Source organism: Micromonospora sp. NPDC000668, assembly GCF_042897975.1.
Classification (GTDB): domain Bacteria; phylum Actinomycetota; class Actinomycetes; order Mycobacteriales; family Micromonosporaceae; genus Micromonospora.
The window spans coordinates 937191-1854795 of sequence record NZ_JBIAYP010000001.1; the positions used below are offsets into that span (position 1 = coordinate 937191).

Sequence of the window (917605 nt, forward strand, 5' to 3'; positions counted from 1 at the left end):
TTCTACTCGCCGACGGCGACGACCACATCGCCGCAGGCCGGCGTCTTCTGCGTACGTGGCTGACTCTCGCCCGGCACGGCCTGGCGGTCCATCCACTCAGCCAGCTCATCGACTGCCCGGCGACGGCCAGTCGGCTCGCCGAACGGGTGGGCGGCGAACCGCTCGCGGTGTTTCGCGTCGGTCGACCCCTCGCCGAGCCGGTCCGCTCGGCCCGACGCTAGCGGGCCGTCCCCTGTGCTCGGCGATACGACGATTCAGCGGATGGACCACATCGGCTTGTAGCCGGTGGCACAGGATCGGCCCAGTTCCTGGGAACGGCTCGACTGAGGTCAACAGATCTGCGACGCGGACCAGCGGCATAACAGGGTGTTTGCGGCTGTCTAGGGTGACGGCATGTCAGAGGTGGTCATCGAGTTGGAGCTCGGTCTTCCGCATTGGGACCCAAACGATCCAGAAGCAGTGGTCTATGTCGACGAGAGGCGTGCTGCCGCAGCCCTCAATCCGCACCCGGACGATGCGGACCGCCGGGCTCTGGTGCTCGTGTGGTCAGGGTGTCGCTGGGCGGCCCATGGCGCGCCGAATGACGAGGGGCGTCGGGCTCACCGGCTTCACTCCAAAGGCCTGAACGGCATCCTGTGGTTAGGCACCGTGCGGGAGAGCTCGACCGTCGAGGGCATATGCGCAGGCAGGGCAACCAGCGCTGACTCGCTGAAGCACTACGTGCTGCCGCTGAAGGAGACCACCCTCGAAGTGGTAGCCGAAGATCTCCGCGCGGTTCGCGTGGCGGGCCCTACCCGCCAAGCTCTCGTATCAGTCGTGGTCGGCTCCTGAGCGCGCGGCGCATGATGTCAGTGCGTTCAGCGGAGGGTGAGCCGATGCTCGGCGATCTGTTCTTCCACCGGTCGACCGGACCAGGCCAACCATGGGTCCGCGCCCGACTTGGGCACGACCACAGGTCCGTTGCCTGCCAACGCGTCGGAAACGCGGCCTGACTCGATGAAGGCGCGGGACTGGTAGCTCACGGACCAAGCGGTCTCGTGCCCTCGCGCACCGGTGATCACCCACTCACCGGTGCGGATCTCGCCAATGCGGTCAGCGAGCAGGGCAAATGCGATCCCGCGAGCCTCTTCATCGGTCATTCTCGTGACCCTAACGCTGGAACGCGACGCAGGACCGAGCCAAGGCGCTGTCATCAGCAGATGAGCGGGTCCTACGTCTGAGCATCACGACCGGCGAGTGCTGACACGATCGGGTCCGCCAAAGAGGCCTCCAAGCCGAAGAGCCTGGTCACAGCGTTGCCCGTGGGATCGGCGTCCCAGATGACGGCACGGCCGGCAGGCCCTCGGCACGTCCCTCCTGCGGGGGAGCGCCTTCCCCTGTCGGCGGGGGCCGCCCACGTCGGGGCGCCGGAAGGATCGGGTGCATGACGACATCGGCATCGATCGTTCGCAGGACCGGCCACGGCCTGACGTACGCAGTGCTCGGCTGGGCTGTGGCATACGGGGGTGTGCGTCTGGCGTGGACGATCGGCGAGGCTCCGGAGTTCGGGCAGTTCGGGTCGGACCTGCTCGGTTTCACCGGCTGGCGGTCGGTGGCGTTGTGCGTTGCCGCGGGTGCTCTGGCGGTTGCGTTGGACCGGGTGGAGACCTGGCGGCCGGCGCTCGCAGGTGTCGCCTGGACGGTCGCTGGTGCACTGATCGCGGCAGCCGCGATCCTGCTGCCGGAGTTGGTGGGCCTCCTGCTGTTCACGGTCGGCCCGTATTTCGACCCGGTAGCGTTCGCCAGCCGGCTCGGTTGCGTCACCGGAGCGGTCCTGCTCAGTCTGGCCACCGCCCACTATCAGCGACGCACCCGGGGCGACTGTCCGGACTGCTGCCGGACGGTCCGACCGGGTCTGCGGCGCTCAACACCCGCGCGGTGGGCACGGTGGGCCGCGTACGCCGCGGTAGCCGGCCTCGTCACCCGCTTCGCGGCCCAGGTCGTGGTGGGATTCGACGGCCTCACGCAGGACGCCTCCGTGATCGGGTTGGAGATCGGCCTGTTGCTGGCTGGAGTGCTGTTGCCGCTGGCGCTGGTACACCGCTGGGGCGAGATCTGGCCGGGGTGGGTGCCGCTGCTCGCCGGCCGCACGATCCCTCGCCTGCTGTTACTGGTGCCCGGCTTCGGGCTCGGGGCAGGCATCGTCGCCTACTTCGGCATGGGGCTGGTGCAGTTGACGTCGGGATCGATCAGCCAGTTCTCCGACACGTTCCTCTGGGTGGCGATGTCGGCGTACTGCATCCTGGGACTCGGCCTCATCTCGGCGTCAAGCGACTACCACCTGCGCACCCGCGCCACGTGCAGGGCCTGCGGCCGGTGACAGGTTCTACTCGGGCCCCTACCGGGGGATTCCTCCGGGCCCGGAGTCTCCTCGGCCAACAACGAGATCGTCTACGGCTTCGTGCGCGACCCAGTCGGCGTCGAGTGACGCCGAGACGGGCCCTGATCGCCCGTAGCCAACAGGAAGATCAGGCGTGGAAGCCGGCACCCCGACCGAGCAGGCCCGCATCCGCGACGCCCGTCCCGCCGGATCCCCGCCCACCCGGGCAACCCAGCCACTGCGCGTCGAACGACGCGTCAGGTGCCGCCGCACCCTCGTCATCGCCGGCCAGAAGATCCACGTCGGCATCGGCCACGCCGGCGTCGGTGCGGTCAGTGGTCTTCGGCGTAGTGGGAGTGCACGGCGGGTTGTCCGGTGTAGTTGGCACCAGCGCGATCGTCGGCGCCGAGGTAGCGGTACGGGAGGCGGACTTCACGGCGGCCGGTGCAGCTGATCCGGCGTCGACGGGAGTCGTAGGAGAACCCGGCGGCGCGGAGTCGGGCGGTGAGGCGCTGCCCAGCGGGTCGCCCGTCAGGAAGCCGGACGCTGGACAGGTCCAGGTCGGCCACGAGCCGGCCGGTGAGAGTCAGCCAGCCGGCGGCCCGGGTCAGGACGGCGAGCTTGTCTCCGACGTAGTGCAGTCCGTGCAGACAGGTGATCAAGTCGAACGTCCGCGTAGGTGTCCAGTTGGTGACGGAGGCGCAGATCAGCTCCAGGTTCAGCGGTGATGCCGGTACGGGATCGAAGGCGTCGACCAGGTCGACCCCGACGAGGACCGTCCGCTCGGTCAGCCCTGCCAGGCGCAGCTCCCCGGCAGCCTGGATCAACGCCCGACCAGTGCCGCAGCACAGATCCAGCCAACCAGCGACTGCCGAAGGTTCGGCCCGGTCGGCGGCGGCGAGAACGTCGAGAGGGTTGAACCCCAACTCCCGGGTGTAGCTGTTGACCCCGGACAGCTGCCGCTCGCGGTTCATGGCGCAGTTGGCCACCACCGTCGACCGCTCCAAGGCGTCGTTGCCAAGCAGTTCGAAACCGGCGCGCTGGTCAACCACTGGAACATCATTCCAGAGACAGCTCCTCAGACTGAACCCCCGACCATCTTGTGTCCGAAGCGACCCAAGCCCTCTATTGCTGTTCATCGATTCGTGGTAGAAATCTTTCGTGGTGCCCGTTCCGAGGCGAGGATTTCTTCAAACGGAGGCAGCGTGAGAGTCATTGCCGGATGGCTAGCGGGTCTCACCGTTGCCGCAGGACTCGTGGCGCCGATCGACTCGATTGCTGTGGCCGCGACACCCGCACAAGCATCGACTGCAGTGACGCCGCTGGCCACCGGCCCGCAACCCGGCACCTTTACCGGCCGGGGATTCGACACCTGCGCCGCCCCGTCACAGGCTGCGATGAACACGTGGCGGGCCAGCTCGCCCTACGGCGCGATCGGCATCTACATCAGCGGGGCCAGCCGCACCTGCTCCCAGCCCAACCTCACCGCGACCTGGGTGACCAACCAGACCAGTAACGGATGGCGGCTACTCCCCATCGAACTCGGGTACCAGGCACCGTGCGGCACCCGCACGCCGAAGATGTCCGCCGACCCCACCACCGCCCGGTCACAAGGCGTCTCCGCGGCGAACAGCGCCGCGAATGCCGCCCAGGCACTGGGCATCGGCAGTGCGAGCACCATCTACAACGACATCGAGCAGTACCCGTCGAACGCGTCGTGCCGGGCTGCGGTGCTGTCGTTCCTGTCCGGCTGGGTCGAGCAACTGCACGTACGCGGCTACCTCGCTGGCATGTACTCCAGCGGCTCGTCCGGCATCAAGGACGTCTGCGACGCGTACGGCAACCCGACCTACACGCGACTCGATCAGATCTGGATCGCCTGGTGGAACGGAATGGCTGACACGGACGCCGGAAGTTACTGCGCCGATGCCTACTACGCGAACCAGCAGCGCGTGCACCAGTACGCCGGCGATGTCACCGAGACGTGGGGTGGCGTGACGATGAAAATCGACCGCAACTACCTCGACGTGAGGGTTACGCAGACCCCGCCGCAGCAGTGGACCACGACAATCGACAACAGCACCTCGGGCGGGTTCACGGCGAGCACCGAATGGGGCACGTCGGCCTACTCCGGCCAGCGGTTCGGCACCGATTACCGATTCGCCAACCCGTTGTCCTCCAGCGACGTCGCCTGGTACCGGTCGACCATCCCGGCGACCGGAAACTATGAGATCTCGGTCTGGTACCCGGCCGACGCGGGCTACAACAACCAGACGCCGTACCTCGTGGAGACCACCACAGGGAGTAAGTCCGTGTCCGTCAATCAGCGAGTCAACGGCGGCCGATGGGTCTCGATCGGCGTGTTCACCCTGGTGGCGGGCACGGGCAACAAGGTCGGCGTGAGTCGCTGGACCAGTGGCACCGGATTCGTGGTCGCCGACGCGGTGCGGATCACCCGGGTCTGAACTCCCTCGCTGGCCGAGTGACACCTGGTCGAGCCGCGAACTCGAGTCCCGGTCCGCCACCACGCTCAGGCCGCGTCGTGCCGGATTCCTCGATGGCGCGGACCGGCCGCTTGCACGATCAGTTGACGCCGACGGGCGCGCTCATTCGGGGCGCCGTCGGCACGACGCACGGCGATGGTGTCGGGTCTCACCGCTGTCTCTCACCGGACCGATGTAGGGGGCCGGTACTCTTGATCAGGTACAGACTGTACCCATATGTCCGCCATCCCGAGGGGTGACCATGCCCGATCACGCGTCTGGCCGCATCGACCTCGCCCGCCTGCAGGAAGTGCTCGACGGACCGTGGGCCGAGGTTCGCAACGCGCACCGGGATCACCTCGACGAGCGCTTCCTCCCGGTGTACGGCGAGACCGGTGACCAGGCACGTGAGCGGATCAGCCGGCTGCTCACCGAACTTCCTGTCGAGCTGGGCATCGCGTCGGGCTTCCCCACTGAGTACGGCGGCAGATCCGACGTCGGCGGCTCGATCGTCGCCACCGAGATGCTGGCGCAGGTCGACCTGTCGCTGATGGTCAAGGCGGGCGTGCAGTGGGGCCTGTTCGGCGGCGCGGTCGCGGCCCTCGGCACGCAGCGGCACCACGACGCGTACCTACGGGACATCATCTCGGGCAAGATCTTCGGCTGCTTCGCGATGACCGAGACCGGCCACGGCTCCGACGTCCAGCAGCTGCGCACCACCTGCACGTACGACCCGCAGACGCAGACCTTCGATCTGCACACCCCGCACGAGGCGGCCCGGAAGGACTACATCGGCAACGCGGCCCGGGACGGGCGGATGGCGGTGGTCTTCGCGCAGCTGATCACCAACGGGCGACGGCACGGCGTACACGCGTGGCTTGTCCCGATCCGCGACGCGCAGGGCAACCCGCTGCCCGGCGTGACCATCGGTGACGCCGGGCCCAAGGCCGGCCTGCTCGGCGTTGACAACGGGCGGCTCAGCTTCGACCACGTACGAGTGCCGCAGGACATGTTGCTGGACCGGCACGGTCAGGTCGCGGAGGACGGGACGTACTCCAGCCCGATTGAGAACGACTCCCGGCGCTTCTTCACCATGCTCGGCACCCTGGTCCGCGGCCGGGTGAGCGTGGGCGGCGCCGCGTCGGCGGCCACCAAATCGGCGCTGACCATCGCGGTGCGCTACGGCGACATCCGCCGCCAGTTCGGCACGCCCGACGCCGACCGGGAGGTGCTGCTCAACGACTACCTGGCCCACCAACGCAAGCTGCTGCCCGCCCTGGCCACCACGTACGCGCTGAACTTCGCCCAGGCCGAGCTGGTCGCCGCGCTCAGTGAGGTGCAGGGCGGCGACGGGCCGGTCGACGAGCACCGGCAAAGGGAGCTGGAGTCCCGGGCCGCCGGTCTCAAGGCCGCGCAGACCTGGCACGCGACGCGCACCATCCAAATGTGCCGCGAGGCATGCGGCGGCGCCGGCTACCTGGCTGAGAACCGGCTACCCAGTCTCAAGGCCGACACCGATGTCTTCACCACGTTCGAGGGCGACAACACGGTGCTGCTGCAGCTGGTTGCCAAGGGGCTGCTCACCGGCCACCGGGACGAGTTCGGCTCGTTGGACGGCTGGGGGCGCGCCTCCTTCGTCGCCGAACAGGTCCGCGAGATGGTGCTCGAGCGCACCGCCGCGCGGTCGCTCATCGAGCGGCTGATCAGCGCCGTGCCCGGCCGTGACGAGGAAGTCGCCGTCACCGACCGCGGCTGGCAGCTCAAGGTTTTCGAGGACCGCGAAAGGCACCTCCTCGACGGCGCGGTCCGCCGCCTCCGCAACGGCGCGGCCACGAAGAAGGACCATCCCTTCGACATCTTCAACGACGTTCAGGACCACGTCCTCGCCGTTGCCACCGCGCACATCGACCGAGTCACCCTGGAGGCGTTCGTCGCCGGTATCGAAGACACCACGGACCCGGCGGTCCAGGCGCTGCTCTCCCGGATCTGTGACCTGTACGCGCTCAGCGTCATCGAGACCAACAAGGGATGGTTCCTGGAGCACGGCCGTTTCACGCCGGCCCGCGCCAAGGCGATCACCGCCGTGGTGAACGGTCTACTCAAAGAACTGCGCCCGCACATGCGGACGCTCGTGGACGGTTTCGCCATCCCGGACACGTGGCTGCACTGCGCTGTCCTGCGCGAGGAACCCCGCCGGCAGGAGACCATGGTCGCCCATGACGCCGCCGGTGATCCGCAGGCAGTCCCGGCGTAGGCAGAAGGTTCGTCCGGCGTGCCGGCCGGAAGTCCTCGTACTGGATGTGCTTGGGCTTTCAGCCGGTGCGGCGAAGGGGGTACCTCCCTGCTCGAGCGAAGCCGAGAGCATGGGGGCGCGTGCCAGGCGTCGCGACGGGGCGAACGTTGCCTGTCGGGGCACTAGCGTGTGGCGAGCCGCTCCAGCAGGGCGGCGCTCCGTGCCAGCAAGGCCCGCTCCTCATCCGTGAGTTCGGCCTCGATGGCCTGCGCGAGCCAACCGGCCCTGCGGCCGCGCTCCGCTTCGAGCGCGGCCCGGCCCGCGTCCGACAGCTCGACCAGCGACTTGCGGCCGTCCGTGGGGTGCGCCCGGCGCGTGATCAGGTTCTGTTCTATGAGCAGCCCCACCGTCCGGGCCATCGACTGGGGGCGTACGCGCTGATCGGCGGCGAGGTCGCTGGTAGTCATGGTGCCGTCGCGATCGAGTGCACCGAGCACGGCGACCTGGCCCAGCGGGATGCGGTCCTCGTGTTTGACGCGTCGGGTGAGCTTGCCCATTGCGGTGCGCAGTTCGGCGGCGATGGCGGCGGCTTCCGAGGTGGGCATAGGGCACCTTACACCATTGGTCAGCAAAGCTGTGCACCTAACCTGCACAGCAACACTGAGCAGCATTGCTGTAGGTTTGCCGATGTCGGGCTCAGCGCCAGCGTTGTCGCAGCCGGGGCCACGGCACGACAACGGGAAGGACCTCCCATGTCCGCAAAGGCAGTCGGAACCGTCAACGCCGCCATCGAGACCGTCACCGCCCGCCGGATCATCGACAGTCGGGGCAACCCCACGGTCGAGGTCGACGTCGTCCTAACGGACGGGTCCCTGGGGCGCGCGGCTGTCCCCTCCGGCGCCTCCACCGGCGCCCGGGAGGCCGTGGAACTTCGCGACGGGGACTCCGCGCGCTGGCACGGCAAGGGCGTCGACCGCGCGGTGGCCCACGTCAACGGGGAGATCGCGGCGTCCGTGCGCGGCCGGGACGCGGCGGACCAGGCGGGTCTCGACGCCGCGCTGGTCGCCCTCGACGGCACCGCCACGAAGTCTCGGCTCGGCGCGAACGCGATCCTCGGCGTCTCCCTCGCCGCCGCCAAGGCCGCCGCGGCGGCCCACCGCCAGCCCCTCTACCGCTACCTCGGCGGCGCCGACGCCCACCTCCTGCCGCTGCCGATGATGAACATCGTCAACGGCGGCGCCCACGCCGACAATCCGCTGGATTTCCAGGAGTTCATGATCGCGCCCATGGGCGCGGACACCTTCGCCGAAGCCGTCCGCATGGGCAGCGAGGTCTTCCACACCCTGCGCCGCGATCTGCTGGCCGCCGGGCACTCCACGGGCGTCGGCGACGAGGGTGGCTTCGCGCCCGCGCTGCGTACCGCTGAGGAAGCGCTCGACTTCGTGATGACCGCCATCGAGCGCACCGGCTACCGCCCCGGCACGGACATCGGCCTGGTCATGGACCCGGCGTCGTCGGAGTTCTTCCGCGACGGGGTGTACGACTACGCGGGCGAGGGGGTGCGCCGCACCCCCTTGGAGCACGCCGACTACCTCGCCAAGCTCATCGACGCCTACCCGGTCGTCTCCATCGAGGACCCGATGGCGGAGAACGACCTGGACGGCTGGCGCGACCTGACCGCCCGTGTCGGCGACCGCTGTCAGCTCACCGGCGACGACGTGTTCTGCACCAACGAAACGCTGCTGCGCGAGGGCATCCGCACCGGCGTCGGCAACTCGGTCCTGGTCAAGGTCAATCAGATCGGGACCCTGACCGAGGCGCTGGCCGCGGTGACCACGGCCCACCAGGCGGGCTGGACGGCTGTCATGTCGCACCGCTCGGGCGAGACGGAGGACACCACCATCGCGGATCTGGCGGTGGCGACCGGCTGCGGTCAGATCAAGACCGGCTCGCTCTCCCGCTCCGACCGCACGGCGAAGTACAACCAACTGATCCGGATCGAAGAGGAGCTGGGCGACTCGGCGCGCTTCGCGGGCCGCTCCGCACTGCGTCGGGCGTGAACAGCAGGCAGAGGTAGAGACCACGCGGGCCCCCCGATCACGATCGGAGGGCCCGCTCGCGTGTCGGGGAGACAAATCTCCCTGGGCTGTTCAACCCCGTGTGACCTGCGCCTTCCCGGACCGGTCGGCACCGCGGGTCGACTGGAACCAGCCAGTGCCGGATCAGGCATGCTGGTTGAACGCGGAGTCGAGGTCGATCACGTCATGGCCTACCGGTGGGTGCAGCGGCTCACTCCACTGCTGGCCGACGATGGGAGCGTCAGTCCACGTCGCGCCGAGCAGTAGCCATGTCCGAGATGGCGCTCGCCAGATCCTCTGGCAGCGAGGGTCGGATTTCGTCCGCTATCTCTTCGACCAGGCGCGCCATGTCGAGGATGGCAGAAAGTTCTCGGCCCTCGCTCAGGGCACTTCCAAGGCCGGCCAGCGGTGTGCCGAGTTCCCGGTCAACTCGGTCCGGCAGCGCATCGAAATAAACCATGTCCTCGGTGAGCACAAGATCGACCAAGGACTGAGCGGCCTCCCGAAACGCGTGGGCAGCGTGTGTGCGTTCCATGAGCCTACGAACCTCCAACAACTCGACCGCGTGGTTGGTGCACGTCTTGAGCCTCGGTGTCGCCGGCAGCTGGCCGGCTCTGGGCGTGGATCGGCTGTTCAGGCAGCGTAGACGGCGGTGGCGTCGTCGCTGCGTTTGTTGCGGGCCCACTCCAGAGCGGCAGATGAGTACGCCTGAAAAGCTTCGGCTTTCCCGCGCTCCGCGGGAGCGGCGCGACCCTGCATGGTGGTCTCGATGGCCGCCGTAGTGTGTCTGCCGTGGCAGGTCGTTGGCTCCGGAAAACGGGCCCGAAGGTGACATCGTTGCTGCTCAGCGGCCTGGCCGGGACACGGCCGGGTGAGCTCTTCGCCACGGTGACCTTTTCACCGGCCTGCACCCAATCGGGCTGCGGATCATGATTCACTCCAGTGCGTACGGAGCTTGCGAGCGAAGTAGCCAGCGGCGATCCAGACGCCGATCGCTGGGAGCGGGCGCAGCGGCACAGCCCCGACTGCCATGGCGATCGACACGGCCAGGGCCACCCCGCCCATCACCACTGTGAGGACGGCGAAAACGCCGAGGGTCACCTTCTGTTTGAGGTCGAGCTGTCGTGCCCGAACGGGAGGCACCTCGGTCCCCGTCGTCTCTGGCCGGCGTGGCTGAGGAATCTGGCCCGGTTCCCGGGCGGGCATGGCGATACGCCGCTGGGCTGGGACCCGGGCGTCGACGGCGGCGGTGTCCACGCCGAGGTGGATCGTCGGCTCGATGCGCACCGAGACGGCGTCGTCGCCGACCATGAGGCGCCCGCCGTCGGGATAGGCGAGCAGCGCGGCGCAGTTGTCGAACCGTACCGTCGTTGCTCGCCGGTCCGGGGTCACCAGGCTGACGTGCTCCAGACCCACCACGAGCCGGTCTGCGGGGTCGGTGCCGGAGGCATGGTGCTGGTCGCCGGCGGCGGGCGGCGGCGCGGCGGTGGACCCGGTCGGCGCAGCCGTGAAGCCGGCCCACTCCGCCGTGGTACCGAGGGGCGTCATGAGCAACGCCGACTCCAGCGCCTCGACAGCCACCTCCCTGACCGCCGCGGCGTCGACCGCTTTCAGCTCGCGGACGAGGTGGTCGCGGTCAACGACCGGCTGGTCGGTCAGCAGTTGGAACGCGACGCCGGGAAGGCGGGCAGCGTCGGCGTCGTCACCCTCGAGCGCGGCGGTCGCCCGAATCACCACCGACGCGACGTCGTCGTCGATCTGACCCACCCTCAGCGCGGTCAGGACGTCCAGGAAGCCTCCCAGGACGGCGTCCTGCTTGCCGGGCAGCGCGTCAGCGAGGGCGGTGAGCACGGCGAATCCGTCGCCACGTGGGTCGTAGTTGGTGGCAGCCGTGTACGAAAGGCCGGCTTCCTGACGCAGCGCGCGGAAGAGCCGGCGCTCCAGCACCCCGGCGAGCACCATGCTGGCCGGGCGATCGCGAACCACCGCGTCGAGGGCGGTCGCGTGTGAGCTGCCCGAGAAGAACGCCGGCGTGCTGGGCAGTGCCGACGACGGCGAGGGTACGGGATGGCGGACACCGTCCGGGAGGTCGAGTTTCAGCCCGGCGGGAAGCTTCTCACCGGCAAACCACAGGACGGCGTTACCCCTGGTGAAGTACCGCGCGGCCCACTCGCGCAGGTCGCCCGCGGTGACGTTGCGCAGGCCCCACTGGGGAAAGCTGGTCAGGCCGTGGTCACGGGCTCCGTGGCGCCACAGCGGCATCTCGTCGAGAGGACCGACGACACGCCCGCCCTCCTCGGTCGACACGATGGACTTCTCGATTTCGATCCGCGCGTCGTCGAGGTGTTGCAGGGACCGGCAGACGCTGGCAAGGAAGTCGGTGACGGCATCGACCGGGCCCTGGAGGTGGAAGTGGGTGACGACCTTTCCCGTCGAGCCGTTGTAGTGGTAGTCCGCTTGGCCGAGCGGGTGCAGCACCAGGTGTTCGAGCAGGTGGGTGATGCCTCGCTGGGCGAGCGTCTCGTCGGCTTGGCCGACCCGGAACAGCAGCCCGGCCCGGGCCGGGCCGCTCGTGTGGGCGACGACGGCGGGAACGCCGTCCACCTCGGTCCGCTCAATCACCACAACCGCCACTTCCGCATCGCCCGGGAGCGGTGCTCCTGGAACACGGTGACCGGGTCGCCGAAGTACTTCCAGGGCGACTCGCTCACCAGGTTTCCGGTCGCCTCGAACAGCGGCCGAGCGGTCTTGCGATCACCGATCAGACCGAACAGCAGGGCGAAGGAGTGGTAGACGTGCACCCAGCCGTCGGTGCGCTGGAAGGCCGGGTGGAGGACAGTGCGTCCCATCGCGTCCTGGAGTTCGGCCACCACCTCCCGGCCGCTGAGATACGCCTGCCCGCCGGTGGGCAGCCACACCGCGTGCTCAAGGTGCGCCTCGGCGATCAGGACGGCGTTGTGCGCGCCCTCAGGCGCCGACGAGGCGCACTGCCGCGCGAAATCGTGCATCGCCTCGACCGCCCCACCCCATTTCGGGCAGAGCTGCTGTAGCAGCTGGCTCTGCGCCGACAGGTGGTGCGGGTCGTGTGCCGCGACCTGCTCGTACCGCCTTCGGGTCTCCGCCTGCCCCATCTCGAGACCTCGCGCGATCACGAGCCGTACTGTCCATACCGCCGGGTCGCTGCCGTCATGCGCCACGGAGTCCGCCGTCACTCGTTCCGCCCCGGCGAGCATCTCGTGGAACCGCTCGAACTGCTCACGACTGACGTCCCGTGCCATCTTGCGGGTTCGTACCGCCCACGCCTCTTCGGTGAGCCGGTCAGCGAGCATCGCGGCTGCGGCGGTGTCCGCCGGGTCGGCCTCGAGGACGGACTCCAGGAAACCTGGCGCGGCGTCCTGTGACACGGTGCGGATCGCCCGGGTCCTGGCGTCACCCACACGGGTGGCCAGTTGGTCGCGTACGGCGGGCCAGTCACCTGCGCGGACCGCGTCACGCAGCGGCACCAGCTCCGGGTTGGCGACGGCCGGATCCGTCGTGAGGGCAGTCGGCGAGACGATCATGGCGGGATCCTACGAGATCAACTTGCCCGTCGTGGTACCCCCGAACAGCACCTGGGCGGGCCGTGACCATGGGTGGCTTGGAGTGCTACGAGGCAGCCCGCCCAGGCTTGGTCGAGGTGACCGGCGGGTTGACTCTCTCACCGGCTGCCCAGTGCGGTTTGGTGTGGCTCTCATCTGGCATGCCTCCTGCCGGTAACCGTGGCGCGGAGGCCTCCGCCATGGGGAGGTCGAGGCGGTTGCGAAGGGAGGGTCTGCCCAGCTCGAAGTAGCGCTGCCCCCGCCCGACATCGATCCTTGTCTGATTCGAGGAGGCGCAGGAGAGCGATCCTTTGCAACCCTTCTTCGGACTGGCGGCGCTCGCCGCGGCCAGGGCTGTCGTTGGCCGAGGGGTCGACAGGCTAGTTTGCTCGGATGAGTCTCCTCGATGACGTCGCGAGGCGTGACAGTTGGCGATGCTGGGTGTGCGACGAGCCGGTCGACGCCGACATGTCTGTGAATGACCCGCGTGGTCCCAGCGTCGACAGCCGCACCGCCGACAAGAAGGCCAAGGTCGCCGAGCGACTCGCGCACCGTGCCTGCAACACTCGCAAGGGCGCGGTCAAGGTGGTCATCGCCTGGCCTGACCGTCTGCACGTGGTGGAGCCCGCGCCGCTGATCACCGTCGCCGAGCGACTCGAGCGCAAGGGTGGCCGCGAGCTGGTCGCCCGCTGTCCGAGCAAGAAGGACGCCCAGGAGGCGGCGGACTGGCTGGTCGACCGGTTCTCCCGGCTGGTGCCCGGACTGCCGGTGACCGCAAGCGTCGACGCAGGCGGCGGACAGTACCTCGTCGCCCTGGCCACCGGCCGCCGCTGACCGGTGGCCCTGGTCGGCGGACCGCCGCCGACCCAGACCAGCCCGGACCCGAGCCACCACCAGCGCTGCTGCACCACCCACGACACCCCCCGCCGCTCACAGTGCCTTGACGGCAGCGAGCGGTTCGAGCGTTCTCAGCGGCAGAAGTACGCGCCCGCTACAGGCTCGCGGAACGTCTGCCCGTGGCCGCACGCTTAGATCTGCGTTCTCGCCTGCTCGATGTGCCGCACGATGGCGTGAGCATCATGCGCACGTGCGATAACGTGCGCCTCGTCGAGTGTTGCGAGCGCGTCCGCGCGGCGGTCCTGGGCGGCGGCGATGTAGGCCAGCCCGATCATGTTGGAGGCCACGCCCGGCAGGGCCCCGACCTCCCGGCGCAGCCGGGATGACTCCTCCAGCCGCTCGCGCGCCTCGTCCAGCCGGCCAGCCGCGTGCGCCACGATGCCTAAATGCCGTAGCGCCTCGGACCGCGTCGGCTTGTCACCGGTCTGCGCCGCCAGCCGGCAGGAGTTCTCAAGGTAGGGAACCGCTGTCTCGTTGTCACGCCGGATGAACTGGTGGAGACAACCGATCCAGAACAACGCCTCGGCCTCGCCGCGCGTGTCCCCCAGTGCCCGGTACAACGCGAGCGCACGCTCAAACAACGGCAGTTCAGCGGGATCTTCGGCGGGCAACGAGCCGGCGTCGGCGTGCGCGCTCTGAAACCGCGCATGCAGAATCAGCCCACGCGCCAACGCCGCATCGGCCTCGACCGCGTCCAGGCCCTGTTCGGCGTCGATCAACGCGCTGGTATCGCCGCCGAACACTGCCCGCTCATAGACCTCTCTGGCCCGTTCGATCCGATCGTCGGTGCTCATCGTCGCCCCCGCCGGCATCGCCACTACCTGCCAGACCCGGCAGTCCAGTCAGCCTAAGCCTGTACGCATGCAGCTTCGTCAGATCGAAGTTGACCGTCTTCTGACTCGCCGGGTTGCCTCCGTGGGATCCGTCCACGTCCCGTCGGTCTGCAGGGTCAGTTCGAGGTCGTGAAAGATGGCAAGGACTGTGCGGATGCCGTCTTCCCGCGTGGCACGTACCGCACCGACGGTTACGAAGACAGGCACCGTCCGGACGCGGCCGGCCAAGCGCCCTGGGGCCCGCGACGGATTTCCCCTTCGGGCCCGGCCTTGGGCACTGGGTACTCTGCCGGCATGTCAGCGAACCCGCGAAGTGGCCTGCGACGTGATGCGGCGGTCAATCGACAGCGTTTGCTGGAGGCCGCCCGTCATCTGTTCGCCGAGCGCGGGCCTGACGTGGCGCTCGAGGAGGTCGCTGTTGCCGCGGGAGTGAGCCGTACAACGCTGTATCGCAACTTCGAGACACGAGAACAGCTGGTGGCCGCAGTGTACGAAAGCGCGGTCGAGCTGATGGAGCTACGGGCGAAGGAACTCGCCGATCGGCCGACCGGCGTTGTCGAGCTCTTCGACTTCGTGCTCGACCTGCAGCGGGCCAACCGCAGTCTGGTGCGTGTACTCGCCGGAGCGGACATCTCCTGGTTCGAAGGCCTGGCGGAACGGACGGTGCACGCGTTCGAGGCGGTGCTCGTGCGGGGTCGCGCCGGCGGGGTGGTGCACGCGGGCGTCGGGATGGCCGAGATCTTTCTGGCGTTGCAGATGGCGGAGGGCGCGATGGCTCAGAACGAGCGCGCAGGCCGCGAGCGCTGGGACGAACGCATTCGCGAGATGCTCCATCGGGCGCTCTTCGTGGCCTGACGTGATCCACAACGCGATTTTGTTGCGGCCGCACAGCTAAGCGTACAGTTGTGTACGGATACTTGAGTCGCGGTGCGGCGCGCCGGCTCGCAGATCAGCCGTGTCTCGGTGCCGTCGCCTGAGGGTCGCCATCGGGCCCATCACCGGAAGGAGTCAGCGCATGAAGGCTTGGCAGTTCGAGGGGACGGGCAAACCGATCGCTCTGAACGAGGTGCCGGATCCGCAGCCGAGTCCCGGCGAGGTGGTCATTGACGTGAAGGCCGCCGGCCTCTGCCACAGCGACCTCATGTACATGGAGATCGGCGAGGCCACGATGCCGTTCCTGCCCATGACCCAGGGGCACGAGAACGCGGGTGTGATCAGTGCCCTCGGTGAGGGAGTCGAGGGCTGGAAGATCGGCGATGTCGTCGGTGTCTGCTCCTCCGGGGTCCGGCCGCCGCTGGGCATGTTCACGCACGGTGGCTTCGCCGGCAAGCTGGTCGCCGACGCGCCGGACCTCGCCCGCGTCCCCGCCGGGCTGGACCTCTCCCTGGCCGCCCTGGCGACCGATGCCGGCATGACGTCCTACCACGCGATCATCAAGGCCGGCGGGGCGACGGCCGGCATGAAGGTCGGCGTCATCGGCTACGGCGGCCTCGGCCAGATCGGTACCCGGGCCGCTGTCCTGGCGGGTGCCGAAGTGCACGTAGCCGAGATGAAAGAGGAGGTCTGGGGCCTCGCCACGGCCGCGGGCGCCGCGACGGTCGTCCGTGACGCGGCCGAGTGGCCCGCTCAGGACTTCGATCTCGTCGTCGACTACGCCGGGTTCGACACGACACAGAAGGCGCTCGCCGCTGTGAAGCGTGGCGGCAAGGTGGTACAGGTCGGTCTGGGCCAGCCAACCTTCACGATCGCGACCCCCACGATCCTCGGCAAAAGCATCGTCGGGTCGCTCGGGGGCACGGTGCAGGACATCGAGGAGGTCTTCGACCTGCTGCTCAGGAGCGAGATCGAGCCCACCTACACGGAGATCGCGTTCGAGGAGGTCGGCGCCGGCCTCGAACGGCTCCGCAACAACGAGGTCACCGGCCGGCTCGTCGCCCGTTTCGGCGATTGAGCTTCGTGATGCACCTTCTTCACCGTGGCCAGGGCTGCACCGCCTGGCCACGGTGAACGCCAGCCTCCAGGGAGTAGGCATGGCCTGGGTCGCGGTCATCGACCGCAGGTCGAACCGTTCGAGGATATTGAGCGCCTCCCCGACGGTGGTGCCTCCGCTCGACGGGGTCGCCCAGCCGTACACCTCGAACGGAGATCGATCCTTTCCTCAGTCACTACGCCGGGGCTGCCTTGAAGAGGAGTTTCCGGGATGGTGTCGTATCAAGGCGCAGCCGTTCGTGGAACCAGTGTGCGGCGGCCAGCCCGGCCGCCGGACACGAGGAGTCAGGAACGGCCCTCGTCCCGGGATTGAGAGGAGACGACCATGACGGAGTACCTGATCACCTTCAACGATGAGTGGGTGCCCGAGCACACTGCGGAGGAGCTGCGCGAGAAGGGCACGGCCGCCCGGGCCGTGATCGAGGAGATGCAAGCCGACGGTGTCCTGATCTTCACCAACGGCGGGCTCGACCGCTCCACCGCGGTGTGCAGTGTCGAGCCGGTTGACGGCAAGCCCGTCTTCACTGACGGCCCGTACGTCGAGACCAAGGAGCACCTCGGCGGCTTCGCCGTCGTGGACGTGCCCGACGACGCGGCGGCGCGATACTGGGCCGGCAGGCTCGCGACCGTGCTCGACTGGCCGCAGGAGGTGCACCGGTTCCGAGGTCCCGGGCATGCCCGGCGTAACGGCTCTGGGGAGAAGTGAGCGCGGTGCCCCGGTACCTGCTGTCCGTCTACGGACCGGCCGAGCGCACCGAGTGCGGCACCCACCCCTCCCAGGAGGCCATGCTGCAGGCGTTGGCCGACGCCGACGCCTTCACCGAGAGGCTTCAGAGGGACGGTCACTTCGTCTTCGCCGACGGCCTGGAGCCCGCGACGACCGCCACCACCGTCGACGGGCAGGGCGAGAAGCCGGCCTTCGCTGACGGGCCCTACCCGGAAACGAAGGAGTACCTCGGCGGCTTCTGGGTCATCGAGGCGGCCGACCTCGACGTGGCCCTGGCGCTTGCCGCCGAGGGGTCGAAAGCGTGCCGCGGCACGGTCGAGGTGCGTCCCTTCCGAACTGAGGAATCCGTCCGAGTGCTGCTGGAGCCGTGACTGGTCCCACCGTCGAGCAGGCGATCACCCGTGCCCACCACGAGGAGTGGGCGCGGGTGGTCGCCGGCCTCGCGCGCCGTTTCGGCGATCTTGATGTCGCCGAGGAAGCGACGGCCGAGGCGTTCCTAGCGGCTGCAGAGCGGTGGCCGCGCGAGGGCGTACCGCCCAATCCCGGCGGTTGGCTCGCCACCACCGCGACCCGCAAGGCGATCGATCGGCTCCGTCGCGAGTCGCAGCGCGACGCCAAGCACCAGGCGGCCCGGATGTTGTACAACGACACCCCTCCTGAGCCGACTGGCCCGGTCGAGGACGACCGGCTCAGACTGGTCTTCACCTGCTGCCACCCTGCGCTCGCGTTGGAGGCCCGGGTGGCGCTCACCCTGCGCCTGCTCGGCGGCCTCACCGTCCCCGAGATCGCCCGCGCCTTTCTGGTGCAGGAGACCACGATGGCGCGACGGATCACCCGCCAAGGCGAAGATCAAGGCGGCACACATTCCCTACCGGGTGCCCTGGGCCGACGACATCCGCGAGCGGCTCGCCGGCGTGCTCGCGGTCGTCTACCTCGTCTTCAACGAGGGCTATCTCGCCAGCGAGGGGGACGACTCGGTGCGCGTCGACCTCACCGACGAGGCGATCCGCCTCGGCCGCCTGCTCCGAGCTCTCCTCCCGGACGACGGCGAGGTGGCCGGCCTGCTTGCCCTGATGCTCCTCACTGACGCCCGGCGGCCGGCGCGCGTGTCCCCCACCGGCGAGCTGGTGACCCTCGACGAGCAGGACCGCGGCGCATGGGACCGCACCCTCATCGCCGAGGGCAACGCCTTGGTTCGCGAGCGGCTCGAGGCGGTGGCGGTCGGCGGTGACCCAGCCGGGCGCTACCAGTTGCAGGCCGCGATCAACGCGGTCCACACGGATGCTCCGTCCGCCCGAGACACCGACTGGTCCACCATCGTCGCCCTCTACGGCCGCATGATGCTGCTCGACCCCTCACCGATCGTGCGGCTCAACCGGGCGGTCGCGGTCGCCGAGGTCGACGGCCCCGGGGTCGGGCTCGCCGAGATCGACCGCCTCGCCGAGGTCCTTGACGGCTACCACGCCTTCCACGCCGCGCGCGCCGACCTGCTGCGGCGACTCGGGCGCGGCGGCGAGTCGCGGGCGGCGTACGACCGGGCCATCGGTCTCGCCGGCAACCCCGCGGAGCGGGCCTACCTCACCCGCCGCCGCGACCAGCTGGCCGGCTGACCGACACGTGGAGCCAGCCCGTTCCAGCACCGTTCGTGGGAGATCAGTACACCTGACCTTCGTCGACGCCCAGCCATGGGTGAGGCAATGCGCCCGGCAGCTATCCGAACGCATTGACATCGACAGGGTCGCATACCGGCCGTCTTCAGCCGGTGGCGGCGATCACTTTCCTGGTCAGAAGGGAGGTGCGTCCTCGCCCATCAACGCCAGCACGACGCCTCCCTTCCCGCTCTTGAGGCTCTGGACCACGACCTTGCCGGTGCTGCCGTCGGGCAGCTCCAACGTGAAGGTCTTCCCGACCGCGTTCTTGGGGCCGTTGCCGGCGCTGTTGGCAGGTCGGAAGTCGCCTGCCCACGGCGGGGTCTTACCCTTGCGGGCGGGCTCGGCGAAGAGGGCGGCGGTGCCGGGGGTCCTGGTGCCGTCCGAGGAGAGAAGCACTGAGGCGCTGCGATAGGTAGCCATATACGCCAAGGCTATCCCGGACTGCGCTCGTTCGCGCCACGACATCGGCCCCGTAACGCGAACGGCCACGGGGAGCGACCCTGATCTGCTCTCACCCCTGGGTTGACCGTGCGTTGGCCGAGGCCCGAGCTAGACCCGGCAGCACGTGACATCAGCCGCCGCTGACGTGGCGGAGGACGGCCAGGACGCGGCGGTTGTCGCTATCCGAGGACGGCAAACCGAGTTTCGCGAAGATGTTCGCCACGTGCTTCTCCACGACTCCGGAGGTGATGACAAGAGCCGCCGCGATCCCGGCGTTGGATCGTCCCTCGGCCATCAGCGAAAGCACCTCACGCTCCCGGGGGGTCAGCGACGCCACCCCGGCCGTGTCCTGCCCGGCCCGCATCAGGTGGCCGACCACCTCTGGATCCAGCGCGGTGCCACCGGATGCCACCCGGGTCAGCGCGTCCACGAAATCGGCGACGTCGGCGACGCGGTCCTTGAGCAGGTATCCGACGCCGGCCGGCCGGTCGGCGAGCAGGCGGGTCGCGTAGCGGGTCTCCACGTACTGGGAGAACACCAACACACCGACGTCGGGATGGTCGCGTCGGATGTCGATCGCGGCGCGCAGTCCCTCGTCGGTGTGCGTCGGTGGCATCCGGATGTCGATGATGGCTACGTTCGGTGCGTTGGCGGCAATCGCGGACCGCAACGCATCCGCGTCGGCCACCGCCGCGCACACCTCGAAACCGCGGTCGGTGAGCAGCCGGATCAGCCCTTCGCGCATCATCGCGGCATCCTCCGCGATCACCACCCGCATGTCGTCGCCTCCGTTCACACCCGTGTGGGCAGCTCGATCTCGACCCGGGTCGGACCACCCGTCGGACTGTGTACGCGCATCCGGCCGTCCACGACGGCGATGCGGCGGGCCAGGCCGGACAGGCCGGGACCGTCCGGGTTCGCCCCGCCGATGCCGTCGTCCTTGACGGTCAACATCAGGCGCTCGCCGGATCGGACGACGCCGAGCCTGACACGGGTCGCCCGGCTGTGTTTGGCCGCGTTCGCGAGCAGCTCGGAGGCGCAGAAGTAAGCGATGGTCTCGATCGCGGGCGCCGGGCGGTCGGGCAGCTCGACGTTCACCGCGACCGGGATGGCGCTGCTCGTCGCGAGCGTCGCCAGCGCGTCGCCGAGACCGTTGTCGAGGACCGGCGGGTGGATCCCGCGCACCAGGTCGCGCAGGTCGGCGAGGGCATCCTTCGCTCCGCGGTGGGCGAGCGCGACCAGTTCGCGGGCCTGTGGGAGGTCGGGTGGCGGGCCGTCGACACCGAGCTTCTCGGTCGCCATGCCGAGGTTCATCGCCAGCGTCGCCAGCCGGATCTGCGCGCCGTCGTGCAGGTCCCGTTCCAGCCTGCGCATCATCGCGGCCGCGTCGTCGATCGCGCGGGCCCGGGTGACCTGCAGTTCGCGTACCCGCTCGGCGAGCCGACGCGGGCCGAGCAGCCGTCGCATCGCGGCAAGGTCCAGTGTTGTACCGGCCCGCATCAACCACGGTGCGACCAGCAGCATGGCGAGGCCGGCCGCGGCGATGAGGAACGTTCCGGCGAACGTCCGCGTACCGATAGTGCCGAACGGTGTCAGCGCCCACACCGGTCCGAGGCGCGTGCCGGCCGGGTGGTTGCGAAACAGCGGCCACCACACCGGATAGCTGAGGTTGACCAGGCCGAATACGTAGCAGAACGCACCGTAGCCCTCGGGGATGGCCAGTGGCACCTTGAGCAGGCCGTACCCGACGGCGCGCCAGCCCGGTCCGTCGGAGACCACGGCGCTGATCCGCTTCGAGAGCCGGGGCGGCGGGGCGTCCACGTGCACGTCGAGCAGCCGGTCGGCGAGTGAGCGATGCAGGGCTCCCATCGCGCGCCCGGTCGGGGCGGCCAGCACGACCAGGAGCGCGATGGTGAGCGGAAACAGGACCAGGAACAACGGTGCGACGGTAGGTGCGGGCTGGTTGGACATGGCTCCGGTCGCCCAGAGGATGAGGACGCCCAGGGCCGGCACGATCGCCGGTACGCTCAGGATCGCGGCCGCACTGACCACGCCGACGACGCAGAACACCGCCCGGCGCAGGGCGAGTGTGGTGAACGGAGCGCGCAGCGCGATCATCAGCTCATTGTCGCTGGTCACGCGTCGCGATGGCGGAGCAGCATGCCGCCGCACAGAATCGCTACCGCCGCGTACCCGCACATCAGCAGCGCGCTGATCCAGCTGGAGAACAGCCCGGGTAGCGGCGAGGTCACCGCGATCGAGTTGAGCAGCATCAACAGCGGGACGAAGCGGCCGACCTGGATTCCGCTCTCGCCGAACAGGCCGGCCGCGATCATCGGGACGAACATCAGTCCGAACAGCGTGCCGATCGCGGCGCCCGAGTGCCGCACGATCGTCCCGATGCCGACCCCGATCAGCGCGGTGACGCCCAGATAGACGCCGGTCAGCACGACCGCGCGCAGGATCGCCGGGTCTCCGAGGGATGCCGCCGGGATGGCGGTGCCGCGGATCGCGAGCTGCCCGCCCAGATATCCGGCGAAGCTCGCGACCAGGCCGACGGTGAGAGCCGCGCCGCCGCACACGGCGACCTTCGCGGACAGGACGATCCGACGCCGCGGGACGGCGGCGAACGTCGAGCGGATCATCCCGGTGCCGTAATCGCCGGTCACCACCAGGACGCCGAGCGCTCCGAGCAGCAACTGGGCCACAATGGCGCCGCCGAGGCTGTTGTTCAGGATCTGGGCGGCGGTGGCGACCGGGGTGTGCGATCGGTACCCGAGTCCCACCCCGGCCCCGGCCGCGGCCATCGAGACCACTGCAGCGGTCGCCAGCCACCACGTCGACCGGACGCTGCTCAGCTTGATCCGCTCCATCCGGGCCACGTGCCGGAATCCGTACCCGTTCATGACGCTCCCACTCCGCGATAGTCGGTGGCCTCTGAGGTGAGCCGGAAGAACGCGTCCTCCAGGCTGTCGTCGCCGGCGGCGAGTTCGGCGACGGTCGTCTCGGCCAGCAGCCGGCCGCGGCCGATGACCACCAGCCGGTCGGCGGTCAGCGCCATCTCGGCGATCAGGTGGCTGGACACGAACACCGTCCGGCCTTCGGCGGCGAGTCCGCGCAGCAGGTCCCGGATCCAGCGGATGCCCTCCGGATCCAGTCCGTTGACCGGCTCGTCGAGCAGGAGGACGCTCGGGTCGCCGAGCAGGGCCACAGCGACGCCGAGCCGCTGGCGCATGCCGAGCGAGTACGTACCGGCGCGCCGCGTTGCCGCGTCGGACAGGCCGACGATGCGCAGCACCTGCTTGACCCGGGAACCGGGGATGTCGTTGCTCGCCGCCAGCGCGGTCAGGTGCGCACGGGCGCTGCGGCCGGGATGGAACGCCCCGGCATCGAGGAGCGCGCCGACCGTCTTCAACGGCCAGTTCAGGTCCGGGTACCGGACGCCGCCGATCAGTGCCTCGCCATGGTCCGGGGCATCCAGGCCGAGGATCATCCGCATCGTCGTCGACTTGCCGGATCCGTTCGGGCCGAGGAAGCCGGTCACCACCCCCGGCTGTACCCGGACGCTCAAGCCGTCGACGGCGACCCGGCCGCCGTAGCGTTTCGTCAGCTCACGTAGTTCGATCATACGAACGACGCTAGGCAACGCCGTCGGCGGTCGGAAGCCGGAAACCATCCGCCTCCGCCTGGAGGTTTTCCCCCATCCCGGTCCCGACCCAGTTGGTGTCCCGTGACCGTGATCGGTTTACTTTCGAGTTGTTCGCGACGTAGACCGATGAGGTTCACGGGACACCACGTCGACGAGCCGGGAGGCTTCGCCATGGCGCGGTCGTCTGACCTAAAGCAGTTGCGCGCCGCCACGTGGTGGCAGGATCTCCCGTATGGACGGTGTGCTGCCGCATCGAGCGGCCCAACTCCTCCGCGACGCCCGCCGTGTCGTCGTCCTCACCGGCGCCGGGATCTCCGCCGAGAGCGGTGTGCCCACCTTCCGTGACGATCTCACCGGCTTGTGGGCGCGTTTCGACGCCCAGCAGCTCGCCACTGCCGAGGCGTTCCACGCCGATCCAGACCTGGTCTGGGGCTGGTACGAATGGCGGCGCAGCAGGGTACGCCGAGCCGAGCCCAATCCTGGGCACCTGGCCATCACCACCATCGGGGCCCGGGTACCCGGCACCACCATCATCACGCAAAACGTCGACGACCTGCACGAGAGGGCCGGAACCCAGGCTGCGATCCACCTGCACGGCAGCCTCTTCATGCCCCGATGCGTGGCGACGGCCGCTCACCCGGCAACCTTTGAGGACCCACAGGACAGCGACGTCGCGCAGCCGCACGAAGGCCGCCGGATTCCGCCGCCGCGGTGCGCGTCCTGCGGAGCACTCGTCCGCCCGGGCGTGGTGTGGTTCGGTGAGGCGCTGCCCGAGGCGGCGTTGACGGCGGCGGTCGAAGCAGCAGCCGCGTGCGACGTGCTCCTGACGGTCGGCACATCCGGCGTCGTGTACCCGGCCGCCGAGATCCCCCGGATCGCGGCACGCTCCGGCGCGACCGTGATCCAGGTCAACCCGGAGCCAACCCCACTCGACCGGATCTCCGCCATCAACCTGCGCGATGCCGCAGCACGGGTCCTCCCGACCCTCGTCGCGGCCGCATGGAAGGAAACCGACAAGACATAACGGCGGCGGCGGGGTCTCGTGCCACCACCGCAGTCACAAGCAACCGGCACCCACCGCGGTGTCAGCTCACGGCCGCCGTCCCCCTCGTACGCTCCCCTGCCATGCAGGCCGGCAACCCGCGGTGCGGCCAACGCGGCGAGCGCGACCGGGGCCGGCCACGAAAAGCCGAGGGTACGACGTCCGAGGCTCATCGCTCGGCCCGCACCGGTGCGGTTTCCCGGGCGAAGCGCAGCAGCGCGGTGAACGCCAGCGCGGACGTCACCGCTCCGCCGGCGAAGCGTACCCAGTGCCCGGCGACGAACTCCTCGGCGACCTGACGCAGGTACTCCGGGGAGTGCGTGCCGACCGGATCGACGAACATGATCTCGTTGCGCGGCCAGAAGAACACCACGGAGAACAGGAACTCGCAGGCGATGAAGACCGCAGCGGTGCCGGCGACGTGCCAGCGCAGCCGGCGGGGACGGCGACATCGCGTTCCTGCACCCGGTGCCGCACCTGTCCGTACCTGCCCTCGACGATCACCGCAGGTACCTGTCCGAGACCCGGCCGGAGCTGCTGCACCGGCACGACCACCCGGACCTGGTGGTGGCGATCCAGGACGCGAAGAACGTGGTGCAGACCCTGGACGGACGGCACCCGCACCGACGCTGACGAGCCGACCGGCGGCCTCGTCTCCCGTGACCCGGGCAACGTCCACATGCTCACCAATGTGGGCGGCACCACGTACCTCGCGCGCCTGGTCGAATTGAAGTAGCCGCTGGCACGGCGGTCCGACGTGGAATCCGTCATTTCGGTGAAAGCCGGTGCATTAGGTGCGTAATGTGCCCGACATGGTCTCTCGCACTTGGCGTAACCTGTTGCTCACAGCGGTCGGGATGGGCGTGCTCGCCGGTGCCGGTCAGCTCGGCATCGCGTTCAGCTTCGGCATCGTCCAGCTCACCGGCGCCTCCGCCGGCGCCACCGTCAACCAATGGCCTTCCCAGCTCGTCTGGGTGGGCTGGTTCGCGGCACACGCCGCCGTAGCCGGCACCGTCGTCACCGCACGCCTGGCCCGCCGGTACGGGATGCTGGGGAGCACGGGCAGATTGGTGGCCGTCGCCGCCGCCGCCGCGCTGGGCGCCACCGTTGTGGCGCCGCTCTGCGTCCGGCCGGCCCAGGCCGCCGAGCGCTTCTCTGTGGACCCGATCTGGGCCGTCGCCATCTGTGCGACGATCGGCGCGCTGGTCGGCGCGGGTGCCGCGATCGCCGTACTGGTGAAGCCGCCGCTGGGCTGGAACATGGCGGCGGTGGGCGGCGTGGTCTGGCTGCTGGCACTCGTCTCGGTCGTCCCGTCGCTCGCAACCGGCGGGCCGTTGCCCGCCGTACGGCTCGGTGTGCTGGAGCCGGCCGGGCTCGACGCCGACACGGCACACCGGCAGGCGATCCTGATTCTGCCGGCGGTCGCCCTGCTCATCGGCGCGGCGACCGGCGCGCTGGCCCGCAGGCGCGGGCATCCGCCGCTGGTCAACGGCGCGACCGGCACGGCCGGCGCAGCGCTGGTCGCGTTCGCCTACCTGACCGCCGGTCCTGGCGACGCCGTCGACCGGTACCAGATCACGCCGTACTACGTCGCGCTGCTCGCCGTCGCCGCCGGCATGCTCGGTTCGGCCGCCGCCGCGTCGCTCCGCTGGCCGTTCCACCCGCGCACCGCCGAAGCGCGGGTCGTCGAGCCGACCGACAGCCGCCGTCAGCTGTCCGCCGACCCCGCCGTGCCGCAGGCCATGACGCCGGCCGCTGGTGGTTCGACCGACGAGCCGGAGCCCGTCGACCTGGCCGGCACGGGGCCGGTCGCCGACGCGACCGCAGCGAAGCTCCCGACCGCAGCCGAACCGCTGGGCTTCGGTACGCCGGCTGGCGACCGGGACGCCAGCGCCGTACCGGCCGACTCCGCGACGCGGACCGCCGCACCCGCCGTTACCGCCGCATCGGCCGCACCCGCCGACCTCGCCACACCGGCCGACCACGACGACACCCCGGAGACATCGGAACCGGTCCCCGCGACGGCGGCCTACCTTCCCGCGGGACCCGGCGGGGACGGCTCCGGGACGGCGGAGGCCGAGGCCGACAACACCGAACCCGATGGGATGCCTTCCGACGGGGCACTCGTCGCCCCGGGGACCCGCCGGATATACCAGCCGCCGAAGACCGACCGGACGCGGGTTCAGGCGACCCGGCCGGTCGTTCCGGCGCGGCGGGTGCCGCCCTCGACCGAGCCCGCTCCGGGCGCCGAGGCGACCCACTCGGCCGGCACGCGAGAGAGGCTCGAACCGGCGCTCCCACCTCGGATCCGGCCGCCGCTGCCCAACCTGAACCAGGCCGCGAACTGGGACGCCCTCGCGACCGCCCGGCGCGCCGGGCCCCCGCCCACGACCAACGCCGCGCCGGCCCGCCCCGCCGGGACCGGTCCGGTCGCCAAGGTCCCCGCGCCGGCCGCCCCGGCATCCCTCGTCGAGGCGGGACGGGCCAGCGGGCGTGCCAGCGGGCGGCTGGGCCTGTTCCGGCGCAACAAGTCCCGGGCCGACGGGGACGGCGCGGGCACCCCGGGGAACGGCGAGCTGCTGCCGAGACAGGACGCGGAGTTCGTCGACTGGGTGACCCGGCTGGGCAAGCCGGTGGCCGACAACGAGCGGGATCAGGAGAGCGGTCGCCAGTCAATCCGCTCCACCGGCCACGACCACGGCGACTGACCTCCACTGTCAGGCCCGCCGCTGACCAACGACCTGATCGCGCTCGGTGTCGGCCGCCACGGCGGCTCCCCCGACGCCGAGCGCCCGCACCAACAGGGCCCCGCTGCGGATGGGTGGCCACCTCCTGCGCGCCGAGCCGGCCCTGGTCGACCCGCGACTGCACGTACGTGTGGTCGCGGGTCAGCTGGGACAGCTCGCCGTCCCGCAGCGCGTACGCCCGAGATATCGCCGACGTGCACCAGCGCGAGCCGGCCGCCGGAGCACAGCATCGCCGCGAGCGTGGTGACCGGCTGGTGGCCGCCGACCGCCCCACGGCGCGATCCGCGTCAGCGACCGCGTCGGCCAGCATGCCAAGCAGGTCCGGGCCCGCCGCGACCACCGGCTCCAGCCGGGCGAGGGCATCAACGGCCGCGGCGCTGGCGGCGCCACCGGCTCCGTCTCCCCTTCCTGGCGATCTTCGAATGTCCAGGTCACGGCCCGGGGCGGCCCGTTTCAGCACATCGTGGACATGGACTGCTCCACGGGCATGGGACGTGCATATGCTCCGGGCAACGGTCGCCCACCTTCAGGGGGCACACCATGCTCAAGACCCACACAACGAGCCAGAACCTTCGTCACTTTCCCGTCGAAGCCCAGCGGATGGCCGACGCGGCGATCCAGGAGCGCGAGGAGCGCCTCCGGACGATCAGTAACGCGCGCAACCGCAAAGCCGCGGAGGTGGCGGCCGGCGCCAGTGACCGGCTGCGTCGCCTGCTGGGAGACGACAACTGGGCGGACCTGACGACGCTGATGCACCAGGAGCGGCTGGCGCTTCGTGACCTGCTCCAGCCGCCGCACGGCTTGGAATCGACCTTCGCTGACCTGAACGAGGCCCGCAAACAGAAGGCCGACGCGTTTCTCCGCGCCCGGAAGGTCCGGCGTGACGAGCTTGCCGAGATCAGGGAGGACTACCACGAGGCGATGGCCGACGTCCTCGCCCCGGTGGATGCGCACGTCACCCCGGGCTTCCACCTGTCCAGCCACCTCGACAGGTGGCTGAGGCTGTCCCCGTTCCACGCGCACGCGCTTCCGTGGGGGGTCATCATCGCGGACGGCGACCCGGGCCCGCACCGGTGGGAGGTCCACCGTCCGCCGTTCTTCGGGTTCAACTTCGGCTTCGTCCCGGTACGCAATGACAACTTCATCGTCGATCGGCTGCACACGTTGAATCCGTCGCTCGGTGACGTCGGCATCACCGTCACGATGGACGACGGCGACGCCGGCGACTTCGACTACGCCTCGGGCGACGGCTTCAGCGCGATAGCCTTCTCCTTCACACCGCCGACGGCAGGTCTGGTCGAGGTGCTCATCGACGCCCAGTCCGTTGAGGCGACGCACCGGTTGAGGACGGAGAACGAGTGGGGGTGGTCGAACTCCACCACCGGCCAGGGCAACTTCCTGATGCTCGACGTCCTGCATCCCAGCGTGGCCGAGCCGTCGTACGCCCAGATGTCAGCCTTCCACCTGCAGACCGACGACGATTCCAGCCATGTCCGCGAGAACCTGACCCGGGGCGCCCATTACTTCGCGCACCTGTTCAGCGCCGGTCCGGTGCCCGCGAATGAGCCCGTGATCGTGTGCGCGGGGACGCGGTCGTTCGACTTGAGCGGCACCAACGACGTCTCCATCCACAGCAGGTCCGACTTCCGGTGGTTCATCAGCTCGGTGGAGGTGCGGATCTCGCCATAGCCGACGTCCTTGGCGGTGGCGTACGACGTCGGCATCATCAGGGGTGGACCTCGTTGGAAGGCTCATCCTGCTGCTGGCGTGGTTTCCCGTCGCGCTTAGTTGGCGGGTGGGTTGATGGCGGCCTGGATGGCGACGAAGGCCGCGATGACCATGACGAGGTAGGCGAAAGCGCGGCTCAGGTGCCGAGCGGGTACCCGAGAGGCGAAGCGTGCGGCGGCGAGGGACCCGATGATCGCCGCGACGGTGAAGGCGCCAGCGATGCGGTAGTCGTGTGTGGCGTCCCCGGAGTGGGCGGCGAATCCGGCCGCAGAGTTGATGACGATGATGACCAGCGACGTGCCGACGGCGGCGGGCATGGGCAGGCCCAGCAGCAGTACCAGGGCGGGGATGATGAGGAAGCCGCCGCCGACGCCGAACAAGCCGGTGAGGAAGCCGACCGCGATGCCCGCGCCGACGGACTTGGGCAGGCAGCCGCGCCAGTTGACGCCACCGCCGGGCAGGGCGCAGTCGCCGCCCGCCTCGCCTTGATCCCGCAGCATCCTCAGCGCCGCAGCAACCATGAGTCCGGCGAAGCCGATCAGGACGACGCGGGGGTCGAGCAGTCGGTTGACCGCAGCGCCGGCGAACGCCGCTGCGGCACCGGCGGCACCGACAATCCCGGCGATCCGCCAGCGGATCTGCCCAGCACGGAGCCGGGGCAGCAGTGCGGTGGCCGAGGAGATGCCGACGACCAGCAGCGACGTCGGTACGGCGGCGCTCAGCGGCAGCCCTGCGCCGTAGACCAGAGCGGGGACGGCGAGGATGGAACCGCCGCCCCCGAGCAGGCCGAGCAGAATGCCGACGACCGTGCCGAGCCCGAGGGCAGCGGTCACGACCGCGGGCCGGCCAGGGCCGCGACGACGCCTTCGAGGTCGGTGCGCGGGCCGCGGTTGTAGGGCAGCTTGGACAACAGCATCCCCATCGCGCAGGTGTTGGTCACCGCGGCGACGGTCAGGCCGGCGCCGATGAACGCGGCGACCCATTTTGCCGGGGGGAACACCATGCTGACCAGCACGGCGACGAGCACGATGGACCCGGCGGTCAGGCGTACCTGGCGTTCGAGATCCCAGCGGGCTCTGCCCGTGCGGATCGGCGCGCCGGCGGCCTGCCAAGCGGTGATGCCGCCGTGCAGCACGCGCACGTTCGGCAGGCCGGCGGCGGCGAGCGCTGCTTCGGCGGTGGCGGCGCGTTGCCCGGAGCGGCAGACGAGCACGACCTGTTCGTCGAGGTGCGTGCGCAATTCGTCGCGGTGTTCGCGCAGCAGGTCGAGTGGCACGTTGTAGGAGCCGGGGATGTGCCCGGTCTCGAACTCGCCCGGGGTGCGCACGTCGATCAGGCGTGGGGCGTTGCCGGTGCTGATCTGATGGTGCAGGTCGGTGGCTTGGACGGTGGCGGGGGTGCCGGTGGTCACGCAGTCTCCTTGCTGGTGATGATGGTCAGGCCGGTGTTGGCGGCCTTGGCGTAGGCGTCGTCGATGTGCACCGCAGTGCGGCCGGCGCGTTGCAGCAGGCTGGTCGCGGCGGCGGCGCGGTAGCCGGAGCCGCAGTGCACCCACACTGTGCCGGCGGGCACGTCAGCGAGGCGGTGCGGCAGGTCGGGCAGCGGGATGTGCACGGCGCCGTCGATATGCCCGGTGCGCCACTCGTTGGTCATTCGCACGTCCAGCACCACCTCGGGTGCGGGCAGGCTGTGCGGGACGGCTCCGTCGCGGGCGGCGGCCAGGTCGTCGAACGTGGCGGTGGTGAGTTCGGCCAGGCGAGTGTCGTCGCCGTCCGCCCAGTCGTCGGGGTGGCCGGTGGCTGCGGCGGCCGGTCGGTCGATGCCAATGCGGGCGAGTTCGCGCTGGGCGTCGGCGACCTGCTGCTCGCTCTCGCCGAGCAGGGTGATGGGCGCGCCCCAGGGTGCCATCCAGCCGAGCCAGGTCGACATCGGCCCGTCCAGGCCGAAGCTGAGGGTCCCGGTCAGGTGCCGGTGCGCGAACGCCTTGCGTGAGCGTAGGTCGACCACCCACTCGCCGGCGGCGATGCGATCGGCGAGTTCGGCCGGGTCGGCGCGGCGGGCCGGCGTCAGGTCGATCAGGTCGGCACCGTCGGTGTTACGGGCGCCCATATGCGCGTAGTACGAAGGGTAGGCGTCCAGCCCGGCGAGGGTCTCGGCGACGAACGCCTCGTTTTCCAGGCGCAGCGCCGGGTTCACCTGCCGCTCACGGCCGATGGTCGAGTCCGGGGCGTCGGACTGGGTGGCGGAGCAGAAGCTGCCGAAGCCGTGTGTCGGCCAGACGTGAGCGCCGTCGGGCAGCAGATCGGCGAGCCGCCGCACCGAATCGTGCTGATGCCCGGCCAGCGTGTGTGCGTGCTGCTCACCGAGCAGGTCGGTGCGCCCAGTCGTGCCGAACAGCAGCGACCCACCGGTGAACACCCCCTGCGGCCCGTTAGGGCCGTGCAGGACGTAGGACACGTGGTGGAACGTGTGCCCGGGGGTGGCGACCACGCCGATCCGCATCTCGTCGGACACGGTGATCTCGTCGCTGTCGGCGACCGGCAACCGCTCGAAACCCACCGTGTCGGCGCCGGCCACCAGGTAGGTGGCACCAGTCAGCCGGGCCAGTGCCAGGCCGCCGGAGACGTAGTCGTTGTGCAGGTGCGTCTCGGCCACGTGTGTGATCTGGACCCCGAGCCGGCCCGCGAGGGCCAGCACCCGGTCGATGTCGCGCTGCGGGTCCACCACGACCGCGACCCGCCCGTCGTGCGCCAGGTAACTGCGGTCACCCAGTGACGAGGTGTCCACGACCTCCACCTCAATGCCAGCCATCATCGTCTCCGATCTTGGATTTCTGTGGTCTTGCTGCGGCCGCTCATCGGGTCGCGCCATGCTCGATCGGGTGACCGGCGCGCACCCAGGCCTGCGTGCCGCCGGTCAGCGACCACGCGCGGGCACCGGCGGCGTCGAGGACCTGCGCGGCCATCGCGCTGCGCCCACCGGACGCGCACACCGCCACCACGTCCTGCCCGGCGAACCGCCGAGCAGCCCCGGGCAGCTCGTCCAAGGGCAGATTCACCGCGCCCGGCAGGTGGCCTGCCGCGAACTCGGCCGGGCTGCGTACATCCAGCACCACAGCGCCCTCACGTCGGCGCAACTCGTCCAGGTCGATCTCCCGAACCGTCACAGATTCACTCCTCGCGGTGAGTACCCCGGGGGGTATGTGTTCAAGAGAATTGTGTGAAGTGGGCAGGCGACATGACCCCGCCGAAGCGGGGCAGCCCACTCAGGTCAGGACAACGCCATGAACAGCTTCTCCAGCTGCTCCTCGGTCATCGGCGGCTGCTCGCCACGCTCGCGTGCCTGCTGACATTGCCGCATCCCCGTCGAAATGATCTTGAAACCGGCCTTGTCCAGGGCACGCGACACAGCGGCAAGCTGAGTCAACACCCGCTCACAGTCGTCACCGTTCTCGATCATGGCGATCACCGCGCCCAGCTGTCCGTTAGCGCGCTTCAACCGCGTCACCGCGTCCGACAGCACCTTGGCGTCCATCTCCACGTCGCCCCACCTCCGCGATCCAACATACCCCCTGGGGTATCCATCGGGCTGTGGAACACCTCACGCACCGTTGCCCTCAGCCCACAGATGGGATCGTCACGGCGGAGTCTGGGCGGTCCAGCCGCAGGAACGGACACGGGCGTGCTCCCGGACGTGTGCCGTGGGGGCCCCACCAGGCCCGCACCGAGTCCCAAGCCGGCTGTCGCCCGACCTCCCGCATGAACCAGGGCGCCGACTGATACCCGCCGGGGGTATGCTGTCGGCGCTCATGTAGTACGGCTCTGTCAAATGCGAGGAACCCGTGACCTACCTCCTACGAGTAGAAACACCTTCCGTTGAGGTCTATCGGCATCTGCGGGTCGCCGCCGGGCTAAGCCCTAAATCCGTTGACGCCGCGACGAATGGCCTGGCGGGAACCTGGCACGCTGTCGTCGTCTATGACGATGACCATCCAGTGGGCATGGGCCGGATCATCGGCGACGGTGGCACCGCGTTCCAGATCGTTGACATGTGCGTTCTGCCCGAGCATCAGGGGCTCGGAGTCGGCAAGAGGATCATGGCTGCACTGATGGAGCGGCTCGTGGATCGGGCACCTCGCACCGCCTACGTCTCACTCATCGCAGACGGCAAGGCGCGCTACCTCTATGCGCAGTACGGCTTCGCGGAGACCGCGCCGGAGTCGGTGGGCATGGCTCGCCAACTCTGACGACGTTGCGCTGCGGGACGGTCGTCCGCGTCGATCTTCGGGTATTCAGCGGCACGAGAGTGTGTCCGCCAGCAGGACCAGCATCGAGCAAGACCGTCGCGCTCGGCGCGGCACCGGTGGGAAGGCCATCTCACCTACCGGAATGCGCCGCCAAGCCCTCTGTTTCCGATGCACCTCGATGCCGAGGCCTCGCTCAGGGTGGTGCCACGGACACTTCAGGTGGGTGAAGCAGGGACACCGCCACTGGCGCGGCCCCGCTACGCGTTGGCCCGCGTGTAGGCGGCCAGGACGGTCTCGGAGATGAGGCGTGGTGCGTCCGCTTGCTCTACGAGCCCGTTGGCCACGTCCACCGCCGCACCCTTCAGCAGGTGGTGCAGGACGCTGGTCAGCCAGGTCGCCGGGAGGTCGTCTCGAAAGGCTCCTTCGGATTGGCCGCGACGGATCAGCTCGTCGACGCGCTGGGCAGGTTCCGCGTGCAGTTGCTGTACCCGTCCGGGAGGGAGCGCCGCCTGCGCCGCTGCAAGGACGGCGCTCGCCCGGGCGATCAGTAGCCAGCTCGACTCGATCAGGACGCGCAATGCCCGTCGAGGGTCGCCTGAGAGATCCAGACTCGCCAGGACCGTCTCCCCCTCGGATATGACTCGTACCAGCGCGGCCTCGATGAGGGCGTCCCGAGTCGGGAAGTGCCCGTAGAGGGTGACTCGACCCACTCCCGCGGCCTGGGCGATCTCGCTCACGCTCGCGTCAGCGTTTCGACTGAGGCTGGCGATCGCTGCATCCAGGATCTTCTCCACGTTCTGCCGAGCGTCGGCTCTGCGGGCCTGGCTGGTTCCCGAGCGGGACATGCAACTCCCTCAAGTCGAACAGTGCTGTATGAGTTATGGTAGCCGCTGCAACTCGAACATCACTGTTCAACTTACCTGAAGGAGGCGGATAGTCATGGCCGAAACCATGGCCCCGACGAGTCCGACCCGCGGTCCCAACCCGCACCGCTGGAAGATCCTGGGACTCGTCGGCGTCGCCCAATTGATGTTGATCCTGGATGTCACAGTCGTCGCGATCGCCCTTCCCCACGTGGGTGCGGACCTCGGCCTCGAGCGGGAGACCCTCACCTGGGTGGTGAGCGGCTACACCCTCGCCTTCGGTGGCCTGCTGCTACTCGGGGGCCGCGCCGCCGACCTGTTCGGAGCTCGACGCCTTGTCATCGTGGGGCTCCTGTTGTTCACCGCCGCGTCCCTGCTCGCAGGACTGGCAACCAACGGCCCCATGCTGCTGGGCGGTCGCATCGCCCAGGGCGTTGCTGCGGCGATCCTGTCCCCCGCCGCGCTCTCTCTGGTCGTCACGATCTTCGAGGGCGACGAACGCAACAAGGCCCTCGGGATCTGGTCTGCGTTGGGCGGTAGCGGGGCCGCCCTGGGGGTCCTCCTCGGTGGCCTGCTGACCGCTGGACCGGGCTGGCCGTGGGTGTTCTTCATCAACGTCCCGGTAGGACTCGTCCTGCTGCTCATCCTGCGGGTGCAACTCCCGCCGCAGCAGAGCACCGGCGCGCCGGGTCGGCTGGACGTACCGGGAGCGGCGCTGGTGACCGCTGCCACCGGTACCCTGATCTACGCCCTGATCAGGGCTGGAGACCAGGGCTGGGGCACTCCGACGACTGCGGCACTCCTCGCGACGGCTGTGGTTCTCTACGGTGGTTTCGTCGTCCGTCAGCGCCTCGCGGCGAGCCCGCTCATGGATTTGCGACTGCTGTTGCGCCGACCGGTGGCGACCGGGAGTCTGCTGATCCTGGTGGCCACCGCCCTGATGATCACTGTCTTCTTCCTCGGGTCGTTCTACCTTCAGGACCACCGCGGGTACGGCGCCCTCCAGACCGGGTTGCTCTTTCTCCCGGTAGCGCTCGCGACCATGCTCGGGGCCAACGCAGCGGGCCGCGTCATTGGTCGTACAGGCCCGCGCACCCTTGCCGTGCTGGGACTTCTCCTCGCCGCGGCAGGCTTCGTGATCCCCGCGCTATGGGGCGGGACCGTGGCGATGGTTTCCGGCGTCAGCCTTGCCGCCGCCGGCACCGGGGCCGTCTTCGTCGTCGCATCCGCGACCGCTCTAGCGCAGATCGATCCACGAGAGGCCGGGCTGGCGTCTGGAATCGTCAGCACGTTCCACGAGTTCGGGGCATCGCTCGGCGCCGCTGTGGTGTCGAGCGTGGCCGCGTCGAGTATCGCCGGGAACAGCACTGACGGGTTCTCCCGTGGTTTCACCACCGGCGCCATCATCGCGGCCGTCGCCGCTGGCCTGGCCTTCATCATCACGCCCGGGCCACGCTCCAGTAACTGATCCCCGAACGTGTCGCCAGTGGAGTGGGACTCCACCGGCGACACGTTCGGCCAAGGGCAGGCGTTGGATCGCGCTGACCGACAGCAGCTTCCGGCACGCCTGCTGTGAGCCCACTGTGAGCAAAGCGTGAGCGGGCGGCCTCAATCTTGGCCCTGGTCGGCAGACCGATGAACTCCAACTGAGAGGTCTCGGGCCATGATGCGGTGGATCGTCGGGTCAAGCGTCAAATATCAACGGCTGGTGCTCGCCATCGCCGTGGCCCTGATGGCCGTCGGCTTCGTTCAGCTTCGCAACACGTCGGTCGAGGCCCTGCCGGAGTTCGGGCCGGTGCGGGTGGACGTGCAGGTCGAGGCCCTCGGGCTCTCCGCCGAGGAGGTGGAGAATCTGATCACCAACCCGATGGAGAACGAATTCTTCAACGGAATCCCGTGGCTGGCCAAGCTCGAGTCGCGCACGCTACCGGGATTGTCGTCGATGGAGATGACGTTCGAGCCCGGCACGGACCCTATCCGGGCCAGGCAGGTCGTGCAGGAGCGCCTGACCATGGTCGCCATGCTGCCGGCCGCCTCGTCGAGGCCGCCGCTGGTGGTGCAGCCCCTCTCGTCGACCGGCCGGCTCATGATGATCGGTCTGTCGTCCCAGGATCGCTCACTGATCGACATGTCGTTGCTGTCGCGCTGGACGATCGTGCCCCGCCTGCTGAGCATCCCCGGCGTGGCCAACGTGGCCATCTGGGGGTTCCGCGACCGGCAGCTGCAGGTGCAGGTCGATCCCTCCAAGCTGATGCAGAGCGGCATCACGCTGGACCAGGTCCTGCGCACGTCGGCGAACGCGCTGTGGGTCTCGCCGCTCACCTTTGTGGAGGCGTCGACACCCGGGCTGGGCGGTTTCATCGACACACCCAACCAGCGGATCGAAATCCAGCACAACCAGCCGATCAAGACTGCGGCGGATCTCGGCAAGGTCACCGTTCAGGGCGCCGAGGACCGCGGAGTGCTGCTGGGTGATGTCACCCAGATCGTCGAGGACCACCAACTCCTCATCGGCGACGCGGTCGTCAAGGACACCCCGAGCCTCATGCTCGTGGTGGAGAGGTTCCCGGGCGCCAACGTGGCGGCCGTGACCCGGGACGTGGAGGCTGCACTCGACGAGCTGCGACCCGCCATGCCGAGCGTCGAGATCGACACGACGGTGTACCGGCCTGCCACCTTCATCGAAAAGATGGTCGACCACCTCACCACGACGCTGATCCTCGGCGCCATCCTCCTGCTGCTGGTGCTCTGCGCCTTCCTGTTCAACTGGCGCACCGCGCTGGTCAGCCTGCTGACCATCGCGTCCTCCGTGGCGGTGACGGTGCTCGTCCTGTCCTGGTTCGGCGTGACCCTCAACATGATGTCCCTGGCAGGGCTGGTGATGGCCCTCGCCATCGTCGTGGACGACGCCGTGGTCTGCGTCGAGAACATCCGGCGACGGCTGCGGCAGCACCGCGAGGAGGCGTCCGACGAGCCGGTCTCCGACACCATCCGTACGGCCATCCTCGAGATGCGCGGCCCGCTCTTCGTCGCAGCCCTGATCGCCGCGGCCTCGGTGGTGCCCCTCTTCATCCTCGACGGGGTGCGCGGGGCGTTCCTCACCCCGGTCGCCCAGGGCTTCCTGGCCGCCACGGTGGTCTCACTGGTGGTCGCGCTGACGCTGGCCCCCGTGCTGGCCACGCTCCTGCTCTCCCGGTCGTCGCTGCAGCACGGCCAGTCGCCGCTCGCCCGAGCTTTGGAGCGGGCGTACGGTGCGCTGCTGCCCCGGCTGCTCCGCCGGCCCGTCTGGTCTTATGCCCTGGTCGGACTCCTCGTGGTGGCGGGCCTGGCCGCTCTGCCGTTCCTCGGCTCGCGGCCGCTGTCCCCGACGCTTCAGGAGCGCGACCTGCTGATCACCTGGGAGGCGCCGCCCGGCACGTCCCGGCCGGAGATGAACCGGATCACGGGTGCGCTCAGTGCCGAACTGCGGGCCATCCAGGGAGTACGCAACGTCGGCGCCCACACCGGGCGGGCACTGGCGTCGGACCAGGTCGTCAACATGAACTCGGGCGAGGTGTGGCTCAGTGTCGACCCGGAGGCCGACTACGGCCGGGCCCTGACCGCCGTGCAGCAGGTGGTGGATGGCTATCCCGGGGTGCAGAGCGACGTGATCACCTACTCGGACAAGCGGATCCGGGAGGTGGTGACCCGCGGTGCCACGGAGGACCTCATCGTGCGCATCTACGGCAACGACTACACGGTGCTCAACGAGAAGGCCCAGGAGGTCCTCGGCGTCATCGCCGCCATCGACGGCGTCACCGAGCCACGGGTACGGTCCGCAGAGGTCGCGCCGACGGTGGAGATCGAGGTCTCCGTCGCCAAGGCCGCGAAGTACGGGCTCAAGCCGGGCGACGTGCGCCGGTCGGCCGCCACCCTCGTCTCGTCCACCGTCGCGGGCAACCTCTTCGACGACCAGAAGGTGTTCGAGGTCGTCGTGTGGGGCGTCCCCACGGTGCGCCAGAACCTGTCCACCATCCAGAACCTTCTGATCGACGCGCCGGTCGGAGGCCCGCGTGGCGGCCCGACCCAGGTCCGTCTGGCTGACGTTGCCGACGTCAGAGTCGTGGCGAAGCCGGAGGTCATCACACACGACCAGGTCTCCCGCAGCATGGACGTCGTCGCGACCGTGCGCGGGCGTGGTCTGGGTGCCGTCACCAGCGAGGTCAAGGACCGGCTCGCGCAGGTGACCTTCCCCCGTGAGCACCACCTGGAGGTGCTCGGAGAGGCCCAGGCAAAGGCGAGTTCCGACTTCCGCATCTGGACCTTCGTGATCGGCGCCGTGATCCTGATCTTCTTCCTGCTGCAGGCCGGCTTCGGTAGCTGGCGGGTGGCGTCGCTGTACTTCCTGCTCCTGCCGACGGCACTGGCAGGCGGGCTGCTGCTGGCGGCCATCGACCGGTCGGCCGTCTCGGTGGTCGCGCTGCTGGGGCTGCTCACCGTGCTGGCCATGGCCGTTCGGGGCGGCACGCTGCAGATCATGCGGTACCAGCGGCTGGAAGAGGAAGGCCACACGCCAGGTGCCGAGCTGGTCGAGCTCGGGTCACGGCAGCAGTTCATCCCGGCCGTGACGGGCATCCTGGCGGCGGGGATGGCTCTGCTTCCCATGGTGATCTACGGCGGCGTCTCCGGCCTTGAGATCGTGAGCCCGCTCGCCCTGATCATCCTCGGTGGCCTGGTCACGACCGCGCTGCTGAACCTGCTCGTCCTGCCCGTGCTGTATCTGCGGTTCGCCGTCCGGTCTCCATCGGTGGCCGGGTCGGAGCCTCGGACCGGATCGATACCCGCGCCCAGGCCAGAACCCGGTCCGGCGGGCAAGGAAACCCCTTCAAGTCCGGCTCCGGCCTGATCGGAACCAGGAGAGTCCCATGCACAGACAAGGAGGCGACCACATGCGACACAGTGGTCGGTGGATGGCAGCGATCCTGATCACGCTGGGCTTGGCGGCCTGCACGACACCCGCCTCGAACACCTCGGGTGGCCACAAGGAGAGCCCGGCCAGTGTCGAGGCGATGCCGGGCAAGGACGTCAAGAAGGTGACGCTGACCGAGCAGGCGGCGCGCCGGGTGGGCATCGCGACGGTCACGATCGGCGCGGCGCAGACCGCGCCGCCGGTCGGGCCGACCCCGTCGCCGGGCACGCCGGCGACCGTGGTGCCGTACTCGGCAGTGCTCTACGACCCGACCGGCCTGGCCTGGGTCTATACGGTTCCCCAGCCGTTGACCTACGTCCGGGAGAAGGTCGTGGTGGCGACCGTGGGCGGGGCGCGCGGGACCGACGCGTTCCTTGCGCAGGCACCGCCAGCGGGGACCTCGATCGTGACGACAGGCGTGATCGAACTCTGGGGAGCCGAGCTCGGGGTCGGCAAGTAGTCCATCCAGTCGCTACGAGGGTAGGGACCCCACACCATGATGCGTTGGATCATTGGAACGAGTCTGAAGCTCCGGTTCCTCGTGGTTGTCGGGGCCTCCATGTTGATGTTCTTCGGCGTCCTGCAGATTCGCGACATGCCCGTCGACGCGTTCCCCGAGTTCGCGCCGCCCCGGGTGGAGATCCAGACGATCTGCATCGGACTGTCCGCGCAGGACGTCGAGGAGCTTGTCTCCGTCCCGCTGGAGCAGGGGCTCACCGGGATCGAGGGCCTGGACGTGATGCGCTCCAAGTCGGTCTCCCAGCTCTCCTCGATTGTCCTGATCTTCAAGCCCGGGACCGACCTGATGGCGGCCCGCCTGCTGATCCAGGAGCGCCTCACCTCCATCACTCCCAGACTGCCGCGCTGGGCCAACGCCCCCTTCATGATCCAACCGCTGTCGTCGACCAGCCGGGTGATGAAGATCGGAATATCCCAGGCGGACAAGTCGGATGCGGCTCACGTCGAGATGGCACTGCAGGCCTATTGGACGGTCCGGCCCCGCCTGATGCGGGTACCCGGGGTGGCGAATGTGGCCATCTGGGGCGATCGGTGGCACGTCAAGCAGGCCCTCGTCGATCCCGAGCTCATGAAGCAGCACAACGTCACCCTGGCCCAGGTCATGGAGGCCGCCGGAGACGCGGTGGACGTGGGTCAGCTGAAGTTCAACGGCGGGTTCGAGATCGGCACCGGCGGGTGGGTCGACACCGCCAACCAGCGGCTCCAGGTGCAGCACCAACTGCCCGCCCTGACCGGGCAGCAACTGGCCGAGATCCCCATCGAGGTGCCGAAGGGCGCCAAGCCCGTCTACCTGAAGGACGTCGCCTACATCACCGACGACATCATGCCGCCGTCCCTGCTCACGGGGGACGCGGTCATCAACGGCGGCCCCGGCCTCATGCTCATCGTCGAGAAGCTGCCCTGGGGCAACACCCTTGAGGTGACCCGCGGGGTCGAGGCCGCACTGACGGAGATGGCGCCCGGCATGCAGGGCCTCGACGTCGATACCGAGATCTTCCGGCCGGCGACCTTCATCGAGACCTCGGTCGAGAATCTCGGTCGGGCGATGGCCATCGGATTCATTCTGGTGGTCCTGATCCTGGTGCTCTTCCTCTTCGAGTGGCGGGTCGCGCTGATCAGCGCCATTTCGATCCCGCTCTCCCTCGTCGCGGCGGGACTCGTCCTGCATTGGACCGGGGCCACGATAAATACCATGATCCTGGCCGGGCTCGTGATCGCCCTCGGCGTGCTCGTCGACGACGCCATCATCGACGTTGAGAACATCGTCCGCCGCATCCGCCAGCATCGACGAGCGGGCAGCACGAAGTCGACCGCCGCCATCGTCCTCGACGCGTCGGTGGAGGTCCGTGGTCCCATCGTCCAGGCCACGATGATCATCCTGGTCAGCACGGTCCCGATCTTCCTGCTCACCGGGCTCACCGGCTCGTTCTTCCGGCCCATGGCATTCGCCTACGGGCTGGCCATCCTGGCCTCGCTGCTGGTGGCCCTGACGGTGATCCCGGCGCTCGCCCTGATGCTGCTGGCCCGGTCACCGATCGAGCGGCGGGAATCGCCGCTGGTGCGCTGGCTCCAACGCGGCTACACCACGTTGCTGGCACGCATCATCCCGCGTCCCGCCGTCGCCTACGCGACCGTCGTACTCGTCCTGGCGGGAGGCGTCATGGTGGTACCGATGCTGGGACAGAACCTGTTCCCCGCGTTCAAGGAGCGGGACTTCCTGATGCACTGGGTGACCCAGCCCGGCACCTCGCGTGAGGAGAGTGTCCGCATCACGGAACAGGTCAGCAGGGAACTGCGGGCGATCCCCGGGGTCCGGAACTTCGGCGCCCACATCGGGCAGGGCACGTTGGCCGACGAGGTCGTCGGCATGAACTTCACCGAGAACTGGATCAGCATCGACCCGAAGGTCGACTACGACAAGACTCATGACGCCGTGCAGAAGGTGGTCGACGGCTATCCCGGCCTGCAGCGCGACGTGCAGACCTATCTGAAGGAGCGCACGAAGGAGGTGCTCACCGGCTCCAGCGACGCCATCATCGTCCGCATCGTCGGCGACGACCTCGACGTGCTCCGCGACAAGGCCAACGAGGTCAAGGACCTCGTCGCCGGGATCGACGGCATCATCGACGAACACGTGACGCTGCAGACCACAGTTCCCCAGGTCGACGTCCAGGTCGACCTGGCCAAGGCTGCCCAATACGGGATCAAGCCCGGCGACGTACGCCGAACCGCGGCCACGTTCATCGCCAGCGAGGAGGCGGGCGACATCTGGCGAAACGGCAAGAACACCGAGGTGCACGTGTGGAGCGTGCCGAGTGCCCGGTACAGCATCGAGAGCGTCCGCCACCTCCTGATGGACGCGGCGGACGGGAGCAAGGTCCCGGTGGGTGAGCTGGCCGAGGTCAAGATGGTGCCCACGCCCAACCAAATCCTGCGAGAGAATGGATCGCGGTATATCAATGTGGGTGCCAATGTGGCCGCGGGGAAGGCCCTGAGTGACGTGGCGGCCGAGGTTGAGCGCCGCTTGGCGACGGTGGACTTCCCGCCCGGCTACCACCCACAACTGCTCGGTGAGTACAAGGAGGCGACGAGCGCCCAGGACCGGCTGCGGCTCTTCGCCGGCGTCGCGGTGATCGGGATCCTCTTCCTGCTGACCACCGCCTTCAACAGCTGGCGGCTGTCGTTCCTCGTCCTCCTCACGCTGCCCATGGCTCTGGTGGGCGGGATCCTCGCGGCATACGTCGGTGGCGGCATCCTTTCGCTCGGCTCGCTGGTGGGATTCTTCACCGTGCTGGGCATCGCCGCGCGCAACGGCATTCTCATGATCAACCATTTCCAGCATCTCGAACGGGAGGAAGGGGAAATCTTCGGCCGAAACCTCGTCCTCCGTGGCGCGAAGGAGCGACTCTCGCCGATCCTCATGACCTCGTTGGCGACCGGGCTCGCCCTGGTTCCCCTTGCCATCGAGGGCAGCCTGCCCGGTCACGAGATAGAACACCCGATGGCGGTGGTGATTCTGGGTGGCCTGTTCACCTCGACTCTGCTGAACCTGCTTGTCCTCCCGTCGCTCTATCTGCGTTTCGGCCGACCCAAGGATTCGTCCACGCGCCGGCCGCTTGCAGGGCGGGTGTGGCCCACAGCCCTGCGGCCCGGAAGGTCTCAAGCCTGAGCGGTCACGGCAGGTCAAGTGCAGGATCGCCGCGAAGGATCGCCCTCTCCAGCTTCTGTAGCTGTGGCGAGGTGTCGAGTCCGAGCTCGTCGACCAGCCGACTCCGCGCGAGCCGGTACGCGACCAGCGCGTCGGCGGCGCGGCCAGCGCGGTACAGGGCGAGCATGAGCTGCGCGAGCAGTCGTTGCCGGTACGGATACTGCCCGACGTACTCGGCGAGCTCATCGAGGACGGCCTCGTGCCCGCCGAGCCGCAACTGCGCGTCCAACCATTCCTCCACCGCCGTCAACCGCGCCTCCTCCAGTCCCCGGCACAGATCTTCGACTCGCGGGGTCGCCACGTCGGCCAGCGGGGGTCCGTGCCACAGATCGAGCGCGCGCCGCAACATCGCCGCCTTCTCCAGGTCGTCCGTCTCAAGACGAGCCCCGGCGAGGAGGGCGCGGAAGCGGTGGGCGTCCACGCTCATCGGGTCGGCCCGCAGGACATAGGTCCGGCCGCGCGTGGTGATCCTTACGCCTTCACGGTCCGCACCGGCCATGGCCAGTACGTTGCGCAGTTGCGAGACGCGGACGTGGATGGCATGACGTGCGGTCGGGGGCGGCCATTCAGGCCATGTCAGGTCAACGAGGCGGTCGAGCGGCACGAGCTGGTTCACGTTCAGCGCGAGGATCGCCAGCACAAGCCGCTGTTGGCGTGGCCCGAGATCGACTTGTTGATCCCCCGTCCATGCCTCCACTGCACCCAAGAGCCGGAACTCCACGACCCCCTCCCCCCGTGATGCGTCTACACCTCCTCCGCCTCGCTGCGCAGGGCCTCGGATCCAGGCCGTCGATGCTTGTGATGAATGGTGGGCCACGTTCTCTGTATTCCGCCGACACCAACTCACAAGTGGTATGCGCCTGCCGAGGTCTAAATATAATTTGTGACACTAGAGGCCGATTCAGTCCGTGTTCACGGGCAAAAGCGAGTAATCGTCAGAAATCCGGGTCACCAGTACCTTTCATTGCCTACCAAGACGCGCATTTCCGCAACAGGCAAGTGCACGTGCCCCGCCTTGCCCTCCTCACAACATGCGTTTGCCCATAAAGGTGGATTCGCCGGGCCTTTCCCAGCAAGGCGGTCAATTAGCGCGCAGGTAGGCGGATGACGAACCGTGCACCGCGAGGCGCGTCCTCGACGTCTATCGAGCCTTCGTGTGCATCGATGATCTCTCGCGCGATGGCCAGACCGAGACCGGTGCCGCCCGTGCGCCGGCTCCGATCGTCGTCGAGGCGCGTGAATCGCTCGAAGACGCGCTTCCGGTCCGCGGGCGGAATCCCCGGCCCGTCGTCGTGGACGATCAACGTGACCCGGCGGTCGTCGCTGTCGAGCTCGACGCTGACCGATGACGAGGCATGGTGCTCGGCGTTGTCGAACAGGTTGCGTACGGCCCGGGTCAGGTCGTCGCGACGGCCGTCGACGGCAGCCGCCGAGACCGCGCCGGTGTCGACCCGCAGGTGGCCGCTGCCACGAATCCGGGCCGCCTCGGCCAGGACGATGTCGTCGAGGTCGACGGGACGGGCTGGGGGGCGGGGAACGCCGGCGTCCGCCCGTGCGAGGAACAGCAGATCCCGGACCAGCCGCTCCATGCGACGGTTCGCCACGAGCAGATCAGCGGCGGTTTCGTTCCATTTGGTGCGGTCAGGGTGGGCGAGCGCGACCTCCAGATCGGTACGCGCCGCGGCGAGCGGGGTCTGCAACTCGTGCGAGGCGTCCGCGACGAAGCGGCGTTGACGCTCGGCGGCGGCATCCAACCGGTCGAGCATCATGTTCATCGTGCCCGCGAGCCGACTGATCTCGTCGTCCGTGCTCGGCACGGACACGCGCCGGTCGAGGGAGCGTTCGGAGATGTCGGCGACCTCGGCCCGGATAGCGTCCACCGGCCGCAGGGTGCGACCCGCGACCGTCCAGGTCGTGACGGCGACGAGTGCCAGCAGTAGTGGGGCACCGGTGGCAAGGGCGCCCTGGAGAACGTCGACGACGTCATCGACCGGGGAGAGACTCGCCGCAACGTAGACGGTCACCGGTCCTTCGGGCGTATCCGTGGGCAGTGCGATGACCCGGTAGCCGCCGGGCTCGCCGAACGGAAGGCCGTCCACTGTGCGCACCTCGGACCCCGCCCCCGGAAGGAACCGGGCGAGAGACTGATCGTGCCGAAGTCCGGCGGTGGCGGCCACCACCCGGCCGGCGCCGTCCACGACCTGGGCGATGCTTCCGTCGTCGCCCTCGATGGCCAGCTCCGTGGGGAGCGTGCCCTGGCGGGCCAGGGTCGCGACGTCGTGCGCCCGTACCCTCGCGATGTCGTCGACGCGTTCGACCAGCGAATGACGCAGAAACATCACCAGGCTCACGGCGGTGACCACGAGGGCGACACCGACGACGATCGTGGCGGCCACGGTGGTGCGGGCGCGCACCGTCGTGAGGCGTGCCCGAGGCCGGGGGTTGTCAGCCGCCATCGGGGTCCAGTCGGTAGCCGACGAGACGGACGGTCTGGATCGCGGATCGACCGAACGGCTCGTCGATCTTCCTGCGGAGGTGCCGGACGTAGACCTCGACGATGTTGGGGTCGCCGTCGAACGCGAAGTCCCAGACGTGGTCGAGGATGGTGCCCTTGGAAAGCACTTCGCCCGGACGCCGCATGAGGAACTCGAGGAGGGCGAACTGACGCGGAGTGAGTGAGACCTCCGTTTCCCCACGCCAGACCCTGTGGGCGGCGGGGTCGAGCCGCAGGTCGCCGACACTCAGCGTGGCCGGGCGCTCCCGCGAACCCCGGCGCAGCAGCGCCCGAATTCTGGCGACCAGGACGACATAGGAGAACGGCTTGGACAGGTAGTCATCGGCTCCGGTATCGAGAGCTTCCGCCTCGTCGAGCTCGCCGTCCTTGGCCGTGAGCATGAGAATCGGGGTCCAGTTGCCGGCCTCACGCAACTCGGCGCACACCTGGAAGCCGTTCTTGCCGGGAAGCATGATGTCGAGAACGATGACATCGAAGTCGCCGTCCGTGGCCCGCCAGAGGCCGTCGATGCCGTCGAGTGCGACCTCAGCAGCGAACCCCTCGGCCTCCAGTCCACGCTTGATTGACCGGGCGAGGTGCTTGTCGTCCTCGACCACGAGGATGCGCACTTCCCAAGTGTGCCACTCGCCGGCTTACTGCCCGCTGAAGCCGCCGACGCAGACCTCCGGCTTCGTCCGGTTCAGCCGGCCTTCAGCCAACCCTCCGTACTGTCGCCATGACGTCCTGGTCGAACGGACCGCGGGTGGCGCGCCGCCACCTCGCACACGGCGAGAGGGGGACGCTCATGGCCAGCGCGCAGCTCGATGCGGTGCGGCTCACCAAGCGGTTCGGGGACCGTACGGCGGTTGACGGGTTGAGCTTCACCGCACGACAAGGCGAGGTCGTGGGACTGCTCGGGCCCAACGGGTCGGGCAAGACGACCACCATCCGATTGCTCACCACAGTGCTCGCGCCAACGAGCGGGGAGTTCTCGGTGGCTGGTGTTCCCTGCACCCGGCCGGGCGAGATTCGACGGCGGATCGGCGTGTTGCCGGAAAGCAGCGGCTATCCCGGACACCAGACGGGCGAGGAGTACCTGCGCTACCACGCCCGGCTGTTCGGCAACGCCCGTCCAGACGCCGCGCGAGTCGCCGAGCGGCTACTGGCGGAGGTAGGCCTGGCCGAGCGTGGCTCGTCGCGGATCTCCACGTACAGCCGCGGCATGCGGCAGCGGCTGGGTATCGCACGGGCGCTGGTCAACGATCCCGCTGTCGTGTTCCTCGACGAGCCGACGCTCGGGCTCGACCCGGCCGGGCAACGTCAGATGCTGGCGATCGTCCGCGAGATCGCGGTGGTCAGGGGAGCGACGGTCATTCTCAGCACCCATACCCTTCCGGACGTCGAGGAGATCTGCACGAGCGTGCTGATCCTTCACAAGGGAAAGGTCCTCGTCTCCGGCACCTCCGGCGAGGTCACCCGCGCTGTCCCCACCCAGCAGTACGCGCAGATGCGCGTACCGATCGAGTTGGTCGGTCGGGCCCGGGACGCCCTCGCGGGGGTTGCCGGCCTGACGTTGGAGCCGGCCGATGAACGTCCCGACATCCTCAAGTTCTCCGTGGACGACCGGTCGGTCGTCACGCAGGCCGGCGCGGATCCGGGGATGAATGGACCGCTGCGGGCGGTGCTGAGCGCCGACGTGCCGGTTCTGTCCTTCGAGGTCGAAGGCGCGCGGCTCAGCGACGCGTTTCTAGCCATGACCGGGGAGGGTGTCCGATGACGACGGGTCTGCGGGGGCTGGTCCGGAACGCCGAACCCAGCGCGGGCGGGGTTCGCGGCGATGGCCCGGGTTGGCAGGTCATCGCCGAACAGGAGTGCCGCGATCTGTGGGTGAGCGGGCGCGGCCCGGTGTTGGTCTTCGCGTTCAGCGTCGTCCTGAGCGTCATGACCTACCTTGCCGGTACCAGTCAGGTGCTCAACTTCCTCGAGCAGCGGGAGGCGGTGAACCTCACCCTGCAGGTTGCGGTGGCGGTCGGCGTCCTCGTCACGCTGGTGGTCAGCGCCGACGCGATCAGCGGGGAGCGGGAACGGGGCACGTTGGAGAGCCTGCTGCTCGCACCCGTCTCCCGCCGGGCGATCGTGCTGGGGAAGTTCGCCGCCGCCTTGTCGCTTTGGCTCGCGGCCTTCGTCGTGAGCGTGCCGTATCTGTGGGCGCTCGGACGCGGAGTGTCCATCGTCGGGCAGGCGCTGGTGCTGGGCCTGCTCGTCGGCACGCTGCTGGCCGTCGCGCTCGCCGCGCTCGGTCTGCTGATCAGCGCCGTGTCGAGCTCCAACAAAGTCAGCCTCGCGGTGAGCCTGTTCCTGCTGTTGGCGCTCTTCGCACCGACCCAGTTGCCCGGCGGCGCGCCGAAGGGCTGGTTCGGTGATCTTCTCGTCCGGCTCAATCCGGTCGGCGCGTCGCTGCACTACCTGACGGCTGTGCTCGTCAACGGGCACAGCTGGACGCGGGACCTGTCGTACCTGATCTCTCCGCTACTCATCGCGGTACTGACCGGGGGCGTCCTGATTGCCGCCGGCACCCGGATCGTCAGGCTGTATGGAGGGGTGAGCGGAGCATGAAGACAGGGCTGGCCCTCGCCGGGCTGTTGTTGGCGCTGACGGCTCCCGTCGGCTTGACCGCTTCGGCGGCAGCCGCTCCGCCGCCACTGCCGGGCGTCGTTGAGGTCGTATTGGAGCAGAGCCGACTCAACACGGTCGTTGGTGAGCGGTTGACGCTTGAGTCCCGCGTGGTCAACTCGGGTGAGGCGCCGACCGACCGGCTGGTGGCCCACCTCAACGTCGCGAGCCTGGACGGCGTCTACGTCGACCTCGAGGACTGGTCGGCGGACGTGACCCGGGAGGTTTCGCCGGTGGCGCCGGGCAGCAGCACGTCACTGTCCTGGCAGTACCAGGCCGTCAACACCGGCAGTTTCGACGTCTACGTCGTGCTCATGCCCGGCGGCGACTCCACGGCGGGTACGGGCCCGCTGGTGGTGAGCCAGCCGCTACACGTGAGCGTGGCCGGAAAGCGGACCCTGACCGCAGCGGGCTCGCTGCCGGTTGCCATCGTCGTTCCGGTCGTGCTCGCTCTGGTGGCCGCAGCCGCCAGATATCGCATTCGGCGTATGAGTTGACCGGGAGGAACTCACCCTCGCGCAACGGCGGCGTCGCTGGGTCAGGCCGAGGGCAATCTGGCCAAGTAGGCCCAGGGTCGGGCGGGTTTCCGTACGCTGCGCTGAGTGAAATGGGCACGTTCCTTCGTCGCGCTGGCGGCGACCCTGACTGTTACGGCGTGCGATGCCGTCCGGACCCCGCCGGCCGCTGCGCCCACCCGCTCCGCCCCTGCAGGCTCCCCGTCGCACCCCGCCGAGATCACCTTGGCCTTCGCGGGCGACGTGCACTTCGCCGACCGTACGGCCGACCTGCTGGGCGACCCGGCGACCGCGTTCGGGTCGATCTCGTCGACGCTGTCGGCCGCAGACCTGGCGATGGTCAACCTGGAAACGGCGGTCACCACACGCGGCACTCCCGAGCCAAAGGAGTTCCATTTCCGGGCGCCGGCAAGCGCGTATGACGCGGTAAAGGCCGCCGGCATCGACGTCGTGTCGATCGCCAACAACCACGCGTTGGACTACGGGCGGACAGGGCTGGCCGACACCGTGGACGCAGCCAGGGCCGTCGGGTTGCCGGCCGTCGGGGCGGGCGCCGACGCGGCGGCGGCGTACGCGCCATGGATCACCGAGATACGCGGTACCAAAATCGCTGTCCTCGGCTTCAGCCAGGTCTCCGAGCTGTGGTCGGAGTGGAGGGCCACAGACACCCGGGCCGGTATCGCGATGACCCGCGACTTACCGCGCGCCGTCGCGGCGGTGCGCGCCGCCCGGCGCCAGGCCAGCGTGGTCGTCGTCTACGTCCACTGGGGCACGGAGGGCGACGCGTGTCCACCCGCCGAGGCTCGCGAGTTCGCTGGCGAGATGGCCGAGGCCGGTGCCACGATCGTCGTCGGCACCCACGCCCACCTACTGCTCGGCGACGGGTGGCTCGGCAAGACCTTCGTCCAGTACGGACTCGGCAACTTCCTATGGTGGCGTGACGACGCGTACAGCAACGACACGGGGGTGCTGCGGGTGACCCTCGACGCTTCGGCGATCTCGAAAACGGAACTGGTGCCCGCGACGATCTCCCGCCGCACCGGTCGACCCGAACTCGCCGGCCGCGAGGACACGGCCCGGATCGGCCAGGAGTACGCGGGCCTGCGCGCCTGCACCGGACTCGCCGCGAGCCCCGCCCCATAGTCGGGCGAAACACGGCCCCGCAACGTGGAAACACAGGGCGGTGAAATTCAGCCGACTTCGACACGCGCAGCTAAAACGGCCGGACCCACAACTCCGTGAGTGCAGCTACTGCGGCGGCCGGCCGCATGCCCACCTGCCCCAGCCGTGGGCGTGGTGCCCGCCGATTGTGGGGTCGGCGGGCACCGTCGTGGTGGTGGGCATCAGCTGCCGCAGCAGCCGCCGGCCTGACCGCCAGCGGGGGCGGCGTCGAGGGTGACCAGGTTCAACGGTGCGGACAGCAGGCCCCCGGAGATGCCGGTGGCCAGTCCGCGCGTTTCCGGCTCGGCGGTCGGCGCCGGCCCGCAGCAGCTGTCGCCGGTGGCGGAGTCCGTGGGGTTGCTGTTGCAGACGCCGGTTTCGGGCAGGTCGAGTTGGACGTCGCGGGCGGCGTCCCAGTCGCCGGCGAGGGCGGCGACGACGGAGCGGACCTGCTCGTAGCCGGTGGCCATGAGGAACGTCGGCGCCCGGCCGTAGGACTTCATGCCGACGGCGTAGTAGCCGGCCTCCGGATGGGCGAGTTCGTCGACGCCGTGTGGGGGCACGGTGCCGCAGGAGTGCTCGTTCGGGTCGATGAGCGGGGCGAGCGCGCGGGTGGCGCCCATGATCGGGTCCAGGTCCAGGCGCAGCTCGGCGGCGATCGAGTGGTCCGGTCGGAAGCCGGTGGCCGCGACGATCCGGTCCACCGTGACCGACTCCTCGCCGCCGTCGCCGTGCCGCACCACCACACTCACCCGGCCGTCTGTCGGGGTGAGCGCGTGCACGGAGAAGCCGGTGAGCAGCCGGATCCGGCCGGCGTCGACGTGCTCGCGCAGCCGTGCGCCCAGGGCGCCGCGGGCGGGCAGCGCGTCGGCGTCTCCGCCGCCGTAGGTACGCGCCGGTGAGGCGGTCCGGATCGCCCAGGTCACCTCGGTGCCCGGCGTGGATTCGGCCAGCTCGGCCAGGGACAGCAGCGTGTTCGCGGCGGAGTGGCCGGCCCCGACGACGAGGGTGTGCCGGCCGGCGAAGCGGTCCCGGGCCGCGCCGAGAACGTCGGGCAGCGCGTGCTCCAGGAACGGAGCGACAGTGGTCTCGCCGCGGGCGGGCAAGCCCGAGGCGCCCAGGACGTTCGGCGTGCCCCAGGTGCCGGACGCGTCGATGACGGCGCGGGCGAGTATCTCTTCGCCGACGGCGAGGCGGATCAGGAACGGCGTGGACTCACGGCCGGCGGTGCGCAGTCGGTCCAGGCCCAGACGGCTGATCGCTTCGACCCGGGCACCGTAGCGCAGGTACGGCTTGAGCTGCGGCAGCTCCGCGAGGGGCTGGAGGTAGTCGCCGGCCAACTCCGCTCCGGTGGGCAGGGCCTCAAGGTCAGGGGCGGCCCAGCCCGCCTCGTCGAGAATCCGGCGGGCGGCCGGGTCGATGTTGTAGCGCCACGGGGAGAACACCCGCACGTGGCCCCACTGCCGCACGGCGGCACCCGGGGTGTCGCCGGCTTCGAGGACGGTGAAGGCGATGCCCCGCTCGTACAGGTGCGCGGCGGCGGCCAGGCCTACTGGTCCGGCGCCGATGACCACGACAGGCAGCTCGTTCAGGGTGCTCACCGGTCAAACTCCTCTGTGTTGAGAACTATCGAATCAAGTAGGTAGACGAGGCCCTGCTTGTGAGGGGCCAGGATTGGTCAGGTGACGACGGGACTGCGCCGCTCGAGCAGGACGACGTCGCGCCAGCGGCCGTGGTGGCGACCAACCCGCTCGCGCACGCCGATGACCCGGAAGCCGGCCCGCTCGTGCAGGGTGAGGCTGGCGGCGTTTTCGGGGAAGACTCCGGACTGGATGGTCCAGATGCCGGCGGCTTCGGTGGAGGTGATCAGCGTGTCCAGCAGCAGCCGGGCGACGCCGCGGCCCTGCGCGACGGGGTCGACGTAGACGGAGTGCTCGACCACGCCGGCGTAGACCGTGCGCCCCGAGGTGGGCACGACAGCGATCCAACCGACCACCGTGTTCCCGTCGATCGCCACGAAGCGGTGTTCGGGCAGCTTTGCCGCGTCGAACGCCGCCCAGGTGGGCGCGATCGTCTCGAAGCTGGCGTTGCCGGCGTCGAGTCCGGCCTGGTAGATCGCCAGAACCCGCTCGGCGTCGTCGTCCCGCAGGGGGCGCACCGTGATGTCGGCCATCAGCAGGCTCCATTCGGGTGGGGGGCGGGTCGGCCCATGACCACGTCCGCGGCGGACGGGAAGCAGTCGACGCAGGCGTCGTTGATCCGGTAGTGGCGGGCGGTGCCGACCGGCTCGACGAAGACGAACCGCACCTCGGTGAGGATCTTCAGGTGCTGCGAGACGGTGGACTGCGCCAGGCCGACGGCGCCGACGATTTCTCCCACGCTCATTGGTCGGGCGTGCCGGGCGAGGTATTCGACGATCTGCACTCGGGTCGGGTCGGCCAGGGCCCGGAACCAGGATGCGTACGCCTGCGCGGTGGTCCGGTCGAGCATCTCGGCCGCCACATCTCTCCCTTCATCGTTTATCGCCGATCGGCGATGAAAGTGTAGCGGGTGCGGGCGCGGCGAGGGACACGGTCGCGACAACCAGGCGGGCGATGGCCGTCAGGGTGTGCGGGTCGACGCGATCCGGGGTGTCGGCGGGGCTGTGGTAGCCGGCCATTCCCGCACCGATGCCCACGGCCGCGAGCCCGGCGGCGCCATAGCGGCGGTTGTCCGACGCCACGGGCCCGGCAGTTAGGGGAAGGCCGGTGTGTCGGCCGGCTTGGTCGAGCAGGGCGAGCAGCCGGTGGGCGGGGCCCCCGGCCTCTACCGCGGCGGCCTGGTCGAGGCGGCCGGCGCCGTCGACGTTGATGACCAGCGGGTTGCCGCCGCTGGCACGCAGTCGAGAACTGTGGCGGGCGGAGCCCAACGCCCCGATTTCCTCGGCGTCGAGCAGCGCGACGGACAGTCCGAGGTCGTCGGGGAGCACGGCGGACAGGACCCGGGCGGCCTCCAGGACCACGGCGACGCCGCTGGCGTTGTCGGACGCGCCGGGCTGGCGCAGGCCGGGGTGGTCGCCGACCCCGTCGTAGTGGGCGGTCAACAGCAGCTCTACCGCACGGGGCGAGGGTCGGTCGAAGGTGGCGTAGATGTTGGTCCCGGTGGCGTCGGCGCGACGTAGTGGGGTGTTTGCGCTCATCCAGCCCTCACCGGCGGCGCTCAAGACGACAGAGTGCGTGCGCGGGTCCAGCGTCAGGACCGGCAGGGGTCCCGGGTCCGGGCCCGCGAGGGTTGTGTACTGCCATCCGTCGGCGTCGACCGCGCGGCTCAGGAGCAGACCGGCGGCGCCTCGGGTGTCACGGTAGGCGTCGAACAGGCTCATCCCCGCTGGCACCACCAGCCAGCGGCCGGTCGGGTCATCGCTACCGGCCACACCCAGCAGGCCACGCCTGACCTCGATGGTGTCGGTGGAAGCCGGGTGGATCGACACCTCACGACCGAAGGTCAGATCCGCCGACACGTCGCCGACACCCCATGTGACGGTCGGTGCGGCGTAGATGTCCGGCACGGCTCGGACCGGGAAGTCGTCGATTTCGACCCTCGCGCCGAGCGCGGTGAGGTGGTCGGCGAGCCAGGCGCGGGCAGCAGCCCCGCCCGGCGTGCCGACCCGCCGACCGGCGAAGTCGTCCGCGGCCAGGGCGGCGACGGTCGTGGTCATCCGCTCGGCGGACACGGCCGCGAGCCGCGCCGCCATGCTGGCGGGCGGGCCGGCTGCCGGGGTCATCCGCAGCACCCCTGTCCGGTGCGCATCGCGTCGGCCTTCGCCGTGGTGCCGCAGCAGGAGTCGGCCGCCTCGGCGGTCTGTTGGGTGCCGCAGCACGGGCCGCCGGTCGTCGCTGTCTCGCCAGCGGGCGGGAGGATCGAGCCGACCCCCTGCGCGGGGCTTCCGCAACAGGAGCCCGACCCGGTCACGGCCAGGGCGGCGCCCGGGTCCCCGGTGAATCCGCCCGCCCTCTGGGTGTCCTCGCTCATCGTGTTCCCTTCCGCCTGTCTTGACGTTTGTCTAAGCAGAGAGTTGCACGTTGATTAGAAGGATGTCAACCTAGAGACATGTCGAAGCAAGGCGCGCCTCTCGCCCTCGTGGATCTGACCGCTGATACGCCGTGCTGCCCTCCACTGGCTCAGCGCCGGGTGCCGGCCGAAACCGCCGCAGTGCTTGCTCCGGCGTTCAAGGCCCTGGGCGATCCGGTGCGGCTGCAGCTGATATCGATGATCGCCTCGGCGGAGGGCGGGGAGGCGTGCGTCTGCGACCTCACTCCCGCCTTCGACCTCACCGGGCCGACCATCTCGCATCACCTCAAGACGCTGCGCGAGGCCGGCCTCGTCGATGCCGAGCGACGCGGGACGTGGGTCTACTACCGCGCTCGCCCGGCCATCCTGCGCCAGCTCGCCGCGCTGCTCACGGTCGAACCGACCCCCACGGCGTAGGCCGCGGCCGGCGCCGCAGCCCCCGGGTGAACATCCACCCAGCCGGGTGCACTCAGCGCGCCCCACACCGACCACCGACTCGTCGCCATTTGACAGCGTCACAGTTGCTCAGCAATAGTTGACTCAATGACTATTGAGCTTGCTTCCCTGCAGGGGCGCGCCCGCATCCACGCCGCGCTCGGGGATCCGGCGCGCCTGGCGGTCGTCGACGCACTCACCCTGGGCGATGCATCCCCTGGTGAGATCGCCCAGGACCTGGGGATGCCGACGAACTTGGTCGCCCACCACGTCAAGGTCCTCACCGAAGCCGGGCTCGTCGTCCGCAGCCGGTCCGAGGGAGACCGCCGTCGCACCTACCTGCGGCTGCGGCCCGAGGCCCTGGCCATGCTGATGCCGGCGCCGTTGACCGAGGTGGGTCGGGTGGTGTTCGTCTGCACCCACAACTCCGCCCGCTCGCAACTCGCCGCCGCCCTCTGGTCCGACCGCACCCACACCTCGACTGCGTCCGCAGGAACGCAGCCCGCAGAGCGGGTTCATCCGCGGGCTGTCGCCGTGGCCCACCGGCACGGACTGCGGCTAAACCCGACCGGCACGTCGCACGTCGCGGACATCGTGCGCGACGGTGACCTCGTCATCGCCGTCTGCGACAACGCCCACGAGGAACTCACCGGCCCAGCCGCGCCCCGACTTCACTGGTCGGTGCCCGACCCGGTCCGCGTCGACACCGACGCCGCGTTCGAGGCCGCGTTCGCCGACCTCGCCGCCCGCGTCGACCGCGTCGCCCCCAACGTCGCCCCCGCCACGAGTTCGGCCGGCCGCCATGACTGACACCAACCCCTACGTGCGCGATGAACGAGGGCAACCCGGCGCCCAACTGCACCCCGTAAGCACCAAGCCGCAGCATCGTAGGGCGGACGAGACGTACCGAGGCCTGGTGAATCCGTCGCGTCCCGCCGGCCGTTACCAGCGTCTCGACCGCAACAGCGACCCCGCCCGCGCCCTGCCGGCGATGCCCGACCAGGCACCGGTCAACTGGCCCCGCGATCCACACTGCAAGGAGGGCTTCTGATGTCCGACAAGCCGAGCGTCCTGTTCGTCTGCGTCCACAACGCCGGCCGCTCCCAGATGGCCGCCGGCTGGCTGCGCCACCTCGCCGGCGACGCCGTCGAGGTCCGCTCTGCCGGCTCCGCCCCGGCCGAGACGGTCAATCCCGCCGCGGTGCAGGCCATGCGGGAGGTCGGCATCGACATCACCGACCAGACGCCGAAGCTCCTCGAGTACGCCACGGCGCAGTCCTCGGACGTCATCGTGACCATGGGCTGCGGCGACGCCTGCCCGGTCTTTCCCGGTAAGCGCTACGAGGACTGGAAGCTCGACGACCCCGCCGGCAAGGGCGTCGAGGCCGTCCGCCCCATCCGCGACGAGATCCGCACTCGCGTGGAGAAACTCCTCACCGAGTTGCGCCCTGTCGCCTGACCCCGAGACCGCCCCGCGCGCCCGCTACTGAACCCACCACCGACTCCGGCCCGAATCGCTCCGCGCGCTCGGTCAGTGCATCACCTTCGCCGACCAGGCGCCCACCGGCGCCGAGGGCAGACGGCCCTGCGGGCCCGACGCACCCGCCCAGGAACCAACAGAGGAACGAACCCCATGACGGCACTGGCCACACCGGCGCGCACCACACCACGGCTCTCGACGCTGGACCGGCTCCTGCCGGTATGGATCGGCGCCGCCATGGCCGCCGGGCTGCTCCTCGGCCGACTGATCCCCGGACTCGACGACGCCCTCGACCGGGTCAAGATCGGCGGGATCTCCGTACCCATCGCCCTCGGTCTGCTGATCATGATGTACCCGGTCCTGGCCAAGGTCCGCTACGACCGCCTCGACACCGTCACCTCCGACCGGCGCCTGCTGATCTCCTCCCTGCTCATCAACTGGCTCATCGGCCCCGCCGTCATGTTCGCCCTGGCCTGGCTGCTCCTACCCGACCAGCCCGCGTACCGCACCGGCCTCATCATCGTCGGCCTCGCCCGCTGCATCGCCATGGTCATCATCTGGAACGACCTCGCCTGCGGCGACCGGGAAGCCGCCGCCGTCCTGGTCGCGCTCAACTCCGTCTTCCAGGTCCTCGCCTTCGGCCTGCTCGGCTGGTTCTACCTCACGGTCCTGCCCGGCTGGCTCGGCCTGGAGCAGGCCGGACTGTCAGTCTCCGGATGGGACATCGCCGGCAGCGTCCTGGTCTTCCTCGGCATCCCCCTGGCCGCCGGCTACCTCACCCGCAAATTCGGCGAACGCGCCAAGGGCCGCGACTGGTACGAGGCGAAGTTCCTGCCCCGGATCGGGCCGGTCGCCCTGTACGGGCTGCTGTTCACCATCGTGCTGCTCTTCGCTCTGCAGGGCGACGCGATCACCGCCCAGCCCTGGGACGTCGCCCGCATCGCGCTCCCCCTCCTCGCGTACTTCGCGATCATGTGGTTCGGCTCGTTCGCCATCGGTCGGGCGATCGGCCTGAACTACGAACGCACCACCACGCTCGCCTTCACCGCAGCCGGCAACAACTTCGAACTTGCCATCGCCGTGGCGATCGGCGTGTTCGGCGTCACCAGCGGCCAGGCCCTCGCCGGAGTCGTCGGACCACTGATCGAGGTACCGGTCCTGGTCGCCCTCGTCTACGTCAGCCTTGCCGCCCGCCGCCGGTTCTTCCCCACCGGAGTCACCATCGCCTAGCGGGGCACAGGCAACGGCTCCGACAGCCAGCGGCGCGAGGCCGACCGTCGGCAGCCGTTCGGGGCCACATACTCCGTTCACCGGCGTGTTCGACCCGGAAACCGTCGAACGATACGCCTTCGAGTCCTACATGTATCTGCACCGCACCGTCCGCTGCCGATCACCGGAGATCGGGTGCCCGCGCTCAGACTCGCTCACGGGAGCGAACCTTGCATCAGGCAGGCCACGACGTCCGCACATCAAGCGTCCACGATTCGGCACGATCGACCGCGCGTCCTGCGGCATGACAGTGCGTGCGCCCGTGAGAAGTTGGTGTCATGGCATCTGAAGCGACTCCCGGCCGCGAAGTTGTCCTCGAGACGGATCGCCTGCTGCTCAGACCTTGGCGGGTAGCCGAGGCTGTCATCCAGCGCGAGCTGTGGACCGAACGTGACCCACGAGTGCCGCCGCACCGCCGAATCGACGCGGATGGACACCCCACGGTCGCGGAACTCGAGGATTCGATCCGCACCAACCAGCCATCGTCGACCGGGTTACTGGCGGTCGAGCGGAAGGCCGCTCGTGACGTGATCGGCTACTGCGGGCTGATCGACGGCGGACGAGGATCGGAAGGGGAACCGGAACTGGCGTTCGAGCTGCTACGCCGATTCTGGGGTCAGGGATACGCGACCGAGGCCTCGTTGGCGGTTCTGGACTGGGCGAGATCGTCCGGGTACGAACGTCTGTGGGCCACGGTCTGGGAGTGGAACACCGCTTCTCGCCGTGTGCTGGCCAAGGTCGGGTTCACCGAGACCGAGCGGAAGGAAGTGGACGCGGTCTACGGGACCACCCTGTTCACCACGAGACGGCTCTGACTCGTGCGGCTGACGGGAGCTTCCAGGGCCGGCACCTGCCCTGCAACGCCTGCCCCCTTCTGACCTCACCTAGTAAATCCTCCTCCCAATCGACGGGTGGTCGGTGTGCGGCGCTGCCCCGCGATGGATTTGCTGCGACCCCCATGAAGGGGCGAGTTCGCCAACGCAGGTGTGTACGAGGACCGGTGTGTTGCCTGCGAGCACATAGGACGTGTGGAGGTCGGCGACAGTGGGGCCACGCATCGTCTTGTGACCGGTAACGGCCGGCAATGGGCGCCACAGCGCGGCCGGGGATCAGACCGGTTTACAGACGATCTTCCCCTCGACGCAAGCGCCCGACTGGTCGCAAGCCTCGGAGTCGAACCGAGCAGGCCGCCGTTATGAGCAGCAGCTGGACCCACGTCCGCCTGCGCCTCACTCCGCAGTGGATGGCATCTAGAGGCCGTAGCCGGACTCGAACCGGCGTGCGCGGTTTTGCAGACCGCTCCCTCACCCCTCGGGCATACGACCGTGCGCGCCCCCGGACCGATTCGAACGGCCGGCCTGCGGTCCCGGAAACGCTGCTCTATCCGCTGAGCTACGGAGGCATGGTGCAGGCGGAGGGACTCGAACCCCCAGGGCTACTGCTTTACAGGCAGCGCTAGACAGCCATCAGCACCTGCTTGGGGTGACTGGCGGGTACTGACCCCGCACCTCCGGGACCACAACCCAGCGCTCTACCATTGAGCTACAGCCACAATTGCGGCCCGAAGGCCAGTGCCCGTACCTGGACTCGAACCAGGGCGACCCGGTGTGTGGGACCGGTGCTCTGCCGCTGAGCTACACGGGCTTGGCTCCGACGGCTGGACTCGAACCAGCACCAGGCTTCCACCTGAACGGATTAACAGTCCGCCCCGATACCAATTACGGTTTACGTCGGAATGAGTAGAGCCGACGGGATTTGAACCCGCACATATCCGAGTTGAAAGCCCGGCGACTTTGCCAATTCGTCTACGGCTCCATGGTGCCCCGAGAGGGTGTCGAACCCCCGGCCTCCGTCGCGTCAGGACGGCGCTCTCCCGCTGAGCTATCAGGGCTTGGAGGCGGGGGCGGGATTCGAACCCGCGATCTCCGGCTTATGAGGCCGGCGAGGACGACCGAACTCCTCTACCCCGCAGTGGGCCGCCGGGGACTCGAACCCCGAACCCTCGGATTAAAAGTCCGGAGCTCTACGCCATTGAGCTAGCGGCCCGTGTTGTGCCCCGCGCTGGAATCGAACCAGCGACACGCAGTTTAGGAAACTGCTGCTCTATCCCCTGAGCTAGCGGGGCGAAACTGTGCCTCCGGGGAATTTCGAAATCCCGACCCGACCGTTAAGAGCGGCCTGCTCTTCCTCTGAGCTACGAAGGCTTGGCGGAAGGTTGACGAGTCGAACGCCAGGGCTTGCACCCCCATCCGGTTTTCGAAACCGGTTGGCCCCCACGGGCCGGAACCCTCCACGAGTCGGGTAGACAGGATTTGAACCTGCGGGCCTCCCCGTCCCGAACGGGGCGCTCTACCAACCTGAGCTACTACCCTGTGGGCGTTAACGCCCCCGACGCCATGCGGCGCTCGTACGTACGGACTGCATGGCAATTAGCGCAAACCAACTCGCACTTGGCGATCTCCCGTAGGATGCGTTCCTTTGAGAGCCCAATGCGGCCCATTGCCGAAACGTTGAATTCTTTGTCCTGCCCGATGTGGTCCCACTGCATCGCGGCCGGATGATAGGCGGTCCCACAGTCGGTGCACGGCTTGCCCCGCTTCAGCTCGAACGCCCACGCAGACAATTCTCGTCGCCGGGCACCCCGCACGGATACGTGATACTGCCGGTCGGCAGCGTAACGCGACCTGTCGTATTCCTTTTTGCATTGCTTGCAGACAGGCTGGTGGATCGTGCCTCTCCGGTGAAAATCTGTTAGTGGCTTATCGGCCCGACAGGCACCGCAACGCTTCATGCATTGAGAATACTCAACTGCGCTACTGCCGGTTGAGTCGGGATGGCCGGATTCGAACCGACGACTTCCGGTCCCCCAGACCGGAGCGCTACCCGACTGCGCCATATCCCGTAAGAGCCCTCGACTGGATTCGAACCAGCGACACCGAGATCCGTAATCTCGTGCTCTATCCACTGAGCTACGGGGGCATGTACTGCAAGCGAGGGAAGCCGGCCGGTACGCCGCGTTCTGTCCCAACCCCGAAGGGTGGGGGCGACCATCCATCTCGGCCTCCCGTCGCCGGCAGGCTCTAGCGGCCAACCCGCACGCATCAGGCGGGCCGCCCGCGTGCTGTTCGGCCTTGCTCCGGGTGGGGTTTACCGTGCCGCCACCGTCACCGGCAGCGCGGTGGGCTCTTACCCCACCGTTTCACCCTTACCGGCGGATGGTGCTGCCGGCGGTCTGTTCTCTGTGGCACTGTCCCGTGGGTTTCCCCAGGTTCCCGTTAGGAACCACCCTGCCCTGCGGAGCCCGGACGTTCCTCGCCGAGCTGGTGGGCTGGACGCGGTCGCCTGGCTGGCATTCTCGCTGCGTGCCGACGGCTGGAATCGAACCAGCGGCCCCCGACTTATCAGGTCGGTGCTCTAACCCCTGAGCTACGACGGCTTGGCGAAGGGTGAGAGATTCGAACTCCCGGCGGTGTGACCCGCTCCGCGCTAGCAACGCGGCGCCATCGACCAGACTCGGCCAACCCTTCATGCGCGCCCCGTACCGGACTTGAACCGGCGATCTCCGGATTGACAATCCGGCGTCCACTCCTGGCTGGACCAACAGGGCTTGGTGGAGACGGGCGGAATCGAACCGCCGACCTTCTGAGTGCGAAACAGATGCCCTACCAACTGGGCCACGTCCCCATGCGTGCGCTCGGGGGGAGTCGAACCCCCACGCCTTCCGGCACACGGGCCTAAACCGTGCGTGTCTACCTGAGTTCCACCACGAGCGCGTGATGTGCGTGCCGACGCCCGGTGTCGAACCGGGTGCCCCTCCGTTATGAGCGGAGTGCTCTGCCGTTGAGCTACGTCGGCGTGAGAGCCGCCGGTCGGAGTTGAACCGCCTGCCTACGTCTTACGAGGACGTCCCTCTACCAGGTGAGCTACGGCGGCAAGGTGTGGAGCCGGCGGCCGGACTCGAACCGGCGCGCGTCGCCTTACAAGGGCGGTGCTCTTGCCATCTGAGCTACGCCGGCCTGGTGCCCTCGGCGCGATTCGAACGCGCACTGTCCTGGCCCTCGACCAGGTGCCTCCTGCCGTTGGGCTACGAGGGCTTGGCGCGGGGAGCCGGGCGTTACTCCGGCGGCCTCCCGACGGGCCGTAACCCGCCGGATGTCCTGCTTCCGGGCCATCCCCTTGCGCTCCGAGAGGAGGATTCGAACCTCCGACCTTCCGAACCAGAATCGGACGTGCTGCCAGCTGCACCATCTCGGAAAGAGGGCCGGCGGCCGGTAGCTGGTCGCGAGAACCAGCCCTTCGCCCCGTCGATCAGCACGGGGACCGGCTCGCCGGCCGGGGATCAGCGCTGCGCCAGCGACGACCAGGCGGGTGTGACCGGCTGCCACCGCAGCGGCATCCCGGCCTCAGCCGGGGTCCGGTCACCCTTCGCCTGGTTGCAGGCGTAGCAGGCGCTGATCGTGTTGCGCCAGGTGTTCGCCCCGCCCCGGGAGCGGGGCAGGATGTGGTCGACCGTCGCGGCCGGGCCGGAGCAGTAGCCGCACCGACGGTTGTCGCGGGCCAGCACGCCCGACTTCGACCAGGCCGGACCGCGGGTGTACCGCCACCGGGTGACGACGTACCGGACGAGCCGGACCACGCGGGGCATGGGGAACACGCCCAGGTGCCGGTCGGGCTCCGCTTCGTGGATTTCGGCGACCCGGCGACACAGCATCCGGATCGCGTGGGCGACCGTGACACGGTGGAGGGGTCCAAGGTCGGCGTTGATGACGAGTACGGCGTCCACCGGGCCCCTCCTTTCGGGTGTCGTGGGTGGTTGGATGAATTGACAGATGATCTGTCAATCGAGAGCGGCTGGCCCGGTTCGAACGGGCGACGTCGACGTTGGCAGCGTCGCGCTCTACCACTGAGCTACAACCGCATGGAGCCGGCGGCCGGAATCGAACCGCCGACCTGCGCCCTACCATGGCGCTGCTCTACCAACTGAGCTACGACGGTGTGGTGCCCCGGACGGGATTCGAACGCGCCCGGGATCGAAAGTCCCGTCGCCCCTGCCAGCAGAGCAACCCGGAACGGTTGAGCGGTCGGCGGGCACCGACCCCGCTTCTTCGGTTTGGAAGACCGACGTGTCCGCCGAGTTCACCACGACCGCATGGCATTTTCCTGCGTAGGCCGTACGGGATTCGAACCCGCAACCTTCTGGCTGAGAACCAGGTGAGCTGCCAATTGCTCCAACGGCCCATGGAGCCGACGGGGGCCGGGGTGTGCGCCCGGGCTTCCCCCGCCAACGTGCCCTCCCCCCCGACTTGAACGGAGTCCTCGGGGACTTCACTCCCGTGCGCTACCAGTTACGCGAAGAGGGCATCGGTACGTGGAGAAGAGGGGACTCGAACCCCTGGCCTCCGCCCTGCCGAGGCGGCGCTCTCCCATCTGAGCTACCTCCCCATGGTCCGGGACCGGGGTGTCGAACCCCGTGTCTCCTGCTCCCAAAGCAGGCGGGTTGCCGTCTCCCTCGTCCCGGAGGGTCCTGCCCCCGGCCGGCCCGTGTGGGCGCCGGCCGGGGTCTTGCTATGCCATCCACTGTGGAGTTGAGAATTTGCAACGTCGCCGGCCGCGGCCGGGACGAAAAGCAGGGGCGACAGGACTTGAACCTGCAACCTTCGGTTTTGGAGACCGATGCTCTACCAGTTGAGCTGCGCCCCTATGAACTTGTTCGAGTAACGAAAAAGCCGCCCTATCCCTGTCGGGGTGGGCGGCTTCGCAGCTTGCGCTGACGCTATTCGCGCCGCCACCCCGGCTTCCAGTTCTGCTCGCTCGCGCACAGATCGTGGGCTCGCCCGATCGAGGGCAGCACGACACCGCCGCGCGGCATGAACCGCGTGGTTTCGGTGGAGGCGTACTGCAACACGGGGAGCTCCTTGGGTTGGTCCGGTTGACCTTGCTCATTAAAGGTAGGCGCGGGGTCCGACATTGGCAATGGATATTTCGAGGCACATTCATGTCCGTCGCCAGTGGCCGCCGTCAGTCGAGGTAGGCGTCCTGCGCCTGCGACAGCCTTCAGTCAGGATCGCGGGCGCTGCTCACGACGGCGGCGATGGCTTCGGCCACTAGGCGGCGGAGTCGGGCGCGCGGAGCACGGCTACCTGCTCAGCTGCAGCCGCACGACCTGGCCATGTCTCGGGTTTCTCTGCCGCTGCGGAGCAGGCAAAGTTCGGCTCAGGAGGAGCTGATCGGCAGTCTCGACGAGGCACCGGAGTTCGCGAGCCCGCGCTGCGCTGATCCACCCTGGGCATGGGTTCTTCCGGGCAATGGCGGTCGGCAGCGGCCGAAGTGGCTTCTCAGGCGACTGCGGTGGCCATCCGCCGTACCGCCTCGGTGATCAGCTCCGGTGCGGTGGCCAGATTCAGCCGGACGTGGCCGGCGCCGCCGGTGCCGAAGGCCGAACCGGAGTTGAGCGCCACCCGGCCACGGTCGAGGAACACGGCGGCGGGGTCGTCGCCGAGGCCCAGGGCGCGGCAGTCGAGCCAGGCGAGATAGGTGGCCTGACCGGGGTGGTAACGGATGGCCGGCAGGTGCTCGGCGAGCAGCGTGGCGAGGAGCCGACGGTTGTCGTCCAGGCCGGTCAACAAGGCGTCGAGCCACTCGCCGCCGTCGCGGAAGGCGGCGGTGTGGGCGATCACGCCGAGGTGGCTGGTGCTGACGCTGGCCTCGAACGGAACGCGCGCGAGATCTGCGGCCGCGGCCGAGCCGGCGATGAGGAGCGCGCCGCGCAGGCCGGCCAGGTTCCACCCCTTGGTGGCGGACATCAGCGACAGGCCGTTCTCCGCGCCGGGCACCGAGAGGTACGGCACAAAGCGCACTCCCCCGGCCACCACCGGAGCGTGGATCTCGTCGGCGACCACCCGCACCCCGTGCTGCTCGGCCAGACTGGCGACGGCGGCCAACTCGTCGGCGGTGTGCAGGACGCCGGTCGGGTTGTGCGGGCTGCACAGCAGGTACGCCGCTGGCCGCCCGCCGGCCCGAGCCTGCCGGAACGCGTCCTCCAGTGTGCCGAGGTCGATCCGCAGGTCCTCGCTGAGCGGCGCCTCCACGATCCGGCGGTCGGCGTGCGTCACGAACTCGTAGAACGGCGGGTAGACCGGGCAGTTGACGATCACCGCGTCGCCTGGCTCGGTGACCAGCCGCAGCGCCTCGACGACACCGTGCATCACGTCGGGTATCAGCGCGGTGCGCTCCACGGCCAGCCCGTCCCATCCCCACCTCCGCCGGGCGAACTCCGCCAGTGCCTGCGGGTACGCCGTGCCGGCGGTGTAGCCGGTGTCGCCGCGCGCGACGGCGTCGGTGATCGCCTGCGCGACCGGCTCGGCCAGCGGCACGTCCATCTCCGCCACCCAGAGCGGCAGCACGTCGTCCGGGTACTCCCGCCACTTGAGGCTCGTCCGTTGCCGGAGCTGGTCGATCGTGAGCTGGCGAAGGGGATTCACTGCGGCACCACGAAGCACAGCGCTCATCGATGAACCCTAGTCCACTCCCTGCCACCTCGCGATCACGGCCGAGGGACGGTCGGCATGCGAGTCAGGTGCGCAGCCGCGTACAAGTGATCATGCGCAGCGGTGAGGATTTGGCCGTGCCGTTCGGGATGACGCTCGATGCCGGGGCTGTGCGGTGGCGCGGTCGCGGCCGTGTTGGTCAGGTGATGTCTCGGCGCATGGGGATGAGGACGGCGATGGCGCAGGCACCTATGGCGTACGCGGTGAGGAGGAGTGCGCCGGCTGCTGGCGGTAGGAGTTGGACGGTGGTGTTGCCGAGTTGTGCAGACATGGCGTCGGCGAGGTAGGTGAAGTCGGTGAGGGCGGCGGTGGCGCCGCCGGGCAGGATCGGATAGAGCGTGTTGACGCCGGGAATCAGCATGAGCAGTGTTTCGCCCATGTAGAGGTAGCCGATCACGACGCACAGGGCTGCGACCTGGTTGCGGATGAGGGCGCCTATGCCGACGCCGATGATCAGATACACCACCATGGCGGCGGCGATGCGGGCGAGCAACGCGAGCAGGGTGTGGGCGGGCAGGCCGAGTGGGACTTGGCGGGCGGCGGCGACGGTGAACACGGCTGCGGCGGCGGTGCCGGCGAGGATGAGGCCGTAGGCGAGCCCGGCGACCGTGTAGGTGGCGAGTTTGGCGGCGAGTACCTGCCAGCGGCGCGGTGCGACCAGGAATGTGACGGCGGCGGTGCGGTGCCGGTATTCGGAGGTGACCGCGAGGGTTCCGGCGGCGGCCGGGACGAATGCGGTGTAGCCGAGGATGCCGAGGATGGAGCGGACGCCGGTTTCGGTGTCCAGTCCGGGCATGGGTGGGTCGAAGTTTTCCGGGCCGATCAGCGCCATGCCGCCGAGCATGCCGCCACCGATCAGGGCGGCGACGACTAGGAGTCCGCCCCACATGCGGGTGGCTAGTAGCCTGCGGAACTCGGCTTTGATCAAGAGAGTCATGGGGTGGCCGCCTTGTCGGTGGTCGGCGTGTCGGTGGTCAGGTGGAGGAAGAGTTGTTCGAGGCTGGTGTTCTCGGTGACCAGTTCGTGTACGCGCAGGCGGTGCGCGGCGGCGAGGTCGGCGACGCCCGGCGCGTTCAACCCGTGTATCCGCAGCCTGCCGGGCCCGACCGTTTCGACCCGTGGCGTGGTGCCGCTGTTGGCACGGCTGGCCTTCAGGGTCGCGGCGAGGGCCTCGGCGTCGGGTGAGGTGACCAGCACGGCCGGCGGGCCGGCGAGTTGGGACCACGGTCCGGCCGCGACGAGTTCGCCGCGTCGGATCACCACCACGCTGTCGACGAGCTGCTGGATCTCGCTGAGCGCGTGGCTGGAGACCAGGACGGTGCGCCCTTCCTCGGCCAGCCGGCGCAGCAGGGCCCGTAGCCAGGACATGCCTTCCGGGTCGAGGCCGTTGCTGGGTTCGTCGAGCAGCAAGACGCGGGGGTCGCCGAGCAGCGCGGTGGCGAGGTTGAGCCGTTGCCGCATGCCGGTGGAGAACCCGCGGGTACGCCGGTCGGCGGCCTCGGTCAGGCCGAGCAGGTCCAGCAGCTCGGTGACGCGGTTGTCTGGGTGGCCGCCCATGGCGGCGTAAACGCGTAGGTGGTCGCGGGCGGTGTGGCCGGGGTGGAACGCGTTGGCGTCGAACACCGCCCCCACGGTGTTCGAGGGCCGGGCCAGCCGGCGGTAGGGCTGCCCGTCGATGGTGGCGGTACCACTGGTAGGCGTCACGAGGCCGGTGAGCATCCGCATCGTGGTGGTCTTGCCGGCGCCGTTCGGGCCGAGGAACCCGGTGACTACACCCGGTGCGACGGTGAAACTGAGGTCGCGGACCGCGGTGACCTCGCCGTACCGCTTCGTCAGGTGCGCCACCTCGATCGTCAGGCGGGCGCCGCTCATCCGCGGGCCGCCAACGCACGCCCGATCGCGTCCGCCAGGTGCGGCGCGGCCGGGCTGGAGAGCACGACCTCGTCGAACGCACCGCCGGCCGTCCGGTCCAGGATCAGGTGCAACCCGGGCTCGCCGCGGCGGGCCGCGACGAGCTGCCGGGGGCCGCCGAACAGGCCCCAAATGCCGATCTTGACGACACCGGACACCGCGAGCCCGCGCCGGCCGCCGCGCGCCAGGCGCAGCGGATCGTCGACCGAGGCGGCTTGCCGCACCACGGCGACGGGCAGCACGAGCCGTTCCTGCCCGATCCACAGTCGCTCCCAGCTGGTGAATCCGATGTCGATCACATCGCCGGCAACCATGACCGAAGCCATCAGTCGTCCCCCTTCGTCGTCCCCGAGTTGTCCACGGTCTCGGCTGTTGGCGTTTTGTCGCTCGTGGCGGCCGGCTGGTCGGCTGGCATCAGGATCGTCGCCAGCAACCGCGGTATTCGGCCGCCACCGGGCTCGTTGGCCAGCAGCGGGCCGACCAGCGCGTTGAGGTCGGCGGCGAACTGGCCCAGCTCGGCGTCGGTCAGCTGCAGCACGAGCTGGTGGTAGCCGACGCCGTCGGCGGCGAAATCGATCCGCTCCCGGGCCAGGTAGCGGGAGAACTCCGACAGCAGGCTCGACACGAACGCTGTGAAGTAGCGAGCGTGGTCCTCGGCCGTGGCTGTGGCCAGTGCCGCCGGGTCCAGCGTGGCACCGTGCGCCGGTAGCGCGTAGACCCGTTCGACGGCGCCGCGTATCTTGCGTTCCTCGACCACGTCCAGCAGCCCGGCCTTGACCAGCGTCGCCAGGTGCCGGTACAGCGTCGCCTGTGCAATGTCCGGCAACAGTTCAACGAGGTCACGCGTGGTCAGCTGGGCAGCTGCGACCGCGCGCAGGATCCGGATCCGGACCGGGTGCAGCGCCAGCTCGGCCCACCGCTCACTTGGCATCTCCACGTCGCAACGTTATCACTATCGAGAGTGATAACGGTAGGACCTCGCAACCGCCGACCTTCGTGGGCCTTCCGGGAGTGCGAGGCCGCGTCTCCGACCCCTTTGGACACCGCGCTTCGCCGCACGTACGGGCACGCGTCCGGCACAAGCGGGAGCACGTAATCTCCTCAGCCCGGCCAGAGAGCGGATGCTGTCACCGCTCGGCAACACGGAACAAAAGCTCAGGAGGGCTAGCCGAGGTGGCGGTCCCACGATCCCCCAACGCGAGCCCGACTCGCGCTGTGGCCGGGGGCAAGGTCGAGGACCTCGATCAGCGTCGGATCTTCCTCGATCGAGTGGTAAAGGTGCCCGATCTTGCCGCTACTGCCAGCATCGGTGGTGCCGATGAGCTGCCAGATCCCGTCGTCAGCGTCGTTCGCTACGAAAAGGACAGGCTCGCGACGCTCAAAGACTTCCAAGGTCTGGATGCAGTGGGTGCCCAGCAGCCAGTGCCGCATCCACCGCGCCCGACGGTCGCGCTCCATTACCTGGTCGGCAACCCACCAGACAAAAGGTAGATCTTCGTGCGCACGAGCCTGGTCCGCCGTCAGACTTGGGCCACCCTGTGGTACCTGCTCGAACGGCTCGTCGGTCAGGGAGAAGGCGTGGCCGTCCTCGTGCTGGAAAATCACGGCGTGAAACGTGCCCCCGCCCGGATTACCGACACCAATCCCGATCGTTAGCGCAGCGACGCGTGGCTCCGCGCCGATCGTCCAACCAAATGCGTACGAGGCGAGTTCACCCTGGGGACCGACGAACTCGCCGAAGGCGCGGCGGTCCATGCCCGCGACCTCGGCGCTCGGCAGCTCGACGAACGCACCCTCCACAACCTCAACATCCACTGGGCCAACCTAACCGAACGCGAGAAGGGCCGGCTTATGCCGTACCACTTCGCAGATCACCGCAGGCCACCTGAGCCGGCGGCGGGTCGGAGGGCTCCCGGACGGGGCGACGCCCCGGCCTCCGTGGGAGGCCGGGGCAGTCGAGGTAGGGGCCTTGTAGCGTCAGCCGACGGTGGTTGCCCGGGTCGGCTCGGGGGCGGCGAACGCCTCGCTGCGTGGGGTCCGGAAGGCGTGCACCAGGCCGGCGAACGAAAGCAGCAGGAGCAGCGCGGCGCCGAGGTACATGACCGTGGCGGCCTGTCCGGCCTTCACCCCCATTTCGCTGAAGCCGTACGAGGTGAGCAGTAGACCGCGCAGCGTCTCACCCTTGAACACGGTCTCGCGCTGGCCGCTGACCTCGGCGAGCTGCTTCTGCAGGTCGGCCAGGGCCGGGTCGTTGGTCTGCTGAGCCGTGGCGACCTGCTCGCGTAGCTGGCTCTGCGGCTCGCCCAGGTCGGCGTATGTCTTACCGCCAGCCATGTTCTTCAGGTGCAACCCGATGTACTCGTTGGCGTAGCACTCGGCCTGCTTGCCGGTGGTGAGCTTTTTCCCCGCGTTCTCGACCAGGCACTCGGCCTTCTTCTCTTCCTCGTCGAGCTGGGCGGCCGGCGTGAACGTGATGTTCTGCGCGCCTAGCTGGTCGCGTACATAGTTGCTGGCGAAGGTGGCGTTCGACGTCAGGACGATGCCGACGACGAGCAGCAGGACTGCGAGGCCCAGCCCACCGATGCTGAACAGAAGGTCGAGGGTCCTGCGCTTCATGGGAGTCTCCGAGGGATGTTGACGGCTGATTCGGTAACCATCACGTTGTCAGCTTCCCCGCCCCACCCGGCAGGGCCGTCCCCCCTTAACCGGCGGGACCTTCGGCCCCCCGGCGGCCCGGGTCCACCGGCGCAGGGGCGGTGTCGACAAGGGACTCGGCCTCCCGGAAGGTGATGGCAGAAGGGCCCTCAGGTGGCAGATGGCGTCAGGTTGGCTCGGCCAGGAGGCGACGCAGCGCGGTCGGCGTGTGGCCCAGGTGTTCGCGGACGGTGCGGCACAGGTGTGCCTGGTCGGCGAAGCCGAGGTCCGCGGCGAGCGTGGCGAGGCTGGACTCCCCGCCCTCCAGCCGGTCCAGCGCTCGGCCGAGGCGGACCCGATTTCGGTAGCGGGTCAGCGACACCCCCAGCTCCCGAGTGAACGCCCGACTCAACCGGTACGGCGAGACCCCCAGCAACTCGGCGAGCGGGAACAGTCCGTTCGCGGCCGGGTCGCCCTCGCCGATCACGGCGCGCGCCGCCGCCACGAGCGCATGATCGGCCTTGGCGGGACTCGCACCCATGGGCGTCGGGCCGGTGACGACCTGCTCGACGACGCGGCTGAGCAGGTCCGTCAGTCGCTCCGTGAGCGCGTAGTCAAGGTCCCCGGCGCCGGCGGCGGTGAGGACCCGACGGTGGGTGAGGTCAAGCCGAGGGTCGACATAAACGACCGGCCTGGTTACCCGCGCCTCATCACCTGCCAGGGCACGCCACAGCGCCGGTGTCAGCCTCACCGACGTACACACGTCTCCCCCCGCGGGATGGGCGAAATGCTCCTCGTCCCCTGGCAGGCCAACGTATGCGAGGGTCTGATCAACCTCCGCGGGGACACCGGCGGTCCTCCTGCGGAATCGGCCACGACGAACCAGCACCACCCGATAGTCGTCCTGCGACTCGACCTCCGACCACCCCTTGTGGTCGTCACGACAGGTCACCGCGGTCACCGTGAAGTCGGGCCGGGCAGCGAGAACACGGAACGAGCGCACGCCTCAAAGCTATGCCCGAGGTCCGACAACCAACGCAAGGATCTTCAAGACGGCACGCGCCGTGGCGGGCAGGCTGCTCCATGAGTCCATACGAGTTCAAGGAGTAGTCGACATGCCCGCATTGGCTGAGTTCACCACGGTCATCCTTGACTGTGCCGACCCAGGCCCGCTCGCCGATTTCTACCGGGCGGTGACCGGCTGGGAGGTCACCTACCGCGACGAGGACTGCGTCCAGCTGGGCAACGGCGGCCAGATCCAGCTCGGTCTCCAGCGAGTCGCCGGCTACCGGCCCTCGGGCTGGCCCGACGTGGCCAAGCACGCCCACCTCGACTTCAAGGTCATCGACGTGGGGCACGCGGTCAAGGAGCTGCTCGCGATCGGTGCGACCATGCCCGAGTTCCAGCCCGGCGGGGACGAGTGGGTGGTGCTCGCCGATCCACAAGGGCATCTCTTCTGCCTCGTCGGCAGCGACTGACCTTCCCTGGCTGCCGCTACAGCTCTAGCAGAATCGGAGACCGAGTAATGGCTTCCATCCGCAAGGAAATCATCATCGAGTCCAGCGCCGACAAGGTTTGGAACGTGATCCGCGATTTCAGTGCCGGACCGTCGCGCATGGCGCCCGGCTTTGTCGTCGACACCCGCATGGAGGCAGCCAGTCGGGTCGTCACCTTCGCTGATGGCACGGTGGCCCGCGAGCGTCTCGTCTCGATCGATGACGTGGCTCGTCGGACCGTCTACTCCGTCGTCGGTGACACGATCCGCCCGACCCACGACAACGCCTCCATGCAGGTCTTCGACCAGGGCGAAGCCCGCAGCCGGCTTGTCTGGATCCACGACGTCCTGCCCGACGACCTCGCCACATCACTCGACGCCGCCATGGAGCAAGGCATGACCGTCATCAAGCAGACGCTGGAGTCTCAAGCCGCGCACGCCTAACGGACGACCGCGTGCTGCAGGGTGTGCCGGCCTAGGGGTTCTGCCCATAGACGTTGGTGACAGGACTTAGATCTTGAAATGGGTGAGGGCCTCCGGGTGAGGTGGAGCTTGTCGAAGGTTCCGCACCACCCAGGAGGTCCTCGTGACCCACGCTAATGCACCCTTGACCGAACGCGGGAGACTGCGTCTGGCCCGCTGTGTCGTCGACGACGGCTGGCCCCTGCGGCCGGGCCGCAGAACGGTTCCAGGTCAGGCCGACAACAGCGAAACGCTGGGCCGATCGCTACCGCGTCGCATCACCCACCCCGCAGCGTCTACGTCCGCGAAGACCACATCCTCGAACAGCTCGACCCATGGCTCGCCCGAGCCATCTCACCTAGCCGACTCAGCGCAACTGTCCACTCCATGGCCGAAGCGCAACACGACGACGCCGAGCAACAGACGATCAAGGCAGCACGGGAAACCGCCACCTGCGCAACCCGGCTAGACCGCTACCGCGCCGCTCTCGACAGCGGCGCCGACCCCACCGTCGTCAGCTCATGGATCGCTGACGTCCAAGCAGAACAGGTCACCGCCGAGGCCAAGCTGCGCCGCCTCACCGGACGTCGGACCATGAGCCCTGACGAGATCCGCCACATCCCGGCGCGAGCCGCTCGCCCTTTCCGGCGCTCCAGGCCCTCATGATCGCCTCCGGGCGGCCCCAGACCCAGGGCCGGCTCGGACTCTACATTCGGAGCCCAGTGCGCATCGAGAAGCTCGAGCACGAGAGGTGATGGTATTGCCCGGTTTGCCAGTTCGGTCGCGCTCCAGTCGCTGGTTGACCGCCTTGTGTTCGTGGCAGTCGCTAGCGCCATGCGGGTGCCCAGTCCTGGAGGCCGCCTCTCGCGGCTGATGTGAATTTTCCGACCAAAGTGGATCGGGATCAGGTGCGCCGTCACGTGACGTTCCCTCAGCCTCGCGTGCACACGCCGCAAGGTACTCCGGCCATGGTCCGAGGTCCGGGAACTCACCGAGCAGTCCCGGTGAGTGCTCGCCAGGCATCGGCAGTCAGATGCCCATCCAGTTCTGCCTGGCAGCCCACCTCTTGATCTTGTTCAACTCGGTGGCTTCTACGATGTACGACTGGCTCCTCATCCACTGCTGCTCGACCGCAGCCCGCGATCGACGAGGCCCTTCACCCAAGGTTTTCGACGCTGTGTTCACCGCCGAGGGCATCGAGGTGATCCGGACTCCGCCGCAGGTACCTCGGACGAGTCTTCACGGGAGCGGTGATTCTCGCTCGACCAGGGTTTCGAGCGGAGTGCGAGACGGTGCCGGTGCAGCGTCCATGAGTTGATCGAGGGTCGTCGCGGCCTTGATCAGTGCGAGGTGGCTGAAGGCTTGGGGAAAGTTGCCGACTTGGTCGCCGGTCGGTCCGATCTCCTCCGCGAAGAGACCGAGGTGGGTGCTGTAGGTCAGCATCTTCTCGAAGGTGATCAGCGCGTCGCTCAGACGTCCCGAGCGGGCCAGGGCTTCGACGTACCAGAAGGTGCACATGCTGAAGGTGCCTTCGTTGCCGGGCAGACCGTCGGGCGATGCGGTGGGGTTGTACCGGTAGACGAGGCTGTCCGAGACGAGTTCGTCGTCCATCGCCCGCAGTGTGGACTGCCACATCGGATCGTCGGGCGCGATGAACCCCACGCCCGGCATGACGAGCAGCGCCGCGTCCAGGACGTCGCTGTCGTAGTGCTGCACAAACGCCCGGCGTGCGGGGTGGTAACCCCGGTTCATGATCTGGTGGTAGATCCGGCCGCGCTCGGTGCTCCAGCGGGTGATTTCGCCGGGTACCCCGTACCGCTGAGCGAGGCGGATGGCCCGGTCGATAGCCAACCAAGACATGAGGCGGCCGAAGGTGAAGTCCTGGCGGCCGCCCCGGGTCTCCCAGATCCCTTCATCGGGTCTATCCCAGTGCTCGCAGAGCCAGTCGATGAGCTTCACCGTGTTGAGCCACGCCTGATAGGAGCTGCGCAGTCCATACGCGTCGGCGAAGTGGATGGCGCTCATCGCCTCGCCGTAAATATCAAGCTGGAGCTGGTCGGCAGCGGCGTTGCCGATCCGCACCGGGCGGGAGCGTCGATAGCCCTCCAGGTGATCCAGGAGTTCCTCGTCGAGGGCGGTCGAGCCGTCGACGCGGTACAGGTGGTGCAGAGGCGTCGCCCCGCCGGCCGCCTCGCAGATGCGATCGTTGAGCCAATGCAGGTATCGGCGCGCTTCCTCGGTGAAGCCGAGACCGAGCAGGGCGTAAACCGAAGCTGACGCGTCGCGGATCCAGGCGTAGCGGTAGTCCCAGTTCCGCGTCCCGCCGATCTGCTCCGGCAGGCCTGCGGTCGGAGCGGCGATCAGGGCGCCAGTCGGCGCGTACGTGAGGAGTTTCAGCGTCAGGGCGGAGCGCTCCACCGCTTCCCGCCACCGTCCGCGATAGCTTGAGCCGCTGAGCCAGGCCCGCCAATAGTCCCGGGTCTGCTCGTACATTGACCGTATTTCCTCAGGCCCGATGAGCCGGGGTGGTTCGCTCGAGCCGGTTTCGACGAGGACCCCGCCGGTGGCACCCTGGCGCAGGGTGGCGAAGGCGCGCACCCCGTCGCCGTCGCGTTCGATCTCGATTTCGTCCGGGGGCTGGTCGGCGTGGCGGGCCCGATGCACCGTCATGCTGAGCGTCGGGCTGCGGAAGACGGCGCCGTCGGCGTACATCTGGAGCTCGTGCGGGTCGCGCCCGTAGTTGAAGCGCGGCTGGCAATCCATCCGGAACTGCATAGTGCCCCGAACCACGCTGACCAGCCGGACGAGGCGATGGCGATCGGTCGGCGTATCGCCGGCGACCGGCATGAAGTCGATGACCTCACCCACGCCGTCGGACGTCAGGAAACGAGTGATCAGGATCGGTGTCCCCGGCAGGTACAACTGCTCCTTTCTGACGTCGTCGACGCCATGGGGCGCGATACGGAAGTACCCGCCCTTTTTGTGGTCGAGCAGTCCGGCGAACACGCTGGGCGAGTCGAACCGCGGCGCGCAGAACCAGTCGAGGGTGCCGTCGTCCGCGATCAGTGCCGCTGTCTGCAGGTCCCCGATCAGGCCATGTGACTCGACGATCGGATGCGACTCCACTCAGCGGCCCCCTGCCAGGACTCCTGCAACTGCTCTCACCGTAAGTGCTGGCGGGAGCTCAGAGGCGCACATTGGTCAGGACCAGCGCCAGCGGACGCGTCGTCGCCGTGTCCTCAACTTCCCGCCGACCTGACCGCACGACCGAAACGATCAAAGTCGGACGGCGGGCAGCGCTCGACGCCCTCGCGTCGAGCCCGTTCACCTGACGGCACGCCCAGAGATCGAAACTGCTCCGATGGTGTTTCGTTTGTTTCGCGGCGGGTAGCCGCGCCCCGATGAGCAACACCGACGAACGGTCCACGGCCCGCCAAGCCCTGATCGTCATCGGTCTGGTCCTCGCCACCGTGGTCGGGCTGGCGTTGGTGTGGGAAACCCGGCGGGTGTTGATCTGGGTGGTGGTGGCCGCGTTCTTCGCGGTGGCCCTGAATCCCCTCGTGGATCGCGTGCAACGACGATTCGTCCGGCGTCGGGCGGCGGCCACGCTGTTGGTGTTCCTGGCCGCCTTCGTGGCTCTCGGCGCGCTCGGCGTGCTGATCGTGGTGCCCCTGCTGGACGAGCTGGCCCGGTTCGCCGACCGGGCGCCGGACCTGTTGCGCGAGGCGCGGGCCGGGCGCGGGCCGGTCGGTGAACTGCTGGAGCGGTTCCACCTGCGGCGGCACGCCGAGGCCCCGGCCGACCAGATTCAGCGCTTTGGCGGCCAATTCGGCCGGTCGACGGTCGGCCTGGTCCGTGGGACGGTTCAGGGCGTCGCCGGAGTGTTGACCGTGGTGGTGCTGGCGTACCTGATGGTGGTGCAGGGGCCGCGGATCAGCGCCGGGACGCTGACCCTGGCCGGTGGCGCCCGAGCGGAGCGGCTGCGCCGCATCGGCCGGGAGTCGGCGCGCACCATCACCGGCTACCTGAGCGGCAACCTGCTGATCAGCCTGATCTGCGGCCTGCTGACCTTCGTGGTGCTCGCGCTCACCGGGGTGCCGTTCGCCGCCGCGATCGCGCTGCTGGTCGCCATCGCCGACCTGATCCCGCTGGTGGGGGCGACTCTCGGCGCCATCGTCGCGGGCGGCGCCGGCTTCCTGCACTCCCCCACCGCCGGGGTGGTCGTGCTGGTCTTCTTCGTGGTCTACCAGCAGGTCGAGAACCACCTGCTGCAACCGGTCATCATGTCCCACGCGGTTCAGCTCAACCCGCTGACAGTGCTGGTCAGCGTGCTGATCGCCGCCGAGCTGGGCGGCCTCGTCGGAGCCGTGCTGGCCATCCCGGCGGCCGGCATCGCGCGAATCCTGCTGCGTGAGTTCGTGCCGGCCGTCCGGCAGGCCGGCTCCGTGCCAGCCGAGGCCGACCCCGGAGACCGCACGGGGGGGCCTGCACCGCCTAAGCGGCCTCGGTCAGGCGGGGGACGGCGCGACGGCCCGCGGCCGGCACCCGGTGACCGGGACCAGCCACCGGCCGGTGAACGACCAGGCTGACCGATCAGGACGGACAGAACGGGCGACCGATGACGACGGGCAAGTTCGGGGCAGTGCTGCGAAGACCCGGCAAGGCGCGGCCCGCCTTCCTGGAACTGTTCTTCGACCTGGTGTTCGTTCTCGCGTTCTTTCAGCTCTCCAAGGAACTGCTGGCGCATCTGACCTGGACTGGCGCGTTCCAGACATTGGTGGTGCTGCTTCCCGTGTTGGCGGTCTGGGTCTCCTCGGCGAGGTTTCTGGACGCGTTCGACCCCGAGCATCCGCTGGTACAGGTGCTGACCATGCCCATCATGTTCGGCACCCTCGTGATGGCGGCTGCGACGCCGGAGGCGTTCGGCCACAAGGGCCTGGTGTTCGCGGGTGCGTACCTCGCCGTCCGCGCTGGTGGCCTCGCTGTCGCCATCTTCTCGTTGCGTGGCCACGAGGCACAGCCCAGCGCGGTGCGGCTGTTGTTCTGGGTCGGCATGGCTGCGGTGCTCTGGATCGCTGGAGCGCTCCTACCCGGCTCGGCGCGTGGAGCCCTGTGGATCACGGCGGCGGCCGTGGAGTACGCGGGGATCGCACTCGGCTTCCCCACGCCGCGGCTGGGCCGCAGTGGCGAGCGTCGAATCGAGGTCGTGGTTTCCGAGGAGCACACGGCTGAGCGGTACCAGCAGTTCTTCATCATCGCGCTCGGCGAGCCCATCGTGGTGGCCGGACTGACGTTCGGAAGCGGCGAGTTCGGGGCGGACCGCACCGCCGCGACCCTACTGGCGTTCGCCACCACGGCACTGCTGTGGCGCATCTACATCCACCGCGCCGGAGCACTGCTGGCGGACGCCATCGTGGCGACCAACAACCCACGCCGCGTTGCGATCCTGACGATCTACTCCCACGTACTCATGATCGCTGGCATCGTCGCCATCGCCGTCGGCGACGAACTCATCATCACGCACCCGTTCGGACACTCGGACCCGGCCTGGATCGCCGTCATCCTCGGCGGACCCGCCCTGTTCCTCGCCGGACGAGCCACCTTCGATTTCGCGGTGTTCGGCCGCGCGTCCCGGCCCCGTGCGATCGGCGCACTCGCCCTCCTCGCCCTCATCCCAGCGATGAAGCCGGCACCGCCGCTCGCGGTAGCCACCACCGCCGCCCTCATCCTCGCCACCGTCGCCGTAGCCGGCACGCTCCGTACCCGAAGGATCCGACCCGAGCCGTCACGACCTGGTTAGCCGCTTCCGGACGAGCAGACGCCTCAGTCGCCTCGGCCGGGGGCCACGGGCCGCAGGTTTGTGAGGGACGGGCGGGGTAACCCTCGCCATGGCTGCTGACCGGGGAAGCCTTTCCCGCCCCAACGCCGCTGCCGGGCACGCCAAGGACATGACGGCGAAGGCCCGGCGTCGCGGTGGTGAGGCCGGCCGGCTGAGGCTGCGGCTGTTCACGATCATCCTGTTCGTCGCAGCTCAATGTGGGCTTGCCGCGACCTTGTCCTGGGGGCTGGCGCACGACGTCCTGGGTCGCCCCGCACCGATCTTCGCGCCCAGCGCGGCCGTCGGCACGATCGTCGCCGCTCTCGGGCAGCGCGCCTTACGTACCGCCGAGCTGATGCTCGGCGTGGGGCTGGGCCTGCTTGTCAGTGACCTTCTCATGCGTTCTCTCGGGTTCGGGCCCTGGCAGATCGGCCTGGTGGTGATGCTGTCCATCGCCGTCGCCCTGTTGATGACCGGGCACAGCGGTGCGCTGGTCGCTCAGTCGGGCAGTACCGCTGTACTGATCGCCACGGTCTCCCATTCGGAGCAGGGCCTCGAATGGGCGCGGATCGTCGACGCGGGGGTGGGCGGTGCCGTCGGCCTGGCGGTGGTGGCGTTGCTGCTACCGATCAACCCGATGCGCATTCTCGACCGCGCCACCGCACCGGTCGTCGCGACCCTCCACACGCAGCTTCGAGAGGTTGCACACGCACTCGCCCGGCGTGACCCGGACCGCGCGATACGGGCGCTGGATCAGCTGAGCCGAATGGAACCCGATCTCGCCCGGATGCACGAGGCTCTGGGTGGCGCCGAGGAGGTGACGACCATTGCGCCGGTGCGCTGGCGACGCCGGGCCGATGTCGAGCACTACCGGCGCGGCATCCAGCACATCGATCGGGTGGTCCTCGGGTCCCGGGCGCTGGCCCGCTGGGCCGCGACCACGCTGCAGTACGACGAGCCGGTGCCGGAGGAACTCCCCGGCGCCGTGGACAGGTTCGCCGAGGCAATCCAGTTGCTGAGGCGGGAGGGGCGGGCAGGTGGGCCGTTCGACCAGACCCGCAACGCGGTGTTGGACGGGGCGTGCCTGGCCGGCCAGGCGGACCACAAGGGCCTCAAGCCCTTCTCGGATGGCATCGTGATCCAGCTGCGCACCATGGCGAGTGACCTGCTCCGCGCGACCGGGTACGAGCCAGAGACGGCCAACCGGATGGTGCGCGAGGCGGCCACTGCCTAGGATCGGCCGGCGGCGCGCTCGGGCGGATGGACGCGGTCTTATGTGCGGACACCGTCGAGCGCGGGTAAGGGCCGCAGGCAGATCTCGTGCGCGTCGTCGGGCGGTAGACCGAGCGTGCGCAGCAGGTCCTCGGTGACCTGGTCGGTTGCTGCGGCGTCGTCGCGCTCGGGGTGGTCGTGCAGCAGTTGCCCGAGAACCAGCGCGGCGCCGGCAACAATCACCGTCGCCAACTCGGGGTCGCGTACGCTGAACCGCCCGGCACGGGCGCCGTCTTCGATGTCGCGCAGGGCTCGCGGCGCGAGCCCCTTGTCGGAACCAGCCAGGGCCAGGCCGTTGCTGAGCAGCACCTTGCTCAGCTCGGGACTCCGGCGATGGAGGCGTCCGGTCAGCCGGAAGCTCTGCGCGAAGACATGGGCCGGGTCGTCCAGGCCCACGGTCCGCTCGTCGAGCAGGGCTCCGTAGCGCTCGAGGGCGTCCTCCACCGCGGCCTGGTAGAGCTGCTCGCGGCTGTCGAAGTGGTTGTAGAACGACCCCATACCCACGTCGGCGGCCTGGGTGAGCTCGAGGATCGGGACGTTCTGCTTGCCAGCCGCGATGAAGGTCTGGGCCGCGCGAACGAGCGCCGATCGGGTGTGCGCCTTCCGCCGTTCCAGGCGGTTCGGGGCGTGCCTGGTTTGTTGCGCCATGCCTGCTTGTTCACCCTTTCGCGGAGTCGGTCTGCGCCTAGCGTAACCCCGGCGACCCTCAGATATGACGGAATCGTCATCCGCACTTGACTGACGCTACACTCGTAAGTGACGATTCCGTCAGCGACTTGCGAGGAGCGGGACATGATCGAGCGGCACGACCCGCACACGGGTCTGCACAGCGAGCAGGGTGCGCTGCCGGGCGAGCACCCCGGGCGGGCCCGCAACCCGATCGTCAAGGTGCACGACCTGGCCTGGCTGGAGTTCCAGAAGCCCGATCTGGAGGGGGCCGAGGTCTTCGCCCGGGCCTTCGGCTTCACGACGTCGCTGCGTACTCAGGACGAGCTGCACCTGCGGGGCACCGACCCCGGATCGCCCTGCGTGCTCATCCGCCGGGGTCCCCGGTCCCGGTTCATCGGCCCAGCTTTCAGGGCGGCCGAGCCGAACGACGTGCTGCGGCTGGCAGACGCGACCGGGAGGACCATGGCCAGCCTGCCGGAGAGCCTGGGCGGGGTGACGGTGGATCTCGCCGACCCGAGCGGGGCGCGGGTCCGCGTGGTCGCGGACACGCACGAACTCCCGGCGCTGCCCACGCGGGCGCCCCTGACCGTCAACGTCGGGCACGACGTGACGCGGGTGAACGCCACCCAGCGGCCACCGCGGGAGCCGGCCAAGGTGCAGCGCCTCGGTCACGTCGTGCTGCAGACGACCCGGTACCTGGAGACGCTCAACTGGTATCTCGAGCACCTGGGCCTGATTGTCAGCGACTTCCTCTACCACGAGGGGCAGCGCGAGCGCGGCCCGATTATGAGCTTCATTCGCTGCGACCGCGGCAGCACGCCCACGGACCATCACACGCTCGCGATGACCCTCGGCCCGGCGAACCGGTACGTGCACTCGGCCTACCAGGTCCCGGACCTCGACTCGCTGGCCGTCGGCGGGGAATACCTGCTCGACCGGGGCTACCAGCGGTCCTGGGGGATCGGCCGGCACATCCAGGGCAGCCAGATCTTCGACTACTGGCGCGACCCGGACGACTTCCTGGTCGAGCACTTCACCGATGGTGACCTGTTCGACCGCACGCTCGAGCCGGGCTGGGCACCGATGAGCGCCTCCGGGCTCGCCCAGTGGGGTCCGCCCGCCACCAAGGATTTTCTCGGAATGAGACCCGGCCGGGAATCGCTTCGCGAGCTGCGCGCAGTCATCGGCGCGCTGCGCGAGGACAACGAATTCGACCTCCACCGCCTCCGCGGCCTGATGAAAGCGTTCACCTCATGAGCATCTCCGTCCTGCGCACCACCGACGCCTGGTGGGTGCTCACCCCCACCGGCGCCGCCAAGGTACACACCAGCGCCACCACCACCGCCGAACTGCTGGCGGACCGGCCGGCCATCGACGCGGCCACGACGAGCACGGACACCGTCCCGGTCGACGACCTCGCCCTGGTCTCCCCGGTTACGGCGCCCTGCCGCGTCGTCGCCCAGATGACGAACTTCGCCTCTCACGTCAAGGACACCAACGGCAATCCCGAGACCGTCCCCCTGACCTTCTTCCGGAAGACCTCTGGCTCGATCAGTGGCCCGTTCGCCGACGTGGTCCGCCCAGGCCACGTGGCGTTGCTGGACTACGAGGTCGAGATCGGGCTCGTCTTCGGCCGCGAAATGCCCGTCGGCACCACCATCACTGCGGACAACCTCGCCGAGTACGTCGCGGGCCTGGTGGTCACCAACGACGTTTCCGCCCGTGACGTCCAGCTGCCCAAGACCCAGTTCTACGAGGCCAAGTCCTACCCAACGTTCACCCCGGTCGGCCCGGCGCTGGTGCTGCTCGACGCCGACGAACTCAAGCGGTTCACCGACCTCCGGCTGAAGCTGTGGGTCAATGGAGAGCTCCGGCAGAACATGACGGCCGCCGACATGATCTACCTGCCGGTCCAGGCGCTGCAGGCGCTGACCCGCTTCCAGCGACTCGACCTCGGCGATCTGTTGCTGACCGGCACGCCCGTCGGGACGGCCTTGAGCGCACCGCCGAAGCCCGTCGAGATCATCGCCTCGCTGCTGCCGCCCGCGGTGAAATGGAAGATGTTCTTCAAGGGCCAGGCCCGCAACCCTAGGTACCTCAAGGACGGCGACGTCGTCGAGGTCACCGTCGCCACCGACGACGGCGCGATCGATCTGGGCCGGCAGCGCACGGTCGTGAGGTACGCCCGATGAGTGGACCCCTGCTGTGGCCGGACTACGCCACGCCCGCGGACCTGGCCGCGATCGAGGCCGTGCCGCTGGAGGCTCGGGGCCTGCCCGAATCGACGTACGCGCTGCTGTCGCGGGCGGCGACGCACTGGCCGGATCGCGCGGCCATCACCGTCCTGCCGGACGCCGCCCGCTGGCGGGAGCCGCTCCCCCGTACCTTCGCCGAGCTCCTGGCCGACGTCCACCGGGTTGCGAACCTGTTCCACGACCTGGGGGTGCGGCGGAATGACGCGGTCGCCCTGATGTCGCCCAACTGCGACGAACTGATCATCGCGACGATGGGCGCACAGCTCGCCGGGATCGCGGCGCCCCTGGGCGGCGGACTGTCGCGGCAGCACCTCGCCGAGCTCCTCCGGCGCTCCGGTGCCCGCGTGCTGGTCACGGCCGGGCCCGAGCTCGCGCCGGACGTGTGGGACACCGCGCAGGCGCTCGCCCGCAACGGCCTGCTCGACGCGATCCTCGTGCTGCGGCCCACCGGGGCGTCGGGCACGCCCCACCCTCTACCGGCCGTCGGCGGCGTACGCGTCGGCTACCTCGGCGAGCTTGCAGCAAGGAAGGACCCGTCCGCCTTCGGCGGTGAGCTGCCCCGATCCGCCGACCTGGCCGCGTTGTTCCACACCGGTGGCACCACTGGCGCGCCGAAGCTGGCCGCGCACACACACGGCAACGAGGTCGCCGACGCGTGGATGCTGGCCGCCAACTCCCTGTTCGACGAGCAGACCGTGGTCTTCGCGGCCCTCCCGCTGTTCCACGTGAACGCCCTCGTCGTCACCCTGCTGGCGCCCCTGTTCAAGGGACAGACCGTGGTGTGGGCCGGTCCATCGGGCTACCGCGACCCCGCACTGTTCGGCGAGTTCTGGAAAATCGTCGAGCACTACCGGATCGCCGCCATGAGCGCAGTGCCCACCGTGTACGCCGTACTGGCGCAGGTCCCGATCGACGCCGACATCAACAGCCTGCAATTTCCGCTGGTGGGGGCCTCGCCGCTGCCCACCGCGGTCCGGGACAACTTTCAGGCCCACACCGGGATAACCCTGGTCGAGGGCTACGGGCTTACCGAGGCGACGTGCGCGAGCGCACGTACCTTTCCCGACGCGTCGCGGCCGGGCTCTGTTGGGCAGCGCCTGCCCTACCAGCGGGTGCGGGTGGTCGCCGCTGACGGCACGTGGGAAGACCGACCCTTCGGCGCAACCGGCGTGCTGGCGATCAGCGGCCCGACAGTCTTCCCCGGCTACGTCACAGACCGTGACGAGAACGGGCCCGTCCTCGACGGACTCGGCAAGCTCGTCGACGGCTGGCTGGACACCGGGGACCTCGCGCGCGTTGACGAGGACGGCTTCGTCTACCTCGCCGGGCGGGCGAAGGACCTCATCATCCGCGGCGGACACAACATCGACCCCGCGATCATCGAGGACACGCTACTGACTCACCCGCAGGTCACCGCGGCCAGCGCGGTCGGGCGCCCCGACGTCCACGCCGGTGAGGTGCCCGTCGCCTACGTCACCCTCATGCCAGGCGCCACCGTAACGGAAGACGACCTGCGCGACTGGGCAAGCGACCGGGTGCCCGACCGCACCGCCGCGCCCAAGACCGTGACGATCCTCGACGAACTGCCCGTCACCGCCGTGGGCAAGCTGTACAAGCTCGCCCTGCGGAAGGAAGCCGCCCGCGCGGAACTCCGTGCCGCGCTTGACCAGACCGCCGGAGTACAGGACATCGAGGCCGCGATCGAGGGCAACTGCATCGTGGCCACTGTGAAAGTTCATCCCTCTGCCCAGGAGGGGGCCATCAAGGCGATCCTGGGCCGGTATGCCATTGAATGGCGATTGGTGGTTGTGTCATGACGCTCGCTGCGTCCATCCTCGCGGTGCTGCTCGCGCTGATCTTCTCTGCCCTGGGCACGGCCAAGATCCTGGCCCTGCAACCGATGCGTGCGCTGGCCGCGGAGGCCGGCTTTCCCGTCGCGGCCTATCGCCGCATCGGCCTGCTCGAGGTCGCCGCGGTGATCGGGCTGCTCATCGGATTGTTCCAGCCGCTGATTGGCATCCTCGCCGGCGCCGGGCTGCTCCTCCTGCTCGGCGGAGCCCTGGTCGTGCACCTGCGCAAGGGAGACGGCCCGCGCAAGTACGCCCCGGCCGTCGTCTGCGGAATCCTGGTCGCCAGCTACCTCGTTCTTCGGGTCCTGGCCACACAATGAACGTCGTTCCGGTAGTGATCGTCGGCGCAGGCCCCACCGGGCTCACCGCCGCGACGCTGCTCGCCCAGCACGGCGTGGAGTGCCTGATCCTCGACCGTTGGGAGTCGGTCTATCCCCTGCCCCGCGCCGTCGCCCTCGACGACGAGGTCCACCGCATCCTGGCCCGCCTCGGGCTCCGGGACGAGTTCGCCGCCATCGCCAGGCCACACCGGGGCCTTCGACTCATCGACCGCAGGATGCGGGTGCTGGCCGAGTTTCAGCGCGACGTCGCGCCGGGCCGACACGGCTACCCCCAGGGGAGCATGTTCGACCAGCCGGAGCTGGAGGAAATCCTCCGTCGGAATCTCACGCAGTACGACAGCGCCACCCTGCGCGGCAGCACCGAGGTCACCGCGCTGACCCAGGACGCCGACGGCGTACGGCTCGACGTCACCGACACGGCCACCGGCGAGCACCAGGTCGTCCGCGCGGCGTACGTCCTGGGTTGCGACGGCGCCAACAGCCTGACGAGGGCCGCTATCGGCGCCAGCATTCAGGACCTGGGGTTCACGCAACGCTGGCTCGTCGTCGATGTGGTCACCAACGCCGAACTCGGCCAGTGGGAAGGCGTACACCAACTCTCCGACCCAGCCCGCGCTGGCACGTACATGCGGATCGGGAAGACCCGCTACCGCTGGGAGTTCCGGCTGGCGCCCGGTGAGACCGCGGACGACTTCCGCAAAATGACCCGGCTGCATCCGTTGATCTCGCGATGGACGGGGAACATCCCCGCTGGGGAGTTGGAGGTGGTCCGTGCGGCCGAATACACCTTTCGGGCGCAGGTCGCCGACCGGTGGCGCGACCGCCGGGTGTTCCTGCTCGGCGACGCCGCCCACCTCACCCCGCCGTTCATCGGCCAGGGAATGGGTGCCGGGCTGCGCGACGCGATGAACCTCGCCTGGAAACTCGCCGGCGTGCTCGACGGGTCCCTGCCCGAGACCGTGCTCGGCACCTACCAGATCGAACGCAAGCACCATACCCGCGCCATGATCAGGCTGGCGAAGTTGATCGGTACCGCGATGACGGCCGGCGGCAGAATGGGCGACATCATCCGCCGCGCGGTGGCGCCACGGCTGCATCTTGTGCCTGGCCTCACGGCCCTGGCCACGGACAGTGAGACACCTGCGCTGCGCCGGTCCGCTCTGGTGCTGCGGCCACGTCTGCGCCGCGCCCTCGCGGGTCGACTGTGCCCGAACGCCATCCTCGACGGCGAGCGCCGCCACGACGACGTGGCCGCTGGGCGCTTCGCGATCGTCACGTCCACCGAGCCGCCCGCCGCCCTACAATCAGACGTCGAACGGTGCGGCGCAGTGCTCATCACTGCGCGGCCCGGAAGCGAACTACACCGATGGCTGAGAGACGGCCGCGCCCACGCAGCAGTCGTCCGCCCGGACGGCACCGTCCTCAGTGCCGGCCGAGATCTGCCCGCGCTCGTTGCCATCCTGCCCGGCTTCAGAGGGAAACTCCCCCGCCCCACGACCAGCACCGGCGAGTAGCCGTCAGACATCGGCGGTGTGCCACGGGTATAGCCCCTCCAGTGCCTGGCACGACATCACAGCCCGGCCGGGCCGGTTCCGGCTGGCCTCCGCCTTCGCACCCGAGAGCATCGAACAGACGATCACCGCGATGGCCGACGCCCAGCCTCCCGGGGCACCCATCCACTCCAGCCATCGCAGCGAAGACGATCATCATCGAATGCGCCGCCAAGCTGGAGCGCTACCGGGCAGCCGCCGCCGCGGCCCTGTCCCGCCTTCCCTGAGCTGGCGTCGCCCATGCAGGGTGACTAGGTCATGAATCGGGCATCTGGTCCCCGGTTTCGTGGTTGAGTGTCCGCACCGACGCGTCGATGAGCCCGCCCGCTATGTCCTACGACTGGGCTCGACCTCCTCGACGTCAAAGCCTCGTGGCCCGATCCGGGTCGGAGCGATGGACGGTGGTTACGTGCGGATCGCGGTGGCACTCGGCGCCGGCGGCGCGCGTGGCTATGCGCACATCGGCGCGATCCAGGTTCTGGAGGAGCGCGGGTTCGACATCGTCGCCGTCGCCGGGTGTTCCATGGGCGCCCTGATCGGAGGGCTGTACGCGGCAGGCAAGCTCGGCGCCTACACCGACTGGGTGCGTACGATCGGCCACCGCGAGGTGTTGCGCCTGCTCGATCCGGCGGTGGGCGCGCCGGGGGCGATCTGGGCCGAGAAGCTGATGGCTCCGGTCAGGGAACTGCTCGACGGCGTACGTTTCGAACAGTTGCCCGTGCCTTTCACGGCGGTCGCGACCGACCTGCTGGCCCGTCGAGCCGTGTGGTTCCGGCACGGTCCGGTGGACGTCGCGGTGCGGGCCTCCATCGCCCTGCCACCCGCCATCACCCCGGTCATGGTCGACGGTCGGCTCCTCGCCGACGGTGGCCTGATGGAGCCGCTGCCGATGGCGCCGACCACGTTCATGCCGGCCGACGCGGTCGTCGCCGTGTCCCTCAAGGGGGCCCGGGCCCAGCCGATGGCGCCTGTCCGGGGTGGCCAGTCTGCGAAACTCCCCGTCGACCTGGGCGCGCTTGATGTCATGAGCCTGTCGTTGGATGCCGTGGCGGACCTCCTCATCCGCTACCAGCTGGCCGGATACCCACCGGACCTGCTGATCGAGGTACCGACGGATGCCGCCCGGACGTATGAGTTCCACCGCGCTGCCGAGATGATCGAGGTCGGCCGGCGGGCGGCTCTGGAGGCCCTCGCGTCTAGGCCGTTCCCCTGACCCTTCGCGGTTGGTGAGGACAGCGCCGCTGGTGTTTCGTCAGACCCGCCGCGCATCGACTACACCTGCGAAGGCTGCTACACGCAGTCGGTCCAGCCGCAGTCGCGGCGATCGGTCAACCGGGCGGGACGTGTGCCTCCGCCCGCCGGTCACAGCAGCGGGCCGAGGGTGTCGATGACCCGGTGCGCAAGATCCCAGACTCAGCGAGACGACGCGCCCAGGACGGACCTGCCGTGGACTCGCCGCTTGCGCCCGTCGACAGGCGCGGGCGTGTGTCCGCAGGCTCGAGCTGTGCGCGGGCTCACCACGGCAGGTGTCCTGCCTCGTCCTGGAAGGTGCCGGTTGGGCCGGTCGCGTCGAGGGTGGCCAGACGTACGACGACTCGGGCGCTCTCCTCGACCGGTCGTCCGATGCCGAAGGCCGCGGTCATGTCGGTGGCGGTGGTGCCCGGCTCAAGGGCGTTGAACTTGATGCCCGGCTGTGACTTGGCGTAGTGCACCGTCAGCATGGTGGCTGCGGACTTCGACGCCGAGTACAGCGCGAGCGGCAGACCGAACTCCGCCCGCTCGGGGTTGTTCACCGCCCAAAACGACCCGGCGCTGCTGGAGATGGTGACGACGTTGGCGTTCGGGGACCTGCGGAGCAAGGGCAGTGCCGCCTGCGTGACACGCACGATGCCGACCGCGTTCGTGTCGAAGGAACGCAGCGCCGCAGGGCCGTCGAGCGCGGTCTCCAGGACGCCGGCGTTGTGCACCAGGACGTCGAGACGGCCCTCGGCCGCGTCGATCGTCGCCAGTGCGCTGCTGACCGAGGCGTCATCGGTCACGTCGAGCTGGACGAACCGCGCCCCGAGCTCGGCGGCGGCCTTCCTACCGCGTTCGGCGTCACGCGCGCCGATATAGACCTCGTGCCCGAGCTCCCGCAGCTGCCTGGCGGTCTCGTAACCGATGCCCTTGTTGGCTCCGGTGATCAGTGTGACGGTCATGACTCCCCCTCGGGTTACGTGGCCCGGACGGGCCGTCGTGAACGCTATGAGCGGCACGCCGACTCACCCAGAGCCCTCTGCAGCCTGGGGTGCGACAGGACCCCCTCCGATCGCTGCACAGAGAGCTAGGGTCGCCCTCATGAGCGAGTCGACGAACGCCCTCGGGGCCTACCTGCGAGCCCGGCGCGAGCTGGTGACGACGCAGCAGGCAGGCATCCCCGACATCGGTGTGCGGCGTGTGCCGGGGCTGCGGCGGGAGGAGGTCGCCATGCTCGCCGGCATCAGCGCTGACTACTACCTGAGGCTCGAACGCGGCCGTGACCGCAACCCCTCCGTCCAGGTGCTCGAGTCGATCGCACGCGTGCTGCAACTCGACGACGACCACTTCGCCCACCTGCTCACACTGGTCGCGGAGGTTCCCCGGCGGCGCAGACGCCGACCGCGCAAGCAGACACCGCCGGCAGGAGCGTTGAAGCTCCTGGAGAGCCTCGTGCAACCTGCCTTCATCGAAGACCGGTACTTCGACATCCTGGCCGTGAACCGCATGGCCACAGCGCTCTCACCCGGCCTTGCCGTCGGCGGCAATCAGTTGCGCGACCTGTTCCTGGACCCGGCCGAGCAAGCGCTGCATCCGGAGTGGGAGAACGTGACGGAATGCTTCATCGCGAACCTGCGGCAGGCCGTGGGAACCCACGTCGACGATCCCCGCTTCATCGAACTCACCGGCGAGCTGTCGCTGGCGAGTCCGCGGTTCCGACAGCTCTGGGCCCGGCACGAGGTGCGCGGACAGCGCGGGACCCCACTTCGGCTCGACCACCCGCAGGTCGGCGAGATGACCCTCAACCGGGAGCGACTGGCGATCAACGGCACTGAGGACCTGATGCTGGTCGTCTACCACCCGGACGCCGGCTCCAGCGATGCGGACAAGCTGGCTCTACTTGCCTCTGCCGTCCTGCCCACTTCAGGTGCGAAGGACAAGGTCGTGAGGCATGCATGACGACTATCGGGATCATCGGCGCCGGCGAGGTCGGTAGCCAGATCGCCCGTGCAGTCCGCGGCCGCATTCGGCGCCGCCGGTGCTCTACTCGCTGAACTCGGTCACGGAAAGCGCCTTGTCCAGCTGACCGGCGGCCAGGTCGTCGTGGCGGATCACAAAACTCCCGTGGTAGAACTCGTCGGCCACGGGAAAGCGGGCGAGCGACACCCACTCGCTCGTCAGCCGGTGCTGCTCCTTCTCCACATGGGAATACCACTTCGCCACGGGGATGACGATCTCGCCGGCCTTCTCGCGACCCGCGAGTGTCTGCTCCGCAATACTCGTGATCACCTCATCGTCGGCATACCCGCCGATGTAGGCGTTGGCGAGCCCTTCGTCAGGCGGCCAGAGGTCGTAGGCCAGAGCACAGAGCTCGTCCAGGTGCGGCAGGTCACGCTCCAGGTCACGGGCCAACTGCTGCTGGAAGGGCGACAGGTCGTCCTCGTCCTCCTCCTCGTCCTCGTCCGTCCCGAACCAATTGGGCAGCTGCGCGAGGAGCGTGGCGCCGACGTCGTACTGCTTGCCGACGAACTCGTAGTTGGTGGGTTCTTCCGCCACCTCGGTATCGGTGCCGGCCGGTACATACACGACTCGCGCGTACCTCCGCTCCCCGGTGGCACTGGCCAGGCAGTCCTCCTCGTGGTCCAGGAAAAAGAGCAGCGCGCCGTCTGCCGGCAGGCCGAAGCCGTCGACTCTCGGCAGCGCCGCACAGTCGACGGAGAAGATGAACGGCAACCGACTGACCCCGGCGAACGGCCAGTCCATACCCACCGGCAGCCGGGGCAACCCACCGAACTGCCCAACCGGAACACCGCCCGAACCCCCGCTCAACCGGATCGACAAACGGAGGTGCTTGGTGAACCTGCTGATCTCGTCGTCCGGGATACCCAACTCGAGCGCTGCACCACGAAACTGCCCCAGATGATCCATAGCCCAAGCATGACGCCACGAAGACACCGACGAGACGGCGAGCCCGGCGACCGGGTGGCCCGCGGCCCGCACACACCGTTGTCGGCATCACCGCCGTGATCGGGTCATCGTGCGGACGTCGCCCAATTGACAACTCGCTCGGAACGAATACGCACGCTGATCGCGGCTACGAGCGTGCACGAGCTGCGCTGGCCGCCGTTCTTGCCGAAGCGTCCCCATCAAGGGCACATCCTGGCGCGCCCTCACCGGCCCCGGACGCTCGGCATCGCCGAAGGACTCACCGCCAACCACGTCCCCTGCCCCTCGGCACACGACCGCGCACGGAATCCACACCGCAGCGTGAATCGCCTCGTCCAAGAGCGCCATCCTCACCAACCCCCGCTACACCGGCCGGCAGGTATGGAACAAACAACGCACCGGCGAAGTCCTCCTAGACGTCGACGATGTAGCACTGGGCCACACCGGAGTCATGCGCTGGAACACCGCTGACAAATGGGTGGTCTCCAAAGACCTCACTCACCCACCTCTGATCGATGACGACACCTCCGAGCAAGCCCAAGCCCTGCTCTCCCGTCGCGCACGAGCCGTCGACCGCCAGGAACGCCAACGCCGCACCCGCAACCCCTATGTCTTCCGCGGATTGATCTACTGCGCCGCCTGCCAGCGCCGTATGCAAGGCCAGTACAACCACGGTGCCGCCTACTACCGCTGCCGTTTTCCTCAGGATTACGCCCTCGCCAACGAGGTGGAAAAACCCGCAACGTCTACCTGCGCGAGGACGCCCTCAGCGACCCGCTTGACCAGTGGCTGGCATCCGCATTCGCCCCGGACTACCTCGAACAAACGATCACCGCCATGGCCGACGCCCAGCCCGTGGATCAACTCACGCCAGTTACGGCCGCAGCCCGGGCCACTATCGCGGCCTGTGACACAAAGCTCGCGCAATACCGGTCTGCCCTCGACGCCGGCGCAGATCCCATGGTGGTCACCGGCTGGATCACCCAGACCCAGGCCGAACGGGCACGAGCCGAAGCCGATCTTCAATCGACCCAGCGAGCGGAGCCACGCCGGATGAGCCGCTCCCAGATCGCCGGCTTGGTTCGAGCGCTCGGCGACATCGTCACCGTGCTGCGCGACGCCGACCCCGACGACAAGCCGAGGTCTACCGGCAGCTGGGCCTCCGGCTGACCTAACAGATAGAAACGCAAACGGTGCGCGCTGCAGTGGATCTCAGCGCGCACCGTGGGGTTATCGTTCGTGTCCGAGGGGCGATCGATACCGCTGCCCCACCGTCACAGTGCATGGACGATCACGTGGTGATCAGCTATGGACGGTAGCTCCGGCGCTCTCGTGCCTTGCAGATAAACGTCCATTAAGGCGCAATGTCCTGCGGGCTATCGCATGGCCACGCGAGGGTGTCGGTCGGAGGTGGACAATCTCGTCGTGATCGATAACTACGCAATGCCTGCAGGTCTTCCTGCCCTCGTCCGTCACTATCAGGGGCAACGCCAAGAAGCCGTCGCGTACATCACGCCATCATGGCAAGCCGCGCTCGCAGGCTCGCCGGACGAAGTATCGGTGTTACTCGACGACCGATGGAGCGATCTAGCTCAAAAGCCCGGCAGGCGCAGGGTCACACGCGATCGTCTCCAAGGAACTGCTAGGCGCCGTCGACCTACACGAGCCGGTGCAGCTTCGGCGTGCACTCGTCATGGTGATGGCCCGTTCGAGACACTGCCTAGTAGTGCTTTGTTAGGTTCTGTGGCGTTTGTTGCGGTGTAACGGTTTCACGGGTTGATGGCAGGTGATGCAGGCGCCGGTCCAGGTCGCGAGTAGTCGTTGCAGCTCGCGGATGACGGTGTAGAGGGTCAGGCCGGCGCAGCCGCTTTTGGGTCCAGGCGCAGTTCGGTGATGAACAGGTGCGCGGCGGTGGCCAGGGTGACGAGACCCCCTCGGCCATACCGACACCACGGAGCTGGCCATCGTGGTCGCCGGTCCGCTGGTGTTCCTCGTCGGCCGCACCGTGTACGCGCTGGTGGTGTTCCGGGCGATGCTGTGGCGGCTGCCGATCGGCGTGGTCGTCCTGTCGGTGGGGGCGCCGATGGCGCGGGGCCTGCCGCCGCTCGCGATCGCCGGGGCCATGACCTTTGGCATGATGGCGATCGCCTTCATCCCGCACTGGGGCAACCGGTGTACCGCACCCGCTGGCACATCCGTACCCGCTGGTGATCCGGCCGCCCACGGCCCCGCCGCCCTACGTATGAGGCAGATGCGCCGGCCGCGCCGGAGCAGCGGCTGTGACGCAGGTCACTCTGGATGAACTTTCACCCGCCGGTCACGTCCGGAGCACCCGGATACCTCTCGCGTTCATCTAGGGAGAATGATGCGGTCAGTTCGTACGTTATCGGCGCTGGCACTGGTGGTGCTGGGCGTCTCGGCGGCGGTTCCGGGAGGGTCGCCGGCGTCGGCGCAGCCCCGGGCCGCCAAGCCGGCGACCACACCCGCGGTCGCGTCCAAGCCCCGGACGGTCACTCTGCTCACCGGCGACACCGTCCACGTCAGCACCGTGAACGGCCAGACGGCTGTCAACGTCGTGCCGGGCAAGGGACGGGAACGGATCCCGTTCATCACCCACAGCGCCGGGGAGGACGTGCGGGTCATCCCCGCCGACGCCGTCGGCCTGCTCAACAGGGGCAAGCTCGACTCCCGGCTCTTCGACATCTCGATGCTGGTCGACTTCGGCTACGACGACACCCGGGCCACCCTGCCGCTCATCGTCGAGCACAGCAGCGCCGCCCCCGCCGGCCTCGCCGGCGCCCGGACCACCCGGGAACTCTCCGGGGCGAGCGCCGTCGCCCAGACCCGCGCGAACGCGGTGTCCTTCTGGAACAACGTCACGTCCGCCGCGAACGGCACCGAGCGGCAGCTGCGGGCCGGGTTCGACAAGATCTGGCTCGACGGGCTGCGCCACCCCACCCTCGACGTCAGCGTCCCGCTGACCGGCGCCCCGGAGGCCTGGAAGGCCGGCTGGACGGGTACGGGGGTGAAGGTCGGCGTGATCGACACCGGCGTCGACCAGACCCACCCCGACCTGGCCGGCCGCGTCGCCGCCGCCGAGAACTTCACCGCCGACCCGGACACCCTCGACCGGGTCGGCCACGGCACCCACGTCGCCTCCACCATCGCCGGCAACGCGGCCGCGTCGCAGGGCCGTTACAAGGGCATGGCGCCCGGCGCGACCCTCTACAGCGCCAAGGTCTGTGTCGAAGAGGGCTGCCCGGAGTCGGCGATCCTGGCCGGCATGACCTGGGCGGCGCAGCAGGGCGTCAAGGTCGCCAACATGAGCCTCGGCGGCCCGGACAGCCCAGAGACCGACCCGATCGAGGCGGCCGTGGCCGACCTCACCCACCGCTACGGCGTGCTCTTCGTCGTCGCCGCGGGCAACAGCGGCGAGGCCGGCGAGTCCACCGTGAACTCGCCCGGCAGCGTGGCCGAGGCGCTGACCGTGGGCGCCGTGACCAAGACGGGCGAACTGGCCTCTTTCTCGAGCCGGGGCCCGCGCGCGGGCGACGCCGGCATCAAGCCAGACATCACTGCGCCCGGCGTCGGCATCGTCGCCGCGCGCAGCTCGACCTCCGACATGCCGCCGGCCGACGAGAACCCGCAGTACACCAGCCTCAACGGCACCTCGATGGCGACTCCGCACGTGGCCGGCGCGGCGGCGATCCTGACCCAGCAGCACCCGGACTGGACGCCCGAGCGGATCAAGTCCACGCTGATGGCGGCCGCCCAGCCGAACACCGCCATCGGTGTCTACGAGCAGGGCGCCGGCTTCCTCAACGTCGCCCGGGCGACCCAGCAGAGCGTCACGGCGAGCCCGGTCAGCGTCGCCTTCGAGCGGAGCACCGCCGCGCAGAAGAGCACGGTCACCTACGCGAACAGCGGCTCTGCCGCCCTCACCCTGGCCGTCTCCCTGGACGCGAAGGACGCCGACGGCGCCCCGGCCCCGGCCGGCCTGTTCAGCCTCAGCGCCTCCTCGGTGACCGTCCCGGCCGGCGGCACGGCCACCGTGACCGTCAACGTGCAGGCCAGCGCCGGCCTGCCCGACCGCTACTTCGGTGGTGAGGTGACCGCCACCGGCGGCGGCGCGCAGGTGCAGACCCCGGTCGCGCTCGACGTCGCCCGCCACCAGCTGAGCCTCAAGCTCATCGGGCCGGACGGCGGAGCGCCCACGCCCGAGCAGGGCTGGGTGACCGTCCTGACCGACCTGGACCGGCAGAGCATCCTGGTGCTCGGCGACCCCTCGACCACCACGTACCGGATCCGCGCGGGCCGCTACCTGGCCCAGACGTACATGGAGAACGGCGACGCGAACTCCCCCCAGATCACCTCGATGGTGCGTCCGAGCCTCGACCTGACCAGGGACCAGGCGCTCACCGTGGACACCCGCCTGGCGAAGCCGATCGCAGTGTCGGTGCCGAACCCGAAGGCCACCGCGGTCTTCCAGGAGTCCGGCTGGACGATCCGGACCGAGCAGCCGCAGATCTGGGGCAGCAACGACCCGTACGGCGTGCTGATGAACGTCCCCTTCGAATACGTGCGGACCGCGCAGATCGGGGCCGGTAAGACCCAGGGCTTCGCCTCCTACGTCCACGGGATGTGGGGCCAGGTGGCCCAGGACGGCAGCCTGCACAACAGCCCTTACGTCTACCGGGTCTACCTCTACGAACCCGAGAAGATGATGACCGGGCTGACCCGCAAGCTGCGCGCGGACGACTTCGCCACGGTCCGCTCCCAGATCAGCGCGGACGTGGCCGGCGTGCCGGTTGCGCGGACCGCGGTCGCGCACGCGCCCGGCAACTCGCCGGTCTACCGCGACGAGCGCGTCGCCCCGCCGAGCTTCACCTACGACGTGCCGAGCACCGTCACCGAGTACTACAACCAGGACAAGAAGGCGGTGTGGCAGTCGACCTCGGCGCAGCTGGGGTACACCTATTACCAGTCGCCGTGGACCAGCTTCAAGCCCGGGCGCACGTACTCGGTGAAGTGGGCCAACGCGGTCGCCGGGCCGGTCTTCCCGGAGCCGAACTTCGGCCAGCAGTACGCCACCCGCTACTGGGGCGACACGATCGGCGGGCCGGGGCCGCTGCACGGTGACGGCGCTGGGCACATGGGCTTCCGGCACGTCGTCGGCGGCAGCGTGCAGGTGGACCTCTACCGCAACGGGGTCAAGATCGGCGACGCGAACGAGGCGCCCTGGGTGTGGGACGTGCCGGCGGAGGCAGGTGACTACCGGCTGGCCGCGACCTTCCGCAGCGACCCGGCGTTCACCCTGTCGACGGTGGTCGACGCGGAGTGGACCTTCAAGTCCGCGCACGTGAGCGACGGCAAGCTGGTGAAGCTGCCGATGACGGCGATCCGGTATACCCCGGAGCTCGACATCGACAACCGGGCGCCGGCCGGCCGGCTGTTCGCGATCCCGGTCTCGCTCGACCGTCAGATCGGGGCGGGGCCGGGTCGGACCAAGACCTTGACCGTCGAGGCGTCCTTCGACGACGGCAAGACCTGGCGGAAGCTGTCCGTGCAGCGCTCCGGCGAGAAGGCGGTCGCCTGGGTGAACAACCCGGCCGGCACCGGCTTCGTCTCGCTGCGGGCCGCTGCGACGGACACCAGCGGTAACACGGTCAAGCAGACCGTCATCCGCGCCTACCGGTACTGAGGGTCGGCCCCGGACGCGGCGCCCGTCGGCGCCGCGTCCGGGTCACCGGTGCCAGAGCAGCCGGTCGCGGATCCGCCGGGCCATCGGCGAGTCCGTCCCGTCGAGCTCGGCGAGGGCCTCGCTCCACGCCTGCCCGGCCAGCGCCGGGTCGCCGTTGGCGGAGTGGAAGTCACCGATGGAGACGAGCACTTCCGCGGCGTGGTGGGCGGCCCAGGCGTTGCGGAAGGTGTCGATCGCCTGCTGCCAGGTCGCCATCGCGTGCGGCAGGTTGTCGATCATCGAGTACGTGTGCGCCAACCAGGCCTGGGCGGTGCCCACCCCGTGCAGATCGTCGAGGGCCTCGAACTGCCGCCGCGCCTCGATGAACATGCCCAGCGCCTCGGCGTGCCGGCCCAGCCAGCCCTGTGCCCGCGCGATGGCCAGCAGGGCGTTGGTCGCGCCCCGCGCGTTGCCTTCGGCGCGAAAGAGCGCCCGCGCAGCCTCGGCATGCTCGATCGCCTCGTGGTAGCGCCGCTGCTCCAGCCGGATCTCGGCGATGTTGTTCTCCACGTGACCCTGCTCGGTGCGCCGGCCGAGCCGGTCGAAGAGCGCCCGAGCGTGCTGCAGGTGCGACAGACCACGGTCCAGATCGGCCAGGAAATAGTAGGCGCCGGCGAGGCTGCGGTGCAGCTGGGCCTGGGCGGCGGGGTCGTCATCGGTCGCGGCGAGGCCGTTGCTCGCCACCGCCGCCCACTGCTTGAACTGCGCGGTGTCCTGGAAGAAGTTCTGCAGGGCCAACGCGATCAGCCAGGCCGTGCGAGGCCGGCCGCGCTCCTTGGCCCGCGCGACGATGTCGGTCAGCACCCGCTGCTCGGCGGCGAACCAGGCCATCGCGTCGGCCCGTCCGGTGAAGCCGCGGCCGGTGACCCCGAGCTCCGCCGGCTCCGGCGCCGGCAGCGGCACCTGCGGCTGCAGGGGCAGCTGAGCCGCGTACGCACTGAGCTGGTAGTAGTCGTAGACCCGCTCGATGGCAGCGTCCCGATCTGCCGCGTCGTCGTGCTCCTCGCCGAGTTCCACGGCATAGGCGCGCAACAGATCATGCATCCGCCAGCGGCCGTCTCCTGGCTGGACCAGCAGCTGCGCCCCGAGTTCGGCGAGCAGGCCGCGGGCGGAGCGCAGGGACACGCCGCCTAGGGCGGCCGCCGCTTCCGTGCTCAGCCCTCCGGCAGGGTGCAGGGGCAGCAGCCGGAAGAGCCGGGCCGCCTCGGGAGTCAGGGCCCGGTAGGACCAAGAGAAGATCGCTTCCAGATCGGCGTGCGCGTCCCCGAAGCCGGCCAGCCGGCCGTCGGCCTCGGCCAGCTCACAGGCGACCGCGGGCAGGCTGAGCCCGGGCCGGCCGACGCTGCGGGTGGCGACCAGCGCCAGGGCCAGCGGCAGCCGGCCGCAGCGCGCGATGATCTCGTCGACGGCGGCCGGGTCGGCGACCGCCGCGTGGCCGAGCCGGCGGGCGAGCAGCTCGCGGGCCTCGCCGTCGGTCAGCAGGTCGAGGTGCAGCGGGTGGGCGCCCGCCGGGCCGGTCACGTCGGTGATCCGGCGGCGGCTGGTGGCGATGACGAGACTGCCGCCGGTGCCGGGCAGCAGGTGCCGGATCTGGTCCCAGTCGCGGCAGTTGTCGAGCAGGATCAGCATCCGGCGCTCGGCCAGGATGCTGCGGTAGAGGCCGGCCTGGGCGTGCAGCTCGGACGGGATGGCGGCCGGCGCGACCCCGAGGGACCACAGGAAGCCGCGCAGCGCCTCCGCCGGTGTCATCACCGAGTCGCCGGAGTCGAAACCGCGCAGGTCCGCGTGCAACTGCCCATCGGGATACCTGGCGGCCAACTGCTGGGCCAGGTGCACCGCGAGGGTGGTCTTTCCGACGCCGGGCATTCCGTCGATGACCAGCGCGGTGGTCCGCCGGTCTTCGGCCAGCAGCCCCTCCGCTGCGGCCACGACGTCACGGCGGCCGGTGAAGTAGGGGTGGTCGGCCGGCAGCTGCGCCGGCAGCTCGGCCCGGGTCGACGCCGGGGCGTCGTGGTCGAGCAGGCTGTCCCGGGCCGCGCGCAGGTCGCCGCCCGGCTGGATGCCGAGCTCGTCGGCGAGCCGGTGCTCGATGTCGGCATAAGCCGCGAGGGCCTCGGCCCGCCGGCCGTCCGCGGCGAGCGCGAGCAGCAGCCGTGCCTGCAGTGCCTCGTCCAGCGGCTCGTACTCGGCGGCCAGTCGAATCGCGGGCAGCACCGTGTGGACGTACCCGGCCCGCAAGGCGGCGTCGGTCGCCGCCCGGACGGCCGCGAAGCGCTCGCCGTCGACAGCGACGAACTCCGGATGGGTCCGGCCTCCGGTCTGCAGGCCCGAGGCGCACCGGTCGCGCCAGAGCGCCAGCGCCTCCTGGTAGAGCTCGACGGCCGGTTCGCCGGAGCTGTCAGCGGCCTGGGCGACCAGGCGCCGGAAACGCAGCAGGTCGAGCGACTCCCCGTCGATCCGCAGCTGGTATTCGGCGCCGTCGCGAATCAGCACCGAGCCGGCTGCCCGCGTCGGCAGGCCCGGCTCGAAGCGCCGCCGGAGCATCCCGACATGCCGGTGCACCACGTTGACCGCGCTGGGTGGGGGATCGGACTCCCAGAGCAGGTCGACGAGTTCGGCGACGCTGACTGCGCCGCCGGCCCGGGCGAGCAGTAACGCCAGGATCAGCCGCTGCTGCCGGGTGCCCAGGTCGATCTCGGACTGGCCGCGCCAAGCCCGTACCGGGCCGAGAACTGCGAAAGAGAGCGGGCTGGTCATCTTGATGCGATCCGTTTAGGGCTGGTTGCCACGATCGCCGCAGCATGGCAGGGCCCGCGCCGCGAGACGGGGCGCGCGTTGCGGCAATGTGATCTTCGACTCAGCGGACGAATCACCGGCCGGCGAAGTCTTCCCTGCTCAGGCCGCCTTGAGGCCGGTGCGCAGGGCGCGTAGCGCATAGTGGGTCCGGGACTTCACCGTGCCGATCGGGACTCCCAGCCGGCCCGCGACCTCTTCCGGTGACCGCCCGACCAGGTAGACCTCGGAGAGCAGACTGCGCTGCGCCGGGCTCAGTCGGCCGAGCGCATGTTGCATGGCATGCGAGGCCAGCGCCGTTCCGGTGGTGTCGTCCCTGGCGGGGATCCAGCTCATGTCGACGAGATGGACCTCGGCCGGGCGGCCCCGCCGCAGCCGGACGCCGTCGATGACGAGCCGCCGGCCGACGGTGAAGAGCCACCGGCGGGCGGCATCGGGCTCGGCCGGCACCGAGTCGAGGTGGCGCCAGGCCCGCAGCATCGTCTCCTGGAGCAGATCCTCGGCGGTCTGCCGCTGGCCGTGGGTCAGCACGAGCAGGAGTCGCAGCACGGCACGGGCGTGCTGCGCGTGCAGCGCGGTCATGCGCTCGGCCCGGCTGGCCGGTGATTCGTCGGGTGCCTGCAGCACGGCATCTCCCTCACACGCAGGAGCAACGGTGATTGAGGCAGGAGCCTAGGGACGATCGATGCGAATGGACTGACGCGTAAGTGCGGATCGAGTGCCGTCGCCGATCGCAATCGGTCACGGACGCGACGTGACCGCCGCGAGCAGGCCGGCCAGCCGCCGGCCGGTCCGGGTCTGTGCGTACGGGATCAGGGCCAGCGCCTCCCGCCACGCCTGCACCGCGGCGTCCTGCTCGCCGGTGGCGGCGAGGGCGTCGCCGAGCAGCGCCAACACCTCCGCGGCCGGCGCTGGCGCCGAGGCCTCCTGGTAGGCGACGGCCGCCTCGCGCCAGCAGTCGACCGCCGTGCCGAGCTCCCGGCGAGCGAAATGCGCCTGGCCGAGCACCTCCCACGCCTCGGCGATGCCCAGCCTGTACTGCGCTCCGCGCGACAGCGCCATCGCCTGCTCGGCGCAGCGCACGGCCTCTTCCGCCCGGCCCAGCTCGGCGTTGCTTCCGGCCATGATCACCAGAGTGTCTGCGAGCAGTTTGTCGTCGCCGACCGCCCGGGCCGGCCCCAGCGCCACGGCAAGCGTCCGGAGGACCTCCTCGTGTCGCCCCTGGGCGCCCAGGATCATCGCCCGGTTGATCCTGGCCCGGGGCTCGTCGGGCAGGCCGAGCCGGGCGAGCAGCTCGACCGCCCGATCGAGATGCCCGACCGCGGTCTCGTGCTCGCCCCGGAAGTAGGCCGCCCCGGCCAGGCTGCGGTGCATCCGGGCCTGCCCGACGAGGTCGCCGCCGGTCCGGGCGGCATCGAGGGCCACCTGGCCGGTCGTCGTCCATTCGGCCCACCGGCCGCTGCGGTCGAAGAAATGCTGCATGCCCAGGGCGAGCTGCCAGGCCTCGGTGTGCCGCCCCTGCCGGGCGGCCCGACCGACCAGCGCGATCAGGACCTGCCGCTCGGCGGCGAACCAGCGCATGGCGTCGCCGTGGCCGGCGAAGCGCAACGGGGTATCGCCCGGCCCCGGCTCGATCAGCGGGTGGTACTCGGAGGTCAGCAGCCGTCGGTCCGCCTGATAGCAGGTGGCCCGGTAGAACTGCAGGCAACGCAGCTCCGCGGCGGCGCGCTCGGCCGGGCTGTCGATCTCCTCGCCGAGCTCCCTGGCGTAGGCCAGCAGCAGGTCGTGGGTGCGGTAGCGGCCCGGCAGTTCCTCGCTGATCAGGTGCGCTCGGCTCAGCTCGCCGATCAGCGCCCGCCCACTGCGCACCGAGACGCCGGCCAGGCCCGCCGCCCCGGCGATCGAGATGTCGGGGCCAGGATGGATCGGCAGCAGCCGGAACAGCCGGGCGGCCGGGGCGGAGAGTGCCTGGTAGGACCAGGAGAAGGCGCCACGCAGGCCGGTCTGCGGGTCGTCGCCGCCGAATCCGTCCAGGCTGCCGGGTGCGTGGGCCAGCTCGGCGGCGATCTGCGCCGGTGGCGTCCGCGGCAGGCTCGCCGCGCGGGCGGCCACCACGGCCAGCGCGAGCGGCAGCCGCCCGCAGCTGGCGATGATGGCGTCGATCGCGGCCGGGTCCGCCGCGACGGGGCCGGCAGCGAGCGGCCCGAGGAGCGCCGCGCGGGCCTCGTCGAGGCTCGGCAGACCGACCGGCAACGGGTGAGCGCCGGTCGTGGTCAACAGAGTGCTGAGCCGGCTGCGGCTGGTGACGATCACCAGACAGTCGGGGCTGCCGGGCAGCAGGTGCCGGATCTGTTCGGCGTCGCGGCAGTTGTCGAGCACGATTAGCAGGCGCCGGCCAGCAAGGCTGCTGCGGTACATGCCTGCCAGGGCGTGCAACTCGGCGGGAATGCCCTGCTGGGGCACCCCGAGCGAGCCGAGGAAGCCGCGCAGCGCCTCGGTCGGGCTCATCGCCTGGTCCCGCCCGTCGTACCCGCGCAGGTCGACATAGAGCTGCCCGTCCGGGTAGCCGGCGGCGAACTCGTGGGCGAGGTGGACGGCGAGGGCGGTCTTGCCGATCCCGGGCATGCCGTCGATCGCGAGCACCGCCGACCCGCCCGGGCGCGCGACCGCCGCGCGGGCCTCGGCGATGAGGTCGTCCCGGCCGCTGAAGAAGGGTAGGTCCGGCGGCAGCTGCGCGGGCCGGGGCAGTGGCGACGGTGACCCGGTGCGCGCCGGCCCGGTGCGCTGGTGCAGCAGCCGGTCGTACGCCTCCCGCAGCTCCTCGCCCGGATCGATGCCCAGGTCGTCGGCGAGCCGGCGGCGCACCACCTGGTACATCTCGACGGCCTCCGCCTGGCGGCCGTCGGCGGCGAGCGCGAGCAGCAACCGGCTCTGCAGCGACTCGTCGAGCGGGTGCTGCTCGGCGGCCTGCCGCAACGGCGCCAGCACCGCGCTCAGCCGGCCGCAGCGCTCGGCGGCGTCGGCGGCCTCGCGCACGGCCTGGGCGCGTTCGTCTTCCACAGCGAGGAACGCGGGATGCAGACGGGAGGCCGGCTCCAGGCCCGCGGCGCAGCGGCCGCGCCACAGCCGCAGTCCGTCGAGGGAATACCGCAGCGCCGACTCCGGGTCGCCGTCCTGCAAGCTCCGGCCGGCCAGCCGGCTCAGCGACCGGAACTTCAGCAGGTCAAGGGACTCCTCGTCGGCGCGCAGCCGATAGCCCGAGAGCTCCCGAAGGATGTGCTGGCCCGCCGACCGGTTGGGCAGGCCGGGCTCGAGCAGCCGCCGGAGCACCCCGACGTGCCGGTGCACGACGTTCGCGGCGCTGACCGGGGCCTCCTCGTCCCAGAGCAGGTCGACCAGCTCGGCCAGGGAGACCGGTGAACCGGCCCGGGCCAGTAGCAACGCGAGTACCAGGCGCTGCTGGCGGGCGCCCAGATGCAGCTCGGTGCCGGCGCGGACGACCCTGATCGAGCCGAGCACCGAGAAACCGATCGTCTCGCCCGCCTCCGCCCGCACACCGGCAACGGTAACCGGCCGATCGGCACCTGGAACTTGCGACCACGGGCCCAGGGACGAGGTCGAAGGCTCGCCTCCGGTAGGCCTGGCTTCCGGGTGCCGTCCCCGCCGCCTCAGCCCTCGGCGTCGTGGCCGGCCGCCGGGAGGCTGGCCACGCCATGGCGCAGCGCGGCTCTGAAATCCCGGTCGAGGTCCGGCCCGAGCTGCTCGTGTCGGCGTACCAACTGACGTGCCCAGGTAGGTACGAACAAACGTGCCCAGGTCAGGCGACGTTGGATTGGCCGTCGATGGCGATGAGGCGGTTCTTCAGCCGGTAGCTGGGTCCGTTGATCGCGACGACGTCACAGTGGTGCAGGAGGCGGTCGAGGATGGCGGTGGCGAGGACTTCGTCGCCGAAAACTTGGCCCCATTCGCCAAAGCTCTTGTTCGAGGTGAGCAGGGTGGAGCCTTTCTCGTATCGCTTCGAGATCACTTGGAAGACGAGGTTGGCTTGGGCGCGTTCGAGGGGCTGGTAGCCGACCTCGTCGATCACGAGGACGTTGGGCGTAGGTAGGTGTGCAGCTTGCGGGCCAGGCGTCCGATGGCGTCGGCGGCGGTGAGGTGGCGGACCATGTCGTCGAGGCTGGTGAAGTAGCGGTAGACGCGTCGCATGACGGTGTGGATCAGCCGGGTGTCGTCTTCGGTTGCCCGGAAGATTCGTGGCGGGGTGTCGGTGACGTCGGCCAGGACGAGCCAGCCGCCGGGGCGTAGTCGGGCGATCATTTGCTCCAGTGCCTCGGCCGGGTGCGGCAGTGCGCCGTGCAGCCATCGGGCAACGACGACATCGAAGTTGTCGGACTCGCCGGGAAGGTCGTCACCGTTCAGGTCCCGCTGATAGACGTCGATGATGCGCGTTGGGTTGAGGTAGCTGGTGTCCTTGTCGACCGCGGTGACCCTGCCGTGGGGGCCGACGAGGCGGGCCAGGTAGGCGGTGACCTCGCCGCCGCCCGCGCCGATTTCCAGGACGCGCTGGCCGGGTTGAATGTCGAGCCGGTCCAGTTCCTGCCGGATGATCGGGTCGAGCAGTACACGCAGTCGGGCAGGGCGCAGTTGGCCGCTATGAGTAGTGGTCATCGCGGTGATTCCTTTCCTGGTTCGAGTTCGGGCGTGCAGGTGGGCAAGCCACAAACGGGAACGGCGGGGCGTCTCCCGTTGGTCCGGGGAGGCCACGGGCGGCGTGTTGGTGGCGGGTGGCTCTCAATAGCGGTGGGGCGCGTGGGTGTGGGTGAGCAGGAGCAGGTAGACGCGTGTGCGCCAGCCGGTCGGCGTGAGGATGGCGCGTTCGTAGGCCAAGACGCCCCCGGTGCTTGCGTGCAGGATCAGCAGCCGCTCACGGCCGATGTCGCTGGTGGCGGCTACGGCGATGCCGGTGCGGCCGACGTGGCCGAGCGTGCTGGGGTGTGTGGTCATCCCGGTGGTGTCTGCGAGGGCCTGTGCGGCGAGGGCGCGTTGCGGCGGGCCGGGGCTGTGCCAGGTGGCGAGCGCGGCGAGACCGGCCACGAGTCCTATGGTCCTGTTGATCTGCGCGTCCTGCAGGCTCGACTGGGCGCGGAGCCAATCGGTGCTGCGGTAGGTGTGGAACAGATTTCTGTTGTGTAGCCACCCTGGCGGCCAGAAGTCGTGCGTGACGGCAACCCCAAAGTTCGGGTGCTGGGTCATCAGCGCGGCACCGGAGTCGTCGTCGGCGTACCAGCGCACGATGTCCCGCGTGGTCTGCTCGCCTTCGTTGTCGTACCAGGCGCGGTGGTGGACCAGATTGAATCGGCCGACCGCCGAATCGCAGGGGTCCGCTGCTGTCTGGCGCGCTAGGTGGAGCAGGATGGGGCGCGCCGGTTGGCCAGGCCGCAGCATCGTCGCCATCGGGGTGTGCGCGGTGCCGGCGAGATCATCGTTCGGCGACGGCACGTCGCAACCGTCAGACGGGGCGAGTAGAAGCGGCGACTCTTGACTGGGCGGCGGGGGCACCTGCCCGGCGATGAGGGCAGTGACGAGGATGGCCACCCCGACTTTCCCGCGATATGCCCACCGGCCAGAGGCGGCGACGGACGACAAAGACGCAGTGCGGGTGTCCACACCGCCCGAAAGGACAGCACGCGGTGCGGCCATGGCATCGCCGGGACGGCTCTGGGCGCCGGTGGGGATGGGGCTCACAACGTCCTACTCGGGATTGATAGACCGTCCCGTCGCGCCCGGGGTCGCGGGATCAACTGTGGTGGTGCGGTGGCGGTGAGGTCGGCGACGAAGGCGTCGACCTGGCCGTGGGTGACGCCGGGCATGCAGATGAGATTGAGCCCGAGGTGCTGGAGCAGCGCCCGGGCGGTGGCGACGCGGTCGGTGTCAGCGGTCATCGGGACTCTTCGAGGATGCGGGCGTGTAGGTCCGCCAGGACCGCCGCGATGGTGTGTGAGGGGTGCACGACGAACAGATCCCGGCCGGGGAGAGCGGCCAGGAGCACCGGATCACCGGGAGCGATGCCACAGAAGTGGCGGGCCGCGGCCGGCAGGGGCAGTTCCTCACGGGTGCCCACCACGTGCGCACCGTCGGGCGCCGGGGTGATGAGCACGGCGGCGTGCACGACGTCGACGTGCAGGGCGAGGCCGGGAGTCCAGCCCAGGGCGCGCAGCAACGGGCGGGCGGTCACTCGACCGGCGGCATCAGGGCGGGCCACATCGAACAGCACGTCGTTGGATGCCTGAACCGCAGGTGGGGGCAATGTCGGCAGGGGCGCTGGCTCCGGCGGTCTGACCGGTAGCGGGCTGGGGATGAGCGCCTCGACGAACTGCTCGAGGTCCCGGCGTTGAGGGGGGCGTCGGCGGTTCATGGTCGCCGCCAGCAGCGGGGGCTCGCCGGTCTCAGCGCAGGGGGAAGCGCCCCCGATGTTCGCTATGAGCATGGGTGCTTCGTGACTTCGTCAGGCGAGACGCGAGGATCGGTTGATCTCTCGCGAATCTCCACGAAAACCGGTGTCCGAGGGGCGACACCGACCATTGCCCCACCGCCGATGATGATCGGCAAGACCTTGAAGCTCACGTAAGTCTAGATCGTTGGTGACCTCTTCGGGCGAATCGGAGAGGTCACCAACCTGGAGACGCTGTTCAGCACGATGCTGGCGGGATTCGAGTCTCAGCCCGCTACCCCTTAACAACGCCAGCCCGGCAGCCCCCAGTGCCGGCTGCGGTGGTTGGCAGGACTGGAAGGACCTGGCCCAGGCAAAGGAGCGCATCAGGGACGACGCCTGACTGCAGATGAGCGACGTGCAGCGAATGATCGAGTACTACCGTCCCGACCGGGCGGATCCTTTCCTCCGCACTGCCGGACGGGTAAAGGGCGTCGAGGTCATGCTGATCCGCGGATCGACATCCGACCCGGCCGGCGGCATAGCGCTGGTGATTCGCGTGCACGGCCGGACGCCGATCGTCGACTCGCGGAACCGGCGCACCGGAGAGGACGGGCCTTGCCGTACTGCTTCCGGCTCGTCTACGACCGCACCCTCAACGATGGACCGGTCGACGGCCGCCATCCAGCCGAGCTGGTGCAGTGCCCTACCACCGCACCGATCAGCATCCTCGCGAGTTCCGCATTGCCTGCCGACGCTAACTGCCGACTGCCTTCCGGTCAATATGTCCGATAAGCGACCGATCCAAGGCACGGTCGCTGGATCCGATGTTCGACCTCTTCAAACGGGGCCTGACGAACACCCCCACCGCCAGTCGGCTGTTACGGCTGCCGCTCTTTCCAACGGCGACCCATCCGGGTCGGCGGACCTGGCGCTTGCCAGCTCTCGCCGCTGAACAGCGGGCGGTGACACGTCGAGTGCTGAGAGACCTGGGCGTGACCCCCTTACGCCTTGGCCCGTCGGGCTCGGCCGGTCACCTTCGTCGACGTGGTCGACGCAGGCTCGACGCTTGCCGAGCTGTTCGACCTTTTGAACGACTGGATCGTCGAGGTTCGCGAGCCCTGGGATGTCGTCCGGCGGAAGCTGCGCTTCGTCGGTGTCACGATGCGCCGCCAGACGAAGCCCGAAGACTTGGCGATGGCAGTTGCACGCCGACTGGACCCAGCGGCTTCCGGCGGGGGCGGTGGTCAACGTTTCCCTTGACCGCGCCGTCTGGGAGTACGTCGGTAACCACCAGACGAAGCTCATTAGCTCGTTCCGGCCGGACCGGTGGCTCACAGCAGCGAAGGGGCCTGACCGCGACGACACAGGCCGACAGGCACTCGCCGAGGCCATCGCCGTGGTGGCCTACGGCCGCAGCGTCGCTGGACGTCGCGCACTCGAGCGGGCCGTCAACGGCGACCCGAGCCGTCGCCAAACGATGGCTACGGTCCCCGTCTACACCGTCCTAGGAGGCTGGGTATCCAGGGTTGCCCGGCAATGGACGCGAATCGCCCTCGCGTTGCTCCGGACGCGACTACGGTCAGACCAGTGGTCGATGACCTCAGCGCGGTGGAGGCACTCAAGGCGGACCCGGCCCTGTCCGGGTTGCGCCGCTCCCTGCAGGCGTACTACGGCAACCCGGCCCGCGAGGCGGCGATGGACGCGTTCTACGCGCCCCTGGTCCGCCCAGGGGACCTGGTCTTCGACGTCGGCGCGCACGTGGGCGACCGGCTCGGCAGCTTCCGGCGGCTGGGCGCCCGCGTGGTGGCCGTCGAGCCGCAACCGCTCTGCACCCGGGCCCTGCGCGCCCTCTACGCGCACGACGACCGGGTGACCGTGGTGGAGGCGGCGTGCGGGGCGTGTACCGGGCCGGTGCGGCTGCACGTCAACTCGGCGAACCCGACGATCTCCACGGCGTCGGCGGGCTTCCTGCAGGCCGCCGATGGGGCCGGCGGCTGGGAGGACGAGATCTGGGACGTCGAGATCGAGGTGGCCGGAACCACACTCGACAGCCTGGTCGCGGCGCACGGCGTGCCGGGCTTCGTGAAGATCGACGTGGAGGGGTTCGAGGACGCCGTGCTGGCCGGATTGAGCCGTCCTCTGCCAGCGCTGTCCTTCGAGTTCACCACCATCGAACGGGACCTGGCCGCGCACTGCCTGGACCGGCTCACCCGGCTGGGCTTCACCACGTTCACCGTGGCGCTCGGCGACGAGATGGCGTTCGCTCTTGATGGCTGGCGGCCGGCGGGCGAGGTGGCGGCGTACCTGCGGGCGCTGCCCCACGAGGCCAACTCGGGCGACGTCTACGCCCGCGCCCGGCCCGCCTGACCCTGCTCTTGCCGGAAACCTCGTCCGCCCAGGTCACGCGGCATGTTCGTACTCGTGAAGGATGCCGCCCAGGCGTTCACGCCTACGTAAGTCGAGGCGGGCGATCTGGCCTAGATCGGTGATCGCCCGAGGCAAGGGGTGCAGCGGTCGGGCGTTCGCGATGCGCTGATGCGGCCCATGGGAGTTGTAGAACCGCTCGAACTCCCGCAGGGCTTGGCAAAGGTGGCGCTGGTTCCAGATCAACGCGCGGTCCAGCAACTCACGCCGACAGGTCTGCACCCTGCCCTTGCCGAATACCTAATGGCATGGTGGGACCAGCTGTAAGCGGACCCTAACGGCGGGCGCAGGAGCCCGTTCCTCTCCCGACTGTCTCTCCCACCCGCGGCATGATGATCGGCTGTGCTGCTTCGACTGGCCTATCTCGGTGTGACGAACGCGTTCGCGTTACTGCGGCTGCTTTCGATGAGCGACCGGGACAAGGACGTCGGGATCCTGGCGCTGCGCCACCAGATCACCGTCCTCGAGCGACAGCTGCAGAAGTCCAGAGGGGTGTGCTAGCGGTCCAGCAGCGACCCCTCCTGGCGTAGATCGTTAGTCGTCGTCTAACGCACGAGGGTCGTCGATGGAGTGTCTCGTTAGCCGTGGTAGATGTTCTCGCGGTGCCAGGTGAAGTAGGCAGCGCTACGGGTTGTGTGGGCGTCCACTTTCCGGCCAGCCAGCAGTGCCAGCCGTTCAACTAGCCCGGGCGGATGCCCCGGATGGTCGGTGGCGATCACGTCGCCGGTGGAGTCAACGGCGATATATCCGGCCTCGAAGAGGGCGTCGCAGCCGAACAGGCATGCCGGCATGGCGATGTGGTCGAGGTCGCGGGCCTCCTGTTCCCTACAGACCGAGCGCTGTTTGATGTGAGCGGCTCGGAGGAACCGGGCGGGGTAGATCTCACCGCAGATCGCGCAGGCCGCGTCGGTGGCTGAGCCGAAGAGGCGTTGGCGCAGCAGGGCTTGCTCACCACGGTGAGTGGTAGTGGCGGACCGCTCGAGGTCGCCTTCGAAGGTGAAGGCGCTGGTAGTGGTGCCGAGCTGCGGCGCAGCATCGAGGCTGCCGACGAGGACGAACAGATCGCCCTGGCCGCGTCCGGGGCGCTGACCGAGCGCCGGGGCCGGTGGTTCGATTCCAGCCGGGGGCGAACACGGTCGAAAGCCCGAGTGGTCAGGGGCCTGCATGCAAAGCGGGTGCACGCCGGTGACCTTCGTCCTGTCCCGGCGCTGACTGGGTTTCACCGCGTATCGCAGTCCGGGCCGACCCGCGGCTCCGCGCGCACATCGGCGCAGGTGCGGCACTGGATGACCAGGTGCGCGCCGCAGTTACCTCCGCCTTCGCACCCGAGCGCATCGAACTGACGATCACCGCGATGGCCGACACCCAGCCCCTGGAGCACCCACCCGCTCCGACCATCGCCCCAAAAACGATCATCACCGAATGCGACGCCAAGCTGGAACGCTACCGGGCAGCCCTCGACGCCGGGGCCGACCCAGCGGTCGTCACCGCATGGATCGCGCAGACCCAGGCCGAACGCGCTCGCGCCGAGGCCGACGTCTACGCGAACGCGGGCAACAGCCCGCGACGGATGAGCCGAGCAGAAATCAGGAGCTTGGTCCAAGCGCTCGGCGACGTCGCCGCCGTGCTCCGCGACGCCGATCCCGCCGACAAGGCCGAGGTCTACCGGCAACTCGGACTCCGGCTGAACTACCAGCCTGAAACGCAAACGGTGCGCGCTGCAGTCGATCACAGCGCGCACCGTGGGGTAATGGTTTGTGTCCGAGGGCGACACGAACCGTTGCCCCACCGCCGATCACGATCGGCAAGACCTTGAGGCTCACACAACTTTAGGTGCTTGGTGGCCTCTTCGGGCCCGCCGAAGTAGTCACCGAGCAGGAGGCCCTGGTCAATGCGTTGCCGGCGAGATTGGCGTCGGTTACCTGACTGGGTTAAGGCCGCGCCGGAGCGCATCGACTGTTTCGGCGGCTTGGCGCCGGGATACGGCCGCGCCCGTGATGGTGGCCGATCGGTGGAAGGTGCCGGGGAACAGGTGCAGCTCAACCGACACGCCGGCATTCAGCAGGCCGGATGCGTAGGCCAAGCCCTCGTCTCGCAGCGGGTCATTCTCGTAAACCGATACGTACGCCGGGGGGAGGCCGGAGAGATCGTCGGCGCGGGCCGGTGCCGCGTAGGGAGGAACGACCCCGTCACGCCCCCCCAGGTAGTGCCGCCAGCTCAGCACCGCATCACCATGGTTCCATAGCGGGGTGTCGCCGAACGTACGCATCGAGGTTGTGACCAGCCGGTCATCAACCTCGGGGGCGTCGAGCAGCTGGAAGCACAGAGGTGGTCCGCCGCGGTCGCGGGTGAGCAGCGTCAGTGCTGCGGCGAGGCCGCCGCCGGCGCTCATGCCGTACACGCCGATCCGTGCGGCATCGACGCCGAGTCCATCGTTTTCGGAGGCGATCCAGCGCAACACGGCCTCGCAGTCATGCAGGGCAGCCGGGTACGGATGCTCAGGGGCCAGCCGGTAGCCGACCCCCACGACGACTGCGTGAACTTGGGTGCACAAGTCCATGGCCTGTGCGGTGACCGTCTCCAGGTCGCCCATAACGAATCCGCCGCCATGCAGCAGGAGCAGAGCGGGAAGTGGGCCAGTGACGTTGGGCGGCGTGCAGACCCTGACTGGCACGCAGTTGCCATCCATACCAAGCACCTCGTGGTCGGCAACGATGACCTCGCCCCGTGGGGGCCGTTGCGCGCCCGCAGCGAGCTCCCGCATCCGGGCGCGGGCCCCGGCGAGGTCGTGGATGTGCAGGTCCGGCAGCGTGGGCAGGGCTGCTGCCAGCTCGGGATCCAGGTACACGCTGCGACCCCCTTGCCAACTGGTGACAGTGTCCTACCGGGCAACCCGGCCCTGCCACTGCCGTTGACGTTCCTGGCGCAGAGACGGACCAGGCATCGGTCCTCGCGCAGATCGGACTGCTCACGCTGAACCAACTTCCAGCCCTGAGCCGTGGTCAAGCTTCCGTTCTCACCGACGACACCAGCAGGCTGAACCACCCGAACCGGTCACCAGCGCACTGAACGCCCGTCAGTCGCCGTAGACCGCGCTGCCACGCGCTGATCCTGCTTCTCTGCTGGCAATGTACCAAGTAGGCCACGCCCCACGAGCTGCATCCCGGTGCGCCACGTACATTTGGCCGCTTCCCACCGGAGCGTTAACTCACATTTGTTCGCGCCGTACGCGAGTCGTGGAGCCTTGTCCTCGTCGCCGCGTCCCAGCGGGGGCCGTGAGCCGTCCAGGTCTACTTGGCGGATTCGGCGACTGACTGGCTCCCGCCCGGCGGCGTCGCGTCGCCGTCGCCGAGTGCGAAGCGAAGCTCGGGCGGTACCGTACCCGACCAAGCCCCGGGCCGACGATCAGCCCCGCCGCACGCGCAGCCGGGGCGCCGTTGGAACCGAACTTCTGGCACTCCGCTCGCTACCCGCGCCGATCGCCGATCCAGACAGGATCAACCATATCGACATACGCTGACGTGGTCAGCTCAGCGGCGTCCTCCACAAGTACCAACATGCCGCCTGATGCGATGACCTGTGCGGATGGGGTTTTCGGCAAGGGCAGCGTTGGAGCGGCTCTTCGCGGCGAACGTGACCAGCCTGTCCGACGGCAACGGCGCATTGGGTGGGCGTCGCCCGGCGGCCGCTGGTGGGAGTGGTGCGCGTGGCGAAGTACCTGAACGCGATCACCTGGTTCTGGGACGGCGTCGACGTGCAGTGGGCGAACACGAACGGCCAGACGTCCGCCGTGCTGCGGCGCGACGGCAACGTGTACGTGCTCACGGTCAGCGCCTCGACCGACGGCATCAGTCACGTACTGTGGATGACGAACCCCGCGAAGACCGCAGCGGTGTCCGGACCGGCCTGATCCGCCGACGTCACAAACCAGCGTGCTATCCGGTCATAGCTGGCGACGGCGAGAGGAACGGAGGACACCGTGCAAACGATTCTGGTGGTCGGCGGCGGCTACGCCGGCTTCTACACGGCCTGGAAGCTGGAGGAGAAGCTTCGGCGGGACGAGGCACGGGTCGTCGTGGTCGATCCGCGCCCGTACATGACGTATCAGCCGTTTCTCCCCGAGGTGCTGGCCGGATCGGTCGAGGCGCGACACGCCGCGGTGTCGCTGCGCCGGCACCTACGCCGGGCCACGCTCATTTCGGGTACGGTCGTCGCGGTCGACCATGCACACCGGACGGCTACTGTACAGCCGGCCGAGGGTCCGGAGTTCGCGCTCGGCTACGACATCATCGTCGTCACCGCCGGCGCGGTGACCCGCAAGCTGGCCATTCCCGGCGTAGCGGAGCAGGCGATCGGTATGAAGCACGTCGAGGAGGCGGTGGCGATCCGGGATCGGCTGCTGACCGCCTTCGACAGGGCCTCGACGCTCGAGCCGGGGCCGCTGCGCCGGCGGCTGCTCACCGTGACGTTCGTGGGCGGTGGGTTCTCCGGCGTCGAGGGCTTCGGTGAACTGCTGTCCCTGGCGACGTCGCTGATGCGGGCGTACCCCGAGCTGAACCCTGCCGAGCTGCAGTTCCACCTGGTGGAGGCCCGGGACCGGATCCTTCCGGAGGTCTCCGACGGACCCGGGCAATGGGTAGTGCGGTCGCTGGAGAAGCGCGGGGCACGCATACACCTCAATGCCCAATTGATCTCTGCGCGCGACGGTCACGTGGTGCTGTCGACCGGGGAGGAGTTCGACTCCGATCTGATCGTGTGGACCGTCGGCAACGCCGCCAATCCGATGGTGCGCAGCCACACCGACCTGCCCATCGACGGGCGCGGGATGCTGATCGTACGAGCCGACCTGCGGGTCGGCACCGAGAGCGAACCAGTGCCGGACGCCTGGGGTGCCGGCGACGACGCGGCGATTCCGGACCTTGCCGTGAGCCGACCCGGCGCCGTGACGGTGCCGAACGCCCAGCACGCCGTGCGGCAGGGAAAGCTTCTGGCGAGGAACATCGTGGCCACCCTCCGCGGGCGGAAGGCGAAGCAGTACGTGCACCGCAGCCTCGGCACCGTCGCCACGCTGGGCCTCGGTCGGGGCATCTTCCAGTACCGGGGCATCGTTATCAAGGGGCTGCCGGCCTGGCTGATGCACCGGGGGTACCACGTCCTCGCCGTACCGAGCTGGGAACGGAAGACCCGGGTGCTGGCGGTCTGGCTGACCGCCGCGGTGTTCGGCCGCGACATCGTCTCGCTGGCCTCGCTGCAGGATCCCCGCCGCGCATTCGTCACCGGCGACGACCCGGTGGAGCCACCCGCGCACCCGCCTATCCGGTCCCAGCATGTTCAATCGGCATGACAATGTCATGCGCAGGTTCGCCGAGGCCTGCCGACTAGGAGACATCGCCGCCCTCCGTGCGGCCCTGGGCGCTGACGCGATCGCGGTGTGCGACGGCGGCGGGCTGCTGCCCGCCGCGATGAGTCCCATTCACGGCGCGGAAGACGTTGCCCAGATGGCCGCGGTCCTGCTGGCCGGGCAACCGGACGCCGAACTGACCATCGAGGCCGTCAACGGCCGTGCCGGGCTGGCCCTGCGCCGCTCCGGCCAGGCTATCGCGGTGGTCGGCATCAAGACGGCCGACGCCAGGGTCGCCGTCCTCTGGATCGTGCTCAACCCGGCCAAGCTGAGCGGCTGGCACCGCCGTTGACCAGCCTTGTATCAGCGATACATGGTTCCGAACGGCCAGTGGGCCCGGCTTGAACCGTTGCACTCCGCAGCCGGAGCTAGACGCAGCAATGACATGGCCGACAACCTAACACTTAGGATCGCTTAGCCAATCGGCCTGCGGCGGGTACACCCTGTCCAGCTGATCCTCCCGGACTCTCGTCGTGCCGGATGCCAGCCACCGATCACACGGGCTTGACCACTCGGAATCGTTCGGCAACGACGAGAGTGTCATCGTCAATGACGGGGGTGCGACCCAGGAACTCGCTCACGCCATCGCCCTGGAAGAACTCTTCGTGGGCTGCCCGCCACTGTGCAACGTCGGAGTAGCCGCGCCCCTCGGCTCGCGCGAAATCATCGTCAATTTCCTTCATGGGAACGACCCGTACGTCGACGAGCTCGATCGTGACGGCCGGACGACCCTCGGAATCGAGCACTGAGAACCGCTGGCCGGTCTGCGGCACTACCTCTCCGGCGTGCTCATAGATCTCCAGGAGGCCCGTGAGCGCGGTCTTCTGACCGCTCACGATCGCCGCCACGCCACGGTCACGTTCTGGTCCGGGAAAAGCGAGTTCAAGAGTCGGAAGATCGTCATGTCCCATCGGGAGAGGGTACGAAGCCCGGTCGCGTTGATCAATGCTCATCGCCTCGCTGGCCCCGACACCCACAGCAAGCACTTTCACAGCACACCTGATATGTAAGCCGATGGCCCCACGGGACGTACGCCACGATGGTGCGCAACACCGCCCGCCACGGATGCCGCGCCTGAGTAGTGGTGCTCGGATCTACCACGGGAAACCTTCCTGGGTACGGTCGTCGGCTGGCGCCGACATGGCGGTGGCCGAACAGCACGCGGCCGAGGTGCGGGAGCGGATGGAGCGCCAGGTTTCACTGGGGCCGCTGGGAGTCGGGCCGGTCGCGATCATGCGCCCGAGGCGGCGAAGGCCGCCGGCGTCGAGCGGGTGGCGTGGTTAGCGGCGATCCTCGCCGTCGCCGGCGCGATCACCCGCGTGCTGGCGGTGCCGTCCGTCAACGCGTTCTTCCAGCAGGTGTTCCCGCCGCTGGCCGCCGCTCCGAAGACCGAGCTGCGGCGGGAGGCGTGACCATGTGGCGTGGCGGTGGCCTCGACCGCCCGGTGGCGACACGTCACGGCTCGGCTCACCGGCACAGCCGCGGGATGCCTGGTCAGGTGGCCTTGACGAACGCCTCGGTGACGAGGGGATAGAGCTTGGCGACCATCGCCTGGGACTTCTTGAGGTCCCCGTCGCCGTCGGAGGCGTCCAGGTTGAGCACGTAGGAACCGCGCGCCATCATGATCGTGCACTGGCTGAGAGGGCCGTCGTCCGTCTGCTGGCGCTCGCAGAAGGTCACCACGTCCGGATTCGCCGGTACCCCGGCCGGGGTCCATGGCACGATCGTCGCGGTCCGGCCTTCGCCCGTCCGATACGACCGGCACGTCTGCAACACCGTTCGTAGCTCGCCGATCAGCTTGCGGCCGGGCACGGTCAGGTAGCCGATGACGTACTGGCGGATCCAGATCGGCGACTTCACCCAGCGGCGTTCGCGACCAGCGGAGGCGAGCCGATCCGACGGCAGGATGTCGCGACAGAGCGAACGCAGCCGCCAGTCGTCGGAGTTCTCACTGGTGTGCTCCGCAGTCTCCTGGCGAAACGTCGACAGGTCCGCGAGCGCGAGCCGCGCCTGCCGGCCCGCCTCCTCCTTGTTCTTCGGCGCGGGTCGAGGCGGTGGCGGCGCCGGCTTGGCCGTCGGCGAAGCGGGGGCCGCCGCCGCCTGCCACCGCGCCCCGGCCGGCTCCGCAGCGCCACAGGCTGCGAGCCCGCCTACGACCAGCAGCAACAGAATGATCGGCACAACAGGGCGACGCATCGCGGGACGTTTCCTTCCGTAGGTGGACCGGGCCCGCCCGGGGGCCCCAGTCCACCTGCGTCGCCGCGCCTCGCCGCGTTACGTCAGGCCGGCAGGTAGTCGAAGCTCCGGCCGGTGGGGGCGCTTCCTGCTGTTCGGGCTACTTCACCCGCCAGCGCGGCGGCACAGTCTCGCTCTCTGCCGCGTACTCCACAAAGACCGGCCGCTTCTTCGCGGGTACCGGGAAGGTGATCCAGCCACGAACGCACCGGCCCGGCGCCAACTCCTTCTCACCCCACGGGTACTCCGGGCCGGCGATCTGCAGCTGATATACCAGACGGTGCTGAACCAGGCTAATTCGGCCACGGACCTGTGCCGGTGGCTGCACGGTCCGACGCTGCAGCGCTTGTGGCCAAGATTGTGGCTCCCGGCCCGGCTGCGGGCGTTATGGCAGGCACGCTTCCCTGAGCTGACCACGCCGCCCCAGGCGCTGGCTGGTTCACCTCCGCCTGGCGGAGATCGGGCTGCGGGTCGCTGCCGCTACGGGTTCGCGTTGGCCGGCGGGTACGCCGCGCAGGCCCACGGCATCCTGGACCGCCCGAGCGAGGACGTTGACCTGTTCACGGCGTGGGAGCGACGTGGCGAGTTCGCCGCAGCAGTGGACGCCGTCACGCCGCCGCTGTCTGCCTGGTGCTGCTGCTCGGCGGCGCCGTGCTCTCCAGCGGCGGACTCGACGACATCCTCGACCAGGACCAGAACCAGGACCGGCTGCCATCGGCGCGGTCTACCGCCAGGGCGAGAAGGCACGCCAGGCGTTGGAGGACTCCGGAATCACGCTGCCGACGGAGCCGACCTGCGAGGACGCCTTCCACCGGACCGGTGCCGACACCGAGCGCAGCTCGGTGACTCGGCGGACCGGTGACAACAAGGAGGACACGGCCTTCGCCGAGCTGCGCAAGCTGTCGTTCATCAACGGCTTCCTCGGCCGGCCGAACAACCTGCCCGCCACCCCGCTGCCCTCGACCCCGGCGGCATCGACGTCGGCGAACTGACCGACCCGCACCCCCTCCGTGAGCAAGTGCGTATGGCTAATCGACGGCTTATTTGCGGATTAAATCTGCCATAAGCGGCGCCCGGGGGTCAGTGGGCGCCGATACTCTTCACCGCGCGGAAGGTCGGGGTCCGAAGGACGGCCGCTCCCGAGCCGCTCGAGGCAGTCGACCGCCAAGGGCAACGACCCCGGCCCTTCCGTCCAAACGTCAGCCGCCGGCGTTTCAGCGGATCCGTTTCGCGGCGTACGCCTTGCGCCGTACCGGCTTCACGCCCGCCGCGACCGCGGATCCTGCCCTGGTCCCCAGCACTGATCGAGCTGAACCCGGGAACAGGCTCCCGCTCACCTGACTACGGCCAGACAGGGCACCCCTACCCGCTCCGGCGCAGTCACGTCCTTCTACCCGCGCCGACGGCCGAATATGCAACGCGCGGTTACGGGAAGGTTCCAGGTGCCGCTGTCCTTGAGCCCCCCGGCAGGCGCCGATTCGACAATGTCCTCGAACACGCGTCTTGGCACATATTCGCGGTCTTCGTCGAGTTTGACGATCATCACGACGACCTCCAGGCTGTTACACCTCCCGCTTGCCGCCGCGCTGGTGACGATCCTCGCCGTACGCTGACGGCCAGCTCAGGCCTCGAGGATCCGCCAGCAGGCCTCTCGCGCGGCGGCCAGGTACTCCGCGTCGAGGCCGGCGAACAGCCATACGTACCGGTCCGCCGACGGCCGTACCGGGGCGTCGCGGATGCCGGAGAGCGCCTCGGCCACCATCGGCGCGCCCTGGATGAGCGCCGGTTCGACCGCGGGTCGGCCGCGTCGGGTCGGGCGCTGACCAGCCGGTCCAATGCGCGGGCGGCGGTGGCGAGGGCGACGACCGCCTCGTACCCGGGACGAGTTGCGCTGGTACCAGGAACTCGGCCAGCGGGCGGGCGGGCGGTCCGGACGGGACCGGCCGGCTGTCCGGCGCTTCGTCCGGCTCCACCCGCACGGCCGGTGGCTCGGCCTGCGGCTGCCAGACGACGCTGAGCGCAACCGCGGACACCGATGCGGCAGTCGGCCGGCACCGCGGTGTACCTCCGGGTGGGCCCTCAGATAGACGCAGTGGCACAAAGTGGTTCGGCTGTGACAGGCCGGTCGGTACAGTCTCCAGGATGCGGCTCACCGTTCTCGGCGGCTGTGGTGTCTGGCCCGAGGCGGGCCAGGCATGCAGCGGCTACGTCGTGGAACATGACGACTTCCGGCTGCTCGTCGACGTCGGCTACGCGACGGTGCCGCGGCTGCTGGAACACCTCAGCGTCGACCAGGTCGACGCGGTGTTCATCAGCCACGGCCATCCCGATCACTGCGCAGATCTCAATCCCCTGCTGCGGGCACGTACGCTGCGCGACGCGCGTCCCCCACCGCTACCCGTGTACGCGCTGCCGCGTGCGCTGGACGCGGTGTTGGCGCTGGACCGTCCCGGCATGCTGGACGACGGCTACGTGCTGCACGAGTTCACCGCCGGCAGCGAACTCGAGATCGGCCCGTTCCGCGCCCAGACCCGGCTGCTGCCGCACTGGGTGCCAAACGCCGGCGTGCGGCTGGCCGCCGGCGGCCGAGTGCTCACGTACACCGGTGACAGCGGCCCGAGTTCCGACGTGGTCGACCTGGCCCGCGGCGCTGACCTGCTCGTGGCCGAGGCAACCTACGTGCACGAGGTGCCGGAGGACTCGAAGGGTTACCAGTCGAGCGCGCTTCACGCGGGTCGGCAGGCTGCGGCGGCCGGCGCCGGACGCCTGCTCCTGACGCATCTGCGGCCGGGTACGGACCATGCCACCGCCCGAGCCGCGGCCCGCGACGAGTACGACGGTGAGGTCGCTGTCGCTACCGCGGACATGATTGTGGATCTTCCCTAGACCTGGGCATCCGGGCCTCCCTGCACCGACGCAGGTCTACCTGACCTGCGGCCAAGCCGTTGGCCGCGGTGAAGAGGCCCTCGGTGAGTTCGTCCCACGGCCGGAGCCGGGGCATCTTCTGGCCGAGGGCCTCCGCGAGGAAGTGGAAATCCTTGCAGGCGTGGAGTCCGTCGCCTCCACCACCGGCCTCGGCACCCAGCTCGACGACGGCGGCACTCTCGAGACAGTGGACGCGACGGCCCAGGCGGCGACGGGCAACCCGACCGGCGAGCCACTGTGGGGCCTGCAATGGGACATGCCGCAGATCCACCTGCCCGAGGCGCACGCAGTGACCACCGGAAGCCCCAACGTGGTCGTGGGCGTGCTCGACAGCGGCATCTCCAGCACCCACCCTGATCTGGCCACGCAGATTGCGAAGGACAAGAGCACTTCCTGCCTCGGCGGCATGATCGACACGGCTGAGGCCGCGTGGAATCCCACCACATCGGACCATCGCACCCACGTCGCCGGCACGATCGCCGCCGCGATCAACGGTGTCGGTGTCGCCGGCGTGGCGCCCGGCGTGAAGGTCGCCTCGGTGAAGGTCGTTAACGACGACGGCTTCATCTACCCCGAGGCGGCGGTGTGCGGCTTCATCTGGGCCGCCGAGCACGGCATGCAGATCACCAACAACAGCTACTTCATCGACCCCTGGGAGTTCAACTGCCGCAACGACGCGCGCCAGCGCCCGGTGTGGCAGGCCGTGCAGCGGGCGATCCGCTACTCGCAGAACAAGGGCGCGCTGAACATCGCCTCCGCGGGCAACTCCAACGTCGACCTGCAGCACAAGTTCATCGACAGCGGAAGCCCCAACGACGGCAGCTTCCCGGTCGAGGAACGCACCATCACGGGTGCCTGCGTCGACCTGCCGGCTGAGGCGCCGGGCGTAGTGACCGCTCCCGGTGGGGACACGCGATTCCGCACCGGCGGTTCGCCCTCGACGCTGCCCGACGCCATCTTGTCAACCACCTTCAACACCGTGACGAAGACCAACGGCTGGGGCTACAAGCAGGGCACGTCGATGTCCGGCCCGCACGCGGCCGGTGTCGCGGCGCTCGCGCTTTCGGCGCACCCGAATATGCAGCCGGCCGCGCTGGCGTCGTTCCTGCAGCGCACCGCTGACGCGCTGCCGTGCCCGGCGGGCGTCTACAACCCGGTGCCGAAACTCGCCGGCTTCGAGGGGACGTCCAGCGGCGGGGCACGTAACAGTGTGGCTGACACAGCCGACCGGGAGCGCGGTGCTGCTGCCTTCTCGCTGCCCTGCGTCGGCCCAGGCGCTGTCATTGTCGTACGCGTCCAGCGCTCCGAGCGCACTGCCGGGCATTATCGGCGACGCGCGACGCGCAGCGACTCGGCAGCTGTCAGGAGAGCGGCACCGAGGAGCACTGTGTCCTTCAACAGGAATTGCCCCAGCTGAGAAAGGCTGAACATCCCCTGCCCTTCCTGCCGAGTCCCGGGCGCCGTAGCCAGGAAACTGAGCGTGGTGAGGAACATCCCCGCCGCCCCGAAGCTACCGATCGCCGACGCTTTGGGCGCAAACGGCTTCGCGGCGATCAGAGAGCCCACGGTGATCTCCGTGACCCCGATGAGTCGGTTGAGCTTTTGTGCGCCCAGCTTCTCTCGAAACCGCGAGAACAGCGGACTCGAGGTGACCAGGGGCTCGTCGTTTTCGACCTCGTACTGCTTGAATTTGAGCGCACCGATCCACAAGATGTTCGTCGCCAGTGCGGAGCGCAGGACCGAGAAGCCGACGGAAGCGAGGTCATCGGCCGAGGCGTGTCGTGTGCCCATCGCTCGCTCCTAGTCGCTGTGTCGACGGCTGGCGTGCCGGGGACCATTACCCGCTGGGACCCGCCACACACACCGAAGGGCTTCACAGGTGGGCATCCGCGTACAGCAGTGAGCTGCTCCTCAGCTGGCGGTTGCCGCCTTCTCCTGCCGTTCACCCACCGGCTCCTCATCACCGTCCTGATCCTGGCTGCGCTTCACCAGCCGATCCAACTCCCATACGACGCGCACCCGGGCCGCAGTCCGCCACCACCGACCGTCGAGGATCATCGCGATCTGTTTCGACAGGTCATGAATCAGACGCGCCTTGTGGTGCCGGGTACGGGTCGACAGCATGATCCCCTGCACGCCGCCGGTGCCATTTGTTGATGGCGGTCAGGCATCATGGTGACCATGAACGCCCCGAGCGCAGATTGGGTCACCATCGTGGCCTACGAGAACACACCCGGCTGTCTGCAGCCGATGGCTGCCGTCCGCGCTTGACTGCGTGATCGGGGCATCGATTGGATGCCTCTCGAGCTGGCCGAGATTCGCTGGGATCTGGCCTGCGGCGTCGGCGCTGACGGTCACTGGCACGGCTGGGTGAGCATCCGTATCCCGGCTGCTGCTCTCCGCCGCCTCGGGTTGCATCCCAGCCAACCGACCGCGACCGTTAGCGGGCCATTCCCACCGGCGTGGTGGCATGCCGCCGCAGAGCGCAACGCCCATTGAGATACAGCGATCACTGTTGCGGCGGACCTTGCCGGCGTTGAGGAGGTCGAGGTCGACCGCATCGCCCTGGGCCTCGGGCCCCATGCCCAGCATGCCGTTCTCCGTGTGCAGCACGATGCCGCTGCCCGGGGAGAGGTGGTTGTTGATCCGGGTCGGGAGCCCGATCCCGAGGTTCACGAAGGCTCCGCGCGGGATGTCGCGCGCGACGCGGGCGGCGAGCTCGTCCTTGCCGAGCCCGCGCCGCCTCTCCCCCGTCACTGACCCGCTCCGACCGGCTCGGCACCGGCCCGCCGGATCGTTCCCGCGCCCACTCGGTGGCCGAGCCCCACCAGTTCACCCTGAATGCGACGGTGCCCCCAGCCCGGATTCTCCCGAGCCAGCCGCACGACGAGATCCCGAACCTCGTCGCTGACCGGCGGACGGCCCGGCCGGTTCGGATACGTCCAGTGCCGCTTTAGCAGGCGGCGGTGCCAGGCCAGCAGCGTGGCCGGGGTGACGATCCGGTGCGCACGCAGTGCGCGGGGCAGCAACCGCGTCAGCGCGGACAGCACGGCGCGGCTGAACAGCCGCCGCCCGCTTGTAGGGTCGGGAACGTCGACATGGCTGCGGACCCACCGAATGTCGATGTCCGCCTCGCCGCGTAGGCGGCAGTACCCGCCGCCTGACGGCCCTCGCCCTCATCAGCATCGTGAATGCCGCGTCGCCGAGAGGACGCCACGATGCCTTCCGCGTGGAGCCGCGACGCGGCATCCGACCTGGGAGTTTGCCGCGTGTTCGCGCAAATGTCTACCGCCACCTGCGAGGCATTCGCACCGGAGGACTTGGGTCGGGTCGTACGTATGGATCTTCAGCGGAAGGACGTTCTCCCTTGACCTCCTCCATCTCCCGTCGCAACCTGCTGCGCTCCGGCGCGGCGGGTGGCCTCGGCATCGTCTTCGCCGGCAGTATCGAGGCAATCGCCGGTTCCGGTGCCGCCCAGGCCGCCCGCGGGTCGGTCGGCTACGGCGCCCTCGTTCCGGACGCGGCCAAGCTGCTCTCCCTCCCGCCCGGCTTCTCCTACAAAATCGTCGCCCAGGCCGGGGTGACGCTGCTCGAATCGGGCGAGCCGACCCCGAGCGACGCCGACGGCACCGGCTTCTTTCGCAGCCAGAACGGCGGCGTCCTGGTCAACAACCACGAGATCGGCGGCGACGAGCCCTACGGCGTGCCAGCCCTGCCGGGCCTGACCTACGACCCGGGTGCGCGCGGCGGCACCACCAACATCGAGGTGGACTCCGACGGCAACCGGGTCCGCGAGTACGTCAGCGTGGCTGGCACGGTGCAGAACTGCGCCGGTGGTATTACCCCCTGGGGCACCTGGCTGACCTGCGAGGAGACCGAGCAGCGTGCCGGCGGGGCGTTCCAGAAGGACCACGGGTACGTCTTCGAGGTCGACGCGTTCGATCGCGAGGCCAACAAGAACCCGGTGCCGCTGAAGTTCCTCGGCCGGTTCGCGCACGAGGCCGTCGCGGTCGACCCGGACACCCACGCGATCTACGAGACCGAGGACGCGGGCGGCCCGAACGGGCTGTACTTCCGCTGGACCCCGCCGGCCGGCTTCCGCGGTGGCAAGGGCGCGCTGCGGGCGCTCGCGCTCAGCCTGGGCGGCGACACCGCCGGTACATTGCAGGCGATGAACTGCTTCAAGGGCAGCAAGCACATCGCCGATCTGGCCGAGGCTACCCAGCCGGGCACCCGGTACAACGTGACGTGGGTCGAGGTGCCCGACCGCAACGGGACAGCCGTTTCGGTGCGCAAGCAGTTCACCGACGACCAGGTCACCCGGAGCCACAAGCTTGAGGGCGCCTGGTGGTCTGACGGTGGGGCCTACTTCGTCGCCAGCTTCGCCCGGCACGACGACGGCAGCGTGAACGAGCACGACGGGCAGGTGTGGTTCTACGACCCGAAGTCGGAGACGATCACGCTGAAGACCATCTTCGGCGTGAACCCGGACCCGGACCAGGACACCAACTACGATGGTCCGGACAACATCACCGTCTCCCCGTACGGTGGGGTGATCCTGGCCGAGGACGGCGAGGGTCTCTCGCACCTGGTCGGCGTCACCGACGAGGGCAAGGCCTACCCGATCGGCCGCAACGAGCTCAACACGAGCGAGTTCACCGGCCCGACGTTCAGCGAGGACGGCAAGATCCTCTACGCCAACATCCAGACCCCTGGCTACGTGTTCGCCATCACCGGGCCGTGGGGTCGGCCGAGCAACGCCGAGCAGTGATCACCGCATGACAGCATGGTGCCGCCCCGCTCGGCAGACCGGGGCGGCACCGCGCCAGCCGGCGGGCCTGAGATCAACCCACACGTACCGGCGGGTCAGAAATCGCCGTCGGCGGGTCCGTTGCGTAGCCCGTGTCCGGGGACTGAGGCAGGCTTGACGGGTGAAGCGGTCGAGTCGTCGTCGTCGCTGGTCTCGGCCGAAGTCGGCGTTCGCCGGGTTCCGGTTTCCCGCGGAGGTGATCGTCCTCGCGGTCCGCTGGTACCTGCGCTACAACCTGTCCTACCGGGACGTGGAGGAACTCCTGGCTGAGCGCGGTGCCGAGGTTGACCACGTCACCGTGTTCCGCTGGGTGCAACGGTTCAACCCGCTGCTGGCCGGCGCCGCCCGGTTCGCTCGCCACTCACCAGGTGACCGGTGGTTCGTCGACGAGACCTACGTCAGGGTCAACGGCGTGTGGCGCTACGTCTACCGCGCGGTCGACCAGCACGGGCAGGTCATCGACGTGCTCGTCTCGGCCCGCCGTGATGCCGCCGCGGCCCGGCGGTTCTTCCGGCGTGCGCTGCGGATGCTGAAGGTGACGCCCAGCGAGGTCGTCACCGACGCCGCACCGGTCTACCCCGCGGTGCTCGACGACCTGATCCCCTCGGCGTGGCACCACGTCGAGCAGCACGCGAACAATCCGATCGAGGCCGATCACAGCCAGCTCAAGCACCGATTACGACCCATGCGTGGGCTCCGGACCGACCCAACCGCACAAGTGATCATCGCCGGACACGCGTTCATCCAGAACCTCCGCCGCGGGCACTACGAACTCGGGCTCGACAGTCAGCCCAAGCTTCGAGTCGCTTCGGCTTTCAGTGAGCTCGCCCGGGTGATCTGACCGCGGACCCGACCCGGGCGTAACGCGTCTCCCGATCAGATAATGCAACGGCACCACCCGCGCTAATGGGCGTCCTGATCGGAGCGGCCGCATCGGCGAGCAGCTCAGCGAACAGGTCGTCTATCGACTGGTCGGCAAGTGCTGAAACCGGTCGACGTGAGGTGGTTCTATCGGGGCCGCGTGCGCTAGGCCTACACGACAGCCTTCGGAAGCTTCTCGCAGCGTCCGACATCATCGAACGGCGCTACCACGGCCTACCAGAACGTGATGGCTCATACCTCGTGGTGGTCGAGGAACCAGACGGCAGCCGGCGGCTCCTGCGCGACAGCGAAGCAGGCGCCCGGGGCCTGTTCGCTTGGGGCTAGGGCGGCACCGGTCCCCACACCTTGCCCGACGTCCTCACCGACGACATCCTTGCCGACCTCAACCGCTGCCCTCACTGCTTCGGCGCCATCAAGTGCGCCGCCGGTCTCATACGCTGCCGGACCTGCCACAACACAGGACTCCGGGTGGAACGGCGGCACATCGCCAGCGCACTCGTCCGCAGGGTGATCTCCTCGTTGCCCGAGCATCCGGCAGCCACGCCAGCCATCCCCGAGGCCGAGTGGTCCCTGACGCGCTCAGCACTGCTCGCCGAGGCATGCCGGATCCAGACGGGCGGCCACGATGACCGGGTGAATTCGGCACCTTGATCGGGCACCAGTAGGGCAGGTTCTTTGGGCGCCAGGCTGGGTCGGGGTTGATCGACGGTGAGTGATCGTTAGCTTGTTTGGGCGCCACCTGCGGCATGTTCGGGGTCGCCGTAGCAATGGCCGCAAAACAACGGATATCCCTGACCAACAGTGATGATGGTCTGCCCGTTGGTCAGCCTTCCTCGACGATGGTTTCGGTAGCGGAGCCTTCGCGGTGTTTGCGGAGTTCTCGGTACAGCGTGGAGCGGCTGATGCCGAGGTCGGCGGCGACTTGCTCGGGGATCGCACCGTCCTTGATCCGCTGGGCGGCTCCGGCTGGAGCGTGCCGCCGGCGCCCGCCCGGCCAAGCAGGCCCGCGGCCTGCCGACCGGGCGCCCGGCGAAGCTCCCGGGCGACGAGGTATGAACGACGCGAAACCACGTTGCACGTTCACGACGTCGCCACCTTGGGCTCACTGGGGCGCCAACCCGACTCGATTCAGTGCACTCCATGATCCGAACTCTCCGCAGCCTGGGCCGCGTCACCGCGGTCCTCGCCCTCCCTCTACTCACGTCGCTGCCGGCGTACGCCGCCGTGCCGGACTCCCTACCGGCGCAGGCGGCGCCGGCGGCCGACCACGTGATCTTCATCGGCCTCGACGGCTTCGACTACGACTACCTGGGCGAGGTGCCGACGCCCAACATCGACCAGCTCGTCAAGCGTGGCAGCGTCACCGAGTCGACCGGCGTCATGCAGTCGATCACCAACCCGTCCTGGTCCTCGATCGCGACCGGCGCCTGGCCGGAGCGGCACCTCAACACCGCCTACGTCTACGACCCGGTGTCGCACACCGCCCGCGGCCAGGAGCGCGATCTCGCGGTGCCCACCATCGCGGAGGCGGTCCGCGCCCAGGGCGGCACCGTGATGTCGTCGCAGTGGTTCATCGTGCAGAACCACGGGACGGCGTTCGGCGACCCGGAGGGCATCTACACCCAGCCCGGCGGTGACTGCTCGCGTCGCGTCGACGACATCGTGAAGGTGATCAAGGGCGAGCCCGTCAAGAGCGGCGCCACCATGGTCACGGCCCCGAAGATCCCCGACCTCATGGCGGTCTACTGCGACGCGCTCGACGCGATCGGGCACGAGGGTGGCGACCACGACCCGCGGATCCCGGGCGCTCTGGCGGATCTCGACGCCCAGATCGGCCGGATCGTGCAGGCCACCAAGGACGCCGACATCTTCGGTCGCACCACCTTCGTCATCACCGGCGACCACGGCATGACCACGTTCACCAAGGGCTTCGGCACGCAGGTGATCGACGCGATCGCCGAGGCCGGCTACAAGGCCGAACTCCTCGGGACCGGCAAGACGCCGCAGCCCGACACCGACGCCGTCATCGTCGTCGGCGGCATCGGCAGCCTGCACCTGATCGGCGCCGCGAAGAACGACCCGCAGGCGGTCGCGAAGATCAAGGCCGCGCTCGAGGCGACCCCGCACGTGAGCCAGGTGTTCGACAAGGCCGCCCAGCAGGCGATGCACATGAGCCCCCGCTTCGGTGAGCTCGTCATCGAGCCGGAGCCCGGCTGGTCGATCGGCGGCGACCCGGCGGGCGGCGTCGCCGGCCGTCACGGCGCCACGACCGAACTGCACATCCCGCTGGTGCTCTCCGGCGCCGGCGTCCTGCCCGGTGTGCACCCCGTCGACCCGCACCACGTCGACATCGCCTCGACGATCGCCGCACTGCTCGGCATTCAGCCGCCGTCGGGCGCGCAGGGTCGGGTGCTGAGCGAGTCGGTCCGCGACTGACGCCGGAGCGTCGGAGGCTCAGGCCCGGCCGACTGCAGGTGGGGCGGTCCCTGCCGCCGGAGTACGGCTTGGATGGCGGCGGCTACGCCACGTCGTAGATGGAGGTCGACGTGCCCAAGGGCGCGATCTTCGACACCCGCAATTGCCTCGCCGGCTGGAAGTGGCTACACCCGTAGCTGACGCACATCCCCCAACAACACGGCGACGGCCCCCGGTTCGTGCGCGGGGGCCGGCCGTGTTCAGGGGTAGAAGGGCGCTGAGCCATTCGCCCTGCCCGATCTGCGCCCGCGGCGCCGTGCCGGTCCGGCACGATCGCGGCAGGGGGGCCGGATGAGCGTGGTGCGCTGCGTGGGTGGCTCGGCCCGGCCGGGGTGAGCCGGGCCGGGCCGAGCCGGTGCTGCGTCGGCCGGTCGCCCCGATGCTCTCCGCGCCGGTGGACGCCGTGCCGCAGGGGCCGCGCCTGGCGTACGAACCCAAGTGGGACGGGTTCCGCGCCCTCGCCTTCGTCGAGGCGGCCGGCGTCTACCTGCAGTCGCGCGCCGGCAAGAACCTGACCCCGTACTTCCCGGACATCACCCGGGCGATCCGCCAGGCCCTCCCGCAGGGGGTGATCCTCGATGGGGAGCTGATCGTGTGGGAGCGGGGGCGGACCAGCTTCGCCCGGCTGCAGCGCCGGGTCACCGCCGGACGGGGCCTGCTGATGATGGCGCGGGAGTACCCGGCGCACTACGTCCTGTGGGATCTGCTTGCCGACGTCGGCGGCCAGGTCGTGATCGACGCGCCGCTGTTTGAGCGACGGGCCCGGCTTGCGGAGCTGCTCGCGGATGCGCCCGCGCAGCTGACCCTCACGCCGCAGACCACCGACATGGACGAGGTGGGCGATTGGCTGACCGCGTACACGGCGGCCGGGATCGAGGGTGTGGTCGTCAAGCGGTTGGACGGCCGGTACGAGCCCGGCCGGCGCGGCTGGCAGAAGTTCCGGGTGCGTGCGGTGACCGAGGCGATCGTCGGCGGGGTGACCGGCAGCCTCGTCAATGCGAGCACGCTGCTCCTCGGTCGGTTCGATCGGCGGGGACATCTGCGCTACACGGGAAGGACGCATCCGTTGGCGATGCCCCAGCGTCGGGAGCTCGCGCCGCTGCTGTCCCCACTCCGGTTGCAGCGCCGGGGCATCGTCGCGCACCCCTGGCCGCAGCCGCTGCCGTCGAGCTGGAGCGGGCAGCTGGACCGGCCCGAGCCGCTGCGCTACGTGCAGGTGGAGCCGACGGTGGTGGCTGAGATCGAAGTGGACACCGCTTTCGAGCACCGGCGATGGCGCCACCGGGTGTGGTACGTGCGTCCGCGGCTGGACCTGTCGGTGTACGACGTGCCGCTGCTGCTCGGCGACGAGGCCGACCCGTTCTGGGACGCCGCGGCCGGAGCGTGAACAAGTTGGTGGCTCAACGGCTGACGGCCGGGTTGCCAGATCGGGTGTTTCTCGAGCTGACCGGGCGTGTGGGTCAGGCCAGCCGGAGGACCGTTGCCTGAGGCGAAATATGTCAGGGTGGAAAGTATTGCGCTCAACTAACGGGGCAGCGCGAATCAAGACCCGGGAGAACACCACTCAATGACCACCCCCTACGACCCTGCGCAGAACCAGCCGCCGGCCGGCCAGCAGCCGATGCCGCCCACCGCTCAGTTCCCGCAGGTGCCCGCCGGCCAGTTCCCGCCGCCGGCGCCCGGGCAGTTCCCTCAGCAGCCCGGCCAGTTCCCGCCGCCGCCCGGCGCGCCGGCGCCCGCCGCCCGCAAGCGGCCCTGGCTGATCCCCACCCTCATCGGCGTCGGCGCGTTCGTGGTGCTGTGCTGCGGCGGCTCGATGGTGATCGGCCTGGTCAGCGGCGACGACAAGAAGACCGATGTGTCCGTCAGCAGCGACATCCCCGCTGCCAGCCCCACCACCTCCGCCCCCGCGGCCGTCGCCCCGAGCACGTCGGCCCCCACGCCGGCCAAGCCGGAGCCGGCGAAGACGACCGCGGTGCCGGCCCCGGCCAAGCCGAAGACCTTTGGCGTCGGCGACAAGGTGCGCGGCGGTGACTTCGAGTTCACCGTCAACGGCGTGAAGTGCGGGATCTCCCAGGTGGGCAGCCAGTTCCTGAACACTAAGGCGCAGGGCACCTTCTGCAAGGTCAACGTGACCGTCAAGAACGTCACGAAGAGCGCGCACACCTTCCACGCCGACGGCACCCTCACCGCCCAGGACGCCACCGGCCGGGAGTACGAGGCCGACGGCGAGGCCGGGATCTACGGCAACACCGACGGGCAGGGTTTCCTCGACGAGATCAACCCGGGCAACTCGGTGAAGGCGAACGTCTACTTCGACGTGCCGAAGGGCACGAAGTTGAAGACGATCACCTTTGACGCCGGCCTGTTCACCTTCGCCGAGGACGCCGTCGTCACCCTGTGACCGGCCCCCAGCCGCGAAATGCGTGACTGGCGACAGCAGCGACAGCCCGGAAAACCCCGAGCTGTCGCTGTTTTACCGTAGATCGGCGGCGATCCGGTCGGCGTCGGCGGTCAGGGCGTCGTAGCCGTCGGCGGTGAGTTTGCCGTCGCGTCGCAGCTCGCTGAGCTTCTCGAGCAGCTTCTTGAGCTGGTCCTCGGCATGGTCGGTGTCGCTCTCGGCGATCTCTTTCGCGATCGCGTCCACCTTGGTGTGCAGGTCCTTCGCGGCATCCGGGTTCAACCGGCCGGCTTCCACCTGCTCCCGGATCGACTGGCGCGTGCCGGCGATCGGGTCAGCGGGTGGGGTGGGGCTCGGCCTTCGGGAGGTGGCCCGAGGGCTCGGTGTCGGGCTGGCCGGGGTGCGGGTGGCGGACGCGACGGCCCGCACGGTCGGCGTAGCGGGCGCGACGGTGACCGGCACAGCCGGCACGCGGGGCGCCACGACGGTGGTGGCCGATGCCGGCGGCGTGGTCGGTCCCGCGACCGAGGTGTGGTCGTCGCGGTCGAGCAGCGTGAAGCCGGTCAGGGCGAGCAGCGCGACGCCGAGCAGGGCCGCCGCCAGCAGCGCTTCGCGGCGACGCCGTGCCGGGCGGTAGCCCGGCCTGGGGCGTGCCGGGCCGACTGCGTCCGGCCTGGGCGGAGGAGCGATCACCGGCGTGGACCGTCCCGGCTGGCCCGGATCCGCCGGCGTGACCGGCACGAGGGGAACCGGAGTGCCGGCCCGGGGCAGCAGGGCTGCGAGGCGGTCCCGGACGTCGGCCGCGTCGCCCGGCCGGTCGGCGGGATCTTTGGCCAGCAGTTCGGCGACCAGCGCTTCGAGCTCGGCGGGTACGTCGGGCCGGCGCTCGCGCAGCGGCGGGGGTGGCTCGTTGACGTGCTGATGCAGCACGCTGAGCTGCTCGCCGACGAACGGCGGACGGCCGGCGAGCATGGCGTAGAGGGTGCAGCCCAGCCCGTACAGGTCGGTGCGGTGGTCCACCGGCCGGCAGAGGGCCTGCTCGGGAGACATGTACGAGCTGGTGCCGAGCTTGGTCGCCGGCTCGGTGAGGGTCTTCTCCCCCTCTGCCCAAGGAAGTCGGGCGATGCCGAAGTCGCAGATCTTCACTGTGCCGGTGGCGGTGACGATCAGGTTGCCCGGCTTCACGTCACGGTGCACCACCCCGGCCGCGTGCGCGGCTGCGATCCCGTCGCAGGTCTGTACGGCGATCGACAACGCCTGCAGGACGGGGAGCGGGCCGTCGGCGATCAGGGCGGACACGGTCCGCCCCTCCACCAGCTCCATGATCAGGTAGGAGTCGTTCTCCTCGGCGCCGAAGTCGTGGACAGCGACAATGTGCGGATGGGTCAGCCCGGCCGCCGCACGGGCCTCGCGGTCGAAGCGTTCCGCGGCCATCGGCTCCTTCAGGCCGGCCTCGGCGAGCACCTTGATCGCCACCGGGCGGTCCAGGCGCAGGTCGCGACCGCGCCACACCTCACCCATGCCGCCGCTGCCCAGTAGCTCCTCGGCCTGGTAGCGGCCATCCAGCAGACGTCCCAGCACGGGGCCTCACTGCTCCAACCCTGCGCGCCGCTACACGGGGGCGATGACGTGGCGGCCGGCATCGGGGTCATTGAACGAACCCTCAGGGGTTCCTCGTGGTGGACGATCCCCCACTCTGGTCAACGCGCCATCGGCACCGAGGACACGACCGGCGTCGCCGACAGCTTGGAGGAATGGGGTCCTGAGCGTCGGGCTTGGGACTGCTGGCACAACAACCCGGGGCCCTGAGCTGCGGTTCTCGGCCCCGGGTTGAACTTGGCAGGTCACCCAGGCGTGCCGCTGGCGACGCCACCAGCAACTGTCACATCAGCTGGCAGCGGCGCGGTAACGGCTGAGCATGACCAGCGCCGTGGCGGCGGCGCCCAACAGTCCAGCGAGCGTGACCAGCCAAAGCCCGGCACCGACGCTCACCTGGGTGGCGGCGCTGATCGCCTTGCCGATTCCCAGCGGGTCATCCTCACCGGACATGCTCTCCCGCATCTGCGCCTCTGTCGCCTGCAGATCCACAATCTTCCACACGCCGATTCCGAACAATGCGAGGGCGGCGAGGCCAGCGAAGATCGGCGCGACGATGGGCACGCTCTGGCGCCGCAGACTCAACCCGCCGTAGGCAGCCACCACGAGGCCGAGTACAACAACGATCCAGCCGTCCTTCCCATCCGTACCGGACAACGACATGCTGCCCAAGATCGGCGCGGTGACCTTCGCCCAGGGTATGAACGAGCCAATGACGGCCGCGATGCCCGCAGCCAGCACGATCCATTCGCGGACCGGTCGCGTTGCGGCCGGCGCCAGGGACGGTCCACCTTCGACGGGGGAACTTCCTCACGGGGTCGGCGGGTCGGGGCGGTCGTGGGGGTGCCCGACCCTGGGGGCGGGCGACGTGCACCTTCTGGTTGGGCGCGGAGCGGCCCACCGATTCACGGTGGGCCGCTCCGGCGATCTGCGCTGCCGTGTCGGGAGCGCCGCGGCACCCGCTGGTGCGGGTTGTCAGGCGACCGGGAGGGAGGGGTGCGCGGCGCCTGCCGGGACGGTGTTCGTGGTGATCGGGGAGGGCTTGAAGCCCTTGACGACCAGCCAGACGCCGAGCGACAGCTCCCAGGAGAAGATCGGGGCGGCCGCGATCCCATGCCACACGGTGCCAAGCTCGTAGCTGCCGAAGAAGATGGCGGTGACGTCGGCGAGGAGTAGGACGCCTCCGATGAGTCCCATCGTGGGGATGAGGCGTGGCACGAGTCCGGACCGGTACATCAGGGTGCCGAGCAGGAGGGCGTTCAGCGCTGCCATGAGGTTGGGTCCGAGCAGGAACGTCCAATCACGGACCGCGACGAGCGACTGCCCGACGGCGACGAGCGATGCCTCGTCCGCTCTCGCCGTTCCCGCCAGGTTCTGCCGCAGTGTCACGACCGACAGAAGGCTGACGACGCCGATCACGATGATGGCGGCTTCGAGGAGGCGGGTGGTGACGAAGCCGAGCGCGAAGCCTTCGTGCTGCCGCTTGACCACCGAGTACAGGGCGACGGCGGTGCCGATACAGGCGAGGGCGTTGACCACGTCGAGGAAGCAGCCCAGGAGCACGCTGGTGTCGGCGCCGGCGCTGACGATGTAGTCGGGGTTGCTCAGCACGGGACTGAGAAGGAACACCGCGGGGATCGAGCTGGCGAAGGTGATCAGGTAGAGCGCGCCCGCTACCAGGGAGGTCTTCCTCGTCGAGTCCACCGGGACTCGCGTTGGCGCTACGATTCCTACGGTCGTGGTCATGTCAGTCTCCTGGGTGTGAGTCGTCGGGGTTCGGTGGCGGGCACGTCGGCTGATCGGTGTCGAGCTGGGCGACCGAGAGCAGCGGCAGACCGATGTCGCGCACCTTGTGCAGCAGTCCGTGTAGCGCGGCCTGGTCCGCGACGGGGCCGTCGAGGACGGTGGTGCCGTCGCTGTTGGCGGTGAGGGTCATCCCGTCGAACCAGGTGGCCCAGCGGGAGGCAAGGTGTCCCTTGATGCGGATCTCGTACCGCCCCGGCTTGTCCGGGTGGCCGGCTGATGTGTCGCTCATGGTGCTCCTCTTGCCGTGCTGGTCCGCAGGGGTCTCCGCCGGCTTGGCGGACCTTCGGGATAACCGCACGTTAGGAGCGGACCTGATTAGCGGACATCACCACGTGTGGTGACGAGCGTGGTGAACTATTGGATCGAGGCCACCGCGAGGTGGGCGCCCCGGCAGGCGACGACGCGCGGCCGGGCTCCTGGAGCGTGTGGTGCCGAGGTCACCGCTCACGGGTGCGCGACAACAGGTTGAGCTCCCCGGCTTGACGCACCGCTGCCCGTCGGCTGTTGACGCCGAGTTTGGCGTAGATGTTCCTGGTGTGGGTCCGCAGGGTGTTCAGGGACACCACAAGCTCACGCGCGATGGCTGGGCCGTCCAGGTCGGTTCCGAGCAGCCGGAGCACCTCCAGCTCGCGTTCGCTGAGGGGCTCTACGAGGCCCTGCGTGAGGCGCCGGGGCTGGTTGACCGGGGTCTCGTCGGCGCGGCCGCAGGCGTTCACGAGTCGATGAACGTAGTCCCAGGAGACCCGCTGTTTCGCGACCGCTTTGAGCAAGGAGACCATCGGTGGTCCCTCGCCCGCGAACACGCGGACATAGCCCTCCGGTTCGGCCAGGGTCAGCGCACGTTCCAGCGGGGCCAGGGCACCCGGGGTGTCGCCGCGGGCGTGGTGGGTGAGCGCCTGGAGCACCAGGATCTCGATGACGCTTCCCGTCCGCTCCCCCGCTTCCGCAGCCGTCAGGAGGCGCTCCAGGAGTCGGGCCGCCTCGGTGGCGGAGGCTCCTGCGCGGTGCGCCGTGTACTGCGCCAGAAGCACTCTGGCCAGGGTGACGTGCTCGAACTCGCGCAGGTAGGACACGTCGTCGTCGACGGACAGACCCTGCTCTCGCGCCCAGCTGAGCGCTTCGCCGATCCGACCCTGCACGGCCAGCAGGCGTGCCGTCAACGCCGGGACCGGCCGCACGTTCGGGGAGAAGTCACCCACGTACACGTGCTGTGCCTCGTCGAGCAGTTGGAGTGCGCCGCGCAGATCGCCCTGGGCCTGCAGGACCCGGGCCATCGAGACTCGCCAGCGATAGCGGTTTTGCGGCAACCCGGTGTGCTCGCCGAGCTCCTGGCTGCGCCGAAGGTGCTGGGTGGCGGCATCCAGGTCGTTGCGCTCGCAGGCGATCTGACTCATTCCTACGTACATGTCCGCCATTCCGCGCAGCACTGGTCCGCCGTGGTGGGAGGCGAGCTGCAGAGCCTGCTCGTAGGTGCGCAGCGCCTCGCCGAGGCGTCCCTGCGTGATGCGGGTGTCCGCCAGCGTGATCGAGCAGCCGAGGACGTCGGAGATGTGCCCGACCCGCCGCATCCCCTCGACACAGGCGGAGTAGGCCTGATGCGCGGCCTCGAGGTCTCCGTTGCCCCAGAACGCGAGCCCCAGGAGGGCCGATGCCCCGGCCCGCGTGAGGTAGTCGTCGACCGCCGTCCGGTCGATCGCACGATGGGCGTGCCTGATGGTGGCGGGTGTGTCGCCTCGAACCAGTGCCAGCGCGGCTCGGTACATCTGGATCACCCCCGGGAGGCGGAGGAGCTCCTCCTCGTCGACGACGACCATCTCCGCGCGGTCGGTGGGGGGTTTGTCCAGCAATTGCTCGGCGTCCCGCAGTCGGTCCTCGATGCCCTCGAACTCGCCTCCCGACATCAACGCCCCGATCAGGCCGACGGCAAGCACTGGCCTGACCCGGACCACCTCGTCGGGGATGGCGTCGAGCCAGCCACGGATCGTGGGATCCTGCCTGTTCCGGCGCAGAGCCGGCATCGCCAGCTCGACCAGTCCCGCTGCGCGCTCGACGTCCCCGGCAGCCAGGGCGTGGCGAACTGCGGGCGACGGCTCACCGTTCTGGTCGTACCACTGGCTCGCGCGGCGGTGCAGGTCCGCGGCCTCGTCGGCGCGTTCATCCAACAGATGCGTCCGCAGGACGTCCGCGAAGAGGTGGTGGTAGCGGTACCACCGGCGGCTGTCGTCGAGCGGGACTACGAAAAGGTTGGCGCGGTCCAGCGACTCCAGCATGGCCTTCCCGCCGTGCTGCGCGGTGACGGCGTCACACAGCGGACCGCTCAACCGGTCCAAGATCGAGGTCTGGACCAGGAAGGTCCGGACATGGTCGGGTTGGCGCCTCAGAACCTCCTCGACCAGGTAGTCGACGATGTATCGGTCATCGCCTGCGAAGCCGGCGATGAAGCCGGCGACATCGGCTCGTCCCTGCATCGACAGCGCTGCCAGCTGGAGCGCGGCGATCCACCCCTCCGTGCGACCCTCCAGGGCTGCGATGTCGTTCGCGGTCAGGTTCAACCCGATGACCTCGTTGAGGTAGTCCGTGACCTCGTCCAAGGTGAAGCGCAGCTCGGCGGCGCGGACCTCGACCAGCTCGCCGCGAGCCCGCAGCCGCGCCAGCGGCAGCGCCGGGTCAGCCCGGCTGCTGATCACCAGGTGCACGTGTGGCGGGAGGTGCTCCAGCAGGAACACCATGCCGGTCTCGACGTCGGGCCCGTCGACGAGGTGATAGTCGTCGAGCACCAGGTGGATCTCGTTCGGCACGGCGCTGAGCTCGTTGAGCAGGGTGGCGAGGACGGTCTCGATCGGCGTCTGGGCTGACTGCAGGAGCGGCAGCGCGCCGGCGCCGACGCCTGGCACGACGTTCTGCAGGGCGGTGATCACGTAGGTCCAGAACAGGCCGGGCTGGCTGTCGCTCTCCTCGAGGGAGAGCCACGCCACGGACCGTTGCTCAGCGCCTGAGGCCAGCCACGCGCTCAGCAGTGTCGTCTTGCCGAAGCCGGCGGGGGCGGAGATGAGCGTCAGCCGCGATTCTGCCCCGCGGCTCAGGCGCTCGCTCAGTCGCTGGCGTGCCACCAGACTGTGGCGGAGCTTGGGGATGTACAGCTTGGTCTCGACCAGGGGGCTTGCCATCACAGCTCCCCTCGTGGGCCCTCGGCGGGGATGCGCCCGAGAGTAGAGCACCCAGCCGTGCCGCACGGCACTCTCGAGGGCTTACACCGCCGTTGAGCCGGAGGGGGAAGGCCTGAAGACCGACCGCAAACGCCGGCTCGCCACCACCGGCCTGCGCGGGTAGGTGGTGGCGAGGCCGCCCGGTTCCCTCTGCGTTCGGACGGTTGGTCGTTCGCTGGGTGAGTGCGACGCTGTGCTACGTGAATCCGATGGCGCCCGCGAAGCGAAACAGGGTGCTTTGGGCGTACGGAAGATCGATCCAGTGGGCAGTGCTTCGACGTGCCGTGGTTCGCGCTCAGATGGTGATGGCGACCTTGCCTCGTGTCTTACCGTCCGCGAGGTAACGCATGGCCTGCGGGACCTGCTCGAGGGGATAGGTTCGGCCGATGCTGGGCGTCAGCTTGCCCGCCTCGAGGAGATCGGTGAGGCGTTCGAGGTCGCTGGCCCGCTGCCTGGCGATGAAGGTGGTGATTCGCTGGCGGACGAACCGTGACAGGGCCAGGCCCCGCAGTTGACGGTTCATGCCGCCCGAGAACGAGCCGCCTTCCTCTCCCCCGACGATCACTGCCGTTCCGGTGGGCGTGAGTGCGCGGCGCAGTCGGGAGATGGTGGGGTTACCCGCAATGTCGAGGATCACGTCGTAGCGGCGCATCCCGTCGGCGAAGTCGTCGCGGGTGTAGTCGACGACGTGGTCGGCGCCGAGAGACCGGACCAGGTCGAGCTTGGCGGTGCTCGCGACCCCGGTGACCTCGGCATCGAACGCCTTCGCCAGTTGTACGGCGTAGCTGCCCACCCCTCCGGACGCACCGATGACCAGTACCGCTTGTCCTGGCCTGACGCCGCCGACGGCGTCCAGAGCCTGCAGGGCGGTGGCTGCGGAGACCGGAACGACCGCGGCCTGCTGGAAGGAGAGGTTCCGTGGTTTGCGGGCCAGTTTGTCCTCGCGTGCGACCGCGTACTCGGCGAACGTTCACTTTCCGAAACCGAACACCTCGTCGCCCGGCGCGAACCGGGTCACCGCCGAAACGACCGCGACGACGGTGCCGGCGACGTCGATGCCGAGCACGGGGTCCGTGGGCCTGGGGACGCCGAAGGCGAGCCGGCCCAGGTACGGCTGGCCGGTCATCATGTGCCAGGTGCCGCGGTCGAGACCGGCCGCATGAACGCGGAGAACGACTTCGTCGTCGGTGGCCTCGGGTCGGGCGACGTGGGCGAGGCGCAGGACGTCGGCGTTGCCGTAGGTGTCCCGCACGATGGCCCGCATCGTGGCGGTGGTGGTGTCGGTGGTGGTCATGGTGTTCCTCCGGTCGCGGGTGTGGCTCAGGGTGTGACGAGTGGATGGTTCGCCGGCGCGATGCCGACCGGTGCGTTCGTGTCGACCGGTGGTTTCGGGTCGGCCGGCGTCCGGGCGCCCTTGATCAGCAGGTAGCCGACCATCGAGACCTCGGCGATGGTCACCAGCGGCACGACAACGATCGGTGAGACCGCCGCCGCGAAGCCGGGCGCGAGGAACTGCAGCGGCACGTCGATCAGGTACGCGGCGGTGGCGACCATCAAGATGACACCCAGCGGCCGGGGGAACATGCCGGATTGGTAGGCCAACCAGCCGAGGGGGAACAGCCAGAGCCCGAAGAAGATCTGGGCGACCAGGAAGCCGCTGTGCTGCATGTCCATCAGCAGCAGTACCAGGGCGTCCGACTCGTCGGCGGCGAAGACGCTCGTGTAGGAGGGCTCGGTCGCGACCAGCAGCGCGGCGAGCTGGTGGACCAGATTGAGGCAGGTGATGCCGACCTGGAGCACGACGAAGAGGACCATCGCCCGGGCCACGTTCCTGTTCACGTGCTGCAGCAGGTGCGACAGCGCCAGGACGAGGAACAGCGCGAACGTCGCCTGCACCAGGTCGGCCACGAAGCTGAGCCTGACCAGATCGGCGTTCGAAACCACGTTGGCCGCGGTGGCTACCGCATCGTCCGCGACGTAGACGTTCTCGCGCACGATGTGCGCGAAACCGGCGAAGATCGCGACAACCAGGTAGTAGGCGCCCGCGATTCTCGCGAGGCGTAGGTGGAGCATCCGAAACTCACCGAGTACCTCGCCGGGAAACCCGGACCGGGTCGTCGTGGTGGGCCGGGAACGTCTGCGGCAGATGTTGCCTCAACGACAGGGCGATCAGCGCGGCAGACAGCAGCGACAGGAACACGGTCGTCCGCTCAACGGACGCGGTGATCCAACCCGACCACGAAGCGGGCGGCCGGAAGACCGGCTACGCCGACGTCCGCGGTGAACACGGCTCCGGACAGCTCGGCGCCGTCCGACCGCGCGGTCGTGACGAAGAGCCATCGATAGCCGGGACCGCCGAACGACATGTTCGTGACCAGCGGCGTGGGCAGGCGTAGCGTGCGGTCCGGAGCGAGGTGGGGCGTGTAGCCGAACACCATGCCGGATCCCCACGAGGCCACCCAGACCCCGCCGTCGGCGTCGACGGCGATCCCGTCGGGGTGCGCAACCCGCACCGCGGCAACGGGGCGGCCGTCGGGCCCGTACGCGGTGACCGTGTCGGCGAAGCTGTCAGCGTGGTAGAGGAGGCGCCCGTCCGGGCTGGTGTCGACGCCGTTGGATGCGCCCACGTGCCCGGCGAGGACGCGATGGTTCAGGTCCGGCTCCACCACGTACAGGGCGGCGCGATTGGCCCGGGTACGGTCGATCGACCCGACGTAGAGGTTGCCGTCGCGTCCGCACACCGCGTCGTTCAGTGCCAGGTCGGACGGCCCGGGCAGGGACAGCAGAGGTTGGAAGGTTCCGTCGTCCGGGTCGACGGTGCCGATGTCCCGCCCGGACACGCCGAGCCATCCCCCGTCGGCCCGCGGCACCAGGGCGGTGACCGGCCGGTCGCAGGTCGCGCCGGAGGCGGTGCCGGAGGCAGGATCGAGGGCCCAGAGGCGTCGGCCGTCAATGTCCACCAGGTGCAGGCGGGCCGAGGCCTCGTCCCAGACCGGGCACTCCCCCAGCTCACAGCGCACGTCGGCCAGCACCGCCCAGTCCCTGGATGTCACAGCCATCTCGCTCGCAGGTCGGGGCGGAGCCACGCCGCTGGTGAGGCGATCGACAGGCCACCGTCGACGGGCAGCACGACGCCGGTGATGAAGTCCGCTGCCGGCGAGGCGAGGAACGTCACGGCGGCGGCGACGTCGTCGGGTCGGCCTACCCGCCGCAGCGGGTAGCCCTCGGTGACGGAGGGCAGGTCGGCCTTGCCGATCATGCCGGGGGCGACGGCGTTGACGCGGATGCCGGCGGGACCGTACTCGAGCGCGAGCTGGCGGACGAGTCCCTCCACGCCGGCTTTCGCGGCCGCGTAGCCCGGCAGGCCGGGCGCGGCGAGGCTGGCGTTGACGGAGCTGACCGCGACGACGGCGCCGCCGCGCGGCAGCAGGGGCAGGGCGGCGCGGACGACGTAGAACGTCGAGCCGAGGGTCACGTCGAGGGCGGCCCGCCACTGCGCGTCGGTGGTCCGCGTCGCCGGAGCGACGGGCATGACCGCGGCGGCGGGCACCACCACGTCGAGTCGGCCGAGTGTGCGGTGGGCATCGGCGACGGCGCGGGCTGCCGCGTCCGGGTCGGCGCAGTCGGCCACCAGTTCGGCCGCGAAGGCGGGGTCGCTGTGCTGTTCGAGGGAGACGCCCACGACGCGATCGCCGGATTCGGTGAAGGCGCGGGCGATCGCGGTGCCGATCGGCGAGGAGGCGCCGATGACGAGGATCCCGCGTCCGCTCACCGGGCAAGCCCAAGGTCGGCGAGGATGGTGGCGAGTGAGTCGCGGCTGGCCGGGTCGAGCGGGCGGGCCGGCGAGCGGACGGTGGCGTCGGCGATGAGGCCACGGCGCACCAGCACCTCCTTGTGCACCGCCCAGGCGATGCCCTGCTGGAGGCCGAACAGGATCAGCGGCAGCAGCCGGGTGAAGCCCGCGCGGGCGTCGGTGTGCCGGCCGGCCTGCCAGTCTGCGAGCACCGGGCCGAGCAGGTCGGGGAACTCGCAGGCGGGCATGGTGCCGATCGCTCCGCGGGCGTACTCCTCCAGGCAGAACTGGGCGTTCTGGCCGCCGAGCACGGCGAAGCGGTCGTCGGCGCGGGCGGCGACCACCGCGACCACCTTGGGCGCGGTCGGCGGCGATTCCACCTTGACGGAAGTGACGCCGTCGAGCTTGCCGAGCTCGGCGATGAGGGTGGGCGGCATCGTCACGCCGGTGGCGCCGGGCGCGTCCTGGACCATGACCTCGACCCCGGCGGCGGCGGCCACGTCGCCGTAGAAGGCGAGCAGCTGGTCGGACGTCGGCTTCACCATGAACGGAGGAAGCACCATCAGCGTGGTCGCGCCGCCGGCCACCGCGGCACCGGCCTGTTCGATCGCGGTCACCGTCGACGTGCCGTTGACCCCGGCGACAACTGGGACCGCGCCGGCGACCACCTCGGTGACGGTGGCGAGAATCCGGGCCCGCTCCTCGGTGGTGAGCGCGAAGCCTTCGCTGGCCATGCCGAAGACGGCGACGCCGGTGACGCCGCTGGCGAGCTGGAACTCGGTGAGCCGGCGCAGGCTGGGCAGGTCGAGGGCGCCGTCGGGCCCGAACGGGGTGGCGAGGATCGGCACGAGGCCGTGCACGGTGTGGGGCACTCAGGACTCCTTGACCAGGGCGCGAACCGTCTCGGCGTCGACATCGACGCCGAGACCGGGACCCGCGGGCAGATCGAACGCGGCCGGGTGCACAGGCACCGGCCCGGTGAGGATGCGGGATCCGACCTCGGTGGAGGTCGGCTGGTACTCGAACGCGGCGAGGTCGGCGACCGCCGCGGCGACATGCAGGCCGGCGGCGAGCGAGACACCCATGCCGACCGAGTGGTGCGGTGCGACGGGCACGTGCCGGGCGGCGCACAGCTCGGCGATCGCCATCGCCTCGGTGATGCCCGTACGGGCCACGTCCGGCTGGGCGATCCGCAACGCCCGCGCGTCCAGCCACTGCGCGAACTCGTACCGGTTGCGCAGCGTCTCCCCCACGGCGATCGGCACGGTGGCGCGGCTGACGAGTTCGGCGTGCCCGGCGATGTCCTCTGGGGCAAGCGGCGCCTCCAGGAACCACGCGCCGCGATCGGCGAGACCACGCGCCAGCGCGGTTGCCTCGTCCACCCCGTACGCCCAGTGCCCGTCCACGGCGATGCGCAGGCCAGGCGCGGCCTCGCGGACCGCGTCGACGGTGGCGAGGTCGGCGGCGACGCCGTGCCCGAGGTGCAGCTTGACCGCGGCGGCGCCCCGCTCGGCCCAGTTCCGGGCCAGCGCCGCGCGCTGCGGGTCGGTGGGGCGGGGCAGTCCGGAGACGTACGTGGGCAGCCGGGTGCGGAACGCGCCGCCGAGCAGCTGGGCGACGCCGAGCCCGGTCAGCCGTCCGGCGAGGTCCCAGAGCGCGATGTCCACGGCGGCGAGCGCGTCGGCCTGGTGGCCGACCAGGTGCCCGCGCTCGCGCATCAGGTCGCGCAGCCGGTACCAGGCCGGGCGCGGCGCGGTGGCGTCCATGCCGACCAGCACCGGCGCGAGCAGCAGGTCGACCACGGCCGCCGGCACCTCTGGCGCCACCGGCGCGAGGGCCTCCCCCCAGCCGGTGGTGCCGTCCTCGGCCACCACCTCCACCAGCAGCGTCTCGTAGCGCGACGAGTAGAGGCTGCGCCACGGTTCGCGGACCTCGTAGCCGCCGCCGATGGCGCTCCCGTCGCTCTTCGGCCCCAGGTAGGCCTCGTCAGCGCGTACCTTCAGCACGTGCGTGCGCACCTCGCGGACCCGCATCACGCCTCCTTCACGCAGGAAAGCCGCACCGGCCGGGACCGCCGGTCGCCGATCTGCACGATGTAGGTGAACGCCGCGGACAGGTCGTCCACGGGCACGGTCCACTCGTTGGGGTGCACGGTGCGGTCGAGCTGCCGCCAGGTGGTGCCGTCGTCGAGCGACCAGTGCAGGGTCGCCGGCTCGCGCCGGGTCGCCTGCACGTAGGCGTGGTAGCGGCTGCCGTCCGGCTTGGGGATCAAGATGCCGCGCACCGGACCCACCGGGCCGTCGTCGAAGTGGTGCGCGCCGACGGGGGCCGCGTCGGTGCGGTGCAGCGGTACGTCCAGTGGGCCGACGCCATGTACGACGATCGCGGTGATGCCGTGCCCGGACACCTGGACGGTGAGCTGGTGGTCGAGCACGGTCGCCTCCTGCGGTGCGCGGCGGTCGCGGATCACCGTCGCCCGGTACGGGGTGGCGGCCGCCATGGGCACCCGTACCGGGTCCAGCGTGACGGTGACCGTGGTCGGGGTGGCCGACGCGTTGGTGAGGCTGACGCAGAGCCGGTCCCCGCCTTCGGCGGCGATCCAGTTGACCTGCTCGGTGTCCAGCCGCACCAGGCCCTTGGGCAGCCACAGCCAGACGCCGTCCTCGCCGTGGAAGCGGCCGGGCCGGTGGCCGTAGACGTGGTAGACGAACCAGACGTAGTTCTGCTCGAACTGGGCCGGGAAGGCGATCGCGCCGCCGGAGCGGGTCTCGTGCTCGGCGATCAGGTAGTCGATGCCCATGCCGAGTTGGGCGGGTGCGTGGTGGTAGTAGATGGTGGTGTTGCCGAACGGGCCGGTCCAGGGAAAGTCCGGGCGTAGATGGTGGACCGTCAGCTGCCGGTAGTAGTAGCCGGGGTAGTTGGTGAACCGGCCGACCAGCGCGTTGTGCGCCACGTCCCGCAGCAGGTCGTCGCCGGTGTGCGCGGCGAGGCGGAGCAGGAACGGCGCCCACGCCGGGTTGAGGGTGAACCCGTTGAACCGGTAGGTGTTCACCGCCTCGATGCTCAGCCCTGTCGGTGACACCTGCCAGGCGGGCACCACCTCGTCGGGCACGTCGCGGGCCGGGTAGTCGTACAGGGCGGCGGGGTCCCACCAGCCGGTGAGCTCGATCTGCCGGTCAACGAAGAGCGGGCGCTGCGGCACGGGCACCGGGCCGTCCGGCACCGGGCGGGCGAAGATCATGGTGACGAACCGCTTCGCCTCCCGGTACGCGGCGTCCAGGTAGCGCCGCCGGCCGGTCTCCTCGAACATCTCGAGCAGCTCGACCCAGGCACGGCAGTAGTAGATGGCGAAGTCGTGCGGGTCGGCCGCGCCGCCGTACGGCTGGTCGAGCTCCTCGGCGATGTAGCGCTCGGCGGCCTCCTCGGCCTGCTGCCGCAGCTTCGGATCCCGCGTCATCCGGTACGCGGCCAGCGGCTCGCTCATCGGGGTGCGCTTGACCCAGTAGTCCTGTGTGTCGAGCGAGGAGAGCGCGAGCTCTCGGGCGGCGGTGAGTGTGCCCCGGGACAGCGCGTACAGGGGGCCGAGGGCGGGCGCGCCGAACGGGGTGCCGCACAGCTGGTGCTTCGTCGGGTCACCGTAGACAGTGGCGTCCTCGCGTGGCGTCCAGCCGTACCCGTTGCGGGACAGGTGGAACTCGGTCGTCGGTAGCGCCCGTGTGTCGTACAGTTCGTCGTCGCCGGTCAGCTGGTAGGCGCCGAGCAGCACCCCGGTGGTGGTCGCGCGGACGGCCTGGTCGTTCTCGATGTCGATGAAGCCCTTCGCCCGGCTCCACCAGCCGCTCGGTGACCCCTGGTAGTCGACCTGGTCGTCGGTGTCCGGGCCGGCCTTCATCAGGTCGATCAGGTTGTGCACGGTGTCGGTCAGCGAGGCGTGGACGTTGCGCCGGTACGCGGTGTAGCCGTACTCGCCGCGCAGCAGGTCGCGGTACGCGTCGTACAGCTCGGCATGGGCGGCGTACACCCCGACAGTGAACCGGTAGGGCTCGCCGGCGCGCCGGTCGGCGCGCCGGCCGTACTGCGGGGCGTAGAGAGTGGGCTGCACCGTGCCCTCGGGGGTGCCCAGGCTCATCCCGAACGGCTGGTCGTCGTCGCCGCGCGCCGACTCGTATTCGAACGGCAGCTCCGCGGCCGGGGCGAACAGCCCGGTGGTGACTGGGCCGCGCTGCACCAGGCACAGCGGCGCGAACAGCTCGTCGCGGCCCACGGACGCCGGTCCGCCCACCATCCGGGCGTGCTGCAGCGGCCCGCACAGCACCTCGTCGATCTCGTCGACGGGTGCGGCGGCGAAGGCCCGGTAGGCGATCACGAACCTGCCGTCGACCTGCGTGGTCAGCTCGATGTCCACCGTGGGGTGCGGTCCGGACAGCCGCCAGGTGACCGTGAGGGAGAACAGCTCTGGGTTGCCACCGCTCAGCCGGACCGCGTCCGGGCCGAGCAGCTCGACCTGGTCGAGCACCACCTGGTGCCGATCGAGTGTCCGTTGTGGATTCCGGCGGCTGCCGCCGCCGCCGTGCAGCACCAGCCACCGCTCGCCGAACCGGTCGCCGCCCACCGGTTCCCAGCCGCCGTCCGCCCGGATGGACAGGTCGGCGGCGTACCCGGACCCGCCGTCCCACCGCAGCGCGGCGATCTCCAGACGGTGCGCGGCCCCCTCGACGGCGGCGTACGGCTCGACCACCGCCTTGGTCAGGTCCGGGCTGGCGGTGTCGGCGCGGTCGGCGGCGGGCGGCGTACCTGGGCCGAGGTCGACCACCTGCACCGGGGCGAACCCGGCGGCCATTCCGGTGGCCCCGACGCCGACCCCGCCGCCGTCGAGCGGCTCGGGGTCGGTGACGGTCACCGGGGTGCGTCCGTCCACCGTGATGGTGAGCCGGCCGTCGACGACGGTGACCTCGACGGGCAGATACCGCCCGAAGTCGAAGGACACGATGTCGTCGGCAAGCAAATCGTCGCGCCCGCCGGCGTGCCGGAGCACCGACAGGTACCGCACGCCGGTGCGGATCCGCAGCCGGATCGCGTACCAGCGCTCGGCGTTGGCGTTGACCCGCAGTTCGGCGGTGCTGACACCGGTGCCGTGGCGCGGTTCCGGCACCCGCACGGCGGTGCGGACCACGTAGTTGCCCGTCATCGCCGGCAGCGCCGCGCTGAGCAGGTGCCGCCCGTTCGGGTGGCCGTGGCCGTCGACCTCCGTCGGGCTCTCGAAGGGCAGGAATGCAGGCTCAAATGTCACAGGACCGCCCCCGTGGCGCGGTTCTGCAACTCGCATGCAATCGGCGGTTGACACGATGCAGCATGGGGGTCACTCTGGCACAGCAATGGATGGGACGTCCAGAAGGAGCTGCCGGTGGCGAGTGATCAGGGCACCAACCAAAGCGTCGAGAAGGCGGCCGCCGTGCTCAACGCCTTCCTCGGCGGCCAGCCCGCGCTGCGGGTCTCCGATGTCGCCCGTCACGCCGGCCTGGGCCAGTCGACCGCGTCCCGCCTACTGGCCACACTCGAGGCCTGCGACCTCGTACAGCGCGACCAGGTCAGCGGCCTTTACCAACTAGGCCCCGCGCTCATCACGATGGCCGGCGTCGCCCTCAACAGCCACCCGGTGCACCGCGAGGCCCGCCAGCGGGCGCAGAACCTCGCCGCCGAACTCGGCCTCGGCGCCAACGTCGCCGTGCGCTGCGGCGCCACGCTGTTCTACCTGTGCAACTTCGAGGGCACCCTCGCCCCGCGGTCGTTCGTCCTCATCGGCCAGCACAACCCGCTGCACGCCACGGGCATCGGCAAGTGCCTGCTCATCGGCACCGACCCCGAAGAGCGCCGGGCGCTCCTGCCCGATCTGCGCGCGTACACCCCGTCCACCATCACCGATCACGCCGCGCTGGACGAGGCCATCGCTCAGGCCGCCGAGCGCCGTTACGCCACCGAGGTCGAGGAACTGGCGCTGGGCCGCGCCTGCATCGCGTCCCCGATCCTCGACCACACCGGCACCGTCTGCGCAGCGCTGTCGGTCTCCGGACCGCTCTCCGCGATCGCCCTGGACACCCGGGAGGCCGACCTGTCCCGCATGGTCATCGAAGCCGCCGACGCCATCAGCACCGACCTGGGCTACCTCGGCCCCGCCGACCGCGTCCTGACCCGCTTGCAGGCCAGCCGATGAGCACCGAGACGACCCGTCGCGGGACCGCCGGCCGCGTGCCGGCGTCCCCGCCGGGCGGCGAGCGGCCCCCGCGACGGCTCGGCGACGGCGCGTTCGCCGCGCTGCTGATGCTCCCCGCCCTGGCGATGCTCGCCGCGATCGTCGTCTACCCGCTGGTCGCCTCCCTGATCACCGCGTTCTTCGAGCAGAGCCTGGTGGAATCCGGCCGCACCTTCGTCGGCCTGCAGAACATCACCGACCTGCTCGGCGGCGACTTCTGGCGGCTGCTGCGCCAGACGCTGGTTTTCACCGTCGGCGCCACCATCGCACCGTTCCTCGTCGGCCTGGCCCTCGCACTCGCCCTGAACACCCGCATCCGCGGCCGCGCCACTCTCCGCGGCCTGCTGCTCATCCCGTGGCTGGTGCCCAGCGTCGTCGTGTCGTTCCTCTGGATGTGGATCTTCAATGCGAACTACGGCCTCGCCAACGGCGCGCTGGAGGCGCTCGGCCTGATCGATGCCCCACAGGCCTGGTTGGCAGGCTCGGGCACCGCGATGACCGCGGTCATCGTCGCCAAGACCTGGGCGAGCTTTCCGTGGATCATGGTGATGATCCTCGCCGGGCTGCAGACCGTACCGGTCGAGTTGCACGAGGCGGCCGAGACCGACGGCGCCGGCGCGGTCCAGCGGTTCTTCGCCGTCACTCTGCCGCACCTGCGCGGCATCATCGGCATCGTCCTGCTGCTGGAACTGATCTGGAACTTCCAGCACTTCGACCTGATCTACGTGATGACCGGCGGCGGCCCCGCCGGCACCACCGAAACCTTCGCCACCGCGGTTTACGAGACCGCCTTCCAGGGCTTCGACCTCGGCCGTGCCGGTGCGCTCGGCCTGCTCTGGATGGTGCTGCTGCTCGTCATGGTCGCGGTCTACGTCCGTCGGTCCGAGCGGGAGGGACAGCTGTGAGGAAGCGCTCCGCACGGGAGAGCCGCGGTTCCCGCGCCGCGGCGTGGACGGCCGTCGTCGTCCTCGGCGGATTCGGGCTGCTGCCGGTGTACTGGATGCTGGTCACCGCGTTCACCCCGGCTCAGCAGACCTTCCGCTACCCGCCGTCGTTCGTCCCCACCGAGCTCACCCTCGACAACTTCACCCGCCTCGCCGACGAACCCGCGCTGGCCCGGTACCTGGTCAACAGCCTGATCGTCTCGATCGTCACCGCGGTGCTGAGCGTCGTGGTGTCGGCCTACATGGGCTACGCGTTCTCCAAGTTCCGCTTCCGCGGCCGGCGCAGCCTGATGTACTTCGTGCTCTCCTCCCAGATGTTCCCCCAGGCCCTTCTGCTGGTCACCCTCTACGCCTTGTTCAGCGCCTACCACCTGCTCGACACCTACACCGCGCTGGTGCTGTCGTTCACCACCTTCACGCTGCCGCTCTGCGTCTGGATGCTCAAGGGCTTCTTCGACACCATCCCTGACAGCCTCGTCGAGGCCGCCCGCGTCGACGGCGCATCGCGGCTGCGCACCATCCACTCGGTCATCCTGCCGCTGTCGGCGCCCGGTCTCATCGCCGCCGGGCTCTTCGCCTTCGTCCGCGGCTGGAACGACTTCATCTTCGCCCTCACCCTCGCCGGACGCGAGAAGACGACACTGCCACCCGGCCTGGTCAACGCCTTCCTCGGCGAGGCGACCGCGCAGTGGGCCGAGCTCATGGCCGCGTCGCTGATCGCGTCCCTGCCCGTCGTGCTCGCGTTCATCGCGCTGCAGCGGTTCCTTGTCGGCGGCATCACCGCCGGCGCCATCAAGGGATAACCACCACCCGTCCCGGAGGTCCAGCAATGAACAGCAACGTTTCCCGCAGGGACATGCTCCGCCTCGTCGGACTCGGCGCCGGCGCCCTCGGCCTGGGCGGCGTGGCCGCCTGCGCGCCGAGCGCCGACGCCCCCGAGGCGGATACCGCCAAGTCCGCCACCAACTTCTCGTTCGCGTCCTGGAGCCTGGCCGACAACGCCTCCAAGGCCAAGATCGAACAGCTGATGACCGGATACGGCAGCAAAGCGGGCATCACCGTCAACGGCGTGCCGCTGGCGTACAACAGCTACCTCAACCAGCTCACGCTCCAGGTGCGCGGCGGGCAGTTCACCGGCGCCGCGCAGATGGACATCGCCTGGCTCGCCGGCCTCGCCGCGCTCGGCAAGCTTCGCGACCTCGGTGACGTGGCCAAGGACGCCGGCTACACCGCGGCCGCCCTCAGCTCGGGGCAGGTCGAGGGCAAGCAGGTCGGCCTGCCCTGGACCACCGCCGCCATCGGTCTGATCGCCAACCGGGACCTGATGCAGAAGGCCGGCATCACCACCGCGCCGACCACCATCGACGACTTCGAGGCCGCGCTGCGGGCGCTCAAGGGCACCGGCGTCATCCCGTACGCCGCGTCCACCAAGGTCGCCCAGCTCAAGGACATCCTCATCTGGATGCAGACCTTCGGCAGCCCGCTGCTGGACGGGGACAAGGTCGCCGTCGGCGACGACGCCAGCATCGAGGCGGTCGCCTGGTACAAGAAGCTGTACGACGCGAAGCTCATCGCTCCGGACGTGGAGCGGGTCGACGCGCGCACCCTGTTCGCCCAGGGCAAGGCCGCCATCTACGACGACGCCATCGTCGGCCGCGACTTCGTCGTCAAGGGCTCCCCGGACAAGTCCATCGCCGACAAGCTCGACCCGGTCGCCCGGCCGGTGAAGAACGCCGGCGACAAGCCGCGCGCCGTGCAGTGGGGCCACGCCGTCGTCGTGGTCGAGGGCGAGGGCGCCAACACCGCCACCGACTTCGCGAAGTGGCTCACGTCCGACGAGCAGACCGTCCTCGGCTACTTCAAGGACCTGTCCCTGCCGCCCACCACCACGGCGGCGCTGGCCTCCGAGCAGGTGAAGACGGACGCCTTCACCTCCCAGTTCAGCGAGCGGATCACCGCCACCGCCACCCCGAACCCGTTCTGGAAGTACCCCCAGTACGCCCAGATGGAGACCGCCATCTCGGAGCACGTCCAGGCGGTGCTGGTCGGCAAGAGCAAGCCGGCGGACGCGATGCGCGAGGCCGGCGCAGCGGTGCAGGCCCTCATCAAGTGACCAGCGCGCCCGGCACCCGGCTGGTGGCGGCGATCGCGGACGCGACCGCCGCCACCACGCCGCGGATCTGGGGCTTCGGCATCGGCGGCACGCTCACCGCCCTGCTCCGCGCCGGCGACGCGCTGCACCGCCCCGACCTCACTCAACGGGTGATCGACCTCGTGACGCCGTCGCTGACCGCACCGCCGGACCGCACCGACCACCTCATCGCGGTCGAGGCGCTGCTCGCCCTCACCGACCGCCGACCCGACATCGACGTGACGGACGCCTGCCGCCGCTGGCTCGCCGCCGTCCGGCACGCCCGACCGGCCCGCCCCGGCGGGCCTCGCCTGCACCGTCCCGACCTGCCACCCTGGTCGTCAACGGTCTGGGTCGACTGCATGCACACCGACGGACCCGGCCTCGCCACACTGGGCCACCCCGATGAGGCCGTCACCTACGCCACCGAGTACGCCGACGCGCTGCAACTGCCCAACGCGCTGTTCCAGCACGGCTACGACACCCGGGCCGAACGGGGCAATGGCGTCGCCTGGGGACGCGGGCAGGCGTGGGCGCTGCTCGGCCTCACCGACACCCTGATCCACGCCCCCGACCACGGGCTCGCCGAGCGGCTCACCCGCCTGGTCGACGCGCTCGCCACGCACGAGCGCGACGGCGAGTGGACCACGGTGGTCGACGACCCGGACACCCCGGTCGAGGCGAGCACCTCCGCGTACCTGGCCTGGGTCGTGCCGCGCGCTGTCGACGCCGGGCTGGTCGACCCCGCCCACCGGGCGATGGCCGACCGGGCCTGGCACAGCACCCTCCGCCGACTCACCGGCGGCGCCCTCACCGTGTCCGAGGCGACGCCCGTCGGCACCGCCCTCGACTACCACCACCGGGCCCTCGGCGTCTTCCCCTGGGGCCAAGCCCCGCTCCTGCACGCCGCCCTGGAGCGAACCACAGCCAAGGAGAACGGATGAAGGTCGTCGACGTCCGCAGCTTCGCGGTACGCGCCAAGCCCGCCGAGACGTACTGGGGCGCCCGGGCGTGGAGCGCCGAGCACGGCAGCGCCTTGGTGGAGTACCCGCCGAGAGAACGCCGCCGCTACGTCTACAGCGAGACCATCGACGCCGTGCTGGTGCGGGTCGAGACTGCTGACGGGGTCGTCGGCTGGGGCGAGGCCAAGGCACCCGTCGGGGCCCGCGCCACCGCCGCCATCCTCGACGACCTGATCGCACCGCTCGCCGTCGGCTCCCGGCTCGACGAGATCGGCCGCACCTGGGACCGGGTCTACACCGGCATGCGGGTCCGTGGTCACGACAGTGGCTTCTGGCTGGAGGCCCTCGCCGGCCTCGACATCGCTCTGTGGGACGCGTTCGCCCGCACCCTCGGCCAGCCCCTGCACGCCCTGCTCGGCGGCCGCTACCGCACCACCCTGCGGCTGTACGCCTCCGGCGTGCCCGCCGCACCCGCCGGCTCCGGCGCCGAGGGCCAGCGCCGGGTGCGCCAGGAGGCCGAGCGGCTGCGCGAACTGGGGTACGACGCCGTCAAGGTGGCCATCGGCGCCCGCCCCGAGGACGACATCGCGTCCGTGCAGACCGTCCGCGAGGTGTTCGGCGACCAGGCCGCCGTCTACGCCGACGCCGCCGGGCAGTACGAAGTCCCGCAGGCGCTGCGGGTCGGCCGCGCCCTCCAGGACGCCGGCGTCGGATTCTTCGAGATGCCGCTGCCGCCGGAGGACCTCGACGGGTACGCCACCGTCGCCGCCCGCCTGGACATCCCCCTCGCCCTGGACTCCCTGGCCACCCGGCACCGGGCGCTGGAGTTCCTCCGCGCCGGCGCGCTCCGCGTGCTCCAGCCCGATGTGTGCCGGGCCGGCGGCATCACCGAGACGATGCGGATCGCCGCGCTCGCCGACGCGTTCGGCGCGCAGGCCACCCCGCACGTCAGCATCGGTTCGGCCGTGCACTGGTACGCCAGCGTGCAGTGCGCCGCCGCGATGCCGAACTTCGCAGTGCTCGAACACTGGATCGGCACCAACCCGCTCACCGCCGTCGCCCCGGACGCGGTCGCCCCGGTTGGCGGGCGATTCGAGGTGCCGGGCGGCGCTGGCCTCGGCATCACGGTCGACGAGGACGTCGTACGGGCGTTGGCGGGCGCCTGACGACAAGCCCGTTGTCCGCCGGTCCCGTTGAGACCCCAGGGGGACGGAATCCGGCCGGGGATCTAACCTGCCCCGCCTCGGCGAGTTCCCGGCCAGCCGGGACCGGGGAGCCGGATGCTGGCGATGACGCGGCCAAGCTGGGCGGTCAGGACACGACCTCAGCGGCGACGGCCTGCTGGGGCACGACGTGGGCTGGCCCGACGTACCCGAGGTTGATGCTGACGGAATCGGCCGCCTCGATCACCGACTGGACGAGTTCGGTCTCGCGGTTGGGCAGGTCGATGGCGGAGAGCGGGCCGGACACCGAGAGGGCGGCCACCACCTCGCCCGAGCCGTCGCGGATGGCGGCGGCGATGCAGGCGCGGCCGAGGGCGAGTTCCTCGATTTCGGTGGCGTAGCCCCGGGCGAGGGTGCGGGTGAGTTCCTCGTCGAGCTGTTCGTGGGTGGTGATGGTGCGGTGGGTGTAGGCGGGCAGGGCGGTGTCGGGTAGCAGGGTGCGCCGCTCGTCCCCGGTCAGCCCGGTCAGGAGTGCCTTGCCGAGCCCGGTGGCGTGGAGCGGGTTGTACTGTCCGGCGAGGAGGAACGGGCGGGGTGCCTGCCGGCCTTCGAAGTTGAGCAGGTAGAAGAGCCGGTCGTCGCGGCGTAACGCCACGTTGACACCGAGGCCGAGTTCAGCGGCGAGGTCCTGGGCGGTCTGCCGGGCCTCTCGGTGGACGGGGTGGTTGTTGAGCACCGCCCCGCCAAACGAGACCATGTCGAGTCCGAGCCGGTACAGGCCGCTGACGGGGTTGCGGTCGACGAAGCCCATCCCTTCGAGGGTGGCGAGGAGCCGGGAGGCGGTGGAGAGGCCGAGTCCGGTGGCTCGGGCGACGTCGGAGACGCGGAGTTCGGTGCGGCCGGCCGCGAGGGCGCGGAGCACGGTCAGGGCTCGCTCGACGCTCTGGTTACTGCCCGGTTCGGCCGCCATGCCAACCCCTCTCTGGAAGCTGCTTGCGATATGTGGCACCTAATTCTGCACCGTGCACGAGATTGACCATGATACGGGGTGAAACGGGTGACGCGAGACGGGCATGGCGCCGGGCGGCCCAGCCGCCCGGCACCGCGAGCGGGTCAGGCGTCCGGACCGTCCTGGTCGATCTGGTCATTCCCGCCGCCGCCGCCGACCACGTCCCGGTCAGCGCCGCCGTGGAGCCGATCGTCACCGGGGCCACCGACGACGACGTCCGGACCCGGCCCGCCGAGCAGGGTCGCGCCGCCGGGTCCGCCGACCAGCCGGTCCGCGCCCCCACCGCCGCAGATCACGTCATCGCCGCCGAGACCGACGATCACGTCGTCGCCGCCCCGGCCGGCGATCACATCGGCCCCGGCCGTGCCCACGAGCCGGTCCGGGCCGTCGGTTCCGATGATGGTGGGCTCCCGACCCGCGCACAGCGGCGCCGCGACGGTCACGGTGACCTGGCGCGCGAAGTAACCGAGGCCGTAGGAGACGGTCACCGTGTCGCCGAGCGTCGCGCCGAGAGCGGCCAGCTCCAACTCTGCCGTGTACGTGGTGGCGTTCAGCCCGTCCTGCACCGCGACCAGCCGCTGCGGTGCGCGGTCGCCGACCCGGACCTCAAGGTCGCCGTGGTCGAGCGCGGCCGGGTCGAGGTTCAGGGGCGCGGTCAGGCGTACGCTCGCGCGGCTGCCCTCCGGCACCCGGTCCACCGGCCCTCCGGCGGTGTCCACCACCCGTACCGTGGTGGTGTCGGCGGCCCGCCAGGCCAGTGTCTCGTTCCAGGCGGTGTTGAAGGTGACCCAGCCCTCGGAGTGGCCGATGTTGCCGGCTCCCGGGTTGTACGGGTAGTGCCCGTTCTTGGGGCTGCCGTCGAGCACTCCGCGGGCGCCCTGGAGGCGACCCGCCCCGCCCTGGAACTCCGAGTACCAGCCGCGATCCACGCCTTCGAAGCCCCATTGCTCCGTCGGCCCGCGGTACGAGGCGTGCCGTCCGGTGGGGTTACGGCCGAAGACGTTGTCCACATGCGCCACCGCGATCTGCCGCAACCGTGCGGCGAGCGGATCGTCGCCGAGCACCTGCGCGGCGGCCAGCGCCGGGGCGGCGAAGCCGGCCACGTTGCCCGTCTCGTTGGGGTCGCTGGCCGAGCCACCGCCGGTGAAGGACGGGATGGTCCACCGGTCCGCGGAGTACCTGCGGAAGTCCCACAGGTTCGCCGAGCGTTCCGCGACGACCTCGGCCCAGCGGCGGATGAAGTCCCGGGTGCCGGACGGCGCCTGGTCGCGGTGCGACAGCAGCAGCCGTGCGAGGCCGGTGACCAGGTGGTACTCGCCCTGCCGCTGACCCTTCGTGACGGTTGGGTCGGCGACGTCGAGGTTGCCGACCAGCCAGGTGGCCTGGGCCTTCGCGGCGGCCAGGTACCGGTTCGCGTCAGCGCGACCCTCCCGCTTGGCGACCTCGTACATCATCACGTTTGGCCACACCGAATGGCCGGGTGGCAGCTCCCCCTTGCCGGAACCCACCTGGGTGTAGACCTGCAGCAGGTCGGCGGTGTGGGAAGTGGTGTCGTACCAGGCGAAGCGATCTTTCGCCGGGTTGTCCCAGATCGGGAAGAGGTAGTCGCGCGCCCGCTCGTAGACGCTGTGGGGGATGTAGTCCGCCAGGTACGGATAGGCGTAGAGGAAGGCGGCCAGCTGTTCCTTGAGCAGCGTGTGGTTCACCCGTCCGCCCAGGTACACCTCGACGGCCCAGTGGATCAGCCGGACGATCTCCGGGGTGTCCGTCGGCAGCTGCACCGGCAGCCCGACGTACCGCGCCTCGGGGTCCTTGATTTGCGCGAACGCGGAAGGGTTGGCCAGGTACATGTCGATCAGCGACGGCAGCTCAAAGGACATCTGGTGCGAGTCGCGCCAGCCGACGCCGAGGTAGCAGTTCTGCGGATCGGTGCCACCGTAGACCATCCTGCTGAAGTCGCCGTAGTAGCAGCGCACGTCGGTCATGAACTGCACCGCACGGCGGTAGGAGACGCGCTCGATCCAGTCGGCGCCGATACCGAACGGATCGGACCGGCCGGTCCCGGCAGCGCCCTGGACCTCCACCGTGTACGGCCCGGATTCGGCCGGGTCGAAGTCGGTGAAGTCGCCGACCTGGCCGCGGACGGTGCCCTCGTGGCGAACGTTGCCGGCGGCGTCGCTGATCCGGAAGTGCTCGCCGTCGACGGCGCGGGGTGCGGTGAACCGCTTGGCCTGGCCGAGGTTGTAGCCGCTCTGGTTGACCAGGATCGGCTGGTCGACCTCGGGCTCGCCCGGCTCGGTCCAGGAACAGCCCGATGTGGTCGTGGGGTGGTCGGCGGGCACGGTGGGCAGCGCGGTGACCGCGACGGCGGCGAACGACGCCTGGGCGTGGTACACGCCGAGGCCGATCGTCCCGCCGGCGGCGGGCGCGGCCACCACGGCAACGCGTTGGGCGTCGATCTCCACGACCGAGATGTTGTTGGCCCGGCGGATGACCAACTCGTGCCACTCCCCCTGGCGCACAGGGGCGGGGCCTCGGCACACCGTCTGCGTCACTGGACGGGAGATCTGCACTCCGGACCAGCCGGTCAGCTGCGCAGCGAAGTTGTTCTGGGTGACGGCGTACGGTTCCCGGAAGTCGGTGAGCACCGAGACTGCGGGTGAGTCGCTGGCCGCATCGACGCGGACCCTGGTGCGCAGCTCGTACGCGTCGGGCAGGCCCACCCGCGTGACCGGGGTGATGTACCGGCCCGACGACTGGGTGCGGCTGTCGATCGAGACGTAGGGGAACTCGGCGGTGGTGGTCGTCCACTCCGTCAGCGCTCCGGTCAGCTCCCGCCACCGGCTGAGCCCGGTGGTGAAGTCGTCGGTGAACACCGGTGCCGCTGGCGCTTCCGGGGCGGCGGCCGCGGCGGGCGCCGCCGTCAGACCCACGGTCGCCATCAGCACCGACGCCATAGCCGCACCGGCCCACGCTCGCACAGGTGTCGTCAACAGAATCTCCTTGTCAGCGTGTCAGGTGACCTTCACGGTGAAATGCGCCAACCGGCGCCCGTCCGCGGCCTTCACGACGACGATGTAGGCTCCCGCGACGCCGGCCTGCGTCCTCAGGACGGTGTGGACGCGGTTCTGGTCGTCGGTCTCGAACTCCAGTTGCCGTTCGGCGCCGTCCGGTGCCGCCTGCACCACCTCGGTGACGACGCGGCCGGCGGGGGACCCGGACTGATCCACAAGTCCGAACCGCACGGGCACTGCCCGGCCGGTGACGACCGGCCCGGCCGGCCGGACGTCGATGACCTCGAGGCCCCACTCGGGCGAATCAGCGTCCGAGACCACGTAGTCCAACCCCGCCTCGACGGAGAACTCGATCGCCCCGGTGACCGGGTTCCTGCTGAAGGCGATGTCGGCGCCCGACGAGTCGCGAACGACGATGTCCTCCGCCGACCACGAGGTGTTCTTCGCGGTGATCCGGCTTCGGGCGTGTCCGTCGCTGCTGGTGAAGGTGAAGGTGGCGCCGGGTGCGGCGACGGGGTAGACGCTGGCCCGCACGTCCCCGGCGGCGACGGCGTCGCCCGGATCCCGCGCTCCGGGATCGTGCACGAGGATGCCCGTACCGCCGACGAAGGCGGGAATCTTGCCGAACGGCTGCTGGTAGGCGGTGAGGGTGATGGGGCCGGAGAACCGCTCACCGGTCTCGATGTCCATCCACTCACCGGCCGGAAGGTAGACGTCACGGGACATGGCCGTGTCGGTGTCGCCGCCGTACAGCGGCGCTACCAGCAGTGACGGACCGAACATCCACTCGTACTGTTTCCTGGCCGCGGACGCCAGGTCGCGGACCCGGGGGTCGTCAGGGAACGCCACGGGCAGCGGCGTCGCCGTCGAGGGGAAGCCGGTCTCGTACGAGGTGACGGCCGCCGAGTAGATGTAGGGCTGATACTCGGCGTGCCACTGTGCGGCCTTTCGCGTCGCCGCCACCAGGGCGGGGTCATTCATCCGCCACGGCTCGTTGCCGAAGGACATCGCCGGCGACATGGCGGCCATCATGGCGTTCCGGGTCAGGTACCGCTGCTTCGAGGTGTTGGTCTCCAGGTCGCCGATGATCCGACCGCCGATGATGTCCGGATAGAAGTTGGGCTGACCGCTGGCGGCGTAGGCGAGGCCGTTGACGACCGTGCGGTCGCGGTCCCCCGGCCCGTGGTTGTAGTCGGTGTCGTTGATCCGCAGGATGGAGCCCGCCACCGAGAAGGCGCTGTTGCGCACCATCATGAGCTTGCCGTCGTCCTCGAGGCCCTCATTGATCGGGTTCACCAGCGCGTTGTTGACGTACCGGTTCGCGGTGCCGTCGAACATGTGGTCTTCCTTGTACCCGTCTGCGCCCCACTCCCGGCTGCGGGTCACGAACCACCGGACAGCCTCCTCGTTGTGCGGATCGATCAGGTACATCGCGGTGTTGGGGAACGACACCGGCCGGAACACCCGCGGCTCGCCGTTCGCGTCCTTGATGAAGTAGCCCCGTTCGATGCCCACGGCGGTGCCGTCACCGTCGAGAGCGGGGTCGTACGTGCCGCCGTCGGCCGGCAGCGCGCGGAACGACTGCCGGGCTCCGAGCAGCAGTTTGATCCCGTTGTCGTGCAGGAACTTCTTGTAGCCGTCGGGATCCGGGTACTTCGCGCCCCAGAGGCCGAAGCTCGATGTCGTGCCCTGGGCGCTGCCCGAACCGTACGGCCAGAACCCCGAGCCGGTCACCACCCAGCTGAGGGGGAAGCCCTTGTCCAGGTACGTCGTCACCGAGTCGGTGATGGTCTGCTGGTTGGTGTTGTAGCCGAGCGCCCCGTAGGACTCGTAGCCGACGCCGAAGAGCGTGTAGTCCGGCTTGGAGTCGACGTAGCCCGCGCTGCGCCGGACTTCCGCGTAGCGCCGGTAGATCGTCTGCATGTCCCCGAAGAAGTAGTGCAGCCCGGACATCTGCGGGCCGTTGACTCCGAGCAGGGTGGCGGCATTGTCGACCTGCACGGCCAGGCTCCCGTCCGAGAGCACGACCTGGGCGAGCTTCCGGCCGGGGAAGACGGTGAACGTCGAGACGAAGCGCTGGTTCGTCGTGCCCGCGCTGTTCTGGGCGTAGTAGTCGAGGTTGCGGATGCCGTAGACGTTCAGGTCGGTCCGGAATCCGCCCAGGTCACCGAGCCCGTACGCGGGGTTCATGCCGCCGGCCACCTGCGCGCGCACGCTGCCGGTGCTCGCGTCCGCGGCAGTGACTCGCAGGTTCACGGAATGGTCCGCCGGTACCACCGTGACGTCGGACCGACGGCCGTTGGAGAAGGTCACGGAGAACCGCGCCCTCGACGCGTCCGCGGCCGTGAGTGTCGCCGCAACGGCGTCGCACGGGGCGCGGCCCGGGACGGCCAGTTGCAACCCGGCTGTCGGATGCGGCGCCGCGGCCGGCGCGCCGTCGACCTGGAGTCCGTAGCGGAAGCCTCGACGGTCGATTGACATGGTCCAGCCGTCACCGGCCAGCGAGACCATGGTGCCGTGCTGCGACAGCCGGTAGGAGGGGAAGCGTTGTTCGGCCGCGTCGACGATCGGTGCCGCCGTGTCGTCCGTACCGCAGTCGGCGACCGGTTCCTCGTCGTCGGCCACCTCGAGCAACCGCACCGCGTTGGCCCGGGTGATGACGTTGAGGTTAGGGGCGGTGACCGCCGGACCCGCGGTCGCGGTGACGGTCAGGGTGTAGGTCTGCCCCTCGTCGAGGTAGGTGGAGCCGATCTGGCGCCAGGCGTTGCCGCCGACGGCCTGGTTGACCACCGTCGGGGTGTCCGGTCCGCCGGTCCAGCTGTACTCCACCTTGGCGTTGTCCACGCTCGCGCTGTAGTAGACGGCCAGGTCGTACCTGGCGGAGGCGGGTGCGACGACGGTCCAGGTGGCCGTGGAACCGGGGGTCCGGCTGTACCGCGAGGGAGAGCCGTCGTAACCGGGGTCCCTGGCGTTCGCCCAGGTTCCGGTCTCGGAGTAGGCGCCGGGAGTCGAGGGGGTGACGACGACTGCCTCGGCGGCCGCTGCCGGGGACGACGGGACGACGACTGCGAATGGCACCAGGAGCGCCGTCATCATCGTGAGAAGGACGCGACGTGGTGGACGGGCGAACATCTGTTTACTCCATCCTCGGGCGATGGGCTACCGCGGTCATCCGGTCGGCGTGAAGCGGACCGCATCGGCGCGGGTGGTGCCCGAGCCGGAGGTCAGGGTGACCGGCGTGATCCCCTCGGTCAGCTGATGCGTGCCGATCGAATGCCATTCGCCGCCGGTGGCGCACTGGTCGACGGGGACGCTCGTGCCGGCGACGGTGTACGTCGTGCTGGTGCTGCAGCTGGTGTGCTTCGGTGACCAGACGTCGACCTGGTAGGTCCCCGCAGGCAGGTCGGCTCGCCAGGTAACGGTCAGGCCGGCGGTCGAGGTGTAGCGGGTGCCGGAGCCGTCGAAGCCCTTCAAGCTGCTCGACAGCCAGCGTCCCTGCTCGCTGTAGGCCGGATTCTCGGCATCGCAGGTCGGCGGCGTGCCTTCGTTCGTCACGACGAGCGCCGCGGCACCGCCACCACCGGTCGTCGGCGCGATCACGTGAGGCGCGGACAGCGGTCCGCTGCCCGCGCTGTTCGCTGCCGTCACCCGGTACGTGCCCGCCACACCGTCGCTGCCCAGTACCAGGCTCGTGCCGGTCGAGGAGCCGATGATCCGTTCCGGGGCGGCGGCGCAGGCCTGCTTCAGCGATGCGGTCACGACGTAGCCCCGGGCGTTGTCGGTGGCGTCCCAGTTCAGTGTCGTGATTCCGTCGACCGTGTAGTGCCCGACTCCGGTGACCTGCCCGGGAGCGGTGGTGTCCAGCCCGACGGTGTGCTCAGCGGTCCCACCGCCGACAAGGCGGTAGGTGTGGCCCACGGTCACCGGGAACCGCAACGCTCCGGTGACCTGGTCGACCCGGTACGCGACCGGCTGCCCGCTCGTGCGGTCGACGACGGCGAGGGAGCCGGTGTCCCAGCCGGTGTTGGCATTCTCGATGGTGATCGCGTCATCCCCACGCCCGGCGGTGTAGCGGGATCCGGTCGACACCGGGTACACCTCGGCCGTCAGCGCTCCAGCCTGCGTGGTCACCAGAACGCCCTTGCCACCGGCGAACGCGGGGATCCGGTCGGTGCCGATCGCGTAGTTCCGCAGCGTCGTCGGCCCGTGGAACACCGCGCCGCTCTGGACGTCGATCCACTTGCCGGCCGGCAGGTACACGTCCCGGGCCTGCGCTGTCTCGAAGTCGGCGCCGAACACCGGCACGGCGAGCAGGGACTCGCCGAACATCCACTCGTACTGGCGGGTGGTGTCGTTCGCCAGCCCGTAGGTGTTCGGATCGTCGGGATACGCCAGTGGCAGCGGGGTCACGGCGGTGGGGAAACCGCTCTCGTGCCCGTCCAGCACCGCGTCGTAGATGTACGGGCGCAGCGCCTCGTGCCACAACGCCATCTTCTTCACCGCTGCCGCGTAGTCGCCGCGGCCGAGTTCCCACGGGCCCTTGCCGAACGCCATCACCGGCAACATGGCGCTGAACTGCGCGTTGCGGACGAAGTACTGCTGGTACGCCGGGTCCCGCATCGACGGCCCAGGCGTGCCACCCACGTAGTCGCCGTACAGGTTGCCGGCACCGGATGCGGCGTAGTTGAGGAGGTTGACCGGCATCCGGTCCGGGTCCTCGTGGTAGACCTCGCCGGTGCCGTAGATGGTGTCGTTGATCCGGACGATGTCGCCCGGCACGGAGTACGCGGCGTTCCGCACCATCACCAGGTCGCCAGCATCGTGCATCGCGGTCTGCACCGGGTTCCAGTTGCCGTCGAGGTGGAGGTTCGGGTCGTAGAGCATCGTGTCCTCCTTCCACCCGTCCACACCCCAGGCGCGCAGCCGCTCGACGAACCAGCGCACCGCCGCCGGGTTGGATCCGTCCAGCACGTAGCTGGCGCCTGCGGGGAACTGCGCCCGCGTCACGACACGGGGCGTGCCGTCGCCGTCGCGTAGCAGGAAGCCGCGCTCCAGCGCCTCCTGCAGGAACGGCCCGTCGTACCGCAGGTTGTAGTTGCCGCCGTCGGCTGGCAGAGCCTTGATGTTGTTTCGCGCCCCCAGCAGCAGCTTGATGTCGTTGTCGGCGAAGAGCCGCTTCAACGCGTCGGGATCCGGGTATCGCGGGTTCGGCAGTCCGTCCGCGCGCCCGTCCTCGGCGGTGTCGTCCCACATGCCAAAGCTGTTCGTGGTGCCTTCGACGTTGTTGCCGCGGGGGCCCGGCCAGAAGCCGGATCCGACCACGCCCCAATTGAGCGGATAGCCGTGCGCGAGGAAGTCCTGCACCGTCTCGACGACGGACGACTGGTAGGTGTCCCAGCCGAGTGCGCCGTACGCCTCCCAGCCGAGTCCGAAGAACGACTCGTCCGGCCGGGAGTCCAGGTAGCCGTGCCGGTTGCGGACCTGCTTGTAGTCGGCGTACACCTGCGGCAGGTCCCGGCCGACGAAGTAGTACAGGCTGTCGACGGAGTCCACGTCGGCGGCGCCGAGCCGGTTCTCGGTTCCGGTGAGGCCGACTCGCTTCCGTCCGTCCTCGAACCACACCTGAGCGAACCGCTGCTTGGGGAACACGGTGAAGTTGCTGACGAAGCGCTTGCAACTGCCCTCGTTCGTCAGGTTGTCCAGTACCAGCCCCGTCAGCTCGGTACTCGGCCTGGCCTCGACGTTTCCACTGCACGGGGTCCCCTGCTCGGCTTGGCCGTCGGCGAACGACCCGTAGTCCCCGAGCCCGTAGGCCGGGGCGACCGCACCGGTACGGAAGTCGATCGTGCTGCTGGATCCGGGCAGGTTCGGCACCAGGATCCGCGCGTAGCTGTCGGATGGAAGCACGTGCACTTTGACCTGCGACCCGTCCGTCATCCTCACGTCCAGCACGGCTGTGCCGGACCTCGGACCGGAGACGAGCCGAGTGTCCTGGGCGTCGCTGACGTCCTGCCCGCCGGCGTACCTGATCCGCAGACCGGAGTCCGGGTGGGCCGGTGCAACCGTGGCGCCGGAGGAATTGTCGAACGAGTATCGGAAGCCGTCCTTGATGATCCGCATCCGGTAGGTCTCGCCGGTGATCACGATGCTGTCACCGGTGTCCACCACTCGCTGGCGCGGCGGGTCGCCGCCGGTCCGGCCGGCAGCGGGGACCGCCCCGACCAGGCCCGACCCAACGGTGACCGCGGCGACGAGGAGAACCGACAGTGCGGGGCGTTTCAGCATGGTGGCTCCTAGCTGAGAGCGTCGCGATGCGGCAGGGCGGGTTCACGCCGAGCGTGGTGGGAAGTCGGCTGCGGTAGGACGGCGACGGTGGGCTGTGCCGGCGCGTGGGTGCAGCTTTCGGTGCGAGGGACCTACGAGCATCCAAATGGGAATCCACTTGCCTGGTACGGAAAGATATCCCGCATGCTGCATGCGGTCAACCACGCAGGGGAAGCCCGGGTGAGGATTGAGCGCGCCGAGACGTAGATCGTGGTCCTCAGCCGCGTCCATTTCAGACCAGGTGGGGCGGCTGGGAGCGGCCGCGCCGGCGCTAATAGCTCGGCGGGGCCGAGCCGTCTTCGGACGGCTCGGCCCCGCTTCCGGTTCGTCAGGGGGTCACCGGGTGGCTCAACTGGCGCGCGCCCGGGCGCTCAGGGCGTTCACGGTGTCGACCGCGGTGGCGACGTCGCGGCAGGTGACGAGCCGGCGGGTGCCGTCGGTCAGACGCAGGGCCAACACCCGGCCGGGCAGCAGCGGCAGCGTCTGGTCGGTGGCTCCGCGCAGCATCCCGCGAGTGAGCCAGGTGGCCGCGTCGAGGCGGGTCTCCTCCGCTGCCGTGATGGCGCTCAGGGGCAGCCGCCACCGGTACAGGCCGAAGGTGAGCCGGACCCCCCGGACGTCAATGGCGAGTCGGTAACGGCTGAACGGGAGCAGGACGGGCGCGGCCACGGTGGGCGCCAGTCCCGCCCAGCCGGGCATTCCCACGAATGGCACCGACACGGCGGCGAGCAGGACACCGGAGATGGCGAGCCCGGCCGTCGCCCACACGACCGGACGCAGCGAACGCGACTCCCACCACAGCAAACGCTTACCGTCTGCGGTGGCGGCGGGCGGTACGGTCCGGGCCGCCGCGGCGACCGCGGCCGTGGAATCTGGCGGCTGCTGCGCCGAGACGCGGCCGGCCAGCACGACGGCCAGGAGTCCGGACAGGACGGCGGCCAGGGCGGGTACGGCCATCGTGGCGACGAAGTAACCCCAGGAGAGGTGCACGTCGGCGGCGGTGGCCGCGTCGAGCGCCACTCCCATCAGCATCACCAGGATCGTTGCCGCGGCGCCGACAACGGCGGCCACGGCGACCTGAGCACCCGCACGTAGCCAATGCCGGGGTGTGCGGGGCAGCACAGCCACCAGCAGTTGGCGGCGGCCCGGACGTCCTGTCCACAGAGGGCCGCAGGTCCACACGCCCCGCCGCCGCGGGCCGGCGCTTGTGGACGTCAGAGGCGCTGCCGGGCTCGGCGCATGATCTGTCGGCGGCCCACGGCGTCGGCGGCGGCCAGCGGCAGGGCGGCTCTTGCCGGATGGTGTTGAATGTAGAAACCAGTGCTGTCGGAGGTCTGCTGTGCCCGAACTCTCCCTGCTGATCGAGCCGTCCATCGCGCTTCCCGCCGAACGGGTCGACGCGCTGGCCGCTGGGCTCGCCGATGACCTGCGATCAGTCCGGGGCTTTCAGGTCGCGCACGCCCAGTCGCCCGCCAGCGGGCACGGCAAGTCGCAGCAGGCATGGGAGCTGGGAATGCTCATCGTCGGCGGTGTCTTTTCGGCGACCACGATGCGTGCCCTCGCCCAAATCGCGATCGCCTACGCCGACCGGGTCAAGGCCCGGTCGATCACCCTTCGCAGCGGCGGCAACGAGTTGGTGATCACCGGGGCGACCCGGGTGGACCAGCGGCTCGTCGACCAGTTGGGGCGTCTCATGGCACCGGAATCTGTCGAGTCGGCGGTGGGCACCGCGCCGCCCCCCGCTCACGGTCCGGTCAGGGAGATATCCGGTAGCTGATTGTGGGACAGCGACGGGCTCTGCTGGTCGCCAACGACCGGTACATCGACGATTCGTTGACGGACCTCTACGCCCCCCGCGAGGAGGCCCGCGACCTGCTCAGCCTGCTGGCCGACCCGGACGTCGGCGCGTTCGACCAGTTCAGGTTGCTGGAGAACGAGTCGAAGAGCGCCATCGAGCGGGAGATCGAATCGATGCTGCGGGCCGCCGGCCCAGAGGACATGGTTCTGCTCTACTTCTCCGGCCACGGCGTGCGCAGCAGCAAGCGAGGGCGACTGCACCTGGCGGTCGCCAACACCGAGGTCGATCACCTCTCCTCCACGGCGATCTCCGCCTCGTTCATCCGTGAACTGCTCGACGAGTCCGACGCCGCCAGCTCGGTGCTCCTGCTCGACTGCTGCTACAGCGGCGCCTTCGAGGGGCTCGGCCTGAAGACGGCGGACGACGACCTCGCCCTCGACGGCGAGCTGCGGACCGGGTACGGCCGCTACGTCATCACGGCGACCAATTCCGTGGAACGTGCCGACGACGGTCGGCCGGCCATCGGTACCGAACCCCGGTTGAGTTCGGCCTTCACGGGAACGATCATCCAGGGCCTCAGCACCGGCGCGGCGGACATCACCGGGCAGGGCCGGATCACCCCGGACGACCTGTGGCGGTACCTCCACCTGGAGCTGCCCAAGCGGTCGGCGCAGACGCCGTGCCAGTTCGGCAGCGCGAGCGACGAGATACACATTGCCCTGTCCCGAGAGGGGCAGCACCGTCAGCGCCTGCGCCGAGACCACCGCGATCCCCGCCTCGGTGACTTGCTGGGTAAATTGGAGTCGGCCGGTGACGTGCCGCTCTGCGCCACCGACTGGCGTCGGCGTGGGCTGCTGAAGGTGCCGGTCGGCCAGGCACACCGCGTCGACCAGCCCGCCGGCGAGCCCGTCTGGCTGGACCTGGCATCCGCCGAGGGCCACCTGCTCGTCGTCGGTCGTGCCGGCACCGGCAAGACGACCCTGCTGCGGACCATCATCGCCGGGCTGGCGCTCACTCACTCCGCCAGCGAAGTGGCGATCCACTGCCTGGAGTCGGGCGGGAACTGGCTGGGGCCGATGCAGCGGCTGCCCCACGTCCGCACAGTCCTCGGCGATGACCAGCTGGGCGAGGTCAGCAATCTGCTCGATCGTATGGAACGCGACGTCCTCGACCGCAAGCAGCTGTTTCGCCGCCACTCCCTGGAGTCTCCAGCGAGCCTGCGTGCCCGACGGGCAGGCCTGGACGGCGGGCCCTACCCGGACGTCTTCCTGATTGTGGACCGCTGGCAGGACTTCGCCACGCTGCTCGAGAGCTTCGCCCCCCGGGTGGTTGATCTCGCCAACAAGGGTCTCGGGTACGGGTTCCACGTGGTGATCCTCGACCGGAGCTGGCTGAGCATCCCGGAGGAATTGCGGGAGCTGCCGCAGACCCGGATCGAAACCCGGCTGTCCCAGCCACACGAGTCGCTGGTCAATCCGGACCAGGCAGTTCGCCTTCCGCTGAACATGCCCGGCTGGGCCATCCATGGCCGCCGTACTTTCCGGATCGCGCTGCCCGAACCCGCGCTCGGGGAGAACGACCTCAAGGCAGAGCCCGAACCCGCCACGCCGGAGGAAGCCGACGGGTTGGTGTCGGTGATCGCCAAGGCGTGGGGGACGCTGCAGGCGGACGCAGGGCCGGGGAGCCTGCGGCCGGCCCGGGAGGCACTGCAGGGTGAGGTGCTGACGCTGCTCGACCTGCCGGACCCCACGGCGCTCCAGACGTTCACGGGCCATCCGACGCCCACGGGCGAGGAGTACCTGCGGATACCCATCGGGGTCGATGAGACCGGCGGACCGGTGCGCCTCGACCTCAAGGAATCGGCCCAGGGTGGGATGGGACCGCACGGGCTGCTGGTGGGGGCGACTGGGTCGGGCAAGAGCGAACTGCTCCGCACGATCGTGGTGGCGCTGGCGGCCCGCCACTCGTCCGGCGACCTCAACTTCATCATGCTCGACTTCAAAGGCGGCGCCACCTTCGCCTCCCTGGACGCTCTGCCACACACCAGTGCGGTAATCACCAACCTCGAGGACGAGCTCTCGTTGGTCGACCGCCTGGAGGTCTCGCTCTTCAGCGAGCTGGCCCGCCGCCAGGAGCTGCTACGCACGTCTGGGAACTATCCGAGCCGGTCGGCGTACGAGGCCGCGCGGGCGACCGGGACGCCCCTGGAACCCTTGCCCAGTCTGCTGGTGATCTGCGACGGGCTCACCGAACTGCTCGCCGCCCGACCGGAGGCCATCGACCTGCTGGTGACGATCGGCCGGCTGGGCCGATCCCTCGGCGTGCACCTGCTCCTCGCCGCCCAGCGGTTGGAGGAGGGGACGCTGCGTGGGCTGGAAAGCCACCTGTCGTACCGGATCTGTCTGCGCACCTTCTCCGCTGCCGAAAGCCTGACGGTGCTGGGCGTGCCGGACGCGGCTGAGCTGCCGAACACCCCGGGACACGGCCTGCTCAAGGACGGCGCCTCGATATGCCATTTCCGCGCGACATACGTCTCCGGCGCACCGGTGCTGACCGCGGCGCAGGGCGGCGCGATGCCAGCCGAGCTGGCCGGCCTCAGCGTCCTCGACATCGTCGTGGGCCGGCTGAGCGGCGGCGGGCCTGCCGCCCGCCAGGTCTGGTTGCCGCCGTTGGACGCCCCGCCCAGCCTGGACCGGCTTCTGCCGCCGTTGGCTCGGCACCCGGATCGGGGCCTGAACGCGCCCGGCCCGGCTCCGCTGACCGCGCCGGTCGGTGTGGTCGACATTCCGCACGAGCAGCGACGGGCTCCCCTGCTACTTGACCTGTCGGGAGCCGATGGCAACGTCGCCGTTGTCGGTGCGCCGCGGTCAGGCAAGAGCACTCTGCTGCATGCCCTCGTGGCCGCCCTGGCGCTGATCCACACGCCTGAAGAGGTGCAGTTCCTCTGTCTCGATCTCAGTGGCGGTGCCATGGGTGGCCTGGGACGCCTACCGCACGTGTCCGGTGTCGCCGGCCGGCGGGACACCGAGGCGGTGCGCCGTACAGTCGCCGAGGCGGTCGCGGTCCTCGCGGCGCGAGAGGCGCGGTTCGCCGAGCACGGCGTCGACTCCATCGCGACCTATCGTCGGCGACGGGCGGCCGGGGAGTTCGCCGACGACCCGTTCGGTGACATCTTCCTGGTGGTCGACGGCTGGAACACCCTGCGCCAGGAGTACGAGGAGCTGGAGCAGACCATCGGGGACCTGGCCAACCGGGGGCTGGGTTTCGGCGTACACGTGATCGTGACGGCGGTGCGGTGGGCGGAGATCCGAATCAACATGCGCGACCTGCTCGGCACGAAGCTGGAGCTGCGGCTCGGCGACACGGCCGAGTCGGAGATCGACCGGCGGGCCGCCCAGAACGTGCCGGCCGGCTCGCCCGGGCGCGGTCTGACCCGCGACAAGCTGCACTTCCTGACTGCCCTGGCCCGCATCGACGACCGGTGCACCGCCGAGGACCTCAGCGAATCGACGGCCGAACTCGCCCACCAGGTCGCCGCGGCTTGGCCCGGCCCTCCGGCACCACCGGTACGGCTGCTGCCGCGCCAGTTGTCGGTGGCCGAGCTGAGCGAGTGCAGCGATCCGGCTGCCAGTGGCCTGCCTATCGGCGTCGACGAGGTGGCCCTCGCCCCTGTCTATCTCGAGTTACACGGTGACCCGCATCTGACCATCTTCGGCGACGCCGAATGCGGCAAGACGAACCTGCTGCGGGTGATCGCCCGGGGCATCGTCGAGCGGTACACCCCGAGGCAGGCGCGGCTGGTCATCGCCGACTACCGCCGGGGCCTGCTGGGTGCGGTGGAGGGCGAGCACCTGGTCGACTACGCCCCCTCCAACCACGCATTCAGCCAGGGGCTCACTTCGATGTACGGCGCCCTACAGGCCAGGCTGCCCGGCCCGGACGTGACAACGGCCCAGCTGCGCGACCGGAGCTGGTGGCAGGGCCCGGACCTCTACATCCTGGTGGACGACTACGACCTGGTCGCCTCCGGCGGGAACAATCCGCTCAGCGTGCTGCATGAGCTGCTGCCGCTGGCTCGGGATATCGGGCTGCACCTGATCATCGCGCGTCGGATGGCGGGTGTGAGTCGGGCACTCTACGAGCCCGTTCTGCAACGCCTGCGCGAGCTGGACTCGCCCGCCCTGCTGATGTCTGGTGACCGGGAGGAGGGCCAGATCCTCGGTGGGGTGAGGCCGCAGCGGATGCCGGCCGGCCGCGGCACGCTGGTACGTCGGCGCGACGGTGTCCGGCTGATGCAGACTGCGTGGTCGGAACCGTGACGCGGCCGCGATCCTTACCTCGTGTGGACCTTACAGCGCCACGAGCGGCGCCGCCGGGCCGCCCCGCCGCGCTCGGGTCCTACTGGCGAATGTCGCCCAATATCAGCCGTGCGCGGGTCGCGCCGGCGGCCTCTTCCGCCTCGCTACGCGGGCGGCCATTCACCCTCCTCACCAGACACAACGCCCGGCGAGTCAGGCCGGAAACACCGTTAGGTCCACAGGCCCCGGCGTGGGTCAAGAGCGAGGGCGCCAGTCGGCAGCGTTTCTCGCCGGGTCAACTGTCAGCCCCGTGGAGGCTCGGTAGCGCAGGGGTATGGGATCGGTGAGTTCACCGACGAACTCCCCGTCGACGTGGTCGAGGAAGCCGAGGAGCGACCAGGCGCCGGCGGGTCCGGGGACCAGCCGGGGTGCGTACAGGTGCGGGTGCGTGAACGGTCGGGCGGACGCGACGTTGCCCCTGCCGAAAACCCCATCCGCCCTGGTTAGGGCCGGCGTGGGGGTGTCGGAGATGTTGGTCCGGTTGCTGGGCATGGGTAGCTGGTGATCGATGCGGCATGATGGGCTGCCGTGTGCTGCGACTGGCGTACCTGGGTGTGACGAACGCGTTCGCGATGCTGCGCCTGCTGCCGATGAGCAATCGGGACAAGGATGTGGAGATCCTTGCCCTGCGCCACCAGATCATGGTGCTGGAGCGCCAGCTGGGCAGGGAGAAAGTGCGGTTCGACGCGAGTGATCGGGCGTTCCTGGCGGCGTTGCTGCACCGGCTGCCGCGGGACGTGCTGCGCCGAGTGCAACTGCTGGTGCGCCCCGACACGGTGCTGCGCTGGCACCGCGACCTGGTCGCCCGTCGTCACGCGGCCGTTTCCCGACCCAGGCGCCCGGGCCGGCCGCGCACTGTGCACTCCGTCCGCGCCCTGGTGCTGCGCCTGGTGCGGGAAAACCCTGCCTGGGACTACCGGCGCCTGCATGGCGAACTGCTGGCGCTGGGGGTGAAGGTGGCCGCGTCCACGGTCTGGGAGATCTTGAACGAGGCAGGCATCGACCCGGCGCCCGAGCGGGCCTCCGACACCTGGGCCGACTTCCTGCGCTCCCAAGCCGACGCCCTGCTGGCATGCGACTTCCTCGAGACGGTCACCCCCACCGGAGCGCGGATGTACGTGCTCGCGGTGATCGAGCACGCCAGCCGCCGAATCCACATCCTGGGCGCCACCCCGCACCCAACCACCGCATGGGTGGTACAGGCCGTGAAGAACCTTGTCATAGACCTCGAAGACAACGGCTCCCGGGCGCGGTTCATGATCCGTGACCGGGACGGCAAGTTCCCCGATTTGTTCGACGCCATCCTCGCCGACGCGGGCATCGACGTCGTGCTCAGCGGCATCCAGGTGCCGAGAATGATCTCGATCATGGAACGGTGGGTCCAGACCTGCCGCCGCGAACTACTGGACCGGACCTTGATCTGGAACCAGCGGCACCTGCTCCACGCCCTACGCGAGTTCGATCAGTTCTACAACGGACACCGCCCACACCAGGGCATCGCGCACGCACGCCCGCTATACCCGTTGCCCACACAGATCACCGACCCGGACAGGCTGGCCCGTCTCAACGTCCGAAGACGCGAGCGCCTCCGCGGCATTCTCCACGAGTACGAGCATGCCGCCTGACCTGCACGGACGAGGTTTTCGGCAAGAGCAGCCGCGAGCACCCCGCATGAACGCCTTCGCCGGACGCTGGGTGAAATCCGTCCGAGTCGAATGCACCGACCGGATGCTCATCGCTGGCGAGCGACACCTTCGAATAGTCCTCGACACGTATGTGCAGCACTACAACCGAGGCCGCAGCCATCAAGGCGACGGAATCAGCCTCCGCGCTCCCGACGACGGCAACAACGTCATCGCCTTCCCCGCTCCGACCGACCGCATCCGGCGCCGAACGATCCTCGGAGGCCTGATCAACGAATACGAGCCAGCCGCCTAGAAGCCCTAATCAGACCGTACGGCTACGTTTTGGACCAGCACAGGGATGGCACCTGGCACCGTGTCGGAGAAGGGCTACTTCGCGCCGGTGAGTGCCTGCCGCATCCGGTTGATCTCGGCGCCCTGCTCGACGACGACGCTGCTGGCCGTCTCGTTGACGATGACGTTGACGCCGAGCGCCAGCACCTCGCCCGCCATGTCGATCGCGCCCTGATGGTGCTCGACCATCATGTCGACGAACATCCGGTCGAACTCGGCGGCTCGGGCGGCGGTGAGGAGTTCCAGCGCCTCCGCCGTCTGCATGCCGGCCATGCTGTGCTGGTGGCCGCCGCCGCCGGAGTTCCGGTCCAGGCCTCGGTCCGTCAACCAGGTCTCCAGTGTCTTGATCTCCGGTTCCTGGGCCGCCAGGATCCGGTCGGCAATGATCTTGAGTTGCGGGTTCGCCGCCCGGTCCGCCGCCAGTCGGGCCATCACGAGCGCCTGCTCGTGATGCGGAATCATCATCGTGACAAACCGGATGTCGGCGTTGTTGTACGTCGGACGCGGCGCGGGCGACTTCTCGTTCGCCCGGACGGTCTTCGCCGGCTCGCCGGGCGCCGCGGGCATCAGCACCGGCGCGGTCGCGTCCGGCAGACCGGGCAGGTCGAGAGATGCCTGGGGGCTGGCCGTCGCGGCCGATTCCGGGCGGCCCTCGGGCCACCAGACGACCACCGCTGCCCCGACGGCCAGCACGGCGAGCACCGCCAGCTCGACGAGGACAATCGCCCGCGAGCGCCCCCAAAGCGCTCGGATCCGTACACTTAGCACAACTCGACTCCCGCCATCTGACCGAGGTTGGCCGGGATGTTAGCGCGAGCCTGACCTGCACGGGGAAGATCACGGCAGCGAAAAGATTCTATTAGCCCCACCTGCGGTTATTCGTGCCGCCGCATGCCCGCCAGGTTAACGCAACCGTGATCAGAGGCCCACGCAATTTGTGAGCTGGGTCACAATCTTGGCGCCGGACACCGGGTTATCGTCCCGTTACTGTGCCGACCCGATGAACGAGGGGTGTCCACAATGTTAAGACGAACTCCACAAGAGAGCCGGAGGCTGGCCATCGGTCTGGCCGCCACGGGCGCCCTTTTCCTCACGGCCGTCGTGGCCGCGGCGCCGGCGAGCGGCGCCACCGATTCCAGCGGCAGCACAGACATCTGCGAATCGTTTGAGGCCGCCGGCGACAACTTCGCCGAATACTGCATCGCCGAGGAGGCGGCCAACGACGTGGCCGCCGCGAACACCACTCCGGGCGTCGACGAGATCGCCAGCAGCCCCAACATCCGGCAGATCGCCAACATCCCCAAGTTCGGCGGGTTCGCCAGCGAGGGGGCGTACAACTCGGACCTGGCCTTCCAGGGCAACTACGTCTTCGCCGGCAACTACGAAGGCTTCAACGTTCTCGACGTCAGTAACCCCAGCTCGCCTCAGGTGGTTAGCCAGGTGGTCTGCTCGGGCTCGCAGGGCGACCCGTCGGTCATGGGCAACCTGCTGTTCCTCGCGGTCGACGCGCCCCGCAGCAACGACTCGTGCAACAGCACGAGCGGCTCCTCCGCACAGCAGAGCTCGTGGGAGGGCGTCCGGATCTTCGACATCAGCGACAAGGCGAATCCGCGGTACGTCAAGTCGGTCCGGACCGACTGCGGTTCGCACACCCAGACGCTGGTGCCGAGCAAGGACGGAAAGAGCGTCTACGTCTACGTCCAGTCGTACGGCCCGTCGAGCGGCGCCTTCTACTGCAAGCCGCCGCACGACAAGATCTCGATCATCAAGGTGCCGGTGGACAACCCGGCCAGCGCTTCCGTGGTCGCCACCCCGGTTCTCTTCCCCGGAACCAACGGCGCCGGCTCCACCAGCGGCTGCCACGACATCACCGCCTACCCGGAGCTGGACCTGGCCGCCGGCGCCTGCATGGGTGACGGCGTCCTGTTCGACATCTCCGACCGGGAGAACCCGGTGATCCTCAGCCAGGTCCGGGACACGAACTTCGCGTTCTGGCACTCGGCCACCTTCAACAACGCCGGCACCAAGGTCGTCTTCACCGACGAGCTCGGCGGTGGCAGCAGCGCGATCTGCACCAGCACCTACCGGGCCAACCAGGGCGCGGACGCGATCTACGACATCGTGGGTTCCGGTGCCGACCGCGAGCTGGTCTTCAAGAGCTACTTCAAGATCCCACGGCTGAACACGACCCTGGAGAACTGCGTCGCGCACAACGGCTCGCTGATCCCCGCCATGGGCCGCGACGTCATGGTCCAGGCCTGGTACCAGGGCGGCATTTCGGTAATCGACTTCACCGACTCGGCCAACCCGGTCGAGGTCGCCTACTGGGAGCGGGGCCCGCTCTCCGACACCCGCCGCATCCTCGGTGGGGCGTGGTCGACGTACTACCACAACGGGTACATCTACTCGAACGACATCCAGAAGGGCTTCGACGTCCTCAAGCTAGACGACCCGCGAACGAACAACGCCCGGGCGGTCTCCTTCGCCGAGCTGAACGTGCAGACGCAGCCCAGCTACCCGGCCTGCACCACCGTCCTGCGCGACCGCCAGAACGGCGGACTCACCGTCACGTCCGGCATCACCTGCCTGGACGGTGCGACCGTCAACGGCAGGATCAAGGTCGCTCCGGGCGCCGGGCTGATCGCCTTCAACGCGACCCTCAACGGCTCGGTCACCGCAACCGACGCCTCGGTAGTGTCGATCGTGGAGAGCCGTGTGAACGGCTCGGTGCACGCCCTCGGTGGCACCGTGCGGGACAGCAAGGTCAACGGTTCGGTGACGACGAGCTGAAGCACGGCCCGTCAACAGCATGAGGCTCCGGCCCGGCGGATCTCCGCCGGGCCGGAGCCCGTCTCCGAGGCGACGCCGTCACCACCGTTACCGGGCCTGCGTCAGCGTTCTCGAGGGCGGTGAGCCCACCGTCATCGCCAACGCGGGCGCGGCGGCGGGCCGCGACGTCCTGCACCGCGCAGCCCATGTACCGGTGTCGTCCTGGTCGGTGCCGAACTCCGGTGCGTGGGCAAGTCCGGCCAGCAGCGTGACGGCCAGGATCAGGTAGGCGCCTTATTGGCGCCTTCGTCGTTGCCTAGCAGGACGTCGTCAGTCCCGCAGAACACTCGCGGCGGTGTGCGACCGGTGCCGCTGCGAACCGGGACGTCCGCGATCGGTTTCAGAAGGGCGGCCGCGGCGTCTCCCAGACCCGCTCGAACTCTTCGGCCACCTGCGGCCAAACCAGCGCGAGACCGTCCGCCGCCGAATGGATCTCCGCGGCCTGCGGCCCGCAGACGACGAACTCGTGCGGGATCACCCGGCCAGACTGGTCCTTACGCCCCAGCGGGTCCGCGATACGCAACGCAACTCGGTCCCCGGCACGGTGGTAGGTCTCCGGCGCGTCACCGACGTCCGCGAAAGCGGCCTCGTACTCGGGAAGGGGGTCCGAGAATCCACCGGTGAGTAGGAAACGGAAACCCCACGCCCGGCCGCGGGTGGCCCAGATGAGGCTCACCGCACGCTCCGGATCAGGATCTGGTTCTCTTCGCCCTCCTCCAGATCCATCCGGAAGCCGGTCAGCGTAGCCGAGAGAAACTCCTTCTTGGACAGCGCCTCGGCGTTGGCCGCCCGGAGCTTGTCCCCGGCCAGTTTCGCAGCATCGCTCAGGAGATCGGGACCGACGAGGTTCATCAGCAGGCCCAGCGGGCCGGGGAGCCTGGTCCTGGCCAGCAGCGCGGACGCCAAGTCGCCGGCACGGCCGAGTAGACCCTCGAACACGCGTGCCGGGAGCTGCATCAACTCGTGCCACCGGTGGTGCCGCTCGAAGGGCAGGATGGCGGACAGCGGCAGGATCAGATCCAGCCCGACGCGCTCGGTCACCGTGATCTTGCCCGGCTCGAACTTCGCCGACGAGAGCAGCACGAAATCCTCGCCGATCGATAGCGCCTCGCGGCCCTCCACCAGCCCGACGATGGCCTCGCGCAGCTGCTCTAGATCGTCGCAGGCCTTGGCGACGAGCAGATCACGGAACCGGTAGACGTCCAGGTCCGGCAAGAGGTCGGCCTTCGACAGCGCCATCACCCAGATCCGCGGGAACTGGGCGAGCGGCTTGCCGTCCTCCAGCAGCTCGTCCCGTAGCGACAGTACGCCGGTGCGGAAGTTGCTGAACAGCGACTTGAGGTACCGATCCTCCTCGCCCGCGTTGTCGAGCAGCTTCTGACCGTCCACCAGCAGCAGGGCCACGTCCGAGCTCAGCAGGGACCGGAAGCTGTCGGCGCGGCGCTGGGCCTCCTCCGGGCTCTGCACCGACTGCTCGAACCACTCACCCGGATAGTCGTGCCAGACCACCCGCAGCACGTCGAAGGGCCGGGACTTCGCCGCCGCGGGATCCGACCCGTCCTTCATCTGGACTTTGAAGGCGTACGACGTGGCGGCGAACCGGGTGGTGAGCGGCAGCGTCGCGTCGTCCTTCATGCCGAGGTAGTTCTTGTGCAGCCGGTTACCCTGGCCGATGTCTTCCGCCAGGATGTGGAAGAGGCTCCTCTTCAGATACTGCGGCTCCTGGGCGGCCCCGTAGAACGATGAGAGCAGGACGGTCTTGCCGCTGCCACTCTCCCCGAACACCGCGATGTGCTGCTCGAACGCCCTCGGTTGCATGTGCGGACTTTACGCGAACCGGCGATGATCGCTTGTGCCCTGGCAGGGGTCCGGCACTTCGGGAAGACGGCTGGCGTCGGCGCCGCGTAGGCATGGTGGCCCGGCCTGGCACGCTGACGGGAGCCCGACACAGTCGGTGCCGACATCAAGAGCGTCTTCGATGGCACCAGGAACGACCGGCTCATCGGTGACAGCACCGACAAACTTCATCGCTGGCAGGTCCGGCGACGGGCTGCTGAGATACAGCCCCGCCCAATGAGCGCCATGTGCGGGAGTTGCCGATAGAAGAAACAGACCATCTTGCACCAATTGCGCTATTTTCCGGGGCTACCTGATCTGGCACCCTTACTCGGCGATGCCCTCTGGGACGCGTTCGTCATTCGGCGTATCGGCGCCCGGCACGAGACGAGGGCCGCTGGTCAGGTCCTGGATCAGCAGTTCTCTGGCCATCGTCCGGAAGTCGGGTGCAAGCCGGCGGAGGCCACCAGGAAACCGACGATGTCGGACAGGAGTTTCGCGGCGATTGGGTTGATGTGAGTACTGAAGGCTTTCGACACCGTGGTGCGTTTACGGGCGACTAGTGCCGCGCTGAGCATCTCGGCGTACTGCAGGGCTGGCAGGCATGCGTGTGGTGAACGGTTGAACCGGCCGACGAGTTCGAGGAGCTGGTTGTACCAGGCCGGGAGCAGTTGCGCGCTGCCTTGCGCCGCGGGCGGCACGATGCGGGAGAGCTGTTCGAGCATCTGCTTCTTCTCCCGGAGCGCCACCTGGCCGCCGAAGAAGTATCTGAGGAGGCAGGTCTGCACGTCGGCGGCGTGCGTGGCGCGGATGTGTTCGACCGCGCGGGAGACCGAGAGCAGGTAGAGCCATGAGCAGTCGAGCAGCAGCGCGGCATGCAGGGGGGTTGCCGGGTCGAGGGTGCTCGCGGCGTCGGCGAGATGGCTGACCATCTCAACAGGCAGAGCACCGGCGTTCGACGGAGGTTGAGGGTTCGAGACCCCCGGCCATCCGGCGCCTCAGGGCTGCCGGCCGACATGGCGGCAGCAGCGGATGGCTGGCGCCGCCGATGGTGTGGCAACGGTCCGGCTACCCGGCTGCCGCCGGCGCCCGTGCGGCCGTGTTCTCGGCTACCGCGGCTCTACGTTCGACCAGCAGGAATAGCGCCACGAGGCTGATCAGCCCCCCGGCTACGCAGGTGAGGAACGTGCCGGTTGCGTGGGCGGCGAAGGTTTGGCCGGTGGGCGCCCACTGATCGCCGGACAGGATGGTGGGCATGCTGAGGAAACCGGTGCCGACCATGCCGCCGGCACCGAGCCACGTCGCGATCAGGGGCAGCGTGAACCGCCGCTCCTTGCCCCATCTGTGGACGAGCACGAGTACGCCCAGGACAACGCACAAGATCTGCATCGCCGCCACAACGTCGCCGAGCCGCAGCCAGACGTCCCGCGGCCCGAGGTGCAGCCCGACGGTAGCGCCGAACGCCCAGGACAGCCGCAGGCCGGCCAGGCCGGTGGCCAATACTGCGGCTGCCCACGCCAACGGAACCTGCGCCAGGTGCGTTGAACCCGCCGGCACCTGCCCCACGGTGCCCAGCAGAGCAGTGCGGAACCGGGCCCACGCGTAGACCGGGAAGGCGACCGCGAGTCCGGCGCCCAGCACGATGAAGCTGCCGTAGACGATGACGAAGGTCCACGGCTCGAGTGTCGGTTCAGTGCCATCTGCAGCCGTGGCCGGGGGTGCCCACCAACCGGCAGCCACGAATACCGCGGCCGCCGGCATGAGGACGATGAACGGAGCGAGCAGCCCGGCGCCGACCCACATCGGCACAGCGATCAGCCATAGTGGGATGCGCATCCCCCAGGAACGTACCGTGGCCAGCGCCACGATCGCCCCCACGATGCCGAGGCCAGCGGTACTGATGTTGCCGGCCATCCAGTCAGCACGGGAGAGTCCGCGCATCTCGCTGATGCCGACCGAACTTCCGGCGATCCAGGCAACCTTCAGCAACGTGTAGGTCAACGCCGCACCGAACGCCGCATAACCAGCGATTCGCCCCGCCTTCACCGCACCCCCCGGATGGTCGACGCTGCGGATCCGCAGACTTCAGTGATTGCGATAAGCATTGCCGAGCAACAGTGTGAGAGCGCTGAGTGAGACTGAGACCGATTACAGCCGAGGACAATTGCCGTCCCGGGCCGAAACTTGTCAAGGCCGGTGGGACCAGTGGGTGTTACGCCGCTGTCGGGACGCGACCCGGTGGCGACGGGCGATCATCGGGCCAGCGTGCGCCGGCGCCAGTAGTTGGCCGCGACCGCGAGAACGAGCGGCCCCCACGCCAGCAGCGGGACGTAGAGTGACACGATCCCCGGCCCGGGCGGGGTCCGCTCGACATCGTGCTGCCCGACCAACACCGGTCCCCGATCGACAAAGTGAAAAGTCATGTTGAGCACGGCGTACAGGCAGAGTCCGATGACCAGCGAAGCCCCGACCAGCGCGGGAACCGCGGCCGCCCGGGCTGGAATGGTCCGACCACGGACGCCGGGCACCCAGCCGGGGATTCGCTCACCCCAGTGGTGGACGAGGCCGAGGGTGAGCAGCGCGAGCCCCATGGACAGGCCGGAGAGCAGGAGGAGGTACCAGCCCCCGTTCGCCATGCTGACCGTGCCGTCAATTGCGGCGGTAGCGCGCCAGATCGTCGATGGCAACACGCAGAGCGGCACGGCATAGGCCGCCCACACCGCCCAGCGCGGCGCGGCCGTCGAGTCCCGACTTGTCGTTGACTTTTGCATGGCTCTCCCTCGTTCTGGGCCTGAAGCCATGCTCGTAGACCAGACCTGACCCGGAATCCATCACGGGAGCTAGCACCGTCCCTCGGCGGAGGGAGAACGAACCGCGCTTCTGGGTCAGCCCCGCGCACTTCGCAGCGTGACCGGTCCTCAGCGAGTCGTGGTATGCGTCGACGATCCGGGCCACGCGTCGCGCGTGCATATCGGCTTCGGCCTCGGCGGGCAGGTCTGCACATTGACCATGGTCGCCGGTCATCCGCTGCCCGCCTTCCTTACCGCCGGGGGTCGATCTCTCCCGGCCGGCCGAGCTCGGGTTGATGTTGGATGGTCACAACTCGCCTCTTTCGCGTCTGGCAGCTGCGGTGAAGCTTCTGGCGGTGCCTCTCGGGATGGGGCGTCGCCGTATCGGCGTCTCCGGCGGAACGGGCGTCCGCTTCTCGGCAGATGAGGATGGGTTCGCACGGGCGCGGTCCTGGCCGGCATAGGCTAGGTCCGTCCGCTGCGGTGACTCGCCGTGTTGAAAGTAGTCCCTCTCCGCTTCGCGGTGGGGCCCGTTGTAGCCGTCCTGATGGAACCAACTCATGCCGTCATAGCCAGTCGGGCCACACATACCTGTGCGCCTTTACAAGGACCTACTTGGACACGAACTCGTTCGCCGGCACACCCAGCTCCGCGCGTGACGAGTCTCTTGTGCCTGCCAGGTGTCGGCGGGCGGTGATCAGCAGGTGCAAGGTCCGGGTCGTGTTCCGCGCTACGCGCGGAGGCGTCGCATGCGGGACGTCAACGAGTCCGCGTGAGCCGCGACTTCGGCCAGTCGGAAACCGATCGGTATGAGGTCGGCATGGATCACTTCCAACGCCCAGGGCGGGTCAGTTCGCGGCACAGCGACGACGAGCTCGTCGACGGCGTGCAGGTGCGGTCGCAGCGCGGCACCGTGCTCGTGACCGACTACGAGCACGCGGCGCACGCCGCCTTCGTGCGCGGCTGACAGCCACTGCGGAAGGCCGACGCCGATGTCGGCATCGCCGGGTAGTGCGAAGTGCGCGCTAGCGTGGCCTCCTGGGATGCCCTCGTCGAGGGTCTTGCCCGCAATGAAGCGAGGCAGGACCCGTCGATCGGCCAAGATGGCTGCGGCGATGGCAGCGGTATTGATCACTGGCTCGGCCTGCGGCGGTGACGGGCAAGAGGCGGATGCTGGGGTTGCCTGGGAAGCGCCAACGTCGAGCGCGCCGCAAGTCAGCGCACCGGCTCGGCTCGCGGAGATCACCTCGGCTTGCAAGCTGCTGCCCGCCGAAGTAGCCGTGAAGGTGCTCGGCGGGTCCGCCGAAACGAAGCTGAGCGCCGAGGAGCAGCCGGTCGACGAGACCGAAGTAAGGCGCAGGTACTCCTGTGCCTACGGCCGCGACGGCCAGGAAGCGCTCTCCTTCATCGTGCAGGTCAGCCCGGATCGGGCCGACACCGCGCGAGAGTCGATCGACGCTATCGCCAACGGGAGCGGCGCGAAGACGACCAGGATCAAAGATCTGGGTACGGACGCCGTTTCCTATGAAAGCGACGGCGCTCGGGTGCTGGCCGTCGCCGTGCCCTACGAGAAGGAGCTGCGACTGCTGTTGTTCACCGGCCCAACGATCGTGCCGCAAAGCAAGTTCGCCGAACTCGCGCAGCAGGTCATCTCCCAGATCTGAGTGCCGGGGCGCCGCTCGGACAGGACACACATCTCAGGCTGACGCCTGTCTTGCCGCGCGAGCCGAGCCGGGGACCAGGGCTGCCCGGGTGGTGTTTCAGCGGCTTTTCGCCTCCATCGCCAGCAGGCCCTGCGCCTGGACGACGGGGAGCGACAGGGTCTTGTAGCCGACATCGTCGAAGAGCACGGTCATGCGGTCGTTCTCATAGCCGAGGACCATGCCTGATCCCCATTTGGCGTGCCGCACGGTGCTGTGGAGTGGGTACGGCCCATCATCCGGTAGCACTTCTGAGGTGCCGCCGTGGCAGTTGTCGCAGTGCCCGCAGGGGCGGCTCATCTGCTCTCCGAAGTAACCCAGTAGCGACTGCATGCGGCAACCCCGACTCTCGGCGAAGCGGCGCATCATGTCGGTGCGGGAACGCTGCCCGGCCTGATAGCGGCCGTACTCGGCCAGTGCCTCCCGCGCCGCCTGATCGGGCAGGGGCGCGTATCGAGCGACGTTCAGTTCGCCCCTTGGCCCCGTCGTCACCGCGCCGACCTGCTCAAGCAGAGCGATGTGGCTGGCGACCTTGCGCTGGCCAAGACCGGTGACCTTTGCCAGCGCGGTGCGCGTCACCGAGCCGCTGTGCAGGACCGCTGCGACAGCCCGCAGCTCTTCCAGCTCGGGTGCCCCACCGGTGAAGAATCGTTGCAGGGCGACGTCCTGGGCTCGGTAGAGCAGCAACGCCTGTGCTGGCTCACCGTCGCGCCCTGCACGCCCGATCTCCTGCAAGTAGCTGTCCGGTGAGTCGGGCAGCGCAACGTGCGCCACCCACCGGATGTTCCGCTTGTCGATGCCCATGCCGAACGCCGACGTGGCGACCATGATCGACACCCGGTCAGCAAGGAAATCGTCGTGGCGGCGGTGACGCATGCCGGCCGCCATGCCGCCGTGATAGGCCTGCGCGGAGAAACCCGCGTCGGACAGCCGCTCCGCGAGTTTCTCGGCGGCACGGCGAGTCGGCACATACACGATGCCGGGCGGGTCGGCCGCCTTAAGCATGGCGAGCAGCTTGCGCCAGCGCTGGTCCTCACTGGGGCAGTGCGTAGCCGCGACGAAGAGATTCGGACGGTCCAACCCGGATAGAACGAGCCGCGGCTTACGCATGCCGAGCCGCGCGGTGATGTCGTCGCGCACCGGCGGCGATGCCGTGGCGGTCAGCGCCACAACCGGCGGGCGGCCCAAGCCGCGGATCAGATGGCCGATAGCGAGATAGTCAGGGCGGAAATCGTGCCCCCACGACGAGATGCAGTGCGCCTCGTCAACCGCCACCAACGCCGGGTGTAGCGCGCGGATCTCGGCCAGCCGCTGCGGCGAACTGAGCTGTTCCGGCGTGATGAACAAGAACTTCGCGGCGCCCGAACGCAGCTCGGCCAGCGCTGCCGCCTGTTTGCTCGGACTCTCCGCGGAGCTGATCCGGACCGCCCGCAACGCCGGATCACGCCGCTCGTTGAGGTTGCCGATCTGGTCCTGCTGCAACGCCAGCAGCGGTGAGATCACCACCGTGGGGCCGCGCAGCAGCGTGGCAGGGACCTGGTACACGGCAGATTTCCCGCCCCCAGTGGGCAGCACGACGAGCGCGTCTCGGCCCGCCAGCAGCGCACGCATCGCGTGCAACTGCGTAGCGCGCAGCTTCTGCCAGCCGAAGTGTCTACGGGCCGCGCGGCGTAGCCGCAGCGAGCGAAAGATCAGCATCATCGCCGGGCATGCTAACCAACAGCAAAGATGAACCTGGATCACCCCAAGGCGTTCGCACGCCTCGTCCTCGGCGACGCCGCCGGGCAAGACATGCCCTCCCCGGCCAGATCGCGTCCCGCGCCGAACGCCGACAGCTACTCCGAGGAGTCGGTGACGATCGCCAACCCGGCGGTGGGCGCCCGGAAGGTACACGTCGACGGGTAATCCGTGCCATCCGGCTCCACCAGCGACAACTACCTCGACGTCTTCACCAACTAAGTCATCGGGGGGTGGCGGTGACCGACGCCAACGCGCGGCGCGCAGCGGCACCTCCTGAACGATGCCCGGGTCGGTGACCACCGTGGCCGCCCCGGCCAGCGGCCGGCTGCTTCACGGGACCGTGCAGGTCCGAACATCCTGATTGGCAGCGTGACGTGGTGGTGCGGATCGTCGGCTGAGAGTTCCGCGAAACAAGAGGCCCGTCCCGGGTTAGCGGCCTCCTGCGTTCCGGGCTCAACAGGGTCCGGCGCCAGTTGGCGCTGACGCAACTCAACGAGGCGGAACAAGATCGAGGCGGAGGCCAGGAACCGCGCGATGGAACGCGATCCCGGCCTCCGCATGAGGCAGGGGCCCCCAGCTCAAAGCAAGCCTCCGGTCAGGCCCCCAGGAACCCACCATCCACGCTGGTGTACGCGTCGCCGTGTACACCGAGGTCCCCCGAGACGCTGCCAATACCATGCACCGTGCCACCCAGGTCGCCCATCACCCCGCTGACCCCCAACCCACCAACAGCGCCGTCCAGCGTGCCGCCAACATCACCGGTCACGCCACCAGCCAGGCCGGTGACACCGTGCACCGTGCCACCCAGGTCACCCGTCACCCCGCTGACCCCCAACCCACCAACAGCGCCGTCCAGCGTGCCGCCAACATCACCGGTCACGGCACCAGCCAGGCCGGTGACACCGCAGGGTGGGTTATGCCCTCGACGCGGACGAGCTGGACCAGACCTGCGCGCAGCATCCAGACGCCGTGTGCGCGCTGATCTCGGCCGCCTGCACCATCGCTGCCGCCGACGCGCAGATCGCCGTGCTGACCGCTGCCGCGAACCTGCTCGCTGACGTTCACGCCGGCGGCGACGCCGCCACGGTCATGTCCCTGCGCCAGCGGCTCGACCGCGTCGCCGACATCCTCACCCGCGCCCTCGCCCAGCGAGGCACGGCCCCCAGACTTCCTGACACCGGCGACGCCGCCGTCGCCGGCTCCGCACCTTCAGGAGCGGACATAAGTCGCGCACCTAGACCCACCCTCGGCCGTCGACCTCCGCCCACACCTGTCAGGCTTCAGTTGATGCGTTACGGATCGATGTCACATGATCCGTAACCATGCCGGCTAGACGATCTTGAGGGAGAGCTCGGGACTTGGTCGCATAAGCAAAAGCGGACGGATACGCTGATACCGATCCAAGATCGGTAGGAGCGGGCGGGCCGGTGACGACGAGTGGAAGCAACAGACTGGTTCGCAAGCTCGAGGACATCGCGCGAGCGTCGTTCCTGGAGCTGTTCTTCGATGTGGTGTTCGTCTTCGCGCTCCGCGCGCTCGCCCAGCAGCTGCTCAACAATCTGACCTGGTCTGGCGCGTTCCAGACCCTGGTGCTACTGCTGGCCATCGGATGGGTATGGGCCCTCACCGCGCGGGTGACCGGAGAGTTGAACCCGCGGCGGCCGCCGGTACAACTGCTGGTCCTCGCCACCATGGTGGGCGCCCTGGTGCTCTCCGCGGCGGTCCCCGAAGCGTTCGGCAAGACCGGCTTGATCTTCGCGGTCAGCTACCTTGCCATCCAGATCGGCCGCAGTCTGTTCCTCGTGGTCCTGTTGCGGGGCCAGGAGTTGCAGCATGTTGCTGGACGGGCGGTGATCTGGCATGCCGCGACCGGGGTGCCCTGGCTGGCCGGGGCGGTCGCCTCAAGCGGAGTACGCACGGCGCTGTGGACGCTCGCGGTTGTTCTCATCTACGTCGCACGGTGGTTCAGCTACCCCCTGCCACGGCTCAGTCGCCTGGCCGGTGCGCAGGTGCCGGTCAGCGGCGAGTATCTGGCCGACCGCAACCGGGCACTGTTCGTCATCGCCCTCGGCGAGGTGATTCTGGCCATCGGATCGAGCCTCACCGGTCGTGGCTTTGCTACCGACGAGACCGTGGCGTTCGTGGTGACATTCGCCGTCGCGGCGTTGGTCTGGCGGATTTACATTTTCCGTGCCGGCGAAGACGTCGGGCCGGCCATCCAGGCCTCAGCTGCCCCCGACCGTCTCGGCATCCTGGTGGCCTACGCACATCTGGTCATGATTGCCGGCCTCGTCGTCGGCTCGGTCGGCGCCGAACTGGTCATCGACGACCCGCTCGGCCGTCCACGCGCGACCTCGACCGTCACCATCCTCGGCGGGACCGCGCTGTTCCTCGCCGGTCGGACCCTCCTGTCGTACCTGGTATTCAGCCGCCACTATAGAAGTTGTGTTATTGGGCTACTCGCCCTCGCCTGTCTCCTGCCGCCGATGTTGTTCCTGCCACCGCTCGTCAACGCCTTCGCTGCCGGCGCAGTCCTCGCCGGCATCGTCATCGCCGACAACATTCGCGTACGACGGCACCCCGCACCGATCTCCCCACCAGGTCCCCACCGCCCCAGCAACACGTGACAAGACCGCTGCGCCACTCTCCCCGTCATCGTCACGATCGGCGGGTGCGTCGCGCATCATGCGGAACCAATCTGTAACTCATCAAGCGCGGAGTACGACAACCTTCGCCCACACCTCATGTGTGAGGTGAAGCTAGAACGCGCACCAGGAGCCGGTGCAATCTAGTGTCGCGTGTCTGAAGTGATTTGACGGATGGGGTGTGGGACAGTGGGGCATGTCCGACCCGGCCTGGAACCCGCCTACCTCGGCCGCACGCCACAGTGGGCTACATCGGTGGCCAACACGTCGGTTCCACATGATGAGTCGCACTCCGCCGAGTATTCGGTGGGGTTGACGTAACGGAGCAGTGGTCCTTTTGCGTCGCAGACCCGCCGGCTGTCAGCCGAACAGAGGAAGGTCAACGACAACCACGTCCATGGCCGTCGGCGCTGTGGCAGCGTCACCCAAGAGAGGGCGTGACGGAAGCGGCACTCCAGTGCCGCGATCTGCGGTGAGAGGGGATCCCCACATGAGCTCGTCCACCGGCCTGCTCGCCGCGGAGGGCCCCGGCTCCGTCTCGCAGGCTCCGAACCTGCCGAACGGGTTCACGGACACGTTCACCAGCCGGTACGTCGAGGCCGGGGCACTGCGTCTGCACGCGGTCATCGGAGGCGACGGGCCGCCGCTGCTGCTGGTACACGGCTGGCCCCAGACCTGGTACGCATGGCGGCTGATGATGCCGGCGCTGGCCGAGAACTTCGAGGTGATCGCGGTCGATCAGCGTGGTATGGGGCTGTCCGACAAGCCCCGGGACGGCTACGACACCGCAACCGTCGCAAACGACCTTGTGGCATTGATGGACGCGCTCGGCCACCAGCGGTTCGCCATGGTCGGCTGCGACACCGGACTGCTCATCGGCTACGCCCTGGCCGCTGATCACCCCGACCGGGTCGACCGCCTGGCCCTCGGGGAAGCCCCTCTTCCGGGTGTGTCTCCCACGCCGCCACTGTTCCTTCCCGCGCCGCTCAACGAACGCCTGTGGCACATCCCGTTCAACGCACTTCCAGAGGTCAACGAGAAGCTCGTCAGCGGGCGGGAGGACATCTTCTTAGGCGCGAAGTTTTCGGCCGCGGCCGGAAAGAAGAACCTGTCCACCGACGCCGTCAAGTACTACGTCGACCTCCTCGCGGCCGACCCGGAGGCGCTGCGCGGCAGCTTCGAGCTCTACCGCGCTTTCCCTGTGACCCAGGCGCAGAACGAGCAGCGCAAGACCCGGCGGCTGACGATGCCCGTCCTGGCGATCGGCGGAGCGGAAAGCTTCGGCGAACAGGTCGGCAAGACGATGGAACTCGTCGCGGACGACGTGCAAACCGTGGTCCTGCCCGACTGCGCACACTGGGTCGCCGAGCAGGCTCCGGACGCGATGCTCGCCGCCCTGATCGGGTTCCTGGCCCCGTACCGGGACGGGTGGCTCGCGGCCCGCAATCCGCGCTGAGCCTGTCGGGTGCGGCCCGGGAAGCGCGTCGCTTGCTCGACGGAGGTCGCCGGCCGATGCACAAGTTACCGCGCACGTCGGTGAAGGCGGTCGGAGCGATGCAAGGTCCGGGCCCCGAACGCCGCGATCAACATGAGTAGACACGGCAAAGCGACACGATCGATCCGCGTCTGTGAGAGGAATGCCAGGGTCTTCTACGGATGCGATATGCGGCCGAGACGATCAGGCTAGCGTCGCGTGTCTGAAGTGATTTGACGGATGGGGTGTGGGACAGTGGGGCATGTCTGTTGCCGCGCCGCTGGTTCTTCGTACTGGTGACGGTGCTCGTCTGCGGGCTCTGGTGCGCTCGTCAACGGCGCTGGCCGGGCATGTGCAGCGGGCGCGGATCGTGTTGCTGGCGGCGGAAGGGCTGTCGAACGCCGAGATCGGCCGGCAGGTCGGAATGACCCGGCAGACGGTGATCTCGTGGCGTGCCCGGTACGGGGCCCGCGGCATCGACGCTCTGGCCGATCTACCCCGCTCGGGTCGGCCGCCGGTCGTGGATGAGGCAGCCGTGGTGGTGGCCACGCTCAACCCGCCGCCGGCCGGGCTGGGGATCACGCACTGGTCGGCCCGGCTGATGTCCGATCACTTGCGCCGAGAAGGCAGGCCGGTCAGCTTCGCCGAGGTGGCCCGGATCTGGCGGGACTGGGGCCTACAGCCGCACCGGATCGAGACGTTCAAGTTCTCCACCGACCCACGGTTGGAGGCGAAGATCCGCGACGTGGTGGGCCTGAACGCCGCTGCTGCTCTCGCCGGGAGAGAGTGATCTCGTATCCCTCGTGCTGGCACACAGAGGACGTGCCTGCCCTCACCAAACCCACCCTGCCACCAGCCCGGGCCGCGATGCCCGACGGCCGCGGCCCCGCTCTTGCGTTGGCCAGGACCTCTCTGTCGCGAAAGTAGGGGGAAGAAGGCCTGGCACGGCGTCCCCGGTGCCGGAGTTCCGACGGGTGCTCCCCGTGCGTTGCTACCGGATCGGCCGACGCAGCCCGTGGCGACTACTCCCCAGTTCAGGGCTCCGCCGGTTGCGCTGATCAGCATTACGGTCAGCCCTTCCGGCGGCGGCCGGGTTTGCTGGGAGGCCGCGCGGCGCGGGGACGAGGGAATCCGCCCAACGTCACGACGGCGACTTGATCTATCCGGAAAGTCGAGCGTCACTCGTCGCGGCCGCCGCCCCGGCGAACCCGACAGCGGGTCCCCACACCGCTGGCCAGGGGTGGCGGCCACCCGAGTCGCACCCGCACCGGAAGGGCAGCAGCTGATGTCGCAGCAGCACCGCCGCACCGTACCGCACCACGTCACCGACGTCCTGCTGTGGCTCCTCGCCACCGACGTCGCCGCCCAACATCTTGCCGACCCCGAACGGCCCGGCCACTGCGCGAACCTGCGCCGCCACGAGGAGGCATACCCGTGCCCGCCGGCACGCGACGCCCAGCATGCCGGCCGGGCCGCGACCCGACCCACGCTGCTCGCCCGCAGCCGGGCGGGTCTCGCACCGGCCGCCGCCGCGGCGGCACGGATCGCCGGCTGGTTCGGACCCCAACAAATCCTGGCAATGCCACCGCAGCGGCAGACTTCGTCACCGCGAGCCGCCTGACCTTGGCCGCGCAACCTGCGACATCCGCCGCCGTCGCGCCCCCCGTCCACGCCGGCGATGCGACCAGTCGCCGATCCCCACACCAACCGAGAACTTATGAGATCAAGTTGCTCACCATGGGCCAGTGGATGGCACGGCGACCTACGCATTACGAGATCAAATTGCCCACCTCGGTCTACCTGCGCGAACCCGGCTTGGCCTGCGGAAACCCCTCTCGGCATCTCTCAGTGTCAGCGGCCGGGGTCGACCTCTTGAGGACTGGGTGAGGACTGAGGCAGGCCACGCGTGCGGCCATCTGATCCGTAGGAGGGTCAAAAGTCGGCCTCTCCCCCGCTCGCCTCGGTGGCAGGTCTACGCCGATGGTCTCTTGGTGGCGGCTGGTTGCGCTTCGGTGGGGTCAAGCTGGGGTCAGCTGACCGCCCTCGTCCGGGTCATGGGCGAACCGGTGGCTCGCCGAATCTGCCACCACGGACAACGGCATCGGTCTCAACTTCCTGGACCGTCCAGACATGAACCACGAAGTCGTCCACGGCGACACCGCCGAGCCTCAGCAACGTCCGGATCACTGCCATCGCCTCTTGCCGTCGCGAAGATCGGTAGTTGATCTGGACCGCCCACGCAGGCCGCTGCCCGACAGCGCGCTCCAGCTTTGCCACCATCTCGGGCTCCCAATCGATGTACAAGTCACGGTGCTCCTCCGCCAGCCAGACAAAGACCGGCCCCGGCGCGACCCACTGATCCGGCTGGATCTCGCCGAGGGAACCCAGGAGCTGGACGACATCCGCCTTGGACGCCGCCGAGAAAACGAAGGCGGCCTCACTCATGCGCAGACCATATACAACCTTCAGTTTGGAAGGACGAAGATCGCGGCCGACAAAGGCCTGGTGGGCGAGGTCAAGGGAGGTAGGGCGCGACCGTTCGTGCCCCCTGGTGACCGTCCGAGGTGCCGGCTACTGGCACGTTGATGGCACGGCGACCGAGGGATTATGAGATCAAGTTGCCCACCAGGGTCTACCTGCCTCGACCCCCGCCTGGCCTGCGGAAACCCCTCGCGGCATCTCTCAGCATCAGCGGCTGGGGCTCGGCCTCTTGAGGACTGGATGAGGACTGAGGCGGGGCACGCTTACGACCATCTGATCCGTAGCCTGGGTTGGCTCGTCCCGAACGGTTTAACGCCGTGCAGCCGACCTGCTCCGGGCCCTACTGTCGTCCATTGCGATTCAGACCCGCTCGACCATGTTGCTGTCAGCCGTTGCTGTCAGTTGGGCATCACCGTCCTAAAGACGGGCGCTCGGAGCACACCAGCCCGACAGTCGATCCATCAAGTCCAGGATGTGCTCCTCGGCAATTTCGTCCTCGCACATGTGGCGAGCTACCTCGCAGACCCCGAGCAGGCCTTCCCGGGAAGCGCCGGCTCGCAGGTGCTCCGTGGCTATCGCTTCGAGGACGCGCGGAGGATCCTCGCTCGACGCAGCCTGCGCGAGCTGTCGCGCCAGCGGCTCTGGCAGCTCAACCTCGAACACATGCCCAGCATATGAAGCGGCTTGCGGGACTGTCAGCTTGGGAATCGCACAAAACCGGTGCGCCGTACGGTGCTTCGCCCCGTCGGCCTGGCCGTCGACGGCCTTGTTTGGCCTCTGGTGACACCACCTTGTGGCCCGTGGATGGCCCGACGCCCCACGGCAACCAAGCAGCAAGCCACGCACTGGCGCGCCTCGTCCTAACGCCACACTGCCGGCTGGTCAGGCCAAGCGCCGTCCCAGGTTGCCCAGAGGTCAGCTTCGTCGACCGGCATGAGGCCTGCTGCCAACAGCAGGGATACGACAGCCACCAGACGGGTGAAGACCACAACCGAGGAGCCATACAGACCCTCGCCTACGCCCGTGATGACCAAGCCTCTAAAGAGCGAACGGCCCGCGGTATGAAGGGCGCCGGCGTACTCCGGCTCGGTCAGCCCGAGCGTGACTTCATCACCTGGAACGGAAAGCGCGACGGGCATCGGGCTGACGTCGATCTGCACCCCTGGAGAGTCGGCAGCACGCGCCATAAGCAAGCCGTACGAGGACGGATGCCCGACGCGGCCCCGGTACTCAACACCGACCACATCAGCCTCAGCCGGCACCAGACCGTCGTCGCCAGTCCATGCGGTCAAGCTGGAGAACTCCCGCCGCGCAAACTCCCTGAGCATGGCCGCACCGTATCGGGGTGCCGTAAGCGCGCCGGCCTTGGGATTAGAAGGAAACTGCGGATGGCTGGTCGGGTGGGGACTTCCCTGGCCAGGCGGTCCGTCGTCGTCCGTTGGTGTCGGCGGTTGGCGGCGGTCTTGGCTGTACCGATGGCTGTACCGTTGATCTATGACAGCGGCGGAGGAAGGGAACGCGGGACGCTTCCCCGATCCGAAGTCCTGGCTGCGCGGCTTGGCTGCTGGCGAGATCTTCGTCCGTTGCCCACGCTGTGCCGGCCGGGCTTCGGTCCTTCCTGATCCTGAGTCGGCTGGCAGCTCCCGGCATCATGTCTGGCTGCGCCGTCGGCTCAGTTGTCTGGGGTGCGCGTATACGGACCTCTGGGAGGCTCCTCGCCTCGCACACAACGCGCCCGCATTGCCTGAGTTCTCAGGCCCGAATGACCCGTACCTTGGCCTACCCCTCTGGCTTTCGATCGAGTTCCGTGGGCGAGTGCTCTGGGCGTACAACGCCGAGCACCTGGACCTACTGGAGGCGTACGTGTCCGCTCGGTTGCGGGAACGCGGCCGGAATATAGGAAGCCAGACCCTAGTTGAGCGCCTGCCCGCGTGGATCAAGGATGGCAAGCACCGCGCCCATGTGCTGGACGCAATAGGGCAGCTCCGGGCGCTACTTCCCTGACCGCCGGCTAACCGGCAGAAGTTGCAACAGCAATGGCGCGGGCACGGTGGAGCGGATCTCCTCGTCGGGCAGTCTCCGACCTTCCAGCCTCCCTGGACGGGGCCAAGGTGGAGTTCCCTACCGGACGAACGACCTTGGCCCCGTCCAGGGAGGCTGGTAGCCCTTGTGGTGCCCGGCGAGGTGATCCACTCGGCATCTCTGAGGAGGGCCGGGGTTCGGGGCGGAGCCCCGAGGTCTTCGAGGTCTTGTCGTCCCAAGCGTGGTCGGCCGGCCCGGCCGATGCCGGCCAAAGGTCGCCAGCAGGCCGGGGCCGGGCCAGCGCGGCCCGCTTGCGGGCCGCGCTGACGCGGTCGCCAACCGCTTGGACGAGGCGGTCACTGCACGGGGTAAGGACTGTTCAAGGACCGGCACCGTCGGGGGCGGCGTGATCGACCTCGGAGAACGGCGAAGCCCAGGTCTGTGACCTGGGCTTCTGTACCGAGCCGCCTGACGGAATCGAACCGTCGACCTACGCATTACGAGATCAAGTTGCCCACCCTGTCCTACCTGGACCCAGGGAAAATGACCTGCGAAGACGGCTCTCGGCGTCTCTCACTGTCAGCCGCCGAGGTTCGACCTCTTGAGGACTGGATGAGGACTGATGCAGTGCGACCTTCTGATCCGTAGATTCCCAAGACCCCTTCGCAGCCGTTCGGCAACGTCCATGTCGCCCTGGTCGTCGCACGCCTGGCCACTCCACTGGTCCGGTTTCGTCCGACTCCGTTCGCCCTGGTGGCTCCCAACCGCAGCTCCCAACGTCGGCTGGAATCGCCCAGGCGGCTCGTCAAGGTTGCACCGCCAGTCTCGATCATTAGCATCGCGGCACAACCAAGGAGGGGAGACGTCGTGACTGGTGCTCAGGTCGATGCGCTTATCCGGATCATGCCGCCACGCCACGGCGCCGACGAAGAGGTGGACTGGGACGCCGCCGAGGCACAGTTATGCACCCGTCTACCGGCCGACTATCGCGCCTTCATGGCGGTCTACGGCGGCGGCAGCATTGGCGGCCAACTAAGCATCCTGCTACCGCTGCCCGTCGACTCGGTATTGAGCGGCGGAACGATCGCCGGCGAGACTCCGAACTTGCGCCACTACTGGGAAGAGGAGGGCGGGGTAGCAGGGACAGAGCCCGGGGCGGATGCCGTAATGGCCTGGGGCGTCGGCTGCAGCAACCCCGACCTACTGGGCTGGCTGATGACCGGCCCGGATCCCGGCCAGTGGCCAGTGGTGGTGTGGCGACGCCACGTGCCATGGGGCGAACCGAGCCTCGCGCTCTTCGACTGCGGGATGGTGGAGTTTGTCAGGCGACTTTTGCTCGCCGGCTTTGATCAGTGCCCGCTTAGCGATGTCTCTCTGTGGGGCCGCATTGAGCCGTTCGTGCACTGGCGTGAACAGGACCGCCGCTTCCTAGCCGGCCTCGATCCCATCACCGGCGAGCCCGACCCGACGGCAGACATGTTCAAAGGCTGGGACCGATCGTAACCGTGCAGCTTGACCTGCTTCGACAGTCCCGTCACACGGTTTCGAAAGTGTGGACACGGGCGGAAGCTGCTCGGCAGTGAGCTGGCTTGACCTGCGCCGCCACGCTGGCTGTCACGTCCAGGAGTTAACCGCCGTTGACCGCCGTCGCCCATCCCAACGGGCACGCAACGGCACGGCGACCGAGGGATTATGAGATCAAACTGCCGTTCCCGCCGACCTGGGTACATGGCGGTCTAGCAGCGGAAACACCTCTCGACATCTCACACCACTCCTCCGGTGTCGGTCGGCCTCTTGCGGACTAGATGCGGACTGCGGGGTCGGGCGGCCCGGAGCGTCAGTTTGGAAGAGCGTGCTCAACCGGTCGTGATGCCCGAAACGCCTGCCGGCGGCGGCGGGCCCGGTTGCGTCTCGTGCCCGCTCGTGACCGCTACGCGCCACGGTTACTGGCCCGCAGCGGCGTCGGGAATAGAAGAAGATCAGGGATGGCTGGTCGGGCGGCTGTGTCCCTGGTCAGCCCGTCCGTGGTTTTCGGGCAGCGTCGGCCTCAGTGGGCGGGCTTGGCTGTACGGATGGCTGTACTGCCAAACCCTCTACGATACGGATGATGTGGATAGACCGGATTGTTGACGTGACCGCATGGTCTCAGGAGCCTGAGGGTGCCGGCTGGGACCAGGTGGAAGCCGAGCTCGGCGTCGCGCTGCCGACCGACTTCAAGGAACTGTGTCGGCGATTCGTGCCGGGGATGTTCTCGGGGTATCTGACCCTGCTGCGGCCGACCGACGAGCACGATTTCACGCCGCTGCTTTCGATGTGGGCCGGCGGCCGGCAGGTGGAAGGCCAGAGTGAGTTCGGCGCGCAGATTCACGCCCCTTACGGTGTCTATGGGCCCGACAAGGGGCTGGGGCTGATCCAATGGGGCTACGACCTGACTGAGGGGGACTACTACTGGCTGGTGGACCGCTCCGTGGAGCCGGACCGGTGGCCGGTGGTCTCCCGAACGGAGGCCGGCGAACCGTGGAGCCGTTTCGACATGTCGACGGCTGAGTTCGTCTACCGCATGCTCGCGGACCCAGAGTTCAAGCCGATCACGGTGGCCGACCCACCGCGGCGGGCCTTCTACCTGCCGTACTGGGCGCCGTACCCCTCCACGGATGAGGAGTGGAAGGCTTTCATCGACCCGAACCGTAAGAGCTGAACCACGTTGGCAGCCCGCGCAGCACCCCGGACAGCGTCCTGCCTGGAAGTCATCGTGGTCTGCGTCGGCCGGCGGCGGGAAAGCAGTGCGCTGAGGCGGATCTCCTCGTCGGGCAGTCGTCAGACCGTCCAGCCTCCCGGACGGGGACAAGGTGGAGCGCCTCACCAGCCGAACGACCTTGGCCCCGTCCGGGGAGGCTGGTAGCCCTTGTGGTGCACGGCGAGGTGATCCGCCCCGGCTGGATCTCTGAGGAGGGTCGGGGTTCGGGGCGGAGCCCCGAGGTCTTCTAGGTCCTAGTCGTCCAACAGCGTGGCCGGCCGGCCCGGCCGATGCCGGCCGGAGGTCGCCAGCAGGCCGGGGCCGGGCCGGCGCCGCCTTGATCCTTAAGAGGGGAATTCGGCATCAACAGGGTCCAACTATGTGATGTCCCTGGCAAACAGCGCCACCACAGTCGGGTTGTGCGTGCTGAGGCCGATTCGCTCGGCCCAACGTCCGAGGCCGACCAGTCCGATCTCGTGAGCCTCTTGTTCGGTGACGGCCGCGACGACCGCGCTCAAGGTGGTTGCACGATCGCCAAGTCTGGAGATGGCGATCGGGTTCACACGTGAGTCATCCGTGTCACCGTCACCCTCGCACCAAGCGGGCGACACTCCGGCGTACTCCACTGTCATGACCCAGGTCAGGGTGGCAGCTGATTCCATGGCTGTCCTTTCAGCTTTGTGTCCTCGCACCTTCCCGCCGAACACAACCCCGGCGTGGCGCAGCAGGGACTCGTGTCGCGGATCTGTGTCTGGTTAGAACTTGGGCTCGACCGGTGAGGGCAGCATGTCGGCCCACTTGCGCAGTACGTCGACGGCCTGGTCCTGGAGGGCTCCTTCGGCGACCTCTTCGCGCATTGACCGGCGCTCGGCGGGCAGGGCGACCTCCCGGTAAAACTGGAGGTCTTCGAAGCCGTAGGTGGCTACGTCGTGGATGCTGGCCCCAAAGATCAGGCGGGGAATGCGTGCCCAGTAGCGGGCCATGAGGCACATGGGGCAGGGCTCGCTGCTGGCGTACATGACGCCGTCTTCGAACAGGTGCCGCCCCAGGTTGCTGCCGGCCTGGCGCAGGGCCATGACCTCCGCGTGCGGTCGGGTCTCGCAGCTCGACAACACTGCTGGTGCCCTCGCCGACGGTCTCTCCGGATACGGACCGGCACCACCGACGGTGGCGTGATCGCCTGACGGAATCGAACCGTCGACCTACGCATTACGGGATCAGGTCGCCTATATCTGCCTACCTGGCAATATCCCGCCCGAGCTGCTGATATGTCTCTCGGCATCTCTCAATGCCGGTGGGCGCGGTCCGGCCTCTTAAGGACTGGACGAGGACTGAGGCAGGCCACGCGTGCGGCCATGTGGTCGGTAGATCACTCCTCCGACCAGGAGTGAGGTTCGATCACCCACGGCTCGCCTTGTCGCTGACTGACTCATCCACCACAGGCAGTCCAGTGAGCCATTCGAGTAACGGCCTGTAACAGCCGGTAGCGGCCACGGCCACGGCCACGCGCGGCGGTGCGGCGATCTTGGATAGTTGCACGGCTTCGCGGGTCATGGCGGCGGTATTGATGCGGTACGTTGCGCGGAGCGAGGGTCGGCGGAGGGGGAACGTGGCTGTCAACCGCAGTAATGACGGGTGGGGCGGGGTGCGCGAGAGCCTCGACGCAACGGCTGCCCGATTCGGCGAACTGGTTCGGACGGCACAGCATCCGGCGGCATTGGCAACCCCGCGCTGGTCGATTGTGGACACCGCCGCGCACGTGGTCGCCATCGCCGCGCTGTACACCTCGATTGTCCGGCCGGGCGAGGTGCCGTCCGCGCTCTCGGTGCCCGCGCTCGGGGACCGGCTTATGGCCACCACCATAGATAAGGTGTCCGACCTCAATGACGTGGTAATGCGGCATTTCACCGAGCGCGACCCGGAGACCCTGGCCCAGCGGCTCCGCGCCGACGTCAACCAGATCCTCGGTACGACCGAGAACGTCGATCCAGCAACGCCGGTGCCCTGGCTCGGTGGCTCCCAGCTGCCGGTCGCCGCTGTGCTGGCCCACCTGCTGAACGAGCTGCTGATCCATGGCTGGGATATCGCCCGGGTGGCGCGACTGCCGTGGTCGATCCCGCCGCGGGACGCGGCACTGTACTTCGACCTGTTCCTGGTCGGCTTGCTGACGAATGACTACGGGCGGTTGCTGGACTCGGCAGAGCCGGTACGGGCGGGCCGGATCGCGGTCGAGTTCCGCTCCGCGTACACGTCCACCACGGCGCTGGTCCTGCGGGACGGCCAGGTGTCGGTGGAAGAACCCGGCCGCGACCTGGACGTACGGGTGTCCTTCGACCCGCCGACGATGAACCTGATGATGTTCGGGCGGATCAACCGGCCGCGCGCCGTACTCACCCGCAAGATCGTCATCGGTGGCCGCCGCCCGTGGCTGCTACCCCGATTCCTGCGTACGGTGCGGGCGCCCGGCTGACCGTCGCTGGGCAGCTTAAACACCGACTGGGGCCGATGCGGGGGCTACGCAGCGACCAGACGGCCCAAGCTACCGCGCCCAACCGAAATCCGGATTCGCCATCAACTCCAAGATCCGCCACCCGGACTACCCGTTCAAGGCTGCATGATGAGGCGCTAGCCGGACTGCCGCGCCAAGTTGTCGGCGGTGCGCTGTCGCTCTCCGGTGGGCTGTCCGGGGACCCGGGCGAACCGCGTCCAGGCGGAGATCACCTGGACGGCGGCGTGCCACGGAACCGGGTCGGCGACCTCGGAGGGCTCGGCGGGCCGGGTCACCATCACGCCCCAGTGCCGCAGCCGCTCCAGGCTTTCCAGGAAGGCGGGGTGCCGGGCGAGCGCCGGATCCGGGGCCGGCACGGCGACGACCGGCAGGCCGACGGCGATCGCCTCGTTGAGCAGCCGCAGGCCCAGGTTGTCGTTGAGGCCGTACGCCCACTTGTTCACCAGGTCGAAGCTGGCCGGCACGACGGCGAAGGCGTCGGCCGGCGGCAGGGGATGGAGCGTCTCCGGCTGGTCGTCCTCGCGTACCGGATGGTGGGTGAGATCGGCGAGCCCGTCCCGGTCGATCGAGTCGACCGCGTCCGGGGTGGCGATGAGGTGGACCTCCCACCTCAACTCCTGGCAGGCCGTGATGAACGGTCCGAGCTCGACAGCGGGCTCGGCGTGGCAAACGACGAGGTGCAGGACAGGCGATCGTAACTTCCCGGGCATGGCGCTCCTATCGGCCTGAGAGGTCCCCGGCGCCAGTCGTGGCGAGAGCCGGCTGCGCGCCGGGACGTCGATCGCCCGCGTCACCGGCGATCTCGCCGATCGAGTGGCTCCGGATGTCCGTGTGGATCCCGAAGCCGAGAGTATCGAGCCGGCTGCGAACGCGAGCCGTTATCCAGTGAACCGGCTGGATGGATGTGGCGCCGCTCCATCCGAGGAGCTGACCGAGCGGTCGGCCGGGCGTCCTTAAGTGGAGGATTCGGCGGCGCGCCGCCGGGAATCAGGTCGCGGACCAGGACGTGCAGGCGGTTGAGGACGCGAATGCGTTCACCGGCCAGGTCGTCACGGCGTTCGGCCAGCAGCCGCAGCTGGGTGGTGTGGTCCTCGGCAGCATGGGCCCGGCTCCAGCGGTGTCCGGGGTCGTCTACCGGGGATCCAGCACGGACGTGAAAGATGTCGGATCCGTCGGTGAACGAGACTCGCACTCCAGGGCGTCTCTTTCCATCGGCGGCGACACTGTACGTCGCTACGTCCTTGACGTCGGGGTGGTGCGCGCCGGCCACGACGGTGGTGATGGCTTCGGCCCATTCAGCGGCGGCCTCCGGCGCCTGCGGCACGGCAACCTGCGCGACCTCAGCTTCGCTCCCTGGCCAGGTCCCGGGCGCGTCCGCCGCAGCCGGTCCCGCGCTCGTCCCGCCGCAGACCATCTGCACCATGACCGACACGCCACCCGGCCTCGGGTCCGCGGCCAGGCCGACGGGCTTCGGGCCACCCTCGCTGAACCGGGCAACCATGCTGACCCACTGCTGGCCGGCAAGCAGGTGGGCGAGCCACCCCTCGGCTGGTGGTGTACGCGCCGGGAACCGGCCGCGGCACCGAGGGCCAACCGCCACGGGCCGTCGCGACCGGCCGGTGGCGGGAGCGGATACGGCGGGCGGGCCCGCACCGGTGATCCGGTACGGGCCCGCCGTCGGCCGCCGTGGCGGCTACTTGTTTCCGGTGTTGCTGACCCGGAACGTGTAGTCCGCGTCGAGGAAGGTCAGGTCGCCGGTCGGCAGGTTGGAGACCAGGACGGCGAAGTCGTCCTGGTTGCCGTTGGCGCACCTGGTCTTCAGGTTGCTGGCGGTGAACTGGTCCCCGGTGGACCGGTAGACCCAGTTGCCCGCGCCGTCGGTGGTCTCCCCCGCCGTGGTGGTGCCGGGCGTGAGGTCGCAGTGCGCGACCACCTGGACAATCCAGTTGTTGTCCTGGGTGCCGGTGGTGGTGAACCAGTCACCGGTCGCCGAGGAGAGGACGGCGTCGGCGCCGTTGACCCGCACGTCGTCGACGAACCAGCCGGTGTCCAGGTAGGCGGCGTCGGTGGAGTAGCGGAACCGGACGTCGGTGGCGCCCGCCGGCACGGCGGCGGTGAGGTGCACGTAGACCGGGTCGTCCACGAAGTACGCGCCGCCGGAGGTGCCGGTGAGGCCGTTGCCCTCGGTGTTGTTGCCGTGCGGGTTGTCGTCGGTGGTTACGACCTGCTCCGCGTCATTCCGCAGCGGCACGGTGACCCAGTCGCCGCCGACCAGGGCCTCGACGAAGCCGTAGTCCCAGCCCTCCTCGATGAAGTTCCAGCTCCAGAAGTCCAGTGAGGTGACCGGGCCGGCGGTGTCGACGTCGAGGATGTTGTCGGACTGGCTCTCGTAGCCGGCGTACCAGTGGGTGGTGCCGGTGTGCGGGGCGATCGTCGTCTCATCCTCGCCGTCGAAGGCGAGCGCGACGGTCGGGCCCGGGTTGCGGAACCGCTCGACCGACATGCCGAACGGCACGGCGGTGGTGTCTGGCCGGTTCTTCAGCCGGGCCCACTTCGCCTCCGGGGTGGCTCCCTGGTAGCTGCCCCGGCCCGCCCAGAAGGAACCGTCGGCGATGTCGATGGTCCACGACGTGTCGGCGGGGTCGCCGAAGTTGAATGCCTTGATGTCGTAGACCGGCGAGTCCTCGTCGTCCAGGTAGACCGCCACCGACCAGTCCCGGAACAGGGCCTCGGCGCTGCGCAGGTTGGCACCCGTCGCCGCGTTGAAGGTGTTGATGGCGTTCTGCACGCCGGCCATGTCGTCGGCCTGCTCTTCGAAGATGGTCTTGATGAGCAGGTCACCGCCGGCGGCGTCGTACTGCTTGTCCGGGGTGTAGGTGCCGTCGCCGTTGCCGCCGGCCTGCTCCCAGAGGTACTGGAAGTAGGTGAACGCGGCGCCGTAGTTGGCCAGCGTGCCGCCCCACCGGGTCAGCGAGGTCTCCTCGTAGAAGACCTGGTGGTTGGTCAGGTGCGAGCCGCCGGCGTCGAGCCCGTTGAGGAAGATGGCGAAGTCGGCCAGCCCCTCGTCGACCCAGGAGAGCTCGCCCGGGTCGCTGTAGTTGTGCAGCAGGTGCTCCAGCTCGTGGGCGACGGTGCCCTCGTACAGCTCGGGCCGGTCGTTGGCCGGGTCGGCGTCGCGCCACGGCGCGTCGTTCGGCCCGACCCGGTTGGCCCAGTCGAGGGCGTCGACCACGATGACGTTCATCCCGTTGCTGTCGATGAAGTCCGGGGCGAAGTAGCCCGCCGTGTAGGACGTCTGCGCGCAGTCGTAGTACGCCTCGTCCTGGATGTTGTAGAGGACCATCACCAGCGAGTCGCTGGCCGGCTCGTCAGGGTCGGCCGCGTCCATCAGGCCGAAGTGCTCCTCGTCCACGGCGACGATCTGGCCGGCGAGCTTGTCGCCGACGTAGTCGATCTGCCCCTGGGTGAGGGCGAACTGGGCCGCCGTGGCGGTGGCGCAGGGGGTGAACCCGTCGGCCGGGTTGTGGTCGAATTGCGGGTCCAGGCTGGCCACCCCGGCCGGCGCGGAGCCATCCAGCGGGGTGCCCTCCGGGACGTAGATGTAGACCGGGGTGCCGTCGGGGGTGGTGTTGGCGTACACCCGGGTGAAGTCCTGGTTGTACGTCCCACCCGCCGCGCTGTCGTTGATCGGCAGCGTGATGGTCGGCTCTCCGGGAAGGTTCAAGTGGTCGTGCGCCTGTGCGGGGGCCGAGACCGTGAAGGCGAGCGCGGTCACGCCCGCCATCGCGGCCGCGATCCGGCTCGCTCGTTTCATTCGCACGCGGCTGCCTCCTGCGGGTGAGGCTGGGCGGATCGGGCCGCCCAGTCGTCGATGTAACGCTTTTGAGCCCTGCGACGCTGCCTCAAAACCGCGCCTGACCAGGGAATATGGGCTCAGCAGACCACTTCGGGCGGTGACTGCGCAGGCCCCCCAGGTCACAGCTGCGTCACGAAGACGAGTCATCCGGCGGGTTCGGTGATTGCCCGGCGGCGCAGCAGCCGCCAGGTCGGCGCGACGCTCGCCGCGAGCGCGAGAAGCAGGCACAGGCCGACGACGCCACCGATCACCGGCCACGGCACGACCAGGTCGATCGGCGTCCTGATCTGCTCGGCGAGGCCGGCCCGGATGCTCAGCAGACCGGCGAACGCCACGGACCCGCCGAGCACCGCGCCGATCAGCACCACCAGCGCCGACTCCGCCGCGACCAGCCGGACGACCTGCCGCCGGGTCGCCCCGGCCAGCTGGACCAGCCGCAGGTCGGCGGCCCGCCCGGCCGCGGCCATCAGCAGCGTGTTGACCACCGCGATGCCCCTGTAACCGGCCGACACCCCGATCAGCAGCAGGGTGGCGAGCCAGACCGGCCGGTCCTCTGCCTGGTCCGCCTCGGCGGCCCAGGCGGCCACGTCGACCACCCGCGCCCCGGGCGGCGGGTCGACCGGTTCGGCCAGGTAGACCGCCGACGTCAGCGCCGAGGAGTCGTGCGCCCGTACGGCGGTCCGGGGCAGGAGCAGGTCACCGGCCGCAAAAGCTGGTCGGCTGCACGACCAGGGTGTGGAAACTGCTGCGATCGCCGGACGGCCGGTCGCGTTGACGGCACCGATGGCGTTCACGATGACGGCTCCTCGGCCGGCGTGCCTTCCACGATGGTGACGCGGTAGGCGTGGGTCTGCCGGGCGGGCCAGCCGAGGAACCGGTCGAACATGTCCGCGGCGCTGCCCGTCACGCTCGGGTTGAGCCGGTGCAGATCGTCGATCGCGTCGTGCAGACAGGCGGCCAGATAGAGGAACAGGCTCACCGGCGCCTCCTGGTACTCGGCCAAAAGCGCGAGCTTCGCCGCGCCGCAGGGCCATGGCTGCCCGCACCGGCGGCACAGCCACAGCGGACGCATCGGCAGGTGCTCCACCCCGGCCGGTGTGCTCCGGTGCGCCGCGGGACGGCGCTGCGGCCCGGTCACCGGCGGCCACCCTCGCGGGCCTGCTGATCGAACAGTCGACGCCACACGTGGGTAAGCAGGGGCGGATCAGCAGGCCGCCCCGGCCCCTGGGAGGACGCCCGCCCGGGCTCGGGACACCGGGACTGGTCGCCATTCGCGTTACGCGAGACGTACACCGTCATGCCGATACCCCTTCCGAGGCGATGAGCGGTGAGCTCGCCGGGAAAGGGCGAGCCCACCGCCGCACCTCGGCGGCCGGGGGCAACCGCCGATCACCCACCCACGCAGCCCTTATGGCGGTATGCAGGCGGGGAATCAACCACACGCGTGCTGGGGCGGCCTGGGACGGCACCGGCCGAAGCACCAAGGCGAATTCCTGGCCCCCAGCGACTGCGTCGTTCATCCGAAGCTCCCTGGCGTGAGGCTGTGATTGCGTGCCGGCCGCCTACTCGCCGAGAGCGGCGGGCCAGCCCAATCAGGTTCGCTTGGTGAGCGCGGCAAGGGGAATGTCCTGTCGGTGCACTCACGGTGCACCTGCGAGCACGCCAAGTGCCGTTACGATCATCCGGCCAACTGTCCCCTTTGAGAGGACGTGCGATGGCCGCGGTGACGACCTGGACCGGCCGAGAAGCGAGCGCGTTGCGTCAGGCGTTGCGGATGAGCGTTACCGGCTTCGCCGAGCACCTCGGCGCGGCACGGCGAACGGTGGCCAAGTGGAGCAGCCAAGGCAACAAGGTCCGTCTGCGTGCCGACATGCAGGCAGCTCTCGACACAGTGCTGGCGCGGGCCACCCCGGACGTCCGCGAGCGCTTCGAAGCACTGGTGACAGCGGGTATCAGCGATACACTTGCGGACCCAGCGACGCTACCTCTCACAGACACGCACACCCATACTGGCGAAAGCGGCATTCACGACTTCGACTCGGACGGCGACGTGCGGCGCAGAACTCTCCTGACGGGCGTGACGATCAGCGGCATCACCCTGCCGAACTTCGCACCCCTGCTCGAAGCACTGGTCGCACCACGACCTGACAACGCCGAGCCGATTGCCTTACCCCTCCGGCAATTCGCTCGGGGCGTGGCCGCCGCGAAAATCGACTATCAGGCGTGCCGTTACGAGCAGGTTCTCGCCGGGCTCGTGGCCCTGTTGCCCGCCTTGGAACCAACTCGTGCGGACGCCGAGGGTGAGCAGCGGGCACAGGTCGACGCCTTGGCCAGCGACCTCTACCATGTCGTCGGCAGCGTGCTCCTCAAGGTGGGTGACAAAGGCATGGCCTTGGTCGCCGCAGAACGCAGCACCCGCGCCGCTGCGATCAGTCAAGACCCGGTGGCGATGGCTGCAAGCGCCCGGATCATGACCCACGCCCTGATGAGCAACGGCCACAGCAATCAGGCACAGCAGCTCGCTGAAGACGCGGCCGAGACCCTCCGACGCGGCACCCGACTCGCCTCGACCGACGCGGTCGCCGTCTATGGCGCGCTGCTGCTGCGCGGTGCTATCGCCGCCGCCCGCAACGACAATCGAGACAGCGCAGGGGCCATGCTCGATGAGGCCTCCCATGCCGCCAACCGCCTAGGCTACGACGGCAACGATCGATGGACCGGCTTCGGTGCCACCAACGTCCTGCTGCACCGCGTCAACATCACGCTGACCCTGGGCGACGCAGGCACCGCCATCGCGCTGGCCCGCGAGGTGCCGCTGGACAAGATCGGCCTTACCGAACGCAAGGCCTCCCTGTTCGTCGACGTGGCCCGGGCCTACACGCAGTGGGGACGCTACGAGCACGGCCTGAACGCGCTTCGTAGCGCGTATGAGGTGGCACCGGGGGAGATTCGGTGCCGGCCAACGGTCCAGCACATCGCCAGCGACCTGGCAGTCCTTACCCGGGGGCACGTTCGCAGCGCTGTCCTTGACTTCGCCCAGCACGCCGGGATCCGTGTATGACTCGCGCCCACCTGCAGATCGTCGTCTGCGCTGCCGGGCCCGCCGCAGACGTGACACAACTGGTCACCACCGCGACGCAACAGTCTTGGACGACGGCGGTCACCGCCACCCCCAGCGGCCTCGACTTCATCGACGCCGAAGCGATAGAGCGGCTAACCGGGCACCCGGTCCGGTCCACCTACCGGTCGTCCCCCGGCACACGCCGATCCCTCCCCGCCGCAGACGCGCTCATCATCGCCCCCGCCACCTACAACTCCGTCAACAAGATCGCCCTCGGCATCGCTGACAACTATGCGATGACGACGATCGCCGAGCTGATCGGCCGGCATGTGCCCACCGTGGTCGTCCCGTTCGTCAACGCCGCACTGGCCGCCCGCGCACCCTTCCAACGTGCCGTGGCGGGCCTCCGCGATGAGCGCGTCCGGGTCCTTCTCGGGACCGACGACGGGTGGGAGCCACACCCGCCCGGCAGCGGCAACAGCCGGCAGCAGGCCTTCCCTTGGGCTACGGCGTTCGAAGCAGCAATCCGGTTGGCCGCTAAAGCGCCGGGCGGTAGCAGCGATTGCAGCTAGACATCTCTCAACGGCAAAGCGGTTCACCGTGAGGCCGGCTGGGCGTAGGCAGGTGCCGCCAGGAAGCTGCATGCTCCCAATCTGCTCCCAATTTAAGGGCAACAGCGCGAAAGCCCGTTACCGGTGGTTCCGGTGACGGGCTCGCTACCTGCAAATATTCATGGTGGGCGAAACTGCGATCGAGCCAGTGACCTCTATGGTGTGAACGAAGCGTCCTCCCACTGAGCTACTCGTCCGCAATGCGGCAACGGAACGCCAGCACCAAAGGGTGCTCGCCACATCCCGACCACTTCAACGGCTTGATAGTTACGTACATCTAACGTGCGCCCTGTTTGACCAGCGGCCGATGCCTCACGGCACCGGCCGCTTTTTCATGCCCTGACGCCAGAACAGCACACATCGAGCTCCCGGAGGACCTCACCCATGACAACCCAGGGAACTGCTACGGCACCAGCCAGCCACGCATCAAGGCACGGCGCCACAACGCCGCGCCGCATCGGCACCGGGCCTGCCATCGCCCTCCCACCCGCCCCGTTCCGAATCGAAGTAGCCGAAGTCAAGGCGCGAGCGACGCATGACGACCAGCTAGTGAGTCGACCCGGTCGACCGCCGGACGGAGGCGCATGACGCAGCCTTCCAGTCACCCGCACAAACGACGGAGACGACCCGGCCCGGCGACCGCACCGAACGAGCAACTTGACCGACCTGGCGGAGACAAGCGTGCATGGACGGTCGACAACGTCGACGGCAGCACAACCACTGGGGTTCGCAGTGCGGTGACTCCAGCTCAACCACCCGAGCTACACCCACAGGCAGCCGCCGCCCTACTGAAGCTGCTCATACACCTCAACGACCGCCACACCGACAACTCACTCGAAGCAGGAGAGCGGATGACCTCCCCTCAATCAAAACCCTTTGCCTTCTACGGCCGCGTCTCCACCGAGGACAACCAAGACCCGGAATCGTCGCGAAGCTGGCAACTCACCCGGGCAACGGCCCTCATCCAGCCCCACGGCGGCTGCATCGTCACCGAGTACTTCGACGTCGGCCAGAGCCGCTCCCTGCCCTGGCAACGCCGACCCCAGGCCAACACCCTCCTCACGGCGCTGCGCGACCCACGTCGAGGCTTTTCCGCAGTCGTTGTTGGGGAACCGCACCGGGCCTTCTATGGCAACCAGTTCGGTCTCACAGTGCCTCTCTTCGCGCACTACGGGGTCGCACTCTGGGTGCCGAGATCGGCGGCCCCATCGACACCGACAACGAGGCACACGAACTTGTCATGTCCGTCTTCGGCGGCATGAGCAAGGGCGAACGCAACCGGATCAAGCTGCGCGTCCGCACCGCCATGGCCGCTCAGACACTCCTGGAAGGTCGGTACCTCGGCGGACGCCCGCCATACGGCTACACACTGCGTGAACTCGCCCCTCACCCCAACCCCGCCAAGGCGGCCGACGGCAAGAACCTTCGCGGACTCACCCCAGATCCCCAGACCGCCCTCGTCGTCCGTCGGATCTTCGACGAGTTCCTCGCCGGCTACGGGCTCTTCGCCATCGCCGAAGGACTCACCGCCAACCACGTCCCCTGCCCCTCGGCACGACCGCGCACGGAATCCACACCGCAGCGGCATCGCCTGGTCCAAGAGCGCCATACGCGTCATCCTCACCAACCCCCGCTACACCGGCCGGCAGGTATGGAACAAACAACGCACCGACGAAGTCCTCCTAGACGTCGATGACGTAGCACTGGGCCACACCGGGGTCATGCGCTGGAACACCCGTGACAAATGGGTATTCTCCAAAGACATCACACACCCACCCCTGATCGATGACGACACCTTCGAGCAAGTCCAAGCCCTGCTCAGCCGTCGCGCGCGAGCCGTCGACCGCCAGGAACGCCAACGCCGCACCCGCAACCCCTATGTCTTCCGCGGGATGATCTACTGCGCCGCCTGCCAGCGCCGTATGCAAGGCCAGTACAACCACGGTGCCGCCTAATACCGCTGCCGTTTTCCTCAGGATTACGCCCTCGCCAACGAGGTGGAACACCCCCGCAACGTCTACCTGCGCGAGGACGCCCTCAGCGACCCACTTGACCAGTGGCTGGCATCCGCATTCGCCCCGGACTACCTCGAACAAACGATCACCGCCATGGCCGACGCCCAGCCCGTGGATCAACTCACGCCAGTTACGGCCGCAGCCCGGGCCACTATCGCGGCCTGTGACACAAAGCTCGCGCAGTACCGGTCTGCCCTCGACGCGGGCGTAGATCCCGTGGTGGTCACCGGCTGGATCATCCAGACCCAGGCCGAACGGGCACGAGCCGAAGCCGATCTTCAATCGACCCAGCGAGCGGAGCCACGCCGGATGAGCCGCTCCCAGATCGCCGGCTTGGTTCGAGCGCTCGGCGACATCGTCACCGTGCTGCGCGACGCCGACCCCGACGACAAAGCCGAGGTCTACCGGCAGCTAGGTCTCCGGCTGACCTAACAGATAGAACACAAACGGTGCGCGCTGCAGTGGATCTCAGCGCGCACCGTGGGGTTATGGTTCGTGTCCGAGGGGCGACAAGAACCATTGCCCCACCGCCGATGACGATCGGCAAGACTTTCAAGCTCACACAAGCGTAGGCGCCTTGGGTGACCTCTTCGGGGACGCCGAAGAGGTCACCGGCAGAGAAGTGCTAGTCATCCACTTGCCCGGGTTCCCCGATTCGGGAAGATTTCAGGCGAATATGGGATTGCCTATCGACCTTCGCCGCGTTCCCGGATTGGTCGACCGGTTGGAACCCTTCCGGTGCGTCCGGGTGGATTCCGGACCGGGCGCTGAGGTCCAGGACGCAGTGGAGACCCTGCGCAAGTTCAAGCCTGGACGTGGGCGAGCCGATCGCCGCGTTCGCCGACGAAGAGAACGTCTGTTTGGTCTACCGGTCACGTGCCTCATCGGGCGTCCTGGGCTGTCGCCGACTGGCGGGGCGGGGAATGCTTGATCCGTCTTGCCTTTGCCGGTAATTGGACATTGAATCATAGCGAGGCAAATCTCCTGCTAACTCCTGAATATCTACGAGACATTGCCTGTAATGCTCGCGGCCATATGGCATATCGCGTAAATAGGCATAGAGGCCTGGTTGTATTTGTTCGAGTCTTCGGGCAAGGTTTCGCAATCCTCCCACACTTCTGGGTGAAAGGGTCAGGGAATTGTCTATGGCTGGGTCGACTTGGCAAAGCAGGTCAAAGGCTTGGGCCGGAAAGGCTTCTGAAATAACGTGCGGCGTGCCGTCGGTGCGACAGATGCTGTACTTGGCATCAACTACAGCAGCGCCTTCCAGAAAGAATTTAGTTTTCAAGACGCGGTGTGCAAATCCATGGGAAAGTCCAAGAACTTGCTCGACAAACTTGCCGCGCTCCCGTTCGGCGCGTGCTTCTTCTATGAGACGACCGCGAGCTTCGCCATGGCAATCGTATACGCGGTGACCCGAACGTCCATGCTGAATGGACTGCTCGCCCCCTACCTCATCTTGGAGGTACACAAGGTCATGATACTCATTAATTCCGTGTGCCAATTCATGTACTAGGATACTTTCGGTGAGCTCGCTACCGTTTATTGCTTCCAATCCGGCGTGACGTGGAACGAGCGCAACGTCATGGGATGCCTTGTAGCTCCCGTTAAGACCGTCTAATTCGCCCATCTTCTCCGCTAGTCGCGTGTCAGCCTCATTAAGCAATTTGTAAGGGGCAATCCGTAGACCTCGACTTAAGAAGAACGACTCAACTCGCCGTATGTTTATACCCCCGACCGAATTGGCCAGTGCATCAAGCAGGTATTGCTGGTGTGCATGCAGGCCTGCCTCAGGCGCCGTCGAGCGGACTTTAATGCTGGGGATGAGGCGCACACCCTTTTGCATGAAAAGGAGTCGAGGTTTTTCGGACATAAGAGGCTGTGGCCATGGTGCTACGTCTGGCTCTGGAATTCTTCTGAGGGATTCTCTTTCAAAACCAGTCATATCTTCACGGCTTCTTCCGGCCATCGCCAGCCCTGACTGCTGGACCTGCCGCGATGGGTGAATACCAACCAGGGCGCCGAGGCCCTCCTCCGACAGCGGGCGCTATTCCGACACCATGTGATGATGCTTCCGCACTTGTGCTGGCCGGGCAATGACGACGTTGCCCTGGGTCGGATATGCGACTCAGCGCGTCGTGGCCCGCGTTCAGGTGCGCCTTGCTGCCGACGCTCTCCTGCTTCTGCTCACGCTTCAAGCCGTCCCATCGGGTCTTGAAGGACTGGGCTAAACGCACGCCCCGGAGCAGGAGGCCGAGGCGCCTGCGGTTAGGCCAACTCCTGCCTCTTGGTAACACTCTCCAGCATCAGAGAATGAACCCGCCCACCGAGTGATGTGAGCCGTCCGGCAGGCAAATCTCCGCCGAGACGGCACCCCAGTCCATGACGACTGTCCATGTTTCTCGAGCAGGACCATGACCTATCAGGTTGGCCCCGGCATCTTCGCCGAAGACGATGGACCGCTCGAACGGGAACTGGTATCCGCCGTCACGCTCCCTCACCTTGATGCGCCATCCAGTGCAGTCGCTGTCGCTGTCATCGACGATCAGGTGCCGGACGCCATCGACGTCGCTCGCGAAGTGATACGCAGGAAGTGCTCGGGTTGGCTCATGCACGTCTCCAAGTCTGACGGAAGCGAGGGCCCGACGGCGAGAGGGCACCTGGTGAAAGCATGTGGAGCGGGGACCCGACACCGGCAAGCGCGACTAACATGTTCCGAAATTTTGCGCGTCGTTGGCGGCTCAGCAGCTCCGGCGGCACCTTTGCGGCCCCGGTGTCCGTCACGGCCAGATTCCAGGGCGGACGAAGGCGCGGGCCTGACCACCATCAGCCCTTGGCATGCACGGTGCCGCGACGTGACCGGCGTTCCTGGCGGCCCTGCTACACCGGCTGCCGCGCGACCTGCTGCGCCGAGTGCGGCTGCTGGTGCGCTCCGACTCGGTGCTGCGCTGGCATCGCGATCTGGTCGCCCGCCGTCACGCGGCCGTTTCCCGACCCAAGCGCCCGGGTCGACCGCGCACTGTGCACTCCGCCCGGGCCTTGGTGCTGCGCCTGGCGCGGAAGACTCCCAGCTGGGGCTACCGGCGCCTGCACGGCGAACTGCTGGTGCTGGGGGTGAAGGTGGCCGCGTCCACCGTCTGGGAGATCTTGAAGAAGGCCGGGATCGACCCGGCGCCCGAGCGGGCTGCCAGCACCTGGTCCGACTTCCTGCGCTCCCAGGCGGACGCCCTGCTGGCATGTGACTTCCTGGAGACAGTCACCCTAACGGGAGCGTGGATGTACGTGTTCGCGGTGATTGAGCACGCCAGCCGCCGAATCCACATCCTGCGCGCCACCCCGCATCCAACCACCGCAGGGGTGGCACAGGCGGCGAAGAACCTCGTCATGGACCCCGAAGGCAACGGCTCTCGGGCGCGGTTCATGGTCCGCGACCGGGTTGGCAAGTTCCCCGATATGTTCGACGCCATCCTCGCCGACGCGGACATCGACGTCGTGTTCAGCGGCATCCAGATGCCGAGAATGAACTCGATCATGGAACGGTGGGTCCAGACCTGCCGCCGTGAACTACTGGACCGGACCCTGATCTGGAACCAGCGGCACCTGCTCCACGCCCTTCGCGAGTTCGAACAGTTCTACAACGGACACCTGTCAGGCTCGAAAATTCGGTGCGGGTCTGTGACGTGCGCCTTTGTGCGAGGTCTGCCCCGGCGGTAGCGGCAACGATGGGGTCATGACCGCTTCGCTGGTGTACCTGCTCCTGCGCCAGATCTTGCAGATGCTCACCCAGCTCGCCCGCGACGGCGGCGCGATAGACGTCGAACTGCTCGTGTTGCGCCATCAGGTGGCGGTGCTGCGCCGGCAGGTGCACCGCCCCGATCTGCAGCCCGAGGATCGGGTGGTGCTGGCGGCGTTGTCACGGCTGCTGCCCCGACCGCAATGGTCAGCGTTCTTCGTCACCCCAGCAACGCTGCTGCGCTGGCACCGGCAACTGATCGCCCGACACTGGACCTATCCGCATGCGCGGCGCGGCCGGCAACCGGTCGACCGGGAGCTCCGCAAGCTGGTGCTGCGTCTGGCCGCGGAGAACCCCACAGGCCGGCGAACGCCGATCCCGGGCAAGGGCATCCTCCGACCGCTGTGGGACCTCGGCCGACGTACGGCTGCGGGCGACCCCGATCTGCGCGTGGCACGCATCTGGGTGGAGTCCGCTCCAGCGTTGTCACCAGGCACCACCGAGTCGGTCCGCCTGGGCCCGCTGTCCCCGGCCCTCTGGCGGCACCTGCAGCCGGTGACGATCACCATGCACGAGGGCCGGCCCGTGGCAGGAAAGGCCACCATCATCGAGGCGTCGAATGCGCGCTGACGTCGGCATGATCTGACGCTGGCGTCGCACCCGTCTTTTCACCGACGATAGTTGGGCTCCCTCAGGCTGCCGCGCGCACGGTCGGCGGCAAGAGCGGATGTTCAGGCAGACAGTGTTGCCGATCAGCGGGCTCGAGCAAGCAGGGCCGTGATCATCGTTTGAGGTTCGATGGTGGTTGGTCGGTCGCTAACCTGCCCGTCGCCGAGTTCGACGACCCGCCATACGCCGTCCGTGCGGAGAGCGAGGTCCACGGTGACGAAGGGCAGGCCGAGCCCGGCGATCAACGGTGCGATCGGGGCCAGGTCGATCTCGACCGGCGCCGAATCGTTCGGGCTGTCGGGATGCGGTCCGATCAGGACGCATACGCCGTCGACCCACCATGTGCGTACTTCGGCGGAGGCGAACCGCTCGAAGCGCCGCAGCACGAACCCGCCCACGAAGTCGTTCTCGCGCAGTTCGAGAAACCGGCTCGCCACGCTCCGCGCAGCCGCACCGTCCTCGAGGTCTGGGATGAACGCGGCCTCGTCCCAGTAGTGCTTCATCGACTTGCTGTAGTCACGCAGCACCGCCGGTCCCGCGCCCAGTTCGACACGCGCGCGGTCGAAGTCCGCCCGCTCCGAGCCCGTGGTCCACACCGACGGCGGGGTGACCGCAGCCAGAGCGGCATACCAGCCAGGCAGCTCATGTGCCCGCCGGTACTGCTCCCCACCAGTCCTCAACACCACCCCGCGCTCGGCGAGAATCTCGGCGAAAGTGGCGTACTGCTCGCTACGCAGCATCCAGCCGCGGTACACGGCCATACCGCTGCCTGAGACCGATGCGACCGCCCGACGCACATCTCCGCCCTGCACCAACGCGTCGTGGTCGACCACCGCCACATCGAGCCCGGCAGCACGTGCGGCCTGTGCCTCCGTCGCGAAATGCCCGTCCGGGTGGCGCGGCCGTAGAGGGTTCGCGGGAACCAACAGGATCACGCTGTACATCCTGCCCCACACGGCCGTCGACCTCGAACTGTTATCCCGGCCGCCGCCCGGTTCGCGGCATGTGAGTACGCCTGAAAACGCGGTCGAGCCCGTCGTGTTTGCCACCCGCGTCCTCATCGGCCGCTACTCAGCCGTAGAACGAGTCTAGGGTTTCGGGTTCGTGGCGCAGGCGCTCGCCATCCGGGTACGGCACTCCCATCTCCCGGAACCAGACGTGGGCTAGCAGTTCGGTGTGGTGGTAGTACACCGCTGTGGAACGCAGCGACTCGAATGAGCCGGGCGCCTCGCTCAGGTTCTCCAGCGCCCGGTGCAGGTACCGCAGTGCACGCTCGTGATGTCCCGGATACCGGCCGGTGCGGCCTGGCGCGGACAGATCGGTAGCGTTGATCGCGGCCGTGATCCGGTCGGCGACACCTTGGCAGTACTCCTTCACGATCTGCCGCGCGGTGACCGCCCGGACTGCGTCCGGGTCGTGTACGCCCGCTTCGGCGAGGTCGGCGGCCGCGGCACCGACCGGCGATACCGTCCCGTCCCGGCCGATCGTGAACAGGTACACGCCGATCTCCGCGGCTGCCTCGCACGTCGCAGTCGTGTACCCGGATGTCGAGTAGAACAGGTGATGGGGTGAGTGCGGCCGGGTACCGCGCAGCTGGTGCACCTGCGGGGCACCTACCGGCTGCGCCTGCATCTTTACCTGGGCGACACCGGTCCCGGCGACGACGTCGAGGCCACCGTCGCGATTGCCACCGGTCAGTTCCGCATCGGCGAAGCCGAGCGCCCGCATGTGGGCGGCGGCGATCTCCTCACTGGTACGCCAGTCCGACGGCAGGAAGCGCTGCGCCGGCATAGCCCCACATGCGGACGCGGCGGCGTCCAGGTCGGGAAGCGCGGGCACCTCGGGCTGCTCGGGAAGCAACTTGATCTGCCCGGCCGCGCCCTTGGTGATGAGCTGTTTTAGCCGGTCGAGCCGGTCGAGCCCGTCGTCGTCGGAGAAGACCTTGATACCGAACCTGCGGCGGTTGTTAGCGGTGACATCGAAGGCCCAGCCGGCGTTCGGCCAAGTCGCGCCCGGGCTGCCCCACATCCAGCTCGGGCACGGCGGCCCGGTGCAGAACTTGACCGCGCCGGTGGCGCGTTCGACGAGAATCCACCGTCGCATCGTCCGGGCAGCGACGAACTGCGCAGTACCGTCGCGGGTTAGCCTGGACAACCTGTCATCGTCGGCCTGGACCTGGACCGCAGCCTCGGCGATGAGCTCAACGTGGTCGTCCGGTTCGATCTTGGCCAGCAGCCGGGCGCCAGCGTCCGGGTGTAGCGGCCGGGAACCACGCGTCCGCAAATAAGTCCGGTAGGCCCACGCCGCGCGGGCATCCTCCCTCAGCCGGTCAGGCCCTGGGCCATCAGCCACAGAGGCCGGACCGGATGTGCCGGGAAGATGTTCCGTCACGGAAACCTCCAGAACAACGCGAGGGGCAGCCAGTGGATCATGCAGGATTCACGATCACCCGTCGACCGCCAGCGCCCCGGTCGCCTGTGATGTCCGCCACCACACTGAGCGGGCACCCTCACTCGGCGCCGACGGAGCCGGCAGCAGGCGGCGGAGCGCGACAGCGGCCCCGACGCTGGCGTGGCGGCCGCGAGATCTTGGTAACCCACGCACAGCTCATGCCTTGCTGCAACAAGGGCACCATCACAGTTCTGACCGCCCTGCCGGCCCGGCGATGGCCATCCGCCGTCCCGAGCCACCAGGAGACAAACGGTCCATGTCCAGCATGCCAAACCCCGCCCCGGACAGTCAGCCCGACCCGACCGGCGAGGAGGTCATCCTCGGCGTCGACACCCACAAGGACGCCCACGTCGCCGCAGTGACCACTCCGCTCGGCGTCCAGGTTGCCTCTGCCAGCTTCCCGACCACCGCCGCCGGCTACCGCGACCTGCTGGCCTGGGCACGTGGTTTCGGCGACCTCCGACGCGCCGGTGTCGAGGGAACCGGCTCCTTCGGCGCGGGCCTGGCCCGCTACCTGCGCAACCAGCGTCTGACCGTGATCGAGGTCAACCGCCCCGACCGCGCGGCGCGCCGCCGCCACGGCAAGACCGACACCATCGACGCGATGGCCGCCGCCCTGGCGGTGCTGTCCGGCCGGGCCACCGCCACCGCAAAGACCGCCGACGGGCCGGTGGAGATGCTGCGCATGCTCCGCCTGGCCAGAGCCTCCGCGGTGAAGTCCCGCACCCAGGCGGTCAACCAGCTCAAGGCCGTAATCGTCACCGCCGCAACGACGCTACGCGACACCTTGACCGGCCTGTCCGACACAGCGTTGATCCGCCACTGCGCCGCCCTGCCCGACACCGCCCCGACCGACGTGGCCACCGCCACCGTCTACACCCTGCGCCGCCTGGCCCAGCGCATCCAGGCACTCACCGCCGAGGAACGCGAATTCCAGCGCCAGATCACCGCCGTGCTGAACTCGAACGCACCACAGCTGCTGCAACGTCACGGGATCGGCCCGGACAGCGCCTCCGCGCTGCTGGTCACCGCAGGTGACAACCCCGACCGGATGCACAGCCAGGCGTCCTTCGCCGCACTATGCGGCGTCAACCCGATCGAGGCGTCCTCGGGCAAGACCGCCGGCGCCGACTCAACCGCGGCGGTGACCGCCGCGCCAACGCCGCCCTCTACCGCATCGCCCTGACCCGATCACGCGGTGACCAACGCACCCGCGACTATCTCGACCGACGCAGCAGCCAAGGCCTCACACGCCGCGAAGCCATGCGATGCCTCAAGCGCTACATCGCCCGCGAGATCTACCACCTGCTCCGCCAGCTCGATCCCGTAGATCCGACCTCACGAACCGCTTGACAGAACATAGGGGCATCGGAGCCCTCCGGCCGCATCGCCGTCCGGTCGGACCGCCACTGGCGGGCTGCGGCGCGAGGTGTCCGGTCGGGCAAGGCAGGTGCCCTGGCGGGCTGGCAAGCGGCCGCCGCAGCGCCTCCGACCGCTACACGTTCGCGGCGACGTACTTCGTCTCCAGGTACTCCTCGATGCCCTCGCGGCCACCCTCACGTCCGACCCCGGACTGCTTCATTCCGCCGAACGGGGCTGCGGGGTTGGACACGATGCCCTGATTGAGGCCGACCATGCCGAACTCCAGCGCCTCAACCACGCGGAAGCAACGCCGCATGTCGGAGGTGTACACGTAGGCGGCGAGACCGTACTCCGTGGAGTTCGCAATCGCCAGCGCCTCCTGCTCGCTCGAGAAGGATGCGATGGGTGCGATGGGACCGAAGATCTCTTCCCTGAACACCCGGGCCCCTGGGTCCACGCCAGCGATGACGGTGGGCTGATAGTAGTAGCCACCCCCGTCGAGAGCGTCGCCCCCGGCGAGCACCCGACCGCCTCGCTGACCCGCGTCATCGACGAACGCCCGCATACTGTCCCGCGCCTTCGCGGTGATCAGCGGCCCTACCTGGACGCCGGGTTCGGTGCCGCGCCCGACCTTCAACGCGCGCATCCGTACGGCCAGGCGTTCCGCGAAGTCGGCCGCGATTGACTCTGCGACGAGGAACCGGTTGGCCGCCGTGCAGGCCTCCCCGATGTTCCGCATCTTCGCGATCATCGCTCCCTCGACCGCCGCGTCCAGGTCGGCGTCGTCGAAGACGATGAACGGCGCGTTGCCGCCGAGTTCCATCGACACGCGTAGCACCTGATGGGCCGACTGAGCGATGAGGGTGCGACCGACCTCCGTCGACCCGGTGAACGACATCTTGCGGAGGCGCGGATCGGCGATGAGCGGTGCGGTCACCTCACCCGCGGTGGAGGAGGTGATCACATTGAGGACACCGTCGGGCAGACCGCCGTCGGACAGGATCTTGGCCAGTGCCAGCATGGAGAGCGGCGTTTCCCGGGCCGGCTTGACGACCATGCTGCACCCGGCGGCGATCGCCGGTCCGATCTTGCGCGTACCCATGGCCATCGGGAAGTTCCACGGCGTGATCAGCAGGCACGGCCCGACGGGCTGCTTCATCACCATCAGCCGGCCCTGCCCGTTCGGCGCGACGGCGTAGCGCCCGTCGATCCGTACGGCCTCCTCGGAGAACCAGCGCAGGAACTCCGCCGCGTAGACGATTTCCGCCTTCGACTCCGCGAGCGGCTTACCCATCTCGAGGGTCATCAGCAGGGCCAACTCGTCAGCGCGGGCGATGAGCTGCTCGAATGCGCGTCGGAGGATGTCCGAACGCTCCCGGGGCGGGCACTTGGCCCAACCCAGCTGGGCCGCGGCGGCCGCGTCAAGCGCGGCCACCGCATCGGCCGGCACCGCATCCGCCACGTGGCACAGAACCTCACCGGTCGACGGGTCGTGCACCGGCAACTGGTGCCCATCCGTCGCCGGCCGCCACCGCCCGGCGATCAGGAGCTCCTTCTCGACCGCCTCGACGACCGCTCGTTCGTCTTCCGTTGAGGGGCTGAGGAACCTGCCCTGTTCGATGGTCGACCGATTCACTTCGTCCTCCGTGTCGCTCTCAACCGGTCACCACGTCAGCCATCGAGGGCCGGGTGCGCGACCGGGTGTCACCCGTGGTCAGCTGTCGGACAGTCCGGGGGTGCGCGGCTCCAGCGGGCGCTCGACCGCCTCCCAGTCGCTCGCCCGGTAGCCAGCGGTGAGCCCGCCGTCGCACATCACGACCGAGCCGGTCATGTACGAGGCGTCGTCGCTGAGCAGGAAGCAGGCCACCGCCGCCATCTCCGCCGGCTCGCCCGGGCGGTCGAGCGGAATGCGAGTCCGGTGCTTGCTCCAGATCGCGACGTCGTCCACCTCGGCCACCGTCGCCCGGGTGCGGACCCAGCCCGGCGCGAGGGCGTTGACCCGGATGCCGTACCGCGCCAGGTCGACGGCGAGCGACCGGGCCAGCGCCATGACGGCGCCCTTCGAGGTGTTGTAGATGATCTGCCCCTCCTCGCCGAAGAGCGAGGCGGTCGACGCGGTCATGACCATGGCCCCACGCCCGCGCCGGCTCATGTGCCGGGCGACGGCGCTCGTGATCGCGTACTGGCCGCGGGTATTCACGCGCATCACCCGGTCGAACTCCTCGATCGGCGTCTCAAGGATGTTCTCCCAGATGCCGATCCCGGCGTTGCTCGCCAGCAGGTCGACCCCGCCGAACGCGTCGCACGCCGCCGCCAGGGCGCGCTCCGCGGTGTCGGCGTCACCGATGTCGCCGGTCACCGTCACGACCTTCGCCCCCGACTCGGCGCGGAGCTTCTCCGCCACCTCCTTCAGGTGGGCCTCATCCTGTGGCGCGGCGAGCAGGCACAGGGATGCGCCTTCGGCCGACAGCCGCTCGGCGATGGCCGCGCCGATGCCGTTGCTGGCACCGGTGACCAGCGCGTTCTTGCCTTCGAATCGCATGATGTCCGCCTCGCGAGCGTCGGGGCTAGAGGATTTCTTCGCCGAGGTTTGCGTAAACGCCTGCGGTACGGAGCACGACGGGCGCCGTCACGTCCTGCAGTTCGCTGCCGATCTCGTCCAGGTGTGCGTAGTCCGGCAGGCCCCACACCGCGATGCACCGCGGGTCCGGGCCGAGGTGGCCGATGCGGTCGGCAACGACATGGAGCTTCAGTGCCGGGTGCTCGCCCGCGCGCTTGTCGAAGAAGGCGGCGACCTCGTCGGGCGTGGCGCCGGGGGCGAAATCGAGGTACTCGGCGTAGTAGGGACCGACCCGGCCGGCGACCGGCTCCCGCAGCGGCCGGTAGAAGCCCGCGCGGTCCAGCCGGCCGACCACCTCCATGGGCTTCTCGAACGCGTCGGCCTCGCCGGACCCGAAGGCCCGCTCCCACTCCCCCAGCAGCTCAAGACCCGCCTTGCGGTTCAGCCACACGGCGAGGTACTCCGGCTCCGGACCGATACGCCAGGTCCGTCCCAGGTTCACCACCAGCTCGTCGTCGCCGTACTGCTTGGCCCACCCCGTCTGCCCGGCGCCTGCGATCGCGTGGAAGTGCTCAATGGAGATGCCGGGACGGCGGGAAATGAATTCGATGTATACGATCATGTGGTGACTCCTCCTCTGCTCGCCGGGGTGTGGTCAGTCGGTGAGAACGTGGACGGGGTGATCGGGCAGAAGGACCCCCACGGTGTCGCCGACGCCGTAGCCCAGGGGCGAGCCGGCCGCCGGCTCCTGCACCCGCAGGGTAATGCCGCCCAGGTCGACGTGGAACTGCACGCAGGATCCGAGAAACGCGATGTCCGAGATGGTGCCGGAGAGTCCTTCGTCGGCGGTCGCCGACAGCCGAAGCAGCTCCGGACGTACCACCAGGGTGGTGTTGCGCTGCGGCAGCTTCTGCCGCAGCCGCAGGCGCTGCCCGGTCTCGACGACCTTCACCTCGCTGCCGTCCCCCGCGCTGTCGAGGGCCTCGACGGCCATCAGATTCGCGTCACCGACGAAACCGGAGACGAACTTGGTGGCCGAGCGGTGGTAGACCTCGGCGGGCGTGCCAATCTGCTCGATGCGGCCCGCGTTCATCACCACGACCCTGTTCGAGAGCGACATGGCCTCCTGCTGGTCGTGCGTGACGTAGACAAACGTGGTGCCCGTCTCCCGGTGGATGCGCCGCAGCTCAGCCTGCATGGTGATCCGGACCTTCTGGTCCAAGGCCGAGAGCGGCTCGTCGAGCAGCAGCACCTTCGGGCGCTTCACCAGCGCCCGGGCCAGACTGATCCGCTGCGACTGGCCGCCGCTGAGCTGGGTCGCCCGCCGGTCGGCGAGATCCTCCAGCCCGACCAGCTCCAGCGCCTCCCGCACGCGTCGCTCGATGTCCTGCTTGCCGACCTTGTCGATCCGCAGCCCGAAGGCGACGTTGTCGAAGACCGACAGATGGGGAAAGAGCAGGTAGCGCTGGAAGACGATGTTGATCGGGCGGCGATGCGGCGGCGCGTCGGTGATGTCTTTGCCGGCCAGGACCACCCGGCCGCGGTCCGGCCGTTCGAACCCGCCGATGATGCGAAGCATGGTGGTCTTGCCGCACCCGCTCGGACCTAGCAGCGACAGGATCTCACCCTCTTGGACGTCGAGGTCCACGCCATGCAGGATCGGCACCTTACCGAAGCTCTTGCTGATGCCCGTCAGGCTGAGAACGGTATTCACGAGGCCTTGACTCCCTTTCGAGCAGCCCTGCCCGTCCGTGCCAGCACGGCGATCACGACGCCGGACAGGAAAGTGACGAGCAGGAGGAGGGTCGCGAACGCATTGATCGACGGATCGATCGCACGACGCATCGCTGAGTAGATGACGAGCGGCACCGTGCTCTGCGGCCCGATGACGAAGAAGGTGATGAAGAATTCGTCGAAGCTCAGGACGAAGGAGAGCATGCCGCCGGCGACGAGCACCGGCCACGTCATCGGCAGTGTGACCCTCGTGAACCTCAGCAGCGACGACGCTCCCAGATCGGCCGCCAGCTCGTCGTACTGCGGGTCGATCCGGTCCAGGACGGACTGAGCGACGAGCAGGAAATACGGGAACGTGTAGACCACGTGCGCGGCGGCCACGGTCCATAGTGAGAGCTCGATGTCGAGCTTGGCGAACCACGCCAGCAGCGACAACCCGAGAAAGAGCCCGGGAAGCGTGATGGGCGCGAAGAACAGCACCGCGAGCCACGGGCGCACCCGGGGACTCACGTGGGTAAGCCCGAACGCCGCCAGCGTGCCCAGAACGGTGGTGGTGATCGCGCAGACGACCGCCACGATCAGACTGTTTCGCAGGGCCGACGTGTAGGTCGGGTCGGTCAGCACCGCCTCGTACCAGCGCAGCGAGAAGCCCTTGATTGGGAGGTTCAGGGTGCTGCTGGAGTTGAACGAGAAAAGCACGACGACCGCGATCGGCAGGTACAGGAAGGCTAGGACGACGGCCAGGTAGAGACCCGGCGACCGTCGCCTGCTCCGCAGAAGACTCATGCCGCTCACCCCTTGATAACCACGGAGTTCAGGCCCAGCACGCGGAGGAACACGGTGACGGCGGCGTAGGCGAGCATGAACAGCAGCAGCACGATGATCGAGGTCGCCGCGCCGAGCGGATAGTTACCGAACTGCGTGAACTGCTGCGAAATCTGCAGCCCAACCATGTTCCCGTCCGTTCCTCCGAGAAACTGCGGGGTGACGTAGTCGCTGGCGGCCAACACGAAGGTGTAGAGGAAGCCGGAGGCCGCCGCCGGCGCGACCAGCGGCAGGACGACGCGGCGCCACCGCTGCATCCGGCCGGCGCCGAGGTCGGCGGCGAGATCGAAGAAGTCGCCTGGGATGTTGCGGAACGCGGCATAGGCGACGAGAGCGACGTACGGCACGAAGATATGTACCAGCGCGATGACGACGGCCGGCTTCGAGAACAGCAGCGATCCGTCCTGCGGGGCCAGACCGATCGGTCCGAGGACCTGCGTGAGCAGCCCGTCCTTGCCGAGGATCACCCGCCAGGCGTAGATGCGGACGAGGTAGCTGGTGAACATCGAGAACACGACGAGCGCTAGCAGCGGGTACTCCATGCGCCCGGCGCGGTACCGAATCGCGTACGCGAGCGGCACCCCGATCGCCAGGGTCAGGGTCGCGGTGACGAACCCGATTCCGAGCGCATTCAGCGTGAGCCGGCGGGTCAACTCCGAACCCACGGCCGAGGCGAAGTTCGACAATGTGACGGTGCCCGTCACCTCGTAGAAGCCGCCCTGCAGGAAGGCGTAGACGGTGAACACCAGGAAGGGAGCCACCAGGAGGAAGCCCAGGACGACAACGGCCGGCAGGGTCAGCAGCCAACCGCGCCGACGAGCCGGTGCGGGTGGCTGTGCCGCGGCGACGTCCGCCTGAGGCGGTACGACGGCCGCAACCATCACACGCCTCCCTGGATGTTCGACCACTCGCTGAGCCACTCCTCGTGCTGCACGATCCCCGACCGCCCCTTGTCTGGGAAGCCGAAGACCGGGGCCTTGGTGAAGAACCCGTCGAGGTTGTCGTACGGGTAGAGCTTCTGCTGTTTGGCAGGCAGCAACTTGACCGCCTCCGGCGAGGTCACGGCCGTGCCGAGCGCCACCGCCGCCTCCGCCTGCACCTCGGGCGAGAGGGCCTGGTTGACCCAGGCGTACGCGGTGTCGCGGTTTTGCGTCGTCTTGGGCACCGCCCACGCGTCACAGGAGGTGTAGGTGCCCTCCTTCGGGATGATGCTTTCCACCTTGGCGCCCTTGTCCCCGGCCCACAGCCCGACCGTCGACCAGCCGGCGAAGGAGGCGATCACCTCACCGCTGACCAGCTGGTTGGTGAGGTCACCGAAGGAGGGCGCGAAGCCCTTGATCTGCCCGCGGAACCGGCGGAGCAGTTCGACGATCTGCTTGAACTGGTCCTGGGTGTAGTTGGGGACGTCGAACCCGAGGATCCGGCCGCCGAGGGTGAACGCGGCCGTCGCGTCCGGGACCCATCCGATCTTGCCCTTGAACTCGGGCTTCAGCAGGTCGAGCCACGAATCGGGCTTCGCCATGCGGTCGGTGCGATAGTCAAGCGTGGTGGCGCTCCAGAACATCGGGATGCCCACCTGGTTGCCGTCGATGTTCCAGAACTTCGCCGCGGCGTCACCCTCGCGGAAGAACGGGAAGAGCTTCGCGGCGTTCGGGATGTGCGCCAGGTCGAGCGGCTCGATGATCTCCAGCGGCTTCTTGGAGTACAGGGGTCCGTACGCCTGGTAATAGGTGATGAGGTCGTAGCCGACGCTGGAGCCGGACTTGATCTTCGCGAGGATGTCGTCGCTCGTCGAGATGTAGGTGGGGTTGACCTTGACGCTCTTCGCGCCCTGCCACGCCTTCATCTTCTGTGATCCGGCGAGGTCGTAGCCCTCCCATGACAGGAAGTTCAGCGCCCCACCGACCTTGTCACCCACCTTGGGCACCGCTGCGGACTCCCCACCGTCGCCGCAGGCGGCCAGGAGGGTCGGCGCGGACACGGCGAGGGCGGCGAGGAGCCCTCCACGGCGCAGCAGACCGCGGCGGGTCAGACCTTGCGCGTTCATCGGCATCTCAGCCATGTGTATCTCCTGTCACACATCGACTTGGTGGGCGCTACTGTTCCACCGCACGGACTGGTTGTCCATAGGGCGGTACAGAGTTTCTTGCCGTCGCCCCTCCGGCACCGACCCGCGATCCCGATACTTGTGCCCGGATGCGGCGGGCGCACCCCTACGACCTGCAATTGTTCGGCTACGACACGTCGGAAACAGATATGCACTGTGGTCTTCACAGCAGCCGCCCTGCTCCGATATAGTCCCGGCCTACGGTCATCCTGACCGCTACGCGGGACAACGGGAGACGTCATGCCGCCGGTGAATGTGCTCAGCAAGGCCGACCGGGTGCTTGAACTGCTCGCCGACCAGGGCGAGATGCCGATCGCCGGGCTCATCGAGGCGTTGGACGAGCCTCGTACGAGCGTGTACCGCCTCCTCGAGAGCATGCAGGAACTCGGGTGGGTGGAGCCAGGTGGGCGGCGGGGGCAATACCGGCTCGGGCTCAAGGTGTTCCGGCTGGGCGCGGCGGTTGCTCGGCGGTTCGACGAGCGTCAGGCCGCGCTTCCCGTCATGGAGAGGCTGCACGAGCAGACCGGCGAAACGGTTTTCCTGTGCGTACGCCAAGGGCTCGAGGCGGTATGCATCGAGCGCATCGACGGCGCGCGCGTACAGATTCTCGAGCTCAGGCTCGGCGGCCGGCTGCCGTTGCACGTCGGCGGGGCGCCTCGTGCCCTCCTCGCTTTCGGGGGCGAATCCCTCTGGGACGAGTACCTGTTCCGTTCGCCGCTTACCACCTACACAGGCAAGACCCTGAACACCCCCGAGCTGGTGCGGCAGTCCCTCGTGGCGGACGTGAACGCGGGAGTCGTCATTAGCGACGAGGACGTGACCCCCGGCATCGCGTCGATCGCCGCACCCGTCTTCAACCACACCGGCAAGGTCTGCGCCGCGCTGTCACTGGCCGGCGTGTCTCCCGTGCTGCTCGGTGACAACCGACAGCGACACGAGTCGATGGTGCGAGAGGCGGCCGCGGAGGTCTCCCGCTCGCTCGGCTACTCCAGATAGGAGAAATGCTTTGTCTGACGGAACAACCCCCGTCGTACGTCGTGATCAGGGACGAGAGTTCCTCGCGCTCGGTGCGCCGGTCTACCGACTGGTGCATCCGAAGACCGTGGGCTCCGTCGGGGTCGGCGTTTCGCTGTGCGTCATGCAGCCGGGCCAAGAGGTCCGCCGCCACCGGCACGACTTTGAAGAGGCCTATTACGTCGTACGCGGCACCGGCCTGATGTATCTCGAGAACCACGAGCCCATCCGGCTCGAGCCCGGGCTGTCCGTCTACATCGCGGCGAACCGCGTGCACGGACAGGTCAACGACGGTTCGGAGACGCTCGAGATCGTGTGCTCCCTGTCGCCTCCCCCGGTCGAGGGACAGGTTCCGGAATTCGTGGAGGAGGACCAGTGAGTGCAGCAGCCGACGACGGCGAGCTGATCGCCCGTATCAAGGAGAAGGCGCTCTTCGCCCGCGAGGAAACGGTGCGCCTGACCGGCATCGCGAAGACCGGGCACTACGCCTCGGCCTTCTCGTGCGCCGAGATCCTCGCGGCGCTCTACTACGGCGACATCATGCGGCTCAAGCCGGGCGAGCCGCAGTGGAAGGAACGCGACCGCTTTCTCTTCGGCAAGGGCCACGCGGCGATCGCGCTCTACCCCTTCCTCGCGGACTACGGCTTCTTCGACAAGTCGGTGCTCGACGAGTACACCCGCCTCGGCAACCCGCTCGGCGACCACCCGGACATGCGCAAGGTGCCGGGCATCGACTTCAGCTCCGGCTCGCTCGGTCACGCGCTCTCCGCCGGTCTCGGGATGGCCCTCGGCGGCCGGCTCAACAACATCGACTACAACGTGTTCGTCCTGCTCGGCGACGGCGAGCAGCACGAAGGCCAGGTGTGGGAGGCGGCACTGTCCGCAGCCCACCACCGCACCGGCAACCTGATCGCGATCGTCGACCGCAACGAGTACAGCCTCGACGGCAAGGTCGACGACGTCATCGGCATCGAGCCGGTGCTCGACAAGTGGCAGGCCTTTGGCTGGAACACGATCGACATCGACGGCCACGACGTACCGCAGGTGCTGCAGGCCCTGCGCGAGGCGACCGCCGCCCGCGACGGCGGCAAGCCAACCGTCATCGTGGCCCACACCGTCAAGGGCAAGGGCATCCCCTACATGGAGACCCAGTTCGGCTGGCACCTCGGCTACCTGCACCCCTCCGACGAGAAAGCCGCCCTCGCGCACCTGAGGAGCAACGCGTGACCACCACTGAGCCCGAGCTGCACGCCGACTCCTGGCACCTGCTCATGCTGCTGGACCAGGCCCCCGGGTTCGCCGCCATCTCGCAGGCTCTCATCGAGCTGACTGACGAGGGACACAACATCGCGGTCGCCACCGCCGACCTCAAGTACTCCAACGGGTTGGTCCGCTTCCAGGAGAAGCACCCGGAGCGGTTCCTGCAGTTCGGCATCTCCGAGCAGAACATGGTGTCGGCGTCGGCCGGGCTGGCGACGACGGGCCTGCTGCCCTACACCGCGACGTTCGCGTCGTTCCTGGCGCTGCTGTGCTGCGAGCAGATCCGCACCGACCTGGCGTACTGCAACCAGCCGGTCCGGCTCATCGGCCACCACGCCGGCATCAGCCTCGGCTTCTACGGCACCTCGCACCACGCCACCGAGGACCTGGCCATCATGCGCAGCATGGCCAACATGACGGTGATCGCTCCGTCGGACCCGGCCCAGTTCCACGCGGCGATCCGCGCCACGGTGAACCACCCCGGACCGATCTACTTCCGCGCCAGCCGTGGCCGCGACCCGATCATCTACGAGGATGGTGTCGACTTCCAGCTCGGACGCGCCATCGCGCACCGCGAGGGCAGCGACCTCATGCTCATCGCCACCGGTTCGTCGGTGCACCCGACGCTGGCGGCGGCCGAACTGCTCCGCGGGCAGGGGGTCTCGGTGGGCGTGCTCGACATGCACACCGTGAAGCCGCTGGACCGGGACGCCGTGCTGGCCGCGGGACGGGGGGCCGGCCGGCTCATGACGGTGGAGGAGCACAACGTGCTCGGCGGGCTGGGCGGCGCCGTCGCGGAGGTGCTCACCGAGGAGGGCGTGGCCACCAAGCTGCACCGGCACGGCATCAAGGACGAATACAGCCTGATCGGACCGCCGACGCACCTCTACCGGCACTACGAGCTGGATGCCGACGGCATCGCGCAGGTCGCCCTGCGCTTCCTGAACGCGTGAACGGAAAGGTTGATCAGTCATGAGGGCGGTTGTCTTCACCGGGGCGGGTGGCAACGAGGTCATCGACCTCGTCGAGCGGCCCGACCCGATCCCGACCGGCAACGACGTTCGGGTCCGCGTCCGCTATGCCGGAATGAACCCGGCCGACACGCAGCAGCGCACCGGCATCTACCCGGCCCCTCCGGGCAGCCCGGCGGACATCCCGGGGCTCGAGGTGTCGGGCGTCGTCGAGGCCATCGGTGACGCGGTCACCACGTGGAGGCCCGGCGACCGGGTGTTCGGGCTCGTGGGTGGCGGCGGCCTTGCCGACCGGGTGATCGTCAACGAGCGGCACCTGGCCCGCGTGCCGGACTCGCTGTCCGACTCCGACGCCGCGGCCGTGCCGGAGGCGTACATGACCGCGCACGACGCGATCCGGTCGCAGGCCGGGCTGCAGATGGGCGAGACGCTCCTCGTGCACGGCGCCGCCGGTGGCGTCGGGAGCGCGGCCGTGCAGATCGGGCTCGCGGCCGGCGCGCGGGTCATCGGCGTCGTACGCAGCGAATCGTCGCACCAGGCGGTGAAGGCGCTCGGCGCGGAGGTCGTCCACGACGCCAACTTCGCGGCCGAAGTCGCCGAGCTCACCGGCGGTCGAGGTGCCGACGTCATCCTGGAGCTGGTCGGCGCCCCGCACTTCCCGGCGAACCTCGACGCGGTCGCCGTACGCGGACGGATCATCGTCGTTGGCGTCGGTGCCGGCAGCGAGACTCAGATACCACTGCTGCGGCTCATGCAGAAGCGGCTGCGCGTCCTGGGCACCGTCCTGCGCGCCCGGCCCATCGAGCAGAAGGCGCAAGCCGTCCGCGCCTTCGAGCGGGAGGTGCTGCCGGGGCTCGCGAGCGGACGCGTCCGGCCGGTCATCGACCAGATCTTCCCGGTGGAGCAGGTGAAGTCGGCCTTCGAGCGGCTTGAGGGAAAGGGCAAGGTCGGCAAGATCCTCCTGGACTTCGGCGCCTGAGCAGGAGCTGCCCGCTCCGCACGCCTGATGCTGCGGAGCGGGCAGTCTGCCGCAGCGGTCAGTTCCCGCTGCGGTAGGGGCTGTTCACGTAGATGAGCGCGTCGCCGACGGCCCGCCCTGGTCAACCCGCTCGGACGGTTGACCAGGGCGGCCTCGACGGCCAACGCGGTGGATCCGCCGCTGGGACGCCGAGACGGGGAAGGTGCTGAGACGGTGCAGGGCCAGCACAACCACGGCGACGCCTACTACCGCTGCCGCTTCCCCCAGGAATACGCCCTCGCCAACCAGGTCGCACATCCCAGCAACGTGTACCTGCGGGAGGACGCCCTCACCGACCCACTCGACACCTGGCTGGCCTCCGCCTTCACACCCCACCGCATCGAACAGACCATCACCGCGATGACCGATGCCCAGCCGCTGGACCAACCGCCCACACTCGCCACGGCGGCTCAGGCGATCATCACCGAGTGCGACGCCAAGCTAGGGCGCTACCGCGCCGCCCTCGACGCCGGAGCGGACCCCGCGGTGGTGACCGACTGGATCTCTCAGACCCAAACCGAACGCGCTCGCGCTGAAGCCGATCTCCACGCGCAGTCGGGCAAAAGCCCGCGCCGGATGAGCCGAGAGGAGATCAATCACCTGGTACAGGCGCTCGGTGACATCGCTGCCGTGCTCCGCGACGCCGACCCCGCCGACAAGGCCGAGGTCTACCGGCAACTCGGCCTCCGGCTCACCTACCAGCCGGGAACGCAAACGGTGCGCGCTGAAGTGGATCTCAGCGCGCACCGTGGGGTAATGGTTCGTGTCCGAGGGGGGACTTGAACCCCCACGCCCTATACGGGCACTAGCACCTCAAGCTAGCGCGTCTGCCATTCCGCCACCCGGACCTGCACGTTCAGCCTACCTCGCCGACCTGGATGATCTTGACACCCGAGGGTCGGCGCAGCGGGCCGCACGGGGAGTTACTGTACACGGCACTCGTGGATCATGCACATCGCCTTCCGACCCCTCCTTGAAGGCGCTCCCACCGCTGCTCAGACCGCCTCACCAGCCGTCTCCGAAGCACCGTCGAAGGCGTGTCCGGGTAGCGTGCGGCGGCCCTCTGGCGGCAGCATTGCCACGTGCCCCAACCCTCTCCCCTGGCAGCCGCCCAGCACCGGGCCCTCGCCCTGCGTACCGCTGGCGACCTCAGCTCCGCCCGGCAGCTGCTCGCGGAGGCCGTCGGTTCCGCCCGCCCGCCGTACGGCCAGGACCACCCCGAGGTGCTGCACACCGCGCACCTGCTAGCCCGCCTGCACCGGGAGGCGGAGGACCCGCTCGCCGCCCGTCGGGTGCTGGAGGAGGCGTTCGCGGCGGGCGAGCGGCGCTGGGAACACTCTGACCCGGTGATGCTCGCGCTCGCCTTCGAGCTCGCCGAGGTCGCCGAGGAGCTGGGCAATCGGCACGAGGCCCGCCGCAACTACACCCGCGTCGCCACCGCGGGGCCTGCCGCACTCGGGGAGCACCACCCGGCGGTACGTGCCGCCCGCCACTACCTCGGTGAGGCTGCACCAGGGCCGGCCGAGCGGCACGGCTCGCCACCGACACCCCACCCGGTCCAGGCCACCGCAGCGACTGATTCCGGCACCCGGTCGGCGCTGTCCGGCCCGACCCTGTCTCTGGCGACCCTGGCCGCGATGCGGCCGGGAGCGGGCGGCCCGGCCGCCGCGTCACCGTGGGCTCCGCCGCAACAGCCGCCCACGCCCCGGCCAACCCCACCGGTGGTACGCGCGCCCGCCGCGCCCGCCAGCGCCGGCGCACCACCGGCAGCGGCTCCCGCCCCCCGGGTTGCGCCGGCCCAGCCGCCGGTGCGGTCGGTGTCGACCTCCGTCGCGCCACCGCAGCCCGGCCCGCCACCCACGCCGCCGCGCCAGCGCGCCGCGGAGCAGCAGCCCCGACCGGCGGTAGATCCAGCACCCCGGCCACCGGCGGAGGGCCAGCCGACGAAGCCGGCGTACCAGGTCGGACAACAGCCGCCACCTCGGCAGCCGTCCGGCTCGGCGATGCCGCCGCTTCAACGGACAGGCGACCAACCGACCCACTCAACGGTCGACGCGCCGTCCACACCGCCGACTTCCTCCGCCCAGGCGTCAGCCGCCGCACCGCCGGGTCCGGCGCCCCGCTGGGACAACCCGACGATCCGGGTCCGGCAGATCGAACCGCTGCTGGCCGAGGAGGCCGCTCGCATCGCGGCCACCCGCGTCGGCGCGGGCGGGTCGGGCAGCGCGAGCAGCGCCGGGGCGGCACCGCCCCAGCAAATCCAGCCCGTCTCCGCACCACCCGGACACCCTTACCCGGTGTCCGGACCGCCGGCCCAGCTCTACCCGTTATCAGGGCCTCCTGGCTACGCCCAACCCGTCTCCGCACCACCCGGCCGGCCGTACCCCGTCTCCGGACCGCCGGCCCAGCCCTACCCGGTGTCGGCAGCACCAGCACAGCCCTATCCAGTGTCGGGGCCTCCCGGCTACGCCCAACCCGTCTCCGCACCGCCCGGGTACCCGTACCCGGTGTCCGCGCCGCCCGGCTACGGCCAGCCAGTCTCTGGAGCAGGCCACCCCTATCCCGTGTCCGGACCGCCGGGCCAGTCCTACCCTGTGTCGGGGCCGCCCGGTTACGGTCACCCGGTCTCCGCGCCCCCGGTGAGCGCGCCGCCCGTACCGCCCTGGGGGTTGACCGCGCCGCCGTGGAGCCGCACCGCGCCGTCGCAACCACTGCCCACAGCGGACGGCGAACCGGCAGCCCAGACCCCCATGGACACGGACGGGACCGACGGTGAGGTCGAGCCCGGCACGGTAGCTCCGGCGAGCGCGCCGCCGCACCAGGCGGGCGTCGACCCTGCCCAGAGCGAGGTGTTCCCGCCCGTCCGGTCGTTCAGCAGCGACCCGGCCAGACCCGACGTGGGCCCGAGCCAGCCGACCGCCGCCCCGTCGAACCAGGCCGCCCGGCAGCCCGGCCCCGTCGCTGCTCCGGCCGAGTCGGCACCGTCGTCCTGGCCACCGGGCGCCGACCCGGCCCCGATGACGCCGACCGCACCAGGCCCCGGGGGGTACGCCGAGCCGGTGTCGACCCCACCGGCGGCAACGGGGCCTCCCCCGGGTCCGTTCACGTCACCTGCCGACGCAGCCTCGCCCTACCCTCTGCCGCCGACCGCCCCGGCGTCCCGACCGACCCCAGAGCCCTATCCACCTCAGGAGCAGTACCCGGCCCAGGAGCCATACCCAGGCCAGCTGTACCACCCCGGCCAGGAGGCGTATCCGGCCCAGCAGTACCAGCCGGGTCAGCAGTACCAGCCAGGCCAGCAGTACCAGCCGGGTCAGGACGGGTACCGGTCGGCGGCGCACAGCGATGAGGGCGGGTCGACGGGCCGCAGCCGAGCGACGCTGATCGCCGCGGTGGTGGCGGCCGGGGTGGCCGTGGTGGGCGTGGCCGGCCTGGGCGCGCTGGTCCTGACCCGCGACGACTCGCCACCCTCGACCGGGACCGCGCCGGCGGCCACAGCTCCGGCGCCGGCCGGGCCTCCGCCGGGCGACCTGAAGCTGCGGGACGACTCCGTCACGATCACGCTGACCTGGACGGACCCGTCCGGCGGCTCGGTGCCGTTCATGGTCGCCGGTGGTCGGGCGGGGCAGGCGCTGGGAGTGATGGCCACCGTGGACCCGGGCCGGCTCAGCTACACGGTCAACGGGCTGAACTCCCGGGTGGACTACTGCTTCACCGTGCTGGCGGTCTACTCCACCGACAACTTCGCCACCTCGGGACAGGTCTGCACCCAGCGGGAGCGCGCCACCCCAACGAGCTGACCCAGCCAGACCGGCCGTCACCGAGCTGAGCTGGGAGTCCACAACGCACACGCTCGGTATCCACAGGGGTGACCGTGCGGGTTCCCCCGTCACCGGCAGAGCCATATGATGGCACCCGGCTCAGGGGAGGGGTCGCCGCGAGGCGCGCCACCTGCCACGACTCAGGGGAGGCAGCCGGCTGTGGCCAGCATCGACGATGCCGTGGAGACCGACACCCCCCGTTCGCGGTCCAGGCTGCGCGGCGGGCTGGTGACAGTTGGCACGGTGACCGCGCTGCTGGCCGCCATGGGGCTGACCGTCCTCGGGCTTGGCGCGGCCGACAACGCGGTCGCCAACTACGACGCGAGTTCCTGGCTGTGGAGCGCGGCGCGCAGCGAGCTGGCCCGGGTCAACGGGGTCACCGCCCGGGTCGACACCCGCACCGAGGTCGCCGGTGCCCGTCGGCACCCGATGCAGGTCACCCAGACCGACCGGCTGCTGATCCTGCGTGACCTGCAGACCGGGCAGGTCAGCTCACTGGACCTGGCCACCCTGCAGCTCACCGCGACCACCCGGACCACCCCCGGCCTCGGCGTGAGTGTCGCGCTGCACGAGGACGCGGCGTTCGTCGTCGACGCCGTGCAGGGCATCGTGCGGCAGCTCGATCCGCGTTCTCTGACGCCGGTCGGCGAGCCGGTGCGCTATCCCCCGGGCATCACCGGCGGCACCTTCGACGGGGAGGGCCGGCTCTGGATCGCGGTGCCCAGCGAGGGCACCGTGTCTGCGGTCACCGCCGCGAAGCTGCCGTCCGCGCCGGCCTCGGCCGCGCCCGCCGGCGGCGGGCTCAGCCCGGAGCGGGTCGAGACGTACGAGGTCGCGGAGACCAGCCACGAACTGGTGGTCTCCACGCTGGACGACGGGGTGGCGGTGCTCGATCGCACCGCCGGGAAGCTGGTGCGGGTGCAGCGCGGCGAGGTGCGCCCGACGCCGCTGACGTTGACCGGGCCGGCGGCTCTGCCGGCCCGCACCAGCGGGCCCCGCATCCCGGTCACCGTGCCCGCCGAGCGGCGGGTGCTGGTGGTGGGCGACTCCGGCGAGGAGCGGGCGTTCACCGTGCCGGGCACCGGCGAGCGGCTCAGCCCGGCGGTGGCCTGGGCGGACCGCTTCTACTGCGCCGACGAGGCCACCGGCACCATCTACTCCTTCGACGCGGCCGGCCAACTGGTCGACACCGTCCGCGGTCGGGCGAACGGGCCGCTGGAGCTGGAGGTACGGGAGAACCACCTGTTCATCAACTCCCCCGACTCAGCGACGGCTCGCGTGGTGGACGACAAGCACCAGGTGCGCGAGGTCAACAAGTACGCCAACGACGTGCTCGGCGGTGACCCGCCGCCGACTCCCCCACCGCCGCCTCCGCCGAAGAAGCCCCGGGTGGGCAAGCCGAGCGCGCCGCGCAGCGTCACCGCCGCCGCCGGCAACGCCCAGGCCCGGGTGAGCTGGCGGCCGGCCGCCGCGAACGGCGCCGAGATCATCAAGTACGTGGTGCAGGGTGCCGGCCAACGCCTGGAGGTGGGCGCCAACCAGCGTGCGGTGGAGGTCAAGGGTCTGACCAACGGCGAGACGTACCGGTTCGCGGTGCACGCCGTCAACGCCAAGGGCGACGGCCCGTCGCGCAGCAGCAACCCGGTGACGCCGACGGCGGCGGTGCCCGACCCGCCGGCCAGCGTCACCGCCCAGGAGCGGCCGGACGGCACGGTGCTGGTGAAGTGGCCGGCCGCGAACGGGCAGGGCAACAAGATCGCGAAGTACGCGGTGACGGCCAGCTCAGCGGGGACGAACGCGCCGGCCGGCGAGTCGACGAAGACGGAGCTGGTGGTGCCCGCCGGGGAGCTGGAGTTCGGCACCCAGTACGCGTTCACCGTGGTGGCGGTCAACGACAAGGGCGCCGGCTCGGCGGCCTCGCCGGTCAGCAACACGGTGGTGCCGTTCGCGGCACCCGGACGGCCGGTCGACCTGCAGGCCGGCACGGTCGCCAACCAGCCGGGCGCGGTCACGGTGCAGTGGGCGCCGGCCGAGGCGAACGGCCGACCGGTGACCAAGTACCTGGTGGACGTCGGTGGGCGCAGCAGCGAGGTGACCGACACCAGCACCACCGTCACCGGGCTGGGCAACGGCCAGAACGTCACGGTGAAGGTGAAGGCGGTCAACGAGGCCGGACCCGGCCCGGAGGCGACCGCCACGGCCCGCACGGTCGCCGAACCACGGGTCACGGTGACCGGCTCGTCGGCGACCGCCACCTCGGCGACGGTCACGTTCACCGTGGACGCTGGCGGCGGTCAGGCCACCTGTTCGGTGAGCACGCCGGGCGAGCCGGCGAAGGCCGGGGCATGCTCCAGCATCACGGTGCCGGGCCTGACGCCGGGCACGGCGTACACGTTCACGGTGACCGCGAGCAACGCCGCCGGCAAGGGCACCGCGACCAGGGCGCAGGGCACCGATGCGCTGTACGGGATCGCGACCTGCCGCAACGGTGCCTCCGGGCCTGAGGCGACCTACTGCAACAGGGACGTGAGCGGCCGCAACGGCAACGAGGTCTTCTCGGTCCCCCGGCAGGACAACGACAAGCAGGTGGGCTGGGCGGAGCCGGGCACCCGACTGCAGGCGTACTGCAAGAAGTCGGGCGAAGAGGTGTACGCCTACATCTACAACAACGACAAGCGCAGCACCTGGTGGGTGCAGGTCAACTACAGCGGAAAGAACTACATCCCCTGGGCCTGGCTCAACCTGGAGGGCGGCGACAACATCAACGTCCTGCCCACCTGCTGAACCAGCCAGGCAAGGAGCACCACCGACCGTGAACACCCACGAGCCGCTCACCCAGCCGGAGGTGCAGGGCTTCGCCGCCCTGGCCGCCCGGCTGGCCGAGAACATCAACGCGGTGGTGCTCGGCAAGCCGCAGGTGGTCCGGCTGGCGCTGACCGCGCTCTTCGCTCAGGGTCACGTGCTCCTGGAGGACGTGCCCGGCGTCGGCAAGACGACCCTGGCGCGGGCCATCGCCGCCACCGTGAAGGGTCAGTGGCGCCGGATCCAGTTCACCCCCGACCTGCTCCCCTCGGACGTGTCCGGGGTGACCATCTTCAACCAGGCGACCCGCGACTTCGAGTTCCACCCGGGGCCGGTCTTCGCCAACATCGTCATCGCCGACGAGATCAACCGGGCGTCGCCGAAGACCCAGTCGGCGCTGCTGGAGGTGATGGAGGAGCGCACGGTCACCGTGGACGGGGTCCGGCACCCGGTGCCGGAGCCATTCCTGGTGGTGGCCACCCAGAACCCGGTGGAGATGGACGGCACCTACCGGCTGCCCGAGGCGCAGTTGGACCGCTTCCTGGTCAAGCTCTCCATCGGCTACCCGGACGAGGCGGTCGAGGTGGAGGTGCTGCGCGGCGCGACCGTCCGCTCCCCCGAGGCGCTGACTCCGGTCACCGACACCGCGACCGTCGGGGAGATGGTGCGGATGGCCCGCCGGGTGCACATCGCCGAGCCGCTCTACGCGTACGCGGTCCGGTTGGCCGCCGCCACCCGCACCCACCAGCACGTGCGGGTCGGGGTGAGTCCCCGGGGCGTGATCGCGCTGACCCGCGCGGCGTGCGCGTACGCGCTGATCGACGGACGGGGTTGGATCATGCCCGAGGATCTGAAGGCGCTCACCGAATCGGTGTTCGCGCACCGGCTGCTGCTCACCCCGGACGCCCAGGTGCGCGGGTTGACCGCCGTGGAGGTGCTGCGCCAGGCCATCGCCTCGGTGCCGGTGCCGCTGCCGTCGGGGCAGCCGGCTCCGGTGCAGGGCTGACCGGCAGCAGCGCCATGGGGATCACCGCCCGCGGAGTCGGGCTGCTCGCCTCCGCCGTCGTGCTGCTGGGCGTGGGTTTCCGGTTCGCGTACCCCGAGTTGACGCTGCTCGGCGCGGCGGCCGGCGCGGCCGTCGGCTACGCCGCGCTGACCGCGGCCTGGCGGCCCCGGCTGACGGTGACCCGTCGGGCCGACCCGGACCGGGTGGCCCGTGGCGAGGCGGCGAGCATGACGCTGACCGTCCGCAACACCGGCCGGCTGCGCTCGGCGAACCTGCTGGCCGAAGACCGGTGCGGGGCCCGCACGGTGCCGGTGCCGCTGCTGCGCCTGCGACCCGGCCGGGACACGGAGGTCCGCTACGAGGTGCCGACACATCGCCGTGGGGTCGTGCCAGTCGGGCCGCTGCGGGTGACCCGGCGCGACCCGCTGGGCCTGGTGGCGCTGGCCCGCCCGTACGGTGCGACGGCACCGGTCTGGGTGCACCCCCGGATCCACCCGCTGACGGCGGTACCGACAGGCGCGGGGCGCAGCCTCGACGGCCGGGTGGACGGGGTACCGCACGGGTCGATCACGTTCGACTCGCTGCGGGAGTACGTGGTGGGCGACGACCTACGCCGGATTCACTGGCGGACCAGCGCCCGGGTCGGCGAGCTGATGGTGCGGGAGAACGTGGACACCAGCCTGCCCCGCCTGGTCGTGCTGCTGGACAATCGCGCCGCAGCACACCCGAAGCGGGTGGATGGGGTGGCGGAGTCGTTCGAGTCGGCCTGCGAGGCGGCAGCCTCGATCGTCACCGCCGCGCACCGCGCGGACCTGCCGGTGCTGTTGCTGCTGGTCGCCCCGGAACCGGCCACCCCGGCCGAGCGCGGGCACGGCGACCGGACCGCCGATGAGACGGGCGAGGACCCGGGCGGCGGGCACCCACTCGGGCCACTGGACCGGCTCGCCGCCGCCGAGCTCTCCGGCGACGACGACGCGCTGCGCGCGGCCACCACCCGGCTGCGGCAGGACCGGCTCGGCGACACGTTGATCTTCCTGACCGGGCCGGGTGGTCGGGGCGAGTTGGGCCACGTCGGCGCGCTGCGCGGCGCGTACCCCTCGGTGGTGGTCGGGGTGTTCGGCGCGACCGAGCCGACGCCGGCCGGCGCGACCGGCCTGGTGGTGGTCGACGCGGCCGACGGGGCACAGTTCGCCGCCGAGTGGGACGGGGTGCGCCGGTGGTGACCGACGTCGGCCAGCAGCGGCAGGGTGGTGCGAGCATCGTCGGCCCGGCGGGCCCTGCAACGAGCCCGGAGCCGGGCGCACCGCAGCGGAACGCCGGGCGGGTGCTGCGGGTGCTGCGGGCGTCCGTCGTCCCGCTGGCGTTGATCGGCCTGACCGCGCTGGCCGGGGTGGTGCTCGGCCGGGTGTACGCCGGCGACCTGCTGACCCGGCTGGTGATCGGTGCCGCGGCCGGGTCGGTGCTGGTCAGCGTTGCCGCCCGGCGGCTGCCGTCCTGGCTGGTGGCGCCCCTGTCGGTGGCCGCGATGGCCGGCTGGACGCTGTGGTCGCTGCGGCTGGCCGCCGCTCGGGCGGATCTGCCTGGCGGCCTGCTGGAGGTGACCGCGGACGCCGCGCGCAACGGCATCCCCCGGCTGCTCACCGCGATGATCCCGGTTGAGCCCACGCCGGACACGGTGCTGGTGCCGGTGGTCGCCGCCTGGCTGGCCGGGCTGGCCGGCGCGGAGGTGGCGCTGCGCACCGGCCGGGTGCTGCTGGGCTACCTGCCGGCAGCGGGGCTCTACGCCGCCGCCCTCTACGTGGTCGGCCCGAACGCCGAACCGGCGATCGGGGTGACGCTGGCGTTCGTCGCGGTCGCGGCGGTCGGCCTGGCGACGCCCACCGGTGTACCGGCGGCCGGGGGTGATCCGAGCGCTGACCTCGCCCCCGGGGTACGCGCGGCGGTGCGGGTCCGGCTCGCCATCACCGCGACGCTCGGGGTGGCGCTGGTGGTCGGGCTGGTCGCGCTGCTCGGCCCGGTGCTAGCCGGTCAGGTCGACGGCCGGCCGGTGGACCCCCGCCGGTACGTGGAGCCGCCGCAGGTGCAGACGCTGGACGAGAACCCGCTGATCCGGATCTCCGGTTGGGCGCTGCACCCGGAACAGAAACTGCTCGACGTGAGCACGGTTCGTTCCGGCGCCCCGACGCCGCCGGCCGGTGGCGTCGCGCCGAGCGCCGACAGCACCGGGACGGATGGCGGCACCGAGGACGGGCCGGGGGCGCCGGACGGCGCCGGGGGCAGCGTGCGGATCCGGCTGGCGGTGCTCAGCGACTACGACGGGGTGACCTGGCGGGTCGGCGCGACGTACCGCAACGCCGGTCGGATCCTGCCAGCCTCGACGCCGGCGCGGGACAGCGTGGTGGAGACCGTCCGGCAGCAGATCACCGTGGCTGAGCTGAGCGGCCAGTTGCTGCCCGCCGTGGCCACACCCCGCGAGGTCAGCGGCGCCCGGGTGGCGTACGACCCGGCGACCGGGACGCTGATCCGGCCGGAAGGGCTGACCCCGGGGCTGCGGTACACGGTGACCTCGGCCCGGGAGCGCCCGGACGCCAACCTGCTGGCGACCGCGAACGTGCCGGCCGGCGCGGAGGTGGCCCGGGTGCTGCGGGTCGCCGACGGGGTGCCCGACCCGCTGCGACGGCTGGCCGCGCAGCTCGCCGAGGAGAACGGTGCCCCGTACGCGCGGGCCACGGCGATCGAACAGTTCCTGGCCGAGCACTACCGGGTGGCGGCGGACGCGCCGAGCGGGCACGCGTACCCGAACCTGGGCTTCTTCCTCTTCGGACCACGCAACGGCGGCGGGCAGGAGGGCACCTCGGAGCAGTTCGCCGCGGCGTTCGCGGTGCTCGGGCGGCTCTCCGGGCTGCCCACCCGGGTGGTGGTGGGCTTCGAGTCCAGCGGGCAGGGGCCGGTACGGGCCGGCGACGCGTACGCCTGGCCGGAGGTGCTCTTCGACGGGCTGGGCTGGGTGGCGTTCGACCCAATGCCCCGCCCGGACAACGAGCCGAGGCCGGTGGAGGAGGACTTCCGCCCGACGCCGGAGGATCCGCCGCCGTCGGACGCCCCGGCACCCACCGTGGAGCCGACCGCGTCGCCGGACCCGGCCGCCGCCCCGGACGGGTCGAGCGACCAGGGCGGTGTGTCCACCCCGGTGCTGGTGGCCGGCGGCAGCGGCGGCCTGCTGCTGCTGGTGGGGGCGCTGCTGCTCACCCTGCTGGCGATGCGCCGCTCACTCACCCGCGCCCGGCTCGGCCGAGGTGACCCCGGCCAGCGCATCGCCGGCGCCTGGCGGGAGGTAACCGACGCGTTGCGGCTGGCTGGTCGGCCGGTCGGCGACGACCTGGCGGCCACCGAGGTGGCCGGGCAGGCCCGGCAGGCCCTCGCCGACGCCCGCACCGAAAGGGCCGGCGGCGAACGGACGGGCGACGGGCCGCCCACCCCGGACGACACCGCGACCGGCACCGGCGCCACTGAAGCCGGCGGCGTCGCGGGACCGGGCGGCGTCGACGAGTTGGCCGACCTGCTCAACCGGGTGGCCTTCGCCCCCGGCGCGGCGACCCCGGACCAGGCGGCCCGGGCCGCCGAGGTATCCACCGCCTACGTGTCGAGCCTGCGCTTTGCCCGCCCCTGGTGGCGCCGCATCATCTGGTCGACCCATCCCGCACCCCTCCGCCGCCGCACGGCGACCGACCCACCCCGGTGATCAAGAGGTTCGCGTCACCTCAGGTCCGTTTCCTGACGCGAACCTCTTGATCACCAACGGATAGGCCGGGGTGGAAGGGGACGGGTCAGGCCGTCAGGCGGCGGACGAGCTTGCGCAGGCCGGCCTGCCAACCGTCCGGGTCCTCGGCGCGGCGACGCGCGTAGTCGGCGACCTCCGGGTGCGGCAGGATCAGGAAGCGCTCCTCGGCCAACCCGGCGATGGCCGCGTCGGCGACCTGGTCCGGGGTGAGCACCGCGCCGGAGGCGGCGATCACCCGGGCGCCCAGGTGACCCTCGACGATCCCGCCGGCGAGCATCGGGGTGTCCACTCCCTGCGGGCAGAGGGCGCTGACCCGGATGCCCCGGTCCCGGTAGGTGATGGCCAGCCATTCGGCGAACCCCACCGAGGCGTGCTTCGTCGCGGTGTACGCGGCGTCGCCCACCGCGGTCAGCACGCCCGCCGCCGAGCAGGTGTGCAGCAGGTGGCCGCCGCCGCGGGCGAGCATCCCGGGCAGCACCGCGCGGGCCGAGTAGACGTGGGCGAGCACGTTGACCCGCCACGCCCGGTCCCAGCCGGCGTCGTCGACCTCCACTCCCCCGCCGGTGGTCACTCCCGCGTTGGCGCAGAACAGGTCGATCCGGCCGTACCGTCGCTCGGTGTCGTCGACCAGCGCGCGGACCTGATCCTCGTCGGTGACGTCGAGTGTGGTGGCGTGCGCGACCGGGCCGATGCCCTCGGCGACCGCGCGGGCCGCGTCGCCGTCCAGGTCGGCGATCACCACGGCGGCGGCGCCTTCGGCGGCGAACCGGCGGGACAGTGCCGCACCGATGCCGCCAGCGCCGCCGGTGACCACCACGATCCGGTCGGTGAGGTTCACGCGGACGCTCCTACGGGGTCGGTGCCCAACTGGGCGATGAGGGTGGTCAGTGCGGCCGCCCCGCCGGCGGTCACCTCGGGCGTGGGCAGCAGCGCGAACACCGGCACCTCCACGCCGGCGTCGGCGTAGCGGCGCACCTGGGCGCGGCACTGCTCCGGTGAGCCGTGCAGCACCAGCGCGTCGACCACCTCGTCCGGCACCGCCGCGCTGGCGCCACGCCGGTCACCGGCGGCCCAGGCCTCCCACATGGGCGCCAGCACCTCGTCGCGGCCAAGCCAGCGGTGGAACTCGGCGTACGCCGGGACGGTGAGGTAGCTGGTGATCAGCCGGCGGCCGAGCGTCCGGGCGTACCCGGCGTCCTCGGTGGGGCAGACGAAGATCCGGGCGGCCACCTCGAAGCCGGCGCGGCGCTCGCCCAGCTCGGCCAGGGCGCGGGGCACGTCGTCGGCGCTGAGCCAGTTGAGGATGACCCCGTCGGCCTCGGCGCCGGCCAGCCGGAGCATCCCCGGGCGCAGCGCGGCGAGCAGGATCGGCGGCGGCACCGCGAGCGGCCTTTCCAGGGTGAACCGGCGCACGGTGAAGGTGTCGTAGACCTCGTCCACGGTCTCGCCACGCAGCGCGGCGCGCAGGAAGCGCAGGACGTCCCGGGTCCGCCGGAACGGCTCGTCGAACCGCACCGCGTTCCAGTCCCGCACCAGCACCGGCGACGACGCGCCGATGCCGAGCGAGAACCGGCCCGGCGCGGCCTCGGCCAGCGCCGCCGCGCTCATCGCCAGCAGCCCGGGCCCCCGGGTGAAGACCGGGGTGATCGCGGTGCCCAACCGCAGCCGGGGCTGCCAGGCCGCGGCGAGCGCCAGCGGGGTGAACGCGTCGGTCCCCGCGACCTCGGACGACCACACGTCGGTGAACCCGGCACGGTCGAGCGTCGCGTAGACCGCGGCGTGGTCGGCCAGCGGGATGCCGCTCAACGGCACCGTCATGCCCCATCGATTCGTCACCGATCGATCGTGCCCGTTGACGGGGCCTGCGAGCAAGATCCCCGAACCGGGCGGATTTGCCGGTATCGGGCCGCAAGGGCTGTCGCCTGGTGCTACGACTGCCAGGTGGACCGGACCGACGGCGCAGGCCGCTGACCGTGGATTCCAGGGGAGTGGGACGCCTGGAGCCGTTACCCGCGGCGGCCGCCCCCAACCGGGCGACCTTCCTGGAGCTCTTCTTCGACTTGGTCTTCGTCTTCGCGCTCACCCGGATCTCCACTCGCGCGTTCGAGGATCTGAGCCACGATCTGGATCGGGTGCAAGGCTGGGGGGCGGTCACCGGGGGCGGCAAGACGCTGCTATTGCTGCTCGCCCTCTATGCGGTCTGGCAGGGCACCGCGTGGACGACCAGCCGCTACGACCCGTACCGGGTGCCTCTGCAGACCGTGGTGATGATCGCGCTGGTGTGCAGCCTGGTGATGGGGGTGGCGATCCCCCGGGCGTTCAGTCAGACCGGGATGATGTTCGCGGTGGCGTACGTGGTCGCGCAGGTCTCCCGGCCGCTGATCCTGGCGATCTCGCTGGGACCGAATCCGCACCGCCGGCTGAAGGTGCGGATGGTGGTGGTGTTCTCGGTCAGCGGAGTGTTCTGGATCGGTGGGGCGATGCTGCCCACCAACGGGAAGGTGATGCTCTGGACGGTGGCGCTGCTCGTCGAGTACCTGGCCGCCCGGGTTGGCTGGCCGGTGCCCGGGCTGGGCCGGTCGACGGTCTCGAAGTGGGACATCGCCGGGGAACACCTGGCCGAGCGCTATCAGCAGTTCTTCCTGGTCGCGCTGGGCGAGACGATCCTGGTGGCCGGCTTCGCGTACAGCAAGGGGCCGTACCAGGCTTCGCACGCGTGGGCGTTCGCGCTGGCGCTGGCCACGTCGATCCTGCTGTGGCGGATCTACATCCAGCGCGCCGGGCAGATCCTGGGCGAGGCCGTCGCGCAGGCCCGGCACCCGGCCAGCATCGGCCGGTCCGCGGCGGACACCCACCTGCTGATGGTGATCGGCCTGGCCGCCACCGCGGTCGGCTACGAGCTGATCATCGAGCATCCGCTGGACCAGATCCCCGGGCCGTGGCTGGCCATGGTGCTCGGTGGGCCGGCGCTGTTCCTGGCCGGCCGGGCCCGCTTCGAGTACGAGGTGTTCGGGCGCGTCTCCCCGTCCCGGTGGATCGCCATCCTGGTGCTGGCGGCAGGGGCGGTGCCGCTGCTGTTCCTGCCCGGTCTGGTCGCCACCGCCGGCGGGGCGCTGGTGCTGGCCGCCGTTGCGGTCAGCGACGCCCGCCGGGCGCACGGCGCCCCACCGGAGGCCGCCGCGACGCCGTTCTGAGCCATCCGCGGAGGGCAATGTGATGCCGGCGCGGCAGGTTAGTCTCGGCGGGTGACCTTCTCCCTCGTCGCACGCTCCGCCGACGACCGCCTGCACGGCGTCGTCGTGGCCAGCAAGTTCCTCGCCGCCGGGGCGCTGGTGCCGGCCGCGGCGGCCGAGGTCGGCGCGCTGGCCACCCAGGCGCACGTCAACCTCGCCTACGGTCCGCAGGGGCTGACTCTGCTGCGCACCGGCGTGGCCGCCGCCGACGTGGTGGCCGGCCTGATCGCCGCCGACCCCGAGCGGGAGCACCGCCAACTCGGCGTGGTGGGCACCAGCGGTCCGGGCGCCAGCTGGACCGGGCCGGCCTGCCACCCGTGGGCCGGCGGGCGGACCGGCGACGGTTGGGCCGCGCAGGGCAACGTGCTCACCGGCCCGGAGGTCGTCGACGCGCTGGGTGACGCGTGGCTGTCCGGGTCCGCACTGCCGTTCGCCGAGCGGCTGGTCGCCGCGCTGCGCGCCGGCGACGAGGCCGGTGGCGACCGGCGGGGCCGGCAGAGCGCCGGCCTGCTGGTGGTCGAGCGAGGCGGCGGGTACGGCGGCCGCAGCGACGTGCTGGTCGACCTACGGGTCGACGACCACCCCGACCCGGTCGCCGAGCTGGGCCGGCTGCTCGCCGTGCACACCCTGCTGTTCAGCCGACCCGACCCGGCCACCCTGCTCGACCTCAGCGGCGCCGTCGCCAACGAGGTGGCGGCGCTGCTCAGCGCGCTGGGCCACCCGGTGGCCGACGACGGGCCGGAGGCGGCACTGATCTCCTGGGCCGGTTTGGAGAACCTGGAGGAGCGGCTGGTGCCGGGGCGGATCGACCCGGTGGTGCTGACGCACCTGCGCGGCGTCGCCCCGCACGTGCCCGCGCCCCGCTCGGCCAGCTGACCGGGGTCAGCGGCCGAAGGCGAGCCAGCGGAAGCTGGCGGCGTCGATCGCGGCCCGTTCCGGGCCGGTCAACGCCGCCCGCCCGGTGGTCTTGCGGATCAGGGTCAGTCGATCCCAGCGCAACTCGGCCGGCACCGGTCGCCCGCCGGTGAGCAGGTCGGCGATGACCGTCGCCGCCTGCGGGGTGAGCCACGGTGGCCGGTCCAGCGCGGCGGCCAGGTCCAGGCCGTGCACGCCCACCTCGAGCACCCGGGTCCGCAGAAACTCGGTGACGCGCATCGCGTCGCCGTGCCGGGTCCGGACCACCCGCCCGGACGGGGCCGTGGCGACCGCCGCGTCGGCGGCCCGCCAGGCCCGGTCGAACTCGGTCGACAGCGCCGCCCGGTCCACCTGCCGCGCGTCCCGCCGGCCGCCGGAGATCCGACCGGCGTCCACCTCGGGGGTGAACTTCGCCGCGCCGAAGTAGCCGGCGGCGTCCACCTCGGCGCTCGGCGGGGCCGGCGCGGCGAGCATGTCGGTCAGCCGGCCGGCGCCGGTACGCACGTGCGCGATCAACTCTCGAACCGTCCACGGCGGGCAGTCGGTCACCCGGTCGAGGTCGGCGTCGTCCAGCTCGGCCAGGATTTCGGTGAGCCGTGCGCACTCGGCGCGGAACGCCGCTCGGACCGGATCCACTCGTCCGCTCAGCCCTTGACCCGGGGCACCAGCCGGTGCACGACGGTGAGCACCAACGCCATCACCACGGCCATCGTGCCGGCGATGCCGGCGGCGCTGCCGGCGTACCCGGCGAAGAGCGGCCGGCGGGCCAGCTCGTCCGGGCCGGTGCCGCGCAGGTCGACGAGCCAGGACAGGGCCAGCCCGCAGGCGATCAGGGCGATCGCACCGGCCGCCCCGAGCAGCAGCGCGGCGAGTCGGTGCGCGTCACCGTGGGCGACCTCGGCCTGCTCCCGCTGGGTGATCAGCAGGAGCAGCCCGGCCAGCGCCGCCCAGACGCCCACCACCAGGTATGCGGCGACCGCGTCGCTGGGTCGGTGCCAGCCAGCGGAGAGGGTGGCCACCCCGGCGACGGCGGCGTAGCCGGCAGCGAGGAAGGCACCAACGGCCCGCACCTTGGGCGGCAGCACGAGCACCAGCGCGACCGCCACCGACGCGGCCACCGTGGTGTGGCCGCTGGGCAGGCTGTTTCCCACCGCCGCACGTTCCGGGTCGAGGCCGTAGTCCGGCCGGCTCAGCCCGTACTTGAGCAGTTGGGTGGAGACGTTCGCCCCGGCGATCAGCAGGGTGGCGGTGATGGCCAGGGCGATCCGCCCCCGGATGAGGGCGATGAACCCGATCATCGCGGTGGCGGCCAGCAGGGAGACCACCGACATCGCGTTGAGGAGCTTGTCCACCGGGCCGTCGATGCGATCCTGGCCGATCCGGTTGCCGGTCAGCGCGACGGTGTCGATCCACTGGCCGATCTCGGTGTGCACGGCCACCCGCCAGACGGCGACGAAGACGACCGTCTGGACAAGGGCCAGCGCGACCAACCAGACCGCCGTCCAACCCCTTGCCGTCGCCCGCATTCGCACACCGTAGCGGCCGGTGTCGGCCGACCGGCCGGTGGCCCACCGACGGCCGGCGGCTAGGTTGGGACGGATGGCGAGGAGGTGGCGGTGGGCGGCACACCGGAACGGGACGCCGGCCAGGCCGCGCCCGACGCGGACAGGCGGACTGGGGTCGACGCGGACCCTGACGGGCCGGCTCGGGCCGAGTCGTTGGCGGACCTGCTGGGCGGCCGGCGCGGCGCCATCGATGCCACCCTTCCGCCGCTGGCGTTCGCGGCGGGCTGGCTGCTCGGCGGCGAGTCGCTGGGAGCAGGGGTCGGCGCGGCGGTGGCCGTCGGCGCCGTGGTGGCCGGCGTACGGCTGCGTCGGGGTGACCGGCCGCGCTCGGTGCTGATCGGGTTGCTCGCCGTCTGCGTCGCGGCGTTGATCGCGGTGCGTACCGGCCGGGCCGAGAACTTCTTTCTGATCCAGGTGCTCTCCAACGCCGCCAGCGCGCTGGCCTGGACGGTCAGCATCGTGGTGCGGTGGCCGCTGCTCGGGGTGCTGGTCGGTGCCGTGTTGGGCCAGCGGGCGCGGTGGCGGCGCGACCCGGCGCTGCTGCGCGGGTACGGCCGGGCCAGTTGGGTGTGGACGGCAACCTACCTGCTGCGGTTGGCGGTGTTCGTGCCGCTGTTCCTGAGTGGACAGGTGCTCGCGTTGGTGGTGGCCCGGGTCGCGCTGACCTGGCCGCTGGTCGCGTCGGCGCTGGCGCTGAGCTGGGTGGTGCTGCGCCGGTCCCTGCCGGCCGGGCACCCGGGGTTGCGTCACCCGGTCACCGGGGAGTCTGCCGCGCCGTCCGTCTGAGCGGACCCGGCAGGGGCGCTGGTGGGTAAAAAGTGGAGAGGCCGCCACGGGGGGAGCGGCCTCTCCGGTGACGTACGTTACTCCGTCGCGGTCTCCGGCGTGATCCCGTGACGGCCCGAATTTCTGGGCTTTTTCGCGGCACACTCCAGTCCGGGCGGTGGGGCGGGCCGGCCGATCCGCTGCGTTGGCCGGATGGCCGGCCCACCCCGGCCTGACCGTGGGAGTCAGGCCACTCGCCGGCCGGGTCCCGTCGTTCCCCCGGACCCGGCCGGACCCCCGGGATGGGCGGGCACGCCACCCACCCCGGGGGCGCGGTCAGCCGTTCGGGAACAGGTTGCCGTAGTCGGCGTACGCCATGGCGACGTCGGCCTGGGCCCAGAAGCGGTGGTAGTTGAAGCTGGGTTCCGCACCACCGTTCAGGTACGCCTGCACTTTGGGCCAGTCCGGGTCGTTCTTGTAGAACGACCGGATGTCGACGAAGCTCTTGCCGGCGGCGATGGCGTCACCGTTGGGCATCGTCCCGGTCCAGCCCGGCGGGACGTAGAGGCCCTGCCCGCTGGCCGCGTCGTAGGTGTCGTCGAAGCGCCGGTAGTCGCCGCGCTTCTCGGTGGTGGAGACACCCTTGGCGTCGCTGGCGCCGTGGAGCGCGTCGAGCAAACCCTTGGCGGTGTCCTTGGCCGCCACGTTGCCCGACTTGGCCGCGTACGCGATCAGGGTCCGGGCGTAGGCGGCGGCGACGCCGACGTCCTGGCCCTTGACGGTGACCTCGACGTGCAGGTTGGTGTTGGGCTGCGGGCTGGCCGGGTTCCAGGTGGTCGGCTGGCCCGTCCACCTCATGTCCGACGGGATCGACCAGTTGGCGCCAACGGTGGTGTTGGCGATCGCCCAGGGCACCCACTTGTCGAGCAGCGCCTTGGCCTTGGTGTTGCCGGTCTGCAGGTACAGCTCGGCGATCCGCTGCATGGACCAGGCCTGCATGCCGAACCACTGGTTGGACGGCGGGTCGTTGTAGACCGGGTCGACGTCGTAGTACATGCCGTAGAAGGTGCTGGTGCCGGCCGGGGGCTGGCCGTAGTTGCCGCCCCAGCTGTTGGTCGCGCCGCCGGCGATGCCACCCTCCGCGGACTGCAGCCAGGTGTAGAACTCCAACTGCCGCTCGAAGCTCTTGGTCCAGTCGGCGGCCGCGGTCGGCGACTGCGGCTTGAGCTCCGGGGTGTTGGTGAGCGCCCAGGCCGCGAACGGGTTCTGGTAGCCGAAGTGGTTGTGGCTCGAGCCGATTCGCCAGGACCAGTTCTGGTTGGTCTCGTACGCTCCGCCCCAGGCGTAGTACCAGGACATCAGGTAGTGCGCCGAGTCCTTGCCGCTGCCGGCCGCGCAGGCACTCGCCCCGACGCAGTTGCCGATCTTCTTGAAGTACTTGTCGAACATGGCGTACCGCAGGTAGTCGCCCATCTTGGCCGCCTTCGCCACGGTGGCCGCGACGTCGGCCTGCTTGCCCTGCGCCTTGGCCCAGGTCAGTGCCCAGTACGCCGCCTGCACGGCGCGGGCGTCGGCGTCCGGGGCGTTGGTGTACTTCCACTGCTTGGCCGGGGCCGCCGACTCCTTGATGAACAGATCCAGGTAGCCGTACTGGCCGCCGGCGGTGAACGTGTCGCAGGACGGCTGGGGAACGGTCTCCCAGACCGACTCCTGGGTGCCCCGCTGGAACGTGTTGATGTACGCCGGGCGGGTGGTCTTGTCGCCGCAGCGGCCGAAGCCGTACGTGTTGTCCACGTCGATCAGCCAGTGCATGCCGTAGATGTCACCGGTGCCGTAGGTGGACTGGAGTTCGCCGCGCAGCGGGTCCTGACCGACCGACACCGACGGTTCCAACTGCGAGGGGTACTGGCTGGGCAGGTCATGCTCGGCGGCATACTGCGGCGTCCCGGCTGCGCCAGCGGTGGGCTGGTCTGAATGATTCGGAATTATATATTTTTCCATCACCGTCCAGGCGTTGTTGAACGGTGCCCAGTTCTGCGTGACGCGGCCGTACTGGGCCTCCAGCCAGAGCCAGAAGCTGAACGCCTCCGACGTGGTCTCGTGCCCGTGGTCGGGCGCCTCGACGATCAGCGTCTCCACCGAGTGGTACGGCACCCCCTCAGGGCTGAAGTAGCCCGAGTTCTTGATCTTGCCGTACTGGTCGAGGAAGCGGGTGACGTACGTGTTGTCGCCGCCGGGGGTGTCGTTGTCCGCCTCGGTGGCGGTGATGGCGAGGGGCGCGTAGCCGGTCGCCGAGGCGGTGACGGTGACGGTGCCACCGGCGGTGTCGGCGTCCTCGGCCGCGGCGACGGTGACCGTGGCCCCGGTGTTCCAGTTGCTCGGGGTGAGGTTGACCGTGGCGGGCGTGACGGTGATGTCGGCGTCGCCGGTGCGGGTCAGGCTGACCGGCACGGTGGCGGTCGGGGCGGCACTGAGCTTGAGGTTGACCGTGGAGCTGCCGCCCTCGGCGACGGTGACCGCGGACGGGGTGGCGATCAGCGTCGGCCCGGAGGCCGCGGCCACGGTGAAGGACTTCTCGGCGGTGGCGCTGAGGTTGGCGTTGTCGTACGCCTTGGCCTGCACGGTGTAGGCGCCCGCCGGCAGGTCTTCGAGGGTGTAGCCGTACGGGGCGGTGGTGTCGGTGTTGACGAGCAGGCCGTTGCGGTAGAACTCGACCTTGCTGATGGTGCCGTCCGGGTCGGTGGCGGTGGCGGTCAGCGGCACGTCGGCCGGGGCCTCGAACGGGCCGGCCGGCACGGTGAGCCCGACGGTCGGCGGCTGCTGTGCGGCGCCGCCGCAGGTGACCCCGTTGACAGCGAACGAGGTGGGTTTGGCGTTGGTGCCGGTGTAGGAGCCGTTGAAGCCGATGTTGGCGGTGGCGCCGGTACCGAGGTTGCCGTTCCACGACTCGTTGGTGGCGGTGACCTGGTTGCCGGTCTGACTCCATCGTGCCGACCAGCCCTGGGTGACCCGCTGGTTGCCGGGGAAGGCGAACGTCAGCGTCCAGCCGGTGACCGGGTCACCGAGGTTCTTGATCGTCACGTTGGCGCTGAAGCCGGTGCTCCAGTCGTTGGTCGCGTAGACCACGTCGCAGGCCGGTGCGGCCTGCGCGGCGCCGGCAGGCAGGGTCACCCCGCCGACGGCGAGCGCGGCGGCGGCGATGATCGCCACTCGACGGCGTCGTGCCAGATGTCTCATGAGCGCGGTGTCTCCTCGGACCAGGCCGGGGTTGGTCCCCGGCGGGGCGCCTGCCCGCGAAGGTGGTGGTGCGCGGGGGATTCGAGGCGCCGGGAAGGTGGTCGCCCCGGGCCCGGCCGGGGATCGGCGGTTGCGGCCCGCGCGGGAAGGGGGTCCCGCCGGCTGCGGTCGGGTGTCCGTGACCGGAAGTGGTGCTACCGGCTGCCCTCGGCGGACCCGCGCCACGCGATCTGGCTCCTGTCGCGTTGAATCGACAGTCTGCCATGGAAGCGCTCCCACAACAAGCGCGCGGCAGGCCGATTCAGAGCCTTGTTTCGATCTCGTTTTGGGTCTTTCACAAAGGCGTGACGGGCGTTACAGTCGCAGCATCGTCGATGGGAGCGCTTCCATCGACAAGGTTCCAACTAGAAGATCACCGGGACCGTCTCTGACGGGCCCGGTGAACCAGCCCGAGGGCCGACGACGGGCCAGCCCGGACGCCGTCGTCAGCCATCGTCCCGCCACACGGAGGGAGGTGGAACCAGAGCCACTCGCGTGGCCCGGCTCCCGCGCGACACGCACGGCAGGACCCAAATTCCGCCCGTGTGTGCAGTTACGGTGGGGACGGGGGTTGCCCTCCCCCGTCCCCACACTAAACCCCCGTACACGATGGGAAAAGAGGCCGACGGGACAGGCGCGCCGCGCCGCCCGGTCGGCCTCGCTCGCTGTCCGGGGCCCGCATCGCCCTCAACCCGCCACTACCGGCCGACACGACGGCCGGCTGACCGGGCTCGCCGCCCCTGACCTATCATGGGAGCGCTCCCGAATCTCGGCGGTGGCCCCGTATCCACGAGGAGAATCATGTCGATACCTACCGGGCCCGCCGGCCCGCTGCTCTTTCCCCGCGACTTCGGCTGGGGCGCGGCCACCTCCGCGTACCAGATCGAGGGCGCCGCAAAGGAGGACGGCCGCGGTGAGTCGATCTGGGACACCTTCAGCCGCACCCCCGGGCGCACCCGCAACGGCGACACCGGCGACGTCGCCGCCGACCACTATCACCGGTACGCCGAGGACCTCGACCTGATGCGCGACCTCGGGCTACGCAGCTACCGCTTCTCTATCTCCTGGCCACGGATCCAGCCCGACGGCACCGGCGCGCCCAACCAGCGCGGGCTCGACTTCTACCGCCGCCTCCTCGACGGCCTGCACGAGCGCGACATCGCGCCGATGGCCACCCTGTTCCACTGGGACCTGCCGCAGGCCCTGCAGGACGCCGGCGGCTGGGAATCGCGGGACACCGCCCACCGCTTCGCCGACTACGCCGACGCGGTGTTCCGCGCCCTCGGCGACCGGGTGCCGGCCTGGCTCACCATCAACGAGCCCAAGACCGTGGTGCAGAACGGCTACCTCAGCGGCCACCACGCTCCCGGCCGGCAGGACCCGGACGCCGCCTACCTGGTCGCCCACCACCTGCAGCTCGCCCACGGGCTCGCGGTCCGCGCGCTGCGCGCCGCCGGCGGCACCGGCCGGATCGGCCCGGCACTCAACCTGCACCCCTGCTACCCCGCCGACGACTCGCCGGAGGCGGCCACGGCCACCCGCCTCTACGACGGCTACGAGAACCGCCTCTACCTCGACTCCCTGCTCAAGGGCAGCTACCCGGAGGACGTGCTGGCCGACCTCGGCCCACAGAGCCGGATGGTCCGCGGCATCCGCGACGGCGACCTGGCGGTCATCTCCTCGCCGGTCGACCTGCTGGCGGTGCAGTACTACACGCCGATCTACGTCACCGCCGACGGCCGCACCGAGCAGCGCTGGCCGACCTCCGAGGCCGAGTGGCAGCAGATCTACCCCGACGGGATGTACGACATCCTGACCCGGGTCACCCGCGACTACGGCCCGATCCCGCTCACCGTAACCGAAAACGGGCTGCCCACCCCGGACGCCCTGGCCGCGGACGGCACCATCGACGACCCCGGCCGGATCAGCTTCCTGCGCAACCACCTAGCCGCCGCCCACCGGGCCATCGCCGACGGTGTGCCGCTGGAGAGCTTCCACGTCTGGTCGCTGCTGGACAACTTCGAATGGGCCGAGGGGTACGACCAGCGGTGGGGACTGGTCTACGTGGACTACCCGACCCAGCGGCGGGTGCTCAAGCGCAGCGCCCACTGGTACCGGTCGGTCATCGCCGACGGCGGCCTCTGAACGGGCCGCCCGGACGGCCGGGCCCGGACGGCTCGGCTCCGTTGAGCCGGTGACCGTCCGGGGCACGGCCGGACCATCAGCGAGGCAGCGCCTGCTGCAACTCCGCCCGCAGCGCCGGGGTGAGCATCTCCCCCGCCTGCTTGGCCAGCCGGGCCATCTCGTAGCCCACCACGCCGATGTCCGCGTCCCCGGCGGCCAGCGTGGCCAGGATCGACCCGTCCCGCACCTGCATCACCAGAAAGTAGCCCCGGCCCATCTCGACCACCGTCTGCTTGACGACGTCATTGTCGAACATCTGGGCCGCGCCCGCGGTGATGCTCATCAGGCCGGAGGTCACCGCGGCGAGCTTGTCCGCGTGGTCCCGGGGCAGGTTGTCGGAGAGCGCCACCAGCAGCCCGTCGGAGGAGACCACCACGGCGTGCGCCACACCCGGCACCCGCTCCGCGAACGCGCTCACCAGCCAGCTCAGGTCCCGTGCCTCCTGGCTCAACGTCGTCACTGTCGTCGTCCCCCTTCGTCGTGCCCCCCGAAGGGTGGCACGGGTATCTCGGTGGTGTCCTCGGCCTCAGCACGCCGTACCCCGCTGTAGAGCCGGGAAAGCATGCCACCGACCGCCTCCGGGTCCAGATCGTCGCGCGCCGGCGCCGATTCCGGCCGGGCCGGGCGGGTGACCGCGGAGAGCTGTGCCATCGGTACCCGCATCGGCAGGCCCCGCTCGTTCGTACCGGCGGTCACCGGGATGGCCGGCGGCACGACCGGCCCCGGCCCCGCCGGCCCGACCGGACCCTCCGGGGACCACCAGCCGCCGCCGTTACCCGACCGCGCCGGGGCGAGCACGTCCCCGGCCCGGACCGACCCCTGGCGGGGCACGGCGATCCCCGGCGGGCGGCCTGCCACGGGCAGATCCAGTGGCGCCACGGCCGGCCCTGGCACGCCCGCCGCCCGGGTGGCCCCGGGCACCCGCTGCGCACCCATGCCCCGAGCCGCGCTCGTGGCCAACATCCGGGCTGGCGCCGGCGGATCCAACTCCACCGCCCCCGCCGGGGCCAGCAACGCGGCAGGCAGCACGAGCCGGGCGACGAGACCATCCTCGCCGCCGTCCAACCGCACCCGCACACCGAGCCGGGCGGCCAGGTGGCTGACCACGAACAGACCCATCCGCTCGACCGCCGCGACGTCCGCAGCCGGCGGGCTGGCCAGCACCACGTTCGCCTCAGCCAACGCAGTCGGGCTCATGCCCAGGCCACGGTCGGCGATCTCGATCAGCGCGGACGCGGCCTCGACCCGGGCGGTCACCACCACGACCGTGTCCGGCCGGGAGAAGGCGGTGGCGTTCTCCAGCAACTCGGCCAGCATGTGCACGAGCTCACCGACGGCGTGCCCGACCACGTGCACGTTGCCCACCGACTCGAGGCGGACACGCTGGTACTGCTCGATCTCGGCGGCGGCGGCCAGCAGCACCGCGCCGAGGCCCACCGGCCGGTTCCACCGGCGGGTGGACTCAGTGCCGGCCAGCACCAGCAGGCTCTCGTCGTTGCGGCGCATCCGGGCGGCCAGGTGGTCGAGCTTGAACAGGTTCTCCAGCTGGTCCGGGTCGCTCTCCTCGCGTTCCAGATCGTCCAGCAGCTCCAGTTGGCGCTCCACCAGCACCTGACTGCGCCGGGCCAGGTTGACGAACATCGCGTTGACGTTGCGGCGCATCAGCGCCTGCTCGACGGCGACGGTGACCGCGCTGCGGTGCACCGCGACGAACGCCTCGGCCAGCTCGCCGATCTCGTCGAGCGAGCGGACCACCGCCGGCGGGACCTCGATGCCGGGCACCCCGCCGGTGACGGTCCGCAGCCGGTCCAGCGCGTCCGGCAGCTCGATCTGCGCGATCCGCAGCGCCTGGCTGCGCAGCAGCCGCATCGACCGGGCGACCGACCGCCCGACGAGCAGCGAGATCAGCAGGGCGACCAGCAGCACCGCGACGATCCCGCCGACCACCAGCAGGGTGGCGCGCAGCTGGCCGGTGCTGGCGTCGTCGGCCTGTCGCACGGCGTCGTCCAGCACCCCCGCCTCGACCTGCCGCAGCAGCTCCTGGCGTTGCTGGCTGGCCGCCCACCACTGCTCGGAGGGCAGCACCTCGGGCGGTGCGTCACCGGCCGGCAGGCTGCGCTCCTCCAACCGGGTGGCGACCAGGAACAGCGGATCCACCGAGCTCTCGTCGTACCGGCGGATCTGGTCGCTGGTGGCGGCCACCCGGAACGCGCCGAGCGCGGTCAGTTGCTGGGCGCGCAGGTCGGTGAGCAGCACCCGGTCCTCGGTGCCGTACCGGCCGGCGCGCGCGGCGGCGTAGAGCTGGGCCCGAACCCGCGAGGAGAGCTCCTTGACCCGGGCCAGCTGGACGTAGCGCAGCACCGCGTCGCTCAACGCCGGCCGCTCCTGACCCGGCGTCGGCTCCGCGAGCAGGTCGAGCAGCACGTCGACGGCCCGGTGGTAGTTGCTCAGGATGGTGTCGTTGCTGAGCACCGCCGGCGGGATCGCCGGCCGGATGTCCACCACCTGGTCGTACGCCTCCAGCACCTCGGAGAAGGCGACCCGCCAGGAGGCGTCGGCGTCGGCCAGCGGCTCGGCCGCCCGCCGGAGGTCCACAATGGCCCGGTCGGTGGCCGACTGCAGAGGCTTCAGGGCCGCAGCCGAGGTCTCCCGGTCGCCACCGCGGCGCAGCTCCCCCAGCTCCCCCGCGGAGCGGTCCCGCTCCTGCTGGAGCTGGTGCACCACCGCGGTGATCTGCCGGCCGATGCCCACCTGACGGGCGAAGTCGTTCAACGCCGTGGTCCGCCCCACCAGCGCGCTGGTCTGCACGCCGGCGAGCACCAGGAACGCCACCGACGGCACCACCAGAACGGTGGCCAGCTTGGTGCTCATCCGCCAGTCGCGCAGCCGGAACGGCGAGCGGCGCCGGTGGGGAACAACCCGGACATCGAAGCGACGCCGGCGATGGTTCGACACCGCGCCGTTCCCCGGGTCGGAACCTGCCGCCACCCTGCCTCCTCCGTCCTGCCGCGTCCACCGCGGTCCGGGGAGCGCAGTCCATCCAACCAGGCTCGGGAGCGCTGTCAACGGTCCGAACGTGGCGGCGGTTCAGGAAGGATACTGCGGGTGCGGAGGTGGTGTCGTGGTCGGTAAGACCAGCTCGTCCGTCCGGCCGATGTCGGCGAGCTCCACCGCGTCACCGTAACGGCCCAGCGCCACCAACGCGGCGCCGGTGGCACCGATCTCCGGATTGCGTTGGTGCGACACCGGTCGCGGCGCGAGCGCCGTCGCGAACGACTGCCGCCACCACACCGACGCGGCCACCGCGCCACCGCCCAGCACCACCTCGACCGGTCGGTCGATCGTGGACTCCAGCTCCGCGAGGTCGTGGGCGACCAGCTCGCACAGGCCCTGCATCAGCCCGGCCAGGATGTCCACCGCCGTGGTGCCGAAGCTGAGCCCACGCAGCTCGCCCGTGCCCGCCGGGGCCAGCCCGGGCGCCCGGTCGCCGCCGAAGCGGGGGTCGGCCGGCCGGCCACCGCCCGCCGGCACCAGCGCCAGCGCCGCGTCCAGTTCAGCGCCCTGGGGCAACCGCAACTCCCGGTCGGCCCAGGCGAACAGGTTGCCGCCACTGGAGTACGCCGCGCCGGTCACCACGTGGTCGTGGTCGACCCGGTAGCGCCAGAGCCGTTCGGGCAACCGGGGCAACGGCTCGCCGGCCGGGATCCGCTGCATCAGCCGTACGGCCGCGGAGGTTCCGACGGTCACCGCGGCCCGGCTCGGGTCCACGCAGCCCGAGCCGACGTTCGAGGCCCCGCCGTCGCCCACCGGCGGCGACCACCGGGCCTCGGCCAGCTGCGGCCAGCGGCGGGCGCGGTCGGCCCGTAGCCGGCCATGCCATTCCAGCTCGCCCAGGGGCGGCAGCTCCTGCGGTCGCGCCCCGGCCAGCGTCAGCGCCTCGTCGTCCCAGCGCAGGCTGCCCAGGTCCAGCAGGCCGGTCCCGGAGGCCTGGGACACCGACATGGGTGCCCCTACGAGCAGCTCTCCCAGCACGTACTCGGGCAGGCCGACGAACCGGGCGATCGGGCTGCCGGACTGCTCGCGCAGCCAGGGCAGCCGCACCGTCCAGTAGTTGCGGTGCCACCAGCAGCCGGTGCGCTGGTGGAAGTCGTCCGGGTCGGCTGGGCCGGGCGCACCGTCGCGCGGCGTCGGCCGGGTGTCCAGCCAGGTGAGCACCGGACCCAGCGGGGTGCCGTCGCGGTCCAGCGGGAGCACCGAGTGCCACTGCGCCGAGACCGCGACCAGATCGACGTCGTGCAGGTGCCCCGCGGCGGCCAGCTCGTCGAGGCACTCGATCAGGGAGGCGAGATAGTCGGGACCGGAGAGCGTGCCGGTGCCGTTGTCGCCGATGGCGAGGTTGACCTTCCGCCGGGCCAGGGCGCCGGGCATCGGTTGGGTGTCCCCGTCCAGCACCAGCCCGCGTACCGAGGAGGTGCCCAGATCGAGCGCGAGAATGTTCATCGCCGGTCAAGTTACCCGCTGTCGACCGTGCCGGAACGTCGGTCGGGCCGGGCGCCACCGGGACGCGCCATCGGGTTCCGGGCCCGGCGGCGGGCGCGTAGGGTGGATCGCATGCTCGCGCATCTGACCTGCTGGTGGCCCGCCGACCCGGCGGCCACCCCCCGCGCGTAGCTCCATCCACGCGGCCGCCATCGAGGCGGCCGCCGGATCTCCCGGCCCGGATGGCCGCCCCACTGGCGGCGCCCGGCCCCACGGAGAACCCGATGACCCACCTGACCGACCTGCTCGCCGCCGTTGCGCGCGGCGTCGACCCAGGCCCCTTCGCGCTGCTGCGCCGCGAGGGCGCCGACGAGCTGGAGCTGTTCACCGGCCCGGTCGACACCGTCGACCGGCTGGCGGACATCCCGCTGCAGCCGGGCGCGCCCGGGGCGCGGACGCTGGCCCTGGTGCCGTACCGGCAGATCACCGAGCGCGGTTTCGCCTGCCGCGACGACGGATACCCGCTGGAGTGCCTCCAGGTCCGCGAGCACCGACGGATCGCCCTGGCCGACGCGCTGGCCGCGCTGCCCGACGAGCCGGTGCGCGCCGTCGACGCCGCGTTCGACGTCACCGACGAGGAGTACGCGCAGACCGTGCAGCGGGTGCTGGCCGAGGAGATCGGTCGCGGCGAGGGTGCCAACTTCGTCATCCACCGCACCCTGCACGCCACCGTGCAGGGCCCGCCGCTGGTGGCCGCGCTGGCCGCGCTGCGCCGGCTGCTGGTCGCCGAACGTGGAGCGTACTGGACGTTCGTGGTGCACACCGGGACTCGGACGCTGGTCGGCGCCAGCCCGGAGCGGCACGTCAGCGTCGACGACGGGCTGGTGATGATGAACCCGATCAGCGGCACCTTCCGGCCCGTCGGCGGCACGCCGGACCGGGCGGCGCTGCTGCGCTTCCTCGCCGACCCCAAGGAGGTCGAGGAGCTGTACATGGTGCTCGACGAGGAGCTGAAGATGATGGCCACCGTCGCGGAGCACGGCGGTCAGGTGATCGGCCCGTACCTCAAGGAGATGTCGCACCTGGCACACACCGAGTACCTGCTCGCCGGTCGGGGCACCCGCGACGTGCGGGAGGTGCTGCGGGAGACGATGTTCGCCCCCACCGTGACCGGCAGCCCGATGGAGAACGCATGCCGGGTGATCGCCCGGCACGAGCGCGTCGGCCGGGGCTACTACGCGGGCGTGCTGGCCCTGCTCGGTCACGACGAGGCAGGCCGGCAGACGCTGGACGCGCCGATCCTGATCCGTACCGCCGAGATCTCCCCCACCGGCCGGCTGCGGGTGCCGGTGGGCGCCACCCTCGTCCGGCACTCGACGGCGGCCGGCGAGGTGGCCGAGACGCACGCCAAGGCGGCCGGGGTGCTGGCCGCGCTCGGCCTCGGCCCGGCGGCACCCGCCGGCGACGGCGGGCCGGTCGCGCGGCTGGCCGACGACCCGGCGGTACGCGAGGCGCTGGCCGCGCGCAACGCGCCGCTGGCGCAGTTCTGGCTGGACCAGCGAGCGCCGGACGCGCCAGGGCTGCCCGGGTTGATCGGCCGCCGGGCGCTGATCGTGGACGCCGAGGACACCTTCACCGGCATGCTGGCCCACCAGCTGGGCGCGTTGGGTCTCGCGGTCACGCTGCGGCCGTGGCACGCCAGCGGCCCGGTCGACGCCTATGACCTGGTGGTGGCCGGGCCCGGACCGGGCGACCCGGGCAGCAAGGACGAGCCGAAGATGGTGGCGCTGCGCGGGCTGCTGACCGGGCTGCTGGCGAGCGGTCGCCCGACCCTCGCGGTCTGTCTCGGCCATCAGGTGCTGGCCGGGCTGCTGGGGCTGCCCCTCCACCGGCGCAAGGCCCCCTACCAGGGGTTGCAACGGGAGGTGCCGCTGTTCGGCCACCCCCGTCGGGTGGGCTTCTACTCCACGTTCACCGCCCGCGCCGAGGTGGACCGGCTGGACACCGCGTACGGGCCGGTGGAGCTGGCCCGGGACGTGCGCGACGGCGCCGTGCACGCGCTGCGCGGGCGCGCCTTCGCCGGGGTGCAGTTCCACCCCGAGTCGGTGCTCAGCCCGGACGGGCTCGCCGTGCTGACCGAACTGCTGGGCGACCTGCTGCCGGCCCCGCGCCCGGACGAGCTGTCGGCGGCAGGCGGACGGGCATAGTCACCACGCCCGAGGGGTACGGCTGGATCGACCGGTGGTCGGACGGGATCGAGAGCCCCTGCCCGGCCACCGGTCACCGGTCGGCTCAGCCGGCCAGGCCCTTCTTCAGCGCGGTGCCGATCTGTACCGCCCGTCGGGCGGTGAGCGCGGCGGCGCCCAGCGCCACGGCATCCGGGGGGATCTCCCCGTTGTTGCTGGTGTGCGAGGCGCCGTACGGGTTGCCGGCGATGAACTGGCTGGTGTCGGTGTAGGCGGGGGTCACCACGACTCCACCCCAGTGGTAGAAGACCGTGAAGAGCGAGGTCAGGGTGGTCTCCTGCCCGCCGTGCGCGGTCGACGTCGAGGTGAACGCGGAGTAGACCTTGTTGACCAGCGCGCCCTGGGCCCACAGCGGGCCGGTCGTGTCGATGAACTGCTTCAACTGGGCGGCGATCATGCCGTACCGGGTCGGCGCGCCGAAGATCACCACGTCGGCCCAGGACAGGTCGTCGACCATCGCCTCGGGCACATCCTGGGTCTCCAGGCGGTGTGCCTGCCACCCGGAGTTGGAGCGGACCGCCTCGTCCGGCGCCAGCTCACGCACCTTGCGCAGGCGCACCTCGGCGCCGGCATCCCCGGCGGCCTCGCACACGGCCTGCGCCATCTGGTACGTGATGCCGGTGGCGCTGTAGTAGATCACCGCTACCTTGGTCTGGGCAGCCATCAGATGTTCCCCTTCTCGTCAGAGTCAGCTCCGGCGACTACCCGTTGCCCGCACCGTCAAACGGCAGCCCGCGCGCGCTGCCCCGCCGATCGGCGGCCGCATCCTCAAGTTTTCCGCAAGTTCCGGGGCGTTCCGACCCTCGGGTGCTCACGGAGAGCGATCCTGATGTCACCGGCGCCGACGGGAGTACTCCGCCGCCCCCGCGCCGGGCACCTGAACGGGGGATCGCGCTCCGCCGGCAACGGGGCGGGCGTAGCGCGATCAGGGGCCCGTCCGCCGGTCACCGCCTCCGCTCAGCGGACCAGGGCCGCCATCAGCCGCTCCAGCTCCGCCGCCGGGTCGGCGGTGAGCCCGGTGTGCACCGGCCCGGTCTGGATCATCGTGCTGCGTGGCGCGGCCAGCCAGTGGAACCGCTCGCCGAGCCGCATCCGGGTCGCCGGTCCGTCACCGGCGCAGGTCCGGTCCCAGGAGTCGAGCACCGCGGCCACCGCCGGCAGGTCCACGTCGGGAGCCAGCGCGCGGACCCGGTCGGCGTCCAGGTGCGTCCGCGCGGCCAGGAAGTCGCGCTGCTGGCAGTAGAGCAGCACGCCGACGTTGATCTGCTCGCCGCGCTCGATGCGGGGCACCAGCCGGATGACGGCGTACTCGAAGGGTTGCCTCATGCCGCGCTCCCCTGCGGCAGCCAGTCGGCGGTGCGCGCGACCCGGGCGGACAGGTGCGCCAGGTACGCCTCCCGCGCCGCATCGGCCGAGTCGAAGTCGGCGGCGGTCAGCCACTCCTCCGGCACCAGCGCCAGCACCTCGCGGAGCAGCTCCGGGGTGACCCGGGGGGCCAGTTCGGCGTCGGCCTCGGCGAGCCGGTCGGCGTACGGCGCGAGCACGTGGTCCTCGGCGCGGTACGCCCGGTGCACGGCGGCACCGGCGCGCGGCCAGTTGTGGTGGAAGTACAGGCAGGCGCCGTGGTCGATGAGCCACAGCTCCCGGTGCCAGACCAGCAGGTTCGGGTTGCGCCAGCTCCGGTCGACGTTCTCCACGTACGCGTCGAACCAGAGCACCCGCGAGGCCAGCATCGGGTCGACAGGATGCGCGACCGGGTCGAAGCCCAGCGCCCCGGGCAGGAAGTCCATCCCCAGGTTGGCGCCGCCGCTGTTGCGCAGCAGCTCCTGCACCTCCTGGTCGGGCTCGGCCCGACCGATCACCGGGTCGATGTCGAGCACCACCAGCGGTGGTACCCGCAGCTCCAGGCGGCGGGCCAGCTCACCGCAGATCACCTCGGCGATCAGCGCCTTGGGCCCCTGCCCGGCGCCGCGGAACTTCGCCACGTACGTGCCGAGGTCGTCGGCCTCCACCACGCCCGGCAGCGAGCCACCCTCGCGTAGCGGGGTGACGTAGCGGATCGCGGTGACCTGGCGGAGCACGTCGCCCACCCTACTGTGATCTCCGGCCGCGCCCGCCGGAGCCGTCGCGCGACGCGGCCGGCGAGCGCGCCCCGGCCCGGCGCGTCGATCGTGCGCGTCGGTGAGCGTCAGTCGAGCTTGTCGCGGAGGTCGTCGACCTGCTGTTGGAGGCGGTCCACCGCACCCTCGTTGTTGATGAAGGTGGAGATCCCCGCGGCGAGGCCCAGTCCGATGAGCACCGCCAGGATGCTCAGCACCAGGCCACCGATCGCCACGCCCCGCCCGGTCACGCCCGGGCGGCGGGACATCTTCAGCCCGACGATGCCGAGGATGACCCCGATGATGCCGAGCACCAACCCGATCCAGGCGAGGATGGCGGTCAGCACGCTGATCAGGCCGGCCACGCCGAAGACCAGGGCGAAGGTGGCGGCCGCGCTGGTCTTCGCGCGGGCGTCCGCCCGATGGGTCCGGGACCCGGCCGGCGCGCCCGTACCCCGGGCCGGCTCGTTTGCGGCAGTCATCAGACTCCCTTCCGCACGCGCGGCGCGCGTACTTCCGACGCGCCGCTTTCCCGCTGCGCCGGCCGTTACGCCCCCTGGGCGCGAACCGGCGAGCGACAGGCCACGGGCGCGGGGGCGGCGGATGCGCGGGACGCCGCGTCAGGCGGAGTCGTCGGTGGGTGGCCCTAGGCTGGCAGCCCAGCAACCGGAAGGGGCACGACCCATGCCTGTCGACCTCAGCGCAGCCGACGCGCTGGCGCTGCGGATGAGCAGCCTGCTGCTGCGGCCGCACCCGGGCGTCCGACCCGGCAGCGTCGCCGAGGTGGTCGAGTGGTTCGGCGCAATGCAGGCACAGGACCTGGCCAGTGGGCTGTGGTCGCTGGGCGCGCGGCTGCCCGGGCAGACCGTGACCGACGTGCAGGCGGCGTTGGAGAAGCGGGAGGCGCTGCGCACCTGGCCGATGCGGGGCACCGTGCACCTCGTCCCGCCCGCCGACGCGCGCTGGATGCTGGAGCTGACCGGCGTCCGGTCGCTGGCCGGCGCGGCGACCCGGCGGGCGCAGCTCGGGCTCACCGACGCCGACGCGGACCGGGCGGTGGATGTGCTCGGCGCCGCGCTGGCCGGCGGCGGTCGACTCACCCGGGCGCAGTGCCTGGCCACCCTCCGCGCGGCCGGCCTGGCCACCGACAGCCAGCGCGGCTACCACCTGCTCTGGTACGCCAGCGTGCGCGGAGTGACCTGCCTTGCGCCGAACGTCGGCACCGAACAGACCTTCGCGCTGCTCGACGAGTGGGCGCCCGGGCCACGGCAGTTGGACCGGGACGAGGCGCTGGCCGTGCTCGCCCACCGCTACGTGCGCGGGCACGGTCCGGTCACCGCCCGCGAGTTCGCCGGCTGGACCGGCCTCACCCTGACCGACGCGCGGCGTGGGCTGGCCGCCGCCGGCGACGTGCTGACCGTGGTGCGGGTCGACGGTGTGGAGATGCACGTCGACGCGGCGCTGGCCGACGCACCGCGCCCCCCGGTCGACGACGTGCTGGTGCTGCCCGGCTTCGACGAGTACCTGCTCGGTTTCCGGGACCGCGCGTTGATGCTCGACCCCGCGCACCAGGCCGCCGTCGTGCCGGGCAACAACGGCATCTTCCAGTCCACCGTGGTCCGCGCCGGCCGGGTGGTGGGCCTGTGGAAACGTCGTGTCGCCCGGGCCGCGGTCACCGTGACGATCCAGCCGCTGACGCCACTGGACACCGCCGGACGTGCCCGGGTCGAGCAGGCCCTGGGCCGGTACGCCGACTTCCTCGGGCTGCCGCCCCGGTTCGACTGGCCGGCCTGACCAGCGCGGCGTCGGGCGTCAGTCCTCGTCCGGGCTGGCAGGTCGCGGGCGGGCCGCGGTCAGCACGTCGACGACCCGGGCCACCCCGGGGTCCGCACAGATCTCCGCCACGGTCGCCGGCAACGGCAGCCGCCAGTTCGGATACTCGTCCACCGTGCCCGGCATGTTCGGCTGACGCACCTCGCCCAGCACGTCGTAGAGGGAGACGCCGAGCAGCCGGGTCGGGCTGGCCGCGAGCGCGGCGTGCATCGCCACCACCACCTCGCCGTCATCCGGCGCGGCCGTGTCGGGCAGCAGCGCCTCGGCACGCAGCATCGTCAGCAGCCGCTCCCGGTCCGCGTCGGCCCGGGCCCGCTCCACCGCCACGTCGGCGCCGAGCAGCTTCAACTCGTCGCGTACCCGGACGTGCTCGCCGGTCAGGAAGCCGGGAGCGGTCGGCAGGTCGTGGGTGGAGATCGTGGCCAGCGCGTTGCGCGGCCAGCGGGTCGGCGGAACGAAGTCGCCGTCGTCGTCCCGGGCGAACCAGAGCACGGTCGAGCCGAGCATGTTTCGCCCGCGCAGCCCCCGGGTCACCGCCGGCTGGACGGTGCCAAGGTCTTCGCCGACCACCACCGCCCCGGCCCGGTGGGCCTCCAGCGCGAGGATGCCGAGCATCGCCTCGGCGTCGTAGCGGACGTAGGTGCCCTCGGCGGCCCCGGCACCCGGCGGCACCCACCACAGCCGCCACAGCCCGGCGACATGATCGACCCGCAGGCCACCGGCGTGCCGCAGGGTCCGCCGCAGCATGTCCCGGTAGGCCGCGTAACCGGTGGCGGCGAGCCGGTCCGGGCGCCACGCGACGAGCCCCCAGTCCTGGCCGAGCTGGTTGAAGTCGTCCGGCGGGGCGCCGACCCGCACGCCCTGGGCCAGCACGTCGGCGAGCTGCCAGCCGTCCGCGCCACCCGGGTCGATGCCGACGGCCAGGTCGTGCACCACGCCGACCGGCATCCCGGCCGCCCGGGCCGCCGCCGTGACAGCGTCGAGCTGCTCGTGGCAGAGGTGTTGCAGCCAGGCGTGGAAGGCCACCCGGTCGGCGAGCTGGCGGCGCTGCTCGGCGACCGCCGGGGCGTCCGGGTGGTGCAGCTCCGCCGGCCAGGCCCGCCAGTCGTTCCCGTGCCGCTCGGCCAACGCGCACCAGGTGGCGAAGGTGGTCAGCGCCGGGTCCGCGCCCAGGTCCACCGGCTGGGCGTACGGATGCAGCAACTCCAGGGCGTGCCGCTTGGCGGTCCACACCTCGTCGTAGTCGATCAGGTCGCCCCGGTCGGGGCGCAGCGCGTCGACCACCGCCCGGGTCGCCGGGTCGGCTGCCCGGTACGCGGCGGTGTTACTGACCCGCAGGTAGAGCGGGTTGACGAAGCGCCGACTGGCCGGCGAATACGGTGAAGCGGCGACCGGATGCGCCGCCCCGACCGCGTGCAGTGGGTTGAGCAACACCAGCCCCGCGCCGGTGGCACCGGCCCAACCGGTGAACTCGGCCAGGTCACCGAGGTCGCCCATGCCCCAGGAGCGATCCGAGGTGAGCGCGTAGAGCTGAAGCATCCAGCCCCAGGTGCGCGGCGGCACGGGCAGCCGGCGGGGCACCACCACCAGCGTCGCCTCCCGGCCGGCGCAGGCCAGCCGGTGCCAGCCCAGCGGCAGATCCGCCGGCAGTTCGCCGTCGACCGCGCGGTGGCCACCGTCCTCCAGGGTCACCACGCCCGGGCCGGGAAGCACCCGAGTGGCGCCGTGGGTGAGCACCACCGTCTCCGGCAGGGCGGCCCGGTCGACCGCGCGGGTGGCGGTGAGCGCGTCGGCGATGGCCGCCGGGCTGGTGGCATCCACGCCGAGGAGGCCGAGCACGCCGACGACGGTCTCCGGCGCGACCTCGACGCGCCGGTGCCGCCAGTCCTCGTACCAGGTGGACACGCCGTGCGCGTTGGCCAGCGCGACCAGTCGTCGGTTCATCCGTCCCCCGCTTCACGACGCGACCTGCGACCACCTTGTCACGGCCGGGCGTGCGGCGCAGGACCCGACGGGGCCGGCGGGCGGACCGCCGGCCCCACCACGGTGGACGTTGTCAGTCGGCGAGCGCGCCGGCCGCCCGGCCCTCGTGCAGGGTGAGGTTGCGCCCGTTGGCCGGGTCGAACAGGTGGATCTTCTCCAGGTTGAACCAGACCCGGCGCGACTGCCCCTCGGCCACCGGGGACTCGGCCGACAGCCGGGTGACCAGGTTGCTGCCGGCGCCGCTGAAGTCGGCTGAGCCCGCGTCGGCGGCCAACTCCTCCAGCTCGGCGGCGCTGGCCTTCTCTCCCTCCACGGTGAAGTAGACGTACTTGTCCGAGCCCATCGACTCGACGATCTCCACCGGAGCCTCGAACTCCAGGCCCCGGCGGCGGGTGTCCTCGTCGACCAACTCGGCGTCCTCGAAGTGCTCGGGGCGGACACCGAGGATCAGCTCACGCGGCGCGTCGGCCGCCTCCAGTTCCCGGCGGACCCGATCGCCGAGCGGCACGTCGCCCAACGCGGTACGCAACCCGCCGTCCTGCACGACGGCGTGCAGGAAGTTCATCGACGGCGAGCCGATGAAGCCGGCCACGAAGAGGTTGCGCGGGTGGTCGTAGAGCTCCTGCGGCGGGCCGACCTGCTGCACCGCACCGCCGCGCATGATCACAACCCGGTCACCGAGGGTCATCGCCTCGGTCTGGTCGTGCGTGACGTAGACGGTGGTGGTGCCGAGCTGCTTCTGCAACCGGGACACCACCGTGCGCATCTGCACCCGCAGCTTGGCGTCCAGGTTGGACAGCGGCTCGTCCATCAGGAACGCCTTCGGCTGCCGGACGATCGCCCGACCCATCGCCACCCGCTGGCGCTGCCCACCGGAGAGGTTGGCCGGCCTGCGGTCCAGCAGCGGGGTCAGCTCCAACACCTTGGCCGCCTCGTCGACCTTCTGGTTGATGGTCTCCTTGTCCAGCTTCGCCAGCCGCAGCGGGAAGGCCATGTTCTCCCGCACGGTCATGTTCGGGTACAGCGCGTACGACTGGAACACCATGGCGATGTCCCGGTCCCGGGGGGCCTTGTCGTTGACCCGTTGACCGCCGATGCGCAGCTCGCCGGAGCTGATGTCCTCCAGCCCGGCGATCATGTTGAGGGTGGTGGACTTGCCGCAGCCCGAGGGGCCGACCAGGATGACGAACTCGCCGTCGGCGATCTCCAGGTCGACGTCCTGCACGGCGACGGTCCCGTCCGGGAACTTCTTGCTCACCTTGTCGAGCACGATGTCAGCCACGACTACCACCTATCCCTTGACTGCGCCGGAGGTCAGGCCGGACACGATGCGGCGCTGGAAGAAGAGGACGAACAGAATGATCGGAATGGTGATCACCACGGCGGCGGCGCAGATCGCCCCGGTGGGGTCCTCGAACTGCGACTCGCCGGTGAAGAACGACAGCGCGACCGGCACCGTACGGGCCCGCTCGGTGGAGGTCAGCGTGATGGCGAACAGGAAGTCGTTCCAGCAGAAGATGAAGACCAGGATCGCCGTGGTGAACAGCCCGGGGGCGGCCAGCGGGGCGATGACCCGCCGGAACGCCTGACCCTGGGTGGCGCCGTCCATCTTCGCCGCCTTCTCCAGGTCCCACGGGATCTGCTTGAAGAACGCCGACAGCGTGTAGATCGCCAGCGGCAGCGCGAAGGTGATGTACGGCAGGATCAGCCCGGGCCAGGTGTCGAAGAGGCCGAGCTGCCGCTCGATCTCGAACAGCGGCGACACCAGCGACACCTGCGGGAACATCGCGATCAACAGGGAGACGCCGACCAGCACCCGCTTGCCGGGGAAGTCCAGTCGGCTGATCGCGTACGCCGCCATCGCGCCGAGCACCACCGCGATCAGCGTGGCGATCAGCGCGATGCCGATCGAGTTGACCAGCGCGCGGACGAACTGGTCGGTGTCGAAGATCGTCCGGTAGTTGTCCAGCGTCCATTCCCGGGGGATGAAGTTTCCGTCGGTGAGGGTGGCCGGCGTCTTGAACGACAGCGACGCGATCCACAGCACCGGGACCAGCGCGAAGACGACCACGAGGACGTCCAACAGGCCCCAGCGCAGCCGGGCGCGGGTGGTGGTTTCGGTACCGGTGGCCATGTCAGCGCCTCTCCCCGTCGTCGCTGCCCGGGGCAGCGGTGCCGAACAGCTTCACGAAGACGAAGGCGATGATCGCCACGGTGATGAAGATCAGCACCGACATCGTCGAGCCGATGCCGAGGTTCAGGCCCCGGATCAGGTTGTTGTAGGCGAGCATCGACACCGACGAGGTCTCGTTGCCGCCGGCGGTCAGCACGAAGATGTTGTCGAAGACCCGGAACGCGTCCAGGGTGCGGAACAGCAGCGCGACCAGGATCGCGGGCTTCATCACCGGCAGCATCACCTTGGTGAACCGCTGCCAGGCGGTCGCGCCGTCGGTGGACGCGGCCTTGAGCAGGTCCTCCGGGACCAGCGCCAGCCCGGCCATCAGCAGCAGCGCCATGAACGGGGTCGTCTTCCAGATCTCCGCGAGCATGATGATCGCCAGCGAGCTGGCCCGCTCGGTGAGCGGCGCGCCGTCGCTGAACAGGTCGGCCAGGTAGCCGGTGCCCGGCGTCCAGGCGTACCGCCAGGAGAACGCGGCGACCACGGTGACGATCCCGTACGGGATCAGCGCCGCGGTCCGCACGATGCCCCGCCCGACCAGCGTGCGGTGCATGATCAGCGCCAACCCCATGCCGAGCACCAGCTCGACGGCCACGGTGACCACCGTGATCAGCATGGTCACCCCGAACGCGGTCCACCAGAACTCGTTGGTGAGCACCGTGACGTAGTTCTCCAGCCCGATGAACTCGCGCTGGTCGGGAAAGCGCAGGTCGAAGCGCTGGAGCGACAGCCAGACCGAATAGATGATCGGGTACGCGGTCACCGCGACCATGACCAGCGCGGCGGGCGCGCAGAGCAGCCAGCCGAGCTTGCGTTCGGCCTTCTTGTTCTCGCTCAGCGGCGCCTTGCGACGGCCGGTGCGCTGGGTGGGGACGGTGGCGTGCCGGTCGGTGGAGCGGGTGGTCTCCTCGGCGGTCACGTCCGCCCCGGTCGGCGTGGCGGGCAGGCTCACGGGAGGACCCCCTTGGACTGGAGAGCGTCGGCGATGGCGCCGCGCAGCTCGTCCGCGGTCTTCTGCGGACGGATCGCCGACGGCGGCGACAGGATCGCCGACATCACGGTGGAGATGCTCTGGTAGGCCGGGGTCAGCGGGCGGGTCGCCGGCTCCTTCAGCTCCTCCAGGATGGTGTCCTTCATCGGGTACGCCTCGACCATCTCCGGCTCGTCGTAGACCGCCTCGATCGTGGGCGGCACGCCGTCGTTGATCGCGGAGAACTTCTGGTGCTCGGCGTTGCGGATGCAGCGGGCCGCCTCGAAGGACAGCTCCGGGTGCTTGGAGTAGGAGCTGACCGCCATGTTCACCCCGCCGATGGTGACCTTGCTCGGGGTGTTCTCGTCGATGCCCGGCATCCGAGCCCAGCCGACCTGCTTGGCCAGCTCCGGGTTCGCCTCCTGCAGTGCCGGGTAGACGAACGGCCAGTTCACCTGGAACGCGCCCGCGCCGGACTCGAACTCCAGCCGGACCGGGTCCTCGGTGGCGTTGCTGAACGACGGCGAGGTCACGCCCGACGTGGCGAAGCGCTGCAACTGCTCCAGCGCCCGGACCGTGCCGGCGTCCATCACGGCCTGCGTACCGTCGTCGTTGAGGATGTTTCCACCGGCGCTCTCGGCCAGGGTGTTGTAGAGGACGACCAGGCCCTCGTACTGGGCGCCCATGGTGAGCACCTGGTAGGGCTTGTCCTGGTCCTTGAGCTGCTGCGCGGCCGTGATCATCTGGTCCCAGGTGGTCGGCGGCTGCGGCACCAGGTCCTTGCGGTACCAGAGCAGCTGGACGTTGGTGTTCTTCGGCGCGGCGTACAGCTTGTCCTCGTAGCGGGCGGTGTCCAGCGGCCCGGCGAGGGTGCCCTGCTCGACCTCGGCCTTGTCCTGGCCGGTCCACTCGCGGATCCAGTCGGCGCTGGCGAACTCCTGGGTCCAGGTGACATCCAGACCGAGCAGGTCCATGCCGGTGTCCTCGGCGGCCAGCCGACGCACCATCTGCACGCGTTGCTCGTCGGCCTGTCGGGGCAGCACCCGGTAGGCGATCTTGTACCGCCCCTGGGCCTGCGCGTTGCAGTCGTCGACGACCTTCTGCAGGTTCTGTTCCGGCGGGTAGTACAGGTTGAGCGTCGGTGGGCCACCAGCGTCACCGGAACCACAGGCGGCCAAGGGCGCCACCAGCGTCAACGCGGCGGCAGCCGCCACCACGCGGACCCGTGGTCGCCGTCGACGTCGGGCCTCGTCAGGGTCGTTCATCACCCCTCCCCTCTTGTCGGCCAGCAGCCGGGAGAAGGCACCGTGCCCCGGCGCACGGCGAGACGGTCGGGGCGCTGGGCCAGCGGCGCGGCAACCCCGGACGTTTCGTGGCCTTCACACTGCCCGAGCTGGGAAGTCACGAAACCTGCGCGAAACCCGACGCCGCTGGACCGGGGGTGGCGAGGCGCGGTGTGCGGGAGATCACCACAGCGCCGGCCCGGCGGCGAGCAGGCTCGCCGCCGGGCCGGGCATCCTGGGACGGTGCTAGCCCGTTTCAAGGATCTCTGTCTGGACGCCGCCGACCCGCACACCCTGGGTGCCTTCTGGGGTCGGATGCTCGACGCCGAGGTCGTGGACCTCGGCGACGGCGACACTCGCCTGGACCCGCGCTCCGCGCGCTCGAACGCCGAGTCGATCTGGGTGAACCGGGTGCCGGAGCCGCGTACCGGCAAAACCCGCGTACACCTGGATCTGCGGTTGGCCGGCGCGGAGCCGGCGGCGCTGCTCGCGGCCGGCGCCCGGCTGCTTCGCGAACCGGACGGGGAGGTCGGCTGGTGGGTGCTGGCCGACCCGGAGGGCAACCCGTTCTGCGCCTTCCGGGCCCGGGAAGGCGCCCGACCGGGCCTCTTCGAGCTGGTCGTGGACGCGGCCGACCCGGCCGCCCAGGCTGCCTGGTGGAGCGGCGTGGTCGGCGGCACGGTCGAGTACGGGTCGGGTAACGCGTCGGTGGTCGGCGCGGCCGGGTTCCCCTGGGACCACTGGGTGTTCAACGGGGTGCCCGAGCCCAAGACCGTCAAGAACCGGCTGCACTGGGACGTCGACCTGGTCGACCCGGAACCCATGGCGCTGATCGAGGCGGGCGCGACGCTGCTGCGGGAGCCAATTGACGAGGCCCACTGGTGGTGGGTGCTGGCCGACCCGGAGGGCAACGAGTTCTGCGCCTTCGCGCCGCGTCCCATCGGGTGAGCGAACGACTACCCAGCGCGCGCACCGTCGACTAGCGTCTTCCTAGCGCCGCAGCCAACGCGTTCGCCGCCGACGTCGACACGCCTCTGGCCGACCCCAGCCTGCCCGATCGGTTGGTAATCGCGGGAACGTCCCACCGCCGCTCCCGCGGTTCGGCAGGATCGTCCCAACGAGGAGGTGCCGTCGTGCAGGACACCCGCGCTCTCGCCCTGACATTCGAGGTGAGCGGCCTGCCACCGGTCAAGACCGAAGCGTTGTCCATCTTCGCCGCCGGGCACCGGCAGGCGACGAGGGTCCGCACCCTGCTCCATGCCGCCCTGGCAGCGGCCCAGCGCACCGGCTGGACGCCGTTGCCCGGGCCGGTCGAGGTCGACCTGGTCCTACGCTGCCCGCCCGGGCACCGTACGGCCGACGCCAGCACCCTGCTGGGCGGCGTCTGCGCGGTGCTGCAGGACAAGAAGCGGGTGTCCAGCATCGGCCTGGCCCACCTCGGCGTCCTGGTGGACGTCGCCCTCTACGACGACGACCGGCAGATCCGCCGGTTGTCGTACCAGGAGGAGCCGGCGGAGGACTTCTCGTATCAGGTGCGGGTCGCCGCCGTACCGACCGGGGTTTGACCGACGGCTGCGGTGGGGTACCGCGGACGCCGACGAAGGGAGCACCGATGTCGGAGCCACATGTCACGCTCGACCCGCGCGGGCTCGACCCCGTGCAGCAGAAGCTGCGCGGCCCGCTGGAGGACCAGCTGACCTCGGCGCTCCAGGCAGCGATCGAACGGGTCCGCGGCGGCTACGCCGGCGAGCCGGTCGAGCAGGTCTGCCAGCGACTGTTGGACGAGACGCGGTCCGGGCTGCATCCCGACATCGCGGCCGGCTTCAACCCGGACATGGACGAGTTCTGCCGGGTGGCGGTGGCCATCGTCCGCGGCGGCAAGGTCTCCTGAACCGGGCACCCGCCTCCGCGGCGCAGGTCAGTAGCGGCCGAGCTGGGCGTACGGGCTGAGCACGATGCGCGGCGAGGCCGTCGGGTCCAGCCAGTTCAGCACGTCGACCAGGTTGTCGTGGGAGAGGGACACGCAACCGGCGGTGGCGTTGCCGGCGCTGGTGCTGAACTGGTGCAGGAAGATGCCGCTGCCCGCGTTCGGGATCGGCGTCGGCACGTTCGGCGCCATGTTGTAGGTGATGACCGCGAAGTGCGTGTACGCGGGCACCTCCGTCCACAGCGCCTCGCTGGCCCCGCCCGGGTTGGTCGAGCTGTGCTGGAAGGTGTTGTACTGCGACGACGACGGGTTCTCGTTCCACCAGTCGCCGCTGACCAGCCGGTGGTACGGGTACCGCATGCCCGGGTTCGCCGCGATGCCGTACATGGTCGGGCCGATCGAGTAGACACCGGTGGGCGTGGTCGGCACGCCCTCCACGTGGTTGTCGCTGAAGCCCTTCGAGCCGATCCGTGCGGGCAACGACGCCGAGGCGGGCTGCCAGCGACCCCTGATCTTCACGTACGCCTCAAGGGTGGCGTATGTGGTGGTGTAGCTGGCGGAGCTGACGATGAGCACCTGCTTCGTCTGCGGCGGCAGGGTGGTCAGCCGGGCGGCCAGGTTGTGGCGCGGCAGCGTCGGCCGGGTGGATCGGGGAACCGGCGCCGTGCCCCAGGCCGGCGCCGGCGGCCGGCTCGCGCCGAGCGCGGGCGCCGCAGGGGCGATCACGGCCGGCACCGCGAGGCCTGCGGCGGCACCGAGCAGGAGGGATCTGCGCTTCATTCCGTCATCCTGACAGTCGGCCCGGCTCGCGTCTGTCCCGCTCGCCGGGGGTGGTCGTTTGGGGGCGTGGTCAGGGCCGGGTCCGCAACTACCCGGCCCTGACCTCCGGCGGACCGGCAGGGAAGCGGACAGCTCCGGCGCCCCGTCGCACGCGCGTGCGTGGCACGACGCCTCGCGGCTCGACGGAGCGAGCCGGCCGCTCCGCACTCAGCTCCACGGTGCCCACCCGCCGGACGCCGGTGCGCCCCCGGCACACCCCGAGAGGCCGTGAGCGCCGACCCAGGTTAGGCGCGCCACGACGGGCCGGACAAGGCGCGGCGAACCGCCAGCGGCGTGACTGATCTCAAGGTGGAAAAGCGGCATGTCGGCGTAACGCGACCATGATCGCTGGCGCTGTTCGGCTTCTGGACGGTCAGAAGTGCCGCAGCAGATCGCGGAACTCGGCCAGCCGCAGAACGCCCGCGTCGGTCGGGTCCAGTTCGTCGTCCTCCAGCACCCAGGTGTTCTCGTTCGGAATGAACACCGCGTTCAGTCCGGCCGCTCGGGCCGGCAGGATGTCCGACTTCGGGGAATTGCCGATCATCCACGCGCCGGCCGGGTCGAAGCCGTGCTCCCGGATCAGCCACCGATACGTGTCGACCTTCTTCTCGGCGACGATGTGCGCGGCCCGGAAGTGGTGCAGCAGCCCGCAGGCGTCCAGCTTGCGCTGCTGTTCCACCTGGTCGCCCTTGGTCAGCAGCAACAGCTCGTGCCGACCGGCCAGCTCGTCGAGCGCGTCGGCCACCCCGGGCATCAACTCGACCCGGTGCTCGACCAGGGCCACCGCCAGCCGGTCGATCTCCTGACGCTCGGCGTCGGTGGCCGGCCGCTCGCGCAGCCGCTCCAGGCACTCCGCGAGGCTGCGCAGGAAGACCTTGCTGCCGTAGCCGTGCGCCACCGCGTTGGCCCGCTCGATGTCGTCGAGGATCGCCCGGGTCTCGGCCCGGTCCAGAGTGGGATGGTCGAGCCAGGCCAGGAAATCGTCGATCACCCGCTCGAAGACGACGTTGTTCTCCCAGAGGGTGTCGTCCGCGTCGAAGACCAACACCTGCGCCTGCCGCCGGGCCATCGCGTCCACCGTCATGCCGCCACCTCCTTGTGATCAGCTCCTCCGCCGATCCGGGACTCTAGGACGTATCGCGCGGCGAACCCAGCGACTTTCCGGCCCGCCGGTCAGGGCCACCGCAGCAACCGGTCCGCGATCATCGCCTCCCGTTCCTCCTGCGCCTCGGGGCGCAGCCGGCCGCCCCTGGTGAGCATCACCACGCCGTGCAGCAGACTCCAGCCCACCTCGGCCAGGCTGTCCGGGTCACGCCCCTCGGCCAGTGGGGCCAGGGCCGCCCGCAGCTCCGCGAAGACGGCCCGGGGCGCGGCCGGCACGCCATCCACGCCGAGGGCAAGGTCGGGGGTCAGCGCGAGCATCGCGTCGTAGACCTCCGGATTCGCGTACGCGAAGTCGAGGTACGCACTCACCACCGCCGGCCAGGCCCGTTCCGTACCTTCGGTGGCCTCGGCGTGACCTTCGGTGGCCTCCGCGTGAGCCTCGGCCAGGTCGGCGGCCAGGTCGGCGAAGGCGCACACCGCGACAGCGGCGAGCAACGCCTCCTGATCGGCGAAGTGCCGGTAGAGATCCCCGACGTCGACCTCGGCCCGCTCGGCCAGCCGCCGGGTACTCACCCCCGTCCAGCCCTCGGCCTCGGCCAACTCCCGAGCGACCATGACGATGAAGTCACGTCGGTCCTCTTCGGTGGCGCCTTCGGTAGGTGCGGACACGCCCACGAGCGTAAGTCGAGGACACCAGACGTAGCGGCGCGGTGACGGATTGGTGACTGTGCGGTGCCCGTTCAACGCGCAGGTCAGGACGCCTGACCCGATGATCGTGCTCGATCCTGGATCCAGTGGCCTCGCAACACCGGGGATGCCACTACATCGTGGACCGAGCACGATCATGGACAGTCACACCTGCGCGCTCAGCTGACGGCGGCGCCGAACCACCTGGGTAGGTGGCTGAGCAGGTCCTGCTGATCGTCACCGACCCACGCCACGTGGCCGTCCGGGCGCAGCAGCACGGCGGGCAGGTCCAGTTCCTCGCTGACGTCGACGACGTGGTCGACCCGGTCTGCCCAGCCCGTCACCGAGAGCCGGCCGGTCTGGTCGAGCAGCAGTCCGCGGCCGCCGTGCATCAGCTCGTAGAGGCGCCCCCGCTTCAGCCCGATGTCGCGCATCCGCCGGCCGAGCAGTTCATGGCCCTCGCCGAAGTCATAGCGGACTGCGATGGCGGTGATTTTCTCGGTGAGGTACCGGTTCACTTCCTCGAAGTTCATCAGTTCCGACACCAGCCGACGGACCGCCTGGGGGCCCGGCTCGGTGGATATCAGCTCGCTCTGTGCGCGGGTGTTGTCCAGCACGTCGGCGGCCACCGGGTGCCGCTCGGTGTGGTAGCTGTCCAGCAGCCCCTCCGGTGCCCAGCCGTTGATCTCGGCGGCCAGTTTCCAGCCGAGGTTGAACGCGTCCTGGACGCCGAGGTTGAGACCCTGCCCGCCCATCGGTGGGTGGATGTGCGCCGCGTCGCCGGCCAGCAGCACCCGGCCGACCCGGTAGCGCTCGGCCAACCGGGTGGCGTCACCGAAGCGGGACAGCCAGCGCGGTGAGTGCACGCCGAAGTCGGTGCCCGCGTACACCCGCAGTTGTCGCCTGAACTCCTCGATGGTCGGCGGGACCGCGCGGTCCTCGGCCACCCCCTCTGCGGGCACGACGACGCGGTACGCCCCGTCCCCCACGGGCCCGACACCGAACCGGAGTTGGGTCTTGCGAACCTCGGCGACCACGGTGGCCACCGTCTCCGCCGGCGCGGCCACCTCCATCTCGCCCAGCAGCGTCTCGACCCGGCTGGGCTCGCCGGGGAAGCCGACGCCGAGCAGCTTGCGCACCGTGCTGCGGCCGCCGTCGCAGCCGACGAGGTAACGCGAGCGCAGCCGCGTGCCGTCGGCCAACTCGGCGGTCACCGCGTGGTCGTCCTGGCTCAGCCCGACCAGTTCGCAGCCGCGGCGGAACTCGACGCCGACCTCGATGGCGTGCTCGGCCAGCAGACGGTCGGTGCTGGTCTGCGGGATCCCGAGGACGTACGGATGTGCGGTGTCCAGCCGGGCCGGCGACGGCTTGGGGATGCCGGCGAAGAAGCCACCGACCGGGTACTGCTGGCCGAGCGCGAGGAACCGCTCCAGCAGACCGCGCTGGTCCATCACCTCGACGCTGCGCGCGTGCAGACCGAGCGCCCGAACGTACCTGGCCGGCTCCGTCTCCCGCTCCAGCACGAGCGCGTGCACGCCGTGCAGCCGCAACTCGCTGGCCAACATCATGCCGGTCGGCCCACCACCGACGACGATCACGTCAAACATGGAATCCCCTCTGCCCCGCGAGTCCCACCGGCGGCTCGGCGTACGCGAGAGCCACGTCGACAAAGCGCACGTAGTTCGCGAATCGCTGATTTCCACAGGTTTTACGTTCGGAGGGAGATTCTGCGGCAGGACCCGGGTCTTGCCGCAAGACCCCGGGTGCGCTATATGTTGAGGTAGGCAAGGAGCTGGACTCCTTGCCTTTCTTGTTGTCTACTCCGGACGGTGGGCCCTCCGGCCGTCAGCTAGTCAGTGTGTGTCACCGGGAGCCGGGACGGCGTGCTCGGCGGTTCGGCTGACCTTCTCCCAGCTCGCCCAGGCGTCCATTCGTCGGCGTGAGATGTCGAACGCCAGGTCGTACACCATGCTGCCGAGCAGGAGCCGCAGCGGCGGGTCGTCGCTGTCGACCAGTTTCAGCAGCGCTTCGGCGGCCAGTCGGGGCTCACTGTCGATCGAACCTTCGGCCCACTGCCGCTCCAGTTCGGCGCGCAGTGGACCATAGGCCTCCATCGGGGTGGTCGAGGTCATGCTGGTGTACAGGTCGGTCCAGTAGCCGCCGGGCTGCACGATGCTGACCTTGATGCCGAAGGCCGCCGCCTCCATCGCCAGCGCCTCGCTCACCCCTTCCAGCGCGAACTTGCTCGCGCTGTACATCCCGGTGCTCGGGAAGCCGCCGAGTGCGGCGATGCTGGAGATCTGCACGATGTGCCCGGCACGTCGGGCGCGCAGGTGCGGCAGCGCGGCCTGGCTGACCCAGAGCGCGCCGAACACGTTCACCTCGAACTGGGCCCGCGCCTCCGCCTCGGTGAACTCTTCGACCATGCCCATGGACATGGTGCCGGCGTTGTTGACGACGATGTCGAGCCGCCCGAAGTGCTCGACCGCGGTGGCCACGGCGGCGAAGACCCCCGCCCGGTCGGTCACGTCGAGCCTCAGGACGAGCAGCCTGTCACCGTGGCGCTCGTCGAAGTCGTCGCGGGCGATGGTCCGGGCGGCGGCGACCACTCGATCACCGCGTTCGAGCGCCGCGACGGTGAACGCGCGGCCCAGGCCGCGGCTGGCGCCGGTGATGAACCAGGTACGCGGTGCAGTGCCGGATGAGGTGCGCACAGTCAATCTCCATCCTTTGAGACGAGACGGTCCGTCTCGCTTCTGTGATGAAGATAGGCCGTGCCGCTTCGCCAGTCAAGACGAGACGGTCCGTCTCGTGTTTCTGGTAACCTTCGGCGCATGACCACGCAGCACCGAGCCACGCCGAACGCGGCCCGCCGGAAAGAGGCCTCGCGGCAGGCCATCCTGACGGCGGCGTTCGACCTGCTCCGGGAAGTCGGATACGCCAAACTCAGCATCGAGGGCATCGCCGCGCGCGCCGGCGTCGGCAAGCAGACCATCTACCGCTGGTGGCCATCCAAGGGCACGATCATCTTCGATGCCTTCCTTCTCCTCAGCGCCAGCGAGGGCGAGCCTCCGGTACTGCCCGACACCGGCGACCTGGAAGCCGACCTGACAGCGGTGCTACGCGCCACGGTCGCGGAGTTGAACGATCCGCAGTACGACCAGCCGATGCGCGCGTTGGCCACCGAGATCGCGCACGACCCCGAGCTGGCCGCCGTCTACGTCGAACGGCTGGATGGGCCGTTGAAGGAAGCCAAGCGGCAACGGCTACGCAGTGCCCAACAGGCCGGGCAACTCGCCGAGGACCTCGACCTCGACGTGGCCGTGGAGATGATCTGGGGCCCCCTGCTCAACCGCTGGCTGCAACGCAGTGGGCCGCTCACCGCCGAGTACGCCGACCGCGTCGTCACCACAGCACTCAACGGCTTGCGCCCACGCCAGTCCGACGATTGAGCCGACGTGGCGGGGTCTCGCGGAGTGCACTCGACCTCGCGGGCAGGCCACGGTCCGAGGCGCCCGACGAACGTCATCCCAGGCCGCGCTGCCGGGCGAGCAGTTCGACGGCGTCCTTTGCCTCCCGCAGACCGACACCGGTCGCCTCGCGGTAGATCTTGATGGCCTGGATCTTGCGGCCGGCGAGCAACTCCTGCAGGACCGCTCCAGGGGCCTCGGGCTCAGGCTCGCGGATGCCGAGGTGGGCCATGATCAGATCCAACTTGCGCTCGACCACGGCCAGCCTGCGAGCCTGCTGATCCACGTTGGAACGGCGGCCACTCGCGACGACCAGGGGCAAGAGCACGAGCACCAACACGACGGCGAATGGCACGATCCACTCCATACCCGCCATTGAACACTGGCGAAAGCCCCGATACCACCGCCCGGATCGACAGCGCGGCCCTCGTTGGTAACGCCCGGTTCGCGGCGTGGGCACTGCCGAGGTCGTTCCCGGACGGCTGCCCTGTGCCCAACGGTGGCTACATCTTTGCGCCGGGAACGAGTACGGCCACAAACTTGGGAAGCGTCGTGACGACACGGCGGGTGTTGCGGCGCGGGTCGACGACGATCAGTTCTGTACTGGTCGCGGTCCAGCGCTGCAGAACAACACCGTCAGCCACCACGCCTAGACACAGCTGCTGCTCATCCGCATCGGCAGAACGCATCTCGATCCTGGCGATGGAGCCACCCGACGCTACGTCTACTCCCAGCAGCGCCACGGACGGCGCTACCAGGCCGCCGGTGGGTGCCAGATCGGCCCGGCCGACCTCCATCCAGATGCTCGGAGGGCTGCCGCCCGCGTGCCACAGCACCATGAGCGGACCCAGCACCTCACCCGGCTTCATTTGGCCGGGTGCGATCACTGGCAGCGTCCGGGGCGCGCCCGTAACCACATCCTTCAGCGTGATATTCAGCTCCTGCGGCGCGGACGGATCGACCCATGGATTCGGTTCGAACACCGCCAACTCCCGACCGCCGATGAAAGCCACTTCGGTGGCGACGGCATGCGTACGCACCTCTAGCGGGCTTATCACGCCAGTGGGCAATGCCATCATCGTGAAGGCCCGGCCGTCCACGCCCGGCTTGGCAAGCAGCAACGAGCGGGCGTCTGTGGACCACAGCCCTAGTTCGTACCCACCCGGAACCTCGTACTCCGCCACGCCCGACAGGTCCCTCACCCGCCAGTGACCGTCCCGCTTGGCACCCAGCCAGCGCCCATCAGGGGACAGTGACAGGTTCCGAGGGCCGACATTCGAGGGCGTACGACCGACCCGGAAATGCTCACCTGACCCCGTCACCAGATAGATATCGTGCTGTTCGAATGTACGGCTTTCGGGTTCGAAGCCGCCCGCACCAATCCCCGGGTGATAAATCAGCGCGCCCCGGCCAACTCCTCGGTCGGTCGGCAGGTCTGCCACCTGGGCCGGTGGCCGCAGCTCAGCAGGCAGGCCGGTAAACACCTCCTCCAACCCGGCGCGCACCGGCACCGTTCGCGCCGTGGCCGTGACACGCCACGCGACCATGCCCACCGCCACCAACATGACGACCGCGACGCCCACCACCGTGACCGTTCGCCACCGCCGTGCGGCCGGTGGCTGCACCGGACCTGCTGGCTCGCTAGAAGAGTGCATCGCAGTGCCCCCGTTCCGGGCGCTGACCGCCCAGGCACAGCGAATCGGGGGCGGCCAGCCAGGTCAACAAGTCCGTTCGATCCGACGCGCGATGTAGGCCGGACCGAGATCACGAAAGGTGTCTCCCACTGCCAAAAGCACTCAACAGACCCATCGGAAGAAGCTGTCATCGGCTACCGAGGTTGTGGACTCCACAACGGCCACCGCGAGCCTCCTGGATTGACGATCGGATGGGCGCTACCGCAGGTCAGGGCAGCGGTGGATACGCCAGCGACGCCGGCCAGGTGGTGTGAAGCTGGACAATGGTGGTGGCCGGCGGTGTGATGGCTCCGGGAGGCACTGGGTGTGGATCTACGCAAGCATGGTCGCGTCCAACTTCCACCGAGACCTGGCAGACCTGTTGGACGAACTCCGCGCCAGCGGTGTCAGCGATCCCCCGGTCACGGTGGAGCGGGCCTCCGAGTGGGGGGACGTGGACTACACCTTCGGCGCCAGCATCAGCGTGACGCCAGCCCTGACCGTCCCTGGAGAGGATCACCGGCCGGTCGTCGTACGCCCGCAGGTCTGGTTTGCCACGCACGCGCTGGTCCCCGGCCGGGCCGCGCAACGGAGGCTGGACCCCAATTTCCACGGTACGGACGACGTGACCTGGCGGTTGTGTCAGCGGGTGGGTGGACGGGACCTCGCCGTGGGAGCCGAGGGTCCGCAGTTCTTGATTGATCTTGCCGAGAGTCGGGAGGCGCAGAAGGCCGCCGCCCCCACCGTCGAGGACATCGAGGCCTGGCATGGGCAGCGCTGCCAGTGCGCGCAGGCGGCCGACGATGACCAGCGGTGCGAGGGGCCCCTCGACCTGATCCGCGTGCTCCAGAACGACACTGTGCTCCAGGGTTGCTACGGGCACGCGGTAGATGTCCTGAAGCGCGACCCGTCGGCCGAAGCCGAACCGGGCACGACGCCGGGATACACGACGGCGGCATTGGCGGCGGCGGCGCAGGGGGTAGCGGAACTCGGCGGGCCGCGGCGTCGCGACAGCCTCGACCAGGAACAGCGGCAGGTCCCGCCGAGCCAGGAAGGCGAGCACGGGCAGCCCGAGTCCGGCCAGCCAGCCGCCCAAGAGGTTCGAAGCATCCCAGGACCGTCCGCACCAGGCGACGGGCACACCCGCCCCGCATGGTGGCGCCGCCTGCTCGGGTCGGCCCGCTGACGACCCGATGGCACCACCAGTCATGCGGGCCACGGATTCAGCGGTGCAGGGCGGTCTCCCGCTGCATATGCGACAGCTTCTCGGGATTGCGCACAGCGTAGAGCCCCGTGATGAGGCCGTCGTCGATGCGTAGCGCCACGACCGTGTCGATCTCGCCGTCGAGCCGGAGGACCAGCGCCGGGTAGCCGTTGACCTCGGCCGGCTGTATCGACATGGCCGCGATCCTGACCTTCCTGGTGACCAGCAGCCGGGCGACCTTGCCAGCCCCCGTGACGGGCCGCAGCAGCGCTTGTTTGACTCCGCCACCGTCACCCATGAGCACGACATCCGGCGCGAGGATGTCGAGCAGGCTCTGCATGTCGCCGGTCTCGACCGCCCGCTGGAACGCCTCAAGCGCACCCCGGGCCTCGGCCGGCGAAACCACCCCGCGCGGCCGGCGCGAGGCGACATGTACTCGTGCCCGGTGGGCGATCTGGCGGACCGCCGCCGGGCTCTTGTCGACGGCTTCGGCGATCTCGTCGTAGGCCAGATCGAACACCTCGCGCAGTACGAACACCGCCCGCTCGGTCGGGGCGAGCGTCTCCAGCACCAGCAGCATCGCCATCGAGACGTTCTCGGCCAACTCGACGTCGTCAGCGACGTCGGGCGTGGTCAGCAGCGGCTCGGGCAGCCAGGAGCCGACGTAGGACTCCTTGCGGCGGCCGAGCGTACGCAGCCGGTTGAGCGACTGGCGGGTGGCGATCCGGACCAGGTATGCGCGCTGATCCCGCACCGTCTCAAGATCGACGTCCGCCCACCGCAGCCAGGTCTCCTGGAGGACGTCCTCAGCGTCGGCGGCCGAGCCGAGCATCTCGTAGGCGACGGTGAAGAGCAGGTTGCGGTGGGCGACGAATGCTTCGGTAGCCGGGTCCGCACTCATGACTGCGCTCCCGGGTTCCGGAATGTGCTGGCCACCGGCGGCTCCTGTCCTCGATCTCGGCTGCGTCGCTCACAAGACACCGCACCGCTGGTTTCGGTGACAACAGGCGCTTGTGACGGGCGTCACCTGGCCGAGCTGTCACAGGAATCGAACCGGCGGCATCTCCTGCCCGAGCCGATGGCGACGCTGACTCCGAGACCAGAGTCGCCAACAACCCTGCGAGGAGAAACCTCATGAACGTCACTCTGTGGGTCGCTGCCGGACTGCTGGCCATAGTCGCCCTGGTTGGCGGCATCAGCAAGACTTTCGTGCCCAAGGAGAAACTGGCCGAGGCCCCCGGCGGAGGGTGGACCGAGCACGCCAGCGTCGGCTTCGTGAAGACCCTCGGGGTCCTCGAACTCCTGGCTGCGGTCGGTCTGATCCTGCCGGCCGTGCTCGACATCGCACCGGTCCTGGTGCCGGTGACCGCCGTCTGCTGGATCCTGCTGATGGTCGGCGCGATGATCACCCATCTCCGGCAAGGCGACGGCAAGTTCATCGTGCTGAACCTGGCCTATCTCGCCCTGACCGCCTACGTGGCCTGGGGCCGCCTCGGCCCCGAAGCCTTCACCGGCTGACGAGCAAGGTCGCACAAGGCTGAGCGACCCGCAAGATCGTGCTCGATCCAGGATCCAGTGGCCTCGGGGCGACGGGATGCCACTACATCATGGATCGAGCACGATCATGCCGCCGACGTACGCCGGGCCGCCCGGCGGCGGTGGGGTCAGCGGCGCAGCGTGAGGATCAGGTCGGCGACCAGGGCCGTCCAACCGGTCTGGTGCCAGGCGCCCAACCCGGCCCCGTTGTCACCGTGGAAGTACTCCGGGAAGGCGATCAGGTCCCGCCAGTCGGGATGGGTCTGGAAGATCCGGCACGCACCGTAGATCGGCCGTCGACCCCAGTCGTCCTGGGTGAACAGCGAGATCAGCCGGGCGGAGAGGTCGTCGGCGACCTCGTCCAGCGTGCGCTTCACCCCGGAGCGGGTCGGGTACTCCACCTGAAGGTCGTCGCCGAAGAACGCCGCGTAGTCGCGCAGCGCGCTGATCAGCAGGAAGTTCGTCGGCATCCAGATCGGGCCGCGCCAGTTCGAGTTGCCGCCGAACAGCCCACTGGTCGACTCCGCCGGCTCGTAGCCGACGCAGAACTCCTGCCCGCCGAGGGTGACCGAGAACGGCTTGTCCAGGTGGGCGCGGGACAGTGTGCGCAGGCCGAAGTCGGACAGGAACTCGTCGGGGTCGAGCATCCGGGCCAGCAGCCGGACGACCTGCTCCGGACCGACCATGGACAGCAGCCGCTGCTGGCGGCCGTCCGGGCCCAGCCGGCGGGTGCCGATCACCTCGGCGTACTCCGGGCGGTTGGTGAGGAACCAGCGCAGCCGCGCCCCCAGCTCCGGCAGCCGGTGCAGGGTCCGGGCGGTGAGCCGGGTGGTGGCGGCCAACGGCAGCAGCCCGACCACCGAGCGGACCTTCAACGGCACCTTCGTGCCGTCAGCGAGCCGCAGCACGTCGTAGAAGAAGGCGTCCTCGTCGTCCCACAGCCCCTGCTCGTACGCGGCGGCGGCGATGTACGCGAAGTGCTCGAAGAACTTGGTGGCGGTGTCCACCCAGGTCCGGTCGTGCTCGGCCAGCACGATCGCCATGTCCAGCAGGTTCAGCGCGTACATGGCCATCCAGCCGGTGCCGTCGGACTGCTCCAGCACACCGGCCACCGGCAGCGCCGCCGACCGGTCGAACGGCCCGACGTTGTCCAGCCCGAGGAAGCCACCCTCGAAGACGTTGTTGCCGCCGGTGTCCTTGCGGTTGACCCACCAGGTGAAGTTGAGCAGCAGCTTGTGCATCACCCGGGCCAGGAACTCGTAGTCCCGGCCGCCGTCGATCTCGAACACCTTGAGCGCCGCCCAGGCGTGCACCGGCGGGTTCACGTCACCGAACGCCCACTCGTACGCCGGGATCTGCCCGTTGGGGTGCAGGTACCACTCGCGCAGCAGGAGCAGCAGTTGCTCCTTGGCGAAGCCCGGGTCGACCCGGGCGATGCTCACGCAGTGGAAGGCCAGGTCCCAGGCCGCGTACCAGGGATATTCCCACGGGTCGGGCATGGAGATGACGTCGAAGCTGGTCATGTGCCACCAGGCGCTGTTGCGCCCGTGCCGGCGTCCGGCCGGCGGCGGCGTCGAGCCCGGATCGCCGTCCAGCCAGCGCTTGACGTCGAAGTGGTAGAACTGCTTGCCCCACATCAGCCCGGCGATGGCCTGCCGGGCCACCAGCGCCTCGTCGGGAGTGGCGGCCTCCGGGATCACGCTGGCGAAGAAGCGGTTCGCCTCGGCCCGCCGCGCCCACACCACCGCCTCGAAGCCGTCGCCGAGATCCGCGCGGGGCGGCGGCGCGGCGGCCGGCGGCGACGCGGTGCGGGTCAGGCGCAGCCGGATCTGGCGCTGACCGCCGGCCGGCACATCGAGTACGTAGTGCAGCGCCCCCTTGGTGCCCTCCCCCGCCGGGTTGACCGTCGCCGCGCCGTTGACCACGTGGTCGTTGATGCCGTCCTTCGGGTAGCGGGACCGGCCGGGCAGGCCCCAGAGCCGTTCGGCGTTGGAGTCGTTGTCGCACAGCAGCGGCACGGGGTCGCCGTCGCCCTCCAGCAGCAGTTGGCCGAACACCCGGTGCTCGCCGACCAGCCTCGCGCCCTCACCGGCCAGCCGGGGAATCCGGTCACCGCCGGGCAGCCCCCAGGCCCAGGTGTTGCGGAACCACAGGCTGGGCAGCACGTGCAGGGTGGCCGCCCGGTCGCCCCGGTTGGCCACGGTCACCACCATGCACAGGTCGGTCGGGGACGCCTTGGCGTAGTCGACGGTCACCGCCCAGTACCGGTCGTCGTCGAAGATCCCGGTGTCGACCAACTCGTACTCGGTGTCGTCCCGGCCGCGCAGCGCGTTCACCGCGACCAGTTCGTCGTACGGGAAGGCGGCCTGCGGGTAGTGGTAGCGCCAGCGCATCCAGGAGTGGGTGGGCGTGGAGTCCTCGTACCACCAGTACTCCTTGACGTCCTCACCGTGGTTACCGCCGTCACCGCCGAGGCCGAACATCCGCTCCTTGAGGATCGGGTCCGTGCCGTTCCACAGCGCGAGGGCGAAGGCGAAGGTCTGCCGGTCGTCGCAGACGCCAGCCATCCCGTCTTCATTCCACCGGTAGGCTCTGGACCGCGCGTGGTCATGCGGGAAGTAGTCCCAGGCCGTACCGTGCTCGCTGTAATCCTCCCGCACCGTCCCCCACGCCCGTTCGGACAGATAGGGCCCCCATGCGCGCCAGTCCTGCTCCCCCGAGTTGGTCTGGGCGAGCCGGAGCCGCTCAGCGTCGGGTGGCGAGGCGTCGGAGGACGATCGGTCAGTGATCACGTGCACATCTTTGACGTCGCCGCGGTACTTGACCACAGCGGCCATTCTCGTCGTGGCGTGTTACACCCCGCCGCCGGTGGAGGAAAGTTGATCGACATTCGCTTCGGCCCGCAGGTCTGCGGCGACCTGACCAGCGCCGCCAGCCGGGAGTGGCTGGTGCCCGACGGCATCGGCGGTTACGCCATGGGCACCGTCGGTGGGCTGCGGACCCGCCGCTACCACGGACTGCTGGTGGTGCCCGGCGAGACCCCGGCGTCCCGTCGGGTGGGACTGGTCAGCCTGGACCCGGCGGTCACCCTGCCGTCCGGCGCGCGGGTCCGGCTCGGCGCACACGAGTGGTCCTCCGGCGACGTCGACCCGCGCGGCTTCGAGCTGCTGGAGCGCTTCGACCTGGTCGACGGGCTGCCCCGGTGGCGGTGGCGGATCGGCGCGGTGGTGATCGAGCGCGAGCTGGCCATGCTGCCCGGCCGCTCCTGCGTGGCAGTGGTGCACCGGCTGGTCGCCGGCGGGCCGGTCCGGCTGGAACTCTCGGCCGCCTGCACCTGGCGCGACGCGCACGGCGAACGGCGCGCCGACGGCCCGACGCCGCAGGTCGAGCCGGTGGCCGGCGGCGCGGTCGTCGAGGGGGCGTACCGGCTCGCCGGCCCGGGCTGGGCGCCGGAGGGGCAGTGGTGGCTGGGCGTGCACCACCGCGAGGAGGCCACCCGGGGCCTGCCCGCCGACGAGGATCTCTGGTACGCGGGACGCTTCGCCGGCGAGTTGGCGCGCCCCGGCGACACGGTGTCGGTGCGGGCCTGGGCCGGCCGGCTGGATGAGGAGCCGCCACCGGCCGAGGAGATCGTGGCGACGGCACGGCGGCGTAACCGGCAGGTGGTGGCCGCGGCGAAGCCGGCCGACCCGGTGCAGGCGACGCTCGCGCTGGCCGCGGACGCGTTCGTGGTGCGTCCCGGCGGCGGCACGGCGATCGACGTGGTGGCCGGGTACCCGTGGTTCGGCGCCTGGTCGCGGGACACGATGATCTCGTACGAGGGGCTGTTCCTCTGCACCGGCCGCGCCGAGGAGGGTCGGGAGCTGCTGCGGGCGTACGCGGCGACGCTGTCCGAGGGGATGCTCGCCAACACGGCCGACACCGGGCGGGTGGAGTACAACACCGTCGATGGCACGCTGTGGTTCCTGCACGCGGTGAGCCGGCACGTCACGATCACCGGCGATACCGACCTCGGCGACGAGCTGCTGCCGGCCCTGCGCACGGTCATCGACGCGCACCTGGCCGGCACCCGCTACGGCATCGGCGTCGACCCGGCCGACGGGCTGCTCGCCCAGGGCGCCCCGGGAACCGCGCTGACCTGGATGGACGCCCGGGTGTACGGCGTGCCGGTCACCCCGCGTACCGGCAAGCCGGTCGAGGTCAACGCGCTGTGGATCAACGGGCTGGCCGGGCTCGCCGAGCTGACCGAGCTGGCCGGGCAGGACGCGGGCGAGCTGTGGCGACGGCACGGGCAGGCCACCGCCTCGTTCCGGGACCGCTACCCGACCCCGACCGGTTGGCTGCACGACGTGCTGGACGCGCCCGCGCCGGCGTACCCGCTGGGCGGGGCGGCCCTGCACGACGACGACGCGCTGCGCCCCAACCAGTTGCTGGCCTGGTCGCTGCCGTTCGCGCCGTTGGAGCCGGACGAGCCGACGCTGCGCCGGGTCGCGGCCGGGCTGCTGACCCCGCTCGGGCCGCGCAGCCTCGCGCCGGATTCGGCGGAGTTCGTGGGCCGGCACCGGGGTGGCCCGGCCGAGCGGGACGGCGGCTACCACCAGGGCACGGTCTGGCCGTGGCTGCTCGGCCCGTACGTGGACGCGTGCCGTCGGGGCAAGATGTCGGTCGATGACGTCTTCATCGGTATTGAGGCGCATCTGACCGAGTTTGGGCTAGGCTCGGTGAGCGAAACGGCCGATGGCCTCGCGCCGCATGCCGCGACCGGCTGCCCGTTCCAGGCGTGGTCGGTGGCCGAGCTGCTGCGGGTGCGTCGAAAGGGCCAGTAGCGCTTTACACGACCGCAACGGCGGTGTCTCCGCTGGTTATCTCGACCCCGGCAGGATGGGTCGGAGATCCAGACGCGACGGTAGGCACCGGCTCCGGTGCCGGTCGGCGCGCGCCCGGGGACAACTCAAAGGGGGCCGCAATGTCACCCGACGCCCACGTGATCGACATCCACCCCGCCCGGCAGCTGCGGGTGCTGATGCTCTCCTGGGAGTACCCGCCGGTGCTCGTCGGCGGCCTCGGCCGACACGTCCACGCTCTCTCCGTCGCCCTCGCCGCCGCCGGCCACGACGTCACCGTCGTCACCCGGCACGCGGACGGCGCACCCCTCGAGGAGTACGCCGACGGCGTCCGCATCCTGCGCGCCCCCGAAGACCCCGTCACCTTCCCCCTGGCCACCAGCTCCCTCCTGGCCTGGACCATGGCGTTCAACCACACCCTCACCCGCACCGCGCTGCGCGCCACCGAAGCCGGCACCTACGACGTCATCCACGCCCACGACTGGCTCGTCGCCCACACCGCCATCACCCTCGCCGAACACCTCGACCTGCCCCTGGTCACCACCATGCACGCCACCGAGGCGGGCCGGCACCAGGGCTGGCTGCCGGAGGAGATGAACCGCACCATCCACGGCGTCGAGCACTGGCTCAGCGGCTCCTCCACCCGGGTGATCACCTGTTCGGGGTACATGCGCGAGCAGGTGACCGCCCTGTTCGACCTGCCGGCCGCGCTGGTCGACGTAGTGCCCAACGGGGTCGACGACCGGGCCTGGCGCGCCCGACCGCGCGCGGTCGCCTCGGCCCGGGCACGCTTCGCCGGAAAGGGCCCGCTGATCGGGTACGCCGGGCGGCTGGTCTACGAGAAGGGCGTACAGCACCTGGTGCACGCGGTGCCCCGGCTGCGCGAGCGGCACCCCGGGCTGCGCGTGGTGATCGCCGGCGACGGCCCGTACCGCCCCGAACTGGAGGAGGAGGCCCGGCGGCTCGCGCTCTGCTCGACCGTCCGGTTCACCGGCTTCCTCGACGCCACCCAACTGCCGGCGGTGCTCGGCGCCACCGACGCGACCGTGGTGCCCAGCCTCTATGAGCCCTTCGGCATGGTGGCGCTGGAGGCGGCGGCCGCCGGGGCGCCACTCGCGGTGGCCCGCACCGGCGGGCTCGCCGAGATCGTCGAGTCCGGCGTGACCGGCGTGACGTTCCCGCACAGCGACCCGGACGCGCTCGCCGGGGCGGTCGGGCAACTGCTCGGCGACGAGGTCTTCGCCCGGCGGATGGCCCGACGCGCCCGCACAATGGTCGGCGAGCGGTACGGCTGGGCCACCATCGCGGCCCGCACCGCCGCCAGCTACACCACCGCCCGTCGCGAGCACGGTCCACTACAGGCCCGACGGGCCGCCGCCCGACTGGCGGGCGGACGTACCCGGATCGCCATCCCGGAGGGCAACCTGCTCGCCGGGGCGGACCACGCCGCCTGCTGAGCCGAGGCGGACGACCGATAGGTCTCTCCCGATCCGCTGGCTAGGGTGTATCCCGGACAGCGGCTGAGGAGGAGTGTGCACAGGTGCTGATCGCCGGTCGGTACCGGCTCCTCGACCTGGTGGGCCGCGGGGGCATGGGCCTGGTGTGGCGGGCCCACGACGAGATGTTGCACCGCGAGGTCGCGGTCAAGGAGGTCGTGCCGCCGAGCTGGCTGGGTGACCACGAGCGGGCCGAGCTGCGCTCGCGCACCCTGCGAGAGGCACGCGCCGCGGCCCGGCTCAACCATCCCGCCGTGGTCCGGCTCTACGACGTCGTCCCGGTCGAGGGCAGCCCGTGGATCGTGATGGAGTACGTCCCGTCGCGCACCCTGCAGGACGTGCTGGACGACGAGGGGCCACTGGAGCCGGCCCGGACGGCCCGGATCGGCCTGGCCCTGCTCGGCGCGCTGCACGCCGCGCACGCGGCCGGGGTGCTGCACCGCGACGTCAAGCCGCAGAACGTGCTCATGGCACACGACGGGCGGGTGATGCTCACCGACTTCGGGCTGGCCACCTTCGACGGCGGCGACGGCGCGATGACCCGCCCCGGCATGGTGCTCGGCTCCCCGCAGTACGTCGCCCCGGAGCGAGCCGCCGAGGGGGTGTCCACCGTGGCCGCCGACCTGTGGTCGCTCGGGGCCACCCTGTACGCCGCCGTGGAGGGCCGCTCCCCGTACGCCCGCAGCACCGCGATGGCCACGCTGAGCGCGCTGGCCGCCGGGCCGCCGGACCCGGCCTCGCGCGCCGGACCGCTCGCGCCCGTGCTCGCCGGGCTGCTGTGCCGCGACCCGCGCCACCGCGTCGACCACGACGAGGCCCATCGGTTGCTCACGGCCGCCGCGACCGGCGTCACCGGCCCGCCCCCGGTGTCCGGCCCACCCCCGGTGCCCGGCCCTCCCCCGGTGCCCGACCCGTCCCCGGTGCCCGACCCGGACGACCAGCCCACTGTGTCCGATCAGGACCCCACCGTCCGGCTGTCCGAGCCCGACCAACCCACCGCCACCGGGGCCGACGCCCCGGACGAGCCGGATGTCACCGCCGACGCACCGGCTCGGACGTTCGGCCGACCGGCCGGGCGGCGTGCGGCGCGCCGGGGAAGCCTGATCGTCGCGGCGTTGCTGGTGGCGGCCGCCGCCGGCGTCGGCACCGCATTGGCCGTCACCGGTGACGAGCCGACGGGGGCCGCCAGCCGGCCGACGCCCACGCCGTCTGCGGACCCGTTGCCCGGCGGTGGCGGCCCCGACCGTGCGCCCCGTGGTGGTGGCCCGGCCGGTCCGTTCGGCCATGGCGGCAACCGGCCCCCACCGTTGGGCGGGCGGGACCTGCCCCCGCCCCCGTTTCCGTGCGTCCGCCCGGACATCATCGGCGCGCCGGTGCCGGCCAGGTCGCCGGCTCCCGGCGAGAAGTTTCGCCCGCCGGACGGCTGGGTCTGGCACGCCGACACCAACGGCTTCCGGGTCTCCGTGCCGGCGAGCTGGCACTACTACCGGGACCGAGCGGTGGCCTGCTTCCAGGACCCGGCGACCGGCCGGGTGTTCAGCGTCGCCGAGGGTGGCGCCGCGGATCCGCTCGCGCGGTTGCGGGCGCTCCGCGAGGCGGCGGCCGGTGACGGGGCGCTGCCGGGCTACGACGAGATCCGGCTCGCCGCCAGCGGCGGCGGAGCCGAGTGGGAGTGCCGGTGGGACGCGCCGTACGGCGCCCGGCTGCACGCCCGACAACAGGTCGTCGATCCACCCGCCGGGGGCGGTCGCTGGATGCTGGGCTGGACCACCGACGACCGGGACTGGACCGCCGCCGGCGCGGACTGGACAGTACTGCGAAACAGCTTCCGATCACCCCGCTGACCTGCACCGTACGGTCGTGCTCCCGACCACCGTCCGGCGTGGATCGAGGCCGCTCAGCGGATGAGAAAACCCGCGTCGGTGGCTATCGTGTAACCCGGGGTGACCGAGGGGAAGCGGCCGTGCAGCAGTTGCTGATCGCGGGTCGGTACCGGCTGCTCGACCTGGTCGGCACCGGCGGGATGGGCCGGGTGTGGCTGGCCCGCGACGAGATGCTGCACCGCGATGTTGCCGTGAAGGAGGTCGTGCCGCCGTCCTGGCTGGCCGAGACCGAACGCGCGGAGTTGCGGCTGCGGACGCTGCGCGAGGCGCGCACCGCCGCCCGGCTCAACCACCCCAACGTGGTCCGCATCTACGATGTCGTGCACGACCGGAAGAGCCCCTGGATCGTGATGGAGTACGTGCCGTCCCGCTCGGTGCAGCAGATCATCGGCGACGAGGGGCCGCTGAGCCCGCAGCGCACCGCCCGGATCGGGTTGGCCGTGCTCGCCGCGTTGCGGGCCGCGCACAGCGCCGGGGTGCTGCACCGCGACGTGAAGCCGCACAACGTGCTGGTCGCCGACGACGGTCGAGTGGTGCTCACCGACTTCGGGCTGGCCACCTTCGACGGCGGCGACGGGGCGATGACCGGGCCGGGCATGGTGCTCGGTTCGCCGCAGTTCGTCGCACCGGAGCGGGCCCGCGACGGGGTGTCGAACCCGCGTACCGACCTGTGGTCGCTGGGCGCGACGCTCTACGCGACGGTCGAGGGGCATTCGCCGTACGCCCGGTCGAGTGCGATGGCCACGCTCAGCGCGCTGGCCACCGAACCGCCCGACCCGATGCGCCGTGCCGGGCCGTTGCGTCCCGCGCTCACCGGGCTGTTGCAACGCGACCCCTGGCGGCGGTTGACCGCCGCCGAGGTGGAGCCGCTGCTGCGGAGCGCGGCGACGGACGACGACGAGCCCGCCGAGCCGGCCCGCTCCGCGGCGGTGGCGGCGGTGCGCAAAGCAGGCCGCGCCGCCGTGCCCGCTCTGATCGACCAGTCGGCCCAGCCCGCCGACCCGGCGAGCCGGCGACGCCGGCCGGCGCCCCTTCCCGGCTGCCGACGTCGGCGGCTGCTCGCCCTGGGCGGTGCGGCCACCGTCACCACGCTGCTCGCCGCGGTGGGCGTCACGCTTGCACTGATGAACCGCGACGGACGAACACCGCCGTCCGGCTCCGGGGGCGGCGTCACCACCCCCCGGCCGGCCGCGTTCGCCTGCGCGACGCCCCCGCCGCCGACGGCCGTCCCGGTGCCGTCGGTGCCGCCGCCGGCTGGCGCACGGTACCGGCTGGTGGAGGGCTGGACCTGGCACGACGACCCGGCCGGCTTCCGGATCGCCGCGCCGGTGACCTGGCTGCGCTGGACCGAGGAGGCGGTGACCTGCTTCCGGGAGCCCGACGGCCCTCGGGTGCTCAGCGTCGAGGCTGGGCCGGCCCGACCCGATCCGGTGGCGTACTGGAAGGCCGAGGAGGCCCGGCTCACCGGCGGCGAGGCGCTACCGGGCTATCGCAAGGTGGACATCTCCGCGCTGGACATCTTCGAGGGCGGCGCGATCTGGGAGTGCGCCTGGGAGAACGCGGCCGGCGACCGGGTGCACAGTTTCCGGCTGCTGGCCAACACCTCGGCCGGGCGCGCCTACACCGTCTCGTGGTTGACAAAAGAGTTCGACTGGCAGGTCAACGCGACATACTTGCCGATGATCCGGCAGAGCTTCACCCCCGCACTCTGAGACCGTCCGTTGTGGACCGTCCGGGTGATGCCCCTGCGGCGCCGACGCTGACTACAGTGGCGTAGTTTTGGCGCTCAAGATCCCTGGGGAGGGTGAGCCGACATGATGGGACCGTCGCACGCGCTGTCTGGCGCGGCGGTATGGCTGGCCGGGTCCTGGGCACTGGACCAGTTCGCTGACTACCAGCAGTCGCCGCTCGCGTTGGCGGTGGGCACCGCCGTGTGCGCCGGCGGCGCGCTCTTTCCCGACCTCGACCTGTCGGGCAAGGTGACCCGCAACCAGGGCGGCGCCACCGTGGCCCGCACCTTCGGGGTGTTCTCGCTCTTCGTCGCCGAGGTGATGGAGAAGATCTCGCTCGGGGTCTACTACGCGACGAAGCTCAGCAAGGATCCCCGGCGCAACAACGGGCACCGGACGCTGACGCACACCATCCCGTTCACCCTGCTGGTCGGCTGGGGCACCACCGCGCTCTGCACCGCGTACGGCAAGTGGGCGGTGATCACCATCCTGTTCTTCATGTTTGGCCTGGCTCTGCGCGGGCTGTTCGACGGTTGGGCTGAGCGGGCCGGCTGGGTGATCGTGACCCTCGCCTCGGCCGGGGCGGCCTGGTTCACCTTCGTCAACCTCCCGGGCGGGCGCGGCTATCCGCTGATCGGCGTGGCCGTGGGGGTGGGCTGCTTCGTGCACATCCTCGGCGACATGATCACCCGGGCTGGGGTGCCGATCCTCTGGCCGATCCCGATCAGACGGCGGATGTGGACGATGATCGGCCTGCCGAACAGCATCGCGCTGCGTACCGGCAGCAAGACCGAGGTGGTCGTGCTGCGCGCCGTCCTGACCGTGGTCGCGTTGCTCTCCACCGCCGGTCTGATCGCTCCTTCGGTGCTGCAACGGTTCAACATCGAGATATGACCGACCCGGCGCCGCAGCAGTCACCGCCGGCAGCGGATGAGCAGGTGCCGGAGTTCTGGCGCGCGCTCGGGCTGCCCGGGCTGGCCGACGTGCACGTGCACTTCCTGCCACCGCGGCTGCTGCGCCGGGTGTGGGAGTACTTCGACGCGGCGGGGCCGCTGGTCGGCACCGAGTGGCCCATCCGCTACCGGTGGAGCGACGCCGACCGGGTGGCGCACCTGCGCCGGCTCGGGGTACGCGCGTTCGGCGCGCTGGCGTACCCGCACCGACCGGGCATGGCGGCGGAGCTGAACCGCTGGACGCTGGAGTTCGCCCGGACCACACCGGGCTGCCTGCCCTCGGCCACGTTCTTCCCGGAGCCGGACGCTCCCGGTTATGTCGAGGCCGCGCTGATCGGCGGGGCCCGGCTGTTCAAGGTGCACGTGCAGGTCGGCGGTTTCTCGCCGACCGACCCGGACCTCGACCGGGTATGGGGGATGCTCACCGACGCGGGTGTGCCCGTGGTGGTGCACGCCGGGCACGCCCCGGTGGGGACCACGCACACCGGACCGGAGCCGTTCGCCGCCCTGCTGGCCCGCCACCCCCGGCTGACCGCCGTGGTGGCGCACCTCGGCGCCCCCGACTACCGGGCGTTCCTCGACCTCGCCGAGGCGTACGAGCGGGTCCGGCTGGACACCACGATGGCGTTCACCCCGTTCTTCGACCGGTTCGTACCCTTCCCGGCCGACGAGCTGCCCCGGCTGCGCGAGCTGGGGTTGGCGGGCAAGGTACTGCTGGGCAGCGACTTCCCGAACATCCCCTACCCGTACGCCGATCAGTTGACCGGGCTGGCCCGGCTGGACCTGGGCGACGACTGGCTGCGCGCGGTCTGCTGGGACAGCGCCGCCGCCCTGTTCGACCTCTCCTGACCCCGCGGCCGCCGCTGCCCGGGTGGGCAGAGCATCGCCGTCGGGTACGGCCCGTCGGGTGCCGTCGCATCCAAGATCGTGCTCGATCCTGGATGTAGTGGCCTCCGGTGCGGTACGAGGCGACTACATCCAGGATCGAGCGTGACCATGGCGTTCGGCGCACCACCAAGGGGCGGGTGAGGGGCGCGGCGCGGCCAGTACGGGCAGCACCGAGGGGCCTCAGGGCAGCCCGACTTTCTTTTCGACATCGGCTATTGACGTCGTCGTAACAGGTGGCCTAGCGTCTGTCGAAACGCTTCGTCGAAACGCTTCGACGATCATTCGGGAGCGATCCCACGCCCGGCCGGAGGAGGTGCGCGATGGCCACCATGCACGACGTAGCCCGCCTCGCCCGGGTCTCGGTCAGCACCGTGTCGTACGTGCTCACCGGCACCCGGCCGATCTCCCAGGCCACCCGGGACAAGGTGCTCGCCGCGATGGCCGAGCTGGACTACCAGCCCAACGCGATGGCCCGCGGCCTGGCCAGCCGGCGCAGCCGGATCCTGGGCCTGCTGATGCCGATGGACGAGCGCGGCCTCGGTGCGACCGAGACCGCCTTCGTCACCGGCGCCGCCGCCGCAGCCAGCGCCGCCGGCTACCACCTGGTGCTCTCGCCGGTCGGCGGCGGCGACCTCGACGACCTGCGGCGGCTGGCCAGCCAGCGGATGCTCGACGGGGTCGTGCTGATGGAGGTGCAGCTCGCCGACGAGCGGGTCACCGTGCTCCAGGAGGCCGGCGTACCGCTGGTCCTGATCGGCCGCACCGGCGACACCACCGCGCTCTCCTACGTCGATATCGACTTCGAGCAGACCGTGCGGGAGGCCGTCGCCCACCTGGTCGGGTTGGGCCACCGGAGCATCGTCTACGTCAACCACTCGGCCGCCACCCTGGCCAGCGGCTACGGCCCCGCGCTGCGTACCCGGGACGCCTTCGTGTCGGCGATGGCCGGGCACGGCCTGGAGCCGGTGATGATCCCGGCCGAGGACAGCGCCGCGGGCGGGCGGGCGGCCCTGGCCGCCGCGTTCGCGCAGGCCCCGGAGCTGACCGCCGTGCTGGCCATGAACGAGAGCGCGATCTTCGGCATCCTCGGCGAGCTGACCGGCCGAGGGCTCTCGGTGCCCGAGGACGTCTCGGTCGTCTCGATGGTCACCTCACGGCAGGTCGCCGAGCTGGCCACCCCGGCGTTGACCGCGATGACGTCTCCCGGTTCGGCCATGGGTCGGATCGCCATCGAGGCGCTGCTGCGCCACCTGGACGGGTCCGGCGACGAGCGCCACCAGCAACTGCTGCCATGCGCGCTGGAAGTCCGGGGATCGACCGCCGTGCCACGACAGCCAGCACCGGACGCACCCGGGCGGTCACCGACCGACGGGGATTGACCAGCTAAAACGGCCCGCCGCCGCGCTGCAACGCGACGACGGGCCCAGTGAAGTACCGGCTAGATACTCAATGAGGAGGATAGCAATGCAGCGATTCCGCCGAATCGTCGCCGCGCTCGCCCTGGCAGCGACCGCGACGACCACCATGGCCGCGTGCGGCGGTGGGGACAGCGGGGACGACAGCGGGGCCAAGACCCTCAAACTGTGGCACTACGAGAGCGCCAACAGTGCCATGGGGGTCGCCTGGGACCGGTCGATCGAGATCTTCAAGGCCGAGCACCCGGGCGTCGAGGTGCGCTTCGAGCGCAAGGCGTTCGAGCAGATTCAGCAGAACGCCGGCATGATCATCAACTCGTCCGAGGGCCCGGACGTGATGGAGTACAACAAGGGCAATGCTACCGCCGGCCTGCTCTCCTCCCAGAGCCTGCTCACCGACCTGACCGCCGAGGCCGACAAGCGCGGCTGGGCCGGCAAGCTCAGCCCCAGCCTGCAGACCACCGCCCGCTACAGCGACAAGGGCGTGATGGGCTCGGGCAACTGGTTCGGCGTGCCGAACTACGGCGAGTACGTGACGGTCTACTACAACAAGGACCTCTTCCAGCAGCACGGCATCAAGGTCCCGACCACCATGGCCGAGATGACCTCCGCGATGGACACCTTCGTCGGCAAGGGCGTCACCCCGCTGGGCATGGCGGGCGCCGAGTACCCGGCCGGTCAGCTCTTCTACCAGTTGGCGCTGGCCAAGGCGGACCGGCAGTTCGTCGACAACTACCAGCTCTACAAGAATCCGGTCGACTTCAAGGCCGACCCGCTGAAGTCCGGCGCGGAGACCTTCGCCGACTGGGTGAAGAAGGGTTACGTCGCCAAGGACTCGGCGAGCCTGAAGGCCGAGGACATGGGCACCGCGTTCATCGGCGGCAAGACCCCGATGATCGTCTCCGGCAGCTGGTGGTACGGCCGGTTCAAGGCCGAGATGAAGGCCAACTGGGACACCTTCCTCTTCCCCGGCAACACCCTGCAGGCCGGCTCATCCGGCAACCTCTGGGTGGTCCCGGCGACCAGCAAGGCCAAGGGACTGGCGTACGACTTCATCGACATCACCCTGCGTCCGGAGATCCAGGACCTGATCGGCAACAACGGTGGCGTGCCCGTCGCCGCTGACCCGGCGAAGATCAGCGACCCCAAGGACCGCAAGCTGATCGAGGACTTCAACACGGTCAGCAAGCAGGACGGCCTCGCGTTCTACCCGGACTGGCCGGTTCCCGGCTACTACGACGTGCTGGTCTCCGGCTTCCAGGGCCTGATCAACGGCTCCAAGTCGCCCGACCAGGTCCTCGACTCGATCGCCAAGCCGTACGCCGACGGCGTCAAGGAGATCACCGGCAAGTGACACGGCGAGCGGCGGGCGTGACCGGCACGACCGGCGCGCCCGCCCGCCCCGCCGGGAAGGATCTTCCATGGCAGTCTCCGAGACCGTCGCCGCCGCACACCCGGCGACGACCCCGACTCAGCCCGCGCCAGGCCGGAAACGTCGCGGCCGCAACGCCTCGTACTGGCTCTACCTGCTCCCCGGAGCGGTGCTCTTCATCCTGGTCATCGGCGCACCGCTGGTCGGCACCGGCTACCTGTCGCTGACCAAGTGGTCCGGGGTCGGCGACCCCACCTGGGTCGGCCTGGACAACTACCAGCAGTTGCTGCACGACGAGGTGTTCTGGGCGTCGTTCCGGAACACCGTCGCGATGCTCATCGCGATGGTGGTGGTGCCCACCCTGCTCGGGCTGGTGCTCGCCTCGGTGCTCTTCGACATCATCGGCCGCCGGTTCCGGCCGCGCACCGCCGCCGCGCTGCGGGCCGCGTTCTACCTCCCGCAGGTGCTGCCCGTCGTGGTGGCCGGCATCGTCTGGGGCTGGATCCTGCGCCCCGACGGCGCGTTCAACAGTCTGCTCGACGCGGTCGGTCTCGGCGCGCTACGCCATGACTGGCTCGGCGACCCGGACACTGCGCTGCCCGCCGTGATGGCGGTGATGATCTGGGTGCAGATCGGCTACCCGGTGGTCGTCTTCATGGCGGCGCTGCAACGGGTCGACCCCGAGCTGTACGAGGCGGCCGAGGTCGACGGCGCGAACTGGGTCCACCGGTTCCGGGCGATCACCCTTCCGCAGATCCGGCCGGAGACCTTCGTGGTGGCCCTGACCTGCACCATCGCGGCGTTGAAGGTGTTCGGGCCGATCTTCGCCCTGACCCGGGGTGGCCCAGAGAACGCCACCAACGTGCCCTCGTACTTCGCGTACTACACGTTCTTCAAGAAGCTCCAGGTCGGCTACGGCTCCGCGATCTCCACAGTGCTCACCCTGATCATCGTGGTGGTGGCCGTGCTGTTCATCTGGATGCAGTACCGCAGCGAGCGCCGGGACCGGGGGATCTGACATGGCCGTCACGCTCACTCCGGCGGACCGCGCGCCCGCCCCAGACCGGACCCGTCCGGTCCGCGACCGGCACCACCGCGGCGTCAGCCGCTGGGTGGTGCTCGCCCTGGTCACGCTGGGCGCACTGGTGATGCTGGTGCCGTTCGCGTTCATGCTGCTCAACGCGTTCAAATCGCCGAGCGACTACTCCAACGGCGGCCCGCTGAGCTGGCCGACGGAGTTCTACACCACGGGTCTGCGGACGTACTGGACCACAGTGAACTTCCCGCTGAAGCTCTGGAACTCCACGCTCATTGCCGGCTCCGTGGCGGTGCTCGGCGTGGCAGTCTCACTGCTCAACGCGTACGCCCTGGGCATCGGCCGGGTCCGCGGACGCCTCTGGATCGTCGGGCTCTTCCTGCTGGCGAACATGCTGCCGCAGGAAGCGTTGATCTACCCGCTCTACTACGTCGCGAAGCAGGTCGGCCTCTACAACACGCAACTCTCGGTGATCATCATCTTCACCGTCATCCAGAGCGCGTTCGGCACCTACCTGCTCGCCTCGGTGATGAGCACGTTCCCACGCTCACTGCTGGAGGCCGCCTCGTTGGACGGCGCCGGCAAGTGGACGATCCTGTGGCGGGTGGTCTTCCCCAACCTGCGGCCCACCCTCGCGGTGCTGCTCATCTTCTTCTTCATCTGGACCTGGAACGAGTTCCTGATCCCGCTGGTCATGCTGATCGACAACCAGACGCAGACCATCCCGGTCGCGCTCGCGTCGTTGCAGGGCGACCGCCTGATGGACGCCCCGACCACCAACGCCGGCGCGCTGATCAGCCTGGTGCCGGCCATCATCTTCTTCCTCATCTTCCAGCGCACTCTGGCGCGCGGCATCACGGCAGGAGCCGAGAAGTGAAGTTCACCGACGGGTACTGGCAACTGCGCCCGGGGGTCAGCGTGCTGCGCCCCGGCACAGTGGAATCGGTCGAGCCGGACGAGCGCGGCTTCACCGTCTTCGCGCCGGCCGGTCAGATCACCGGACGCGGCGACACCCTCAACCGGCCGGTGGTCACCGTCCGGTTCTTCTCCCCCGCCCCCGGCGTCGTCGGCGTGACCATCGGCCACCACAGCGGCGGGCTGCCCCAGGAGCCGCACTTCGGGCTGGCCACCGACGACGAGCACCCGATCCACGTCGACGTCACCGGGATCAGCGCGTCGCTGACCACCGGCGAGTTGACCGCCCGGGTCGCGCTCATCGACGGGTGGCGGGTCGACTTCCTGCACGGCGACCGGCTGGTCACCGCGTCCACCGGGCGCAGCGTCGGCATCGTCACCGACGGCGAGGGCCGCCGGCACGTACACGAGCGGCTCGCCCTCGGCGTCGGCGAGACGGTGTACGGGCTGGGCGAGCGGTTCGGCCCGTTCGTGAAGAACGGCCAGACCGTCGACATCTGGAACGCCGACGGCGGCACCGCCAGCGAGCAGGCGTACAAGAACGTGCCGTTCTACCTGAGCAGTGCCGGCTACGGGGTGTTCGTGGACCACCCGGAGCACGTCTCCTTCGAGGTGGGCTCGGAGGTCGTCACGCAGACCCAGTTCAGCGTCGAGGGCCAGTCGCTCACCTACTACGTCATCGACGGGCCCACCCCGAAGGACGTGCTGCGCCGCTACACGGCGCTGACCGGCCGACCCGCTCGGGTTCCCGCCTGGTCGTACGGGCTGTGGCTGTCCACGTCGTTCACCACCTCGTACGACGAGAAGACGGTGACCGAGTTCGTCGACGGGATGGCCGAGCGCAACCTGCCGCTGTCGGTGTTCCACTTCGACTGCTTCTGGATGCGCCAGTTCCACTGGGTCGACTTCGTCTGGGACCCGGCGACCTTCCCCGACCCGGAGGGGATGCTGCGCCGGCTGCACGAGCGCGACCTGAAGGTGTGCGTCTGGATCAACCCGTACATCGCGCAGCGCTCGTACCTGTTCGAGGAGGGCCGCGAGGCCGGCTACCTGGTCCGCAACGCCGACGGGTCGGTCTGGCAGTGGGACAAGTGGCAGGCCGGCATGGCGTTGGTCGACTTCACCAACCCGGACGCGGTCCGCTGGTTCACCGGCAAGCTCAAGGCGCTGCTGGACATGGGCGTCGACTGCTTCAAGACCGACTTCGGTGAGCGCATTCCGACCGACGTGGTGTGGCACGACGGTTCCGACCCGCAGCGGATGCACAACTACTACTCCTACCTCTACAACAAGGCGGTCTTCGAACTGCTGGAGGCCGTGCGCGGAAAGGGCGAGGCGGTGCTGTTCGCCCGCTCGGCCACCACCGGAGGCCAGCAGTTCCCGGTGCACTGGGGTGGCGACTGCGAGTCGACGTTCGTGGCGATGGCCGAGTCGCTGCGCGGCGGGCTGTCCCTGGCCGCGTCCGGCTTCGGCTACTGGAGCCACGACATCGGCGGCTTCGAGGGCACCCCCGACCCGACGGTGTTCAAGCGGTGGATCGCCTTCGGGCTGCTCTCCTCGCACTCCCGCCTGCACGGCTCCGGTTCGTACCGGGTCCCGTGGGCGTACGACGAGGAGGCGGTTGACGTGCTGCGGCACTTCACGCGGCTCAAGCTCAGCCTGATGCCGTACCTCGCGGGCGCGGCGCAGGAGGCGCAACGCGACGGGGTGCCGATGATGCGGCCGATGATCCTGGAGTTCCCGGACGACCCGGCCGCGGCGCACCTGGACCGGCAGTACATGCTCGGCTCCGACGTGCTGGTCGCGCCGGTGCTCAGCGCCGACGGGGAGGTCACCTTCTACGTGCCCGCCGGCACCTGGACCCACCTGGTCACCGGCGCGCAGCTCACCGGCCCGGCCTGGGTCACCGAGAAGCACGAGTTCGACAGCGTCCCGGTGCTCGCCCGGCCGGGCGCGATCATCCCGTTCGGGGCGCGCTCCGACCGGCCGGACTACGAATGGGCGGACGGCGTGCAACTGCGGCTCTACACACCGGCGGAGGGGCAACGCCAACGGGTACGGATCCCGTCGCCCGGGGACGGGCCCGGAACGGAGTTCGAGGTGAGCTTCCGCGACGGCGTCGCCACCGCCGAACTGGTGGCGGGCGCCTCGTCGGCGTACCACTGCGTGGTGGCCGGGACCGAGGTGGCGGCGCGATGACGTCCCGTACCTTCCCGGAGAGCTTCGTCTGGGGCTCGGCCACGGCGGCGTACCAGATCGAGGGTGCGGCCACCGAGGACGGCCGCGGGCCGTCCATCTGGGACACCTACAGCCACACCCCCGGTCGGACGTACAACGGCGACACCGGTGACGTGGCCGCCGACCACTACCACCGCTGGCCGCAGGACCTGGACCACATCGCCGGGCTGGGCCTGGGCGCGTACCGGTTCTCCATCTCCTGGCCGCGCGTGCAGCCGGGTGGCGCCGGCCGGTTCAACCAGGCCGGCCTGGACTTCTACTCGCGGCTCGTGGACGGCCTGCTGGAGCGCGGGGTTCACCCGGTGGCCACCATGTACCACTGGGACCTGCCGCAGGAGCTGGAGGACGCCGGCGGGTGGCCGGCGCGGGAGACCGCGCTGCGCTTCGAGGAGTACGCGGCCGGGACTGTCGCCGCGCTCGGCGACCGGGTGCACACCTGGACGACGCTGAACGAGCCGTGGTGCTCGGCGTACCTGGGCTACGCCTCCGGCGTGCACGCCCCGGGGCGTACCGAACCGGCCGCCGCGCTGGCGGCGGTGCACCACCTCAACCTGGCGCACGGCCTGGCCGGGCGGGTGGTGCGGGAGTTGGCGCCGACGGCCGAACTCTCGGTGACGCTGAACCTGCACGTGATCCGCCCGGAGTCGGACTCGGCAGCGGACGCCGACGCGGTGCGGCGCATCGACGCGCTGGCCAACCGGTCGTTCCTCGGGCCGATGCTCGGCGGGGCGTACCCGGCCGACCTGCTGGCCGACACGGCGAGCGTCACCGACTGGTCGTTCGTCCGCGACGGCGACGAGAAGGTGGCCGCCGTGCCGCTGGACGTGCTCGGCGTCAACTACTACTCCAGCACCCTGGTCCGCGCCTGGGACGGGCACTCGGCCCGGTCGGACGCCGACGGTCACGGCGCCTCGGCGCACTCACCGTGGGTGGGCGCCGACGACGTCGACTTCCTGCCCCAGCCCGGCCCGCACACGGCGATGGGCTGGAACATCGACCCGGCCGCGCTGACCGGCCTGCTGCTGCGGCTGCGCCAGGAGTACCCGGGCCAGCCCCTGATGATCACCGAAAACGGCGCGGCGTTCGACGACGTCGTGTCGACCGACGGCACGGTGCACGACGAGCGGCGTGTCGACTACCTGCGCCGGCACATCGCCGCCATCGCGGATGCCCGCGAACAGGGCGCGGACGTCCGGGGCTACTTCGTCTGGTCGCTGCTGGACAACTTCGAGTGGGGCTACGGCTACGACCGGCGGTTCGGGATCATCCGGGTCGACTACGACACCCAGGAGCGCACCTGGAAGGACAGTGCGCACTGGTACCGGCGCCTGGTCGAGACCGGGACGCCGGACCAGCCGACGGACTGACGGCAGCCGCCGGGTCATCCCCGCGCCGGCCGACCCGACGGGCAACTGCCCGCCCGGCCGGCCGGCCGGGTCACGGCGCGGCCACGGCCCGGTTCGACCGGCGCTCAGACGCCGACGCGCTGCGGCGGAACGGTGAGCCCGTAGAGCGCCATCAGCTCCGGGGTGTCGACCCGGCTGCCGTCGGCCACCGAGTCGCACGCGATGTCGACGATCTGGTCCTTGTGCGCCAGCAGGTACGGCCGGGCGCCCACGTCGGCGCTGGCCAGGGTGGCGATGCCGGACCAGTGCCGACGGCCGAAGAGCATCGGGTAGCCGCGCAGCCCGTCGTAGGTGGCGCAGACCAGCACATCCGGGTACGGCAGCGCGGCCACCCGCCGGACCGCGACCGCGGTCAGGCCCGGCATGTCGACCGGGACCACCACCACCGCCTCGATCCCCTCGTCATCCATGGCGGCCAGGCCGGCCCGGATCGACGAGCCGACCCCGGTGCCCCACGCTTTGTTGATCACTACCGTTGCCTTGCCCAGGTCGGCGGTCTCCCGGACCTGTTCGGCGGCGGCACCCAGCACGACCACGATCTGCTCGCAGCCCGCCTCGGTCATCGTGTCGATCATCTGGTTGACCAGGGGTTTCTCCCCCTGGTGCAGCAGCGCCTCGGGACCACCGATGCGGCGCCCCCCGCCCGCGGCGATGATCATTCCTGCGATCCGGTTCAGCTGCGCCCCCTCCACCGTGGAACGGACCGGGCACGGCGGTACCCGGTCCATCCCGTCCTACGGACACCGGATGCAACGAGTGCGGCCAGCCCTGGGTAGCGGGGCAAATAGGAAAATTGTGCGCTATGCCGCGTCGGCGTAGCAGTCGACGATGGACAGATCCAGCGGAAACCGCACCGAGGTGTCGCCGAACAGGAGCCCCGCAGCCCGCTCACCGCTACGGCCCACCGCCGCCGCCACCGCCTCGGCCTGCGCCGCCGGACAGTGCACGATCACCTCGTCGTGCTGAAAGAAGACCAGCTCGGCGTCGGTGCCGGCCAACTCGGTGCGCAGCGTCGCCAGCAGCGTGGAGGCCCACTCCGCAGCCGTGGCCTGGATGACGAAGTTACGGGTGAAACGCCCCCGCGACCGCGCGGCGCGAGCCCGAGGACTCTGCCGGTCGGCGGCACCATCCGGGTCGGTCGGCACGTCATCGGGGTCGCCGAACCCCGCTGAGCCGGGCGGGCAGGTGCGCCCCAGCCAGGAGCGCACCAACCCGCCCGCCTCACCGGTGCGCGCCGCCGCCTCGACGTAACCGAACGCCGTCGGGTAGCTGCGCTTCAACACCGCCAGCGCGGGCACCGCGGCCCCGCCGGTCTGCCCGTACATCGCCCCGAGCAGGGCAACCTTGGCCTTGGCCCGGTCACCGGCGAAGGCGTCCCGGGCCAGTGCGGCGTACAGGTCGCCGGCCCCGCCCGCCGCCGCCAGCCGGGCGTCGCCCGAGACCGCGGCCAGCACCCGGGGCTCCAACTGACCGGCGTCGGCGACCACCAGCCGCCAGCCCGGGTCGGCCACCACCGCCCGGCGGATCACCTTGGGGATCTGCAAAGCGCCACCGCCCCGGGTGGCCCAGCGGCCGGAGACCACCCCGCCCGGGACGTACTCCGACTGGAACCGCCCGTCACGGACCCACTGCTCGCGCCACGACCAGCCGTGCGCCGTCCAGATCCGGTAGAGCTCCTTGTACTCCAGAACCAGCGGCACCGCCGGATGGTCCACCCCACGCAGCACCCAGGCCCGCGTGTTGGGCAGCTCCACCCCGACCCGGGCGAACGCCTTCAGCAGCTCCGCCGGGGAGTCGGCGTGCAGCCGACGGACGCCGAACGCGTCGGCGATCCGGGCGGCCAGCTCGGCCAGCCGGCGCGGCGGGCCGCCGACCGGAGACGGCTCACCCAGCAGCTCGCCGAGGATGGCGTCGTGCACCTCGGCCCGCCAGGGCAGCCCGGCGACCCCCATCTCCACCGCGATGAGCGCGCCGGCCGACTCGGCGGCCACCAGCAACCGGAACCGGCCCGGGTGCTCGGTGTCGGCGATCCGGGCGAGCTGGTCGGCGTACACCTGAATCAGGGCGTCGATGCCCGGGCCGGCCGGGCCGGGCAGCGCGTCGAAGAGCGCGCCCTGACCGTGCCCGGGCGGAGCGGCCGGGCGCGGCGGCGGATCGGGCGGCACCGGCGCGCCGCTGAGCCGGGCCCAGGCCGCGGCGAACGATCGTGGCTCGCCCCAGCGGCCGGCGTGGCCGAGCAGCAGCGCCTCGGTCAGCTCCACATCGTGGCAGCGCTCGACGCGCACCCCGGCCCGCAGCAGCGCCGGGTAGACCGCACCGGCGGTCGGCCACACCCAGCGCGGATGCCCGGCGGCCTCCCACCTGGCCACCGCGGCGGTCAGGTCGGTGACGATCTCGGTCGGGCCGGACGGCCGGCCGGCGGCATCCAGCGGACGCAGCTCTCCCCCGCCCCGCTCGTCGGACACCACCGCCACCAGCACGGATGCGATTCTGCCTCGCCCCTGTGACATCGGCCGAGCCCATCCGTCGAAACCGGGCCGGCGCGCGCGGTCGGGCGCGCGAAAACCGGACAGTGGATCGTGGGAAGGCTCGGTAGCGTGGCCGGGTGCCCCCGCAGATCCCGCATTCCGACCCTGGCATTCCGGACACCGGGGGGCCAATGCGCTATCTCTGGTGGCTGGTCCGCCGCCAGCCCTGGCGGGTGCTGCGCGGCAGCCTGCTCGGCACGGCCTGGATGGTCGGGTTGTCCCTCCGGCCCTACCTGATCGCCCGTGCCGTCGACGACGGGCTGCGCGCACGCGACACCCGTGCCCTGGCACTCTGGGTCGCGGCGATCGTCGTGGCGGGCGTCGGGCTGTCCTACCTGGGCATCATGCGGCACCGCACGATGACCTTCATCCGGGAGGACGCCAAGGCCCGCTCGGCGGCCGTCGTGCTGCGTCAGGTGTCCCGCATCGGCGCGGTACTGCCGCGCCGGGCCGCCGCAGGCGAGGTGGCCACCATCGGCGGCTCCGACATCGACTGGTCGGCGCAGGTGCTGACGCTGACCGGGCCGGGGGTCGGCGCGGTCGTCGCGTACGCGGTCATCGCCGTGCTGCTCTGGTCGATCTCCCCGGTCCTCGCGCTCTGCGTGCTGCTGGGAGTGCCGGCGGTCGCGCTGGTCGTCGGGCCGCTGCTACGCCGCCTCGAACGGGCGGAATCGGTCTACCGGACGCAACAGGGCGCGCTCACCGCCCGATCCGGCGACATCGTGGCCGGGCTGCGAGTGCTCGCCGGGGTGGGCGGCCGGGACCTCTTCGCCCGCCGGTACGCGGCCAGATCCCGGGACCTGCTCGCCGAGGGTTACCGCGTCGGCGCGGTCAACAGCTGGATCGACGCGGCGACGGTGGCCATCCCCGGGCTGTTCCTGGCGGCGGTGGTGTGGCTCACGGCTCGGATGGCGGTGACCGGTGACGTCACGGTCGGCGAGTTGGTCGCCGTCTACGGTTACGTGGCGACCCTGATCGTGCCGGTCTGGTTCCTGCTGGAGGGCAGCCACCAACTGATTCGCGGCCGGGTTGCCGCCCGGCGGATCGTGGCCCTGCTCAAGCTCACCCCGGACGACGTCGGCGGCCCGGGTCGGCGGGGCCGGGGCACCGTGCCCGACGCACGAAGGCCGGATGTCAGGGCCGCGCCCGACCGCCCCGCCGACCTGCACGACCCGGTGACCGGGCTGACCGTCCGTACCGGCCGGCTGACCGGTGTGGCCGCCGACGATCCGGCGGCGGCGCTGGCACTGGCCGATCGACTCGGCCGGTACGTGGCCAGCGAGTCCACCTGGGGCGGCGTGCCGCTGACCGGGATCGCCCTGGACGAGGTCCGGGCCCGGATCCTGGTCGCCGACCACGACTCGCACCTCTTCGCCGGGACGCTGCGCGACATCCTGCTGTCCCCGCCGGACGGCCGCCACGACGATGCCCGGTCGGGAGCCGACCACGATGCCCGGCCGGAGGCCGACGACGACCGGATCCGCGCGGCTTTGCGGGCCGCGTCGGCCGAGGACGTCGTCGATGCCCTGCCGGCCGGCCTGGACACGGTGATCGACGCCCGTGGCCGCACCCTCTCCGGCGGTCAGCGCCAGCGGGTACGCCTGGCCCGGGCGCTGCTGGCCGAGCCGGAGGTGCTGATCCTCGTCGACCCGACATCGGCGGTGGACGCGCACACCGAGGCGCGGATCGCCGACCGGCTGCGTACCGCGCGGGCCGGGCGGACCACCATCGTGCTCGCCACGTCGCCGCTGCTGCTGAGCCGGGCCGACCTGGTCGCCCACCTGCGGGCGGGCCGGATCGTCGCCACCGGCACCCACACCGACCTGCTCGACCAGGACCCCGGGTACCGGCACCTGGTGGCCCGGGGCAGTGCCGATCCCGACATCGACCGGTCCGCCGACGCCGCGGGGGTCCAACCGTGAGCAGGCTGCCGGTGGCCGAGCGCGGCACCGTCCGCCGGGCGCTGCGTGACCTGATCGGCCGGCACCGGCGCGCGGTCGGCGTCGTGCTGGCGCTGCACAGCGCCGCAGCGGTAGCCGGGCTCGCCCCGCCCTGGCTGCTGGGCACCATCGTCGATCGGGTCACCGCGGGCGCGGGTGTGGCCACGGTGGACCGACTGGCGCTGGCGATCGGTGGTTGTGTCCTGGTGAGCGCGTTGCTTTCCCGGTACGCCCAGTACGCCGGCCACCGGTTCGGGGAGCGGGCCGTCGCCGAACTGCGCGAGGAGTTCGTCGACCGGACACTCGGGCTGCCCGTCTCGGTCGTCGAGCGGGCCGGCTCCGGGGACCTGGCCACCCGCAGTTCGGTCGACGTGTCGACGGTCGGCACCACCGTCCGGGACGTGGTGCCCACCATGGTCATCGCGTCGGTGCAGCTGTCGTTGCTGTTCGGGGCGGTCTTCCTGCTCCACCCGCTGCTCGGGCTGGCGGCGCTGGCCGGGCTGCCGTCGATCTGGGCGGTGACCCGCTGGTACCTGCGGCGGGCCACCTCCGCGTACCTCGCCGAGGGGGCGGCGGCCGCCGAACTGACCGAGACGCTGACCACCACCGCCGAGGGTGCCCGGACCGTGGAGGCGCTGCGGCTGGCCGACGACCGGATCGGGCACGGCACCACTCGCATCACGCGGGTGTGGTGGGCCCGGCGGGCGACTCTCGCGCTGCGCACCGTGTTCTTCTCGGTAGTGGAGGCCAGCTATCCGCTGCCGATCGCCATGGTCCTGCTCGTCGGCGGGTACCTGCTCTCCCGGGAGATGGTCTCGCTCGGCGCGGTGATCGCCGCCGCGCTCTACCTGCAGCAGGCGATCGATCCGCTGGACCGGCTGCTGCAGTGGACGGAGCAGGCGCAGCGCGGCTTCGCGTCGTTCGCCCGGGTGCTCGGCGTGGGCCTGGTCCCGCCGGAGCCGCCCGGCACGACGGCCACGTCGCGGGGTGAGCGGCTCGTCGTGCGCCAGGCGCGGTTCGCCTACGCCGGCGGGCACGACGTGCTGCACGGCATCGACCTGGAGGTACGGCCCGGCGAGCGGCTGGCCGTCGTCGGCCCGTCCGGGGCGGGCAAGTCCACCCTGGCCCGGCTGCTGGCGGGGATCGACGCGCCGCGCCGCGGCGTCGTCAGCATCGGTGGTTGCCCAGTGACCGACCTCGACCCTGCCGAGCGTCGTCGCCGGATCGCCCTGGTCACCCAGGAGCACCACGTCTTCATCGGCTCGGTACGCGACAACCTCGCCTTCGCCGCGCCGGACGCCTCCGACGAGCAGATGCGCGCCGCGCTGGCCACCGTGGGCGCCGACTGGTACACCGAGCTGCCCGACGGCCTGGACACCCCGCTCGGCGACGGTGCCCGGCAACTGGGCGCGGCCGAGGCCCAGCAACTGGCGCTGGCCCGGCTGGTGCTCGCCGACCCGCACACGCTGATCCTGGACGAGGCGACCGCCGCGCTCGATCCGACCACCGCCCGGCGTACCGAGCGGGCGTTGGCCGCCGTGCTCGTCGGGCGGACCGTCATCGCGATCGCGCACCGGCTCAACACCGCGCACGACGCCGACCGGGTCGCCGTCCTGGCGGACGGCCGGATCACCGAGATCGGCAGCCACGACGATCTCGTCGCGGCCGGCGGGGCGTACGCCGCCCTCTGGCACTCGTGGCACGCCGACGAGCGTCCGCAGTCCCGGAAGGAGTGGCCATCATCCTGACCACTCCTTCCGGAACCCGCGCCTACTGAGCGGCGGCTACTTCACCGCGCCGGAGGTGAGGCCGGCCTGGATCTGACGCTGGAAGACCGCGTACACGATGATCATCGGCAGGATGGCGATGGTCAGCGCGGCGAACAACCCGGACCAGTCCGCCTCGTAACCGGCGTTGACCGAGATGTCTGCGATGCCCTGGGTGAGCACCCACTTGTCCTTCGAATTGGAGAGCAGCACCAGCGGAAGCTGGTACTGCGCCCACTGACCGATGATGTTGAAGATCGCCACGCTGATCAGGCCCGGCTTCGCCATCGGCATCATGACCTGGAAGAACAGCCGGGTGTGCCCGCAGCCGTCGATCAACCCCGCCTCGGCCACCGAGGACGGCAGCGTCTTGAAGAACGCGGCCAGGAAGAAGATCGTGAACGGCAGCGAGTACGCGATGTAGACCAGCACCACCCCGGTGTGGGTGTCCAGCAGGCCCAGGTTCTTCACCACGAAGAAGAGCGGCACCAGGGCCAGGAAGACCGGGAAGGCCAACCCCGAGACGAAGAGGTAGTAGATCGCCCGGTTGCCCCAGAACTTGTACCGGGCCAGCACGTACGCCGCCATCGAGCCGAGCAGCATCGTGCCGAAGGTGCTGCACGTGACCACGATGACGCTGTTGAGGAAGTACCGACCGACGTTCGCCTTGGTCCAGGCCCGGCCGAAGTTCTCCCACCGCAACTCGGCCGGGAGCGTCCACGGGCTGCTGAAGATCTCGCTGGTGTTCTTGAACGCGGCGAGGAAGGTCCAGAGGATCGGCACGATCACGATCACCGCCCACACGGCGAGCGCGATGTGCCCCAGGCCAGCGAAGAGCCGTACCTCCGAGCGGGGTCCCTTCCGCCCTCGCCTACCGGAGGCACCCGGGTCGCCGGTCTTCGGCGGTTTCGCCGCCGGCGTCGGCGGCAGCGTCGACTGCGGGTTCATCAGTACTCCACGCTTTCCCGCTTGCTGAGCCGCAGCGTCAGCGCCGCGAACGTGAGGGTCAGGAAGAACAGGGCCACGCCCATGGCCGAGGCGTAGCCGTATTTCGAGTAGACGAACGCGTTGCGGTAGATCTCCATGGCCAGCACCGTGGTGGCGCCGTCGGGGCCGCCGCCGTCCACCGAGAGCACCGCGACGATGGCGAACGCGTCGAACGCCGCGATGCCCAGGTAGACCCAGGCCACCTGGAGGGTGTCCCAGAGCAGCGGCAGCGTGACCCGGAAGAACAGGGTCACCTTGGTCGCCCCGTCCATCTCGGCGGCCTCGTAGATCTCACCCGGGATGGAGGCCATCCCGGCCGAGAAGAGCACCACGTAGAAGCCGACGGCCTGCCAGACCAGCACCGCGATGATCGACCAGAGGGCCAGGTTCGGCCGGACCAGGAAGAGCACCGGGTCGAAGCCGAGCTTCATCAACACGCCGTTGATCAGGCCGGACTCGTTCGGCCGGTACACCATCTGGAACAGCACCGCGATGATGGCCACCGCCAGGACCTGGGGGAAGAAGAACACCACCCGGTAGAACTTCGCCCCCCAGACCCCCTGGCGTTGCCCCCCGCTGCTCTTGCCACCCACGTTGAGCAGGAAGGCGAAGAACAACGCGATGGCGATGGTGATCAGCGGCAGGGCAAGCAGCAGTACGCCGTGGTGCTGGACCGCCTTCCAGAAGGCGCCGTCGTCGAGAAGCCTCCGGTAGTTGTCGAAGCCCACCCACTGTGGGGCCGACAGCCCCCGCCAGTTGGTCATCGAGATCTGGAACGCCTGCGCGTACGGCGCGATGACGAAGACCACGTACAGCGTGACCGGGGCAAACAGGAACCCGATCACGAATGGATACTTGCCGTGCCGCATGACCCCTACGCTCCGATCGATCAGCGCTTGAACTTGGCGACCGAGCTGTCCTTCTTGATCGCGTCGGCGCGCTTCTGGATCCGCTCCAGGTACGCGTCCGCGTTGATCCGGCCGAACATCAGCTCGTTGGTGGCGGTGCGCGCCTCCGTGTCGAGCTCCTTGTACCAGCCGTCGAAGTACAGGTTGAACACGTCCTGGCCGGCCGCCTTGAGCGCGGCCTGCGAGCTGGCCACACCGGGCGGGAAGGCGAAGCCCTCCGAGCCGGCGGTGACCACGGTCGGGGCCTTGACCACCTCGGTGAAGCCCTTCGCGCCCGCCTTGGAGAGCATCTGGCGCATGTACTCCAGGCCGCCCTTGGGGTTCGCGCTCTTCGCCGAGACGAAGTAGCCCTCGCCCGCGGTGGCCCGCAGCGCGGTGGCCGGCAGCTTGTCCGAAGCGGTCAGGCTCGGCACCGGCATGAGCTGGTACTCGAAGCCGGACGGCGTGTCCTTCTTCTGCTCGCCCTCCAGCCAGTCACCGCTGGGGTACAGGCCCACCTTGTACTGGTTCTGCCGCAGCTGCACGTCGGTGTGCTTGAGCCCCTCGAAGCTCTTGTCGATGAACTTCGAGCCGACCTCGGCCCACGCCGTGGCCGCCTGCTTGACCGCGTCCTGCTTCCAGGCGCCGTCCTCCAGGTTGTCGATGTTCTTCAGCACCTCGACGCCGCCGATCTTCGCGGCCTGCGTGAGGATCACGTTCCACTGGTAGTAGGCCGCGTTCGCCCCGGCGTAGCCGTACGGGGTGATGCCCTTGGCCTTGATGGCGGTGAGCAGGGTGATGAACTCGTCCCAGGTCTTCGCCGGCGCCCAGCCGTTGTCCTTGAACAGCTTGCCGGAGTACCAGATACCGAAGACGGTGGAGACGTAGTACAGCACGTACGGCTTGCCGTTGAACGAGCCCGCCTCGATGGTGCCGGGCACCACGGTGTCGCGGACCTTCTTGGCCGGGTCGTCGACCGACGGGGCGTCCCACAGCTCGGTGAGGTCCTGCAGCTGACCGTCGGCGACCAGCGCGCCGAAGTCCATCAGCTTCTCGCCCGAGTTGTTCACGAACTCCGGCGGCTTGCCGGAGGCGAAGCGCGGCTGGAGGATGGTGGAGATCGCCTGGGTGGACTGGTGCTTGATCTCCGCCTTGGGGAACGCCTTCTTGTACAGCGGCTCGTGCACGTCGGTGGCGTACTTCTCGCCGTAGCCGCCGTTGAAGATGACCACCTCGATCGGTGCGTCGTCCTTGACGCCGAGCGGGTTGGTGGCGCTCTTGGTGCCGCCGGCGACCTGCTCGTTCTCCTCGTCGCCGCCGCTGGTGGCGCAGGCGCTGAGCAGGCCGATGGCCGGAGTGGCAAGCATGCCCACGGCGGCGGCGCGACGCAGCACCGTGCGACGGTCGAGTGCGGCCGGGTGCTCGGGGGTAATCGACATCGTCGTCTCTCCTTGTGGAATTCGGGTCAGGCGGTACGCCGGAGACGTCCGGCGTACCGCGACTCGAGGGCGATGTTGTGCTCGTCCCCGCCGGGGACGTTGGCGGAGAGGTAGATAGGGGGCACCTCTCCGGCCTGGTGGAACCGTCGTACGACCTCCGCGGTCAGCAACTGCGCCAGCAGCGCCGTGGTGACCGAAGAGACCGCACAGACCGCGCCGCCGCCCTCGAGCGGCAGCAGTGCATCGCCGTACGGCGCGCCGTTGTCCAGCACGACGTCGGCGAGGTCGGCGAGCCGTTGACCGGACGGGTGCCGCGGGGCGACCCGTGCAGTGTGCTCGACGGAGGTGACCGCGATCAACGGGTGACCGCGCTCGGTGACCAGCGCCGCCAGCTCGACCACCGAGCCGTTGATGCCGGATTGGGACGCCACCACGAACACGTCGTGCGGCTGCGGCGCCGCGAGCGCGTAGATCTGGTGGGCGATGGAGGGGTCGCGTTCCAGCTTGGGGTCGGCGAGGACGTCCCGCGGGGCGTCTCCGTGCACCACCAGGTCACGTACCGAGAGCCGGTTGGTGGGGACCAGCCCGCCGGCCCGGGCGACCAGTTCGGCGGCGAACGCCTCGGAGTGCCCGGCGCCGAACGCCTGGAGCACCCCGCCGGCGCGCAGGCTCTCGGCGATCAGGTCGGCGGCCCGGGTGATGCCGTCGGCCTCGGAGTCGAGCAGCCGGTCGAGCACCGGGCGGACCGCGTCCGCGTACCCCTGGGCGCTGATCATGAAACGGCTCCCTTCGCGGCCTTGTGCCCGTCGACGGCCTGCGCGGTGCGCCGGAAGGCCGCGTGCGCGCGGTCGTGGGTGCGCTGGGCGACGGCGATGTAGAGCAGGTCGAGCACGACCAGCTGGGGGTGGCGGGCGGAGAGCGCGTCCGGCCGGAAGGTGGTCGCCTGGCTGGCGGTGAGCAGCACGATGTCGGCCAGCTCGGCCAACGGCGAACGGGGGAAGCCAGTCAGCGCGATGGTCGTGGCGCCCCGGCTGCCCGCCTCGGCGAGCATCTCGATGGTTTCCCGGGTCTGCCCGGTGTGCGAGATGCCCAGGGCCACGTCACCGGCGCGCAGCAGCGCGGCGCTGGCAAGCCCCTCGTGCACGTCGTTCCAGGCCCACGCGGCCACACCGATGCGGTGCAGGCTGAACTGCATCTCCTCGCCGACCAGCGCGCTGCCGCTGGCACCGAAGATGTTCACCCGGCTGGCGCCGGCGATCGCCACCGCGGCCCGCTCCACCTCGGCGAGGTCGAGCAGCGTGGCGGTGTCGTGCATGGCCCGGGTGTCGGCGGCCATGATCTGGTCGAGCACCCGGGCCAGCGGGTCGCTCGGTTGGATCTCGCGTCCGATGTCGATGGTCCACCCGGCCGAGCGCGCCCGCCCGGTCTCGGAGGCGATGCCCAGCCGCAGGTCGGCATAGCCCTCGAAGCCCATCGCCCGGCAGAAGCGGGTGATTGTCGCCGGGGAGGTGCCGCTGCGCTCGGCCAGCTCCACGATCGTGGATCGGGCGGCGGCCTCCGGATCGCTCAGCACGTGCTCGGCGACCCGACGCAGCGCGCCGGTCAGCTCACCGAGACCGTTGCGGACCCGGGCCAGCACCCCGTCGGAGGCCGACCCGAGCGCGCCCCGCCGGTCGAACGCGTCGGCGTCGACCACCGCGGTCCCCGCGGCGGTGTCCACCTCGTGATCAACCATGGGACGCCTCACCTTTCCGAAAAGACTGTTAACTGTTAGTGGTAAAATTTCTTACTGAACGACCGTCTATGTCAAGACCGTGGGCGAAGTTTTCAAACTGTTACCTGGCGCACACCCTGCCGGGCCCGCCGGATCTTGCCCTCTGGGACGACGCCGACCAGCATGAACAGGCCGATCGCCGCCCAGCGCAAGGAGGCCGTGCCGATGTCCGACACCGTCGTGGTCGGCCTGGACGTCGGCGGTACGTCCACCCGGGCGACCGCCCTGACCCTGACCGGCGAACGCCTCGGCACCGGTCGCGCCGGCGGCGGCAACCCCACCAGTCACGGCGCCGACCAGGCCGCCGCCGAGTTGTTGACCGCGCTACGCGGCGCGCTCGCCGACGTCGACCCGACCCGGGTGGCGGCCGGCACCATCGGGCTGGCCGGGGCAGCCCGGCTGCTCGCCGATCCGGCCGGACGAGCCGCCTTCGACCGGGCCTGGCACGACGCCGGCCTGCGCTGCCCGTACGCCGTGTACGGCGACGCCCTGGTCGCCTACGCCTCCGGCACCGCCGCCCCGGACGGCACGGTGCTCATCGCCGGCACCGGGGCGATCACCGCGCAGGTCCGCGACCTGCGACTGGACCGGGTCGCCGACGGCCACGGCTGGCTGCTCGGCGATGCCGGATCCGGCTTCTGGCTCGGCCGTGAGTCGGTCCGCCGGCTGCTCGCCGACCTGGACGCCGGCCGCACCCCCGGCGCGCTGACCACGGCGGTTCTCACCGAACTGATGGGCAGCGCCGAAATCGCCCCCCGCCCCCGGGACACCGTGGACGCCACGATCCAGACGGTGACCCGCCGGCCACCGGTCGAGCTGGCCCGCCTGGCGCCGCTGGTCGTCACCGCCGCCGCCGACGGCGAACCCGTCGCCACCGCGCTGGTCACCGAGGCCGCCGCGCACCTCGCCGAGAGCGTGGACCGGATCCGCCCAGCCGGTGCGGTGACGCCGGTCGTGCTCGGCGGCGGGCTGCTCACCGAGGACACCCCGCTGGCGGCCGCCGTCCGAGCCGAGGTCGGCCGGCGCTGGCCGCAGGCCCCGCTGCGCACCGCCGGCGACGGGGCCGCCGCCGCAGCCTGGCTCGCCGCCCGCGAGCTACCCGAGCTCACCGACCCGGCCACCCTGCACGCCCGACTCTTCCCCGCCACCCCCTGACCATCCACGGGCGGCCCGCCGCCGCACGGCGCGCGGCCACCACGCGATGATCACGCTCGATCCAGGATGTAGTCCCCTCCCGCCACGAGGTGGGGACTCTTTCCAGGATCGAGCGCGATCAAGGGGCACGAGGCGCGATGAGATCAGGATCGGTCAGACTTCCGCCAGGCCCGGAGGGTGAGACTCCGGGGTCGGCACCGGCCGTGTTACTTGAGCTGGCCTGCGGTCAGCCCGGCCTGCACCTGCCGCTGGAAGCCCACGTACACGGCGAGCACCGGCAGCACCGCGATGCTCAACCCGGCGAAGAGCCGGGCGTAGTCGCCGGCGTAGCCCTGGCTCACCGACAGGGCGAACAGCCCCTGGGCGAGCACCCACTTGGACTCGTCGCCCTGCATCAACACCTGCGGCAACAGGAACTGGTTCCAGTGGCTGAGGAAGTTGAAGATCGCCACGCTGATCAGTCCCGGACGCGCCATCGGCAGCATCACCCGGAAGAAGAGCCGGAAGTGACCGCACCCGTCGACCATCGCGGCCTCCGCCACCGAGGTCGGCAGGGTCCGGAAGAACGCGGTCAGGAAGAAGACCGTGAACGGCAGCGAGTAAGCCGCGTACACCAGGATCAGCCCGGTCCAGGTGCCGAAGAGACCGGCGTTGCGGACCACGAAGAAGAGCGGCACCAGGGCCAGGAACACCGGAAACATCAGGCCGCCGACGAACAGGTAGTAGACGAACTGCCGGCCGCGGAACTCGTACCGGGCGAAGACGTACGCGGCGGTGGCACCCATCAGCATGGTGAGGCTGACCGAGCCGGCCACCACCACCAGGCTGTTGAGGAAGTACCGGCCGATGTGCGCGCCGGTCCAGGCCCGCACCCAGTTGTCCCAGTGCAGCGTCTCGGGCAGCCCCCACGGGTCGGCCAGGATCTCCCCGTTGGTCTTGAACGAGCTGATGAACATCCACAGCAGCGGCAGTACGGTGAGCAGGCCCCAGAGCAGCAGGAAGCCGTGCGAGAAGGCGTTGGCCACGCCGAACTCCCGGCGGACCGGGCGGTCCCGGCCAGCGCCTGGTGTCGGTGCGGTGGCGGCGGGGGCGGGCTTGTCCAGTGTGGTCACGAGTACTCGATCCGATCGCGCCGGCCGGCCCGCAGCGACAGCGCCGCCACCGAGAGGGTCAGGAAGAACATCACCACGCCGATCGCCGAGGCGTAGCCGAACTTGGTCTCGCTGCCGAAGGCGGTGTCGTACATCCGGACGCCGATCACGTCGGTGGAGAAGTTCGGCCCACCGTTGGTCATCAACTGCACGAGGATGAACCCGTCCAGGGCGAAGATGGCCAGGTAGACCCAGGCGACCTGGACGGTGTCCCAGAGCAGCGGCAGGGTGACCCGGCGCAGCGTGGTGAAGCGCGACGCACCGTCGAGCAGCACCGCCTCGTAGATCTCCTTCGGCACGGCCGACATCGCGGCGCCGAACAGCACCACGTAGAAGCCGACGTTGCTCCACACCATCACCGCGAGCACGCACCAGAAGGCGGTCGCCGGATCGCCGAGCCAGGTCGGCGCGGACAGGCCGATCCCGTGCAGGGCGGCGGTGAGCAGCCCCTTGTTGGGGTGGTAGACCTCCTTCCAGAGCAGCGCGATGATCACCACGGAGAGCACCTGCGGGAAGAAGTAGACCGTGCGGTAGAGCGCGCCGCCGCGTACCCCGGTCACACCGGCGCGGCCCTTGCGTCCGCCCATGGCGAGCATGGTGGCGAAGAAGAGCCCGAGCACGATGGTCAGCACCGGCACCAGGGCCAGCAGGATCGCGTTGTTCTTCAGCGCGTTCCAGACGTAGTCGTCGTGCCACAGGGTCTTGAAGTTCGCCAGGCCGACGGAGTTGGCGTCGGGCGAGTAGCCGAGCCAGTCGGTGGTCGAGATCTGGAACGCCTGCAGGTACGGCGAGACCACGAAGACGACGTAGAGCAGGACCGGCGGCACCAGGAAGGTGACGATCAGCGGCCACTTGCCATGTCTCACAGTGAGGACCTTTCCCCGGAATACGGCCGGCGGGGGTGGGTCCACCCCCGCCGGCCGGGCTGTCAGGCCGCTCGCTTGTACTTCTTGATCGAGCTGTCCTGGGCGATCGAGTCGGCGCCCTTCTGGCACTGCTCGAGGAACTCCGCCGGGCCGATCCGGCCGCTGAAGAACTCGCCGCACGCCGCGTCGACGAGGTTGCGCTCCAGCTTGCGGTAGTAGTTGTTGTAGACCCAGTTGAAGCCGTTGGCGCCGGACGCGTCGAGCGCCTTGACCACGCTGGTCAGTCCGTACGGCAGTTCGACGCCCTCGGTCGCGCCGGCGACCACGGTGAGGCTGGCGACCTTCCGGGTGAAGTCCTGGGCGCCCTTCTTGGAGAGCATGGTCCGGAAGTACTCCAGGCCACCGGCGACGTTGCGGGCCTTGGCCGGCACCATGAACGGCTCACCGGCCGTACCCCGGATCGCCTCGAACGGCAGCTTGTCGCCACTGCCCAGGCTCGGCGTCGGCGCGATGGTCATGTTGAACCCGGCTGGGGTGACGTCCTTCTGCTCGCTCTCCAGCCAGGAGCCACAGGAGATGAAGGCGGCCTTGCCCTGGCACCAGGCGGTCTGCGACTGCTTGTGGTCCAGGCCGGGCGAGCCCTCCAGGATGAACTTGTCCTTGACGATCTGGTGCCACGCGTCGGCGGCGGTCTTCATCGAGTCGGACTTCCAGGCGTTCGGCTCCAGGTTGTCGATCGCCGTGGCCACCGAGGGGCCACCGAGCTTGATCGCGGTGGCGATCACCGGCCAGCTCATGTAGCGGGGGTGCAGGCCGGCGTACGTCCAGGGGGCGATGCCGGCGGCCTTGATCTGCTTGCAGAGCGCGATGTGCTCGTCCCAGGTCTTGGCGTACTCCCACTTACGCTCGGTGAGCAGCTTGTTGGAGTACCAGATGCCGTAGGCGGTGTAGGTGTAGTTCAACACCAGGAACTTGCCGTCGTACGAGCCGACCTCGACCGCGCCCGGCAGCAGGGTGTCCTTGACCGTCTTGCCGGGGACGTCGAGGCTCGGGGCGGCGAGCAACTCGCCGAGGTCGGCGATGGCGTTCTGGCTGACCAGGCCGTTGAAGTCGATCTGACCGGCGCCGGAGTTGTTGACCACGTCCGGCGGGGTGCCGTCGACGAAGCGCGGCTGGAGGGTCTTGCTGATCTCCTGGGTGGCGGAGTGCTTGACCTTCGCCTTCGGGTACTTCTCGGTGTACATGGCCTCGTGGGCCTTGGCGTACTCCTCGCCGAAACCACCGCCGAAGATCACCACCTCGAGCGGTGCGTCCTCCTTGACGCCGAGCGGGTTCTGCTCGCTCTTGGTGCCCTTGTAGGCAGCGTTGTCGTCCTTGTCACCGCCGCCGCTGGCGCAGCCGGTCAGCAGGGCGGCGGCGGGGGTGGCCAGCAGGCCGGCAGCGGCGCTGCGCTGCAGGATGTCACGCCTGTTCATGGGTTCTCCTCGGGTCGGGTCGGGCGGTCGCCGGGTGAGTGGGGGAAGGCGTCCGTCTCGCGAGGCACGTTGATTCTCTTCAGTTCACACGATGTTACTGAAGAATTTCTACGACAGCCGGGGCCCGACTTCAAGTCCTGACAGCGAACCGTTACACCACCGGCCGGTGCCGGGGCGCATAGCCTGAGGCGATGGGCCGCCTGCGCCAGCTCGCCGAGCGCACCCCGGCCGACCGGGAGCGGTACATCGATCTGCTTCGCGCGCTCGCCATCACCATGGTCGTTGTCGGACACTGGGGCGTCACGGTGATCGAGCGGGACGACGCCGGCCTGCCCACCGGGCACTCCGCGCTCGGCGACCTGCGGTGGGCGTACCCGCTGACCTGGATAGCCCAGGTGATGCCGGTCTTCTTCCTGGTCGGCGGCTACGCCAACGCGGCCTCGCTGACCCGGCTGCGCGCCCGGGGTGGCGACGCCGCCGGCTGGCTGCTCGACCGCAGCGCCCGACTGGTCCGCCCCACCAGCGTGCTGGTGCTGGTGCTCACCGTCGCGGCTGCGCTGGCCCGGCTACTCGGCACCGACCCGACCCAGATCCGCGAGGTGGTCTGGTTCGCCACCATCCCGCTCTGGTTCCTGGTCGCCTACCTGGCGGTGGTCGCGCTCACCCCACCGATGTACGCGCTGCACCGCCGCTTCGGTCTCGCCGTCCCGCTGCTGCTGGTCGCCCTGGTCGGTCTCGGCGACCTGGGACGGCTGACCGGGCCGGTGGAGCTGAGCTACGGCAGCTACCTGTTCGGCTGGCTGGCCGTACACCAGCTCGGCTTCGCCTGGCACGACGCCCGCGCCGCCTCGGCTGCCGTCGGTGAAACCACCCCGCCACGTGCGGTGGCCGACGCCGCCGGGCCGTCGGCTGCCGGGCATCCACAGGTACGCCGGCGTCGGCTGCCCACCTCCCGCCGGGCCGGCCTGGCGTTCCTGGCCAGCGGGCTGGCCGCGCTGCTGCTGCTCACCGTGCCCGGCCCCTGGCCGGTGGCCATGCTGAACGTGCCCGGCGAGCGGCTACACAACGCCGGGCCGCCCAGCCTCGCGCTGCTGGCCGTCGCCGCCGCCCAGCTCGGCCTGATCCTGCTGCTGCGCGGCCCGGCGGAGCGCCTGCTGCGCCGCCGGCGCCCGTGGCAGCTGGTGATCGGGGTCAACCTGGTGGTGCTGACCGTCTTCCTCTGGCACCTGACCGCCGCGATCCTGCTGATCGGGCTGCTCGACGCGACCGGGACACTGCCCACCCCAGCGGTCGGCTCGACCGCCTGGTGGGCGTGGCGGGTGCCCTGGCTGCTGCTGCTCACGGCCGTCCTGGCGGTCCTGGTCGCGATCTTCGGGCCGGTGGAGGCCCGTAGCGGTCGGCACCGCACCGGGCGCCGGGCCGGCCGGGGCACCACGACCCGCACGGTGCTGACCGTGGCCGGCTACACCGCCGTGGTGGCCGCGCTGCTGATCAACAGCGTGACCCCGAAAGGCGCCCAGGAGCCGCTCGGCATGCCCGCCCCGGCGCTGCTGGCGTACCTGGCCGGGGCGGGTGTGCTGCGGCTGCTCAGGTCTGGGTGGGGAACCCGAGGTTGACCCCGCCGTGGCGTGGGTCCAGCCACCGGCTGGTGACCACCTTGCCGCGGGTGAAGAACCGCACCCCGTCCTCGCCGTGTGCGTGCAGGTCACCAAAGAGCGAGGACTTCCAGCCGCCGAACGAGTGGTACGCCATCGGCACCGGGATCGGCACGTTGATCCCGACCATGCCCACCTCCACCTCGTGCTGGTAGCGCCGGGCCGCACCGCCGTCGTTGGTGAAGATCGCCGTGCCGTTGCCGTACGGGCTGGCGTTGACCAGCTCCACCGCCTCGTCGTACGAGCCGACCCGGACCACGCCGAGCAATGGCCCGAAGATCTCTTCGGTGTAGATCGACATCTGCGGGGTCACCCGGTCGAACAGCGTCGGGCCCAGCCAGAAGCCATCCGGGTCGCCGTCCGGCGTCACGTCCCGGCCATCGACCACCGGCACCGCTCCGGCGGCCACCCCGGCGTCGACGTAGGACCGCACCTTCGCCGCATGGGCGGCGGTGACCAACGGACCCATGTCGCAGCCCCGCCGGCCGTCACCGGTGCGCAGACCGGCCATCCGCGCGGCGATCCGCCCGACCAGCGCGTCCGCGACCGGCTCCACCGCCACCAGTACCGAGATGGCCATGCACCGCTCCCCCGCCGAGCCGAACCCGGCGTTGACCGCCGCGTCGGCCGCCAGGTCCAGGTCGGCGTCGGGGAGCACCACCATGTGGTTCTTCGCCCCACCGAGCGCCTGCACCCGCTTGCCGGCGGCGGTTCCGCGCTGGTAGACGTACCGGGCGATCGGGGTGGAGCCGACGAACGACACGCCCCGCACCTCCGGGTGGTCCAGCAGCGCGTCCACCGCCTCCTTGTCCCCGTTGACGACGTTGAGCACCCCGTCGGGCAGGCCCGCCTCGGCGAACCACTCGGCCAGCAGCAGCGCCGCGCTCGGGTCCTTCTCGCTCGGCTTGAGCACCACCGCGTTTCCGCAGGCCACCGCGACCGGCACGAACCACAGCGGCACCATCACCGGGAAGTTGAACGGGGAGATCACCGCGACCACCCCGACCGGCTGCCGGATGGTGTACGAGTCGACCTCGGTGGAGACGTTCTCGCTGAACGCCCCCCGCAGCGCCGAGGGCAGGCCGCAGGCGTACTCGATCACCTCCAGGCCGCGCTGCACCTCGCCGGCGGCGTCGGCCAGCACCTTGCCGTGCTCGGCGGTGATCACCTCGGCGAGCCGGTCCCGGCGGGCGTGCACCAACTCCCGGAAGGCGAACAACACCGCCGACCGCTTCGCCAACGACGCGTCCCGCCACGCCCGGGCGGCGCGGGCAGCGGCCTGCACCGCGACGTCGACGTCCGCGGTCGAGGCCAGCTCCACCTCGGCGGTACGCCGACCCGTCGCCGGGTCGAACACGTCGCCGCGCCGCTCGGAGGTGCCGCCGACCCGCTTACCGTCGATGAAGTGTCCGATACTCATGCCGCCACCCCCGCCGAGGAGCGGATCGCGTCGACGAGGATCGCCAGGCCCTCCCGGGCCTCCTCCTCGGTCAGCGTCAACGGTGGACCCATCCGCAGCACGTTGCCGTACAGGCCGCCCTTGCCGGCGAGCAGGCCGCCGGACCGGCACGCCTCGAACACCCGGTTGGTCAGCGCCGGGTCGGGCTCGCTGGAGCCCGGCCGGACGAACTCGACGCCGAGCATCAGCCCTTTGCCGCGTACCTCCGCGACGCAGTCGAGGCTGCCCACCTCGGCGCGCAGGCCGTCGGCGAGGATCGCGCCGACGCGGGCCGCGTTCGCCTGGAGATCGTGCTCAAGCAGGTAGTCGAGCACGGCGTTGCCGGCCGCCGTGGAGATCGGGTTGCCACCGAAGGTGGAGAAGCTGATCGCCGACACCGACTCCAGCACCTCGGCCCGACCGACCACCCCGGCCAGCGCGAACCCGTTGCCGATGCCCTTGGCGAAGGTGAGCAGGTCGGGGGTGACCCCGTGTGCCTGGTAGCCCCAGAAGTGCTCCCCGGTACGCCCCCAACCGGTCTGCACCTCGTCGGCGATGAACAGGATGCCGTGCTCGTCGAGGACCTTCTTCCAGCCCGCGAAGAGGCCGTCCGGCGGGTGCACGAAACCACCGACCCCCTGGATCGGCTCGGCGATCAGCGCGGCCACGTCGCCGGCGGTCTGCGTCGCCAGCACCTCACGCAGGTCCTCCACCGCCGCGTCGACCTGCTCCTCGGCGCTCAGCCGGGCCAGCAGACCGCGTACCCGGTCGCCGGAGTGCAGCCAGGCCACCTGGAGCGGGTTGAGCCCGCTGGCCGACCAGTTGCGGTTTCCGGTGACGCCCATCGCCGCGTAGGACCGGCCGTGGTAGCTGTTGCGCACGGCCAGGATCTGGTGCGAGCGGCGGTGGTTGGTGGCGACCAGCAGCGCCGCCTCGTTCGCCTCGGTGCCCGAGTTGGTGAAGAACACCCGTGCGTCCGGGATACCGGAGCGCTGCGCGATCTTCTCGGCCAGCTCCACCTGCTGCCGGATCAGGTAGAGCGTCGAGCTGTGCACGATGCCGGTGGCGAGCTGACGCTCGACCGCCTCGCGGATCTCCGGAATGTCGTAGCCGATCATGTTGGTCAGCACGCCGCCGAAGAAGTCCAGGTAGCTGCGGCCCTGGGCGTCGGTGACCCGGCGACCCGAGCCGGCGACCAGCTCGATCGGCTCGGCGTAGTACAACGGCATCCAGGACGGGAGCACGGCCCGGTGCCGGGCCAGCAGGTCGTCGGTCATCGTGGCAACCCTTCAGCGGCATTCGTGGATACCGCACGCTCCCACCGGCGGCCGGTGTGGACAACTGCCACTGTGTAGCGCAGGGCGCGTTCGCTCCTGACAGTGCGTCAGCCGGGCGACGGCAGTGGTCAGCCGGCGGTGGGCAGCGCCGAGCGGCGCCGCGCCACCCCGCCGGGAGCCGCCGCGTGCAGCGCCACGGCCACCAGCGCGAAGGCCACCCAGCCGGCCACCAGCGCGGCGACCGGCGAATCGTCCTGCCACCGGTGGTACGCCGTCAGGAAACCGACCAGCGCCAGGCTGTTGCGGGCGAAGTGCCCGGTGAACGCCACCAGGTCGCGGCGACTCTCGATCGCCACCAGCACCCCGGAGTAGGGGAAGGTCACCACCATCGCGCGCAGCAGTTCGCCCAGCAGCCCGGTGAGCGTCGCGCCGAGCAGGATCACCAGCATGCCGGACCGACCCGGTCGGCGCCGGGGTCGGCGAAGCAGATCGGCCATCGACGTACCTCCCGGGCGCTGGCTGCCGCCAGGGTAAGCCGCCCCGCCAACCGGTACCGGGCCACGCCGGCCCGCGCCGGGACCACCGCTCGGTACGATTCGGCGGTGCCCGAGATCCCTGCTCCGCCACCGGTACGGACGGCGGATGGACCGATCGGAATTACGCCGATGACCTCCGGATCGGTACTCGTCGGGCCGGACGTGGCGCTGCCCGCCGGGACCGTGGGCGCACCGACCAAGGCGATGATCGCGGGGATCGACGGGTGGATCGGCGCCGACCCGCTGCGCCGGCTTGTCGCCCGCTTCGGTGGCACCTGGCCGGCTGGCGACCTCGCCGACACCCTCGGGTTCCTCGACGAGTTCTCCGCCCGGCACTGGGACTTTCGGGGCGGCCGGGAGCGGCCCGACGCCCGGGAGCCGGACCTCGACGCCGGCACCGTCGAGCTGGTACGCGCCGCCGCCGCCGCGCTCGGGCTCGTCCGGCCCGTGGCACCGGTCAGGTCGGCGTACGCCCACCTGGTCGTGCTGGGCGGTCTGGCGCACGCCTGCCTGCGTCGCGTCGCGTACGCCGCGCACCTGCTGCGACGTGGGCTGCGGGTGACCGGCGAGGTGGCGGTGCTGGGCAGCTTCCGGCCGCTCTCCGACCTGGAGCACCGGACGTTGGCCGCGGCGGGCGTGCCCGGCTGCGAGACCGAGGTCGACGCCCTGGACGCGGCGGTCCGGCTGGCGTTCGGGGTGACCGCCCCGGCGCAGGAGGACGGCGTCGACGCGGGCCACGTGCACCACTCGTGGTCGTCGCGCACGTACCTGCCAGCCGCACTTCCGCCGGTGCGGGTGCTGGCCGCGCCGTCAAGCGAGCCGCAGCGTCGGCGCGCGCACACCGCGGACACCCAACGGTTCTGGGCCGGACACGTCCGGCTGGCCCCCGGCGACGCGGTGCTGCTGGTGACCGCGCCGATCTACGTGCCGTTCCAGCACTGCGACGCGCTGCGCACCCTGGCCGTGCCGTACCGCTGCGGGATCGACACCGTCGGGGTCGACCCCACCCTGGCGGACCTTGCCCGGCTGCCGGAGCCGACCCTCAGCCCGGGCCGCTACCTGCAGGAGATCCGCTCGGCGATCCGGTCGATGCGCGCCCTGCACACGGTGCTGACCACCGGCTGACCGGCGCGCGTCGAGGGCCGGCGCACGGCGGATCGCCGCGCACCGGCCCGTGGGCCGTGGTCAGTTCACGTAGACGGGGCTGTTCCCCTTGGTGGTGTCCCGCACCGGCGAGTACGTCGCGGAGAAGTACGCGGTGCCGAAGCAGAGGGACGGGCCGGAGAACTTGTTCAGCGGCTGGTTGGTGAAGGTGATCGAGTTGGTGGCGTTGGACGCCGCGCCGGTGAGGCTGTTGGTGCTGGTCCGGTAGACGCAGGTGATCTGGCCGAGCAGCGTGTTCAGCACGACGGTGCTCTGGATGGGCGCCGCCGCCGTGCCGGAGATCGTGACCACGCCGGCGCTGGTGACCGAGGTGGTGTACGGCAGGTTGTTGACGGTCACGCTGCTCACCCCGGTGGTGCCGAACACGTTGGTGGTGCAGCTGGTGAAGGTCTGGGCGGTGAGGCTCTCGGTGGCGGTGCCCGGGGCGATCGGGTTGGTCAGCACCTTGGCGCTGAAGCTGGACACGGCGCACTTCAGGCCGGTGGTGCCGCTGGCGGAGTTGTAGAAGGTGGCGTTGGTGCCGGTCTTGAGGCTGGCCTGGATGACGTCGTTGACGGCGACGGCGGTGCCGCCGGGCGTGGGGTAGGTCAGCACGTTCCCGGCGAGCGAGGACGACGGGTCGGCGGAGGCCGGAGCGGCGGCTACGACACCGGCCAGCAGTGCGAGGGCAGCGAGACCCCCGCCGATTCTTCCGTACCTGGGCATGGTTCTTCCTTCCGGTGGTGGGACGGGATTGAGCGGACCGCACAGGCGGTCACCGCCGGGCGGGGGGACCCGGGCGGCGATTGTGGCCATCCGCAGTGGACGGCGGTGGTGGAGGGCGTGCCGGGCGGCCGTCGGGGCCGGCCGGCGGTGATGGAGGTGCCGCTGCGTCAGCGGGCGGGCCGGCGTGGCGCACTGCGGCTGAGCCGCGTCACCTGCGCCTCTCCGACCTTGGGAGAGCGCTCGTGGTCGGCGATAATGGCAACCATCGAGCCCTCCTTCGACGAGCCAGGGTGACCATCCGGGGAGATCACCAATGGTAACTGCATGCCAACTGAGCGTGCAGAAAGTTATAAACCCCGGAGGGTCGCAAAGTCAACGCATCAACGGAGGTCGATAAGTTGACCACGCAGGGCCACCCGCAGCTGGCGCCCCTGCCGGGCGCACGTCCCGGCCGCGACCCGGACCGCGCGATCAAGCGCGGCCCGCGCCGCGTCTCCGCCGAGGTGGTGGCCGCGACCCAGCGTGACCGCCTCTTCGACGGGCTCGTGCACGAGGTGGCGACGAAGGGCTACGACAACGCCCGGGTCAGCGACATCTGCCACGCCGCCGGGGTGACCCGGCCGGCCTTCTACGCCCTCTTCACCGGCAAGGAGGACGCCTTCCTCGCCGCGTACCGGCACGGCATCGCCGTGGTGTCACAGCTGATGGAGGGCGCCTACCGCGAGGCCGGCCCGGCCTGGCCGGATGCCGCCCGCGCCGCGCTGCGCACCCTGCTGGAGGTGTTGGCGAGCGTGCCCGCGTTCGCCCGGATGGCGCTCGTCGAGGTGGACGCGGCCGGCCCGGACGCCCGCCGGGAGCGGGACGCCCTGCTCAGCAGTTTCCGCCGGTTCTTCGCCGACGCGGGCCCGGGGCCGACGGTCGCCGGCGTGGACCGGGACGCGCTGGTGTCCACGGTGGTCGGCGGGATCTACGCCACCATCCGTGGCCGGGTGGCGCAGGGTCGTGCGGCGGAGTTGCCACAACTGCTGCCGGTGCTCACCTACGCGGCCACCGCGCCGTTCCTTGGCACCGACGGCGCGGCCCGGGCGACGCGGCCGATACGCCCGGACGACGGCCCGAGCGCGACCGCGCCATGCGTGTCGCCCAGCGAGGCGACCGTCCACTCCTGATCATTCGGGGTCGGAAACCGCAGCGGTTTTTCACTTTGGCCGCATTTTACAAATGCCGCCCAACTGTCTGCCACACGCTGTTGACCCGCCCTTTACTCGGCGGTAACTTCGGCTCTGCGCCTCGATGCGCCTTCATCCCGGGTCGCAATTCCCATTGTCGCCAGTGAATTGATCTCAAAGGGGAGCCGTCATGTCGGAGCAGACCGCACCGATCGAGCCCGGTCCACCACGGAGCGGTGTGCGCTGGCGCCGGTTCGCCGTCACGTTCGGCACCGTCGTGGCGGGTGCGGCCGGCATGGTCGTGCTCACCGCCCAGGGCGTACTGGGCGCGCAGTTCGCCATCTCGGGCATGCCGTTCACCGTCACCGCCGACAAGCTCACCGGCACCGGGTTCGAGCAGTTCGCCACCCTCGACCAGATGATCCCGGACAGCCCCAACCAGGGCGACACCGGCGGGCAGGTCCTGGTGATCGTCTCGGCGATCGACCGGGCCGAGCTGACCAACCTCTGCCAGAGCATCAACCTGGGCGGCGTCTACCTGAAGATCACCGCCGGCGGCGCTGGCACGCCGGTCACCGCCCGGACCCTGGTCGTCGACGGCGACGAGATCGCCGGCAACGCCTCGTTCCGGAACATCGACGTCGGGCAGGACGCCAGCACCCTGGACAAGGTGCCCGGAGTGAAAGGTAACCCCGGTGTCTTCTCCCAGCAGGCGGACACGGTGACCATCGACAACCTGCGGCAGAACAACTACGCCACCACGGCCGCCGTCTTCAACCTGCCCAACCTGCGCATGGCGTTCACCTCCGACGGGTGCTGACGTGACCGCCGGACGACACCAAACGGCGCCGGCCGCCCGCCGGACCGGCGGGCGCTGGCGCCGCTGGCGGCGGGGCCGCCCGCTCACCGCCGGAGTGCTGATCGCCCTCGGGGGCGCGGAGATGCTGGTGACCCTGCGGGCACCGCTCGGGGTGCTGCTGCACATCGGGCCGCAGGGGCTCGCCGCGTACCTGGTGCCGACCGTCCTGGTGATCTCCGGGGTGCTGCTGATCACCGCCCCCCAGCAGCGGGTCTTCTACGCTCTGGTCTCGCTGGTGCTCGGGCTGGTCTCCTGGTTGACCTCGAACCTGGGCGGCTTCCTGATCGGAATGCTGCTGGCCCTGGTCGGCGGGGCACTCGCATTCGCCTGGACCCCGGACAAGCAACGCCGGTCGGCCGGTGCCCCGGCGGAGCCCGTGGCACCCGCACCGCGAGAGCCCGCGGACGACGACGACACGGCAGTGCTGCCCCTGACCGAGACGGCGGACCCGACCCCGGCGGACCGGAGCTGAGTCAGCGGGCGGTGTCCGCGACCGCCTGCGCGAACACCTCCGAGCGGTGCTCGAAGTTGCGGAACCGCCCGTAGCTCGGGGCGGCCGGCGAGAGCAGCACCACCCCGCCCGCGGGGGTGAGCTTGCGGGCCAGCCCCACCGCGGCGACCAGGTCCTCGGCGAGCTCGGTGCGTACCGCCGGCAGCCCGGCGAGCGCCTCGACGATCCGGGGGCCGCTGTCCGGGATGCCGATGACGGTGATCTCACGCTCGGCCAGGTGCTCCCGGAGCGGCGTGTAGTCGAGCCCACGGTCGCTGCCCCCGACGATCACGGTCAACGGCCGCCCGTCGTACGCGTCGATCGCGTGCATGGCCGCGTACGGGCTGGTGGCCAGGGTGTCGTCGACGAAGGTCAGCCCGGACGGGTCGGTGATCTCGGTGAGCCGGTGGGCCAACCCCTGGAACTCGGCGACCGCGACGGCGAGGCTGTTCCGGTCGGCCACCACGTCCACGCCGAGCGCGTCGAGCACGGCGAGCGCGACGCAGAGGTTGCCCTCGTTGTGCCGGCCCACCAGGGGCAGCACGGCGCGCGGGAAGAGCGGCTGGTCACCGAGGTGGAACCAGGGCGTGCCGTCCGCGCCAGTGGCGACGTGGGTGGTGTCGGTGCGACCGGCGCGGACCGCCGGCCGATCACCGAGCTCGGCGGCGAGCCGGGGGTCCGCGCCGTTCACCACGATCGTCTCCGGCCCGTGGGCGAGCAGGTTGAGCTTGTCCCGGTAGTACTCCCGCTCCCCGCCGTGCGCGTCCAGGTGCTCGGGGAAGAGCGCGGTGACCACGGCCACCCGGGGCGAGTCGGTGAGGTCGCTGCACTGGTAGCTGGACAGCTCCAGCACGTACAGCTCCGCCTCGGGCAGGTCCAGGGTGGGCACGCCGATGTTGCCGCCGAAGACGTTCGGCCGGCCCATCGCGGTGAGCAGGTGGCTGATCAGGCTGGAGGTGGTGCTCTTGCCCTTGCTGCCGGTGACCCCGACGGTGCGCGCGGCGTGGTCGGCCATCCACAGCGCGGTGCCCTGGGTGACGGTGACGCCGCGCCCGCGCAGCTCGACCAGCCACGGGTGGGTCTGCGGCACGCCCGGCGAGCGGACCACCACGTCGGCGGCGGCCAGTCGCTCGAAGCCCGCCTCGCCGGTGACCAGTGGGGCTGCCTCGGCCAGCGGGCCGTCCCAGGGCAGCGAGAGGAAGTTGGCGCTGTCGTCGACGGCGACCAGCTCGGCCGGGCCGTGCGCGGCGATCGCGGTCACCGCGGCCCGGCCCTCCCGGCCGGTCCCCCAGACGGCGACGGTACGTCCGCGCAGGTCAGACAGGCGCACGGGGCTCTCCTCAAGGGTCGCGGCGGCGGTGGGGCGGGCGCGGTCCGGCGCAGCCGGACACGGCCGGACGAACCAGGGCCTAGTATGGCGTGTGCCCAACGAGCAGCTCCGGCGGATGGACGCCTTCACCTTCCCGTCCTACTCGATCGACTTCGCCACCGGCGAGGTGTTGTTCGACTACGCCTTGACCGGCCCAGCCGGCGAGCAGCGGTTCACCGAGGTCATCACCCTTCCGCTGCCTGCCGAGCCGCCCTCGGACGAGACGGTGGCCACCCTCGGCCGGGTGCTGGAGGTGCTGCACCTGGTCGCCGGGGTCAGCTACTACAAGGCCGCCGCGCCGCCCCGGCTGGTGCTGCCGGCGCCGCTGGGCGCGGCCGCCGTCGACTACGTCACGGCCATCTACACCCAGGGCCTGGCGGAGTACGCGTACCGCAACCAGCTGCCGCACGTGCTGGAGCTGCGCCCGGAGGTGCCGGCCGGTGAGGTGCCACCGGCCCGGGTGTACGACGACTCCGACCGTCGCCCGCTCTCCGCGGTCGGTGGCGGCAAGGACTCCATCGTCAGCCTGGAGGCGCTGCGCCGGGCCGAGCTGGACCCGGTGCCGTTCTCGGTCAACCCGAACCACGTGATCGTCTCGGTCAACGAGGCGTCCGGGCTGACCCCGCTGGCCGCCCGGCGCCGGATCGACCCGGTGCTGTTCGACCTGAACGCGGCCGGCGCGCTGAACGGGCACATTCCGGTCACCGCGATCAACTCGCTGATCGCGGTGGCCACTGCCGTGCTGCACGGGCTCGGCCCGGTGGTGATGTCCAACGAGCGCTCGGCGTCCGACCCGAACCTGGTCTGGAACGGCCACGAGATCAACCACCAGTGGTCCAAGGGTGTCGAGGCGGAAGGGCTGCTGCGGGCGGCGCTGGCCGAGCACGCCGGCCTGACCGAGCCGTACTTCTCGCTGCTGCGCTCGCTGTCCGAGCTGCACATCGCCCGGCTCTTCGCCGAGTTCACCCGGTACGACGACGTGGTGACCAGCTGCAACTCCGCCTTCAAGCTGCACAACGCGAGCGAACGCTGGTGCCGCGACTGCCCGAAGTGCCGGTTCGTCTTCCTGGCCATGGCGCCGTTCATGCCGCGCGAGCGGGTGGTGGGCATCTTCGGCGGCGACCTGCTGGCCGACGAGTCGCAGATCCCCGGTTACCGGGAGCTGCTGGGCGTGGACGGGCACAAGCCGTTCGAGTGCGTGGGCGAGGTCGAGGAGTCGGTGGTGGCTTTGGGCCTGCTCGCCGAGCAGGACCAGTGGCGCGACGCCCCGGTGATCCGCGCCCTGGTCGACGCCGTCCCGGCCACCGCCTGGTCCGCCGTGGCCAACTCCGACGTCTTCACCCCCGGTGGCCCCAACCACATCCCCCCGACCTACGCCAAAGCCCTGACCACCCTCACCTGACCCACTCACCTTGGGTGGGGGGTCAGGGGGTGCGGACGGCGTCCAGGGCCAGTAGGGCCACGTGCAGGGAGAGACAGGCTTCGACCGAGTCGAGGTCGACGTCGAGGATGCGGGCGATACGGGCCAGGCGCTCGTAGAAGGCCGGCCGGGACAGGTGGGCGGCGGCGGCGCCGGCGGACTTGTTGCGCCCCTGCTCCAGGTACGCGCGCAGGGTGTCGAGCAGCCGCTCCCGGGGGTGCCGGGCGTCGTACTCCAGCAGAGCCCCGAGTTCGCGCTCCACGAAGGTCTGCAACCGGGGCTCGTCGCGCAGCAGGTGCAACAGGCCGGCCAGACCCACGTGCGGTAGCCGGAAGATCGGCAGGTCACGCCGGTCGCGGCGGGCCGCCTCGGCGATCTGCCGCGCCTCGATCAGCGATCGTCGGGCCTCCCGCAGGCTGCCCACCCCGGACCCCGCGGCCACGATCACCCCGCCCACCGACCGACCTACTCCGTCGGCCACCACCCGGGACGCGTCGGCACCGGACGCCACCGGGGACGCGTTGGCGCCGGACGCCGCCCGGGACGCGCCTGCGTCGAGGCGTACCCGGCGCAGCGAGGCGGCGAACGCGGACAGCGCGCGGTCCTCGGCGGCCGGGTCGGGCAGGGCCAGCAGCGCGCCGACCGAGTGGTCGTCGACCGCGCTGGTCAGTGCGGTCAGCTTCGCCTCCCGCAGCGCCTGGCCGACCGCCTCGGACAGGTCCCGCAGCCGGGCCGGGCCGGCCTCGGGACCGCCCTCGCCGGCCGGGTCGTCGGCCCGGTGCCGGACCATCACGCCGACCAGATGCCGGCGGTCGAGCACCACGCCGAGCGCCTTGGCCCGCAGCGCCACCTCGTCCACCGATCGGGAGTGGTCGAGCAGTGCGGTGAGCAGGGTGCGGTGGATCTGCCGTTCCAGCCCTTCGGCGTCGCGGCGGATCAGCCGGCCCAGCGCGAGGGTGGACGCGGCCCGCTCGATCAGGATGGTGAGCCGGGTCGGCGGCCCGGGGCTCGGGTCGGGCCGCGCCGGGTCGGTGCCCCGGCGGGTGGGCAACTCTCCGCCGCCGGGCCAGCGCAGCAGCAGCCGCCCCCAGTCCTGGCCCCGGGCTCCGACGACCGTCACCAGCCAGCCGCTGTCCGGGTCGTACGCGGTCCGCCCGGCCGGCCGGATCCGCCGGGAGTGCTGCTCCCAGCCGTCCAGGAGCAGTTCGGCGCTCTCCCCCGCCGGGTCGTACCCCAGCACCTGCCGGGACAGGTTCTCCAGCACCACCGGGCAACCTGACAGCTCGGCGGCCTGCCGGATCACCTCGGTGGCGTCGGCGCCCTCGACCGAGAGGTCGGTGAACCGCTGGTGGATCTCCTCGGTGGCGCGCAGCTCGGTGAGCTGCGCGTCGACGATCAACGCGTGCACCGCCTCGGTGATCCGCACGAACGGGGTGGCCCGGCGCAGCTCCACCAGCGGCAGGCCGCGCCGCTCGGCGGCGGCGGCCATCACCCGGGGCACCCCGCTGACGTACCGGCGGCCCAGCTCGACGACGAGCCCGGAGACACCGACGTCGGCCAGGTCCCCGATGAACGCGCGCAGCCCCGCGTCGTCGCCGGGCAGCCCGATGCCGGTGGTGAGCACCAGCTCGCCACCGCCGAGCAGGGTGGCGATGTCGGGCACCTCGGCGACGTGCACCCAGCGGACCGGCCGGTCCAGCCCGGCGTCCCCGGCGACCAGGCGCGGCGCGCCGTGGCGGACCGGGTCCAGGGCGAGGACCTCACGGACGGTAGGGAACACGGCCGCCACGCTACCGTCCGTGACGCCGGAACTCGACATCCCGCTGTGGGGGCATCGTTCGAAGATCACATCGAGTAGCGTGCCGCTGATTGTGATCTTTGGGAGGGGGAGGCATGAACAGGACGACGATCAGCAGGCGCGCCTTCGGCAAGCTGGTGGGCGCGGCGGGCGCGGGGACCCTCGCCGCCGGGGCGTTGGGCGGGTCGCCCGGCCAGGCGGCACCGCTGGCCACCTGGGTGGCCAGCGGTACGGCGGTGGCCGCGCTGTCGGCCTTCGACAGCGCCATGCAGACCTTCATGCAGGCCCGGCACGTCTCCGCTGGGCAGCTCGCCGTGACCTACAAGGGCCGGCTGGTGCTGGCCCGCGGGTACGGCAACGACTCCCCGCAAGTGATCCAGCCGACCTCGCTGTTCCGGGTGGCCAGCCTGTCGAAGTCACTGACCGCGGCGGCCCTGCTCCGGCTCGCCCAGAACGGCAGGCTCAGCCTCGGCGACCCGGTCGGCAGGTACGTCGACCTGACCCCGCCCGCCGGCCAGGCGGTGGACCCGCGGCTGGCCAACGTCAGCCTGTGGCGGATCCTCCAGCACACCGGCGGCTGGGACCGGAACCTGACCATCTTCGACCCCCTGTTCAAGGACCTGGTCATCGCCCGGTCGCTCGGCGCGCCGCTGGAGCTGACCCACGCCGACGTGGTCCGGTTCATGTCCGGCCAGCCACTCAGCCACGACCCCGGCTCGTACGTGTCGTACAGCAACTACGGCTACCTGCTGGCCGGCCGGGTGGTCGAGGCGGTGACCGGCCAGCCCTACGAGACGTACGTCCGGCAGGAGCTGCTCGCGCCGCTGGGCATCACCCGGATGGCGAACGGCTGGTCGGTCGCCCGGCACAGCGGTGAGGTCGGGTACGAGTCGCAGTACACCGGCACCACCGTGCTGGACAACTCGGGCACCATCGTGGACTCCCCGTACGGCACGTTCAGTATGCGAATGCACGACGCCAACGGCGGGTGGATCGCCTCCGCCGTGGACCTGGTGCGCTGGGCGTCGGCCTTCGACACCGGCAGCCCGATCCTGAACAGCACCTCGCTGGGCCGGGCGTGGGCGGTGCCGAACCCGACCGGGGTGAACGCCAACGGTTGGTACTACGGCCTCGGTTGGCAGGTGCGTCCGGTGACGACCGGCGGCACCGGGCGTAACACCTGGCACACCGGTAGCCTGCCGGGCACGTACAGCATCGTGGTACGCACCTACCACGGGCTGAGCTGGGCGGCGGTGTTCAACCGGCGCGACGACGAGTCCGGGCTGACCTACGGCGACATCGACCCCGCGCTCTGGGCCGCCTCCCGCGCGGTGACCAGTTGGCCGACCCACAACTTCTGGTCGAAGTACTTCGCGTGACGCCGGTGGTGAGGGCGGGCGCGCCCGCCCTCACCACTGCCCAGGCAGCGGGGTTGCTGACCCGGCCGGATCAGTCAGACGTCTCCGCGCGGAGCTGTCGGAAGAACGTTCGGATGTCAGCGACCAGCAGATCGGGTGTCTCCATCGCAGCGAAATGCCCGCCTCGGTCGAACTCCGTCCATCGCACGATGTTGTTCGTTCGATCGGCGATGTGCCGCAACGGAATGAAGTTGTCCCGTGGGAAGGCGGCCAAGGCTGTCGGTGCGGTCGACGGCTCCGGCGGCGACCCCCAGTAGTCCGCATGTGCCCGCTCGTAGTAGATGCGGGCGGACGAGCCGGCCGTTCCGGTGAGCCAATAGAGCATGACGTTGGTGAGCAGGTGATCGCGGTCGACGGCGTCCTCCGGGCGGGTCGACGAGTCCGTCCACTCCTTGAACTTCTCCGCGATCCAGGCCAACTGGCCGACCGGAGAGTCGGTCAGGCCGTAGGCAAGCGTCTGCGGTCGCGTGGACTGGATAACCGCATAGCCGGCGCTGTCGCGGTCCCACTGTTGGGTGCGCCGCCACGAGGCCAGCGTTCGCTCCCGTTCCGCCGGGCTCAACGTGGCGAGCAGGTCGGCGTCCGGTTCCTCCGTCACGGACGAGTTCGGCAGCAGGTTCAGGTGTACGCCGATGACGTGGCCGGTCTGGGTACGGCCGAGTTCGCGGGAGATGACCGACCCCCAGTCACCGCCCTGCACGCCGTACCGCTGATAGCCGAGACGCCGCATCATCTCGGCGAATGCGGCGGCCACCCGCCGAAACTCCCATCCGGTCTCCCGCGTCGGCCCGGAGAACCCGAACCCTGGGATGCTCGGCATGACCAGGTGAAAGGCGTCGGACGGGTCGCCGCCGTGGGCCCGCGGATCCGTCAGCGGCCCGGCGACCTCGGTGAACTCCACGATTGAGCCCGGCCAGCCGTGCGTGATGAGCAGCGGAGTCGCGCCCGGCTCCGGAGACCGGATGTGCGCGAAGTGAATGTCCGCCCCATCGATCGTGGTAGTGAACTGCGGCCACTCGTTGAGCCTGGCCTCCACGGCACGCCAGTCGTATTCGTGCCGCCAGTACCGCACCAGGTCCATCAGGTAGTCCCGCGGGACGCCGTACTCCCAGCCCACCCCGGGCAACTGGTCGGGCCACCTGGTGCGATCGAGCCGCTCGTACAGGTCGTCGAGATCGCGTTGCGGAATGTCGACCCGGAAAGGATGGATGCTCGAATCGGGCGAAGTTGTCACGACTGCGGATACTATGTTCTGTCCCGTCGAGCGCCCACCTCACAGGGGATCGTCGCGACCCAACTCCCAGAAGGCGACCGCGGCTGCGGCGGCAACGTTCAACGAGTCCACTCCGCGCCGCATCGGGATGACCACCCGTACGTCGCTGGCTGACTGGGCCGCCGCGGTGAGGCCAGGGCCTTCGGCGCCGAGGAGCAGCGCCGCCCGCGCACGCTGCGCCGCAGTGAGCCGCTGGATCGGCACGGCGTCCGGAGCCGGCGTCATGGCGAGCACGGTGAAGCCCGCTTCCCGCACCTGGTCCAGGGCCACCGGCCAGCGCTCGAGCTTGGCGTACGGCACCGCGAAGACCTCGCCCATGCTGACCCGTACGCTGCGTCGGTAGAGCGGGTCGGCGCAGGTGGGCGAGAGCAGCACCGCGTCAATGCCGAGCGCGGCGGCGCCCCTGAAAACCGCGCCGAGGTTGGTGTGGTTGTTGACGTCCTCGAGGATCACCACCCGGCGCGCGGTGGCGAGCACCTCGGCCGCCGTCGGCAGCGGACGGCGGTGGAACGACGCCAGCACCCCCCGGTGTACGTGGAAGCCGGTGGCCCGTTGCAGCACGTCCTGCGTCGCCGCGTAGACCGGCGCGTCGCCGGTGTCCAGGTCGGCGAGCTGGTCGGCCCGCTTGGCGTCGACCAGGTACGACCGGGCCGGGTAGCCGGCGCGCAGCGCGCGGCGCAGCACCAACTCCCCCTCGGCGATGAACAGGCCGTGCGGCGGCTCCCAGCGGGTGCGCAGCTCGACGTCGGTGAGCGCGCGGTAGTCGGCGATCCGGTCGTCGTCGGGATCGGTGATCTGGTGGACGGGCACCCGACGATTCTGCCGGACGGCCCGCCCGGCACTCCGGGGCCGGTCGAGCCCACCCCACCCGGGGCGTTTTGTCCGGAAAGGAAGGGGAATGGCGGGCGGAGTAAAGGACTCAACCGGAAGGACCAGCCAGGTGAGCCCAGACCACGCCGCGCCGGGCGAAGCGGGTGCCCTGCCCAAGCACGCCACCGTCGCGGACCACATCGTCGCCCGCCTGTTCAGCTGGGGCGTGCACCGGTACTTCGGCTACCCGGGCGACGGCATCAACGGCCTCACCTCCGCACTGCAACGCACCAACGAGCGGGCCCAGTTCATCCAGGTGCGACACGAGGAGACCGCCGGCTTCGCCGCCTCGGCGCACGTCAAGTACGGCGGTGGGCCGCTGGGCTGCGCGCTGGTGACCAGCGGGCCGGGCGCCATCCATCTGCTCAACGGCCTGTACGACGCCAAGCTCGACCACCAGCCGGTTGTCGCTCTGGTCGGGCACACCGCGGTCACCGCCGAGGGGGGCGGCTACTACCAGGAGGTCGACCTGCTGGCCCTCTACAAGGACGTGGCCGCGGCGTTCCTGGCCCAGCTCGACCACCCGGCGCAGGTCCGCCATCTGGTCGACCGGGCGTGCCGCACGGCGCTGGCCCGGCGTACCGTCACCGCCCTGGTGCTCCCCTCGGACCTGCAGGACGAGCCGGCCATCCCGGACCCGCCGTACGCGCACGGCTACTACCACACCAGCAACGTGCCGAGCAGCCCGCCGACCGTGCCGCCGGAGGCGGACCTGCGCCGGGCAGCCGAGGTGCTGCGCAGCGGGCAGCGGGTGGCGATGCTGGTGGGGCAGGGCGCGCTCGGGGCACCGGACGAGGTCCGCGAGATCGCCCAGCGGCTCGGCGCGGGGGTGGCCACCGCGCTGCTCGGCTTCACCGCCGTCGACCACCGGGAGCCGTGGGTCACCGGCTCGATCGGGCTGCTCGGCACCCGGCCGAGCTGGCAGCTGATGACCGGCTGCGACCGGCTGCTGATCGTCGGCAGCAACATGCCGTACTCGGAGTTCTACCCGCCGCAGGGGCAGGCCCGCGCGGTGCAGATCGACGTGGACGGCACCCAGCTCGGGCTGCGATACCCGACCGAGGTGAACCTGACCGGCGACGCCGGCCCCACGCTGCGGGCGTTGCTGCACGAGCTGGGCCCCGGCCCGGGGCCGACCGCCTGGCGGGCGGAGATCGCCGAGGCCACCTCGTCGTGGCGCCGGGTGCAGCGCGACCTGGCCGAGCAGACCGCCGACCCGGTCAACCCGCAGTTGCTGTTCAGCACCCTCAGCGAGCGGCTGCCCGACGACGCCATGATCGCCGTGGATTGCGGCACCACGACCGCCTGGTACGCCCGGCACGTGCAGGTCCGCCCCGGGATGCTGGCCAGCCTCTCCGGGACCCTGCTGTCCATGGGCGGCGCCATGCCGTACGCGCTGAGCGCCAAGTTCGCCCACCCGGACCGCCCGCTGGTGGCGCTGATCGGCGACGGTGCGATGCAGATGAACGGCGTCAACGAGCTGATCACCGTGGCCAAGTACTGGCGCAGCTGGGCGGACCCACGGTTCGTGGTGCTGGTGCTCAACAACCGGGATCTGGCGTTCGTCAGCTGGGAGCAACGCTCCAGCGAGGGGACGCCGATGTTCCCGGACAGCCAGCAGCTGCCGGACATCGGCTACCACCAGTGGGCGCAGGTGCTCGGGCTGCACGGCGAGCTGGTCGACTCCCCGGAGCAGGTGCCGGCGATCTGGGACCGGGCGCTCACCGCCGACCGGCCGGTGGTGATCAACGCGCTGGTCGACCCGGCGGAGCTGATGCTGCCACCACACTTCACCGCCGAGCAGGCACGCAAGACCGCGGCGGCAGTGCTGCGCGGCGACACCGACTGGGCCGGAATCATCCGCCGCGGCCTACCCGCCACCCTGGCCAGCTACCGCCCCCGTCGCCGGCAGGGCTGACGGTCCCCCCGCCCCGCAGGAGCCGGGGCGGGGGCCAGGCAGGGCGGTCAGCCGCGGCGGTCCAGCCAGCGTTGCAGGAGTGAGCGAGGGTCGTCCTCCCGGGTTGGTCGACGGTCCGGAACGGGGGCGCGCTCGACCGGGCGGCGGGGTTCGCCGGCCAGCTCGCGGCTGGGCGCGACGAACGCCTTCTCCGGCTGGCCCTTCACGGCGGTGGCGATGACCCGGGCGACCGCGTCGATCACCTTGGCCTGCACCGCGGAGCCCACCGAGTCGGTCGGGTCGTCCGGGTTGGCGGCGATGCCGGCGACCGCGACCTGCGGGGTGAAGCCGACGAACGTCTCGGTGGAGTTCTCCTCCGAGCTGCCGGTCTTGCCGGCCACCGGGCGGCCGTCGAGGATGTCGTTCACGCCGGTGGCGGTGCCGCCGTTGCACTGCCCGTACGGCGACTGCTGGCCGACCGGGCAGCGGGCGGCGTCGGTCGCGGCGCGGGCCACGTCGGCGTCGAGCACCCGCTTGCAGGACGGCTGCCCGACCGGCACCTTGTCCCCGTTCGCGGCGGTCACCGAGACCACCGGCACGGGCGTGCAGTAGGTGCCCTCGGCGGCCACCGTGGCGTACGCGTTGGCCAGGTCCAGCGGGGTGGTGGCGGCCACGCCCAGGGTGAACGAACCCCAGTTGGCGGCGTCGTCCTTGGCGAAGGCGGCGTCCGCGTCGGCGCGGAAGGTGATGCCGAGCCGCTGCGCCATCTCCACCACCTTGTCCTGGCCGACCTGCTCGGCCAGCCAGACGAAGTAGGTGTTCACCGAACGGCCGAAGCCGTCCCACATCATCCGGTACCCGTCCATCCAGTCCGGGTTGGCGTTGGCCGGGCACCAGGTGCCGTCACAGCTGCCCGGGCCCTCGGCGGCGTACCGGGTGGGCAGCTTGGCGGGTGCGTCGAAGCCGGTGGAGAGGGTACGGCCCGACTCCAGCGCGGCGAGCATGGTGAACAGCTTGAACGTCGAGCCGGCCTGGTACCCGTCGACGCTGGCCCCGCCGGAGATCAGCGGGTTGACGGTGTTCGGGTAGTTGGCCTGCCCGCCCGGGTTGTCGGCCAGGCTGTAGTGCCGGTTGACCGCCATCGCCAGCACCTGCCCGGTGCCCGGCTGCACAGCCGCGATCGGCAGGGCGCGCTTGTTGTCGTACCCGTAGACCTTGGTGGCCTGCTGCTGCGCGGTGGCCTGGATCTGCGGGTCCAGCGAGGTGACCACGGTGTAGCCGCCCGACCGCAGGGCCTGCTCGCGCTCCGGCACGGTGGCCCCGAACGCCGGCTGGGCGACCCACCACCGGCGCAGGTAGTCGCAGAAGTAGCCCCAGTCGTCGTGGCCCTGGGCCACGGCGGTGCAGCCGTTGGGCTGCGCGGTGGGGTGCAGGGTCAGCGGCTCCGCCTTGGCCTGCGCGGCCTGCCCGGCGGTGATGGCGCCGGTCTCGGCCATCGAGTCCAGGACGTACGACCGGCGGGCCAGCGCGTCGTCCTTGTTCCCGTCGATGGGGCTGTACGCGTCCGGGGACTGCACCAGGCCAGCGAGCAGGGCCGACTCGGCGAGGGTCAGCTGTGCCGGAGGCTTGCCGAAGTAGCGCTGGCTGGCCGCCGCGATCCCGTACGCATTGGAGCCGAAGTAGGCGATGTTCAGGTACCGGTTGAGGATCTCGTCCTTGCCGAGGCTCTGCTCCAACGCGCCCGCGTACCGGATCTCCTGGATCTTGCGCGGAATCGTGGGGTCGGTGGCGGCGGCGCGTTCCTCGGCGGTGCGGGTGGGGTCGGTCTTGAGCACGTTACGGACGTACTGCATCGTCAGCGTCGAGCCGCCCTGCTCGGTGCCGCCGCCCTTGACGTTGGACACCAGCGCACGGGCCAGCCCGCGCAGGTCCGCGCCGCCGTGCGAGTAGAACCGCCGGTCCTCGGCCGCCACAATCGCCTGCCGCATCACCGGGGCGATGTCCGCCAGCGGTACGTCGGTGCGGTTCACGTCGTAGAACGTCGTGATCAGCGTCTTGCCGTCGTTGGCGTAGAGGTAGGAACGCTGCGGGGTGGCCGGGGTGCGCAGCGCGTCAGGCAACGCGGCGTACGTCCCGATCGCGGAGCGGGCGGCGAACCCGAGCAGCAGGTTGCCCGGCAGCGCGGCGACTGCCAGGGCGAGCCCGGCCAGCAAGCCGGCGAGCAGCACGGTGAACAGCCGCGACAGCGGCGAGCGGGAGGCGGCCATGCTCCCCAGGATTGCCACGAATGCCGCCAACCGACCACCCTCGCAGCCCGATTGTCAGCAACTTCACGGCCCCCCACCAGCCAACTCCCACCCAAACCCGCCCGCGCCCCCTCCTCCCACCCCCGACCCACCCCCGCCCACCCCTGGTGATCATGAGGTTGACGGGGAGTTCGATCAAGGAAACCCTCGTCAACCTCATGATCGCCGAAGCCGGGCGAGTGGGCGGGTGGGAGGGACGGGGTGGGTGGGGTGGAGCGGGATGGGTGGGGTGGGTTAGGGGGTTGGGGTGGAGAGGCTGGCGCTGGCGGCGTCGCGGGCGATGTCGCGGGGCACCAGGCGCCCGGAGCGGTAGCCGATGCCGATGCCGGCGATCAGCACGAAGATCGCGCCGAACGTCTGCAGCGACCCGATCAGGGCGCCGCCCAGGCCGAGCAGCGGCGCGGCGATGATCAGCATGACCCCGTCGCCGAGGCTGAACGTGCCCGACCGGGCGACCGCCCAACCGGTGAGGAACCAGCCCACGCTGTAGAAGGTGGCGCCGACCAGGACCAGCGAACGCGCCGTGGTGCCGAAGACCGGTGTCTGCTCGGCGAGCCCGGCGAAGGGCAGCATCAGCACGGTGCCGGCGATGCTGACCAGCAGACCGGCGGCGGCCACCCGACGACTGCGGGTCGCGGCGAGCAGCCCGGTGAGGGCCAGCAGCGCGAGCAGGCCAAGCCAGACCGCGGCCACCCAACCAATCAGGTACGCCGCCCGACCGTCGGCCGGATACGGGTCGTTGCCCACCCCGCCGTCGCTGGCCATCGCCACCACGCCGTAGAGGATGGCGTACGCGGGCAGCAGCCACACCGCCGCCCGCGCGAACCGGCGTATCGACCAGGCCCAACTGGCGTTCGTTGCCGGCCCGGCCGGGGTCGGCTCGCCCACGAACGGCAGTACGCCGAACCCTCCGCCGCTGCTCCGGGAACCCAGTGGGCCGGCCGGGTCGTGCGCGCCGGGCACCGGGGCGGAGGACCACATCCGATTCGCCGGATCCTTCATGCGTCACCTCGCTCGTCCGCGAGCGGTGCGGGACGCGCCGGGGCGCCCCGATTGCCTGGTCACCACCCGTCCTAGGACCGATCGTGGCAGGCGTCGGAGCGCCCCATGAGTCTTTCTCGCATTTAGCCGGCCGGGCGGCCGCTCTACTGGATCAGCCGCGCTCGCGCTGATCGGTCGGGTCGTTGACCAGGCTGGTCGGGGAGACCGGCTCCGGCGCGGGCAGCCCCTGCGGCCCCTTGGTGCCGGTGGCCTGCGCCTCGGCGACGCGTACCTCGTCGTGGATCTGCTGGGCGGCGGCCGCCGCGGCCTGCGCCGCCTCCGCGGCCTCGCGCTCGACCTGGCTCGCGTGATCGGCTGCCTCCGGTGCGGGAAGGTCCCCCACCATCTGGCTCAAACCACCCAGCGCGCCACCCATCCCCTCAAGTGCCTTGGTCAGCTCGGCCGGGATGATCCAGACCTTGTTGGCGCTGCCCTGGGCGATCTGCGGCAGGGCCTGCAGGTACTGGTAGGCGAGCACCTTCTGGCTCGGGTTCGCCTGGTGGATCGCGTCGAACACCGTCCGGATCGCCTTAGCCTGGCCCTCGGCCTGCAGGATCCGAGCCTGCCGGTCACCGTCGGCGCGCAGCACCGCGGACTGCTTCTCGCCCTCGGCGGTGAGGATCTGCGACTGCTTGTGCCCCTCGGCGGTCAGGATCGCCGCGCGGCGGTCCCGCTCGGCGCGCATCTGCTTCTCCATCGAGTCACGGATGCTGGCTGGCGGCTCGATCGCCTTGATCTCCACCCGGGTCACCTTGATGCCCCATCGGCCGGTGGTCTCGTCCAGCACGCCGGACAGGTGCCGGTTGATCTCGTCCCGGCTGGTCAGCGCCCGCTCCAGGTCCAGCGAGCCGATCACGTTTCGCAGCGTCGTGACGGTGAGCTGCTCGATGGCCTGGAGGAAGCTGGAGATCTCGTAGGTCGCCCGGACCGAGTCGACCACCTTGAAGTAGAGGACCGTGTCGATCGAGACCACCAGGTTGTCCGAGGTGATCACCGGCTGCGGCGGGAAGCTGACCACCTGCTCCCGCATGTCTACCTTGGTACGGACCGCGTCGATGAACGGCACCAGCAGGTTGAGGCCGGGGCTGAGGGTGCGCTTGTACTTGCCGAGCCGTTCCACCACGTCCTGGCGTTGCTGCGGCACGATCCGCACCGCCTTGGCCAGCGTCACCACGGCGATCAGCGCCACCGCGATCACCAGCACCCCTATGACCGTCATCCCGTTCACCCTCTCGATTCCGGCAGCTCGCCGGCGGAAGAAACATCGTCCTGCCAGACCAGGGCGGTCGCGCCCCGGACCTTTATCACCCGAACCCGTTGACCGACGTCGTAGACCTGCGTCGTGTCGTACGACCGGGCGCTCCACAGCTCTCCGTCAATCTTGACGAGGCCGTGCTCGGCGTCCACCCGCTCCAGCACCAACGCCGTGGAGCCTTCGATCGCCTCCAGGCCGAACGGCTGCTCGCCGCTGTCCAACGCGGTCCTCTGATGCCGCCGGATGACCGGTCGGACCACCACCAGGCTCAACGCCGACACCACCGCGAACACCAGCGCCTGTATCGCCACCGGCGCGCCCAGGGCGGCCGCACCTGCGGCGGCGAACGCGCCAGCCCCGAACATGATCAGAAACAGCGTCGTCGTGAAGATCTCGGCGACCACCAGCAACACACCCAACACGATCCACACCACGGCGTCCACCCCCTGATCGTGACACGCAATTGCACGCGCGGACGACCCGTGATGATCAGTAAGCTCGGCGAAACCCACCTGGCCGGCCGAAACGCCCCGTCTCGATAAACCGGTCCGAGCCGACGAGCGAGGAGATCCCGTTGACCCTGCTGCCCGAGACCGCCCGACAGGTCGACGCCATGGTCGCCCAGGCACAGGTCGACGGGCGCGCCCCGTCGCTGGTGCTGGGCGTGGTCCGCGACGGCGCGCTGGTGCATCTGGCCGCCGCCGGAGAGCATCCCCGCCCGGACATCGACCTGCAGTACCGGCTGGGCTCGATCAGCAAGACGATGACCGCCACGCTGATCATGCAGGTGCGCGACGCCGGCCGGCTGGCCGTGGACGACCCGTTGGAACGGCACCTGCCGGGCACCGGCGTCGGCACGCTCACCCTGCGCCAGCTACTCGGGCACGTCAGCGGCATCCAGCGCGAGCCCGAGGGCGAGTGGTGGGAGCGGACCGAGGGCGCCGACCTGCGCACCCTGCTGGCCGGGCTGACCGTGGACAAGATCGCGTACCCGCCGCACGCCACCCACCACTACTCCAACCTCGCGTACGGGCTGCTCGGCGGCGTCCTCGAACGGCTCACCGGGACACCCTGGGCCGACCTGCTCGGCGAGCGGATCCTCACCCCGCTGGGGATGGGCCGCACCACGTACGCGGCCACCGAGCCGTTCGCCCGCGGCTACGTCGTCCACCCCTGGCACGACACGCTGCGCGAGGAGCCCCGCACCGACACCGGGGCGATGGCCCCGGCCGGGCAACTCTGGTCGACGATCGAGGACCTGGGTCGCTGGGCAGCGTTCCTGGCCGACCCCGACCCCTCGGTGCTCGCCGCCGAGACGCTGACCGAGATGTGCTCCCCCGTGGTGATCAGCGACCTGGAGTCCTGGAACCACGGGCACGGCCTCGGGCTGGAGCTCTTCCGGGAGGGCGACCGGGTGTACGTCGGGCATGGCGGCTCGATGCCCGGCTACATCGCCTCGCTGGCCGTGCACCGGCCCACCCGCACCGCCGTGGTCGGCTTCGCCAACTCGTACGGCCTGCGTACCGGGCACCTCGGCGCGCTCGGCCGGCGGCTGCTCACGCTGGTGCTGGACGCCGAGCCGACGCCGGTCATCCCCTGGCTGCCGGCCGCCGCCGCGCCGCCCGCCGAGCTGAGCGAGCTGACCGGCCGCTGGTGGTGGATGGGCAGCGAGATCGAGGTGTTCGCGGACGCCACCGGCGACCTGCACGCCGGCCCGGTCGGCGTACCGGATCTGCGCTTCGTCGCCGAGGGACCGGACCGGTGGCGGGGCCGCGCCGGTGGACAGGACGGCGAGATCCTCACGGTGCGCCGCGACGAGCAGGGCCGTGCGGTCGCCCTGGACATCGCCACCTTCGTCCACACCCGCCACCCCGACCAGGAACCCTGACCGCTCGCTGACTTCTGGGCAAGATCCGCACAGAATCATGGATGTAGTGGCCTCCGAGGGTCGACGAGGCCACTACATCCTGGAAGTTGTGCGGATCTTGTGCGGCGCGGACAGCGCGGCACGGCGCGGACAGCCGTTCCGGGTCAGGCCGGTTCGGTGACGAAGTCGATGAGGCGTTCCATGGCGTTGATCAGGGGGGTCTCCACGTCGGCGAAGCTGTTCACCCGGGACAGGATGTGCCGCCACATGTCGGCCGGCTCGGCCACGCCGAGGGCCGCGCAGACCCCCTCCTTCCACGGCCGCCCCGGCGGTACCACCGGCCACGCCGCGATGCCCAGCGCCGCCGGCTTGACCGCCTGCCAGACGTCCACGTACGGATGCCCGGTCACCAGCACGTAGGGCGAGTTCACCCGGGCCACGATCCGGCTCTCCTTGCTGCCGGGCACCAGGTGGTCGACGAGCACGCCGAGCCGCCGGGTCGGGCCGGGGGCGAAGTCGCGTACCTCGGCGTCGAGGGCGTCGATGCCGTCCAGCGGCTCCACGACCACGCCCTCGATCCGCAGGTCGTCGCCCCAGATCCGCTCTACCAGCGCGGCGTCGTGGATGCCCTCGACCCAGATCCGGCTGGCCTTGGCCACCTGCGCGCGGACGTTGTCCACCGCCACCGAACCGGACGCGGTGCGCCGGCGGGCCGCCGGCACCGACGCGCGGGTCGGGCGGCGCAGCGTCACCGGGCGACCGTCGAGCAGGAACGCCGCCGGCAGCAGGGGAAAGTTGCGCCGCTTGCCGTGCCGGTCCTCCAGCACCACCGCGCCGGACTCGAAGCCCACCACGGCGCCGCAGAACCCGGATTCGGCGTCCTCCACCACGAGATCCGGTTCGGCGTCCACCTCGGGGGTGACCTTCCGCCGCCGCCAGTCCCCCGCCAACACGTCCTCGCCGTATCGCCCCGCCATGTCGATCACGCTAACCCCGTCGCACCCACACATCACCCCGACACACCGCCGCCTGCCGGGCACCACGCCCCACCGCCTCGATCACAGCGGCGGCGAAACGCCGCGAACCACCAGCGAACCCCCGCCACCACTGCGTTGTCGGCACGGGCAGAGGCGGGGCGAAGGGGGCAGTTCGGGGCACGCAGGGCGGCCGGAGCGGCAGTCGAGACAGGGCCGCCGGTCACCACGTACCCTTTCGGCATGTCCACCCCCGCAACGGGCGCGGCCACACTCGCGCCGCGCCGGTCGAGCCGGTTTGTTGCCTGGGTGCGCGCGTGGCGCGCCGGGTTGGTGCCGTACGACGAGGTCGCCGACGCCATCGCCGGCGACGAGGAACACCTCGTGGCGGACGCTCCCGGCACCTGGACCGACGTCCCACTCAGCGCCGCGCTGCCCACCCTGGCCAAGCTCTCCCCGGACGAGATCCGCCTGGTGCTGCCCGCGCCGGGTGACCCCCGAGGGCTGCCCGGCCCCGGCGACTTCGCCGGCGCGGCACTGGTCACGGGCGAGGCGGTGGTGGCCGGCATGCTCGGGTTGATCCCGCAGGTCCGGCTGCACACCTCCGGCTCCGGGGACTGCTTCGAGACGGTGCTCTGGCGGGTGTACCCGCTGCCGGCCAACGCGCCCGCCGCGTCGCTCGTGTTGCCCGGTGCCGCCGAGGCGGAGGCCGAACTGGCCGCCGCGCTGGCCGAGACCACCGCAGCGCTGACCCGCCTGGACGTCGCCCAGTGGCGACCCGAGCTGGCCGGCGCGCTGGCCGCGCTGCGCCGCCCGGACGGCGCCACCGACCTGCCGCCCGGCTTCGACCCCCGCGCCCGCCGGCTCTTCGCCCGGGCCGCGGTGCTCGACCGGGTGCTGGCGCTGGCCGGGCACGCCGCCCCCGGTGGCGCGATCAACAACTACGAGGCCCAGCAGCGCGACGCCGCGCTCCGCCCGCTCACCGCAGCCTGCCGGCAGGCGCTGGTGGCCGCCTGCAACGCACCGCTGCGCCCCTGACGGGAGGCGGCGGCACCGGCACCCGCCCGAGGCCGGCCGGTCAGACCTCGTCGAGCAGGTCGGCGACCGAGTTGACGATCCGGGACGGGCGGTACGGGTAGCGCTCCGCCTCGGTGCGGCTGCTGATCCCGGTGAGCACCAGGATGGTCTCCAGCCCGGCCTCCAGGCCGCACAGGATGTCGGTGTCCATCCGGTCGCCGATCATCGCGGTGCTCTCCGAGTGCGCGTTGATGGTGTTCAGCGCGGAGCGCATCATCATCGGGTTCGGCTTGCCGACGAAGTACGGCTCCACCCCGGTCGCCTTGGAGATCATGGCGGCGACCGAGCCGGCGGCGGGCAGCGCGCCCTCCACGGAAGGGCCGGTCACGTCGGGGTTGGTGCAGATGAACCGAGCCCCGTCGTTGATCAGCCGGACCGCCTTGGTGATCGCCTCGAAGCTGTAGGTGCGGGTCTCCCCGAGCACCACGTAGTCCGGCGCGAAGTCGGTGAGCACGTAGCCCACGGCATGCAGCGCCGTGGTCAGCCCGGCCTCCCCGATCACGTACGCGGTGCCGCCCGGCCGCTGGTCGGCGAGGAACTGGCCGGTGGCCAGTGCGGAGGACCAGATCGACTCCTCCGGCACGTCCAGCCCCATCCGGCTCAGCCGAGCCGTCAGGTCGCGCGGGGTGTAGATCGAGTTGTTGGTCAGCACCAGGAACGGCTTGCCGGAGGCGCGCATCCGTTTGATGAACTCCGGCGCGCCGGGCACCGGCTGGCCCTCGTGCACCAGCACGCCGTCCATGTCGGTCAGCCAGCTCTGCACGGGCTTTCGGTCCTGCATCGATGATCCCAGGGTGTCGTTGGGCGGGTGGACGGTCAGGGGCGACGGGTCGGCACGCAGCAGACGGTGGGGCAGGTGTCCCACATCGGCAGCTCGCCCAGGCGGCGGCGCAGCTGCGCGCCGTCCGGGTCGGTCCGCTCGGTCACCAGCTCGCGGACCATGGTCACGAAGCGCGGGTCGGTGCCCGGGGTGCCGGCCCGGGCGAATTCCAGGCCGAGCTGCTTGGCCGTCTCCAGCGCCTCGGTGTCCAGGTCCCACACCACCTCGAGGTGGTCGGAGATGAACCCGATCGGGCTGACCACCACGCTGGTGGTGTCGCCCTGGGCGAGGGTGGCCAGGTGGTCGTTGATGTCCGGCTCCAGCCACGGCACCTGCGGCGGACCCGAGCGGCTCTGCCACACCAGGTCGTACGGCAGGTCCGGGGCCGCGGCCGCAGCCACCAGCCGGGCGGCCTCGTGCAGCTGCGCCTCGTACCGGCCGCCGTGTGGGCCGGCGTTGGCCGCCATCGAGGTGGGGACGGAGTGGGCGGTGAAGACCAGTCGGGTGGTGCCCCGCTTGGCCGGGTCGAGCTGGCCCAACGCGGCCCGGACGGCGTCCGTGTGCGGCTCGATGAACCCGGGATGGTCCCAGAACTGGCGCAACTTCTCGATCACCGGGGCGTCCGGACCGACCGCGGCCCGGGCGGCCGCGATGTCCTCCTGGTACTGCCGGCACGACGAATAGCCGCCGTACGCGCTGGTGACGAAGGCCAGCGCCCGGGTGACACCGTCGTCGCGCATCTGGGTCACGGTGTCGGCGAGCAGCGGGTCCCAGTTGCGGTTGCCCCAGTAGACGGGCAGGTCGAGGCCGTTGGCGGCGAAGTCGGCGCGGACGGCGGCCAGCAGGTCACGACACTGCTGGTTGATCGGGGACACCCCGCCGAAGTGCAGGTAGTGCTCGACGACCTCGGCCAGCCTCTCGGGCGGCACGCCGCGACCCCGGGTCACGTTCTGCAGGAACGGCATCACGTCCTCGGGCCGCTCCGGCCCACCGAAGGACACCAGCACCACCGCGTCGTACGCCATGGGCCCATTCTTGCCGGTCGCGCGGAACGACCCGGCGACGCCCCCTGCTCCGGCCCACGTGGATCACACGGGACGGCGGTCGGGGGCGCCGCCGGGGACGTCAGGCGCCGATGGCGTGGTAGCCGCCGTCGACGTGCACGATCTCGCCGGTGGTGGCCGGGAACCAGTCGGACAGCAGCGCCAGGCAGGCCCGGGCGGCGGGCTCCTGGTCGGTGAGGCTCCAGCCCAGCGGGGCCCGCTCGGTCCAGGCGTCCTCGAACTGGTCGAAGCCGGGGATCGACTTGGCGGCGATGGTGCGCAGCGGCCCGGCGGCGACCAGGTTGCTGCGGATGCCCTGCTTGCCCAGGTGCAGCGCCAGGTAACGGGAGGCGGACTCCAGGCCGGCCTTGGCCACGCCCATCCAGTCGTAGACCGGCCACGCCTTGGTCGCGTCGAAGGTCAGACCGACCACCGCGCCGCCGGGGGACATCAGCGGCAGCGCAGCCATGGCCAACGACTTGTACGAGAAGGTGGAGACGTGCAGCGCGGTCGCCACGTCCTCCCAGGGAGCGTCGAGGAAGCCGCCGCCGAGGCAGCTCTGCGGCGCGAAGCCGATCGAGTGGACGACCCCGTCGAGCCCGTCGACGTGCTCGCGGACCCGGTCGGCGAGGCTGGCCAGGTGCTCCGTGTTGGTCACGTCCACCTCGATAACCGGCGCCGGCTCGGGCAGTCGCTTGGCGATCCGCTCGACCAGGGAGAGCCGTCCGAAGCCGGTCAGCACGACCTGCGCGCCGTTCTCCTGGGCGATCTTCGCCACCGAGAAGGCGATCGAGGCGTCGGTGATGACGCCGGTGACCAGCAGCCGCTTACCGGCGAGCAGTCCGGACATGCAGGGGTTCCTCCGTACGTAGTCAGAAAGCGCTGGTCAGTGGCCCATGCCGAGGCCACCGTCGACCGGGATCACGGCACCGGAGACGTACCCGGCGGTGTCCCCGGCGAGCCAGGTGACCACGGCGGCGACCTCGTCCGGGTGGGCCATCCGGCCGGCCGGGATCGACTTGCGGATCTCCGCCTTGCGGTCGTCGGACAGGCCGGCGGTCATGTCCGTGTCGATGAAGCCAGGCGCCACCACGTTCGCGGTGATGTTGCGGCTGCCCAGTTCCCGGGTGATCGAGCGGGCCACACCGACCAGGCCGGCCTTGCTGGCGGCGTAGTTGACCTGACCAGCACCTCCGGAGAGGCCCACCACCGAGGAGATGAAGATCATGCGGCCCCACTTGGCCCGGAGCATCTTTCCGGAGGCTCGCTTGGCGACCCGGAACGCCCCGCTGAGGTTGGTGTCCAGCACGCCGGTGAACTGCTCCTCGGACATCCGCAGCAGCAGCGTGTCGTCGGTGATGCCGGCGTTGGCGACCAGCACCTCGACCGGCCCGAGCTCCGCCTCGATGGCGGTGAACGCCGCGTCGATCGAGGCCGCGTCGGTGACGTCGGCCCGCACCCCGAACAACCCCTCGGGGGCGTCGCCGCTGCGGTGGGTCACCGCCACCCGGTCGCCCTGCTTGGCGAAGGCCTGCGCGATGGCCAGGCCGATTCCCCGGTTGCCCCCGGTCACCAGCACGGTACGGGCCACGGTTCCCCCTTGCGAATGGTCAGCACGGACGCGTCGGAGCCTAGGCGTTACCGGCAGGTAAGCGCTAACGGGAACGCGTCACACCGGGGTACGACACCGGGATCAACCCCTGGTGGCACGACCTGCGAGGGTGTTGGCCCGTAGCCTCCCGGTGGTGAACCGGCAACTGATCGCCGCGGCCCTGCGCGCTTTGCGGCAGACCCTGCTGGGCCCGGACGCCCCGGCCGGCCGTCCGTTGCTGGCCCGCTGGCCCAGGCTGGCCCGTTACTCCGCCCCGGTCGGGCTGCTCGCCGCGCTCGGCCTGTTCTGGATCACGTTTGCCGTGGAGAGCGACTGGGGCCTGCCGGCGCCGATCGGGGTGTTGTTCGCGGCGTTGACCGTGGCACCGCTGCTGGCGCTGCCCCGGCATCCGCTGCTGGCCTGGCGGCTGATGGTGCTGGCCCTGCTGGTGTGCACGTTCAACGCGCCGGCCGACGAGCCCTGGCCGTGGACCCCGCCGCTGGCGCTCGGGTCGATCGCGGTGGTCGCGGGGGTCGTCGCGCGGGTCGACCGGCCGGTGCTGGTCTGGCTGGTGACGATCACCACGGTGCCGGTGCTCACCCTGGTTCACCCCGAGAACCGGGCCGCCGTCCTGGCGCTACTCGGCGCGCTGGCGATCGTCGGAGACCTGGTCCGGCGCAACCGGTTGTCCCGCCGGGCACTGGCCGCGCAGACCGAGCTGAGCGAGCGGGAGCAGGAGCGCCGCGCGGTGCTGGAGGAACGCACCCGAATCGCCCGCGAAATGCACGACGTGGTGGCCCACCACATGTCGCTGATCGCGGTGCAGGCGGAGACCGCGCCGTACCGGCTGACCGACGTGCCGGCGCCGGCCGCGGCGGAGTTCGCCGCCATCGCCGGCTCGGCCCGCGCCGCGCTGACCGACATGCGGCGGCTGCTGGGCGTGCTGCGCAGCGAGTCGAACGGCCCGCAGACCGCGCCGCAGCCCGACCTGGCCGACCTGGGCTCGATGGTGGACGCGGCCCACCGGGCCGGGCTGCCGGTGACTCTGGACGCCGAGCCGGTGGACGACGGGCTGGTGCCCGCGCCGGTCGGGCTGGCCGCGTACCGGATCGTGCAGGAAGGGCTGGCCAACGCGGCCCGCCACGCGGGCGGTGCCGCGGTGCGGGTCACCGTCCGCGCCGGCCGGTCCACCCTGGCGGTACGCGTGCAGAACGCGCCGCCCGACGACCTGGACGTCCGGCCGGCCGCCGAGGCCGGCGCCGGGCACGGGCTGACCGGCATGCGGGAGCGGGCCACCTCACTGGGCGGTACGTTCACCGCCGGGCCGCTGCCCGGCGGAGGCTACGAGGTGGCGGTCGAGCTGCCGTACGACGTTGAGGGCGGGGACCGATGATCAAGGTGCTGATCGCCGACGACCAGGCGATGGTCCGGCAGGGCTTCGGCGCGCTGCTCGCCGCCCAGCCCGACCTACTGGTGGTGGGTGACGCCGCCGACGGCGCGCAGGCCGTCGCCGCCGCCCGCCGGCTCGACCCGGACGTGGTGCTGATGGACGTGCGGATGCCGGTGCTGGATGGGCTTGCCGCCACCCGCAAGCTGCTCGGCGACCGGTCGACGCAGCGCCCCCGGGTGCTCATCCTCACCACCTTCGACCTGGACGACTACGTGTACGAGGCACTGCGCGCCGGCGCCAGCGGCTTCCTGCTCAAGGACGCCCCGGCGGCCGACCTGGTGCAGGCGGTACGGGTGGTGGCGGCCGGCGACGCCCTGCTCGCCCCGGCGGTCACCCGGCGCCTGATCGCCGAGTTCGCGGCCCGCCCGGACCGCCGCCGGCCCCGCCCCACCGACCTGGCCGGGCTCACCCCGCGGGAGACCGAGGTGCTGCGGTTGATCGCCCGAGGCCGCAACAACGCGGAGATCGCCGCCGACCTGGTGGTGGCCGAGCAGACCGTGAAGACGCACATCGGGCGGATCCTGGCCAAGCTGGGGCTGCGAGACCGGGCCCAGGCCGTCGTGTTGGCGTACGAGACGGGTCTGGTCGCCGCCGGCGAGTAGCTCCGCGGAGCCAGCCCGGGAACGGCTCTCCGGGACGACGACCGGGCGCCACCCACCAACGCACCCTGCCTCTGGACGACATTCCGGAGGGAGAACGTGATGCGACGACGAGGTGCCAGCCGGCTGGCGTTGGCCGCGCTGCTCGGCGTGAACCTGGTTCTACCCACCCGAGCCGAGCCGGCCGCGGCGGCCGGTTTCGTCGAGGCGTACCCGGTCACGGCGGCGGCGATGCGCGCGGCCGGCCCGCCATACGCGGACTGGGTTGCCGGCGGACGCCGGTTCCTGACGTTCGACCCGCGCGGCGACGGCCGTGCGGTCGAGGTGCTCGGCGACCTGGCCGACGCGGATCGGATCGCGGTGCTGGTGCCCGGTGTGGGCAGCACCCTGGCCGACTTCGACCGAGGGCTGGGCGGAGTCGCCCACCGGGCGCCAGCGGTACAGGCCGGGCAGTTGTACCGGGCACTGCGGGCGGCCGACCCGGCGGCGCGGGTCGCGGTGCTGGCCTGGCTCGGCTACGACCCGCCCGACGGGGTACTGACCGCCGTCGGCGGCGCCAGCGCCCGGCGCGGCGCAGTCGGCCTGGCCGCGCTGTTGCGGGAGCTGGCCGGCCGCCGCCCGACCGCGACGATCACCCTGGTCGGGCACAGCTACGGGGCGCTGGTGGTATCGCTGGCCGCAGCGGCCGCCCCACCGCAGGTCAGCGACGTGGTCAGCATCGGCGGGATCGGCGCCGGGGTGCAGCACGCCGATGAGCTGCGCGGCGGTCGGCGGTTCTGGGCGGCCGAGGCACCCACCGACTGGATCCGCCGGGTGCCGTCGGTGCGGTTGGCCGGCCTCGGATACGGCCGTCGCCCCGGCGACCCGGCGTTCGGCGCCCGGCCGTTGCCGGTGGCCGGGGTGGCGGGGCACGACGGCTACCTGGTGCCGGGCAGCGCCACGCTGGACGCGATTGCGGCGGTCGTGCGGGACGGAGCCGCCGCCGAGCGGGCGGGGAGCGCCCGGTGAGCCGCGACCGGGCGGTCGACGCGCTGCGCGCGTACGCCATCGGCGGGGTGGTGCTGGGGCACTGGCTCGTCACCGGCCTGGTGCTGGGCGACGACGGTGGGCTGCACCAGGCCAGCCCGCTGACCGCGCTGCCCGCGCTGGCCCCGGCGACCTGGATGTTGCAGACGCTCGGGTTGTTCTTCTTCGCCGCCGGGTTCGGTTCGGCCCGGTCGCTGGCCCGCCACCCGGACGGGCCGGGCGGTTGGCTGGCCGGCCGACTGCGCCGGCTCCTGCTGCCCACGGTGGCACTGCTGGGCGTGGGTGCCGCCGTGTTGCTCGCCGCCACCGTGGCCGGCACCCCGGACGACACGCTCGTGGTCGCGCTGCGGCTCGCGGTGAGTCCGCTGTGGTTCCTGCTGCCGCTGTTGCTGCTGGTCGCGTCGACCGGCCCGCTGGTCGCCGCCGTCCGCCGGTGGGGGGTGGCGCTCTGTGTCGCGCCGGCGGTGGTCGTGGTGGCGGCGGCCGACCTGGCGATGCGCCTGCTGCCGGCCGGCACCGGACTGCCGCCGGTGAGTGTGGTGACGGCGTGGGCGGTGCCGTTCCTGCTAGGCGTGGCGCACGCCGACGGGCGGCTGGCCGGCCGGCGGGTGGCGGGCGCCCTGGCCGGTGGTGGCGCCGCGGCGCTGGCCGCGCTGCTGGCGCTGGGCTATCCGGTCAGCGCGGTCGGGGTGCCCGGGGCGGGGGTGTCCAACCTGAACCCGCCGTCGCTGCTGGCGGTGGCGTTGGCGGTCACCCAGGTCGGGCTGGGGCTGCTCGCCCGGCCGATGCTGGAACGGCTGCTGGCCCGGCCACTGCCGGGCCGGGCGGTGACCGAGGTGAACCGGAACGCGGTGCGGATCTACCTGTGGCACCAGCCGGTCCTGGTGGCGGTGACCGCACTCGTCGCCCGGGGCGGGCTGGCCCTGCCGGGGCTGCACACCGCGCCGGACGACCCGGGCTGGGTGCTGGCCCGGTGCTGCTGGCTGCCGCTTTTCGCCGTGGTGCTGGTCACCCTGGTGCGGGCGGGCCGGCCGGCGCAGCGGCTGGGCCAGCCGGGCGGTGGAGGGAGCGCCGGCCGGTCGGCCGAGTGCGTCCCGGCGGCGCCGCGGGTGTACGATCATCGACGTTCCGGCCCGGCCGACTTCAGGAGGTGATCGCTGTGCGAGATAGCGATCCTCCCAGTCGTGGCCGGGCCGATGGTCAGCCCCGCTGAGCCACGACTCAGTCTGGTGAGCTGACCCCGCTCCGCTCCCCGCCACCCGGCTCACGCCGAGGTGCGCGTGCCGCGCCGTCCGATTCCGGACGGTCGCCGGGAGCCGCCCGGTCACGACTTCGTGTGCGCGTCCCCACCCCTGCGGTCCGCCCCCGCACGCGGACCGTCCAGCCGCCACCCGGAGCCGTCCATGAGCCGCTACGTCGCCCCGCTGGGCTTCACCCTCGCCGCCGTCTGGGTGGCCGTCGTCTTCGTACTGGCCGGCGGCGGTCACTGACCATCGTTCTCCCGCCCGCTCTCGTCAGGCTGGCCGGACGAGCGGTGCCCGGGACCAGCCCGGGCACCGCCGACCTCAGAGCATTCGCGACGACCAGAGCAGGCTGAGCGCGCCGGCGCAGAGCGCCAACAGCAGCGCCAGACCGGCGTACCACTGGGTCACCTCGCGGGGCTCGGTGCGGAACCCGATCGAGCTGCCCATGTCCTGGTAGACCTGCTTCAGCTCGCTCACCGAGGCCGCCTCGTAGAAGTAGCCCTCGGTGGTCTCGGCCAGCTCGGCCAGGGCCAGCCGGTCCACCGGCACCCGTTGGAGCTGGCCGCCGATGTCCACCTGGCCGGTGTCGGTGCCGAAGGCGATGGTGGAGACCGGCACGTTGGCCGCCTGCGCAGCCGCCGCCGCCTCCTCCACCGATCGGCCGGAGGTCCGGAACCCGTCGGAGAGCAGCACGATCCGGGCCGGCGGGATGCCCGCCGCGCCGTCGGCCGGCACCGACCGGATCGCCTCCAGACAGGTGAACACCGCCTCGCCGGTCGCGGTCGCCTCGGCCAGCACCAGCCCGTCGATCGCACTGGTCACCGCCGCCCGGTCCTTGCCGGGCGGGACCAGCACGTTGGCCGCCTTGGCGAACGAGACGAGACCCAGGTTGTAGCTCTCCGGCAGCTCGCCGACAAACTGCTTGGCCGCCTCCTGGGCCGCCTCCAGCCGGTTCGGCGCCACGTCGTCGGCCTGCATGGACAGCGACACGTCGATGGCGAGCATCACGGTGGCCCGCTCCAGCGGCTCCTTGGTGTCCACCGCGGGCCGGGCCAGCGCGGTGGCCAGCACCAGCAGGCAGAGCAGGAACGCCGTCGCCGGAACGTGCCGTCGCCAGCCCAGCCCCTTCGGCGCCACGGTGCGCAGCAGATCCACGTTGGTGAACCGCATCGCGTACGTCCGGCGGTGCAGCTGCCGCCAGAGGTAGAACGCGGCGAGGGCGAGCACCGGCAGCACGGCCAGCAGCCACCACGGTTGCATGAAACGGATCATCGTGTCGTCCCCCGGGTGCGCGCGTGCCGCTGCGCGGCCACGAAACGCACCATGTCCAGCAGCCAGTCTCGGTCGGTACGCAGACGCAGGTGGGCCGCGCCGGCACCGCGCAGCGCGGCGGCGATCGTGGCCCGCTGGGCGGTGGCGGCCTCGGCGTAGCGCTGCCGCAACCGCGGGTCGGCGGTCTGCACCTCGTGCAGCTCGCCGCTCTCCGGGTCGACCACCGGCAGCACGCCCACGTCGGGCAACTCCAGCTCGCGCGGGTCAACCACCTCGATCGCCAGCACGTCGTGCCGGACCCGCAGCTTGCGCATCGGCCGGGCCCACTGCTCGGCCGGCGCGAGGAAGTCCGAGACCACCACGGCCACCCCGCGCCGTCGGGGCGGGCGGTTGAGCATCTCGATCAGTGCGCCCAGGTCACCCCGGCCGGGCTGGATCGCGGTGTTGGCGACGGCACGCAGCAGACCCTGCGCCTCCTTGCGGCCGGAGCGGGCCGGCAGCCGGGTGAGCACCCCGGGCCCGGCCGGCGGTGGCCCAGCCCGCCAGCGCCGGGTCGGCGCGGGAGCGCCGCCGCCGGTGCCGATCACCGCGCCGATCCGGTTGCCGCCGCGCACGGTCAGGTGGGTGATGGCGGCAGCGGCGGCGACCACCACCTCCCGCTTGAGCCACTGCCCGGTGCCGAAGTCCAGGCTGGCCGAGAGGTCCAGCGCCAGCCAGGTCTCCAACTCCCGGTCAGCGACCGTACGCCGCACGTGCGGCGTCGTGGTCCGCGCGGTGACCGGCCAGTCCATCCGGCGGACGTCGTCGCCGGGGCGGTACTCCCGCGACTCACCCGCCTCGCTGCCCGGCCCGGGCAGCAGCCCGGCGTAGTCGCCCTGGAGCATGCCGTCGAGCTTGCGGGTGACCAGCAACTGAAGCCGGGACAGCACGGCCTCGCTGCGATCGGCGAGAGGGGCGGGTCGAGGGGTGGGTGAGGTCACGGGCGCTGCCCGGGCCAGCCTGCGCCCGGCGGCGGGGCGGTCGGTGACGGGGATGCCTGCTGCCGGGGGGCGACCGCCGGGAGCGGGATGGTGGACATCACCCGGTGCACGATGTGGTCGGCCGGCACGTCATCGGCGAGCGCGTCGTAGCTGAGCACCAGCCGGTGCCGCAGGATGTCCGGGGCGATGTCCTGCACGTCCTGCGGCAGCGCGTAGTCCCGCCCGCGCAGCAGCGCCAGCGCGCGGGTGGCCCGGACCAGGCCGAGCGAGGCGCGCGGGCTGGCCCCGTACTGGATCAGCTGGGCGACGTCCGGCATGCCGTGCTCGGCCGGGGCCCGGGTGGCCAGCACCAGCCGGACCGCGTAGTCCACCAACGCGTTGTGCACGAAGACCTGGTCCGCCTTGCGTTGCAGGGCGATCAGGTCGGGGGTGTCGAACACGGCCGTCGGCTCCGGAGCGGCGACACCCATCCGGTAGACGATCTCCCGCTCCTCGGCGTCGGTCGGGTAGCCCACCACGATCTTCATGAGGAAGCGGTCCCGCTGCGCCTCCGGCAGCGGGTAGACGCCCTCCTGCTCGATCGGGTTCTGGGTGGCCATCACCAGGAACGGGTCGGGCACCCGGTGGCTCTCCCCGCCGATGGACACCTGCCGCTCGCTCATCACCTCGAGCAGCGCCGACTGCACCTTGGCCGGTGCCCGGTTGATCTCGTCGGCGAGCAGGAAGTTGACGAACACGGGGCCCAGCTCGACGTCGAACTTCTCGCTGGACTGCCGGTAGATGCGGGTGCCCATGATGTCGGCCGGCACCAGGTCCGGGGTGAACTGCACCCGGGCGAAGGACCCGCCGACGACCTTCGCGAGGGTCTCCACCGCCAGGGTCTTGGCCACCCCGGGCACGCCTTCCAGCAGGCAGTGGCCGCGGGCGAGCAGCGCCACGAACATCCGCTCCACCATCCGGTCCTGCCCGACGATGACCCGTTTGATCTCGAACAGCGCCCGCTCCAGCAGGGTGGCGTCCTGCGCGGGTGTGGTCACCGGCTCGGGTCTCTCCGAGGCCACCCCGTTCGGCGTCGGGGCGTCGGGCATGGTCGGCTGGGCCACCGGTCCTCCACAGCGTTGGTCGGTCGTCGCGGCTGGTGCGGTATCAAGACTCGCACGCCTTCCTGAGTGGCGAGGGGGGGAGAAGCCGATTTTCGCCGCGCCGTCCCGAGCGGCCGAATCGCCCGCCACGGGTGGACACGGACCGGCCAGCCGCGTGTACGATTCACCCCGTCGCCGGGCGGCTCCCCCCGTGGCCGCCCGGCGCTCAAACCTTCCGTCCCGCCGTCCTAGACTGGCAGGGATGAGCACCCCCTCCCCCGCCGAAGAGGCCCTGATCTGCTCGGCCCGGGGCTGCCGCGCCCCCGCCGTCTGGGCGCTGGAGTGGAACAATCCCCGCCTGCACGACGCCGAACGGCGCAAGACCTGGCTGGCCTGCGACAAGCATCGGGGCAGCCTCGGCGACTTCCTGGACGCTCGCGGCTTCCTGCGTGCCGTCACACCGGTGCCCGGATCGCCTACCCTCGACATGTGAGCGAGCGCAGCGGGCGAACCATGAGGCACAGCAGCGTGGCGTCTCGCGCCGCCGCAGAGCGAGGTGGCGCCGTGAGCGAGCAGAACGGATCCCATCGGTGAGCGCGGAGGACCGCGTCGACCCACCGGCTCCCCCCGGACCCACCTCCCCGTCCTGGCCGCCCACCCCGGCCACGTCACCTCCCCCACCGGCCGGCGTCATGCCAGCGCCCGGTGCCGTGCCGACGTCCGGCCCGCTGCCCGCCGCCGGTGGCCCCGGCCCGGCCAGCGCGGCACCCGGTCCCCTGCTGACGGGCGGGCCGGTCGGTCGGGGCCCCCTGGAGCCGTGGCCGGACACGGTCCGCTGGCAGCCGATCTCCTCCGACCTGATCTGGGTGGAGCTGATCCGGTTGGCGATCGTGGTCGCCATCGGGCTGGCGGTGACGGCGATCGGGTGGGCGCTGAGCGGTCACTGGTTGTTCGGGCTCGCCCTCGCCGTCGTGCTGGTGCTCGGAGCGTGGCGCGCCGTGGCCATCGTCCGCGCGGTCCGGGCCTGGGGGTACGCCGAACGGGACGACGACCTGCTCGTCCGGCACGGGCTGCTGGTCCGGCGGCTCTCCATCGTCCCGTACTCCCGCATGCAGTTCGTCGATGTCAGCGCGGGGCCGCTGGAGCGCCTCTTCGACCTGGCCACCGTGCAGTTGCACACAGCGGCGGCGGCGAGCGACGCCCGGGTGCCGGGGCTGCGGCCGGCGGAGGCGTCCCGGCTGCGCGATCGGCTCACCGCGCTCGGCGAGGACCGGGCGGAGGGGCTGTGAGCACCCGACCGGTCGACCACCGGCTGCGCCGGGGACCGGCCCGATGAACGACGGTCCCGCCGAGCCGGACACCCGGCCGCCCCCGCCACCCGGCGGCGCGCCCCCCACCGGCCCGCCACCCGCCGACGCCGTGCCGTACGGCGCCGTACCGCCCGGCAGCGCCGTTCCGTACGGCGCTGTACCGCCCGGCAGCGCCGTGCCCTACGGGGCTGGACCGCCCGGCGGCACGCCGCCCTACGGTGCCGTGCCACCGGGCGGTGCGCCGCCCTACGGAGCTGCACCGCCCGGGGTGCCGTATCCCTGGCCGGTGCCGCCGACCGATGGCGACGGCGAACCACGACAGCGGCTGCATCCGCTCAGCCCGCTGCTGCACGGGGCCAAGTCGCTGGTCGTGGTGATCGCCGGGCTGTCCTGGTCGACGCTGTCCCGGGTCGGGTTCGGCTGGTTCGCCGCCATGGTGGTGGTGCTGGCGCTCGGCGCGACCGTGCTGTCGGTGGTCAGCTGGTACAACACCGGCTATCACGTGGTGGGCCGCGAGCTGCGGGTGTACGAGGGGCTGCTCTGGCGGCGTACCCGGGCCATCCCGCTGGAGCGGTTGCAGGCCGTGGAGGTGGTCCGGCCGCTGCTCGCCCAGCTCACCGGCCTGGCCGAGCTGCGGCTGGAGGTGGTCGGCGGGGGCAAGACCGAGGCGCCGCTGGCGTACCTCGGAGTGGCCGACGCGGCCCGGCTGCGCGAACGGCTGCTGGCTCTGGCCGGACGGGCGTCGCAGCCGGCCGCGCCGGGCCTCGCGGTGCCCGGGGCGGCCCCGGGAACCGTGCCGCCGGCGGCCGCGCCGGGCCGGCCGCTGCACGCGGTACGCAACCAGAGCCTGCTGGTCAGCCAACTGCTCACCCCGCAGGCGTTCCTGCTCCCGTTCGGTCTGGCCTTCGTCGTGGTGCAGTTCGTCACCGCTGGGTCGTGGTCGTTCGTGGCGGTGGCGAGCACGCTGACCGCGATGGCCGGCGTGTTGCTGCAACCGATCCGCCGGGTCCTCGACGACTGGAACTTCCGGCTGGCCCGCGACGGCGGCACGCTGCGGGTGCACAACGGCCTGCTGGAGACCCGGGCGCAGACCGTGCCGCTGGACCGGGTGCAGACCGTACGGGCCACCTGGCCGCTGCTCTGGCGGGTGAACGGCTGGCTGCGGCTGCGGCTGGAGGTGGCCGGATACTCCGTCGCGGAGGCCGATGACCGCAACCGGCCGGACCGGCTGCTGCCGGTGGGTGACCTGCCGACCGCCACGATGATCGTCGCCGAGGTGCTGCCGGGGGTACGCCTCGACGCGCTGGCGTTGCAGCCACCGCCGCCCCGGACCCGCTGGCTGCACCCGCTCGGCCGTGGCGCGCTCGGCGCCGGCCTGTTCGAGCGGGTCTTCGCCACCCGGTCCGGGCTGCTCACCCGGCAGTTGGCGATCGTCCCGTACGCCCGGATCCAGAGCGTGCGGGTGGTGCAGGGGCCGGTACAGCGCCTGCTGGGGCTGGCCACCGTGCACGCGGACACCGCGGGCGGGTCGGGTGCGGCCGCCCAGGACCGGGACCTGGCGGAGGCGTGGGCACTGGCGGCCGAGCTGACCGCCCGCTCGCACGCCACCCGGCTGCCCGGCTGACCCGTTCCGCCGGCCGCCGGCCGACCCTCGGCGTCAGCGGTCGACGGGTACCGGGGGCTGGTCGGTGGTGCTCGGCCCGACCGGTGCCGACTTCTCGCTGTCCGGCCGGTCCGGCTCCGGCAGTCCGGCGGCGCCGTCGGGGCCGGTGATCTCCGCTGGCGGCGGTCCCCCGGACCCCGCGCGACGGGCCCGCACCGCCGCCCACCCGCGCTCGGCCAGGCCGACCACCAGGAACGTCAGCCCGACGTACGCCCAGCCGACCAGCACGTCGATCACGTAGTGCTCACCCGAGTAGACCAGGGTGAAGGTCATGGCCAGCGGGTACGCGAACAGCAGCGGCCACCAGTGGCGGCGGGTGGTGCGCAGGAAGAACAGCACCACGAACAACGCCCAGGCGGTGTGCAGCGACGGCATCGCGGCGACCGGGTTCGAGGCGATCTGGCCGGCGTTGAGCACGTTGCCGGCGCCGTGCATGCCGAATTCCCTCCAGCCCCGGGTGGAGATCCGGGCCACCTCGGTGAGCAGCCCGTTCTGCGCGGCCCACCAGGGCGGGGCGGCCGGGTAGAGGAAGTAGGTGGCCAGGCCGGCGGCGCAGAGGAAACCCCACCGCCGCATGTACGCCGCCCAGCGGTGCCGGTCACGCAGCCACAGCACCGCGGCGGCGGCAAACGCCACCACGAAGTGCGAGAAGTACACCCAGCTCGCCGCGACGTCGTACCACTGCACCTGCGGGTGGTAGAGGTGCTCCTGCAACCAGATGGTGGGCACCTCGCCGCCGGTGGCCCAGCCGAACATGAACCGGTCGGCGACGATCAGCTCCATCGCGTGCGGGGTGGCGCCGTTGTCGGCGAACCCCCGGGAGAGGTTGTACGCGGCCAGCAGCAGCACCACCGGCACCCAGTCCCGGGCGAAGCGCAGGTGACTGCGCCACGGCCGGTCACTGTTCCAGGCGATGGTCCCCAACCAGATCCACACGAAGGCGTACGCGGGGTCGGTGGGTAGACCGATGCCCAGCCAGGCGGCCACGAAGGCGACCGCCCAGATCGACATGGCGACCACGCGCCGACGACCCCCGTCGGGGGACGCGGGTGGGTCGGTCCGGGCGGGGGGCTGGGGGTCAGTCACGACGGCCATCGCGGTCAAGGGTAACGACGGGGGCGGCATCGACCGGCGGCGACCACCCGGAGGACCCGTCCGCAGGTGGTCGGCGGCCGGCTCCGGCGGGTGCGGCGGGATCGGCGGGCGCGTGGTCGCCGGGCTCGGCGAGCACCTAGGCTGACGACCATGCAGGAGCAGCCCGAGCCGGCCTTCGCGCCGGGTCTGACCGCCCGGGTCGAGTTGACCGTCACGGACGCGGACACCGCCTGGGCGGTCGGTTCCGGGGACGTACCGGTCCTGGGCACTCCCCGGGTGGTCGCGCTGGCCGAGGCGGCGACCGTCGCGGCGACGGCGCCCGCGATGCCGCCCGGGTCGACCACCGTGGGGACGCGGGTCGAGCTGGAGCACCTGGCGCCGACCGTGGTCGGCCGGACCGTCCAGGCACAGGCACTGCTGGCCGCGGTCGACGGCCGCCGGCTGTCGTTCGAGATCACCGTCAGCGACGGTGACGAGACGGTGGCCCGAGGCCGGGTGGACCGGATCCTGGTGAACCGGCAGCGCTTCGTCGACCGTGCCGGGCGGGTGTCGTGACCATCGATGTCGTCGAGGTCGCCGACCGGGTGCACGTGCTGCGCGAGCCGTTGCTGCGGGTCAACGTCACTCTCGTCGTCGGCGACGACGAGGCGCTGCTGGTCGACACCCTCTCCTCGGCCGGCCAGGCCACCACGCTGGCCGACGCCGTCCGGGCGATCACCGACCGTCCGCTGACCCTGGTCAACACCCACCACCACTACGACCACTGCTTCGGCAACGCCGTTCTGGCCGGCGACCCACCCCGCCCGGTGTACGCGCACGAGCTGGCCGCTGCTGCCCTGCGCGAGCAGCCGGAGCGGCTGCGCCGGGAGGCGTACGAGGAGTTGCGCGAGGAGCACCCCGCGCTCGCCGCCGAGCTGGCCGACACCCCACTGCTCGCCCCGACGCACACCGTGCACACCGAGACGGCGCTGGAGGTGGGCGGCCGGCGGGTGCTGCTGCGTCACCCGGGGCGGGGCCACACCGACGCCGACCTGGTGGTGCACGTACCCGACGCGGACGTCCTGGTCGCCGGGGACCTGGTGGAGCAGAGCGGCCCGCCCGCCTTCGAGGACTCGTACCCGCTGCAGTGGCCGGACGCGGTCGCGGACCTGCTCCGGCTGACCACCGCGGGCACGGTGGTGGTGCCGGGCCACGGCGACCCGGTGGACGTCGAGTTCGTCCGCGCCCAGCACGCCGAGCTGGCGAAGCTGGCCTGGCTGATCCGGGCCGCGCACACCGGCGGCGCACCACCGGAACGAGTCGCCGCCGAGGCACCCTTCGGCGCCCGCGCCGCCCTGATCGCCGCCCGCCGCGGCTACACCGAACTCAACGGCACCGCCTAACCCCCGAAGCGGCGCTGGACGTCGGCGCGGGTGGGCATGGCGGTGGCGCCGCCCGGGGACTCGCAGACCAGGCCGGCCACCCGTAACGCGAACGCCACCCGCTCGACCCAGCCCGCCGGGTCGGCCGGTTCGCCGTCGAGGAGCAGGTCGGCGATCAACGCGGCCATCACCGAGTCGCCGGCGCCGGTGGCGTCGATGGCGTCCACCTTCGGCGCTGGCACGCGTACCGGATCCGCCTCGGCGGCGGCGAGCACCGCGCCGGCCGCGCCGAGCGTCACCACCACCGTGGCGGCGCCGAGCTCCCGCAGGTACGCGGCCACCCCCTCGGCCGGCTCGCCCGGGTAGAGCAGCTCGGCGTCGGCGGTACTCAGCTTGACCAGGTGCGCGCCGGCGGCGAACTCGGCCACCACCTCGCGCAGCCCGGCCAACGCGGCCGGTCCGTCCAGCAGCCGGGGGCGCACGTTCGGGTCGAAGACCCGCAGCCCGGGGGCGAGCGACCAGGCACGCCGGGCGGCGGCCAGCGTGGCGGGCTGGAGCAGCACGACCGACCCGCAGTAGAGCACGTCGGCGCCCTCCACCAGCGCCACGTCCAGATCGTCCGGGCCGAGCAGGCTGTAGGAGGGCGGGTCGCCGTAGAAGCGGAAGTCGGGTTCCGGGCCGGCGAAGGTGACCACCGCGAGCGTGGTCGGCGCCGGCACCGTGACCACGCCGGCCAGCCCGACGTCGAGCGCGGTCAGGAAGGCGCGGATCCGGCCGGCCAGCACGTCGTCGCCGAGCGACCCGACGAACTGTGCCGCGCCGCCGAGCCGGCTCACCCCGACGGCGACGTTGAGCGGTCCGCCACCGATCGCCTGCCGGTAGACCCGCTCACCGTCGCGCTCGGTGTCGAGCAGGTCGACCAGCGCCTCGCCGAGCACCACCGCGTGTCCCATGCCGGTCCTTTCGTCGTCGTCAGCCCCGCCACCGCCCGCCGCACGCTGAGGCGACCGGCGTGGCACCAGGCTGGCACAGCGCACGGCCCGGCGGGCGCCGAAGGCACGGTCCGGCCCTACCGGGACACGGGCGAGGCGGCCAAGCCGGCCGACCCGGCGGCTACACCGGGTGGTGGATCGGCCCGGCGAGTGCTGTCAGCGGGTGGCCGGTCCCGCCCCAGCGGCCCGCCACGATCTGGGCGGCCACGCTCACCGCGGTCTCCTCCGGGGTACGCCCGCCGAGGTCCAGCCCGATCGGCGAGGCGAGCCGGGCCAGCTGCGCCGCATCGAGACCCGCCTCGCGCAGTCGCTTGTGCCGCTCGTCGTGGGTGCGTCGTGACCCCATCGCGCCGACGTACGCCAGCCGGTGGCGCAGCGCCAGCGCCAGCAGCGGCACGTCGAACTTCGGGTCGTGGGTCAGCACGCAGACGACGGTCCGTCCGTCGACCCGGCCGGCGTCCAGCTCCGCCCCCAGGTAGCGGTGCGGCCACTGCACCACCACCTCGTCCGCCTCCGGAAACCGTCGAGCGGTGGCGAAGACCGGCCGGGCGTCGCAGACGGTCACCCGGTAGCCGAGGAACGCGCCGATCCGGGCCACCGCGGCGGCGAAGTCGATCGCCCCGAAAACGATCATCCGGGGCGGGGTGGCGTGGACGGCCACGAACAGGCTGAGGCCGGTGCCCCGGCGCTGCCCGTGATACCCGTACCGGAGCATTCCGCTGTGCCCGGTGGCGAGCAGCCCGAGGGCGTCGGCGGTGGCGGCGGCGTCCAGCCGCTCGGCGCCGAGCGAGCCGGTCACCTGGTCCCCGGTCAGCACGAGCCGCCGGCCCAGCCGCCCCGCCGGGTCGCCCGGCACCGCGCCCGGCAGGTCGCCGCCGTCGCCCGGCACCTCGCCGTCGTCGGCCGCCACGCAGGTGACCACCGCCGCCGGTTGGCCGGCCCGGCGCGCGACGGCGACCGCGTCCAACTCCGCGAGGGCGTCGGGCTCGATCCGCTCCACGAACACGTCGAGCACCCCGCCGCAGGTCAGGCCCACGGCGTACGCGTCGTCGTCGCTGACGCCGTAGCGGATCAGCTCGGGTACGCCGGTGTCGAGCACGCGGTGGGCCCGTTCGTAGAGGTCAGCCTCCACGCAGCCGCCGGAGACGCTGCCGGTGACCGTGCCGTCGGTCGCCACCAGCATGGTGGCGCCGGGCGGCTGTGGCGCGGACCGCCAGGTGGCCACGACGGTGGCCAGGGCGACCGCCTCGCCGGCCCGGCAGCGGCGGTGCACCTCGTCGAACACCTCCAGCACGCTTCCCCAATCTCCGTCCCGGCGCTGATTCAGCCGAGCCAACCCCGGCCGAGCCGCAGGCCGGAGTCCTTGGTCGCAAAAGCCGTAAAACGGCATTAAGCGAAGGATATGGTCGGTTTCACCAGAGGGGGTGTGAGTTGGTGAAGTCGTACGAGGCGCTGCGTACCGCGCCGAATCCGGACCACGCGGTGGTCAGAGGTCCCGGCGAGGTGGAGGTCCACCTGCACGTCAACGGGGAGAGTCGGACGACGACCGTGGAGCCACGGGTCAGCCTGCTCGACGCCCTCCGGGACCGGCTCGAACTGACCGGCACCAAGAAGGGCTGCAACCAGGGCGCCTGCGGCGCGTGCACGGTGTGGGTCGACGGTCGCCGCGTGCTGGCCTGCCTGACCTTGGCCATCACCTGCGAGAGCCGCGAGGTGACCACCATCGAAGGGCTGGCCGACGGAGACACCCTGCACCCGATGCAGCAGGCCTTCCTGGACTGCGACGCGTTCCAGTGTGGGTACTGCACCCCCGGGCAGATCATGTCCGCGGTGGCGCTGCTGGCCGAGGGGCATGCCAGCGACGACACGGAGATCCGGGAGTGGATGAGCGGCAACATCTGCCGCTGCGCCGCGTACCCGCACATCCGCACGGCCATCCGCCGGATCCGCGACGGAGGCGGCGCCGATGCGGCCCGTTAGCTATTCCCGGGCCTTCGACGTCGGCACCGCCATCGGCGCGGTGAGTTCCGACCCGGAGAGCGCCTTCCTGGCCGGCGGCACCACCCAGATCGACCTGCTGCGCATCTACGTCGAGCAGCCGCGCCGCCTCGTCGACATCAACGACCTGCCGCTGAACCGGGTCGAGGAGTTGCCCGACGGCGGGCTGCGGCTCGGCGGGCTGGCTCGGATGAGCGACGTGGCTCAGGAGCCGGAGCTGGTCCGGCGCTACCCGATGGTCGCCGAGTCGCTGCTGCTCGGTGCATCCCCGCAACTACGCAACATGGCCACCATGGGCGGCAACCTGCTGCAACGGGTGCGGTGCGGCTACTTCCGCGACACCGAGGCGGCCTGCAACAAGCGCCTGCCCGGTAGCGGGTGCAGCGCGCTGGAGGGCATCAACCGGGGGCACGCGGTCCTCGGCACCAGCGACCACTGCATCGCCACCCATCCGTCCGACCTGGCCGTGGCGCTGGTCGCGCTGGACGCCGTGGTGCGGACCGAGGGGCCGGGCGGTGCGCGGAGCATCCCCATCGACGACTTCTTCCTGCTGCCCGGTCAGACCCCGGAGCGGGAACACCCGTTGACCCACGGCGAGTTGGTGACCGGCATCGACCTGCCACCGGCACCGGTGGCGGCCACCTCCCGCTACATCAAGATCCGCGACCGTGAGTCGTACGAGTTCGCGCTCGCCTCGGTCGCGGTGGCCATCGCGGTCGACGGCGGCCGGATCACCGAGGTCCGGCTGGCCCTGGGCGGGGTGGCCACCAAACCGTGGCGGGCACGTGCGGCCGAGCGGGAGCTCGATGGCGCCCCGGCGACCACCGAGTCGTTCACCCGGGCCGCGGCGGCCGAGCTGGCACCGGCGGTGTCACATGGCATGAACGCCTTCAAGATCGAGCTGGCTCGGCGGACCATGGTCCGGGCTCTGGAGCAGATGACCCAGCGGGAGGGACCGGCATGAGCCCGGCGATCGGCGGCACGCTCAATCGGGTGGACGGCCGCGCCAAGGTGCGTGGGGAGGCCCGCTACTCCGCCGAGGTCGCGGTGACCGGCCTGGTCCACGCCGTGCTGGTGAACGCGACGGTGGCCAGCGGCCGGATCACCGCGATCGACACCGCCGAGGCCGAGCGGGCCGACGGGGTGCTGGCCGTGCTCACCCACCGCAACCTGAGCCGGGTCGCCAGCGTGCCGAAGCTGCTCCCGTCGCTCGCCGGGCTGGCCGCGCCGGGGCAGACCTTCTTTCCGATGCAGGACGAGGCCATCCACTACTCCGGCCAGCCGATCGCCATCGTGGTCGCCGACACCGTCGAACGCGCCGACCACGCCGGCACCCTGATCCGCGTCGAGTACGCCACCACGCCCCCCACCACCCTGCTCGACCAGGCCCGGGACCAGGCGTACGTGCCCGAACGGATCTTCGGCGGGCTGCTGCCGGGGCAGGCGTCCCGTGGTGACGTGGCCAAGGCGCTGGCTGAGGCGCAGGTGTGCGTGGACGCGACGTACCGCTTCGCGCCCAACCACCACAACCCGATCGAGCCGTCGGCCAGCACCGCGGTCTGGGAGGACGTCGACCGGCTGACCATCTACGACTCGACCCAGGGGCCGAACGCCACCCAGTTCACCGTCGCGGCGCTGCTCGGCCTGCCACCCATCTCGATCCGGGTGGTGAGCCACGCCGTCGGCGGCAGCTTCGGCTCGAAGGCGATGATCTGGCATCACCCGGCGCTGGCCGCGCTCGCCGCCCGGCAGGTCGGCCGGCCGGTACGGCTGGCGCTGACCCGGGAGCAGATGTTCACCTCCTGCGGGCACCGCGAGGAGCAGGAGCAGCGGATCACCATCGGCGCGGGTGCGGACGGCCGCATCGCCGCGCTGCGCCACCACAAGCTGTCGCTCACCTCGCGCTTCGACGACTGGGCGGAGCCGTCGTTGCAGAGCCCGGCGGTGGCGTACACCAGCCCTCACTACGAGGGGATCTACCACCTGGTCCGGGGCAACACGATCACCCCGACCTTCATGCGCGCCCCGGGTGAGGCGACCGGCATGTTCGCCCTCGAGTGCGCGATGGACGAGCTGGCCGAGCGGATCGGGATCGACCCGCTGGAGCTGCGGTTGCGCAACTACTCGGAGACCGACCCGGAGAGCGGGCACCCGTGGTCCAGCAGCGGGTTGAAGGAGTGCTACCAGCGGGCGTCCGAGCTGTTCGGCTGGCGCGACCGCGACTCCCGGCCCCGGCGCGAGGGCCAGTGGCTGATCGGCAGTGGCATGGCCAGCGCGCTCTACCCGGTGACCCAGCCGGTGAACCCGCAGCGCGCCCGGGCCCGGCTCTACAACGACGGTACGGCCGTCGTCGAGGCGGGAGTGTCGGAGTTCGGCACCGGGGTCTTCACCGCGATGACCCAGGTCGCCGCGGACGCGCTCGGCCTCCCGGTGGAGCGGGTGCGGTTCGTCGGCGGCAGCAGTGACCTGCCGAACGTCACCGCCGCCGTGGGTTCCACGGGTACCAGCGCCGTCGGCTCCGCCGTACACCTCGCGGCGACGCAGCTGCGCGACGAGCTGATCCGGCGCGCGGTTGCCGACGCCCACTCGCCGTTGCACGGCGCCGATCCCGGCACGGTGGTGGTCCGGGACGGGCGGATGGTGCTGCGCGACCGGCCCGACGTCGGCGAGGCGTACGCCGACATGATGGCCCGCACCCTGACCCCGGACGCGGAGGTGCTGGGCACCTGGACGCCGCCACCGCAGGACGCCGGGTACGGGGTGCACACCTTCGGCGCCCAGATGGCCGAGGTGGCGGTCGACGCCGACCTCGGCGTCGTACGGGTGCGCCGGATGGTCGGGGTGTTCGCGCCCGGCCGGGTGCTCAACCGCAAGACGGCGCACAGCCAGTTGATGGGCGGCATGCTCTGGGGGCTCGGCCAGGCGCTGCTGGAGGCCACCCGGATGGATCCCCGGTCGGGTCGCTGGGCCAACGCCAGCCTCGGCGACTACCTGGTCGCGGTCAACGCGGACGCGCCGGACGTCGTGGTGGACACCATCGAGGTGCACGACGAGGTGGTGAACCCGCTCGGGATGAAGGGGGTCGGGGAGATCGGCGTGGTGGGTGCGGCCGCCGCGATCGCCAACGCCGTGCACCACGCCACCGGACGCCGGCAGTACGAGCTGCCGATCACCCTGGAGAAGCTGCTCTGAGGGTGGCCCGGCACCCGGCCTGACGCATCGAGGAACGACTATTGCGCTGCGGCCGGGTGGCGTGGTGGGATGACGCATACCGGGCGGTGCGAGGGCTGCCGCGCCGCCGGTTGCCGGGTTCGTTTGACGCGAGGGCGCCGGTCCACGACAGGGACCGTTGACGGCACGTGTCCACCGGCCATTTTCCTGCCGAGGCACATCGCCGTGACCGTCGCACCCGCTCACCGCAGCGGGGCGACCAGGCCACACCCCCACCCGATTGCGGCGGGGCGGCTCGGGCGGCGCGCCTCGCGAGTCAGGAGAACCCGTGAAACGATCCCGTACGGCCGCGTTGCTCATCGCGGCCGTGACCCTCGCCCTGGGCGCCGTCGCCCTGACCTCCAGCCCGGAGCCCGCCGCCGCGCACGGTGCGGCGATGACCCCCGGCAGCCGTACCTTCCTGTGTTGGCAGGACGGCCTGAGCCAGACCGGTGAGATCAGGCCGAACAACCCCGCGTGCTCCGCCGCCGTGGCGCAGAGCGGGGCGAACTCGCTCTACAACTGGTTCAGCGTGCTGCGCTCCGACGCCGGCGGCCGGACCGTCGGCTTCATCCCGGACGGGCAGCTGTGCAGCGGCGGAAACTCCGGCTACAGCGGCTACGACCTGGCCCGTACCGACTGGCCGTTGACCCACCTGACCTCGGGGGCGCGGCTGGACTTCCGGTACAGCAACTGGGCGCACCACCCGGGCACCTTCTACTTCTACGTGACCAAGGACAGTTGGAGCCCGAACCGGCCGCTGGCGTGGGGCGACCTGGAGGAGCCGTTCCTGACGGTGACCAACCCGCCGCAGCGCGGCGGGGTCGGCACCAACGAGGGGCACTACTACTTCAGCGGAAACCTGCCGTCGGGCAAGAGCGGCCGGCACATCATCTACTCCCGTTGGGTGCGCTCGGACTCGCAGGAGAACTTCTTCGGCTGCTCCGACGTGACCTTCGACGGCGGCAACGGCCAGGTGACCGGCGTGGGTCCGGGCGGCACTCCCCCGCCGACCCCCACCCCGACCACCCCGCCGCCGAACCCGACGACTCCCCCGCCAACCCCCACCCCGACCACCCCGCCGCCGCACGGCGGTGACTGCATGGCGGTCTACAAGGTCGTCAGCGCCTGGCAGGGCGGCTTCCAGGGCGAAGTCATGATCATGAACCACGGCAGTACGCCGTTCGCCGGCTGGACCGCGAGCTGGACGTGGCCCAGCGGGCAGTCGATCAGTCAGATCTGGAACGCCACCCAGAGTTCGTCCGGTTCGTCGGTGACGGCGAGCAACGTCTCGTACAACGGCACGGTCGCGCCGGAGGGCACCACCACTTTCGGCTTCCTGGCCAGCACCACCGGCACCAACACCCTGCCAACAGTCACCTGCGCCCGCCGCTAAACCCAACCCCGCCCCCGTCCAACCCCACCCCGAAATGATCAAGAGGTTTGCGTCATCCGGAGGCGTTCCGGTGACGCAAACCTCTTGATCAACAGGGTCGGGGCGGGCAGCGGGGTCAGCGGACCATGGAGCCGACCACCGGTTTGGTCAGCAGGGCGGACTGGTTGCGCTGGATGCCGGGGTCGAGGGTCTTGGCCACGAAGATGGCGTGCCAGATGCAGAAGATCAGCACCGTCCACACCTTGCGGGAGTGGTCGGCCTCCTCCCGCTTGTGCTCGTCCAGCAGCCGCAGCGCGTACGACAGGTCGAGCAGGTCGCCGGCGCCCGAGGTGCTCAGCACATGCCGGGCCCACTCGTACATCTCGCCGCGCAGCCACACCCGGGTCGGGGTCGGGAAGCCCAGCTTCTTGCGGTTGACGATGGCCGGCGGGACGACGCCCTGCAACGCCTGACGCATCGCGTACTTGGTGGCGTCCGAGCGCGGCGGCAGCTTGAGGTCCACCGGGATCTTCGCCGCCACGTCGAACACCTCGCGGTCGAGGAACGGCACCCGCACCTCCAGCGAGTGGGACATCGAGATCCGGTCGGCCTTGACCAGGATGTCCCCGCGCAGCCAGGTGTAGAGGTCGACGTACTGCATCTTGGTGACGTCGTCCAACTCGGTGCACTCGGCGTAGATCGGCGCCGTCACGTCGGTGTAGCGCACCGAGGGGTCGTAGCGGCGCATCAGGTGCTGCTTCTCCTCCTCGGTGAACATCCGGGCGTTGCCGTAGTAGCGCTCCTCGATCGGGGTGGTGCCGCGCTCCAGGAAGCTCTTGCCCTTGACCCCCTGCGGGATCGCCTTGGAGACCGCGCGCAGCCCCTTCTGCACCCCACCGGGCAGGCCGTTGACGGTGCCGAGCGACAGTGGCTCGCGGTAGATCGTGTACCCGCCGAAGAACTCGTCGGCACCCTCACCGGAGAGCACCACGGTGACGTGCTCGGCGGCCTTCTTGGCCACGAAGTACAGCGGCACCAGCGCCGGGTCGGCCACCGGGTCGTCCAGGTGCCAGACGATCTTCGGCAGCGCGTCGATCATGTCCTGCGGACCGATCTTGGTGGGGATGGTGGTGACGTCCAGGTGGCGAGCCGACTCCTGCGCGACGTCGATCTCCGAATACCCCGGTACGTCGTACCCGACGGTGAAGGTCAGGATGTTCGGGTTGAACTCCCGGGCCAGCGCGACCACCGCGGTGGAGTCGATGCCGCTGGACAGGAACGAACCGACCGGCACGTCGGAGCGCATGTGCATGCGCACGCTCTCCCGCAGCGTCTCCCGGATCTCGTGGTAGAGCTTCTGCTCGTCGTCGACCGGCGCCGGCCGGAACACCGGCCGGTACCAGCGGCGTACGTCGATCCGCCCGCCCGGGGTCCAGGTCAGGTACTCCCCGGAGCCGATCCGGTTGACGCCCTTGTGCAGCGTGCCGGGCTCGGGGACGTACTGCAGGGTCAGGTAGTGGCTGAGGTTGGCCGCGTCGACGCCCGCGTCGCCCTGGTAGTTGCTGTGCGCGAACGGCAGCAGCGCCTTCTTCTCCGAGGCCAGGTACAGCCCGTCGGCTGTCTCCAGGTAGTGCATCGGCTTGATGCCGAAGTAGTCGCGGGCGCCGAACGCGCGCCGTTCCTGCCGGTCCCAGATGACGAAGGCGAACATGCCGCGCAGCCGGGTGAGCACCTGCTCGCCCCAGAAGTGGTAGCCGGCGACGATCACCTCGCCGTCACCGGCGGTGGCGAACTGGGCGCCGAAGTTCCGGACCAGCTCGTCGCGCAGCTCGATGTAGTTGTAGATCTCACCGTTGAAGGTGAGCAGGTAACGGCCGTTCGCGTAGGGCAGCGGCTCGTGACTCGACGCGACGTCGATGATGGCGAGCCGCTTGTGGGCGAACACTCCGTCCGCGTATCGGCCGGAGGCGTCGCCGACCACCTCGACCCCTGTCTCGTCGGGGCCGCGGTGGTGCAGGCATTCCAACGCTCCGGCGATGTGGTCGCGGTGCGCGGCGGCGTTACCGTTCGCGCTGAAGAAGGCCAGGAGTCCGCACATGGTGGACATCTTTCCACGCGCGCCATCGGCCCGTCGCAGCCGTCCGTTGATCCGGAGCCCCCTGGCCGGCACCATCGGAAACCGGGCGCGCGATACGGTCTGGACCAGCAACGAAGCGGAGGGAGCGGCGCAATGACCGAGGGACGCACCGACGGAACGCCGACGAACGGTACGGAATCGCATGATCCGGACTTCCCGGAGGCGTTCCTGTCCTTCATGCGGCAGGGCTGGCGGGACACCGCGCTCCCGGTAGCGCCCCGGCAGGAGGCCCCCAACTACGCCAAGCGGCGGGCCGCGCTGTCGGCGGCCTTCCCGGGCGAGACGCTGGTGATCCCGACCGGCCCGGAGAAGGTCCGGGCCAACGACACCGGGTATCCGTTCCGGCCGGGCAGTGACTTCGTCTACCTGACCGGCGACCACGACCCGGACAGCGTGCTGGTGCTGCGCCCGAACGGCTCGGGGCACGACGCCACCCTGTACATGCGGCCCCGCTCGTCCCGGGAAACCGACGAGTTCTTCCGCAGCCGGCACGGCGAGCTGTGGGTGGGCCGGCGGCACACGCTCAGCGAGAAGTCCACCGAGCTGGGCCTGCCCACCGCAGACCTGACCGGCCTGGAGGCGACGCTGGCCGACCTGGCGCCGGGGCGGACCCGGGTGCTGCGCGGCTTCGACACGCAGGTGGACGCAGCGGTACGCCCGTACGACGGCGTCCGCGCCGAAGGGCAGCCGCCGCGCGACCGGGAGCTGGCGATCGCCATCTCGGAGCAGAAGCTGGTCAAGGACGAGTGGGAGATCGGCCAACTCCAGGACGCGATCGACGCCACGGTGCGTGGCTTCGAGGACGTGGCCCGAATCCTGCCGGCCGACCGGGCGGTCTCGGAGCGGCTGCTGGAGGGGATCTTCGCGCTGCGGGCCCGGCACGACGGCAACGACGTCGGGTACGGCTCGATCGTCGGCGCTGGCGAGCACGCCACGATCCTGCACTGGGTGCACAACCACGGCGCCACTCGACCGGGTGACCTGCTGCTGATGGACATGGGTGTCGAGGGGCGCAACCTCTACACCGCCGACGTGACCCGGGTGCTGCCGGTGAGCGGCCGGTTCACCGCCCTGCAACGCCAGGTCTACGACATCGTGTACGCCTCGCAGCAGGCCGGGATCGAGGCCATCCGGCCCGGGGTGAAGTTCAAGGACGTCCACCTGACCTGCATGCGGGTGCTCGCCGAGGGCCTGGCCGAGCTGGGCCTGCTGCCGGTGAGCGTGGACGAGGCGATGGACGAGAAGTCCTCGGTCTACCGGCGGTGGACGCTGCACGGCTTCGGCCACATGCTCGGCATCGACGTGCACGACTGCTCGAACGCCCGCAAGGAGAACTACCGCGACGGCACGCTGGGCGAGGGCTACGTGCTCACCGTCGAGCCGGGGCTGTACTTCCAGCCGGAGGACGAGCTGGTCCCCGCCGAGCTGCGCGGCATCGGCGTGCGCATCGAGGACGACGTGCTGGTCACCGCGACCGGCGCGGTGAACCTGTCGGCCGGCCTGCCGCGCACCGCGGACGAGGTGGAGACCTGGCTGGCCGAGCAGCGCGAGGCGGGCCCGCGCCTGCCGGTCTGACCTCGCACGTACAACAACGGCGGGCCCCGCCGCCGGCGTCTGCGACGTATTCGTCGTGAGACTCCGGCGGCGGGGCCCGCCGGCGTCTTGGGCTGATCTTGCCGCTACCGCGCCGTACGGGATGAGTGTGCCCGACCATCACCGTTGATCCTCCCCGGCGTCCCCGCGAGCTTTCCGCCACCAGCCACGGCCTGGCGGCATCCGTGAGCTTTCCGCCACCGGCCGCGTTCTCAGCACCGGTCATGCCCAGGGGCCCTGGGCGTCCCCACTCCTGCCGTCCGCGCCGGGCATGCCCAATGTGGGGTTTCTTCGGATTCGCCCGCATAGTGAAGAACTCTCCCATACGGTGTTGTTCAGCAGCTACAACCGATTTGTAGCGAAGGCCGCCTCGCCACGGCGAAGCGACCTTGTCTGGGTACAAGGAGAGGGCAGAGAGCTCCGATGTCCAAATACCTTCGCAATAGCGATGACGCGACAGGCGAGAAGAACTCGCCGTTCCGCCGCCGCCGGCTCTGGCTTGTCACCGGCGTTGCGGGCCTCACGGGAGCGGTCAGCCTCGCGGGCGTCGCCTACGCCACAACCGGGGTAACCGGCGGACACCGACTGACTGACGTCAAGTGGTCGACCTCCCAGCTGGTCAGCGACGACGGCAAGGACGCGGCCAAGGACGACAAGGGCAAGGACCACGAGGGCAAGGACGACAAGGACAAGGACGACAAGGACAAGGACGACAAGGACAAGGACGACCGCGATCGCGTCCGGGAGGTGGAGTGCGACGACGATGCCCTCGTCGAGGCCCTCGACCTGGCCAACCGCGACGACGGCGGCACCCTGAAGCTGGCCAAGGACTGCACCTACGAGCTCGACGAGCACGACAAGAAGTCCGAGGCGGGCCTGCCGACGATCAAGCAGGAAATCACCATCGAGGGCAACGGCGCGACGATCAAGCGGGAAGCCGAGGAGGGCTTCCGGATCTTCCGTGTCGCCAACGGCGGTGACCTGACCCTGAAGGACGTCACGATCCGCAACGGCGCCGCCGGCGAAGACCGCAAGTACGAGAAGGACGGCAAGGAAGACAAGCACGACAAGCCCAAGCCGCCGCCGAAGAAGGCGGTCCCCAGCAACCAGAACGGGATCGGGGGCGGGGCTCCGGTCGCGGAGCCGCTCGCCGATCCCGCTGCGGCTCCGGCCGCCGCCCCGGCAGCGGCTCCCGCCAAGGCTCCGGCTGCGGCTCCCGCCAAGGCTCCGGCTGCGGCTCCGGCTGCGGCTCCCGGTGGTGCCCCCGGTGGGGCTCCCGCTGTGGCTCCGGCTGCGGTCCCCGGTGGGGCTCCCGGTGCGGCTCCCGGTGCGGCTCGCGCTGCGGCTCCGGCTGCGGCTCCGGCCGCCGCTCCCGCAGCGGCTCCCGCTGCGAAGCCCACCGCCACGTCCACCAAGCCGGCCGAGGACAAGCGTGAGTGGGACGGCAAGGACAAGTCCGAGTGGGACGGCAAGGACAAGTCCGAGTGGGACGGCAAGGACAAGTCCGACTGGGACGGCAAGGACGACAAGGAGCACGAGGGCGACGGCGGTGGCATCCTGGTCGAACGCGGCGGCGAGGCCCACCTGGTGAACGCCAAGTTCGTCCTCAACAGCGCCGAGAACAACGGCGGCGCCATCGCCAACTTCGGCCGGGTCGAGGCCGAGGGCAGCACCTTCGACAACAACCACGCCGGAAAGGACGGCGGCGCCATCTTCAACGCCGGCGTCCTCGACGTCACGGGCTCCCACGACGGCAAGGGCCCCGAGTCCCGCATCACCAACAACACCGCGGGCAAGAACGGCGGCGGCGTCGCCAACGGCCACGGCGACGAGGACAAGGACAAGGAGAAGGACAAGGAGAAGAAGTACGAGTCTGGCGCCAACGGCTACGGCAAGGACGGCAAGGACAAGGACGGCAAGGACAAGGACGGCAAGGCCGGCACCGTCACGATCGAGAAGACCCTGATCGAGGGCAACACCGCCAAGAAGAACGGCGGCGGCCTGTTCAGCAACGACGGCTTCGTCGAGGTCAGCTGGACCTTCATCAAGAACAACACCGCCGGCGAGAACGGCGGCGGCATCGCCGCTGTCGACACCGTCCTGACGGTCAAGAAGAGCACCATCGAGAAGAACAAGGCCCACAAGGACGGCGGCGGCGTCTACAACGTCAGCAGCGACGAGAAGAACCACGGCAAGTCCAAGGGCAAGGACGAGGAGAAGCGTGGCACGGCCACCGTCACCGACAGCGAGATCTTCGAGAACAGCGCGAACCGCTTCGGTGGAGGCTTCTTCAACGGCGAGCCCTTCGAGGACAAGCACAACGGCGGCGGCATGAGCGGCCCGGCCGCCTGGCAGGGCTCCTGGTCCAACAAGGACCACGAGGACGACTCGGCCACCCTGGTCCTGCGTGACGACAAGATCAAGGAGAACTTCGCCGGCAAGAACGGCGGCGGCATCTACAACAACGAAGGCAAGGTGACCCTGACCAACACCAAGGTCACCAAGAACAAGGCCGACAACGGCAACGAGAAGGACAAGGGCAAGGACCACAAGGGGATCGCCGGCGGCATCTTCAACAATGATGGCAAGGTCAAGCTCGACGACGACTCCACCGTCACCGACAACGACCCCACCAACTGCGCCAACACCGTCGAAGACTGCTTCAACTGAGCAACGCGACAGCGGAACAGCGACGGAAAAAGGTCGACCCCCTGCCACCGGAGGTGGCAGGGGGTCGACCCGTGCGAACTAGGGCTGTACGAACACCGCGACGCTCCGCGCCGGCACGGTGAACGTGCCGGTCGTCGCGTCGAACGAGGCGGTCCGCAGCACCGGGTCGGCCGAGGTACGCAGCACCGGGTGCAGCGTCACGTCCGCCCCGCGCAACCCGGACAGCCGCTGCGTAGCAGCCTCCGGAGTGCCGTTGAAGACCACCGTGACGGAGGCCCACCGCGTATCCAGGCCACGGCCGTCCAACGTCATGGTGAGCACGCCGGGCGTCTCTGCGGTGCCGGACAGCGGGAACGCCAGCCGCCGTTGCACCTCGTCGGCGCTGCCCAGCCCGAAGACCGGCGAGGACTCGCGGATCTTGAGCAGCTCGGCGTACCGGGCGTCGGTTGTGTCGATCGCCGCACAGCCTGGCACCAGCGCCGCATCGGCGAGCAGCGGCCGCGCGTACGACCACTTGTCCTGGTTGTCGGGCGCCGGCGGCAGGCCGGCGCCGAACCCGTTGCCCCGCGTGCAGTCCCAGCGGATCTGATTGAACCAGTCACCGGAGTTGTACGAGTTGCGGTCCAGCGACTTCGACCGCAGCCGCTCGGTGCCGGCGGTGACGAAGCCGGTGCCCTGCCCCAGCACCACCGTGCCCAGCGCCAGCACCTGCATCCGGGAGCGGTCCACCGCTGCGGTGGCCTGCGGCAGCTTGTACGCCAACGCGTCGTACAGGATCTCGTTGTCGTGCGCGTCGACGTAGGTGACCGCCTCCCCCGGCGCGGCGGTGTAGCCGGCCGGTGAGCCGTTGTAGTCCACCTGCGCGCCGGTGACCTGCCGTCCGGCGGAATCCGTGAACCGGTACCCGCGCAGGTTGCCGGTGAGCCCCACCTTGATCAGATCGTGGGCGTGCAGCAGCCGGGCCTTCTGCTCGGCCGGTGACCCGTTGACCGCATCGCCGTTCGGGTCGGTGTAGAGCCCGGAGGCGAAGCCCTGCGCCCGCGGGTTGGCGTCGAACGGTCCGCCGCCGCGCACCGCGTCACGCAGCCGGTCGTTGAAGGTGCCGATACCGGTGCCGGCCATGTTGGCCTGGGTGGCCTGCACGAACCGGGCGTCGTTGGCGACCTCGCCGAAGTTCCAGCCCTCGCCGTAGAGCAGGATCGACCTGCCGTCCACCCCGTCGCGGGCGACGGTCAGCCGGTCCAGTGCCTTACGCACGGCCAGGATGTTCGCCTTCGGGTGGTGACCCATCAGGTCGAACCGGAAGCCGTCCACCTTGTACTGCCGGGCCCAGGTGACCAGCGAGTCGACGACCAGCTTGCCCATCATGGCGTGCTCCGGCGCGGTGTTGGCGCAGCAGGTGGAGTTGGCCACCGTGCCGTCCTCCAGCAGCCGGTGGTAGTAGCCGGGCACCACCTGGTCGAGCACCGACTTCGCGTCGGTGCCGGCCGCCGACGTGTGGTTGTAGACCACGTCCATGACCACCCGCAGGCCGGCGTCGTTCACCCCGGCGACCATCCGCCGAAACTCGGTGGTCCGCGCCGCGCCGGCCGGGTCGACCGCGTAGCCGCCCTCCGGCACGGTGTAGTGCAGCGGGTCGTAGCCCCAGTTGTAGCCGTCGGACTCGGCGACCGCCGCCACGCACTTCTGCTGCTCCTCGGAGTCGGGCGGCAGCGCCGGCAGGTCACAGGCCGGCTGGCGCTGGTCGGCCCGCTTCTCGGGGATGGTGGCGAAGTCGAACGCCGGCAGCAGGTGCAGGTGGGTGACGCCGGCGTCGCCGAGCGCCTTCAGATGGGTCATGCCGGCGGTCTTCGGGTCGGTGAAGGCGAGGAAGGTGCCCCGCCGCTCGGCCGGCACGGTGTCGTCGGCGATCGAGAAGTCCCGCACCGACAGCTCGGAGACCTGCGCCTTCGCCGCCGGCACCGGGGCCGGCTTGCGCAGCGTCCGCCAGCCCGCCGGTGCCAGCGACGGGTCGTTCAGGTCGACCAACTGGCTGTGCGTGGAGTCCGCCGCCAGAGCCACCGAGTACGGGTCGGTCACCGACGCGGTGACCACCTGCTGCGCCGCCGGCTGCCACGCCTGCACCTGGTACCGGTAGTACTTCCCGGTCCAGGCATGGCTGCCCCGCGCCGACCAGACCCCGGTGCGGTCGTCGCGACGCATCGGCACCGTCTTCGGCTGCGCGGTGGGCGAGTCGAACAGTTGCAGCGCCACCGTCCGGGCGGTCGGCGCCCACAGCGCCACGCTCGGCGTGCGACCGGCGAAGGTCGGCCCGAGGGTGGCGTCGGCGGCCCCGGCGTACACGTCGTCGAGCACACCGGGGATCTGCACGCCGGTCGCGGCAAGCAGGGCGCCCTCGGCGTTGCGCTCGGTGACCAGCAACTGCCCGCGCAGCGCCGCCGGCACCTTGGCCAGGTCCCCCCGGTCCAGGTTGAAGCCGCGGTACGACCACAGATGCGGGAACGCGGCGCGCTGGGCCTCGGTGAGCCCGTTGCGCTGCGCCCGCAGCGGCAGCGTGGTGTACGTCCCGGTCAGCTCCCCGTCGACCACACTCACCCCGCCGGTCGGCGCGGCGACCAGCGCGTACGTCCTGCCGTCGGTCGGCCCGGTCTGCCAGGCCACGGTGGACCGGTCGATCCAGTGTGCCTTCTGCTTGCTGATGTCGGTGTCCCCGCTGGTGCTGGTCGCGGTCGACGGCAGCAGCCGGCCCGGGGTGGCGGCGAGCAGCCACACCTCCCGGCCCGCGCTGGCGAAGTCGAGCCGCTGGTCGCCCGGCAGGTCCTTGGTGTCGCCCTGGTGGATGATGTAGCTCAGCCCGGTGGCCCCGGCCGCCAGCGGCACCCGGAACACCGCGCCGAACGCGTCGGTGGAGGTCGGCGGGACCGGCGTCGACCACTCGGTCGGGTTGGCCGCTCCGTCCCACAGGTGCAGGCCCCAGCCGTCGTAGTTGCCGTCGGCCCGCCGGTAGTGGATCACCGCGGTGCCCTCCTCGACCGGCGGCGCCGGTTCACCGGTGGCCGCCTGCCGGGTCGGGTAGATCGCCGGGTCGCCCTGCTTGAGCCAGACCTCACCGGTCTGCGTGACGTCAATGCTGCGGTCCGCGCCGACGTCCTTGGTGCCGTTCTTGTCGACCACCACGAAACCCACGGACTTCGCGCCCGGCTTGAGCTTCACCCAGGCGAACCGGCCGTAGGAGTCCTCCCCGGCGAACGGCTGCCCCTTCGGCCACTCGGTGACGTACGCCGGGTCGATGTCGCCCCAGGCGTACAGCCCCCAGTCGTCGTACCCGCCGGCGGGGCGCTGGTAGTGCACCACCGCCCACTCCCGGGACCCGCCCTGCTCGGGCGTGCCGACGATGGCGGTGGACCGGGCGGTCGCGGTGCGGCCCCGCCCGTCGCGGACCACCGCCTTGTACTCCACCGGCGTTCCGCCGGCCAGCCCGGTCAGGTCGTGCTGCACGGTGTACGGCGCGTGGTCGGCGCTGCCGAGCAGCGTCCACCGGCCACCGGCGACCCGGGCCGCGACGGTGACGGTGGCCAGCGGGTCACCGGTCACCTTGGCGGTGACCGCGGCCCGGGTGGCCACCAAAGCGTCCGGGGCGGGGGTGGTGATGGTGACGGTCGGTTTGCCGGCCGGCTGCGCGATGGCCGTACCGGACCGGTGCACCACCGCCGACAGCGGCGGCACGGTCACGGTCAGCTTGCCGTCGGCACCCGCCGTGGCGGCACCGGACGAACCGTAGATGCCGGTGAACGTGGCGCCGGCCGACCAGGTGTCCACGGTGACAGTCTGCGCGGAGTCGGCGTTGTTCACCGCCACCACGTACTCGATGCGGTCGGCGGGGGCGACCCGGGAGGCGGCGAAGACGCCCGGCCCGTCGGCGGCGTACCTGGTGACCTGCACGCCGTCGCGCAGCGCCGGGTGCGCCTGACGCAGCCGGCCCAGCTCGGCGATGGTCCGGTACAGCGGGTGGGCGGGGTCGAACTGGTCACTGGCGTGGGTGCGGTCGGTGCCGAGCAGGTCGTCGTCGAGGTAGTCGGGGACCTTCGAGGCGAACATGTCCTGCCGGGCGTCCTTGTCCCCGCCGGGGCCGGTGAAGCCCTGCTCGTCGCCGGAGTAGATCACCGGCTGACCGCGGGTGAGGAACATCAGCTGGTGGGCCAACTGGTCGCGGCGCAGGTGGCTCGCCGGGGCGGTGCCGCCGCCAGCGATGAACGAGCCGATCCGGCCCATGTCGTGGTTGCCGAGGAAGGTGGTCAGCCGGCCGGCGTCGGTGTCCCGGGCGGCGTAGAGGTCGTCGCGGGCGTACACGTCGGCCAGTGCCTTCGCCGAGCCGGCGCCGGCGGTGTAGCCACGCGCGGCCTCCTGGAAGGCGAAGTCGATGGTGGCCGGCAGGCCACCCTGCCGGACGTAGCTGGAGCTGATCTCCGGGTCGGCGCTGTACACCTCGCCGAACATGAAGAAGTCCTTCTTGCCGGCCTTCTCGGCGGCCCGCTCGATGCCCTTGCTGAACTGCGGCCAGAAGTCCATGTTGACGTGCTTGACGGTGTCCAGCCGGAACCCGTCGACGCCGGTCGCGCCGATCCAGTCCCCGTACGCCTTGGTCAGACCCTGGACCACCTCGGGTCGCTCGGTCCACAGGTCGTCGAGGCCGGAGAAGTCGCCGTACTCGCTGTTCTCGCCGGCGAAGGTGGAGTCGCCCCGGTTGTGGTACATCGTCGCGTCGTTCAGCCAGGCCGGCACCTTGACGGTGGCGTCACCCGGGTCGGGAAAGACCGGGGTGTACGGCGCCGACGCCTGGTTCACCGGCGGGAAGGCGCGGCTGCCGTCGGCGTAGTTGCGGTCCTCGAACGCCCGCCCCTGCGCGTCGGTGTACGGCGAGGTGGCCTTGTCCACGTAGGCGTACCGGTCCTCGGCGTACTTGATCACGTCGGCCGTGTGGTTGACGATCACATCGAGGTAGATCTTGATACCGCGCTGGTGGGCGAGCTTGACCAGCCGCTTCATCTCCTCATTCGTACCGAAGTGCGGGTCCACCTGGGTGAAGTCGGTGATCCAGTAGCCGTGGTAGCCGGCCGAGATGTCGTCGCCCTTGCTCTGCACCGGCCGGTTCTTGAAGATCGGGGCGAGCCAGATGGCCGTGGTGCCCATCCCCTGGATGTAGTCCAGCTTGTCGATGACGCCCCTGAGGTCGCCGCCGTGGTAGAAGCCCTTGTCGGTCGGGTCGAGCCCAGTCCGCAGCCGGTCGCCGGCGAGGCCGCCCCGGTCGTTGCGCGGATCGCCGTTGGCGAACCGGTCCGGCAGGACGAAGTAGAACTGCTCGGCGCGGGCGGTGTCGCTGCCCGCGTCGAGCAGCACCTCGGCGGTGGGCTCGTCGCGCCACTGGACCGCGCCGGCGGCAGCCAGCGGGTCGGTGCCGGACGGCCGGGGGTCCGCCTCGCCGCCGAGCTGGTGCACGGCGTCCGGGGTGCCGACGAGGGTGAGGGTGAGCAGGGAGACGAGGGCCAGCAGGGCGGTGCGCGGTATCGGCGGGGGTTTCATCGACGCCTTCCTCTGGTCGCTGATTGGCCGCACGCTAACCCTCGCCGAAACATTCTGCAATACCTTGCAAACACAGTCGCAACAAAGCAGCTTCCTTGCGAAAGCAGGCACCAGCCGACGACCGTCCAGATCAGAACCCCGTGCAGCGCACCCCGTCGACCGTGCACCCCTGCGGACGGGTGGACGCCCGTTCCAGGTGGAACCGCAACGCCACCGAAGCGCCAGCCGGCACGTCCACCCCACTGACGTACGTGAAGTCGGCGCCGTCGGTCTGCCGCACCGTCCCCTGTGGCACGCCCTCCACCCAGGTGGTCACCAGTCGCCCACCCGAGAAGTCCAGCCGCACCGTCCACCCCCGGTCCTCGCCGGTCGCGTTGGCGATCAGCACCTCACCGATGAAACCGCCGTCGAAGCTCTGCACCACCCGGTACCGGCCACTCACCGCCGGCCGATCCGGTGCCCGCGTCGTCGACCTCGGCCCGGCCGACGGGCTGACCGTCGGCGCTCGTGACCCGGCCGCGAGGCTCGGCGGCAGCCCGGTCGCGCGCGGCGACAGCCCGGGCAGCAACGGCCGCGCCGACGACGTCGGAGCCGGGCCGGTAGGCGGGACCGGCGTCTGCGGCAACGGCAGCGTCGGCGCCGACACGTCGTCCGGCGCCGGACTACGCCCCCGGTACGCGCCCAGGACCACGAAGAGCAGCACCACCATCACGACGACGCCGGCGCACACCACTATCCAGGGCGACGACGTGATGGCGACTGGACCGTGGGACGGTCGCGGGGCGCGACGCATGCCGGACATGTACCTCCCTCAGCGGGCCGTCCGGGCAGCGTAGCGATCGGCGGCCAGGCCTGGAAACGCCGACAACACCCGCCCTGCCCCACCGAACCGGGCACCAGGTCAGCCGAGCTGGCAGTCGGCCCCGTTGACCGTGCACCGGACCGGCCGCTCCGCCGAGTCGTCCCAGCCGACCCGCAACCGCAGCGTCCGAGTGTCGCCCGGGTCCAGTGAACGGGTGCCCCGCAACACGAACTCGCCGTCCCCGCGCGCCGACACCGAGATCCCCGAGTCGTCGCTGACCCGCAGGACCCGCATGTCGTCGTCGAACGCCAACTCCACCCGCCAGTCCATCGACCGACTCGATCCGTTGGTGATCGACAGCACCGCCGCGGTCCCGTCCCTGCCATCCGTACCGACCTGGTACCGGGCGGTGACCGTGTCGCCCGCCGGACCCAGCGGCACCGCCGGGGCGCTCGTCCGGCCGGGAGCAGGCGAGCTGGTGGTGACCCGCGGCGACGGCGTCCTGGTGCTGCGCGACGGCCGCGGCGACGCCGAGCGCCGCTCCGCACCAGGCGTCGGCCCCCCGCCGGACGACGCGGCGGCCGGCACCGTCGGCAGGAACACCGGCGGCGCCGCCACGGGCGCGCCCTCCCGCTCCCGGGTACGGAACGACAGCAGCGCAACCACCAGCAGCACCACCAGCACGCAGACGCCGAGCAGCACCACGATCCACGGCACCGAAGCCAGCACCCGGGTCGCAGTCCGCGCATCTCCCGCACCGTCCGGCCGCACCGCCACCAGGTCTCCCCTCGTCCCCCGCCGAGGCGCCAGCGTAGCCAGCACCGACCAGACCGGAAATCGGGCGAGTAAGGATCGAACCGACCGGCCGGCCCGGACCGGAAAACGGCCGGCCCGCGTGGACGGTCCCGGTCGTCTCGGTCAGGCCGTCCGGATGACCGTGCAGATGGCCGGCCCCTCACCCGTGGTGCGCAGCAGGTATCGGTACCGCTCCCCCGCCACCGCGAGCCCCTGGCTGTCCAGGAACTCCCACTCCACCGCCACCATCGTCAGCAGCGCGGACACCGGCTGCACATCCCCGATCCGGGCATGCGCCGCAACCAACTCCCGGTCCTGGTAGTCGGGTGCCGCGCCCACGAAGGACAGCGCCACCGCCGCCGGTGAGGTGAACGAGAAGCTGTACGTGTCGGCCACCACCAACCCGGGCAGGGCGTAACACCTGACGATGGCCGGCACATCGCCGCAGGTCAACGCCACGCCGTACCGGTCGAAGAAGTCGGCCAGCGTGTCGAGGTCGGTGGAGGCGCTCACGGCGACACCAATTGCCGGTCACCGGGCTGGCCAAACCTCAACGCGGCGGAACCAGGACCTCGATCTCCGCACCCAGCCCGGCGCCGCCGGCCAGACCCAGGTCGTCCCCGCTCCAGAACCGCCCCGGGTCGTACCAGTTCGGACGCCGGCCGCCGGGCAGCAGCCCCATCGCCTCGTAGGTCACCGCCACCACCTCGGCGCAGTACGCCGTCTCCAGCGCCCGGTCCCGCGCCCCCGCCGACCCACCCGACGGCGTGACCGGCGCCGGCGGCGGTGCGAGCCGGCCGGGACGCGGCAGCGCCGGCACCCGACCCCGCACCCACCGCCAGGCCAGCTGGGCGGTGGACGGGAACGGCGTGCCGTCCAGCCGCGCGATCGTCCGCAGCACCGCCCGCTCCATCTCCCCGTCCGCCGGCGGGTCGAGCTGCCGCAGCCAGGCCCGCTGGCCGTACCGGTTGGCCCAGACACAGACCGCGTCCCGCAGGTCGTGCAGCTGCACACCGCGCTGGTGGGTGCCCGACCACATGTCCGGCAACGACCTGCCCAGCTCCGCGTGCCACATCAGCGGCGGCATGTCGTCCAGCACCACCGCCATCCCGACATGGTTGACCGGGCTGTTGGTGGTGAACTGGATCGCCCGGTCCGGCACGCTGCGGCCCCGGAACACCCACACGTCGCCGGTGCGGGTCAACTCGACCGCCTCATCCAGGCTGATGCTCATGAGGGTCTACCCTAGGCCGATGCGGCAACGGATGCGGTGGTGGAAGGTCCTCGGGCTGGCCGGCCTCGCCGGGGTCGCGGCCTCCGGCGTGGTCATCGCGCGGGCCGAACGGCGCCGGCGCGCGTACACCCCCGAGGAGATCCGGCAGCGACTGCTGGAGCGGCACGCCCAGGCCGGCGACGCCGCGAAGCCCGCCGACCCCGCCTGACCCTCCGCCCCCGACGCTCCCCCGTGGACGGTCGACGGGGCAGATGGGTGGGCCCATGATCGCTACCATCGGGGCATGACGACGCCCGTCGCGCAGCGACCCTTCGTCCTGTCCACGCCCGCCGCGCCCGTCGAACGGCACGGCAACGTCGATCTGCACCTGCCCGCCGGCGCCGGTCCCGCGCCCGCCGTCGTCCTGGTGCACGGCGCCCCGCTGCCCCCGGGCGTGCCCGATCCCCGCGACTGGATGCTCTACCGCGGCTACGGCGCGCTGCTCGCTGAGCGCGGCCTGGTCGCCGCGCTGGTCAGCTACCAGGTGGCCGACCTGTCGGCGCTGCCCGCCACTGCCGACGACATCGCCGGGATGATCGAGCAGGTTCGCGCCGACCCCCGGGTCGACCCCGACCGGGTGGTGCTCTGGTTCTTCTCCGGCGGGGGCCTCTTCTCCGCCGACTGGCTGCGCGTCGCGCCGCCGTGGCTGCGCGGGATCGCGCTGACCTACCCGCTGCTCATCCCGCTGCCCGGCTGGGAGATCGACGCGAGGTTCCTGCCCGTCGAGGCGCTCGGCTCCGGCGCGGGTGTCCCGCTGGTGCTGACCCGGGCGGGGCGGGACATACCTCCGGTCCTGGCGGGTATCGAGGCGTTCCTCGCGGCGGCAACCACACACGGCCGGCCGGTCCGGGTGATCGAGGTTCCTGACGGGCAGCACAGCTTCGACATCCTCGACCACACCCCGCAGTCCGAGGCGGCCGTCCTGGCCGCCCGCGACGCCGTCCTGGACCTGCTCGACGCAGGCTGACCTGCGCGCGGTGCGCGTCACGCGCGCTGAGTTGCCGGCACGCCCCGCATGCACGGGTCCCGTTTTCGTCCAGCGCCCCGCCCCACGTCGTATGGCGCCCCATTCACGCGGCGTCACACGCGCAGGCCACCGTCATACGCGCGCGACACGCCGCGGCCACACCTTCCCGGAAAGTGCGCAGACCTAGGAGGCCGCCGCTCGGCGGGCGGGTGCGTGCCCCGTTGAGCGTGATGACTGTGAGGTATCAATATGACTCTCAGGTATCACGCTCAAACGTGCGGGTGTCCCCCGCCGTCGACCCGCCCGACTGCCGATCTCCCAGCCGGGCTCGCCGCCCGCAAGGGCCGGGGGTGACGGGTGAGGTGAGGCCGCGGGCGTGACGCGGGCCGCGGGCCGCAGGCGTGACGGGTGCCAAGAGCGTGACGCAGGGCGCGGGACGCGGGACGCGGGCGTGACGTGGGAGGCAGCGTTTTCCCGGAGAGTGCGCGGCTCGACGCCTGGTCGACGTGGGGCGGGTGGGTGGGCGTGGTGTCCGGTTCGGGAGGCGAGCCTGACGGAGTGCGCGCGCTCGGGGTAGATCGCCGGTGGGTCCCGGTTGTGGGGCGGACAGGCCGGAGTGGGTTGTCGGCCCGTGACGGGCTGGGGGTGTCGTCCCGTTTGGGGTGGGCCGTCCCGTGGTCGGGGCCACCCTCAGCGTGGAATCGGGGGCCGGCCCGGGTCGTTATACCTGGCATGCGACCGTGGCCCCCCGGCCCGGTGCGCGGCAGCCGCCGGGAACACCCGACCGGCCGCCCCGGTTACACCCCCCTGTAGCCAGCCGCCAGCCGCCGGGAACACCCGCCAGGCCGGCACGGTTACATCCCCCGTAGCCAGCCGCCAGCCCGCCGGGAACACCCGACCGGCCGCCCCGGTTACATCCCCGGAACCCCGAGCAGGTCCCCCCGGATCGCCGGACCGTTCCCCCCTTCTTGAACTTCCCTCGTGCGGCACGCCGGTTCCCCCGGTTGTCGTGTGCCGCGCACCCCCGATGCAGAGGAGCACGCCATCATGCGTACCGATCTGATTCGTAAGACCGCTCTGACCGCTGCTGGACTCGCCTTCACCGGCGGTGCGATCGCCGGTCCGGTGACCGCCGCTTACGCCGCGTCGGATGCCAAGCCCGCTACGCAAACCCAGTCGGACCGGAAGTCGTCGGGTGAGCGTCAGTTGGGTGTGCGCTACGAGGCGCAGCCGAACTTCTACTACTGCGGTCCCGCCGCCGCCCGCAACGCCCTGTCCGTGCAGGGTAAGGACATCAGCGTGGACGCCATGGCCAAGGAAATGGGTACCACCGAGGCCGGCACCAACTCCATCAACGACATCACCCCGGTGCTGAACAAGGAAACCGGTAAGAACGACGCCTACCGCAGCGTCGAGATCAGCACCCCCAACGCTGACAGCAAGCAGACCGACAAGCTGCGCACCGACGTCGTGAAGACCGTGGATGACGGTCGGGCTGTGGTGGCGAACATCGCCGGCACCAGCGTCGACGTCGACGGCACCAGCCACTCGTTCGAGGGTGGGCACTACATCAGCGTCGTCGGCTACCGCGACAACGGCAACATCGTCAAGATCGCCGACTCCGCCGACCCGAACCAGGCCTCCTACGAGGTCACCGTCGAGCACCTCGCCGACTGGATCGCCACCCGCGGCTACGCCACCAGCTGACACCCAGCAACCAACAACGAAGGGCCGGACCCCCACCAGGGGCCCGGCCCTTCGTCGTCGTTCGGGTCAGGGTCTTCTACCGGTGCGGACCGGGTCGGCGTCCGGCATCGGCTCGGCCGCCGCCAACCGATGGGCCCGTCGGCGAAACCACCAGGTAATGGCGAAACGGCGAGCACCGCGAGAACCAGCCCAGCCCCCAGCCCCCCGGCCGCGTGGTCAGCAGGAACCAGCCCCAGGGCTGCGAATCCAGCTCACGTGGTCCGAGGCACGCTCGGCAGGGCGTCCTAGGAGGCTAGGGGTAAGGCCAGTGCCGAAGGCGTCGGCGCTGAGTTGCATATCTAGCAAGACGGACGTACGGTTTTGTTGAGAGCGGAATCGGCGGTAAGTGTTACCTAACCTCGGCGGCACCCCGGCCGGTGCGACACACTGCTCAGGACTACTCACGGTCGCTGGTGTGAAGGAGTACGACGTGGCGAGCCTCGACACCTTCGGTGCGAAGACCCAGCTACGCGTCGGAGACGCGAGCTACGAGATTTTCCGGATTGACAAGGTGGACGGCCACGACCGGCTGCCGTACAGCCTGAAGATCCTGCTGGAAAACCTGCTGCGGACCGAGGACGGCGCGAACATCACCGCCGACCACATCCGCCAGCTCGGCGGGTGGGATTCCACCGCGGCCCCGAGCGTGGAGATCCAGTTCACCCCCGCGCGGGTGCTGATGCAGGACTTCACCGGCGTGCCCTGCGTGGTCGACCTGGCCACCATGCGCGAGGCGGTGCGCGACCTGGGCGGTGACGCCACCAAGGTCAACCCCCTCGCCCCGGCCGAGCTGGTCATCGACCACTCGGTGATCGCCGACCTGTTCGGCCGCGCGGACGCCTTCGAGCGCAACGTCGAGCTGGAGTACGAGCGCAACAAGGAGCGCTACCAGTTCCTGCGCTGGGGCCAGACCGCGTTCAACGAGTTCAAGGTCGTCCCGCCGGGCACCGGCATCGTGCACCAGGTCAACATCGAGTACCTGGCCCGCACGATCATGGAGCGCAACGGCCAGGCGTACCCGGACACCGTGGTCGGCACCGACTCGCACACCACGATGGTCAACGGCCTGGGCGTGCTGGGCTGGGGCGTCGGCGGCATTGAGGCCGAGGCCGCCATGCTCGGGCAGCCGGTCAGCATGCTGATCCCCCGCGTGGTGGGCTTCAAGCTGCACGGCGAGATGCCGGCCGGCACCACTGCCACCGACCTGGTGCTCACCATCACCGAGATGCTGCGCAAGCACGGCGTGGTCGGCAAGTTCGTCGAGTTCTACGGCCCCGGCGTGAGCGCCGTGCCGCTGGCCAACCGCGCCACCATCGGCAACATGTCCCCCGAGTACGGCTCAACCGTGGCGATCTTCCCGATCGACGCCGAGACGGTCCGCTACCTGGAGCTGACCGGCCGGGACGCCGCGCAGGTCGCGCTCGTCGAGGCGTACGCCAAGGAGCAGGGCCTCTGGCACGACCCGGAGGCCGAGCCGGAGTACTCCGAGCGCCTGGAGCTCGACCTGAGCACCATCGAGCCGTCCCTGGCCGGCCCGAAGCGCCCGCAGGACCGGGTGCCGCTGGGCTCCGCCAAGACGCTGTTCCGCTCGGCGCTGACCGACTACGTCGCCGACGACTCCGCCGGCGAGCGCGACCTCAAGCCGGGCGTGGCCCGCGAGCAGCTGCCGATCGGCGCCAACGGTCCCGCCGACGAGGCCAGCGCCGAGTCCTTCCCGGCCAGCGACCCGCCGGCCAACGAGTTCAGCGACCCGGCCGACGAGCCGCGCGACCTGGAGACGGCGGCGGTCGGCTCCGGCGGGCGGGCCACCGACCCGGTCCGGGTCACCGGCGCCGACGGCGTCGAGTACGAGCTGGACCACGGTGCCGTGGTGATCGCCGCGATCACCTCCTGCACCAACACCTCCAACCCGCAGGTGATGATCGGCGCCGCGCTGCTGGCTCGCAACGCGGTGGAGAAGGGCCTGACCCGCAAGCCGTGGGTCAAGACCACGCTGGCGCCCGGCTCCAAGGTCGTCATGGACTACTACGAGCGGGCCGGTCTCACCCCGTACCTGGACAAGCTCGGCTTCAACCTGGTCGGCTACGGCTGCACCACCTGCATCGGCAACTCCGGCCCGCTGCCGGAGGAGGTGTCCGCCGCGGTCAACGAGAAGGACCTCGCCGTCGTCTCGGTGCTGTCCGGCAACCGGAACTTCGAGGGCCGGATCAACCCGGACGTCAAGATGAACTACCTGGCGTCCCCGCCGCTGGTGGTCGCGTACGCGCTCGCCGGCACGATGGACATCGACCTCGCCAACGAGCCGATCGGCGAGGACACCGAGGGCAACCCGGTCTTCCTGCGCGAGATCTGGCCGAACAGCGCCGAGATCCAGGACGTCATCGCCCAGGCGATCGGTGCCACCGGGTTCAGCGCCGCGTACGCCGACGTCTTCGCCGGCGACGAGCGGTGGCAGTCGCTGCCCACCCCGACCGGCGACACCTTCGCCTGGGCAAACGACTCCACCTACGTGCGCAAGCCCCCGTACTTCGAGGGCATGCAGCGCGAGCCGCAGCAGGTCGTCGACATCTCCGGCGCGCGGGTGCTGGCCAAGCTGGGTGACTCGGTGACCACCGACCACATCTCGCCAGCCGGCTCGATCAAGGCCGACTCCCCGGCCGGGCAGTACCTCGCCGAGCACGGCGTGCCGCGGCACGAGTTCAACTCGTACGGCTCCCGCCGGGGCAACCACGAGGTGATGATCCGGGGCACCTTCGCCAACATCCGGCTGCGCAACCAGCTGGTGCCCGGGGTGGAGGGCGGCTTCACCGTCAACCACCTCACCGGCGAGCAGACCTCGATCTACGACGCCTCGGTGGCCTACCAGGAGGCCGGCATCCCGCTGGTCGTGCTGGCCGGCAAGGAGTACGGCTCGGGTTCGTCGCGGGACTGGGCGGCCAAGGGCACCATGCTGCTGGGCGTCCGGGCGGTCATCGCCGAGTCCTACGAGCGGATCCACCGCTCCAACCTGATCGGCATGGGCGTGCTGCCGCTGCAGTTCCCGCTGGACACCACCGCCGAGTCGCTCGGCCTCACCGGCACCGAGACGTTCACCATCACCGGGGTGACCGCGCTCAACGACGGCGAGGTCCCGCGCACGGTGACGGTGACCACGGACACCGGCGTCGAGTTCGACGCGGTGGTCCGGATCGACACCCCGGGCGAGGCGGACTACTACCGGCACGGCGGCATCCTGCAGTACGTGCTGCGCCGCATGATCGCCAACTGACGTACCGACGTCACCAGGGCCCCTGACCGCCGCGAGCGGGCAGGGGCCCTGCCGCGTTCCGAGCCCGCGCGGCGGCGGGCTATGGTGCGAGCTCGACGGCCCGGCCCAGCAGGGCCCGGCGCTCGGCGGCGGAGCCCACCGCCGCCGCGGCCCGCCGGAACAGGGTGGCGGCGTGCAGCCGGTCGCCCTGCCGAGCCACCAGGTCGGCCTCCACGGCGACGGCCAGCGGGTGGTCGTCCAGGCCACCCCCGGCGCGGGCCGCGTTGAGCACCGTCAACCCGACAGCCGGACCGTACGCGTAGCCGTGCGCCACCGCGCGGTTCAGCGCGACCACCGGCGAGGGCCGGATCCCGGCCAGCGCGTCGTAGGCCCGCGCGATCGCCAGCCAGTCGGTGGCCTCGGCGGAACCGGCGGTGGCGTGGCAGGCGGCGATCCGCGCCTGCCACGCGTACGGCCCGTCGTGGCGTACCCGCGCCAGCGCGCCGAGCCCTTCGGCGATCGCGGTGTGGTCCCACCGGCGGCGGTCCTGCCGATCGAGGGTGAGCAGGTTGCCGGCGGCGTCGCGGCGGGCATCCCGGCGGGAGTGCTGGAGCAGGAACAGCGCCAGCAGCGCGGCCACCTCGGACTGCGCCGGCATCAGCCGGTCGAGCAGCCGGGCCAGCCGGATCGCCTCGTCGGCGAAGGCCGGTTCGCCGTCGGCTTCGTAACCCCGGGTGAAGAGCAGGTACAGCACGGCGAGCACGCCGGGCAGCCGCTCGGCCAGCGCCGGCCCGTCCGGCACCCGGTACGGGATGCCGGCCTGCGCGATGCGGGTCCGGGCCCGGGTCAGCCGTCGGGTCATCGTCGACTCGCTGACCAGGAGGAGTCGGGCGATGGCGGCGGTCGGCACGCCGCAGACCGTGCGCAGCGTCAACGCCACTCGGGCCTCGATCGCGAGCGCCGGATGGCAGCAGGTGAAGATCAGTTTCAGCCGGTCGTCCACCACGTCCCCGCCCACGCTCGGCTCGGGCTGCCCATCGGCCGGCGTGAGCACCGCCAGGTCGTGCAGCTTGCGGCGCTCGACGGCGGCCCGACGCAGCACATCGACCGCCCGGTTTCGGGCCACCGTCATCAGCCAGCCGCCCGGGTTGGCCGGCACGCCGTCGCCGGGCCAGCGCTCCAGGGCGACGGTCAGCGCCTCCTGGGCGCAGTCCTCGGCCAGCGCCCAGTCCCCGGTCACCCGGATCAGAGTCGCGACGATCCGGGGGTACGCCTCGGCGCTGGCGGCCGCGACGGCGTCCGCCGCCGCGACCACCCCCGTGCCGGTCGCCCGGCCGGCGCTCACGTGCCGCTCACCGGTCGGCGCTTCCGATCCGGTCACCGGCCGTCGCTTCCGATCCCTTCACCTGGCTAGGCGGAGAGGTCGATGAGCGGGCGCAGTTCCAGCCGGCCGTGGCGGGCCATCGGGTGGGTGCGCGCCACCTCGATCGCCTCGTCCAGGTCGGCACAGTCGAGCAGGTCGAAGCCCACGATCACCTCCGTGGTCTCGGCGAACGGTCCCTCGGAGACGAGCAGTTCACCGCCACGCACCCGGACCGTGGTGGCCGCCGTGGTCGGCGCCAGTTCGTTGCCTTGGAGGCGGCGACCACGGGCATCGTTCTCGGCTACCCACGCGTGGATGTCCGGTACGTCGGTCGGGTCCGTGTCCGGCTCGGTGTCGGTGCAGACGAACATCATGTACTTCATCTGGTCGCTCCCTGGGTGTGTCCGGGTATCGCCAGCATGACGAACGGCCGCGGCCGTTCCGGACACCGGGTGCCGGGAAATCTCGCCGGCCGTCGGTCAGTTAGCGCCGGCGGCGCGGCGGCGGGCCTCCCGGGTCTTCATGGCGTGCTCCATGAGCGTCACGAGCACCTCCTTGCTGGACTCGCGCTGGCGGGCGTCGCAGAGCAGCACCGGCACCCCCGGGTCCAGGTTCAGCGCGGCCTGGACCTCGTCGAGCCGGTACTGCCGGGCTCCCGCGAAGCAGTTCACCGCGACCACGAACGGGGTGCCCCGGCCCTCGAAGTAGTCGATCGACGGGAAGCAGTCGGCCAGCCGGCGGGTGTCGGCCAGCACCACGGCGCCGATGGCACCCAGCGCCAGCTCGTCCCAGACGAACCAGAACCGGTCCTGCCCGGGCGTGCCGAACAGGTAGAGCACCAGATCGTCACTGATGGTGATCCGGCCGAAGTCCATCGCCACGGTGGTGGTGGTCTTGCCCTCCACCCCGGACAGGTCGTCGATGCCGACCCCGGACTCGGTCAGCACCTCCTCGGTGCGCAACGGTCGGGTCTCGCTCACCGCGCCGACCATGGTCGTCTTGCCCACACCGAAGCCACCGGCGACCAAGATCTTGATCGCGGTGGGCAGTGGGGGCGCTCCCGCCGGCCGGTCAGAGTGCCCGTAGTCCATTGATTACCGCCTCGAAGATGCTGTTGTCGGGAAGACCGGCCGTGGTCTGCGGCTCGCGGACCTGCACCAGGCTGCGAGCCGCCAGGTCACCGAGGAGCACCCGGATGGTGCCCACCGGCAGGTCGAGATGGGCGGCGATCTCGGCGACGGACTGAATGCGCTGACACAGTCCGACGATCGCCAGGTGCTCCGGACCGAGACCGACCTCCGGTGTGACGTCGGCTCGGGTCGCGGTGACCAGGGAGATGAGGTCGAACGTGCCGGTGATCGGGCGCGCCCGTCCACGCGTCACCGCGTACGGGCGCACCACCGGGCCCGCATGGTCATCCACCCACTGATGGTCCGCGGATTCTCCCTGCACCGTCATGGCCGCTACTTCTCGCCGGCCGGCTGATCGACGCGGGATGGTGAGGCCACGTACTTGCCGACCCGGGTGACCAGCATCGCCATCTCGTAGGCGATCAGGCCGACGTCGGCGTCCTCACTGGCCAGGACCGCCAGGCAGGCGTTGCGGCCGGCCGCGGTGACGAACAGGAAGGACGACTGCATCTCGATGATGGTCTGCTGCACCTGCCCGCCGCCGAAGCGCTTGCCGGCACCCCGGGCGAGGCTCTGGATGCCGGCCGCCATCGCCGCGAGGTGCTCGCCGTCGTCCCGGCTCAGCCCCTGCGAGGAGGCCATCAACAACCCGTCGGTCGAGAGTGCGACCGCATGCTCGGCCTGCTTCACCCGGCCCACCAGATCATCCAGCAACCACGTCAGGTCGGCACTCGAAGCCGTCTTCTGGCCCACTCGTCGTCCTCTTCTCCCCCGGCTGTTGTCGCCGTGCTCGTCTGGGGCTGACCGTCACACCGCGCGGAAACCCGCATCATCGGCGCCGGTCAGGTAGCTTGCGGTTCCTCGTCGGTCGGCTCGGGCGTCGCCGTCGGCGGCGCGCCGGCCGTGCCGCCGAGCAGTCGCGCCGCGTCGGTCCGACCGCGCTGGGTGCCGGTCTGGTAGGAGCTCATCATCCGGCGCACCTGCTCGGGCGGACGCGCCACTTCCTCGTCGTCGGCGGTCTCCGTCGCCGCCGGGTCGTCGCGCAACTCGGGCACGATGTTCGCCTGCCGGATCCGGACCGGCAGGCCCGAGTCGGTCCGGTCCGTCTCGGCCCGGACCGGCGCCGGTCCCCCGTCGCCGTCCGCGCCCGGTGTGCCGGCGCTGTCCGCCGGCCCAGCGCGGTCGAGCTCGGGCAGGCCGGTGGGCATCGTCCGGCCCTCCAGGGCGGGCTGGCCCAGGTCGCGGCGTGCCCGGCTGGGCAGCTCCGGCGTTGCGGTCGCGGGCGTCGTCCGCTGTCGGGTGGGCAGGGAGGCCACCTCGGTACCGTCGGCCTGCACCGTTGGGGTGCTGGTGTCGGCCGCTCCCGGGGCGGCCGGGGTCACCGGCTCCGGTACGTCCGGCGTCGCTGGCGCGGCGGCCAACGCGATGGGCGCGACGAGGGCCGGGCGGCTGGTACCCGCAGGGCCGGCGGTCGGGGCGGAGGGCAGCGGGATGGCCGGCGACCCGGTCTGGAACGAGCCGGAGTCCTCCGGGCTCACGCCGTTCTCGGTGACCAGGTCCACCGGGATCAGCACGACCGCGGTGGTGCCGCCGTACGCCGACTCCTTGAGCCGTACCCGCACGCCGTGTCGCTCGGTCAGCCGGCTCACCACGTAGAGCCCGAGGCGGGCGGCGTTGGCGAGGTTCAGCTCGGACTGGTCGACGATCCGGTGGTTCGCCGCGGCCAGGTCCTCCTCGCTCATGCCGAGACCCCGGTCCTCGATCTCGATGGCGAACCCGTTGGCCACCAGCTGGCCGCGAACCTCCACTGTGGTGTGCGGCGGGGAGAACGACAGGCCGTTCTCGATCAGCTCGGCGAGCAGGTGGATGATGTCGCCGACCGCGCGGCCGGCGAGTGAGACCGGCCCGAGCGGCAGCACGTTGACCCGGGTGTAGTCCTCCACCTCGGCCACCGCGCCGCGCACCACGTCGACCATCGGCACGTTGCGCCGCCAGGCCCGGCCAGGGGTGGAGCCGGAGAGCACGATCAGGTTCTCCGCGTTGCGCCGCATCCGGGTGGCCAGGTGGTCGACCCGGAACAGGTCCTCCAGCTCCTCGGCGTCGTGTTCGCGCCGCTCCATCGCGTCCAGCAGGGTGAGCTGGCGGTGCACCAGCGCCTGGGTGCGTCGGGCCAGGCTGAGGAAGACCTCGCGGACGTTGCGACGCAGGTCGGCCTGCTCGACGGCGGTACGCAGAGCGGTCTCCTGGACCGCGTTGAACGCCTTGCCGACCTGGCCGATCTCGTCGGTGCCGAACTCCAGCGGAGGCGCCTCGGTGGCCACGTCGACCTCCTCGCCACGGCCGATTCGCTCCACCACCCGGGGCAGCCGCTCGTCGGCGAGCTGCCAGGCGGCCTGGCGCAGCCGGTCCAGCTGGCGCAGCAGGGTCCGGGCCGTGGTGATCGAGACGACGACGGAGGCGATGACGGCGAGCAGGCCCAGGCCGGTGGCGAGCACCAGCCGGACGACGACCATCACGGCGACGCCGGTTGCCCGGCCCACGATGCCCTCACCGCCGGCGACCACCGCTTCGTTCACCTCGGCCAGCGCCGGCTCGACGGTGCCGCGCCACTGCTCGGCGCTGATCGGCAACTGGGTCGCGGGGCGTCCCTCGCGGATGATGCTGTCCTGCACCGCGCGCAGCCGGGTGAACGCCTCCCCGTCGACGAGCTGCTGGTAGCGGCGCTGGTCGGCGTCGCCGAGCCGGGCCCGGGTCTCCTCGCCGAGGAAGCGCTCGGCGCCGACCAGGGCGACGTACCGGGCGTACTCCGGCCCGCTCATCCGGCCGTTACCGAACAGGCCGCTGAGCAGAGCGTCCTCCTGGGAGATCAGCTCCTTCGTCCGGTTGAGCTGGATCAGGGCGGCGGCTTCGCCAGCGATCGTCTTGTCGTCCAGGCTGCCGGTCACGTCGTAGATCTTGAAGATCGACTCGATCGCGTCGGTGTAGGCGGCGGCGGCGGCGATCCGGTCGATCTTGCGGCCCAGCACCTCGGCGCGGGTCTGCTCAAGCGCGTCGATCCGGGCGATCGACGTGGCGAGCTGGGCGTCGAGCGCCGAGCTGCCGGCCACGTCGACCTGCCAGTTGCGGGCCGAGGCGGCGAAGTCTCCCGCCAGCTGCGCGGTCTTGCGCTGCTCGGCCTCCAGCGCCGCCCGCTGTTCGGCGTCGGGGTTGCTCAGGTACGCCTGGGTCAGCCGCCGCTCCAACTGGAGCTCCTGGAGCAGCGGTTCACTCGGCGCATAGACCTTGCTGTTGAGCAACTGGACACCGAGCAGGTTGAAGCCGTCACGCAGGGTCACCCACGCCGCGAACATCCAGAGCGCGACAAGGGAGAGGAGCAGGGCGACGACCTTGGTGCGGATACTCGTACCGCGAGAACGCATTGAACCGTCCCAGGCAGGGCGTTGACTCAGCTCATCAACGGGTGATCATGGAGGGCGATGTCCCACCGCAGCGGGGCATACGGGGCTGAGGCTCTGCGTACGCTAGCAGTGTCCACACAACCCCTCAAGTTGTTGTTTTTGTTGCCCGGTAACCACAATCCACCACCGAATGACCGAGACCCGTGGCGCGGATGGCGGCCAGCCGGCAGGCGGCCAACACCGCCGAGCGGACGATGGCGGTAGGACAGTAGAGCTCCTTGCCGTACCACAGTGGAGGGTGCTCCCGGGTGGCCGGTTCGTGCAGGTAGGAGTGCCCACGGGCCAGCGCGTCGTCGACCCGCGGCACCGCCGTCGGTGCCGCCAGCAGGACCTGCAGGGCGTACGCCGTCTCCTCGGCGGTGCCGACCCACCGCCCCCACGAGCCGTCGGCGCGCTGGGTGTCCAGCACCCAGCGGGCCGCTCGGTCCACCGCCTCGGCCGCCGCCGCGCCCCGGCCGAACTCCACCAGCGCCTGCACGCAACAGGCGGTGGCGTAGTACGGCGAGGCGTGCCATCGGTCCTGCCAGCCGCCATCGGCGCGCTGGTGCCCGGGCAGCACGACACTGAGCCGGTCGACCGCTCTCCGGTACCGCGTGTCGGCGTCCGGGTGCGCGGCCAGGTGCTGGCCGAAGGCGTCCAGCACGTGCGCGTTGGTGGTGACCGAGAAGCCGTCCTCACCCGGCCAGGTGCAGAAGCCGTCCGCCGTCTCGTACGCCCACAGGCTGGCCGGATCGGTCGGGCGGCCGAGCCGGGCCAGCGCGTCCAGCGCCACCGAGGTGGTATCGGCGTCGGTCGGCAGGCCGTCGCCGGTGGCGATGCCCTCGGCGCCGGCGGCCCCGGTCAGGCTCTCCAGCACGGCGGCCGGCGGGTTGACCGCGACACCGGCCCGACACAGTCCACTGAGCACCCAGGCGCGCTCGAACACGGTGATCGGGGCCGGGCAGGGCACCGGGCCGCCACCGTCGCGGATCAGCTCCCGCAGGAAGGCGTGCGCGGCGGGGCCGGCGTCCGGGCCTGCCGTGGTCAGCCAGGCCGCGGTCGCGGCGGGTGACGCGCCCACGGCGGTGAGGCTGGGCCCGGCGTCGGTCGGCGTCGCGTCCAGCACCTCGTAGAAGTGGGCCAGTTTCGGCGGCAGCGGCGCACCGGCGGCCACCGCCGTCCGCACCGCGAGCAGTCGGTCCGGGCCCAGCCCGGCGGGCAGCCCCAGCGGTGGGCGGGGCAGCCGATCCGCGGTCGCCCGGTCCAGCCCGGCCAGCCGCTCGTTGATCGAGTCGACAAGCGCCGGGACGATGAGGTCCAGCGCCGGGGTATCCGGCAGGACCCGGGCGTCGCTAGCGAGCAAGGTGCGGGTGAGCGCGCCCAGCCCACGCGCGACCGGGGCGAGCAGGTCCGTTCCGGCCCGGCCGTCGGCCAGCGCGGCGAGCAGCGCGTCGGTGGCGCTCAGGGTGGGCACCAGGGCGTACCCCTCGGGTGGGCCCCACGCGCCGTCCGGGCGCTGGCCGCGCAGCAGGAACCCGATCCGCTGGTGGTGCCCCGCCAGCCAGGGGGCGTCGGCGACCAGCCGGCCGGTCTCGTACACCGAGGAGGCGACCTGCCCCCAGGGCCGCAGCGCCAGGCCGGCGATCAGCTCGCGGGCGGCGTCCGTGGCCGGGTCTGCCGCCGGATCGCCGCCGGTGGCCCGGTCGTCCAGCACCCGGTACGCGCCGTCACTCATCGCGCACCCCCCAGAAGTCCGACACCTGGTAGAAGCCGCCGGTGAAGGAGATCTGCCGGTGCAGGTAGTCGGCCTGGCGCGGGCAACGCTCGCCGAGGGTGGCCAGTTCCGCCCGGGACCGGGTGGTCAGCTCGGCCAGCCGCGTGTGCACCTGCGCCGGGTCGGCGACCAGCAGCAGCGCGTTCAGGTCACCCCACTCGGCGTCCCGGCCGTGCGTGGCCAGGTCGTTGACCAGCCGCAGCACCTGCTGCACGCCGCGCCCGACGGCCAGCAGGTCGGTCAGCTGGGCGAGGGTCTCGTCGTCGCCGGTGGCGATCCAGTGGGTGACGTTGACGAAGGAGCAGGCGAGGTTGTCGGCGTTGTCCAGGTAACCGTCCAGGTCCGGCAGGCGCTGCCCGGTGGCCGGGTCGGTCGGCAGCTTCTTCCAGTCCCACTCGCGGGCCACGGCGGCGAGCATCCGGGCCAGTTCGTCGCGCCAGACCGGGCGCAGCCGGGCGAAGGCCGGCACGGCGGCCAACTCGTCGCGCAGGTCGGCCAGCAGCCGCGCCAGGTGCCGTCCCGGTGGTGGGGTGCCGCCGTCGGCCACCGCCAGGCAGTCGGTCACCACCGCCCGGACGTCGTCCGCGGACTTGGCGAGGTAGTCGACCTGCCAGTCGGCGGCGAAGACCCAGAGCAGGGTACGGGTGGTGATCCGCAGCTCGGCGGCGGTGTGCCAGGGCGCGGTGAAGGCGATCGCGGTGGCCACCGAGCTGAGCAGCGCCGGGTCGAACGGCCCGGCCTCGAACAGCTCGGGGTGGGCGGCGGTGACGTCCTGCAGGTCGCGTACGCCCCGCACGGCGAGGGCGCTCACCCTGCCCTGCTCGGCGACGGCGTCCAGGTCGGCCCGCACCGGCCGCGGCGCCCCCGTCACGATACGACCGGGCGCTCGACCGGGGTCAGGATCAGCTCGGCTCGCTGCTTGGGTTGCAGGGAGGCTCCCATCCGGGGCGTCAGGTCGACCGGGTGGCGCAGCCGGAAGCGGTAGCGGCTCAGCACGGTGCTGACGATGAGCTGCGCCTCCAGCAGGAACAGGTACTGCCCGAGGCACTGGTGCGGGCCGCCGCCGAACGGGAAGTAGGAGTAGCGGTAGGGCCGCCGGGGCCGCTCCGGGTCGAACCGCTCCGGGTCGAAGAGCTCCGGGTCGTCCCAGAACGTCGACATCCGCTGGGTGACGTACGGGCTGACCAGCACGGTCCCACCGGCCTTGATCCGCACCCCGCCCAGCACGTCGTCGCCGACCGCGGTCCGCGGGATCATCCAACCGGCCGGGTAGAGCCGCAGCATCTCGTCGAGCACCATCCGGCCGTAGCGCAGCTCGGGCAGGTGCTCGCGGCGGACCTGGTCGCCGCCGACCACCCGCTCGATCTCGTCGGTCATCAGTTCGGCCACGTCGGGCCGGGACGACAGCACCGGCCAGAGCCAGGAGAGCAGGGCGATGGTGGTCTCGGTGGCGGTGGAGAACATCGCCACCACGTCGCCGCGGATCGCGTACTCGTCAGGGACCCGGCCGTCCGCCCGGGGCCTGCAGAGGGTGGAGATGATGTCGTCGCCGTCGGTGGGCCGGGCCCGGGCTTCCCGGATGATCGGCAGCACCACCTCGTCGATGGTCCGCACCGCCTCGCGGAACGGCCGGTCGCCGGGCATCGGCACCGCGTACGGCACGAAGGGCACCAGCAGGCGCGGGAGCATCGCGGTGGTGACGGTGTCCAGTGCGGCGCTGATGCGCAGCGCGTCCGGCACCGAGATCCGGTCGGCGAAGAGCACCCGCATGGTGGTGCGCAGCACGATCCGGGTCAGCTCGGCACCGCCGTCGATCGGGCGTCCGTCCCGGGCCGGCTCCAGCCACTCGTCGACCGCCTCGTTGATCGCCTCGGCCATCTTGTCGACGAGCGTCTCGGCGCGCTTGGCGGTGAACAGCGGTTGCAGCGCGCCCCGGCTGGACTCCCAGACCTCGCCCTCGGCGACCAGGATGGCGTCGCCGACGATCCGGCGGACCGGCCGCCAGAGCAGGCCGTCCCCGTCGCGGGTGTAGTTGGCAACGTTGTCCCGCAGCACCCTCTGCAGGTGCTCCGGGTGACTGACCAGGTAGGGGCGAAACGAGCCGAGGTTCAGTCGGACGACTTCGCCGCCAGCGGCGTCCGCGAAGCCGACCAGCGCGCCGAGCGGGTCGCGGACCATCGCGGGCAGGACGCGGCGCAGCGGGATCGTCCGGGGTTCGGTGCTGACGGGGGCGGGGCCGGCATCGGACACCTGGGACATCGAAACCACGTCTCCTCGTCGTACCGCCGGCCGCAGCGGTCCACTTCGGCCGGTCGGGACTGTGGAACTTTCACCTTCTGGGCGACGGAAGCATCTCACCAAAAGCGGGGCACCTCCAGACCTGCGGCCAGTGAGATTCCACCGCCACGCCAGACCTCCGTCGATGGCACAGCCCTCCATCAGTCCTGAGTGGATAGTCAGGACCGGCTCCGGCGCAGGTCGGGACGCGACCCACCCTGGCGGCCTGGTCGCGCCGGTCCGGTAGCCCCGCACCGCCAGGCGACCACGACACCGGGACGGCCGCACGACGTCGCACCGGCCGTGCCCGCGCCGGTGAGCGGGGACGCACCGGTACCCCCGAATCCGGGCGATGCCGGGCACCCTGTGCCAGGCTCTGTGGCATGGACGACAAGACCATCCTGAACCGGATCTCCGAGCTGGTCGACGAGGAACACAAGCTGCGCGCGGCGGCCCAGGCCCACGAGTCGGGCACCGAGGGCGAGGCCAGCGAGCGGCTGCGCAACCTGGAAGAGTCCCTCGACCAGTGCTGGGACCTGCTGCGTCGCCGCCGGGCCGCCCGGCAGACCCACGGCGACCCGGATTCCCAGGGAGAACGCCCCAAGCCCGAGGTGGAGCGCTACCTGCAGTGACCCGCGCGGGCGGGTCGGACGGCCGACCCGGCCGTCCGACCCATCCCGGTCAGCGGACGCCCGCCTCGCGCAGCAGCTCCCCGGTCAGCACGCCGGGATCGGCCTGCTCAGCGGGCAGCCCACGGGCCACGAACCAGGCGCCCACCACCCGCACGTCGCGGGCCAGGAACTCAGGCCCCTGCGGGTTCGCCACCACGTCGACCACCTGCGGCAGGTCGATCACGACCAGCCGGCCCCGGTGCACGAGCAGGTTGTACGGCGACAGGTCGCCGTGCGCATAGCCGGCCCGGGCCAGCACCCGCAGCGCCTCCACCAGTTGGGCCCAGAGGTCGCGCAGCTCGGCCGGGCCGGGTCGCAGCTGAGCCAGCCGGGGCGCGGCCTGCCCCGACTCGGCGTCGCCGACGAACTCCAGCATCAGCTCGGTGCCGCGTAGCTGCACCGGGTACGGCACGGCGATCCGGTCGTGCCCGGCGCCGATCTCCCAGAGCCGGGCCAGCGCGGCGAACTCGGCCGCCGCCCACTGCCCGGCGATCATCTGTCGGCCGAACGCCGTCCGGCCGGCCATCGCCCGGTTCTCCCGGGAACGGCGCACCCGGCGGCCCTCCAGGTAGCCGGCATCCCGGTGGAACAGCCGGTGCTCGGCGTCCCGGTACCGCTTGACCGCCAGCAGGCAGGAACGGTCGGTATCGGGCACCGCCCGGCGGACCAGGTGCACGTCCGCTTCCTTGCCGGTCTTCAGCACACCCAACTCGGTGTCCTTGGCGGCCAACTCGGTGATCAGCCAGTCCGGGTACGGCTGCGGACCGTGCACGGCGTCGTCCCAGGACGACCAGCGCTCGCCGGTGTCCGGGTCAGGTTCGCCGTCCGGGTCGGCGGGCGGCTCGGCTGGCCGCCCGCGCTTCAGAAACTGCGGTTCGTCGTCGTCAAAGCGGCTCTTGCCGCGGCTCCGGCGCTCCAGCGCCGGAAGGTCATGATCGCGCACTGTGGTGAGGTTCCCTTGGTCGAGGCTGATGAAGGCAGCTGGAAGCGACCTGCGAAGACGGCCATGACCGACCCCCTCTCCTCGACCGGGCGCACGCCCGGGTGCACGATGCGCCGACAATGCTCGCCGCCGCCCCGGCAGCCGGTCAACCGAATTATTCGAGCGCCGCCCTACCGGCCGGCGCGGACCCGAGCGGCGGCAGAACGCGCGGCCGGCGACCCGTCAGCCGGCGAGCACGGTGGCCACCGCGGCGATCAGCCCGTCCACGGTGCGGCTCGGCGCGAACCTGACGTCCGTCCAGGTACGCCCCCGGTGCAGCCAGACGCTGGGCAGCCCGACCGCGGCGGCACCGCCGATGTCCGCCTCCGGACTGTCACCGACCACCCAGGCGCCACGCAGCGGCATCCGGACCCGCTGCGCGGCGAGCGCGAAGATCCGCGGGTTGGGCTTGCTGACCCCGGCCTCCTCGGAGATCACCCAGTCGGCGACGTAGCGGTCCAGGCCGGTCTGGCGGATCTTGGCGTCCTCCACCCGTACCGTGCCGTTGCAGACCACCACCGGCACCCAGCCGGCGTCGTCGGCGATCCGCAGCGCGCAGGCGGTCAGCGGATCGAGCCGGGTCTGCGCCACCACCCCGTCGTGCAGCTCCTCCACCAGGTCGATCGAGGGGATGCGCAGCTCGTAGCGGTCCCGGATGGCGTCGGCCAGATCCCAGCGATCGGTCAGCCCGTCGGCGTCGATCGAGATCAGCCAGTCGATGTCGGTGGAGGGCGCGCCGACGCCGTCCAGGAAGCGCTGACCCCAGCGGCGGAACGGCCCAGCCCGATCCAGCAGGGTGTTGTCCAGATCCAGCAGGAGCAGTGGCACTCGGGCACCCTACGGGACCCACGTGTCCGCCAACAGATCCGGCCGGTATCGACCTGACGACGGGCTCAACCGGGCAGCGACACCCGCGGGCCGCCCTGGTGCGGCAGCCGATCGGCGAGCATCGAATGAGCCGCCCGGGTGGCCGCGAGCTCGGCCGGATCCAGGGTCGCCACCAGTACCGAGGTGCCCTCGTCGGCACCCCGGGCCAGCACCCGTCCCTGCGGGTCGTAGATCGCCGCGCCGCCGTTGAACCGCCACGGGTCGGCGCCCCCGACCGCGTTGGCGAAGACCACGAACATGGTGTTGTCCAGGGCACGAGCGGCGTAGTACAGGTCCCTGCGGTGCGCGGAGCCGGCCAGGTAGCCGCTGGGGCACAGGTAACCGTGCGCGCCATCGAGGGCGGCGGCGCGGGCGTGCTCGGGGAAGCAGCCGTCGTAGCAGATGCCCAGGCCGAGCCGCCAGTCGTCGACGAGCAGCGTGGCACCCCGCCCGCCGGGGCTGAACAGCTCGCGTTCGTCGCCCCACAGCTGCTGCTTGTCGTACCCGACGCGGACCGCGCCGGCACGGTCGACCACCAGCGCGGCGATGGTCCGCCGGCCGTCCGGGTGCCGGGCTGCGGCGCCGACCAGCACGGTGACGCCGGCCTCGCGCGCCGCGGCGCGCAGCGGGTCGAGCCGGGGGTCGGCGACCATTCCGGCCGGGTCGACCGCGACGTCGGTGCCGGCCGGGTCGGCGGCGAGGGCCGGCGGGTGGTACGCGCAGAGGTACAGCTCGGGCAGGACGGCCACCCGGGCGCCCTGCCCACCGGCCCGGCGGACCAGGTCGGCGGCGGCGATCGCGTTGCCGGCGACGTCGCCGGGCGTCGGCGTTGCCTGGACGGTGGCCACGGTCAGCGGGGCGGCGGGCACGGTGCGGGGCGGGGTCACCGGGCGATGGTAGCGGTGACCCGCACCGGCCGGGTATACCAAGCCGTACGTACGGTTTGCATCACCGGGGGTGACCTGCAACGATCGACGCGTGCCCAGAGTAAGCCAGGATCAGCTCGACGCGCGCCGGCAGGAGATCCTCGCCGCCGCGCGCGCGTGTTTCGCCCGGCACGGTTACGAGGGGGCGACCGTACGCCGCCTCGAGGAAGCCACCGGGCTCTCCCGGGGCGCCATCTTCCACCACTTCCGGGACAAGGACTCGCTCTTCCTCGCCGTCGCCGAGGACGACGCGGCGGCCATGGTGGAGACGGTGGCCCGCAACGGTCTGGTGCAGGTGATGCGCGACCTGCTGGCCGGCGCGGTCTCCCCGGACACCACCGGCTGGCTCGGCAGCCAGTTGGAGGTCTCCCGCCGGCTGCGCACCGACCCGGCGTTCGCCAAGCGCTGGGCGGAGCGGTCCGCCGCGATCGCCGAGGCGACCCGGGACCGGCTGGCCCGCCAGCGCGACGCCGGGGTGCTGCGCGAGGACGTACCGATCGACGTGCTGGCCCAGTTCCTGGAGCTGGCCTACGACGGCTTGGTGCTGCACCTGGCGATGGGCCGGCCGGCCGGCGACCTGGGGCCCGTGCTTGACCTGGTCGAGGAGGCGGTCCGCCGCCGCTGAGCGGTCCCGCCGCAACACCGGGGCGCCGACCGTGGCGGCGCTGCTCCACAATGGGGCCGCCGATCCCTCCGGCGACAGGAGCAGCCGATGACCAACCTCGCCGCGTCGGGCGACACCTGGGGCATCCCCGGCCCGACCTTCCTCCGGCTCTACCTCGTGGCGACCGCCGTCATGATCGCGCTCGCGGTGTGGCACCGGGTCCGCCGGCCAGCCAACGCCCCGGACACGGTGTCGGGGCCGCTCAGTCCCCAGGAGGCCGCATACCTCAACGGTGGTCCCCGCCTCGCGGTGCACGCCGCGGTCGGTGGCCTGCGCGGTGCTGGGGCGATCGGTGTCGGCCCGGACCGCCGGCTGCTCACCACCGGCTCGGCGCCGACCGGCCTCACCCCGCTGGACCAGGCGGTGTACTGGGCCGTCCATCAGCGCGCCCGAGCCGGTGAGCTGCCCCAGGACCAGCGGGTCCGTACCGCGCTCAACCAGCTCCGCACCGGTCTCGAACAGCGTGGACTGCTGCTGAGCGACGAGCGGCGGGCCGCCTCCCGGCACTGGACGCTGGGCCTCGTCGGCCTGCTGGCGATCGGCGGGTACCGGCTCTTCGCCGGGCTGTCCAACGGGCGCTCGGTGGGCTACCTGGTGCTCACCATGGCCGCGATGCTGCCGGTGCTGCTGGTGCTGTGGCGGGCGCCGGTACGTACCCGGGCTGGTCGCGCCGCGCTGCGCGACCTGCGCCGCCAACACACCCACCTGGCCCCCGCCTCGTCCCCCGCGTACGCCACCTATGGCGCGGCTGGCGCCGCGATGGGCGTGGCCCTGTTCGGCACCGCCTCGCTCTGGGCACTCGACCCGGGCTTCGCCGAGCAGGCCGAGATCCAGCGCCAGGCGGCGTCCGGCAGTGGCTGGTCGTCCGGCTCCAGCGGCGGGGATGGCGGTGGGGACAGCTCTGGCGGCGGCAGCTCCTGCGGGGGTGGCGGGTGCGGTGGTGGCGGCGGGTGCGGCGGTGGCGGCGGGTGCGGCGGATGACCGGCCCGTCCGGCGTCGGCATCGGCTGGCGTCCGGAGATCGCAGGCTTCGTGGCCGAGCTGCCCGGGCTGCGCTTCGTCGAGGTGGTGGCCGAGTCGGTTTCCGCGACCGGGCCCCTCCCGCCGGGCCTGGCGCAGCTGCGCGAGCGCGCGGTGACGGTCGTACCCCACGGGGTGCGGCTCTCCCTCGGCGGCACCGAGCCGGTCGACCCCGCCCGGGTCGCCCACCTGGCCGCGGTGGCGCAGCGGGTCGACGCCCCGCTGGTCAGCGAGCACATCGCCTTCGTCCGGGCCGGCGGCCTGGAGGCCGGGCACCTGCTTCCGCTGCCGCGGAGCCGGGAGGCGGTCGACGTGGTCTGTGCCAACGTGGCCCGGGCGCAGGCCGAGCTGCCGGTGCCGATCGCCCTGGAACCGATCGCCGCGCTGGTCGACTGGCCCGACGACGAGCTGGACGAGGGGGACTTCCTCACCGAGATCCTGGACCGGACCGGGGCGCTGCTGCTGCTGGACGTCGCCAACGTGTACGCCAACGCCCGCAACCGGGGCACCGACCCGCTCGCGCTGCTGGACCGGCTGCCACTGGACCGGGTCGGATACGCGCACGTGGCCGGCGGCGCCGAACACGGCGGCTACTACCACGACACGCACACCGACGCGGTGCCGCCGGCGGTGCTGGAGCTGGTCGGCGCGCTCTGTGCCCGGCGACGACCGCCGGCGCTGCTGCTGGAGCGCGACGGCGGGTACCCACCGGCAGCCGAGCTCCGCGCCGAGTTGGACGCCCTGGCCACCGCCGCGGGCTTCCCGGCCGTGACATGACCAGCGCGTCCCCGCCGGCCGACACCGGTCCGTCGGTGGCCGGTGACCGCGCGAGCGACGCGCGCACCGGCCGGCTCGCCGAGCGACAGGCGGAGCTGGTCGCGGCGCTGGTCGCCGGAGGTCCGTCGCCGGAGGGGTTCGCGCCGGCGCCGTTGGCCGCCACCCGGGCGGCGCTGCTGCGCAAGCGGGCTGGCGAGGTGGCCCGGCACTGGCCGCTGCTCGCCGCCGGCCTCGGCGCCGGCTGGTCGTCGACCTTTGCCGGCTGGGCCGCCGGCCGCCCCACCGCTGGCTCACTGCGGGACGGCTGGGACCTGGCCCGGGCGCTGCGCGAGCGCGGCGCGCTGCCCCCGGCGGGCGCCGAGGAGCTGGCTGCACGGGAGGCCCGTCTGCGCTATGACGGGTGCCGGGCGCCGAGTCCGCGCCGGCTGCCGGCGATGGCCCGCGCCGGCGGCGCCGTGGCGGTGCAGATCGCCGGCCGGGTACGCCTGCTGCGCCCCGCCCCGCGTCCACCGGCGGCACGGCCCGCCGCCGATGGCGACGGCGCACCGGATGCGGCAGGATCGGCGGTATGGATCTCGGACTGACCGACCGGGTGTACGTGCTCACCGGCGCCTCCCGCGGCCTGGGCCACGCGACGGCGCAGTGCCTGGTCGCCGACGGGGCCCGGGTGGTGCTCTCGGCCCGGGACGCCGACGGGGTGGCCGCCGCCGCACAGCGGCTGGGTGGACCGGAGCGGGCGGTCGGGCTGACCGCCGACCTGGCCGACCCGGAAACCCCTGATCAGCTCGTCGCGGCGGCCCGGGAGCACTTCGGTCGGCTCGACGGCGCACTCATCTCGGTCGGCGGCCCGCCGCCCGGCAAAGCCGCGTCGGTCACCGACGAGCAGTGGCGGCACTCCTTCGAGACCGTCTTCCTGGGCACCGTCCGCGCGGTACGCACGGTCGCCGGCGCGCTGCCCGAGGGCGGCGCGATCGGGCTGGTGCTCTCCACCTCGGCCCGGGGGCCGGTGCCCGGCCTCGGCATCTCCAACGGCCTTCGGCCCGGTCTGGTCGGGGTCGCCAAGGACATCGCCGACGACTACGGCCCACGCGGCGTACGGGTGGTCGGCCTGCTGCCCGGCCGGATCCTGACCGACCGCAACCGCGAACTCTTCGCCGCCACCGGCGACCCGGAACGGGCCCGCGCCGAGGCGGAGGCCAGCATCCCGTTGCGGCGCATCGGCGACCCGGCCGAGTTCGGCCGGGTGGCCGCGTTCGTGCTCTCCCCCGCCGCGAGCTACCTGACCGGCCTCACCGTGCCGGTCGACGGCGGCGCGCTGCGCGGGCTGTGACGCCCGGCGCGGGCCGCCGAGCCCTGGCCGCGCCCGAGAAGCCCGTGCGGTGACGCCCGGCCCGGACCGGCGAGCCAGCGACGTTGCCGGACATCCCCGGCCGACGCGGGCGGAGCTGGCCGCTGCTGCGGACCGGACCATCCCCGATGTGCTCGCGCCGGGCCTGGCGGTGCTCTTCGTCGGCATCAACCCGGGCCTCTGGTCGGCCGCCACGGGCTGGCACTTCGCCCGGCCCGGCAACCGGTTCTGGCCGGCGCTGCACCGAGGCGGGTTCACCCCCCGGCTGCTGCACCCGAGCGAGCAGGACGAGCTACCCGCCCTCGGCCTCGGCATCACCAACATGGCCGCCCGGGCCAGCGCCCGGGCCGACGAACTGACCACCGAGGAGCTGCTCGACGGGGCTCGGCTGCTGACCGCCGCCGTGGCCCGGTACCGGCCGCGCTGGGTGGCGGTGGTGGGGGTGACCGCGTACCGGATCGGTTTCGGTCGACCGAAGGCCACCTTCGGGCCGCAGCCGGAGCCGCTGGCCGGGGCGCGGCTGTGGGTGCTGCCCAACCCGAGCGGCCTGAACGCGCACTTCACGCCGGTCACCCTGGGCGCCGCGTTCGCCGAGCTGCGCGTCGCGACCGGCCTGCCGGACCGCCGCCCGGCCTGAGTCAGTGTGCTGCGGCGGGTGGGTCAGTTGGCGGCGGCCGGTGGCAACGCCTCGTCGGCGATGTAGGTGCCCAGCGGCATGACCACCGGCTCGGGGCCGGTCGCGTCCACGTACGGGGTGGGCGAGTCGGCGACCGCGAACTGGGTCCGGTACAGCTCGGCGTAGAGCCCGCCGACCGCCACCAACTCGTCGTGCCGCCCCCGCTCGACGATCCGCCCGCCGTCCAGGACCAGGATCTGGTCGGCGTCGCGGACCGTGGAGAGCCGGTGCGCGATCACCAGCGCCGTCCGCCCGGCCAGCGCCACCGACAGCGCCCGCTGCACCGCCGCCTCACTCTCCGAGTCGAGGTGCGCGGTCGCCTCGTCGAGGATCACGATCGACGGGGCCTTGAGCAGCAGCCGGGCGATGGCGATGCGCTGCTTCTCGCCGCCGGAGAACCGGTAGCCGCGCTCCCCCACCGTGGTGTCCAACCCGTCGGGCAGCGACCGGACCAGGTCGGCGACCTGAGCGCCGGCCAGCGCGGCCCAGATCTCGTCGTCGGTCGCGTCCGGCTTGGCGTAGCGCAGGTTCTCGGCGATCGTCTCGTGGAACAGGTGCGAATCCTGGGTGACCACGCCGATCTCGTCGCGCAGGGAGGCAAGCGTCGCGTCGCGCACGTCCACCCCGCCGACCAGCACCTGCCCGTCGGTGACGTCGTAGATCCGGGAGATCAGCATGGACAGCGTCGACTTGCCGGCACCGGACGGGCCGACCAAGGCGACCATCTGGCCCGGCTCGACGCTGAACGAGACACCCTTGAGCACCGGCTCGTTGACGGTCCGATCGAGCGTGGCGACCTCTTCCAGCGAGGCGAGGGAGATCTCGGCGGCGCTCGGGTAGCGGAACCGCACGTCCCGGAAGTCGACCCGCCCGGTGCCCCGGGGCACCGGCACCGCGTCAGGCTTCTCCACGATGCCCGGCTTGAGGTCGAGCACCTCGAAGACCCGGTCGAAGGAGACCAGCGCGCTCATCACGTCCACCCGGACGTTGGAGAGCGCGGTGAGCGGGCCGTACAGGCGGGTGAGCAACAGCGCGAGGGTCACCACCGTGCCCGCCGTCACGCCGCCGGTCACCGCGAGCCAGCCGCCGAGACCGTAGGTGAGGGCCTGGGCCAGCGAGGCGACCAGCAGCATCGCCACGAAGAAGGTGCGCGAGTACATGGCGGACTGGATGCCGATGTCCCGTACCCGCTCGGCCCGGCCGGCGAACCGGCTGGCCTCGATCTCGGGCTGGCCGAAGAGCTTCACCAGCAGCGCGCCGGCCACCCCGAACCGCTCGGTCATGGTCGCGTTCATCTTGGCGTCGAGGTTGTACGACTCACGGGTGATGTCGGCCAGCCGGCGGCCGACGCGGCGGGCCGGGATGATGAAGATCGGCAGCAGCACCAGCGAGAGCGCGGTGATCTGCCAGGAGAGGGTGAACATCACCGCGGCGGTGAGCACCAGTTGGATGACGTTGCTGACCACGCCGGACAGGGTGGAGGTGAACGCCCGCTGGGCGCCGAGCACGTCGTTGTTGAGCCGGCTGACCAGCGCGCCGGTCTGGGTGCGGGTGAAGAACTGCAACGGCATCCGCTGCACGTGGTCGTAGACCCGGGTGCGCAGGTTGAGGATGATGCCCTCGCCGATGCGGGCCGAATACCACCGCTGGGCCAGTGAGAGCAGCGCGTCGGCGACCGCCAGGCCGGCGATGAACAGGGCCAGCCGGATCACCAGCCGGCCAGCCTCGGTGCCGCCCCGGTTGATCGCGTTGATCACGTCACCGGCGAGCACCGGGGTGGCCACGCCGATGATGGCGGCCAGCACCACGGTGGCCAGGAAGACGCCGATGTCGCGCCGGTAGGGGTGGGCGAAGGCCACGATCCGCCGGGCCACCCCGTGCTTCAGCCGGTGGGTGGAGACCTCGTCGCGGTTGCGCATCGACCGGAGCATGCTCCACCCCGCCATGCCACCGCCGGACATCGGGTTGGACACCGCGCACCTCCGGGTTGTCGGGCAGACCGCACCGTCAGGTCAATTCTCCCGACGACTCTGACAACCTCGGTCGTAACCCGGATCTTCCCGAATGGTCCTTACTATTCTCCCCGGCCAGCGAGGTCACGCAGCCGGCGGGTCTGCGCCTCCCGCTCGGCGCGCTGCTGGTCGGCATGCGACCGCCCGGACGCGCCGGCGATCAACGCCTTGATCTCCACCACCGCGTCGCGGGCACCGGCGAGCAGGCCGGCGGTCAGGTCACGGACCGCACCGTCCAACTCGGCGGGTGGTACGACCAGGTTGGCCAGCCCGATCCGGTCCGCCTCGGCGGCGTCCAGCCGACGGCCGGTCGCGCAGATCTCCAGCGCCCGGGCATAGCCCACAAGCTCGACGAGGCGCTTGGTGCCGGCCAGGTCGGGCACCAGGCCAAGGGTCACCTCGGCCATCGACAGCTTCGCGTCGGCGGCCAGGACCCGCAGATCACAGGCGAGCGCGAGCTGGAAACCAGCGCCGATCGCGTGGCCCTGCACGGCCGCCACGGAGATGACATCCGGCCGGTGCAGCCAGCTGAAGGCAGCCTGGAACTCGGCGATGTGGTCCGCGCAGTCCTGCTCGGGCAGCGTGGCCAGCTCGGCGAAGGACCCCGGGCCGGAAGCGCCGGCCACCGCGAGGTCGAGGCCGGCGGAGAACGCGCGCCCCTCACCCCGGACCACCACCACCCGAACGTCGCCGGGCAGGTCGCGGGAGAAGTCGCTCATCGCGCGCCACATGGCGGGCGTCTGGGCATTGAGCACGTCGGGCCGGCACAACGTCACCGTGGCAACCGGCCCGTCGCAGCTCAGCCGGACCCCGGTCGCCTCGGCGGTCACCGGGCGGCCCGGGGTGCGGCGCTGGTCGACGACGCTGGGGGGCAGGTCACGCCTTCTTGCGGCGCCGGGCGCCGCCACGCTGGCGCAGTTGCACCCCGGACTCGGTGAGCACTCGGTGGATGAACCCGTAGGAACGGCCCGTCGAGGCCGCCAGGGCGCGGATGCTCTCCCCCGAGGTGTACCGCTTTACCAGGTCCTTGGCGAGCGTCTGACGCTCGGCTCCGACGATCCGGCGACCCTTCTCAGTGCTGGTGGCTGTGCCAGTGGCTGCCATGCTGTGTCCTCACGTCCCAGACTGTGCGGTTCGGATACGGTCCCACCTATTAGACCGCCTCGGACGATCATGCGCCAGATATCAACTCTTCGCCAACCGACACGCTATGCAATGTCAGCTTCCCGATAGCGTGATGCTGGCAACCGGCCCCGTCACACCGGCCGGGCGTACCACCGCCGCCGCTCGGCAGCGCCCGTCGACGCCCCGTACCCTGCGGTCGTGATCGACCTGTTGGGCACGGCGGCCGGGGCGGCCGTGGTCTTCGCCGCCACCGACATCGACGACATCGTCATCCTGACCCTGTTCTTCGTCACCGCCCGCCGCACCGGCCGACCGCGGCCCTGGCAGATCGTCGCCGGGCAGTACCTCGGCATCGGGACGCTGGCGGTGGCCAGCGCGGTGGTCGCCGCCGGCCTGCTGGTGGTGCCCGACCCGTGGACCGGGCTGCTCGGGCTGCTGCCGATCGCGCTCGGGATCCGCGCCCTCGTGCGGCGCGACGACGACGAGGCACCCGCCGTGGTGGCCTCCACGCTCGGGGTGGCCGGGGTGACGATCGCGAACGGCGCCGACAACGTGGCCGTCTACGTACCCGTGTTCCGGGCCCTCGGCCCCGCCGACAGCGCGGTCTTCCTGCTGGTCTTCGTGCTGCTCATCGCGGTGTGGTGCGCCGTCGGAGCCTGGCTGGGCGGGCACCGGAGGGTGGTCCGGCTGGTCGAGCGCGCGGGCCACTGGCTGGTGCCGGCGCTCTTCGTCGGCATCGGCTTGGTGATCCTGGTCAGCTCCGGCGTACTCGGCCGGCTGGTCGACCAGCTCGGCTGAGAACGGCCCGGTCGGACCGCCCGCAGGGCACGTCGACCGGGGCGGTCAGGCCAGCTCGACCAGCTCGAGCAGGTCGTCGCTCCAGGCGTCCTCGTCGCCGTCGGGCAGCAGGATGGCCCGGTCCGGCTTGAGCGCCAGCACCGCCCCCGGGTCGTGGGTGACCAGCACGATCGCGCCCGGGTAGTTGGCGATCGCGTCGAGCACCTGCTCCCGGCTGACCGGGTCGAGGTTGTTCGTCGGCTCGTCGAGCAGCAGCACGTTGGCACCGGAACAGACCAGGGTCGACAGGGCCAGCCGGGTCTTCTCGCCGCCAGAGAGCACCCCCGCCGGCTTGTTCACGTCGTCGCCGGAGAAGAGGAACGCGCCGAGAATCTTGCGCAGGTCGGTGTCGGACTGCTCTACGGCGGCGGCGCGCATGTTCTCCAGCACCGTCCGCTGCACGTCCAGCGTCTCGTGCTCCTGGGCGTAGTAGCCCAGCCGCAGCCCGTGCCCGGCGTGCACCTCGCCGGTGTCCGGCGTGAGCAGCCCGCCAAGCATCCGCAGCAGCGTCGTCTTGCCGGCGCCGTTGAGCCCGAGGATGGCCACTCGGGAACCGCGGTCCACCGCCACGTTGACGTCGGTGAAGATCTCCAGCGAGCCGTACGACTTGGACAGGCCGGTCGCGGTCAGCGGGGTCTTGCCGCACGGCGCGGGGTTGGGGAAGCGCACCTTGGCCACCCGGTCGGAGACCCGCACCTCCTCCAGGCCGGAGATCAGCTTCTCGGCCCGGCGGGCCATGTTCTGCGCGGCGACGGTCTTGGTGGCCTTGGCCCGCATCTTGTCGGCCTGCGCCATCAACGCGCCGGCCTTCTTCTCCGCGTTGGCCCGCTCCCGGCGGCGGCGCCGCTCGTCGGTCTCGCGCGCCTCCAGGTACGCCTTCCAGCCCAGGTTGTACACGTCGACCACGGACCGGGTGGCGTCCAGGAACCAGACCTTGTTGACCACCGACTCCAGCAGTGCGCCGTCGTGGGAGATCACGATCAGACCGCCCTTGTGGTTGGCGAGGAAGCCGCGCAGCCAGGTGATCGAGTCGGCGTCGAGGTGGTTGGTCGGCTCGTCGAGCAGCAGGATGCCGCCGCCGTTCTCGCCGGCGTCGCGGAACAGGATCCGGGCCAGCTCGATGCGCCGGCGCTGACCGCCGGAGAGGGTGCCGATGGTCTGTGCGAGCGCGCGGTCCGGTAGGCCGAGGTTGGCGCAGATCCGGGCGGCCTCGGCCTCGGCGGCGTACCCGCCCAGGGCGGCGAACTGGTCCTCCAACGCGCCGTAGCGACGGACCAGTTTCTCGTCGGTGTCCTCGGCGAGCTGGGCCTCGAGCTGCTGCATCTGGGCCATCAGCACGTCCAGGCCGCGGGCGGAGAGCACCCGGTCGCGGCCGGTCGCCTGCAGGTCGCCGGTACGCGGGTCCTGCGGCAGGTAGCCGATGGCGCTGCGCTGGTCGATCTGCCCGGCGTACGGCTGCCCCTCACCGGCGAGCACCTTCAGCGTGGTGGTCTTGCCGGCACCGTTGCGGCCGACGAGACCGATCCGGTCACCGGGCTGCACCCGCAGGGTGGTGTCGGACAGCAGGATCCGTGAGCCGGCACGGAGTTCCAGGCCGGTGGCAGTGATCATTTCTTCGGGCTCGCTCTCGGGGAGTGGAAGGCTGACTCGGGGCACGCGAAACGGCCGGCGGGCCCAGTGGCCCGGCGGCGCGGGGCGGTTCAGCCTTCGCAGCGCAGCACCTGACAAGTGTACCGGGCGCTCCCGGGCGGCCCCGCCGCGATTACCACTCAAGATCATCGGGTACCGGAACGGTTGTCCGGACCCGGTCCGGCATTGAGGCGACACGGCGACATCGAAACGACACTGACGGACATACGGCGATCGGGGTCAGCATGGAACTCAACGAGCGGGCCGAACTCGACACCTCCCAGGTCAACGACCGGGGCCGAGGCGGCGGGGCAGGCGGTGGACTCGGCATTCCGCTGCCCGGCGGCGGTGGTCGCGGCGGGCTGATCGGCATCGTGGTGGCCGTGCTGGTCGCCCTGCTGGGCGGCGGGTTCGGCCTGAACGCGATGACCAACGGCGACGAGGGCGGGCAGGCCGGCGGCACTGACCTGGAGCAGCTGTGCTCGCGCGACAACCCCCAGCGCTTCGACGACGCCCGCTGCCGCAACCTGCTCTTCGTCAACAGCATCCAGGCCTACTGGCAGCAGGCGTACCCGGAGCTGGGCAACGGGAAGTACGAGCCGACCGACACCAACTTCTTCCAGGCCGCCGTGAACACCGGCTGCGGGCAGGCCGACTCGGGTGTCGGCCCGTTCTACTGCCCGGCCGACCGGCAGGTGTACATCGACCTGAGCTTCTACGACGAGCTGGCGTCCCGGTTCGGCGCCAAGGGCGAGTTCGCCCAGCCCTACGTGCTCGCCCACGAGTACGGACACCACATCCAGAACCTGCTCGGCACCAACGAGCGGGCCGGCCAGGGCGACCAGAGCGGCCCCCGCTCCGCCTCCGTACGGCTGGAGTTGCAGGCCGACTGCTACGCCGGCGCCTGGGCCAAGCACGCCACCGAGAGCAAGGACAAGACCGGCCAGGAACCGCTGTTCAAGTCGATCACCCCGACCGACATCAGCGAGGCTGTGCAGGCCGCCGAGGCGATTGGCGACGACAGCATCCAGGAGCGCTCCGGTGGGCAGGTCAACCCGGACCAGTTCACCCACGGCACCTCCGCGCAGCGGCAGCGCTGGTTCCAGCAGGGCTTCGACCGTGGCGACCCGAAGACCTGCGACACCTTCGGCACCGACCAGCTCTGACCTCCCCTCCCCTCCCCCGACGAGGTCTCCGCCCGGCGGGGGGCGGGGGGCCGGGGCACGCCAGGAACCCCGGCCTTCCCTCTCTCAGCACCACCGTCGACCGCTGAGGTCAGTCGGGTGCCGGGTCGCGCAGCCGGATCCGCACCGCACGGGCCGCAGCCACCGCAGCGACGAGCACCGCGTGTCGAGGCTCCGGCACGTCGAGCAACCGCTCGGCCCGCAGCGGCACGAGCGGGGCCAACCGCCGATCGGCCAGCACCAAGTCCACCGCCCGCCGGTCACCGCCGCAGACCACCGCGGTCAGCGCCGCCGCCTCCGGCAACAGCAGCCGTACGGCCAGCTCCGCCGCATCACCCAGCGCCGCCTTGGCCTGGTTGTCGCGCCGCCGGGCGAACCGCTGCTGTGACCATCCCCCCGCGGCGGTGCGCCCCTGCACGTAACGGGTGTCCACCTTGGAGACGACGAGGTCGGCGCCCTCGGCCACACCGACGGCCACCGCGCCCTTGCGGGCCAGGAGCAGGCCGATCCGGCGGGGCGCGACGGCGGCGGCAACGAACCCGGCGACGTCGCCGCTGGCCGGCGACCCGGGCGGGGCGTACAGCTCGGCGGTGGTCCCGTCGGGGGCGGTGAGCAGCAGGCCGCACTCCCGCGCGGTGGTGGTGTGCGGGCCGTGCCGGTCGGCGAAGCCCTCCACCCAGCGGCCGACGCGGGCCGGGTCGACCTCCACCCACCGGCCTCCCCCGGCTGCGGGTCGACTGGTCACCGCCCGACGGTACGGCACGACGAGGCAGATCGGGCGGTCAGGCGGGGACCGCTCAGCCCGGCAGCAACGCGACCACCGCCAGCGCGGCGATCAGCGCGCTGGAGACCAGGCCGGTGACCAGCCGCCCGCGCGGGCTGCTCAGTGCCCGGCCGACCACGGTGCCACCGCCGGCGATGAGCATCTGCCAACTCGCCGACGCCAGGAACACGCCCGCCACGAAGAGCGCCGCGTCGCCCGTCTCCGCGTCGGCGGTGTCCCGACGACCGAGCACCAGCGCGGTGAAGTACAGCACCGTCGCCGGATTCAGCAGGGTCAGCCCGAGCAACGCCGCGTAGGCCCGCCCGGGAGTGCTCAAACCCCGACCGACGGGTGCCGTCGGGGTCTGCCGCGAGCGATGGGCGGACCAGGTCCGCCACAGGCCATGCGCGGCGAGACCCAGCAGGACGACGGCCGCGACCACCCGCAGCGGCCCGGCGACCGGCGCGATGACCCCGGCCAGGCCGGCGCCACCGAGCGCCGCGACCGCCGCATAGAGCCCGTCGGCCGTCGCCACCGCGAGCGCCGCGGCCGCGCCGACCCGAAACGAGGTACGAGCACTCAGGCCCAGGATGAGGATCGCGATCGCGCCGACGGGAATGGCGACGCCGTAGCCGGCCACCAGACCGGCCAGGAACGCCCCGCTCACGGACGTCGGTGTCGGGCCGAGGCTCGTCGCCGGACCGGCCGCTGTCGACGCACGGCAGTCGCCGCACGAACAAGGACCTGCATCGGGTACGCCTCAGTCACACGCGCATCCTGCGCGCCGAAGCCACACCCCCGCCACCGGATTTCCGCGCCCCACGCCCCACGCCCGACGCCCCGCGCGCCCGACGCCCCGCGCCCCACGCCCGATCGACGCCCGAGATCGTGCTCGATCCAGGAAGTAGTGGGCTCACCAACTGGCGGCAGGCACTCTTTCCGGGATCGAGCACGATCATGGGGCTGACTGGGCCGCCAGGCCGATCAGGGCTTTCCGGCGGGCCAGTGGGGGTGGCGACCGAGGTAGGAGAGCAGGACGCTGACCTCGTCGGCCTCCGGACCGGGGTCGATCGCCGGGTCGTACACGCCATAGGCCCGCAGCGGCTCGACGATCTGCCGAGCGACCACCAGCAGGGGACGGGCCAGTTCGTCGCCGAGCGGGGACGGCTGGTCGGTGGCCGTCGCGATGTCCCAGGCGTGCACTGCCGCGTCGAGGGCGCACGCGACGGCACCAACCTGGGCCGGCAGCTTGCCCTGGGGCAGCGGCGTGGGCACCTGCGGGTCGTCGTCGGCGACACCCGCCCAGGCTCGGGCGGACGCGTCGAGGGCGGCGCGTAGGCCGACCAGCTTGTCCCCGTCGATCCGACCGGAGGGTGCGAACGGGTCCTCTGCCGGCCCCGGCCCGCCGACGATCGCCGCCACGTAGGCGATCTGGTCGCCGGTCGCGTGCTGAAGCACCTGGGTGACCGTCCACCGCTTGCACGGGGTGGGCCGATCCCAGGCGTCGGCCGGGACCCCCTCGACGGCCGTCCGGAGCGCCTTGTGCGCCTCGTCGAGCACGGTCCGCCACCGTCCAGCTGCCATCTCGCTCATCGCCCTGACCTCTCCGCCGACCCCGTCAAACGAGCAAGTCCGCCCGCTTTCGGAGCGGAATGTTCCGCTCCGTTGTGTTGGGATCAACTTAGCGGACCGGAACGATCCGTTCCACTTTTGGTTCACACTGCTCCACAACGCATCGAGCGCGGCACCCAAACGGGCGCCGCGCTCGACGAAGGTGGAACGGAGTCGGGTCAGACGTTGAAGCCGAGGGAGCGGAGCTGGTCCCGACCCTCGTCGGTGATCTTGTCCGGGCCCCACGGCGGGAGCCAGACCCAGTTGATCCGGATGTCGTTGACCAGACCGCCGCCGGGGCCGGTGGTCAGCGCCTGCCGGGCCTGGTCCTCGATCACGTCGGTCAACGGGCAGGCCGCCGAGGTGAGCGTCATGTCCAGGGTCGCGACGTTCTCGTCGTCGACGTGCACCCCGTACACCAGGCCCAGGTCGACCACGTTGATGCCGAGCTCCGGGTCGACGACGTCCTTCATCGCCTCCTCAATGTCGGCGATCATGGCCTTGCTGACGCCGGTCGCCGGGGTGGCGGCGTCGCCGGCACCCTGCGTCGTCACGGCGTCGGTCGTCGCGGCGGCGTCGGTCGTCACGGCGTCGGTCTGCGGCGTCGCGGTGGCGTCACCGGCCTCCGGCGTCGCTGCGGTAGCGGTGTTCTCGCTCATGCCTTCACCTCCGGGCTCGCGCCCACCCCGGCGCGTGCCGCGGCGTCCTTGAACGCCATCCACGGCAGCAGCGCACACTTGACCCGAGCGGGGTAGCGGGCAACGCCCGCGAAAGCCACCCCGTCACCGAGCACGTCCTCATCCGGCGTGACCTGGCCACGGCCGGACATCAACTCGACGAACGCCTGGTGTACCGCGAACGCCTCCCCCGCACCCCGACCGCGCAGCAACTCGTGCAGCACGCTCGCCGAGGCCTGGCTGATCGAGCAGCCCATCCCGTCGTACGAGATGTCGTGCAGCACGGCGCCGTCGGTGGCCACCCGGACGGTGACCTCGTCGCCGCAGGTCGGGTTGACGTGGTGCGCCTCCGCGACCTGGTCGCCCGAGTCTTCGGCAGCGCGCAGGCCACGCCCGTGCGGGTGCTTGTAGTGGTCCAGGATGATCTCCTGGTAGAGCTGGTCGAGCTGCATCAGTCGAACACCTTCCGCACCTGCTCCAGACCGGCCACCAGAGCGTCGATCTCCTCCGTGGTGGTGTAGAGGTAAAACGAGGCCCGGGTCGTGGCCGGGACGCCGAACCGGTTGCACACCGGCTTGGCACAGTGGTGGCCCACCCGCACCTGCACGCCGAGCGAGTCGAGCACCTGACCCACGTCGTGCGGGTGCACGTCACCCAGCGCGAACGAGATGGTGCCGCCCCGGCCCACCGGCACGGTCGGGCCGAAGATCCGCAGATCACGCACCGAGTCGAGGGCCTCCAGCGCGTACGCCGTCAGCTCCTTCTCGTGCCACTGGATGGCCTGCATTCCGATCCCGGTGAGGTAGTCCACCGCCGCGCCGAGCGCGACCGCTTCGGCGATCGGCGGGGTGCCCGCCTCGAACCGGGCCGGCGGCGCGGCGAACGTCGACCGGGCCATGGTGACCGTCTCGATCATCGAGCCGCCGCCGAACACCGGCGGCATCGCCGCCAGCAGTTCGCCCCGGCCCCAGAGCACACCGATACCGGTCGGGCCGCACATCTTGTGCCCGGTGAAGGCGATGTAGTCGGCATCGAGGTCGACCACGTCGATGGGCAGGTGCGGCACCGACTGCGAGCAGTCCAGCAGCAGCAGCGCGCCCACCTCACGGACCCGCGCGGTGATCCGGGAGGTGGCGTTGATCGTGCCGAGGATGTTCGACATGTGCACCAGCGAGACGATCTTCGTCCGCTCGTTGACCAGGTCGTTCAGGCCGGACTCGTCGAGCCGGCCGCCGTCGGTGACCGGGAACCAGCGCAGGGTCGCGCCGGTCCGCTCGCAGAGCAACTGCCACGGGACGATGTTCGAGTGGTGCTCCATCTCGGAGATCACCACCTCGTCGCCCGGGCCCAGCCGGAACCGCGGGTCGGCGTCCGCACGCAGCGTGGCGTTGGAGAACGCGTACGCCACGATGTTGATCGCCTCGGTGGAGTTCTTGGTGAACACCACCTCGTCGGGGCTCGGCGCGTTGATGAACGCGGCGATCTTCGCCCGCGCCCCCTCGTACGCCTCGGTGGCCTCGGTGCCCAGGGTGTGCACCGAGCGCGACACGTTGGCGTTGTGCAGGGCGTAGTGCTCCCCGAGCACGTCGAGCACCTGCCGGGGTTTGTGCGAGGTGTTGGCGCTGTCGAGGTAGACCAGCGGGTGCCCGTTGATCTCCCGGTCCAGGATCGGGAAGTCGGCGCGCACCCGGGCCACGTCGAAACGCGGCACGTCGTCGTACTGCGGCATCCCGGACGGGATCGCGATGCTGGTCATCTCGGCAGCGCCTCTCTCGCTCAGGCCCGGGCCGTGCCGGCCCCGGCGGCGTACCGCTCGTAGCCCTCGGCCTCGAGCTTGTCGGCCAGCTCCGGGCCGCCCTGCTCGACGATCCGGCCGGCCACGAAGACGTGCACGAAGTCCGGCTTGATGTAGCGCAGGATCCGCGTGTAGTGGGTGATCAGCAGCATGCCGGTGTCGCCGTTGTCGCGGACCCGGTTGACGCCCTCGCTGACCACGCGCAGCGCGTCCACGTCGAGGCCGGAGTCGGTCTCGTCGAGGATGGCGATCTTCGGCTTGAGCAGCTCCAGCTGGACGATCTCGTGGCGCTTCTTCTCACCGCCGGAGAACCCCTCGTTGACGTTGCGCTGGGCGAACGCCGGGTCCATCTGGAGGCGCTCCATGGCGCCGCGCAGCTCGCCGCCCCAGGTGCGCAGCTTCGGCGCCTCACCGTCGATGGCGGTCTTCGCGGTACGCAGGAAGTTCGCCACCGAGACGCCGGGCACCTCGACCGGGTACTGCATGGCCAGGAAGAGGCCGGCGCGGGCCCGCTCGTCGACGGACATGGCCAGCACGTCCTCGCCATCGAGGGTCACCGAACCGCCGGTGATCTCGTACTTGGGGTGACCGGCGATCGAGTACGCCAGGGTCGACTTGCCGGAGCCGTTCGGGCCCATGATCGCGTGGGTCTCACCGGAGCGGACGGTCAGGTCGACACCGGCCAGGATCGGCTTGAGCTCACCCTCGGGCAGCTTGACCGACACCTTCAGGTCGCGGATCTCCAGGGTGCTCATTATCGGGTCACTCCATTACTCGGCGTCAGGCTGAGGTAGATGTCGCCGTCGCGGACGTCGACGGGGTATACGGGTACGGGTTCGGTGGCCGGCAGCCCGGTGGGCTGCCCGGTGCGCAGGTCGAAGCGCGAGCCGTGCAGCCAGCACTCGAGCGTGCAGCCGTCGACCTCACCCTCGGAGAGGGCGACCGAGGCGTGCGAGCACTCGTCGTAGGCGGCGTAGAACTCGCCGTCCTCGCCGTGCACCAGCGCGATCGGGGTGCCGTCGACGTCCGCGCTGATCGCGGTCCCCTTCGGCACGTCCTCGGTGGAACAGATCCGGATCATCAGGCGCCGGCCTTGGTCAGCCGGGCCTCGATCGCGTCGCCGAGGCGCTCGCGCAGCGGCTCCACCGGGATCTTGTTGATCAGCTCGGCGAAGAAGCCGCGGACCACCAGGCGGCGGGCCTCGCCCTCCGGAATGCCCCGGGCCATCAGGTAGAACAACTGCTCGTCGTCGAAGCGGCCGGTCGCGCTGGCGTGGCCGGCGCCGGCGATCTCGCCGGTCTCGATCTCCAGATTGGGTACGGAGTCCGCCCGCGCGCCGTCGGTGAGCAGCAGGTTCCGGTTGATCTCGTACGTGTCGGTGCCGGTCGCCTCGGCCCGGATCAGCACGTCGCCCACCCAGACGGTGTGCGCGTCCTCGCCCTGCAGAGCGCCCCGGTAGCCGACGTAGCTGCGGCAGTCCGGCACGCTGTGATCGATCAACTGCCGGTGCTCCAGGTGCTGGCCGGAGTCGGCGAAGTAGACGCCGTACAGCTCGGCCTCGCCACCGCGGCCGGTGTACTCCACCGAGGTGAACTGCCGGACCAGGTCACCACCGAGGCTGACCTGGACGTGCGTCACCCGGGCGTCCCGACCCAGCTTGATCTTGAGGTGCTGCGCCTGCACCGCGTCGGCCGCCCAGTCGGCCACGGTGACCAGGGTCAGCTTCGCCCCGTCGGCCACGGAGACCTCGACGTTGTCGGCCAGGGTCGCCGAGCCGACGTGCTCCAGCACCAGGGTCATCTCGGCGAACCGGCCCACCTCGACGAAGGTGTGCCCGAAGGCCAGACCCTCGGCACCGTCGCCGACCACCCGCACGCTCACCGGCGAACCCACCACGACGTCGCTGGCCACCGTGAGCAGCAGCGCCTGGCCGGCACCGCCGTACGCGAGCGCGCTGATCCGGTCGACCGGGGTGAGCACGCTGCCCACCCGCGGATCGTCCATGCCGATCCGCTCGACGGCCACGCCCTCGGGCAGGTCGCCGTACTCGTGCCGGACCGTGCCGGTGGGGCCCTGCGGCTCACCGGCGAGGCCGCGCAGCCGCTTGAGCGGGGTGAAACGCCACTCCTCCTCCAGGCCGGTGAGGGCCGGGAAGTCGGCGACGTCGTACGAGCGCAGCGCCTGCGACTTGGTGCTGGGCGGCGCGGAAGCCTGGGTAGTCATTTCTTCCTTGGTCTGTTCTGCGGTTAATCGGAGGGTCGGTCGGGCTGGTCGAGGCGCGGCGGATCGAGGCCGACGCGAGAGTCAGCCGGCCGGCGTCAGCCGACCGCGCCCTCCATCTGGAGTTCGATCAGCCGGTTGAGCTCCAGGGCGTACTCCATCGGGAGCTCCTTGGCGATCGGCTCGATGAAGCCGCGCACGATCATGGCCATCGCCTCGTCCTCGCTCAGGCCCCGGCTCATCAGGTAGAAGAGCTGGTCGTCACTGATCTTGGAGACGGTCGCCTCGTGCCCCATCGACACGTCGTCCTCACGGATGTCGACGTACGGGTAGGTGTCCGAGCGGGAGATGGTGTCGACCAGCAGCGCGTCGCACTTGACCGTGCTCCGGCTGTGGTGCGAACCCTCCAGCACCTGCACCAGACCACGGTACGAGGTACGGCCGCCGCCCCGGGCGATCGACTTGGAGATGATGGTGGAGGAGGTGTGCGGCGCGGCGTGCACCATCTTGGCGCCGGCGTCCTGGTGCTGGCCCTCGCCGGCCATCGCCACCGAGAGCACCTCGCCCTTGGCGTGCTCGCCGGTCATGTAGACCGCCGGGTACTTCATGGTGACCTTGGAGCCGATGTTGCCGTCGACCCACTCCATGGTCGCGCCCTCGTGGCAGACGGCGCGCTTGGTGACCAGGTTGTAGACGTTGTTCGACCAGTTCTGGATGGTCGTGTAGCGGCAGCGCGCGTTCTTCTTGACGATGATCTCCACGACCGCGCTGTGCAGCGAGTCGGAGGAGTAGAGCGGCGCGGTGCAGCCCTCGACGTAGTGCACGTACGCACCCTCGTCGACGATGATCAGCGTCCGCTCGAACTGGCCCATGTTCTCCGTGTTGATCCGGAAGTAGGCCTGCAGCGGGATCTCCACGTGCACACCCTTCGGCACGTAGATGAACGAGCCACCGGACCACACGGAGGTGTTCAGAGCGGCGAACTTGTTGTCGCCGACCGGGATCACCGTGCCGAAGTACTCCTTGAAGACGTCCTCGTGCTCGCGCAGCGCGGTGTCGGTGTCCAGGAAGAGGACGCCCTGCTCCTCAAGGTCCTCACGGATCTTGTGGTAGACGACCTCGGACTCGTACTGCGCCGCGACGCCGGCGACCAGCCGCTGCTTCTCCGCCTCCGGGATGCCCAGCCGGTCGTACGTGTTCTTGATGTCCTCGGGCAGGTCCTCCCAGCTGGTGGCCTGCTTCTCGGTGGACCGCACGAAGTACTTGATGTTGTCGAAGTCGATCCCGGTGAGGTCCGCGCCCCAGGCCGGCATCGGCTTGCGGCCGAACAGCCGGAGACCCTTCAGACGCAGGTCGAGCATCCACGCCGGCTCGTTCTTCTTGGCCGAGATGTCCCGCACCACCGCCTCGTTGATGCCGCGCTGGGCAACCGCCCCGGCGGCGTCCGGGTCGGACCAGCCGTACTCGTAGCGACCCAGGGCGGCAAGCTGCTCTTCCTGGGTCAGGGGCTGGACGATCTGCTCGGTCATTTATCTGTCCTCACAGTGGTGACGGGATTACTGGATTGGGCGCGTACCTGCTGGGCTGGAATGTGCGTGGTGCACACCCCGTCGCCGTGCGCGATGGTGGCCAGGCGCTGCACGTGGGTGCCGACCAGACGGGAGATCACTGCGGTCTCGGCCTCGCACAGCTGGGGAAACTCGCCGGCCACGTGCGCCACCGGGCAGTGGTGCTGGCAGAGCTGGCCGCCGGAGGCGATCGTGGTGGCGTTGGCAGCGTAACCCTCGGCGGTGAGCGCGTCGGCGAGTGCCTCCGCCCGCGCGAGGGGGTCGTCGCCAGCGTCCTCCATGGCGGCCTGACAGCGGGACTCCAGGGCGGCCACCTGCTCGGTGGCGAACGCCTCGACCGCCTCGGAGCCGCCGCTGCGGGCGATCCAGCGCAGCGCGGCGGTGGCCATGTTGTCGTAGTGATGGGTGCCACACCGGACCCGGGCCGCCTCGGTCAGCAGGAACACCTTGGCCGGACGCCCCCGCCCGCGGCTGCCCTGCACGGTCTGCTCGCGGGCGAACACGTCACCCTCGGCGAGCATCGCGTCGAGGTGCCGGCGGATCGCCGCCGGGCTGAGCCCGAGCGCCGAACCGAGCTGCGCGGCGGTGGTGGCCCCCCGCTCCAGCAGCAGCTGGGTGACCCGGTCCCGGGTGGAGACCTCGGTCGCCGCAGCGCCGCCGAGCGCGGCCGACGTGGTCACGACAAGCGCGGACGCGGACGCACCGACGGCCGGAGAGGCCGTCGGCTGCTGCCCGGAGAGCGCCGCCGTGTTTTTCACAACGCCAACGTTACGTAATTACTCGGAGGGTCGCAAACCCGGGCCCCGGTGATCCGAACCACCGAGCCGACGGAGTCGGACAAACCTCGATCACTACGGTGCGTAGGATTTGCGCCGTGAACCGATTCGCCCGTCCGGTCTCCGGCACCCTGCTGCGTAGCCTCGCGCTCACCTCGATCATCGCGAACGTGGGCATCGTCGTCACCGGCGGGGCCGTCCGGTTGACCGCCTCGGGCCTCGGCTGTCCCACCTGGCCCCGGTGCACCGACGCGTCGTACGTCGCCACGTCCGAGATGGGCCTGCACGGGGTGATCGAGTTCGGCAACCGGATGCTGACCTTCGCGGTGGGCCTGATCGCGCTGGCCACCCTGCTGGCCGTGCTGGCGCACCGGCCGCGCCGGCCCGGGCTGCTGCCGCTGGCCGTCGCGGTCTTCCTGGGCATTCCCGCCCAGGCGGTGGTCGGTGGCATCACCGTGCTCACCAATCTGAACCCGTGGGTGGTCGGGCTGCACTTCCTGGCCTCGATGGCGGTGATCACCGCCGCGTACGCCCTCTGGCGGCGGGTGGCCGAGCCCGACGGCCCGACGGTGGCCGTGGTGCCGGTGCCGCTGCGCGCGCTGGCCCGGGTCACCACCGGCGTGAGCGTCGCGGTGCTGGTCATCGGCACCTGGGTCACCGGCAGCGGCCCGCACGCCGGCGACCAGGGCGCTGCCCGCAACGGGCTGGACCCGGAGTCGATCTCCCAGGTGCACGCCGACAGCGTCTTCCTGCTGCTCGGCCTCTCGGTGGCGCTGATCTTCGCGTTCCGCGCGGTAGGCGCACGGCGGGCCACCCGGGCCGCGGTCGTCCTGCTCGCGGTGGAGCTGGGCCAGGGCCTGATCGGCTTCGTGCAGTACTTCACCCACGTGCCGGCGATCCTGGTCGGCGCGCACATGCTCGGCTCCTGCCTGGTGCTGCTCGCCACCCTCTCGGTGCAGTGGTCCACCCGCGAACGCCGCCCGGTCGCCCCCGCGCCCCAGGCAACCACCCCCGCCGAAGCAGAAGCCGTCCCGGTCACCGCCTGACCTCACGCGGGGCCGCGCCCCGCGCCCCGCGCCCCGCGCCCCGCGCCCCGCGCCCCGCGCCCCGCGCCCCGCGCCCCGCGCCCCGCGCCCCGCGCCCCGCGCCAAGATCGTGCTCGATCCTGGATGTAGGGGCGTCGGACACGCGGGATGCCACTAAATCCAGGATGTTGCGCGATCTGGACGGCCGAGGTCCCCTCCGCGACCCGTGCCGACTCAAGATCCGCGCAACTTCAGGGGAAGTGTGGGGTCGCGACGCGCTGAGGCCACAACTTCACTGAACTTGCGCGGATCTTGGAAACGGCAGACACCACCGGGCGGGCCCGGAGCAGCGAACGCGGCCCGCGCGGGCCTTGAGAACGGCAGACGCCCCGCCCGGGCCCGGAGAGCAGCGGACGCTCCCAGGCGGGCCTTGGGAGCCGCAGACGCCCCCGGGCCGGGCCCGGAGAGCGGCAGACGCCCCCAGGGCCCGGAGAGCAGCGGACGCCCCGGGTGGGCCTTGAGAACCGTTGTGGGGTCAGCCGCGGCGGGCCAGGTGGGTGGTGATGGCCTCGGCGAGGCGGTCGGGGGCACCCTCGGCGTGGCCGATGAACAGAGACGGCTCGGTCAGCTCCAGCTCGACCAGCACCGGGGCGCCGTCCGGACCGGGGATCAGGTCGACCCGGGCGTAGAGCAGCTGCTCCGTCCCGCCCGGCACCGTGCCCAGCGTCCGCTCGGCCACCGCCAGCTGTTCTGGTTGCGCCGTGCGGGCGGTGATCTCCTCGGCCTTGTAGAGCCCGTCCGGGCCGAGGTCCGGGCCGGTCAGCATCGGGCCCTTGCGGATCGCGTGGCTGAACGTGAGCCCGTCCGGGCCGGCCAGGAAGAGCAGTGCCGTCTCGCCCTCGGTGTCGACGGCGGTCAGGTACGGCTGGATCATGGTCAGCCGGCCGGCGCTGGACAGCCGGCGCACGTGTGCTCCGGCCAACTCCCGGTGCTCCGGGTCGGCCAGGTCGTACCGGCCGGTGTCCTGGCTGCCCGCGCTGACCGCCGGCTTGATCACGTACTCGCCGGTGTCGGCCGGTGGACGCCAGCTCTCCCCCGGCTCGATCCAGGACGTCGGCACGGTGGGCACGCCGGCCGCGCTCAGCTCGGCGAGGTAGCGCTTGTCGGTGTTCCAGCGCACCACGGCGGCCGGGTTGACCAGCGCCGGGACGGTGGCGGCCCAGGCGACGAACTCGTCGCGGCGCAGCGCGTAGTCCCACGGTGAGCGGAGCACGACCAGGTCGTAGGAGGACCAGTCGACGCCGGGGTCGTCCCAGACGACCGCCTCGGCGGCGACCCCCCGGGTAGCGAGCGGGGCGAGGACCAGCCGGTCGTCCGGGTCGAGGTCCACGAGTTCGGCACAGGTGACGAGAGCGACCCGGGGTTTCCCCCGGGTCGACTTGTGGTGGTCGGTCAATTCAGGTGTCTATCTCAGCGGGCCATCGTGCGCCGGGCCATCGACCGCCAGAGGTCGTTGCTCGGACGCATCTGGTCCATCAGTTCACGCTCCCAGGCGTTCTCGACGGTGACTCCCGCCTTGGCGCACGCCTCCCGCGCGGTGACGGTGTCGTCGGCGAACTGGTCGCCCCACTCACCGTCGGAACCCACGAGGACGATTCGCGCGCCACGCTTGCCGACGTACTCGATGACCGCCTTCGCCCCGCCGTGTCCGGCGGCGAACGACTTGAGGCCCGCGACCAGACCGTGAGGCGTCTGCTCGCCGGCGGTCTGCTCGGCCGTCAGCGTCGTATCGGAACCATCTGCCATGACGCGAAGCCTAAGCAGAAGTCCACTCAGACGGGCGAGAACCATGAAGCTTTTGTGATGCCAATTACCTATAGGTTTAAGGAAGACCACAGGTTGCTTGCCCGGATTTATCCGTACTTTTACCTTCAAAGCACGTGGGCAAATCAGGGCTCAAACGTCGCAGGTTGAGCCGATCCGACTCAGGCCGAAAGTTACTCTGATGTGATCTGAAAGCCGGACAACTCATCCATGATGGTGATTAGTCGAGAGAGATCGCCAGTGGCGGGACGGCCATGCGGGCGAGACTGGCGAAACTCTCCGGCGCGAACGGGTCAGATCAGCGCGTCGAGCGCGACGGCCAAGAAAACGATGGTCAGGTACGTCGTCGACCAGTGGAACAGCCGCATCGGCTTGACCGCCTCGCCACGCGCCGCCCGACGGCAGAGCCGGTGCGCCTCGACCAGGAAGATGGCGCCCACGACCAGCGTCGGTACGCCGTAGATCGCGCTGAGCCCCAACGGCCAGACAGCCAGGGACGTGAGCACGGTGAGCCAGGCGAAGATCAGGATCTCGGCGTTCACCCGGCGGGTGGAGGCCACCACTGGCAGCATCGGGATGCCGGCCCGGGCGTAGTCGTCCTTGTACTTCATGGCCAGGGGGTAGAAGTGCGGCATCTGCCAGAAGAAGACCACCGCGAACAGCCCCCAGGCGGCCGGCGCCAACGAGCCGGTCACCGCCGCCCACCCGATCAGCACCGGAGCCGCCCCGCAGGCCCCGCCCCAGAACGTGTTCGCCGGGGTGGAGCGCTTGAGCCACAGGGTGTAGACGAGGTCGTAGTAGGCGATCGCGGCGAGCGTCAGCCCGGCAGCCAGCAGGTTGGTGAACGCCGCCATCAGGGCGACCGAGACCGCCGCGAGCACCAGACCGAAGACCAGCGCGTTGCGCGGCGTCACGGTGTGCGTCGGCAGCGGGCGACGCTTGGTACGCCGCATCAACTGGTCGATGTCCCGGTCGATGTAGCAGTTCAGCACGCTGGCCGCGCCGGCGGCGAGCGAGCCGCCGATCAGCACCACGGCCATCAGCCACAGCGACGGCAGGCCGCCGTCGGCGAGCATCATCGCCGGGATGGTGGTGACCAGTAGCAGCTCCACGATCCGCGGCTTGGTGAGCGACACGTACGCCGAGAGGATCGCGCGTACGTCCCGCCGGGCCACCGGGCCCTCGGCCGCCCGCGCCGGGGGCGGCCCGGCAGGGTTGCTCGCGGGGCGCTCGGTGATCATGCTCACGGATTGCCACCTTCCGGCGTCGGGCACGGGGAGATCGGTTCGGCCGCGCCCGGTCGGGGGCAGCACACCGACCCACACACTACGCGTTGTCGTTTTGGCTGCCCGGCCGACCCGACAACGGTGCGGGCCGTCACACCACCGGGTTGAACGACGCAGCCCGTCGCCACGTACCGAACACCATGCACAGATCCCTGGGCGGACGTTTAGGCACGCTCGATAGGGTCACCAGTGAGGGTTCCGCCCATCTGCCGAGGAGCACAACCATCGTGGCTGCCAACCGACCCGAGCACTCCGCACTCAACTGGTCCGAACTCGACCGCCGGGCCGTCGATACCGTCCGCGTGCTGGCCATGGATGCCGTGGAGAAATCCGGCAACGGCCACCCGGGCACCGCGATGAGCCTGGCGCCTGCGGCCTACCTCCTCTTCAACCGGGTCATGCGGCACAACCCCGCCGACCCGAACTGGCCTGGCCGGGACCGGTTCGTGCTCTCCGCCGGGCACTCCAGCCTGACCCTCTACATCCAGCTGTTCCTGTCCGGCTACCCGATGAGCCTGTCCGACCTGCAGTCGCTGCGGCAGTGGGGCTCGCTCACCCCGGGTCACCCCGAGCACGGGCACACCCCGGGCGTGGAGACCACCACCGGCCCGCTCGGCCAGGGCCTGGGCAACGCGGTCGGCATGGCCATGGCGTCCCGCCGCGAGCGTGGTCTGTTCGACCCGGAGGCCGAGCCCGGCGCCTCGGTCTTCGACCACGACATCTGGTGCATCGTCTCCGACGGTGACATCGAGGAGGGCATCAGCCACGAGGCCAGTGCCCTCGCCGGGCACCAGCAGCTGGGCAACCTCACGGTGATCTACGACGACAACGAGATCTCCATCGAGGACGACACCCGGATCGCCAAGAGCGAGGACGTGGCGGCGCGCTACGAGGCGTACGGCTGGCACGTCCAGACCGTCGACTGGCGCACCGGCGACGCCGACCAGGGCGACTACCACGAGGACGCCGAGGCGCTCCACCAGGCGCTGCTGGCCGCCAAGGCGGAGACCGGGCGTCCCTCCTTCATCGCGCTGCGCACAATCATCGGCTGGCCCGCGCCCAACAAGAAGAACACCGGCAAGATCCACGGTTCGGCGCTCGGCGCCGACGAGGTGAAGGCGACCAAGCGGATCCTCGGCTTCGACCCGGAGCAGACCTTCGAGGTCGACGAGGAGGTGCTCAGCCACGCCCGGAAGGTGATGGGTCGCGGCTCCGCCGCCGAAGAGGAGTGGACGACCGCGTTCGACGCCTGGAAGAAGGCCAACCCGGAGCGCGCCGCGCTCTACGAGCGGATGGCCGGTCGGGTGCTGCCGGAGGGCTGGGCCGACGCGCTGCCCACCTTCCCCGCCGACGCCAAGGGTGTGGCCACCCGGGCCGCCTCCGGCAAGGTGCTGGAGGCGCTCGCGCCGGTGCTGCCGGAGCTGTGGGGCGGCTCGGCCGACCTCGCCGAGAGCAACAACACCACCATGAAGGGCGAGCCGTCCTTCATCCCGTCCGCGCACGCCACCAAGGACTTCCCCGGCCACGAGTACGGCCGCACGCTGCACTTCGGCATCCGTGAGCACGCCATGGGAGCGATCCTCAACGGCATCGCCCTGCACGGCGGCACCCGCCCGTACGGCGGCACGTTCCTGGTGTTCAGCGACTACATGCGCCCCTCGGTGCGGCTGGCCGCGCTGATGAAGCTGCCGGTGACCTACGTCTGGACGCACGACTCGATCGGCCTCGGCGAGGACGGCCCGACCCACCAGCCGGTGGAGCACCTGACCGCGCTGCGTGCCATCCCGGGCCTGGACGTGGTCCGCCCGGCGGACGCCAACGAGACCGCCTGGGCCTGGCGGCTGGCGCTGGAGCACACCGACCGCCCGACCGCGATGGCGCTGAGCCGCCAGCCGCTGCCGACCCTGGACCGCGACGTCCTGGGCGGCGCCGACGGGGTGGCCAAGGGCGGCTACGTGCTGGCCGAGGCGTCCAGCGGCAAGCCGCAGGTGATCATCGTCGGTACCGGCTCCGAGGTGCAGCTCTGCCTGACCGCCCGGGAGCGGCTGGAGGCCGACGGCACCCCGACCCGAGTGGTCTCGATGCCCTGCCAGGAGTGGTTCTACGAGCAGGACGAGGCGTACCGGGAGTCGGTGCTCCCTCGCGGGGTAAAGGCACGGGTGAGCGTGGAGGCGGGCATCGCGATGTCCTGGCGCGGCGTCGTCGGCGACCTCGGCGAGAGCGTCAGCCTGGAGCACTACGGCGCGAGTGCCCCGCACACCGTGCTCTTCGAGCAGTTCGGGTTCACCCCCGACCGGATCGTGGCGGCGGCACACGCCTCGCTGGCCCGGGTGGGCGACATCACCGGTTTCACGACCGGCAACTGAGGGAGCGTGGACGGCATGACGGACAGGCTGAGTGAGCTCACCGCCGCAGGCGTGGCGATCTGGCTCGACGATCTTTCCCGGGTACGACTGAGCTCCGGTGGGCTGGACCAGCTCCGCCGGGAGAAGCACGTGGCCGGAGTGACCACCAACCCGACGATCTTCGCGAAGGCGCTGAGCGACGCCGACGAGTACAACTGGCAGTTGCAGGATCTCGCCATGCGTGGGGTGGACGTCGAAGAGGCGGTACGCATGCTCACCACGTACGACGTGCGGTGGGCCTGCGACGTGATGCACCCGTCGTACGACAAGAGCGCCGGCGTGGACGGGCGCGTCTCCATCGAGGTGGACCCGCGGCTGGCGCACGAGAGCGACCGGACGGTCGCCGAGGCCAAGGCGCTGTGGTGGCTGGTTGACCGGCCCAACCTCTTCATCAAGATCCCGGCCACCGAGGCGGGCCTGCCGGCGATCACCGCCACCCTGGCCGAGGGGATCAGCGTCAACGTGACGCTGATCTTCGGACTGGACCGCTACTCGGCGGTGATGGAGGCGTTCCTTGCCGGTCTGGAGCAGGCCAAGGCGAACGGGCACGACCTGTCCACCATCGGCTCGGTGGCGTCGTTCTTCGTCTCCCGGGTCGACTCCGAGGTCGACAAGCGGCTCGAGAAGGTCGGCTCCGACCAGGCGAAGGCGCTGAAGGGCAAGGCCGCCATCGCCAACGCCCAGCTGGCGTACGAGCGGTACGGCGAGGTGTTCTCCTCCGACCGCTGGCAGGCGCTCGCCGACGCCGGCGCGCACCCGCAGCGGCCGCTGTGGGCCTCCACCTCGACGAAGAACCCGGACTACCGGGACGTCATCTACGTCGAGGAGCTGATCGCCCCCGGCACGGTCAACACCATGCCGGAGTCGGTCATCCACGCGTACGCCGACCACGGCGAGACCCGCAGCGACACCATCACCGGCTCCTACGACGCGGCCCGCAAGGTCTTCGCTGACCTGGAGTCGGCCGGGGTGGACATGGCCGACGTGATCGCCACCCTGGAGCGCGAGGGCGTGGAGAAGTTCGAGGCCAGCTGGCAGGAGCTGATCGACGGCGTCCGCAAGTCGCTGGAGGCGGCGGCCACCGGCAAGGGTGCGCCGAACAAGGCCGCCAAGGGCAACGCCAAGGCCGCCGCGAAGGCCGGTGGTAACGCATGAGCGACCTTCTCGCCGGGCCGGTGGAGGCCGCCGCCGGGCTCGCGGTGTACGGCGCGGACGCGGTCGACAAGTCCGCTCCCGCCTCGACCCGGGACGCGCTGGTCCGGGCCGAGGTCCCCGGCCGGCTGGCGGCCAGGGACGCGAGCCTGTGGGGCCCCGACGCCGAGGCCGAGGCCAAGATCCGGCTCGGCTGGGTGGACACCCACCAGCGCAGCCGGGAGCTGCTGGTGCAGCTGGCCGAACTGACCGCTGAGCTGGCCGACCTGGACCACGTGGTGCTCGCCGGCATGGGCGGCTCGTCGCTGGCCCCCGAGGTGATCGCCCAGACCCTGGGCCGGCCGCTGACCGTGCTGGACACCACCGACCCGGGCCAGGTCCGGGCGGCGCTGCGTGACCGGCTGGAGCGCACCGTGGTGGTGGTGGCCAGCAAGTCCGGCTCGACGGTGGAGACCGACAGCCACCGGCGCGCGTACTGGCAGGCGTTCCTGGACGCCGGGATGACCGAGGCGGAGGCCGGCCGGCACTTCGTCATCGTCACCGACCCGGGCTCGCCGCTGGAGACCACCGCGACCGAGATGGGCGCGTTCACCGTGCTGGCCGACCCGAACGTGGGCGGCCGGTACTCGGCGCTGACCGCGTTCGGGCTGGTGCCCTCGGCGCTGGCCGGGGTGCAGGTGGCGGAGCTGATCGACCAGGCCGACGCGCTGGCCTCGTCGCTCGGCAGCGACCGGGACAATCCGGCGTTGGCACTGGGCGCCGCGCTCGGCGCGGCCGCCACGTTGGCCCGGGACAAGGTCGCGCTGGTCTCCGACGGCACCGGCATCGACGGGCTCGGCGACTGGGCCGAGCAGCTAATCGCCGAGTCGACCGGCAAGGCCGGGGTGGGCATCCTGCCCGTTGTGGTGGAGTCCCCGCAGAGCCCCGGCGCCACCGGCCCGGACGTGCTGACCATCAGCTACGGCGGCGCGCTGGCCCCCGGCGACGTGCCGGGTGGCGGCGCCGACCCGGACGTGGCGGTCAACGGCCCACTCGGCGCGCAGTTCCTGGCCTGGGAGTACGCCACCGCGGTGGCCGGCGTGGTGCTCGGCATCGACCCGTTCAACCAGCCGAACGTCACCGAGTCGAAGGAGAACACCAACAAGATCCTGGCCTCGGGCCTGCCGGCGGAGACGCCGTCGTTCACCGAGGGCGCGATCGAGGTGTACGCGCCGCAGGGCGCCCCCGGTGACCTGACCGGCGTGCTGCGCTGGCTGCTCGACGGGCTGGGCGACGACGGCTACCTCGCCGTGATGGCGTACCTGGACCGGTTCGCCGATGCCGACACGGCCCGCCTGCGGTCGCTGCTGGCCGAAGCGTCCGGCCGTCCGGTCACCTTCGGCTGGGGGCCGCGGTTCCTGCACTCCACCGGCCAGTACCACAAGGGCGGCCCGCAGGTCGGCAGCTTCCTCCAGGTGACCGGCGCGGTCGCCGAGGACCTGGAGGTGCCGGGCAAGCCGTACACCTTCGGTGAGTTGCAGGCGGCGCAGGCCGCCGGCGACCGGCAGGCGCTGGCCGGCCGGGAGCGGCCGCTGCTGCGGTTGCACCTGACCGACCGGGCCGCCGGTGTCGCCCAACTGCTCGACGCGGTCGGTGAGCTCCGGGCGTGAGGATGGACGACGTGACGCAAGCGGAGCGAGGAGGCGGCGTGAACCCGCTGCGCGACCCCCAGGACCGCCGGTTGCCACGGATCCCCGAGCCGTGCGCTCTGGTGATCTTCGGGGTGACCGGCGACCTGGCCCGCAAGAAGCTGCTCCCCGCGGTCTACGACCTGGCCAACCGAGGGCTGCTGCCGCCCGGTTTCGTGGTCCTGGGCTTCGCCCGCCGCGACTGGGGTGACGGCGACTTTGAGACGCTGGCCTGCGAGGCGGCCCGCAAGCACGCCCGTACCCCGTGGCGGGAGGAGGTCTGGGCGCGGCTGGCCGGCAACATCAAGTTCGTCGGCGGGTCGTTCGACGACGACGCCGCCTTCGACCAGCTCGCCACGACGCTCGATGAGCTGCGGCAGACCCACGGCATCGCCGGCAACGCGGCGTTCTACTTCTCCATCCCCCCGGCCGCGTTCCCCGTCGTGCTCAAGCAGTTGGCCCGCACCGGGCTGGCCGACAACGAGAAGTCCGGCGGCTGGCGCCGGGTGGTGGTGGAGAAGCCGTTCGGTAACGACCTGCCCTCGGCGAAGGCGCTCAACGACCTCGTCGACGACGTCTTCACCCGCCAGGACGTCTTCCGGATCGACCACTACCTGGGCAAGGAGACGGTCCAGAACATCCTTGCCCTGCGGTTCGCCAACAACCTGTTCGAGCCGCTGTGGAACTCCAAGTACGTCGACTCGGTGCAGATCACCATGGCCGAGGACGTCGGCATCGGCAGCCGAGCCGGCTTCTACGACACCGTCGGCACGGCCCGGGACGTACTCCAGAACCACCTGCTCCAGCTCCTCGCCCTGGTGGCCATGGAGGAGCCGACCAGCTTCGACGCCGACGAGATCCGGACCGAGAAGCTGAAGGTACTCAAGGCGATCACCCTGCCCAGGGACGTGGCCCGGGACACCGTACGCGGCCAGTACCTGCCCGGCTGGGTCGGCGGCGAGCGTGCGGTCGGCTACCTGGAGGAGCAGGGCGTCCCGCCCGACTCCACCACCGAGACGTACGTGGCGGTGCGGCTCGGCATCCAGAATCGCCGCTGGGCCGGCGTGCCGTTCTACATCCGGGCCGGCAAGCGCCTCCCCCGGCGGGTCACCGAGGTGGCCATCATGTTCAAGAAGGCGCCACACCTGCCGTTCAACGACGCCGACATGGAGTCACTGGGCAACAACCAGTTGGTCATCCGGGTGCAGCCGGACGAGGGCGTGGTGCTCAAGTTCGGCTCGAAGGTGCCGGGCACCACGATGGAGGTCCGCGACATCGCGATGGACTTCCAGTACGGCGAGGCGTTCACCGAGTCCAGCCCGGAGGCGTACGAGCGGCTGGTGCTGGACGTGCTGATCGGCGACCGCACCCTGTTCCCGGACGCGGCGGAGGTCGAGCAGAGCTGGCAGGTCATCGACCCGCTGGAGCATGCCTGGGTGGGCACCAAGCCGGAGCCGTACCGCGCCGGCGAGTGGGGGCCGCGGGCGTCCGACGAGATGCTGGGCCGCGAGGGCCGCGCGTGGCGACGCGCGTGACCGAGCGCAACGAGCGAACCAGGAGGCTCCAGTGATCGGGCTGTGGGACACCACCGGCAGTGAGGTGGTCAAGGCGCTCGCCGCCGAGCGGCGAAGCGCCGGCGGGGTGGCCAGCGGCATGGCGCTCACTCTCATCGTCGTGGTGGACGAGAAGCGGGTCCGCGAGGCGGAGGCGGCGGCGACCATCGCCGCCGCCGCCCACCCGTGCCGGCTGGTGGTGGTGGTCCGCTCCGAGATCGAGCGGGACCGCAACCGGCTGGACGCGGAGATCGTGGTCGGTGGCCGGCTCGGCCCGTGCGAGGCGGTGGTCACCCGGATGTACGGGCGGCTGGCCCTGCACGCCGAGTCGGTGGTGATGCCGCTGCTGGTCCCGGACGTGCCGGTGGTCACCTGGTGGCACGGCGAGCCGCCGGCCGAGATCGCCACCGATTTCCTCGGCGTGGTCGCCGATCGGCGGATCACCGACACGGCGCAGGCCACGGACCCGGTGGAGGCGCTGCGGCAGCGTGCCCGGGACTACGCCCCGGGAGACACCGACCTGGCGTGGACCCGGATCACCCCGTGGCGGACCCTGGTCGCCGGGGCGTTCGACACCACCGAGGAGCGGGTCACCGAGGCGACCGTGGTCGCGCCGCCCAGCGACCCGACGGCGGCGCTGATGGTCGGTTGGCTGGCCAGCCGGCTCGGCATCACCCCCCGTCGGGTGGACAGCACCGAGTTCCCGCGGATGCGTGAGGTGCAGCTGAGCTGCGCCAATGGCGACCAGTTGACGCTGACCCGCGAGGACAGCATGGCGGTGTTCCGGCGGACCGGCCAGGACGACCGTGCCCTGCCGCTGGTCCGTCGGCCGCTCGGTGACGAGCTGGCCGAGGAGCTGCGCCGGCTGGACGCCGACCAGGTGTACGCGGAGGCGCTGGGCGCCACCGCCGGGCTGCGCGGGCTGGAGCAGCGGTCCCCGCAGCGGGTGCACGTCTGGAAGGATCCGGCCACCGCTCAGCGCGCCGAGGCCGGTGTCACCGCGCACTCCGGCACCAGCGGCGAGATCTGAGCCCGGCGCCGTCCGATCATGGGGGCAGGGCCCGGGCGACCCCGGCCCCTGCCCCGGCACCTCCGGGGCATCCCGCCCCGCCACCTCCGGGCGTACCGGCCCGGGCACGACGCGACAGCGACCGCTCCGCGGTCGGGAAACGAAGGCACAACCGATGAGTGAGGCGAGTGTCGCCGTACACGCCGATGCCGACCTGCTGGCGCAGGCCGTGGCAGCCCGGCTGCTGGTGAAGCTGCTCGACGCACAGGCCGACCGGGGCGAGGCCTCGGTGGTGCTCACCGGTGGGCGGGTCGCCGCCGCCGTGTACCGGGCGGTGGCACAGCTACCGGCCCGCGACGCGGTGGACTGGTCCCGGGTCGACGTGTGGTGGGGCGACGAGCGGTTCCTGCCCGCCGGCGATCCGGAGCGCAACGAGACCCAGGCGCGGGCCGCCCTGCTGGACGTGGTGCCGCTGGACCCGGCCCGGGTGCACCCGATGCCGGCCTCCGATGGCCCGGCCGGCAACGACCCGGAGAGGGCCGCCGCCGGGTACGCCGAGGAGTTGGCGCGCGCCGCCCGCCCCGGGCATGCCGCGCTGCCGCACTTCGACGTGCTGATGCTGGGCGTCGGGGAGGACGGGCACGTCGCCTCGGTCTTCCCGGAGCACCCGGTGCACTACGAGAGCCGGACGGTCAGCGCGGTGCGGGGCAGCCCCAAGCCGCCGCCGGTGCGGACCACGCTCACCCTGCCGGCGATCAACACGGCGGAGGAGGTCTGGCTGGTGGCCGGCGGCGGGGACAAGGCTCGGGCGGTGGGCATGGCGCTGGCCGGCGCCGGGCCGGTGCAGTTGCCGGCCGCCGGGGTGCACGGCGTGGACCGTACCCGCTGGCTGTTGGACCGGGCTGCGGCGGCCGACGTGCCCGCCCGCCTGCGCAGCCTGCGCTGAGAAGAAGGGCCCGTCGTCAACGCCTGGCGTTGCTGACGGGCCCTTCTTTCACTCGCCTCGGCGGCGGCGCAGCGCGGCGAGTGCCTCGGCCAGCAGCGCCTCGCCCTCCTCGGCGGTGCGCCGCTCCTTCACGTACGCCAGGTGGCTCTTGTAGGGCTCGGCGCGGGTCCGGCCCGGCGGGTTCTGCGCGTCCTGGCCCGCGGGCAGGCCGCAGCGGGGGCAGTCCCACAGCGGCGGCGCGGCGGCGTCCGCAGCGATCCGGATGTTGATCCGGTGGTCGTTGCGGCACCAGTAGGTGACGTCCTGTCGGGGGGCGGGATGGTGCCGCTCGTCCGGGCGGATGGGCCCGGACCCGACCCGGGCGCCGCGGATGACGTTGCCACTCGGCACGGCTGCTCGCTCCTGTCGTCGGAGGGACCCGCCGCCGGAGGGGGTAGGGCGGCGGGCGACGCGGTGCAGCGGAGAAAAGCCTGCGCGCGGCCCGTCGTAACGGACCGCGCGCAGATTGTACGACTTGACGGGCCTGCTCAGGCGCCGCTGTTCATCTGGAGGCGGAGCCAGAGCCCCAGCCCGACGATGGCAGCGAACCAGACAATGCTCACCAGAACGGTGTAGCGGTCCAGGTTCTTCTCCGCCACGGACGAGCCGGCGAGGCTGGAGCTGACGCCACCGCCGAACATGCTCGACAGACCGCCGCCCTTGCCGCGGTGCAGCAGGATGAGCAAGGTGAGCAGAACGCTCGTGATGATCAGCAACACGATCAACGTGTATGCGAACCAGATCGGCATGGCTGGGGTCAGTCCTCTCGTAGCGATCCTCGCCCGGTCTGATCGGGCACGGCGGCACCGACCGGCGGACGGGCGGGGTCAAGGATACCGAGCGGTCAGCGGGTGATGTGCTCCGGGAACCGGCAGATCTGCGCGAATTCCTCCGCGTCCAGGCTGGCGCCCCCCACCAGGCCGCCGTCCACGTCCGGCTGGGCCATGATCGAGGCAATGTTGGACGCCTTGACCGAGCCGCCGTAGAGGACCCGGACCCGGTCGGCGGTGTCCTGGTCGAAGCGCTCCGCCAGCCGCTGGCGAACCGCCCCGCAGACCTCCTGGGCGTCCTCCGGCGTCGCGGTCTTGCCGGTACCGATCGCCCACACCGGCTCGTACGCGATCACCACCTGGCGGACCTGCTCGGCGGTGAGCCCGGCGAGGCCCCCGGCGAGCTGCTCCGAGCAGTGCGCCACGTGGGTGCCCTGCTCGCGCACGTCCAGCCCCTCCCCCACACAGAGGATCGGGGTCAGGCCGTGCGTCAGCGCCGCCTTGACCTTGGCGTTGACCAGCGCGTCGTCCTCGTGGTGGTAGGCCCGCCGCTCGGAGTGCCCGACCACCACGTACGTGCAGCCGAGCTTGGCCAGCATCTGGCCGGAGATCTCCCCGGTGTACGCGCCCGCGGCGTGCGGGGAGAGGTCCTGCCCGCCGTAGCCGATCAGCAGCTTGTCCCCGTCCACGGCGGTCTGCACCGTGCGCAGGTCGGTGAAGGGCGGCAACACGACCGTCTCCACCGCGGTGAGCTGCTTCTCGGTGAGGCTCGCGGCCAGCTTCTGCATGAGCAGGTTGGCCTCGAGGTGGTTGAGGTTCATCTTCCAGTTGCCGGCCATCAGGGGCCGACGGGTGGTGCTCGCCATTCAGTTCTCCAGGGCCGCGATGCCGGGGAGGGTCTTGCCCTCGAGGTATTCCAGGGAGGCGCCACCGCCGGTGGAGATGTGCCCGAAGGACGACTCGTCCAGCCCCAACGCACGCACTGCCGCCGCCGAGTCGCCGCCACCGACGACGGTGAACGCGTCGGTCTTGGTGATCGCCTCGGCGACGCCGCGGGTGCCGTTGGCGAACGCCGCCATCTCGAACACGCCCATCGGGCCGTTCCAGAAGATCGTCTTCGCCTGGGACAGCGCGGCGGCGAAACCGGCCACCGTCTCCGGGCCGATGTCCAACCCGAGCCGGTGACTCGGGATGCCGTCGACGCGGACCGTGTCGTGCGCGGCGTCCGGGGCGAACGCGTCCGCGACCACCACGTCGACCGGGAGCAGAATCTTGCCCGCAGCCCGCTCCAGCAGGTTGCCGCAGGTCTCGACCATGTCCTTCTCCAGCAGCGAGGTGCCCACCTCCAGGCCCTGGGCCTTGAGGAAGGTGAAGCACATCCCGCCACCGATGAGCAGTCGGTCGACCGTGGGCAGCAGGGCCTCGATCACCGCCAGCTTGTCGGAGACCTTGGACCCGCCGAGCACCACCACGTACGGCCGCTCGGGGTCGCTGGTGAGCCTGGAGAGGACCTCGACCTCGCGCAGCACCAGCCGGCCGGCCACGTGCGGCAGCCGGGCTGGCACGTCGTAGACGCTGGCGTGCTTGCGGTGCACGGCACCGAACGCGTCGTCCACGTACGCGTCGCCGAACGCGACGAGTTGGTCGGCGAAGGCACCCCGCTCGGCGTCGTCCTTGCTGGTCTCGCCGGCGTTGAAGCGCAGGTTCTCTAGCAGGGCGACCTGACCGTCGGCCAGGCCCGCGACGGTGGACCGGGCGGAGTCACCGACGGTGTCGGTGGCGAAGTGCACCGGCGCGCCGAGCAGCTCACCGAGCCGCCCGGCGACCGGGCGGAGGCTGAACTGCGGGTCCGGCTTGCCCTTCGGGCGGCCCAGGTGCGAGCAGACGACCACCTTGGCGCCGGCCTCGACCAGCGCACCGAGCGTCGGCAGCACCGCGCGGATCCGGCCGTCATCCGTGATGTCGCCGGTCTGCTTGTCGAGCGGGACGTTCAGGTCGGCGCGCACCAGCACGCGCCGACCCGACACCCCCTCGGCGAGCAGGTCGTCGAGGGTCCGGATGCTCACAGCGACGAACCGACCAGCTTGACCAGGTCGACCAGGCGGTTGGAGTAGCCCCACTCGTTGTCGTACCAGCCGACGACCTTGACCTGGTTGCCGACCACCTTGGTCAGCGGCGCGTCGAAGATGCACGACGCCGGGTCGGTGACGATGTCGGTGGAGACGATCGGGTCCTCGTTGTAGACGAGGATGCCCTTGAGCGGGCCGTCCGCGGCGGCCTTCAGCGCGGCGTTGACCTCGTCCACGGTGGTCTCGCGACCCACGTTGACGGTGAGGTCGGTGACCGAGCCGGTCGGGATCGGCACCCGCAGGGCGTACCCGTCGAGCTTGCCCTTGAGCTCCGGCAGCACCAGACCGATGGCCTTGGCCGCACCGGTCGAGGTCGGCACGATGTTCAGCGCGGCGGCCCGGGCCCGGCGGAGGTCCTTGTGCGGGGCGTCCTGGAGGTTCTGGTCCTGGGTGTACGCGTGGATCGTCGTCATCAGACCGTGCTGGATGCCGAACGTGTCGTGCAGGACCTTCGCCATCGGGGCGAGGCAGTTGGTGGTGCACGAAGCGTTGGAGATGATGGTGTGCTTCGCCGGGTCGTACTGGTCGTGGTTGACGCCCATGACGACCGTGACGTCCTCGTTCTTCGCCGGGGCGGAGATGATGACCTTCTTGGCCCCACCGGCGACGTGCGCCTTGGCCTTGGTGGCGTCGGTGAAGAAGCCGGTCGACTCGATGACGACGTCGGCACCGACCTCGCCCCACGGCAGCGACGCCGGGTCCTTCTCCGCGTACGCCTTGATGGTCTTGCCACCGACGGTGATCTCGTCGGCGGTGGCCTTGACCTCGTAGGGCAGGCGACCCAGGATGCTGTCGTACTTGAGCAGGTGGGCGAGCGTGGCGTTGTCGGTCAGGTCGTTCACCGCCACGACCTCGATGTCGGCGTCGGACGCCAGCACTGCCCGGAAGAAGTTACGGCCGATCCGGCCGAAGCCGTTGATGCCAACCCGGATGGTCACAGGTCCCATCTCCTCGCGTTCTGGTCCGCCGGCTTCAGACAACGGGCCGGCGGAGTGGTGTGCGCCGACCGTTGGAGCCGGCCGTTGACGGTTCATCTCGGCCACCCCGCCGCGGTCTGAGGACCTGACCGCCCGAGGCGGTGGCACGACGAGGTGTGCCTGTGTCGGCCCCCTTGCCGTACGCAGCGACCATATCCGAGCGTGCGAGGCCACGCTGCGCCGGGTCGTGCTCCCGGGCGCACCGTGCGGCCTTACCGTCCTATCAGACCACGAGCATGTCGGGCGTGACGGCTGCTTCGGTATCCGGGATGCCGAGGTCCCGGGCACGCTTGTCGGCCAGTGCCAGCAGCCGGCGGATCCGCCCGGCGATGGCGTCCTTGGTCAGCGGCGGCTCGGCCAGGGCGCCCAGCTCCTCCAGCGACGCCTGCCGGTGCTCCAGGCGCAGCCGACCGGCGTCGGTCAGGTGGTTGGGCGCCTCGTCGGCGAGGATCTCCAGCGCCCGGGTCACCCGGGCGGCGGCGGCCACGGCCGCGCGTGCCGAGCGGCGCAGGTTGGCGTCGTCGAAGTTGGCCAGCCGGTTGGCGGTGGCCCGCACCTCGCGGCGGACCCGGCGCTCCTCCCAGGCCAGCACGCTGGAGTGCGCGCCGATCCGGGTGAGCAGCGCGGCGATCGCGTCGCCGTCCTTGACCACCACCCGGTCCACCCCGCGCACCTCGCGGTTCTTGGCGGTGATGCCGATCCGGCGGGCCGCGCCGACCAGCGCCAGCGCCGACTCCGGCCCCGGACAGGTGATCTCCAGGGCGCTGGACCGGCCCGGCTCGGTGAGCGAGCCGTGCGCCATGAACGCGCCCCGCCAGGCCGAGACCGCGCAGCAGACGTTCGCCGCCACCACGTGCGGGGGCAGCCCGCGCACCGGGCGACCGCGCACGTCCAGCAGGCCGGTCTGCCGGGCCAGGGCCTCGCCGTCCTTCACCACCCGGACGATGAAGTGGCTGCCCTTGCGCAGGCCGCCGGAGGCCAGCACGTGGATCTCACTGGGGTACCCGTAGACCTCTGCGATCTCCCGGCGCAGCCGGCGTGCCACCGCCCCGGTGTCCAACTCCGCCTCCACCACCACGCGGCCGGAGACGATGTGCAGGCCGCCGGCGAAGCGCAGCAGCGCGGCCATCTCCGCCCGCCGACAGCAGGGCTTGGGCACGTCGACCCGACTCAGCTCGTCCTTGACCGCAGCCGTCATCGCCATTGTGCGTCCCCTCACGGACCGGTTCCGGCGTGTCGCCGGAGATTACGTACGTGTCTAACGATCGGCACCCAGTACAGGCACCAGCGCGGCGCCCAGGGCAGCCGGATCATGGCGGGGAGTCCCGTCAGTGATGGCGACGGGGGCGAGGACCAGGCGGGCACCCAGCGATTCTGCCGCACGTTCGACCGGTTCGGGGTCACCCACCGCCTTGGCGTCAGCCAGCACAAGATCCACCTTGAGCTCGGGAAGGTACCAGTGCAGCGCCGCGAGGTGATCGGCGACGGAGAGCTGGAGGGTCTCCTTCTCCGCGGCGAGGTTCAGGGTGACCAGTCGCCGGGCCGGGCTGGACACGATCGCGTCGGCCAACTGCGGCACCAGCAGGTGCGGCAGCACGCTGGTGTACCAGCTGCCCGGCCCGAAGATCAACCAGTCCGCCGCGCCGATCGCCGCGAGGGCCTCGGCGCAGGCCGCCGGGGCGGCCGGGGTGAGCCGCAGCGACTCGACCCGCCCGGTGGTGACCGCCACCTGGTGCTGACCGCGCACCGTGCGCACCTCGTCCGGAGCGGCCGGATCGACGCCACGCACCTGCGCCTCGATGCCCACCGGCTGGCGAGACATGGGCAGCACCCGACCGACCGCGCCGAGCATCGCCCCGGCGTGCTCCAGCGCGGCCACCGGGTCGCCGAGCAGCTCCATCAGGCCGCAGAGCACCAGGTTGCCCACCGCGTGCCCGGCCAGCCCGTCGGGGCGGGCCGCCGCCGGGCCAGCACCACCGGTCGGGCCGCCGGTCGGGCCGCCGGTCGGGCCGCCGGTCGCCAGGCCGGCACCACCGGCCGGGCCGCCCGCCGCCGGGCCAGTGCCGCCGTCCGGGCCGCCCGATGCCGGGTCCGTGTACTGCGCCGCGTCCGCGGGCGGCGTGGCGAAGCGGTGCTGGAACAGCCCGGCGCTGCGGCGCGTGGCCGGGTGGTCCCCGGCCAGCGCGACCAGGGCCTGCCGCAGATCGCCGGGGGGCAGGCCGCCCCGCTCGGCGCGCAGCCGGCCGCTGGAGCCGCCGTCGTCGCCGACCGTGACCACGGCGGTGATGTCCAGGTCGAGTTCGGGAGCGCAGTGGCGCAGCGCACGCAGCGAGGCGGACAGGCCGTGCCCACCGCCGAACGCCACCACCCGGCGGGACGTCATTCGCGCCCCAGGTCGCGGTGCTGGGCGTTGGCCGCCAGCCCGGACTGGCGCAGTCGGCCGGCCAACTCCTCGGCGATGGCCACGCTGCGGTGCTTGCCGCCGGTGCAGCCCACGGCGACCGTCAGGTACCGCTTGCCCTCCCGCTCGAAGCCGGCGGTGGTGGCGTTGACCAGGTCGGCGTACGAGGCGACGAAGGCATCCGCGCCCTCCTGGCCCAGCACGTACGCGCTGACCGCCTCCTCCCGTCCGGTGTGCTCGCGCAGCTCCGGCACCCAGTACGGATTGGGCAGGAAGCGGGCGTCCAGCACGAAGTCGGCGTCCGGCGGCAGGCCGTACTTGAAGCCGAACGACAGCACGGTGACCCGCAGCCGGCGGGCGTCCTCCCCGCCGAACAGCTCCTCGATGCGCCGGCGGAGCTGGTTGACGTTCAGGTGGCTGGTGTCGATGATCACGTCGGCCTGGTCGCGGGCCTCCTCGAGCAGCCCGCGCTCCACGGCGATGCCGTCGGCCAGCCGCCCGTCACCCTGCAACGGGTGCGAGCGCCGGACGCTCTCGAACCGCCGGATCAGCACCTCGTCGTCGGCATCGACGAAGACCACCCGGGGCGAGAAACCGCGCTCCTTGAGCTCCCGGATCGCCCCGACGAGGTCGGTGGAGAAGGCGCGCGAGCGCACGTCCAGCACCATCGCGGTACGCCGGGCCGCGCCGCCGGCCTTGAACGCCAGCTCGGCCATGTCGAGCATCAGCGCCTGCGGCAGGTTGTCCACCACGTAGTAGCCGACATTCTCCAGCGCACGGGCGACCGTGCTGCGGCCGCCACCGGAGAGCCCGGTGACCACCACGAGCGTGGTCTCCGACTCCGCCGCCGGTGGCCCGTCGGTGGCCGCCGGGACGTCGATCCCGTCGCCGGCTGTGCGCGCCTCGCTCACCCGTACCCCCAAGCCGTGGCGCCGCGGCCGCCCTCGGCCGCGATTGGTCAATCAGCGACTCTATCCCGCCGCCCGGCCAAGGTCCGGGACCCGTCGCGCCTCGGCGGGCGATCCACGGCCGCGGGTCGCCCTCCCGACAGTCGCCACCCTTGATGACGATCTGTAGTTGTAAATACGCTCATCGTGATCGTCGCAGGTCAAGGCCGACATCTGGGAGGGTGCGATGCACGATCTGGCGGACAAGAACAAGTACATCGGCTTCCTGTTCATGCGGATCAGCCCGGAGTACTTCGCCCTCGGCCGGGAGGGCATCCACGAGGTCTCCGCCGAGCATGCTCGGGACCTGGGCCGCTTCGCCAAACAGCTCACCCACGTCGTCTGCACCGGGGTGAACGGCAAGTACGACCAGGTCACCATGGTCGAGGGCGACACCCTGGAGGAGATCAACGCGGCCGCAACCGCGTTCCGGATGGGCAACAAGGCCCGCTACATCGAGATCGTCGACATTGTGGTGGGGATGAAGGCACCGCCCCGCGGGCTGGCCAACCGGTCCAACCAGCCCGGCTGACCGCGCCGCCCGTCCGGCACACCCGCCCGTGGGTGCGCCGGGCGGGCGCTGTCGGGGTTGGCTCGTAGACTCCGCGGATGGCTTCCCCCACCGACCTGCGTACCGAGGACGCGCTGCCGGTGCTGCGCCGGGTGTTCGGCTACGACGCCTTCCGCGGCTTCCAGCAGGAGGTGATCGACCACGTTGTCGCCGGCGGTGACGCGCTGGTGCTGATGCCCACCGGTGGTGGCAAGTCGCTGTGCTACCAGATCCCGGCCCTGGTCCGCGACGGTGTCGCGGTCGTCGTGTCCCCGCTGATCGCGCTCATGCAGGACCAGGTGGACGCGCTCACCGCGGTCGGCGTACGGGCCGGCTTCCTCAACTCGACCCAGACGCTCGACGCTCGGCGCCGGGTCGAGGCAGCCTTCCTGGCCGGCGAGCTGGATCTGCTCTACCTGGCTCCGGAGGCGCTCGGCGTCCGGTCCACCCTCGCCCTGCTGGACCGAGGCCGGATCGGCCTGTTCGCGATCGACGAGGCGCACTGCGTGTCCCAGTGGGGGCACGACTTCCGCCCCGACTACCTGGCGCTGTCGATGCTGCACGAGAGGTGGCCGCAGGTCCCCCGGATCGCGCTGACCGCCACCGCGACCAGCGCCACCCGCACCGAGATCGCCACCCGGCTCAAGCTCGACGACGCCCGGCACTTCGTGGCCAGCTTCGACCGGCCCAACATCCAGTACCGGATCGTGCCCAAGCACGAGCCGCGCAAGCAACTGCTGACCCTCCTGCGCGACGAGCACCCCGGCGACGCCGGAATCGTCTACTGCCTGTCCCGGGCCTCGGTGGACAAGACGGCCGAGTTCCTCACCGCCAACGGGGTCGCCGCGCTGCCCTACCACGCAGGGCTGGACGCGAGGACCCGCGCCGCCAACCAGCAGCGCTTCCTGCGCGAGGACGGCCTGGTGATGGTGGCCACCATCGCCTTCGGGATGGGCATCGACAAGCCCGACGTCCGCTTCGTCGCCCACCTCGACCTGCCCAAGTCCGTCGAGGGCTACTACCAGGAGACCGGCCGCGCCGGCCGAGACGGCCTGCCGTCCACCGCCTGGCTGGCGTACGGGCTCCAGGACGTGGTCCAGCAGCGCAAGATGATCGAGACGTCCGACGGCGACCTCGCGCACCGCCGCAACCTCGCCGCGCACCTGGACGCGATGCTCGCACTCTGCGAGACGGTGCGCTGCCGGCGGGTCCAGCTGCTCGAATACTTCGGCGAGACGACGGCGACGGCGTGCGGCAACTGCGACACCTGCCTCACTCCGCCGGAGTCCTGGGACGGCACGGTGGCCGCGCAGAAGCTGCTCTCCGCCATCTTCCGCCTCGACCGCGAACGCAACCAGCGGTTCGGCGCCGGGCACTGCATCGACATCCTGCTCGGCAAGCAGACCGACAAGATCAGCCAGTACGGCCACGACTCGCTGACCGTCTTCGGCATCGGCACCGAGCTGCGTGAGGCCGAGTGGCGGGGCGTGGTCCGGCAACTGCTCGCCGAGGGGCTGCTCGCCGTGGAGGGCGACTACGGCACGCTGGCACTGACCGAGGCGAGCGCCGACGTGCTGGGCCGGCGGCGCACCGTCACGATGCGCCGCGAGCCGGAGAGGCCGGCGTCGAGCCGGTCGGCAAAGCCACGCGGCTCGGCCACCGTGGTCGCCGAGCTGGCCCCGGCCGCCGCGTCGGTCTTCGAGCGGCTGCGCGGCTGGCGGGCGGCCACCGCCAAGGAACAGGGCGTTCCGGCGTACGTCATCTTCCACGACGCGACGCTGCGGCAGATCGCCAGCGACGCGCCCGGCTCGCTGGCCGAGCTGTCGCGGGTCAGCGGGGTCGGCGAGAACAAGCTCGCCAAGTACGGCGAGCAGATCCTGGCCGTCCTCGGCACCGACACCGCCCCGGCCTGACCGCGTCCCTGACTTAGGCGTGACGAAGGGCCGGACCCCGGTAGGGGTCCGGCCCTTCGCGTTGGTTGCTGGGTGTCAGCTGGTGGCGTAGCCGCGGGTGGCGATCCAGTCGGCGAGGTGCTCGACGGTGACCTCGTAGGAGGCCTGGTTCGGGTCGGCCGAGTCGGCGATCTTCACGATGTTGCCGTTGTCGCGGTAGCCCACGACGCTGATGTAGTGCCCACCCTCGAACGAGTGGCTGGTGCCGTCGACGTCGACGCTGGTGCCGGCGATGTTCGCCACCACAGCCCGACCGTCATCCACGGTCTTCACGACGTCGGCGCGCAGCTTGTCGGTCTGCTTGCTGTCAGCGGCGGGGGTGCTGATCTCGACGCTGCGGTAGGCGTCGTTCTTACCGGTTTCCTTGTTCAGCACCGGGGTGATGTCGTTGATGGAGTTCGTGCCGGCCTCGGTGGTACCCATTTCCTTGGCCATGGCATCCACGCTGATGTCCTTACCCTGCACGGACAGGGCGTTACGGGCGGCGGCGGGACCGCAGTAGTAGAAGTTCGGCTGCGCCTCGTAGCGCACACCCAGCTGACGCTCACCCGACGACTTCCGATCCGACTGGGTTTGCGTAGCGGGCTTGGCATCCGACGCGGCGTAAGCGGCGGTCACCGGACCGGCGATCGCGCCGCCGGTGAAGGCGAGCCCAGCAGCGGTCAGAGCGGTCTTACGAATCAGATCGGTACGCATAATGGCGTGCTCCTCTGCATCGGGGGTGCACGCGGCAGGGGGATGCCGCGTCAAGGAAGTTCAAGAAGGGGGGAACGGTCCGGCGATCCGGGGGGACCTGCTCGGGGTTCCGGGGATGTAACCGCGGCGGCCGGTCGGGTGTTCCCAACGGCTGGCGGCTGGCTACAGGGGGGTGTAACCGGGGCGGCCGGTCGGGTGTTCCCGGCGGCTGCCGCGCACCGGGCCAGGGGGCCACGGTCACATGCCAGGTATAACGACCCGGGCCGGCCCCCGATTCCACGCTGAGGGTGGCCCCGACCACGGGACGGCCCACCCCAAACGGGACGACACCCCCAGCCCGCCACGGGCCGACAACCCCATCCCACCCGTCCGCCCCACAACCGGGACCCACGGCGATCTGCCCGAGCGCGCGCACCCGTCCGGCTCGCATCCCGAAGCGGACACCACACCCACGTGGCCGCCCACGTCGACCGGCGTCTAGCCACGCCCTTTCCGGGAAAGTGCTGCCCCCCGGCGCGCCGAGGCCACACCTTCCCGGAAAGTGCGCAGACCTAGGAGGCCGCCGCGGTTCGGCGGGCGGGTGCGTGCTTTTGAGCGTGATGACTCTGAGGTATCAATATGACTCTCAGGTATCACCCTCAACGGTGCGGGTGTCCCGCCGCCGTCGACCCGCCCGACTGCCGGTCTCCCAGCCGGGCTCACCGCCCGCCAGGCCTGGGTGACCGGTGAGGCGAAATCGTGACGCATGACGCGTGACGTGGGCTGCCGTGCGGGGTTCGCAGACGACGTAGGTGCGCCGACGGCGCGGGCCACGGACGCGGGGCCACAGACGGCACGGAGTGCGCAAATCTTGGCCACCGCTCGCGTCGTGCGGGGCATGCGGACAGCGCGCGGACAGGCGGGCTGCTCGGGCGAGATCGTGCTCGATCCAGGAAACAGTCCCCACGCGGCGCGAACGAGGCCACTACATCCAGGATCGAGCACGATCATGAGGCAAACGCGCACCGTTCGGCGGCTGGCGGTGGCTCGCCCGCGCCGGGTGGGTCAGAGTGTGGTGGTAATGCCGAATGGCGGCGGGTTCACGAACTCGGCGTCGCCTCGACGCCCTCGACGACCCCCGTGCCCTTGTCGAGCGCGGCAAGGATCGCTTCGGCCGTGCGCCGGCCCACCCCGGGCACCTCGGTAATCTCCTCGACCGTGGCGGCGGAGAGCCGCTTGAGTGAGCCGAAGTGCCGCAGCAGCGCCTTGCGCCGCACCTCCCCCAGGCCGGGCACGTGGTCCAGCGCGGACTCGGTCATCCGCTTGGAGCGGCGCTGCCGGTGGAAGGTGATGGCGAACCGGTGCGCCTCGTCGCGGATCCGTTGCAGCAGGTAGAGCCCCTCCGACGTACGCGGCAGGATGACCGGGAACTCGTCGTCGGGGAGCCAGACCTCCTCCAGCCGCTTGGCCAGCCCGCACAGCGCCACGTCCTCGATGCCCAGCCCCGCGAGGGCCTGGGCCGCCGCTGCGACCTGCGGCGCGCCGCCGTCCACGACCACCAACTGCGGCGGGTACGCGAACTTGCGTGGCCGGCCAGTGGTGGGGTCGACGAGGGTGCCGATCCGTGGCTCCTCAGCGCCGGACGGGGCCTCCAGCTCGTCGGCCGACTCCACCCCCACCTCGCCGGTCTCCGAACGCGCGTCCAGATAGCGGGCGAAGCGACGGCGCAGCACCTCGGACATCGCAGAGAGGTCGTCGGTGGCGCCCCGGACGATGAACCGCCGATACTCGCTCTTGCGGGGCAGCCCGTCCTCGAAGACGACCATGCTGGCCACCACGTCGGTGCCCTGGATCTGGGAGATGTCGAAGCATTCGATGCGCAGCGGCGAGGTGCGCATGCCCAGCGCCTCGCTGATCTCGTCCAGCGCCTTTCCCCGGGTGGTCAGATCACCGGACCGCTTGAGCTTGTGCCGGGCCAGCGCGTCCTTGGCGTTGCGCTCCACGGTCTCCATCAGCGAGCGCTTGTCGCCGCGCTGGGGCACCCGCAGCGACACCCGGCTGCCCCGGTGGGTGGAGAGCCAGTCGGCCAGTGCGTCGGCGTCCGCGGGCAGCTCGGGAACCAGCAGCTCCCGGGGTACGTCCGCCTCGCCGTGCTCGCCGCCGTACACCTGGGTGCAGAAGTGGTGCACCAGGTCGCCGGTGCTCAACTCCTCGGTCTTCTCCACCACCCAGCCGCGCTGGCCGCGGACCCGGCCGTCGCGGACGTGGAAGACCTGCACGGCCGCCTCGAGCGGGTCGTCGGCGAACGCGACCACGTCGGCGTCGGTGCCGTCGCCCAGCACCACGGTCTGCTTCTCCATCGCCCGGCGCAACGCCGCCACGTCGTCCCGCAGCCGGGCGGCCCGCTCGAACTCCAGCTGCTCGCTCGCCTCGGTCATCTCACGTTCGATCTTGCGGACCATGGTGTCGGTGCGGCCGGCCATGAAGTCGCAGAAATCGTCGACGATGGCCCGGTGCTCGTCGGCGGAGACGGTGCCGACGCAGGGCGCCGAGCACTTGCCGATGTAGCCGAGCAGGCAGGGGCGACCGACCTGGCCGGCCCGCTTGAACACCCCGGCAGAGCACGTCCGGGCCGGGAACACCCGCAGCAGCAGGTCGAGGGTCTCCCGGATCGCCCAGGCGTGCGAGTACGGCCCGAAGTAGCGCACGCCCTTGCGCTTGGCGCCGCGCATCACCTGCAGCCGCGGGTACTCCTCGTCGAGGGTGACGGCCAGGTAGGGGTAGGACTTGTCGTCGCGGTAGCGGACGTTGAACCGCGGGTCGTACTGCTTGATCCAGGTGAACTCCTGCTGGAGCGCCTCGACCTCGGTGCCGACGGTGATCCAGTCAACCGACTCGGCGGTGGTGACCATCTGCCGGGTGCGCTCGTGCAGATTCCAGACGTCGCCGAAGTAGGAGTTGAGCCGGCTGCGCAGGTTCTTCGCCTTGCCGACGTAGATCACCCGACCGGTGCCGTCCCGGAAGCGGTAGACCCCCGGCGACTCCGGAATGGTGCCGGGTGCAGGACGGTAGGTCGAGGGGTCAGCCACGCCAGCAAGCCTAGTCCGGCCCCCCGACACCGACCCCGTCCGGCACCATCACGCAAGATCCACTCGGTCTCCGGGAAGTCGGCGTGTCGACGGGCGCCGCACACCCCGACTTCCCGGAGCGCGAGTCGATCAAGCGGCTGAGCCGCGCCGGCCCGAACCGACGGGGCCGGGCTGGACGCGCCGGACGGTCAGGCCAGCGAGATCTGGTCGCCGGTGACCTTGATGTTCTTGGGTGGCAGCGGCTTGGTGGCCGGACCGGCCTTCACCGAACCGTCCTCGATCGAGAACTTGCTGCCGTGGCAGGTGCAGTTGATGGTGCCGCCGTCGACGTTCGTCACCGGGCAGTTCTGGTGGGTGCAGATGGCGCTGAAGCCCTTGAACTGGCCGGCAGTCGGCTGGGTGATGACCACGCCCGCGGGGAGGATCTTGCCGCCGCCGACCGGGATGTCGGTGGTGGTGGCCACCGACTGCGCGTCCTGCCGGTCACCGCCGCCAGCGTCGCCGGTGCTGGGCACCGCCGGGCCGCCGCTGGTGGGAGCGCCACTGCCGGCGTCGTTGTCGTCGTCGCTGCCGCAGGCAGCCAGTACGACGGCTGCGCCGATCGCCCCGACACCGGTGAGCAGGGTCCGACGGGTCTGCGTACCCGGACCGGTCAGCGCCTGATCGTCACTCATGCCTCGCCTCTCTCTGGGCTGCTGCGCCGGTCCCGATCAGCCGGCCACATTGGTCAACACGGGCAACTGTGCCGGATGGTTCACAGCGGTGTGGCCTCGACCCGGAAATGGGAAACGCCGGCGATGCCCGATGGGGCACCGCCGGCGTCTGGTCCGCTCAGCGCGCGGTGGCCGCGACCTTGCGCGGCGCCCGAGTCTTGGTGACGCCGTTGGCCTGGGCGGCCCGCTTGGTGGCCGCCGCCGCGCCCTTGGCCTCACCGTCGAGCTTGAGCACCTGGCGCAGGAACTCGCCGGTGTGACTCTCGGGCACCTCGGCGACTTCCTCCGGGGTGCCGGTGGCGAGCACGGTGCCGCCCCGGTGGCCCCCCTCCGGACCCATGTCGATCAGCCAGTCGGCCGTCTTGATCACGTCGAGGTTGTGCTCGATGGTGATCACCGTGTTGCCCTTGTCGACCAGCCCTTCCAGCACCATCAGCAGCTTGCGGATGTCCTCGAAGTGCAGGCCGGTGGTCGGCTCGTCGAGCACGTAGACCGTCCGCCCGGTGGAACGCTTCTGCAGCTCGGAGGCGAGCTTGACGCGCTGCGCCTCACCGCCGGAGAGAGTCGGGGCGGGTTGGCCGAGACGGACGTAGCCGAGGCCGACGTCGACCAGCGTCTTGAGGTGCCGGTGGATGGCCGGGATGGCGGAGAAGAACTCGGCCGCCTCCTCGATCGGCATCTCCAACACGTCCGAGACGGTCTTGCCCTTGTAGTGCACCTCCAGGGTCTCCCGGTTGTACCGGGCGCCCTTGCAGACCTCACACGGGACGTACACGTCGGGCAGGAAGTTCATCTCGATCTTGATGGTGCCGTCGCCGGAGCACGCCTCGCAGCGCCCGCCCTTGACGTTGAACGAGAACCGGCCCGGGCCGTACCCGCGCACCTTGGCCTCGGTGGTCTCGGCGAAGAGCTTGCGGACGTGGTCCCAGACCCCGGTGTAGGTGGCCGGGTTGGAGCGCGGCGTCCGGCCGATCGGCGACTGGTCCACGCCGACGACCTTGTCCACGTGGTCGAGACCGGCGACCCGGGTGTGCCGGCCGGGCACCAGCCGCGCACCGTTGATCTGGTTGGCCAGCACCGCGTACAGGATGTCGTTGACCAACGTCGACTTGCCCGAGCCGCTGACCCCGGTGACCGCGATGAGCTGGCCCAGCGGAAAGGAGACGGTCAGGTTGCGCAGGTTGTGCTCGCGTGCGCCGTGCACCACCAGCTCCCGGTCCGGGGTCTGCGGACGACGCTTCTTCGGCGTCGGGATCGACCGGCGCCCGGACAGGTACGCCCCGGTGATCGACTCTGGGTTTTCCAGGAGCGCCGGCACCGAGCCGCTGTGCACGATCTCGCCGCCGTGCTCGCCGGCGCCGGGCCCGATGTCGACGATCCAGTCGGCGGTACGGATGGTGTCCTCGTCGTGCTCCACCACGATCAGCGTGTTGCCCAGCCCGCGCAGCCGGATCAGAGTCTCGATCAGCCGGTGGTTGTCGCGCTGGTGCAGCCCGATCGACGGCTCGTCCAGCACGTAGAGCACACCCACCAGCCCGGAGCCGATCTGGGTGGCCAGCCGGATGCGCTGCGCCTCGCCACCGGAGAGGGTGCCGGCCGGCCGGTCCAGGGAGAGGTAGTCCAGGCCGACGTCGAGCAGGAACCGCAGCCGGGCGTTGATCTCCTTGAGCACCCGCTCGGCGATCATCTTCTGCCGGTCGGTCAGCTCGATGCCGGCGAGCAGGTCGGCGCACTCCCCCACGGACAGGTTGCAGACCTCGGCGATGCTCTTGCCGGCCAGGGTCACCGCGAGCACCTCGGGCTTGAGCCGGGCGCCGCCGCACGCCGCACACGGCACGTCGCGCATGTAGCCCTCGTACTTGTCGCGGGACCACTCGGACTCGGTGTCGGAGTGCCGACGCTCAATCCACTGCACCACGCCCTCGAAGCCGGTGTAGTAGGAGCGCTCGCGGCCGTACTTGTTGCGGTACCGCACGTGCACCTGGTCGTCGGAACCGTGCAGGATCGTCTTCTGCGCCCGCGCCGGCAACGCCCGCCAAGGGGTGTCGACGTCGAAGTGCTGGGCCTCGCCGAGCGCCTCCAGCAGGCGCAGGAAGTATTCGAGGTTGTGCCCGGTGGACCAGGGCTGGATGGCGCCCTCGCGCAGGCTGCGCTCCGGGTCGGGCACCAACAGCTCCGGGTCGACCTCCTTCTTGGTGCCCAGGCCGGTGCACTCCGGGCAGGCGCCGTACGGCGCGTTGAAGGAGAAGACCCGGGGCTCCAGGTCCTCGATGGCGAGCGGGTGGTCGTTGGGGCAGGCCAGGTGCTCGGAGTAGCGGCGCTCCCGGTCCGGGTCGTCCTCCGGGAGGTCGACGAAGTCGAGCAGCACCAGGCCGCTGGACAGGCCCAGGGCGGCCTCGACCGAGTCGGTCAGCCGCTGCTTGGCGCTCGGCTTGACGGTGAGCCGGTCGATCACCACCTCGATGGTGTGCTTCTCCTGCTTCTTGAGCTTCGGCGGCTCGGTCAGTGGGTGCACCACGCCGTCGACCCGGGCCCGGGCGTAACCCTTGGCCTGCAGCTCGGAGAAGAGGTCGACGTACTCGCCCTTGCGGCCGCGGATGACCGGGGCGAGCACCATGAACTTGGTGCCCTCGGCCATCGACAGCACCCGGTCGACGATCTGCTGCGGGCTCTGTCGGGAGATCCGCTCACCGCAGACCGGGCAGTGCGGCTCGCCGATGCGGGCGTAGAGCAGCCGCAGGTAGTCGTAGACCTCGGTGATGGTGCCGACGGTCGAACGCGGGTTGCGCGAGGTCGACTTCTGGTCGATCGAGACGGCCGGGCTCAGCCCCTCGATGAAGTCGACGTCGGGCTTGTCCATCTGGCCGAGGAACTGCCGGGCGTACGACGAGAGCGACTCCACGTACCGCCGCTGCCCCTCGGCGAAGATCGTGTCGAAGGCCAGGCTCGACTTGCCCGACCCGGACAGCCCGGTGAACACGATGAGTGCGTCCCGGGGCAGGTCGAGACTGACGTCACGCAGATTGTGCTCGCGCGCGCCACGGATGATCAGTCGGTCGGCCACGGTTCGTGTACTCCCGGGAGAAGATGAAGCGGAGAATCTGTCCCGCTCTGGGGTGGTTCTGAGCGGTGGTGCGGGCGCGGAAAACACGCCTCGGCAACTCTAGCCCCGAGGTATGACAGTTTTCCCCGCCCGCACATTCCCCCAGCTCAGCCCGGTCGGCCGGGCCGGTCAGTAGCCCCCTGGCGTCGGCGGTCGGGCCGCCCGACGCCGGGCGGAGCGCCACCCACCGCGCCGCTCCGCGGCCAGCCGCGCCTCCCGCCGCCGGCTCTCCTGAGCCACCTCCCGCTGCAGCCGCCGCCAGCTCTCCCACCGGCGGGTGGAGAGCTCGCCGGTGTGCAGCGCCTCGCCGACCGCGCAGGCGGGCTCGCCGTCGTGCCCGCAGTCGGCGTACCGGCAGCCCTCGGCAAGCCCGGCGATGTCGGCGAACGCCCGGTCGAGCCCGGCCACGCCGTCCAGCAGGCCGACCGCCCGCACGCCGGGCGTGTCGATCACCGCGCCGCCACCGGGGATCGGCACCAGGGCCCGCCAGGTGGTGGTGTGCCGACCCTTGCCGTCGACCCGGCGGATCGCCTGGGTCGGCATCATCACCGCGCCGGCCAGCGCGTTGACCAGGCTCGACTTGCCCGCCCCGGACGGCCCGAGCAGGCCGAGCGTGCGGCCCGGCGCCACCTCCGCGCGCAGCGGCTCCAGCCCGACGCCGTGCTCGGCGCTGACCGGCAGCACCGGCACCCCGGGGGCGACCGCGGCGAGCTGACGGGCCAGCGCGGCCGGATCGGCCGCGAGGTCGGCCTTGGTCAGCACGACCAGTGGCCGGGCCCCGGACTCGTGGGCCAGGGACAGCAGCCGCTCGATCCGGCCGACGTCCGGCTCCGGGTGCACCGGCTCCACCACGGCGGCGGCGTCGAGGTTGGCGGCCAGCACCTGGCCGCTGGCGTCCTTGCCGGCGGTACGGCGGATCAGCGCGGCCCGCCGGGGCAGCACCGCCTCCACGGTGGTGCGGCGGTCCGGCCAGTGGGTGAGCAGCACCCAGTCCCCCGCGCAGGGCAGCGCGGAGGGGTCCCGGACGGCGGCGGCAAGCACCGCCCCGCCCAGGCTGGCCCGGACCGGGCCGGCCGCGGTGAGCACCGTGCAGACCCCCCGGTCCACCCGGGCCACCCGGCCCGGGTGGTGCTCACCGCGCCGCGCGGCGTACGCCGCCCGTTCGGCGTCCCAGCCGAGGGCGGTCAGATCGATCGTCATGGCATCCTCATCGGTGTCGAAGCTGGTGATGGCGGAACACGCGTGTCACGGCCGGCATGATCACCACCTCCGTCCGACGTCCCGGTGCCGCGTATGTCGCCGACGGTAGGACGCGCGCCGACGCGCCGAAAGCGATTTCCCCGGCGACGGCGCGACGGCGGACCGCTAGGGTCGACGCGTGACCACCGATCCGCTCCTGCTCACGGGCGAGGTGGACGACGCGACCAGCCGGCTGCTGCGTACCGCGGCCTCCTTCGACGCCGCGGACCTGGCGGCCGCGTCGCTGCTGCCCGACTGGACACGCGGCCACGTGCTGGCCCACCTGGCGCGCAACGCCGACGGCTTCGTCAACCTGCTCACCGCGGCCCGCACCGGCGAGCCGGTGCCGATGTACGCGTCGCCCGAGGCCCGGGCGGCGGACATCGAGGCCGGCGCGGGCCGGCCGCCAGCCGAGCACCTGGACGACCTGCGACGCAGCGCGGACCGGTTCACCGAGGCCGTCGCGGCCATGCCGGTCGAGGCGTGGGCGGCGACGGTGCAGACCCGCCGCGGCCCGTGGCCCGCCGCCCTGCTCGTCTGGGGCCGGCTGCGCGAGATCGAGGTGCACCACCTCGACCTGGCCGCCGACTACCGGCCCGCCGACTGGTCGGAGGCGTTCGCCCACCGGTTGCTGCACGAGGTGGCCGCACATCACGCCGACCAGCCAGCACCGCCGTCGATGGTGCTGCGCTTCGACGGCGCCGGGCACGAGTTGGTTATCGGGGAGCGGGCCGACGCCCCGATCATCGCCGGTCCCGCCCCCGACCTCGCCGCCTGGCTGATCGGCCGCGACGGCGGCGACGCGCTCGCCGTCACTCCCGACGGTCCCCTGCCTACTCCACCGGAATGGATATAGACACCTGATGACATACAGCGGAGACGTCACCAACGGCGGTGCGCCGGCGGTGCGGGAGCTGGACGGGCTCACCATCAGCAAGCTGTCGGTGGGCCCGATGGACAACAACGCCTACCTGCTGCGCTGCACGGCCACCGGCGAGCAGGTGCTGATCGACGCCGCCAACGAGGCGCCCCGGCTGCTGGACCTGATCGGCGACCGGGGGCTCACCGCCGTGGTGACCACCCACCAGCACATGGATCACTGGGTGGCGCTGGAGGAGGTGGTGGCCAAGACCGGCGCCCGGGCGCTGGTGCACGCCGACGACGCGGCCGGGCTGCCGATCGAGGCGGAGCGGCTCGCCGACGGTGACAGCGTGCCGGTCGGCGACTGCGCGTTGGAGGTCGTCCACATCAAGGGGCACACACCGGGCTCGATCGCGCTGCTCTACCGCGACCCGACCGGCACCCCGCACCTGTTCACGGGCGACAGTCTCTTCCCCGGCGGCGTGGGCAACACCGACAAGGACCCGGTGCGCTTCGCCGCGCTGATCGACGACGTCGAGGGGAAGCTGTTCGACCGGCTGCCGGACGAGACCTGGTTCTATCCGGGTCACGGCAAGGACAGCACGCTCGGCGCGGAACGCCCGGCCCTGCCCCAGTGGCGCGCCCGCGGCTGGTAACCCTGTGCGGGGCCGGCCCCCCGGCCGGCCCCGCTCCCCCCACCCGACGCGCGGACGCACCCCGCACCCGCCGTCGGGCCGAACCGGTCAGGGCGTCGGCGCCGCGGTGACGGCCCGCAGCCGGCGTCGGGTGCCCAGCAGCACCACAGTCGCGAGCACCAGCCCCACGCCCATGGTGACCAGCAGCGGGCTCGACTCCCCCGGCAGCAGCCCGGCCAGCGAGCGGGACGCGGTGCCCAGCGCGAGGTAGAGACCCGCCCAGGCCGCCGCGCCGAGCGCCGCGCAGCCCAAAAACCGCCGGTACGACATGCGCAGCCCACCCGCTGCCAGCGGCAGCAGCGCGTTGAACACCGGCAGGAACGGCGCCACCACCATCATCCGGCCACCACCACCCCGCAGGATCCCCTCCGCCGCCGTCCAGCGCGCCTCGCCGATCCAGCCGCCGACCCGACTGCGTCGCAGCCGCTCCGAGTACCGGCGACCGACCAGGAAGCTCAGCGACCACCCGGCCAGGCAGCCGACCAGCACCGCGGTGAAGGTGGCCAGCCCGGTGGCCGGGCGGCCCACCCCGACCGCGGCCAGGATCGCCACGTCACCGGGGACCAGCACGCCGAGCAGTGGGATGGCGTCGAAGAGCATGACCAACCCGAGCGCGCCCATCAGCAGCAGGATGGGCAGTTCTCCGACCTCGGCCAGCCATTGCGTCATACCCCGTACGCTATGACCGCCGCACCACCCCCGACATCAGGTCGCACCCCCCAGCGACCCCTGGTGTCCGCCTCAGGGTCGCCCCTGAGATCGGGATCCCGCCTCACTCGGGTCGCAGCACCTGCACCCGGCGCAGCGACGAGTCGACCGACGGTTCCGTGGTGGGCACCGGATAGTCGGCCAGCACCGTCAACCGGTCCGCCGGCAGGTGCCCCCGGTCGGGGTCGCCGACCAGCACCTCGGCACCGCGGGCGGCGGCCCGTTGCAGGAACGGCAGCATCCGGTCGGCCAGTGCGCGGCTGTAGAAGGCGTCACCGGCGAGGACCACGTCCACGTCCGCCTCCGCGTCGCCGCTGTCCAGCAGGTCACTCCCGCTGGCGTCGACGGCGACCCGGTTGGCCCGCGCGTTGACCGTGACCGCCGCGACGGCGTACGGGTCAATGTCGTTGGCGACCACTTTGGCCGCGCCGGCCAGCGCGGCGGCGATGGCCACCAGCCCGGACCCGGCGGCGAGGTCGAGTACCCGCCGGCCGGCGACCAGCTCCGGATGGTCCAGCAGGTGGCGGGCCAGGGCCTGACCCCCGGCCCAGGCGGAGGCCCAGTACGGCGGCGGCAGGGCGTGCCCGGCGGCGGCCTCCATCCGGGCCCACCAGACGATCGCGTCCTCGGCCAGGTGCAGCCGCACCTCGGGGACGAACGGAGTGGGTACCAGTCGGAGCCGGTCCAGGCCGTCGCCGGGCGCGTCGATCTCGCGCTCCAGCTCGGACAGCGCGGTGGCTGCGGCACCCCTCATCGGCGCAAGCATGCCCCAGTGCCGGGTGGCGGGGGCGGGGTTTCGCATGGCGGCACGTAGAGTTCACCCGACTTCACCCGAGTGCCTACGGCACTTCGGCCGGCGGATCCGGGTTTTGCCCGTTACTGTCGGACTGGTACGGGCGATCATCGGCCACAGGCCGAGGGTCAGCCGCTTTGAACAGGGAGAGATGCATGGCAACCGGCACGGTTAAGTGGTTCAACTCGGAAAAGGGCTTTGGCTTCATCGAGCAGGACGGTGGAGGGCCGGACGTGTTCGTCCACTACTCCGCCATTGCCTCGAGCGGCTACCGGGAGCTCAACGAGGGCCAGAAGGTCGAGTTCGAGGTGACCCAGGGGCAGAAGGGTCCGCAGGCGGACAACGTCCGCCCGATGTAGCTCCGTGCCGGTGGCGGCGGCCGGTCGACGGCCGCCGCCGCAGCGCACTCAATACGCCGCCGGGGCGGCGGGCAGGTCCCGCCGCCGCCGGAGCGGCCCCATCAGCAGGATCAACGGGGTGAGCGCCAACCAGGTGGTCATCACCCCGATCGCCGTCTCGACGCCGTACCGCGCGCCGAGGGCGCCAGCCAGCACGGCCGCCAGCGGGATGGTGCCGTAGTTGAGCAGGTGCATGCTCACCGTCACCCGGCCGAGCAGGTGATGCGGGGTGTACATCTGTCGGAAGCTGCCCTTGACCACGTTTCCGACGGCCACTCCGAGGCCGATCAGCACCCCGCCGAGGGCCGGCCAGACCAGCCCGACACCGGGCGCGGCCAGCGGAATGAGCAGCGCGGGCGGGCCGGTGAGGGCCGCACCGAGCAGCAGGGCCCGCGCGGTGCCGCAACGCCGGGCGAGCGTGGTGGCCAGCAACGCACCGACGATCCCGCCGGCGCTCATCACCGCGATCAGGACGCCCACCAGGCCCGGTTCGAGCCGCAGCTCCCGGACCAGGAAGACCACCAGGACGGCCTGGTAGCCGATCAGCCCGATGTTGCTGGCCGCACCGAAGACCGCCAGCACCCGCAGGTACGGGTCGCGGACGACGAAGCGCAGCCCCTCGGCGATGTCCCGGCGTAGCGACCGGGATGGGTCCGCCCGCCGGACGCGCGGCTCGACGGTGCGGATCCGCAGCAGGAAGGCCGCGGAGAGCAGGAAGGTGAGCGCGTCCAGCAGCAGCGCGGCGACCGCCCCGGTGAGCTGGGCGATCAGGCCCGCGACTCCGGGTCCGACGACGTAGCTCACGGTCTGGGTGGCGTGCAGCTTCGCGTTGCCCTCCGGTAGCTGCTCGGGTCGCAGCACGACCGGCAGGTACACCTGGTCGGCGGTCTCGAAGAAGACCCGCGCGGTGCCGGCGCCGAGCGCGACCAGCAGCAGGTGCCAGACGGTGAGCCGATCCAGCGCGGCGGCCAGCGGCACACTGAGGAAGGCCAGCGCGCAGAACACGTCGCAGACGACCATCACCGGTCGGCGCGCCAGGCGGTCCACCCACGCGCCGGCCGGCAGGCCGATCAGCAACCAGGGCAGCCAGGCCGCGGCGGTGAGCACCGCCACCTGGAAGGTGCCGGCGTCGAGCACGGCCACCGCGACCAGCGGCAGCGCGACCGTGGTGACGTTGCTGCCGATGCTGCTGACCGCCTGACCGGCCCAGAGCAACCGGAAGTCCCGGTGCCGCAGCAGGCCACCGGCCGGCCGGACCGGACCCGGATCGGTGCGGGTTGCCGCGGTCACGGCCGGGCCGGAACGCCGTGGACGAACACGAACACGGGCTGCCGTTCGCGGCCGTCGTCGGGCAGCGGCCGGTCGGCCCAGCGGGCCAGCAGGTCGATCATTTCGCGGCTCAGCTCGGCCAGTTCGTCGGGGGTGAGGTGCAGCCACTTGTCGGTCGAGAACGGGCCGTCCTGCCAGGCGGCCTGCGCCGACTCGTCGGCGGCGTGCCAGGCTCGGGCCAGGGCGACGTGCCGGTCCAGGTTGAGCGACGTGGCGGCGTCGGCGACCGCTCGGGCGGCCGGGTCGGCGTCGAAGTCGCTGTTGGACCAGCGCACCCCCCGGGTGACCAGGCGCCACCACCGCTCGCGCCGGTCCCGGACCAGGTCGGGGGCCTCGGTGACCAGCCCGGCGGCGGCGAGCACCTTGAGGTGGTGACTGACGTTCGCGGGCGCCTGGTCGGTGCGCTCGGCGAGCAGGCCGACGGTCGAGGGCCCGTGCACCTTGAACACGTCCATGAGCCGGCGGCGCAGCGGGTGGGCCATGGCGGCCAGCACCCGCGAGTCGGTGACCTGTCGTACGTCGGGACTCTCCATGCCACCGACCCTGTCATCCGCAACACCTGTTGCGCAACAGATATTGCTAAACAGTCGTTGCGGATCGGCAGGTTCGGGCCAACCGACGCGGCCGGGGGGCTGCTCAGGCGACCAGCCGGCGGGCCAATTCGTCGGCGACCTGCTTGGCCATCGTCGGCGGGATCGCCGCGGCGATCTTCTCCGGGGTCAACCCGGCCAGCACGCCCTGGATGATCGCCGGCTCGTCGGTGAAGTCGCGACCGGCCAGCGCGGTCAGCGCGGTCTGCAGGGCGGTCACCTGCGCGGCGAGCGACTTCAGCGTCGGGTGCGCCGGCACGTAGTTCTGGACGGTGGCATCTTCACCCATCGCCATCCGGGTGTAGATCTGCCCAACCGGGTTGCGGCCGTCCAGCACAGTCAGGTTCCGGTGGACGGTGGCCAGCCAGGCGTGTTCTTCGGGAGTCATGTCGTTCTCCTCCAGGAGTCCGATGGAGCTGAGGTAGCGGCGGAACAACGGCCGCTGGTCGCGGCCTGCCTTGATGCCGTCACGGAAGAAGCTGATGTGGGTGTGCCAGCGGTGCGAACTGTCGCCGGTGCTCCGCTTGCCGAGCCGGTCCCACCGCTTCACGGTCGTACCGTCAGGGCTGTAGATGATCTCGCGGATGTCCCGGGTGTCGGCCGCGTTCGCGACGCACTGCCCCACGCACCAGAGCGAGAAGCTGCGCAGGGTGTGCGTCCGGCCAGCGGAGCGGACGTCGAAGCCGCCGACGTCCAGTGCCGCCGCGTCGAGGGTCAGGCCGGCCCGGTCCCGGGGTGATTCCACCACCGAGTAGTCGTTGGTGACCACCCGGTCAGATCCACAGTGGTAGCCGCCCCGGTGCGCCGGATCGCCGACGATGCCGACTTCCGCCGGCTCCAGGTCGTCGGGCCCGGGGGCGTTGTCGAGGTGGGTCAGGAGCAGGGTGCGGACGGCCAACAGATTCGCCGGGGCCCGGGTCATGGGGTCCCCCTCTCCAACGGGCGGGGACCGGGCACGACGTCACACCGCGTACGCGGTGCAGGGCTGCGAACGCGCCCGGTCTTACTGGTGCACGGCGCCGGGCGTTGACTCAACGATAGCCCGCGTTTTCGATGAATGCCCAGCTCAGAGGGGGTAAGTTCAGATTGGAGGTTGCGCAGAGCCAGAGTGGACGATCGGCAGGAACAACGCCGAGGGGTACGTCGGGTCGTGCAGAACCTGTCGCCAACCGGCACGCAGCGTCACGGCCGCACCGAGGGGTTCCCCGCTGCCCGGGTTGCGCGCCCAGCGCGGATGGGCACCACCGGTCACCTGCACCCGCAGGCGGTGCCCGGCGCCGAACCGGTACGCGGTCGGCCACAGCGACACCGGGACCCGGCACACCCCGGACGGGTCGGCCGCGAACCGATCGGGCGTGACCCGGACCAGACCGTCGCACACGTTCCACGAGCGACCGCGGCGGTCCACGTCGCACAGCCGGACGAAGACATCCAGGTACGGCAGCTCACTGCGGACGTGGATCTCGGCGCGCACCGGGCCGATCACCTCGATCGGCCGGGTCAGCGGGGTGCTGGTGTACGTCAGCACGTCGGGGCGGGCCTCGACACGCCGGTTGTCGACCGGGCCGGCCCGCTGCGCGACGAGCAGCGGCCCACCCAGCGACGGGGTGGGGTCGCTCGGGTCGTACCGGAACTCGTCCGGCGCCGATGCAACCGGCGGGCGCGCGGCCAGCACACCGCCGGGATGCAGGTGCCAGGCGGTGTCGACCGCCGGCGGTGGCCAGTCCGGCAGGTCCCGCCAGCCACCGCCGGCGCCGCTCACGTAGAGCCGGACCGGGGCCGACGCGGACCGGTCGACGCGGACCGCCGGCCCGCCCGCTGTCGCCGGGCCGGTCAGGTGCTCGTCGAGCCATGCCAGGCCCTCCCGCAGTGCGGCCACGAACAGGCCGGGACTGCCGTGCGTCCACGGGCCGATCACCAGGCGCGGCCGGGCGCCGGCGGCGCGCAGGGTGGCGTGGTCGTCGAGCTGGGCGGGCAGGAAGATGTCGTGCCAGCCGGTGACCATGACCACCGGTGCCCGCACCCGGGCCACCCGGTCGTCGAAGACCCGGGTCCGCCAGTACACGGCGTCCGGCGTGTGGTGGCGCAGCCACTCCTGGAAGAACGGGATGGTCACCCCGGTGGCCACCCGATCCGCCCCGGCCAGCGGCAGGTGCTCCAGAGCGGCGACCAGCCGGGGCTGCCCACGCTTGAGCTCCCACTGCCGGGCCAGCCACGGCACGGTCTGCGCGTGCAGCAGCTCCGCCCAGGTCAGCACCGTGTCCAGGGCGAAGGACTCCCCCGCGTACGTCGAATCCCGGGTGGCCGAGGCGGTCACCACCGCGACCATCGCGCGCAGCTCCTCGCCGGCGTCGGCGGCCAGCGCCCACTGCGCGAAGCCCTGGTAGCTGACCCCGAACATGCCGAGCGCACCGGACCACCAGGGCTGGCGACGCAGCCAGTCCAGGGTGTCCAGCCCGTCGTCGCGCTCGTGCACCAGCGGGGCGAACGTCCCACCGGAGCCCCCGGTGCCCCGACAGGACTGGATCACCGCGTGCCAGCCTCGCGCGGCGAGCAGCCGGCCGAGCAGCCGCAGCGGGCCACCCCGCCCGTACGGGGTGCGGATCAGCACGGTGGGTGCGTCCCGGCCGGCCGGGGCGTAGTGGTCGGTGCGCAGCACCACGCCGTCGCGGACCCGGACCGGGATGTCACGGGTGACCCGCACCGGGCCGGGGCTGGTCGCAGGCAGCCGCAGCGCGGCGCCGGCGAGGCGGGCGACGAGCCGGTGCGGCACCGGTCAGTCCGTCGGCCGTCGGGGCGACTGGGGCCGGGCGGCGCGAACCGCGTCACGGTGCGCGCGCAACGACTGGCTCATCTCCCCCATGAACCGGTGCAGCACCTCCAGCTCGTCGTCGCTGAAGTGGGCCATCACCGAGTCGGTACGGGCGCCCAGCGGCTGGAAGAACTGCATGGCCAGCGCGGCCCCCTGGTCGGCGTAGTGCAGGAACACCTTGCGTCGGTCGACGGTGTCCCGGTCCCGGCGGATGTGGCCGGCACGCTCCAGCCGGTCGATCAGGGCGGTGACCGAACCGGAGGAGAGGTTGAGCTGCTCACCGAGGCGGCCGGGGGTGATCGGGTCACCGAACAGCTCGGCGTCCATCACCGCGATCAGCGCCTGCAGGTCGGTCGGGTTGAGCCCGTGCAGGTTGGCGAAGGCGTGCCCGACCTGCTGGGCGTCCGCCGCGTACCGCCGCAGGTTGTTGGTGATCTCCGCGACCAGCTGCTCGCGGCGCGTGTCGCGCCGTCGGTACATGCCGTGAGTCGCCACCTCGCGCCGCTTCTTCCCGTCGTCGGTCCCCAGGTTGCAGCATAGAGCAACCGTCGATAATCTCGATAGTCGAGATACTTGACCACCTGAAGGACCCTGAGGTCACCTGATGTCTGTCTTCACCAGAGTCGCCCGTGGCCGGTTGGCCGCCTGGCTCACCGTGGCCGCCGCGATCGTCGTCGGCGCGGCGGTCTTCGGGCTACCCCAACCGAACAACCCGGCGCCGGTCTCCGCCAGCGGCCTGTCCGTGCAGTGGCAGTCGACCCAGGTGGAACGGTTGCAGGATGAGCTCCCGTCCAGCGAGGTCCAGCCGGCCATCGTGGTGGTCAGCCGCGGCGACGGCGGCGCGCTGAGCGAGGCCGACCGGGGCGCGGTGGCCGCCCGCTCCGGCGATCTGGGCCGCTTCGCGGTGAGCGGGCAGGTCAGCCCCCCGCAGCTCTCCCCGGACGGGACCGTGGCGCTGGTCGCCGTGCCGCTCAGCACCGCCGGTGGCCAGGACGAGGTCACCGGCACGGTCAGCCAGGTACGCGCAGCGCTGGCGGACCTGCCCGACGGCCTCACCGTCGAGGTCACCGGCGCTCCCGCCTTCACCGCCGACCTCGCCTCGGTCTTCGAGGGCGCCGACATCACCCTGCTCGCGGTGACCGCCGCCGTGGTCGCGCTGCTGTTGCTGATCACCTACCGCAGCCCGTTCCTGTGGATCGTGCCGCTGGTCGTGGTCGCGGCGACCGAGCAGCTCACCCTGCGCGCGGTGGACACGATCGTGCCGGCCGTCGGCATCACCCTCCAGCAGGGCCAGGTCACCGGCATCGCCAGCGTGCTGGTCTTCGGCGCAGCCACCGACTACGCCCTGCTGCTCATCGCCCGCTACCGGGAGGAGCTACGCCGCGAGGAGGACCGGTTCGCGGCGATGCGCGCCGCACTGCGCCGGACGGCCGAGCCCATCCTGGCCAGCGGCGGCACCGTGGTGCTCGGCGTGCTCACCCTGCTGCTCAGTGAGCAGGAGACGAACCGGGCGCTGGCCGTGGCCTGCGCCACCGGTGTGGTCTTCGCCATGCTCTCGGCGCTGTTCGTGCTTCCCGCCCTGTTGCTGCTCTTCGGCCGCGGCCTGTTCTGGCCGTTCGTACCCAAGGTCGGTGGCGCGATCCGCGAGGGCCGGCTCTGGGGCCGGCTCGGCACCGCCGTGCAACGCCGTCCGGCGCCGGTCGCGGTGCTGGCCACGCTGCTGCTCGCCGGCCTGGCGCTGGGTGGGCTCGGGATCCGCACCGGGCTGTCCGAGACCGAGCAGTTCCGGGCCCAGCCCGAGGCGGTGGCCGGGGCGCAGACCCTGGCCCGGGCGTTCCCAGCCGGCACCACCCAGCCGGTGGCCGTGCTCACCACCCCGACGGCCGTGCGGGCGGTCACCGACGCGGCCTCCACCGTGCCGGGGGTCGCCTCGGCCCGCCCCGGCGACGCCGGCCAGGCCGTCGCCCAGGTCGACGTGGTGCTGGCCTCCGAACCCGGGACCACCGCCTCCAACCGGACAATCGAGGCGCTGCGCGACGCGGTCGCCGCGGTCCCCAACTCCGCGCCACCTGCGGCAGAGGGCGCCGACACCCCGTCCGGGGCGATCGTCGGCGGCAGCGTGGCCGCCACCTACGACTCCGAGGAGGCCAACGACCGGGACCTGCGGCTGATCCTGCCGATCATCCTGCTGCTGGTCGGCGCGGTGCTCGTACTCCTGCTGCGGGGCCTGCTCGCGCCGGTGCTGCTGGTGCTCACCGTGATCGCGTCATTCTTCGCCAGCCTCGGTGCGGCGTGGCTGCTCTTCGACCACGTGCTGGGCTTCCCGGCGCTGGACAGCGGCGTGCTGCTGCTGGCCTTCGTGTTCCTGGTGGCACTCGGCGTGGACTACAACATCTTCCTGGTCACCAGGGCCCGGGAGGACGCCCGCAAGGCGGGCACCCGGGACGGGATGCTCTCCGCGCTGCGGGTCACCGGCGGGGTGATCACGAGTGCGGGTGTCCTGCTCGCCGCGGTCTTCGCGGTGCTCGGGGTGCTGCCCCTGATCACGCTGACCCAGATCGGCATCATCGTGTGCATCGGCGTCCTGCTGGACACCCTGCTGGTCCGCACGGTCCTGGTCCCGGCGCTGGCGTTCATGCTCGGCGACCGCTTCTGGTGGCCCGGCCGGATCGCCCGCGAGCGCGTGGCGGAGGCCCCGGCGCCACCCGAGCTGGTCGCCGCCGCCCGGGACTGACCGGGCACCGCGACGGGGGCGGGGCCGGGTCACCCCCGGCCCCGCCCCCGTCGCGTCGGTCAGCGTGCTCAGTACGCCAGGCAGACGCACTCGGTCATCAGCGCCCGCACGTTGCGCACGTACGACGGGTTGGGGATGGCCAGCGGCTGTCCCTCCTGCGCCACCGCACCGTGCCCGAAGTTGTACGCGGCGATGACCGCGTTGAGCAGGCAGGAATTCAGCTCGGTGCTGCACAGGGCGGCGTCGAGCCGGTAGTCGGACTCGAAGTACATGTCGCCGATGTACTTGGTCAGCCAGGCCAGGTAGGTGCCGCCGAGGTACGCGTTGTCCCGGTAGTTGTCGATGTCGTAGCTCTGCTCGAACCGCTGGTTCATCCAGGTCGCGGTGTCCGGCATCACCTGCATCAGCCCGACACCGCCGTCGCAGGCGTAGATGTTGGACTGCCAGCCGCTCTCCTGCCAGGCGGTGGCCTTGACCAGGTTCAGCGGAATCTTCAGGGCCGGGGCGGACACCGGCCAGTAGGTGCGCGCCGCCGCGTCGGTCAGCGCCGCCTTCGCCTCGGCCCTGGTCGCCTGGGTGCCCCGGTAGCTGGGCGTGCAGGGGCTCGCTCGCGGACGTGGCGGCGGCGGCGGAGCCCAGGTCTCGGTGGGCCGTCTGGGCACCAGGCGCGGCCTCGGCGCCGCGGTGGCCGTGCGAGTCGCCGCCTTCGGCGCTGTCGGGCTCGGGGACGCGAGGCGTTGCGGGGCGGCACCCGCCGCCCCGGTCGCCGACGGGCTCGGCTCCCCGGCGGCGTCATCGAGCGGGACCTCCGCCGGCGCCTCCACCGGTACCTCGGTCACCGCGACTGGCGCGGTCTGATCCTGCGGGCGTTCCTTCGCAGGGCCGCAGCCGACCAGCGTGCCCGCCAGCAGCAGCCCGGCGAGCAAACCGGCGCCCACCCGACCATTCCGTCGATGCATGCCGTTCCTCCCCCATGTGATCGTCGCCGCACCCTAGCAAGGTTCGACCGGGCGGCGAGGCCCCTGCGACGGTGGCCGGACCCCGTCCGCCGGCTGCTCCCGATCCCCCATCGCCCGGTCCCGGGTGGCCCAGGCGACCATGAACACCACCGTCCAGAGCACCCCGAGCAGCACCGCTGCCGCAGTCCCGCTCGTCGTGTCCAGCCCGAGGTAGAGCCGCGCGCCGCCGACACCGACCACGCCTGCGGCGGCGGCTGTCCAGGTTGCCACCGCCACCGGCCACCGGGCGCCCCGGGACACGAGCCAGGCCAGGGTGCAGAAGCTCGCCGCGACCACCGCGTTCTGGGTCGGGAACGGGACCGACTCGCCGCCGTCCGGGCCGGCCCCCGGCGAACCGGTCAGCTCCGCCACCACGGCGAGTACCAGCAGCGGGACGAACGCGCCCACCGTGCCGACCACGCTGAGCAGGTCCGCCCGCCACGGCCGGTTCCGCCACGCCAGCACCGCGGCCACCATGGCCACCAGCACGATCAACACCCACCCGCGCACCAACGACACCACGACCATGGTGGCGTCGGCGGCGCCCGGGGTCCGGCGGGCGGCGAACCAGGCCTCGATCGCCCCGTCCAGCGTGGCCAGCCCGCTGCTGCGCACCCCGACGGCGAGCAGGCCGGCGATGGCGAGCCCGGCGGCGAAGAGCAGCAGCAGCCCGGCGGCGAGGTTGAGCAGCAGCGTCCAAGCCGGTCCGATCCGCATGGCCACCAGGAAGAACAGCACCCCGTAGCGGGCGCTGAGCCAGCGCACCGGGGGCAACGCGCCGGCCCGGGAGAGCAACGCCCGTACCGGGTCGGGGTTGCGGCCCAGCCACCGGCCGGCGAGCACCACCCCCAACAGCCCGGCCAGCAACACCAGTGCCGCGCCGGTGGCCCGGCCGAGCAACCGGGAGACCGTGTCGTACGACTCACCGGCGAGGTGACCGAGCAGCACCGACCCGCCCACCCAGGTCACCACGCCGGCCAGGTTCCACGGCGCGAACCGTCGGTACGGCATGTCGGACGCCCCGGCCAACCGGGGCACCAGAGTGCGGGCGAAGGCCACCCAGCGCGCGGCGAACACGCCCCGCCCCCCGAGCCGCGCGAGCATGGCGTCCGCCCGGCTCCACCGCGCGGGCCCGACCCGGTGGCCCAGCCGGGCACGCAGCCGCGGGCCGTACCGTCGTCCGGCGCGGAACGCCAGCCCATCACCCAGGACCGCCGCGACGATCATCGCGAGCAACGCCGGGCCCAGCCGCAAGGTACCGTTGTAGGTGAGGAAGCCGACGAGCAGCAGGGTAGCCTCACCCGGCACCAGCAGGCCGAAGATCACCGCGGTCTCGCCCATCACGATCAACGCGGCGACCAGGTAGATCCACAGGGTGGGCAGACCCTGCACCAAGGTCAGCAGATCGTGCACTCAGGCCCCCGGGACACGGGAGTCAGCATGCCAGCCGGGGGAACGACCCGGACAGCAGTTTCACCAGAGATCAGGGGCACCTGGGGGTGACCCCGACGCAGCCTGCGCGAGCGCAGGCGGAAGGATAGAGGGTATGCAGCTTCGCACCGACCTCCGCAACGTCGCCATCATCGCTCACGTCGACCACGGCAAGACCACCCTGGTCGACGCCATGTTGCGGCAGGCTGGCGCGTACGGCGCCCGGGGTGAGACGACCGAGCGGGTGATGGACTCCGGGGACCTGGAACGGGAGAAGGGCATCACGATCCTGGCCAAGAACACCGGCGTGCACTACCTGCCGGCGGACGGCTCCGACCCGGTCACCATCAACATCATCGACACCCCCGGCCACGCCGACTTCGGTGGCGAGGTGGAGCGCGGCCTGACCATGGTCGACGGTGTGGTGCTCCTGGTCGACGCGAGCGAGGGCCCGCTGCCGCAGACCCGCTTCGTGCTGCGTAAGGCGCTGCGGGCGCGACTCCCGATCATCCTCGTGATCAACAAGGTGGACCGGCCGGACGCCCGGATCAAGGAGGTCGTGGACGACACCTACGAGCTCTTCCTCGACCTGGACGCCGACGAGGAGCAGATCGACTTCCCGATCGTCTACGCCTGCGCCCGCGACGGCATCGCCTCGCTGACCCAGCCCGCCGACGGCTCGGTGCCGGACGACAGCACCTCGCTGGAGCCGCTGTTCCGCACCCTGCTGGACACCATCCCGCCGCCCGCGTACGAGGACGGCGCGCCGCTGCAGGCACACGTCACCAACCTCGACGCCTCGCCGTTCCTCGGCCGGCTGGCGCTGTGCCGGGTCCGCCAGGGCACGATCAACAAGGGTCAGACGGTGGCCTGGTGCCGCACCGACGGCAGCACCCAGCGGGTCCGCATCTCCGAGATGCTGATGACCGAGGGCCTGGAGCGCAAGCCGGCCGACTCGGCCGGCCCTGGCGACATCATCGCCGTCGCCGGCATCCCCGAGATCATGATCGGTGAGACGCTGGCCGACGCGGAGCACCCGGTGGCGCTGCCGCTGATCACCGTCGACGAGCCGGCCATCTCGATGACCATCGGCACCAACACCTCGCCGCTGGTCGGCCGGGTCAAGGGCTCCAAGGTCACCGCGCGGATGGTGAAGGACCGGCTGGACAAGGAACTGATCGGCAACGTCTCGCTGCGGGTGCTGCCCACCGAGCGGCCGGACGCCTGGGAGGTGCAGGGCCGTGGTGAGCTGGCGCTGGCCATCCTGGTCGAGCAGATGCGCCGGGAGAGCTACGAGCTGACCGTCGGCAAGCCGCAGGTGGTCACCCGGGAGATCGACGGCAAGACCTGCGAGCCGGTCGAGCGGCTGACCATCGACGCGCCGGAGGAGTACCTGGGTGCGATCACCCAGCTGCTGGCCACCCGCAAGGGCCGGATGGAGCAGCTGGTCAACCACGGCACCGGCTGGATCCGGATGGAGTGGCTGGTCCCGGCGCGCGGCCTGATCGGCTTCCGCACCGAGTTCCTCACCGACACCCGGGGCACCGGCATCCTGCACCACGTCTTCGAGTCCTACGAGCCGTGGTTCGGTGAGCTGCGTACCCGCAACAACGGTTCGCTGGTCGCCGACCGCTCCGGCGCGGTCACCGCCTTCGCGATGATCAACCTGCAGGAGCGCGGGCAGCTCTTCGTCGACCCGACCACCGAGGTGTACGAGGGCATGATCGTCGGGGAGAACTCGCGCTCCGACGACATGGACGTCAACATCACCAAGGAGAAGAAGCTCACCAACATGCGGGCGTCGACCTCGGACGAGACCGAGAAGCTGATCCCGCCGCGCAAGCTGTCGCTGGAGCAGGCGCTCGAGTTCTGCCGCGAGGACGAGTGCGTCGAGGTCACCCCGACCGCCGTCCGGATCCGCAAGGTGATGCTCGACCAGCAGTTGCGTGGTCGGGCGGCGGCCCGCCGTAAGCACGCCGGCTGACCCACCAGCACCCGGCACCGGGCGCGTCGGCCGCTTGCGGCCGGCGCGCCCGGCCGCTTTTCAGCGGGGGTACGCCGGCCCCACTCGGTCGGCCCGCCGTTGATCGGCTACGGTCACCGGCATGACCTGGGATGATCTCGACGCCCACCTGGACAAGGTGCCCGGCACCGTCTCGGCGTACGTGGGCCGGCTCGATGCGCCCCCGACCTGGACCCGCCACGCCGACGCCGCCCACTACGCCGCCAGCACCATGAAGGCGGGGGTGCTCGCCGCGCTGCACCGCGCCGCCGAGGCCGGCACGCTGGAGTTGGACGCCCCGGTCCCGGTGGTCAACGAGTTCGACTCGGCCCAGCCCGGCGCGCCCCGATTCTCCTGCGCGCAGCACTACGACAACGACGACGCGGTCTGGGACCGGGTGGGTGGCACCGCGCCGCTGCGCTGGCTGGCCGACCGGATGATCGTGCGGTCCAGCAACCTGGCCACGAACCTGGTCATCGAGCAGGTCGGGCTGCCGGCGGTGGCCGAGGTGTGGGCGCTGGCCGGTGCCCGGCACAGCGTCACCGGCCGGGGCATCGAGGACTTCGCCGCCCGCGAGGCCGGCATCACCAACCTGGTCACCGCCGCCGACCTGGCCGCCCTGCTCGGCGCACTGGCCACCGGGGCCACCACCCCCGGCCGGCTCGCGTCGTCGGCCGGCTGCGCGGCCATGCTGGACGTCCTGCTCGCCCAGGAGCACCGCGAGGACCTGGCCGCCGGGCTGCCCGAGGGCACCCGGATCGCGCACAAGGGCGGTTGGGTGCGCGGCGTCCGGCACGGCGCCGGGGTGGTGCTGCCCGACGACGCCCCGCCGTACCTGATCGTCGTCTGCACCACCACCGACCTGGCCGACGGCGGCCCGAGCGGAGACGAGGTCGAGGACGACGCCTGCCGGCTGATCGCCAACGTCTCGGCGCAGGTCTGGGCGGCCCGCCACCAGCTCTGACCCGCACCCGCCGATCCCGGCTAGGCTGCTCGCACCCCCACCCCGGAGCCGCTGATGCCCCGCAGTCGTACTCTCCTGGCCGCATTCCTCGCCGTGACGGTGGCGAACCTGCTGGCCAACGCCACCGGTGGCGGGGTGGCCGAGCTGCTCACCAAGCCGCTGCTGATGCCGCTGCTGGCCGCGTACCTCTGGCGGGCCACCGCCGAGCGCGGTGCCCGTCCGGACCGGTTGGTGCTCGCCGCGCTGGCCTTCTCCACCGGCGGCGACGTGGCGCTGCTGGGCGACGGCACCGGCTGGTTCATGGCCGGCATGGTCTGCTTCCTCGCCGCCCACCTCTGCTACCTCGCGGCGTTCACCCGGCACGGCGCCGCGACCGCGCTGCGCCGTGCGCCGCTGGTCGCGGTCCCGCTGGTGTACGCGGTGCTGACCGTCGTCGCGCTGACCTGGATGTGGGCGGGACTGACGGACGCCGGGCTGGCCGTTCCGGTGGCCGGGTACGCGCTCGCGCTGGCCGCGATGGCCAGCACCGCCGTCACCCAGGGCTGGCGGGTCGGTCTCGGCGCCGCGCTGTTCCTCGGGTCCGATTTGTTGATTGCCACCGGGGTGGCTGGAGTGGCACAGCCACCCGGCGCGCCGGTGCTGGTCATGGCGAGTTACGCGGCCGGCCAGGCGCTGATCGTCATCGGCCGGGCCGGCCGCGCCGGAACGCCGGCCGGCGCACCGGTCACTCCAACAACTGCGCCCGTAGCCCGGTGAGAACCTCGTCGGTCAGCCCGAGCCCGTCGCGCAGGTAGCCGTCGAACGAGCCGTGCACCCGGCGGACCTCCTGGTAGCCGGCGTCGAGGTACTCCGGGCGGACCTCCAGCACCGGCAGCACCGCGTCGACGTCCAGCTCGGGCTGCCGCCGCCGCATCGCCTCGATGATCACCGCGCGGAGGCTGTCGGTCAGCTGGTTGTTGCGCAGGTACTCGGCGCGGATCGTGGCCTCGTCCACTCCGAGCGCGGTCAGCAGGATGACGGTGAGCCAACCGGTGCGGTCCTTGCCGGCGGAGCAGTGGTAGACCAGCGGCAGGTTCTCCGGCCGGGTGGCCAGCCGTACCGCCTCGGCGAAGCCGACCCGCGCCGACGCTCCGGTGACGAACCACCGGTAGATCTCCGCCATCGCCCCCGCTGTGCCCTGCCGGGCCAACTCCGCGTACGAGTTCAGGTCGTGGCCGAGCAGCACCGCCGAGACGTACGTGAAGACCGGGTGCTCCGGGTCGTGCACCGGCAGATGCACCATCCGGGGCTCCCCGACGAGCCGGTCCGCCGGAGCCACCGCGATCTCCGAGCCGTCGCGCAGGTCGAGCACGCAGGCCGGCCCGAGCTTCGCGAGCACCGGCAGGTCCTCGTCGGTGAGCCGGCCCAACGCCGGGGTACGGATCAGCCGTCCGGCGCGCACTCGTCGGCCGTCGGCACCGACCAGGCCGCCCAGGTCACGCGCGTTCGGCGCACCCACCATCTCCCAGTCCCGCCCGGTCATCCGGTCTCCCCTCCCGCCGCGTGCCTGCGTATAGGGTGCCCCACATGACGATCTCGGCGGTACGCACCCACCGGGTTTCCGCACCCCTCCACACCCCTTTCGTCACCGCGCTGCGCCGTACCACCACAGTGGACACGCTGGTCGTCGAGCTGGTCGACGCCGACGGCCGGTCCGGCTTCGGCGAGGCGCCGCAGGTCTGGCAGGTCACCGGCGCGTCGGTCGCCGGAGCTGAGGCGTGCGTGCGGGAGCTGCTCGGGCCGCTGCTCACCGGACGCGACCCGGACGACCTGGTGACCCGCTGCGCCGAGGTACAGCGCGCGGTGGTCGGCAACGAGGCGGCGAAGGCCGCGGTGGACGTGGCCCTGCACGACCTGGCCGCCCGGCGGCTGGGCGTACCCCTGGTGCGGCTGCTCGGCGGCACCAGGCTGCGGGTGCCCACGGACGTCACGCTGGCCGCGGGCGACGCGGTGGACCTGGCGGCGGCCGCGCGGCAGCGACAGGCCGACGGCTTCGGCGTGCTCAAGCTGAAGGTTGGCACCGACGCGGCCGGCGACCTGGACCGGGTGCGGGCGGTCCGCTCGGCGGTCGGCGCCGGGGTCCAGATCCGCCTCGACGCCAACCAGGGCTGGACGCCCCGGGAGGCGGTCCGGGTGATCCGCGGCATCGAGGACGCGGGGCTCGATGTGGAGCTGGTCGAGCAGCCGGTGGCCCGCTGGGACCTGGACGGGATGGCCTGGGTCAGCGACCGGGTGTCCGTGCCGATCCTGGCCGACGAGGCGGTCTTCGGGGTTCGTGACCTGGTGGAGGTGATCCGCCGCCGGGCCGCCGACCTGGTCAACGTCAAGCTGGCCAAGTGCGGCGGGCTGCACCCGGCGCGCACCCTGCTGGATCTGGCCTCCGCGCACGGGCTCGGCACGGTGGTGGGGTCGATGATGGAGACCCAGATCGGCATCGGCGCGGCCGCGAGCCTGGTCGCCGCGTACGGCACCACCGCAGTCTCCGACCTGGACGCCGCCTGGTGGCTGGCCTGGTCGCCGGTGCACGGCGGGCTGCACTACGAGGCAGCCACCGTGGTGCTTCCGGACGCCCCCGGCCTGGGCATTTCCGGCTTGGCTGAAGCAAAGATACAGACCCGCAGTTGATGATCGTTAGTTTCTTTCATATGGTTTCCGGAGGACGGCCGACACGAGCTGGGGGTTGACGTGGAGCTGCAACCGGGCCGCGAGGCCGTCGTCCGGGTCGCGGTGGCGACGCTCTGGACCTGCCCCGAGGCGGTCCGCGCCGTCGACGGGCCGGCGCTCACCGCGCGCGCCGACATCCCGGCCTGGGTCTCCGGCCTGGACACCGACCAGCAGGTCGGCGACTGCGTGCTGAGCCAACTGCTGCTGGGTGAGCGGGTGCTCATCAGCGAGCTGCGCCCGGACGGTTGGGCGCGGGTGGTGGCCGTCGAGCAGCCCGCCGCCACGCTGGATCCGCGCGGCTACCCGGGCTGGCTACCGGCCGACCAACTGGCCCCCGTCGACCCGGCCGTCACCGGCCGCCCGCTGGTGGTGGACGCCACGGTCATCGGGCTGCGCGCCGCGCCGGACGGGCCGGTCGTGCTGCCCGGCGTGGTCGTCGGCACCCGTCTCGTCCCGGCCGGTCCGGCGCTCAACGGTTGGCAGCCGGTGCACGTCCCCGGTCAGGCCGCACCGCTCTGGCTGCCCGACGGCCAGTTGGTCCCGGCACCGGCCGAGCCGCCCAGCGCCGCCGATGCGCTCGCGGTGGCGCAGCGGCTGCTGCACGTGGCCTACGTCTGGGGCGGGCTCTCCTCGTACGGCATCGACTGCTCCGGGCTGGTGCACCTGGCCTGGCGCCGGTTCGGGGTGCTGCTGCCCCGCGACGCGGCCGACCAGGCGGCGGCGACCACCCCGCTGCCGCTGGGCGCGGAACGCCCCGGAGACCTCTACTTCTTCGCCCGCCCCGGCCGGAAGATCCACCACATCGGAATCGTCACCGCCGTCCCCGGCGACCACGAGAACCGGCGGATGCTGCACGCCTGCTACCGGCGGCGGCGGGTCGTGGAGGAGCCAATGCCGGCCGATCGGACCGCGACCCTGGTCGGCGTACACCGGGTCTGACCGGCCGGGCGCGTCCCCGCGCCCGGCCGGCGGTGGTCAGCGCCGGGCCTCGGCCAGCTCGCGCCGCCGGTCCCGGGAGGACTTCACCAGACTGGCGATCGTGGCGACGCCGAGCGTGCCGAGGATGATCAGCAGGGACAGCCAGATCGGGATGTGCGGCGCCCAGCCCACGTGCTCCCCGCCGTTGATGAACGGCAGGTTGTTGTCGGCCAGCGCCTCCAGCACCAGCTTCACCCCGATGAAGCCGAGCACCACGGCCAGCCCGTAGCTCAGGTAGATCAGCCGGTCGAGCAGGCCGCCGAGCAGGAAGTAGAGCTGGCGCAGGCCCATCAGCGCGAAGACGTTCGCGGTGAAGACCAGGTACGGCTCCTGGGTGATGCCGAAGATCGCCGGGATCGAGTCCAACGCGAAGATCAGGTCGGTGGTGCCGATCGCGATCATCACGATCAGCATCGGAGTGAACAGCCGCCGGCCGTTGAAGTGCGTGGTCAGCTTCGCGCCGTCGTAGTCCTTGGAGATCGGCAGCGCCTTGCGACTCCACCGGATCAACAGGTTCTCGGAGAACTCGTCCTCGTCCGGCTCACCCTGCCGGGCCAGGTTGACCGCGGTGTAGATCAGGAAGGCGCCGAAGATGTAGAAGACCCAGGAGAACTGCGAGATCAGGGCGGCGCCGGCGGCGATGAACCCGCCGCGCATCACCAACGCCAGCACGATGCCGACCAGCAACACCTTCTGCTGGTACTGCCGGGGCACACCGAAGCGGGCCATGATGATCACGAAGACGAAGAGGTTGTCCACCGAGAGGCTGTACTCGGTGAGCCAGCCGGTGTAGAACTGCCCGGCCGCGCTGGCCCCGGAGGTCAACCAGACACCGGCGCCGAAGAGCAGGGCCAGGCCGACGTAGAAGCTGACCCAGAGACTCGACTCACGCACGCTCGGCTCGTGCGGGCGTCGACCGATGATCAACAGGTCGACGAGCAGGACCGCAGTCAGTGCGACGAGGGTCCCCGCCCACACCAATCCGGACACGTCCAACGTTCATTCCTCCGGCAGACACGCGGCGTCGGGCACACCGTACGCCCCTGCGGGTCCCGGCGTGCCGCTCACGCTCACTCTGGTGACTGTCGGAGGTCTCTTCCGCCACCGCCCGCGAGCGGGACGGCGACCGACGGCGCCGGGTCGTACGCCGAAAACCGGCGGTCGACCGTGCTGACGACTCCGTCGCGAGGGAATACTCCCCTCCTCGATGACCATTCTTGCCCACCACGCCGTGTGATCGCACCCCGGGTAGCCGGTGTCACCGGCCACCCGCCGGCCGGGAATACCCCGCGACACACGGTCAAACGCGTCCTAGGAGGCTAGTGCGTGTCGGGTGCGGCGAGCGGGTCGGCGAGCGACCAGCCGGCGGCGAGCAACGCGTCGCAGGCAGCCACCGCCCGGGTCAGCCGCTCGGCGTGCGGTCCCACCAGCTCCACCACCGGCACGCCGCACCCGGCCAGTTCGGTGCGGAACCGCTCGGTCATCCAGCCCCGCAGGTGCTCCCCGTCGCGCAGCCCGTCGTCGGCGAAGGGCACGCCCCGGTGGTCGGTCAGCAGGTACAGCGCAGGTCGACGGGCCGCCGCCCGGACCGCCGGAGACGTACTACCGAGGTAGCGCTCCTCCCAGACAGCGGTGGCCCGCGCGTCGGTGTCGCAGAAGAGCAGCGGCCCGGACGAGCGGGCCGCCGCGTCCTCGGCCGCCTGCTGCTCGCGGACCACCGTGCGGAAGTCATCCCGATCCCAGCTCACGTCGAAGACGCTCGCCCCGGGCGAGTCTTCCCGCAGCCGGGCCAGCTTGCGGGCGGTCAGCTCCCGGCCGTACTCCGGCACCCAGCCGGTGCGGTAGCGCGCGGCGAGCGCCATCGCCATCGTGGTGGTGCCGGTCGACTCGGCACCGACCACCACCACCCGCCGGACGAACCAGGCGCGCACCGGCGGGCTCAGCCACCGCCAGTGACCCACCGGGTCCGCCCGCACGGCGGTCCCGGAGACCGGCACGGTCCGCCGCTCCGGATCCACCGAAACGGGTACGGCGTCGAAGCGGCGGGCCAGTTCGGCGCCGTACGCCTCAGAGGAGAAGACGGCGTCCACCGCCCCCGGTCCGGCCGCCTCGCGGAACACCGCGCAGTGCGCGTCCCAGACCACCGGGTCGGCGTAGTCCACCGGGTGGTCGTCGTACCGGCCGACGAACCGGACCCACGGGGTGTCCGCGTGCACCTCCCGCAGCCAGTCCAGCCGCACCTCGAGCGGGATGGACTCGCGGCGCGAGGGCGCCACCACCACGGTGACCGTGGCGCACCGGGCAGCCGCGGCCGCGATCAGCGCGTGGTGCCCGGCGTGCGGCGGATAGAACTTCCCCACCACCATCCCGTGCCGGAACTCCGCAGCGTCCGCCTGCTCCGGCGAGCGGGGTGTCGGCGGGCGGGGTGTCGGCCGGCGGTCCGGTGCTCGCTCGGTCACGCGGTGACCCGGGCCGGGCCGGGCGGGACGGGGGTCGGCCGGTCGGCCCGGCGCAGGTCCGCACGCCAGGCCCGCAGCCCGAGCACGCAGAGGGCGAGGAACACCAGGTACAGGACGGCGGTCAGGTGCAGCCCCTTGTACGCGTAGAGCGGGATGTAGATCAGGTCGGCGGCGATCCAGAGCCACCAGCTCTCCACCCGCTTGCGGGTCTGCCCGTACGTGGCCAGCAGGGACAGCGCGGTGGTCAGCGCGTCCGGCAGCGGCACCGTCGAGTCGGTGGCCCGGTCCAGCAGGACCCAGAGCGCGCCGGTGAGCAGCACCCCTGCGACGGCCAGCGCCAGCCACTCCCGCCGCCCGGTCCGGCTCACCGTGAGCCGGGTCCGCCGCTCGCCACCGAACAGCCAGTGCCACCAGCCGTAGCAGCCGAGCGCGACGTAGACGACCTGGAGCCCGGCGTCGGCGTACAGGCCGGCGGTCCAGAACAGCAGCATGAGCAGCAGCACGTTGGCGATGCCAACCGGCCAGTTCGCGATCCGCTGCCGGGCCACCAGCCAGACGTTCAGCACGCCGGTGGCGAACCCGAGCAGTTCCGCCCACGTGGTCCCGGTGCCGGCCACCCGGAACGCGGTGCCGGTGAGCCAGTCGATCATCACAGTGCCCTCCCGGGCACCCACCCTAGGGCCGCTGTCGACACCGGAACAGACCCCACCACGCCGTCGGGCCGGCCCGCCGTGGGAGGCTTCCGACATGGTGCTTGAGGTCGCGTTGATCGACGTACTGCCCGGACACGAGGACGAGTTCGCCGCCGCGTACGCCCAGGGTCACCCGGTGCTCGCCGGGGCACCCGGCTGCCGGTCGGTGCGGATGACCCGGGGGATCGAGTCCCCGACCCGGTTCGTGCTGCTGGTCGAGTGGGACTCGGTCGAGGCGCACAACGACAACTTCCGGGCCACCGAGCGGTTCACCCGGTGGCGTGAGCTGATCGGGCCGCACTTCGCCGGGCCTCCCCTCGTCGAGCACTTCATCGACGTACCGGCCTGAGCGGAGCTGTCGTACCCCGCGGTTATCGTGCCCACCGCACGCGCCGGCCGCCGGTCCCGACGGGCTCGGGGGCGCCGGGCCCGGTGGCCGCGCGGCGCCGCTGCCCTCATTCCCCGACGCGTCGGGCCAGCGCGGTGACCGTCTCCGCCGGTGACAACGCGGCGGCCAGCAGCGCCTCGGTCATCCGCTCGTACCGGTCGACGTCCAGCACGGTGGCCAACCGGACGTCGGTGGTCAACGCCTCCAGCATCACCGTCCGCGGGTCCGCCGGGTCGGGGAAGGCATACCAGGAGTACGGGGTGAGCGGGTGCAGCCCGCCGTCGGCCGCCGTGCCGCGAGGCAACAGCCGGATCGTCACGTGGGCCAGCCCGGTCACGGCGACCAGGTGCCGCAGTTGCTCACGCCAGACCGGGACCGGCAAATCGCCCGGGTCGCAGGCCGCCTCGGCGAGCACCACCGTGTAGCGCGCTGGGTCGGCGCGACGCAGCACCTCCTGCCGCAGACCCCGGGCACGCACCTCGGCGTCCACGTCGATCTCCGGCGTGAACAGCGCGCCGGCGGAGACCCGGAACCGGGCGTACTCCGGCGTCTGGAGCAGCCCCGGCACGACCGCCGGCTGGTACTCGACGATGTGGGCAGCGCCCGCCTCCAGTTCGGCGTACGTACGCTGCCGCTCGCTCATCTCGCCCAGCGTCTTCCACCAGCCGCGACTGGTGGCCGCGTCCCGGGCGATCACGATCAGCGCGTCCCGGGCCGGCGTCGGCACCTGGTAGATGTCCAGCAGATCCAGCACGTCGGCGAGGTCCGGTCGGCTCTGGCCCAGCTCGATGCGGGACAGTTTCGACGTCGAGGCCCAGCCCAGCCGGTCGCAGACCTGCTCCAGGGTCAACGCCTCGCGCCGGCGTAGCTGGCGCAGCTCGGCACCGAGCCGCACACGTCGAATGACAGGACTCGTTGGCAACGGCATCCCCGCCTCCCCACCGAGGGAGAGTACGCAGGACGGTCACCCAGTGCAATACCGCGCTCGCACACCGCTACCGGACTGACCTCTCCCGGCGACCGATCGGACCGGCCCGTACCTGCCGTTCCGCACCCGCTGTGGCCGCCGGGGCGGCCGTCACTTCACGCCGGTCGCGTCCATTCCGCGCAGCTCCTTCTTCAGGTCGGAGACCTCGTCGCGGATCCGGGCCGCCAGCTCGAACTGCAGCTCGCGGGCGGCGGCCAGCATCTGGTCGTTCAGCTCCTGGATGAGCTGGGCCAGGTCGGCGCGGGCCATCCCCTCCCGCGAGGTGGTGGTGGCGGCCGCCCGACTCCGGCTGCGGGTCTCCTTGACCGGCGCCTTGCCCCGGGAGAGCTGGCGCACCGCACCGCCGACCCGGGAGTTTTCGGTGTCCTCCGCCTCGCGGTAGATGTCGTCCAGGATGTCGTGGATCTTCTTGCGCAGCGGCTCCGGGCTGACCCCGTGCGCCTCGTTGTGCGCGATCTGCTTGGCCCGCCGCCGATCGGTCTCGTCGATCGCGTTCGCCATCGACGGAGTGATCTTGTCGGCGTACATGTGCACCTGACCGGAGACGTTACGGGCGGCCCGCCCGATGGTCTGGATCAGCGACCGGCCGCTGCGCAGGAAGCCCTCCTTGTCAGCGTCGAGGATCGCCACCAACGACACCTCGGGCAGGTCCAGACCTTCGCGAAGCAGGTTGATGCCGACCAGCACGTCGTAGTCGCCCTTGCGCAGCTCGCGCAGCAGCTCCACCCGGCGCAGCGTGTCGACCTCCGAGTGCAGGTAACGCACCCGGATGCCGTTCTCCAGCAGGTAGTCCGACAGGTCCTCGGCCATCTTCTTGGTCAGCGTGGTGACCAGCACCCGTTCGTCCCGATCGGTACGCAGCTTGATCTCGTGCATCAGGTCGTCGATCTGGCCCTTGGTCGGCTTGATCACGACCTCCGGGTCGACCAGCCCGGTGGGCCGGATGACCTGCTCGACGAACTCACCCTGGGCCTGCTCCAGCTCCCACGGGCCGGGGGTCGCGGAGAGGTAGACCATCTGGCCGACCCGCTCCAGGAACTCGTCGAAGCGCAGCGGCCGGTTGTCGGCCGCGCTGGGCAGCCGGAAGCCGTGGTCGATGAGCATCCGCTTGCGGGACGCGTCGCCCTCGTACATGCCGCCGATCTGCGGGATCGTCACGTGCGACTCGTCGACGACGGTGAGGAAGTCGTCCGGGAAGTAGTCGAGCAGGCAGTGCGGCGGGCTGCCGGGCAGCCGCCCATCCATGTGCATCGAGTAGTTCTCGATGCCCGAGCAGAAGCCCACCTGCCGCATCATCTCGATGTCGTAGGTGGTGCGCATCCGCAGCCGCTGCGCCTCCAGCAGCTTGCCCTGCCGCTCCAGCTCGGCGAGCCGTTCGGCCAGCTCCACCTCGATGTCGCGGATCGCCCGCTCCATCCGCTCCGGGCCGGCCGCGTAGTGCGTGGCCGGGAAGATGACCAGCTGGTCGACCTCGCGGACCACGTCACCGGTCAGCGGGTTGAGGTAGTAGAGCTTCTCCACCTCGTCGCCGAACAGCTCGATGCGGACCGCCAACTCCTCGTACGCCGGGATGATCTCCAGCGTGTCGCCGCGGACCCGGAACGTGCCCCGCTGGAAGGCCATGTCGTTGCGGGTGTAGCGGATGTCGACCAGCCGCCGCAGCAACTGGTCGCGGTCGACCTCCTGGCCGACGCCGACCCGGATCGCCCGGTCGAGGTACTCCTCCGGGGTGCCCAGGCCGTAGATCGCCGACACGGTGGCCACCACGACCACATCACGGCGGGTGAGCAGCGACATCGTCGCCGAGTGCCGCAGCCGCTCGACCTCCTCGTTGATCGAGGAGTCCTTCTCGATGTAGGTGTCGGTCTGCGGGATGTACGCCTCGGGCTGGTAGTAGTCGTAGTACGAGACGAAGTATTCGACGGCGTTGTCCGGCAGCAGCTCGCTGAACTCCTTGGCCAGCTGCGCGCAGAGCGTCTTGTTCGGGGCGAGCACCAGGGTCGGGCGCTGCAGCCGCTCGATCAGCCACGCGGTGGTGGCGCTCTTGCCGGTGCCGGTCGCGCCGAGCAGCACCGTGTTGCGGTCGCCGCGCCGAACCCGACGCTCCAGATCGTCGATGGCGGCCGGCTGGTCGCCGGCCGGCTGAAACTCACTGACGACCTGGAAGCGGCCGTCCAGCCGAGGAATGTCGAGCGCCATGACCTCAACGGTACGCCGGAGGTCCGACAGGAACGGCCGTCACGCCGGGTACGTGATCAGCTTCAATATTCCCATTGTGTGGCGCATGTCACCGGCACTAGGCTCTCGCTGTAGGCCGCTCGCGGCGGCCGACCGGGCCGGTGGCCAGGCCGTCATCTCGGCCGGCCGCCCCCGGCACAGCGGGTCGCAGCACCCGGCGCGTCCGGCGTGCGCACCCGTGTGGTCGCGCTCGAGGCGCAGACCGGCCGCCGCGAGCGCCCTGCTCGTCACCCCGGCGCCGCCCCGCCCGTTTCACATCCGTGGACACCTCTCCGAAGCCGGCACGCGACATCGATCCCGGGGACACGTCCCGGCCCACCGACACCGCCGGTCCGTCCCCGGCCAGCCGCCGCCGACGGACAATCCTGCTGATGCTCGGCCTGACCGCGGTGACGTCCGCGACGGCGCTGGTGATCGGGCTGTTGAGCTGGGCTCCCGACCCGCCCGAGCCGGCCCGGCCGCTGACCGTCGCCGAGGGCGAGCGGTTGGCCGCGATGCGGGTCACCAACCTGCGGGACCTGCGCGCCGGGGTCCATGTCACGATCGGCGCCGGTGCCGCCCGTACCGAACTGGTCGGCTGGGTGGACTGGTCGCGGACGCTGCTCTACCTCGACGTGGGTGGTCCGGGCGCGGGCGCCGAGCGGGGCCTGTTGCAGAGAGCTGGCCCGTTGCTGGTGATCCGACCGGACCCGGCCGCGGTGCCCACCCCCGCCGCGCCACCACTGGTGCCCCCGGCGGACCGCTGGCGGCTGCACCACCTGGCACCCGGCGCGGGCCTGGCACCCGTGCTCGACCTGCTTCTCGGCCTCGCCGCCGACCGCCCGGACCCCGCCCAGGCGCTGCGGGACAGCGGTGCCCGCTGGGTGGCCCGGGACACCGTCGCGGCCGGGCCGGTGGACGTCCTTGAGGCGCCGCTACCCGGCGGGACCTCACCCACCGCCAGCGGCACAGCGCCGGGAAGTACAGCACCGACGACCAGGGCAGGGGGCGACGTCGACGGGCAGCCCCGCTACTGGCTCGACCAGGACGCCCGGCTGCACAAGCTGGTCCTCCGGCTGCGCGACGTCGGCTCGATCACGGTGACCCTCAACCGGGCGGACCGGCCGACGCTGCGCCCGGTGGACGCACTCGGTGGCCGGCCCGGGCAACCCCGCGCGCTCACCGGCGCCGAACAGGACCGGCTGGACCGACTGCCGACCCGGCTGCGCGCCCAGGGCGGTGCCGCGCTGACGTTGACCGCGCCGACGGGCACGGACACCAACCTGCGAGGCGCCGGCTGGTTGAACTGGACCGCCCGCACCGCCTACCTGGCCACCGCCGACCTGCGCGTACCGGATCGCCGGACCCTGCTGCGGCGGGACACCGCCGGCCTGGCCCGGGTGGACGTGCCGGCCGCGGCCGGTGGCGGCGGCACCGCGGAAACGCCCGGTCGGCCGCCGCTGCCGCCCCCTGCCGGGGCGTGGCGGTTCACCCGGTCCGGCACGGACGACCTGAGCCTGCTGGTCGGGGCCGCGGTGGCCGCCGCCGGGTCATCCGGGCAGCGTGGTGCGGCCGTGCGGGTACGCGAGGACGTCGCCGGCGGGCGGACCGTGGACGTCGTCGAGCTGCGCACGGCCGACGCGCGGCTGCGCTACTGGATCGACCGGGTCGGGTCGCTGCGGCGGCTGGAGCTGCACACCGCCCCCGGCGCGTGGGCGCAGCTGGACCTCAACCCCGCCTCGGTACCCCGGCTGACCCCGGTGCCCCGCCCGGCAGCCCCCACCCGGCGTCCCGGCGCACCCTGATCCCCCGCGACGCGGGCGGCACGCGCCCGGCGAAACGCCCCGGTGTCAGCCGTGCCGCTCAGGGCCGCCAGCCGGTCTGCGCGGCCCACTGCTCGGCCCGCAGGTACTCCTCGTCGAACCACGGGTCGCGGGCCGTACCGGATCCGGTGCCGTCCGGCGCCGCGTCGACCAACTCGCGCTTGAGCAGCAGGTAAGCCGCCCGCTGGTCCGGGTCGGCGCGCAGGTGGTCGCGCATCAGCAGCGCGTACCGCCAGCCCGGCGAGCCGGCGGCCCGCACGTGCACGCGCACCGGGCGGGCAGGGTCGGCGCTGCCGTGCAACCGCTTCTCCCACCGGCCGCTGCCGGCCGGACGGGGATCGTCCCACCACTGCCCCGGCACCGGCGGGAACCCGGCGTTCGCCAGCCGGTCGGCCAGCACCCTGTCGGCGTCGGCGAGGCTGGGCACGGCCACCTGCACGTCGATGACGTCCTCAGCGGCGAGGCCGGGCACCGCGGTCGAGCCGATGTGGTCGATCCGCAGGTCGGCCGGGGCGAGCGCGTGTCGGATCCGGGCGGCCAGCCGGGCGTACTGCTCGGGCCAGTTCGGGTCGGTCCCGGTCGGGTCGACCCGGCCCGGCGGAACCACCCGCCGCTCCCGCAGGTTGTGCTCGTAGGGCAGCAGCCGCTGGTGCCAGAGTGCGTCGACGGCGGCGTGCAGCTCCGCCAGGCTTCCGTCGTTGGTCAGCACCACGTCCGCCACGGCGCGGCGACGGTCGTCGTCGGCCTGCGCGGCGATCCGCCGCTCGGCCTCCGCACGGTCCATCCCACGATCGCGTGCCAGGCGTTCGAGTCGGGCCGCCACGTCCGTCTGCACCACGACCACCAGGTGGTACGTGGGCGCGAGACCCACCTCGACCAGCAGCGGTACGTCGTTCACGACGATCGCGTCGGGTGCCGCCGCGGCGGCCAGCTCGGCGGTGCGGGCACGGACCCGGGGATGGGTGATCGCCTCCAACTGCCGGCGGGCGGTCTCGTCGGCGAACACCACCGCACCCAGTGCGGCGCGGTCCAGTGCGCCGTCGGCGTCCAGCACCTCGGTGGAGAACGTGGCGACGATCTCGGCCAGGCCCTCGGTGCCCGGTGCGACGACCTCCCGGGCCACCCGGTCGGAGTCGATGAGCACCGCACCCCGCTCGACCAGCCGCGCGGCCACCGCGCTCTTGCCCGACCCGATACCGCCGGTCAATCCCACCCTCAGCACCGGACCAGTCAACCGGATCACGAGCCCCGTCGCCAAACTCGCCCGCGGCCCGGCGAGATCGTGCTCGTTGGCGCCGGCAGCGCGGCGACCGGCTCCTCGGCCTGCCGGCTCGGGGCCGGGCAACCTCCTGAAGGGACATCCCAAGTGTCTCTATTCTAGTAATAGAATACTGCCATGGAGCTGACTCCAGCCGAGCTGACCGTGCTGGGCTTGATCATCGAACGCGCCCGGCACGGCTACGACCTGGAGCAGGTGATCGAGCAACGCGGCATCCGGCAGTGGTCCGACGTCGGGTTCTCCTCGATCTACTACCTGCTCGCCAAGCTGGAGAAGCGCGGCCTGGTCCACGTTCCCGAGGCTCCCGCCGCCCCAAAGTCCCGCCGCGTGTACCACGCCACCGCCCAGGGCCGAGAGGCTGCGGCGCGCACCGCGCTGGCTCTCATCGAGGAACCACGGCCGGTCCCGCACCCGTTTCTCGTCGGTATCGCCAACCTGCCCCTGCTCTCCGATCAGGAGTACGCACAGGCGCTACGCACCCGGTTGGCGCGGGTCGAAGCCCGCATCGACGCGGTCCAGGTGGCGCAGCAGGCGCAAGCCCCCCTCCCGCGACCGGCGCGTGAGGTGTTCTCGTACTCGCTGAGCCTCCTCGAGGCAGAAAGGCAGTGGCTCGCCGCCCGAGCCCAGGTGCCTGATGACGGACAAGACTGACTTCAAGAAGACCACCGACGCCTATCAGGCCAGACGAGGCCAGTTCCGGATCGTGGACGTGCCCGACATGCAGTACCTCATGATCGACGGCCACGGCGACCCGAACACCTCACCGGCATTCACCGACGCCGTCGAAGCCCTCTACCCGGTGGCCTACAAGCTGAAGTTCGCCAGCAAACGAAACCTCGGGCGCGACTACGTCGTCCCGCCCCTGGAGGGCCTGTGGTGGGCCGATGACATGGACTCCTTCACCGCGGGGCGCGACAAGTCACGGTGGGACTGGACGCTGATGATCATGGCCCCGGACTGGATCAACCAGGACATGGTCACCGCCGCCGTGGAGCAGGCCGGGGCCAGGAATCGCCCGGCGCGTCTCGACGACACCCGGCTGGAGACGCTCTCCGAGGGGCGGTGCGTACAGACGCTGCACGTCGGGTCCTTCGACGAGGAAGCCGAGGTACTGGCGCACCTGCACCACAAGTTCGTGCCGGGCAACGGGTTACGGATGGTCGGGAGGCACCACGAGATCTACCTCAGCGACTTCCGCAAGGTCGCACCCGACAAGCAACGCACCATCCTGAGGCAACCGGTCACCGTCGCTGCCGCAGCGAATGCGTAGCTGACCCGGCGGCCGGCCGGGGGTACGGCGAGGGCCCCGCCCCCGGCGATCCGAAGATCGCGGGGACGGGGCCCTTCGTCGTTCAGCGGGTCACTTACCGCCGGCGAGCTTCTCCCGCAGAGCGGCGAGCGCCTCGTCGGTGGCCAGGGTGCCGGCCGGCTCCTCGGCCTGCCGGCTCGGGGCCGGGCTGGTCGAGGAGGTGGTGCCCCCAGCGGCGGCCGGAACGACCGGAGTCGGGTTGGCAGCGGCCTCGGCGTCGGCGGCCCGAGAGGTCTGCACCTGCTTGGTGTGGGCCTCCCAGCGCACACGAGCCTCGGCGTACTGGTTCTCCCAGGTCTCGCGCTGCTTGTCGTACCCCTCGAGCCACTCGCCCGTCTCCGGGTCGAAGCCCTCCGGGTAGATGTAGTTGCCCTCGGTGTCGTACGTCGCCGCCATGCCGTAGAGGGTCGGGTCGAAGTGCTCCTCGCCCTCGACGAAGCCCTCGTTGGCCTGCTTGAGCGACAGCGAGATCCGGCGACGCTCCAGGTCGATGTCGATGACCTTGACCATGACCTCGGAGCCAACCTGGACGACCTGCTCCGGGATCTCCACGTGGCGCTCGGCCAGCTCGGAGATGTGGACCAGGCCCTCGATGCCGTCGTCCACCCGGACGAACGCACCGAACGGCACCAGCTTGGTGACCTTACCCGGCACGATCTGCTGGATCGCGTGGGTGCGGGCGAACTGCCGCCACGGGTCCTCCTGGGTCGCCTTCAGCGACAGCGAAACCCGCTCGCGGTCCAGGTCGACGTCCAGGACCTCGACCTCGACCTCCTGGCCAACCTCAACGACCTCGGACGGGTGGTCGATGTGCTTCCAGGACAGCTCGGAGACGTGCACCAGACCGTCGACGCCGCCGAGGTCCACGAATGCGCCGAAGTTGACGATCGAGGACACGACGCCCTTGCGGACCTGGCCCTTCTGCAGCTTGTTGAGGAACTCGGTGCGCACCTCGGACTGCGTCTGCTCCAGCCAGGCCCGGCGGGACAGGACCACGTTGTTGCGGTTCTTGTCCAGCTCGATGATCTTGGCCTCGAGCTCCCGCCCGACGTACGGCTGCAGGTCGCGCACGCGCCGCATCTCGACCAGGGACGCGGGCAGGAAGCCGCGAAGCCCGATGTCGAGGATGAGGCCACCCTTGACCACCTCGATGACCGAGCCGCGGACGACGCCGTCCTCGTCCTTGATCTTCTCGATCGTGCCCCAGGCCCGCTCGTACTGCGCCCGCTTCTTGGAGAGGATCAGACGACCCTCCTTGTCCTCCTTCTGGAGAACCAGGGCCTCGATGTGGTCACCAACCGTCACAACCTCGGCGGGGTCCACGTCGTGCTTGATCGACAACTCCCGAGAGGGGATGACACCCTCGGTCTTGTAGCCGATGTCGAGCAGGACCTCGTCCCGATCGACCTTGACGACGGTGCCTTCGACAATGTCGCCGTCGTTGAAGTACTTGATGGTCTCGTCGATCGCGGCGAGGAATGCCTCCTCGGAACCGAGATCGTCGTGGGTGACCCGGGTGGCGCTCGAGGGGGCCTCGATGCTGCTCGTCATGTGGGCGGTTGCTCCGGTCGGATGGGTTGTCACAGCAGGCTGGTGTCGCAGTGACCTGTTCGCGCCAGCGGATCCGTCGCCGGGCACACCGAACGATCACAGTGAGATCATGATGTGGCTCCGTCGACCGCGCACCTGCTCCCTGCCGAGACACACGATCCGCGAGCGCATCGTCTAGCCTACCGTGCGCATTACCACAGCGTGCAAGCCCTCCCAGCTTCTCGCCGTTCGATGACCTGCGAAAGCCGAACAATCGCCCGGAAAACACCCCTGCTGTCTCCTGTGTCACACCGGCCCCACCGGCCCCACCCAACCGGTGGCCCGGCGGCGGCGCGACCGTGCCGGCGGGTCGGCCCTGCCCACCGCCCGCAGGAGCCGCCCCGGGGCCTAGCGTGAGCGGGTGGATGACGACAGCCGGGTTACCCGGCGCCGGGTGGGTGACGCCGAGGCCCGGCGGGCAAACCGCGGCTGGTGGGACACCGACGCCGACGACTACCAAGCCGAGCACGGCGCGTTCCTCGGTGACGTCGACTTCGTCTGGTGCCCCGAAGGGCTGCGCGAGGCCGACGCCCGGCTGCTCGGTGACCTGTCCGGCCGGCGGGTGCTGGAGGTCGGCTGCGGCGCCGCGGCCGCTGCCCGCTGGCTGGCCACCCAGGGCGCCCGGCCGGTCGCCTTCGACCTGTCCGCCGGCATGTTGCGGCACGCCGCCGAAGCCGCCGACCGCACCGGGGTACGCGTACCGCTGGTGCAGGCCGACGCGCTCGCCCTGCCGTTCGCCGACCAGTCGTTCGACCTCGCCTGCACCGCGTTCGGCGCAATCCCGTTCGTGGACGACTCGGCGGCCCTGCTGGCCGAGGTGCACCGGGTGCTGCGCCCCGGCGGCCGGTGGGTGTTCTCGGTGACCCATCCGATGCGCTGGATCTTCCTCGACGATCCGGGCGAGGGTGGGCTGACCGCCGTGCACTCGTACTTCGACCGCTCCCCCTACGTGGAACAGGACGAGTCCGGCGTGGCCACCTACGTCGAGCAGCACCGGACCCTCGGCGACCGGATCCGCGAACTGGTCGGCGCCGGGTTCCGGCTGCTGGACCTGGTGGAGCCGGAGTGGCCGGCGGGGCACGAGGGGATCTGGGGGCAGTGGAGCCCGCTGCGCGGACGGCTCTTCCCCGGCACCGCCATCTTCGTCACCGAGAAGCCCGCCGGATGACCGCGTCGCACGCGCGGTGCGACCCCACCCCATCGATGGGCGGTAGGCTCGCCCCATGAGCGGGGAGCCCATCCCGGCACCACCTGGCCCCTGGTGTCCGGACCCGATGCGGCAGCAGCGCGCCGACTACACGGTCGAGGATCTGCTCAATCTGCCGGATGACGCCCCCCGCGTCGAACTCGTCGATGGAATCATCCAGGTGACGCCCTCCCCCACCCTGGGCCATCAGGACATCTCGTTCCTGGTACGTCTGTGGCTACACTCCCACGCGCCCAGCGACCTCCGGGTCACCCAGGCCGTTTGTGTCGGGTTCGGCTTCAACACCAGCCGACAGCCGGATGTCCTGCTGTACCGCGCCGAGGTGCCGTCCGACCGGTCCATGCTGCGGCCGGCGGATGTCGTCCTCGCCGTGGAGATCGTCTCGCCGGGCACCCGACGGATCGACCGCTTTGCCAAGCCCGGCGAGTACGCCGCCGCCGGCATTCCCTTCTACTGGCGGATCGAGCAGGACCCGGTGCACGTCTACGCGTACCGGGTCGGCGACCGGGTGGGGCCCGGCGGTGAGCGACAGTACGAGCTGGTCGCCGACGGCGCTGACGTGATCGAGTTGACCGAGCCGTTCGAAATCAAACTGCCGATCGCCGAGATCACGCCGTAGTCGATCGGTTCGGCTGGCCGTTTCGCCCCAGCGGTGCCGGGTAGCCGAGGAGCATGGCCGAGCAGAGGGAATTCCGCGAGGGCGACCACGTCTCCTGGGCCAGTCACAGCGGCCGGGCACACGGCGTGGTCAAGGAGAAGCTGACCGACCGGACGCACGTACGCGGACACGCCGTGAACGCGACGGAGGACGAACCGCAGTACCGGATCCGCAACGACGACTCGGGCCGCGACGTGGCCCACCGACCCGAGGTGCTGCGTCATGAGGGGTCGTGACGATGGGCGGGATACCCACCGGGAGTTCACCGAGGCGGTGAACATGAAGCCCGGCGAGCTGTCCAGCTGGCTGGAGACCGACGAGTCGAAGCAGGTCGGCTGGCACAAGGGCGGTCGCTCCGGCGGCGGCGAGTCAGTCGGCCACGAATCCGGGCGCAAGATCATCAACCTGTTGCGCCGCAAGCGCGGCGAGCTGTCCGAGGGCGACTACAAGCACATGCGCAAGGTGGTCGGCTACGTACGCCGGCACATGGCCCAGCGACCGTCCGGCAACGTCCGCGACACCAAATGGCGCTGGTCCCTCATGAACTGGGGCCACGACCCCCTCAAGTAACCCGCCGGGCTGGCCCAGCCCAACCACTCTGATTCACAACGCCGAACAGCACCGACCACAGCGACCCAGTCGGGGGTTCCGGGGCAGCCCGACCCGCGCAGGGATCAAGCCTGACCGCCCGGAGCGGGTCGGGCTGCCCCGGAACCCCACCACCGCAGCACAGGATCAGTGGTCGGCGCTGTTCCAGTCCCGGCCGTTGCCGACCGACACCTCCAGCGGCACCGACAACGGGTACGCCCCGCCCATCTCCCGCCGAACCAGCGCCTCCAGCGCGTCCCGCTCACCCGGCGCGACCTCGAAGACCAGCTCGTCGTGCACCTGCAACAGCATCCGGGAGCGCAGCCCGGCCTCGCCCAGCGCGGTGTCGACGTGCAGCATCGCCACCTTGATGATGTCGGCCGCGGAGCCCTGGATCGGGGCGTTGAGCGCCATCCGCTCGGCGATGTCCCGGCGCTGCCGGTTGTCGCTGACCAGGTCCGGCAGGTAGCGGCGGCGACCCAGGATGGTCGAGGTGTAGCCGTCCTGGCGGGCTCGGGCGACCACCTGCTGCAGGTAGTCGCGCACCCCGCCAAAGCCGGCGAAGTAGTTTTCCATCAGCCCGCGCGCCTCTTCGGTGCCGATGCCGAGCTGCTGGGACAGGCCGAACGCGCTCAGCCCGTACGCCAGGCCGTAGTTCATCGCCTTGATCTTGCGGCGCTGGTCCGGGGTGACCTCGTCGAGCGGCACCCCGAAGACCGACGATGCGGTGGCGGCGTGGAAGTCGGCGCCGGAGTTGAAGGCTTCGATGAGCGCGTCGTCCGAGGAGAGGTGCGCCATGATGCGCATCTCGATCTGGCTGTAGTCGGCGGTGAGCAGGCACTCGTAGCCCTCACCCACCACGAAGGCCCGGCGGATGCGCCGGCCCTCCTCGGTGCGGATCGGGATGTTCTGCAGGTTGGGCTCGGTGGAGGAGAGTCGCCCGGTGGCCGCGACCGTCTGGTTGAAGGTGGTGTGGATCCGGCCGTCGTCGGAGACCGACTTGAGCAGCCCGTCGACGGTCGACTTGAGCTTGGCCACGTCCCGGTGGCGCAGCAGGTGAGCCAGCACCGGGTGCGGGGTCTGCGCGTAGAGCCACTGCAGGGCGTCGGCGTCGGTGGTGTAGCCCGTCTTGATCTTCTTGGTCTTCGGCAGGCCCAGCTCGGTGAAGAGGATCTCCTGCAGCTGCTTGGGCGAGCCCAGGTTGAACTCCCGGCCCACCGCCTCGTACGCGCCCTGCGCGGCGGCCTTCACCTCGGCGGCGAAGTGCGCCTCCAACTCGGACAGATAATGCGTGTCGGCGGCGATGCCCGTGCGCTCCATGCCGGCCAGGACCCGCATCAGCGGCAGCTCCACGCCGGCCATCAGCCGGGCCGACTGCTCGCCGTCGCGGGACAGCTCGGCGTCGATGGCGTCGGCCAGGTCGAGGGTGGCCCGGGCCTGGAGCATCAGATTTTGCTCGGCCACGCTCTCGTCACCCAGCCCGTCGAGGGTGAGCTGGCCGGTCTCCGGCGCGTCGACCCGCAGCTCCCGGTGCAGGTAGCGCAGCGCCAGGTCGGTCAGGTCGTAGGAGCGCTGGTCGGGGCGGGCCAGGTACGCGGCGATCTGGGTGTCGCGGACGATGCCGGACAGCTCCCAGCCGTGCGCGGAACAGGCCAGCACGGCCGGCTTGCTGTCGTGCAGCACCTTGGGCCGCTGCGCGTCGGTCAACCAGCCGGCCAGCGCGCCCTCGTCGGCCGCGTCGAGTCGCGCCGGGTCCACCCAGGCCGCCGCTCCGCCGGCGGTGGCCAGCGCCAGGCCGGTGATCGAGGCGGTGTGCCGGCGGTTGGGGCCGGTGTCAAGCTTGATCGCCAACCCGACCGGGGTGCCGGTCGGGGCGTGCGCGGAAAGCCAGGCGGTCAGCGCGCCCGGCTCGGTGAGCACCTCGCCGGTGAGGTCGAAGCCGGACTCGGCCTCCGGCTCGACCGCCTCCAGGTACTGGTAGAGCCGATCGCGCAGGATGCGGAACTCCAGGGTGTCGAAGACCTGGTGCACCGCCTCCCGGTCCCAGCCGGCCCACCGGGCGTCCTCCGGGCGCAGCGGCAGCTCAAGGTCGGAGACCAGGCAGTTGATCTCGTAGTTACGGATCACGTCGGCGAGCCGCTCGCGCAGGCTGTCGCCGGCCTTGCCCTTGATCTCGTCGGCGCGGGCGATCACGCCCTCCACCCCGCCGTACGTGGCGATCCACTTTGCCGCGGTCTTCGGGCCGACGCCCGGGACGCCGGGCAGGTTGTCGCTGGTCTCGCCGACCAGCGCGGCCAGGTCCCGGTAACGCTCCGGACCGACGCCGTACTTCGCCTCGATCGCCGCCGGGTCCATCCGGGCCAGGTCGGAGACACCCTTGCGCGGGTACAACACGGTGACCTGGTCGCCGACCAACTGGAAGGCATCCCGGTCACCGCTGCTGATCAGCACCGTCATGCCCTGGTCGCGGGCCTGGCAGGCGAGCGTCGCGATGACGTCGTCGGCCTCGTAGCCCTCCATCTCCACCACCGGGATCTGCAGCGCGGCCAGGACCTCCTTGACCAGGCTGACCTGGCCCTTGAAGTCGGTCGGGGTCTCGCTGCGGCCGGCCTTGTACTCCGCGTACCGGTCGGTGCGGAAGGAGCGGCGGGAGACGTCGAACGCGACGACGATGTGGGTGGGCTGCTCGTCGCGCAGCACGTTGATCAGCATCGAGGTGAAGCCGTAGACCGCGTTGGTGGGCTGGCCCGTCGTGGTGGAGAAGTTTTCCACCGGCAGGGCGAAGAACGCCCGGTATGCCAGGGAGTGTCCGTCGACGAGAAGTAGGCGCGGCGTCGTAGCTGTCACGGCAGCGACTCTAGTCCGTCGCACCGACATCCCCGGGTGGCGGCACCGCGCGTCCGACGGCGGAACAGACGGCCGGCCGGAACGCCGGCGGCCGGCCACCCTGTGAGGGATGGCCGGCCGCTGGTTGGTCGGATGGCTCAGGCCACGCCGAGGTACGCCTCCTTGACCGACGGGTCGTGCAGCAACTCCTGACCGGTCCCTTCCTTCACGATCTGACCGGTCTCCAGCACGTAGCCGCGGTGCGCCCGGGAGAGCGCCTGCTGGGCGTTCTGCTCCACCAGCAGGATCGTGGTGCCCTGCTGGTTGATCTCCGTGATGATGTCGAAGATCTGCCGGATCACCAACGGGGCCAGACCCATCGACGGCTCGTCGAGCAGCAGCAGCTTCGGCCGGCTCATCAGCGCCCGGCCGACCGCGAGCATCTGCTGCTCGCCGCCGGAGAGCGTGCCGCCGGCCTGCTTGCGCCGCTCGGCCAGCCGCGGAAACAGGGTCAGCACCCGGTCCAGGTCGGCGGCGATGCCGGCGGAGTCCCGCCGGGTGTACGCCCCCATGTCCAGGTTCTCCATCACCGTCATACCCGGGAAGATCTGCCGCCCCTCCGGCGACTGACACAGCCCCCGGACCACCCGCAGGTCGGCCCGGAGCTTGCTGATGTCCTCACCGTTGAACGTGATCTTCCCGCTGGCGAGCGCCCGGGTCCCGGAGATGGCCCGCATGGTGGTGGTCTTACCGGCGCCGTTCGCGCCGATCAGGGCCACCACCTCACCCTCGTTGACGCTCAGGCTGATGCCGTGCAGCGCCTCGATCCGGCCGTAGGCAACGGCGACGTTCTCGAGCTCAAGCAGCGTCATCGGCGGGCTCCCCCAGGTATGCGGCGATCACCTTCGGATCGCGGCTGACCTCCGCGGGCGCACCCTCGGCGATCTTGCGGCCGAACTCCAGCACCACGATCCGGTCGGTGACCCCCATGACCAGCCGCATGTCGTGCTCGATGAGCAGGACGGTCAGGCCCTTGTCACGGATCCTGCGAATCAGGGTGAGGAGCTCCTCCTTCTCCGCCGGGTTGAAGCCGGCGGCCGGCTCGTCCAGGCAGATCAGCTTCGGCTCGGTGGCCAGCGCCCGGGCGATCTCCAATCGGCGCTGGTAGCCGTACGGCAGGTTGCGCGCCTCGTCGTTGGCCCGGTCGGCGATCCCGACGAAGCGCAGCAGCTCGAGCGCCTTGGACTCGGCCGCCCGCTCCTCGAGGATGTGCCGGGACAGGCCGAAGATCTTCGCGGCCGACAGGCGCACCTGCTGCCAGGTCCGGACGATCCCGGACGCGGCGGTGACCTGCGGCAGCTCCTCCGGCTTCGGGCGAACCCGGTAGAGCCGGAACAGCGCCCCGGGCACGCTCGTCTTGTGCCGCGAGTCCGTGCCGACCATGACGTTCTCCAGCGCCGTCATCTCCGGGAAGAGACGGATGTTCTGGAACGTCCGGGAGATGCCGAGCTGGCTGATCTGGTGCGGCTTGCGACCGGTCACCTTCTGGCCCCGGAACCGGACGGCCCCGGACGTCGGCTTGTACACCCCGGTCATCACGTTGAAGCTGGTGGTCTTGCCGGCGCCGTTCGGCCCGATGAGGCCGAGGATCTCGCCCTCGTAGATCTGGAAATTGATCTTGTCGAGGGCGACCACACCGCCGAAGCGGAGCGTGACGTCGTCGACTTCGAGCAGTATCGGCCGCGGTCCCGCCTGAGTCGGGATCTTCGGCGCTGCGGTGCTGGTGGTCTGGTCAGACATGAGCTGGTGCCTCCTCTGCCTCCGCCGCGCGGTCCTTCAACTCGCGGGCACGCCGCCGGCTCGGGACAAGGCCCTGCGGACGCAGGATCATCACCAGCACCATGGCCAGACCGAAGACCAACCACCGGTAGTCGGCGAAGTCGCGGAACCGTTCCGGCAGGTACGCCAGCAGCACCGCGCCGAGCGAGACGCCGATCATGTTGCCGGAGCCACCGACGACCACCATGGCGACGAAGAGGATGGACAGGTTCGCGTTGAACTGGGTCGGGTCGATGAACGCGTTCCGGCTGCCGAACAGGAAGCCCGACAGGCCGCCGAGGGCCGCACCGATGGCGAACGCCCAGAGCTTGAACTTGAACGGGTACACACCCATCACCGCGGCGGCGTCCTCGTCCTCCCGCACGGCCAGCCATGCCCGGCCGACCCGGCTGTGCTCCAGCCGGCGGACCAGGAAAACCATGATCAGCACGAAGGTGATCGCCAGCCAGTACCAGGGCTTCGCGTCGATCAGACCGAACACCTTGTTGTCCGCTGACGGCGCACCCTCCGGGCCGGGGATGGCCGAGATGCCCACCGGGCCGTTGGTCAGCCCGGTGGCGTTGCGGGCCACGATCCGGATGATCTCGCCGAAGCCCAGGGTCACGATGGCCAGGTAGTCACCGCGCAGCCGCAGCGTCGGCCAGCCCAGCAGCACCCCGGAGATCATCGTCAGCACGATCGCGATGAACAGGCAGATCGCCCAGGTCACCGCCCAGGTCGCCGGCAGGTCGAACTCCTGCTGGATCCACTTCACCACCGGCGAGTTCACCGAACCGAACAGCGCCACGCTGTACGCCCCGATGGCGAAGAAGCCGATGTAGCCCAGGTCGAGCAGGCCGGCGAGGCCGACCACCACGTTCAGGCCGATCGCGACCAACACGTAGATGGCGCAGACGAAGAGCACACCCGCCCAGTTGTTACCGCCCTCGATCGAGTCGGTACGCAACCAGGTCAGGCCCGGAATGCCGAGCAGCGGCAGGTAGTAGAGGACCGCCACGAAGGCGGCCAGCCCGAGGGCCTGCTGCCACTTCGTCAGCGCCCGCCAGCGGTCGCCGACCGTGGTCAGCAGGCTCACCCGGCGGCGATCAGCGGAGCGAATCTTGTCGATCATGCGCGGGCCCTCCCGAGCGACTCGCCCAACAGACCGGTCGGCCGGAACATCAGCACCACGATCAGCACCACGAAGGCGATGACGTCCTCCCAGTTGGACGCGAAGAGCGTGGCGCCGTAGACCTCGACGATGCCGAGGAAGAGGCCACCCAGCAGCGCGCCGCGCAGGTTACCGATGCCGCCCAGGACCGCGGCGGTGAACGCCTTGAGGCCGAGCACGAAGCCGATGCTGTTCTGGGTGAAGCCGAACCGCATGCTCCACAACAGAGCGGCGGCGCCGGCCATGATCCCACCGAGCACGAAGATCAGCATGATCACGCGCTCCTGGTTGACGCCCATCAGCGCGGCGGTCTCCGGGTTCTGGGCCACCGCCCGCACGCCCCGGCCATACCGGGTGCGGTTGATGAACCAGTCCAGCAGCGCCATCATCGCCACGGCCGCGACGAAGACGATCACCTGGATGTTCGTGATCGCCGTGTTGCCGATGGTGAACAGGGTCTCCTGCTGGATGATCGTCGGCATACCGACGATCTGCCGGGGCCGGCCGAACGCCTCCGGCAACACGCCACCGAGCAGCTTGGGCAGCACCTGGCCGAAGAGCTCGACGAAGACCAGCGACAGACCGATCGCGGTGATCAGGAAGATCAGCGGCGGCGCGTTCTTACGCCGCAACGGCCGGTACGCGATCCGCTCAAGCGCCAGAGCCGTACCGCCGGAGGCGACCGCCGCGACGATCAGACCGAGCACCAGGAACAGGATCGCCTGGCCGACAGGGGGGTTATTTTGCACCCCGAGCTGGGTCCAAAGGATCAGCACCGCGAAGGTACCGACCATGAAGACCTCGGAGTGCGCGAAGTTGATCAGACGAAGGACGCCATAGACGAGGGTGTAACCAAGGGCGATCAGGGCGTAGATAGCGCCCTTGGACAGGCCATCGACCGTGTGCTGGCCGAGATGGCCGATCAGTTCATCGAAATGCACCGGGGGTCTCCTTGAATCGAGCGCGGCCGGGGTGAGACACCCCGGCCGCACTCCAGTGCCTGGGCGTCAGCTGAGCTTGAGCTCCTGCAGCGGCTCGATAGCCGTGCCCTTGATCTGGTAGGCCCAGATGACGACCTTCGACGGGTCGACGTCACCCTTGGCATCGAACTTGATGTACTTCGACACGCCCTGCTTGTCGTACGCCTTCACGTACGCCAGGATGTCGGCCCGGCTCTTCTTGCCGTCCTTGAAGGCGTCCAGGTAGACCTTGGCGCCGTCGAAGCCCTCTGCACCGTAGGAGCCCGGCGCGATGCCGTACTCCTTCTGGTAGTCGGCGGAGAAGGTGCCGCCGGCCTTGTCAGCCGGGAGGCACGGGCAGGTGATGATCGCGCCCTCGGCACCGCCGGAGGCACCCGCCGGGAACGCCGGGTCGTAGAGACCGTCCGGGCCGACGAACTTGGCCTGGACACCGGCAGCGCGCATCTGCTTCACCAGCGGAGCGGCCTCACGGGTGTAACCGCCGTAGAAGACGAAGTCCGCCTGCGCAGACTTGATCTTGGAGATGGTGGCGTCGAACTGCGCCTGCCGCTCCTGGATCTTGTCCTTGTTCACCACCAGCGGGCCGAGCTGCTTGCCCAGCTCCTCGGTGATGCCCGCGCCGTACGCGCTGGCGTCATCGACGAGGAAGACCTTCTGCGCGCTCTGCGTCTTCAGGTAGCTCGCCACCGCACCGGCCTGCGTGCCGTCGTTGCCGACGACGCGGTAGAAGGACGTGTTGCCCTTCTGGGTCAGGTCCGTCCGGGTCGCCGACGGGCTGATCATCGCCAGGCCCGCGGCCTGGTAGATCGGCATCGTGGCGTCCGACTCACCGGAGAAGTGACCACCGATGACACCGAGGAACGAGTTGTCCCCAGCGATCTGGTTCGCGAACGGGGTCGCCACCGCGGGGTCACCCTGGGTGTCGAACTCCTGCATGGTGACCTTGCAGTTCGGGTTCGCCTCGTTGAACTGCTTCACGGCGAGCTTCGCGCCGTTCAGCGACGGGATCACCAGACCCGCGTTGTCACCCGTGAACGCGCCGAAGATCGCGATCTTGCCACCGCAGTCACCTGACGCGGTCCCATCATCGCCTCCACCGGAATCCTGGCAACCAGCCGCGACCACTAGGGTCGCGGCGAGCGCAACGGTACCCAGCGCCCGTACATAGCTTCGCCTCACGGCTTCCTGACCTCCTCCAGATGCGGACGCGGCTGACCCGAAACGACGGCGACAGCAGCAGGCCCGCAATTCCACCCACCCCGCAGGGACTTCCCCTGCGTTACGGCTCGTGATGGCGGAGCGTACCGACACGGCACACCGTCCCGGAAGGCCTGAACGGGGGGTCTGCGAAACCGTTACGAAGACGAGCGCAATCTTGTCGATGTCCGTAACAGGTGAATCCGCCGGTCGGTCCTTAAGCCGGCGTCCGGTCGGAGCTCACCCGCACCCGCCCGGACCGGGATCCCCCTGGCGAAAGGCCCCCTGACCTGCGGAAACGGCTCGGCACATCCCACCCGGGGCAGAGCGCCGCGCGACCACCGGTGCTCAGGCGCCCACGCCGGCCGCCGACCACAACCCCGCCCGCGTGCCGTCGTCCGCCGCCAACCACCACCGGTCGCCCACCGCCACCAGCGCCACGTCCCGATCGACCCCCGCCGACACATCAAGCGGCATCGCGGCCTCCCGCCACGACCCGCCACGATCGGCCGAGACCCACACCGAGTGCCGCGCACCGTCGGTCACGGCGACGACCAGCCGATCCCCGGCGGCGACCAGCGAGGCCACCCCGGGCACCCCGGCCCCGGCCCGCCGGCCGAACGTCCCGGCGGCCACCCAGCCCGACGCCTCCTGCCGCCACGCGCCGAACGTCGCCCCGCGCAGCCCGACCGCCACCGGCACCCCGCCGACGAGCGTCACCCGCTGCATCTCCTCGTACTCCGGGCCGCCCGGCAGCACCGTGCGCCGCCACGACCGCCCGTCCGGCGACGACCAGACCGCCGGATCCCGGTCGATCCGGCCGGCCGGCAGCAGGCCACCCACCGCCAGCCAGCCCGGCGGCGCCGCCACGGCGTCGAACGCCCAGGTCACCCCGACCGGGTCGCTGGCCAGCTCCGGTGCGCCCTCCACCAGTGCGAACTCCGCCGCGTCCGGCGAGGACACCCAGGAGGCCGCGCCCGCCGAGCGATTGCCGACGATCAGCCAGCCCGGGGCGCCAGCCGCCAACCGGGACACGTTGACCGCCGTCGGCCCGCCGAACGTCTCGAACGACGCCTGCACCTCGACCAGCGTGCCGTCGGGCAACTGCCGCCAGGTGCTGATCCGCGGATAGCCGTGCGCCCCACCGGTCTTGGCGCCGATCACCGCCGCCCTCCCGTCGCGGCAGGCCACCGACGAGAGCACGTTCTGCCGGCCGTAGAAGGAATCAGCGCGCACCGGCACGACCGTCCAGGTCGTACCGTCCACGCTGGTCCAGGCCGCCGGGCGGGTGCCGCCAGCGGCGTCGACGACACCACCGACCAGGAACCAACGGCCCGCGCAGGCCGCCGCGTCGCGGAGCAGCAGGCGGCCCTCGCCACCCGGCGGCGCCGGCACCGTCAGAGGCTGCCACCCCGGCCGGAGCACCGGCGCGGCGGCGGTCGGCCCCACGCCGGTCGACGTCTCGGCGGCCGGATCGGCGGGCCCGTCGCAGCCGGAGAGCAGCAGCACGAAGAGACCGAACACCGCGATGACCCGTCGGACGGACACGCCTCGATGTTATGCCCCGCAGCCGCCGCGCGGTGGCCCCCGACCTGCCGCACGACCGGAACCGATCCGACGGGGCAGTCGGGAAGCGGACGCCGATCAGACGGTCGGCTGCGCCACCTCGCCGCCAGCGGTCTCGGCGAGGATCCGCTCGGCGACCTCCTTCATGGTCATCCGGTGGTCCATCGCCGTGCGCTGGATCCACTTGAACGCCTGCGGTTCGGTCATCCCGTACGTGGTCATCAGCGCACCCTTGGCGCGCTCCACCGTCTTGCGGATCTCCAGGCGGTCGGTCAGGCCGGCGACCTCCGCCTCCAGCGCGGCGACCTCCGAGTAGCGCGACAGCGCGATCTCCACCGCCGGGACCAGGTCGCTCTTCTGGAAGGGCTTCACCAGGTACGCCATCGCGCCCGCCGCCCGCGCGCGCTCGACCAGGTCACGCTGGCTGAACGCGGTCAGGATGATCACCGGGGCGATCCGGGCGCCGGCGATCCGCTCGGCGGCGGCCAGCCCATCCATGATCGGCATCTTGATGTCGAGGATGACCAGGTCGGGCTTCAACTCCTCGGCGAGGCGGACGGCGGTCTCGCCGTCGCCGGCCTCGCCCACCACCTCGTAGCCCTCCTCGACCAGCATCTCGGCGAGGTCCAGCCGGATCAGCGCCTCGTCCTCGGCGATCAGCACCCGCCTGCGCTCGGCATCCGTCGGCGTCTCGGCCACCAGCCCTACCCCCACCATCGTTCCTGCACGGCTACCACCCATGCTCCCGCAGAAGCGTAGTCGGGTACAGTAAGCGGCACTCGCCGGGATGGTGGAACGGCATACACGGAAGTCTCAAACACTTCTGCCCGAAAGGGCTTGCGGGTTCGAATCCCGCTCCCGGCACCCACCTCAGACGCGGGCTCGAGCCCGCGTCCACCGCGCTCGCCGCCACCGCATCCGGTCGGCAGCACGCGTACTCTCATCCGTTGCTTCCGCCGATCGCACGGTGTCGACAATCCGACGGACCCCGCCGCCTACGGCTGGCCCGACCGGACCGGCCGGGCGACGAGATCGACGACAGGGGTGCGAACTGATGCGGGTGGTCATCTTCGGCGCGACCGGCATGGTCGGTCAGGGCGTGCTGCGCGAGTGCCTGCTCGCCGAGGACGTGCGGGAGGTGCTGACCGTCGGCCGGAAGCCGACCGGGCAGCGGCATCCGAAGCTGCGCGAGCTCGTCGTCGCCGACGTCGGCGAGCTGGACGCGGTGCGCGCCGAACTGACCGGCGTCGACGCCTGCTTCTACTGCCTCGGCGTCTCCTCGTTGGGCCTCGACGAGGCCGCGTACACCAAGATCAGCTATGACTATCCGCTCGCGGCGGCGCGGCTGCTGGCGGAGGTGAGCCCGAGCGTCACCTTCGTCTACGTCTCCGGCGTCGGCACCGACTCCACCGGGCGGGGCCGGGTGATGTGGGCGCGGGTCAAGGGCCGCACCGAGAACGCGCTCCGCGATCTCCTGCCCAACGGCTACGCGGCCCGGCCGGGCTTCATCCAGCCGACGCACGGCGCCGTGTCACGGACGCGCTGGTACCGCGTGCTCTACGCGGTGACCAGCCCGCTGTTCCCGGTGGTGAGCCGGCTCTTCCCGAACCAGGTGACCAGCACCGACCGACTCGGCCAGGCAATGCTGCGGGTGGCCCGGGAGGGCTCGCCCCGGCGGGTGCTGGCCGGCAAGGACCTGGCCTGAGCCGACCGGCCCGGCCGGTCAGCAGAGGATGTCGAGCGCCTGGGCGAGGTCAGCGCGCAGGTCCTCGGTGTCCTCCAGCCCGACCGAGAGGCGCAGCAGACCGCCGACGGGCTTCGCGTCGCCCTCGACCGGCCGGTGGGTGAGCGAGGCGGGGTGCTGGATCAGGGTGTCCACGCCGCCGAGGGACACCGCGTGGGTGATCAGCCGGCAGGCGCCGGCGACGGCGGCCGCGGCGGGTGCGCCGCCGCGTACCTCGAAGGCGAGCAGGCTGCCGGGGCCGGCCATCTGCCGGCCGACCAACGCCGCCGGGTCGTGCACCGACGGGTGGTACACGCGATGTACGGCCGGGTGGTCGGTGAGCCAGCCGGCGAGCTTCTCGGCGTTGGCCTGCTGGGCGCGGACGCGCAGCGGCAGGGTCTGCAGCCCGCGGTGCAACAGGTAGCCGCCGAGCGGGTGCAGGATCGCGCCGGTGACCGCGCGGACCTGGCGCAGCCGGGCGCCCCACTCCGCGTCGCAGGCGACGACGCCGGCGAGCACGTCGCCGTGCCCGCCGATGCTCTTGGTGGCGCTGTGCAGCACGAGGGCGGCACCGTGCCGGGCCGGCTGTTGCAGCACGGGGGTGGCGACCGTGTTGTCGACCAGCAGCGGGACGTCCCCGGCGGCGGTGGCGACGGCGGCGATGTCCACCAGGTCGAGGGTGGGGTTGGCGGGCGTCTCGACGATGACCAGCGCGGTGTCCGGACGGACGGCGGCGGCGACCTCGTCGGGGCGGGCCCAACTGACGGTGGTGCCGAGCAGCCCGGTGGCCAGCACGTGGTCGGTGCCGCCGTACAGCGGTCGGACGGCGACGACGTGCCGACGGCCGTCCCGGCCGGCGGCGAGCAGGGCGGCGGTGAGGGCGGCCATGCCGCTGGCGAAGGCGACGGCCTGCGCGGTGCCCTCCAGCTCGGCGAGGGCGGTCTCGAAGCGGGCCACGGTGGGGTTCCACAGCCGCTGGTAGACGGAGCCGCCCTCGGCTGGGCGAAGGCCGCCGGTGGCGAGCTGCTCGTAGGCGTTCCCGCCGTCCTCGACCGAGGGCAGCGGGTTGGTGGTGGACAGGTCGATCGGCGGTACGTGCACGCCGAGCGTCCGTAGGTCGTCGCGGCCGGCGTGCACGGCCCGGGTGTCCACCGTCGTCATGGCGGTAGCGTCGAACATCCGCCAACTAATGAGCAATAGCCTGGAACATAATTCTGTCCGGTGGTCTGGTTTTGCTGACAGATTCGGGCGAGGATGGCGGGATGCCCCCTGAGCCGAACGATGTGCGGTCCCACCCAAGCCTGGACGAGGTGGACCGCGCGATCCTCACCGAGTTGGCCGCGGATGGCCGGCTACCGAACAACGCCCTCGCCGAGCGGGTGGGGGTGGCGCCGTCGACCTGCCTGACCCGCACCCGGGCACTGCGCGACCGCGGCGCGATCCGCGGCTTCCACGCCGAGGTGGATCCGGCCGCGCTCGGTCTGCCGTTGCAGGCGCTGGTGTCGGTACGGCTGACCGCGCACGAGCGGGCGGCGGTCGACGCGTTCCGGGCCCGGTCGGTGCGGCTGCCCGGGGTGGTGTCGGTGTTCCACGTCGCCGGCGCGGAGGACTACGTGCTGCATGTGCGGGCCGCGTCCGGGGACGCGCTGCGCGACTTCGTGCTGGACCACCTCGCCGTCGATCCGGTGGTGCAGCACACCCAGACCAGCCTGATCTTCGAGCAGGCCCGCGGGATGGGCTGAGCAGCGGCAGGGGCGGTGAATAACCCGACGGATGCCGGCCAAGCGGAACAAAATCGGTCGCCGACGGGTTGGTTGACCCTGTGATCACCGTACCGTTGTCTGTTCTTGATCTTGCCCCGGTCGCCAAGGGCACCACCGCTGGCGCGGCACTGCGGGCCACCACCGAGCTGGCCCGCCGCACCGAGGAGCTGGGCTACCACCGGTTCTGGGTGGCCGAGCACCACAACATGCCGGCGATCGCCAGCTCCGCCCCCGCGGTGCTGCTCGCCCACCTGGCCGCGAACACCTCCACGATCCGGCTCGGGTCGGGCGGGGTGATGCTGCCCAACCACGCGCCGCTGGTGGTGGCCGAGCAGTTCGGCACCCTGGAGGCGCTGCACCCCGGCCGGATCGACCTCGGGATCGGCCGGGCGCCGGGCACCGACCAGGTGACCGCGCTGGCCCTGCGCCGCACCATGGAAGGGCTCTCGGCCGAGGGCTTCCCGCGCGAGCTGAACGACCTGATGAACTACTTCAGCGGAGAGCGGCCCGGGCAGATCATCGCCACCCCCGGGCACGGTGAGCAGCCGGCGGTCTGGCTGCTCGGCTCCAGCGGCTTCAGCGCCCAACTGGCCGGCCTGCTCGGCCTGCCGTTCTCCTTCGCGCACCACTTCAGCTCGGCGAACACGCTGCCGGCGCTCGCGCTCTATCGGCAGAACTTCCGGCCCTCCCAGTGGCTGGACAAGCCGTACGCGATGGTGGCGGTCAACGCCGTCTGCGCGGAGACCGACGAGCGGGCAGAGTGGCTGGCCGGGCCGAGCGCCCTGTCGTTCCTGAAGCTGCGCTCCGGCCGGCCGGAACCCCTCTCCACGCCCGAGGAGGCGGCGGCCTACCCGTACACCGAGATCGAGCGGGAGTTCGTGCTGCAGCGCCGCGACGGTCAGGCGATGGGCTCGCCGGAGACCGTCCGGCGACAGCTGACCGAGTTGCAGGAACGCACCGGTGCGGACGAGCTGATGCTGACCACGCTCGTCTACGACGTGCAGGACCGGGTGCGCTCGTACGAGCTGATCGCCGAGCAGGTGGCGGGCGGTCTACGCCGGGAGGCGTGAAACACGATCTTCATGTCAGCGTCACCGCCCCGACCCGGACGGTGCCTAACGTTGGTGCCGGTGGTGGTACGGCATTTCCGGTCGGGACGGGTCGGGAATGCCGCGGTGTGGCGCACCGGGCCGGAGCTGAGCGGATTCCGCGGCTGCGGCCCGGTGCCTGCCACCCTGGGCGACCCCGCTCGGGGCCGCCAGGATCAGATCAGCGTAGGTAGATGTTCGGGGTGGGCGGGTTGGCCATTCCGTCGCCGATAAAGAACCCCGGGTGCGGCGGCTGGTTGTAGGCGGTGTTCTGCCAGGCGATCGCCACCCGATACTGCGGGTCGTGCATCAGGGTGTGGATCCGAGTGCTGGTCGGGGTGGGCGTGCTGTAGATGCGCAACGCCCGGCTGTCGGTGGTCCGCCAGATCACCTCCTCGCGCCAGTCGCCCAGGATGTCTCCGGAGAGCGCCGGCGTGGACTTGGTGCCGTTGTTGGACGCCACGTCGCTGCCGGTGAGCAGCCGGGTCTCACCGCCGGTGCCGTACTTGTCGATCTTCGTGCCGTCGAGCAGCTCACGCACCGGGTCACCATCCCACCAGGCGAGGAAGTTGGCCGACGACGGCTTACGGCCGACGTTCTGCCCCCTGGTGTTGGCCAGCCCGGTGACCGCGGACGACCACGACTCCGCGCCGGGGCTGCCCGCCCAGACGTCCGCCGAGACTCCCCGACCGTTGTCGCCCGAGGCCGGCGTGGACCAGAGGATCTGACCGGTACGCGCATCGGCGAACCAGGAACCGGGCTTGCTGGCATCCTCGTCGACCTTGAACACCTCCAGGCCGGAGCGGCTCGGGTCGAGGTCGCCGACGTGCAGCGCGTCGCCGTGCCCGTTGCCCGTCGAGTAGAGCAGCCGACCGTTGTCGTCGATGGTGGCGGCGCCGTAGACGATCTCCTGGCGACCGTCGCCGTCGACGTCGGCGACGGAGAGTTGATGGTTGCCCTGACCGGCCGCGGCGCCGTTGCCGGAGGCGTTCGAGTCGAACGTCCAGCGCTTGCGCAGCGTGCCGTCGCGGAAGTCCCAGGCCGCGACCACCGCCCGGGTGTAGTAGCCCCGGGCCATGATCAGGGAGGGGCGCTGCCCGTCCAGGTACGCGGTGCCGGCCAGGAACCGGTCCACCCGGTTGCCGTACGAGTCACCCCAGGACGACACGGTGCCGCGCGGCGGGTCGTAGGTGACGGTGGACAGCACGGCGCCGGTCTGCCCGTCGAACATGGTCAGGTACTCCGGGCCGGCCAGCACGTAGCCGCTGGAGTTGCGGTGGTCCGCCGAGGCGGACCCGATCACCTGGCCGGTGCCGGAGCGGGTGCCGTCGGCGGTCTTCATGGCCACCTCGGCGCGCCCGTCGCCGTCGTAGTCGTACACCTGGAACTGGGTGTAGTGGGCGCCGGCGCGGATGTTGCGGCCCAGGTCGACGCGCCACAACCGAGCCCCGGCAAGGGTGTACGCGTCCACGTAGACGACGCCCGTGTAGCCGGACTGGGAGTTGTCCTTGGCGTTCGACGGCTCCCACTTGAGCACGATCTCGTAGCTGCCGTCGCCGTCGAGGTCGCCCACGGAGGCGTCGCTGGCGCTGTAGGTGTAGCTCTCCCCGCTGGGGGTGCTGCCGCCCGGCGGAACCTGCAACGGCACGTCCAGGTAGCCGGCGCCGAACTGGAGGGAGGGCGCCGACGCGGCCTGCTCGGCACCGCCCACCACGGCGCGGACGGTGTACGCCGAGCCGACCGCCGCGCCGCTGTCGAGGTACGTGGTGGCGCCGGTGATCGGGCTGGCGTTGACCCTGGTGGAGCCCCGGTAGAGGTTGAACGCGACGCCGGAGGTCTCGGTGCCGAGCAGCCGCCAGGAGACCAGGTTGCCGCTGCCGGAGCGGACGCTGATCAGCCCTCGGTCCAGGTCCTCCATCTGCAGCCCGCCCCCGGTGGGCGGCGGAGTGGTCGGGGGCGGCGTGGTCGGCGGCGGGGTGGTCGGCGGCGGGGTAGTGGGCGGCGGGGTGGTCGGACCGTCGGTGGGCGGCGCGCCGGTGCAGGTGGCGCCGTTGAGCGCGAAGCTGGCCGGGCCGGGGTTGCCGCTGGTCCACGAGCCGTTGAAACCGAACGCGACGGTGCCGATGGTGGCGTTGTAGTCGACGTTGCGCGCGGTGACCTGGGCGCCGGACTGGGTGACGGCGGCGTTCCACGCCTGGGTGACCTGCTGGCCGGCGGTGTACGACCAGGTGAGGGACCAGCCGGTGACCGGGTCGCCGAGGTTGGTGACGGTGACGTTGGCGCCGAAGCCGCCCTGCCACTGGTTGGTGACCTGGTAGTCGACCCGGCAGCCGACGGCGGCGGCCGAGGCGACGACCGTACCGAGGGTGGCGGCCACGACGACTGTCACCGTCGTGCCGGCGAGCAGGATCAGACGATGTCTGGACGGGTGCATGAACTGCCTCCGGGGATCCGGTGGGGTGACCGCTGTGGGTCCACCTGCCCTGCCCGGGAAAGCGCGGTGAACTGGTCCGCCGCGACGGCGGCGGGCGGCGACCTGATCGGGGATGAACGCCCTGGAACTCACGGATCCGACTCACCGCGCATCGTAAGGCAAGCGCTTTCCACGGCGCAATATCGATGCCCGTTGCTGTATTGATGGCCCGGTGACGTCTTGCCCCGGCGGACGATGCCTGATCAACTCGTCCGGGTGAGCGCCCCACACATGGATCCTGACGAGTTCCGCCGGGCCGGCCACGCCGTGGTCGACTGGATCGCCGACTACTGGGCCACGCTGGAGCAGCGCCCGGTCACCCCGGCCGACCCGCCGGGCACCGTGGCGGCCGCCCTGCCGGTCGCGCCGCCCACCGCCGGCGAGCCGGTCGAGGCGGTCCTCGCCGACCTGGACGCGATCGTCGTACCGGGGCTGACCCACTGGCAGCACCCGGGCTTCTTCGGCTACTTCCCGGCCAACACCTCCGGCCCGAGCGTGCTCGGCGACCTGGTCAGCTCCGGGCTCGGTGTGCAGGGCATGCTCTGGGCCGCCAGCCCGGCCTGCACCGAGCTGGAGACCGTGATGATGGACTGGCTGGCCCAACTGCTGGACCTGCCGCCACGGTTCCGCTCGACCGGTACCGGTGGCGGGGTGATCCAGGACTCGGCCTCCTCGGCGACCCTGGTGGCCACCCTGGCCGCACTGCACCGGGCCAGCGGGGGCCGCTGGCGCGACACCGGCATCGACCGGCGCTACCGCGCGTACACCTCCACCCACGGGCACTCCTCCATCGAGAAGGCCGTACGGATCGCCGGGCTGGGCGCCGACGGGGTCCGCACGATCGAGGTGGACCCGGACACCCAGGCGCTCCAGCCGGCCGCACTGCGCGCCGCGATCGAAGCCGACCTGGCCACCGGGGACGTGCCCGCCATCGTGGTGGCCACCATCGGCACCACCTCCACCACCGCCGTCGACCCGCTGCCCGAGATCGGCGCGATCTGCGCCGAGTACGGGATCTGGCTGCACGTGGATGCCGCATACGCGGGCGCCGCCGCCGTCTGCCCCGAGCTGCGCTGGTCGCACGCCGGTCTGGAGTACGCCGACTCGTACTGCTTCGACCCGCACAAGTGGCTGCTCACCGGCTTCGACTGCGACGCGTTCTGGGTGGCCGACCGCGCTGAGCTGGTCGAGGCGCTGACCGTGCTGCCGGAGTTCCTGCGCAACGCGGCCAGCGAGTCCGGCGCGGTGATCGACTACCGGGACTGGCAGGTCCCGCTGGGCCGCCGGTTCCGATCCCTGAAGCTGTGGTTCGTGCTGCGCTGGTACGGCGCCGAGGGGCTGCGGGCACACATCCGCTCCGGGGTGGCACTGGCCGCCCGGTTCGCCGACCGGCTCCGGGCCGACGACCGGTTCGAGCTGGCGGCGGCGCACCCGTTCTCGCTGGTCTGCTTCCGGTTGCGCGCCGACGACGACGTCAACGCCGAGCTGCTGGCCCGGATGAACCGCACCGGGCGGGTGCACCTGACGCACACCCGGGTGGCCGGCCGGTACACGCTGCGGCTGGCGGTCGGCTCGCCACAGACCACCGAGCGGCACATCGACGAGGCCTGGACGCTGCTGACCTCCACCACCAACGACCTACTCCCCCACTGACCACCCTCCCGCCCCCCCGCCCCCCGCGCTCCCGCCCCCGCCCCCGCCTCCCGCCTCCCGCGCGTCGATCATGGAGTTGTGGTGCGTCGCAAAGCGGGCAAGTGACGATATTCTGCCCACCACGACTCCATGATCGACGCGGCCATACCCGCCCTCGCCGTGGAGCGCCCGGGCGATGTTGTCGCGAGGTTCAGCGCGTGGTGGGCGTACCCGTTGCGGCCAGGTCGGCCGGGACTGCGCTGGCGGGTGCTGGGGTGGGAGCGACGTCGGTGGCGCGGGCGCGGGTGCGGCGGGTTTGGCGCAGGGCGCGCACGGCGAACACCAGCGCGGCCAGCCAAGCGGCGGTGAGCAGGGCGTAGACCAGGGGCGGCAGCGCGCCGCCCAGGTCGCCCGCGCGGATCAGGGTACGGGCGTTGGTCAGCACGATCACGCCACCGACCGCCGCGCCGAGCAGTTGGGCCGGCACGATGCGCACCAGCCAGGCGGCCAGCGGGGCGGCGATGAGCCCGCCGATGAGCAGCGCGGCCACGGTGGGCAGCAGGAATCCCTCGGTGCCCAGCCCGATGAGGAAGCCGATGCTGGCCGCGCCGGCCACCACGAACTCGGCGGTGTCCACCGAGCCGATCACCTTGCGCGGCTCCAGGCGGCCGGAGACCAGCAGCGCCGGGGTGGCCACCGGGCCCCAGCCCCCACCGCCGGTGGCGTCGACGAAGCCGGCGACCAGGCCGAGGGGGCCGAGGAAGCGCCCGCGCAGCCGCCCGCCGACCCGGTCGGTACGCAGCGGTCGGGCGAAGCGGACCAGCAGGTACGCGCCGAGCGTGAAGAGGATGCCGGCCATCCACGGCGCGGCCGACTCGGTGGAGATCGAACTGAGCAGGGTGGCGCCGGCGAACGCGCCGATCGCGCCGGGCAGCGCGATGCGGGTCACCACCCGCCAGTCGACGTTGCCGAACCGCCAGTGCGCCACCCCGGCGGCGAGCGTGGCGCCGATCTCGGCCAGGTGCACCGACGCGGAGGCGGCGGCCGGGGCGACCCCGACGACCAGCAGCAGGGTGGACGACGTCAGCCCGTACGCCATGCCGAGCGAGCCGTCGACCAACTGCGCGGCAAGCCCGACCAGAGCGAGGACCAGCAGCTTACGCACGAGCGCCCCCTGTCTTTTCGGCATCTCCTATCGACTTGGTCGACAATGCGGCACGGGGTGGCCGGGGTCAAGACCCTGATCGGTGGATGGGATGCCGGCGGTCAGCGTCGGAGCACGGAGGACCGGCCAGGACGGACGGGGTGGGCGGGTGACGTGGCCGGACGGCGGGCCGGCGGTCAGATCCAGGCGCGCGGGTCGGCGACCAGCTCGGTGACCCGTTCGGGCAGCGTGCCCGCGGCCACGTCGGCGACGCTGACCAACTCCAGGATCTCCCGCTCGCTGGCCCGCAACGCGATCCAGACCTCCTGAAGCGCGCGGGCCGGGCCGTGGTAGCCGAGCTGCTCCGGGCGCTGCCCGCGGACGTGCGCGAGCGGCCCGTCGATCACCCGGATCACGTCGGCCAGCGAGATCTCCTCAGCCGGGCGGGCCAGCCAGTAGCCGCCCTCCGGGCCGCGCTGGGCGTGCACGATGCCGCCCCGGCGAAGCTGGAGCAGGATGCTCTCCAGGAACTTCGGCGGGATCTCCTGGGCCCGGGCAAGCTGGTCAGCCGTGACCGGCCGGCCCCGCCCGGGGCCACTGGCCGTCGCGGCGAGCTCGGCGGCCGCGCGGAGGGCGTAGTCAACCCGGGCGGAGAGGCGCATGCCGGCAAGGTTAGCCCGCTGCTCCGCCAACCGGGTGGGCGACCCTGGGCCGATCGGCCACGCATCGACGAAAACCCGGTCTGCTCGGACCCGTCGCCGGAGGCCTTCGAGAATGGTGAAGTGCGTCATGAACCACCGTTAGGTGGGGCCCCGACAGCTGCTCCGGAGCGTCCTTATGCTGGGCGTGAAGTACGACTGTCTGACCGTTTGCGCGGGCCCCGGCAGCATATTGATAAACACCCGGGTACAGCTCGGGGGGAAGGCAAGACGATGACCGATATCGCGACACGCACCTGGGACGGCATGACCATCCCGGTGGCCGGCACCTATCAGCTCGATCAGGCGCACAAGCGGATCGGTTTCCTGTCCCGGCACATGATGGTGAGCCCGGTGCGCGGCGAGTTCGCCAAGGCGACGGCGCAGATCTACGTGGCGGAGGATCCCCTGCTCTCCTCGGTGACCGCAACCATCGAGACGGCGAGCATCACCACCGGGAGCACTGACCGGGACACGCACCTGATGAGTGCCGATTTCCTTGACGTGGAACGCTTTCCCACCCTCGAATATCGAAGCACGGGCATCAACTGGAAGGGTAACGAAGACCCGATCTTCCAGTGGGCCCGGCTGCGAAACCACCGACTCGGCGGAAGAGGCAGAAGTCACAATGTCCCGCCACAGTCCGAACCCGCTCCGGACCGATTCGTCCTCACCGGTGAGTTGACGGTGAAGGGGATCACCCGCGCGGTCGACCTTCAGGTGAATTTCGGTGGCGCCCGTCGCGATCCGTACGGACAGAACATTTTCGGATTCAGCGCGACAGCGGAAATCAACCGCGAGGACTACGGTCTGCTCTGGAACGTCCTGCTCGAAAGTGGCGGAGTTCTGGTGGGAAAGACCGTGCAGATCGAGATCGCCGGCGAGGCCATCCATCAGCCGTGATGGCTCGCCCAGACAGTCGTCCCCGCCAAGACGCACCCAGGTGCAGGTGCATGCCTGGCGGGGATGACCGACAGCCTCACGCGCCGACGCGGCGCAGCAGACCCTCCTGGACGGCGCTGGCGATCTGCGCGCCGTCGGTGGTGAACATCCGGCCGGTGGCCAGCCCGCGCGCTCCGGACGCCGACGGGCTCCAGCAGTCGTAGAGGAACCACTCGTCGGCGCGGAACGGCCGGTGGAACCAGAGCGCGTGGTCGAGGCTCGCGCCGACGACACCGCCCGGCCCCCACACCTCGCCGTGCATGGAGAGCACCGAGTCCAGCAGGGTGAGGTCGGAGGCGTAGGTGAGCGCGCAGGCGTGCAGCAGCGGGTCGTCCGGCAGCTTGCCGTCGATGCGCATCCACACCCTCTGGTGCGGGTCGGCGGGCCGGTCGCCCGGGCGGACCCAGCCGGGCTCACCGACGTAGCGCACGTCGATCGGACGCGGGATCTGACCCCAGATGCCCAGCCGCTCCGGGTAGCGGGCGAGCCGGTCGGACATCGTCGGCACGTCCTGCGGCGCGGGCACGTCCAGCGGAGACGTGGCCTGGTGATCCAGACCCTCCTCGGCCCGCTGGAAGGACGCCGACATGAAGAAGATCGGCTTGTCGTGCTGGAGCGCGACCGCGCGGCGGACCGAGAACGACCGACCGTCGCGGATGTTCTCCACCTGGTACTCGATCGGCTCGACCGGGTCGCCGGGGCGGACGAAGTAGCCGTGCAACGAGTGCACGAACCGCTCCGGGTCGACCGTACGGCCGGCGGCGACCAGGGCCTGGCCCGCGACCTGGCCGCCGTACACCCGCTGCGGGCCGACCGGGGGGCTCATCCCCCGGAAGGTCATCTCCCCGATCGGGTCGAGGTCCAGCACTTCCAGCAGCTGGTCCACCGCCGCCTGGCCGACCGCGACCGGGTTGTCGCTCACTGCAGCGCCCGCGCCGACGCCGCGTCGACCAGTGAGCCGAGCTGGTGTACGCGCAGCGTGTTGGTCGAGCCGGGAGTGCCGGGCGGGCTGCCCGCCACGATCACCACGTAGTCACCCGGGTTGGCCCGGTTGAGACCGAGCAGCGCCTGGTCGACCTGACGGAACATGTCATCAGTGTGCTGCACGAACGGCATCAGGAAGGTCTCCACGCCCCAGGTCAGGGCGAGCTGGTCGCGCACCTCGGGGACCGGGGTGAAGGCCAGCAGCGGCAGGTCGCAGTGCAGCCGGGACAGCCGCCGGACGGTGTCACCGGTCTGCGAGAAGGCGACCAGTGCCTTGGCGTTGATGGCCCGGGCGATCGACGAGGCGGCCACGGTGAGCGCGCCACCGTGGGTACGCGGGTCGTGCTGCAACCGGGGCACCCCGATCGAGCCGGACTCGGTGGTCATCACGATCTTGGCCATGGTGCTGACGGTCAGCACGGGGTACTTGCCCACGCTGGTCTCGCCGGAGAGCATCACCGCGTCCGCGCCGTCGAGCACCGCGTTGGCCACGTCGGAGGCCTCTGCCCGGGTGGGGCGGGAATTCTCGATCATGGAGTCGAGCATCTGGGTGGCCACGATGACCGGCTTGGCGTTCTCCCGGCAGAGCTGCACGGCCCGCTTCTGCACCAGCGGAACCTCGTCCAGCGGCATCTCGACACCGAGGTCACCGCGGGCGACCATGACGCCGTCGAAGGCGAGCACGATGGCCTCGAGGTGCTCCACCGCCTCCGGCTTCTCGACCTTGGCCAGCACCGGCCGGAACACGCCCTCCTCGGCCATGATGCCGTGCACGAGCTTGATGTCCTCGGCCGAGCGCACGAAGGAGAGGGCGACCAGGTCGACGCCGAGCGCCAGGGCGAAGCGCAGGTCCTCGGCGTCCTTCTCCGACATGGCGGGCACGCTGACCGCCACGTTGGGCAGCGAGACGCCCTTGTTGTTGGAGACCGGGCCACCCTCGGTGACCAGGCAGCGGATGTCGTTGCCGGTGACGTCGGTGACCTCGACGGCGACCCGGCCGTCGTCGATCAGCAGCCGGTCACCGGGCTTCACCTCCTGCGGCAGCTTGCTGTACGTGCAGGAGACCCGATCCTTGGTGCCGATGATCTCGTCGCCGGTGATCACGACCGAGTCGCCGGTGCGCCACTCGTGCGGGCCGTCGGCGAACCGGCCGAGCCGGATCTTGGGACCCTGAAGATCGGCGAGGACGGCCACCGGCTTACCGGCCGCCTCGGACGCCTCCCGGACCAGTCGGTAGACCGCCTCGTGGTCGGCGTGGCTGCCGTGGCTGAAGTTGAGCCTCGCCACGTTCATGCCGGCCTCGACGAGGCCCCGGATGCGCTCCGGGGACGAGGTGGCGGGACCAAGAGTGCAGACGATCTTCGCGCGGCGTGTCACGCCCATCAGGTTAGTCTCTCCTTCAGGTCGGACCCGGGGCCGACCCCTTGCAGGCAGCGGAACGTGTGTCCAACAACGCGCGGTGCGCGTCGGGCCGGCGGGCAGAACCGCACCGGGAACGTTGTGGCGACGGGCATCGGCGACCGCGCGCCGGGAATCGTACGCCTCCGCTGGCACACACCCTCGGGGTGCTCCCGCCGGCGGCTCACCCGGAGTGCACCGCGGGCGGCAGGGTGGGCACCGCGGTGAGCAGGTCACGCGGGTCGTAGCGCCGCTTGGCCCGGCGCAGTCGCGTCCAGTTCGCGCCGTAGGCCAGCCGGACCCGGTCGGTCTCCTCTGGGGCGAGCAGGTTCGGGTAGCCCCCGGGCAGGGCGTGCGGGGCGAGGGCCGTCGAGGTGCGCTCGGCCCAGTCCCGGTGCGGCCCAGCCGCCCCGCCCGGCGGCCACACCGCGATGATCTCGGTCAGCAGGTGATCGGCGCGCAGGCCGAACGCCGTGTCGGCGAGCCGGACCCGGCTGGCCACGCCGTGGAAGTGGTGCAGGGCCACCGCGGAGAAGGGCGAGCTGACCTTCCGGGCGGCGTCGACCAGCGCGTCCACGGCACCGTCGGCGAGCGTGGGCAGCCAGCGGGTCCGCAGCAGGTAGTGGTTGCCGTCGACCATCCCGCCGTCGAACATCCGCAGCGCGTCCGCGTACGGCAGTGGGCCGACCTGGTCGAGCAGTGGGACGCCCAGCGCCCGCAGCCGGTCCACCCAGGGCCGCCCGAGGTCCAGGTCCGGGCCGCTGTAGAACGGGCAGACGAAGATCACCGGCTCGCCGGCCGGGCCGGGCAGGAAGCCCGCCATCACGGTGAGCTCGTCCGGGGCCTCGGCGAGCAGCGCGGAGTACCCGCGCAGCACGGCCGGCGCCTCGGCCAGCGCGAACATGATCATGCCGGCGAGGACGGCGGGCAGCCGATGTGCCTGGTAGCGCAGCGCGGTGACCACGCCGAAGTTGCCGCCGCCGCCACGCAGCGCCCAGAACAGCTCGGCGTCGTGCCGGGGGTCGGCGGCGACCCGACGGCCGTCGGCGAGAACCACCTCCGCGCCGATCAGGTTGTCCAGGGCCAGGCCGAACCGGCCGCAGAGCGGGCCGTACCCGCCGGCCAGGGTGAGCCCGGCCATGCCCACGTCGCGAACCACTCCGGTGGGCACCACCAGGTCGTACGGGCGGGTGGCGGTCAGCAGGTCGGCGGCGGTGGCGCCGCCGGCCACGGTCACCGTGGCCGCGTCCGGGTCGACCTGGACCGCGCGCAAACCGGTCAGGTCGAGCACCAGCCCGCCGTCACGCAGCGCCCGACCGGCCCAGTCGTGCCCGCCGGAGCGGACCGACACCGGCAGGTGGCACCGGGCGGCGATGCCGACCGCACCGGCCACCTCCTCGGCGTCCAGGCACCGGGCGACCAGCGCGGGCGCGCGGTCCACGGCGGCGTTCCAGAGGCGGGTGGCGGCGGCGAATCCGGGATCTCCCGGCTCGTGGAGCCGGTCACCGAGCAGGGCGCGCAGCCGGGCGGTGGCCGAGGCGACATCGGGGTTGGCGACGGAGCTCATGGCGACTCCTCGACCGGGGCCGGCCGGTGGTGCCGGGTGCACCCCGACGGCGGTCCTCGGTGGGCGCGACCGTAGCACCGGCGGGCGGCCGACCACCGTCACCATCACGACAGCCGCCGATGGATCGACCGGTCAGCTCTGGGTCTTGACCAGCGGGAACTCCAACGAGCCGGCCGGGCAGAGAAAGGTCAGCACGTCGATGCGGTAGAGCCCGGCCTGCACCGCCGGGTCGGCCTCCAGCACGCTGCGGACGTCGTCGACACTGCCGGTGCGGGCCAGCCCGAAGCCGATCGGCGGCTCCGGGTTGCTGGTGGTCCCGTCGATCGAGCCGGCGACCAGGATGATCCCGCGTCGCTGCAACGCCTGCATGTGCTCGGCGTGCTCGGCCTGCAACCGCTGCACGGTCTCGGAGGGCAGGGCCCGTCCGGCCGCGCCGGGATAGAGCACGATGCACTCGTACGTGTCGAGCGCGAAGTCGACCTGCGGCACTCCCGCCATGGGTGCTCCCTCCGCCGTCGGGCCGGGAACGCACCGGCCCGGGCCGGCGTCGCCGGCACGCGCCCAGCGTCGCACGCCGGTGGCGGTCGCACCGGTCGCTCCGCTCAACTGGCCCCGGTCGGACCTCCCGCTGACCGCCGACACGGGTGCTCGGGCTCGCCGCACGCCCCGAACGACCAGTCGCTGGCGGCACTCCGACACGTCGGCCGAACCGGCTGCCGGTACCGGCTACGGTGGACGGTCCGGGCGCGGGCAGGGGGAGGTCGGGATGCGCGACGACGAACCGGCGGCGGGCGTGCTGCCGTACGCCGAGGTCACCGACGAGGCGTACGCGGCGCAGACCGCGGCGAGTTTCACGGTGCGGGAGTTCGAGTTCGCGGTGCTGCTCAGCGGGCGGTGCCCGCGGTGCGACCACACGACCAGCAGCACGGTGGTCGACGAGCTGTACCGGCGGGACACGCCGGCAGCGGCCCAGGACCCCGGCTACCGGACGGTGCTCTGCGAGTGCGAGACCGACCACCCCGCGCGCCCCGCCGGGCTGCGCGGCTGCGGCGCGTACTGGACGTTGCGGCTGGAGGTCGAGGCGTGATCCGGCTCCGCCCGGGGCCGCCCGCGACCGTCGCCGACCTGCACCGGGCGCAGCAGTTGGCCGGGCTGCTGCGCGGCGAACTGGAGCGGGTCCGCGCTGCGGCGGTGGCCTGGCGCAACGGGCTCGGCGGGCTGCTGGTGGCACTGTTCGGGTTCAGTTTGATCCGGGGCCGCACCGACGTCACCACGCTCGCGTCGGGGTGGGGCGCGCTGGTGGGCATCCTGCTGCTCGCCGCGCTGGTGGCGGGCGTGGGCGGGGCGCTAGCGCTGCTGCGCGCGGCGCACGGACGGCTGGCGGTGACCCCGGTGGCGACGCTCCCACCGGCCCCGCTCGGCGACCATCTGGAGGCGATGGCGGCGGTCCGGTCGCTGCGGACCGGGGTGCGGCTGGTGCTGCTCTGCACCGCGCTGCTGGTCGCCGCGGTGGGGGTGACCTGGTACGCGCCCGCCAGCCAGGCACCGCCCGCCGCCGTCTCTGCGGGCCAGAGGTAAGGACGGCTCCTGGAGGGCTCTTCCTGACGTCTGAGCTGGTCAGGGGCCCAGGTGGGCGTAGCTCGCCCAGGTGTCGGGCCGGTCGGGTAGGGCGGCGCGGAGCCGGCGGACGGCCTCGTGCAGAGCCACCGCCGCCCGGTCCGGGGCGATTCCGCCGGGCACCGCCAGGCCGGCGTACAGGTCGGCGCAGAGTCGCACGGTCAGCGCGTCCGAGATGGACCAGAGCGCGCCGATGACGTGCCGGAACCCGGCGAGCTGGAACGCGGTGCCGAGGGTGAGCGCCTCGTCGGGCAGGGCCGCTCCGCCGCGCACCGTCTCGCACGCGGACAGGACGGCCAGCGCGGCCGGGCTGCCGGCGGGCCGCCACAGGTCCCGCACGTGCAGCGGGCCGCCGGCCAGCGCGAGGCGACCCCAGGCCGGGGCGCCCAGATCCTGGGTGCCGTGACAGGACAGGTGGGCGATCGGCTGGCCGGGCAGCGCGGCGAGCACCGCCGCCGGGGTGGCCGCCGGGCCAAGCAGTGAGCGGACCCGCGGCAGGTGCCGGCGGACGATCTCCACCTCCTGGTCGACGCCGGGCAGGTCGGACAGGCCGGGGGTCTGCGGCATGCCGACGACCAGCGCCGAGTCGACCGGCTCGGGCCGGGCCGGGACGCCGCGCCGGGCGTGCGCCAGCGCCCGCAGCGACGCGGTGTACGACGAGACCACCCGGTCCAGCACCCCGTTACCACCGTCGAGGGGGCCGGCCGCGTGCAACGGCAGCAGGGTGAGCAGCCCGGTCGGGCACCACCACAGTCGTGGCCAGTCCGCCCCGGCCTCCGGTACGGGTCCGTCCGGGTCGGCGGCCGCCGAGCCGGACGGTGCCGGGGCGGGGGTGGCCGCGTCGAGCACCGGTGCGGCGGCGACCCGCCACAGCCAGTCCAGCGTCTGGCCGACCTCGGTCCGTGCCGCCGCCCGGCGGCGCTGCACCGCCGGCTCCGGGCCGTCCGGCGTCGCCGCCCCGGTGAGCACCGCGATCGCGGTCAGGAAACCGGCCGTCCGGGCGAGCAGGTCGGCCAGGGTCAGCCCGGGCAGCGGCACCACGGTGACCTGGCCGTCGGCGACCACCAGTGCGTCGCAGCGCCGGCTGGCGACGTTGACCAGCACCACCGGGCCACCGACAGCGGCCCGGGCCAGGGCGGCGAACGGCGGCGGGCGGAGGAAGTCGGCGAAGGCGGGTTGGTCGCGGATCACGGCGAGCAGGTCGCGGCGGCGCATGGCGAGGTCGTACCGCTGCTCCGGGGTCGGCCCAGCCCCGGCCGTCGACGCCGAACCCTCGGCGGACGCCACGCCACTCCCCCACCCAGCCGGCGACAGCACCCCACCCGGGGGCACCGCGTCGACCGACGACACCGGGCCGGCCGACACACGGCTGCTCGGACCGTCGATGGCGGCGGGCGGCAGCGCGGTGAAGCCGTCGAGGGCGGCCTGAAGGTCAACGAGGCGGGCCGCCAGCCGTGGGGCCCGCGTGCGCAGCGCGGCCAGGTCGGCGCTCGCGTCGTGTGCCCGGGTCAGCAGGACGCCGCGGCCGTACTCCAGCAGCTCGACGGCGCGTTCCGGGCGGTCGAGGTCGATGGCGACCGCCGCCGCGTCGCTGGCCAGCCCGGGGAACAGCCCGAGCAGGCGGGTTTGGTCGTCGGAGTCCATGCCGTGCCAGGCCACCAGGTCGATCAGCTGGATCGCGGTGGCGTACCCGTCGAGCGCGGCCGGCAGGTCGCCGGCCGCCGCGGCGTGTTCCGCGTACCGGCTGGCGGCACTCGCCCGGAGCAGCGACGGCGCGGACTCCACCGCTGCGGCGGCGTGGAGCGCGGCGGTCGCCTCGGCCAGTGCGGCCGAATCACCGGCGGCAGCAGCGGCGACAGCAGAGTCGGCGACGGCGACGGCGGCGGGGCCGGTCACCGGGTCGTCGGCGGAGGACGCGACCGCCTCCAGGGCGGTGGCCAGGTTGCTCAGGCACATGGTGCGGGCGGGATGCTCGGCCGGCAGCTCCTCGACCGCTCCCCGGTAGGCCGCGAGCATGGCGGTGGCGTCCGCGTCGTCCCGGCCGGCCTGGTAGCGCAACACCAGCGCGTTACCGAGGTTGGTGAGGACCCGGTACCGCTCCCCGTCGACCGATGGCGGGCGCTCGCTCAGCTGCTGCAGCAGCCGGATCGCCTCGTCCAGGGCGGTCGGGTTGTCGTGCAGACGGTGTCGCAGCAGGTGGGCCAGGGCGAGGGTGGCGAGCGCCTGGACGTACTCGGCCGGCTCGGCCTCCCGCTCGGCCAGCTCCGCCGCCTCGCGGAGCGCGGTCACCGCGGCCTCGGAGTCTCGGGCGACGCCGGCCGCGACCTGGTCGGCGGGCTCGCCACCGGCGGGCAGCGCGCCGTCCAGGGCGAGCTCCACCCGGCGGTTCAACGCGGAGCCGTAGTTGGTCAACGCCGGCAGCCGGTCGGGGTGCCCGGGCGGCGCGATCTCGGTCACCTGCGCCAGCACCTGGATCGCCTCGGTCAGGGTGGCCAGGTCCTGGGTGGAGGCGAACAGGGCCTGCAACACCAGGCCCAGGTTCGAGCGGTACCGGGGCAGCAGGACGGCGTCCGGCGCGACGGCGGCGACCGCGGCCCGCAGCGCCACGGCGGCCGGCTCCAGCAGCGCCGGTTCCCCCGCCAGGTCGGACAGCTCGCGCAGGGTGTTGCCCAGGTTGTTGAGCACCTGATGGTGCAGCGGGTCGGTACGGGGAACCAGCGACTCCGCCTCGGTGAGCGCCTCCCGGGCGGCCCGCAGCGCGGTCACCCCGCCCAGGTCGGCGTACCCCCGGCCCAGCGCGTAGCCGAGGTCGGCGAGGCGGCGGGCCCGCTGACCCGGTTCCCTGGCGACGGTGACCGCGTCGCGCAGCAGCCGCACCGCCTCGGTGATGTCCTCGGTCCGCCGCCGCTGCTCGTACCGGCTCACCAGCAGGCCGCCCACCGCACGCCGGATCTCGGCCGGATCCAAGCCGCCGTGTGGCGAACCGGAACCGGCGGCCGCCCGGTACGCCTCGATCGCCGCGTCGAGGTCGGCCGGGTCGGCGTCGGCCTGGTGCCGCTCGGCGAGCAGGGTCGCCAGGCCGGCCTGTGCGGTGCCGGCCAGGTCCGGTTCGAGCCCGCCGAACCCGGTCAGCGCCACCCGGTACGCCTCGATCCCGGCATCCCGGTCGGCCGGCGCCTGGTCACGCAGGAACCGTTCGGCGAGCGCCGTGCCGTGCAGCGCGGCGACCCGGGGATCGCCGCCGGCTCGGGCCGCGGCGAACGTGTCGACCGCCTCGTCGAGGTCGGCCGGTCGGCTCCGCAGCCGCCACCGGTCCCGCAGCCGCTGCCCGAGGTTGGCCCGCGCCATGGCACGCACCGACGGGCTGACGCCGGCGGCCCGGGCGGCGTCGCGCAGCAGCGTGATCGACTCGTCCAGGTCCGCCGGCGCGCCGTCGACCTCGTACCGGTCGCCGAGCACGTTGCCGAGGTTGAACAGCCGGGTCGGACGTTCCGGGTCACCGGCCGGGGTGGATTCCAGGCTCTCCCGGTGCGCCTCGATCGCGGGCGGCAGGGCACTCCGCCGGCCGAGGTGCCGGAACTGGTCGCGGTGCACCTTGCCGAGGGCGGACAGGTAGTGCAGCCGCTCCGGCTCGCCCGCTGGTGTGCCGTCCACCGCTCGTTGCAGCAGCGCCGCCGCCCGGTCGGCAACCCGGTAGTCGCGGTTGGTCTCCGCGCCGCCCATCAGCATGACGGCCTCGAGGAACAGCGCGCCGGCCTCGCCGGAGGCCGACCCGGCCGTACGCCCGCTGCGACCGGGACCCGCGCCCCGGTCGGAACGGGTCGGCGCGGACGTCGGCCCGCCGGGGCCGCGCTGGTCGGGGACCCGGCCGGTGTCCGACGGCGGTCGGTGCGCATGCAGCAGCGCCAGCAGCGACGGCGGTACCAGCTGCGGGGCGATGCGCAGCAGGATCTCGGTGAGCGTGACCGCCCGGCCGAGATCGTCGGCGTCCTCACCGGGCGGCAGCAGTTGGTAGCGGTACCAGTGCAGACAGGCGAGCAGGAAGAGGCCCTCGACGACCGACTCCGACAGCGACCCGTCGGGGGGCGTGGAGGTCACCAGCTCCTTGACCGCCTCGGCGTCGCGCATGGCCCCGGAGTCGAGCACCGCGCGAGCGTCCCTGGTCGTGCCGAAGCGGTCCAGCCGCGCCCGCAGCCGATCCACCGGGTCCGACCTGAACCGTCGCCACATCGTGCCTCCCCCGACCGGCCACACCGATTGGGATCAGGCGTAGCAGACCGGACACGGTGGGCGCTAGCGGTAAGGCGACGCGGATCCGGCCGTGCCGTGTCGCCGCACACAGTCGGCCGACACCCGGTATGACGGTCCGATTCCGGGGGATGATCACCTGGTGGTGGAGGTTTCATCCCGCCGCGACGACAACGATTGGAGATCCGCGTATGGCGACCGACATCAGCAAGCAGCCCGCGAAGGCTTCCGGCACGTACCGGATCGGGGGCGACGTCACCGTCAACCGGCTCGGCTACGGGGCCATGCAGATCACCGGGCCGGGCGTCTGGGGAGACCCGAAGGACCCGGCCGAGGCGCTCCGGGTGCTGCGCCGGGCGGTGGAGCTGGGCGTGACCTTCATCGACACCGCCGACTCGTACGGCCCGTTCGTCTCCGAGCTGCTGATCCGCGAGGCCCTGCACCCGTACGCCGATGATCTGGTCATCGCGACCAAGGGTGGGTTCACCCGGGCCGGGCCGGGCGACTGGCGCGTGGTGGGCCGCCCGGAGTACCTGCGCCAGCAGTGCGAGCTGAGCCTGCGTCACCTCGGCCTGGACACCATCCCGCTCTACCAGCTGCACCGGATCGACCCGCAGGTGCCACTCGCCGACCAGTTGGGCGAGCTGGCGCTGTTGCAGCAGGAGGGCAAGATCCAGCACATCGGACTGTCCGAGGTGAGCGTCGCGCAGATCGAGGAGTCCCGCGCGATCACCACCATCGCGTCGGTGCAGAACCTGTACAACCTCGCGAACCGCAGCGCCGAGGACGTGCTGGAGTACTGCGAGCGCAACGACATCGCGTTCATCCCGTGGTTCCCGATCGCCACCGGTGAGCTGGCCCGCCCGGGCGGCCCGCTGGACGCGATCTCCTCCGCGCACGGCGCGACGCCCGCGCAGCTCGCGCTGGCCTGGCTGCTGCGCCGGTCGCCGGTGATGCTGCCGATCCCCGGTACGTCCTCGGTGGCGCACCTGGAGGAGAACGTGGCCGCGGGCGACGTGCGGCTCACCGATGACGAGTTCGAGGCGCTGGCCAAGGCGAGCTGAAAACCCGACCGACGCCGCCGGCTCAGCCGGTGGCGTGCGGCGCGCGGGTGGTCCCGGCCGGGGCCACCCGCGCGGACCGGGTCAGAGCGCGAGGCAGTTGGGTCGCACCGGGCCGTCGGCCAGGGCGCCGCGCACGATGGTGTACGAGGTGCCGTCGAGCACCAACCCGAGGTGCCCGACCACCCGCACCGGGCAGTACGCCTGGATCAGCACGTTGGTCGCGCCGTCGTTGACGGCGGCGTTCCCGGTCGGCCGGACCAGCTCGTCCTGCAGCGTGCGAATGGTGGTGTAGCGCACCGCGCCCGGGGTGTCGTCGCCGGCGTTGAGGTCGGCGAGGAAGGCCGAGCCGATGGTCATCTGCTGGCAGGCCACGACGCCGGCGCAGCTGCCGAGGCCCAGGAACGCCAGGATGTTCGCCACGTAGGTGCCGTACTGCGGCGAGCCCAGGCTGACGTACCGGCCGACGTTGGCGGTGCCGCCGAGCCGCTTGAGGTAGTAGCGGGCGACGAGGCCGCCCTCGGAGTGACCCACGACGTCCACGGCGGCCGCGCCGGTGCTGGCGCGTACCTGGCCGACGTAGGTGGCGAACGCCCGGGCGGAGGTGGGGATGTCGCCGAAGCCCAGCCCGGGGAGTTGGTAGATGAAGGTCCGGTAGCCGTCGGCGCGCAGTCGGGCGGCGATCGGCTCGTACGCGACGGCGACGCCGGTGAGCCCGCCGACCACGATGACGGGGTTGGCCGCCGCGGCGGCGGCAACCGGGGCGGCCGCGGGTGCGGCGGGTTCAGCGGTGGCGGCGGTGGCCGTGGCGGTGGTGGCGAGCAGGGCGGCGGTGGCGAGGGCCAGGACGAGGGCGGTCTTTCGGAGCAGCATGGCTGCACCTCCGGAGGGAGGCACCCGGCGAGCCGGGCAGGTGGGTGGGGGTGTCCGATCGACCGTGCGACGATGATGCGCGCAACAATTTGGAAACGTCAATGACTTGTTACGCGCCGGTAACCCGTTGTTCCGGCGGGGGCGCAAACCGGCAAATCGGCGGACTCCACATCGGACCCCCGGCCGGCCGCGCGTACCCCGGCTCGGAACGGCGGATGGCATGCTGTGGCCGTGGCCGCCGACGAACCCACCGAGCGCCAGTTGCGGGTGATGCCGTGGTGGCTGGTCCTGGTCGGCCTGCTCCTCGCTGCCGCCCTGGGCTGGCTGGTGCTGGGCCTGCTGCTCACCGAGGCTGACCGGGCCACCCAGCCGGACACCCGCGCCACGCTGCGCATCGACGCGATCCGCACCGGCCTGACCGTGGTCGCCGGCACCGGTGGCGGGCTGGCGCTCCTGCTGGCCGCCCGCCGGCAGTGGATCACCGAACGCGCACAGCGGCACCAGGAGAGCGTCGCCGCCCGGGACCAGGCCCACCGGGACCGGGTGCAGGCGCACGCCGAGTCGGCGGCCGAGGTCGCGCAGCGGCACCAGGACCGGCAGTCCGGAGCGGCCGAGCACGACGCCGCCGAGCGCCGACTGACCGAGCTCTACACCCGTGCTGTTGAGCTGCTCGGCAACGACAGCGCCGCGGTACGCCTCGGCGGGCTGCACGCGCTGGAACGCCTCGGCCAGGACAATCCGGCGCAGCGGCCGACGATCGCGGCGGTGCTCTGCGCGTACCTGCGCATGCCGGCGCCGGACGACGAGCCGCGCGAGACGGAGGTCCGACGCACCGCGCAGCGGGTGCTCACCCGGCACCTGCGCGCGGACGGCCCGGCGCACTGGCCGGAGATCACGCTTGATCTGACCGGGGCCCGACTGGTCGACTTCGACGCCGCCGGCTGCACGCTGGTCGACGCGGACTTCACCGGGGCGGTGTTCACCGGTGTCACCAGCTTCGCCGGCGCGACCGCCCGGGGGCGGCTCCGCCTCGGGGCGACCTTCGGCGACGTCACCTTCGACGACCTCACCGCCGAGGCGGAGGTGGTCCTGGACGACGCCCGCTTCGACGGTCAAGCCAGCTTCGACCGGGCCGTTTTCACCGCCGGCCTGTCCTGTCGGCGGTGCCGCTTCGCCGGCCCGACGTCATTTCACCGGGCGACCTTCCACCAGCCGACCAGCTTCGACGCGACCCGCTTCGGCGACGGGAGCAGGTTCCGGCAGGCCACGTTCCTCGGCGGCCTGTCCATGGAGCACACCGAGTTCGCCGGGTACGCCGGGTTCCGCTCGGTCCGTTTCGCGGACCTGGCCCTCTTCCGGTGGACCGTGTTCGCGGCCGACGCGTGCTTCGAGCAGGCGCGTTTCGAGGGGGCGGCGAACTTCGGCCGGGCCCGGTTCCACGGCGCGGGCAGGTTCGACGGCGCCCAGTTCGGCCAGCCGCCCCAGGTCGACCAGGCGCGGGCGGCGGCCGGCGGCGGACACGCCTGGCCCGCCGGGACGACGGTCGAACGGCTCGACGACGAGTGGCTACTGCTCGTCGACCACTGACGCCGGCACGATGGCGCACCGAGCGTCGCCGATCAGCTCGACACGTCGCCGGTCTGGCCGCCAGCGTGGCGGATGAGTCAGTGGGCGGCGGGCGCGGGCCGCAGGCCGTCGAGGGCCACGCCAAGCACCCGGTCGCGCTGCTCGGTCGACGGGAACTGGGCCATGGTGAGGCCGCTGATCAGCCGCACCACGTCGTCGAAGCCGACGTCCTCGCGGACCGTCCCGGCCGCCTGGGCACGGTGCATCATCGGCTCGCCGGCGGCGTAGATCTCCGTCCGACAGCTCCGGAAGACCTCGGAGTCGCGCAGCAGCTCCTCGGCGAGCGCCCGCTTGGTGGCCACGTACGCGACGAACCGGTGCAGCCAGGCCACGAGGGCGTCCCACGGGGGCAGTTCGGCCAGGTCCTCGGCGGACCGGCAGAGTGTCCGGACCTCCTCGACGTAGACGGCCTCGAACAGCTCCTGGCGGTTGGCGAAGTTCCGGTAGAGGGTGCCGATGCCGACGCCGGCTCGGCGGGCCACGTCCTCCAGCGATGCGGACGCGCCGTTTTCGGCGAACGCCTCGCGGGCAGCGGCCACCAGCGCGTCGTAGTTGCGCCGCGCGTCAGCCCGCTTGGGCCGCCGGGCGAAGACCTCGGGCACCTGCCCCGCGCTGGTCATGACGTGCGTCACCTCACCTTGGTTGCATCCGGAGGGAACCCTCCGCTAGCTTAGTGGAGGCACCCCTCCGGAATCCCGGAGGCATACCTCCGGTTAGCTTACCTCGGGACCGCCCGATCCGCCTGGCCACCCGATCGCCCGGACCCGACAGCCTGCCCGCCGCGCACGACGGGCGTCAAAACCTCCTTCCGTACGCCAATCAGGGAGTTTCCTTTCGTGGCAGTGACCTCCCGACGCGGCTCGCGTCGGCTCACCTTCTCCGTGCTGGCCGCCGGCGCCGGGTTCTTCGCGATGCTCCAGTCGCTGATCACCCCGGTGCTGCCGACCATCCAGCACGATCTGCACACCTCCCAGAACACCGTGACCTGGGTACTGACCGCCTACCTGCTGTCGGCGTCGATCTTCACGCCGATCCTCGGCCGGGTCGGCGACATGGTCGGCAAGGAGCGGATGCTGGTCGTCTCGCTCGCCGCGCTCGCCATCGGCTGTCTGCTGGCCGCCATCGCGCCGAACATCAGCGTGCTCATCATCGCCCGGGTCGTGCAGGGTGTCGGCGGGGCGGTATTCCCGCTGTCGTTCGGCATCATCCGTGACGAGTTCCCCGCCGCGCGGGTCTCCTCCGCCGTCGCCGCCATCTCGGCGATCGTCGCCGCCGGCGGCGGCCTGGGCGTCGTCCTCGCAGGCCCGATCGTGGCCGCACTGGACTACCGGTGGCTGTTCTGGATCCCGATGGTCGTGGTGGGGCTGACCGCCGTCGCCGCCCACCTGTTCGTGCCCGAGTCGCCGGTGCGTACCCCCGGGCGGATCGACTGGCGGGCCACCCTGCTGCTCTCCGGCTGGCTGGTCGCACTGCTGCTGCCGATCAGCCAGGGCGCGGCCTGGGGCTGGACCTCCGGCCGGGTGCTCGGCCTGCTGGCGCTCGCCGTGGTGCTGCTGGTCGGCTGGCTGGTCGCCGAGGTTCGGTCGACCAACCCGTTGATCGACATGCGGATGATGCGGCTGCCCGGCGTCTGGACCACCAACCTGGTCGCCCTGCTCTACGGCGCGTCGATGTTCTCCGTGTACGCGTTCCTCCCGCAGTTCGTGCAGACCCCGACGGCCGCGGGCTACGGCTTCGGCGCCACCATCAGCCAGGCCGGCCTGCTCATGCTGCCGATGCTGGTCGCGATGTTCATCGCCGGCCTGGTCGCCGGCCGGCTCCAGGCGGTCTTCAGCGCGAAGGCGCAGCTCGCCACCGGTGCCGCGTTCAACGTGGCCGCCTCGGCGATGCTGGCCCTCGCGCACGACACCCGCTGGGAGGTCGCCATCGCCGGTGGCCTGGTCGGCCTCGGCATCGGCCTGGCCTTCGCCTCGATGGCCAACCTCATCGTGGGCAGCGTGCCCGCCAGCCAGACCGGCGTGGCGACCGGCATGAACGCCAACATCCGCACCATCGGCGGCGCGATCGGCGCTGCCGTGGTCAGCGGCGTGATCACCGCCCACCCGCAGGCCAACGGACTGCCCCGGGAGGCCGGCTTCACGATGGGCTTTCTGGTCCTCACCGCGATCGCCCTCGCCGCCGCGCTCGCGGCCCTGGCCGTCCCGTCCGCCCGGCGGGCGACGTCCGGTCGCCGGCCGTCCACCGCGACGATCGTCGAGTCGGAGCTAGCCGGCGAGTTCGCCACCATGCCGTCGACTCGCTGAACCGCACCGGCCCCGGGTCGGAACGGGGCAGGCAGCGCATGCTGCCTGCCCTGTTTCCGACCGCGACGACCTGCACGCGCAACACTGCGATATTTACGGATGTAAGCCTTGACGCCTACGACGCGGTCTGAGGTCAGAGGGCTGCTGTCACTGCCCCGCCCCGCGCTGAGCCGCCCTTCGCGGGGCCACCCCGACACTCCCTGGACGGCTAGGCTCCGCCGAGGAGGTGGTCCCGTGACCGCGGCTGAGCAGGACGAGACGATCGAGGACAGCCCTGTCGGCTGGGTTGCCAGCCACATCCGGCGCTACGTGGAGACCGACGGCGCCGACGGCGGTAAGTACCACGGGTACCCGGCACTGCTGCTCACCACGCGGGGCCGCCGGTCCGGGAGGCTGCACCGGACCGCGCTGATCTACGGCCGTGACGGCGACCGCTATCTGCTGGCGGCGTCGGCCGGCGGCGCGGCGAAGCACCCCGCCTGGTACCTGAATCTGAACGCCGACACCGCGGTGGAGATCCAGGTCGACGCCGAGCGGTTCACCGGACGCGCTCGCACCGCGACAGCCGAGGAACGGGCCCGGCTGTGGCCGGTGATGACGGCGGTCTTCCCGACGTACGCCCGCTATCAGAAGGCCACCGACCGCGAGATCCCCGTGGTCATCGTCGAACGCGTCTGACGCCGGTCATCCACGCGGCCTCCTGAGGCCGATCTGGACGGTGATGACGACGCCCTGCGTCACGGGTCGATACAAGAGCGTCGATGAGCGCTATGGTGACCGCAGGTAAGCACCCACTCCGACAAGGAGAACGACTGTGCGCCGCATCGCAACCACCATCGCACTGCTCGGGCTGTCGCTGTTCGTGTTGCTGGCGCCGACGCCGGCGAGCGCGGCGAGTACCGTCGACGTCACGTCGGCGACTCTGGTCGCGCGAGGCGTCGCCGTGGACCTCACCCTTACCGTGACATGCCAAAACGGCATGTCCGGCGGCTCGGAGCTGATCCTCAGGCAGCGGTCGGGCGACAGGGTGGCGTACGGGTCGGGCTGGGCGCCCATCTCCTGCACGGGCGAGCCTCAGGCTGTGACGGGACGGGTGTTTGCGGAGGCGGGCGGCTTCGCCTTCAACAAGGGCGTGGCGCTGGCCAACGGATCCTTCGAACTGTGTGCCCAGGAAAACTGTGAGTTCCTGCAGTTCGACGAAACGATCCGCGTGACTCGCTGAGCTTGCCGACAGGTGACCCGGGGCAGCCTCTGCCGACCGGCCGGGGAAGCATGTACGGCATGAAACTCGATGATCTGCCATTGGTGGAGTTCGCGTTCCCCGGGCCGCTACGGGATCAACTGGTGGCCGCGATCCTGTCCGGCGCGAAGACCACGACCTCTGGTCTGCTGCTCGGATACGAGCGCGAGAACGAGCCGCTGCCCCGGGTCGGCCAGCGAATGGCGGTGGTGGACTCGCAGGAACGGCGGGTCGCGGCGATCGAGGTGACCGAGGTGCGGGTGGTCCGGCTCGCGGACGTGGACCTTCAGCACGCCCTCGACGAGGGTGAGGGTGATGAGTCAGTGGCGCAGTGGCGGGCCGGTCACGAGAGGTTCTGGCACAGCGCGGAGGTTCGCGCCGAGCTGGGCGACCCCGGTTTCACCGTGAACGACGACACTCTGGTGCTGACCAAGCGCTTCCGGCTGGTGCACCTCGCCGGAGACGAGTGATTCCTCTCGACGGTTCGCGCCGAGAATCAGTCACCTAGGCGGGGAAGCGGATGACCGGCAGGTCAACGCCATCGCCGTACGCTGTTCCCTCGCCGGTCAGCACGCACGCGTCGTGCTCCAGCATCGCCATCACGGCGGCAGCGAGATCGACCCGGCCGGTGACCGTGCGCCAGTAGGCCAACTCCTGCCAGTCCTCGCCCCACGTCGGCAGCACTGCGCACGCGGGACGTTCCAGCAGCCGGTGGAGTACCGCCCTGTCAGCCGGATCGTCCACCACCGCCAGCACCTCGGCGGCGACCACGGCCGGCACACCGAACCGCACGCCGTCCTGGGCGATCCCGTGAATGGGTTCGGCAACGTCCATCGAGCCGGCGAGGTAGGCCAGTAGCGCGGACCGATCCAGCACCAGCCTGACCGGAGCCGTCTCCGGGCCGATCACGCCGCCGGCGCCTGGCTGTCGGAGCCGTCGAACAACTCCCCTGCCGCACGGCGAGACCGGTCGCGCAGCGCGGCTCGACGGCCAGGCGACCACTCCTGCTCGACCTGGGCGCGTTGAGCCCTGGCCCGAGCTCGTCCTTCCGCAGTGACGGTCATGCCACGTCGGGCCAACTCGGCGTCCAGATCCTCGGCACGCATTCGGGCACGAATCGTGTCGACGACGTACGCACTGGCGTTGGGCTCACGCTCCAAGCGCTCCGCGACGTCCTGCGGAAGCGAGAAGGATTTCTTGCTTACGGACCCGGTCATACTACGGACGGTATCGAGTCGCACCACCGATCGACAGCGACACGCTCAGCCTTAGGCCGTCTGGTTCAGACGTCAATCCGCCGCCTCCATCGCGGCCCAGATCTCGTCGAGGTAGTCCCACCAACGCTGGTCATCGAGCCGGAAGCTGGTAAGCAGGAATCCACCGACCACGAAGGTGTTACCCACGACATCAGCGCGCGGTCTTGTGCTACCACCCCCGTGGTCAGTTTCCCAGCGCTCGGACCTTGGCGATCGTCTCCTGGACGTGCTGCTTGGCCGGGTCGCCGCCCTGGGACGCCTGCGCGAGGGCCTGACGGTACGCGTCGATCATGCCGATCAGCGGGCCGGCGGCCACACCCTCCAGCGCGCCGGCGACGAGCGCCCGCGCTTCGGCGGCGTCCTGCGCTGCCGCTGCGGTCTTGGCCTTCGCCTCGTCCAGCTTCTGCGACGCCGCCGCCAACCTCGCGATGATCTGTGCTGCGCTCACGCGCATCCTCCCCGTGGTCGACCATCGCCTCCACCACCGCACCGGCGGAGACCACAAGGGAGCGTACGAGATCCGCGCACCCTCCGCGACCGCCCGCTCGGTTCCAAGGTCTCAAGCGGCACCCAGGGACCAGGCTTTCTCAGCGCTCGGCGACGAAAACTCCGACACCACCGACACCCTCCACCAGGCCCTCGATCTTGAGCGCGTTGATGGCCTGACGTACGACGATGGCTGAGACGTCATGCTGACGGCACAACTCGGAGGTCGAGGGCAGCTTGTCGCCCGGCGCGAGTTCGCCGGACTTAATCTGAGCGCGGATGCCGTCGGCGATCAGCGCCCACTTGGCTTTGGCGGGCATAGGTGTCTCCCAGGTCTGCCCCGCCATTCGATCACGAGCAACTTTGTATAGCAAGCAATGTGTGGTCAGTGCTTGCGCGTACATGACCTGTTATATACGCTCACCCTTGGCCGGCTCCCAGGTCTGCAACCCCGGAGTTGGTTCTTCCCCACCGCGCAGAGAGCGCCCGGCCGGCCGGTCCCCCCGTCCGGCCGGGCGTGCCGGGGCGTGCCCGCACGCCGCCCCGATGCAACGCCATGAGCAGCAAGGAGACCCACCCGACGGGAGCCGCCCGATGGCCGATCAACCCAACGAAGGACCCGACGACCCACCCGCCCGACAGGGGCCAGACCATCGCCTCGTGTCCGATCAGGACGTCGAGGACGCCGACGACATCCTCTTCGCCCATCCGCCCCGCGTGGTGCGGCGCTGGCTCTGCGGGTGCGGCGCGGACTACCCCTGCCCCGAGGTGCGCTTCGCCCTCCTGGTCAAGTCCACCGCCGAGGCGGGTGAATGAACGCAGACGCGGTGGACGACCTGCGCGACGCCTGGCTTGCCACGATCGCCGCCACCGATCGTGCCAGCGCACACCTGCACGGCGCGGGGCCGCCCGGTCGGCGGCTGCCCTGGCAGGACGCGGTCACCGAGTGCTGGCGAGCGCTGAGTCTGGTCTACGCCGGCTTGGCCGCGACTCGTGACTCAACCAGCGCGCCCATGGAAGGCAGCTCGGCCGGCGAGCTGATCGCCGGGCTGCGTGCGGCTCGCGCCGACGCGGACCGGGCCGCCGCGCTGGCTGCCCGGGTCCGCTGGCGGCTGGCGGTGACCGAGGACTGGCTCCGACGTACCCGAGAAGTGGCGGACGCGGTCGCGGCCCGGCACTTCGCGGCGGCGATCACCCGGCTGGACCTGGTCGCCGCTCGGCTCGCGGTCGGCGGCTGCCGCATCGACCGCTCGGTGGCGGCGCTGACCGGCGAGCCGGTGGCACCCGCACCCAACCGGCTCGTAAGCACCACCACCGAGGAGATCGCACGCGGCTGCCACGCGGCGAGCGCACTGGTGAGCACGAGACGCCGGGGCCACCGAATCACACTCACGATGATCAGGGAGCGACGATGGTGACGGATCCCCACGCGGCGTTGCGCGGCCTGCTGGCCGGCCGGTTGCGCGGCCACGACCGGCGGTTGCGGCGGTTCGCCGACCCGGACTGGCGGCGGTACGCCGACCTGCTCGCCGGGGCGCTGCTGGTGACGGTGCGGCGGCGGTTCGTCGCCGGGCAGGACCGGGCGCCGGTGATCCGGTTCGTGGCGTCCGCCCGGGAACGCTACGACGCCTCCGGTCAGGACGTGGACCCGGCGCTGGCCGAGGCGCTGGTCTGGGCGGCGCTGGGCGAGCACCCATCGGTGCCGGACAGCGCGGCGGCGATCGTCGCCCGGACGGTGCTGCTGCTCGGGCTACTGGAGGACGAGGGCCTCACCGACCGCGAACGGGACGAGATCCTCGCGGCCGCCGCGCACGCCGCCGACGGGTCAGCGCAGGGTGCGAAAGAGCAGCAGGTACGCGCAGTAGCCCATCGGGACCAGCAGGAAACAGATCAGGAACCCGAGCGGCAGGTAGCGGGGCGGGTTGCCGGCGACCATGGCGGGCCGCCCCCACCGGCCGAGCACCAGGTACCCGCCGAAGAACGCCAACGCGGGCAACCCGGCGCAGATCCACGCGCCGAGGGTGAACCCGTCGACCAGGCCGACCCCGGAGGCGAGCACCAGGGTCAGCATGAGCACCCCCGCCGCCGCCCCGCACCCGGTGTAGACAGCGACCGCCCGCGCCAGTGGTGACCACGTCGGCAGCAGCGCCGGACGCTGGGCCAGCAGCTCCGCCTGGTGCCCGTGCCGGTCCGCCTCGTCGGCCATCCGCCGGGCCAACTCCAGCTCCACCGCCGGGTCGACCGCCGCCGCGCGCTGCGCCGGCACCCCGGCGCCCGCCGGGCTCACCGCCGTCGGCAGCGCCAGCCGCGCCTCCCCCACCGGCAGCTCGGGGTACGCCCCGACATCCGCCCGCCCCGGCGCGCCGGCTGCGCCGTCGGGCCTGCCGCCCCCCGGTCCGGGGCCGGCGGGCGGGCCGGACACCACAGCGGAGTCACCGGGTGACCCGGTCCCGGGTGGCGGGCTCGGCCAGGTACCGGCCGCACCCGGCCCGGAGCCCGGGTGCCCCTGCTGGGGCCTCGCGACAGCGGCTGGCTGGTCGATGCCGATCGCCCGGCCGAGCTGGTCGAGGCGGTGCCCCTGGGCGGTCAGCCGCTGGTGCAGGTAGTCGACGGCGGCGTGCAGGTCACGGCGGCGCTCGGACTCGGCCGCGGCATTCCGCTCGCCGACTCGACGCTGTTCGGCGAGTTGTCGGGCCAGCGCCGCGTACTCCTCGAAGGACACCGTCAGTGCTCCCCGTCCAGCTCGTGCCCGTCCCGGGCGAACGGCACGATCAGCCGGGTGCGCTGGTCGTGCCGGTCGATCAGCAGAGCCCGGTCGGCGCGGGGCGTGTAGGCCAGGTCGTGCACCCCGAGGTGCAGGGCCAGCTCGGCCCCGGGCACGTTGAGCGCGACCAGGCAGGCGACGTCGTCGCGGTTCTGCGTGCCGCCGAGGTCGTCGGCGAGCCGGCGCAGCCCGCGCCACCAGCCGAGCAGGTGCACCCCCTGCCCGGGGCCCTGCCGCAGCACGGTACGCAGGTCGTCCAGGCCCGAGCGGAAGGTGACCGGGTCGGCCGCCCCGAGCACCGGCGCGGCGGCGTCCATCCCGAACACCACCAGGTACTCGCGCCCGTCGGGCGCCTCGGCGAGTGCCGCGATCCGGTCGCGCAGCCCCGCCGCGTCGAGGCGCTGCACCTGGTGGCCGGCGGCCCGCAGCGCGGTCTCGGTCTCGTCGGCAACCGGGTCGGCGGCGGTGACCAGCGAGGCCAGCAGGAATCGGGCGTCGCCGGCGGCGTGCTGGCGGGCCAGGCTCAGCGTCGCGGCGCGCAGCACGTCCGCGCCGGCCGGCGCGGTGCCCACCACGGCGAGGTGCCGGCCGGGAGTGGTGTCCATCAGGAACAGCGCGGTGGTGCCGTGCACGTCGACCGTCCGGCCGACCAGGGCCATCGGGCGTCGGCCACCGGGGCGTAGGCCGGCGAAGGTGGGGTCGTCCTCGACTCGCGCCGCCTCGTACCCCTTGAAGACCGCCGGCGCGCGCGAGCCCTGCGGGCGGGCCTGCCACAGCTCGTGGCGCAGCGCGGCGAGGTCGGCGGTGGCGGCGTGCGCGTCGGGGAACCGCAGCACGGTGTTGGCACCGACCGCGCCGGCGGCGGTGTTGACCACGGCGGAGCCGATCGGCAGGGCCGCGGCGGCGTCGTTGAGCGGGTCGAGCACCCCACCGCCACCCGGCAGCGCCACGCGCAGCGCGAACTGCCCGAAGATCGCCTCGGCCCGGCCGTAGAGCGCCTCGATGCCGGTCATGCTCTGGCTGGCCAACACCAGGTGTACGCCGTAGGAGCGGCCCTTGCGGGCCAACTCCTCCAACAGGTCGACGGACTCGCGGGCCAGCGCGTCGTTGCCGGCGAGCAGCACGTGGAACTCGTCGATGACCGCCACGATGCGGGGCAGCGGATTGTCCCGGGGCAGGTCGGCGAGCTTGGTGACGCCGTGCCGCTTGAGGGCGGTGGCCCGGCGTTGCGCCTCCCGGCGCAGCTCGCGGAGCACGGCGAGGCCGTACTCGCGGTCGGACTCGATGCCGACGGCGCGGGCGTGCGGCAGCCAGGACGGGTCCCGCCCGGTGGGCACGAACTCGGAGAAACTCACGCCCTCCTTGAAGTCGAGCAGGTAGAGCTGCAGCTCGGCCGGCGAGTAGCGGGCGGCCAGCCCGTACAGGACGTCGAGCAGGAAGACGGTCTTTCCGGCGCCGGTGCGGCCGCCGACCAGCCAGTGCGGGGTGGCGTCGTCGAAGGCGACCGTCAGTGCGGTGTCGAAGGCGCCCGTCGGTGAAGTGTCGCCGGTCAGCGGGGCGCGGCCGACCCGGCCGATGACGGTCCGCAGGCCGTTGCCGGCGGACTCGGCCCAGCGTCGCTCCGGCAGCAGCTCGGCGAAGTGCAGCGCGTCGGCGCGGCGGGCGGCGGCGCCCAGGTGTTCGGCGAGGGCGCGCACCGAGGCTGGCGGCGGGTCGCCGTCGAGCAGGACCGGCGCGGCGAGGCCACTGCCGTCGGCGCTGAACGGGACGCCGGGCGGATCGCCGACGTACGCGTACCGCTCGGTGAGCCGCACCGCGGTGGTGCCGCCCAGCGGTGGCGAGGTCTCGCCGGGCAGCCGGGACGGGTGTCCGGCGAGCAGCACGCAGACGGCGGCGGACGGGCCGGCGTGGGTGAACGCGGCGAGCCGGGCCAGCTCGCGCGGCGGCGGGGCCGCGGTGGCGACCACCACCAGGAGCTGCCGGGTGTCGGGCTCGGCGTGCTGCGCGGCGCGGGCGTGTTGTTCGACGGCGTCCAGCAGTGCCGCCACCTCGCCCTCACCGGTCGCTGACGGGTCGAGGACCCCGGCGTCGAGCAGCGGGCGCAGCGGGCCGAAGGTGGCGCCCAGCGCGGCGGTGTCGATGCCGACGACCCGGACCTGCCCGGCCGGGGCGGTGGCGACCAGGCGCAGCACCAGCGCCCGCAGCAGCCCCGCGACCCGTGGATCCCGGGCGTCGGTGTCCAGCGCCAGGTGGTGGCCGCCACCGAGCGGCAGCAGCACCGGGAAACCGCCGTCGGGAGTGGACGCCTCGCCGACCCGGACCGCGGTCGGCACGTCGGTCAGCGGGGTGGCGCCCGGGGTGGGGGTGGCCAGCGCGCCGCCGACCCGGGCCAGTCGGGCCACCAGCTCGTCGGCGCCGACCGGCGCGACGGGAGCCGGTGCCGCGCCGAGCGCGCCCCGGGCGGTGTCCAGGTGTGACCGGGCCGCCCGGTGGGCGCTGACCGCCTGCCCGTACGCCGACGCGAGCCTGCCCACGCTCTGCCTCCCACGCCACGCTGTCCGGTTCGCGGAAACCCTAACGGACGGCGGTGGCACCGGGACAGTACCGACGCGACCGGGTCGGGTCGGAGCGCGGCGGCCGACGGTCCGGGGTGGACCGTCGGCCGTCAGGGACGGTGTGCGGGTCAGCCGGTGACCGCGTTCAGCGCCGGCAGGTAGCCGTAGCGGTAGCCGTCGGCGTCCGGATGGTACGCCTCGATGATCCCGGAAATGTCGTTGATCCACGGGTCGCCGGCGCAGACGCCGTGACCGGCGAAGGTGGACCGGGTGTCGGCGAAGGTTGCGCCGGCCGCCCTGGCCCGGCCGGCGGTGACCGAGGCGAGCACGTCGGCGGCCTCGTTGAGGATCGTGCGCTTGTAGGTGCTCATCGCCAGCCATCCGCAGGAGCTGGTCTCGAACAGTCGCGGGTAGCCGAGGACGATCAGCCGGGCGTTGGGAGCCCGGTTACGGATGGCGGCGTAGGTGGCGTCGAGCCGGCCGGCCAGCGTCGACGTGGCGAAGGCCTTGGCGGTGTTGACCGCATTGGTGCACGACGAGGTGCTGCCGAACCGGCAACTGGTGATGACGTTGACGAAGCCGGCGTCGTTGCCACCGATGGTGATGGTGACCAGGGTGGTGCTGGAGCTGAGCGCGCTGACCTGGTCGTTGAGCACGTCGGCGGTGACCGCACCGCCGCAGGCCCGGAAGTTGAAGCTGGTCACGCCGTGGGCGGCCGCCCAGAGCGGGGCGTACGACTTCTGGCTGCGGAGGCAGCCGGACAGGTCGTACGGGCCGGCGCCGACACCGGAGGAGTACGAGTCGCCGAGCGCGACGTAGTTGACGGCGGCAGCCTGCGCGGTGCCGGGGACGAGCACGGCGCCGAGGGCGGCGGTGAAGAGTGCGACCAGCGCGGCCAGGGCGCGGGCCAGCGGGCGGTGGGGCATGACGGACCTCCACAGGACAGGGGGGTGGGATCCTGCGACCGCGCGCGTGGCCAGGGGTGGGTCTCTTGTTACTAGTCGGTAATGCTATCGAAACATTTAGATCAATGGAATAGCGCGACGACACCGCGCGGCGGGCCGGCGACGTTCACAGTTGTCGATTAGGTTGGCGGGGCGAACACCCCGATGGAGGGAGTCCACCTCGTGCGACGAGTCCTCACGGCGGCCACCGCCGCCCTGACCCTCACCACCGCCGGCACCATGCTCGCCGGCACCCCTGGCCAGGCCGCCCCGACGGGCTGGGGCCGGCCCGTCGTCACGGTCGCGCCGCAACCCGGCGCGCCCGGCCTGGGCGACAGCTACTTCCCCGACTACGGCAACGGCGGCTACGACGTCTCGCACTACGACGTCCGGCTGCGCTACGACCCGGCCACCGACCGGCTCACCGGCACCACCACCATCCTCGCCACCGCCACCCAGGACCTCTCCCGGTTCAACCTGGACTTCCTGCTCGGCGTCGAGTCGGTGCGGGTCAACGGCTGGGCGGCGAGCACCAGCACCGCGGGCGCGCACGAACTGGTGGTCACCCCGGCTCGCACGGTGACCCGGGGCCAGCAGCTCACCATCGTGGTGCGCTACGACGGCATCCCGTCGGAGACCCTGGTCAACGGCTACACCGGCTGGACGCGTACCGACGACGGGGCGCTGGCGGTCAACGAGCCGGAGTCGGCGTGGTGGTGGTTCCCGAGCAACGACCACCCGTTGGACAAGGCCACCTTCGACATCTCCGTGTCGGTGCCCACCGGCGTCGAGGTGATCAGCAACGGCGTGCAGCCACGGCCGCCGCTGGCCGAGGCCGGCAACCGCACCCGGTGGATCTGGCGGACCACCTCCCCCACCGCCACCTACCTGGCGTTCATGGCCATCGGCCAGTACGACATCGTCACCGACACCACGCCGAGTGGCCAGCCGGTGATCAACGCGTACAGCACCTCGCTCGGCGAGCTCGGGCCGGCCGCGCGGGCCAGCATCGAGCGCACCGCCGAGATCGTCGACTGGGAGAGCGGGATCTTCGGCCCGTACCCGTTCGAGGCGCAGGGCGGCGTGGCCGGGCCGCTGGACGGCATCGGCTTCGCACTGGAGACGCAGACCCGACCGGTGTACGGCCCGGGCTTCTGGCGGCGCGGCGCCAACACGTACGTGGTGGCGCACGAACTCGCGCACCAGTGGTTCGGCGACTCGGTCTCGGTGGCCGACTGGCGCAACATCTGGCTCAACGAGGGCTTCGCCTCGTATGCCGAATGGCTCTGGTCGGAGGAGCAGGGCGAGGGCACCGCCCAGGAGGTGTTCGACTTCACCTATGCCAGCTACCCGGCCGACTCCGAGTTCTGGCAGGTGCTGCCGGGTGACCCGGGCGCTGGTCGGGTCTTCGACAACGCCGTCTACGACCGGGGCGCGATGACGCTGCACCAGCTGCGGCTGGCGGTCGGCGACGACGCATTCTTCGAGATCCTGCCTGCCTGGACCGCAGAGCACCGGTACGGCAACGGCACCATCGCGCAGTTCCAGGCCCTGGCCGAGCAGATCTCCGGGCTGGACCTGGACGATCTCTTCACCACCTGGCTGTTCACCGCCGGCCGGCCCGACGTGGCCTCGGCCGCGCGCAAGGCCGCCCCGCCGGCCGAACCGAAGTCCTGGGCCAAGATCCGTGAGGCCCACGAACTGATGCACTGAGTTCCGACATCGGATGGGAGGCCCGCCGCCCACGCGCGGCGGGCCTCCCCGAACCGCACAGCGTGCCTGTCGAGCTGCCGCAATAACGGGGCAGCCCGCGTCCGCCCGCGCGGCGTTCCTCCCGGCAGCCCCGGCCACCTCGCTGCGCTGGCACAGCGGGTCCAACCCACCCCCCTACACGCCTGTCGAGCTGCCCCAAAAATGGGGCACCCCGCGTCCGCCCGCGCGGCGTTCCTCCCGCCAGCCCCGGCCACCTCGCTGCGCCGGCGCAGCGAGTCCAACCCACCCCCCTACACGCCTGTCGAGCTGCCCCAAAAATGGGGCACCCCCGCGCCTGCCGGCACCGGCACCGCACCGCACGCACCGGCAACTGCACCGGTCTCTTGCGACGGCCGGACCGGCGACGCGGACGCCGTCCCATCGCCTTTGATTGACACGGTGCGATCGCTGGCGGACTGGCGGCGGATGGCGCCGGCGGATGGCGGGCGGCGTCCCATCGCGCTTATGCGCGGCGATCGTCGGTCCAGATATGGGGCAGCTCGACAGGCACGACCCGAGCCGGGCCGGGCCGACCCCAGCCGACCCCAGCCGACCGAGCCGACCGAGCCGAGCCGGGCCGGGCCGGGCCGACCCCAGCCGACCCCAGCCGACCGAGCCGACCGAGCCGGGCCGGGCCGGGCCGGGCCGGGCCGGGCCGGGCCGAGCCGAGCCGAGCCGAGCCCAGCCGGCCGAGCCCAGCCGAGCCAGGCCGGGCCCAGCTCGTGCCCGCTCCGGTGCAGCTGCCCTCAGGAATGTGACGACGCGGGCGCAGCCAGCGGTAGCGCAGGCTAAACAGGCCGGGCGCTCGCTGGATTCAGGACGCCTGCCCCGGTGAGGCGGGCAGCGGCACCGGGGCGGCACCGGCCGTCTCGGCCGTTCTCGCCTCGATGGCGCGGATGTGCCGGTAGGCGAACCAGAGCGGCGGGAACGCACCGACCGCGAAGGAGAGGTCGATCAGTGTCCAGAACCAGGGGATGTCTCGGATCGGGCCGCAGATCAGCGCCAGCGGGATGATCCCCGCGCAGGCGATCATGCCGACCTGCACCACCCAGACGTTGCGCACCGGGTCGCGCAGCGGCCCCCAGAACGCCACCGCCAGCACCAGGTGGGCGAAGGCCAGCCAGTCGGTCCCGTAGAGCAGGAAGGGGTAGTCCTCGCCGGCCGTCACGAGCCCGGTGTGGACGCGCTCGATCCAGTCGACCAGCGCCGGCAGTTGGCCGGCGAGCGGGTCCAGCGCGCGCAGCAGCCAGCGCACCTCGATCTCCAGCGGGAACGCGGTCACACCGCTCAGGAAGAGCCCGATCAGCACGATCCACAGCCACCGGCGGGTCCGCCGCAGCCGCTCCTCGATGTCCATGATCGCAGCGTAACGATGATCTTCGTATCGTTCGGTCCCGTGGACCGCCCGCCTGGGGTGACCGCTGTCTCAGGGGCAGCGACGCCCGCGAGCCGGGCCGGTCAGCACAGGCTGGCGCACCCGGCGGCGTGCCGGACGTCCCGAGGCGGCTGCGCCGGTCGACTCGTAGCGGGCGACGGTGCGCAGACGGGGCACTCCCGGGCCAGCCGGATCGACCGACCCCGGCTCGCCGGCACCGGACGTGGCGTCGACCGGACGCCACCGAACGCCCCGGCGGGCCGGACGATGCGGGCCGCCGTCCGCGCCACCTGCCGTACCGGACGCCGCAGCGGCGGCGCGACCAGCACCTGGGCGACCCGTCCGGGCAGTCGGCGACCGCGCTGCCGGTCCAGGGCCACCGCCGCCGCCGTCGTGGCGATCGCCGCGACGGATCCGGCCAGGACGAGTGTCTGCCGGGGTCCGGCGTGTTCGGCGAGCCAGCCGAGCAGCGGCGCGCCGACCGCGGCGGAGACCGAGCCGGTCACCGCCAACGCGGCGAGTACCCGGCCGCGCATCGCAGCGTCGGTGTCGAGTTGGGCGCGGGTGCCGACGGTGGTGTCGATGACCACGGCGGCGGCGGCGATCGGCAGGATCACGGCGGCGAAGCTCCAGGTTCCCGGAGCGAGGCCGGCGATGATCTGCAGCCCGCTGGCCAGCAGACCAGCGGCGACCAGCGTCCGGTAGCCCAGGGTGCGCCTGCGGGCCGCGACGAGCGCACCCACCACCGTCCCGACCGCGAAGACGGTCGACAGGAAGCCGTAGCCGGACGCCCCGGCGGCGAGCGGCCCGTCGCTCATCGCGGCCATCGTCACCTGGTAGTTGCGGCCGAGGCTGCCGAGCACGAAAGAGAGGGCGAGCGCGAGGAGCAGCACCGGCTGCCGGCGCAGGTAGGCGAACCCGGCCCGTGCGCCGCCCCGGTGGCTCGAACCACCGTCCGGCACCGCCTCCGGCTGATCCTGCAGGCTCGCCGGGCGTACGGCGAACAGCGCCACCACCACGGCGGCGAAGCTCGCCGCGTTGATGCCGAAGAGCAGCGCGGGGCCGACGGCGGCCACCACGACGGCGCCGAGGCTCATGCCGAGGATGCGGCCGGCGGAGTTGGTGAGCGAGCCGAGCGCCAGCGCGTTGCCGAGCGTCTCCCGGTCCACCAGCGTGGATGCCCAGCGCCCCATCACCGGGCCCTCGATCGCCGAGACGGCGCCGGTGCACAGGGAGATTGCGAAGATCACCGGCAGGCCGCCGACGCCGGTCAGGGCGACCGCCGCCAACCCCGCGGCCAGTGCGGCGTGGGCCACCTGGGCGGTGATCAGCAGCGGACGGGCGGGGAGCCGGTCGGCCAGCACACCGCCCCAGACGCTGAGCAACAGCGTGGGCGCCGCCTGGAGCAGCACGGCGAAGCCCATGGACGTCGCGGAGCCGGTCTCCTTCAGCACGTACCAGTTGACACCGAGTACCTGCATCCACGTCCCGATGACGGAGACGAAGCCGGCGAAGGCCCAGATCCGGTAGTTGCGGTGGCGCAGCGCGGCGAAGGTGGCACCCTTGGCCACGACGAATCTCCCGGGGCGATCGACGGCATGATCATCGCGCCCACTCAGGCGCGGTTCAGCAGCCGGCAAGTCTTGCCGACTTAAACCGATTTGACTACTTCTGTGAGCGGTCTCACCGGCCCCACCACGCATCGGACGCCGAACTGGGACAGCCGGCCGGCGGGCAGCAAGCTGCCCTGCCGGCCGGACATCCCGGTCGGTTCAGTGGAGCCGCCGGCTAACGCCCCCGGATCAGCGCGCGGCGAGCGGCTGCGCGGCCGGTGCGACCGGGGCCGGCAGCGCCCCGGCACCGCCGAGGTAACCGTGGATGGCGGCGGCCGCCGCACGCCCCTCGGCGATGGCCCAGACGATCAGGGAGGCGCCCCGGTGCATGTCACCGGCGACGAACACCCCGTCGGCGTCGGCCTGCCAGTCGTCCCGGGCGTCGATGGCGCCCCGATGGTTACGGGTCACCCCGAACTGGGCCAACAGCGGCTGCTCCTCGGTGCCCTCGAAGCCGATCGCCAGCAGCACCAGGTCCGCCGGTAGTTCCCGCTCGGAGCCCGGCACCGCAGTGACCACCCGTCGGCCGTCGCGCTTCTCCACGGTCACCTCGGCGATCCGCACCGCCCGCACCTGGCCGGTGCCGTCGTCCACGAACTCCTGCACCGCCACGGCGAAGACCCGCTCTCCGCCCTCCTCGTGCGCCGGGTAACTGCGCAGAACCCACGGCCACGTCGGCCACGGGTCCCGCGCCTCGTCGCGCTCCTGCGGCGGCTGCGGGTACAGGTCGAGCTGGTACACACCAGCGGCGCCCTGCCGGTGCGCGACGCCGAGGCAGTCGGCCGCGGTGTCGCCACCGCCGATGATCACCACGTGCTTACCGGCCGCGTCGATCGGGGTGCCGTCGGGCAGCATCGCGACGGACGGCCGGCCCTCGCCGGCGGCGGCGACGCCGGGCTGGCCGGCGGCCGCGGCGGCGACCGCACGGTTCGCGGCGACCAGGTGCGACATGGCCTGGTGTACGCCGCGCAGCGCCCGGCCCGGGGTCTCCGGGGTGTCCCGGCCCTGCAACGCGCCGCAGGCCAGCAGCACCGCGTCATGTTCGGCGCGCAACTGCTCGGCGGTGACGTCCACCCCGACGTTCACCCCGGTGCGGAAGCGCACCCCCTCGGCGGTCAGCTGGGCCAACCGGGCGTCGATGTGCCGCTTCTCCAGCTTGAAGTCGGGGATGCCGTACCGGAGCAGACCACCGATCGCGTCGTCGCGCTCGTACACCGTCACCGCGTGACCGGCGCGGGCCAACTGCTGGGCGGCGGCCAGGCCGGCCGGCCCGGAACCGACCACGGCGACCGACCGTCCGGACGGCGCCGGCAACGGGCGGGGTGTGAACCCGCGCGCCGCCGCGGCGTCGGCGATCTCCACCTCGACCTGCTTGATGGTCACCGGCTGGCCGCCGGCGATGCCCAGCACGCAGGCCGCTTCGCAGGGCGCCGGGCAGAGCCGGCCGGTGAACTCCGGGAAGTTGTTGGTGGCGTGCAGCGACTCCACCGCGGCGTCCCAGTTGCCGGTACGGACCAGGTCGTTCCAGTCCGGGATCCGGTTGCCCAGTGGGCAGCCGTCGTGGCAGAACGGGATGCCGCAGTCCATGCACCGGGTGGCCTGCTCGCGGACCAGTTCCTCGCCGGCGGGCGGGTACACCTCACGCCAGTCGCTGATCCGCACCGGCACCGGGCGGCGGGCCGGCAGTCGCCGGTCGTAGCGCAGGAAACCGTTCGGGTCAGGCACGTGCCACCTCCTGGGCAGCCGCCCGCGGGGCGGACGGCACCGGCGCGGCCGAGGGCACACTCAGTGCACTCATCACCGCGTCGTCGACATCGCGGCCGGCGGCTTCGGCGGCCCGCATGATCTCCAGCACCCGGCGGTAGTCGCGGGGCACCACCGCGGTGAACTCGGCCACCGCCTCCGGCCAGCGCTTGAGCAACTCCTCGGCGACCGCCGACCCGGTCTCGGCCACGTGTCGCTGGACCAGCTCGTGCAGCAGCGTCTGCTCCTGCTCACCCAGCGGCGCCAGGTCGACCAGCTCCGCGTTGACCCGGGCCCGGTCCAGCTGGTGCACGAAGGCCGTGCCACCGGACATCCCGGCGGCGAAGTTGCGGCCGGTCGCGCCGAGCACCACCACCGTTCCGCCGGTCATGTACTCGCAGCCGTGGTCGCCGACACCCTCGACCACAGCGACCGCGCCCGAGTTGCGCACCGCGAACCGCTCCCCCACCCGGCCGCGCAGGAAGACCTCACCGCCGGTGGCGCCGTACAGGATGGTGTTGCCGGCGATGATCTGGTCCTCGGCCCGATGGCCCGGCTCGGCGTCGTTGTCGAGGAACGGGGCGGCCGCGTCCGGACGGACGATGATCCGCCCGCCGGAGAGGCCCTTGCCCACGTAGTCGTTGGCGTCGCCGTGCAGCCGCAGGGTCACCCCGCGCGGCAGGAACGCGCCGAACGACTGCCCGGCGGTGCCGTGCAGCGCGAACTCGATGGTGTCGTCGGGCAGGCCGGCGCCGCCGTAGCGGCGGGTCACCTCGCCGCCGAGCATCGCGCCGACGCTGCGGTGCTCGTTGCGCACCGCCACCTCGACCCGCACCGGCGCGCCATCGGACAGCGCCGGACGGGCGAGCGCGATCAGCTCGTTGTCCAGGGCGTGCTCAAGGCCGTGGTCCTGAGCGCGCACCCCACGCCGGGCGGCGCCGGCGGGCAGCTCCGGCAGGTGCAGGACGGGCGCCAGGTCCAGCCCGTGCGCCTTCCAGTGCGTCACCGCCGAGGCCACGTCGAGCAGCTCTGTCTGCCCGATCGCCTCCTCGATCGACCGGAAGCCCAGCTCGGCCAGGTACCCGCGGACCTCCTCGGCGAGGAACAGGAAGAAGTTCTCCACGAACTCGGGGGTGCCGGTGAACCGCTCCCGCAGCGCCGGGTTCTGGGTGGCGATGCCGACCGGACAGGTGTCCAGGTGGCAGACCCGCATCATCACGCAGCCGGCGACGATCAGCGGCGCGGTGGCGAAGCCGAACTCCTCCGCGCCGAGCAGCGCCGCGATCAGCACGTCCCGGCCGGTCTTGAGCTGGCCGTCGACCTGCACGGTGACCCGGTCGCGCAACTTGTTGAGCAGCAGCGTCTGCTGCGCCTCGGCCAGGCCCAGCTCCCACGGGGTGCCGGCGTGCTTGAGCGAGTTCAGCGGTGACGCGCCCGTGCCGCCGTCGTGGCCGGAGATCAGGATGACGTCGGCCTTGAGCTTGGCGACACCGGCAGCGACGGTGCCCACGCCGACCTCGCTGACCAGCTTGACGTGCACCCGGGCGGCCGGGTTGACGCACTTCAGATCGTGCACCAGCTGGGCGAGGTCCTCGATGGAGTAGATGTCGTGGTGCGGCGGCGGGGAGATCAGGCCGACGCCCGGGGTGGCGTGCCGGGTCCGGGCGATCCACGGCCAGACCTTGTTGCCGGGGAGCTGACCGCCCTCACCCGGCTTGGCGCCCTGGGCCATCTTGATCTGGATGTCGTCGGCGTTGACCAGGTATTCGCTGGTGACGCCGAACCGGCCGCTGGCGATCTGCTTGACCGCGGAGCGGCGGGCCGGGTCGTGCAGCCGATCGACGTCCTCGCCGCCCTCACCGGTGTTGGACTTGCCGCCGAGCCGGTTCATGGCGATGGCGAGCGTCTCGTGCGCCTCGGCGGAGATCGACCCGTACGACATGGCGCCGGTGGCGAACCTCTTGACGATCTCGGTGGCCGGCTCGACCTCCTCGATCGGCACCGCCGGGCGGACCCCGGTGCGCAGGGTGAACAGCCCGCGCAGCGAGCCGGCCTGCGCGGCGAGCGCGTCGACCTTCGCCGTGTACTGCCGGAAGACGTCGTACTGCCGGCTGCGGGTGGCGTGCTGGAGCAGGAAGACCGTCTCCGGGTTGAAAAGGTGCAGCTCACCCTCGCGGCGCCACTGGTACTCGCCGCCGACCTCCAGCCGGTCGGAGGTCGGGGTGCCGGCCGGCGGCCAGGCCAGCGCGTGCCGGGCGGCCACCTCGGTGTGGACGCCGGCAAGCCCCACCCCGCCGATCCGGCTGGGGGTGCCCCGGAAGTAGCGCTCGACCAGCCGCTTGTCCAGCCCGACCGCCTCGAAGACCTGCGCACCGCAGTACGACGAGACCGTCGAGATGCCCATCTTCGACATGATCTTCAGGACGCCCTTGCCGAGCGCCTTGGCGAAGTTGCGCACCGCCGCGGCGGGTTCGACGCCGACCAGTGTGCCCGTGGAGATCATGTCCTCCACCGACTCGAAGGCCAGGTACGGGTTGACCGCCGCCGCGCCGTAGCCGATCAGCACCGCCGCGTGGTGCACCTCGCGGCAGTCGCCCGACTCCACGATCAGCGCCGCCTGCGTGCGGGTCTGCTCGCGGACCAGGTGCTGGTGCACGGCGGCGGTGAGCAGCAACGACGGGATCGGCGCCAGGTCGGCGTTGGAGTCCCGGTCGGAGAGCACCAGGATGCGGACGCCGTCCTCGATGGCCTCGGAGACGTGCCGGCAGATCTCGGTCAGCCGCGCCTTGATGCCGGCAGCGCCATCCCGAATGCGGTACAGCCCGGAGACCCGGACCGCCTTGAAGCCCGGCAAGTCGCCGTCCTCGTCGATGGAGAGGATCTTCGCCAGCTCGTCGTTGTCGATCACCGGGTGCGGCAGCACGATCTGCCGGCAGCTCGCCGCGCCCGGGTCGAGCAGGTTGCCCTCCGGCCCGATGGTCGACGCCAGGCTGGTGACCAGCTCCTCCCGGATGGCGTCCAGCGGTGGGTTGGTGACCTGGGCGAAGAGTTGGTGGAAGTAGTCGTAGAGCAGCCGTGGCCGGGTGGACAGCGGCGAGATCGGGGTGTCCGTGCCCATCGAGCCGAGCGGCTCGGCGCCGGTACGGGCCATCGGCGCGAGCAGGATCTTCAGCTCCTCCTCGCTGTAGCCGAAGGTCTGCTGACGGCGGCGGACCGAGTCGTGCGTGTAGACGATGTGCTTGCGGGCAGGCAGGTCGTCCAGCTCGATCAGCCCGGCGTGCAGCCACTCGCCGTACGGCTGCGCGGCGGCCAACTCGGACTTGATCTCCTCGTCGTGCACGATCCGGCCGGCGACGGTGTCGACCAGGAACATCTTCCCCGGCTGGAGCCGCCCCTTGGCGACCACCCGGGCCGGGTCGAGGTCGAGCACGCCCGCCTCGGAGCCGAGCACCACAAGCCCGTCGTCGGTCTGCCACCAGCGCCCCGGGCGCAGCCCGTTGCGGTCCAGCACCGCGCCGACGATCTCGCCGTCGGTGAAGGCCACCGACGCCGGCCCGTCCCAGGGCTCCATGAGGCTGGCGTGGAAGCGGTAGAAGGCCCGCTTGTCCGGCTGCATGCCGGGATCGTTCTCCCACGCCTCGGGGATCATCATGAGCACCGCGTGCGGCAGACTTCGCCCGGCCAGGTGCAGCAGCTCCAGGACCTCGTCGAAGTTCGCCGAGTCGGAGGCGCCGGGGGTGCAGACCGGGAAGACCCGCCGGAGGTTGCCCGGCACGTTCGGCGAGCGCAGCAGCGCTTCGCGGGCCTGCATCCAGTTGCGGTTGCCGCGGATCGTGTTGATCTCGCCGTTGTGGGCGATGAACCGGTACGGGTGCGCCAGCGGCCAGGACGGGAACGTGTTGGTGGAGAACCGCGAGTGCACCAGAGCGATCGCGCTGTCCACCCGCTCGTCGCGCAGGTCCGGGTAGAACGCCGGCAGCTGGTCGGGGGTGAGCATGCCCTTGTAGACCATGGTCCGGCTGGACAGCGACGGGAAGTACGCCGGCACGCCCCGCTCGGCGGTCTCCCGCTCGGCCTGCTTGCGCAGGCAGAAGGCCACCCGGTCCAGCTCGACGCCGCGCAGCGCGGAACCGGCCGGCCCGGCAGGCGAGTCGGTGAGCCGGTGCGCGGCCAGGAAGATCTGCCGCACCCGGGGCATCGCCGCCAGGGCGGTCTCGCCGAGCCCGGTCGGATCGATCGGCACGTCCCGCCAGCCGAGCAGGTCGGCCCCTTCGACCAGCGCGTACTTCTCGACCACCCGACGGGCGTGGGCCTCGGCGCCGTCGTCGTCGGGCAGGAAGACCAGGCCGGTGGCGTACTCGCCGACCGGGGGCAGCGCGACGCCGGCCACCGCACGCAGGAACGCGTCCGGGACCTGGATCATGATGCCCGCGCCGTCGCCGGTGTTGGGCTCCGCGCCACGAGCACCGCGATGGTCCAGCCGGCAGAGCGCGCCGAGCCCGTTGGCGACGACCGAGTGCGAACGCCGGCCGTACAGGTCCGCCACGAAGGCAACCCCGCAGGCGTCGTGCTCCTGCGCCGGGTCGTAGAGGCCCTGGGCGGGTGGCCGGGGGCCGGGCATCGGGGACGCCTGCGGGCTGTGCGGGTACGGAAAGGCCACCGGGCCTCCTGTCGTCACTCAGGTTGGATCATGGTGGGGACGACGTCGGCCCGTGGGTCTATTGAGTCTACGTTAGGGCGACGGGCGCAAGGCCACTCAAGATTGATCACACCGTCCAGAGTCTGGGACGTGTAGTCTCGCGCGGTGGATCCGCTGAACAAGGACATCTTCGACCGGTTGGAACGCTTCTACGACGCGGTGCCCCGCGACGTCGCCGGTGTCGAAGAGCATGGCGGTCTGGTGCTGTTCGTCCGCGATGGTGCCGGCTGGCCGTTCTACGCCCGGCCCCGGATCGGCGCCACCGAGCCGCCGTCACTGGCCGACGTGACCTCGGTCCGCGAGCGGCAGCGGGAGCTGGGCCTGCCGGAGGCCTTCGAGTGGGTGCACGAGACCAACCCGGAGCTGCTGGCCGTGGCCCGCTCGGCGGGGCTGAACGTGCTGGAGGCGCCGCTGATGGTGCTCGACCCGGCCGCGCTGCCCGACCCGGCGACACTGTCCGACGTACCGGTACGGGTGCTGGCGGCGGACTCACCCGGGTTCGCCGCCGACGTGGCCGGTCGGCGGGCGGTGGCCGCCGTGTCGTTCGCCGCCGCCGGTACCGAACGCGGCGACGCCGGCCCGGCCGAGCGGGACGCCGCGGTCACCGAGCTGGAGCAGGCCGCGCTGGACGAGGAGCGAACCCGGATCGCCGACGGCCGGCGGCTCTCCGTCCTGGCCGGCACGCCGACCGAGGGTGCGCTGGCCGGCGGCATGGCGATGCGGGTGGGCGACGTCGCCGAGATCGCCGGGGTGGCCACCCTGCCGGCCGCCCGGCGGCGCGGACTGGGCGCCGCGCTGACCGCCACCCTGGCCCGGGAGCTGCTCGCCGCCGGCACCGACCTGGTGTTCCTCTCCGCGGGCAGTACGGAGATCGCCCGGGTGTACCTGCGGGTCGGCTTCCGCCGCATCGGCACCGCCTGCATCGCCGAACCCGCCGCCCTCATCCCCTGACCCGTCCCCCGGTCACCCGCCGGATCGGCGCGCGCCCGTATCGGGTCAGGTTGGCGGGCGCCACTGGGCGGCCGACGCGGCGGCGCTGGACAGCAGCCGCGAGTTGATCGTGCCGAGTGCGGCGTCCCGGGCGCGCAACGCCAGCCGGCCCCGGGTCTGGAGCACCGCCGACATCCGCCGGGTCTGCCGGACCACGGTCGCCGCCCGGGGGCGGCGCACCCGGTCGTACGCCTGCACAGCGTCGGGCAACCGGGACTCGCGCAGCAGGGAGGCGAGCGTGGCGGCGTCCTCGAAGGCGAGGCAGGCGCCCTGGCCGAGGTGCGGCGGCATGGCGTGCGCGGCGTCGCCGAGCAGCACCACCCCACCCGGGCCGACCGGGAAGCCGTACGTGCGGGGCAGCGGGCGCAGTTCGCGGACCTCCTGCTGGACCAGGTCGGTCGGGTCGGTGGCGTCGAGGAGCGCACCGATCGGGTCCGGCCAGCCGGCGTACCAGCGGCGCAGCAGGGCGAGTTGGATCTCCGGCGGTTCCGGGCGAGGCGCGCCGGCGGCGGTGGCCACCCAGTAGATGCCGCCTCGGGTGGAGCCGCCCGAGGAGCCGCGCTCGCCCAGCGAGGCGGCCACGAACCGGTAGCCCGCGCCGAGGACCTCCCCGGCGACCGGCTGGTCGGCGGGCAGCCGGGGCGCCCGGTACCAGGGAATGACGGCCCGCCATGCAGCGCAGCCGGAGCTGACCACGCGGGATTCCGGGGCGAGCTGGCGGCGAATGCCGCTGTCCGTGCCGTCGGCGGCGACCACCAGGTCGGCTTCGATGGTGTGCCGTCCGTCGCCGACCGCCGGGCGCTGGCCCGGGTCGACCCGGACGTGGCGCACGGTCACCCCGGTCCGCAGATCGACCCGGTCGCCGAGCCCGGCGATCAGCGCGTCGTGCAGGTCCTCGCGGTGCACCACCACCGGCATCCGGTCGGCCGGGGTGGGTCGGGGCTGCACCAGCCAGTGCCCGTCCGGGCGGCGGACCCCGCCGTCGGGCAACGGGGTGGCGATCGCGGTCAGGCCATCGCCGAGGCCGAGGGCCTGCAACGCGCGGACACCGTTGGGCCAGAGCACCATGGCGGTCGGCTCAGGGCGGACCCGCTCGGCGCGTTCCAGCACGGTGACCTGCCAACCGGAGCGGGCCAGCGCGCCGGCCATCGCGAGGCCACCGACCCCGGCGCCGACCACCACCGCGCTTCGCATCGGTGCCGCCCCCGCTCAGCTGTCCCGGTCGGTGGGGCGGGCGCCTGCGGCGTCGGCCCGGTCCTCGCAGGGTTCCGGCGTACCGTCCGCGGCCGGGTCGTCGGTCGACGGGTCGTCGGCGGGTGCCCGCCCGTCGAGCGGCTCACCGTCATCCGGCCGGGCGTCGTCGGCCGGCTCGGGCGGCAGCACGCCACTGTCCCGCCAGGCCTGGTACTGCTCCTCGCTGACCACGCGGTAGCCCTCCGGCGCGGCGGCCTTCGCGCCCACCTCCCGCTCGGAGAGGTCGACCTGGGACAGGTCGGACGTGGTGGGTGGGGTCGGCGTCGCCGCCGCGCCGAGCGGGATCAGGTAATCCCGGGGACCACGGACCCGCACGAAGTAGATCAACGCGCCGAGGAAGACCAGGGCGGCGGTCCAGACGTTGAGCCGGACGCCGAGGATCTGGTTCGCCTCGTCGGTGCGCATCAGCTCGATCCAGAACCGGCCAGCGGTGTAGCCCATCACGTAGAGCGCGAACGCCCGGCCCCGGCCGAGCCGCAGCCGCCGGTCGAGGATGAGGACCAGCGCGACCACGCCGAGATTCCACAGCGCCTCGTAGAGGAAGGTCGGCTGGTAGAGGCCCGGTTCGAGGATCGGTTGGCCGGCGTCGTCGCGCAGCGCGTGGCCCGGGTTGTCCGGATCCATCCGGTGGATCTCCAGACCCCACGGCAGGGTGGTCCGGCCGCCGAACAGCTCGTTGTTGAACCAGTTGCCGAACCGGCCGACCGCCTGGGCCAACGCCAACCCGGGGGCCACCGCGTCGGCCACCACGCCGAACGGGATGCCCAACTGCCGGGCCGCAATCAAGGCGCCGACCGCGCCACCCGCGACCGCACCCCAGATGCCGAGGCCGCCCTCCCAGATGGCGAACGCCTTCATCGGGTCACCGCCAGCGCCGAAGTACTTCTCGGGGGAGGTGATCACGTGGTAGATCCGGGCGCCGATGATGCCGGCGGGCACCGCCCAGACGGCGATGTCGAGCACCGCGCCGGGCGCGACGCCGCGCTGGCGCAGCCGGCGCTCGGTCACCCAGCAGGCGAGCACGATGCCGATGATGATGCACAGCGCGTACGCCCGGATCGGCACCGGCCCGAGCTGCCAGACTGCGGTGCTGGGACTGGGCAGGGCCGCCTGGGGGGACAGCGGGGCGAGGTTCACGGGTGCACACGCTACCGCTGTACACCCCCGAAGCGGCACCCCGGGCCGCTTCCCGCTCATGTCGGTGACTTCTGGTTTGCGCCGCCGTACGCTCTTTGTGCATGAGCGCGCTCATCGGGGCGGTCGCCGCGGTCGTCACCGACGACGCCGGCCGGGTGCTGCTCTGCCGGCAGGGCCGGGGCGAGCGACGGTACGCGTTACCCGGCGGGCGGCTGCGCCCGGCGGAGAGTCCCGTCCGGGCGGCGCTGCGGGACATCCGCGCCGAGACCGGCTGGGAGATCGAGCTGGTCGACCTGGTCGGCATCTACCACGTGGCGAGCCCTCCAGCGAGCACGGCGGCCGGGCGTGCCGGCCCGCTGCCGGACGTCCTGGTGCACGTGTTCCGGGCCCGCGCGGCCGAGGTCCGACCGACCGCCGACCCACCGCCGGGTTGCCTGCTGTCCTGGCACCTTCCCGCCGCACTGCCCGAGGCGGTCACCCCGCTCACCCGGGCCGCCGTCACCGACGCGCTGGCCGGCCGCTCCGGCGTGCTGCGTGACGCCCGGTGGGCGCCCAGCACCGTCGACCCCGCCGACGAGCCGGCGGACGGCCCCAGCGGCCAGGCAGCGGACGGCCACGATGGGCGGCCTGGGGCGGGGCAGCCACCGGAGCAGCGCGGCGAAGCGACGTCGGACCCTTCGCTACGCCCCTGAGCACGGCGGAACCGTCCGACAGTCAGCTCCCCCGCAGCCGTTGCGGGGTCGTCGGGTCCAGTGGGTGCCTCGATCCGGTGGGCATCACCCTGTCGAGGGTGATACCTGTGAGTCATAAATATGACTCACAGGTATCACCCTCAAAAGACAGACATGCCCGGTGCGCGCCACGCCGGACGGCTGATCCTGAGCCGCACGGACCACAGCGCGAGACAGCGGGTCAGGGCGCCGAGCGCCAGCCTCAGCGAGTGGGGGTTCGGACGCCCTCGGCGAGTTCGGCGCTGAGGGTGCGCAGGGCGGCCAGCCCTTCGGCCTCGGAGGGCGCATCGAGCACGCAGCGGACGAGCGCGCTGCCGACGATCACTCCGTCGGCGTACCCGGCGACGGTGCCGGCCTGCGCGCCGGTGCCCACGCCCAGACCGACGCCGACCGGCAGGTCGGTGACCGCACGGACGCGGGAGACCAGCGTCGGCGCGGCGTCGGAGGTACGTGCTCGGGCCCCGGTCACCCCCATCACGGCGGTGGCGTAGACGAAGCCCCGGCAGTGCCCCACGGTCATCGCCAGCCGGGCGTCGGTGGACGACGGCGAGACCAGGAAGGTCCGGTCCAGCCCGTGCGCGTCCGAGGCGGCCAGCCACTCGTCCGCCTCGTCGGGGATGAGGTCCGGGGTGATCAGGCCGGTCCCGCCGGCGGCGGCGAGATCGCGAGCGAACACGTCCACGCCGTAACGCTCGATCGGGTTCCAGTAGGTCATGGTGACCACCGGCGCACCGGTCGCCGCGACCGCTTCGATGATGCGCAGCGTGTCCGCCGTACGCACGCCGCCGGCCAGCGCGATGTCACTGGCCTTCTGAATGACCGGCCCGTCCATCACCGGGTCGGAGTACGGAATCTCCACCTCGATGACGTCGACCCCGGCATCGACCATGGCGGTCATCGCCGCGATGCTGCCGTCGACGGTCGGAAACCCGGCCGGCATGCAGCCGACCAGCAGCGCCCGCCCGTCGGCCCGCGCCTTGTCGAAGGCCACCCCGATCCGGCTCATCTCACCGCTCCTTGTCGAGGATGCCGAAGTAGTCACCGGCGGTGTGCACGTCCTTGTCGCCCCGCCCGGAGAGGTTGACCACGATGGTGGGCTCCCGGCCCAGCTCGGCGGCGAGCTTCGGGGCCAGCGCGACGGTGCCGGCGAGCGCGTGCGCGCTCTCGATCGCCGGGATGATCCCCTCGGTGCGGCAGAGCAGCTCGAACGCGGCCATCGCCTCGTCGTCGGTGACCGGCAGGTAGTTGGCCCGGCCGGTGTCGTGCAGCCAGGCGTGCTCGGGCCCGACACCGGGGTAGTCGAGGCCGGCGGAGATCGAGTGCGACTCCAGCGTCTGCCCGTCGGCGTCCTGCAGGACGTAGGTGCGGGCGCCGTGCAGCACCCCGGCGGACCCGCCGGTGATGCTGGCCGCGTGCCGGCTGGTGGTCACCCCGTCGCCGCCGGCCTCGAAGCCGTACAGCCGCACGTCCGGGTCGCCCACGAAGGCGTGGAAGATGCCCAGCGCGTTCGAGCCGCCGCCGACGCAGGCGGTGACCGCGTCCGGCAGCCCGCCGGTCAGGTCGAGGCACTGCTGGCGGGCCTCGTCACCGATGCCCCGGACGAAGTCACGGACCATCGCCGGGAACGGGTGCGGCCCGGCGGCGGTGCCGATCAGGTAGTGCGTCTCGTCGACGTTGGCCACCCAGTCGCGCATCGCCTCGTTCATCGCGTCCTTGAGGGTGCGCGAGCCGGTGGTGACCGGAACGACGGTGGCGCCGAGCATCCGCATCCGGGCCACGTTGAGCGCCTGCCGCTCGGTGTCGACCTGGCCCATGTAGACCACGCACTCCAGGTCGAACAGGGCGGCGGCGGTCGCGGTGGCCACGCCGTGCTGACCTGCCCCGGTCTCCGCGATCACCCGGGTCTTGCCCATCCGCTTGGTGAGCAGCGCCTGGCCGAGCACATTGCGCACCTTGTGCGCACCGGTGTGGTTGAGGTCCTCGCGCTTGAGCAGCACCCGCGCGCCGACCTTCGCCGAGAACCGCCGGGCCTCGTAGAGCAGCGACGGCGTGCCGGCGTAGTCGCGCAGCAGCGCGCCGAACTCGGCCCGGAAGGACTCGTCCGTCATCGCCGTACGCCACGCCCCGTCGAGCTCGTCCAGCGCGGCCACCAGGGCCTCGGGCACGAACCGACCGCCGAAGCGGCCGAAGTGGCCGGCGGAATCGGGCTGCGAGCCGGCCACCGGGGCCAGCGCGTCGGCGCTCATCGGAGATCCTCTCAGTGGGGCGTCACCGGCGCGGGGTCAGCGCACCGGCCGGGGCGTTGCGGGGTGGTTGCCGGCGTTGACCAACTCGGCGACCGCCTCGCGGGGGCTCTTCTGGGTGACCAGGCCCTCGCCGACGAGGACCGCGTCCGCGCCCGCGGAGGCGTACCGGATCAGGTCGTGCGGGCCACGCACGCCGGACTCGGCGATCTTGACGACGCTGCTGGGCAAGCCGGGCGCGATCCGCTCGAAAACCGACCGGTCGACCTCCAGGGTACGCAGGTCACGAGCGTTGACCCCGATCACCTGCGCGCCGGCCTCCAGGGCACGGTCGGCCTCTTCCTCGCCGTGCACCTCGACCAGCGCGGTCATGCCCAGCGACTCGATCCGCTCCAGCAGGCCCGTCAGCACGTTCTGCTCGAGCGCGGCGACGATCAGCAGCACCAGGTCGGCGCCGTGCGCACGCGCCTCGTGCACCTGGTAGCTGGAGACCACGAAGTCCTTGCGCAGCACCGGCACGGTGACCGCGGCCCGGACGGCCGCCAGGTCGTCCAGCGAGCCGCCGAACCAGCGCCCCTCGGTGAGCACGCTGATCGCCCGCGCCCCGCCGGCCGCGTAGTCGACGGCGAGGTCGGCCGGATCGGCGATCTCGGCCAGCCGGCCCTTGGACGGCGAGGAGCGCTTCACCTCGGCGATCACGGCCACGCCGGGCTTGCGCAACGCCGCGTACGCGTCCAGCGGCGGCGGCGCCGCCGCTGCCAGTTCACGGATCCGCTCCAGCGGAACCTGTTCCTGGCGCCGGGCGACGTCCTCACGCACGCCGGCCAGGATCTCGTCGAGCACGCTTACGGACGCGGCCTGACCGGCCTCGTCCCCCTCCGCGTGCGCATGCTCAGCAGTCACCAGCGGACTCCCCTCTCCGGGTGTCATGGGCCGATGCTAGGGGCAGCCGGCCGACGCCGGGCGCCGGGGGTATGGCGCTGCTCACCAAAAGGGCTGCGGCATAATGGCCGACTTGCCGTGAACGGTATGTCACGCAGTGCCACCTCCGGTATCGACCGCCGTCGCGCGACGGGTGCCCGGCGACCCCGTCGAAGCGGGCCGATCCACCGATCATGCCATCGGCACGGGATCGACGCCGGATGACAGCGATGTCGGTCGATGCTGTGAGCAAGCTCAAGGCCGAACGGCCAGTGCCTGGTCGCGGCCGAGGCGGGACAGTTGACCGGGCGGTCACCCCGGCGAAACGTCGGCGGGTCAGCATCGTCCTCGGGCAGACTCGATGGCGCGCCTGCCCGACCGTCGCCAATTCCTTGTGCGGGGTGACCATGAGTATCACCGAGCCGAGCCCGAGCATCGGGCTGACCACCATCTCGCGGACCGTCGCGTCGCTCGCCGTCGGGGTGGTGCACACGCTGGAGCGGGCCGTGGTCGGCGAGGGACGGATGCGGACCGCGCGCGGCAACGCCTGGGAGGCGGTCTGCGCCGACCGGGCCCGCGCGGACCAGCGCGCCGAACTGAACCGCCTGGTGGCCGAGCTGACCGCCGCCCGCGCCGCCGCCCGCCGCCAGCAGCGGGAGCGTCAACCGGTCGGCTGACAGCCGTACCAGCGGTCGGGGTCACCAGCAGCCCAGCCCACCGCCCGTCGCGCCAGCCGGCGCTCGGGCGGATCAGCCGGCAGTCGGGTCCTCGCCCCGGTCCAGCGCGTCCCACGCCTCCGTGGTCCGCCGCCCGGCCATCGGGCCGGCCGGACCGTCCGCGGGCTGCGCACTCTCCGTGATGGTCCGTGTCGGCCGCTCGTACCGGGCACCCATCGCCGGCCAGCCACCACCGCGCAGCGCCGTCCACCCGCCGCCCGCCGCGGCCAGCAGGCCGCCGACCAGGCAGAGCGCCGGCCACTGCCGGCTCACCACGCCGTCGAGGTCAGCGACCAGCCCGTACCCGCCGCCGGTTGCCACGGCCAGGCCGAGCACCCCGAGCAGCACGCCGAGCAGTCGTCGCAGCCGGCCCCGGGTGGCCAGCACCGCGCCGCCGCCGGCCAGCGTGACCAGGGCCAGCGCCGGCAGCCAGGGCAGCAGGGCGGCTCCGCTGCGGGCGTCGCGCACCGGCGGCAGCGGCGCCGGCCGCACCGTCAACTCGATCGACCAGCTCCGGGTCGCTGCCCAGAGCGCCAGGCCCGCGCCGGCCAGGCAGAGCAGCACGGCGTACGTCAACTGACGCCGTCCCGCCGCGGCCCGGGCGCCCGATTCCGGCCGGTCCTGTGGTTGCGCTGTCGTGCTCACCGGGCCGGCCGCAGCGTCTCGGCGGCAGCGATGGCGGCCAGCACGGCGGCGGCCTTGTTGCGGGTCTCCTGATCCTCGGCAGCCGGGTCCGAGTCGGCGACCACCCCCGCGCCGGCCTGCACGTAGGCGCGGCCGTCGCGGATGAGCGCGGTCCGGATGGCGATCGCCATGTCCAGGTCGCCGCCGAAGCCGAAGTAGCCGACCGTGCCGCCGTAGACGCCACGGCGAACCGGCTCCAGCTCCTCGATGATCTCCATGGCCCGCACCTTGGGCGCGCCGGAGAGCGTGCCGGCCGGGAAGGTCGCGGCGAGCGCGTCGAACGCGCTGCGGTCGTCACGCAGCGTGCCGGTCACGGTGGAGACGATGTGCATCACGTGGCTGTACCGCTCGATGGTGGCGAACTCGGGAACCTCCACGCTGCCCGGCCGGCAGACCCGGCCCAGGTCGTTGCGGCCCAGGTCGACCAGCATCACGTGCTCGGCCCGTTCCTTCGGGTCGGCGAGCAGCTCGGCGGCGAGCCCGGCGTCGGCGGCCGCTGTTTCGCCGCGCGGCCGGGTGCCCGCGATCGGGTGCAGCAACGCCCGCCGCTCCCCGTCCGCGCCGGCGGTGACCTTGAGGTGCGCCTCGGGGGACGAGCCGACGATGTCGAACCCGTCGAAGCGCAGCAGGTACATGTACGGGCTGGGGTTGCTGGTGCGGAGCACCCGGTAGACGTCCAGCGGGTCGGCGTGGGTGGGTCGTTCGAAGCGCTGGGAGAGCACGATCTGGAAGCACTCGCCGGCTCGGATCGCCTCCTTGGCCGCCTCCACCGCCTTCGGGTAGCCGCCGTCGGGGGTACGACAGAGCACCTCACCGGCCGGCGGGCGTTCGACCGTGGAGATCATCGGCGGGATGGGCCGGGACAGCGCGGTGGTCATCGCGTCCAGTCGGCCCACGGCGTGGTGGTACGCGGCGGCGACCTGCGCGGCGCGGTCCGGGGCGTCCAGCGGCGGCAGCACCGCGTTGGCGACCAGGATCGCCGAGCCGTCGTAGTGGTCGAGCACCACCAGGTCGGTGGCGAGCATCATGCCCAGCTCCGGCACGCCGAGGTCGTCCTCGGTCAGGTCGGGCAGCCGCTCGAAGCGACGGACCAGGTCGTAGCCGAGGTAGCCGACCATGCCCCCGGTCAGCGGTGGCAGCCCGCTGGAAGGGTCCCCGACCGGGCCGGCCAACGCCTCGACGGTCTCCCGCAGCACCCGCACCGGGTCACCCTCGGTGGGCAGCCCGGCCGGCGGCTGGCCGAGCCAGGTCGCCACGCCGTCCCGCTCGACGAGGGTGGCGCTGCTGCGTACCCCGATGAACGAGTACCGCGACCAGGCCATGCCGGCCGAGCCGACACCCTGTTCGGCCGACTCCAGCAGGAACGTGCCGGGCCCGCCTGCCAGCTTGCGGTAGACCCCGACCGGGGTCTCGGCGTCGGCCAGCAGCCGACGGGTGACCGGCACCACCCGCCAGTGCGCGGCCAGCTCGGTGAAGGTGGCCAGGTCCGGGCTCACCGCGCCGTCGGTCATGGTCGGGCCTCCGGACTGGTGACCGGCAGTTCGGTGAAGAAGCACGTCGGGTGGCCGGTGTGGCAGGCGGCGCCGACCTGGTCGACGCTCACCAGCAGCGCGTCCCCATCACAGTCGAGCGCGACCGAGCGGACGTACTGGTGGTGCCCGGAGGTGGCGCCCTTGACCCAGTACTCGCGCCGGCTGCGCGACCAGTAGGTGGCCCGGCCGGTGGTGAGGGTGCGGTGCAGCGCCTCGTCGTCCATCCAGGCGACCATCAGCACTTCGCCGGAGTCGTGCGCGCGGACCACGGCGGCGACCAGACCGTCGGCGGTGCGGCGCAACTGGGCCGCGATGGCCGGGTCGAGCCGGGACGGACGGGCCGGCACGGGCGCGGCCGGGCCGGTCGGATCGCTGGGGACGCCGGTCACCGGCGCGTCAGGTACAGGCACAGTGACCCATTGTCCCGCACGCGGCGCGGGCACCGGCGACGGCTCCCGGTGGGGTCGCGGTGGATCGCCGGCGGGTCGGGCCAGTTGGGCCACGTAGCGGTCCAGCCGGCCGTCGACCAGGGCGTCGGCCAGGTCCGTGCCGGCCACCTCAGCGATCTCCTCGGCGTACGGGCGGATCAACGGCAGCGTGCCGGTGACCAGCCGGACGGCAGCGGCCCAGAGCTGCCCGGTGGCGCCCGGACGCAGCCCGAGGCAGAGCAGCATGTCCTCCCGGTAGCCGGGCGGGGCGACCGGCAGCTCCAGGGCCGCCGCGAAGGCCGCCCGGCGGGAGAAGACCCGTACCGACGGGTTGGCCGGGCGCAGCACCGAGGGGCAGAGCCGGGCCAGGTCGGCCACGGCGAGCCGTACCCCGAGGCGGTCGCTGGCGGTCCAGGCGGCAGCGGCCTTACCCAGCGTGGCGATCAGCTCCTCCAGCCGGGGCGGTTCGGCGGGCTGGCAGAGCACCGGCAGGTCGATGCGGGGCCGCCAGTGCGGGTCGGCCCAGAGCAGTCGCGCCGGCGCGGTGACTGGCAGCCCGAACGCCCAGTCGGCCGGCTCGCCGAGCCGGTGCACCCAGGAGCGGACGTCCAGGGCGGCCACCGACACGTGGGTGAGCCGGCCAGCGGACTCGGCCAGGTACGCCCGTCGGGCCGCGTATGGGGAGCCGCCGACCAGGACGTCGAGGTCGACGTCGCTGTGCGCGGTGGCGGCGCGCCGCGCGTGACTGCCACGCAGCAGGATGCCAACGACCGGCCGCTCGGCGGCCTGCCGCAACCGCGCGGCCCAGTCCTCGAGAAACCCGCTGTCCGGTAACGGAGGGTGACCCACCGCGCCATCGTGCCGTACGCCCGATCGGCGCGCAATGCCCGTTGCCGGACCTGGTGTCCGGTCCGAAGGCTACTGCCCGTTCTCCAGCTCGGCGCGACGGTAGGCGTCGATCTTGTGGTTGAGCACGGTGAGGTCCTCCTCCAGCTCGGCCATCCGGCTCAGCACCCGGGCTCGGTGCGCCTCGAACAGCGCCCGCCGGGCACCGAGGGTGCGGTCGCCCTGTCGGGCCAGCTCGGCGTAGCGACGCATGTCGCGCACCGGCATCCCGGTGCGGCGCAGCCGGGTGAGCAGGAACAACCAGCTGACATCGCCGGCGGTGTATCGGCGACGCCCGGCGGCGTCCCGGCCGACCGGCGCGACCAGCCCCTCCTGCTCGTACCAGCGCAGCGTGTAGGTGGTGAGGCCGACCCGTTCGGCGGCCTCACCGACGGTCAGGGTCATTTCTCTGGTGCTGACGTCCACGCCACCCAGGCTTCCAGCTCGAGTGCACTCGAAGTCAACCGTTGCGTGAACGCGGGTATCTCATCTAGCGTTGAGTTCAACAGTTGATGAGTTCCGCGGGAGGTGCGCGATGGACGACGCGATAGCGGTCCGCGACCTGGTGGTCGACCGGGGCGGGCGACGGGTGCTGGACGGCATCAGCTGCGCCGTCGCGCGCGGCGCCGTCACCGGGCTGCTGGGCCCCAGCGGCAGCGGCAAGACGACGTTCATGCGCGCCGTGGTCGGGGTGCAGGTGGTCACCAGCGGAACGGTCACCGTGCTGGGCCAACCGGCCGGCTCGCCCGCACTGCGGCACCAGGTGGGCTACCTCACCCAGGCGCCGAGCGTCTACGCCGACCTGACCGTGCGGGAGAACGCCCGGTACTTCGCGGCCCTGCATCGGCGGGGGCGCGCCGAGGCCGACCGGGCGATCAGCGACGTCGGGCTGGCACAGGCGGCCAACCAACTGGTCGGCACCCTCTCCGGCGGCCAGCGCAGCCGGGCCTCCCTGGCCTGCGCCCTGGTCGGTGAGCCGGAGCTGGTCATCCTCGACGAGCCAACCGTCGGTCAGGACCCGGTGCTGCGGGCCGATCTGTGGGCCCGGTTCCACGCGATGGCCGCGGCCGGCACCACCCTGCTGGTGTCCAGCCACGTGATGGACGAGGCGGCCCGCTGCGACCGGCTGCTGCTGATCCGGGAGGGGCGGCTGATCGCCGACGACAGCCCCGCCGCGATTCGCGCCGCCGCCGGCGTGGACGACCTCGACGAGGCGTTCCTGCGGCTGATCCGGGCCGGGGCGACGAGCTCCACCGGCTCACGAACCGGAGGAGTGTCATGAACCCGCGGATCCTGGTGGCCACCACCGGCCGCATCCTGCGTCAGCTCCGGCACGACCGGCGCACCATCGCGCTGCTCGTGGTGGTGCCGTCCGTCCTGCTCACCCTGGTCTACTTCATGTACGCCGACCAGCCGAGCCCGCCCGGCCAACCGTCGGCGTTCGACCGGATCGCACTGGTGATGCTCGGCATCTTCCCCTTCGTGATCATGTTCCTGGTGACCAGCATCGCCATGCTCCGCGAGCGCACCTCGGGCACCCTGGAGCGGCTGCTCACCACCCCGCTGGGCAAGCTCGACCTGCTCTTCGGCTACGGCATCGCGTTCGGGCTGGCCGCCGCCGTGCAGGCCGCGGTCGCCGCCGGGGTGGCGTACTGGATCTTCGACCTGGACACCGCCGGCAGCAGCGGGCTGGTGATCGGGATCGCGGTGATCGACGCGGTGCTCGGTGTCGCCCTCGGGCTGTTCTGCAGTGCCTTCGCCCGCACCGAGTTCCAGGCCGTACAGTTCCTGCCGGTCGTGGTGGTCCCCCAACTGCTGCTCTGCGGGCTGTTCGTGGCCCGCGACCAGATGGCCGGCTGGCTCCAGGCGCTCAGCGACGCCTTCCCCCTCTCGTACGCCATCGAGGCGTTGCAGGAGGTCGGTGCCAACGCCGAGCCGACCGGCAGGATGTGGCGGGACGTGGCGGTGGTGCTCGGCGCGGTGGTGCTGGCGCTGGTGCTCGCGGCGGCCACCCTGCGCCGGCGCAGCGGCTGACCGATCGCGGCCGACGACCGCCGGGGCGAAGGGCCCCGGCGGCGCCAGGCGGACGAAACGAGGGGCGACGATGACGCGGCGGACCGGCCGACGACCCGGCAACCCGGACACCCGGGAGGCGATCCTCGACGCGGCGCGGACGGCGTTCTCCGAGCGCGGCTTCGACGCGGCCTCGATCCGCGCCATCGCCGGCACCGCCGGGGTTGATCCGGCGCTGGTGCACCACTACTTCGGCAGCAAGGACCAGCTCTTCCTCGCGGCGATGAACTTTCCGGTCGACCCGGGGGAGGTGGTGCCGAAGGTGCTCGCGGGCGGCCAGGACGGCATCGGCGAGCGGCTGGTCCGCACCTTCCTCGGCGTCTGGGACTCCCCGGCCGGCACCGCCGGGGTGGCGCTGCTGCGCTCGGCGGTGAGCAACGAGTGGACCGCGAAGCTGCTGCGCGAGTTCATCACCACGCAGGTGCTGCGCCGGGTGCTCGACCAGCTCGACGTCGACCTGGTCGAGCTGCCGCTGCGCGGTTCGCTGGTCGCCACCCAGCTGATCGGGTTGGCCATGATGCGGCACGTGATCCGGTTGGAGCCGGTGGCGTCGGCCGACCCGGAGACGCTGGCCGTGGCCATCGGCCCAACCTTGCAGCGGTACCTGACCGGGCCGCTGCCGACCTAGCCTAGGCCAGCTCCTTGACGGCCGGGCCCGCCGTGACTCGCTCCCGCGTGACCCGGCGGCGCCGGGTTGGCAGCCCGAGCGCCGGGTTGGCGACACCCCAGGCGGCGCCCTTGCAGATCAGCTCCTTGTAGACGGCGGCGAGCCGTCCGGTCAGGGCCGCCGACACGGCGCGGTCGTCGGCGGTGACGTACTGGATCACGCCCTCCCTGCGGCCGAGCGAGATGCACTGGTTGAAGTAGCGGAGCGGCGCGTTCGGGAGCTTCCCGCCGGTCAGCCGCGCCGCGATCGAGTCGGCAGCCTGCCACGCCATCGGCGTGCCCGAAGCGCACGACATCCGGAGCGGCTTGTTTCCTGCGCCGATCGCGAAGGCCGCGTCACCGATGGCGTAGACGTCCGGGTGCGAGACCGAGCGCATGGTCCCGTCGACCACGATCTGACCGGTGCTGGTGACCTCCAGGGAGGTCTCCTTCGCGATCGGGTGGACCGCGAAACCGGTGGTCCACACGGTGACCGAGGCCGGGATGGCCTTTCCGTCGGCGGTGGTGACGTGACCGGCTTCGACGCCGGAGACGGCGGCATGTTCGTGCACGGTGATCCCGAGTTTGCCGAAGACCTTCCGCAGGTGACCGCGGCCCTTGGGCGAAAGCCAGTCGCCGAGGCCTCCGCGGGCGGCGAGGGCGACGTCGAGGTCCGGGCGGGCCTCAGCGATCTCGGTCGCGGCCTCCAAGCCGGTGAGTCCGCCGCCGACGACGACCACGGTCTGTCCGGCGTCGAGGCCGGCCAGGCGCTCGCGCAGCCGGAGCGCTCCGGGGCGGCTGGCGATCTCGTACGCGTGCTCGGCGGTCCCGGGGACGCCCTGAGCGTTCCAGCCGCTGCCGAGGGCGTAGACGAGCGTGTCGTAGGCGAGTTGCCCGGCGCCGTTCGCGTCGATGACGCCGACGGTCTTGCGATCGACGTCGACGCCGGTGACCCTCGCCACCCTGAATTCGACACCGGTGCCCGCGAACATCTCACCGAAGGGCCGGGGCTTGAGGGTCTGGCCGGTGGCGAGCTGGTGCAGGCGGACGCGCTCGACGAAGTCGGGCTCGGCGTTGACGAGGGTGATGGCGACCTCCTCGCGGTGGAGCCGCTTGGCGAGGCGCCCGGCGGCGATGGCTCCGGCGTATCCGGCGCCGATGACGACGATGCGGTGCTGCATGTCCGTGCTCCTGTCTGACGAGATTCGCCACTTGAACCGGGCGGTCCGCCGTTTGCTGACAGGCAGGAGCGTGATGTGAAGCACCTCACACGAGGGTCAGAACGCCTCGAACAGCGGTCGTCCGTGGTCAGAGGCCGCAAACCGCTCGGTCGCGCGCTCCAGCTTGTCGGGGTTGACCTGGCTACGGACGGCGGCGACGCCCTCGGCGGTGACCTGCAGGCACATGACGCCGACGACCCGGCCGTCCACGACGGCCACGGCGGCGGGATCACCGTTGGCGGTCCAGGCGTAGACACCGGGCGAGCCGCCGACCACGGCCCGCTTGGCGGCGGCGGGTTTGAACAGTCCCCACAGGAACCGCGCGACCGCGTGGGCTCCCTCGATTGCCTTGGCGCGGGCCGGAACCTTCCCGCCGCCGTCGCCGATCGAGATCGCGTCCGCGGTGAGCAGCCGCACGAGCGGCCCGGTCTGGCCGCTGGTGGCGGCAGCCAGGAACTCCTCGACGATCCGCCGGGCGGCAACCCCGTCAATCTCGGTACGGGTCTTGCCGTCCGCGACGTGCTTCTTCGCGCGATGGAGGATCTGCTGGCAGGCGGTCTCGGTGATGTCGAGGATCTCGGCGATCTCCCGGTGCGGGTAGTCGAAGGCTTCCCGCAGCACGTACACGGCCCGCTCCTTGGGGGACAAGCGCTCCATGAGGGTGAGGACCGCGTACGAGACCGATTCGCGCTGCTCGGCGGTGTCGGCCGGGCCGAGCATCGGGTCCCCGGCGAGCAGCGGCTCGGGAAGCCACTGGCCCACATAGGTCTCGCGCCGCGCCCGCGCGGAGGTGAGCTGGTTGAGGCACAGGTTGGTGAGCACCTTGGTCAGCCAGGCTTCAGGCACCTCGATACGTGCGACATCGGCGGCCTGCCAGCGTAGGAACGTCTCCTGCACGGCGTCCTCGGCCTCCGTGGCGGAGCCGAGAAGCCGGTACGCGATGGCCTCCAGACGATGCCGGGAGCCCACGAACCGGTCAACATCGTCCGAGGCCATGGGCATGGCTCCGATCCTAGGCGAGTCGGTGGCAGACGGTTACGCACGCTTCCGCATGACGGTGGGTAGGAGCAGCGCCTCGGCGCCGACCGGTCGGAAGCCGGCAGCGTGGAACGCGCGGATGCTGCGCGCGTTGCCCGCGGCCTGCTGCGACCAGACCGGTTCTCCGGCCGGTACGAGGTGGCGGGCGGCAACGGCCAACGCGCGGCCCAGCCCTTGGTGGCGTGCCTGCTGGTCCACCTCGATCGCAGTCTCCCAGCGGCCCGCTACCCCGCGACCGAGGATGACGAGCCCGCCGTCGGCGGCCCAGACGCGCACGTCGTCCCGACGCAGACGTGCTCTAACCACCCGGGGGTGGTCCGGGTCGGCTATTTCGCGCAGCCGTACTGGTGGCTCTCCAGCCAGCGATGTCGCCACTGTCAGCAGGTCGATGGTGTCGGTGGATCGGCCGGTGCGATCGAGCAACGCGGTGAGGAAGCGTGGGTTCATCGTGGCTGCCAGCTCGTCACAGGCGAGGTCGGCCACGATCGTGTGCACCCAATGCGGGTCTTCGTCGGTGAACACCACTGAGTGCGCGGTGAAAGCGATCACCCCGGCATCTCGTCGGTTGGGTTGCGGGATCACAGTCGTGCCACCGTCTGGCGGTGGGAACCGCCCGCCAGCCGCCGCGTCCAGAATCTCCGCCAGTGTCTGGCCCATGCCGTTGGCTCCTCCCGATGCTTCCCGAGCCGGTCGCTGATGGCCACGACGCGGTCATCGACCCGCACGTGTCATCGTCGCTGAGTACGCAACCGTGGCAGACGCCACCGTGGGCACGGTGGCCGTGCCGATTGCGGCAAGGGCCCGAGGCCGAGTGTGAACGCGGTGATGCTCAGATGGCCCGCGCCCGGGGCCGCTCTCCGGCCACTTCCAGTGCCTGCCGGGCTAGTACGGCGGGCGGGCCTCGGCCGGGAGGCGCAGCGACGGCAGCAGGCCGGCCAGCTCGTCCGGGTCGGCCACCGGGCCCGGGAAGGCCAGCCGGACCCGCCGCCGGGCGCCGGGGCGGCCGAGGATGACCACCAGCCCGTAGCGGTCGATGCGCACCACCCGAGGCGGCCCGTCGGGCGTCTGCTCGGTCAGCCCGAGCTGCCGGCGCAGATACTCGGTCACCTGCGAAGCATCGCGCTCGGCGAGGTCGGCCAGCAGCCGCGCCTCGACCGGGTGCACCGGGTCCGGCTCGGCCTCGGCGTACTCCCCCGGGTCGATCCGCTGCACGACACCGGCACGCTCCCAGCGAACCTCGACCACCTCGAAGCGGAACAGCCGGAACCGGACGCCCAGGTCGAGCAGGTCGCCGGTCGGGTCCACCACGGCGAAGTCGACCGCCGCGCTGCGGGCCTCCGCGCCGTGCAGCTCGGCGGCCCAGCCCGAGACCCAGGCACGGCCCAGGCCCGGGGCGCCGGCCGCGGGCGGCAGGTCGAGCACGTCGAGGACCACCGCCACGTCGCCACCCCCGGCGACCGGTCGCAGCGCGGCGGCCAGGTGACTGGCCACCGGCACCAGGAGCAGCACCCGGCCGTCCGGATCGGTCACGTGCCGGGCGTGGTGCGGGCCCGGCCGATGGGCCAGATGGACGAGACCGGGCAGCCGGCCGGCGACGAGGGTACGAACGATCTCGGCGGGGCTGGGCCGCATGGGCGCGACCTCCTTCAGAGGTTAGGCTTACCTAACCGGAGCGTAGAGCACGCGGCCGATGGCGTCCACCGTCTCGGCGCAGGTGGACGCCGGTCCGTTACCGGGTCTGCTCCAGCCACGAGGCGTACAGCAGGCCGTAGATCGAATCGGGGTCGCGAACCAGTTCGTCGTGCGGGCCGCGCTGCACGATCCGCCCCCGGTCCACCACGATCACCTCGTCGGCGGCCTGCGCCGTGGAAAGCCGGTGCGCGATCGCCAGGGTGGTCCGGCCCCGGGTCACCGCGTCCAGGGTGCGTTGCAACCGCACCTCCGTCGCCGGGTCGACCGCGCTGGTCGCCTCGTCCAGCACCAGCAGGTCCGGATCGGCCACGTACGCCCGGGCCAGCGCGACCAACTGCCGCTCCCCCACGCTGAGCGCCTCCCCGCGCTCGCCGACCGGAGTGTTCAGGCCAGCCGGCAGGCCGTCCAGCCAGTCCGCCAGGCCCAGCTCGGTGAAGGCGGCACCGAGCTGCTCGTCGGTCAGCTCCGGCCGGGCGAACCGGACATTGTCCCCCACTGTCGCGTCGAACAGGAACCCGTCCTGCGGCACCATCACCACTCGCGAACGCAGCGAGTCGAACCGGACCTCCGCCAGCGGAACCCCGGACAGCAGCACCGCGCCCGCCGACGGATCCATCAGCCGGGTGAGCAGCTTGGCGAACGTGGTCTTGCCGCTGCCGGTCTCGCCGACCACCGCCACCCGACTCTTCGCCGGGATCTCCAGGTCGATGTCCTGCAACACCGGCGGGCCACCGGGATAGGCGAACCGCACCCCGGCGAACCGGATGTCCAGCGGCCCGCCCGGCAGGTCCCGCCCCTGCTCCCCCGGGTCAGCCACGTCCGGAGCGACATCCAGCACGTCCAGCACCCGACGCCAGCCCGCGATCGCGTTCTGCGCCTCGTTGAGCACCTCGGTGGCGATCTGCACCGGCTGGATGAAGAGCGTCACCAGGAAGAGGAACGCGGTCAGCTGGCCGATCGACAACGTGCCGTCCACCCCCAGCGTCACCCCGAGCACCACCACGCCGGCCAGCGCCACCCCAGCCGCCAGCTCACCGACCGAGCTGCCCACGATGCTGATCCGGATCGCCCGCTGCTGCGCCAGGCGCTGGCTGTCGATGGCGTCGTCCAGCCGCCGCGCGGTCCGGCCCGCGATGCCGTACGACCGGATCACCGGCGCACCCACCACGCTCTCGCCGATCGCGCCGAGCAGCGTGCCGGTGCGCTGACGGACCGTCGCGTACGCCGCGCCGAGGCGGCGCTGCAACTGCCGGATGATGAACACCGCCGGCAGGAACGCCACCAGCACCACCAGGGTCAACTGCCAGGAGTACGCGAGCATGACGATCGTGGTGACCACCAACTGGCCGAGGTTGACCAGCAGGATCACCCCACCCCACTGGAGGAACTGGGTGATCTGGTCGACGTCGCTGGTCACCCGGGAGACCAGCGAGCCACGCCGCTCCGACTGCTGGTGCAGCATCGACAGGTCGTGCACGTGCCGGAACGCCCGGGTCCGCACGTTGGCCAGCGCCGTCTCGCTGACGGTGAACAGCCGGCGCATCATCAGGTAGCCGCAGAGCGTGGTGACCGCGAGGATCGCCGCGGTGATCACCGCAACCGACCAGACCACGTCCAGGTTCAGGCCGCCGACGATGCCGCGGTCGATGCCCTGCTGCACGGCGACCGGTACGGCCACCCGGCCGACCATGTAGACCAGCGCCAGGGCCAGCGTGCCGGCCAGCCCGGTCCGCAGCTCCGGCGAGAGCGCCAACCCCCGGCGCAGGGTCTGCCAGGTCGTCTCCACCCGCTCTGCCCGCTCATCAGTCTGCGCGCTCACCGGGCCAACCTTTCGTTCGCGACTGCGGGGCTCCGCTGCGCTGCACTCCTCGCGCTCACCGGGGCTGACCTTTCGTTCGCGACTGCGGGGCTCCGCTTCGCTGCACTCCTCGCGCTCACCGGTCCACCTCGATCTCCAGGCCCGACGGCAGCGGGGCGACCTCTTCGTCGTCGTACGAGCGCTCCTGCGCGCGCTCGACCTCCGCCTGCTCGTAGGCGGTCACCAGGTCGGCGTAGCCGGGCACGGTGGCCAGCAGCTCGGTGTGCGTACCCCGGGCCACCACCCGTCCCTGCTCCACGTAGATGACCTCGTCGGCCATCGCGATGGTGGCCCGGCGGTACGCCACCACCAGGATCGACGCGGCCGGCACCCCCGGCTGGGACGCCGACGAGCGCAGCCCGGCCAGGATGGCCGCCTCCACCCGGGGGTCAACGGCGCTGGTCGCGTCATCGAGCACCAGCAGGCGCGGCCGGCCGGCCACCGCGCGGGCCAGAGTGAGCCGCTGCCGCTGGCCGCCGGAGAGCGAGGTGCCCCGCTCGCCGACCATGGTGTCCAGCCCGTCGGGCAGCGCCGCCACGAACCCGTCCGCCTCGGCGAGCCGCAGCGCCGCCCAGACGTCCTCGTCGTCGATCCCCGACCGGTCGAGGGCGATGTTGGCCCGGACCGTGTCGTCGAAGACGAACGGCACCTGGGCGACCAGGGCCACCGTGCCGGCGAGCGACGCGGCGGTCAGCTCGCGCACGTCCACCCCGTCCAGCTCGACGGTGCCGGCGTCCGGGTCGACCAGTCGCACCGCCAGCGAGGCGATGGTGGACTTGCCGGCGCCGGTCGGGCCGACCAGAGCCACCGTCCGCCCGGCGGGCACCGTGAAGCCGACCTCTCCGAGCACCTGCGCACCGGACTGGTGCGCCTCGGCGGGCGGGTAGGAGAAGTGCACGTCGGTGAAGGTGAGGGCGGCCGGGCCCGGGGTGGCCGGGTCGAGAACCACCCGCCCGTACGGCATCTCGCCGGTGGCGTCGAGGACCCGGCGGACCCGGTCCCAGCCGGCGACGCTGCGCGGCAGCTCGGCCAGCACCCAGCCGATGGCCCGCACCGGGAAGGCCAGCACGGTGAAGAGGAAGGCCACGCTGACCAGCTCCGTGACGCTGATCGCGCCCTGCCGCAGCCGGAACGCCCCGACCACCAGCACGGCCAGGGTGCCGAGGCTGGGCAGCGTCTCCAGCAGCGGGTCGAAGACGCCGCGCAGCCGGCCGACCGCGATCAACGCGTCACGCAGCTCACCGGCCCGACCGGCGAACCGGGCGGTCTCCTGCGCCTCGCGGCCCATCGTCTTGACCACCAGGGCACCGTCGAAGCTCTCGTGGGCGATCCCGCTGACCTCGGCGCGCAGCCGCTGAGCCCGGGCCTGCCGGGGTGCCATCCGGCGAGAGTAGACCACGTTGAGCGCGAACAGCGCGGGGAAGACCGCGAGGCCGACCAGGGCCAGCGCCCAGTCGGTGGCGAACAGCGAGACGATCGCGCCGACCAGCATCACCAGCGTGCCGACCGCGAAGGGCAGCGGCGCGATCGGGTACCAGGCAGCCTCCACGTCGGAGTTGGCGTTGGAGAGCAGCGTGCCGGTGGCGTTGCGGTGGTGCCAGGACAGCGGCAGGTCCAGGTAGCGGCGGGTGACGCGGCGGCGGTAGGCCGCCTGGAGGCGGTACTGCATATAGCCGGCGCCGAGTCGGCGGCCGAAGATCCCCACCACCCGCAGCACGCTGATCCCGAACAGCGCGACCGCGGCCAGCGCCAGGGTGCCGGTTGCCACCTCGCCGCGGGCGATGGCCGGTACCACCACGTCGCCGACGACCCCGCCGACCACGTACGCGCTGACGATGACCATCGCGCCGAACAGCACGCTGCCGACCACCGCCACCGTGAAGATCCGTGGCTGCTCCCGGATCGCCTGCCGGAGAACCCCCAGCCCCCGGCCGAGCACATCCCGACTTGTCTTACTCGCCACGCTCTCCCCCGCCGTAAGCCGCAATTATCTCCCTCATCCTTACCGGTCCGGACCACCCCTGCCGACTCGGACCGGATATGTCGACCGTCACGTACCGGACGGCGGGACCGGCTCGACGTCGACGCGAGATCCGCCGGCGCGCGCTCACGGGCCCCCGGGCCTACCATCGGGGCCATGCCGCGGTATGCCCGAGCCGAGCGCCAAGCGCTGGCCGACCTCATGCTGGCCCTCGGGCCCGACGCTCCGACGATCAACGAGGGCTGGGCCACCCGCGACCTCGCCGCGCACCTGGTGCTGCGGGATCGCCGCCCGGACGCGGCCAGCGGCCTCGTGCTGGCGCCGCTGCGTGGGTACGCCGAACGGGTCCGTCTCCGGCTCGCCGCCCAGCCCTATCCCGAGCTGGTGGCGCAGGTGCGCCGGCCGCCGGTGTGGAGCCCGGTCAGCAACCCGGTGACCGACGAACTGGCCAACACGCTGGAGTTCTTCATCCATCACGAGGACGTGCGGCGGGCCGGCTCGGGATGGCTGCCGCGCGAGCTGTCGCCCGGCCTGCAGGCCGCGCTCTGGAAGCGGGCCGCCCCGATGGCCCGGCTGGCGCTGCGCCGCTTCCCTGCGGACCTGTACGTGCAGGCGCCCGGGCACGGCGAAATCTCGGTCGGCCGCGGCGGTGAGCCGCTGCGGGTGGTCGGCGCCCCGGCCGAGCTGGCCCTGTTCCTCTCCGGCCGGCAACGGGTGGCCCGCGTCCAGTTGGACGGCCCGGCCTCCTCCGCGCAGCAGCTGCGTAACGCCAGCCTGGGCATGTAACTTTCTGTGCCTGATCGGTCACTTTCCGGTACGGAACGACCCGCACCCAATGATCCCGACCGATCCCTACTCCCGTACGCTTCACCGCGCCGTTCCGCGCCGGGGCGGCACGAGTGGGGGCGGACCATGCGGAGTTTCGCAATCTCGGCGCTGGAGGAGCCCCCCTTCCCGGCGGGGCGCCATGAGGCCACGGATCGGGTGGCGAGCGAGAGCGTCGAGTGGGCGCGCGTGTTCGGGCTGGTCGATTCCGGACACCGAGTTCACCGGCTGCAACGGGCGGATGCTGCCGGCCTGGCCGGCCGGGCCTGCCCGGACGGGCCGGTGGACGGGTTACGGCTGCTCACCGACCTGATCTCCTGGCTCTTCGTGATGGACGACGCCTGCGACGAGGACGGCCTCGGCGCCGACCCGAGCCGGCTGGCACCGGCGATCGGCACCCTGCTCGACGTGCTGGACCGGTGCGGTGACCCGGACATCGTGCCGTCCGCCGTTGGGCCGCTGGGTGACGCGCTGCACGACCTGTGCCGCCGCGCCCGGGCGCTGGGCCACCCGGCACTGCTGCTGCGGCTCGTCAGCCAGTTGCGGGAGTACCTGCTGGCGCTGCTCTGGGAGGCGGCCAACCGGGAGCGCCGGCGGGTGCCCGAGGTGGCGGAGTACGTCCAACTGCGCCGACACATCGGCGGCGTGCACCCCTGCCTCACCCTGACCGACCTCGCGTCGAAGGAGCCGTCCGGGTCGGCCCGACGCGCCGATCCGGCACTGCTCACCCTGGACCTGCTGGCGGTCGACCTGGTCTGCTGGTGCAACGACCTCTTCTCCTACGGCAAGGAGAGCCAGGTCGACCCGGACGCGCACAACCTGGTGACGGTGATCGCCCAGGAGAGCGGCACGGACGAGGCGGATGCCCTGCGGGCGGCGGCGGACCGGTTCAACCGGCGGCTGGCGGCGTACCTGACCGTGGAGGAAGCGCTGCTGGCCGGCGGGGACGACGGGTTGCGCCCCGCGCTCGCCGCCCGGCGCAACTGGGTCCGGGCCACCTACGACTGGTCACTCGTGGCCGCCCGGTACGCCTGATCTGGCCGTACCGGTTGGTGGGATGGCACCCCCGGACGATCACCGGGGCTAGCCGATGTCCGGTGACAGGCAATACCCTTCGGTAACCACTTTGACGTGACGACCGTCACGTCACCACCCCCGAAGGCGGCTACAGCGATGGCTCTCGATGTCCCGTACCGCTCCATCCCGGACATGTTCCTCAAGCGCGTGGCGGCCACCCCCGACCGGCACGCGTTCGCCTCCCCCAACCCCGACAATTCGGGTCCCGTCTGGCTGACCTGGGACCAGGTCGGCCAACGCGCCAAGGCGGTCGCCGCCGGCCTGCACGGCCTGGGCGTCGGCCAGGAGGATCCGGTCGCGATCCTCGCCAACACCCGGCTGGAGTGGGTGATCGCCGACCTCGGCATCATGTGCGCCGGCGGGGCGACCACCACCGTCTACCCGACCACCGAGCCGACGGACGCGACCTACATCATCGCCGACTCCGGTTCGAAGGTGCTGTTCGCGGAGAACCCGGCCCAGGCCGCCAAGATCGCCGGCGCCGACCTGCCCGCGCTGACCCACGTGGTGCTGCTCGACGGCGTCGCCGACGAGGCCGCCGCGATCCCCCAGCTCACGCTCGCCGACCTGGAGGAGCGGGGCACCCGTGCACTGGCCGCCGAGCCGGATCTGATCGACATGCTGGTGGCCGGCATCGGCCCGGAGCACCTGGCCACCCTGATCTACACCTCCGGCACCACCGGTCAGCCCAAGGGCGTCGAGCTGCTGCACGGCGGCTGGTGCTGGGAGGCCGTGGCGCAGGCCGAGGTCGGGCTGCTGCGCGACGACGACCTGCAGTACCTGTGGCTGCCGCTGGCCCACTCGTTCGGCAAGACGCTGCTCTGCGGCGCCATCCACGTCGGCCTGCCCACCTATGTGGACGGACGGGTGGAGAAGCTGGTCGACCTGCTCTCGGTGATCCGGCCGACGCTGATGTGCGGCGCTCCCCGGGTGTTCGAGAAGGTCTACAACAAGGCGGTGACCACCGCGCAGGGCGGCGGCGGCGCGAAGGCGAAGATCTTCGCCTGGGGCGTCCGGGTCGGCAAGGCGAAGGTGGCCCTGGAGCAGGCCGGCAAGCCGGTGCCGGCCGGGCTGAAGCTGCGCTACGGGGTGGCCGAGAAGCTGGTGTTCAGCAAGCTCCAGGCCCGCCTGGGCGGTCGGATGCGCGTACTGGTCTCCGGTGCCGCTCCGCTCAGCCCGGAGATCGCCACCTTTTTCGCCGCCGCCAACCTGCCGATCTCCGAGGGCTACGGCCTGACCGAGACCAGCGCCGGCAACTTCGTCAACCCGCCCTCGGGGTTGCAGATCGGCACGGTGGGCCGGGCGATGGGCGACCTGGAGTGCCGGATCGACACCGACGGCGAGATCCTGGTCCGTGGCCGGCCGGTGATGCGCGGCTACCACAACCTGCCGGAGGAGACCGCCGCCGCCTTCACCGAGGACGGCTTCTTCCGCACCGGTGACATCGGCAGCCTCGACGAGCAGGGCTACCTGCGGATCACCGACCGGAAGAAGGACCTGGTCAAGACCTCGGGCGGCAAGTACATCGCGCCCTCGCACATCGAGGGGATGTTCAAGGCGATCTGCCCGTACACCTCGCAGGCGATCGTCGTCGGGCAGGCCCGCAACTTCTGCACGATGCTGGTCACCCTGGACCCGGATGCGATCCAGGGCTGGGTCGCTGGCGGCCCCCTGGAGGGCCGCGACTACTCCGCCATCGTCTCCTCGCCGGAGGCCCAGGCGATGGTCGAGGAGTACGTCGCCCAGCTCAACGCCAAGCTCAACCGCTGGGAGACGATCAAGAAGGTGGCGATCCTGCCGCGCGACCTGACCATCGAGCACGGCGAGATCACCCCGTCGTTGAAGATCAAGCGCCGCGGTGTGGAGAGCAACTTCGCCGCCGAGATCGACAAGATGTACGCCGGCACCCTCGCCGAGCTCTGAGCCGACCGTCGGTGGCCTCGCACCCGCCCGGGTGCGGGGCCGCTGGCGTTCACAGGTGCCGCCCCCGCCAGTGCGTCTGGTCGGCCTCGGCGGCCAGTTGCTCGATCAGCGCCACCTCGCGCACCTGCCGGCGCAGCGTCGCGTCCACCACCGTCTGCACCACGGTGGCCGCCAGGACGACCAGACCGAGCAGCCCCAGCGCGAGCAGCTCCGGCAGTCGGGCCGCGACCGGCATCAGCACGACGATCAGCCCCACCGCCACGGCCGACGGCCAGCGCAGGGTGTCGAGCCCACGCCACCCGAGGGCCACCAGCGCCAGCAGGTACAGGGCCACCCCGCCGTACAGGGTCAGCAGGTCGAAGCCGGGCAGCGGCACACCCCAGCTCGGCGTGGACGGGTCTGCCGCGTCGGCGAGCAGCCCCTTGAGGCCCAGCGCGAACAGAATCGTCCCGGCCACCATCGGCAGGTGCAGGTAGGTGTACGCGCTGCGGGCCAGCGCGCGGCGCTGGTCCTGATCACGGGTCCGGTGCAGTCGCTGCTCCAGCGCCAGGGCGAGGGTGTCGAAGTACGCCCACCAGAGCGCGGCGACCACGGCGATGCCCAGTACCGCCGCGATGATCACCGGCCAGGTCAGCGGTAGGCCGGTGATGAACCCGGGGCCGAGCCCGAGCGAGATGATCGACTCACCGAGTGCGACCAGAATGATCAGCGCGTGCCGCTCGGCCCAGTGTCCAGCCGAGACGAGCGTCCATCCGCTGCGGCGGAGCAGCAGGCCGAAGCCGTACTCGACGGCGATGGCGACCAGCCACAGCGTCAGCCGGATGCCGGACCCGATCGGCACGTCGAACAGCCGCGGCGGCAGCAGCGGGGCGCTGACGATCAGCGCGGTGGAGATCAGCACCGGCACGGCGAGCAGCAACGAGCGGCGGCGCAGCCGCGGGTCGTACCGGACCACCCAGCCGAAGATCGCGACCTGGAACGCGCGGACCAGGAAGTAGCAGGTCACGAAGACCAGCGGGCCATACAGGCCGCCAGGCGCGTCGCGGAACGCCTGCGGCATGCTCAGCGCGAAGACGAACGCCGCGGCCATGCTGGCGAAGCCGACCAACGGGACGATGCCCTGGTCGGTGCGCACCACGTTGCCGAAGGCGGCGAAGCTGGTCCAGCACCACCAGAGCAGGGCCAGCACCAGTAGGCAACGGATCAAGCCGGCTGCGTTCGGATTGTCGGCGGTCAGCGTGGTGACGTTGAGGAAGGCGAAAACGAAGACCAGGTCGTAGAAGAGTTCCAGCCGGTTCGTGCGGGAACCCGGGGCGCCGGGCCGGATCCCGCGCGACCACCGGACCCCGCCTTCGCCGCCCATCCCGGCAGTCTGTCAGCACGGGGCGGACCGGCAGGCCCGATTGGATGACCTCGGCAGGCGGCCGGCTGCCCTGCGGGCGGGCCTGCCGATTTCTCGGCTCAGCGGGACGCGGGTGTGCGCCGGGACTCAGGCGATGACGGCTGGCTCCCGCCAGCGCTGCCGGCCGGTGCGGTCCAGGTCGTAGCGGACCGCGGCGATCCGCCCCACGGCCTCCACCAGGTCGGCGGCAGGCAGGGTGAACGGCAGCCGCAGGAACCGCTCCAGGGTGCCGTCGAGGCCGAACCGAGGACCGGGCGCCAGCCGGACGCCGACCTCCTCGGCAGCCCGGGCCAGCGCGCTGGAGACCGGGCCGTCCAGCTCGGCCCAGAGCGTCACACCGCCACGCGGCACGGTGACCCGCCAGTCCGGCAGCCGGTGCGCCAGCGCGCCGAGCAGCGCGTCGCGCTGGGCGGCGAGCTGGACGCGGCGGCCCGCGACGATGGCCGCCGCGTCGGCGAGCAGGTGCACCGCGACCAGTTGGTCCAGCACGGGGCTGGCCATGTCCACACCGACCCGGACGGCGGCCAGCCGCTGCACCTGCGGCGCGGAGGCGCGTACCCAGCCGATCCGCAGGCCACCCCAGTACGGCTTGCTCATCCCGCCGATCGTGACCACCCGGGAGTGCCGGTCGAAGGTGGCCGTCGGCGGGGGTAGCTCGGTGCCGTCCAGTGGCAGGTCCACGAAGGACTCGTCGATGACCAGGTCGGTGCCGACGGCGTGGGCGGCGGCCACCACCCGCTCACGCAGCGACGCCGGCATCAGGTGCCCGGTCGGGTTCTGGAACTCCGGGATCAGGTAGGCCAGCTTGGGCCGGGTCTGCCGGAGGCTGCCCAGCAGCAGATCGGACTCCCAGCCGCCGGCGTCGGCGGCCAGGCCGTGAGTGGTGATCCGGGCCCGCCGGCCGGCCAGCGCGGCGAGGGCGTTGGGGTAGGTCGGGGACTCGACCAGCACACTGCCGCCGGGAGCCAGGGCGAGCCGCAACACCAGGTCCAGTGCGTGCTGGGTGCCGCTGGTGACCATGATCTGGTCGGCCGAGGTGGGTAGGCCCCGGGCGGTGTACCCGTCGGCCACGGCCTCGCGCAGCTCGATGATGCCGGTCGGGTGGTAGCCGGCCCCGCCCAGGTATCGAGGCAGGTCCTCGGCGGCGGCCCGGGCCGCCGCCAGCAGTTGCGGCGGGGCGGCCAGCGCCGCGACGCCGAGGTCGATCATCTCCCGGTCGTCCAGCGGGGTCCAGAGGCCGGTGCTGGCCACCCGGTGGTTGCCGGGCAGCATGGTCCAGCTCCCGGCGCCCCGACGGCTGGCCAGGTGCCCGGTCTCGCGCAGCTGCCGGTACGCGGCGGTGACCGTGGTGCGGCTGATCCGCAGCGCCTCGGCCAGCTCCCGTTCGGCCGGCAGGCGGACACCCAGCGGTAGCCGGCCGTCGGCCAGCAACCCGCGCACCGTGCTGGCCAGGGCGGCGTAGTCAGGGCTGCGCCGCCGACCCGGCAGGGCATGCCACTGCCCGAGCAGGCGGGCCAATTGGACGCCCCTCAGCTCACCCGCCATGGCCACTCCTCCGATATTGGCTTCTCCCTCCGGGAGGATTGGCACCTAGGGTGGCATGCATGGCACTGATTGGCAATCTCCGGCACCGGCCGGCGCGACGGTTGGCCCAGCTCTACGTCGGGCTGGTCCTCTACGGGGTCAGCATGGCCCTGATGATCCGCTCCGGCCTGGGCCTGGACCCGTGGGACGTGTTCCACCAGGGGTTGTCCGAGCTGACCGGGCTCTCCTTCGGCACGGTCACCATCGCGGTCGGCGCGCTGGTGTTGCTGCTCTGGATCCCGCTACGGCAGCGGCCCGGTCTCGGCACGGTCAGCAACGTGGTGGTGATCGGCCTGGTGGTGGACGCCACACTGGCCCTGCTGCCGTCCGGCGGCCCGCTCGGCGTGCGGATCGCGCTGCTGGTTACCGGGATCGTCGCCAACGGGGCCGCCACCGGCATGTATCTCGGCGCCCGGTTGGGCCCGGGCCCGCGCGACGGGTTGATGACCGGCTTCGTGGCCCGCCGGCCCGGCTGGTCGATCCGGCTGGTGCGCACGGTCATCGAGGTCACCGTGCTGGCGCTGGGCTGGCTGCTCGGCGGCACGGTCGGCCTGGGGACCGTCGCGTACGCGCTGGCCATCGGTCCGCTGGCCCAACTCTTCATCCCGCTGTTCGCGGTGCCCGAACCGGACACCGCCGCACCCGCTCCGGCGACCGCCGCGCCGGCCGCGCCGGCCGTCTGAGCCCTCACCGACCGTTCGCGGACCGGCACGCCACGGTGGTGCGGCGGGCCGGATGGTGGGTGGGTGTTCCCTTCCGCGACGCTCGCCGTCATCATCTCTGCATGGGGGAGAACGGTTGGCGCTGGACCGATGCCTGGATCTTCGTGTCGCTGGTCATCGCGAGCGGGGCGGGGCGGCACCGTCGGTCGGCCACCAGCCGCCGGCCGGAGGGCGTCCGCCTGACCGACGTGCTCTCCACCGCCGATCACCTCAATCACGCGATCCCGCAGCGCCACGAGGTGGAGGCCGCGGTCCAGCGGCTGGTCGGCGCCGGGCTGGTCAGCGTCACGGACGGCTGGTTCCGGATCACCGCCGACGGCGAGCAGCTCTGGCGCACCAGGCCGCGCGCCGGGGTGGCGACCATGGTGGACACCGTGCAGGGCGTGCTGAGCCGCCGGCACGCGCCGGCCAGCGCCGACTGGAGCCTGGACGAGGCCGACCACGCGGCGGCCGTCCAGGAGTACATGGTCCGCTCGATCCCCACCCCCCGGCGTTCGCCCGAGGGTCAGTCCGGCGGGTACTGACCGGGCTCAGCGCACCGGGTGGCCGCCGCGGCGCAGCACGTCCTTGACCTCGGCCACGGTCAGCTCGCCGAAGTGGAACACGCTGGCGGCGAGCACCGCGTCCGCGCCGGCGGCGATCGCCGGTGGGAAGTGCGCCACCTCGCCGGCGCCGCCGCTGGCGATCACGGGCACGTCCACCACCGCCCGTACCGCGGCGATCAGTTCCAGGTCGAAGCCCGCCTTGGTGCCGTCGGCGTCCATCGAGTTGAGCAGGATCTCCCCCGCGCCCAGCTCGGCCCCTCGCTGCGCCCAGTGCACCGCGTCGATCCCGGTGCCGCGCCGGCCGCCGTGCGTGGTGACCTCGAAGCCGCTGGGCGTGCTGCCGGCCGGGGCTCGGCGCACATCGAGGGAGAGCACCAGCACCTGCCGGCCGAACCGGTCGGCGATCTCGGCGATCAGCTCCGGCCGGGCGATGGCTGCGGTGTTCACGCCGACCTTGTCCGCGCCAGCGCGCAGCAGAGTGTCCACGTCAGCGACCTGCCGGATCCCGCCGCCGACGGTCAGCGGTATGAACACCGACTCGGCGGTGCGGCGCACCACGTCGAGCATGGTGCCCCGGTCGCTGGAGGACGCGGTGACGTCGAGGAAGGTCAGCTCGTCCGCGCCGGCCCGGTCGTAGGCGGCGGCCAGCTCCACCGGGTCGCCGGCGTCGCGTAGGTCGAGGAAGTTGACCCCCTTGACCACCCGCCCGGCGTCCACGTCCAGACAGGGGATCACACGCACCGCCACCGTCATGCCGCGAAGCCTATCCTCCGCGCACGGCACGGCGGCCGACCCGTTCGGGCCGACCGCCGTGAACGAGGTCTGGGTCACACCCGGACGAGCATCTTGCCCAGGTTCTCGCCGCGCAACAGGCCGAGGAACGCCGCCGGGGCGTTCTCGATGCCGTCCACGATCGTCTCGTCGTAGGAGAGCTGGCCCTCGCGCAGCCAGCCGGCGACGTCCCGGACGAACGCCTCCCGCACGTGGCCATGGTCGCGGACCAGGAAGCCGCGCAGGGTGAGCCGCTTGCCGATGACCAGCGCCAGGTTGCGCGGCGCGGCCGGCGGCTCGGTGTCGTTGTACTGCGCGATCATCCCGCAGATGGCCGCCCGGCCGTGCAGGTTCATCGCCGAGATCGCCGCCTCCAGGTGATCGCCGCCGACGTTGTCGAAGTAGACGTCGACGCCGTCCGGGGCGGCCGCCCGCAACGAGTCGCGGACCGGCCCGTCGTGGTAGTCGAACGCGGCGTCGAAGCCCAGCGCCCGCAGCCGCTGCACCTTGGCCGCCGAGCCGGCGCTGCCGACGACTCGGCCGGCGCCCTTGAGCTTGGCGATCTGGCCGACCAGGCTGCCCACCGAGCCGGCCGCGGCGGAGACGAAGACCGTCTCGCCCGGCTTCATCGCGGCCACCTCGAGCAGCCCGGCGTACGCGGTCATCCCGGTCATGCCCAGCACGCTGAGGTACGCACCGACCGGGGCCAGGCTCGGGTCGACCTTGCGGGCGGCGCTGGCGTCGAGCAGCGCGTACTCCCGCCAGCCCAGCCCGTGCAGCACGGTGTCGCCGACCGCGACGTCGGCGGCCTCGCTGGCCACCACCTCGCCGATCGCCCCGCCGTCGAGTGGCGCGTCGAGCGCGTACGGCGGCACGTACGACTTGACGTCGTTCATCCGGCCGCGCATGTACGGGTCAACCGACATGTACTGGTTGCGGACCACGATCTGGCCCGGGCCGGGCGTCGGAACGTCGGTCTCGACGAGCCGGAAGGTCTCCTCGGTGGGCCAGCCCTGGGGGCGGCTGGCCAGGTGGATCTCACGGTTGCTGGTCACGGGGGTGGTCGTCCTCTCGTCCGCGGTCGGGGCCTGGGTCGGCGACGTCACGCCGCCAGGGTCTCGCGGACGGTCAGCGTGACATCGACGTTGCCGCGGGTGGCGTTGGAGTACGGGCAGACCTGGTGGGCCTGCTCGACCACCTGCTCGGCGAGCTCCCGGGGAACGGCGGGCAGGTCGACGACGAGCTGCACGGTGAGCCCGAAGCCGCCGTTGCCGTTGGGGCCGATGCCGACCTCGGCGGCGACGACCGACCCGGTCACGTCGGCCTTGGCCCTGCGGCCCACCAGCCGCAGCGCGGAGTGGAAGCAGGCCGCGTAGCCGGCGGCGAAGAGCTGCTCGGGGTTCGCGGCACCACCGGCGCCACCCATCTCCTTCGGCACGGCAAGGTCGAGGGCGAACGTGCCGTCGGAGGTCTCGACGCGGCCGTCCCGGCCGTCGCCGCTGGCCGTGGCGGAAGCGGTGTAGAGCACCTGCATGATGGTCACTGCTCCTTCTGTCGATGGATGGTGTCGGTGACCCGGGTGAGGGTGTCACGCAACGCGACAAGCTCGTCGATGCCCAGCCCGGTGGCCTGGGCGATCCGCAGCGGGACGTCGCAGAGCTGCTGCCGCAGCGCGCGGCCCTGCTCGGTGAGGCCCACCTCGACCCGCCGCTCGTCGCGCGCCGACCGCCGCCGCACCACCAGGCCCGCCCCCTCCAGTCGCTTGAGCAGCGGGGAGAGCGTGCCGGAGTCCAGCTGCAACTCGGCACCGAGCTCGGAGACCGTGGGGGCGTCGTCGGGGCGCTCCCAGAGCACCAGCAGCACCAGGTACTGCGGGTAGGTCAGCCCGAAGCCGTCGAGGATCGGCCGGTAGACGTCGGTCAGGGCGCGCGACGCGGCGTAGAGCGCGAAGCACACCTGCCGGCGCAGCACCAGGTCATCGGTCACCGGCAAACCGTAGCCCACAATTAAGTTGTGCACAACCTATCGGGCCGAGGTTCGGCCAGGACGGCGATCACCGCGGGACCACCACCACCGCCTCAGCGGTCGGCGAGATACGCCTCCAGCTCCACCTCGACCAGGTGCTCCGGGTCCAGCAGGCCGGCCACCACCACCAGCGTCGCCGCCGGCCGGACCGCGCCGAAGACCGCGTTGTGCGCCCGACCAACCTCGTCCGCGTGCAGCCGATCGGTCACGTACATCCGGGTACGGACCACGTCGCCCGGCTCCGCGCCCACCTCGGCGAGCGCGGCCAGCCCGATCCGCAGCGCCTGTGCGGTCTGCGCGGCCGGGTCCCCGACGTGCACCACCCGGCCGTCCACCGTGGCCGTGCAGCCGGCCGTCCAGGCCAGATTGCCGGCCCGGACCACCCGGGAGTAGCCGTACCGCTGCTCCCACGGCCCGCCCGAGCCGAGACGGGTGACCGTCACGACTCGGCCAGCGTCCGCAGCGCCTCGGCCACCGTGAAGGCGCCCGCGTAGAGCGCCTTACCGGCGATCACGCCCTCCACCCCGAGCGGCTCCAGGGCGGACAGCGCCCGCAGGTCGTCCAGCGTGGACACACCACCGGAGGCGATCACCGGCCGGTCCGTACGACCGCACACCTCGCGCAGCAGGTCCAGGCTCGGCCCGCGCATGGTGCCGTCCTTGGTGATGTCGGTGACCACATACCGGCAGGCGCCCGCCTTGTCCAGCCGCTCCAGCACCTCGTACAGGTCACCGCCGTCGCGGGTCCAGCCGCGTGCGGAGAGGGTACGGCCGCGCACGTCCAGCCCGATGGCGACCCGGTCGCCGTACTCCCCGACCACCCGGTCGCACCAGACCGGGTCCTCCAGGGCGGCGGTGCCGATGTTCACCCGGGCCGCCCCGGTGCCCAGCGCCGCGCGCAGCGACTCGTCGTCGCGGATGCCACCGGACAGCTCCACCTTCACGTCGAGCTGGCGCACCACCTCGGCGAGCAGGTGCGCGTTGGTCCCCCGCCCGAACGCCGCATCCAGGTCGACCAGGTGGATCCACTCGGCGCCGTCGCTCTGCCAGGCCAGCGCGGCGTCCAGCGGGTCACCGTAGATGCTCTCGCTTCCGACGGCGCCCTGCACGAGCCGGACGGCCCGGCCGTCGGCGACGTCCACGGCGGGTAACAGGGTGAGGCTCAACGTCTTCTCCTCGATCAGGTACGACGGTCCAGGGCGATCACGACGATCGCCGGCAGTACGAGCAGCAGCAGCGCGATCAGCGCGATACGCAACGCCAGATCGTCCACGAACGTCCAGAGCAGGATCACCGCCGCCGCGGTGAGCAGCACGATCGCGGCCCGCTCACCCCGGGTGTGCCGAGCCAGCCGACCGGATCGGCCCCGCCGCACCTGCGGCGTCAACCGGCGGACCAGCGCCCGGCGGCGCTGCCGGCGGGCCACCCGGCGCTGCCGGACCGCCCGCTCCCGGGCCTGCTCCGCCTCGCGCTCCGCCCGACGACGGGCCCGTTCCCGGCTCACCGCGAGCCCCATCGGGCGGGCGCCGGGCGTTGGCGCTCAGCCACCGCTGGGCAGCGTGGCGAGCCAGTTGCGCAGCAGCGCGGCACCGGTGTCGGCGGACTTCTCCGGATGGAACTGAGCCGCCGACAGCGAACCGAGCTCCACCCCGGCGACGAAATCGGCCTCGTGGTGGGCCGTGGTCACCACGGCGCCAGCGGCGGCCAGCGCGGACGGGTCGCCCACCGCGTACGAGTGGACGAAGTAGAACCGGCTCTGCACCGGCAGACCAGCGAAGAGCACCGACTCCCGCGGCGCCCGGACCGTGTTCCAGCCCATGTGCGGCAACCGGGTGGCGGCCAGCCGGGTAACCCCGCCGGGCAGCAGCCCAAGCCCCTTGGTCACCACACCGTGCTCGTCGCCGTGCTCGAAGAGCACCTGCATGCCCACGCAGATGCCGAGCACCGGCCGCCCGGCGGCCACCCGCTCGGCGATCACCGGGCCGGCGCCGAGCGCCTCGATCCCGGCCATGCACGCGGCGAAGGCGCCCACCCCCGGCACCACCAGACCATCCGCGGCAGCAGCAGCCGCCAGGTCGTCGGTCACCCGCACGGCCGCGCCGGCGGCGGCCAACGCCCGCTCCGCCGAGCGCAGGTTGCCCGAGCCGTAGTCGAGCACCACCACGTCGCTCATGTCGTCAACCGTCTCACGCTCACCCGGCGCCACCTCTCGTTCGCGACTGCGGGGCTCCGCTGCGCCGCACTCCTCGCGCTCACGCGTCCCCCGGGAGCAGCCAGAGCACGCCGCCGATCGTAGCGAGCACGGCGAGCAACGCGGTGATCACCACGGCAGCCTTCGACGCGCCCTGGCGGTACAGCGACCAGGCACCGCCCACCAGCACCCCGGCCAGGATCAGCAACAACGTCGGCAAAGCGCCACCCATTAGAGAGCCCCCTTCGTGCTCGGGATCGCGCCCGCCGCTCGCGGGTCGATCGCGGTGGCCTCGCGCAGCGCGCGGGAGACCGCCTTGAACTGCGCCTCCACCACGTGGTGCGCGTCCGGGTGACCGCCCGGCCGGGCCGCCCGCAGCACGTCGACGTGCAGGGTGATCCGGGCCGCCTGGCCGAAGGACTCCCAGATGTGCCGGGTCATGCTGGTCGGGTACACCGGGCCGATGTACGGCGCGAGCACCGGCTCGTCGTGCACCACGTACGGCCGGCCGGACAGGTCCACCGCGGCCCGGACCAGCACCTCGTCCATCGGGACGGTCGCCGAGCCGTACCGCCGGATGCCGGCCTTGTCGCCCAGCGCCTGGTCGAACGCGGCGCCCAGGGCGAGCGCCGTGTCCTCCATGGTGTGGTGCGCGTCGATCTCCAGGTCACCCACGGTGCGCACGGTCAGGTCGTAGCCGCCGTGCCGGGCGATCTGGTGCAGCATGTGGTCGTAGAAACCCACGCCGGTGCTGATCTCGGCCGTTCCGGTGCCGTCGAGGTCGATCTCGACGAGCACCTTGGTTTCCTTGGTGATCCGCTCCACCCGGGCGGTCCGGCTCATTGCTCACCTCTCGGTCGCGACTGCGGGTCTCGCACGCTCACTCCCCGCGCTCCGATGGCAGTCTCTCCATCGCGGCAAGGAAGGCGTCAGTTTCGGCGGGGGTGCCGGCAGTGACCCGCAGCCAGCCGGGCAGGCCGACGTCGCGGACCAGCACACCCTGCTCCAGCAGAACGCGCCAGGCGGTGGCCTGGTCACCGCCCACCTCGAAGAGCACGAAGTTGGCGTCGCTGTCGGCCACCCGCAAGCCGCGCCCGCGCAGCGTCGCCACGATCCGGTCCCGCTGCACCATGATCGCGCTCACCGTACCGAGCAGAGCGTCGCGGTGGGCCAGCGCCGCGCGGGCGGCGGCCTGGGTCAGCGCGGAGAGGTGGTACGGCAGCCGGACCAGCTGCACGGCCTGCACCACCGCCGCATCGGCGGCCAGGTAGCCCAGCCGCCCGCCGGCGAAGCCGAACGCCTTGCTCATCGTCCGGGTGACCACCAGCCGCGGATGCCCGGGCAGCACGGCGAGGGCGCTGACCGTGCCGGGCCGAGCGAACTCGGCGTACGCCTCGTCGACCACCACCATGCCGGACGCGGCGTCGAGCACCGCGGCAACCACCGCCGGGTCCAGCGCGGTGCCGGTCGGGTTGTTCGGCGAGCAGAGGAAGACCACGTCGGGCCGGTGCTCGCGGACCTGGGCCACCGCCTCGTCGGCGGTCAGCCCGAAGTCGACGCCGCGCCGCACCGGCACCCACCGGGTGCCGGTGCCGAGCGCCAGCAGCGGATGCATCGAGTACGCCGGGACGAAGCCGAGCGCACTACGACCCGGACCGCCGAACGCCTGGAGCAGCTGCTGCTGGATCTCGTTGGAGCCGTTGGCCGCCCACACCTGCTCGACGGTGAGCCCGTGCCCGAGGTAACCGGCCAGGTCGGCGCGGAGCGCCACGGCGTCCCGGTCCGGGTAGCGGTTCAGCTCGCGCAGCTCGGCCGTGAGTGCCTTGCCGATCGCCTCGACCACCGGCTCGGGCACCGGGTAGGAGTTCTCGTTCGTGTTCAGCCGCACCGGCACGTCCAGCTGCGGCGCTCCGTACGGCGACAGCCCGCGCAGGTCGTCGCGGATCGGCAGGTCGTCGAGCGAGCTCACGCCGACCCTCCCGGGAAGCGGGCCCGGACCGCCTGGCCGTGCGCGGGCAGGTCCTCCACAGTGGCCAGGGTGACCACGTGCGGGGCCACCTCACGCAGCGCGTCCTCGGTGTATTCGATCAGGTGCACACCGCGCAGGAACGACTGCACGGACAGCCCCGAGGAGTGCCGGGCGCAGCCACCGGTGGGCAGCACGTGGTTGGAGCCGGCGCAGTAGTCGCCAAGCGACACCGGCGACCAGGCGCCCACGAAGATCGCCCCCGCGTTGCGTACCCGCAGCGCCCACCCCCGGGCGTCGACCGTCTGGATCTCCAGGTGCTCGGCCGCGTACGCGTCGACCACCCGCAGCCCGGCCTCAAGGTCGTCGACCAGAACCACGCCGCTCTGCTCACCGGTCAGCGCGGCGGTCACCCGCTCGGTGTGCTTGGTCGCCGGCACCTGCCCGGCCAACTCCCGCTCGACCGCCTCGACCAGCGCCACCGACGGGGTGACCAGCACGCTCGCGGCGAGCGGGTCGTGCTCGGCCTGACTGATCAGGTCGGCGGCGACGTGCGCCGGATCGGCCGTGTCGTCGGCCAGGATGGCGATCTCGGTCGGCCCGGCCTCGGCGTCGATGCCGACCACACCACGCAGCAGCCGCTTGGCGGCGGTCACCCAGATGTTGCCCGGGCCGGTGACCAGGTCCACCGGCTCGCAGCGCGCCTCACCCGCCGGGTCGACCGCGGCGCCGTACGCCAGCATCGCCACCGCCTGGGCACCGCCCACGGCGTAGACCTCGTCGACGCCGAGCAACGCGCACGCGGCGAGGACCCGGGGGTCGGGCAGGCCACCGTTGTCCTTCTGTGGTGGGCTGACCACCACCAGCGAGCGCACCCCGGCCGCCTGGGCCGGCACCACGTTCATCACGACAGTCGACGGGTACATGGCCAGCCCGCCGGGGACGTACAGGCCCACCCGGTCGACCGGCAGCCACCGCTCGGTGACCGTGCCGCCGGGCACCACCTGCGTGGTGTGCTCGGTGCGCCGCTGGTCGGCGTGCACACGGCGGGTGCGGCTGATCGACTCCAGCAGCGCGGCGCGCACCTCCGGGTCGAGCACCCCCTCGGCCTCGGCGATCGCCTCGACCGGCACCCGCAGCACCTCGGGCGAGACGCCGTCGAACCGCTCACTGGCCTCCCGGATCGCCGGGTACCCATGCTCCCGGACCGCCTCCACCAGTGGCCGGATCCGCTCGACGGCCACCGACACGTCGAGCTGGGCACGGGGCAGCAGGCGGCGCGAGTCACCGAGACCATTGCGCAGGTCGATCCGATTCAGCACCCTTGCGAGTCTAGGCGGCCGGTCCGGAGCCCACCCGGGCCGCCCGCCAGCCGGGACGGTGAGCCGGGCCACGCCGACGCGGTCAGGATTGGCTAGGCTCGACCTGTGACCGCACGGCTGCCGGTGTTCCCGCTCGCAACGGTGCTCTTTCCCGGGTTGGTGCTACCGCTGCACATCTTCGAGGAGCGCTACCGGGCTCTGGTCCGGCACCTGGTCGACCTGCCCGAGGGTGCCCCGCGCGAGTTCGGGGTGGTGGCCATCCAGGCTGGCTGGGAGGTCGCGCCGACCGGGCCAGGCACGCGGGCGACGCCCGTCAGCGGGGACGTCACCCTGCACGAGGTGGGCTGCACCGCCGAGCTGCGCCAGGTGACCAAGCTGCCCGACGGCGGCTTCGACATCGTCACGGTCGGCCGGCGCCGGTTCCGGGTCGCCGACGTCGACGACCGCTCCGCGCCCTACCTGACCGCCGAGGTCGAGTGGCTGCCCGAGCCGGCCGGCTCGGATGAGGTGGCCGACCTGCTCGCCGCCCGGGTGATCGCCGTGTTCCGGCAGTACCTGGGCCTGATCCGGTCCGACCCGGAGGAGATCTCCGAGCAGTTGCCGGAGGACCCGACCGTGCTCTCCCACCTGGTGGCGGCCACCGCGGCGCTGACCGTCGACGACCGGCAGCGGCTGCTGGCGATCGACGACACCGCCGCCCGGCTCCGTGCCGAGTTGCGGCTGCTCAACCGCGAGGCGGCTCTGCTGCGCCAGGTGCGGGCGGTTCCGGTGCCGCTGGCGGAGTTGGCGTCCCCGCCAACGCCCAACTGAACGCGGTCGGGTCGGGCTCCGGCTCGGGGCGCAGTGACGGCCAGCGCGACCAGCCGGCCAGCAGGGTGTACATGATCGCGGCGCCGAACGCCGGCAGCAGCAGGTTGCCGTGCGGCACCGGCAGCACGCCGAGCAGCCAGTCGACCCCGCCGGCCCGCAGGTCGGCGGGTTTGCTGAAGGCCTGGCCGGGCGGGGCGGTGTCCAGCAGCCGGTCGAAGGTGGCCCGGCCGACCCGCCGGCCCACCTGCCAGGCCACCGGCGCGGCAGCCAGTGCGCCCAGCACGGCGGCGAGCAGCCCGACCGGGCCACGCCACCTGCGCAGCACGAACCATAGGACGAGCGCCGCGAGCACCCCGAAGGCGAGCCCGAGCACGCTGAACCAACCGTCGGCGGCGATCGGCTGCTCCGGCTGCGGCTCGGCGTAGATCGCCCCCTCGGCGGTCTTGAGCACCGGGGTGTCCGGCGCGAGGGCGGCCCAGAGCAGCCCGAGCGGTGCACCCAGCACGGCCAGCGCGAGCGCGGTCCCGAGCACCGTCGCCGCGACCCGCATCCGGCGAGGCGGCTGGTCGGCGCCCTGCTCCAGCGAGCTCTGGTACGCGGCCGAGGGCGGAGAATTGGCCGGATCGAACCCGGCTGGCGGCAACGGTCGGTCCGGCGGTGGCACGGCCGTCGACTCGGCCGACGACGACGGTGTCGCACCTGACGCGCCGGGCGGCGCGGGCCGGTCGGTGTCGTCGACGGGCCGCTCAGGGTCGGGGGTGTCCGGGCTCACCCGATGATCCTCTCAGGCCCGGTGGGGGGCCGGGGCGCCGGTGGCGGCAGACCAGCTCACCGGGCGAACGGCTCCACCATCATCGCCGCCGCGTGCAGCCACGCCTGCCGGGTCTCCGGCTGTAGCTGGTGGTACTCGATCGAGGAGCCGGTCTCCAGTGCCGGGTCGTACGGCACCACGGCCACCCCGCGGGTCCGGGTGGCGAAGTGCCGCTCCAGGTCGTCCTGCAGCGGCAGGCGGCCCGGCGTCGGGCAGGAGATGAGGGTGATCGCGTTGTCGGCCAGCTCTCCCATGCCCTCCTCGTGCAGCAGATCGAGCATCCAGTCGGCGCTGAACGCGGCGTCCTCACGCGGCACGGTGGTCACCACCAGCTGGTCGGCGGCCTGCATCACGGTGCGCCAGTTGGCGCTCTCCACGTTGTTGCCGGTGTCGACGCAGACCACGTCGTGGGTACGCCGGAGCAGCTCCAGCACCCGCCGGACGGTGAACTGGTCCAGTCGCTGGGCGAAGCGTGGGCTCTCCTCTCCGGCCAGCACGTCGTACGAGCCGTCGGAGGCGTGCCGCAGGTAGTCGTCCAACCGCTCCAGCAGGGTCGAGCCCTCCAGGATCTCGATCTGGGCCAGGTCGGTGATCAGGTGGCGGATGGTCCGGGCGTGTCGGGCACTGCCGGCGCGCAGCCCGAGGGTGCCGCGCAGCTCGTTGTCGTCCCAGGCCAGCACGCCCTGCCCGCGGACGCTGCCGACCGTGGCAGCGGCGAGCACGGTCGCGGTGGTCTTGTGCACCCCGCCCTTGGGGTTGGCGAACGCGAACACCCGGGGGGTGCCCAGCTCCCGGCGGAGCACGCCGCTGGCCCGCTCCAGCTCCGGGTCGACACCCTGCGGGCGCCACTCGATACGGGCCGGGTAGCCGCGCTCCGCGATCGCCGAGCCGACCGCCGGGGCGGCTGGCGGGATGACCGGCGGGGCCGGTGGGGTCGGCGTGACCGGCGGGGCGGGCGGGGCCGGCGGGGTCGGCGGGTAGCCGGTCTCCGGCTGGTAGCCGGTCTCCAGCAGCGCGTACCGGGACTCCACCGGCGGGCTGCCGTTGCGGTAGCCGTTGTCCAGCAGCGCGTAGCGCGACTGGACCGGCTCGGCCCGGCTCGGCGGCGGCTCGGGTTCGGGTTCGGGTTCGGCCCGGTACACCGGCTCCGCCCGGTACGCCTGCTCGGCCCGATAGTCCGGCTCCGCCCGGTACACCGGCTCGGCGCGATAGTCCGGCTCCGCCCGGTACGCGGGCTCCGCCCGGTAGTCCGGCTCGGCCCGGTACGCGGACTCCGCCCGGTAGTCCGGCTCGGCCCGGTACGTCGGCTCGGCACGATAGGCGGGGTCGACCCGGTAGGTCGCCTCGGCCCGGTAACCGGGCTCCGCGCCGTACGACAGCTCGGCCGGATGCCCGATGGCCGATGCCCGACCGGAGTAGCCGTTGGGGTTCGCGCGCCGCGGCAGGGGAGCCGGCGGTGGCTCCTCGGCCCGCCGCTCGGGCTCGGCCTGCTCAGCGGCGCGGCTGCCGTGCCGGGCGCGGTCCAGCAATGCCCGCCACCTCGGCGCTGGTTCGGCCGGCCGGCCCCAGCCGGTCTCACTGCCCTCCACGGCCCGCCCTCCCAGCGCCATCGATCTCCGTCTGACAGGCTACGAAGGAAACCCTATTCGGACCACACCACGGCGTGCACATCACCCGGCGCGGATCACGACGGGCTGGGTGCCAGCGGCGCGGAACCGGTGGCGTCCGGGGAGGTGGCGACGGTCGGCGGGGCCGGCTCGGTGGGCTCCACAGACGACGGCTCGGGTGACGGGATCGTCACGACCGGTGCGGGTTCCGACGATTCGCCCATCGGCGCCGGGGACACCGGCGCCGGCTCCCCCCGCCCGTCCGAGGTCGGGTCCGGGGTCGGCCCGCTGTCGGCCGGCGGACGGACCACGTCGTGCTGCTCGGGCAACGGCGGCGTGAAGACGGTGCGGTCCAGCCGGTACACCTCGGGGGCGGGGTCGACCGCCCGCACGTCCGGCCGGGCAGCCACCCCGCGCAGGACCCCCGGCGTCGCCCGCACCACCGCCGCGTAGACGCAGGCGCAGCCGGTGCGGTACGCCGCCGCCTCGGCCGTCGCCACGCCCGCGCCGCTGGCGTACCGCTCGCGCAACTCCCGCTCGGCGGCACCGTCGCCGCTCACCGCGGCGGCCCTGGCCCGGTAGTCGGCGGCCTCGGTGTCCTTACGGACGGCCACCTGCTCCATCCCGGCGACCACGTCGTCCGGCACCCGCAGCGCGGGAATCTTCACGATCTCGGTCTGCCGGCCAGGCAGCGGCACCCGCCCGAAGACCGTCGAGACCGGCACGTCGCCGAGCACCGCCGCCAGTCGCTGCGGCGGCAGGTACGCGCCAAGCGTGACCAGTGCGTAGGTCCCGTCCCCGGTGGCCGGGGCCGCCGTCGGCAGCGCGGCCAGGTCGGCGGCGGCGGACCGCAGGTAGCCGGGGACGGAGTCGCCGTCGACGACTCCGACCCGGGTCACCTCGCCCACCGTCCGGTCGCCGACCGGAGTGTCGTCGGCGGCCCAGACCGCGGTGCCCAGCACCGCCGCCGTGGAGAGCAGAGCGGCCCAGGTGAGCACCCCGAACCGCGCCGACCGGTCATTCAGCCGGCCCACGGCCCGGGTCAGCGGCGGCAGCAGCCGTTGGTCCAACTGCCGCAGCAGGTCGCCGGCGCGCACGGGCGGGATCCCCTCGTCGGATCGGTGTCGGGTGGCCGCCGCTCAGTCACGCAGGACCTGAAGCGCGCGTTCCAGGTCGTCAGGGTAGTCGCTGACGAACCGGACCTCGTCCCCCGTTCGGGGGTGCAGGAAGCTCAATTCGCGAGCGTGCAGCCACTGTCGGGCCAGCCCGAGCCGGGCCGAGAGGGTGGGGTCGGCACCGTAGGTGAGGTCGCCCACACAGGGGTGCCGCAGAGTGGAGAAGTGCACCCGGATCTGGTGGGTTCGGCCGGTCTCCAGTCGGACGTCGACCAGGCTGGCCGCCGGGAACGCCTCCAGCGTGTCGTAGTGGGTGATGCTCGGCTTGCCGCCGGAGACCACGGCCCAACGGTAGTCGTGGGTGGGGTGCCGGTCGATCGGCGCGTCGACGGTGCCGCGCAGCGGGTCCAGGTGCCCCTGCACCACCGCGTGGTAGCCCTTGTCCACCTCGCGGTACTTGAAGGCCCGCTTCAACGCGGTGTACGCCTGCTCGCTCTTGGCCACCACCATGATCCCGGTGGTGCCCACGTCGAGCCGGTGCACCACACCCTGCCGCTCTGCCGCGCCGCTGGTGGAGATGCGGTGCCCGATCGCCGCCAGCGCGCCGATCACCGTCGGGCCGGTCCAGCCCGGGCTCGGGTGCGCGGCCACGCCCACCGGCTTGTCCACCACCACGATGTCGTCATCGGCGTACACCACCCGCAGGCCGGGCACCGCCTGCGGCACCATGGTCGGTGGTGCGACCGGCGCCGGCAGCGTGACATCCAGCCACGAGCCGGCCTTGACCTTGTGCGAGTTGGGCCGGGCCGTGCCGTCGACCAGCGCGTCCCCGGCATCGACCAGGGCCGCGGCGGCGGTGCGGGAGAGCCCGAACAGCCGGGACACCGCCTGGTCCAGTCGCATCCCCTCGAGGCCGTCGGGCACGGGCAGTGAACGGTGGTCGCCGCCAGCGGCGAACGCGGAGGTCACGCCCGCTCCCGCTGGTCGGCGCCGTGGGTGGCTTCGCTCGCGTCGGTTGGCTTGCCGTCGCGACCGACCCGCCGGCCGTCACGCTGACGGCCCGTCAGCTCCAGCAGCACGGCCAGCAGCACGCCGCACACCAGCGAACTGTCGGCCAGGTTGAACACCGGCCAGACCTGGCCGTACGGGTCGAAGAGGCTGATCATGTCGACCACGTGCCCGTGGAAGGGGGAGGGTGCCCGGAAGATCCGGTCGATGAGGTTGCCCAGCGCGCCGCCGAGCACCAGGCCGAGTGAGATCGCCCAGGGCAGCGAGCGCAGCCGCAGTGCCATCCAGACGATCCAGCCGACCACACCGATGGTGATCAGCGGGAAGACCCAGGTGTGGTCCGAGCCGATGCTCCACGCCGCACCGCTGTTGCGGGTCAGGCTCAGGTAGACCAGTCCGCCGAGCAACCGGACCGGCTCCCGGTCGGTCAGCGCGGCCAGCGCGAGGTGCTTGGTGACCAGGTCGGCCAGCAGGGCCACCAGGGCGACTCCGGCGAGGATCGCGATGGCCCGGGGCCGGCGTTTACCCCCGCCCGGGTCGGTGCGGCCGGGTTCGGCGGACGGTGCTGCGGTCATGCGCTCCCCATCGACAGTCTCGGCGGTGATCGCTCACCGTCTCATCGCCGCCGGGGAGCGGACCTCAGCGCCGCTCCTCCAGCTGCTTGCACGTCACGCACAGGGTGGCGGATGGGAAGGCGGCGAGGCGCTCGACCGGGATCGGGTTGCCGCACCGCTCGCACCAGCCGTATCCACCCTCGTCGAGGCGCTCCAGGGCGCGCTCGACCTGCGTGATCCGTTCCAGGATGCTGTTGGCGAGAGAGATCTCCTGCTCCCGCTCGAGCGTCTTGGTGCCCGTGTCGGCCTGGTCGTCCCCGGCCGAGTCGGTCAGCCGATCGCGCTGCAGCTCGGTGATCTCACTCAGCGTCTGATCGTACTCGGCGCGAAGCTCGTCCCGCCGCGCCGCCAGCGCCGCCCGGATCTTCTCGGTCTCCGCCGCGCTGCGGGTGGCCTTGGCCACCGGCTTTCGGCCGGCGGTCTTGGTGTCGGCTGGCTTCGCCATGGGTCGCTCCCTCGGCCGCGGCACCGGGGTGGCCCGCGATGCCTGGTCAGGGGGCGCCGACCAGGGCGTCCCCTATGTACGAAAAGGGGCGCACGGCAACGAAGGCCGCACACTCCGGAGGTTGGCAAGAATACGGAACGTACAGGCGTCCGACAACGTGCCGCACCGTCGCACCGCTCCACAGCCCCGAGCCTTGCCTAACTGGGGCAAAGGGAACGTTAGCAGATCAACCGGGCGCCTCATCCCCGTACTCACCAAACCACCGGGCCAGCCGACCCCGCCGGCTGACCGCCCGCAGCCGCCGCTCGGCGGCGTCACGCACCCCGGCGGTGGCCACGATCAACAAGCTGTCGCCGGTCTTCAGTCGAGTGTCCGGGCCGGGCACGAAGCCCACGCCGTCGCGCAGCACCAGGGTGACCGAGGCGCCCAGCGGCAGCCGCAGCTCGTCGACGTGTACGCCGGCCAGCCGCGACCCCGGTGGTACCTCCAGCTGGAGCAGGTCGGCCCGCATCCGCTCCAGCGGGGCGGTCTCCACGTGGATCTCGGTGGCCTCGGCCGGCGCGGTCACCCCCAGCCGGCGGGCGAACGGCCCGAGCGTCCCGGTCTGCACCAGCGTGAAGATCACCACCAGCACGAAGACGGCGTCGAAGAGCCGTTCCGCGCCGGGCACCCGTTCGGAGAGCGGAATGGTGGCCAGCACGATCGGCACCGCCCCCCGCAGCCCGGCCCAGGACAGGAACGCCTGCTCGCGCAGGCCGACCTGGAACGGCAGCGCCGACACGAAGACCGACAGCGGCCGGGCCAGCAGCACCAGCGCCAGCCCGGCGACCACCGCCGGCAGCACCGCCGCGTCCAGCCGGACCGGCGAGACCAGCAGCCCGAGCAGCACGAACAGGCCGATCTGGGCGAGCCAGGCCAGCCCGTCGGCGAAGCCGAGAATCGCCTGCCGGTGCGGCAGCCGGGCATTGCCCAGCAGCACCCCGGCCACGTAGACGGCAAGGAACCCCGAGGCGTGCAGCACCGCCCCCGCGGCGTACGCCAGCACGGTGATCCCCACCGCGGCGATCGGGTACAGCCCGGAGGAGGGCAGTGCCGCCCGGCGCAGCGCCCAGGCGCCGCCCAGGCCGACGCCCACGCCCACCGCGGCGCCGACGCCCAACTCGTAGGCGACCAGGCCGGCCTCGTACCACCACGGGTGCGACCAGCCCTCGTGGGACAGGAGCACCACCAGCAGCACCACCGGGGCGTCGTTCATGCCCGACTCGGCCTCCAACGTGGCCACCGGCCGGGGTGGCAGGCGCAGCCGGCGCAGGGTGGCGAAGACAGCGGCCGCGTCGGTCGAGGAGAGCACCGCGCCGTAGAGCAGCGCCAGCCGCCAGTCCAGCCCGAGCAGCAGGTGCAGTACGACGCCGACCACCCCGATGCTGACCACCACGCCGACCGTGGAGAGCGCGGCGGCCAGCCCGAGCACCGGACGCAGGGTGCTCCACCGGGCGGTCAGGCCACCCTCTGCGATGATCACGATCAGGGCGCAGAAGCCGAGGGTCCGCGTCAGGTCGACGTCGTCGAAGCGGATGCCCAGCCCGGACTCGCCGATCGCCACGCCCAGCGCCAGGTAGACCAGGAGGCTGGGCACCCCGAGCCGGGTGGAGAGCCGGACCGCGCCGACCGCCACCAGCAGCACGGCCGCGCCGAGGAGCAGCGCGATATCCAGCCCGGGCGTCACGGTTGCCTGGCCCGGGCGTTCCTCACCCGGCGGATCCGTCGCGCAGGCGGCACAGCACCTCGGACAGCCCCGGGCCGGGACGGTCGACGAGGAAGAGCTTGTCCCGGCTGGCCGCGCCGGTACGCAGCGACACCGCCGCCGGCCGGACGCCCAACGCGCCGGCCAACGCCCGGCGGGCGGCCTCGGTGGCCCGACCGTCGACCGCGGGGGCGTGCACCGCGATCACCAGAGCGGGGCCGTGCGGGCCGTCGAACCGGCCGCCGACCCGGTCCCGGGATGCGTTGGGCTTCACCCGTACCGCCACGGTGAGCGTGTCCTGGGCGGTCACCGGACGCCGTTTCAGATCGGCCGGGCGTCGGCCAGCAGGGCGGTGGCCGGCGCGCAGTGCGCGCACGGGGTGAAGCCGAGCTCGACGGCCTCGGCGACCGGCAGCGTCTCGGGCACCCGGTTGGCCAGGTGCGAGCAGGTGGCGAGGTGGTACCGGGGCCGACCGTCCACCACCTCGACGGGGTCGGGCAACCGGGCGACCCGGGCCGCCTCGGCCGGGGTGATCGGTTGCTCGGTCGGCTCGTCGTCTGCGGCCTCTGCCGCCGGGGCATCGAGGCGTGCCGCCTCGTCGACCGGGGCCGCGAAGGGAGACACCTGGCCGCCGGGGGTGGACGCCTGGTCGGCCGGGGTGGGCGCCTGGTCGGCCGGGGTGGGCGCCTGGTCGGCCGGGGTGGGCGCCTGGTCGGCCGGGGTCGCGAAGGGCGGCCCCTGCTCCACCGGCGCGTCGAAGGGCGACGCGTGGTCGGCCGGCGGCTCGGGTGGTTGCCGCCACCCGGTGCCGCCGGTACCGAACGTCGTGGGCACGTGCTGGACCGGGACTTCCGGCTCGACCAGCGGCGGCCCGTACGCGACACCCGGTCCGGCCTGGTTGGCCGTGCGGGGCGCTCCGGGGTGCCGCCAGCCGGGCCGGCCGGGCTCCGCCGTCGCGCGGTTGGCGGCTGCCTGGCGGGCGCCCACCACCAACGCCACGGCGGCCAGCAGACTGGCCGCGATGGAGATGATCAACATAAAGCTGGAGCCACCGGCCAGGCCGAGCACCAGCAGCACCACCGCGACGAGGATGAGCAGCAGACTTGCGACTATCACGGCTCACCCCCGCCGCGTCGTACCGTCCAGGCGGGGCCGGCGACCGTCACCATCGGCGGACGCGATCGCCGGCCGGTGCTCAGCGTCCGGCTTCGAGGGCGCCGGAGCGCCCGCCGCCGCCGTACGAACCGGCGAGGCCCGCCGCGGCCAGCCCGTTGCCACCACCGGCGACCCGGCCTGCCTCGGAGCGGGTCATCTCGGCCTCGAGGCCCTGGCCGCGACCGTCGAGGTCACGCAGCTGGCTCTCCAGGTAGGCCTTGAGGCGGGTGCGGTACTCGCGCTCGAACTGCTTGAGCTCTTCGATGTGCTTCTGCAGCGCCGTGCGCTTGGCGTCCAGGCCGCCCATGGCCTCCTGGTGCCGCTGGCGGGCGTCCCGCTCGAGGGCGTCGGCCTTCGCGCGAGCCTCGCGGGTCACCTCCTCGGCCTTGCCGCGGGCCTCGGACAGCAGCTGGTCGGCCTCGCGGCGCGCGTCGGACACGTGGTCGTCGGCGGTGCGCTGGGCCATCATCAGCACGCGCAGGGCCTGCTGCTCACCGTCACCGGTGACCGCCGGGCCGCCGGTCGCGCGAACCTGCTCCAGCTCGGCCTGCATGGCGCGGGCGGCCTGCTCGGCGGACGCCTTGTCGCGCTGCACCCGGTCAAGCTGGGCCTTGACGTCGTTGAGCTCTGCCGCCAGTCGGGCGTCGCCGCCGGGGCCGGCGGGGGCACCGCCACGGCCGCCGCGCTCCACCTGGGCGCGCAGTTCGTTGTTCTCCTCGATGAGACGGGCGAGCTCGCGCTCGACCTCGTCCAGGAAGGCGTCGACCTCCTCCTCGTCGTAGCCCCGCTTGCCGATCGGCGGCTTTTTGAAGGCGACGTTGTGGACGTCGGCCGGGGTCAGCGGCATCGAAACTCCTCGGGTCAGTTGCGGCCGCGAAAGCGCGTCGGTCATCAGGCAGATGCCCTGATCGACGGCCCTAACACGAACTCCATCAGCACGAACAGGATAACCAGGAGCACAAGGGAGGCCAGGTCGATGCTCACGGTACCAATTCGCAGCGGAGGGATCACACGCCTCAACGCGTTGAGAGGGGGATCAGTGACGCTCCACACGGATTCCAATCCTGCCGATGCTCCACGCCCCGGTTGCCACCGACGGCCGTACTGCAGGACGGCGCTCAGCACAAACCTGGACAGAAGAAGGAGCAGGAAGACATAAAGGATCAGGTACAACACTTGCAGCAAGATCGACAACACGGTCAGCGACGTCCCTCGGGTCGGGCGGGATCAACTCAGACTGAAAAAACCGCCCTCAGCGATCTTGGCCTTGTCCTCCGCGGTGACCTGGACATTGGCCGGTGAGAGCAGGAACACCCGATTGGTCACGCGCTCGATCGTACCGCGCAGCCCGAACGCCAGACCGGCGGCGAAGTCAACCAGACGGCGGGCATCGGCCTCATCCATCTCGGTGAGGTTGATGATCACCGGCACCCCGTCGCGGAAGTGCTCACCGATGGTGCGCGCCTCCCGGTAGGTGGTCGGGTGCAGCGTGGTGATCTGGTAGCGCTGCTCCTCCTCGGGCACCGCCCGCTCACGCAGGCTGGCCTGCGGCGCGAGGGCAAGGTTGTCCCGGGTGTGGTAGGTCAGCGCACCGGAGGTCTCGCCGGCAGACGACCGGGTGATCGACCGGACGCTGGACCGCTCGACCCGCTCCGGACGCTCGCCGTCGCCCCGGTCGGAGTCGCTGACGCGCCCGTTCGCCCGGTCGGAGAGCCGACCCCGCTCACTGGCCCGCGGCCGGGGAGCCGGCGGCTCCTCGGTGTCGTCGTCGTCCTCGTCAGCGAACTCCTCGGCGTACCGGCTCTGCCGGTACCGCGAGTCGCGGTAGCCACCCTTGTCGTAGCCACCGTCATCGTAGGCCCGCTCGTCGTCCTCTTCGACCAGACCGAGCCAGACCCCCGCCTTGCGCAGTGCACCCATCCCGCGCCCTTCCGTCCGCCGTGCGGCACGCGCCCCCGTGCCATGTCGCTCGTCGCGATTGGACAACCATGCCCATCGGACCGGAACGGCAATCCCCTGGCGCGCGATTCGCGTCGCACGCCACGACCCCCGACAAGGAGACGCCGTCCCTGAAACAACACTGATGTAATTTGCTTCTTTCGCGGTCAGGCTACCGCAGCGTGGGGCGCATTCCGAGCAACGCGCTACCGACGCGGACATGTGTCGCGCCGTATCGGATCGCGATTTCCAGGTCGCCGCTCATTCCAGCGGACAACGCGCTCGCTCCCGGGTGGACCGCGCGAAACGCCTCGGCCACCTCGGCCAGCCGGGCGAAAGCCCGCTCCGGCGCCCAGCCCAGCGGCGCCACCGCCATCAGGCCGCCCAGCCGCAGGGCCGACGCACCGGCCAGCGCCTCGGCCACCGCCTCCAGCCCGACGCTCGGGTCGGCCGAATCGGGCAGCGCGCCACCCCGGGCCGGATCGCCGTCGATGCTCACCTGCACCAGGGCGGCCAACGGTCGCTCCCGGTCGGCCGCCGCGGTGGCCAGCGCCCGGGCCAGCCGGACACTGTCGACGGAGTGCACCACGTCGGCGTACCGGACCACCGAACGGGCCTTGTTGCGCTGTAGCTGGCCGATGAAGTGCCAGCGCGGGCTCACCCCGGCCGCGGCCACCTCGGCGGCCTTACCGGCCGCCTCCTGGTCGCGGTTCTCCCCCACGTCGGTCACCCCGAGCCCGGCCAGCGCCAGTACGTCGTCCGCCGGGTAGGTCTTGGTCACCGCGATCATCGTGACCTCGGAACGGTCCCGGCCGGCGTCCGCGCACGCGTCGGCGATCCGGGCCCGGACCTGGGCCAGGCCGGCCGCGAGTTCGGCACGCCGCTCCGGTCGTACCGTGGCTGGGCTGTCGGTCATCGGCGGTGCTCAGGACCCGTTCTTGAGGAAGTCGGGCACGTCCACGTCGTCGAAGAGCACCCGACGCGGCGACTGGGTCGGGGCCGGCATGGTGACCGGCGCCGGGACCGGAGCGCTCTGCGGCGCCGGCTGGTTGGTGTTGGTCTTGCGGGACGGCTCGGCCGCCTTGTACGCCGGCGTGCCGCCGTCGAAGCCCGCCGCGATGACCGTCACCCGCACCTCGTCGCCGAGCGCGTCGTCGATCACCGCGCCGAAGATGATGTTGGCGTCCGGGTGGGCCGCGTCGGTGACCAGCTGGGCCGCGTCGTTGATCTCGAACAGGCCCAGGTCGGAGCCGCCGGCGATGGAGAGCAGCACGCCGCGCGCGCCGTCCATGCTCTGCTCCAGCAGCGGGCTGGAGATGGCCGCCTCGGCCGCCTCGACCGCGCGGTTCTCGCCGCGGGCGCTGCCGATGCCCATCAGCGCGCTGCCGGCACCGCTCATGACGCTCTTGACGTCGGCGAAGTCCAGGTTGATCAGACCCGGGGTGGTGATCAGGTCGGTGATGCCCTGCACACCGGAGAGCAGCACCTGGTCGGCGGTGCGGAACGCGTCCATCATGCTGATGCCGCGGTCGCCGAGTGCCAGCAGCCGGTCGTTCGGGATGACGATCAGGGTGTCGCACTGGTTGCGCAGTTCGTCTATTCCGGTCTCGGCCTGCACCTGGCGGCGCTTTCCCTCGAAGGAGAACGGCCGGGTCACCACGCCGATGGTCAGCGCGCCGAGCTTGCGGGCGATGTTCGCCACCACGGGCGCCCCGCCGGTGCCGGTGCCGCCGCCCTCGCCGCAGGTCACGAAGACCATGTCGGCGCCCTTGAGCACCTCCTCGATCTCGTCGCGGTGGTCCTCGGCGGCGTTCTTGCCGACATCCGGGTTGGCCCCGGCGCCCAGGCCGCGGGTCAGCTCCCGGCCGACGTCGAGCTTGACGTCGGCGTCACTCATCAGCAGCGCCTGGGCATCGGTGTTGATCGCGATGAACTCGACGCCCTTGAGCCCAACCTCGATCATCCGGTTGACGGCGTTGACGCCGCCGCCCCCGATGCCGACGACCTTGATGACCGCCAGGTAGTTGTGCGGAGGTGTCATCTCCGGTCCTTTCCCTTCGAGATTGGCTTCGGCCGACCGGGTACGGCGTGGCCTGCCCAGCGGCCGACAACAGCTGTAACCACCGAGGATCAGAGGTGAACCCTCACCCTCTACTAGAGGCTTACAGTTATGTCAACCACTGATCCTCTTCGGGGCAACGTAAGCGCCGCCGCGCGATCGGCCAAGGACCCGACCGGCGTGTCGCCGCCCAGAGCGCGATGAGTCACGTCCTCGCACCCCGCGGCACGCCCCCCGCTCAGCGGAAGGTCACCACGTCCGGCGCGCTCACGTCGATCCGGTCGGTGTCCTCGCCGAGCAGTGCGGTGGCCACCCGGGCCTTGTCCGTACCCCGCGTCGCGTCACCCCAGACCACCGTCCGGTCCCCGCGCAACCGCAGGCTGATCCGCGCCAGCCCCTCCACGCTCACGTCCACCAACTCGGCGCGCAGTTCCGGGGTCAACGCGACGAGCACCTCCAGCGCGGCCCGGGTACCCGGATCGTCGACGGCCGGCCGGGCCACCCGCACCAGCGGCAGCTCCGCGGGGCGCCGGGGCACCGTCCGGAACGCCACCCCGGTCCGGTCGACCAGGGCGAACGCCTCACCCTGCGGCACCACCGCCACCGGGGTCCGCTCGGTCACCCGGACCACCAGCGCGCCGGGCCAGTCCCGGGACACCGTGGCCCGCTCCACCGGCGCCAGCGTGCCGACCCGGCGGGCGGCGGCAGCCAGGTCCACCCGGGCCAGCGGCACCCCGTCGGCCACCCCGACCGCGTCACGCACCTGTACCGGGGTGACCAGGCTGGCACCCTCCACCTTCACCTCGCGGACCCCGAACAACCCGGTGCCGAGCACCGTCCAGGCGACCAGCCCGACCAGGGCGAGCACCCCGGCGGTCGCCGCCCACGGCAGCGCCGCGCGCATCCGGCGCTGCCGGGCGCGGGCCATGAACCGGCGGGTCGACGCCGGCACCGCGTCGCTGCCCGCCCGGACCAGCTGCCAGCGCCGGACCGGACCGCGTCGCGGAGCGCCGCCGTCGGCGCCGCTCGTCCGCCCTCGGGCCGGGCCGGGGCTCATCCGGCCGTGGGCGCCGCGCCGTCCGGTGCGGCGGTGCCACCGAGGGCCGCCCCGTCGCCGCCGGCGGTGGAGCCGCCGGCCACCGGATGACCGACCGCCGGAGCGGTGGCCACCGGGTCGACGGTCGCCGTCGGCGCGGAGCCCGCGGTACGCGCGAGAAGGCCGGCCAGCAACTCGTCGCCCATCAGCGAGATCGGCGGGGCGCCCATGGTCACCACCACGTCCCCCGGGCGGGCCCGGCGGACCACCTCGACCGGCGCCGCCTCCCAGGAGTCGACGAAGACCTTCCGCTCGGCGGGCAGCGCCACCGCCTCGATCAGCGCCGCCGAGCCCTCGCCGGGCTGGCGCAGCTCACCCGGCCCGAAGACCTCCAGCAGCACCACCTCGTCGGCGATGGCCAGCGCCTCGGCGATCTCCGCCTGCGAATCGCGGGTGCGGTACAGCCGGTACGGCTGGAAGACGACGATCAGCCGCCCCTCCCCGGCCACCTCGCGCAGCGTCTGCAACGCCAGCGTCATCGAGGTCGGGTGGTAGGCGTACTCGTCGTAGACCAGCACGCCGTCCGCGACGCCCTTGCGCTCGAAGCGCCGCCGCACCCCCGGGAAGACCGCCAGCGCGGCCTCCGCCGCCGGCAGCGGCAGGTCCAGCAGGTACGCGGTCAGCACCGCGGAGGCGCTGTTCAGGCCCATGTGCCGCCCCGGCACCGGCAGCCGGAACTCGCCCAGCGACCGCCCGTCGATCGCGGCCAGGTACCGCACCCCGCGCGCGGACGAGACGATGTCGGTCAGTCGCAGGTCGGCGTCGGCCGCCTCGCCGTACGTGTACACCCGCCGCCCCTCGGCGCGCAGGCTCTCGGCCAGTCGCCGCCCGCCCGGGTCGTCGGCGCAGGTGATGATGAACCCGTCCGGGTCGGTGAGCTGGGCGAACTCGACGAACGCCGCCTCCAGCGTCGCGTAGTCGCCGTAGGTGTTGAGGTGGTCCGCCTCGACGTTGGTGATGATCGAGACGTACGGGCGGTAGATGAGGAACGAGCGGTCGCTCTCGTCCGCCTCGACCACGAAGTACTCGCCGCTGCCGTGGTGGGCGCCCGAGCCGACCTCGGAGATCTCCCCGCCGATCACGAAGGACGGATCGACCCCGGCCTGCTGAAGCACCATGGTCACCATCGAGGTGGTGGTGGTCTTGCCGTGGGTGCCGGCCACCGCCACCGCGCGGCGGCCGGTCATCGCCGCGGCGAGCGCCTCGGAGCGGTGCAGCACCCGCAGGCCACGCCGGCGCGCCTCGACCATCTCCAGGTGGTCCTGCGGAATGGCCGAGGAGTAGACGACGGTGTCCACGCCATCGAGGTTGGTCGCCTCGTGGCTCATGTGGATCGTCCCACCCAGCGCCCGCAGGCCGGCCAGCGACGGCCACTCGCGCAGCTCACTGCCGGAGACCGGGATGCCCCGGGTGAGGAAGAGCCGGGCGAGCCCGCTCATGCCGACCCCACCCACCCCGATCAGGTGGATGGTGCCCAGGTCCTCGGCCGTGAGCGTGCCGGCCGGGGTGAACTGCGCGGTCATCGGGCCACCGCCTCGATGACGTACGAGCGTAGCGCCTCGTCGCCGTCGCGGCGCCCGTACGCCGCTGCCGCCGCGCCCATGGTGTACAACCGCTGCGGGTCACGGATCAGCGGGATGATGGTGCGCTCCAGCCAGTCCGGGGTCAGCTCCGCGTCGTCGACCAGCATCCCGCCGCCGGCCTCCACCACGGGCAGCGCGTTGCGCCTCTGCTCCTGGTTGCTGTGCGGGTACGGCACGTAGATCGTGGGCAGCCCGATCGCGGCCACCTCGGCGACGGTCATCGCACCGCCCCGACCCAGCATCAGGTCGGCGGCGGCGTAACCCAGCTCCATCTCGGACAGGTAGGGCAGCGTCACGTACGGCACCGGCAGGTCGGTGGGGATCGGCACCGGCTCGTTGCGGGCGCCCATCACGTGCAGCACCTGCACGCCGTTGCGGGCCAGCTCCTTGGCCGCCCCGGAGACCGCCAGGTTGATCGAGCGGGCGCCCGAGGAGCCTCCGGCGACGAAGAGCACCGGCAGGTCCGGGCGGAGCCCGAAGTGGGCGCGGGCGGCGTTGCGCAGCGCGTACCGGTCCAGCGTGGCGATGCTGCGGCGCAGCGGCACCCCGACCACGCGGGCGTCGCGCAGCGACTCGGCCTGGCTCGGCTGGTGCGGGAAGCCGACCGCGATGTTCTTGGTGAACTTCATGCCCAGCCGGTTGGCCACCCCCGGCGGCACGTTCACCTCGTGGATCACCATGGGCAGCTCCCGGCGCCAGGCGGCGAGGTAGGCCGGCACCGAGACGTACCCACCGAAGCCGACCACCGCGTCGGCGCGCACCTCGTCGATGATCTTGCCCGCCGCGCGGGCCGCGGTCCACATCCGGCCCGGCGTGCGGACCAGGTTCATGTTCACCGACCGGGGCAGCTGGTACGCCGGGATCTGCCGCAGGTCGTAGCCCTGCGGCGGGATCAGCTCGTTCTCCATGCCCTTGGGTGTGCCGAGGCAGGTGATCCGGACGCCCGGGTCGTGTCGGCGCAGGCAGTCGGCGAAGGCGAGCAACGGGTAGATGTGCCCCCCGGTGCCACCTCCCGCGAGCACTACCGAACGCAGCGGACCCATCAGCGTCTCCTCTCGCTCGCCGAACCCGCGCGACTCCGGTCCTGCCGGACGCCGCGCGGTACGGCCTGGTCGTCCTGTCGTCGCGCGCGGGACCGGGGCACGGACCCTCGGCCAGCCGACGGCGTCGCCGGCCGGCGACGCCGGCCGGGAAGCGGCGGCAACGGGGCCCAGAGTAGTCGGACCCACCGGGCCGGCGGACGGGCATGCAGTGCTCTGGCCGCATCGGGTTCGGCGCGCGCGAAGGACGCCAGCATCCCGATCGCCGCCAGCGTCACGACCAGGGCACTTCCGCCGTCTGAGATGAACGGCAGGGGCAGGCCGGTGATCGGCAGCAGCCCGACCACCCCACCGATATTGATCACGGCCTGGCTGACCAGCCAGGTGGTCACCGCGGCGGCGGCGAGCCGGCGGAACGGGTCGTCGACCCGCCGGGCGATCCGCAGCCCGGTGTACGCGAGCACCGCGAAGAGTGCGAGCACCACCACGCAGCCGATCACGCCCAACTCCTCGGCGATGATCGCGAAGATGAAGTCGTTGTGCGCCGCGGGCAGCCAGTCCCACTTGAGGCTGCTCTTACCCAGCCCGACGCCGAACCAGCCGCCGTGCTCGATGGCCAGCCGGCCCTGGTAGATCTGGTAGCAGGGGTCGCCGCACTCCTGCGGCGGCGGCGGGTTGAGAAAGTAGGTGAGCCGGGCGAAGCGGTAGTTCTCCTTACCCTTTTCGCCGGAGCCGGCACCCAGCGAGGCCACCGCGATGAGCAGGCCGATCCCGGCCAGGCCGGCCACCGAGAGCGCGCCGAAGACCCGCATCCGCACCCCGGCCGCCCAGAGCAGGCCGACCACCAGGGCCAGCAGGCAGAGCATGGTGCCGACGTCGTTGTAGCCGACCAGGACGAAGAGCAGCCCGATCACCGGGAAGAGCGGGGTGGCCAGCTCCCGCCACCAGCCCAGCGCGGCACCCTTGCGGGCGATCACGTGTGCGCCCCACAGCACCAACGCGAACTTGGCCAGCTCGGAGGGCTGGAGCTGGATCCCGCCGACGAACAGCCAGAGCAGCTCGGCCTTCAACGGGCCGAGCTGGGCCGACTCCTTGCCGGCCAGCCGGGCGTAGGCGAGCAGCAGGTTGAGCACCAGCAGCAGCCCCACCGAGGTGATCAGCAGCGGTCGGCCCAGCGACCGGTAGGTGGTGGCGGGCAGCCGCTGGCAGGCCCAGAACGCCCCGATGCCGATCACCGCGAAGATCGCCTGCTTGGTCACCGAGGCCGAGGCGTTGCCGTCCTCGGCGAAGTCCCGCACGCTGGTCGCCGAGAAGACCATGGTCAGCCCGATCAGCAGCAGCAGGCCGGCGCTGGACAGCAGCAGGTAGTAGGAGGCCAGCGGCCGGTCCAGTAGACCGCGCAGCGCCGCCAGCCCACCAGCGGCGTCCAGCCCACGCAGCGGCGCCGGCACGGCCGGCTCCGGCTCCCGCGCCGCGGTGCCCGCTGCCGGCCCACGCGAGCCGTCCGACCCGCGCTTGTCGTCCGACCCCCGCTTGTCGTCCGGTGCACGCTTGTCGTCCGGCCCACGCTTGTCGTCCGGGCCGCGCGGCGACGCGGTACGCCCCGCGCCCGGCGACCGCCGCGACCGGCCGGCTGTCCTGTCCTCGGTGCCTGGTTCCTCCCCCACCCGGACATCATCACCGCTCCGCGCGCCGCGCACGCCCACAACGGCACCCCCGGCGTGTCGGATGGACACGCCACGGCCCCCGGTGGTCCGCCGCGAGCGGGACCGGGGGCCGAGGTGTGCTGGCCGGTGTGCGCCGGGTCAGGTCATGTTGGCCAGGAACTCGCTGTAGAACAGGCCCAGCGCGATGGCCACCCCGATGCCGGCGATGATCCAGAACCGGACCACGATGTTGACCTCGCTCCAGCCAGCCAACTCGAAGTGGTGCTGCAGCGGCGACATCCGGAACACACGTTTGCCGGTGGTCCGGAAGGAGATGATCTGGATCACCACGGACATCGTGATGATCACGAAGAGCCCGCCGATGATCGGCAGCAGCAGGATGGTCCGGGTGGACATCGCCATGCCGGCGATGAGGCCGCCCAGCCCCAGCGCACCGGTGTCACCCATGAAGATCCTTGCGGGGGACGTGTTCCACCACAGGAAGCCGACACAGGCCCCGGCCGCCGCCCCGGCTATCAGCGCGATCTCCAACGGGTCGCGGACGGCGTAGCAGTACGACTGGGTGTAGCTCGGGTCGGCGCACCAGTGCCGGTACTGCCAGAACGCGATCAACGCGTACGCGGCGAGCACCATCACCGAGGCGCCGGTGGCCAGACCGTCCAGGCCGTCGGTGAGGTTCACCCCGTTCGTGGCGCCCATCACCACGAAGATGAAGATGATGATCGCGCCGATCTTGCTGACTTCCAGGGCGTCGATGTCCCGGATGAAGCTCAGCGTGGTGCTGCCCACCGTCTCGGTGTTGGTCACCGCGCCCGACGCGTCGGTCATCGTGCTCGGGAAGTACAGCGCGACCACACCGAAGACCGCGCCGACCAGGATCTGGCCGAGCAGCTTGCCTCGCTTGTTCAGCCCGGCACTGTTGCGCTTGCGGACCTTGAGGAAGTCGTCGAGGAAGCCCACCGCACCGGAGAACACCATCAGCCCCAGCAGCACCAGGGCGGTGATGGTCGGCTCCACCTGGGCGATCTGCGCGTCCGGCAGGGTGGTCAGCGCCAGGTGCCCGGCCACGTACGCGATCACCGTGGCCAGGATGAAGACCACGCCGCCCATCGTGGGCGTGCCCTTCTTGGTCTGGTGCATGGCCGGGCCCTCGGCCCGGATCGGCTGGCCGGCCTTGAGCCGGGTGAACACCTTGATCGCGATCGGGGTGCAGAAGAGCGAGACGAGGAAGGCCACCCCGACGGCGACGATGACCGCCCTCACGCGGTAGCTCCATTCTCAGAGGTGGCGTCGGCGCGCAGGGCGTCGGCCACCTCCCAGGTCCGGTACCGGGAGCCCTTGACCAGGACGACGTCGCCCGGCCGTAGCTCGCCCCGCAGCACCTCGACGGCCGCTGCCTGATCGGTGAGCAGCACCGACTCTCCTCCCCAGTTCGCTACCGCTGTCGCGCCTTCGTGGATCGGCGCAGCCGGCTCGCCCACCACGAGCAGCCGGTCGACACCCAGCTCGGCCGCGAGTTGGCCGACCTCAGCGTGGCCGTCCCGCTCGAACGGGCCGAGCTCGGCCATGTAGCCGAGCACCGCGACGGTACGCCGACCCCGGCCGAGCGTGGCGAGCGCCTTCAGCGCGGCCGACATCGAGGCCGGGTTGGCGTTGTACGAGTCGTCGATGACGGTCACCCCGTCGGGGCGGTCGAAGACGTCCATCCGTCGGGTGGAGACCAGCCCCAGCTCGCCGAGCGCCGTGGCCAGCTCGGCCAGTGGCATGCCCAGCTCCCGGGCCACCGCCGCCGCGGCGAGGGTGTTGGAGACCTGGTGGCGGCCGGTCAGCCCGAGCCGTACCGGCGCGCTCCCCTCCGGGGTGACCAGGGTGTACGACGCCCGCCCCCGATCGTCCAGCGTGACGTCCTCGGCCCGCACGTCGGCGTCCGGGGCCTCGCCGTAGCGGACCACCCGGGCGCTGGTACGGCTCGCCATCGCGTCCACCCGTGGGTCGTCGGCGTTCAGGACGGCCAGGCCGTCGGACGGCAGCGCCTCGACCAGCTCGCCCTTGGCCAGGGCGATGGTCTCCTGCGAGCCGAACTCACCGATGTGTGAGGTCCCGACGTTGAGCACCACGGAGATCCTCGGCGGCACGATCTCGCACAGGTAGCGCACGTGCCCCACCCCGCGCGAGCCCTTCTCCAGCACGAGGTAGCGGGTGTCCGGCCCGGCCTGCAACGCCGTGTACGGGTGCCCCAGCTCGTTGTTGAACGACCCGGGTGGCGCCACCGTGGTGCCGAGCCGGACGGTGAGCTGGCCGATCAGGTCCTTGGTGGTGGTCTTGCCGGAGGAGCCGGTCAGCCCGACCACGGTCAGCCCGGGCAGCCGGTCCACCACCGCGCGGGCCAGCCGGCCCATCGCGGTCAGCGCGTCGTCGACCAGCACCATCGGCACTCCGGGCACCTCGCGGGTGCCGAGCACCGCCACCGCGCCGGACTCCATCGCGCCGGCCGCGTAGTCGTGCCCGTCGACCTTCTCTCCTGGGAAGGCCACGAAGAGCGCGCCGGGGGCCACCTTGCGCGAGTCGAACTCGACCGTGCCGGTCACGGTGACGGCCGGGTCGGCGGCGACCAGCCGCCCGTCGACCGCGGCGGCCACCTCGGCCAGGGTCAGCGCGATCACCGCTGACCCGCCAGGTCCCCGAAGCGGGCCCGCAGCGCGTCGGCCAGCTCGGTGCTGTCGTCGAACGGGAACACCTCGCCGCCCACCTCCTGGCCCCGCTCGTGGCCCTTGCCGAGCAGCGCGATCACGTCGCCCGGTTCGGCCAGCCGGACCGCCTCGTCGATGGCGGCCCGCCGGCCGTCCACCTCGATGATCCGTGCGGCCGTGCCGGCCCGGTACGCCCCGGCGAGCACCTCGGCGCGGATCTCCGCCGGATCCTCGGTGCGCGGGTTGTCGTCGGTCACCAGCACCACGTCGGCTCCCTCCGCCGCGGCGGCGCCCATCACCGGCCGCTTGCCCCGGTCCCGGTCCCCACCGGCACCGATCACGCAGATCAACCGGCCCGCGCTCAGCTCGCGCAGCGCGGCCAGCGCGGCCACGATCGCGTCCGACTTGTGCGCGTAGTCGACCACCCCGCGCACCGGCCCCACGACGTCGACCAGCTCCAGCCGGCCCGGTACGCCGCCACAGGCCGCCACGCCGGCCGCCGCGGTCGCCGGGTCCACCCCGGCACCCACCAGCGCTGCGATGGCCAGCAGCGCGTTGGCCACGTTGTGCCGGCCGGGCAGCGCCACCCCGGTGGGCAGGGCCAGCCCGTCCGGGCCGTGCGCGGTGAACCGCTGGGCGTACCCCTCACCACCGACGCCGTCGGCCCACCACGTCGCGTCCGGGTCGCCGGCCGCCGAGTAGCTGACCGTCGCCGGCTTGTACAGCGACTTGAGCGCCGGGTCGTCGTGGTTGAGCACCTCGACGGCGCACCGGCCGTCGAAGAGCTGCGCCTTGGCGGCGAAGTAGTCGGCGCTGTCGGCGTGGAAGTCCAGGTGGTCGGAGCCGAAGTTGGTGTAGCCGCCGACGGCGAACCGGACGCCGCCCACCCGGCCCATGGCCAGCGCGTGGCTGGAGACCTCCATGACCACGGCGGTGACCCCGCGCTCGCGGGCGGTGGCCAGCATGGCGTGCAGATCGGTCGCCTCGGGGGTGGTGCGCACGCTGTCGATCACCAGGTCACCGAGCCGGGTCTCCACGGTGCCGATCAGCCCGGTGGTGTGCCCGGCGGCGCGCAGGCCCGACTCGATCAGGTAGGCGGTGGAGGTCTTGCCGGCGGTGCCGGTCACGCCGATCACGGTGAGCCCGGCGGTCGGGTCGCCGTAGACGGCCGAGGCCACCTCGCCGAGCACCGCACGGGGGTCGGACACCACCAGGGCGGGCAGGCCGGACCCCGCCGCCAGTTCGGCGCCGGCCGGGTCGGTCAGCAGCGCCACCGCGCCGGCCTCGGCAGCGCCGGCCGCGAACTCCGCGCCGTGCCGGCGGGCACCGGGCAGGGCCGCGTACAGGTCGCCGGGGCGGACCTCCTGGCTGGCGTGGGTGGCCCCGGTGACGACCACTCCAGCGGCGTCCGCCGGGAGGTCGACAGCGAGCCGGACGGCGAGATCGCCGAGCCGGACTCCGGTCACGGTACGTGGACGTGGATTGCCGGGCACGGCGTCAGACCCTACCCGGTCGTCCGGTTCCGGCCGCACACCGCGCCTGAATATCCGTCTCGGGAGTCGCCGAACGTCCGGCGTCGCGTCGGGCGGCCCGTGGAACGGCTGTGGCGACGCTGGTGCAGGGGTCCGAGCCGGTTGCGAGAGCACCGCAGGGGAGCACAGTTCCCTGCCGGCTCAGCCGCCTTCACCAGAAACCAGAAAATGAGGCGCGGACACGGATTATTTCCAACCCGTATCCGCGCCCGACTGCAATTAAATCTCCGCGTGGATCCACTTCATGGCGTTCCGCGTGTTCGGGCCGTAGACACCGTCAGCGGTCACACCAACCGCAGCCTGCACCTGCTTCAACGCGGTCTGCGTGCCTCCGCCGAAGGCACCATCCGTTGCTAACCAGGGAAGACGACAAAACGTGGACTCGGCGTTCCCGTAGGAGGGACTCGTGAATGACGCAGAGTGAAGCTCATCACTTCGCGGAAGGATTCTGTTGCCGCCTTGGCGCCACCGCCACCAGGGCTGTACACGAACACCGCGACGACGTAACGGGGCTTCTCCGCGGGGGCCATCCCGATGAAGGAGGACACCTCGCCGGGCTGCTTCTTGCCGTCCACCAGCCGCCAGCCGGTGCCGGTCTTGCCGGCGATCCGGTAGCCGGGGACCGCGGCGGCCTCGCCGGTGGCGCCATCGACCGTGGTGACCGCCTCCAGCATGGTGCGCAGCGCCGCCGCGTTCTGCGGGCTGAGCACCGAACGCGTCACCGGGGCCGGCGCGGCAGTGTGCTTACCGTCCGGGCCGATCGTCTCCTTGACCAGGTGTGGCTGCACGTAGGTGCCGTCGTTGGCGATGGTGGCGTACGCGGCGGCCATCTGCAGCGGCGTGGCGTCGACGCTGTGCCCGATCGGCACCGACCCGGCCGACGACTCGCTCCACTCGTCGGCCGGCAGCAGCCGTCCGCGGGCCTCGCCGGGCATCCCCTCGCCGGTGGGCTGGCCGAGCCCGAACCGCTTCTGGTAGTCGATCAACCGTTCCCGGCCGAGCCGGTCGGCGATGGTGATGGTGCCGACGTTCGACGAGTAGGCGAGCATCCCCGGCACGCTCATCCGCTTGCCGTTCGCCGGGTGGGTGTCGGCGAACCAGGTGTCGCCCTTCTTGATGCTGTTCGCGATGGGCAGCGTGGTGTCCGGGGTGATCACCCCCTCCTGCAGTGCCGCCCCGAAGGTGATCGCCTTGTGCACCGAACCGGGGTCGACCACGAAGCTGGTCGCCGCGTCCTCCCGGGCGACCGGGTCGCTGTCCACCGGCTTCGCCGCGTCGTAGGTGGGATTGCTGACCTGGGCCAGCACCTCACCAGAAGGAATGTCGATGATCACCGCTGCGGCGGTGCCGCCGCGGTGCTGCGCCATCGCCGCACTGAGGATCTGCTGGGCGCGGAACTGCAGGTCACGGTCGATGGTGAGGGTCATGGAGGTGCCCGGCTTGGCCGGCGTGGTCTTGCTGTAGCCGCCCGGGATCGGCGCGTCCAGGTTACCGAGGCCGGCCTCGTACACCCGCTTGCCGTCCTGCCCGGCGAGCAGATCGTCGTAGCGGGCCTCCAGCCCTTCCAGCCCGACCATGTCCTGGCTGGTGAAGCCGATCAGGTTGGCCGCCAGGTCGCCGCCGGGCACCTCGCGGCGCTCGTCGCGGTGCACCCCGATGCCGGGCAGCTCCAGCGTCTGCACCCGCTTGGCGGTCGAGATCTCCACCCCCCGGGCCAGGTACACGAACTGGGACAGGATGCCGTTCTCCAGCTTGCGGGGCTTCATCAGCTCGGTGAGCTTCGACGCCGGGATGCCGAGCAGGGGGGAGAGCGCCTTCGCGGTGCCGGCCGGGTCCTCGATCTCGGTCGGGTCGGCGTACACGTACCGCGCCTCGACGCTGTGTGCCAGCGGGGCGCCGGTGCGGTCGTAGATCGCGCCGCGCGGGGCGGGCAGCTCGACCTTGCGGGTCCGGTCGGCGACGCCGCCGCCGGCGTACGCCGGGGTGTCCACCGCCTGGAGGAAGATCAGCCGGATCCCGATGACGGCGAACAGCGCCAGGGTGAGCGCGGTGCCCAGCCTCAGCCGCAGCCGTGAGTCGGCCAGCTTCGGCGGGCGCGGTGGCTTGCGGGACGGCCGGCGGGCAGCCGGGCGGTCGCCGCGGCGCGGCGCGCGCGGCGTGGTCCGGCGGCGCGGCGGCGGCTCGTCGCCGGCCGGGCCGCGCGGGGTGCGCGGCGCGACGGTGCGCACCACCCCGCCGCGTCCCGCCGCCGGCGCGTCCCGCCGGCCGGTCCGGGCAGCGGCCCGGCCGCCGTCGAGCACCTGCAACGCGGGCCGGAACGGGTCGCCGGACCGGGTGCTGCGCGGGGTACGCCGCTGCTCGGTGCCCCCGCTACGCGCCGGCGAGCCGCGCTCCTCCCGGATGGTCCGGCCCCGAGGGGTGTACGCCCGAGCGCCCGAGATGCCTCCCATGCCCGGCTCCCCGGCGCGCGGCTCCCCGTCCGTGGGGTTGGTGTCACGGGAAGAGCCGCGCCGGGACCCCTTGGGATCCCGGCGCGGCTCGTCCGACCTCGATGGCACCGGTCAGCCTCCCGCACCCTGCTGGCTGGTCACCGACGGCTCGCCGGTCGCCGGCTTCGGCACACCGATGGTCTTGCCGTCCGGCAGCCGGATGTACGCCGGCTCACCGGCGTCCACCAGGCCCAGCCGGCGCGCCTCGGCGGTCAGGTTGCCTGGCGCCTTGGCGTCGGCGATCTGCTTGTCCAGCTGCTGCTTCTCCAGGTCCAGCCGGCCCTGCTGCTGCTCCAGCTTCTCCAGCCGCAGGGCATTCTCATTGATCTTGGTGTTGACCGTCAGGATGCCCAGCACCCCACCGAGCACCAGCAGCACGATCAGCGCCGCGAACGGCGCGCGCGGCACCGACATCGGCGGCGGCGGCGCCACCCGCAGCCGCGGCGGGCGAGCGCTGGCGGCGACGCCGGCCTTCTCGGCCGGCCGCAGCGCGGCACTGCCCTGGGTGGGGAACTCGCGCGCCCCCCGGGCACGAGCCTCCCCCTGCCGCTTCACTCGATCGATGCGTGGCGTACCGTTCCCCACGCGCGTCGCCCGCTCCGCCACGGTCCGGCCCCCCGACCGTGGTGTGCGCTGCCCGCCGCCGGTGATGTCCCGGCGGTCGCGCTTGTCAATGCTCATGTCCCCTCCCCCTCAACGTCCGTCCCTCTACCGGACCGGAGCCACGGATCCCCCACGGATCACGCAGTCCCCGTTCCCGGTTGGTGCATCCCCTTCACCCTTCGGCGGGACCGTTCGCGGTCGGTCCGCCCTTGCTGTGCCGCGTTCGGGTCGAGTCGCTCCGCCGCCCGCAGCCGCACCGAGGCGGCTCGCGGGTTAGCGGCGACCTCCGCTTCCCCGGCCAGTTCGGCACCCCGGCTGAGCAGCCGGAACGTCGGACCGGACCCGGGCAGTTCGACCGGGAGGTCGATCGGGCCCTTACTGCGGACCCGGTCCGCGAGCGCCACCTTGGTGAGCCGGTCCTCCAGCGAGTGGTAGGACAGGACCACCATGCGACCGCCCACGGTCAGTGCGTCGAGCGCGGACGGCAGCGCCGTCTCCAGCGCTGCCAGCTCTTTGTTTACCTCGATCCGTAAAGCCTGAAACGTTCTCTTTGCCGGGTGTCCGCCCGTTCGTCGAGCTGGCGCCGGAATGGAGTCCCGGACCAGCTCCGCCAGCCGCGCGGACGACGTGATCCGGACGCGTTCCCGCTCCCGGATGATCGCCGAGGCGATCCGGCCGGCGAACTTCTCCTCGCCGTAGACCCGAAGCACCCGGGCCAGGTCCGGGTGCGCGTAGGTGTTGACCACCTCCTCGGCGGTCACCCCCCGGGTCTGGTCCATCCGCATGTCCAGTGGCGCGTCCTGGGCGTACGCGAACCCGCGGTCGGGCGCGTCGAGTTGCAGCGACGAGACACCCAGGTCGAACAGGATGCCGTCGATGCCCGGATAGCCCAGCCGGTCGAGCACCTCGGGCAGCTCGTCGTAGACGGCGTGCTCCAGGTGCACCCGATCGGCGAACCGGGCCAGCCGAACCCGCGCGTGGGCGAGTGCCTCGGTGTCCCGGTCCAGCCCGATCAGGACCGTCTCCGGATGCGCCTCGAGCACCGCCTCCGCGTGCCCGCCCAGGCCGAGCGTCGCGTCGACGTGCACCGTCCGGCCGCTTCGACCCAGCGCGGGGGCCAGCAGCTCGAGACACCGCTCGAGCAGCACCGGCACGTGCGTGCCGCGCAACTCCCCCATGATGACCCCCACTGGTTGAAACGTCCGTTCTCCTCGTGCGCCCGTCGTCGGACGGCGCTGCCGTCGTACCGCCAGATCCCCATCCGCTCCCGCCGGGCACCGGGCTCCGCCCGATGACTGGATCGTGCGCCTGGCACCGGGGAAGGGGTGCCAGGAACTCGAAAGCGGCTGGAGATCTCGCAGTACGTCGGGCGCCGTTCCGCCCTACAGACCGCCGGGCAGCACCCCCTCCTCGATGTCGGCGAAGTCGTCTTCGCTCTCGGCGAGGTAGGTCTCCCAGGCGACCCGGTCCCAGATCTCCACCCGCGTGCTCGCGCCGATCACGACCAGGTCGCGATCCAGTGCGGCGTACGCCCGCAGGTGGGCCGGGATGGTCACCCGACCCTGCTTGTCCGGAACCTCGTCGTGCGCGCTGGCGAAGAAGACCCGGCTGTAGGCCCGGGCCGCCTTGTGCGTCATCGGTTGCGCGCGCAACTGCTCCGCGATCCGCTGGAACTCAGGTGTCGGAAAGACGTAGAGGCAGCGCTCCTGCCCTTTAGTGACCACGACACCCCCTGCCAGCTCGTCCCGGAACTTGGCCGGAAGGATCAACCGGCCTTTGTCGTCCAGGCGCGGAGTGTGGGTGCCGAGGAACATCGGCCCTACCCCCTCGCCCTTGAACGGCGTTCGCGGCGCCGCTGACCCCCCGGGCCGGTGAGCCCTCCCGGCCTCACCATTGGTCCCCACTCTACTCCACTTCCCTCCACCTGCAACCAGATTCGCCCGCGTGGCGCGCTCGATGCGCGGGCAAAACCGCACGTCACAAGGGGTGGAGCGGAGTGGAGGGCCACGGCGGCGGTCCGGCGTGGTCCGCTTTCCGACATAGATCGACTCCGTCCGGATGAAGCCGAACCAGCCGCCCGCGTGGGCACCACGGCCGAACGGTTCGCGGTCGGCGGCGATCTGGTGGGGCGGGCGGTCCGGTAACCTCGCTCGCGTGACGGACGCGAAAATGCCCCTACGGGCCAAGGTGGCCAGCTCCGTGTCACGGACCGCCGCCGCGCTCTCCCGGGCGGCCGGCCGTGGCGACGGTTCGGTGATCGGCGGGTGGATCGGCCTGAAGATCGACCCGGACCTGCTGGCCCACCTGTCGGCCGGGCGCGCCATCGCGCTCGTCTCCGGCACCAACGGCAAGACCACCACCACCCGGTTGACCGCCGCCGCGGTCGGCGTGCTCGGGCGGGTCGCCACCAACTCCTTCGGCGCCAACATGCCCAGCGGCCACACCTCGGCGCTGGCCAAGGCCGGCAGCACCCCGTACGCCGTGCTGGAGGTCGACGAGCACTACCTCGCCCAGGTGCTGGAGGCGACCGAGCCGCACGTGGTCGCCCTGCTGAACCTCTCCCGCGACCAGCTCGACCGGGCCAAGGAGGTCGCCATGATGGCGCAGCTCTGGCGCGCGGCGCTGGTCCGGCACACCGATGTGCGGGTGGTGGCCAACGCCGACGACCCGATGGTGGTCTGGGCCGCCACCCCGCCGGGCGACCCCGCCCGCGGCATCAACCCGCCGCACGTGACCTGGTTCAGCGCCGGCCAGCGCTGGCACGACGACTCCTGGGTCTGCCCGGAGTGCGGCTCCACCATTCAGCGCAACGGCGACCAGTGGTGGTGCACCGGCTGCCCGCTGCGCCGGCCGGAGCCGCAGTGGGTCGTCGAGGACGAGGGCGTGCTCGACCCCACCGGCGCCTGGCACAAGGTCTCCCTCCAGCTACCCGGCAAGGTCAACCTGGGCAACGCGGCGACGGCGCTGGCCGTGGCCGCCGAGTTCGGCGTCCGCCCGGTCGACGCGGTGTCCCGCCTCGGCATCGTCACCTCGGTGGCCGGCCGCTACGCGCAGGTGGACAAGGACGGGCGCAACATCCGGCTGCTGCTGGCCAAGAATCCGGCCAGTTGGCTGGAGGCCTTCGACATGGCCGACGAGGCGCCGACCCTGCTCTCCATCAACGCGCGCGACCCCGACGGGCTGGACACCTCCTGGCTCTTCGACGTCGACTTCGCGCCGCTGCGCGGCCGACAGGTGCTGATCACCGGCGACCGGGCGTACGACCTGGCGGTCCGCCTGGACGTCAACGACGTGTCGTTCCAGCACGTGCGCACGTTCGAGGACGCGATCCGGTCGGTCCCGCCGGGGCGGCTGGAGGTCATCGCGAACTACACCGCGTTCCAGGACATCCGAGCGGAGTTGGACCGTGTCAACTGAGAGCCTGCGCATCGTCTGGATCTACCCCGACCTCCTCTCCACCTACGGCGACCGGGGCAACGCGCTGATCCTCGCCCGGCGGGCCCGCCAGCGCGGTATGCCGGTCGAGGTCATGGAGGTCCGCTCCGACCAACGGCTGCCCGCGACCGCCGACATCTACCTGGTCGGCGGCGGTGAGGACGGTCCGCAGGCGCTGGGCGCCCAGCGGCTGATCGCCGACGGTGGCCTGCACCGGGCGGTCGCCCAGGGCTCGGTGGTGTTCGGCGTCTGCGCCGGCTACCAGCTGCTCGGCATGTCCTTCTTCGCCAAGGGTGTGCAGTGCCGCGGCCTGGAGCTGCTCGACCTGCAGTCCGACCGGGGCCCGAGCCGAGCCGTCGGCGAGCTGGCCGGCGAGATCGACCCCCGCCTGGGCCTGCCCGCGCTGACCGGCTTCGAGAACCACGGCGGCCGCACCCACCTCGGCCCGGAGGTCTCCCCGCTGGCACGGGTGAGCACCGGGGTGGGCAACGACGGCACCACCGAGGGTGCCTGGCGGGGCAAGCTGCTCGGCACCTATTCGCACGGCCCCGCGCTGGCCCGCAATCCGGCCCTGGCCGACCTTCTGCTGCGCTGGGCCACCGGGGCGCACCAGCTCCCGCCGCTGGACGACACCTGGTCGGACCGGCTTCGGAGCGAACGCCGCGCCGCGGTGGCCGCCGCCCGGGCATGATCCCCGCCGTCCGGCGGCTGCTCCGGCAGCCGTCGGCCGCCCGGTTCGCCCTGCTCGTGCTGCTGATCGGCGGCTGCGCGCTGCTGCTGCTCCTGGCGCCCCGACCGGACCCGGAGCAGTTACCCCGGCTGGCCAACCACCTCGGCCATCTCGCCCCGGTGGCGGCGGTCCTCGGCGGCGCGCTGCTGCTGGTCGCGTTGGTACCCCGGACCTTCATCACACTCGCCTCGGGCGCCATCTTCGGCCCGCTGGAGGGCGCCGCGTACGCCCTGGGCGCCGCGCTGCTGGCGGCGGCGATCGGGTTCACGGTCGGCCGGCTGCTCGGCCGGGAGTTCGTGGCCGAGCGGGTCCGCGGCCGGCTGGCCCGCCTCGACGGCTGGTTCACCCGGCAGAGCGTGCTCGGCGTGGTCACCGTCCGGCTGCTGCCGATCGCCGGCTTCGGGCTGGTCAGCTACGGCTACGGCACCACCGGGGCCCGGATACTGCCGTTCCTGGCCGGCAGCGTGATCGCCTCCGCGCCGACCGCCTTCGGCTACGCCGCGATCGGCGCGGCGGTCAGCTCCCCCGGCCGCATCAACTGGTACGCCGCCGCCCCCGCCAGCCTCGGCCTGATCGCCAGCGTGGTGCTCATCCACCAGTGGTGGCGCGCCGAGCGGCACTGCCGCTCCATGCCGGCCTGACCGCCCTTCCCGAGGCTGCGACCTGGCCCGCCCTCGGGCCGGCGTGTCGCGCCCAGGCGACGGATGCGCCAATGAGCGTGATGATTCAGAGGCATAAATATGCCTCTGAGTCATCACGCTCGTCACGGTGTCCGCCCCCACAGGCGTCACGCTCGGTGCCGGCAGAGCCGGGCGGCCAGACCGCGAAGCCCCGCCCGGGATGCCCGGATCGCGACGCCAGCCCCGCTACACCAGCGGGACCCGGGCCGAGACCGGGGGTCGGGTCAGGCGACGACGGAGACCATCCGGCCCGGCACCACGATGACCTTGCGGGGTTCCTTGCCGGCCAGGGTGGCGGCCACCGCGTCCAGGGCGGCGGCACGGACCGACTCCTCGGACGCGTCGGTGGGAACCTCGATGCGGCCACGGACCTTGCCGTTGACCTGCACCGGATAGGTCACCGTGTCCGCCACCAGCAGTGCCGGATCAGCCGTCGGGAAGTCCGCGTACGTCAGCGAGGTCTGGTGGCCCAGCCGGCGCCACAGTTCCTCGGCCACGTGCGGGGCGAACGGCGCCACCATGAGCACCAGCGGCTCGGCCACCTCGCGCGGCGTCGCCGACAGCTGGGTCAGCCCGTTGGTCAGCTCGATCAGCTTCGCGATCGCGGTGTTGAACCGGATGCCGTCCATGTCGCCACGGACCCCGTCGATCACCTTGTGCAGCAGCCGGCGGGTCGCCTCGTCGGCCGGGGCCTCACTGACCCGCAGCGCACCGGTCTCCTCGTCGACCACGGCCCGCCAGACCCGCTGCAGGAACCGGTACGACCCGACGACCGCCCGGGTCTCCCAGGGACGGGACACCTCCAGCGGGCCCATCGACATCTCGTACACCCGGAAGGTGTCCGCGCCGTACGCGGCGCACATGTCGTCGGGGGTCACCACGTTCTTCAGCGACTTGCCCATCTTGCCGTACTCGCGGCGCACCTCGTCGTCGCCCAGGTACCAGCCGCCTTCGCGCTCGATGACGTCCTCGGCCTGCACGTAACTGCCGCGCGAGTCGGTGTACGCGTACGCCTGGATCATGCCCTGGTTGAACAGCTTGCGGAACGGCTCGAACGACGACACGTGCCCCAGGTCGAACAGCACCTTGTGCCAGAACCGCGCGTACAGCAGGTGCAGCACGGCGTGCTCGGCGCCGCCGACGTACAGGTCGGTACCCCCGCAGTCGCCCTCGCCGCGCGGGCCCATCCAGTACCGCTCGTTCTCCGCGTCGACGAACCGCTCGCTGTTGGTCGGGTCCAGGTAGCGCAGCTCGTACCAGCAGGAGCCGGCCCACTGCGGCATCACGTTGGTCTCCCGGGTGTACCGCTTCGGCCCGTCACCCAGGTCCAGCTCCACCTCGACCCAGTCGCGGCGACGCGACAGCGGGGTCTCCGGGTTCGAGTCGCCGTCGTTCGGGTCGAACGTCTTCGGCGAGAAGTCGTCCACCTCCGGCAGCTCGACCGGCAGCATCTCCTCGGGCAGGGCGATCGCCGCGCCGGTCTCGTCGTAGACGATCGGGAACGGCTCGCCCCAGTAGCGCTGCCGGGAGAACAGCCAGTCGCGCAGCCGGTAGGTCACCGCGCCGGCGCCGTACCCGTTCGCCTCCAGCCAGGCGGTGATCGCCGCCTTGGCGTCGGCGACCCCCAGGCCGTCCAGGTCCAGGCCGCGCTCGGGCGCAGCGCTGTTGATCGCCGGGCCGTCCCCGGTGTACGCCTTGCCGTCGAAGCCCTCCGCGGGCTGCACGGTGCGCACGATGGGCAGCTCGAAGACCTCGGCGAACGCCCAGTCCCGCTCGTCCTGTGCCGGCACCGCCATGATCGCGCCGGTGCCGTAGCCGGCCAGCACGTAGTCGGCGATGAAGATCGGGATCTGCCCGCCGGTGACCGGGTTGGTGGCGTACGCGCCGATGAAGACGCCGGTCTTCTCCTTGCTGTCGGCCTGCCGCTCGATGTCGGTCTTGGCCGCCGCCGCCTTGCGGTACGCCTCGACGGCCGCCCGAGGGCTGGCGTGCCCGCCGGTCCAGGCGTCCCTCGTCCCCTCCGGCCAGGCGGCCGGCACCAGCGTGTCGACCAGCTCGTGCTCGGGCGCCAGCACCATGTACGTGGCCCCGAAGATGGTGTCCGGCCGGGTCGTGAACACCCGGATCGGCTCCAGCTCGGTGGGGAAGTCGATGTGCGCACCGGTGGACCGGCCGATCCAGTTGCGCTGCATCATCTTGATCGGCTCGGGCCAGTCCAGGCTGTCCAGGTCCTCGATCAGCCGGTCACCGTACGCGGTGATCCGCATCATCCACTGCTTCAGGTTGCGCTTGAAGACCGGGAAGTTGCCCCGGTCGGAGCGGCCGTCGGCGGTGACCTCCTCGTTGGCCAGCACGGTGCCCAGCCCTGGGCACCAGTTCACCGGGGCCTGCGAGACGTACGCCAGGCGGTGATCGTCGACGACCTGGCGGCGCTCGGCGACGCTCAGCTCGGCCCAGGACCGGCCGTCCGGGGTCGCCCGGTTGCCGCCCTCGAACTCGGCGATCAGCTCGGCGATCGGCCGGGCCCGGCCGGCGTCCCGGTCGTACCAGGAGTTGAAGATCTGCAGGAAGATCCACTGGGTCCAGCGGTAGAAGTCGGTGTCGATGGTCGCCACCGAGCGGCGCTCGTCGTGCGCCAGCCCCAGCCGGCGCAGCTGCGCCTTGTACCGCTCGATGTTCGCCACCGTGGTGGTCCGTGGGTGGGTGCCGGTCTGCACCGCGTACTGCTCGGCGGGCAGGCCGAACGCGTCGAAGCCCATGGCGTGCAGCACGTTGCGCCCCGCCATCCGCTGGTAGCGGGCGAAGCAGTCGGTGCCGATGTAGCCCAGGGGGTGGCCGACGTGCAGGCCGGCGCCGGACGGGTAGGGGAACATGTCCAGCACGTACAGCTTTTCCGCACCGGCCCGGGGGTGGTCCGGGTCGGCCAGCGGGCCGGTCGGGTTCGGGGCGTGGAAGGTGCCCTCGCGCGCCCAGATGTCCTGCCAACGATTTTCGATCTCGTCGGCCAGGGCCGCGGTGTACCGGAACGGGGGAATGTCGCCCGCCGGTGCGGCTGCCTCACTCATCGTCTCTCCTCGCTTCGCTTCGCTTCGTCTCGGCACCGCCGGGCCGGACCGGCGACGGGCACAAAAATGCCCCTCACGCAGGAGGGGCCGCCGTGCTGTCGCGCGTTCAGCGCATCAGCACGGCCCGATAAGAAGCAGGAAGACTCCGGCCATGTCCGGCAGTGTACCTCGCCGCCGGTTCGGGCCGGGGTCGGCGGGGCCAGTCCCCCAACCCGGCGAATATCGGTGCGTAACCGACGGACTGCCTGCGGGGGTCGGCGATAACGACAAACATGGTTAGCCTGAGAGGCCAGTGAGAATTCTGCGGCAAACGAGGCTCGACGTCGCGAACCCAACGGCGGGTCCAGGTGCTCTATACAGAGCTGCCGTGACGGCGACGAGGAGGAGGCCCGTGACACAACAGACCTGGGACGAGGTCGGCGGACTGTTGCCGCACGACGAGTTCCGCGCCGCCAGCGAGGCCATCGTGGCCAACATCGAGCAGGTCATCGAGGGTAAGACCGCCACCGTGCGGCTTGCCCTTGCCGTCCTGCTCGCCGAGGGTCACCTCCTCATCGAAGACGTCCCCGGCGTCGGCAAGACCAAGCTGGCCAAGGCCTTGGCGCGGTCCATCGACTGCACGGTGCGCCGGATCCAGTTCACCCCCGACCTGCTGCCCAGCGACGTCACCGGGGTCAGCGTCTACAACCAGGAGACGCACGACTTCGAGTTCCGTCCCGGCGCCGTCTTCGCCAACCTGGTCGTCGGCGACGAAATCAACCGCGCCTCGCCGAAGACCCAGTCGGCGCTGCTGGAGTGCATGGAGGAGCGGCAGGTCACCGTCGACGGCGTGACGTACCAGCTGCAGACTCCGTTCATGGTCATCGCCACCCAGAACCCGATCGAGATGGAGGGGACCTACCCGCTGCCCGAGGCGCAGCGCGACCGGTTCACCGCCCGGATCGCGATGGGCTACCCGGACGCTGGCGCCGAGCTGGCCATGCTGGACGGGCACGGCGGCACCGACCCGCTGAACGAGCTGCGCCCGGTCTCCGACGCGGACATCGTCCGGCAGCTCATCGCCACCGTCCGGCAGGTGCACGTCGCCGACGCGGTCAAGCAGTACGCCATCGACCTGGTCACCGCGACCCGCGAGGCCCCCGACCTGCGTCTGGGCGCCTCCCCCCGGGCAACCCTGCAGCTGCTGCGCACCGCCCGGGCGGTCGCCGCCCTGGAGGGGCGCGACTACGTCCTCCCCGACGACCTGCAGGCCCTCGCGGTGCCGGTAATGGCGCACCGGATCATCCCGACCGCCGACGCGCAGCTCGCCCGACGCACCACCGACGCGATCGTCTCCGAGCTGGTGCACCGACTGCCGTTGCCGCACGACCGGCAGCGCTCCCCGTACGACACCCGGCCCGCCACCGGCAACGGTCGTGCGCCCTACGAGCCGCGGAGGCCGTGACGTGCGTGCCGGGCTGCGCGGGCTGACCACCCGCGGGCGCTCGTTCCTGGCCGCCGCGGTCGCGGCGGCGATCTCGGCCGGCATCCTCGGCGAGAAGGACCTGCTCCGGGTCGCCGTGCTGCTGGCCGTCCTGCCGCTGCTGGCCGCCGCCTACGTCGGGCGCAGCCGCTACAAGCTGGCCTGCAACCGTTCACTGGACCCGCACCGGGTCCCGGTCGGCGCCAACTCCCGGGTGGTGCTGCGGCTGCAGAACCTCTCCCGGCTGCCGACCGGCACCCTGCTACTGGAGGACCGGCTGCCCTACGCCCTGGGCAGCCGGCCCCGGGTGGTGCTGGAGCGGCTCGGCGCGCAGCAGGCCAGCTCTGTGGCGTACACCGTCCGGGCCGACGTGCGGGGCCGCTACGACGTGGGCCCGCTGGTGGTGCGGATGAGCGACCCGTTCGGGCTCTGCGAGCTCAGCCGGGCCTTCCCCAGCACCGACCACCTGACGGTCATCCCGCAGGTCACCCCACTGCCGTCGGTCCGGCTCCCCGGGGAGTACGCGGGCAGCGGCGACAGCCGGGCCCGGTCGGTGGCGGTGCACGGTGAGGACGACGCGGCGACCCGGGAGTACCGGCGCGGCGACGACCTGCGCCGGGTGCACTGGAAGTCCACCGCACGCACTGGCGAGCTGATGGTGCGCCGCGAGGAACAGCCGTGGGAGAGCCGGGCCACGGTCGTGCTGGACACCCGCGCGTACGGTCACCGCGGCGACGGGCCGACGGCGAGTTTCGAGTGGGCGGTCTCCGCCGCCGCGAGCATCGCCGTGCACCTGCGTCAGGCCGGCTACAAGCTGCGCCTGGTCACCGGTTCGGGGGCGGACGTGGACGCCTCGGAAGCCGGCGGCGACGGGACGCTGCTCGACCACCTCGCCGAGGTCCGGCTGGACCAGCGGGCCGAGGTGACCGGCCTGGTGCAGCGCGTCCGGCAACGCGCTGACGGCGGTCTGATCATCGGGTTGTTCGGCGCGGTGAGTGTGGCCGAGGCCGAGCTGCTGGCCGGGCTGCGGGGCAATGGCGCCACCTGCGTCGGCTTCCTGTTGGACAGCTCCACCTGGCTGAGCCTGCCGGAGAAGGCCCGGGCCGAGGCTGAGCACGCGCACGGCGCCGCCGCGCTCACGATGTTGCAGAGCGGTTGGCGGGTGGTCGGCGTCGACCACGGCAGCCGGCTGCCGGCACTCTGGCCGCAGGCGGGCCGGGGTTCCCAGGGCTTCGCCCTGCGCGCCGCGCTGGCCGAGACGGTGGCCGGCGGCGTGCGATGAACGGAAGGTTCCCCTCATGATCGCCAGTCGGAACATCGGCGCGGTGGCGGCCGCGGCCACGCTGCTCGCCGCCGCCCCGCTGTCGGCCATCTTCGAGACCTGGACGTGGCTGATCCAGTCCGCGATCGCGGTCGCCGTGGTGGCCGGGGTGGCCGCGCTGACCCGACTCGTCCGGGCACCCCTGTGGGGTCAGGTGCTCGGCATGCTGGCCGCCCTGGTGCTCGCCCTGACCTGGCTGTTCCCCAGCGGCGCGGAGTTTCTCACCTTCCTGCCCACGCCGACCACGTTCGGGCACTTCGCCGACCTGTTCACCGGCTCCATGCAGGACATGCGCTCGTACGGCATCGAGGTGCCGGACACTGACCCGCTGCTGTTCATCACCGTGCTCGGCGTCGGCGGGGTGGCCGTGCTGGTGGACGTGCTGGCGGTGGCGCTGCGCCGGCCCGCGCTGGCCGGGCTGCCGATGCTCGCCATCTACTCGGTGCCGGTCGCCGTCGACGTGGACAGCGTTCCCGCGGTGCCGTTCGTGGTGGGCGCCGCCGGGTACCTCTGGCTGCTGGTCACCGACAACGTCGACCGGGTACGCCGGTTCGGACGCCGGTTCACCGGCGACGGCCGCGACGTCGACGTGTGGGAGGCCTCGCCCCTGGCCGCCGCCGGCCGCCGGCTCGCGGTGGTCGGGGTTGCCCTAGCCGTGGTGCTGCCGCTGGCCGTGCCGGGCATGACCGGCGGGCTGCTCGACACGCTCGGCGGCGGGGCGGGCAACGGCAACGGCAACGGCCGGGCGGGGGCAGGCTCGTCCGGCCGCATCGACCTGTTCGCGTCGCTCGCCGGCCAGCTCAACCAGTCCGAGGTGAGCGACCTGGTCAAGGTGACCACGTCTGAGCCGACCCCGTTCTACCTGCGCTACGCGGTCGCCGACGAGCTGCGTCCGAGCGGCTTCCAGGCGCGCAGCCCGAGTGGTCGGCCGGCCAACCGGGATCTCCCGGATCCCGGCGAGCGGGCCGGCCGAGGGGTGCAGCAGACCCCGTACCGGGCCACCGTCGAGGTCACCAAGAGCCTGAGCATGTCCCTGCTGCCGGTGTACGCGGAGCCGGTGCGCACCGAGGACCTCAACGGCAACTGGCTCTACGACCCCAACCAGCAGGTCGTCTTCTCCAACCGGGAAAACTCCCGGAGCAAGAAGTACTCCTTCGACTACATCCGCTCGACGTACACCCCGGCGGCGCTGCGCGCCGCGCAGCCGCTGCCGGCCGACCACCCGGTCCGCCGGCAGTTGACCGCCACCCCGGGGCCGGTGCCCGAAGTGGAGGAGCTGGTCAAGGGGCTGATCCAGGGGCAGCGCACCGATTACGATCGCGTGCTGTCCATCTACCAGCACTTCTCGGCGGACAACGGGTTCAGCTACCGGCTCAGCACCGAGAGCGGCAGCAGTGGCCAGGACATCGTCAACTTCCTGACCAACAAGGTCGGCTACTGCCAGCAGTACGCCGCAGCGATGGCCTGGCTGGTCCGCGCGGCCGGCATCCCGGCCCGGGTGGCGTTCGGGTTCACCAACGGCAGCAAGCGGGACGGCGACACCTACACGTTGACCAACCTCAACCTGCACGCCTGGACCGAGGTCTACTTCAACGGGGTCGGCTGGGTGCCGTTCGACGCCACCCCGACGTACGGGGTGCCGGGCTCCACCCGGTCGGCGTGGGCGCCGGACACTGACGCGCCGGAGCCGTCCAGCCCGGGCACCGGCACCACGGACACCCCGGTCGGCCCCGACGCGTCGGCCGGACCGGCCGGACCGGACAACGCCGACCGGGACACCGACAGCGGGCTCTCCCTCAGCGGTCAGACACCGGCCGAGCAGGCACCGGTGTGGCCATGGTGGACGGCAGGTCTGCTGGCCCTGATGGCACTGCTGGCGGTGCCGGCGCTGCGTCGGCTGGCGCTGCGCCGACGGCGGGGTGGCCGGGCGGAGGGCGCCGCGGTGGCCGCCACCGCGGACGATGCCGCCCCGGGCGACGGGGCACCTGTGATGGTGGTCGGGGTGGACGCCAACGCGGCCCGCGCGGACGCGCATGCCGCCTGGGCGGAGTTGCTCGACACGCTGGTGGACTTCAAGGTCCGGGTCGACCGGACCGAGACGCCCCGGGCGACCGCGGACCGGCTGGTCCGGGACACCTTCACCGATGACACCGCGGCGGTCGGCGCGGCGCGGCTGCTCGGCCGGGCGGAGGAGCGGGCGCGTTACGCCCGGGACCCGCTGACCGGTGAGCGGCTGCTGCCGGCGCTGCGCGCGGTCCGGCGCGCGCTGGCCGCACGGGCGGACCGGCGGACCCGGCTGCTGGCCGCCGTGCTGCCGCCGTCGGTGCTGCTGCGCTGGCGGCTCGGCCTGGCGGACTCGTCCGGCCGGTTGGTGGCACTGACCGGGCGGGCCCGGTACCGGCTGCTGCGCTGGAATCCGCGTCGGCTGCTGGCCGACCGGGCGGCCCGCTGAGGGACGTCCCCGTCCGGCTCGGGGCGGCGGTCCATTGGCCGTCGCCCCGCCCGGCTGTGGCGCATCCCGTCGGCGCTCCCCTGCTCAACCACCTGCAGTCGCTGCGGTGCCCCGGGCCGCCGTTGATCCCTTGATGGTGAGCAGTCACGAGAAGCCGGACGGGACTGCCCAGCATCAAGTGATGCTGGGCAGCGGCGCGCGGCACGAGGGCGCGGGTACGAGGGCGCGGTGCAACGCGCGGGTACGAGGGCGCGCGGATACGACAGTGGTCGCCGGGCTGTTCCCGGCGACCCGCTCGTCGCGGTGTACGGCCCGCCTCAGCGGCGGGACGGGCTCAGCGGTGCCCCTCCGGGCGCTGCCGCCACCTGTCCTCCATGCGATCCAGGATCGACGACCGGCGACCGGATCGGCCACCGCCACGGGGACGACGACGACTGGTCGTGCCGCCCACCACGTGCAGGTCGGGTGACTGCGCACGCCGGTGCGACTGCACCGCGAACGCGGCCGAGGCCAGCATGACGACAAAGCCCGCCACCGCCAGCGGTGGAGTCTTGATCACCGCGCCATAGACCAGTAGAGCCAAGCCAGCGATGATCACGCCGGCAGCGACGAGCAGGCGACGCCGCGCGTGGAAGCGCGGATCGCTGGCGCGCACGGCCGAGGCGAATTTGGGGTCCTCGGCAAGCGACCGCTCGATCTGCTCGAACAGCCGCTGCTCGTGCTCCGAGAGCGGCACGGCACTCCTCCCCGGTCACGTTGGTCAGGCCCACTCGGGCCGACAGACCGTGGCAGCCAACCGGCTGCTTACCCGCAAGTCTACGAGGGGGGTCGCGCGTCGGAAAGCGGGACGACCTATGGGTGGGGTGGATTTTCGTTTCGGCGGGGATCACGGTCGCCTAACAGACTGGCTGGACCTATGACGGATCGCCCGAATCGGGCAGCGGCAGCGTCCGCGGCAGCTTCCGCCTCCCGCCAACCACGCTCGGGCGCGCCGAGGGTGAGTTGCCGGGGCGCACCCTCCGCCGGGGCGAGCCCCTCCACCCGGACACCGACGAGCCGGATCCGCTCGCCCGGGTCCAGGGCGGTGTAGAGCGCCCAGACCGTGTCGAACATCTCGCGTGCCGTGTCGGTGGGCACGCCGAGAGTGCGGGAGCGGTTGACGGTGCGGAAGTCGGCCAAGCGCACCTTGAGCGACACGGTGCGCCCCACCTGCCCGGAGCCGCGCAACCGGACGCCGACCTTCGCGCTGAGCGCGAGCAGGGCGCGGCGGATCTCCAGCGGGTCGGCCACGTCGACGTCGAAGGTCACCTCGGCGCCGATCGACTTGTCGACGTGCTCGGGGCTGACCCGGCGCGGGTCTCGCCCCCAGGCCAACTCGTGCAGGTGCACCGCCGACGCGGCGCCGACCGCCCGGCGGAGCATGCCCAACGGGGCCTCGGCGAGGTCGCCGACGGTGGCCAGGCCGAGCCGACGCAGCGCCTCGGCGGCCCGCTCCCCCACCCCCCAGAGCGCGTCCACCGGCAGTGGGTGCAGGAAGTCGAGCACCTGCCCGGGGGGCACGACCAACAGGCCGTCCGGCTTGGCCCGGGTGGAACCCAGCTTGGCCACGAACTTGCTCGGCGCCACCCCGACTGAGCAGGTCAGCGCCTGTTCCTCGGCGACCCGGCGGCGGATCAGCCCGGCGATGGTGGCCGGGGCCCCGAACAGCCGGCGGGCGCCGGTCACGTCGAGGAACGCCTCGTCGAGGGAGAGCGGCTCGACCAGCGGGGTGACGTCCCGGAAGATCTGCATCACCGCGCGGGAGGCGGTGGTGTAGGCGGTGAAATCCGGTGGCAGGTAGACGGCGTGCGGGCAGCGGGCCCGGGCCTGGCTGGTCGGCATCGCGCTGCGTACGCCGTAGCGGCGGGCCTCATAGCTGGCGGAACTCACCACGCCACGCGGCCCGACACCACCGACGACCACCGGCCGGCCGCGCAGCTCGGGCCGGCGGCGCACCTCGACGGCGGCGAAGAAGGCGTCCATGTCGACGTGCAGGATCGGGCTGTCGGAGTCGTCGGCGTCCGGCCCGAAGCGCGGATCGACGCCCCGGGGCAACGACTGGCTGCGGCCCATCCCGGCAGGTTAACCCGGGGGTACGACACCACCAGCGACCGCCGGGCCGGACCACCGTTCAGCCGCGGACGACCAGCAGCGGCACCGTCAGCTCGGCGGCCGTGTCCGACCCGTGGTACGCCACCAACCGGGACGCCATCGGCCGCTCGGTGCGGGTGGCCAGCACCGCGTACGTGTCGTTGCAGGTCACCACCACGTCGCCGATGCGCCCCAGGTGCTCCTCGGGCACCGGCCCGAACCAGCCGGTGGCCACCACCTCGTCGCGGGTACGCACCCGCGCCGCGTCGCCGAGCACCGCCGACCAGGCAGCCACCACGTCGTCGGCCGCGCCCGGCGCGACGTGCAGGTAGCGCACCCGTGCCTCACCGGCCACCAGCCGCACACCGCCGCGCAGCCGCGGATCGGTGTCCAGGTCGAAACGGTGCGTGGCGGGCACGTTGAGCTGCCCGTGGTCGGCCGTCACCAGCAGCGCGGCGTCCGGCGGCAGCCCGTCGACCAGGCGGGCGAGCAGCGCGTCCACCTCGTTGGCGGCGATCCGCCAGGGTGCCGAGTCGACCCCGCTGAGGTGGCCGTGCCGGTCCAGGTCGGCGTGGTAGCCGGAGACCAGGGTGGGTCCGTGGCCGGCGGACAGCGCGGCCAGCATGGTGGCGGACACCGCGTCCGCGCCGATGGCGCCCCGGAAGTCGCCGCCCCGGTTGGCGGCCAGGGTCAACCCGCTGCCACCGAACTCCGGCCGGCTCACCACGCTCACCGCCACCCCGGCGGCGCGGGCCCGCTCCAGCTGGGTGGGCACCGGCTGCCAGCGCAGCGGCGACGGGTCGGCGGCCCAGTCGGTGTGGGTGAGCACCCGGTCGGTGCCGGGCATCCGCACGGTGAAGCCGAGCACCCCGTGCGCGCCCGGCGCGACGCCGGTGCCCAGCGACACCAGGCTGGTCGGGGTGGTGGACGGGAAACCCGCGATGAGCGGCCGGGCCACCGTCGCGGCGAGCCCCGCGAGGGTCGGCGCGTACGGCGCGGCGGTCGGCAGCTGGTACCAGCCGAGGCCGTCGACCAGCAGCACGGCGATCCGGCGTACGCCGGCCAGCGCGGGGACGAGCCCGAGCGGGTCGGCCGACCCGGGGACGCCCAGCACGGCGAGCGCGCTGGGCAGCACATCGGTGAGGCGGCCGCCGCCGTGTTCCGGCCCGAGGACCGCCAGCGGCGCCGGCGCACCACCCGGCGGGGCGGTCATGCCGGCCGGCGGGCGAACAGGTGCAGCTGGGCGGCCAGATCCCGGTACGGGGGCTGGGCGGCCAGCGTCCGTTCCAGCTCGACCAGGGCGGCCGACTGCCCGTCGGCGACCGCAGCCGGCAGCAGGTCGGCCAGTACGCGTACCCCGTGGATCTCCTCGACCACCAGCCCGGCGGCGGTGAGCAGCGCGGCGGCGCCGTCGGCGTCGTAGCGGCGGCGCAGGGTGTCCCGCGGCCCGGCGGTGCCGGCCGGGTCGGCGGCCAGCGCGGCCGCGACCTCCAGGTGGCCGTTCATCGCCCGGCCCAGCACGGCGGCGGCCCGGCCGGCCACCAGCACGCTGGCCGCGCCGCCGGGGCGCAGTGCGGTGGCCAGCGCGGTCACCACCGGCGTCGGGTCGTCGACCACCTCCAGCACGGCGTGGCAGAGCACCAGGTCGACCCCGGCCGGCTCGACCAGCCCGGTCAGGGCGTCGCCGTCGCCCTGCACGGCGGCGATCCGGTCGGCCACCCCGGCCTCGGCGGCCCGGCGGGTGAGCGCGGCCAGCGCGTCGGGGCTGGCGTCGACCACGGTCACGCGGTGCCCGGCCCGGGCCAGCGGGACGGCGAAGCCGCCGGTGCCGCCGCCCACGTCCAGCACGGTGAGCTCGGTGTCGCCGCGCCGGTCCAGTTCGGCGCGGAGCACCGACCAGATCACGGCGGTACGGGGGGTCAGCGGCGGCCCGGCGAACCGGCCTCGGGTCTGCTCCACCCGGTCGAGCCTAGTCACCCGGTCCATCAGCAGGGCGATCGTGTGGCAGGCGCACCGACCCGCCGGGTCGGGACGCGGTGACGCGGCCGGTCAGGACTCGACGCCCTCGACCTCGTCCTCCGCGCGGGACCGCCGCTCGTTGGCGACCGGACCGTTGGTCACCTCGTACTCGCGAGGGTCGGCGAGGTGCGACGGCATCCAACCGGCGCCGAGCCGGGTCCGTCGGGAGTTGGCGATTCCGCCGGTGTACGTGTGATTCCCCATCACTGTTCTTTCCCCTCATGGATCACGGGCCGCTCTGCCCGCTCAGCACGAGTCTCCCGCTCGGCGGCACCGGAAACCGTAATGTGGATCACTCGATCAGCGGAAGTCACGGGACGCGGGACTGACCGGTGGCTCGATGGCGTCCAGCCGGTCGGCGACCAGGTTGGTCACCCCCTCATGCCGCTCCAGCCGCCCCCGGACCACCAGCGCGGCGCTGGTCCGGGCAACCCGCCGGTAGCGCTGCCACAGCCCCGGCGAGCAGGTGACATTGAGCATGCCGGTCTCGTCCTCCAGGTTGAGGAAGGTGACCCCGCCCGCGGTCGCCGGGCGCTGCCGGTGGGTGACGATCCCGCCGACCCGGATCCGCTGCCCGGGCTCCACCCGACCGAGCCGGGCGATCGGCACCGCGCCGAGCACGTCGAGCTGACCCCGGATGAACCGGGCCGGATGGCTCTCCGGTGACAGCCCGGTGGCCCACACGTCGGCGACCAGCCGGTCCACCGCCTCCATCCCGGGCAACGTCGGCGCCGCCGCGCCGGTCACCGTGCCGGGCAGCCGGCCCGGCCGGTCCTGGGCCGCCGCGCCGGCGGCCCAGAGCGCCTGCCGTCGGGTCAGCCCGAAACAGGCGAAGGCGTCCGCGGTGGCCAGCGCCTCCAGTTGCGCGGCGGTGAGACCGACCCGCCGGGCCAGGTCCGACATGTCACGGTACGGCCCGTGCGCGCTCCGGTCGGCCTCGATCCGCTCGGCCACCTCGGCGCCGAGGGTACGCACGCTGGACAGCCCGAGCCGGACCGCCGGACCGTCCAGCCCCCAGGCGTGCGGCGGCTCCCCCGGCCCGCTGCCCCACCGGGTGTCGGGGGTGGACTCCAGCACCGCCTTGGCCCCGCTGGCGTTGATGTCCGGTCGGCGTACCTCCACCCCGTGCCGGCGGGCGTCGTCGACCAGGGTCTGCGGTGAGTAGAAGCCCATCGGCTGGGCGTTGAGCAGCGCGGCGAGGAACGGGGCCGGGTGGTAGCGCTTGAGCCAGGAGCTGGCGTAGACCAGGTAGGCGAAGCTCATCGCGTGGCTCTCCGGGAAGCCGTAGCTGGCGAACGCGGTGAGCTTGCGGTAGACGTCGTCGGCCAGCTCACCGGTGATGCCCCGCTCGGCCATCCCGGCGTAGAGCCGGTCGGCGATGCGGGTCATCCGCTCGACCGAGCGTTTGGCGCCCATGGCCCGGCGCAGTTGGTCGGCCTCGGCCGCGTCGAAGCCGGCCAGGTCGATGGCGAGCTGCATCAACTGCTCCTGGAACAGCGGCACGCCGAGGGTCTTCTCCAGCGCGTTGCGCATCAACGGGTGCGCGAACGTCACCGGCTCCAGGCCGTTCTTGCGCCGGATGAACGGGTGCACCGAGCCGCCCTGGATCGGGCCGGGCCGGATCAGCGCCACCTCGACCACCAGGTCGTAGAACTCGCGGGGCTTGAGCCGGGGCAGGGTGGCCATCTGGGCGCGACTCTCCACCTGGAACACCCCGACCGAGTCGGCCCGGCAGAGCATGTCGTAGACCTCCGGGTCGTCCAGCGTCATGTCGCCGAGGTCGAGTCGGGACCCGATCATGTCGTAGCCGTAGTGCAGCGCGGAGAGCATGCCGAGGCCGAGCAGGTCGAACTTGACCAGACCGACCGCGGCGCAGTCGTCCTTGTCCCACTGGAGCACGCTGCGCCCGGGCATCCGCCCCCACTCCACCGGGCAGACCTCGATCACCGGCCGGTCGCAGATCACCATGCCGCCGGAGTGGATGCCCAGGTGCCGGGGGAACGTCTGCAGCTCGTTGGCGTACTCCACCACCTGCTCCGGGATGTCCTCGACGTCGACCGTGGCGACCGAGCCCCACCGGTCGATCTGTTTGCTCCAGGCGTCCTGCTGGCCGGGTGAGAAGCCGAACGCCTTGGCCACGTCCCGCACCGCCGACCGGGGCCGGTAGGAGATGACGTTGGCGACCTGGGCGGCGTGCTCCCGGCCGTAGCGGGTGTAGACGTGCTGGATCACCTCCTCCCGGCGGTCGGATTCGATGTCCACGTCGATGTCCGGCGGGCCGTCCCGCTCCGGGGCGAGGAAACGCTCGAAGAGCAGCCGGTGCCGGACGGCGTCCACGTTGGTGATCCGCAGCGCGTAGCAGACCGCCGAGTTGGCTGCCGAGCCCCGGCCCTGGCAGTAGATGTCCTGCTCACGGCAGAACGTCACGATGTCGTAGACCACCAGGAAGTAGCCCGGGAAACCCAGCTCCTCGATCATGTTCAGCTCGTGGTCGAGCTGCGCGTACGCCGTCGGGTGCGCCTGCGGGGGTCCGTAGCGCTCCCGAGCCCCGTCGGCGGTCAGCTTCCGCAGCCAGCTCATCTCGGTGTGCCCTGGCGGCACCGGGTACGCCGGCAGCTGCGGCGCGACCAGTTGGAGGTCGAAGGCCAGCTCGGCGCCGAACTCGGCGGCCCGGGCCACCGCACCCGGGTACGCGGCGAACCGGGCCGCCATCTCCGCGCCGCTGCGCAGGTGGGCGGTGGCAGCCGCGGGCAGCCAGCCGTCGATCTCGTCCAGGCTGCGTCGGGCCCGGACGGCGGCGACGGTGGTGGCCAGCCGACGCCGGCCGGGGCTGGCGTAGTGCACGTTGTTGCTGGCCACCGTCGGCAGCCCGGCCGTGGCGGCCAACTCGGCGAGCGCGTCGTTGCGGTCGGCGTCGACGGGGTGGCCGTGGTCGGTCAGCTCCACCGCCACCGTCTCCGCACCGAAGAGCGCGGTCAGCCGGTCCAGCTCGCGGGCCGCCGCGTCCACCCCCTCGGTGAGCAGCGCCGCCGGCACGTGCCCCTTGCGGCAGCCGGTCAGCACCAGCACGTGGTCGCGCAGCTCGGCGGCGACCTCCTCCAGCTCCCCGTAGACCGGGCGGCCCTTCTCCCCGCCACGTAGCTGGGCGCGGGCGATGGTGGTGGCCAGCCGGGCGTACCCCTCGTGGCCGTGCGCGAGCACCAGCAGGTGCGCGCCGTGCGGGTCGGGCTCGCCGTTCTGCGGGCCGGGCAGCCCGAGGGACAGCTCCGCACCGAAGATGGTCGGCAGGTCCAGCGCGCGGGCCGCCTCGGCGAAGCGGACCACCCCGTAGAAGCCGTCGTGGTCGGTGACGGCGAGCGCGGTGAGCCCCAGCCGGGCCGCCTCCTCGGCCAACTCCTCGGGGTGGCTGGCGCCGTCGAGGAAGCTGAAGTTGGTGTGCGCGTGCAGCTCCGCGTAGGGCACGGCGTCGTCGGGGCGGGGCAGCTCGGGCGCCTCGTAGTGCTGGCGCTTGCGACTCCAGGCCGGGGAGTCACCACCGTCGGCGTCCACGGCGAGCGGGTCCACCACGTGCAGGTGCCGCTCGCCCCTGCTCCCCCGGTTGCCGTCGGGCCGCCCGGAGAGCACCCCCTCCAGCTCCGACCAGGGCATCTTCGGGTTGTGGAAGCTCATCCGGCTGAACACTCAGTCATAGATCGCCTCCACCAGCCACTGCCCGGCCTCGACGGCGAGCAGCAGGGCGGTGCCGTCGGCGAGGCCGACCTGAAACCGGGCCCGACGGCGGGCTTCCGCCGGCGCCCACCAGCGCTCGTCCACCGGCCACGGCCCGGCCCAGCCGACGATCTCCGCCGGCTGGCCGGTACCAACCACCAGCAGGGCGGGCGGGGCGCTCACCGCCAACCGCGCGCTGATCACCACCGGCTCTCCGGCGGCGTCGTGCACGGTCGCCGCGAGCGGGCTCGGCAGCACCATCGCCGGTGCGGGCGGTGGGAGCTGGCCGGGCCAGGGCGGGGCACCCCCCGCCACCCGGGCCCCGGCCCGCGCCGCGCCACCGCCCGATCCGCCCAGGTCCGCCGACCGGCCCGAGACCGCCAGCCCACCGGGGGACGCCGACCCGCCCGGATACGCCGGGCTGCCCGGCGCCGGCGGGCCGGGACGGGTGGGGACGCGTTCGTCGCCCCAGGGCACCAGTCGCACCTGGTCGGCCGGGGAGCGCCCGCCGCCGAGCACCGCGGTGACCACAGCTTCCGGGCCGAGGATGCCCTGCACCCGACTCAACGCCCGGTGGGCCCGCTCCCGCTCCTCGCCGGTCTCCCCCCAGAGGCCGGACTGCAGGCCGGCCTGGGCGATCACCCCGTCCGGGATCAGCCGCAGCCGGATGATGCCGGCCGTCGGCCGGGCCGGTCGGGCGCCGGCCCGGCCGTTGCTGCCGGAGAGCCACCCGTCGAGCTGCCAGCGCACCCGGTCGGCGATGGCCGCGGCGGTGAGCAGGCCGTCGTGCCGCCACACCCGGTGCAGCTCCTGCCCGTGCGCGGTGACCGCCTCGATGCCGAGTCGGGTGCAGGCCAGCCCGTGCCCGGCCAGCCGGTCGTGCAGTTGCTCGGCCAGCGCGCGGGCGGCGAACGCCGCCGCATCGACCCGGTCGATCGGCTCGTCGTACTCGGCGGTCACCGTCAGGTCGGCCGGCGGCTGCCGGACGGCGAGCGGGCGGTGGTCCCGCCCGGCGGCCAGCCGGTGGGCCAGCGCGCCGTCGAACCCGAACCGGGCCAGCACGTCACCGGCCGGCAACGCGGCGAAGTCGCCGAGGGTCCGCACCCCCAGCCGGCGCAGCAGGTCGGCCAGCGCCGGTCGGGCGAGCGCCTCGACCGGCAACCCGGCCAGGAACTCCGGCGTCCCGCCCGGCGCCACCACCCGGCCGGCGCGGGCGGCCAGCCCTGCGGCGAAGACCCCGTCGGCGACGCCGATCTGGCTCTCCACCAGACACGACTGGGCGATGTGCTCGATGATCCGCTCGGCGGCCGCCTCCTCGCCGCCGAGGTAACGGCTCGGGCCCCGGGCGGCCACCGCGCAGGCGCCCGGGCGAACCACCTCGACGCCGGCGACCAACTCCTCCACCGCGGCGACCACCGGCTCGAACGCCCGGGCGTCCCGGCCGGGGTCGTACTCCATGACGGTGAGCTGCGGGCAGCGGCCCTGCGCCTCCCGCTTGCGCAGCCCCCGGCGCACCCCCTCGGCGCGGGCCCGCTCGGAGCAGGCGACCACCCGGTTGGCGTGCAGCACGGCGACCGGGCCGGTGGCCGGCACCCCGTCGACGATCTCGGCGGCGAGCACCGGCCAATCTGGGCACCACAGCAGCAGGGTCCGTACCGGCGAGCCGGTCACCCCAGACCTCCCGGGCCAGGCTCGGCCGGAACGGCACCGCGCTCCGCGACCCCGGTCACGCCGGACTGACCAGGGTGAGGGCGCCCTGCCGGGCGGTGTCGGCGCGGACCCGGTCACCGGCCGGCGGCACCGGACGGGGCCGGCCGGCGAACGGCACGGCCGGTCGGCCCACGGGCGACAGCACCGTACGAGGGATCACCCGGGTGAGCTCGTCACCGGGGAGCCAGACCTTGATCTCCTTGGGTCGGGCGGCCGCCCCACGCCCGCGCGCCGAGACGGTGACCTCCCGGCGGCGCAGCCGGCCCCGGCCCGCCCCGAGCCCTTCCCAGACCCCACGGACCACCTGCAACGTCACGTCCGCGCCGTCCCACCGGCCGTACGGGACGAGCACGCTGCCGCGCTGCCGGGCCCGGGCGGCCAGTCGGGTGGCGACCGAGGCGGAGACCGCGGCCGGCACGGCGGTGACCACGACATCCACCCCGTCGATCAGCGCGGCGACCACGGTGGCCCACTCGGGGCCGGGATTCGGCACCAGGGCCAGCCGGTCCAGGGCGATGCCCAGCTCGGCGGCCGCGCCCGCGCCGAACGTCGGCACCCCGACCACGGCGCACCACGAGCCGGCACGGGACGCCTCGGCGAGCAGGGCCAGCACCAGCGAGGTGCCGCCACTGCGCCGAGGTTGACCGACGGCGACCGCGATGGTGCTGCCCCGACGCAGGCCCCGGTTGGGCAGCAGGCCGGTCAGCTCGGGCACCACCGGCAGCACCCGGTGGCCGCCCTCCGGATCGGGTGCGCTCGCCGGACGTACCAGATCGGCCAGTGCGGCGGAACCGACCACCATGCGGCCCGCCATCGGACCAACCCCCCGTCGTTGCTGTGGATCAGATCAGGACCGGCACGCCGGTGACGCCGGCCGCCCGGCTCCCCCCATCGGGCGGCCGGCGTCACGGCGGGGTCATGCGGCGAGGCCGTCCAGGGCCGGTTGGTGAGCCACACCGAGCGCGGTCTCCACCACCGTGACGAACTGTTCGGCCGCGCGGAGCAGGTCGTCTGCCTCCCGGGCGCTGACCACCCGGGGGATGCCGGCCTCGGCGGCGGCCCGCTTGCCGGCACCGGCGGCGAAGAACCGGGCCCACTCGTCGAGCTCGGGGGCGACGGCGCAGAGCAGGACCCAGACGCTGGTGATCCGGTTGCGCCGGCTCGGCGCGGGTCGGGCGCGGGCGGCGAGCAGGGCGGCCGCCGCGCGCAGCGCCGCCAGGTGGGCGGCCGCGTAGCGCAAACCGTCGGGTCGGGTCTGGCCGGCTTCGGTCAGCCCGCGCCGGGCCAACGTGAGGAGTTGGGCGGGGGTGCGGTGCGGCAGCACGTGCGCCGGCACCGTCGGTGCCTGAGCCGGGTTGGTCGGCATGGACTGTCTCCTCCACGTGGCCGGGGCGTCGGCCGGCACACTGATGCCGCCGATGAGACGCCGAGGTCGGGTGGTGCGGAGGAAGACGCACCGGGTGTGGCCGGCCGGGTGTGGATGCTTCCCCACACCACACCCGGCCGGCGTACCGGCGGGTTCGTCGCCCGCCGCCCGGGGGTCGTGGGCGGCGAGCGACGCTCCTGCCTGATGGGACCGGGCTCGCGACTGCCCGGAAACCCAGGTGCGGCCCGCGGAGCCACACCGCCCGGAGGTGGTGCCGCGAAACACCGCGCTCCGGCTGGTTGGAACGGGCGTTCGAGGCAATCGAACACTCGTTCTAACTGCTGCTGACAGTACACCTCCCCTCCGACGAAAATGCAACGTGTGACGCGCCGGCCGGTGCACCAGAGTGAACCCGGCACCGCGGACCGGGAAGAATGGCGGGATGCAGCCACACCCGAACGTACGGGCGGTGCAGGACGCGCTCACCGACGCCGGCGCACTCGACGGCGCCGGCCAGCCCAGCACGGTCCGCCTGCTGCCCGACGCGGTGCACACCGCCGCGGCAGCCGCCGAGGCGCTCGGCGTCCAGGTCGGCCAGATCGCCAACTCGCTGATCTTCGACGCGGACGACGCGCCGCTGCTCGTGCTCACCTCCGGCGCGCACCGGGTGGACACCGCCGGTCTGGCCGCGTCGATCGGGGTCACCCGGCTGCGCCGGGCCACCCCGGAGTTCGTCCGGACGCACACCGGGCAGCCGATCGGCGGGGTCGCTCCGCTCGGGCACCCGCGCGTACTGCGCACCCTGGTGGACACCGCGCTGGCGGCGTACCCGGAGGTCTGGGCCGCTGGCGGCGTACCGCAGGCGGTCTTCCCGACCACCTACGCCGAGCTGCTGCGGGTCACCGCCGGCACCCCGACCGAGGTGGCGTGAGCGAGCGAAGCAAGCGAACCAGCAGGCACAGCAGCGAGGCGCTCGCGACGCCGCGAAGCGGTGGCGTGAGCGAGCGAACCAGCAGGCACAGCAGCGAGGCGCTCGCGACGCCGCGAAGCGGTGGCGTGAGCAGCGTCGGAGAGCTGGTCACCCTGCACGTGTGGCGGACGTCCCGCGGCGCGCTGCCCCGGGCGCTGACCCGGATGGCGGTGGATCCGGGCCGGCTGCGTGCCCTCCCGGGCGTCCGGTTCGGCAAGCTGCTGGGCACCGGGACCGGCACCGGCTTCGGCCCGGGTGACGCCGATCTGACCCGGTGGGCGGCGCTGACCGTCTGGGACTCCCCCGCCGCGGCGGCTGGCTTCGACGACTCGCCGGTCGGGCGCGCCTGGGCGCGGATCGCCCGCGCCCACGCCCGGGTCGACCTGCGCCCACTGAGCAGCCGGGGTGAGTGGTCCGGGCAGCGGCCGTTCGGCGAGCCGTCGGGCGGCCGGGTCACCGGGCCGGTGCTGGCGCTGACCCGGGCCCGGCTGCGGGCCCGCCGGGCGGCCACCTTCTGGCGGGCGATCCCCCCGGTGGCTGCCGCCCTGCGCGACGCTCCCGGGCTGCTGGCCCGGTTCGGCGTCGGCGAGGCGCCACTGGGTTGGCAGGGCACGGTGAGCGTGTGGCGCGACCCGACGGACCTGGTGGCGTTCGCGTACCGTCACCCGGAGCACCGGGCGGCGATCATGCGAACTCCCACCGCGGGCTGGTACGCCGAGGAGTTGTTCGCGCGGTTCGAGGTGCGCGACGTGGTCGGCGACCGGACGGTGCTCGGATGGGTCGCCGACGGCGACCCGGGAACGGTGAAGGGTGGACGGGCATGAGGTTGGTGCGCTGGACGCCGGACGATCTCGTCCGGCGGCTGGACGACGTGGTGACCGTCTACGGCGAGGCGATGGGTTACCGCACCGACCTGCTGGAGGCCCGACGCGGCTACATCGCCACCCACGTCCGCCGACCCGGGTTCCGGGCCGTGGCCAGCCTGACCAGCGAGGGGCACCTCGCCGGCTTCGGCTACGGCTACCTGGGCGGCCCCGGCCAGTGGTGGCACGACCAGGTGCACCGGGCACTGGACGTCCCGACCCGGCAGCGCTGGCTCACCCACTGCTTCGAGGTGGTCGAGCTGCACGTCCGGCCGCCCGCACAGGGGCACGGCCTGGGCGCCGGCCAGCTGCGCGCTCTGCTCACCATGGCCGAGGGCGATACCACGCTGCTGTCCACCCCGGAGGCCGAGGAGCAGACCTCGCGGGCCTGGCGGCTGTACCGGCGGTTCGGCTTCGTCGACGTGCTGCGCGACTTCCACTTCCCCGGCGACGAGCGACCGTTCGGCGTACTCGGTCGGGACCTGCCGCTCGAGCCACCGGCGTCATGACCCGGCGGGTCTCCTGGACGCTGCTCGCGGTCCTGGTGCTCGCCCAGATCTGCTACCCGCTCACCAGCGGCGCCACGCGGGCCGGGCTCACCGTGGCCACCGTCGTGCTCGGTTGGCTGCTCGCGGTCGGCCACGCGCTGCTCAGCCGGGGCCCCCGGGCCGCGGCGGCGCTGGTCGCGGTGGCCACCGGCGGCGGGTTCGCGATCGAGGCGATCGGGGTGGCCACCGGCGTGCCGTTCGGCAGCTACGACTACTCCGGCGAGCTCGGCCCCAAGCTGGCCGGGGTGCCGCTGATCATCCCGCTGGCCTGGACCTGGATGGCCTGGCCGGCCTGGCTGGCGGCGGTCCGGCTGACCGGCGGCAACGGGTCGACGGCTGGCGGCAACGTGTCGACGGCTGGCCGGCGGGTCCAGCGGGTCGCGCTGGCCGCACTGGGGTTGGCCGCCTGGGACCTCTTCCTCGATCCGCAGATGGTGGCCGAGGGCTACTGGACCTGGCGGAACGCCACCCCGGCGCTGCCCGGCCTGCCCGGCATCCCGGTCAGCAACTACCTGGGCTGGCTGCTCTTCGCGGTGCTGCTGATGAGCGCGCTGCGCCCGCTGGCCGGCCCGACCGCCGAGCACACCGACCAGCGGGATCACCCGATGATCGCGCTCTACCTGTGGACGTACTTCTCCAGCATCCTGGCCCACGCGGTCTTCCTCGACCTGCCCGCCTCGGCGCTCTGGGGCGCGGCCGGCATGTCGGTGATCGCCGTGCCGCTGGCGGTGACCCTGCTGCGCGCCCGCCAGGCCCGCGACAACCACCGGGTGGATCACCAACCGCACCGGCCCGGCGTCGACGCGACCCGATGACCGTCCTGCTCGCCCTGCTGCTCGCCGTCGCCGCGCTGACCGGGCACACCTGGCTCAACACCGCCCGCTGGCTGCGCCGGCCCACCGACCGACCGGACGAGGTCGGTGAGCTGGTCGCCGTACTGCTGCCGCTGCGCGACGAGGCCGCCCGCGTCACCGGATGCCTGCGCGCCCTGCTCGCCCAGCGCGGCGTGCCCGGGCTGCGCGTCGTGGTCCTCGACGACGGGTCCACCGACGGCACCGCCGAGGTGGTCCGCGCGGTGGCCGGCGACGACCCTCGGGTCACCCTGCTCACCGGGGTCGCCCCGCCACCGGGCTGGCTGGGCAAGCCGCACGCCTGCTGGCAACTGGCCACCCGGGCCGACCCGGCGGCCACCGCGCTGATCTTTGTCGACGCCGACGTGGTGCTCGCCCCGCACGCCGTGGCGGCGGCCGTCAGCGAACTGCGCGCCGCCCGCGCGACGCTGCTGTCGCCGTATCCCCGGATCGTGGTGACGACGGCGGCCGACCGGCTGGTGCAGCCGCTGTTGCAGTGGCTCTGGCTGACCTTCCTGCCGTTGCGCGCGATGGAACGCTCGCCGCGGCCGTCGCTGGCCGCGGCGGGCGGGCAGTTCCTGGTGGTGGACCGGGCCGGCTACACCGCCGCCGGCGGGCACGCCGCGGTCGCCGACAAGATCCTGGAGGACATCGAGCTGGCCCGGGCGGTCAAACGGGCCGGCGGGCGCATCGCCCTGGCCGACGGCTCCCGGCTGGCCACCTGCCGGATGTACGACGACTGGCCGCAGCTGCGCGACGGGTACTCGAAGTCGCTCTGGGCGTCGTTCGGGCACCCGGGCGCGGCGGCCGCCGTGGTGGCGCTGCTGCTCCTGCTCTACACCGCGCCGCCGCTGGTCGCGCTGGCCGGCGTGGCGGCCGGCGCGCCGGTGGTGTCCGCCGTGGGTCTGGCCGGCTACCTGCTCGGAGCGGCCGGACGGGTGCTCACCGCCCGGGCGACCGGGGGACGGTGGTGGCCCGACGCGCTCGCACACCCCGTGTCGGTCGTGGTCCTCGGTTGGCTGACCCTGCGGTCGTACCATCTGCGAAAGCGTCGCCGCCTGACCTGGCGGGGCCGCCCGGTCAGCTAGGAGGGCGCGACATGGCGCGGATCGTGGTCGTCGGCGCCGGGGTGGGTGGCCTCGCCACCGCCGCCCGGCTGGCCGCCACCGGGCACCAGGTGACCGTCTTCGAGCGGGCCGACACGGTCGGCGGCAAGCTCGGCCGGTACACGCACGACACCCCGGCCGGGTCGTTCCACTTCGACACCGGGCCGAGCCTGCTCACCCTGCCCGAGGTCTTTCACGACCTGTTCGAGGCGACCGGGGCGAAGCTCGACGAATACCTCGACCTGGCCCCGCTGGACCCGATCGTCCGGCACGTCTTCCCCGACGGCGGCCCGGCGCTGGACTCCTGCACCGACCCGGTGGAGTTCGCCGCCCGGATCGGGGCCGCCTTCGGTGATCGGGCAGCGGCCGACTGGCAGCGGCTGTGGCGCCGGGCCGCACGGGTGTGGCACGCCTCCTCGCGGGACATCCTGCGCCGGACCGTCGACTCCCCCCGCGACCTCGCGTCGCTGGCCTGGCGCATCGGCGACCTGGCCGCCATCGCCCCGGGCCGCACCCTGCGCGGGCTGGGCCGCCGGCACCTGTCCGACCCGCGGCTGCGGATGCTGCTGGACCGGTACGCCACCTACACCGGTGCCGACCCGCGCCGGGCGCCGGCGGCGCTGGCCGCGGTCCCCTACGCCGAGCTGACCTTCGGCGGCTGGTACCTGCGCGGCGGGCTGGGTACGCTCGCCGACGCGCTGCTGACGCGCTGCCTGGACCTCGGCGTGGTCGTGCAGACCGGCGCCGCGGTGACCCGGATCGACGCCACCGGCGGCCGGGTGCACGGGGTACGCCTCGCCGGCGTCGCCGCGCCGGTGCCCGCCGACGTGGTGGTGGCCAACGTGGACGCGCTCACCGTCTATCGCGACCTGCTGCCGCATCCGCGCCGGTTGGCCGGGCTGACCGACCGCAGCCTGGCCGGTTTCGTGCTGCTGCTCGGCGTCTCGGGCAGCACCGGGCTGGCGCACCACAACGTCTTCTTCCCGCGCGACTACGACGCGGAGTTCGACGCGGTCTTCGGCGACCCGGGACGCGGCGTACGGGCCCGGCCGGCGGCCGACCCGACGGTGTTCGTCACCGTGGCCGACGACCCGATGGTCCGCCCGGCCGGGCACGAGGCGTGGTTCGTGCTGGTCAACGCCGCCCGGCAGGGCACCGCAGCGGGCGCGGTCGACTGGCGACGCCCGGGGCTGGCCGACGCGTACGCCGACCGGATCCTGGACGTGCTGGCGCAGCGCGGCGTCGACGTGCGCGACCGGTTGCTGTTCCGCGAGGTCCGCACCCCGGCCGACCTGGACGTGGCGACCGGCGCGCCGGGTGGCTCGATCTACGGCACCGCCGGTGGGCTGCTCCGCCCGGCCAACCGGGGCCCGGCGCACGGACTGTGGCTGGTGGGCGGCTCCAGCCACCCCGGTGGCGGGCTGCCGATGGTGACCCTCTCCGCGCAGATCGTCGCCGACGAGATCGGCCCGGCCTGGTAGGGACGTTGTTGACGCCTGCGGGCAGCGCGGCGGTCAGCCGGCGTCGAGCAGCGCGGCGGTCAGCCGGCGTCGAGCAGCGCGGCGGTCAGCCGGCGTCGAGCAGCGCACGGCGGACGGTGGAGAGCAGCTGCCCCAGGCCGAAGCCGGCCAGCAGCACCCACACCGCGGTAGCCATGGTGATGGTGCCGGCGGCCAGGTCCGGCTCGATCAGCCCGGCCAACCCGGCGACCAGCAACCCGACCAGCGCCACCGAGACCCGGGTGGGGCGTTCGCCCACGGTCACCGCGCCGATCTCGCGCATGCCGGCGGATATCGCTCGGGACCGGACGTACTCGTGCAGCCAGGACAGCGCGCCGCCCGCGACGACCAGCGCGCCCGGCGCGCCGACCAGCCAGAACGCCAGCAGCCAGGCCACCTCACCGAGCCGGTCGGCGAGCGAGTCGTAGACGTAGCCGAGCCGGGTGGTGCGACCGGTGGCCACCGCCACCGCCCCGTCCACGCTGTCGGCCACCGAGGCGAGCAGCACGAACAGCGCGCCGAGGAACGGCCCGTCCCCCGGCCGGGTCGCCAGCAACGGTACGCAGAAGCAGAGCAGCACCCCGGCCACGGTGACCGGGGTGGGGGTGACCCGCAGCCGGCCCAGCACGTACCCGACGTGGTACGAGAACCGCAGCCAGGCGCGCACCACCGGCGCGGCGGTCCGGGGGTCAAACCCGCCGTGCAGCCGCGCCCACGCAGTGGCGTACTGGTCCCAGTTCAGCTGTGTGCCCACCACGGATCAACCGTCGTGCCGGTCATCAGGTGTCGCGGACTTCCCGGTCACACCCGCGCGCCGGCCTTGAGGTTCTGCCAGACCTCGCGGGTCGCGGTGGACCGGTTGAGGGTGATGAAGTGGATCCCCGGCACGCCCTCGTCCAGCAGTCGGCGGCACATGTCGCTGGCCTGCTCGATGCCGAGCTGGCGGACCGCCTCGGGGTCGTCGGCGACCCGCTCGAAGCGCGTCGCCAGCGCCGGCGGAAAGGGCGCCCCGGACAGCTGCACGGACCGCTCGATGGTGCCGATCTGGGTCACCGGCATCACACCGGCCAGGATCGGGGTGTCGCAGCCGGCGGCGGCGACCCGGTCGCGCAGCCGCAGGTAGTCATCGGCGTCGAAGAACATCTGGGTGACCGCGAACTCGGCGCCGGCCCGACACTTGCGGACGAAGTGCGCGGTGTCGCTGGCCACGTCGGCTGAGCGGGGGTGCTTGTACGGGAAGGCCGCCACACCCACGCTGAAGTCACCGGAGTCGCGCACCAGGCGGACCAGGTCCTCGGCGTAGTCCACGCCCTCGGGGTGGCGCACCCATTCGCCGCCCGGATCGCCCGGCGGGTCACCGCGCACCGCCAGCACGTTGCGGACGCCCACCCCGGCGAGCCGGCCGATCACGTGCCGTAGCTCGGCGACGGAGTGGTTGACCGCGGTCAGGTGGGCCATCGGCAGCAGGGTGGTTTCGGTGGCGATCCGCTCGGTCACCGCCACGGTGGTGTCCCGGGTGGAGCCGCCCGCGCCGTAGGTGATCGACACGAACGACGGGCGCAGCGACTCCAGCTCGCGGATCGCCTGCCAGAGCAGCCGCTCCCCCGCCTCGGTCTTGGGCGGGAAGAACTCGAACGAGAAGGTCGGCTGGCGGTCACGAATGAGCTCCCCGATCGCCGGCTGCGGATTGGGGAGTACCGAGGGAAGACCGAGCGCCACGACTCGACTCTAGCGGGCGGCGCCACCGCCACCCAGACGCTTCCCACGCCGGTATACGGATCGACGGGTCCGTGTGGGCGTATCCGGGCCCCCGCCCGCCGACCGGCGGGGGCCTGCCCGCCCGGCCCGGCGGACGCGAAGCCGTCGTACCCACGGGGTAGGAATGGGTGGCGCGGGAGGGGCGGCGGGAGCGGCCCGGGGGGCACGCGTGGGGGTCAGCAGCCGACCGGTGACGCCGGTCCCGTCCGCTCAGGCGGGCGGGTCGTCACCGCACCGACCCCCGCCGGGAGGACCGATGACCCCGTCCCCACCACCGCGCCCGCCACAGCTCGGGCCGCTGCTCGCCCAGCGCCGGTCGGCCCTGGGCTGGAGCCAGCAGCGCACCGCCGCCGAGTTGTGTACCGCCGCGGGGGTGCCGACGCTGAGCCGGCACGAGGTGTCCCGGTGGGAACGGCAGCGACGTGTCCCCGGAGGGTTCTGGCTTGGCTGGCTCGCCATCGTGCTGGACATGCCGCTGGTGGTGCTCGCCGAGGCCGCCGCGAGCACCCGGCGAGCAGGCCCGACCCGGGTCGGCGGGCCGGGGCGGGCGACCGTGGCCAGCGCGCGGCCCGCCGGGCGGACGGGTCCGGGCCGCGCCGCCGGGCGGGCCGGCGGGACTACGCGTGGCGGTGGAGCGCGGGCCATGACGACCGGCTAGCGTCGTGGCGTGACCCACGCTGCTCCCGTGTCTCCCGTCGACCGCGCCGGCCTGCGACAGCGGGTCGACAAGGCCCTCACCGAGTTTCTGGCCGGCCAGCGGGCCCGGTTGACCCGGGTGGACGACGCCCTGGTCCCGGTGGCGGAGGCGATCGAGGCGTTCGTGCTCGGCGGCGGCAAGCGGCTGCGTCCGGCCTTCGCGTACTGGGGCTTCCGGGGCGCCGGCGGGGTGGACTCCGACCAGGTGCTCACCGCCCTGGCCGCGCTGGAGTTCGTGCAGGCCAGCGCCCTGATCCACGACGACCTGATGGACCGCTCCGACACCCGGCGCGGTGAGCCGGCGGTACACCGGCGATTCGCCGCCCGACACCGGGCGGCTGGCTGGGGCGGCGACCCGGACGGGTTCGGCGACGCCGCGGCGCTCCTGCTCGGCGATCTCTGCCTGGTCTGGTCCGACGAGCTGCTGCACTCCGCTGGGCTGGACCTACGAGCGGTGGCCCGTGCCCGGCCCGTCTTCGACGAGATGCGCACCGAGGTCACCGTCGGGCAGTACCTCGACGTGCTGACCCAGGCCACCGGGGACACCTCGGTGGAGCGGGCCAGCAAGGTCGCCCGGTACAAGTCGGCGAAGTACACGGTCGAACGTCCGCTGCTGCTCGGCGCCGCACTGGCCGACGCGACGGCCGACGTGCGGACGGCCTATTCGGCGTACGGGCTGCCGCTGGGCGAGGCGTTCCAGCTCCGCGACGACGTGCTGGGGGTCTTCGGCGACCCGGCGCAGACCGGCAAGCCCGCCGGGGACGATCTGCGCGAGGGCAAGCGCACGTACCTGGTCGCGGCGGCCGTGGAGGCCACCGACGACGCCGGCCGGGAGCTGCTGCTCGGCCGGCTCGGCGACCCGGAGCTGGACGAGCAGGGGGTGGCCCGGCTGCGTGAGCTGATCTCCGCGAGCGGCGCGCTGGCCCGCACCGAGCAGCGAATCGTCACGCTCACCGACAGCGCGCTGGCGGCGCTGGCCGCCGTAGACCTGGACACCGAGGCCCGCCAGGCCCTGGTCGACCTAGCCATAGCCGCCACCCGCCGCGCCGACTAACCCCCTCCCCCTCCCCCCTCCCGGCCCGGGCCTCCCGCCCCGGTCGATCATGAAGTTAGCGGCACGACTCGCCGGTGCGGACGCCGCTAACTTCATGATCGACGCGGGGGAACGCGGGGCGCGGAGCGCCGGGGGGCGCGGGGGGCGGAGGGCCGGGGGCGGGGTTAGAAGCCGATGGCTTGGGCTCGGCGTTTGACTTCGCGGGCCTGGTCGCCGGAGAGGGCCGCGGCGGGGGTGGCTCCGGGGAGGGTCTCGTCCGGCTCGTAGAGCCAGCGCAGCGCGGCCTCGTCGTCGTAGCCGTTGTCGGAGAGCAGGTTGAGCACACCGGGCAGGTGCTTGAGCACGGTCTGGTTGGCCACCAGATCCGCCGGGATCCGCCGGATGCCGTCGCGGCGGACCGCCAGCAACTCCCGGTCGCGGATCATCTGGTGCACCTTGCTGATCGACACGTCGAGGCGCTCGGCGACGTCGGGCAGGGTGAGCCAGTCGGCCAGGTCGGCGGGTCCGGCGAGCGCGAGGCCGGGTACGGCCTGGTCGGGTATGGGTTCGGTCACCCGATCACCCTGCCACGCCACTGCCCGGACGAGCCACCGGCACCCCGGATGACCGGCACCAACCCGTCGGGACGGGGGCGGCGAACGCGGCGGGACGGACCAGGCCCAGCCCCGGCCTGTAGCATCCTGTTCAAACTTCGCCCCTTGGACACATAGACTCCCTGCCGATGGACACACAGGTCGCCGACACGTTGCTGGGCTCGCTTATCGACGGGCGCTACCGCATTCGCGGTCGCGTGGCCCGTGGCGGCATGGCGACCGTGTACACCGCCACCGACGAACGCCTCGAGCGCACCGTCGCTGTAAAGATCATTCATCCGACCCAGGCCCCCGAAGCCCGTGCCCGGATCGCGAACTTCGTGACCCGGTTCACCGACGAGGCGAAGACCATTGCCCGGCTGACCCATCCGAACGTGGTGGCGGTCTACGACCAGGGCACCCATGCCGGTCTGCCGTACCTGGTGATGGAGTACGTCCGCGGCCGCACGCTGCGCGACGTGCTGGCCGAGCGACGCCGGCTCAACCCGGACGAGGTGCTGGCCATCTCCGAGCAGATGCTCGCCGCGATCGCCGCCGCGCACCGGGCCGGCCTGGTGCACCGCGACGTCAAGCCGGAGAACGTGCTGGTCGCCGAGGCGCCCACCGGCGGCGTGGCCAACCTGGTGGACAGCGTCGTCAAGGTGGCCGACTTCGGGCTGGCCCGGGCGGTCGAGGCGAGCGCCGACGAGGAGCAGGGCAACCAGCTGATGGCCACCGTGGCGTACGTCGCCCCGGAGCTGGTCACCGAGGGTCGGGCGGACCCGCGTACCGATGTCTACTCGGCCGGCATCGTGCTGTTCGAGATGCTCACCGGTCGGGTGCCCTACGACGGGGACCGTCCGGTGGACGTCGCCTGGCAACACGTCGACCGGGACGTGCCGGCACCCTCGACGCTGGTGCCCGGCCTGCCGTCGATCCTCGACGATCTGGTTCAGCGGGCCACCCGGCGCGATCCGGGTGCCCGGCCAGCCGACGCTGGCGTGCTGCTGGCCGAGGTGCAGGTGGCCCGGGACGCCCTGGGCGACGCCAACAGCCGTACCACCGTGCTGCGCCGGGTGACCGACGAGCCGCCGGTCTCCCAGCCGACCATGATGGTCGCCACGGTCCGCCCGGCTGAGCGCCCTGCCTGGGCCCGGCTGCCCGAGGGCGGCAACCAGGGGCCGGGCCGGCGGCGGGCCGCCCCCGAGCCGGCGGAGGGGCTGTGGTCCCGGCTCGCCGAGCTGCGCAGCACGGTGATGGGCAACCCGCGGGGCCGGCTGGCCGTCGCGGCCGTGGTGGTGGTGCTGGGTCTGGTGGCCGCCGTCGGCGGCTGGTGGTTCGGCGTCGGTCGCTACACGGCCGCCCCGCAGTTGGTCAGCCTAAGCAACGCCGACGCGCAGGCGCGGGCCGACCGCGCCGGGCTCACCCTGGCGTACGGCGAGCCGCGCTACGACGAGAAGGCCCCGAAGGACAGCGTGCTGGGGCAGAGCCCGGCGTCGACCACCAAGATCGTCAAGGGTGGCACGATCACCCTGACCCTCTCCCTCGGCCCGGAGCGCTTCCCGGTCCCGGACGTGATCGGCAAGGAGTTCGAGCTGGCCGAGGCGGACCTGGTCAACGCGAAGCTGGTGGTGGCCAAGGGCACCGCCCGCTACGACGACAGCCTGCCGGCCGGGGTCGTGGTGGACAGCTCCCCCAAGGTGGGCGCCGAGGTCAAACCGGGCGCGAAGATCACCCTCATCCTGAGCCGGGGCCGGGCGCCGGTGTCGGTGCCGAACCTGGTCGGCAAGAGCCTGACCGAGGCCCGGACCGCCCTGGCCCAACTCAACCTGGTGCCGGTGGAGACCTACAAGGACTCCGACAAGCCCAAGGACGAGATCCTGGGTCAGAGCCCGGCCGACGGCGCCGGCGTGGAGAAGGGCACCCAGGTCAAACTGGAGGTCAGCAAGGGCCCGCCGGCGGTGGTCGTACCCCGCGTGATCGACCTGCCCTGCCCGCAGGCCAAGCAGGTGCTGGAGAGCCAGGGCTTCCCGGTGGCGATCCAGTTCAACCCGAACGCCGTGGTCCGGTTCCAGAACCCGGGCGAGAACTCGCAGGTGCCGCCGGGCACCCAGGTCACCATCGGATGTTTCTGAGATGCCGGTGACCCGCTCCCGACCGGTCGGCGCACACACCCCCACCTCCGGTGGGCTGGCCAAGGCCGCCCTGCCGTACGTCGACGCGACCGGCGCCGAGGTGGTGCAGGTGTACGTCTCCAACTCGCGGGGCTGGGCGCTGCCCGCCGGTGACCCGACGCAGGACGTGCTGTTCCGCGACGGCTGCGCCGAGCGGGGCATCCCGACCTTCATCCACGCCTCGCTGCTGGTCAACCTGGGCTCGCCCACCCCGGCCACGGTCGAACGGTCGGCGCAGACGCTGGCGCACGCGCTGCGCCGGGGGGTTGCGATCGGCGCTCAGGCGGTGGTGTTCCACGCCGGCAGCTCGGTCGACGAGGGGCACGCCGAGGCGGCGATGCGACAGGTCCGCCAGGAGCTACTGCCGCTGCTCGACTGGGCCGCCGAGGCCGGCGGGCCGATGCTGCTGGTGGAGCCGAGCGCGGGCGGCGGGCGGTCGCTCGCCTCCCGGGTGGAGCAGCTCGGGCCCTACCTGGACGCGGTGGACCGGCACCCCATGCTGGGGGTCTGCTTCGACACCTGTCACGCCTGGGCCGCCGGGCACGACCTGGCCGTCGAGGGCGGGATGACGGCGACCCTGGACACGCTGGTGGCCACGGTGGGGGCGGACCGGCTGCGGCTGGTGCACGCCAACGACTCGAAGGATCTGTGCGGTTCCACCCGGGACCGGCACGAGAACATCGGCAAGGGCACCATCGGCGAGCCGGCCTTCGCCGAGCTGATGGCCCACCCGGCCACCGCCGGCGTCCCGGTCGTCGTGGAGACCCCCAGTGAGAAGCAGATCGGCCACGCCGCCGACATCGCCACCCTCACCCGCCTCCACCCCTAACCCCCACCCCACCCCGCCCCAACCTGTTGATCAAGAGGTTTGCGTCATCCGGAGGCCGGAATCTGACGCAAACCTCTTGATCAACAGCGGGGACCGCGGGGTGGGTCAGGCGGACAGGACGCTGGTGAGGACGGTGGTGGCGCGGCTGATGTCCGTGTCGTCGAGGCCCAGGTGGGTCACCAGGCGGGCGGTCCGGGGGCCGAGCACGGAGATCAGTACGCCCTCGGCCCGCGCGGCGGCGGCCAGGGCGCGGGCGTCCAGCGCGTGCTTGGTCAGGTCCAGCGGGACCAGGTTGGTGCGGACCGCGGTGGCGAGCACGCCGAACGGCGCGACCGCCTCGGCGAGCCGGGCCGCCCTGGCGTGGTCCTCGGCCAGCCGGTCGACGTGGTGCGCGAGCGCGTACCGGCCGGCGGCGGCGAGGATGCCGGCCTGACGCATGCCGCCGCCCATCCGCTTGCGGATCAGCCGGGCGCGTTCGATCTTCTCCGCGCTGCCCACCACCAGCGAGCCGACCGGCGCGCCGAGGCCCTTGGAGAGGCAGACCGACATCGTGTCGAAGAGCCGGCCGTACTCGATCAGAGGCACCCCGTCGGCGACGTGCGCGTGCCAGATCCGGGCGCCGTCGCAGTGCAGCGCCACCCCCGCGTCGTCGGCGACCCGACGCAGCGCCCGGAGGGTGGAGAGCGGGATCACCCCGCCGCCGCCCCGGTTGTGGGTCTGCTCGACGGCGATCGCGCGGGTGGGGACGGCGAAGTAGCCGTCCGGCCGGATCATCCCGGCGACCGTCTCCGGGTCGATGTCCGCGCCGACCGCAGGCCAGGTCCGCGAGGAGATCCCGCCGTACGCGGCCGCGGCACCGATCTCGTACGTGACCACGTGCGCGTCGGCGTCGCAGAGCAGCTCGTCGCCGGGCGACACCAGCAGTTGCAGGGCGATCTGGTTGGCCATCGACCCGCTCGGGGCGAACAGCGCCGCCTCGTGCCCGAACAGCGCGGCGACCTCGGCCTCCAGCGCGTTGACGGTCGGGTCCTCGCCGTAGACGTCGTCACCGACCTCTGCGGTGGCCATCGCCTCCCGCATACCGGCGGTCGGCCGGGTCACCGTGTCGGAGCGCAAATCCACGAACATGTCAGCCACAGTTGTCCTTTCGGCTGCCGACTGCGGGGCTCGCAAGCTCACTCCTCGCGTCAGCCACGGAGCATCTCCGCTACCAGGAAGGCCAGCTCCAACGACTGCTGGGTGTTCAGTCGCGGGTCGCAGGCGGTTTCGTACCGGTCGGGCAGGTCGAGGTCCTCGATGCCCTGAGCGCCGCCGAGACACTCGGTGACGTCCTCGCCGGTCAACTCGACGTGCAGGCCACCGGGGTGGGTGTCCAGCCCCCGGTGCACCTCGAAGTAGCCGAGCACCTCGTCGACGATGCGGTCGAAGTGCCGGGTCTTGTAGCCGTTGGACGACTCGTGCGTGTTGCCGTGCATCGGGTCGCACTGCCAGACCACCTTGGCGCCGGCGGCGGTGACCTTGGCCACGATCGGCGGCAGGGCGTCGCGCACCCGGTGGTTGCCCATCCGGCTGATCAGGGTGAGCCGGCCGGGGACATTGTCCGGATTGAGCTTCTCGCACAGCTCGATCGCCTCGTCGGGTGAGGTGGTCGGGCCGAGCTTGACGCCGATCGGGTTGGCGATCCGGGAGATGAAGTCGATGTGCGCGCCGGTGATCTGCCGCGTCCGCTCGCCGATCCAGAGGAAGTGCCCGGAGAGCCCGTACGCCCGGCGGTCGGAGACCCGGGTGAGCGCCCGGTCGTACTCCAGGGCCAGGGCCTCGTGGGAGCAGTAGAGGGTGACGGTGCGCAGCGCCTCGTCGTCAGTCATCCCGCAGGCCCGGATGAAGGCCAGCGCCCGGTCGATCTCCCGGGCGATCGCCTCGTAGCGCTCCCCGGCCGGGGAGTTCTTCACGAAGCCCTTGTTCCAGTCGTGCACCGCGTGCAGGTCGGCGAGCCCACCGGCGAGGTACGCCCGGAGCATGTTCATCGCCGCCGCCGAGTTGGCGTACGCCCGGATCATGCGCTGCGGGTCGGCGACCCGGGCGGCCGGGTCGGCCTCCAGCGAATTGATCATGTCGCCGCGGTACGCGGGCAGGCCGCGCGCGTCGGTGGGCAGCGAGCGGGGCTTGGTGTACTGCCCGGCGACCCGGGCCACCTTGACCACCGGCAGCGACGCGCCGTAGGTGAGCACGATCGCCATCTGGAGCAGGGTCCGGGCGTTGGCCAGCAGGTGGCTCTCGGTGTTGTCGGCGAAGGTCTCAGCGCAGTCGCCGCCCTGGAGCAGGAAAGCCTTGCCCTCGCAGACCAGGGCCAGCTTCTGCCGGAGCTGATCCACCTCGTAGGGCGCGACGACCGACGGAACGGTGTCGAGCACCTTGCAGACCTCGGCGACCGTGGCCGGGTCGGACCACGGCGGGGTCTGCTCGCGGGGCAGCTCCCGCCATCGGTCCAGGCCGAGGGCCGCGTCCTCGGCGGAGTCGACGGTCGGTCGGCTGGTCTGCAGGCCCGGGCTGCCCACCCCGGGATGGCTCAGCTGATGCCACTCATGGCGCATGACAGAAAGCCTACGGCGGCCGTCGGGGTGCCCGGGCGGCGAGGGGGACGGTTCCGGCTGTTGGGAGATCAATCCCAGCGGGCGCAGGTCAGGACGCGGGCGAGGGGGCGACGCCGGTCGGCGTCGCGGCGGCCGGGACGCCACCCGGCGCCTCCCCCGCGATGCACCAGTCGCCGCCGTCGCGGGTGACGGTGAACACCAACGGTCGGGTGACCTTGCGCGTGCCGGCGGTGACCGAGACCGAGACGCTGACCTCCTGGCCGCGCGAGCCGGACCGGACATCGGTGATGGCCGCCTCGGGCACCTCGAAATGGTCCGCGAAGTCGCCGTTGGGGCCGGTGGCACCCAGGTCGAAGCCCTCGTGCAGCAGCGCACAGAGCTGGCTGCGACCGGCCGCGACATCCTTGGCGGTCATCGCGTCGAGGTACGCCTGCACCCGCTCACGGGACCGGGTTGCGGCCTCCTCGGCGGGGGCACGCTCAGGCTTGGCGGCCGGCTCATCGCCGCCGCCGCCGATCCCGCAGCCGACCAGGGCGACCGGCAGCAGCACCAGCCCAGCGGCGGTCGCGGCCAGCCTGCGGTGGGTCGAGCGCATGATCACCTCCGTCGACGGGGACATCGAGACTGCCGAGCCGCGAGTCTGCCACATCGGGGCCGGCCCGCCCAACGCCAGCGGCCCGGCCGACGCTGCGCGTCGACCGGGCCGGTCCGTCACGGGCGGGGAGGGACGGTGCGGCCCCTCCCCGCCGTGTGGGTGGTGCGTCGGCCCTCGGCTCAGCCGAGACCGCCCTTGATGGCGCCGATGAGCTCGCCGTTGCTGGTGTCACCGGAGAGCTCCCAGAAGAACGCGCCACCGAGGCCCTGGTTGTTCGCGTACGTCATCTTGCCGTTGATGGTCGACGGGGTGTCGTAGCTCCACCAGTTGTTGCCGCACTTGGCGTACGCGGTGCCGGCAACCGTGCCGGTGGCCGGGCAGGTGTTCTTGAGGACCTTGTAGTCCTCGATGCCCGCCTCGTAGGTGCCCGGTGCCGCACCGGTGGCGCTGCCGCCCGGGGCGGCCTGGGTGACGCCGGTCCAGCCCCGGCCGTAGAAGCCGACGCCGAGCAGCAGCTTGTTGGCCGGTACGCCCTTGCTCTTGAGCTTCTGGATCGCCGCGTCGGAGTTGAACCCCTGCTGCGGGATGCCGGTGTACGAGGTGAGCGGCGAGTGCGGGGCGGTCGGGCCCTGGGCGTTGAACGCGCCGAAGTAGTCGTACGTCATCGGCATCAGCCAGTTGAGGCTGCCCATGGCCCCGGCGTAGTCGGTGGCGTCGATCTTGCCGCCGTTGCTGCCGTCCGCGGTGATCGCGGCGGTGACCAGGGCGTTGGAGCCGAACTTGGTCCGCAGCGCGCCGACCACGTTCTTGAACGCGTTCGGACCGCTGCTGTCACAGGTCAGGCCGCAGGCGTTCGGGTACTCCCAGTCGACGTCGATGCCGTCGAAGACGTCCGCCCAGCGCGGGTCCTCGACCAGGTTGTAGCAGCTCTCGGCGAAGGCGGCCGGGTTCTGCGCGGCCTGCGTGAAGCCGCCGGACCAGGTCCAGCCGCCGAAGGACCAGATCACCTTCAGGTGCGGGTTCAACTGCTTGAGCTTGCGCAGCTGGTTGAAGCTGCCGCGCAGCGGCTGGTCCCAGGTGTCGGCGACGCCGTCGACACTGTCCGCCGCGGTGTACGCCTTCTCGTAGTCGGCGTAGCTGTCGCCGATGGAGCAGCGGCCGCCGGTGGTGTTGCCGAAGGCGTACAGGATGTGGGTCAGCTTGGCGGCCGAGCCGCTGGTCTGGATGTTCTTGACGTGGTAGTTGCGGGCGTAGACGCCCCACTCGGCGAAGTAGCCGACGACCTTCTTGGCACCCGGGTTCGGCGGGGGCGTGGTCGGCGGCGGCGTGGTCGGTGGGGGCGTCGTCGGCGGCGGGGTGGTCGGAGGGGGCGTGGTCGGCGGCGGAGTGGTCGGCGGGGTGGTGCCTCCGCCGCACGCGGCGCCGTTGACGGTGCAGTTCAACGGCGCCTTGTAGGCGCCGGTGCCGTTGTAGCCCCAGCTGAACGAGGCGCCCGGGGCGAGACCGCCCGCCCAGCTCTTCTTGACCGCGACGTAGTGGTTGCCGCTGCTGGTCACGTCGGCGTCCCAGGCGCTGCTGATGGTGGTGCCCGACGGTAGGTCGAACTCGATGCGCCAGGTGCTGACTGTGGCGCTCGACCCGTTGGTGACGGTCACCCTCGTCTCGTGACCGGTCCCCCAGTCCTGTGCCTTGGCGAACGTGGCGGTGACGGTGCCGGCGCCGAACGCGGTGGTCATCGGCACCGCGGTGAGGGTCAAGGCGACCACGGCACCGGCCCAGAGGGCCCGGCGGAGCGATCTTTTCATGAGGCGTCTCCCGAACTGTTAGGAAACTTTCCAAAAGAGATGGTGAGACGGTACTCAGCGCGTCATCACTTCGTCAAGATGTGCATGTATCGATTTCTCCTGGTGCGTGGAGTGCACCTGCTCCACCCGTCAGCGGCGCCCCGTCGGCCGGCAAGTAGCCTCGAACCATGACCGTCTTCGACATCCCGATCGACGCTCTCAGCGGCGGCCCCGCCGACCTGGCCCGCTACCGCGGCAAGGCGCTGCTGGTCGTCAACGTCGCCTCCCGCTGCGGCCTGACCCCCCAGTACGCCGGCCTGCAGGCCCTCGCGGACTCCTACGCCGACCGCGGCCTGGTGGTGCTCGGCGTGCCCTGCAACCAGTTCGCCGGGCAGGAGCCGGGCAGCGCTGCCGAGATCAGCGACTTCTGCCAGGTCAACTACGGGGTCACGTTCCCGCTGACCGAGAAGGTCGACGTCAACGGCCCCAACCGGCACCCGCTCTACGCCGCGCTGGTGGACACCCCGGACGCCGACGGGCACACCGGGGACGTCCGGTGGAACTTCGAGAAGTTCCTGGTGGCCCCGGACGGCACGGCCGCCGCTCGGTTCGCCCCCACCGTCGAGCCCGGTGCCGACGAGCTACACGCCGCCATCGAGAAGGTCCTCCCCTAACCCAACCCGCGAGCCGATCATGGATTTGTGGTGCCCGACGCGTCATGGTTCGCCGGACTCGTCCCCCACCACAACTCCATGATCGACCGTGGGAGGGGCGTCGGGGCGCGACGAAGCGCCACTGGGGCACGTCGGCGATTGGGCGGTAGCCGAGCACCTGGTAGATCCGGTTGGTGGTGGGGTTGGCCAGGTCGGTGTAGAGCGTGCAGGCGGCGGCGCCGGTATTCAGCGCGTGCTGGCTGACGTGTGCGACACAGGCGCTGGCGAAGCCGTGCTCCCGCCACTTCGGCGGCGTGTACACGCCGCTGACCCGGACCACCCCCGCCACCGGCCGGCTCAGCCAGGCCGTCGCGACCGGCGTACCGGCCTGTTCCCACAGCCAGAGCAGGTCGCCGTGCGGCAGCCGGGCGTCGATCTGCCGGGCGGGGTTCACCGGCGGCCCGCCGGGCGCCGTCTCGGCGAGGAACGCGGCGGCCCAGGTGATCAGCAGGTCTCGGTCCGCGGTGGTGGCGGGTCGAGCCCGCCCGGGTACGCCGACCGGCGACCGGACCGCGTCCAGCTCGAAGATCCGCTGCGCCGTGCCGGGTACGGCCACCAGGTGGGCGCACTCGGCGTACCGCTCGGCGAACTCCCCGACGGCCGGAACCGGGCCGTGCACCTCGGCCAGCGGCGGCGCCGCCCGGACGAAGTGGTCGGCCAGCGCTCGCGCGGCGGCCACCGACACCGCGCCGAGCAGCGGCCCGCGCGGCGGGGTGTGTACCGCCGCGCCCACCGCCGCGCCGCCGTCGACCACCCGGACGAACTGCTCGTCACCGGAGAGTGGCACGTCCCCGGAGAGCCGGTCCGTGACCAGCGTGAGCAGTACGTTGTGCAGGACAGGCTCGCGGCGCAGCCAGGCGTCGGCTGCGGCGGTGAAGGTCGCGAGATCCTCGGTCAGACACTGCACGGACGGGATTCTGCGCACCGGTCGGCACGCCGGCAACCGGAATAACCCACCGCACCAGTCGGGAATGTGTCGCGGGTGGACGGAGTTGGGAACGAGCATGACAACTGTGGGACTGATCGGCAGTGGCCACATCGGTGGCAATGTGGCCCGGCTGGCGGTGGCCGCCGGGTACGACGTGGTGCTGAGCAACTCGCGCGGGCCGGAGACGCTCACCGACCTGGTCGAGGAGTTGGGCAAGCATGCCAGCGCCGGCACGGTACAGGACGCGGCGCAGGTGGGCGATCTGGTGGTGGTCAGCGTTCCGCTGAAGGCGTACCGGGCGGTGCCGGTGGAGCCGCTGGCCGGCAAGGTCGTCATCGACACCAACAACTACTACCCGCAGCGCGACGGGAACTTCCCGGAGCTGGACTCCGGCGAGATCACCAGCAGCGAACTGCTCCAGCAGCACCTGCCGGAGTCCCGGGTGGTGAAGGTCTTCAACAACATCTTCTTCAAGCACCTGGCCGCGCTGCCCCGGCCCGCCGGCGCGGCCGACCGCAGCGCCCTCGCGATCGCCGGCGACGACGCCGCCGCGAAGGCCGAGGTGACCGCCTTCCTGGACCGGATCGGCTACGACGCGGTGGATGCCGGGTCGCTGGCCGAGGGGTGGCGCTACCAGCCGGACACCCCGGCCTACGGGACCATCTACTCCGCCGACCCGACCAACTGGGAGCACCCGGCCCAGAGCGACGCCGAGAAGCTGCGCACCGCCCTGGCCGCCGCCACCCGCTGACCACCACCGCCGGGCGGGCCGCCGTGCTCGGCGGCCCGCCCCGCCTCGCGCAGCCTCCCCTATCGGGTGGTCGTGCGGAGGGCGGCGGCGAGTTCGTCGTCGTAGTTGGCGATCGGCTGGCCGTCCGAGGCGTACGCGATGAGCCGACCCTGCGCCATGCTCGCCGACCGGAACGAGAACGTCCGGGTCCCCGGATAGGCGTCGAGCAGGGGGATGGCCCGGGGCGCCCCGCCTGGCGCGGAGTAGTACTCCAATCGGGCCACCTGCGGGGAGACCACGCCGTTGACCCGTACCTTGGTCTTCTCGGCGCGGGTGCCGAAGGTGACCGGCGCGTCGGTGCGGTAGGCGGCGCACTCGGCCGGGCCCCGGCATACGAAGAAGTACCGCGGGTTGACCACGTCGTCGAGGTTGTACGCCTTGAAGGTCGGGTCCGCTCCGGCGGGCAGGGGTTGGACGGCGAAGAACGCGACCGCCACCGTGGCCGCGATGCCCACCCGCCACCAGGCTCGCCCGGTGGCCGGCCGCCGGTTCGTCCGGGCGGCGGCAACCGCGACGCCCCCGAAGCCGGCCAGGCACAGCAGGCACACCCCGACGGCGCGGGCGTTCTCGAACAGGAACTGCACGCCCGGCCGCGTCGACACCGGGCTGAGGGCCGCACCCAACGAGACGACCATCGTGCCGAGCAACGCGGCGCCAGCGGCCCGCTGGGTGACGCCGGACGCGCCGATCAACAGCATCGCGGCGAGCACCGGCCACACCTGGTGGTGGGTCCAGGACACCGGGGACGCGGCCACGGTGGCGCAGCCGACGAGTACCGCGCCGTGTGCGGAGCGGCCCTGCGCCGTCAACTGCCGGGCCCGCAGCAGCGCCGCCGCGCAGATGAGCGCCACCAGGCCGGCCCAGAGCAGGGGCAGGGACGCCTCGTCGACACCGACGCGCAGCAGCATCCCGTGCAGGGACTGGTTGCCCAGCGACGCCAGGTTGCCGATCCGGGAGGTCTGCCGCACGGACTCGGTCCAGTAGGTCCAACTCTCCTGGGGTAGCACGATCGCGGCGAGCCCGGCGCAGGCCACGAACGTCGCCGCCGCACGGCCGGCGTCGCGGTAGCGGCCGGTGGCGAGGAAGTACACCACGAACAGCAGCGGGGTCAGCTTGATCGCCGCGGCCATGCCGACCAGCACCCCGCGCAGTCGGGGTGGGACGACGCCCATCCCGTCGAGCAGTGCCATCAGCACGATGAAGATGCTGACCTGGCCGAAGCGCAGGTTGCTCTGCACCGGCGCGGAGAGCATCAGCACCGTAGCCGCCACCGCCACGACGAGCGGGCGCCGGGACCGTCGGGCGGTCAGCGCGACGCCGACCGTCCCGGCGATGGCGACGACCGCCGCGCATGTCGCGACCAGCCAGATCCCCTGCAGTACGCCCTCGCTGACGGCGGTGATCGGCCCCAGCACGAGCGCGGCGAACGGCGGATAGGTGAACGGGCCGCCGTTCTCCGCCACGTACCCGTACAGCGGCCGGCCGGAGTGCAGGTCGGACAGCGCCCCGTAGTAGATGTGCAGGTCGGAGAGGCGGTCCTCGCGCCGCAGCACGAGCACGCAGGACACCAGCGCGACGACCACGAAGGCCGCCCACGCCAGCACCACCCGGCGATCCCGCATCGACCGAGAATAAGGGACCGCGACGACCGGCGGCGGCCCGCCAGCGCCGCGTCTGCCCTCGGGAGAACGGATGCCGCGCGGCGCGTCCCGATCCCTAGCATCGGCTGATGGGAGCGACGAGCACACCCGCGTACGACGCCCACGCGGACTGGTACGAGGACTTCATCTCGGCCGGGGGTGGATATCTCCGGCGGGTGCACACGACGGTGGCGGACCTGCTGGGCGCGGGCGAAGGCACCTGCCTGGACATCTGCTGCGGCACCGGCGCGCACGCCGCCGTGCCGGCGAGTCTGGGTTGGACACCGGTGGGCGTGGACCTGTCCGGCGGGCAGTTGCGGCACGCCTCCGGGCGGCTGCCGGTGACCCGGGCCGACGCTGTCGCGCTGCCGATCGCCGACGCGTCGCTGCCCGCGGCGATGTGCGTGCTGTCCAGCACGGACGTACCCGACTACCCGGCCGTGCTGCGCGAGGTCGCCCGGGTGCTACGCCCTGGCGGGCGGTTCGTGCACGTGGGCGTGCACCCCTGCTTCGTAGGGGCGTTCGCGGACTGGAGCCAGCGGCCGAGCGTCGTCGTGGACGAGCGGTACGCCGACCGGTCACGCAGCTTCGCCAGTTGGAACACCAGCGGTGTGCGGGTACGGGTGGGCGCCTGGCACGTGCCACTCGCCGACCTGCTCAACGCGACGGTGGCCGCCGGCCTACGGCTGGTCCGGGTCGCCGAGGCTGGCCCGGGTGGCGTCCCGGATCTGCTCGCTTTCCTCGCCGTCAAGGACTGACCGGCCCGTCACGCACTCGGCGCGGGTGACAAAATCCGGCGACATCCCCGGGACAACTTGCGGGATGGTCCCGTACACGGGACTCTGTCCGTGGGTTGCCGCCCGCTCACCGAACGTGCCCCGGAGGCGACATGCACACGCTCCGTACCGTGCCCCGCCGGCTGCTGGCTGGCGCTGGCGCGCTCCTGCTCGGCACCACCCTCGCCGCCGCCGGCACCCCGATGTCGGTCAGCGCCGCGACCGGCGCGGACACCGTCGGATACGTCCGGCTCGCCCATCTCTCCCCCGACACCCCGGCGGTGGACGTCTACCTGGCCGCCCCCGCCGCCGCGAAGCCGCAGGTCTTTCCCGGGGTCGGCTATGGCGTGGTCTCCGACTACCTGGAGCTGGCGCCCGGCCGGTACGCGGTGGCGATGCGCGAGGCCGGCGCCCCCGCCAGCGATCCCCCGGTGCTCACCACCGAGGTCGCGGTGACCAGTGGCGACGCGTACACGGTGGCCGGCGTCGGTCGGCACGCCGACCTGGGGCTGCGGGTGCTCAACGACGACCTCAGCGCGCCCGCCGAGGGCCGGGCCAAGGTGCGCGTCGTGCAGGCGTCGGTGCGGACTCCGGTGCTCGATGTGGCCGCCGCCGACGGTCCGATGATCGCCAGCGGCGTCCAGTTCGCCACCACCACCGCCTACCAGCAGGTCGAGCCGGGTAGCTGGCGGCTGAAGCTGACCGGCGCCGGTGGGCCGAGCACCGACACCGAGGTGCAGCTGACCCGAGGCGCGGTCTACTCGCTGCTGGTGCTCGACGCGAAGCAGGGCGGGCTCACCGCCGAGCTGCGCCGCGACGCTGAGGGCGGCACCGTCGTACCGGCCGGTGGCGTGGACACCGGCGCCGGCGGCACCGCCGGGACCGGGCGTGGCGCGTACCCCCTGGTGGCCGGCGGGCTGGCCGCGGCGGCCGTCGCGGTGAGCCTGCTGCTGTGGCGGCGGCGGCGCACGACCTGGTGAGCACCGGGCCCGACCTCGCGATCCGACGGCACCGCGACCGCCGGGTGCCGCCGGCCGCGCTGGTCGCGGCCGGCGCGGCGGTCTGCCTGGCCGCCGGCACCGGGGTCGGGCTCGCCACGACCGCCCCGGCGCTGCCACCGCCGTCGGCGAGCTGGCAGCCGGGCTGCGCCGACGACTGCCCGTCGCCCGCCGCCGTGCCCGCGCCGCAGGGCCCACCCACCCGGGTACGCGTGCCGCGGATCGGCGTCGACTCGGCGCTCACCGTGCTGGGCCTGGACCGGGCCGGCGCGCTGATCCCGCCGACCGACTTCGAGACCGCCGGCTGGTACGGCGGCGGCCCGGCCCCCGGCGACACCGGCCCGGCCGTGCTCGCCGGCCACCTGGACTCGCGGCGCGGCCCGGCGGTCTTCGCGCGGCTCGGCGAGCTGCGTCCGGGCGACCGGGTGGAGGTGTGGCGTGGCGGGCAGCGACTGTCGTTCCGGGTGACCGGGTCGCTGCGCACGCGCAAGGACCAGTTCCCCACCGCCGTGGTCTACGGCCCGACGCCCGGCGCGGAGCTACGCCTGGTCACCTGCGGCGGCGACTTCGACCGGCGGCGCGGGCACTACCGGGACAACGTGGTGGTGTTCGCGGTGACCGACGCCGCCGGCCCGGTGCTGCCGGGCTCCGCCGCGGGTTGAGCACCCGGTCGCCGGCCCTGGCCAGAGCGCACTCAGACCGGGCGGCGGCCGGCGAAGCCGCACTCGGCCCGGTGGTACCAGCGCACGTCGGAGTCCCCCTCCAGCCAGCACCAGAGCACGGCGCGGCCGGCCCGCTCGCCGGGGAAGTCGAGCAGCACCGGTGCGATGCCCTTGACCTGGATGTCGTGCTGGTGCAGCTCGTCAACGACGCCGTGCAGCCGGGCCTCCAGCCCCTTCACCTCGGCCAACCCGCCGAGCGCGCTGACGCCGTGGTCGGTGAGGTCGGCGCGCAGCTCGGCCAGGTCGGCCCGCAGCCGGATCAACTCGTCGACACGCGGCTGCAGGGTGGCCACCAGGTGCCGGGCCTGGGCGAGTGTGAACACCGGGCCAGTATGCGGCACCCACCGGGGCGTGCAGGGCCCCGCGACGGGTGACAGTCTCAGTCGGCCTGGGCGGCCAGCTCGCGGGCGCGGTCGCGGGCAGCCTCCAGTGCCGCCAGCATGGCCGCCCGGACGCCGTGCTTCTCCAGCTCGCGGATGGCGGAGATGGTGGTGCCGGCCGGCGAGGTGACCGCCTCGCGCAGCTTGACCGGGTGCTCGCCGGAGTCGCGCAGCATCACCGCGGAGCCGATCGCGGTCTGCACGATCAGCTCGTGCGCCACCTGCCGGGGCAGCCCGAGCAGGATCCCGGCGTCGATCATGGCCTCGACCAGCAGGTAGAAGTAGGCCGGACCGGAGCCGGAGAGCGCGGTGACCGCGTCCTGCTGCGACTCGGGCACCCGGATCGTCTGGCCGAGGGGCTTGAACATCTCCTCCGCGAGGGCCAGGTGCGTCCCGGTGGCGTACGCGCCCGCCGAGATCGCCGTCATCGCCTCGTCGACCAGTGCCGGGGTGTTGGTCATCACCCGGACCACCGGGGTGCCCTCGGGCAGCCTGCGGTTGAAGAAGCTGGTGGGCAGCCCGGCGCAGAGCGAGATGACCAGCTTGTCGGCGGGCACCTTGGGGCCGATCTCGTCCAGCAGCGCGGCGGCGTCCTGCGGCTTGACCGAGACCGCGAGCACCGCCGCCTCGTCCACCGCGGCCAGGTTGTCGACCACTCGGACGCCGTAGCGGGCGGTCAGCTCCTCGGCGCGTGCCGGTCGGCGGGCGGTGGCCAACAGCCGGTCGACCGGCCATCCCGAGCGCAGCAGCCCGGAGAGCATCAACTCACCGATCTTGCCCGCGCCGATCACCGCGACCGTGTGCACCCCGGCGGACATCTCGGTCGTACCCCCTCGTGTCGGGTCGCGGCGCGGCGGACCCGCAGGCCCACCGCGCCGTCGACCGTCGATCAGCTGCCGAAGAAGACCTCAGCCTCGGCGTACCGCTCCAGCGGCACGGTCTTCAGCTCGCGGGTGGCCTCGGCCAGCGGCACCCGGACGATGTCGGTGCTCTGCATCGCGACCATCTTGCCCCAGTCACCCTCGTGCACCGCGTCGATGGCCTGCAGGCCGAGCCGGGTGGCGAGCACCCGGTCGAAGGCGGTCGGGGTGCCACCGCGCTGGATGTGACCCAGCACCACGGTGCGGGCCTCCTTGCCGGTCTTGGCCTCCAACTGCTCGGCCAGCCACTGGCCGATGCCGCCGAGGCGGACGTGACCGAACGAGTCCAGCTCCTGGTTGGCCAGCACCATCTGGCCGTCCAGCGGCTGGGCGCCCTCGGCGACCACCACGATTGGGGCGTACTGGTGCTGGAAGCGCTTCTCGACGTAGCCGGCCACCTGCTCGACGTCGAACTGCCGCTCCGGCAGCAGGATCACGTTGGCGCCACCGGCCAGGCCGGCGTGCAGGGCGATCCAGCCGGCGTGCCGGCCCATCACCTCGACGACCAGGGTGCGGTGGTGGCTCTCCGCGGTGGTGTGCAGCCGGTCGATGGCCTCCATCGCGATGTTGACCGCGGTGTCGAAGCCGAAAGTGTAGTCGGTGGCGCCCAGGTCGTTGTCGATCGTCTTCGGTACGCCGACCACGTGCACGCCCAGCTCGTAGAGCTTGGTGGCCACGCCGAGGGTGTCCTCGCCGCCGATCGCGATCAGGGCGTCCACGCCCTGCTCCGCGAGGTTGTCCTTGATCCGCTCGACGCCGTTCTCGATCTTGAACGGGTTGGTCCGGGACGAGCCGAGGATGGTGCCACCGCGGGGCAGGATGCCGCGGACGTCGGCGATGTCGAGCGGCCGGGACAGACCCTCCAGCGGGCCCTTCCAGCCGTCCCGGAAGCCTACGAACTCGTGACCGTAAGTGGCGACGCCCTTGCGGACGACCGCCCGGATGACCGCGTTGAGACCTGGGCAGTCGCCGCCGCCGGTGAGCACGCCGATACGCATGATCCGCTCATCCTCCTGGAGCATCAGGTAAAGCCCGATATGCCCCAGGATATGTGTCAGGTCAGACCATCGGCGCCGTTGCCGGCCCGGGGCGGGCCGTCACTGCGCACTGTAGTCGGCCTGCCTGTGCGGTGACAGCGCGCCCCGGGTCGACCGGCCGCCTCTCGCGGGTCAGAACGTCACCTCGTGGTTCTCGCCGGCCTCCGGCGGCCGGCCCGTGACGGCCGCCCTGGCGAAGCCGAGCAGGTTGACCACGGTGCTGCTGGGCGAGTCCCAGTACTCGGCGGAGCTGGCGTGCACCTTGATCATCGTCAGGCCGGGGGTGTCCAGCCCGTCCGGAAACCAGGCCTTGAGCACCGGGCTCCAGAGCCGGTCCGCGCGGGACCGGTCGAACCCCTCGTTGGCGGTGCCGGAGATCGACACCCAGGCGTTGTGCCTCTGGTCGGAGAAGGCGACGTTGACCTCCGGGTTCACCCGGATCTGGCGGACCTTGGCCGAGTCCGCGGAGGCGAAGAACCACAGGTCGCCGTCGAACTCGGCCTCCTGCAGGCCCATCGGCCGGCTCACCTGCCGCCCGTCCAGGGCGATCGTGGTGAGCATGCAGACCCGCGCGGCCCGAGCCAGCTCGGTGACTCGGGCCCGGGCCTCGGCGGCGCTGGTCGACTCGTTGCTCATGGCACTCTCCCTCGGCTCGACTCGTCGAACCGGTGCCCTGGACAGAACCGGTCAAACCTCCGCCGGTGCGGCCGTCACCGGTCGCCGCTCAGCGGGCCGTCATCGCCCGCCAGCGGGCCAGGTTGTGCCGGGCGTCGACCAGGGCGTCGTGCCGGGCCGCGTCCGCGTCCGGCAGGGTTGGCCGGCCACGGTCGTCCCAGAGCTGCCGCAACTCCTTGGTGAACCGGGGGATCTCCCGGGGCAACGCCGGCATCGCACCCCAGAGCTGGGCGAGCACCACGTGGTCGTACGCGGCGAACCAGGCCCACAGCTCCAGCTGCTCCCCCGGCCGGTCCCGGACCGGTTCGACCAGGAAGTCGTACAGGTCGTCGCGGATGCGCTCCCGCGAGCGCCAGGCCCGGTCGGCCGGCGACGGCAGCTTGTCCAGCACGTTGCGCCGGACCCAGGGCACGGCGCGGGAGTCGTCGAACTCGGTGGAGACCGCGTAGAACTCGCGGCCGTACTCGTCGACGACACCGATCGAGACGAGGTCGACGGTCTGGCCGTCCTCGATGAACTCGCAGTCGTAGAAGTAGCGGTAGACCATTCCGGCCATCCTCGCCCACCGCCACGCGGCGCTGACCGGCGGGGCCGGCGGACGGCCGCGGGCCGCGCCGGCGAAGACCCGTGCCGCCGGCCTGGATCTGCACCCCAGAAAGCGGTACGCCGCAGCTCGGGACGGTCACGGAAGTGCTTCGAGGGGTGTACAGCAAGCGACCGGACCGTCATGATCTGATGTGTACCGCTACCGGACGCCGAACCGGTGTCAGTTCACCTTGTCGGGGCCATCAGGTTCGCCCGGTGAGCGAGTTGTGGTCCTTTACCGGGGAGGGGTTGGCCCGTGGAGGTTCGCCTGCCGGAGCCGGGTGACGCGCTCACGGGTGTCGAGATGTTCGCCGGGCTGGAGCCCGAGGTGCGGCAGCGGGTCATCGCCGCCGCCGTCCCGCGCACCTACCGCAAGGGTCAGTTGCTCTTCGTGGAGAACGACCCGGGCGAGTCGTTGATCGTGCTCCGCCGGGGCGCGGTGGCCGTCTTCCGCACCGCACCCACCGGCGAGCGGGCCGTGCTGTCGGTGATCCGTCCACCGGACGTGCTCGGCGAGGTCTCCCTGCTCGACGCCTCCACCCGGTCGGCCTCGGCCGAGGCCATTGAGGACTGCGCGGCGCTCGCGCTGTCCCGGGGGGCGTTCATGGAACTGGTGCACTCCAACCCGCGCATCCTGGACGCGGTGATGCGCTCGCTGGGCGGGCTGATCCGCCGGCTCACCGAGCAGAACGCCGACCACGTCTTCCTCGACCTGCCCGGTCGGGTGGCCAAGACGCTGGTCCGGCTGGCCGGCGAGAGCCAGGCGCCGATGATCACCATCGAGCTCAACCAGAGCCAGCTGGCCGAGATGGCCGGCGGCTCCCGGCAGAGCGTCAACCAGGCGATCGGGTCGTTCGCCAGTCGTGGTTGGCTGCGCACCGAGGGGCGCCGGATCGTGGTGACCGACGTGGCCGCGCTGCGTCGACGCGCCGGCATGAACGATCGCTGATCCCGCCCGACGGGCGACGCACCGAAACGGACACGATGCGGCCGGGTCACCCGTGGGTGACCCGGCCGCGTCGTCGCTTCACCAGCGCTGAGTCAGACCCCGGAGCTGCCGGGACCGGCCCACTTGTCCGGGCCCTTGCCGTCGCCGCCCGCCCCGTGGGACTGCTCGATGACGATGCCCTCGGCCTGCAGGGTGGCGAGGGTGGCGGCGTCGACGTCCACCGACTCACCCGCGGAGTGGCTGACCCCGTTGCCGTCGGTCCAGTCGCTCTCCAACTTGACGTACACCATTGACCTGTCCCCCTGTGCTCGCTGAACGACATGTGGCTGCCTGAATCTAGTCCGTGAATGCCCGGGTGGACTGTCCACAAGCCAACAGGCCGGTACCCGACAGCCGCGTCGGCGGTGATACTTCCACTGACGGGACGCGGTGCGCGTCCGCCTGTTCGTCAGTGGAGGATGTCATCGCCGCGCAGTGTGGGCGCTGTGGACGCACGGCCGCCGACGGCGACCGCTTCTGCGGTGGCTGCGGTGCCGAACTGGGCGCCGTCTGCCCGCACTGTCTGCGTCCGCTCGCCTCGGACGTCACCTTCTGCACCTCGTGCGGGTCGCCCAGGCCGGGCGCGGACCGACCGGCCGCGGTCACCCCGCAGGAGGACCGCCGCCGGGTGAGCGTGCTCTTCGTCGACCTGATCGACTTCACCCCGTACGTCGAACGGGCCGACCCGGAGCAGGTCCGCGGCATGCAGACCGGGTTCTTCTCCGCCGCCCGCCGGGTCGTCGGCCAGTACGGCGGGGTGGTGGAGAAGTACATCGGCGACGCGGTGATGGCGCTCTTCGGCGCCCCGATCGCCACCGAGACCGACGCGTTGCGCTGCGTACGGGCTGGGCTGGAGCTGCAACGGGTGCTCACCCGGTTCGCCCCCACCGGCAGCACGGAGCTGCGGTTCCGGGTCGGGGTGGCCACCGGCGAGGCGCTGGTCGACGTGGCCGCCGCCCGCGACGGCGGGCAGGCGATCGTGGCCGGCGACGTGGTCAACACGGCCTCCCGGATGCAGTCGGTCGCGCCGCCGGGCGGGGTGCTGGTCTGCGGCAGCACGCACGCGCTGACCAAGGACGCGATCCGCTACGAGGAGCAGCCCCCGGTCACGCTGCGCGGGCGTTCGTCGCCGACCGAGGTGTGGCTCGCCCTGTCCCCGCTGCGCCGCCAGCCCACCGACCGGGAGCCGGACACCACGCCGCTGGTCGACCGGGAACACGAGCTGGGCATGCTGGTCAACGCCCTGCACCGGTCACTGCGCGACAGACTGCCGCAGGTGGTGACCATCTTCGGCCGGGCCGGCATCGGCAAGAGCCGGCTGCTGCGGGAGCTCTACCGGCACACCGGTCGGCTGGTCGACGAGCCGCTGACCTGGCGGACGGGGCGCTGCCCGCCGTTCGGGGAGAACGTCACGTTCGCCGCGCTGGCCGACATCGTGAAGTCCGAGGCCGGCATCCTGGACACCGACCCGGCCAGCAGCGCGGCACAGCGGCTGACCGCGGCGGTCGGCGAGCTGATCGGCCCGGGCGAACGGGGCCGGGTGGTGGACGCGCTGCGACCGCTGGTCGGGCTGCCCGGCACACCGTTGCCGGCCGAGGAGGCGGAGTCGGCGTGGCGGCGCTTCCTGCTGGCGTTGGCCGCCCGCCGCCCCACCGTGCTGGTCTTCGAGGACCTGCACTGGGCCGACGACGCGATGCTGCGCTTCGTGGAGCTGCTCGGCGCGGCGGCCCGCGAGGTGCCGCTGCTGTTGCTCTGCACCGCCCGGCCGGAGCTGGTCGACCGGGACCCGAGCTGGGCCGGCACCATCACCGGCTCGGTGACCATCACCCTGCCGCCGCTGCGCGACACCGGCATCGCCGCGCTGTACGCGCACATGTTCGGCCAGGCGGCGTTCTCCGCCGACATGCTGAGCCCGCTCATCGAGGTGGCCGGCGGCAACCCGCTCTACGCCCACGAGTACGTCCGGATGCTGATCGAGCAGGGCGCGCTGCGCCAGTCCGGACGGGGCTGGTCGCTGGACAAGCAGCTCGAACTGACCATGCCGGAGAGCGTGCACGCGGTGATCGCCAACCGGGTGGACCTGCTGGACGCCAAGGACCGCGCCGTGCTGCTGGCCGCCTCGGTGGTCGGGGTGCAGTTCTGGCCTGGCGCGGTGGCCGCCGCGCTGGGGCAGCCGGTCGAGTCGGTCGAACGCTCGCTGCGCCGGCTGGAGCAGCGCGACTTCGTGCACGAGCAGGCGGCGTCGACGATGGCCGGGCAGGCGGAGTTCCGGTTCCGGCACGTGCTGGTGCGCGACGTCTGCTACCAGCGGCTGCCGCGCACCGAGCGGGTGGCCCGGCACGAACGGGCCGCGGACTGGCTCGACGCGCTGTCGCACAGCCGCGACACCGATCTGGCCGAGGTGCTCGCCCACCACCGCTGGGCGGCCCACGAGATCGCCCGCTCGCTCGGCATGCAGGTCCGCCGGTACGCCGGGCCGGCGCGGCAGGCGCTGCACCGGGCGGCCCGCCGGGCGTACGCGCTGCACGGGTTGGACGCGGCGGCCAGCCACGCGGGCCGGGCGCTGGGCCTGGCCGACGACAGTGACCCGCTGGGCCGGCTCCAGCTGGAGCTGCTGAGCACCGAGATCTCGTTCTACCGGGACGGCAACGGGTTCCTCTCCGGCGGTGGGCCGGAGCAGGTGCACGCGCTCGCCGACCGGCTGCTGGCGCACGGCGACGACGCGTGCGCCGCCCGAGCGTGGACGCTGCTCGGCCAGGCCGCCTGGCTACGCGCCGACCGGAGCGACGCGCTGGCCTGCCTGGACCGCGCGGTACAGCTGTTCGAGCCGCTGCCGGACACCCCGCAGAAGGCCGACGCGTACGCCGAGCTGGCCCGGTTGCACATGCTCAACTACGAGCGGGACCCGGCCGTGGCGGCGGCGGACACCGCGGCCGAGATCGCCGAGCGGCTGGGCCTGACCGAGACCCGCACCAACGCCCGGATCACCGCGGCCACCGCCCGCTACCAGTCCGGCGACCGGGTGGGCCTGGACGAGTTGCACGCGATCGTCGAGTTCAGCCGCGCCAACCAGCTGCTCGCGCTGCCCCGGGCCACCCAGAACCTCGCCTGGGCGATCAGGGAGGAGGGCGACTGGCTGCGCTCCAACGCCCTGCTCTCGGCCGCGCCGGCCCGCACCGCCAGCGGCCAGACCCTGACCACCAGCTACTCGGCGGAGGCGATGCTCGCCTGGTTCGACGGCGACTTCGGCCGGCTGCTCGCCGCGGCGGAGGCATTCGTGGACACTCCGACCGGCAGCTGGGACATGCAGGTACGGGGGCTGCGCTGCTGCCTGCTGGTGCTGCGCGACGACGAGGACCCGGACGACGTGGCCGCCGCCCTGGACACCGCACGGCGCAGTGGGTTCCACCGCCTGCACTGGACGATGCTGGGCATGGCGGCGCTGTGCCGGGCGCTGCAGGACCGCGCCGACGAGGCGGCGGAGCTGATCGAGGAGTTGGACCGGTCCTGGTCGGCGGTGCCGGCGCTGGCCAGCGGGGAGTGGATCGCCGCTGCCGCGTACGCCGCCGCCCTGGCCGGCCGGACCGCCGCGGTGCGGGTCCGGGCGATGCTGGACCGGGTCGGACACCGTACCCCGTGGTCGGAGGCGGCGCTGCGGACCGTGACGGCCGCCCTGGCCGCGGCCGACGGCGATCACCGGCGCTCGGCCGAGCTGCACCTGGCCGCCGCCGAGACCTACGGCCGGATCCCGGACGCCAGCGACCGGGTGCTGGCGCTGGCGTTCGCGGCGGCGGAGCTGACCCGGGCCGGCGACCCGGCGGCCGCCCGGGTGCCGCGCGCCGAGGTACGCACCTTCGCGCTGCGCAACGACGCCCCCGGGCTGCTCGCGCTCGCCGGCCGGCCGATCAGCCCGACCGGGCCCGCGGTGGCCTGCTGAGGCCGGGTCAGGCGGCAGCCGGCACGGGGACGGGCTGCTTGAGCTTCTGCGCGTAGATGTCGACGTACTCCCGGCCGGAGAGCTCCATCAGCTCGTACATGATCTCGTCGGTGACCGCGCGCTCGACGAACCGGTCACCGGACAGACCGGCGTAGCGGGAGAAGTCCAGCGGGGCACCGAAGCGGATCTTCACCCGGGCGACCTTGGGGATGAGCTTGCCCGGCGGCTGGATCTCGTCGGCGTTGAGCATCACCACCGGCACCACCACCGCGCCGCTCTCCAGCGCGAGCCGGGCCACGCCGGTCTTGCCCCGGTAGAGCCGCCCGTCCGGGGAGCGGGTCCCCTCCGGGTAGATGCCGGCCACTCCCCCGGCCCGCAGCACCTGCAACTGGGTGTCCAGCGCGGCGCGGGCGGCCCGGCCGCCGGAACGGTCGACCGGGATGGTGCCGGTGCCGACGAAGAACATCTTGGTCAGCCAGCCCTTGATCCCCTTGCCGGTGAAGTACTCGGCCTTGGCCACGAAGGTGACCTTCCGGGCGGTGATCAGCGGCGTGAAGATCGAGTCGGAAAAGGAGAGGTGGTTGCTGGCCAGGATCACCGGACCGGTCGCCGGCACGTTGTGCAGGCCCTCCACCTGCGGGCGGAAGATCAGCTTGAGCAGCGGACCGAGGATGACGTACTTCAGTAGCCAGTAGAGCACCGGCGTCCTTTCCCGTGATGTGCCCGCGACAGCGCCAAGCCCGGGAACGCCGCCGTCGCCGACGAGCCTACGAAGCGCGGGCCCTGACCACAACGGACGAAGGTCGGGGCTGACGCACCGGACCGGGCCGGGTCCTCACCACCACAGCGCGTTGGCCGCGGTCAGCAGGGTGGCGAGCACGATCGGTCAGACCTGGCGAGAGGTCGCGGCAGCCACGTGCGCCCCGCCAGTGTTCGTGCAGACGCCCCGATCGCTGGCAGTTCAGCAGGGCAGCGATCGGCGCGTCGAGTTACCCAGGCGCCAACGATCATCGAGATAGCACTTGTCGCGCAAGAACGGACAAAGGATCCCTGCCGCGACCTGCGGCACCGGCTCTGACTTTGGAAGACGCGACACAACGCACTCCCGGAACCGGCCCCTGACGTGTCACGATTCAGAGCACGGCGTGCGGACGGACGTCGAGGGGGCTGGGGCGGCCGCGCCGAAGGCGCGTTGAGGAGGATGTCCGGGTGTCAGCGGGTGGGGCCCGCCGGGGACGGCGGGACAACGGGCTCGACGCGAGTGAGTACGCCGTCGTGGGCGACGTCGATCCGCGCGTCGGTGAGCACCTGCTCGACGTGCTGGCCGCCGGTGGGATCGCCGCCTACCTGCAACCCTCCGCCGACCTCAACCCGGTCACCCGCACCACCACCGTGCCGGCCCGCCCGGTCGACCGGCTCTACGTCGACCGCTCGCACCTGACCACCGCACGCGACTACCTCACCCAGCTCTCCGACGAGACCGCCCCCGAGCAGCCGCCGGCCCGCGACGAGCCGGACATCGACGCCGAGTGGACCCGGATCGTGGCCGGCTTCCACAGCACCGCCACGGTCGGCGAGCGCCCGTGGCCAGCCGCGGAGGACGTGGAGGAGCGGGACGAGCCCGCCGCCGGTCCGCTGGCCCGTTCCGGCACCGACGAGGCCGGCCCGACCGCCACCGACGTCCGCCGGCTGCCGTCGGCCACCGACATCTCCGGGATCTCGATCGGGCGTGGCACCCGCCCGGACGAGCCGTCGCTGCTGGACGGGCTGGACACCTTCGGTGCCGACCTGCCCGACGACGAGGACGAGGACGAGGGTTACCACCCGCCCCCGCCACCGCCGCTGCCCCGGTTCTCCAAGTACGCGGTGGTCGGCGTGCTCGCGGTGGTCGTCGGGTTCGTGCTCTTCCTCTTCCCGTCGCTGCTCCCGGTGGACCGCTCGGCGGTCACGCTGTTCGGGTTCACCGGCATCCTGGCCGGTTTCGTCACCCTGATCTGGCGGCTGCGCCCCGGTGACGAGGACGACGACGACCCGGACAACGGCGCGGTCGTCTGACTCCGGCGGGCCACCGCCGACCGCATCCCGGGACGACGACGCCCCGCCCCGGGCGTAACAGTGGTGTAACTTACTGTCAGTAGGAATACCGCTGTACGTCACTTCCCCCGCTGACTGACCGGTTTTTCCTTGCTCGCGGCGGTCAGCCCTCTGCTGATCGGAATGCCCGAGATGCGACAGAGTTCCCTCGTGGTGGTGGCCAACCGCCTCCCCATCGACGACAGCGTGGCGCCCGACGGGGCCTGCGAATGGCGGCGCAGCCCGGGAGGGCTGGTCAGCGCGCTGCACCCCCTGCTACGGCACACACCGGCGACGTGGGTCGGCTGGGCCGGCGGCACCGGGCCGGCCCCCGCACTACCGGACGTGGACGGCGTCCGGATGCACAGCGTCGCGCTCAGCCACGAGGACCTGCGCGACCACTACGAGGGGTTCGCCAACGCCACCCTCTGGCCGCTCTACCACGACGCCGTCGAGCAGCCACAGCACCACCGCCGCTGGTGGGAGGCGTACCAGCGGGTCAACCAGCGCTTCGCCGAGGCCACCGCCGAGGTGGCCGAGCAGGGCGCGGTGGTCTGGGTGCAGGACTACCACCTGCAACTGGTCCCCGACGCACTCCGCACGCTCCGACCGGACCTGCGCATCGGGTTCTTCCTACACGTGCCGTTCCCGCCGCCGGAGTTGTTCATGCAGCTGCCCCGCCGGGCCGAGCTGCTGCGCGGCATGCTCGGCGCCGACCTGGTCGGCTTCCAGCGCGCCCAGGCGGCCCACAACTTCGCCCAGCTGGTCACGAAGGTGCTGGAGCTGCCGGCCACCGACCGGCGGATCGGAGTCGACGACCGGGTGGTGCGCATCGGCGCGTTCCCGGTCTCCATCGACACCGCCGAGATGGCCGCGCTCGCCGCCCGTCCCGACGTGGCCGCCCGTGCCCGCCGGCTGCGCCAGGACCTCGGCGACCCCCGGCAGGTCATCCTCAGCGTGGACCGGATGGACTACACCAAGGGCATCGAGCAGCGACTCAAGGCATACAGCGAGCTGCTCGCCAGCGGCGACGTCAAGGTCCGCGACACGGTGCTGGTGCAGGTCGCCATGCCGAGCCGGGAACGCGTCGGCCAGTACCAGATCCTGCGCGAACGGATCGAGCGCGAGGTGGGCCGGATCAACGGCGAGTTCGGCCGGGTCGGCGAGCCGGCCATCCACTACCTCACCCAGCCCTTCGACCGGGCCGAGCTGGCCGCGCTCTACCGGGTCGCCGACGTGATGGCGGTGACCCCGCTGCGCGACGGGATGAACCTGGTCGCCAAGGAGTACGTCGCCGCCCGGGTGGACGACTCCGGCGCGCTGCTGCTCAGCGAGTTCGCCGGCACCGCCGCCGAGCTGCCCCAGGCGTACCTGGTCAACCCACACGACCTGGAGGGGCTCAAGCAGGGGTTGTGCGCGGCACTGCGGGCCAGCCCGGCCGACGTCACGGAACGGATACGTGCCATGCGCGCCTACCTGCACCAGCACGACATCCGGGCCTGGGCCCGCTCCTACCTCAGCGCGCTGGACGAGAAAGGTGCCGTGGCCGGCCGCCTGACCAGCACCGACGGCAACCCGGACGAGGCCGCCCGGGTGCCGCTGCCGGCGAGCCGGGCCACCCCGGCCACGCACCGCGCCGGCGGCTGACCGGCGCGCGCCGGCCCAGCCGGTCAGGTCGCTCAGTGCGCCGCGGGCTCCTTCTCCAACCAGTCCAGGATCGCGTCGATCGGCTCCGCCCAGCGCGCGTCCAGCATCAGGTCATGCCCCATCCCCGGGAAGAGCAACGGGGCCGACCCGTAGTGCCTTGCCACCCCGGTCAACGCCGACGTCGGCACCACCCGGTCATCCGGGCTGCCCAGCACCAGCACCGGCGGCGCCCCCACGGCCGGCTCGGCGTCCGGCGCACCCAGCAGCGCCCACTGTGCCCGCCGCCCGGCCCGACCGAGCCGGGCGACGTGCCGCCGGGCCTCCTCGTCGGGGAGCTCGCGGCTGAACAGCTGGCCGCGGCTGAGCCGCAACGGGCCGCCGAACACCGCCGGCAGCGTGCCGGCCGGATTGCGGCGCAGTGCAGCGCCCAGCACTCCCCAGCCGCCGAAGACCGGCGCCACCAGCACCGCGCCCCGCGCCGGGTAGCGGGCCAGCGCGTGCGCCACCACCAGCGCCCCGGCGCCGTGCCCCACCAGCACCGCCTGGCGCGGCAGGCCCGCGGCAACCTGGACCACATCATGGGCGTACGCGCGCAGCGTCGCCTCCGGCGCCGGCTCGCTGCCGCCGTGCCCGCGCAGGCTCATCGCGTACGCCGGGAACCCCCGCGACGCCGCGTGCCCCAGCCAGTGCTCGGCGAACGCCCACGCGCCGTGCCCGAACCCGGGGACGAAGAGCAGCGGCGGGCGCCCCTCCTCCAGCTCGGGAGTCGCGCTGAGCACCTCGCGCCGGGCCGGCCGAACCGGACGGGACCACTCCCGGCCCCGCATGATCCGCAGCTCACTCATCGGGCCGACCTTTCGTTCGCGACTGCGGGGCTCGCAAGCTCACTCCTCGCGCTCACTTGCCCTCCAGGTCGTGGAGGGCGCGCTCGACGGCGCGCAGGTAGTCGGCGTGACCAACCTCGAACCAGTGCCGGCTGCTCTCCTTGACCTGGCCGGAGTAGCGCTCCCCGGCCCGGTCGCGAACCCGCTGCGCGAACGCCGCGGCCCGCTCCGGGCGGTCCCGGCGGGCCTGGAGCAGCCGGGCGAAGAGCACCGTCTGCCAGTGCGACAGGGTGAACATCCCGGAGTCCGGTTGGACCAGGCCAGCCACCGCCAGCGTCGGATGCCCGGGGGTGAACGCGTTGAGCCACAGCGTCGGCCGGCCGGCGCCGGCGCTGTCGCCGAACACCGACGCGTCGAGGAACTCGAAGCGCGGCAGGTAGCCGGTGGCGAAGATGACCAGCTCAGGGTCGATCTCACGGCCGTCGGCCAGCTCCACGGCGTACGGGTGGAACCGGGCGACGTCGGGCACCGGGCCGATCGCGCCGTGGCCCACGTAGTAGACGAGCTGGCTGTTTGCGATCGGGTGCGTCTCGTACACCCGGTGGTCGGGCTTGGGCAGGCCGAAGCGGGTCAGGTCGCCGACGGTCAGCCGCAGCGTCCAGTGGTAGAGCCACTGGCGCACCCGCAGCGGCACCCGCAGCGCCAGCAGGGTGTCGTTGACCTGGTCGGCGGGGCGGCCGAGCACGTACTTCGGCGCGTACCAGTAGCCGCGCCGGGTGGAGTGCCAGCAGCGCGACGCCTGCTGGGCGGCCTCGACGGCGATGTCGCAGCCGGTGTTGCCGGCGCCGACCACCAGCACCCGCTTGCCGCGCAGCTGCGCCGGGTCCTTGTAGGACGAGGCGTGCATGATCTCGCCCCGGAACTGCTCCAGCCCCTCGTAGCGGGGCAGCTTGGGTGACCAGTTGTGGCCGTTGGCGATCACCACGGCGGCGTACTGGGAGGTGCGCTCCGGCCCGTACCCGCCGGTGGAGCGGGTGGTCACGTTCCAGCGGTCCCCCGCAGCCGGCTCGACCCGGATCACCTCGGTGCCGAACCAGATGTGCGAGCGCAGGTCGAAGTGGTCGGCGTACCGCTCGAAGTACGAGAGCAGCTCACTGTGGTGCGGGTAGTCCGGCCAGGAGTCCGGCATCGGGAAGTCGGGGAACTGGGTGAACGGCTTCGACGACAGCAGGTGGGTGCTGGCGTACACCGGGCTGCGGTCGTGCCGCCAGTTCCAGGCGCCGCCGATGCCGGTCTCCCGCTCGTAGCAGTCCACGCCGAACCCGTGCTCGCGCAGATTCTTGATGGCGGTCAGGCCGCTGGCCCCGGCGCCGATGACGCAGACCGTGTCGCCCCGGTCGGAGACCGGGCGATCGTCGCGGCTCAGCGCGGACGGGGTCGCCTCCGGGTCGGGCCGGCCATGGTCGGTGGAGGTGGACACCGGGACATCTCCTTTTGTGCGGCACACGTGCCGGTCGCCGCGAAATCCTCTCCACAACGGAGCCGGATGTCCAGCCCCGGCGCGGGCCGGATCGACGGGTCGGGCCGGTGCGGGGTCAGTCGGTGGTGGGCAACAGCAGGTCGACCAGGACCGGGAAGTGGTCGCTGGCCCGCCGGGTCTGGGGGGTGTCCACCACGTCGTAGTCGACCACGGTGATCCGCGGGTCGACGAAGAGCGCGTCGATGCGGCGGCGCGGGTCGGCGCAGGAGTAGGTGAGCCGGTCCGCCTGGTCGGCCGCCACCGCGGCGTCGGTCAGCCCGCTCGCCACGGTGGCCCAGGCCGGCCCGTCCGGGCCCTCGTTGAGGTCGGCTCCGGCCACCACCGGGCCGCTCGCCGCGTCCAGCCCACGCTTGAACTCGGCGGCCTGCCCGGGACGCTCGGCCGGGTCGGTGGACAGGTGCGAACCGGCGAGGGTGAACCGGGCGTCGCCGACCCGGCAGTCGGCGTACGCGGCGCCGCGCAGGTGCCGGCCGGGGGTGAGCGGGAAGCGCTGGCAGCGGGTGGCCCGCACCTGGACCCGCAGGCTCGTCAGCACCAGGTTGCCCAGCGCGGGCAGCCCGCCGGCGGCCACCACCAGGCCGAAGGACTCGGCCAGCGTGGCGGACTTCTGCCGCCACCGGAACCGGCGCGGCCCTTCCTGCACGATCACCACGTCCGGCGTCGCGGCCCGGACCACCGCCGCCAGCGCGGCGGTGTCGTCGCGCTGGCTGTGGATGTTGTACGACACCACGCGCAGCGGTACGCCGGCACCCTGGCCCATCCCGGCCCGCCTCAGATCCGTCGGGCCAGGTCGGCGGCGCCGATCACCCCGGCGCTGTTGCCCAACTCAGCCGGCAGCACGTCGGCCACCGGCAGCCGTCCCCGCTGGGAGAGCGCGTCGAGGTACGAGCGGCGCGTCGGGCCGAGCAGCAGGTCACCGGCGTCGATCACGCCACCCCCGACCACCAGGGTCTGCGGGTCGAGGATCTGTGCCATGTCGGCGAGGCTGGTGCCCAGCCACCGGCCGATCTGCGCGAACGCCTCGGCGGAGACCGGGTCACCGCCCTGCGCGGCGGTGGTCACCATCGGGCCGGTGATCGCCTCGGCCTCCCCGCCGGCCAGCTCCAGCAGCGCGGTGGCCCGGTGCGGTTCCTGCCGGGCGCCGGCCCGGGCGAAGCGGACGAGAGCGCTGCCGCTGGCATATTGCTCGATGCAGCCCAGCCGACCGCAGCCGCACTGGTGTCCGTCCGGCACGGCCAGCATGTGGCCCAGCTCCGCGGCGACGCCGTGCGCGCCGCGCATCAGCTCGCCGCCGAGCACGATGCCGCCACCGACGCCGGTGCCGATGGTGAACATGATCATCGAGTCGTCGGCGGCCCGGGCAGCGCCGTAACGGAACTCGGCCCAGGCGGCCACGTTGGCGTCGTTCTCCACGATCACCGGCAGGCCGACCGCCGCGCTGACGTACTCGCGCAGCGGCTCGTCCCGCCAGGCCAGGTTGGGGGCGAAGAGCACCGTCGAGCGGGTGGCGTCGATCCAGCCGGCCGCGCCGATGCCGACCGCCTCGATCGTCCGCCCGGCAGCCAGCTCGCCGACCAGCTCGATGATGACGTCACGGGTCTTGCCGACGTCATCGGCAGGAGTGTCCCGTCGGGTCTGCACGAGGACCTCGCCGGTGTCGTCCACGACACCGCCGGCCACCTTCGTGCCACCGACGTCGACTCCGATGGTCAGCGTCACCGCTGCCGCTCCCCTCTGCTGTGCTGTCCGGCCCGCGCACCGACGGCACGCCGGTCCGGGTCGTAGGTTCCCGCGCTCAGGCGCGGTCGCCCGGCTCGTGCGCGTCGGTGTCGTCGGGCACCCGCGAGGCGGGCACCACGGGTCGATTGGTCGGTGCCGGTGCGGACACCGGCCCGGCCTCGTCGACGGGTGGTGCGGCGGCCGGGGCGGATGGGTCCGCCGTCCGGGTGGCGGCCGACCAGACATCCCGCTCCGGCGCCGGCTGAGAATCATGCCCGGTGCGGGTGGCATCGCGCCACACGTGATCGTCGTCGGCTCCGGCGGAACGGTCTGCCGGGGCGGGCTCCGGGACCTCGGTGCCGGTGCTCGGGCCGGCGGTCGGGTCGGACGCCGGCCGGGATGGGGCGGGTGGCTCCGGTGAGCTGGCGGCGGGCGGCTCGGCCGGGGCGAACGCGCGCAGCAGACTGGCGACGCCCGCCGCGAGGTCACCGGCGCCGGTGGCCAGCCGTTCGGCGAATTCCGGACTCGGGTCACGCAATGCGGCGATGCCCCGACAGACCGGGCAGATGCAGCATTCAGCCGTGCCGGTGGCGAAACCGCCGCCGGCACCGGACCGACCGTCCGGGGCGGCACTGTGACCGAGGACACCGGCCACCAGCCCGCCCAGCGGGCCCCACGCGCCGCCCGCCGACCCGGCCGAGGCCAGCCGCGCCCCCGCGAGCAGGGTGGCGACCAGCCGCTCCGCCTCTTCCCGGGCCGAACCCGGATCCGTTCCGCCCATGGTCGGCTCCTCTACCGTGCCGCCGGACGCGTCAGTGCGCCGCACCGGGTGCTTCTACCCGGCGCTTGAGCTGCTTCAACGCGGTGTCCATGATCATCTTCTCGGCTTTGCGCCGAAACATACCGAGCATTCCCACGGACAGCTCGACCTCCAGGGTGTAGGTCACCGTGGTGCCGCCGTCCGCGTTACCCACCAGGTCGTACGAACCGCGCTGGCTCTTCTGCATCTTCGAGGGGGCGACCAGGTGCCACTCGATCCGGGACAGGTCCTCGGCGTATTCGTAGGCGAGCACGTACTCGTCGGCCATCACGCTAGCGTCGATGGTGAAGCGCACCTGGCTGGCGTAGCCGTCCTCGTACTCCTCGATGACCTCAGCGTGGCGCACCGCCTCGGTCCACTCCGGGTAGCGGGCGAAGTCGCAGATGACCGCCGCCACCCGGTCCGGTGCGGCGCCGATGATGATCGACTGGGTGGAGGAGTCCGCCATGGGGGGAGGCTACCCGGCGGGCATCGCGCACGCGCCGCGCCGCCCCCGGCGCGCGCCGGACCACCGCGCCACGACCGTACTGGGCGGCCTGCCTACTACACCCGCCCCGGCGGCCGGGTAGGTTTCGACAAAGCCGACGCCCACGGTGGCGGCCGGTCCGGCCAGTGTGAGCACGAGGGAGTGCAGGTGCGCGAGTTCTCCGTTCCGCCGATCGTCACCGTCGGCGACGCGGCCAACCTCACCGATCCGGTCTGGAAAAACGCCGAGGTCGCGCCGGACGCCGTCCAGTTTGCCCGCGCCACCCCGGCCGCCGACGGCACCGGCACCAGCTGGTCCGACGTGACCTGCCTTCAGTTCCGTGACGAGGTGGTCGCAGTGGCCTGCGGCCTGATCGCCGCCGGGATCCAGCCGGGCGAGCGGGTCGCCCTGATGAGCCGGACCCGCTACGAGTGGACGCTGCTGGACTACGCGATCTGGGCGGCCGGCGCGGTCACCGTGCCGATCTACGAGACCTCCAGCGCCGAGCAGGCCGCCTGGATCCTCTCCGACTCCGGCGCGGTCGCCGCGGTGGTGGAGACCGCCGACCACGCCGCCCTGGTGGCCGGCGTCCGGGACCGGCTGCCCGAGCTGAACCAGGTCTGGCAGTTCGACCTCGGCGCGGTCGATGAGCTGGTCACCACCGGTGCCGCGGTCGAGCTGACCGAGGTGGACCGGCGACGCGAGGCGGTCCGCTCCGGCGACCTGGCCACCATCATCTACACCAGTGGCACCACCGGCCGGCCCAAGGGCTGCATGCTGACCCACCGCAACATGTACGCCGACATCGCCAACGCGGTGCCGGTGCTGCCGAACCTGTTCAACGCCGGCGCGGCCACCCTGCTCTTCCTGCCGCTGGCGCACGCCTTCGCCCGGCTGATCCAGATCGGCGTGGTGCAGGCCCGGGCCACCATGGGCCATTGCGCGGACACCAAGAACCTGGTCGCCGAGCTGCAGGGGTTCAAACCGACCTTCGTGCTCTCCGTACCCCGGGTGTTCGAGAAGGTCTACAACGCGGCGAAGCAGAAGGCCGAGGCCGACGGCAAGGGCGCCATCTTCGCCCGCGCCGAGCAGGTCGCCATCGCGTACAGCGAGTCGCTGGAGACCTCGCGGGGGCCCAGCCTGGCGCTCCGCGCGCAGCACGCCCTCTTCGACCGGCTGGTCTACCGCAAGCTGCGCGCCGCGCTCGGCGGCCGGTGCCGGGACGCCATCTCCGGCGGTGCACCGCTCGGCGCCCGGCTCGGTCACTTCTTCCGCGGCATCGGGGTGACGATCCTGGAGGGCTACGGCCTGACCGAGACCTCACCCGCCGCCGCGGCGAACCTGCCCACCGGCACCCGGATCGGCACCGTCGGCCGCCCGCTGCCCGGCGTGACCGTGCGGATCGACGACGACGGCGAGATCCTGCTCTCCGGCGACCTGATCTTCCAGGGCTACTGGCACAACGAGTCGGCGACCGCCGAGGTCCTCAGCGCCGACGGCTGGTTCCGCACCGGCGACCTGGGCCAGCTCGACAACGACGGCTACCTCAGCATCACCGGCCGGAAGAAGGAGCTGATCGTCACCGCCGCCGGCAAGAACGTCGCCCCGGCGGTGCTGGAGGACCTGGTCCGGGCACACCCGTTGATCAGCCAGTGCGTCGTCGTCGGCGACCGGCAGCCGTTCATCGCGGCGCTGGTCACCGTCGACGAGGAGGCGCTGCCGAAGTGGCTGGAGAGCGCCGAGTTGCCCGCCGACACCCGGGTCGAGGAGCTGCGCGGGCACGAGGGCCTGCGCGCGGAGATCCAGTCCGCGATCGACACCGCGAACCAGGCCGTCTCCAAGGCTGAGGCGATCAAGGTGTTCCGCGTCCTGCCCCGTGACTTCACCGAGGCCACCGGCGAGTTGACCCCGTCGCTCAAGGTCAAGCGCCAGGTCGTCCACAAGACGTACGCGGCGGAGATCGCCGATATCTACCGGGGCTGACTACCATCCGTCACGTGCCCGTATCCACATCCGTCGCACCGCACCCGCATCCCCTCGCCGCGGCCGCCCGCCTGGTGATGCTGGCGCTGGTCGCCGTCCTGACCCTGTTCGCCACCCACGACGTCAGCCAGCTGTGGTGGATCGCGCTGCTGGCGGTCGCCGGGCTGCCCGCGTCGCTGGCCCCCCAGCACCGGCTGATCGGCCCGCTCAGCAGGGTGGCCGAGGTGGTCGTGCTGGGGCTGGCCGCGAGCCAGGTGGCCACGGTCGCGTCGATCGGCGGGACGGTGGACGGGCTCGGCGCCTCGGCGATGCTGCCCTACCTGGCGGTGCCGGTGACCGTCACCGCGCTGCGCCGCCGGTTCCGGGAGGGCGCCGCCCTGCTCGCGGTCACCGCCGCAACCCTCCTGGTCAGCGGCGCGCTGACCGAGGTCGGCGGAGGGCGTCAGCTCGGCCAGCCGGGCTACCTGGCCGTCTGCGCGCAGTGGCTGATCCTGGCCGCGCTGGGGCTCTACGCCGCCAGCACCCTGCACCGGGTGATGGCGGTACGCGGTGAGGGCAAGCCCCAGCCGTACGCCGAGGCGACCCGGCTGCTGACCCAGCTGCGCACGGTAGCCCGCCAACTGCCCGGGGCGACCCTGGACCCGGGCGGCATCTCCGAGCACCTGCTGGACGAGCTGCGTACGGTGGCGCGAGCCGACCGGGCGGCGGTGCTGTCGGCCAGCGGCGGCGGCCGGCTCGTGGTGCTCGCCCAGGCCGGGGTGGACCGGGTGGACTGGGAGACGACGCTGGACGCGGACTCGGCGATCGCCGACGCCTGGGCCAGCCAGCAGGCGCAGACCGCTGCCCGCTCACAGTCCCGCTCACACCGCGGCGGCGACGTCTCCGCGCTGATCGTCCCGCTGGTCGCCGGTGTGCGCACGGTGGGGCTGGTGGTGCTGGAGGCGGACGCCGCACACGCGTACCCGCCGCCCGTGGTGTCCCGGGTGACCGCGCTGACCCGGCCGGCCGCGCTGCGGCTGGAGGCGGCGCTGCTCTTCGATGAGGTCCGCTCGCTGGCCACCAACGAGGAACGGCAGCGGCTGGCCCGGGAGATCCACGACGGGGTGGCGCAGGAGCTGGTGATGGTCGGCTACGGCATCGACAACGCCCTGGCCACCGTCTTCGACGACGCCGACGAGACCGCCGAGGCGCTGCGTACGCTGCGCGGCGAGGTGACCCGGGTGATTCAGGAGCTGCGGCTGAGCCTCTTCGAGCTGCGCAGCGAGGTGGACCGGCAGGGCGGGCTGGCCGCGGCGATCGCCGAGTACGCGCGGACCGTGGGCGCGTCCGGCGGGCTGCGGGTGCACCTGTCGTTGGACGAGTCCACCGCACGGCTGCCGGCGGCCACCGAGGCCGAGTTGCTGCGCATCGCGCAGGAGGCGGTGACCAACGCGCGCAAGCACGCTGGAGCCTCGAATCTCTGGGTCACCTGCGAGGTGGACCCCCCGTACGCGCAAATTGAAGTGTCGGATGACGGTCAGGGGATGGCTGACCAGCGCCCCGACGGGCGGTACGGTCTTGCGATCATGGCCGAGAGGGCGGAACGTATCCGGGGCCGGTTGGAGATCAGGCCGCGGCAGCCGAGCGGCACGACCGTGGCGGTAGTTCTCGGCACCTCGTCCCGGCGCGATAACGTGCGCGGTAGCGCAGCACCAGAAGGGGAGTAACCCGAGGATGACCACAAGTCCGACACCGGCCACCCGTACCAAGGTCCTCCTTGTCGACGATCACGACCTTATTCGCAAGGGCCTGCGACACGCCTTCGAGCGCGACCGTCAGTTCGAGGTCGTCGGTGAGGCCGCCACGGCGGCGGAGGGGGTACGTCAGGCGGGCGCCCTGCAGCCGGACGTGGTGATCATGGATCTGCGGCTGCCTGACGGCAGCGGCCTGGAGGCCACCCGCGCGCTGCGCAAGTCCAGCGCGACGATGGGCATCGTGGTACTGACCATGTACGCCGGCGACGATCAGCTCTTCGGCGCTCTGGAGGCTGGCGCGAGTGCCTTCGTGCCGAAGACCGCGCCGGCCGACGAGGTGGTGGCCGCCGCCCGGCACGCCGCCTCCTCCCCCAGCGCGTTCACCGCGGCCGACCTTGCCGAGGCGATGAAGCGCCGGCTCGCCCCGTCCGGTCCGCAGCTCTCGCCCCGGGAGGGTCAGGTGCTGCGGCTGCTCGCCGACGGGATGAGCGTGGCCGGCATCGCCAAGCAGCTGTTCGTCAGCGAGTCCACGGCCAAGACCCACATCTCCAAGCTCTACGAGAAGCTCGGGGCTGCCAACCGGGCGCAGGCGCTGATGACCGCGCTCCGGCTCGGCCTGCTCGAGGCGCCGGACGCCCCGAAGTTCTGACCTGCCCCCGCTCGTCGAGCGGGACGCCGTGACCGAAGGTCCGCGCCAGCCTCCCCGGCCGGCGCGGACCTTCGCGTATCGACCGAGGTCGGCGGCAACATGGGCGGCACGCTATGGTCTGGCGGGCACAGCGGGGGCACAATACCCGCGCGGGCGACGACGCCCGCGTCGCGGACTAGGGGTGAAGCGCATGCAGCGGCCGGACTGGGCACCCGACACCATCGACATCGAGCGCCCAAGCGTCGCGCGGATGTACGACTACTACCTCGGCGGCTCGCACAACTTCGCCGCCGACCGGGCCGCGGCCCAGGCGATGGTGGCCGCGGTGCCGGAGGCGCCGCTGATGGCCCAGGCCAACCGAGCGTTCCTCCGCCGAGCGGTGCACCACCTCGCCGAGGCCGGGATCCGGCAGTTCCTGGACATCGGCTCGGGGATCCCCACCGTCGGCAACGTGCACGAGATCGCCCAGCGGATCGACCCGGAGTCGCGGGTGGTCTATGTGGACGTTGACCCGGTGGCGGTGGCGCACAGCCGCGAGATCCTGGCCGGCAACGACGGCGCGGTGGTGGTGCAGGAGGACCTGCGGCACCCGGAGAAGATCCTGGCCCACCCGAGCGTGCGGGGGCTGCTCGATTTCGGGCAACCGGTGGCCGTGATGATCGTGGCCGTGCTGCACTTCGTCCCCGATGACGACCGACCGGCGGAGCTGCTGCGGACCCTGCGCGACGCGTTGGCCCCCGGCAGCTACCTGGTGCTGTCACAGGCCAGCGACGACGGGCGCAGCCGGGACGAACGGGCCGAGGCGGAACGGGTCTACCGGCGTACCGACAACCCGCTCTGGGTTCGCAGCCGGGCTGAGCTGACCGCGCTCTTCGACGGGTTCGAGCTGGTCGACCCGGGCGTGGTCTGGGTGCCAGAGTGGCGGCCGGACACCCCGGAGAGCGCGGAGGACGCCGAACGTGCGGTCTTCATGGGCGGCGTCGGGCGGCTCGGTGGCTGAGTCGCCAGAGGCGACCTCCTACCCGGGCAGCTTCGCCCGGGCCTGGGCCAAGGCGGTCTCCGGCACCAGCTACCTGCCGATGACCCAGGCCCAGCTCGAGACCCTGCTGCACCGGCTCACCGGGCAACTGGCCGGTGCACTGCTCGCCGAGCCGTTCGACCTGCGCACCGGGCACCGGGTCGGCGCTGAACTGGTCGCGGCGCACATCGCCTCCGCGGAAGGGCTGGGCCGTACCGTCGAGGTCATCCAGCTCCGGCTGGTGCGCGACCTGGGGCTGGTTGCCGAGGACGTCGAGGACCGGATGGCGCGGCTGCTGGCCGCCGTGGCGACCGGCTATGCCCGCGCGCTGCGGGACCGGACGCTCGACGAGCAGGAGTCGATCCGCCGGGCCGTCATGATGGCCCGGACGCACGCCGAGCGGGCGTTGCGGGCCAGTGAGGCGCGGTTCCGCCACCAGGCCACCCACGACCCGCTCACCGGCCTGCCCAACCGGACGCTGTTCACCGAGCGGCTCACCGCCGCGCTGAACGAGCCGGGCCGGGGCGCGCAGCGGGTCGGGGTGTGCTTCCTCGACCTGGACCGGTTCAAGGTCGTCAACGACACGCTCGGGCACCAGATCGGCGACCGGCTGCTGACCACGGTGGCCGAGCGGCTGTGCCAGGCCCTGGGTGAGCACCTGGTGGCCCGGCTCGGTGGGGACGAGTTCGTCATCCTGGTGGAACACACCGCTGGCACCGACGACATGGTGAAGGTGGCCGAGGCCGCGCTGGAGGCGGTCCGGACACCGGCGGTGGTCGACGGGCACGAGCTTCAGGTCTCGGCGAGCCTGGGCATCGTCGAGCGGCAGGTGGCCGGTGCCAACCCCAGTGACCTGATGCGGGCCGCCGACAGCACCCTGCACTGGGCGAAGTCGGCTGGCGGTGCGCGCTGGGCGCTCTACGACGCCGAGCGCAACCGGCGCGAGCTGGCCCGGTACGCGCTCTCCGCGGCCATCCCGGCCGCCTTGGAGCGGGGCGAGTTCTACCTCGACTACCAGCCGCTGACCTCGCTGCGCGACGGCCGGCTGATCGGCGTGGAGGCGTTGGTCCGCTGGCGCCATCCGGAGCTGGGGGTGCTGCGGCCGGACAGCTTCATCGGGCTGGCCGAGGAGACCGGCCTGATCGTGCAACTGGGCGGGTGGGTGCTGGCCGAGGCGTGCCGGGAGGCGAAGGCCTGGTCGGCCGGTGGCGCGGCGGCGCCGTTCGTGAGCGTCAACCTGGCGGTCCGGCAGGTGCACCGGCCCGGGCTGGTGCAGGAGGTCCGCGCCCTGCTGGGGCAGACCGGCCTGCCGCCGGAGCGACTCCAGTTGGAGATCACCGAGAGCACGATGATGAGCACCGCCGAGGAGCCGGTACGCGCCCTGCGGGTGCTGGCCGACCTCGGGGTGCGGATTGCCATCGACGACTTCGGCACCGGCTACAGCAACCTGGCGTACCTTCGGGACCTGCCGGTGACCGAGCTGAAGGTTGCCGGGGAGTTCGTGGCGGGGTTGCAGTCGCCGGCGGTCGGACGCACCGACGAGCGGATCCTCGCCTCGCTGGTCTCGCTGGCGCACGCGCTGGACCTGACGGTGACCGCCGAGGGTGTGGAGACCGCCGGGCAGGCCGAGCGGCTGCGGGCGATCGGCTGCGACGCCGCCCAGGGCTGGCACTTCGGCCGGCCGGCCCCCGCCGACCGGATCCTGGCCCGCATCCGCTGACCGCCCGGCGCGCCACTCGACGGCGCGGATGGCGCGTCACTCGACGGCGCGGATGGCGCGTCACTCGACGGTGCGCGGACTGCGCGGACGGCGATACCTCGGAGGTATTTTTATGACTCTGAGGTATCACGCTCAATGCGGCGAGGCCGCCCTCGGGCTCGCCGGTGGCCACGGCCGTCGTCTCATGCTGCGGAGAGTGGGCAGCGAGGGCTGGGTAGACACTGTCTACGCACACCTGGTAGACAGTGTCTATGAGCGAGGAGGCGAGTGTCCGGGCGCGGCTGGTGGCCGCCGGGGTGGACCTGGTGCTGCGCGAGGGCCAGTCGGCGGTGTCGCTGCGGGAGATCGCCCGCCAGGCCGGGGTCTCGCACGGCGCACCACGCCGCTACTTCCCCACCCACGTCGACCTGCTCTCCGCCATCGCCCGCGAGGGCTTCGCCGACCTCGCCGCCCGGGTCGAGGAGACGACGCGCGACGCCGGCCCCGACCCGCGCGCCCGGCTGACCGCGTTGAGCCGGACGTACCTGGACTTCGCGGCGGCCCACGGCGGCATGTTCGAGCTGATGTTCCGGCACGACCTGCTGGGCAGCGGCCGGCTCCGGCTACGCGAGACGAGCCTGCCCCTGTTCGCCGTCGTGACCGACCTGGTGGCCCAACTGCGCCGGCCGACCGACGCGCCAGCCCCGGTGCTGGCCGGCGCGCTCTGGGCCAATCTGCACGGCATCGCCCAGCTCTGGGCCTGGGGCAGCCTGCCGCTGGCCACCGGCGCCACCGATGACGAAGCCCTGCTGCGCGCCACGCTGGACGCCCACCTCGGCCCCGCCCCCGCCTGAACCATCCACTCCCGCACCCCGGAGGACACGTGCCCCTGCTGTACGACCTCACCAAGCTGACCGTCGGCACGACGCTGCGGCTGGTCTGGCGGCCACGCGTCGAAGGGCTGGAGCACCTGCCCCGGCACGGCGGCGCGATCCTCGCCGGCAACCACCTCTCCGTCGCCGACGAGCTGTTCCTGGTCTGCGCGACGCCCCGGCACGTCACCTTCTGGGCGAAGGCCGAGTACTTCACCGGCCGCGGCCCGGGCGGCTGGCTCAACCGGCAGATCGTCGCCGGCATGGGCGCCATCCGGGTGGAGCGCGGCGGCGGCCGGGCCGCCCTCAGCGCTCTCGACGCCGCCGTGCCGGTGCTGCGCTCCGGCGGCCTGGTCGCCGTCTACCCGGAGGGCACCCGCTCCCCGGACGGGCGGCTCTACCGGGGCCGCGTCGGAATGACCCGGCTGGCCCGCGATGCCGAGGTGCCGATCATCCCGGTCGGCGTGCTCGGCACCGCCGAGGTGCTGCCGGTCGACGCGCGGCTGCCCCGCCGACACCCGATCACCCTGCGGTTCGGCCCGCCGATCCCGGTCGCCGGCCGGATCAACGAGCCACGCGACATCCGGACGGTCACCGACGAGGTGATGGCGGCGATCCAGCGGCTCACCGGCCAGGAGTACGTGCCCCGCTACGCACCGCCCCGGTCGAGCCCCAGCTGAGCGCGGGTGGCGGTCAGCCGGCGAGCAGGGCTGCCATCCGCTGCGCCTGCGCCTCCCAGCGCCACTCCCGCTCCACCCACGCCCGGCCGGCCGCGCCCAACTGGCGGGCCAGGTCCCGGTCGGCGAGCAGCCGGGCCACCCGGTCGACGAGCTGGGCGACGTCCCGGCCCCGCACCACGTAGCCGGTCTCGCCCTCGCGGACCGCGTCCGGCGCGCCCCCGGAGTCACCGGCCACCACCGGCAGGCCGGTCGCGGACGCCTCCAGGTAGACGATGCCCAGCCCCTCCACGTCCAGCCCTCGGTTGCGGGTGCGGCAGGGCATCGCGTAGACGTCGCCGGCCGCGTAGTGCGCCGGCAGTTCGGCCGCCGGCACCGAGCCGGTGAAGACCACGTCCCGCTCCACGCCGGCCTGCCGGGCCAGCTTCTCCAGGGTCGCCCGGTACGGACCGCCGCCAACGATTAGCAGCGCCGCGTCGGGCACCCGACGGCGGATCTCCGGCAGCGCCCGGATCAGCATGTCCTGCCCCTTGCGCGGCACCAGCCGGGACACGCAGACCACCACCGGCCGGTCGGCCAGCCCCAGCCGAGCCCGCACCGGCTCGCCGTCCACAGTCGGGTGGTAGGTGTCCACGTCCACCCCGGGCGCCAGCCGACGCAGCTCGGTCACCCCGTCCAGCACCCGGGCCAGCCGGCTGCGGGTGTACTCGCCGAGGTAGGTGGTGACGTCGACGCCTCGACCGATGCGCCGCAACGCCGGCCGTGCGGCGGGCAGCGCCGCCCAACCGACCTCGTGGCCGTGGGTCTGCGCCACCACCCGGCGCACCCCGGCCCGTCGGCGCAGGCCCGCGGCGAGCAGCCCGAGCGGGGCTGCCGCGCCGAACCACACCGTGTCGCAGTCGTATGCGCGGGCCAGCCGCGCAGCCCGCCGGGCGATCAGCGGGGTGGGCAGCAGCACCCGGGTGCGTTCCCGGATCACCTCGAACGGCTGGTCGGCGTCGAATTTCGCCGCCCCGCGCCAGCTCGACGCGTACACCACCACCGAGCCGGCTGGCTGATGCACCGCGAGGTTGTGCACGAAGGACTGGATCCCACCGGGACGGGGCGGGAAGTCGTTGGTGATCAGCAGCGTGCGGCTCATCGGCCTGCCTCCCGGGCGTACGCGCGGGCAGCGGCCATCCGCTCCACGGTGGACGGATGTGTGGCCGAGTAGAGGTATTCCCAGCGCGGTGGGTCGGGGTCGCCGAGGTTGACCGAGCCGAGCCGGCGCTGCATCGACTCGAAGGCAGCCGGGTCACCGGTCAGCGCGAGCGCGTGCGCGTCGGCCCGCGCCTCCACCCGCCGGGACATCAGCGCCTGCACCGGCGCGGCGAGCAGCCCCACCACCGTGACCAGGGCGACCAGTAACGGGAACGCGCTCGGTTGGGCGACCGAGTCGACACCGGCCAGCCGCAGCAGCGGCCCCCACGAGCCGAGCAGGTAGAGCGCCACCACCGCGGCGGCAGCGCCCAGCGCGCCGGTCAGCGTGCCGACCGCCACGTCCCGGTCCTTTGCGTGCCCCAGCTCGTGCGCCACCACGGCGGTCACCTCGGCCGGGGTCGCCTCGCGCAGCAGCGTGTCGTAGACGACCACCCGCCGGGTCGGCCCGAGACCGGAGACGTACGCGTTGACCGCCTTGGTGCGCCGGGAGGCGTCGGCCACCAGCACGTCGCGTACCGGCACCCCGTCGCGGGCCGCCATGCTGACCAGCTCGGTGCGCAGGGGGCCCTGCTCCAGCGGGGTGAACCGGTTGAACACCGGCTCCACCAGCACCGGCAGCACGAACGACAGCAGCACCACCAGCAGGGCCGCACCGGCCGCGCCGAAAGCCCACCACCAGCGCGGGGCGAGCCGGATGACCGCGTAGAAGCCGAACAGCGCCACCGCGCCGATCACCGCACTGACGGCGTACGACTTGAGCAGGTCGACCGCCCAACCGCTCCAGCCGTTGGTGCTCAGTCCGTAGCGGGTGAGCACGCTCTGCCGCCAGGCGGAGAACGGAAGGGTGAGCAGGTCGGCGACGAGCACCACGGCCAGCCCGCCGAGCACCGCCTGCGCGGCCCAGTGCCCGCCGAACGGCCGGCCCACCAGCTCGACCAGGCGGCTGCCCAGCGGGGTGAGCCCGAGTGCGAGGGCGACCAGCAGCCCGACGGCGAGCGCGGAGTAACCACCGGGGCGCAGCGCGGCGCGGAACTCCCGCCCCCGGGCCACCTGGTCGGCCGGCAGGTCGCGCAGCGCCGCGAGCTGGTCGGCCCGAGGCGCCGGCGGTCGGTGCCACGGGATGAGCAGCGCGGCGGTCACCACCAGCGCGACGGTCAACCCGGCCAGGGTCAGCAGAGCCCAGCCACGCGGGCTCACCGGCGCACCACCGTACGCACCGCGCGGCGGACTTTCTCGCCGCTGCCGGCGGGCCCGCCGTCGTCGCGTCGTACCCCGCTCATCCCGCCGCTCCTCCCGCCGTGACCGCCCATCCTATGGTCCGCGAAAAGCCCGCTCCGGGCGCGGTGTGGCGGTCAGGCGACCCGGCGGGAGGCGCGGCGACGAGCGGTGCCGGGACGCGCGGGCGCCGCCAGCACCTCGACGTCGAAGCCGGCCCGGGCGAACACCTCGATCGCCTGGACCTCTGCGGCGGCCAGCCCGGCCGCCGGGGACGACTCGTCGAACAGGGCGGCCACCAGGCAGCCGGAACAACCGCCTCCCTGGGTCGGGCACCCCTCGCAGTCGATGAGCATCACGCCTCCTGATCGGCTCGCGATGCGCGGCCGGGCGCACTGTCGTCGCCACCCGAGCACCGTCGGTCACATCGACGCTAGCCACCGGGTATGACAGAAACCCGGACAACCACCTCGACCGGCCGTTTGGGGGCGAGATCGACTCCAGGTCAGCGATATCGGGGTATCCCGACCGCCGGACACCCCAACATCACCGACCTGGTGTCGATCACGCAGAGATTGGCCGCCGGCCGATCCGCCGGCGGATGCGGTCAGGAGCGGGCCAGCCGCCGCAGTAGCGAGTCGGCCCCGAGCGGGTAGGCCCCGTGTCGGCGTACCCCGTCGGCGACCTCGCGGTCGGACGAGACCACGACCACCGGACGCCCCGCCGGCTCGGCGCGGACCAGCCGCCGGATCAGCTCGTCGGCGGTCTCGCCCTTGCGGGAGAAGAGCACCCGTACGCCGCGCGGCGCCGGCGGCAGCCCGTGCATCCGCTCCGCACCGTCGAAGACCACGGTGACCTCGTCGCCGGTCTGCGCGGCGATCCCACCCAGCCCGGTGATGAGGCGCTTGCGCTGCTGCTCCAGCGACATCTCGCCGAAGCCACGCTTGGTGACGTTGTAGCCGTCCACCACCAGGTGCGCCCGGGGCAGGGCGAGCAGTTGGTCCAGTCGGGCCGGGTCGTCGGTGTCCCGGGCACGGGCGGACGGGCCGGCCGGCGCGGTGCCCGGCTGCTCGGCGAACGCGTCGGCCACGAAGTCGGCGGGGAGTTTGTCCACCGGGTCGAGCGCCAGCTCCCGGCGCAGCCCGACGGCGGCCTGACCGATGGTCTCCAGCAGCAGCCAGAGCCGGGCGTCGTCGACCGAACGGGCTTCCTTGGCGCTGGCCCGGGCCACGCCGGCCGCGGCCTCCGCCTCGGCCAGCCGGGCGCGGGCCCGACGCAGCTCGGCGTCCACGTCGGCGCTCGCCCGCGCGGCCCGGCCACGCTCGGTGGCCAGCACCTCGGTGGCCTTGCGCTCGCGGGCCTGGGTCTCCCGCAGCGTACGGGCCAACTGGCGGGACTCCTCGCGGAGCTGGCCCAACTCCTCCCGGACCCGGGCCAGCTCGTCGCGGAGCTTCTCCGCCTCCACCCGAGCCACCGCCCGGTCGTGCTCGGCCCGGGTGGCCCGCTGCTCGGCCTCGCGAACCAACTCGGCGACGACCGCGCTGTCGGCCTCGGCGCGGACCGCCGCGCCGCTGGCGTCGATCAGCTCGCGCCAGCCACGCGGCCGGGCGAGGTAGGCCAGCGCGGCCACCTCGACCGGGTCGGCGGCGGCCGGCGCGGTGCCCTCGACCACGGCTGCGCCAAGGTCACCGGCGTCGGCCAGCACCCGGGCGGTGACCCGCTGCCGGAACAGCGGGTCACCGGCGAGCTGGGCGGCTATGGCCGGCGCGCCGAGCCGGGCCCGCCGGTTCGGGGCGAACTTGGCCACCCGGCGCAGCGGCACCGGCACCTCGTCGGAGGGCAGCCCGGGCAGCACCGCGGCGGTCAGCGCCACGATCCGCTGCCGGACCGGCTCGGGCAGGGTCGGCTCCGGCTCGACAACCGACCCGTCGCCCGCCGTCGTCGGGCCGGATGCGCCGGATGTCTCGCTGACTACGTTGTCGTCCGGGTTGCCCAGGGCCCCGTCGAGCGCGACCGGATCCTCCTGCGGGAGGTGGTCGTCGGACGGCTCGGTGAGGGGCATGTAACAAGTCTCCCACCGCGACCGGGCCCACCGCCCGGTGAGTGAGCCGATCTCTCATCCTAGCCCCCGTGGTGACTCATGGGACCGTTGTGACGGGAGTGTCGGACCGGGGCGCTAGCGTGCCGCCGATGGCACAGTCGGAGTACGTCCAGGAGTCACTGGCCGGTCTCGACCCGGCGATGGGCGGGGTGGACCCGGCGCTGCCGCTCTACGCGACCACCTTCGTGGTGGTCGACCTGGAGACCACCGGCGGCGCACCGGACGGCGGCGGCATCACCGAGATCGGCGCGGTCAAGGTGCGTGGCGGCGAGCAGCTCGGCGTGCTGGCCACCCTCGTCAACCCGGGGCAGCCGATCCCGCCGTTCATCACCGTGCTGACCGGGATCACCCAGGCCATGCTGGTGCCGGCGCCGCCGATCGAGCAGGTGCTGCCGAGCTTCCTGGAGTTCATCGCCGACGCGGTGCTGGTGGCCCACAACGCCCCCTACGACGTGGGCTTCCTCAAGGCCGCCTGCGCCAAGCACGGCTACCGGTGGCCCAACCCGCGGGTGCTGGACACCGCGGCGCTGGCCCGCCGGGTGCTGACCCGCGACGAGGTGCCCAACCGCAAGCTGGGCACCCTGGCCGCCTACTTCCGCACCGCCACCCAGCCCACCCACCGGGCGCTGGACGACGCGAAGGCCACCGTCGACGTGCTGCACGGGCTGATCGGCCGGCTCGGCGGGCACCGGGTGGACACCGTCGGCGACGCCATCGAGTTCGCCCGGGCGGTCACCCCGACCCAGCGCCGCAAGCGGCACCTGGCGGAAGGGCTGCCCAAGGTCCCCGGGGTCTACATCTTCCGGGCCGCCGACGACCGGCCGCTCTACGTCGGCACCTCCGGCGACATCGCCACCCGGGTGCGCAGCTACTTCACCGCCGGGGAGAAGCGGGCCCGGATCTCCGAGATGCTGGCGGCGGCCGAGCGGGTCGAGGCGGTCGAGTGCGCGCACTCGCTGGAGGCCGAGGTCCGCGAGTTGCGGCTGATCGCCGCGCACGCCCCGCCGTACAACCGGCGGTCGAAATACCCGGAGCGGATGGTCTGGCTCAAGCTGACCGACGGCCCGTACCCCCGGTTGTCGGTGGTCCGTGGCCTCTCCCCCACCGACACCGCCTACCTCGGGCCGTTCACCTCCCGACGGGCCGCGGAGCTGGCCGCCGCGGGCTTCCACGACGCCGTTCCGCTGCGCCAGTGCACGCACCGGCTCTCGCTGCGGACCGTCACGCCGGCCTGCGCGCTGGCCGAGCTGGGTCGCTGCCCGGCACCCTGCGAGCACAAGATCACCCCCGAGGAGTACGACGACCGCGCCGCCGCGCCGTTCCGCACCGCCACCGCCAGCGACCCGCAGCCGGTGGTGGACGCGCTGCTGGCCCGGATCGACGTGCTCTCCCGCGACCAGCGCTACGAGGAGGCCGCGGTGGTGCGGTCCCGGCTGGCCGCAGTCCTGCGCGCCACCGTGCGGATGCAGCGGCTGGCCGCGCTGACCGGGATCGTCGAGCTGGCCGCGGCCCGGCCGGCCGCCCGTGGCGGCTGGGAGCTGGCCCTGGTCCGGCACGGCCGGCTGGCCGGCGCGGGGGTGTCCCCGCCGAGCGTCCACCCGCGACCCACGCTGAACGCCATCCGGGCGACCGCCGAGACGGTGCCGGGCGGGCACGGGCCGGTGCCGGCGGCCACCGCCGAGGAGTCCGAGCGCATCCTGTCCTGGTTGGAACGACCGGAGACCCGGCTGGTGGAAATGTCCTCCGGTTGGTCCTCGCCGGTTGGTGGTGCGGGCCGGTTCCGCGACCTCCTGGCGAAGGCCGAAAACGGAGGGTCCCACCAACTCTCGACCGAACGCTCATGACCAAGTGACCGATCGGACTACGTCGACTCCCTTAGGCTGTTGGAGAAGTGCAGTCCTGCCCGATTCGTGGGCCTGCTCCCGACCGCCGGGTTTCGGCGGCCGCGGAGCCGGGGTGAGGAGGTGTCCCTCGTGGACGTCGACGCCGGACACGGCGCCGCCCTGGGGGGCGCCCTGCCGACCCAGTCGGGTGAGCTGCCGCTGGCCCGCCGGCTGCGGTCGCTGCTCACCTGGCCGACCGCCGACTCCGACCCGGTCACGCAGCTTGTCCGGACCCATCGGGGCATCCACGCCGGCACCGATCCCGCGGTGCTGCGCCGGGCGTACACCATCGCGGAAAACATGCACCGCGGGCAGTTCCGCAAGAGCGGTGAGCCCTACATCACCCACCCCCTCGCGGTGGCGCAGATCTGCGCCGAGCTGGGGATGGACACCATCACCCTGGTGGCGGCGCTGCTGCACGACACGGTGGAGGACACCCGCTACACGCTCCAGGCGCTCTCCGAGGACTTCGGTGGCGAGGTAGCCCACCTGGTCGACGGGGTGACCAAGTTCGACAAGGCGTTCTACGGCAAGGCCGCCGAGGCGGAGACGATCCGCAAGATGATCGTGGCAGCTGCCAAGGACGTCCGGGTGCTGATCATCAAGCTGGCCGACCGGCTGCACAACATGCGCACCCTCGGTGTGCGCTCCGCGGCGTCGCGGGAACGGATCGCCCGCAAGACCCAGGAGGTGCTGGTCCCGCTCTGCGACCGGCTGGGCATCCAGACCCTCAAGCGCGAGCTGGACGACGTGGTGCTGCTGCACCTGGAGCCCGACGAGCACGCCCGGCTGGCCCGGCACGTGCACGACCGGCCGGGCTGGGACGCGTACCTCGAGTCGGTGGTCACCCGTGCCCGGGTGGCGTTACGTCGCAGCCGGGTCGACGCCGAGGTGAGCCCCCGGCCCCGGCACCTCTACTCGATCTGGAAGGACACCATCGCCGGCAGCCACGCCGCGCCGTACGACCTGCCGCGCATCTCGGTGGTGGTCGACGGCCCGGCCACCGACTGTTACGCCGCGCTCGGCGCCATCCACGGCACCTGGCGACCGGTCCCCGGCCGATTCAAGGACTTCATCGCCTCGCCGAAGAACAACCTCTACCGCTCGCTGCACACCAGCGTCTGCGGCCCGCAGGACCGCACGGTGGAGGTGCTGATCCGCACCGAGGAGATGCACCGCTCGGCCGAGTACGGCATCGCCGCCGACTTCCGCTTTCCACGCACGAGCAGCGGCAGCGCGGCGGCCCGCGCCGAGCAGCTGGACTGGCTGCGGCGGGTGCTCGACTGGGAGCCGGACGCCGCCGACCCGGCGCAGTTCCTCGAGTCGCTGCGCTGCGACCTCGCCGAGGGGCAGATCCAGGTCTTCTCTGACGGGCGGCAGGTCGTACTGCCGGCCGGTGCCACGCCCGTCGACCTCGCCTACGAGCTGGGCAGCCAGCGGGGCGACCACTGCCTCGCCGCCCGGATCAACGGCCGGCTCGCGCCGCTGAGCTCCGAGCTGGACGAGGGCGACGTGGTCGAGATCTTCACCGAGAACGACGGGGACAACGGCTTCGAGGCCGGGGTGGCGCCGCGCGGCCCGCGCCGGGAGTGGCTCGACTTCGTCAAGTCGCCGCACGCGCAGATGCAGATCAACCGGTGGTTCGCGGAGCACACCGAGCCGGGCATCACGATCAGCGACAAGGTCCGTCTCGGCCGGGCCACCATCGGGCTCGCCCTGCGCCAGCACAACCGTGGCCTCGCCAGTGACCTGCCGCTGCTGCGCCTCTCCGAGGAGCTGGGCTACCCCGACCTGGAGACCCTGCTGGTCGCGGTCTTCGACCGGGTGATCGAACCGGACACCGTGGTCCGCCAGCTCATCGACCTGGTCGACCATCGGCAGTGACCCACCGGGCCCCAGCGCGTCCGAACGACATTCGTGACCACTAGCCTGGAGTCATGATCCCCCGCTCCCGCGCCACCGGTCGGGCCATCTTCTACCAGGCTTTCTACCGGCTGCCCCTGCCGGTGCGCCGGCGCCTGGTCCGGCTGGCCGTGCCCAAGTACATCGTCGGCGCGGTCACCCTGGTCCGCGACGCCGAGGCGACGGGTGCGGGGCGGTTGCTGCTGCTGCGCCAGCCGCCCGGCAAGGGGTGGTCGTTGCCCGCCGGCCTGCTGGATCGGGGCGAGGCCCCGGTGGTGGGCGCGGCCCGCGAGCTGTTCGAGGAGAGCGGCATCCGGCTCCCACCGTCCCGGCTGCGCCCCGCGGTGCCGAACGCGGTCGTGCACGCCAAGGGCTGGGTGGATGTGGTCTTCGAGACGGAGGTGCCGGCCTCCGACACCGAGCTGGTGGTCGACGGCGGTGAGGTCTTCGAGGCCGCCTGGCACCCGCTCGACGATCTGCCCAAGCTGACCTGGCCGACGGCCCGGCTGCTCGCCTACTACGACATCGGGCCGCTGGCCGGGCAGTTCCCGCCACCGGTACCCGACGCGATGCCGTGACCACAGCGGCCGGCGTGCCGGCGACCGACGGCCGGCCGGGCGACCGGCGGGCGGAGGTGTGCGCCGTGGTGCTGGCCGCGGGCGAGGGCACCCGGCTGCGACCGCTCACCGAACGGGTGCCCAAGGCGCTCTGCCCGGTGGGCAACGTGCCGCTGCTGGACCGGGCGCTGGCCCGGCTGGCCGGGCTCGGCCTGACCGGTCCCGGACGGGTCGCGGTGAACGCCTGCTACCTCGCCGACCAGGTGGTCGCGCACGTCGGCGACCGTGCTCACCTGTCGGTGGAGCCCGGCGACCCGCTCGGCACGGCGGGCGGGGTGGCCAACCTGCGGGACTGGATCGACGGCCGGCCGGTGCTGGTCGGCAACGCCGACGCGTACCTCGCCGACCCGGCGGCTCCCCCGGGCACGGACGTGGCCGCCCTGCTCGACGGCTGGGACGGGCACCGGGTACGCCTGCTCGGTCAGCCCGCCGCGAACCCGACGGAGCCGGGCACCTTCGCCGGGCACTGCTTCACCGGCTTCTCGCTGCTGCCCTGGCGGCTTGTCCGCGAACTGCCGGTGATCTTCTCCGACCTCGTACGCGCGGTCTGGCGGCCGGCCGAGGCGGCCGGCGCGCTGGAGGTGGTGCCCTACCCGGGCACCTTCTACGACACCGGCACCCCCGCCGACTACCTGGCCGCCAACCTGCACGCGGCGGCGGGCGGCACCCTGGTCGACCCGTCGGCCACGGTGACCGGCCGTTGCGTGGAGTCGGTGGTCGGCGCCGGTGCACGGGTGCACGGCGACGTACGGCGCACGGTGGTCTGGCCGGGCGCGACGGTACGCGCCGACGAACGACTACGCGACGCGATCCGGGCCGGGGACAGCTGCACCGTGCCGGCCGGCGCGCAGGGCTGAGCCCCGACGGCTCCCGCCTCCGGGCCCGGGCGGAAACATCTAGCATGGGCGACGACGCCGACGAACGGAGAAATGCCCCGTGATCACCGCGATCGTGCTGATCGACTGCGCCACCGACGCGATCCCCGAGGTGGCGGAGAACCTGGCCAACCTCCCCGGCGTCAGCGAGGTCTACTCGGTGGCCGGGCACGTCGACCTCATCGCCATCGTCCGGGTCCGCGAGTTCGACCAGATCGCCCAGGTCATCGCGGGCAGCATCTCCAAGGTGCCGGGCGTGCTCAACACCGAGTCGCACATCGCGTTCCGGGCGTACTCCCAGCATGACCTGGAGGAGGCGTTCGCGATCGGCCTGGCCAGCGCCGACTGACCCCGCCGGCCACGCCGACCGCCGTGTCGGCCGCGCCGGACGCACGGCGGCCGGTCCACCCCGCGGGTGGACCGGCCGTCTGCTGCCGTTACGTCAGCTCTCGCTCGGAGCCGGCGTCTCGGTGGTGCCACCGCCCGGAGCCGGCGACTCGGTCGTGCCGCCCGGAGCCGGGGACTCAGTGGTGCCGCCCGGAGCCGGCGTCGAGGTGCCGCCCGGGCTGGGCGTACCGCTGGCGCTGGTTTGCGGGACCGGAATGCCCAGCTGGTTGGCGAGCTGGACCAACTCGTCGTAGTGCGTCTGCAGGATCGGCAGGGCGGTCTGGGCCAACTGGACCACCGACTGCTCGGAGCCCTGCGAAATCTCCGTCTGGGTGGCCTGGATGGCCTGGACGTGACCGGCCAGCTCACTGGTCACCCAGAGCCGGTCGAACTCCGCGCCGCTGGCGTTGTTCAGCTGGTCGATGACGGCCTGCTGATCGGCGCTGGGCTCGTTCGGCAGTTCCACCCCGAGCTGGGACGCGGTCTGCTGCACCGTCTGGTCCAGCTGGGTGTGGTCGGTCTTCAACATCGCGCCCAGGTCCTTGACCCCCTGGTCCTGGCCCTTCTGCTGGGCCAGGTCACCGGCGGTGATTTCGAACAGGTTGACCTGGTGCACCGCCTGCAGATACTGGGTGTCCTGCGTCGACGGCTGTGCCGCGGCCTGCGCGGCCGCTGCCGGCGCTACGCCGACCAGTACCAGCGCGGCCAACAGGCCGAGGCGTTTGATACCCAACATGCTTCCCCCCCTTGAGACGTTGGACCGCACGGATACCCGGCTCACCGGGGTTATTCCTGCGATCGCCCGTCGCGCGGGGTCGACCGGTCCCGCCGTGGCCGTCCGACTCCTGACCGGATGGGTGGTGGACGCCGATACGGCGTGGCGCCCGCCGGAATTCCGGCGGGCGCCACGTAACGCTGCGGTCGGGGGGTCAGCGGCGGCTCTCGCCGCTGCTGATCTCCTCGCGCTCGGGTCGGGCCTCGACCGGCGGGTGCCCCGGCGAGACCGGTGCCTCGACCGGCTTCTCGATCGGGTAGAAGAAGCCCCGGATCGCCGGGCCGAGGGCCCCGAGCCGGTTCATCTTCTTGGGCACCACCCAGCCGACGTACTCCAGCTCGCCGTGGCCGTCGTGCCCGTCCGCCGCACTGAGCGGCTGGTGCACCTCGACGAACCGGCCGTCCGGCAAACGCCGGATGATGCCGGTCTCCACGCCGTGCGCGAGCACCTCCCGGTCGTGCTGCTGCAGACCCAGGCAGAGCCGGTAGGTGACGTAGTACGCCACCGGCGGGACCAGCAGCAGGCCGACCCGGCCCGCCCAGGTCATCGCGTTCAGGCTGATCTGGAACTTGTCGGCGATAACGTCGTTGGCGCCGGAGAGCGTCAGCACGATGTAGAACGACACCGCCATGGCGCCGACCGCGGTCCGGGCCGGAACGTCACGGGGCCGCTGGAGCAGGTTGTGGCTCTTGCGGTCCTTGAGGTGCCGCGCCTCCAGGAACGGGTACATCGTCGACAGGCCCACCAGGATGCCGGGCAGCACCACCGTCGGCCAGAACAGCGGCGGGATGACGTACCCGTCACCGAGCGGGATGTTGATCTCCCACGCTGGCATGAGCCGCGTCGAGCCGTCGAGGAACATGACGTACCAGTCGGGCTGGCTGGCGGCCGAGACCACCCACGCCTCGTACGGGCCGAACAGCCAGATCGGGTTGATCTGGAACAGACCGCCCATCAGCGCGATGACGCCGAAGACGACCATGAAGAAGCCGCCCTGCTTCAGCGCGTACCGCGGGAACATCCGCTCGCCGACCACGTTGCCGTTGGTCCGACCGGGGCCGGGCCACTGGGTGTGCTTCTGCTTGAAGACCAGGCCCAGGTGGACGCTGATCAGCGCGACCAGCAGACCCGGGATGAGCAGCACGTGGGCGATGAAGAACCGGCTGATGATGATCGTGCCAGGGAACTCCCCGCCGAAGATCGACGAGGTGACCCAGGAGCCGATCACCGGGATCGACAGCATGATCGCCGAGGCGATCCGCAGGCCGGTGCCGGACAGGCCGTCGTCCGGCAGCGAGTAGCCGGTGAAGCCGGCCAGGAAGCCGACCCAGAACAGCAGCGAGCCGATGATCCAGTTGGTCTCCCGCGGCTTGCGGAAGGCACCGGTGAAGAAGACCCGCAGCATGTGCACGACGATCGCGGCCATGAACAGCAGCGCAGCCCAGTGGTGCATCTGCCGCATCACCAGACCGCCACGGACGTCGAACGAGATGTCCAGGCTGGAGGCGTACGCGGCGGACATCGGCGTGCCCTGCAACGGGGCGTAGCTGCCGTCGTAGACCACCTCGGTCATCGCCGGCTCGAAGAAGAAGGTCAGGAACACACCGGTCAGCAGCAGCACCACGAACGAGAACAGCGCGATCTCGCCGAGGAGGAAGGACCAGTGGTCCGGGAAGACCTTGTTCAGCAGCCGGCGAAGCGGGGTGGCCACCTGGAAGCGGTCATCCACTCCCACCGCGGCCTTACCCGGCGTCGCCGCAAGGTCAAGCTTTCGACGCTTCATGGCCGCTCCCAGAAATCAGGCCCGACGGTCTCGGTGTAGTCGGACTTCGCCACGAAGAAGCCCTCGGAGTCCACCTCGATCGGCAACTGCGGCAGCCGCCGGCTGGCGGGGCCGAAGACGGGCCGGGCGTTGTCGGTGATGAGGAACTGGGACTGGTGGCACGGGCAGAGCAGCCGGTTGGTCTGCTGCTCGTACAGGCTGGCCGGGCAACCGGCGTGCGTGCAGATCTTGGAGAACGCCGCGTAGTTGCCCCACATGTAGTCGCCGTGGCCGACCCGCTCGTTGGCCTGGCGCGAGGTCATCGCGTCGGAGTCCCGCAGGTGGATCAGCAGCGTCGGCGAGTCGGCGTGCTTGTTGCTCACGCCGTGGTCAATGCCCGGGAAGACGGTCAACTGACCACCGGCGCTGATGTCGGCCGGGCGGATCGGCCGGCCGTCCTCGCGAACCAGCCGGATCCGCTGGCCACCCTCGGCCGAGCCGAACCCGGTGGTGAACATCTGGTTGTTCTTGTGCGGCTGGGAGATCAGACCGCCGACCAGCGGCGCCGCGACCACCGCGCCGACCGGCGCGAGACCGGCCAGCAGCGAGATGCCGAGCAGCGGGCGACGCTTCACGCCCAACTCGTCGGCCATGTAGAGCATGGTCTGGCCGGTGATGGTGCGGCTCTCCTCGTCCACCGCGCCCTCGTGCCGGTCCTGGATCGAGACCTCCTTGGGCAGCAACTTCTTGCCCCAGGTCAGGATGCCGAAGCCGACGGCGAGCAGGGCCACGCCGAGGGTGGCGCCGAGCAGCGGGGTGTAGAACTTGTCGCCGCCACGGCCCGGCTCGTACTGCCACGGCCACCAGATGTAGATGGCCAGGAACGCGGTCGCCGCCAGGCCGGTGATCAGGAAGAACCCTGCCACCACCCGGGTCAGCCGGCGCTCGGCCTTGGTGCCGGGCAGCACCTGCGGCTCGTAGTGGACGATCTCGATGTCGTCCCGGCGCGCGCCCTCACGGACGACGTCGAACCGGGTCACCCCGGGCGCGTTCAGGTCGAGCGGCTCCTGGCCCTGCGGGGCCTGGTGCTCGGTGTGCGTGCTCATGCCGTCACCTCGCTACGGGTGGCGCCGAGCGGCACCACAGCACTGAATCGGATGATCCGCTCGGTCACGACTTGCCCGCAATCCACAGGCTAGCGAAGACGAGCGCCACGATGCCAACCAGGAAGATCGCCAGGCCCTCGGTGGACGGCCCGTACCGGCCGAGGTTGAACCCACCCGGGTCCTGGTCGTGCTTCAGCGTCTCCTGGATGTAGGCGATGATGTCGGCCTTCTGCTCCGGGCGGAGCTGGTTGTCACCGAACACCGGCATGTTCTGCGGGCCGCTCAGCATCGCCGCGTAGATCTGCCGGTCGGTCGCCGGGTGCAGGCTCGGAGCGAACTTGCCCGAGGAGAGCGCGCCACCGCCGCCGCCGAAGGCGTGGCACTGCGAGCAGTTGATCCGGAACAGCTCACCACCGGCCGCGACGTTGGCGTCCTGGGCGAGGTCGCCCTCCGGCACGATCGGGCCGCCACCGAGCTCCTGGATGTACTGAGCCAGCTGGCGGGTCTGCTCGTCGGTGAAGAGCGGGGGCTTGCGGTGTGCCTGGGCCTCCTGCCGGGCCATCGGCATCCGGCCGGAGCTGACCTGGAACTCGACCGAGGCGGCGCCGACGCCGACCAGGCTCGGTCCGCGGCCCTCGACGCCCTGGGCGTTGCGTCCGTGGCAGGTCACACAGCTCACGTCGAACAGCGCCTTGCCCTCGGCGGCGGCGCCGGTCATCGGCGGGTTGTCCTGCGCCTGCACACCGGGGGCGAAGACGGTGTAGGCGCCGCCGGCGAGCATCAGCGCGGCGAACAGCCGAACCGCGGCACCCAGCCGGCGGCGGCCCCTGCTGCGCGCGGCGGGCCGCCCGCGCAGGCGCGCGAGCAGACCGCGTCGGCGGTCGTTGTCAGAAGTCATGAGCTGTGTCCTTAACCGGTTGGACCTTGTCTCAGGGGACGGAGCAGCGGCGCGGTTCGTGACGCGCCAAGATCACTGAAGCCAGTAGATCATGGCGTACAGCCCGATCCACACGACGTCGACGAAGTGCCAGTAGTACGACACGACGATCGCCGAGGTCGCCTGCGCCGGTGTGAACCGGCCCATGGTCGTACGGACCATGAAGATGATGAAGGCGATCAGGCCGCCGGTCACGTGCAGGCCGTGGAAGCCGGTGGTCAGGTAGAACACCGAGCCGTAGCCGTCTCCGTTGATCTTGACGCCCTCGTGCACCAGCTCGCGGTACTCGTTCAGCTGGCCGAGCACGAAGATCAGACCCATCACGAAGGTGACGGTGAACCAGCGCCGCAGCGCGTGCACGTCACCCTTTTCCGCCGCGAAGACGCCGAGCTGGCAGGTCACCGACGAGAGCACCAGGATCACCGTGAACGTGGTCGCGTACGGGATGTTGAGGTGCTCGGTGTGCTTCTCCCACTGCTCCGGCGCAGCCGCGCGGATCGAGAAGTACATCGCGAACAGCGCCGCGAAGAACATAAGTTCGCTGGAGAGCCACACGATCGTCCCGACGCTGACCATGTTCGGTCGGGTCAGAGAGTGGATCCGGCTCTTGTCAATGGCTGGGGCCGCAGTCACGCCGTCATTATTGCCCCTGACCGGGGCCGGCGATCAGCGGGGTGGCAAACCCACGCCTTCCGTGGCCCGAGCGTCGGGGTCCGGTTCGCCTGGCCTAGCCTGAAAAGCGTGCTGCACGTCGATCCGATCTTCGCCGCCACCTCGGCCGTCCCGGCCGCAGTGCTCGCGGCCACCCCGGCGGGCCCGGCGCTGGCCGCCGGGGGCGAGGCGACCCCTCCCCCGTTCACCGTCGGCACGGTGCTGACCGAGACCCGGTTGGACAGCTGGCTGGCCCTCGGCCTGGTGCTCGCCGCCGGCCTCTACCTCTATGGGGTGCACCGGCTGCGCATCCGTGGCGACCGCTGGCCGGTCTCCCGTACCGTCTTCTTCCTCGGCCCCGGCCTGGGCGGCATCGCGCTGGTCACGGTCAGCGGGCTGCACGCGTACGACACCGCCCTGCTGTCGGTGCACATGGTCCAGCACATGGTGCTGTCCATGGTGGCGCCGATCTTCCTGGCACTCGGCGCACCGATGACGCTGGCGCTGCGGACCCTGCCGGTCGGAGCGCGCAAGCGCCTGCTGGCGATCGTGCACAGCCGCGTCGCCCGGGTCTACAGCTTCCCGCTGGTGGCGTTCGCCATCTTCGTGGTCAACCCGTTCGCGCTGTACTTCAGCGACCTGTACCGCTTCACCCTCGAACACGCCTGGGCGCACGAGCTGGTGCACGCGCACTTCATCCTGACCGGCTGCGTGTTCTTCTGGCCGCTGCTCGGTCTCGACCCGCTGCCGGGCCGCTGGCCGTACCCGGCACGGGCGCTGCTGATGCTGCTCTCCGTGCCGTTCCACACCGTGCTCGGGCTCACCATCATGCAGAGCAGCACGCTCTTCGGCGGCGACTGGTACCCGTCGCTCAACCTGAGCTGGTCCGACCCCTGGGACGACCAGGTGGTCGCCGGCGGCATCCTGTGGGCCGGCGGTGAGTTCGTCAGCGTCACCATGCTCGCGGTCCTGGTGGTGCAGTGGGTCAAGCAGTCCGAACGCGAGGCCCGCCGGATCGACCGCGACCTGGACCGCCAGGAGGCCCGCGAACGTGCCGCCGGCACCACGGCCTGAGCTGCGACGACGGTACGCCAGACGGCCGGCGACGGGCGGGATGTCGACTGCGTCACGTGGACCGGTACGATCGGCGGGCAGCTACGAGGTGGGAGCCAGTCCAGCCATGAGCGATCGTCTTTGCACCGTCCTGCTCTACAGCGACGACCCGCAGGTCCGTGATCGGATGCGGATGGCCGTCGGCACCCGGCCCGCACCCGGGCTGCAGATCGAGTTCGTCGACGCGTCGACCTACGCCGAGACAATCCGGCTCGTCGACGACTACGAGATCGACCTCCTGCTGCTCGACGGTGAGGCGAGCCCGGGCGGCGGTATGGGCATCGCCCGACAGATCAAGGACGACCGGGACGACGCGCCCCCGACCTGCCTGGTGATCGCCCGCGCCGCCGACCGATGGCTCGCCGCGTACGCCGAGGTCGACGCGACGCTGGTGCACCCGCTCGACCCGGTGACCACCGGCAGCACGGTGGCTGAGCTGCTGCGGACGCACGCACCCGCCTGACGTCCCCGCTCTCCGGCACCGCCACGGCGCCGGAAGAATCGGCGCCGGTTCCAGCCCACCCGCACTTCGCATGCTCGGGAGGCCCGCCATGGGCGATCGGACCTGGCCGCACCTGCTCAACGCGCTGCTGCGCGGCGACGAGCTGTCCACCGCCGACACCGCCTGGGCGATGGGCGAGATCATGGCCGGCTCGGCGGGTGCCGCGCAGGTCGCCGGCTTCGCGGTGGCGCTGCGGGCCAAGGGCGAGACCTCGGCCGAGCTGGCCGGGCTGGTCGAGACGATGCTGAGCCGGGCGGTCCCGGTCGACCTCCCCGAGGAGCTGCGTTCCACCGCGCTGGACGTGGTGGGCACCGGCGGTGACCTCGCCCACACGGTCAACATCTCCACCATGGCCGCGCTGGTGGTGGCGGGCGCCGGCGTCCGGGTGGTCAAGCACGGCAACCGTGCCGCGTCGTCCTCCTGCGGCACCGCCGACCTGTTGGAGTTCCTCGGCGTTCCGCTCGACCTCGACCCGGACGCGATTGTCCGCTGCGTCACCGAGGCGGGCATCGGGTTCTGCTTCGCGGCCCGGTTCCACCCGGGCATGCGGCACACCGGGCCGATCCGGCGAGAGCTGGGCGTGCCCACCGTGTTCAACTTCCTCGGCCCGCTGACCAACCCGGCCCGGCCCCGCGCCGGCGCTGTCGGCTGCTTCGACCCGCGGATGGCCCCGGTGATGGCCGGCGTGTTCGCCGCTCGCGGCGACTCGGTGCTGGTGATGCGCGGCGAGGACGGGCTGGACGAGTTCACCACTGCCGCACCGACCCGGGTCTGGGCGGCCCAGGGCGGCACCGTACGCGAGGCCGTGCTGGACGCGACGGACCTGGGGGTACCCCGGTCCACCCTCGCGGATCTGCGCGGTGGTGACGCCCCGTACAACGCCGGCGTGGCCCGTCGCCTGCTGGCCGGCGAGACCGGCCCGGTCCGGGACGCGGTGCTGGTCAACGCGGCGGCGGCGCTGGCCACTCAGGGCCCGCTCGACGGCGACCTGACCGAGGCGCTGCGCGCCGGCCTGGACCGCGCGGCCGAGTCGATCGACTCCGGGGCGGCGGCCGCCACCCTCGACCGGTGGATCGAGACCGCCACCACCGCCTGACTCGCCCCGCGGTGGGGATTTGCCGGACCCGCGTGGGAAACTACAGCCGAGTAGTTCTCCGCTTCCGTTTATGCGTTGCTGTCGCGCCGGGGGCGAGCCGCCCGAAGTGAGAGGAGACGCCCGTGTCGTCGGACCGCGAGCTCTACTGCGACGTCTGCGAGGGCGTGGCGCCGTTCGAGGTGCCGCCCTGCGTCGACGGCCACGGCACCGACTGTCCCGAGCTGATCTGCACCCGCTGCGGCACCGCTGTGGTGATCGCCACCTTCACCTTCCGCGTCACCCGGCTGGCCGACCGCCGACACCGCCAGCCCACCCGCCACGCCGCCTGACCCCGCCACGGCTCGATCGACTCGGTGCCGGCGTGGGTGCGGTATCCGGCAGCGCTGTCACCCCCGGATCGGGGACGTGGAGTTGATCACCCGAGCCCGCCGGGCTCGAGCACGACGAAGGCCCGCTCCCTCACCGGGGAACGGGCCTTCATGGCAGTACGGGTCGCTGCTACGGCGACCGGGTGAATCAGTGTTCGGCGGTACGCCGGGTGCCGGTGTAGTACTCGAACAGCAGCCCGCAGGCGGCGAAGATGACCGCCAGCAGACCGGCGCCGACCAGCCAGAACTGCCAGAACACCAGACCCATGCCTGCCGTCGCGGCGGCCAGCGCCAGGCCGAACGGCCAGTAGCTGCCCGGGCTGAAGAAGCCGACCTCACCGGCGCCGTCAGCGATCTCGGCGTCCGGCCGGTCCTCGGGGCGCAGGTCGATCCGGCGGGAAACGAACCAGAAGAAGCCACCGCACATCGTGCAGAGCAGGAAGGACAGCAGCAGGGCCACCGTGCCCACCCACTCGACGCCACCGGCCTCACCGGCCGTCCAGGCACCGTAGAGGATGGTCGCGCCGCCCAGGAACGTGGCAATGATCAGGAAGATGCGCCACTCGGTCTTCATCCCGCTGCCTCAGCTTCCCGTGCCGGCCGGAGCGTTGTCCGGGTTGAAGTTGCTGTGCGTCCGCCGGGTGTCGAACGGCTCGGTGGTCTCCGCGTACGGCTTCTCACCGATCTGGATCAGTGCGTCCTGGGTGGACTTGCCGCCCTGCTTGGCCGCCAGGAACTGGTCGTACTGCTCCGGCGAAACCACCCGCAGCTCGAAGTTCATGAACGCGTGGTAGCTGCCGCACAGCTCGGCGCAGCGGCCGACGTAGGCGCCCTCGGTCTCCAGGCTGGAGACCTCGAACACGTTGCGGATCTTGCCCGGCATGACGTCCCGCTTGAACAGCAGCTCCGGCACCCAGAAGGAGTGGATGACGTCGCGGCTGGTCTCCTCGAACCGGATGGACCGGTTGGTCGGGAGCACCAACACCGGGATGACCTCGCTGGTGCCGAGCGTCGACGCGGTGGTCTTGGCGTCCGGGCCCTGCCCGTCGCGGTAGTTGAACTGCCAGTTCCACTTGAAGGCGACGACCTCGACCGTGACGTCGGGGTTCTTCGTCAACTTGTCCACGTCGGTCTGCACGATCGCCGTGTAGTAGAAGAGCACGGAGACGATCAGGATCGGCGCGATGGTGTAGAGGAACTCCATCGGCATGTTGTAGCGGGTCTGCACCGGCAGCGCGTTGCCACGCTTGCGGTAGCGCACGACACACCAGAAGATCAGGCCCCACACGAAGATGCCGACCGCGAGGGCTGCGATGCAGGAGGCTATCCACAGGTCGTACATCCGCCGGGACTCGGCCGAGATGCCGCCCTGCGGCCAGCCGAAGCCGTCGAACGCCCTGCCAACGTCACAGCCCGTGAGCAGGACCAGCAGCGCGACGCCACCGAGACCGAGCCCGGCCACCCGACCAGCACCACGCCGTCGGCGTCCACCGACCCCTCGGGAAGCGCTGTGCCGTACGGCCGACGGCCGTACCTCCGAACTCCTTGCGACCACCTGGTCCTGCCTCCCTAGCGCGCCGCGGTGCGTCTTTCCTCAGCACCGGCGGCAAAGGCGTCACCGACGGTCGCAGATTACTCGACCATGACGGACTCGACCGTGGTGGGGTCACTGTCCGCCCCCATCGGGGGGATCCTGGGCATACCGCCGCGATAGCGTTTGGATCCGTGAGTGCGAGGAGTGAGCCGGGGTTACAAGCCCCGCAGTCGCGAACAAAAGGCGGATCAGTGAGTGCACCCTCGGTCTACCTGGACGCGGCGACCGCCGCGCCGCTGCACCCGGTCGCCCGGCAGGCGCTGATGGCCGCCCTCGACGACGGCTGGGCCGACCCCGGCAAGCTCTACACCCAGGCCCGTCGGGCCCGGCAACTGCTCGACGCCGCCCGCGAGGCCACCGCGCAGACGCTCGGCGTCCGCGCCGACGAACTGTCCTTCACCCCCAGCGGTACGACGGCCGCCCACGGCGCTGTGCTCGGTGGCCTGGCCGGGCGGCACCGGGTCGGGTCCACGCTGGTGCACTCGGCGATCGAGCACTCCGCCGTGCTGCACGCCGCGGAGCGGCACGTGGCAGCTGGCGGCAGCGCCAACCCGGTGCCGGTCGACCGGCTGGGCCGGCTGGACCTGACCGCCTGGTCGGACGCGGTCCAGGCCCCCGGCGTCGCGCTGGCCGCACTGATCACCGCGAGTCACGAGGTGGGCACCGTACAACCGGTGGCCGAGGCGGCCGCCGCGTGCGCCGACGCCGGGGTGCCGCTGTACGTCGACGCCGCGCAGTCGGTCGGCCGGGTACCCCTGCCGGCGGGCTGGTCGGTGCTCAGCGCCAGCGCACACAAGTGGGGCGGCCCGCCCGGGGTGGGCTTGCTGGCGGTCCGCAAGGGCACCCGCTGGGAGTCACCCTGGCCGGCCGACGAGCGGGAGGGCGGACGTACCCCCGGCTCGGTGAACCTGCCCGCGGTGGTGGCGGCGGCGGCGAGCCTGCGCGCGGCGGCGGCCGACGCCGCGGCCGAGGAGAGCCGGCTGGCGCCGCTGGTGGATCGGATCCGGGCGCGGGTGCCGGCGGAGGTGCCCGACGTCGAGGTGGTCGGTGACCCGGTGCTCCGGCTCCCCCACCTGGTGACCTTCTCCTGCCTGTACGTCGACGGCGAGGCGCTGCTGCACGCGCTGGACCGGCGCGGCTTCGCCGTGTCGTCCGGCTCGTCCTGCACCTCGTCCACGCTGCGCCCGTCGCACGTGCTGGAGGCGATGGGGGTGCTCTCGCACGGCAACGTCCGGGTCAGCCTGCACCGGGAGACGACCGAGGCGGACGTCGAGAGGTTCCTCGCCGAACTGCCCGGGATCGTCGCCGACCTGCGCGCCGAGGCCGGGGTGGTGGGGCTGTGACCGCTACCGCTCCCCCGACACTGCGCAGGCGGGCCACGGGCGGGACGGCTACGGGCGGGACGGCACGGCGTGGGAACGGGAGAATGGGGCGGTGACGATGCCGGACGAGGTGCTCGACTGCCGGGGCCAGCGCTGTCCGCTGCCGGTGATCGCGGCGGCCCGACGGATGCCCCAGGTGCCGGTCGGCACGGTCGTCCGGGTGCTCGCCGACGATCCAGCCGCCGCGGTGGACATCCCCGCCTGGTGCCGGATGCGCGGTCAGGAGTTCCTCGCCGCCATCACCGGGCCCGACGGCCCCGCCTACGACATCCGCCGCGCCCACTGACCCGCCGCACCCCGCGATCTCGCAGTTCCGCCCGGCGAAACGCACCTGAAGCGCGGATCGGCGTCACAACGTGCAAGACCACGGAGTGCGGGGGTACGGGTCAGGGCAGGAGGTGGGGGCGGATCTCGTCGGCGGCGGTGTCGCCGTAGGACTCGGCGAGGCGCTTCACGAACAGGTCGCGGCGGACCTCGTACTCCTGGGTGCCGACGGTCTCCAGGACCAGCGTGGCCAGCAGCGAGCCGACCTGGGCGGCCCGCTCAAGGCCGAGCCCCCAGGAGAGCGCGGTGAAGAAGCCGGCGCGGAAGCCGTCGCCCACCCCGGTCGGGTCGACCGCCCGGATCTCCCGCGCGATCGGCACGTGGATCGGGTCGATGCCGCGCCCGGCGATCTCCACGCCGTGCTTGCCCAGCGTGGTGACCCGCACCTTGACCAGGTCGAGCAGCTGGTCGTCGCTCAGCCCGGCCTTGCTCTGCAGCAGCGACTTCTCGTAGTCGTTGGTCATCAGGTACTCGGCGCCCTCGATCAGTGCCACCACGTCCTCGCCCGGCATCCGGGCGAGCTGCTGGGAGGGGTCGGCGGCGAACGCGTACCCCCGGGTGCGGCACTCGGCCGAGTGGCGCAGCATCGCCTCCGGGTCGTTGGCGCTGACCAGCACCAGGTCCAGCCCGCCGAGCCGGTCGGCGACCGGGGCCAGCTCGATGTTGCGTGCCTCACTCATCGCGCCGGCGTAGAACGACGCGATCTGGCACATGTCGGTGTCGGTGGTGCAGACGAACCGTGCGGTGTGGGCCACCTCGCTGATGTGCACGGAGTCGCAGTCCACTCCGTGCCGTTCCAGCCAGGAGCGGTAGTCGGCGAAGTCGGCGCCCACCGCACCGAGCAGCACCGGGCGCAGCCCGAGCTGTCCCATGCCGAAGGAGATGTTCGCCGCTACGCCGCCGCGGCGGAGCACCAGGTCATCCACCAGGAAGGAGAGGGAAACCTTGTGCAGTTGATCGGCGAGGAGCTGGTCGGCGAAGCGACCGGGGAAGCTCATCAGGTGATCGGTGGCGATCGAGCCAGTGACGGCGATCTTCATGTCAACCCTCGGGGTCGGGAGCAGGGCGCGGTCAGCCTACCGGCCCGGCCATCCGGCGGTGTCCGCTCGGTCAGACAACGGCAACCGCCCGGTAACCGCCCGGCGGGCGCCGTCCCGAGACCGCTCCCACCCCCGCCGGTCACCACTCCCACAACGACGACGGGGCCGTCCCGAAGGACGGCCCCGTCGTGTTGGTGCGTATGGCGCGACTCAGTTGAACGAGTCGCCGCAGGCGCAGGAGTTGCCCGCGTTGGGGTTGTCGATGGTGAAGCCCTGGGCGTCGATCCGGTCAGCGAAGTCGATCGTCGCGCCGGAAAGGTACGGGGCGCTCATCCGGTCGACGACGACCTCAACACCACCGAAATCGGTGACGACGTCACCGTCGAGCGAACGCTCGTCGAAGAAGAGCTGGTACCGCAGGCCGGAGCAGCCGCCCGGCTGCACCGCGACCCGGAGCCGCAGGTCGTCGCGGCCCTCCTGCTCGATCAGTGCCTTGACCTTCTGCGCCGCGACGTCGGTGAGGACGACGGAAGTAGGGGCGGCCTGGGCCTCGGTCGACTCGGTCTGCGCTGGCGTGGTCACGTGGAAGTCTCCCTGCGCGGTATGGGTCCGGACGCACTGGCCAACGCCGCACGCCGTCCAGTGATTCCCGGTTGTGGTCCTTTTCCGATCGTACGCCGCGCCGGCCGGACTCACCCGCGTGGCGTGACCCCCGCCGCAGGTAGTCCCGGCCGCAGCCGGGTCGGGCGCGCGGCCTGAGCGCTCAGCGGCTCCACTGCCGGGCCAGTCGGGCACCCAGCTCGCGCAGCCCGTCGCTGGGCCGGCTCATCGCGGCGGCCAGCCCGCCGCCCTCCTCCCCGCCGAAGTGGTCGACCAGGCTGTACGCGTCGGTCACCCCCGCCGAGGCGGCCTCCCGCCGGCCTGTGCTCACCTGCCCGGCCACCACCACGCAGGGGACCCCCCGGTCCCGGGCGGCGCCCGCCACCCCGGCGACCACCTTCCCGCGCAGCGACTGGTGGTCGAAGGACCCCTCACCGGTGATCACGAGGTCGGCGGTGTCCAGTGCGGCGTCCAGCCCGGTGGCCCTGGTGACCAGGCCGATGCCCGACTCGCAGCCACCGCCCAGCGCGAGCAGGGCCGCGCCGATGCCGCCGGCGGCTCCGCCGCCGGGCAGTCCGCCGAGCCCCGGCGGGCAGCCGGGCAGGTCCCGCTCCAGCACCGCCGCGAAGCGCTCCAGGGCGGCGTCGAGCAGCAGCACATCGGCCCGGTCGGCACCCTTCTGCGGGCCGAACACACTGCTGGCGCCGTGCAGGCCGAGCAGCGGGTTGTCCACGTCGGTGGCGGCGATCAACCGGGTGCCGCGCAGCCGGGGCGCGCCGTCCAGTGCGGCGACCGCGGCCAGCGCCGCTCCGCCGTACGGCAGGGCGCGGCCCGCCTCGTCCAGCGGGGTGACGCCGAGCGCCGTGAGCATCCCGGCGCCGCCGTCGTTGGTGCCGGAGCCGCCCAGCCCGATCACCACCGTCCGGGCGCCGCTCTCCACCGCGGCGGCCACCAGCAGGCCCAGGCCGTACGACGTGGTGGCCTTCGGGTCACGTTCGGTGGTGGCGAGCAGGTGCAGCCCGCACGCCTGGGCGCTCTCCAGGTAGGCGGTCGCGCCGTCGGCGGTGAGCAGGATCTCACCGGCCGCCGGCCGGCCCAGTGGGTCGACCGTCCGCACCGGCACCCGCCGGCCACCGATGGCCTCGGCGAGCACCTCCACGAAGCCCGGCCCACCGTCGGCGAGTGGCCGGATCAGCAGGTCGTCGTCGGCGGCGACGGTGCGCCAGCCGGCGGCCACCGCGGCGGCCACCTCCGGTGCGGGCAGGGTGCCGGCGAACTTGTCCGGACAGAGCAGCACACGCATGCCGAGCAGTGTGGCAGCCCACACCGACGGAAGCCGCGTCGCGCTCGCGCTGTGGGACCATGGACCACGTGACTTCGACCTGGGTGGAACCCTCCAACACGGCGACGGCTCTGCTGCTGCTCGGTCGGGGCAGCGACCCCGACACCGAGCGCGGCGTCGAGTGTCCGGGCGACCTGCCGGCGCCCAGCGACCCCGATCTGGTGGCCCGCGCCACGGCGGCGAAGGCGAAGCTGGGCAGCAAGGTCTTCGTGCTGGGGCACCACTACCAGCGCGACGAGGTGATCCAGTTCGCGGACGTGACCGGCGACTCGTTCAAGCTGGCCCGGGAGGCCGCGGCCCGTCCGGACGCGGAGTACATCGTGTTCTGCGGTGTGCACTTCATGGCCGAGAGCGCCGACATCCTCACCACCGACGCCCAGCGGGTGATCCTGCCCGACCTGGCGGCGGGCTGCTCGATGGCGGACATGGCCGTGCTGGGCCAGGTCGAGGCCGCCTGGGACACGCTGACCGAACTGGGCATCGCCGGCGAAACCGTGCCGGTGACGTACATGAACTCCTCGGCCGACATCAAGGGCTTCGTCGGCCGAAACGGTGGCGTGGTCTGCACCTCCTCCAACGCCAAGCGCGCCCTGGACTGGGCGTACGAGCAGGGGTCGAAGGTGCTCTTCCTGCCCGACCAGCACCTGGGCCGCAACACGGCGGTGCTGGAGATGGGCCTGTCGCTGGACGACTGCGTCCTCTACGACCCGCACAAGCCGGGCGGCGGGCTCACCGCCGAGCAGCTGCGGGACGCCAAGATGATTCTCTGGCGGGGGCACTGCTCGGTGCACGGCCGCTTCACCCTGGAGAGCGTCAACGACGTACGGGAGCGGGTGCCCGGGGTCAACGTGCTGGTCCACCCGGAGTGCCGGCACGAGGTGGTCACGGCCGCCGACTACGTCGGCTCGACCGAGTACATCATCAAGACCATCGAGGCGGCTCCGACCGGCTCGGCGTGGGCGCTCGGCACCGAGCTGAACCTGGTCCGCCGGCTGGCGCTGGCGCACCCGGACAAGCAGATCATGTTCCTGGACAAGGCGGTCTGCTACTGCTCGACGATGAACCGGATCGACCTGCCCCACCTGGTCTGGGCGCTGGAGGAGCTGGTCGCGGGCCGGGTGGCCAACCAGATCACGGTGGACCCCGACACCGCGTACCACGCGCGGGTGGCGCTGGATCAGATGCTCGCCCTGCCCGGCGCGGACACCCCGCCGCCGACCGCGAGCTGATCACTATCCGTAGCGTCGTTGGTACGCAAAAGTGCCTGATCACCGATTAATGCCACACACGCCGATGTGACCGAGTCGTTTTTCGTCACCGAGGGCTATGCTGCCGGAGCGACGACGCAAGCGGGCCGTTTCGATATGGCCGCATCCGGGGTAGCGACAGTGTTCAGACTCCCCACCATCAACACGGCAGCACCGACATGCTGGAGGTTGCGTTGACCGACGACGTCCTGGTCGTGCACGGAGGCACTCCGCTTGAAGGGCGGATCCGCGTGCGAGGCGCGAAAAACCTGGTTTCGAAGGCGATGGTCGCCGCGCTGCTCGGCGACAGCCCGAGCCGGCTGTTCGACGTGCCGAAGATCCGTGACGTCGAGGTGGTCCGGGGTCTGCTCGGCCTGCACGGCGTCAAGGTGACCGACGGCGACGAGGACGGCGAGCTCGTCTTCGATCCCGCGAACGTGGAGAGCGCCAGCACCGACCAGATCAACGTGCACGCCGGCTCCAGCCGGATCCCGATCCTGTTCTGCGGCCCGCTGCTGCACCGGCTCGGGCACGCGTTCATCCCGGACCTGGGCGGCTGCCACATCGGCCCGCGCCCGATCGACTTCCACCTGCAGGCGCTGCGCGAGTTCGGCGCCACGGTCGACAAGCGGCCCGAGGGGCTGCACCTGTCCGCGCCGAACGGACTGCACGGGACGAAGTTCGCCCTGCCGTACCCGAGTGTCGGCGCCACCGAGCAGGTGCTGCTGACCGCGGTGATGGCCGAGGGCGTGACCGAGCTGCGCAACGCCGCGGTGGAGCCGGAGATCATCGACCTCATCTGCATCCTGCAGAAGATGGGCGCGATCATCAAGGTGCACACCGACCGGGTGATCGAGATCCAGGGCGTACCGAAACTGCACGGCTACACCCACCGGCCGATCCCGGACCGGATCGAGGCGGCGAGCTGGGCCGCGGCGGCTCTGGCCACCCGCGGTCACGTCGAGGTGCTCGGCGCGCAGCAGGCCGACATGATGACCTTCCTGAACATCTTCCGGTCGGTCGGTGGCGAGTACGAGGTCACCGACGCCCGGCCGCCGAAGCTGGGCGATCTCGGCCAGGAGGGTGGCATCCGGTTCTGGCACCCGGGCGGCGAGCTGAACGCGGTGGCGCTGGAGACCGACGTGCACCCCGGCTTCATGACCGACTGGCAGCAGCCGTTGGTCGTGGCGCTCACCCAGGCCCGCGGGCTGTCGATCGTCCACGAGACGGTCTACGAGCAGCGGTTGGGCTACACCGAGGCGCTGAACTCGATGGGCGCCAACATCCAGGTCTACCGGGACTGCCTCGGCGGCACCCCGTGCCGCTTCGGCCGGCGCAACTTCAAGCACTCGGCGGTCATCGCCGGGCCGAGCAAGCTGCATGCCGCCGACCTGGTCATTCCGGACCTGCGGGCCGGCTTCAGCCACCTGATCGCGGCGCTCGCGGCCGAGGGCACCTCCCGGGTGTACGGCGTCGACCTGATCAACCGGGGCTACGAGGACTTCGAGGCGAAGCTCGCCGACCTCGGCGCGCACGCCGAGCGTCCGTAACCTCGAACACCTTCCGTTCGCGCCCGGTGCACCGCGATGTGCACCGGGCGCGAACCGTTGGCTACCCTTGCCGCGTGCCGTCGCTCTTTCGCCGCAAGTCCACCGACCTCGTCGACGAGGCCGTCACCTCGGTGACCCCCGAGGAAACCGCCGAGCGGTCCCGGGGCTACACCCCGGCCAAGGGTCGGGAGACGCCGAAGCGGCCGACCGTCGGCCGTCGCCCGGCCGGCCCCACCCGCCCCCTGAACAAGCAGGAGGAGCGGGAGCGCCGCCGTCAGTTGCGTGCCGAGGCCGCGTCGGAGTTCCGCCGCGAGGGCGGCCCCCGCGACCGCGGCCCGGAGCGGCTGCTGGCCCGCAACGTGGTCGACTCCCGGCGTACGGTCGGCACCTGGTTCTTCGGCGGCGCACTGATCGTGCTGATCGGGTCGAACGCGGCGATGCCGCCGCTGGTCCGGCTGATCTCCAACGTGCTCTGGGGCGCGCTGGCGCTGGGCGTGGTCGTCGACTCGGTGCTCATCTGCCGCAAGATCCGCAAGCTGATCCGGGAGCGCTTCCCGAAGACCGGCCAGCGGATGGGTTCGCTCTACCTCTACGCGATCATGCGCTCGATCACCTTCCGGCGGATGCGCGCCCCGGCCCCCCAGGTCAAGCTCGGCGACAAGGTCTGACCCCGGCTCAGGCCACCCCGAGCAGACGCAGCACCGCCGTGGTGGCGGCCGCGCCGACCACCACCAGCACGAACGGCACCCGCCGCCAGGCGAGCAGCACGCCGACCAGCACCCCGGCCGGGCGCGCCCAGCCGGCGAACCGGCCGGCCTCGGTCAGCGCCGCGGTGGCGGCCAGCGCGGCCAGCAACGCGGCGGCACCCACCGGCAACAGTCTCCGGGCCCACTCCGGAAGTTCCAGCCGGTCCCGCAGCAGCACACCGGCCAGCCGGAAGCCATAGGTTCCGGCGGCCAACGCCAGGATCACCGCGATCAGCACGGCACCTCCCCGGTGCGCTCCACGCCGAGAGGTGCGGACGCGGCCGGGCGGGCCTGTTCGACGCCCACAGGTGCGGGCGCGGCCGGGCGCGGCCCCTCCACGGTCTGCTCGACCCCTTCGGGCGCGAGCGGGGCGGGGTTGGCGTCGCCGGTCGGGGGCGGCCGACGGCGGAAGGCGATGGCAGCCGGGCCGGCGAGCGCGAGCAGCACCGGCAGCCCGGCCGGCAGCACCGGCGTGGCCACGACCGCCAGCGCGGCCCCGGCCAACGCCGCCTGCCGGGTGTCCCGGTCACGCAGGGACGGCAGCAGCAGCGCGATCAATCCGGCGGGGAAGGCGGCGTCCAGGCCCAGCGCGGCCGGGTCGCCGATCGCGTCGCCGGCGAGCACGCCGAGCAGGGTGCCGACGTTCCAGGCCAGGAAGAGCAGCGTGCCGGCCAGCCAGAACGCTCGCCGTCGAGCGTGGCCGGCCGGTTGGGCCAGGGTGAGCGCGGTCGTCTCGTCGGTCATCAGGTGACTGCCGAGCAGCCGGTGCCGCAGCCGGGGGCCGAGGCTGTCACCGAGGGCGAGGCCGAACGGCAGGTGCCGGGCGTTGAGCAGCAGCCCGGCCAGCACGGCGGCCAGTGGGCTGCCGGCGGCCACCAGGCCGACCGCCATGAACTGCGCGCCGCCGGCGTAGAGGACCGCGGACATGGTCAGGGTGGCCCACACGGGTAGCCCGGCGGCGACCGCCACCGCCCCGAACGAGGCACCCACCGCGATCATGGCCGCACCGAGAGCAAGCACGTCGCGAAGCATCCGGGCGTCGGCTGTTCGTTGTACCGTACGCATGGTTCACCATGGTGAACAGATGACCGGTGTTCGTCAAACCGAACGTAGATCCGATGGAGCGAACGCATGCCTCCCGAACCGGCCGCTCCCCTGGCCACGATCGCCGCCGCTCTGCGCCGGGAACGGGACCGAGTCGGCATCTCGCTGACCGAGCTCGCCCGCCGGGCGGGAGTTGCCAAGTCCACCCTCTCCCAACTGGAGTCGGGGACCGGGAACCCGAGCGTGGAGACGCTCTGGGCGCTCGGCGTGGCGCTCGGCGTGCCGTTCAGCCGGCTGGTTGAGCCTGCCGACGACGGCATCCGGGTGATCCGGGCCGGAGATGGGCCACGAGTCCGCTCCGAGCAGGCCGACTTCACCGGCACGCTGCTCAGCGCCGGAGCGGCGCACCTGCGCCGGGACATCTACCTGATCGACTTGGAGCCGGGCGCGGTCCGGGCCGCGGAAGGGCACACCCCCCGCAGCGTCGAGCACGTGGTGGTCGCCGCCGGCCGCCTGCGGGTGGGCCCCAAGGAGGGCACGGTCGACCTCGGCCCGGGCGACTACGCGACGTTCCCCGGCGACGCCCCGCACGCCTACGAGGCGTTGGTTCCCGGCACCTTCGCCGTACTCGTCATGGAACACCCCTGATCGAGCGCGGCCGGTCCCGCCCGGGCCGCTCCACCGGCGGGTCGGGTATCGTCGGAAACCAGATTCGGTTATCGGCCCAAATGTCCGAAACAGTAGGATAACGTTTGCGCCCGTGGGCAGTACCACAGTGGCGGTGAGCGAGCCCACGCCGTTACCCTCCATCCGCAGCCACGCCCTGCCGGAATGGGCGACTTGACCGGCACGCGGGGCCCCAGCGCGACAATTTGCAACGAGGTGACAACGCCGTGAGCGAGCGGACGCGAGCCGGCCACCGGGGCGTGGCAGGCGGCGACCGGACGCCCCGCGGTCACCGGGGCGCGCACGCGGACGGCCCGCCTCCTTCGGAGATCGGCCGACCGGCCGGGCTTGGCGACGGGTTCGGCGGATGAACGACCGCTACACCGACCGGTGGCGGGACCCGAACGAACCGTCCTGGGTGGTTGAACCGACCACCGAGTGGCATCCCCAGTTTCCCGGGCAGCGCTACCCCGGCGACATCGGCCTGTCCTACCAGCCGCCCCCGCCGCCGCGCGGTCGGGCGACCGTGGTCGGCCGTACCGAGGTGCCGCCGCTCGCACCCACCCGCCCGGACGGCACCTACCTCGGCCGGTCCTGGGCCGACGAGGAGCCGGCCGAGACGCCGGCCTACGGCCGGTCCCGGGGCGACGAGCGGCCGGCCGACGCCTCCGCCTACGGCCGGCCCGAGGCGGAGGCCCCGCGTTACGACCACGAGCCGTACCGCCGGCCGCTGCCCGAGCCGCCTCGGCGCGACGATCGCCGTTCCCCCGAGTCCGACCGGCGGACCGCCTGGTCCGACCGGCGCCCGAGTGACGACCGGGGACCGGCCCGGGAGGCCGCCTGGCACCGGGACCAGCCCGCCGAGCGGTACGACACCCGCCGACCCCGGCACGAGCCGGCCGACCGGGACCGGGGGCACTCGTCGGCGCCACCGGTGTCCCCCGCACCGCGGGCCCAGCCCGGCTGGGTGCCGGAGCCGGAGGAGGCGCCACGTCGGCGCGGCCCGCAGGAGCGACCGGCCGCCGGATACGACCGGCACCCCGACGACGGGTACGGCAACCGGCCCAACCGGGGCCGCGACGGCCGGACGGCCGACGGCTGGGCCGCCGACGGGGCCGGCCAGTGGGCGCCTGTGGACGGTCGCTCGCTCTACCGCGACGACCGGTACCCCGACCGGGCCGCCGAGGACGCCCGCCGCCCCGAGCGGAGTACAGACGACGCCCGCCGCCCCGAGCGGAGTACAGACGACGCCCGCCGCCCCGAGCGGAGTACAGACGACGCCCGCCGCCCCGAGCGGAGTACGGACGACGCGCGCCGCCCCGAGCGGGCTTCCGACGAGGCGCGGCCGGCGGCGCGAGCCCGCACGGACGCCGGAGTCGGCGCGCCCAGCGAGCGGCGGTACCAGCCCGACGAGCGGGTCAGCGCGCCGCAGACACCCGACGGTGGACGCCGCCGCCAGCCCGAACAGGAGACGCCCGGTCAACCTCGCCGGGACGACGAGCGGCGTCGACCCGACGCCGACCCGCACCGGCAGCAGCCCCGCGACGCGGCGGCCCGCGCCGAGGCGTACCCGGACCGGCGCCCCCGCGAGGAGAGCCGGCCGGAGGCCTACCGCGAGGAGGCCTACCGCGAGCCCCGGGCGCAGCCGGGCCACCGACCGGACGGCGGCCTGCCCTGGCCACCGCCGGGTCCGGTGCGCCCGGACCGCACGCGCGAGGCGGGCTACCGTGCCGAGCCGCACCAGATTGCCGAACCGCAGCGCGCCGCCGACTCAGGCCTCGCGTCGCGGCCGGCCACCCGGCCCGAGAGGCCACCGACCGCGCCGTCCCGGTACGACGACCGGCCGGCACGCCCCGCCGCCACGGCTCCGCCCGCACCGGCCACCTCCGGCCGGGCTGCCCCGGTCTCCCCGGAGCGACCGGTGTCGCCGGCACCCGTCTCCCCCGCCGCGCCCATCCGGGACCGGCCCATCTCGGCCGCCCCGATCTCTCCCGCGCCGACTGACCACGAGCGTCGACCGGCGGACCACACCCCGCCCGGTCGCCCGGATCGGGACCGGCCGGTGTCGGCGGCCCCGGTCTCCCCGGCGACGGACGTACCCGTCTCGGGTCCGCCGGCCGCCCGGCTCCGGCTGGAGTACCTGCCCGCGCCGGTGGACCCGCCGCTGCCCGACGAGCGCTCCGGCCCGCTGCCTCCCGAGCACCGGACGCCGACCGCACCGGCACCGACGGCCGGCGCACGGCCCACCGCGCCGCCGCGTTACCCCGGCCCGGGCACCGGCGACCGCCCGGCCGACCAGCGGCCCGGCGGGGAGCCGACCACGGACCGCCGCCCGACACCGCCGGAGCGGTCTGCCCCGTCGGGGGACGCGCGCCCGCCGGTCGCGCCGCCGCCCACCTGGCAGGCCCCGGAACCGCCGGCCACCCGGCCGACCCCGGCACCCACGGCCCAGGCATCCGCACCCGCCGACCCGGCACCCCCGGCGGACGCCGATCCGGTGCTTCCGATAGCTCCCGGCCGGCCGCGCCGCTACGTGCCACCCCCGCCGTCGTCGGAACCGCCGGTGGCGCCCGCTCCGGAGCCGGTCCAGGCTCCGGTCACCGGTGGACCGGCCGCCTGGTTCAGCCCCGCCCAAGCGGCGGAGTCCGACCAGGACGAGCCGGCGACGGACCGCCGACCGACCGACGCGGCCGACGATCGGCCCGCGGACGGCCAGGCCGGCTCCTCGACACCCACCAGAGCGGAGCGCGACCCGTCGACACCGGTAGCCGAACCGCCTGCCGACGGCTGGGCGACCGACCCGCGCCCCAATGCGACGGTCGAGCCGGCCATCGCGGCACCGGCACCGCAGGCCCAACCGGTCTCCGCACCGCCTGCGGGACCGGTCTCCGCACCGCCCGCGCGACCAGTCTCCGCACCGCCCGCGCGACCGGTCTCCGCACCGCCGGCCGAACCGGTCTCCGGCAACCGTGACCCCTGGACCGACGACATCGGCGCCGACCGGGAGTCCGCGGTCGGGTGGATACCGACCGAGGCGCCCGGACCGGTCTCCGCGCCACCGGCCCGCCCGGTCTCCGGACCGCCGATCCACCCGGTTTCGGCACCGCCGATCCACCCGGTCTCCGGTGCACCCCGCACCTGGGCGGACGACCTGCTCGACGACGCACAGCCAGCCGACGAGCCGACACCGACCGATGCCTCCCGGCCGGTCTCCGCTGCTCCGAGCGACGGAACGCGGCACTTCCAGACCGAACCCGCCGCCGAGGCCGACCACGAGTTCCCCGGCACGCCGAGCACGCCCACGTCCGACACACCTGCCGGCTGGGAGGGCGATCGCTTCGCCGACCCCGAGCCGCTGGACCGGCCGACATCGGCGCCGCCGGCGCCGATCGACGCGCAGGTGGACCGACCCGTCTCCGCACCCCCCGGAGCGGACACCGACCCGATCGAACGCGACCCGGCAGGCGAAGCGACCGCCGCGCCGCCCGACCCGCAGTCGGACGCGGCGGGCGGTCCGAGCACCGCCGGACCGGCGGCCGGTTCACAACCCGACGACTGGGCCGCTGCCGATGCGCCGCCGGCCCCACCGGCGCCGACCGACCACGACGCGGAGCACCCCGTCTCCGCGCCGCCCGTCTCCGCGCCGCCCGTCTCCGCGCCGCCCGTCTCCGCTCCACCCGCGACGTCCGTCTCCGACCTGCCTGCACCGCCGGTCTCGGCACCGCCCGCAGCATCTGTCTCCGCTCCGCCGGCAGCGTCGGTGTCCGCACCGCCGATCTCCGCGGTACCCGTCTCCGGGCCGCCGGTCTCCGGGCCGCCGGTCTCCGGACCGCCGGTCTCCGGACCGCCGGTCTCCGGGCCGCCGGCCACAACCGTTCCCGAGCCGCGGAACGGGTCAGCCGAGGAGAGCGTGCCGGTATCCGCGCCACCCGACACGGCGCCGCCAGCGGCGCCCCGCCGGACGCTGGCCGACCAGGGCGACCCGGAGCAGGTCCTTGCGGCGTACCGCTGGCGCCTGGACCCGGTCACCCTGCGCGAGGATCTGACGGAGCCGGACGACCTACGGGCGATCCGGCGGCGGCTGACCGAGAAGTTGGGCTCGGCCACCGACAACCGGTCCCGCGCCCGGCTGCTCAGTCTTCGGGCGGTGGCCTCCCGGATCCTCGGCGACCTGGACGACGCGCTGGCCGACGGCCGGCTCGCCCTCACCTACGCCGAGGCCACCGGCGAGCTGCGCCGGACCGCGCTGGCCCAGGCCCGGCTGGCCCACGTGCTGCGCTGGCGCGGGGACTTCCCCGAGGCCGACCAACTCTTCGCCCAGGCCAACTCCGTCGAACTGCCCGACCGGCTGCGGGCCGCGCTGCACGAACACGCCGGTCGGTCCTGCTACGACCAGGGCCGACTGATGGAGGCCTGCCAGCACTTCGAGCAGGCGCTCGACCTGCGCGGCGCCGGCGACGCCGACCTGCTGGACCGGATCCGGGTGGGCCTCGACGCGGTCACCACCCGGGCCGCGGCGGATGGCTTCGGGCCGTACCCCCGGGGTCGGGACGAGGTACTCGACCGCGACCGGCCCCCGCTGCCGGGGCGGGACGGACCGCTGTGGGGATACACCGACGCGGACGGTGACCTGGTCATCCCCGCCCGGTACGCCGAGGCGCAGCCGTTCCACGACGGGTTGGCCTGGGTCCGCCGGCCGGACACCGACCGGTGGTCGCTGATCAACCTGCTCGGTACGACGGTGATCCCGCCGACCTACCGCGCGGCGCGCCCGTTCAGCGACGGCCTTGCCTGGGTGGCGGACAACGCGAACGGCTGGCTGGCGATCGACGCGACCGGCGAGGTGCGGGTTCCGCCCGGTTTCGCCGACGTACGACCGTTCCGCCGTGGGGTGGCCGCGGTACGGCGCGAGGGGTGGGGTGCGGTCGACCGGACCGGCCGGATCGTGGTGCCGACCCGGCACCACGGCTTCGCCACCGAGCTGGCCGACGGCCAGCAGGTCGACGGCTTCACCGACGAGGGCCTCGCCGTGGTCGACGTGGCCGGCCGGCGCGGTGTGGTGGACCGCAGCGGCACCGTACTGGTCCCGCCGGCGCACCCGATGCTGGTCATCCACCCGGTGGCGTTCCTGGTCGGCAGCAGCACCGGGCGGTGGGGTGCACTCGACCGGCGTGGCGAGCCGCTGATCGACCCTGTACACCGCGATCGTGACGCGGTGCTGGCCGAGATCGACCGGCTGCTCACCGACGCCAACCCGGTGCTCTGATCGGCCGTTCAGAGTCCCGTAAACCAGCAGGGCTAGGGTCCAGTCATGGAATTCCGACACCTGGGCCGCTCCGGCCTGATGGTCAGCGAGATCTCGTACGGCAACTGGATCACCCACGGTTCGCAGGTCGAGGAGGACGCGGCGTTCGCCTGCGTCCGGGCCGCCCTCGACGCGGGCATCACCACCTTCGACACCGCCGACGTGTACGCCGGCACCCGGGCCGAGGACGTGCTCGGCCGGGCGTTGCAGAACGAGCGCCGCGAGGGCCTCGAAATCTTCACCAAGGTGTACTGGCCGACCGGACCGGGCCGCAACGACCGCGGCCTGTCCCGCAAGCACATCATGGAGTCGATCAACGGCTCGCTGCGCCGGCTGCGCACCGACTACGTGGACCTGTACCAGGCCCACCGGTACGACCACAGCACGCCGCTGGAAGAGACGATGGAGGCGTTCGCCGACGTCGTGCACTCCGGCAAGGCGCACTACATCGGCGTCTCCGAGTGGAGCGCGGAGCAGCTGCGCGCCGCTCACCCGCTCGCCCGGGAGCTGCACATCCCGCTGGTCTCCAACCAGCCGCAGTACTCGATGCTCTGGCGGGTCATCGAGGCCGAGGTCGTACCGGCCAGCGAGGAGCTGGGCATCGGCCAGATCGTCTGGTCGCCGATGGCGCAGGGCGTCCTGTCCGGCAAGTACCTGCCGGGGCAACCGCCGCCGGCCGGTTCCCGGGCCACCGACGAGAAGTCCGGTGCCGGCTTCATCTCCCGGTTCATGACCGACGAGGTGCTGACCCGGGTCCAGCAGCTCAAGCCACTGGCCGAGCAGGCCGGGCTGAGCATGGCCCAGCTCGCCGTGGCGTGGGTGTTGCAGAACCCGAACGTCTCCTCGGCGATCATCGGCGCGTCCCGCCCGGAGCAGGTGCACGACAACGTGAAGGCGGCCGGGGTGAAGCTCGACGCCGAACTGCTCAAGGCGATCGACGAGATCGTCGAGCCGGTCACCGAGCGCGACCCGGCGAAGACCGAGTCGCCCGCTCAGCGGCCCTGACGCCAGTCCGGTCCGGTCGGCGCGGGTCCGCGCCGGCCGGACCGGGTCGGTCAGCCCGAGACGATCAGCCCTGCCAGAAGCGGATCAGCTCGAGGCCGGTGGCGTAGAGCCAGGAGGGCAGGCCGAGCAGGTCCCCCACCGCGAAGACCGCGTCGAAGAACCAGCCACCGATGCGCGGGTTCCACAGCAGCGCGAAGAGCAGCAGGAAGCCGAACGGGGCGAACAGGTCGTACATCCGGCGCCACTGCGGGTTGAGCCACGGCTGGATCATGTTGCCGCCGTCCAGGCCGGGGACCGGCAGCAGGTTCAGCACGCTCGCGGTGAGCTGGAGGAACGCCAGCAGCGCCACTCCGGCCCAGAACTCCACCGGGCCGCCCGACTGGGTGCCGAACCGTATCGCCACCACCAGCACCAGCGTGAACAGCACGTTGGTCGCCGGGCCGGCGAGGCTGACCAGGGTGTGCCGCAGCCGGCCCGGGATGGCGTGCCGATCCACCCACACCGCACCGCCGGGCAGGCCGATGCCGCCGAGCAGCACCACCGCCACCGGCAGCACGATCGACAGCAGCGGGTTGGTGTACTTCAACGGGTTGAGCGTCAGGTAGCCGCGGTGGGCGATGTCCCGGTCGCCGGCCCGGTAGGCCACCACCGCGTGGGCGTACTCGTGCAGGCAGAGCGAGACCAGCCACCCGGAAACCACGAAGAGGAACACGTCGAACCGGACGTTGCCGTACCCGTTCCAGGTCAGCACCCCGCTGACCGCGAAGAGGGCGACCAGGCCGAGGAAAATCGGGCTGGGCCGGAACGCCTCCCGCGGCACCCCGAGCACCAGCCGCTCCCCACCCGGCCGGTCGTAGCCCATCACTCGGCCGTGGGCAGCAGGCTCATCCGGTAGTCCACCCGGTCGTCCTCCACGAGCGCGACCGAGGTGACGCCGGACGCCGCGAGCTCCCGCCAGGTCTGACCGATCCAGGATTCGGCGTCGGCCTGGCTGCCGAACGACTCCGCCGGTCCCTCGACCGTCTGGCCGTCCGTGCCCTCGTACCGCCAGCTCCACGCCATGCCGCGTCTCCCCTCGCCGCTGAAGTCCCCGTGGGACGAACCCTCGCCAGCGTAGTCGGCCCGGCGTGGAACGACCGCTCGCTCGCCTTCGACCGCGACCCATGGGTTGATCGATCCCCGTCGGGGCCGGCCGGTACGGTGGCCCAGTGCTGACACGGGGAGTGCTGCTCGGCGACCGGTACCGGCTGGGAGAGCGGGTGGCGACGGGCGGGATGGGCGCGGTCTGGCGCGGCACCGACGTGATGCTGGAGCGCGAGGTGGCGGTGAAGGTGCTGCTGCCGTCGCTGGTCGCCGACCCGGAGTTCACCGCCCGGTTCCGGGCCGAGGCACGGATGCTGGCGGCGCTGCGGCATCCCGGCGTGGTCGCCGTGCACGACGTCGGGCAGACCGCCCTCGCCGACGGCAGCCGGGTCGACTACCTGGTGATGGAGTACGTCGAGGGCGAGCCGTTGAGCGCCCGGGTGCGCGGGGTGGGTCGACTGGACCCGGCCACCACCATGTCGGTGCTGGCGCAGGCGGCGGACGCGCTGCACACCGCCCACCTCGCCGGCATCGTGCACCGGGACGTGAAGCCGGGCAACCTGCTGGTCAAGGCCGACGGCCGGGTGGTGCTGGTCGACTTCGGCATCGCCCGCTCGAGCACCATGGCCGGGCTCACCGCCGCGAACATGGTGCTCGGCACCGCCTCGTACATGTCGCCCGAGCAGGCCACCGGGCAGCGGGTCTCCCCCGCCACCGACGTCTACGCGCTTGGCGCGGTGGCGTACTTCTGCCTGGCCGGGCAGCCGCCGTTCGACGGCGACAACCCCCTCGCGGTGGCGCTGCGGCACGCCCAGGAGGAACCGGCGCCGCTTCCGTCGGACACCCCGCCAGCGGTGGCGGCGGTGGTCGCCCGCGCGCTGGCCAAGCGCCCCGCGGACCGCTACACCAGCGCCGCCGAGCTGGCCGGCGCCGCCGCCGACGCCCGCGACGCGACCCTGGCCAGCATCCCGCTCGCCGCCCGCCCACCGTGGGCGCTGGCCGCCCCCACCCCATCCGTCCCGGGCCCGACCCCGCCGGCCGTCGCGCCGCCCGTCCCGAGCCCCACCCCGCCGGACGTCGCGCCGCCCGTCCCGAGCCCCACCCCACCGCCCGTCCTGGGACCCACCCCGCGGGCCATCCCGACCCCCGCGCCGACGCCATCGGCCCCGCCCACGGACCCGCGGCCCCGAGCGGCCTTCGGGACCGAACCGGTGGGGACCGGGCAGACCCGGGAGGACCCGTTCCGGACCGGGTCGGCCCGGCGGCGCGGGCCACTGCTGGTCGGGGTCGGTGCGGTCGTCCTCGTCGCGCTGGTCGCCGGGGCCGTGGCGGCACTGCGGCCCGGCTCCGACCCTGGTGGAACGGACGGTCCGCCGGCACTGGCCGGCGAATCGGTGTCGGCCGCGGAGGTCCCGCTGCCGAGCGGGGACGCGACCAGCCCGGGGCCCCTGCCCAGCGGCACGCCGGGCGCCAGCCGGACCGCGACCGCCGCACCGACCGGCGCCAGCGGCCAGCCCGGCGCGCCGGGCAGCGGTGCCCCGGCCCCACGCACCACGGCGCCGGGGACCACGCCGACCGGGGGGGCCAGCGGCCAGCCGACGTCCAGCGGCAGCCCGGCGGGCCGGCCCAACCCGTACACGGCGGCGCAGGCGTGCGGCAGCGGCTACCAGGTGATCGACTCAGCGACGCTGACCGGCGGTGACGGCCGCCGCCGGGGGCGGGTCTACCTGCTCTACCACTCGGGCAACGGCAACAACTGCGTGGTCACCCTCAAGGACACCGCGGTCGGCACGCCGTCGGCGGCGTCGGCGTACCTGGAGGTCCAGGGACGGGCCCGCAGCACCGACAGCGGGTCCTTCGACTACTACGCCGGGCCGTTGCGGGCCAGCGCCGCCGGGAAGTGTGTGAAATGGGGTGGCGCCACCGGCGGGGTCAGCTACGGCAGCGGGTTCGAACACTGCGACTGATCAACCGCGAGCGCCGGGCCGGCAGGCAGCGGGACGCCGGGCGGCCTTAAGGTACGGGCATGTCCGTAGACGGGTGGAACACGGTCCTGGTGCTCGGCGGTATCCGGTCCGGCAAGTCCGAGTTCGCCGAGTCCCTGGTCACCGACGCACCGGTGGTCCGCTACCTCGCCACCGCGCCCGAGGGTGACCCGGACGACACCGAGTGGGCGACCCGGCTCGCCGCGCACCGCGCCCGGCGGCCGGGCAGCTGGACCACCGAGGAGACGGCGGCCGAGCCACGGCGTCTGGCCGACGTGCTCGCGTCCGCACAGCCCAACGAGACGCTGCTGGTGGACGACCTGGGCGGCTGGGTGACGGTGCTGCTCGACCCGGATCACCAGCCCGCCGACGACGTGGCGACGATCGCCGAGCTGGCCGAGGCGATCCGCACCTGCTCGGCGCGGGTGGTGCTGGTCAGCCCCGAGGTGGGGCTGTCACTGGTGCCGACCACACCGCTGGGCCGGGCGTTCACCGACGCGCTCGGCGCGGCCAACCGCGCGGTCGCCGACGCCTGCGACGCTGTGGTGCTGGTGGTCGCCGGCCAGCCGGCCTGGCTGAAGCCGGCCGTCGCGCCCGCGAGCACCGCCGGGGCCGAGCCCGCGAGCGCCGCGACCGTGACCGAGCCGGCCGGCTCCCGGGCGGTCGTCTCCGCGCCGGTCGTCGTCAGCCTGGCCGACACCGAGCCGACCCCCGAGGTGCAGCTACCGGACGTGCTGACCCACGCGCCGCCGGTCGCCCCCAACCAGGAGCCGGGCAACCCCTGGGCCGCGCCCACCATGGCGCTGCCGATGGTGGCCACCGGACTGGTCATCCAGCCGGGCATGGAGCTGCCGATGCCCGACGAGTACACCGGCCCGCAGGCGGTGGACCGGCTGGCCACGCTGGACGTTCCCGGTGCCGGGCTGGGTGTGCTGGACCGGGTGGTCGGCTTCGCCGCCGCCACCCAGGGCACCTCGACCCCGGTCGCCTGGGGCTCGGTGCGGGTGCTGCTGTTGCACGGCGACCACGCTGGCGGGGCGTCCGCCGGCACCGTCGCCGGCGATTCGGCACGCCGGGCCGTGCAGGCCCGCGCCGGCCGGGGCGCGTTGGCCCGGCTGGCCGCCGAGAGCGGCGCCAGCCTGCAGGTGGTGGACACTCCGGCCGCGGCGCCGATGGAGGACCAGCCGGCGCTCGCGCCGGAGCAGGTGGAGTCGGCGCTGCGCTACGGCTGGAGGTTGGCCGAGCAGGCCGCCGACGCCGGCGTACAGCTGCTGGTGCTGGGCGCGTGCGGAGCTGGCACCGAGGCGGCCGCCGCGGCGGTGCTGGCGGCCACCGCGGGCGCGGAGCCGCAGGCCGTGCTCAGCCGGGTGATCACCGACTCCGGCGAGATCGACGACGCGGCCTGGATGATCCGCTGCGCGGCGGTACGCGACGCGCTGCACCGCACCCGTCGCTCGCCGCGTACCGCCAAGGACGTGCTGGCCGAGCTGGGCGGCGGCGACGTTGCCGTGGCCACCGGCGTGCTGCTCGGTGCCACCGCCCGCCGGGTGCCGGTGCTGCTGGACGGGCCGGTCGGGCTGGCCGCCGGCATGGTCAGCCGCGATCTGGCCGGGCAGGCACGGCACTGGTGCCTGCTCGCCGACCACGGCGGGCACCCGGCGGTGCGGCTGGCCGCCGACGTGCTCGGCCTCACCCCGCTGCTCGACCTGCGGCTGGACCTCGGCGAGGGGGCGAACGCACTGGTCGCGCTCCCGCTGCTGCGTTCGGTGCTGGCGCTGGCCGCCGCGCTGCCGGTCCACCCGTCGCTCGGCGGCGGAGAGCCGGAGCCGGCCCCCGAGGAGCCGGAGTACACCGATCCGGAGTACGCCGACCGGGAGTACACCGATCCGGAGTTCATCGAGCCGGAGCCGGACGGACCGGGCCCGGCCAGCACCGGGGCGGACGAGCAGCCGGCGTCGGGCTGGCGTGCCGGCTGACTCGCGGCTCGTCGCGGGGGCCCGGCTGGCGGTCACCACGTTCACCACCCTGCCGGTACGGGCCGGGCGGATCGACCGCCCGGTGGCCGGCGCCGCGATGGCGCTCGCCCCGGCGGTCGGCGCGCTGCTCGGCGTACTGCTGGCCGGCGTATTGCTGCTGGCCGGCGCGCTTGCTCCCCCGCTGGTGGCCGCCGGTGTGACCGTGGGCGCCGCAGCCCTGCTCACCCGAGGGCTGCACCTGGACGGGCTGGCCGACACCGTGGACGCGCTCGGCTCGTACCGGCGGGGCGCGGCGGCGCTGGAGATCATGAAGAAACCGGACGTCGGCCCGTTCGGGGTGGTCGCCCTGGTGGTCGTCCTGCTGGTGCAGGCGGCGGCACTCGCCGAGCTGGCCGGGCGGTCCTGGCCGGCCTGCCTCGCGGCGGTGGTCGCGGCGACCGCCGCCGGGCGGCTCGGCGTGACGGTGGCCTGCCGGCGGGGCGTGCCGGCTGCCCGGCCGGACGGGCTGGGCGCCATAGTGGCCGGCACGGTCGGCCCGGCCGCGCTGGCCGCCGGCGCGGTCGCCGTCGTGCTGCTGGCGGTGCCGGCGGTGCCGGACCGGCCCTGGCAGGGGCCGCTGGCCGTCGCCGTCGCACTCGCCGTCGCGGTGCCGCTGCTCACCCACGTGGTACGCCGGCTCGGCGGGATCACCGGCGACGTGCTCGGCGCGACCGTAGAGGTGGTCACCACGCTGGTCTACGTCGGTCTGGTGCTGTCCGGCTGAACCCGTCGAGGCCGGCCGGGTAGCGTTCGCCTCGACAGCACCGGCGCGGCCACCGGGGGACAAAGAATGCTCATCACGGACGACTTCCTGCCCGTACCGGTCCCGGAGTCGCTCAGCGCGACCTACCTGGTGCCGATGGCGGGGCTACCGAAGGTCAGCGCGAAGACCGCTGTGGCGGCGCTGACCGGCCGGCTGGCCGAGCCGGTGCACGGGTTGGCCCGGCAGATGCTGGACAGCCCGCTGATGAGCGTGGACACCCGGCCGATCGCGGAGTTCCCCGAGCTACCACCGGACCTGCTCACCGCGTTCGGCGCCACCGAGGCGCAACTGGCGCGGCTCGCCGCGGCAAGTCACCTGGTGGTGGTGCAGGCCGAGTACCGGCCCGGCTGGCCGCCCGCGCACGAGTGGGCGGCCCGCGCGGTCGCGGCTGCCGTGGCGGAATCCGTCGACGGCGACGTGGTGGACGTCTTCGGCCTGCAGTTCCTCGACCCGGCGACCGCGCTGCGCTCGCTCCCCGATGAGCAGGGCCGGATCCGGTTGGTGGACTGGGTGCTGGTGCCGTACTCCTCGGATGTGGAGGGTCTGTGGTTCACCACCAAGGGGCTGCGCCGCTTCGGGCTGCTGGAGTTGCAGACCCAGGGGGTGCCCGACCACCTCACCCGGGCCTGGGGCGCGGTGATGACCGGGGCGGCGCGACGGCTGCTGCGGGACTGGACCGACGGGCTCAACGGCGAGGAGGTGCCGGCGTTCGTGCAGTTGCCGGTGCTGGCCACGGTGACCGGGCATGACATCGCGGTGGCGTACGGCAACCCGGACCAGCACGGGGCGACCGCCCCGGTGCTGCTGCGCCTTGAGTTGGACCCGGCGACCGACCCGGAGGCCGACTCGTTCCTCAGCCTGCGCCCGCCGCCCGGGCATCCCGGTCCGGACGGGCGCTACTACGCGGCCGCCTGCGCGACGCTGTTCGCCGGGATCCAGCCGGACGTGCGCTACGCGCGCTCCGGCGACGCGATGAGCCGGGCGGTCGCCACTGCCCGGGCCGCGCTGGGCGACGCCCGGACCCGGTTCGTCGCCGGTCACCTGCCGGCGGAGTCACAGCTGGTGGTCAAGTACGGCCTGCCCGGCGACGACGGTCCGGAGTACGTCTGGGCGGGCGTCACGTCGTGGGAAGCCCCGGAGCGGATCGTGGGCGTCAGCGCCAGCGACGCGGCCACCGACTCCTCGGTGCGAATCGGCGTCCCGGTCGTGGTGGAGGCGACCGACGTGGTCGACTGGGCGGTGCTGGACGCCACCGGCGTCATCGAGGGCGGCTGGACCCAGGCCGTCCTCGACTCCGGCGAACCCCCGACCCCCACCCCCTGACCCCTCCCGGGGCCAGAGGTGGGGCAGCGGTTATTTGACTGAGGGGTTGACGAACGGGGGGCGGGTCACCTGCATGGGTGCCCGGCGGCCGCGGATCTCGATCTCGACGAGGTCGCCGTCGGCGAGCTTGGCGTCGGTGTCCAGCAGGGCCAGCGCGATGCCCTGCTTGCGGGTCGGTGAGAAGGTGCCGCTGGTCACCGTGCCGACCTGCGCGTCGCCGACGTGCAGGGTCATCCCGGGCCGCGGAATGGCCCGGTCGACGGCCACCAGGCCGCGCAGCGTACGGCGAGGGCCGGCGGCCTTCTCGGCGAGCAGGGCGTCGCGGCCCCAGAAGGCCGGCTTGTCCCAGCCAACCGCCCACCCGGAGCGGGCCTGCACCGGGGTGATCTCCAGGGACAGGTCCTGCCCGTGCAGCGGGTAGCCCATCTCGGTACGCAGCGTGTCCCGGGCGGCCAGCCCGCAGGCACGCAGCTCGAAGCTCTCGCCTGCGGCGAAGAGCGCATCCCAGACCGGGACCGCGTGCTCCGCCGGCACCACCAGCTCGTAGCCCAGCTCGCCGGTGTAGCCGGTGCGGCAGACCGTCAGCTCCACCCCGGCCAGGCTGGCGGCGGAGAAGCTCATGTAGCCGTGCTCGGTGGGCAGGCCGAGGGCGGCCAGCAGCTCCGCCGAGCGCGGGCCCTGCACGGCCAGCACCGCGTACGCCTGGTGCTCGTCGGTGACGGTGATCTGCTTCGGCGCGGCGGCGCGCAGCCGGCGCACGACCTCGGCGGTGTTCGCGGCGTTCGGGATGAGGAAGACGTGGTCGTCGGCGTACAGGTAGGCGATGATGTCGTCCACCACGCCGCCGGTCGCGTCGTCGCAGCAGAGCGTGTACTGCGCCCGACCCGGACCGATCCGGCCCAGGTCGTTGCTGAGGCAGGCGTTGACGAACTCGGCCGCGCCGGGGCCGCTCACCCGGGCCTTGCCCAGGTGCGACACGTCGAAGACCCCCACCGCCGTACGCACCGCGGCGTGCTCCTTGAGCACCCCGCCGCCGGCGTACTCCAGCGGCATCTCCCAGCCCCCGAAGGGGGCGAACTTGGCACCGAGAGCGGTGTGCCGCTCGTGCAGCGGGGAACGGCGCAGCCGGGTCTCGGCGGCGGAGGAGGTCACGTCGGTCATGGGTGGCAACTTACCGGGGGCAACGCCGCTGGTTAGCATCGGCGGGACCCTGTCAGCGCCATCGACGGGACAGCCCTGACGTCCGGCGGGTAGGTTCCGCCGGAGACCTTCATCGCCGGTACGCGACGACGCGGCCGGCCCGGCCCGCCCGGAGTAGCTTCAGTGACATCACCCCGCACCACCACCCTGAGCCTGGTCGACACCGACCCGGCGGAACTCGCCGTCGACGCGATCGTGATCGGCGTGCACAGCCAGCCCGGAGAGCAGGACGCCACCAGCGGCCGCACCGGCACCCTGCTGCTCGCCAGCGGCGCGGAGAGCATCGCCGCCGCGTTCGACGGCAAGCTGACCGAGACCCTGGCGCTGCTCGGCGCGACCGGTGGCCCGGGCGAGGTGATCAAGCTGGCCACGCTGGGCACGATCACCGCCCCGGTGGTCGCCGCGGTCGGGCTCGGCCCGGAGCCGTCGGGTGCCGCCCCGGCACCGGAGACGCTGCGCCGGGCGACCGGTGCAGCGATCCGGGCTCTGGCCGGCGCACCGAAGGTGGCCCTGGCCATGCCGCTGCCGGACGACGCCGACGCGCCGGCCGCCCTGCGCGCGGTCGCGGAGGGCGCGCTGCTCGGCGGGTACCGGTTCGCCGGCTACAAGACCCGGCCGCAGCCGGCCCGGCGGGAGCCGGTGGCCGAGGTGCTGGTCGCGGTGCCGGACGCCGGTGACGAGGGCGCCCAGGCCGAGATCAGCCGGGCGCAGGTGGTGGCCGGCGCGGTCCGGCTCAGCCGGGACTGGGTGAACACCGCGCCGAACGAGCTGCGTCCGCCGTCGTTCGCCGAAGCCGTGGCCGACGCCGCCCGTGCCGCGGGCCTCGGCGTCGAGGTGCTGGACGAGGCGGCGCTGGTCGCTGGCGGGTACGGCGGCATCGTCGCGGTCGGGCAGGGTTCGGAGGCTCCGCCGCGGCTGGTGAAGCTGACCTACACCCCGCAGGGTGGCGGCAACGGCAAGCGGGTCGCGCTGGTCGGCAAGGGGATCACGTTCGACACTGGCGGCATCTCGATCAAGCCGGCGCAGGGCATGTGGGAGATGAAGTCCGACATGGCGGGCGCCGCCGCGGTGGGCGCCGCCATGCTGGCGATCGCCGGGCTCAAGCCGGCGGTGGCGGTCAGCGCCTACCTGCCGATGGCGGAGAACATGCCGTCGGGCACCAGCTACCGGCCGGGCGACGTGATCAGCATGTACAGCGGCAAGAAGGTGGAGGTGCTCAACACCGACGCCGAGGGCCGGATGATCCTGGCCGACGCGATCGCCCGCGCCTGCGAGGACGGCACCGACTACCTGTTCGAGACCTCCACCCTGACCGGCGGCCAGGTCATCGCGCTCGGCAAGCGGATGGCCGGCGTGATGGGCACCCCCGAGCTGTGCGAGCGGGTCCGGACGGTCGGCGACGCGGTCGGCGAGCCGGCCTGGCCGATGCCGCTGCCGGACGACGTGCGCAAGGGCATGGACTCCGACGTGGCGGACATCTCGCAGGTCAACGCCGGGATGGACCGGGCCGGTCACATGCTGCAGGGCGGCGTGTTCCTGCGCGAGTTCGTGACCGACGACGTGGCGTGGGCGCACATCGACATCGCCGGGCCGGGCTACCACTCCGGCGAGCCGACCGGCTACTGGACCAAGGGCGGCACCGGCGTGCCGGTCCGCACCCTGGTGCAGCTGGTCGAGGACGTCGCCGTCAACGGCTGACCGTCAGAAGACCGACGACCGGGGCGCCCCCAAACGGGGGCGCCCCGGTCGCGTTCAGTACCGCTCGGGGCGGCGCTTGCGGCGCTCGTTGAAGTCGCGCATGCGCTGCGGGTAGCCCATCAGCCGGACGTCGTACACCGGGATGCCCATCCGGTACGCGAAGCGCCGGGCGCCGTCCGGGCCGTCGACGCGCCGGCGGGTCCACTCCCCGTCGTCGGCGATCAGGATGACCGTGGTCTCGGTCACCGTCGTCCGCGGCTCGATGAACGCCTCGACGCCGCGCCGGCTCCGGACAAAGTTCTCCAGATGGTCGAGGTCGCCACGATCGGCCGCGCGGTCGTGGCTCGACACACGCGCCTGTTTACGGCGGCGGAACAATCCCACCGGACCTCTCCCCCACGTTTGTCATCGATAACGGTGCCAAGGGTACGTGTCACCGACGTGTCGTTGGGCACCTCGGTACGCACCCTGTGCCCAGTGGTGACAAGATGACCGAGGTGGGGTGTGTCCCTGTTACACCTCTGTGACCCCCGATGCAGTGACGCGACCTGGGAGTTGGACGTGAGCGAGCCGAACGACGCAACCTTCGACATCGTCATCCTCGGAGGTGGCAGCGGCGGCTACGCGACCGCCCTGCGTGCCGTCCAACTGGGCCTGACGGTCGCCCTGGTCGAGAAGGGCAAGCTCGGCGGCACCTGCCTGCACAACGGCTGCATTCCGACCAAGGCGCTGCTGCACGCGGCGGAGATCGCCGACCAGACCCGCGAGTCGGAGCAGTTCGGTGTGAAGGCCGAGCTGGTCGGGATCGACATGGCCGGGGTCAACGCGTACAAGGACGGGGTGGTCTCCCGCCTGTACAAGGGCCTGCAGGGCATGCTCAAGGGCAACAAGTCGATCACCATCGTCGAGGGGCGCGGCACGCTGGTCGCGCCGAACACCGTCGAGGTGGACGGCAAGCGCTACACCGGCCGCAACGTGGTGCTGGCCTCCGGCTCGTACGCCAAGAGCCTGCCCGGCCTGGAGGTCGACGGCGAGCGGATCCTGACCAGTGACCACGCCCTGGTTCTGGACCGGATCCCCGCCTCCGCGATCGTGCTCGGTGGCGGTGTGATCGGCGTCGAGTTCGCCAGCGTGTGGAAGTCCTTCGGGGTGGACGTGACGATCGTCGAGGCGCTGCCCCGCCTGGTGGCCGCCGAGGACGAGGAGTCGTCGAAGGCGCTGGAGCGGGCGTTCCGTAAGCGGAAGATCAACTTCAAGGTCGGCAAGCCGTTCGAGAAGGTCGAGAAGACCGAGAACGGCGTCAAGCTGACCATCCAGGGCGGCGAGACCGTCGAGGCCGAGCTGCTGCTCGTCGCCGTCGGTCGCGGCCCGAACACCGCCAACCTCGGGTACGAGGAGCAGGGCGTCAAGATGGACCGCGGCTACGTGCTGACCGACGAGCGGCTGCGCACCAGCGTGCCGAACGTCTACGCGGTCGGCGACATCGTGCCCGGCCTCCAGCTCGCGCACCGCGGCTTCCAGCAGGGCATCTTCGTCGCCGAGGAGATCGCCGGCCAGACCCCGGCCGTGATCGACGAGGTCGGCATCCCGCGGGTCACCTACTCCGACCCGGAGCTGGCGTCGGTCGGCCTGACCGAGGCGAAGGCCAAGGAGCAGTACGGCGCCGACAAGGTGAAGACGTACAACTACAACCTGGGTGGCAACGGCAAGAGCCAGATCCTCAAGACCGCCGGCTTCGTGAAGCTGGTCCGGGTGGACGACGGCCCGGTGGTCGGCGTGCACATGGTCGGCGCCCGGGTGGGTGAGCTGGTCGGCGAGGCGCAGCTCATCTACAACTGGGAGGCCTACCCGGCCGAGGTCGCCCAGCTCGTGCACGCCCACCCGACCCAGAACGAGGCCCTGGGCGAGGCGCACCTGGCCCTCGCCGGCAAGCCGCTGCACGCGCACGCCTGACCACGACAACCCGCGGCGTCCGGCGACGGGCGAAGATCCCACCAGGGGAATGAAGGAGTCTCAGAAAATGCCGGTATCGGTCACCATGCCCCGGCTCGGCGAGAGCGTCACCGAGGGCACCGTCACTCGCTGGCTCAAGCAGGAGGGCGACACGGTCGAGGTCGACGAGCCCCTGCTCGAGGTCTCGACCGACAAGGTCGACACCGAGATCCCGTCGCCTGCGGCGGGCGTGCTGAGCCGCATCGTGGTCGGCGAGGACGAGACCGCCGAGGTTGGCAGCGAGCTGGCCGTCATCGCCGGTGAGGGCGAGTCGGCGGGTGGCGGCGAGGCCGCCCCGCAGGAGCAGCAGCAGGCCCCGGCCGAGTCGGTCGAGCCGGCCGCCGAGCCGACGGCCGCCGCCGAGGGCACCACCGCCGAGGTGGCCCAGGACGAGGCGCCGGCTCCGGCCGCCGCGCCTTCGGGCGAGGGCACCGCGGTGAAGATGCCGGCCCTGGGCGAGAGCGTCACCGAGGGTACGGTCACCCGCTGGCTCAAGCAGGTCGGCGACACCATCGAGGTGGACGAGCCGCTGCTGGAGGTCTCCACCGACAAGGTGGACACGGAGATCCCGTCGCCGGTCGCCGGCACGGTGCTGGAGATCAAGGTCCCCGAGGACGAGACCGCGGCGGTCGGCGCCGACCTGGCGATCATCGGCGTTGCCGGTGCGGCCCCCGCGCCGGCGAAGCCGGAGCCGAAGCCCGAGCCGCAGGCGGAGGCCAAGCCGGCGCCCAAGGCCGAGCCGAAGGTCGAGGAGCCGACCCCCGGCACGTCGTACAACGAGCCGGCCGCGGCGGCCGAGACCTCGGCGCAGCCGGCGAAGGCCGAGCAGGCCGCGCAGCCGTCCGCGCCGACCCCGACGCCGCAGCGCCCGTCCGCTCCGGCGCAGGGTGGCGGCGAGGAGGCAGCCGGTTACGTCACTCCGCTGGTGCGCAAGCTGGCCAGCGAGCACGGCGTCGACCTGTCCTCGCTCAACGGCACCGGCGTGGGTGGTCGGATCCGCAAGCAGGACGTGCTGGAGGCGGCCGAGAAGGCGAAGGCGGCCAAGGCCGCCCCCGCCGCGCCGCAGCCGGCCGCCGCCGCCGCGGCCCCGGCCCCGGCCAAGCCGGTCGCGAAGCCGCAGCCGAGCGGCAAGCGGGGCACCACGGAGAAGCTCACCCGGATCCGTAAGGCCATCGCCACGCGGATGCAGGAGTCGCTGCACGAGATGGCGCAGCTCACCACGGTGATCGAGGTGGACGTCACCCGGATCGCCAAGCTGCGGACGCAGGCGAAGGACTCCTTCCAGCAGCGGCACGGCGTGAAGCTGTCCTTCCTGCCGTTCTTCGCTCTCGCCGCCGTCGAGGCGCTGCAGACGTACCCGATCGTCAACGCCCGGATGGACCTGGCGGGCGGCACGATCACCTACCCGGAGGCGGAGCACCTCGGCATCGCCGTGGACACCGAGCGGGGCCTGCTGGTTCCGGTCATCCACAACGCCGGCGACCTCAACCTGGGCGGCATCGCCAAGCGGGTCGCGGACCTGGCCGAGCGGACCCGGACCAACAAGATCAGCCCGGACGAGATCGCCGGGGCGACCTTCACGCTGACCAACACGGGCAGCCGGGGCGCTCTCTTCGACACCCCGATCGTGCCGTCGCCGCAGTCGGCGATGCTCGGCACCGGTGCCGTGGTCAAGCGGCCGGTCGTGGTCAACGACCCGGATCTGGGCGAGGTCGTGGCGGTCCGGTCGATGGTCTACCTGGCCCTGTCCTACGACCACCGGCTGATCGACGGCGCCGACGCGGCCCGCTTCCTGGCCGCGGTCAAGGAGCGGCTGGAGGCCGGCAACTTCGAGTCGGAGCTGGGCCTGGCCTGATTCCGAGCCAACCGAAAGGGCGCCCCGGTCGTCGACCGGGGCGCCCTTTCGTCGTTCGTGGTGGGCGGGCGCCGGCCAGGTCGGAACCGGGCCGGCGCCGGAGGGCTCAGCCCTTGAGCAGCTGGGTCGAGACCTCCCAGAGCCGCTCGGCGGCCTCCGGGTCCAGCGCGTACTCCGCGACGCCGCGACGATCGCCGGGCTTGGCCGGGCCGGCCTCCTGGCTGTCCTCGAAGTACCGCCCACCGACGCCGTCGAGCAGCGGCGACGCGGCGACCAGCACCGAGGTGGCGGCACCCTGCTCGGGGGTCTTCCAGGCCGCCGCGTTGCCCGCGCGCAACCGGTCGAGTTCCTCGTCGCTGACGTAGCGCTGGAGGTTGGTCCGGATCGCCCCGGGCATCAGCGAGTTGGCCACGATGCCGTCGTCGGCCCAGCGCCGGGTCGCCTCGACGGCGAAGAGCACGTTGGCCGTCTTGGACTGCCCGTACGCCTGCCACGGCTCGTACGCCCGGCGGTCGTACTGGATGTCCTCGAAGACCACCGGCGAGCGCAGGTGCGCGGCGGAGCTGACCGAGACGATCCGGGCCCCGTCGGCGGCGGCCAGAGCCGGGCGCAGTCCGGTGGCGAGCGCGAAGTGCCCCAGGTGGTTGGTGGCGAACTGCATCTCCCAGCCCTGGGGGGTCCGGCTCAGCGGCGCGGCCATGATGCCGGCGTTGTCGACCAGGATGTGCACCGGGCCGTCCCAGTTGGCCACGAAGTCGGCGACCGAGTCCTGGTCGGCGAGGTCGAGCGGGGCGACCAGAATCCGGTCGTTACCGGTCGTGGCGGTGATGTCGTCGGCGACGCGCTGCCCGGCGTCGGTGTTGCGGACGGCCAGGGTGACCTGCGCGCCGGCGCTGGCCAGGGCGCGGGCGGTCTCCACGCCGATGCCCGACGACCCGCCGGTGACGATCGCCCGCCGCCCGCCGAGGTCCACGCCCTGGATCACGTCCATGGCGGTGGAGTCATGGGTGAACGGTGTGGTGATCGAGGTGCTCGTCGTCATGATCCATCCTTGTCCGGGTGGGGCGGACCGACCGGCCCGCCACTACGATGGAAGCGGAGGATCCTCCGCTACGGTCGAGACTAACCGGAGTTTCCTCCGGATACCACTGCGGGGTGCACCCGTCGGCCCTACCAGCCAAGGAGGAGACGTGCCGGAGACCGGCCCCCGCCCGCTACGGGCAGACGCGTTGCGCAACCGGGAGCGGCTGCTGGAGGCCGCGGTCCAGGCGTTTTCCCGCCCCGGGCCGGAGGTAACGCTCGACGCCATCGCCCGGGAGGCCGGGGTGGGCATCGGCACCCTCTACCGCCACTTCCCCACCCGCGAGGCGCTGGTCGAGGCGGCGTACCGCAACGAGCTCGGCAAGCTCTGCGAGGCCGTGCCTGAACTGCTCGACCGGTTGCCGCCGGATCGGGCGCTACGCCACTGGATGTCCCGCTTCATCGACTACCTCGCCACCAAGCGCGGGATGGCCGACGCCCTGCGCCTGGTGATCGCCGCCGGCGCCAACCCGTACGCGCAGAGCCGGGACCGGCTGCTGGAGGCGCTGGGCCGGCTGCTGGCTGCGGGCGTCGCGGCTGGCAGCGTCCGGGCGGACGTGGAAACCGGCGACGTGCTGGTAAGCCTGAGCGGGATCTCCCTGGCCGCCGGTGAGCGTGCCCAGGCCGACCGGCTCCTCGACCTACTGATGGACGGCTTGCGGCACCGACGAGCGGGCTGACCCGTTCCGGCCTCCGCCCAGGCTGGACGCTGCCAGAGTGGGTTCGTGGGTGGCTTCCGGCGGCATGGGCAACTGGGGCCGGCCGTCCCGATCGCCCCCGGCGCACGGGTGGACAAGTTCGAGGTCTTCTTCGACCTGGTCTTCGTCTTCTCGTTCTTCATCATCACCCGCGCGACCGCCGCGAACATCTCCGGCCGGCAACTGCTGCACGCCGGCCTGGTCCTCGCCGTGCTCTGGTGGATCTGGGTGGTGCACAGCCTGGTCGCCACCCGGGTCCGACTCGGCGAGGGCTACGTCCCGGTGCTCATGGTGATCGCGATGGTCGCCCTGTTCGCGTTCGCGCTGGGGCTGCCGCAGGCGTTCAGCGACCCGAAGGGAAGCGCCTCCGGGCCGATGCTGGTGGCCATCAGCTACGTCGTGGTCCGGGCCGTTCACATGATCCTGTATCAGCATGTGGTGCGGGACAGCCCGCAGGAGCGGCGGCAACTGCGGCGGTTCGCCCCGGAGCTTGCGGTGAGCATCGTGCTGCTGCTGGCCGCCGCGCTGATCCCGCCGCAGATCACCGACCCCGACCAGGCCGCCATGGTTCGCGACGGGCTGTGGATCGCCGTGGTGGTGGTGCAGTACGCCACCGGCTTCATCGTCGGCACCTGGGGCTGGGGGGTGACCAGCGCCGAGCACTGGACAGAGCGCTACGACCTCATTCTGATCATCGCTCTGGGCGAATCGGTGATCTCCACAGGGGTGGGCGGCAACCTGCTCGGCAAGCCGGCCACCTGGCCGGCGGTGGCGGCCGCCGCGCTCGGCATCGTGGTCACCGCTGCCCTCTGGTGGGCGCACTTCGACTTCATCGGGCCAGCCGCCCGGATCGCTCTGCACGCGGCGGAGGGCGGGCCCCGGGTGGCGATGGCCCGCGACGCGTACGCGTACCTCTACCTGCCGATGATCGCCGGGGTGATCCTCTTCTCCATCGGCAACGAGCAGGTCCTGCACAAGATCACTGACCCGGCCGGCGGGATCGCCGAAAAGGTCGAGGGACCGGCCGTGCCGATGCTCTTCGGCGGGTTGATCTGCTACTTCGCCACCAACATCCTGTTCCAGCTCCGCACCCTGCACACCGTCAGTTGGACTCGCGTCGGCGTCATCGTGGTGCTCACGCTGGCCCTCCCGATCGGTCAGCACCTGCCGGCGCTGGGTGCGCTCACCCTCGCGACCGTGATCTGTGTCGGACTGGTGGCCGTGGAGGTGATGGTGATGGCCAGCTCCCGGCACGCGCTGCGGTCCGTCGTCTTCCAGGAGCGGACCACCCACGAGGCCAACGAGGCCGCCTGGCGGGCCCGCTGGCACGACCTCAGGGAGCCGGACGACCCCACCACGCCCTGACCCCTCGGGATAGGATCCGGCCCAGCGTCGCGGTGCACCCGGCACGAAGGCCGCCGTGGGCATGGAGGCGCGGGGACAGCATGGGACAAACGTGCACCCAACCAGTTCACCGGCCGGCCGGCTCGCCGCCGTCGGCAATCAGATGATCGAGATCCACCTCTGGCTCAGCGCGGAGCTGGCCCGCCTCCGGGCGAGCCTCGACCCCGCCTCCCCCGGCGAGGTCCGCCCATCGCGGGACCTGCGGGCCCACTGCCTCACCTTCTGCGCCGCCCTCGGCCGGCACCACACCGGGGAGGACGCCGGCGCCTTCCGGCTGCTGGCCGACCAGGTCCCCGAGCTACGCCCCGTCATCGCCAACCTGATCACCGACCACGAGGTGGTGGCCGGGATCCTGGAGCGGGTCGAGGACCTGCTGGGCGATGTTACGGCGACGCCGGCGGCCCAACTGCGCGGCGAGCTGGACGGGCTGGCCGCGCTACTGGAGTCGCACTTCCGGTACGAGGAGAAGAGGCTGGTCAACGCGCTGAACGCGCTCACCGGCCAACCCGGGACGGCCGAGGAACTCCTCGGCCTGACCGCGCCGCGACCCGCCGACTGACGGCTGTTCGCCGCCCGCGCCGCCTACGAGCCGGGGCGGGCGGCTGCCGTCGGCTGCCCGGCCTCCGGCCCCGGGCCGGGCAGCCGCTCGTAGAAGCGGATCTTCTCCCGGAGGTGGTCGTACTGGCGCTGGAGCAGGCGCATCTGGTCCTCGACCCGCACCGCGTGCCGTTCCAGCAGCGCCCGCCGCTCGTCGGTGGTGTGCTCACCCTCCCGGGCCAGCTGCGCGTAGCGGCACATCTGGGCGATCGGCATCCCGGTGTCGCGCAGGCAGCGGAACAGCACCAACCAGCTCAGGTCGTCGTCGGTGAAGACCCGCCGGCCGCCCGCCGTCCGGCCCACGTCGGCGAGCAGGCCGATCTTCTCGTAGTACCGCAGGGTGTCCAGGCTGAAGCCGCTGCGGCGGGCAGCCTCCGCGGGGGCGTAACCACTCATGTCCCGAGAGGGTAGTGCTTGACCTGGAGTGCACTCCAGGTTGGAGGCTGGTCCGCATGACGACGACACGGACGCTGGGACGCAGCGGCATCGAGGTGAGCGCGATCGGAATGGGTTGCTGGGCGATCGGCGGCCCGCTCTGGGGCGACGACGGGCAGCCGTTCGGCTGGGGCGAGGTGGACGACGACGAGTCGATCCGCACCATCCACCGCGCACTCGACCTCGGGGTGACCCTGTTCGACACGGCCAGCAACTACGGCGCCGGGCACAGCGAGCGAATCCTCGGCCGGGCTCTGGCCGGGCGGCGGGACAGTGCGGTGATCGCCACCAAGTTCGGCAACGTCAGCGACGAGGCCACCCGGCGGGCGCTCGGCACCGACGCCAGCCCCGCCTTCGCGGTACGCAGCCTGGAGGACTCGCTGCGCCGGCTCGGCACCGACCACGTCGACCTCTACCAACTGCACATCAACGAGCTGCCGGTGCCCGCCGCGCTCGACCTGGTCGGCACCCTGGAGGACCTGGTCGGCCAGGGCAAGATCCGGGCGTACGGGTGGAGCACCGACGACCCGGCCTCGGCGGAGGCTTTCGCGGCGGCGGGCGCGCACTGCGCCGCCATCCAGCACGACGAGTCGGTGCTGCGGGACAACGCGGCGGTGCTGGCGGTCTGCGACAGCTACGACCTGGCCAGCCTCAACCGTGGGCCGCTGGCGATGGGGCTGCTCACCGGGTCGACCCGGGCGGTCGGCGCGGACGACGTGCGCGGCCGGGCACCGGAGTGGCTGGAGTGGTTCACCGACGGACGCCCGACGCCGCGCTGGGCGGCCCGGGTCGAACAGGTCCGGGCGGCGCTCACCGCCGACGGGCGCACCCTGGCCCAGGGGGCGCTCGGCTGGCTGCTGGCGCGCAGCCCGCGTACCGTGCCGATCCCCGGCCTGCGCACGGTGGCCCAGGCCGAGGAGAACCTGGCCACCCTGGCGCTCGGCCCGCTGAGCGCCGAGGCGTACGCCGAGGTGGAGCGACTGCTCGCCGACCTGCGTCCGGCCCACGCGGCCTGACCACCGGCTCCACGCCCCGGGCGCCCTCAACGGAAGTCGTCCGCGTGTTCGGCGGCCCACTGCCGGAACGTGCGCCCGGGGCGTCCGGTCACCTGCTCGACGTCCGGGGCGACCCAGCCGTTGCCGTCGGGATACCGCCCCATCTCCAGGAACCACTCGATCACCTCGGCGGGGTAGTCATCCTTCCAGTGCTCGCGGGCCTGCTCCGGGGTCAGCTCGTCGAACCGCACCGGACGGCCGATCGCCTCGCCGATCATCCGGACCGCGTCCCGGCGGCGGACCGGCTCCGGCCCGGTCGGCTGGTACACCCGGCCGGCGTGGCCATCGTCGGTGAGCGCGGCCAGGATGACCGCGGCGATGTCCGCCTCGTGGACCAACGCGCTGTTCCAGTCCCCGAACGGCGCCCGCACCACCCCCTCGGTCCGGATGCCGGCCGCCCAGTCCCGGGTGTTCGCCATGAACTCGCCGGGGAAGACGTGCGTCCACTCCAGGCCCGAGTTCTCGACAGCCCGGTGCAGAGGCCGGTGGGGTGCCTCGATCGGGTCGTCGTCCGCCCGGCTCGGATCGTTGTGACCGAGGTGGGTGACCCGGCGGACGCCGGCCTGCCGGGCCAGCTCCAGGATCTCCGCACCGGTGGTCAGCGGCCCGTACCCGTCCATCGCGACCAGGTGCATACGCGTCACGCCGCGCAGCGCCGGGGCCAGCGTGTGCGGCCTGGCGAAGTCACCCGCCACCACCTCCACCCGGTGGGGCAGGGCGGCGGCCGCCGGCGAGGCGGGGTCACGCGTCAGAGCGCGTACCTCGTGGCCGGCGGCCACCAGTTGCCGGACCAGGCTGCCTCCGACGGTCCCGGTCGCTCCGGTCACCAGGATCGGCATGGTTCCTCCTCACGGGTTGCCCGACGGCGGGCATGGTGCGCCAACCCGGCCATTCGGGGGTGCACTCGGATGGCTCATGGTCAGTCAGATCGACGCCGGAAGCAATCGCGAACATTGCATTCACGTTCGCTCTGACCTGCGGAAACACGCCGACCGCCGAATGCGCGCGACAGCCTTTTTCGGCGCCTGGAACGCCCGTTGACCTGCGTTTTCCACGCCGCCCGGTGGATCCGCGCAGATTTCTTCGCCGGGTCGCTCCGCAGCCGGTGACGTCGGCCGCCCGACGCATCCACCGACGGCGTTCTGGGCGAAGATGAGGGTATGCGGATCCTTCTGGCCGGCGCGTCCGGCTTCCTCGGCACCCGGCTGGTCGACCGGCTCTCGGCCGACGGCCACCAGGTCACCCGGCTGGTTCGCCGGCCGGCGCTCGACCCGCGGGAGCGGCGGTGGGATCCGGCCGCCGGGCAGCTCGACCCGGCGACCGTCGCCGAGTCGGACGCGGTGGTCAACCTGGCCGGCGCGGGGGTCGGCGACAAGCGCTGGAACGACGACTACCGGCGGCTGATCCGTACCAGCCGGGTGGACAGCACCAGCACCCTGGCGACCACCATCGCCGGGCTGCCGGCCGCCGACCGGCCGCAGGTGCTGTTGAACTCCTCGGCGGTGGGCTGGTACGGCAACACCGGCGACCGGGTCGTCGAGGAGGACGCCCCGGCAGGTGAGGGCTTCCTCGCCGACGTCTGCCGGGTCTGGGAGGCCGCGACCCGGCCGGCGGAGGACGCCGGGGTACGGGTGGTGCGGCTGCGCACCGGCCTGCCGCTGCACCGCGACGGTGGGCTGCTCAAGCCGCAGCTGCTGCCGTTCAAGCTGGGCATCGCCGGCCGCCTGGGCAGCGGCCGGCAGTGGCTGCCGTGGATCTCGATGGCCGACTGGCTGGACGCGATCCGCTTCCTGCTGGACCGCGCCGACATCGCCGGCCCGGTGAACGTGGTGGGGCCGAACCCGGTCACCAACGCCGAGTTCACCCGGGAGTTGGCCCGGCAACTGCACCGGCCGGCGATCATCCCGATCCCCGCGCTGGCACTCAAGGTGGTCCTCGGCGGCTTCGCCCACGAGGCCCTCACCAGCACCCGCGTCCTACCCGCCGTGCTCACCCGGGCCGGCTACCCGTACCACCACCCAGACCTCCGCACCGCCCTGCACGCCGCCCTCACCGAGTAACCCCACCGCCGTCGATCATGAAGTTATTGCCAGCCACCTCGGCGTGTCGTGGCAACAACTTCATGATCGACGGGGGTCAGCGCCCTGGGGTGGGGTGGGGCGGGGGTCAGCAGCCTATTACCCAGTGGTTGGGGGCGGTCTGCTTGAGGGCGCTGGTGTAGAAGGTGTTGTAGAGGCCCATTCGCTGGTTGGAGCCGTTCGCGTAGGCGTAGCCACCGGAGTGGTACGCGCGGCCGGCGGCCACGTGCGCGTAGTTGCTGGCGGTCACGCAGGTCGGGGGCGTGGTGGGGGTTGGGGTGGCCGTCGGGGTGGGGGTGGCCGTCGGGGTGGGGGTGGCCGTCGGGGTGGGGGTTGGGGTGGTTCCGCCGCCGTTCAGGCCGAAGAAGAGCGCGTCGCGGTACGTCGAGCAGATCGTGTCCAGGAAGTATGCGGCGGCGGTGCCGCACTGATCGGCGCCGGAGCCCGGGTCGACCGGGGTGCCGTGACCCATTCCGGATACCCGGTAGAGCCGCACGTCGTCGTTGCCGTACACCTCCAGGGTGCCGGCGGGCAGCGACGAGGTGCTGCTCGGGGTCTGCGAGACGCCGCGCACGTTGGTCCACTGGTCGCGCGACTCGGTGCCGTTGAGCGGGGCGACCGTCGTGTCCGAGGTGCCGTGCCAGATGGCCACCCTGGGCCGCTGGCCGGTGTAGCCGGAGTACGCGCCGCGGACCAGGTCGCCCCAGGCCGCCGGGCTCTTGTCCGCGCCCGGGTTCATGCAGCTGAACGCGTTGACCATGCTGGTGGCGCAGCGGTACGGAATGCCCGCGATGATCGATCCGGCGGCGAAGACGTCCGGATACGTGGCGAGCATGACCGAGCTCATCGCCGCACCCGCGGACAGGCCGCTGACGAAGACCCGGGCACCGTCCACCCCGAAGTTCGCCTTCGCGTGGTCGACCATCTGCTTGATCGACAGCGCCTCACCCTGACCCCGGGCGGTGTCCCCCGGCTCGAACCAGTTGAAGCAGGTGTTGGCGTTGTTGCCGGACTTCTGCTCCGCCACGATCAGCGCGAACCCCCACTGGTCGGCGTACTTGCGCCAGCCGGAGTTGGTGAAGTAGCCGGTCGCGTTCTGGGTGCAGCCGTGCAACAGCACCACGGCGGGCGGGTTGGCCGGCAGGTTGTCCGGCCGGTACGCGTACATGGCTAGGTTGCCGGGGTTGGAACCAAAGCTGGCGACCGCGGTGAGGCTGGCAGCCTGAGCAGGCGCGGCTAGGGCGACGACGCCGGCGGCGGCGAGGACGAGCCCGGCGACCACACCGGTCAGCCGGGTGAGGAGGTATGAGGAGCGGCGCACGGCGGCCTCCCGGGGCGAAATGTGAACTGGGTCACGGTCGAATTGCCGAGACGTTACGTCGATGTGTCGCCGCTATGACATGGGGCACACTCACACATTCACCGACGTCAAGATGTGCTCCCGGTTCGGCCGTCCCGCGACGCGATGTGTGCCCGAAGGTTCCGTGTCTGACCGGCCGGTCCAGGTCCGGTTGGTAACGTCCGCTGCGTGCCGTCCTCCCCGTCGCTGGCCACCGGGCCCGCACCCGCGTCACCGCCGCACACCGTGCGGGACCGCTGGGCCGACCTGATCGTCGTGCTGGTGGCGCTCGCGCTCGCCGTCTGGGTGACCAGTGGGCTGTGGCGGGACCCGAACCTGCGCACCATCACCGTCAACTCCAGCGACCAGGCGCTCTTCGAGTGGCTGTTGGCCTTCGGCGGGCACGCGGTCACCCACGGGGACAACCCGCTCTTCACGTACCTGATCAACGTCCCGGACGGGGTCAACCTCGCGGTCAACACCTCGATCACGGTGTACGCGGTGGTCTTCGCCCCGCTCACGTACCTGATCGGGCCGCCGGCGACGTTCCTGGTGATCCTCACCCTGAACCTGCTCGCCACCGCGCTGGCCTGGTACTGGCTGCTCTCCCGGCACCTGGTCCGCAGCCGGCTGGCCGCCGGGATCGGCGGCCTGTTCATCGCCTACTCCCCCGGCATGGTCTCGCACGCCAACGCCCACCTGAACTGGACCGCGGGCTGGCTGGTGCCGCTGCTGATCTGGCGGCTGTTCGCGCTGCGCCGGCCCGGGCACTGGCTCCGGGACGGGGTGATCCTCGGCGTCCTGGTCGCGGTGGCCTTCTCGATCGCCGCCGAGGGCCTGTTCTTCACCGCGCTCGCGCTCGGAGTGTTCGTCGCCGTCTGGGCGGTACACCCGGCCCACCGGGCCGAGGCGCGGGCCGTGCTGCCCACCTTCCTACGCGGGCTCGGAGTGACCGCGGTGGTGGCCGCCGCGCTGCTGTCGTACCCGCTGTGGCTGCACTTCGCCGGACCGCAGCGGTTCCACGGCACCGGCTTCGACCCCGTGACCCACTCCGAGGACATCGCCGCGTTCGCAGCCTTCCCGCGCCGCTCGCTGGCCGGTGAGGCCGGGCTGGGCACCTCGCTGGCACCGAACCCGACCGAGGAGAACTCGTTCTTCGGCATTCCGCTGCTGGTGCTCACCGTGGTCTGCTTCGTCGCGCTCTGGCGGTGGGCCGACGCCGGCCGCCGGGCCACCCTCTGGGCTCTGAGCGCCACCGCGTTGATCTTCACGGTGCTCTCCTTCGGGCCGGTGGCGAAGGTCGACGGGCGGCGCACCGACCTGCCGATGCCGTTCGACCTGCTCGGGCAGTTGCCGGTGGTGAACGCCGCGCTGCCCGCCCGGCTGGCCCTGGTGGTCGCGCCGGTGATCGGGGTGCTGCTGGCGTACACCATCGACCAGTTGCGCGCCGCGCCGCCCCGGCACCGCTCCACGGAGTTGGCCTGGTCGCTCGGGTTCGCGGTGGCCCTGCTGCCGCTCCTGCCCACTCCGCTCCTGACCCACGAGCGGGAGCCCATCCCGCGGTTCATCACGGCCGGGACCTGGCGGGAGTACGTCTCCCCGGGCGGGGTGCTCACCCCGGTGCCGCTGACCGTGGACATCTACCCGGACGGTCAGCGCTGGCAGGCGTACGCGCTGTCGCACCGGCAGGGTGAGTTCGACATCCCGGGCGGCTTCTTCCTCGGCCCCGGCGGCCCGGACGGACGCGGCCGGATCGGGCCGGTGCCGCGCACCCTGAGCGCGCTGATGGACCAGGCGGGCCGCACCGGAACGGTGCCGATCGTCACCGACGGCACCATCCGGGAGGTCCGCTCCGACCTGCGGCACTGGCGGATCGAGACGGTGGTGCTCGCCGACCGGGTGCACGGCGCGAAGTTCGACGTTGACGAGGAGGCGGTCCGGCGTACCGCCACCGCTCTGTTCGGTGAACCGCAACGGGTCGACGACGTCTGGGTCTGGCGCGTTCCGCCGGCCTGACCGGCCGTGGTGAGGCGGCTCACCAGGGATCGGAGCCGGTGGCCGGACTAGGCTCGGTGGCGTGACAACGACGACCTCCGGCCTGACGGCCGTCCGCGCCGGCCTGCTCGAGTACCAGGCCGCCTGGGACGAGCAGCGCCGCCTGCACGAGTCGGTGGTGGCCGGCGAACGCGGCGACACCGTGCTGCTGCTGGAGCACCCGAGCGTCTACACCGCGGGCAAGCGCACCGAGCCGTGGGACCGGCCGGCGGACGGCACCCCGGTCGTCGACGTGGACCGCGGCGGCAAGATCACCTGGCACGGGCCGGGGCAGCTCGTCGGCTACCCGATCCTCCGACTGCCCGACCCGGTGGACGTGGTCGCCTACGTGCGCCGCACCGAGAAACTGCTGATCGACGTGTGCGCCGAGTTCGGGCTGGCCGCCGGCCAGGTCGAGGGCCGCAGCGGTGTCTGGGTGCCCGAGGACGACCGGGGGCCGGCCCGCAAGGTGGCCGCCATCGGCATCCGGGTCGCCCGGGGCGTCACACTGCACGGATTCTCGATCAACTGCGACTGCGACCTGACGTCCTTCGACCGGATCGTGCCGTGCGGCATCCGGGACGCCGGCGTCACCTCGCTCACCGCCGAGTTGGGCCGCCCGATCACCGTCGCCGACGTGCTCCCGGTCGTCGAGCGCCGACTGTCCACCCTGATCGAGGTGTAGCACCCGGCCGGCGGTGCGATGCCGTCGGCTCGATCCGCCCGAATGACGACCCAGGGGCCCCTGTTCCGCCGAAGGCGTTGACAGGGGCCCCTGTTTGTCACGGGGTCAGCCGGTGCAGGTCGCGCGGGAACGCGGTGACCTCCCGGACGTTGGCCGCGCCGACCAGGCGGGCCACGAAGCGCTCCAGGCCGATGGCGAAGCCGCCGTGCGGCGGCATGCCGTGCTGGAACGCGTCCAGATACCCGGCGTACGGCTCGACCGGCTCGCCCCGGGCCGCCAGCGCCGCCAGGTAGTCGGCGTGCCGGTGCAGCCGCTGCCCGCCGGTGACCAGCTCCAGGCCACGAAAGAGCAGGTCAAAGCCGTTGGAGTACGCCGGCCGGCCCGGGTCCGGATGGGTGTAGAACGGCCGCTTCGCCATCGGGTAGCCGGTGACGAAGAGAAACTCCGACCCGTGCTCGCGGCGGGCCCACTCCCCCAGCGCCCGCTCGTGGGCGGGCGCGAGGTCCGGCTCGTCGTCGGGTGCGCCGGCGATCTGCAACGCGTCGGTGAAGTGCACCGCCGGGATCTCCGCCGGCACGGCCGGCACCTCGACGCCGAGCGTCTCCAACGCACCCGCGGCCCGCTCGCCCACCGCGCCCAGCATCCCGGCCAGGACGTCGCGCAACACGCGCATCACGTCCCGGTGGTCGGCCACGAAGCCCAGCTCCGCGTCGAGCGAGGTGTACTGCGCGAGGTGCCGGACGGTGTCGTGCGGCTCGGCCCGGAACACCGGCCCCACCTCGTAGACCCGTTCGAAGACGCCGACCATCAGCTGCTTGTAGAACTGCGGCGACTGGGCCAGGTACGCGGGCCGGCCGAACCAGTCCAGCGCGAACACGTTCGCGCCGCTCTCGGTCGACGAGCTGACCACCTTCGGAGTGTGGATCTCCACGAAGTCCCGGGCGTCGAGCGCGGCCCGGAACCCGGCCACCGCGGCCGCCGAGACGCGCAGCGCGGCCGACCGGGTGGGGTGCCGCAGCGCGGTCGGCGCATGGTCGAGCTGGGTGGGCAGGCTCGCGGTGAGCGCCGGCCGGTACAGGTCGAACGGTGGCGGCACGGCGGGCGGGCCGAGCGGGCGTACCGTCGGGTCGGTCAGCTCGACCCCGGCGGACGTCGTAGCCGCCCCGGCTGTGGGCGCGGCGTGACTGTCCCGCGCGACCACCGTGGCAATGACCTCGACGACCGTCTCCTCGGTGAGTTTCTCCAGGTCGGCGCGGACAGCCGGGTCGGTGATGACGACCTGGGCCAGGCCGGCGGCGTCCCGCACGATCAGGAAGGCCACCGACTTCAGCAGCCGGCGGCGGTGTACCCAGCCGGCGATCCGCACAGTCGTGCCGAGGTGGAGGTGCAGGTGGTGGGAAAGGACGCGTTGCATGGTGGGCTGCTCCTCGGTCAATCGCGACGCCTTCGCCACCTCCCGGGCGGCGAAGCGTCGCATCAGCCCCAGGGAGGTGTGGGCGAGCGGGAACCTCGCGGTGCCACCACACCTTCGCCCCCGCCGGAGCGGGAGCCTCGTTCGTCGCCTGATGACCGGGGCCAGCCGGGCGGGCTCTACTGGGCACGGGGGCGACCCGCAACCGTTCTTCCCGCAGCTCGGGAGGGTCTTCACGCACCGGCGCCAGACCGCCTCTCAGCACCGGCGGCTCTCTGCACTGGCGGGTCGGGGCGCTACTCGGCTCCGTCGTCGCTGTTGGCGGTGACCGTAGCACCCGACGTCCGTCGGTGTGACGCCCATTTTCGACAGGGCGGTGTCCGGCGTCACAACATCTGCGGCGTGATGCCGGTCGCCTGACGCACATAGACGACGGCCGTCGGGCGTAGGCTCGTTTTCGTGACGATCGAGCACTCCGCGCCGACGACCGGCCAGGCAGCGCGCACCGCAACGGCCGCCCCCGAGGGGCGTCGCCTGCTGCGGATCGAGGCGCGCAACGCCGAGACGCCGATCGAGCGCAAACCGCCATGGATCAAGGTCAAGGCCAAGATGGGGCCGGAGTACACCCAACTGCGCGGGCTCGTCTCGCGCGAGGGGCTGCACACCGTCTGCCAGGAGGCTGGCTGCCCCAACATCTACGAGTGCTGGGAAGACCGCGAAGCCACCTTCCTCATCGGTGGCGACCAGTGCACCCGGCGCTGTGACTTCTGCCAGATCGACACCGGAAAGCCGGCCGAGTTCGACGCCGACGAGCCCCGCCGGGTCGCCGAGTCGGTGGTCTCGATGGGGCTGCGCTACGCCACCATCACCGGCGTCGCCCGGGACGACCTGCCCGACGGCGGCGCCTGGCTGTACGCCGAGACCGTCCGGCAGATCCACGCCCTCCAGGCCGGCTGCGGCGTCGAGCTGCTGATCCCGGACTTCAACGCCGTCCCCGAGCAGCTGGCCGAGGTCTTCGGCTCCCGCCCGGAGGTGCTGGCGCACAACGTGGAGACCGTGCCGCGGATCTTCAAGCGGATCCGGCCGGCATTCCGCTACGACCGCTCGCTGGACGTGATCCGGCAGGCCCGCGCCGACGGCCTGGTCACCAAGAGCAACCTGATCCTGGGCATGGGCGAGGAGCGGGCCGAGGTCTCCCAGGCGCTCCGCGACCTGCACGAGGCCGGCTGCGAGCTGATCACCATCACCCAGTACCTGCGGCCCTCCCCCCGGCACCACCCGGTGACCCGCTGGGTCAAGCCGGAGGAGTTCGTGGAGCTGCGCGAGGAGGCCGAGGAGATCGGCTTCGCCGGGGTGATGAGCGGGCCGCTGGTGCGCTCGTCGTACCGGGCCGGCCGGCTCTACCGGCAGGCGCTCGACGCCCGCGCCGCGACCCCGGCCGCCACCGCCGGCTGAGCCGCACCACCGGCACTCCGACTTCCACCGCCCGGCTGAGCCGCGCCCGACCCGCCGGGCGCGGCACGCCGCGCGAGCGGTCGGTGCCATGATCGTGCGATGACCGTCGGGGTACGCCAGCAGCCGCATGGGGCGGGCAACCCGCGCCTCCGGCCCGGCGCACGCCCCGGACTGGTCGGCTGGCTCACCGGGCTGGCCCTGCTCGCCGGGGTGGGCTACCGGCTCTGGTTGCTGGGCCACGCCGCGCCACCGACGAACAGCGACGAGGCCACCATGGGGTTGGCCGCGCTGCACATCGCCCGGGGCGAGAACTTTCCGGTCTGGTTCTACGGCCAGCAGTACATGGGCACGCTGGAGGCGTACCTGGCCGCGCCGGTGTTCGCTCTGGCCGGCGGGCCGTCGCTGCTCGGCCTGCGGCTGCCCACGCTGGTGCTGTACGCGGTGTTCCTGCTGCTTGCCTGGCGGTTGACGCTGCGGCTGACCGGGGACCGCTGGTTCGGGCTGCTCGTGGTGACGCTGCTCGCCCTCGGCTCCGACCGGGTCGTCAAGAACCAGCTGATCGCCGGCGGCGGCTATCCCGAGATGAACGCCGCCGGGGTGGCGCTCGCCCTGCTCGCCCTCGACCTGGCCACCGGCCGGCCGGGGCGGCGGCTGGTCCGCTGGGCGGCCTGGGGGCTCCTGTCCGGCCTGATGCTCTGGGTCGACCCGCTGGTGCTGCCGTACATCCTGGCCACCGGGGCGGTACTGATCGGGTTCTGCCGCCGGGAACTGCGCGGGGCGGCCGGAGCGCTGCTCGGGGCGGCCGCCGCGCTGGGGGCGGCCCCGCTGCTGGTGCACAGCCTGCTGACCGGCCGGAACCCGCTGCACGCGGTACTCGCCGCCGGTGGGGCGAACGCCACCGCGGGCTGGGCGGAACGGCTGCACGGCGGGCTGCTGCTCGGCCCGCCGCTGGGCATGGGCTTCTGCGCCCCCGGGCAGTGCGCCACCTGGCAGCTCTGGTGGGCGCTCGCACTGCCGGTGCTGCTGGCCGTCGCCGCCGGGACCGCCTGGCGAACGCTGCGCCGGTCGTCCACCGCCCCGGCTGACCCGTCGCCCCGGGTCACGGCGGCGATGCGGCTGGCTCTCGTACTGGCCGCGGTGGCCACCCTCGTCGCGTACACCGCGAGCAGCGCCGCCGGGCTCACCCCGGTGGAGAGTTCCCGCTACCTGTCCTGCCTGCTCATCTCCCTGCCGGCGCTGCTCTGGCCACTGTGGATGGCGGCCCGGCACCGAGCCGGGTGGACCGTCGTCCGGCCGGTCGCGCTGGTCGTGCTCGCTGCCACGTTGGGCACCACCGCCCACGCCACCTGGCAGGCGACGCAGACCGCCCCGGCGATCCGGGCCGCCGAGGCCCGGCACGCCGAGCTGGTGACCACCCTGCGGCAGCTCGGCGTACGCCACGTACGCGCCGGCTACTGGACCTGCAACCGGCTCACCTTCGCCAGTGGGGAGGACGTGGCCTGCGCGGTCGTCGACGACACGCTGCGCCCCGGCTTCGACCGCTACCCCGCGTACCGGCGGGAGGTGGAGCGCGCGGCGGCACCGGCCTGGGTCGCGCCGGCCGACTCACCGCTGGCGACCCGGCTCGACGAGCGGCTGCGCGCCGCCCCGGGAAGCCTGGACCTGGTCACCCTGGACGGCTGGCGGATCTACCTGCCGCACGCCTGAAGGTGCCGAGCCGCCCCGGCTCGCTCGTCAGCGGGGTGGCCGAGCCGCCCCGGCTCGCTTGTCAGCGGGGTACGGCGGGCTCGGTGAGCAGGCCAAGGCGGTGCGCCAGGGCGGCGGCCTCCACCCGGTTGGTCACGCCCAGCTTGGCGATGATCCGGGACACGTGCACGCTGGCCGTCTTCGGCGAGATGAACAGCCGCTCGGCGATCCGGCTGTTGCTGTGCCCCTCGGCGACCAGGAGCAGCACCTCCCGTTCCCGAGCGGTCAGCAGATCGGTGCCGGGGCCGCCCTGGCCCGCTCCGCGCAGGCCGACCCGGCGGGCCAGCGTGGCGGCCGTATCGGCCAGCGGCGTCGCGCCCAGTCGCCGGGCGATCTCGGCGGCCTCGGTGACCGCCGCCGCCACCTCGTCCCGCTCTCCGGCCGAGGCGGCCGCCTCGGCCAGCGCCAGCAGTGCCCGGCCCAGCGGGTACGGCTGCCCGTCGGCGCGCCACGCGTCCACCGCCGCACGCCACGCCGGCAGCGCCTGATCACCGGCCGCGAGCAGCGCGGTGACCTGGGCGGCATGCGCCCGCGCGCCCGGATGCAGCGCGGGCAGATCGGCCGCGAGCGCCGCGACGGCGGCGGCCAGCTCCCGGTCGCCCACCCGGGCGGCGGTACGAGCGACGGCGCTGAGCACCGGCCAGCCCTCGCGGGGCAGCTGCGGCAGGCTCCCATCGGCCAGCGCGACGCGGGCCGCCCGGACCGCCTCGACCTTGTCGTCGGCGGCCAGCGCCGACTCGATCGCCAGCTCGTGCAGGGGCAGCCGATGGTTCGGCCACAGGTAGGGCCGGCCGAGGAAGGCCAGCGCCCGGTCGACCAGCTCGTCGGCGGCCGGGTGGGCCCGGGCCAGCCGCAGCCCGGCGCCCAACTGGAGCCAGTGCAGCCCGGTGACGCCGGACAGGTCGATCCGGGCGGCCTCCGCGCACACCGCCTCGGCCTCGTCCCACCGGCCCAGCGCGATCAGCGCCTCGGCCCGGTTGGACAACAGGTACGCCCCGGTGGAGCGGCTGATTCCCACTCGCCGCGCCTCGGCCACGCCGGCTTCGGCCGCCTGCGCGGACTCGGCGTAGCGACCCAGCTCGCAGAGCAGGTCCGACCGGTACACCATTGCGAGCACCAGGGTTGGCGCGTCACCGGACGCACGGGCGGCGGCCTCGGCCCGGCTCAGCTCGGCCAGCCCTCGCTCCAGGTCCCGCTCGCCGTGGCACAGCAGGGCGATCCGCGTGGGCAGCAGGGCCACGTCCTCGCCGAGCGCCTCGGCGTCCGTGGCGGCCTCGGCGGCCACCCGGGCGGCCTGCTGAGGGTCGATCTTGACCAGGTGGGCGGCGATGTCGGCGAGCAGTTGTACCCGCTCCACACCGGCCGGGCCGCCCGCCGCCAGCCGGTACGCCTCACTCAGCTCGCTGCTGCCGTCGCTCTTGCCGAGCAGGGCCAGCAGTCGACCCCGCTGGTCCTGCAGGCGGGCGGCGCGCAGCGGCGCGGCGTCGGCGTCCACCTCGGCCAGGCCGGCCCGGGTCAGGGTGATCGCACGGCTGAAGTCGCCCGCCGTGACTGCGGCGCCCAGGGTCTGCTCCAGCAGCGCCAGGTGGTCCATGCCGAGCCGGTCGGCGGCGTCGGGCACCAGCTCCCACAGCTCCAGCGCCCGTTCCAGCAGCCGGCGCTGCTCGGCGTAGGCGTACCGGTCGGCGGCGGCGCAGGCCGCGGCCAAGGCGGCGACCAGGGCTCGCGGGTGGTCGTGCGCGGCGTACCAGTGGTGGGCGATCTCGGCCGGTGCCCGGCCCTCGGCGACCAGGTGCGGCTGGGCCACGATCGCGGCGGCGAAGCGGGCGTGCAGCCGGGCGTGCTCGCCGGGCAGCAGCTCGTCGTGCACGGCCTCGCGGACCAGCGCGTGTCGGAACTCGTAGTCGCCGTCCGGGTCGGCCACCACCAGCTGGGCGGCGACGGCGGCGCGCAGCGCGTCCTCCAGCTCCGCCTCGGGCAGCGCGGCGACCTCGGCGATCAGGTGGTGGGCGAAACGGCTGCCGCCGGCCGCGGCGATCCGCAACACCCGCTGGGCCGGCTCGGGCAGCCGGTCCACCCGGGCCAGCAGCAGATCGCGCAGCGTCTCGGGGAGCGCGGCGCAGCCGAGCGGGTCGCCGGCGACGGCCAGCTCCTCGATGAAGAAGGGATTGCCCTGGGTGCGGTCGTGAATGTCGTCGACGGCGCGGGCGGTCGGCTCGGCGCCGAGCAGGTCCGCGAGGATCGCGGCGGTGCCGTCGCGGTCCAACCGGCCCAGCTCGACCCGCTCGACGCCGCGGGCCCGGTCCAGCTCGGCCAGGAACGGGCGCAACGGATGCCCACGCTGCAACTCGTCGGTGCGGTAGGTGCCGACCAGCAGCAGCCGGCCCGGCCGGGCGGCCCGGACCAGAAAGCCGATCAGGTCCCGGGTGGAGCGGTCCGCCCAGTGCAGGTCCTCGATCACCAGCACCAGCGGTCGGGCGTCGGCGAGCCGCTGGAACAGCTCGGCGACCAGGTCGAACAGGTATCCGCGCGGGGCGTCGGTGAGCGGCGCGGCGGCCGGCACGGCCAGCGCCGCCGGCACCCGACCCAGCTCCGGCAGCAGCCGGGCGAACTCCGCCTCGTAGCCGGCGAAGACCTCGGCGCCGTCGGCGCGCAGCACCGCGCGCAGGGCGGCGGCGAACGGGGCGAACGGCAGGCCGGCCTCGCCCAACTCCAGGCACTGGCCGACCAGCACCCGGGCTCCGGTGTCGGTGGCCCCGCCCGCGAACTCCTCCAGCAGCCGGGTCTTGCCCACGCCCGCCTCGCCACCGACCAGCACTGTGCTCGGCTCCCCGGTGCGGGCGCGGGCCAGCGCGCCGCGCAGCGCGGCAATCTCGCGCTGGCGGCCGACGAGGACGGAGCTGGCGGCACGTACGGTCACGGGAACGAGCATGCCATGGCGGCCCACGCCGCCGGCCCCGCCGATCGGCCGGTGACCGAGTGGCGGGGCCGGCGACGGGACGGGCGCGGCGGCTGGGGCGGGCGCCGTCACCGGTGGTCGTCACCGGTGCGGCGGACCTGGCGCCGGCCTAGCCAGCTGCGGCCGGCCGGGCGTGACACCGAGCGGGCGAGTCGTTCCGCCGCCGCCTCGGCGCGCAGCTCAGCGGCGTGGGTACGGTGCAGGGAGAGCAGAAATTCTGCGTCGTTGCCGAACATGTCGGGCTCCTTCGTGGCGTCGTCATCTTTCTGCTGATGACTCTTCGCGCGAAGGCCCCACCCGGGCATGGGCACACCGCCTGATCTTCCCCGGTGCCACCCTCCTTACCCGCCCGCCAGAGACGCCTGAGGCGACGTAAGGTACTCAGCCGGCCGGCACCCGGACGCGGATCAACGGGGCCGACGGCGCCCACTAGACTCTCCGACATGGCAAAGCCCCAGGAGAAGGTCTCGTTCGGCCAGCGGCTGAAGCAGATCGGGATGGTGTTCAAGTTCACCGCCAAGCAGGACCGGTGGTTCGCCCCGCTGGTCGCCGCCGCGGTGCTCCTCCCGCTCGCCGTCACCGTGGTCGCGGTCATCCTCTGGAGCTGGATCTGGCTGCCGGTCGGCATCCTGTTCATCCTGCTCGCGGTGCTGATTGTGCTGAACCTCCGGTCCAACAAGGCGATGATGAACGCCGCCGAGGGCCAGCCCGGCGCAGCAGCGCAGATCATGGAGAACATGCGCGGCGACTGGCGGGTCACCCCGGCGGTCAGCTCCACCACCCAGATGGACATGGTCCACCTGGTGATCGGCCGGCCGGGCGTGATCCTGCTGGCCGAGGGCAACCCGCAGCGGGTGCGCGGCCTGCTCGGGCAGGAGAAGCGGCGGCTGTCCAAGGTGATCGGCTCCGCCCCGCTGCACGACTACGTGATCGGGCAGGACGAGGGCGAGCTGCCGATCCGCAAGCTACGGACGACGCTGCTGCGGCTGCCCCGCGCGCTCTCCGGCAAGGACGTCAACTCGCTGGACAAGCGGCTGAAGGCGCTCACCGCCCGCCCGCAGATGCCCAAGGGCGCGATCCCGAAGAACATGCGGCCGCCGGGCAACTTCCGCCAGTCGCGGGGCCGCTGACCCCCCGCCGTACACCGAACGGAGCCGGACCTACAGGTCCGGCTCCCTTCCGTTACCCCACCACGTCCCCCGACCCTCGCCCCGACCCTGGCCCCGGTGCGGGCGCCAAGATCGCGCTGGATCCAGGATGTAGTGGCCTGGAACGCCAGGGATGCCACTACATCCTGGATCGAGCGCGATCTTGCCGGTGGCGTTCCTGATCGAGCGCGATCTTGCGGGTCGCGGTCCCTGGCGCCGGGGGGTCAGTTGCGGGGTGCGTCGACGATGACCGAACCGGTGAGGCGGTCGTGCAGCCCACGGCGGTGCTCGTCCATGATCAGGGCGGGGACGACCAGGGCCAGCAGCAGGCCCCGGAGCAGCCCCTGGAACAGCCCGATCCGCCCGCCGTCGGCCCAGCTCACGCAGCGGATCTTCGTGATGTACATGCCCGGCGTCTGGGCGAACAGGCCGAGGAAGAGGCCGTACTCGAGGATCAGCACCAGCACCGGCGCCCAGCCGTCGCGCACCGGGTCGGCGAAGATGTTGGCCACCAGCAGGCAGAGCACCCAGTCGATGATCAGCGCTCCGAACCGCCGACCGAGGCTCGGCGGGGTGAAGGAGGGGTCGGTGGCGGGCGCTGCCGTGGCGTGCGGGTTGGTCACAGCGGTCAAGGGTATCCGCGTCGGGATCGGGGCTTCCGGGTGCCGCCCCTCGCCGCGTGCCTAATCGGGCTAATCGCATCAGATGTCATTACAATGGCACAGCCGGTACGGCGTTCGCGGCGGGCCGAAAGCGGTGGAAGAGCGTCGCTGACGCTCCGCGAGCGACGTAACACGGCAGAAACATCGGAGACATGGCCGGGCAACCGCTTGGGAATAGCGTCGCCAGAAGCCTAGCCACCCAGTGGACGTGCCAGGAGGACGTGTGTTCGCCAATCCCGAGGAACTGCTGCGATACCTCAAGAACGAGGACGTGAAGTTCGTCGACGTACGTTTCTGTGACCTGCCCGGCGTGATGCAGCACTTCAATCTGCCGGTCGAGTCCGTCAACGACGACCTCTTCACCGACGGCCTCGCGTTCGACGGTTCGTCGATCCGCGGTTTCCAGGCGATCCACGAGTCGGACATGCTCCTGCTCCCGGACGTCGCCACCGCGTTCATCGACCCGTTCCGGGCGCAGAAGACCCTCGCCCTGAACTTCTTCATCCACGACCCGTTCACCCGCGAGGCCTACACCCGCGACCCGCGCAACGTCGCGAAGAAGGCCGAGGCGTACCTCGCGGCCAGCGGCATCGCCGACACCGCCTACTTCGGCGCCGAGGCCGAGTTCTACATCTTCGACTCGATCCGCCACGAAACCTCGGCGCACCAGTCGTTCTACTACATCGACTCCATCGAGGGCGCCTGGAACTCCGGCCGCGAGGAGCCGGGCGGCAACCGCGGCTACAAGACCGCCTACAAGGGCGGCTACTTCCCGGTGCCCCCGGTCGACCACTACGCCGACCTGCGGGACTCGATCGTGCGCCGGCTGGTCGACACCGGCTTCACTGTGGAGCGTTCGCACCACGAGGTGGGCACCGCCGGCCAGTCCGAGATCAACTACCGGTTCTCCACCCTGCTGCACGCCGCCGACCAGCTTCAGCTCTTCAAGTACATCGTGAAGAACGAGGCCTGGGCGAACGGCAAGACCGCCACCTTCATGCCCAAGCCGCTGTTCGGCGACAACGGTTCCGGCATGCACACCCACCAGAGCCTCTGGCTGGGCGGTGAGCCGCTGTTCTACGACGAGACCGGCTACGCGGGCCTGTCCGACACCGCCCGCTGGTACATCGGCGGCCTGCTGCACCACGCCCCGTCGCTGCTGGCCTTCACCAACCCGACGGTCAACTCGTACCGCCGGCTGGTGCCGGGCTTCGAGGCGCCGGTCAACCTGGTCTACTCGCAGCGCAACCGCTCCGCCTGCACCCGCATCCCGGTCACCGGCAGCAACCCGAAGGCCAAGCGCGTCGAGTTCCGGGTGCCGGACCCGTCGGCCAACGTGTACCTCGCCTTCTCGGCCATGATGATGGCCGGCCTGGACGGCATCAAGAGCAAGATCGAGCCGCCGACGCCGATCGACAAGGACCTCTACGACCTCCCGCCGGAGGAGTGGGGCGACGTCAAGCAGGTCCCGGGCTCGCTGCCGGCGGTGCTCGACTCGCTGGAGGCCGACCACGACTACCTGCTCGACGGCGGCGTCTTCACGCCGGACCTGATCTCCACCTGGGTCGAGTGGAAGCGGGCCAACGAGGTCGACCCGGTGCGTCTGCGCCCGACCCCGCACGAGTTCGCCATGTATTACGACTGCTGAGCAGTCGCTCCATCACCGGCCGGCCCGGCTCCGCGATCGCGGAGCCGGGCCGGCCGCTTTGTAACGCCCCCCGATATACCTTCGTCTCCGATATATTGAGGCGGTGGACACACCCCTGCGCGAACCCACCTTCCTGATCCTCACCGCGCTCGCCGTCGAACCAATGCACGGCTACGGGCTGATCGGCGAGGTCGCCGCCCTCTCCGACCACCGCGTATCCCTCCGCCCCGGGACGCTCTACGGGGCGCTCGACCGGCTGGTCGACGCCGGCCTCGTCGAGGTCGACCGGGAGGAGGTGGTGGACGGCCGGCTGCGCCGCTACTACCGGCTCTCCCCTGCCGGCGACGCGACCCTGAGCGCCGAGACGGAGCGGCTACGTCGCAACGTCGAGGCCGCGACCGCACGGCTGGCCGAGCGGGCTCGCGCCGCTCGGCCGACCACCCCACGCGTGGCTGGAGGGCTGGCATGACCGATCTTGAGCGCCGTTACCTGCGACTGCTGTCCGCGTACCCCGCCGACTACCGGCGCGCCCGTGGCGCCGAGATCGTCGGCACCTACCTGGACCTGGCCGCACCAGGTCGACGTTGGCCCTCGCCCGCGGACGCCGTCGACGTCCTGCGCGGCGGGCTCCGCCAGCGGGTGCGCGCCGCAGGCGCGGCCGACCTGGTGCCGGGCGTACGCCTCGCGGCCGTCCTGGCCCTCCTGGCCGCCACTTCGCTCGCCGGGGTCTGGACGGTGCTGGAGCTACGCCCCCCACCGCCCGAGTTCGGCGATCCAGCCGCCGGGCCGTTCGTCTCGCTCGGCATCGTGGCATGGACCGCCTGGGGGCTCGCCGCGCTGGTGCATGCCCTGGCACCCGCTCGGTGGACCCGGGGCGCCGTCGCGCTCGCGGTGCTCCTCACGCTCGCACTCGTCCCCGCCGCCGCACTCACCGGCCTGCCGCGCCCGCCACTGTTCGTGCTGCTACCGCAGGTCGGGTTGGGCCTGGTCGCACTCGGCGCACCCGACGGGCTGCCGGCGCCGCTGCGAGCGATGCCGCTGGTGGCCGCCATCGGCGCCAACCTCGCGGGGACGAATCTGTTGCACCGGCATGTGTTTGCCGGGAGCTACTACACCTGGACGGTAGTCCCGGTCCTGCCGAGCGCCGCCGTGGTGGTGCTCGGCGCGGTGGTGCTACTCGGCGTGGGGCTGGCGCTGCGCGGCGACCACCGGGGCGGCTGGGCCGTCCTGATCCTGCTCACCCCGGTGGGCCTGCTGGCCCTGCAACCGCTGGCGGGGGCGCTGGACGGCATGCCGAGCAGGTTCATCCCGAACTGGACGGCGCTAGCCGCGACGGCTGTCCTGGTGACACTGGTCGGCCCCGCACTGCTGCCGCTGACGCTCGCCCTGCGCACCCGCTGGACCCGGCTGACCCGGCCCCACCCCGGCCTCCCCCGCTGATCATGAGGTTGGCGGCCCTTTCAGAGATCGACAGCGCCGCCAACCTCATGATCAGCGCGGCCGGGGACGCCTGCCCGGCCGGGGACGCCTGCGCAGGAGGGTCAGGGTCACGGCCAGGAACAGGGCGGTCATCGCCACGGCGCCGGGGACCTTCGTGAAGCGGGCCAGGTTGGTGCCGTCGGGCAGGGCGAGAAAGGCCGTCACCGCGGCCGGCAGCACGAACCACGTTGTCCGGCTGGGGGTGAGCGCGAGCAGCGCCAGCGGCCAGGTCGCGTACCAGGGGTGGAAGACCGGGGACAGGACGACAGTGGCGACCAGCGCCAGCGCCGCGCCACGCAGCGCCACCCGGGGTCGTGTCACCTCGGCCTGGGTAACCCGCTGGCCGACGCCGTTCACGTCGCGCAACGCCCGCCAGGCCCGCCACCAGAGCCCCACCAGCACCCCGGCAAGCACCAGCAGCGCGACGGCCCGGACCACCGGCACCGCGTCCGGGTCACGGCCGATCAACGCGCCGGCGTAGTCCACGACCAGGCCGACCGCGGTGGGCGGGGACGTCCACTGCTCGGAGTCCCCGCTGCGCGTCAGCCCACCCACCCAGCCGAACCCGAGACCGGACAGCGCCGAGGTGACCAGCAGCACGGCCAGCAGCCCACCGGCCAGCCAGCCGCCGTCGCGCAGCAGCGCCCGTACGGTGTACCGGCCGTGCACGCCGGCCAGCGCGGCGAACGGCACCACCACCACGGCGCTGGCCTTCACCGTGACCGCCAGCCCGAGCAGCGCCCCGGCGAGCAGCAGCGCCGCGGGCCGCCCCGGCCGGCGGACCACCACCAGCAGCCCGCACAGCAGCAGGCCCAGCATCACGGCATCGTTGTGCGCCCCGGCCACCAGGTGCACCCCGACCAGCGGGGCGGCCAGTGCCAACCAGGCTGCCCGTCGGGTCGGCACCCCCGCCGCCCGGGCCAGCCCGGGCAGGCAGAGCGCGGCCAGCAGCAGCCCCGCCACGGCGATCACCCGCAGCAGCACGACCGTGCCGGTGAGCCCACCGCCGAGTTCGACCGCGAGCGCCGCGAGCAGGACGAAGACCGGCCCGTACGGAGCCGGCGTGTCCCGCCAGATCGGTGCCACCGCGTCCAGCCACGGGCAACCCGCCGCCGCCACCCCCACCGCGTACGGGTCGACGCCGTGCGCGTACGTCCAGCCCTGGCAGGCGTACGAGTAGACGTCCCGGCTGCCCACCGGCAGCGCGATCAGCAGCGGCAACGCCCAGAGCCCGGCGGTGACGTACGCCCACCGGGTCGACGGGGCACCTTCGCGCAGTGACCACCACGCCCCGACCAGCAGCGCGGTGCCGACGAGCCAGCAGGTCAGCGTCGCCGGCCCGTCCGGGGACCGCCAGATCGACACCGGTGTCGCGCCGAGCGGGGCGTCGGGCCGCGCCCCGCCGAGGTACCCGGCCACGGTGAGCAGGACCGCGCCGGCCAGGCCGGCGTACCGGGCGGCGCCCGCCGCCAGCGGGCTCGGTGCCATGGCGAGATCGCGGGGTGGGGCGGGCGTGGCACCGGGATCGGTCACCGGCGCACCTTCCCTCAGTCGGCGGCGACCGGCTCGCGGGCCGCCCGAGCCGACCGTACCAACCGGATGACCAGCACGATCACCAACAGCGTCATCAGCGGAGCCCCGACCGACTTGGTGAACCGGGGCAGCCCGGTGCCGTCCGGCAGCACCAGGAACGACGAGACCAGGGCGACCACGATGAACCATCCGGTCCGCCGGGCGGTCGCCGCCAGCACGGCCAGCGGCCAGATCCAGTACCAGGGGTGGAACAGCGGCGCCAGGGCGACCGTGGCGGCCAGCGCCAGGCCGGCGTGCCACAGCGGCTCCCGGGTGCGGGCCCGCCACCAGAGCCAGACCAGCAGCACCGCCAGCACCGCCATGCCGATGGCCCGGGTGACCGGCAGCGCGTCGATGTGCCCGCCGAACGGTACCGCCAGGTAGCCGACGGTCTGCCCGACGGCGGTGGACGGCGACGTCCAGGCGATCACGTCGCCGCCGCGGGCGAGCCCGCTGACCCAGCCGAAGTCCAGCCCGGCGGCGAAGGTCACCCCGACCACGCCGGCGACCGCGCCGCCGACCACCCACCCGCCGTGCCGGATCAGCGCGCGGATCGAGTACCCGCCGACGATCGCGGCCAGCGCGGCGAACGGCACCACGACCATCGCGGTCACCTTGATCGCAGCGGCGAGTCCGAGGAGCGCGCCACCGGCGAGCAGCAGGCCGGGGCGGCCCGGCCGGGAGGCCACCACCGCCAGCCCGGCGACCAGCAGGCCGACCATCAGGGCGTCGTTGTGCGCGCCGGAGACCAGGTGGACGGCGACCAGCGGGCAGGCCAGCGCCAGCCAGACCGCCCGACCGGCCGGTACGCCGGCTCGCCGGGCCAGCACCGGCAGGCTGACCGCGGTGAGCGCGACCCCGGCCACCGCGATCAGCCGGAAGGCCACGATCGCGGCGGTGAGCGATCCGGTGGCCTTGATCACCGCGCCGGAGAGCACCACGAACAGCGGCCCGTACGGCGCCGGGGTGTCCCGCCAGATGTAGGAGATGGTGTCCAGCCAGGGGCAGGGCAGGGCCGATACGCCCTGCTCGTACGGGTTGATCCCGGCGGCGTAGCTGGCGCCCTGGCAGGCGTACGCGTAGACGTCGCGGCTCGCCAGCGGCGGCGCGATGAGCAGCGGCAACAGCCAGAGCCCGACGGTGACCAGCGCCCAGCGGGTCGACGGCACCGTGTCGCGCAGCGCCCACCAGGCGCCGGCCATCAGCGCGGTGCCGACCAGCCAGAGGGCGATGACCAGCGGCCCGTCCGGCCCCTGCCAGATGCTGACCGGGGTGGCGCGTAGGGGTGAGCCGGGCAGGGCGCCGCCGAGGAACGCGGCGACGGCGAGCAGCGCCGAGCCCGCCAGTCCGGTCCAACGCGCGAGGTGGTGAGGCACGCCGGACATGCTGCCAGTACGGTGGTCGCGGTACGGAGGTGGGCATGCGGCGCAGTCGGGTGGTGGCGGTGGCCACCGGTGCCGCCGCCGTGCTCGGCGCGATCTGGCTGGCCCTGCCACTGATGGGCTCGGACCTCGCCGCGCAGGTGGCACGCGCGGACTTCTTCGCCGCCCACGGCCCCACCCCGGTGGACCTGCGCTGGTACGGCGGGGTGCAGCAGTTCGGCTACAGCCTGCTGTCCCAGCCGGTGATGGCGCTGCTCGGCGTACGGGTGACCGGCGCGCTGGCCCTGCTGGCGTCGGCCGCCGCGCTGGCCGCGCTGCTGGTCCGCACCGGGGTACCCCGGCCGCTGCTGGGCAGCCTGGTCGGGGTGGTCACGCTGACCGGCAACCTGGTCTCCGGCCGGGTCACCTACGCCCTCGGCGTGGCGTTCGGGCTGGCCGCGCTGCTCGCGCTCACCCGAGGCGTACCCCCTGGCCGGCGGCTTTCGCCCGGGTGGCGCCTCGGGTTCGCCGCGACCGGGGCGCTACTGGCCTCCGCGACCAGCCCAGTGGCCGGCCTCTTCGTCGGCCTCGCCGGCGCCGCGCTGCTGCTCACCCGCCGGTACGCCGAGGGCCTGGCGCTCGGGATCGCGGCGGCCGTGCCGCTGGCCGCGACCGCGCTGCTCTTCGGTGACGGCGGCTGGATGAACATCAGCGACACCGACGCGCTGCGCGCGGTGCTGACCAGCCTGGTGGTGGCCGCGCTGGTCGCGTACCGGCCGGTGCGGATCGGCGCGCTGCTCTCCGCCGCCGGGGTGCTCGCCGCCGCCCTGGTGCACACCCCGGTGGGGTTGAACGCGACCCGGCTGGCGGTGATGTTCGCGCTGCCGGTGCTGGCCGCCGCCGCCCGCCCGCCGGCCTGGCTCACCACCCGGTTGGCCCGCCAGTCCGCCGCCCGGACCACGCCGTCCGGCGGCACGCGGCGGGCCCGGCTGCTCGGCGCGGTCGGCCTGGCCGCGCTGCTGGTGGCGGTCTGCGCCTGGCAGCCGCCGGTGGTCACCGCCGACCTGCGCAGCATCAGCGACCCGACCAGCGCGCCGGGCTACCACGCGCCGCTGCGCGCGTTCCTGGCCGGGCAGCAGCTCACCGGCCGGGTCGAGGTGCCACCGACCCGCAACTACTGGGAGGCGGCCCGGCTGGGCGAGGTGCCGCTGGCCCGGGGCTGGCTGCGGCAGGCCGACATCGACCGCAACCCGCTGTTCTTCACCACCGTGCCCGGGGCGGCCGGCACCGGCGTAGCGCTGACTCCGGCGAGCTACCGGGCCTGGCTGGCGGAGAATGCCGTGCAGTACGTGGCGCTGCCGGACGCCCCGCTGTCCTGGGTGGGGCGGGCCGAGGCAGAACTGGTCGAGGGCGGGTTGCCGTACCTGACGCCGGTCTGGTCGGGCCCGCACTGGCGGGTCTGGGCGGTAGCCGATCCGACGCCACTGGTCGCCGCCCCCGCCGAACTGGTCCGCGTCGACGGCGCGGCGGTGACCTTCCGCGCCCCGACCGCCGGGCCGGTGGCGATCCGGGTCCGGCACAGTCGATGGCTGGCCGCGTCCGGTGGTGCCACGGTCGCCGCCGCCGGGGACTGGACCACCGTCACCGTCCCCCGCCCCGGCGAGTACACCGTCGGCAGCTGACGCCCCTACATCTCCAGCACGCGCTGGGCGGCGGCGCGGGACCGGCGGCCGGTACGCAGGTACTCGTCGAGGAACTCCCCCGGGTCGTCCCGGCCGAGCAGCCGGACCACCCCGGCCAGCTCCACCCCGTGCCGGGGCAGTTGGTCGCCGGCCCGGCCCCGGACCAGCATCAACGCGTTGCGGACCTGCGCGGCCAGGGACCAGCCGGCGGCCATCTCCGCGGCATCCGACGCCTCGACCAGGCCGGCATCGGCGGCGGCCGCGAGTGCGTCGAGGGTACGTGTGCCGCGCAGCGCCGGGACCGCGCCGGCGTGCCGGAGCTGGACGAGCTGCACCGCCCACTCCACGTCCGCCAGCCCACCGCGGCCCAGCTTGGTGTGGGTGGCCGGGTCGGCGCCGCGAGGCAGCCGTTCGGTCTCCACCCGGGCCTTGATCCGGCGGATCTCGACGATCTGCTCGCGGGAGAGCCCGTCGGCCGGGTAGCGCACCGGGTCGATCATCGCCTCGAACTCGGCGCCCAGGTCGGCGTCGCCGCAGACGAAGCGGGCGCGCAGCAGCGCCTGCGCCTCCCACACCCGCGACCAGCGGGCGTAGTACTGCGCGTACGCGGCGAGGCTGCGCACCAGGGGACCCTGCCGGCCCTCCGGGCGCAGGTCGGCGTCGACGCCGAGCGGCGGGTCGGGCGCGGGCACGCCGAGCAGCCGGCGCAGTTCCTCGGCGATCGCGTGCGCTGCGGCGCTGGCCGCGCTCTCGCTGCTTCCGGCGGGCGGGTCGTAGACGAACAGGACGTCGGCGTCGGACAGGTAGTTCGACTCGTACCCGCCGAGCCGGCCCATGCCGATCACCGCGAACCGCAGCCCGGGCGGCGCCGGCTGGCTGGCCCGGGCGACCCGCAGCGCGGCGGCCAGGGTGGCGTCGGTGACGTCGGCGAGCGCCGCGCCGACGCCGGTGATGTCGCCCAGCCCGGGCGCTCTCCGGGTGCCGCCGTCGGGGCGGGTGGGGGTGGGTGCGAGCGAGCCGGCCCGGCAGAGCAGGTCGGCGCAGGCCACCCGGACCAGCTCCCGGCGGCGCAGCGCGCGTACCGCCCGGGTGGCCTCGACGGGGTCGGCGTGCCGGCCCGCCGCCGCGAGGAACCCATCCCGGAGCACCTCGGGTGAACGCGGCACCAGCTCGTTCTCCTCGGCCAGCAGCCGCAGCGCCTCCGGGTCCCGGGCGAGCAGGTCGGCGACGTACCGGGAGAGGGCGAGGACCCGGGCCAGCCGCCGGGCGACCGGGCCGCCGTCGCGCAGCAGCCGCAGGTACCAGGGGGTGCTGCCCAGCTTGTCGGAGACCTTCCGGTAGTTGAGCAGCCCCCGGTCCGGCTCCGGCGCGTCGGCGAACTCGCTGAGCAGCACCGGCAGCAGGGTCCGCTGGATGGCCGCGGTACGGCTCACCCCGCCGGTGAGGGCCTGGAGGTGGCGCAGCGCCCCGGCCGGATCGGCGAAGCCGAGGATCTCCAGCCGATGCCGGGCCGCCTCCGGGGTGAGCCGCAACCCGTCGGCGGGCACCCGGGCCACCGACTCCAGCAGCGGCCGGTAGAGCAGCTTGGCGTGCAGCCGGCGTACCTCGGCGGAGTGGGTGACCCACTCGGCCCGGAAGCTCTCCACGGCGCTGCGCCCCGGCGCGGCCGTGAAGCCCAGCGCGGCGGCGAGCCAGCGCAGCGCGGCCGGCTCGGTGGGCACGGTGTGCGTCCGGCGCAGGCCCTGCAACTGGAGCCGGTGCTCGACGCTGCGCAGGAAGCGGTAGCCGCGCAGCAGCGCCTCGCCGTCGGCGCGGCCGACGAAGCCGCCCGCGACCAGCGCGCGCAGCGCCGGAATGGTGCCGGGTGCCCGCAGCGTCTCGTCGCCACGGCCGTGCACCAGTTGCAGCAGCTGAACGGCGAACTCGATGTCGCGCAGACCGCCGGGGCCGCGCTTGATCTCGCGCTCCAGCTCCTTCGGCGGGATGTGGTCGATGATCCGGCGCCGCATCGCGCGGACGTCCTCGACCGCCTCGGGCCGTTCGGCCGCCCGCCAGACCAGCGGCGCGAGCTGGTCGATCCACTCCTGCGCCAGCGGCAGGTCTCCGGCGGCCGGGCGGGCCTTGAGCAGCGCCTGGAACTCCCAGGTGCGCGCCCACCGCCGGTAGTAGGCCAGGTGACTGGCGAGGGTCCGCACCAGCGGGCCCCGGTTGCCCTCGGGGCGCAGCGCGGCATCCACCGGCCACGCGACGAGCCCGCAGATGTGGATGAGCCGGGTCGCCACCGTGGTGCCGGCGGCCAGGTCGGCGTCCTCGGCGCCCACGAAGATCACGTCCACGTCGGAGACGTAGTTCAGCTCGCCGCCGCCGCACTTGCCCATCGCCACGACGGCCAGCCGGGGCCGCGCGGTGCCGGTCGGAAGCTCCGAGACGGCGATCTCGTACGCCGCGGCCAGCGTCGCGTCGGCCAGCGCGGACAGCGCCGCCATGGTCTGCTCCAGGCCGCGCCCGCCGGTCAGGTCCGCCGCCGCGATCCGCAACAGGGCCAGCCGGTACGCGCTGCGCAGCACCGCCACCGGGTTGCCGTCGCCGGCCGGCTCCAGCCGACCCTCAGCGGTCGGCGCGAGCCCGTCCGGGGCGGTGCGCAGCGCGGCGCAGTGCTCGGGGTGGGCCACCAGGTGGTCGCCGAGCGCCGACGAGGCGCCGAGCACCGCGATCAGCCGCCGCCGCAACCCGGGGTCGGCGTGCAGCTCCGCCAGCAGCGGCGACCGGGCCAGGGCGTCGCTCTCGGCGGTCACCGCGGTGGTCGCACCCGGTCCGGTGCCGCCGTTCGCGCGGCGTTCGGCCTCCACGATGCGGTGCAGCTGACGCAGCGCCAGGTCGGGGTCGGCAGCTCGGGACAGCGCCGCCAGCAACTCCGTGGCCAACTCGTCGACCGGCTCCTGCTCGACCGGCCGCCACAACCGCAGGCCGTCCGGGCCGAGCAGGTCGGCGGCGCGCGCCCCACCGTCGCCCTCGGCGGTGCCGAAGCCGTACCGGGCGAGCCGGCCCGGCGCCCTGGTCGGCCGGCTCATCAGTGCCCGAGCAGCGGCAGGCCACGCCGCGTCGTGCTGTCGTCCAGCTCGCCGAGCGCCAGCGCGGCGAACCGCGCGGCGAACGGTTGCCAGACCTCCTCGACGTCCGCCATCACCGAGGCGCAGGCCGCGACCACCAGCTCCGGGTCGTAGCCCAGGTCGGCGAGGAGGGTCGAGTCGGCGGCCCAGTCGGCGATCATCGCGGTGTCGCACTCGATGTGGAACTGCAGCCCCCAGGCCCGGTCGCCGAGCCGGAACGCCTGGTTCGGGTAGCGGGTGGAGGCGGCCAGCAGGGTGGCACCCCGAGGCAGCTCGGTGATCTCGTCGGAGTGCCACTGGAGCACGTCCGGAATCAGCGGCACGTACCGGAACAGCGGATCGTCTCCGGCGGCGTCCCGCTTGCCGACCACGCCGGGGCCGACCTCCGGCCCGGACGGGCTGCGTTCGACCAGCCCGGCGTGCGCGGTGGCGAGCAGTTGCGCGCCCAGGCAGACGGCCAGGGTCGGCACCCGGTACCGGACCGCCTTGCGGAGCAGCCCTTCCACCGCGGGGAACCAGGGTGCGCCGGGCGAGCCGTCCGGCAGCGGGTACGCCTGCTGGTCGCCGCCGAGCACCACCAACGCCGCGTACCCCTCCAGGTCGGCGGGGAGCTCGTCGCCGGCGTGCGGGCGGACCACCCACAGCTCCAGCCCTGCCTCGGTCAGCCACTCACCCAGTCGGCGCGGGTCGTCCGTCGGGTCGTTCTCGATCACCAGCGCAGTTGCCACTCGTCGAGGCTAGCCGGTGCGCCACGCGGCGCCACGCCCCGCCACGGTCCCGCACCGTGCGCCGCCGGGCGCCGCCGGGCGGCGCCGACGTGCGCGGCCCTCCGGACGGCGGGGTCGTTAGGCTCTGCGGTTGTGATCAGCGAGGACCGTGCCGCCGTCCGCCCGCCCGTGCTGCGCCCGGGTGACACGGTGCTGCTGGTGTCGCCGTCCGGGCCCACCTCCCCGGAACGGGTGGCGCGCGGGATGGAGCTGCTCACCGGCTGGGGCCTGCGGCCCGTGCCGGCGCCGAACGCGTACGCCCGGCAGGGCTACCTGGCCGGCGCGGACGAGCTGCGCGCCGCCGACCTGAACGCGGCGTTCGCCGACCCCCAGGTGCGCGGGGTGATCTGCACGCGCGGCGGGTACGGCGTCCAGCGGGTGGTGGACGCCATCGACATGGCCGCCGTCCGCCGCGACCCGAAGGTGGTGGCCGGCTTCTCCGACATCACCGCGCTGCAGTTCGCGCTCTGGCGGGGTGCCCGGTTGGCCGGCGTGCACGGCCCGGGAGCGGCCTGGCGGGACGAGCGCACCCCGCTGCGCTCGGCCGAGTCGCTGCACGCCGCGCTGATGACGACCGAGCCGGTGACGGTCGCCGCCGTACCCGGCGAGGAGACCTTTCCGGTACGCGTACGGGGCCGCACCACCGGCACCCTGCTCGGCGGCAACCTGTGCATGATCGCCGCGTCGATCGGCACGCCGGACCTGCCCGACCTGACCGGAGCGGTGCTGCTGGTCGAGGACGTGCAGGAGCCCCCGTACAAGGTCGACCGGATGCTCACCCAGCTACGCCGGGCCGGCGCGCTGGACGGCCTGGCCGGGGTCGCGGTCGGGCAGTTCACCGACTGCGCCGACGGCTGGGAGACCACGATCGCCGACGTGCTCACCGAACGCCTCGGCGACCTCGGCGTACCGGTGCTCGGCGGGCTGCCGATCGGCCACGGCCCCGGCCAGCTCACCGTCCCCGTCGGCACCCCGGCCACCCTCGACACCGACGCCGGCACCCTCACCGTCGCCCCCGCCGTCGTCTGACTTCCCTGGTCCCCGTGGCCGGCGACGTGCTCAGGGGGTGAGGCAGGCCAGGCGGCCGATTTCCAGCGCGGCGTGGACTGTGCCGTCGGACGCGACCGTCAGGCCGTGCGGCTCGGAGTTCGGGGTGGGCAGTTCGTAGGTGTCGACCCGGCCGGTCGGGTCGACGTGGCCGATCCGATTGCCGGCCCACTCGGTGAACCAGGCGCCGCCGGCCGGATCGCCGACGATGGCGTGCGGCCGTGCCGTCCGGTCCGGCAGCGGGTACTCCTCGATCCGGCCGTCCGGGGTGATCCGGCCGACCTGACCGGCGGCGATCTCCACGAACCAGAGCGCTCCGTCCACGCCCGCGGTGATACCGACCGGCGCGGCACCCTCGGTGGGCAGCGGGTGCACGCGTACCTCCCCGTCCATGCCGACCCGGGCGATCGCGTTCGCCTGGTTGAGCGTGCACCAGACGGCGTCGTCCGGCCCGGCCGCCACCATCGAGGCGAACGCGCCGGAGACCGGTAGCCGCACCTCGGTGACCACGCCGTCGGTGCTCACCCGGCCGACGGTGTCGGAGCTCATGCCGGCGTACCAGAGGGCACCGTCCGGGCCCGCGGCGATGCCGCACGGGCCGGTGCCGGCCGGCAGAACGACCTCGCTCTGCTCTCCGTCGGTCGTGATCCGGCCGATCCGGTCGTCCCCGGAGCGGGTGAACCAGAGTGCGCCGTCCGGGCCGGGCGTGACGATCAACGGCCGGCTACCCGGACCACCGGCCGGCCAGCGGCGCACCGAACCGTCCGCGGCCACCCGGGCGAGCGCGCCAGCGTGGACCAGGGTCAGCCAGAGCGCCCCGTCGGGGCCGGTCGTGATGCCGTACGGCCCGGCCTGCGGATCGCTGAGCGGGATTTCCCGGATCACGGTGGATGTCACGAGAGCTGCCTTCCGTCGATGGATTTCCGGTCGACCGGCCCGCGCGGCTCGACCAAGCCGGGCACGGCGAGCAATCACCTTTGCCCACCGGCCGTACCGGGGCAACAGGTTTGTCCCATTTCCCGGGCCGAATTGCCAGCCTGCGGACAGGTTCGCCACGGGTTGCACCCAGCCCAGCCGGTCACGGTCGGTAGCGACATCGCAACACCACCGAGCACCTGGAGGAGAGCATGTCCCGCACCATCCGCAAGAAGCACCTGCTGGCCGGCCTGGCCACCGCTGGCGTCCTCGGCGTGGGCATCGCAGCCCCGACGATGGCGTTCGCCGCGGACGGCGGCACGCGGACCCCGAGCGCCAGCAGCACCGCTGAGAAGCCGGAGTCGAAGGCCGACCGGCAGGGCGAGTTCGCCGAGGCGCTCGCCAAGGAGTTGGGCGTCTCCACCGACAAGGTGACCGCCGCGCTGGACAAGGTCCGCGAGCAGAAGCATGCCGACCGTCCGGAGCGGCCGGAGCGGCCGTCCACCGAGGACCGCCAGGCCGCGCTCAAGGAGCGCCTGGACCAGGCGGTCGAGGACGGCAAGCTCACCCAGGAGCAGGCCGACGCGATCACCAAGGCCGTCGAGGCCGGCGTCTTCCCCGGTGGCGACGGTCACCGCGGACCGGGCGGTCACGGCGGACCGGGTAACGGCGGCCCTGGTGGCAACGGCGGCCCTGGTGGCAACGGCGGCCCCGAGGGCACCGACAACCCCGACGGTACGACCGGCAAGTGATCGTCGGCGGCGCCACCCTGACATCGGGCGGCGCCGCCCAGCCGGACCAGTTGCGGTGGCATGGCGGTGTCCGGGTTACCCGGACACCGCCATTACGCCGAACCGGCGCCGGTCCCGACTGTCAGGATCCGGCGGGCACCGGCGGGGGCGTGAAGACCCCGACGTGGTTGCCGGCCGGGTCGAGCAGGTGGGCGAAGGTGAGCCCGTTGTCGTTCACCTTCACCGGCACCAGCACCTTGCCGCCGGCCGCCTCGGCCCGCTGGCAGGTCCCCGCCACGTCGTTCACCTGCACATAGAAGATCGCGTAGTTCGGCCCCTGCCCGCCGGTGCCCCGAATCGCGCCGCCGATCCCCTCGCCGGCACCACCCTCGGTCGTCCGGTACGACGCGCCGTCGGCGCCCTCCTCGGTGAAGCTCCACCCGAACAGGTCGCCATAGAACCGCTGCGCCACGTCTGGCCGATCCGTGCCGATCTCGAACCAGGTCACCCCGCTGCTGGTGGTCATGTCTGGCCTCTCGTTTCCGCGCGCCGGCCGATCGGCGGCGCCGTCAGGAGTCAGCCTCGACCCCGCCCGCGACACCGTCCTGTCGGTGTTTCCCCGGCAGTGCGGACGGATCCACCACCAGTTTTCAGACCAGGCTCAGCGCCCGGACCCGCTCGCGCGGGATGTCCAGGTCGGCCGGGCGCAACTCCCGGGCCACCACCTCGGGCAACGCCCGGACACTCCGGATCCGATCGGTGCGGAAGCAGCGCAGCTCGTCGCGCAGCCGACACCAGGCGAGCAGATACCAGTGTCGGGGGTTGCCCAGGTAGCCGAGCGGCTCGACGTCGCGTACCGAATCGGCGCCGTCCCGGTCGGCGTACCGGATGCGCAGCACCCGCCGCGCGACGACCGCGTCGGCGACGATGGCCGGGACGGGCGTGGCCGGCCCGTCGCCGATCAGGTGCACCCGGCCGGCGAGCCGGTGCGCCTCGGCCGCGTCGGCGGCCGGCAGCACCGCCACCAGCTTGCGCAGCGCGGTGGCGCCCGGCGCGGCGAACGGCGTGCCGGCGAGCCGGTGCAGCGCGACGGCCATGGCCACCGCCTCGCCGGGCGTCAGGTTGACCGGGGGCAGGGTGCGGGCGCAGTCCACCACGTAGCCCCCGGTGCGCCCGGGCTCGGCCCAGATCGGCACCCCGGCCTCCTGCAACGCGCCGATGTCGCGCTCGATGGTCCGGCTGCTGACCTCGAAGCGCGCGGCCAGCCAGCGGGCGCTGCGCGGGCGTGGCGAGACCGCGCGCAGCTCCTCGACCAGGGCGTAGAGGCGGTCCGTGCGGTTCATGGCCCGCACGCTACGGACGGGGTACGACGACCGCGCTCAGGCGATGCAGGCGCAGACGATCAGCGCCGCTCCAAAATGGGTGGCGGCGCTGACCCGGGCCGCCGGATGCGGCTCATCCGAGCAGATGATCTCGCCGAGCTTGCCCGGGGTGAGCAGATCGAGCACGAAGAAGGCCAGTGCCATGATGGCCAGCCCGACGAACCCGAACACCACGGTGGAGGCGAGCCCCTTGCCGAAGTCGCTGTAGCTGGTGAGGATCGCGGTGAAGACAATCCCGGCGATACCGAGCTGGTTGGCGGCCAGCAGCAGCCCCGCGTTCGCGTTGCGGCGTACCCAGATCAGCTCCCGCAGCCGCCCCGGTGTGAGCAGGTCGACCAGCACGAAGCCGGCCGCCATCAGCCCTACGCCGACGATCCCGAACACGACGCTCTGCCAGGCACCGCTGAGCAGATCCTCCAGCACCGACTGCCTCCCGAATCTCCGCCCGGAGGGGTACCGGCGCGGTGATCGAGACGATAGCGGCAGCACGCAACCGCGTCAGCCCCGCGGTTACAGCGCCAGGTAACGCTGCCGCTCGTACGGGGTGACCTCGCGGCGGTACTGCTCCCACTCGGCCCGCTTGTTGCGCAGGAAGAAGTCGAAGACGTGCTCGCCAAGCACCTCGGCGACCAATTCGGACCCGGCCATCACGTCGATCGCCTCGGCGAGGTTCTCCGGCAGCGCTTCGTACCCCATCGCGCGCCGCTCGGCGCTGGTCAGCGACCAGACGTCGTCCTCGGCGCCCGGCGGCAGCTCGTAGCCCTCCTCGATGCCCTTCAGGCCGGCGCCGAGCAGCACCGCGAAGGCGAGGTACGGATTGGCCGCCGAGTCCAGCGAGCGGACCTCCACGCGGGCCGAGTTGGGCTTGCCGTACGCGGGCACCCGGACCAGCGCGGACCGGTTCAGGTGACCCCAGCAGACGTACGCCGGGCTCTCGGTGATCCGGTCGGGCAGTGCCTGCGGGAAGAGCCGCTTGTACGAGTTGACCCACTGGTTGGTGACCGCCGTGTACTCCCGCGCGTGCACCAGCAGGCCGGCGATGAAGGACTTCGCCACCTTGGAGAGCTTCATCGGGTCACCGCCGTCGTGGAAGGCGTTGCGCTCCCCCTCGAACAGCGACAGGTGGGTGTGCATGCCGCTGCCCGGCTGGTCGGTGAACGGCTTCGGCATGAAGCTGGCCTGCACGCCGGTGGAGAGCGCTACCTCCTTGACCACGTGCCGGAAGGTCATGATGTTGTCGGCGGTGGTGAGCGCGTCGGCGTAGCGCAGGTCGATCTCCTGCTGGCCGGGGGCGACCTCGTGGTGGCTGAACTCCACCGAGATGCCGATCCGCTCCAGCGCCAGCACCCCTTGCCGGCGGAAGTCCCGGGCGACGGCGTGGGTGGTGTGCTCGAAGTAGCCGCCGGTGTCCACCGGGATGGGCACCGAGCCGTCCTGCGGGCCGTTCTCCAACAGGAAGAACTCGATCTCGGGGTGGGTGTAGAAGGTAAAGCCCTTCTCGGCGGCCTTGGACAGCGCGCGGCGCAGCACGTGCCGGGGATCCGCCCAGGACGGCCCGCCGTCGGGCAGCAGGATGTCGCAGAACATCCGGGCGCTCTCGCCGCTGACCCCGCCCTCGAACGGGAAGACCTGGAAGGTGGTCGGATCGGGCATGGCCACCATGTCCGATTCGAAGACCCGGGCGAAGCCCTCGATCGCCGAGCCGTCGAAGCCGATGCCCTCCTCGAAGGCCGCCTCCAGCTCGGCGGGTGCCACCGAGACGCTCTTGAGCGTGCCCAGCACGTCGGTGAACCACAGCCGGACGAACCGGATGTCCCGCTCTTCCAGCGTACGGAGGACGAACTCCTGCTGACGGTCCACTTCCACCCCTCGCAACACCTGTTTGCCATCGCCTGCCGGGCCGGCCCGGCCTGACCGACCAGTCTTCATGTGCCTGGTTACGCCGACGTTACGCCAACGCCCGCCTGCCGTCCCGGCTGCCCGCCGCGGCGGCGGCCGGACCGGCGACGGTCCTGCCGCGGCGGTCGTCCTGCCGCGGCGGTCGTCCTGCCGCGGCGGTCGTCCTGCTGCGGCGGTCGTCCTGCTGCGGCGGTCGTCCTGCTGCGGCGGGAGCGCCGCAGGTGCCTTCGGGCGGGCGGCGGCCTGGCCACGAGCGCTGGCCCACCGGCGGTCGGCCGGCCCGGCGCGAGCGTGGCCGCCGTCTCCCGTTGGCATCGTGTCCGCCCCGACGGGCTGGGGCAAAATGAGGACATGCCCACCCTGCGTCTCGCCCTGTCCCAGGTCAACCCGAGCGTCGGCGACCTCGCCGGCAACGCCGACCTGGTCCGCAGCTGGACCCGCCAGGCCGCTGATGCCGGCGCCCAACTGGTGCTCTTCCCCGAGATGATGCTGACCGGGTACCCGGTCGAGGATCTGGTCTTCCGGCGTTCCTTCGTCGCCGCGTCCCGGGCCGCCCTGGAGCAGCTCGCCGCCGACCTCGCCACGGACGGCCTCGGCGAGTTGCCGGTGGTGGTCGGCTACCTGGACGCCGACGGGCCGCCCCAGGTCAGCGAGCACGCCGAGCCGGGTCGGGGCGCCCGCAACGCCGCCGCGCTGCTGCACCGGGGCGTGGTGGCCGCCCGCTACTTCAAGCACCACCTGCCCAACTACGGCGTCTTCGACGAGGACCGCTACTTCCTGTCCGGCGACATGCTGACCGTGGTGCGGATCGGTGGGGTGGACGTCGCGCTGACCATCTGCGAGGACCTGTGGCAGGCCGGCGGCCCGTTCGCCGCCGCCCGGCAGGCCAGGGTCGGCCTGGTGGTCAACATCAACGGCTCGCCGTACGAGCTGAACAAGGACGACATCCGGCTGCCGCTGGTCCGCCGGCGGGCCGCCGAGGCGGGCGCCGCCATCGCGTACGTCAACATGATCGGCGGGCAGGACGAGCTGGTCTTCGAGGGCGACTCGATGATCGTGGCCGCCGACGGTGAGCTGCTCACCCGAGCCCCGCAGTTCGTCGAGCACCTGCTCGTGCACGACGTGGAACTGCCGGCCGCCGGCGCGCCGCCGGCCGAGGAGACCGTCGCGGACGGCATGCGGGTGGTGCACAGCACCCTGGACGGCATCCCGCCCACGCCGTCCGGCCCGGCCGCCACCGGCGGGCTCATCGAGCCGGTGGCCGACGAGGCCGAGGTGTGGCACGCGTTGGTGCTCGGCCTGCGCGACTACGTCAACAAGAACAGGTTCCCGTCGGTGGTGCTCGGCCTCTCCGGCGGCATCGACTCGGCGGTGGTGGCCGCGCTGGCCGTCGACGCGCTCGGTCCGGACCGGGTGGTCGGGGTGTCGCTGCCCAGCCAGCACTCCTCCGAGCACTCCCGGGAGGACGCCGCCGACCTGGCCAAGCGCACCGGGCTGGACTACCGCACCGAGCCGATCCAGCCGATGGTGGACGGTTTCCTGGCCAACCTGTCGCTGTCCGGGGTGGCGGTGGAGAACCTCCAGGCCCGGGTACGCGGCGTGATCCTGATGGCGCTGTCGAACCAGGAGGGCCACCTGGTGCTGACCACCGGCAACAAGAGCGAGCTGGCGGTCGGCTACTCCACGCTGTACGGCGACTCGGTGGGCGGCTTCAACCCGGTCAAGGACGTGTGGAAGACACTGATCTGGCGGCTGGCGAAGTGGCGCAACGCGGACGCGGCCCGGCGGGGCGCGACCCCACCCATCCCGGAGAACTCAATCGGCAAGCCGCCGAGCGCCGAGCTGAGCCCGGGCCAACTGGACAGCGACACCCTGCCCGACTACGACGTACTGGACCCGATCCTGATCGGCTACGTCGACGGCGACCTCGGCCGGGACGGTCTGATCGAGTCGGGCCACGATCCGGCCGTGGTGGACAAGGTGCTGCGGCTGGTGGATACCGCCGAGTACAAGCGACGGCAGTCGGCGCCGGGCACGAAGATCTCGATGAAGGCGTTCGGTCGGGACCGCCGGCTGCCGATCACCAACCGGTGGCGCGAGCACGGCTGAGCCGTCCGGGGTGGGCGCCGGGTCGGTGGGCCGGTCCGGCGCCCTCGCCGCGGTGGAGTGACATCTTCCACTGCGCCCTGCCGTCATCCCTGCCTGCGATGCGACGATCGCGACAGAACCCGGGGACCGCGCAGGCGGCCTCGAGGAAGGAGACAGTGATGGTGGAGTCCACGCCCAACGAGGTGACCGCGCTGTACGGCGGCCCGGCCACCCGACGGGTCCGTACCCGCGACCTGATCGCCGCCAAGGAGCGCGGCGAACGGTGGCCGATGCTCACCTCGTACGACCAGTACACGGCGGCGATCTTCGACCAGGCCGGCGTCCCGGTGCTGCTGGTCGGCGACTCAGCCGCGAACAACGTGTTCGGCTACGAGACCACCCTGCCGGTCACCGCCGACGAGCTGCTCCCGCTGGTGCGGGCGGTGGTACGGGCGACCCGACAGTCGCTGATCGTCGGCGACCTCCCGTTCGGCTCGTACGAGGAAGGCCCGACGCAGGCGCTGCGTACCGCCGTGCGGTTCATGAAGGAAGGTGGCTGCCACGCGGTGAAGCTGGAGGGTGGCCGCCGCTGTGCCGCGCAGATCGCCGCGATCGTCGGCGCCGGCATTCCGGTGATGGCGCACATCGGCTTCACCCCGCAGAGCGAGCACACCCTGGGCGGCTACCGGGTGCAGGGCCGGGGCGACGCGGCCACCGAGGTGCTGGCCGACGCGCGGGCGGTTGCCGAGGCGGGCGCGTTCGCGGTGGTGCTGGAGATGGTGCCGGGTGAGGTGGCCAAGCAGATCACCCACGAACTGTCGATCCCCACCGTGGGCATCGGGGCCGGCCCCGACACCGACGCCCAGGTGCTGGTCTGGCAGGACATGGCCGGCCTGCGTACCGGCAAGGCGCCACGCTTCGTGAAGCGGTACGCGGACCTGTCCGGCGCCCTCACCGACGCCACCCGCCGGTTCGCCGACGAGGTCCGCGGCGGCGAGTTCCCAGCCGCCGAGCACACCTTCTAGGACGGTCCGCGGCTCGCGTAGGTCAGCGGCTCGGACGGTCAGCGGCTCGGACGGTCCGCGGCTCGGACGGTCCACGGCGGCAGGGCCGGCCGGTACGACGCTTCAGTCGGCCGGCCGGCCCCGCCGCCGCCGCCGCACCGCTAACGGGCACCGCCGACGGGCGGAAGCTGCCGGGCCACCAATCGATCACCACCACTGGAACTGTCGTACACCTGTTCTAATCTTTGGTCGTGGTCGAGGAGTTGGCGCAGGCGGAGGGCGCGGTGGCGGCGTGCCTCGATGTGGCCACCTGGGCCGTCGCGGAGCATGAGCTGGTCGCGGCGCTCGACGCCGCGCACCGGCTCGAGCAGCGCCTGGCGGCGGTGCAGCTGGCCCTGGTGCGCGAGCTGGACGGTCGGGGGACCGCCGTCGCACAGGGCGCGTCCTCGACCGCGGTCTGGCTGCGCGACCGGCTGCGGCTCACCGTCCCCGCCGCCCGTCGGCTGGTCGACCTCGCCGGCACGTTGGACGCCGCCGCCCCCGGGATACGTCGCGCGTTGGCCGACGGGGACATCAGCCTGGAGCAGGCCCGGGTCATCGGCGACACCGTCAGCACGGTGCACGCCGCCGCCGGTGCCGAGGCTGCCGACAAGGCCGTCGGCGTGCTGGTCGAGTGGGCGGGACAGTTCGATCCGGCACTGCTCCGCAGGCTGGGCACGCGGATTCTCGACCACGTCGCTCCGGAGGTCGCCGAGGCTGCCGCCCAAGCCGCGTTGGAGGCCGAGGCCCACCGGTCGGCCCGAGACCGTCACGTCACACTGTCCGAGCTGCACGATGGCCGCCTCCGGCTGACCGGCAGCCTGGACGCCGAGGCGGCCGGCCTGCTGCGCGCCGCGATCGAGCCGTTGACCGCACCGTCCGGCCCGGACGACCCGCGTAGCCCCGGGCAACGCCGACACGACGCGCTCGCCGACCTTTGTCGGCTCACCCTGCGCACCGGGGAGCTACCCGAGCATGGCGGCGAGCCGGCCCAGATCGTCGTCACCACCAGTTTCGACAGCCTGCTCCGGCAGCTCGACGCCGGAGCCCTGGACACCGGCCTCCAGCTCACCCCGGAGGCGGTCCGCCGGCTCGCCTGCGACGCGGCCATCCTGCCCGCCGTCCTTGGCAGCGCCGGCCAGGTGCTCGACGTGGTCCGGCAACGCCGACTCGTCACCGGGCCTCTCCGGCGCGCGCTGGTCCTACGGGACCGAGGCTGCGCCTTCCCAGGCTGCGACCGCCCGCCCCGCTGGTGCGACGCCCACCACATCCGGCACTGGGCGAACGGCGGCGAGACGAGCCTGCAGAACGCTGTGTTGCTCTGTGCACACCACCATCGGCACATCCATCGCGGCGACTGGACCGTCCTTCTGGGCGGCGACGGTCACCCGGAGTTCGTCCCGCCAGCCTGGCTCGATCCCGACCGACTCCCCCGCCGCAACCACTACCACCGGCGGACGTGAGCACAACCGTTCAGCAACGCTCACACCTTCGCAGGCCAACGCTCCGGACACCGCCCGTCGAAGACCAGCCCTCGCGGTCGGACCGATTCAGCGGTCCACGAGCGGGCGCACCGGCAAGCGCGCCCAGAGCTGGCGGGCTCACCTGTGCGCAGGCACGCCGGCAGACAGGCTCAGAGGTCGGTGACGCGGATGCCGGCGTGGGCCTTGTAGCGCTTGTTGATGGCGATCAGGTTGGCGGTGAACGCCTCGATCTGGTGGGCGTTGCGCAGCCGGCCAGCGTAGATGCCGCGCATCCCGGGGATCCGGGCGGCGAGCGCGCCGACCACGTCGACCAGCTCGCGGTCCTCGGTGCAGATCAGCACGTCCAGGTCGATCCGGTCGACCTCGGGGTCGGCCAGCAGCGGGGCGCTGACGTGGTTGAACGCCGCGCAGACCCGGGAGTCGGGCAGCAGCGCGGCGGCCTGCTGGACGGCGCTGCCCTCGGCGACGGTCAGCGCGTAGGGGCCCTGCTTGTCAAAGCCGAGCGGGTTGACGCAGTCGATGACGATCGTGCCGGCGAGCGGCTCGGCGAGGGAGGCGACGATAGCGGCGTGCCCGTCCCACGGCACCGCGATGATCACGACGTCGCTGCGCCGGGCCACCTCGTCGTTGGCCGCACCGGTGATACTGACATCGGCCGGCATCCGGGGCAGCGCGGCGATCTCGGCGGCGGACTCGGCGGCCCGCTCCGCGGAGCGGGAGCCGATCAGCACCGTCTGCCCGGCCCGGGCGAGGCGGTAGGCGAGACCCCGCCCCTGATCGCCGGTGCCACCGATGATGCCGACCGTCAGCCCGGACACGTCGGGCAGCGTGCTCGCGTCGTATGCCATGGGCTCATCCTCGCAAACCGCCCGGTCCGGCAGCAGCGTCAGCCGCTGTGACAATTCCCGCTGCCCGCCCGCCGCGCTGCCAACTCGTCGGCTCGGGATCCGACCCGGACGCCACCACCGGCCGACCCCGCCCACGCGCCCCGACGACGACCCAAGCCGGGAGCGAACTGCCGCTCCAGGCCAACTCGAACAGGACCCGCCGGCAATCCGTCCAGACCAGCTCGAACAGGATCGTGCCGGTAGCCGGTCCGGTCTACGCCAACGCGAAAAGGGCCGCCGGCAACCCCTTCAGGCGAGCTCGAACAGGATCGTGCGGGTAGCCGGGTCGGCGGTTACCAGCCGGACCCGGACTCGTTCACCGAGCGGCAGTTGGCCGAGGCAGCGGCCGCGTACCGGCGGGGCGTCCAGGGCGACCGTACCGCCGGGCGGGCGGGGGCGGGAGCGGCCGTTGGGCGGGGCGTCCACGTCCAGTACCGCCGCGTCGAAGGTCTCCCCCACCCGGTCCGCCAGCAGCACCGCTTCGGCCAGCTCGACCGCGCCCCGGCTGGCCGCCGAGGCGGTCCGGTCGGTCGTGGCCATGACCTCGGGCAGCCGAGGCAGCGCGGCGCGCGCCCAGTCGGGCACCGGCCGGCCCGCGTGCAGGGCCAGGCAGACCTCGGTGGCGTACCGGTCGGCCAGGCGCCGCAGCGGCGCCGTGACGTGGGCGTACGCGGCGGCCACCCCGCCGTGCTCCGGCTGCTCCGGCGGCGTCCCGTCGAACGCGGTGTAGGCCGCGCCGCGCATCAGCTCGGCTGCCTGGTCGATGAACGCGGCGGCGCGCGGCTGGGCGGGGTCCAGCCCGACGATCACCTCGCCCGGGCCAACGCCGTCCGGCCAGTGCACGCCCAGCGGCGCGGCGGCGGCCCGCAGCCGCTGCACGGCCTCCGGCTTCGGAGCCGGCATGGTGCGCAGCAGGCCGACCCGGCCGGCCAGCATGATGTCGGCGGCGGCCATCCCCGTCAGCAGGGAGATCTGCGCGTTGTGCTCCTCCATGGGCACCGGCCCGCGCAACACCAGCCGCCAGCCCTCGCCGTCGGGTTCCACGTCCTGCTCGGGCAGGGGCAGGTTGATCGCGCCACGACGCAGTCCCCGAGCGGTCAGCCGGTCACCGATCTCGGGCAGCAGCGCGATCGGGTCGGGCAGCCGCCCGCCGTCCGCCGCCGCCTGCACCCCTGAGTAGTCGAGTTTGGCCCGGCTGCGGACCAGGGCGCGTTCCAGCTCGACGGCCACCGTGCCGCCGTCGGCGTCCAGGTCGATGGTCCAGACCACCGCGGCCCGGTCGTCGTCGGGCAGCAGACTGGCCGCGCCCTCGCTGAGCGTCAGCGGGTGCAGCGGCACGTGGCCGTCGGGCAGGTAGATGGTCTGCCCTCGCCGCCAGGTCTCCGCCTCCAGCGCGCCGCCGGGGCCGACGTGCGCGGCGACGTCCGCGATCGCATACCGCACCCGATAGCCGCCACCCGGCCGTCGGGCGAGGTGCATCGCCTGGTCCAGGTCCCGGGACGTGGCCGGGTCGACCGTGACGAACGGTACGTCGGTACGGTCGACGGGCGGTCGCGGCGGCGCGGCGGCCGCCTCGTCAGCCTCGTGCTGCGCGGCGGCCGGGAAACCCTCAGGCAGGCCGAGCTCGCGGCGCAGCGTGCCGAAGTCGATGCGGGGCGCGAGTACGCGTCGGATGACCACGGGTCAATCCTGACAGTGCCGCCGGTGATCCGCTTCCGGTGACCGGCCGAGATATTCGGGCGGCGCACTGGGCGAACCGCGGCCGGCGCACCGGGCGAACCGCGGCAGACCCACCAGTGAACCGCGTCGGCCTGCCCCGTGAACCACGTCGGCCTGCCCGGTGCACCACCTCGGCCCGCCGGAGTGCCGCGTCGGGCCTGCCGGTGAACCGCGTCGGCCCTGCCGGGCGATCCTGTGCCGGACGGCCTGCGGTCAGCCGGTCGCCTTCCGCGCGGTGGTCCGCGTACCGCGGGGGGCGGTGGCCCGGGCGGCGGTCGGACGGGCCGGCGACTTGCGGGCGGTCACCTTGCGGGCCGGCGCCTTGGCCGCGACGGTCTTCTTCGCCGGGGCCTTCTTCGCCGCCGCCTTGCGGGTGGCGGTCGACGACGTGCCGGTCGACTTCGCGGCCGGGGCCTTCTTTGCCGCGGCCTTGCGTGCGCCGCCGCCAGGGCGGGTGGCCGCGGTCTTCTTCGCTGTCGTCTTCTTCGCCGTACCCGTGGTCTTCTTCGCCGCAGCGGTCGTCTTCTTGGCCGGAGCCTTCTTGGCGGCCGTCTTCTTCGCGGTGGAAGCCTTGGTCGCGGTCTTGCGCGCCGGTGCCTTCGCCGCGGTGGTGGCCTTCTTCACCGCCGTTGCGGTGGTCCTCTTCGCGGCGCTGGTGGTCTTCTTGGCCGCGCTGGTGGTCTTCTTCGCCGTACCCGTGGTCTTCTTCGCAGCGGCGGTGGTCTTCTTCGCAGCGGATGCCGGGGTCCGCTTCGCGGTGGCGGTCGTCTTGCGGGTGGCGGTCGAGGTCTTCGCTGGCGCCTTCTTGGCGGCGGTGGAGGCCTTGGTGGTGGCCTTCTTCGCGGGAGCCTTGGCGGCCGTGGTGGTCTTCTTGGCCGGGGCACGCCCCGCCCCGCCGGCGGCCTTCCTGGCCGGCGCCTTCGCCGCCGCCGCACCCGCGGTGGACTTGCGCACGGGGGTGGTCCGGCTCGCTCCCGTGTTCCGCTCCGCCGCGGCGGTCTTCTTCGCGGTGGTACGCCGGGCGGCCGGGCGGGTGGTGGCCTGCTGTGCTTCGGCCATCTCGGTTCCCTCCTTGGGGACGTGCTCTCGCGTGTCTCCTCGCGGAGCACTGAGTACCTCGGCGCGGGCCGTCCCGCGCCGTCTACCTGTCCTCCCCGGCCCAACGAGCGTCCTCGGCCTCCCACGCCTCGTTACGCTCCTGCACTCGTTGCAGGGCGTTCTCCGCGTCGGCCGCCGAGTCGTACGGGCCGAGGACGTGCTTCGCCGGGCACACGTCGGCGTCCGTCTCAACCCGGTGGTGCCGGGTGCACCAGTAGAACTGCCCACCACGTCCGCTGTCGCTCATGGGAATCACTGTGCACCGCGAACCGACCGGCCGCCACCGGATCACGCAAGTCACCGACCTTCTCCACAGTAGAGCCGGTTACGGCGCCCCGGGCCGGAACACCGAAAGAAAGCCCAGGCCGGGACACTTCGCCCGCCACCGGTCGTCGGCTGAACGGCCAGTTCCCGCGTACGGCGGCTCGGGGCAGGGTCGGTCCCCGTGATCAACACGGTGACCGGCACGGGGGCGTGCCCGGGGTGTGGGGCCACGACGGCGTCCGTACGCGACGCGCCGCCCTGGTGCCCCAACTGCGAGTGGAATCTGGACACGTACGACCCGATGCGGCGCGAACGCGAGTTCGGCTGGACCTGGGTCGATCGGTGGACCTACCGGATGGCGTTCCGGGCGACCGGGCGGCAGTTCAGCCGGCTGGTCGGGCGGCCGCTGGGCGCCAGCGGGTCCGGTGGCGCCCGGACGGTGACCGCCGTGGCGTCGCTGGTGCTGGTCGCGGCGGTACTCGCGCTCGCGGTCACCGGCGTATGGCTGATCGTGGCGTTCCCGTTTCCCAACCTGGCGATCCTGCCGGGGGTCGCGATGGTCGGCCTGGCGGTCGCGCTGCGGCCCCGGTTCGGCCGGCTCGACCCGGAGTTGGAGGTGCTCTCCCTGGACCGGGCGCCGGAGCTGTTCGCACTGATCGGCGAGGTGGCCACGGCGATCGGGGCGCCGATGCCGGACGTGGTCGGCGTCGACGGCGACATCAACGCGTACGCGGGTGCGGTCGGGTTGCGTCGTCGGAAGGTGCTCTGCCTCGGGCTGCCGTTGTGGGGCTCACTCACCGCCGGCGAGCGGGTGGCGTTGCTCGGCCACGAGCTCGGTCACTTCGTCAACGGTGACCCGCGCCGCGGCCTGCTCACCCAGCCCGCGTTCACCATGCTCGGCTCGGCCGCGGACCTGTTCCGGCCGGTGCGAACCAGTGTCGGCGCTGGGCTGGTGGAGATGGTGGGCGACGCGCTGGGCCGGGCGTTCCAGTGGGTGGTGTCCCGGGTTCTGTTCGTCGCCTACCTGCTGCTGGTGAGCGTGGCGCTGCGGGACAGCCAGCGCGCCGAGTACCTCGCCGACGAACTGGCCGCGCGGGTGGCCGGCTCGACGGCCGCGACCGATCTGCTCGACGCCCTGCTCGCCGCCGAGTCGATGGCGCTGGCGGTGCGCCGGGAGACCAGGGCGGGACACGGCCCGGACCGGTGGCGTTCGGCGTTGGCCCAGGCCCGCGCCGCGAGCGCCGATCGGCTGCCGCTGCTGCGCCAACTGTCGGTCCGTGACCAGGCGTCGCTGTTCGCCGCCCACCCGCCGACCGGACTGCGCCGCCGGATGCTCACCGGCCGACCGTGGCAGGACCCGGCGGTGGTGCTCACCGAGGCCCGAATGGAGCGGATCGACGCCGAACTCGCCAGGGAGTACGAGCGCTTCCGCCGTACCGTCAGCTGGTCGGCCTGACACTCGACGCGGGGTCGCGGGACGGCGATGGTCGCGGAGTCGCGGCCTATGATCGCCGGATGGCGGTACCGGACTACATCCTGCGGATGCGCAAGCACGTCGGTCACGACCTGCTCTGGCTGCCCAGCGTCAGCGCGGTGGTCCGCAACGACGCTGGTGAGCTGCTGCTCGGTCAGCGCGCCGACGACGGGCGTTGGTCGGTGATCAGCGGGTTCGTCGAGCCGGGCGAGCAGCCGGCCACCGCGCTGGTCCGCGAGGTGCGGGAGGAGACGGGTCTGGACGTGGTGCCGGTGCGGCTGTCCAGCGCCGTCTCGCACCCGCACACCTACCCCAACGGGGACCGCTGCGAGTACCTCAACCTCGGCTTCGTCTGCCGGGTCGTCGCTGGCACGGCCCGGGTCAATGACGACGAGTCGCTGGCCGTGCGGTGGTTCCCGATGGACCGGCTGCCCGAGCTGGACGCGCACGCCCTGCTGGTCATCGCCTACGCGTTGCGCGACAACCAGTCGGCCGGTTTCCTGCCGCTGGGCACCACGTGGGACGACGTGCCCAGCTGAGCCTGCGCGGGTCAGGCCGGCGACGAGGTCGGGGCCGGCGCGAGGGCGACCGGCGCGGTGGGCGCAGACCGGGCCGCCCGGATGGTGTACGCGAGCGCGTAGGGCGTGCACGCCAGGTAGACCATGGGCTCCAGCAGCACCTCGTTGGTGATCAGGAAGATCTCCCACGGGATGGGGCGGGGCAGGCCGAAGTTCCAGTCGGCCCAGCAGGCGAAGAGCCACAGCGGCGCGGAGACCCGGTCGACGGTGTCGGGTGGCATCTCGCCGACCCCGGCAACGGCGCCGGTGCCGCCCGGGATGCTGTCCAACACGGCGAGGATGACCGCGAGGTCGGCGACGACGAGCGCGCCGAGGACGCCCAGCCACCAGGCGGCCCGGACCCAATCCCGCACGGCGAGACCCGCCGCGGCCCAGAGGACCAGCGTCAGGCCGGCGAGCCAGAGCAGCAGACCGGGCACGGAACTGGCCAGGCTGTCGGCGTTGGTGGCGTACAGGAGCAGGACCGCGGCCGCGCCGACGGGGAGCACCACGCCGAGCGCGATACGCAGCGAGCCGTCGAGTGCGGTGTGCCGGGCCCAGCGGGCGGCGAACACCGCCAGCAGCACCGCCAACCCGACGGTGAGCGCCGTCCAGAGCGGCCTCTGCGCCCGCGTCGACCAACTCACTCCCATCGTCATCAGCCAGGTGTGGACCGGGTTCATCGCCAGCGCGCTGGCGACCACGATCCCGATGCAGGCGAGTGGGGCGAGGAGCAACGCGGCCGCGGTACGACGGGCCCGCCGGTGCATCATGGCGCGGTCGACGAGCGGGGCGCCGGCCCGACTGACGGCGAGACTCACGGCGAAGCCCACCATCCTCGTCCGGCGACCGCTCGCGGCGAGCACGTGCAACTCGGCGTCCCACTCGCGGCGCAGGTCGTCGCGCAGGTCGGCTGGCCAGCGTCGCGCGGCGATCGCCAGCAACACCTCGGCGGCGCGGCGGGTCACCATGCCGGTGCCTCGGTGGGCCCGGCGCCGCCCCACGTTGGACGATCGTCGGGGATGGCGGCCCGGAGGTCGGCGAGCGCCCGGCGGGCTTCGGCCACCCCTTCGGCGGTGAGCCGGTAGTAGCGGCGGGGCGGCCGGCCCGCCGCTACCGGATCGATCGCCTCCCAGTCGGCGGCCAGCCAGCCGGCCGCCCGCAACCGGTGCAGCACGGGATAGAGGGTGCCGCTGGCCAGGCCGGTCAACCGCATCAGGTCCAGCCCGTACCGCTCCGCCTCAGGCTCGGCGAGCAACGCCGCCAGCACCTTGGCGACCGGAATGGTGATCCGCATCCCAACACTGTATCGGAACTCTACATAGGGGTGGGTACCCGCTCGACGGGAATCCACAGCTCCGCGTCCGCCTGGCCGCCGTCCGCGGACACCCGTACCCGCGAGATCTCCGGGCCGGGCCGGCTGCGGTACGGGTTGGACGGGAACCACTGGGTGAACACGTCCCGCCACAGGTACTGCACCGCCTGCGGGAACGCACCGGAGGTGGCGAAGACCGCCCACGTCCCGGCCTGCACGGGCAGTGCGTCCAGGTCCTCCGGCGGCGCGGCGGCGGTGACGACCCCGTGCCAGTAGTCCAACTCGGTGCCCTCCGCGCGGCTGTCGGCGAGGTTGTCGCTGACGTTGACGATCCCGGCCGGCTCCTGATCCGAGAGTGCCTCGATCCGCTCTGCCGTCTCCCGGTCGATGCTCCGGATGAACGCGACGATCGCCGGGTTCATCCCCTCGTGCACCAGCGGAACCCGGGCCTTGCGCCCCACCAGGGCGAACGCGTCCTTGCTGACGATTCGATATTCCATGCTGCCGCTCCCTTCAACGGTGAGTCGGAAGGACATCCGGGGCTGGGCGCGCAGCGCGGCCCCCGTACGCCGGGCCTCGCCGGGTGCCACGCCGTGCACGGCGTGGAACGCCCGGGCGAACGCCTCTGCCGAGCCGTAGCCGTAGTGCACCGCGATGTCGAGCAGCGTCCGCTCCCCCGCCAGCACGTCCGCCCCGGCGACGGTGAGCCGACGCCGACGGATGTACTCCGACAGCGGGATGCCGGCCAGCGCGGAGAACAGCCGTCGGAAGTGGTACTCCGACGTCAGCGCGATCCGCGCCAGGTCGGCCACCTCGATCCGTTGGTCGAGGTGCCGCTCGATGTACGCCATGGCCTCGTTGAGCCGCTCCAGCACCCGGGTCTCCTTCCCTTTCGAGCACCGACGCTAGGCGGCGGGGCAGGCCGCCCACCCGACATCCGGTGCCCGCAACGGTCGGGTGCGCGCGGAGTCGCCGGTGTCAGCGGGTCGGCTGCTGCATGATCCAGGTGGGCAACGGGTCTGACACGGAACGCACCACCTCCCAGCCGGCACGGCGGTACAGCTCGACGTTGGCCGGGTTGCTGGTCTCCAGGATCGCCGGCAGGCCGTCCGCGGAGGCGCGATCCAGCCCCGCCCTCATGACAAGACGGCCCCAACCACGTCCGGCGCTGTCGGGGTGGGTGCCCAGGACGCCGAGATACCAGAACGGGAACGCCGGCAGCGCGGCGTGCACGGCCTCGTCGTAGGCCTGAACGCGAGCCAGCACCTCGGCGGGGTAGTGAGCGGCGAGATCCCCTTCCGGCGATTCGTGGCCGGCTGCCGGTGGCTCCCAGATGGCGACCGAGGCACCGCCACCGATCGTCCAGATCGTCGCCTTGTGCACCCGCTTGTCGAAGAGGTGCCCGAAGAAGGCGGCGGCGTACCGCGGATAGGTTTCCTCGTCCGGGAACAGGTGCCGCAGGACGGGATCCTTGATGAACGCGGCGACCAGTGAGCCGATCACCGTGTCATGGTCCGCAGGGGTGGCGATGGTGATCTCGGGCGCTGTCACAGCAGTCGACACTATCCCGGCCCGGCACCTTGACCCTGACACGGTGGCAGGACGAAGACTCGTCTCATGAACATCGACGACTACCGGAGACACTCCCCGTACAGCGACCCCGGTCGGCACGCCGCACTGCTCGACGCCGTGCCCCCCGACATCGCCACCGTGGCGGCGACCGCCCGCAACGTGATCGTCCACTACCGGGCCGGCGGCGTCGAGCTGCCCACCGAGCGGCTCGACGAGGTGAACTGCCGCTGGGTGGACCGCATCCTCGACACCGACCAGTCCCGATTTTCCCTGCCACTGAGCGCCGAGCGTCCGACCGCCGACCGGGTAGCCGGCTGCTGCCGGGACCACGCGCTGCTCTCGGTCGCGGTGCTCCGTCAGCACGGCATCCCCAGCCGCAGCCGGGTCGGCTTCGCCTCCTACTTCACGCCCGGCTGGCACCACGATCACGTGCTGGCGGAGTACTGGAACGGCGAACGCTGGGTCTGGGCCGACCCGGAAATCGACCCGGCCGGCGACTGGCGGTTCGACGGCTACGACATCGACCCGGCGGCAGGGCTCTTCGACTCGGCAGCGCGGGTGTGGTCGGCGTACCGGGCCGGGGCGATCGACCCCGACGTCTACGGCGTGGCCCCGGAATCGCCGATCCGCGGTGCGTGGTTCATCTACGACTACGTCCTGCACGAGCTCGCCCATCGGCAGAAGGACGAGCTGCTGCTCTGGGACGGGTTCGACGCGATGACCGACGACTTCGCCGATGCCGACCTCACGCTCGTCGACGAGATCGCCGCGTTGCTGCTCGCCGCCGACGACGGCGACGAGGCCGCGGAGAAGGCGCTCGCCGACCGGTACGCAACCGACACCCGCCTGCGCCCCGGCTCTCAGATCCGCACCATCTCACCGTTCTCAGGCACCGTCAGCACGGTCGACCTGCGTCGCTGATCGGGCCTACCCGAACGTGAAGGCGTACGCCTCGGCGCCGGGCTCGCCGAACGAGATCTGCAAGGTCCGTTCGCGGACCGCGTCGTGCTGGCGTACGAGCTGGTAGAGGCGGCCGTCCTGGAGTACGCCGTTGCCGTCTTCGTCGACGTCGACGCCGTGTGACGCGCCCGGTGCTTCGCCGTCGAGAAGCACCCGGAACGGGATCGGCTGTCGCGCCCCGGGAGACAGCACGAGATGCGCGTCGCGTGCGTGGAACCGGAAGGCGATGCTGCCGCCGGCCCGGTCGAGCACGACGTTCTCCGACCCGATCATCCACTCGCCCGCCAAGGCCCACTGGTTGAGGACCAGGCTCTCCGGCAGCTCGTAGACGCGGCGTTCGTCGAGCGCGGCGCCGTTCGGCGACGCGAAGTGTTCGCCGCGACTGAAACCGAGGTACCTCTCGGGCGTACGCAGGTTGTCCCAGTCGGCCGATGCCTCCGGGCCGAGGCCTTCGACGGGAACGGGCTCGCGCTCGATGCCGAGCAGCTGCTGGAGAACGCGCTCGGACTGCTCGTAGCGCCCCTCGCCGAAGTGGTCGTCGCGGATGACACCGTCCGCGTCGACGAAGTAGAGCGCCGGCCAGTAGTGGTTGTCGAAGGCGCTCCAGATCGCGTAGTCGTTGTCGACCGCGACCGGGTAGTCGATTGATCGCGCCGCGACCGCCCGGCCGACCCCGTCGACGTCGTGCTCGAACGAGAACTCCGGCGTATGGACTCCGATGACGACCAGACCATCGCCTCCGTACGCCTGCGACCAGGCGCGGACGTACGGCTCCTGGCGCAGCCAGTTGATGCACGTCAGGGTCCAGAAGTTCACGAGGACGACGCGGCCACCCAGCTCGGCGGGGCCGAGTGGCTCGGAGTTGAGCCACCCGGTCGCCCCGCCGAGCGACGGCATGTGCGGACGGTCGGACACCGCCATCTAGCGAAGCGACCGGAAAGCGGTGCGAAGCTCTTCGGAGAAGATCTTCGGCTGTTCCCAGGCCGCGAAGTGCCCGCCCTTGTCGAGCTTGTTGTAGTAGATGAGGTTGGGATACGCCTGCTCGGCCCAACTCTGCGGAGCCTCATAGAGCTCATTGGGAAAGACGCTCACGGCGACCGGGATGGAGACGCCCTTGGCGGCGAAGAAGGACAGCTTGTTCTCCGCATAGAGACGAGACGCGGAAATCGCCGTGTTCGTCAGCCAGTAGAGCGAGATGTTGTCCAGGACGTCATCGCGGGTGAGGCCCTCGGTGCCTCCTTCGAAGACCCGCGCGATCAGCGCCATACTGGCCGCATCGTGGTCGAGCAGGAAGGACGCCAGGCCGACAGGGGAATCCGCCAAGCCGGTCAGCGTCTGCGGGCGCGTCGCCATCATGAGGGCATAGGCGACGTGCTTCCAGACGTAGTCCAGCTCCTCGGCTGCACGCATCTCGTCGGCGGACAGATTGGACGGCAGCGAACCCATGGCGTTGTTCGCTCCGGTGGTATCGCCCTGGAACAGATTGTCGATCTCGGGCGGCACCGCGCCAGCCATGTTGGTGTGAATGCCGAGCAGTTCCGGTGGCGCCTGCAGCCCCATCAGATCCACCACGACCGCACCCCAGTCGCCACCCTGCGCGACGAATCGCGTGTAGTCGAGACGCTTCATCAGTTCGATCCAGGCAGCCGCAGTCTTCTCCGGACCCCAGCCCGGCGAGGTCGGCTTGCCCGAGAAGCCGTGGCCGGGCAGCGATGGGATCACCAGGTGGAAGGCGTCCGACGCGCTCCCGCCGTGCGCCGTGGGGTCGGTGAGCGGCTCGATGATCTTCATTTGCTCGATCACCGACCCGGGCCACCCGTGCGTGACGATGAGCGGCAGCGCATCCTCGTGCTTCGAGCGGACGTGGATGAAGTGAATGTCCAGCCCGTCGATATTGGTCATGAACTGCGGTAGGGCGTTCAGCCTCGTCTCGATCTTGCGCCAGTCGTACTCCTTCTCCCAATAGCGCGCGACGGCCTGAATCGTCGCTAGCGGCACGCCCTGCGACTGGTCGTCAACAGTTTCCTTTTCCGGCCAGCGCGTGGCTCCGATGCGCCTACGCAGGTCATCAAGGTCCGCCTCGGGGATTTCCACCGTGAACGGCCGAATCTCCGTGGTGCCTGGACGCGTCTTGGTTTTGACAGCCATGCGTGCTTCCTCTCTGTCTGAGTTCGCGCCTCGCGAGGCGAATCATGAGGTGAAGGCACTGCCCGGACTTATGTGCCAGCTCAAGATGGGCACGCCGCCGCCATATCTCGGAGCCTAGAACGCCGCACCCCGGCCTCGTGGCCATACGAGCAGTCCCCCGCCCGTAACCGGATTGCCAGGAGCCCGGAAAGCCTGAAACATCCAAGCCGTGTACGTCGTCGCCCAGTGGGTCCGCGCCTCGTGGACCAAGCAGTCCCGCGGAGGCCAACAGGCCGCCCGCCGCAACCGTCTGCCGGTCGCGTTCGCCCTACCGGAGAGCGGCGCACCCTGCACTCACGAGGTCACGATGCATGAGGCGGACGGGTTCCAGCCACAGGCCGACCTGCGCGCCGGGCCACCGTCCCGCGACGTGGTCCGCCTCGACCTGGCCGACGGAATGCTCCGCGTCGACCTGGTCCCGTCCTCCTGGGGTATACCCCGCCGCCATCGCCGTCCACCCGCCGTACGACTCGCCCCGGGCGAGTGGACGCGCTGGCACATCAACTACCGCTTCACCGGCCATCGCAGCGGTAACTGGCACTACCGGCTGGACACGTTGAACATCGCGCACGGCCCGGTCCCCGTCGACATCTTCCTCACCGAACCCCGGCGGGTCGTCGACGAGCGCGCACACCTGCGATGACCGGGCCGGCCTGACAGCCGGTTGGTTCTGGGCTGGGTGCGACGGATGAGTCAACTTGGACGTCGGATTGAGCCGGGACCAGGGGTGGAACCTGACGACAACCGGGGTCGCCTGGTAACGGGCGGCCGCCGGAGCGGGGCACCGGCGTCACGCCGCGTCGTGTCATCCTGACCGAATGCGAGTCGCCTCGATTCACACGTACCCCGTGCAGGGGTGCCGCCGGATGGACCGCGACAGGGTGCGGGTCGAGCCGTGGGGCCTGGACGGCGACCGGCGCTGGCTGATCGTGGACGACAACGGCGTCGGCCTGACCCAGCGCCAGCACCGGGAACTGGTGACGGTGCGGGCGGTATCCCGGCCAGGCGGGCTGACCCTGGACGCGCCGGGCCTGGCCCCGCTCGATCTGGCCGAACCGACCGGCGGCGAGGCGATCCAGGTCCGGGTGTTCCGGGGGCGGCCGCCCTCACCGGTACGCGCCGCCGGCCCCGAGGCGGACGACTGGCTCAACCAGCTGCTGGGGCGCACCGCCCGGCTGGTCTGGCTCGGTGACCCCGCCGGCAACCTCGTGCCCTGGCCGGTTCCGGCCGGCTCCGGCGCCGAGGTGAGCTTCGCCGACGGCACCCCGCTGCTGCTGGCCAACACCGCGTCGCTGGACGCTTTCAACGGCTGGCTGCTGGAGTCGGGCAGCACCGAGGGGCCGCTGCCGATGATTCAGTTCCGCCCCAACGTGGTGGTCAGCGGTGCCGCACCGTGGGCCGAGGGCGAGTGGGTCGGCCGGCGGATCAGGATCGGCGGGGCCGTGTTCCACGGCGCCAACGAGTGTGGCCGCTGTCTGGTCGCGACGATCAACCAGGAGACCGGGGAGCGGGGGCGGGAGCCGCTATGGATGCTCGCCGCACGGCGGAACATCGGCCAGAAGCTCCTCTTCGGTCTCCAGATGACGGTGCGGGCCGAACCGGGCGGACCTTCCCGCAAAGGTCGCACGGTCAGCGTCGGTGACACCGTGGAAGTGCTGGACTGACCGGGACGGTCCGCTCGGACGTTGTTGCGCTGCTGCAGGTGGGCGCGGTGCCGGTGACGTACCGCCGTAGGCCGTCTCCAGGCCGTCAAAGGCTGCCCAACAACGACCAAGGTCGGTCAACCGGAACCAAAGAAATCCCAGCTCAGAGGCTTGGTCTCGGCCGCTCTACCCCAAGACTCGCGCGTCCTGGGCGCGACCGGCAAAGCTGGCGGCCCTGGAGTCGCCCGCAACATGGCGATGGCGCGGAGCCAGGGCTCGCTACTGCGGGTCCTAGATGCCGATGATCAGCTCACACCTGGCGCCCTCGCACGCGAGATCGAGGTTCTTAGCTCTCGCCCTGACATTGGGTGGACAACCTCAAGCGTTCTTGACCTGATGCCTGACGGGTCAACGGTCAGTTGGCAGCATGCCGAACCGGCGGGAGGCAGAGTCGACCGGGCCGAGGTGCTTTCCTGCTTTCACGACAACGGCTATCGGCTACCCGTGCACCCAGCAACGCTCTGCATCCGACGGGACCTCTCGCTTGTGCTCGGTGGCTGGATGGCCCTACCCGGCGGCGAAGACACCGGCCTACTGCTCGCAGCCTCAGTAGTTGCCGACGGGTACTTCATCGACGAACCGGGGTTGCTGTACCGGAAGCACCCGGACCAAATCACCGCCCAGGCGGACTGGACGGCAACCGCGGAGTGGCAACTCCGCATGCAGCTCATCGAGTCTCGGGCGATCGCGCTGCGATCCCTCCTCCTGCCCAGCGCCGCCTGACTTGCGCAGCGCCTGGCGGTCGTTGGCACGAATGGCGGCTGGGCTGCCGGCGATGTCGGGCTCCACTTGATGCGTGACGGATTGCGCTCAGTTGATCCGTGACAAGGCCGGCTAGACGATCATGCCTGTGTTCAGGCAGGCTACGGCCGTGGAGCAGTCGGCATGGATTGAGGTGTCCGCGGCGGTGACGGAGGCCCCGTACCCGGTTGAGGTGCTGCCCGCCGAGCCTGCGCGTGCGGAAGCCTGCCTGGCGGCGCTGGGAATCACGACTCGTTCGTGGCTTGGTGCGGTTGTCGCCAACACAGGCGGACTGCTGGTGGACCATGGTTGGCTACGCGTCCTCGGTAGCGGCCACGATGGGCTGCCGGACGTAGCAACGGAGTCGGACCCGACAGGCCCCTGGGTCGTCGTCGGTTACGACGTCATGGGCGGCCAGTACGTGTGGGTGCCGGCACAGCCCGGCGGTAAGCCGACCGTCCATTACTTCGGTCCAGATGATCTTGAATGGCTGGACCTCGACCAGGGGTACGCCGACTGGCTGTATGCGGTCCTCGATGGTTCGCTGACCGAGTTCTACGACACTTTGCGGTGGCCGGGGTGGGAAGCGGAAGTCGATGCGCTCGCCGCCGATCAGGGGATCAGCGCATGGCCGCCGCCGTGGTCAGAGGAGGGAAAGGATCTCTCCACAGCGTCCCGGAAGGCGGTTCCATTGCCGCAGCTGGCGTCGTTCTACCAGGACACAGCGCGCCAGATGGCGTCGGGAGAAGAGCGTTAGCGGCGCCCATCCACTTCCCGGGGCATCCTCGTCTGTTCCACCAGCTCCCGTCAGTGTCACCCATCAAGTGGAGGCCACCGCGTAACGCATCAAGCGAAGTACGACAGATGTCGGGCTCCACTTGATGCGTGACACATCGGCTTCACTTGACGCGTGACGGGGTTGCCGTGCGATGGAATGCCGCTGTTACACGGAGTTACTAGTCAGCCGGACGCCGGGGCGGACTGACAATCCCTCAGGGGCGCGCGGTCAGCGGCAGATCCGCGCACCTGACCTTGGTCGGGTGCAGCAGGCTCAGACGTACATCGCTTGTCAGAGGGCGCTTCGTAATTCTTTGAGTGGTCCTGTCGTCGCCTGATGGTGTGGGGTGCGGGCGGAATCCAACGATGTCCGCCTATTCCGAGGACGGAGTATTGTTCGACAACGTCGTGGTCCAGAACAGCCCGGATTGGCGGACGACATGCTGAGGGTCGAAGAGCTGGAGGCCGCGCTTCCGTCGATGACACGGTGGCGTGTGCCTGGGGGGCGCAGCGTGGACTGGGCCGCCCTCGAGGCGGAACTCGGGACGGCGCTGCCCTCGGACTTCCGCGCTCTGGCGGAGGCGTACCCGGTGCTGGTCATCGATGACTTCCTCATGGTGTCCGTTCCGACGCCCGGCGCCGAGGCGTTGTGGGCGTCCGCGTCCAGGGAGGACGAGATCCTTCAGGATCTGCACGAGATGGGCGACACTGAGGACTACGTTCCGTTCCCGCAGCCGGGAGGCCTGATCAGCTGGGCGGCGTCCTATTCGGGGGACACCTTCTACTGGAGGACGAGCCCCCGGGACCCGGACGCATGGCCGGTGGTCGTCCGCGGAGACAACGGCGACTGGTCGGAATTTCCCGTCGGCGCTGTCGAGTTCCTGGCCGGAGTGTACCGGCGCACCATCGACGTGGGGGGCATGCCCGGGGACTTCCCGAGTGACGACCCGAAGGTGCTGGGCCTGAGCGACCGCATCGACTGATCGGCCCTCTCCGGCCGCCCCGCGTTCACAGCGGGTAGTCAACGAGCCAGGGCCTCGTGTCACACATCAAGTGAAGCCAGGACGTAACCCATCAAGCGGAGTACGACACCGGACTGCCGGCGATGTCGGGTCTCAGGACGTGGGTGACAGATCGATCTCAGGACCTGGGTGACAACCGCGGCTAGAGGTGGCTCGCCCTAACATCTCACTGTGCCCGGTCGCTGGAGCCTCCCGCGTGTCGTGAACCGTCTTCACCGCGATGTCCTGAAGCCGATTGGGTTCGAGCGCCAGGGGAACAGCTGCACGCGTGCCGACAACGGGCTCCTCCGAGAGATGCGGTTCTACACCCCTCGGTGGGGTGACCCGGCCACGAAGGGGATCCAGGTGTTCCTCAGCGTTCGGATCATGGGTCTGCCGGAACCACGGGTGGAGTTCCGCCGCGACGCGCTCTGGACTCACCTTGAGCCGGTCCGCCAACTCACTGAGTACCCGCGTCCCGCATCTGAGGAGCCGATGCCGGCAGAGCTCGTAGACGACGTCGCGGGACCCGGTGTCGACTTCCTGTGTCACGCCGCAGACCTTCCCGCCTTCGCCAGATGGGCAGCCGAGGTCCATGCTCAGAAGGGTTCCTGGGGCCCGTTCCTGCACGTGTATCCGGGAGGCACCGCGCCCTTGCAGGCAGCAGCGTTTGCGGCAGTGATGGCGGGAGACACCGCTCTAGCTGACCGCAACACAGGGGCCGTGTTTGCTCAGGAAGGGAACCCACGCGAGGTTCGCGACTTCCGGTCAGAGCTAGGAAGACTCACCTCGGAGTAACCAACCTTGTAGCTGGCCGACCGGCATCCCTCGCCGAAGTGTCCACGCAGGTCCTGATACCGATGCGTCACGTAGGTCCCGAGACCGGACACCGGACTGCCGGCGATGTTGTGCAAAGTTTCTGTACGTCTTCAAGGCGGCCCTTGACGGGCCGCACGCGCCGCCGCCTGGGCGCGCGCCGGCCGCTGCCGCTGTCGCTCTGCGGCCGCCACGCCGGCCGCCCGGCGGCTGGCGCGGACAGCGGGAAGCCCGGAGGGGCCGCCGCAGAACAACAGGACCGTTGACGGGCGGTGGACCGGCAGCCGGCCGGGCCGCGCGGCCAAGACCCGCGCGGCGTAGGAAGGAGCAGGCTGGCCGCGAGCGAGCGAGCGGCGGTCGCGGGTTGCGGTTAGGGCGCCTCCGGCGGGGGCGCTCCGGCTCCAGGATGGCCGAAAATCGTCGGCAGCCGCCCGGTCCGTGGGTGGTTGCGGTTGGCCACTTACGTGGCAATCGCCATGATCGTACTGATTAGCGCACCGAGCCTGGTCAACGCCCTCGTGCAGGCCCTCGCCACGATCGTGGCACTGACCACCAAGGATCACCAAAGAGCCGAACGGGCCATCACCGTACTGAACTCAACCCGACGCTCTCCACTGCCATCCCAGGTCGACACCAGCACCGACGACTCACGCGGTGAGAGCGCCTGACCAGCGGGGCATCGACAGCCTCCGAGACGCGGGCCAGAGGGCGGCGAGAATCGAGGGAGTTCGGGCCGTCGCTGGGCCGTCTGGGCCGTCGCTGGGCCGTCAGATGCCGACCAAAGCTGACCAACGACGACCAGCAGTACCCGGAGAAGCCCCAGGCCCGCTGCTATGTGCCAGCGGCGGGCCTGGTGGGCGACGGACGAGTCGACCTGTACGCCGGATTCTGTGCGCGGCGCGTACCCCGAAGGGTTTGCGCCGGCGGCGGCCATCCATCTCGGCCTGCCGTTGCCGGCAGGCTCCAGCGGCCTACCCGCAGACATCGGGCGGGCAGCCCTCAAGCGTCTGCGCGGGGTCGTCATCTTGCGGTGACGGCCCTTACTTGGCCTTGCTCCGGGTGGGGTTTACCTAGCCACCCCGGTCACCCGGGGTGCTGGTGGGCTCTTACCCCACCGTTTCACCCTTACCGTCCCCGATGGGGTCGGCGGTCTGTTTTCTGTGGCACTGTCCCGCGGGTCACCCCGGGTTGCCGTTAACAACCACCCTGCCCTGTGGAGTCCGGACGTTCCTCGGCGGCGGGCCGAAGCCCGCCGACGCGGCCGCCCGGTCGACTCGTCCGTCGCGCTCTCATCCTAACGACGAACGGTCCGCCGGTATTGCCGCCCCGCCTGGGCAAGATCGCGCAGGTCAGGGGCGGTTGGGGAGGTCGCCGGGCCGGGGACTCCGGCGTGCCCACCCGACCAGGCGGGGGCTAGCCTCGTGGGGCTATGGATCTCTCCCACGCCGCGCTGCTGCTCGCCGCCGGTCTCGCCGCTGGCACGGTCAACGCGGTGGCCGGTGGCGGTTCGCTGATCACCTTTCCGGCGATGATCGCGGTCGGGCTGCCTCCGGTGCCGGCGAACGTCAGCAACTCCGTCGCCGTATTCCCCGGGTACCTGGCCAGCGTGGCGGGCAGCCGGGCGGATCTGCCGCGTGGTCGGGCCCTGGCCACCCTGGTGCCCACCACGGTCGTCGGCACGATCCTCGGGGCGTTGCTGCTGCTGGCCACCCCGGCCCGCGCGTTCGAGCTGGCCGTACCGTTTCTGGTGCTCGGCGCGACCGCGCTGCTCGCCTTCCAGGACCCACTGCGCCGGCTGGTCGGTCACCCCCGGGATCTGTCGCCGCGCCAGCGGACGGTCGCGGTGCAGACGATGGTCGCGCTGGGTGCGGTGTACGGCGGGTACTTCGGCGCGGCGCTCGGGGTGATGCTGGTCGCCGGGCTGGCCCTGGTGCTGGACGCGACGCTGGCCCGGGTCAGCGCGATCAAGAATCTGCTCTCGGCGGTGGTGGGGTGCACCACGCTGGTGGTGTTCGCCCTCTTCGGGCCGGTGAACTGGGCCGCCGTCGCGGTGGTCGCCCCGGCCACGCTGGTCGGCGGGTACGCCGGCGCCCGGGTGGTCCGCCGGCTGCCGCCGGCGCTGCTCAAGACGCTGATCGTGGTGTTCGGGACGGTGATCGGGCTCTACCTGCTCTGGCGCGCGCTGACCTGACCCCGGCCGGCGATCAGCCTGACCCTTGCCGGCGGTCAGTACGCCTCGCCGACCGGCTCTTCCGGGGCGTGCTCGGTGTCGGCGGCGGCCCGGTTCCAGCGGGACCAGAGCACCCGTTCGCCGTAGCCGGCGGCCATCAGGTGCGCGAAGGCGAGGTAGACCAGCACGCCGACGGTGAGCACCCCGAAGCCGACCCAGTACGGCAGTGACAGCGAGTGCTCGGCGAGCTTGCCGGAGATGATCGGCGCTGGCGCGGCGGCACCCCAGCGGATCAGGTTGAACGCGCCGGTGGCCACCCGGCGGTCGCTGGAGCCGAGGCCGAGGGCCAGGTCGGTGAGGTTGGCGTTGGCCAGCCCCATGCAGAGCCCGGAGAGCACCAGCACCACCAGCGCCTCGGCGGTGCTGGTCGAGGTGGCGAAGAGGACCATGCAGACCAGCAAGCCGGCGATGGCGATGCCGACGGTCTGCACCGCGCCGATCCGGTGGGCCAGGCGGTGGCCGACCACCAGGATGCCGGCGGCCAGGCCGAGGCCCCAGCCGGTGAACGCCAGCCCCAGCGGGATGACGTCCAGGCCCAGGAAGAGCGGCGTGTAGCCGAGCACCACGAAGAAGACGAAGTTGTACGCGGCGGTCACCACACAGAGCGCGATGAACGCCGGCCGGCGGTAGGTGGAGAAGATCTGGCCGACGCGTACCGGGGGCTGCCGGTTGGTCGGCTCGCGCAGCTTGCGGGCGGCCACACCGAGGGCCAGGACCATGAACACGCCGCAGACGAAGAACGGCAGCCGCCAGCTGACCTCGCCGAGCAGGCCGCCGATCAGCGGGCCGACGGCGAAGCCGAGACCGAGGGCGGTTTCGAAGAGGCCGACCACCCATTCCCGGTCGACGGCCAGGTTGACCAGCACCACCATGGCGGTGGCGAAGAACATCGCGTTGCCCAGCCCCCAGACGCCGCGCAGCACGGACAGCTGCACGATGTTGTTGCTGAGCGAGGCGAGGATCGCGGCCACGCCGACCACGGAGACGCCGGTGATCAGCACCGGCTTGAAACCAAACCGGCCGCTGGCCAGCGTCGCCGGGATCATGCCGACGGCCATTACTGCGATGTACGCGGTGAACAGCAGCTCGACCTGCCAGGCGGTGACCCCGATCGCGTCGCCGATGACCGGCAGGATCGGGTCGACGACGGCGATGCCGGCGATGGCGAGGAAGGCCACCAGTGTGGTGGCGTAGATGGCACTGCGGTTCGGTTCGGAACGCCGATCCACTCCGACTCCTCAACTAGCTGTATGATACAGGTACTTATCTTGTATCATACAACTATGAGCGATGACCCCTACCGGGCCAGCGATGCCGACGCCGACGAGGTCACCCTCGGCCAGATCGAGACCGAGGTGGCCCTGCTGCTGCGCCTCGGCGAGGCGACCCGGCGGGCCACCGGCACCGCCGAGCACCGGGTCCTCGACCGGGCGGCGTACGTGATCCTGCGCCATCTGGACGCCGCCGGTCCGCAGAACGTCTCCGCGCTCGCCGCCCGGCTCAACCTGGACGGCTCGACCGTGACCCGGCAGGTGTCCGCGCTACAGCGGGACGGTCTGATCACCCGCAGCCCGGACCCGTCCGACGGCCGGGGCACGGTCATCTCCCCCACCGCCACAGGCCTGCACCGGATGACGGCGGTGCGGGCCGCGCGGACCCGGCTCTACGGCGACATGCTCGCCGACTGGCCCACCGAGGACCGGGAAACCCTGGCGCTGATGCTGCGCCGCCTCAACGAGGCTCTGGAATCCCGCAACCGCCCCCGCTGAGCCCCGCCCCAAGCCAGGCCCCAGACGCACCAGGCCAACAAGAAAGGACGGGCCCCTCATCAACGCCTGGCGTCGATGAGGGGCCCGTCCTTCGCGAGGGGCGCTAGGCGACCGGTTCGCGGGCCGAGTCGGCGCCGCGCTCGGTACCCGGGGTGACCCGGGGGTCACCCTCGTCCGCGGAGTAGTCGTCCGGAGTGGTCCCGTCGACTCCCTCGTTCGCCTTGGCCGCCCTCAGGACCAGCGTCAGCAACGCCGCGACCGCCAGGTTGACCAACACCGCCACGATGCCGACGTAGATCGTCTTGGGGGTGTCGAAGCCGAACTTCTCCAGCGGGAACGCCGAGCCGCCGAAGTGCTTCCGGGTCGGGCTGGCCACCTGGTAGAGCATCCACATGCCGAGCCCCATCCCGGCGGCCCAGCCGGCGATCAGCGCGGTCCGGTGGAACCAGCGCGTGTAGAGGCCCAGCGCCACCGCCGGCAGCGTCTGGAGGATGATCACGCCGCCGATGAGCTGGAGGTCGATGGAGAACTGCGGGTCCAGGAAGACGATGCAGGCCACCGCGCCGACCTTGACCACCAGCGAGGTGATCTTCGAGACGTTCGCCTCCTGCGCCGGGCTGGCGTCTCGCTTCAGGTACTCCTTGTAGATGTTGCGAGTGAAGAGGTTCGCCGCCGCGATCGACATGATCGCCGCCGGCACCAGCGCGCCGATGCCGATCGCCGCGTAGGCGACTCCGGCGAACCAGTCCGGGAACTGCTGGTCGAAGAGCAGCGGCACGATGGTGTTGTTGTCCACACTGCCGTCCGACGCTCCCGGCAGCGGCTTCACCCCGGCCGCGATGGCCATGTAGCCGAGCAGCGCGATCAGCCCGAGCAGCAGGCTGTACGCCGGCAACGCCGACATGTTCCGCTTGATCACGTTCCGGTTCCGGCTGGCCAGCACGCCGGTGATGCTGTGCGGGTACAGGAACAGCGCCAACGCCGAACCGAACGCCAGTGTGACGTACTGGAGCTGGTTGTTGGCGTTGAGCAGGACGCCGTCGTTCGGGTTCGGTGACGCCTGGAACTTCGCGTCGGCCGCGTCGAAGATGTCTCCCCAACCGCCGAGCTTGTAGGGCAGGTAGATGACCGCCACCAGGATCACGATGTAGATCAGGCTGTCCTTGACGAACGCGATCAGCGCCGGCGCGCGCAGCCCCGACTGGTAGGTGTACGCGGCCAGGATGGCGAACGCGATGATGATCGGCAGGTGTCGGGCCAGGGTGCTCTCCCCGGTCACGCCCATGGTCTTGAGGACCGCCTCGATGCCGACCAGTTGCAGCGCGATGTAGGGCATCGTGGCCACGATGCCGGTGATCGCGATCAGCAGCGCCAACACCGGGGAGTCGAAGCGCTTGCGGACGAAGTCCGCCGGGGTGACGAAGCCGTGCCGGTGCGAGACCGACCAGAGCCGGACCAGCACCAGGAAGACCAGCGGGTAGACGACGATCGTGTACGGCACGGCGAAGAACCCGGCCGCACCGGCCCCGAACATCAGCGCGGGGACCGCCACGAAGGTGTACGCCGTGTAGAGGTCACCGCCGACCAGGAACCAGGTGATCCAGCCACCGAAGCTCCGCCCGCCCAGCCCCCACTCGTCGAGGTGCGCCATGTCCTTCGGCGCCCGCCAGCGGGCGGCCACGAAGCCCATCGCGCTGACCAGCAGGAACAACAGGGAAAAGACGATGATCTCGGTGAGATGATCACGCCACATCACCGCTCACCCCGCTTCTTTGTCAACTGGTAGACCAGCGTCGTGGTGGAAACGCCGAGCAGGATCCAGGCCAACTGCAGCCAGTAGAAACGCGGGAACCCGAAGATCCGGGGTGAGTCGCCATTGAAGAAGACCGGGATCAGCGGCACCACGATCGGGATGAAGAGCAACCAGTTCCAGGGGCTGTGGTCCTTCGCCCTGGTTGGCGCCGTGGTGGTCGCCTCCGGTTCGGGTGCAGCCATCTGACACACCTCCGGGAAGTCGTAACAAGCGATGTAACGGCCGGAGGCTACGACCCTGTGACCGCTGTCACGATCGGTGCGCGGAAAGCGCTGCGCCGAACGGCGTCCGTAGTGCGCCGAGCGGCATCAACCGGCGTAGCCGGTGACGGACCGAACTGGCGGGCCCGGCGACGGCGTGGGGCCCGGGTGCAGTCGGCACCCGGGCCCCACATCGGCCGATCGTCAGCTCACCCGGTCGGGGTCACCGCCGGGCCGCCCAGAGCAGGGCCCGGCCGAGTTGCGACTGAAGGCCCTTGGGGTGCAGGCGGAACGTCGGGTCGGTGCCGAACAGCACCACGCCGTTTCCGGCGGCGGAGACGCCCCGCACGATGCTGGCCTGGTTGGCGGCCGCAGCCTGCCCGTTGGCGCCGTCGGTGGCCCACCAGCCGGACAGCAGCGGGTCAGCGGCGTACGACTGCTCGACCTCGACGTTGGCGCCGAGGTTGGTGAACCAGACGGGCTGGCTGATGAACGCGTGCGGGATGGCCGAGGTGGTGACCGGTCCCCCGTTGTTCACGATGTTGGCCACCCCGCTGGCCAGGCTCGGCGCCGCGGTGGCGGTCACGGTCAGCAGCGCGGCAGCGTTACCGAAGGACGCCCCGGCGGTGCCCAGGCCGACCACTCCGCCGCCCCGGGCGAGGAAGCCGTCCAGGGCGGCCCGGTTCTCGGCGGTCAGGTTCGCCAGGTTGACGTTGTCGGCGACCAGCAGCACGTCGACGTCCTCGGTCAGCGTGCCGGCCAGCGTCGCGGCGGTCACCGCACGCGCCTCGAATCCCAGGTCGGCGAGGGTGTCCCGCTCCTCGACCGAGCCGAGGTAGCCGACCACGACCCGGTCCAGCGGGGTGCCCCGCCAACCCCTGGGCGCCGGTTCGAAGCTGACGGCGCGGGCCTGCACCTCGGCGCGGGCCAGCTTGCGGTTGGCCGGGGTGCCGGGGACGACCACCGACCCGTCCGCGAGCCGGTGCACCACGACGCCCTTGGCCAGCAGCGAGTTCACCGCGAGCAGGTCGGCGGCGTCCCGCAGGTCCAGGCGCAGGTCGGACCGGCCGGCAGGCAGCGTGCCCTCGGCCCGCCCGTCGTAGGTCCGCTCCAGGCGTACCCCGGGCAGGTTGTTCCACAGGACGTCCACGGTGGCGCCCCAGGTCAGCCCCTGGCTCCAGGCGGCCGGGCCGGCGTAGAGGTCGTCCACCCGGTCGGTGATGTCCGCGCCCGGTTCGAGCAGCGAATTGACCAGGCCGCGCTTGGGCTGGTGCATGTCGACGACGTACGAGCCGGCTTGGTAGCTCTTGCCGCCGGCGGTGAACGCCTTCTTCGCCCGCCACACCCGGCCACCGCTGCCGATCAGTAGGTCGACCAGACGGGCCGCGGCCGGCTCGGAGCGCTGCCCGGTGCCGGTCGGGATCACGTACGAGCGGGGGAAGGTGGTGTTGTAGTTGTCCTCCGGGCCCCAGCCCGGCACGTAGCCGTCGGGGATGTCGCGCAGCGGCTCACCGGCCAGGCCACGGCGGTAGACCTCGGCCTGGTCGTGCAGCACCTCGGCCCGGTGGTCCTGGATGTAGCGCAGCGAGGTGCGGATCGCCACCTCGTGCACGTCGGTGTTGATGCCGGACCGACGGACCCGCTCGGCGGGGGTGAGCGTGCTGCCGCGCGGGTTCAGCGGCGCCTCGATGGTGTACGGGATGCTGCTCTGCAGCATGGCGAACGACGGCACGTAGATCGGCGGGAAGTCGTCCCACACGCCCGGCTCGTCGTCACGGAACGGGATCCGGGCCCGCTGGGTCTCGGCGTAACCCAGACCGCGCAGGCCCTGCTCGATCGCCAGGGCGTTCGGCAGGCCGTGCTTGATGTACAGGTCGTACTCGTTGTTGACGTTGTGCGGCGGGGTGCTGGGGTGCAGCAGGGTCGGGTTGACGTACCCGTGCAGGTCCAGCGTGATGATCGGCTTGGTGTCGATGATCAGGTCGCGGATGAGGTTGGTCTCGGGCTGCGCGACGATGGTCAGGTCGCGGTTGAGGTCGTAGCCGGCCGCGTTGGCCCGGGTGCCGGCCACCCGGCCGTCCGGGTTGGAGGTGATGTTGAAGACCAGCCGGTTGCGCCGCAGCAGCGCGGCCACCTCGGGGCTGCGGTCGGTGGCGAGGTCCTCGACGACCCGCAGCGCCGCGTCGGTGCCCTCCCACTCGTTGCCGTGGATGTTGGCGTTGACGAAGAGCGGGGTCTTGTAGCCGGCGAGCAGCTTCCGGTCCCGCTGCGCCCGGGCCGGCTCGTCCTCGATGAGCCGCTTCCAGGTCTCCTGCTGCCGGGCCTCGGTACGGCTCTCCGGCGCGGTCACGGTGACCGCGTACAGGTCGTAGCCGCCGGCGGACTTCCCGGCGACCCGGGCGGAGACCCGGTCGCTGGTCTGCTGGAGGGCGTTCAGTTTCGGCGCGATCTCGTCGTACGGGAGGACGCCGATCGGGATGGACGCGTCGGCCGGGTTGTCCGGCCAGAGCGGGAGGGTGCTCTGCCGGGGGTAGCCCCGGACGTCGGAGAGGTCGACGGCGCGCGGCGGCACGGTGGGCAGCGCGGTGGCGGACGCCGGCCCGGTCAGCGCCACAGTGGCGAGCAGCGCGGCGCTCACCACAGTCGCGGCGAGCCGGGGTAAACGTCTCGTGGACAACATGGACGGATCTCCTGTCGGGAGGTACGCGCAGGCGGACGCGCCGCGGGGCCGGAGACCAGCGGTGAAGGGAAACGCCTGCAGCGTGCGAGGAAGGGAGGAACCCGGCGTCAGATGGAGCGTCGACAGGCGGCGCTGGCGACGCGCAGGAGGTCGATGTGACCCCGCTTCGTCAGATGAACGCTTCGCACGAAACCGATCTTGAGTCGGGCGGCATCCACTGTCAACAGTTTCCACACTGGTTGGAGCCGCCGAGCTAAAACCCTCCCGACAGGTGGGAATTAGTCGATCGTGGCGAGGTGTGCGGTGTCGTTGACCGTACGCACCGCGACGCCGCCGTCGGGCCACATGTCGAGCACCGAGATGCCGGCCGCGTCCAGGAAGAGCCGGTGCAGGAAACCGTCGCCGGCCGCGAGCGCGTCCCGCAGCATCAGCTTGATCGGCGAGACGTGCGAGACGACCACCACGGTCTCAGCGGGGTACGCCTGGAGCAGCCCGGCGATGACCCGGTGACAGCGCTCGGCCACGTGGGTGAACGACTCGCCACCCGGCGGGGCGATCCGGGGGGAGGCGAGCCAGGCGTCCATCTCCCCCGGCCACTGCTGGCGCACCTCGGCGAAGGTGCGCCCCTCCCAGTCCCCGAAGTCGCACTCGATCAGGTCGTCCTCGGTGCGGACCGGCACGTCACCGAGCGCCCCGGCGATCGCCGCCGCGGTCTGCGTACACCGGGACAGCGGTGAGCTGAGCACGGCCGCGACGGACGGGGCCAGCGCGGCCACCCGGGCGGCGGTGGCCCCGGCCTGGGCCCGGCCGCGCTCGGAGAGCGGCACGTCGCCGCGGCCGGAGTAGCGCCGCTGCTCGGTGTACGCGGTCTCGCCGTGCCGGACCAGGATCAGGCGGGTGGCGGTGAAGCTCGGTCGCGGCTCCCAGGAGGCCGGTGCGGTCGCCGGGTCGCTGCCGGCGACCGGGGCGGCGGTTGCCACCGCGGGCCGGCCGGCGGCGGCGTCCATCGCGGCGTTGGCCAGCGCGTCGGCGTGCCGGTTCTGCTCGCGCGGGATCCAGGCGAACCGGACCGCGGCGAACCGGCCCACCAGCCCGGCCGCCTGGGCGGCGAGCGGTCGCAGACCGGGATGCTTGATCTGCCACCGGCCGCACATCTGCTCGACCACCAGCTTGGAGTCCATCCGGACGTCCACCTCGGCGGCACCCAGCTCGGCGGCGGCCGTCAGCCCGGCGATCAGCCCCTGGTACTCGGCGACGTTGTTGGTCGCCGTACCGAGCGACTCGGACCGTTCGGCGAGCACCTCGTTGGTCTCCGCGTCACGCACCACCGCGCCGTAGCCGGCTGGACCCGGGTTGCCCCGGGACCCGCCGTCGGCCTCGACGACGACCACGCGCGGCGCCACGACCTACAGACCCGACTCGTTGGTGCGGACCATGATCCGTCGGCAGTCCTCGCAGCGAACCACGTCGTCCGGGGCGGTCTTGCGGATCCGGGCCAGGTCGGCTCCGGAGAGCTCCAACCGGCAGCCGCCGCAGCGGCCCGCCGTGAGCAGCGCCGCGCCCAGGCCGGTGTCCTGGCGGATCTTGTCGTAGAGGGTGATCAGTTCGCCTGGGAGGTCGTCGGCGAGCGGCTGACGGGCCCCCCGCTTGAACTCCTCCTCCTTGGCGATCTCGGCCAGCGCGTCGTCCCGGCGCTTCTCGGTGGCGGCCCGCTTCTCCCGGGTGTCGGCCAGCCGCTGCTCCACGCCGTCCAGCACGCTTTGCGCGGTCTCCCGCTGCTCCATCAGCTCCAGCTCGGCGTCCTCCAGGTCGCCCTGGCGCCGGTTCAGCGAGACCAGCTCGTGCTGGAGCGCCTCCAGCTCCCGGGCCGGGCCGGTGCCCGCGGCCAACCGGTTCTGGTCCTTCTCCTTGCGGGCCCGAACCTGCTCGACGTCCTTCTCCAACCGGGCGATGTCCCGGTCCAGGTCGTCGACCGCCACCTGGGCGCGGACCCGCTCGTCCTCCAGCGACGACAGCTCCCGGGCCTGCGCCTCCAGCTCGGCCCGCTCCGGCAGCGAACGCCGGCGGTGGGCGAGCTGGGCGAGGTTGGTGTCGATCGCCTGGAGGTCGAGCAGGCGGCGCTGCACCTGGGGGTCAGCCTTCACGGTCGGGCTCCTTGTCGTCCACAGCGGGTGCGGCGGCGTGTACGGTCCACGGGTCGGTATCCAGGTCGGACACCAGCGTCTCGACGCCCGGCGCCTCCCGCAGGAGGGCTGCCAGATCGTCCAGCCACGGTCGTTCGGTCGCCCAGTGGGCGGCGTCGATCAGGGCGGGACCGTCGGCGGCGAGGTGCTCGCTTGCCGGGTGGTGCCGCAGATCGGCGGTGAGGAACGCGTCCACCCCGGCGGCGGTCGCGGCGCCGAGGAAACTGTCCCCCGACCCGCCGCTGACGGCGAGGGTACGAACCATACGCCCGGGATCCCCCGCGGCGCGAACTCCCCAGGACGTGACGGGGAGCACGGCGGCGGCGTGCCGGGTCAGCTCGGCGAGCGTCATCGGACGGGGCAGCTCGCCGATCCGACCGATGCCCCGGTCGTCGCCGTGCGCGGGCGACCCGGGCGCGGGCCGCTGCAGAGGCCGCAGGCCGGTCAGCCCGAACCGGGCGGCGAGGGCGTCCGAGACCCCCGGGGACGCCATGTCGGCGTTGGTGTGCGCCACGTAGAGCGCCACCCCAGCCCGGATCAGCTGGTGGATGATCCGCCCCTTGAACGTCGTCGGGGCGACCGAGGAGACCCCGCGCAGCAGCAGCGGGTGGTGCGCAACGATCATGTCGACGCCGGCGGCCAGCGCCTCGGCGACCGTCTCCGGCACCACATCGACCACGCAGAGCACCCGACGGACCGGGGCGGACGGCTCGCCGAGCACCAGGCCCACCCGGTCCCACTCCTCCGCCCAGACCGGCGGGTAGCGCCGTTCCAGCTCGGCCACCACGTCGGTCACCGTGGGGGTGGATCCGCATACGCTCACGGCGGGCCAGCTTACCGGCGCGGAGGCCATCGGGCGGCGACGCCCGGCCCGGCCGCGCCGGTCGGGTGGCGGGCCGGGCGGGCGGTCTGACCGCTAGGCGGCGCTCCAGGAGATGGCGCGCAGCGTGGTCAGCGGCATCGACCAGGGGAACGCGTGCAGGTGCTGCTCGCCGGTACCCGGCGGATGCAGGGCGACCACGTGATCACCGAAGAGCACCGTGACGCCCCACTCGGCCAGCCGGGCGATGCCGGCCCGGAACGCCGGGTGGGCGGCCATCGCGGCGTTGGTGTACGGCACCGCCACGATCGGAAGGCCCTTGCCCTGCGCCTCGACCAGCAGCCCGAGCGCCAACGTGTCGGCGATCCCGGCCGCCCACTTGTTGACCGTGTTCACGGTGGCGGGGCAGACGATCATCGCGTCGGCGGGCGGCAGCACGTCCGGATCACCGGGGTTCTTGTAGTGCGTCCGCACCGGGTGGCCGGTCTGCCGGGCCAGGGCGGGCCTGTCGACGAACTTGGCGCCGTCCGGTGTGACGACCACGCACACCTCCCAACCATCCTGCTGGGCCAGGTCGACCAGGCGCCCGACGTGCCGGGCCAGCGGCGAACCGCAGGCGATGACATAGAGCACCTCGCGGTGCCCGCTGATGTGCGGTGAACCGGCCATCAAACCGGCTCCACGCTCATACCCCTACTCCCATGTGCTCAGCCAACTCCGCTACCGGAGAAGGCGGCGCACCACGTGTGCGACGCAGGATGTCCGACATCACCTCGTGCGCGATCGGCCGGCAGCGGATCTCCGACGGAGCGAGCCGGTCGCCGCGCAGCAGCATCTCGCCGGCGTTCGCCACGTCGCCCATCTGGGCGAAACCGCGGGCGATGTCGAGCAGGTGGTGCGCGCGACGTTCGGGCAGCAACGCGTTGAAGGAGGGCTCCACGATGCGCAGCTGATGCACCTCCACCGCCCGACCCCCGTCGCCCAGCTCCACCGCGGCGGCGGCCCGGTGCAGCTCGACGTTGGTCGGGCCGAACGAGGTCCAGTAGTGGTTCTGGTCGCCGCCGAGCAGGGTGGCAGCCTCCTCGGCGCCGTTGATCAGGTCGTCGACGGTGGCCGAGTCACCGATCCGGGAAGCGGCCATGGCGCCTTGGAGCAGCAGCATGCCGTAGACGGAGAGCCGCGCCGGGGAGGCGTCGTTGCCACCTCCGGGCGCGAGCCGGTTGGCGATGTTGACGTTCAGCTCCAGCGCCGGGCGGGCCCGGCCCATCGCGACCAGGGCGTTGCACACGCGGGTGGTGGCGATGCCGGCCAGCAGTTGGTCATCGGCCCGCTGGGCCACCGCCATCGACCGGTCCGCGGCCAGCCAGGCCAGCTCGCACTCGCCGAGCTTGCGCAGCACCGAGGAGGCGATCTGGTAGACCTGCCCGAGCAGGTGTGCCGCCTCCGCGGCCTGCTCCCCGCCGTAGCTGGCGTCGGCCGCCTGGGCGTCGCGCAGCAGCTTCGGCAGCGCGCGGGTGAGCATCCCGTAGCGGCCGTACTGGTAGGTGAGCCAGGCGTGGTTGACGGCCTTGCGCATGTCGTCCAGCGGCGGCGGGTACGGCGCCGCGTCGAAGTACGCGCTCATCGAGTCGTACCGCTCCAGCGCCGCCCGGATCTCCTGCACCTCGACCTGGTCGATGCAGTTCAGCGCATCGGTACGCCGCTCCGGGTCCTTGCCCATCAGCAGCTGCACGTCCACCTGGAGGATGTCGGCGATCTCGTAGAGGACCGAGAACTTGTCCAACCGACGGACGCCCCGCTCGACCTTGTCCACCCAGCTCTTCGACTTGCCCAACCGGTCCGCGAAGACCTGCTGCGACATCTTGCGTCGCCCCCGCCAGTAGGCCACTCGCCGCCCTACGGGTAGCTCGTCCATCTCCCCATCCCTCCCCTGCCGCCCCGGCCAATCAGGCCCGGGCGATGTCCGCGGGCGTGGCGAAAGTCATCCATGTTTAGGTTTTGCCTGGTCGCACAGCTAGTGCGTCAGCCATACAGCCAGTCCTCGTACTTTTCGTGCAAGTTGCACGAGCCGTTTCGTCAACCTCAACGATCGTGGGTTACGGCAGTGACGGCGCTCGACATGCGACCTGGCGTTCGCCGGGCCCGACGAGGGGAGATGGCAAACATGTGGGGGAACGTCGCACCGCGCGTCGCCGAACTGTCGCCGCTGGAAAGAGTCCGGCTGCGCCGGGTCGCCGTGCGGTACGCCGCGCACGGGTGGGAGGTCACCCCGGGGGCCTGTCTGGCCCGCAGCCGGTTCGTGTGCGGCCGGGCCGGCTGCCCCACCGTGGGCTGCCATCCCGCCCTGGAGAACTGGGAGCTGGCGGCCAGCGCCGACCCGGCCCGGGTGGCCAACTGGTGGCGGGCCCGCCCACACGGCGTGCTGCTGCCGACCGGTCGGGCCTTCGACGTGCTGGAGGTGCCCGCCCACCTCGGCCAGCTCGTGCTCGACGCGGTGCAGACCCACCCGGCCGGCACCGGCGTACGCGGACCGGTGCTGGTCACCCCCACCGGGCGGTGGATGTTCCTGGTCCGCCCCGGCGATCCGCTCCGGCCGGAGCTGGAGCACTGCTTCCACGTGGTCCGGCACGGGCCGGGGTCGTGGATCCCGGCACCGCCCACCCGGCTGCCAGAGGGGACGGTGCGCTGGGCGGTCGCCCCGGAGCAGGCCCGCTGGCAGCTTCCGGATTCCTACCTCGTGCAGAACACGCTGATCGAGGCGCTGCGCGTCACCGGGGTGACCCTCGCCCCCGACCTGCTCCCCGGTCACCTGCCGCTGCCCCGGCGGGGCATGTGAACCGGCCCCGGTGGGCGATTCCATCCGGTGGCCGACAGCGTCGCCGAGGCGTCGGTCCTCGTTGACAGTGAGACGGCGCGAACGCGCGCCACGAACGGGGGAACGATGTCCACGGACGACCGAGCGCCTCATCCCGGCGGCACCGAACCGCCCCGGCGCAGCCACCCACGACACCGGTGGGCCGGCACCCGCCCGTCCGGCTCGCGCCCCGGCCGTCCCCGCCCCACCGGTTCCCGTCCCGCTGGCACCCACCGCCCGCTCCGCTAGTCCGTGCGGGGCATGCCGGCGGAGACGAACTGGCGGGCGTCGTCGGTGATGACGGCGTGGGTGTGGTCGGGGAGGCGGTCCAGCCAGCCGATCCCGGCGACCCCCATGGCAAGCGCCGCGGTGGCGTAGGCGTCGGACACCCCGAGGTCGGTGCCGACCACGGTCACGGATCGCAGCCCACCGGCCGGCGCGCCCCGGCGCGGGTCCAGCACGTGTCGACCCCGCTCATAGACCCCGGACGTGGCCACGGCCAGATCGGTCCCGGCCAGCACCAGGCAGGCCGCCATCGGGTCCCAGGGGTGCCGAATGCCGATGCGCCACGGCTCGCCGGACGGGGAGAAGCCGCGTACCCGCACGTCACCGCCGGCGTTCACGCAGTGGTTCGCCGCGCCGGCGGCGAGCAGCCGGTCCGAGGCGACCTGTGCCGCCCAGCCCTTGACGAACCCGGACGGGTCGAGCTGGCCGGTGGCGTACGCGTCGAAGAACCCATCGGTGGCGCCCCACAGGTCGGCGCAGGCCTCCAACACGAACCGCAGGTCCGCCGACGCCTCGGAGAGCAGCACCTCGCCCCGGTCGAAGCGGCACACCTCGCTGTCCGTCCGGTACGTGCTGAACCGCGCGTCCACCTCGCGCATCCAGGCGAAGACCTGGTCGGCCAGCTCGCGCAGTCGCGCCGGTGGCAGGTCGTCGGCGAGGTCCAGGGTGATCGCCGTACCCATGATCTGCTCGACCTGGCACAGCCCGGGTCGGGTCATCGTCGCCGGCACGTCAGAACGCCTCCTCGATCGCGCCTCGCAGCGACTGCTTGTAGGAGTTGCTGGTCTCGGTGGCACCGGAGACGGTGTTGAGGTTGGCGCTCTGCTTCTGCACCACCTCGCCACCGGTGCCGTTGTACCTGTCCCGGACGTCACCGCTGTGGATGTCGGACTCGCCCCCGCTGGGCAGCGACAGCGAGATGGCCTCGATGATCCGGGTGCCGGAGACCACGATCTGCACCTGCACGTACCCGTACTCGTTGTCCACGCCCGGCCCGGTGACCCGGCGAGTGGTCGGCTGCGGCGCCTTGGTGGTGGTCCGCGGTGTGGTGGGGGCCTTCGCGGTGGTGCGGGTGCCGGACGGGCGGGCGGTGCTCTTGCTCGGCTTGGGCGACGACGGCGCGTTGGGAGCCACCGACGGCGTCGGTGCGACGCCCACCGGGGCGGCGCTCGGGTCGACACCCTGCGGGGTGGGGTTGACCGACTGGCCGGCAGGCAGGTCCTGGGCGACCTGGGAGGTGCCCGGCGAGCCCTTGAGCACCACCAGCGCGGTGGTGCTGGCGGCCAGACCGGTGATCGCGAGGAACGCGCGACGCATGGGATGCCTTCCTACAACTCGAAGGTGGCCAGGTGGATCTGCCGGCGGGGGACGCCGGCCCGGCGCAACGCGCGCACCGACTGCTCGACCAGCCCGGGCGGCCCGCACAGGTAGACGTCGCGCCGGGCCACGTCGGGCACCAGTTGCCGCAGCCCGTCCGGGCTCATCAACTGGCGGGGGCCGGGGTCGTCGCGGGAGCCGATGACGTACCAGACCGAGGTGTCCCGGGCCTGGGCCAGCCAGTCCAGCTCATGGCTGAGCAGCACGTCGGCCGGGGTGCGGGCCCGGTAGATCAGCGCGGCGCCCGGCGGCAACTCCTCCAGCATGGCCCGGATCGGGGTGATGCCGCTGCCGCCGGCGATCAGCAGCGCCCGGTCGCCGACCCGGTGCGCCGCCGTGAAGGTGCCCGACGGGCCCTGCGCCCAGACCCGGGTGCCCGGGTCCAGGTCGCGCAGGTCGGCGGTGTGCGAGCCGACCACCTTGACGGTGAGGCGCAGCCAGCGGCCGTTGGCCGCCGCGGAGACGGAGAACGGGTGCGACTGCCACCAGCAACCCCGGGTGAGGAAGCGCCAGCGGAAGTACTGCCCGCCGAGCATCGCCAGCCGGCCCAGCCGCTCACCGGTGAGGTAGATGGAGATGGTGTCCGGGCTCTCCGCGACCACGTCGGCGACCCGCAGCCGGTACCGCAGGTTGAACGCCAGCGGCGCGATCACCCGACCCCAGAGCAGGGCGGCGACCACCAGCACGTAGAGGGCGATCCAGCCGGTACGCACCGGCCCGGGCTTGTACAGCTGCGCACCGTGGCTGAACTGGTGCCCGAAGCCGAGCAGCAGGATCAGATAGCTGGACCAGTGCAGCAGGTGCCACAGCTCGTAGGGCAACGCCCGGCGGATCGCCCGCACGCTGCTGAACCCGACCAGCATCATGATGCCGGTGGCGACGAACGCCGAGACCATGTCCTCGTAGTCGCCGAGCAGTACGCCGACCTCGGCGAACACGGAGTGGTTACGCAGGTCCGCGTAGCCGACCAGGATCAGCGACATGTGCGCCAGCACGGCGACCAGCAGGGTCGCACCGACGTCGCGGTGCCAGCGGGCCAGTTGTTCGCCGCCGATCCACCGCTCCAGCACCGGCAGCCGGCTCATCATCAGCACCTGCACCAGCAGCAGGTAGCCGGCGACCAGGCCGGTGATCCGGCCGGCCGCGGTCACGGTGGCCGCGGTGGTCTTCAACGAGCCGGCGGGAGTGCCCAGCCACCACGGCAGCACGCTGGCGAGCAGGCCGACCAGGAGCAGCACGGCCAGCAGCCGCCGCCCGCCGGGTCCGCGCCGGTCCGGGATCGGCGGGGGTACGGGCTCAGCCGTCCGGCCGCCGTGCCGGGACGAGGTCCCGGTGCGGCGGCCGGCGGCGTGGGTGTGCGAATGCGTCACGCGTACAGCTTCATCGGGGCGTACTTCTGGCGGGGGAAGACCTTGTCCACCTCCGCGTTGGTGAGCCCGAACCGGCCCTGCGCGACCGCGCCGTAGACGTTGAACATGTTGTTGTACTCGGGCACGTCACCGGAATCCAGCTTGTCCAGGCCGTTCCAGGTGCCGAGCAGCGAGCCGGCCAGCTTCTTGCCGGACAGCAGGGTGACCACCCCGCCGTGCCCGTGGTCGGTGCCGCCGCCGTTGGAGCCGACCCGGCGCCCGAACTCGCTGGACACCATGATCGTCACGTCGGCGGCCTGCGGGCCGAGGTCGGTGAAGAACGCGGCCATGGCGCTGGCCAGCTCGTTCAGCCGGCGGTGCAGTTGGCCGCCCTCGCGGGTGCCCTGGTTCTCGTGGGTGTCGTAGCCACCCATGCCGACGGTGGCGACCCGTACGTTGGCGCCACCCTTGATCAGCTGGGCGAGCTGCTTGAACGCGTTGCCGACGCCCTCGTACGTGACCCCCGCGGCCGGCTGGTACGGCTTGGCGGCGAGCTTCTGCGCCGTGGCCAGCGCGCCCATGCCCTCCTGCACGGCCTCCTCGACCGGATGGTTGATCCCGGTGAAGAGCCCTTTGATCGCCTTCTCAGTGGCGGCCCGGAACCGCTCGTCGCCGTTGAGCCGCAGCGAGCCGACGTTGTTCAGCGAGAGCGCGCCGTTGTTGCCGACCAGCGAGCGGGGCAGCGTGCTGCCGATGCCGACGCTGCGGAAGGCGGTGCCCTTGCCGAGGTTGTCGACCAGGCCGTCCAGCCAGCCCCGGCCGCCGGTCTCGTTCGGCAGCCCGCCCAGGTTGCAGGCGTCCGCGGCCTGGAAGTGGCTGCGCGACAGCCGCTCGTCGGAGACCGCCGGGATGAAGCCCAACTGTCCAGCCTTGAGCCACTGCTCCAGCGGCTTGAACGCGCTGGTCAGCTTGAAGCCACGGCCCAGGGCCAGCGAGTCGTTGCCGAGCAGCAGGTCGGGGCGGGCTTTGGCGAGCACCGCGTCGCCGTCCGGTGCGACCAGGCTCAGCCCGTCCAACCCGCCGTAGAGGAAGACGTGGATCAGGGTGCCGGTCTTGGTCGCCGCAAACGACGCCGAGGTGGTGACGAACTGTGCGGTCGCCAGCGCGGTGGCGGTGGCCGCGGCACCGGCGACGAAGGTCCGCCGGGTGACACCGCGACCGTCCTGCTGGGCCTCCTCCAGGTCCTCCAGGGTGCGGTAGCGGTCGGCCTCGGCGGCGTTCTCGGCGGCGACGAGGTCGGCCTCCGCCCGCAGCAGCGCCTCGGCCGGGTTGTCGGCCAGCCGCCGCAGGTCGGGGCATTCAGGGTGCAGGGGGAAAGAGTTGTACACAGTCTTCTCCATCGGGTGCCTCACCGGAGGTGGTGCTGGGGGGAAGCGAGGATCGCCCGCGCGACGGCGGTGATGGCCCCGTTGAACGTGGCGTCGACCTTGGCGCTCGCCGGCACGCCGGCCACACCGAGGACCAGGTTCTTCTCGCGGGCGGTCAACTTCTGGTTCACCAGCCGCTGGGCGAGCGCGTCCACGTACGCCCCGGCGGTGGCCGGTGGCTTGGCGACCAGCTTCTCCGGCGCGGTGTACGTGAAGACGGTGCGGTAGCCGGCGAGGAGTTCACCGGCCTCGTTCCAGCCGTTGACCATGGTGCCGGCCGAGGTCCAGGCGACGTAGACGTCCGGGTAGCCGTCCGGGGTGGGCTGGCCCATCGGGTACTGGCCCAACTCGCGCAGCTTGTCGTGGATCTGCCGCAGGCCGCGGGCGTACGGGGTGCGCTTGCTGTCACCGTTGTTGTGCTTCGGCGACGCGTCCGGCGAGACGCCCAGGGTGCGGTACGTGGCGGCCAGGTACTCCATCGGCCGGCGCACCTTCTGCCCCACCGCGGCCCAGAACTCCGAGGAGCTGAACAGCGTCATCAACACCGGCTTGATCATGCCGTTGTTGGTGGAGTACGTCTTGGCCAGCCGGTCCACCAGGGACTTCGGCGGGGTGTCCGAGACGAACCGGGTCGCCAGGCTCTGCGCCACGTACTTCGCGGTCGACGGGTGCAGCGCGATGTAGGTGATGTACGCGTCGATCGCGGCTTCGGCCTTCTTCGGGTCCGACGAGTTGTTCGCGTGCGTGAAGGTGAGGATCTTCACCTTGCCGACGTAGTGCTGCTCGGGCCTGAAGACGTACTTGCCGTCCTGGACGCCGCGGCCGGTCTGGAGCAGGGCCGCCTGGCGCACGTCCGGCTCCTTGTAGCCGCCGTCCACGCCGACCGAGTAGAGCTCCAGGTTCTCCCGGGCGAGGTTCTCGTTGATCGCGTCCTTGCGGGAGTCCTTCTGGTTCAGGTAGATCAGCAGCGCGGGGTGCTTGTTCGCGGCGACCAGCATCTCCGGGTAGCTGCCCAGCGCGTGCGCCCGCACGACGTCCTTGTCGAACGAGTTGCGGTACACCTCGCCGCCGTCGAAGTCGGCGGCGACGTGCAGGAAGTCGTTCCAGAAGTCGACCATCACCTCGAACAGCTGGCGCTTGGACCAGATCTGCCGCGCGATGGTGGAGTCGACCATCTCCCGCTCCGGCTGGGCGCCCTGGTCGTTGAGCGTGTCGCGCTGGTCGCGCAGCTGCTGCACGCTGAGCTTCTGGGTGGGCAGCTCGGCGAGCTTCAGCTCGGCCTTGCTCGGTTCGAGCTTGTCCGGGTCCAGTTGCGCGCGGATCCAGCCGTCGATGCCCAGCTTCTTGATGTCGGCGACCACCGCGGGCGTCGCCCCGAAGGTGGCCCGCCGGGCCAGGTGCAGGATCGGGTCCTTGGCCAGCACCGTCTTGACGGTCACCTTGGTCTCCGCCGCGGCTGCGGCCGGGCCGGAGAAGGTGCGCCCACCGGTGGGCGAGTTCTTCTTCAGCGCCTCGCCGGCGCGGGAGCCCATGTAGCTCTCGTTCTGCTCGGTGTAGGTGCGCACCGTGCTGGGCTGCTGGCCGCTGGGCCGAGCCGCGGTGCCGTCGGTGACGGTGCTGCCGGTCGCGTCGGCCGCCGCCTCGTCACCGAACAGGCTGCGGAACTGCGGGGTCATGGCGAGTGCCGCGCCACCGGCGACGACGGCGGCGGTGCCGCCGAGCGCCACGATTGCCTTGCGCCGGCCGACCTTGCGGCCGGGCTCGTCGTCATCGTCCAAGGTGGGCAGTCCGGTGCCGGCCGGCCGGGCCGGGGCCGGGCGGCCAAGACCCTCCGGGCCGACCCACTGCGGTCCACGCGGGGCGGGAGCAGGGTGTCCGGCATGCGCGTACCCGTCGGCGTACTGCTCGCGCGGGTCGGCCTGCGGGTAGCCGCCCTGGTAGGTGTGGGGCGAGTCGTGCCCGTACGACGCGGACGGGTTGTGGTCGCCGTACCCGTCCGAGGTGTGGTGCTGGCGTCCGTCCCAGCCGCGGTCGTCCCGCGGTCGACGTGGTGGCACATTCTGGTCGGCCATGTACCAATCCCGATTTCTGATGAGCGCCGAAAGCTGCGACCGAGCAGGTGCGGCAGGTGCGGCGACTGTTGCCTGAGGGGGTTGCTACGGCAAAGTAACCAAGGCCTCAGGTGCCTTCAAGGTGGGCGGAAGACCCCCGTGAGGGCACTTAAGACACCGCTCAGCGCCGGGTTGGCGGCGGGCCGCGTACCGGCGCCGAACCCGGACCTTCCCAGCAGGGCGGACGTACGGCAGCCGGGTACGGATCGGACCGCGTCGCCGTGTTTGACACATTCAGCGTCGTTGTCCACCACAGGGAAATTTAAGGTCCGGATAAGCCGTACGTGAGGTTGCCTCGGGACCGACGAAAGTAGCAGCAACGGGTGAGCGTGAGCCGCCGCAACAGCGGGTATGCCGCCGAACCGCTGAACGCGTGAGGGGAAGGCAGCGCCATGCTCAGCAAAGAGGATCAGCGCAGGTTCGACCAGATCACCCGTCAGCTCCGCGAGAGTGACCCGGCTTTCTTCAACCGGCTGGACCATCGGGTCCGAGCCCGCAGGGGCCGTTACCTGATGTTGTTGACCATCGTGCTGTGGGCGTCGCTACCGGCGATGACCGTGTTCGCCGGCCGGCTGGCCGGTGCGATCTGCGCGGTGGTACTGGTGGCCAACGCCGCGATCATGTGGCGGTTCCGCCGCCGCTGGACGTGACGGCTCACCGGTCGGTCGGGCCGAGCGCCCGGTACGCCCGGCGCAGCCGTTCGAGCAGTCCCGGCCCGCCGATTGCCGGCGCCGGCGGGCCGAGCTGGCGCAGCAGCAGATCCGGCCCGGTCGCCAGCCGGGGTGGCCGATCGGGCAGCGGCACCGGCGGCAGCCAGAACCGGTCCACCGCCTCCGCCAGGGAGGTGGCCGACAGCCCGGCGAGCGCCCGGGCCGCGCCGGCCGGCGGTGCGGCGACGCCCACCGCGGACCCGCCTCCGTCCGGAATGGACTGCGTGTCCGGGTCGGGCGACGCGGTGACCGGTCCGGGCGACACCGGTGCGCCGGTGGCCTCGGCACGCCGGGTCCGGAGCTGGTCGAGCAGCTCCGCGCGAGCCCGGCCGCGCCAGTGCAGCAGCTCGAACGGGTCGGCGTCGAACGCCTCGGCCAGCAGGTAGAAGGTGGCCGCGAGGTGCTTGCACGGCACCGCGAAGTCGGGGCAGCTGCACCGCTGGGTCAGCTCGTCCACTCCGGTGGGGAAGAGCGGCGCACCGGCGGCGACGAACAGTTCCTCCAACTCGTCGGGGAGGTCCCCGGCGAGTAGTCGGGCGCTGAAGAACGCCTGCCCGGCCAGCTCCTCCTCGATCCGGGACCAGAGCCCGGCCGGGAACGGCGCCAGCGCGATGGAGACCTGGTACGGCTGCGGCCGGGAGCCCTGGACCACGGCGCTGACCAGCCCGGGTGCGATGTCGAGCTTGAGCACCTGCCCGGCCCGCGCGTACGACCGGCCACGGGTCAGCCGGGTGCCGAGCGCGAACGACTCCAGCACCTCCAGGAAGCGCCGGGACCACCAGGACTGGCCGATCGCGCCCCGGGCGCTGCGCGCCCGCAGGCCGCCGTCGACCCGCCGGGGGCGGCCGTAGTCGGCGAACCGGTCACTGGACGGCTGACTCACTCCACCACCGCCCCGGCCTCCAGGGTGAACAACTCACGCAGTTGCCCGGTGGACAGCTCGGTGATCCACTGCTCGCCGGTGCCGACCACCCGCTCGGCGAGGCTGCGCTTGTCGGCGATCAGTGCGGCCACCTTCTCCTCCACGGTGCCGGCGCAGACGAACTTGCGTACCTGCACCCGCCGGTGCTGCCCGATCCGGAACGCCCGGTCGGTGGCCTGGTCCTCCACCGCCGGGTTCCACCACCGGTCCACGTGCACCACGTGGTTGGCGGCGGTCAGGGTGAGACCGGTGCCGCCGGCCTTGAGGGAGAGCACGAACAGCGGTGGCCCGTCCGCCGACTGGAACCGCTGCACCATGGCGTCCCGCTCGGCCTTGCCGAGCCCGCCGTGCAGGAACAGCACCTCCCGGCCGAACCGTGCGGACAGGTGACCGCGCAGCATGGCGCCGAACTCGGCGTACTGCGTGAACAGCAGCGCTCGCTCCCCCGCCGCCAGCACCTCCTCCACGATCTCGGTCAGCCGGGCCAACTTGCCGGAGCGGCCGTCCAGCGGCGAGCCGTCACGCAGCAGTTGGGCCGGGTGGTTGCAGACCTGCTTGAGCCGGGTCATGGTGGCCAGCACCAGCCCTCGGCGTTCGATGCCGTCGCTGGACTCGATCTTGGCGAGCATGTCGTCGACCACCACCCGGTACAGGGCGGCCTGCTCGGCGGTGAGGTTGCAGAGCACCTCCATCTCCAGCTTCTCCGGCAGGTCGGAGATGATCGAGGAGTCGGTCTTGAGCCGGCGCAGCACGAACGGACCGGTGATCCGGCGCAGCCGCTCGGCGGCCTCGGCGTCGCCGTTGCGCTCGATCGGCTCGGCGAATCGCTTGCGGAACGTCGCGGCCGGGCCGAGCAGGCCGGGGTTGGCGAACTGCATGATCGACCAGAGGTCGGCGAGCCGGTTCTCCACCGGCGTGCCGGTGACCGCCACCCGCTGCCGGGCGGGCAGCGCGCGGACCGCCTCGGCCTGCCGGGTCGACGCGTTCTTGATCGCCTGCGCCTCGTCCACCACCACCCGGTGCCAGTCGATGCCGGCCAGGTCGACGGCGTCGCGGGCGGCCACCGAGTAGGTGGTGAGGACCAGGTCCGCGCCGTGCGCGGCCGCCGTGAACTCCGCCCCCCGGGCCCGCTCCGCCCCATGGTGGACGTGCACGCGCAACCCCGGGGTGAACCGCGCCGCCTCCCGCTGCCAGTTGCCGACCAGCGACATAGGACAGACCAGCAGGGTGGGCCCGGCGTCCGGCGGGTCCCCGGCGAGCAGCGCGAGCAGCTGCACGGTCTTGCCCAGCCCCATGTCGTCGGCGAGTACGCCGCCCAGGCCGAGTGACCGCAGGAAGGCCAGCCAGGCCAACCCCCGTCGCTGGTACGGCCGCAGCGTCCCCTGGAAGCCCGGCGGCGGGTCCATCGGGGTGAGTCGACGCTCGACCGCACCGGCGAGCAGGTCGCCCAGCGCCCCGTCGGCGGTCACCTCCAGCACCGGCAGCGAACCGGTGTCCGCGCCGTCGGCCAGCCCGAGGCGGAGCAGGTCGGCGACGGTCAGCTCGCCGGCTGACTTGAGCAGGCGCAGCCCGGCTGCGAGCCGCCCCGGGTCCAGCTCCACCCACCGGCCGCGCAGCCGCACCAGCGGGGTCTTCATCTCGGCCAGCGCGGCCAACTCCTCGGCCGACAGCGGCTGGTCGCCGAGTGCCACCTCCCAGCGGTAGTCGACCAGGGCGTCCAGCCCGACTCCAGCGTCGGCGCCGGCCACCGTGCCGGGCGCGGTCCGGCTGCGGGCGCGCAGCCGGGCGCCGAGCCGCGCCGACCGGCGCTGCCACCAGGACGGCAGCAGCACCCCGAAGCCGGCCGCGTGCAGCACCGGGGCGCCTTCGCTGAGGAACCGGTGTGCTCCCTCGACGTCCAGCTCCATCGCCTCGGGCGCGGCGGTCCGCAGCGCGGCGTCCAGGTCCGGCCAGAGCCGGCTGGCTCGGCCCAGCTCGGCGAGCAGGGTCTCCTGCGGGCTGGCCGCACGACCGCCCAGGCCACCGAGCGTCTGCGGCGCTCGCCAGACCTGCCCCGCGTCGACGTGCAGGCTGGGCTCGTCGGCCGCCTGCAACCCGAACTCCAGCCGCCACCGCCCACCGCCGGCCAGCTCGCCGACGACCGGGCCGCCGTCGGAGAGGGCGCTGTCGGCCGGGCCGGTTGCGACCTGCTCGGCCTCGGTGCTCGCCGAGTCGGCGGGGCCGATCGTCGGCGGTCGGGTGGCCAGGATCGGTTCGGTGACCTCGTCGGGGGCCGGTTCCACCAGGCGGAAGCTGGCCCGGACCGGGCCGCCGGCGGCGTCGCGCTGCCAAGCGTCCAGCTCGCTGCGGAGGGTGGCCAGCGCCGCCGCGTCGACGGTGAAGTCACGGCGAGGGCCGGCGAGCGCGGCCAGCCAGGCCGGCGCCGGGCCGCCCGGCCGCAGCCCTCGGGCCAGCGTGGTGGTCGCGAGCGCGGCCCGGGCGGCGGCGTCGGTCAGCGCGTCGAGCGCGTCCGCGACCAGCACACCGGCCGTCAGCTCGGTGCCGTCGGACCGCGGCGCGGTGGAAGCGATCCCGTCCGGCGCGGCAGCAGCGGCCGGCTCAGCGGCAACGGCAGCAGTGGCGGGCGCAGTGGCGGCCGGCGCAGTTACAGCAGCTCGGGCGGCGGGCGGCAGGGCCAGCGCCAGCGACCGCGCCCAGCCGGCGTCGGTGCCGGTCAGCAGCGGTCGCCAGACGGCGAGCGCCGTCACCTGCGCGCCCGTGTCCGCCGACGGCGCTCCGCGTCCAATGGCCGGTGGGCGCGGCGGCTCGGCCACGCCAGCACCCGACATCGCGGTGCCCACCGTCGTGCTGACACCGGGTAGGACACGGCCCCGGGCCACCAGGTCGGCGGCGAAGTCGGCCAGCTCGGCGAGGTGGCGCAGGGTGGCCCCGGGCACCGCCGGGAGGTCGTCCAGGGCACGCAGCAGCGGCAGCGCGTCGTCCGGGGCGTACACCAGCACGGGGACCCGCCACCCGGCCAGGGTGAGCCGGCCACGGGCCGGCGGCGCGACGGCGGTCCGGATCAGCTCGGGTGAGTCGGTCGGCGCGCCGGCCCTGGTGGGCAGGGTGAGCAACGCGGTGTCCGGGCGGGCCGGCTCGGCGGCGTCAGCGAGGGCGGTGGCCAACGCGGCGTGCCCGGCGGCGAAGGGGTGCGGGCGCTCCCGGGGCGCCCGGCCGGGGCGACGCGGCGGGGCAGCCGGGGCGGCGCTGTCCTCGGCCCAGACAGCGAGGCCGGCGGTCGAGCCGTCACCGGGCAACCACAGCCCGTGGATGACCAGCACGTGCTCCCCCTCGTCGCCGCCCGTGCCCAGGATAGGCGGCCCCGATGGGCCAACGACCGCACCCACCGGCCGACGCGTACCGCCCGCGTGAGCTCAGAACGCGCCGGTCTCGCCGTCGGTCAACTCCCGCAGGATATCGGCGTGCCCGGCGTGCCGGGCGGTCTCCTCGATGAGGTGGACCAGGATCCAGCGCAGCGACACCTCACCGAGCTGCGGGTGCGGCACCACGTGATCGAGGTCGAACCGCGCGGCGACCGCCCGGGACCGGGCACAGGCCCGCTCGTACGCCTCGGCGAGCCCGTCGACGGTGTCCTGCTCGTCGAGCGTGAAGCTCAGCACCGCGTCCTGCTCCGAGGTCAGGTAGACGTCGCCGGGCTCGGGAGCCAGCAGCGCCGGGAACCAGTTGCGCTCGACCAACGCCAGGTGCTTGACCAGCCCGGCGACCGTGGTCACCGAGGGCACCATCCGGCGGGCGGCCTCGGCGTCGGACAGGCCGCGCAGCTTGCGCAGCACCACGCCACGGTGGAAGTCGAGGAACGATTCCAGTACGGCACGCTCGTCGCCGGTGCGGGCGAGCACCGGGCCGAGCGTCGGATCGATGGAAGGCTCCGCCATTCGCCGACCCTAGCCACGCGCCTGCCGTCCCGCTGCCCCGCTATCCGCTGCGAGGTGGCCGCGCGACGGGCAGGATGGGCGCATGGCTTCATCCGTGCAGATCCTCCTCGTCGGCGGCACGGCGGACGGGCAGAGCGTCACCGTCGAGTTGGACAGCAACGGCCGTCCACCACTGACCCACCATCACCTCGGGTCCGGTGGGCTGGCCGAGGCGCAGATCTACGAGTTGGAGTCCGCCCGCGAGGACGACCGCGAGTGGCGCTACCGGTGGACCGGCCCGGCGGTGTGACCGCCGGCTCAGGCCCGGGTGAGGGTGTGGCTGCGCAGGCTGTCCAGCACACCGCGGGTGACCTCGGAGGTGCCCCGGGCCAGCTCACAGACCTCGGCCACCCGTCGGGCGGTGGCCTCGGCGCGCTCCTCCCGTTCGTCCCAGAGCTGGTCGACCTCAGCCAGTAGCGGCCCCTCGACCTCCCGCTCCACGCCGCGCAGCGCCGGCACACCGAGCCGCTGGGCCAGGTCGAACACCTTGCCGGCGTACGGCAGCGGCAGGAACGGTGTGCCGACCATCGCCGCGAAGATCAGGAAGTGCAGGCGCATGCCGACGGCCAGGTCGAAGTGGCGCATCAACCCGAGCACCTGCTCGGGTGAGTAGGTGCCGTGCAGGATCCGTCCCCGGTCGGCGGCGACCATGTGCGACAGCACTCCGTGGGCGTGCCGGATGTCGTCGCGTTCCATCGGCACGAACAGCACGTACGCGTCGATCCGGTGCACCAGGAAGTCACCGATCTGGGCCAGCAGCCGGTGGTAGCCGTCCACGTCGAGGCGTTCGGCGGCCCGTCCCGGCTCCCGCACGCTGATCCCGACCAGCCGCTTACCGGCCGGCACCCCCTCCTCGGCCAGCAGGTGGGGCGGAAAGTCCTCCGGCTGCAACAGGAACGCCGGGTCGGCGGTGACCGTGATCGGGTTGAGCAGCCCGGCCTCCTCCAGCACCATCCGGGACTCCTGGTCGCGAACGGTCAACTGCACCGCGCTGGAGAGCGTTTCACGGACCATGCCGGTGTCCACCCCGTCGCTGAGCGGCCCGACCCCCACCGCGTACGTGATCAGGGGCAGGCCGCGTTCCTGGGCGACCCGGACCACCCGAAGGTAGCGGCGGGCCTCCCGGTCGTAGAGGATTCCGCCACCGCCCAGGATGAGCAGGTCGAGCTGGGCCAGGACCAGGGCGGAGTCGGTGCGGCTGACGCCCTCCCACGGCACCGCCTCCACGTCGGGGTGGGCGGCCCGGGTGTGCTCCGGGTGGCGGGAGAAGACGATGATCCGGGCATTCGGCTCCTGCTCGCGCAGATCGGCGAGCAGGCCGGTGAGGATCGCCTCGTCGCCGAGGTTTCGGCCACCGTACGAGCCGAGCACACCGATGGTCAGTCCGGCGCCGTGCGTCATCCGTCGCTCCTCCCCAGGTGCGGTCCGGGCCGGGTTCCCGCTGGGTAGGTGAACAGTCCTGCCGGGGAGACCCTCCCGGCCGGTGCGCGGCTCGCGGACCCCGAACCGGGACAGTTCCACCTCGGTGAGCTGAATCATCCGCCGTGCATGCCTGCGTCCCCGGTGTGCCGGATCCACCTCGATGTTCTGGATCCAGGCCCGACGGGACGGCCCGGCGAGCACGACCCGGCGATGATGGCGGGGTGCGGATCGCCCACGTCAGCGACAGCCATCTCGCCAACCCGGAGGGTGTGGCCACCTCGGTCGGCACGACCGTGGCGCTGCTGCGCGCCGCCGGCCACCAGGTCGTCCTGCACTGCCCCGGCCCGCTGTCCCGGCGGCGGCGCCGGCCGGGTGAGGTGCCGTCGCTGCCGGTGCCGACCCGGCCGTACCGACTGGCGCCGCCCAGGCCACCGGACGTGCCGGTCGACGTGGTGCACGTGCACACCACCGGCCCGCTCGGCATCGCCGGGCTGCGCTGGGCCGCCGGGCGGGGCGTACCCGCCGTGCTCACCTGGCACACCGATCTGGTGGCGTACGCGGCGCACTATCCCGAGGTGCCGATCGGCGCCGCGTACGCCGGCCTGCGGCTGGGCCTGCGCTGGCGGGCTCGGGACCTGTGGGCGCTGGCCCGCCCCGGGCCGGCCCGACAGGCTCGGCTGGCCGCGCTCGGGCGGTGCCTGCTGGCGCACACCAGCGTGCTGATCGCCCCGTCGGCGAAGACCGCGGCGCTGATGGCCCCGATGGCCGGGCGTACCCCGATCGTGGTGCTGCCGACCCCGGTCGCCGCGCCGGGCGCCGACGCCGACGACCGGCGGCGGCTGCGGGCCCGGCTGGGCATCGCGGCGGACGCGCCGGTGCTGCTCGCGGTGGGCCGTGCCACCCCGGAGAAGGACCCGGAACTGCTGCTGGCCGCGTTCGCCCGGGTCCGCCGCGAGCTCCCTGCGGCACGGCTGGTGCTGCTCGGGGCACGGCGGCACCGGCTCGCGGTCCGTCGGGCGGCCCGCCGGCTCAACGTGGCCGACGCCCTGCACCTGCTGCGCCCGGTGCCGCGCGACCGGGTCGGCGCGCACTACCGGGCGGCGGACGTGCTCGCGTTCCCCTCCCGCACCGACACCCAGGGCCTGGTGCTCAGCGAGGCCGAGGCGTACGGACTGCCGGTGGCCATGGTGGACACCGCGCTGGCCGAGCGGCCCGGTACCGGCACCACGCGGCCGGTCGCCGAGCCCACCGCGGCGGCGTTCGGGGCATTGCTGACCCGGCTGCTGACCGAGCGGGAGCTGCGGGCGGCGGTGGTGCGGGACGGCCTGGCTGCGGTGGCGGCCTGGTCCGGGCCGCGCTACCTGGCCGAGCTGACCGCGTTGTACGCGACGCTGCCGCCCGTCACCTCAGCGGACGCGACGACAACCGACCCACCTGGGCCAGCACCAGCGGGAGCTGCCATCCCCGAGGCGCGGCGAGGTGACGCGGGGACCAGACCGGCCCGAACTTCGCCTTGAACCGGCGCAGCCCGCGAAAGCGGTACCAGCGCTCGCCGTACGCGTACACCGCCCGGCCCAGCCGGCACAGCGGGTCCGCGCCGGTCAGCCCGGACAGCGGGGCCAACCCCAGCTCGACACTCGCCAGGCCCCGGTCCCGGGCCGCGTGCAGGACCTCGACGAGGAGGTGGTCCATCGCCGTGGGTGGCGCGTCCGGGTGGTACCGCAGCAGGTCCACGCCCCACCTGTGCGGCGTCGGCAACAGCGCGGCGAAGGCCACCACCCGCGCCCGCTGCCGCAGCACCGCGACCGGTAGTTCGGCCAGGTAGTCGGGGACGAACCCGCCGAGTGAGAACGACATGTCCGGCCGCCCGGCCAGCCAGGCATCGGAGACCGGGCGCAGTTCGTCGAGCAGGCCGGCGCCGGGCAGCACGGCGAACGACAGGTCGTCGCGGCGGGCCAGCCGACGCCAGTTGCGGCGCAGCGCCCCACGCGCCGGACCGGTCAGGGCGAAGTCGGCCAGCGGCACGCTCGCCGACTCCCCCACCGGGTGCACGGCGAGACCCAGCCGGTGCAGCTCGGGCAAGAGCGGGTCGCCGACGTGGTACACCGCCGGGCGCCGGCCCGCCCTTCGGGCCGTAACGAAGAAGTCGGCCAGCAGTTCGTACCGCTCGGCGGTCGGCCCGACCGGTGGGCCGAACGCGATCCACGAGCGGCCGCACACCCCGTACATGAGGAAGCTGGCCCCGGACGGCGAGAAGTGGAATCGCTTGTCGCCAAGCAGTGCGAGCGCCGAGTCCGGCTCCCGGTCGGTGTCGGCGGCCAGGATCGCCCGCACCCGGTGCAGTTGTTCGTCGTGGCGTCCGTCGATGCGGCGATGGTAGCGTCCGCCGCGTGTCCGGCCGGGTCCTGCGGGTGAGCGCCGCCGTCGTGGTCGCCCTCGGGCTGGTGCTCTCCGTGATCGCCGCGCGCGACGAGCCCGTCGAGCTGCTGTTCTACTTCACCGTGCAGGTCAACCTGGCCTACCTGGTGGCGCTGCTGGCCGGCGGCGACCGGCTGCGTACCGCACTCACCGTCTACCTGGTCGGCACCGCGCTGGTCTTCGTGCTGGTGCTGGCCAACCCGTGGAGCGGCTACGCCATGGTGGCGACCACCGAAGCCCGGGGGCCGGTCTCGGACGCGGGCAATCTGCTGCTGCACGCGGTGGCGCCGCCGCTGGCCGCCGCGGAGTGGCTCGCCCGCCGTCCCCGAGCGGCCCTGCGCCCGGTGTACGCGGTCAGCCTGCTCGGCTATCCGTTGGTGTGGCTGACGGTGATCCTGGTCCGTGGCGCCCTCGGCGGGGACGAGGACCGCTACCTCTACCCGTTCCTCGACGTGCCCCGACTCGGCTACCCCACGGTCGTCCTCAACGCCCTGCTCTTCGCCCTGACCCTGCTCCTGATCGCCCTGACCGCCGTCCACCTCACCCGCCCTCCTCCTCCCCCCTCCCCTTCCCCCATACCCCCGGCCGATCCCACCCCTCCGTGATCATGAGGTTGACGGGCGATTCGATCTCGGCGAGGCACGCCAACCCCATGATCACCGGGGCGGGGGTGGGTGGGGTGGGGCAGGAAATGGGTTGTCTGGTGGGGTGGGCGGGACCCACCGTGGGGGGATGACGGAGCGGATCACTGCGCGGATCGGTTGGACGGACCTGCCCGAGCGGGTCCGGGCCACGGTGGAGGAGATCATCGGTGATCGGGTGGTCGAGGCGGTATCCCAGCCGGGCGGGTACTCGCCTGGCACCGCCGATCGGGTCCGTACCGCGACCGGGCGGCGGGCGTTCGTCAAGGCGATCAGCCCGGCGCAGAACCCGGACAGCCCGGTCATGCACCGCGCGGAGGCCCGGACCGCCGCAGCGCTGCCGGTCTCGGCGCCGACGCCCCGCCTGCTCGGCTGCCACGACGACGGCGAGTGGGTGGCGCTGGTCTTCTCCGATGTGGACGGTCGGCACCCGACCACGCCGTGGCGTAACGACGAGCTGTCCCGCGTGCTGAGGGCCCTGGAGGCGATGGCCGTCGCACTCACTCCGAGCCCGGTGGCGGACGTTCCGACCGCAGCCGAGCGGCTGGCCTGGGACTTCGCCGGCTGGCACCGGATCGCCGCCGAGCCGCCGGATCGGCTGGACCCGTGGGTTCGGGCGCACCTGGACCAACTTCGCGCCGCCGCCGACCAGGGGATCGCCGCGCTGACCGGCGACACGCTCTGTCACGTGGACGTACGGGCCGACAACCTGCTGGTCGACGCTGCCGGCACGGTCACCGTGGTCGACTGGCCGTGGGCCTGCCGGGGGCCGGCCTGGCTGGACACCGCGTTGCTGCTGGTCAACGTCCGGCTGCACGGCGGGCACGACACCGAGGCGCTGCTGCGCCGGTTGCCGCTGACCGCCGGTGTCGACCCGGCCACGATCACCGGGTTCTACGCCGGGTTGGCCGGCTTCTTCGCCGACGGCGCCCGGCGTCCACCGCCGCTCGGCATCCCAACCGTCCGCGCGTTCCAGCAGGCCCAGGCCGACGCCCTGCTTCCCTGGCTGGCCCAGCGCCTCCCCTGACCCGACTCGTCCGGCTGTTGTCGCGCCGCCGGGTCATGGAGACCGTCCGTGATGTGCTCGACCTGACCGGTCAGGGTGTCGCCGGGGCCGACTCCAGCCGGTGTGCCAGTTGCGCCAGGTCGTCGAGGCGCAGATCGCCGTCGAGGCCCTTCAACGCCGCGGTCATCGCTCCGGCCGCGCGCCCTGCCCGCAGTCCCACCTCGGCGTCCTCGACGACCAGGCATCGCGCCGCGGACACGTCGAGCAGCTCGGCGGCCCGCAGGTAGCCCTGCGGATCCGGCTTGCCCACACTGACGTCCTCCACGGTGATCAGCACGGGCGCAACGATGCCGGCCGCGCCGAGTCGGGCCTCGGCCAGCCGGGCGTCGGCGCTGGTCACCACCGCCCACGGCAACCCCAACCGGGCAAGTGCCATCAGCAGTTCGTGGGCACCGGGGGTCGCCGTCACGTCGGACAGGTCGTCGTACTGCAACGCCAACTGCCGCGCCGCCGCCGCTGCGACCTCGGCGTCGTCGAGCGCGGGCAGTAGCCGGCGAATGGTCTGGTCGGCGGGTCTGCCGTGCGCGATCGCCAGCGCCGCCGCAGGGGCGACGCCGTACTCGGCCGCCCAGGTACGCCAGGCCCGCTCGACAGCGGCGTCGGAGTCGACCAGGGTGCCATCCATGTCGAACAGCACCGCGTCGATGCCGGACAGATCCACGACCACGCACCTCCAATAAGCTCGTCTCACGAGGATATGGGGCGAAAATTCCGGCGACCGGGCCGCCCTCGCCGACGTCACCAGCGAAGCCACCCACACGGCGTCGAGGTAGCGGAAAACGGACCTCGGGGTGCGAGCGAGGCGTCCGATGGCCGCCAGACGGCGGGTCGGCGCGGCGACATGATCATTCGCATGACGACGATGACACTTGACGGCAAGGTCGCCCTGGTGACCGGAGGTTCCCGGGGCATCGGGGCCGGTATCGCTCTGCGCCTCGCACAGGATGGGGCCGACGTGGCGCTGACCTACCGGCAGAACGCGGAGCAGGCCGCGATCGTGGTGAAGCAGATCGAGGCACTGGGCCGGCGGGCACTGGTCATCCAGGCCGACGGCGCCGACCCGACCGCCGTACGGGACGCGGTCGACCGGGCGGCCGCCGAGCTGGGCCGACTGGACATCCTGGTGAACAACGCCGCGGTGTTCCTGGTCGGCGCCATGGGCGAGCTCGGCACGGCGGAGGTGGAGCAGACGATCGCGGTGAACATCCGGGCGCCGTACGTCGCCGTACAGGCGGCGCTGCGGCACCTGGGCGACGGCGGGCGGATCATCAGCATCGGCAGCAACGTCGGTGAACGGGCGGTCTTTCCCGGCCTGGCGCTCTACTCGATGAGCAAGACCGCCCTGGTCGGGCTGACCCGGGGCCTGGCCCGCGAGCTGGGCCCCCGGGGCATCACCGTCAACCTGGTCAACCCCGGGCCCACGGACACCGACGCCAACCCGGCGGACGGGCCGAACGCGGCGGCCATCGCCGGCTTCACCGCCGTCGGCCGCTTCGCTCGCCCCGCCGACATCGCGGCCACCGTCGCACACCTGGCCAGCCCGGAGGCCGGCTACGTGACCGGTGCGGTGGTCAACGTGGACGGCGGCTTCACCAGCTGAGGACACCGGGCGCGCCGGATCACCCCGGCGCGTCCGGCACTCAACCAACTCCCGTGCTCGATGGCCGGGTCAGGCGGGCGCGCCGACCTGGTGGGTGAGGAACGGCAGCACCGCCGCCGGCAGGGCCGGCGCGCCGACGATGTCGTAGTGCGTGTGCCCGGGCAGCACGGCCAGCCGGGCGGCCGGACGGTCGGTGCCGTCCCAACCGGCGTCGCGGTGCCCGCCGCCGAGCAGCCCGAAGAACTCCGCCACGTGACTGGTCGGGATCGAGTCGGCGTCGGCGAAGACCAGCAACGTCGGGATGACCAGCCGCGCCACCTCAGCGGACCAGTCGTAGTCGCGGCGCAGCAGGTCACCGGTCTTGGCCCAGAGCTGCGGCCAGTCCTGCGGGCGCGGGGCGACCCGCTCGTAGAGCTGGTGCGGCGGCGTGCCGCGCATCTGCTCGCCGACCCGCTCGTCCTGGGTTGCCATGGCGGCCAGCACCTCCGGATACCAGCCGGCCCGCTTGCACGGCGTGGAGACCAGCACCAGCCGGCGCACCAGCGCCGGATGTTGGATGGCGGTACGCAGCGCGACACCACCGCCCAGCGAGTAGCCCAGCACGTCGGCCGAGGACAGGTCGAGGTGCCCGAGCAGCGCGGCGATGTCGTCGGCCAACGTCTCGTAGCGCAGCGGGCGGTCGACGTCGGCGGTGCGCCCGTGGCCCTGGAGGTCGACCGCAACGACCCGACGCCGTTGGCTCAGCGCCGGCACGATCGGGGCGAGCATCTCCACCGACCCGTAGCCGCCGTGCAGCAGCACCAACGGCTGGCCGTCGCCGTGCGACTCGTACCAGAGCCGCAGCCCGTTGACCTCGGCGTAGCTCACCCGGCACCCCCGTTCGTCGGCGTCACCCGTCCCGATCCAACACCGGGCGTACGACATCGACGAACGAAATCCGACGATTCGTCCGTACCTCGATCGCGGCGAGCCAGCGCTCCCGGTGCCGCTCGCGCAGCGGCACCGTCGCGTCGCCCGGCTCGCCACCGAGCCGGCGCTGGTCGGCGTACTCCCCGCTGACGCTGGTCAGCACCGACCGGGCCGCCGACGCGACCTCCGCCGGGCCTTCCAGCAACACCAGGTTGTACGCCTCGTCCACGGCGCGCATCGCCGCGTACGCCTCGTCGTAGCCGGGCGCCGGCTCGTCCCCGCCGGCCTCGACCCACCGCCGGTCCAACCGCCGGTACGCCTGGTCGCAGGCGCTCAGGAACCCGACGTACGCCTCCCGCCGCAGCTCGTCCCGGTGCGTCGCCCGCCGCTCGGCGTTCTCCTGGCGGGCGACGGTGAGCTGGTGAGCCAGTTGCCGACGGGTGCTGAACGAGCCGACCAACCCGGTCAGGGCTGCGGCGGCCAACGTGGACAGTGCGGTGATCAGCGCGACGGCGACGGTGTCCTGCACCCGCCCATCATGGCGTTACCAGGAGCACGGGCCGTCATCGGGAGCTGCCGACGCGGGCCGACCTGGCGCGACGCATCCCCCGGGCTGTCCGCAGGATGACCTGATGCACCAGCACGCCGCCGCCGGCGTTGGCCACGGCCAGTCCGGACGCGCCGAGCAACCCCACCTCGATCTGCATCGCGTGAGTGCCGAGCAGCAGGGCTGGCCAGAGCAGCGCGGCGGCGATGAGCGTTGAGCGCCACCACCGCCCGAACGCCAGACCGAACAGGATCATCGTCGGGATCATCGGAGCCCTCCGTCGTCCCTCCCACCGTACGCCCGCCGGCCGATTCCCGAATCACTCGGCACCTGCTGGACGACCTGCCCATGGCGGAGCGGCCCGACGACCATTTCCAGGTCGACCCCGCGAAGTGGTCCTTCTACGCCATGGACGCCTACCGGCTCGCCGAGGACGACACCCGGACGGAGCGGTACGCGGCCGAGGTGATCTGGGCCGCAACGGCACCGGACGGCGTCGAACGGTCGCCGATGCGGGTGGCGGAAGCTCGATTGACACTGGCCGCCACCGCAGCGCGCGCCGGAGAGCTCGAATTGGCCGTCCACACCGGCCTGAGGGCGTTCGGTGCCGGTCGCCGCTCGCTTCCGTCGCTGCTGCTCATCGCCGGCGAGGTGGACGCCGAACTGCACCGCCGGTACCCGCGCGAGCAGGCCACCGCCGAGTTCGAAGGTGCCCTGCACGTCCTGCGAGAGACGGTGCTGGGCAACGGCTCGTCGGTGCGATGAGGCCTCGCGGATCCCCAGGTCACGGGGTCACGCCCACCGCACTGGCTTGGTACAGTCGCGCTTCCCCTTGATCGAATAAAGGACATCCGCATGGCCGACACCGGGCCTGAACCTGACGCAAACCAGACTCCGGTTCCGGATCCGGCTGCGGGATCGGCATCCAGCCCCCAGGACGAGCAGGCACCGGAGACGCCGGGTACGGCTCCTGACTTCGCGCCGGCCACCACCACCTGGGTCCCCACGCCACCGCCGCCGGCCCAGCCCAACCAGACCGGCATCATCGTCGCCGCGGTCGCGGGTGTTGTGGTGCTGGTGCTGATGGCCTGCGTCGGGCTGGTCGGCGGCATCTTCCTGCTCCGCGACGGGGAGACCCCGGTCGCCAGCCCGGCGTCCCGGGCGCCCCTGCTGCCCACGACCGGCGGCAGCCCCACGGCGAGCGGTCAGCCCAACCAGAGCGAGGAGCCAGTGGCGCAGGGGCCGCAGGCCAGCGCGTACCCGGCGGAGAAAATCGAGGACCTGAACCGGGTGTGCGACGAGGACATCTACTACCCGGAGCTGCCGAAGCGCGCCGGCAAGGCTCCGCACCCGGTCGTCCTGCTCCTCTCGGACACCCCGGGCCTTCGCTACAAGGACGACGGCTACTACTACGACCTGGGCCTGTCGAAGAAGGTCGAGCAGACGTGGGCGTCGGAGGACCCCAGGAAGGTGCAGATGGTGGCCTGCCTCGACCGGGTCAGCACTGGCTCGACGATCCGCAACTGCAAGTTCGACGACCCGAAACCGCAGACGCTGCCGCTGGTGCGGACCGGCTGGCGTCTTCGGGTGTATGAGGCCGCGACGGGCCGCAAGCTGCTGGACAAGGCCATGAACGGCGATGACCAGAAGTGCCCGTACGTCGTCATGGTCGGCGCCGACAAGAAGATCTACGCCGAGGTCAGCGATCGGGCGGCGATCGCGGCACTGCGCAACCTCGTGAACAAATAACGGAGCTGCGTCGCCGGGCGCATCCTCGGCCGTGACAACTGTCGGTCACGGCCGAGATCGAGCTGGTGTTCGTGTTGACGATGAAGCGTGGGCGCGGCAGGTTTCGAACCTGCGACCCCCCGCTTGTAAGGCGGGTGCTCTCCCACTGAGCTACGCGCCCGGAACGCCCGTACGGCGGGCCGGAGGCTGGCAAGCTTACCCTGCTCGCCGCCGGCCCGGGCGCACGGCGTACCCCGGGTGGTCAGGCCGCCGCCTCGGCGAGGGCCTTGCGCCAGCCCCGCTGGTCGCGGGCCTGCCCCGGGCCGTTCAACTCGGCGAAGCGGACCACGCCGGCCTTGTCGATGACAAAGGTGCCCCGGTTGGCGACGCCGGCCACGTCGTTGAAGACCCCGTACGCCTGGGCGACACCGCCGTGCGGCCAGAAGTCGGCCAGCATCGGAAACTGGTAGCCCTCCCGGTCGGCCCAGATCTTGTGGCTGTAGACCGAGTCGACGCTGACCGTCAACACCTGGACGTCGTCGTTCACGTACTCGTCGAGGTTGTCTCGCACCTCGCCCAGCTCGCCCTGGCAGGTGCCGGTGAAGGCGAGCGGGTAGAAGACCAGCAGCACAGTCCGCTTACCCCGGAAGGCCGAGAGGCGGACCTCCTGGTTGTTCTGGTCCTTCAGCACGAAGTCCGGCGCCTCGGCGCCAACCTCGACGGGCATGCGAACTCCTCGGATCGAGTCAGGAGATGACGGCACGCCGGCCACACCCGGCGGTGCGGACCGCCGGGCGCGAAGGGCAAAGGTTGGGCTACTTCTTGCCCTTGACCCCTCGGCGCAGCACCAGGCGGGCGCCGCTCCAGTCCCGGCCGGCGTTGACGGTCGAGGTCTGCTGGAGCCCTGCGGTGGGCGCGGACTCCGCGACCTCACTCGGCTCGACGTGCCCCTCACGCCCTGCCTTCGGCGTGAGTAGCCACACGACCCCGTTGTCGGCCAGCGGGCCGAGGGCGTCGACGAGAAGCTCGAAGAGGTCACCGTCGCCGTCGCGGTACCAGACCAGAACCGCGTCGACCACCTCGTCGGTGTCCTCGTCGACCAGCTCTCCAGAGCGGTCGGTCAGGGCGTCCCGGAGATCCTGGTCGACGTCATCGTCGTACCCCATCTCCATGACGACCATCCCCGGTTCGATCCCGAACCGGTCCGCCAGGCTGCGTACCCCGTCGGCGGCCTGACCAGCGGTCGCGCTCACTGTCGCGTGCCTCCTCATCTCGTCCCTGCTCGCGGCGTCGGTGCGACGCCGTCAGGCAAAGTCCACACAGTTGTGCGTCCGCGCGCAAGTGGCGCACCGGGTGGAACGGAATTTACCGTGCCAGCAGCGTACGGGCACCGTCGGTAATGGCTTCCGCGGAGACCAGAACCTGACGTGCTGCTGGACCTAATGGTACAAACGAGTCAACTCCTGCCACACGTCGCGCGGCACCGATATATCCGGCGTCGACCAGTGCGGCGACAACTCCCTCGCCGACACCGCCGGAACGGCGTGTCTCGTCCACCACCAGCACCCGGCCGGTCGCCGAGGACTCCCGGATGATGTCGGCCACCGGCATCGGGGCCAGCCAGCGCAGGTCCACGACCCGGGTGCCCACCCCCTCCTCAGCGAGGACGGCCGCGGCCCGCAGCGACATCCGCACCCCGTTTCCGAAGGTGATGATGGTCAGGTCGTCGGCCGACCCGATGCGGTAGACCCGGGCCCGGCCGATCGGCACGTGCCCGGCCACCCAGGCGCCCGGCTCCGGATAGCCGGCCGACCACTCACCGTCACCCTCCGCGTACAGGTCGCGGGTGTGGTAGAGCGCGATCGGCTCCAGGAACACGCAGACGCTGCCGTCCACCGCCGCGCTGGCCAGGCAGGTCCGCAGCATGGGCGCGGCGTCGTCCGGCCGCGCCGGCACCGCGACCACCAGGCCGGGCACGTCCCGGAGTACGGCCACCGAGTTGTCGTTGTGGAAGTGCCCGCCGAACCCCTCCTGGTACGCCAGCCCGGCCACCCGCAGCACCATGGGGTTACGGAACGCGCCCTGCGAGAAGAACTGCATCGTGGCCGCCTCGCCACGTAGCTGGTCCTCGGCGTTGTGCAGGTACGCCAGGTACTGGATCTCCGGCACCGGCAGCATCCCGGCCAGCCCGGCGCCCAGGCCCAGCCCGAGCACCGAGGTCTCGTCGAGCAGGGTGTCGAAGACCCGGGCCGGACCGAACCGGTCGCGCAGGCCCTTCGTCACCCCGTACACGCCGCCCTTGGCGGCCACGTCCTCGCCGAAGATGGCCATCTGCGGGTGGTCGAGCATCCCGTCGGCGAGCGCTGCGTTGATGCTCTGCGCCAGGGTCAACGGGCCGGCCAGTTCCGGCAGCTTGCCCCCGAACGCCTCCTCCCGGGCGCCCGCGCCCGGGCCGCTGGCCCGGGCCGCCGCGTCGGCCACCGCCCGTGCCACCCGCACCGGCCGGCGGGGCGCCAGCGCCGACACCACGTCGGCCGCGGAGGCCAGCTTCGGCTCGCCCAGCACCTGCTCGGCGAGCCGGCGTACCTGCCAGCCGGTCTCGTCGTACCGGGCCAGCAGCTCCTCGCCCGTGGCCACGCCGGTGTCGACGAGCAGCCGCGCGGTGGCGGCCACCGGGTCCCGGTCCAGATCCGCGGCGAGTTCCCCCGGGCTGCGGTACGCCGACTCCGCGTCGGCCCCGGCGTGCCCCATCAGCCGGACGGTGCGCAGGTGCAGCACGGCCGGCCGCCGGTGCCGGCGCACCCAGGCCGCGGCCTCCGCCGCCACCGCGTACGCCTGCACCGGGTCGGCCCCGTCGGCGGTCAGGTAGCGGATGCCCGGCTTGGACCGCAGCGTGGCCTCCACCCAGCCCTCCGGGGAGCGGACGCTGATGCCCAGCCCGTTGTCCTCGCAGACGAAGAGCACCGGGATGCGCAGCCCGGCGTGGTCGTACCAGCCGGCGGTGTTGAAGGCGGCGGTGGCGCTGGCGTGGTTGACCGAGGCGTCGCCGAACGAGCAGACCACGATGGCGTCCGGTGGCCACGGGGCGTGCGTGGCGCCGCTGCCGACCCGCACTGCGGCACCGGTGCGCCGCCCGGCGCTGTCCAGCCGGCGCAGCCGCTCCACCGCCAGTCCCATCCCGACCGCCCGGGGCAGGTGCGAGGCGATGGTGGAGGTGGTCGGGACGATGGCCAGGTCGGCCCGGCCGAACACCTTGTGCCGGCCACCGGCGATCGGCTCCTGACTGGAGGCGACCATCCCCCGCAGCACATCCCGGGCGGCCTCCGCGTATGCCGCGAACCCGCCGCTGGGCAGTGCCGTGGCCCCGGCCGGCTCGGCTGCGGGCTCGGATCCCAACGGCTCCGGCTCGGCGGGCGACTCCTGGTCGGCAGGTGACTCCGGGTCGGCGGGCGACTCTGGGTCGGCGGTGGGGGCCGAGTCGGCGGTGGGGGCCGGGTCGGCGGTGGGGGCCGGGTCGGTGGTGGCCTGGGCGGCGCGCACGCAGTAGAAGGCGCCGGAGCGGTAGTGCAGCAGCGCCGGATCGGTGGGGCGCAACGCGGCGGCGACCGCCGCGTTGCCCTCGTGCCCGGCCGAGCCGATCGTGTAGAAGCCCTCCCCGAAGCTGCGCAGCCAGCGGCTTGCCAGGTCGAGCTGCCGGCTGGTGACCTGCGCGTCGAAGAGATCCAGCAGTTGCGCGCCGGTCAGCGGGGCGTCGTCGGTGACCGGGTCGGCGGGGTCACGCCGCCGCTCGGCGGCGGGAAGGGCCGCCAGCGTCTCCCGGAAGCGGTCGTCGAGATCTTGCGGGGTGGTCACGTCGCACAGCATTACCGACGGAAGCCCTGGTCGCCCAGTGGGACACGGTCGGCGCGGGTCGACTCACTCCGGGCCGCAGGGCTCCGGACAGCCCCCGTCGGACACCTTCCACACCAGGTCGCGCAGGGTGTCCAGCTCCTGGTCGGTCAGCCCGGCCAGGAGTCGGGAGTCGGACATCACCTCGGTCACCCGGGCGCGCACGTCGCGGCCTTTCACGGTCACCACCAACGTCTTCTGCCGCCGGTCGGCCGGGTCGGTGCGACGCTCGACCAGGGCGGCCTGCTCCAGCTTGTCGACCAGCGCCGTCACGTTCGACCGGTCGCAGCCCAGCCGCTCGGCGAGGTCGCGGGCCGGCAACGGGCGGTCCGGGTCCAGCTCGTGCAGCGCCCGGGCCGCCGCCGGAGTGAGCCCCAGCTCGGCGAACGCGGAGCCCTGCCGATGCCGCAGCGCGGCGGTCACGTGCGCCATCCGGCGCACCACGTCGGCGGCGAGGCCGGCACGGTCCACCGGCCCACCTGCTCCGGGAACGACCTCCTGCGCCACGGCGCCCATCGTACGCATCGCGTCGGCTGCCCAGCTCACCGATCAGGTTCGGTCACGCCGGCCGGGCGGGCGATGCCGGACGCGGCCCGGGCGGGGGCAGCAGCCGGGGTACGGATCGATCGTGGTGATCGGTGTTCGACTGCCGGCGACGGGCCGGGGCCCTCGCCTTTACCTGGCGGCCACCGGGGCTCGCGAGGCTCCCGGAGTCACGAAAGATCGGACCCTGGGGAGGAATTCGTGTCACTGTCCCGACGTACCATCCTGCTGTCCGGCGCCGCGCTCGGCGCCGCCGGCGCGGTCACCGGGCTGCCGGTGGCGGCCGCCGCGGCGGCGGCCCGCCGGCCACTGGCCTACCCGTTCACCCTCGGCGTGGCCTCCGGCGACCCGGACCACGACGGGTTCGTGCTGTGGACCCGACTGGCCCCGCAGCCGCTCGCCGAGGACGGCCTCGGCGGCATGCCGGACCGCGACGTCCCGGTGCACTGGGAGCTGGCCGCCGACGAGCGGTTCCGGCACGTGCTGCGGCGCGGGGTCGCGGTCGCCCGCACCCGCTCGGCGCACAGCGTGCACGTGGAGCTGGCCGGCCTGCTGCCCGGCCGGGAGTACTTCTACCGGTTCCGCGCCGAGCGGCACCTCTCGCCGGTCGGACGCACCCGTACCGCGCCGGCGCCGTGGACCATGCCGGCCGCCCTGGCGATGGGCTTCGTCTCCTGCTCCCAGTACGAGCACGGCTACTTCACCGCCTACCGGCGGCTGGCCGAGACCGAGCCGGAGCTGATCCTGCACCTGGGCGACTACCAGTACGAGTACGCCCCGGACACGTACAACGTCCCGGGTGGCAACCCGCGTGACCACGAGGGGCCGGAGACCCGGACGCTGGCCAACTACCGGCAACGGCACGCCCAGTACAAGACCGACGCCGACCTGCAGGCGGCGCACGCGGTGGCGCCCTGGGTGGTGGTCTTCGACGACCACGAGGTGGAGAACAACTGGGCCGACGAGGTGCCGGAGGCGCCGGACCCGGAGTTCCCGGCCCGGCGGGCGGCGGCGTTCCAGGCGTACTACGAGAACATGCCGCTGCGGCGCACCTCGATCCCGCGCGGCATCGACATGCAGCTCTACCGGCGGGTCCGCTGGGGGCGGCTGGCCACCTTCCACATGCTCGACACCCGGCAGTACCGCGACGACCAGGCCTGCGGCGACGGGTACGACGCCTGCCCGGCGGCCTTCGACCCGGCCCGGTCGATCACCGGGGCTGAGCAGGAGGCGTGGCTGCTGGACGGCTTCCGCCGCTCGGACGCCCGCTGGGACATCCTCGGCCAGCAGGTCTTCTTCGCCCAGCGGGACAACAACGCCGGCCCGCTCACCGTCACCAGCATGGACGCGTGGGACGGCTACGTCGCCTCCCGGGATCGGATCACCCGGGGCTGGCTGGCCGCCGGGGTGCGCAATCCGGTGGTGCTGACCGGCGACGTGCACGCGCACTGGGCCAGCGACCTGAAGCTGGACTACGCCGACCCGACCTCGCGCACCGTCGGCAGCGAGCTGGTCTGCTCGTCGATCACCTCGGGCGGCGACGGCGCGGACTCGGCGTCCGGCTCGCACCCGTGGTTCCCGTTCAACCCGCACCTGCGCTTCCAGAACAACCTGCGGGGGTACGTGAGCACCACGATCACCCCAGGGCAGCTCGCCGCCGACTTCGACGTGCTGCCGTACGTCAGTCAGCCGGGCGCGCCCGCGTACACCCGTGCCTCGTTCGTGATCGAGGACCGGGTGCCCGGCCTGCACCAGACGGCCGACACCCCGGTCCCGTCGGCGGCCCGCCTGGCCACCGACGCCGGGGCGGACGAGGGCCGGCGCACGGTGGAGCGGGAGACCACCCGCCCCTGACCCACCCCGGTCGGGCCCGCCGCTCACGTCGCGAGCGGTGGGCCCGTCCCGGTCAGGCCGGGAGGAAGGAGAAGCGGACCTGACGGGTGGGGTTGTCGCCGTTGGTGTCGACCAGGCAGAGGGACTGCCAGGTGCCCAGGGCCAGCCGCCCGCCGAGCACCGGCAGCGTGGCGTACGGCGGGACGAACGCCGGCAGCACATGGTCCCGGCCGTGGCCGGGCGAGCCGTGCCGGTGCCGCCAACGGCCGTCGGTGGGCAGCAGCGCGTCGAGCGCGGTGAGCAGATCGTCGTCGGAGCCCGACCCGGTCTCGATGATCGCCAGGCCGGCGGTGGCGTGCGGCACGAAGACGTGCAGCAGGCCGTCGCCCTCGTTGGAGACGAACCCCTGGGCCTCGGCGGTGATGTCCCGGACGGCCGGCCGGGACCCGGTCTGGACGGTGATCACGTCACTGCGCATACGTCGCATTCTGCCGCAGTGCGGATTCAGGAGCCGCCACCACCGAGCAAGCCCGGCGCGCGACAAGGGGGCCGAACGAGAGGTGAACGGCGGTCGTAGCGCTAAGTTACCGACGGGTACCTGTGTTCAGCGTCGCGTCCGGGGCACCTAGACGTGACGAGGGGTGCCACCAGGGGGCAGGATGGCGCTAGAGACCTATCCCACACACAACCGAGGGAACGCCTGTGGCTACGGAACGCAAGCGCCCGGTGATCAGCGACGGCCTACCGAGCCAGCTTCCGGACATCGACCCTGAAGAGACCAGCGAATGGGTCGAGTCGCTTGACGGTGTCATCGACGAGGGCGGCGCCAAACGCGCCCGCTACGTCATGCTGCGCCTGCTGGAGCGGGCCCGTGAGCGCCAGGTCGGGGTTCCGCCCCTGACCACGACCGACTACATCAACACCATCCCGCCGGAACGCGAACCGTGGTTCCCGGGCGACGAGCACGTCGAGCGGCGGATCCGGGCCTACGTCCGGTGGAACGCCGCCATGCTGGTGCACCGGGCGCAGCGCCCGGAGATCGGCGTCGGCGGGCACATCTCCACCTTCGCCAGCTCCGCGTCGCTCTACGAGGTGGGCTTCAACCACTTCTTCCGGGGCAAGAACCACCCGGGCGGCGGCGACCACATCTTCTACCAGGGCCACGCCTCCCCCGGCATGTACGCGCGGGCGTTCCTGGAGGGCCGGCTCAGCGAGCACCAGCTCGACGGGTTCCGCCAGGAGCTGTCGCACCCCGGTGGTGGGCTGCCCTCGTACCCGCACCCGCGGCTGATGCCGGACTTCTGGGAGTTCCCCACCGTCTCGATGGGCCTCGGCGGGCTCAACGCGATCTACCAGGCCCGGTTCAACCGGTACCTGCAGCACCGGGGCATCAAGGACACCTCGCAGCAGCACGTGTGGGCGTTCCTCGGCGACGGTGAGATGGACGAGCCCGAGACGCTGGGCGCCATCGGCCTGGCTGCCCGCGAGGAGCTGGACAACCTCACCTTTGTGATCAACTGCAACCTTCAGCGGTTGGACGGCCCGGTCCGTGGCAACGGCAAGGTGATGCAGGAGCTGGAGTCGTTCTTCCGGGGTGCCGGCTGGAACGTGATCAAGGTGGTCTGGGGCCGCGAGTGGGACCCGCTGCTCGCCGCGGACACCGACGGCGCCCTGGTCAACCTCATGAACACCACGACCGACGGCGACTACCAGACCTACAAGGCGGAGTCCGGCGCGTACGTGCGGGAGCACTTCTTCGGCCGTGACGCGCGTACCCGCAAGATGGTCGACCCGCTCAGCGACGACGAGATCTGGAACCTCAAGCGGGGTGGGCACGACTACCGGAAGCTCTACGCGGCCTACAAGGCGGCCACCGAGCACACCGGTCAGCCGACCGTCATCCTGGCGAAGACGATCAAGGGCTGGACGCTCGGCTCGCACTTCGAGGGCCGCAACGCGACCCACCAGATGAAGAAGCTGACGCTGGAGGATTTGAAGACCTTCCGCGACCGGCTCTACCTGGACATCCCGGACTCGGCGCTGGAGGAGAACCCCTACCTGCCGCCGTACTACAACCCGGGTGAGAAGTCCGAGGAGATCCAGTACCTCAAGGAGCGGCGCGAGCAGCTCGGCGGTTACCTGCCGTCCCGGCGGACCAGCACCAAGCGGCTGGCCATCCCCGGTCCCGAGCGGTTCGCCGACGTCAAGCGCGGCTCGGGCAAGCAGAAGGTGGCCACCACGCAAGCCTTCGTCCGTCTGCTCAAGGACGTGATGAAGGACAAGGAGTTCGGCAAGCGCTGGGTGCCGATCATCCCGGACGAGGCCCGCACCTTCGGGCTCGACTCGATCTTCCCCACCGCGAAGATCTACTCGCCGCACGGCCAGCGCTACACCTCGGTCGACCGGGAGCTGTTCCTGTCGTACAAGGAGTCGACCACCGGGCAGATCCTGCACGAGGGGATCAACGAGGCCGGTTCGGTCGCCTCGTTCACCGCGGCCGGTTCGGCGTACGCCACCCACGACGAGCCGATGATCCCGATGTACATCTTCTACTCGATGTTCGGGTTCCAGCGGACCGCCGACGGGCTGTGGGCCGCGGCTGACCAGATGGCCCGGGGCTTCCTGCTCGGCGCCACCGCGGGTCGGACCACGCTCAACGGTGAGGGCCTGCAGCACGAGGACGGGCACTCGCTGCTGATCGCCGCCACCAACCCGGCGGTGGTCGCGTACGACCCGGCGTTCTCCTTCGAGATCGCGCACATCATGGAGAACGGCCTGCACCGGATGTACGGGGATGCGCAGGAGAACGTCTTCTACTACCTGACGGTCTACAACGAGCCGACCCTGCAGCCGGCCGAGCCGGCCGACGTGGACGTGGAGGGCCTGCTCAAGGGCATCTACCGCTACTCGCCGGCACCGCAGGTCGACGGCCCGAAGGCCAACGTCCTCGCCTCCGGCACCGGCATGCAGTGGGCGCTCAAGGCCCAGCAGTTGCTCGCCCAGGACTGGGGGGTGGCGGCCGACGTCTGGTCGGTGACCTCCTGGACCGAGCTGCGCCGCGACGCGGTGGCGGCCGAGGAGTTCAACCTGCTCAACCCGGGCGCCGAGGCGAAGGTGCCGTACATCCAGCAGAAGCTCGCCGACGCGGACGGGCCGAAGGTCGCGGTCAGCGACTGGATGCGGGCGGTGCCGGACCTGGTCGCCCGCTGGGTACCCGGTGACTACACGTCGCTCGGCACCGACGGCTTCGGCATGTCGGACACCCGGCACGCGCTGCGCCGGCACTTCCACGTCGACGCCGAGTCGATCGTGGTTGCCACGCTGCGGCAGTTGGCCCGCAGCGGCGCGGTGGCGGCCACCGTGCCGGCCGAGGCCGCGAAGAAGTACGCGATCGACGACGTCAACGCCGCCCCGGTCGGCGAGACCGGCGGCGACAGCTGACCCAGCACCACCCAGGAAGGGCCCGGCGCACCCGCGCCGGGCCCTTTTTGGTGCACCCGCACCCTCGCTCCGTGCTCCCCGATCGACCGGGCGGACGGCGGGTGAGATGGGGCGGCGGCGGTCCGGGGTCCCTGGCGGGGACCCGGGGCCACCGCCGGGGCGGGTGACGCCGGGGTTCGGCGGTCAGCCGACGGCGGCCAGGTCGGTCAGCCGGGCGAGCGAGTCCTCGAGGTCGGCGCCGACCCGACGCAGCCCGAGGCGCAGCAGGGCCGCCTTGACCGGACCGGCCGGCCAGCGGACCACGATGAGCCGCACGATGGTCCCGCCCTCCTCCTCCTCATCGGGAGTGAGCTGGACGTAGATCTCGGTGCGCGCCTCCGCACGGGCACCGGCGCCCTTGGCCCGTTCCCGCCAACCGATCAAGGTCGGCTCCTGGTAGGCGATCACCTCGGCCTCATGCGCCGAGCCGCGCCCCGCCTGGACCAACTGCCGCCGGCCGAAGCCCTCTCCCGAGAGCACTTCGGCCGCGCGGACCCCCGCCAGCCAGGCCGGCAACTGCTCGGCCCGCTGTACGACGTCCCAGACCACTTCAATCGGCGCCGCCACGTGCGCACTTCGTTCCACGAGGATCATTTCCGTCTTCCTCCAGTGAGGACATCCCACGATATCGGCACTCTATGCGCAAAATTGGACGTACCTGGACGGGTTTGGAAAAAGACACGCCGATCAACCATTGCGCATCTCGCCATCCCGGCCTATGGCGCATTCATTCGGAGCGCCCTAGAGTCCCGAGCACATTTCACGTTGACCGGGAGGGCGCATGTCGACCGCACCGATGCCCGAGTTCCCCGCCGGCTTCCGCTGGGGCGTCAGCACGTCCGCCCACCAGATCGAGGGGGCCACCACAGCCGACGGACGCGGGCCGTCCATCTGGGACACCTTCGCGCACTCCCCGGGCCGGATCAGCGACGGCAGCACCGGCGAGGTCGCCTGCGACCACTACCACCGGCACACCGAGGACGTCTCGCTGCTGGCCGGGTTGGGCGTCTCGGGATACCGGTTCTCCATCGCCTGGCCCCGGGTACAGCCCACCGGCTCCGGCGCGGCCAACACGGCCGGCCTGGACTTCTACGACCGGCTGGTGGACGACCTGCTGGCCGCCGGCATCGACCCGGTGGCCACCCTCTACCACTGGGACCTGCCCCAACCGCTCGAGGACGCCGGTGGCTGGCTGCACCGCGACACCGCCGCCCGGTTCGCCGAGTACGCCGAGAAGACCGCCGCCCGGCTCGGCGACCGGGTCCGGCTCTGGATCACCCTGAACGAGCCGTTCGTCCACATGAGCTTCGGCTACGGCCTGGGTGTGCACGCCCCCGGCCGGATGTTGCTCTTCGACGCCTTCCCGGTCGCCCACCACCAACTGCTCGGCCACGGGCTCGCGGTCGCCGCACTGCGGACCCGCACCGCCAGCCCGGTGGCGATCGCCAACAACTACTCCCCGTTGCGGGTGCTCGGTGACAGCGACGCCGACCGGGCCGCCGGGGAGGCGTACCAGGCGCTGCACAACCGGCTCTTCACCGACCCGCTGCTCGGCCGCGGCTACCCGGAGCTGCCCGGCTTCGACGCCAGCGTGATCCACCCCGGCGACCTGGACACGATCGCCGCGCCGATCGACGCGCTCGGGGTCAACTACTACAACCCGACCGGTGTACGGGCCGCCGAGGAGGGCTCGCCACTGCCGTTCGAGCTGGTCCCGCTGGAGGGCTACCCGCGCACCGCCTTCGACTGGCCTGTGGTCCCCGACGGGCTGCACGACCTGCTCGGCTGGCTGCGCGACACGTACGGCGACGCGCTGCCGCCCATCGAGATCACCGAGAGCGGCTGCGCGTACGACGACACCCCGGACCCGGACGGACGGGTGTCGGACCCGGACCGGATCGCGTACCTCGACGGGCACCTGCGGGCGGTGCGGGCCGCCATCGACGACGGGGTGGACGTACGCGGGTACTTCGTCTGGTCGCTGCTGGACAACTGGGAGTGGGCCGAGGGGTTCACCAAGCGCTTCGGTCTGGTGCACGTCGACTACGCCACTCAGACCCGCACGCCGAAGTCCTCGTACACCTGGCTGCGGGACGTGATCGCGGCCGGCCGGCCGGGGTCGGCCCGGTGACCACCCTCGACCCGACCCCGGCATCGCTGCCGGCCGCGCTCGCCGAGCCGACCGTGCCGGTGCGGCGCGGCTGGATCGGGTTGATCTTCGCGGCCAACCTCGGGGTGTGGATGGCGTTCTTCACGCCGATCCAGGTGCTGTTGCCGCAGCAGGTCGAGCAGATCGCGCCGGGCGACAAGGAGACCATGCTGGCGGTGGTCACCGGCCTGGGCGCGCTGGCCGCGGTGCTGGCCAACCCCCTCGCGGGCGCGCTCTCCGACCGGACCTGCCTGCGGGTGGCCGGCCGGGAGTTCGGCCGCCGGCACGTCTGGACCGCCGGCGGCGCACTGGTCGGCGCGGCGGCCCTGATGCTGCTGGCCCAGCAGCGGACCATCCTGGGTGTCGCCCTCGCCTGGGTCGCCGCACAGGTCTGCTTCAACGCGATGCTGGCCAGCCTCACCGCGGCCATCCCGGACCGGGTGCCGGTGGTGCAGCGCGGCGGGGTCTCCGGCTGGGTGGGCATCCCGCAGGCGCTCGGGCTGGTGCTCGGCGCGGTGCTGGTCACCGCCGTCGTCACCGGCAACGCCGCCGGCTACCTGGCCATCGCGGTGGCCATCCTGCTGCTGTCGCTGCCGTTCGCGCTGTTCACCACCGACGACCCGCTGCCCCGCGCGCACCGGCCGGTGCTGCGGGTGCGGGCGCTGCTGACCTCGATGTGGATCAACCCGCGCCGGCACCCGGACTTCGCCTGGGCCTGGATCACCCGGTTCCTGGTCCAGCTCGGCAACGCGCTGGGCACCCTCTACCTGCTGTACTTCCTCACCGACGGGGTGCGCCACCCCGACCCCGAGGGTGGCCTGCTCGTGCTGATCCTGCTCTACACGCTCGGCATGATGCTGACCGCGGTGGTCGCCGGCCGGCTGTCGGACCGCTCCGGGCGGCGCAAGATCTACGTGATCGTGTCCGGGCTGATCATGGCGGTGGCAGCGCTGCTGCTCGCGGTCGCGCCGGTCTGGCCGATGGCGATCGTCGCGGCGCTGTTGCTCGGCGCCGGGTACGGCGTCTACCTCGCGGTGGACGCCGCGCTGATCACCCAGGTGCTGCCCCGGGCCACCGACCGGGCCAAGGACCTCGGCGTGATCAACATCGCCAACTCGGCGCCGCAGGTGCTCGGCCCGGCGCTCTCCGCCCCGCTCGTGGTCCACCTGGGCGGCTATCCGACGCTCTACGCGGTCACCGCCGCGGTCACCCTGGTCGGCAGCGCCCTGGTCGTCAAGATCCGCTCAGTCCCGTGAGAGGGGGCCGTGGCGAAAAGCGGTCGCCGACCGCCGTAGGCTGGGGCACGTGACGGTACGTGTGCGCTTCGCCCCCTCCCCGACCGGTATGTTCCATGTCGGCGGCGCCCGCTCGGCGCTGCAGAACTGGATCTACGCCAAGCAGCAGGGCGGGGTGTTCGTGCTGCGCGTCGAGGACACCGACGTGGCCCGCAACAAGCCCGAATGGACCGAGGGCATCCTCTCCGCGCTGGACTGGATCGGCATCTCCCGCGGCAGCTACGAGGGGCCGTACTTCCAGTCGCAGAACGCTGGCGAGCACCGGGCCGCCGCCGCCCGGCTCTACGACTCGGGCCGCGCGTACTACTGCGACTGCACCCGCGAGGACGTGCAGGCCCGCACCGGCTCGCAGTACCAGGGCTACGACGGCTACCACCGCGACCTCGGCCTCGGCCCGGGTGAGGGGCGGGCGCTGCGCTTCCGTACGCCCGACGAGGGCGCGACCGTGGTGGTCGACCTGATCCGCGGCGAGCCCACCTTCGAGAACCGCCTGATCGAGGACTTCGTCATCGCCCGGGGCGACGGTTCACCAGTCTTCCTGCTGGCCAACGTCGTCGACGACATGACCATGGGGATCACCCACGTGATCCGGGCCGAGGAGCACCTGCCCAACGCTCCCAAGCAGCAGCTGCTCTGGGACGCCCTCGGGGTCAAGCCGCCGATCTGGGCACACGTGCCGGTGGTGGTCAACGAGAAGCGGCAGAAGCTCTCCAAGCGCCGCGACAAGGTCGCCCTGGAGGCGTACCGGGACGAGGGCTACCTCGCCGACGCGATGCGCAACTACCTGATGCTGCTCGGCTGGGCGCCCTCCGGGGACCGGGAGATCGTCCCCTGGTCGGTGATCGAGGACGAGTTCCGGCTGGAGGACGTCAACGCCTCCTCGGCGTTCTTCGACGAGAAGAAGCTGCGCGCGTTCAACGGCGACTACATCCGTGCGCTGCCGGTGGCCGAGTTCATCGACGCCTGTCAGCCGTGGCTGACCGGCACCGGGACCATCGCGCCGCCGCCGTGGCAGCCCGAGGAGTTCGACGCCGAGGCGTTCGCTGCCGTGGCGCCGCTGGCCCAGACCCGGATCACGGTGCTCAGCGAGATCGTGCCGAACGTCGACTTCCTGTTCCTGGCGTCACCGTTGATCGACGAGGCCGCCTGGGCCAAGACCATGAAGGACGGCTCGGCCGAACTGCTGGACGCCGCCATCGTGGCGTTCGACGCGCTGGAGTCCTGGGACGCCGAGTCGCTGAAGTCGACGCTGGAGGCGGTCGGCGCCGAGCGCGGCCTCAAGCTCGGCAAGACGCAGGCGCCGGTCCGGGTCGCGGTCACCGGTCGCACCGTGGGCCTGCCGCTGTTCGAGTCGCTGGAGGTGCTCGGTCGCGAGCGCGCCCTGACCCGGATGCGCGCCGCCCGGCTCCGCCTGGTCTGACCGTCGGCCAGCCAGGCTGGTGCCCGGCCGGCCAGCCGCGCGTGGTGTTCGCCGTCCGTCAGCGGCGCCGGGCTCGGTACCGCCGCTGCAACCCGACGACGAACGCGCCCACCAGCAGAGCCGCCGCGACCGTCCACAGCCAGCCGCGCAGCTGGCTGCTCTCCTGCGCGGTCGGCACCGGGGTGCCCGCCGGAGTCGCGCCGACGGTCGCGGTGGCGGCGGGCGTCCCCGAGGGCGCCACCTCTGCGGTCGGACCCGCCGCCGCGGCGGTCGGTGCGATGCCACCGGCGGGCGCGGACGGGTCGGCGGCCGTGCCGGTGGTGAGGGTGAACCGCACCTCGCCCTTCACCGGATGCCCGTCACCGGAGGCGACCTGGTAATCGACGATGTAGAGCCCTGCGGCACCGGGCCGGAACGGCACACGCACCCGGCTGCCGTCGAAGACCGGCGGGCCGCCAGCGACCACATTGTCCGGTCCGGTTACTGTGATCTTCGTCGTGGCCGGGGCCGGCTTGGCCAGGAAACGGAGCTCGATCCGGGTGGGCGCGGTGGCCACCCGGGCACCGTCGCGCGGGTCGCTGCCCGTCAGTGAGTTGTGCGCAGCCGCCGGCGTCGCCGGAACCAGCAACGACACACCGAACGCCACGCCGAGCACCACTGGCACGACCCGCGCCAAACGTGTAACCCTGCCCCCCATGAACCCCTCCGTAAGGGTACGATCCGCCCGCTGATCAAACAGCTCCTCATTAGTCGAGCAGAGATCGCAGATAGTTCCAATTACTGTTCCACAAGCTGTAAATCATCGACGTTCTGCGACTCTGTGAGAGTGGCTCCGACCGCCCGGTCGGTCCCGCCACCGACCAATCGATCCGGACGTCACGGCGAAGCCATCCACCGAACGGGGCGAGGAGGCGGGATGGTCCGACAGATGAGGCGCGGGGCCGCCGTGCTGACCGGCACGCTGACGGCGGCACTCCTGTCGCTCGGCACCGCCGGTCCGGCAACGGCGGCACCGAAGCCGGCACCGGCCGGGGTGGACATCACCGGCGTGGGGCTGTCCGAGCCGCTGCGGCTGCGCGCGGACACGCAGCCCACGCACGTGGTGGCGGTCATCGACCAGGTCAACTTCCTCGGTCGCACCGGCCAGCCGACCGGGCCGAAGGCGGCCAACCTCGGTCCGAAGTACACCGTCGTGGTGCTCGTCGGGGAGACGCCGAAGCAGACCTACGACCTCTACCCCAAGGCCGTCGGCGGCCCGCGCATCCACCGGCCGGCGAAGCAGCCGGACGGGCGCAAGACCAGCGCCGGTTGGTTCCTCGGCCGGCTCAGCATGTCCGAGACGCTGCGCACCGCCGGGGTGCCTCTGGAGCGGCAGTTCGACACGGTCAGTGGCGGCGTCGGTGGCGGCGAGCGGGTGCTCCCGGAGGACACTCTCGACCCGGCCAAGGACCTCGACGAGGCGCTCGGCGAGTTGCAGCGACTGCTGCTGCTCAACGTCGCGGTGATGTTGACCATCACGGTCGGCCTCGCCGGGATCGCGCTGCTGATCCGCCGCCGCACCCGCTGACCCACCGCCGGGCCCGCGCACTGCCGGTCGGACCTCCAGCGTCAGCTTGCCCCGGCGTGGCCCGCCTCGACAAGGCGGCGCGCGTCCGCGGGCCCGCCCCAGCGGGACCGTGTCACGGCTGGCCGCCGCCGCACGGCCGGGTGGTCAGCACCAACGGCGCGGCGGGCGCTCCCGGCGGGTGGCCCGCTGCCGTGGCCGGACCGGGCCGTGCCGGTGCGCGCCCGCCCAGCCGGGCAGGTCGCTGAGGCAACCAGCGGCGATGTCGGGCTCCGGCTCGCCGAGGGCCGCCGGCTCGCCGGACCGCTGGCGCGGGAGCGAGATCTCCTCGTCGGGCCGAGCGGCGAGCGGCTCCGCCGGATGGGGCGGCACGCCACCGACCGGCCGACGGTGCTTGGCAGCCGACTGCGGGTCGTGCCCCGGCCGGCAGGGCTCGCCCTGGGCGCAGCCGTGATCGGCCTCCCCGTGCGCCATCCCCGGTCTCCTCACGCTCGCACTCACCCCCGGGTGCTCCCCCGACGTGCCCTGACACCGTACTGGCCGGGACCGACGGGTCGTGCACGGCGTACCCCGGGGTCAGCGCTTCGGGCGGCGCGGGAACAGGGTCTCCCAGACCGGGAAGGCGACCAGCCAGATCACGATGGCGACGGTGAGCCTCTGAATCCAGCCCACCAGTTCGCGGGTCCTTTCCGCGTCGTTCACCCAGAGGATCGCGGCGCCGAGCAGACCGCAGGCGATGGCCCAGCCGAGCAGCGCCTTGGCCCACTCACGCCACTCGTAACGGGTCCGCGCCCAGCCGTGGCGGGGCGGCCGGACCGGTGGCGGACCGCCGGCGAACCGGTGGGCGAAGCGTTGGTCCGCCCAACGCACCATCGAGTGGCCGAAGGCCACCGAGAAGCCCAGGTAGGCGGCGGCAAGACCATGACTGAAGCCGGCGGTCGCGCCGCGGCGCAGGTCGATCACCGTCGCGGCGAGCAACGCCAGGTCCACCAGGGGTACGCAGACCAGCAGCGCCGCGCCCAGCCGTGGCCTGCGCAGCGGGTAGCGGGCCACCAGCCCGGCGGCGAGCACCACCCAGAACCCGATCTCACATCCGATGATCACCGCGACCAACACGTCGACCTCCCCGTTCCGTCACCCAGCGTCGCCGCTCGGCGGGGTCCGAGCCTCGACGTGGAAGAGGAGATCCGGGTCCGTCCTTCGGTGGACCCGCCGCCGTTGACGGTCGGTGCGGGCGGCACCGCCGGAGCGGGTCAACGGGTCCGGTGGGCCTCCAGGTCGGCGCGGGTGAACAGTGCCCGCAGCGCTACGCGGTGCTCGGCCAGCAGGGCAGCGCCACCCTCCGCGCGGTCGATCACGCAGAGCGCGTGATCGACCCGGGCGCCCAGCTCGCGCAGCTGCCCGGTGGAGCTGACCACCTGCCCACCGGAGGTGACCACGTCCTCGACCACCAGCACCTGTCGGCCGGCCAGCTCCGCCCCCTCGGCCAGCCGGGCCGTGCCGTACGGCTTGGCGGTCTTCCGGACGAAGGCGCAGGGCAGCCCGGTGTGCCGGCCGAGCGCGGTCACCACCGGGATCCCGCCCAGCTCCAGTCCAGCCAGCACCTCGGTGCTGGTCGGGACCAGGGGCGCGACGTGGGCGGCCACCCGGTCCAGCAGGCGGGGATCCGCCTCGAACCGGTACTTGTCGAAGTACTCGTCGGCGGTCCGCCCGGAGCGGAGCACGAACTGTCCGGTCAGCCGGCAGGTGCTGTCGATCTCTCGGGCGAGTGCGGCTGTGGTCTCTGCGGGAGTCATGATGATCATTCTGGCCGGATCGGCGCGTGGTGGGCGTACCCCTTTAGGCGCATGCCGGGGCCGGCCAGGTCGTCCCGGGGGCGGAGCCCGACGGTCGGCGGCTGTGGTGGGATCGGGGGCATGCGACCGCCACCGTGGCTCGGCTCCGGCACCCGCGGCCGGGACCTCACCCTGGCCGGCGCGTCGCTGGCCGGCGGCCTGGTGCTGTGGGCCCTCGGTTGGCAACCGCAGATCCGTCCGCACCCGGAGGTGCCGCCCGCGCTGTACCTGCCGCCGCTGCTGGCGATGTGCGTGGCCGTGGGCCTGCGCCGCGTCGCCCCGCGCACCAGCCTGGCCGTCGGCACCGGGGCGCTGGTCGCGGACATCGCGCTCGGCGGCTCGCTGGGGACGATCCTGATCTACACCCAGGTGCTCTACGACGCCTGCGTGTACGGCCCGCCACGGCTGTGGCGGTGGCTGCTGCGGGTGACCATCGGGCTGAGTCTGGTCGGCGCGGTGGTCGGCGTGCTCATCTTCGACCAGTGGCGTGGGGTCGCCGTCGGGGTGCCGGTGGTGCTCGCCGGCCTGCTGCCGGTGCTGACCGGGGTCAGCGTGCGGCAGTACCGCGACCAGGCCGCCGCCGAGCGGGCCCGGGCCGAGCAGACCGCCCGCCTGGTCGAGTTGGACCGCTGGCAGGCGGTCAGCGCCGAGCGGGCCCGGATGGCCCGGGAGCTGCACGACCTGGTCGCCAACCACCTCAGCGCGGTTGCCATCCACGCCACCGCCGTGCTGTCGGTGAAGGGGTTGGACCGCGGCCAGGTCGAGTCGGCGTTGCGGGTGATCCGGGAGAGCAGCGTGCAGGGCCTGGCGGAGATGCGGCAGATGATCGAGCTGCTGCGGGAGCCGGGCTCCGGCGGCGGCCGGGCGCCGGGGGCCGACGGCGGCGCGCTGCCGGAGGCGGTCACCGCGCGGCTCGCCGAGGCGGACCGGCTGGTCGAGCGGATCCGGGCCGCCGGCCTCGCGGTGCGGGTCCGCACTGACGGCACGCCAGGCCCGCTGCCGGTGGGGGTGGATCTCGCGGCGTACCGGATCGTGCAGGAGTCGCTGACCAACGCGCTCAAGCACGGCGCGGGCGAGGCGGAGCTGACCATCGCGTACCGGCCGGCGGAGGTGGTGCTGACGGTGGAGAACCCGGTCCGCCGGGGCGGGGCCGGGCTGCCCGGCGCCGGGGCCGGGCTGATCGGCATGCGGGAGCGCGCCACGCTGCTGGCGGGCCGGTTCAGCGCCGGACCGCACGACGGCCGCTGGCAGGTCCGGGCGGCGCTGCCCACCCGGGAGGACGGATGACCGCGTCGGCCCGGGAACCGGCAGGCGTCGGCGCTGCGGAGCCATCGGTACGGGTGGTGCTGGCGGACGACCAGCCGGCGGTACGGGCCGGGCTGAGGCTGATCCTGGCCGGCGCGCCGGGCGTCGAGGTGGTCGGCGAGGCGGGCGACGGCGACGAGGCGGTCCGGCTGTGCCGGGAGCTGCGCCCCGACGTGGCGGTGCTCGACATCCAGATGCCGCTCCGGGACGGGATCTCCGCCACCCGGGCGATCGTGGCCGAGGAGCTCGCCGACGTGCTGGTGCTCACCACCTTCGACCTGGACGAGTACGTCTTCGGCGCGCTGCGCGCTGGCGCGGCCGGTTTCCTACTCAAGGACACCGACGCCCCGGGGCTCGTCGCGGCGGTGCGGACGGTGGCGCGCGGTGACGGGTTCATCGCCCCCGCGGTGACCCGCCGGTTGATCGCGGCCTTCGCGGCCACCGCGCCGGGCGCGTCGGCGGCCACCCGGGCGGCGCTGGAAACGCTCACCCCGCGCGAACGCGACGTGCTGGCCTGCCTCGGCCTGGGCCTGTCCAACCAGCAGATCGCCGACCGGCTCGTGATGGCGGAGAGCACCACCAAGACACACGTGAGCCGGATCCTGGCGAAGCTGGATCTGCGCAGCCGGGTGCAGGCCGCGATCCTGGCCCAGGAGCTGGGCCTGCCCGCCCCTGCCCCGCCATCCTGAGCCCGGACCAGCCAGCCCGGCGTGAAGATCCAGGTCAGGACGTGCCAGGCTGGTGGTGTGGGGAGTACGCCGGGCGGTGGGGAGCTGACGGCCACGCTGCGCCGGATCGAGCGGGCAGCGGGGTCGCTGGCCACTGCCAGCGTCGCCCGCATGGACGAGACGCTGCCCTGGTTCCGCGCCCTGCCGGCCGACCAGCGCTCCTGGGTGATGTTGGTGGCCCAGGCCGGCGCTCAGTCGCTGGTGCAGTGGCTGCGCGAGGGCGGCGGCACGGCGGACAGCACCCAGGAGGTCTCCGACGAGGTGTTCGCCGCCGCCCCGCAGGCGCTGGCCCGTTCGATCACCCTTCAGCAGACCGTGGCGCTGATCAAGGTGACCATCGACGTGGTCGAGGAGCAGGTGTCACACCTGGCCGCCGAGGGCGAGGAGCACCAACTGCGCGAGGCGGTGCTGCGCTTCTCCCGGGAGATCGCGTTCGCCGCGGCCCGGGTGTACGCGCGGGCGGCCGAGTCACGCGGCGCGTGGGACGCCCGGTTGCAGGCGCTGCTGGTCGACGCGCTGCTGCGCGGTGACTCGCCGGACGTGCTGGCCAGCCGGGCCGCCGCACTGGGTTGGGCGGACGCGCCGCCGGTCGCGGTGGCGGTGGGCCGCTCCCCCGGTGGCGATGTCTCCGCCGTGCTGCACGTGGTCTACCGGCTGGCCCGCCGGATCGGCGTGGAGGTGATCGGCGGGGTGCACGGCGACCGGCTGGTGATCGTGCTGGGCGGCGCGGCGGACCCGCTGGCCGCCACCGGCAAGCTGCTGAGCGCGTTCGGCGACGGCCCCGTGGTGGTCGGTCCGGCCGTACCCAGTTTGGACGAGGCCACGGAGTCGGCGCGGGCCGCGCTGTCCGGCTTCCGGGCGGCGCCGGCGTGGCCGACCGCTCCCCGGCCCGTGCTGGCCGCGGAGCTGTTGCCGGAGCGGGCGCTCGCCGGCGACGCTGAGGCCCGCCGCCGGTTGCGGCACGACGTGTACGCGACGCTGGTGCGCGCCGGTGGCGAGCTGCTGGAGACCCTGGACGCGTTCCTGGCTGCCGGTGGCACGTTGGAGAGCGCCGCCCGTGCGCTGTTCGTGCACCCGAACACGGTGCGGTACCGGCTGCGCCGGATCGCCGACGTGACCAGCTTCTCGCCGCTGGCTCCCCGGGACGCGTTCACCCTCCAGGTGGCGCTGACCGTCGGCCGGCTGGATCCGGTGGTCTCGGTAACCTCGCCCGTCCCGACCCAGACATTGACCCCGGCCGTCCGGAAATCCGCCCAAACCGGCGACGACCACCGCCGATCTTTGTAGGAACCCTCCAAAGGTCCTAGTGCGGTTTGGTCGGGGCCGGCACAGCGTTACCCACGCGTATCCAGGAGAGTCATAGGCGTGCTCGCCGTACTTAGTCCCGGCCAGGGTTCTCAGAAACCCGGCTTCCTGACCCCCTGGCTCGACCTGACCGGCACCGAGGCGCGCCTGCGCTGGTGGTCAGCGTTGGCCGGGGTCGACCTGCTGCACCTCGGCACCGCCGCCGACGCCGACGAGATCAAGGACACCGCCCGCACCCAGCCACTGCTGGTCGCCGCGGCCCTCCTCGCCGCCGAGCACCTCCCGCTGTACGACGTGACGCTCACCGCCGGGCACAGCGTCGGCGAGCTGGGCGCCGCCGCGCTGGCCGGAGTGCTGCCGGCCGAGGCCGCGATCACCCTCGCCGGCGTGCGCGGCCGGGAGATGGCTGCCGCGTGCGCACTCGAACCGACCGGGATGGCGGCCGTCCTCGGCGGCGACCCGGACGAGGTGCTCGCCGCGATCGCCGCAAACGGGCTGCACCCGGCCAACCGCAACGGCGCCGGGCAGATCGTCGCCGCCGGTGCGCTGGACGGGCTGGACAAGCTCGCCGCCGATCCGCCGGCGAAGACCCGGATCATCCGGCTTCAGGTGGCCGGCGCGTTCCACACCCCGTACATGGCCCCGGCCGAGACCGCGCTGGCCGCCGTCGCCGCCGGGATCACCCCGGCCGACCCGGCCCGGATCCTGCTGTCGAACCTTGACGGCGCTGCCGTCAACCACGGCCGGGACATGGTGCAGCGCCTGGTCCGCCAGGTCACCGCCCCGGTGCGCTGGGATCTGTGCATGCGCACGCTGGCCGACCTCGGGGTGACCGGCGTGATCGAGCTGCCCCCGGCCGGCACGCTCGCCGGGCTGGTCAAGCGAGAGCTGAAGGGCGACGGCGCCCCGGAGATCGTCACCCTGAACACCCCGGACGACCTGCCGGCCGCGCGCGACCTGATCGCCCGGCACGGCATGGCGCCCAGCCACGAGCCCACCATGCAGTTCCGCGTGGTGGTGGCACCGTCGGCCGGCACCTTCGCCCCGGCCGATGACCTGACCGAGGGTGAGACGATCCGCGTCGGCCAGGTCATCGGGCACGTCGGCACCCGCCAGGGGCCGGTCGAGGTGGCCGCGCACCAGGGCGGCGTCCTCACCGAATGGCTCGCCCACCACGACGACCCGGTCGCGCCGGGCCAACCGCTCGCCCGCATCGGAGGACACTCATGACTGGCAGTCGCATCGTCTCGATGGGGCACTACCAGCCCTCCCGGGTGGTGACCAACGACGAGATCGCCCAACTCGTGGACACCAACGACGAGTGGATCCGGGACCGGGTCGGCATCGTCACCCGGCGGATCGCCGACAGTGAGACGGTGGCCGACATGGCCACCGCCGCCGCCGGCAAGGCGCTGGCCAACTCCGGCCTGACCGCCGCCGACATCGACCTCGTCGTGGTCGCCACCTGCTCCTCGGTCGACCGCAGCCCCAACGTGGCCTGCCGGGTCGCCGCCAAGCTGGGCATCACCGCGCCGGGCGCGTACGACGTCAACACCGCCTGCTCGGGCTTCGGCTACGCGCTGGGCACCGTCGACCACGCCATCCGGGCCGGGGCATCGCGCAACGCGATCGTCATCGGCGCCGAGAAGCTCTCCGACTTCACCGACTGGACCGACCGATCCACCTGCATCATCTTCGCTGACGGCGCCGGCGCGGCGGTGGTCACTGCGACCGCCGACGACGAGCCGGCCGGGATCGGTCCGGTGATCTGGGGTTCGGTGCCGGAGAAGAGCGACGCGGTCCGCATCGAGGGCTGGCGGCCGTACATCCAGCAGGAGGGGCAGGCCGTGTTCCGCTGGGCCACCACCGCGCTGGCGCCGCTGGCCCTGCAGGCGTGCGAGCGGGCCGGGGTCGACCCGTCGGAGCTGGCCGCGTTCGTGCCGCACCAGGCCAACGGCCGGATCATCGACGGCATCGCCAAGCGGCTCAACATTCCCAACGCGATCATCGCGAAGGACATCGTCGAGTCCGGCAACACCTCGGCGGCGAGCGTGCCGCTGGCCCTGTCCAAGCTGGTCGAGCGGCGGGAGGTGCCCTCGGGCGCACCGGTGCTGCTGTTCGGCTTCGGCGGTGGCCTGACCTACGCCGGTCAGGTCGTCCGCTGCCCCTGAAGACCCCCTCCGGCGCGTACGCGCCGAGGAGTGGCGGCTGGCGACGCCGGCCGCTGGAGAACCCCCGATGAAAGGAACCAACCGCAATGACCCGTGACGAGATCACCACCGGCCTCGCCGAGATCCTCGAAGAGGTTGCCGGGGTGAACCCGGACGACGTGGCCGAGGGGAAGTCCTTCACCGACGACCTCGATGTCGACTCGCTCTCCATGGTGGAGGTCGTGGTGGCGGCCGAGGAGAAGTTCGGCGTCAAGATCCCGGACAACGAGGTGCAGAACCTCAAGACCGTCGGAGACGCGGTCAGCTACATCGAGGCGCAGTCCTGATCATGAGTCGTCCTGACGTCGTCGTCACCGGGCTCGGCGCGACGACCCCGCTCGGCGGGGACGTCGCGTCGACCTGGGACGCAATGCTCGCCGGCCGCTCCGGGGTGAGTGCCCTCACCCAGGAGTGGGCCGCGCAACTGCCGGTCCGGATCGCCGCCCAGCTGGCCGTGGATCCGTCCGAGGTGCTGGACCGGGTCCGGCTGCGCCGGCTGGACCGCTCGGAGGCGATCGCCATCATCGCCGCGCAGCAGGCCTGGGCGGATGCCGGCCTGGCCGACTCCGGCCTCGACGGGGAGCGGCTGGCCGTCAGCGTCGGTTCCGGCATCGGCGGCGCCACCACCCTGCTCGCCCAGGACGACATCCTGGAGGCATCCGGGCCGCGGCGGGTCTCCCCGCACACCATCCCGATGCTGATGCCGAACGGTCCGGCCGCCTGGGTCGGGCTGGAACTGGGCGCCAAGGCCGGCGTGCACTCGGTGGCCAGCGCCTGCGCCACCGGCGCCGAGGCCATCGCGCTCGGCCTGGACATCATCCGCGCCGGCCGGGCCGACGTGGTGGTGGCCGGCGGCACCGAGGCGGTCATCCACCCGCTGCCGATCGCCGGGTTCAGCTCGATGCGGGCCATGTCGACCCGCAACGACGACCCGGAGCGGGCCTCCCGCCCGTGGGACAAGGGCCGCGATGGCTTCGTCCTCGGCGAGGGCGCCGGCATCGTGGTGCTGGAGCGGGCCGAGCACGCCGCCGCCCGGGGCGCCCGGGTGTACGCGCGCCTCGCCGGTGCGGGGATCACCTCCGACGCGTACGACATCGTGCAGCCGCACGCCGAGGGCGAGGGCGCCGTCCGGGCCATCGCGAAGGCGATCGCGGACGCGGACGTGGCCAAGCGGGACATCGTGCACGTCAACGCGCACGCCACCTCGACCCCGGTCGGCGACATGCTGGAGATCGGTGCGCTGCACAAGGCGCTCGGCGATCACCCGGTGCTTGCCGCGACCAAGTCGATGACCGGTCACCTGCTCGGTGCGGCCGGCGCGCTGGAGTCGATCGCCACGATCCTCGCCATCCGCGACGGTGTCGTTCCTCCGACGATCAACCTCGACGACCCGGAGGATGGCCTCACCCTGGAGGTGGCCGCCCAGAAGGCGCGCCACATGGAGATCCCCGCCGCGTTGAACAACGCGTTCGGCTTCGGCGGCCACAACGTGGCTCTCGTCTTCACGCGGGCCTGAAACCCACAGCCTTGGAGGCTGACGTGACCACCACCGCCGTCGGTGCGGACACATCCATCGTGGACTACCGGGATCCCGAAGTCCGGCTCCGGGCCCTGTTCGACGCCGGCTCGCTGCGCCTGCTGGCATCCCGGGACAGTTCCGGGGTGCTCTGGGCGCGAGGTGAGATCGAGGGCACGCCGGCCATCGCGTACGCCACCGACGCCACCCGGATGGGCGGCGCGATGGGCACCGACGGGTGCCGGCACGTCGTCGACGCGATCGACACCGCCGTCCGGGAGCGGGTGCCGGTGCTGGGCCTCTGGCACTCCGGTGGTGCGCGGCTGGCCGAGGGCGTGGTCGCGCTCGACGCGGTGGGGCAGGTCTTCGCGGCCATGGTCCGCGCGTCGGGCCGGGTGCCGCAGATCTCCGTGGTGCTCGGGCCGGCGGCGGGTGGTGCGGCGTACGGGCCGGCGCTGACCGACATCGTGGTGATGAGCGGCGCCGGGCGGATCTTCGTGACCGGGCCCGAGGTGGTCCGCAGCGTCACCGGCGAGCAGGTCGACATGGAGCGCCTGGGCGGCCCCGAGCCGCACGGCCGGCGCTCCGGGGTGGTGCACGTGACCTGCGCCGACGACGAGGCGGCGATGACCGAGTCGCGCAAGCTCGCCGCGCTGCTCGGCCACCAGGGCCGGCTCTCCCCCGACGACGTGCCGGCCACCGACGCCGACGGGCACGACCTGGCGGCCAAGATGCCGGCCGAGACCAACCGGGCGTACGACGTCAAGCCGGTGGTCAAGGCGCTGCTCGACGCCCCTGGTGTGGAGCTGCACGCCAAGTGGGCGCCGAACGTGGTGACGACGCTGGGCCGGTTCGGCGGCCGGACGGTCGGCGTGATCGCCAACAACCCGCTGCGCCTGGGTGGTTGCCTGGACGCGTCCAGCGCGGAGAAGGCGGCCCGGTTCGTGCGGATGTGCGATGCGCTGGGCGTGCCGCTGATCGTGCTGGTCGACGTGCCCGGCTACCTGCCCGGCCTCGGCCAGGAGTGGGACGGCGTGGTCCGGCGCGGTGCGAAGCTGCTGCACGCGTTCGCCGAGGCGGTGGTGCCGCGGGTGACCCTGGTGACCCGCAAGGCGTACGGCGGCGCGTACATCGCGATGAACTCCCGCTCGCTGGGTGCCACCGCGGTCTTCGCCTGGCCGAACGCGGAGGTCGCGGTGATGGGTGCCAGCGCGGCGGTCAACATCCTGTACCGCAAGAAGCTGGCGGCCGCTCCGGCGGAGGAGCGGGAGACGCTGCGCGCGCAGCTGATCGAGGAGCAGACCCGCACGGCGGGCGGGGTCAACCGGGCGCTGGAGATCGGCGTGGTGGACGACGTGATCAAGCCGGCGGAGACCCGCCGGCGGATCGCCGAGGCGCTGGCCGCCGCTCCGGCCGCCCGCGGTGCGCACGGCAACATCCCGCTGTAGCGGTGTGCGAAAGGGCCCCTTCTTGTGAAGGGGCCCTTTCTGACGTTCAGGCCCGGTTGCGGGGGTGCTGTTTGGCGGTGCGCTCGTTGCCCCGGCGGTAGTTGCCGGTCCAGCGGGCCATCACCAGCTGCGGGTCGTCGTCCACCTCGGCGAGGAACTCCGCCGCCCGGCCGCCGCGCAGCGTGGTGGCCACCCGCCCGTGGTGCGTGATCACCACCGTGCCGTCGGGACGCTGGTCGTATCGGAAGCCCTGTGCCGTTGCCATGGCACCGAGGCTCCCAGGCCGGTGCCGTTCGGCGCGAGGCCATTTCCCCGCCCTGAGCCGCGGCCGGCTCCGACGGACCCGGCCCAGGTCGGCCGCGGCCGGCTCCGACGGGCTCGGGTCAGGTCAGGCCGCGCAGGTGGTGGCGGGCAGCCCGGGTACGGCCACCGGGGACCGGCCGCCGGGGCGGGCCTTGCCGGCCAGCACGGCGGCCAGCGCGGTCATCGACGCCCGGCTGGAGGAGTACGTGGCCAGCAGTGTCGGCGACGCCGCCGTGGCCAGGACGTACGGGGTGTCCATGGCCACGGTGACCGCGGCGTCGGCGCGCAGGTCGCCGGTGCCGTCGCCGTAGCCGACCAGGTGCACCACCGTGCCGCCGCTGGGCTTGACCTGCACCCCGGCGGCGGTCAGCGCGGCGGTGAGCGCGGCCCGGGTGCCGTCCCGGCCGCCGGACGAGGTGACGGTGACCGGTCCGCGCACCGCGCCACCGCAGGCGCCCTTTAGCACGGTGACTGCGCCAGCGGCCAGCGCGTCCGCCGCCGCGCGGTGCGCCGGGGCGTTGAGCGTGGACATCTGCGCGGGCGGGAGCGCCGCCAGCCGGAACTTCATGGTCAGCACCCGGGTGACCGCCTCGACCAGCCGGGGCCGGGCCAGCGACCCGCCGCGCAGCGCGGCGAGCAGCCCGTCGTACGCCTGACCGACGTTCGGGGTCATCAGGATCAGGTCGTTGCCGGCGTTCAGCGCCCGGACGGCGGCCTCGCCGGGTGCCCAGCGCTTCGCCGGCGGCATGTTCATGCCGTCGGTGATCACCACACCCTTGAAGCCGAGCTGACCACGCAGCACGTCGGTGAGCAGCTTGTGCGAGAAGGTCGCCGGGGTGCCCGGGTCGATGGCCCGCGCGTCCAGGTGGCCGGACATCACCGCCATCGCCCCGGCGTCGATCCCGGCGGTGAACGGCGGCCACGCGCCGCTCTGCAGCGCAGCCGCGGACTGGCTGAGCACCGGCAGGTCCTGGTGCGAGTCGTCGGCGCTGTGGCCGTGTCCCGGGAAGTGCTTCAAGGTGGCCGCGACCCCGGCCGCCTGCAGGCCACGGACTGCGCCCCCGACCTGTGCGGCGGCCTGCTTCGGGTCCGCGCCGTACGACCGGGAGCCGATCACCGCGCTGCGGGTGGCCAGCACGTCGGCCACCGGAGCGAAGTCGACGTTGATCCCCATGGCGGCCAGCTCGGTGCCGGCGGCCCGCCACGCGGCCTCGGTGAGCGCCGGGTTGCCGGCCGCCCCGGCCGCGAGGGCGCTGGGCAGCACGGTGACCCCGTCGGTGACCCGGGTGACAACGCCGTACTCCTGGTCGGTGCCGATCAGGAAGGGCGCCGGGCCGGCGGCGAGCCGGCCGGCGGCGGCGCGCAGCCCGCCGGTCAGCTCGTGCACCTGCTTCGGGTTGTCGACGTTGCTGGTCTCCTGGTTGCCCTTGGTCGGGTCGTCGGCGCTGAACCCGACCAGGATCAGCCCGCCCAGCCGGTACTTGGCGATCATCTCGGCTGGGGTGTCGACCCCGGCCAGCGCCCGGTTGCCGGCCGCCGAGCCGGGTGAGACCTTCGTCGCCGAGTCGCCGTAGGCGTACGGCATCAGCACCTGGCCGACCAGATCCTCGTCGGGCAGCGTGGCGACCAGCGCGGCGGCCCGCACGGCCGGGTCGGCCGGGTCACCGGTCGGTGTCGCGCCGGGAGCGCTCGGGCCGGCGGACGTACCGCCCGGGCCGGGCGTCGGGGCGGGACGGTCCGGCGAACCCGAGCAGCCGGAGACGAGAAGGGCGGTCAGGGCGGCGACGGCGACGCTTGCGCGGCGCGGGCGAATCGACACGTCGCCCATCCCACCAGTTCACCCTTATCGGGGCAACTTGACCTTACTGGCCAGCCGCCCCGCGTCACCGCCCCGACGACGTGCGGGCAGGTGGCCGGGTCGGGGGCTGCCGGGTCAGCCGACCCGGGTGAGCAAGGTCACCGGGGCGCCGTCGCCGGCGTACCGGTAGGGCTCCAGGTCAGCGTCCCACGCGGTGCCGAGCGCCTTGTCGAGGGCGTGCGCCAGCGCCTCCGGGGCGCGGGCGCCGGTCATCAGTGCCCGCAGCCGGTCCTCGCCGAGCTGGATGTCGCCGGCCGCACCGACGGTGGCCCGGAACAGGCCGCGTGCCGGCACGTACATAAAGCGCTCGCCGTCGGCGCCGGGACTCGGTTCCTCGGTCACCTCGAAACGGATCATGGGCCACTGCCGAAGGGCAGCAGCCAGCTCGGCGCCCGTCCCCGGACGACCGGTCCACCCGCATTCCGCCCGGCGTACGCCGGGGTCGACGGGCTGAGCCGTCCACTGCAGGTTGACCGGCGCGGCTAGGACGCGCGCGATCGCCCACTCGACGTGCGAGCACACGGCGAGCGGGGTCGAGTGGACGTATACGACGCCACGCGTTGGCACGGTGACCTCCCGGAGAGCGAGGTGCGTCTTCCCCTACGACCTCGTCCACCCAGGTGGTTGCTGCAACACATGATGACTTGTGTGACGGATGTTGCGCCAGGGAATCGGAAAAATCGCCGGTCGGAATAGCCGGACGGGTGGTCTCCGTTACCCCTCAGGACACCGCGACGACCAGCATGATGTCGTGGTCATGTACAGTTCCATCGGCGGCTTCTGCCGCGTTTCACCTTCGCGGGCCGACCCAGTGTCGCCCCGCACACAGCCCCCGGACGTCCAGTCCTCCCGTACGTCTTGCAAGGAGTACCTCCGTGGCGAGCAACACCTCTAAGACCGCGCGCGCGTCCGTCCGGGCCGGCCAGGCTGGCCAGGGTGGCGCCCTCAGCGTGCTGGGCGAGTTCAAGTACCTCATCCCGCTCAACGGCGGCAAGCACGCCTACGTGCGGAACCTGACCAACGGCAAGACCGCGCACCTGCGCACCGACTCCGACGCTTTCGTCGAGGAGATCCGTGTGCTGGCCGCCGCCGGCCACGCCGCCAAGATCCGGGCGGAGATCAACAACCTGGCCGAGACCCACCCGGGTGACGGCTGGGAGGCGACCGAGAAGCGCCTGGTCGCGGCCGGCGTCTTCGAGGGCTGAGCCCTCCCCCACCGCATCATCGGAAACCGCCCGCCGGGAGTTCCCGGCGGGCGGTTTCGCGTCCGGCCCCGCCGAGCTGACCGGGGTTCAGGCCGGGTCCAGCAGGGCGACCTCACCGGTGGCCAGGTCGTAGAGCCCGCCGACCACGGCGACCTGGCCGGCGGCGACCGGCCCCACCAGCAGGTCGTCGGCGCGCAGGGTCTGTACCGTGCGCCGGACGTGCCGGCGGATCGCCAGCGGATGCACCGCCGGATCGTTCAGCCCCGCCTCGGTCACCGCCGGGGCGATCTCGTCCACCAGGTGCGCGAGTGAGCCACCGGGACGCACCCCGCTGCGCAGCGCGTCCACCGCGGCCTCCACCGCGCCGCACCGTTCGTGGCCGAGCACCATCACCAGCGGTACGCCGAGCTGGCCGACCACGTACTCGATCGAGCCGCACACCGCGCGGTCGAGCACGTGCCCGCCGGTGCGGATCACGCAGATCGCACCGAAGGTCTGGTCGAAGATCGCCTCCAGTGGCACCCGCGAGTCGATGCAGCCGAGCACCACGGCGTACGGCTGCTGGTCGCCGGATGCGGCAGCCGCGGCGGCTGTCACGTCGTGACCGTGCACCGGCTGGCCGCTGACGAACCGCCGATTACCGGCGAGCAGCTCGGCCAGCGCGGCGCGGGGCGTACCCCCGGCCTGTCGCCCCTGTGCGGAAGGTCCGCCCAGCGGCGGGCCGGGCGTTGCCCCCGACGACCCCATGCCGTCCAGCTTGGCCCGAGCCGGGCTGCCACGGGCGCGGTCGGGAATGTTCACACGGACGCGATTGACGTGGTGCGATGGCGGGTAGCCGGTGTTACCGCCGGGTATCCCGGTGCTCGTGGTACCGGACGGCCCTGGGGAGGTGGCGATGCCGGAGCGGTTCGAGGTCGGTCTGCCTGATGAGGTGCGGCTCCACGTCGAGGCGACGGGGCCGACGGATGCCCAGGTCACCGCCATTCTGCTGCACGGTTGGACACTGGACGGGCGCAGCTGGCACCGCCAGGTCGACGCGCTCACCGAGCCGGCCGGCGGCGCGGTGCGGGTGATCACCTATGACGCGCGGGGGCACGGCCGGTCCAGCTGCATGGCGCTGCCCACGGCCACCCTTGCCCAGCTCGGCGACGACCTGGCCGCGGTGATCGACGCGGTGGCGCCGGTCGGGCGGGTCGTCCTGGTCGGGCACTCGATGGGCGGCATGACGATCATGGAGTACGCACACCGCCACCCCGCGCACTTCGCGGCCCGCACCGCCGGCCTGGTCTTTGTCTCGACCACCGCCGAGGGGCACACGCACACCGTCTACGGGCTCTCGCCGCGGATCGCCCGGCTGATCCGGCTGGCCGAGACGACCGGCGCCGGAGTGCTGGCCCGGTGCGGCTCGTGGCGACCGCCCCGGGCGCTGCTACGCGCTCTGCAACCGAGCATCCGGTGGATGCTCTTCGGCGACCGCTGCGAGCCGGCCGACATCCGGTTGGTGACCTCGGCGGTGGCCCGCGCCTCGCTGCGCTCGATCGGCGGGTTCCGCGCCTCGATCGGCACCCAGCACCGGCTGGACACCCTCGCCGCGCTCGCCCACCTGCCGGCGGCCGCCCTGGTCGGCGACCGGGACCGGCTGACCCCACCGCCGTGCGCCGAGTCGATCGCCGAGGTCCTGCCGGCCACCGAGTTGACCGTCTGCCCGGGTGCCGGGCACATGCTGATGATGGAACGTCCGGACGAGGTGAACGCAGCGCTGACCGGCGTCCTGCGCCAGGTGCTCGCCGAGCCGTCGCCACCCGCGAGCGACGCGAGCGTCATCGGGGCGGGTGCCTGACCACGTTCCCGCACCTCGGGCGCGGCGGGCCTGGCCGAGGGCCGTACCCTTCTGCGGTTGGCCCGCGCGGTTCGCGCCGCTTGCCGGCGACATCGAAGGAGCGTGCGTTGACCGACCAGACCACCCTGGAGCAGGAGATCGCCGTCGAGCAACGGCACCTCGACCGGGTGTACGCCCGACTGGCCGAGTTACGGCAATCGGCGGTCCGCGCCGAGCGGGACGGCTACCGGATGGCCCGGGTGGGCACGTTCGGCGCGCTGGTCGAGCGCGACGCGATGGTCTTCCACGCCGCGCAGCGGCGGCACACCCTGGACGCCGAGCACGAGGGGCTGGTCTTCGGCCGGCTGGACCTGCGGGACCGACAGGTGCTGCACGTCGGGCGGCTCGGCATCCGCGACGAGGACGCCACCACGCTGGTCGTCGACTGGCGGGCGCCGGCCGCCGCCGCCTTCTACCAGGCCACCCCGGCCCAGCCGCAGGGCGTGGTGCGCCGCCGCACGATCCAGTCCCGCAACGAGCGGGTCACCCGGATCGAGGACGACCTGCTGGACCCGACCGCCGCCCCGGAGGGGATGACGGTGGTGGGCGACGGCGCGCTGCTGGCCACCCTGTCCCGGGCCACCGGCCGGGGCATGCGCGACATCGTGGCGACCATCCAGCAGGAGCAGGACGAGGCGATCCGTTCGCCCAGCTCCGGGGTGACGATCGTCGCCGGCGGCCCAGGCACCGGCAAGACGGCGGTGGCCCTGCACCGGGCCGCGTACCTGCTCTACTCCGACCGCAGCCGGTACGCCGGCGGCGGCATCCTGGTGGTCGGCCCGTCCTCGGTCTTCGTCGAGTACATCGCCTCGGTGCTGCCCTCGCTCGGTGAGGACACCGCGACCCTGCACTCGCTGGGCACCCTCTTCCCGGGGATGACCGCCACCCGCACCGACCCGCCCGAGGTGGCCTCGGTGAAGGGCTCGTTGCGGATGCGCCGGGTGCTGGAGCGGGCGGTCCGGGACGCGGTGCCGGGCGGTCCGGGCGAGCTGCGGCTGCTCTACCGGGGCGGACTGCTGCGGCTGGACCGGGCCGAGCTGGACGGGATCCGGGACCGCGTGCTGCACCGGGGCGCCCGGCGCAACGAGGTACGCCGGGCCGGTTTCGACGGGGTCTTCGCCGCGCTCTGGGCGCAGGCCCGGCGGATGAACCTCCGACTGCCGGAGCAGCCGGCGTTCGAGGCGGAGATCGCCGAGCGGCCGGAGTTCCGGGAGTTCCTCAAGGCGTGGTGGCCGCGGCTGCACCCCCGGCACGTACTCGGCTGGCTGGCCCGGCCGGACCGGCTCCACCGGTACGCCGGCGGGATCCTCTCCACGGCGGAGATCCGGCTGCTCAGCGCCGCGTACCAGAGCCTGGACGACGCCGGGCTGACCATCGCCGACGTGGCGCTGCTGGACGAGTTGGACGCGTTGCTCGGCAAGCCGGCACAGCCGGCCCGGGCGCGGCGCGACCCGTTCCAGCTCGCTGGCGGGGTTCGCGAGCTGAGCACCTTCGCCGACCGGCAGCGGGCCGCCCGGGCGTCGGCCCGGGAGCGTCCGGCGGACTATCGGGAGTACGCGCACGTGGTGGTGGACGAGGCACAGGATGTCTCGCCGATGCAGTGGCGCATGATCGGCCGGCGCGGCCGGTTGGCCTCCTGGACCGTGGTGGGCGATCCGGCGCAGACCGCGTGGACCGGCGACCCGGAGGAGCTGGACCGGGCCCGTGACCACGCGTTGGGCCGGCGCAAGCGGCACGATTTCACGCTGACCACCAACTACCGCAACTCGTCGGAGATCTTCGCGGTGGCAGCGGCGGAGATCCGCCGGCTCTACCCCGACCTGCTGCTGCCGACAGCCGTCCGCTCCACCGGGGTCGATCCGGTCGAGCTGGTGGTGCCCCCCACCGCGCTGGAGACCGCGATCGTGGAGGCGGCCACCGGCCTGCTGGCCGAGGTCGAGGGCACGGTCGGGGTGATCACGCCGGTCCCCCGCCGCGACGAGGTCGCCGGTTGGCTCGGCGTGCTCGGCGCGCCGCGGCTGCAGGTGGTGACCAGCCTGGAGGCCAAGGGCATGGAGTACGACGGGGTGGTGCTGGTCGCCCCGAGCGAGATCCGGGCGGATCCGGGCGCGGGCGTGCGCACCCTCTACGTCGCGCTCTCCCGGGCCACTCAGCGGCTCACCACCATCGACCCGATCGGCTGACCTGCGGCGGTAGCCCCCACCGGGCGACCGTCGGCCTTACACTTGCATACATAGCGATGTGCGCATACATTTGACCAAATCCGGACCGACGGCGGAGGGTGGTTTCGTGGGCGCAGGTCATGACCACCACCATGCGTCGGTCGCCAACGCCGCGCACCAGCACCGGGGCCGACTCTGGACGGCGTTCGGGCTGCTCGCCGCCCTGATGGTGGTCGAAGCGGTGGCCGCCTTCCACACCGGCTCACTGGCCCTGCTCTCCGACGCCGGGCACATGTTCACCGACGTGCTCGGCATCGGGATGGCGCTCGCCGCGATCACCGCCACCCAGCGGACCACGGGCGACCCGCAGCGCACCTTCGGGCTCTACCGGCTCGAGGTGCTCGCCGCACTGGCCAACGCCGTGCTGCTCTCCGGCGTGGCGGTCTACGTGGTGATCGAGGCGATCGGCCGGTTCGGCGACCCGCACGAGGTGCTGGCCGGCCCGATGCTCGCGGTGGCCACGCTCGGCCTGCTCGCCAACCTGGCCGCCTTCGCCCTGCTCCGCTCAGGTGCCCGGGAGAGCATCAACCTCCAGGGCGCCTACTTGGAGGTGCTCGGCGACCTGCTCGGCTCGCTCGGCGTGATCGGCGCGGCGCTGCTCATCCAGGTCACGGACTGGTGGTGGGCCGACCCGCTCGTCGCGGTCGCCATCGGCGTGTTCATCCTGCCGCGCACCTGGCGGCTGGGGCGGGCCGCGGTCCGCATCCTGGTGCAGGCCGCCCCGGAACACCTCCAGGTGACCGCCGTACACGACCGGCTGGCCGCGGTGCCCGGCGTGGTCGAGGTGCACGACCTGCACGTCTGGACGCTCACCTCGGGCATGGAGGTGGCCTCCGCACACCTGACGATGGCGCCCGACGCGGAGGTCGGCGCGGTGCTCACCGCGGCGCGTACCGCCCTGCATGAGGATTTCCGGATCGAGCACGCGACGTTGCAGATCGAGCCCGGCGCCGCCCCCGGGGCCTGCGGTTCGATCCGGTGGTAACGCCTTTTTCTGGAGCTTTCCTCAACTTCGCCCGAATTTATCGTGACGACGCACGCACCGTCCGTCACATCGGCTGCATCAGTCCCACCGGCCCCGGTAGGCTCGGTCCCGGCCTCCACCCGGCGGCGCCCTAACGGCGCCGGTGGCGGCCGCCGCCTAATCGCCCGAGCGGGCGAACCGGGGAACCATGTTCCTGGGGTGCATCCGCGTCAGCGGTAGGGATCTTCCGTCCCGAACCCGTCAGCTAACCCGGTCGGCGGCTGACGGAAGGACATGCGTAGTGGCACCAGCACGACCGCCCGCCGCCCGACTGGCGGCCCTGATCGTCGCGATGCTCGCCCTCGGCGTCGCACTCCCGGCCGGCGCCGCCTCGGCCGCTCCCCAGACCGCCCTGCGGGCCGCCGCAGCACCCGACGGCGACGAGGAGGGTGGCACCCCGGCGCTGCGGGCCCAACTGGAGGCGGCCAGCAAGGGCTACCTGGACGCGAAGCGCGCCCTGGACACCTCCGTCCAGCGGCAGCAGCAGCTCACCACCCAACTGAAGACCACCGAGACCGAGCTGACCGAACGCAGCGGCAAGGTCGGCGAGATCGCCGGGGTGGCCTACCGCACCGGCCGGCTCGGCACGATGTCGGCGTTGCTCAACAGCAACACCCCGGAGGGCTTCATGGACCGGGCCGCCGCGCTGGACGCGGTCGCCGCCAACGAGGACCGGGTGCTGCGCGAACTGCTCGCCACCAAGGACGAGGCCAACCGCACCCGGGTGGCCCTGGACGGCGAGATCCGCGAACAGCGCAAGCAGGTCACCGTGATGGCCAAGCGCAAGGACCAGGCCGAACGGGCCCTGAAAGTGGCTACCACCAACCAGACCACGGCCGACAGCGGCTCCAACCGGGGCACCTCCGCCGCCAACGCCCAGGCCGCGCCGCGCAACTCCGACGGCTCCTGGCCGTCCGAGTCGTGCAGCGTCAACGACCCCACCCCGGCCACCGGCTGCATCACCCCGCGCACCCTGCACGCGCTCAACCAGGCCAAGGCCGCCGGCTTCACCCGGTACGTGTCCTGCCACCGCTCCGGCGGCTCCGGTGAACACCCGAAGGGCCGGGCCTGCGACTTCGCCGCGCAGACGAACGGCTTCGGCGGGGACGCCACCGGCGGCGACAAGACGTACGGCAACAACCTGGCCGCCTACTTCATCCGCAACGCCGACCGGCTCGCCGTGCTGTACGTGATCTGGTACCGGCAGATCTGGCTGCCCAGCAGCGGGTGGAAGTCGTACAGCGGGGCGGGTGGCGACCCGTCCAGCGACCACACCAACCACGTACACCTGTCGGTGTACTGACCCGACCCGGCCGGCGCCCCGCTGAGCGGGGCGCCGGCCGGAGTACGTCAGCGGGCGTACCCCGGATGTCGCCGGCGGTCGGACGACCCCGGCCGGGTCCGGCGGCAGCATCGCTCGTATGCGTCGACTACCGCCCAGCGCTCGCAAGGCGCTGCTCACCCTGCACCTGGTCACGTCGCTCGGCTGGCTCGGCACCGACCTGGTGCTGCTCACCCTCGGCGTCGCGGCGCTGCGCGGTGCCGACCCGGCCGTCGTCTACCCGGCCGCCGCGTTGGTCGGCACCGTGCTGTTCGCTCCGCTGAGCGTGCTGGTCTGGCTGGTCGGCGTGGCCAGCGCAGTGCTCACCCCGTGGGGCCTGCTGCGCTACCGCTGGGTCCTGACCAAGCTGGTGATCACCACGGTGATGGTCGGCCTGGTGCTGTTCCTGCTCACCCCGAACCTGCGGCACGCCGGTGCGCTGGGCGTCGCCCTGCCCGCCCGGGACCGCGCCGACCTGGTGATCGCACCTGCGGTGTCGACCAGCCTGATGATCATTGCGACGGTGCTCTCCACGTACAAGCCGTGGGGGCGACGACCGGTCGCGCGGCCCACCGCCGCCGGCCGGACCGGCCGTGATCGGCAGGGCGCCGGGCCCGGCGCATGGCCCACCATCGCGGGCCAGGCCGCCCATGATCGCGCTACAACCAGGATGTAGTGGCCTCCGAACCGAAACAGGCCACTACATCCAGGATCGAGCGCGATCATGGCGCGGGCGCGGAACGCGGTGTGAGCGGGGGCGCGGGGTGAGCGTGCAGCGCGGGCGTTGGGTCAGGTGGGGGGTGGGGGGTTGTCGAGGCGGTCCAGGGCCGCGCCGAGGCGGGTGGCCAGGGCCAGGTGGGCCGCGCGGGCCTGGCGGAACGCGTACCGAAACAACGGAGCTGGTGCGGTCAGGGTGATCTCGACATCGATCCGGACCAGGCCGTCCGGCTCGGCACGCAGCCGGGTGTGGTTGTGCACCGTGGTGGCCGGCCACTGGCGGGCCACCGTGACGATCTCGTCGTCCTCGCTGATCAGCACGTCTGCCTGGTAGGTGGTGCGAAAGCGCAGCGGGCCGGCTACCAGTCGGTCGCTGATCGCGTAGCTGGCCCGGGCACCGTGCCGTGGTGGCAGCCTGCGGACCCGGACGATCAGCGGGTGCAGCTCGCCCTGCCGGGTCAGGTCGCTGAGCAACGCCGCCGCGTCAGAGGTTGAGGAGCGGGCCTGAACGGTGTAGCTGAAGGTATCGCTCCTGAGCACACCGTCTCCTGCCGTCGATGGTCGCCCGATCGTCCCGTACCCCGGTCGGGCTGGCAACGCCCGGAGGGACACCGGCCGATGCGATGCCGTTCGGGGCTTCCGTCGCACTAGGGTCGGTTAGCGAGTAATCACCGGCCGTGACGAGGGGCGGAAATCATGAACGGCTACGACCGGTGAGCGGACACGTGATGGTCTTCGCGCCCACGCCGCAGCTGACGGTGACCGTCGACCAGCCGAGCGACCATCCCGAGCTGCACCTGCATCCCGGCGGGCAGGGCGTCTGGCAGGCCCGCATGGTGATGTCGCTCGGGGTCGACGTGGTGCTCTGCGCCGCGCTCGGCGGCGAGATCGGCCAGGTGTTGGAGCCACTGCTGGTCAGCGAGGGGGTGGACCTCAAGGTGGTGGTCCGCGACTCCGGCAGCGGTGGGTACGTGCACGACCGTCGGGACGGGTCCCGGCAGGAGATCGTCGACGTGCCCGGGCAGCCCCTGAGCCGGCACGAGCTCGACGAGCTGTACAACCTTGCCCTCGGCGAGGGCCTGCGGGCGTCGGTGAGCGTGCTCAGTGGCCCCAACGAGCCGTGGCTCGTCCCGGCCGACCTGTACCGGCGCTTCGCCGCCGACCTCGGCGCCAACGGCGGCCGGGTGGTGGTCGACCTCTCCGGCGATCACCTCGGCGCGGTGCTGGACAGCGGGGTGTTCTTCCTCAAGGTGAGCCACGAGGAGCTGATCCGCGACGGCCGCGCCCGCAACGAGGACCGTACGGAGTTGAGCCGGGTGATGTACGACCTGCACGCCTCCGGCGCCGAGACGGTGGTGGTGAGCCGGGCCGACGAGCCGGCGCTGGCGCTCATCGACGGGGAGCTGTTCGAGGTGGAGATGCCCCGGCTGGAGGCCGCCGACCCGCGTGGAGCGGGCGACTCGATGACCGCCGGGGTGGCCGCCGTGGTGGCCGGCGGCGGAGACATCCGGACCGCCATCCGCACCGGCGCTGCCGCTGGCGCGCTGAACGTGACCCGGCACGGCCTGGGCACCGGGCGGTTGGACTCGATCACGGGCCTGGTGGAGCGGGTGCGGCTGGTTCCAGCGGACAGCCGTCAGCAGGAGCGGACCACCCCCGACGAGTTGGCCGACCGGGCGGTCGAGCGATGACGCTGCGGGTGCTGGTCACCAACGACGACGGGATCGCCGCACCGGGCATCCAGGCGCTGGCCTGGGCGGCTGCGCAGCGGGGCCTGGACGTGGTGGTGGCGGCGCCGCTGGAGGAGGCGAGTGGCACCAGCGCCGCGATGAGCGCCATGGAGCAGGACGGTCGGGTGGTGGTGCACGACCACCCGCTGCCGGAGCTGGCAGGTGTGCCCGCGTACGGGGTCGGCGGCTCCCCAGGCTTCATCACGCTGATCGCGCTGCACGGCGCGTTCGGCCCGCCGCCGTCGGTGGTGCTCTCGGGCATCAACCGGGGCGCCAACGCCGGCCGCGCCGTGCTGCACTCCGGCACGGTGGGTGCCGCCTTCACCGCCGCCACGAACGGCTGCCGGGCGATGGCGGTCTCGCTGGACGTGCTCTCCGCGGGCGAAGCGACGGCCGCCAGCGGTGGTGCCGCCGTGGACGCAGCCGCCCTGGTACGCGACGCCGAGCGGCACTGGAGCACCGCCGCGCGGGTCGCCCTGGACCTGCTCCCCCGGCTGACCGCCGCGCCGCTGGAGAGCGTGCTCAACGTCAACACCCCGGACCTGCCGCACGGGCGGCTGCGCGGGGTGCGCCGGGGCACGCTGGCCAGTTTCGGTCAGGTGCAGATGACGGTGGCCGAAGCCGGGCACGGCTTCGTCCGCACCTCGCTGGAGGAGCCGGGGCAGGCCGCACAGCCCGGCACGGATGTGGCGCTGCTGGCCGCCGGGTACGCCTCGGTGACGGCCATCCGGGCGGTCACCGAGATGACCGACGTCGACCTGACCGGTCTGGAGGAACAGCCCTGACTCGGGCGATGCCCCGGAGCTCGGGCGCCGGGAGCGGCGCTCTCACGCGCCGGGGAGCACCTCGGGAGTGGCGGCGCCAGCGAAGTAGGGCTCCGGGGCGCCGAAGAGACCGAGCAGGCCGGTAACCCAGAGCTGCCGGTGCACGAACCGGCTCGGCTCGGTGACCACCAGCTTGACGCCGCTGACCTCGGCGGTCTGGAAGCCGGCGACCATCGCGCTGATGCCGACCGAGTCGATGAACGTAACCAGCCTCATGTTCAGCTCGATGCGGAGAGGGCGACCCTTGGCCAGCACCTCGGCGATCGCCTCGCGCACCTCGTACGCGGTATCGACGTCGATCTCGCCCCGCGGGGCGATCTCCACGACACCACCGGACAGAACCGACTTCACGATCGACAGGCTCACGAGCACCTCCACCCGCCCGTCCCCCGGGCGCCTCATCAGTACGCGGGCCGCGACCGAGAGTATTCCTCCGACGGCCTCGGTCGCCACCCCTCGGGATGAGCAATTCGCGGATTCGAGCACATGAAGTCGCTCATCTCCACAATTTTTCGTTATCTGATCACTCGACGACCGGTCGGAGCCGACGCGTCGCCGGACCAGGGTAGCGGTCCCGGCCCGACACAGCCGACAACCGGCCTGCCGGCCGTGCCGGCCCCGTGTGACACCGGCGTGTCGTGCCTCGTCCATGCGACTCGGATCCGCCCTACGGTTGCCGATGCCACCTAGCATCGATCCGGACACCCGTCGCGACGGAGAGGATCATCGATGATCAAGAGACTGGCTGGGCTGGCCGGCGTCGGCGTCCTGCTCGCCCTCGTACTGGCCTGCGGTTTCGGTGGCGGAGGCGATGATGACGACGACGATGACGATGACTTCGCCCGAGGCGTCGCCGTGGTGGTGCTGCACTGAGGCGGCCAGTGAGCTGTGCCGGCGGGTTTGCGCCCAGCCGGCACGGGGCACTGCCGGGTGAGCGAGCCGTGATGCGCTGGACAGACGCCGAAGTCCCACCTGGCCGGCGGCTCCGGCACCCGAGGAGGTAACCACGATGTTCGGAACCAACCTGCTGGACCGCCGCAGCAAGCCGGAGCGGATCGCGGACCAGGCGTGGGAGCACCTGGTCTCCGCCGTCAGCTCCGCGGGAGACAGCGTGCGGGACACCGCCCGCTCGGCCCGTCGCAGCAGCAGCGGCCTGGCCGACGAGGCGGGTGACCTGGTGGGCTCCGCCGCCGACGAGGCGCGGCGCCGGGCCTCGCTGGCCTTCGACGCGCTCGCCGGCCGCCAGCCGGCACTGCCCTGGACGCTGCTGATCGGCGCGGCGCTGGTCGGCGCGGCGGTTGGCTGGGCCGTCGGCTCCGCCGCCCGGGCCGCCGGCAGCCGGGACGACCGCGCGGTGGACGACGTCGAGTTCGTCGACGTCGACCGCCCCAACACCCCCATCGGCCTGGACGGCTGACCCACCACGCACGCCATGGGCTCCGCTCGACCGACCACCGGTCGAGCGGAGCCCATTTCCATTCCCAGCCCCGGCCGGGGTGGGGCCGATCCGCCGGGGTGCCGGACCCCTCAGGCAGCCCCGGCGGACCGGTGCAGGGGGTGATCCGGGCGCCGCCGACCGCGCCCGGACCACCCGGTCAGCGACTCGTGCAGGTGATGGTGGCCGGTGGCGTGTTGCTGCCGGTCCGCGAGCCGAGGAAGCCGGCAGTGGTGCTGGCCCCGGCACCGAGCCCGCCGTTCCAACCACTGTCCCGGACGGAGACGACCGCGCCGGTCTGGGTGTACGTGCCGCCCCAGAGTTGGGTGACCCGCTGGCCGTCCGCGAAGGTCCAGCCCAGCGTCCAACCGGCGATGGGCGCGCTGCCCGGATTGCGCACCACCAGCTCGGCCTGGAAACCACCCGACCACGAGCCGGTCACCCGGTACGTCGCCGCGCATCCACCGGTGGGCGGCGGCGTGGTCGGCGGAGGAGTGGTCGGTGGCGGAGTGGTCGGCGTTGGAGTGGTCGGTGTCGGGGTTGGCCCAGGGCCCCCGCTGCGGTCGGCGACCAGGATGCCGCGCCCGTTGGTGCCGAGGTAGACCCGGCCGTAGACGCGCGGATCCCCGGTCAGCGCCTCGGTCGGGTTGCCGTACTGGTGCCGGTCGTCGTTGATCCGTACCCAACTCGCGCCGCCGTCGTCGGAGCGGTGCACGCCGGGCTGACCGTCCACCGTGCCGTACAGGAAGACGGCGGGGTTCGTCCGCCCGGGCGCCGCCTTGCCGAAGCCGACGTTGCCGGCGGCGCTGACGCCAGCCAGCTTGGTGAGGCTGGCACCGGCGTCGGTGGACCGCCAGAGCCCGCCCGGCCCGGCCAGCCACAGCTCGCCCGCCCGGCCCGGCAGCGCCTTGAACCGCACGTCGGAGGTGGGCAGCCCGGTCGCCGCCGTGGCGGCGAAGCTCGCCCCGCCGTCGGTGCTCAGGTAGACCTGCCCGCCGCTGAAGCCGTAGAAGCGGTTCGGGTCGACCCGGTCGGACTCGACCGTCGCGTTGGCCGGGATCCCGGCGGACGGCGTCCACGAGGTGCCGAACCCGACCGAGTGGACCACCGGCTGGCCGGCGTCGCCCGGCGCCCAGACGAACCGGCTGCCATCGGCCGCGGCGGCGACCGTGCCGCCGGCGTTGACCCCGGCCGGCTCGGTGCCCTGGAACCAGTTGGCGCCGCCGTCGGTGGAGAAGGCGACGTGGCTGTCGGCGGGTCGGTCGGCGTCGGTGAAGTTGCCGGCCCGGACCAGCACGGCCGGTCTGGTCTCGGCGTAGTCGAGGCTGGTGGTGGTCGTGAAGACCGGCTGGGTGAAGAGCATCGACGGGACCGCGTCCAGGTCGGTATGCCGGAATCCGCCGATGTCGCCGAGCGCGCTGATCAGCGGTGCGCCGCTGGGCGGGCTGACCAGGTCGAGCACGGCGGTCTCCTCCAGCCCACGGGCCATCGGCCGGATCGTGAACTGGCCGCCGGTGTCCCACCTGGTGAGGTCCGTGGTGCCGTAGATGGTGGCGCCGGTGCCATACATCATCCGGTTGGAGTCGTGCGGGTCGATCTCCATCGACTCGTTCATCCAGCCGAGCTTGGGTGCCTCCTCCGGCGGGGCCGGGTTCGTGCCGAAGGTCAACCAGGGCACCGAGCTGACGTCCATCGTGTAGCGACGGGTCTTCTCCGGGTAGTTGCTGAACTCCCAGATCCGGCTCCAGGTCGCCCCGCCGTCGGTGCTGCGGAAGAAGATCGCGTCCGGCCACCAGGAGACCTGGGTGGCCACCAGCAGCGTGTTCGGGTGCTGCCGGTCGATGGTCAGGCCGCTGTAGCCGAAGTAGGCGTCCGCGCTGGTGGACGGCACCGGGCTGATCCGCGTCCAGACCCCGGTGGACCGGGTGAACTTCCAGACGTCACCCTTGCCGCCGTCGTACGGGCCGCCGGTGTCGCTGGTGGCGATGTAGAGGTGGCCGCCGACCGGGTCGACGACGCCCTTGTGCGCCAGGTAGCCGGTGGGCTGGCCGGGGATGCGCGTCCAGCTGACGCCCCCGTCGGTGCTGCGGTAGACGGGGTTCTCCTTGTCCGCCACGCCCACGTAGATGGTCTGCGTGGCGGAGCCGACGGTGCCCGTGCTCTTGTCGAAGCTGACCCAGGTCAGGCCCTGGTTCTGCCCGTTGTAGCCGTTCGGGTCGCTGGGGTCGGCCCGGTAGTTGCCGGCGTTCGGGAAGGCGGTGACCCGGGCCCAGGTCGCGCCGTGGTCGGTGCTGCGCCACAGCCCGTTGCCGCCCTCGGCGCCGTAGTAGACGATGTTGTTCCGGTTGGGGTCGACGGCCAGCCGCTCCCCCATCCCCCGGCCCGGCATGTTGCCGCCGTTCTTGAACGGCAACTCGGTGACCTGCCAGGTGGCACCCTTGTCGGCCGAGCGCAGGATCGCGCCGTTGTTCGGGTCCCAGCCGTTGGTGTACATGCCGACCGCCGCGTACACCCGGTTGGTCTGTACGGGGTCGGTGGCGATGCTGACGACCCCGTTGTAACCCCACCGGTCGGCACCCACCCAGTCGAGCAGCGGCGTCCACGACTGGTTGGCCTGCTCCCAGCGGTACGCCCCGCCGATGTCCGTCCGGGCGTAGATCAGGTTCTTCTCGGTGGGGTTGAAGACGATCCCGGACACGAAGCCGCCGCCGTCGATTCGGACGTTCCGCCAGGTGTACGCCTCCGCGGCGGCCAGGGCTGAACCGGCGACCGGGGCCGAACCGGCGGCGGTGAACGGGATCGCCACGACGGCCGTGGCGACAGCCAGCGCGGACATGACCGCGCCGGCGAGACTTCTCCGCATCTGCGGTTCCTCTCGGGATGGACGCCCGGGGACGGGGTCGACCGGGTGGTGACGTCGTCGCCCGGGGGACGGGCACGACGCTGGAACGGGCTGGAGCTGCCCTGGCTCCCGCCACCCGACGCGACGGCTCCCGCGATCGAGGAACGCGCTTACCGTAACCGATCCCTGACCACTTTGGAAGCGCTCCCACCATCGATGCCCATGCCCCTGCACCGGCACCCGGCCGTGCCGTCACCCGCTCAGGGCGAGGCCGAGTCACCCCGGGCGGCGGCAGGCTCTACCAACGGCGGACCTCCGGCCCCGGCCGTCGCCCGGTCCGCCACCCACGCACCCGAGGAGGGACAGATGGCCATCGCGACGATCAGCCGCACCGACCAGGACATCCAGTCCGCCGTACTCGACGAGCTGACCTGGGAACCACGGGTGCAGCCGCACGAGATCGGCGTGACCGTCGCCGAGGGCGTCGTCACGCTGACCGGGCGGGTGGACAGCTACGCGAAGAAGTGGGCCGCCGAGCGGGCCGCGCACCGGGTCGTCCGGGTCCGGGCGGTCGCCAACGACCTGGCCGTGCGGCTGCCCGGCGGCGCCGAGCGCGCCGACCCTGATCTGGCCGCAGCGGCCGGTAACGCGCTGGAATGGGACGCGTTCGTACCCATCGAGAAACTCCAGGTCACCGTCTCGGCCGGCTGGGTGACGCTGCACGGCGAGGTCGAGTGGGAGTACCAGCGGCGGGCCGCCGAGCGGGCAGTCTGCCGGCTGAACGGCGTACGCGGGGTGAGTAACGGCATCACCGTCCGCCCGGCCGCCCCGCCGGACGGCCGAAACGTGGCTGACCGGATCGTCGACGCGCTCGCCCGGGCCGGGGCCACCGAGGTCGAGCGGATCAGCGTCCGCGTGCACGGCGACACGGCGATACTCGCCGGGCTGGTGCACTCGATGCCCGAGCGGGCCGAGGTGGAGCAGGTGGTCTGGTCCGCGCCGGGCATCCGGGAGGTGCAGAACCACATCGCGGTCGCCCCGGGGCTGGGCTGAGCGCAAGCGCGGAACCACCCGGGGCGGGTGAGCCGGACTCACCCGCCCCGGGAGCAGGCTCGGGGCATGAGTGATCCGAACGGGCTGATCCAACCGGGGCGCCCCGCGCCCCGCTTCGCCGTGCCGGGCACACCGGACGGGCGTCTGACCGGTCCCGAGCAGTTCCTCGGACGGCCGGTCGTGCTCGCCTTCTACCCCGCCGACTGGAGCCCGGTCTGCGGCGACCAGATGTCGCTCTACCAGGCGGCGGCACCGGTGTTCGACCAGTACCAGGCGGTGGTGCTCGGCCTCTCGGTGGACAGCATCTGGTCACACCGGGCGTTCGCGGAGAGCCGGGGCATCACATTCCCGCTGCTGTCCGACTTCGAGCCCAAGGGCGAGGTGGCCCGCCGGTACGGCGCGTACACCCCGCAGGGCGAGGCGGCCCGGGCACTGGTGGTGCTGGACCCGGCCGGGACGGTGGCCTGGAGCCACCTGTCCCCGCCCGACGTCAACCCGGGCGCGGACGGCATCATCGACGCCCTGGACCGGCTCACCGCCGATCGGAAGGTGGCCGCCGGGTGACCACGCCACTGCAGGTCACCGCCCGACTCCGCGACCCGGTGACCGAAGATGACCACGTCCGGGGGCCGGCAGACGCGGCGGTGACCATCGTCGAGTACGGCGACTTCCAGTGCCAGTTCTGTGGCGCCGCGTACCCCAACCTGCACGAGATGCTGCGGCAGCGGGCCGACACGGTGCGGATGGTGTACCGCTACTTCCCGATCGCCAACGTGCACCCGTACGCCGAACGCGCCGCCGAGACGGCCGAGGCCGCCGCAGCCCGGGGCAGGTTCTGGGAGATGCACGACTGGCTCTACGAGCACCAGGACCAGCTGGACCCGGTGCACCTCTCGCTCGGCGTCGAGCAGCTCGGGCTGCCGCCGGACGAGCTGAACGCGGAGGTGGAGAACCGGGTGCACGCCGACCGGGTACGCCGGGACTTCGTCGGCGGGATCCGCAGCGGGGTGAACGGCACTCCCACCCTCTTCGTCAACGAGGTCCGGCACGAGGGTGGATACGACCTGCCCGACCTGCTGGCCGCGGTGGACGCTGCCGCCAATCCCTGACCCCGCACGCGGCGGCCGACGACCCGCCCGCCGCTCAGATCAGCCGCAGCTCACGCGCCCGCCGGACCGCCTCACGCCGGCGGGTCGCGTCGAGCTTGCGGTAGATGTTGCGCACGTGGGTCTTCACCGTGTTGACCGAGAGCGACAGCTCGCTGGCGATCTCGACGTTGGACAGAATGCTCTGCAGGTAGCGCAGGATGGTCAACTCCCGCTCGGTGAGTGGCTCGTCGAGCGTGCCCCCCGGTTCGGCCGCCGGCCGGGCCGTGGTCTGCTCGGCGCCCCGGATCAGGTCGCTGACCAGTGAGAAGTGTGCGGTGCCCGCATCGAGGTGCGCGGCCAACAGGTCCCGCACCGGCGGCTCGGCACGGGTGAAGACCCGCCGGCAGCCCTGCGGACCGGCCAGATCGAGCACCTGCTCCAGGATCCGGCCGGCCCGACGCCCGTCCCCACCCCGCTCGGCCAGCACCGCGTCCAGCAGTCCGGCGTCCAGGCGTACCGGCAGGGGCCAGGCCGCGGCCGGCAGCGCCTGCCAGTCCGGCAACGCCCGCCCGGCGGCGCCCGCGTCCCCGGCCCGCAGCTCCACCCGGGCCAGCGTGACCGCGAGTGCCGGAGCCGCCCCGTCCTCGGTGGCACCCGCCAGCAGGTCGCGGGCGGTGTCCAGGTCGCCCCGCTCGGCACGCAGGTCGGCCTCGGCGGCGCGCAGCAGGCTCGCCAACTCGGCGGCGGCCGGCCGGTCGGTCAACGACTCCCGGGCCCGGACGAGCAGCCGCTGGCCAGCGGCCGGGTCGCCGGCGTCGCGGTGCAGTTGGGCCCGACACAGCGCGGCCACCATGGCGGCCACCGGCTCGCCGGGCGGTCCCGCCGACCAATCGTCCCCCGACTCCGCCTGCGCGGAGCCGGCAGGGCCGGTCGCCGGGGCGGCCAGGGCGAGGTTGGCCGCGGCCTCCTCGGACTGGTCACGATGCAGCGCCACGAGGGCCAGCGCCAGGTAGGCGTAGCCACAGTCGAGCCGGCAGGACCAGCCCTGGCGGGGCGGCGTGCCCAGCACGTCCCGGGCGGCCTGCTCGGCCGCGCGCAACTCGCCGCGCACCGCGAGAAGCAGCGCGGAGCGGCTCGCGGCGACCAGCTCCGTACGGGGCCGACCGGCCTCCCGGGCCGCCGCCCGGGCCCGGACGAACCGCGCGTGGGGCAGCGCACCGCCGGCCAGCTCGACCAACCCCAGCGCGGTACCCGTGAAGGCCCGCAGGTCCGCGTCCTCGGCAGCGCTGCCTCCCACGACGGCCTGCGCGGGGTTCGGCACACCGGTCGGCGTCGCCCCGGGCGGACGGGTGCGCAGCAGCCGGGCGGCGGCGGCCCGGACCTCCGCCGGATCGTCGGCGAGCCGGGCCACGGTCAACTCCAGCGCGGTGGCCAGCCGCAGGAACCGGTCCCGGCGCGGCATCGGCAGGCCACCGGCGTACGCGGCGGCGGTACGCAGGTGACCGGTGGCCGCTGGCAGGTCACCGGCGTACGCCCGCTCGGCGGCGCAGGCCAGGGCCACCTCCGGATCGACGCGGACGACCTCCGGCGGCGGGGACCCGGGCGCCGGGCCGCTCACCGGCTCGCGGTCGTACCGGGTCAGCTCCGGCCAGTGCGCGACGAACAGGTCGCCGGCCCGATCCCACCGGCCGGCGGCCAGCGCATGCCAGAGCCCGTCGGCCGGGCGCCCGTCACCGGCGTACCAGTCGGCCGCCCGCGCGTGCAGCTCGCGCAGCTCGTCGACGGGCAGCCGGGCCAGCTCGGCCCGGAGGAGGTCGGCCAGCAGCGGGTCACAGCGGTACCAGGGCGGCCGGCTGTCCTCCCGGTGGAGCAGACCGCCAGCCCCGGCCAGGTCGGCCAGCACCCGCCCGGCGTCGGCGCGGCCGGTCAACGCCTCGGCCAGGTCGGCGCAGACCGTCTCGGCGAGGGCGGTGCGGCGCAGCAGGTCCCGGTCGGCCGGCTCGATCTCGGCGAGCACCTCCTCGTGCAGGTAACCGGCGATTTCCGGTTGGTCGCCACCGAACTGCCCCACCCAGCGCTCCGGGTCCGGCTGCCCACGCAACGCCAACGCGGCGATGCGCAGCGCTGCCGGCCAGCCACCGGTGCGCTCGCGCAGACGGTGCACGGCGGTGGCCGGCAGCGGCGCGCCGTGCGCGGTGAGCAGGTCGGCCACCTCGTCGTCGGTGAAGGCCAGCTCGTCGGGGCCGATCTCGGTCAGCTCGCCGGCGAGGCGCAGCCGGTGCAGGGCCAGTGGCAGCCCGGCCCGGGCACCGACCACCAGGTGCAACCGCTGGTCGGCGTGCCGAAGCAGGAACTCCAGCCCGGTCAGCGCCGCCGGGTCGGCGACCCGGTGCAGGTCGTCCAGGACCAGCAGCACCGGTCGGTCGGCGGCGGCGAGCGCGGCGGCCAGTACTTCCAGCTGGTCGGGGCGTGGCGCCCGGTCGGGTACCGGCGCCAACGGGCCGTCGTCCGCCGGCCCGGTGGCCGCGCGCAGCGCCGCCGCCAGGTACGCCCAGAGCCGGTCGCCGTCGCCAGCCTCCACCGACACCCACGCCGGCCCTGGTCCGGCCTCGGGCGCGCCAGCGGCCAGCCGTACCCAGGAGGCGAGCAGAGTGGTCTTGCCCCAGCCGGCGGGGGCGGCAACCAGGGTGACGGGTCCTGCGCTGCCCTCGTCGAGACTGCGCAGCAGCCGGGGCCGGGCCACCACCGGTTCGGGCGGCACGGCCGGGGTCAGCCGGGACGCCAGCAGCGGCGGGTCGGCTGGGCGCCCCGGCACGGTGCCCACCCGCGCGCGATCCTGCTGTTCCGGCACCCGGCACCCACCCCCATCGACGCGTTCCACCCCCCGGTCGGCGAGCGGTTACCCGGCCCGCACCGGTTCACCCCTTCCGGGCGAGCCCGCTTCACCCGATGCCGACCGACGGTCGAGGGACGTGGACCGGAAGGACGGGTGGGGCCGATGGGACGGCTGGTGCGGGCGGGATCCGCCCTCGGCGGCGCGGCGCTGGTCGGGGCGGCGCGGCTGCTCCGCGTACCCCGGTGGCGCGGCCGGACCGGCGCGGACGGCGACCCCGCCGCGCGGGCCCGTTGGGAGGTCGTGACGGTGGGCCGTCCGCCGGAGCGGGTGCTACCTGGCGGCCGGTGGCCCGAGCCGCTGCGCCGCCTCGACGGCGCGGTCGAGGTGCGCATGCGGCCGGCGCCGGGCGACCGGGGCACCGAGCTGGCCGCCCGCCCACTGGCCGGCGCCACCCCGACCGTAGGGCTGGCCGCGCACCTGGTCGGCGATGATCCGGGGCTGCTGGTCCGCCGGACGCTGCGTCAGGTCAAGCAGCACATCGAGACCGGCGAGGTGCTGCGCGCGGACCGGTCCGCCCTGGACCGCCCCCCACACGCCGGGTGAGGACGCCCCCCAGATTCACCTCTGTCATGATCTTCCGTCCGGGGCGCTGGGTGGCAGACTCTGGGAATGGCTGGCGAGCGGACGTACGACGTGGTGCTGTTCGGCGCCACCGGGTTCACCGGAGGGCTGACCGCCGAATACCTGGCCCGGCACGCGCCACCCGGGCTGCGCTGGGCGCTGGCCGGGCGCAACCCGGATCGCCTCGCCGCCATGCGGGGCCGGCTCGCCACGATCAACCCGGCGCTGGCCGAGTTGCCGCTGCTCACCGCCGACGCGACCGACGCCGACTCGCTGCGCGCGGTGGCGGAGAGCGCCCGAGTGGTGGCCAGCACGGTCGGCCCGTACATCCACCACGGGGAGCCGCTCGTCGCCGCCTGCGCCCGCGCCGGCACCGACTACCTGGACATCACCGGCGAGTCGGAGTTCGTCGATCTGATGTACGTCCGCCATCACGCCGAGGCGACCCGCACCGGCGCGCGGCTGGTGCACACCTGCGGGTTCGACTCCATCCCGCACGACCTGGGCGTCTGGTTCACCGTCAAGCAGTTGCCGGCCGACGTGCCGATCACCGTGGACGGCTACGTGCGCGCCGGCGGCCGGTTCTCCGCCGGCACGTACCACTCCGCGCTCACCACCTTCTCCCGCACCGGGCAGGCCAGCCGGGCGGCCCGGGACCGCCGGGCGGTCGAGCCGCGCCCCACCGACCGTCGGGTTCGGGCGGTGCCCGGCCGGCTGGCCCGCTCAGCGGAGCTGCGCATCTGGACCGTGCCGCTGCCCACCATCGACCCGCAGGTGGTCCGCCGCTCGGCGGCGGCCCGCCCGGAGTACGGCCCGGACTTCCGCTACCGGCACTTCGCCGCGGTGAAGCGACTGCCGACGGTGCTGGCCAGCGCGGCGGGGCTCGGCGCGCTGGTCGGGCTCGTGAAGTTGCCGCCCACCCGGCGCTGGCTGCTCGGCCGGCTCGCCTCCGGGCAGGGGCCCACCGCGCAGCAGCGGGCGGCGTCCTGGTTCCGGGTCCGGTTCGTCGGCACCGGAGGCGGGCAACGGGTGGTCACCGAGGTGGCCGGCGGCGACCCGGGGTACGACGAGACGGCGAAGATGCTCGCCGAGTCGGCGCTCTGCCTGGCGCTGGACGAGCTGCCGCCGACCACCGGCCAGCTCACTCCGGTCGCCGCGATGGGCGATGCGCTGCTCGACCGGCTCATCCGGGCCGGGCTCACCTTCCGGGTGCTGAAACAGGGGGCGACGACGCCGGGTCCGGAAACAGCGCCGAAGCCGGGGCCGGAGGCAGCGCCGAAGCCGGGGGCCGGGGCACCGGCTTGACCCTCGACCGGGTCGAGGGGGCAGGATGCCCGGCGTGGAGAGCGACCTGCACAGCATCGGCGAGCTGGCCCGGGCCAGCGGCCTGACCGTCAGCGCGCTGCGCTTCTACGACTCCGCGGGCGTGCTGGCGCCCGCCCTGGTGGACCCGGTCACCGGCTACCGCTGGTACACCGACGAGCAGATCGCCCCGGCCCGGCTGGTGGCCGGGCTACGCCGGGTCGGTATGCCGGTGCCGGAGATCGCCGCGGCGGTACGCGCCGAGCCGGCGGCGGTGCACCGGCTGCTCGACACGCACCTGCGCCGGCTGTCGGACGGGCTCGCCGACGCCCGGCGGGAGATCACCCGGCTCCGGGCGCTGGTCGACCCGGTGCCGCCGGCGACCACGACGCTGCTGCTCTCCCCCGCCGAGCTGGCCGCCGCCGTCGACGCGGTCCGCTTCGCCGTCGGCGCCGACCCGGAGTTGCCGGTGCTCTCCGGCGTGCTGCTCGACGTCGAGCCGGACGGCGTCCGGCTGGTCGCCACCGACCGGCACCGGCTCGCGCTGGCCCGGTCCGGGGCGAGCGTCGACGGGCCGCCGGTGCGGGTGCTCGTCGGAGTGGACCTGGTCGATCGGCTCCGCACGCTGCTCGACGCCGCCGACGCCGGGCCGGTGCGGCTGACCGTGGCCGGCGCGGACCTGCGGGTCACGGTGGCCGGCCGGACGCTCGCGGGCACGGCCCTGCCCCACGACTTCCCCGACTACCGCCGGCTGCTGCGCGAGGCCGTCGGTGAGCGGCCGGGCGCGTACCGGATCCCGGTGGACGTGGCGGCGCTGCGGGCGGCGCTGACCGACCCGGCGGCCCCCACGGTGGCCCGCGAGTACGGCGGTGAGCCGCTGGCGGTCACCGTGCTCGGCCTCGATGACCGGGGCGGCCTGCGACTGCTCCCCGCCGCCGACATCCGCGCCGCCGACCTGTCCGCCGGCCTGTCCCCGGACCCACTGGCGGGCCCCGACCCGGCGGGCGAGCTGCGGGTCGGGGTGAACAGTGGCTACCTGCTGGACGCGCTCGACGCGGCCGGCGCATCGCAGCTGGTGCTGGAGTTGGACGGGCCGATCGCGCCGCTGGCCGTACGCCGCCCGGACGACGCGGACACCTTCTCCGTGCTGATGCCGATCCGGCTCTGAACCGCCCCCCGTGCTCGCGGGCGGTGGGCTCGCGCTCCCCGTCCCGGCCCGACGGGGGCGCGACGGTAGCATCTGGTGGTCCACCTGACCCCGGACGGAGGCGTACGGAGCAGCATGCTCGACATGGAGTTGATCCGGAAGGATCGCGAGGCGGTGGCGACCGCGCTGGCGAAGCGACTGGATCCCGCCGAGGTCGAACGGGCCCTGGACGAGATTCAGCGGCTCGACCAGGAGCGGCGCGCCCTGATCACGGAGATCGACGCCGAGCGGCAGCGCCGCAAGGCGGAGGCCCGGGCGTACGCGCAGGCGAAGCGCGCCGGCACCGAACCGCAGGCCACTGCGCCGGAGGCCGAGCGCAAGCAGCTCGCCGAGCTGGAGTCCCAGTTGGACGAGGTGCAGGCCCGGCTGCGTGACGCGATGAGCGAGCTGCCCAACCTGCCCAGCGATGACGTCCTGCCCGGCGGCAAGGAGGCCAACCGGGTCGTCAAGACCTTCGGTGAGCCGCCGGCCATCGAGAAGGTCCGCGACCACGTCGAGCTGTCCCGCGCGCTGGGCCTGGTCGACTACGAGCGCGGCGTCAAGCTCGGTGGCTCCGGCTTCTGGATCTACACCGGAGTCGGCGCGCGGCTGGAGTGGGCGCTGCTCAACTACTTCATCGACCAGCACATCAAGGCCGGGTACGAGTTCCTGCTCCCGCCGCACCTGCTGCTGGACTCGGCCGGCTTCGCCGCCGGGCAGTTCCCGAAGTTCTACGACGACGTCTACCACCTGGACAGGGAGTCCGCCCCGCGCGGGCAGTTCCTGCTGCCCACGTCGGAGACGGCGATCCTCGGCGCGTACCAGGACGAGATCCTGGAGACCTCGAAGCTGCCGCTGAAGGCGTTCGCCTACACCCCGTGCTACCGGCGGGAGTCGGCCGGCTCGCACTCGGACGAGCGTGGCACGGTGCGCGGGCACCAGTTCAACAAGGTGGAGATCTTCCAGTTCACGCTGCCGGAGCAGGCAGACACGGCGTTGGAGGAGATGCTCGCCCACGCCGAGAGCCTGGTCGAAGGGCTGGGCCTGCACTACCAGCGCACGCTGCTCTCCGCCGGTGACGCCAGCGCGTCGATGAAGAAGACCCTCGACATCGAGGTGTGGATGCCGAGCACCGGCAAGTACAAGGAGGTCTCGTCGGTCTCCTGGGCCGGCGACTACCAGGCCCGCCGGGCGGCCATCCGCTACCGGGAGCCGGGCGGCAAGCAGACCCGCTTCGTGCACACCCTCAACGGTTCGGCGCTGGCCACCAGCCGGCTCTTCCCGGCCATTCTGGAGCAGTACCAGCAGGCCGACGGCTCCGTGCTGATCCCCGAGGTCCTCCGCGACCGGATGGGCACCGACCGGCTGACCCCCCGCTGACCCCAACCCTCAACGCCCCGCCGATCGTGCAGTTTCGGTCTCCGGCATGGAGCGCTCCGCGGCTTCTGCCGGGGTAGCAACTGCACGATCGCGGAGGCGGGCGCGGCGGGTCAGGGCTGCCGCCAGCAGGAGGACCGCGAGGGCGGTGGCCAGGACGGCGGGGCCGGTGGTGTCGAGGGTTTCCGCTACGGCGTGCTGGACCCGGGACGCCGTCTGGATCACCGGGTCTTGTAGTGCGTTGCGCTGGCCGGCGGCCAGCCGCAGTTCGTACCAGCCGTACCAGGCGACGTAGCCGCCGGCGACCAGCAGCACCAGGCCGCTGAGCCGGGGCACCAGCGCGCCGGCAACCCGCAGCCGGGCCACCAGCCCGTCGCGTAGCAGCGCCACACCGAGCGCGGCGACCGCGACCACCAGCCCCATCCCGAGGGCGTACGCGCCGAACAGGGCCAGCCCGCGCCCGGTCGAACCGGACTGGAGGCTGGTCACCACGATGGCCAGGAACGGTGCGATGGCGCAGCCGAGCGAGGCCAGCGCGTACGCCGCGCCGAACAGCGCCATCGACGACCAGGACCGGGTCAGCCGGGGCGCCCGGGCGGACCAACCGGGGGCAGGCAGTCGCCGGCCGGCGAGCAGCCAGCACCCGGCCACCACCAGCAGCAGCCCGAGCACCACGGTCAGCCACGGCAACCGTGGCCGCAGCCAGCCGGCCAGCGGCGCGAGGGCCAAGCCGAAGGCGCCGAAGACCAGTACGTACCCCAGGGTCAACCCCGCCGCGGCGGTCAGCGCGCGACCGACCGCGCCACGGGTGTCGGTGGCCCCGGCGACCAGCAGCGAGAGGTACGCGGGCAGCAACGCGAAGCCGCACGGGTTGACCGCGCCGAGCATGCCGGCGGTCAGCGCGAGCAGCAGCGGGGCGGTCACGCCCCGGCCAGCGCGGCGACCCGGGCGGTGAGTGCCTCGCCGTCCAGGAAGCCCTGGTGGACGACCTTGCCGTCCCGGTCGATGATCACGAAGATGCTCTGCTCGGTCACCTTGAACCGGCGCCAGAGCGCACCGGCACGGTCCTCGATCTGCGGCGTCCCGGCGAGGTCGAACTCGATGACGAACTCCTGCATGGCCCGCCGCTCGCCGAGCCCGGCGACGCCGACGATCGGCACGGTGTCCCGGTACCGGGGCGCGATCTCGGCCACCGTCCAGGCCTGACTGGCGCAGGTGGCGCACCACGGCGCCCAGAACCACAGCACGACGGGCCGGCCGGCCAGCTGCGCGGCGTCGAACGCGGTGCCGGCGAGGGTGGTCCCGGTGAAGCGCAGGGTGTCCGGCACCCGCGCCGGAGCGGCGGTCGGCGCGATGGCCGGGGCACTTGCCGGCGCTCCCGGAGACGTGGTCGAGGCCGGCGCGGATCCGGCGGCTGCCGCTCAGGACGGCACCGTGCCGGTGCAGGATGCCGTGCCGAGCAGGGCGACGACGAGCGCCCCTGCAGCGGCGGCCCGGGGTACCCGCCCAGCCGATGTTCGCCCCATGCCCATCCGCATCTCCATTCGACAGTTGTCCGGAAGGGACCCCGCTGCACGAGGCGTGAAGGTGCCCTACTCGGCCTTGGCGAGCCGGAGGGCGAGCTCCGGGCAGACCTTGACGGCCTTCAGCGCGCCCTCCCGCAGCCAGGTCGGCACCGGGGTGGTCGGGAAGGCGGGATATCCATTGCCGTCGAGCCGGATGAAGTCCGGCACCACGTGCGCGCAGAGCCCGTGCCCGTCGCAGCGGGACCAGTCCAGGGTGAGCTTCTGCGGGTTCGAGTCGGGTGCACCCGGCAGCCCCATCACACCCTTGACCCGCCGGCCGCAGCCGTCGCCGGTGCTGTGCAGCCGCAGATCGTCGGCGAAGACCTCGATAGCGGAGAGGGCGAACCGGGCGGTGCCGTCCGGGTGGCTGCACGCTCCCCGGCCCTTCACCTCGCCGGCGGCGGCCCGCACCACGTCCGCGGGTTGGCTCCCGGCGACCGCCAGGTCCACCGCGCGCGCCAGGTCCGGCAGGCCCATCTTGCACGGTCCGCACTGTCCGGCGGACTCGCCGGCCAGGTAGCGCACCACCTGGGCGGCCTCGCCGAGCGGGCAGGTGTCGACGCCGAGCGGAACGATGATGCCCGCCCCGAGGGTGCCACCGACCGCCGCCAGGCCCTTACGGGAGATCTCCGCCCGGTCCGCCGCCTCCGGGGTGATCCACTTGCCGTGATAGCCGCCCATCAGGATGCCCGGGCCGTCCGGGACCTCACACAGGTCGAGGATCTCGCGCAGCGGGGTGCCGGCCGCGCACTCCACGACCGCGGGCCGGGCCGCCGCGCCGGTCACGGTGAGCAGTACGGTGCCCGGCTCGTCGTCGGTGCCGAGCGCCGCGTACTCGTACGGGCCGAGCCGGGCGGCGACGGCGAGCTGGGCGTACGTCTCGGCGTTGGAGAGCAGGGTGGGCAGGCCGCCGACACCGGAGTCGCTGGAGCGCTTCTTGGTGCCGGGCGGGATGTGCGGCAGCCCGTTGATCCCGTTGACCAGCGCGCCGCCCTCGCCGGAGATGAACCGGTGCGGCACGGTGACGATGGTGGCCGGCACCGGCATCCGCCGCTCCGCCAGCGCCTCCATCAGCGAGTCCCGGCCCACCCCGTCGTCGGCCACGCCGATCACGATCTCCTCGGCGTCCAGCGCGTACGCGGCCAGCGCCGCGCCGTCCAGGATCAGGTGCGGGGCGCGGGTCAGCAGCACCTTGTCCTTCCAGCTGGCCGGCTCCCCCTCGCTGGCGTTGACCACCACGACGGCAGCGAGGTCCTGCCGCTCGCAGGACTCCAGCACCGCGCGCAGCTTGCGGGCGAACGGGAAACCCGCCCCGCCCTTGCCCTTGAGCTGCATGCCCTCGGCGAGCCGGAGAAGCTGGGCCGGCTCCATCGGGCCGATCGGCCCGTGCACCTCCTCGTGCGCGGCCAGGTCCAGCCGGCCGAACTCCGCGAAGCCGGCGGTCAGCCGTGGCTCACCCACGCAGGCCACCGGGGGCACGGTCGTACGCATCACTTCGCCTCACCCCGCAACCCGGCCCAGTACGCCCCGTCCACGGCGTCGGCGCTGGCCTTGCGGCGCTTGGACCGACCCTCGCCGGCGGCCCGCCGTGCCCGCCGCGACGCCAGGTCGACCAGGGTGGGGGTGTCGTCGACCGGCGGTGGCACCTCCTCCGGCACGTACCGGGCCGGCGGGCGCCAGTAGTCCGGCTCCTCCGGCAGTTCGTCCTCGACGCTGTGCCGGCCGCTGCCGCTGCGCGGCGCCGCCGAGATCGGGCCCGCGGAGATCGGCTCGGCGGAGACCGGGCCGGCCGAGATCGGGTCGGCGTCCTGCCACCGGAGCGGGCTGTCCCACGGCTCCTCGGGCTCGTCGACCAGCCGCTGCGGCGGCGCCGAGTACCTGCTGCCGTGGTCGTCGGTCCGGGACCGGCGGGCGGACCGCTCGCCGACCGGCTCCTCGACCGGCGCGCCACCCCGCCGCCGCCTGGCCGGGGCCTCGTCCCGGTCCCGGGTACGCTCGCCGCGCCGCCGGGCCACCGGCTCGAACTCTTCCTCGTCGCGCCGACGGCTGACCGGCTCGAACTCCTCCTCGTCGCGCCGACGGGTGACCGGCTCATCCGCGCCTCGGCGGCCCGACCGGCGGGTCGACGGCTCCCGCTCGTCGCGCCGGCCGCGCGCAGCCCGTTCGGTGTCCCGCCGGGCCGCCGGCTCCTCGTCCCGCCGGCGCCGGCTGGGCCGGACCGGCGCGGTGAGCGAGCCCGGCTCGGGCACCACCGGCACCGTGAACCGCTCGGGGTCGCGCCGCCGCACGTCGGCCGGCGCGGTCCACGAGGCGGTGGTGGCCTCCGCCCAGGCGGGACGCTTCTCCTCGCCGCTCTCGCGGCGGCGGCCCAGCCCGGCCAGCAGCGATCGGCCGCGGCCCTCCTCGCCGGCCCGGCCAGCCATCGCCGTGTTCCGCACCGCGGCCTGGTGCTGCTCGCGGCTGCGTCGGCCGACGGTGACCGAGAGCCGGACCAGCAACGCCAGCACGACCAGCAGGATGCAGCCGAGGTAGCTGAGCACCACCCAGGAATTCGCGACCCGGCCGGCGTTGAGGCCGTGCAGCACGGCGAACGGCCAGGCGACGTACGCCGTGGAGTGCAGCGCGCGCCACAGCCACTTCGGACCGATGCCGGCGAAGCGGGCCCGGATGATGCCGGTCCAGATCACGCTGACCATCAGCAGGGCGGCCACCGTGCCGAGCCCGACGTAGAGCCCTCCGCCGCCCACGAAGGGCACCAGGGCGTCGGTCGGTGCCGCCCGACCGGTGGCGATCTTGGTGAGTACGTGGAAGGCCAGCCCGGCCACGCCCAGCACACCGAAGGCCCGGTGCGCCGACTGCAACAGCACCCGGTGCGAGATGCGCAGCACCAGCCGGTCCGTGGCGAGCAGGCCGAGCATCACGGTGAGGCTCAGCGCCACCAGCGCGATGACGCCGGCGAAGAACTCCGTGAAGAAGAACCCGTACGCGTACGCCGTCTGCCCAGCCCCGGTCAGCATGATCGCCGCCCAGAGCGCGGCGAGCAGCGACGCGATCAGCATGGCGGTCGCCGACCGCGACCGGGTGCGTACCCCCCGACTGCTGGCGCCGGTCCGGACGGTGGCCGCCTTCTGGTTCTGCTTTGCCCGGGCCATCTGCTCCTCGATCGTCTCGCGGCGGCGTACCACCGGCCGACCCCTGCTCCCCCATCCAGTACGGAACGGCGGGGCTCGCGGATCACCCCGAGGTGGAAATTTCTCGGGCGGATCGAACCAACCGACGCCGGGACGCGTGTAGCGGCGGCGCGGGTAGGCGCACCATCGGCCGAAATGGAAAGTGACAGATGTCCATGCATTGACAGTCACTGCAACACGCTTGTAACCTTTCGGAAAATTTCAGCCTGGCTTGCAAGAACCCGGCAAGCAGGCTCTCCCCCGCCGCGCCACCACCCACCCCCGCCCCCGTCAGGAGTCCCGATGCACCGACGTCGACGCGGCTCGGCGATCCTCGCCCTCGGCCTGGTCGCCAGCCTGCTCGTCCCCCTCACCGTGACGGCTCCCCCGGCCGTCGCCGCCCCGTCCGGCGGCAAGAAGGTCATCGTCCAGCTCTTCGAGTGGAACTGGCCCTCGGTGGCCAGCGAGTGCCAGAGCACGCTGGGCCCCAAGGGCTACGGCTACGTCCAGGTCTCACCCCCGCAGGAGCACGTGCGGGGCAACCAGTGGTGGCTGGCGTACCAGCCGGTCAGCTACCGGGTCGAGTCCCGCAAGGGCACCCGCGCCCAGTTCCAGTCGATGGTGAACACCTGCCACGCGGCCGGGGTCAAGGTGATCGTCGACGCGGTGGTCAACCACATGTCCGGCCAGGACAACGGCGGCACCGGCTGGGCCGGCTCGTCGTACTCCCACTACGACTACCCGGGCATCTACCAGACGCAGGACTTCCACCACTGCGGGCGCAACGGCGGCGACGACATCGCCAACTACAACGACCGGTACGAGGTGCAGAACTGTGAGCTGGTCAACCTCTCGGACCTGAAGACCGAGTCGGACTACGTCCGCACGAAGATCGCCTCGTACCTCAACGACCTGCTCTCGCTGGGCGTGGACGGCTTCCGGATGGACGCCAGCAAGCACATGCCGGCCGCCGACATCGCCGCCATCAAGGGCAAGCTCTCCCGCTCCGCGTACATCGTGCAGGAGGTCATCTACGGCGCCGGCGAGCCGGTCCAGCCGACCGAGTACACCGGCATCGGTGACGTGCACGAGTTCCGCTACGGCAAGGACCTGGCCCGGGTCTTCCGCTCCGAGCGGCTGGCCTACCTGCAGAACTTCGGCACGGGCTGGGGGCACCTGCCCAGCGGGCCCTCCTCGGTGTTCGTGGACAACCACGACACCCAGCGCGACGCCGGTGGGGTGCTCACCTACAAGGATCGCGGGATCTACGCCCTGGCGAACGCCTTCATGCTGGCCTGGCCGTACGGCTCGCCGACGGTGATGTCCAGCTACACCTTCAGCAACCGGGACGCCGGCCCGCCGTCGGACGGCGCCAACAAGACGCTGAACACCGCCTGCTACTCCGGCTGGGAGTGCGAGCACCGCTGGCCGGTGATCGCCAACATGGTCGGCTTCCGCAACGCCACCGAGGGCGCCGGCGTGGCCAACTGGTACGACAACGGCAACAACCACATCGCGTTCAGCCGCAGCGGCAAGGGCTTCATCACGGTCAACGACGAGGACTCCGCGGTGAACGGTCGCTCGTACTACACCGGGCTGCCCGCCGGCCGGTACTGCGACGTCATCCACGGCACGTACGCAGGCGGCACGTGCAGCGGTCCGGTGATCACGGTGGACGGTAACGGCTGGTTCCCCGCCAACGTGCCGGCACACGACGCCGTGGCCATCCACATCGGCGCGCGGGTCTGAGCCGCCGGGGCCCCCGGCCGGTATCGCCGAACCGGGGGCCCCGGACTGTCCTCCACCGTAGAGTGGTTTGGTGCCGTTTGACCGAATGACTCCGTATCGCCGCCGAGGCGCATGGGTAGCCGCCGCCGTCGCCGTGGCCGCGTTGCTCATCGCCGCGCTGCTGGCCGGCCAGGCCCTCACCCCCCGTTCGGCCACCCCCGACCGACCGGCCGCCGCCGCGCCCGACCCGACGCCGAGCAGCGTCGAGCAGAGCCCCGAGGAGCAGGTGCTGCCGGCCGCGCCCGCCCCGGCCGGGCTACCGGTGATCGACTACGACCCCGCTCCCCGGGGATTCCCGGCCGATCCGGCCACCATGGACACCACGCCGCTGACCGAGGGCGCACACCCGACGCGGCGGATCGCCGCGTACAACGCGCCCGGCGGGCGCCCACTGGCCTTCCTCGAACCGACCCTCGCCGGTGTCGAGCTGACCGTGCCGATCGCCCAACGGCGGGCCGGCTGGACGGCCGTCCTGCTGCCCTCGGCCAACCGGCGGCTCGCCTGGCTGCCGCCCGGCGGGTTCGACACCGTGGCGCTGCGCGACCAGATCGTGGTGGAGCGCAAGACGCACCGGCTCACCTGGTACCGAGCCGGCAAGGCGATGCGCACCTGGCAGACCAGCCTCGGCCAGCGTGGGCAGGAAACCCCGCTCGGTCGGACCTTCATCCTGGGCCGCACCCCGCCGCCGCAGGACGTCTACGGCGGCGTGGACATCTACGCCCTCGGCTCGGTGCCCGACGACCCGGAGTCGGTGCCGACCGGGCTGCGCGGCGCGCACATCGGGCTGCACACCTGGTACAACGACGACGACCTGGGCGAGAACACCACCAACGGCTGCATCCGGGTGACCCCCAGCGGCCAGCGGGAACTGCTCGCCGAGGTCCGCCCCGGCAGCAGCCTGGTGGTGGTCGACCGACTGCCCACCCCGCCCCCGACCGCCTGAACGGCAGCCGTCACTCGCCGAGCAGCCAGCCGTTCTGCTCGGCGATCCGGACCGCCTCGGCCCGGTTGCGGGCGCCGGTCTTGCCGATCGCCGCCGACAGGTGGTTGCGCACCGTCCCCTCGGACAGGTGCAGCGCCCCGGCCAGGTCCGCGACCGTGCCGCCGCCCCGGGCCGTCCGCAGCACCGCGGTCTCCCGCTCGGTGAGCGGGCTGGCCCCGGTGGCCAGTGTCTCCGCGGCCAGCGTCGGGTCGACAACCCGCAGGCCGGCGTGCACCCGGCGAACCGCGTCGGCGAGTTGCCGGGCCGGGGTGTCCTTGACCACGAAGCCGTTCGCGCCGGCCTCCATCGCCCGGCGCAGGTAGCCGGGCCGGCCGAAGGTGGTCACCACCAGCACCCGGCAGGCCGGCAGAGCGGCCCGCAGCGCGGCGGCCGCCGCGATCCCGTCCAGGCCGGGCATCTCCACGTCCAGCAGGGCCACGTCGGGCGCGGTCCGGCGGGCCTCGGGCACCACCTCGTCGCCCCGGCCGACCTCAGCCACCACGGTCAGGTCGGGCTCCAGCGAGAGCAGTGCGGCCAACGCGCCACGGACCAGTGCCTGATCGTCGGCGAGCAGCAGCCGGATCGGCACGGACTGCTCGCCAGCGGCGCCGGTCACCGGGCCTCCCCTGGCGCGTGCACCCGCAGCAGGAAGCCCGTACCGTCCGGACGGCGACCCACCGTCACCGCGGCGTCCAGCTGCCGCGCCCGCTCGCGCAGACCGACCAGGCCGTGTCCGGCGGCGTCTGCGTCGGGAGTGGACGGACCCCGGCCGTCGTCACTCACCTCGACCCGATCCGGGTACACCCGGATTGTGCAGCATCGCGCCGCGCTGTGCCGGACCACGTTGGTCACCCCTTCCCGTACCGCCCAGCCGAACAACCGGTCCCACTCGTCCGGCAACGCCGGCACCTCGGCCGGCAACTCCGCCGCGATGCCCGCCGCGGCCAGCGCCGAACGGGCGCCGGCCAACTCACCGACGAGGGTCACCTCGCGGTACGCCCCGACGGTCTGCCGTACGTCGGACAACGCCGCCCGGGCCAGCGCCTCCACCTCGGCGATCTCGATGGCGGCCCGCTCCCGGTCCACCTCGATCAGCCGCCCGGCCAGCTCGGCCTTGATCGCCACCACGGTCAGCGAGTGCCCCAGGATGTCGTGCAGGTCCCGGGCGGCACGGGCCCGCTCCTCGGCGACCGCGAGCCGGCCGATCTCCTGCTGGGCGGCCTGGAGTTCACCGTTGCGCTGGGCCAGCCGGGACACCCCGAACATGGCGAACGAGGCGAGCAGCACCGCGAACACGATGGTGCTCTCCGCCTCCCAACCCGGCACCAGCGAGGACGCCACCAACGGGGTCACCGCGCAGACCACCACGGACGCCAACGCCTCCCGTGACGGCAGCAGGAACACCGCCGCGGCGGCCACGTACACCAGGGTGGCCAGCCAGTCCCCGTCGGTGCCCGGGATGCTGACCAGGCCCACCGCGAGCAGCAGCAACAACCCGGCCCGCGCCCGGCGTACCGGGATCGGCCGCAGCGCCTGGCGTAGCTGGCGGGCCCACTGGAACAGCAGCACGTAGCCGACGCCGAAGGCAACCAGGGCGGCCACGCCGAGCACCCGTCGCCACAGATGTGGCTGGTGCAGCGCGGTGGCGAGCGGCACGTTGAGGAAGAACAGCCACACTGCGGCCAGCAGCCAGCCGGTGAACCGCCAGTGGCGGCTCACCGGCCGGGGCTGACCCGTCGAGAGGTCCATCGCGTCCACGCTAACGGTCGGACTGGTCAGACCCGAGCGGTGTCCCGGCGGAACAGCCGGGCCGCGCCGATGCCGAAGACCAGTACCCAGAAGGCGATGTTGGCCACCCCGGCCATGCTCACCCCGTCCCCGGTCAGCGGGGCGCGGGACAGCTCGCCCATGCCGTACACCGGGGTGAACCTGGCGACCTGCTGGAGCACGTCCGGCAGCACCTCGACCGGGACGAAGAGCCCGCCGAACATGGCCAGCACCGCCAGGATCGGGCCGATGAACTGCATGACGTTCTCGGCCGGCACCAGGTAGCCGATGAAGAGCCCGAATGCGGCGAAGACCAGCGAGCCGAGCCAGGCGGCGAGCCCGGCGAGCAGCCAGACGTGCGCCGGGATGCGGACGCCGGCGGCGGCGCCGACCAGGAACTCGACGACGACCGCCAGCAGGCCGAGGGCCATCGCGGTGATCAGCTTGGTGGCCACGTAGGCGGTCGGACGCAGCGGGGTGAGCCGCAACTGCCGGCTCCAACCCAACGCCCGCTCGGTGGCCACCGCGCCGCCGGCGCTGGTGGTCGCCACCATGGCCGCGTACACCGCCAGGCTGATCATGACGTACGCCGTCACCGGCCGGCCGTTGTCCAGCGTCTGCCCGGCCTGGGGCAGACCGAAGATGAGGAAGAAGGCGCCCGGCATGATCAGCGTGAAGGCGAGGGTGCGGCGGTTGCGCAGCACCCGGCGCAGCTCGATGCCCAGGACCGCCGGGGCGAAGCCGCCCAGGGCGGGCAGCCGGCGGTCCGGCTGGTCGGTACGGGTGGCGGCGGGGGTGGCCGGCAGGGTGGTCATCTCAGACTCCGGTGTGCTCGGTGGTCAGGGCGAGGAAGGCGTCCTCAAGGTTGCGGGAGGTGATCTCCACGTCCCGGGCGGCGGTCAGGGTGAGCAGGTGTCGGGCGATCGCGTCCGAGTCGCCGGTGCGCACCAGCACGCTGTCGCCGCGCACCTCGACGGCGTCCACGTCGGGCAGTGCGGCGAGCGCGGCCTGGTCGGCGCCGGGCAGGGTGGCCCGGACCGTACGGCCGGCGGCCAGGTTCTTGATCTCCGCGGTGGTGCCGTCGGCGACGACGCGCCCCTGCCGCACCAGCACGATCCGGTCGGCGTACGCGTCCGCCTCGTCCAGGTAGTGGGTGGCGAAGATGACGGTCCGTCCGGCCCGCGCGTCGCGGCGCAGCGCCTGCCAGAAGTCCCGCCGACCCTCCACGTCCATCCCGGTGGTCGGCTCGTCGAGCACCATCAGGTCCGGGTCGGGCAGCAGGGCCAGCGCGAAACGCAGCCGCTGCTGCTGGCCGCCGGAGCAGCGCCCGACCACCCGGTCGGCGAGGTCGGCGATGCCGGCCCGCTCCAGCACCTCCGCGGCCGGGCGGGTGTGCCGGTAGAAGTGGGCGGTCATCCGGACCGTCTCGCCGACGGTTAGGTCCTTGAGCAGGCCACCGGTCTGGAGCACGGCGGCGACCCGGCCCCGGGCCACCGCGTCGTCCGGGGTGCCGCCGAGGATGCGGACCGTGCCCGTGTCCGGGCGGGCCAGGCCGAGCAGCATGTCGATGGTGGTGGTCTTGCCCGCGCCGTTGGGGCCGAGGAACGCCACCACCTCGCCGGGCTGCACCCGCAGGCTCAGCCCGTCGACCGCGGTGACCGCGCCGAAGGTCTTGGTGAGGCCGTTCAGCTCGACGGCCGGAAGCGTACTGGTCATGGCATTGATGCTCCGGCGGCGCGGGGGCCGGTACCCGGAGCGGTCGTCACGTTCCGGCCGTGACATTTGTCAGGGGCCGTCCGCGGAGGATTTCCGCGCGCGGCAGCGGGTACCCGCCGGGCCGGGACGCCGCGACACCGGGAGGACGCGATGGGTGCCACGCCGCAGGGCCGGGCCGACACGGTCGTGCTGATCCACGGGCTCTGGATGACCCCGCGCAGCTGGGAGGGGTGGGCGCAACGGTATGCCGCCCGGGGTCTGCGAGTGCTCGCGCCCGCCTGGCCCGGAATGGACCGGGAGGTCGAGCAGTTGCGCGACGATCCCACCCCGATCGCTCAGCAGAGCGTCGCGACGATCGTCGCGCACTACGACCAGATCATCCGAGGGCTGCCCCAACCGCCGATCATCATGGGGCACTCGTTCGGTGGCCTGATCACGCAGCTTCTGGTTGACCGGGGCCTCGGCGCGGCAGCCGTGGGGGTACACCCCGCGCAGGTCAAGGGGGTGCTGAAGTTGCCGCTGAGCACGCTGCGCTCCACGTTCTCGATCCTGCGCAACCCCGCCAACCGACACCGGGCCGTCCCGTTCACACCGGAGGACTTCCACTACGCCTTCGGCAACACGATGACCCGCGCCGATTCCGATCGGGCCTGGCGGCGCTACGCCGTCCCGGGCGCCGGGCGGGTGCTCTTCGAGGGTGCCTTCGCCAACCTCGACCCGACGTCGCCGACGAAGGTGGACAACGGCCGCAACGACCGCGCGCCGCTGCTGCTGATGGCCGGGGAGCTCGACCACGTGGTGCCGCCGTCGGTGGTCCGCTCGAACGCCGGGCTCTACCAGAAGTCCCGGGCGCTCACCGCGTACGAGGAGTTCCCCGGACGCTCGCACTTCACCGTCGGGCAGGACGGCTGGGAGGAGATCGCCGACTACGCGTTGGACTGGGCGCTGCGTGCGGCGGCGCTGCCCCGCGAGGCGACCATCGCCAGCGAGACCCCGCGTCGCTGAACCGTGGCATGAGCGGACCGACCGGGGGTAACGGGGAGGGATGAAGGCGAGCTTCCGGCTTGGCCGGATCGCGGGGGTACCGGTCGGTGTCAACTGGAGTGTTCTGGTCATCTTCGCCCTGATCGCCTGGGGGCTGGCCGCCAACCAGTTCCCCCGCTCGTACCCCGACCGCTCCCCGGTGGCGTACACCCTGGCCGGGCTGGCTGCGGCGGTGGTCTTCTTCGTCGGCCTGCTCGCCCACGAGGTGTCGCACGCCGTGGTGGCCAAGCGCAACGGGCTGACGGTCGACGGCATCACGCTCTGGCTGTTCGGCGGGGTGGCCGAGCTGAAGGGCGAGCCCCGCGACCCGGGCGCGGAGCTGCGGATCTCCGGGGTCGGCCCGCTGGTCAGCCTGCTGATCGGGGCGTTCTTCGGCGCCATCGCGGTAGTGCTGGCGCTGGCCGGGCAGGGTGGGCTGCTGCTCGGGGTGATGGCCTGGCTGGCGGGCATCAACGTGCTGCTGGCGGTCTTCAACGTGCTGCCGGCCGCGCCGCTGGACGGCGGTCGGTTGCTGCGCGCCGCGGTGTGGAAGGCGACCGGTGACCGGACCCGGGCGTCGGTGGTCGCCGCCCGGGCCGGCTGGGTCCTCGGCGCGCTGTTGATCGGCCTCGGGCTCTGGCAGTTCCTGTCCGGAGTCGGCTTCGGCGGGCTCTGGCTGGCGCTGATCGGCTGGTTCCTGATCGGAGCCGCCGGAGTGGAGGAACGGCAGGCCCGCGCCGGCAGCGCGCTACGCGGGATCCGGGTCGGCGACGTGATGACTCCGCAGCCGCAGACCGCCTCGGCGGACATGACGGTCGCCGACTTCGTGGACCACTACCTGTTCGCGTACCGGCATTCGGCGCTGCCGCTGACCGCGGAGGGCCGGCCGACCGGCCTGGTCACCCTGGATCGGGTGCGGGGCGTACCGGCCGACCGACGGGCGTCGACCACGCTGGCCGAGGTGGCCTGCCGGGCCGACCAACTGGTCCTCGCCCAGCCCGGTGAACAGCTCAACGACCTGCTCCCCCGGCTCAGTGAGTGCGCCGACGGCCGCGCCCTGGTGGTGACCGACAACGGTCAACTCGCCGGAATCATCTCACCCAGCGACATCAGCCGAGCCGTCCAACGAGGCAGCCTCCGCACCAACCAACCCACCCCCACCGCACCACCCGGCTAACCCACCCGCCCACCCACCCCGCCCAACGCCCCGGTGATCATGAAGTTAGCGGCACGACACGCCGACATCGACACCGCTAACTTCATGATCACCGGGGGATAGCGGGGGCACGGGGGGGGAGAGGCACGGGGGTTTAGCGGGGGAAATAGTGGTTCAGGAGGGCGGTGCGGAATTTGCTGGATGGGTCCAGGTGGGTCAGGAGGGTGGTGAAGTCGGTGTGGCGGGGGTAGCGGGCGGCCAGTGCGGTCGGGTCGGTGACGAAGACCTTGCCCCAGTGTGGGCGGAAGGCGAACGGGGCCAACCGCTCCTCCATGGCGGCCAGCACCGGTAGCACCGCGGCGGTGTCGGCGATCCAGGTGAAGTGCAGAACGAAGCTGTCCCGCTGGTGGTTCGGGCTGAGCCACAGCTCGTCCGCCGCCACCGTACGCAGCTCGCAGACCTGCAGTACCGGGGCGATCAGGTGCGCCACGCCGTCCAGGGCGGCGAGCGCGTCGGCCGCCGCCGCGCGCGGCACGTGGTACTCGGACTGGAGTTCGTCGCCGTTGCTCGGGGTGAAGCCGAGCTTGAAGTGCGGCAGCCGCTCGTGCCACGGACCCGGCACGCCGAGCTGCGGGGTGCAGTTCTCCGGCGGCATCCCGAGCACCGGGTGCCGCGGCTGGTCGGCGGCCGTGGTGCCGAGCCAGTCCGCCGGGGGCGGCGGTTGGTCGGCCAACTGCTTGCGCCACACCTCGCGCAGTCGCGGCCCCCGCCAGTCGGTGAACGCGCTCACGCTGTACGCCGAGCCGAGCGCCTCGTCCAGTGCTTCCCGGGGCAGGTCGAGCCGCACGTACTGGCGCACCTCGAAGGACGGCACCACGTCCAGGGTGACCCGGGTGACCAGGCCGAGCGCGCCGAGCCCGACCACCATGCCGGCGAGCGTGTCGCCGTCGGTGTCGCGGTCGACGTGCAGCAGGTCGCCGTCGGCGGTGACCAGCTCCAGGGCGGCGACCGAGGTGGCCAGGTTGCCGTGAGTCTGGCCGGAGCCGTGGGTGGCGGTGGCCACCGCGCCGGCCACCGAGATGTGTGGCAGTGAGGCGAGGTTGGCCAGGGCGTACCCCTGGGCGTGCAACTGTCGGGCGACGTCGCCGTAGCGCAGGGAGCCGGTGACGGTGACCCGCGCGCGCTCGGGGTCCACGTCGATCGCCGGGGGCAGCCCGGCCAGGGTGACCAGGTCCCCTTCGGTGTCGCCGAACCGGTTGAAGGAGTGGCCGGTGCCCACCGCCCGGATCCGGGCGCTGCCGGCGACCAGCCGGCGCAGCTCGTCGGTGGAGGTGGGTCGGTGGAAGGCCCGGGCGGCGTAGCGCACGTTGCCGGCCCAGTTGCGGCGCGGGACGCCGGCAGCGGTGGCCGGCGGGCCACCCTGTTCCGGCGCGGTCACGTGGCGGTCTCCCGATCGGTGGACGGGTGGTCGGCCAACGCGGCGACGAGGGCGTCCAGCGCCGCGTCGACCTGGGGCCGGGCGTAACCCCGCTGGGCGACCGGCAGGCCGGCCGCGGTGTCCCGTTCGATCTCCGCCCGGGCCTCCTGCCGGGTCGGCACGTCGCCGGACACCAGGGCGTTCTGGCCGCGCCGGATCAACTGGTCGACCTGGTCCATCCGGTAGCCCCGCAGGCTCGCGGTGAGGTCCGGGTCGGCGAAGGCGGCGCAGCGCAGCGCGGGCAGGTCCACGAACCGGTCGCCGGCGTACTGGCTGAGCGCGGCGGACACCTGCTCCGGCTGCTCCCGGACCTGGTCGAGGACGAGCAGCTCGACAGCGGGCCGGCCGTCGAGCGGATGGCGGGCGGTCACCTGTGGCCCCAGCGTCACACCCGGCGCGGGCACCAGCAGCAGTCGCGGCGGCTCCGGACGGCCGTCCCGCCGGGGCGGCTCGTCGAGGACCAGCGCGTCGACCTCGGCCCACCGGATCGTCCGTCGCAGGCCCGGCCGCCGGATGGTCAGCCCGTCCGCGCCGATCCCGAACCGGAACGGCCGCAGCGCGCTGCCCAGCGCCACGACGCCGAGCACGACGGCCCCCACCGCGACGATCGTCCGTAGCAGGGCGCCTTCGTGGGGCAGGGCCAGCAACACCACCCCACCAAGTACGCAGGCCAGGGCGAGCACCCGGGCTCCCCGACTCCGGCGCAGTTCCACGCTCGGACCCCCGTTCATGACCGTGGCGTCGGTCCCAGCATCCTCTGACAGACCGGGCTCCACGGATACCGGACGATCGGGCACGGTTGTTCTCGCCATCGTCGGGGAACCCTACGCCCATGAGCACTTACCGTGATCCGGCCCCGCGGGGCGACGTCTTCCCTTCCGAAGAGGAGTTGGACCCGACCGGCAGTGGGGTCGAGCCGGCCAGCGCGCCCACGGTCGGCGCGTTGCCGGGCCATCCGGCGCCAACGCCCGGTCCCCGACCCACACCGGCACCCGCGCCGGCCCCGACGCCGGTGCCGGCACCCGGACCGCCGCCGCGTGCCCCCGGCGCCGGGGCGCAGTCGATCGTGACCCGGCACCTGGACGGCTCGGTGGAGGTGGTCACCGACCTCGACGGCGACGGCGTCGCCGACATCGTGCAGGTCGACCTCAATGGAGACGGGACAACCGACGTCACCTATGTGGACAGTGATCGCGACGGCCGGCTGGACACCGTGCTGCGCGACCCGGGCCTGGTCGGGACGGGCGGCGGGGCGCACCGGGAGGCGTGAGACCGCGTTCCGCGAGCGCGCCCGGCCGCCGGGGTCAGAGCTTCGCCATCACCTCGCTGGCGACCAGTTCGAGGTGTTCCAGATCGGTGAGGTCCAGCACCTGGAGGTAGATCCGCTGGCTGCCGATGTCCGCGTACCGGCCGATGGTGTCGAGGACCTCGGCGGGCGTACCGGCCAGACCGTTGGCCCGCAGTTCGTCCGGTTCGCGGCCGATGGCGGCGGCCCGGCGGGCCACCTCGGCGTCGTCGCGCCCGCAGCAGAGCACCAGGGCGTTGGACCAGACCAGCTCGGCCGGGTCCCGGCCGATCTCGGTGCACGCCGCCCGGACCCGGTCGAACTGGGCCGTCGTGTCCGCCGGTGAGGCGAACGGCAGGTTGAACTCGTCGGCGTAGCGGGCGGCCAGCCGCGGGGTGCGCCTCGGGCCCATCCCGCCGAGCAGGATCGGCGGGCGGGGCTGCTGCACCGGCTTGGGCAGGGCGGGCGAGTCACTGATCGGGTAGTACCGGCCGGCGTGGTCGAACCGCTCCCCCGCCGGGGTGGCCCAGAGCCCGGTGATGACCTCGAGCTGCTCCTCCAGCCGGTCGAACCGCTCGCCGAGGGGCGGGAACGGAATGCCGTACGCGGTGTGCTCGTCGGCGTACCAGCCGGTGCCGATGCCCAGCTCCACCCGGCCGCCGCTCATCTGGTCGACCTGCGCCACGGTGATCGCCAGCGGGCCGGGCAGCCGGAAGGTGGCGGCGGTCATCAGGGTGCCGAGCCTGATCCGGCTGGTGTCCCGAGCGAGCCCGGCCAGCGTGGTCCACGCGTCGGTGGGGCCCGGTTCGCCGGTCACCGCCCCCATCATGAGGTAGTGGTCGGACCGGAAGAACGCACCGTAACCGGCGTCCTCGGCGCAGCGGGCCACGGCGAGCACCTGGTCGTAGCTGGCACCCTGCTGAGGTTCGGTGAAGATCCGCAGTTCCATGATCCGAGCATAGGGACCGGGCTTCGGTGCCGCTCCGGGACGGCAAGCACCCCTCATATGCCTTGACAGTCATATGCCCGGAGAGGCATATTCGGTCCGTGACCCTCGACGCGTTCACGATCCTCGCCGAGCCGACCCGGCGCCGGATCCTCGACCAGCTCCGCGACGCCGAGCACAGCGTCGGCCAGCTGGTGGACAGCCTGGGGGTCAGCCAGCCGGCCGTCTCCAAACACCTGCGGGTGCTCCGCGAGGCCGGCTTCGTCTCCTGCCGGATCGCCGCCCGGCAGCGGATCTACCGCCTCGACCCGGGCCCGCTGCGGGCGGTCGACGGGTGGCTGGACCCGTACCGCCGGCTGTGGAACCGGCATCTGGACGCCCTGGAACGGCATCTCGACAGTCAGGAGCAGTGAATGGACCGCGACGCGTTCCGCCCCAGCCCACCCACCGAGGTGCGCGCCGAGCCCGCCGACGGCGGCGCCACCCTGGTCTTCGTCCGCGACCTTCGGCATCCGCCGGCCACCGTCTGGGCGGCGCTGACCGATCCGGCCCGGCTCGCCGAGTGGGCACCTTTCCTCGCCGACCGGGACCTCGGCTCCCCCGGTTCCGCCGTGCTCACCCTGATCGACGGCGAGACCACCACGCCGACCACGGCGACGGTACGCCGGGCCGAGCCGCCGCACCTGCTGGAGTACACCTGGGGCGACGACCTGCTGCGCTGGGAGCTGAGCCCGCTGGGCACCGGCACCCGACTCACCCTGCGGCACACGGTCGCCGACCCGGGCATGCTGCCGATGGTCGCGGCCGGCTGGCACCTCTGCCTCGACGTGGCCGACCGGCTGCTCGACGGCGACCCGGTCGGCCCGATCCGGGGTGCCGAGGCCAAGGACTTCGGCTGGCCCGAGCTGCGCGACGCGTACGCCGAACGACTCGACCAGGGCTGAGCCGCCGGGCCGGCGGCCCGGTCAGACGTACGGCCGGGTGGCGTACGCGGCCCGGAGCGCCGCCAACCCGGCCGCTTTCGGCGACAGGGTGCCCCACCCGGAGTTGAAGTAGTTGGTCCGGGCGATCCGTGGCCCACGCTCGGCGTTGAGCTTGGCTATGGCCGCCGGGACGGTGGCGATCCAGGCGGGTTGGTTCGGGATCTCGGCCGAGCGCACCCCCCACTCCGCGATGATCACGGGCCGGGACAGCGCCACCGGGCCGAGGTCCGCCACCGCCCAGTCCTTCGTGCGGCGAAACCGGGACAGCGCGGTGTCGTTGGCGTTGGTGGCGTAGGCGTTCCATTGAAGGAAGTCCAGCCGGGACATCAGCGACTCCGGGTGGGTGCGCTGGAAGCAGGCCCGGTCGAAGCCGCCGAGACCAATCGAGAACGTCGTGCCGGCGGGCAGCGTCCGCGCCTTGAACCAGGTGAGGATGTAGTTCATCGCCTGTACCGCCCGCGCGTCCGACTCGGCCCAGGTGTACGCCTTGCCGTCCTCGGTGGTGCCGAACTCGTGGTCGGTGTCCAGCTCCGAGGCGAGCTGGATGTTCACCGCGAACCCGAGCGTGCGGTACTGCGCCAGGGCGCGGTGGAACAACCCGTCGCACTGGCCGTTGATCACCTGGCTGTATCCGTACGCCCTCGGCCAGGCGGTGCCGGGGCGCTGTTGGATGGTCATCGACGACGCCGGCACGGTGTAGTTGGTGCCGTCGACGGTGAAGCTCTGCGGCCCGTTGTTCGGGGCGCCGTAGTGCTTCAACTCGAGGACCATGTTCATCTGCACCCCGGCCTTGCCCAGATTGATCAGCCAGGGCCGGTTGTAGCCGGGGAAGATGTAGCCGTCGGCGAAGCTGCGGTACTGGGTGAGCGAGCGGAAGTTGCCGCCGGCGATGTCGGCGGTCGGGTCGGCGCCTCCGGAGAGGTAGTAGCCGCCGAGCACCGGCTGGCTCAGGGCGTAGTCGGCGGTGGCGGTCGCGGTGTTTCCGGCGGCGTCACGGACCTGAACGGTGACCCGGGGCATCACGCCACCGCCCGGTACACGGCCACCGCGCCGTTGTCGGAAACCCGGGTCCAGGTGCGCCCGGAGTTGTCGGTGACGGTCAGGGAGAGCGGGTCGATGACTGCGGTGACCTTGACGGGGGCGCTGCTGTTGCCCTGCGCGTCGGTGACCACGATGGTGACGGTCAGCGGTTTGGTGTCGGCGTCGGAGTAGGTGACGGTCAGCAGCATCTGCTCGCCCGGTGCGTACACGGGTGCGTTCAGGGCTGCGATCGCGGTGGGAGCGGCCATGTCGGGCCTTCTCTCTGGTTCGGTCGCCGGCCGGAGTGCGGATGAGCGACGCCGGACCGGGCGGGGTCCTCAGTGCGAAGAGGCCGGCGGGGGCACGGGCGCGGTGGCGCAGCCGGTGGGCGGCGGCACGCGGCTGCCGGCGGGTGATGACGTCCTTGTCCCGGTGGGCGGTGTCACCGCTGCGGGCGCCCGGAGCGGCGTGGACGGCAGCCACGGGTGGGCCGCACGCGTGGTCGGGCCGGCGGCTGCGCCGTGTCCGCCGCGGCGACGGGGCCGGGCTGGGTGAGGGCGGCGCCGGCGTGGACGGTGCTGTCCCACCGGGCCGGAGGACTGGGATGTGGCCCGCCATCCGTTCGCCTCTCCACCTGCCCCAACATTGCTCTACCAGGGGCTTTACCGTCTTGTCCGGTTTGCGACACCGCCCTCCTACCCCGTTGACGGGGTCCCGGGCCGGCCGGGTGTCAGCTCTACCCGGCGAGTTCACCGGTGCCGAGCGACCGGTGCACGGTCACCGTGCCGGGCAGCGCAACGCACGCCGCGCGCACGTGGTCGATCTTCGCGGCGCGTTCCGGGTCGTCCCGGTCGAGCAGGACGCCGAGGGCGGTGCCGCTGTGCGCGATGACCAGGCCGTAGCCGTCCACCTCGCGGCAGAGCCGGTGCAGCACGTCGAAGTGCCGGCGCGGGCGCAGTTTGCCGTTCAGCACGGCGCTGCGGGTGGTGACCTCGCCGACGGCAGGAAGGTCTCCGGCGCGCACGGCCGCGGTGAGCGCGGTCAGCAGCCGCGCGTACTCCCGCTTGTCGGCCTCGTCGAACGGCTTGGGGATGCGGTTGAAGCGGATGGTGTCCACCGCGCCGCCCTCGTCGTGCGCCACCACGGTGAGCGGGGGCAGCACGCCGATCCGTTCCCGCAGCCGCACCTCCCGGTGATGGAAGGCGACGATCCCGTCGTACATCACACCGTCGGAGGGCTCGATCCGGCGCAGCAGCGACTCGATGGTGCGCTCGCTCAACGTCCTGCCGAACGCGTCGCCGACCGCTCGAGCGGTGGCCACCAGGTCCGCCGACGAACTGGCGTAGCCCTTCCCCTCAGCCAACCCGCCGCCCAGCTCCAGCACCCCACCGCCGGGAAGGCCGAACAGGTCCATCATCGTGGCGGCCAGCCGGGCCGACTTCCGCTTGTGTCGCGGGAAGACCCGGACCCGGGCCAGCTCGCTGGACGGCCAGAAGGTGGCGGTCGCCCACTGCGCCATCGGGAACGTCACCAGGAAATCCCGGTCGGCGTCGGGTAGCACGCCCTGCAACAGCTCACCGAAGGTGCCGAACGCGGTGCCGACGCCGAGTCGGCCGGTGGCCGCCGGCAGCACATCCGGGTCGGCCGTGCACGCCACCTCGCCCGGTCTCACGATCAGACTCCCCCGTTGCGTCGGTTGCCGCCGGTCACGTTACGTCGCTGCTACCGATGCCGGGCGCGGCTGACCAGACTAACGTTCCAGCAGTCAACATCATCTTTGGGAAGCAGCTTCTGACGTGCGAAAACTGACCTACTACATCGCCACCAGCCTGGACGGCTTCATCGCCGGGCCGGACGGGGAGTTCGACTTCTTCGCGTTCGAGGGAGATCTGGCGGCCGCCATCCTGGCCGACTACCCCGAGACCATGCCAACCCACGCGCGGGAGCCGCTGGGGATCGCCACAGCGGCGAACAACAGGTTCGACACCGTCCTGATGGGCCGCGCGACCTACGAACCGGGCCTGGCCATCGGCGTCACGAGCCCGTACGGCCACCTGCGGCAGTACGTGTTCTCCCGGACGCTGGAGCAGCGTGATGCGGCGGTGGAGATCGTCGCCGGCGAGCCGGCGGAGTTCGTCCGCGAGCTCAAGCACCTGGACGGGATGGGCATCTGGCTCTGCGGCGGCGCGACGCTCGCCGGCCAACTGGTCGATGAGATCGACGAGCTGATCATCAAGCGTTACCCCGTGGTCCTCGGCTCCGGCATTCCCCTGTTCCGGGCGCCCTTCGCCGTGACGGGCTTCGCGCTGGCCGACACCCGGGTGTTCAACACCGGCGCGACCATTTCCACCTATGTCAAGCACTGAAAGAGGGCCGATGTTGTTCCGCGCCACCACCGGGGCCGATCTCGACCGGGTCACCGGCTTCTCCATCGACGACGCGATCAGCGCGATCGACGCCGACCGCTACCTGGACGAGTTGGGCCAGGGGATGTACCGGCCGGAGTGGACCTGGATCGCCGAGGTCGACCAGCGGGTGGTGGGCCGCGCGCTGTGGTGGGGGCAGGCGTCCAGCGCGCACCCGGTCGCCCTGGACTGCCTGCACGTCGAGGCGTCTGTCGACGACCGTGCGGCCGTCGCGGCCGACCTCCTCGGCGCGGGGCTGCGGGCCTTCGCGCAGCAGGGTGCGCCGAAGCCGCCGCTGTACAACCTGACGCTGCCCAACGACTGGCGCGCCGATGAGTCCGTCTCCGCGGCGGTGGCCTGGCGGCGCAGAGCGGCGCTGGCGGTCGGGCTGACCGACGAGGTGGAGCGGCTGCGGTTGGAGTGGACGCCGGAGGCCGGGGTGCCCTCGGCCAGCGGCAGGCTCGTCTTCTCGACGGGCTCCGACGAGGAGTTCCTGGACGTGTTCCGTCGGATCGCGGTGGGCAGCCTGGACACCGAGACCCGCCGGAACCTTGCGGTCAAGGGCCCGGAGCTCACCGCCCGGGAGGAGATGGACTTCTACCTGGACTGCCCGGGCGAGCGGGCGTGGTGGCGGCTGGCCCACACCGCCGATGGGACGCTCGCCGGGCTGGCGATCCCGTCCGCGACACCGTACAACCGCAATGTCGGGTACCTGGGCGTGGTGCCGGAGCTGCGCGGGCACCGCTATATCGACGACGTCCTCGCCGAGATCACCCGGTTCCACGCCGAGCAGGGGGCCGAGCTGATCACCGCCACCACCGACACGACGAACGTGCCGATGGCCGCGGCGTTCGCGCGGGCCGGTTACCGCACCGCGCAGATCCGGCTGCTCTACTCGGCCCCGGAGTCATGAGGCGAGCACCGTGGCGAGGTCGGTGCGGGAGGTGACACCGAGCTTGGGGAACGCCCGGTACAGGTGGTGCCCGACGGTTCGTGGGCTCAGGAACAGCTGCGCGGCGATCTCCCGGTTGGTCGCGCCCGTCGCGGCCAACCGGACGACCTCGCGTTCCTGAGGGCTCAGCCGGCTGAGCGGTCCGCCCAGGGACGGTTCCGCCGCGTCGCCGCTGGCCCGCAGTTCCGCCCTGGCCCGGTGGGCCCACGGCTCGGCGCCGAGCGCCGTGAAGGTGTCGAGTGCGTCCCGCAGGTGGCCGCGCGCTTCGAGTTTCCGGCGTGCGCGGCGCAGCCACTCCCCGTAGAGCAGCCCGGTCCGGGCCTGGTCGACAGCGCTGCCGCCCCGGTGCAGCCGGACGGCCGACCCGAAATGCTGCTCCGCCTCGCCGTCCGATGCGGTCAGGGCACGACAGCGGTGGGCCAGCGCGGCGAGCGCCGGGCGACCGGTCGTCTCGGCCCACTCGTCGAGGAGACGCACCGGTTCGGCGGCCCGCTCGGGTCGCCCGGCGCGCACCGCCGCTTCGACGAGATCGGGCAGCAGGAAGGCGCCGAACAGCGGATGACCGGATGCCGCCCGCGCCGCCTCGAACCGCTGCAGCGCCGCGTCCGCGCGGCCGAGGCCGAGGTCGAGCAGGCCCAGCGCCCACAGGGCGTCCGCCGTTGCCCGGCCGATTCCACGTGGCTGGGTGTACGACATCGCGTCCCGCGCCAGCCGACGGGCCTGCTCCTCCTCCCCGCGTACCGCCGCCAGGGTCGCCAGGACGGCGCGCAGGTGGGCGGCCCGGTGCGCCAGGTCGTACCCCTCGGCCAGCCGGAGTCCCTCGGCTGCGTGCATGGACGCGGCGTCGTGCTGCCCGAGGGTCAGCTCCACCCGGGCGAGCAGGTGCAGCGCGGTGGGCAGCCACCCACCCATGCCGCTGTCCCGGCAGTGGTCGACGGCCTCGGTCGCGATCTCGTACGCGGTCTCGTCATCGGCGGTCAGGTGGCAGTAGATCCCGGTCATCAGGCGGTCCATGAACCCGGTGTCGGTGCGACCGCCCGCCGCCACGAGTGGTCGGAGCGCGCGCAGCGCCCCGGGCACATCGCCGGCGAACAGGCAGCCGGGCACGGCCAGCACCGGCTCCGCGGGGGCCTGGGCCGCTACCGCCGCGATCAGGTCGGCGTTCCCGGAGGAGAACGCGGCGTGCAGGGCGTCCACCAGCAGCGCGGGAAGTTTGTCCGGCCGGCGGGGACCGATCTGGTTGGCGCAGTCGAGCAGTATGCGGCCGGCGACGTCCGGGCTGCCGTACCCGAGCTCTACCACCGCCCGGACCCGCGCGAGGTCCGCGGCCAGGCCGGGGTCCTGCGACGCCACCTCGACCATCGCCGCGAGCCGACCGCCCCGCTCGTCCTGGCCCGCGTCGGCGGCGGCCTGCGCGGCGGCGATGAACCGGCGCGCCCGGTCCTCCGGCTCGGCCGTGAGTTGGGCTGCCCGCTCGTACGCCGCGGAAGCCGACGCGAGCGCCTGCCGGCCGCCGGCCCAGACCGCGACCCGCTCCAACTCGTCGGCGACCCGGTCGTCCGGCCCGGTCGCCGCGGCGGCCAACTGCCAGGCGCGCCGATGCGCGTGCTCGGGTGCGACGAGTACCGCCGCCATCGCCTGGTGCGCGGCGACCCGGCCGGCGAACGGACTGCCCTGGTACGCCGCGTACCGGATCAGCGGATGCCGGAAGCGCAGCACGTCGCCGGTCAGCACGATGAGATCGGCGCGCTCGGCAGGCTCCAGGTCACCGACCGTCGCGCCCGCGGCCCGCAGGATCAGGTCGAGTGTTCCGGTGTCGTCCGCGGCTGCCATCAGCAGCAGCGCCCGGGTGGCCTCGGGGAGCCGGCGGATCTGATCCTGGAAGGCGTCCAGGACCCGGTTCGAGGGCGCGGACAACGTCAACGGGCTGAGCTGACCGGCGCGCTGTGTCGGAGTCAGTGCGGCGGAGAGTTCCCGCAGCGCGAGCGGGTTGCCCTGCGCTTCGTCCAGGATCCTCTCCCGGACGTACGGCGGCAGGTCCACGACCAGTGCCGCGGCGGCCTCCTGGTCGAGCCCCGCGAGGTGCAGCGTGGGAAGCCCGACGACCCCGGCCACGCCGGCGGTGTCCCGGGCGGCGAAGATCAGCACGACGCCCTCGACCTGCAACCGGCGGGCGGCGAACGTCAACGCGTCCACCGATGCCCGGTCGAGCCACTGCACGTCGTCCACCAGGCAGAGCAGCGTCCCCTCGCCGGCCGCCTCCGCCAGCATGGTGAGCACGGCCAGGCCGATGACGAAGCGGTCCCGCACCGTGTCGTCGGTGAGCCCGAAGACCGCCCGCAGTGCCCTGGCCTGGGGGCCGGGCAGCTGGTCGACGAGGTCCATGACCGGCAGGAACAACTGGTGCAGGCCGGCGAAGGCCAGCTCGGTCTCCGACTCCAGGCCATCGATCCGCAGCACCCGCATCCCGGACGCGCGAGCGGCGGCGTAGTCGAGCAGCGCGGTCTTGCCGATGCCGGCTTCGCCGTGGACCAGCAGAGTGCTGCTCGCGCCGTCCACGGCAGCGTCCAGCATCCGGTCGATCTGGTCGCGCTCGGCCGCCCGGCCCTGCATCACGTACCCCCGTCGTCACCGGTCCCGCCGGCCGCCGTAGCGCCGACGCGACGCCGTGCAGCCGCCCGCCGAACCTCGGAGGCGCAGGTCATGAACCTAGCCGATTGCATTTCTTTCGCCGCGCCGAGCGTCTGGGCGTCGGCGGCGGCCGACTCCGCGCGCGCCGCGGGTCGGGCGGTGGCCCGGCCCGCGGCGTCGGTCGTTCCGGGGCCGGACGCATCCGCCGCGAGTCGCGGATCACCCCGAGGCGACGGCCTTCAGGATCGCGTCGCGGGACGCGGTCACCTCCCGGCGCAGCTCGTCCAGGTCCACGCCGACCAGGTGCCCGTCCGCCTTGCGAATCCGTCCGGCCACCACGACGGTCTCGATGTTGCGGGGGTCCGCCCCGAGCACCAGGGTGCCGACCGCGTCGTTGAGCGGCATCGTGTTGATGTCATCGGCCCTGACCACCAGCAGGTCCGCCTGCTTGCCCGGGGTGAGGGAGCCGGTCACGTCGCCGAGTCCGTTGGTACGGGCTCCCTGCAGCGTGGCGAAGTCCAGCACGTCGCGGGTGGTGATCCGGTACGGCACGGTGTCCGTGCCGTAGGCGGCGTTTACCGCACGCATGCGCTGGATCGCGTGCAGTGCTCGCATCTGGGTGAACATGTCGCTGGCCAGTGCGACCTCCACGTCGATGCTGAGCCCGGGCCGGATACCGGCGGCCAGCGCCTCCTCGATCGCGGGCACCGCCGTCTCCAGACCGATCTGCGCGTCGGAGGTCGGCGCCAGCGACACGGTCACACCGGCGTCGCCCATCGCCCGCCACGCGTCCGCAGTGAGGCCGGTGGCGTGGATAAGGGTCAGGCCCGGGTCGAGCAGGCCGTCGGCGGCCCAGCGCAGGATCGCCGCGGAGGACGGCGCGCCGAACACCGCGTCGATACTGACACCGAGGCCGAGATCGTGGGCGACGGCCGCGAGTTCCCGCCCGTAGGCCAGTGCCGGGCCGGCGATCTCATCGGTGGCCAGCGCTGCGAGGCGCAGCGTCACCAGGCCGTCGCTAACCCCGTGGTACGCCCCATGCAGGCGTTCCAGGTCGCCGGGCCACTGGCGGTCCCAGTCGCCGAAGTGTGGCCCCATCGATGCGTGCACGCCCCGGATGCCGGTGTCGACCAGCGCCTGGATCGCCGCGTCCGAATGCGCCGCCGTGCGGGAGTTGTGCGAGAAGTCCAGCATCGTGGTGATGCCGGCATCGAGGGCGGTGAGCGCGGCGAGGCGGGTGCCCACGTACATGTCGTGCGGCGTGTATGCGGGCGCGACCCTGGCCAGCGTCGACATCACGTACTCCCCCAGGTCGGTCACGTCGGGGATGCTGCGGCGCAACTGCGCCTGCCAGGCGTGCCGGTGGGTGTCGACGAATCCGGGGCTGACGATCCGCCCGGCGGTGTTGATCACGGTGGCGCCCGCCGCTTCCGGATGCGACCGAAGGTCGGGGCCGACCGCGACGATCCGGTCCCCGCGTACCAGCACGTCACCTCGCTCCAGGTCGCCGATTCGCGGGTCCATCGTGACGACCGTGCCTCCGGTGAACAACAGCATTGGGGTGTCTCCTTCGCTACGTGTGGTCACTGCTGGTGGAACACGTATCCGGCGTGGTGCAGCACGCCGTCGGTGAACAGGCCGTACGCCCAGAAGCCCAGGTCGTCGTGGTAGACGATCCGGTCGCCGTCGATCCAGAACGACCCCTGGTACGCGTGTGGCCGACCACCCCGTGTCTCGTCGTACCGGCCGTCGGCGGTGAGTTCCTGGTGCACGAAGCCGCTCTCGTCGATCCACATGCCGAGGTACGGGCTCTGCTCCGACCGCGGGCGGACGTCGGGCTCGATCGGGGCGGGCGTGAGCCGGCGGCCGTTGAAGAGCGCGATCTCACCGTCGACGACGATCGCGGCTGCCTGTTCCGGCCACCAGACGATCATCTCCAGGACGGACGCGCCCGAGGTCCGGTCGGCGACCACGGCGAAGGTGGCAGGGTTACCGGGCGTGAGCGCGCCGACCCGGTCGGCGGGGCGGGCGCGCAGGCCGGCGACGGCGACACCGTCGATGACCGCCGGCACGATGGTCAGTCCGGTGCAGTCGACGACGATCGCGCCGTCGTCCTCGGCCGCGGTGTGCAGGCCCGGCCCGACTCCGACGATCACCTCGCCGTCGAGCAGCAGGTCGGCGGCAGAAAGGTCACCAATCGCCGGGTCGAGCGTGTGGATGGTGGCGTTGACGAACATCAGTGGGCGACGCCGGTCACCGGTATTCGCGGTAATCCTCGCCAGCACCGCCTCGTCGAGCATCGGGATGCTCACGACGTACCTCCGAAAGGGGTTGGGGTTTGGTCCTCCCACCGTCGGACGTATCGGAGCCGGCAACCAGACCGGGCGTAACCGGGGTGCGGCGCACCCTGCCTGGTCGAAGCCAGCCTGGTTACCGTTGGTGGCATGCCAACCACCGCGCTCGGGACGTTCCTCACCGCTCGGCGTGCCCGGCTCACGCCGGGCGACGTCGGCCTCGTGTCCAGCGGCGTCCGGCGGGTCGCGGGGCTGCGCCGCGAGGAGGTCGCGGTGCTGGCCGGGGTGAGCGTCGACTACTACACCCGTCTGGAGCAGGGACGGGAGCGCAACCCGTCAGCTTCGGTGCTGGACGCCGTGGCCCGGGCGCTGGACCTCGGACCGGACGCCCGCGACCATCTCTTCCGACTGGCGGACATATCGCCCGGCAGCGCGCCGGGTCCCGCCCGGCCCCGGGTCGAGCAGAGCCTGCGGGAACTGCTCGACGCCTGGCCGGACACTCCGGCGATCGTCATCGACCGGCGGCTCGACCTGCTGGCCCGCAACGCGCTGGCGGATGCGTTCTACGCGGACTTCGCGGAGGCGGACAGCATCGTCCGGATGACCTTCCTGGACCCGGCTGGCGGCACGTTCTTCGTCGACTGGCAGCGAGCCGCCGAGGCGTGCGTGGCGAACCTGCGCCTGGCCCTCGGCCATGACCCGCACGACCGGCGGGTGCGGGAGCTGGTCCAGGAGGCGAGTGCGGCCAGCCCGGAGTTCCGCCGGCTGTGGGCGCGCAACGACGTGCAGGGCAAGACGCACGAGACGAAGACGTTCCGGCACGGCGCGGTGGGCGAAATGACGCTGTCGTATCACACGTTCGACGTGCGGGGCGCTCCCGGCCAGCAGTTGATCGTGTACCGCGCGGAGCCGCACAGCCGAAGCGCTGAGGCGCTTCGGCTGCTGGGCACGCTGGCCGCCAGCAACTGGCCCATGTGAGGCTTTCCGTCAGGTCGCCGGCGAACTCCATCTGGATGCGGTCACTGGCGTACGTCCTGTTCTTGTCGCGGAAGGCGACGGATCACGTCTGTCGGTGCCGGCGGCCGGCTGTGTAGGCGGGTCAGACCGACCCCGACGAGCACGACCACCATCCCGATGGCGATCCGGAGGCCGAAGTCCTCGTCGAGCACGATGACCCCCAACGCCACCGAGACCACCGGCAGCAGATAGCCGACGGCCGCCGTGTTGGTGGCGCCCTCGGCGGCGATGTTCCGGTAGGTGAGGTGGAAGGTGGCTCCGGTGGCGACGACGCCCAGGATCACGACGGCGATCAGGGCCTTCGGGCCGATCTCGATCGACGTCAGACCGCCGGCCGGCAAGGTCACCGCGGTCAGGCCGGTCGCCGCGATGAGCTGCGCCGCGGACAGCGAGATGGTGGGGACGCCCTTGCCGACCAGGTTGCGGCCCATGTACGCGAAGCCGACGGCGTAGCTGGCCGCCGCAGCGACGATGGCGAGGGCGCCCCAGCCGATCGGCCCGGTCGTCTCCCACGGAGCGAAGATCAGCACGACCCCGGTGAACCCGAGGAGGAGCCCGCCCAGCCGGGCCGGCCGGAGCCCGCGCTCGGTTCCGATGACGACGCCGATCAGCAGCGACCACAGCGGGGTCGTCGCGTTCAGTGCGCCGGCCACCCCCGAGTCGATGGTCTGCTGGCCGATGCTGAACATGGCGAACGGCAGTGCGTTGCAGAACAGGGCGGCCACGACGATGTGACCCCAGGTCCCCCGGCCCCGGGGCAACCGCCGGCCCGAGGCCAGGCATGCGACCAGCAGAGCGGCCGATCCGAGTACGCAACGGCTGAGGGTGACCTGGACCGGAGTCAGTGCGTCCAGGGCCAGCTCGATCCAGAGAAAGGTCGATCCCCACAGCAGGGCGAGCACGCCCACCCGCGCCCACGCCCATGTCCTGCCCACGACACCGTCACCCCTGATCTCCTTGATCGGCCCCCATGAACGGTGCCGCACCCCAACCCGTAAGGACAAGCAAAAGATTCTGCACTTACGTTAAGTTGTGCTACATGCTTGATGTGAGACGCATGCAGGTGCTGCGGGCGGTGGTCACCAGCGGGTCGGTGACCGCAGCGGCGGCGCACCTCGGCTACACCCCCTCCGCCGTCAGCCAGCAGGTGGCGGCCCTGGAAAAGGAGGCCGGGATCGCGCTGCTCGAACGGGCCGGCCGGGGTGTGCGGCCCACGGCGGCCGGTCAACTGCTCGTCGGGCACGCGGCCGTCATCAGCCAGCACGTGGCCGAAGCGGAGACCGCGCTGGCCGACCTGCGCTCGGGGCGGACGGGCCGGCTGACTGTCCGCTATTTCGCCTCGGTCGGCCCGACCCTGCTGGCACCCGCCCTCGCCCGACTCCGGCGCGAGCATCCGGGCGTGGCGATAGACCCCAAGCTCACCGATCCGGATGATCCACTGCCGGAGGTGGAGCGGGGCAACGCCGACCTGGCCATTGTGGTCCGCCGACCGAGCGACGAAATCCGCCAGGGCATCCGCGTGGTGCACCTGCTCGACGACGCGTATCAGGCTGTGTTGCCTGTCGGACACCCGCTCGCCGCACAACAGGTGATCGACCTGGCCGACCTCGCCGGCGAACCGTGGGTCGGCAGCGAACCGCCCGGCCCCTGCCTGGAGCCAATTACCGACGCCTGCGCCGCAGCAGGCTTCAGTCCGGATTTTGTCGCGAGGTCGGAGGACTACGCCACGGCCCAGGGATTCGTCGCAGCCGGCCTCGGCGTCAGCCTGATCCCCCGACTCGGGCTGGGCACCCGCCATCCCGGCGTCGCCACCCGCCCGGTCCGCCGTCCAGAGCCGATCAGGAGGATCTACGCCGCGGTCCGGGAGATCTCACTGGCCCAGCCGGCACTGCGCGCGCTGATCGACGCCCTCATGGACGCCACGAAGGAGTGACACGTGGGCGTCCCGGCCAGCAGCCTGGCGCTATTCGCCCTTGGTCGGTGCGGGCGAGCGGCCGCGGTAGCCGATGGCGCCCTCGCCCACCCGCTGGTAGGTGCCGACGAATGCGTCGCCGGGGCCGGTGAACGCGACCGTCCCGGTGTTGCCGCGCTTGTCCCGCCAGCTCGCCCTGGCCAATGGCAACGAGTCGGCACCGATCGCGAAGGTGATCCCGTTCGAGCGGTACCAGCCGCCGCCCCATCCCTCCTCCGTGTGGTACCAGTGTTTCGCCATGCCGGCGTCGGGGTGATCGGCCCGCCACCGCCCGGTCAGCGAGCCGCGCAACTCGTGCGGCGACTCCGCACCAGCCGGCCGGCACCAGCCGTAGAAGCCGTCCAGCTCGGCGGTGAAGGTGACCGCGTACTCCGCGCCGGAAGCGTCTGCCCAGGCGAGGTCTGCGAGCAGGCTCTGCTCGCCGCGGTCCACGTACGCGATGACCGTCGGGCCGGGCTGCCACGCGCCGCCCATGGCCTGCAGTGTGCGGGTCGAGTACCGGAGCACCGGTTCCTCGGCCTCGCGCTGGTCCATGGCCCGCGCGGACCGGCCCCGGTCGAACACGGCGTCGATGGTGATCCGGTTGAGCCAGAGCATGCTGCGGGCGTCAACGGCACTGGCCAGCCGGAGCTTGTTCGCGCCCGGCCGCAGCCGGCCAGCGGGTATGGCGAAGTCCATGTGCTGAAAGAGGTCTCCCCCGCCCGGGATGTGCCAGCCGTGCACCAGGCACCGATCGTTGACGGAGATGTCGAGCGGCGCGAACCCGACCGCACTGCCCAGCTTCGACACCAGCGCCACGATCCCCAGGGTGGCTTCCCCGTTGGCGTCCGCCGCCGGAACGTCGAACGTCATCTCCACGGAGCCGTCGGCGTCCAGCTTGAGATGTCTCCCGGCCTCGGTGCCACGGTTGATGCTCAGGACGGCGTTCGCGGTCGACGCCGGTTTCTGGGCGAAAGTCACGTAGGTCGGTTGCATCGCGCGATGCTATCCGCCGGGCAACAGGGCAGAGACCGGCCTCGTCAGGGCAACCAGGCCGGTGCATGCTCGGCCGGTCAGCCCTCATCGTTGACCGTCGCCCGCTCACCTCTCGTGCCGGCTGGTAACCGTTCGACCCGATTGCTACTGGCCCATCGATGGCCCGGGCGGCTCACCCCACCAGGTTCAGGACCCCCAGGACAATCGACAAAGCGATCGCGACCAGCGTGATGCCGGCGACGGCGCGCATGACTGTCCGGGTGGCTCGGCTGCCTCCGGTGCCCTCAGCAAGGCGGCCCATCATCTCCGTCCGCGCGTCGATGGAGTACGGGTTGGTGCTCGTATCCACGTAGCTGCGCTTCAGCCAGTCGCGGTCTGGATTCGGGTCCTGAGTCGTGCCCATGCACTCAGTGTGGGCCGTGGCGCAGGGAGCAGGAAAGACTCCGAACGGAGCACGGATCTCGCACATGGGTCGGTGAGATCTTGCGCCTCGCGCGTCGGTCCGCTTCGGAGTTGACGGACGCGCTTGCTCATGCCAATAATAGTTGGCATGAGCCAAGGTGAGCTATGGGAGAGCTGAGCGGCGATCGGCTGATCGAGGTCCTTGCCACTCTGGCCAGTCCGCACAGACTGCGTGTGCTCGCCGCACTGACCGGCGGACGCGCCTACGTCTCACAGCTCGCCCGCGATCTGGGCATCAGCCGCGCACTGCTGCAGGTGCACCTCAAAAAGTTGGAAAAGGCCGGGCTGGTCACCGCGCATCTGGAGTTGTCCGAGGACGGCAAGGCACTCAAGTACTACGAGGCCACGCCGTTCTCGCTGCACCTCACGCCTGACGTGGTGGCGGCTGCCGCCACGACCCTGAGCACCGCCGGAGACGGCGACGCCGTACCGAAAGGAAAAATCTAGATGGACGTCGGCTCGGTCTTCCTCGTCGTCATCGCCGCCCTGCTCATCTCGGTTGTCTGGTATGCGGGCGTCCGCAAGCGGGCTACGGTGTCGAACGAACTGCAGCGGCAGTACGCCGAGCAGGCCGCCGAAACACAGCGCCTGCTCACCGACGTGAGCGCGCAGTTGGCCGATCTGAACCGGCGCACCGCGGACATGCAACGCATCCTCAAGGACGCCGAATGACCGCCCTCGGCCTCAGTCCGCCGGTCACACTACTCAACGTTCCCAACGTCATCACCGCCGTACGAACGGCCAGCTCCGTCGGGCTCGCCGTGGCAGCGCTGACCCACCGCAGCGCCCACCTGCTCGTCGCCGCGTACCTGATCTACTGGATCGGTGACATCCTCGACGGCGTCGCCGCCCGGGGGCTGGGACAGGAGACGCGCACCGGCGCGGTCTTCGACATCGTCGCGGACCGTGCCTGCACCTCGGCCTGTGCCGCCGCACTGGTCGTGCTGCGGCCCGCCACCGCCCTGCCGGTCGCGGTGTTTCTGGTCCAGTTCATGGTCATCGACCAGTTGCTGAGCCTGATGTTCCTGCGCTGGCCGCTGCTGAGCCCGAACTACTTCGCCTGCGTCGATCGCCGCATCTACCGGTGGAACTGGTCTCCGCCGGCAAAGGCGCTGAACACCGCCGCGGTGGTGATCCTGGCGATCTTCGCGCCGATGGCCGCGGCCGTCACGTTCGCCCTCGGGGTCGCCGCGGTGAAGGTCGTCTCGTTGGTCTGCGCCGCCAAGTTGCCGGCGGGCCTGCCGCACACCCGGCCATGATCGCCGTCCTGGCGGCTGCGGCCGTCGGGCTCCTGTCGGCTTTCCTGCCGTTCACCCCGGCCGAGCCGTACCTGATCGCGGTCGTAGCGACGACCGGCACGCCGCCCGTGGCGCTCGGCGTAGCCGCCGCAGCCGGTCAGACTGCCGGCAAGGTCCTGATCTTCCTCGGTGCGCGCGGCGCGATCCGCTCGACTTGGCTGCAACGCCGGCTCAGCAGACGCCCGCCCACCGCGCCGGAGCCACCAGGCCGATTGGGCACGATCCTCGCGCGTCCGAAGGCGGCCGGTGCGCGACTCGTCGAGGTGATGGAACGCCCCCGCCAGGCGACCGGGGTGCTGCTGGTCAGCGCCGTCACCGGATTTCCACCGCTGCTGGCCGCCAGCGTCTACCTGGGCCGCACACCCATGCGCCCGGTCGCCTTCGCGGCGACGTGCCTGCTGGGCCGAGCGATCCGCTTCGTAACGATCGCGCTGGCCCCGCAGCTCGCCGACTACTGAACGGTGGCCGCCGGCCCGGCATCGACATGGGCACTGTCCCGACGCCGATACAACAGCAGGGCCACAGTGGTCCGCGGCCACAAAACGGTTTGGCGTGCTCGCACCGCACAAAGCAAAGGCACAATACGAACCGCGATCCTCCGCGTACGAACGCTCTCGCCAATCCCGGCGCCCCTTTGCATTCGACTGGATCAGCGGACCTCGCGTCCAAGATCACGTGCGCTCTTCTGCCGCCGATAAAGCGCGGTGCCGACTGTCCCACTGGCGACGTCCTGCACGCTTTGACCACCGGCCGCATCCGCTGGTGAGGAACAGCAGAGGGTGCGTGGCCGCTCTATCTCGATCATCACCCTGTGCTCCACAACCACCGGTTAGAGGCCGACGAAGAGCCTCATCGCCGCCAAGACTGTGGACCCTAAAGAACGGCGTCGCCGCGTTGCTCCACCCGGTCGGTACCCAATGGCGGAACTTGCTGCCTCGTGTGGTCGAGTTCCGGCCAGACCTCTAAACCGACGGGCAGGAGCAGCTCCGGCACCAATTTGCGGGGTCGCACGATGTCACGAAGGTCTGCTCGTGGTATCGGGCCAACCGCCTCCGTTGCGCCTGCTAGGTACCGCTGGTGCGCTGGATCTTCGCCAGTGCTGCGGCGAACTCGGCGTCGGTGAGCGCACCACGCTGGTGTTGCCGGGTCAGCGCGTGGATGTTCCGCCGCTGGTCAGCGGTTGGACCACCACGGGTGATGCGGCGCGAGCCGGCTCCGGCGGATGGGCTCGTCGTCCCGGCACCAGCGGTGGAGGGCCCCGCAGGCCCACCGGTCTGCGCACGATGCCGGGGCTGCACGTCGCGGTGGTGTGCTCGCAGTGTCGTCAGGATTTCGTCATAGTGCTCTGGCCAGGTGGCCAGCCGCCCCAACTCGGGCCGGAACGTGAACGGCCGGAGCATGTCACCGCGCTGGAGCGCAGTCTGGACCGGCACCCCGTCTGTTCGCTCAATGATGATCGCGGAGCGGCCCATGTCCAGACCTGCGATGGTGGCGATACCGCTGTGGATGGCCGCCACCGATTCCCAGGGCACCGTGGTCGTGCGCAGAAGGGTCCGGGACCGGATGCCGCCGGCGCTGACGTAGACGCCAAGCATCGTCTGCCGTACGGCGACGGCGAAACAAACGGCCAGCCACGCCCCGAAAAGGACCGCAACCGGCGCAGGCACCGCCCGCTCGCGCACATACACGATCGCGAGGAACGTGGTGAAACCAGCCACCCCGACCAGCCCCAGCATCGCGAAGCCGGTCGCGGCGTCGAGAGAGTACGGGCGCTGCCATCTACCCATGCCGCCATGGTGACCGACGGCGTCCAGCCGCCGTCAGATGTCTGGGACTTCAAGCAGGTAGTCAGACCGCTGGTTCTCATCGTCCACCAGAGCCTCCACGCGTGCCTCCGGGGACCAGGGTCGGCCGGCGTAGATCGTCACCTTTTCGGGGAACTGGTCTAGGCGCTCCACCAAGTCGATCAACCGCATACTCACACCTTCAGTCTGAGAGGACGAAGACCACCGGCCCGGATGCCCGAAACGCCTGCTCGTGGACGGGGGCCTGGTCACAGGTCGTGCCCGCTCGCGCCCATTCGGGGTACCGGCTACTGGCACGTCACCCTGATCCGGAAGAACGGGCGGCGTGATCCCGGTAGCTGTTCACCTCGTGCTGTGGACGGGTCGCTGTTTCTGGTAGGGATAGCCGCTGCGCGTGCTGCTGGCTCTGACTGGGGTCAGGTGACCCGTGGATGCATGATGGGACGGTGGAGAGCCAGAACCTCAGCCGCGAGGATTACCAATCTGCCTTACGCGTAGGGGAAGTGCTGCGCGAACGGGGTTGGCGAAGGGCCTTCAGCCTTCCGCAGATGGTGGAAGGGTGGTCCGGACTGATCGAGGAAATCCGTGAAGGCTATGACTGGTGTACCGACGAGTACAGGAACGACCTGGTCTGCCGCGAATGGCTTGATCAGGCGCTGCCCTTGCTCACCGAGCCCGTGCGGGAGAACTGGCAAGTCATTGTGGATCAGCTGGACGAAAAGTTCCGCGAGGTAACCGTCGACGATGGTGCGGCCTTTTGGCCGTTCGGCGTGACTGACCCATGGTGGCTGCGGCGCCGGCCCAAGGTGCTGATCGGCGAACTTGCCCGCGACCTGGGCTGCAATGGAGGCGATGGGACCAGCGCCGCCGGTGGCTAGCCGCCGTTTGAAAGGGCAGCCTCGGTCAGTCGGTGAGCACGTGGCGCCGCCGGTAAAAGGCGTTGGCGGGCGGCAGGGCGAGCAGCACGAGGGCGACCAGCAGCGAGGGCGACGCCACGAACCCCGTAACGGTGGCTACGGGCTCAACCCACGCGGGTATCAGCTGACCGGCGACCGCTTTGACGCTGTCCCACTCGGTCACCTCCGGGACCTCTCCTGAAGGGGCCGGGATGAGGGCCAGGGCCCGCCAGCACCCCGCCACCGCCAGCGTCACGCCGCCGACGATCCAGGTGACGATCCGGGTCCAGTTCCTGCCGACGAGGTTGACCAACGCCAGCAGCAGGATGGCGAGCGCGACCAGCGACACGACCAGGCCGACGCCGATGAGGAACATCATCGGCAGGGCGGCGAACGTACTCGGCGCGCCTACCCGCTCGTGCGCCGTCAAGTACGCGTCCTGGTTGACCGCCTCCGCGGCCACCTGCCCCAGCCGTGCCAGGCCGCTCAGCGCTAGCAGCAGGCTGGACCCGACGACGACGAGGGTGGACATTCGTCGCCGGGTCACCTCCGTCGTGGACTTCCCGTAGTCATGAGAACGGATGCTAGTGCGTGGCCCGTCGATTCCATGAGAGCAGATCTCCTGGGCGAGCTGGCGGCGGCAGCAGAGCCGCATGGGCTGATCATCCGGGTGCTCGCCTACACGGGGCTTCGCTGCGGTGAGCTGGCGGCGCTGCGGGTGCGGCGCGTGGACCTGGTGAAGCGTCGGCCGCTGGTGGCGGAGTCGGTGACCGAGGTCAACCGTCGGGCGGTGTTCGATACGCCGAAGACGCATCAACGCCGGTCGGTGCCGCTCCCCCGGTGCCTGGTAGAGCCGATGTCCGCGCAGATCGCCGGCCGCAATGGCGACGAGCTGGTGTTCACGTCCCCGGCTGGCGAGGTGTTGCGGAACAACAACTTCCGTCGCCGGGTCTTCGATCAGGCTGCGGAGTCGATCGGGCTCGCCGGCCTGACACCACACGAGCTGCGGCATACTGCGGCCAGTCTGGCGGTGGCTGAGGGCGCCAACGTGAAGGCGGTGCAGCGGATGCTCGGGCACGCCTCGGCGGCGATGACGCTGGACGTGTACGCGGACCTGTTCGAGGACGACCTGGACCAGGTGGCGGACCGCCTCGACCGGGCGGCGGGTCGTGCTACGGCGGACTCAGTGCGGACTGAGGGCCTCGGTCCGGATCTTGATGCGGTTCGTCCGGGTCGTCGGCAGCATGGCTGACCAGGGATTTTGCTTGGTGGACCAGATGTGGCAGAACCCGAACCTCATTCACCCTGTTCAGGGCCCGATCGTGACGCTAGCGGCCGTACGCCGATGCATGCCCTGACCGGTTTGGCTGGTCACCCGCCGC

Annotated in this window: 828 protein-coding genes, 36 tRNA genes, 2 other RNA genes, 11 pseudogenes and 1 riboswitch (1 of these 878 running past the window's edge); of the genes and pseudogenes, 375 read left to right on the forward strand and 502 right to left on the reverse strand. The window is 71.8% G+C overall.

Features of this window, described 5'->3' with window-relative positions:
* Together ACFY29_RS04225 and ACFY29_RS04230 are read left to right on the forward strand one after the other, a co-directional pair.
* On the forward strand, nt 1-221 hold the final stretch of the coding sequence (locus tag ACFY29_RS04225; protein WP_386983310.1) for a hypothetical protein. It extends 673 nt beyond the left edge of the window; the window shows 221 of its 894 coding nt (coding positions 674-894); its start codon lies off the left edge, out of view; its stop codon occupies nt 219-221.
* A gap of 172 nt (nt 222-393) precedes the next feature.
* A complete protein-coding gene (locus tag ACFY29_RS04230) occupies nt 394-831 on the forward strand; it encodes a hypothetical protein (RefSeq protein WP_386983311.1) in 438 nt (145 codons plus the stop codon).
* 26 nt (nt 832-857) lie between these two features.
* Here the strand turns inward: ACFY29_RS04230 and ACFY29_RS04235 are convergent, their stop codons facing one another.
* Nucleotides 858-1139 carry a YrhB domain-containing protein gene (locus ACFY29_RS04235; protein WP_386983313.1) on the reverse strand — a complete coding sequence of 94 codons (282 nt, stop codon included), beginning with the start codon at nt 1137-1139 and terminating at the stop codon, nt 858-860.
* A 284-nt stretch (nt 1140-1423) separates the two neighbouring features.
* Between ACFY29_RS04235 and ACFY29_RS04240 the strand changes: the two genes are divergently transcribed.
* Nucleotides 1424-2359 carry a hypothetical protein gene (locus tag ACFY29_RS04240; protein WP_386983315.1) on the forward strand — a complete coding sequence of 312 codons (936 nt, stop codon included), beginning with the start codon at nt 1424-1426 and terminating at the stop codon, nt 2357-2359.
* A gap of 148 nt (nt 2360-2507) precedes the next feature.
* Here ACFY29_RS04240 and ACFY29_RS04245 read toward each other — a convergent pair whose 3' ends face one another.
* Complete coding sequence (locus ACFY29_RS04245; protein ID WP_386983316.1) at nt 2508-2675, reverse strand: hypothetical protein; 168 nt, start codon at nt 2673-2675, stop codon at nt 2508-2510.
* Nucleotides 2676-2691: 16 nt separating this feature from the next.
* On the reverse strand, nt 2692-3411 hold the full coding sequence (locus ACFY29_RS04250) for a class I SAM-dependent methyltransferase (protein WP_386983318.1): 720 nt from the start codon (nt 3409-3411) through the stop codon (nt 2692-2694).
* Nucleotides 3412-3672: 261 nt separating this feature from the next.
* Here ACFY29_RS04250 and ACFY29_RS04255 point away from each other — a divergent pair, with 261 nt between their 5' ends.
* Together ACFY29_RS04255 and ACFY29_RS04260 are read left to right on the forward strand one after the other, a co-directional pair.
* Nucleotides 3673-4824: a glycoside hydrolase domain-containing protein gene (locus ACFY29_RS04255; protein WP_386983320.1), complete on the forward strand. Its 1152-nt coding sequence runs from the start codon at nt 3673-3675 to the stop codon at nt 4822-4824.
* 280 nt (nt 4825-5104) lie between these two features.
* Nucleotides 5105-7096 (forward strand): acyl-CoA dehydrogenase, encoded by a 1992-nt coding sequence (locus ACFY29_RS04260; RefSeq protein ID WP_386983322.1) that lies wholly within the window; start codon nt 5105-5107, stop codon nt 7094-7096.
* Nucleotides 7097-7257: 161 nt separating this feature from the next.
* Here the strand turns inward: ACFY29_RS04260 and ACFY29_RS04265 are convergent, their stop codons facing one another.
* Entirely contained in the window at nt 7258-7680 is a 423-nt protein-coding gene (locus ACFY29_RS04265) for a MarR family transcriptional regulator (protein WP_328418258.1), read from the reverse strand.
* A 147-nt stretch (nt 7681-7827) separates the two neighbouring features.
* Between ACFY29_RS04265 and eno the strand changes: the two genes are divergently transcribed.
* Nucleotides 7828-9135, forward strand: coding sequence for a phosphopyruvate hydratase (gene eno, locus ACFY29_RS04270; RefSeq protein ID WP_386983324.1), 1308 nt, complete (start codon nt 7828-7830; stop codon nt 9133-9135).
* 259 nt (nt 9136-9394) lie between these two features.
* On the opposite strand, the gene ACFY29_RS04275 is transcribed toward eno, so the two are convergent.
* The 3 genes from ACFY29_RS04275 to ACFY29_RS04285 form a co-directional block, all read right to left on the reverse strand.
* On the reverse strand, nt 9395-9688 hold the full coding sequence (locus tag ACFY29_RS04275) for a hypothetical protein (RefSeq protein ID WP_386983325.1): 294 nt from the start codon (nt 9686-9688) through the stop codon (nt 9395-9397).
* Nucleotides 9689-10080: 392 nt separating this feature from the next.
* A complete protein-coding gene (locus tag ACFY29_RS04280; RefSeq protein WP_386984630.1) occupies nt 10081-11775 on the reverse strand; it encodes a M16 family metallopeptidase in 1695 nt (564 codons plus the stop codon).
* The gene (locus tag ACFY29_RS04285) at nt 11772-12713 is read right to left on the reverse strand and encodes a hypothetical protein (RefSeq protein WP_386983327.1); all 942 of its coding nucleotides are present in this window, start codon (nt 12711-12713) and stop codon (nt 11772-11774) included. The genes ACFY29_RS04280 and ACFY29_RS04285 overlap by 4 nt, the downstream gene beginning before the upstream one ends.
* 411 nt (nt 12714-13124) lie before the next feature.
* Here ACFY29_RS04285 and ACFY29_RS04290 point away from each other — a divergent pair, with 411 nt between their 5' ends.
* The gene (locus tag ACFY29_RS04290) at nt 13125-13565 is read left to right on the forward strand and encodes a hypothetical protein (protein ID WP_250790935.1); all 441 of its coding nucleotides are present in this window, start codon (nt 13125-13127) and stop codon (nt 13563-13565) included.
* Between the two features lie 194 nt (nt 13566-13759).
* Here the strand turns inward: ACFY29_RS04290 and ACFY29_RS04295 are convergent, their stop codons facing one another.
* Complete coding sequence (locus tag ACFY29_RS04295) at nt 13760-14422, reverse strand: tol-pal system YbgF family protein (protein WP_386983330.1); 663 nt, start codon at nt 14420-14422, stop codon at nt 13760-13762.
* Nucleotides 14423-14755: 333 nt separating this feature from the next.
* Between ACFY29_RS04295 and ACFY29_RS04300 the strand changes: the two genes are divergently transcribed.
* The 5 genes and pseudogenes from ACFY29_RS04300 (at nt 14756) to ACFY29_RS04320 (ending at nt 18787) form a co-directional block, all read left to right on the forward strand.
* Nucleotides 14756-15316: a TetR/AcrR family transcriptional regulator gene (locus tag ACFY29_RS04300; RefSeq protein WP_386983332.1), complete on the forward strand. Its 561-nt coding sequence runs from the start codon at nt 14756-14758 to the stop codon at nt 15314-15316.
* Between the two features lie 160 nt (nt 15317-15476).
* Nucleotides 15477-16412: a zinc-binding dehydrogenase gene (locus ACFY29_RS04305; protein WP_386983334.1), complete on the forward strand. Its 936-nt coding sequence runs from the start codon at nt 15477-15479 to the stop codon at nt 16410-16412.
* Between the two features lie 363 nt (nt 16413-16775).
* Nucleotides 16776-17156, forward strand: a complete 381-nt coding sequence (locus tag ACFY29_RS04310; RefSeq protein WP_386983336.1) for a YciI family protein — start codon at nt 16776-16778, stop codon at nt 17154-17156.
* Between the two features lie 5 nt (nt 17157-17161).
* Nucleotides 17162-17548: a YciI family protein gene (locus ACFY29_RS04315; RefSeq protein WP_386983338.1), complete on the forward strand. Its 387-nt coding sequence runs from the start codon at nt 17162-17164 to the stop codon at nt 17546-17548.
* Nucleotides 17545-18787 (forward strand): annotated as a pseudogene (locus tag ACFY29_RS04320) (RNA polymerase sigma factor). Before ACFY29_RS04315 ends, ACFY29_RS04320 begins: the two are co-directional and overlap by 4 nt.
* A gap of 174 nt (nt 18788-18961) precedes the next feature.
* Here ACFY29_RS04320 and ACFY29_RS04325 read toward each other — a convergent pair.
* The 5 genes from ACFY29_RS04325 to ACFY29_RS04345 all read right to left on the reverse strand — a co-directional run bounded on the left by ACFY29_RS04325 (nt 18962) and on the right by ACFY29_RS04345 (nt 22898).
* Entirely contained in the window at nt 18962-19249 is a 288-nt protein-coding gene (locus ACFY29_RS04325; RefSeq protein WP_328418276.1) for a hypothetical protein, read from the reverse strand.
* A gap of 151 nt (nt 19250-19400) precedes the next feature.
* Nucleotides 19401-20048, reverse strand: a complete 648-nt coding sequence (locus ACFY29_RS04330; protein WP_386983341.1) for a LuxR C-terminal-related transcriptional regulator — start codon at nt 20046-20048, stop codon at nt 19401-19403.
* A gap of 14 nt (nt 20049-20062) precedes the next feature.
* Entirely contained in the window at nt 20063-21409 is a 1347-nt protein-coding gene (locus ACFY29_RS04335; protein WP_386983343.1) for a sensor domain-containing protein, read from the reverse strand.
* The gene (locus ACFY29_RS04340; protein ID WP_386983345.1) at nt 21406-22176 is read right to left on the reverse strand and encodes an ABC transporter permease; all 771 of its coding nucleotides are present in this window, start codon (nt 22174-22176) and stop codon (nt 21406-21408) included. Before ACFY29_RS04340 ends, ACFY29_RS04335 begins: the two co-directional genes overlap by 4 nt.
* Nucleotides 22173-22898 carry an ATP-binding cassette domain-containing protein gene (locus ACFY29_RS04345; protein WP_328418284.1) on the reverse strand — a complete coding sequence of 242 codons (726 nt, stop codon included), beginning with the start codon at nt 22896-22898 and terminating at the stop codon, nt 22173-22175. The genes ACFY29_RS04340 and ACFY29_RS04345 overlap by 4 nt, the downstream gene beginning before the upstream one ends.
* 253 nt (nt 22899-23151) lie before the next feature.
* Here ACFY29_RS04345 and ACFY29_RS04350 point away from each other — a divergent pair, with 253 nt between their 5' ends.
* Nucleotides 23152-23943 (forward strand): NAD-dependent deacetylase, encoded by a 792-nt coding sequence (locus ACFY29_RS04350; RefSeq protein WP_386983348.1) that lies wholly within the window; start codon nt 23152-23154, stop codon nt 23941-23943.
* A gap of 187 nt (nt 23944-24130) precedes the next feature.
* Here the strand turns inward: ACFY29_RS04350 and ACFY29_RS04355 are convergent, their stop codons facing one another.
* Complete coding sequence (locus ACFY29_RS04355) at nt 24131-24334, reverse strand: hypothetical protein (protein ID WP_386983350.1); 204 nt, start codon at nt 24332-24334, stop codon at nt 24131-24133.
* 164 nt (nt 24335-24498) lie between these two features.
* On the opposite strand from ACFY29_RS04355, the pseudogene ACFY29_RS04360 reads away from it, so the two are divergent.
* From ACFY29_RS04360 to ACFY29_RS04370, 3 genes and pseudogenes are all read left to right on the forward strand, one after another.
* Nucleotides 24499-24697, forward strand: a pseudogene (locus tag ACFY29_RS04360) (cupin); the annotation flags it as partial.
* Between the two features lie 76 nt (nt 24698-24773).
* Nucleotides 24774-26669, forward strand: coding sequence for a hypothetical protein (locus tag ACFY29_RS04365; RefSeq protein WP_386983352.1), 1896 nt, complete (start codon nt 24774-24776; stop codon nt 26667-26669).
* A 579-nt stretch (nt 26670-27248) separates the two neighbouring features.
* Nucleotides 27249-28397: a hypothetical protein gene (locus ACFY29_RS04370; RefSeq protein WP_386983354.1), complete on the forward strand. Its 1149-nt coding sequence runs from the start codon at nt 27249-27251 to the stop codon at nt 28395-28397.
* Between the two features lie 95 nt (nt 28398-28492).
* Here the strand turns inward: ACFY29_RS04370 and ACFY29_RS04375 are convergent, their stop codons facing one another.
* From ACFY29_RS04375 to ACFY29_RS04395, 5 genes are all read right to left on the reverse strand, one after another.
* Complete coding sequence (locus tag ACFY29_RS04375) at nt 28493-29269, reverse strand: sulfite exporter TauE/SafE family protein (protein ID WP_386983356.1); 777 nt, start codon at nt 29267-29269, stop codon at nt 28493-28495.
* Nucleotides 29266-29847, reverse strand: coding sequence for a rhodanese-like domain-containing protein (locus ACFY29_RS04380; RefSeq protein WP_386983357.1), 582 nt, complete (start codon nt 29845-29847; stop codon nt 29266-29268). The genes ACFY29_RS04375 and ACFY29_RS04380 overlap by 4 nt, the downstream gene beginning before the upstream one ends.
* Nucleotides 29844-31250, reverse strand: coding sequence for a rhodanese-like domain-containing protein (locus tag ACFY29_RS04385; protein WP_386983359.1), 1407 nt, complete (start codon nt 31248-31250; stop codon nt 29844-29846). Before ACFY29_RS04385 ends, ACFY29_RS04380 begins: the two co-directional genes overlap by 4 nt.
* Before the next feature lie 40 nt (nt 31251-31290).
* Nucleotides 31291-31602 (reverse strand): rhodanese-like domain-containing protein, encoded by a 312-nt coding sequence (locus tag ACFY29_RS04390; RefSeq protein ID WP_386983361.1) that lies wholly within the window; start codon nt 31600-31602, stop codon nt 31291-31293.
* Nucleotides 31603-31706: 104 nt separating this feature from the next.
* A complete protein-coding gene (locus ACFY29_RS04395) occupies nt 31707-31970 on the reverse strand; it encodes a metal-sensitive transcriptional regulator (protein WP_386984632.1) in 264 nt (87 codons plus the stop codon).
* A gap of 307 nt (nt 31971-32277) precedes the next feature.
* On the opposite strand from ACFY29_RS04395, the gene ACFY29_RS04400 reads away from it, so the two are divergent.
* Nucleotides 32278-32682, forward strand: coding sequence for a GNAT family N-acetyltransferase (locus tag ACFY29_RS04400; RefSeq protein WP_355611741.1), 405 nt, complete (start codon nt 32278-32280; stop codon nt 32680-32682).
* 257 nt (nt 32683-32939) lie between these two features.
* Here the strand turns inward: ACFY29_RS04400 and ACFY29_RS04405 are convergent, their stop codons facing one another.
* Nucleotides 32940-33476: a TetR/AcrR family transcriptional regulator gene (locus ACFY29_RS04405; protein WP_386983363.1), complete on the reverse strand. Its 537-nt coding sequence runs from the start codon at nt 33474-33476 to the stop codon at nt 32940-32942.
* 145 nt (nt 33477-33621) lie between these two features.
* Here ACFY29_RS04405 and ACFY29_RS04410 point away from each other — a divergent pair, with 145 nt between their 5' ends.
* From ACFY29_RS04410 to ACFY29_RS04425, 4 genes are all read left to right on the forward strand, one after another.
* Complete coding sequence (locus ACFY29_RS04410) at nt 33622-35013, forward strand: MFS transporter (protein ID WP_386983365.1); 1392 nt, start codon at nt 33622-33624, stop codon at nt 35011-35013.
* Between the two features lie 240 nt (nt 35014-35253).
* Entirely contained in the window at nt 35254-38430 is a 3177-nt protein-coding gene (locus ACFY29_RS04415) for an efflux RND transporter permease subunit (RefSeq protein WP_386983367.1), read from the forward strand.
* Between the two features lie 43 nt (nt 38431-38473).
* Nucleotides 38474-38953: a hypothetical protein gene (locus tag ACFY29_RS04420; RefSeq protein ID WP_386983369.1), complete on the forward strand. Its 480-nt coding sequence runs from the start codon at nt 38474-38476 to the stop codon at nt 38951-38953.
* 39 nt (nt 38954-38992) lie between these two features.
* Entirely contained in the window at nt 38993-42181 is a 3189-nt protein-coding gene (locus ACFY29_RS04425) for an efflux RND transporter permease subunit (RefSeq protein ID WP_386983371.1), read from the forward strand.
* A gap of 4 nt (nt 42182-42185) precedes the next feature.
* Here the strand turns inward: ACFY29_RS04425 and ACFY29_RS04430 are convergent, their stop codons facing one another.
* The 3 genes from ACFY29_RS04430 to ACFY29_RS04440 all read right to left on the reverse strand — a co-directional run bounded on the left by ACFY29_RS04430 (nt 42186) and on the right by ACFY29_RS04440 (nt 45343).
* Nucleotides 42186-42941 carry an AfsR/SARP family transcriptional regulator gene (locus tag ACFY29_RS04430; protein WP_328418315.1) on the reverse strand — a complete coding sequence of 252 codons (756 nt, stop codon included), beginning with the start codon at nt 42939-42941 and terminating at the stop codon, nt 42186-42188.
* 364 nt (nt 42942-43305) lie between these two features.
* Nucleotides 43306-44634, reverse strand: coding sequence for a sensor histidine kinase (locus ACFY29_RS04435; RefSeq protein WP_386983373.1), 1329 nt, complete (start codon nt 44632-44634; stop codon nt 43306-43308).
* 31 nt (nt 44635-44665) lie between these two features.
* On the reverse strand, nt 44666-45343 hold the full coding sequence (locus tag ACFY29_RS04440; RefSeq protein WP_328418319.1) for a response regulator transcription factor: 678 nt from the start codon (nt 45341-45343) through the stop codon (nt 44666-44668).
* Nucleotides 45344-45519: 176 nt separating this feature from the next.
* On the opposite strand from ACFY29_RS04440, the gene ACFY29_RS04445 reads away from it, so the two are divergent.
* The 4 genes from ACFY29_RS04445 to ACFY29_RS04460 all read left to right on the forward strand — a co-directional run bounded on the left by ACFY29_RS04445 (nt 45520) and on the right by ACFY29_RS04460 (nt 49045).
* Nucleotides 45520-46491, forward strand: coding sequence for an ABC transporter ATP-binding protein (locus ACFY29_RS04445; RefSeq protein WP_386983376.1), 972 nt, complete (start codon nt 45520-45522; stop codon nt 46489-46491).
* Nucleotides 46488-47330 (forward strand): ABC transporter permease, encoded by an 843-nt coding sequence (locus ACFY29_RS04450; protein ID WP_386983378.1) that lies wholly within the window; start codon nt 46488-46490, stop codon nt 47328-47330. Before ACFY29_RS04445 ends, ACFY29_RS04450 begins: the two co-directional genes overlap by 4 nt.
* Nucleotides 47327-47884, forward strand: a complete 558-nt coding sequence (locus ACFY29_RS04455; protein WP_386983379.1) for a hypothetical protein — start codon at nt 47327-47329, stop codon at nt 47882-47884. Before ACFY29_RS04450 ends, ACFY29_RS04455 begins: the two co-directional genes overlap by 4 nt.
* A gap of 105 nt (nt 47885-47989) precedes the next feature.
* Nucleotides 47990-49045, forward strand: a complete 1056-nt coding sequence (locus tag ACFY29_RS04460; protein ID WP_328418327.1) for a CapA family protein — start codon at nt 47990-47992, stop codon at nt 49043-49045.
* A gap of 200 nt (nt 49046-49245) precedes the next feature.
* Here ACFY29_RS04460 and ACFY29_RS04465 read toward each other — a convergent pair whose 3' ends face one another.
* The 5 genes from ACFY29_RS04465 to ACFY29_RS04485 form a co-directional block, all read right to left on the reverse strand.
* Nucleotides 49246-50664: an FAD-dependent oxidoreductase gene (locus ACFY29_RS04465; protein ID WP_386983381.1), complete on the reverse strand. Its 1419-nt coding sequence runs from the start codon at nt 50662-50664 to the stop codon at nt 49246-49248.
* A 77-nt stretch (nt 50665-50741) separates the two neighbouring features.
* Entirely contained in the window at nt 50742-51236 is a 495-nt protein-coding gene (locus ACFY29_RS04470; protein ID WP_328418331.1) for an N-acetyltransferase family protein, read from the reverse strand.
* Nucleotides 51236-51553, reverse strand: a complete 318-nt coding sequence (locus ACFY29_RS04475) for a metalloregulator ArsR/SmtB family transcription factor (protein WP_355611850.1) — start codon at nt 51551-51553, stop codon at nt 51236-51238. Before ACFY29_RS04475 ends, ACFY29_RS04470 begins: the two co-directional genes overlap by 1 nt.
* A 22-nt stretch (nt 51554-51575) precedes the next feature.
* Nucleotides 51576-52826: a M28 family metallopeptidase gene (locus ACFY29_RS04480; RefSeq protein ID WP_386983383.1), complete on the reverse strand. Its 1251-nt coding sequence runs from the start codon at nt 52824-52826 to the stop codon at nt 51576-51578.
* Nucleotides 52823-53074: a hypothetical protein gene (locus tag ACFY29_RS04485; RefSeq protein WP_386983385.1), complete on the reverse strand. Its 252-nt coding sequence runs from the start codon at nt 53072-53074 to the stop codon at nt 52823-52825. Before ACFY29_RS04485 ends, ACFY29_RS04480 begins: the two co-directional genes overlap by 4 nt.
* Nucleotides 53075-53152: 78 nt before the next feature.
* Here ACFY29_RS04485 and ACFY29_RS04490 point away from each other — a divergent pair, with 78 nt between their 5' ends.
* The 7 genes from ACFY29_RS04490 (at nt 53153) to ACFY29_RS04520 (ending at nt 57111) form a co-directional block, all read left to right on the forward strand.
* Nucleotides 53153-53530 carry an ArsR/SmtB family transcription factor gene (locus tag ACFY29_RS04490; protein WP_386983387.1) on the forward strand — a complete coding sequence of 126 codons (378 nt, stop codon included), beginning with the start codon at nt 53153-53155 and terminating at the stop codon, nt 53528-53530.
* A 126-nt stretch (nt 53531-53656) separates the two neighbouring features.
* Nucleotides 53657-54358 (forward strand): helix-turn-helix domain-containing protein, encoded by a 702-nt coding sequence (locus ACFY29_RS04495; RefSeq protein ID WP_386983388.1) that lies wholly within the window; start codon nt 53657-53659, stop codon nt 54356-54358.
* A gap of 106 nt (nt 54359-54464) precedes the next feature.
* On the forward strand, nt 54465-54599 hold the full coding sequence (locus ACFY29_RS04500; RefSeq protein ID WP_328418339.1) for a hypothetical protein: 135 nt from the start codon (nt 54465-54467) through the stop codon (nt 54597-54599).
* Nucleotides 54599-55006: an arsenate reductase ArsC gene (locus tag ACFY29_RS04505; protein ID WP_328418341.1), complete on the forward strand. Its 408-nt coding sequence runs from the start codon at nt 54599-54601 to the stop codon at nt 55004-55006. Before ACFY29_RS04500 ends, ACFY29_RS04505 begins: the two co-directional genes overlap by 1 nt.
* Before the next feature lie 174 nt (nt 55007-55180).
* Nucleotides 55181-56257: an ACR3 family arsenite efflux transporter gene (arsB, locus tag ACFY29_RS04510; RefSeq protein ID WP_386983391.1), complete on the forward strand. Its 1077-nt coding sequence runs from the start codon at nt 55181-55183 to the stop codon at nt 56255-56257.
* A gap of 85 nt (nt 56258-56342) precedes the next feature.
* Complete coding sequence (locus ACFY29_RS04515) at nt 56343-56585, forward strand: hypothetical protein (RefSeq protein WP_386983393.1); 243 nt, start codon at nt 56343-56345, stop codon at nt 56583-56585.
* Complete coding sequence (locus ACFY29_RS04520) at nt 56575-57111, forward strand: GNAT family N-acetyltransferase (protein ID WP_386983395.1); 537 nt, start codon at nt 56575-56577, stop codon at nt 57109-57111. Before ACFY29_RS04515 ends, ACFY29_RS04520 begins: the two co-directional genes overlap by 11 nt.
* 439 nt (nt 57112-57550) lie before the next feature.
* On the opposite strand, the gene ACFY29_RS04525 is transcribed toward ACFY29_RS04520, so the two are convergent.
* From ACFY29_RS04525 to ACFY29_RS04740, 44 genes are all read right to left on the reverse strand, one after another.
* Nucleotides 57551-57621: transfer RNA gene (locus ACFY29_RS04525), tRNA-Cys, on the reverse strand.
* A gap of 5 nt (nt 57622-57626) precedes the next feature.
* Nucleotides 57627-57698 (reverse strand) — tRNA-Arg (locus ACFY29_RS04530).
* Nucleotide 57699: 1 nt separating this feature from the next.
* Nucleotides 57700-57773 (reverse strand) — tRNA-OTHER (locus ACFY29_RS04535).
* A gap of 1 nt (nt 57774) precedes the next feature.
* Nucleotides 57775-57848: transfer RNA gene (locus tag ACFY29_RS04540), tRNA-His, on the reverse strand.
* A 20-nt stretch (nt 57849-57868) separates the two neighbouring features.
* Nucleotides 57869-57940, reverse strand: a tRNA-Val gene (locus ACFY29_RS04545).
* 1 nt (nt 57941) lies between these two features.
* Nucleotides 57942-58031, reverse strand: a tRNA-Asn gene (locus ACFY29_RS04550).
* 5 nt (nt 58032-58036) lie between these two features.
* Nucleotides 58037-58111 (reverse strand) — tRNA-Glu (locus ACFY29_RS04555).
* Between the two features lies 1 nt (nt 58112).
* A tRNA-Val gene (locus ACFY29_RS04560) sits at nt 58113-58187 on the reverse strand.
* A 1-nt stretch (nt 58188) separates the two neighbouring features.
* Nucleotides 58189-58267: transfer RNA gene (locus ACFY29_RS04565), tRNA-Met, on the reverse strand.
* Between the two features lies 1 nt (nt 58268).
* A tRNA-Lys gene (locus ACFY29_RS04570) sits at nt 58269-58342 on the reverse strand.
* 6 nt (nt 58343-58348) lie between these two features.
* A tRNA-Arg gene (locus ACFY29_RS04575) sits at nt 58349-58421 on the reverse strand.
* Nucleotides 58422-58428: 7 nt separating this feature from the next.
* Nucleotides 58429-58500, reverse strand: a tRNA-Lys gene (locus ACFY29_RS04580).
* 1 nt (nt 58501) lies between these two features.
* Nucleotides 58502-58588, reverse strand: a tRNA-Ser gene (locus tag ACFY29_RS04585).
* Between the two features lie 5 nt (nt 58589-58593).
* Nucleotides 58594-58668: transfer RNA gene (locus ACFY29_RS04590), tRNA-Pro, on the reverse strand.
* A gap of 456 nt (nt 58669-59124) precedes the next feature.
* Nucleotides 59125-59198 (reverse strand) — tRNA-Pro (locus ACFY29_RS04595).
* A 4-nt stretch (nt 59199-59202) separates the two neighbouring features.
* Nucleotides 59203-59275 (reverse strand) — tRNA-Arg (locus ACFY29_RS04600).
* A 13-nt stretch (nt 59276-59288) separates the two neighbouring features.
* An RNA gene (rnpB, locus tag ACFY29_RS04605) (RNase P RNA component class A) lies at nt 59289-59650 on the reverse strand.
* A gap of 9 nt (nt 59651-59659) precedes the next feature.
* Nucleotides 59660-59732: transfer RNA gene (locus tag ACFY29_RS04610), tRNA-Ile, on the reverse strand.
* A gap of 1 nt (nt 59733) precedes the next feature.
* Nucleotides 59734-59823: transfer RNA gene (locus ACFY29_RS04615), tRNA-Ser, on the reverse strand.
* 5 nt (nt 59824-59828) lie between these two features.
* A tRNA-Asp gene (locus ACFY29_RS04620) sits at nt 59829-59903 on the reverse strand.
* Nucleotide 59904: 1 nt separating this feature from the next.
* Nucleotides 59905-59980, reverse strand: a tRNA-Ala gene (locus ACFY29_RS04625).
* A 5-nt stretch (nt 59981-59985) separates the two neighbouring features.
* Nucleotides 59986-60069: transfer RNA gene (locus ACFY29_RS04630), tRNA-Leu, on the reverse strand.
* Between the two features lie 10 nt (nt 60070-60079).
* A tRNA-Met gene (locus tag ACFY29_RS04635) sits at nt 60080-60151 on the reverse strand.
* A 5-nt stretch (nt 60152-60156) separates the two neighbouring features.
* Nucleotides 60157-60229 (reverse strand) — tRNA-Thr (locus tag ACFY29_RS04640).
* A 6-nt stretch (nt 60230-60235) separates the two neighbouring features.
* Nucleotides 60236-60312: transfer RNA gene (locus ACFY29_RS04645), tRNA-Thr, on the reverse strand.
* Nucleotide 60313: 1 nt separating this feature from the next.
* Nucleotides 60314-60390, reverse strand: a tRNA-Leu gene (locus tag ACFY29_RS04650).
* 87 nt (nt 60391-60477) lie between these two features.
* A tRNA-Gln gene (locus ACFY29_RS04655) sits at nt 60478-60550 on the reverse strand.
* Between the two features lie 85 nt (nt 60551-60635).
* Entirely contained in the window at nt 60636-61079 is a 444-nt protein-coding gene (locus ACFY29_RS04660) for an HNH endonuclease (RefSeq protein WP_386983397.1), read from the reverse strand.
* A gap of 63 nt (nt 61080-61142) precedes the next feature.
* Nucleotides 61143-61214: transfer RNA gene (locus tag ACFY29_RS04665), tRNA-Gly, on the reverse strand.
* Nucleotides 61215-61292: 78 nt separating this feature from the next.
* A tRNA-Glu gene (locus tag ACFY29_RS04670) sits at nt 61293-61360 on the reverse strand.
* A gap of 12 nt (nt 61361-61372) precedes the next feature.
* Nucleotides 61373-61445, reverse strand: a tRNA-Gly gene (locus tag ACFY29_RS04675).
* Between the two features lie 16 nt (nt 61446-61461).
* Nucleotides 61462-61534 (reverse strand) — tRNA-Glu (locus ACFY29_RS04680).
* A 131-nt stretch (nt 61535-61665) separates the two neighbouring features.
* Nucleotides 61666-61738: transfer RNA gene (locus tag ACFY29_RS04685), tRNA-Ala, on the reverse strand.
* 1 nt (nt 61739) lies between these two features.
* Nucleotides 61740-61814 (reverse strand) — tRNA-Pro (locus ACFY29_RS04690).
* 109 nt (nt 61815-61923) lie between these two features.
* Nucleotides 61924-61996 (reverse strand) — tRNA-Trp (locus ACFY29_RS04695).
* Between the two features lie 73 nt (nt 61997-62069).
* Nucleotides 62070-62201 (reverse strand): hypothetical protein, encoded by a 132-nt coding sequence (locus ACFY29_RS04700; protein WP_328418350.1) that lies wholly within the window; start codon nt 62199-62201, stop codon nt 62070-62072.
* A gap of 430 nt (nt 62202-62631) precedes the next feature.
* On the reverse strand, nt 62632-63804 hold the full coding sequence (locus ACFY29_RS04705; RefSeq protein WP_386983399.1) for a MalY/PatB family protein: 1173 nt from the start codon (nt 63802-63804) through the stop codon (nt 62632-62634).
* A 178-nt stretch (nt 63805-63982) separates the two neighbouring features.
* A complete protein-coding gene (locus tag ACFY29_RS04710) occupies nt 63983-64780 on the reverse strand; it encodes an ABC transporter permease (protein WP_386983401.1) in 798 nt (265 codons plus the stop codon).
* Nucleotides 64777-65715 carry an ABC transporter ATP-binding protein gene (locus ACFY29_RS04715; protein WP_386983403.1) on the reverse strand — a complete coding sequence of 313 codons (939 nt, stop codon included), beginning with the start codon at nt 65713-65715 and terminating at the stop codon, nt 64777-64779. The genes ACFY29_RS04710 and ACFY29_RS04715 overlap by 4 nt, the downstream gene beginning before the upstream one ends.
* The gene (locus ACFY29_RS04720) at nt 65712-66080 is read right to left on the reverse strand and encodes a hypothetical protein (protein ID WP_386983405.1); all 369 of its coding nucleotides are present in this window, start codon (nt 66078-66080) and stop codon (nt 65712-65714) included. The genes ACFY29_RS04715 and ACFY29_RS04720 overlap by 4 nt, the downstream gene beginning before the upstream one ends.
* Nucleotides 66080-66685 (reverse strand): helix-turn-helix domain-containing protein, encoded by a 606-nt coding sequence (locus ACFY29_RS04725; protein ID WP_386984634.1) that lies wholly within the window; start codon nt 66683-66685, stop codon nt 66080-66082. The genes ACFY29_RS04720 and ACFY29_RS04725 overlap by 1 nt, the downstream gene beginning before the upstream one ends.
* Nucleotides 66686-66918: 233 nt before the next feature.
* Nucleotides 66919-67569 carry a hypothetical protein gene (locus tag ACFY29_RS04730; protein ID WP_386983407.1) on the reverse strand — a complete coding sequence of 217 codons (651 nt, stop codon included), beginning with the start codon at nt 67567-67569 and terminating at the stop codon, nt 66919-66921.
* A 162-nt stretch (nt 67570-67731) separates the two neighbouring features.
* A complete protein-coding gene (locus ACFY29_RS04735) occupies nt 67732-68370 on the reverse strand; it encodes a hypothetical protein (protein WP_386983409.1) in 639 nt (212 codons plus the stop codon).
* 205 nt (nt 68371-68575) lie between these two features.
* Nucleotides 68576-69139 carry a helix-turn-helix transcriptional regulator gene (locus tag ACFY29_RS04740; RefSeq protein WP_386983411.1) on the reverse strand — a complete coding sequence of 188 codons (564 nt, stop codon included), beginning with the start codon at nt 69137-69139 and terminating at the stop codon, nt 68576-68578.
* Between the two features lie 364 nt (nt 69140-69503).
* Between ACFY29_RS04740 and ACFY29_RS04745 the strand changes: the two genes are divergently transcribed.
* The 4 genes and pseudogenes from ACFY29_RS04745 to ACFY29_RS04760 all read left to right on the forward strand — a co-directional run bounded on the left by ACFY29_RS04745 (nt 69504) and on the right by ACFY29_RS04760 (nt 71011).
* Entirely contained in the window at nt 69504-69866 is a 363-nt protein-coding gene (locus tag ACFY29_RS04745; protein ID WP_386983412.1) for a VOC family protein, read from the forward strand.
* 47 nt (nt 69867-69913) lie between these two features.
* On the forward strand, nt 69914-70327 hold the full coding sequence (locus ACFY29_RS04750) for an SRPBCC family protein (RefSeq protein WP_386983413.1): 414 nt from the start codon (nt 69914-69916) through the stop codon (nt 70325-70327).
* Between the two features lie 142 nt (nt 70328-70469).
* Nucleotides 70470-70677 (forward strand): annotated as a pseudogene (locus ACFY29_RS04755) (helix-turn-helix domain-containing protein); the annotation flags it as partial.
* Nucleotides 70678-70732: 55 nt separating this feature from the next.
* Nucleotides 70733-71011 (forward strand): hypothetical protein, encoded by a 279-nt coding sequence (locus tag ACFY29_RS04760; protein WP_386983415.1) that lies wholly within the window; start codon nt 70733-70735, stop codon nt 71009-71011.
* A gap of 573 nt (nt 71012-71584) precedes the next feature.
* On the opposite strand, the gene ACFY29_RS04765 is transcribed toward ACFY29_RS04760, so the two are convergent.
* On the reverse strand, nt 71585-73471 hold the full coding sequence (locus ACFY29_RS04765; protein ID WP_386983417.1) for a glycoside hydrolase family 15 protein: 1887 nt from the start codon (nt 73469-73471) through the stop codon (nt 71585-71587).
* Nucleotides 73472-73746: 275 nt separating this feature from the next.
* Here ACFY29_RS04765 and ACFY29_RS04770 point away from each other — a divergent pair, with 275 nt between their 5' ends.
* The 3 genes from ACFY29_RS04770 (at nt 73747) to ACFY29_RS04780 (ending at nt 77397) form a co-directional block, all read left to right on the forward strand.
* Entirely contained in the window at nt 73747-74934 is a 1188-nt protein-coding gene (locus ACFY29_RS04770) for an AI-2E family transporter (protein ID WP_386983419.1), read from the forward strand.
* A 29-nt stretch (nt 74935-74963) separates the two neighbouring features.
* Nucleotides 74964-76145 carry a low temperature requirement protein A gene (locus tag ACFY29_RS04775; RefSeq protein ID WP_386983421.1) on the forward strand — a complete coding sequence of 394 codons (1182 nt, stop codon included), beginning with the start codon at nt 74964-74966 and terminating at the stop codon, nt 76143-76145.
* Nucleotides 76146-76233: 88 nt separating this feature from the next.
* Nucleotides 76234-77397, forward strand: coding sequence for an aromatic acid exporter family protein (locus ACFY29_RS04780; RefSeq protein WP_386983423.1), 1164 nt, complete (start codon nt 76234-76236; stop codon nt 77395-77397).
* A gap of 38 nt (nt 77398-77435) precedes the next feature.
* Here the strand turns inward: ACFY29_RS04780 and ACFY29_RS04785 are convergent, their stop codons facing one another.
* A complete protein-coding gene (locus ACFY29_RS04785) occupies nt 77436-78083 on the reverse strand; it encodes a TetR/AcrR family transcriptional regulator (protein ID WP_386983424.1) in 648 nt (215 codons plus the stop codon).
* Nucleotides 78084-78227: 144 nt separating this feature from the next.
* On the opposite strand from ACFY29_RS04785, the gene ACFY29_RS04790 reads away from it, so the two are divergent.
* From ACFY29_RS04790 to ACFY29_RS04815, 6 genes are all read left to right on the forward strand, one after another.
* On the forward strand, nt 78228-79361 hold the full coding sequence (locus ACFY29_RS04790; RefSeq protein ID WP_386983426.1) for a hypothetical protein: 1134 nt from the start codon (nt 78228-78230) through the stop codon (nt 79359-79361).
* On the forward strand, nt 79358-80296 hold the full coding sequence (locus ACFY29_RS04795; protein ID WP_386983427.1) for a fumarylacetoacetate hydrolase family protein: 939 nt from the start codon (nt 79358-79360) through the stop codon (nt 80294-80296). Before ACFY29_RS04790 ends, ACFY29_RS04795 begins: the two co-directional genes overlap by 4 nt.
* The gene (locus ACFY29_RS04800; RefSeq protein WP_386983429.1) at nt 80293-82176 is read left to right on the forward strand and encodes an acyl-CoA synthetase; all 1884 of its coding nucleotides are present in this window, start codon (nt 80293-80295) and stop codon (nt 82174-82176) included. The genes ACFY29_RS04795 and ACFY29_RS04800 overlap by 4 nt, the downstream gene beginning before the upstream one ends.
* Entirely contained in the window at nt 82173-82529 is a 357-nt protein-coding gene (locus tag ACFY29_RS04805; RefSeq protein WP_328418371.1) for a DoxX family protein, read from the forward strand. Before ACFY29_RS04800 ends, ACFY29_RS04805 begins: the two co-directional genes overlap by 4 nt.
* Nucleotides 82526-84064, forward strand: coding sequence for a bifunctional 3-(3-hydroxy-phenyl)propionate/3-hydroxycinnamic acid hydroxylase (locus ACFY29_RS04810; protein ID WP_386983431.1), 1539 nt, complete (start codon nt 82526-82528; stop codon nt 84062-84064). The genes ACFY29_RS04805 and ACFY29_RS04810 overlap by 4 nt, the downstream gene beginning before the upstream one ends.
* Nucleotides 84065-84509: 445 nt before the next feature.
* Nucleotides 84510-85313 carry a patatin-like phospholipase family protein gene (locus ACFY29_RS04815; RefSeq protein ID WP_386983433.1) on the forward strand — a complete coding sequence of 268 codons (804 nt, stop codon included), beginning with the start codon at nt 84510-84512 and terminating at the stop codon, nt 85311-85313.
* Nucleotides 85314-85614: 301 nt separating this feature from the next.
* On the opposite strand, the gene ACFY29_RS04820 is transcribed toward ACFY29_RS04815, so the two are convergent.
* Nucleotides 85615-86298 carry an SDR family NAD(P)-dependent oxidoreductase gene (locus ACFY29_RS04820; RefSeq protein WP_386983435.1) on the reverse strand — a complete coding sequence of 228 codons (684 nt, stop codon included), beginning with the start codon at nt 86296-86298 and terminating at the stop codon, nt 85615-85617.
* Between the two features lie 139 nt (nt 86299-86437).
* Here ACFY29_RS04820 and ACFY29_RS04825 point away from each other — a divergent pair, with 139 nt between their 5' ends.
* The gene (locus ACFY29_RS04825) at nt 86438-87295 is read left to right on the forward strand and encodes a helix-turn-helix transcriptional regulator (protein WP_355614374.1); all 858 of its coding nucleotides are present in this window, start codon (nt 86438-86440) and stop codon (nt 87293-87295) included.
* 84 nt (nt 87296-87379) lie between these two features.
* Here the strand turns inward: ACFY29_RS04825 and ACFY29_RS04830 are convergent, their stop codons facing one another.
* Nucleotides 87380-88291 (reverse strand): DUF1963 domain-containing protein, encoded by a 912-nt coding sequence (locus ACFY29_RS04830; RefSeq protein WP_386983438.1) that lies wholly within the window; start codon nt 88289-88291, stop codon nt 87380-87382.
* Nucleotides 88292-88628: 337 nt separating this feature from the next.
* Here ACFY29_RS04830 and ACFY29_RS04835 point away from each other — a divergent pair.
* From ACFY29_RS04835 to ACFY29_RS04850, 4 genes and pseudogenes are all read left to right on the forward strand, one after another.
* Nucleotides 88629-88970: pseudogene (locus ACFY29_RS04835) on the forward strand (recombinase family protein); the annotation flags it as partial.
* A gap of 149 nt (nt 88971-89119) precedes the next feature.
* Nucleotides 89120-89452, forward strand: coding sequence for a hypothetical protein (locus ACFY29_RS04840; protein ID WP_386983440.1), 333 nt, complete (start codon nt 89120-89122; stop codon nt 89450-89452).
* A 796-nt stretch (nt 89453-90248) separates the two neighbouring features.
* The gene (locus ACFY29_RS04845; RefSeq protein ID WP_355614942.1) at nt 90249-90584 is read left to right on the forward strand and encodes a hypothetical protein; all 336 of its coding nucleotides are present in this window, start codon (nt 90249-90251) and stop codon (nt 90582-90584) included.
* A gap of 63 nt (nt 90585-90647) precedes the next feature.
* Entirely contained in the window at nt 90648-93983 is a 3336-nt protein-coding gene (locus ACFY29_RS04850; protein ID WP_386983442.1) for a S8 family serine peptidase, read from the forward strand.
* 42 nt (nt 93984-94025) lie between these two features.
* Here ACFY29_RS04850 and ACFY29_RS04855 read toward each other — a convergent pair whose 3' ends face one another.
* From ACFY29_RS04855 to ACFY29_RS04890, 8 genes are all read right to left on the reverse strand, one after another.
* Nucleotides 94026-96779 (reverse strand): BTAD domain-containing putative transcriptional regulator, encoded by a 2754-nt coding sequence (locus ACFY29_RS04855; RefSeq protein WP_386983444.1) that lies wholly within the window; start codon nt 96777-96779, stop codon nt 94026-94028.
* Between the two features lie 138 nt (nt 96780-96917).
* Nucleotides 96918-97442: a sigma-70 family RNA polymerase sigma factor gene (locus tag ACFY29_RS04860; RefSeq protein WP_355614935.1), complete on the reverse strand. Its 525-nt coding sequence runs from the start codon at nt 97440-97442 to the stop codon at nt 96918-96920.
* 114 nt (nt 97443-97556) lie between these two features.
* Nucleotides 97557-100370 (reverse strand): BTAD domain-containing putative transcriptional regulator, encoded by a 2814-nt coding sequence (locus tag ACFY29_RS04865; protein WP_386983446.1) that lies wholly within the window; start codon nt 100368-100370, stop codon nt 97557-97559.
* 262 nt (nt 100371-100632) lie between these two features.
* Nucleotides 100633-100902 (reverse strand): ATP-binding protein, encoded by a 270-nt coding sequence (locus ACFY29_RS04870; protein WP_386983447.1) that lies wholly within the window; start codon nt 100900-100902, stop codon nt 100633-100635.
* Complete coding sequence (locus ACFY29_RS04875) at nt 100899-101483, reverse strand: methyltransferase domain-containing protein (protein WP_355614930.1); 585 nt, start codon at nt 101481-101483, stop codon at nt 100899-100901. Before ACFY29_RS04875 ends, ACFY29_RS04870 begins: the two co-directional genes overlap by 4 nt.
* A 123-nt stretch (nt 101484-101606) precedes the next feature.
* Nucleotides 101607-102314 carry a hypothetical protein gene (locus ACFY29_RS04880; protein ID WP_386983450.1) on the reverse strand — a complete coding sequence of 236 codons (708 nt, stop codon included), beginning with the start codon at nt 102312-102314 and terminating at the stop codon, nt 101607-101609.
* A 242-nt stretch (nt 102315-102556) separates the two neighbouring features.
* Nucleotides 102557-102757, reverse strand: coding sequence for a hypothetical protein (locus ACFY29_RS04885; protein WP_386983452.1), 201 nt, complete (start codon nt 102755-102757; stop codon nt 102557-102559).
* Nucleotides 102754-103089, reverse strand: a complete 336-nt coding sequence (locus ACFY29_RS04890) for a hypothetical protein (RefSeq protein ID WP_386983454.1) — start codon at nt 103087-103089, stop codon at nt 102754-102756. The genes ACFY29_RS04885 and ACFY29_RS04890 overlap by 4 nt, the downstream gene beginning before the upstream one ends.
* 1203 nt (nt 103090-104292) lie before the next feature.
* On the opposite strand from ACFY29_RS04890, the gene ACFY29_RS04895 reads away from it, so the two are divergent.
* The 3 genes from ACFY29_RS04895 to ACFY29_RS04905 all read left to right on the forward strand — a co-directional run bounded on the left by ACFY29_RS04895 (nt 104293) and on the right by ACFY29_RS04905 (nt 106173).
* Complete coding sequence (locus ACFY29_RS04895) at nt 104293-104508, forward strand: hypothetical protein (protein WP_386983456.1); 216 nt, start codon at nt 104293-104295, stop codon at nt 104506-104508.
* 276 nt (nt 104509-104784) lie between these two features.
* A complete protein-coding gene (locus ACFY29_RS04900) occupies nt 104785-105615 on the forward strand; it encodes an FkbM family methyltransferase (RefSeq protein WP_386983458.1) in 831 nt (276 codons plus the stop codon).
* Nucleotides 105616-106014: 399 nt separating this feature from the next.
* Nucleotides 106015-106173, forward strand: a complete 159-nt coding sequence (locus tag ACFY29_RS04905; protein ID WP_386983460.1) for a hypothetical protein — start codon at nt 106015-106017, stop codon at nt 106171-106173.
* A 77-nt stretch (nt 106174-106250) separates the two neighbouring features.
* Here the strand turns inward: ACFY29_RS04905 and ACFY29_RS04910 are convergent, their stop codons facing one another.
* A complete protein-coding gene (locus ACFY29_RS04910) occupies nt 106251-106838 on the reverse strand; it encodes a hypothetical protein (protein ID WP_386983462.1) in 588 nt (195 codons plus the stop codon).
* A gap of 128 nt (nt 106839-106966) precedes the next feature.
* Here ACFY29_RS04910 and ACFY29_RS04915 point away from each other — a divergent pair, with 128 nt between their 5' ends.
* Nucleotides 106967-107488 (forward strand): hypothetical protein, encoded by a 522-nt coding sequence (locus ACFY29_RS04915; protein ID WP_386983464.1) that lies wholly within the window; start codon nt 106967-106969, stop codon nt 107486-107488.
* Nucleotides 107489-107590: 102 nt separating this feature from the next.
* On the opposite strand, the gene ACFY29_RS04920 is transcribed toward ACFY29_RS04915, so the two are convergent.
* On the reverse strand, nt 107591-108520 hold the full coding sequence (locus ACFY29_RS04920) for an alpha/beta hydrolase (RefSeq protein ID WP_386983466.1): 930 nt from the start codon (nt 108518-108520) through the stop codon (nt 107591-107593).
* An 858-nt stretch (nt 108521-109378) separates the two neighbouring features.
* Here ACFY29_RS04920 and ACFY29_RS04925 point away from each other — a divergent pair.
* The 3 genes from ACFY29_RS04925 to ACFY29_RS04935 all read left to right on the forward strand — a co-directional run bounded on the left by ACFY29_RS04925 (nt 109379) and on the right by ACFY29_RS04935 (nt 111365).
* Nucleotides 109379-109582: a hypothetical protein gene (locus ACFY29_RS04925; protein WP_386983468.1), complete on the forward strand. Its 204-nt coding sequence runs from the start codon at nt 109379-109381 to the stop codon at nt 109580-109582.
* A 69-nt stretch (nt 109583-109651) separates the two neighbouring features.
* Entirely contained in the window at nt 109652-111016 is a 1365-nt protein-coding gene (locus ACFY29_RS04930; protein WP_386983470.1) for an NAD(P)/FAD-dependent oxidoreductase, read from the forward strand.
* Entirely contained in the window at nt 111000-111365 is a 366-nt protein-coding gene (locus ACFY29_RS04935) for a siderophore-interacting protein (protein WP_386983472.1), read from the forward strand. The genes ACFY29_RS04930 and ACFY29_RS04935 overlap by 17 nt, the downstream gene beginning before the upstream one ends.
* A gap of 202 nt (nt 111366-111567) precedes the next feature.
* Here ACFY29_RS04935 and ACFY29_RS04940 read toward each other — a convergent pair whose 3' ends face one another.
* The gene (locus tag ACFY29_RS04940; protein WP_386983474.1) at nt 111568-111984 is read right to left on the reverse strand and encodes an ASCH domain-containing protein; all 417 of its coding nucleotides are present in this window, start codon (nt 111982-111984) and stop codon (nt 111568-111570) included.
* Between the two features lie 360 nt (nt 111985-112344).
* Here ACFY29_RS04940 and ACFY29_RS04945 point away from each other — a divergent pair, with 360 nt between their 5' ends.
* Nucleotides 112345-112485 carry a hypothetical protein gene (locus tag ACFY29_RS04945; protein ID WP_386983476.1) on the forward strand — a complete coding sequence of 47 codons (141 nt, stop codon included), beginning with the start codon at nt 112345-112347 and terminating at the stop codon, nt 112483-112485.
* An 82-nt stretch (nt 112486-112567) separates the two neighbouring features.
* On the opposite strand, the gene ACFY29_RS04950 is transcribed toward ACFY29_RS04945, so the two are convergent.
* Nucleotides 112568-113269, reverse strand: a complete 702-nt coding sequence (locus ACFY29_RS04950; protein WP_386983477.1) for a hypothetical protein — start codon at nt 113267-113269, stop codon at nt 112568-112570.
* Between the two features lie 794 nt (nt 113270-114063).
* Between ACFY29_RS04950 and ACFY29_RS04955 the strand changes: the two genes are divergently transcribed.
* Nucleotides 114064-114300, forward strand: coding sequence for a hypothetical protein (locus tag ACFY29_RS04955; RefSeq protein WP_386983479.1), 237 nt, complete (start codon nt 114064-114066; stop codon nt 114298-114300).
* Between the two features lie 398 nt (nt 114301-114698).
* Here ACFY29_RS04955 and ACFY29_RS04960 read toward each other — a convergent pair whose 3' ends face one another.
* Both ACFY29_RS04960 and ACFY29_RS04965 read right to left on the reverse strand, forming a co-directional pair.
* Nucleotides 114699-114851: a hypothetical protein gene (locus tag ACFY29_RS04960; RefSeq protein WP_386983481.1), complete on the reverse strand. Its 153-nt coding sequence runs from the start codon at nt 114849-114851 to the stop codon at nt 114699-114701.
* A gap of 78 nt (nt 114852-114929) precedes the next feature.
* On the reverse strand, nt 114930-115070 hold the full coding sequence (locus ACFY29_RS04965) for a hypothetical protein (RefSeq protein ID WP_386983483.1): 141 nt from the start codon (nt 115068-115070) through the stop codon (nt 114930-114932).
* 380 nt (nt 115071-115450) lie between these two features.
* Here ACFY29_RS04965 and ACFY29_RS04970 point away from each other — a divergent pair, with 380 nt between their 5' ends.
* Together ACFY29_RS04970 and ACFY29_RS04975 are read left to right on the forward strand one after the other, a co-directional pair.
* A complete protein-coding gene (locus ACFY29_RS04970) occupies nt 115451-116194 on the forward strand; it encodes an MBL fold metallo-hydrolase (protein ID WP_386983485.1) in 744 nt (247 codons plus the stop codon).
* 160 nt (nt 116195-116354) lie between these two features.
* Complete coding sequence (locus tag ACFY29_RS04975; protein WP_386983487.1) at nt 116355-117650, forward strand: S8 family serine peptidase; 1296 nt, start codon at nt 116355-116357, stop codon at nt 117648-117650.
* Here ACFY29_RS04975 and ACFY29_RS04980 read toward each other — a convergent pair.
* The 4 genes from ACFY29_RS04980 to ACFY29_RS04995 form a co-directional block, all read right to left on the reverse strand.
* Nucleotides 117557-118024 carry a YkgB family protein gene (locus ACFY29_RS04980; RefSeq protein WP_386983489.1) on the reverse strand — a complete coding sequence of 156 codons (468 nt, stop codon included), beginning with the start codon at nt 118022-118024 and terminating at the stop codon, nt 117557-117559. The two genes, ACFY29_RS04975 and ACFY29_RS04980, sit on opposite strands and share 94 nt — an antisense overlap.
* A 120-nt stretch (nt 118025-118144) precedes the next feature.
* Nucleotides 118145-118357, reverse strand: a complete 213-nt coding sequence (locus tag ACFY29_RS04985) for a hypothetical protein (RefSeq protein ID WP_386983491.1) — start codon at nt 118355-118357, stop codon at nt 118145-118147.
* A 39-nt stretch (nt 118358-118396) separates the two neighbouring features.
* On the reverse strand, nt 118397-118990 hold the full coding sequence (locus tag ACFY29_RS04990) for a CoA-transferase (RefSeq protein WP_386983493.1): 594 nt from the start codon (nt 118988-118990) through the stop codon (nt 118397-118399).
* A complete protein-coding gene (locus ACFY29_RS04995) occupies nt 118987-119283 on the reverse strand; it encodes a helix-turn-helix domain-containing protein (RefSeq protein ID WP_386983495.1) in 297 nt (98 codons plus the stop codon). Before ACFY29_RS04995 ends, ACFY29_RS04990 begins: the two co-directional genes overlap by 4 nt.
* 317 nt (nt 119284-119600) lie before the next feature.
* Here ACFY29_RS04995 and ACFY29_RS05000 point away from each other — a divergent pair, with 317 nt between their 5' ends.
* From ACFY29_RS05000 to ACFY29_RS05010, 3 genes are all read left to right on the forward strand, one after another.
* Nucleotides 119601-121004 carry an alkaline phosphatase PhoX gene (locus tag ACFY29_RS05000; protein WP_386983497.1) on the forward strand — a complete coding sequence of 468 codons (1404 nt, stop codon included), beginning with the start codon at nt 119601-119603 and terminating at the stop codon, nt 121002-121004.
* A 160-nt stretch (nt 121005-121164) separates the two neighbouring features.
* Entirely contained in the window at nt 121165-121884 is a 720-nt protein-coding gene (locus ACFY29_RS05005) for an IS6 family transposase (protein ID WP_386983499.1), read from the forward strand.
* 386 nt (nt 121885-122270) lie between these two features.
* Entirely contained in the window at nt 122271-122576 is a 306-nt protein-coding gene (locus tag ACFY29_RS05010; protein WP_386983501.1) for a hypothetical protein, read from the forward strand.
* Nucleotides 122577-122748: 172 nt separating this feature from the next.
* Here ACFY29_RS05010 and ACFY29_RS05015 read toward each other — a convergent pair whose 3' ends face one another.
* Entirely contained in the window at nt 122749-123009 is a 261-nt protein-coding gene (locus ACFY29_RS05015) for a helix-turn-helix domain-containing protein (RefSeq protein ID WP_386983503.1), read from the reverse strand.
* Between the two features lie 56 nt (nt 123010-123065).
* Here ACFY29_RS05015 and ACFY29_RS05020 point away from each other — a divergent pair, with 56 nt between their 5' ends.
* From ACFY29_RS05020 to ACFY29_RS05030, 3 genes are all read left to right on the forward strand, one after another.
* On the forward strand, nt 123066-124361 hold the full coding sequence (locus ACFY29_RS05020) for an alkaline phosphatase family protein (protein WP_386983505.1): 1296 nt from the start codon (nt 123066-123068) through the stop codon (nt 124359-124361).
* A 352-nt stretch (nt 124362-124713) separates the two neighbouring features.
* Nucleotides 124714-125787: an ATP-dependent DNA ligase gene (locus ACFY29_RS05025; protein WP_386983507.1), complete on the forward strand. Its 1074-nt coding sequence runs from the start codon at nt 124714-124716 to the stop codon at nt 125785-125787.
* 180 nt (nt 125788-125967) lie between these two features.
* The gene (locus ACFY29_RS05030; protein ID WP_386983509.1) at nt 125968-126804 is read left to right on the forward strand and encodes a DUF4352 domain-containing protein; all 837 of its coding nucleotides are present in this window, start codon (nt 125968-125970) and stop codon (nt 126802-126804) included.
* Nucleotides 126805-126876: 72 nt separating this feature from the next.
* On the opposite strand, the gene ACFY29_RS05035 is transcribed toward ACFY29_RS05030, so the two are convergent.
* From ACFY29_RS05035 to ACFY29_RS05090, 12 genes and pseudogenes are all read right to left on the reverse strand, one after another.
* Nucleotides 126877-128382 (reverse strand): protein kinase, encoded by a 1506-nt coding sequence (locus ACFY29_RS05035; RefSeq protein ID WP_386983511.1) that lies wholly within the window; start codon nt 128380-128382, stop codon nt 126877-126879.
* 306 nt (nt 128383-128688) lie between these two features.
* Nucleotides 128689-129138 (reverse strand): hypothetical protein, encoded by a 450-nt coding sequence (locus tag ACFY29_RS05040; protein WP_386983513.1) that lies wholly within the window; start codon nt 129136-129138, stop codon nt 128689-128691.
* 234 nt (nt 129139-129372) lie between these two features.
* Complete coding sequence (locus tag ACFY29_RS05045; RefSeq protein WP_386983515.1) at nt 129373-130143, reverse strand: DUF4386 domain-containing protein; 771 nt, start codon at nt 130141-130143, stop codon at nt 129373-129375.
* Nucleotide 130144: 1 nt separating this feature from the next.
* A complete protein-coding gene (locus ACFY29_RS05050; RefSeq protein ID WP_074307876.1) occupies nt 130145-130432 on the reverse strand; it encodes a hypothetical protein in 288 nt (95 codons plus the stop codon).
* Between the two features lie 208 nt (nt 130433-130640).
* Nucleotides 130641-133370 (reverse strand): LuxR C-terminal-related transcriptional regulator, encoded by a 2730-nt coding sequence (locus ACFY29_RS05055; protein WP_386983517.1) that lies wholly within the window; start codon nt 133368-133370, stop codon nt 130641-130643.
* A gap of 334 nt (nt 133371-133704) precedes the next feature.
* Nucleotides 133705-134673: pseudogene (locus ACFY29_RS05060) on the reverse strand (NAD(P)-dependent alcohol dehydrogenase).
* Between the two features lie 56 nt (nt 134674-134729).
* Entirely contained in the window at nt 134730-135482 is a 753-nt protein-coding gene (locus tag ACFY29_RS05065; RefSeq protein ID WP_386983519.1) for a DUF4386 domain-containing protein, read from the reverse strand.
* A 137-nt stretch (nt 135483-135619) separates the two neighbouring features.
* Nucleotides 135620-136462: an SMP-30/gluconolactonase/LRE family protein gene (locus ACFY29_RS05070; RefSeq protein WP_386983521.1), complete on the reverse strand. Its 843-nt coding sequence runs from the start codon at nt 136460-136462 to the stop codon at nt 135620-135622.
* On the reverse strand, nt 136459-137181 hold the full coding sequence (locus ACFY29_RS05075; protein WP_386983523.1) for an SDR family NAD(P)-dependent oxidoreductase: 723 nt from the start codon (nt 137179-137181) through the stop codon (nt 136459-136461). Before ACFY29_RS05075 ends, ACFY29_RS05070 begins: the two co-directional genes overlap by 4 nt.
* Nucleotides 137178-138074, reverse strand: a complete 897-nt coding sequence (locus ACFY29_RS05080; protein WP_386983525.1) for a dihydrodipicolinate synthase family protein — start codon at nt 138072-138074, stop codon at nt 137178-137180. Before ACFY29_RS05080 ends, ACFY29_RS05075 begins: the two co-directional genes overlap by 4 nt.
* On the reverse strand, nt 138075-139235 hold the full coding sequence (locus ACFY29_RS05085) for a mandelate racemase/muconate lactonizing enzyme family protein (RefSeq protein WP_328418380.1): 1161 nt from the start codon (nt 139233-139235) through the stop codon (nt 138075-138077).
* Entirely contained in the window at nt 139235-142492 is a 3258-nt protein-coding gene (locus tag ACFY29_RS05090) for a hypothetical protein (RefSeq protein WP_386983527.1), read from the reverse strand. The genes ACFY29_RS05085 and ACFY29_RS05090 overlap by 1 nt, the downstream gene beginning before the upstream one ends.
* A gap of 114 nt (nt 142493-142606) precedes the next feature.
* Here ACFY29_RS05090 and ACFY29_RS05095 point away from each other — a divergent pair, with 114 nt between their 5' ends.
* From ACFY29_RS05095 to ACFY29_RS05120, 6 genes are read left to right on the forward strand one after another with little or no spacing between them, the layout of a single operon-like run.
* Entirely contained in the window at nt 142607-143413 is an 807-nt protein-coding gene (locus ACFY29_RS05095; RefSeq protein ID WP_386983529.1) for an IclR family transcriptional regulator, read from the forward strand.
* Entirely contained in the window at nt 143410-144357 is a 948-nt protein-coding gene (locus ACFY29_RS05100) for a carbohydrate ABC transporter permease (RefSeq protein WP_386983531.1), read from the forward strand. Before ACFY29_RS05095 ends, ACFY29_RS05100 begins: the two co-directional genes overlap by 4 nt.
* Entirely contained in the window at nt 144354-145199 is an 846-nt protein-coding gene (locus tag ACFY29_RS05105; RefSeq protein ID WP_328418384.1) for a carbohydrate ABC transporter permease, read from the forward strand. The genes ACFY29_RS05100 and ACFY29_RS05105 overlap by 4 nt, the downstream gene beginning before the upstream one ends.
* A gap of 26 nt (nt 145200-145225) precedes the next feature.
* Nucleotides 145226-146509, forward strand: coding sequence for an extracellular solute-binding protein (locus ACFY29_RS05110; protein ID WP_328418385.1), 1284 nt, complete (start codon nt 145226-145228; stop codon nt 146507-146509).
* Nucleotides 146506-147471 carry a glycoside hydrolase family 88 protein gene (locus tag ACFY29_RS05115; protein ID WP_386983533.1) on the forward strand — a complete coding sequence of 322 codons (966 nt, stop codon included), beginning with the start codon at nt 146506-146508 and terminating at the stop codon, nt 147469-147471. The genes ACFY29_RS05110 and ACFY29_RS05115 overlap by 4 nt, the downstream gene beginning before the upstream one ends.
* Entirely contained in the window at nt 147468-148655 is a 1188-nt protein-coding gene (locus tag ACFY29_RS05120) for a mandelate racemase/muconate lactonizing enzyme family protein (protein ID WP_328418387.1), read from the forward strand. The genes ACFY29_RS05115 and ACFY29_RS05120 overlap by 4 nt, the downstream gene beginning before the upstream one ends.
* A gap of 145 nt (nt 148656-148800) precedes the next feature.
* On the opposite strand, the gene ACFY29_RS05125 is transcribed toward ACFY29_RS05120, so the two are convergent.
* The 5 genes from ACFY29_RS05125 to ACFY29_RS05145 form a co-directional block, all read right to left on the reverse strand.
* Nucleotides 148801-149622, reverse strand: coding sequence for an IclR family transcriptional regulator (locus tag ACFY29_RS05125; RefSeq protein ID WP_386983536.1), 822 nt, complete (start codon nt 149620-149622; stop codon nt 148801-148803).
* A 143-nt stretch (nt 149623-149765) separates the two neighbouring features.
* Nucleotides 149766-152654: a hypothetical protein gene (locus ACFY29_RS05130; protein ID WP_386983537.1), complete on the reverse strand. Its 2889-nt coding sequence runs from the start codon at nt 152652-152654 to the stop codon at nt 149766-149768.
* 21 nt (nt 152655-152675) lie between these two features.
* Nucleotides 152676-155753, reverse strand: a complete 3078-nt coding sequence (locus ACFY29_RS05135; protein ID WP_386983539.1) for a TIM-barrel domain-containing protein — start codon at nt 155751-155753, stop codon at nt 152676-152678.
* Between the two features lie 90 nt (nt 155754-155843).
* Complete coding sequence (locus ACFY29_RS05140; protein ID WP_386983541.1) at nt 155844-158960, reverse strand: hypothetical protein; 3117 nt, start codon at nt 158958-158960, stop codon at nt 155844-155846.
* A 387-nt stretch (nt 158961-159347) separates the two neighbouring features.
* A complete protein-coding gene (locus ACFY29_RS05145) occupies nt 159348-160070 on the reverse strand; it encodes a hypothetical protein (RefSeq protein WP_386983543.1) in 723 nt (240 codons plus the stop codon).
* 268 nt (nt 160071-160338) lie between these two features.
* On the opposite strand from ACFY29_RS05145, the gene ACFY29_RS05150 reads away from it, so the two are divergent.
* Both ACFY29_RS05150 and eccCb read left to right on the forward strand, forming a co-directional pair.
* Entirely contained in the window at nt 160339-160776 is a 438-nt protein-coding gene (locus ACFY29_RS05150; RefSeq protein ID WP_328418394.1) for a hypothetical protein, read from the forward strand.
* Nucleotides 160777-160778: 2 nt separating this feature from the next.
* Nucleotides 160779-165116 (forward strand): type VII secretion protein EccCb, encoded by a 4338-nt coding sequence (gene eccCb, locus ACFY29_RS05155; protein WP_386983545.1) that lies wholly within the window; start codon nt 160779-160781, stop codon nt 165114-165116.
* 234 nt (nt 165117-165350) lie between these two features.
* On the opposite strand, the gene ACFY29_RS05160 is transcribed toward eccCb, so the two are convergent.
* Complete coding sequence (locus ACFY29_RS05160; RefSeq protein ID WP_386983547.1) at nt 165351-165647, reverse strand: hypothetical protein; 297 nt, start codon at nt 165645-165647, stop codon at nt 165351-165353.
* An 80-nt stretch (nt 165648-165727) separates the two neighbouring features.
* On the opposite strand from ACFY29_RS05160, the gene ACFY29_RS05165 reads away from it, so the two are divergent.
* A complete protein-coding gene (locus tag ACFY29_RS05165) occupies nt 165728-166780 on the forward strand; it encodes a helix-turn-helix domain-containing protein (protein WP_386983549.1) in 1053 nt (350 codons plus the stop codon).
* A 46-nt stretch (nt 166781-166826) separates the two neighbouring features.
* Complete coding sequence (locus tag ACFY29_RS05170) at nt 166827-167093, forward strand: integrase core domain-containing protein (RefSeq protein WP_386983551.1); 267 nt, start codon at nt 166827-166829, stop codon at nt 167091-167093.
* 74 nt (nt 167094-167167) lie between these two features.
* Here ACFY29_RS05170 and ACFY29_RS05175 read toward each other — a convergent pair whose 3' ends face one another.
* Complete coding sequence (locus ACFY29_RS05175; protein WP_386983553.1) at nt 167168-167899, reverse strand: DUF305 domain-containing protein; 732 nt, start codon at nt 167897-167899, stop codon at nt 167168-167170.
* A 252-nt stretch (nt 167900-168151) separates the two neighbouring features.
* Here ACFY29_RS05175 and ACFY29_RS05180 point away from each other — a divergent pair, with 252 nt between their 5' ends.
* Nucleotides 168152-169921, forward strand: a complete 1770-nt coding sequence (locus ACFY29_RS05180; RefSeq protein ID WP_386983555.1) for an LVIVD repeat-containing protein — start codon at nt 168152-168154, stop codon at nt 169919-169921.
* Between the two features lie 379 nt (nt 169922-170300).
* Here ACFY29_RS05180 and ACFY29_RS05185 read toward each other — a convergent pair whose 3' ends face one another.
* The 6 genes from ACFY29_RS05185 to ACFY29_RS05210 form a co-directional block, all read right to left on the reverse strand.
* Complete coding sequence (locus ACFY29_RS05185) at nt 170301-170636, reverse strand: hypothetical protein (protein WP_386983557.1); 336 nt, start codon at nt 170634-170636, stop codon at nt 170301-170303.
* Nucleotides 170633-171778 carry a hypothetical protein gene (locus ACFY29_RS05190; RefSeq protein ID WP_386983559.1) on the reverse strand — a complete coding sequence of 382 codons (1146 nt, stop codon included), beginning with the start codon at nt 171776-171778 and terminating at the stop codon, nt 170633-170635. The genes ACFY29_RS05185 and ACFY29_RS05190 overlap by 4 nt, the downstream gene beginning before the upstream one ends.
* Nucleotides 171779-172209: 431 nt before the next feature.
* Nucleotides 172210-172728, reverse strand: a complete 519-nt coding sequence (locus ACFY29_RS05195) for a hypothetical protein (protein ID WP_386983561.1) — start codon at nt 172726-172728, stop codon at nt 172210-172212.
* A 136-nt stretch (nt 172729-172864) separates the two neighbouring features.
* The gene (locus ACFY29_RS05200; protein ID WP_386983563.1) at nt 172865-173842 is read right to left on the reverse strand and encodes a hypothetical protein; all 978 of its coding nucleotides are present in this window, start codon (nt 173840-173842) and stop codon (nt 172865-172867) included.
* A gap of 206 nt (nt 173843-174048) precedes the next feature.
* Nucleotides 174049-174432, reverse strand: coding sequence for a hypothetical protein (locus ACFY29_RS05205; RefSeq protein WP_386983565.1), 384 nt, complete (start codon nt 174430-174432; stop codon nt 174049-174051).
* A gap of 13 nt (nt 174433-174445) precedes the next feature.
* The gene (locus ACFY29_RS05210; protein WP_386983566.1) at nt 174446-174820 is read right to left on the reverse strand and encodes a hypothetical protein; all 375 of its coding nucleotides are present in this window, start codon (nt 174818-174820) and stop codon (nt 174446-174448) included.
* Nucleotides 174821-175357: 537 nt separating this feature from the next.
* On the opposite strand from ACFY29_RS05210, the gene ACFY29_RS05215 reads away from it, so the two are divergent.
* Entirely contained in the window at nt 175358-175552 is a 195-nt protein-coding gene (locus tag ACFY29_RS05215; protein ID WP_386983568.1) for a hypothetical protein, read from the forward strand.
* Between the two features lie 148 nt (nt 175553-175700).
* Entirely contained in the window at nt 175701-176249 is a 549-nt protein-coding gene (locus ACFY29_RS05220) for a hypothetical protein (RefSeq protein ID WP_386983570.1), read from the forward strand.
* 96 nt (nt 176250-176345) lie between these two features.
* On the opposite strand, the gene ACFY29_RS05225 is transcribed toward ACFY29_RS05220, so the two are convergent.
* Complete coding sequence (locus ACFY29_RS05225) at nt 176346-177986, reverse strand: RecQ family ATP-dependent DNA helicase (protein ID WP_386983572.1); 1641 nt, start codon at nt 177984-177986, stop codon at nt 176346-176348.
* A 27-nt stretch (nt 177987-178013) separates the two neighbouring features.
* Here ACFY29_RS05225 and ACFY29_RS05230 point away from each other — a divergent pair, with 27 nt between their 5' ends.
* Nucleotides 178014-178190 (forward strand): hypothetical protein, encoded by a 177-nt coding sequence (locus ACFY29_RS05230; RefSeq protein ID WP_386983574.1) that lies wholly within the window; start codon nt 178014-178016, stop codon nt 178188-178190.
* Nucleotides 178191-178620: 430 nt separating this feature from the next.
* On the opposite strand, the gene ACFY29_RS05235 is transcribed toward ACFY29_RS05230, so the two are convergent.
* A complete protein-coding gene (locus ACFY29_RS05235) occupies nt 178621-178905 on the reverse strand; it encodes a hypothetical protein (protein WP_386983576.1) in 285 nt (94 codons plus the stop codon).
* A gap of 29 nt (nt 178906-178934) precedes the next feature.
* On the opposite strand from ACFY29_RS05235, the gene ACFY29_RS05240 reads away from it, so the two are divergent.
* The 5 genes from ACFY29_RS05240 to ACFY29_RS05260 all read left to right on the forward strand — a co-directional run bounded on the left by ACFY29_RS05240 (nt 178935) and on the right by ACFY29_RS05260 (nt 183765).
* Nucleotides 178935-179345 (forward strand): hypothetical protein, encoded by a 411-nt coding sequence (locus ACFY29_RS05240; RefSeq protein ID WP_386983578.1) that lies wholly within the window; start codon nt 178935-178937, stop codon nt 179343-179345.
* A 107-nt stretch (nt 179346-179452) separates the two neighbouring features.
* A complete protein-coding gene (locus ACFY29_RS05245; protein WP_386983580.1) occupies nt 179453-180652 on the forward strand; it encodes a low temperature requirement protein A in 1200 nt (399 codons plus the stop codon).
* Nucleotides 180653-181160: 508 nt separating this feature from the next.
* Nucleotides 181161-182126: an alpha/beta fold hydrolase gene (locus ACFY29_RS05250; protein ID WP_386983582.1), complete on the forward strand. Its 966-nt coding sequence runs from the start codon at nt 181161-181163 to the stop codon at nt 182124-182126.
* Nucleotides 182127-182466: 340 nt separating this feature from the next.
* Nucleotides 182467-182934 (forward strand): helix-turn-helix domain-containing protein, encoded by a 468-nt coding sequence (locus ACFY29_RS05255; RefSeq protein ID WP_386983584.1) that lies wholly within the window; start codon nt 182467-182469, stop codon nt 182932-182934.
* Nucleotides 182935-183429: 495 nt separating this feature from the next.
* Nucleotides 183430-183765 carry a hypothetical protein gene (locus ACFY29_RS05260; protein WP_386983586.1) on the forward strand — a complete coding sequence of 112 codons (336 nt, stop codon included), beginning with the start codon at nt 183430-183432 and terminating at the stop codon, nt 183763-183765.
* A 431-nt stretch (nt 183766-184196) separates the two neighbouring features.
* On the opposite strand, the gene ACFY29_RS05265 is transcribed toward ACFY29_RS05260, so the two are convergent.
* Nucleotides 184197-184589, reverse strand: coding sequence for a hypothetical protein (locus ACFY29_RS05265; RefSeq protein ID WP_386983588.1), 393 nt, complete (start codon nt 184587-184589; stop codon nt 184197-184199).
* 510 nt (nt 184590-185099) lie between these two features.
* On the opposite strand from ACFY29_RS05265, the gene ACFY29_RS05270 reads away from it, so the two are divergent.
* The gene (locus ACFY29_RS05270; protein WP_386983590.1) at nt 185100-185303 is read left to right on the forward strand and encodes a hypothetical protein; all 204 of its coding nucleotides are present in this window, start codon (nt 185100-185102) and stop codon (nt 185301-185303) included.
* A 182-nt stretch (nt 185304-185485) separates the two neighbouring features.
* Here ACFY29_RS05270 and ACFY29_RS05275 read toward each other — a convergent pair whose 3' ends face one another.
* Nucleotides 185486-185953 (reverse strand): hypothetical protein, encoded by a 468-nt coding sequence (locus tag ACFY29_RS05275; RefSeq protein ID WP_386983592.1) that lies wholly within the window; start codon nt 185951-185953, stop codon nt 185486-185488.
* A 1561-nt stretch (nt 185954-187514) separates the two neighbouring features.
* Between ACFY29_RS05275 and ACFY29_RS05280 the strand changes: the two genes are divergently transcribed.
* Nucleotides 187515-188150 carry an SMI1/KNR4 family protein gene (locus ACFY29_RS05280; RefSeq protein WP_386983593.1) on the forward strand — a complete coding sequence of 212 codons (636 nt, stop codon included), beginning with the start codon at nt 187515-187517 and terminating at the stop codon, nt 188148-188150.
* A 604-nt stretch (nt 188151-188754) separates the two neighbouring features.
* Nucleotides 188755-189345, forward strand: a complete 591-nt coding sequence (locus tag ACFY29_RS05285; protein WP_386983595.1) for a hypothetical protein — start codon at nt 188755-188757, stop codon at nt 189343-189345.
* A gap of 416 nt (nt 189346-189761) precedes the next feature.
* On the opposite strand, the gene ACFY29_RS05290 is transcribed toward ACFY29_RS05285, so the two are convergent.
* Together ACFY29_RS05290 and ACFY29_RS05295 are read right to left on the reverse strand one after the other, a co-directional pair.
* Entirely contained in the window at nt 189762-190046 is a 285-nt protein-coding gene (locus ACFY29_RS05290; RefSeq protein ID WP_386983597.1) for a hypothetical protein, read from the reverse strand.
* Nucleotides 190047-190139: 93 nt separating this feature from the next.
* Nucleotides 190140-190499: a nucleoside deaminase gene (locus tag ACFY29_RS05295; RefSeq protein WP_386983599.1), complete on the reverse strand. Its 360-nt coding sequence runs from the start codon at nt 190497-190499 to the stop codon at nt 190140-190142.
* 494 nt (nt 190500-190993) lie between these two features.
* Between ACFY29_RS05295 and ACFY29_RS05300 the strand changes: the two genes are divergently transcribed.
* Entirely contained in the window at nt 190994-191854 is an 861-nt protein-coding gene (locus ACFY29_RS05300; protein WP_386983601.1) for a maleylpyruvate isomerase N-terminal domain-containing protein, read from the forward strand.
* Between the two features lie 155 nt (nt 191855-192009).
* On the opposite strand, the gene ACFY29_RS05305 is transcribed toward ACFY29_RS05300, so the two are convergent.
* The 6 genes from ACFY29_RS05305 to amcA form a co-directional block, all read right to left on the reverse strand.
* Nucleotides 192010-192603 (reverse strand): flavoprotein, encoded by a 594-nt coding sequence (locus ACFY29_RS05305; protein ID WP_386983603.1) that lies wholly within the window; start codon nt 192601-192603, stop codon nt 192010-192012.
* A gap of 80 nt (nt 192604-192683) precedes the next feature.
* On the reverse strand, nt 192684-193316 hold the full coding sequence (locus ACFY29_RS05310) for a hypothetical protein (RefSeq protein ID WP_386983605.1): 633 nt from the start codon (nt 193314-193316) through the stop codon (nt 192684-192686).
* A gap of 270 nt (nt 193317-193586) precedes the next feature.
* On the reverse strand, nt 193587-195707 hold the full coding sequence (locus ACFY29_RS05315) for a hypothetical protein (RefSeq protein ID WP_386984636.1): 2121 nt from the start codon (nt 195705-195707) through the stop codon (nt 193587-193589).
* A gap of 185 nt (nt 195708-195892) precedes the next feature.
* Nucleotides 195893-196543: an FtsX-like permease family protein gene (locus ACFY29_RS05320; protein ID WP_386983607.1), complete on the reverse strand. Its 651-nt coding sequence runs from the start codon at nt 196541-196543 to the stop codon at nt 195893-195895.
* Entirely contained in the window at nt 196540-196887 is a 348-nt protein-coding gene (locus ACFY29_RS05325; protein WP_386983609.1) for a hypothetical protein, read from the reverse strand. The genes ACFY29_RS05320 and ACFY29_RS05325 overlap by 4 nt, the downstream gene beginning before the upstream one ends.
* On the reverse strand, nt 196884-197048 hold the full coding sequence (amcA, locus tag ACFY29_RS05330) for a multiple cyclophane-containing RiPP AmcA (protein ID WP_386983611.1): 165 nt from the start codon (nt 197046-197048) through the stop codon (nt 196884-196886). The genes ACFY29_RS05325 and amcA overlap by 4 nt, the downstream gene beginning before the upstream one ends.
* 415 nt (nt 197049-197463) lie before the next feature.
* Between amcA and ACFY29_RS05335 the strand changes: the two genes are divergently transcribed.
* From ACFY29_RS05335 to ACFY29_RS05355, 5 genes are all read left to right on the forward strand, one after another.
* Complete coding sequence (locus tag ACFY29_RS05335) at nt 197464-198810, forward strand: hypothetical protein (protein ID WP_386983613.1); 1347 nt, start codon at nt 197464-197466, stop codon at nt 198808-198810.
* Nucleotides 198807-199382: a flavoprotein gene (locus ACFY29_RS05340; RefSeq protein WP_386983615.1), complete on the forward strand. Its 576-nt coding sequence runs from the start codon at nt 198807-198809 to the stop codon at nt 199380-199382. Before ACFY29_RS05335 ends, ACFY29_RS05340 begins: the two co-directional genes overlap by 4 nt.
* Nucleotides 199383-200727: 1345 nt before the next feature.
* Nucleotides 200728-201117: a recombinase family protein gene (locus ACFY29_RS05345; RefSeq protein WP_386984638.1), complete on the forward strand. Its 390-nt coding sequence runs from the start codon at nt 200728-200730 to the stop codon at nt 201115-201117.
* Complete coding sequence (locus ACFY29_RS05350; RefSeq protein WP_386984640.1) at nt 201038-201376, forward strand: recombinase family protein; 339 nt, start codon at nt 201038-201040, stop codon at nt 201374-201376. The genes ACFY29_RS05345 and ACFY29_RS05350 overlap by 80 nt, the downstream gene beginning before the upstream one ends.
* Nucleotides 201377-201529: 153 nt before the next feature.
* Nucleotides 201530-201868, forward strand: a complete 339-nt coding sequence (locus ACFY29_RS05355) for a hypothetical protein (protein ID WP_386983617.1) — start codon at nt 201530-201532, stop codon at nt 201866-201868.
* A gap of 433 nt (nt 201869-202301) precedes the next feature.
* On the opposite strand, the gene ACFY29_RS05360 is transcribed toward ACFY29_RS05355, so the two are convergent.
* Both ACFY29_RS05360 and ACFY29_RS05365 read right to left on the reverse strand, forming a co-directional pair.
* Entirely contained in the window at nt 202302-203282 is a 981-nt protein-coding gene (locus ACFY29_RS05360; RefSeq protein ID WP_386983619.1) for a hypothetical protein, read from the reverse strand.
* 460 nt (nt 203283-203742) lie between these two features.
* A complete protein-coding gene (locus ACFY29_RS05365; protein WP_386983621.1) occupies nt 203743-204051 on the reverse strand; it encodes a hypothetical protein in 309 nt (102 codons plus the stop codon).
* A 424-nt stretch (nt 204052-204475) separates the two neighbouring features.
* On the opposite strand from ACFY29_RS05365, the gene ACFY29_RS05370 reads away from it, so the two are divergent.
* Together ACFY29_RS05370 and ACFY29_RS05375 are read left to right on the forward strand one after the other, a co-directional pair.
* Nucleotides 204476-205150 (forward strand): hypothetical protein, encoded by a 675-nt coding sequence (locus ACFY29_RS05370; RefSeq protein WP_386983623.1) that lies wholly within the window; start codon nt 204476-204478, stop codon nt 205148-205150.
* 31 nt (nt 205151-205181) lie between these two features.
* Entirely contained in the window at nt 205182-205799 is a 618-nt protein-coding gene (locus tag ACFY29_RS05375; protein ID WP_386983625.1) for a helix-turn-helix domain-containing protein, read from the forward strand.
* A 122-nt stretch (nt 205800-205921) separates the two neighbouring features.
* Here the strand turns inward: ACFY29_RS05375 and ACFY29_RS05380 are convergent, their stop codons facing one another.
* Together ACFY29_RS05380 and ACFY29_RS05385 are read right to left on the reverse strand one after the other, a co-directional pair.
* Nucleotides 205922-206773: an ATP-grasp domain-containing protein gene (locus tag ACFY29_RS05380; protein ID WP_386983627.1), complete on the reverse strand. Its 852-nt coding sequence runs from the start codon at nt 206771-206773 to the stop codon at nt 205922-205924.
* A gap of 136 nt (nt 206774-206909) precedes the next feature.
* On the reverse strand, nt 206910-208121 hold the full coding sequence (locus ACFY29_RS05385) for a restriction endonuclease (protein ID WP_386983629.1): 1212 nt from the start codon (nt 208119-208121) through the stop codon (nt 206910-206912).
* Between the two features lie 433 nt (nt 208122-208554).
* Between ACFY29_RS05385 and ACFY29_RS05390 the strand changes: the two are divergent.
* A pseudogene (locus ACFY29_RS05390) lies at nt 208555-209642 on the forward strand (IS110 family transposase).
* 142 nt (nt 209643-209784) lie between these two features.
* On the opposite strand, the gene ACFY29_RS05395 reads toward ACFY29_RS05390, so the two are convergent.
* The 7 genes from ACFY29_RS05395 to ACFY29_RS05425 all read right to left on the reverse strand — a co-directional run bounded on the left by ACFY29_RS05395 (nt 209785) and on the right by ACFY29_RS05425 (nt 216832).
* Entirely contained in the window at nt 209785-211287 is a 1503-nt protein-coding gene (locus ACFY29_RS05395; RefSeq protein ID WP_386983631.1) for an NAD-dependent succinate-semialdehyde dehydrogenase, read from the reverse strand.
* Between the two features lie 78 nt (nt 211288-211365).
* Nucleotides 211366-212193: a glucose 1-dehydrogenase gene (locus ACFY29_RS05400; protein WP_354968360.1), complete on the reverse strand. Its 828-nt coding sequence runs from the start codon at nt 212191-212193 to the stop codon at nt 211366-211368.
* Between the two features lie 25 nt (nt 212194-212218).
* A complete protein-coding gene (locus tag ACFY29_RS05405) occupies nt 212219-212833 on the reverse strand; it encodes a hypothetical protein (RefSeq protein WP_354968359.1) in 615 nt (204 codons plus the stop codon).
* Nucleotides 212834-212866: 33 nt separating this feature from the next.
* The gene (locus ACFY29_RS05410) at nt 212867-213925 is read right to left on the reverse strand and encodes an ABC transporter ATP-binding protein (RefSeq protein WP_386983634.1); all 1059 of its coding nucleotides are present in this window, start codon (nt 213923-213925) and stop codon (nt 212867-212869) included.
* The gene (locus ACFY29_RS05415; protein ID WP_354968381.1) at nt 213922-214731 is read right to left on the reverse strand and encodes an ABC transporter permease; all 810 of its coding nucleotides are present in this window, start codon (nt 214729-214731) and stop codon (nt 213922-213924) included. Before ACFY29_RS05415 ends, ACFY29_RS05410 begins: the two co-directional genes overlap by 4 nt.
* A 5-nt stretch (nt 214732-214736) precedes the next feature.
* Nucleotides 214737-215531, reverse strand: coding sequence for an ABC transporter permease (locus tag ACFY29_RS05420; RefSeq protein ID WP_386983636.1), 795 nt, complete (start codon nt 215529-215531; stop codon nt 214737-214739).
* A gap of 119 nt (nt 215532-215650) precedes the next feature.
* Nucleotides 215651-216832 carry a PotD/PotF family extracellular solute-binding protein gene (locus ACFY29_RS05425; protein WP_386983638.1) on the reverse strand — a complete coding sequence of 394 codons (1182 nt, stop codon included), beginning with the start codon at nt 216830-216832 and terminating at the stop codon, nt 215651-215653.
* Nucleotides 216833-217117: 285 nt separating this feature from the next.
* Between ACFY29_RS05425 and ACFY29_RS05430 the strand changes: the two genes are divergently transcribed.
* The 6 genes from ACFY29_RS05430 to ACFY29_RS05455 all read left to right on the forward strand — a co-directional run bounded on the left by ACFY29_RS05430 (nt 217118) and on the right by ACFY29_RS05455 (nt 221923).
* A complete protein-coding gene (locus ACFY29_RS05430) occupies nt 217118-217873 on the forward strand; it encodes an IclR family transcriptional regulator (RefSeq protein WP_354968355.1) in 756 nt (251 codons plus the stop codon).
* Nucleotides 217874-217883: 10 nt separating this feature from the next.
* Nucleotides 217884-218270, forward strand: a complete 387-nt coding sequence (locus ACFY29_RS05435) for a cupin domain-containing protein (RefSeq protein WP_386983640.1) — start codon at nt 217884-217886, stop codon at nt 218268-218270.
* The gene (locus ACFY29_RS05440; RefSeq protein ID WP_386983642.1) at nt 218267-219118 is read left to right on the forward strand and encodes a transketolase; all 852 of its coding nucleotides are present in this window, start codon (nt 218267-218269) and stop codon (nt 219116-219118) included. Before ACFY29_RS05435 ends, ACFY29_RS05440 begins: the two co-directional genes overlap by 4 nt.
* Nucleotides 219115-220104: a transketolase family protein gene (locus ACFY29_RS05445; RefSeq protein ID WP_386983644.1), complete on the forward strand. Its 990-nt coding sequence runs from the start codon at nt 219115-219117 to the stop codon at nt 220102-220104. Before ACFY29_RS05440 ends, ACFY29_RS05445 begins: the two co-directional genes overlap by 4 nt.
* Before the next feature lie 19 nt (nt 220105-220123).
* On the forward strand, nt 220124-221101 hold the full coding sequence (locus tag ACFY29_RS05450) for an NAD(P)H-quinone oxidoreductase (RefSeq protein ID WP_386983646.1): 978 nt from the start codon (nt 220124-220126) through the stop codon (nt 221099-221101).
* 213 nt (nt 221102-221314) lie between these two features.
* The gene (locus tag ACFY29_RS05455) at nt 221315-221923 is read left to right on the forward strand and encodes a hypothetical protein (RefSeq protein ID WP_386983648.1); all 609 of its coding nucleotides are present in this window, start codon (nt 221315-221317) and stop codon (nt 221921-221923) included.
* Here the strand turns inward: ACFY29_RS05455 and ACFY29_RS05460 are convergent.
* Together ACFY29_RS05460 and ACFY29_RS05465 are read right to left on the reverse strand one after the other, a co-directional pair.
* Nucleotides 221905-221988, reverse strand: a tRNA-Leu gene (locus ACFY29_RS05460). The genes ACFY29_RS05455 and ACFY29_RS05460 overlap by 19 nt on opposite strands.
* A 147-nt stretch (nt 221989-222135) precedes the next feature.
* Nucleotides 222136-222372 carry a hypothetical protein gene (locus ACFY29_RS05465; protein WP_386984703.1) on the reverse strand — a complete coding sequence of 79 codons (237 nt, stop codon included), beginning with the start codon at nt 222370-222372 and terminating at the stop codon, nt 222136-222138.
* Between ACFY29_RS05465 and ACFY29_RS05470 the strand changes: the two genes are divergently transcribed.
* The 5 genes from ACFY29_RS05470 to ACFY29_RS05490 all read left to right on the forward strand — a co-directional run bounded on the left by ACFY29_RS05470 (nt 222271) and on the right by ACFY29_RS05490 (nt 232511).
* On the forward strand, nt 222271-224940 hold the full coding sequence (locus ACFY29_RS05470) for a hypothetical protein (protein ID WP_386984642.1): 2670 nt from the start codon (nt 222271-222273) through the stop codon (nt 224938-224940). The two genes, ACFY29_RS05465 and ACFY29_RS05470, sit on opposite strands and share 102 nt — an antisense overlap.
* A 180-nt stretch (nt 224941-225120) precedes the next feature.
* The gene (locus ACFY29_RS05475) at nt 225121-227745 is read left to right on the forward strand and encodes a fibronectin type III domain-containing protein (RefSeq protein ID WP_386983650.1); all 2625 of its coding nucleotides are present in this window, start codon (nt 225121-225123) and stop codon (nt 227743-227745) included.
* Between the two features lie 28 nt (nt 227746-227773).
* Nucleotides 227774-228769 (forward strand): AAA family ATPase, encoded by a 996-nt coding sequence (locus tag ACFY29_RS05480; RefSeq protein WP_386983652.1) that lies wholly within the window; start codon nt 227774-227776, stop codon nt 228767-228769.
* A 14-nt stretch (nt 228770-228783) separates the two neighbouring features.
* Nucleotides 228784-229992 (forward strand): DUF58 domain-containing protein, encoded by a 1209-nt coding sequence (locus ACFY29_RS05485; protein WP_386983654.1) that lies wholly within the window; start codon nt 228784-228786, stop codon nt 229990-229992.
* A complete protein-coding gene (locus ACFY29_RS05490) occupies nt 229986-232511 on the forward strand; it encodes a transglutaminaseTgpA domain-containing protein (protein WP_386983656.1) in 2526 nt (841 codons plus the stop codon). The genes ACFY29_RS05485 and ACFY29_RS05490 overlap by 7 nt, the downstream gene beginning before the upstream one ends.
* Nucleotides 232512-232596: 85 nt before the next feature.
* Here the strand turns inward: ACFY29_RS05490 and ACFY29_RS05495 are convergent, their stop codons facing one another.
* Together ACFY29_RS05495 and ACFY29_RS05500 are read right to left on the reverse strand one after the other, a co-directional pair.
* Entirely contained in the window at nt 232597-233388 is a 792-nt protein-coding gene (locus ACFY29_RS05495; RefSeq protein ID WP_328418603.1) for an SDR family oxidoreductase, read from the reverse strand.
* The gene (locus ACFY29_RS05500) at nt 233385-234368 is read right to left on the reverse strand and encodes an LLM class F420-dependent oxidoreductase (protein WP_328426727.1); all 984 of its coding nucleotides are present in this window, start codon (nt 234366-234368) and stop codon (nt 233385-233387) included. The genes ACFY29_RS05495 and ACFY29_RS05500 overlap by 4 nt, the downstream gene beginning before the upstream one ends.
* A 170-nt stretch (nt 234369-234538) precedes the next feature.
* Here ACFY29_RS05500 and ACFY29_RS05505 point away from each other — a divergent pair, with 170 nt between their 5' ends.
* Both ACFY29_RS05505 and ACFY29_RS05510 read left to right on the forward strand, forming a co-directional pair.
* Nucleotides 234539-235744 carry a low temperature requirement protein A gene (locus ACFY29_RS05505; protein ID WP_386983658.1) on the forward strand — a complete coding sequence of 402 codons (1206 nt, stop codon included), beginning with the start codon at nt 234539-234541 and terminating at the stop codon, nt 235742-235744.
* Between the two features lie 51 nt (nt 235745-235795).
* Nucleotides 235796-236659, forward strand: a complete 864-nt coding sequence (locus tag ACFY29_RS05510; RefSeq protein ID WP_386983660.1) for a DUF1028 domain-containing protein — start codon at nt 235796-235798, stop codon at nt 236657-236659.
* Nucleotides 236660-236665: 6 nt separating this feature from the next.
* Here the strand turns inward: ACFY29_RS05510 and ACFY29_RS05515 are convergent, their stop codons facing one another.
* Both ACFY29_RS05515 and ACFY29_RS05520 read right to left on the reverse strand, forming a co-directional pair.
* Nucleotides 236666-237334 carry a maleylpyruvate isomerase N-terminal domain-containing protein gene (locus ACFY29_RS05515; RefSeq protein ID WP_386983662.1) on the reverse strand — a complete coding sequence of 223 codons (669 nt, stop codon included), beginning with the start codon at nt 237332-237334 and terminating at the stop codon, nt 236666-236668.
* Between the two features lie 8 nt (nt 237335-237342).
* Entirely contained in the window at nt 237343-238230 is an 888-nt protein-coding gene (locus ACFY29_RS05520) for a phosphatase PAP2 family protein (RefSeq protein ID WP_386983664.1), read from the reverse strand.
* A 186-nt stretch (nt 238231-238416) separates the two neighbouring features.
* Here ACFY29_RS05520 and ACFY29_RS05525 point away from each other — a divergent pair, with 186 nt between their 5' ends.
* Nucleotides 238417-239049: a DUF3159 domain-containing protein gene (locus ACFY29_RS05525; protein WP_386984644.1), complete on the forward strand. Its 633-nt coding sequence runs from the start codon at nt 238417-238419 to the stop codon at nt 239047-239049.
* A 315-nt stretch (nt 239050-239364) separates the two neighbouring features.
* On the opposite strand, the gene ACFY29_RS05530 is transcribed toward ACFY29_RS05525, so the two are convergent.
* The gene (locus ACFY29_RS05530) at nt 239365-242265 is read right to left on the reverse strand and encodes a glycoside hydrolase family 48 protein (protein WP_386983666.1); all 2901 of its coding nucleotides are present in this window, start codon (nt 242263-242265) and stop codon (nt 239365-239367) included.
* A gap of 840 nt (nt 242266-243105) precedes the next feature.
* Between ACFY29_RS05530 and ACFY29_RS05535 the strand changes: the two genes are divergently transcribed.
* Nucleotides 243106-244449 carry a GH1 family beta-glucosidase gene (locus tag ACFY29_RS05535; protein ID WP_386983668.1) on the forward strand — a complete coding sequence of 448 codons (1344 nt, stop codon included), beginning with the start codon at nt 243106-243108 and terminating at the stop codon, nt 244447-244449.
* A 76-nt stretch (nt 244450-244525) separates the two neighbouring features.
* On the opposite strand, the gene ACFY29_RS05540 is transcribed toward ACFY29_RS05535, so the two are convergent.
* The 3 genes from ACFY29_RS05540 to ACFY29_RS05550 form a co-directional block, all read right to left on the reverse strand.
* Nucleotides 244526-244939, reverse strand: coding sequence for a roadblock/LC7 domain-containing protein (locus ACFY29_RS05540; RefSeq protein WP_328418611.1), 414 nt, complete (start codon nt 244937-244939; stop codon nt 244526-244528).
* Between the two features lie 5 nt (nt 244940-244944).
* A complete protein-coding gene (locus ACFY29_RS05545) occupies nt 244945-247476 on the reverse strand; it encodes a nitrate- and nitrite sensing domain-containing protein (RefSeq protein WP_386983670.1) in 2532 nt (843 codons plus the stop codon).
* 99 nt (nt 247477-247575) lie between these two features.
* Complete coding sequence (locus tag ACFY29_RS05550; protein WP_386983672.1) at nt 247576-248988, reverse strand: FGGY family carbohydrate kinase; 1413 nt, start codon at nt 248986-248988, stop codon at nt 247576-247578.
* Between the two features lie 263 nt (nt 248989-249251).
* Here ACFY29_RS05550 and ACFY29_RS05555 point away from each other — a divergent pair, with 263 nt between their 5' ends.
* Nucleotides 249252-251174, forward strand: a complete 1923-nt coding sequence (locus tag ACFY29_RS05555; RefSeq protein WP_386983674.1) for an anthranilate synthase family protein — start codon at nt 249252-249254, stop codon at nt 251172-251174.
* Between the two features lie 85 nt (nt 251175-251259).
* Here the strand turns inward: ACFY29_RS05555 and wrbA are convergent, their stop codons facing one another.
* The 4 genes from wrbA to ACFY29_RS05575 all read right to left on the reverse strand — a co-directional run bounded on the left by wrbA (nt 251260) and on the right by ACFY29_RS05575 (nt 253794).
* Complete coding sequence (wrbA, locus tag ACFY29_RS05560) at nt 251260-251877, reverse strand: NAD(P)H:quinone oxidoreductase (protein WP_386983676.1); 618 nt, start codon at nt 251875-251877, stop codon at nt 251260-251262.
* A gap of 293 nt (nt 251878-252170) precedes the next feature.
* Entirely contained in the window at nt 252171-252539 is a 369-nt protein-coding gene (locus tag ACFY29_RS05565; RefSeq protein WP_328418615.1) for a DUF3037 domain-containing protein, read from the reverse strand.
* Nucleotides 252536-253294 (reverse strand): HipA family kinase, encoded by a 759-nt coding sequence (locus ACFY29_RS05570; RefSeq protein ID WP_355614538.1) that lies wholly within the window; start codon nt 253292-253294, stop codon nt 252536-252538. Before ACFY29_RS05570 ends, ACFY29_RS05565 begins: the two co-directional genes overlap by 4 nt.
* Before the next feature lie 107 nt (nt 253295-253401).
* Nucleotides 253402-253794 (reverse strand): DUF4190 domain-containing protein, encoded by a 393-nt coding sequence (locus tag ACFY29_RS05575; RefSeq protein WP_328418617.1) that lies wholly within the window; start codon nt 253792-253794, stop codon nt 253402-253404.
* 202 nt (nt 253795-253996) lie between these two features.
* Here ACFY29_RS05575 and ACFY29_RS05580 point away from each other — a divergent pair, with 202 nt between their 5' ends.
* Nucleotides 253997-255106 (forward strand): winged helix DNA-binding domain-containing protein, encoded by a 1110-nt coding sequence (locus ACFY29_RS05580; protein WP_386983679.1) that lies wholly within the window; start codon nt 253997-253999, stop codon nt 255104-255106.
* Between the two features lie 18 nt (nt 255107-255124).
* On the opposite strand, the gene malQ is transcribed toward ACFY29_RS05580, so the two are convergent.
* The 5 genes from malQ to ACFY29_RS05605 all read right to left on the reverse strand — a co-directional run bounded on the left by malQ (nt 255125) and on the right by ACFY29_RS05605 (nt 261542).
* Nucleotides 255125-257089, reverse strand: a complete 1965-nt coding sequence (malQ, locus tag ACFY29_RS05585) for a 4-alpha-glucanotransferase (protein WP_386983681.1) — start codon at nt 257087-257089, stop codon at nt 255125-255127.
* A gap of 112 nt (nt 257090-257201) precedes the next feature.
* Nucleotides 257202-258410: an ABC transporter ATP-binding protein gene (locus tag ACFY29_RS05590; RefSeq protein WP_386983683.1), complete on the reverse strand. Its 1209-nt coding sequence runs from the start codon at nt 258408-258410 to the stop codon at nt 257202-257204.
* A 9-nt stretch (nt 258411-258419) separates the two neighbouring features.
* Complete coding sequence (locus ACFY29_RS05595) at nt 258420-259262, reverse strand: carbohydrate ABC transporter permease (protein ID WP_355614526.1); 843 nt, start codon at nt 259260-259262, stop codon at nt 258420-258422.
* Between the two features lies 1 nt (nt 259263).
* Complete coding sequence (locus tag ACFY29_RS05600) at nt 259264-260259, reverse strand: sugar ABC transporter permease (protein WP_355614523.1); 996 nt, start codon at nt 260257-260259, stop codon at nt 259264-259266.
* Nucleotides 260256-261542, reverse strand: a complete 1287-nt coding sequence (locus ACFY29_RS05605; RefSeq protein WP_328418623.1) for an ABC transporter substrate-binding protein — start codon at nt 261540-261542, stop codon at nt 260256-260258. Before ACFY29_RS05605 ends, ACFY29_RS05600 begins: the two co-directional genes overlap by 4 nt.
* A gap of 261 nt (nt 261543-261803) precedes the next feature.
* On the opposite strand from ACFY29_RS05605, the gene ACFY29_RS05610 reads away from it, so the two are divergent.
* From ACFY29_RS05610 to ACFY29_RS05620, 3 genes are all read left to right on the forward strand, one after another.
* Nucleotides 261804-262508 (forward strand): VOC family protein, encoded by a 705-nt coding sequence (locus tag ACFY29_RS05610; protein ID WP_386983686.1) that lies wholly within the window; start codon nt 261804-261806, stop codon nt 262506-262508.
* A gap of 185 nt (nt 262509-262693) precedes the next feature.
* Nucleotides 262694-263125 carry a hypothetical protein gene (locus ACFY29_RS05615; RefSeq protein ID WP_386983688.1) on the forward strand — a complete coding sequence of 144 codons (432 nt, stop codon included), beginning with the start codon at nt 262694-262696 and terminating at the stop codon, nt 263123-263125.
* A gap of 47 nt (nt 263126-263172) precedes the next feature.
* Entirely contained in the window at nt 263173-263451 is a 279-nt protein-coding gene (locus ACFY29_RS05620; protein ID WP_328418626.1) for a hypothetical protein, read from the forward strand.
* A gap of 27 nt (nt 263452-263478) precedes the next feature.
* Here the strand turns inward: ACFY29_RS05620 and ACFY29_RS05625 are convergent, their stop codons facing one another.
* The 5 genes from ACFY29_RS05625 to ACFY29_RS05645 all read right to left on the reverse strand — a co-directional run bounded on the left by ACFY29_RS05625 (nt 263479) and on the right by ACFY29_RS05645 (nt 268811).
* Nucleotides 263479-264267, reverse strand: a complete 789-nt coding sequence (locus ACFY29_RS05625; protein ID WP_386983690.1) for a L,D-transpeptidase — start codon at nt 264265-264267, stop codon at nt 263479-263481.
* 412 nt (nt 264268-264679) lie between these two features.
* Entirely contained in the window at nt 264680-265390 is a 711-nt protein-coding gene (locus ACFY29_RS05630; protein WP_328418628.1) for an HAD family hydrolase, read from the reverse strand.
* An 89-nt stretch (nt 265391-265479) separates the two neighbouring features.
* Nucleotides 265480-266079 (reverse strand): TetR/AcrR family transcriptional regulator, encoded by a 600-nt coding sequence (locus ACFY29_RS05635; protein WP_386983693.1) that lies wholly within the window; start codon nt 266077-266079, stop codon nt 265480-265482.
* 197 nt (nt 266080-266276) lie between these two features.
* Nucleotides 266277-267704 carry a rifampin monooxygenase gene (rox, locus tag ACFY29_RS05640; protein ID WP_386983695.1) on the reverse strand — a complete coding sequence of 476 codons (1428 nt, stop codon included), beginning with the start codon at nt 267702-267704 and terminating at the stop codon, nt 266277-266279.
* A 246-nt stretch (nt 267705-267950) separates the two neighbouring features.
* A complete protein-coding gene (locus ACFY29_RS05645; RefSeq protein WP_386983697.1) occupies nt 267951-268811 on the reverse strand; it encodes an SDR family oxidoreductase in 861 nt (286 codons plus the stop codon).
* A 120-nt stretch (nt 268812-268931) separates the two neighbouring features.
* Between ACFY29_RS05645 and ACFY29_RS05650 the strand changes: the two genes are divergently transcribed.
* On the forward strand, nt 268932-269549 hold the full coding sequence (locus ACFY29_RS05650; protein ID WP_386983698.1) for a TetR/AcrR family transcriptional regulator: 618 nt from the start codon (nt 268932-268934) through the stop codon (nt 269547-269549).
* Nucleotides 269550-269622: 73 nt separating this feature from the next.
* On the opposite strand, the gene ACFY29_RS05655 is transcribed toward ACFY29_RS05650, so the two are convergent.
* Together ACFY29_RS05655 and ACFY29_RS05660 are read right to left on the reverse strand one after the other, a co-directional pair.
* Entirely contained in the window at nt 269623-269934 is a 312-nt protein-coding gene (locus ACFY29_RS05655; RefSeq protein ID WP_386983700.1) for a ribosomal protein L7/L12, read from the reverse strand.
* Between the two features lie 136 nt (nt 269935-270070).
* Nucleotides 270071-271150: a hypothetical protein gene (locus ACFY29_RS05660; RefSeq protein WP_386983702.1), complete on the reverse strand. Its 1080-nt coding sequence runs from the start codon at nt 271148-271150 to the stop codon at nt 270071-270073.
* Nucleotides 271151-271583: 433 nt separating this feature from the next.
* Here ACFY29_RS05660 and ACFY29_RS05665 point away from each other — a divergent pair, with 433 nt between their 5' ends.
* Nucleotides 271584-272426: a hypothetical protein gene (locus ACFY29_RS05665; RefSeq protein ID WP_386983704.1), complete on the forward strand. Its 843-nt coding sequence runs from the start codon at nt 271584-271586 to the stop codon at nt 272424-272426.
* A 37-nt stretch (nt 272427-272463) separates the two neighbouring features.
* On the opposite strand, the gene ACFY29_RS05670 is transcribed toward ACFY29_RS05665, so the two are convergent.
* Nucleotides 272464-273345 carry an RNA polymerase sigma-70 factor gene (locus ACFY29_RS05670; RefSeq protein WP_386983706.1) on the reverse strand — a complete coding sequence of 294 codons (882 nt, stop codon included), beginning with the start codon at nt 273343-273345 and terminating at the stop codon, nt 272464-272466.
* Between the two features lie 233 nt (nt 273346-273578).
* Between ACFY29_RS05670 and ACFY29_RS05675 the strand changes: the two genes are divergently transcribed.
* On the forward strand, nt 273579-273962 hold the full coding sequence (locus ACFY29_RS05675; RefSeq protein WP_386983708.1) for a DoxX family protein: 384 nt from the start codon (nt 273579-273581) through the stop codon (nt 273960-273962).
* Nucleotides 273963-274108: 146 nt separating this feature from the next.
* On the opposite strand, the gene ACFY29_RS05680 is transcribed toward ACFY29_RS05675, so the two are convergent.
* Nucleotides 274109-276817 carry a glucosidase gene (locus ACFY29_RS05680; protein ID WP_386983710.1) on the reverse strand — a complete coding sequence of 903 codons (2709 nt, stop codon included), beginning with the start codon at nt 276815-276817 and terminating at the stop codon, nt 274109-274111.
* A 42-nt stretch (nt 276818-276859) separates the two neighbouring features.
* On the opposite strand from ACFY29_RS05680, the gene ACFY29_RS05685 reads away from it, so the two are divergent.
* From ACFY29_RS05685 to ACFY29_RS05740, 12 genes are all read left to right on the forward strand, one after another.
* A complete protein-coding gene (locus ACFY29_RS05685) occupies nt 276860-278806 on the forward strand; it encodes an amylo-alpha-1,6-glucosidase (protein ID WP_386983711.1) in 1947 nt (648 codons plus the stop codon).
* A 140-nt stretch (nt 278807-278946) separates the two neighbouring features.
* Nucleotides 278947-280281 (forward strand): glycosyltransferase family 4 protein, encoded by a 1335-nt coding sequence (locus ACFY29_RS05690; RefSeq protein ID WP_386983713.1) that lies wholly within the window; start codon nt 278947-278949, stop codon nt 280279-280281.
* A gap of 83 nt (nt 280282-280364) precedes the next feature.
* On the forward strand, nt 280365-282164 hold the full coding sequence (locus tag ACFY29_RS05695; RefSeq protein WP_386983714.1) for a serine/threonine-protein kinase: 1800 nt from the start codon (nt 280365-280367) through the stop codon (nt 282162-282164).
* A 119-nt stretch (nt 282165-282283) separates the two neighbouring features.
* Nucleotides 282284-283915 (forward strand): serine/threonine-protein kinase, encoded by a 1632-nt coding sequence (locus tag ACFY29_RS05700; RefSeq protein ID WP_386983716.1) that lies wholly within the window; start codon nt 282284-282286, stop codon nt 283913-283915.
* Between the two features lie 102 nt (nt 283916-284017).
* Nucleotides 284018-284827, forward strand: coding sequence for a metal-dependent hydrolase (locus ACFY29_RS05705; protein WP_328418644.1), 810 nt, complete (start codon nt 284018-284020; stop codon nt 284825-284827).
* Nucleotides 284824-285735 carry an amidohydrolase family protein gene (locus ACFY29_RS05710; RefSeq protein ID WP_386983719.1) on the forward strand — a complete coding sequence of 304 codons (912 nt, stop codon included), beginning with the start codon at nt 284824-284826 and terminating at the stop codon, nt 285733-285735. Before ACFY29_RS05705 ends, ACFY29_RS05710 begins: the two co-directional genes overlap by 4 nt.
* Before the next feature lie 359 nt (nt 285736-286094).
* Complete coding sequence (locus ACFY29_RS05715; protein WP_386983721.1) at nt 286095-287153, forward strand: LacI family DNA-binding transcriptional regulator; 1059 nt, start codon at nt 286095-286097, stop codon at nt 287151-287153.
* An 85-nt stretch (nt 287154-287238) separates the two neighbouring features.
* Nucleotides 287239-288543: an extracellular solute-binding protein gene (locus tag ACFY29_RS05720; protein ID WP_355612577.1), complete on the forward strand. Its 1305-nt coding sequence runs from the start codon at nt 287239-287241 to the stop codon at nt 288541-288543.
* A gap of 67 nt (nt 288544-288610) precedes the next feature.
* Nucleotides 288611-289579, forward strand: a complete 969-nt coding sequence (locus tag ACFY29_RS05725) for a sugar ABC transporter permease (RefSeq protein ID WP_328418648.1) — start codon at nt 288611-288613, stop codon at nt 289577-289579.
* Between the two features lies 1 nt (nt 289580).
* A complete protein-coding gene (locus ACFY29_RS05730; protein ID WP_386983724.1) occupies nt 289581-290474 on the forward strand; it encodes a carbohydrate ABC transporter permease in 894 nt (297 codons plus the stop codon).
* Nucleotides 290471-292711 carry an alpha-xylosidase gene (yicI, locus tag ACFY29_RS05735; RefSeq protein WP_386983726.1) on the forward strand — a complete coding sequence of 747 codons (2241 nt, stop codon included), beginning with the start codon at nt 290471-290473 and terminating at the stop codon, nt 292709-292711. Before ACFY29_RS05730 ends, yicI begins: the two co-directional genes overlap by 4 nt.
* Nucleotides 292708-294117, forward strand: a complete 1410-nt coding sequence (locus tag ACFY29_RS05740; RefSeq protein ID WP_386983728.1) for a GH1 family beta-glucosidase — start codon at nt 292708-292710, stop codon at nt 294115-294117. Before yicI ends, ACFY29_RS05740 begins: the two co-directional genes overlap by 4 nt.
* 104 nt (nt 294118-294221) lie before the next feature.
* Here the strand turns inward: ACFY29_RS05740 and ACFY29_RS05745 are convergent, their stop codons facing one another.
* Nucleotides 294222-294815 carry an NTP transferase domain-containing protein gene (locus ACFY29_RS05745; RefSeq protein WP_328426735.1) on the reverse strand — a complete coding sequence of 198 codons (594 nt, stop codon included), beginning with the start codon at nt 294813-294815 and terminating at the stop codon, nt 294222-294224.
* A 141-nt stretch (nt 294816-294956) separates the two neighbouring features.
* Entirely contained in the window at nt 294957-296666 is a 1710-nt protein-coding gene (locus tag ACFY29_RS05750) for a bifunctional 3'-5' exonuclease/DNA polymerase (RefSeq protein WP_386983731.1), read from the reverse strand.
* Nucleotides 296667-296815: 149 nt separating this feature from the next.
* Here ACFY29_RS05750 and ACFY29_RS05755 point away from each other — a divergent pair, with 149 nt between their 5' ends.
* Together ACFY29_RS05755 and ACFY29_RS05760 are read left to right on the forward strand one after the other, a co-directional pair.
* Nucleotides 296816-298606, forward strand: a complete 1791-nt coding sequence (locus ACFY29_RS05755; RefSeq protein WP_386984646.1) for an ABC transporter ATP-binding protein — start codon at nt 296816-296818, stop codon at nt 298604-298606.
* Nucleotides 298603-300372, forward strand: coding sequence for an ABC transporter ATP-binding protein (locus ACFY29_RS05760; protein ID WP_386983732.1), 1770 nt, complete (start codon nt 298603-298605; stop codon nt 300370-300372). The genes ACFY29_RS05755 and ACFY29_RS05760 overlap by 4 nt, the downstream gene beginning before the upstream one ends.
* 36 nt (nt 300373-300408) lie before the next feature.
* Here ACFY29_RS05760 and ACFY29_RS05765 read toward each other — a convergent pair whose 3' ends face one another.
* The 5 genes from ACFY29_RS05765 to ACFY29_RS05785 are packed head-to-tail and all read right to left on the reverse strand — an operon-like array spanning nt 300409 to nt 305438.
* A complete protein-coding gene (locus tag ACFY29_RS05765) occupies nt 300409-301338 on the reverse strand; it encodes a carbohydrate ABC transporter permease (RefSeq protein ID WP_386983734.1) in 930 nt (309 codons plus the stop codon).
* Entirely contained in the window at nt 301338-302246 is a 909-nt protein-coding gene (locus tag ACFY29_RS05770; RefSeq protein WP_328418655.1) for a sugar ABC transporter permease, read from the reverse strand. Before ACFY29_RS05770 ends, ACFY29_RS05765 begins: the two co-directional genes overlap by 1 nt.
* Nucleotides 302247-302266: 20 nt before the next feature.
* Nucleotides 302267-303703, reverse strand: coding sequence for an N-acetylglucosamine/diacetylchitobiose ABC transporter substrate-binding protein (ngcE, locus tag ACFY29_RS05775; RefSeq protein ID WP_328418656.1), 1437 nt, complete (start codon nt 303701-303703; stop codon nt 302267-302269).
* Nucleotides 303704-303729: 26 nt separating this feature from the next.
* Nucleotides 303730-304479: an SIS domain-containing protein gene (locus ACFY29_RS05780; protein WP_328418657.1), complete on the reverse strand. Its 750-nt coding sequence runs from the start codon at nt 304477-304479 to the stop codon at nt 303730-303732.
* Entirely contained in the window at nt 304476-305438 is a 963-nt protein-coding gene (locus ACFY29_RS05785; RefSeq protein WP_328418658.1) for a MurR/RpiR family transcriptional regulator, read from the reverse strand. Before ACFY29_RS05785 ends, ACFY29_RS05780 begins: the two co-directional genes overlap by 4 nt.
* A gap of 204 nt (nt 305439-305642) precedes the next feature.
* On the opposite strand from ACFY29_RS05785, the gene ACFY29_RS05790 reads away from it, so the two are divergent.
* Nucleotides 305643-306632, forward strand: a complete 990-nt coding sequence (locus tag ACFY29_RS05790) for an N-acetylglucosamine kinase (protein ID WP_386984647.1) — start codon at nt 305643-305645, stop codon at nt 306630-306632.
* Between the two features lie 206 nt (nt 306633-306838).
* On the opposite strand, the gene ACFY29_RS05795 is transcribed toward ACFY29_RS05790, so the two are convergent.
* From ACFY29_RS05795 to ngcE (ACFY29_RS05805), 3 genes are all read right to left on the reverse strand, one after another.
* Nucleotides 306839-307744, reverse strand: coding sequence for a carbohydrate ABC transporter permease (locus ACFY29_RS05795; RefSeq protein WP_328418659.1), 906 nt, complete (start codon nt 307742-307744; stop codon nt 306839-306841).
* Entirely contained in the window at nt 307741-308649 is a 909-nt protein-coding gene (locus ACFY29_RS05800) for a sugar ABC transporter permease (protein WP_328418660.1), read from the reverse strand. The genes ACFY29_RS05795 and ACFY29_RS05800 overlap by 4 nt, the downstream gene beginning before the upstream one ends.
* Nucleotides 308650-308711: 62 nt before the next feature.
* Nucleotides 308712-310124 carry an N-acetylglucosamine/diacetylchitobiose ABC transporter substrate-binding protein gene (gene ngcE / locus ACFY29_RS05805; RefSeq protein ID WP_355612550.1) on the reverse strand — a complete coding sequence of 471 codons (1413 nt, stop codon included), beginning with the start codon at nt 310122-310124 and terminating at the stop codon, nt 308712-308714.
* Between the two features lie 191 nt (nt 310125-310315).
* Between ngcE (ACFY29_RS05805) and ACFY29_RS05810 the strand changes: the two genes are divergently transcribed.
* On the forward strand, nt 310316-311740 hold the full coding sequence (locus ACFY29_RS05810) for an acyltransferase (RefSeq protein ID WP_386983738.1): 1425 nt from the start codon (nt 310316-310318) through the stop codon (nt 311738-311740).
* Here ACFY29_RS05810 and ACFY29_RS05815 read toward each other — a convergent pair.
* The 3 genes from ACFY29_RS05815 to ACFY29_RS05825 form a co-directional block, all read right to left on the reverse strand.
* Complete coding sequence (locus tag ACFY29_RS05815; RefSeq protein WP_386983739.1) at nt 311712-313199, reverse strand: CoA-acylating methylmalonate-semialdehyde dehydrogenase; 1488 nt, start codon at nt 313197-313199, stop codon at nt 311712-311714. The two genes, ACFY29_RS05810 and ACFY29_RS05815, sit on opposite strands and share 29 nt — an antisense overlap.
* On the reverse strand, nt 313196-314494 hold the full coding sequence (locus tag ACFY29_RS05820) for an aspartate aminotransferase family protein (RefSeq protein WP_386983741.1): 1299 nt from the start codon (nt 314492-314494) through the stop codon (nt 313196-313198). The genes ACFY29_RS05815 and ACFY29_RS05820 overlap by 4 nt, the downstream gene beginning before the upstream one ends.
* 128 nt (nt 314495-314622) lie before the next feature.
* The gene (locus tag ACFY29_RS05825; RefSeq protein ID WP_386983743.1) at nt 314623-314991 is read right to left on the reverse strand and encodes a hypothetical protein; all 369 of its coding nucleotides are present in this window, start codon (nt 314989-314991) and stop codon (nt 314623-314625) included.
* Between the two features lie 168 nt (nt 314992-315159).
* On the opposite strand from ACFY29_RS05825, the gene ACFY29_RS05830 reads away from it, so the two are divergent.
* The gene (locus ACFY29_RS05830) at nt 315160-316155 is read left to right on the forward strand and encodes a hypothetical protein (protein WP_386983745.1); all 996 of its coding nucleotides are present in this window, start codon (nt 315160-315162) and stop codon (nt 316153-316155) included.
* Between the two features lie 60 nt (nt 316156-316215).
* Here ACFY29_RS05830 and ACFY29_RS05835 read toward each other — a convergent pair whose 3' ends face one another.
* The gene (locus ACFY29_RS05835) at nt 316216-316899 is read right to left on the reverse strand and encodes a Tat pathway signal sequence domain protein (protein WP_386983747.1); all 684 of its coding nucleotides are present in this window, start codon (nt 316897-316899) and stop codon (nt 316216-316218) included.
* A 398-nt stretch (nt 316900-317297) separates the two neighbouring features.
* On the opposite strand from ACFY29_RS05835, the gene ACFY29_RS05840 reads away from it, so the two are divergent.
* The 3 genes from ACFY29_RS05840 (at nt 317298) to ACFY29_RS05850 (ending at nt 319399) form a co-directional block, all read left to right on the forward strand.
* Complete coding sequence (locus tag ACFY29_RS05840; RefSeq protein WP_386983749.1) at nt 317298-318068, forward strand: TetR/AcrR family transcriptional regulator; 771 nt, start codon at nt 317298-317300, stop codon at nt 318066-318068.
* Nucleotides 318069-318258: 190 nt separating this feature from the next.
* Nucleotides 318259-318888 carry a DUF6230 family protein gene (locus ACFY29_RS05845; protein ID WP_328418670.1) on the forward strand — a complete coding sequence of 210 codons (630 nt, stop codon included), beginning with the start codon at nt 318259-318261 and terminating at the stop codon, nt 318886-318888.
* Nucleotide 318889: 1 nt separating this feature from the next.
* On the forward strand, nt 318890-319399 hold the full coding sequence (locus tag ACFY29_RS05850) for a DUF6114 domain-containing protein (RefSeq protein WP_386983751.1): 510 nt from the start codon (nt 318890-318892) through the stop codon (nt 319397-319399).
* 1 nt (nt 319400) lies between these two features.
* Here the strand turns inward: ACFY29_RS05850 and murD are convergent, their stop codons facing one another.
* Nucleotides 319401-320747, reverse strand: coding sequence for a UDP-N-acetylmuramoyl-L-alanine--D-glutamate ligase (gene murD / locus ACFY29_RS05855; protein WP_328418672.1), 1347 nt, complete (start codon nt 320745-320747; stop codon nt 319401-319403).
* Between the two features lie 91 nt (nt 320748-320838).
* On the opposite strand from murD, the gene ACFY29_RS05860 reads away from it, so the two are divergent.
* Entirely contained in the window at nt 320839-322188 is a 1350-nt protein-coding gene (locus ACFY29_RS05860) for a hypothetical protein (protein ID WP_328418673.1), read from the forward strand.
* A 22-nt stretch (nt 322189-322210) separates the two neighbouring features.
* Here ACFY29_RS05860 and ACFY29_RS05865 read toward each other — a convergent pair whose 3' ends face one another.
* A complete protein-coding gene (locus ACFY29_RS05865; protein WP_386983754.1) occupies nt 322211-323995 on the reverse strand; it encodes a PucR family transcriptional regulator in 1785 nt (594 codons plus the stop codon).
* 104 nt (nt 323996-324099) lie between these two features.
* Between ACFY29_RS05865 and ACFY29_RS05870 the strand changes: the two genes are divergently transcribed.
* Nucleotides 324100-325383, forward strand: coding sequence for a serine hydrolase domain-containing protein (locus ACFY29_RS05870; RefSeq protein ID WP_386983756.1), 1284 nt, complete (start codon nt 324100-324102; stop codon nt 325381-325383).
* Between the two features lie 70 nt (nt 325384-325453).
* Here the strand turns inward: ACFY29_RS05870 and ACFY29_RS05875 are convergent, their stop codons facing one another.
* Both ACFY29_RS05875 and ACFY29_RS05880 read right to left on the reverse strand, forming a co-directional pair.
* The gene (locus ACFY29_RS05875; RefSeq protein WP_386984648.1) at nt 325454-326632 is read right to left on the reverse strand and encodes an epoxide hydrolase family protein; all 1179 of its coding nucleotides are present in this window, start codon (nt 326630-326632) and stop codon (nt 325454-325456) included.
* A gap of 63 nt (nt 326633-326695) precedes the next feature.
* The gene (locus ACFY29_RS05880) at nt 326696-327505 is read right to left on the reverse strand and encodes an RNA methyltransferase (protein ID WP_355612723.1); all 810 of its coding nucleotides are present in this window, start codon (nt 327503-327505) and stop codon (nt 326696-326698) included.
* A gap of 130 nt (nt 327506-327635) precedes the next feature.
* Here ACFY29_RS05880 and ACFY29_RS05885 point away from each other — a divergent pair, with 130 nt between their 5' ends.
* Nucleotides 327636-329483 carry a thiamine pyrophosphate-requiring protein gene (locus tag ACFY29_RS05885; RefSeq protein ID WP_386983758.1) on the forward strand — a complete coding sequence of 616 codons (1848 nt, stop codon included), beginning with the start codon at nt 327636-327638 and terminating at the stop codon, nt 329481-329483.
* Between the two features lie 47 nt (nt 329484-329530).
* On the opposite strand, the gene ACFY29_RS05890 is transcribed toward ACFY29_RS05885, so the two are convergent.
* The 4 genes from ACFY29_RS05890 to ACFY29_RS05905 all read right to left on the reverse strand — a co-directional run bounded on the left by ACFY29_RS05890 (nt 329531) and on the right by ACFY29_RS05905 (nt 334507).
* Nucleotides 329531-331729 carry a transglycosylase domain-containing protein gene (locus ACFY29_RS05890; RefSeq protein WP_386983760.1) on the reverse strand — a complete coding sequence of 733 codons (2199 nt, stop codon included), beginning with the start codon at nt 331727-331729 and terminating at the stop codon, nt 329531-329533.
* Nucleotides 331730-332002: 273 nt separating this feature from the next.
* Nucleotides 332003-332770 (reverse strand): hypothetical protein, encoded by a 768-nt coding sequence (locus ACFY29_RS05895; RefSeq protein ID WP_328418678.1) that lies wholly within the window; start codon nt 332768-332770, stop codon nt 332003-332005.
* A 151-nt stretch (nt 332771-332921) separates the two neighbouring features.
* The gene (locus tag ACFY29_RS05900) at nt 332922-334028 is read right to left on the reverse strand and encodes an SPFH domain-containing protein (protein WP_328418679.1); all 1107 of its coding nucleotides are present in this window, start codon (nt 334026-334028) and stop codon (nt 332922-332924) included.
* A gap of 5 nt (nt 334029-334033) precedes the next feature.
* Nucleotides 334034-334507, reverse strand: a complete 474-nt coding sequence (locus ACFY29_RS05905; protein ID WP_328418680.1) for an NfeD family protein — start codon at nt 334505-334507, stop codon at nt 334034-334036.
* 131 nt (nt 334508-334638) lie between these two features.
* Between ACFY29_RS05905 and ACFY29_RS05910 the strand changes: the two genes are divergently transcribed.
* Nucleotides 334639-335952 carry a serine hydrolase domain-containing protein gene (locus ACFY29_RS05910; RefSeq protein WP_386983762.1) on the forward strand — a complete coding sequence of 438 codons (1314 nt, stop codon included), beginning with the start codon at nt 334639-334641 and terminating at the stop codon, nt 335950-335952.
* A gap of 143 nt (nt 335953-336095) precedes the next feature.
* Here ACFY29_RS05910 and ACFY29_RS05915 read toward each other — a convergent pair whose 3' ends face one another.
* Entirely contained in the window at nt 336096-336908 is an 813-nt protein-coding gene (locus ACFY29_RS05915) for a DUF3097 domain-containing protein (protein WP_328418682.1), read from the reverse strand.
* Nucleotides 336909-337148: 240 nt separating this feature from the next.
* On the opposite strand from ACFY29_RS05915, the gene ACFY29_RS05920 reads away from it, so the two are divergent.
* Nucleotides 337149-337943, forward strand: coding sequence for a hypothetical protein (locus ACFY29_RS05920; protein ID WP_328418683.1), 795 nt, complete (start codon nt 337149-337151; stop codon nt 337941-337943).
* 40 nt (nt 337944-337983) lie between these two features.
* On the opposite strand, the gene ACFY29_RS05925 is transcribed toward ACFY29_RS05920, so the two are convergent.
* The 4 genes from ACFY29_RS05925 to fabG form a co-directional block, all read right to left on the reverse strand.
* On the reverse strand, nt 337984-338847 hold the full coding sequence (locus ACFY29_RS05925; RefSeq protein WP_355612737.1) for an HAD-IIA family hydrolase: 864 nt from the start codon (nt 338845-338847) through the stop codon (nt 337984-337986).
* Nucleotides 338799-339827, reverse strand: coding sequence for a ferrochelatase (locus tag ACFY29_RS05930; RefSeq protein WP_386983765.1), 1029 nt, complete (start codon nt 339825-339827; stop codon nt 338799-338801). Before ACFY29_RS05930 ends, ACFY29_RS05925 begins: the two co-directional genes overlap by 49 nt.
* Nucleotides 339828-339927: 100 nt before the next feature.
* A complete protein-coding gene (gene fabI, locus ACFY29_RS05935; protein ID WP_386983767.1) occupies nt 339928-340695 on the reverse strand; it encodes an enoyl-ACP reductase FabI in 768 nt (255 codons plus the stop codon).
* A 36-nt stretch (nt 340696-340731) separates the two neighbouring features.
* On the reverse strand, nt 340732-341436 hold the full coding sequence (gene fabG, locus ACFY29_RS05940) for a 3-oxoacyl-ACP reductase FabG (RefSeq protein ID WP_328418686.1): 705 nt from the start codon (nt 341434-341436) through the stop codon (nt 340732-340734).
* A 154-nt stretch (nt 341437-341590) separates the two neighbouring features.
* Between fabG and ACFY29_RS05945 the strand changes: the two genes are divergently transcribed.
* From ACFY29_RS05945 to ACFY29_RS05965, 5 genes are all read left to right on the forward strand, one after another.
* A complete protein-coding gene (locus tag ACFY29_RS05945; protein WP_386983769.1) occupies nt 341591-342829 on the forward strand; it encodes a sensor histidine kinase in 1239 nt (412 codons plus the stop codon).
* Complete coding sequence (locus tag ACFY29_RS05950) at nt 342826-343488, forward strand: response regulator transcription factor (RefSeq protein ID WP_328418688.1); 663 nt, start codon at nt 342826-342828, stop codon at nt 343486-343488. Before ACFY29_RS05945 ends, ACFY29_RS05950 begins: the two co-directional genes overlap by 4 nt.
* 99 nt (nt 343489-343587) lie before the next feature.
* Complete coding sequence (locus tag ACFY29_RS05955; protein ID WP_386983772.1) at nt 343588-344493, forward strand: alpha/beta hydrolase; 906 nt, start codon at nt 343588-343590, stop codon at nt 344491-344493.
* Nucleotides 344490-345665, forward strand: coding sequence for an acyltransferase family protein (locus ACFY29_RS05960; protein ID WP_386983774.1), 1176 nt, complete (start codon nt 344490-344492; stop codon nt 345663-345665). The genes ACFY29_RS05955 and ACFY29_RS05960 overlap by 4 nt, the downstream gene beginning before the upstream one ends.
* 126 nt (nt 345666-345791) lie before the next feature.
* Nucleotides 345792-346001, forward strand: a complete 210-nt coding sequence (locus tag ACFY29_RS05965; RefSeq protein WP_328418691.1) for a hypothetical protein — start codon at nt 345792-345794, stop codon at nt 345999-346001.
* A 75-nt stretch (nt 346002-346076) separates the two neighbouring features.
* Here the strand turns inward: ACFY29_RS05965 and ACFY29_RS05970 are convergent, their stop codons facing one another.
* From ACFY29_RS05970 to ACFY29_RS05980, 3 genes are read right to left on the reverse strand one after another with little or no spacing between them, the layout of a single operon-like run.
* Nucleotides 346077-347027 (reverse strand): VWA domain-containing protein, encoded by a 951-nt coding sequence (locus ACFY29_RS05970; protein ID WP_328418692.1) that lies wholly within the window; start codon nt 347025-347027, stop codon nt 346077-346079.
* On the reverse strand, nt 347024-348025 hold the full coding sequence (locus ACFY29_RS05975; RefSeq protein ID WP_386984650.1) for a DUF58 domain-containing protein: 1002 nt from the start codon (nt 348023-348025) through the stop codon (nt 347024-347026). The genes ACFY29_RS05970 and ACFY29_RS05975 overlap by 4 nt, the downstream gene beginning before the upstream one ends.
* Nucleotides 348004-349110, reverse strand: coding sequence for an AAA family ATPase (locus tag ACFY29_RS05980; RefSeq protein WP_386983776.1), 1107 nt, complete (start codon nt 349108-349110; stop codon nt 348004-348006). Before ACFY29_RS05980 ends, ACFY29_RS05975 begins: the two co-directional genes overlap by 22 nt.
* 241 nt (nt 349111-349351) lie before the next feature.
* Between ACFY29_RS05980 and ACFY29_RS05985 the strand changes: the two genes are divergently transcribed.
* From ACFY29_RS05985 to ACFY29_RS05995, 3 genes are all read left to right on the forward strand, one after another.
* Nucleotides 349352-349582, forward strand: a complete 231-nt coding sequence (locus ACFY29_RS05985; protein ID WP_386983778.1) for a hypothetical protein — start codon at nt 349352-349354, stop codon at nt 349580-349582.
* Nucleotides 349583-349781: 199 nt separating this feature from the next.
* Complete coding sequence (locus tag ACFY29_RS05990) at nt 349782-350378, forward strand: PH domain-containing protein (protein ID WP_386984652.1); 597 nt, start codon at nt 349782-349784, stop codon at nt 350376-350378.
* Nucleotides 350379-350421: 43 nt separating this feature from the next.
* Nucleotides 350422-352023 carry a PH domain-containing protein gene (locus ACFY29_RS05995; RefSeq protein ID WP_386983780.1) on the forward strand — a complete coding sequence of 534 codons (1602 nt, stop codon included), beginning with the start codon at nt 350422-350424 and terminating at the stop codon, nt 352021-352023.
* A gap of 33 nt (nt 352024-352056) precedes the next feature.
* Here the strand turns inward: ACFY29_RS05995 and ACFY29_RS06000 are convergent, their stop codons facing one another.
* Nucleotides 352057-353157: a phosphatase PAP2 family protein gene (locus ACFY29_RS06000; protein WP_386983782.1), complete on the reverse strand. Its 1101-nt coding sequence runs from the start codon at nt 353155-353157 to the stop codon at nt 352057-352059.
* 150 nt (nt 353158-353307) lie between these two features.
* Between ACFY29_RS06000 and ACFY29_RS06005 the strand changes: the two genes are divergently transcribed.
* Nucleotides 353308-353712, forward strand: coding sequence for a thioesterase family protein (locus ACFY29_RS06005; RefSeq protein WP_386983784.1), 405 nt, complete (start codon nt 353308-353310; stop codon nt 353710-353712).
* A complete protein-coding gene (locus tag ACFY29_RS06010; RefSeq protein WP_386983786.1) occupies nt 353709-354539 on the forward strand; it encodes an MBL fold metallo-hydrolase in 831 nt (276 codons plus the stop codon). The genes ACFY29_RS06005 and ACFY29_RS06010 overlap by 4 nt, the downstream gene beginning before the upstream one ends.
* Here the strand turns inward: ACFY29_RS06010 and ACFY29_RS06015 are convergent.
* Both ACFY29_RS06015 and ACFY29_RS06020 read right to left on the reverse strand, forming a co-directional pair.
* Nucleotides 354536-355471, reverse strand: a complete 936-nt coding sequence (locus tag ACFY29_RS06015) for a carbohydrate kinase (RefSeq protein WP_386983788.1) — start codon at nt 355469-355471, stop codon at nt 354536-354538. The two genes, ACFY29_RS06010 and ACFY29_RS06015, sit on opposite strands and share 4 nt — an antisense overlap.
* Before the next feature lie 160 nt (nt 355472-355631).
* The gene (locus ACFY29_RS06020) at nt 355632-356804 is read right to left on the reverse strand and encodes an XdhC family protein (RefSeq protein WP_386983789.1); all 1173 of its coding nucleotides are present in this window, start codon (nt 356802-356804) and stop codon (nt 355632-355634) included.
* Nucleotides 356805-356992: 188 nt separating this feature from the next.
* Here ACFY29_RS06020 and ACFY29_RS06025 point away from each other — a divergent pair, with 188 nt between their 5' ends.
* From ACFY29_RS06025 to ACFY29_RS06040, 4 genes are all read left to right on the forward strand, one after another.
* The gene (locus ACFY29_RS06025; RefSeq protein WP_386984654.1) at nt 356993-357490 is read left to right on the forward strand and encodes a (2Fe-2S)-binding protein; all 498 of its coding nucleotides are present in this window, start codon (nt 356993-356995) and stop codon (nt 357488-357490) included.
* On the forward strand, nt 357477-358472 hold the full coding sequence (locus tag ACFY29_RS06030) for an FAD binding domain-containing protein (RefSeq protein WP_386983791.1): 996 nt from the start codon (nt 357477-357479) through the stop codon (nt 358470-358472). Before ACFY29_RS06025 ends, ACFY29_RS06030 begins: the two co-directional genes overlap by 14 nt.
* Complete coding sequence (locus ACFY29_RS06035) at nt 358469-360700, forward strand: xanthine dehydrogenase family protein molybdopterin-binding subunit (protein WP_386983793.1); 2232 nt, start codon at nt 358469-358471, stop codon at nt 360698-360700. The genes ACFY29_RS06030 and ACFY29_RS06035 overlap by 4 nt, the downstream gene beginning before the upstream one ends.
* Nucleotides 360701-361007: 307 nt before the next feature.
* On the forward strand, nt 361008-362114 hold the full coding sequence (locus tag ACFY29_RS06040; protein ID WP_355612779.1) for a lytic polysaccharide monooxygenase: 1107 nt from the start codon (nt 361008-361010) through the stop codon (nt 362112-362114).
* Nucleotides 362115-362229: 115 nt separating this feature from the next.
* Here the strand turns inward: ACFY29_RS06040 and asnB are convergent, their stop codons facing one another.
* Complete coding sequence (asnB, locus tag ACFY29_RS06045) at nt 362230-364191, reverse strand: asparagine synthase (glutamine-hydrolyzing) (protein WP_328418703.1); 1962 nt, start codon at nt 364189-364191, stop codon at nt 362230-362232.
* Nucleotides 364192-364323: 132 nt separating this feature from the next.
* Between asnB and ACFY29_RS06050 the strand changes: the two genes are divergently transcribed.
* Together ACFY29_RS06050 and ACFY29_RS06055 are read left to right on the forward strand one after the other, a co-directional pair.
* Nucleotides 364324-365805, forward strand: a complete 1482-nt coding sequence (locus tag ACFY29_RS06050) for an aminopeptidase P family protein (RefSeq protein ID WP_328418704.1) — start codon at nt 364324-364326, stop codon at nt 365803-365805.
* Between the two features lie 441 nt (nt 365806-366246).
* Nucleotides 366247-368493: a hypothetical protein gene (locus tag ACFY29_RS06055; RefSeq protein WP_386983802.1), complete on the forward strand. Its 2247-nt coding sequence runs from the start codon at nt 366247-366249 to the stop codon at nt 368491-368493.
* Nucleotides 368494-368571: 78 nt separating this feature from the next.
* On the opposite strand, the gene pulA is transcribed toward ACFY29_RS06055, so the two are convergent.
* From pulA to ACFY29_RS06080, 5 genes are all read right to left on the reverse strand, one after another.
* Nucleotides 368572-374073 carry a pullulanase-type alpha-1,6-glucosidase gene (gene pulA, locus ACFY29_RS06060; RefSeq protein WP_386983804.1) on the reverse strand — a complete coding sequence of 1834 codons (5502 nt, stop codon included), beginning with the start codon at nt 374071-374073 and terminating at the stop codon, nt 368572-368574.
* 130 nt (nt 374074-374203) lie between these two features.
* A complete protein-coding gene (locus ACFY29_RS06065; protein ID WP_386983806.1) occupies nt 374204-374875 on the reverse strand; it encodes a cellulose binding domain-containing protein in 672 nt (223 codons plus the stop codon).
* A 99-nt stretch (nt 374876-374974) separates the two neighbouring features.
* On the reverse strand, nt 374975-375652 hold the full coding sequence (locus ACFY29_RS06070) for a cellulose binding domain-containing protein (RefSeq protein WP_386983807.1): 678 nt from the start codon (nt 375650-375652) through the stop codon (nt 374975-374977).
* Between the two features lie 141 nt (nt 375653-375793).
* Entirely contained in the window at nt 375794-376183 is a 390-nt protein-coding gene (locus ACFY29_RS06075; RefSeq protein WP_386983809.1) for a hypothetical protein, read from the reverse strand.
* 37 nt (nt 376184-376220) lie between these two features.
* Nucleotides 376221-376904: a hypothetical protein gene (locus tag ACFY29_RS06080; RefSeq protein ID WP_386983810.1), complete on the reverse strand. Its 684-nt coding sequence runs from the start codon at nt 376902-376904 to the stop codon at nt 376221-376223.
* A 19-nt stretch (nt 376905-376923) separates the two neighbouring features.
* Between ACFY29_RS06080 and ACFY29_RS06085 the strand changes: the two genes are divergently transcribed.
* From ACFY29_RS06085 to ACFY29_RS06100, 4 genes are all read left to right on the forward strand, one after another.
* Nucleotides 376924-377112 carry a hypothetical protein gene (locus tag ACFY29_RS06085; RefSeq protein ID WP_328426863.1) on the forward strand — a complete coding sequence of 63 codons (189 nt, stop codon included), beginning with the start codon at nt 376924-376926 and terminating at the stop codon, nt 377110-377112.
* Nucleotides 377113-377187: 75 nt separating this feature from the next.
* A complete protein-coding gene (locus ACFY29_RS06090) occupies nt 377188-377910 on the forward strand; it encodes a dienelactone hydrolase family protein (protein ID WP_386983813.1) in 723 nt (240 codons plus the stop codon).
* Nucleotides 377911-378957: 1047 nt separating this feature from the next.
* Nucleotides 378958-379617 (forward strand): C39 family peptidase, encoded by a 660-nt coding sequence (locus ACFY29_RS06095; RefSeq protein WP_386983815.1) that lies wholly within the window; start codon nt 378958-378960, stop codon nt 379615-379617.
* 454 nt (nt 379618-380071) lie between these two features.
* Nucleotides 380072-382924, forward strand: a complete 2853-nt coding sequence (locus ACFY29_RS06100; protein WP_386983817.1) for an aconitate hydratase — start codon at nt 380072-380074, stop codon at nt 382922-382924.
* A gap of 79 nt (nt 382925-383003) precedes the next feature.
* On the opposite strand, the gene ACFY29_RS06105 is transcribed toward ACFY29_RS06100, so the two are convergent.
* The 9 genes from ACFY29_RS06105 to ACFY29_RS06145 all read right to left on the reverse strand — a co-directional run bounded on the left by ACFY29_RS06105 (nt 383004) and on the right by ACFY29_RS06145 (nt 392812).
* The gene (locus ACFY29_RS06105) at nt 383004-384218 is read right to left on the reverse strand and encodes an RNA polymerase sigma factor (protein ID WP_386984656.1); all 1215 of its coding nucleotides are present in this window, start codon (nt 384216-384218) and stop codon (nt 383004-383006) included.
* A gap of 95 nt (nt 384219-384313) precedes the next feature.
* Nucleotides 384314-384649, reverse strand: a complete 336-nt coding sequence (locus ACFY29_RS06110) for a YciI family protein (RefSeq protein ID WP_328418714.1) — start codon at nt 384647-384649, stop codon at nt 384314-384316.
* 96 nt (nt 384650-384745) lie between these two features.
* Entirely contained in the window at nt 384746-385357 is a 612-nt protein-coding gene (locus ACFY29_RS06115) for an ATP/GTP-binding protein (RefSeq protein ID WP_328418715.1), read from the reverse strand.
* On the reverse strand, nt 385338-385724 hold the full coding sequence (locus ACFY29_RS06120) for a DUF742 domain-containing protein (RefSeq protein WP_328418716.1): 387 nt from the start codon (nt 385722-385724) through the stop codon (nt 385338-385340). Before ACFY29_RS06120 ends, ACFY29_RS06115 begins: the two co-directional genes overlap by 20 nt.
* A gap of 5 nt (nt 385725-385729) precedes the next feature.
* Nucleotides 385730-386149: a roadblock/LC7 domain-containing protein gene (locus ACFY29_RS06125; RefSeq protein ID WP_355612215.1), complete on the reverse strand. Its 420-nt coding sequence runs from the start codon at nt 386147-386149 to the stop codon at nt 385730-385732.
* An 89-nt stretch (nt 386150-386238) separates the two neighbouring features.
* On the reverse strand, nt 386239-388815 hold the full coding sequence (locus ACFY29_RS06130) for a nitrate- and nitrite sensing domain-containing protein (protein WP_386983820.1): 2577 nt from the start codon (nt 388813-388815) through the stop codon (nt 386239-386241).
* A gap of 124 nt (nt 388816-388939) precedes the next feature.
* Entirely contained in the window at nt 388940-390568 is a 1629-nt protein-coding gene (locus tag ACFY29_RS06135) for a prenyltransferase/squalene oxidase repeat-containing protein (protein ID WP_386983821.1), read from the reverse strand.
* On the reverse strand, nt 390561-391478 hold the full coding sequence (locus ACFY29_RS06140) for a terpene synthase family protein (protein ID WP_386983823.1): 918 nt from the start codon (nt 391476-391478) through the stop codon (nt 390561-390563). The genes ACFY29_RS06135 and ACFY29_RS06140 overlap by 8 nt, the downstream gene beginning before the upstream one ends.
* Complete coding sequence (locus ACFY29_RS06145; protein WP_328426757.1) at nt 391475-392812, reverse strand: cytochrome P450; 1338 nt, start codon at nt 392810-392812, stop codon at nt 391475-391477. The genes ACFY29_RS06140 and ACFY29_RS06145 overlap by 4 nt, the downstream gene beginning before the upstream one ends.
* A gap of 455 nt (nt 392813-393267) precedes the next feature.
* On the opposite strand from ACFY29_RS06145, the gene ACFY29_RS06150 reads away from it, so the two are divergent.
* Nucleotides 393268-393516 (forward strand): DUF2630 family protein, encoded by a 249-nt coding sequence (locus ACFY29_RS06150; protein ID WP_328418721.1) that lies wholly within the window; start codon nt 393268-393270, stop codon nt 393514-393516.
* A gap of 49 nt (nt 393517-393565) precedes the next feature.
* Here ACFY29_RS06150 and ACFY29_RS06155 read toward each other — a convergent pair whose 3' ends face one another.
* The 3 genes from ACFY29_RS06155 to ACFY29_RS06165 all read right to left on the reverse strand — a co-directional run bounded on the left by ACFY29_RS06155 (nt 393566) and on the right by ACFY29_RS06165 (nt 396291).
* Nucleotides 393566-394498: an RIO1 family regulatory kinase/ATPase gene (locus ACFY29_RS06155; protein ID WP_328418722.1), complete on the reverse strand. Its 933-nt coding sequence runs from the start codon at nt 394496-394498 to the stop codon at nt 393566-393568.
* A gap of 222 nt (nt 394499-394720) precedes the next feature.
* Entirely contained in the window at nt 394721-395365 is a 645-nt protein-coding gene (locus ACFY29_RS06160; RefSeq protein WP_328418723.1) for an HAD family hydrolase, read from the reverse strand.
* Nucleotides 395366-395430: 65 nt separating this feature from the next.
* On the reverse strand, nt 395431-396291 hold the full coding sequence (locus ACFY29_RS06165) for a carbon-nitrogen hydrolase family protein (protein ID WP_328418724.1): 861 nt from the start codon (nt 396289-396291) through the stop codon (nt 395431-395433).
* Nucleotides 396292-396382: 91 nt separating this feature from the next.
* Here ACFY29_RS06165 and ACFY29_RS06170 point away from each other — a divergent pair, with 91 nt between their 5' ends.
* From ACFY29_RS06170 to mug, 6 genes are all read left to right on the forward strand, one after another.
* Complete coding sequence (locus tag ACFY29_RS06170; protein ID WP_328418725.1) at nt 396383-396955, forward strand: helix-turn-helix domain-containing protein; 573 nt, start codon at nt 396383-396385, stop codon at nt 396953-396955.
* An 87-nt stretch (nt 396956-397042) separates the two neighbouring features.
* Nucleotides 397043-397975, forward strand: a complete 933-nt coding sequence (locus ACFY29_RS06175; protein WP_386983827.1) for a TIGR04222 domain-containing membrane protein — start codon at nt 397043-397045, stop codon at nt 397973-397975.
* Nucleotides 397972-398790 carry a DUF692 domain-containing protein gene (locus tag ACFY29_RS06180; protein ID WP_386983829.1) on the forward strand — a complete coding sequence of 273 codons (819 nt, stop codon included), beginning with the start codon at nt 397972-397974 and terminating at the stop codon, nt 398788-398790. The genes ACFY29_RS06175 and ACFY29_RS06180 overlap by 4 nt, the downstream gene beginning before the upstream one ends.
* Complete coding sequence (locus tag ACFY29_RS06185; RefSeq protein ID WP_386983831.1) at nt 398787-399374, forward strand: hypothetical protein; 588 nt, start codon at nt 398787-398789, stop codon at nt 399372-399374. Before ACFY29_RS06180 ends, ACFY29_RS06185 begins: the two co-directional genes overlap by 4 nt.
* Nucleotides 399359-400120 carry an SDR family oxidoreductase gene (locus ACFY29_RS06190; RefSeq protein WP_386983833.1) on the forward strand — a complete coding sequence of 254 codons (762 nt, stop codon included), beginning with the start codon at nt 399359-399361 and terminating at the stop codon, nt 400118-400120. Before ACFY29_RS06185 ends, ACFY29_RS06190 begins: the two co-directional genes overlap by 16 nt.
* A 49-nt stretch (nt 400121-400169) precedes the next feature.
* The gene (gene mug, locus ACFY29_RS06195) at nt 400170-400775 is read left to right on the forward strand and encodes a G/U mismatch-specific DNA glycosylase (RefSeq protein WP_386983835.1); all 606 of its coding nucleotides are present in this window, start codon (nt 400170-400172) and stop codon (nt 400773-400775) included.
* A 23-nt stretch (nt 400776-400798) separates the two neighbouring features.
* Here the strand turns inward: mug and ACFY29_RS06200 are convergent, their stop codons facing one another.
* The 3 genes from ACFY29_RS06200 to ACFY29_RS06210 form a co-directional block, all read right to left on the reverse strand.
* Complete coding sequence (locus tag ACFY29_RS06200; RefSeq protein WP_328426759.1) at nt 400799-402775, reverse strand: ABC transporter ATP-binding protein; 1977 nt, start codon at nt 402773-402775, stop codon at nt 400799-400801.
* Between the two features lie 113 nt (nt 402776-402888).
* Entirely contained in the window at nt 402889-403656 is a 768-nt protein-coding gene (locus ACFY29_RS06205; RefSeq protein ID WP_386984658.1) for an enoyl-CoA hydratase/isomerase family protein, read from the reverse strand.
* Nucleotides 403657-403702: 46 nt separating this feature from the next.
* Nucleotides 403703-403930, reverse strand: coding sequence for a helix-turn-helix domain-containing protein (locus tag ACFY29_RS06210; protein WP_007462679.1), 228 nt, complete (start codon nt 403928-403930; stop codon nt 403703-403705).
* 219 nt (nt 403931-404149) lie between these two features.
* Here ACFY29_RS06210 and ACFY29_RS06215 point away from each other — a divergent pair, with 219 nt between their 5' ends.
* A complete protein-coding gene (locus ACFY29_RS06215) occupies nt 404150-404749 on the forward strand; it encodes a cadmium resistance transporter (protein WP_386983836.1) in 600 nt (199 codons plus the stop codon).
* A 45-nt stretch (nt 404750-404794) separates the two neighbouring features.
* Here the strand turns inward: ACFY29_RS06215 and ACFY29_RS06220 are convergent, their stop codons facing one another.
* Nucleotides 404795-406399: an ABC-F family ATP-binding cassette domain-containing protein gene (locus ACFY29_RS06220; protein ID WP_328418733.1), complete on the reverse strand. Its 1605-nt coding sequence runs from the start codon at nt 406397-406399 to the stop codon at nt 404795-404797.
* Between the two features lie 263 nt (nt 406400-406662).
* On the opposite strand from ACFY29_RS06220, the gene ACFY29_RS06225 reads away from it, so the two are divergent.
* The gene (locus tag ACFY29_RS06225) at nt 406663-407583 is read left to right on the forward strand and encodes a neutral zinc metallopeptidase (protein WP_355612176.1); all 921 of its coding nucleotides are present in this window, start codon (nt 406663-406665) and stop codon (nt 407581-407583) included.
* Nucleotides 407584-407692: 109 nt separating this feature from the next.
* On the opposite strand, the gene ACFY29_RS06230 is transcribed toward ACFY29_RS06225, so the two are convergent.
* The 11 genes from ACFY29_RS06230 to ACFY29_RS06280 form a co-directional block, all read right to left on the reverse strand.
* A complete protein-coding gene (locus ACFY29_RS06230) occupies nt 407693-408346 on the reverse strand; it encodes an acVLRF1 family peptidyl-tRNA hydrolase (protein ID WP_386983838.1) in 654 nt (217 codons plus the stop codon).
* 52 nt (nt 408347-408398) lie between these two features.
* Entirely contained in the window at nt 408399-409031 is a 633-nt protein-coding gene (locus tag ACFY29_RS06235) for a LysE family transporter (RefSeq protein WP_386983840.1), read from the reverse strand.
* A gap of 317 nt (nt 409032-409348) precedes the next feature.
* Entirely contained in the window at nt 409349-409957 is a 609-nt protein-coding gene (locus ACFY29_RS06240; protein WP_386983842.1) for a TIGR03086 family metal-binding protein, read from the reverse strand.
* A gap of 197 nt (nt 409958-410154) precedes the next feature.
* Complete coding sequence (locus ACFY29_RS06245; RefSeq protein ID WP_386983844.1) at nt 410155-410634, reverse strand: metal-sulfur cluster assembly factor; 480 nt, start codon at nt 410632-410634, stop codon at nt 410155-410157.
* Nucleotides 410631-411104, reverse strand: a complete 474-nt coding sequence (gene sufU / locus ACFY29_RS06250) for a Fe-S cluster assembly sulfur transfer protein SufU (RefSeq protein WP_328418739.1) — start codon at nt 411102-411104, stop codon at nt 410631-410633. Before sufU ends, ACFY29_RS06245 begins: the two co-directional genes overlap by 4 nt.
* Nucleotides 411104-412408 (reverse strand): cysteine desulfurase, encoded by a 1305-nt coding sequence (locus tag ACFY29_RS06255; RefSeq protein ID WP_386983846.1) that lies wholly within the window; start codon nt 412406-412408, stop codon nt 411104-411106. The genes sufU and ACFY29_RS06255 overlap by 1 nt, the downstream gene beginning before the upstream one ends.
* A 20-nt stretch (nt 412409-412428) precedes the next feature.
* On the reverse strand, nt 412429-413202 hold the full coding sequence (gene sufC / locus ACFY29_RS06260; RefSeq protein WP_328418741.1) for a Fe-S cluster assembly ATPase SufC: 774 nt from the start codon (nt 413200-413202) through the stop codon (nt 412429-412431).
* Nucleotides 413202-413528, reverse strand: coding sequence for a non-heme iron oxygenase ferredoxin subunit (locus ACFY29_RS06265; protein ID WP_328418742.1), 327 nt, complete (start codon nt 413526-413528; stop codon nt 413202-413204). Before ACFY29_RS06265 ends, sufC begins: the two co-directional genes overlap by 1 nt.
* Nucleotides 413528-414670: a Fe-S cluster assembly protein SufD gene (gene sufD / locus ACFY29_RS06270; protein WP_355612159.1), complete on the reverse strand. Its 1143-nt coding sequence runs from the start codon at nt 414668-414670 to the stop codon at nt 413528-413530. Before sufD ends, ACFY29_RS06265 begins: the two co-directional genes overlap by 1 nt.
* Nucleotides 414671-414765: 95 nt before the next feature.
* Entirely contained in the window at nt 414766-416196 is a 1431-nt protein-coding gene (gene sufB / locus ACFY29_RS06275) for a Fe-S cluster assembly protein SufB (protein ID WP_007462707.1), read from the reverse strand.
* A complete protein-coding gene (locus ACFY29_RS06280; protein WP_386983849.1) occupies nt 416193-416993 on the reverse strand; it encodes a helix-turn-helix transcriptional regulator in 801 nt (266 codons plus the stop codon). Before ACFY29_RS06280 ends, sufB begins: the two co-directional genes overlap by 4 nt.
* A gap of 98 nt (nt 416994-417091) precedes the next feature.
* Between ACFY29_RS06280 and ACFY29_RS06285 the strand changes: the two genes are divergently transcribed.
* The gene (locus ACFY29_RS06285) at nt 417092-418057 is read left to right on the forward strand and encodes a heme A synthase (RefSeq protein ID WP_386983852.1); all 966 of its coding nucleotides are present in this window, start codon (nt 417092-417094) and stop codon (nt 418055-418057) included.
* 514 nt (nt 418058-418571) lie between these two features.
* On the opposite strand, the gene ACFY29_RS06290 is transcribed toward ACFY29_RS06285, so the two are convergent.
* The 3 genes from ACFY29_RS06290 to ACFY29_RS06300 all read right to left on the reverse strand — a co-directional run bounded on the left by ACFY29_RS06290 (nt 418572) and on the right by ACFY29_RS06300 (nt 421107).
* Nucleotides 418572-419492, reverse strand: coding sequence for a RimK family alpha-L-glutamate ligase (locus tag ACFY29_RS06290; RefSeq protein WP_386983853.1), 921 nt, complete (start codon nt 419490-419492; stop codon nt 418572-418574).
* Nucleotides 419493-419506: 14 nt separating this feature from the next.
* On the reverse strand, nt 419507-419842 hold the full coding sequence (locus tag ACFY29_RS06295) for a hypothetical protein (RefSeq protein WP_328418746.1): 336 nt from the start codon (nt 419840-419842) through the stop codon (nt 419507-419509).
* A 311-nt stretch (nt 419843-420153) separates the two neighbouring features.
* The gene (locus tag ACFY29_RS06300) at nt 420154-421107 is read right to left on the reverse strand and encodes a heme o synthase (RefSeq protein WP_328418747.1); all 954 of its coding nucleotides are present in this window, start codon (nt 421105-421107) and stop codon (nt 420154-420156) included.
* Nucleotides 421108-421373: 266 nt separating this feature from the next.
* Between ACFY29_RS06300 and tkt the strand changes: the two genes are divergently transcribed.
* The 6 genes from tkt to pgl all read left to right on the forward strand — a co-directional run bounded on the left by tkt (nt 421374) and on the right by pgl (nt 429878).
* Nucleotides 421374-423512 (forward strand): transketolase, encoded by a 2139-nt coding sequence (gene tkt / locus ACFY29_RS06305; protein WP_386983856.1) that lies wholly within the window; start codon nt 421374-421376, stop codon nt 423510-423512.
* A 15-nt stretch (nt 423513-423527) separates the two neighbouring features.
* On the forward strand, nt 423528-424706 hold the full coding sequence (gene tal / locus ACFY29_RS06310) for a transaldolase (RefSeq protein ID WP_328418749.1): 1179 nt from the start codon (nt 423528-423530) through the stop codon (nt 424704-424706).
* The gene (locus ACFY29_RS06315) at nt 424703-426352 is read left to right on the forward strand and encodes a glucose-6-phosphate isomerase (protein WP_328418750.1); all 1650 of its coding nucleotides are present in this window, start codon (nt 424703-424705) and stop codon (nt 426350-426352) included. Before tal ends, ACFY29_RS06315 begins: the two co-directional genes overlap by 4 nt.
* Before the next feature lie 2 nt (nt 426353-426354).
* Nucleotides 426355-427905, forward strand: coding sequence for a glucose-6-phosphate dehydrogenase (zwf, locus tag ACFY29_RS06320; protein ID WP_386984660.1), 1551 nt, complete (start codon nt 426355-426357; stop codon nt 427903-427905).
* A 31-nt stretch (nt 427906-427936) separates the two neighbouring features.
* A complete protein-coding gene (locus tag ACFY29_RS06325; RefSeq protein ID WP_386983859.1) occupies nt 427937-428953 on the forward strand; it encodes a glucose-6-phosphate dehydrogenase assembly protein OpcA in 1017 nt (338 codons plus the stop codon).
* Between the two features lie 154 nt (nt 428954-429107).
* Nucleotides 429108-429878: a 6-phosphogluconolactonase gene (gene pgl / locus ACFY29_RS06330; RefSeq protein WP_328418752.1), complete on the forward strand. Its 771-nt coding sequence runs from the start codon at nt 429108-429110 to the stop codon at nt 429876-429878.
* 48 nt (nt 429879-429926) lie between these two features.
* Here pgl and ACFY29_RS06335 read toward each other — a convergent pair whose 3' ends face one another.
* The 8 genes from ACFY29_RS06335 to rapZ all read right to left on the reverse strand — a co-directional run bounded on the left by ACFY29_RS06335 (nt 429927) and on the right by rapZ (nt 437105).
* Nucleotides 429927-430268 carry an RNA polymerase-binding protein RbpA gene (locus ACFY29_RS06335; RefSeq protein WP_386983862.1) on the reverse strand — a complete coding sequence of 114 codons (342 nt, stop codon included), beginning with the start codon at nt 430266-430268 and terminating at the stop codon, nt 429927-429929.
* Between the two features lie 137 nt (nt 430269-430405).
* A complete protein-coding gene (gene secG, locus ACFY29_RS06340; protein ID WP_252420214.1) occupies nt 430406-430666 on the reverse strand; it encodes a preprotein translocase subunit SecG in 261 nt (86 codons plus the stop codon).
* A gap of 95 nt (nt 430667-430761) precedes the next feature.
* Nucleotides 430762-431553: a triose-phosphate isomerase gene (tpiA, locus tag ACFY29_RS06345; protein ID WP_386983865.1), complete on the reverse strand. Its 792-nt coding sequence runs from the start codon at nt 431551-431553 to the stop codon at nt 430762-430764.
* The gene (locus tag ACFY29_RS06350) at nt 431554-432753 is read right to left on the reverse strand and encodes a phosphoglycerate kinase (protein ID WP_386983867.1); all 1200 of its coding nucleotides are present in this window, start codon (nt 432751-432753) and stop codon (nt 431554-431556) included. It abuts the gene before it with no gap.
* A complete protein-coding gene (gene gap, locus ACFY29_RS06355; protein ID WP_328418756.1) occupies nt 432750-433754 on the reverse strand; it encodes a type I glyceraldehyde-3-phosphate dehydrogenase in 1005 nt (334 codons plus the stop codon). The genes ACFY29_RS06350 and gap overlap by 4 nt, the downstream gene beginning before the upstream one ends.
* 262 nt (nt 433755-434016) lie before the next feature.
* A complete protein-coding gene (gene whiA / locus ACFY29_RS06360; protein ID WP_074312802.1) occupies nt 434017-434997 on the reverse strand; it encodes a DNA-binding protein WhiA in 981 nt (326 codons plus the stop codon).
* A gap of 54 nt (nt 434998-435051) precedes the next feature.
* Nucleotides 435052-436176, reverse strand: a complete 1125-nt coding sequence (locus ACFY29_RS06365) for a 2-phospho-L-lactate transferase CofD family protein (RefSeq protein WP_386983870.1) — start codon at nt 436174-436176, stop codon at nt 435052-435054.
* The gene (rapZ, locus tag ACFY29_RS06370; protein ID WP_386983872.1) at nt 436173-437105 is read right to left on the reverse strand and encodes an RNase adapter RapZ; all 933 of its coding nucleotides are present in this window, start codon (nt 437103-437105) and stop codon (nt 436173-436175) included. The genes ACFY29_RS06365 and rapZ overlap by 4 nt, the downstream gene beginning before the upstream one ends.
* A 223-nt stretch (nt 437106-437328) precedes the next feature.
* Here rapZ and ACFY29_RS06375 point away from each other — a divergent pair, with 223 nt between their 5' ends.
* Both ACFY29_RS06375 and recQ read left to right on the forward strand, forming a co-directional pair.
* The gene (locus ACFY29_RS06375; RefSeq protein ID WP_386983874.1) at nt 437329-437673 is read left to right on the forward strand and encodes a hypothetical protein; all 345 of its coding nucleotides are present in this window, start codon (nt 437329-437331) and stop codon (nt 437671-437673) included.
* Between the two features lie 77 nt (nt 437674-437750).
* A complete protein-coding gene (recQ, locus tag ACFY29_RS06380; protein ID WP_386983876.1) occupies nt 437751-439604 on the forward strand; it encodes a DNA helicase RecQ in 1854 nt (617 codons plus the stop codon).
* A gap of 75 nt (nt 439605-439679) precedes the next feature.
* On the opposite strand, the gene ACFY29_RS06385 is transcribed toward recQ, so the two are convergent.
* The 5 genes from ACFY29_RS06385 to rsgA form a co-directional block, all read right to left on the reverse strand.
* Nucleotides 439680-440339 (reverse strand): C39 family peptidase, encoded by a 660-nt coding sequence (locus tag ACFY29_RS06385; protein WP_386983878.1) that lies wholly within the window; start codon nt 440337-440339, stop codon nt 439680-439682.
* 1079 nt (nt 440340-441418) lie between these two features.
* A complete protein-coding gene (uvrC, locus tag ACFY29_RS06390) occupies nt 441419-443407 on the reverse strand; it encodes an excinuclease ABC subunit UvrC (RefSeq protein WP_386983880.1) in 1989 nt (662 codons plus the stop codon).
* A gap of 188 nt (nt 443408-443595) precedes the next feature.
* A complete protein-coding gene (locus tag ACFY29_RS06395; protein WP_328418762.1) occupies nt 443596-444081 on the reverse strand; it encodes a Rieske (2Fe-2S) protein in 486 nt (161 codons plus the stop codon).
* Between the two features lie 157 nt (nt 444082-444238).
* A complete protein-coding gene (uvrA, locus tag ACFY29_RS06400; RefSeq protein ID WP_328418763.1) occupies nt 444239-447184 on the reverse strand; it encodes an excinuclease ABC subunit UvrA in 2946 nt (981 codons plus the stop codon).
* A 168-nt stretch (nt 447185-447352) separates the two neighbouring features.
* On the reverse strand, nt 447353-448423 hold the full coding sequence (gene rsgA / locus ACFY29_RS06405; RefSeq protein WP_386983882.1) for a ribosome small subunit-dependent GTPase A: 1071 nt from the start codon (nt 448421-448423) through the stop codon (nt 447353-447355).
* Between the two features lie 178 nt (nt 448424-448601).
* Here rsgA and ACFY29_RS06410 point away from each other — a divergent pair, with 178 nt between their 5' ends.
* Together ACFY29_RS06410 and ACFY29_RS06415 are read left to right on the forward strand one after the other, a co-directional pair.
* Nucleotides 448602-449318, forward strand: coding sequence for a maleylpyruvate isomerase family mycothiol-dependent enzyme (locus ACFY29_RS06410; RefSeq protein WP_386983884.1), 717 nt, complete (start codon nt 448602-448604; stop codon nt 449316-449318).
* Between the two features lie 7 nt (nt 449319-449325).
* Nucleotides 449326-449979, forward strand: coding sequence for an MBL fold metallo-hydrolase (locus tag ACFY29_RS06415; RefSeq protein ID WP_328418766.1), 654 nt, complete (start codon nt 449326-449328; stop codon nt 449977-449979).
* Between the two features lie 87 nt (nt 449980-450066).
* Here the strand turns inward: ACFY29_RS06415 and ACFY29_RS06420 are convergent, their stop codons facing one another.
* Together ACFY29_RS06420 and ACFY29_RS06425 are read right to left on the reverse strand one after the other, a co-directional pair.
* Entirely contained in the window at nt 450067-450687 is a 621-nt protein-coding gene (locus ACFY29_RS06420) for a VTT domain-containing protein (protein WP_328418767.1), read from the reverse strand.
* A 103-nt stretch (nt 450688-450790) separates the two neighbouring features.
* On the reverse strand, nt 450791-451480 hold the full coding sequence (locus tag ACFY29_RS06425; RefSeq protein WP_386983887.1) for a class I SAM-dependent methyltransferase: 690 nt from the start codon (nt 451478-451480) through the stop codon (nt 450791-450793).
* 194 nt (nt 451481-451674) lie between these two features.
* On the opposite strand from ACFY29_RS06425, the gene ACFY29_RS06430 reads away from it, so the two are divergent.
* Nucleotides 451675-451878, forward strand: a complete 204-nt coding sequence (locus tag ACFY29_RS06430; protein ID WP_007462771.1) for a cold-shock protein — start codon at nt 451675-451677, stop codon at nt 451876-451878.
* A gap of 48 nt (nt 451879-451926) precedes the next feature.
* On the opposite strand, the gene ACFY29_RS06435 is transcribed toward ACFY29_RS06430, so the two are convergent.
* The 5 genes from ACFY29_RS06435 to ACFY29_RS06455 form a co-directional block, all read right to left on the reverse strand.
* Nucleotides 451927-453207, reverse strand: a complete 1281-nt coding sequence (locus ACFY29_RS06435) for an MFS transporter (RefSeq protein WP_386983889.1) — start codon at nt 453205-453207, stop codon at nt 451927-451929.
* Nucleotides 453204-453779: a metalloregulator ArsR/SmtB family transcription factor gene (locus ACFY29_RS06440; protein ID WP_328418769.1), complete on the reverse strand. Its 576-nt coding sequence runs from the start codon at nt 453777-453779 to the stop codon at nt 453204-453206. The genes ACFY29_RS06435 and ACFY29_RS06440 overlap by 4 nt, the downstream gene beginning before the upstream one ends.
* A gap of 103 nt (nt 453780-453882) precedes the next feature.
* The gene (locus ACFY29_RS06445; protein ID WP_386983892.1) at nt 453883-454758 is read right to left on the reverse strand and encodes a hypothetical protein; all 876 of its coding nucleotides are present in this window, start codon (nt 454756-454758) and stop codon (nt 453883-453885) included.
* Between the two features lie 159 nt (nt 454759-454917).
* Entirely contained in the window at nt 454918-456609 is a 1692-nt protein-coding gene (locus ACFY29_RS06450; RefSeq protein ID WP_386983893.1) for a CocE/NonD family hydrolase, read from the reverse strand.
* Nucleotides 456610-456612: 3 nt separating this feature from the next.
* Nucleotides 456613-457128, reverse strand: coding sequence for a MarR family transcriptional regulator (locus ACFY29_RS06455; RefSeq protein WP_328418771.1), 516 nt, complete (start codon nt 457126-457128; stop codon nt 456613-456615).
* Between the two features lie 124 nt (nt 457129-457252).
* On the opposite strand from ACFY29_RS06455, the gene ACFY29_RS06460 reads away from it, so the two are divergent.
* Nucleotides 457253-459382 carry an MMPL family transporter gene (locus ACFY29_RS06460; protein WP_386983896.1) on the forward strand — a complete coding sequence of 710 codons (2130 nt, stop codon included), beginning with the start codon at nt 457253-457255 and terminating at the stop codon, nt 459380-459382.
* 68 nt (nt 459383-459450) lie between these two features.
* Here ACFY29_RS06460 and ACFY29_RS06465 read toward each other — a convergent pair whose 3' ends face one another.
* A complete protein-coding gene (locus ACFY29_RS06465; protein ID WP_386983897.1) occupies nt 459451-460341 on the reverse strand; it encodes a transglycosylase SLT domain-containing protein in 891 nt (296 codons plus the stop codon).
* A gap of 33 nt (nt 460342-460374) precedes the next feature.
* Nucleotides 460375-461793, reverse strand: coding sequence for a DedA family protein (locus tag ACFY29_RS06470; RefSeq protein ID WP_386983899.1), 1419 nt, complete (start codon nt 461791-461793; stop codon nt 460375-460377).
* 133 nt (nt 461794-461926) lie between these two features.
* Between ACFY29_RS06470 and typA the strand changes: the two genes are divergently transcribed.
* The 3 genes from typA (at nt 461927) to ACFY29_RS06485 (ending at nt 465533) form a co-directional block, all read left to right on the forward strand.
* A complete protein-coding gene (gene typA / locus ACFY29_RS06475; RefSeq protein ID WP_328418775.1) occupies nt 461927-463795 on the forward strand; it encodes a translational GTPase TypA in 1869 nt (622 codons plus the stop codon).
* A gap of 121 nt (nt 463796-463916) precedes the next feature.
* Entirely contained in the window at nt 463917-464777 is an 861-nt protein-coding gene (locus tag ACFY29_RS06480) for a serine hydrolase (protein ID WP_386983902.1), read from the forward strand.
* Between the two features lie 54 nt (nt 464778-464831).
* On the forward strand, nt 464832-465533 hold the full coding sequence (locus ACFY29_RS06485; protein WP_386983903.1) for a lysoplasmalogenase: 702 nt from the start codon (nt 464832-464834) through the stop codon (nt 465531-465533).
* On the opposite strand, the gene ACFY29_RS06490 is transcribed toward ACFY29_RS06485, so the two are convergent.
* On the reverse strand, nt 465502-466299 hold the full coding sequence (locus ACFY29_RS06490; protein WP_328418778.1) for a tyrosine-protein phosphatase: 798 nt from the start codon (nt 466297-466299) through the stop codon (nt 465502-465504). The genes ACFY29_RS06485 and ACFY29_RS06490 overlap by 32 nt on opposite strands.
* 44 nt (nt 466300-466343) lie before the next feature.
* Here ACFY29_RS06490 and ACFY29_RS06495 point away from each other — a divergent pair, with 44 nt between their 5' ends.
* Both ACFY29_RS06495 and ACFY29_RS06500 read left to right on the forward strand, forming a co-directional pair.
* On the forward strand, nt 466344-467441 hold the full coding sequence (locus tag ACFY29_RS06495; protein ID WP_355609736.1) for a dipeptide epimerase: 1098 nt from the start codon (nt 466344-466346) through the stop codon (nt 467439-467441).
* Between the two features lie 60 nt (nt 467442-467501).
* The gene (locus ACFY29_RS06500) at nt 467502-468419 is read left to right on the forward strand and encodes an NlpC/P60 family protein (protein ID WP_386983906.1); all 918 of its coding nucleotides are present in this window, start codon (nt 467502-467504) and stop codon (nt 468417-468419) included.
* A gap of 36 nt (nt 468420-468455) precedes the next feature.
* Here the strand turns inward: ACFY29_RS06500 and ACFY29_RS06505 are convergent, their stop codons facing one another.
* The 3 genes from ACFY29_RS06505 to pnuC form a co-directional block, all read right to left on the reverse strand.
* On the reverse strand, nt 468456-469454 hold the full coding sequence (locus ACFY29_RS06505) for a TerC family protein (RefSeq protein ID WP_328418781.1): 999 nt from the start codon (nt 469452-469454) through the stop codon (nt 468456-468458).
* Between the two features lie 323 nt (nt 469455-469777).
* Nucleotides 469778-470917 (reverse strand): AAA family ATPase, encoded by a 1140-nt coding sequence (locus ACFY29_RS06510; protein WP_386983909.1) that lies wholly within the window; start codon nt 470915-470917, stop codon nt 469778-469780.
* Nucleotides 470914-471567 (reverse strand): nicotinamide riboside transporter PnuC, encoded by a 654-nt coding sequence (gene pnuC, locus ACFY29_RS06515; protein ID WP_386984662.1) that lies wholly within the window; start codon nt 471565-471567, stop codon nt 470914-470916. The genes ACFY29_RS06510 and pnuC overlap by 4 nt, the downstream gene beginning before the upstream one ends.
* Before the next feature lie 97 nt (nt 471568-471664).
* Between pnuC and ACFY29_RS06520 the strand changes: the two genes are divergently transcribed.
* Nucleotides 471665-471958 (forward strand): antibiotic biosynthesis monooxygenase family protein, encoded by a 294-nt coding sequence (locus ACFY29_RS06520; RefSeq protein WP_328418783.1) that lies wholly within the window; start codon nt 471665-471667, stop codon nt 471956-471958.
* 106 nt (nt 471959-472064) lie between these two features.
* On the opposite strand, the gene ACFY29_RS06525 is transcribed toward ACFY29_RS06520, so the two are convergent.
* Nucleotides 472065-472925 (reverse strand): helix-turn-helix domain-containing protein, encoded by an 861-nt coding sequence (locus ACFY29_RS06525; protein ID WP_386983911.1) that lies wholly within the window; start codon nt 472923-472925, stop codon nt 472065-472067.
* A gap of 150 nt (nt 472926-473075) precedes the next feature.
* Complete coding sequence (gene uvrB / locus ACFY29_RS06530) at nt 473076-475184, reverse strand: excinuclease ABC subunit UvrB (protein ID WP_386983913.1); 2109 nt, start codon at nt 475182-475184, stop codon at nt 473076-473078.
* Between the two features lie 299 nt (nt 475185-475483).
* Between uvrB and ACFY29_RS06535 the strand changes: the two genes are divergently transcribed.
* Nucleotides 475484-477007 (forward strand): hypothetical protein, encoded by a 1524-nt coding sequence (locus ACFY29_RS06535; protein ID WP_386983915.1) that lies wholly within the window; start codon nt 475484-475486, stop codon nt 477005-477007.
* 58 nt (nt 477008-477065) lie between these two features.
* Here ACFY29_RS06535 and coaE read toward each other — a convergent pair whose 3' ends face one another.
* The gene (coaE, locus tag ACFY29_RS06540) at nt 477066-478247 is read right to left on the reverse strand and encodes a dephospho-CoA kinase (protein ID WP_386983917.1); all 1182 of its coding nucleotides are present in this window, start codon (nt 478245-478247) and stop codon (nt 477066-477068) included.
* Between the two features lie 174 nt (nt 478248-478421).
* On the opposite strand from coaE, the gene ACFY29_RS06545 reads away from it, so the two are divergent.
* The gene (locus ACFY29_RS06545) at nt 478422-478955 is read left to right on the forward strand and encodes a PadR family transcriptional regulator (protein ID WP_386983919.1); all 534 of its coding nucleotides are present in this window, start codon (nt 478422-478424) and stop codon (nt 478953-478955) included.
* The gene (locus ACFY29_RS06550; RefSeq protein ID WP_386983921.1) at nt 478939-479574 is read left to right on the forward strand and encodes a GyrI-like domain-containing protein; all 636 of its coding nucleotides are present in this window, start codon (nt 478939-478941) and stop codon (nt 479572-479574) included. The genes ACFY29_RS06545 and ACFY29_RS06550 overlap by 17 nt, the downstream gene beginning before the upstream one ends.
* A gap of 90 nt (nt 479575-479664) precedes the next feature.
* Here ACFY29_RS06550 and rpsA read toward each other — a convergent pair whose 3' ends face one another.
* The gene (rpsA, locus tag ACFY29_RS06555; protein ID WP_328418789.1) at nt 479665-481164 is read right to left on the reverse strand and encodes a 30S ribosomal protein S1; all 1500 of its coding nucleotides are present in this window, start codon (nt 481162-481164) and stop codon (nt 479665-479667) included.
* A 400-nt stretch (nt 481165-481564) separates the two neighbouring features.
* Here rpsA and ACFY29_RS06560 point away from each other — a divergent pair, with 400 nt between their 5' ends.
* From ACFY29_RS06560 to ACFY29_RS06575, 4 genes are read left to right on the forward strand one after another with little or no spacing between them, the layout of a single operon-like run.
* Nucleotides 481565-482371, forward strand: coding sequence for a class I SAM-dependent methyltransferase (locus ACFY29_RS06560; RefSeq protein WP_386983923.1), 807 nt, complete (start codon nt 481565-481567; stop codon nt 482369-482371).
* A gap of 55 nt (nt 482372-482426) precedes the next feature.
* The gene (locus tag ACFY29_RS06565) at nt 482427-483029 is read left to right on the forward strand and encodes a Uma2 family endonuclease (RefSeq protein WP_386983925.1); all 603 of its coding nucleotides are present in this window, start codon (nt 482427-482429) and stop codon (nt 483027-483029) included.
* A 53-nt stretch (nt 483030-483082) separates the two neighbouring features.
* A complete protein-coding gene (locus tag ACFY29_RS06570) occupies nt 483083-483304 on the forward strand; it encodes a DUF2945 domain-containing protein (RefSeq protein ID WP_328418792.1) in 222 nt (73 codons plus the stop codon).
* Nucleotides 483291-483638: a DUF3140 domain-containing protein gene (locus ACFY29_RS06575; protein WP_386983927.1), complete on the forward strand. Its 348-nt coding sequence runs from the start codon at nt 483291-483293 to the stop codon at nt 483636-483638. The genes ACFY29_RS06570 and ACFY29_RS06575 overlap by 14 nt, the downstream gene beginning before the upstream one ends.
* A gap of 165 nt (nt 483639-483803) precedes the next feature.
* On the opposite strand, the gene polA is transcribed toward ACFY29_RS06575, so the two are convergent.
* The 8 genes from polA to ACFY29_RS06615 form a co-directional block, all read right to left on the reverse strand.
* Entirely contained in the window at nt 483804-486503 is a 2700-nt protein-coding gene (gene polA, locus ACFY29_RS06580) for a DNA polymerase I (RefSeq protein WP_386983929.1), read from the reverse strand.
* 137 nt (nt 486504-486640) lie between these two features.
* Nucleotides 486641-487354, reverse strand: coding sequence for an ABC transporter ATP-binding protein (locus ACFY29_RS06585; RefSeq protein WP_328418794.1), 714 nt, complete (start codon nt 487352-487354; stop codon nt 486641-486643).
* A complete protein-coding gene (locus tag ACFY29_RS06590; protein WP_328418795.1) occupies nt 487341-488282 on the reverse strand; it encodes an ABC transporter ATP-binding protein in 942 nt (313 codons plus the stop codon). The genes ACFY29_RS06585 and ACFY29_RS06590 overlap by 14 nt, the downstream gene beginning before the upstream one ends.
* The gene (locus ACFY29_RS06595; protein ID WP_355609711.1) at nt 488275-489432 is read right to left on the reverse strand and encodes a branched-chain amino acid ABC transporter permease; all 1158 of its coding nucleotides are present in this window, start codon (nt 489430-489432) and stop codon (nt 488275-488277) included. Before ACFY29_RS06595 ends, ACFY29_RS06590 begins: the two co-directional genes overlap by 8 nt.
* Entirely contained in the window at nt 489429-490412 is a 984-nt protein-coding gene (locus tag ACFY29_RS06600; protein WP_355609709.1) for a branched-chain amino acid ABC transporter permease, read from the reverse strand. Before ACFY29_RS06600 ends, ACFY29_RS06595 begins: the two co-directional genes overlap by 4 nt.
* A 66-nt stretch (nt 490413-490478) precedes the next feature.
* Entirely contained in the window at nt 490479-491630 is a 1152-nt protein-coding gene (locus ACFY29_RS06605; RefSeq protein WP_328418798.1) for a branched-chain amino acid ABC transporter substrate-binding protein, read from the reverse strand.
* A 366-nt stretch (nt 491631-491996) separates the two neighbouring features.
* On the reverse strand, nt 491997-493196 hold the full coding sequence (locus ACFY29_RS06610; protein WP_386983933.1) for a hypothetical protein: 1200 nt from the start codon (nt 493194-493196) through the stop codon (nt 491997-491999).
* 96 nt (nt 493197-493292) lie between these two features.
* Entirely contained in the window at nt 493293-493913 is a 621-nt protein-coding gene (locus ACFY29_RS06615; protein WP_089019813.1) for an ANTAR domain-containing response regulator, read from the reverse strand.
* Nucleotides 493914-493995: 82 nt separating this feature from the next.
* On the opposite strand from ACFY29_RS06615, the gene ACFY29_RS06620 reads away from it, so the two are divergent.
* Both ACFY29_RS06620 and ACFY29_RS06625 read left to right on the forward strand, forming a co-directional pair.
* Nucleotides 493996-494078, forward strand: a tRNA-Leu gene (locus ACFY29_RS06620).
* 190 nt (nt 494079-494268) lie between these two features.
* Nucleotides 494269-494919 (forward strand): NAD-dependent epimerase/dehydratase family protein, encoded by a 651-nt coding sequence (locus tag ACFY29_RS06625; protein WP_386983934.1) that lies wholly within the window; start codon nt 494269-494271, stop codon nt 494917-494919.
* A gap of 18 nt (nt 494920-494937) precedes the next feature.
* Here ACFY29_RS06625 and ACFY29_RS06630 read toward each other — a convergent pair whose 3' ends face one another.
* Nucleotides 494938-496116, reverse strand: coding sequence for a trans-sulfuration enzyme family protein (locus ACFY29_RS06630; protein ID WP_386983936.1), 1179 nt, complete (start codon nt 496114-496116; stop codon nt 494938-494940).
* An 83-nt stretch (nt 496117-496199) separates the two neighbouring features.
* Between ACFY29_RS06630 and ACFY29_RS06635 the strand changes: the two genes are divergently transcribed.
* Nucleotides 496200-496679: an Lrp/AsnC family transcriptional regulator gene (locus ACFY29_RS06635; protein ID WP_386983938.1), complete on the forward strand. Its 480-nt coding sequence runs from the start codon at nt 496200-496202 to the stop codon at nt 496677-496679.
* An 80-nt stretch (nt 496680-496759) separates the two neighbouring features.
* Nucleotides 496760-497770 carry an LLM class flavin-dependent oxidoreductase gene (locus ACFY29_RS06640; RefSeq protein ID WP_328418803.1) on the forward strand — a complete coding sequence of 337 codons (1011 nt, stop codon included), beginning with the start codon at nt 496760-496762 and terminating at the stop codon, nt 497768-497770.
* 199 nt (nt 497771-497969) lie between these two features.
* On the opposite strand, the gene ACFY29_RS06645 is transcribed toward ACFY29_RS06640, so the two are convergent.
* Nucleotides 497970-500222, reverse strand: a complete 2253-nt coding sequence (locus tag ACFY29_RS06645) for a cellulose binding domain-containing protein (RefSeq protein ID WP_386983940.1) — start codon at nt 500220-500222, stop codon at nt 497970-497972.
* Nucleotides 500223-500477: 255 nt separating this feature from the next.
* On the opposite strand from ACFY29_RS06645, the gene ACFY29_RS06650 reads away from it, so the two are divergent.
* A complete protein-coding gene (locus tag ACFY29_RS06650) occupies nt 500478-501914 on the forward strand; it encodes a pyridoxal-dependent decarboxylase (protein ID WP_386983942.1) in 1437 nt (478 codons plus the stop codon).
* Nucleotides 501915-502104: 190 nt separating this feature from the next.
* On the opposite strand, the gene ACFY29_RS06655 is transcribed toward ACFY29_RS06650, so the two are convergent.
* Complete coding sequence (locus ACFY29_RS06655; RefSeq protein ID WP_386983945.1) at nt 502105-503058, reverse strand: sulfite exporter TauE/SafE family protein; 954 nt, start codon at nt 503056-503058, stop codon at nt 502105-502107.
* A 176-nt stretch (nt 503059-503234) separates the two neighbouring features.
* Nucleotides 503235-503699 carry an RrF2 family transcriptional regulator gene (locus tag ACFY29_RS06660; protein ID WP_386983947.1) on the reverse strand — a complete coding sequence of 155 codons (465 nt, stop codon included), beginning with the start codon at nt 503697-503699 and terminating at the stop codon, nt 503235-503237.
* Between the two features lie 270 nt (nt 503700-503969).
* On the opposite strand from ACFY29_RS06660, the gene ACFY29_RS06665 reads away from it, so the two are divergent.
* On the forward strand, nt 503970-504638 hold the full coding sequence (locus tag ACFY29_RS06665; RefSeq protein ID WP_355609693.1) for a YceI family protein: 669 nt from the start codon (nt 503970-503972) through the stop codon (nt 504636-504638).
* A gap of 76 nt (nt 504639-504714) precedes the next feature.
* Here ACFY29_RS06665 and ACFY29_RS06670 read toward each other — a convergent pair whose 3' ends face one another.
* The 4 genes from ACFY29_RS06670 to ACFY29_RS06685 all read right to left on the reverse strand — a co-directional run bounded on the left by ACFY29_RS06670 (nt 504715) and on the right by ACFY29_RS06685 (nt 509124).
* Nucleotides 504715-505599 carry an acyl-CoA thioesterase II gene (locus tag ACFY29_RS06670; protein ID WP_328418808.1) on the reverse strand — a complete coding sequence of 295 codons (885 nt, stop codon included), beginning with the start codon at nt 505597-505599 and terminating at the stop codon, nt 504715-504717.
* On the reverse strand, nt 505596-507044 hold the full coding sequence (pyk, locus tag ACFY29_RS06675) for a pyruvate kinase (RefSeq protein ID WP_386983950.1): 1449 nt from the start codon (nt 507042-507044) through the stop codon (nt 505596-505598). Before pyk ends, ACFY29_RS06670 begins: the two co-directional genes overlap by 4 nt.
* A gap of 199 nt (nt 507045-507243) precedes the next feature.
* Nucleotides 507244-508626: an FAD-binding oxidoreductase gene (locus ACFY29_RS06680; RefSeq protein ID WP_386983952.1), complete on the reverse strand. Its 1383-nt coding sequence runs from the start codon at nt 508624-508626 to the stop codon at nt 507244-507246.
* 132 nt (nt 508627-508758) lie between these two features.
* The gene (locus ACFY29_RS06685; RefSeq protein ID WP_328418811.1) at nt 508759-509124 is read right to left on the reverse strand and encodes a YciI family protein; all 366 of its coding nucleotides are present in this window, start codon (nt 509122-509124) and stop codon (nt 508759-508761) included.
* A gap of 268 nt (nt 509125-509392) precedes the next feature.
* Between ACFY29_RS06685 and ACFY29_RS06690 the strand changes: the two genes are divergently transcribed.
* Together ACFY29_RS06690 and ACFY29_RS06695 are read left to right on the forward strand one after the other, a co-directional pair.
* On the forward strand, nt 509393-509713 hold the full coding sequence (locus tag ACFY29_RS06690) for a hypothetical protein (protein WP_386983954.1): 321 nt from the start codon (nt 509393-509395) through the stop codon (nt 509711-509713).
* Nucleotides 509710-510204: a hypothetical protein gene (locus ACFY29_RS06695; RefSeq protein ID WP_355609684.1), complete on the forward strand. Its 495-nt coding sequence runs from the start codon at nt 509710-509712 to the stop codon at nt 510202-510204. Before ACFY29_RS06690 ends, ACFY29_RS06695 begins: the two co-directional genes overlap by 4 nt.
* A 39-nt stretch (nt 510205-510243) precedes the next feature.
* Here the strand turns inward: ACFY29_RS06695 and ACFY29_RS06700 are convergent, their stop codons facing one another.
* A complete protein-coding gene (locus ACFY29_RS06700; protein WP_386983956.1) occupies nt 510244-514473 on the reverse strand; it encodes a CHAT domain-containing protein in 4230 nt (1409 codons plus the stop codon).
* A 209-nt stretch (nt 514474-514682) separates the two neighbouring features.
* On the opposite strand from ACFY29_RS06700, the gene ACFY29_RS06705 reads away from it, so the two are divergent.
* A complete protein-coding gene (locus tag ACFY29_RS06705; RefSeq protein WP_328418815.1) occupies nt 514683-515555 on the forward strand; it encodes an aldo/keto reductase in 873 nt (290 codons plus the stop codon).
* 81 nt (nt 515556-515636) lie between these two features.
* Here the strand turns inward: ACFY29_RS06705 and ACFY29_RS06710 are convergent, their stop codons facing one another.
* On the reverse strand, nt 515637-516425 hold the full coding sequence (locus ACFY29_RS06710; protein WP_386983959.1) for an esterase/lipase family protein: 789 nt from the start codon (nt 516423-516425) through the stop codon (nt 515637-515639).
* A 231-nt stretch (nt 516426-516656) separates the two neighbouring features.
* Between ACFY29_RS06710 and ACFY29_RS06715 the strand changes: the two genes are divergently transcribed.
* The gene (locus tag ACFY29_RS06715; protein ID WP_386983961.1) at nt 516657-518012 is read left to right on the forward strand and encodes a pentapeptide repeat-containing protein; all 1356 of its coding nucleotides are present in this window, start codon (nt 516657-516659) and stop codon (nt 518010-518012) included.
* 77 nt (nt 518013-518089) lie between these two features.
* Here the strand turns inward: ACFY29_RS06715 and ACFY29_RS06720 are convergent, their stop codons facing one another.
* On the reverse strand, nt 518090-518671 hold the full coding sequence (locus ACFY29_RS06720; protein ID WP_328418818.1) for a TetR family transcriptional regulator: 582 nt from the start codon (nt 518669-518671) through the stop codon (nt 518090-518092).
* 216 nt (nt 518672-518887) lie between these two features.
* Here ACFY29_RS06720 and ACFY29_RS06725 point away from each other — a divergent pair, with 216 nt between their 5' ends.
* From ACFY29_RS06725 to ACFY29_RS06740, 4 genes are all read left to right on the forward strand, one after another.
* Nucleotides 518888-520354 (forward strand): MFS transporter, encoded by a 1467-nt coding sequence (locus tag ACFY29_RS06725; protein WP_328418819.1) that lies wholly within the window; start codon nt 518888-518890, stop codon nt 520352-520354.
* A gap of 234 nt (nt 520355-520588) precedes the next feature.
* On the forward strand, nt 520589-521032 hold the full coding sequence (locus tag ACFY29_RS06730) for a nitroreductase family deazaflavin-dependent oxidoreductase (protein ID WP_386983964.1): 444 nt from the start codon (nt 520589-520591) through the stop codon (nt 521030-521032).
* Between the two features lie 136 nt (nt 521033-521168).
* A complete protein-coding gene (locus ACFY29_RS06735; protein WP_386983966.1) occupies nt 521169-521576 on the forward strand; it encodes a hypothetical protein in 408 nt (135 codons plus the stop codon).
* A 59-nt stretch (nt 521577-521635) separates the two neighbouring features.
* Nucleotides 521636-522064 (forward strand): ASCH domain-containing protein, encoded by a 429-nt coding sequence (locus ACFY29_RS06740; RefSeq protein ID WP_386983968.1) that lies wholly within the window; start codon nt 521636-521638, stop codon nt 522062-522064.
* Between the two features lie 34 nt (nt 522065-522098).
* Here ACFY29_RS06740 and ACFY29_RS06745 read toward each other — a convergent pair whose 3' ends face one another.
* From ACFY29_RS06745 to ACFY29_RS06760, 4 genes are all read right to left on the reverse strand, one after another.
* Nucleotides 522099-522428 (reverse strand): hypothetical protein, encoded by a 330-nt coding sequence (locus tag ACFY29_RS06745; protein WP_386984665.1) that lies wholly within the window; start codon nt 522426-522428, stop codon nt 522099-522101.
* Nucleotides 522429-522499: 71 nt separating this feature from the next.
* Nucleotides 522500-522811 carry a hypothetical protein gene (locus ACFY29_RS06750; RefSeq protein ID WP_386983970.1) on the reverse strand — a complete coding sequence of 104 codons (312 nt, stop codon included), beginning with the start codon at nt 522809-522811 and terminating at the stop codon, nt 522500-522502.
* Nucleotides 522812-523034: 223 nt separating this feature from the next.
* The gene (locus ACFY29_RS06755; RefSeq protein ID WP_121657199.1) at nt 523035-523298 is read right to left on the reverse strand and encodes a DUF6244 family protein; all 264 of its coding nucleotides are present in this window, start codon (nt 523296-523298) and stop codon (nt 523035-523037) included.
* Between the two features lie 139 nt (nt 523299-523437).
* Entirely contained in the window at nt 523438-523683 is a 246-nt protein-coding gene (locus tag ACFY29_RS06760) for a winged helix-turn-helix domain-containing protein (protein ID WP_088949319.1), read from the reverse strand.
* 313 nt (nt 523684-523996) lie between these two features.
* Here ACFY29_RS06760 and ACFY29_RS06765 point away from each other — a divergent pair, with 313 nt between their 5' ends.
* Together ACFY29_RS06765 and ACFY29_RS06770 are read left to right on the forward strand one after the other, a co-directional pair.
* Nucleotides 523997-524152: a hypothetical protein gene (locus tag ACFY29_RS06765; protein WP_386983972.1), complete on the forward strand. Its 156-nt coding sequence runs from the start codon at nt 523997-523999 to the stop codon at nt 524150-524152.
* On the forward strand, nt 524149-524754 hold the full coding sequence (locus ACFY29_RS06770) for a hypothetical protein (protein WP_386983974.1): 606 nt from the start codon (nt 524149-524151) through the stop codon (nt 524752-524754). The genes ACFY29_RS06765 and ACFY29_RS06770 overlap by 4 nt, the downstream gene beginning before the upstream one ends.
* 407 nt (nt 524755-525161) lie before the next feature.
* Here ACFY29_RS06770 and ACFY29_RS06775 read toward each other — a convergent pair whose 3' ends face one another.
* The 3 genes from ACFY29_RS06775 to ACFY29_RS06785 form a co-directional block, all read right to left on the reverse strand.
* Nucleotides 525162-526058, reverse strand: a complete 897-nt coding sequence (locus tag ACFY29_RS06775; RefSeq protein WP_386983976.1) for a hypothetical protein — start codon at nt 526056-526058, stop codon at nt 525162-525164.
* Nucleotides 526059-526060: 2 nt separating this feature from the next.
* Nucleotides 526061-528634: an FtsK/SpoIIIE domain-containing protein gene (locus ACFY29_RS06780; RefSeq protein ID WP_386983978.1), complete on the reverse strand. Its 2574-nt coding sequence runs from the start codon at nt 528632-528634 to the stop codon at nt 526061-526063.
* A gap of 149 nt (nt 528635-528783) precedes the next feature.
* Nucleotides 528784-529581, reverse strand: a complete 798-nt coding sequence (locus ACFY29_RS06785) for an SGNH/GDSL hydrolase family protein (protein WP_386983980.1) — start codon at nt 529579-529581, stop codon at nt 528784-528786.
* A 201-nt stretch (nt 529582-529782) separates the two neighbouring features.
* Here ACFY29_RS06785 and ACFY29_RS06790 point away from each other — a divergent pair, with 201 nt between their 5' ends.
* Nucleotides 529783-531312: a M1 family metallopeptidase gene (locus tag ACFY29_RS06790; RefSeq protein WP_386983982.1), complete on the forward strand. Its 1530-nt coding sequence runs from the start codon at nt 529783-529785 to the stop codon at nt 531310-531312.
* Between the two features lie 853 nt (nt 531313-532165).
* Here the strand turns inward: ACFY29_RS06790 and ACFY29_RS06795 are convergent.
* From ACFY29_RS06795 to gltB, 4 genes are all read right to left on the reverse strand, one after another.
* On the reverse strand, nt 532166-532708 hold the full coding sequence (locus ACFY29_RS06795; protein WP_328418826.1) for a hypothetical protein: 543 nt from the start codon (nt 532706-532708) through the stop codon (nt 532166-532168).
* A gap of 101 nt (nt 532709-532809) precedes the next feature.
* Entirely contained in the window at nt 532810-534297 is a 1488-nt protein-coding gene (locus tag ACFY29_RS06800) for an MFS transporter (protein ID WP_386983985.1), read from the reverse strand.
* A gap of 231 nt (nt 534298-534528) precedes the next feature.
* Nucleotides 534529-536064 (reverse strand): glutamate synthase subunit beta, encoded by a 1536-nt coding sequence (locus ACFY29_RS06805; protein ID WP_386983987.1) that lies wholly within the window; start codon nt 536062-536064, stop codon nt 534529-534531.
* A complete protein-coding gene (gene gltB, locus ACFY29_RS06810) occupies nt 536057-540742 on the reverse strand; it encodes a glutamate synthase large subunit (RefSeq protein ID WP_386983989.1) in 4686 nt (1561 codons plus the stop codon). The genes ACFY29_RS06805 and gltB overlap by 8 nt, the downstream gene beginning before the upstream one ends.
* A 153-nt stretch (nt 540743-540895) precedes the next feature.
* Between gltB and ACFY29_RS06815 the strand changes: the two genes are divergently transcribed.
* Nucleotides 540896-541732 (forward strand): GNAT family N-acetyltransferase, encoded by an 837-nt coding sequence (locus tag ACFY29_RS06815; RefSeq protein ID WP_386984667.1) that lies wholly within the window; start codon nt 540896-540898, stop codon nt 541730-541732.
* 45 nt (nt 541733-541777) lie between these two features.
* Here the strand turns inward: ACFY29_RS06815 and ACFY29_RS06820 are convergent, their stop codons facing one another.
* Together ACFY29_RS06820 and lgt are read right to left on the reverse strand one after the other, a co-directional pair.
* Nucleotides 541778-542965, reverse strand: a complete 1188-nt coding sequence (locus ACFY29_RS06820) for an NAD(P)/FAD-dependent oxidoreductase (protein WP_328418830.1) — start codon at nt 542963-542965, stop codon at nt 541778-541780.
* Nucleotides 542966-542980: 15 nt separating this feature from the next.
* The gene (gene lgt, locus ACFY29_RS06825; protein WP_386983991.1) at nt 542981-544162 is read right to left on the reverse strand and encodes a prolipoprotein diacylglyceryl transferase; all 1182 of its coding nucleotides are present in this window, start codon (nt 544160-544162) and stop codon (nt 542981-542983) included.
* A 101-nt stretch (nt 544163-544263) separates the two neighbouring features.
* Between lgt and ACFY29_RS06830 the strand changes: the two genes are divergently transcribed.
* The gene (locus ACFY29_RS06830; protein ID WP_386983993.1) at nt 544264-544854 is read left to right on the forward strand and encodes an NUDIX hydrolase; all 591 of its coding nucleotides are present in this window, start codon (nt 544264-544266) and stop codon (nt 544852-544854) included.
* A gap of 241 nt (nt 544855-545095) precedes the next feature.
* Here ACFY29_RS06830 and trpA read toward each other — a convergent pair whose 3' ends face one another.
* The 3 genes from trpA to trpC are packed head-to-tail and all read right to left on the reverse strand — an operon-like array spanning nt 545096 to nt 547979.
* On the reverse strand, nt 545096-545899 hold the full coding sequence (gene trpA / locus ACFY29_RS06835; protein WP_386983995.1) for a tryptophan synthase subunit alpha: 804 nt from the start codon (nt 545897-545899) through the stop codon (nt 545096-545098).
* Between the two features lies 1 nt (nt 545900).
* Entirely contained in the window at nt 545901-547139 is a 1239-nt protein-coding gene (gene trpB, locus ACFY29_RS06840) for a tryptophan synthase subunit beta (RefSeq protein ID WP_328418834.1), read from the reverse strand.
* A 36-nt stretch (nt 547140-547175) separates the two neighbouring features.
* Nucleotides 547176-547979, reverse strand: coding sequence for an indole-3-glycerol phosphate synthase TrpC (trpC, locus tag ACFY29_RS06845; RefSeq protein ID WP_386984669.1), 804 nt, complete (start codon nt 547977-547979; stop codon nt 547176-547178).
* A 485-nt stretch (nt 547980-548464) separates the two neighbouring features.
* Between trpC and ACFY29_RS06850 the strand changes: the two genes are divergently transcribed.
* On the forward strand, nt 548465-548734 hold the full coding sequence (locus tag ACFY29_RS06850) for a hypothetical protein (RefSeq protein WP_355605125.1): 270 nt from the start codon (nt 548465-548467) through the stop codon (nt 548732-548734).
* Nucleotides 548735-548806: 72 nt separating this feature from the next.
* Here the strand turns inward: ACFY29_RS06850 and ACFY29_RS06855 are convergent, their stop codons facing one another.
* The 5 genes and pseudogenes from ACFY29_RS06855 to ACFY29_RS06875 form a co-directional block, all read right to left on the reverse strand.
* Complete coding sequence (locus ACFY29_RS06855) at nt 548807-549418, reverse strand: Trp biosynthesis-associated membrane protein (RefSeq protein ID WP_355605123.1); 612 nt, start codon at nt 549416-549418, stop codon at nt 548807-548809.
* Nucleotides 549415-550968 carry an anthranilate synthase component I gene (locus ACFY29_RS06860; protein WP_386983998.1) on the reverse strand — a complete coding sequence of 518 codons (1554 nt, stop codon included), beginning with the start codon at nt 550966-550968 and terminating at the stop codon, nt 549415-549417. Before ACFY29_RS06860 ends, ACFY29_RS06855 begins: the two co-directional genes overlap by 4 nt.
* Nucleotides 550965-551399 carry a phosphoribosyl-AMP cyclohydrolase gene (gene hisI, locus ACFY29_RS06865; RefSeq protein ID WP_355605151.1) on the reverse strand — a complete coding sequence of 145 codons (435 nt, stop codon included), beginning with the start codon at nt 551397-551399 and terminating at the stop codon, nt 550965-550967. Before hisI ends, ACFY29_RS06860 begins: the two co-directional genes overlap by 4 nt.
* Nucleotides 551400-551579: 180 nt before the next feature.
* Nucleotides 551580-552266: pseudogene (locus tag ACFY29_RS06870) on the reverse strand (phosphoribosyl-AMP cyclohydrolase); the annotation flags it as partial.
* A 69-nt stretch (nt 552267-552335) separates the two neighbouring features.
* A complete protein-coding gene (locus ACFY29_RS06875; RefSeq protein ID WP_355605117.1) occupies nt 552336-552728 on the reverse strand; it encodes a MerR family transcriptional regulator in 393 nt (130 codons plus the stop codon).
* Nucleotides 552729-552837: 109 nt separating this feature from the next.
* On the opposite strand from ACFY29_RS06875, the gene ACFY29_RS06880 reads away from it, so the two are divergent.
* From ACFY29_RS06880 to ACFY29_RS06890, 3 genes are all read left to right on the forward strand, one after another.
* Nucleotides 552838-553584: an ABC transporter ATP-binding protein gene (locus ACFY29_RS06880; protein ID WP_328418839.1), complete on the forward strand. Its 747-nt coding sequence runs from the start codon at nt 552838-552840 to the stop codon at nt 553582-553584.
* Nucleotides 553581-554336 (forward strand): ABC transporter permease, encoded by a 756-nt coding sequence (locus ACFY29_RS06885; RefSeq protein WP_328418840.1) that lies wholly within the window; start codon nt 553581-553583, stop codon nt 554334-554336. Before ACFY29_RS06880 ends, ACFY29_RS06885 begins: the two co-directional genes overlap by 4 nt.
* Nucleotides 554337-554406: 70 nt before the next feature.
* Entirely contained in the window at nt 554407-555003 is a 597-nt protein-coding gene (locus ACFY29_RS06890) for a TetR family transcriptional regulator (RefSeq protein ID WP_328418841.1), read from the forward strand.
* A 1-nt stretch (nt 555004) separates the two neighbouring features.
* On the opposite strand, the gene ACFY29_RS06895 is transcribed toward ACFY29_RS06890, so the two are convergent.
* From ACFY29_RS06895 to ACFY29_RS06920, 6 genes are all read right to left on the reverse strand, one after another.
* On the reverse strand, nt 555005-556201 hold the full coding sequence (locus ACFY29_RS06895; RefSeq protein ID WP_386984001.1) for an NAD(P)/FAD-dependent oxidoreductase: 1197 nt from the start codon (nt 556199-556201) through the stop codon (nt 555005-555007).
* Nucleotides 556202-556297: 96 nt separating this feature from the next.
* Nucleotides 556298-557242, reverse strand: coding sequence for an RNA polymerase sigma-70 factor (locus ACFY29_RS06900; protein ID WP_386984003.1), 945 nt, complete (start codon nt 557240-557242; stop codon nt 556298-556300).
* 33 nt (nt 557243-557275) lie between these two features.
* Nucleotides 557276-557935: a GNAT family N-acetyltransferase gene (locus ACFY29_RS06905; RefSeq protein ID WP_355605105.1), complete on the reverse strand. Its 660-nt coding sequence runs from the start codon at nt 557933-557935 to the stop codon at nt 557276-557278.
* Nucleotides 557936-558160: 225 nt separating this feature from the next.
* Nucleotides 558161-558910 (reverse strand): DUF2470 domain-containing protein, encoded by a 750-nt coding sequence (locus ACFY29_RS06910; protein WP_355605102.1) that lies wholly within the window; start codon nt 558908-558910, stop codon nt 558161-558163.
* 97 nt (nt 558911-559007) lie between these two features.
* Nucleotides 559008-560789, reverse strand: a complete 1782-nt coding sequence (locus ACFY29_RS06915; RefSeq protein WP_355605099.1) for an ABC transporter ATP-binding protein — start codon at nt 560787-560789, stop codon at nt 559008-559010.
* A 115-nt stretch (nt 560790-560904) separates the two neighbouring features.
* Nucleotides 560905-562791, reverse strand: coding sequence for an ABC transporter ATP-binding protein (locus ACFY29_RS06920; protein WP_386984006.1), 1887 nt, complete (start codon nt 562789-562791; stop codon nt 560905-560907).
* Nucleotides 562792-562965: 174 nt separating this feature from the next.
* On the opposite strand from ACFY29_RS06920, the gene ACFY29_RS06925 reads away from it, so the two are divergent.
* From ACFY29_RS06925 to ACFY29_RS06935, 3 genes are all read left to right on the forward strand, one after another.
* On the forward strand, nt 562966-563595 hold the full coding sequence (locus tag ACFY29_RS06925; protein WP_355605093.1) for a TIGR03085 family metal-binding protein: 630 nt from the start codon (nt 562966-562968) through the stop codon (nt 563593-563595).
* A 126-nt stretch (nt 563596-563721) separates the two neighbouring features.
* Nucleotides 563722-564669: a terpene synthase gene (locus ACFY29_RS06930; protein ID WP_386984009.1), complete on the forward strand. Its 948-nt coding sequence runs from the start codon at nt 563722-563724 to the stop codon at nt 564667-564669.
* A 138-nt stretch (nt 564670-564807) separates the two neighbouring features.
* Complete coding sequence (locus tag ACFY29_RS06935; RefSeq protein ID WP_328418851.1) at nt 564808-566634, forward strand: long-chain fatty acid--CoA ligase; 1827 nt, start codon at nt 564808-564810, stop codon at nt 566632-566634.
* 49 nt (nt 566635-566683) lie between these two features.
* Here the strand turns inward: ACFY29_RS06935 and ACFY29_RS06940 are convergent, their stop codons facing one another.
* Complete coding sequence (locus ACFY29_RS06940) at nt 566684-567997, reverse strand: low temperature requirement protein A (RefSeq protein ID WP_386984011.1); 1314 nt, start codon at nt 567995-567997, stop codon at nt 566684-566686.
* Nucleotides 567998-568123: 126 nt separating this feature from the next.
* Nucleotides 568124-569581: a PLP-dependent aminotransferase family protein gene (locus ACFY29_RS06945; RefSeq protein ID WP_355605085.1), complete on the reverse strand. Its 1458-nt coding sequence runs from the start codon at nt 569579-569581 to the stop codon at nt 568124-568126.
* 59 nt (nt 569582-569640) lie between these two features.
* Here ACFY29_RS06945 and ACFY29_RS06950 point away from each other — a divergent pair, with 59 nt between their 5' ends.
* Both ACFY29_RS06950 and ACFY29_RS06955 read left to right on the forward strand, forming a co-directional pair.
* Nucleotides 569641-570303 carry a YitT family protein gene (locus tag ACFY29_RS06950; protein ID WP_386984013.1) on the forward strand — a complete coding sequence of 221 codons (663 nt, stop codon included), beginning with the start codon at nt 569641-569643 and terminating at the stop codon, nt 570301-570303.
* A gap of 101 nt (nt 570304-570404) precedes the next feature.
* Entirely contained in the window at nt 570405-570866 is a 462-nt protein-coding gene (locus ACFY29_RS06955; RefSeq protein ID WP_328418854.1) for a hypothetical protein, read from the forward strand.
* A 6-nt stretch (nt 570867-570872) separates the two neighbouring features.
* Here ACFY29_RS06955 and hisF read toward each other — a convergent pair whose 3' ends face one another.
* The 12 genes from hisF to hisD form a co-directional block, all read right to left on the reverse strand.
* A complete protein-coding gene (gene hisF / locus ACFY29_RS06960; protein ID WP_355605079.1) occupies nt 570873-571640 on the reverse strand; it encodes an imidazole glycerol phosphate synthase subunit HisF in 768 nt (255 codons plus the stop codon).
* Between the two features lie 74 nt (nt 571641-571714).
* The gene (locus ACFY29_RS06965) at nt 571715-572713 is read right to left on the reverse strand and encodes an NADP-dependent oxidoreductase (RefSeq protein WP_386984016.1); all 999 of its coding nucleotides are present in this window, start codon (nt 572711-572713) and stop codon (nt 571715-571717) included.
* A 47-nt stretch (nt 572714-572760) separates the two neighbouring features.
* Nucleotides 572761-573192 carry an organic hydroperoxide resistance protein gene (locus ACFY29_RS06970; protein ID WP_355605148.1) on the reverse strand — a complete coding sequence of 144 codons (432 nt, stop codon included), beginning with the start codon at nt 573190-573192 and terminating at the stop codon, nt 572761-572763.
* Between the two features lie 5 nt (nt 573193-573197).
* Nucleotides 573198-573644, reverse strand: coding sequence for a MarR family transcriptional regulator (locus ACFY29_RS06975; protein WP_328418857.1), 447 nt, complete (start codon nt 573642-573644; stop codon nt 573198-573200).
* A 92-nt stretch (nt 573645-573736) separates the two neighbouring features.
* Nucleotides 573737-574126: a RidA family protein gene (locus ACFY29_RS06980; protein ID WP_355605071.1), complete on the reverse strand. Its 390-nt coding sequence runs from the start codon at nt 574124-574126 to the stop codon at nt 573737-573739.
* Nucleotides 574123-574848, reverse strand: coding sequence for a bifunctional 1-(5-phosphoribosyl)-5-((5-phosphoribosylamino)methylideneamino)imidazole-4-carboxamide isomerase/phosphoribosylanthranilate isomerase PriA (gene priA / locus ACFY29_RS06985; RefSeq protein ID WP_328418859.1), 726 nt, complete (start codon nt 574846-574848; stop codon nt 574123-574125). Before priA ends, ACFY29_RS06980 begins: the two co-directional genes overlap by 4 nt.
* 14 nt (nt 574849-574862) lie before the next feature.
* Nucleotides 574863-575186, reverse strand: coding sequence for a hypothetical protein (locus tag ACFY29_RS06990; protein ID WP_328418860.1), 324 nt, complete (start codon nt 575184-575186; stop codon nt 574863-574865).
* A 36-nt stretch (nt 575187-575222) separates the two neighbouring features.
* The gene (gene hisH / locus ACFY29_RS06995; RefSeq protein ID WP_386984020.1) at nt 575223-575855 is read right to left on the reverse strand and encodes an imidazole glycerol phosphate synthase subunit HisH; all 633 of its coding nucleotides are present in this window, start codon (nt 575853-575855) and stop codon (nt 575223-575225) included.
* A 79-nt stretch (nt 575856-575934) separates the two neighbouring features.
* The gene (locus ACFY29_RS07000) at nt 575935-576093 is read right to left on the reverse strand and encodes a hypothetical protein (RefSeq protein WP_328426865.1); all 159 of its coding nucleotides are present in this window, start codon (nt 576091-576093) and stop codon (nt 575935-575937) included.
* Nucleotides 576094-576104: 11 nt separating this feature from the next.
* A complete protein-coding gene (hisB, locus tag ACFY29_RS07005) occupies nt 576105-576716 on the reverse strand; it encodes an imidazoleglycerol-phosphate dehydratase HisB (protein ID WP_328418862.1) in 612 nt (203 codons plus the stop codon).
* Nucleotides 576717-576753: 37 nt separating this feature from the next.
* Nucleotides 576754-577842: a histidinol-phosphate transaminase gene (locus ACFY29_RS07010; protein ID WP_328418863.1), complete on the reverse strand. Its 1089-nt coding sequence runs from the start codon at nt 577840-577842 to the stop codon at nt 576754-576756.
* Complete coding sequence (hisD, locus tag ACFY29_RS07015; protein WP_386984022.1) at nt 577839-579161, reverse strand: histidinol dehydrogenase; 1323 nt, start codon at nt 579159-579161, stop codon at nt 577839-577841. Before hisD ends, ACFY29_RS07010 begins: the two co-directional genes overlap by 4 nt.
* 105 nt (nt 579162-579266) lie before the next feature.
* Here hisD and ACFY29_RS07020 point away from each other — a divergent pair, with 105 nt between their 5' ends.
* Entirely contained in the window at nt 579267-579971 is a 705-nt protein-coding gene (locus ACFY29_RS07020) for an LON peptidase substrate-binding domain-containing protein (RefSeq protein ID WP_328418865.1), read from the forward strand.
* Here the strand turns inward: ACFY29_RS07020 and ACFY29_RS07025 are convergent.
* The 26 genes and pseudogenes from ACFY29_RS07025 to mraZ all read right to left on the reverse strand — a co-directional run bounded on the left by ACFY29_RS07025 (nt 579886) and on the right by mraZ (nt 606981).
* The gene (locus ACFY29_RS07025) at nt 579886-580743 is read right to left on the reverse strand and encodes a DUF2567 domain-containing protein (protein WP_386984025.1); all 858 of its coding nucleotides are present in this window, start codon (nt 580741-580743) and stop codon (nt 579886-579888) included. The genes ACFY29_RS07020 and ACFY29_RS07025 overlap by 86 nt on opposite strands.
* 56 nt (nt 580744-580799) lie before the next feature.
* Nucleotides 580800-582392: an AAA family ATPase gene (locus tag ACFY29_RS07030; protein ID WP_386984027.1), complete on the reverse strand. Its 1593-nt coding sequence runs from the start codon at nt 582390-582392 to the stop codon at nt 580800-580802.
* Between the two features lie 74 nt (nt 582393-582466).
* Nucleotides 582467-583486, reverse strand: coding sequence for a hypothetical protein (locus ACFY29_RS07035; protein WP_386984029.1), 1020 nt, complete (start codon nt 583484-583486; stop codon nt 582467-582469).
* 42 nt (nt 583487-583528) lie between these two features.
* Complete coding sequence (locus tag ACFY29_RS07040; protein ID WP_328418869.1) at nt 583529-584473, reverse strand: RluA family pseudouridine synthase; 945 nt, start codon at nt 584471-584473, stop codon at nt 583529-583531.
* A complete protein-coding gene (gene lspA, locus ACFY29_RS07045) occupies nt 584470-585087 on the reverse strand; it encodes a signal peptidase II (protein WP_328418870.1) in 618 nt (205 codons plus the stop codon). Before lspA ends, ACFY29_RS07040 begins: the two co-directional genes overlap by 4 nt.
* A 64-nt stretch (nt 585088-585151) precedes the next feature.
* Nucleotides 585152-585571, reverse strand: a complete 420-nt coding sequence (locus tag ACFY29_RS07050; protein WP_328418871.1) for a TraR/DksA C4-type zinc finger protein — start codon at nt 585569-585571, stop codon at nt 585152-585154.
* Nucleotides 585572-585797: 226 nt separating this feature from the next.
* Nucleotides 585798-587297, reverse strand: a complete 1500-nt coding sequence (locus ACFY29_RS07055) for a potassium/proton antiporter (RefSeq protein ID WP_328418872.1) — start codon at nt 587295-587297, stop codon at nt 585798-585800.
* Between the two features lie 22 nt (nt 587298-587319).
* Entirely contained in the window at nt 587320-587625 is a 306-nt protein-coding gene (locus ACFY29_RS07060) for a DUF167 domain-containing protein (protein ID WP_328418873.1), read from the reverse strand.
* 395 nt (nt 587626-588020) lie between these two features.
* Nucleotides 588021-588431, reverse strand: a pseudogene (locus ACFY29_RS07065) (hypothetical protein); the annotation flags it as partial.
* Between the two features lie 79 nt (nt 588432-588510).
* Nucleotides 588511-589317 carry a DivIVA domain-containing protein gene (locus ACFY29_RS07070; RefSeq protein ID WP_328426792.1) on the reverse strand — a complete coding sequence of 269 codons (807 nt, stop codon included), beginning with the start codon at nt 589315-589317 and terminating at the stop codon, nt 588511-588513.
* A 44-nt stretch (nt 589318-589361) separates the two neighbouring features.
* Nucleotides 589362-589667, reverse strand: a complete 306-nt coding sequence (locus ACFY29_RS07075) for a YggT family protein (RefSeq protein WP_030334503.1) — start codon at nt 589665-589667, stop codon at nt 589362-589364.
* A 30-nt stretch (nt 589668-589697) separates the two neighbouring features.
* Nucleotides 589698-590390: a cell division protein SepF gene (locus tag ACFY29_RS07080; RefSeq protein ID WP_328418875.1), complete on the reverse strand. Its 693-nt coding sequence runs from the start codon at nt 590388-590390 to the stop codon at nt 589698-589700.
* Nucleotides 590391-590580: 190 nt separating this feature from the next.
* Nucleotides 590581-591324, reverse strand: a complete 744-nt coding sequence (locus tag ACFY29_RS07085; protein ID WP_386984033.1) for a YggS family pyridoxal phosphate-dependent enzyme — start codon at nt 591322-591324, stop codon at nt 590581-590583.
* Between the two features lie 9 nt (nt 591325-591333).
* Entirely contained in the window at nt 591334-592449 is a 1116-nt protein-coding gene (gene ftsZ / locus ACFY29_RS07090; protein WP_328418877.1) for a cell division protein FtsZ, read from the reverse strand.
* A gap of 256 nt (nt 592450-592705) precedes the next feature.
* Nucleotides 592706-593524, reverse strand: coding sequence for an FtsQ-type POTRA domain-containing protein (locus ACFY29_RS07095; protein WP_328418878.1), 819 nt, complete (start codon nt 593522-593524; stop codon nt 592706-592708).
* On the reverse strand, nt 593521-595086 hold the full coding sequence (gene murC / locus ACFY29_RS07100) for a UDP-N-acetylmuramate--L-alanine ligase (protein ID WP_328418879.1): 1566 nt from the start codon (nt 595084-595086) through the stop codon (nt 593521-593523). Before murC ends, ACFY29_RS07095 begins: the two co-directional genes overlap by 4 nt.
* Nucleotides 595083-596189: an undecaprenyldiphospho-muramoylpentapeptide beta-N-acetylglucosaminyltransferase gene (gene murG, locus ACFY29_RS07105; RefSeq protein WP_328418880.1), complete on the reverse strand. Its 1107-nt coding sequence runs from the start codon at nt 596187-596189 to the stop codon at nt 595083-595085. The genes murC and murG overlap by 4 nt, the downstream gene beginning before the upstream one ends.
* The gene (locus ACFY29_RS07110; protein ID WP_386984672.1) at nt 596189-597637 is read right to left on the reverse strand and encodes an FtsW/RodA/SpoVE family cell cycle protein; all 1449 of its coding nucleotides are present in this window, start codon (nt 597635-597637) and stop codon (nt 596189-596191) included. Before ACFY29_RS07110 ends, murG begins: the two co-directional genes overlap by 1 nt.
* Nucleotides 597638-597991: 354 nt before the next feature.
* The gene (mraY, locus tag ACFY29_RS07115; protein ID WP_328418881.1) at nt 597992-599116 is read right to left on the reverse strand and encodes a phospho-N-acetylmuramoyl-pentapeptide-transferase; all 1125 of its coding nucleotides are present in this window, start codon (nt 599114-599116) and stop codon (nt 597992-597994) included.
* Nucleotides 599113-600516 carry a UDP-N-acetylmuramoyl-tripeptide--D-alanyl-D-alanine ligase gene (gene murF, locus ACFY29_RS07120; RefSeq protein ID WP_386984037.1) on the reverse strand — a complete coding sequence of 468 codons (1404 nt, stop codon included), beginning with the start codon at nt 600514-600516 and terminating at the stop codon, nt 599113-599115. Before murF ends, mraY begins: the two co-directional genes overlap by 4 nt.
* Nucleotides 600513-602075 carry a UDP-N-acetylmuramoyl-L-alanyl-D-glutamate--2,6-diaminopimelate ligase gene (locus ACFY29_RS07125; RefSeq protein ID WP_386984039.1) on the reverse strand — a complete coding sequence of 521 codons (1563 nt, stop codon included), beginning with the start codon at nt 602073-602075 and terminating at the stop codon, nt 600513-600515. The genes murF and ACFY29_RS07125 overlap by 4 nt, the downstream gene beginning before the upstream one ends.
* 219 nt (nt 602076-602294) lie before the next feature.
* Nucleotides 602295-602522: a peptidoglycan-binding domain-containing protein gene (locus ACFY29_RS07130; protein WP_386984674.1), complete on the reverse strand. Its 228-nt coding sequence runs from the start codon at nt 602520-602522 to the stop codon at nt 602295-602297.
* Nucleotides 602429-604633: a peptidoglycan D,D-transpeptidase FtsI family protein gene (locus ACFY29_RS07135; protein ID WP_386984040.1), complete on the reverse strand. Its 2205-nt coding sequence runs from the start codon at nt 604631-604633 to the stop codon at nt 602429-602431. Before ACFY29_RS07135 ends, ACFY29_RS07130 begins: the two co-directional genes overlap by 94 nt.
* Before the next feature lie 3 nt (nt 604634-604636).
* Nucleotides 604637-605245, reverse strand: a complete 609-nt coding sequence (locus tag ACFY29_RS07140) for a hypothetical protein (protein ID WP_328418885.1) — start codon at nt 605243-605245, stop codon at nt 604637-604639.
* Between the two features lie 62 nt (nt 605246-605307).
* Nucleotides 605308-606345: pseudogene (rsmH, locus tag ACFY29_RS07145) on the reverse strand (16S rRNA (cytosine(1402)-N(4))-methyltransferase RsmH); the annotation flags it as partial.
* A gap of 204 nt (nt 606346-606549) precedes the next feature.
* Entirely contained in the window at nt 606550-606981 is a 432-nt protein-coding gene (gene mraZ, locus ACFY29_RS07150) for a division/cell wall cluster transcriptional repressor MraZ (RefSeq protein WP_328418886.1), read from the reverse strand.
* Between the two features lie 355 nt (nt 606982-607336).
* Between mraZ and ACFY29_RS07155 the strand changes: the two genes are divergently transcribed.
* From ACFY29_RS07155 to ACFY29_RS07165, 3 genes are read left to right on the forward strand one after another with little or no spacing between them, the layout of a single operon-like run.
* Nucleotides 607337-608584 (forward strand): MurT ligase domain-containing protein, encoded by a 1248-nt coding sequence (locus ACFY29_RS07155; RefSeq protein WP_328426798.1) that lies wholly within the window; start codon nt 607337-607339, stop codon nt 608582-608584.
* The gene (locus tag ACFY29_RS07160; RefSeq protein ID WP_328418887.1) at nt 608574-609293 is read left to right on the forward strand and encodes a glutamine amidotransferase; all 720 of its coding nucleotides are present in this window, start codon (nt 608574-608576) and stop codon (nt 609291-609293) included. The genes ACFY29_RS07155 and ACFY29_RS07160 overlap by 11 nt, the downstream gene beginning before the upstream one ends.
* The gene (locus ACFY29_RS07165) at nt 609290-609973 is read left to right on the forward strand and encodes a TVP38/TMEM64 family protein (RefSeq protein ID WP_386984044.1); all 684 of its coding nucleotides are present in this window, start codon (nt 609290-609292) and stop codon (nt 609971-609973) included. Before ACFY29_RS07160 ends, ACFY29_RS07165 begins: the two co-directional genes overlap by 4 nt.
* Before the next feature lie 263 nt (nt 609974-610236).
* On the opposite strand, the gene leuS is transcribed toward ACFY29_RS07165, so the two are convergent.
* Nucleotides 610237-613077 carry a leucine--tRNA ligase gene (gene leuS / locus ACFY29_RS07170; RefSeq protein WP_386984046.1) on the reverse strand — a complete coding sequence of 947 codons (2841 nt, stop codon included), beginning with the start codon at nt 613075-613077 and terminating at the stop codon, nt 610237-610239.
* A gap of 391 nt (nt 613078-613468) precedes the next feature.
* Between leuS and ACFY29_RS07175 the strand changes: the two genes are divergently transcribed.
* Genes ACFY29_RS07175 through ACFY29_RS07185 form a run of 3 tightly spaced genes read left to right on the forward strand, consistent with a single transcriptional unit; the run spans nt 613469 to nt 618312 of the window.
* The gene (locus tag ACFY29_RS07175; protein WP_328418890.1) at nt 613469-614521 is read left to right on the forward strand and encodes a MoxR family ATPase; all 1053 of its coding nucleotides are present in this window, start codon (nt 613469-613471) and stop codon (nt 614519-614521) included.
* Between the two features lies 1 nt (nt 614522).
* A complete protein-coding gene (locus tag ACFY29_RS07180) occupies nt 614523-615821 on the forward strand; it encodes a DUF58 domain-containing protein (RefSeq protein WP_328418891.1) in 1299 nt (432 codons plus the stop codon).
* A gap of 16 nt (nt 615822-615837) precedes the next feature.
* Nucleotides 615838-618312, forward strand: coding sequence for a transglutaminaseTgpA domain-containing protein (locus tag ACFY29_RS07185; protein WP_386984049.1), 2475 nt, complete (start codon nt 615838-615840; stop codon nt 618310-618312).
* 334 nt (nt 618313-618646) lie between these two features.
* On the opposite strand, the gene ACFY29_RS07190 is transcribed toward ACFY29_RS07185, so the two are convergent.
* The 9 genes from ACFY29_RS07190 to ACFY29_RS07230 all read right to left on the reverse strand — a co-directional run bounded on the left by ACFY29_RS07190 (nt 618647) and on the right by ACFY29_RS07230 (nt 629245).
* A complete protein-coding gene (locus ACFY29_RS07190; RefSeq protein ID WP_124817678.1) occupies nt 618647-619048 on the reverse strand; it encodes a DUF3040 domain-containing protein in 402 nt (133 codons plus the stop codon).
* 116 nt (nt 619049-619164) lie between these two features.
* Nucleotides 619165-620424, reverse strand: coding sequence for a DNA polymerase IV (locus ACFY29_RS07195; protein WP_386984051.1), 1260 nt, complete (start codon nt 620422-620424; stop codon nt 619165-619167).
* Between the two features lie 58 nt (nt 620425-620482).
* Nucleotides 620483-621655 (reverse strand): nucleotide pyrophosphatase/phosphodiesterase family protein, encoded by a 1173-nt coding sequence (locus tag ACFY29_RS07200; protein ID WP_355605014.1) that lies wholly within the window; start codon nt 621653-621655, stop codon nt 620483-620485.
* A complete protein-coding gene (locus ACFY29_RS07205; RefSeq protein WP_386984053.1) occupies nt 621652-622428 on the reverse strand; it encodes a methyltransferase domain-containing protein in 777 nt (258 codons plus the stop codon). Before ACFY29_RS07205 ends, ACFY29_RS07200 begins: the two co-directional genes overlap by 4 nt.
* A gap of 63 nt (nt 622429-622491) precedes the next feature.
* Nucleotides 622492-622665: a hypothetical protein gene (locus ACFY29_RS07210; RefSeq protein ID WP_328426867.1), complete on the reverse strand. Its 174-nt coding sequence runs from the start codon at nt 622663-622665 to the stop codon at nt 622492-622494.
* Nucleotides 622666-622761: 96 nt separating this feature from the next.
* Nucleotides 622762-626130, reverse strand: a complete 3369-nt coding sequence (locus ACFY29_RS07215; RefSeq protein WP_386984055.1) for an error-prone DNA polymerase — start codon at nt 626128-626130, stop codon at nt 622762-622764.
* Nucleotides 626131-626142: 12 nt separating this feature from the next.
* Complete coding sequence (locus ACFY29_RS07220) at nt 626143-627840, reverse strand: DNA polymerase Y family protein (RefSeq protein WP_386984057.1); 1698 nt, start codon at nt 627838-627840, stop codon at nt 626143-626145.
* A gap of 55 nt (nt 627841-627895) precedes the next feature.
* Entirely contained in the window at nt 627896-628693 is a 798-nt protein-coding gene (locus tag ACFY29_RS07225) for a hypothetical protein (protein ID WP_328418898.1), read from the reverse strand.
* Nucleotides 628694-628795: 102 nt separating this feature from the next.
* Nucleotides 628796-629245 carry an SAV_6107 family HEPN domain-containing protein gene (locus ACFY29_RS07230; protein ID WP_386984059.1) on the reverse strand — a complete coding sequence of 150 codons (450 nt, stop codon included), beginning with the start codon at nt 629243-629245 and terminating at the stop codon, nt 628796-628798.
* A 442-nt stretch (nt 629246-629687) separates the two neighbouring features.
* Here ACFY29_RS07230 and ACFY29_RS07235 point away from each other — a divergent pair, with 442 nt between their 5' ends.
* The 6 genes from ACFY29_RS07235 (at nt 629688) to ACFY29_RS07260 (ending at nt 635064) form a co-directional block, all read left to right on the forward strand.
* Complete coding sequence (locus tag ACFY29_RS07235; protein ID WP_328418900.1) at nt 629688-630176, forward strand: YbaK/EbsC family protein; 489 nt, start codon at nt 629688-629690, stop codon at nt 630174-630176.
* Between the two features lie 125 nt (nt 630177-630301).
* Entirely contained in the window at nt 630302-631039 is a 738-nt protein-coding gene (locus ACFY29_RS07240) for a monooxygenase (protein WP_386984062.1), read from the forward strand.
* Nucleotides 631036-631587: a GNAT family N-acetyltransferase gene (locus ACFY29_RS07245; RefSeq protein WP_328418902.1), complete on the forward strand. Its 552-nt coding sequence runs from the start codon at nt 631036-631038 to the stop codon at nt 631585-631587. Before ACFY29_RS07240 ends, ACFY29_RS07245 begins: the two co-directional genes overlap by 4 nt.
* Nucleotides 631584-632441 (forward strand): carotenoid biosynthesis protein, encoded by an 858-nt coding sequence (locus tag ACFY29_RS07250; RefSeq protein ID WP_386984064.1) that lies wholly within the window; start codon nt 631584-631586, stop codon nt 632439-632441. The genes ACFY29_RS07245 and ACFY29_RS07250 overlap by 4 nt, the downstream gene beginning before the upstream one ends.
* Nucleotides 632438-633565 carry a glycosyltransferase gene (locus ACFY29_RS07255; RefSeq protein ID WP_386984066.1) on the forward strand — a complete coding sequence of 376 codons (1128 nt, stop codon included), beginning with the start codon at nt 632438-632440 and terminating at the stop codon, nt 633563-633565. The genes ACFY29_RS07250 and ACFY29_RS07255 overlap by 4 nt, the downstream gene beginning before the upstream one ends.
* 11 nt (nt 633566-633576) lie before the next feature.
* Nucleotides 633577-635064 (forward strand): phytoene desaturase family protein, encoded by a 1488-nt coding sequence (locus ACFY29_RS07260; RefSeq protein WP_328418905.1) that lies wholly within the window; start codon nt 633577-633579, stop codon nt 635062-635064.
* Between the two features lie 85 nt (nt 635065-635149).
* Here ACFY29_RS07260 and ACFY29_RS07265 read toward each other — a convergent pair whose 3' ends face one another.
* Both ACFY29_RS07265 and metF read right to left on the reverse strand, forming a co-directional pair.
* Complete coding sequence (locus tag ACFY29_RS07265) at nt 635150-635839, reverse strand: CDP-alcohol phosphatidyltransferase family protein (protein ID WP_328418906.1); 690 nt, start codon at nt 635837-635839, stop codon at nt 635150-635152.
* 44 nt (nt 635840-635883) lie between these two features.
* A complete protein-coding gene (gene metF / locus ACFY29_RS07270; protein WP_355604990.1) occupies nt 635884-636801 on the reverse strand; it encodes a methylenetetrahydrofolate reductase [NAD(P)H] in 918 nt (305 codons plus the stop codon).
* Between the two features lie 295 nt (nt 636802-637096).
* Between metF and ACFY29_RS07275 the strand changes: the two genes are divergently transcribed.
* Together ACFY29_RS07275 and ACFY29_RS07280 are read left to right on the forward strand one after the other, a co-directional pair.
* Nucleotides 637097-637498, forward strand: a complete 402-nt coding sequence (locus ACFY29_RS07275) for a helix-turn-helix domain-containing protein (protein ID WP_386984069.1) — start codon at nt 637097-637099, stop codon at nt 637496-637498.
* Nucleotides 637499-637507: 9 nt separating this feature from the next.
* Nucleotides 637508-638590 (forward strand): polyprenyl synthetase family protein, encoded by a 1083-nt coding sequence (locus tag ACFY29_RS07280; RefSeq protein WP_386984071.1) that lies wholly within the window; start codon nt 637508-637510, stop codon nt 638588-638590.
* A gap of 164 nt (nt 638591-638754) precedes the next feature.
* Here ACFY29_RS07280 and ACFY29_RS07285 read toward each other — a convergent pair whose 3' ends face one another.
* Nucleotides 638755-639132 (reverse strand): Rv2175c family DNA-binding protein, encoded by a 378-nt coding sequence (locus ACFY29_RS07285; RefSeq protein WP_386984676.1) that lies wholly within the window; start codon nt 639130-639132, stop codon nt 638755-638757.
* A gap of 179 nt (nt 639133-639311) precedes the next feature.
* On the opposite strand from ACFY29_RS07285, the gene pknB reads away from it, so the two are divergent.
* Entirely contained in the window at nt 639312-641297 is a 1986-nt protein-coding gene (pknB, locus tag ACFY29_RS07290; protein ID WP_386984073.1) for a Stk1 family PASTA domain-containing Ser/Thr kinase, read from the forward strand.
* Nucleotide 641298: 1 nt separating this feature from the next.
* A complete protein-coding gene (locus tag ACFY29_RS07295) occupies nt 641299-642165 on the forward strand; it encodes a deoxyribonuclease IV (RefSeq protein ID WP_328418911.1) in 867 nt (288 codons plus the stop codon).
* A gap of 105 nt (nt 642166-642270) precedes the next feature.
* On the opposite strand, the gene ACFY29_RS07300 is transcribed toward ACFY29_RS07295, so the two are convergent.
* The 4 genes from ACFY29_RS07300 to ACFY29_RS07315 form a co-directional block, all read right to left on the reverse strand.
* Nucleotides 642271-643302, reverse strand: a complete 1032-nt coding sequence (locus tag ACFY29_RS07300) for a GntG family PLP-dependent aldolase (protein ID WP_328418912.1) — start codon at nt 643300-643302, stop codon at nt 642271-642273.
* Nucleotides 643303-643352: 50 nt separating this feature from the next.
* Nucleotides 643353-644759, reverse strand: coding sequence for a class II 3-deoxy-7-phosphoheptulonate synthase (locus ACFY29_RS07305; protein ID WP_355604975.1), 1407 nt, complete (start codon nt 644757-644759; stop codon nt 643353-643355).
* Between the two features lie 88 nt (nt 644760-644847).
* Nucleotides 644848-645354, reverse strand: coding sequence for a hypothetical protein (locus ACFY29_RS07310; RefSeq protein WP_328418914.1), 507 nt, complete (start codon nt 645352-645354; stop codon nt 644848-644850).
* Nucleotides 645355-645533: 179 nt separating this feature from the next.
* Complete coding sequence (locus ACFY29_RS07315) at nt 645534-647159, reverse strand: glycosyl hydrolase family 18 protein (RefSeq protein ID WP_386984077.1); 1626 nt, start codon at nt 647157-647159, stop codon at nt 645534-645536.
* A gap of 167 nt (nt 647160-647326) precedes the next feature.
* Between ACFY29_RS07315 and ACFY29_RS07320 the strand changes: the two genes are divergently transcribed.
* A complete protein-coding gene (locus ACFY29_RS07320; RefSeq protein ID WP_386984078.1) occupies nt 647327-647812 on the forward strand; it encodes a glutathione peroxidase in 486 nt (161 codons plus the stop codon).
* Nucleotides 647813-647960: 148 nt separating this feature from the next.
* Here ACFY29_RS07320 and ACFY29_RS07325 read toward each other — a convergent pair.
* Nucleotides 647961-648245 (reverse strand): annotated as a pseudogene (locus ACFY29_RS07325) (GNAT family N-acetyltransferase); the annotation flags it as partial.
* On the opposite strand from ACFY29_RS07325, the gene ACFY29_RS07330 reads away from it, so the two are divergent.
* Nucleotides 648207-648803, forward strand: coding sequence for a hypothetical protein (locus ACFY29_RS07330; protein WP_386984705.1), 597 nt, complete (start codon nt 648207-648209; stop codon nt 648801-648803). The pseudogene ACFY29_RS07325 and the gene ACFY29_RS07330 sit on opposite strands and share 39 nt — an antisense overlap.
* A 52-nt stretch (nt 648804-648855) precedes the next feature.
* On the forward strand, nt 648856-649530 hold the full coding sequence (locus ACFY29_RS07335; protein WP_386984080.1) for an NADPH-dependent F420 reductase: 675 nt from the start codon (nt 648856-648858) through the stop codon (nt 649528-649530).
* 59 nt (nt 649531-649589) lie between these two features.
* On the opposite strand, the gene ACFY29_RS07340 is transcribed toward ACFY29_RS07335, so the two are convergent.
* Entirely contained in the window at nt 649590-651191 is a 1602-nt protein-coding gene (locus tag ACFY29_RS07340; protein WP_386984082.1) for a glycosyltransferase 87 family protein, read from the reverse strand.
* Between the two features lie 107 nt (nt 651192-651298).
* Between ACFY29_RS07340 and ACFY29_RS07345 the strand changes: the two genes are divergently transcribed.
* The 3 genes from ACFY29_RS07345 to ACFY29_RS07355 all read left to right on the forward strand — a co-directional run bounded on the left by ACFY29_RS07345 (nt 651299) and on the right by ACFY29_RS07355 (nt 653645).
* Complete coding sequence (locus tag ACFY29_RS07345) at nt 651299-651967, forward strand: class I SAM-dependent methyltransferase (RefSeq protein ID WP_386984084.1); 669 nt, start codon at nt 651299-651301, stop codon at nt 651965-651967.
* A gap of 131 nt (nt 651968-652098) precedes the next feature.
* The gene (locus ACFY29_RS07350; RefSeq protein WP_386984086.1) at nt 652099-652965 is read left to right on the forward strand and encodes a DUF4397 domain-containing protein; all 867 of its coding nucleotides are present in this window, start codon (nt 652099-652101) and stop codon (nt 652963-652965) included.
* A complete protein-coding gene (locus tag ACFY29_RS07355; protein ID WP_386984087.1) occupies nt 652938-653645 on the forward strand; it encodes a class F sortase in 708 nt (235 codons plus the stop codon). The genes ACFY29_RS07350 and ACFY29_RS07355 overlap by 28 nt, the downstream gene beginning before the upstream one ends.
* A gap of 32 nt (nt 653646-653677) precedes the next feature.
* On the opposite strand, the gene ACFY29_RS07360 is transcribed toward ACFY29_RS07355, so the two are convergent.
* From ACFY29_RS07360 to ACFY29_RS07380, 5 genes are all read right to left on the reverse strand, one after another.
* Nucleotides 653678-654028, reverse strand: coding sequence for a DUF2203 domain-containing protein (locus ACFY29_RS07360; RefSeq protein WP_328418924.1), 351 nt, complete (start codon nt 654026-654028; stop codon nt 653678-653680).
* Between the two features lie 56 nt (nt 654029-654084).
* The gene (gene proC / locus ACFY29_RS07365) at nt 654085-654903 is read right to left on the reverse strand and encodes a pyrroline-5-carboxylate reductase (protein WP_328418925.1); all 819 of its coding nucleotides are present in this window, start codon (nt 654901-654903) and stop codon (nt 654085-654087) included.
* Nucleotides 654904-654974: 71 nt separating this feature from the next.
* Entirely contained in the window at nt 654975-656003 is a 1029-nt protein-coding gene (locus tag ACFY29_RS07370; RefSeq protein ID WP_328426802.1) for a 6-phosphofructokinase, read from the reverse strand.
* A 171-nt stretch (nt 656004-656174) separates the two neighbouring features.
* Nucleotides 656175-656678 (reverse strand): pyridoxamine 5'-phosphate oxidase family protein, encoded by a 504-nt coding sequence (locus ACFY29_RS07375; protein ID WP_386984089.1) that lies wholly within the window; start codon nt 656676-656678, stop codon nt 656175-656177.
* Between the two features lie 88 nt (nt 656679-656766).
* Nucleotides 656767-657264, reverse strand: a complete 498-nt coding sequence (locus tag ACFY29_RS07380) for a polyadenylate-specific 3'-exoribonuclease AS (RefSeq protein ID WP_328426804.1) — start codon at nt 657262-657264, stop codon at nt 656767-656769.
* A 294-nt stretch (nt 657265-657558) separates the two neighbouring features.
* Between ACFY29_RS07380 and ACFY29_RS07385 the strand changes: the two genes are divergently transcribed.
* Nucleotides 657559-658251, forward strand: coding sequence for a Crp/Fnr family transcriptional regulator (locus ACFY29_RS07385; RefSeq protein ID WP_030337710.1), 693 nt, complete (start codon nt 657559-657561; stop codon nt 658249-658251).
* Between the two features lie 92 nt (nt 658252-658343).
* Here ACFY29_RS07385 and ACFY29_RS07390 read toward each other — a convergent pair whose 3' ends face one another.
* A complete protein-coding gene (locus ACFY29_RS07390; protein WP_328418927.1) occupies nt 658344-658541 on the reverse strand; it encodes a hypothetical protein in 198 nt (65 codons plus the stop codon).
* 161 nt (nt 658542-658702) lie between these two features.
* Between ACFY29_RS07390 and ACFY29_RS07395 the strand changes: the two genes are divergently transcribed.
* The gene (locus ACFY29_RS07395) at nt 658703-662227 is read left to right on the forward strand and encodes an adenylate/guanylate cyclase domain-containing protein (RefSeq protein ID WP_355604941.1); all 3525 of its coding nucleotides are present in this window, start codon (nt 658703-658705) and stop codon (nt 662225-662227) included.
* 7 nt (nt 662228-662234) lie between these two features.
* Here the strand turns inward: ACFY29_RS07395 and ACFY29_RS07400 are convergent, their stop codons facing one another.
* Nucleotides 662235-662927, reverse strand: coding sequence for a lysophospholipid acyltransferase family protein (locus ACFY29_RS07400; protein ID WP_386984093.1), 693 nt, complete (start codon nt 662925-662927; stop codon nt 662235-662237).
* Nucleotides 662928-663436: 509 nt separating this feature from the next.
* On the opposite strand from ACFY29_RS07400, the gene ACFY29_RS07405 reads away from it, so the two are divergent.
* Together ACFY29_RS07405 and ACFY29_RS07410 are read left to right on the forward strand one after the other, a co-directional pair.
* Nucleotides 663437-664282, forward strand: coding sequence for a DUF308 domain-containing protein (locus ACFY29_RS07405; RefSeq protein WP_328418932.1), 846 nt, complete (start codon nt 663437-663439; stop codon nt 664280-664282).
* A gap of 171 nt (nt 664283-664453) precedes the next feature.
* The gene (locus tag ACFY29_RS07410; RefSeq protein ID WP_386984095.1) at nt 664454-665947 is read left to right on the forward strand and encodes a trehalose-6-phosphate synthase; all 1494 of its coding nucleotides are present in this window, start codon (nt 664454-664456) and stop codon (nt 665945-665947) included.
* A 32-nt stretch (nt 665948-665979) separates the two neighbouring features.
* Here ACFY29_RS07410 and ACFY29_RS07415 read toward each other — a convergent pair whose 3' ends face one another.
* The 6 genes from ACFY29_RS07415 to ACFY29_RS07440 form a co-directional block, all read right to left on the reverse strand.
* Nucleotides 665980-666792 (reverse strand): alpha/beta hydrolase, encoded by an 813-nt coding sequence (locus ACFY29_RS07415; RefSeq protein WP_386984097.1) that lies wholly within the window; start codon nt 666790-666792, stop codon nt 665980-665982.
* A 52-nt stretch (nt 666793-666844) separates the two neighbouring features.
* The gene (locus ACFY29_RS07420) at nt 666845-668251 is read right to left on the reverse strand and encodes an NAD(P)-binding domain-containing protein (RefSeq protein WP_328418934.1); all 1407 of its coding nucleotides are present in this window, start codon (nt 668249-668251) and stop codon (nt 666845-666847) included.
* A 115-nt stretch (nt 668252-668366) separates the two neighbouring features.
* Nucleotides 668367-669071, reverse strand: coding sequence for an endonuclease/exonuclease/phosphatase family protein (locus tag ACFY29_RS07425; RefSeq protein WP_386984099.1), 705 nt, complete (start codon nt 669069-669071; stop codon nt 668367-668369).
* A gap of 11 nt (nt 669072-669082) precedes the next feature.
* Nucleotides 669083-670030, reverse strand: a complete 948-nt coding sequence (locus ACFY29_RS07430) for an ROK family glucokinase (protein WP_328418936.1) — start codon at nt 670028-670030, stop codon at nt 669083-669085.
* A gap of 76 nt (nt 670031-670106) precedes the next feature.
* A complete protein-coding gene (locus tag ACFY29_RS07435; protein WP_386984102.1) occupies nt 670107-670811 on the reverse strand; it encodes a hypothetical protein in 705 nt (234 codons plus the stop codon).
* Nucleotides 670812-670842: 31 nt separating this feature from the next.
* Nucleotides 670843-671298, reverse strand: a complete 456-nt coding sequence (locus ACFY29_RS07440) for an SRPBCC family protein (RefSeq protein ID WP_328418938.1) — start codon at nt 671296-671298, stop codon at nt 670843-670845.
* Nucleotides 671299-671484: 186 nt separating this feature from the next.
* Here ACFY29_RS07440 and ACFY29_RS07445 point away from each other — a divergent pair, with 186 nt between their 5' ends.
* From ACFY29_RS07445 to ACFY29_RS07475, 7 genes are all read left to right on the forward strand, one after another.
* Nucleotides 671485-673299 (forward strand): AMP-dependent synthetase/ligase, encoded by a 1815-nt coding sequence (locus ACFY29_RS07445; RefSeq protein WP_386984104.1) that lies wholly within the window; start codon nt 671485-671487, stop codon nt 673297-673299.
* Between the two features lie 14 nt (nt 673300-673313).
* The gene (locus ACFY29_RS07450) at nt 673314-675005 is read left to right on the forward strand and encodes a GAF domain-containing sensor histidine kinase (RefSeq protein ID WP_355604915.1); all 1692 of its coding nucleotides are present in this window, start codon (nt 673314-673316) and stop codon (nt 675003-675005) included.
* Nucleotides 675006-675012: 7 nt separating this feature from the next.
* Nucleotides 675013-675681 carry a response regulator transcription factor gene (locus tag ACFY29_RS07455; RefSeq protein WP_088972416.1) on the forward strand — a complete coding sequence of 223 codons (669 nt, stop codon included), beginning with the start codon at nt 675013-675015 and terminating at the stop codon, nt 675679-675681.
* A 190-nt stretch (nt 675682-675871) separates the two neighbouring features.
* A complete protein-coding gene (locus tag ACFY29_RS07460) occupies nt 675872-676681 on the forward strand; it encodes an SAM-dependent methyltransferase (RefSeq protein ID WP_386984106.1) in 810 nt (269 codons plus the stop codon).
* A 79-nt stretch (nt 676682-676760) separates the two neighbouring features.
* Entirely contained in the window at nt 676761-678419 is a 1659-nt protein-coding gene (locus tag ACFY29_RS07465; protein WP_386984678.1) for a putative bifunctional diguanylate cyclase/phosphodiesterase, read from the forward strand.
* A 251-nt stretch (nt 678420-678670) separates the two neighbouring features.
* Nucleotides 678671-679252 carry a TetR/AcrR family transcriptional regulator gene (locus ACFY29_RS07470; RefSeq protein WP_328418942.1) on the forward strand — a complete coding sequence of 194 codons (582 nt, stop codon included), beginning with the start codon at nt 678671-678673 and terminating at the stop codon, nt 679250-679252.
* Between the two features lie 29 nt (nt 679253-679281).
* Nucleotides 679282-679950, forward strand: a complete 669-nt coding sequence (locus ACFY29_RS07475) for a lysophospholipid acyltransferase family protein (RefSeq protein ID WP_386984108.1) — start codon at nt 679282-679284, stop codon at nt 679948-679950.
* Between the two features lie 13 nt (nt 679951-679963).
* On the opposite strand, the gene ACFY29_RS07480 is transcribed toward ACFY29_RS07475, so the two are convergent.
* From ACFY29_RS07480 to ACFY29_RS07495, 4 genes are all read right to left on the reverse strand, one after another.
* Nucleotides 679964-681088 (reverse strand): glycosyltransferase family 4 protein, encoded by a 1125-nt coding sequence (locus ACFY29_RS07480; protein WP_386984110.1) that lies wholly within the window; start codon nt 681086-681088, stop codon nt 679964-679966.
* Nucleotides 681085-682344, reverse strand: coding sequence for a M48 family metallopeptidase (locus ACFY29_RS07485; RefSeq protein WP_355604905.1), 1260 nt, complete (start codon nt 682342-682344; stop codon nt 681085-681087). The genes ACFY29_RS07480 and ACFY29_RS07485 overlap by 4 nt, the downstream gene beginning before the upstream one ends.
* A 155-nt stretch (nt 682345-682499) precedes the next feature.
* The gene (locus tag ACFY29_RS07490; protein ID WP_328418946.1) at nt 682500-682718 is read right to left on the reverse strand and encodes a hypothetical protein; all 219 of its coding nucleotides are present in this window, start codon (nt 682716-682718) and stop codon (nt 682500-682502) included.
* 251 nt (nt 682719-682969) lie between these two features.
* A complete protein-coding gene (locus ACFY29_RS07495; RefSeq protein ID WP_386984112.1) occupies nt 682970-684424 on the reverse strand; it encodes an NYN domain-containing protein in 1455 nt (484 codons plus the stop codon).
* Between the two features lie 128 nt (nt 684425-684552).
* Here ACFY29_RS07495 and ACFY29_RS07500 point away from each other — a divergent pair, with 128 nt between their 5' ends.
* The 5 genes from ACFY29_RS07500 (at nt 684553) to ACFY29_RS07520 (ending at nt 690089) form a co-directional block, all read left to right on the forward strand.
* A complete protein-coding gene (locus tag ACFY29_RS07500; protein ID WP_328418948.1) occupies nt 684553-686307 on the forward strand; it encodes a DEDD exonuclease domain-containing protein in 1755 nt (584 codons plus the stop codon).
* A gap of 129 nt (nt 686308-686436) precedes the next feature.
* On the forward strand, nt 686437-688230 hold the full coding sequence (locus ACFY29_RS07505) for a RelA/SpoT family protein (RefSeq protein WP_386984680.1): 1794 nt from the start codon (nt 686437-686439) through the stop codon (nt 688228-688230).
* 53 nt (nt 688231-688283) lie between these two features.
* Nucleotides 688284-688826 carry an NUDIX hydrolase gene (locus tag ACFY29_RS07510; protein ID WP_386984114.1) on the forward strand — a complete coding sequence of 181 codons (543 nt, stop codon included), beginning with the start codon at nt 688284-688286 and terminating at the stop codon, nt 688824-688826.
* Nucleotides 688823-689722: a sugar phosphate nucleotidyltransferase gene (locus ACFY29_RS07515; protein WP_386984115.1), complete on the forward strand. Its 900-nt coding sequence runs from the start codon at nt 688823-688825 to the stop codon at nt 689720-689722. Before ACFY29_RS07510 ends, ACFY29_RS07515 begins: the two co-directional genes overlap by 4 nt.
* A 79-nt stretch (nt 689723-689801) precedes the next feature.
* Complete coding sequence (locus ACFY29_RS07520; protein ID WP_074313163.1) at nt 689802-690089, forward strand: Lrp/AsnC family transcriptional regulator; 288 nt, start codon at nt 689802-689804, stop codon at nt 690087-690089.
* Between the two features lie 93 nt (nt 690090-690182).
* Here ACFY29_RS07520 and ACFY29_RS07525 read toward each other — a convergent pair whose 3' ends face one another.
* The 5 genes from ACFY29_RS07525 to ACFY29_RS07545 all read right to left on the reverse strand — a co-directional run bounded on the left by ACFY29_RS07525 (nt 690183) and on the right by ACFY29_RS07545 (nt 695340).
* Nucleotides 690183-690863 (reverse strand): DUF4142 domain-containing protein, encoded by a 681-nt coding sequence (locus ACFY29_RS07525; protein WP_328418950.1) that lies wholly within the window; start codon nt 690861-690863, stop codon nt 690183-690185.
* A 193-nt stretch (nt 690864-691056) separates the two neighbouring features.
* Complete coding sequence (locus tag ACFY29_RS07530) at nt 691057-692685, reverse strand: cytochrome b N-terminal domain-containing protein (RefSeq protein ID WP_355604891.1); 1629 nt, start codon at nt 692683-692685, stop codon at nt 691057-691059.
* Nucleotides 692682-693770: a ubiquinol-cytochrome c reductase iron-sulfur subunit gene (locus tag ACFY29_RS07535; protein ID WP_386984117.1), complete on the reverse strand. Its 1089-nt coding sequence runs from the start codon at nt 693768-693770 to the stop codon at nt 692682-692684. Before ACFY29_RS07535 ends, ACFY29_RS07530 begins: the two co-directional genes overlap by 4 nt.
* A gap of 64 nt (nt 693771-693834) precedes the next feature.
* Nucleotides 693835-694668 (reverse strand): cytochrome c, encoded by an 834-nt coding sequence (locus ACFY29_RS07540; protein ID WP_355604888.1) that lies wholly within the window; start codon nt 694666-694668, stop codon nt 693835-693837.
* 72 nt (nt 694669-694740) lie between these two features.
* Complete coding sequence (locus tag ACFY29_RS07545; RefSeq protein ID WP_355604885.1) at nt 694741-695340, reverse strand: heme-copper oxidase subunit III; 600 nt, start codon at nt 695338-695340, stop codon at nt 694741-694743.
* 108 nt (nt 695341-695448) lie between these two features.
* Here ACFY29_RS07545 and ACFY29_RS07550 point away from each other — a divergent pair, with 108 nt between their 5' ends.
* The 4 genes from ACFY29_RS07550 (at nt 695449) to ACFY29_RS07565 (ending at nt 698398) form a co-directional block, all read left to right on the forward strand.
* Nucleotides 695449-696432: a cytochrome c oxidase assembly protein gene (locus ACFY29_RS07550; RefSeq protein ID WP_386984120.1), complete on the forward strand. Its 984-nt coding sequence runs from the start codon at nt 695449-695451 to the stop codon at nt 696430-696432.
* A 106-nt stretch (nt 696433-696538) separates the two neighbouring features.
* On the forward strand, nt 696539-696934 hold the full coding sequence (locus ACFY29_RS07555) for a hypothetical protein (protein WP_355604881.1): 396 nt from the start codon (nt 696539-696541) through the stop codon (nt 696932-696934).
* A gap of 88 nt (nt 696935-697022) precedes the next feature.
* The gene (gene trpD, locus ACFY29_RS07560; protein ID WP_328418957.1) at nt 697023-698069 is read left to right on the forward strand and encodes an anthranilate phosphoribosyltransferase; all 1047 of its coding nucleotides are present in this window, start codon (nt 697023-697025) and stop codon (nt 698067-698069) included.
* Between the two features lie 122 nt (nt 698070-698191).
* Nucleotides 698192-698398 carry a hypothetical protein gene (locus tag ACFY29_RS07565; protein WP_328418958.1) on the forward strand — a complete coding sequence of 69 codons (207 nt, stop codon included), beginning with the start codon at nt 698192-698194 and terminating at the stop codon, nt 698396-698398.
* Nucleotides 698399-698585: 187 nt separating this feature from the next.
* On the opposite strand, the gene ACFY29_RS07570 is transcribed toward ACFY29_RS07565, so the two are convergent.
* A complete protein-coding gene (locus tag ACFY29_RS07570) occupies nt 698586-699011 on the reverse strand; it encodes a cytochrome c oxidase subunit 4 (RefSeq protein ID WP_328418959.1) in 426 nt (141 codons plus the stop codon).
* A 9-nt stretch (nt 699012-699020) separates the two neighbouring features.
* A complete protein-coding gene (gene coxB, locus ACFY29_RS07575) occupies nt 699021-699992 on the reverse strand; it encodes a cytochrome c oxidase subunit II (protein ID WP_328418960.1) in 972 nt (323 codons plus the stop codon).
* Here coxB and ACFY29_RS07580 point away from each other — a divergent pair.
* Together ACFY29_RS07580 and ACFY29_RS07585 are read left to right on the forward strand one after the other, a co-directional pair.
* A complete protein-coding gene (locus tag ACFY29_RS07580) occupies nt 699983-701374 on the forward strand; it encodes a cysteine desulfurase family protein (protein WP_386984124.1) in 1392 nt (463 codons plus the stop codon). The genes coxB and ACFY29_RS07580 overlap by 10 nt on opposite strands.
* A 91-nt stretch (nt 701375-701465) precedes the next feature.
* Nucleotides 701466-701699 carry a sulfurtransferase TusA family protein gene (locus ACFY29_RS07585; RefSeq protein ID WP_328418962.1) on the forward strand — a complete coding sequence of 78 codons (234 nt, stop codon included), beginning with the start codon at nt 701466-701468 and terminating at the stop codon, nt 701697-701699.
* A 100-nt stretch (nt 701700-701799) separates the two neighbouring features.
* Here ACFY29_RS07585 and ACFY29_RS07590 read toward each other — a convergent pair whose 3' ends face one another.
* The 3 genes from ACFY29_RS07590 to ACFY29_RS07600 form a co-directional block, all read right to left on the reverse strand.
* A complete protein-coding gene (locus ACFY29_RS07590; RefSeq protein WP_328418963.1) occupies nt 701800-702777 on the reverse strand; it encodes a carbohydrate kinase family protein in 978 nt (325 codons plus the stop codon).
* Nucleotides 702778-702987: 210 nt separating this feature from the next.
* On the reverse strand, nt 702988-703359 hold the full coding sequence (gene erpA / locus ACFY29_RS07595) for an iron-sulfur cluster insertion protein ErpA (protein WP_328418964.1): 372 nt from the start codon (nt 703357-703359) through the stop codon (nt 702988-702990).
* 181 nt (nt 703360-703540) lie between these two features.
* Complete coding sequence (locus tag ACFY29_RS07600) at nt 703541-704680, reverse strand: glycerate kinase (protein ID WP_386984127.1); 1140 nt, start codon at nt 704678-704680, stop codon at nt 703541-703543.
* A gap of 68 nt (nt 704681-704748) precedes the next feature.
* Here ACFY29_RS07600 and nadA point away from each other — a divergent pair, with 68 nt between their 5' ends.
* From nadA to ACFY29_RS07615, 3 genes are all read left to right on the forward strand, one after another.
* On the forward strand, nt 704749-705948 hold the full coding sequence (nadA, locus tag ACFY29_RS07605) for a quinolinate synthase NadA (RefSeq protein ID WP_355604865.1): 1200 nt from the start codon (nt 704749-704751) through the stop codon (nt 705946-705948).
* Between the two features lie 197 nt (nt 705949-706145).
* Nucleotides 706146-707516: a UDP-N-acetylglucosamine 1-carboxyvinyltransferase gene (gene murA, locus ACFY29_RS07610; protein WP_386984129.1), complete on the forward strand. Its 1371-nt coding sequence runs from the start codon at nt 706146-706148 to the stop codon at nt 707514-707516.
* Between the two features lie 74 nt (nt 707517-707590).
* Nucleotides 707591-708184, forward strand: coding sequence for a DUF3043 domain-containing protein (locus tag ACFY29_RS07615; RefSeq protein WP_328418968.1), 594 nt, complete (start codon nt 707591-707593; stop codon nt 708182-708184).
* 7 nt (nt 708185-708191) lie between these two features.
* Here the strand turns inward: ACFY29_RS07615 and ACFY29_RS07620 are convergent, their stop codons facing one another.
* On the reverse strand, nt 708192-708500 hold the full coding sequence (locus ACFY29_RS07620) for an AzlD domain-containing protein (RefSeq protein WP_328418969.1): 309 nt from the start codon (nt 708498-708500) through the stop codon (nt 708192-708194).
* The gene (locus tag ACFY29_RS07625; RefSeq protein ID WP_386984131.1) at nt 708494-709327 is read right to left on the reverse strand and encodes an AzlC family ABC transporter permease; all 834 of its coding nucleotides are present in this window, start codon (nt 709325-709327) and stop codon (nt 708494-708496) included. The genes ACFY29_RS07620 and ACFY29_RS07625 overlap by 7 nt, the downstream gene beginning before the upstream one ends.
* Before the next feature lie 66 nt (nt 709328-709393).
* Between ACFY29_RS07625 and ACFY29_RS07630 the strand changes: the two genes are divergently transcribed.
* The 3 genes from ACFY29_RS07630 (at nt 709394) to ACFY29_RS07640 (ending at nt 716282) form a co-directional block, all read left to right on the forward strand.
* Entirely contained in the window at nt 709394-709954 is a 561-nt protein-coding gene (locus ACFY29_RS07630; protein ID WP_386984132.1) for a helix-turn-helix domain-containing protein, read from the forward strand.
* Between the two features lie 385 nt (nt 709955-710339).
* The gene (locus ACFY29_RS07635) at nt 710340-715238 is read left to right on the forward strand and encodes a WG repeat-containing protein (RefSeq protein ID WP_386984134.1); all 4899 of its coding nucleotides are present in this window, start codon (nt 710340-710342) and stop codon (nt 715236-715238) included.
* 45 nt (nt 715239-715283) lie between these two features.
* Nucleotides 715284-716282: an aldo/keto reductase family protein gene (locus ACFY29_RS07640; RefSeq protein ID WP_328418973.1), complete on the forward strand. Its 999-nt coding sequence runs from the start codon at nt 715284-715286 to the stop codon at nt 716280-716282.
* Between the two features lie 64 nt (nt 716283-716346).
* Here ACFY29_RS07640 and ACFY29_RS07645 read toward each other — a convergent pair whose 3' ends face one another.
* Both ACFY29_RS07645 and ACFY29_RS07650 read right to left on the reverse strand, forming a co-directional pair.
* Nucleotides 716347-717144 (reverse strand): site-2 protease family protein, encoded by a 798-nt coding sequence (locus tag ACFY29_RS07645; RefSeq protein ID WP_386984135.1) that lies wholly within the window; start codon nt 717142-717144, stop codon nt 716347-716349.
* On the reverse strand, nt 717144-717344 hold the full coding sequence (locus ACFY29_RS07650) for a hypothetical protein (RefSeq protein ID WP_007463228.1): 201 nt from the start codon (nt 717342-717344) through the stop codon (nt 717144-717146). Before ACFY29_RS07650 ends, ACFY29_RS07645 begins: the two co-directional genes overlap by 1 nt.
* A 146-nt stretch (nt 717345-717490) precedes the next feature.
* On the opposite strand from ACFY29_RS07650, the gene ACFY29_RS07655 reads away from it, so the two are divergent.
* The 4 genes from ACFY29_RS07655 (at nt 717491) to ACFY29_RS07670 (ending at nt 723451) form a co-directional block, all read left to right on the forward strand.
* The gene (locus ACFY29_RS07655; RefSeq protein ID WP_386984138.1) at nt 717491-719332 is read left to right on the forward strand and encodes a protein kinase; all 1842 of its coding nucleotides are present in this window, start codon (nt 717491-717493) and stop codon (nt 719330-719332) included.
* Nucleotides 719333-719391: 59 nt separating this feature from the next.
* Entirely contained in the window at nt 719392-721326 is a 1935-nt protein-coding gene (locus tag ACFY29_RS07660) for a bifunctional adenosylcobinamide kinase/adenosylcobinamide-phosphate guanylyltransferase (protein ID WP_386984140.1), read from the forward strand.
* Complete coding sequence (locus ACFY29_RS07665; protein ID WP_386984142.1) at nt 721316-722089, forward strand: adenosylcobinamide-GDP ribazoletransferase; 774 nt, start codon at nt 721316-721318, stop codon at nt 722087-722089. The genes ACFY29_RS07660 and ACFY29_RS07665 overlap by 11 nt, the downstream gene beginning before the upstream one ends.
* 66 nt (nt 722090-722155) lie before the next feature.
* Nucleotides 722156-723451: a DUF2314 domain-containing protein gene (locus tag ACFY29_RS07670; protein ID WP_386984144.1), complete on the forward strand. Its 1296-nt coding sequence runs from the start codon at nt 722156-722158 to the stop codon at nt 723449-723451.
* A 30-nt stretch (nt 723452-723481) separates the two neighbouring features.
* Here ACFY29_RS07670 and gcvT read toward each other — a convergent pair whose 3' ends face one another.
* The gene (gene gcvT / locus ACFY29_RS07675; protein ID WP_355604839.1) at nt 723482-724612 is read right to left on the reverse strand and encodes a glycine cleavage system aminomethyltransferase GcvT; all 1131 of its coding nucleotides are present in this window, start codon (nt 724610-724612) and stop codon (nt 723482-723484) included.
* Nucleotides 724613-724774: 162 nt separating this feature from the next.
* On the opposite strand from gcvT, the gene ACFY29_RS07680 reads away from it, so the two are divergent.
* On the forward strand, nt 724775-726349 hold the full coding sequence (locus ACFY29_RS07680; RefSeq protein ID WP_386984145.1) for a leucyl aminopeptidase: 1575 nt from the start codon (nt 724775-724777) through the stop codon (nt 726347-726349).
* A 54-nt stretch (nt 726350-726403) separates the two neighbouring features.
* On the opposite strand, the gene ACFY29_RS07685 is transcribed toward ACFY29_RS07680, so the two are convergent.
* Nucleotides 726404-726733 (reverse strand): hypothetical protein, encoded by a 330-nt coding sequence (locus ACFY29_RS07685; RefSeq protein WP_328418980.1) that lies wholly within the window; start codon nt 726731-726733, stop codon nt 726404-726406.
* A gap of 177 nt (nt 726734-726910) precedes the next feature.
* Here ACFY29_RS07685 and lpdA point away from each other — a divergent pair, with 177 nt between their 5' ends.
* Nucleotides 726911-728302 (forward strand): dihydrolipoyl dehydrogenase, encoded by a 1392-nt coding sequence (lpdA, locus tag ACFY29_RS07690; RefSeq protein WP_328418981.1) that lies wholly within the window; start codon nt 726911-726913, stop codon nt 728300-728302.
* Between the two features lie 67 nt (nt 728303-728369).
* Nucleotides 728370-730196 (forward strand): 2-oxoglutarate dehydrogenase, E2 component, dihydrolipoamide succinyltransferase, encoded by a 1827-nt coding sequence (gene sucB, locus ACFY29_RS07695; RefSeq protein ID WP_386984147.1) that lies wholly within the window; start codon nt 728370-728372, stop codon nt 730194-730196.
* A gap of 106 nt (nt 730197-730302) precedes the next feature.
* Here sucB and ACFY29_RS07700 read toward each other — a convergent pair whose 3' ends face one another.
* Nucleotides 730303-731238: an SDR family NAD(P)-dependent oxidoreductase gene (locus ACFY29_RS07700; protein ID WP_386984148.1), complete on the reverse strand. Its 936-nt coding sequence runs from the start codon at nt 731236-731238 to the stop codon at nt 730303-730305.
* A 148-nt stretch (nt 731239-731386) separates the two neighbouring features.
* Here ACFY29_RS07700 and ACFY29_RS07705 point away from each other — a divergent pair, with 148 nt between their 5' ends.
* The 3 genes from ACFY29_RS07705 (at nt 731387) to ACFY29_RS07715 (ending at nt 733937) form a co-directional block, all read left to right on the forward strand.
* Nucleotides 731387-731956 carry a TetR/AcrR family transcriptional regulator gene (locus ACFY29_RS07705; protein ID WP_386984150.1) on the forward strand — a complete coding sequence of 190 codons (570 nt, stop codon included), beginning with the start codon at nt 731387-731389 and terminating at the stop codon, nt 731954-731956.
* Between the two features lie 45 nt (nt 731957-732001).
* Complete coding sequence (locus ACFY29_RS07710; RefSeq protein ID WP_386984152.1) at nt 732002-733339, forward strand: low temperature requirement protein A; 1338 nt, start codon at nt 732002-732004, stop codon at nt 733337-733339.
* A gap of 91 nt (nt 733340-733430) precedes the next feature.
* Nucleotides 733431-733937, forward strand: coding sequence for a hemerythrin domain-containing protein (locus ACFY29_RS07715; protein ID WP_386984154.1), 507 nt, complete (start codon nt 733431-733433; stop codon nt 733935-733937).
* 23 nt (nt 733938-733960) lie between these two features.
* Here the strand turns inward: ACFY29_RS07715 and ACFY29_RS07720 are convergent, their stop codons facing one another.
* On the reverse strand, nt 733961-734371 hold the full coding sequence (locus ACFY29_RS07720) for a MerR family transcriptional regulator (RefSeq protein ID WP_386984156.1): 411 nt from the start codon (nt 734369-734371) through the stop codon (nt 733961-733963).
* Between the two features lie 56 nt (nt 734372-734427).
* Between ACFY29_RS07720 and ACFY29_RS07725 the strand changes: the two genes are divergently transcribed.
* Nucleotides 734428-735426, forward strand: a complete 999-nt coding sequence (locus ACFY29_RS07725; RefSeq protein WP_386984158.1) for an aldo/keto reductase — start codon at nt 734428-734430, stop codon at nt 735424-735426.
* 26 nt (nt 735427-735452) lie between these two features.
* Here the strand turns inward: ACFY29_RS07725 and ACFY29_RS07730 are convergent, their stop codons facing one another.
* Complete coding sequence (locus tag ACFY29_RS07730; protein ID WP_386984160.1) at nt 735453-736304, reverse strand: NAD(P)H-binding protein; 852 nt, start codon at nt 736302-736304, stop codon at nt 735453-735455.
* Between the two features lie 321 nt (nt 736305-736625).
* On the opposite strand from ACFY29_RS07730, the gene ACFY29_RS07735 reads away from it, so the two are divergent.
* Nucleotides 736626-737525, forward strand: coding sequence for a TIGR01777 family oxidoreductase (locus ACFY29_RS07735; protein ID WP_386984162.1), 900 nt, complete (start codon nt 736626-736628; stop codon nt 737523-737525).
* A gap of 106 nt (nt 737526-737631) precedes the next feature.
* On the opposite strand, the gene ACFY29_RS07740 is transcribed toward ACFY29_RS07735, so the two are convergent.
* A complete protein-coding gene (locus ACFY29_RS07740; protein ID WP_386984164.1) occupies nt 737632-738864 on the reverse strand; it encodes a PHB depolymerase family esterase in 1233 nt (410 codons plus the stop codon).
* 207 nt (nt 738865-739071) lie between these two features.
* On the opposite strand from ACFY29_RS07740, the gene ACFY29_RS07745 reads away from it, so the two are divergent.
* Nucleotides 739072-740898 carry a DUF2079 domain-containing protein gene (locus tag ACFY29_RS07745; RefSeq protein ID WP_386984166.1) on the forward strand — a complete coding sequence of 609 codons (1827 nt, stop codon included), beginning with the start codon at nt 739072-739074 and terminating at the stop codon, nt 740896-740898.
* A 61-nt stretch (nt 740899-740959) separates the two neighbouring features.
* Nucleotides 740960-741601: a lipoyl(octanoyl) transferase LipB gene (gene lipB / locus ACFY29_RS07750; RefSeq protein WP_328418993.1), complete on the forward strand. Its 642-nt coding sequence runs from the start codon at nt 740960-740962 to the stop codon at nt 741599-741601.
* 97 nt (nt 741602-741698) lie between these two features.
* Here the strand turns inward: lipB and aspS are convergent, their stop codons facing one another.
* Nucleotides 741699-743015, reverse strand: a complete 1317-nt coding sequence (gene aspS, locus ACFY29_RS07755; RefSeq protein ID WP_386984682.1) for an aspartate--tRNA(Asn) ligase — start codon at nt 743013-743015, stop codon at nt 741699-741701.
* Nucleotides 743016-743471: 456 nt separating this feature from the next.
* Between aspS and lipA the strand changes: the two genes are divergently transcribed.
* Both lipA and ACFY29_RS07765 read left to right on the forward strand, forming a co-directional pair.
* Complete coding sequence (gene lipA, locus ACFY29_RS07760; RefSeq protein WP_386984167.1) at nt 743472-744467, forward strand: lipoyl synthase; 996 nt, start codon at nt 743472-743474, stop codon at nt 744465-744467.
* A 99-nt stretch (nt 744468-744566) separates the two neighbouring features.
* Nucleotides 744567-746174 carry a hypothetical protein gene (locus ACFY29_RS07765; protein WP_386984169.1) on the forward strand — a complete coding sequence of 536 codons (1608 nt, stop codon included), beginning with the start codon at nt 744567-744569 and terminating at the stop codon, nt 746172-746174.
* Nucleotides 746175-746235: 61 nt separating this feature from the next.
* On the opposite strand, the gene ACFY29_RS07770 is transcribed toward ACFY29_RS07765, so the two are convergent.
* Together ACFY29_RS07770 and ACFY29_RS07775 are read right to left on the reverse strand one after the other, a co-directional pair.
* On the reverse strand, nt 746236-749133 hold the full coding sequence (locus tag ACFY29_RS07770; RefSeq protein ID WP_386984171.1) for an AAA family ATPase: 2898 nt from the start codon (nt 749131-749133) through the stop codon (nt 746236-746238).
* A gap of 107 nt (nt 749134-749240) precedes the next feature.
* Nucleotides 749241-749408 (reverse strand): hypothetical protein, encoded by a 168-nt coding sequence (locus ACFY29_RS07775; protein ID WP_328418997.1) that lies wholly within the window; start codon nt 749406-749408, stop codon nt 749241-749243.
* 207 nt (nt 749409-749615) lie between these two features.
* Between ACFY29_RS07775 and ACFY29_RS07780 the strand changes: the two genes are divergently transcribed.
* A complete protein-coding gene (locus ACFY29_RS07780) occupies nt 749616-750302 on the forward strand; it encodes a DUF4191 domain-containing protein (RefSeq protein ID WP_328418998.1) in 687 nt (228 codons plus the stop codon).
* A gap of 242 nt (nt 750303-750544) precedes the next feature.
* Here ACFY29_RS07780 and ACFY29_RS07785 read toward each other — a convergent pair whose 3' ends face one another.
* Nucleotides 750545-750943 carry an RDD family protein gene (locus ACFY29_RS07785; RefSeq protein WP_355604795.1) on the reverse strand — a complete coding sequence of 133 codons (399 nt, stop codon included), beginning with the start codon at nt 750941-750943 and terminating at the stop codon, nt 750545-750547.
* A gap of 262 nt (nt 750944-751205) precedes the next feature.
* Here ACFY29_RS07785 and glnA (ACFY29_RS07790) point away from each other — a divergent pair, with 262 nt between their 5' ends.
* The 3 genes from glnA (ACFY29_RS07790) to ACFY29_RS07800 all read left to right on the forward strand — a co-directional run bounded on the left by glnA (ACFY29_RS07790) (nt 751206) and on the right by ACFY29_RS07800 (nt 754070).
* A complete protein-coding gene (gene glnA, locus ACFY29_RS07790; protein WP_355604792.1) occupies nt 751206-752630 on the forward strand; it encodes a type I glutamate--ammonia ligase in 1425 nt (474 codons plus the stop codon).
* A 103-nt stretch (nt 752631-752733) separates the two neighbouring features.
* A complete protein-coding gene (locus ACFY29_RS07795; protein WP_328419001.1) occupies nt 752734-753099 on the forward strand; it encodes a PadR family transcriptional regulator in 366 nt (121 codons plus the stop codon).
* Entirely contained in the window at nt 753096-754070 is a 975-nt protein-coding gene (locus ACFY29_RS07800) for a hypothetical protein (RefSeq protein WP_386984173.1), read from the forward strand. The genes ACFY29_RS07795 and ACFY29_RS07800 overlap by 4 nt, the downstream gene beginning before the upstream one ends.
* 51 nt (nt 754071-754121) lie before the next feature.
* On the opposite strand, the gene mptB (ACFY29_RS07805) is transcribed toward ACFY29_RS07800, so the two are convergent.
* Both mptB (ACFY29_RS07805) and mptB (ACFY29_RS07810) read right to left on the reverse strand, forming a co-directional pair.
* Complete coding sequence (gene mptB, locus ACFY29_RS07805) at nt 754122-755597, reverse strand: polyprenol phosphomannose-dependent alpha 1,6 mannosyltransferase MptB (protein WP_386984684.1); 1476 nt, start codon at nt 755595-755597, stop codon at nt 754122-754124.
* 59 nt (nt 755598-755656) lie between these two features.
* Nucleotides 755657-757057: a polyprenol phosphomannose-dependent alpha 1,6 mannosyltransferase MptB gene (mptB, locus tag ACFY29_RS07810; RefSeq protein WP_386984175.1), complete on the reverse strand. Its 1401-nt coding sequence runs from the start codon at nt 757055-757057 to the stop codon at nt 755657-755659.
* Between the two features lie 44 nt (nt 757058-757101).
* Here mptB (ACFY29_RS07810) and ACFY29_RS07815 point away from each other — a divergent pair, with 44 nt between their 5' ends.
* Nucleotides 757102-758724, forward strand: coding sequence for a hypothetical protein (locus ACFY29_RS07815; RefSeq protein ID WP_386984176.1), 1623 nt, complete (start codon nt 757102-757104; stop codon nt 758722-758724).
* 5 nt (nt 758725-758729) lie between these two features.
* Here the strand turns inward: ACFY29_RS07815 and ACFY29_RS07820 are convergent, their stop codons facing one another.
* Nucleotides 758730-761795, reverse strand: a complete 3066-nt coding sequence (locus ACFY29_RS07820) for a bifunctional [glutamine synthetase] adenylyltransferase/[glutamine synthetase]-adenylyl-L-tyrosine phosphorylase (protein ID WP_386984178.1) — start codon at nt 761793-761795, stop codon at nt 758730-758732.
* Nucleotides 761795-762562 (reverse strand): type 1 glutamine amidotransferase, encoded by a 768-nt coding sequence (locus ACFY29_RS07825; protein WP_328419006.1) that lies wholly within the window; start codon nt 762560-762562, stop codon nt 761795-761797. The genes ACFY29_RS07820 and ACFY29_RS07825 overlap by 1 nt, the downstream gene beginning before the upstream one ends.
* A 132-nt stretch (nt 762563-762694) precedes the next feature.
* On the opposite strand from ACFY29_RS07825, the gene ACFY29_RS07830 reads away from it, so the two are divergent.
* Nucleotides 762695-763630, forward strand: a complete 936-nt coding sequence (locus tag ACFY29_RS07830) for an LD-carboxypeptidase (RefSeq protein WP_386984180.1) — start codon at nt 762695-762697, stop codon at nt 763628-763630.
* A gap of 30 nt (nt 763631-763660) precedes the next feature.
* Here ACFY29_RS07830 and ACFY29_RS07835 read toward each other — a convergent pair whose 3' ends face one another.
* Nucleotides 763661-764545 carry a virginiamycin B lyase gene (locus tag ACFY29_RS07835; protein WP_386984182.1) on the reverse strand — a complete coding sequence of 295 codons (885 nt, stop codon included), beginning with the start codon at nt 764543-764545 and terminating at the stop codon, nt 763661-763663.
* A 230-nt stretch (nt 764546-764775) separates the two neighbouring features.
* Here ACFY29_RS07835 and ACFY29_RS07840 point away from each other — a divergent pair, with 230 nt between their 5' ends.
* Nucleotides 764776-765315, forward strand: coding sequence for a hypothetical protein (locus ACFY29_RS07840; protein ID WP_386984184.1), 540 nt, complete (start codon nt 764776-764778; stop codon nt 765313-765315).
* Nucleotides 765316-765436: 121 nt separating this feature from the next.
* Here the strand turns inward: ACFY29_RS07840 and ACFY29_RS07845 are convergent, their stop codons facing one another.
* From ACFY29_RS07845 to glnA (ACFY29_RS07860), 4 genes are all read right to left on the reverse strand, one after another.
* Entirely contained in the window at nt 765437-765820 is a 384-nt protein-coding gene (locus tag ACFY29_RS07845) for a VOC family protein (protein WP_386984186.1), read from the reverse strand.
* 124 nt (nt 765821-765944) lie between these two features.
* Nucleotides 765945-766637: a helix-turn-helix transcriptional regulator gene (locus ACFY29_RS07850; protein WP_386984188.1), complete on the reverse strand. Its 693-nt coding sequence runs from the start codon at nt 766635-766637 to the stop codon at nt 765945-765947.
* Nucleotides 766638-766673: 36 nt separating this feature from the next.
* Nucleotides 766674-767099: a DUF350 domain-containing protein gene (locus ACFY29_RS07855; protein ID WP_328419012.1), complete on the reverse strand. Its 426-nt coding sequence runs from the start codon at nt 767097-767099 to the stop codon at nt 766674-766676.
* Nucleotides 767100-767186: 87 nt separating this feature from the next.
* Nucleotides 767187-768536: a type I glutamate--ammonia ligase gene (gene glnA / locus ACFY29_RS07860; RefSeq protein ID WP_328419013.1), complete on the reverse strand. Its 1350-nt coding sequence runs from the start codon at nt 768534-768536 to the stop codon at nt 767187-767189.
* 390 nt (nt 768537-768926) lie between these two features.
* On the opposite strand from glnA (ACFY29_RS07860), the gene ACFY29_RS07865 reads away from it, so the two are divergent.
* The 3 genes from ACFY29_RS07865 (at nt 768927) to ACFY29_RS07875 (ending at nt 773169) form a co-directional block, all read left to right on the forward strand.
* Nucleotides 768927-770684 carry an NAD+ synthase gene (locus ACFY29_RS07865; protein WP_355611173.1) on the forward strand — a complete coding sequence of 586 codons (1758 nt, stop codon included), beginning with the start codon at nt 768927-768929 and terminating at the stop codon, nt 770682-770684.
* A gap of 158 nt (nt 770685-770842) precedes the next feature.
* Nucleotides 770843-771688 carry a 3-methyl-2-oxobutanoate hydroxymethyltransferase gene (gene panB, locus ACFY29_RS07870; protein ID WP_328419015.1) on the forward strand — a complete coding sequence of 282 codons (846 nt, stop codon included), beginning with the start codon at nt 770843-770845 and terminating at the stop codon, nt 771686-771688.
* Nucleotides 771689-771918: 230 nt separating this feature from the next.
* Nucleotides 771919-773169, forward strand: coding sequence for a DUF222 domain-containing protein (locus ACFY29_RS07875; RefSeq protein WP_386984191.1), 1251 nt, complete (start codon nt 771919-771921; stop codon nt 773167-773169).
* A gap of 170 nt (nt 773170-773339) precedes the next feature.
* On the opposite strand, the gene npdG is transcribed toward ACFY29_RS07875, so the two are convergent.
* From npdG to ACFY29_RS07895, 4 genes are all read right to left on the reverse strand, one after another.
* Entirely contained in the window at nt 773340-774038 is a 699-nt protein-coding gene (npdG, locus tag ACFY29_RS07880; RefSeq protein WP_386984192.1) for an NADPH-dependent F420 reductase, read from the reverse strand.
* A 288-nt stretch (nt 774039-774326) separates the two neighbouring features.
* The gene (locus ACFY29_RS07885; RefSeq protein ID WP_328419018.1) at nt 774327-775757 is read right to left on the reverse strand and encodes an RNB domain-containing ribonuclease; all 1431 of its coding nucleotides are present in this window, start codon (nt 775755-775757) and stop codon (nt 774327-774329) included.
* Between the two features lie 252 nt (nt 775758-776009).
* Complete coding sequence (locus tag ACFY29_RS07890) at nt 776010-776855, reverse strand: histone (protein WP_386984195.1); 846 nt, start codon at nt 776853-776855, stop codon at nt 776010-776012.
* Between the two features lie 82 nt (nt 776856-776937).
* Nucleotides 776938-777141 (reverse strand): hypothetical protein, encoded by a 204-nt coding sequence (locus ACFY29_RS07895; RefSeq protein ID WP_252417750.1) that lies wholly within the window; start codon nt 777139-777141, stop codon nt 776938-776940.
* Nucleotides 777142-777339: 198 nt separating this feature from the next.
* On the opposite strand from ACFY29_RS07895, the gene ACFY29_RS07900 reads away from it, so the two are divergent.
* A complete protein-coding gene (locus ACFY29_RS07900) occupies nt 777340-778614 on the forward strand; it encodes a M48 family metalloprotease (RefSeq protein ID WP_386984196.1) in 1275 nt (424 codons plus the stop codon).
* 59 nt (nt 778615-778673) lie between these two features.
* Nucleotides 778674-779171 carry an NUDIX domain-containing protein gene (locus ACFY29_RS07905; protein WP_355611158.1) on the forward strand — a complete coding sequence of 166 codons (498 nt, stop codon included), beginning with the start codon at nt 778674-778676 and terminating at the stop codon, nt 779169-779171.
* An 11-nt stretch (nt 779172-779182) separates the two neighbouring features.
* Here ACFY29_RS07905 and ACFY29_RS07910 read toward each other — a convergent pair whose 3' ends face one another.
* The 4 genes from ACFY29_RS07910 to ACFY29_RS07925 form a co-directional block, all read right to left on the reverse strand.
* Nucleotides 779183-780160 (reverse strand): hypothetical protein, encoded by a 978-nt coding sequence (locus ACFY29_RS07910; protein ID WP_386984197.1) that lies wholly within the window; start codon nt 780158-780160, stop codon nt 779183-779185.
* On the reverse strand, nt 780154-780486 hold the full coding sequence (locus ACFY29_RS07915; RefSeq protein WP_386984199.1) for a PadR family transcriptional regulator: 333 nt from the start codon (nt 780484-780486) through the stop codon (nt 780154-780156). Before ACFY29_RS07915 ends, ACFY29_RS07910 begins: the two co-directional genes overlap by 7 nt.
* A 20-nt stretch (nt 780487-780506) precedes the next feature.
* The gene (locus ACFY29_RS07920) at nt 780507-781379 is read right to left on the reverse strand and encodes a GyrI-like domain-containing protein (RefSeq protein WP_386984201.1); all 873 of its coding nucleotides are present in this window, start codon (nt 781377-781379) and stop codon (nt 780507-780509) included.
* Between the two features lie 103 nt (nt 781380-781482).
* The gene (locus ACFY29_RS07925; RefSeq protein ID WP_328419025.1) at nt 781483-782055 is read right to left on the reverse strand and encodes a GNAT family N-acetyltransferase; all 573 of its coding nucleotides are present in this window, start codon (nt 782053-782055) and stop codon (nt 781483-781485) included.
* A 66-nt stretch (nt 782056-782121) separates the two neighbouring features.
* Between ACFY29_RS07925 and ACFY29_RS07930 the strand changes: the two genes are divergently transcribed.
* Nucleotides 782122-782997, forward strand: a complete 876-nt coding sequence (locus tag ACFY29_RS07930; RefSeq protein ID WP_386984204.1) for a transglutaminase domain-containing protein — start codon at nt 782122-782124, stop codon at nt 782995-782997.
* 6 nt (nt 782998-783003) lie between these two features.
* Here the strand turns inward: ACFY29_RS07930 and ACFY29_RS07935 are convergent, their stop codons facing one another.
* A complete protein-coding gene (locus ACFY29_RS07935) occupies nt 783004-783957 on the reverse strand; it encodes a redoxin family protein (RefSeq protein ID WP_386984206.1) in 954 nt (317 codons plus the stop codon).
* On the reverse strand, nt 783958-785184 hold the full coding sequence (locus ACFY29_RS07940; protein WP_355611137.1) for an epoxide hydrolase family protein: 1227 nt from the start codon (nt 785182-785184) through the stop codon (nt 783958-783960).
* Nucleotides 785185-785392: 208 nt separating this feature from the next.
* Here ACFY29_RS07940 and ACFY29_RS07945 point away from each other — a divergent pair, with 208 nt between their 5' ends.
* The 7 genes and pseudogenes from ACFY29_RS07945 to ACFY29_RS07975 all read left to right on the forward strand — a co-directional run bounded on the left by ACFY29_RS07945 (nt 785393) and on the right by ACFY29_RS07975 (nt 790929).
* Nucleotides 785393-785866, forward strand: coding sequence for a hypothetical protein (locus ACFY29_RS07945; protein ID WP_386984208.1), 474 nt, complete (start codon nt 785393-785395; stop codon nt 785864-785866).
* A 175-nt stretch (nt 785867-786041) separates the two neighbouring features.
* Nucleotides 786042-786887 (forward strand): MOSC domain-containing protein, encoded by an 846-nt coding sequence (locus ACFY29_RS07950; protein ID WP_386984210.1) that lies wholly within the window; start codon nt 786042-786044, stop codon nt 786885-786887.
* A gap of 150 nt (nt 786888-787037) precedes the next feature.
* Nucleotides 787038-787217, forward strand: a pseudogene (locus ACFY29_RS07955) (glycosyltransferase); the annotation flags it as partial.
* A gap of 153 nt (nt 787218-787370) precedes the next feature.
* Nucleotides 787371-787649: a hypothetical protein gene (locus ACFY29_RS07960; protein WP_386984707.1), complete on the forward strand. Its 279-nt coding sequence runs from the start codon at nt 787371-787373 to the stop codon at nt 787647-787649.
* 148 nt (nt 787650-787797) lie between these two features.
* Entirely contained in the window at nt 787798-788424 is a 627-nt protein-coding gene (locus tag ACFY29_RS07965; protein WP_386984212.1) for a DUF2625 family protein, read from the forward strand.
* Between the two features lie 532 nt (nt 788425-788956).
* A complete protein-coding gene (locus ACFY29_RS07970) occupies nt 788957-789427 on the forward strand; it encodes a hypothetical protein (protein ID WP_386984214.1) in 471 nt (156 codons plus the stop codon).
* Nucleotides 789428-790737: 1310 nt separating this feature from the next.
* Nucleotides 790738-790929 (forward strand): hypothetical protein, encoded by a 192-nt coding sequence (locus tag ACFY29_RS07975; RefSeq protein WP_386984216.1) that lies wholly within the window; start codon nt 790738-790740, stop codon nt 790927-790929.
* Nucleotides 790930-791122: 193 nt separating this feature from the next.
* On the opposite strand, the gene rnpB (ACFY29_RS07980) is transcribed toward ACFY29_RS07975, so the two are convergent.
* Nucleotides 791123-791538: RNase P RNA component class A (gene rnpB / locus ACFY29_RS07980), an RNA gene on the reverse strand.
* 152 nt (nt 791539-791690) lie between these two features.
* Between rnpB (ACFY29_RS07980) and ACFY29_RS07985 the strand changes: the two genes are divergently transcribed.
* Entirely contained in the window at nt 791691-792452 is a 762-nt protein-coding gene (locus ACFY29_RS07985) for a sulfite exporter TauE/SafE family protein (RefSeq protein ID WP_386984218.1), read from the forward strand.
* 35 nt (nt 792453-792487) lie between these two features.
* On the opposite strand, the gene ACFY29_RS07990 is transcribed toward ACFY29_RS07985, so the two are convergent.
* Nucleotides 792488-793720: an MFS transporter gene (locus ACFY29_RS07990; RefSeq protein ID WP_386984219.1), complete on the reverse strand. Its 1233-nt coding sequence runs from the start codon at nt 793718-793720 to the stop codon at nt 792488-792490.
* 54 nt (nt 793721-793774) lie between these two features.
* On the opposite strand from ACFY29_RS07990, the gene ACFY29_RS07995 reads away from it, so the two are divergent.
* Entirely contained in the window at nt 793775-794260 is a 486-nt protein-coding gene (locus ACFY29_RS07995) for a MarR family winged helix-turn-helix transcriptional regulator (protein ID WP_386984221.1), read from the forward strand.
* 103 nt (nt 794261-794363) lie between these two features.
* Here ACFY29_RS07995 and mctP read toward each other — a convergent pair whose 3' ends face one another.
* The 9 genes from mctP to ACFY29_RS08040 form a co-directional block, all read right to left on the reverse strand.
* Nucleotides 794364-796013 carry a monocarboxylate uptake permease MctP gene (gene mctP, locus ACFY29_RS08000; RefSeq protein WP_328419033.1) on the reverse strand — a complete coding sequence of 550 codons (1650 nt, stop codon included), beginning with the start codon at nt 796011-796013 and terminating at the stop codon, nt 794364-794366.
* Nucleotides 796013-796255 (reverse strand): DUF3311 domain-containing protein, encoded by a 243-nt coding sequence (locus ACFY29_RS08005; protein WP_328419034.1) that lies wholly within the window; start codon nt 796253-796255, stop codon nt 796013-796015. The genes mctP and ACFY29_RS08005 overlap by 1 nt, the downstream gene beginning before the upstream one ends.
* 241 nt (nt 796256-796496) lie before the next feature.
* On the reverse strand, nt 796497-798953 hold the full coding sequence (locus tag ACFY29_RS08010) for a M14 family zinc carboxypeptidase (RefSeq protein ID WP_386984224.1): 2457 nt from the start codon (nt 798951-798953) through the stop codon (nt 796497-796499).
* Nucleotides 798954-799060: 107 nt separating this feature from the next.
* On the reverse strand, nt 799061-799189 hold the full coding sequence (locus ACFY29_RS08015) for a putative leader peptide (protein WP_386984225.1): 129 nt from the start codon (nt 799187-799189) through the stop codon (nt 799061-799063).
* Between the two features lie 42 nt (nt 799190-799231).
* Nucleotides 799232-800356 carry a bifunctional RNase H/acid phosphatase gene (locus tag ACFY29_RS08020; protein ID WP_328419036.1) on the reverse strand — a complete coding sequence of 375 codons (1125 nt, stop codon included), beginning with the start codon at nt 800354-800356 and terminating at the stop codon, nt 799232-799234.
* Nucleotides 800357-800359: 3 nt separating this feature from the next.
* Nucleotides 800360-801097: a C4-type zinc ribbon domain-containing protein gene (locus ACFY29_RS08025; protein WP_328419037.1), complete on the reverse strand. Its 738-nt coding sequence runs from the start codon at nt 801095-801097 to the stop codon at nt 800360-800362.
* The gene (locus tag ACFY29_RS08030) at nt 801087-801923 is read right to left on the reverse strand and encodes a Nif3-like dinuclear metal center hexameric protein (RefSeq protein ID WP_386984686.1); all 837 of its coding nucleotides are present in this window, start codon (nt 801921-801923) and stop codon (nt 801087-801089) included. The genes ACFY29_RS08025 and ACFY29_RS08030 overlap by 11 nt, the downstream gene beginning before the upstream one ends.
* A gap of 129 nt (nt 801924-802052) precedes the next feature.
* Nucleotides 802053-802625, reverse strand: a complete 573-nt coding sequence (locus ACFY29_RS08035) for a flavoprotein (RefSeq protein ID WP_386984228.1) — start codon at nt 802623-802625, stop codon at nt 802053-802055.
* 16 nt (nt 802626-802641) lie between these two features.
* Nucleotides 802642-803871 carry a helix-turn-helix domain-containing protein gene (locus ACFY29_RS08040; protein ID WP_328419039.1) on the reverse strand — a complete coding sequence of 410 codons (1230 nt, stop codon included), beginning with the start codon at nt 803869-803871 and terminating at the stop codon, nt 802642-802644.
* 249 nt (nt 803872-804120) lie between these two features.
* Between ACFY29_RS08040 and ACFY29_RS08045 the strand changes: the two genes are divergently transcribed.
* Nucleotides 804121-804792 carry a bifunctional DNA primase/polymerase gene (locus ACFY29_RS08045; protein ID WP_386984688.1) on the forward strand — a complete coding sequence of 224 codons (672 nt, stop codon included), beginning with the start codon at nt 804121-804123 and terminating at the stop codon, nt 804790-804792.
* A 263-nt stretch (nt 804793-805055) separates the two neighbouring features.
* On the opposite strand, the gene ACFY29_RS08050 is transcribed toward ACFY29_RS08045, so the two are convergent.
* Genes ACFY29_RS08050 through ACFY29_RS08070 form a run of 5 tightly spaced genes read right to left on the reverse strand, consistent with a single transcriptional unit; the run spans nt 805056 to nt 811320 of the window.
* Nucleotides 805056-805778 (reverse strand): FAD:protein FMN transferase, encoded by a 723-nt coding sequence (locus tag ACFY29_RS08050; RefSeq protein WP_386984690.1) that lies wholly within the window; start codon nt 805776-805778, stop codon nt 805056-805058.
* A gap of 49 nt (nt 805779-805827) precedes the next feature.
* Nucleotides 805828-806412, reverse strand: a complete 585-nt coding sequence (locus tag ACFY29_RS08055; RefSeq protein WP_386984230.1) for an FMN-binding protein — start codon at nt 806410-806412, stop codon at nt 805828-805830.
* Between the two features lie 11 nt (nt 806413-806423).
* Nucleotides 806424-807842, reverse strand: a complete 1419-nt coding sequence (locus ACFY29_RS08060; protein WP_386984232.1) for a ferric reductase-like transmembrane domain-containing protein — start codon at nt 807840-807842, stop codon at nt 806424-806426.
* Nucleotides 807839-809221, reverse strand: a complete 1383-nt coding sequence (locus tag ACFY29_RS08065; protein WP_328419042.1) for a DUF1501 domain-containing protein — start codon at nt 809219-809221, stop codon at nt 807839-807841. Before ACFY29_RS08065 ends, ACFY29_RS08060 begins: the two co-directional genes overlap by 4 nt.
* An 8-nt stretch (nt 809222-809229) precedes the next feature.
* Nucleotides 809230-811320 carry a DUF1800 family protein gene (locus ACFY29_RS08070; RefSeq protein WP_386984234.1) on the reverse strand — a complete coding sequence of 697 codons (2091 nt, stop codon included), beginning with the start codon at nt 811318-811320 and terminating at the stop codon, nt 809230-809232.
* 431 nt (nt 811321-811751) lie between these two features.
* Here ACFY29_RS08070 and ACFY29_RS08075 point away from each other — a divergent pair, with 431 nt between their 5' ends.
* Nucleotides 811752-812009 (forward strand): DUF3040 domain-containing protein, encoded by a 258-nt coding sequence (locus tag ACFY29_RS08075; RefSeq protein ID WP_074313327.1) that lies wholly within the window; start codon nt 811752-811754, stop codon nt 812007-812009.
* Between the two features lie 4 nt (nt 812010-812013).
* On the opposite strand, the gene ACFY29_RS08080 is transcribed toward ACFY29_RS08075, so the two are convergent.
* From ACFY29_RS08080 to ACFY29_RS08090, 3 genes are all read right to left on the reverse strand, one after another.
* Entirely contained in the window at nt 812014-812952 is a 939-nt protein-coding gene (locus tag ACFY29_RS08080) for an SWIM zinc finger family protein (RefSeq protein ID WP_386984235.1), read from the reverse strand.
* A complete protein-coding gene (locus ACFY29_RS08085; protein WP_386984237.1) occupies nt 812949-816311 on the reverse strand; it encodes an SNF2-related protein in 3363 nt (1120 codons plus the stop codon). Before ACFY29_RS08085 ends, ACFY29_RS08080 begins: the two co-directional genes overlap by 4 nt.
* 93 nt (nt 816312-816404) lie before the next feature.
* Nucleotides 816405-816926 (reverse strand): DinB family protein, encoded by a 522-nt coding sequence (locus ACFY29_RS08090; protein ID WP_328419046.1) that lies wholly within the window; start codon nt 816924-816926, stop codon nt 816405-816407.
* Between the two features lie 82 nt (nt 816927-817008).
* Between ACFY29_RS08090 and ACFY29_RS08095 the strand changes: the two genes are divergently transcribed.
* The gene (locus ACFY29_RS08095) at nt 817009-817215 is read left to right on the forward strand and encodes a hypothetical protein (protein WP_328419047.1); all 207 of its coding nucleotides are present in this window, start codon (nt 817009-817011) and stop codon (nt 817213-817215) included.
* Nucleotides 817216-817223: 8 nt separating this feature from the next.
* On the opposite strand, the gene ACFY29_RS08100 is transcribed toward ACFY29_RS08095, so the two are convergent.
* The gene (locus tag ACFY29_RS08100) at nt 817224-818366 is read right to left on the reverse strand and encodes a polysaccharide pyruvyl transferase family protein (RefSeq protein WP_386984240.1); all 1143 of its coding nucleotides are present in this window, start codon (nt 818364-818366) and stop codon (nt 817224-817226) included.
* Nucleotides 818367-818608: 242 nt separating this feature from the next.
* On the opposite strand from ACFY29_RS08100, the gene ACFY29_RS08105 reads away from it, so the two are divergent.
* Entirely contained in the window at nt 818609-819904 is a 1296-nt protein-coding gene (locus ACFY29_RS08105; protein ID WP_386984242.1) for a glycosyltransferase, read from the forward strand.
* Here the strand turns inward: ACFY29_RS08105 and ACFY29_RS08110 are convergent.
* Nucleotides 819789-820721 (reverse strand): GNAT family N-acetyltransferase, encoded by a 933-nt coding sequence (locus ACFY29_RS08110; protein WP_386984244.1) that lies wholly within the window; start codon nt 820719-820721, stop codon nt 819789-819791. The genes ACFY29_RS08105 and ACFY29_RS08110 overlap by 116 nt on opposite strands.
* 56 nt (nt 820722-820777) lie before the next feature.
* Here ACFY29_RS08110 and ACFY29_RS08115 point away from each other — a divergent pair, with 56 nt between their 5' ends.
* Entirely contained in the window at nt 820778-821410 is a 633-nt protein-coding gene (locus ACFY29_RS08115; RefSeq protein WP_386984246.1) for a Pr6Pr family membrane protein, read from the forward strand.
* A 127-nt stretch (nt 821411-821537) separates the two neighbouring features.
* Nucleotides 821538-822473 (forward strand): phosphotransferase family protein, encoded by a 936-nt coding sequence (locus ACFY29_RS08120; RefSeq protein WP_386984248.1) that lies wholly within the window; start codon nt 821538-821540, stop codon nt 822471-822473.
* A 70-nt stretch (nt 822474-822543) separates the two neighbouring features.
* On the opposite strand, the gene ACFY29_RS08125 is transcribed toward ACFY29_RS08120, so the two are convergent.
* Nucleotides 822544-823173 (reverse strand): HAD-IA family hydrolase, encoded by a 630-nt coding sequence (locus tag ACFY29_RS08125; RefSeq protein ID WP_386984250.1) that lies wholly within the window; start codon nt 823171-823173, stop codon nt 822544-822546.
* A gap of 192 nt (nt 823174-823365) precedes the next feature.
* Here ACFY29_RS08125 and ACFY29_RS08130 point away from each other — a divergent pair, with 192 nt between their 5' ends.
* Entirely contained in the window at nt 823366-824112 is a 747-nt protein-coding gene (locus tag ACFY29_RS08130; RefSeq protein WP_386984252.1) for an SDR family NAD(P)-dependent oxidoreductase, read from the forward strand.
* A gap of 69 nt (nt 824113-824181) precedes the next feature.
* Here ACFY29_RS08130 and ACFY29_RS08135 read toward each other — a convergent pair whose 3' ends face one another.
* The 3 genes from ACFY29_RS08135 to ACFY29_RS08145 are packed head-to-tail and all read right to left on the reverse strand — an operon-like array spanning nt 824182 to nt 825836.
* Nucleotides 824182-824979, reverse strand: a complete 798-nt coding sequence (locus tag ACFY29_RS08135) for an alpha/beta fold hydrolase (RefSeq protein WP_386984254.1) — start codon at nt 824977-824979, stop codon at nt 824182-824184.
* A 22-nt stretch (nt 824980-825001) separates the two neighbouring features.
* Complete coding sequence (locus ACFY29_RS08140; protein ID WP_386984256.1) at nt 825002-825550, reverse strand: hypothetical protein; 549 nt, start codon at nt 825548-825550, stop codon at nt 825002-825004.
* Between the two features lie 34 nt (nt 825551-825584).
* Entirely contained in the window at nt 825585-825836 is a 252-nt protein-coding gene (locus ACFY29_RS08145; RefSeq protein WP_328419057.1) for a hypothetical protein, read from the reverse strand.
* Between the two features lie 80 nt (nt 825837-825916).
* On the opposite strand from ACFY29_RS08145, the gene ACFY29_RS08150 reads away from it, so the two are divergent.
* Complete coding sequence (locus ACFY29_RS08150) at nt 825917-826333, forward strand: tetratricopeptide repeat protein (RefSeq protein ID WP_328419058.1); 417 nt, start codon at nt 825917-825919, stop codon at nt 826331-826333.
* Nucleotides 826334-826423: 90 nt separating this feature from the next.
* On the forward strand, nt 826424-827317 hold the full coding sequence (locus ACFY29_RS08155) for a hypothetical protein (protein ID WP_386984258.1): 894 nt from the start codon (nt 826424-826426) through the stop codon (nt 827315-827317).
* A gap of 88 nt (nt 827318-827405) precedes the next feature.
* On the opposite strand, the gene ACFY29_RS08160 is transcribed toward ACFY29_RS08155, so the two are convergent.
* The 5 genes from ACFY29_RS08160 to ACFY29_RS08180 form a co-directional block, all read right to left on the reverse strand.
* Nucleotides 827406-827477: transfer RNA gene (locus tag ACFY29_RS08160), tRNA-Val, on the reverse strand.
* 81 nt (nt 827478-827558) lie between these two features.
* Nucleotides 827559-828023: a peroxiredoxin gene (locus ACFY29_RS08165; RefSeq protein ID WP_328419060.1), complete on the reverse strand. Its 465-nt coding sequence runs from the start codon at nt 828021-828023 to the stop codon at nt 827559-827561.
* A gap of 88 nt (nt 828024-828111) precedes the next feature.
* Complete coding sequence (locus tag ACFY29_RS08170; RefSeq protein WP_328419061.1) at nt 828112-828549, reverse strand: DUF3052 domain-containing protein; 438 nt, start codon at nt 828547-828549, stop codon at nt 828112-828114.
* Nucleotides 828550-828661: 112 nt separating this feature from the next.
* Nucleotides 828662-831160 carry a thiamine pyrophosphate-dependent enzyme gene (locus ACFY29_RS08175; RefSeq protein WP_386984260.1) on the reverse strand — a complete coding sequence of 833 codons (2499 nt, stop codon included), beginning with the start codon at nt 831158-831160 and terminating at the stop codon, nt 828662-828664.
* A 51-nt stretch (nt 831161-831211) separates the two neighbouring features.
* Nucleotides 831212-831700: a MarR family winged helix-turn-helix transcriptional regulator gene (locus ACFY29_RS08180; RefSeq protein ID WP_386984692.1), complete on the reverse strand. Its 489-nt coding sequence runs from the start codon at nt 831698-831700 to the stop codon at nt 831212-831214.
* 228 nt (nt 831701-831928) lie between these two features.
* Between ACFY29_RS08180 and ACFY29_RS08185 the strand changes: the two genes are divergently transcribed.
* A complete protein-coding gene (locus ACFY29_RS08185) occupies nt 831929-833581 on the forward strand; it encodes an alkaline phosphatase D family protein (RefSeq protein ID WP_386984261.1) in 1653 nt (550 codons plus the stop codon).
* A gap of 52 nt (nt 833582-833633) precedes the next feature.
* Here ACFY29_RS08185 and ACFY29_RS08190 read toward each other — a convergent pair whose 3' ends face one another.
* On the reverse strand, nt 833634-834038 hold the full coding sequence (locus tag ACFY29_RS08190) for a YjbQ family protein (RefSeq protein ID WP_328419064.1): 405 nt from the start codon (nt 834036-834038) through the stop codon (nt 833634-833636).
* A 224-nt stretch (nt 834039-834262) separates the two neighbouring features.
* Here ACFY29_RS08190 and aceE point away from each other — a divergent pair, with 224 nt between their 5' ends.
* Entirely contained in the window at nt 834263-837001 is a 2739-nt protein-coding gene (gene aceE / locus ACFY29_RS08195; RefSeq protein WP_386984263.1) for a pyruvate dehydrogenase (acetyl-transferring), homodimeric type, read from the forward strand.
* Between the two features lie 183 nt (nt 837002-837184).
* On the opposite strand, the gene ACFY29_RS08200 is transcribed toward aceE, so the two are convergent.
* Nucleotides 837185-837634, reverse strand: coding sequence for an SRPBCC domain-containing protein (locus ACFY29_RS08200; protein ID WP_328419066.1), 450 nt, complete (start codon nt 837632-837634; stop codon nt 837185-837187).
* Nucleotides 837635-837821: 187 nt separating this feature from the next.
* On the opposite strand from ACFY29_RS08200, the gene ACFY29_RS08205 reads away from it, so the two are divergent.
* From ACFY29_RS08205 to gltX, 3 genes are read left to right on the forward strand one after another with little or no spacing between them, the layout of a single operon-like run.
* On the forward strand, nt 837822-839171 hold the full coding sequence (locus ACFY29_RS08205) for a GH1 family beta-glucosidase (protein WP_386984266.1): 1350 nt from the start codon (nt 837822-837824) through the stop codon (nt 839169-839171).
* On the forward strand, nt 839168-840445 hold the full coding sequence (locus ACFY29_RS08210) for an MFS transporter (RefSeq protein WP_386984268.1): 1278 nt from the start codon (nt 839168-839170) through the stop codon (nt 840443-840445). Before ACFY29_RS08205 ends, ACFY29_RS08210 begins: the two co-directional genes overlap by 4 nt.
* A 49-nt stretch (nt 840446-840494) precedes the next feature.
* Nucleotides 840495-841904, forward strand: a complete 1410-nt coding sequence (gltX, locus tag ACFY29_RS08215) for a glutamate--tRNA ligase (protein ID WP_386984270.1) — start codon at nt 840495-840497, stop codon at nt 841902-841904.
* 58 nt (nt 841905-841962) lie between these two features.
* Here gltX and ACFY29_RS08220 read toward each other — a convergent pair whose 3' ends face one another.
* Nucleotides 841963-842580, reverse strand: a complete 618-nt coding sequence (locus ACFY29_RS08220) for a copper resistance protein CopC (protein ID WP_386984272.1) — start codon at nt 842578-842580, stop codon at nt 841963-841965.
* Nucleotides 842581-842820: 240 nt separating this feature from the next.
* On the opposite strand from ACFY29_RS08220, the gene ACFY29_RS08225 reads away from it, so the two are divergent.
* Complete coding sequence (locus ACFY29_RS08225) at nt 842821-843471, forward strand: hypothetical protein (RefSeq protein ID WP_355613364.1); 651 nt, start codon at nt 842821-842823, stop codon at nt 843469-843471.
* Nucleotides 843472-843615: 144 nt separating this feature from the next.
* On the opposite strand, the gene ACFY29_RS08230 is transcribed toward ACFY29_RS08225, so the two are convergent.
* From ACFY29_RS08230 to ACFY29_RS08240, 3 genes are all read right to left on the reverse strand, one after another.
* Nucleotides 843616-843942, reverse strand: a complete 327-nt coding sequence (locus ACFY29_RS08230; RefSeq protein ID WP_328419072.1) for a hypothetical protein — start codon at nt 843940-843942, stop codon at nt 843616-843618.
* 102 nt (nt 843943-844044) lie between these two features.
* Complete coding sequence (locus tag ACFY29_RS08235; RefSeq protein ID WP_386984275.1) at nt 844045-844584, reverse strand: hypothetical protein; 540 nt, start codon at nt 844582-844584, stop codon at nt 844045-844047.
* A gap of 137 nt (nt 844585-844721) precedes the next feature.
* On the reverse strand, nt 844722-845264 hold the full coding sequence (locus ACFY29_RS08240) for an orotate phosphoribosyltransferase (RefSeq protein ID WP_386984276.1): 543 nt from the start codon (nt 845262-845264) through the stop codon (nt 844722-844724).
* Nucleotides 845265-845384: 120 nt separating this feature from the next.
* Between ACFY29_RS08240 and ACFY29_RS08245 the strand changes: the two genes are divergently transcribed.
* From ACFY29_RS08245 to ACFY29_RS08280, 8 genes are all read left to right on the forward strand, one after another.
* Nucleotides 845385-846590, forward strand: coding sequence for a sensor histidine kinase (locus tag ACFY29_RS08245; RefSeq protein ID WP_386984278.1), 1206 nt, complete (start codon nt 845385-845387; stop codon nt 846588-846590).
* Nucleotides 846587-847297: a response regulator gene (locus ACFY29_RS08250; protein WP_386984279.1), complete on the forward strand. Its 711-nt coding sequence runs from the start codon at nt 846587-846589 to the stop codon at nt 847295-847297. The genes ACFY29_RS08245 and ACFY29_RS08250 overlap by 4 nt, the downstream gene beginning before the upstream one ends.
* A 21-nt stretch (nt 847298-847318) precedes the next feature.
* Nucleotides 847319-848623 carry a PucR family transcriptional regulator gene (locus ACFY29_RS08255; protein ID WP_386984281.1) on the forward strand — a complete coding sequence of 435 codons (1305 nt, stop codon included), beginning with the start codon at nt 847319-847321 and terminating at the stop codon, nt 848621-848623.
* Nucleotides 848624-848701: 78 nt separating this feature from the next.
* On the forward strand, nt 848702-849871 hold the full coding sequence (locus ACFY29_RS08260; protein ID WP_386984283.1) for an acyltransferase domain-containing protein: 1170 nt from the start codon (nt 848702-848704) through the stop codon (nt 849869-849871).
* Entirely contained in the window at nt 849868-850812 is a 945-nt protein-coding gene (locus ACFY29_RS08265) for a beta-ketoacyl-ACP synthase III (RefSeq protein WP_328419078.1), read from the forward strand. Before ACFY29_RS08260 ends, ACFY29_RS08265 begins: the two co-directional genes overlap by 4 nt.
* Nucleotides 850813-850898: 86 nt before the next feature.
* Entirely contained in the window at nt 850899-851138 is a 240-nt protein-coding gene (locus ACFY29_RS08270) for an acyl carrier protein (protein ID WP_053653162.1), read from the forward strand.
* Between the two features lie 2 nt (nt 851139-851140).
* Entirely contained in the window at nt 851141-852367 is a 1227-nt protein-coding gene (gene fabF, locus ACFY29_RS08275) for a beta-ketoacyl-ACP synthase II (protein WP_355613380.1), read from the forward strand.
* Between the two features lie 23 nt (nt 852368-852390).
* Nucleotides 852391-853815, forward strand: coding sequence for an acyl-CoA carboxylase subunit beta (locus ACFY29_RS08280; protein WP_386984287.1), 1425 nt, complete (start codon nt 852391-852393; stop codon nt 853813-853815).
* Between the two features lie 46 nt (nt 853816-853861).
* On the opposite strand, the gene ACFY29_RS08285 is transcribed toward ACFY29_RS08280, so the two are convergent.
* The 3 genes from ACFY29_RS08285 to ACFY29_RS08295 form a co-directional block, all read right to left on the reverse strand.
* Nucleotides 853862-854080 (reverse strand): hypothetical protein, encoded by a 219-nt coding sequence (locus ACFY29_RS08285; RefSeq protein WP_386984288.1) that lies wholly within the window; start codon nt 854078-854080, stop codon nt 853862-853864.
* Nucleotides 854081-854203: 123 nt separating this feature from the next.
* A complete protein-coding gene (locus ACFY29_RS08290; protein ID WP_386984290.1) occupies nt 854204-855946 on the reverse strand; it encodes a glycoside hydrolase family 3 protein in 1743 nt (580 codons plus the stop codon).
* 105 nt (nt 855947-856051) lie between these two features.
* Entirely contained in the window at nt 856052-856543 is a 492-nt protein-coding gene (locus ACFY29_RS08295; protein ID WP_328419084.1) for a DUF3145 domain-containing protein, read from the reverse strand.
* 308 nt (nt 856544-856851) lie between these two features.
* Between ACFY29_RS08295 and ACFY29_RS08300 the strand changes: the two genes are divergently transcribed.
* Nucleotides 856852-857181, forward strand: a complete 330-nt coding sequence (locus ACFY29_RS08300) for a hypothetical protein (RefSeq protein WP_328419085.1) — start codon at nt 856852-856854, stop codon at nt 857179-857181.
* An 87-nt stretch (nt 857182-857268) separates the two neighbouring features.
* On the opposite strand, the gene ACFY29_RS08305 is transcribed toward ACFY29_RS08300, so the two are convergent.
* A complete protein-coding gene (locus tag ACFY29_RS08305; protein WP_328419086.1) occupies nt 857269-857982 on the reverse strand; it encodes a carbonic anhydrase in 714 nt (237 codons plus the stop codon).
* Nucleotides 857983-858076: 94 nt separating this feature from the next.
* On the opposite strand from ACFY29_RS08305, the gene ACFY29_RS08310 reads away from it, so the two are divergent.
* The 5 genes from ACFY29_RS08310 (at nt 858077) to ACFY29_RS08330 (ending at nt 864303) form a co-directional block, all read left to right on the forward strand.
* On the forward strand, nt 858077-859021 hold the full coding sequence (locus ACFY29_RS08310; protein ID WP_386984293.1) for an alpha/beta fold hydrolase: 945 nt from the start codon (nt 858077-858079) through the stop codon (nt 859019-859021).
* 107 nt (nt 859022-859128) lie between these two features.
* Complete coding sequence (locus ACFY29_RS08315) at nt 859129-861243, forward strand: HelD family protein (RefSeq protein WP_386984295.1); 2115 nt, start codon at nt 859129-859131, stop codon at nt 861241-861243.
* A gap of 106 nt (nt 861244-861349) precedes the next feature.
* Nucleotides 861350-862267, forward strand: a complete 918-nt coding sequence (locus tag ACFY29_RS08320; RefSeq protein ID WP_328419090.1) for a cation diffusion facilitator family transporter — start codon at nt 861350-861352, stop codon at nt 862265-862267.
* Nucleotides 862268-862410: 143 nt separating this feature from the next.
* A riboswitch (cyclic di-AMP (ydaO/yuaA leader) is annotated at nt 862411-862542 on the forward strand.
* A 5-nt stretch (nt 862543-862547) separates the two neighbouring features.
* Nucleotides 862548-863609, forward strand: a complete 1062-nt coding sequence (locus tag ACFY29_RS08325; protein ID WP_386984297.1) for a coiled-coil domain-containing protein — start codon at nt 862548-862550, stop codon at nt 863607-863609.
* A gap of 118 nt (nt 863610-863727) precedes the next feature.
* Nucleotides 863728-864303, forward strand: a complete 576-nt coding sequence (locus ACFY29_RS08330; RefSeq protein WP_386984299.1) for a hypothetical protein — start codon at nt 863728-863730, stop codon at nt 864301-864303.
* 113 nt (nt 864304-864416) lie between these two features.
* Here ACFY29_RS08330 and ACFY29_RS08335 read toward each other — a convergent pair whose 3' ends face one another.
* The gene (locus tag ACFY29_RS08335; protein WP_386984301.1) at nt 864417-864884 is read right to left on the reverse strand and encodes an SRPBCC family protein; all 468 of its coding nucleotides are present in this window, start codon (nt 864882-864884) and stop codon (nt 864417-864419) included.
* A 173-nt stretch (nt 864885-865057) separates the two neighbouring features.
* Here ACFY29_RS08335 and ACFY29_RS08340 point away from each other — a divergent pair, with 173 nt between their 5' ends.
* Nucleotides 865058-866035: a PfkB family carbohydrate kinase gene (locus ACFY29_RS08340; protein WP_355609472.1), complete on the forward strand. Its 978-nt coding sequence runs from the start codon at nt 865058-865060 to the stop codon at nt 866033-866035.
* Nucleotides 866032-866859: a 5'/3'-nucleotidase SurE gene (gene surE, locus ACFY29_RS08345; RefSeq protein ID WP_386984304.1), complete on the forward strand. Its 828-nt coding sequence runs from the start codon at nt 866032-866034 to the stop codon at nt 866857-866859. The genes ACFY29_RS08340 and surE overlap by 4 nt, the downstream gene beginning before the upstream one ends.
* A 42-nt stretch (nt 866860-866901) precedes the next feature.
* Here the strand turns inward: surE and ACFY29_RS08350 are convergent, their stop codons facing one another.
* Nucleotides 866902-867264 carry an STAS domain-containing protein gene (locus ACFY29_RS08350; RefSeq protein WP_130403378.1) on the reverse strand — a complete coding sequence of 121 codons (363 nt, stop codon included), beginning with the start codon at nt 867262-867264 and terminating at the stop codon, nt 866902-866904.
* A gap of 363 nt (nt 867265-867627) precedes the next feature.
* On the opposite strand from ACFY29_RS08350, the gene ACFY29_RS08355 reads away from it, so the two are divergent.
* A complete protein-coding gene (locus tag ACFY29_RS08355; protein ID WP_328419101.1) occupies nt 867628-867771 on the forward strand; it encodes a hypothetical protein in 144 nt (47 codons plus the stop codon).
* A 136-nt stretch (nt 867772-867907) separates the two neighbouring features.
* The gene (locus ACFY29_RS08360; protein ID WP_328419103.1) at nt 867908-868315 is read left to right on the forward strand and encodes a hypothetical protein; all 408 of its coding nucleotides are present in this window, start codon (nt 867908-867910) and stop codon (nt 868313-868315) included.
* 178 nt (nt 868316-868493) lie between these two features.
* Here the strand turns inward: ACFY29_RS08360 and ACFY29_RS08365 are convergent, their stop codons facing one another.
* A complete protein-coding gene (locus tag ACFY29_RS08365; protein ID WP_386984307.1) occupies nt 868494-871196 on the reverse strand; it encodes a cellulose binding domain-containing protein in 2703 nt (900 codons plus the stop codon).
* Between the two features lie 345 nt (nt 871197-871541).
* On the opposite strand from ACFY29_RS08365, the gene ACFY29_RS08370 reads away from it, so the two are divergent.
* From ACFY29_RS08370 to ACFY29_RS08380, 3 genes are all read left to right on the forward strand, one after another.
* Nucleotides 871542-872228: a BON domain-containing protein gene (locus tag ACFY29_RS08370; protein WP_328419108.1), complete on the forward strand. Its 687-nt coding sequence runs from the start codon at nt 871542-871544 to the stop codon at nt 872226-872228.
* A gap of 66 nt (nt 872229-872294) precedes the next feature.
* Entirely contained in the window at nt 872295-872792 is a 498-nt protein-coding gene (locus ACFY29_RS08375) for a redoxin domain-containing protein (protein WP_386984309.1), read from the forward strand.
* Nucleotides 872789-873337, forward strand: coding sequence for a thioredoxin domain-containing protein (locus tag ACFY29_RS08380; protein WP_355609486.1), 549 nt, complete (start codon nt 872789-872791; stop codon nt 873335-873337). The genes ACFY29_RS08375 and ACFY29_RS08380 overlap by 4 nt, the downstream gene beginning before the upstream one ends.
* Nucleotides 873338-873371: 34 nt before the next feature.
* Here the strand turns inward: ACFY29_RS08380 and ACFY29_RS08385 are convergent, their stop codons facing one another.
* On the reverse strand, nt 873372-876167 hold the full coding sequence (locus ACFY29_RS08385) for a LuxR C-terminal-related transcriptional regulator (protein WP_386984312.1): 2796 nt from the start codon (nt 876165-876167) through the stop codon (nt 873372-873374).
* Nucleotides 876168-876314: 147 nt separating this feature from the next.
* On the opposite strand from ACFY29_RS08385, the gene ACFY29_RS08390 reads away from it, so the two are divergent.
* The 4 genes from ACFY29_RS08390 (at nt 876315) to serS (ending at nt 880641) form a co-directional block, all read left to right on the forward strand.
* Nucleotides 876315-876755, forward strand: a complete 441-nt coding sequence (locus ACFY29_RS08390) for a hypothetical protein (RefSeq protein ID WP_328419116.1) — start codon at nt 876315-876317, stop codon at nt 876753-876755.
* A gap of 66 nt (nt 876756-876821) precedes the next feature.
* Nucleotides 876822-878078 carry a saccharopine dehydrogenase family protein gene (locus ACFY29_RS08395; RefSeq protein ID WP_386984314.1) on the forward strand — a complete coding sequence of 419 codons (1257 nt, stop codon included), beginning with the start codon at nt 876822-876824 and terminating at the stop codon, nt 878076-878078.
* A 25-nt stretch (nt 878079-878103) separates the two neighbouring features.
* Nucleotides 878104-879243, forward strand: a complete 1140-nt coding sequence (locus ACFY29_RS08400) for a MerR family transcriptional regulator (RefSeq protein ID WP_386984316.1) — start codon at nt 878104-878106, stop codon at nt 879241-879243.
* Nucleotides 879244-879357: 114 nt separating this feature from the next.
* Complete coding sequence (gene serS / locus ACFY29_RS08405; protein WP_386984318.1) at nt 879358-880641, forward strand: serine--tRNA ligase; 1284 nt, start codon at nt 879358-879360, stop codon at nt 880639-880641.
* Nucleotides 880642-880650: 9 nt separating this feature from the next.
* Here the strand turns inward: serS and ACFY29_RS08410 are convergent, their stop codons facing one another.
* The 4 genes from ACFY29_RS08410 to ACFY29_RS08425 all read right to left on the reverse strand — a co-directional run bounded on the left by ACFY29_RS08410 (nt 880651) and on the right by ACFY29_RS08425 (nt 885388).
* A complete protein-coding gene (locus ACFY29_RS08410; protein WP_386984320.1) occupies nt 880651-881562 on the reverse strand; it encodes a cytochrome c biogenesis CcdA family protein in 912 nt (303 codons plus the stop codon).
* Entirely contained in the window at nt 881559-881966 is a 408-nt protein-coding gene (locus ACFY29_RS08415; protein ID WP_386984322.1) for a redoxin domain-containing protein, read from the reverse strand. The genes ACFY29_RS08410 and ACFY29_RS08415 overlap by 4 nt, the downstream gene beginning before the upstream one ends.
* Nucleotides 881967-882230: 264 nt before the next feature.
* Nucleotides 882231-883697, reverse strand: a complete 1467-nt coding sequence (locus tag ACFY29_RS08420) for an NADH-ubiquinone oxidoreductase-F iron-sulfur binding region domain-containing protein (protein WP_386984325.1) — start codon at nt 883695-883697, stop codon at nt 882231-882233.
* Entirely contained in the window at nt 883694-885388 is a 1695-nt protein-coding gene (locus ACFY29_RS08425) for a hypothetical protein (protein WP_386984327.1), read from the reverse strand. Before ACFY29_RS08425 ends, ACFY29_RS08420 begins: the two co-directional genes overlap by 4 nt.
* A 288-nt stretch (nt 885389-885676) precedes the next feature.
* On the opposite strand from ACFY29_RS08425, the gene ACFY29_RS08430 reads away from it, so the two are divergent.
* The gene (locus ACFY29_RS08430; RefSeq protein ID WP_386984329.1) at nt 885677-887122 is read left to right on the forward strand and encodes an alpha-amylase family glycosyl hydrolase; all 1446 of its coding nucleotides are present in this window, start codon (nt 885677-885679) and stop codon (nt 887120-887122) included.
* Between the two features lie 70 nt (nt 887123-887192).
* Nucleotides 887193-888104: a L,D-transpeptidase gene (locus ACFY29_RS08435; RefSeq protein WP_386984331.1), complete on the forward strand. Its 912-nt coding sequence runs from the start codon at nt 887193-887195 to the stop codon at nt 888102-888104.
* A gap of 10 nt (nt 888105-888114) precedes the next feature.
* Here ACFY29_RS08435 and ACFY29_RS08440 read toward each other — a convergent pair whose 3' ends face one another.
* The 4 genes from ACFY29_RS08440 to ACFY29_RS08455 are packed head-to-tail and all read right to left on the reverse strand — an operon-like array spanning nt 888115 to nt 891626.
* Nucleotides 888115-888732 (reverse strand): response regulator, encoded by a 618-nt coding sequence (locus tag ACFY29_RS08440; protein ID WP_386984694.1) that lies wholly within the window; start codon nt 888730-888732, stop codon nt 888115-888117.
* Nucleotides 888733-888755: 23 nt separating this feature from the next.
* Entirely contained in the window at nt 888756-889892 is a 1137-nt protein-coding gene (locus tag ACFY29_RS08445; protein ID WP_386984333.1) for a sensor histidine kinase, read from the reverse strand.
* A 26-nt stretch (nt 889893-889918) separates the two neighbouring features.
* Nucleotides 889919-890725 (reverse strand): ABC transporter permease, encoded by an 807-nt coding sequence (locus ACFY29_RS08450; protein WP_386984336.1) that lies wholly within the window; start codon nt 890723-890725, stop codon nt 889919-889921.
* A gap of 1 nt (nt 890726) precedes the next feature.
* On the reverse strand, nt 890727-891626 hold the full coding sequence (locus tag ACFY29_RS08455) for an ABC transporter ATP-binding protein (protein ID WP_386984338.1): 900 nt from the start codon (nt 891624-891626) through the stop codon (nt 890727-890729).
* Nucleotides 891627-891776: 150 nt separating this feature from the next.
* Between ACFY29_RS08455 and ACFY29_RS08460 the strand changes: the two genes are divergently transcribed.
* A complete protein-coding gene (locus ACFY29_RS08460) occupies nt 891777-892631 on the forward strand; it encodes an alpha/beta fold hydrolase (RefSeq protein WP_328419138.1) in 855 nt (284 codons plus the stop codon).
* Nucleotides 892632-892671: 40 nt separating this feature from the next.
* Nucleotides 892672-893826: a site-2 protease family protein gene (locus ACFY29_RS08465; RefSeq protein ID WP_386984340.1), complete on the forward strand. Its 1155-nt coding sequence runs from the start codon at nt 892672-892674 to the stop codon at nt 893824-893826.
* A gap of 133 nt (nt 893827-893959) precedes the next feature.
* On the opposite strand, the gene ACFY29_RS08470 is transcribed toward ACFY29_RS08465, so the two are convergent.
* Nucleotides 893960-895243, reverse strand: coding sequence for an FAD-binding protein (locus ACFY29_RS08470; RefSeq protein ID WP_386984342.1), 1284 nt, complete (start codon nt 895241-895243; stop codon nt 893960-893962).
* Entirely contained in the window at nt 895240-896013 is a 774-nt protein-coding gene (locus ACFY29_RS08475) for a hypothetical protein (RefSeq protein ID WP_386984344.1), read from the reverse strand. Before ACFY29_RS08475 ends, ACFY29_RS08470 begins: the two co-directional genes overlap by 4 nt.
* A 101-nt stretch (nt 896014-896114) precedes the next feature.
* Here ACFY29_RS08475 and ACFY29_RS08480 point away from each other — a divergent pair, with 101 nt between their 5' ends.
* Nucleotides 896115-896552, forward strand: coding sequence for a hypothetical protein (locus ACFY29_RS08480; RefSeq protein ID WP_386984346.1), 438 nt, complete (start codon nt 896115-896117; stop codon nt 896550-896552).
* A 34-nt stretch (nt 896553-896586) separates the two neighbouring features.
* Here ACFY29_RS08480 and ACFY29_RS08485 read toward each other — a convergent pair whose 3' ends face one another.
* A complete protein-coding gene (locus tag ACFY29_RS08485) occupies nt 896587-897516 on the reverse strand; it encodes an LLM class F420-dependent oxidoreductase (protein ID WP_386984348.1) in 930 nt (309 codons plus the stop codon).
* A 98-nt stretch (nt 897517-897614) separates the two neighbouring features.
* On the opposite strand from ACFY29_RS08485, the gene ACFY29_RS08490 reads away from it, so the two are divergent.
* Both ACFY29_RS08490 and ACFY29_RS08495 read left to right on the forward strand, forming a co-directional pair.
* Nucleotides 897615-897926: a metalloregulator ArsR/SmtB family transcription factor gene (locus ACFY29_RS08490; RefSeq protein ID WP_328419150.1), complete on the forward strand. Its 312-nt coding sequence runs from the start codon at nt 897615-897617 to the stop codon at nt 897924-897926.
* Complete coding sequence (locus ACFY29_RS08495; protein WP_328419152.1) at nt 897927-898457, forward strand: SRPBCC family protein; 531 nt, start codon at nt 897927-897929, stop codon at nt 898455-898457.
* Between the two features lie 21 nt (nt 898458-898478).
* Here ACFY29_RS08495 and ACFY29_RS08500 read toward each other — a convergent pair whose 3' ends face one another.
* The 3 genes from ACFY29_RS08500 to ACFY29_RS08510 form a co-directional block, all read right to left on the reverse strand.
* On the reverse strand, nt 898479-899516 hold the full coding sequence (locus tag ACFY29_RS08500) for a hypothetical protein (RefSeq protein ID WP_386984351.1): 1038 nt from the start codon (nt 899514-899516) through the stop codon (nt 898479-898481).
* Nucleotides 899516-899785, reverse strand: coding sequence for a hypothetical protein (locus ACFY29_RS08505; RefSeq protein WP_328419156.1), 270 nt, complete (start codon nt 899783-899785; stop codon nt 899516-899518). Before ACFY29_RS08505 ends, ACFY29_RS08500 begins: the two co-directional genes overlap by 1 nt.
* Before the next feature lie 467 nt (nt 899786-900252).
* Entirely contained in the window at nt 900253-901188 is a 936-nt protein-coding gene (locus ACFY29_RS08510; RefSeq protein ID WP_386984353.1) for a kinase, read from the reverse strand.
* Nucleotides 901189-901312: 124 nt separating this feature from the next.
* Here ACFY29_RS08510 and ACFY29_RS08515 point away from each other — a divergent pair, with 124 nt between their 5' ends.
* Nucleotides 901313-901882 carry a dihydrofolate reductase family protein gene (locus tag ACFY29_RS08515; RefSeq protein WP_328419160.1) on the forward strand — a complete coding sequence of 190 codons (570 nt, stop codon included), beginning with the start codon at nt 901313-901315 and terminating at the stop codon, nt 901880-901882.
* A gap of 10 nt (nt 901883-901892) precedes the next feature.
* Complete coding sequence (locus tag ACFY29_RS08520; protein WP_386984356.1) at nt 901893-902834, forward strand: GNAT family N-acetyltransferase; 942 nt, start codon at nt 901893-901895, stop codon at nt 902832-902834.
* Here the strand turns inward: ACFY29_RS08520 and ACFY29_RS08525 are convergent.
* The 3 genes from ACFY29_RS08525 to ACFY29_RS08535 form a co-directional block, all read right to left on the reverse strand.
* Complete coding sequence (locus ACFY29_RS08525) at nt 902829-905486, reverse strand: helix-turn-helix transcriptional regulator (RefSeq protein ID WP_386984358.1); 2658 nt, start codon at nt 905484-905486, stop codon at nt 902829-902831. The two genes, ACFY29_RS08520 and ACFY29_RS08525, sit on opposite strands and share 6 nt — an antisense overlap.
* A gap of 237 nt (nt 905487-905723) precedes the next feature.
* Entirely contained in the window at nt 905724-907061 is a 1338-nt protein-coding gene (locus ACFY29_RS08530; RefSeq protein ID WP_386984359.1) for an amidohydrolase family protein, read from the reverse strand.
* Between the two features lie 26 nt (nt 907062-907087).
* The gene (locus ACFY29_RS08535; RefSeq protein ID WP_386984360.1) at nt 907088-907816 is read right to left on the reverse strand and encodes an Atu4866 domain-containing protein; all 729 of its coding nucleotides are present in this window, start codon (nt 907814-907816) and stop codon (nt 907088-907090) included.
* A 132-nt stretch (nt 907817-907948) separates the two neighbouring features.
* On the opposite strand from ACFY29_RS08535, the gene ACFY29_RS08540 reads away from it, so the two are divergent.
* Nucleotides 907949-908776: a helix-turn-helix domain-containing protein gene (locus ACFY29_RS08540; protein ID WP_386984362.1), complete on the forward strand. Its 828-nt coding sequence runs from the start codon at nt 907949-907951 to the stop codon at nt 908774-908776.
* Nucleotides 908777-908817: 41 nt separating this feature from the next.
* Here ACFY29_RS08540 and ACFY29_RS08545 read toward each other — a convergent pair whose 3' ends face one another.
* Complete coding sequence (locus ACFY29_RS08545; RefSeq protein ID WP_386984364.1) at nt 908818-909750, reverse strand: DMT family transporter; 933 nt, start codon at nt 909748-909750, stop codon at nt 908818-908820.
* Nucleotides 909751-909854: 104 nt separating this feature from the next.
* On the opposite strand from ACFY29_RS08545, the gene ACFY29_RS08550 reads away from it, so the two are divergent.
* Nucleotides 909855-910748 (forward strand): LysR family transcriptional regulator, encoded by an 894-nt coding sequence (locus ACFY29_RS08550; RefSeq protein ID WP_386984366.1) that lies wholly within the window; start codon nt 909855-909857, stop codon nt 910746-910748.
* 30 nt (nt 910749-910778) lie between these two features.
* On the opposite strand, the gene ACFY29_RS08555 is transcribed toward ACFY29_RS08550, so the two are convergent.
* Nucleotides 910779-911762 (reverse strand): hypothetical protein, encoded by a 984-nt coding sequence (locus ACFY29_RS08555; protein WP_386984368.1) that lies wholly within the window; start codon nt 911760-911762, stop codon nt 910779-910781.
* A gap of 172 nt (nt 911763-911934) precedes the next feature.
* Nucleotides 911935-912165: a hypothetical protein gene (locus tag ACFY29_RS08560; RefSeq protein ID WP_386984369.1), complete on the reverse strand. Its 231-nt coding sequence runs from the start codon at nt 912163-912165 to the stop codon at nt 911935-911937.
* A gap of 164 nt (nt 912166-912329) precedes the next feature.
* On the opposite strand from ACFY29_RS08560, the gene ACFY29_RS08565 reads away from it, so the two are divergent.
* The 4 genes from ACFY29_RS08565 to ACFY29_RS08580 are packed head-to-tail and all read left to right on the forward strand — an operon-like array spanning nt 912330 to nt 913980.
* Complete coding sequence (locus ACFY29_RS08565) at nt 912330-912671, forward strand: ArsR/SmtB family transcription factor (RefSeq protein ID WP_386984371.1); 342 nt, start codon at nt 912330-912332, stop codon at nt 912669-912671.
* The gene (locus tag ACFY29_RS08570) at nt 912672-912896 is read left to right on the forward strand and encodes a hypothetical protein (protein WP_386984373.1); all 225 of its coding nucleotides are present in this window, start codon (nt 912672-912674) and stop codon (nt 912894-912896) included.
* On the forward strand, nt 912893-913483 hold the full coding sequence (locus ACFY29_RS08575; RefSeq protein WP_386984375.1) for a CDP-alcohol phosphatidyltransferase family protein: 591 nt from the start codon (nt 912893-912895) through the stop codon (nt 913481-913483). Before ACFY29_RS08570 ends, ACFY29_RS08575 begins: the two co-directional genes overlap by 4 nt.
* The gene (locus ACFY29_RS08580) at nt 913480-913980 is read left to right on the forward strand and encodes a hypothetical protein (protein ID WP_386984377.1); all 501 of its coding nucleotides are present in this window, start codon (nt 913480-913482) and stop codon (nt 913978-913980) included. The genes ACFY29_RS08575 and ACFY29_RS08580 overlap by 4 nt, the downstream gene beginning before the upstream one ends.
* Nucleotides 913981-914586: 606 nt before the next feature.
* On the opposite strand, the gene ACFY29_RS08585 is transcribed toward ACFY29_RS08580, so the two are convergent.
* Together ACFY29_RS08585 and ACFY29_RS08590 are read right to left on the reverse strand one after the other, a co-directional pair.
* The gene (locus ACFY29_RS08585; RefSeq protein ID WP_386984379.1) at nt 914587-915309 is read right to left on the reverse strand and encodes a PH domain-containing protein; all 723 of its coding nucleotides are present in this window, start codon (nt 915307-915309) and stop codon (nt 914587-914589) included.
* A 33-nt stretch (nt 915310-915342) separates the two neighbouring features.
* Entirely contained in the window at nt 915343-915498 is a 156-nt protein-coding gene (locus ACFY29_RS08590; RefSeq protein WP_386984381.1) for a hypothetical protein, read from the reverse strand.
* A 275-nt stretch (nt 915499-915773) separates the two neighbouring features.
* Between ACFY29_RS08590 and ACFY29_RS08595 the strand changes: the two genes are divergently transcribed.
* Nucleotides 915774-916205 (forward strand): hypothetical protein, encoded by a 432-nt coding sequence (locus ACFY29_RS08595; RefSeq protein ID WP_386984383.1) that lies wholly within the window; start codon nt 915774-915776, stop codon nt 916203-916205.
* A 25-nt stretch (nt 916206-916230) separates the two neighbouring features.
* On the opposite strand, the gene ACFY29_RS08600 is transcribed toward ACFY29_RS08595, so the two are convergent.
* Nucleotides 916231-916755 (reverse strand): hypothetical protein, encoded by a 525-nt coding sequence (locus ACFY29_RS08600; RefSeq protein WP_355609583.1) that lies wholly within the window; start codon nt 916753-916755, stop codon nt 916231-916233.
* Nucleotides 916756-916830: 75 nt separating this feature from the next.
* Here ACFY29_RS08600 and ACFY29_RS08605 point away from each other — a divergent pair, with 75 nt between their 5' ends.
* Nucleotides 916831-917475: a site-specific integrase gene (locus tag ACFY29_RS08605; RefSeq protein ID WP_386984385.1), complete on the forward strand. Its 645-nt coding sequence runs from the start codon at nt 916831-916833 to the stop codon at nt 917473-917475.
* The last annotated feature ends 130 nt before the right edge of the window (nt 917476-917605 follow it).

Bases quoted from the DNA above. Each gene is read 5' to 3' on its own strand.
- ACFY29_RS04230 (WP_386983311.1), top strand. From the start codon at position 394: ATGTCAGAGGTGGTCATCGAGTTGGAGCTCGGTCTTCCGCATTGGGAC.
- ACFY29_RS04235 (WP_386983313.1), bottom strand. From the start codon at position 1,139: ATGACCGATGAAGAGGCTCGCGGGATCGCATTTGCCCTGCTCGCTGAC.
- ACFY29_RS04240 (WP_386983315.1), top strand. From the start codon at position 1,424: ATGACGACATCGGCATCGATCGTTCGCAGGACCGGCCACGGCCTGACG.
- ACFY29_RS04260 (WP_386983322.1), top strand. From the start codon at position 5,105: ATGCCCGATCACGCGTCTGGCCGCATCGACCTCGCCCGCCTGCAGGAA.
- ACFY29_RS04265 (WP_328418258.1), bottom strand. From the start codon at position 7,680: ATGCCCACCTCGGAAGCCGCCGCCATCGCCGCCGAACTGCGCACCGCA.
- eno (WP_386983324.1), top strand. From the start codon at position 7,828: ATGTCCGCAAAGGCAGTCGGAACCGTCAACGCCGCCATCGAGACCGTC.
- ACFY29_RS04275 (WP_386983325.1), bottom strand. From the start codon at position 9,688: ATGGAACGCACACACGCTGCCCACGCGTTTCGGGAGGCCGCTCAGTCC.
- ACFY29_RS04285 (WP_386983327.1), bottom strand. From the start codon at position 12,713: ATGATCGTCTCGCCGACTGCCCTCACGACGGATCCGGCCGTCGCCAAC.
- ACFY29_RS04290 (WP_250790935.1), top strand. From the start codon at position 13,125: ATGAGTCTCCTCGATGACGTCGCGAGGCGTGACAGTTGGCGATGCTGG.
- ACFY29_RS04295 (WP_386983330.1), bottom strand. From the start codon at position 14,422: ATGAGCACCGACGATCGGATCGAACGGGCCAGAGAGGTCTATGAGCGG.
- ACFY29_RS04300 (WP_386983332.1), top strand. From the start codon at position 14,756: ATGTCAGCGAACCCGCGAAGTGGCCTGCGACGTGATGCGGCGGTCAAT.
- ACFY29_RS04305 (WP_386983334.1), top strand. From the start codon at position 15,477: ATGAAGGCTTGGCAGTTCGAGGGGACGGGCAAACCGATCGCTCTGAAC.
- ACFY29_RS04310 (WP_386983336.1), top strand. From the start codon at position 16,776: ATGACGGAGTACCTGATCACCTTCAACGATGAGTGGGTGCCCGAGCAC.
- ACFY29_RS04325 (WP_328418276.1), bottom strand. From the start codon at position 19,249: ATGGCTACCTATCGCAGCGCCTCAGTGCTTCTCTCCTCGGACGGCACC.
- ACFY29_RS04330 (WP_386983341.1), bottom strand. From the start codon at position 20,048: ATGCGGGTGGTGATCGCGGAGGATGCCGCGATGATGCGCGAAGGGCTG.
- ACFY29_RS04340 (WP_386983345.1), bottom strand. From the start codon at position 22,176: ATGAACGGGTACGGATTCCGGCACGTGGCCCGGATGGAGCGGATCAAG.
- ACFY29_RS04345 (WP_328418284.1), bottom strand. From the start codon at position 22,898: ATGATCGAACTACGTGAGCTGACGAAACGCTACGGCGGCCGGGTCGCC.
- ACFY29_RS04350 (WP_386983348.1), top strand. From the start codon at position 23,152: ATGGACGGTGTGCTGCCGCATCGAGCGGCCCAACTCCTCCGCGACGCC.
- ACFY29_RS04365 (WP_386983352.1), top strand. From the start codon at position 24,774: ATGGTCTCTCGCACTTGGCGTAACCTGTTGCTCACAGCGGTCGGGATG.
- ACFY29_RS04370 (WP_386983354.1), top strand. From the start codon at position 27,249: ATGCTCAAGACCCACACAACGAGCCAGAACCTTCGTCACTTTCCCGTC.
- ACFY29_RS04385 (WP_386983359.1), bottom strand. From the start codon at position 31,250: ATGATGGCTGGCATTGAGGTGGAGGTCGTGGACACCTCGTCACTGGGT.
- ACFY29_RS04395 (WP_386984632.1), bottom strand. From the start codon at position 31,970: ATGGACGCCAAGGTGCTGTCGGACGCGGTGACGCGGTTGAAGCGCGCT.
- ACFY29_RS04410 (WP_386983365.1), top strand. From the start codon at position 33,622: ATGGCCGAAACCATGGCCCCGACGAGTCCGACCCGCGGTCCCAACCCG.
- ACFY29_RS04420 (WP_386983369.1), top strand. From the start codon at position 38,474: ATGCGACACAGTGGTCGGTGGATGGCAGCGATCCTGATCACGCTGGGC.
- ACFY29_RS04425 (WP_386983371.1), top strand. From the start codon at position 38,993: ATGCGTTGGATCATTGGAACGAGTCTGAAGCTCCGGTTCCTCGTGGTT.
- ACFY29_RS04445 (WP_386983376.1), top strand. From the start codon at position 45,520: ATGGCCAGCGCGCAGCTCGATGCGGTGCGGCTCACCAAGCGGTTCGGG.
- ACFY29_RS04450 (WP_386983378.1), top strand. From the start codon at position 46,488: ATGACGACGGGTCTGCGGGGGCTGGTCCGGAACGCCGAACCCAGCGCG.
- ACFY29_RS04455 (WP_386983379.1), top strand. From the start codon at position 47,327: ATGAAGACAGGGCTGGCCCTCGCCGGGCTGTTGTTGGCGCTGACGGCT.
- ACFY29_RS04470 (WP_328418331.1), bottom strand. From the start codon at position 51,236: ATGGCCGACATCACGGTGCGCCCCCTGCGGGACGACGACGCCGAGCGG.
- ACFY29_RS04475 (WP_355611850.1), bottom strand. From the start codon at position 51,553: ATGCTCGACCGGACCACCGCGCAGGCGTACGCATCCTGGTTCCGGGCC.
- ACFY29_RS04480 (WP_386983383.1), bottom strand. From the start codon at position 52,826: ATGACCCCGGCAGCCGGCCCGCCCGCCAGCATGGCGGCGCGGCTCGCG.
- ACFY29_RS04485 (WP_386983385.1), bottom strand. From the start codon at position 53,074: ATGAGCGAGGACACCCAGAGGGCGGGCGGATTCACCGGGGACCCGGGC.
- ACFY29_RS04490 (WP_386983387.1), top strand. From the start codon at position 53,153: ATGTCGAAGCAAGGCGCGCCTCTCGCCCTCGTGGATCTGACCGCTGAT.
- ACFY29_RS04495 (WP_386983388.1), top strand. From the start codon at position 53,657: ATGACTATTGAGCTTGCTTCCCTGCAGGGGCGCGCCCGCATCCACGCC.
- ACFY29_RS04505 (WP_328418341.1), top strand. From the start codon at position 54,599: ATGTCCGACAAGCCGAGCGTCCTGTTCGTCTGCGTCCACAACGCCGGC.
- arsB (WP_386983391.1), top strand. From the start codon at position 55,181: ATGACGGCACTGGCCACACCGGCGCGCACCACACCACGGCTCTCGACG.
- ACFY29_RS04520 (WP_386983395.1), top strand. From the start codon at position 56,575: ATGGCATCTGAAGCGACTCCCGGCCGCGAAGTTGTCCTCGAGACGGAT.
- ACFY29_RS04705 (WP_386983399.1), bottom strand. From the start codon at position 63,804: ATGAGCGCTGTGCTTCGTGGTGCCGCAGTGAATCCCCTTCGCCAGCTC.
- ACFY29_RS04710 (WP_386983401.1), bottom strand. From the start codon at position 64,780: ATGACTCTCTTGATCAAAGCCGAGTTCCGCAGGCTACTAGCCACCCGC.
- ACFY29_RS04715 (WP_386983403.1), bottom strand. From the start codon at position 65,715: ATGAGCGGCGCCCGCCTGACGATCGAGGTGGCGCACCTGACGAAGCGG.
- ACFY29_RS04720 (WP_386983405.1), bottom strand. From the start codon at position 66,080: ATGGCTTCGGTCATGGTTGCCGGCGATGTGATCGACATCGGATTCACC.
- ACFY29_RS04725 (WP_386984634.1), bottom strand. From the start codon at position 66,685: ATGCCAAGTGAGCGGTGGGCCGAGCTGGCGCTGCACCCGGTCCGGATC.
- ACFY29_RS04735 (WP_386983409.1), bottom strand. From the start codon at position 68,370: ATGAAGCGCAGGACCCTCGACCTTCTGTTCAGCATCGGTGGGCTGGGC.
- ACFY29_RS04745 (WP_386983412.1), top strand. From the start codon at position 69,504: ATGCCCGCATTGGCTGAGTTCACCACGGTCATCCTTGACTGTGCCGAC.
- ACFY29_RS04750 (WP_386983413.1), top strand. From the start codon at position 69,914: ATGGCTTCCATCCGCAAGGAAATCATCATCGAGTCCAGCGCCGACAAG.
- ACFY29_RS04760 (WP_386983415.1), top strand. From the start codon at position 70,733: ATGGCCGAAGCGCAACACGACGACGCCGAGCAACAGACGATCAAGGCA.
- ACFY29_RS04770 (WP_386983419.1), top strand. From the start codon at position 73,747: ATGAGCAACACCGACGAACGGTCCACGGCCCGCCAAGCCCTGATCGTC.
- ACFY29_RS04775 (WP_386983421.1), top strand. From the start codon at position 74,964: ATGACGACGGGCAAGTTCGGGGCAGTGCTGCGAAGACCCGGCAAGGCG.
- ACFY29_RS04780 (WP_386983423.1), top strand. From the start codon at position 76,234: ATGGCTGCTGACCGGGGAAGCCTTTCCCGCCCCAACGCCGCTGCCGGG.
- ACFY29_RS04785 (WP_386983424.1), bottom strand. From the start codon at position 78,083: ATGGCGCAACAAACCAGGCACGCCCCGAACCGCCTGGAACGGCGGAAG.
- ACFY29_RS04790 (WP_386983426.1), top strand. From the start codon at position 78,228: ATGATCGAGCGGCACGACCCGCACACGGGTCTGCACAGCGAGCAGGGT.
- ACFY29_RS04795 (WP_386983427.1), top strand. From the start codon at position 79,358: ATGAGCATCTCCGTCCTGCGCACCACCGACGCCTGGTGGGTGCTCACC.
- ACFY29_RS04800 (WP_386983429.1), top strand. From the start codon at position 80,293: ATGAGTGGACCCCTGCTGTGGCCGGACTACGCCACGCCCGCGGACCTG.
- ACFY29_RS04805 (WP_328418371.1), top strand. From the start codon at position 82,173: ATGACGCTCGCTGCGTCCATCCTCGCGGTGCTGCTCGCGCTGATCTTC.
- ACFY29_RS04810 (WP_386983431.1), top strand. From the start codon at position 82,526: ATGAACGTCGTTCCGGTAGTGATCGTCGGCGCAGGCCCCACCGGGCTC.
- ACFY29_RS04820 (WP_386983435.1), bottom strand. From the start codon at position 86,298: ATGACCGTCACACTGATCACCGGAGCCAACAAGGGCATCGGTTACGAG.
- ACFY29_RS04825 (WP_355614374.1), top strand. From the start codon at position 86,438: ATGAGCGAGTCGACGAACGCCCTCGGGGCCTACCTGCGAGCCCGGCGC.
- ACFY29_RS04840 (WP_386983440.1), top strand. From the start codon at position 89,120: ATGGCCGACGCCCAGCCCGTGGATCAACTCACGCCAGTTACGGCCGCA.
- ACFY29_RS04850 (WP_386983442.1), top strand. From the start codon at position 90,648: ATGCGGTCAGTTCGTACGTTATCGGCGCTGGCACTGGTGGTGCTGGGC.
- ACFY29_RS04855 (WP_386983444.1), bottom strand. From the start codon at position 96,779: ATGACCAGCCCGCTCTCTTTCGCAGTTCTCGGCCCGGTACGGGCTTGG.
- ACFY29_RS04875 (WP_355614930.1), bottom strand. From the start codon at position 101,483: ATGACCACTACTCATAGCGGCCAACTGCGCCCTGCCCGACTGCGTGTA.
- ACFY29_RS04885 (WP_386983452.1), bottom strand. From the start codon at position 102,757: ATGACCGCTGACACCGACCGCGTCGCCACCGCCCGGGCGCTGCTCCAG.
- ACFY29_RS04900 (WP_386983458.1), top strand. From the start codon at position 104,785: ATGGACGCGAATCGCCCTCGCGTTGCTCCGGACGCGACTACGGTCAGA.
- ACFY29_RS04910 (WP_386983462.1), bottom strand. From the start codon at position 106,838: ATGCAGGCCCCTGACCACTCGGGCTTTCGACCGTGTTCGCCCCCGGCT.
- ACFY29_RS04935 (WP_386983472.1), top strand. From the start codon at position 111,000: ATGTTCAATCGGCATGACAATGTCATGCGCAGGTTCGCCGAGGCCTGC.
- ACFY29_RS04940 (WP_386983474.1), bottom strand. From the start codon at position 111,984: ATGGGACATGACGATCTTCCGACTCTTGAACTCGCTTTTCCCGGACCA.
- ACFY29_RS04950 (WP_386983477.1), bottom strand. From the start codon at position 113,269: ATGCGTCGCCCTGTTGTGCCGATCATTCTGTTGCTGCTGGTCGTAGGC.
- ACFY29_RS04960 (WP_386983481.1), bottom strand. From the start codon at position 114,851: ATGATCGTCAAACTCGACGAAGACCGCGAATATGTGCCAAGACGCGTG.
- ACFY29_RS04965 (WP_386983483.1), bottom strand. From the start codon at position 115,070: ATGGTGGCCGAGGCGCTCTCCGGCATCCGCGACGCCCCGGTACGGCCG.
- ACFY29_RS04970 (WP_386983485.1), top strand. From the start codon at position 115,451: ATGCGGCTCACCGTTCTCGGCGGCTGTGGTGTCTGGCCCGAGGCGGGC.
- ACFY29_RS04980 (WP_386983489.1), bottom strand. From the start codon at position 118,024: ATGGGCACACGACACGCCTCGGCCGATGACCTCGCTTCCGTCGGCTTC.
- ACFY29_RS04985 (WP_386983491.1), bottom strand. From the start codon at position 118,357: ATGCTGTCGACCCGTACCCGGCACCACAAGGCGCGTCTGATTCATGAC.
- ACFY29_RS05020 (WP_386983505.1), top strand. From the start codon at position 123,066: ATGATCCGAACTCTCCGCAGCCTGGGCCGCGTCACCGCGGTCCTCGCC.
- ACFY29_RS05030 (WP_386983509.1), top strand. From the start codon at position 125,968: ATGACCACCCCCTACGACCCTGCGCAGAACCAGCCGCCGGCCGGCCAG.
- ACFY29_RS05045 (WP_386983515.1), bottom strand. From the start codon at position 130,143: ATGACCACGACCGTAGGAATCGTAGCGCCAACGCGAGTCCCGGTGGAC.
- ACFY29_RS05050 (WP_074307876.1), bottom strand. From the start codon at position 130,432: ATGAGCGACACATCAGCCGGCCACCCGGACAAGCCGGGGCGGTACGAG.
- ACFY29_RS05055 (WP_386983517.1), bottom strand. From the start codon at position 133,370: ATGGCAAGCCCCCTGGTCGAGACCAAGCTGTACATCCCCAAGCTCCGC.
- ACFY29_RS05065 (WP_386983519.1), bottom strand. From the start codon at position 135,482: ATGCTCCACCTACGCCTCGCGAGAATCGCGGGCGCCTACTACCTGGTT.
- ACFY29_RS05085 (WP_328418380.1), bottom strand. From the start codon at position 139,235: ATGCGGGTCCGCGAGGTGCGCACGCACGTGCTGAAGGTACGCGCTGAC.
- ACFY29_RS05100 (WP_386983531.1), top strand. From the start codon at position 143,410: ATGAGCACCGAGACGACCCGTCGCGGGACCGCCGGCCGCGTGCCGGCG.
- ACFY29_RS05110 (WP_328418385.1), top strand. From the start codon at position 145,226: ATGAACAGCAACGTTTCCCGCAGGGACATGCTCCGCCTCGTCGGACTC.
- ACFY29_RS05120 (WP_328418387.1), top strand. From the start codon at position 147,468: ATGAAGGTCGTCGACGTCCGCAGCTTCGCGGTACGCGCCAAGCCCGCC.
- ACFY29_RS05125 (WP_386983536.1), bottom strand. From the start codon at position 149,622: ATGGCGGCCGAACCGGGCAGTAACCAGAGCGTCGAGCGAGCCCTGACC.
- ACFY29_RS05140 (WP_386983541.1), bottom strand. From the start codon at position 158,960: ATGCTGAAACGCCCCGCACTGTCGGTTCTCCTCGTCGCCGCGGTCACC.
- ACFY29_RS05160 (WP_386983547.1), bottom strand. From the start codon at position 165,647: ATGCCCAGCAACCGGACCAACATCTCCGACACCCCCACGCCGGCCCTA.
- ACFY29_RS05165 (WP_386983549.1), top strand. From the start codon at position 165,728: ATGCTGCGCCTGCTGCCGATGAGCAATCGGGACAAGGATGTGGAGATC.
- ACFY29_RS05170 (WP_386983551.1), top strand. From the start codon at position 166,827: ATGAACGCCTTCGCCGGACGCTGGGTGAAATCCGTCCGAGTCGAATGC.
- ACFY29_RS05180 (WP_386983555.1), top strand. From the start codon at position 168,152: ATGTTAAGACGAACTCCACAAGAGAGCCGGAGGCTGGCCATCGGTCTG.
- ACFY29_RS05190 (WP_386983559.1), bottom strand. From the start codon at position 171,778: ATGCAACCGAGGGCGTTCGAGCAGCACATCGCGGTGTTCGGGGAGAGT.
- ACFY29_RS05195 (WP_386983561.1), bottom strand. From the start codon at position 172,728: ATGGTCAGCCATCTCGCCGACGCCGCGAGCACCCTCGACCCGGCAACC.
- ACFY29_RS05205 (WP_386983565.1), bottom strand. From the start codon at position 174,432: ATGGCGAACGGGGGCTGGTACCTCCTCCTGCTCTCCGGCCTGTCCATG.
- ACFY29_RS05210 (WP_386983566.1), bottom strand. From the start codon at position 174,820: ATGACCGGCGACCATGGTCAATGTGCAGACCTGCCCGCCGAGGCCGAA.
- ACFY29_RS05220 (WP_386983570.1), top strand. From the start codon at position 175,701: ATGGCAGCGGTATTGATCACTGGCTCGGCCTGCGGCGGTGACGGGCAA.
- ACFY29_RS05225 (WP_386983572.1), bottom strand. From the start codon at position 177,986: ATGATGCTGATCTTTCGCTCGCTGCGGCTACGCCGCGCGGCCCGTAGA.
- ACFY29_RS05230 (WP_386983574.1), top strand. From the start codon at position 178,014: ATGAACCTGGATCACCCCAAGGCGTTCGCACGCCTCGTCCTCGGCGAC.
- ACFY29_RS05250 (WP_386983582.1), top strand. From the start codon at position 181,161: ATGAGCTCGTCCACCGGCCTGCTCGCCGCGGAGGGCCCCGGCTCCGTC.
- ACFY29_RS05260 (WP_386983586.1), top strand. From the start codon at position 183,430: ATGTCGCAGCAGCACCGCCGCACCGTACCGCACCACGTCACCGACGTC.
- ACFY29_RS05265 (WP_386983588.1), bottom strand. From the start codon at position 184,589: ATGAGTGAGGCCGCCTTCGTTTTCTCGGCGGCGTCCAAGGCGGATGTC.
- ACFY29_RS05275 (WP_386983592.1), bottom strand. From the start codon at position 185,953: ATGCTCAGGGAGTTTGCGCGGCGGGAGTTCTCCAGCTTGACCGCATGG.
- ACFY29_RS05285 (WP_386983595.1), top strand. From the start codon at position 188,755: ATGTGGATAGACCGGATTGTTGACGTGACCGCATGGTCTCAGGAGCCT.
- ACFY29_RS05290 (WP_386983597.1), bottom strand. From the start codon at position 190,046: ATGGAATCAGCTGCCACCCTGACCTGGGTCATGACAGTGGAGTACGCC.
- ACFY29_RS05305 (WP_386983603.1), bottom strand. From the start codon at position 192,603: ATGCCCGGGAAGTTACGATCGCCTGTCCTGCACCTCGTCGTTTGCCAC.
- ACFY29_RS05310 (WP_386983605.1), bottom strand. From the start codon at position 193,316: ATGGTGCAGATGGTCTGCGGCGGGACGAGCGCGGGACCGGCTGCGGCG.
- ACFY29_RS05315 (WP_386984636.1), bottom strand. From the start codon at position 195,707: ATGAAACGAGCGAGCCGGATCGCGGCCGCGATGGCGGGCGTGACCGCG.
- amcA (WP_386983611.1), bottom strand. From the start codon at position 197,048: ATGACGGTGTACGTCTCGCGTAACGCGAATGGCGACCAGTCCCGGTGT.
- ACFY29_RS05335 (WP_386983613.1), top strand. From the start codon at position 197,464: ATGGCCGCGGTGACGACCTGGACCGGCCGAGAAGCGAGCGCGTTGCGT.
- ACFY29_RS05340 (WP_386983615.1), top strand. From the start codon at position 198,807: ATGACTCGCGCCCACCTGCAGATCGTCGTCTGCGCTGCCGGGCCCGCC.
- ACFY29_RS05345 (WP_386984638.1), top strand. From the start codon at position 200,728: ATGGCCGCTCAGACACTCCTGGAAGGTCGGTACCTCGGCGGACGCCCG.
- ACFY29_RS05355 (WP_386983617.1), top strand. From the start codon at position 201,530: ATGGCCGACGCCCAGCCCGTGGATCAACTCACGCCAGTTACGGCCGCA.
- ACFY29_RS05360 (WP_386983619.1), bottom strand. From the start codon at position 203,282: ATGCAAAAGGGTGTGCGCCTCATCCCCAGCATTAAAGTCCGCTCGACG.
- ACFY29_RS05400 (WP_354968360.1), bottom strand. From the start codon at position 212,193: ATGCGATTCGAAGGCAAGAACGCGCTGGTCACCGGTGCCAGCAACGGC.
- ACFY29_RS05405 (WP_354968359.1), bottom strand. From the start codon at position 212,833: ATGATCGTATACATCGAATTCATTTCCCGCCGTCCCGGCATCTCCATT.
- ACFY29_RS05415 (WP_354968381.1), bottom strand. From the start codon at position 214,731: ATGAGTCTTCTGCGGAGCAGGCGACGGTCGCCGGGTCTCTACCTGGCC.
- ACFY29_RS05425 (WP_386983638.1), bottom strand. From the start codon at position 216,832: ATGGCTGAGATGCCGATGAACGCGCAAGGTCTGACCCGCCGCGGTCTG.
- ACFY29_RS05430 (WP_354968355.1), top strand. From the start codon at position 217,118: ATGCCGCCGGTGAATGTGCTCAGCAAGGCCGACCGGGTGCTTGAACTG.
- ACFY29_RS05450 (WP_386983646.1), top strand. From the start codon at position 220,124: ATGAGGGCGGTTGTCTTCACCGGGGCGGGTGGCAACGAGGTCATCGAC.
- ACFY29_RS05485 (WP_386983654.1), top strand. From the start codon at position 228,784: ATGGGGATCACCGCCCGCGGAGTCGGGCTGCTCGCCTCCGCCGTCGTG.
- ACFY29_RS05500 (WP_328426727.1), bottom strand. From the start codon at position 234,368: ATGACGGTGCCGTTGAGCGGCATCCCGCTGGCCGACCACGCCGCGGTC.
- ACFY29_RS05530 (WP_386983666.1), bottom strand. From the start codon at position 242,265: ATGAGACATCTGGCACGACGCCGTCGAGTGGCGATCATCGCCGCCGCC.
- ACFY29_RS05535 (WP_386983668.1), top strand. From the start codon at position 243,106: ATGTCGATACCTACCGGGCCCGCCGGCCCGCTGCTCTTTCCCCGCGAC.
- ACFY29_RS05550 (WP_386983672.1), bottom strand. From the start codon at position 248,988: ATGAACATTCTCGCGCTCGATCTGGGCACCTCCTCGGTACGCGGGCTG.
- ACFY29_RS05555 (WP_386983674.1), top strand. From the start codon at position 249,252: ATGACCCACCTGACCGACCTGCTCGCCGCCGTTGCGCGCGGCGTCGAC.
- wrbA (WP_386983676.1), bottom strand. From the start codon at position 251,877: ATGGCTGCCCAGACCAAGGTAGCGGTGATCTACTACAGCGCCACCGGC.
- ACFY29_RS05565 (WP_328418615.1), bottom strand. From the start codon at position 252,539: ATGAGGCAACCCTTCGAGTACGCCGTCATCCGGCTGGTGCCCCGCATC.
- ACFY29_RS05575 (WP_328418617.1), bottom strand. From the start codon at position 253,794: ATGACTGCCGCAAACGAGCCGGCCCGGGGTACGGGCGCGCCGGCCGGG.
- ACFY29_RS05580 (WP_386983679.1), top strand. From the start codon at position 253,997: ATGCCTGTCGACCTCAGCGCAGCCGACGCGCTGGCGCTGCGGATGAGC.
- malQ (WP_386983681.1), bottom strand. From the start codon at position 257,089: ATGAACCGACGACTGGTCGCGCTGGCCAACGCGCACGGCGTGTCCACC.
- ACFY29_RS05595 (WP_355614526.1), bottom strand. From the start codon at position 259,262: ATGGCCACCGGTACCGAAACCACCACCCGCGCCCGGCTGCGCTGGGGC.
- ACFY29_RS05605 (WP_328418623.1), bottom strand. From the start codon at position 261,542: ATGAACGACCCTGACGAGGCCCGACGTCGACGGCGACCACGGGTCCGC.
- ACFY29_RS05620 (WP_328418626.1), top strand. From the start codon at position 263,173: ATGTCGGAGCCACATGTCACGCTCGACCCGCGCGGGCTCGACCCCGTG.
- ACFY29_RS05625 (WP_386983690.1), bottom strand. From the start codon at position 264,267: ATGAAGCGCAGATCCCTCCTGCTCGGTGCCGCCGCAGGCCTCGCGGTG.
- ACFY29_RS05630 (WP_328418628.1), bottom strand. From the start codon at position 265,390: ATGACGGTGGACGCGATGGCCCGGCGGCAGGCGCAGGTGTTGGTCTTC.
- rox (WP_386983695.1), bottom strand. From the start codon at position 267,704: ATGTTTGACGTGATCGTCGTCGGTGGTGGGCCGACCGGCATGATGTTG.
- ACFY29_RS05650 (WP_386983698.1), top strand. From the start codon at position 268,932: ATGACCACGCAGCACCGAGCCACGCCGAACGCGGCCCGCCGGAAAGAG.
- ACFY29_RS05655 (WP_386983700.1), bottom strand. From the start codon at position 269,934: ATGGAGTGGATCGTGCCATTCGCCGTCGTGTTGGTGCTCGTGCTCTTG.
- ACFY29_RS05665 (WP_386983704.1), top strand. From the start codon at position 271,584: ATGGTCGCGTCCAACTTCCACCGAGACCTGGCAGACCTGTTGGACGAA.
- ACFY29_RS05670 (WP_386983706.1), bottom strand. From the start codon at position 273,345: ATGAGTGCGGACCCGGCTACCGAAGCATTCGTCGCCCACCGCAACCTG.
- ACFY29_RS05675 (WP_386983708.1), top strand. From the start codon at position 273,579: ATGAACGTCACTCTGTGGGTCGCTGCCGGACTGCTGGCCATAGTCGCC.
- ACFY29_RS05680 (WP_386983710.1), bottom strand. From the start codon at position 276,817: ATGGCCGCTGTGGTCAAGTACCGCGGCGACGTCAAAGATGTGCACGTG.
- ACFY29_RS05690 (WP_386983713.1), top strand. From the start codon at position 278,947: ATGTCACCCGACGCCCACGTGATCGACATCCACCCCGCCCGGCAGCTG.
- ACFY29_RS05705 (WP_328418644.1), top strand. From the start codon at position 284,018: ATGATGGGACCGTCGCACGCGCTGTCTGGCGCGGCGGTATGGCTGGCC.
- ACFY29_RS05710 (WP_386983719.1), top strand. From the start codon at position 284,824: ATGACCGACCCGGCGCCGCAGCAGTCACCGCCGGCAGCGGATGAGCAG.
- ACFY29_RS05715 (WP_386983721.1), top strand. From the start codon at position 286,095: ATGGCCACCATGCACGACGTAGCCCGCCTCGCCCGGGTCTCGGTCAGC.
- ACFY29_RS05720 (WP_355612577.1), top strand. From the start codon at position 287,239: ATGCAGCGATTCCGCCGAATCGTCGCCGCGCTCGCCCTGGCAGCGACC.
- ACFY29_RS05725 (WP_328418648.1), top strand. From the start codon at position 288,611: ATGGCAGTCTCCGAGACCGTCGCCGCCGCACACCCGGCGACGACCCCG.
- ACFY29_RS05730 (WP_386983724.1), top strand. From the start codon at position 289,581: ATGGCCGTCACGCTCACTCCGGCGGACCGCGCGCCCGCCCCAGACCGG.
- ACFY29_RS05740 (WP_386983728.1), top strand. From the start codon at position 292,708: ATGACGTCCCGTACCTTCCCGGAGAGCTTCGTCTGGGGCTCGGCCACG.
- ACFY29_RS05745 (WP_328426735.1), bottom strand. From the start codon at position 294,815: ATGATCATCGCCGCGGGCGGGGGGCGCCGCATCGGTGGTCCCGAGGCG.
- ACFY29_RS05750 (WP_386983731.1), bottom strand. From the start codon at position 296,666: ATGTCACAGGGGCGAGGCAGAATCGCATCCGTGCTGGTGGCGGTGGTG.
- ACFY29_RS05755 (WP_386984646.1), top strand. From the start codon at position 296,816: ATGCGCTATCTCTGGTGGCTGGTCCGCCGCCAGCCCTGGCGGGTGCTG.
- ACFY29_RS05765 (WP_386983734.1), bottom strand. From the start codon at position 301,338: ATGAACCCGCAGTCGACGCTGCCGCCGACGCCGGCGGCGAAACCGCCG.
- ACFY29_RS05770 (WP_328418655.1), bottom strand. From the start codon at position 302,246: ATGCGGCACGGCAAGTATCCATTCGTGATCGGGTTCCTGTTTGCCCCG.
- ngcE (WP_328418656.1), bottom strand. From the start codon at position 303,703: ATGTCGATTACCCCCGAGCACCCGGCCGCACTCGACCGTCGCACGGTG.
- ACFY29_RS05780 (WP_328418657.1), bottom strand. From the start codon at position 304,479: ATGATCAGCGCCCAGGGGTACGCGGACGCGGTCCGCCCGGTGCTCGAC.
- ACFY29_RS05785 (WP_328418658.1), bottom strand. From the start codon at position 305,438: ATGGTTGATCACGAGGTGGACACCGCCGCGGGGACCGCGGTGGTCGAC.
- ACFY29_RS05790 (WP_386984647.1), top strand. From the start codon at position 305,643: ATGTCCGACACCGTCGTGGTCGGCCTGGACGTCGGCGGTACGTCCACC.
- ngcE (WP_355612550.1), bottom strand. From the start codon at position 310,124: ATGAACAGGCGTGACATCCTGCAGCGCAGCGCCGCTGCCGGCCTGCTG.
- ACFY29_RS05810 (WP_386983738.1), top strand. From the start codon at position 310,316: ATGGGCCGCCTGCGCCAGCTCGCCGAGCGCACCCCGGCCGACCGGGAG.
- ACFY29_RS05815 (WP_386983739.1), bottom strand. From the start codon at position 313,199: ATGAGTATCGGACACTTCATCGACGGTAAGCGGGTCGGCGGCACCTCC.
- ACFY29_RS05820 (WP_386983741.1), bottom strand. From the start codon at position 314,494: ATGACCGACGACCTGCTGGCCCGGCACCGGGCCGTGCTCCCGTCCTGG.
- ACFY29_RS05825 (WP_386983743.1), bottom strand. From the start codon at position 314,991: ATGGCCGATCTGCTTCGCCGACCCCGGCGCCGACCGGGTCGGTCCGGC.
- ACFY29_RS05830 (WP_386983745.1), top strand. From the start codon at position 315,160: ATGACCTCCGGATCGGTACTCGTCGGGCCGGACGTGGCGCTGCCCGCC.
- ACFY29_RS05835 (WP_386983747.1), bottom strand. From the start codon at position 316,899: ATGCCCAGGTACGGAAGAATCGGCGGGGGTCTCGCTGCCCTCGCACTG.
- ACFY29_RS05845 (WP_328418670.1), top strand. From the start codon at position 318,259: ATGTCGGAGCAGACCGCACCGATCGAGCCCGGTCCACCACGGAGCGGT.
- ACFY29_RS05870 (WP_386983756.1), top strand. From the start codon at position 324,100: ATGAACAGGACGACGATCAGCAGGCGCGCCTTCGGCAAGCTGGTGGGC.
- ACFY29_RS05890 (WP_386983760.1), bottom strand. From the start codon at position 331,729: ATGGCCGCCTCCCGCTCGCCGCTGTCGCGGCTGTTCACCGTGCTGCTC.
- ACFY29_RS05895 (WP_328418678.1), bottom strand. From the start codon at position 332,770: ATGAAGGATCCGGCGAATCGGATGTGGTCCTCCGCCCCGGTGCCCGGC.
- ACFY29_RS05900 (WP_328418679.1), bottom strand. From the start codon at position 334,028: ATGACGGTCATAGGGGTGCTGGTGATCGCGGTGGCGCTGATCGCCGTG.
- ACFY29_RS05915 (WP_328418682.1), bottom strand. From the start codon at position 336,908: ATGGCGGGGCGATACGGCGAGGACGTGTTGGCGGGGGACTGGCGGCGG.
- ACFY29_RS05920 (WP_328418683.1), top strand. From the start codon at position 337,149: ATGTCCACCCCCGCAACGGGCGCGGCCACACTCGCGCCGCGCCGGTCG.
- ACFY29_RS05930 (WP_386983765.1), bottom strand. From the start codon at position 339,827: ATGGCGTACGACGCGGTGGTGCTGGTGTCCTTCGGTGGGCCGGAGCGG.
- fabI (WP_386983767.1), bottom strand. From the start codon at position 340,695: ATGTCCGGACTGCTCGCCGGTAAGCGGCTGCTGGTCACCGGCGTCATC.
- ACFY29_RS05950 (WP_328418688.1), top strand. From the start codon at position 342,826: ATGATCAAGGTGCTGATCGCCGACGACCAGGCGATGGTCCGGCAGGGC.
- ACFY29_RS05955 (WP_386983772.1), top strand. From the start codon at position 343,588: ATGCGACGACGAGGTGCCAGCCGGCTGGCGTTGGCCGCGCTGCTCGGC.
- ACFY29_RS05970 (WP_328418692.1), bottom strand. From the start codon at position 347,027: ATGATCCGTTTCATGCAACCGTGGTGGCTGCTGGCCGTGCTGCCGGTG.
- ACFY29_RS05985 (WP_386983778.1), top strand. From the start codon at position 349,352: ATGAGCACCCCCTCCCCCGCCGAAGAGGCCCTGATCTGCTCGGCCCGG.
- ACFY29_RS05990 (WP_386984652.1), top strand. From the start codon at position 349,782: ATGCCAGCGCCCGGTGCCGTGCCGACGTCCGGCCCGCTGCCCGCCGCC.
- ACFY29_RS05995 (WP_386983780.1), top strand. From the start codon at position 350,422: ATGAACGACGGTCCCGCCGAGCCGGACACCCGGCCGCCCCCGCCACCC.
- ACFY29_RS06000 (WP_386983782.1), bottom strand. From the start codon at position 353,157: ATGGCCGTCGTGACTGACCCCCAGCCCCCCGCCCGGACCGACCCACCC.
- ACFY29_RS06005 (WP_386983784.1), top strand. From the start codon at position 353,308: ATGCAGGAGCAGCCCGAGCCGGCCTTCGCGCCGGGTCTGACCGCCCGG.
- ACFY29_RS06015 (WP_386983788.1), bottom strand. From the start codon at position 355,471: ATGGGACACGCGGTGGTGCTCGGCGAGGCGCTGGTCGACCTGCTCGAC.
- ACFY29_RS06030 (WP_386983791.1), top strand. From the start codon at position 357,477: ATGCGGCCCGTTAGCTATTCCCGGGCCTTCGACGTCGGCACCGCCATC.
- ACFY29_RS06035 (WP_386983793.1), top strand. From the start codon at position 358,469: ATGAGCCCGGCGATCGGCGGCACGCTCAATCGGGTGGACGGCCGCGCC.
- asnB (WP_328418703.1), bottom strand. From the start codon at position 364,191: ATGTGCGGACTCCTGGCCTTCTTCAGCGCGAACGGTAACGCCGCCGCG.
- ACFY29_RS06050 (WP_328418704.1), top strand. From the start codon at position 364,324: ATGACCGAGGGACGCACCGACGGAACGCCGACGAACGGTACGGAATCG.
- ACFY29_RS06055 (WP_386983802.1), top strand. From the start codon at position 366,247: ATGTCCAAATACCTTCGCAATAGCGATGACGCGACAGGCGAGAAGAAC.
- pulA (WP_386983804.1), bottom strand. From the start codon at position 374,073: ATGAAACCCCCGCCGATACCGCGCACCGCCCTGCTGGCCCTCGTCTCC.
- ACFY29_RS06065 (WP_386983806.1), bottom strand. From the start codon at position 374,875: ATGTCCGGCATGCGTCGCGCCCCGCGACCGTCCCACGGTCCAGTCGCC.
- ACFY29_RS06080 (WP_386983810.1), bottom strand. From the start codon at position 376,904: ATGAGCATCAGCCTGGATGAGGCGGTCGAGTTGACCCGCACCGGCGAC.
- ACFY29_RS06085 (WP_328426863.1), top strand. From the start codon at position 376,924: ATGCGGCAACGGATGCGGTGGTGGAAGGTCCTCGGGCTGGCCGGCCTC.
- ACFY29_RS06090 (WP_386983813.1), top strand. From the start codon at position 377,188: ATGACGACGCCCGTCGCGCAGCGACCCTTCGTCCTGTCCACGCCCGCC.
- ACFY29_RS06095 (WP_386983815.1), top strand. From the start codon at position 378,958: ATGCGTACCGATCTGATTCGTAAGACCGCTCTGACCGCTGCTGGACTC.
- ACFY29_RS06110 (WP_328418714.1), bottom strand. From the start codon at position 384,649: ATGAAGTACATGATGTTCGTCTGCACCGACACCGAGCCGGACACGGAC.
- ACFY29_RS06115 (WP_328418715.1), bottom strand. From the start codon at position 385,357: ATGGACTACGGGCACTCTGACCGGCCGGCGGGAGCGCCCCCACTGCCC.
- ACFY29_RS06120 (WP_328418716.1), bottom strand. From the start codon at position 385,724: ATGACGGTGCAGGGAGAATCCGCGGACCATCAGTGGGTGGATGACCAT.
- ACFY29_RS06130 (WP_386983820.1), bottom strand. From the start codon at position 388,815: ATGCGTTCTCGCGGTACGAGTATCCGCACCAAGGTCGTCGCCCTGCTC.
- ACFY29_RS06135 (WP_386983821.1), bottom strand. From the start codon at position 390,568: ATGAGTGACGGCGCGTACCGGGTGCTGGACGACCGGGCCACCGGCGGC.
- ACFY29_RS06150 (WP_328418721.1), top strand. From the start codon at position 393,268: ATGGACGACAAGACCATCCTGAACCGGATCTCCGAGCTGGTCGACGAG.
- ACFY29_RS06175 (WP_386983827.1), top strand. From the start codon at position 397,043: ATGACCAACCTCGCCGCGTCGGGCGACACCTGGGGCATCCCCGGCCCG.
- ACFY29_RS06180 (WP_386983829.1), top strand. From the start codon at position 397,972: ATGACCGGCCCGTCCGGCGTCGGCATCGGCTGGCGTCCGGAGATCGCA.
- ACFY29_RS06185 (WP_386983831.1), top strand. From the start codon at position 398,787: ATGACCAGCGCGTCCCCGCCGGCCGACACCGGTCCGTCGGTGGCCGGT.
- ACFY29_RS06190 (WP_386983833.1), top strand. From the start codon at position 399,359: ATGGATCTCGGACTGACCGACCGGGTGTACGTGCTCACCGGCGCCTCC.
- ACFY29_RS06200 (WP_328426759.1), bottom strand. From the start codon at position 402,775: ATGTCCGGCGGTGGCATGGCGGGGTGGAGCATGCTCCGGTCGATGCGC.
- ACFY29_RS06210 (WP_007462679.1), bottom strand. From the start codon at position 403,930: ATGGCAGCCACTGGCACAGCCACCAGCACTGAGAAGGGTCGCCGGATC.
- ACFY29_RS06220 (WP_328418733.1), bottom strand. From the start codon at position 406,399: ATGATCACTGCCACCGGCCTGGAACTCCGTGCCGGCTCACGGATCCTG.
- ACFY29_RS06225 (WP_355612176.1), top strand. From the start codon at position 406,663: ATGGAACTCAACGAGCGGGCCGAACTCGACACCTCCCAGGTCAACGAC.
- ACFY29_RS06240 (WP_386983842.1), bottom strand. From the start codon at position 409,957: ATGAGCGAGATGGCAGCTGGACGGTGGCGGACCGTGCTCGACGAGGCG.
- ACFY29_RS06245 (WP_386983844.1), bottom strand. From the start codon at position 410,634: ATGAGCGAGAACACCGCTACCGCAGCGACGCCGGAGGCCGGTGACGCC.
- sufU (WP_328418739.1), bottom strand. From the start codon at position 411,104: ATGCAGCTCGACCAGCTCTACCAGGAGATCATCCTGGACCACTACAAG.
- ACFY29_RS06255 (WP_386983846.1), bottom strand. From the start codon at position 412,408: ATGACCAGCATCGCGATCCCGTCCGGGATGCCGCAGTACGACGACGTG.
- sufC (WP_328418741.1), bottom strand. From the start codon at position 413,202: ATGAGCACCCTGGAGATCCGCGACCTGAAGGTGTCGGTCAAGCTGCCC.
- ACFY29_RS06265 (WP_328418742.1), bottom strand. From the start codon at position 413,528: ATGATCCGGATCTGTTCCACCGAGGACGTGCCGAAGGGGACCGCGATC.
- sufD (WP_355612159.1), bottom strand. From the start codon at position 414,670: ATGACTACCCAGGCTTCCGCGCCGCCCAGCACCAAGTCGCAGGCGCTG.
- sufB (WP_007462707.1), bottom strand. From the start codon at position 416,196: ATGACCGAGCAGATCGTCCAGCCCCTGACCCAGGAAGAGCAGCTTGCC.
- ACFY29_RS06295 (WP_328418746.1), bottom strand. From the start codon at position 419,842: ATGGCAGATGGTTCCGATACGACGCTGACGGCCGAGCAGACCGCCGGC.
- tal (WP_328418749.1), top strand. From the start codon at position 423,528: ATGACGGACAGGCTGAGTGAGCTCACCGCCGCAGGCGTGGCGATCTGG.
- ACFY29_RS06315 (WP_328418750.1), top strand. From the start codon at position 424,703: ATGAGCGACCTTCTCGCCGGGCCGGTGGAGGCCGCCGCCGGGCTCGCG.
- zwf (WP_386984660.1), top strand. From the start codon at position 426,355: ATGGACGACGTGACGCAAGCGGAGCGAGGAGGCGGCGTGAACCCGCTG.
- pgl (WP_328418752.1), top strand. From the start codon at position 429,108: ATGAGTGAGGCGAGTGTCGCCGTACACGCCGATGCCGACCTGCTGGCG.
- secG (WP_252420214.1), bottom strand. From the start codon at position 430,666: ATGCCGATCTGGTTCGCATACACGTTGATCGTGTTGCTGATCATCACG.
- tpiA (WP_386983865.1), bottom strand. From the start codon at position 431,553: ATGGCGAGCACCACCCGTCGGCCCCTGATGGCCGGCAACTGGAAGATG.
- whiA (WP_074312802.1), bottom strand. From the start codon at position 434,997: ATGGCGATGACGGCTGCGGTCAAGGACGAGCTGAGTCGGGTCGACGTG.
- ACFY29_RS06365 (WP_386983870.1), bottom strand. From the start codon at position 436,176: ATGACGTCCCGCCGGGTGGTGGCGTTCGGCGGTGGGCACGGCCTGTCC.
- ACFY29_RS06375 (WP_386983874.1), top strand. From the start codon at position 437,329: ATGCACGATCTGGCGGACAAGAACAAGTACATCGGCTTCCTGTTCATG.
- recQ (WP_386983876.1), top strand. From the start codon at position 437,751: ATGGCTTCCCCCACCGACCTGCGTACCGAGGACGCGCTGCCGGTGCTG.
- ACFY29_RS06385 (WP_386983878.1), bottom strand. From the start codon at position 440,339: ATGCGTACCGATCTGATTCGTAAGACCGCTCTGACCGCTGCTGGGCTC.
- ACFY29_RS06395 (WP_328418762.1), bottom strand. From the start codon at position 444,081: ATGAGTGACGATCAGGCGCTGACCGGTCCGGGTACGCAGACCCGTCGG.
- rsgA (WP_386983882.1), bottom strand. From the start codon at position 448,423: ATGACGATCGATCTGACCGCCCTCGGCTGGGACGCCGAACGGGCGGCG.
- ACFY29_RS06415 (WP_328418766.1), top strand. From the start codon at position 449,326: ATGACATACAGCGGAGACGTCACCAACGGCGGTGCGCCGGCGGTGCGG.
- ACFY29_RS06420 (WP_328418767.1), bottom strand. From the start codon at position 450,687: ATGACGCAATGGCTGGCCGAGGTCGGAGAACTGCCCATCCTGCTGCTG.
- ACFY29_RS06425 (WP_386983887.1), bottom strand. From the start codon at position 451,480: ATGAGGGGTGCCGCAGCCACCGCGCTGTCCGAGCTGGAGCGCGAGATC.
- ACFY29_RS06430 (WP_007462771.1), top strand. From the start codon at position 451,675: ATGGCAACCGGCACGGTTAAGTGGTTCAACTCGGAAAAGGGCTTTGGC.
- ACFY29_RS06440 (WP_328418769.1), bottom strand. From the start codon at position 453,779: ATGGAGAGTCCCGACGTACGACAGGTCACCGACTCGCGGGTGCTGGCC.
- ACFY29_RS06445 (WP_386983892.1), bottom strand. From the start codon at position 454,758: ATGACCCGGGCCCCGGCGAATCTGTTGGCCGTCCGCACCCTGCTCCTG.
- ACFY29_RS06455 (WP_328418771.1), bottom strand. From the start codon at position 457,128: ATGTACCGACGGCGCGACACGCGCCGCGAGCAGCTGGTCGCGGAGATC.
- ACFY29_RS06460 (WP_386983896.1), top strand. From the start codon at position 457,253: ATGTCTGTCTTCACCAGAGTCGCCCGTGGCCGGTTGGCCGCCTGGCTC.
- ACFY29_RS06465 (WP_386983897.1), bottom strand. From the start codon at position 460,341: ATGCATCGACGGAATGGTCGGGTGGGCGCCGGTTTGCTCGCCGGGCTG.
- typA (WP_328418775.1), top strand. From the start codon at position 461,927: ATGCAGCTTCGCACCGACCTCCGCAACGTCGCCATCATCGCTCACGTC.
- ACFY29_RS06480 (WP_386983902.1), top strand. From the start codon at position 463,917: ATGACCTGGGATGATCTCGACGCCCACCTGGACAAGGTGCCCGGCACC.
- ACFY29_RS06485 (WP_386983903.1), top strand. From the start codon at position 464,832: ATGCCCCGCAGTCGTACTCTCCTGGCCGCATTCCTCGCCGTGACGGTG.
- ACFY29_RS06490 (WP_328418778.1), bottom strand. From the start codon at position 466,299: ATGACCGGGCGGGACTGGGAGATGGTGGGTGCGCCGAACGCGCGTGAC.
- ACFY29_RS06495 (WP_355609736.1), top strand. From the start codon at position 466,344: ATGACGATCTCGGCGGTACGCACCCACCGGGTTTCCGCACCCCTCCAC.
- pnuC (WP_386984662.1), bottom strand. From the start codon at position 471,567: ATGATCGACTGGCTCACCGGCACCGCGTTCCGGGTGGCCGGCACCGGG.
- ACFY29_RS06520 (WP_328418783.1), top strand. From the start codon at position 471,665: ATGGTGCTTGAGGTCGCGTTGATCGACGTACTGCCCGGACACGAGGAC.
- ACFY29_RS06525 (WP_386983911.1), bottom strand. From the start codon at position 472,925: ATGCCGTTGCCAACGAGTCCTGTCATTCGACGTGTGCGGCTCGGTGCC.
- uvrB (WP_386983913.1), bottom strand. From the start codon at position 475,184: ATGGCGCTCGACATTCCTCGGCTGGACGGCCGCTTCCAGGTCGTCAGT.
- ACFY29_RS06545 (WP_386983919.1), top strand. From the start codon at position 478,422: ATGGAGCTGACTCCAGCCGAGCTGACCGTGCTGGGCTTGATCATCGAA.
- ACFY29_RS06550 (WP_386983921.1), top strand. From the start codon at position 478,939: ATGACGGACAAGACTGACTTCAAGAAGACCACCGACGCCTATCAGGCC.
- rpsA (WP_328418789.1), bottom strand. From the start codon at position 481,164: ATGACGAGCAGCATCGAGGCCCCCTCGAGCGCCACCCGGGTCACCCAC.
- ACFY29_RS06565 (WP_386983925.1), top strand. From the start codon at position 482,427: ATGAGCGGGGAGCCCATCCCGGCACCACCTGGCCCCTGGTGTCCGGAC.
- ACFY29_RS06570 (WP_328418792.1), top strand. From the start codon at position 483,083: ATGGCCGAGCAGAGGGAATTCCGCGAGGGCGACCACGTCTCCTGGGCC.
- ACFY29_RS06575 (WP_386983927.1), top strand. From the start codon at position 483,291: ATGAGGGGTCGTGACGATGGGCGGGATACCCACCGGGAGTTCACCGAG.
- ACFY29_RS06585 (WP_328418794.1), bottom strand. From the start codon at position 487,354: ATGACGCTGCTTGAGCTCGAGAACGTCGCCGTTGCCTACGGCCGGATC.
- ACFY29_RS06590 (WP_328418795.1), bottom strand. From the start codon at position 488,282: ATGTCTGACCAGACCACCAGCACCGCAGCGCCGAAGATCCCGACTCAG.
- ACFY29_RS06595 (WP_355609711.1), bottom strand. From the start codon at position 489,432: ATGATCGACAAGATTCGCTCCGCTGATCGCCGCCGGGTGAGCCTGCTG.
- ACFY29_RS06625 (WP_386983934.1), top strand. From the start codon at position 494,269: ATGCGGGTGGTCATCTTCGGCGCGACCGGCATGGTCGGTCAGGGCGTG.
- ACFY29_RS06630 (WP_386983936.1), bottom strand. From the start codon at position 496,116: ATGTTCGACGCTACCGCCATGACGACGGTGGACACCCGGGCCGTGCAC.
- ACFY29_RS06635 (WP_386983938.1), top strand. From the start codon at position 496,200: ATGCCCCCTGAGCCGAACGATGTGCGGTCCCACCCAAGCCTGGACGAG.
- ACFY29_RS06645 (WP_386983940.1), bottom strand. From the start codon at position 500,222: ATGCACCCGTCCAGACATCGTCTGATCCTGCTCGCCGGCACGACGGTG.
- ACFY29_RS06660 (WP_386983947.1), bottom strand. From the start codon at position 503,699: ATGCGCCTCTCCGCCCGGGTTGACTACGCCCTCCGCGCGGCCGCCGAG.
- ACFY29_RS06665 (WP_355609693.1), top strand. From the start codon at position 503,970: ATGACCGATATCGCGACACGCACCTGGGACGGCATGACCATCCCGGTG.
- pyk (WP_386983950.1), bottom strand. From the start codon at position 507,044: ATGGGCGTGACACGCCGCGCGAAGATCGTCTGCACTCTTGGTCCCGCC.
- ACFY29_RS06680 (WP_386983952.1), bottom strand. From the start codon at position 508,626: ATGAGCTCCGTCGCCAACCCCGATGTCGCCTCGGCCACCGCCCGGCTG.
- ACFY29_RS06685 (WP_328418811.1), bottom strand. From the start codon at position 509,124: ATGGCGGGAGTGCCGCAGGTCGACTTCGCGCTCGACACGTACGAGTGC.
- ACFY29_RS06690 (WP_386983954.1), top strand. From the start codon at position 509,393: ATGCGCGACGACGAACCGGCGGCGGGCGTGCTGCCGTACGCCGAGGTC.
- ACFY29_RS06700 (WP_386983956.1), bottom strand. From the start codon at position 514,473: ATGTGGCGACGGTTCAGGTCGGACCCGGTGGATCGGCTGCGGGCGCGG.
- ACFY29_RS06705 (WP_328418815.1), top strand. From the start codon at position 514,683: ATGGCGACCGACATCAGCAAGCAGCCCGCGAAGGCTTCCGGCACGTAC.
- ACFY29_RS06710 (WP_386983959.1), bottom strand. From the start codon at position 516,425: ATGCTGCTCCGAAAGACCGCCCTCGTCCTGGCCCTCGCCACCGCCGCC.
- ACFY29_RS06720 (WP_328418818.1), bottom strand. From the start codon at position 518,671: ATGACCAGCGCGGGGCAGGTGCCCGAGGTCTTCGCCCGGCGGCCCAAG.
- ACFY29_RS06740 (WP_386983968.1), top strand. From the start codon at position 521,636: ATGAAACTCGATGATCTGCCATTGGTGGAGTTCGCGTTCCCCGGGCCG.
- ACFY29_RS06745 (WP_386984665.1), bottom strand. From the start codon at position 522,428: ATGGACGTTGCCGAACCCATTCACGGGATCGCCCAGGACGGCGTGCGG.
- ACFY29_RS06750 (WP_386983970.1), bottom strand. From the start codon at position 522,811: ATGACCGGGTCCGTAAGCAAGAAATCCTTCTCGCTTCCGCAGGACGTC.
- ACFY29_RS06760 (WP_088949319.1), bottom strand. From the start codon at position 523,683: ATGGCGGGGCAGACCTGGGAGACACCTATGCCCGCCAAAGCCAAGTGG.
- ACFY29_RS06770 (WP_386983974.1), top strand. From the start codon at position 524,149: ATGAACGCAGACGCGGTGGACGACCTGCGCGACGCCTGGCTTGCCACG.
- ACFY29_RS06785 (WP_386983980.1), bottom strand. From the start codon at position 529,581: ATGCCCCACCGCCCGCTGGCCCGCGCCCTGGCCGCGCTGGTCGCACTC.
- ACFY29_RS06795 (WP_328418826.1), bottom strand. From the start codon at position 532,708: ATGGACATCGAGGAGCGGCTGCGGCGGACCCGCCGGTGGCTGTGGATC.
- ACFY29_RS06820 (WP_328418830.1), bottom strand. From the start codon at position 542,965: ATGCGAAGCGCGGTGGTGGTCGGCGCCGGGGTCGGTGGCCTCGCGATG.
- ACFY29_RS06830 (WP_386983993.1), top strand. From the start codon at position 544,264: ATGAGCGCGCTCATCGGGGCGGTCGCCGCGGTCGTCACCGACGACGCC.
- trpA (WP_386983995.1), bottom strand. From the start codon at position 545,899: ATGAGCCGGATCGGGGTGGCCTTCGACAAGGCGCGGGCCGACGGGCGG.
- trpB (WP_328418834.1), bottom strand. From the start codon at position 547,139: ATGAGCGCCGACGCGCTGGCCCCGGTGGCCGGCTCGCAGCCCGATTCC.
- ACFY29_RS06850 (WP_355605125.1), top strand. From the start codon at position 548,465: ATGAGTATCACCGAGCCGAGCCCGAGCATCGGGCTGACCACCATCTCG.
- ACFY29_RS06860 (WP_386983998.1), bottom strand. From the start codon at position 550,968: ATGACCGACGGCGCGGTGAGCCCGGACCTGGCCACCTTCACCGAGCTG.
- ACFY29_RS06880 (WP_328418839.1), top strand. From the start codon at position 552,838: ATGGACGACGCGATAGCGGTCCGCGACCTGGTGGTCGACCGGGGCGGG.
- ACFY29_RS06885 (WP_328418840.1), top strand. From the start codon at position 553,581: ATGAACCCGCGGATCCTGGTGGCCACCACCGGCCGCATCCTGCGTCAG.
- ACFY29_RS06890 (WP_328418841.1), top strand. From the start codon at position 554,407: ATGACGCGGCGGACCGGCCGACGACCCGGCAACCCGGACACCCGGGAG.
- ACFY29_RS06895 (WP_386984001.1), bottom strand. From the start codon at position 556,201: ATGCAGCACCGCATCGTCGTCATCGGCGCCGGATACGCCGGAGCCATC.
- ACFY29_RS06900 (WP_386984003.1), bottom strand. From the start codon at position 557,242: ATGCCCATGGCCTCGGACGATGTTGACCGGTTCGTGGGCTCCCGGCAT.
- ACFY29_RS06905 (WP_355605105.1), bottom strand. From the start codon at position 557,935: ATGGGCCAGACACTGGCGGAGATTCTGGACGCGGCGGCTGGCGGGCGG.
- ACFY29_RS06910 (WP_355605102.1), bottom strand. From the start codon at position 558,910: ATGCGGCCCAGCCCCGCCGAGATCGTTCGTACCCTCGTCGCCGGCCGG.
- ACFY29_RS06925 (WP_355605093.1), top strand. From the start codon at position 562,966: ATGCCGCGGTATGCCCGAGCCGAGCGCCAAGCGCTGGCCGACCTCATG.
- ACFY29_RS06930 (WP_386984009.1), top strand. From the start codon at position 563,722: ATGCGGAGTTTCGCAATCTCGGCGCTGGAGGAGCCCCCCTTCCCGGCG.
- ACFY29_RS06935 (WP_328418851.1), top strand. From the start codon at position 564,808: ATGGCTCTCGATGTCCCGTACCGCTCCATCCCGGACATGTTCCTCAAG.
- ACFY29_RS06940 (WP_386984011.1), bottom strand. From the start codon at position 567,997: ATGGGCGGCGAAGGCGGGGTCCGGTGGTCGCGCGGGATCCGGCCCGGC.
- ACFY29_RS06945 (WP_355605085.1), bottom strand. From the start codon at position 569,581: ATGGCGGGTGAGCTGAGGGGCGTCCAATTGGCCCGCCTGCTCGGGCAG.
- ACFY29_RS06950 (WP_386984013.1), top strand. From the start codon at position 569,641: ATGGCACTGATTGGCAATCTCCGGCACCGGCCGGCGCGACGGTTGGCC.
- ACFY29_RS06955 (WP_328418854.1), top strand. From the start codon at position 570,405: ATGGGGGAGAACGGTTGGCGCTGGACCGATGCCTGGATCTTCGTGTCG.
- hisF (WP_355605079.1), bottom strand. From the start codon at position 571,640: ATGACGGTGGCGGTGCGTGTGATCCCCTGTCTGGACGTGGACGCCGGG.
- ACFY29_RS06970 (WP_355605148.1), bottom strand. From the start codon at position 573,192: ATGCAGGTGCTCTACACCGCTTCCGCCACGGCCAGCGGCGACGGCCGG.
- hisH (WP_386984020.1), bottom strand. From the start codon at position 575,855: ATGAGCGACGTGGTGGTGCTCGACTACGGCTCGGGCAACCTGCGCTCG.
- hisB (WP_328418862.1), bottom strand. From the start codon at position 576,716: ATGAGCCGGACCGCCCGGGTGGAGCGGATCACCAAGGAAACCAAGGTG.
- ACFY29_RS07030 (WP_386984027.1), bottom strand. From the start codon at position 582,392: ATGGCGCTGGGAGGGCGGGCCGTGGAGGGCAGTGAGACCGGCTGGGGC.
- lspA (WP_328418870.1), bottom strand. From the start codon at position 585,087: ATGACCGCAGCACCGTCCGCCGAACCCGGCCGCACCGACCCGGGCGGG.
- ACFY29_RS07050 (WP_328418871.1), bottom strand. From the start codon at position 585,571: ATGGCGAAGCCAGCCGACACCAAGACCGCCGGCCGAAAGCCGGTGGCC.
- ACFY29_RS07070 (WP_328426792.1), bottom strand. From the start codon at position 589,317: ATGCCGCTGACCCCGGCCGACGTCCACAACGTCGCCTTCAAAAAGCCG.
- ACFY29_RS07080 (WP_328418875.1), bottom strand. From the start codon at position 590,390: ATGGGTGCACTGCGCAAGGCGGGGGTCTGGCTCGGTCTGGTCGAAGAG.
- ACFY29_RS07085 (WP_386984033.1), bottom strand. From the start codon at position 591,324: ATGACCGACAGCCCAGCCACGGTACGACCGGAGCGGCGTGCCGAACTC.
- ftsZ (WP_328418877.1), bottom strand. From the start codon at position 592,449: ATGACACCTCCGCACAACTACCTGGCGGTCATCAAGGTCGTCGGCATC.
- ACFY29_RS07095 (WP_328418878.1), bottom strand. From the start codon at position 593,524: ATGAGCCCCGGCCCGGCCCGAGGGCGGACGAGCGGCGCCGACGGCGGC.
- murC (WP_328418879.1), bottom strand. From the start codon at position 595,086: ATGACCGCGCAGTTCACCCCGGCCGGCACGCTCACGGCCGAGGACCTG.
- murG (WP_328418880.1), bottom strand. From the start codon at position 596,189: ATGGGTCCGCTGCGTTCGGTAGTGCTCGCGGGAGGTGGCACCGGGGGG.
- ACFY29_RS07140 (WP_328418885.1), bottom strand. From the start codon at position 605,245: ATGAGCATTGACAAGCGCGACCGCCGGGACATCACCGGCGGCGGGCAG.
- mraZ (WP_328418886.1), bottom strand. From the start codon at position 606,981: ATGTTCCTCGGCACCCACACTCCGCGCCTGGACGACAAAGGCCGGTTG.
- ACFY29_RS07155 (WP_328426798.1), top strand. From the start codon at position 607,337: ATGCCCCTACGGGCCAAGGTGGCCAGCTCCGTGTCACGGACCGCCGCC.
- ACFY29_RS07165 (WP_386984044.1), top strand. From the start codon at position 609,290: ATGATCCCCGCCGTCCGGCGGCTGCTCCGGCAGCCGTCGGCCGCCCGG.
- leuS (WP_386984046.1), bottom strand. From the start codon at position 613,077: ATGAGTGAGGCAGCCGCACCGGCGGGCGACATTCCCCCGTTCCGGTAC.
- ACFY29_RS07185 (WP_386984049.1), top strand. From the start codon at position 615,838: ATGATCGCCAGTCGGAACATCGGCGCGGTGGCGGCCGCGGCCACGCTG.
- ACFY29_RS07195 (WP_386984051.1), bottom strand. From the start codon at position 620,424: ATGGGCCGCAGCCAGTCGTTGCCCCGGGGCGTCGATCCGCGCTTCGGG.
- ACFY29_RS07200 (WP_355605014.1), bottom strand. From the start codon at position 621,655: ATGACCGCCCCGCCGGGTGGTGCGCCGGCGCCGCTGGCGGTCCTCGGG.
- ACFY29_RS07205 (WP_386984053.1), bottom strand. From the start codon at position 622,428: ATGGACCGGGTGACTAGGCTCGACCGGGTGGAGCAGACCCGAGGCCGG.
- ACFY29_RS07210 (WP_328426867.1), bottom strand. From the start codon at position 622,665: ATGGGGAATCACACGTACACCGGCGGAATCGCCAACTCCCGACGGACC.
- ACFY29_RS07215 (WP_386984055.1), bottom strand. From the start codon at position 626,130: ATGAGCTTCCACAACCCGAAGATGCCCTGGTCGGAGCTGGAGGGGGTG.
- ACFY29_RS07225 (WP_328418898.1), bottom strand. From the start codon at position 628,693: ATGGCGGGCCGCATGGTGGTCGGTTCCGCCGCACTGGCCGATCTGGTA.
- ACFY29_RS07230 (WP_386984059.1), bottom strand. From the start codon at position 629,245: ATGCCGACCAACCCGGCTCAGGCACCGACGGTGCCGGCGCACGTGCTG.
- ACFY29_RS07235 (WP_328418900.1), top strand. From the start codon at position 629,688: ATGCAGCCACACCCGAACGTACGGGCGGTGCAGGACGCGCTCACCGAC.
- ACFY29_RS07245 (WP_328418902.1), top strand. From the start codon at position 631,036: ATGAGGTTGGTGCGCTGGACGCCGGACGATCTCGTCCGGCGGCTGGAC.
- ACFY29_RS07250 (WP_386984064.1), top strand. From the start codon at position 631,584: ATGACCCGGCGGGTCTCCTGGACGCTGCTCGCGGTCCTGGTGCTCGCC.
- ACFY29_RS07255 (WP_386984066.1), top strand. From the start codon at position 632,438: ATGACCGTCCTGCTCGCCCTGCTGCTCGCCGTCGCCGCGCTGACCGGG.
- ACFY29_RS07260 (WP_328418905.1), top strand. From the start codon at position 633,577: ATGGCGCGGATCGTGGTCGTCGGCGCCGGGGTGGGTGGCCTCGCCACC.
- ACFY29_RS07275 (WP_386984069.1), top strand. From the start codon at position 637,097: ATGACCCCGTCCCCACCACCGCGCCCGCCACAGCTCGGGCCGCTGCTC.
- pknB (WP_386984073.1), top strand. From the start codon at position 639,312: ATGGACACACAGGTCGCCGACACGTTGCTGGGCTCGCTTATCGACGGG.
- ACFY29_RS07295 (WP_328418911.1), top strand. From the start codon at position 641,299: ATGCCGGTGACCCGCTCCCGACCGGTCGGCGCACACACCCCCACCTCC.
- ACFY29_RS07305 (WP_355604975.1), bottom strand. From the start codon at position 644,759: ATGCGCCATGAGTGGCATCAGCTGAGCCATCCCGGGGTGGGCAGCCCG.
- ACFY29_RS07310 (WP_328418914.1), bottom strand. From the start codon at position 645,354: ATGCGCTCGACCCACCGCAGGCTGGCCGCGACCGCCGCTGGGCTGGTG.
- ACFY29_RS07315 (WP_386984077.1), bottom strand. From the start codon at position 647,159: ATGAAAAGATCGCTCCGCCGGGCCCTCTGGGCCGGTGCCGTGGTCGCC.
- ACFY29_RS07320 (WP_386984078.1), top strand. From the start codon at position 647,327: ATGACCGTCTTCGACATCCCGATCGACGCTCTCAGCGGCGGCCCCGCC.
- ACFY29_RS07335 (WP_386984080.1), top strand. From the start codon at position 648,856: ATGACAACTGTGGGACTGATCGGCAGTGGCCACATCGGTGGCAATGTG.
- ACFY29_RS07340 (WP_386984082.1), bottom strand. From the start codon at position 651,191: ATGCGGGATCGCCGGGTGGTGCTGGCGTGGGCGGCCTTCGTGGTCGTC.
- ACFY29_RS07345 (WP_386984084.1), top strand. From the start codon at position 651,299: ATGGGAGCGACGAGCACACCCGCGTACGACGCCCACGCGGACTGGTAC.
- ACFY29_RS07350 (WP_386984086.1), top strand. From the start codon at position 652,099: ATGCACACGCTCCGTACCGTGCCCCGCCGGCTGCTGGCTGGCGCTGGC.
- proC (WP_328418925.1), bottom strand. From the start codon at position 654,903: ATGTCCGCCGGGGTGCACACGGTCGCGGTGATCGGCGCGGGCAAGATC.
- ACFY29_RS07370 (WP_328426802.1), bottom strand. From the start codon at position 656,003: ATGCGTATCGGCGTGCTCACCGGCGGCGGCGACTGCCCAGGTCTCAAC.
- ACFY29_RS07375 (WP_386984089.1), bottom strand. From the start codon at position 656,678: ATGAGCAACGAGTCGACCAGCGCCGCCGAGGCCCGGGCCCGAGTCACC.
- ACFY29_RS07380 (WP_328426804.1), bottom strand. From the start codon at position 657,264: ATGGTCTACCGCTACTTCTACGACTGCGAGTTCATCGAGGACGGCCAG.
- ACFY29_RS07390 (WP_328418927.1), bottom strand. From the start codon at position 658,541: ATGGTGTACGTCAAGTTGGAGAGCGACTGGACCGACGGCAACGGGGTC.
- ACFY29_RS07410 (WP_386984095.1), top strand. From the start codon at position 664,454: ATGCGACAGAGTTCCCTCGTGGTGGTGGCCAACCGCCTCCCCATCGAC.
- ACFY29_RS07415 (WP_386984097.1), bottom strand. From the start codon at position 666,792: ATGAGTGAGCTGCGGATCATGCGGGGCCGGGAGTGGTCCCGTCCGGTT.
- ACFY29_RS07425 (WP_386984099.1), bottom strand. From the start codon at position 669,071: ATGGGCCAGGGTGCCGGCGTACCGCTGCGCGTGGTGTCGTACAACATC.
- ACFY29_RS07435 (WP_386984102.1), bottom strand. From the start codon at position 670,811: ATGGGCGGAACGGATCCGGGTTCGGCCCGGGAAGAGGCGGAGCGGCTG.
- ACFY29_RS07440 (WP_328418938.1), bottom strand. From the start codon at position 671,298: ATGGCGGACTCCTCCACCCAGTCGATCATCATCGGCGCCGCACCGGAC.
- ACFY29_RS07455 (WP_088972416.1), top strand. From the start codon at position 675,013: ATGACCACAAGTCCGACACCGGCCACCCGTACCAAGGTCCTCCTTGTC.
- ACFY29_RS07460 (WP_386984106.1), top strand. From the start codon at position 675,872: ATGCAGCGGCCGGACTGGGCACCCGACACCATCGACATCGAGCGCCCA.
- ACFY29_RS07465 (WP_386984678.1), top strand. From the start codon at position 676,761: ATGACCCAGGCCCAGCTCGAGACCCTGCTGCACCGGCTCACCGGGCAA.
- ACFY29_RS07470 (WP_328418942.1), top strand. From the start codon at position 678,671: ATGAGCGAGGAGGCGAGTGTCCGGGCGCGGCTGGTGGCCGCCGGGGTG.
- ACFY29_RS07480 (WP_386984110.1), bottom strand. From the start codon at position 681,088: ATGAGCCGCACGCTGCTGATCACCAACGACTTCCCGCCCCGTCCCGGT.
- ACFY29_RS07490 (WP_328418946.1), bottom strand. From the start codon at position 682,718: ATGCTCATCGACTGCGAGGGGTGCCCGACCCAGGGAGGCGGTTGTTCC.
- ACFY29_RS07495 (WP_386984112.1), bottom strand. From the start codon at position 684,424: ATGCCCCTCACCGAGCCGTCCGACGACCACCTCCCGCAGGAGGATCCG.
- ACFY29_RS07500 (WP_328418948.1), top strand. From the start codon at position 684,553: ATGGCACAGTCGGAGTACGTCCAGGAGTCACTGGCCGGTCTCGACCCG.
- ACFY29_RS07510 (WP_386984114.1), top strand. From the start codon at position 688,284: ATGATCCCCCGCTCCCGCGCCACCGGTCGGGCCATCTTCTACCAGGCT.
- ACFY29_RS07525 (WP_328418950.1), bottom strand. From the start codon at position 690,863: ATGTTGGGTATCAAACGCCTCGGCCTGTTGGCCGCGCTGGTACTGGTC.
- ACFY29_RS07530 (WP_355604891.1), bottom strand. From the start codon at position 692,685: ATGAAGCGTCGAAAGCTTGACCTTGCGGCGACGCCGGGTAAGGCCGCG.
- ACFY29_RS07535 (WP_386984117.1), bottom strand. From the start codon at position 693,770: ATGAGCACGCACACCGAGCACCAGGCCCCGCAGGGCCAGGAGCCGCTC.
- ACFY29_RS07540 (WP_355604888.1), bottom strand. From the start codon at position 694,668: ATGACTTCTGACAACGACCGCCGACGCGGTCTGCTCGCGCGCCTGCGC.
- ACFY29_RS07555 (WP_355604881.1), top strand. From the start codon at position 696,539: ATGAGCGATCGTCTTTGCACCGTCCTGCTCTACAGCGACGACCCGCAG.
- trpD (WP_328418957.1), top strand. From the start codon at position 697,023: ATGGGCGATCGGACCTGGCCGCACCTGCTCAACGCGCTGCTGCGCGGC.
- ACFY29_RS07570 (WP_328418959.1), bottom strand. From the start codon at position 699,011: ATGAAGACCGAGTGGCGCATCTTCCTGATCATTGCCACGTTCCTGGGC.
- ACFY29_RS07590 (WP_328418963.1), bottom strand. From the start codon at position 702,777: ATGAAGATCGCCGTCACTGGCTCGATCGCCACCGATCACCTGATGAGC.
- ACFY29_RS07600 (WP_386984127.1), bottom strand. From the start codon at position 704,680: ATGCGTGTGCTGCTCTGTCCGGACAAGTTCGCCGGCACCCTGCCCGCA.
- murA (WP_386984129.1), top strand. From the start codon at position 706,146: ATGCTGGAGGTTGCGTTGACCGACGACGTCCTGGTCGTGCACGGAGGC.
- ACFY29_RS07625 (WP_386984131.1), bottom strand. From the start codon at position 709,327: ATGCGTACGGTACAACGAACAGCCGACGCCCGGATGCTTCGCGACGTG.
- ACFY29_RS07630 (WP_386984132.1), top strand. From the start codon at position 709,394: ATGCCTCCCGAACCGGCCGCTCCCCTGGCCACGATCGCCGCCGCTCTG.
- ACFY29_RS07635 (WP_386984134.1), top strand. From the start codon at position 710,340: ATGAACGACCGCTACACCGACCGGTGGCGGGACCCGAACGAACCGTCC.
- ACFY29_RS07640 (WP_328418973.1), top strand. From the start codon at position 715,284: ATGGAATTCCGACACCTGGGCCGCTCCGGCCTGATGGTCAGCGAGATC.
- ACFY29_RS07645 (WP_386984135.1), bottom strand. From the start codon at position 717,144: ATGGGCTACGACCGGCCGGGTGGGGAGCGGCTGGTGCTCGGGGTGCCG.
- ACFY29_RS07650 (WP_007463228.1), bottom strand. From the start codon at position 717,344: ATGGCGTGGAGCTGGCGGTACGAGGGCACGGACGGCCAGACGGTCGAG.
- ACFY29_RS07660 (WP_386984140.1), top strand. From the start codon at position 719,392: ATGTCCGTAGACGGGTGGAACACGGTCCTGGTGCTCGGCGGTATCCGG.
- ACFY29_RS07670 (WP_386984144.1), top strand. From the start codon at position 722,156: ATGCTCATCACGGACGACTTCCTGCCCGTACCGGTCCCGGAGTCGCTC.
- gcvT (WP_355604839.1), bottom strand. From the start codon at position 724,612: ATGACCGACGTGACCTCCTCCGCCGCCGAGACCCGGCTGCGCCGTTCC.
- sucB (WP_386984147.1), top strand. From the start codon at position 728,370: ATGCCGGTATCGGTCACCATGCCCCGGCTCGGCGAGAGCGTCACCGAG.
- ACFY29_RS07700 (WP_386984148.1), bottom strand. From the start codon at position 731,238: ATGACGACGAGCACCTCGATCACCACACCGTTCACCCATGACTCCACC.
- ACFY29_RS07720 (WP_386984156.1), bottom strand. From the start codon at position 734,371: ATGAGTGGTTACGCCCCCGCGGAGGCTGCCCGCCGCAGCGGCTTCAGC.
- ACFY29_RS07725 (WP_386984158.1), top strand. From the start codon at position 734,428: ATGACGACGACACGGACGCTGGGACGCAGCGGCATCGAGGTGAGCGCG.
- ACFY29_RS07730 (WP_386984160.1), bottom strand. From the start codon at position 736,304: ATGCCGATCCTGGTGACCGGAGCGACCGGGACCGTCGGAGGCAGCCTG.
- ACFY29_RS07735 (WP_386984162.1), top strand. From the start codon at position 736,626: ATGCGGATCCTTCTGGCCGGCGCGTCCGGCTTCCTCGGCACCCGGCTG.
- aspS (WP_386984682.1), bottom strand. From the start codon at position 743,015: ATGCAACGCGTCCTTTCCCACCACCTGCACCTCCACCTCGGCACGACT.
- ACFY29_RS07765 (WP_386984169.1), top strand. From the start codon at position 744,567: ATGACCGTCGGGGTACGCCAGCAGCCGCATGGGGCGGGCAACCCGCGC.
- ACFY29_RS07775 (WP_328418997.1), bottom strand. From the start codon at position 749,408: ATGTTCGGCAACGACGCAGAATTTCTGCTCTCCCTGCACCGTACCCAC.
- ACFY29_RS07780 (WP_328418998.1), top strand. From the start codon at position 749,616: ATGGCAAAGCCCCAGGAGAAGGTCTCGTTCGGCCAGCGGCTGAAGCAG.
- ACFY29_RS07800 (WP_386984173.1), top strand. From the start codon at position 753,096: ATGACCGATCTTGAGCGCCGTTACCTGCGACTGCTGTCCGCGTACCCC.
- mptB (WP_386984684.1), bottom strand. From the start codon at position 755,597: ATGGCACCGAGCCCGCTGGCGGCGGGCGCCGCCCGGTACGCCGGCCTG.
- ACFY29_RS07815 (WP_386984176.1), top strand. From the start codon at position 757,102: ATGCGGCGCAGTCGGGTGGTGGCGGTGGCCACCGGTGCCGCCGCCGTG.
- ACFY29_RS07820 (WP_386984178.1), bottom strand. From the start codon at position 761,795: ATGAGCCGGCCGACCAGGGCGCCGGGCCGGCTCGCCCGGTACGGCTTC.
- ACFY29_RS07840 (WP_386984184.1), top strand. From the start codon at position 764,776: ATGTCCCGCACCATCCGCAAGAAGCACCTGCTGGCCGGCCTGGCCACC.
- ACFY29_RS07845 (WP_386984186.1), bottom strand. From the start codon at position 765,820: ATGACCACCAGCAGCGGGGTGACCTGGTTCGAGATCGGCACGGATCGG.
- ACFY29_RS07850 (WP_386984188.1), bottom strand. From the start codon at position 766,637: ATGAACCGCACGGACCGCCTCTACGCCCTGGTCGAGGAGCTGCGCGCG.
- ACFY29_RS07865 (WP_355611173.1), top strand. From the start codon at position 768,927: ATGCCCACCCTGCGTCTCGCCCTGTCCCAGGTCAACCCGAGCGTCGGC.
- panB (WP_328419015.1), top strand. From the start codon at position 770,843: ATGGTGGAGTCCACGCCCAACGAGGTGACCGCGCTGTACGGCGGCCCG.
- npdG (WP_386984192.1), bottom strand. From the start codon at position 774,038: ATGGCATACGACGCGAGCACGCTGCCCGACGTGTCCGGGCTGACGGTC.
- ACFY29_RS07890 (WP_386984195.1), bottom strand. From the start codon at position 776,855: ATGGCCGAAGCACAGCAGGCCACCACCCGCCCGGCCGCCCGGCGTACC.
- ACFY29_RS07895 (WP_252417750.1), bottom strand. From the start codon at position 777,141: ATGAGCGACAGCGGACGTGGTGGGCAGTTCTACTGGTGCACCCGGCAC.
- ACFY29_RS07905 (WP_355611158.1), top strand. From the start codon at position 778,674: ATGGCGGTACCGGACTACATCCTGCGGATGCGCAAGCACGTCGGTCAC.
- ACFY29_RS07910 (WP_386984197.1), bottom strand. From the start codon at position 780,160: ATGGTGACCCGCCGCGCCGCCGAGGTGTTGCTGGCGATCGCCGCGCGA.
- ACFY29_RS07915 (WP_386984199.1), bottom strand. From the start codon at position 780,486: ATGCGGATCACCATTCCGGTCGCCAAGGTGCTGGCGGCGTTGCTCGCC.
- ACFY29_RS07930 (WP_386984204.1), top strand. From the start codon at position 782,122: ATGAACATCGACGACTACCGGAGACACTCCCCGTACAGCGACCCCGGT.
- ACFY29_RS07935 (WP_386984206.1), bottom strand. From the start codon at position 783,957: ATGGCGGTGTCCGACCGTCCGCACATGCCGTCGCTCGGCGGGGCGACC.
- ACFY29_RS07940 (WP_355611137.1), bottom strand. From the start codon at position 785,184: ATGGCTGTCAAAACCAAGACGCGTCCAGGCACCACGGAGATTCGGCCG.
- ACFY29_RS07950 (WP_386984210.1), top strand. From the start codon at position 786,042: ATGCGAGTCGCCTCGATTCACACGTACCCCGTGCAGGGGTGCCGCCGG.
- ACFY29_RS07975 (WP_386984216.1), top strand. From the start codon at position 790,738: ATGATCGTACTGATTAGCGCACCGAGCCTGGTCAACGCCCTCGTGCAG.
- ACFY29_RS07985 (WP_386984218.1), top strand. From the start codon at position 791,691: ATGGATCTCTCCCACGCCGCGCTGCTGCTCGCCGCCGGTCTCGCCGCT.
- ACFY29_RS07995 (WP_386984221.1), top strand. From the start codon at position 793,775: ATGAGCGATGACCCCTACCGGGCCAGCGATGCCGACGCCGACGAGGTC.
- mctP (WP_328419033.1), bottom strand. From the start codon at position 796,013: ATGTGGCGTGATCATCTCACCGAGATCATCGTCTTTTCCCTGTTGTTC.
- ACFY29_RS08005 (WP_328419034.1), bottom strand. From the start codon at position 796,255: ATGGCTGCACCCGAACCGGAGGCGACCACCACGGCGCCAACCAGGGCG.
- ACFY29_RS08010 (WP_386984224.1), bottom strand. From the start codon at position 798,953: ATGTTGTCCACGAGACGTTTACCCCGGCTCGCCGCGACTGTGGTGAGC.
- ACFY29_RS08035 (WP_386984228.1), bottom strand. From the start codon at position 802,625: ATGGCCGGTTCACCGCACATCAGCGGGCACCGCGAGGTGCTCTATGTC.
- ACFY29_RS08040 (WP_328419039.1), bottom strand. From the start codon at position 803,871: ATGGACGAGCTACCCGTAGGGCGGCGAGTGGCCTACTGGCGGGGGCGA.
- ACFY29_RS08045 (WP_386984688.1), top strand. From the start codon at position 804,121: ATGTGGGGGAACGTCGCACCGCGCGTCGCCGAACTGTCGCCGCTGGAA.
- ACFY29_RS08050 (WP_386984690.1), bottom strand. From the start codon at position 805,778: ATGGGTACGGCGATCACCCTGGACCTCGCCGACGACCTGCCACCGGCG.
- ACFY29_RS08055 (WP_386984230.1), bottom strand. From the start codon at position 806,412: ATGCGTCGCGCGTTCCTCGCGATCACCGGTCTGGCCGCCAGCACCACC.
- ACFY29_RS08065 (WP_328419042.1), bottom strand. From the start codon at position 809,221: ATGGAGAAGACTGTGTACAACTCTTTCCCCCTGCACCCTGAATGCCCC.
- ACFY29_RS08070 (WP_386984234.1), bottom strand. From the start codon at position 811,320: ATGGCCGACCAGAATGTGCCACCACGTCGACCGCGGGACGACCGCGGC.
- ACFY29_RS08075 (WP_074313327.1), top strand. From the start codon at position 811,752: ATGCTCAGCAAAGAGGATCAGCGCAGGTTCGACCAGATCACCCGTCAG.
- ACFY29_RS08090 (WP_328419046.1), bottom strand. From the start codon at position 816,926: ATGGCGGAGCCTTCCATCGATCCGACGCTCGGCCCGGTGCTCGCCCGC.
- ACFY29_RS08095 (WP_328419047.1), top strand. From the start codon at position 817,009: ATGGCTTCATCCGTGCAGATCCTCCTCGTCGGCGGCACGGCGGACGGG.
- ACFY29_RS08100 (WP_386984240.1), bottom strand. From the start codon at position 818,366: ATGACGCACGGCGCCGGACTGACCATCGGTGTGCTCGGCTCGTACGGT.
- ACFY29_RS08120 (WP_386984248.1), top strand. From the start codon at position 821,538: ATGACGGAGCGGATCACTGCGCGGATCGGTTGGACGGACCTGCCCGAG.
- ACFY29_RS08130 (WP_386984252.1), top strand. From the start codon at position 823,366: ATGACGACGATGACACTTGACGGCAAGGTCGCCCTGGTGACCGGAGGT.
- ACFY29_RS08145 (WP_328419057.1), bottom strand. From the start codon at position 825,836: ATGATCCCGACGATGATCCTGTTCGGTCTGGCGTTCGGGCGGTGGTGG.
- ACFY29_RS08150 (WP_328419058.1), top strand. From the start codon at position 825,917: ATGGCGGAGCGGCCCGACGACCATTTCCAGGTCGACCCCGCGAAGTGG.
- ACFY29_RS08155 (WP_386984258.1), top strand. From the start codon at position 826,424: ATGGCCGACACCGGGCCTGAACCTGACGCAAACCAGACTCCGGTTCCG.
- ACFY29_RS08165 (WP_328419060.1), bottom strand. From the start codon at position 828,023: ATGCCCGTCGAGGTTGGCGCCGAGGCGCCGGACTTCGTGCTGAAGGAC.
- ACFY29_RS08175 (WP_386984260.1), bottom strand. From the start codon at position 831,160: ATGCTGTGCGACGTGACCACCCCGCAAGATCTCGACGACCGCTTCCGG.
- ACFY29_RS08180 (WP_386984692.1), bottom strand. From the start codon at position 831,700: ATGGGCGCCGTGGCGCAGGAGGTCGTTCCCGGAGCAGGTGGGCCGGTG.
- ACFY29_RS08190 (WP_328419064.1), bottom strand. From the start codon at position 834,038: ATGCGCAGTGACGTGATCACCGTCCAGACCGGGTCCCGGCCGGCCGTC.
- ACFY29_RS08200 (WP_328419066.1), bottom strand. From the start codon at position 837,634: ATGATCCTCGTGGAACGAAGTGCGCACGTGGCGGCGCCGATTGAAGTG.
- ACFY29_RS08205 (WP_386984266.1), top strand. From the start codon at position 837,822: ATGTCGACCGCACCGATGCCCGAGTTCCCCGCCGGCTTCCGCTGGGGC.
- ACFY29_RS08225 (WP_355613364.1), top strand. From the start codon at position 842,821: ATGGTCCGACAGATGAGGCGCGGGGCCGCCGTGCTGACCGGCACGCTG.
- ACFY29_RS08230 (WP_328419072.1), bottom strand. From the start codon at position 843,942: ATGGCGCACGGGGAGGCCGATCACGGCTGCGCCCAGGGCGAGCCCTGC.
- ACFY29_RS08240 (WP_386984276.1), bottom strand. From the start codon at position 845,264: ATGACTCCCGCAGAGACCACAGCCGCACTCGCCCGAGAGATCGACAGC.
- ACFY29_RS08245 (WP_386984278.1), top strand. From the start codon at position 845,385: ATGCGACCGCCACCGTGGCTCGGCTCCGGCACCCGCGGCCGGGACCTC.
- ACFY29_RS08250 (WP_386984279.1), top strand. From the start codon at position 846,587: ATGACCGCGTCGGCCCGGGAACCGGCAGGCGTCGGCGCTGCGGAGCCA.
- ACFY29_RS08265 (WP_328419078.1), top strand. From the start codon at position 849,868: ATGACTGGCAGTCGCATCGTCTCGATGGGGCACTACCAGCCCTCCCGG.
- ACFY29_RS08270 (WP_053653162.1), top strand. From the start codon at position 850,899: ATGACCCGTGACGAGATCACCACCGGCCTCGCCGAGATCCTCGAAGAG.
- fabF (WP_355613380.1), top strand. From the start codon at position 851,141: ATGAGTCGTCCTGACGTCGTCGTCACCGGGCTCGGCGCGACGACCCCG.
- ACFY29_RS08285 (WP_386984288.1), bottom strand. From the start codon at position 854,080: ATGGCAACGGCACAGGGCTTCCGATACGACCAGCGTCCCGACGGCACG.
- ACFY29_RS08290 (WP_386984290.1), bottom strand. From the start codon at position 855,946: ATGGGCGACGTGTCGATTCGCCCGCGCCGCGCAAGCGTCGCCGTCGCC.
- ACFY29_RS08310 (WP_386984293.1), top strand. From the start codon at position 858,077: ATGCCGGAGCGGTTCGAGGTCGGTCTGCCTGATGAGGTGCGGCTCCAC.
- ACFY29_RS08330 (WP_386984299.1), top strand. From the start codon at position 863,728: ATGCGTCGACTACCGCCCAGCGCTCGCAAGGCGCTGCTCACCCTGCAC.
- surE (WP_386984304.1), top strand. From the start codon at position 866,032: ATGACGCTGCGGGTGCTGGTCACCAACGACGACGGGATCGCCGCACCG.
- ACFY29_RS08355 (WP_328419101.1), top strand. From the start codon at position 867,628: ATGATCAAGAGACTGGCTGGGCTGGCCGGCGTCGGCGTCCTGCTCGCC.
- ACFY29_RS08360 (WP_328419103.1), top strand. From the start codon at position 867,908: ATGTTCGGAACCAACCTGCTGGACCGCCGCAGCAAGCCGGAGCGGATC.
- ACFY29_RS08365 (WP_386984307.1), bottom strand. From the start codon at position 871,196: ATGCGGAGAAGTCTCGCCGGCGCGGTCATGTCCGCGCTGGCTGTCGCC.
- ACFY29_RS08370 (WP_328419108.1), top strand. From the start codon at position 871,542: ATGGCCATCGCGACGATCAGCCGCACCGACCAGGACATCCAGTCCGCC.
- ACFY29_RS08375 (WP_386984309.1), top strand. From the start codon at position 872,295: ATGAGTGATCCGAACGGGCTGATCCAACCGGGGCGCCCCGCGCCCCGC.
- ACFY29_RS08390 (WP_328419116.1), top strand. From the start codon at position 876,315: ATGGGACGGCTGGTGCGGGCGGGATCCGCCCTCGGCGGCGCGGCGCTG.
- ACFY29_RS08395 (WP_386984314.1), top strand. From the start codon at position 876,822: ATGGCTGGCGAGCGGACGTACGACGTGGTGCTGTTCGGCGCCACCGGG.
- ACFY29_RS08400 (WP_386984316.1), top strand. From the start codon at position 878,104: ATGCCCGGCGTGGAGAGCGACCTGCACAGCATCGGCGAGCTGGCCCGG.
- serS (WP_386984318.1), top strand. From the start codon at position 879,358: ATGCTCGACATGGAGTTGATCCGGAAGGATCGCGAGGCGGTGGCGACC.
- ACFY29_RS08430 (WP_386984329.1), top strand. From the start codon at position 885,677: ATGCACCGACGTCGACGCGGCTCGGCGATCCTCGCCCTCGGCCTGGTC.
- ACFY29_RS08445 (WP_386984333.1), bottom strand. From the start codon at position 889,892: ATGGACCTCTCGACGGGTCAGCCCCGGCCGGTGAGCCGCCACTGGCGG.
- ACFY29_RS08450 (WP_386984336.1), bottom strand. From the start codon at position 890,725: ATGACCACCCTGCCGGCCACCCCCGCCGCCACCCGTACCGACCAGCCG.
- ACFY29_RS08455 (WP_386984338.1), bottom strand. From the start codon at position 891,626: ATGACCAGTACGCTTCCGGCCGTCGAGCTGAACGGCCTCACCAAGACC.
- ACFY29_RS08460 (WP_328419138.1), top strand. From the start codon at position 891,777: ATGGGTGCCACGCCGCAGGGCCGGGCCGACACGGTCGTGCTGATCCAC.
- ACFY29_RS08465 (WP_386984340.1), top strand. From the start codon at position 892,672: ATGAAGGCGAGCTTCCGGCTTGGCCGGATCGCGGGGGTACCGGTCGGT.
- ACFY29_RS08475 (WP_386984344.1), bottom strand. From the start codon at position 896,013: ATGAACGGGGGTCCGAGCGTGGAACTGCGCCGGAGTCGGGGAGCCCGG.
- ACFY29_RS08480 (WP_386984346.1), top strand. From the start codon at position 896,115: ATGAGCACTTACCGTGATCCGGCCCCGCGGGGCGACGTCTTCCCTTCC.
- ACFY29_RS08485 (WP_386984348.1), bottom strand. From the start codon at position 897,516: ATGGAACTGCGGATCTTCACCGAACCTCAGCAGGGTGCCAGCTACGAC.
- ACFY29_RS08495 (WP_328419152.1), top strand. From the start codon at position 897,927: ATGGACCGCGACGCGTTCCGCCCCAGCCCACCCACCGAGGTGCGCGCC.
- ACFY29_RS08500 (WP_386984351.1), bottom strand. From the start codon at position 899,516: ATGCCCCGGGTCACCGTTCAGGTCCGTGACGCCGCCGGAAACACCGCG.
- ACFY29_RS08505 (WP_328419156.1), bottom strand. From the start codon at position 899,785: ATGGCCGCTCCCACCGCGATCGCAGCCCTGAACGCACCCGTGTACGCA.
- ACFY29_RS08520 (WP_386984356.1), top strand. From the start codon at position 901,893: ATGTTGTTCCGCGCCACCACCGGGGCCGATCTCGACCGGGTCACCGGC.
- ACFY29_RS08525 (WP_386984358.1), bottom strand. From the start codon at position 905,486: ATGCAGGGCCGGGCGGCCGAGCGCGACCAGATCGACCGGATGCTGGAC.
- ACFY29_RS08530 (WP_386984359.1), bottom strand. From the start codon at position 907,061: ATGCTGTTGTTCACCGGAGGCACGGTCGTCACGATGGACCCGCGAATC.
- ACFY29_RS08540 (WP_386984362.1), top strand. From the start codon at position 907,949: ATGCCAACCACCGCGCTCGGGACGTTCCTCACCGCTCGGCGTGCCCGG.
- ACFY29_RS08550 (WP_386984366.1), top strand. From the start codon at position 909,855: ATGCTTGATGTGAGACGCATGCAGGTGCTGCGGGCGGTGGTCACCAGC.
- ACFY29_RS08555 (WP_386984368.1), bottom strand. From the start codon at position 911,762: ATGCAACCGACCTACGTGACTTTCGCCCAGAAACCGGCGTCGACCGCG.
- ACFY29_RS08560 (WP_386984369.1), bottom strand. From the start codon at position 912,165: ATGGGCACGACTCAGGACCCGAATCCAGACCGCGACTGGCTGAAGCGC.
- ACFY29_RS08565 (WP_386984371.1), top strand. From the start codon at position 912,330: ATGGGAGAGCTGAGCGGCGATCGGCTGATCGAGGTCCTTGCCACTCTG.
- ACFY29_RS08570 (WP_386984373.1), top strand. From the start codon at position 912,672: ATGGACGTCGGCTCGGTCTTCCTCGTCGTCATCGCCGCCCTGCTCATC.
- ACFY29_RS08575 (WP_386984375.1), top strand. From the start codon at position 912,893: ATGACCGCCCTCGGCCTCAGTCCGCCGGTCACACTACTCAACGTTCCC.
- ACFY29_RS08580 (WP_386984377.1), top strand. From the start codon at position 913,480: ATGATCGCCGTCCTGGCGGCTGCGGCCGTCGGGCTCCTGTCGGCTTTC.
- ACFY29_RS08585 (WP_386984379.1), bottom strand. From the start codon at position 915,309: ATGGGTAGATGGCAGCGCCCGTACTCTCTCGACGCCGCGACCGGCTTC.
- ACFY29_RS08590 (WP_386984381.1), bottom strand. From the start codon at position 915,498: ATGCGGTTGATCGACTTGGTGGAGCGCCTAGACCAGTTCCCCGAAAAG.
- ACFY29_RS08600 (WP_355609583.1), bottom strand. From the start codon at position 916,755: ATGTCCACCCTCGTCGTCGTCGGGTCCAGCCTGCTGCTAGCGCTGAGC.
- ACFY29_RS08605 (WP_386984385.1), top strand. From the start codon at position 916,831: ATGAGAGCAGATCTCCTGGGCGAGCTGGCGGCGGCAGCAGAGCCGCAT.